The 906007-nt window shown below is 73.2% G+C and carries 872 protein-coding genes, 7 tRNA genes, 1 other RNA gene, 16 pseudogenes and 2 riboswitches (2 of these 898 running past the window's edge); of the genes and pseudogenes, 374 read left to right on the top strand and 522 right to left on the bottom strand.

Annotated features, from left to right (window positions below):
• The 3 genes from O7600_RS24645 to O7600_RS24635 all read right to left on the bottom strand — a co-directional run.
• A protein-coding gene (locus O7600_RS24645; RefSeq protein WP_281590861.1) for a hypothetical protein crosses the window boundary here: on the bottom strand, positions 1-812 show its 5' portion. Its footprint begins 541 nt before the window's first position; the window shows 812 of its 1353 coding nt (coding positions 1-812); the start codon lies at positions 810-812; the stop codon falls past the left edge of the window.
• Between the two features lie 206 nt (positions 813-1018).
• Positions 1019-1471, bottom strand: coding sequence for a pyridoxamine 5'-phosphate oxidase family protein (locus O7600_RS24640; RefSeq protein WP_281590860.1), 453 nt, complete (start codon positions 1469-1471; stop codon positions 1019-1021).
• Positions 1472-1525: 54 nt separating this feature from the next.
• Entirely contained in the window at positions 1526-2119 is a 594-nt protein-coding gene (locus tag O7600_RS24635; RefSeq protein ID WP_281590859.1) for a pentapeptide repeat-containing protein, read from the bottom strand.
• Between the two features lie 65 nt (positions 2120-2184).
• On the opposite strand from O7600_RS24635, the gene O7600_RS24630 reads away from it, so the two are divergent.
• Positions 2185-3417: a serine hydrolase domain-containing protein gene (locus O7600_RS24630; protein WP_281590858.1), complete on the top strand. Its 1233-nt coding sequence runs from the start codon at positions 2185-2187 to the stop codon at positions 3415-3417.
• 53 nt (positions 3418-3470) lie between these two features.
• Positions 3471-4112: an NAD(P)H-binding protein gene (locus O7600_RS24625; RefSeq protein WP_281590857.1), complete on the top strand. Its 642-nt coding sequence runs from the start codon at positions 3471-3473 to the stop codon at positions 4110-4112.
• On the opposite strand, the gene O7600_RS24620 is transcribed toward O7600_RS24625, so the two are convergent.
• Both O7600_RS24620 and O7600_RS24615 read right to left on the bottom strand, forming a co-directional pair.
• Positions 4113-4577 carry a PPOX class F420-dependent oxidoreductase gene (locus O7600_RS24620; protein ID WP_281590856.1) on the bottom strand — a complete coding sequence of 155 codons (465 nt, stop codon included), beginning with the start codon at positions 4575-4577 and terminating at the stop codon, positions 4113-4115.
• A 31-nt stretch (positions 4578-4608) separates the two neighbouring features.
• Positions 4609-5250 (bottom strand): hypothetical protein, encoded by a 642-nt coding sequence (locus O7600_RS24615; protein ID WP_281590855.1) that lies wholly within the window; start codon positions 5248-5250, stop codon positions 4609-4611.
• Between the two features lie 300 nt (positions 5251-5550).
• Here O7600_RS24615 and O7600_RS24610 point away from each other — a divergent pair, with 300 nt between their 5' ends.
• Positions 5551-6327: a D-Ala-D-Ala carboxypeptidase family metallohydrolase gene (locus tag O7600_RS24610; RefSeq protein WP_281590854.1), complete on the top strand. Its 777-nt coding sequence runs from the start codon at positions 5551-5553 to the stop codon at positions 6325-6327.
• Between the two features lie 111 nt (positions 6328-6438).
• Here O7600_RS24610 and O7600_RS24605 read toward each other — a convergent pair whose 3' ends face one another.
• The 3 genes from O7600_RS24605 to O7600_RS24595 form a co-directional block, all read right to left on the bottom strand.
• Positions 6439-6927, bottom strand: a complete 489-nt coding sequence (locus tag O7600_RS24605) for a hypothetical protein (protein WP_281590853.1) — start codon at positions 6925-6927, stop codon at positions 6439-6441.
• Between the two features lie 120 nt (positions 6928-7047).
• The gene (locus O7600_RS24600) at positions 7048-7719 is read right to left on the bottom strand and encodes a response regulator transcription factor (protein ID WP_281590852.1); all 672 of its coding nucleotides are present in this window, start codon (positions 7717-7719) and stop codon (positions 7048-7050) included.
• A gap of 55 nt (positions 7720-7774) precedes the next feature.
• The gene (locus tag O7600_RS24595) at positions 7775-9013 is read right to left on the bottom strand and encodes a histidine kinase (RefSeq protein ID WP_281590851.1); all 1239 of its coding nucleotides are present in this window, start codon (positions 9011-9013) and stop codon (positions 7775-7777) included.
• 133 nt (positions 9014-9146) lie between these two features.
• Here O7600_RS24595 and O7600_RS24590 point away from each other — a divergent pair, with 133 nt between their 5' ends.
• From O7600_RS24590 to O7600_RS24575, 4 genes are all read left to right on the top strand, one after another.
• Positions 9147-10046, top strand: a complete 900-nt coding sequence (locus O7600_RS24590) for an ATP-binding cassette domain-containing protein (protein WP_281590850.1) — start codon at positions 9147-9149, stop codon at positions 10044-10046.
• Positions 10043-10831, top strand: coding sequence for an ABC transporter permease (locus O7600_RS24585; protein ID WP_281590849.1), 789 nt, complete (start codon positions 10043-10045; stop codon positions 10829-10831). Before O7600_RS24590 ends, O7600_RS24585 begins: the two co-directional genes overlap by 4 nt.
• A gap of 2 nt (positions 10832-10833) precedes the next feature.
• Positions 10834-11538 (top strand): hypothetical protein, encoded by a 705-nt coding sequence (locus tag O7600_RS24580; RefSeq protein WP_281590848.1) that lies wholly within the window; start codon positions 10834-10836, stop codon positions 11536-11538.
• Positions 11539-11638: 100 nt separating this feature from the next.
• Positions 11639-12139 carry a hypothetical protein gene (locus O7600_RS24575; RefSeq protein WP_281590847.1) on the top strand — a complete coding sequence of 167 codons (501 nt, stop codon included), beginning with the start codon at positions 11639-11641 and terminating at the stop codon, positions 12137-12139.
• 279 nt (positions 12140-12418) lie between these two features.
• On the opposite strand, the gene O7600_RS24570 is transcribed toward O7600_RS24575, so the two are convergent.
• Positions 12419-13882: a serine hydrolase domain-containing protein gene (locus O7600_RS24570; RefSeq protein ID WP_281590846.1), complete on the bottom strand. Its 1464-nt coding sequence runs from the start codon at positions 13880-13882 to the stop codon at positions 12419-12421.
• A 34-nt stretch (positions 13883-13916) separates the two neighbouring features.
• Entirely contained in the window at positions 13917-14420 is a 504-nt protein-coding gene (locus O7600_RS24565; protein ID WP_281590845.1) for a helix-turn-helix domain-containing protein, read from the bottom strand.
• A gap of 103 nt (positions 14421-14523) precedes the next feature.
• On the opposite strand from O7600_RS24565, the gene O7600_RS24560 reads away from it, so the two are divergent.
• Positions 14524-14760, top strand: coding sequence for a hypothetical protein (locus tag O7600_RS24560; protein WP_281590844.1), 237 nt, complete (start codon positions 14524-14526; stop codon positions 14758-14760).
• Entirely contained in the window at positions 14757-15896 is a 1140-nt protein-coding gene (locus tag O7600_RS24555; protein ID WP_281590843.1) for an oxalate decarboxylase family bicupin, read from the top strand. Before O7600_RS24560 ends, O7600_RS24555 begins: the two co-directional genes overlap by 4 nt.
• Here the strand turns inward: O7600_RS24555 and O7600_RS24550 are convergent.
• Positions 15835-17433: a helix-turn-helix transcriptional regulator gene (locus O7600_RS24550; RefSeq protein WP_281590842.1), complete on the bottom strand. Its 1599-nt coding sequence runs from the start codon at positions 17431-17433 to the stop codon at positions 15835-15837. The two genes, O7600_RS24555 and O7600_RS24550, sit on opposite strands and share 62 nt — an antisense overlap.
• A 143-nt stretch (positions 17434-17576) precedes the next feature.
• Between O7600_RS24550 and O7600_RS24545 the strand changes: the two are divergent.
• The 4 genes and pseudogenes from O7600_RS24545 to O7600_RS24530 form a co-directional block, all read left to right on the top strand.
• Positions 17577-18272: pseudogene (locus tag O7600_RS24545) on the top strand (CDP-alcohol phosphatidyltransferase family protein); the annotation flags it as partial.
• A gap of 191 nt (positions 18273-18463) precedes the next feature.
• Entirely contained in the window at positions 18464-20056 is a 1593-nt protein-coding gene (locus O7600_RS24540; protein ID WP_281590840.1) for a sulfatase, read from the top strand.
• 13 nt (positions 20057-20069) lie between these two features.
• Positions 20070-20825 carry an FkbM family methyltransferase gene (locus O7600_RS24535; protein WP_281594258.1) on the top strand — a complete coding sequence of 252 codons (756 nt, stop codon included), beginning with the start codon at positions 20070-20072 and terminating at the stop codon, positions 20823-20825.
• Between the two features lie 37 nt (positions 20826-20862).
• Positions 20863-21402: a DUF1697 domain-containing protein gene (locus O7600_RS24530; RefSeq protein WP_098743504.1), complete on the top strand. Its 540-nt coding sequence runs from the start codon at positions 20863-20865 to the stop codon at positions 21400-21402.
• A 4-nt stretch (positions 21403-21406) separates the two neighbouring features.
• On the opposite strand, the gene O7600_RS24525 is transcribed toward O7600_RS24530, so the two are convergent.
• Together O7600_RS24525 and O7600_RS24520 are read right to left on the bottom strand one after the other, a co-directional pair.
• The gene (locus O7600_RS24525) at positions 21407-22390 is read right to left on the bottom strand and encodes an MBL fold metallo-hydrolase (RefSeq protein ID WP_281590839.1); all 984 of its coding nucleotides are present in this window, start codon (positions 22388-22390) and stop codon (positions 21407-21409) included.
• 155 nt (positions 22391-22545) lie between these two features.
• Positions 22546-23424, bottom strand: a complete 879-nt coding sequence (locus O7600_RS24520; protein ID WP_281590838.1) for a serine hydrolase — start codon at positions 23422-23424, stop codon at positions 22546-22548.
• Between the two features lie 38 nt (positions 23425-23462).
• On the opposite strand from O7600_RS24520, the gene O7600_RS24515 reads away from it, so the two are divergent.
• The 4 genes from O7600_RS24515 to O7600_RS24500 all read left to right on the top strand — a co-directional run bounded on the left by O7600_RS24515 (position 23463) and on the right by O7600_RS24500 (position 27741).
• The gene (locus O7600_RS24515; RefSeq protein WP_281590837.1) at positions 23463-24440 is read left to right on the top strand and encodes a LysR substrate-binding domain-containing protein; all 978 of its coding nucleotides are present in this window, start codon (positions 23463-23465) and stop codon (positions 24438-24440) included.
• 40 nt (positions 24441-24480) lie between these two features.
• Positions 24481-25650, top strand: a complete 1170-nt coding sequence (locus tag O7600_RS24510) for an endonuclease (RefSeq protein WP_281590836.1) — start codon at positions 24481-24483, stop codon at positions 25648-25650.
• Positions 25651-25784: 134 nt separating this feature from the next.
• Positions 25785-26639, top strand: coding sequence for an aldo/keto reductase (locus O7600_RS24505; RefSeq protein ID WP_281594257.1), 855 nt, complete (start codon positions 25785-25787; stop codon positions 26637-26639).
• A gap of 118 nt (positions 26640-26757) precedes the next feature.
• Entirely contained in the window at positions 26758-27741 is a 984-nt protein-coding gene (locus tag O7600_RS24500; protein WP_281590835.1) for an aldo/keto reductase, read from the top strand.
• 51 nt (positions 27742-27792) lie between these two features.
• Here O7600_RS24500 and O7600_RS24495 read toward each other — a convergent pair whose 3' ends face one another.
• Positions 27793-29343, bottom strand: coding sequence for a carboxypeptidase-like regulatory domain-containing protein (locus tag O7600_RS24495; protein ID WP_281590834.1), 1551 nt, complete (start codon positions 29341-29343; stop codon positions 27793-27795).
• 215 nt (positions 29344-29558) lie between these two features.
• On the opposite strand from O7600_RS24495, the gene O7600_RS24490 reads away from it, so the two are divergent.
• The 3 genes from O7600_RS24490 to O7600_RS24480 are packed head-to-tail and all read left to right on the top strand — an operon-like array spanning position 29559 to position 32008.
• Positions 29559-30113: an NAD(P)H-dependent oxidoreductase gene (locus tag O7600_RS24490; protein WP_281590833.1), complete on the top strand. Its 555-nt coding sequence runs from the start codon at positions 29559-29561 to the stop codon at positions 30111-30113.
• A gap of 27 nt (positions 30114-30140) precedes the next feature.
• The gene (locus O7600_RS24485; RefSeq protein WP_091584111.1) at positions 30141-31154 is read left to right on the top strand and encodes an ATP-binding cassette domain-containing protein; all 1014 of its coding nucleotides are present in this window, start codon (positions 30141-30143) and stop codon (positions 31152-31154) included.
• On the top strand, positions 31151-32008 hold the full coding sequence (locus O7600_RS24480) for an ABC transporter permease (protein ID WP_281590832.1): 858 nt from the start codon (positions 31151-31153) through the stop codon (positions 32006-32008). Before O7600_RS24485 ends, O7600_RS24480 begins: the two co-directional genes overlap by 4 nt.
• Positions 32009-32091: 83 nt before the next feature.
• Here the strand turns inward: O7600_RS24480 and O7600_RS24475 are convergent, their stop codons facing one another.
• From O7600_RS24475 to O7600_RS24455, 5 genes are all read right to left on the bottom strand, one after another.
• Positions 32092-35397, bottom strand: a complete 3306-nt coding sequence (locus O7600_RS24475; RefSeq protein WP_281590831.1) for an AAA family ATPase — start codon at positions 35395-35397, stop codon at positions 32092-32094.
• A gap of 43 nt (positions 35398-35440) precedes the next feature.
• Positions 35441-35857 carry a hypothetical protein gene (locus O7600_RS24470; protein WP_281590830.1) on the bottom strand — a complete coding sequence of 139 codons (417 nt, stop codon included), beginning with the start codon at positions 35855-35857 and terminating at the stop codon, positions 35441-35443.
• Positions 35854-36114 carry a hypothetical protein gene (locus tag O7600_RS24465; RefSeq protein WP_174529986.1) on the bottom strand — a complete coding sequence of 87 codons (261 nt, stop codon included), beginning with the start codon at positions 36112-36114 and terminating at the stop codon, positions 35854-35856. Before O7600_RS24465 ends, O7600_RS24470 begins: the two co-directional genes overlap by 4 nt.
• Before the next feature lie 13 nt (positions 36115-36127).
• On the bottom strand, positions 36128-36841 hold the full coding sequence (locus O7600_RS24460) for a hypothetical protein (protein WP_281590829.1): 714 nt from the start codon (positions 36839-36841) through the stop codon (positions 36128-36130).
• A 133-nt stretch (positions 36842-36974) separates the two neighbouring features.
• Positions 36975-37823: a helix-turn-helix transcriptional regulator gene (locus tag O7600_RS24455; RefSeq protein WP_281590828.1), complete on the bottom strand. Its 849-nt coding sequence runs from the start codon at positions 37821-37823 to the stop codon at positions 36975-36977.
• 101 nt (positions 37824-37924) lie between these two features.
• Between O7600_RS24455 and O7600_RS24450 the strand changes: the two genes are divergently transcribed.
• Positions 37925-38692, top strand: a complete 768-nt coding sequence (locus O7600_RS24450; RefSeq protein ID WP_281590827.1) for an SDR family NAD(P)-dependent oxidoreductase — start codon at positions 37925-37927, stop codon at positions 38690-38692.
• Positions 38693-38698: 6 nt separating this feature from the next.
• Here O7600_RS24450 and O7600_RS24445 read toward each other — a convergent pair whose 3' ends face one another.
• Positions 38699-39061: a globin gene (locus O7600_RS24445; RefSeq protein WP_281590826.1), complete on the bottom strand. Its 363-nt coding sequence runs from the start codon at positions 39059-39061 to the stop codon at positions 38699-38701.
• A gap of 134 nt (positions 39062-39195) precedes the next feature.
• On the opposite strand from O7600_RS24445, the gene O7600_RS24440 reads away from it, so the two are divergent.
• Positions 39196-39762: a snapalysin family zinc-dependent metalloprotease gene (locus O7600_RS24440; protein ID WP_091581260.1), complete on the top strand. Its 567-nt coding sequence runs from the start codon at positions 39196-39198 to the stop codon at positions 39760-39762.
• 27 nt (positions 39763-39789) lie between these two features.
• Here the strand turns inward: O7600_RS24440 and O7600_RS24435 are convergent, their stop codons facing one another.
• The 5 genes from O7600_RS24435 to O7600_RS24415 all read right to left on the bottom strand — a co-directional run bounded on the left by O7600_RS24435 (position 39790) and on the right by O7600_RS24415 (position 43979).
• Positions 39790-40725, bottom strand: a complete 936-nt coding sequence (locus O7600_RS24435; RefSeq protein ID WP_099162398.1) for a hypothetical protein — start codon at positions 40723-40725, stop codon at positions 39790-39792.
• The gene (locus tag O7600_RS24430; protein WP_281590825.1) at positions 40722-42074 is read right to left on the bottom strand and encodes a hypothetical protein; all 1353 of its coding nucleotides are present in this window, start codon (positions 42072-42074) and stop codon (positions 40722-40724) included. The genes O7600_RS24435 and O7600_RS24430 overlap by 4 nt, the downstream gene beginning before the upstream one ends.
• Positions 42071-42376, bottom strand: coding sequence for a DUF6403 family protein (locus O7600_RS24425; RefSeq protein WP_281590824.1), 306 nt, complete (start codon positions 42374-42376; stop codon positions 42071-42073). Before O7600_RS24425 ends, O7600_RS24430 begins: the two co-directional genes overlap by 4 nt.
• A gap of 9 nt (positions 42377-42385) precedes the next feature.
• On the bottom strand, positions 42386-42634 hold the full coding sequence (locus tag O7600_RS24420) for a hypothetical protein (protein WP_281590823.1): 249 nt from the start codon (positions 42632-42634) through the stop codon (positions 42386-42388).
• 64 nt (positions 42635-42698) lie between these two features.
• On the bottom strand, positions 42699-43979 hold the full coding sequence (locus tag O7600_RS24415; protein ID WP_281590822.1) for an AAA family ATPase: 1281 nt from the start codon (positions 43977-43979) through the stop codon (positions 42699-42701).
• A gap of 73 nt (positions 43980-44052) precedes the next feature.
• Between O7600_RS24415 and O7600_RS24410 the strand changes: the two genes are divergently transcribed.
• Positions 44053-44580 (top strand): flavoprotein, encoded by a 528-nt coding sequence (locus O7600_RS24410; protein WP_281590821.1) that lies wholly within the window; start codon positions 44053-44055, stop codon positions 44578-44580.
• Positions 44581-44586: 6 nt separating this feature from the next.
• Here the strand turns inward: O7600_RS24410 and O7600_RS24405 are convergent, their stop codons facing one another.
• The gene (locus O7600_RS24405) at positions 44587-45177 is read right to left on the bottom strand and encodes a hypothetical protein (protein ID WP_281590820.1); all 591 of its coding nucleotides are present in this window, start codon (positions 45175-45177) and stop codon (positions 44587-44589) included.
• Positions 45178-45381: 204 nt separating this feature from the next.
• On the opposite strand from O7600_RS24405, the gene O7600_RS24400 reads away from it, so the two are divergent.
• A complete protein-coding gene (locus O7600_RS24400; protein ID WP_281590819.1) occupies positions 45382-46947 on the top strand; it encodes a DEAD/DEAH box helicase in 1566 nt (521 codons plus the stop codon).
• 15 nt (positions 46948-46962) lie between these two features.
• Here O7600_RS24400 and O7600_RS24395 read toward each other — a convergent pair whose 3' ends face one another.
• From O7600_RS24395 to O7600_RS24380, 4 genes are read right to left on the bottom strand one after another with little or no spacing between them, the layout of a single operon-like run.
• On the bottom strand, positions 46963-47343 hold the full coding sequence (locus O7600_RS24395) for a hypothetical protein (RefSeq protein ID WP_281590818.1): 381 nt from the start codon (positions 47341-47343) through the stop codon (positions 46963-46965).
• 10 nt (positions 47344-47353) lie between these two features.
• A complete protein-coding gene (locus O7600_RS24390) occupies positions 47354-47617 on the bottom strand; it encodes a hypothetical protein (protein ID WP_281590817.1) in 264 nt (87 codons plus the stop codon).
• Positions 47610-47852, bottom strand: coding sequence for a DivIVA domain-containing protein (locus O7600_RS24385; protein WP_281590816.1), 243 nt, complete (start codon positions 47850-47852; stop codon positions 47610-47612). The genes O7600_RS24390 and O7600_RS24385 overlap by 8 nt, the downstream gene beginning before the upstream one ends.
• Positions 47849-48061, bottom strand: coding sequence for a hypothetical protein (locus tag O7600_RS24380; protein ID WP_281590815.1), 213 nt, complete (start codon positions 48059-48061; stop codon positions 47849-47851). Before O7600_RS24380 ends, O7600_RS24385 begins: the two co-directional genes overlap by 4 nt.
• 300 nt (positions 48062-48361) lie before the next feature.
• On the opposite strand from O7600_RS24380, the gene O7600_RS24375 reads away from it, so the two are divergent.
• The 4 genes and pseudogenes from O7600_RS24375 to O7600_RS24360 all read left to right on the top strand — a co-directional run bounded on the left by O7600_RS24375 (position 48362) and on the right by O7600_RS24360 (position 53537).
• Positions 48362-49786, top strand: coding sequence for an XRE family transcriptional regulator (locus O7600_RS24375; RefSeq protein WP_281590814.1), 1425 nt, complete (start codon positions 48362-48364; stop codon positions 49784-49786).
• Positions 49786-50328, top strand: a complete 543-nt coding sequence (locus O7600_RS24370) for a GNAT family N-acetyltransferase (RefSeq protein ID WP_281590813.1) — start codon at positions 49786-49788, stop codon at positions 50326-50328. Before O7600_RS24375 ends, O7600_RS24370 begins: the two co-directional genes overlap by 1 nt.
• 112 nt (positions 50329-50440) lie before the next feature.
• Positions 50441-52980, top strand: a pseudogene (locus tag O7600_RS24365) (DUF3427 domain-containing protein).
• An 80-nt stretch (positions 52981-53060) separates the two neighbouring features.
• Entirely contained in the window at positions 53061-53537 is a 477-nt protein-coding gene (locus O7600_RS24360; protein WP_281590811.1) for a hypothetical protein, read from the top strand.
• A 166-nt stretch (positions 53538-53703) separates the two neighbouring features.
• Here the strand turns inward: O7600_RS24360 and O7600_RS24355 are convergent, their stop codons facing one another.
• Both O7600_RS24355 and O7600_RS24350 read right to left on the bottom strand, forming a co-directional pair.
• The gene (locus tag O7600_RS24355) at positions 53704-54153 is read right to left on the bottom strand and encodes a hypothetical protein (protein ID WP_281590810.1); all 450 of its coding nucleotides are present in this window, start codon (positions 54151-54153) and stop codon (positions 53704-53706) included.
• Positions 54150-54662, bottom strand: a complete 513-nt coding sequence (locus O7600_RS24350; protein WP_281590809.1) for a DUF1772 domain-containing protein — start codon at positions 54660-54662, stop codon at positions 54150-54152. The genes O7600_RS24355 and O7600_RS24350 overlap by 4 nt, the downstream gene beginning before the upstream one ends.
• Positions 54663-54832: 170 nt before the next feature.
• Here O7600_RS24350 and O7600_RS24345 point away from each other — a divergent pair, with 170 nt between their 5' ends.
• Positions 54833-55984: a sensor histidine kinase gene (locus tag O7600_RS24345; protein ID WP_281590808.1), complete on the top strand. Its 1152-nt coding sequence runs from the start codon at positions 54833-54835 to the stop codon at positions 55982-55984.
• Positions 55981-56643, top strand: a complete 663-nt coding sequence (locus O7600_RS24340) for a response regulator transcription factor (RefSeq protein ID WP_281590807.1) — start codon at positions 55981-55983, stop codon at positions 56641-56643. The genes O7600_RS24345 and O7600_RS24340 overlap by 4 nt, the downstream gene beginning before the upstream one ends.
• A gap of 7 nt (positions 56644-56650) precedes the next feature.
• On the opposite strand, the gene O7600_RS24335 is transcribed toward O7600_RS24340, so the two are convergent.
• Complete coding sequence (locus O7600_RS24335) at positions 56651-58810, bottom strand: MMPL family transporter (RefSeq protein WP_281590806.1); 2160 nt, start codon at positions 58808-58810, stop codon at positions 56651-56653.
• 111 nt (positions 58811-58921) lie between these two features.
• Here O7600_RS24335 and O7600_RS24330 point away from each other — a divergent pair, with 111 nt between their 5' ends.
• Positions 58922-59884 carry a hypothetical protein gene (locus O7600_RS24330; protein ID WP_281590805.1) on the top strand — a complete coding sequence of 321 codons (963 nt, stop codon included), beginning with the start codon at positions 58922-58924 and terminating at the stop codon, positions 59882-59884.
• Positions 59885-59893: 9 nt separating this feature from the next.
• Here the strand turns inward: O7600_RS24330 and O7600_RS24325 are convergent, their stop codons facing one another.
• On the bottom strand, positions 59894-60637 hold the full coding sequence (locus O7600_RS24325; protein WP_281590804.1) for an MBL fold metallo-hydrolase: 744 nt from the start codon (positions 60635-60637) through the stop codon (positions 59894-59896).
• A 111-nt stretch (positions 60638-60748) separates the two neighbouring features.
• Between O7600_RS24325 and O7600_RS24320 the strand changes: the two genes are divergently transcribed.
• Both O7600_RS24320 and O7600_RS24315 read left to right on the top strand, forming a co-directional pair.
• Positions 60749-61114, top strand: a complete 366-nt coding sequence (locus O7600_RS24320; protein ID WP_281590803.1) for a VOC family protein — start codon at positions 60749-60751, stop codon at positions 61112-61114.
• Positions 61115-61118: 4 nt separating this feature from the next.
• On the top strand, positions 61119-61853 hold the full coding sequence (locus O7600_RS24315; protein WP_281590802.1) for a DUF2071 domain-containing protein: 735 nt from the start codon (positions 61119-61121) through the stop codon (positions 61851-61853).
• Between the two features lie 5 nt (positions 61854-61858).
• Here O7600_RS24315 and yidD read toward each other — a convergent pair whose 3' ends face one another.
• Positions 61859-62233 (bottom strand): membrane protein insertion efficiency factor YidD, encoded by a 375-nt coding sequence (gene yidD / locus O7600_RS24310; protein ID WP_281594256.1) that lies wholly within the window; start codon positions 62231-62233, stop codon positions 61859-61861.
• 128 nt (positions 62234-62361) lie between these two features.
• On the opposite strand from yidD, the gene O7600_RS24305 reads away from it, so the two are divergent.
• Positions 62362-63222: an AraC family transcriptional regulator gene (locus tag O7600_RS24305; protein ID WP_281590801.1), complete on the top strand. Its 861-nt coding sequence runs from the start codon at positions 62362-62364 to the stop codon at positions 63220-63222.
• On the opposite strand, the gene O7600_RS24300 is transcribed toward O7600_RS24305, so the two are convergent.
• Both O7600_RS24300 and O7600_RS24295 read right to left on the bottom strand, forming a co-directional pair.
• A complete protein-coding gene (locus O7600_RS24300; RefSeq protein WP_281590800.1) occupies positions 63219-64466 on the bottom strand; it encodes an aminoglycoside phosphotransferase family protein in 1248 nt (415 codons plus the stop codon). The genes O7600_RS24305 and O7600_RS24300 overlap by 4 nt on opposite strands.
• Before the next feature lie 61 nt (positions 64467-64527).
• Positions 64528-65685 carry a hypothetical protein gene (locus O7600_RS24295; RefSeq protein ID WP_281590799.1) on the bottom strand — a complete coding sequence of 386 codons (1158 nt, stop codon included), beginning with the start codon at positions 65683-65685 and terminating at the stop codon, positions 64528-64530.
• A gap of 266 nt (positions 65686-65951) precedes the next feature.
• Between O7600_RS24295 and O7600_RS24290 the strand changes: the two genes are divergently transcribed.
• Both O7600_RS24290 and O7600_RS24285 read left to right on the top strand, forming a co-directional pair.
• A complete protein-coding gene (locus O7600_RS24290; protein WP_281590798.1) occupies positions 65952-67493 on the top strand; it encodes a gluconokinase in 1542 nt (513 codons plus the stop codon).
• Positions 67494-67515: 22 nt separating this feature from the next.
• Positions 67516-69033 (top strand): SLC13 family permease, encoded by a 1518-nt coding sequence (locus tag O7600_RS24285; protein WP_091584140.1) that lies wholly within the window; start codon positions 67516-67518, stop codon positions 69031-69033.
• Positions 69034-69697: 664 nt separating this feature from the next.
• On the opposite strand, the gene O7600_RS24280 is transcribed toward O7600_RS24285, so the two are convergent.
• From O7600_RS24280 to O7600_RS24225, 12 genes are all read right to left on the bottom strand, one after another.
• On the bottom strand, positions 69698-69982 hold the full coding sequence (locus O7600_RS24280) for an antibiotic biosynthesis monooxygenase family protein (protein WP_091581409.1): 285 nt from the start codon (positions 69980-69982) through the stop codon (positions 69698-69700).
• A gap of 27 nt (positions 69983-70009) precedes the next feature.
• Positions 70010-70768 carry a MerR family transcriptional regulator gene (locus O7600_RS24275; protein WP_281590797.1) on the bottom strand — a complete coding sequence of 253 codons (759 nt, stop codon included), beginning with the start codon at positions 70766-70768 and terminating at the stop codon, positions 70010-70012.
• Positions 70769-70876: 108 nt separating this feature from the next.
• A complete protein-coding gene (locus O7600_RS24270) occupies positions 70877-71509 on the bottom strand; it encodes a hypothetical protein (RefSeq protein WP_099162420.1) in 633 nt (210 codons plus the stop codon).
• 130 nt (positions 71510-71639) lie between these two features.
• Positions 71640-73916 (bottom strand): bifunctional diguanylate cyclase/phosphodiesterase, encoded by a 2277-nt coding sequence (locus O7600_RS24265; RefSeq protein ID WP_281590796.1) that lies wholly within the window; start codon positions 73914-73916, stop codon positions 71640-71642.
• A 199-nt stretch (positions 73917-74115) separates the two neighbouring features.
• Positions 74116-75672, bottom strand: coding sequence for a glycosyl hydrolase (locus O7600_RS24260; RefSeq protein WP_281590795.1), 1557 nt, complete (start codon positions 75670-75672; stop codon positions 74116-74118).
• A gap of 96 nt (positions 75673-75768) precedes the next feature.
• Positions 75769-77241, bottom strand: coding sequence for a hypothetical protein (locus tag O7600_RS24255; RefSeq protein WP_281590794.1), 1473 nt, complete (start codon positions 77239-77241; stop codon positions 75769-75771).
• Positions 77238-78308 (bottom strand): hypothetical protein, encoded by a 1071-nt coding sequence (locus O7600_RS24250; protein WP_281590793.1) that lies wholly within the window; start codon positions 78306-78308, stop codon positions 77238-77240. Before O7600_RS24250 ends, O7600_RS24255 begins: the two co-directional genes overlap by 4 nt.
• 254 nt (positions 78309-78562) lie before the next feature.
• Complete coding sequence (locus O7600_RS24245; RefSeq protein WP_281590792.1) at positions 78563-78796, bottom strand: zinc-ribbon domain-containing protein; 234 nt, start codon at positions 78794-78796, stop codon at positions 78563-78565.
• 85 nt (positions 78797-78881) lie between these two features.
• Entirely contained in the window at positions 78882-79709 is an 828-nt protein-coding gene (locus O7600_RS24240; RefSeq protein WP_281590791.1) for an SRPBCC family protein, read from the bottom strand.
• A complete protein-coding gene (locus O7600_RS24235; RefSeq protein ID WP_281590790.1) occupies positions 79702-80262 on the bottom strand; it encodes a helix-turn-helix domain-containing protein in 561 nt (186 codons plus the stop codon). Before O7600_RS24235 ends, O7600_RS24240 begins: the two co-directional genes overlap by 8 nt.
• 91 nt (positions 80263-80353) lie before the next feature.
• A complete protein-coding gene (locus O7600_RS24230; RefSeq protein WP_281590789.1) occupies positions 80354-81697 on the bottom strand; it encodes a class I SAM-dependent methyltransferase in 1344 nt (447 codons plus the stop codon).
• Positions 81694-83079: an FAD-binding oxidoreductase gene (locus tag O7600_RS24225; protein WP_281590788.1), complete on the bottom strand. Its 1386-nt coding sequence runs from the start codon at positions 83077-83079 to the stop codon at positions 81694-81696. The genes O7600_RS24230 and O7600_RS24225 overlap by 4 nt, the downstream gene beginning before the upstream one ends.
• 93 nt (positions 83080-83172) lie before the next feature.
• Between O7600_RS24225 and O7600_RS24220 the strand changes: the two genes are divergently transcribed.
• The 3 genes from O7600_RS24220 to O7600_RS24210 are packed head-to-tail and all read left to right on the top strand — an operon-like array spanning position 83173 to position 84744.
• Entirely contained in the window at positions 83173-83643 is a 471-nt protein-coding gene (locus O7600_RS24220; RefSeq protein ID WP_281590787.1) for a YbaK/EbsC family protein, read from the top strand.
• Positions 83644-83683: 40 nt separating this feature from the next.
• Positions 83684-83968: a DUF427 domain-containing protein gene (locus O7600_RS24215; protein ID WP_091581459.1), complete on the top strand. Its 285-nt coding sequence runs from the start codon at positions 83684-83686 to the stop codon at positions 83966-83968.
• Between the two features lie 59 nt (positions 83969-84027).
• Positions 84028-84744, top strand: coding sequence for an RICIN domain-containing protein (locus O7600_RS24210; RefSeq protein ID WP_281590786.1), 717 nt, complete (start codon positions 84028-84030; stop codon positions 84742-84744).
• 4 nt (positions 84745-84748) lie between these two features.
• On the opposite strand, the gene O7600_RS24205 is transcribed toward O7600_RS24210, so the two are convergent.
• A complete protein-coding gene (locus tag O7600_RS24205; protein ID WP_281590785.1) occupies positions 84749-86047 on the bottom strand; it encodes an MFS transporter in 1299 nt (432 codons plus the stop codon).
• Between the two features lie 71 nt (positions 86048-86118).
• Between O7600_RS24205 and O7600_RS24200 the strand changes: the two genes are divergently transcribed.
• The gene (locus O7600_RS24200) at positions 86119-87117 is read left to right on the top strand and encodes a helix-turn-helix domain-containing protein (protein WP_281590784.1); all 999 of its coding nucleotides are present in this window, start codon (positions 86119-86121) and stop codon (positions 87115-87117) included.
• A gap of 7 nt (positions 87118-87124) precedes the next feature.
• Here the strand turns inward: O7600_RS24200 and O7600_RS24195 are convergent, their stop codons facing one another.
• The 9 genes from O7600_RS24195 to O7600_RS24155 all read right to left on the bottom strand — a co-directional run bounded on the left by O7600_RS24195 (position 87125) and on the right by O7600_RS24155 (position 97473).
• A complete protein-coding gene (locus tag O7600_RS24195; RefSeq protein ID WP_281594255.1) occupies positions 87125-87601 on the bottom strand; it encodes a hypothetical protein in 477 nt (158 codons plus the stop codon).
• Between the two features lie 125 nt (positions 87602-87726).
• Complete coding sequence (locus O7600_RS24190) at positions 87727-88278, bottom strand: hypothetical protein (protein ID WP_281590783.1); 552 nt, start codon at positions 88276-88278, stop codon at positions 87727-87729.
• Positions 88279-89477: 1199 nt separating this feature from the next.
• A complete protein-coding gene (locus O7600_RS24185; protein WP_281590782.1) occupies positions 89478-91430 on the bottom strand; it encodes a VWA domain-containing protein in 1953 nt (650 codons plus the stop codon).
• Between the two features lie 2 nt (positions 91431-91432).
• The gene (locus O7600_RS24180; protein WP_281590781.1) at positions 91433-92887 is read right to left on the bottom strand and encodes a magnesium chelatase; all 1455 of its coding nucleotides are present in this window, start codon (positions 92885-92887) and stop codon (positions 91433-91435) included.
• A 71-nt stretch (positions 92888-92958) separates the two neighbouring features.
• Positions 92959-93969 (bottom strand): hypothetical protein, encoded by a 1011-nt coding sequence (locus tag O7600_RS24175; RefSeq protein ID WP_281590780.1) that lies wholly within the window; start codon positions 93967-93969, stop codon positions 92959-92961.
• 78 nt (positions 93970-94047) lie between these two features.
• A complete protein-coding gene (locus O7600_RS24170) occupies positions 94048-94698 on the bottom strand; it encodes a response regulator transcription factor (protein WP_281590779.1) in 651 nt (216 codons plus the stop codon).
• Positions 94695-95945, bottom strand: a complete 1251-nt coding sequence (locus O7600_RS24165) for a histidine kinase (RefSeq protein WP_281590778.1) — start codon at positions 95943-95945, stop codon at positions 94695-94697. Before O7600_RS24165 ends, O7600_RS24170 begins: the two co-directional genes overlap by 4 nt.
• Before the next feature lie 57 nt (positions 95946-96002).
• Positions 96003-96500, bottom strand: a complete 498-nt coding sequence (locus O7600_RS24160) for a hemerythrin domain-containing protein (protein ID WP_281590777.1) — start codon at positions 96498-96500, stop codon at positions 96003-96005.
• A 4-nt stretch (positions 96501-96504) separates the two neighbouring features.
• A complete protein-coding gene (locus O7600_RS24155) occupies positions 96505-97473 on the bottom strand; it encodes an aldo/keto reductase (protein WP_281590776.1) in 969 nt (322 codons plus the stop codon).
• Between the two features lie 65 nt (positions 97474-97538).
• On the opposite strand from O7600_RS24155, the gene mgrA reads away from it, so the two are divergent.
• Complete coding sequence (gene mgrA, locus O7600_RS24150) at positions 97539-98528, top strand: L-glyceraldehyde 3-phosphate reductase (protein ID WP_281590775.1); 990 nt, start codon at positions 97539-97541, stop codon at positions 98526-98528.
• A 3-nt stretch (positions 98529-98531) separates the two neighbouring features.
• Here mgrA and O7600_RS24145 read toward each other — a convergent pair whose 3' ends face one another.
• A complete protein-coding gene (locus O7600_RS24145; RefSeq protein WP_281590774.1) occupies positions 98532-99434 on the bottom strand; it encodes a lytic polysaccharide monooxygenase in 903 nt (300 codons plus the stop codon).
• 163 nt (positions 99435-99597) lie between these two features.
• Between O7600_RS24145 and O7600_RS24140 the strand changes: the two genes are divergently transcribed.
• Positions 99598-101748, top strand: coding sequence for a DUF4153 domain-containing protein (locus O7600_RS24140; protein ID WP_281590773.1), 2151 nt, complete (start codon positions 99598-99600; stop codon positions 101746-101748).
• A 162-nt stretch (positions 101749-101910) separates the two neighbouring features.
• Entirely contained in the window at positions 101911-102978 is a 1068-nt protein-coding gene (locus O7600_RS24135; protein ID WP_281590772.1) for a glycerophosphodiester phosphodiesterase family protein, read from the top strand.
• 36 nt (positions 102979-103014) lie between these two features.
• Here the strand turns inward: O7600_RS24135 and O7600_RS24130 are convergent, their stop codons facing one another.
• The 3 genes from O7600_RS24130 to O7600_RS24120 form a co-directional block, all read right to left on the bottom strand.
• Positions 103015-105537: a SpoIIE family protein phosphatase gene (locus tag O7600_RS24130; RefSeq protein ID WP_281590771.1), complete on the bottom strand. Its 2523-nt coding sequence runs from the start codon at positions 105535-105537 to the stop codon at positions 103015-103017.
• A gap of 138 nt (positions 105538-105675) precedes the next feature.
• A complete protein-coding gene (locus tag O7600_RS24125) occupies positions 105676-106017 on the bottom strand; it encodes a VOC family protein (RefSeq protein WP_348651357.1) in 342 nt (113 codons plus the stop codon).
• Entirely contained in the window at positions 106014-106958 is a 945-nt protein-coding gene (locus O7600_RS24120) for an AraC family transcriptional regulator (RefSeq protein WP_281590770.1), read from the bottom strand. The genes O7600_RS24125 and O7600_RS24120 overlap by 4 nt, the downstream gene beginning before the upstream one ends.
• A 71-nt stretch (positions 106959-107029) precedes the next feature.
• On the opposite strand from O7600_RS24120, the gene O7600_RS24115 reads away from it, so the two are divergent.
• Positions 107030-107530 (top strand): anthrone oxygenase family protein, encoded by a 501-nt coding sequence (locus O7600_RS24115; protein ID WP_281590769.1) that lies wholly within the window; start codon positions 107030-107032, stop codon positions 107528-107530.
• 114 nt (positions 107531-107644) lie between these two features.
• On the opposite strand, the gene O7600_RS24110 is transcribed toward O7600_RS24115, so the two are convergent.
• From O7600_RS24110 to O7600_RS24090, 5 genes are all read right to left on the bottom strand, one after another.
• A complete protein-coding gene (locus O7600_RS24110) occupies positions 107645-108100 on the bottom strand; it encodes a DUF3592 domain-containing protein (RefSeq protein ID WP_281590768.1) in 456 nt (151 codons plus the stop codon).
• Between the two features lie 822 nt (positions 108101-108922).
• On the bottom strand, positions 108923-109453 hold the full coding sequence (locus O7600_RS24105) for a DUF6036 family nucleotidyltransferase (RefSeq protein ID WP_281590767.1): 531 nt from the start codon (positions 109451-109453) through the stop codon (positions 108923-108925).
• Positions 109450-109749, bottom strand: a complete 300-nt coding sequence (locus O7600_RS24100) for a hypothetical protein (protein ID WP_157779131.1) — start codon at positions 109747-109749, stop codon at positions 109450-109452. Before O7600_RS24100 ends, O7600_RS24105 begins: the two co-directional genes overlap by 4 nt.
• A 534-nt stretch (positions 109750-110283) precedes the next feature.
• Positions 110284-110356 (bottom strand) — tRNA-Ala (locus tag O7600_RS24095).
• 91 nt (positions 110357-110447) lie between these two features.
• A complete protein-coding gene (locus tag O7600_RS24090) occupies positions 110448-111038 on the bottom strand; it encodes a YqgE/AlgH family protein (RefSeq protein ID WP_091584149.1) in 591 nt (196 codons plus the stop codon).
• Between the two features lie 149 nt (positions 111039-111187).
• Here O7600_RS24090 and O7600_RS24085 point away from each other — a divergent pair, with 149 nt between their 5' ends.
• The gene (locus O7600_RS24085; protein ID WP_281590766.1) at positions 111188-111988 is read left to right on the top strand and encodes an S-methyl-5'-thioadenosine phosphorylase; all 801 of its coding nucleotides are present in this window, start codon (positions 111188-111190) and stop codon (positions 111986-111988) included.
• Positions 111989-112077: 89 nt separating this feature from the next.
• Entirely contained in the window at positions 112078-113673 is a 1596-nt protein-coding gene (mdlC, locus tag O7600_RS24080; protein ID WP_281590765.1) for a benzoylformate decarboxylase, read from the top strand.
• A 2-nt stretch (positions 113674-113675) separates the two neighbouring features.
• Here mdlC and O7600_RS24075 read toward each other — a convergent pair whose 3' ends face one another.
• The 9 genes from O7600_RS24075 to pruA all read right to left on the bottom strand — a co-directional run bounded on the left by O7600_RS24075 (position 113676) and on the right by pruA (position 121568).
• A complete protein-coding gene (locus O7600_RS24075; protein WP_281590764.1) occupies positions 113676-114671 on the bottom strand; it encodes a hypothetical protein in 996 nt (331 codons plus the stop codon).
• Between the two features lie 37 nt (positions 114672-114708).
• Positions 114709-115110 carry a hypothetical protein gene (locus O7600_RS24070; RefSeq protein ID WP_281590763.1) on the bottom strand — a complete coding sequence of 134 codons (402 nt, stop codon included), beginning with the start codon at positions 115108-115110 and terminating at the stop codon, positions 114709-114711.
• Positions 115111-115291: 181 nt separating this feature from the next.
• Positions 115292-115667, bottom strand: a transfer-messenger RNA (tmRNA) gene (gene ssrA / locus O7600_RS24065).
• 105 nt (positions 115668-115772) lie between these two features.
• A complete protein-coding gene (gene smpB, locus O7600_RS24060; protein WP_099164766.1) occupies positions 115773-116252 on the bottom strand; it encodes an SsrA-binding protein SmpB in 480 nt (159 codons plus the stop codon).
• 131 nt (positions 116253-116383) lie between these two features.
• A complete protein-coding gene (gene ftsX / locus O7600_RS24055) occupies positions 116384-117259 on the bottom strand; it encodes a permease-like cell division protein FtsX (protein WP_281590762.1) in 876 nt (291 codons plus the stop codon).
• A 65-nt stretch (positions 117260-117324) separates the two neighbouring features.
• Positions 117325-118005, bottom strand: coding sequence for a cell division ATP-binding protein FtsE (gene ftsE / locus O7600_RS24050; protein WP_013284225.1), 681 nt, complete (start codon positions 118003-118005; stop codon positions 117325-117327).
• Positions 118006-118123: 118 nt separating this feature from the next.
• Positions 118124-119245, bottom strand: a complete 1122-nt coding sequence (gene prfB / locus O7600_RS24045; protein ID WP_091581541.1) for a peptide chain release factor 2 — start codon at positions 119243-119245, stop codon at positions 118124-118126.
• 45 nt (positions 119246-119290) lie between these two features.
• Positions 119291-119806, bottom strand: a complete 516-nt coding sequence (locus tag O7600_RS24040; protein ID WP_174529700.1) for a PadR family transcriptional regulator — start codon at positions 119804-119806, stop codon at positions 119291-119293.
• Positions 119807-119939: 133 nt separating this feature from the next.
• On the bottom strand, positions 119940-121568 hold the full coding sequence (pruA, locus tag O7600_RS24035; protein ID WP_281590761.1) for an L-glutamate gamma-semialdehyde dehydrogenase: 1629 nt from the start codon (positions 121566-121568) through the stop codon (positions 119940-119942).
• A gap of 446 nt (positions 121569-122014) precedes the next feature.
• Between pruA and O7600_RS24030 the strand changes: the two genes are divergently transcribed.
• Positions 122015-122992, top strand: coding sequence for a hypothetical protein (locus O7600_RS24030; RefSeq protein ID WP_281590760.1), 978 nt, complete (start codon positions 122015-122017; stop codon positions 122990-122992).
• Positions 122993-123003: 11 nt separating this feature from the next.
• Here the strand turns inward: O7600_RS24030 and O7600_RS24025 are convergent, their stop codons facing one another.
• Positions 123004-123513 (bottom strand): hypothetical protein, encoded by a 510-nt coding sequence (locus O7600_RS24025; RefSeq protein WP_281590759.1) that lies wholly within the window; start codon positions 123511-123513, stop codon positions 123004-123006.
• Positions 123514-123710: 197 nt separating this feature from the next.
• On the opposite strand from O7600_RS24025, the gene O7600_RS24020 reads away from it, so the two are divergent.
• Complete coding sequence (locus O7600_RS24020) at positions 123711-123938, top strand: helix-turn-helix domain-containing protein (RefSeq protein WP_281590758.1); 228 nt, start codon at positions 123711-123713, stop codon at positions 123936-123938.
• A gap of 101 nt (positions 123939-124039) precedes the next feature.
• A complete protein-coding gene (locus O7600_RS24015; protein WP_281590757.1) occupies positions 124040-124711 on the top strand; it encodes an Rv3235 family protein in 672 nt (223 codons plus the stop codon).
• 143 nt (positions 124712-124854) lie between these two features.
• Here the strand turns inward: O7600_RS24015 and secA are convergent, their stop codons facing one another.
• Entirely contained in the window at positions 124855-127764 is a 2910-nt protein-coding gene (secA, locus tag O7600_RS24010; protein ID WP_281590756.1) for a preprotein translocase subunit SecA, read from the bottom strand.
• A 169-nt stretch (positions 127765-127933) separates the two neighbouring features.
• Here secA and O7600_RS24005 point away from each other — a divergent pair, with 169 nt between their 5' ends.
• Both O7600_RS24005 and O7600_RS24000 read left to right on the top strand, forming a co-directional pair.
• Entirely contained in the window at positions 127934-129091 is a 1158-nt protein-coding gene (locus O7600_RS24005) for a GNAT family N-acetyltransferase (RefSeq protein WP_348651356.1), read from the top strand.
• Complete coding sequence (locus O7600_RS24000; RefSeq protein WP_281590754.1) at positions 129088-130194, top strand: GNAT family N-acetyltransferase; 1107 nt, start codon at positions 129088-129090, stop codon at positions 130192-130194. The genes O7600_RS24005 and O7600_RS24000 overlap by 4 nt, the downstream gene beginning before the upstream one ends.
• Before the next feature lie 47 nt (positions 130195-130241).
• Here the strand turns inward: O7600_RS24000 and raiA are convergent, their stop codons facing one another.
• From raiA to mtrA, 5 genes are all read right to left on the bottom strand, one after another.
• The gene (gene raiA / locus O7600_RS23995) at positions 130242-130886 is read right to left on the bottom strand and encodes a ribosome-associated translation inhibitor RaiA (RefSeq protein ID WP_174531134.1); all 645 of its coding nucleotides are present in this window, start codon (positions 130884-130886) and stop codon (positions 130242-130244) included.
• Positions 130887-131137: 251 nt separating this feature from the next.
• Positions 131138-131833, bottom strand: coding sequence for a ComF family protein (locus tag O7600_RS23990; protein ID WP_281590753.1), 696 nt, complete (start codon positions 131831-131833; stop codon positions 131138-131140).
• A gap of 9 nt (positions 131834-131842) precedes the next feature.
• Entirely contained in the window at positions 131843-133639 is a 1797-nt protein-coding gene (locus tag O7600_RS23985; protein ID WP_281594254.1) for an LpqB family beta-propeller domain-containing protein, read from the bottom strand.
• Positions 133640-133712: 73 nt separating this feature from the next.
• Positions 133713-135461 (bottom strand): MtrAB system histidine kinase MtrB, encoded by a 1749-nt coding sequence (gene mtrB, locus O7600_RS23980; RefSeq protein WP_281590752.1) that lies wholly within the window; start codon positions 135459-135461, stop codon positions 133713-133715.
• Positions 135462-135474: 13 nt separating this feature from the next.
• The gene (mtrA, locus tag O7600_RS23975; RefSeq protein ID WP_281590751.1) at positions 135475-136164 is read right to left on the bottom strand and encodes an MtrAB system response regulator MtrA; all 690 of its coding nucleotides are present in this window, start codon (positions 136162-136164) and stop codon (positions 135475-135477) included.
• A gap of 215 nt (positions 136165-136379) precedes the next feature.
• Between mtrA and O7600_RS23970 the strand changes: the two genes are divergently transcribed.
• Genes O7600_RS23970 through O7600_RS23950 form a run of 5 tightly spaced genes read left to right on the top strand, consistent with a single transcriptional unit; the run spans position 136380 to position 141415 of the window.
• Positions 136380-137222: a hypothetical protein gene (locus tag O7600_RS23970; protein WP_281590750.1), complete on the top strand. Its 843-nt coding sequence runs from the start codon at positions 136380-136382 to the stop codon at positions 137220-137222.
• Complete coding sequence (locus O7600_RS23965) at positions 137219-137833, top strand: DUF4129 domain-containing protein (protein WP_281590749.1); 615 nt, start codon at positions 137219-137221, stop codon at positions 137831-137833. The genes O7600_RS23970 and O7600_RS23965 overlap by 4 nt, the downstream gene beginning before the upstream one ends.
• Positions 137830-139122: a DUF4350 domain-containing protein gene (locus O7600_RS23960; RefSeq protein WP_281590748.1), complete on the top strand. Its 1293-nt coding sequence runs from the start codon at positions 137830-137832 to the stop codon at positions 139120-139122. Before O7600_RS23965 ends, O7600_RS23960 begins: the two co-directional genes overlap by 4 nt.
• A complete protein-coding gene (locus O7600_RS23955) occupies positions 139119-140108 on the top strand; it encodes a MoxR family ATPase (RefSeq protein ID WP_281590747.1) in 990 nt (329 codons plus the stop codon). Before O7600_RS23960 ends, O7600_RS23955 begins: the two co-directional genes overlap by 4 nt.
• Positions 140105-141415, top strand: coding sequence for a DUF58 domain-containing protein (locus tag O7600_RS23950; protein ID WP_281590746.1), 1311 nt, complete (start codon positions 140105-140107; stop codon positions 141413-141415). Before O7600_RS23955 ends, O7600_RS23950 begins: the two co-directional genes overlap by 4 nt.
• Here O7600_RS23950 and O7600_RS23945 read toward each other — a convergent pair.
• Positions 141393-142346, bottom strand: coding sequence for a stage II sporulation protein M (locus O7600_RS23945; RefSeq protein WP_098743604.1), 954 nt, complete (start codon positions 142344-142346; stop codon positions 141393-141395). The two genes, O7600_RS23950 and O7600_RS23945, sit on opposite strands and share 23 nt — an antisense overlap.
• A gap of 23 nt (positions 142347-142369) precedes the next feature.
• Here O7600_RS23945 and O7600_RS23940 point away from each other — a divergent pair, with 23 nt between their 5' ends.
• Complete coding sequence (locus O7600_RS23940; protein WP_281590745.1) at positions 142370-143305, top strand: RDD family protein; 936 nt, start codon at positions 142370-142372, stop codon at positions 143303-143305.
• A gap of 6 nt (positions 143306-143311) precedes the next feature.
• On the opposite strand, the gene efeB is transcribed toward O7600_RS23940, so the two are convergent.
• The 15 genes from efeB to O7600_RS23865 all read right to left on the bottom strand — a co-directional run bounded on the left by efeB (position 143312) and on the right by O7600_RS23865 (position 160385).
• On the bottom strand, positions 143312-144634 hold the full coding sequence (efeB, locus tag O7600_RS23935; protein ID WP_281590744.1) for an iron uptake transporter deferrochelatase/peroxidase subunit: 1323 nt from the start codon (positions 144632-144634) through the stop codon (positions 143312-143314).
• Positions 144631-145761: an iron uptake system protein EfeO gene (efeO, locus tag O7600_RS23930; protein ID WP_281590743.1), complete on the bottom strand. Its 1131-nt coding sequence runs from the start codon at positions 145759-145761 to the stop codon at positions 144631-144633. Before efeO ends, efeB begins: the two co-directional genes overlap by 4 nt.
• 29 nt (positions 145762-145790) lie before the next feature.
• Positions 145791-146738: an iron uptake transporter permease EfeU gene (gene efeU / locus O7600_RS23925; RefSeq protein ID WP_281590742.1), complete on the bottom strand. Its 948-nt coding sequence runs from the start codon at positions 146736-146738 to the stop codon at positions 145791-145793.
• Positions 146739-146942: 204 nt separating this feature from the next.
• Positions 146943-148442: an adenosylhomocysteinase gene (gene ahcY, locus O7600_RS23920; RefSeq protein ID WP_281590741.1), complete on the bottom strand. Its 1500-nt coding sequence runs from the start codon at positions 148440-148442 to the stop codon at positions 146943-146945.
• 285 nt (positions 148443-148727) lie between these two features.
• Positions 148728-149885, bottom strand: a complete 1158-nt coding sequence (manA, locus tag O7600_RS23915) for a mannose-6-phosphate isomerase, class I (RefSeq protein ID WP_281590740.1) — start codon at positions 149883-149885, stop codon at positions 148728-148730.
• A 3-nt stretch (positions 149886-149888) separates the two neighbouring features.
• Positions 149889-150908 carry a cation diffusion facilitator family transporter gene (locus O7600_RS23910; RefSeq protein ID WP_281590739.1) on the bottom strand — a complete coding sequence of 340 codons (1020 nt, stop codon included), beginning with the start codon at positions 150906-150908 and terminating at the stop codon, positions 149889-149891.
• Positions 150909-150936: 28 nt separating this feature from the next.
• Positions 150937-152133, bottom strand: coding sequence for an SIS domain-containing protein (locus tag O7600_RS23905; protein ID WP_281590738.1), 1197 nt, complete (start codon positions 152131-152133; stop codon positions 150937-150939).
• Positions 152130-152336 (bottom strand): Trm112 family protein, encoded by a 207-nt coding sequence (locus O7600_RS23900; protein WP_281590737.1) that lies wholly within the window; start codon positions 152334-152336, stop codon positions 152130-152132. Before O7600_RS23900 ends, O7600_RS23905 begins: the two co-directional genes overlap by 4 nt.
• 182 nt (positions 152337-152518) lie before the next feature.
• The gene (locus O7600_RS23895; RefSeq protein ID WP_281590736.1) at positions 152519-153496 is read right to left on the bottom strand and encodes a hypothetical protein; all 978 of its coding nucleotides are present in this window, start codon (positions 153494-153496) and stop codon (positions 152519-152521) included.
• A 113-nt stretch (positions 153497-153609) separates the two neighbouring features.
• Positions 153610-154293, bottom strand: coding sequence for a deoxyribonuclease V (gene nfi / locus O7600_RS23890; RefSeq protein ID WP_281590735.1), 684 nt, complete (start codon positions 154291-154293; stop codon positions 153610-153612).
• Positions 154294-154336: 43 nt separating this feature from the next.
• On the bottom strand, positions 154337-154843 hold the full coding sequence (locus O7600_RS23885; RefSeq protein WP_281590734.1) for a DinB family protein: 507 nt from the start codon (positions 154841-154843) through the stop codon (positions 154337-154339).
• Complete coding sequence (locus O7600_RS23880) at positions 154840-155292, bottom strand: hypothetical protein (RefSeq protein WP_281590733.1); 453 nt, start codon at positions 155290-155292, stop codon at positions 154840-154842. The genes O7600_RS23885 and O7600_RS23880 overlap by 4 nt, the downstream gene beginning before the upstream one ends.
• The gene (locus O7600_RS23875) at positions 155289-159587 is read right to left on the bottom strand and encodes a toxin glutamine deamidase domain-containing protein (RefSeq protein WP_281594253.1); all 4299 of its coding nucleotides are present in this window, start codon (positions 159585-159587) and stop codon (positions 155289-155291) included. The genes O7600_RS23880 and O7600_RS23875 overlap by 4 nt, the downstream gene beginning before the upstream one ends.
• Positions 159588-159611: 24 nt before the next feature.
• On the bottom strand, positions 159612-159968 hold the full coding sequence (locus O7600_RS23870; protein ID WP_281590732.1) for a hypothetical protein: 357 nt from the start codon (positions 159966-159968) through the stop codon (positions 159612-159614).
• Between the two features lie 3 nt (positions 159969-159971).
• Positions 159972-160385: a YbaB/EbfC family nucleoid-associated protein gene (locus O7600_RS23865; protein ID WP_098743612.1), complete on the bottom strand. Its 414-nt coding sequence runs from the start codon at positions 160383-160385 to the stop codon at positions 159972-159974.
• Between the two features lie 81 nt (positions 160386-160466).
• Between O7600_RS23865 and O7600_RS23860 the strand changes: the two genes are divergently transcribed.
• Positions 160467-161699 (top strand): SUKH-3 domain-containing protein, encoded by a 1233-nt coding sequence (locus O7600_RS23860; RefSeq protein WP_281590731.1) that lies wholly within the window; start codon positions 160467-160469, stop codon positions 161697-161699.
• 6 nt (positions 161700-161705) lie between these two features.
• On the opposite strand, the gene O7600_RS23855 is transcribed toward O7600_RS23860, so the two are convergent.
• Complete coding sequence (locus O7600_RS23855) at positions 161706-163145, bottom strand: aldehyde dehydrogenase family protein (RefSeq protein WP_281590730.1); 1440 nt, start codon at positions 163143-163145, stop codon at positions 161706-161708.
• 143 nt (positions 163146-163288) lie between these two features.
• On the opposite strand from O7600_RS23855, the gene O7600_RS23850 reads away from it, so the two are divergent.
• The gene (locus tag O7600_RS23850) at positions 163289-164725 is read left to right on the top strand and encodes a gamma-aminobutyraldehyde dehydrogenase (protein WP_281590729.1); all 1437 of its coding nucleotides are present in this window, start codon (positions 163289-163291) and stop codon (positions 164723-164725) included.
• A gap of 6 nt (positions 164726-164731) precedes the next feature.
• Positions 164732-166003, top strand: coding sequence for a 4-aminobutyrate--2-oxoglutarate transaminase (gene gabT, locus O7600_RS23845; protein WP_281590728.1), 1272 nt, complete (start codon positions 164732-164734; stop codon positions 166001-166003).
• A 66-nt stretch (positions 166004-166069) separates the two neighbouring features.
• Here the strand turns inward: gabT and O7600_RS23840 are convergent, their stop codons facing one another.
• The 6 genes from O7600_RS23840 to O7600_RS23815 form a co-directional block, all read right to left on the bottom strand.
• On the bottom strand, positions 166070-166735 hold the full coding sequence (locus O7600_RS23840) for a hypothetical protein (RefSeq protein ID WP_281590727.1): 666 nt from the start codon (positions 166733-166735) through the stop codon (positions 166070-166072).
• 75 nt (positions 166736-166810) lie between these two features.
• Positions 166811-167446 carry a M15 family metallopeptidase gene (locus O7600_RS23835; protein WP_281590726.1) on the bottom strand — a complete coding sequence of 212 codons (636 nt, stop codon included), beginning with the start codon at positions 167444-167446 and terminating at the stop codon, positions 166811-166813.
• The gene (locus O7600_RS23830; RefSeq protein WP_281590725.1) at positions 167443-168576 is read right to left on the bottom strand and encodes a D-alanine--D-alanine ligase family protein; all 1134 of its coding nucleotides are present in this window, start codon (positions 168574-168576) and stop codon (positions 167443-167445) included. Before O7600_RS23830 ends, O7600_RS23835 begins: the two co-directional genes overlap by 4 nt.
• Entirely contained in the window at positions 168573-169601 is a 1029-nt protein-coding gene (locus tag O7600_RS23825; protein ID WP_281590724.1) for a pyridoxal-phosphate dependent enzyme, read from the bottom strand. Before O7600_RS23825 ends, O7600_RS23830 begins: the two co-directional genes overlap by 4 nt.
• Before the next feature lie 105 nt (positions 169602-169706).
• Entirely contained in the window at positions 169707-170759 is a 1053-nt protein-coding gene (locus O7600_RS23820; RefSeq protein WP_281590723.1) for a HAMP domain-containing sensor histidine kinase, read from the bottom strand.
• Positions 170756-171421 (bottom strand): response regulator transcription factor, encoded by a 666-nt coding sequence (locus tag O7600_RS23815; RefSeq protein ID WP_281590722.1) that lies wholly within the window; start codon positions 171419-171421, stop codon positions 170756-170758. Before O7600_RS23815 ends, O7600_RS23820 begins: the two co-directional genes overlap by 4 nt.
• 263 nt (positions 171422-171684) lie before the next feature.
• Between O7600_RS23815 and O7600_RS23810 the strand changes: the two genes are divergently transcribed.
• From O7600_RS23810 to O7600_RS23795, 4 genes are all read left to right on the top strand, one after another.
• Positions 171685-172968 carry a helix-turn-helix domain-containing protein gene (locus O7600_RS23810; RefSeq protein WP_281590721.1) on the top strand — a complete coding sequence of 428 codons (1284 nt, stop codon included), beginning with the start codon at positions 171685-171687 and terminating at the stop codon, positions 172966-172968.
• Positions 172969-173007: 39 nt separating this feature from the next.
• Positions 173008-174513: an aldehyde dehydrogenase gene (gene adh / locus O7600_RS23805; RefSeq protein WP_281590720.1), complete on the top strand. Its 1506-nt coding sequence runs from the start codon at positions 173008-173010 to the stop codon at positions 174511-174513.
• On the top strand, positions 174513-174860 hold the full coding sequence (locus O7600_RS23800; RefSeq protein ID WP_174529982.1) for a DUF779 domain-containing protein: 348 nt from the start codon (positions 174513-174515) through the stop codon (positions 174858-174860). Before adh ends, O7600_RS23800 begins: the two co-directional genes overlap by 1 nt.
• Before the next feature lie 100 nt (positions 174861-174960).
• The gene (locus tag O7600_RS23795; RefSeq protein ID WP_281590719.1) at positions 174961-175410 is read left to right on the top strand and encodes a hypothetical protein; all 450 of its coding nucleotides are present in this window, start codon (positions 174961-174963) and stop codon (positions 175408-175410) included.
• A gap of 142 nt (positions 175411-175552) precedes the next feature.
• Here O7600_RS23795 and O7600_RS23790 read toward each other — a convergent pair whose 3' ends face one another.
• The 8 genes from O7600_RS23790 to O7600_RS23755 form a co-directional block, all read right to left on the bottom strand.
• Entirely contained in the window at positions 175553-176401 is an 849-nt protein-coding gene (locus O7600_RS23790; RefSeq protein ID WP_281590718.1) for a DUF559 domain-containing protein, read from the bottom strand.
• A 215-nt stretch (positions 176402-176616) separates the two neighbouring features.
• The gene (speB, locus tag O7600_RS23785; protein ID WP_281590717.1) at positions 176617-177630 is read right to left on the bottom strand and encodes an agmatinase; all 1014 of its coding nucleotides are present in this window, start codon (positions 177628-177630) and stop codon (positions 176617-176619) included.
• Positions 177627-178829 carry a saccharopine dehydrogenase C-terminal domain-containing protein gene (locus tag O7600_RS23780; protein ID WP_281590716.1) on the bottom strand — a complete coding sequence of 401 codons (1203 nt, stop codon included), beginning with the start codon at positions 178827-178829 and terminating at the stop codon, positions 177627-177629. Before O7600_RS23780 ends, speB begins: the two co-directional genes overlap by 4 nt.
• Positions 178829-180250 (bottom strand): FAD-dependent oxidoreductase, encoded by a 1422-nt coding sequence (locus O7600_RS23775; protein WP_281590715.1) that lies wholly within the window; start codon positions 180248-180250, stop codon positions 178829-178831. Before O7600_RS23775 ends, O7600_RS23780 begins: the two co-directional genes overlap by 1 nt.
• Positions 180247-181077 (bottom strand): ABC transporter permease, encoded by an 831-nt coding sequence (locus tag O7600_RS23770; protein ID WP_281590714.1) that lies wholly within the window; start codon positions 181075-181077, stop codon positions 180247-180249. The genes O7600_RS23775 and O7600_RS23770 overlap by 4 nt, the downstream gene beginning before the upstream one ends.
• Entirely contained in the window at positions 181074-181985 is a 912-nt protein-coding gene (locus O7600_RS23765) for an ABC transporter permease (protein WP_281590713.1), read from the bottom strand. The genes O7600_RS23770 and O7600_RS23765 overlap by 4 nt, the downstream gene beginning before the upstream one ends.
• Positions 181982-183154: an ABC transporter ATP-binding protein gene (locus tag O7600_RS23760; RefSeq protein ID WP_281590712.1), complete on the bottom strand. Its 1173-nt coding sequence runs from the start codon at positions 183152-183154 to the stop codon at positions 181982-181984. Before O7600_RS23760 ends, O7600_RS23765 begins: the two co-directional genes overlap by 4 nt.
• A gap of 5 nt (positions 183155-183159) precedes the next feature.
• The gene (locus O7600_RS23755; protein WP_281590711.1) at positions 183160-184344 is read right to left on the bottom strand and encodes a spermidine/putrescine ABC transporter substrate-binding protein; all 1185 of its coding nucleotides are present in this window, start codon (positions 184342-184344) and stop codon (positions 183160-183162) included.
• 206 nt (positions 184345-184550) lie between these two features.
• Here O7600_RS23755 and O7600_RS23750 point away from each other — a divergent pair, with 206 nt between their 5' ends.
• From O7600_RS23750 to O7600_RS23740, 3 genes are all read left to right on the top strand, one after another.
• On the top strand, positions 184551-185063 hold the full coding sequence (locus O7600_RS23750; RefSeq protein ID WP_091581749.1) for an Lrp/AsnC family transcriptional regulator: 513 nt from the start codon (positions 184551-184553) through the stop codon (positions 185061-185063).
• Positions 185064-185569: 506 nt separating this feature from the next.
• A complete protein-coding gene (locus O7600_RS23745; protein ID WP_091581753.1) occupies positions 185570-186916 on the top strand; it encodes an aspartate aminotransferase family protein in 1347 nt (448 codons plus the stop codon).
• A 3-nt stretch (positions 186917-186919) separates the two neighbouring features.
• On the top strand, positions 186920-188296 hold the full coding sequence (locus O7600_RS23740) for an FAD-binding oxidoreductase (protein WP_281590710.1): 1377 nt from the start codon (positions 186920-186922) through the stop codon (positions 188294-188296).
• Between the two features lie 130 nt (positions 188297-188426).
• Here the strand turns inward: O7600_RS23740 and O7600_RS23735 are convergent, their stop codons facing one another.
• Positions 188427-188798, bottom strand: coding sequence for a DUF3499 domain-containing protein (locus O7600_RS23735; RefSeq protein ID WP_091581759.1), 372 nt, complete (start codon positions 188796-188798; stop codon positions 188427-188429).
• Positions 188799-188951: 153 nt separating this feature from the next.
• Here O7600_RS23735 and O7600_RS23730 point away from each other — a divergent pair, with 153 nt between their 5' ends.
• Positions 188952-189401: a metallopeptidase family protein gene (locus O7600_RS23730; RefSeq protein WP_018787548.1), complete on the top strand. Its 450-nt coding sequence runs from the start codon at positions 188952-188954 to the stop codon at positions 189399-189401.
• Positions 189402-189461: 60 nt separating this feature from the next.
• Here the strand turns inward: O7600_RS23730 and O7600_RS23725 are convergent, their stop codons facing one another.
• From O7600_RS23725 to O7600_RS23700, 6 genes are all read right to left on the bottom strand, one after another.
• The gene (locus tag O7600_RS23725; protein WP_013284161.1) at positions 189462-189722 is read right to left on the bottom strand and encodes a WhiB family transcriptional regulator; all 261 of its coding nucleotides are present in this window, start codon (positions 189720-189722) and stop codon (positions 189462-189464) included.
• 459 nt (positions 189723-190181) lie between these two features.
• Positions 190182-190523, bottom strand: a complete 342-nt coding sequence (locus O7600_RS23720) for a phospholipase (RefSeq protein ID WP_281590709.1) — start codon at positions 190521-190523, stop codon at positions 190182-190184.
• Positions 190524-190535: 12 nt separating this feature from the next.
• Positions 190536-191933 (bottom strand): DUF4331 domain-containing protein, encoded by a 1398-nt coding sequence (locus O7600_RS23715; protein WP_281590708.1) that lies wholly within the window; start codon positions 191931-191933, stop codon positions 190536-190538.
• Positions 191934-192005: 72 nt separating this feature from the next.
• Positions 192006-192299 (bottom strand): hypothetical protein, encoded by a 294-nt coding sequence (locus O7600_RS23710; protein ID WP_091581768.1) that lies wholly within the window; start codon positions 192297-192299, stop codon positions 192006-192008.
• 150 nt (positions 192300-192449) lie between these two features.
• Positions 192450-194969 carry a bifunctional FO biosynthesis protein CofGH gene (locus O7600_RS23705; RefSeq protein ID WP_281590707.1) on the bottom strand — a complete coding sequence of 840 codons (2520 nt, stop codon included), beginning with the start codon at positions 194967-194969 and terminating at the stop codon, positions 192450-192452.
• A 141-nt stretch (positions 194970-195110) separates the two neighbouring features.
• Positions 195111-196073: a hypothetical protein gene (locus O7600_RS23700; protein WP_281590706.1), complete on the bottom strand. Its 963-nt coding sequence runs from the start codon at positions 196071-196073 to the stop codon at positions 195111-195113.
• A gap of 99 nt (positions 196074-196172) precedes the next feature.
• Here O7600_RS23700 and cofD point away from each other — a divergent pair, with 99 nt between their 5' ends.
• Positions 196173-197171 (top strand): 2-phospho-L-lactate transferase, encoded by a 999-nt coding sequence (cofD, locus tag O7600_RS23695; protein ID WP_281590705.1) that lies wholly within the window; start codon positions 196173-196175, stop codon positions 197169-197171.
• The gene (locus O7600_RS23690; RefSeq protein WP_281590704.1) at positions 197168-198253 is read left to right on the top strand and encodes a coenzyme F420-0:L-glutamate ligase; all 1086 of its coding nucleotides are present in this window, start codon (positions 197168-197170) and stop codon (positions 198251-198253) included. Before cofD ends, O7600_RS23690 begins: the two co-directional genes overlap by 4 nt.
• Before the next feature lie 27 nt (positions 198254-198280).
• Here the strand turns inward: O7600_RS23690 and O7600_RS23685 are convergent, their stop codons facing one another.
• On the bottom strand, positions 198281-199279 hold the full coding sequence (locus O7600_RS23685) for a winged helix-turn-helix domain-containing protein (protein WP_281590703.1): 999 nt from the start codon (positions 199277-199279) through the stop codon (positions 198281-198283).
• Between the two features lie 243 nt (positions 199280-199522).
• Positions 199523-200560 (bottom strand): hypothetical protein, encoded by a 1038-nt coding sequence (locus tag O7600_RS23680; protein WP_281590702.1) that lies wholly within the window; start codon positions 200558-200560, stop codon positions 199523-199525.
• A 39-nt stretch (positions 200561-200599) separates the two neighbouring features.
• On the opposite strand from O7600_RS23680, the gene O7600_RS23675 reads away from it, so the two are divergent.
• Positions 200600-201187, top strand: a complete 588-nt coding sequence (locus tag O7600_RS23675) for an NUDIX hydrolase (RefSeq protein WP_281590701.1) — start codon at positions 200600-200602, stop codon at positions 201185-201187.
• Positions 201188-201216: 29 nt separating this feature from the next.
• On the opposite strand, the gene O7600_RS23670 is transcribed toward O7600_RS23675, so the two are convergent.
• Both O7600_RS23670 and O7600_RS23665 read right to left on the bottom strand, forming a co-directional pair.
• Positions 201217-202308: a sugar phosphate nucleotidyltransferase gene (locus O7600_RS23670; protein ID WP_281590700.1), complete on the bottom strand. Its 1092-nt coding sequence runs from the start codon at positions 202306-202308 to the stop codon at positions 201217-201219.
• 63 nt (positions 202309-202371) lie between these two features.
• The gene (locus O7600_RS23665) at positions 202372-203517 is read right to left on the bottom strand and encodes a glycosyltransferase family 1 protein (protein ID WP_099162508.1); all 1146 of its coding nucleotides are present in this window, start codon (positions 203515-203517) and stop codon (positions 202372-202374) included.
• A gap of 150 nt (positions 203518-203667) precedes the next feature.
• Here O7600_RS23665 and O7600_RS23660 point away from each other — a divergent pair, with 150 nt between their 5' ends.
• A complete protein-coding gene (locus O7600_RS23660; protein ID WP_281590699.1) occupies positions 203668-204357 on the top strand; it encodes a TIGR03089 family protein in 690 nt (229 codons plus the stop codon).
• A 106-nt stretch (positions 204358-204463) separates the two neighbouring features.
• On the opposite strand, the gene O7600_RS23655 is transcribed toward O7600_RS23660, so the two are convergent.
• Complete coding sequence (locus O7600_RS23655) at positions 204464-206452, bottom strand: acetoacetate--CoA ligase (RefSeq protein WP_281590698.1); 1989 nt, start codon at positions 206450-206452, stop codon at positions 204464-204466.
• Between the two features lie 316 nt (positions 206453-206768).
• A complete protein-coding gene (locus O7600_RS23650; RefSeq protein ID WP_099162511.1) occupies positions 206769-207284 on the bottom strand; it encodes a hotdog domain-containing protein in 516 nt (171 codons plus the stop codon).
• 23 nt (positions 207285-207307) lie between these two features.
• Here O7600_RS23650 and O7600_RS23645 point away from each other — a divergent pair, with 23 nt between their 5' ends.
• The gene (locus tag O7600_RS23645) at positions 207308-207958 is read left to right on the top strand and encodes a hypothetical protein (protein WP_281590697.1); all 651 of its coding nucleotides are present in this window, start codon (positions 207308-207310) and stop codon (positions 207956-207958) included.
• 57 nt (positions 207959-208015) lie between these two features.
• Here the strand turns inward: O7600_RS23645 and O7600_RS23640 are convergent, their stop codons facing one another.
• The gene (locus O7600_RS23640) at positions 208016-209179 is read right to left on the bottom strand and encodes an acyl-CoA dehydrogenase family protein (RefSeq protein ID WP_281590696.1); all 1164 of its coding nucleotides are present in this window, start codon (positions 209177-209179) and stop codon (positions 208016-208018) included.
• A 247-nt stretch (positions 209180-209426) separates the two neighbouring features.
• Here O7600_RS23640 and O7600_RS23635 point away from each other — a divergent pair, with 247 nt between their 5' ends.
• The gene (locus O7600_RS23635) at positions 209427-210854 is read left to right on the top strand and encodes a UDP-glucose/GDP-mannose dehydrogenase family protein (protein WP_281590695.1); all 1428 of its coding nucleotides are present in this window, start codon (positions 209427-209429) and stop codon (positions 210852-210854) included.
• 162 nt (positions 210855-211016) lie between these two features.
• The gene (locus O7600_RS23630; RefSeq protein WP_281590694.1) at positions 211017-215930 is read left to right on the top strand and encodes a permease; all 4914 of its coding nucleotides are present in this window, start codon (positions 211017-211019) and stop codon (positions 215928-215930) included.
• A 93-nt stretch (positions 215931-216023) separates the two neighbouring features.
• On the opposite strand, the gene purE is transcribed toward O7600_RS23630, so the two are convergent.
• The 3 genes from purE to O7600_RS23615 all read right to left on the bottom strand — a co-directional run bounded on the left by purE (position 216024) and on the right by O7600_RS23615 (position 219829).
• Positions 216024-216515, bottom strand: coding sequence for a 5-(carboxyamino)imidazole ribonucleotide mutase (purE, locus tag O7600_RS23625; RefSeq protein WP_091581823.1), 492 nt, complete (start codon positions 216513-216515; stop codon positions 216024-216026).
• Positions 216512-217672, bottom strand: a complete 1161-nt coding sequence (locus O7600_RS23620) for a 5-(carboxyamino)imidazole ribonucleotide synthase (protein ID WP_281590693.1) — start codon at positions 217670-217672, stop codon at positions 216512-216514. Before O7600_RS23620 ends, purE begins: the two co-directional genes overlap by 4 nt.
• A gap of 120 nt (positions 217673-217792) precedes the next feature.
• On the bottom strand, positions 217793-219829 hold the full coding sequence (locus O7600_RS23615) for a thioredoxin domain-containing protein (RefSeq protein ID WP_281590692.1): 2037 nt from the start codon (positions 219827-219829) through the stop codon (positions 217793-217795).
• A 143-nt stretch (positions 219830-219972) separates the two neighbouring features.
• On the opposite strand from O7600_RS23615, the gene O7600_RS23610 reads away from it, so the two are divergent.
• Positions 219973-220998, top strand: a complete 1026-nt coding sequence (locus O7600_RS23610; RefSeq protein ID WP_281590691.1) for a phosphatidylinositol-specific phospholipase C domain-containing protein — start codon at positions 219973-219975, stop codon at positions 220996-220998.
• Between the two features lie 43 nt (positions 220999-221041).
• Here O7600_RS23610 and O7600_RS23605 read toward each other — a convergent pair whose 3' ends face one another.
• The 3 genes from O7600_RS23605 to mca all read right to left on the bottom strand — a co-directional run bounded on the left by O7600_RS23605 (position 221042) and on the right by mca (position 224968).
• On the bottom strand, positions 221042-223573 hold the full coding sequence (locus O7600_RS23605) for a bifunctional diguanylate cyclase/phosphodiesterase (protein ID WP_281590690.1): 2532 nt from the start codon (positions 223571-223573) through the stop codon (positions 221042-221044).
• Between the two features lie 180 nt (positions 223574-223753).
• Positions 223754-224038 carry a hypothetical protein gene (locus O7600_RS23600; RefSeq protein ID WP_281590689.1) on the bottom strand — a complete coding sequence of 95 codons (285 nt, stop codon included), beginning with the start codon at positions 224036-224038 and terminating at the stop codon, positions 223754-223756.
• Between the two features lie 48 nt (positions 224039-224086).
• The gene (gene mca, locus O7600_RS23595; protein ID WP_099162518.1) at positions 224087-224968 is read right to left on the bottom strand and encodes a mycothiol conjugate amidase Mca; all 882 of its coding nucleotides are present in this window, start codon (positions 224966-224968) and stop codon (positions 224087-224089) included.
• 245 nt (positions 224969-225213) lie between these two features.
• Here mca and O7600_RS23590 point away from each other — a divergent pair, with 245 nt between their 5' ends.
• The gene (locus O7600_RS23590) at positions 225214-225648 is read left to right on the top strand and encodes a DUF4307 domain-containing protein (RefSeq protein ID WP_091581853.1); all 435 of its coding nucleotides are present in this window, start codon (positions 225214-225216) and stop codon (positions 225646-225648) included.
• A 147-nt stretch (positions 225649-225795) separates the two neighbouring features.
• Positions 225796-226296 (top strand): transcription elongation factor GreA, encoded by a 501-nt coding sequence (gene greA, locus O7600_RS23585; protein ID WP_091581857.1) that lies wholly within the window; start codon positions 225796-225798, stop codon positions 226294-226296.
• A gap of 125 nt (positions 226297-226421) precedes the next feature.
• Here greA and ilvA read toward each other — a convergent pair whose 3' ends face one another.
• The 4 genes from ilvA to O7600_RS23565 are packed head-to-tail and all read right to left on the bottom strand — an operon-like array spanning position 226422 to position 231195.
• Positions 226422-227642: a threonine ammonia-lyase gene (gene ilvA, locus O7600_RS23580; protein ID WP_281590688.1), complete on the bottom strand. Its 1221-nt coding sequence runs from the start codon at positions 227640-227642 to the stop codon at positions 226422-226424.
• Positions 227639-228571 (bottom strand): DUF4328 domain-containing protein, encoded by a 933-nt coding sequence (locus tag O7600_RS23575; protein WP_281590687.1) that lies wholly within the window; start codon positions 228569-228571, stop codon positions 227639-227641. The genes ilvA and O7600_RS23575 overlap by 4 nt, the downstream gene beginning before the upstream one ends.
• 52 nt (positions 228572-228623) lie before the next feature.
• Complete coding sequence (locus tag O7600_RS23570; RefSeq protein WP_281590686.1) at positions 228624-230036, bottom strand: amidase; 1413 nt, start codon at positions 230034-230036, stop codon at positions 228624-228626.
• A gap of 16 nt (positions 230037-230052) precedes the next feature.
• A complete protein-coding gene (locus O7600_RS23565) occupies positions 230053-231195 on the bottom strand; it encodes a cystathionine gamma-synthase (RefSeq protein WP_281590685.1) in 1143 nt (380 codons plus the stop codon).
• A gap of 97 nt (positions 231196-231292) precedes the next feature.
• Here O7600_RS23565 and O7600_RS23560 point away from each other — a divergent pair, with 97 nt between their 5' ends.
• The 10 genes from O7600_RS23560 (at position 231293) to O7600_RS23515 (ending at position 241458) form a co-directional block, all read left to right on the top strand.
• Complete coding sequence (locus O7600_RS23560; protein ID WP_281590684.1) at positions 231293-231622, top strand: hypothetical protein; 330 nt, start codon at positions 231293-231295, stop codon at positions 231620-231622.
• Positions 231622-232314 carry a nucleotidyl transferase AbiEii/AbiGii toxin family protein gene (locus O7600_RS23555; RefSeq protein ID WP_281594252.1) on the top strand — a complete coding sequence of 231 codons (693 nt, stop codon included), beginning with the start codon at positions 231622-231624 and terminating at the stop codon, positions 232312-232314. The genes O7600_RS23560 and O7600_RS23555 overlap by 1 nt, the downstream gene beginning before the upstream one ends.
• A 131-nt stretch (positions 232315-232445) precedes the next feature.
• On the top strand, positions 232446-232859 hold the full coding sequence (locus O7600_RS23550) for an HIT family protein (protein ID WP_281590683.1): 414 nt from the start codon (positions 232446-232448) through the stop codon (positions 232857-232859).
• Positions 232860-232935: 76 nt separating this feature from the next.
• On the top strand, positions 232936-233598 hold the full coding sequence (gene msrA, locus O7600_RS23545; protein ID WP_281590682.1) for a peptide-methionine (S)-S-oxide reductase MsrA: 663 nt from the start codon (positions 232936-232938) through the stop codon (positions 233596-233598).
• A gap of 192 nt (positions 233599-233790) precedes the next feature.
• Entirely contained in the window at positions 233791-235581 is a 1791-nt protein-coding gene (locus O7600_RS23540) for an N-acetylglutaminylglutamine amidotransferase (protein WP_281590681.1), read from the top strand.
• 2 nt (positions 235582-235583) lie between these two features.
• Entirely contained in the window at positions 235584-237422 is a 1839-nt protein-coding gene (gene ngg / locus O7600_RS23535; RefSeq protein ID WP_281590680.1) for an N-acetylglutaminylglutamine synthetase, read from the top strand.
• Positions 237419-238603, top strand: coding sequence for an osmoprotectant NAGGN system M42 family peptidase (locus tag O7600_RS23530; RefSeq protein WP_281590679.1), 1185 nt, complete (start codon positions 237419-237421; stop codon positions 238601-238603). Before ngg ends, O7600_RS23530 begins: the two co-directional genes overlap by 4 nt.
• 347 nt (positions 238604-238950) lie before the next feature.
• Positions 238951-239880, top strand: coding sequence for a ribonuclease Z (locus tag O7600_RS23525; RefSeq protein WP_281590678.1), 930 nt, complete (start codon positions 238951-238953; stop codon positions 239878-239880).
• Positions 239877-240386, top strand: a complete 510-nt coding sequence (locus tag O7600_RS23520; RefSeq protein WP_281590677.1) for a GNAT family N-acetyltransferase — start codon at positions 239877-239879, stop codon at positions 240384-240386. Before O7600_RS23525 ends, O7600_RS23520 begins: the two co-directional genes overlap by 4 nt.
• 115 nt (positions 240387-240501) lie before the next feature.
• A complete protein-coding gene (locus tag O7600_RS23515; protein ID WP_281590676.1) occupies positions 240502-241458 on the top strand; it encodes a trypsin-like peptidase domain-containing protein in 957 nt (318 codons plus the stop codon).
• A gap of 62 nt (positions 241459-241520) precedes the next feature.
• On the opposite strand, the gene O7600_RS23510 is transcribed toward O7600_RS23515, so the two are convergent.
• Both O7600_RS23510 and O7600_RS23505 read right to left on the bottom strand, forming a co-directional pair.
• The gene (locus O7600_RS23510; RefSeq protein ID WP_281590675.1) at positions 241521-242891 is read right to left on the bottom strand and encodes a cystathionine beta-synthase; all 1371 of its coding nucleotides are present in this window, start codon (positions 242889-242891) and stop codon (positions 241521-241523) included.
• Between the two features lie 77 nt (positions 242892-242968).
• Positions 242969-243325, bottom strand: a complete 357-nt coding sequence (locus tag O7600_RS23505) for a YkvA family protein (RefSeq protein WP_281590674.1) — start codon at positions 243323-243325, stop codon at positions 242969-242971.
• A 140-nt stretch (positions 243326-243465) separates the two neighbouring features.
• Here O7600_RS23505 and O7600_RS23500 point away from each other — a divergent pair.
• The 4 genes and pseudogenes from O7600_RS23500 to O7600_RS23485 all read left to right on the top strand — a co-directional run bounded on the left by O7600_RS23500 (position 243466) and on the right by O7600_RS23485 (position 248208).
• A pseudogene (locus tag O7600_RS23500) lies at positions 243466-244550 on the top strand (SGNH/GDSL hydrolase family protein).
• The gene (locus tag O7600_RS23495) at positions 244547-245362 is read left to right on the top strand and encodes an SGNH/GDSL hydrolase family protein (RefSeq protein ID WP_281590673.1); all 816 of its coding nucleotides are present in this window, start codon (positions 244547-244549) and stop codon (positions 245360-245362) included. The pseudogene O7600_RS23500 and the gene O7600_RS23495 overlap by 4 nt, the downstream one beginning before the upstream one ends.
• Before the next feature lie 58 nt (positions 245363-245420).
• Positions 245421-246683 carry an acetyl-CoA C-acetyltransferase gene (locus O7600_RS23490; protein ID WP_281590672.1) on the top strand — a complete coding sequence of 421 codons (1263 nt, stop codon included), beginning with the start codon at positions 245421-245423 and terminating at the stop codon, positions 246681-246683.
• 40 nt (positions 246684-246723) lie between these two features.
• A complete protein-coding gene (locus tag O7600_RS23485) occupies positions 246724-248208 on the top strand; it encodes a CYTH and CHAD domain-containing protein (protein ID WP_281590671.1) in 1485 nt (494 codons plus the stop codon).
• 299 nt (positions 248209-248507) lie between these two features.
• On the opposite strand, the gene O7600_RS23480 is transcribed toward O7600_RS23485, so the two are convergent.
• The 4 genes from O7600_RS23480 to O7600_RS23465 all read right to left on the bottom strand — a co-directional run bounded on the left by O7600_RS23480 (position 248508) and on the right by O7600_RS23465 (position 250761).
• Positions 248508-248828 (bottom strand): hypothetical protein, encoded by a 321-nt coding sequence (locus O7600_RS23480; protein WP_281590670.1) that lies wholly within the window; start codon positions 248826-248828, stop codon positions 248508-248510.
• 27 nt (positions 248829-248855) lie between these two features.
• The gene (locus O7600_RS23475) at positions 248856-249614 is read right to left on the bottom strand and encodes a Bax inhibitor-1/YccA family protein (RefSeq protein WP_281590669.1); all 759 of its coding nucleotides are present in this window, start codon (positions 249612-249614) and stop codon (positions 248856-248858) included.
• 125 nt (positions 249615-249739) lie between these two features.
• A complete protein-coding gene (locus O7600_RS23470) occupies positions 249740-250573 on the bottom strand; it encodes a Bax inhibitor-1/YccA family protein (RefSeq protein WP_281590668.1) in 834 nt (277 codons plus the stop codon).
• A 107-nt stretch (positions 250574-250680) separates the two neighbouring features.
• Positions 250681-250761 (bottom strand) — tRNA-Leu (locus O7600_RS23465).
• Between the two features lie 101 nt (positions 250762-250862).
• Between O7600_RS23465 and O7600_RS23460 the strand changes: the two genes are divergently transcribed.
• Positions 250863-252689, top strand: coding sequence for a hypothetical protein (locus O7600_RS23460; RefSeq protein WP_281590667.1), 1827 nt, complete (start codon positions 250863-250865; stop codon positions 252687-252689).
• A gap of 54 nt (positions 252690-252743) precedes the next feature.
• Here the strand turns inward: O7600_RS23460 and O7600_RS23455 are convergent, their stop codons facing one another.
• From O7600_RS23455 to O7600_RS23405, 11 genes are all read right to left on the bottom strand, one after another.
• Positions 252744-254078 (bottom strand): NAD(P)/FAD-dependent oxidoreductase, encoded by a 1335-nt coding sequence (locus O7600_RS23455; RefSeq protein ID WP_091581952.1) that lies wholly within the window; start codon positions 254076-254078, stop codon positions 252744-252746.
• A 102-nt stretch (positions 254079-254180) separates the two neighbouring features.
• Complete coding sequence (locus O7600_RS23450; RefSeq protein WP_281590666.1) at positions 254181-254744, bottom strand: hypothetical protein; 564 nt, start codon at positions 254742-254744, stop codon at positions 254181-254183.
• Positions 254741-256105 (bottom strand): DUF58 domain-containing protein, encoded by a 1365-nt coding sequence (locus O7600_RS23445; RefSeq protein ID WP_281590665.1) that lies wholly within the window; start codon positions 256103-256105, stop codon positions 254741-254743. The genes O7600_RS23450 and O7600_RS23445 overlap by 4 nt, the downstream gene beginning before the upstream one ends.
• A complete protein-coding gene (locus O7600_RS23440) occupies positions 256105-257103 on the bottom strand; it encodes a MoxR family ATPase (RefSeq protein WP_281590664.1) in 999 nt (332 codons plus the stop codon). Before O7600_RS23440 ends, O7600_RS23445 begins: the two co-directional genes overlap by 1 nt.
• The gene (locus O7600_RS23435) at positions 257103-257684 is read right to left on the bottom strand and encodes a hypothetical protein (protein WP_281590663.1); all 582 of its coding nucleotides are present in this window, start codon (positions 257682-257684) and stop codon (positions 257103-257105) included. Before O7600_RS23435 ends, O7600_RS23440 begins: the two co-directional genes overlap by 1 nt.
• Positions 257681-258412, bottom strand: coding sequence for a DUF4129 domain-containing protein (locus O7600_RS23430; RefSeq protein WP_281590662.1), 732 nt, complete (start codon positions 258410-258412; stop codon positions 257681-257683). Before O7600_RS23430 ends, O7600_RS23435 begins: the two co-directional genes overlap by 4 nt.
• A 20-nt stretch (positions 258413-258432) precedes the next feature.
• Positions 258433-259146 (bottom strand): uracil-DNA glycosylase, encoded by a 714-nt coding sequence (locus O7600_RS23425; protein ID WP_281594251.1) that lies wholly within the window; start codon positions 259144-259146, stop codon positions 258433-258435.
• Positions 259147-259165: 19 nt separating this feature from the next.
• Positions 259166-259861, bottom strand: coding sequence for a dienelactone hydrolase family protein (locus tag O7600_RS23420; RefSeq protein WP_281590661.1), 696 nt, complete (start codon positions 259859-259861; stop codon positions 259166-259168).
• A gap of 254 nt (positions 259862-260115) precedes the next feature.
• Positions 260116-261084: a hypothetical protein gene (locus O7600_RS23415; RefSeq protein ID WP_281590660.1), complete on the bottom strand. Its 969-nt coding sequence runs from the start codon at positions 261082-261084 to the stop codon at positions 260116-260118.
• Positions 261081-261413 (bottom strand): PadR family transcriptional regulator, encoded by a 333-nt coding sequence (locus O7600_RS23410; RefSeq protein WP_091581984.1) that lies wholly within the window; start codon positions 261411-261413, stop codon positions 261081-261083. Before O7600_RS23410 ends, O7600_RS23415 begins: the two co-directional genes overlap by 4 nt.
• A 48-nt stretch (positions 261414-261461) precedes the next feature.
• Positions 261462-261614: a hypothetical protein gene (locus O7600_RS23405; protein WP_281590659.1), complete on the bottom strand. Its 153-nt coding sequence runs from the start codon at positions 261612-261614 to the stop codon at positions 261462-261464.
• Positions 261615-261828: 214 nt separating this feature from the next.
• On the opposite strand from O7600_RS23405, the gene O7600_RS23400 reads away from it, so the two are divergent.
• Complete coding sequence (locus O7600_RS23400) at positions 261829-262017, top strand: hypothetical protein (protein WP_205775921.1); 189 nt, start codon at positions 261829-261831, stop codon at positions 262015-262017.
• A 33-nt stretch (positions 262018-262050) separates the two neighbouring features.
• Here O7600_RS23400 and O7600_RS23395 read toward each other — a convergent pair whose 3' ends face one another.
• Genes O7600_RS23395 through eno form a run of 5 tightly spaced genes read right to left on the bottom strand, consistent with a single transcriptional unit; the run spans position 262051 to position 266059 of the window.
• Positions 262051-262980 (bottom strand): Ppx/GppA phosphatase family protein, encoded by a 930-nt coding sequence (locus O7600_RS23395; RefSeq protein ID WP_281594250.1) that lies wholly within the window; start codon positions 262978-262980, stop codon positions 262051-262053.
• Between the two features lie 39 nt (positions 262981-263019).
• A complete protein-coding gene (locus O7600_RS23390; protein ID WP_281590658.1) occupies positions 263020-263532 on the bottom strand; it encodes an amino-acid N-acetyltransferase in 513 nt (170 codons plus the stop codon).
• 1 nt (position 263533) lies between these two features.
• Positions 263534-264091 (bottom strand): DUF501 domain-containing protein, encoded by a 558-nt coding sequence (locus tag O7600_RS23385; RefSeq protein ID WP_281590657.1) that lies wholly within the window; start codon positions 264089-264091, stop codon positions 263534-263536.
• A 22-nt stretch (positions 264092-264113) separates the two neighbouring features.
• Positions 264114-264746, bottom strand: coding sequence for a septum formation initiator family protein (locus O7600_RS23380; RefSeq protein ID WP_281590656.1), 633 nt, complete (start codon positions 264744-264746; stop codon positions 264114-264116).
• Positions 264747-264775: 29 nt separating this feature from the next.
• Complete coding sequence (eno, locus tag O7600_RS23375; RefSeq protein WP_091582000.1) at positions 264776-266059, bottom strand: phosphopyruvate hydratase; 1284 nt, start codon at positions 266057-266059, stop codon at positions 264776-264778.
• Between the two features lie 213 nt (positions 266060-266272).
• Between eno and O7600_RS23370 the strand changes: the two genes are divergently transcribed.
• Together O7600_RS23370 and nudC are read left to right on the top strand one after the other, a co-directional pair.
• Complete coding sequence (locus O7600_RS23370) at positions 266273-266965, top strand: hypothetical protein (RefSeq protein WP_281590653.1); 693 nt, start codon at positions 266273-266275, stop codon at positions 266963-266965.
• Positions 266962-267810 (top strand): NAD(+) diphosphatase, encoded by an 849-nt coding sequence (nudC, locus tag O7600_RS23365; protein WP_281590651.1) that lies wholly within the window; start codon positions 266962-266964, stop codon positions 267808-267810. The genes O7600_RS23370 and nudC overlap by 4 nt, the downstream gene beginning before the upstream one ends.
• A gap of 4 nt (positions 267811-267814) precedes the next feature.
• Here the strand turns inward: nudC and O7600_RS23360 are convergent, their stop codons facing one another.
• From O7600_RS23360 to mfd, 4 genes are all read right to left on the bottom strand, one after another.
• Positions 267815-269434 carry a DUF885 domain-containing protein gene (locus O7600_RS23360; protein WP_281590649.1) on the bottom strand — a complete coding sequence of 540 codons (1620 nt, stop codon included), beginning with the start codon at positions 269432-269434 and terminating at the stop codon, positions 267815-267817.
• 389 nt (positions 269435-269823) lie between these two features.
• Positions 269824-270819: a nucleoside triphosphate pyrophosphohydrolase gene (locus tag O7600_RS23355; RefSeq protein ID WP_281590647.1), complete on the bottom strand. Its 996-nt coding sequence runs from the start codon at positions 270817-270819 to the stop codon at positions 269824-269826.
• Between the two features lie 2 nt (positions 270820-270821).
• Positions 270822-271613 carry a hypothetical protein gene (locus O7600_RS23350; protein WP_281590646.1) on the bottom strand — a complete coding sequence of 264 codons (792 nt, stop codon included), beginning with the start codon at positions 271611-271613 and terminating at the stop codon, positions 270822-270824.
• Between the two features lie 95 nt (positions 271614-271708).
• Entirely contained in the window at positions 271709-275365 is a 3657-nt protein-coding gene (gene mfd / locus O7600_RS23345; protein WP_281590644.1) for a transcription-repair coupling factor, read from the bottom strand.
• 131 nt (positions 275366-275496) lie between these two features.
• On the opposite strand from mfd, the gene O7600_RS23340 reads away from it, so the two are divergent.
• Both O7600_RS23340 and O7600_RS23335 read left to right on the top strand, forming a co-directional pair.
• Entirely contained in the window at positions 275497-276411 is a 915-nt protein-coding gene (locus tag O7600_RS23340) for a helix-turn-helix transcriptional regulator (RefSeq protein ID WP_281590642.1), read from the top strand.
• Positions 276412-276674: 263 nt separating this feature from the next.
• Positions 276675-277586, top strand: a complete 912-nt coding sequence (locus O7600_RS23335) for a cyclase family protein (protein ID WP_281590640.1) — start codon at positions 276675-276677, stop codon at positions 277584-277586.
• Positions 277587-277607: 21 nt separating this feature from the next.
• Here O7600_RS23335 and O7600_RS23330 read toward each other — a convergent pair whose 3' ends face one another.
• A complete protein-coding gene (locus O7600_RS23330) occupies positions 277608-278084 on the bottom strand; it encodes a hypothetical protein (protein ID WP_281590638.1) in 477 nt (158 codons plus the stop codon).
• A 128-nt stretch (positions 278085-278212) separates the two neighbouring features.
• On the opposite strand from O7600_RS23330, the gene O7600_RS23325 reads away from it, so the two are divergent.
• The 5 genes from O7600_RS23325 (at position 278213) to ppc (ending at position 284409) form a co-directional block, all read left to right on the top strand.
• Complete coding sequence (locus O7600_RS23325; protein ID WP_281590636.1) at positions 278213-278416, top strand: hypothetical protein; 204 nt, start codon at positions 278213-278215, stop codon at positions 278414-278416.
• A 96-nt stretch (positions 278417-278512) separates the two neighbouring features.
• Complete coding sequence (locus tag O7600_RS23320) at positions 278513-279397, top strand: hypothetical protein (RefSeq protein WP_281590634.1); 885 nt, start codon at positions 278513-278515, stop codon at positions 279395-279397.
• 60 nt (positions 279398-279457) lie between these two features.
• Positions 279458-280267: a hypothetical protein gene (locus tag O7600_RS23315; protein ID WP_281590632.1), complete on the top strand. Its 810-nt coding sequence runs from the start codon at positions 279458-279460 to the stop codon at positions 280265-280267.
• 193 nt (positions 280268-280460) lie between these two features.
• Positions 280461-281498 (top strand): hypothetical protein, encoded by a 1038-nt coding sequence (locus O7600_RS23310; protein ID WP_281590630.1) that lies wholly within the window; start codon positions 280461-280463, stop codon positions 281496-281498.
• 124 nt (positions 281499-281622) lie between these two features.
• Positions 281623-284409, top strand: a complete 2787-nt coding sequence (ppc, locus tag O7600_RS23305; protein WP_281590628.1) for a phosphoenolpyruvate carboxylase — start codon at positions 281623-281625, stop codon at positions 284407-284409.
• A 104-nt stretch (positions 284410-284513) separates the two neighbouring features.
• On the opposite strand, the gene O7600_RS23300 is transcribed toward ppc, so the two are convergent.
• Positions 284514-285323 (bottom strand): hypothetical protein, encoded by an 810-nt coding sequence (locus O7600_RS23300; RefSeq protein WP_281590626.1) that lies wholly within the window; start codon positions 285321-285323, stop codon positions 284514-284516.
• Positions 285324-285378: 55 nt separating this feature from the next.
• Between O7600_RS23300 and O7600_RS23295 the strand changes: the two genes are divergently transcribed.
• The gene (locus O7600_RS23295; protein WP_091582041.1) at positions 285379-286557 is read left to right on the top strand and encodes a DNA recombination protein RmuC; all 1179 of its coding nucleotides are present in this window, start codon (positions 285379-285381) and stop codon (positions 286555-286557) included.
• 148 nt (positions 286558-286705) lie between these two features.
• Complete coding sequence (locus O7600_RS23290; RefSeq protein WP_281590623.1) at positions 286706-290014, top strand: S8 family serine peptidase; 3309 nt, start codon at positions 286706-286708, stop codon at positions 290012-290014.
• Positions 290015-290086: 72 nt separating this feature from the next.
• On the opposite strand, the gene O7600_RS23285 is transcribed toward O7600_RS23290, so the two are convergent.
• Both O7600_RS23285 and O7600_RS23280 read right to left on the bottom strand, forming a co-directional pair.
• On the bottom strand, positions 290087-290491 hold the full coding sequence (locus tag O7600_RS23285) for a hypothetical protein (protein WP_281590621.1): 405 nt from the start codon (positions 290489-290491) through the stop codon (positions 290087-290089).
• 38 nt (positions 290492-290529) lie between these two features.
• Positions 290530-291516 carry a 4-hydroxy-3-methylbut-2-enyl diphosphate reductase gene (locus tag O7600_RS23280; protein WP_281590619.1) on the bottom strand — a complete coding sequence of 329 codons (987 nt, stop codon included), beginning with the start codon at positions 291514-291516 and terminating at the stop codon, positions 290530-290532.
• A 101-nt stretch (positions 291517-291617) separates the two neighbouring features.
• Here O7600_RS23280 and xseA point away from each other — a divergent pair, with 101 nt between their 5' ends.
• Positions 291618-292856, top strand: a complete 1239-nt coding sequence (xseA, locus tag O7600_RS23275; RefSeq protein WP_281590617.1) for an exodeoxyribonuclease VII large subunit — start codon at positions 291618-291620, stop codon at positions 292854-292856.
• Between the two features lie 13 nt (positions 292857-292869).
• A complete protein-coding gene (locus tag O7600_RS23270; protein WP_281590615.1) occupies positions 292870-293097 on the top strand; it encodes an exodeoxyribonuclease VII small subunit in 228 nt (75 codons plus the stop codon).
• Positions 293098-293191: 94 nt separating this feature from the next.
• Here the strand turns inward: O7600_RS23270 and O7600_RS23265 are convergent, their stop codons facing one another.
• Both O7600_RS23265 and O7600_RS23260 read right to left on the bottom strand, forming a co-directional pair.
• A complete protein-coding gene (locus O7600_RS23265; protein WP_281590613.1) occupies positions 293192-294034 on the bottom strand; it encodes a hypothetical protein in 843 nt (280 codons plus the stop codon).
• Positions 294035-294125: 91 nt separating this feature from the next.
• Positions 294126-294866, bottom strand: coding sequence for a DUF4245 family protein (locus tag O7600_RS23260; protein ID WP_281590611.1), 741 nt, complete (start codon positions 294864-294866; stop codon positions 294126-294128).
• Positions 294867-295026: 160 nt separating this feature from the next.
• On the opposite strand from O7600_RS23260, the gene glpX reads away from it, so the two are divergent.
• Positions 295027-296058: a class II fructose-bisphosphatase gene (gene glpX / locus O7600_RS23255; RefSeq protein WP_091582068.1), complete on the top strand. Its 1032-nt coding sequence runs from the start codon at positions 295027-295029 to the stop codon at positions 296056-296058.
• Positions 296055-297026, top strand: a complete 972-nt coding sequence (locus O7600_RS23250) for a DMT family transporter (RefSeq protein WP_281590607.1) — start codon at positions 296055-296057, stop codon at positions 297024-297026. The genes glpX and O7600_RS23250 overlap by 4 nt, the downstream gene beginning before the upstream one ends.
• Here the strand turns inward: O7600_RS23250 and O7600_RS23245 are convergent.
• On the bottom strand, positions 297023-297952 hold the full coding sequence (locus O7600_RS23245) for an NAD-dependent epimerase/dehydratase family protein (protein WP_281590605.1): 930 nt from the start codon (positions 297950-297952) through the stop codon (positions 297023-297025). The genes O7600_RS23250 and O7600_RS23245 overlap by 4 nt on opposite strands.
• Before the next feature lie 140 nt (positions 297953-298092).
• Between O7600_RS23245 and O7600_RS23240 the strand changes: the two genes are divergently transcribed.
• A complete protein-coding gene (locus O7600_RS23240) occupies positions 298093-298779 on the top strand; it encodes a TetR/AcrR family transcriptional regulator (protein ID WP_281590603.1) in 687 nt (228 codons plus the stop codon).
• A gap of 6 nt (positions 298780-298785) precedes the next feature.
• Here O7600_RS23240 and O7600_RS23235 read toward each other — a convergent pair whose 3' ends face one another.
• From O7600_RS23235 to O7600_RS23205, 7 genes are all read right to left on the bottom strand, one after another.
• Positions 298786-300228 carry a hypothetical protein gene (locus O7600_RS23235; RefSeq protein ID WP_281590601.1) on the bottom strand — a complete coding sequence of 481 codons (1443 nt, stop codon included), beginning with the start codon at positions 300226-300228 and terminating at the stop codon, positions 298786-298788.
• Between the two features lie 221 nt (positions 300229-300449).
• Positions 300450-301418: an NAD(P)/FAD-dependent oxidoreductase gene (locus O7600_RS23230; RefSeq protein ID WP_281590599.1), complete on the bottom strand. Its 969-nt coding sequence runs from the start codon at positions 301416-301418 to the stop codon at positions 300450-300452.
• A 103-nt stretch (positions 301419-301521) separates the two neighbouring features.
• On the bottom strand, positions 301522-302181 hold the full coding sequence (locus O7600_RS23225; RefSeq protein ID WP_091582094.1) for a rhomboid family intramembrane serine protease: 660 nt from the start codon (positions 302179-302181) through the stop codon (positions 301522-301524).
• Between the two features lie 104 nt (positions 302182-302285).
• Complete coding sequence (locus O7600_RS23220) at positions 302286-302975, bottom strand: lytic transglycosylase domain-containing protein (protein WP_281590596.1); 690 nt, start codon at positions 302973-302975, stop codon at positions 302286-302288.
• Positions 302976-303288: 313 nt separating this feature from the next.
• Positions 303289-304704, bottom strand: a complete 1416-nt coding sequence (locus O7600_RS23215; protein ID WP_091582101.1) for a PhoH family protein — start codon at positions 304702-304704, stop codon at positions 303289-303291.
• A 275-nt stretch (positions 304705-304979) separates the two neighbouring features.
• A complete protein-coding gene (locus O7600_RS23210) occupies positions 304980-305408 on the bottom strand; it encodes a hypothetical protein (protein ID WP_281590594.1) in 429 nt (142 codons plus the stop codon).
• Between the two features lie 40 nt (positions 305409-305448).
• A complete protein-coding gene (locus tag O7600_RS23205; RefSeq protein ID WP_091582110.1) occupies positions 305449-305790 on the bottom strand; it encodes a hypothetical protein in 342 nt (113 codons plus the stop codon).
• A gap of 264 nt (positions 305791-306054) precedes the next feature.
• Here O7600_RS23205 and O7600_RS23200 point away from each other — a divergent pair, with 264 nt between their 5' ends.
• From O7600_RS23200 to otsB, 3 genes are all read left to right on the top strand, one after another.
• Positions 306055-306495 carry a helix-turn-helix transcriptional regulator gene (locus O7600_RS23200; protein WP_091584191.1) on the top strand — a complete coding sequence of 147 codons (441 nt, stop codon included), beginning with the start codon at positions 306055-306057 and terminating at the stop codon, positions 306493-306495.
• Positions 306496-306658: 163 nt separating this feature from the next.
• Positions 306659-307012 (top strand): hypothetical protein, encoded by a 354-nt coding sequence (locus O7600_RS23195; protein ID WP_099162569.1) that lies wholly within the window; start codon positions 306659-306661, stop codon positions 307010-307012.
• A 70-nt stretch (positions 307013-307082) separates the two neighbouring features.
• On the top strand, positions 307083-307907 hold the full coding sequence (otsB, locus tag O7600_RS23190; RefSeq protein WP_281590589.1) for a trehalose-phosphatase: 825 nt from the start codon (positions 307083-307085) through the stop codon (positions 307905-307907).
• A 104-nt stretch (positions 307908-308011) separates the two neighbouring features.
• Here otsB and O7600_RS23185 read toward each other — a convergent pair whose 3' ends face one another.
• The 4 genes from O7600_RS23185 to O7600_RS23170 form a co-directional block, all read right to left on the bottom strand.
• The gene (locus tag O7600_RS23185; protein ID WP_281590587.1) at positions 308012-308782 is read right to left on the bottom strand and encodes an isoprenyl transferase; all 771 of its coding nucleotides are present in this window, start codon (positions 308780-308782) and stop codon (positions 308012-308014) included.
• 31 nt (positions 308783-308813) lie between these two features.
• Positions 308814-310034: a geranylgeranyl reductase family protein gene (locus O7600_RS23180; RefSeq protein ID WP_281594249.1), complete on the bottom strand. Its 1221-nt coding sequence runs from the start codon at positions 310032-310034 to the stop codon at positions 308814-308816.
• A gap of 89 nt (positions 310035-310123) precedes the next feature.
• Positions 310124-310969 (bottom strand): hypothetical protein, encoded by an 846-nt coding sequence (locus O7600_RS23175; protein WP_281590585.1) that lies wholly within the window; start codon positions 310967-310969, stop codon positions 310124-310126.
• A 40-nt stretch (positions 310970-311009) separates the two neighbouring features.
• Positions 311010-312851 carry a phosphoenolpyruvate carboxykinase (GTP) gene (locus O7600_RS23170; protein WP_281590583.1) on the bottom strand — a complete coding sequence of 614 codons (1842 nt, stop codon included), beginning with the start codon at positions 312849-312851 and terminating at the stop codon, positions 311010-311012.
• A gap of 135 nt (positions 312852-312986) precedes the next feature.
• Here O7600_RS23170 and O7600_RS30155 point away from each other — a divergent pair.
• The 3 genes and pseudogenes from O7600_RS30155 to O7600_RS23160 all read left to right on the top strand — a co-directional run.
• Positions 312987-313082, top strand: a pseudogene (locus O7600_RS30155) (GtrA family protein); the annotation flags it as partial.
• A gap of 259 nt (positions 313083-313341) precedes the next feature.
• Positions 313342-313878 (top strand): GtrA family protein, encoded by a 537-nt coding sequence (locus O7600_RS23165; protein ID WP_348651387.1) that lies wholly within the window; start codon positions 313342-313344, stop codon positions 313876-313878.
• Positions 313879-313941: 63 nt separating this feature from the next.
• Positions 313942-314643 carry a GtrA family protein gene (locus O7600_RS23160; RefSeq protein WP_281594248.1) on the top strand — a complete coding sequence of 234 codons (702 nt, stop codon included), beginning with the start codon at positions 313942-313944 and terminating at the stop codon, positions 314641-314643.
• A 50-nt stretch (positions 314644-314693) separates the two neighbouring features.
• Here the strand turns inward: O7600_RS23160 and O7600_RS23155 are convergent, their stop codons facing one another.
• Together O7600_RS23155 and O7600_RS23150 are read right to left on the bottom strand one after the other, a co-directional pair.
• Positions 314694-315263, bottom strand: coding sequence for a PH domain-containing protein (locus tag O7600_RS23155; protein WP_281590579.1), 570 nt, complete (start codon positions 315261-315263; stop codon positions 314694-314696).
• A 141-nt stretch (positions 315264-315404) separates the two neighbouring features.
• Complete coding sequence (locus O7600_RS23150; RefSeq protein ID WP_281590577.1) at positions 315405-316277, bottom strand: biotin--[acetyl-CoA-carboxylase] ligase; 873 nt, start codon at positions 316275-316277, stop codon at positions 315405-315407.
• A 73-nt stretch (positions 316278-316350) separates the two neighbouring features.
• Between O7600_RS23150 and O7600_RS23145 the strand changes: the two genes are divergently transcribed.
• The gene (locus tag O7600_RS23145) at positions 316351-317934 is read left to right on the top strand and encodes an acyl-CoA carboxylase subunit beta (RefSeq protein WP_281590575.1); all 1584 of its coding nucleotides are present in this window, start codon (positions 316351-316353) and stop codon (positions 317932-317934) included.
• Between the two features lie 48 nt (positions 317935-317982).
• Here the strand turns inward: O7600_RS23145 and O7600_RS23140 are convergent, their stop codons facing one another.
• The 4 genes from O7600_RS23140 to O7600_RS23125 form a co-directional block, all read right to left on the bottom strand.
• On the bottom strand, positions 317983-318849 hold the full coding sequence (locus O7600_RS23140; protein WP_281590573.1) for a hypothetical protein: 867 nt from the start codon (positions 318847-318849) through the stop codon (positions 317983-317985).
• Complete coding sequence (locus tag O7600_RS23135) at positions 318842-319342, bottom strand: SigE family RNA polymerase sigma factor (RefSeq protein ID WP_091582142.1); 501 nt, start codon at positions 319340-319342, stop codon at positions 318842-318844. Before O7600_RS23135 ends, O7600_RS23140 begins: the two co-directional genes overlap by 8 nt.
• Positions 319343-319404: 62 nt before the next feature.
• On the bottom strand, positions 319405-320388 hold the full coding sequence (locus tag O7600_RS23130; protein WP_281590571.1) for a 2-dehydropantoate 2-reductase N-terminal domain-containing protein: 984 nt from the start codon (positions 320386-320388) through the stop codon (positions 319405-319407).
• A gap of 153 nt (positions 320389-320541) precedes the next feature.
• On the bottom strand, positions 320542-321285 hold the full coding sequence (locus O7600_RS23125; protein ID WP_281590569.1) for a M50 family metallopeptidase: 744 nt from the start codon (positions 321283-321285) through the stop codon (positions 320542-320544).
• A gap of 99 nt (positions 321286-321384) precedes the next feature.
• On the opposite strand from O7600_RS23125, the gene O7600_RS23120 reads away from it, so the two are divergent.
• Both O7600_RS23120 and O7600_RS23115 read left to right on the top strand, forming a co-directional pair.
• On the top strand, positions 321385-321945 hold the full coding sequence (locus O7600_RS23120; protein WP_281590567.1) for a Uma2 family endonuclease: 561 nt from the start codon (positions 321385-321387) through the stop codon (positions 321943-321945).
• Between the two features lie 127 nt (positions 321946-322072).
• Entirely contained in the window at positions 322073-322825 is a 753-nt protein-coding gene (locus O7600_RS23115) for a GH25 family lysozyme (RefSeq protein ID WP_091582155.1), read from the top strand.
• 79 nt (positions 322826-322904) lie between these two features.
• Here O7600_RS23115 and O7600_RS23110 read toward each other — a convergent pair whose 3' ends face one another.
• Together O7600_RS23110 and O7600_RS23105 are read right to left on the bottom strand one after the other, a co-directional pair.
• Positions 322905-323117, bottom strand: a complete 213-nt coding sequence (locus O7600_RS23110) for a hypothetical protein (protein WP_281590564.1) — start codon at positions 323115-323117, stop codon at positions 322905-322907.
• 88 nt (positions 323118-323205) lie between these two features.
• Entirely contained in the window at positions 323206-325194 is a 1989-nt protein-coding gene (locus O7600_RS23105) for a serine/threonine-protein kinase (RefSeq protein WP_281590563.1), read from the bottom strand.
• A gap of 91 nt (positions 325195-325285) precedes the next feature.
• Here O7600_RS23105 and O7600_RS23100 point away from each other — a divergent pair, with 91 nt between their 5' ends.
• From O7600_RS23100 to O7600_RS23075, 5 genes are all read left to right on the top strand, one after another.
• Positions 325286-325498, top strand: a complete 213-nt coding sequence (locus O7600_RS23100) for an acyl-CoA carboxylase subunit epsilon (protein WP_281590561.1) — start codon at positions 325286-325288, stop codon at positions 325496-325498.
• A gap of 101 nt (positions 325499-325599) precedes the next feature.
• A complete protein-coding gene (locus O7600_RS23095; protein WP_281590560.1) occupies positions 325600-326055 on the top strand; it encodes a hypothetical protein in 456 nt (151 codons plus the stop codon).
• 1405 nt (positions 326056-327460) lie between these two features.
• Positions 327461-328537, top strand: a complete 1077-nt coding sequence (locus O7600_RS23085; RefSeq protein WP_281594246.1) for a S8 family serine peptidase — start codon at positions 327461-327463, stop codon at positions 328535-328537.
• 10 nt (positions 328538-328547) lie between these two features.
• Positions 328548-329204: a nucleoside triphosphate pyrophosphatase gene (locus O7600_RS23080; protein WP_281590558.1), complete on the top strand. Its 657-nt coding sequence runs from the start codon at positions 328548-328550 to the stop codon at positions 329202-329204.
• A gap of 9 nt (positions 329205-329213) precedes the next feature.
• Entirely contained in the window at positions 329214-329867 is a 654-nt protein-coding gene (locus O7600_RS23075; protein WP_091582178.1) for an O-methyltransferase, read from the top strand.
• Between the two features lie 66 nt (positions 329868-329933).
• Here O7600_RS23075 and O7600_RS23070 read toward each other — a convergent pair whose 3' ends face one another.
• The 4 genes from O7600_RS23070 to O7600_RS23055 form a co-directional block, all read right to left on the bottom strand.
• The gene (locus tag O7600_RS23070) at positions 329934-331334 is read right to left on the bottom strand and encodes an MFS transporter (RefSeq protein WP_281590555.1); all 1401 of its coding nucleotides are present in this window, start codon (positions 331332-331334) and stop codon (positions 329934-329936) included.
• A gap of 116 nt (positions 331335-331450) precedes the next feature.
• The gene (locus O7600_RS23065) at positions 331451-332206 is read right to left on the bottom strand and encodes an ABC transporter permease (RefSeq protein ID WP_099162586.1); all 756 of its coding nucleotides are present in this window, start codon (positions 332204-332206) and stop codon (positions 331451-331453) included.
• A gap of 17 nt (positions 332207-332223) precedes the next feature.
• A complete protein-coding gene (locus O7600_RS23060) occupies positions 332224-333183 on the bottom strand; it encodes an ATP-binding cassette domain-containing protein (protein ID WP_281590552.1) in 960 nt (319 codons plus the stop codon).
• Positions 333184-333304: 121 nt separating this feature from the next.
• On the bottom strand, positions 333305-333898 hold the full coding sequence (locus O7600_RS23055) for a PadR family transcriptional regulator (protein ID WP_281594245.1): 594 nt from the start codon (positions 333896-333898) through the stop codon (positions 333305-333307).
• Positions 333899-334031: 133 nt separating this feature from the next.
• Between O7600_RS23055 and O7600_RS23050 the strand changes: the two genes are divergently transcribed.
• Positions 334032-335783, top strand: a complete 1752-nt coding sequence (locus O7600_RS23050; RefSeq protein WP_281590550.1) for a biotin carboxylase N-terminal domain-containing protein — start codon at positions 334032-334034, stop codon at positions 335781-335783.
• A gap of 125 nt (positions 335784-335908) precedes the next feature.
• A complete protein-coding gene (locus O7600_RS23045) occupies positions 335909-337348 on the top strand; it encodes a GuaB1 family IMP dehydrogenase-related protein (RefSeq protein ID WP_281590548.1) in 1440 nt (479 codons plus the stop codon).
• Positions 337349-337352: 4 nt separating this feature from the next.
• On the opposite strand, the gene O7600_RS23040 is transcribed toward O7600_RS23045, so the two are convergent.
• Positions 337353-337901, bottom strand: coding sequence for a TetR/AcrR family transcriptional regulator (locus tag O7600_RS23040; protein WP_281590546.1), 549 nt, complete (start codon positions 337899-337901; stop codon positions 337353-337355).
• Positions 337902-337988: 87 nt separating this feature from the next.
• Here O7600_RS23040 and O7600_RS23035 point away from each other — a divergent pair, with 87 nt between their 5' ends.
• Positions 337989-338432, top strand: coding sequence for a DoxX family membrane protein (locus O7600_RS23035; protein WP_281590544.1), 444 nt, complete (start codon positions 337989-337991; stop codon positions 338430-338432).
• A 165-nt stretch (positions 338433-338597) separates the two neighbouring features.
• On the opposite strand, the gene O7600_RS23030 is transcribed toward O7600_RS23035, so the two are convergent.
• Complete coding sequence (locus O7600_RS23030; RefSeq protein WP_281590542.1) at positions 338598-340220, bottom strand: DHA2 family efflux MFS transporter permease subunit; 1623 nt, start codon at positions 340218-340220, stop codon at positions 338598-338600.
• Between the two features lie 138 nt (positions 340221-340358).
• Here O7600_RS23030 and O7600_RS23025 point away from each other — a divergent pair, with 138 nt between their 5' ends.
• From O7600_RS23025 to O7600_RS23010, 4 genes are all read left to right on the top strand, one after another.
• A complete protein-coding gene (locus O7600_RS23025) occupies positions 340359-340796 on the top strand; it encodes a MarR family transcriptional regulator (RefSeq protein ID WP_281594244.1) in 438 nt (145 codons plus the stop codon).
• A gap of 62 nt (positions 340797-340858) precedes the next feature.
• A complete protein-coding gene (locus O7600_RS23020; RefSeq protein WP_098743715.1) occupies positions 340859-341380 on the top strand; it encodes a MarR family transcriptional regulator in 522 nt (173 codons plus the stop codon).
• Entirely contained in the window at positions 341374-343107 is a 1734-nt protein-coding gene (locus O7600_RS23015) for an ABC transporter ATP-binding protein (RefSeq protein WP_281590539.1), read from the top strand. Before O7600_RS23020 ends, O7600_RS23015 begins: the two co-directional genes overlap by 7 nt.
• A gap of 95 nt (positions 343108-343202) precedes the next feature.
• Positions 343203-345158 carry an ABC transporter ATP-binding protein gene (locus tag O7600_RS23010; protein ID WP_281594243.1) on the top strand — a complete coding sequence of 652 codons (1956 nt, stop codon included), beginning with the start codon at positions 343203-343205 and terminating at the stop codon, positions 345156-345158.
• Between the two features lie 70 nt (positions 345159-345228).
• On the opposite strand, the gene thrS is transcribed toward O7600_RS23010, so the two are convergent.
• Positions 345229-346446, bottom strand: coding sequence for a threonine--tRNA ligase (gene thrS, locus O7600_RS23005; RefSeq protein ID WP_281590537.1), 1218 nt, complete (start codon positions 346444-346446; stop codon positions 345229-345231).
• 502 nt (positions 346447-346948) lie between these two features.
• Here thrS and O7600_RS23000 point away from each other — a divergent pair.
• Positions 346949-347557, top strand: coding sequence for a VTT domain-containing protein (locus O7600_RS23000; protein WP_281590535.1), 609 nt, complete (start codon positions 346949-346951; stop codon positions 347555-347557).
• 196 nt (positions 347558-347753) lie between these two features.
• Positions 347754-348365: a DUF998 domain-containing protein gene (locus O7600_RS22995; protein WP_281590533.1), complete on the top strand. Its 612-nt coding sequence runs from the start codon at positions 347754-347756 to the stop codon at positions 348363-348365.
• Here O7600_RS22995 and O7600_RS22990 read toward each other — a convergent pair.
• A complete protein-coding gene (locus tag O7600_RS22990; protein ID WP_281590531.1) occupies positions 348343-349746 on the bottom strand; it encodes an NAD(P)H-quinone dehydrogenase in 1404 nt (467 codons plus the stop codon). The two genes, O7600_RS22995 and O7600_RS22990, sit on opposite strands and share 23 nt — an antisense overlap.
• 106 nt (positions 349747-349852) lie before the next feature.
• Here O7600_RS22990 and O7600_RS22985 point away from each other — a divergent pair, with 106 nt between their 5' ends.
• Complete coding sequence (locus tag O7600_RS22985) at positions 349853-350308, top strand: gamma-glutamylcyclotransferase (RefSeq protein WP_046566454.1); 456 nt, start codon at positions 349853-349855, stop codon at positions 350306-350308.
• A gap of 74 nt (positions 350309-350382) precedes the next feature.
• Here the strand turns inward: O7600_RS22985 and O7600_RS22980 are convergent, their stop codons facing one another.
• The 4 genes from O7600_RS22980 to O7600_RS22965 are packed head-to-tail and all read right to left on the bottom strand — an operon-like array spanning position 350383 to position 353803.
• Positions 350383-351345 (bottom strand): GNAT family N-acetyltransferase, encoded by a 963-nt coding sequence (locus O7600_RS22980; protein ID WP_281590527.1) that lies wholly within the window; start codon positions 351343-351345, stop codon positions 350383-350385.
• A 42-nt stretch (positions 351346-351387) separates the two neighbouring features.
• Positions 351388-352128: a hypothetical protein gene (locus O7600_RS22975; RefSeq protein WP_281590525.1), complete on the bottom strand. Its 741-nt coding sequence runs from the start codon at positions 352126-352128 to the stop codon at positions 351388-351390.
• Positions 352129-352171: 43 nt separating this feature from the next.
• On the bottom strand, positions 352172-353170 hold the full coding sequence (locus tag O7600_RS22970; RefSeq protein ID WP_281590523.1) for a hypothetical protein: 999 nt from the start codon (positions 353168-353170) through the stop codon (positions 352172-352174).
• A gap of 3 nt (positions 353171-353173) precedes the next feature.
• Positions 353174-353803 carry an MBL fold metallo-hydrolase gene (locus tag O7600_RS22965; protein WP_281590522.1) on the bottom strand — a complete coding sequence of 210 codons (630 nt, stop codon included), beginning with the start codon at positions 353801-353803 and terminating at the stop codon, positions 353174-353176.
• 122 nt (positions 353804-353925) lie between these two features.
• Here O7600_RS22965 and O7600_RS22960 point away from each other — a divergent pair, with 122 nt between their 5' ends.
• Positions 353926-354888 carry a DUF4349 domain-containing protein gene (locus tag O7600_RS22960; protein ID WP_281590521.1) on the top strand — a complete coding sequence of 321 codons (963 nt, stop codon included), beginning with the start codon at positions 353926-353928 and terminating at the stop codon, positions 354886-354888.
• Here the strand turns inward: O7600_RS22960 and O7600_RS22955 are convergent.
• Positions 354845-356104, bottom strand: a complete 1260-nt coding sequence (locus O7600_RS22955; RefSeq protein WP_099162604.1) for an amidohydrolase — start codon at positions 356102-356104, stop codon at positions 354845-354847. The two genes, O7600_RS22960 and O7600_RS22955, sit on opposite strands and share 44 nt — an antisense overlap.
• Positions 356105-356664: 560 nt before the next feature.
• Positions 356665-358248: a methylmalonyl-CoA mutase family protein gene (locus tag O7600_RS22950; RefSeq protein ID WP_281590518.1), complete on the bottom strand. Its 1584-nt coding sequence runs from the start codon at positions 358246-358248 to the stop codon at positions 356665-356667.
• 203 nt (positions 358249-358451) lie between these two features.
• On the opposite strand from O7600_RS22950, the gene O7600_RS22945 reads away from it, so the two are divergent.
• The gene (locus tag O7600_RS22945; RefSeq protein WP_281590516.1) at positions 358452-360464 is read left to right on the top strand and encodes a serine/threonine-protein kinase; all 2013 of its coding nucleotides are present in this window, start codon (positions 358452-358454) and stop codon (positions 360462-360464) included.
• A 49-nt stretch (positions 360465-360513) separates the two neighbouring features.
• Entirely contained in the window at positions 360514-362178 is a 1665-nt protein-coding gene (locus O7600_RS22940; protein ID WP_281590513.1) for a phospho-sugar mutase, read from the top strand.
• 83 nt (positions 362179-362261) lie between these two features.
• On the opposite strand, the gene O7600_RS22935 is transcribed toward O7600_RS22940, so the two are convergent.
• A complete protein-coding gene (locus tag O7600_RS22935; RefSeq protein WP_281590511.1) occupies positions 362262-362936 on the bottom strand; it encodes a GPP34 family phosphoprotein in 675 nt (224 codons plus the stop codon).
• 120 nt (positions 362937-363056) lie between these two features.
• Positions 363057-363689 (bottom strand): uracil phosphoribosyltransferase, encoded by a 633-nt coding sequence (gene upp / locus O7600_RS22930; RefSeq protein WP_281590509.1) that lies wholly within the window; start codon positions 363687-363689, stop codon positions 363057-363059.
• Between the two features lie 136 nt (positions 363690-363825).
• On the opposite strand from upp, the gene deoC reads away from it, so the two are divergent.
• The 10 genes from deoC to O7600_RS22880 all read left to right on the top strand — a co-directional run bounded on the left by deoC (position 363826) and on the right by O7600_RS22880 (position 375080).
• On the top strand, positions 363826-364785 hold the full coding sequence (deoC, locus tag O7600_RS22925) for a deoxyribose-phosphate aldolase (RefSeq protein ID WP_281590507.1): 960 nt from the start codon (positions 363826-363828) through the stop codon (positions 364783-364785).
• Between the two features lie 5 nt (positions 364786-364790).
• Positions 364791-366221, top strand: coding sequence for an aldehyde dehydrogenase family protein (locus tag O7600_RS22920; RefSeq protein ID WP_281594242.1), 1431 nt, complete (start codon positions 364791-364793; stop codon positions 366219-366221).
• Positions 366214-367038, top strand: a complete 825-nt coding sequence (locus O7600_RS22915; RefSeq protein WP_091582320.1) for an aldehyde dehydrogenase family protein — start codon at positions 366214-366216, stop codon at positions 367036-367038. The genes O7600_RS22920 and O7600_RS22915 overlap by 8 nt, the downstream gene beginning before the upstream one ends.
• Before the next feature lie 32 nt (positions 367039-367070).
• Positions 367071-367532, top strand: coding sequence for a BlaI/MecI/CopY family transcriptional regulator (locus O7600_RS22910; protein WP_281590505.1), 462 nt, complete (start codon positions 367071-367073; stop codon positions 367530-367532).
• 10 nt (positions 367533-367542) lie between these two features.
• Positions 367543-368448, top strand: coding sequence for a M56 family metallopeptidase (locus O7600_RS22905; protein ID WP_281590503.1), 906 nt, complete (start codon positions 367543-367545; stop codon positions 368446-368448).
• 103 nt (positions 368449-368551) lie between these two features.
• Positions 368552-369799 carry a cytochrome ubiquinol oxidase subunit I gene (locus tag O7600_RS22900; protein ID WP_281590501.1) on the top strand — a complete coding sequence of 416 codons (1248 nt, stop codon included), beginning with the start codon at positions 368552-368554 and terminating at the stop codon, positions 369797-369799.
• A gap of 10 nt (positions 369800-369809) precedes the next feature.
• Entirely contained in the window at positions 369810-370817 is a 1008-nt protein-coding gene (locus tag O7600_RS22895; RefSeq protein ID WP_281590499.1) for a cytochrome d ubiquinol oxidase subunit II, read from the top strand.
• Positions 370814-372496, top strand: a complete 1683-nt coding sequence (cydD, locus tag O7600_RS22890; RefSeq protein WP_281590497.1) for a thiol reductant ABC exporter subunit CydD — start codon at positions 370814-370816, stop codon at positions 372494-372496. Before O7600_RS22895 ends, cydD begins: the two co-directional genes overlap by 4 nt.
• Positions 372493-374334 carry a thiol reductant ABC exporter subunit CydC gene (cydC, locus tag O7600_RS22885; RefSeq protein WP_281590495.1) on the top strand — a complete coding sequence of 614 codons (1842 nt, stop codon included), beginning with the start codon at positions 372493-372495 and terminating at the stop codon, positions 374332-374334. Before cydD ends, cydC begins: the two co-directional genes overlap by 4 nt.
• A 56-nt stretch (positions 374335-374390) precedes the next feature.
• Positions 374391-375080 (top strand): permease prefix domain 1-containing protein, encoded by a 690-nt coding sequence (locus tag O7600_RS22880; RefSeq protein ID WP_281590493.1) that lies wholly within the window; start codon positions 374391-374393, stop codon positions 375078-375080.
• A 4-nt stretch (positions 375081-375084) separates the two neighbouring features.
• Here the strand turns inward: O7600_RS22880 and O7600_RS22875 are convergent, their stop codons facing one another.
• Positions 375085-375426 (bottom strand): helix-turn-helix transcriptional regulator, encoded by a 342-nt coding sequence (locus O7600_RS22875; protein ID WP_091582343.1) that lies wholly within the window; start codon positions 375424-375426, stop codon positions 375085-375087.
• A 116-nt stretch (positions 375427-375542) separates the two neighbouring features.
• On the opposite strand from O7600_RS22875, the gene O7600_RS22870 reads away from it, so the two are divergent.
• The 3 genes from O7600_RS22870 to O7600_RS22860 all read left to right on the top strand — a co-directional run bounded on the left by O7600_RS22870 (position 375543) and on the right by O7600_RS22860 (position 380336).
• On the top strand, positions 375543-376538 hold the full coding sequence (locus O7600_RS22870) for a DNA primase (RefSeq protein WP_281590491.1): 996 nt from the start codon (positions 375543-375545) through the stop codon (positions 376536-376538).
• A gap of 40 nt (positions 376539-376578) precedes the next feature.
• Positions 376579-378993 (top strand): transposase, encoded by a 2415-nt coding sequence (locus O7600_RS22865; protein ID WP_281590489.1) that lies wholly within the window; start codon positions 376579-376581, stop codon positions 378991-378993.
• A 122-nt stretch (positions 378994-379115) separates the two neighbouring features.
• Positions 379116-380336, top strand: a complete 1221-nt coding sequence (locus O7600_RS22860; RefSeq protein WP_281590487.1) for an ABC transporter substrate-binding protein — start codon at positions 379116-379118, stop codon at positions 380334-380336.
• A gap of 117 nt (positions 380337-380453) precedes the next feature.
• Here the strand turns inward: O7600_RS22860 and O7600_RS22855 are convergent, their stop codons facing one another.
• The 4 genes from O7600_RS22855 to O7600_RS22840 all read right to left on the bottom strand — a co-directional run bounded on the left by O7600_RS22855 (position 380454) and on the right by O7600_RS22840 (position 385563).
• Complete coding sequence (locus tag O7600_RS22855) at positions 380454-381047, bottom strand: ATP/GTP-binding protein (RefSeq protein ID WP_091582358.1); 594 nt, start codon at positions 381045-381047, stop codon at positions 380454-380456.
• A gap of 1 nt (position 381048) precedes the next feature.
• The gene (locus O7600_RS22850; RefSeq protein ID WP_013473970.1) at positions 381049-381429 is read right to left on the bottom strand and encodes a DUF742 domain-containing protein; all 381 of its coding nucleotides are present in this window, start codon (positions 381427-381429) and stop codon (positions 381049-381051) included.
• A 100-nt stretch (positions 381430-381529) separates the two neighbouring features.
• Positions 381530-381934, bottom strand: coding sequence for a roadblock/LC7 domain-containing protein (locus O7600_RS22845; protein WP_013283992.1), 405 nt, complete (start codon positions 381932-381934; stop codon positions 381530-381532).
• A complete protein-coding gene (locus tag O7600_RS22840) occupies positions 381931-385563 on the bottom strand; it encodes a nitrate- and nitrite sensing domain-containing protein (protein ID WP_281590483.1) in 3633 nt (1210 codons plus the stop codon). The genes O7600_RS22845 and O7600_RS22840 overlap by 4 nt, the downstream gene beginning before the upstream one ends.
• A gap of 384 nt (positions 385564-385947) precedes the next feature.
• Here O7600_RS22840 and O7600_RS22835 point away from each other — a divergent pair, with 384 nt between their 5' ends.
• Positions 385948-386361: a hypothetical protein gene (locus O7600_RS22835; RefSeq protein ID WP_281590481.1), complete on the top strand. Its 414-nt coding sequence runs from the start codon at positions 385948-385950 to the stop codon at positions 386359-386361.
• On the opposite strand, the gene O7600_RS22830 is transcribed toward O7600_RS22835, so the two are convergent.
• From O7600_RS22830 to O7600_RS22815, 4 genes are read right to left on the bottom strand one after another with little or no spacing between them, the layout of a single operon-like run.
• Entirely contained in the window at positions 386362-387438 is a 1077-nt protein-coding gene (locus O7600_RS22830) for an adenosine deaminase (protein ID WP_281590479.1), read from the bottom strand. It abuts the gene before it with no gap.
• A gap of 47 nt (positions 387439-387485) precedes the next feature.
• Positions 387486-387899, bottom strand: coding sequence for a PPOX class F420-dependent oxidoreductase (locus O7600_RS22825; protein ID WP_091582376.1), 414 nt, complete (start codon positions 387897-387899; stop codon positions 387486-387488).
• Complete coding sequence (locus O7600_RS22820) at positions 387896-388465, bottom strand: NAD(P)H-dependent oxidoreductase (RefSeq protein ID WP_281590476.1); 570 nt, start codon at positions 388463-388465, stop codon at positions 387896-387898. The genes O7600_RS22825 and O7600_RS22820 overlap by 4 nt, the downstream gene beginning before the upstream one ends.
• Positions 388453-389079 carry a hypothetical protein gene (locus O7600_RS22815; RefSeq protein ID WP_281590474.1) on the bottom strand — a complete coding sequence of 209 codons (627 nt, stop codon included), beginning with the start codon at positions 389077-389079 and terminating at the stop codon, positions 388453-388455. Before O7600_RS22815 ends, O7600_RS22820 begins: the two co-directional genes overlap by 13 nt.
• A gap of 56 nt (positions 389080-389135) precedes the next feature.
• On the opposite strand from O7600_RS22815, the gene O7600_RS22810 reads away from it, so the two are divergent.
• Together O7600_RS22810 and O7600_RS22805 are read left to right on the top strand one after the other, a co-directional pair.
• A complete protein-coding gene (locus tag O7600_RS22810; RefSeq protein WP_281590472.1) occupies positions 389136-389633 on the top strand; it encodes a MarR family transcriptional regulator in 498 nt (165 codons plus the stop codon).
• 3 nt (positions 389634-389636) lie between these two features.
• Positions 389637-390488, top strand: a complete 852-nt coding sequence (locus O7600_RS22805; RefSeq protein WP_281590470.1) for a putative RNA methyltransferase — start codon at positions 389637-389639, stop codon at positions 390486-390488.
• Between the two features lie 6 nt (positions 390489-390494).
• Here O7600_RS22805 and O7600_RS22800 read toward each other — a convergent pair whose 3' ends face one another.
• From O7600_RS22800 to O7600_RS22760, 9 genes are all read right to left on the bottom strand, one after another.
• Complete coding sequence (locus tag O7600_RS22800; protein WP_281590469.1) at positions 390495-391175, bottom strand: DUF4272 domain-containing protein; 681 nt, start codon at positions 391173-391175, stop codon at positions 390495-390497.
• Between the two features lie 110 nt (positions 391176-391285).
• Entirely contained in the window at positions 391286-392566 is a 1281-nt protein-coding gene (locus O7600_RS22795) for a thymidine phosphorylase (protein WP_281590467.1), read from the bottom strand.
• 140 nt (positions 392567-392706) lie between these two features.
• The gene (locus O7600_RS22790; protein ID WP_281590465.1) at positions 392707-393420 is read right to left on the bottom strand and encodes a cytidine deaminase; all 714 of its coding nucleotides are present in this window, start codon (positions 393418-393420) and stop codon (positions 392707-392709) included.
• Between the two features lie 92 nt (positions 393421-393512).
• Positions 393513-394793 (bottom strand): ABC transporter permease, encoded by a 1281-nt coding sequence (locus tag O7600_RS22785; protein ID WP_281590463.1) that lies wholly within the window; start codon positions 394791-394793, stop codon positions 393513-393515.
• 2 nt (positions 394794-394795) lie between these two features.
• Positions 394796-396154 (bottom strand): ABC transporter permease, encoded by a 1359-nt coding sequence (locus O7600_RS22780; RefSeq protein WP_281590461.1) that lies wholly within the window; start codon positions 396152-396154, stop codon positions 394796-394798.
• Positions 396151-397644, bottom strand: a complete 1494-nt coding sequence (locus tag O7600_RS22775) for an ABC transporter ATP-binding protein (RefSeq protein ID WP_348651386.1) — start codon at positions 397642-397644, stop codon at positions 396151-396153. The genes O7600_RS22780 and O7600_RS22775 overlap by 4 nt, the downstream gene beginning before the upstream one ends.
• 264 nt (positions 397645-397908) lie before the next feature.
• Entirely contained in the window at positions 397909-398979 is a 1071-nt protein-coding gene (locus tag O7600_RS22770) for a BMP family ABC transporter substrate-binding protein (protein WP_281594241.1), read from the bottom strand.
• A 277-nt stretch (positions 398980-399256) separates the two neighbouring features.
• Positions 399257-399598, bottom strand: coding sequence for a hypothetical protein (locus O7600_RS22765; RefSeq protein ID WP_098746061.1), 342 nt, complete (start codon positions 399596-399598; stop codon positions 399257-399259).
• A 56-nt stretch (positions 399599-399654) separates the two neighbouring features.
• Positions 399655-400647, bottom strand: a complete 993-nt coding sequence (locus O7600_RS22760) for a hypothetical protein (protein WP_281590458.1) — start codon at positions 400645-400647, stop codon at positions 399655-399657.
• Positions 400648-400744: 97 nt separating this feature from the next.
• Between O7600_RS22760 and O7600_RS22755 the strand changes: the two genes are divergently transcribed.
• Entirely contained in the window at positions 400745-401332 is a 588-nt protein-coding gene (locus O7600_RS22755) for a TetR/AcrR family transcriptional regulator (protein WP_281590456.1), read from the top strand.
• A gap of 58 nt (positions 401333-401390) precedes the next feature.
• On the opposite strand, the gene O7600_RS22750 is transcribed toward O7600_RS22755, so the two are convergent.
• The 4 genes from O7600_RS22750 to O7600_RS22735 form a co-directional block, all read right to left on the bottom strand.
• The gene (locus O7600_RS22750; protein WP_281590455.1) at positions 401391-403199 is read right to left on the bottom strand and encodes a glycoside hydrolase family 13 protein; all 1809 of its coding nucleotides are present in this window, start codon (positions 403197-403199) and stop codon (positions 401391-401393) included.
• Between the two features lie 142 nt (positions 403200-403341).
• Positions 403342-404241 (bottom strand): sugar ABC transporter permease, encoded by a 900-nt coding sequence (locus tag O7600_RS22745; protein ID WP_281590454.1) that lies wholly within the window; start codon positions 404239-404241, stop codon positions 403342-403344.
• Positions 404238-405881 (bottom strand): ABC transporter permease subunit, encoded by a 1644-nt coding sequence (locus tag O7600_RS22740; RefSeq protein WP_281590452.1) that lies wholly within the window; start codon positions 405879-405881, stop codon positions 404238-404240. The genes O7600_RS22745 and O7600_RS22740 overlap by 4 nt, the downstream gene beginning before the upstream one ends.
• Entirely contained in the window at positions 405881-407134 is a 1254-nt protein-coding gene (locus O7600_RS22735) for a maltose ABC transporter substrate-binding protein (protein WP_281590451.1), read from the bottom strand. The genes O7600_RS22740 and O7600_RS22735 overlap by 1 nt, the downstream gene beginning before the upstream one ends.
• 197 nt (positions 407135-407331) lie before the next feature.
• Between O7600_RS22735 and O7600_RS22730 the strand changes: the two genes are divergently transcribed.
• A complete protein-coding gene (locus O7600_RS22730) occupies positions 407332-408402 on the top strand; it encodes a LacI family DNA-binding transcriptional regulator (RefSeq protein ID WP_281590449.1) in 1071 nt (356 codons plus the stop codon).
• 290 nt (positions 408403-408692) lie between these two features.
• A complete protein-coding gene (locus O7600_RS22725) occupies positions 408693-410327 on the top strand; it encodes a glycoside hydrolase family 13 protein (RefSeq protein ID WP_281590447.1) in 1635 nt (544 codons plus the stop codon).
• Positions 410328-410477: 150 nt separating this feature from the next.
• Here O7600_RS22725 and O7600_RS22720 read toward each other — a convergent pair whose 3' ends face one another.
• From O7600_RS22720 to O7600_RS22695, 6 genes are all read right to left on the bottom strand, one after another.
• Positions 410478-410921, bottom strand: coding sequence for a hypothetical protein (locus tag O7600_RS22720; protein WP_099162641.1), 444 nt, complete (start codon positions 410919-410921; stop codon positions 410478-410480).
• 73 nt (positions 410922-410994) lie between these two features.
• Positions 410995-411369: a GntR family transcriptional regulator gene (locus tag O7600_RS22715; protein WP_281590444.1), complete on the bottom strand. Its 375-nt coding sequence runs from the start codon at positions 411367-411369 to the stop codon at positions 410995-410997.
• Complete coding sequence (locus O7600_RS22710) at positions 411366-412307, bottom strand: YhjD/YihY/BrkB family envelope integrity protein (protein ID WP_281590442.1); 942 nt, start codon at positions 412305-412307, stop codon at positions 411366-411368. Before O7600_RS22710 ends, O7600_RS22715 begins: the two co-directional genes overlap by 4 nt.
• Before the next feature lie 56 nt (positions 412308-412363).
• The gene (locus O7600_RS22705) at positions 412364-412927 is read right to left on the bottom strand and encodes a 2'-5' RNA ligase family protein (protein WP_281594240.1); all 564 of its coding nucleotides are present in this window, start codon (positions 412925-412927) and stop codon (positions 412364-412366) included.
• Between the two features lie 43 nt (positions 412928-412970).
• Entirely contained in the window at positions 412971-413996 is a 1026-nt protein-coding gene (trpS, locus tag O7600_RS22700) for a tryptophan--tRNA ligase (protein ID WP_281590440.1), read from the bottom strand.
• A gap of 33 nt (positions 413997-414029) precedes the next feature.
• A complete protein-coding gene (locus O7600_RS22695; RefSeq protein WP_281590438.1) occupies positions 414030-415046 on the bottom strand; it encodes a hemolysin family protein in 1017 nt (338 codons plus the stop codon).
• A 177-nt stretch (positions 415047-415223) separates the two neighbouring features.
• Between O7600_RS22695 and galE the strand changes: the two genes are divergently transcribed.
• Entirely contained in the window at positions 415224-416207 is a 984-nt protein-coding gene (gene galE, locus O7600_RS22690) for a UDP-glucose 4-epimerase GalE (protein ID WP_281590436.1), read from the top strand.
• The gene (gene galK, locus O7600_RS22685) at positions 416204-417385 is read left to right on the top strand and encodes a galactokinase (protein WP_281590434.1); all 1182 of its coding nucleotides are present in this window, start codon (positions 416204-416206) and stop codon (positions 417383-417385) included. The genes galE and galK overlap by 4 nt, the downstream gene beginning before the upstream one ends.
• Before the next feature lie 93 nt (positions 417386-417478).
• Here galK and cysN read toward each other — a convergent pair whose 3' ends face one another.
• From cysN to O7600_RS22640, 9 genes are all read right to left on the bottom strand, one after another.
• Positions 417479-418783 (bottom strand): sulfate adenylyltransferase subunit CysN, encoded by a 1305-nt coding sequence (gene cysN / locus O7600_RS22680; RefSeq protein WP_091582478.1) that lies wholly within the window; start codon positions 418781-418783, stop codon positions 417479-417481.
• Entirely contained in the window at positions 418783-419694 is a 912-nt protein-coding gene (gene cysD, locus O7600_RS22675; protein ID WP_091582481.1) for a sulfate adenylyltransferase subunit CysD, read from the bottom strand. Before cysD ends, cysN begins: the two co-directional genes overlap by 1 nt.
• Before the next feature lie 80 nt (positions 419695-419774).
• The gene (locus tag O7600_RS22670; protein ID WP_281590430.1) at positions 419775-420608 is read right to left on the bottom strand and encodes an inositol monophosphatase family protein; all 834 of its coding nucleotides are present in this window, start codon (positions 420606-420608) and stop codon (positions 419775-419777) included.
• Between the two features lie 75 nt (positions 420609-420683).
• A complete protein-coding gene (pth, locus tag O7600_RS22665; RefSeq protein WP_281590428.1) occupies positions 420684-421274 on the bottom strand; it encodes an aminoacyl-tRNA hydrolase in 591 nt (196 codons plus the stop codon).
• 96 nt (positions 421275-421370) lie between these two features.
• Positions 421371-422063 carry a 50S ribosomal protein L25/general stress protein Ctc gene (locus O7600_RS22660; RefSeq protein WP_281590426.1) on the bottom strand — a complete coding sequence of 231 codons (693 nt, stop codon included), beginning with the start codon at positions 422061-422063 and terminating at the stop codon, positions 421371-421373.
• A gap of 283 nt (positions 422064-422346) precedes the next feature.
• Entirely contained in the window at positions 422347-423327 is a 981-nt protein-coding gene (locus O7600_RS22655) for a ribose-phosphate diphosphokinase (RefSeq protein ID WP_281590424.1), read from the bottom strand.
• Positions 423328-423442: 115 nt separating this feature from the next.
• Positions 423443-424945 (bottom strand): bifunctional UDP-N-acetylglucosamine diphosphorylase/glucosamine-1-phosphate N-acetyltransferase GlmU, encoded by a 1503-nt coding sequence (glmU, locus tag O7600_RS22650; RefSeq protein ID WP_348651355.1) that lies wholly within the window; start codon positions 424943-424945, stop codon positions 423443-423445.
• A 33-nt stretch (positions 424946-424978) separates the two neighbouring features.
• A tRNA-Gln gene (locus tag O7600_RS22645) sits at positions 424979-425049 on the bottom strand.
• A gap of 47 nt (positions 425050-425096) precedes the next feature.
• Positions 425097-425837, bottom strand: a complete 741-nt coding sequence (locus O7600_RS22640; RefSeq protein ID WP_281590422.1) for a resolvase — start codon at positions 425835-425837, stop codon at positions 425097-425099.
• 77 nt (positions 425838-425914) lie between these two features.
• Between O7600_RS22640 and O7600_RS22635 the strand changes: the two genes are divergently transcribed.
• Positions 425915-426580: a TetR/AcrR family transcriptional regulator gene (locus tag O7600_RS22635; RefSeq protein WP_091582500.1), complete on the top strand. Its 666-nt coding sequence runs from the start codon at positions 425915-425917 to the stop codon at positions 426578-426580.
• Here the strand turns inward: O7600_RS22635 and O7600_RS22630 are convergent.
• The 6 genes from O7600_RS22630 to O7600_RS22605 form a co-directional block, all read right to left on the bottom strand.
• A complete protein-coding gene (locus O7600_RS22630; protein WP_281590419.1) occupies positions 426577-427047 on the bottom strand; it encodes a DUF4383 domain-containing protein in 471 nt (156 codons plus the stop codon). The genes O7600_RS22635 and O7600_RS22630 overlap by 4 nt on opposite strands.
• 115 nt (positions 427048-427162) lie before the next feature.
• Positions 427163-427618, bottom strand: a complete 456-nt coding sequence (locus tag O7600_RS22625; protein WP_281590417.1) for a DUF4383 domain-containing protein — start codon at positions 427616-427618, stop codon at positions 427163-427165.
• A gap of 87 nt (positions 427619-427705) precedes the next feature.
• Positions 427706-429505 (bottom strand): ABC-F family ATP-binding cassette domain-containing protein, encoded by a 1800-nt coding sequence (locus tag O7600_RS22620; RefSeq protein WP_281590415.1) that lies wholly within the window; start codon positions 429503-429505, stop codon positions 427706-427708.
• A gap of 64 nt (positions 429506-429569) precedes the next feature.
• The gene (locus O7600_RS22615; RefSeq protein WP_281590413.1) at positions 429570-430523 is read right to left on the bottom strand and encodes a 4-(cytidine 5'-diphospho)-2-C-methyl-D-erythritol kinase; all 954 of its coding nucleotides are present in this window, start codon (positions 430521-430523) and stop codon (positions 429570-429572) included.
• Positions 430524-430607: 84 nt separating this feature from the next.
• A complete protein-coding gene (gene rsmA / locus O7600_RS22610; protein ID WP_281590410.1) occupies positions 430608-431477 on the bottom strand; it encodes a 16S rRNA (adenine(1518)-N(6)/adenine(1519)-N(6))-dimethyltransferase RsmA in 870 nt (289 codons plus the stop codon).
• A gap of 81 nt (positions 431478-431558) precedes the next feature.
• Complete coding sequence (locus tag O7600_RS22605) at positions 431559-432458, bottom strand: TatD family hydrolase (RefSeq protein ID WP_281590408.1); 900 nt, start codon at positions 432456-432458, stop codon at positions 431559-431561.
• A gap of 81 nt (positions 432459-432539) precedes the next feature.
• Between O7600_RS22605 and O7600_RS22600 the strand changes: the two genes are divergently transcribed.
• Together O7600_RS22600 and O7600_RS22595 are read left to right on the top strand one after the other, a co-directional pair.
• Complete coding sequence (locus O7600_RS22600; RefSeq protein WP_281590406.1) at positions 432540-433784, top strand: hypothetical protein; 1245 nt, start codon at positions 432540-432542, stop codon at positions 433782-433784.
• 60 nt (positions 433785-433844) lie between these two features.
• Positions 433845-434696 (top strand): alpha/beta hydrolase, encoded by an 852-nt coding sequence (locus O7600_RS22595; protein WP_281590404.1) that lies wholly within the window; start codon positions 433845-433847, stop codon positions 434694-434696.
• Between the two features lie 57 nt (positions 434697-434753).
• Here the strand turns inward: O7600_RS22595 and metG are convergent, their stop codons facing one another.
• Complete coding sequence (gene metG, locus O7600_RS22590; protein ID WP_281590402.1) at positions 434754-436556, bottom strand: methionine--tRNA ligase; 1803 nt, start codon at positions 436554-436556, stop codon at positions 434754-434756.
• Positions 436557-436683: 127 nt separating this feature from the next.
• Between metG and O7600_RS22585 the strand changes: the two genes are divergently transcribed.
• A complete protein-coding gene (locus O7600_RS22585; RefSeq protein WP_281590401.1) occupies positions 436684-437520 on the top strand; it encodes a hypothetical protein in 837 nt (278 codons plus the stop codon).
• Positions 437521-437533: 13 nt separating this feature from the next.
• Here O7600_RS22585 and rsmI read toward each other — a convergent pair whose 3' ends face one another.
• Positions 437534-438382, bottom strand: coding sequence for a 16S rRNA (cytidine(1402)-2'-O)-methyltransferase (gene rsmI, locus O7600_RS22580; RefSeq protein ID WP_281590398.1), 849 nt, complete (start codon positions 438380-438382; stop codon positions 437534-437536).
• An 83-nt stretch (positions 438383-438465) separates the two neighbouring features.
• Here rsmI and O7600_RS22575 point away from each other — a divergent pair, with 83 nt between their 5' ends.
• From O7600_RS22575 to O7600_RS22565, 3 genes are all read left to right on the top strand, one after another.
• Positions 438466-440151, top strand: coding sequence for a phospholipid carrier-dependent glycosyltransferase (locus tag O7600_RS22575; RefSeq protein ID WP_281590396.1), 1686 nt, complete (start codon positions 438466-438468; stop codon positions 440149-440151).
• Positions 440152-440431: 280 nt separating this feature from the next.
• Entirely contained in the window at positions 440432-441721 is a 1290-nt protein-coding gene (locus O7600_RS22570) for a VWA domain-containing protein (protein WP_281590394.1), read from the top strand.
• A gap of 2 nt (positions 441722-441723) precedes the next feature.
• A complete protein-coding gene (locus O7600_RS22565; protein ID WP_281590392.1) occupies positions 441724-442497 on the top strand; it encodes a peptidase in 774 nt (257 codons plus the stop codon).
• A 79-nt stretch (positions 442498-442576) separates the two neighbouring features.
• Here O7600_RS22565 and O7600_RS22560 read toward each other — a convergent pair whose 3' ends face one another.
• On the bottom strand, positions 442577-442795 hold the full coding sequence (locus tag O7600_RS22560) for a hypothetical protein (protein WP_348651354.1): 219 nt from the start codon (positions 442793-442795) through the stop codon (positions 442577-442579).
• A gap of 179 nt (positions 442796-442974) precedes the next feature.
• Here O7600_RS22560 and O7600_RS22555 point away from each other — a divergent pair, with 179 nt between their 5' ends.
• From O7600_RS22555 to O7600_RS22530, 6 genes are all read left to right on the top strand, one after another.
• Entirely contained in the window at positions 442975-443631 is a 657-nt protein-coding gene (locus O7600_RS22555; protein ID WP_281590388.1) for a 4'-phosphopantetheinyl transferase superfamily protein, read from the top strand.
• A gap of 75 nt (positions 443632-443706) precedes the next feature.
• A complete protein-coding gene (locus tag O7600_RS22550) occupies positions 443707-444801 on the top strand; it encodes a hypothetical protein (protein WP_281590386.1) in 1095 nt (364 codons plus the stop codon).
• A 127-nt stretch (positions 444802-444928) separates the two neighbouring features.
• A complete protein-coding gene (locus O7600_RS22545; RefSeq protein WP_281590384.1) occupies positions 444929-445648 on the top strand; it encodes a VOC family protein in 720 nt (239 codons plus the stop codon).
• A 129-nt stretch (positions 445649-445777) separates the two neighbouring features.
• Positions 445778-445969: a general stress protein CsbD gene (locus tag O7600_RS22540; protein WP_281590382.1), complete on the top strand. Its 192-nt coding sequence runs from the start codon at positions 445778-445780 to the stop codon at positions 445967-445969.
• Between the two features lie 434 nt (positions 445970-446403).
• A complete protein-coding gene (locus O7600_RS22535; protein WP_281590380.1) occupies positions 446404-446868 on the top strand; it encodes a hypothetical protein in 465 nt (154 codons plus the stop codon).
• A gap of 227 nt (positions 446869-447095) precedes the next feature.
• Positions 447096-447560, top strand: coding sequence for a hypothetical protein (locus tag O7600_RS22530; protein WP_281590378.1), 465 nt, complete (start codon positions 447096-447098; stop codon positions 447558-447560).
• Between the two features lie 6 nt (positions 447561-447566).
• Here the strand turns inward: O7600_RS22530 and O7600_RS22525 are convergent, their stop codons facing one another.
• Entirely contained in the window at positions 447567-448436 is an 870-nt protein-coding gene (locus O7600_RS22525; RefSeq protein WP_281590376.1) for an alpha/beta hydrolase, read from the bottom strand.
• A gap of 101 nt (positions 448437-448537) precedes the next feature.
• A complete protein-coding gene (locus O7600_RS22520; RefSeq protein ID WP_281590374.1) occupies positions 448538-450652 on the bottom strand; it encodes a cellulase family glycosylhydrolase in 2115 nt (704 codons plus the stop codon).
• Between the two features lie 258 nt (positions 450653-450910).
• Between O7600_RS22520 and O7600_RS22515 the strand changes: the two genes are divergently transcribed.
• Positions 450911-451300, top strand: coding sequence for a VOC family protein (locus O7600_RS22515; RefSeq protein ID WP_281590372.1), 390 nt, complete (start codon positions 450911-450913; stop codon positions 451298-451300).
• 148 nt (positions 451301-451448) lie between these two features.
• Positions 451449-452828: an MFS transporter gene (locus tag O7600_RS22510; protein WP_348651353.1), complete on the top strand. Its 1380-nt coding sequence runs from the start codon at positions 451449-451451 to the stop codon at positions 452826-452828.
• Positions 452829-453070: 242 nt separating this feature from the next.
• Here O7600_RS22510 and O7600_RS22505 read toward each other — a convergent pair.
• The 6 genes from O7600_RS22505 to O7600_RS22480 form a co-directional block, all read right to left on the bottom strand.
• Positions 453071-453147, bottom strand: a tRNA-Ala gene (locus tag O7600_RS22505).
• 239 nt (positions 453148-453386) lie between these two features.
• Positions 453387-454169 (bottom strand): hypothetical protein, encoded by a 783-nt coding sequence (locus O7600_RS22500; RefSeq protein ID WP_281590370.1) that lies wholly within the window; start codon positions 454167-454169, stop codon positions 453387-453389.
• A 179-nt stretch (positions 454170-454348) separates the two neighbouring features.
• Entirely contained in the window at positions 454349-454990 is a 642-nt protein-coding gene (locus O7600_RS22495) for a GNAT family protein (RefSeq protein WP_281590368.1), read from the bottom strand.
• 52 nt (positions 454991-455042) lie between these two features.
• Complete coding sequence (gene glp, locus O7600_RS22490) at positions 455043-456356, bottom strand: gephyrin-like molybdotransferase Glp (protein WP_091582594.1); 1314 nt, start codon at positions 456354-456356, stop codon at positions 455043-455045.
• Positions 456353-457342: a UTP--glucose-1-phosphate uridylyltransferase gene (locus O7600_RS22485; protein ID WP_281590365.1), complete on the bottom strand. Its 990-nt coding sequence runs from the start codon at positions 457340-457342 to the stop codon at positions 456353-456355. The genes glp and O7600_RS22485 overlap by 4 nt, the downstream gene beginning before the upstream one ends.
• A 9-nt stretch (positions 457343-457351) precedes the next feature.
• The gene (locus O7600_RS22480; protein WP_281590363.1) at positions 457352-459541 is read right to left on the bottom strand and encodes a diguanylate cyclase; all 2190 of its coding nucleotides are present in this window, start codon (positions 459539-459541) and stop codon (positions 457352-457354) included.
• A gap of 82 nt (positions 459542-459623) precedes the next feature.
• On the opposite strand from O7600_RS22480, the gene O7600_RS22475 reads away from it, so the two are divergent.
• Positions 459624-460271, top strand: a complete 648-nt coding sequence (locus tag O7600_RS22475; protein WP_281590361.1) for a 5-formyltetrahydrofolate cyclo-ligase — start codon at positions 459624-459626, stop codon at positions 460269-460271.
• Between the two features lie 34 nt (positions 460272-460305).
• Here the strand turns inward: O7600_RS22475 and O7600_RS30150 are convergent, their stop codons facing one another.
• On the bottom strand, positions 460306-460455 hold the full coding sequence (locus tag O7600_RS30150) for a hypothetical protein (RefSeq protein ID WP_342672793.1): 150 nt from the start codon (positions 460453-460455) through the stop codon (positions 460306-460308).
• Between O7600_RS30150 and O7600_RS30145 the strand changes: the two genes are divergently transcribed.
• On the top strand, positions 460385-460687 hold the full coding sequence (locus O7600_RS30145) for an FmdB family zinc ribbon protein (protein ID WP_348651385.1): 303 nt from the start codon (positions 460385-460387) through the stop codon (positions 460685-460687). The two genes, O7600_RS30150 and O7600_RS30145, sit on opposite strands and share 71 nt — an antisense overlap.
• Before the next feature lie 180 nt (positions 460688-460867).
• Positions 460868-461350 (top strand): flagellar biosynthesis protein FlgA, encoded by a 483-nt coding sequence (locus tag O7600_RS22465; RefSeq protein WP_281590357.1) that lies wholly within the window; start codon positions 460868-460870, stop codon positions 461348-461350.
• A gap of 23 nt (positions 461351-461373) precedes the next feature.
• On the opposite strand, the gene O7600_RS22460 is transcribed toward O7600_RS22465, so the two are convergent.
• On the bottom strand, positions 461374-461556 hold the full coding sequence (locus tag O7600_RS22460) for a hypothetical protein (RefSeq protein WP_281590355.1): 183 nt from the start codon (positions 461554-461556) through the stop codon (positions 461374-461376).
• 108 nt (positions 461557-461664) lie between these two features.
• Between O7600_RS22460 and O7600_RS22455 the strand changes: the two genes are divergently transcribed.
• Entirely contained in the window at positions 461665-462258 is a 594-nt protein-coding gene (locus O7600_RS22455; protein ID WP_281590353.1) for a hypothetical protein, read from the top strand.
• 6 nt (positions 462259-462264) lie between these two features.
• Here O7600_RS22455 and O7600_RS22450 read toward each other — a convergent pair whose 3' ends face one another.
• A complete protein-coding gene (locus O7600_RS22450; RefSeq protein ID WP_174530418.1) occupies positions 462265-462747 on the bottom strand; it encodes a DUF2231 domain-containing protein in 483 nt (160 codons plus the stop codon).
• Between the two features lie 162 nt (positions 462748-462909).
• Between O7600_RS22450 and O7600_RS22445 the strand changes: the two genes are divergently transcribed.
• Positions 462910-463338, top strand: coding sequence for a Fur family transcriptional regulator (locus tag O7600_RS22445; RefSeq protein WP_281590349.1), 429 nt, complete (start codon positions 462910-462912; stop codon positions 463336-463338).
• Positions 463339-463373: 35 nt separating this feature from the next.
• Positions 463374-464225 carry an oxygenase MpaB family protein gene (locus tag O7600_RS22440; protein ID WP_281590347.1) on the top strand — a complete coding sequence of 284 codons (852 nt, stop codon included), beginning with the start codon at positions 463374-463376 and terminating at the stop codon, positions 464223-464225.
• A gap of 6 nt (positions 464226-464231) precedes the next feature.
• Here the strand turns inward: O7600_RS22440 and O7600_RS22435 are convergent, their stop codons facing one another.
• The 11 genes from O7600_RS22435 to O7600_RS22385 all read right to left on the bottom strand — a co-directional run bounded on the left by O7600_RS22435 (position 464232) and on the right by O7600_RS22385 (position 472646).
• Positions 464232-465077, bottom strand: coding sequence for a PD-(D/E)XK nuclease family protein (locus tag O7600_RS22435; RefSeq protein ID WP_281594237.1), 846 nt, complete (start codon positions 465075-465077; stop codon positions 464232-464234).
• A gap of 132 nt (positions 465078-465209) precedes the next feature.
• Positions 465210-465824, bottom strand: coding sequence for a MarC family protein (locus O7600_RS22430; protein ID WP_281590345.1), 615 nt, complete (start codon positions 465822-465824; stop codon positions 465210-465212).
• A 31-nt stretch (positions 465825-465855) separates the two neighbouring features.
• Positions 465856-466722 (bottom strand): PHP domain-containing protein, encoded by an 867-nt coding sequence (locus O7600_RS22425; protein ID WP_281590344.1) that lies wholly within the window; start codon positions 466720-466722, stop codon positions 465856-465858.
• 10 nt (positions 466723-466732) lie between these two features.
• Positions 466733-467956, bottom strand: coding sequence for a hypothetical protein (locus tag O7600_RS22420; protein ID WP_281590343.1), 1224 nt, complete (start codon positions 467954-467956; stop codon positions 466733-466735).
• 59 nt (positions 467957-468015) lie between these two features.
• Positions 468016-468849 carry a SigE family RNA polymerase sigma factor gene (locus O7600_RS22415; protein ID WP_281590342.1) on the bottom strand — a complete coding sequence of 278 codons (834 nt, stop codon included), beginning with the start codon at positions 468847-468849 and terminating at the stop codon, positions 468016-468018.
• Positions 468850-468952: 103 nt separating this feature from the next.
• Positions 468953-469825, bottom strand: a complete 873-nt coding sequence (locus O7600_RS22410; RefSeq protein WP_091582625.1) for a PH domain-containing protein — start codon at positions 469823-469825, stop codon at positions 468953-468955.
• Positions 469826-469831: 6 nt separating this feature from the next.
• Positions 469832-469990 carry a hypothetical protein gene (locus O7600_RS22405; RefSeq protein WP_013283898.1) on the bottom strand — a complete coding sequence of 53 codons (159 nt, stop codon included), beginning with the start codon at positions 469988-469990 and terminating at the stop codon, positions 469832-469834.
• Positions 469991-470108: 118 nt separating this feature from the next.
• The gene (locus O7600_RS22400; RefSeq protein WP_348651352.1) at positions 470109-470807 is read right to left on the bottom strand and encodes a TFIIB-type zinc ribbon-containing protein; all 699 of its coding nucleotides are present in this window, start codon (positions 470805-470807) and stop codon (positions 470109-470111) included.
• A 79-nt stretch (positions 470808-470886) separates the two neighbouring features.
• Positions 470887-471510 (bottom strand): RNA methyltransferase, encoded by a 624-nt coding sequence (locus O7600_RS22395; RefSeq protein ID WP_281590340.1) that lies wholly within the window; start codon positions 471508-471510, stop codon positions 470887-470889.
• Between the two features lie 35 nt (positions 471511-471545).
• Positions 471546-472037 (bottom strand): hypothetical protein, encoded by a 492-nt coding sequence (locus O7600_RS22390; protein ID WP_281590338.1) that lies wholly within the window; start codon positions 472035-472037, stop codon positions 471546-471548.
• A 93-nt stretch (positions 472038-472130) separates the two neighbouring features.
• Positions 472131-472646, bottom strand: coding sequence for a MaoC family dehydratase (locus O7600_RS22385; RefSeq protein WP_098743791.1), 516 nt, complete (start codon positions 472644-472646; stop codon positions 472131-472133).
• Positions 472647-473192: 546 nt separating this feature from the next.
• Between O7600_RS22385 and trxA (O7600_RS22380) the strand changes: the two genes are divergently transcribed.
• The 3 genes from trxA (O7600_RS22380) (at position 473193) to O7600_RS22370 (ending at position 475091) form a co-directional block, all read left to right on the top strand.
• Positions 473193-473555, top strand: coding sequence for a thioredoxin (gene trxA / locus O7600_RS22380; protein ID WP_091582637.1), 363 nt, complete (start codon positions 473193-473195; stop codon positions 473553-473555).
• 142 nt (positions 473556-473697) lie between these two features.
• Complete coding sequence (locus tag O7600_RS22375; RefSeq protein ID WP_281590335.1) at positions 473698-474135, top strand: hypothetical protein; 438 nt, start codon at positions 473698-473700, stop codon at positions 474133-474135.
• Positions 474132-475091 carry an MFS transporter permease gene (locus O7600_RS22370; protein ID WP_281590333.1) on the top strand — a complete coding sequence of 320 codons (960 nt, stop codon included), beginning with the start codon at positions 474132-474134 and terminating at the stop codon, positions 475089-475091. Before O7600_RS22375 ends, O7600_RS22370 begins: the two co-directional genes overlap by 4 nt.
• A gap of 15 nt (positions 475092-475106) precedes the next feature.
• On the opposite strand, the gene O7600_RS22365 is transcribed toward O7600_RS22370, so the two are convergent.
• The gene (locus O7600_RS22365) at positions 475107-475526 is read right to left on the bottom strand and encodes a DUF393 domain-containing protein (RefSeq protein WP_281590330.1); all 420 of its coding nucleotides are present in this window, start codon (positions 475524-475526) and stop codon (positions 475107-475109) included.
• Here O7600_RS22365 and O7600_RS22360 point away from each other — a divergent pair.
• From O7600_RS22360 to O7600_RS22350, 3 genes are read left to right on the top strand one after another with little or no spacing between them, the layout of a single operon-like run.
• Positions 475525-477651 (top strand): intein-containing Rv2578c family radical SAM protein, encoded by a 2127-nt coding sequence (locus tag O7600_RS22360; RefSeq protein ID WP_348651351.1) that lies wholly within the window; start codon positions 475525-475527, stop codon positions 477649-477651. The two genes, O7600_RS22365 and O7600_RS22360, sit on opposite strands and share 2 nt — an antisense overlap.
• A 26-nt stretch (positions 477652-477677) precedes the next feature.
• A complete protein-coding gene (locus tag O7600_RS22355; protein WP_281590326.1) occupies positions 477678-478082 on the top strand; it encodes a CoA-binding protein in 405 nt (134 codons plus the stop codon).
• 43 nt (positions 478083-478125) lie between these two features.
• Positions 478126-478857 (top strand): hypothetical protein, encoded by a 732-nt coding sequence (locus O7600_RS22350; RefSeq protein WP_281590324.1) that lies wholly within the window; start codon positions 478126-478128, stop codon positions 478855-478857.
• A gap of 8 nt (positions 478858-478865) precedes the next feature.
• Here O7600_RS22350 and O7600_RS22345 read toward each other — a convergent pair whose 3' ends face one another.
• Entirely contained in the window at positions 478866-479474 is a 609-nt protein-coding gene (locus O7600_RS22345) for a TetR family transcriptional regulator C-terminal domain-containing protein (protein WP_281590322.1), read from the bottom strand.
• Positions 479475-479561: 87 nt separating this feature from the next.
• Here O7600_RS22345 and O7600_RS22340 point away from each other — a divergent pair, with 87 nt between their 5' ends.
• Entirely contained in the window at positions 479562-480215 is a 654-nt protein-coding gene (locus tag O7600_RS22340; protein WP_281590320.1) for a PH domain-containing protein, read from the top strand.
• Positions 480216-480260: 45 nt separating this feature from the next.
• On the opposite strand, the gene O7600_RS22335 is transcribed toward O7600_RS22340, so the two are convergent.
• Entirely contained in the window at positions 480261-481457 is a 1197-nt protein-coding gene (locus O7600_RS22335; protein ID WP_098743800.1) for an acyl-CoA dehydrogenase family protein, read from the bottom strand.
• A 173-nt stretch (positions 481458-481630) separates the two neighbouring features.
• Between O7600_RS22335 and O7600_RS22330 the strand changes: the two genes are divergently transcribed.
• Positions 481631-482038 carry a DUF4190 domain-containing protein gene (locus O7600_RS22330; protein WP_281590318.1) on the top strand — a complete coding sequence of 136 codons (408 nt, stop codon included), beginning with the start codon at positions 481631-481633 and terminating at the stop codon, positions 482036-482038.
• A 4-nt stretch (positions 482039-482042) separates the two neighbouring features.
• Here the strand turns inward: O7600_RS22330 and O7600_RS22325 are convergent, their stop codons facing one another.
• Positions 482043-482933, bottom strand: a complete 891-nt coding sequence (locus O7600_RS22325; protein WP_281590316.1) for an SDR family NAD(P)-dependent oxidoreductase — start codon at positions 482931-482933, stop codon at positions 482043-482045.
• A 116-nt stretch (positions 482934-483049) separates the two neighbouring features.
• On the opposite strand from O7600_RS22325, the gene O7600_RS22320 reads away from it, so the two are divergent.
• Positions 483050-483517, top strand: coding sequence for a DUF4190 domain-containing protein (locus tag O7600_RS22320; protein WP_281590313.1), 468 nt, complete (start codon positions 483050-483052; stop codon positions 483515-483517).
• Positions 483518-483573: 56 nt separating this feature from the next.
• Here O7600_RS22320 and O7600_RS22315 read toward each other — a convergent pair whose 3' ends face one another.
• Positions 483574-484530: a CoA ester lyase gene (locus O7600_RS22315; RefSeq protein ID WP_281590311.1), complete on the bottom strand. Its 957-nt coding sequence runs from the start codon at positions 484528-484530 to the stop codon at positions 483574-483576.
• Positions 484531-484657: 127 nt separating this feature from the next.
• Here O7600_RS22315 and O7600_RS22310 point away from each other — a divergent pair, with 127 nt between their 5' ends.
• The 3 genes from O7600_RS22310 (at position 484658) to O7600_RS22300 (ending at position 486595) form a co-directional block, all read left to right on the top strand.
• Positions 484658-485482: an SDR family NAD(P)-dependent oxidoreductase gene (locus O7600_RS22310; RefSeq protein ID WP_281590309.1), complete on the top strand. Its 825-nt coding sequence runs from the start codon at positions 484658-484660 to the stop codon at positions 485480-485482.
• A gap of 96 nt (positions 485483-485578) precedes the next feature.
• Entirely contained in the window at positions 485579-485866 is a 288-nt protein-coding gene (locus tag O7600_RS22305) for a hypothetical protein (RefSeq protein ID WP_281590307.1), read from the top strand.
• A gap of 84 nt (positions 485867-485950) precedes the next feature.
• The gene (locus O7600_RS22300) at positions 485951-486595 is read left to right on the top strand and encodes a hypothetical protein (RefSeq protein ID WP_281590305.1); all 645 of its coding nucleotides are present in this window, start codon (positions 485951-485953) and stop codon (positions 486593-486595) included.
• Positions 486596-486599: 4 nt separating this feature from the next.
• On the opposite strand, the gene O7600_RS22295 is transcribed toward O7600_RS22300, so the two are convergent.
• Together O7600_RS22295 and O7600_RS22290 are read right to left on the bottom strand one after the other, a co-directional pair.
• Positions 486600-488750, bottom strand: coding sequence for an APC family permease (locus tag O7600_RS22295; RefSeq protein ID WP_281590303.1), 2151 nt, complete (start codon positions 488748-488750; stop codon positions 486600-486602).
• Between the two features lie 65 nt (positions 488751-488815).
• A complete protein-coding gene (locus O7600_RS22290; protein ID WP_281590301.1) occupies positions 488816-489511 on the bottom strand; it encodes an HAD family hydrolase in 696 nt (231 codons plus the stop codon).
• A 66-nt stretch (positions 489512-489577) separates the two neighbouring features.
• Between O7600_RS22290 and O7600_RS22285 the strand changes: the two genes are divergently transcribed.
• Complete coding sequence (locus O7600_RS22285) at positions 489578-490534, top strand: DMT family transporter (protein WP_281590299.1); 957 nt, start codon at positions 489578-489580, stop codon at positions 490532-490534.
• Positions 490535-490542: 8 nt separating this feature from the next.
• Here O7600_RS22285 and O7600_RS22280 read toward each other — a convergent pair whose 3' ends face one another.
• Both O7600_RS22280 and O7600_RS22275 read right to left on the bottom strand, forming a co-directional pair.
• Positions 490543-491076, bottom strand: a complete 534-nt coding sequence (locus O7600_RS22280; protein ID WP_281590297.1) for a hypothetical protein — start codon at positions 491074-491076, stop codon at positions 490543-490545.
• Positions 491077-491395: 319 nt separating this feature from the next.
• Entirely contained in the window at positions 491396-492265 is an 870-nt protein-coding gene (locus O7600_RS22275) for a PhzF family phenazine biosynthesis protein (protein ID WP_281590295.1), read from the bottom strand.
• 33 nt (positions 492266-492298) lie between these two features.
• Between O7600_RS22275 and O7600_RS22270 the strand changes: the two genes are divergently transcribed.
• From O7600_RS22270 to O7600_RS22260, 3 genes are read left to right on the top strand one after another with little or no spacing between them, the layout of a single operon-like run.
• The gene (locus tag O7600_RS22270; RefSeq protein WP_281590293.1) at positions 492299-493579 is read left to right on the top strand and encodes a CBS domain-containing protein; all 1281 of its coding nucleotides are present in this window, start codon (positions 492299-492301) and stop codon (positions 493577-493579) included.
• Positions 493572-494186 carry a DUF1003 domain-containing protein gene (locus tag O7600_RS22265; RefSeq protein ID WP_091582711.1) on the top strand — a complete coding sequence of 205 codons (615 nt, stop codon included), beginning with the start codon at positions 493572-493574 and terminating at the stop codon, positions 494184-494186. The genes O7600_RS22270 and O7600_RS22265 overlap by 8 nt, the downstream gene beginning before the upstream one ends.
• Positions 494187-494196: 10 nt before the next feature.
• On the top strand, positions 494197-495342 hold the full coding sequence (locus O7600_RS22260) for an Mrp/NBP35 family ATP-binding protein (protein ID WP_091582715.1): 1146 nt from the start codon (positions 494197-494199) through the stop codon (positions 495340-495342).
• Between the two features lie 80 nt (positions 495343-495422).
• Here O7600_RS22260 and O7600_RS22255 read toward each other — a convergent pair whose 3' ends face one another.
• Both O7600_RS22255 and O7600_RS22250 read right to left on the bottom strand, forming a co-directional pair.
• Complete coding sequence (locus O7600_RS22255) at positions 495423-495848, bottom strand: preprotein translocase subunit TatB (RefSeq protein WP_281590290.1); 426 nt, start codon at positions 495846-495848, stop codon at positions 495423-495425.
• 73 nt (positions 495849-495921) lie between these two features.
• The gene (locus tag O7600_RS22250) at positions 495922-497229 is read right to left on the bottom strand and encodes a trypsin-like peptidase domain-containing protein (RefSeq protein WP_281590288.1); all 1308 of its coding nucleotides are present in this window, start codon (positions 497227-497229) and stop codon (positions 495922-495924) included.
• Positions 497230-497441: 212 nt separating this feature from the next.
• Between O7600_RS22250 and O7600_RS22245 the strand changes: the two genes are divergently transcribed.
• Positions 497442-498092: an O-methyltransferase gene (locus O7600_RS22245; RefSeq protein ID WP_255292681.1), complete on the top strand. Its 651-nt coding sequence runs from the start codon at positions 497442-497444 to the stop codon at positions 498090-498092.
• Between the two features lie 11 nt (positions 498093-498103).
• On the opposite strand, the gene O7600_RS22240 is transcribed toward O7600_RS22245, so the two are convergent.
• Together O7600_RS22240 and O7600_RS22235 are read right to left on the bottom strand one after the other, a co-directional pair.
• Entirely contained in the window at positions 498104-499564 is a 1461-nt protein-coding gene (locus tag O7600_RS22240; protein ID WP_281590286.1) for a leucyl aminopeptidase family protein, read from the bottom strand.
• Positions 499565-499707: 143 nt separating this feature from the next.
• Positions 499708-499875: a DUF3117 domain-containing protein gene (locus O7600_RS22235; RefSeq protein WP_013283866.1), complete on the bottom strand. Its 168-nt coding sequence runs from the start codon at positions 499873-499875 to the stop codon at positions 499708-499710.
• A gap of 190 nt (positions 499876-500065) precedes the next feature.
• Here O7600_RS22235 and O7600_RS22230 point away from each other — a divergent pair, with 190 nt between their 5' ends.
• Together O7600_RS22230 and O7600_RS22225 are read left to right on the top strand one after the other, a co-directional pair.
• Positions 500066-500884: a PaaX family transcriptional regulator C-terminal domain-containing protein gene (locus O7600_RS22230; protein WP_091582737.1), complete on the top strand. Its 819-nt coding sequence runs from the start codon at positions 500066-500068 to the stop codon at positions 500882-500884.
• A gap of 4 nt (positions 500885-500888) precedes the next feature.
• Positions 500889-501680: an enoyl-CoA hydratase-related protein gene (locus O7600_RS22225; protein ID WP_091582740.1), complete on the top strand. Its 792-nt coding sequence runs from the start codon at positions 500889-500891 to the stop codon at positions 501678-501680.
• Between the two features lie 6 nt (positions 501681-501686).
• Here the strand turns inward: O7600_RS22225 and O7600_RS22220 are convergent, their stop codons facing one another.
• The 4 genes from O7600_RS22220 to O7600_RS22205 all read right to left on the bottom strand — a co-directional run bounded on the left by O7600_RS22220 (position 501687) and on the right by O7600_RS22205 (position 504248).
• Positions 501687-502415: a hypothetical protein gene (locus tag O7600_RS22220; protein WP_281590282.1), complete on the bottom strand. Its 729-nt coding sequence runs from the start codon at positions 502413-502415 to the stop codon at positions 501687-501689.
• 25 nt (positions 502416-502440) lie between these two features.
• On the bottom strand, positions 502441-503025 hold the full coding sequence (locus O7600_RS22215; RefSeq protein ID WP_091582747.1) for a DNA-3-methyladenine glycosylase I: 585 nt from the start codon (positions 503023-503025) through the stop codon (positions 502441-502443).
• Between the two features lie 87 nt (positions 503026-503112).
• Entirely contained in the window at positions 503113-503610 is a 498-nt protein-coding gene (locus tag O7600_RS22210; protein ID WP_099162702.1) for an SRPBCC family protein, read from the bottom strand.
• Positions 503607-504248, bottom strand: a complete 642-nt coding sequence (locus tag O7600_RS22205) for a DivIVA domain-containing protein (protein WP_281590279.1) — start codon at positions 504246-504248, stop codon at positions 503607-503609. Before O7600_RS22205 ends, O7600_RS22210 begins: the two co-directional genes overlap by 4 nt.
• Before the next feature lie 195 nt (positions 504249-504443).
• On the opposite strand from O7600_RS22205, the gene folP reads away from it, so the two are divergent.
• Entirely contained in the window at positions 504444-505313 is an 870-nt protein-coding gene (gene folP, locus O7600_RS22200; protein WP_281590277.1) for a dihydropteroate synthase, read from the top strand.
• A 2-nt stretch (positions 505314-505315) separates the two neighbouring features.
• On the opposite strand, the gene O7600_RS22195 is transcribed toward folP, so the two are convergent.
• Positions 505316-505693: an NADH-quinone oxidoreductase subunit A gene (locus O7600_RS22195; RefSeq protein ID WP_098743819.1), complete on the bottom strand. Its 378-nt coding sequence runs from the start codon at positions 505691-505693 to the stop codon at positions 505316-505318.
• Positions 505694-505818: 125 nt separating this feature from the next.
• Between O7600_RS22195 and O7600_RS22190 the strand changes: the two genes are divergently transcribed.
• From O7600_RS22190 to O7600_RS22180, 3 genes are all read left to right on the top strand, one after another.
• Positions 505819-507279, top strand: a complete 1461-nt coding sequence (locus O7600_RS22190; RefSeq protein WP_281590274.1) for a hypothetical protein — start codon at positions 505819-505821, stop codon at positions 507277-507279.
• A gap of 196 nt (positions 507280-507475) precedes the next feature.
• The gene (locus O7600_RS22185; protein WP_281590272.1) at positions 507476-509323 is read left to right on the top strand and encodes a 2-oxoacid:acceptor oxidoreductase subunit alpha; all 1848 of its coding nucleotides are present in this window, start codon (positions 507476-507478) and stop codon (positions 509321-509323) included.
• A complete protein-coding gene (locus tag O7600_RS22180; protein ID WP_281590270.1) occupies positions 509316-510350 on the top strand; it encodes a 2-oxoacid:ferredoxin oxidoreductase subunit beta in 1035 nt (344 codons plus the stop codon). The genes O7600_RS22185 and O7600_RS22180 overlap by 8 nt, the downstream gene beginning before the upstream one ends.
• 79 nt (positions 510351-510429) lie before the next feature.
• Here O7600_RS22180 and O7600_RS22175 read toward each other — a convergent pair whose 3' ends face one another.
• A complete protein-coding gene (locus O7600_RS22175) occupies positions 510430-511077 on the bottom strand; it encodes an NAD(P)H-dependent oxidoreductase (RefSeq protein WP_099162706.1) in 648 nt (215 codons plus the stop codon).
• A gap of 86 nt (positions 511078-511163) precedes the next feature.
• Here O7600_RS22175 and O7600_RS22170 point away from each other — a divergent pair, with 86 nt between their 5' ends.
• Entirely contained in the window at positions 511164-511646 is a 483-nt protein-coding gene (locus O7600_RS22170) for a MarR family winged helix-turn-helix transcriptional regulator (protein WP_281590267.1), read from the top strand.
• A gap of 55 nt (positions 511647-511701) precedes the next feature.
• On the opposite strand, the gene O7600_RS22165 is transcribed toward O7600_RS22170, so the two are convergent.
• Positions 511702-512715 carry a potassium channel family protein gene (locus O7600_RS22165; RefSeq protein WP_281590265.1) on the bottom strand — a complete coding sequence of 338 codons (1014 nt, stop codon included), beginning with the start codon at positions 512713-512715 and terminating at the stop codon, positions 511702-511704.
• 178 nt (positions 512716-512893) lie between these two features.
• On the opposite strand from O7600_RS22165, the gene O7600_RS22160 reads away from it, so the two are divergent.
• The 3 genes from O7600_RS22160 to O7600_RS22150 all read left to right on the top strand — a co-directional run bounded on the left by O7600_RS22160 (position 512894) and on the right by O7600_RS22150 (position 515589).
• Entirely contained in the window at positions 512894-514120 is a 1227-nt protein-coding gene (locus tag O7600_RS22160; protein ID WP_281590263.1) for a hypothetical protein, read from the top strand.
• Between the two features lie 107 nt (positions 514121-514227).
• A complete protein-coding gene (locus O7600_RS22155; protein WP_281590261.1) occupies positions 514228-514869 on the top strand; it encodes a helix-turn-helix transcriptional regulator in 642 nt (213 codons plus the stop codon).
• A gap of 126 nt (positions 514870-514995) precedes the next feature.
• A complete protein-coding gene (locus O7600_RS22150) occupies positions 514996-515589 on the top strand; it encodes an ATP-dependent Clp protease proteolytic subunit (protein WP_091582790.1) in 594 nt (197 codons plus the stop codon).
• A 45-nt stretch (positions 515590-515634) separates the two neighbouring features.
• On the opposite strand, the gene O7600_RS22145 is transcribed toward O7600_RS22150, so the two are convergent.
• The 3 genes from O7600_RS22145 to O7600_RS22135 form a co-directional block, all read right to left on the bottom strand.
• On the bottom strand, positions 515635-517422 hold the full coding sequence (locus O7600_RS22145) for an adenylyl cyclase (protein ID WP_281590258.1): 1788 nt from the start codon (positions 517420-517422) through the stop codon (positions 515635-515637).
• Between the two features lie 298 nt (positions 517423-517720).
• Positions 517721-518497: an HAD-IIB family hydrolase gene (locus O7600_RS22140; RefSeq protein ID WP_281590256.1), complete on the bottom strand. Its 777-nt coding sequence runs from the start codon at positions 518495-518497 to the stop codon at positions 517721-517723.
• 124 nt (positions 518498-518621) lie between these two features.
• Positions 518622-519416: a 6-phosphogluconolactonase gene (locus O7600_RS22135; RefSeq protein WP_281590254.1), complete on the bottom strand. Its 795-nt coding sequence runs from the start codon at positions 519414-519416 to the stop codon at positions 518622-518624.
• 169 nt (positions 519417-519585) lie between these two features.
• Between O7600_RS22135 and O7600_RS22130 the strand changes: the two genes are divergently transcribed.
• Genes O7600_RS22130 through O7600_RS22110 form a run of 5 tightly spaced genes read left to right on the top strand, consistent with a single transcriptional unit; the run spans position 519586 to position 523221 of the window.
• Positions 519586-520710 (top strand): hypothetical protein, encoded by a 1125-nt coding sequence (locus tag O7600_RS22130; RefSeq protein WP_281590252.1) that lies wholly within the window; start codon positions 519586-519588, stop codon positions 520708-520710.
• Positions 520711-520714: 4 nt separating this feature from the next.
• On the top strand, positions 520715-521548 hold the full coding sequence (locus O7600_RS22125; RefSeq protein WP_281590250.1) for an inositol monophosphatase family protein: 834 nt from the start codon (positions 520715-520717) through the stop codon (positions 521546-521548).
• A gap of 49 nt (positions 521549-521597) precedes the next feature.
• Positions 521598-522335 (top strand): class I SAM-dependent methyltransferase, encoded by a 738-nt coding sequence (locus O7600_RS22120; protein WP_281590248.1) that lies wholly within the window; start codon positions 521598-521600, stop codon positions 522333-522335.
• A gap of 15 nt (positions 522336-522350) precedes the next feature.
• Complete coding sequence (locus O7600_RS22115) at positions 522351-522824, top strand: AAA family ATPase (protein WP_281594236.1); 474 nt, start codon at positions 522351-522353, stop codon at positions 522822-522824.
• Between the two features lie 10 nt (positions 522825-522834).
• Complete coding sequence (locus O7600_RS22110; protein ID WP_281590246.1) at positions 522835-523221, top strand: VOC family protein; 387 nt, start codon at positions 522835-522837, stop codon at positions 523219-523221.
• A gap of 245 nt (positions 523222-523466) precedes the next feature.
• On the opposite strand, the gene O7600_RS22105 is transcribed toward O7600_RS22110, so the two are convergent.
• From O7600_RS22105 to O7600_RS22090, 4 genes are all read right to left on the bottom strand, one after another.
• The gene (locus O7600_RS22105; protein WP_281590244.1) at positions 523467-524180 is read right to left on the bottom strand and encodes a hypothetical protein; all 714 of its coding nucleotides are present in this window, start codon (positions 524178-524180) and stop codon (positions 523467-523469) included.
• Positions 524177-524725 carry a sigma-70 family RNA polymerase sigma factor gene (locus tag O7600_RS22100; protein WP_281590242.1) on the bottom strand — a complete coding sequence of 183 codons (549 nt, stop codon included), beginning with the start codon at positions 524723-524725 and terminating at the stop codon, positions 524177-524179. Before O7600_RS22100 ends, O7600_RS22105 begins: the two co-directional genes overlap by 4 nt.
• A gap of 889 nt (positions 524726-525614) precedes the next feature.
• The gene (locus O7600_RS22095) at positions 525615-526262 is read right to left on the bottom strand and encodes a 2'-5' RNA ligase family protein (RefSeq protein WP_281590240.1); all 648 of its coding nucleotides are present in this window, start codon (positions 526260-526262) and stop codon (positions 525615-525617) included.
• A gap of 9 nt (positions 526263-526271) precedes the next feature.
• Positions 526272-527072 (bottom strand): GntR family transcriptional regulator, encoded by an 801-nt coding sequence (locus O7600_RS22090; RefSeq protein ID WP_281590238.1) that lies wholly within the window; start codon positions 527070-527072, stop codon positions 526272-526274.
• 125 nt (positions 527073-527197) lie between these two features.
• Between O7600_RS22090 and O7600_RS22085 the strand changes: the two genes are divergently transcribed.
• The 13 genes from O7600_RS22085 to O7600_RS22025 all read left to right on the top strand — a co-directional run bounded on the left by O7600_RS22085 (position 527198) and on the right by O7600_RS22025 (position 535920).
• Positions 527198-527515, top strand: coding sequence for a hypothetical protein (locus tag O7600_RS22085; RefSeq protein ID WP_151010791.1), 318 nt, complete (start codon positions 527198-527200; stop codon positions 527513-527515).
• Positions 527516-527813: 298 nt separating this feature from the next.
• Positions 527814-528701, top strand: coding sequence for a hypothetical protein (locus tag O7600_RS22080; RefSeq protein WP_281594235.1), 888 nt, complete (start codon positions 527814-527816; stop codon positions 528699-528701).
• An 84-nt stretch (positions 528702-528785) separates the two neighbouring features.
• On the top strand, positions 528786-529661 hold the full coding sequence (locus O7600_RS22075; protein WP_281590235.1) for an FtsK/SpoIIIE domain-containing protein: 876 nt from the start codon (positions 528786-528788) through the stop codon (positions 529659-529661).
• Complete coding sequence (locus O7600_RS22070) at positions 529658-529867, top strand: hypothetical protein (RefSeq protein ID WP_151010795.1); 210 nt, start codon at positions 529658-529660, stop codon at positions 529865-529867. Before O7600_RS22075 ends, O7600_RS22070 begins: the two co-directional genes overlap by 4 nt.
• A gap of 85 nt (positions 529868-529952) precedes the next feature.
• Complete coding sequence (locus O7600_RS22065) at positions 529953-530348, top strand: hypothetical protein (RefSeq protein WP_281594234.1); 396 nt, start codon at positions 529953-529955, stop codon at positions 530346-530348.
• A complete protein-coding gene (locus O7600_RS22060; protein WP_281590230.1) occupies positions 530348-530647 on the top strand; it encodes a hypothetical protein in 300 nt (99 codons plus the stop codon). The genes O7600_RS22065 and O7600_RS22060 overlap by 1 nt, the downstream gene beginning before the upstream one ends.
• Positions 530644-531048 carry an RRQRL motif-containing zinc-binding protein gene (locus O7600_RS22055; protein ID WP_281590228.1) on the top strand — a complete coding sequence of 135 codons (405 nt, stop codon included), beginning with the start codon at positions 530644-530646 and terminating at the stop codon, positions 531046-531048. The genes O7600_RS22060 and O7600_RS22055 overlap by 4 nt, the downstream gene beginning before the upstream one ends.
• Before the next feature lie 70 nt (positions 531049-531118).
• Positions 531119-531415 (top strand): hypothetical protein, encoded by a 297-nt coding sequence (locus tag O7600_RS22050; protein WP_281590226.1) that lies wholly within the window; start codon positions 531119-531121, stop codon positions 531413-531415.
• Positions 531402-532238 carry a DUF2637 domain-containing protein gene (locus O7600_RS22045; RefSeq protein WP_281590224.1) on the top strand — a complete coding sequence of 279 codons (837 nt, stop codon included), beginning with the start codon at positions 531402-531404 and terminating at the stop codon, positions 532236-532238. The genes O7600_RS22050 and O7600_RS22045 overlap by 14 nt, the downstream gene beginning before the upstream one ends.
• A complete protein-coding gene (locus tag O7600_RS22040) occupies positions 532235-532501 on the top strand; it encodes a hypothetical protein (protein WP_281590222.1) in 267 nt (88 codons plus the stop codon). Before O7600_RS22045 ends, O7600_RS22040 begins: the two co-directional genes overlap by 4 nt.
• Complete coding sequence (locus tag O7600_RS22035) at positions 532501-534297, top strand: replication initiator (protein WP_281590220.1); 1797 nt, start codon at positions 532501-532503, stop codon at positions 534295-534297. Before O7600_RS22040 ends, O7600_RS22035 begins: the two co-directional genes overlap by 1 nt.
• A gap of 25 nt (positions 534298-534322) precedes the next feature.
• On the top strand, positions 534323-534511 hold the full coding sequence (locus O7600_RS22030) for a helix-turn-helix domain-containing protein (RefSeq protein ID WP_030504500.1): 189 nt from the start codon (positions 534323-534325) through the stop codon (positions 534509-534511).
• Positions 534508-535920: a tyrosine-type recombinase/integrase gene (locus tag O7600_RS22025; protein WP_281590216.1), complete on the top strand. Its 1413-nt coding sequence runs from the start codon at positions 534508-534510 to the stop codon at positions 535918-535920. Before O7600_RS22030 ends, O7600_RS22025 begins: the two co-directional genes overlap by 4 nt.
• Positions 535921-536107: 187 nt before the next feature.
• On the opposite strand, the gene O7600_RS22020 is transcribed toward O7600_RS22025, so the two are convergent.
• A tRNA-Arg gene (locus tag O7600_RS22020) sits at positions 536108-536180 on the bottom strand.
• Between the two features lie 246 nt (positions 536181-536426).
• Between O7600_RS22020 and O7600_RS22015 the strand changes: the two are divergent.
• The 6 genes and pseudogenes from O7600_RS22015 to O7600_RS21990 form a co-directional block, all read left to right on the top strand.
• Positions 536427-536864, top strand: a pseudogene (locus O7600_RS22015) (IS5 family transposase); the annotation flags it as partial.
• Between the two features lie 571 nt (positions 536865-537435).
• Entirely contained in the window at positions 537436-538911 is a 1476-nt protein-coding gene (locus O7600_RS22010) for an ATP-binding protein (RefSeq protein ID WP_281590213.1), read from the top strand.
• A 58-nt stretch (positions 538912-538969) separates the two neighbouring features.
• Positions 538970-541753 (top strand): Z1 domain-containing protein, encoded by a 2784-nt coding sequence (locus tag O7600_RS22005; RefSeq protein WP_281590211.1) that lies wholly within the window; start codon positions 538970-538972, stop codon positions 541751-541753.
• Complete coding sequence (locus O7600_RS22000) at positions 541750-542760, top strand: PD-(D/E)XK motif protein (RefSeq protein WP_281590209.1); 1011 nt, start codon at positions 541750-541752, stop codon at positions 542758-542760. Before O7600_RS22005 ends, O7600_RS22000 begins: the two co-directional genes overlap by 4 nt.
• On the top strand, positions 542753-544762 hold the full coding sequence (locus tag O7600_RS21995; RefSeq protein ID WP_281590207.1) for an AIPR family protein: 2010 nt from the start codon (positions 542753-542755) through the stop codon (positions 544760-544762). Before O7600_RS22000 ends, O7600_RS21995 begins: the two co-directional genes overlap by 8 nt.
• 178 nt (positions 544763-544940) lie before the next feature.
• Entirely contained in the window at positions 544941-545393 is a 453-nt protein-coding gene (locus O7600_RS21990; protein WP_281590205.1) for a very short patch repair endonuclease, read from the top strand.
• 10 nt (positions 545394-545403) lie between these two features.
• Here O7600_RS21990 and O7600_RS21985 read toward each other — a convergent pair whose 3' ends face one another.
• The 4 genes and pseudogenes from O7600_RS21985 to O7600_RS21970 form a co-directional block, all read right to left on the bottom strand.
• The gene (locus O7600_RS21985; RefSeq protein ID WP_281590203.1) at positions 545404-547341 is read right to left on the bottom strand and encodes a DNA cytosine methyltransferase; all 1938 of its coding nucleotides are present in this window, start codon (positions 547339-547341) and stop codon (positions 545404-545406) included.
• A gap of 261 nt (positions 547342-547602) precedes the next feature.
• Complete coding sequence (locus tag O7600_RS21980) at positions 547603-548502, bottom strand: IS3 family transposase (RefSeq protein WP_281590201.1); 900 nt, start codon at positions 548500-548502, stop codon at positions 547603-547605.
• 11 nt (positions 548503-548513) lie between these two features.
• On the bottom strand, positions 548514-548807 hold the full coding sequence (locus O7600_RS21975) for a transposase (protein ID WP_013289120.1): 294 nt from the start codon (positions 548805-548807) through the stop codon (positions 548514-548516).
• Between the two features lie 345 nt (positions 548808-549152).
• Positions 549153-549602 (bottom strand): annotated as a pseudogene (locus O7600_RS21970) (transposase); the annotation flags it as partial.
• A gap of 377 nt (positions 549603-549979) precedes the next feature.
• Between O7600_RS21970 and O7600_RS21965 the strand changes: the two are divergent.
• Positions 549980-551530, top strand: coding sequence for a hypothetical protein (locus tag O7600_RS21965; RefSeq protein WP_281590196.1), 1551 nt, complete (start codon positions 549980-549982; stop codon positions 551528-551530).
• Positions 551531-551642: 112 nt separating this feature from the next.
• Here the strand turns inward: O7600_RS21965 and O7600_RS21960 are convergent, their stop codons facing one another.
• From O7600_RS21960 to O7600_RS21945, 4 genes and pseudogenes are all read right to left on the bottom strand, one after another.
• On the bottom strand, positions 551643-552530 hold the full coding sequence (locus tag O7600_RS21960) for a hypothetical protein (protein WP_281590193.1): 888 nt from the start codon (positions 552528-552530) through the stop codon (positions 551643-551645).
• Between the two features lie 494 nt (positions 552531-553024).
• Positions 553025-553108: pseudogene (locus O7600_RS21955) on the bottom strand (hypothetical protein); the annotation flags it as partial.
• 363 nt (positions 553109-553471) lie between these two features.
• Positions 553472-554263 carry a hypothetical protein gene (locus O7600_RS21950; RefSeq protein ID WP_281590191.1) on the bottom strand — a complete coding sequence of 264 codons (792 nt, stop codon included), beginning with the start codon at positions 554261-554263 and terminating at the stop codon, positions 553472-553474.
• Positions 554260-554889 carry an RNA polymerase sigma factor gene (locus O7600_RS21945; RefSeq protein ID WP_281590189.1) on the bottom strand — a complete coding sequence of 210 codons (630 nt, stop codon included), beginning with the start codon at positions 554887-554889 and terminating at the stop codon, positions 554260-554262. The genes O7600_RS21950 and O7600_RS21945 overlap by 4 nt, the downstream gene beginning before the upstream one ends.
• 166 nt (positions 554890-555055) lie before the next feature.
• Between O7600_RS21945 and O7600_RS21940 the strand changes: the two genes are divergently transcribed.
• Together O7600_RS21940 and O7600_RS21935 are read left to right on the top strand one after the other, a co-directional pair.
• On the top strand, positions 555056-555622 hold the full coding sequence (locus tag O7600_RS21940) for a hypothetical protein (RefSeq protein WP_281590187.1): 567 nt from the start codon (positions 555056-555058) through the stop codon (positions 555620-555622).
• A gap of 2 nt (positions 555623-555624) precedes the next feature.
• Positions 555625-556272: a nucleotidyl transferase AbiEii/AbiGii toxin family protein gene (locus tag O7600_RS21935; RefSeq protein WP_281590185.1), complete on the top strand. Its 648-nt coding sequence runs from the start codon at positions 555625-555627 to the stop codon at positions 556270-556272.
• A gap of 582 nt (positions 556273-556854) precedes the next feature.
• On the opposite strand, the gene O7600_RS21930 is transcribed toward O7600_RS21935, so the two are convergent.
• Together O7600_RS21930 and O7600_RS21925 are read right to left on the bottom strand one after the other, a co-directional pair.
• A complete protein-coding gene (locus O7600_RS21930) occupies positions 556855-558114 on the bottom strand; it encodes an MFS transporter (RefSeq protein ID WP_281590183.1) in 1260 nt (419 codons plus the stop codon).
• Positions 558114-559532, bottom strand: a complete 1419-nt coding sequence (locus O7600_RS21925; protein WP_281590181.1) for an FAD-dependent oxidoreductase — start codon at positions 559530-559532, stop codon at positions 558114-558116. The genes O7600_RS21930 and O7600_RS21925 overlap by 1 nt, the downstream gene beginning before the upstream one ends.
• A gap of 216 nt (positions 559533-559748) precedes the next feature.
• Here O7600_RS21925 and O7600_RS21920 point away from each other — a divergent pair, with 216 nt between their 5' ends.
• The 5 genes and pseudogenes from O7600_RS21920 to O7600_RS21900 all read left to right on the top strand — a co-directional run bounded on the left by O7600_RS21920 (position 559749) and on the right by O7600_RS21900 (position 563002).
• Positions 559749-560123 (top strand): metalloregulator ArsR/SmtB family transcription factor, encoded by a 375-nt coding sequence (locus O7600_RS21920; protein WP_281590179.1) that lies wholly within the window; start codon positions 559749-559751, stop codon positions 560121-560123.
• Between the two features lie 144 nt (positions 560124-560267).
• A complete protein-coding gene (locus tag O7600_RS21915; protein ID WP_281590177.1) occupies positions 560268-560960 on the top strand; it encodes a helix-turn-helix domain-containing protein in 693 nt (230 codons plus the stop codon).
• Positions 560953-561618 carry an arsenate reductase ArsC gene (locus O7600_RS21910; RefSeq protein ID WP_348651350.1) on the top strand — a complete coding sequence of 222 codons (666 nt, stop codon included), beginning with the start codon at positions 560953-560955 and terminating at the stop codon, positions 561616-561618. The genes O7600_RS21915 and O7600_RS21910 overlap by 8 nt, the downstream gene beginning before the upstream one ends.
• A 51-nt stretch (positions 561619-561669) precedes the next feature.
• Positions 561670-562383: pseudogene (locus O7600_RS21905) on the top strand (MIP/aquaporin family protein); the annotation flags it as partial.
• Positions 562384-562594: 211 nt separating this feature from the next.
• Positions 562595-563002: an arsenate reductase ArsC gene (locus O7600_RS21900; protein WP_281590172.1), complete on the top strand. Its 408-nt coding sequence runs from the start codon at positions 562595-562597 to the stop codon at positions 563000-563002.
• 88 nt (positions 563003-563090) lie between these two features.
• Here the strand turns inward: O7600_RS21900 and O7600_RS21895 are convergent, their stop codons facing one another.
• A complete protein-coding gene (locus O7600_RS21895; protein ID WP_281590170.1) occupies positions 563091-564140 on the bottom strand; it encodes an ArsO family NAD(P)H-dependent flavin-containing monooxygenase in 1050 nt (349 codons plus the stop codon).
• Between the two features lie 121 nt (positions 564141-564261).
• Here O7600_RS21895 and O7600_RS21890 point away from each other — a divergent pair, with 121 nt between their 5' ends.
• Positions 564262-564633 (top strand): metalloregulator ArsR/SmtB family transcription factor, encoded by a 372-nt coding sequence (locus tag O7600_RS21890; RefSeq protein ID WP_281594232.1) that lies wholly within the window; start codon positions 564262-564264, stop codon positions 564631-564633.
• Between the two features lie 227 nt (positions 564634-564860).
• Here O7600_RS21890 and O7600_RS21885 read toward each other — a convergent pair whose 3' ends face one another.
• Positions 564861-565229, bottom strand: a complete 369-nt coding sequence (locus O7600_RS21885; protein WP_281590168.1) for a helix-turn-helix domain-containing protein — start codon at positions 565227-565229, stop codon at positions 564861-564863.
• A gap of 55 nt (positions 565230-565284) precedes the next feature.
• On the opposite strand from O7600_RS21885, the gene O7600_RS21880 reads away from it, so the two are divergent.
• From O7600_RS21880 to O7600_RS21870, 3 genes are all read left to right on the top strand, one after another.
• Positions 565285-565965, top strand: a complete 681-nt coding sequence (locus tag O7600_RS21880) for an SDR family oxidoreductase (RefSeq protein WP_281590166.1) — start codon at positions 565285-565287, stop codon at positions 565963-565965.
• Positions 565937-567319, top strand: coding sequence for an MFS transporter (locus tag O7600_RS21875; protein WP_281590164.1), 1383 nt, complete (start codon positions 565937-565939; stop codon positions 567317-567319). Before O7600_RS21880 ends, O7600_RS21875 begins: the two co-directional genes overlap by 29 nt.
• Before the next feature lie 203 nt (positions 567320-567522).
• The gene (locus tag O7600_RS21870) at positions 567523-568368 is read left to right on the top strand and encodes an alpha/beta hydrolase (RefSeq protein ID WP_281590163.1); all 846 of its coding nucleotides are present in this window, start codon (positions 567523-567525) and stop codon (positions 568366-568368) included.
• Between the two features lie 191 nt (positions 568369-568559).
• On the opposite strand, the gene O7600_RS21865 is transcribed toward O7600_RS21870, so the two are convergent.
• The gene (locus O7600_RS21865; protein ID WP_281590161.1) at positions 568560-569075 is read right to left on the bottom strand and encodes a hypothetical protein; all 516 of its coding nucleotides are present in this window, start codon (positions 569073-569075) and stop codon (positions 568560-568562) included.
• Between the two features lie 195 nt (positions 569076-569270).
• Positions 569271-569621, bottom strand: a pseudogene (locus tag O7600_RS21860) (CNNM domain-containing protein); the annotation flags it as partial.
• Between the two features lie 298 nt (positions 569622-569919).
• Here O7600_RS21860 and O7600_RS21855 point away from each other — a divergent pair.
• Positions 569920-571086: a VCBS repeat-containing protein gene (locus tag O7600_RS21855; RefSeq protein ID WP_281590159.1), complete on the top strand. Its 1167-nt coding sequence runs from the start codon at positions 569920-569922 to the stop codon at positions 571084-571086.
• Positions 571087-571664: 578 nt separating this feature from the next.
• On the opposite strand, the gene O7600_RS21850 is transcribed toward O7600_RS21855, so the two are convergent.
• Complete coding sequence (locus O7600_RS21850; RefSeq protein WP_281590156.1) at positions 571665-574463, bottom strand: LuxR C-terminal-related transcriptional regulator; 2799 nt, start codon at positions 574461-574463, stop codon at positions 571665-571667.
• A 147-nt stretch (positions 574464-574610) separates the two neighbouring features.
• Here O7600_RS21850 and O7600_RS21845 point away from each other — a divergent pair, with 147 nt between their 5' ends.
• From O7600_RS21845 to O7600_RS21830, 4 genes and pseudogenes are all read left to right on the top strand, one after another.
• A complete protein-coding gene (locus O7600_RS21845) occupies positions 574611-574967 on the top strand; it encodes a VOC family protein (RefSeq protein WP_281590155.1) in 357 nt (118 codons plus the stop codon).
• A gap of 58 nt (positions 574968-575025) precedes the next feature.
• Complete coding sequence (locus O7600_RS21840; protein WP_281590153.1) at positions 575026-575661, top strand: glyoxalase; 636 nt, start codon at positions 575026-575028, stop codon at positions 575659-575661.
• 343 nt (positions 575662-576004) lie between these two features.
• Positions 576005-577504 carry a SulP family inorganic anion transporter gene (locus tag O7600_RS21835; protein WP_281590151.1) on the top strand — a complete coding sequence of 500 codons (1500 nt, stop codon included), beginning with the start codon at positions 576005-576007 and terminating at the stop codon, positions 577502-577504.
• A 68-nt stretch (positions 577505-577572) separates the two neighbouring features.
• A pseudogene (locus O7600_RS21830) lies at positions 577573-577932 on the top strand (MerR family transcriptional regulator); the annotation flags it as partial.
• A 150-nt stretch (positions 577933-578082) separates the two neighbouring features.
• Here the strand turns inward: O7600_RS21830 and O7600_RS21825 are convergent.
• From O7600_RS21825 to O7600_RS21810, 4 genes are read right to left on the bottom strand one after another with little or no spacing between them, the layout of a single operon-like run.
• Positions 578083-578352: a hypothetical protein gene (locus tag O7600_RS21825; protein WP_281590149.1), complete on the bottom strand. Its 270-nt coding sequence runs from the start codon at positions 578350-578352 to the stop codon at positions 578083-578085.
• A 32-nt stretch (positions 578353-578384) separates the two neighbouring features.
• Positions 578385-580238 carry a hypothetical protein gene (locus O7600_RS21820; protein ID WP_281590147.1) on the bottom strand — a complete coding sequence of 618 codons (1854 nt, stop codon included), beginning with the start codon at positions 580236-580238 and terminating at the stop codon, positions 578385-578387.
• On the bottom strand, positions 580235-580558 hold the full coding sequence (locus O7600_RS21815) for a hypothetical protein (protein ID WP_091582886.1): 324 nt from the start codon (positions 580556-580558) through the stop codon (positions 580235-580237). The genes O7600_RS21820 and O7600_RS21815 overlap by 4 nt, the downstream gene beginning before the upstream one ends.
• The gene (locus O7600_RS21810) at positions 580548-580979 is read right to left on the bottom strand and encodes a YbaB/EbfC family nucleoid-associated protein (protein ID WP_281590143.1); all 432 of its coding nucleotides are present in this window, start codon (positions 580977-580979) and stop codon (positions 580548-580550) included. The genes O7600_RS21815 and O7600_RS21810 overlap by 11 nt, the downstream gene beginning before the upstream one ends.
• A 203-nt stretch (positions 580980-581182) precedes the next feature.
• Between O7600_RS21810 and O7600_RS21805 the strand changes: the two genes are divergently transcribed.
• The 3 genes from O7600_RS21805 to O7600_RS21795 all read left to right on the top strand — a co-directional run bounded on the left by O7600_RS21805 (position 581183) and on the right by O7600_RS21795 (position 583804).
• Positions 581183-581590 (top strand): hypothetical protein, encoded by a 408-nt coding sequence (locus O7600_RS21805; RefSeq protein WP_281590141.1) that lies wholly within the window; start codon positions 581183-581185, stop codon positions 581588-581590.
• Positions 581587-582486 (top strand): hypothetical protein, encoded by a 900-nt coding sequence (locus tag O7600_RS21800; RefSeq protein WP_281590139.1) that lies wholly within the window; start codon positions 581587-581589, stop codon positions 582484-582486. The genes O7600_RS21805 and O7600_RS21800 overlap by 4 nt, the downstream gene beginning before the upstream one ends.
• Before the next feature lie 775 nt (positions 582487-583261).
• Positions 583262-583804, top strand: a complete 543-nt coding sequence (locus O7600_RS21795) for an NUDIX domain-containing protein (protein WP_281590137.1) — start codon at positions 583262-583264, stop codon at positions 583802-583804.
• An 18-nt stretch (positions 583805-583822) separates the two neighbouring features.
• Here O7600_RS21795 and O7600_RS21790 read toward each other — a convergent pair whose 3' ends face one another.
• The 3 genes from O7600_RS21790 to O7600_RS21780 form a co-directional block, all read right to left on the bottom strand.
• A complete protein-coding gene (locus O7600_RS21790) occupies positions 583823-585667 on the bottom strand; it encodes a hypothetical protein (RefSeq protein WP_281590135.1) in 1845 nt (614 codons plus the stop codon).
• A gap of 5 nt (positions 585668-585672) precedes the next feature.
• A complete protein-coding gene (locus O7600_RS21785) occupies positions 585673-586488 on the bottom strand; it encodes an ABC transporter ATP-binding protein (RefSeq protein WP_281590133.1) in 816 nt (271 codons plus the stop codon).
• A gap of 165 nt (positions 586489-586653) precedes the next feature.
• Positions 586654-587382, bottom strand: coding sequence for an alpha/beta hydrolase (locus O7600_RS21780; protein ID WP_281590131.1), 729 nt, complete (start codon positions 587380-587382; stop codon positions 586654-586656).
• 172 nt (positions 587383-587554) lie between these two features.
• Between O7600_RS21780 and O7600_RS21775 the strand changes: the two genes are divergently transcribed.
• Complete coding sequence (locus O7600_RS21775; protein WP_281590129.1) at positions 587555-588802, top strand: PP2C family protein-serine/threonine phosphatase; 1248 nt, start codon at positions 587555-587557, stop codon at positions 588800-588802.
• Between the two features lie 5 nt (positions 588803-588807).
• Here the strand turns inward: O7600_RS21775 and O7600_RS21770 are convergent, their stop codons facing one another.
• Positions 588808-589158 carry an STAS domain-containing protein gene (locus O7600_RS21770; RefSeq protein ID WP_281590127.1) on the bottom strand — a complete coding sequence of 117 codons (351 nt, stop codon included), beginning with the start codon at positions 589156-589158 and terminating at the stop codon, positions 588808-588810.
• A 222-nt stretch (positions 589159-589380) separates the two neighbouring features.
• Between O7600_RS21770 and O7600_RS21765 the strand changes: the two genes are divergently transcribed.
• Complete coding sequence (locus tag O7600_RS21765) at positions 589381-590145, top strand: L,D-transpeptidase family protein (RefSeq protein ID WP_281590108.1); 765 nt, start codon at positions 589381-589383, stop codon at positions 590143-590145.
• A gap of 66 nt (positions 590146-590211) precedes the next feature.
• On the opposite strand, the gene O7600_RS21760 is transcribed toward O7600_RS21765, so the two are convergent.
• Positions 590212-591588, bottom strand: a complete 1377-nt coding sequence (locus O7600_RS21760; protein WP_281590106.1) for a glycoside hydrolase family 6 protein — start codon at positions 591586-591588, stop codon at positions 590212-590214.
• Positions 591589-591723: 135 nt separating this feature from the next.
• The gene (locus O7600_RS21755) at positions 591724-592791 is read right to left on the bottom strand and encodes a DUF2855 family protein (RefSeq protein WP_281590104.1); all 1068 of its coding nucleotides are present in this window, start codon (positions 592789-592791) and stop codon (positions 591724-591726) included.
• Positions 592792-592890: 99 nt separating this feature from the next.
• On the opposite strand from O7600_RS21755, the gene O7600_RS21750 reads away from it, so the two are divergent.
• Positions 592891-594477 carry a mucoidy inhibitor MuiA family protein gene (locus tag O7600_RS21750; RefSeq protein ID WP_281590101.1) on the top strand — a complete coding sequence of 529 codons (1587 nt, stop codon included), beginning with the start codon at positions 592891-592893 and terminating at the stop codon, positions 594475-594477.
• A 59-nt stretch (positions 594478-594536) separates the two neighbouring features.
• Here O7600_RS21750 and O7600_RS21745 read toward each other — a convergent pair whose 3' ends face one another.
• Positions 594537-594806: a GlsB/YeaQ/YmgE family stress response membrane protein gene (locus O7600_RS21745; RefSeq protein WP_099162746.1), complete on the bottom strand. Its 270-nt coding sequence runs from the start codon at positions 594804-594806 to the stop codon at positions 594537-594539.
• Positions 594807-594909: 103 nt separating this feature from the next.
• Positions 594910-595842, bottom strand: coding sequence for an ion transporter (locus tag O7600_RS21740; protein WP_281590097.1), 933 nt, complete (start codon positions 595840-595842; stop codon positions 594910-594912).
• A 179-nt stretch (positions 595843-596021) separates the two neighbouring features.
• Here O7600_RS21740 and O7600_RS21735 point away from each other — a divergent pair, with 179 nt between their 5' ends.
• Positions 596022-597206, top strand: coding sequence for an MFS transporter (locus O7600_RS21735; RefSeq protein ID WP_281590095.1), 1185 nt, complete (start codon positions 596022-596024; stop codon positions 597204-597206).
• Here the strand turns inward: O7600_RS21735 and O7600_RS21730 are convergent.
• From O7600_RS21730 to O7600_RS21680, 11 genes are all read right to left on the bottom strand, one after another.
• The gene (locus O7600_RS21730) at positions 597184-598290 is read right to left on the bottom strand and encodes a magnesium and cobalt transport protein CorA (protein WP_281590093.1); all 1107 of its coding nucleotides are present in this window, start codon (positions 598288-598290) and stop codon (positions 597184-597186) included. The two genes, O7600_RS21735 and O7600_RS21730, sit on opposite strands and share 23 nt — an antisense overlap.
• 58 nt (positions 598291-598348) lie before the next feature.
• On the bottom strand, positions 598349-599029 hold the full coding sequence (locus O7600_RS21725; RefSeq protein WP_281590091.1) for a response regulator: 681 nt from the start codon (positions 599027-599029) through the stop codon (positions 598349-598351).
• Complete coding sequence (locus O7600_RS21720) at positions 599026-601572, bottom strand: DUF4118 domain-containing protein (protein ID WP_281590089.1); 2547 nt, start codon at positions 601570-601572, stop codon at positions 599026-599028. Before O7600_RS21720 ends, O7600_RS21725 begins: the two co-directional genes overlap by 4 nt.
• Before the next feature lie 84 nt (positions 601573-601656).
• The gene (locus O7600_RS21715; protein ID WP_281590087.1) at positions 601657-602538 is read right to left on the bottom strand and encodes a potassium-transporting ATPase subunit C; all 882 of its coding nucleotides are present in this window, start codon (positions 602536-602538) and stop codon (positions 601657-601659) included.
• Positions 602538-604718, bottom strand: coding sequence for a potassium-transporting ATPase subunit KdpB (gene kdpB, locus O7600_RS21710; protein ID WP_281590085.1), 2181 nt, complete (start codon positions 604716-604718; stop codon positions 602538-602540). Before kdpB ends, O7600_RS21715 begins: the two co-directional genes overlap by 1 nt.
• A gap of 20 nt (positions 604719-604738) precedes the next feature.
• Complete coding sequence (gene kdpA / locus O7600_RS21705) at positions 604739-606394, bottom strand: potassium-transporting ATPase subunit KdpA (protein ID WP_281590083.1); 1656 nt, start codon at positions 606392-606394, stop codon at positions 604739-604741.
• Positions 606394-606483, bottom strand: coding sequence for a K(+)-transporting ATPase subunit F (gene kdpF / locus O7600_RS21700; protein WP_036343797.1), 90 nt, complete (start codon positions 606481-606483; stop codon positions 606394-606396). Before kdpF ends, kdpA begins: the two co-directional genes overlap by 1 nt.
• Before the next feature lie 247 nt (positions 606484-606730).
• On the bottom strand, positions 606731-607252 hold the full coding sequence (locus O7600_RS21695) for a hypothetical protein (RefSeq protein WP_281590079.1): 522 nt from the start codon (positions 607250-607252) through the stop codon (positions 606731-606733).
• A complete protein-coding gene (locus O7600_RS21690) occupies positions 607242-607643 on the bottom strand; it encodes a hypothetical protein (protein ID WP_281590078.1) in 402 nt (133 codons plus the stop codon). The genes O7600_RS21695 and O7600_RS21690 overlap by 11 nt, the downstream gene beginning before the upstream one ends.
• A gap of 250 nt (positions 607644-607893) precedes the next feature.
• A complete protein-coding gene (locus tag O7600_RS21685; protein ID WP_281594231.1) occupies positions 607894-609015 on the bottom strand; it encodes an FUSC family protein in 1122 nt (373 codons plus the stop codon).
• 130 nt (positions 609016-609145) lie between these two features.
• Complete coding sequence (locus O7600_RS21680; protein WP_281590076.1) at positions 609146-609850, bottom strand: ANTAR domain-containing protein; 705 nt, start codon at positions 609848-609850, stop codon at positions 609146-609148.
• Here O7600_RS21680 and O7600_RS30140 point away from each other — a divergent pair.
• Positions 609849-610514: an STAS domain-containing protein gene (locus tag O7600_RS30140; RefSeq protein ID WP_348651349.1), complete on the top strand. Its 666-nt coding sequence runs from the start codon at positions 609849-609851 to the stop codon at positions 610512-610514. The genes O7600_RS21680 and O7600_RS30140 overlap by 2 nt on opposite strands.
• A gap of 158 nt (positions 610515-610672) precedes the next feature.
• Complete coding sequence (locus O7600_RS21670; protein WP_091583030.1) at positions 610673-611383, top strand: GAF and ANTAR domain-containing protein; 711 nt, start codon at positions 610673-610675, stop codon at positions 611381-611383.
• Positions 611384-611397: 14 nt separating this feature from the next.
• On the opposite strand, the gene O7600_RS21665 is transcribed toward O7600_RS21670, so the two are convergent.
• Both O7600_RS21665 and O7600_RS21660 read right to left on the bottom strand, forming a co-directional pair.
• Positions 611398-611616 (bottom strand): hypothetical protein, encoded by a 219-nt coding sequence (locus tag O7600_RS21665; RefSeq protein WP_174529672.1) that lies wholly within the window; start codon positions 611614-611616, stop codon positions 611398-611400.
• A gap of 67 nt (positions 611617-611683) precedes the next feature.
• Positions 611684-612718 carry a PHB depolymerase family esterase gene (locus O7600_RS21660; RefSeq protein WP_281590071.1) on the bottom strand — a complete coding sequence of 345 codons (1035 nt, stop codon included), beginning with the start codon at positions 612716-612718 and terminating at the stop codon, positions 611684-611686.
• 274 nt (positions 612719-612992) lie between these two features.
• Between O7600_RS21660 and O7600_RS21655 the strand changes: the two genes are divergently transcribed.
• The gene (locus O7600_RS21655) at positions 612993-613739 is read left to right on the top strand and encodes a methyltransferase domain-containing protein (protein WP_281590069.1); all 747 of its coding nucleotides are present in this window, start codon (positions 612993-612995) and stop codon (positions 613737-613739) included.
• A gap of 78 nt (positions 613740-613817) precedes the next feature.
• Positions 613818-614243, top strand: a complete 426-nt coding sequence (locus tag O7600_RS21650; RefSeq protein ID WP_281590067.1) for an ATP-binding protein — start codon at positions 613818-613820, stop codon at positions 614241-614243.
• An 82-nt stretch (positions 614244-614325) separates the two neighbouring features.
• On the opposite strand, the gene O7600_RS21645 is transcribed toward O7600_RS21650, so the two are convergent.
• The 5 genes from O7600_RS21645 to O7600_RS21625 form a co-directional block, all read right to left on the bottom strand.
• A complete protein-coding gene (locus O7600_RS21645) occupies positions 614326-615303 on the bottom strand; it encodes an aldo/keto reductase (RefSeq protein ID WP_281594229.1) in 978 nt (325 codons plus the stop codon).
• 46 nt (positions 615304-615349) lie between these two features.
• The gene (locus O7600_RS21640) at positions 615350-615853 is read right to left on the bottom strand and encodes a DUF2231 domain-containing protein (protein ID WP_281590065.1); all 504 of its coding nucleotides are present in this window, start codon (positions 615851-615853) and stop codon (positions 615350-615352) included.
• A gap of 92 nt (positions 615854-615945) precedes the next feature.
• Positions 615946-617136: a HAMP domain-containing sensor histidine kinase gene (locus tag O7600_RS21635; protein ID WP_281590063.1), complete on the bottom strand. Its 1191-nt coding sequence runs from the start codon at positions 617134-617136 to the stop codon at positions 615946-615948.
• A gap of 1 nt (position 617137) precedes the next feature.
• The gene (locus O7600_RS21630) at positions 617138-617800 is read right to left on the bottom strand and encodes a response regulator transcription factor (RefSeq protein ID WP_281590061.1); all 663 of its coding nucleotides are present in this window, start codon (positions 617798-617800) and stop codon (positions 617138-617140) included.
• Positions 617801-617839: 39 nt separating this feature from the next.
• The gene (locus O7600_RS21625) at positions 617840-618685 is read right to left on the bottom strand and encodes a DUF3152 domain-containing protein (protein ID WP_281590059.1); all 846 of its coding nucleotides are present in this window, start codon (positions 618683-618685) and stop codon (positions 617840-617842) included.
• Positions 618686-618823: 138 nt separating this feature from the next.
• Between O7600_RS21625 and O7600_RS21620 the strand changes: the two genes are divergently transcribed.
• From O7600_RS21620 to O7600_RS21605, 4 genes are all read left to right on the top strand, one after another.
• Positions 618824-620014, top strand: a complete 1191-nt coding sequence (locus O7600_RS21620) for a DUF2786 domain-containing protein (protein ID WP_281590057.1) — start codon at positions 618824-618826, stop codon at positions 620012-620014.
• Between the two features lie 100 nt (positions 620015-620114).
• Entirely contained in the window at positions 620115-620474 is a 360-nt protein-coding gene (locus O7600_RS21615) for a YciI family protein (RefSeq protein ID WP_281594228.1), read from the top strand.
• A complete protein-coding gene (locus tag O7600_RS21610; RefSeq protein WP_281590055.1) occupies positions 620471-621715 on the top strand; it encodes a sigma-70 family RNA polymerase sigma factor in 1245 nt (414 codons plus the stop codon). Before O7600_RS21615 ends, O7600_RS21610 begins: the two co-directional genes overlap by 4 nt.
• Before the next feature lie 29 nt (positions 621716-621744).
• Positions 621745-622380, top strand: coding sequence for a dihydrofolate reductase family protein (locus O7600_RS21605; protein ID WP_281590053.1), 636 nt, complete (start codon positions 621745-621747; stop codon positions 622378-622380).
• Positions 622381-622438: 58 nt separating this feature from the next.
• Here O7600_RS21605 and O7600_RS21600 read toward each other — a convergent pair whose 3' ends face one another.
• From O7600_RS21600 to O7600_RS21585, 4 genes are all read right to left on the bottom strand, one after another.
• Complete coding sequence (locus O7600_RS21600) at positions 622439-622612, bottom strand: CsbD family protein (protein ID WP_013283784.1); 174 nt, start codon at positions 622610-622612, stop codon at positions 622439-622441.
• Between the two features lie 69 nt (positions 622613-622681).
• The gene (locus O7600_RS21595) at positions 622682-624937 is read right to left on the bottom strand and encodes a heavy metal translocating P-type ATPase (RefSeq protein ID WP_281590050.1); all 2256 of its coding nucleotides are present in this window, start codon (positions 624935-624937) and stop codon (positions 622682-622684) included.
• Positions 624938-624953: 16 nt separating this feature from the next.
• A complete protein-coding gene (locus O7600_RS21590) occupies positions 624954-625925 on the bottom strand; it encodes a hypothetical protein (RefSeq protein WP_281590048.1) in 972 nt (323 codons plus the stop codon).
• Positions 625926-625960: 35 nt separating this feature from the next.
• Positions 625961-626167, bottom strand: coding sequence for a heavy-metal-associated domain-containing protein (locus tag O7600_RS21585; RefSeq protein WP_281590046.1), 207 nt, complete (start codon positions 626165-626167; stop codon positions 625961-625963).
• An 81-nt stretch (positions 626168-626248) separates the two neighbouring features.
• On the opposite strand from O7600_RS21585, the gene O7600_RS21580 reads away from it, so the two are divergent.
• The 3 genes from O7600_RS21580 (at position 626249) to O7600_RS21570 (ending at position 629309) form a co-directional block, all read left to right on the top strand.
• Complete coding sequence (locus O7600_RS21580) at positions 626249-626548, top strand: metal-sensitive transcriptional regulator (protein WP_091583077.1); 300 nt, start codon at positions 626249-626251, stop codon at positions 626546-626548.
• Between the two features lie 156 nt (positions 626549-626704).
• A complete protein-coding gene (locus O7600_RS21575) occupies positions 626705-627994 on the top strand; it encodes a YibE/F family protein (RefSeq protein ID WP_281590043.1) in 1290 nt (429 codons plus the stop codon).
• 154 nt (positions 627995-628148) lie between these two features.
• A riboswitch (cyclic di-AMP (ydaO/yuaA leader) is annotated at positions 628149-628279 on the top strand.
• 4 nt (positions 628280-628283) lie between these two features.
• Entirely contained in the window at positions 628284-629309 is a 1026-nt protein-coding gene (locus tag O7600_RS21570; RefSeq protein WP_281590041.1) for a hypothetical protein, read from the top strand.
• A gap of 58 nt (positions 629310-629367) precedes the next feature.
• Here O7600_RS21570 and O7600_RS21565 read toward each other — a convergent pair whose 3' ends face one another.
• Complete coding sequence (locus O7600_RS21565; protein WP_281590040.1) at positions 629368-630021, bottom strand: carbonic anhydrase; 654 nt, start codon at positions 630019-630021, stop codon at positions 629368-629370.
• A 170-nt stretch (positions 630022-630191) separates the two neighbouring features.
• Here O7600_RS21565 and O7600_RS21560 point away from each other — a divergent pair, with 170 nt between their 5' ends.
• Together O7600_RS21560 and mycP (O7600_RS21555) are read left to right on the top strand one after the other, a co-directional pair.
• Positions 630192-630530 carry a helix-turn-helix domain-containing protein gene (locus tag O7600_RS21560; protein ID WP_281590038.1) on the top strand — a complete coding sequence of 113 codons (339 nt, stop codon included), beginning with the start codon at positions 630192-630194 and terminating at the stop codon, positions 630528-630530.
• A gap of 59 nt (positions 630531-630589) precedes the next feature.
• Positions 630590-631828: a type VII secretion-associated serine protease mycosin gene (gene mycP, locus O7600_RS21555; RefSeq protein WP_281590036.1), complete on the top strand. Its 1239-nt coding sequence runs from the start codon at positions 630590-630592 to the stop codon at positions 631826-631828.
• Between the two features lie 105 nt (positions 631829-631933).
• Here mycP (O7600_RS21555) and O7600_RS21550 read toward each other — a convergent pair whose 3' ends face one another.
• The 3 genes from O7600_RS21550 to eccCa form a co-directional block, all read right to left on the bottom strand.
• Positions 631934-632215, bottom strand: coding sequence for a WXG100 family type VII secretion target (locus tag O7600_RS21550; protein WP_281590034.1), 282 nt, complete (start codon positions 632213-632215; stop codon positions 631934-631936).
• A gap of 28 nt (positions 632216-632243) precedes the next feature.
• Complete coding sequence (locus tag O7600_RS21545; protein ID WP_091583107.1) at positions 632244-632552, bottom strand: WXG100 family type VII secretion target; 309 nt, start codon at positions 632550-632552, stop codon at positions 632244-632246.
• 199 nt (positions 632553-632751) lie between these two features.
• On the bottom strand, positions 632752-636717 hold the full coding sequence (eccCa, locus tag O7600_RS21540) for a type VII secretion protein EccCa (RefSeq protein WP_281590031.1): 3966 nt from the start codon (positions 636715-636717) through the stop codon (positions 632752-632754).
• Between the two features lie 170 nt (positions 636718-636887).
• Between eccCa and eccD the strand changes: the two genes are divergently transcribed.
• Complete coding sequence (eccD, locus tag O7600_RS21535) at positions 636888-638285, top strand: type VII secretion integral membrane protein EccD (protein WP_281590029.1); 1398 nt, start codon at positions 636888-636890, stop codon at positions 638283-638285.
• Here eccD and O7600_RS21530 read toward each other — a convergent pair.
• A complete protein-coding gene (locus tag O7600_RS21530) occupies positions 638269-639441 on the bottom strand; it encodes a type VII secretion protein EccE (protein WP_281590027.1) in 1173 nt (390 codons plus the stop codon). The genes eccD and O7600_RS21530 overlap by 17 nt on opposite strands.
• A gap of 161 nt (positions 639442-639602) precedes the next feature.
• On the opposite strand from O7600_RS21530, the gene eccB reads away from it, so the two are divergent.
• The 3 genes from eccB to O7600_RS21515 all read left to right on the top strand — a co-directional run bounded on the left by eccB (position 639603) and on the right by O7600_RS21515 (position 642836).
• Positions 639603-641072, top strand: a complete 1470-nt coding sequence (gene eccB / locus O7600_RS21525; RefSeq protein WP_281590025.1) for a type VII secretion protein EccB — start codon at positions 639603-639605, stop codon at positions 641070-641072.
• Between the two features lie 149 nt (positions 641073-641221).
• Complete coding sequence (locus O7600_RS21520) at positions 641222-641560, top strand: hypothetical protein (protein WP_281590023.1); 339 nt, start codon at positions 641222-641224, stop codon at positions 641558-641560.
• Entirely contained in the window at positions 641553-642836 is a 1284-nt protein-coding gene (locus O7600_RS21515; RefSeq protein ID WP_281590021.1) for a WXG100 family type VII secretion target, read from the top strand. Before O7600_RS21520 ends, O7600_RS21515 begins: the two co-directional genes overlap by 8 nt.
• Positions 642837-642893: 57 nt before the next feature.
• Here the strand turns inward: O7600_RS21515 and O7600_RS21510 are convergent, their stop codons facing one another.
• A complete protein-coding gene (locus tag O7600_RS21510) occupies positions 642894-643502 on the bottom strand; it encodes a lipocalin family protein (protein WP_091583141.1) in 609 nt (202 codons plus the stop codon).
• Between the two features lie 209 nt (positions 643503-643711).
• On the opposite strand from O7600_RS21510, the gene O7600_RS21505 reads away from it, so the two are divergent.
• From O7600_RS21505 to O7600_RS21485, 5 genes are all read left to right on the top strand, one after another.
• Entirely contained in the window at positions 643712-644149 is a 438-nt protein-coding gene (locus tag O7600_RS21505) for a hypothetical protein (protein ID WP_281590018.1), read from the top strand.
• A 142-nt stretch (positions 644150-644291) separates the two neighbouring features.
• Positions 644292-645128, top strand: coding sequence for a hypothetical protein (locus tag O7600_RS21500; RefSeq protein ID WP_281590016.1), 837 nt, complete (start codon positions 644292-644294; stop codon positions 645126-645128).
• Positions 645129-645168: 40 nt separating this feature from the next.
• Positions 645169-645510: a YkvA family protein gene (locus O7600_RS21495; RefSeq protein WP_091583148.1), complete on the top strand. Its 342-nt coding sequence runs from the start codon at positions 645169-645171 to the stop codon at positions 645508-645510.
• A gap of 43 nt (positions 645511-645553) precedes the next feature.
• Complete coding sequence (locus tag O7600_RS21490) at positions 645554-645967, top strand: TIGR03618 family F420-dependent PPOX class oxidoreductase (RefSeq protein ID WP_281590014.1); 414 nt, start codon at positions 645554-645556, stop codon at positions 645965-645967.
• Positions 645968-646122: 155 nt separating this feature from the next.
• Positions 646123-646737: a C39 family peptidase gene (locus tag O7600_RS21485; protein WP_281590011.1), complete on the top strand. Its 615-nt coding sequence runs from the start codon at positions 646123-646125 to the stop codon at positions 646735-646737.
• Between the two features lie 59 nt (positions 646738-646796).
• Here O7600_RS21485 and O7600_RS21480 read toward each other — a convergent pair whose 3' ends face one another.
• Positions 646797-646979, bottom strand: coding sequence for an antitoxin (locus O7600_RS21480; protein ID WP_281590009.1), 183 nt, complete (start codon positions 646977-646979; stop codon positions 646797-646799).
• 129 nt (positions 646980-647108) lie between these two features.
• Here O7600_RS21480 and O7600_RS21475 point away from each other — a divergent pair, with 129 nt between their 5' ends.
• On the top strand, positions 647109-648233 hold the full coding sequence (locus O7600_RS21475; protein ID WP_281590008.1) for an AI-2E family transporter: 1125 nt from the start codon (positions 647109-647111) through the stop codon (positions 648231-648233).
• A 23-nt stretch (positions 648234-648256) separates the two neighbouring features.
• Here O7600_RS21475 and O7600_RS21470 read toward each other — a convergent pair whose 3' ends face one another.
• Positions 648257-648952 carry an alpha/beta fold hydrolase gene (locus O7600_RS21470; RefSeq protein ID WP_281594227.1) on the bottom strand — a complete coding sequence of 232 codons (696 nt, stop codon included), beginning with the start codon at positions 648950-648952 and terminating at the stop codon, positions 648257-648259.
• Between the two features lie 536 nt (positions 648953-649488).
• On the opposite strand from O7600_RS21470, the gene O7600_RS21465 reads away from it, so the two are divergent.
• From O7600_RS21465 to O7600_RS21455, 3 genes are all read left to right on the top strand, one after another.
• Positions 649489-649881, top strand: a complete 393-nt coding sequence (locus O7600_RS21465; RefSeq protein WP_098743917.1) for a MerR family transcriptional regulator — start codon at positions 649489-649491, stop codon at positions 649879-649881.
• Positions 649851-650198: a thioredoxin gene (gene trxA / locus O7600_RS21460; protein ID WP_281590004.1), complete on the top strand. Its 348-nt coding sequence runs from the start codon at positions 649851-649853 to the stop codon at positions 650196-650198. The genes O7600_RS21465 and trxA (O7600_RS21460) overlap by 31 nt, the downstream gene beginning before the upstream one ends.
• Positions 650199-650260: 62 nt before the next feature.
• Positions 650261-650440, top strand: coding sequence for a hypothetical protein (locus O7600_RS21455; protein ID WP_091583174.1), 180 nt, complete (start codon positions 650261-650263; stop codon positions 650438-650440).
• 45 nt (positions 650441-650485) lie between these two features.
• On the opposite strand, the gene O7600_RS21450 is transcribed toward O7600_RS21455, so the two are convergent.
• The 4 genes from O7600_RS21450 to O7600_RS21435 all read right to left on the bottom strand — a co-directional run bounded on the left by O7600_RS21450 (position 650486) and on the right by O7600_RS21435 (position 654918).
• Positions 650486-652858: a glycoside hydrolase family 65 protein gene (locus O7600_RS21450; RefSeq protein WP_281590001.1), complete on the bottom strand. Its 2373-nt coding sequence runs from the start codon at positions 652856-652858 to the stop codon at positions 650486-650488.
• Positions 652855-653607 (bottom strand): beta-phosphoglucomutase family hydrolase, encoded by a 753-nt coding sequence (locus tag O7600_RS21445; RefSeq protein ID WP_281589999.1) that lies wholly within the window; start codon positions 653605-653607, stop codon positions 652855-652857. The genes O7600_RS21450 and O7600_RS21445 overlap by 4 nt, the downstream gene beginning before the upstream one ends.
• A 48-nt stretch (positions 653608-653655) precedes the next feature.
• Complete coding sequence (locus O7600_RS21440) at positions 653656-654123, bottom strand: DUF4442 domain-containing protein (RefSeq protein ID WP_281589997.1); 468 nt, start codon at positions 654121-654123, stop codon at positions 653656-653658.
• 66 nt (positions 654124-654189) lie between these two features.
• Positions 654190-654918, bottom strand: coding sequence for a TetR/AcrR family transcriptional regulator C-terminal domain-containing protein (locus O7600_RS21435; RefSeq protein ID WP_281589995.1), 729 nt, complete (start codon positions 654916-654918; stop codon positions 654190-654192).
• A gap of 29 nt (positions 654919-654947) precedes the next feature.
• Here O7600_RS21435 and O7600_RS21430 point away from each other — a divergent pair, with 29 nt between their 5' ends.
• On the top strand, positions 654948-656060 hold the full coding sequence (locus O7600_RS21430; protein WP_281589993.1) for an NAD(P)/FAD-dependent oxidoreductase: 1113 nt from the start codon (positions 654948-654950) through the stop codon (positions 656058-656060).
• 3 nt (positions 656061-656063) lie between these two features.
• Here the strand turns inward: O7600_RS21430 and O7600_RS21425 are convergent, their stop codons facing one another.
• Genes O7600_RS21425 through O7600_RS21415 form a run of 3 tightly spaced genes read right to left on the bottom strand, consistent with a single transcriptional unit; the run spans position 656064 to position 658434 of the window.
• Positions 656064-657128 (bottom strand): ABC transporter permease, encoded by a 1065-nt coding sequence (locus tag O7600_RS21425; RefSeq protein WP_281589991.1) that lies wholly within the window; start codon positions 657126-657128, stop codon positions 656064-656066.
• A complete protein-coding gene (locus O7600_RS21420) occupies positions 657125-658033 on the bottom strand; it encodes an ABC transporter ATP-binding protein (protein ID WP_281589989.1) in 909 nt (302 codons plus the stop codon). Before O7600_RS21420 ends, O7600_RS21425 begins: the two co-directional genes overlap by 4 nt.
• On the bottom strand, positions 658030-658434 hold the full coding sequence (locus tag O7600_RS21415) for a GntR family transcriptional regulator (RefSeq protein ID WP_281589987.1): 405 nt from the start codon (positions 658432-658434) through the stop codon (positions 658030-658032). The genes O7600_RS21420 and O7600_RS21415 overlap by 4 nt, the downstream gene beginning before the upstream one ends.
• Positions 658435-658544: 110 nt before the next feature.
• Between O7600_RS21415 and O7600_RS21410 the strand changes: the two genes are divergently transcribed.
• Entirely contained in the window at positions 658545-659069 is a 525-nt protein-coding gene (locus O7600_RS21410) for a hypothetical protein (RefSeq protein WP_281589985.1), read from the top strand.
• A 6-nt stretch (positions 659070-659075) separates the two neighbouring features.
• Here the strand turns inward: O7600_RS21410 and O7600_RS21405 are convergent, their stop codons facing one another.
• Positions 659076-660341: a hypothetical protein gene (locus tag O7600_RS21405; RefSeq protein WP_281589982.1), complete on the bottom strand. Its 1266-nt coding sequence runs from the start codon at positions 660339-660341 to the stop codon at positions 659076-659078.
• Positions 660342-660861: 520 nt separating this feature from the next.
• On the opposite strand from O7600_RS21405, the pseudogene O7600_RS21400 reads away from it, so the two are divergent.
• From O7600_RS21400 to O7600_RS21390, 3 genes and pseudogenes are all read left to right on the top strand, one after another.
• Positions 660862-661527, top strand: a pseudogene (locus tag O7600_RS21400) (AAA family ATPase); the annotation flags it as partial.
• A gap of 42 nt (positions 661528-661569) precedes the next feature.
• The gene (locus tag O7600_RS21395) at positions 661570-661953 is read left to right on the top strand and encodes a nuclear transport factor 2 family protein (RefSeq protein WP_281594226.1); all 384 of its coding nucleotides are present in this window, start codon (positions 661570-661572) and stop codon (positions 661951-661953) included.
• Positions 661954-662013: 60 nt separating this feature from the next.
• Complete coding sequence (locus tag O7600_RS21390; RefSeq protein ID WP_281589980.1) at positions 662014-662343, top strand: hypothetical protein; 330 nt, start codon at positions 662014-662016, stop codon at positions 662341-662343.
• Between the two features lie 28 nt (positions 662344-662371).
• On the opposite strand, the gene O7600_RS21385 is transcribed toward O7600_RS21390, so the two are convergent.
• Together O7600_RS21385 and O7600_RS21380 are read right to left on the bottom strand one after the other, a co-directional pair.
• Positions 662372-662560 carry a DUF397 domain-containing protein gene (locus O7600_RS21385; RefSeq protein ID WP_281589978.1) on the bottom strand — a complete coding sequence of 63 codons (189 nt, stop codon included), beginning with the start codon at positions 662558-662560 and terminating at the stop codon, positions 662372-662374.
• The gene (locus O7600_RS21380; RefSeq protein ID WP_281589976.1) at positions 662551-663351 is read right to left on the bottom strand and encodes a helix-turn-helix transcriptional regulator; all 801 of its coding nucleotides are present in this window, start codon (positions 663349-663351) and stop codon (positions 662551-662553) included. The genes O7600_RS21385 and O7600_RS21380 overlap by 10 nt, the downstream gene beginning before the upstream one ends.
• A gap of 155 nt (positions 663352-663506) precedes the next feature.
• Here O7600_RS21380 and O7600_RS21375 point away from each other — a divergent pair, with 155 nt between their 5' ends.
• Positions 663507-663854, top strand: a complete 348-nt coding sequence (locus O7600_RS21375; protein ID WP_281589974.1) for a hypothetical protein — start codon at positions 663507-663509, stop codon at positions 663852-663854.
• A 47-nt stretch (positions 663855-663901) separates the two neighbouring features.
• Here O7600_RS21375 and O7600_RS21370 read toward each other — a convergent pair whose 3' ends face one another.
• The 6 genes from O7600_RS21370 to O7600_RS21345 all read right to left on the bottom strand — a co-directional run bounded on the left by O7600_RS21370 (position 663902) and on the right by O7600_RS21345 (position 672514).
• The gene (locus tag O7600_RS21370) at positions 663902-665221 is read right to left on the bottom strand and encodes an ABC transporter ATP-binding protein (RefSeq protein ID WP_281589972.1); all 1320 of its coding nucleotides are present in this window, start codon (positions 665219-665221) and stop codon (positions 663902-663904) included.
• Between the two features lie 157 nt (positions 665222-665378).
• Positions 665379-667568, bottom strand: coding sequence for a bifunctional glycosyltransferase family 2 protein/CDP-glycerol:glycerophosphate glycerophosphotransferase (locus O7600_RS21365; RefSeq protein ID WP_281589970.1), 2190 nt, complete (start codon positions 667566-667568; stop codon positions 665379-665381).
• A gap of 16 nt (positions 667569-667584) precedes the next feature.
• On the bottom strand, positions 667585-669495 hold the full coding sequence (locus O7600_RS21360) for a DUF5941 domain-containing protein (RefSeq protein ID WP_281594225.1): 1911 nt from the start codon (positions 669493-669495) through the stop codon (positions 667585-667587).
• 11 nt (positions 669496-669506) lie between these two features.
• Positions 669507-670250 (bottom strand): ABC transporter ATP-binding protein, encoded by a 744-nt coding sequence (locus O7600_RS21355; RefSeq protein WP_281589968.1) that lies wholly within the window; start codon positions 670248-670250, stop codon positions 669507-669509.
• Positions 670251-671078 carry an ABC transporter permease gene (locus O7600_RS21350; RefSeq protein ID WP_281589966.1) on the bottom strand — a complete coding sequence of 276 codons (828 nt, stop codon included), beginning with the start codon at positions 671076-671078 and terminating at the stop codon, positions 670251-670253. It lies immediately after the preceding gene.
• A gap of 65 nt (positions 671079-671143) precedes the next feature.
• Positions 671144-672514 (bottom strand): L-serine ammonia-lyase, encoded by a 1371-nt coding sequence (locus O7600_RS21345; protein WP_281589964.1) that lies wholly within the window; start codon positions 672512-672514, stop codon positions 671144-671146.
• Positions 672515-672891: 377 nt separating this feature from the next.
• On the opposite strand from O7600_RS21345, the gene O7600_RS21340 reads away from it, so the two are divergent.
• The gene (locus tag O7600_RS21340) at positions 672892-673095 is read left to right on the top strand and encodes a PspC domain-containing protein (RefSeq protein ID WP_281589962.1); all 204 of its coding nucleotides are present in this window, start codon (positions 672892-672894) and stop codon (positions 673093-673095) included.
• 473 nt (positions 673096-673568) lie between these two features.
• Here the strand turns inward: O7600_RS21340 and O7600_RS21335 are convergent, their stop codons facing one another.
• The 7 genes from O7600_RS21335 to pdxH form a co-directional block, all read right to left on the bottom strand.
• Positions 673569-674333, bottom strand: a complete 765-nt coding sequence (locus O7600_RS21335) for a DUF4230 domain-containing protein (protein ID WP_281589960.1) — start codon at positions 674331-674333, stop codon at positions 673569-673571.
• Between the two features lie 100 nt (positions 674334-674433).
• A complete protein-coding gene (locus O7600_RS21330; RefSeq protein WP_281589959.1) occupies positions 674434-675594 on the bottom strand; it encodes an acyl-CoA dehydrogenase family protein in 1161 nt (386 codons plus the stop codon).
• 31 nt (positions 675595-675625) lie between these two features.
• On the bottom strand, positions 675626-675931 hold the full coding sequence (locus O7600_RS21325; RefSeq protein ID WP_089154454.1) for a type II toxin-antitoxin system VapB family antitoxin: 306 nt from the start codon (positions 675929-675931) through the stop codon (positions 675626-675628).
• Between the two features lie 54 nt (positions 675932-675985).
• A complete protein-coding gene (locus O7600_RS21320; RefSeq protein WP_281594224.1) occupies positions 675986-676588 on the bottom strand; it encodes a nitroreductase family protein in 603 nt (200 codons plus the stop codon).
• A 2-nt stretch (positions 676589-676590) separates the two neighbouring features.
• Entirely contained in the window at positions 676591-677517 is a 927-nt protein-coding gene (locus O7600_RS21315; protein WP_281589955.1) for an aldose 1-epimerase family protein, read from the bottom strand.
• 16 nt (positions 677518-677533) lie between these two features.
• A complete protein-coding gene (locus O7600_RS21310) occupies positions 677534-678826 on the bottom strand; it encodes an MFS transporter (RefSeq protein ID WP_281589954.1) in 1293 nt (430 codons plus the stop codon).
• On the bottom strand, positions 678823-679452 hold the full coding sequence (pdxH, locus tag O7600_RS21305) for a pyridoxamine 5'-phosphate oxidase (RefSeq protein ID WP_281594223.1): 630 nt from the start codon (positions 679450-679452) through the stop codon (positions 678823-678825). The genes O7600_RS21310 and pdxH overlap by 4 nt, the downstream gene beginning before the upstream one ends.
• Positions 679453-679724: 272 nt before the next feature.
• Between pdxH and O7600_RS21300 the strand changes: the two genes are divergently transcribed.
• The 4 genes from O7600_RS21300 to O7600_RS21285 all read left to right on the top strand — a co-directional run bounded on the left by O7600_RS21300 (position 679725) and on the right by O7600_RS21285 (position 684548).
• The gene (locus tag O7600_RS21300) at positions 679725-680831 is read left to right on the top strand and encodes a citrate synthase 2 (protein WP_091583263.1); all 1107 of its coding nucleotides are present in this window, start codon (positions 679725-679727) and stop codon (positions 680829-680831) included.
• 259 nt (positions 680832-681090) lie between these two features.
• A complete protein-coding gene (gene serC, locus O7600_RS21295) occupies positions 681091-682218 on the top strand; it encodes a phosphoserine transaminase (protein WP_281589951.1) in 1128 nt (375 codons plus the stop codon).
• Positions 682219-682409: 191 nt separating this feature from the next.
• Entirely contained in the window at positions 682410-683498 is a 1089-nt protein-coding gene (sepH, locus tag O7600_RS21290) for a septation protein SepH (RefSeq protein WP_281589950.1), read from the top strand.
• A gap of 63 nt (positions 683499-683561) precedes the next feature.
• Complete coding sequence (locus O7600_RS21285) at positions 683562-684548, top strand: aldo/keto reductase (RefSeq protein WP_281589948.1); 987 nt, start codon at positions 683562-683564, stop codon at positions 684546-684548.
• Between the two features lie 102 nt (positions 684549-684650).
• On the opposite strand, the gene thpR is transcribed toward O7600_RS21285, so the two are convergent.
• From thpR to O7600_RS21260, 5 genes are all read right to left on the bottom strand, one after another.
• Positions 684651-685229, bottom strand: a complete 579-nt coding sequence (gene thpR, locus O7600_RS21280) for an RNA 2',3'-cyclic phosphodiesterase (protein WP_281589946.1) — start codon at positions 685227-685229, stop codon at positions 684651-684653.
• A gap of 4 nt (positions 685230-685233) precedes the next feature.
• On the bottom strand, positions 685234-685743 hold the full coding sequence (locus O7600_RS21275) for a hypothetical protein (RefSeq protein WP_281589944.1): 510 nt from the start codon (positions 685741-685743) through the stop codon (positions 685234-685236).
• A gap of 116 nt (positions 685744-685859) precedes the next feature.
• Positions 685860-687146, bottom strand: a complete 1287-nt coding sequence (locus O7600_RS21270; protein ID WP_281589942.1) for an MFS transporter — start codon at positions 687144-687146, stop codon at positions 685860-685862.
• 69 nt (positions 687147-687215) lie between these two features.
• The gene (locus tag O7600_RS21265) at positions 687216-687665 is read right to left on the bottom strand and encodes a MarR family transcriptional regulator (RefSeq protein ID WP_281589940.1); all 450 of its coding nucleotides are present in this window, start codon (positions 687663-687665) and stop codon (positions 687216-687218) included.
• 61 nt (positions 687666-687726) lie between these two features.
• Positions 687727-689250, bottom strand: a complete 1524-nt coding sequence (locus O7600_RS21260) for an NCS2 family permease (RefSeq protein ID WP_281589938.1) — start codon at positions 689248-689250, stop codon at positions 687727-687729.
• A gap of 51 nt (positions 689251-689301) precedes the next feature.
• On the opposite strand from O7600_RS21260, the gene O7600_RS21255 reads away from it, so the two are divergent.
• Complete coding sequence (locus O7600_RS21255) at positions 689302-689562, top strand: DUF2530 domain-containing protein (RefSeq protein ID WP_091583294.1); 261 nt, start codon at positions 689302-689304, stop codon at positions 689560-689562.
• Positions 689563-689566: 4 nt separating this feature from the next.
• On the opposite strand, the gene O7600_RS21250 is transcribed toward O7600_RS21255, so the two are convergent.
• Positions 689567-690409 carry a DUF3027 domain-containing protein gene (locus O7600_RS21250; RefSeq protein ID WP_281589935.1) on the bottom strand — a complete coding sequence of 281 codons (843 nt, stop codon included), beginning with the start codon at positions 690407-690409 and terminating at the stop codon, positions 689567-689569.
• Between the two features lie 87 nt (positions 690410-690496).
• Here O7600_RS21250 and O7600_RS21245 point away from each other — a divergent pair, with 87 nt between their 5' ends.
• Together O7600_RS21245 and O7600_RS21240 are read left to right on the top strand one after the other, a co-directional pair.
• On the top strand, positions 690497-692128 hold the full coding sequence (locus O7600_RS21245) for an MFS transporter (protein ID WP_281589933.1): 1632 nt from the start codon (positions 690497-690499) through the stop codon (positions 692126-692128).
• Complete coding sequence (locus O7600_RS21240) at positions 692125-692775, top strand: futalosine hydrolase (protein WP_281589931.1); 651 nt, start codon at positions 692125-692127, stop codon at positions 692773-692775. The genes O7600_RS21245 and O7600_RS21240 overlap by 4 nt, the downstream gene beginning before the upstream one ends.
• Here O7600_RS21240 and O7600_RS21235 read toward each other — a convergent pair.
• The gene (locus tag O7600_RS21235; protein WP_281589929.1) at positions 692747-693634 is read right to left on the bottom strand and encodes a GNAT family N-acetyltransferase; all 888 of its coding nucleotides are present in this window, start codon (positions 693632-693634) and stop codon (positions 692747-692749) included. The two genes, O7600_RS21240 and O7600_RS21235, sit on opposite strands and share 29 nt — an antisense overlap.
• 330 nt (positions 693635-693964) lie before the next feature.
• Between O7600_RS21235 and O7600_RS21230 the strand changes: the two genes are divergently transcribed.
• Complete coding sequence (locus tag O7600_RS21230; protein ID WP_091584294.1) at positions 693965-694795, top strand: 1,4-dihydroxy-6-naphthoate synthase; 831 nt, start codon at positions 693965-693967, stop codon at positions 694793-694795.
• Here O7600_RS21230 and O7600_RS21225 read toward each other — a convergent pair.
• The gene (locus O7600_RS21225; protein ID WP_091583311.1) at positions 694756-695142 is read right to left on the bottom strand and encodes a cold shock domain-containing protein; all 387 of its coding nucleotides are present in this window, start codon (positions 695140-695142) and stop codon (positions 694756-694758) included. The two genes, O7600_RS21230 and O7600_RS21225, sit on opposite strands and share 40 nt — an antisense overlap.
• Positions 695143-695170: 28 nt before the next feature.
• Positions 695171-695794 carry a haloacid dehalogenase-like hydrolase gene (locus O7600_RS21220; protein WP_281589925.1) on the bottom strand — a complete coding sequence of 208 codons (624 nt, stop codon included), beginning with the start codon at positions 695792-695794 and terminating at the stop codon, positions 695171-695173.
• Positions 695795-695831: 37 nt separating this feature from the next.
• Here O7600_RS21220 and O7600_RS21215 point away from each other — a divergent pair, with 37 nt between their 5' ends.
• Complete coding sequence (locus tag O7600_RS21215; RefSeq protein ID WP_281589923.1) at positions 695832-698297, top strand: helicase-associated domain-containing protein; 2466 nt, start codon at positions 695832-695834, stop codon at positions 698295-698297.
• Between the two features lie 4 nt (positions 698298-698301).
• On the opposite strand, the gene O7600_RS21210 is transcribed toward O7600_RS21215, so the two are convergent.
• Both O7600_RS21210 and O7600_RS21205 read right to left on the bottom strand, forming a co-directional pair.
• Positions 698302-698538 (bottom strand): hypothetical protein, encoded by a 237-nt coding sequence (locus O7600_RS21210; RefSeq protein ID WP_281589921.1) that lies wholly within the window; start codon positions 698536-698538, stop codon positions 698302-698304.
• A gap of 121 nt (positions 698539-698659) precedes the next feature.
• Positions 698660-699535: a L,D-transpeptidase family protein gene (locus tag O7600_RS21205; RefSeq protein ID WP_281589919.1), complete on the bottom strand. Its 876-nt coding sequence runs from the start codon at positions 699533-699535 to the stop codon at positions 698660-698662.
• Positions 699536-699708: 173 nt separating this feature from the next.
• Here O7600_RS21205 and O7600_RS21200 point away from each other — a divergent pair, with 173 nt between their 5' ends.
• The gene (locus tag O7600_RS21200; RefSeq protein ID WP_281589917.1) at positions 699709-701388 is read left to right on the top strand and encodes a DNA repair helicase XPB; all 1680 of its coding nucleotides are present in this window, start codon (positions 699709-699711) and stop codon (positions 701386-701388) included.
• 52 nt (positions 701389-701440) lie between these two features.
• On the opposite strand, the gene O7600_RS21195 is transcribed toward O7600_RS21200, so the two are convergent.
• From O7600_RS21195 to O7600_RS21175, 5 genes are all read right to left on the bottom strand, one after another.
• On the bottom strand, positions 701441-702394 hold the full coding sequence (locus O7600_RS21195) for a zinc metalloprotease (RefSeq protein ID WP_281589915.1): 954 nt from the start codon (positions 702392-702394) through the stop codon (positions 701441-701443).
• A gap of 156 nt (positions 702395-702550) precedes the next feature.
• The gene (locus O7600_RS21190; protein ID WP_281589913.1) at positions 702551-703417 is read right to left on the bottom strand and encodes a GNAT family N-acetyltransferase; all 867 of its coding nucleotides are present in this window, start codon (positions 703415-703417) and stop codon (positions 702551-702553) included.
• A 243-nt stretch (positions 703418-703660) separates the two neighbouring features.
• Entirely contained in the window at positions 703661-704560 is a 900-nt protein-coding gene (locus tag O7600_RS21185) for an alpha/beta hydrolase (protein WP_281589911.1), read from the bottom strand.
• Between the two features lie 90 nt (positions 704561-704650).
• On the bottom strand, positions 704651-705337 hold the full coding sequence (locus O7600_RS21180) for a TIGR03089 family protein (RefSeq protein ID WP_281589908.1): 687 nt from the start codon (positions 705335-705337) through the stop codon (positions 704651-704653).
• 26 nt (positions 705338-705363) lie between these two features.
• Positions 705364-705942, bottom strand: coding sequence for a TetR/AcrR family transcriptional regulator (locus O7600_RS21175; RefSeq protein ID WP_281589906.1), 579 nt, complete (start codon positions 705940-705942; stop codon positions 705364-705366).
• Between the two features lie 87 nt (positions 705943-706029).
• On the opposite strand from O7600_RS21175, the gene O7600_RS21170 reads away from it, so the two are divergent.
• Both O7600_RS21170 and O7600_RS21165 read left to right on the top strand, forming a co-directional pair.
• The gene (locus tag O7600_RS21170) at positions 706030-706401 is read left to right on the top strand and encodes a DUF4267 domain-containing protein (protein ID WP_281589904.1); all 372 of its coding nucleotides are present in this window, start codon (positions 706030-706032) and stop codon (positions 706399-706401) included.
• A 104-nt stretch (positions 706402-706505) separates the two neighbouring features.
• Positions 706506-707609: a hypothetical protein gene (locus O7600_RS21165; RefSeq protein WP_281589902.1), complete on the top strand. Its 1104-nt coding sequence runs from the start codon at positions 706506-706508 to the stop codon at positions 707607-707609.
• Here the strand turns inward: O7600_RS21165 and ligD (O7600_RS21160) are convergent.
• Together ligD (O7600_RS21160) and ligD (O7600_RS21155) are read right to left on the bottom strand one after the other, a co-directional pair.
• Positions 707536-708450 carry a non-homologous end-joining DNA ligase gene (gene ligD, locus O7600_RS21160; RefSeq protein WP_281589900.1) on the bottom strand — a complete coding sequence of 305 codons (915 nt, stop codon included), beginning with the start codon at positions 708448-708450 and terminating at the stop codon, positions 707536-707538. The genes O7600_RS21165 and ligD (O7600_RS21160) overlap by 74 nt on opposite strands.
• Positions 708440-709378, bottom strand: a complete 939-nt coding sequence (gene ligD, locus O7600_RS21155) for a non-homologous end-joining DNA ligase (RefSeq protein ID WP_281589898.1) — start codon at positions 709376-709378, stop codon at positions 708440-708442. The genes ligD (O7600_RS21160) and ligD (O7600_RS21155) overlap by 11 nt, the downstream gene beginning before the upstream one ends.
• Positions 709379-709464: 86 nt before the next feature.
• Between ligD (O7600_RS21155) and O7600_RS21150 the strand changes: the two genes are divergently transcribed.
• A complete protein-coding gene (locus tag O7600_RS21150; RefSeq protein ID WP_281589896.1) occupies positions 709465-710442 on the top strand; it encodes a Ku protein in 978 nt (325 codons plus the stop codon).
• A 55-nt stretch (positions 710443-710497) separates the two neighbouring features.
• Here O7600_RS21150 and O7600_RS21145 read toward each other — a convergent pair.
• Positions 710498-710806 (bottom strand): annotated as a pseudogene (locus O7600_RS21145) (TIGR03618 family F420-dependent PPOX class oxidoreductase); the annotation flags it as partial.
• 84 nt (positions 710807-710890) lie between these two features.
• Here O7600_RS21145 and O7600_RS21140 point away from each other — a divergent pair.
• The 5 genes from O7600_RS21140 (at position 710891) to O7600_RS21120 (ending at position 715069) form a co-directional block, all read left to right on the top strand.
• Entirely contained in the window at positions 710891-711541 is a 651-nt protein-coding gene (locus O7600_RS21140) for a DUF4241 domain-containing protein (RefSeq protein WP_281589894.1), read from the top strand.
• 119 nt (positions 711542-711660) lie between these two features.
• A complete protein-coding gene (locus O7600_RS21135; RefSeq protein WP_281589892.1) occupies positions 711661-712317 on the top strand; it encodes an FKBP-type peptidyl-prolyl cis-trans isomerase in 657 nt (218 codons plus the stop codon).
• A gap of 139 nt (positions 712318-712456) precedes the next feature.
• Positions 712457-713305, top strand: a complete 849-nt coding sequence (locus O7600_RS21130; protein WP_281594222.1) for a hypothetical protein — start codon at positions 712457-712459, stop codon at positions 713303-713305.
• Between the two features lie 31 nt (positions 713306-713336).
• Positions 713337-713990: an HAD family phosphatase gene (locus O7600_RS21125; RefSeq protein WP_281589890.1), complete on the top strand. Its 654-nt coding sequence runs from the start codon at positions 713337-713339 to the stop codon at positions 713988-713990.
• A 65-nt stretch (positions 713991-714055) separates the two neighbouring features.
• On the top strand, positions 714056-715069 hold the full coding sequence (locus tag O7600_RS21120; protein ID WP_281589888.1) for an NADPH:quinone reductase: 1014 nt from the start codon (positions 714056-714058) through the stop codon (positions 715067-715069).
• Positions 715070-715249: 180 nt separating this feature from the next.
• On the opposite strand, the gene O7600_RS21115 is transcribed toward O7600_RS21120, so the two are convergent.
• Complete coding sequence (locus tag O7600_RS21115) at positions 715250-716899, bottom strand: fatty acid--CoA ligase (protein ID WP_091583394.1); 1650 nt, start codon at positions 716897-716899, stop codon at positions 715250-715252.
• 85 nt (positions 716900-716984) lie between these two features.
• Between O7600_RS21115 and O7600_RS21110 the strand changes: the two genes are divergently transcribed.
• Complete coding sequence (locus tag O7600_RS21110) at positions 716985-717476, top strand: NUDIX domain-containing protein (protein WP_091583400.1); 492 nt, start codon at positions 716985-716987, stop codon at positions 717474-717476.
• Between the two features lie 28 nt (positions 717477-717504).
• Here O7600_RS21110 and O7600_RS21105 read toward each other — a convergent pair whose 3' ends face one another.
• Positions 717505-719178 (bottom strand): MDR family MFS transporter, encoded by a 1674-nt coding sequence (locus O7600_RS21105; protein ID WP_281589884.1) that lies wholly within the window; start codon positions 719176-719178, stop codon positions 717505-717507.
• 53 nt (positions 719179-719231) lie between these two features.
• A complete protein-coding gene (locus O7600_RS21100) occupies positions 719232-719789 on the bottom strand; it encodes a type 1 glutamine amidotransferase domain-containing protein (RefSeq protein ID WP_091583405.1) in 558 nt (185 codons plus the stop codon).
• A 142-nt stretch (positions 719790-719931) separates the two neighbouring features.
• Here O7600_RS21100 and rfaE2 point away from each other — a divergent pair, with 142 nt between their 5' ends.
• Together rfaE2 and O7600_RS21090 are read left to right on the top strand one after the other, a co-directional pair.
• A complete protein-coding gene (gene rfaE2, locus O7600_RS21095; RefSeq protein ID WP_281589880.1) occupies positions 719932-721818 on the top strand; it encodes a D-glycero-beta-D-manno-heptose 1-phosphate adenylyltransferase in 1887 nt (628 codons plus the stop codon).
• A complete protein-coding gene (locus O7600_RS21090; RefSeq protein ID WP_281589878.1) occupies positions 721815-722687 on the top strand; it encodes a glycosyltransferase in 873 nt (290 codons plus the stop codon). Before rfaE2 ends, O7600_RS21090 begins: the two co-directional genes overlap by 4 nt.
• Here O7600_RS21090 and O7600_RS21085 read toward each other — a convergent pair.
• The 3 genes from O7600_RS21085 to O7600_RS21075 form a co-directional block, all read right to left on the bottom strand.
• Positions 722662-723768, bottom strand: a complete 1107-nt coding sequence (locus O7600_RS21085) for a glycosyltransferase family 9 protein (RefSeq protein ID WP_281594221.1) — start codon at positions 723766-723768, stop codon at positions 722662-722664. The genes O7600_RS21090 and O7600_RS21085 overlap by 26 nt on opposite strands.
• Positions 723769-723904: 136 nt before the next feature.
• Positions 723905-724432, bottom strand: coding sequence for an Hsp20/alpha crystallin family protein (locus O7600_RS21080; RefSeq protein ID WP_281589876.1), 528 nt, complete (start codon positions 724430-724432; stop codon positions 723905-723907).
• Positions 724429-724935 (bottom strand): DUF2231 domain-containing protein, encoded by a 507-nt coding sequence (locus tag O7600_RS21075; protein ID WP_099164804.1) that lies wholly within the window; start codon positions 724933-724935, stop codon positions 724429-724431. Before O7600_RS21075 ends, O7600_RS21080 begins: the two co-directional genes overlap by 4 nt.
• Before the next feature lie 167 nt (positions 724936-725102).
• On the opposite strand from O7600_RS21075, the gene O7600_RS21070 reads away from it, so the two are divergent.
• From O7600_RS21070 to O7600_RS21060, 3 genes and pseudogenes are all read left to right on the top strand, one after another.
• Entirely contained in the window at positions 725103-725723 is a 621-nt protein-coding gene (locus O7600_RS21070) for a pyridoxamine 5'-phosphate oxidase family protein (protein WP_281589873.1), read from the top strand.
• A 205-nt stretch (positions 725724-725928) separates the two neighbouring features.
• Positions 725929-726375, top strand: a pseudogene (locus O7600_RS21065) (SRPBCC family protein); the annotation flags it as partial.
• 279 nt (positions 726376-726654) lie between these two features.
• Positions 726655-727569: a Nif3-like dinuclear metal center hexameric protein gene (locus O7600_RS21060; protein WP_281589871.1), complete on the top strand. Its 915-nt coding sequence runs from the start codon at positions 726655-726657 to the stop codon at positions 727567-727569.
• 4 nt (positions 727570-727573) lie between these two features.
• Here O7600_RS21060 and O7600_RS21055 read toward each other — a convergent pair whose 3' ends face one another.
• Positions 727574-728530, bottom strand: a complete 957-nt coding sequence (locus O7600_RS21055) for an SDR family NAD(P)-dependent oxidoreductase (RefSeq protein WP_281589869.1) — start codon at positions 728528-728530, stop codon at positions 727574-727576.
• A gap of 86 nt (positions 728531-728616) precedes the next feature.
• Here O7600_RS21055 and O7600_RS21050 point away from each other — a divergent pair, with 86 nt between their 5' ends.
• Positions 728617-729519, top strand: a complete 903-nt coding sequence (locus O7600_RS21050; protein ID WP_281589867.1) for an AraC family transcriptional regulator — start codon at positions 728617-728619, stop codon at positions 729517-729519.
• Positions 729520-729532: 13 nt separating this feature from the next.
• On the opposite strand, the gene O7600_RS21045 is transcribed toward O7600_RS21050, so the two are convergent.
• Positions 729533-730075 carry a hypothetical protein gene (locus O7600_RS21045; protein WP_281589865.1) on the bottom strand — a complete coding sequence of 181 codons (543 nt, stop codon included), beginning with the start codon at positions 730073-730075 and terminating at the stop codon, positions 729533-729535.
• A gap of 61 nt (positions 730076-730136) precedes the next feature.
• Positions 730137-730328, bottom strand: a complete 192-nt coding sequence (locus O7600_RS21040; RefSeq protein ID WP_281589863.1) for a hypothetical protein — start codon at positions 730326-730328, stop codon at positions 730137-730139.
• A gap of 129 nt (positions 730329-730457) precedes the next feature.
• On the opposite strand from O7600_RS21040, the gene O7600_RS21035 reads away from it, so the two are divergent.
• Both O7600_RS21035 and O7600_RS21030 read left to right on the top strand, forming a co-directional pair.
• Positions 730458-730841: a hypothetical protein gene (locus tag O7600_RS21035; RefSeq protein ID WP_281589861.1), complete on the top strand. Its 384-nt coding sequence runs from the start codon at positions 730458-730460 to the stop codon at positions 730839-730841.
• Positions 730842-730924: 83 nt separating this feature from the next.
• Complete coding sequence (locus O7600_RS21030; protein WP_281589859.1) at positions 730925-731554, top strand: VOC family protein; 630 nt, start codon at positions 730925-730927, stop codon at positions 731552-731554.
• A gap of 93 nt (positions 731555-731647) precedes the next feature.
• On the opposite strand, the gene O7600_RS21025 is transcribed toward O7600_RS21030, so the two are convergent.
• Positions 731648-731721: transfer RNA gene (locus O7600_RS21025), tRNA-Thr, on the bottom strand.
• Between the two features lie 131 nt (positions 731722-731852).
• Between O7600_RS21025 and O7600_RS21020 the strand changes: the two genes are divergently transcribed.
• Positions 731853-733586 (top strand): metallophosphoesterase, encoded by a 1734-nt coding sequence (locus O7600_RS21020; protein WP_281589857.1) that lies wholly within the window; start codon positions 731853-731855, stop codon positions 733584-733586.
• Between the two features lie 71 nt (positions 733587-733657).
• On the opposite strand, the gene ricT is transcribed toward O7600_RS21020, so the two are convergent.
• The 6 genes from ricT to tmk all read right to left on the bottom strand — a co-directional run bounded on the left by ricT (position 733658) and on the right by tmk (position 739693).
• Complete coding sequence (ricT, locus tag O7600_RS21015) at positions 733658-734506, bottom strand: regulatory iron-sulfur-containing complex subunit RicT (RefSeq protein ID WP_281589855.1); 849 nt, start codon at positions 734504-734506, stop codon at positions 733658-733660.
• A 261-nt stretch (positions 734507-734767) separates the two neighbouring features.
• Positions 734768-735436: a hypothetical protein gene (locus O7600_RS21010; protein WP_281589853.1), complete on the bottom strand. Its 669-nt coding sequence runs from the start codon at positions 735434-735436 to the stop codon at positions 734768-734770.
• Entirely contained in the window at positions 735436-735741 is a 306-nt protein-coding gene (locus O7600_RS21005; protein ID WP_281589851.1) for a hypothetical protein, read from the bottom strand. Before O7600_RS21005 ends, O7600_RS21010 begins: the two co-directional genes overlap by 1 nt.
• Before the next feature lies 1 nt (position 735742).
• Complete coding sequence (locus O7600_RS21000; RefSeq protein ID WP_099162865.1) at positions 735743-736072, bottom strand: YbaB/EbfC family nucleoid-associated protein; 330 nt, start codon at positions 736070-736072, stop codon at positions 735743-735745.
• A 151-nt stretch (positions 736073-736223) separates the two neighbouring features.
• Positions 736224-737540 (bottom strand): DNA polymerase III subunit delta', encoded by a 1317-nt coding sequence (locus O7600_RS20995; protein ID WP_281589848.1) that lies wholly within the window; start codon positions 737538-737540, stop codon positions 736224-736226.
• Entirely contained in the window at positions 737537-739693 is a 2157-nt protein-coding gene (gene tmk, locus O7600_RS20990) for a dTMP kinase (protein ID WP_281589846.1), read from the bottom strand. The genes O7600_RS20995 and tmk overlap by 4 nt, the downstream gene beginning before the upstream one ends.
• A 217-nt stretch (positions 739694-739910) precedes the next feature.
• Between tmk and O7600_RS20985 the strand changes: the two genes are divergently transcribed.
• On the top strand, positions 739911-741119 hold the full coding sequence (locus tag O7600_RS20985) for an amino acid deaminase/aldolase (protein ID WP_281589844.1): 1209 nt from the start codon (positions 739911-739913) through the stop codon (positions 741117-741119).
• A gap of 65 nt (positions 741120-741184) precedes the next feature.
• Here the strand turns inward: O7600_RS20985 and O7600_RS20980 are convergent, their stop codons facing one another.
• Positions 741185-741760 carry a TetR family transcriptional regulator gene (locus O7600_RS20980; RefSeq protein WP_091583544.1) on the bottom strand — a complete coding sequence of 192 codons (576 nt, stop codon included), beginning with the start codon at positions 741758-741760 and terminating at the stop codon, positions 741185-741187.
• A gap of 228 nt (positions 741761-741988) precedes the next feature.
• Here O7600_RS20980 and O7600_RS20975 point away from each other — a divergent pair, with 228 nt between their 5' ends.
• On the top strand, positions 741989-743296 hold the full coding sequence (locus O7600_RS20975; protein ID WP_281589842.1) for a D-arabinono-1,4-lactone oxidase: 1308 nt from the start codon (positions 741989-741991) through the stop codon (positions 743294-743296).
• Positions 743297-743358: 62 nt separating this feature from the next.
• On the opposite strand, the gene O7600_RS20970 is transcribed toward O7600_RS20975, so the two are convergent.
• The 7 genes from O7600_RS20970 to O7600_RS20940 all read right to left on the bottom strand — a co-directional run bounded on the left by O7600_RS20970 (position 743359) and on the right by O7600_RS20940 (position 752228).
• Entirely contained in the window at positions 743359-744312 is a 954-nt protein-coding gene (locus O7600_RS20970; RefSeq protein WP_281589840.1) for a DUF559 domain-containing protein, read from the bottom strand.
• Positions 744313-744427: 115 nt separating this feature from the next.
• The gene (gene topA, locus O7600_RS20965; protein WP_281589838.1) at positions 744428-747232 is read right to left on the bottom strand and encodes a type I DNA topoisomerase; all 2805 of its coding nucleotides are present in this window, start codon (positions 747230-747232) and stop codon (positions 744428-744430) included.
• Positions 747233-747545: 313 nt separating this feature from the next.
• The gene (locus tag O7600_RS20960) at positions 747546-748154 is read right to left on the bottom strand and encodes a hypothetical protein (protein ID WP_281589836.1); all 609 of its coding nucleotides are present in this window, start codon (positions 748152-748154) and stop codon (positions 747546-747548) included.
• Positions 748145-748684, bottom strand: coding sequence for a hypothetical protein (locus O7600_RS20955; protein ID WP_281589834.1), 540 nt, complete (start codon positions 748682-748684; stop codon positions 748145-748147). Before O7600_RS20955 ends, O7600_RS20960 begins: the two co-directional genes overlap by 10 nt.
• 114 nt (positions 748685-748798) lie before the next feature.
• Complete coding sequence (locus tag O7600_RS20950; RefSeq protein WP_281589832.1) at positions 748799-751147, bottom strand: sodium-translocating pyrophosphatase; 2349 nt, start codon at positions 751145-751147, stop codon at positions 748799-748801.
• 293 nt (positions 751148-751440) lie between these two features.
• Entirely contained in the window at positions 751441-751878 is a 438-nt protein-coding gene (locus tag O7600_RS20945) for an ATP-binding protein (protein ID WP_099162872.1), read from the bottom strand.
• A complete protein-coding gene (locus O7600_RS20940) occupies positions 751878-752228 on the bottom strand; it encodes an STAS domain-containing protein (RefSeq protein WP_091583567.1) in 351 nt (116 codons plus the stop codon). Before O7600_RS20940 ends, O7600_RS20945 begins: the two co-directional genes overlap by 1 nt.
• A gap of 135 nt (positions 752229-752363) precedes the next feature.
• Between O7600_RS20940 and O7600_RS20935 the strand changes: the two genes are divergently transcribed.
• The 3 genes from O7600_RS20935 to O7600_RS20925 all read left to right on the top strand — a co-directional run bounded on the left by O7600_RS20935 (position 752364) and on the right by O7600_RS20925 (position 756148).
• Positions 752364-754889, top strand: coding sequence for a DEAD/DEAH box helicase (locus O7600_RS20935; protein WP_281589830.1), 2526 nt, complete (start codon positions 752364-752366; stop codon positions 754887-754889).
• Positions 754890-755116: 227 nt separating this feature from the next.
• On the top strand, positions 755117-755323 hold the full coding sequence (locus O7600_RS20930) for a hypothetical protein (RefSeq protein WP_099162875.1): 207 nt from the start codon (positions 755117-755119) through the stop codon (positions 755321-755323).
• Between the two features lie 246 nt (positions 755324-755569).
• Complete coding sequence (locus O7600_RS20925) at positions 755570-756148, top strand: hypothetical protein (protein ID WP_099162876.1); 579 nt, start codon at positions 755570-755572, stop codon at positions 756146-756148.
• A 58-nt stretch (positions 756149-756206) separates the two neighbouring features.
• Here O7600_RS20925 and O7600_RS20920 read toward each other — a convergent pair whose 3' ends face one another.
• From O7600_RS20920 to ssd, 7 genes and pseudogenes are all read right to left on the bottom strand, one after another.
• Positions 756207-756599, bottom strand: a complete 393-nt coding sequence (locus O7600_RS20920) for an Rv3654c family TadE-like protein (protein WP_281589828.1) — start codon at positions 756597-756599, stop codon at positions 756207-756209.
• Positions 756596-756991, bottom strand: coding sequence for a TadE family type IV pilus minor pilin (locus O7600_RS20915; protein WP_281594220.1), 396 nt, complete (start codon positions 756989-756991; stop codon positions 756596-756598). The genes O7600_RS20920 and O7600_RS20915 overlap by 4 nt, the downstream gene beginning before the upstream one ends.
• Positions 756992-757050: 59 nt before the next feature.
• Positions 757051-757218, bottom strand: a complete 168-nt coding sequence (locus tag O7600_RS20910; RefSeq protein ID WP_076470820.1) for a DUF4244 domain-containing protein — start codon at positions 757216-757218, stop codon at positions 757051-757053.
• Between the two features lie 23 nt (positions 757219-757241).
• A complete protein-coding gene (locus O7600_RS20905) occupies positions 757242-757970 on the bottom strand; it encodes a type II secretion system F family protein (RefSeq protein ID WP_281589821.1) in 729 nt (242 codons plus the stop codon).
• Positions 757970-758548: pseudogene (locus O7600_RS20900) on the bottom strand (hypothetical protein); the annotation flags it as partial. The gene O7600_RS20905 and the pseudogene O7600_RS20900, both read right to left, overlap by 1 nt.
• 266 nt (positions 758549-758814) lie before the next feature.
• The gene (locus tag O7600_RS20895; protein ID WP_281594219.1) at positions 758815-759999 is read right to left on the bottom strand and encodes a TadA family conjugal transfer-associated ATPase; all 1185 of its coding nucleotides are present in this window, start codon (positions 759997-759999) and stop codon (positions 758815-758817) included.
• 23 nt (positions 760000-760022) lie between these two features.
• Complete coding sequence (gene ssd / locus O7600_RS20890; RefSeq protein ID WP_281589819.1) at positions 760023-761126, bottom strand: septum site-determining protein Ssd; 1104 nt, start codon at positions 761124-761126, stop codon at positions 760023-760025.
• A 319-nt stretch (positions 761127-761445) separates the two neighbouring features.
• Here ssd and O7600_RS20885 point away from each other — a divergent pair, with 319 nt between their 5' ends.
• Entirely contained in the window at positions 761446-762141 is a 696-nt protein-coding gene (locus tag O7600_RS20885; RefSeq protein WP_281589817.1) for a hypothetical protein, read from the top strand.
• Positions 762142-762197: 56 nt separating this feature from the next.
• Here the strand turns inward: O7600_RS20885 and O7600_RS20880 are convergent, their stop codons facing one another.
• On the bottom strand, positions 762198-762554 hold the full coding sequence (locus O7600_RS20880; RefSeq protein WP_281589815.1) for a DoxX family protein: 357 nt from the start codon (positions 762552-762554) through the stop codon (positions 762198-762200).
• A 456-nt stretch (positions 762555-763010) separates the two neighbouring features.
• On the opposite strand from O7600_RS20880, the gene O7600_RS20875 reads away from it, so the two are divergent.
• On the top strand, positions 763011-763817 hold the full coding sequence (locus O7600_RS20875; RefSeq protein WP_091583594.1) for an HAD-IB family hydrolase: 807 nt from the start codon (positions 763011-763013) through the stop codon (positions 763815-763817).
• An 18-nt stretch (positions 763818-763835) separates the two neighbouring features.
• Here the strand turns inward: O7600_RS20875 and O7600_RS20870 are convergent, their stop codons facing one another.
• Positions 763836-764582, bottom strand: coding sequence for an oxidoreductase (locus O7600_RS20870; protein ID WP_281589812.1), 747 nt, complete (start codon positions 764580-764582; stop codon positions 763836-763838).
• 221 nt (positions 764583-764803) lie between these two features.
• Between O7600_RS20870 and acs the strand changes: the two genes are divergently transcribed.
• The 5 genes from acs to O7600_RS20845 all read left to right on the top strand — a co-directional run bounded on the left by acs (position 764804) and on the right by O7600_RS20845 (position 774197).
• Positions 764804-766792 carry an acetate--CoA ligase gene (gene acs, locus O7600_RS20865; protein WP_281589810.1) on the top strand — a complete coding sequence of 663 codons (1989 nt, stop codon included), beginning with the start codon at positions 764804-764806 and terminating at the stop codon, positions 766790-766792.
• Between the two features lie 271 nt (positions 766793-767063).
• A complete protein-coding gene (locus O7600_RS20860) occupies positions 767064-769808 on the top strand; it encodes an immune inhibitor A domain-containing protein (protein WP_281589808.1) in 2745 nt (914 codons plus the stop codon).
• Positions 769809-770153: 345 nt separating this feature from the next.
• Positions 770154-772580 (top strand): immune inhibitor A domain-containing protein, encoded by a 2427-nt coding sequence (locus O7600_RS20855; protein ID WP_281594218.1) that lies wholly within the window; start codon positions 770154-770156, stop codon positions 772578-772580.
• A 182-nt stretch (positions 772581-772762) separates the two neighbouring features.
• Positions 772763-773164 (top strand): hypothetical protein, encoded by a 402-nt coding sequence (locus tag O7600_RS20850; RefSeq protein ID WP_281589806.1) that lies wholly within the window; start codon positions 772763-772765, stop codon positions 773162-773164.
• A gap of 100 nt (positions 773165-773264) precedes the next feature.
• Positions 773265-774197, top strand: coding sequence for an alpha/beta hydrolase (locus tag O7600_RS20845; RefSeq protein WP_099162904.1), 933 nt, complete (start codon positions 773265-773267; stop codon positions 774195-774197).
• Position 774198: 1 nt separating this feature from the next.
• Here O7600_RS20845 and O7600_RS20840 read toward each other — a convergent pair whose 3' ends face one another.
• Together O7600_RS20840 and O7600_RS20835 are read right to left on the bottom strand one after the other, a co-directional pair.
• Entirely contained in the window at positions 774199-774564 is a 366-nt protein-coding gene (locus O7600_RS20840; protein ID WP_098744019.1) for a hypothetical protein, read from the bottom strand.
• A complete protein-coding gene (locus tag O7600_RS20835; protein ID WP_281589802.1) occupies positions 774561-777635 on the bottom strand; it encodes an SseB family protein in 3075 nt (1024 codons plus the stop codon). The genes O7600_RS20840 and O7600_RS20835 overlap by 4 nt, the downstream gene beginning before the upstream one ends.
• A 152-nt stretch (positions 777636-777787) precedes the next feature.
• Between O7600_RS20835 and mycP (O7600_RS20830) the strand changes: the two genes are divergently transcribed.
• Positions 777788-778993, top strand: a complete 1206-nt coding sequence (gene mycP, locus O7600_RS20830) for a type VII secretion-associated serine protease mycosin (protein ID WP_281589800.1) — start codon at positions 777788-777790, stop codon at positions 778991-778993.
• Positions 778994-779037: 44 nt separating this feature from the next.
• Here mycP (O7600_RS20830) and O7600_RS20825 read toward each other — a convergent pair whose 3' ends face one another.
• Both O7600_RS20825 and O7600_RS20820 read right to left on the bottom strand, forming a co-directional pair.
• Positions 779038-779331 (bottom strand): WXG100 family type VII secretion target, encoded by a 294-nt coding sequence (locus tag O7600_RS20825; protein ID WP_099162906.1) that lies wholly within the window; start codon positions 779329-779331, stop codon positions 779038-779040.
• Between the two features lie 20 nt (positions 779332-779351).
• On the bottom strand, positions 779352-779669 hold the full coding sequence (locus O7600_RS20820) for a WXG100 family type VII secretion target (protein ID WP_091584343.1): 318 nt from the start codon (positions 779667-779669) through the stop codon (positions 779352-779354).
• 243 nt (positions 779670-779912) lie between these two features.
• Between O7600_RS20820 and eccE the strand changes: the two genes are divergently transcribed.
• From eccE to rarD, 4 genes are all read left to right on the top strand, one after another.
• Positions 779913-781712 (top strand): type VII secretion protein EccE, encoded by a 1800-nt coding sequence (gene eccE, locus O7600_RS20815; protein WP_281589797.1) that lies wholly within the window; start codon positions 779913-779915, stop codon positions 781710-781712.
• A 50-nt stretch (positions 781713-781762) separates the two neighbouring features.
• Positions 781763-782149 (top strand): phage holin family protein, encoded by a 387-nt coding sequence (locus tag O7600_RS20810; RefSeq protein WP_091583634.1) that lies wholly within the window; start codon positions 781763-781765, stop codon positions 782147-782149.
• Between the two features lie 97 nt (positions 782150-782246).
• Positions 782247-782735 carry a GNAT family N-acetyltransferase gene (locus tag O7600_RS20805; protein ID WP_281589794.1) on the top strand — a complete coding sequence of 163 codons (489 nt, stop codon included), beginning with the start codon at positions 782247-782249 and terminating at the stop codon, positions 782733-782735.
• Entirely contained in the window at positions 782732-783643 is a 912-nt protein-coding gene (rarD, locus tag O7600_RS20800) for an EamA family transporter RarD (RefSeq protein WP_281589792.1), read from the top strand. The genes O7600_RS20805 and rarD overlap by 4 nt, the downstream gene beginning before the upstream one ends.
• Before the next feature lie 80 nt (positions 783644-783723).
• Here the strand turns inward: rarD and O7600_RS20795 are convergent, their stop codons facing one another.
• Both O7600_RS20795 and O7600_RS20790 read right to left on the bottom strand, forming a co-directional pair.
• Positions 783724-784413 carry a zf-HC2 domain-containing protein gene (locus tag O7600_RS20795; RefSeq protein ID WP_099162910.1) on the bottom strand — a complete coding sequence of 230 codons (690 nt, stop codon included), beginning with the start codon at positions 784411-784413 and terminating at the stop codon, positions 783724-783726.
• Positions 784410-784925: a sigma-70 family RNA polymerase sigma factor gene (locus tag O7600_RS20790; RefSeq protein WP_091583649.1), complete on the bottom strand. Its 516-nt coding sequence runs from the start codon at positions 784923-784925 to the stop codon at positions 784410-784412. The genes O7600_RS20795 and O7600_RS20790 overlap by 4 nt, the downstream gene beginning before the upstream one ends.
• Positions 784926-785171: 246 nt before the next feature.
• Here O7600_RS20790 and O7600_RS20785 point away from each other — a divergent pair, with 246 nt between their 5' ends.
• Positions 785172-787292: a PhoX family phosphatase gene (locus tag O7600_RS20785; protein ID WP_281589789.1), complete on the top strand. Its 2121-nt coding sequence runs from the start codon at positions 785172-785174 to the stop codon at positions 787290-787292.
• A gap of 71 nt (positions 787293-787363) precedes the next feature.
• Here the strand turns inward: O7600_RS20785 and O7600_RS20780 are convergent, their stop codons facing one another.
• Positions 787364-788146, bottom strand: coding sequence for a helix-turn-helix domain-containing protein (locus O7600_RS20780; protein WP_091583655.1), 783 nt, complete (start codon positions 788144-788146; stop codon positions 787364-787366).
• A gap of 152 nt (positions 788147-788298) precedes the next feature.
• On the opposite strand from O7600_RS20780, the gene O7600_RS20775 reads away from it, so the two are divergent.
• Positions 788299-789480, top strand: coding sequence for an MFS transporter (locus tag O7600_RS20775; protein ID WP_281589786.1), 1182 nt, complete (start codon positions 788299-788301; stop codon positions 789478-789480).
• A gap of 345 nt (positions 789481-789825) precedes the next feature.
• Here the strand turns inward: O7600_RS20775 and O7600_RS20770 are convergent, their stop codons facing one another.
• From O7600_RS20770 to O7600_RS20680, 19 genes are all read right to left on the bottom strand, one after another.
• Complete coding sequence (locus tag O7600_RS20770; protein ID WP_281589784.1) at positions 789826-790866, bottom strand: polyprenyl synthetase family protein; 1041 nt, start codon at positions 790864-790866, stop codon at positions 789826-789828.
• 88 nt (positions 790867-790954) lie between these two features.
• Entirely contained in the window at positions 790955-792508 is a 1554-nt protein-coding gene (gene nuoN, locus O7600_RS20765) for an NADH-quinone oxidoreductase subunit NuoN (protein ID WP_281589782.1), read from the bottom strand.
• Positions 792505-794037 (bottom strand): NADH-quinone oxidoreductase subunit M, encoded by a 1533-nt coding sequence (locus O7600_RS20760; RefSeq protein WP_099162913.1) that lies wholly within the window; start codon positions 794035-794037, stop codon positions 792505-792507. Before O7600_RS20760 ends, nuoN begins: the two co-directional genes overlap by 4 nt.
• A gap of 64 nt (positions 794038-794101) precedes the next feature.
• Positions 794102-796030 carry an NADH-quinone oxidoreductase subunit L gene (nuoL, locus tag O7600_RS20755; RefSeq protein ID WP_099162914.1) on the bottom strand — a complete coding sequence of 643 codons (1929 nt, stop codon included), beginning with the start codon at positions 796028-796030 and terminating at the stop codon, positions 794102-794104.
• Between the two features lie 10 nt (positions 796031-796040).
• Complete coding sequence (gene nuoK, locus O7600_RS20750) at positions 796041-796340, bottom strand: NADH-quinone oxidoreductase subunit NuoK (protein WP_089154544.1); 300 nt, start codon at positions 796338-796340, stop codon at positions 796041-796043.
• Positions 796337-797107 carry an NADH-quinone oxidoreductase subunit J gene (locus O7600_RS20745; protein WP_281589779.1) on the bottom strand — a complete coding sequence of 257 codons (771 nt, stop codon included), beginning with the start codon at positions 797105-797107 and terminating at the stop codon, positions 796337-796339. The genes nuoK and O7600_RS20745 overlap by 4 nt, the downstream gene beginning before the upstream one ends.
• Positions 797104-797745, bottom strand: a complete 642-nt coding sequence (gene nuoI / locus O7600_RS20740) for an NADH-quinone oxidoreductase subunit NuoI (protein ID WP_091583682.1) — start codon at positions 797743-797745, stop codon at positions 797104-797106. Before nuoI ends, O7600_RS20745 begins: the two co-directional genes overlap by 4 nt.
• Before the next feature lies 1 nt (position 797746).
• Positions 797747-799102, bottom strand: a complete 1356-nt coding sequence (gene nuoH, locus O7600_RS20735; RefSeq protein ID WP_281589776.1) for an NADH-quinone oxidoreductase subunit NuoH — start codon at positions 799100-799102, stop codon at positions 797747-797749.
• Positions 799099-801582 carry an NADH-quinone oxidoreductase subunit G gene (locus tag O7600_RS20730; RefSeq protein ID WP_281589774.1) on the bottom strand — a complete coding sequence of 828 codons (2484 nt, stop codon included), beginning with the start codon at positions 801580-801582 and terminating at the stop codon, positions 799099-799101. The genes nuoH and O7600_RS20730 overlap by 4 nt, the downstream gene beginning before the upstream one ends.
• On the bottom strand, positions 801582-802898 hold the full coding sequence (gene nuoF, locus O7600_RS20725; RefSeq protein ID WP_281589772.1) for an NADH-quinone oxidoreductase subunit NuoF: 1317 nt from the start codon (positions 802896-802898) through the stop codon (positions 801582-801584). Before nuoF ends, O7600_RS20730 begins: the two co-directional genes overlap by 1 nt.
• Complete coding sequence (gene nuoE, locus O7600_RS20720) at positions 802895-804046, bottom strand: NADH-quinone oxidoreductase subunit NuoE (RefSeq protein ID WP_281589771.1); 1152 nt, start codon at positions 804044-804046, stop codon at positions 802895-802897. The genes nuoF and nuoE overlap by 4 nt, the downstream gene beginning before the upstream one ends.
• Positions 804043-805368, bottom strand: coding sequence for an NADH-quinone oxidoreductase subunit D (locus O7600_RS20715; protein WP_281589769.1), 1326 nt, complete (start codon positions 805366-805368; stop codon positions 804043-804045). The genes nuoE and O7600_RS20715 overlap by 4 nt, the downstream gene beginning before the upstream one ends.
• A complete protein-coding gene (locus O7600_RS20710; RefSeq protein WP_281589767.1) occupies positions 805365-806102 on the bottom strand; it encodes an NADH-quinone oxidoreductase subunit C in 738 nt (245 codons plus the stop codon). The genes O7600_RS20715 and O7600_RS20710 overlap by 4 nt, the downstream gene beginning before the upstream one ends.
• Positions 806099-806776, bottom strand: a complete 678-nt coding sequence (locus O7600_RS20705) for an NADH-quinone oxidoreductase subunit B (RefSeq protein WP_281589765.1) — start codon at positions 806774-806776, stop codon at positions 806099-806101. Before O7600_RS20705 ends, O7600_RS20710 begins: the two co-directional genes overlap by 4 nt.
• Positions 806777-806787: 11 nt before the next feature.
• Positions 806788-807153 carry an NADH-quinone oxidoreductase subunit A gene (locus O7600_RS20700; protein WP_073834101.1) on the bottom strand — a complete coding sequence of 122 codons (366 nt, stop codon included), beginning with the start codon at positions 807151-807153 and terminating at the stop codon, positions 806788-806790.
• Between the two features lie 132 nt (positions 807154-807285).
• Positions 807286-808560 (bottom strand): geranylgeranyl reductase family protein, encoded by a 1275-nt coding sequence (locus O7600_RS20695; RefSeq protein WP_281589761.1) that lies wholly within the window; start codon positions 808558-808560, stop codon positions 807286-807288.
• A 134-nt stretch (positions 808561-808694) separates the two neighbouring features.
• A complete protein-coding gene (locus O7600_RS20690) occupies positions 808695-808913 on the bottom strand; it encodes a hypothetical protein (RefSeq protein ID WP_091565146.1) in 219 nt (72 codons plus the stop codon).
• Between the two features lie 74 nt (positions 808914-808987).
• Positions 808988-809698, bottom strand: coding sequence for a demethylmenaquinone methyltransferase (locus O7600_RS20685; protein ID WP_281589758.1), 711 nt, complete (start codon positions 809696-809698; stop codon positions 808988-808990).
• 99 nt (positions 809699-809797) lie between these two features.
• Complete coding sequence (locus tag O7600_RS20680) at positions 809798-811042, bottom strand: cell wall anchor protein (RefSeq protein ID WP_281589756.1); 1245 nt, start codon at positions 811040-811042, stop codon at positions 809798-809800.
• Positions 811043-811130: 88 nt separating this feature from the next.
• Here O7600_RS20680 and O7600_RS20675 point away from each other — a divergent pair, with 88 nt between their 5' ends.
• Positions 811131-811337 carry a hypothetical protein gene (locus O7600_RS20675; protein WP_281589755.1) on the top strand — a complete coding sequence of 69 codons (207 nt, stop codon included), beginning with the start codon at positions 811131-811133 and terminating at the stop codon, positions 811335-811337.
• Between the two features lie 108 nt (positions 811338-811445).
• Here O7600_RS20675 and mqnC read toward each other — a convergent pair whose 3' ends face one another.
• The 8 genes from mqnC to paaA form a co-directional block, all read right to left on the bottom strand.
• On the bottom strand, positions 811446-812636 hold the full coding sequence (gene mqnC / locus O7600_RS20670) for a cyclic dehypoxanthinyl futalosine synthase (protein ID WP_281589753.1): 1191 nt from the start codon (positions 812634-812636) through the stop codon (positions 811446-811448).
• A 75-nt stretch (positions 812637-812711) separates the two neighbouring features.
• Entirely contained in the window at positions 812712-813122 is a 411-nt protein-coding gene (locus O7600_RS20665) for a type II toxin-antitoxin system VapC family toxin (RefSeq protein WP_281589751.1), read from the bottom strand.
• Positions 813119-813397, bottom strand: a complete 279-nt coding sequence (locus O7600_RS20660; RefSeq protein ID WP_281589749.1) for a type II toxin-antitoxin system prevent-host-death family antitoxin — start codon at positions 813395-813397, stop codon at positions 813119-813121. Before O7600_RS20660 ends, O7600_RS20665 begins: the two co-directional genes overlap by 4 nt.
• Positions 813398-813428: 31 nt before the next feature.
• On the bottom strand, positions 813429-814550 hold the full coding sequence (gene paaE, locus O7600_RS20655) for a 1,2-phenylacetyl-CoA epoxidase subunit PaaE (protein WP_281589747.1): 1122 nt from the start codon (positions 814548-814550) through the stop codon (positions 813429-813431).
• Positions 814547-815020, bottom strand: coding sequence for a 1,2-phenylacetyl-CoA epoxidase subunit PaaD (paaD, locus tag O7600_RS20650; protein WP_281589745.1), 474 nt, complete (start codon positions 815018-815020; stop codon positions 814547-814549). The genes paaE and paaD overlap by 4 nt, the downstream gene beginning before the upstream one ends.
• Positions 815017-815742 (bottom strand): 1,2-phenylacetyl-CoA epoxidase subunit PaaC, encoded by a 726-nt coding sequence (gene paaC, locus O7600_RS20645; RefSeq protein WP_281589743.1) that lies wholly within the window; start codon positions 815740-815742, stop codon positions 815017-815019. The genes paaD and paaC overlap by 4 nt, the downstream gene beginning before the upstream one ends.
• Positions 815739-816026, bottom strand: coding sequence for a 1,2-phenylacetyl-CoA epoxidase subunit PaaB (gene paaB / locus O7600_RS20640; protein WP_088959289.1), 288 nt, complete (start codon positions 816024-816026; stop codon positions 815739-815741). The genes paaC and paaB overlap by 4 nt, the downstream gene beginning before the upstream one ends.
• Positions 816023-817090, bottom strand: a complete 1068-nt coding sequence (gene paaA / locus O7600_RS20635) for a 1,2-phenylacetyl-CoA epoxidase subunit PaaA (RefSeq protein WP_281589738.1) — start codon at positions 817088-817090, stop codon at positions 816023-816025. Before paaA ends, paaB begins: the two co-directional genes overlap by 4 nt.
• A gap of 371 nt (positions 817091-817461) precedes the next feature.
• On the opposite strand from paaA, the gene O7600_RS20630 reads away from it, so the two are divergent.
• Complete coding sequence (locus O7600_RS20630; RefSeq protein WP_281589736.1) at positions 817462-818451, top strand: hypothetical protein; 990 nt, start codon at positions 817462-817464, stop codon at positions 818449-818451.
• Positions 818451-819386, top strand: coding sequence for a hypothetical protein (locus O7600_RS20625; protein WP_281589734.1), 936 nt, complete (start codon positions 818451-818453; stop codon positions 819384-819386). The genes O7600_RS20630 and O7600_RS20625 overlap by 1 nt, the downstream gene beginning before the upstream one ends.
• 16 nt (positions 819387-819402) lie before the next feature.
• On the opposite strand, the gene O7600_RS20620 is transcribed toward O7600_RS20625, so the two are convergent.
• The 3 genes from O7600_RS20620 to O7600_RS20610 form a co-directional block, all read right to left on the bottom strand.
• Positions 819403-820254, bottom strand: a complete 852-nt coding sequence (locus O7600_RS20620) for a menaquinone biosynthesis protein (RefSeq protein ID WP_281589732.1) — start codon at positions 820252-820254, stop codon at positions 819403-819405.
• A gap of 122 nt (positions 820255-820376) precedes the next feature.
• Entirely contained in the window at positions 820377-821627 is a 1251-nt protein-coding gene (locus O7600_RS20615) for an MFS transporter (protein WP_281589730.1), read from the bottom strand.
• Between the two features lie 46 nt (positions 821628-821673).
• Positions 821674-822255 carry a helix-turn-helix domain-containing protein gene (locus tag O7600_RS20610; RefSeq protein ID WP_281589728.1) on the bottom strand — a complete coding sequence of 194 codons (582 nt, stop codon included), beginning with the start codon at positions 822253-822255 and terminating at the stop codon, positions 821674-821676.
• Positions 822256-822355: 100 nt separating this feature from the next.
• Here O7600_RS20610 and O7600_RS20605 point away from each other — a divergent pair.
• Positions 822356-822718 (top strand): annotated as a pseudogene (locus O7600_RS20605) (nitrilase-related carbon-nitrogen hydrolase); the annotation flags it as partial.
• Positions 822719-822836: 118 nt separating this feature from the next.
• A complete protein-coding gene (locus O7600_RS20600; RefSeq protein WP_281594303.1) occupies positions 822837-823079 on the top strand; it encodes a hypothetical protein in 243 nt (80 codons plus the stop codon).
• Positions 823080-823097: 18 nt separating this feature from the next.
• Here the strand turns inward: O7600_RS20600 and O7600_RS20595 are convergent, their stop codons facing one another.
• Positions 823098-823418 (bottom strand): helix-turn-helix transcriptional regulator, encoded by a 321-nt coding sequence (locus O7600_RS20595; protein ID WP_281589726.1) that lies wholly within the window; start codon positions 823416-823418, stop codon positions 823098-823100.
• Entirely contained in the window at positions 823415-823660 is a 246-nt protein-coding gene (locus O7600_RS20590; RefSeq protein ID WP_281589724.1) for a type II toxin-antitoxin system RelE/ParE family toxin, read from the bottom strand. The genes O7600_RS20595 and O7600_RS20590 overlap by 4 nt, the downstream gene beginning before the upstream one ends.
• A 303-nt stretch (positions 823661-823963) precedes the next feature.
• On the opposite strand from O7600_RS20590, the gene O7600_RS20585 reads away from it, so the two are divergent.
• Positions 823964-825937: an AAA family ATPase gene (locus O7600_RS20585; protein ID WP_281594217.1), complete on the top strand. Its 1974-nt coding sequence runs from the start codon at positions 823964-823966 to the stop codon at positions 825935-825937.
• Positions 825938-826080: 143 nt separating this feature from the next.
• On the opposite strand, the gene O7600_RS20580 is transcribed toward O7600_RS20585, so the two are convergent.
• From O7600_RS20580 to O7600_RS20565, 4 genes are read right to left on the bottom strand one after another with little or no spacing between them, the layout of a single operon-like run.
• The gene (locus O7600_RS20580; RefSeq protein ID WP_281589722.1) at positions 826081-826680 is read right to left on the bottom strand and encodes a hypothetical protein; all 600 of its coding nucleotides are present in this window, start codon (positions 826678-826680) and stop codon (positions 826081-826083) included.
• Positions 826681-826684: 4 nt separating this feature from the next.
• A complete protein-coding gene (locus O7600_RS20575) occupies positions 826685-827038 on the bottom strand; it encodes a YbaB/EbfC family nucleoid-associated protein (RefSeq protein ID WP_281589720.1) in 354 nt (117 codons plus the stop codon).
• 9 nt (positions 827039-827047) lie between these two features.
• Positions 827048-827974 carry a WXG100 family type VII secretion target gene (locus tag O7600_RS20570; RefSeq protein ID WP_281589718.1) on the bottom strand — a complete coding sequence of 309 codons (927 nt, stop codon included), beginning with the start codon at positions 827972-827974 and terminating at the stop codon, positions 827048-827050.
• A gap of 10 nt (positions 827975-827984) precedes the next feature.
• Positions 827985-828305 (bottom strand): type VII secretion target, encoded by a 321-nt coding sequence (locus tag O7600_RS20565; RefSeq protein ID WP_099162939.1) that lies wholly within the window; start codon positions 828303-828305, stop codon positions 827985-827987.
• Positions 828306-828453: 148 nt separating this feature from the next.
• On the opposite strand from O7600_RS20565, the gene O7600_RS20560 reads away from it, so the two are divergent.
• From O7600_RS20560 to O7600_RS20550, 3 genes are all read left to right on the top strand, one after another.
• On the top strand, positions 828454-829344 hold the full coding sequence (locus O7600_RS20560; protein WP_281589716.1) for an ABC transporter ATP-binding protein: 891 nt from the start codon (positions 828454-828456) through the stop codon (positions 829342-829344).
• Positions 829345-829353: 9 nt separating this feature from the next.
• Positions 829354-830091 (top strand): ABC transporter permease, encoded by a 738-nt coding sequence (locus tag O7600_RS20555; RefSeq protein WP_091565198.1) that lies wholly within the window; start codon positions 829354-829356, stop codon positions 830089-830091.
• Positions 830092-830184: 93 nt separating this feature from the next.
• Positions 830185-830943, top strand: a complete 759-nt coding sequence (locus O7600_RS20550; RefSeq protein WP_281589713.1) for a VOC family protein — start codon at positions 830185-830187, stop codon at positions 830941-830943.
• A 92-nt stretch (positions 830944-831035) separates the two neighbouring features.
• On the opposite strand, the gene O7600_RS20545 is transcribed toward O7600_RS20550, so the two are convergent.
• The 4 genes and pseudogenes from O7600_RS20545 to O7600_RS20530 all read right to left on the bottom strand — a co-directional run.
• Entirely contained in the window at positions 831036-831848 is an 813-nt protein-coding gene (locus O7600_RS20545; protein WP_281589711.1) for an ABC transporter ATP-binding protein, read from the bottom strand.
• Positions 831849-831904: 56 nt separating this feature from the next.
• On the bottom strand, positions 831905-833002 hold the full coding sequence (locus O7600_RS20540; RefSeq protein WP_281594216.1) for an iron ABC transporter permease: 1098 nt from the start codon (positions 833000-833002) through the stop codon (positions 831905-831907).
• A 68-nt stretch (positions 833003-833070) separates the two neighbouring features.
• Complete coding sequence (locus tag O7600_RS20535; RefSeq protein WP_281589709.1) at positions 833071-834003, bottom strand: ABC transporter substrate-binding protein; 933 nt, start codon at positions 834001-834003, stop codon at positions 833071-833073.
• Positions 834004-834110: 107 nt separating this feature from the next.
• A riboswitch (cobalamin riboswitch) is annotated at positions 834111-834204 on the bottom strand.
• A gap of 120 nt (positions 834205-834324) precedes the next feature.
• Positions 834325-835635, bottom strand: a pseudogene (locus O7600_RS20530) (M14 family metallopeptidase); the annotation flags it as partial.
• Between the two features lie 205 nt (positions 835636-835840).
• On the opposite strand from O7600_RS20530, the gene O7600_RS20525 reads away from it, so the two are divergent.
• Positions 835841-837181, top strand: a complete 1341-nt coding sequence (locus tag O7600_RS20525; RefSeq protein WP_281589707.1) for a C39 family peptidase — start codon at positions 835841-835843, stop codon at positions 837179-837181.
• 51 nt (positions 837182-837232) lie between these two features.
• On the opposite strand, the gene O7600_RS20520 is transcribed toward O7600_RS20525, so the two are convergent.
• From O7600_RS20520 to mqnE, 4 genes are all read right to left on the bottom strand, one after another.
• Positions 837233-837712, bottom strand: coding sequence for a hypothetical protein (locus O7600_RS20520; RefSeq protein ID WP_099162946.1), 480 nt, complete (start codon positions 837710-837712; stop codon positions 837233-837235).
• A gap of 61 nt (positions 837713-837773) precedes the next feature.
• Complete coding sequence (locus O7600_RS20515) at positions 837774-838052, bottom strand: DUF4229 domain-containing protein (RefSeq protein WP_098744053.1); 279 nt, start codon at positions 838050-838052, stop codon at positions 837774-837776.
• Positions 838053-838079: 27 nt separating this feature from the next.
• The gene (locus O7600_RS20510; protein ID WP_281589703.1) at positions 838080-838508 is read right to left on the bottom strand and encodes a hypothetical protein; all 429 of its coding nucleotides are present in this window, start codon (positions 838506-838508) and stop codon (positions 838080-838082) included.
• 7 nt (positions 838509-838515) lie between these two features.
• Positions 838516-839685: an aminofutalosine synthase MqnE gene (gene mqnE / locus O7600_RS20505; RefSeq protein WP_281589701.1), complete on the bottom strand. Its 1170-nt coding sequence runs from the start codon at positions 839683-839685 to the stop codon at positions 838516-838518.
• 229 nt (positions 839686-839914) lie between these two features.
• Between mqnE and O7600_RS20500 the strand changes: the two genes are divergently transcribed.
• From O7600_RS20500 to O7600_RS20485, 4 genes are all read left to right on the top strand, one after another.
• A complete protein-coding gene (locus O7600_RS20500) occupies positions 839915-841546 on the top strand; it encodes a C40 family peptidase (RefSeq protein ID WP_281589699.1) in 1632 nt (543 codons plus the stop codon).
• A gap of 109 nt (positions 841547-841655) precedes the next feature.
• Positions 841656-843170 (top strand): hypothetical protein, encoded by a 1515-nt coding sequence (locus tag O7600_RS20495; RefSeq protein WP_281589697.1) that lies wholly within the window; start codon positions 841656-841658, stop codon positions 843168-843170.
• A gap of 188 nt (positions 843171-843358) precedes the next feature.
• Positions 843359-845254, top strand: a complete 1896-nt coding sequence (locus O7600_RS20490) for a DEAD/DEAH box helicase (protein WP_281589694.1) — start codon at positions 843359-843361, stop codon at positions 845252-845254.
• 99 nt (positions 845255-845353) lie between these two features.
• The gene (locus tag O7600_RS20485) at positions 845354-845974 is read left to right on the top strand and encodes a putative glycolipid-binding domain-containing protein (RefSeq protein WP_281589692.1); all 621 of its coding nucleotides are present in this window, start codon (positions 845354-845356) and stop codon (positions 845972-845974) included.
• A 4-nt stretch (positions 845975-845978) separates the two neighbouring features.
• Here the strand turns inward: O7600_RS20485 and O7600_RS20480 are convergent, their stop codons facing one another.
• From O7600_RS20480 to O7600_RS20470, 3 genes are read right to left on the bottom strand one after another with little or no spacing between them, the layout of a single operon-like run.
• Entirely contained in the window at positions 845979-847070 is a 1092-nt protein-coding gene (locus O7600_RS20480; protein WP_281589690.1) for a PLP-dependent cysteine synthase family protein, read from the bottom strand.
• A gap of 10 nt (positions 847071-847080) precedes the next feature.
• Positions 847081-847923: an SDR family oxidoreductase gene (locus O7600_RS20475; RefSeq protein WP_281589688.1), complete on the bottom strand. Its 843-nt coding sequence runs from the start codon at positions 847921-847923 to the stop codon at positions 847081-847083.
• Between the two features lie 46 nt (positions 847924-847969).
• Positions 847970-848428 carry an Lrp/AsnC family transcriptional regulator gene (locus O7600_RS20470; protein WP_281589686.1) on the bottom strand — a complete coding sequence of 153 codons (459 nt, stop codon included), beginning with the start codon at positions 848426-848428 and terminating at the stop codon, positions 847970-847972.
• A gap of 268 nt (positions 848429-848696) precedes the next feature.
• Here O7600_RS20470 and O7600_RS20465 point away from each other — a divergent pair, with 268 nt between their 5' ends.
• The gene (locus O7600_RS20465) at positions 848697-848963 is read left to right on the top strand and encodes a BldC family transcriptional regulator (protein ID WP_091565253.1); all 267 of its coding nucleotides are present in this window, start codon (positions 848697-848699) and stop codon (positions 848961-848963) included.
• A gap of 63 nt (positions 848964-849026) precedes the next feature.
• Here O7600_RS20465 and O7600_RS20460 read toward each other — a convergent pair whose 3' ends face one another.
• Complete coding sequence (locus tag O7600_RS20460; protein ID WP_281589682.1) at positions 849027-849671, bottom strand: UbiX family flavin prenyltransferase; 645 nt, start codon at positions 849669-849671, stop codon at positions 849027-849029.
• 169 nt (positions 849672-849840) lie between these two features.
• Here O7600_RS20460 and O7600_RS20455 point away from each other — a divergent pair, with 169 nt between their 5' ends.
• Positions 849841-850806: a terpene synthase gene (locus tag O7600_RS20455; protein ID WP_281589680.1), complete on the top strand. Its 966-nt coding sequence runs from the start codon at positions 849841-849843 to the stop codon at positions 850804-850806.
• 25 nt (positions 850807-850831) lie between these two features.
• Here O7600_RS20455 and mqnP read toward each other — a convergent pair whose 3' ends face one another.
• Together mqnP and O7600_RS20445 are read right to left on the bottom strand one after the other, a co-directional pair.
• Complete coding sequence (gene mqnP, locus O7600_RS20450; protein ID WP_281589678.1) at positions 850832-851737, bottom strand: menaquinone biosynthesis prenyltransferase MqnP; 906 nt, start codon at positions 851735-851737, stop codon at positions 850832-850834.
• The gene (locus O7600_RS20445) at positions 851734-853197 is read right to left on the bottom strand and encodes a menaquinone biosynthesis decarboxylase (RefSeq protein WP_281589676.1); all 1464 of its coding nucleotides are present in this window, start codon (positions 853195-853197) and stop codon (positions 851734-851736) included. Before O7600_RS20445 ends, mqnP begins: the two co-directional genes overlap by 4 nt.
• A 182-nt stretch (positions 853198-853379) precedes the next feature.
• Here O7600_RS20445 and O7600_RS20440 point away from each other — a divergent pair, with 182 nt between their 5' ends.
• A complete protein-coding gene (locus O7600_RS20440) occupies positions 853380-854195 on the top strand; it encodes an alpha/beta hydrolase (RefSeq protein ID WP_281589674.1) in 816 nt (271 codons plus the stop codon).
• A 47-nt stretch (positions 854196-854242) separates the two neighbouring features.
• Here O7600_RS20440 and O7600_RS20435 read toward each other — a convergent pair whose 3' ends face one another.
• Entirely contained in the window at positions 854243-854797 is a 555-nt protein-coding gene (locus tag O7600_RS20435) for a carboxymuconolactone decarboxylase family protein (RefSeq protein WP_281589672.1), read from the bottom strand.
• A gap of 63 nt (positions 854798-854860) precedes the next feature.
• On the opposite strand from O7600_RS20435, the gene O7600_RS20430 reads away from it, so the two are divergent.
• On the top strand, positions 854861-855331 hold the full coding sequence (locus O7600_RS20430) for a MarR family winged helix-turn-helix transcriptional regulator (protein WP_281589670.1): 471 nt from the start codon (positions 854861-854863) through the stop codon (positions 855329-855331).
• A gap of 6 nt (positions 855332-855337) precedes the next feature.
• Here O7600_RS20430 and O7600_RS20425 read toward each other — a convergent pair whose 3' ends face one another.
• Positions 855338-856819 (bottom strand): ATP-binding protein, encoded by a 1482-nt coding sequence (locus O7600_RS20425; protein WP_281589668.1) that lies wholly within the window; start codon positions 856817-856819, stop codon positions 855338-855340.
• A gap of 94 nt (positions 856820-856913) precedes the next feature.
• On the opposite strand from O7600_RS20425, the gene O7600_RS20420 reads away from it, so the two are divergent.
• Positions 856914-857132, top strand: coding sequence for a hypothetical protein (locus tag O7600_RS20420; protein ID WP_281589666.1), 219 nt, complete (start codon positions 856914-856916; stop codon positions 857130-857132).
• On the opposite strand, the gene ccsB is transcribed toward O7600_RS20420, so the two are convergent.
• Genes ccsB through hemL form a run of 6 tightly spaced genes read right to left on the bottom strand, consistent with a single transcriptional unit; the run spans position 857098 to position 863111 of the window.
• Entirely contained in the window at positions 857098-858075 is a 978-nt protein-coding gene (ccsB, locus tag O7600_RS20415) for a c-type cytochrome biogenesis protein CcsB (RefSeq protein WP_281589664.1), read from the bottom strand. The genes O7600_RS20420 and ccsB overlap by 35 nt on opposite strands.
• A complete protein-coding gene (locus O7600_RS20410; protein WP_281589662.1) occupies positions 858075-859694 on the bottom strand; it encodes a cytochrome c biogenesis protein ResB in 1620 nt (539 codons plus the stop codon). Before O7600_RS20410 ends, ccsB begins: the two co-directional genes overlap by 1 nt.
• A complete protein-coding gene (locus O7600_RS20405; RefSeq protein ID WP_281589660.1) occupies positions 859694-860548 on the bottom strand; it encodes a cytochrome c biogenesis protein CcdA in 855 nt (284 codons plus the stop codon). Before O7600_RS20405 ends, O7600_RS20410 begins: the two co-directional genes overlap by 1 nt.
• A complete protein-coding gene (locus O7600_RS20400) occupies positions 860548-861123 on the bottom strand; it encodes a TlpA disulfide reductase family protein (protein ID WP_281589658.1) in 576 nt (191 codons plus the stop codon). The genes O7600_RS20405 and O7600_RS20400 overlap by 1 nt, the downstream gene beginning before the upstream one ends.
• Complete coding sequence (locus O7600_RS20395) at positions 861123-861770, bottom strand: histidine phosphatase family protein (RefSeq protein ID WP_091565295.1); 648 nt, start codon at positions 861768-861770, stop codon at positions 861123-861125. The genes O7600_RS20400 and O7600_RS20395 overlap by 1 nt, the downstream gene beginning before the upstream one ends.
• Before the next feature lie 3 nt (positions 861771-861773).
• Positions 861774-863111, bottom strand: a complete 1338-nt coding sequence (gene hemL / locus O7600_RS20390) for a glutamate-1-semialdehyde 2,1-aminomutase (RefSeq protein ID WP_281589655.1) — start codon at positions 863109-863111, stop codon at positions 861774-861776.
• A 150-nt stretch (positions 863112-863261) separates the two neighbouring features.
• Here hemL and O7600_RS20385 point away from each other — a divergent pair, with 150 nt between their 5' ends.
• Complete coding sequence (locus tag O7600_RS20385) at positions 863262-863579, top strand: STAS domain-containing protein (RefSeq protein ID WP_281589653.1); 318 nt, start codon at positions 863262-863264, stop codon at positions 863577-863579.
• 95 nt (positions 863580-863674) lie between these two features.
• Here the strand turns inward: O7600_RS20385 and O7600_RS20380 are convergent, their stop codons facing one another.
• Positions 863675-865267, bottom strand: coding sequence for an ABC transporter permease (locus O7600_RS20380; RefSeq protein ID WP_281589651.1), 1593 nt, complete (start codon positions 865265-865267; stop codon positions 863675-863677).
• Entirely contained in the window at positions 865264-866166 is a 903-nt protein-coding gene (locus tag O7600_RS20375; protein ID WP_281589649.1) for an ABC transporter ATP-binding protein, read from the bottom strand. Before O7600_RS20375 ends, O7600_RS20380 begins: the two co-directional genes overlap by 4 nt.
• A 66-nt stretch (positions 866167-866232) precedes the next feature.
• Between O7600_RS20375 and O7600_RS20370 the strand changes: the two genes are divergently transcribed.
• Complete coding sequence (locus tag O7600_RS20370) at positions 866233-866757, top strand: MarR family transcriptional regulator (RefSeq protein WP_281589646.1); 525 nt, start codon at positions 866233-866235, stop codon at positions 866755-866757.
• Between the two features lie 4 nt (positions 866758-866761).
• Here the strand turns inward: O7600_RS20370 and O7600_RS20365 are convergent, their stop codons facing one another.
• Both O7600_RS20365 and O7600_RS20360 read right to left on the bottom strand, forming a co-directional pair.
• Complete coding sequence (locus O7600_RS20365) at positions 866762-867319, bottom strand: response regulator (RefSeq protein ID WP_091565313.1); 558 nt, start codon at positions 867317-867319, stop codon at positions 866762-866764.
• Complete coding sequence (locus O7600_RS20360; protein WP_281589644.1) at positions 867316-871680, bottom strand: HAMP domain-containing protein; 4365 nt, start codon at positions 871678-871680, stop codon at positions 867316-867318. The genes O7600_RS20365 and O7600_RS20360 overlap by 4 nt, the downstream gene beginning before the upstream one ends.
• 180 nt (positions 871681-871860) lie before the next feature.
• Between O7600_RS20360 and O7600_RS20355 the strand changes: the two genes are divergently transcribed.
• Positions 871861-873930 carry a SpoIIE family protein phosphatase gene (locus tag O7600_RS20355; protein ID WP_281589642.1) on the top strand — a complete coding sequence of 690 codons (2070 nt, stop codon included), beginning with the start codon at positions 871861-871863 and terminating at the stop codon, positions 873928-873930.
• Between the two features lie 228 nt (positions 873931-874158).
• Here the strand turns inward: O7600_RS20355 and O7600_RS20350 are convergent, their stop codons facing one another.
• Positions 874159-875748 (bottom strand): FAD-binding oxidoreductase, encoded by a 1590-nt coding sequence (locus tag O7600_RS20350; RefSeq protein ID WP_281589640.1) that lies wholly within the window; start codon positions 875746-875748, stop codon positions 874159-874161.
• Between the two features lie 92 nt (positions 875749-875840).
• Between O7600_RS20350 and O7600_RS20345 the strand changes: the two genes are divergently transcribed.
• Complete coding sequence (locus tag O7600_RS20345; RefSeq protein WP_281589638.1) at positions 875841-877934, top strand: S9 family peptidase; 2094 nt, start codon at positions 875841-875843, stop codon at positions 877932-877934.
• A gap of 90 nt (positions 877935-878024) precedes the next feature.
• Here O7600_RS20345 and O7600_RS20340 read toward each other — a convergent pair whose 3' ends face one another.
• Complete coding sequence (locus O7600_RS20340) at positions 878025-878969, bottom strand: threonine/serine dehydratase (RefSeq protein WP_281589636.1); 945 nt, start codon at positions 878967-878969, stop codon at positions 878025-878027.
• A 32-nt stretch (positions 878970-879001) separates the two neighbouring features.
• Between O7600_RS20340 and O7600_RS20335 the strand changes: the two genes are divergently transcribed.
• Positions 879002-879148, top strand: a complete 147-nt coding sequence (locus tag O7600_RS20335; protein WP_172967869.1) for a hypothetical protein — start codon at positions 879002-879004, stop codon at positions 879146-879148.
• A 7-nt stretch (positions 879149-879155) separates the two neighbouring features.
• Here the strand turns inward: O7600_RS20335 and O7600_RS20330 are convergent, their stop codons facing one another.
• The 4 genes from O7600_RS20330 to O7600_RS20315 are packed head-to-tail and all read right to left on the bottom strand — an operon-like array spanning position 879156 to position 882503.
• The gene (locus tag O7600_RS20330; protein WP_281589633.1) at positions 879156-880667 is read right to left on the bottom strand and encodes an FtsX-like permease family protein; all 1512 of its coding nucleotides are present in this window, start codon (positions 880665-880667) and stop codon (positions 879156-879158) included.
• The gene (locus O7600_RS20325; protein WP_281589631.1) at positions 880664-881365 is read right to left on the bottom strand and encodes an ABC transporter ATP-binding protein; all 702 of its coding nucleotides are present in this window, start codon (positions 881363-881365) and stop codon (positions 880664-880666) included. The genes O7600_RS20330 and O7600_RS20325 overlap by 4 nt, the downstream gene beginning before the upstream one ends.
• Positions 881362-881898 carry a PadR family transcriptional regulator gene (locus O7600_RS20320; RefSeq protein ID WP_281589629.1) on the bottom strand — a complete coding sequence of 179 codons (537 nt, stop codon included), beginning with the start codon at positions 881896-881898 and terminating at the stop codon, positions 881362-881364. The genes O7600_RS20325 and O7600_RS20320 overlap by 4 nt, the downstream gene beginning before the upstream one ends.
• Positions 881899-881930: 32 nt before the next feature.
• Positions 881931-882503, bottom strand: a complete 573-nt coding sequence (locus O7600_RS20315; protein ID WP_281589627.1) for a TIGR03086 family metal-binding protein — start codon at positions 882501-882503, stop codon at positions 881931-881933.
• A 31-nt stretch (positions 882504-882534) separates the two neighbouring features.
• Between O7600_RS20315 and O7600_RS20310 the strand changes: the two genes are divergently transcribed.
• Entirely contained in the window at positions 882535-883344 is an 810-nt protein-coding gene (locus tag O7600_RS20310; protein WP_281589625.1) for an AraC family transcriptional regulator, read from the top strand.
• 19 nt (positions 883345-883363) lie between these two features.
• Here O7600_RS20310 and O7600_RS20305 read toward each other — a convergent pair whose 3' ends face one another.
• The 6 genes from O7600_RS20305 to O7600_RS20280 all read right to left on the bottom strand — a co-directional run bounded on the left by O7600_RS20305 (position 883364) and on the right by O7600_RS20280 (position 889061).
• Entirely contained in the window at positions 883364-884902 is a 1539-nt protein-coding gene (locus tag O7600_RS20305) for a SpoIIE family protein phosphatase (RefSeq protein WP_281594215.1), read from the bottom strand.
• 2 nt (positions 884903-884904) lie between these two features.
• Positions 884905-886254, bottom strand: coding sequence for a sensor histidine kinase (locus O7600_RS20300; RefSeq protein ID WP_281594214.1), 1350 nt, complete (start codon positions 886252-886254; stop codon positions 884905-884907).
• A gap of 110 nt (positions 886255-886364) precedes the next feature.
• The gene (locus O7600_RS20295) at positions 886365-887378 is read right to left on the bottom strand and encodes a SpoIIE family protein phosphatase (RefSeq protein ID WP_281594213.1); all 1014 of its coding nucleotides are present in this window, start codon (positions 887376-887378) and stop codon (positions 886365-886367) included.
• Positions 887375-887794 carry an ATP-binding protein gene (locus tag O7600_RS20290; protein WP_098744079.1) on the bottom strand — a complete coding sequence of 140 codons (420 nt, stop codon included), beginning with the start codon at positions 887792-887794 and terminating at the stop codon, positions 887375-887377. Before O7600_RS20290 ends, O7600_RS20295 begins: the two co-directional genes overlap by 4 nt.
• Complete coding sequence (locus tag O7600_RS20285; RefSeq protein ID WP_091565353.1) at positions 887791-888201, bottom strand: STAS domain-containing protein; 411 nt, start codon at positions 888199-888201, stop codon at positions 887791-887793. The genes O7600_RS20290 and O7600_RS20285 overlap by 4 nt, the downstream gene beginning before the upstream one ends.
• The gene (locus O7600_RS20280; RefSeq protein ID WP_281589621.1) at positions 888201-889061 is read right to left on the bottom strand and encodes an STAS domain-containing protein; all 861 of its coding nucleotides are present in this window, start codon (positions 889059-889061) and stop codon (positions 888201-888203) included. The genes O7600_RS20285 and O7600_RS20280 overlap by 1 nt, the downstream gene beginning before the upstream one ends.
• A 159-nt stretch (positions 889062-889220) precedes the next feature.
• Between O7600_RS20280 and O7600_RS20275 the strand changes: the two genes are divergently transcribed.
• Positions 889221-889577 carry an STAS domain-containing protein gene (locus O7600_RS20275; RefSeq protein WP_088642031.1) on the top strand — a complete coding sequence of 119 codons (357 nt, stop codon included), beginning with the start codon at positions 889221-889223 and terminating at the stop codon, positions 889575-889577.
• Between the two features lie 10 nt (positions 889578-889587).
• On the opposite strand, the gene O7600_RS20270 is transcribed toward O7600_RS20275, so the two are convergent.
• On the bottom strand, positions 889588-890868 hold the full coding sequence (locus O7600_RS20270) for an MFS transporter (protein WP_281589617.1): 1281 nt from the start codon (positions 890866-890868) through the stop codon (positions 889588-889590).
• Between the two features lie 49 nt (positions 890869-890917).
• On the opposite strand from O7600_RS20270, the gene O7600_RS20265 reads away from it, so the two are divergent.
• The 4 genes from O7600_RS20265 to O7600_RS20250 all read left to right on the top strand — a co-directional run bounded on the left by O7600_RS20265 (position 890918) and on the right by O7600_RS20250 (position 893046).
• A complete protein-coding gene (locus tag O7600_RS20265; RefSeq protein ID WP_281589615.1) occupies positions 890918-891601 on the top strand; it encodes an FCD domain-containing protein in 684 nt (227 codons plus the stop codon).
• Positions 891602-891640: 39 nt separating this feature from the next.
• Positions 891641-892111 (top strand): large conductance mechanosensitive channel protein MscL, encoded by a 471-nt coding sequence (gene mscL, locus O7600_RS20260; protein WP_281589613.1) that lies wholly within the window; start codon positions 891641-891643, stop codon positions 892109-892111.
• Positions 892112-892188: 77 nt separating this feature from the next.
• The gene (locus O7600_RS20255; RefSeq protein ID WP_174530828.1) at positions 892189-892437 is read left to right on the top strand and encodes a hypothetical protein; all 249 of its coding nucleotides are present in this window, start codon (positions 892189-892191) and stop codon (positions 892435-892437) included.
• Between the two features lie 243 nt (positions 892438-892680).
• A complete protein-coding gene (locus tag O7600_RS20250) occupies positions 892681-893046 on the top strand; it encodes a hypothetical protein (protein ID WP_174530829.1) in 366 nt (121 codons plus the stop codon).
• A 10-nt stretch (positions 893047-893056) separates the two neighbouring features.
• On the opposite strand, the gene O7600_RS20245 is transcribed toward O7600_RS20250, so the two are convergent.
• Positions 893057-894274, bottom strand: coding sequence for a benzoate/H(+) symporter BenE family transporter (locus O7600_RS20245; RefSeq protein ID WP_281589609.1), 1218 nt, complete (start codon positions 894272-894274; stop codon positions 893057-893059).
• 56 nt (positions 894275-894330) lie between these two features.
• Here O7600_RS20245 and O7600_RS20240 point away from each other — a divergent pair, with 56 nt between their 5' ends.
• The 5 genes from O7600_RS20240 (at position 894331) to O7600_RS20220 (ending at position 898971) form a co-directional block, all read left to right on the top strand.
• A complete protein-coding gene (locus O7600_RS20240) occupies positions 894331-894858 on the top strand; it encodes an XRE family transcriptional regulator (RefSeq protein ID WP_281589607.1) in 528 nt (175 codons plus the stop codon).
• A 92-nt stretch (positions 894859-894950) separates the two neighbouring features.
• Positions 894951-895670 (top strand): protein phosphatase 2C domain-containing protein, encoded by a 720-nt coding sequence (locus O7600_RS20235; RefSeq protein WP_099162983.1) that lies wholly within the window; start codon positions 894951-894953, stop codon positions 895668-895670.
• Positions 895671-895721: 51 nt separating this feature from the next.
• Positions 895722-896921, top strand: a complete 1200-nt coding sequence (locus O7600_RS20230; RefSeq protein ID WP_281589604.1) for a GNAT family N-acetyltransferase — start codon at positions 895722-895724, stop codon at positions 896919-896921.
• 39 nt (positions 896922-896960) lie between these two features.
• Positions 896961-897710 (top strand): ZIP family zinc transporter, encoded by a 750-nt coding sequence (locus tag O7600_RS20225; protein WP_281589603.1) that lies wholly within the window; start codon positions 896961-896963, stop codon positions 897708-897710.
• Positions 897711-897780: 70 nt separating this feature from the next.
• Positions 897781-898971, top strand: coding sequence for a hypothetical protein (locus tag O7600_RS20220; RefSeq protein WP_281589601.1), 1191 nt, complete (start codon positions 897781-897783; stop codon positions 898969-898971).
• Between the two features lie 111 nt (positions 898972-899082).
• Here the strand turns inward: O7600_RS20220 and O7600_RS20215 are convergent, their stop codons facing one another.
• Positions 899083-900165, bottom strand: coding sequence for an NAD-dependent epimerase/dehydratase family protein (locus O7600_RS20215; RefSeq protein ID WP_281589599.1), 1083 nt, complete (start codon positions 900163-900165; stop codon positions 899083-899085).
• A gap of 201 nt (positions 900166-900366) precedes the next feature.
• Between O7600_RS20215 and O7600_RS20210 the strand changes: the two genes are divergently transcribed.
• Positions 900367-900762 carry a DUF6223 family protein gene (locus tag O7600_RS20210; RefSeq protein ID WP_281589597.1) on the top strand — a complete coding sequence of 132 codons (396 nt, stop codon included), beginning with the start codon at positions 900367-900369 and terminating at the stop codon, positions 900760-900762.
• Between the two features lie 9 nt (positions 900763-900771).
• Here the strand turns inward: O7600_RS20210 and O7600_RS20205 are convergent, their stop codons facing one another.
• Positions 900772-901434 (bottom strand): response regulator transcription factor, encoded by a 663-nt coding sequence (locus O7600_RS20205; protein WP_281589595.1) that lies wholly within the window; start codon positions 901432-901434, stop codon positions 900772-900774.
• Entirely contained in the window at positions 901431-902594 is a 1164-nt protein-coding gene (locus tag O7600_RS20200) for a histidine kinase (protein ID WP_281589593.1), read from the bottom strand. Before O7600_RS20200 ends, O7600_RS20205 begins: the two co-directional genes overlap by 4 nt.
• Positions 902595-902724: 130 nt before the next feature.
• On the opposite strand from O7600_RS20200, the gene O7600_RS20195 reads away from it, so the two are divergent.
• Both O7600_RS20195 and O7600_RS20190 read left to right on the top strand, forming a co-directional pair.
• A tRNA-Lys gene (locus tag O7600_RS20195) sits at positions 902725-902799 on the top strand.
• 11 nt (positions 902800-902810) lie between these two features.
• Positions 902811-903254, top strand: coding sequence for a hypothetical protein (locus tag O7600_RS20190; RefSeq protein ID WP_281589591.1), 444 nt, complete (start codon positions 902811-902813; stop codon positions 903252-903254).
• An 836-nt stretch (positions 903255-904090) separates the two neighbouring features.
• Here the strand turns inward: O7600_RS20190 and O7600_RS20185 are convergent.
• Entirely contained in the window at positions 904091-904705 is a 615-nt protein-coding gene (locus tag O7600_RS20185; protein WP_281589589.1) for a helix-turn-helix transcriptional regulator, read from the bottom strand.
• Positions 904706-904794: 89 nt separating this feature from the next.
• Between O7600_RS20185 and O7600_RS20180 the strand changes: the two genes are divergently transcribed.
• On the top strand, positions 904795-905019 hold the full coding sequence (locus tag O7600_RS20180) for a helix-turn-helix domain-containing protein (RefSeq protein ID WP_281589587.1): 225 nt from the start codon (positions 904795-904797) through the stop codon (positions 905017-905019).
• A 312-nt stretch (positions 905020-905331) separates the two neighbouring features.
• A protein-coding gene (locus tag O7600_RS20175; protein WP_281589585.1) for a DUF3987 domain-containing protein crosses the window boundary here: on the top strand, positions 905332-906007 show its beginning. Its footprint extends 2180 nt past the window's final position; only the first 676 of its 2856 coding nucleotides appear in the window; it begins with the start codon at positions 905332-905334; the stop codon falls past the right edge of the window.

The raw sequence follows: 906007 nt of genomic DNA, 5'->3' as shown, positions 1-906007 counted from the left end.
CCGGGCAGGGCCGGACCGCCGGTGTCCGGCACCACGGTGGGGGGCGCCGCGGTCGGGGCCGGGGTCGGCGCGGTGGGCGCCGCCGCGGGCGGGGCCGGACGCCGTCCGGCCGGTGGCTCCGGCGACCGCGCCGTGTACGCCAGCGCCACCACCGTCACGGTCAGCGCGGCGGTGGTGAGGACGACCCGTCGGCGTCGCCGCCGGGCGCGGGCCGCGGCCACCCGGGTGGCCGGCTGGTCGGGCGCCGACGCCGGCCCGGGACGCGCGGCCTCGGGCAGCCCGGCGGACCACGCCCGCACCCGGGCGGTGAGCGGGCCGGCCAGGTCGGCGAGCCGGGCGCGGAGACTCTCCGGCGCCGAGTGCCGACCCGGCGTTCTCCCGTCCCACGCCCCGTCGAGGTGGGGCGACACCGGCTCGCGCCGGGTCGCGAGGCCGCCGCCGCCGTCGCCGTCGCCGGCCGACGACCGGGCGGGCCCCGGACCGACTGGTCCGGGCCCGGTCGGTACCGGTCCGGTCGGTACGGGTGCGGTCGGTACGGGTCCGGTCGGTACCGGTGCGGTCGGTACGGGCCCGACCAGCGGGGAGCCGCCGACGGCGGGATGCGCCGGCACCGCGTCGACCACAGGCGCGTCACCCGCGTGCTCCGCCGTCGGGAGTTCCGGACCGGCCGGTGGGCCCACGGGGAGGTCCGGATCGCCGGGCAGGCGGCGGGGCCCGGCGGGCGCCGGCGGCGTGCCGGCCGGCCCGTCCGGTACGGCGGGCAGCCAGCCGCCGACCCGAATTCCGGACTGCGTGAGTTCGTCCTCGGCCACGGACCCTCCCTCGGCCACCGCGCCGGCGGCCGTCACCGTGGCTCGCCGCAGGGCAGGATGACACACCCCTCGATCGTCGAGAAGCCGTCGACCCAGGCCAATTTCCCGACAGTCGCCGCGCGCGCGCCGCCGTTCCGGCGGGGTGGCCCCTTCCGAACGGACCGGTTGCCGCCAATTCCCCGAGGTGGTGGGTGATCGGGGCCGGGTCAGCGCCGCTCGCGCCGGCGGAGCCCACGGTCGGGGTGCCAGCTCTCGATCACCAGGTGGTCCGGGGGCTCCCCGACCCGGGTCAGCACCACCTCGGTCACCTCGATCCGGAACCGGTGCGAGCCGTCCTCGGCCGGCGGCTCCTCGTGCGCCCGGCCCGTGATCTTCGCGTCCCCGCCCCAGGCGGACGGATCGTCCGGCGACGTGTCCTCGGTCGGGCTGTGCACTGCCACCCGGGGGTCGCGCCGCAGGTCGAGGGCCTTCACCGCGCCGGCCATGCTGCCCAGCCGGAGCTGCCCGTCGTCACCGAAGTCGAACTCGGTGCCGCTGATCCGGGGCGAGCCGTCGCGCCGCAGCGTCGCCATCGTGCCGTGCTTGCGGACGGCGAAGCGGGCGCGCACCCGCGCCGCGAAGTCGGGTTCGGACGCCATGAGGTCGGACCACCACGTCATGGGGCCAGTCTGTCCGGCAGACCTGACAGGTCGCGGCAACTTTTCCGGGCGGACTCAGCCAACCTGGAAGCCGAGCGCCTGGGCCAGCAGCACCGCCTGCTCGACGTCGATCCGCGCGCCGGCCCGCTCCACCGCGGTCGGGTCGAGCGCGGACAGGTCACTGCCCCGCAGGTCGGCGCGGGTCAACTTGACCGCGTGCAACTGGGCGCCGGAGAGGTCGACGCCGGTGAGCACCGCGCCGGTCAGGTCGGCCCCGGTCAGGTCGGCCTCGCGCATCCGTACGTCGGTGACCCGCGCGCCGCGCAGGTCGGCGCCGGGCAGCGCGACGAAGGACCAGTCACCCCGGTCGACCCGCAGCGGGCGCAGGTCGCAGCGGTCGAAGGTGCTGCCGACCAGCTTGCAGCCGGTGAACTCGGCTTCGAACAGGTTGCACCGGGTGAAGGAGCACCGGGTGAACGCCGAGTCGGTGTGCCGGGAGGCGTTGAACGCCACGGAGCCGAAGACGCACTCGGTGAAGACCGCGCCCCGGCTGACCGCCTCGGTCAGGTCGACGTCGAAGAACTCGCAGCGCACGAAGTGGCGGTCGACCAGGTCTTCCGCGTACCAGTCCTGCTGGCGGTAGGTGACGTCCTCGACCGGTTCGGGCATGCCGCCGACACTAGTGTGGGCGGCCGACACTTCCCGCCCGCCGTACCGGCCGGTAGGTTCGCGTCGTGAGTGTCGCAGTGAGCACCGAGCCCGACCGTGTCGGCTTCGACCCCGCCCGGCTGGCGCGGATCGACGAGCACTTCGCCCGCTACGTGGACGACGGCCGGCTCGCCGGCTGGCAGATCGTCGTCACCCGGCGCGGCGAGATCGCCCACTCGGCCACCTACGGTCTGCGCGACCGGGAGGCCGGCACGCCGGTCGAGGCGGACACGCTCTGGCGCATCTACTCGATGACCAAGCCGATCACCTCGGTCGCCGCGATGATGCTCTGGGAAGAGGGCCGGTTCGAGCTCAACGACCCGGTCAGCCGCTGGCTGCCGGAGTTCGCCGACGTCCGGGTCTACGACAAGGGCTCCGTGCTCAAGCCCTACACCGTGCCGGCGACCGAGCCGATCCGGATCTGGCACCTGCTCACCCACACCGCCGGCCTGACGTACGGCTTCGCCCAGGTCTCGGTGGTCGACGGCCTCTACCGGGCGGCGGGTTTCGACCTGGGCGTGCCGGCCGGCGCGGACCTCGCCGCGGCCTCGGCCGGCCTGGCCCGCCTGCCGCTGCTGTTCCAGCCCGGCACGAGCTGGAACTACGGCGTCTCCACCGATGTGCTGGGCCGCCTGGTCGAGGTGGTCTCCGGGCAGTCCCTGGACGCGTTCTTCGCCGAGCGGATCCTGCGCCCGCTCGGGATGACCGACACCCGCTGGTGGGTCGACGCGGCGGACGCCAAGCGGCTGGCCGCCCTCTACGCCCCGCACCCGGCGACCGGCCAGGCGGTACGCGCCGACGGGATCGGCCGGGCCGCGCTGGCCGAGCCGAGCTGGCACTCCGGCGGCGGCGGTCTGGTCTCCACCGCCGCCGACTACCACCGCTTCACCCAGTTCCTGCTGCGCGGCGGCGAGCTGGACGGGGTGCGCCTGCTCGGCCCCCGCACGCTGCGCTTCATGACCCGCAACCACCTGCCCGGCGGCCGGGACCTGGCCTCGTTCTCCCCGGAGGGGTTCAGCGAGACCGTCCTCGACGGGATCGGCTTCGGGCTGGGCTTCGCCGTGGTGCTGGACCCGGTGCCGTCGCGGGTGCCCAGCAGCGTGGGCGAGTACTACTGGGGCGGCATGGCCAGCACCGCGTTCTGGGTGGACCCGGTGGAAGAGGTCACCGCGCTGCTGTTCACCCAGCTCATGCCGTCGAGCACCTACCCGCTGCGCGGCCAGTTGCGCCAGCTCGTCTACTCGGCGCTCGTCGACTGACCGGTTCGGCGGAACGGCACCCGCCCGGCGGCCCGCTGCCTAGCCTGTGAGGCATGAGCGACATCGTCGTGTTCGGCGCCGGCGGGACGGCGGGCTCCCGGATCGCCGCCGAGGCGGTCGAGCGGGGGCACCGGGTCACCGCGGCGGTACGCCGCCCCGAGGCCGTCGGCTACCTGCCGCCCGGCGTCCGCACGGTCACCGGCGACGCCACCTCGGCGCGGAGCGTACGCGAGCTGGCCGAGGAGGCGGACGTGCTGGTGGTGGCCATCGGCGGTGGGGAACGCGCGCTGTGGCGCGACGCCGCGCGGACGCTCGTCGACACGCTGCGCGAGCTGCCGGACCCGCCCCGGGTGATCCACGTCGGCGGCGGCGCGACGCTGCTCACCCCGAAGGGCACCCGCTACCTGGACGAGCCGGACTTCCCGGCCGACTACCGCGACTCGGCCGAGGGCCAGGCCGACGCCCTGGAGTTCTACCGCTCCAGCGCCGACGGGGTGACCTGGACGTACGTCTCCCCGCCGCCGCTGGAGTTCCATCCGGGCGAGCGGACCGGGCACTACCGCACCGGCACCGACCACCCGGTGACCGACGCGCAGGGACGCTCGGTGCTCACCTACGAGGACCTGGCGGTGGCGATCGTCGACGAGATCGAGAACCCGAGGTTCGGCAACGCGCGGTTCACCGCCGCGTACTGATCAGTCGGCCAGCCGGGCCGGGAAGCCGCCGGTGGCGATCGGACCCCAGGAGGAGATCGTGACCCGGATCAGCGACTTGCCCTGCTTCACCATGGCCGCCCGGTACTCGTCCCAGTCCGGGTGCTCGCCGGAGATGCTGCGGAAGTAGTCCACCAGCGGATCCAGCGCCTCGGGCAGGTCGAGCACCTCGGCCGTGCCGTCCACCTGCACCCACGGGCCGTCCCAGTCGTCGGAGAGCACGCACGCCGAGACGCGCGGATCGCGGCGGATGTTGGCCACCTTGGCCCGCTCCGGGTAGGTGGAGATGACCAGCCGACCCTCGGCGTCGACGCCGCAGGAGACCGGGGAGGACTGGGGGCGGCCGTCGGAGCGGGTCGTCATCAGCACGACGCGGTGCCGGGGGCGGAGGAACTCGGTCAGGGCGTCCCGGTCGACCCGGGTGTTGCGCGCGATGCTGCGTGGCATTACTCGGTTCTACCAGGCCGGCGGCCGGATCTCAGCGCGGGCGGCCGGCGGCCCGTCGCGGGGAGACCTGCTCCGGCACGCGGGGCCGCGCGGTCGGCCGCCAGGCGCGGCCGTTGGCGTAGATCACCCGGAAACCGAGGTACGCGGCGAGCGGCGCCCAGTGCGCCGAGCCCATCCGCAGCTCGGCGGCGTTGTGCCGCTGCCCGTTGGCCAGCACGTCGAGCAGCACGGTCTCGAAGGCGGCCGACTCGACCCAGTCGACCTCGCGGGTGAAGCCGCAGACCAGCGCCGCCCCGGTGACGTCGAGGAAGCCGCGCAGCGCGGCGTCCGAGGCGCGCAGCACCGAGCAGCTGCCGAAGTAGAGGCGGCGCCCCTCGCAGCGGCCGGCCATCCGCTCGGCCACGTCGGACAGCTCCACCGAGTCCCAGTCGGTGAGGCAGAGCCGGCTCGGTTCGCCGTGCATGGCGAAGAAGCCGACCCGGTGGTCCGCGTACTGCTTGAGCAGCCACCGGTCGAGGAAGTAGAACAGCTCGTCGCGGGTGGCGGCGTCCTTGTGGATGTAGCGGATCCGGCCCAGCCGTTCGAGCAGGTCGAGGGTGGGCAGGACCGAACCCCGCTCGTTGAGGTCACGGTGCCACTGCCCCTCGACGCAGAACACGCCGCCACGCGCCAACGCCCACCTCCCCGCCCGCGAGGGTCGCCGCCCGGGTCGGTCCGGGCCCGGCAGCAGACGTTACCGCTCCCGTCCGACAGGCGACATCACCCTCGGTGTCACCCCGCGCGCGGATGGTGCCCGACCGTCCGATTCGCAAACGCCACTATTCACAGGCAATGCCCAGCAACAATCGAATGTGAGAACAATTTCCGCTAATCACCACGAAGACTCCCGTCGGCTGTCACGGTGAATAGGACGGGACGTAGCGGTCGATGTGCCCCGTCCCAACCCCAGTTCCGCTCTCATCGGGAGGACTCTGTGCGCGTCAACACCCTGAAGCGGGCGGCCGTCGCGTTCGCGCTGGCCCTGCCCGGGGCCGCCGTCGCGACGGTCGTCGCCGCACCGGCGGCCCACGCCGACGGCTGCTACACCTGGCCCCGCACCCTGTCGCAGGGACGCTCCGGCGCGGACGTCCGGCAGCTCCAGATCCGGGTGGCCGGCTGGGCCGGATACGCCGGCGTCGTCCGGATCGACGGGAAGTACGGCCCGGAGACGGCCGCCGCGGTCAAGCGCTTCCAGTCCGCGTACGGTCTGCGCGCCGACGGCGTGGCCGGACCGCAGACCTTCGCCAAGATCTACGACCTCCAGGACAACGACTGCACGCCGAAACACTTCAGCTACAGCGAGCTGGACAACGGCTGCGGCAAGGGCGGGTGGAGCGGGGGCCCGCTCTCGTCGTCCGCCACCCGGGAGAACGCGGTACGCACCATGTGGAAGCTGGAGGCGCTGCGGCGCAGCCTCGGCGACAAGCCGCTCTACGTCTCCAGCGGGTTCCGCAGCATCGCCTGCAACAAGCAGGTCGGCGGCGCCGCGGACAGCCAGCACCTCTACGGCAACGCGGCCGACCTGACCTCGCGGGACCGGACCCTCTGCGAGATCGCCCGCTCGGCCCGGGACCAGGGCTTCAGCGGCATCTACGGCCCCGGCTACCCGGACCACGACGACCACACCCACGTGGACTCGCGCCGGGAGAACACCAAGGACAAGACGGCGAACACCACCGACTGGTCGGCACCGGACTGCGCGGTCAACTGACCCGGACGGCGGCGGCCCGACGCGGGGGTGGGGGCTCCCCGCGCCGGGCCGCCGCCGCCGTGACCCCGGTACGGCGCGGCCGACGCCACGTCGCGACCCGAGGGACGGGCGTCAGCTCGCCCGGGGCCAACGCGGCCGGGCGACCGGGGCGGGCCGCCCGGCGACGGGTCGCGGACCGGGCCGCACCGGCGGCGCGGCGACCCGTGGGACCGGACCCCGCGCGACCGGGGCGGCGGACCGGGCCGGCTGGCCCGGGGCGCCCGGCCGGGCGGGCTGACCGGCGGCCGGTCGGGCCGACGGCCCGCCCAGCACGAACGGGAACGGTACGTGCACGAACGGATTGCCGTGCCGGATCAGCGCGTCGATCTGACGCTCGTTGAGGCCGTGCGTCTCCAGCACCCGGCGCCCCCAACGGTGCAACCGGCAGGGGAACGCCGCCCCGTCGTTGCGGCACTTCGGCCCCGCGGGCCACTCCTCGGCGGCGTGCACCACCACCGCCCGGACCGCGAGGCGGACGTCCTCCGGGGTCAACGGCGCCGGCATCGGCACCTCGCCCAGGATCTGGTCGATGGGATCCGTCGACTGCTCACCAACTCGCACGGCAGGCCTCCCGCAGCTCGGCAGCGGTGCGGCGGACCGGCCGCACCACATCCTCGACCACTGGTACGGCCCGGAAACGGCGACAGTTCAATCCCGCGCGACGGTATGCGGAGACCGCTGTCAGACCAGGTCGGCGTCCTGGACCAGCAACGCCACCTGCACCCGGTTGTTCAGGTCGAGCTTGGTCAGCAACCGCGACACGTACGCCTTCACCGTCGCCACGCTCATGAACAGCTCGGCGGAGATCTCCGCGTTCGTGCGACCCCGGCCGAGCAGCAGCGCGACCTCCCGTTCCCGCTCCGACAGCCCGTCCAGCAGCCGTACCGCCCGGTCCCGCTCCGGATCCGGCCCGGGCATCGGCGCGGCGGCGGTCACGTGCGCGATCAGCTTGCGGGTCACCGCCGGGGACAGCGTCGCCTCCCCGGCCGCGACCCGGCGCACCGCGGCCACGATCTCCGCCGGCGGGGTGTCCTTGAGCAGGAAGCCGCTCGCCCCGGCGCGCAACGCGCGCAGCACCTGCTCGTCCGCGTCGAACGTGGTCAGCACCAGCACCTCGGGCGGTTGCGCGGTGGCGCGCAGCGCCTCGGTGGCGGCCAGCCCGTCCACCCGGGGCATCCGGATGTCCATCAGCACCACGTCCGGCGCGTGGGCGGCGACGGCCGCCGGCACCTCCGCCCCGTCGGTGGCCTCGCCGACCACCGTCAGGTCGGGCACGCCGCCGAGGATCATCGACAGGGCGCCCCGCACCAGCGGGTCGTCGTCCACGATCAGCACCCGCACCGACCCGGTCACGAGGCTCTCCCTGATCGCGACTGCGGGGCTCGCAGACCCGGCTCACTCCTCGCGCTCACGGGGCCACCGCCCAGGGCAGCCAGGCGGTCAGCCGGAAGTCGCCGTCGGCGTCCCGGCCGTGGTCGAGGCGTCCGCCGGCCAGCGTGACCCGCTCGGCGACGCCGACCAGCCCGGTGCCGGTGCCGGGGATCGCGGTGACCGGCCCGCCCACCGGCCAGGGGTTGCGGATCTCCACCGCCAGTCCGTCGCCGGGGCCACCGGCCAGCCGGACGGTCACCACCGCACCGGGCGCGTGCTTGCGCGCGTTGGTCAGCCCCTCCTGCACGATCCGGTACGCGCTGCGCCCGATCGCCGCCGGCACCTCGGCCGGTGCGGTCACCTCGTCGACCACGCTGACCCGTACCCCGGCGTCCCGGCTCTCCGCCACCAGCGCCGGCACGTCGCCGAGCGTCGGCTGCGGCCGCTCCGGGGTGGCGTCGGTGCTCACCTCGGCCCGCAGCACACCGATCACCTCGCGCAGGTCCTGCAACGCGGCGTGCGCGCTGGCCCGGATCACACCGGCCGCCCGGGCCACCTCCTCCGGCGGCGCGTCCGGGCGGAACTCCAGCGCCCCGGCGTGCAGGCTGAGCAGGGAGATCCGGTGGGCCAGCACGTCGTGCATCTCCCGCGCGATCCGGCCGCGTTCGAGCTGCCGGGCCTGCTCGAGCCGGAGCTGTTGCTCGGCCTCGGCCCGCTCGGCCCGGTCGCGCAGCGACAGCACGAGCTGGCGGCGGGCCCGGACGAACAGCGCCCACGCCACCACGATGCCGAGGAACAACACGGTCCAGGCCATCGCGGCCCAGAGCGGCATGGCCGGGTCGGGGCGGAGCGCGATGTAGGGCAGCGAGGTGACGACGTTCCAGCCGACCAGGGTCAGCCCCAGCGGCAGCGGGCGGTGCACCAGCACGGTGAACAGCACGATCAGCAGCGCGGCCCCGGCGGTGACCGAGAAGAACGTCAGCGGCGCGGTGGCCACCGCCAGCCCGACCGGCCAGCGGCGGCGCAGCCAGAGCGCGACGGTCGCCAGCACACCGGCGAGCAGGTCGATCCCGATCAGCCAGTCCGGCCCGACGTTGAGCGCGAACTCGGGGTCCCGGCTGACCGCGTCCTCGTGCGCGACCAGCACCCAGAGCAACGCGACCAGGAACAGCAGGCTGTCGACGAACCAGTCCCGCGGGGTCCGCCGGGGGGCCCGGGCGGGCACCAGGGAGCCCGGCAGGAGCCAGGGGTGATCGGGTACGACGGCGCTGCTCACCTGCCCCATGCTAGGGAGCCGTCCGGACCGGCTGCCAGCTACCAAAGTCGACGCCCGCGGTGAACCTCGGTCGGTGCCGGCGCCGACCGCCGGCCGCAGCGGATCACCGGGTGGCCCCGGCAGGCTTCTCGGCATGATCCAAGTCGACCACCTGACCAAGCGGTACGGCCCGCACACCGCCGTCGAGAACGTCACCTTCCGCTGCGAACCGGGCACGGTGACCGGATTCCTCGGCCCGAACGGCGCCGGCAAGTCCACCACGATGCGCATGATCTGCGGGATGACGCCGCCCAGCTCGGGCGGCGCCACGGTCGCCGGCCGGCCCTACCGTGAGCTGCCCAACCCCGGGCGGGAGATCGGCGCCCTGCTCGACGCCTCGGCCCAGCACGCCGGGCGCACCGGCCGGGAGACGCTCACCCTGGCCGCCCGCACCATGGGCGTGGACCGGGGGCAGGTCGCCGCGAAGCTGGACCTGGTCGGGCTGAACGAGACCGCCGCGCGACGGCGGGTCGGCGCGTACTCGCTGGGCATGCGGCAGCGGCTCGGCCTGGCGCTGGCGCTGCTGGGCGACCCCCGGGTGCTGATCCTGGACGAGCCGGCCAACGGCCTCGACCCGGAGGGGATCTTCTGGATGCGCGGCCTGCTGCGCGACTTCGCCGACCGGGGCGGCACGGTGCTGCTCTCCTCCCACCTGCTGCGCGAGGTGGAGGCGGTGGCCGACCGGCTGGTGGTCATCGGCGGCGGCACGGTGGTCGCCCAGGGCGGCAAGGACGAGCTGCTGGCCGGGGCCGGCACCCTGGTCCGCGCCCGGGACCAGCACGCCCTGCGCCTCACCCTGGACCGGGCCGCGCTGCCGGCCACCGCCGGCACCGACGGCGGCTTCGTCGTCCGGGCCGAGCCGGGGGAGGTCGGCCAGGCGGCCGCCGACGCCGGGCTGGTCCTCACCGAACTGCGCCCGGCCGGCACCGGCGGCCTGGAACAGCTCTTCCTCACCCTCACCGCCGGCGCGTCGACCAAGGAGTCCGTCCGATGACCACCGCCACCGTCCCCACCACGGCCCCGCCCCGGCACGATCCGGTCGTCTCCGGTCCCTCACTCGCCCGGCTGACCGGGGTGGAGCTGCGCAAGCTCGCCGACACCCGGGCCGGCCGCTGGCTGCTGGTCACGATCGGGCTGATCGCCGCCGGCATCGTGGTGGTGCAGCTCTTCGTCGTCGAGCCGGCGGACCAGAGCTTCACCGCCTTCTTCACCCCGTCGCTGCTGCCGGTGGGGCTGCTGCTGCCGGTGCTGGGCATCCTCTCCATCACCGGCGAGTGGTCGCAGCGCACCGCGCTGACCACGTTCGCGCTGGTGCCCCGCCGCCAGCGGGTGATCGCCGCCAAGCTCGTCGCGGTGGTGCTGGCCGCGCTCGGCTCGGTGCTGGTCAGCCTGGCCGTCGCCGCCGTCGGCACGCTCGCCGCCCGGGCCACCGGCGGGGCCGGGGCCTGGACGTTCGACTGGCAGCTGCTGCCCTACGCGGCGGTGTTCCAGGTGGCCAACGTGCTGATGGGCGCCGGATTCGGCCTGCTGCTGCTGAACACGCCGCTGGCGATCGTCACCTACCTGCTGCTGCCCACCGTGTGGAGCGTGCTGTCGGCGATGATCAAGGCGCTGCGGGAGCCGGCCGGCTGGCTGGACACCTCGCTCACCATGGAGCCGCTGCTCGGCCCGGACGTGACCGCCGGGCAGTGGGGTCGGCTCGGTGTCTCGCTGGCCGTCTGGATGGTCCTCCCGCTGACCGCCGGGCTGGTACGCACGCTGCGGCGAGAGGTGTCCTGACCGTGGCGGCCCGCGAACCCGGCGACGTCGTCGTGGTCGACGGCGGGCCCGGCGAGCTGGTGCTGATGTGGGTCGGGTTCCCGCTGCTCGGGGCGGGACTGGGCGCCGGGCTGACCGCCGTGTCCGGCTGGATCGCCGGACTGGCCTGGTTCCCCTTCCAGGGCGTGTTCGAGCTGCTCGACCGGTGGCCGGACCAGCGCGCGTACCCGGCCGGCGCGGGTGTGGCGGCGCTGGCCGGCCTGGTGCTGGCGTTCCTGGGGGCCCGGGAGCGGCTGACCGTGACGGTCGGCCACCGGTCGGTGCGGCTGCACCGCGACGGGCACGGCCGGGACGTCGCCCGGGCCGAGGTCACCGGCGTGTTCGTCGACGGCAGGGCGTTGGTCCTGCTGGACGACGCCGGGGGCGAACTGGCCCGGGAGCCGTCCGACCTGAGCGCCGAGCGGCTGCGCGCGGCGTTCACCCGGCAGGGCTGGCCGTGGATCGGGCAGGACCCGCACCGGGACGCCTACCGGCGGTGGGTGGCCGGGTTGCCCGGGCTGCCACCCGGCGCGGACGCCCTACTGCGGGCCCGGCAGCGGGCGGTCGACCGCGGCCACGGCGACGAGGCCCGGGAGCTGCACGGGGAGCTGGCCCGGCTCGGCGTCGTGGTGCGCGACGAGGGAAAACGCCAGTACTGGCGCCTGCTCCCCCACCCCCGAAACCGCTGACCCGGACCACCAGGGCGCCCCTGGCCCACCTCGGCCTCGGGCGGCGCGGTGGGGCGGGGCGGCCTACACTCGGGGCCCCGATCGCCCGATGGGAGGCCCCGTGCGTCCTCGGCTCGCACCTTCGGCCCTGGTCTTGGCCCTGCTGCTCACCGGCTGCGGTGGTGGGACCGAACAGGTCGCCCTGCCGCCGCCGTCGAGCGCCCCGCCGAGCACGCCGGCGCCGTTGACCGTCAAGGAGGCGAAGGGGCGTTACCTGTCGCTGGTCGCGCCGTACGACATCGCGCGGGACGAGTTGGCGGAAGCGATGAAGGCCGGTCGGGAGTGGCGGACGGTGCGGGAGCGGGCCGGAGCGGTCGCCGCCGCCAATGCCGCCTGCGCGGAGCAGTTGCGGGGCACGCGGTGGCCGGCCGCCGTGCAGGCGCCGATGACCGCGCTGCTCGCCGAGCACGAGGTCGCGTTGCGGCACTGGAAGCTGGCGGCCGAGGCCGGGAGCAACGCCGCGCTGCGCCGCGAGATCCGGGCCGCCGAGGCGCACGCCGGTGACCGGACGGCCGGCAAGGTCCGCGCCGCCCTGGGCCTGCCGCCCCGCCGCCCCGCCTGACCACCAGCCCAGCCCTTCGACCGCCCGCCGAAGCCCCCGAGCCACCCGGCCCCGAAGCCCCGTACCAATTGGCGGAACAGCGCGTCCACATCACGAGAACCACGAAGATCTTGGTACGAAAAGGCGCCTCCAGGGGCCGTTCCGTACCAAGATCTCGAACCGGCGTGTTCGGTGATCAAGGAGTTCGGGTCCCGGACGAGATTCGCGTCGACGGATCACCCGCTCGACCTACGGGCGGGGCGGGGGTGGGCACCGGGTCGGGCGCCACTCGCTCGGGCCTCAGGCGGCGATCACCGCCACCGCCAGCCCGGCGAAGGCCAGGGACAGCGCCGCGCCGGCCGCGCGCCGCCAGCGGGGCGCGCCGGCGACGACGGGCAGTTCCCGCCACCGCCGGACGGCGGGCACCAGGGCCGCCCCGCTCAGCGCCGCGCCGAGCGGCCAGAGCCAGCCCGGGACCACCGACCAGTCGCCGAGCCGGTGCGCGAGGCCGAGGTAGAGCACCGCCCAGACGGCGGCGGAGAGCACGGTGGTCCGGTCCGGTCCGCGGCGGGCGACGCTCCACAGCGACAGGCCGCCGAGGAACGTGAACGCCAGCGCGAGCCCGCCGCCGATCCAGCTCGGCAGGCCGGTCGACTCGCTCGCCGCGTCGCCGGTGACCCCGAGCAGCCGCAGGCCGAGCGCGTCCAGGTCGCGGGCGGTGTTGCCGAGCACCACGACGCCCCGGCCGGCGGCACGGTCGTAGCCGACGTACGCCCGGAAGCCGCCGGTGCCGCCGTTGTGCCAGACGATCTCCCGGTCGCCGTACCGGCTGGTGAACCAGCCGTAGCCGATCCGACGGTCACCCCCCGCGTCGAACCGGGGCGTGGCGGCGTCGACACCGGGCGCGGTGCCGGCGAGCATCGCGGCGGTGAGCCGTGCCAGGTCCTCGGCGGTGGACCAGACGCCGATGCCGGCCGGGGCGTAGCCGGCGCCCACCCACGGGTCGGCGGGCCGGCCACCGGCGGTGGCGCCCTCCGCCCGAGCGGCGGGTAGCTGGTCGGGCCCGGTGGCGACCACGGTGGCGGTCATGCCCAGCGGCCGCAGCACGTCCCGCCCGACCAGTTCCGGGTAGCCGACACCGGCCCGCGCGGCGAGCCCCTGGCCGAGCAGCGACATGCCGAAGTTGGAGTAGGAGACCGAGCCGCGTCCGTCGCCCGGTTCGACCCCGGCGGCGTCGGCCACGACGCGGTCCACGTCGTCGCCGGCGTAGGCGTTGCCGGCGGTCAGCGACGTCCACCAGGCTCCGACCCAGGTGGACGGGCCGGTCGGCAGCCGGGGCAGCCCGGAGCGGTGGCTGGCGAGTTCGGCGAGCGTGACCTCGCCGGCCGGGCCGGTGACACCCGGCAGGACGGTGCCGAGCCGGTCGTCGGGGCGGACCGCGCCGGACGCCACCTGGCGGGCCAGGAGCATGCCGGTGAGCGGCTTGCCGACCGAGCCGATCTCGAACGGGGTGCCCGGCTCGACGGCCGGACCGCCCGGCGCCCGGTCGCCGAGGCCGGCGACCCGGATCCGGCCGTCCTCGACCGAGGCCACCGCGAGGCCGCGCAGGCCGTCGGGGTCGTCGACGGCGGCGCGGACGGTCGCGGCCAGGTCGGCGTCGCCGGTCTGCTGCCGGCCGAGTTCGGGGGCCCGGGGCGCCAGGCCGGTCGCGGCGGCCGCGGCCACGAGGCCGGCGGCGACCGTGAGGACGGTCGGGGTACGCATGGTGCTGCCTCCCGTCGGGGTGGGGTGCTGTCGGTCAGCGGCGCGCGGCGGTGAGGATGGCCAGCAGCGGCACCACCCGCTCGGGCGGGATGTCGTAGCGCCCGCGGGCGCCGCTGCGCAGCCAGCCGGCGGCGGCGAGTTGCCGCAGGTGGTGGTGGAGCTGCCCGGTGGTGCCGAGGCCGTCGAGGTCGGCCAGTTCGGCGGTGCCGTGCCGGCCGCCGAGGATCTCCCGCAGCAGCCGCAGCCGGACCGGGTGGGCCAGCGCGGTGAGCGTGCCGGCCAGCGCCGGCCAGTCGCCGTCGAGCAGGTCGTCGACGGTGGCGCCGTACTGCCAGTCGTAGTGCCGGTCGGCGGTGCGGACGGTGCCGGTGTAGAGCACCGCCCCGGGGCCGTCGGCGGGCACCCGCCGCTTCAGGCCGGCGAGCGCCCAGAACACGTCCTCCGGCGCGGTGTCGTCGGCCTCGGCCGGCGGTGCCGCGCCGACGAGCCGCGCCACCTGCGCCTCCAGGGCCGCCAGCCGTTCTTCCACTGTCGCCACGCCCACCAAGGTACGTAAGTACGTAGCTACGTGCAAGTGGAGGAATCCGGGATCCCGTGAACGCGTGATGTGGCCCCCCGCTCCTCCGACGGACGATCGGCGCATGACCGAGCCCGTCTCCCCACCGGCCGGGCTGCGCCGCCGGCTCGCCGCGTCGCTGCTGGCCGCCGCCGCGCTCGCCGTCGCGGGTCTCCCCTGGGCCGCCGCCGCCGTCGGACTCACCTGCCTCGGCGTACCGGCCGCGGTGGCGCTGCGCGACGGCCCGGCCGCCGCCCGCGCGCTGCTCCGGGCGCCCCGTCCCGTCCGCACCGCACCGACCTACCGAAGGAGCCGAGCATGACCTCCGCCGACCCGCCCCAGCCGGTACGCGCCGGCGCCGGCAGCCGGGACACCGGACCGCGTGACGTGACCCGGGACGGGGAGAACCCGGACGTGCTGACGCCGCCGCCCACCGACTCCGGCACGCTGCCCAACCTGAAGTTCTCCTTCTCCGACGCGCACACCCGGATCGAGCGCGGCGGCTGGACCCGCGAGGTGACCCAGCGGGAGCTGCCGATCGCCACCGAACTGGCCGGCGTGGACATGGCGCTGGAGCCCGGGGCGTACCGGGAGTTGCACTGGCACAAGCAGGCCGAGTGGGCGTACGTCATCTCCGGCAGCTGCCGGATCGGCGCGGTCGACCAGGAGGGACGCAACTTCCTCGACGACGTGCGGCAGGGCGACCTCTGGTTCTTTCCGCACGGCGTGCCGCACCACATCCAGGCCCTCGACGAGGGGGTGGAGTTCCTGCTGGTCTTCGACGACGGCGCGTTCTCGGAGAACGGCACGTTCCTGCTCAGCGACTTCTTCGCGCACACGCCCCGCAGCGTGCTGGCCAAGAACTTCGGCTGGACCATGGAGCAGATGGCGAACCTGCCGGAGCGGGAGAAGTACATCTTCCCCGGCGAGGTGCCGCCGCCACTGAGCGAGGACCGGGTGGTCAGCCCGACCGGCGACGTGCCCCGCACGTTCAAGCACCGGCTGCTCGCCCAGGCCCCGCAGCGTTTCCCCGGCGGCACGGTCCGGATCGCCGACTCGGCGAACTTCGCCGCCTCCACCGCGATCTGCGCGGCCCTGGTGGAGATCGAGCCGGGCGGCCTGCGCGAGCTGCACTGGCACCCGACCGACGACGAGTGGCAGTACTGGATCTCCGGGCACGGCCGGATGGGCGTGTTCGCCAGCACGGGCGTGGCCCGCACGTTCGACTTCCGGGCCGGCGACGTCGGCTACGTGCCGTTCGCCTACGGCCACTACATCGAGAACCTCGGCGACGAGCCGCTGGTGTTCCTGGAGATGTTCCGCAAGCCCCGGTTCGAGGACATCTCGCTGACCCAGTGGATGGCGAACCTGCCGGCGGAGATCAGCGCCGCGACGCTCAACCTGCCCCGCGAGATGATCGAGGCGCTGCCGAGGGAGAAGCGTCCGGTGGTGCGCTGACCGGCCGGGCGTCCCACAGGCGGGCCAGTTGCAGCCGGCTGCGCACGCCCAGCTTGGCGTAGACGGCCCGGACGTGGGTGTCGACCGTGTGGACCGACAGGTGCAGCCGTCCGGCCACCTGCTGCTTGGTCGCCCCGGCGGCGAGCAGGTCGGCGACACCCGCCTCCCGGGCGGTCAGCGCGGCCAGGCCGTGCCCGGGCGGCCGGGGCGCCGGACGGCGGCGGGTGACGTCGAGATGCCCGTCCCACCGCTCGGCGGTCTCCTGGTCACCGGTCGCGCCGGACCGCCCGTACACCCCCGCCGCCTCCCGCGCCGCCACGCGCGCCTCGGCCAGCCGGACCCGGGGCGACCGGGCCAGGTCGAGCAGGGCGTCGGCGAGCGCCGGCCGGGCGCCGGTCCGGCGCAGCTCGCGCACCGCCGCCCGCAGCGCCTCCGGGTCGCGGCGGACCAGGCCGTCCGCGTGCCCGGCCAGCCCGGACCAGAGGGGTACGGGAGTCCGCCCGGCCACCTCGGCGAGGCGGTCGGCCACCGCCGTCGCCCGGCGGGCGTCACCGAGCAGCAGCAGCGCCTGCACCAGACGCGGGCCGTACTGGGCGACCGCCAGCAGCGGACGCGCCGTGCGGGTCAGGTCGGCCACGACGGCGCGGAGCAGGTCCCGGTGCCGCGCGGGCTCCGGATCGCCGGCGGCGGCGAGGCCGAGCGACGCGTACGGGATCCGGTCCGGCCAGGACCGGGCCGGTCGGGCGTCGGCGAGCAGCGCCCGCGCCCGCTCCGGCCACCCGGTCCGATACGCCACCTCGACGCGTACCGCCGTCAGGGCGGCGCGGGCCTCCACGCCGAGCGGGACGGCCGGCCGGTCCAGGGCGAGCCGGGCCCGCGCGTCCGCCTCGGGCAGCGCACCGGCCGCGAGCAGACGCCGGCAGGACCAGGCGGTCAGCGCGGGCCAGGCCACCGCCGGCAGATCGGGGTAAGCGGCGTCGAGCGCCGCCGCCGCGTCCTCGTACCGGCCGAGCGCGAGCTTGACCTCGATCCGGTCGAGGCGGACCGAGGTGGCTTCCCCGCGTACCGCCGGGTGGTGGGGGTCGACGGCGGCGAGCAGGTCGCCGCCGGTGGGCACCGCGCCGGTGGCCAGCGCGCGGGCGGCCCGGGCGAGCGTGAGCCGCACGGCGGCGGCCGACGTCGGGTGCGCGGCGCGCGCCCGACCCGCGGCCCGCAGCAGGGCGTCGGCGTCGGGTTGGCCGACCCGCGCGGCGATCCACGCCTCGGTGGCGCGCGACCAGGCCCGGTGCTCCGGCGGCAGACCGGAGCGGGCCAGACCCAGGTAGGTCAGCGCGGTGGCCGGGTGGTCGTGGCCGTACCCGGCGCCGAGCCGCCCGCGCAGCAGGGCACGGTCGGCCACGCCGGCCCGGTCGGCGGCGAGTTCGGCGGCGAACAGGTCGCGCGCCTCGGCCGCCCGCCCGGCGAGTTCGAGCCGGTCGGCGGCGGCCAGCAGCGTGGCGTGGCGGTGCGGGTCGGCCGCGCCGTAGGGTCCGGGCACGGCACCGAATCAACCACGGGCGACCCGGCCGGACGGACGTTTCACATGAAAGCCACTCGTGATCGTGAGTTTCCGGCATCACAACGAACCGAACGGGCATGTTCTGCGTACACACGTGTGGTCATGACGTCTACCTCGGAGGCATGGTGTCTGCGGTCCGAACTGATCCATTCGCGGGGGCGATTCTCCAGGTCGGCGTGCTCGCCGGCCTCCACGGCACGGTCGGCCTGGGCCGGTACGGCTGGCTGGCCGGCCTCCTCTGCGGGGTGGTGATGGTCGCGGCGCTGAGCCACGGGCTGCGGCGCTCGGGCGGACGCCGGCTCGGGCCGGCCGACTGGGTCACGCTGAGCCGGGCCACCCTGGCCGGCGGCGTGACCGCGCTGGTGGTGGACTCGTTCAGCCGACCGGTATCGGTCCCGGCACTGGTCGGTCTCACCGCCGTCGCGCTCGCCCTGGACTGGGTCGACGGGCAGGTGGCCCGGCGCACCGGCACGGTCAGCGCGCTCGGCGCCCGCTTCGACATGGAGGCCGACTCCTTCCTCGTCCTGGTCCTCTGTGTCCACGTCGCCGACCAGGTCGGCCCCTGGGTGCTGGTGATCGGCGCGATGCGGTACGCCTTCGTCGCGGCCGGCTGGGTGCTGCCGTGGCTGGACGGCCCGTTGCCGCCGCGCTACTGGCGCAAGACCGTCGCGGCCGTGCAGGGCATCGTGCTGGCGGTGGTGGCGACGGGTCTGCTGCCCGCGCCGCTGGCCGTCGCGGCGGTGGTCGGCGCGCTCGCGCTGCTGGTCGAGTCCTTCGGCCGGGACGTGTGGTGGCTGTGGCGGCACCGGGCGCGGCGGGCGTCGCTTCCGGCCGCTCCGGTCTCCCCCGCGCCGGTGGCCCCCCGCGCCGAGTGGGAGCCGGGCACCCGCGTGCTTGTCGACCGCCGTCCGGCCGAGGTCGGGGCGCGGCGGCCGTGACCGGAGACGAACCGTCCCGCCCGGAGCGGGACGAGACCCCGACGGACGGCGCGGCGCCTCGGCGACGGCGCGTGCCTGCCCTGGTGGCGACCGCGCTGGCCGCCGTGCTCGTGCTGGTCGCCCTGACCCTGCCGAACGAGGTGGACCTGCTCGACCCGGCCGCGTTCCTCCGGATCCCGGTGGAGGGGCTGGTCGCGGTCGCGCTGCTGCTGGTGCTGCCGGCTCGGCCGCGCCGGGTGCTGGCCACGCTGTTCGGCGCGTTCCTCGGCCTGGCCCTGGTGCTGACCATCGTCGACCTCGGTTTCTCGACCGTCCTCGACCGCCCGTTCGACCTGATCGCCGACTGGGCCTTCCTCGCCGCCGGGGCGGAGTTCCTCGCCGAGTCCTACGGCCGGGCCGCCCAGGTGGGCGCGGTCGTCGCGGCCGTGGCCGCCGTCGTCGCCGTACCGGTGCTGGTCACGCTGTCGGTGCGGCGGCTGGCCGGCGTCGCGGCCCGGCACCGGGTCGCGAGCACCCGCGCCGCCACCGCGCTCGCGGCCGCCTGGGTGGTCTGCGCCGTGCTCGGCGCGCAGGTCGTCCCGGGTCTGCCGGTCGCCGCCGACACTGTGGCGACCGGCGTGTACGACCGCGCCGGGCAGGTGCGTTCGGGTCTGCACGACCAGGAGCGGCTGCGCACCCAACTCGCCGGCGACCCGTTCCAGGACGCCCCGGGCGACCAGTTGCTCACCGGGTTACGCGGCAAGGACGTCCTGGTCACGTTCGTGGAAAGCTACGGCCGGGTCGCGGTGGAGGACCCGGAGCTGGCGCCGGAGGTGGACGCCGTCCTCGACGACGGGACGCGGCAACTGCGCGCGGCCGGCTACGGCAGCCGCAGCGCGTTCCTCACCTCGTCCACCACCGGCGGGGGCAGCTGGTTGGCGCACGCCACGCTGATGACCGGCATCCGGGCCGACAACCAGCTGCGCTACACCAACCTGGTGCGCAGCGACCGCCTGACCCTGAACGGGGCGTTCAAACGCGCCGGGTGGCGGACCTCGCTGGTCATGCCGGCGCTCACCCGGGCCTGGCCGGAGGCCGACTTCTTCGCCCCCGACCGGGTCTACGGCGCCGAGGATCTCGGCTACCGGGGGCCGACGTTCAGCTTCTCCTCGCCGCCGGACCAGTTCACGCTGGAGGCGTTCCAGCGCGCGGAGCGGACACCCGGGCACGCACCGGTGATGGCCGAGATCCCGCTGCTGTCCAGCCACATCCCGTGGTCGCCGGTGCCGAAGCTGGTCGACTGGGACGACCTCGGTGACGGGTCGGTCTTCACCGGCACCAACCGCGCCCCCCGCGCGGACGAGGGCACCCGCCGGGCCTACCGGAAGTCGATCGTCTACTCGCTGCGCACGTTGATCTCCTACGTCCAGCGGTACGGCGACGAGAACCTGGTGCTGGTCTTCCTCGGCGACCACCAGCCGGCCCGGTCGATCACCGGCGAGGGGGCCGACAAGGACGTGCCGATCACGATCGTGGCCAAGGACCCGGCCGTGCTCGACCGGATCTCCGGATGGGGCTGGCAGGACGGCCTGAACCCGGCCCCGGACGCCCCCGTCTGGCCGATGGAGTCGTTCCGCGACCGCTTCCTGCGGACGTTCGGACCGCAGTCCCGCACTCACAGTTAGGAATGTCGTGACGATGCTCGCGCGGGCCTGGGGGATCACCCGTTCCCTGGCCATCTACCACGGCCAGCCGGCCAAGCACCGGCGCGCCCGGGAGCTGTACGGGCAGTTCCTCTCCCCCGGCGACCTCGGTTTCGACATCGGCGCCCACGTCGGCGGGCGGGTACGCACCTGGCGGCGGCTCGGCGCGCGGGTGGTGGCGGTCGAGCCGCAGCCGGACTGCCTGCGCGTGCTGCGCCTGGGCTTCGGGCGGGACGAGGGTGTCACGATCGAACCCACGGCGGTCGGCGCCCGGGCCGGGCAGGCGCGGCTGGAGTTGTCCTCCGCCACACCGACCGTGTCCACCATGTCGTCGTCCTGGATCGACTCGGTCACGGCGGACCCGAGCTTCGCCAAGGTCCGGTGGGACCGGTCGGTCGAGGTGCCGGTGGTGACGCTCGACGACCTGGTCGCAAAGCACGGCGAGCCGGCGTTCTGCAAGGTCGACGTCGAGGGCTTCGAGGTCGACGTGCTGTCCGGGCTCAGCCGCCCGGTGCGCGGGCTCTCCTTCGAGTACCTCCCGCCGGCGCACGACGCCGCCCTCGCCGCACTCGACCTCGTGGAACGGCTGGGCGCGCGGGCGGGCGGCTACCGCTACAACTTCTCCCCGGTGGAGACCATGCGCCTCGCCGCCGAGCGCTGGCTGGACGCGGACGGCCTGGTGCGGCTGCTGGAGACGTACCGCCCGACCGGCCGCTCCGGCGACGTCTACGCCCGTCTGGCCTCCGCCTGACCTAGGCTGGTCCGGACCGCCGCCGCGAGGAGGATCGATGGCCCGCTACGCCGCCCTGCTGCGGGGCGTCAACGTCGGCAACGCCCAACTGGCGATGGCCGACCTGCGACGCCTCGTCACCGACCTCGGGCACACCGACGTCAAGACCTACCTGCAGAGCGGCAACGTGGTGTTCACCAGCCCACCCACCGACGGTGAGGTCCTCGCCGAGGGCATCGCGAAGCGGCTCGCCGACGAGTTGGGCCTGCGGGTGCCGGTCCTGGTGCGGGACGCGGGCGAGCTGGCCGCCGTGGTCGACGCCAGCCCGTACGCCGGGCGGCAGGACGACCCGACCCGGGTGCTGGTGGCGTTCCTGTCCGCCGCGCCCGCGCCGGCGCGGGCCCGGGAGCTGGCCGTGCCCGCCGGCGAGGACATGGAGTACGCGCTGACCGGGCGGGAGGTGCACCTGCACTTCCCGACCGGCCGCTACGGGCGGACGAAGTTCACCAACACCTACCTGGAGAAGGTCCTGGGCGTGGCCGCGACGGTCCGCAACTGGAAGTCGGTGCTGGCCCTGCGTGACCTCACCGCCGGTTGACAGGTCAGAACCGGTACGCGGTGTGGTACTCGGGCACCAGCACCCGGCTGCGTGGTGAGACCCGGCGCACCTCGGCGACCAGCGCGTCCAGGCGGGCGCGGTCGTTCTCGGCGACCGTCGGGGGGTTGGTCAACGGGGTCTCGAAGTTGTCCCAGTGCACCGGCACCACGACCTTCGGGTGGTCGAGCGCGGCCATCAGCCGGGGCACGTAGTCGGCGGTGGCCGTGGTGGCGGCGGAGGCGATCATCGCCACGTCCGGGGCCAGCCCGGTCAGCCGGCGCTCGTCGAGGTCACTGGCGCCCATGAAGAACACCGACGGCCCGCCGTCGACCCGGAACTGGTAGGCGAGCGTGTCCCCCTCGGGCAGGTCGGAGATCGTCTCCGGGCGCGGCGGCGGGCTGACCCGGACGCCCGGGAAGGCCATCGACCAGGCCGCGTTGCGGCTGTGCAGCGAGCCGACCACCTCGACCGTGTAGCCGTCGAAGTCGAGCACCTCGCCGCCCTTCACCGGCGCGAGCTGCCCGGCCGGCACCCCGTACGCCAGGCCCAGGTGGTAGGCGGTGAGCGTGCCGAGCACCCGGGCGCCGGTCCGCGTGGCGATGTGCGGCACGTCGTTGAAATGGTCCCAGTGGGTGTGGGTGACCAGGATGTTCTCGGCGCGGTCGGCGAGCCGGTCGACCACGTCGGCGGCCACGGCCAGCGGAGTGTCCGGGTTGAACGCGCCCCGGAACAGGCCGGTGTCGTAGCGGCTCAGGTACGGGTCCACCAGCACGGTCCGGTCGCCGATGTCGATCCGCCAGCCGGCCGTGCCCCACCAGCGGAAGCTGACGGCGCCGGGTCGGGGCCGTCCGGCGGACCGGCCCGCCGGGGTGGCGGCCAGGGCCGGTGCGCCGGCGGCGAGCCCGGCGGTGGAGACGGCGGCGGCGCCGACGGCGGTGTCGCGCAGAAAGCGGCGGCGGGCGTAGCCGGACGGTCGTTTCTCGGGCATGGGTCATCCTCCCCGTACTGGATCGGTGGATCGGTAGGGCCCACCACACCACCCGACCGGCGGCGGCGTCCAAGATCGAGCGGCGGAACGAGCGATATCCGTTCCGATATCACCGCAGCTCAGCGGCGGTGCGACCGGGACCGCCGGTCCGGGAATCAGCGCAGCGACTCGACCGCGGCCCGGGCGGCCTCCCCCATCGCCAGGTCCGCGTCGACCCGACGGGTGCTGAGCCGGTCGGTGCGCACCAGGACCGCTATCGCGTACCGGCCGCCGTCGGGATACTCCGCGACGCCGGCCTCCAGGTGGACGCCCGGCAGGGTGCCCGTCTTGCCGGCGACCCGGACGCCGGGCGGGAAGCCGGCCGCGAGTCGGGTCCAGAAGAGCTGCCGGGCCATCAACTCCCGGACCGTCGCGCAGGCCTCCGGCGGGCCGGCCTCGTCGCGCCACACCAGACGCAGCAGCCGGGTCAGCTCCCGGGCGGTGCTGGAGGTGGTGTGCTCCGGGTCGAAGACCCGCATGGCCCGGACCCGCTCCGGCGGCAGGGTGGGGAAGATCCGCGCGAAGTCCGCCTCGGTCCGCGCGCCGACGTCGGCGAGCATCGTCTCGACCGCCTGCCGGGGACCGCCGACGATTCGGGTACGCGGCAGGTCCAGCTCCGCGGCAAGCATCGGCAGCACGTCCGGGCCGACCCGACGCAGCAGCAGGTCGGCGGCGGTGTTGTCGCTCACCGACATGGCGAAGTACGCGAGGTCGCGCAGGGACACCTCGACGTCGTCGGCGCAGCCGGCCACACCCCAACCGCCGAGCCGGTCGGCGGCGCCGACCAGGACCCGCTCGGCCGGGTCGAGCTGACCGGCGGCGACCTGCCGGGCGAACTCCAGCACCAGCAGGACCTTGAAGACGGACGCGATGACGATCCGCTCGTCGGCCCGCAGCGCCACCTCGCGCCCCGGGTCGTCCACGTCGGCGACGTGCAGGCAGCCGCTCAGCCCGGCCCGCTCGAAGATCTGCCCGACCCGCTGCGCCGCATCCACGCCGACACGGTAGCCAGCGCGGGGGTTAGGGTGCGCGGGTGGACCTGCTGCGACACCTGCGGCACTTCGTGGTGGTCGCCCGGGAGCTGCACTTCGGCCGCGCCGCCGAGACGCTGGGCATGGCGCAGCCGCCGCTGAGCCAGTCGATCCGGCGGCTGGAGCGGGAGTTGGGCGCCATCCTGTTCGACCGGTCGCAACGGCGGGTCCGTCTCACCACCGCCGGCCAGTTGCTGCTCGGCGAGGCCGACGAGCTGCTCGCCGGCGAACGCCGGCTGCGGCACCTCGCCGACCGGGTGCGGCGGGGCGCGCTCGGGGTACTGCGCGCCGGCGTACCCCCGGAGACCCCGGCCGTGACGCTGCGCGCGCTGCTCGACGGGCTGGCCGCCCGCGCGCCCGGGCTCGACCTCGACCTGCACGAGCTGACCAGCGCCGAGCAGCGGCGCATGCTGACCGAGGGACGGCTGGACGTCGGCCTGCTGCACCATCCGGTCCTGGAGGCCGGGCTGCGGTTGGGCGAGCCGGTGGACGTGCCGGTCGGCGCGCTGCTGCCCCGGGCCTCGCCGCTGGCCCGGGTCCGCGAGGTCGCGCTCGCCGACCTGACCGGCCTGGATCTGGTCACCGCGCCGCCGACCACCGCGCCCGGCTGGCACGAACACCTGCTGACCGTGTGCCGGCAGCACGGTTTCGTCCCGGCCCGGGTCCGTCCGGCGCGTAACCCGGAGTTCCTGTTCGGACTGCTCCTGGCCGGTGGGGCGGTGGCCGTGGAGCCGGCGGCGCTGGCGCGTCGGGAGCCGCGCATCGCCTGGCGGCCGCTCGCCGGCGCGCCGCTGGTCCGGCGGATCTCCGCGGCGTGGCCGAGCCGGGCGGCGCATCCGGCGGCGCCGATGTTCGGCCGGCTCGCCGCCGAGGTGCTGGCCGCGCCGGAGGCGCCGGCCGGATCGGCGCTCGTCGCCCCGGCGGCCCGTCCCTGGCCGGTGCTCTTCGACGCCGATCGGGACGGAGAGTTGTCGCGGTGATCTCCCGGAGTTCACCCGACACCGACTAACATCGCCGCTCATGAATATGAAGAGCGTCACCCGCTCGCGACCCGGGCGGTTGATCGCGGCGGTGGTGCTGACCGTCGCCGTCGCCACCCCGCTGACGGTGACCAGCACGGCGTCGGCGGCGGCCACCCTGACCGTGGCGCAGGCGCTGGCCGCCCAGGACGGCCGCACGGCCACCGTCACCGGATACGTCATCGGTCAACCGACCGCGACGAGCACGGTGATCACGTCCGGCTTCACCGCCGACACCGCGATCGCGATCGCCGACCAGGCCGGCGAGACCAGCACCGGCCGGATGCTGTACGTGCAGGTCACCGCCGCCTGGCGGAGCGGTTTCGGGCTGCTCACCAACCCGTCCCTGCGGGGGCGGCAGGTGACCACGACCGGCGCCCTGACCGCGTACTTCAGCCACGGCGGCCTGAAGAACCCGACCGCGATGAGCCTCGGCGGCGGGACCACCCCGACTCCCACCCCGACCCCGAGCGGCACCACCTCGCCGGGCGCCTACTACGCCGCCGCGACCGGCAAGACCGGCGCCGCGCTGCGCACCGCCCTGCACACCATCATCAGGACGCAGACCACGCTCACCTACGACCAGGTGTGGGAGGCGCTCAAGGACACCGACCAGGACCCGGCGAACCCGGCCAACGTCGTCCTGCTCTACAGCGGGCGCTCGCAGAGCAAGACCGCCAACGGCGGTGGCGTCGACGACTGGAACCGCGAACACGTCTGGGCCAAGTCGCACGGCGACTTCGGCACCGCCACCGGTCCCGGCACCGACGTGCACCACTTGCGGCCAGAGGACGTGTCGGTCAACTCGCTGCGCGGCAACAAGGACTTCGACTCCGGCGGCAGCGCGGTCGCCGAGGCGCCCGGCTGCTACACCGACGCCGACTCGTTCGAGCCGCGCAACGCGGTGAAGGGCGATGTCGCCCGGATGATCCTCTACATGGCGATCCGGTACGAGGGCGACGACGGCTGGCCGGACCTGGAGCCGAACGACTCGGTGGCCAACGGCGGCGCGCCCCGGCTCGGGCGGCTCACGAAGCTGCTGGCCTGGAACGACCAGGACCCGCCGGACGCCTTCGAGCAGCGCCGCAACCAGCGCATCTACGAGCGCTGGCAGGGCAACCGCAATCCGTTCGTCGACCACCCGGAGTGGGCGCGGGCGATCTGGGGTTGACGCCTGTCCCAGATCACCCACCGGCGGCGTGAGGACGCCCGCCGAGCGGGTACGAACACCGGGTGGCACGGCCCGGGAGCCGCCGCGTGGAAGCGCTTCCGGGCACCCCCGAACGATCGGAGATGAGAATCGACATGGCCGCCAACCGCGTTCCGGACATCTCGCTCAACGACGGCAACACCATCCCGCAGCTCGGCTTCGGTGTGTTCCAGATCGACCCGAAGGACACCGCGCAGGCGGTCGGCGCCGCGCTGGAGATCGGCTACCGGCACATCGACACCGCCCAGATGTACGGCAACGAGGCCGAGGTCGGGCAGGCGGTGCGCGCCTCCGGGCTGGACCGGGACGAGGTGTTCGTCACCAGCAAACTGAACAACGGCTTCCACCGCCCGGACGACGCCCGCAAGGCGTTCGAGCAGTCGCTGCGCGAGATGAAGTTCGACCACCTCGACCTGTTCCTGATCCACTGGCCGCTGCCCACCCTCTACGACGGCGACTTCGTCTCCACCTGGAAGGTGCTGGAGGACCTGCAACGGGAGGGCAAGGTCAAGTCGATCGGCGTGTCCAACTTCCAGGTCGCGCACCTGGAGCGACTGGCCGCCGAGGCCGACGTGGTGCCGGCGGTCAACCAGATCGAGGCGCACCCATACTTCGGCAACGAGGAGGTGCGCGCGTACGACCGCGCCCACAACATCCTCACCGAGGCGTGGTCGCCGATCGCGCAGGGCAAGGTGCTCGACGACCCGACAGTGGTCGACATCGCCGAGGAGGTCGGGCGGACCCCGGCGCAGGTGGTGCTGCGCTGGCACGTGCAGCGCGGCGACATCGTCTTCCCGAAGTCGACCACCCCGAAGCGGATCGAGGAGAACTTCGCGATCTTCGACTTCACCCTCGACGACGCCGCGATGGACCGGCTCACCGGCCTGGGCCGGGGCGAGGCCGGCCGGCAGGGCCCGAACCCGGACACGTTCGACTACGTGCCGAGCTGAGCCGTCGGACACGTCACGGAGGGGTCCCGGGGGAAACCGGGTCCCCTCCGTCGCGTTTGACTTCGCGCGCACTCGAAGGGGCAGGGTGGCCGGAAACGCTCCGACGGGGAGGAACACCATGCGCTACCGCACCATCGGCACCGACCCGGCCACCCGCCGTGAGGTCAGCGTGCTCAGCCTCGGCGCGATGCTCTTCGGCACCGCCACCGACGAGGCCACCTCGTACGCCGTCCTGGACCGCTACGTGGAGGCCGGCGGCACGTTCGTCGACACCTCGGACAACTACGCCTTCTGGCAGAACGGCGGCCAGGGCGGGGAGAGCGAGGAGCTGCTCGGCCGCTGGCGGCGCAGCCGCGGGGTGGGCGACGAGGTGGTGTTCGCCACCAAGCTCGGCGCCCGTCCGCTCGCGCCCGGCACCAGCTACCTCGACAACGCGGAGGGCCTGTCGGCGAAGGTGATCCGCGAGTCCGCCGAACGCAGCCGCGAGCGGCTCGGGCTCGACCGGATCGACCTGCTCTACGCCCACATCGAGGACCACGACGTCCCGCTGCGGGAGACCGTGGAGGGCTTCGCCGAGCTGGTCGCCGAGGGCACCGTCGGGCTGCTGGGCGCGAGCAACCACCGGGCCTGGCGGGTCGAGCGGGCCCGCGCGACCGCCGCCGCGGCCGGCCTGCCCGGGTACGAGGTGCTGCAGTACCACCGCAGCTACCTGCCGTCCCGGGTGGACCTGCCGAACGCGCTGGACCCGGACGGCGACGTCGGCTGGGTCGGCCCGGACCTGGCCAGTTACCTGCGGGCCGAGCCCGGGCTCACGCTCGTCGCGTACTCGCCGCTGCTCAAGGGGGCGTACGTGAAGCCGGAGCGGCTGGGCGAGGAGTATGCGCTGCCCTCCACCCCGGCCCGGTTGGCGGCGCTGCGCGCGGTGGCCGACGAGACCGGGGCCACGGTCAACCAGGTGGTGCTGGCCTGGCTGATGGGCGGCGACCTGCCGGCGATCCCGCTGGTCGGCTGCTCCTCGGTGGCGCAACTGGACGAGGCCCTGGGCGCGGTGGACCTGGAGCTGGCTACCGAGCAGCGGGCCCGGTTGGACGCGGCCCGCTGAGCGGGTTCCGGGCCGGAGGGATCACGCCATCCGGCCCGGAACCCGGGTCACTCAGTCGATCGGGAACCGGCTCGCCTCGACGTCCAGCCGGAACGGGCTGCTGCCCGGAATCGCCACCGGCGTGGCCTCCGCCTGCGTGGCCACGCCGTCGTACCAGCCGGCGTACCGGACGTAGGGCGGCGTCCAGAGCCAGGCGACGGTGACCTTCTGCGGGCCGAGGACGCGCATCGCGTACTCACCGTCCCCGTCGGACGTCCAGCCGACGACCTCCCCGGTACGGGCGCTGTGCACGGTCACCTGCGCGTTGACCGGCCGCCCCTCGGGATCGACCAGCCGGCCGGTGACCAGGACGCCCCGCCGCAGGGCCGGGCTGTAGGTGGTGGTCGCGCCGGCCCGGACGGTCACCGGGGTGGCCTTGCCCCGCAGGGCGAACCCGCCGGACCACTGCGTGGCGTTGCCCTCGGTGGTGAAGAGCAGCGGCCACGCGTACGGGCCGAGCCAGTCGATCCGGTAGCGACCCTGCGCGTCCAGCGCGACCCCCCAGCGCGGACCGCTGACGCCGGGCTCGTGAGCGAGGGTCACCGTGCCGGAGGTCACCAGCTTGCCGGTGGCCGCGCTGGTCACGGTGCCGGTGACGACGCCGGCCCGGTCGAGACGGATGGCCGGGACGGTGACGGTCTGCCCGGCCTTGAGGGTGATCGCCCGGGCCTGCTTCGGGTCACCGGTGCCGCCGGTCGCGCCGACCCACTGCGCCCCGTAAGCCGAGCCGGTCGCCGGGCGGGCGAAGATGTTCCACGAGCCGGCCTCGACCCGGTCGAGCCGGACCGCGCCGGTCGGGTCCGAGCAGGCCCGCGGGCTGGGGCGGGCCAGGTCGCCGGTGCCGGCCGGGGCCGCGGTGAGGCAGACGCCGGCGACGGGCGCGCCGGTGGCCGCGTCGACCACCTGCGAAACCAGGTGTGCCGACGGGGTCAGGTCGACCACGTTCGCGCCACCACCGTCGGCCGACACCGTCACCGACGCCTCGCGGGTCAGGTAGGACCCGTCCTCGGTGGAGACGGTGATCCGCTGCGGGCCGGGAACCAACGGCGACACGGTCAGCTCGGGTCCACCGCACGCGCTCCGGCGCGGGTCGATGAACACGCAGAAACTGTCGATCGGGGCGCCGGTCAGCGCGTCGCGCGCCCGCAGTGTGGAGGGGACGGGTGCGAGCAGCCGCTCGGTGACGTCCGTCGTGTCCCCCGCGGACACCCGGACCGTTCCGGCCTGCGCCCAGGTCGTGCGACCCGGCACCCACTGCCGCAGCACATCGTCGGGCAGGTCGGGGCTGCCGTAGGCCGGACTGATGGCGATCTTGTAGTCGTTGGCCGGCAGCTCCAGGCTGAGCTGCCCGGACTCGTCGAGCTGCTGGAGCCCGCGGCTGTAGCTGCTGTCGGCGGCCAGCACGTCGACGCTGCCCTGCATCGGGGTGCCGTCCGGCGCGGTCACGGTCAGGTGCAGGACCCCGGCGGGGTCGTCGGCCGCGTGGGCGGCGGTGGTGGGCAGCGCGGCGGCGGCGAGCGCCGCCACGGCGAGCGCGGTGAGCGTTCTTCGGGCGATGGACACAGGCGACTCCTCCGGTCGGTGCGCAGCGAGGGCTCCTGTGCCTGCATGGCCGAGACACGCCCCCGTGCGTCAGTGCCGCCCGCAGCTTACGGTCATCGATGCGTCACGTGCTGTCACCGATCGGTCAGTCAGTCGACCCGGGCGGCGCCCGCCAGATCGGATCTGGCGGGCCGTCTGGCGCCGTCAGGGTGAGGCCGGCAGTGAGGGAGGGCAGCATGACGCCGTTGCGGCTCGCCGTGCTCATCGGCAGCACCCGTGAGGGACGGGTCGGCGACCGGATCGGGCGCTGGTTCGCCGCACAGGCCCGCCGCCGGGACGGGCTGGTGGTCGAGGAGATCGACCTCGCCGGGTTCGACCTCCCGACCGCCCTGCCCGCCGAGCCGACGCCGGCGATGCGGGAGTTCGCCGGGCGGGTGGCGCGGGCGGAGGCGTTCGTCGTGGTCACCCCCGAGTACAACCACAGCTTCCCGGCCTCGTTGAAACAGGCGATCGACGTCGCCTACGACGAGTGGCAGGCCAAGCCGGTCGGCTTCGTCTCGTACGGCTGCCGGTCGGTCGGTCTGCACGCGGTCGACCAGCTCCGGACGGTCTTCACCGCGCTGCACGCGACGACCGTACGGGACACCGTCGGCGTCGACCTGCTCGACGGCGAGCCCACCGGGCACGCCGAGGAACGGCTCCGGCAGGACGTCCGGCTGCTCCTCGACGAGCTCTGCTGGTGGGGCCTGGCGTTGCGCGACGGTCGCGCGGCCCGCCCGTACGCCTGCTGAGAACACCCACGGAGAGAGGTAGTGATCATGAGTAACCGGAACACCGGCCTGGCCGTCGAGGCCGACGGCCTGGTCCGGTCGTTCGGCTCGACCCGGGCGCTCGACGGGCTGGACCTGCGGGTCCCCGCCGGCACCGTGTACGGGATGCTCGGGCCGAACGGCGCGGGCAAGACCACCGCGGTGCGGGTGCTGGCGACGCTGCTGCGCCCCGACGGCGGCACGGCCCGGGTCTTCGGCCACGACGTGGTGACCCAGGCCGACGCGGTCCGCGCCCGGGTGAGCCTGACCGGCCAGTACGCCTCGCTGGACGAGGACCTGACCGGGGCGGAGAACCTGGTCCTGCTGGGCCGGCTGCTCGGGCTGGGCCGGCCGGCCGCGCGGGACCGGGCCGAGGCGTTGCTGGCCGCGTTCGGGCTGACCGAGGCGGCGGCCCGGCAGGTGAAGAAGTACTCCGGCGGGATGCGGCGGCGGATCGACATCGCGGCGAGCATCCTCAACACGCCGGACCTGCTGTTCCTGGACGAGCCGACCACCGGGCTCGACCCGCGCAGCCGCAACCAGGTGTGGGAGATCGTGCGGGCGGTGGTGGCGCACGGCACCACCGTGCTGCTGACCACACAATACCTGGACGAGGCGGACCAGCTCGCCGGCCGGATCGCGGTGGTCGACCACGGCCGGGTGATCGCGGAGGGCACCCCGGGCGAGCTGAAGTCGTCGGTCGGCTCGGGCACCGTCCACGTGCGACTGCGCGACGCCGGGCAGCGGTCCCGGGCCGAGCAGGTGCTGCGGACCACGCTGGGCGTGCCGGTGCAACTCGCGGCGGACCCGGTGGCGCTGACCGCGCGGGTCGGCGAGGACGGCACCGACCTGGAGGCCGGCGAGCAGGCCGCCCGCGCCCTCGGCGAGCTGGCCCGGGCCGGCATCGTCGTCGACGACTTCTCCCTCGGCCAGCCCAGCCTGGACGAGGTGTTCCTGGCCCTGACCGACCACCCGGCCGTCTCGACGGACGAGCGGGACGACGAGCTGGAGGCGGCCCGATGAGCGACACCGCGACGACCACCGCCGGGCGGGCGCCGTCCGTCTACGTGCCCTCCGCCGAGGCGCTGGCGACCGTGCTCGCCCCCGGGGAGCGACCGGCCCGGCCGGGGCCGCTCGCCGCGTCGCTGACCTTCGGCTGGCGGGCCATGCTGAAGATCAAACACGTGCCCGAGCAGCTGTTCGACGTCACCGCGTTCCCGATCATCATGGTGCTGATGTTCACGTACCTGTTCGGCGGCGCGCTCGCCGACAGCCCGCGTGCGTACCTGCAGTTCTTCCTGCCCGGCATCATGGTGACCAGCGTCGTGATGATCACCATGTACACCGGGGTGGGCCTGAACAACGACATCGAGAAGGGTGTCTTCGACCGGATCCGCACCCTGCCGGTGTGGCGGCCGGCGGCGCTGGTCGGGATGATCTTCGGGGACGTGCTGCGCTACGTGCTGGCCGCCCTGGTCATTCTCGCCGTGGGCCTGGTGCTCGGCTTCCGCCCGGACGGCGGGGTGCCCGGCGTGCTGGCCGGGATCGGCCTGCTGGTGGTCTTCTCGTTCGCGTTCTCCTGGGTGTGGACGTTCTTCGGCCTGGTGCTGCGCAGCGAGAAGTCGGTGATGGGCGTCAGCATGATGGTGCTGTTCCCGCTGACGTTCCTGAGCAACGTGTTCGTCGACCCGTCCACCATGCCGGGCTGGTTGCAGGCGTTCGTCAAGGTCAACCCGATCACCCACCTGGTCGCCTCGGTGCGCGCCGCGATGGGCGGCTCGATGGACGCCACCAACACGATGTGGCTGCTGCTGTGGAGCGCCGGTTTCGTCGCGGTCTTCGGCTCCCTGACCATGTACCGCTACAACCGCCGCTGACGTCCGTTCCGCCGCCCCGGCCGGACCACCGGGGCGGCGGACGCGGGCTCGCCGCGCGTGACGGCCGGGGCCGAGGGGAGGCGTCAGAGACGCCAGGAGATCGGGTCGGGCGGTAGGTAGCGGCACGTGGTGCCGGTGGTGATCGAGTCGCGCAGGTGGGATGCCAGTGCCGGGTGCCGCTGGTCGATCCGGCGCAGCGAGTCACGGATCCGGCCGGTCACCGCCTTGCGCGCCCGCTCCGCCTGGTCACCGAGGCGGCGACTGCGCCCGGCCAGGCCGGCGGCGGCCCGCAGTTGGTCGAGCAGGGCGGCGCGCTCGGCGTCCAGGGCAGCCAACCGCCGCTCGTCGTCACGCCGGGCGGCCCGGTCGATCTCGTCGTCGAGCCGCCGCAGGTGCTGCCGGTAGCGGGCCTTCGCCTCGTCGTCGAGCACCGGATCGGCGCCGAGCCGACCGGCCGCGACCAACTCCGGCCCGGCCGCCGGGTCGAGCAGGTCGATCGCGGGCACGTCCACGCCCGGCCGGCCCAGCAGCAGCCGCAGGTCGTGCAGGCCCTTGGCGTCGGGCAGGTGCACCACGACACCCGCCCACCCGAGCCGCCACACCGGCCCGTCCGGGCGGAACTCCGGCCACCCCGGGTCGACTCCGTCCACACCGGAGGGAGCTACGCCGGTGCCACCGACAACCGGCGTCGGCCTGTCGCGGCCCGCCTCCTGAACCCGCCCGCCCCCGGACGGCTCCGTCATGGGGAGGGCAGCGTCACCCGAGTAAAACCCCGTCGTCCGGGCGGAGATGTCGCCGAAGGCATCCGCCGGCCCCAGCCGGTCGACCACCTGGGGCATGCCCAGCGCCCGCGCCTCGGCCACCACCGCGGCGCGCAGCCGGGTCGCCTCGGCCGCGTCGCCCGGCCCGCCGCGCCCGGTCAGCGCGGTGACCAGCCCGGCCCGGGCCAGCACCGACCAGGGACGCGCGCCCAGCCGGTCGGCGGCGTCGCGCGCCGCCGCGTAGCCGGCCACCGCGTCGTCCCACCCGCCCAGCGCCGCGTCCACACCGGCCAGCCACAGGTCGACCGGGCCGGCCACGTCGCAGCCGAACAGCGCGACCATCCACCGGCCCCGGTGCGGGGCCAGGGCCGGCCGCACCTCGGCGCAGCGGCCCGGGTCGCCGTCGACCGCCGCCGCCTGCGCGCGCAGGCGCAGCCACACCGGCGACACCGGACGGGGGTACGTGGTGCCGGCCGCCTCGATCTCGGCGGTGAGCCGGAGCACCGTGGCGGTGTCGCCGCGTTCGGCGGCGGTGATCCCACGCAGCAGCTCGACCTGCGGGTGCCCCGCGCCGGCCTGGTCGAGCAGGGCCTCGGCCTCGGCGAGACGCCCGCGCAGGAGCAGCAGCGCCCAGCGCAGGTGGTGTGCCATGAAGGCGTGGTCCGAGTGTTCCCACTCGCCGTAGCCCTCCATCTCGGCGTAGCACGACTCCGCGCCGGCGAAGTCGCCCCGGAGGGCGGCGATGATGCCGCTGTCGACGGTCGCCGCCATCCGCTGGCGGGCCACGTCGCCCTCGCGGCAGCCGGCCACGAACGCGGTCAGCTCGTGCCGGTATGCCGGGTCGCCCAGTTCCAGCAGCGCGACCCAGCGCAGCGAGGTGGCCCACAGCTCGGTGTCCCGGTCGCCACTGCGGCGGGCCACCTCCCGGATCTCGGCGGTGACCACGGCCCGTTCCTCGGCGGTGCCGAGCCCCCACGTGGTGTCGTGGCGGGCCCACAGGCTGAACGTGAGCGCCTCGTCGTCGCGGCCGTGCCGGGCGAGCGTCTCGGTGGCGGTGATGAGGTCGGTGACCAGCGCGCGGATCGACCGTTCCGGCTCCGGTTCGCCGATCAACCGCCCGTACGCCTCCCGGACCAGCGCGGCGGCGTCGAGCCGGCGGCGGGTGGCCGAGTGCTGCCCGTGGGCGGTCAGCGCCACCCGGGCCAGCACGGCCGGCTCGTCCAGCCCCCGGGCCAGCGTGGCGGCGTCGACCAGCAGCCGCTCGACCTCCTCCGGCGCGCCGGCGTGGTGCAGCAGCCCGGCCAGTTCCAGCAGCACCCGCACCCGGCGCGCGGGCTCGTCGGTGCGGTCGAGCGCACGCCGGAAGTGCCGCACCGACTCCTCCACGGCCAGCCGCCCGCTCGCGTCGCGGGCGGCGGCCAGCAGCAGGTCACCGGCGCGTACCGGCTCCAGCTCGGCCCCGGCGAGCCAGGCGTGCCGGGCCAGGTCGGCCGGGATGAGCCGGTCGGTCACCGCGGCGGACCGGTCGACGGCCCGGACCACGGCGGCGTGCCGGGCCCGCCGCTCGTCCTCGGCGAGGCCGTCGTAGAGCGTCTCGCGGACCAGGTCGTGCACGAACGCGAACCGGCCGCCGCCCCGGGCCAGCACCAGGCGGGCGGCGGCCGCCCGGTCGAGCAGCCGGTCGACCTGGGCGGCCGGGGCGGGTACGCAGGCGGCGAGGACCTGCCGGTGGAACTCGCGACCGAGCACGGCCGCCACGGTGAGCGCCTCGACCACCGGCGCGGGCAGTTGGTCGAGGCGGCGGCGCACCGCCTCCCGCACGCCGGGGGCGATGGTGTCGGCCAGCCCGTCGGTGTGCCAGAGCCGGGCGGTCTGCTCGACGAAGAACGGATTGCCGCCGGTGCGCCGGTGCACCTCGTCGACCAGGCCGGCGTCGGGCTCGCGACCGGCGGTGCGGGTGATCAGGGCGGCCACCTCGTCGCGCCCGAGGCCGGTGAGCGTGATCGTGGTGGCCTTCGCGGTCAGCGGCAGCAGCAGCGGCCGCAGCGGGTGGTCGCCGGCTTCGACCTCGGCGTCGCGGTAGGTGCCGATCAGCAGCAGCCGCTCGAACCAGGTGTGCTGGGTGGCGAACTGGAGCAGCCGCAGCGAGGCCGGGTCGGCCCAGTGGAGGTCGTCGAGGACCACCACGACCGGCCGGTGCTGGGCGACCGCGACCAGGGCGGTGGTCACCGCGTCGTGCTTGTCGAACTCCGCCCGGTCCCCGTCGTCGCCCGGCCCGGCCGGGTCGTCGGCGGCCGGCCCGCCGAGCAGGGCGGCCAGCCCGACGCCGGCGGCCTCCTGCGCGCGGGCCCAGTCGTCGGCCGAGCGGGCCAGCCGGCGCAGCACCTGCATCCAGGGCCAGTAGTCGGGGGCGGTGTCGGACTCCCAGCAGGCGCCGCCGAGCACCAGCGCCCCGCGCCGGCGGGCCTGGTCGGCGGCGGCGCCGACCAGCGTGGTCTTGCCGATGCCCGGCTCGCCGGTGACCAGGACCAGGCCGCCGTGGCTGGTGGTAACCCGGTCGACCTCGGCGCGCAGCAGACCCGCGGGATGTTCCCGCCCGATGATCCCCTCGCCGAACCGCGGCTCCATGACCTCCCGACGGTAGTCGACAGGTCCGACATCGCGGCGTCGCTCAGCCCATCGGCTGGCGGGCGTCGGTGACCACGTGGGAGCAGGCCGGGCAGGCCGCCGGCCCCTGCTCGGCGAACCACCGGCAGGTACGCCGGATCGCGCACTTCGGCAGCGTCTCCTCGGCGGGCGGCGCGGTCTCGGCGTACGAGGCGGCCATTCGGGCGCCCAGCCCGCAGTGCGAGCCGGTCCAGAAGCCGCAGGACGAGGTGACGCAGGGGCCGGCGAGCCGGACCCGGCTCTCGATCGGCTCGTCCGAGTCGTCGGCCCCGGCGAGCGCCACCTCGGCCGGTACGGCCGGAGTCACGTAGGCCACCCGGCCCGCCGGAGTGATCATGCCGAGGAACACCGTGGCGTTGGACGCCGGGGTGCTCGGGCACATCCGCTCCGGCGGACCGGCCGGTCGGGCGGCGTCGGTCACCGCTGGATCCAGAATCCGATGTCGTTGATCTTCTGGCCGAGGTCCTGCGCCAGCACGCCGTCGAGTACCCAGAGCCCGTACCACTCGGGGCGCAGCTTGATGTTGCCGTGGCCGAGGGTCAGCGGGTTGGTCAGTTTGGCGTTGGCGGTGCCCAGCGCGGCCAGGCCGGCCTTCTGGATCTCGCCGGCGATCAGGGTCTGCTGGTCGGGTGTCAGGTCGACGCCGTCGACCACGAAGCGGAACTCGTTGCGGGCCATGTGCTACCTCCGGTCACTCGTACGATTCGGTGCCCAGCCCGCGACGCAGGCTGGTCCGGGTGAAGGCCGCCCAGCCGACGTGCGAGGCGGGGTCGGCGGGTTGCCCGGCGCGGGCGAGCACCCGGCCGGCGTGCTCCGGCCAGCGGGCGGCGGTGGCCGCCGCGTCGCCCCACAGCTGCCGGCAGGCGGCGACCGCGAAGGCGACCTGCTCGGACGCGCCGGTGAACCCGGCCGTCCCGTCGCCGACGCGGACCGTGCCGTCCGGCCGGACCCGCACGCTCGGGAAGTGGTGGTGCAGGCTGGCCAGCGTGGCCAGGTGGGCGACGTCCCGCCGGGCGGCGGCGAAGCCGGCGTGCAGCTCGTCGTCGCGCCGGTGGCGGATCGCGTGCAGGACCAGCGCGTCGCCGGCCGGTTCGACCCGGGCGACCACGTGCACGGGCGCGCTCCAGGCGCGGGGTGAGTTCGCCGACCAGAACGCGAGCCAGGCGGTGAGCCGGGCGTGGAAGTCGGCCTGGACGGCGACCGCGGGCGCGGACCCGTCGGGTGCGCGCAGCGCGGCGGTGGCGATCCGGTCCCGGGTGATCAGCGGCGATCCGGGACGGGCCGGCGCCGCCGCGGCGGCGCCGGTGGTGGAGGCGACGGCCAGGCCGGTCAGGGTGACCGCCGAGGCCGCCGCCGCGCCGGCGAGGAGTCGCCGACGGTCGAGCGGGTGTCCGTTGTCGTTCATCGTCGGCCCTTCGTCGACGGCAGTGCCCCGACGCTATCGACCGGAAGGGATCAGGAAAACACGCTGCGTGACGGGAGGTTGACAGGAAAGCCGGGGATTCCCGGCGGCGTGAACGACCGTTCCTGTGCCGGGTTCACGCGGCGGAGGACGGGAACCTCTCGTGCCCGAGCACGCCGAGCAGCCGCAGCTTCTCGGCGGCCTCGCTGCGCGGCGACGCGGTGAACACCAGCAACGCCTGCGACTGGTCCTCGGTGAAGAGCACCTGGCAGTCCAGTTCGATCGGGCCGAGTTCGGGGTGGACGAGCGTCTTGTGGTCGGCGAAGCGCTGGGCCACCTCGTGCCGCTCCCACAGCTCGGCGAACTCCGGGCTCACCGCCCGCAACGCCCGGACCAGCTCGCCGGCGCGCGACCGGGCGCCCATCGACCCGTACGCGGCGCGCAGGTTCGCGACCTGGGCGCGGCTCTGCCGCTCCCGGTCGTCCTCCGGGTAGCGCTCCCGCTCGGACGGATCGGTGAACCACCGGTAGATCCCGCTGCGGGCCAGGCCGGTGTGGCCGGTCCGGTCGCCGAGCAGCGCCGCGGCCAGCCGGTTCTGCACCAGCGTCTCGCCCAGGTCGGACAGGACCAGGGCGGGGGTGTCGGCCAGCCGGTCCAGCACCCGCAGCAGCGCCGGCGCGACGTGCGTGCCGGTGGCCGTCCGCTCCGGCGGGCTGTGTCCGGCCACCCGGAACAGGTAGTCGCGCTCGTCCCCGGTCAGTCGCAGCGCCCGGGCCAGCGCGGCCAGCATCTGCGGGCTCGGCTGCGGCCCGCGCCGCTGTTCCAGCCGGGTGTAGTAGTCGGTGGACATCGCGGCGAGCGCGGCGACCTCCTCCCGCCGCAGGCCGGGCGCGCGACGCCGGGCGCCCTCAGGCAGCCCGACGTCGCCGGGACGCAGGGCCTCGCGGCGTCGGCGGAGGAAGTCGGCCAGGGCTGGGCGGTCCATGATCCGAGTATCCGGCCGCCGTCGGACGCGAACCAGGGATCCCCGATCCCCCGATCAGGGATCTCTTCCCCGCCCGGGTCCGGCCGCACCATGCTGGCGGCATGGACATCTCCGGAAACACGATCTTCATCCCCGGCGCCACCAGCGGGATCGGCCTGGCGCTGGCGCTCGCCCTGAAGGACCGGGGCAACACGGTGATCGTCGGCGGCCGGCGTACCGAACTGCTCGACGAGATCGCGGCCGAACACCCCGGCCTGGACACCGTCGCGATCGACACCACCGACCCGGCGAGCATCGCGACGGCGGCCGACCAGGTGCTGGCCCGGCACCCCGACCTCAACGTCCTGGTCGCGATGGCCGGCGTCATGCGGATCGAGGACTGGCGCTCGCCCGAGACGTTCCTCGCCTCGGCCGAGGAGGTGGTGACCACCAACGTGCTCGGCCCGATCCGGCTGATCGGCGCGTTCGTCGAGCACCTGACCCGGCGCGGGAACGCGACCATCGTCACCGTCTCCTCCGGCCTGGCGTTCGTGCCGTTGCGGGTGACGCCGAGCTACAACGCCTCCAAGGCGGCGATCCACATGCTCAGCGAGTCGATCCGGTTGCAGTTGTCCGACACCGGCGTACGGGTGCTGGAGCTGGTCCCGCCGGCCGTGCGGACCGGGCTGCTGCCCGGCCAGGAGACCAGCGAGTTCGCCATGCCGCTGGACGAGTTCGTGACCGAGGTGGTGGCGCTGCTGGAGGCGCGGCCGGACGCCACCGAGATCCAGGTCGAGCGGGTGAAGTTCCTCCGCCACGCCGAGGCGCGCGGCGACTACGCGCAGGTGGTGGCCACGCTCAACGCGGCGGATCCGCACGCCGCGACCTGAGCCCGGTCAGGCCCGGAGCAGACCCGCGACCGCTCGCTGCGCGTCGACGATCGCACCGACCGGCAGGTCGAGCACCCAGAGCGCGGCGGCCAGGTAGTCGAGGACCCGCCACCGCTGCTCCTCGGTCAGCGCGCGGTGGTCGAGCGGGGCCCCCGCCTCCACCGGAAGCGTGGGGCGGGGGCCCCGCCGCACCACCCCGAGCGCCGCGCCCAGCCGGTCCGCGAGCACCGCGGCGAGCCGCCGGCGGTCCACCCCGAGCAGGTACGGGGCCAGCTCCGCGTCGGCCGCGACCAGCCGCATCCAGCGGTGTACCGCCTCGCGTACGGCGACCGGGCCGAGCCGGTCGCGGGGCTCGCGGGAACAGGTCACCAGCTCCGTCGTCCGCACGACCAGGGGTACGGACGATCGACCCCGATCAGTTCAGCCCAGACCTTGATATCGATGGATGCCTATCTATAGGCTGGCGGCGTTCCGCTCACCCCCCACCCCAAGGAGTGTGAACCATGCGTACGCCGAAGCTGTCCCGGATCCTCGCCACCCTCGCGGCCGCGACGCTCGCGGCGCTGGGCGCGGTCGCCGTCAACCCGGCACCGGCCTCCGCCGCCGTCCGCAACGTCTGCTACAACACCAGCCAGGCCGGCCCGTTCGCCAGCTACGCGGTGCAGGCGGCGTCCATCTGGAACAACCGCACCAACAACATCAACATGGCCCAGTGCGGGTCCAACCTGATGATCTACTACACCTACGGCGGCGGGTCGTACGCCCAGCGCACCAGCCTCGGCAACGGCCGCGTGGTCATCGACTACTACCAGGCCCAGCAGTACTCGCCGCTGCGCATCATGACGCACGAGATCGGCCACATCCTCGGCCTGCCGGACAACTACAACGGCAACTGCGCCATCCTGATGTCCGGCGGCAGCGCCGGCACCAGCTGCACCAACCCGTACCCCAGCTCCACCGAGGCCGCCCGGGTCGACTCGCTGTTCGGCTTCGCGGCCCGCAGCGCGACGCCCGCCCAGGTCTTCAGCGGCAGCTGGCCGGCCGCCACCGTGGTCGGCGCCGGTCGCTGACGACGCACCGGTGACGGGGTCGGCGGGTCACCGCCGGCCCCGTCCGCGCGTCCGTGCCCGGTTCCTCCCGGCCGTCCCGCCGGCCGCCGCGTCGGCCGCCAGGTCCGACGCCCGCCGGCTCAGCTCCTCGACCCGGTCGCGCAGCCGGCCCACCGAGTCCCCGGAGTCCGGGTCGGACACCTCGTCGAGCAGCCCCACGTAGTCCCCGGCCAACCGCAGGTAGCCCGGCCCGCCGGTCCGGTCCAGATCGATGATCTGCTGGGCCAGCACCGCCGTCGCGGCGCCCAGCGCGGCCCGCTCATCGGCGCGCGCGTCCCGCCCGGCCCGGCGCGCGTCGGCCAGCCGCCCGGCCCGCCGACCGCCCAGCCAGAGCGCCGCCGCGCCGGCCACCACGCCGACGACCGCGCCGCCGGCCAGCAGGTAGCGGGGCAGCGACGGGCTGATCGTCCGGGCGCCGTCGGGCAGCAGGCCGGTGCGGACCAGCCGGTCGTAGTTGAGCACGATCACCTTCAGCGCCTCGATCGGCCGGTCCACGAACGCGTCCGCGCCCTGACTGATCACGGTCTCGGTGACCATCGACCGGCCGATGTCGCGCGGGCTGTCGCCACCGACCCGGGAACAGCCGTAGGTGTCCCAGTCGTCGCCGTCGCGGCTCATCGCCAGCACCAGCGTGCCCCCGGTAACCCGTTCGGTGTCGGCGCACGCCTCGCGCAGGTCCGCTCCCGGCGACATCAGCAGCACCACCAGCCGGCGGTTGCCGACGACCCGCTCGGCCGCGGTCCGGTCCAGGTCGACGCCGGGCGCCGCGTAGACCGACGACGCCCGCACGTGCCGGGCCACCGGGCCGTCGAACACGCCGCCGGACCACAGCGCCCACCCGGCCAGCGCCAGGCAGGCCAGCACCGCCCGGCCGAACGCGGTGCCGACCAGCCGGCCGAGCAGCCGGCGCGCGACGGCGGTCACGAGAGCCTCCCCCGCAGGTAGACGTCCGGGCGGTAGCCGGGCATCCGCACGTCCCGGGCCACCCGGTCCAGCTCGGCCGCCGCGTCCGCCAGCAGCCCGCGTACGTGCCGGTCGGGCAGGCCGTCGTCGAGCGCGTACCGGGCCGCGCGCAGCCGGCCGACGCCCCGCACCAGCGCCGGGTCGCTGCGGGCGTCGGTGAGCACTGACAGCTCCACGGCCAGCGCGGAGAGCCCGGCCAGCCGGGCCGGCGTGCCACCCGGCCCGACGTCGCCCGGCCGGCTCCGGCCCGCGCCGCGCACGGTGCGGATCGACAGCACCACGAACCCGGCCACGCAGCCGGCGAAGAGCCAGGGCAGCGCCGGCAGCGCCACCCGCAGCGGGTCGAACGGCCGGTACGGCAGCGGCCTTTCGAACAGCCCCGCGTAGCGCACGTCGGTCACCCGCGCCAGGTAGGCGCCGAGCACGTTGAGCTGCGGATAGTCGTAGCGGCTGAGCCGGCCGCCGTACTGCGCGTAGAAACTGACGCCGGCCACCTCGGCGAAGTCCGCCGCGCCGGGACCGTGGTACTCGATCCAGCCGCCGTACATCACCACCACCGGCCGATCCGGGGCGAGCCGGTGCAGCGCCGGCCCGTACGCCGGCAGCGGCGTCCCGTACGGCTGGGCCGGCAGCACCACGAACCAGGCCCCGCCCGGGAACGCGTCCCGCGCGTCGTCCTCCGGCAGCCGGGGCAGCGTGGCGCCGGGCCCGACGTACCGGCCGGTGGCGCGCAGCGCGGCGGTGACCGGGGCCAGCTCGGCGGCGGTCGGTTCCCGCCACCGCAGGTCGTCGCGGTCCGCCGGGGCGGGCTGCTCGCGCAGCCCGGCGAGCAGCGCGAGCACCTGCCCGGTCACGTCGCCGGTGGCGAACTGCGCCCGCCAGCCCGGCAGGTCGTCCGGGGTGGCCAGGTAGGGGCCGCCGCTGACCTCGGTGCCGACGATCCGGACGGTGGCGTTCTGCACGTCCTTCACCCGCTTGCGTTCCGCCTCGTCCAGGCCGGGCGGCGCGACCAGGATCCGGGTGCCGTCACCGCCGATGGCGGCCCGGACCCGGGCCTCGTCCCAGCGCGCGACCGCACCGGGCAGCCGGACCACCGGGTCGGCCGCGACCAACGCGGTCATCTCCTCGACCGACGGGACCGTGGCGTCGCTCAACTCACCGGCGGAACCCTCAGCGGGCAGCGTGGCCGACGACGGCGAGCGCCCGTAGCTGACCGTCACGCTCTGCCGCTGCGCCACCAGGAACACCGCCAGCACGGCCACCGCGACCACCAGCAGCGACCAGCGCAGCACCTCCCGCCGTACGGTCACCGGCCGTCCCGCCACAGCTCGTCGGCGCGGCGGGCGTGGTCGGCGGCCTCGTGGGCCGCGTCCGCGCGGCCGCGCGCGGCCGCCAGCAGCTCGGCCCGGGCCAGCAGCCGTTCCGCCTCGGGCACCGGCGTCCGGGCGGCGTCCCGGCTGACGCCCGCGTCGTGGATCGCCGCCCGCGCCGACGACCAGGCCACCCGCCGGTCCTCGGCGCGGGCGCGGCGCCGGGGCAGCAGCGCGGCGACGAAGCCGGCGGCCACCGCCACGACACCCCCGCCCAGCCAGGGCAGCACGCTCAAGGTCATGATCCCTGTCTAACGCACCGCCGCCAGCGACGCCGACGAGTACCCCTCCTGGAAGCCGTCCATGAACGCGCCCGCCATCCCCGACACCACGCACCCGGCGCAGCACAGGATCACCAGGATCGCCGGCACCGCGACCCAGAGGACGGTCGTCCAGTTGATCCCGTCCGGCTCCGGCTCCGGCGCGTACCCCGGCGGCGGGTACTGCGGCGGATAGCGCGGCTGGTACGGATCCGGCTGGTACGGGTCGTGAGGATGCACCCGCACATCCTGCCCACCACCCGCTGCCGCCGGAAGATCCGCTCGGACCGGCCACCTCGACCGGTCAGGCCCGGTGCGCGTCCAGGTGGGTGAGCACGGTCTGGTTGGCCTCCCAGCCGTCCGGGAACTTCACCGGCACGTCCAGGTGCACCCGCTCGGTCGACGGGTACGCGTCCAGCAGCTCACCGATGCCGGCCCGGGCCACCACCACGCAGGCGTGCCGGTGCCGGGACGCCAGCACGCACAGCCGCCCCGACTCCAGGTGGAACGCGGTCGCGTCGCGCCGGCCGGAGAGTGGGTGCAGCACGATCGTCACGTCGTACTCCCGGCCCTGGAGCCGGTTGGCGGTGTCCACCGTGATGCCCGCGCCGGCCGCGCCCAACCGGGACCGGATGGCCGCGACCTGGTCGCGGTGCGCGGCGCCGACGGCGATCCGGTCCGCGCTCACCGGCGCGCCGCCGGGCGCGGCCTCGCTGACCGCGACCGCGCCGCGCCGCAGCACCCGCAGCGCCAGCTCCGCGCACGCCGCCGCGGCCTCGCCGTCGGTACGCACGGTGTGCCGCGCCGGCAGCTCGTGCAACGCCCAGCCGGTGGTGGCGGCCAGCTCGACCGAGGCGTCGTAGGCGTCGCCCGGCCCCGGCTCGGTGAACGTCAACGCCCGGTCGGCCGGCCCGGTGCCGGCGCGGAAGCCGGTGAACGGGTAGAACGCGGCGGACACCACCGGCGCGGCGGAGGCGGGCAGCCGCCACGACACCGGCAGCCGGTGCACCGGCAGCTCCGGGTTGTGCCGCAGCAGCGTGGCCACCGCCGACTGCATCGGATCCCAGGTCAGACCGGTCCACCGGGCGGTCTCGACGGTGGAGAACGGGTCGAGCTGCCCCGGGTCGCCGACGAACAGCGCCCGCTCGAACCGCCCGGCCACGCGCAGCAGCGCGTCCGCGCGCATCTGGTACGCCTCGTCCACGATCGCCCACGGCCAGGTGCCCTCGGTGACCGTGGCCCACTTGGCCGCCGTGGCGATGGTCACCGCCGGCCCACCCAGGTCGGCGACCTTCGCCGCGACCCGGACCGCCGGGTGGGCGGTGACCCGCTCGGTGGGCCGGTAGTCGGCCGCCGAGAGCCGGCCGACGCGCAGCTCGGGCGCCTTCCGGCCGAGCCGGTCGATGAGGTCGTCGACCTGCTCGTTGGTCTGCGCCACGATCATCAGCGGGTCACCGGTGACGGCGAGTTCGATCGCCGCGCGGACGACGAGGGTCGACTTGCCCGCGCCGGGCGGCGAGTCCACCACCACGCCGCGGTGCGCGCCCTCGCGCACGTCGCGCAGCACACTCTCGACCACGTGCAAGGAAGGGCCCCTTCTTAACGCATCCGGTAGAGGCGGGGCCCCTTCTTAACACGCCCGGGGTAAGACTGCGGGCATGAGTGAAGCACCGGTGCTCTACCTCATCGTCTGCGCGGCTCCCCCGGCCCAGCGGATCGGCGAACTCGCCGAACTGCTCGCCGCCGACGGCTGGCGAGTCTGCCTGATCGCCACCCCGATCGCCGCGACCTGGCTCGACCGCGACGAACTCGCCGCGCAGACCGGCCATCCGGTACGCGCCGAGTGGCGCCGCCCCGGCGACCCCGAGCCGCACCCGCCGGCCGACGCCGTCGCGGTCGTGCCGGCCACCTTCAACACGCTGAACAAGTGGGCGGTCGGGGCGAGCGACACGCTGGCCCTGGGCGTCCTCAACGAGATGCTCGGCGCGGGACCGCCGATCCACGTGTTTCCCCGGGTCAACGCCGCGCTGTCGGCGCATCCCGCCTACCGGCCGAACCTGCGGCGGCTGCGCGAGGCGGGGGTGGTGGTGCACGACGGGGACGTGCTGCGGTCACCGGACGAGATGACGCCGAGCCGCTGGGCGGCGGTGGTGGACGCGCTGCGCCTGGCGCGCCTCCCGGGTTGAGAGCTCTCAGCGAAGGTCAGCCAGGTCAACGACTCGGTCGAGTACGCGATCCGCGAGCTGGTAGTTGTGATGCCGGCCGTGGTTGGTCGTGCCGGACAGGAGCGACGACGCCAGATCCCGGGCGGCGATGGCGAACGGCTCCTGGGACAGCGCCTCGATCAGCTCGTCGTACCAACCCCAGACGCGCACCTGATCCTGCCCGGCGTCCCGGTAGGGGTTACTCCGATCGAACTCCAGATGCGGATACCGCTCCTCGACGCCCTGCCCCGAGCCGGCATGACGGTGCAGCACCGACTCTCGGACGACCATGAAGCCACCCACGTCCTCGCTGTCGACATCCTCCGGCGGGAAGAGTACGAAGGTCTCCATCCGCTTCATGTTGAGGGTGGAGAGGCGCCCCGCTCCGGTCTTCGGCAGGCAGGACAGCGCCCAAGCCACATATTCGGTGCCGGTCGGGTCAGGGACTGCCGCCGTCAGATAGGCCCGATTCGCCGCTACGGTCTGGTGGAGGTAGGGACCGGCGGCGAGGGCCGCGAACCTCTCCTGCTTCTCTGGGTCTGCACGCATCAGAACCTCGCGGCCATCAATCTGAATCATCCGTGCACTGTAGGTGGACGATGTGCGGGTAGACGTCGCACAAACGGGCCGGCGGAGGGGCCCGACCGCCCGCTCCGCAACGCGATCCTGGTTGAGGGCTAGGTCCAGCCGGGTGATCAGATTCCCGCAGACGGGACCATACGATCGCGCGACGAGTACGAACCCGGACTGTTCGGTTCCGAGCGGTTGACGAGAGGAATCGGCGTGCAGCAGATCCAGACGCGGACGGCACTGCGGCAACTCTTGGCGGAGTGGCCGGGCCAGAACAAGCGGGATCTCCTGACCGGACTGCGGAGCCTGGGCCTCGACGGGCTGACCACGACCGACGTCAACCGCGTGTTGTATTCCGGACGTGGCACGTTCGCCCATGACGGCGCCACTCCGCCGCGATGGCGACTGGCGTCTGGGGCGGAGCGGGGAGCTAGGGGGAGGCTCACGCAACCCCGCTGCTACATCGGCAGAAAACCACGTGCCTGGCAGAGCGAGGCGTTGGCCGACTGGCACACCAATGGCCGTCGAGGCGTTGTGGAGGCGGTCACCGGCACCGGCAAGACGACGGTCGGGGTGTTGGCGGCCGCAGCTGCGGTGGATGCCGGCGAGAAGGTGCTCCTACTCGTTCCCGGACGTGAGCTGCTCGACCAGTGGCACGCTGTATTACAACGCGATCTTCGGATCCCGCGGGTAGGACGTCTTGGGGACGGCCACCGGGATTCGCTGTCCCATCATTCGATCCTGGTGGCCACCGTTCATTCCGCCGCGAAGGAGCGCATCCTCCTAGGAGGCGCTTCCGGACTGTTGATCGCCGACGAGGTGCACCGCTACGGCGCGATGACCTTCGCGCGTGCCCTCAACCAGAGCTACGGAGCCCGGCTGGGCCTGACTGCGACGTACGAACGAACGGATAATGGCCTGGTTGACCATCTGCAGCCCTACTTCGGCGAGGTGGTGGCGGGGTGCACTTACGAGCGCGGCTTGGCCGACGACATTCTGGCCCCATTCCGCGTTGCCTTCCTGGGAGCTGACTTCGCCGGGAACGAGCGCGAACAGTACGACCAGTACGACGAGCAGGTCAGGGCACTCCGACGCCGGCTGGTCCTCGACCACGACTGTCCTGCGGAGCCCTTCGGGGAATTCATGACGCACGTCAACGAGCTCAGCCGAGGGGGTCACGGCGATCTTCGCGCGATGATGGACGCCAGCCGATACCTCAACGCGTTCAGCAAGCGCCGGCAGCTGCTTGCCGGTTGCCGGCGGAAACACGAGGCGTTGGCTTCACTCGCGCCGATCCTCACCGAGGCGGACGCCGGATTGGTTTTCAGCGAGACCACGGCCAGCGCCGAGCAGGCGGCGGACGTGCTGCGTGGACGGGGCGTGCCGGCTTCGGAATTCACGAGTGAACTCCCCCGGACCGCGCGCAAGCACCGCTTGACCGAGTTCAAGCAGGGAAGGATAAAGGTGCTGACCGCGCCTCGGGTCCTCGACGAGGGGATCGATCTGCCCCAGGCGGAGGTCGGGGTCGTCGTGGCGGGAACCCAGAGCAGGCGTCAGATGATCCAGCGGATGGGACGCGTCATCCGGCCCAAGCACGATCGGCGACCGGCGACGTTCGTCGTCCTCTACATCAGGGGTACGTCGGAGGATCCGAAGAACGGCGCGCACGAGGGATTCATCGATCAGCTGATCGACGTCGTTGCTGACTACAAGACCTTCCGCCCGGGAGCGCCTGAAGCGAAGTTGCTCTCGTGGTACCGCGAGGGCAGGCTGCGCTGACGAGGTGCCACTGCGTCAGCGAGGTCGGGGCACCTGCCGGTTGAACCGGGGGCGTAGCGCCAGGACCAGCGCTTCCTTCGTACCCTCGGGGTTGTCGGTCTCCTGCCAGCGGACCTCGCGCCGGCCCAGCCACCCGGCGATGTCGTCGCGGGTCGCGGCGTGGCCCGGGGTGTCGAGGAGCTGGCCGACCTGGTCGTGCAGCACCGACGAGTCGCGGTTGCCGGTGAGGTGCTGGCGCAGCCGGGCGCGCAGGTTGCCGGTGTAGCCGACGTAGACGACCACACCGCCGTCGAGCACCAGGTGCACGCCGGGCGCGGCCGGCGCGCCGGCGACGACCTCCATCGTGTACGGCAGGGCCGGCGTGAACCCGGCCAGCAGGTCTTCGGTGTCCAGCACCCGGGCGACGCTACCGGTGTCCGCGCAGCTCCGTTGCCCCGCACGACCCGGCGTGACCGTCCGGTAGCGGGCAGCGCCCACCGTCGGGCAGCCGCACATCGCACCAGATCCGGTGGCGCAGATGCTGGGCGTCCTCCTCGCTGAGCGTGGTCTCGCCGAAGTCGACCGCGTCCAGGTGCCCCAGCGACCGGGCGAGCGCGGCGGCCAGCTCGGTGGCGGCGTCCCGGCTGGTCAGCGTGGTGGGCAGGTGGATGATCCAGCGCGGCTCAGTCATCGTGGCCACGCCGATGGCAGCCGTTGTGGCGGGACTGCCACTGGCGCAACGCCTGCCGGATCCGCTCCGACTCGGTGCGCGCGGTGGTCAGCTCCCGGTCCAGCCGGTCCATCTCGTCGGCCACCCAGCACAGGTAGTCGTGCACCTGCGCCCGGTCGAGCCCCCGCCAGCGCGTGTCGAAGACGGCCGCGCGTACCTGCCAGGCCCGCACCCGCTCGCCGGTCACCCAGATCACCGGGCCACCCCCATGGCCTCGTCGGGAACGCCGGCCGCGGCGAGCGTCGCCCTCCCCCACCGGGCCAACCGGCAGGGGTACGGGACGCGCTCGCTGCGGCACAGCGGCCCCTGCGGCCAGCGCTCCGGAACGTGTACGCGCACGGCGAGCGCGGCGACGAGCAGGTCCTCGTCGGTGACCGGGGTGGGAACGGGGAGGTCGGCGGACATCGGTGGGCGCCTCCGGGGTCGGGTGTCGTGGAGTGGCGCCGGGGCGGGCGGGGTCGGCGGACAGCCGCGATCGGGGGACGCGGCACCGCCGGAGCCCAGCACCCGCCCCGGGCCGTACGCCGACTGTCGACCGTGGCCGCCGTTGGCCGTATGTCCTGGTGATCGTCGTCGACATGCACGCTCCGCATGGAGGCGTCACCTTCTTCGATATGCGGGGCATGCATACCGTCACGCTCTGGAACGGCTTGAATGGTTAGGCTCGATGTCGGACACAGCCACCCGCGCGGAGCGAGGTTGCCGGTGACATCCACGAACTGCCCCCGCTGCGGCGGACGCTTGGCCCGCGACAACGACAGCGGCCGGTGCGCGCCCTGCCAGGCCGCCGAGCGCGACCGGCTCAGCGCGCCGCCGGTGGTGCCGGAGTCGTTCTGGGAGCACGAGCCGGTGCGGCAGGCGCTCGCGTCACGGCACCTGGGACGGGTGATCCGCGCGTACCGCTACCACCCGTACCACGGGCGGAACCCGTTGCCGCAGAGCGTGGTGGCGGGGTGGCTGGGCATCACGCAGGCCCAGTTGAGCCGGGTCGAGAATGGGCCCGCGTTGGTGCACCTCGACCGGCTGGCCCACTGGGCCGCGCTGCTCAAGATCCCTCCGGCGCGCCTCTGGTTCGCCCTGCCGGGCGAGCCGACACCTACAGTGTTCTCAGGCGCACGCGTTGAAGAAGGTGGTAGTACGAATCGCCGGCAATTCCACGCTCTGGCCGCCTTGGCTGGCATTCAGGCCGGCGGCGGGTTGGACCTGCTGACGGCAGGTGCGGAACCGCCGCCGAACCTCGGCATGGAACAGGTGCGGTATGCGGCCTCACTCGTGGACCAGCTCCGCTCGGCCGACGCCGCCGTGGGCGCAGACGCGCTCTGCGACATCACCATGCAGATACACCGACGTCTGTCCACCTGGGCTGAGCATGCTGGGTACAGCCGGTCGGTGGGTGAGGCGCTGCAAAGTGCACTAGCCCACCTGGCGATCCAGGCGGCGTGGCTCGCGATCGACGCAGACCGTCGTCCCGAAGCGAGGCCCTACCTGAACGAGGCCATCGCCCGCGCACGCGTCGCCGACGATGCGCGTGTCGAGGTACGCGCGCTCGCCTGCATGTCGCTTCTACTCCGTGAGGACCGGCCCGGTGAAGCTTTGCACTGCGCCGAAGCGGCATCGCGTGCTGCCGCCGGATGGGCCACGCCCCGCCTGACGACGCTGCTGCATCTTCGCTCGGCTCACGCCTACGCCGTCCTCCGGGACACGTTCGGCTTCGAGCGCGAAATGACCAGGGCACGTCGGGCATTCGACGGGGGAAGCCACGAAGACGACTTGCCGTTCATCTCGTTCGTCACGGAGCAGGAGGTAACGGCCATCACCGGTCTCTCGTACCTCGCGCTTGACCGGCCTGACCGAGCCGCAGCATGCTTCCGGGCAATCACGGCCAGCGCACCGGACGCGTACCGCCGCAACCGGGTCTACTCCACGGCCCAGCTCGCCCGGGCATCGATCCGGCAGGGGGATGTGGCCGGCGCCGCCCGCGCCGCGACAGCCGTGCTGCCGGCACTGCGCCAGGTGCGCTCCGGGCGGACCATTCGCGTGCTCGCCGAGGTACGGTCCGGGCTTAATGCTCACCGCGCCGTGCCCGAGGCTCGGCAGTTCTTCGACATGTGCGACGAATCGCGGGCCTGATGACGGACAACGTGCGCTTGCGCCACTACTCGGCAGCCGAGGCCGAGAACGTGCTGGCTCAACTCGTCGACGTGTACCTCGATGCCCACGCCGACGACGGGCCGCTCTACACGGCCGAGCGCTACGAACAGCAACTCGCCGCGCATATGCCCAGGCCGGGCTGGGCTTCGGTGACGGCCTGGACCGGTGACGAGTTGGTCGGCTACATCTACGGGTTTCCACTCCAGGCAGACACCCACTGGTGGGACGGCATTCAGGGGCCGGTGCCGGAGGGCTTCCTGGACGAAGATGGTCGACGGACCTTCGGCGTCAGCGAGTTGGTGGTCCGGCGCTCCTGGCAACGTCGGGGTGTCGCGCGGGCGCTGCACGACGAGTTGCTCCGCAACCGGGAAGAGGAACGGGCCGTGCTGCTCGTCCGGCCGGACAACATCGCTGCCCAGCACGCGTACAACGCCTGGGGATGGCAGCCGGTCGGACGTCTCCGCCCATCGTGGGGAGGCGCGCCCCTGTTCGAGGTCCGCACGAAGCCGATCGGGTCGTAAGGTCCGTTACCGTGTCGATGATCTGACATCCGGACGGAAAAGCGCCCGACAGCTCCCGAATCCAAGGTTGCAACGACTTCCGCCGGGTCGAAATCGCGGTTAGCTTGCCGACGTGGGGGATCTTGAGCAGGGCATCTACGAGCACCTGATCACGCGGGAGCTAGCGACGCGGATCCGGGGCGTTGACCGCTCACTGGTCCAGGACGAGAAGCTTGACCCGGCCGACTCGCACGACATCCTGACGCGGCATATCGCTGCCCTCGCGCGGCGGGCGCCGCGTACGTCGGCTCGTCCAACCTCTCGAAGGCCGCGCTGGTCGACGGCGTGGAGTGGAACGTACGGATCTCCAACCTGGAGCAGCCGCACGTCATCGACACGTTCGAGGCGACGTTCGCCGACTACTGGAACGACTCGGCGTTCGAGACGTACGACCCGGCCAAGGACGCCGAGCGGCTACGCGTCGCGCTGCGCGGGGAGCGCGCCGACGAGGCGCCGACCGAGATCGCGAACCTGGACGTCCGGCCGTTCCCGTACCAGCAGGAGGTCCTGAACGACCTCGACGCCGAGCGGCTGGTGCACGGGCGGTGGCGGAACCTGGTGGTGATGGCGACCGGCACCGGCAAGACGGTGGTGGCGGCGCTGGACTACCGCCGGCTCCGCCGGGCCGGGCAGGTCGACTCCCTGCTCTTCGTCGCCCACCAGGAACAGATTCTCCGGCAGAGCCGATCCGTGTTCCGCCAGGTGATGGGTGATGGAACCTTCGGCGAGACCCTGGTGGGCGGCGATCGACCGGACGGGTGGAAGCACGTCTTCGCGTCGATCCAGTCGCTGCACCGGCAGGAGATCAACCCCGAGGCGTACGACATGGTGATCGTGGACGAGTTCCACCACGCCGAGGCGCCGACGTACACGAGCCTGTTGGGGCGGCTTCGGCCGCGCGTACTCCTGGGGTTGACCGCGACGCCCGACCGGAGCGACGGCGGCGACGTGCGCCGGTGGTTCGACGGCCGCGCGTCGGTGGAGCTGCACCTGTGGGAGGCGTTGGAGCGGCAACTGCTGGCCCCGTTCCAGTATTTCGGGCTGCACGACGAGGTGGACCTGACGCGGGTGCGGTGGAAGCGCGGGCAGGGCTACGACAAAGCCGACCTGGACGGCGTCTACACCGGCAACCACGCGCGGGCGCGGCTCATCCTGCACGCGGTCAGTCGGATCGCCGACGTGGGGCGGATGCGGGCGCTCGGCTTCTGCGTCAGCATCGGGCACGCCGAGTTCATGGCGGACTGGTTCACTCAACACGGCGTGCCGGCGGCGGCGGTGACGTCGACGCTTGATCGGAGCGAGCGGCACACGTTGATCGACCGGTTCCGCAAGCGGGAGCTGCGGGTGCTGTTCACTGTCGACCTGTTCAACGAGGGTGTTGACCTGCCGATGGTCGACACGATCCTCATGCTGCGGCCGACCGAGAGCGCCACGATCTTCCTGCAACAGCTTGGCCGAGGGCTGCGGTTGGACGACGACAAGCCGTGCCTGACCGTGCTCGACTTCATCGGCGGGCAGCACGCCAACTTCCGCTTCGACCTCCGCTGGCGAGCGCTGGCCGGGGTGAGCCGGCGATCCGTCGAGGCGGCCGTCCGAGAGGACTTCCCGTCGCTGCCGAGCGGCTGCCACATCGAGCTGGACCGGGTGGCGAAGGACATCGTGCTCGCCAACCTGAGGTCGGCGCTGCCGACATCGAAGAACGCGCTGGTGGGTGAGCTGCGGCAGCTCGGTGACGTCAGCCTGTCCGACTTCCTGCGGGAGACCGGGCTGGAGATCGAGGACGTGTACCGGTCGGCGACCGTGGGCGGCTGGGCGGGGCTTCGGCGTCTCGCCGGGCTCGACGCGGCCCCGGGTGGCCTGGACGATCGTGACCTCGGACGGGCTGTCGGCCGGATGCTGCACGTCGACGACGTCGATCGGCTGGACCTCATCAGCGAGGTGGCGGCGGGTCGATCGCCCGCCGGCGGGCGGCTGCTCGACATGCTGCACTTCAGTCTGTGGGGGCCGTCGGTGCCGCTAGACGAACGCGACACCCGGCTCAAGCGGCTCTGGGCCGAGCCGGCGCGCTGCGCGGAGCTACGGCAAGTCGCGGAGGTGCTGCGCGATCGGATCCACCGGGTCACCCAGCGACCCGCTTCGGAGCGGGTGCCGTTGCGGGTGCACGCCCGCTACAGCCGCAACGAGGCGTGCGCGGCCTTCGGCATGGCGAACCCGGGCTCGCTGCGAGAGGGCGTGAAGTGGCTGCCGGACGAGAAGGCGGACCTCTTCTTCGTCACGCTGGTCAAGTCCAAGGAGCACTACTCCCCCACCACCATGTACGCCGACCGGGCTATCACCGACCGGCTGTTCCAGTGGGAGTCGCAGAGCACCACCTCGTCGGCCTCGGCGACCGGGCGGCGGTACGTCGACCACGTCGCCCAGGGATCGACAGTGCACCTGTTCGTGCGGGAGACCCGGGTTGCCGACCGCGACCTGGGCGCACCGCCCTACCTGTATGCCGGACCTATGACCTACCAGGAGCACAGCGGCAACCGGCCGATGCGCGTCCTCTGGGAACTGCGGCACGCCCTCCCCACCGACATGTACGCCGCCGCCCGGGCGATCGCCGCCTGATACGGATGAACCTAACGGCGATCCCAGTCGCTGCACCTGCGCTTTAACACAGTATTGCGACTGAATGGCACAATCTGGCCATGATTCGGGATGCGGTGACCGTCATATCCGTGCTGCTCTCCGCTGGGGCGCTCACGCTCTCCGTATATGTCGCCCGCCGGCAGCGGCGGCGGGAGGGGTTTGAGCTAGCTCGCGCATTACACGCAGAGTTGACGACCGGCACGGTGTTCGAGGCTCGGAGCATACTGGGCGGCCTTCAGCGCGGGAAGACCTTAGCAACCCCGGATGCCGCCACCCAGGCGATGGACGCCTACTTCACTCTGCTCTGGTGCTTCGAACGGATCGATGCAGGATGGCAGACGCTGGCAGCATGGGGCTCTGTGGACGCACAGCGGTTTCTGGTCAACTCGATTCGATGGCATGTGAATGAGTGGGAATCAGCCCTACCGGAGATTCGTGATGCCATCCAGGCATCTGCCCGGCGAAAGTTGGATGACGCGCATTCACAGGAGGCTCTTGCCAGGGTGGCGGATGTGGTGAGGATGCGAGCTGCTTAATTCGGGTTACTTGTCGAAGGCTCAGTCGGATTTGCCACATTCGGTCAAACTTTGATCGTCGACGGCATCTTCCTGCTTGCGCACGACGCCTTCGTGGCCACGAAGTCGACCCACCCGATATCACCAACGACTCAGCTCGACAGGCACCCAGCGGGCGGGACCCCACTCAGCCGGCATTCCGACGCCGGTCCGCCGGACGCGTCCAGCGGCACAGCAACGCCGTTACCCCGCCGGCGATAACCCCGACCATCGTCCCGGTGACCAGGCTGGATACGGCCGCCGAAGCCCGCAACAAGGCTTCTCGCGCCCCCGGCGAGATGTTGGCCAGCCCCGGCGCGTCCATCCCGAGCGACGAGCCCCAGAACACCTGGTGACCGATCGCGAGGAACACCCCGTACAGCGCGCCCACGACCACCAGCGTCAGGAACGGGCGCGGTGGTCGCCGCCACAGCACGGCGGCCACCCAGACCAACGGCGGCCCGACCGCCAGCAGCGCGGCTGCCACCGTGCCTTCCGGCACCACGTCCAGGTCGTGCAGCGCCACCCGGGGCGCGGCCAGCGCGGCGAGTCCGACCAGCGCCAGCCAGGAGAACCCGAGGGTACGACGGGCGCTCATCGCCCGACCGCCGACGGCGCGGTCGACCGGACGAACTTCAGAAGCGCGACGAACGCCAGCACGGCGGTCACCGCGCCACCGGCGAAGCGCACCCAGTGCCCGGCGACGAACTCCGAGGCCACCTGCCGCAGGTACTCGGGGGAGTGCGTTCCCACCGGGTCCACGAACATGATCTCGTTGCGCGGCCAGAAGAAGACGGCGGAGAACAGGAACTCGCAGGCGACGAAGACGACGGTCGCGCCGGCCACGTACCAGCGCAGCCGGCGATCGCGCCAGGTGAGCAGCGTCGCGGCGACGCTGCTCAGCACGACCGACGCGCCCAGCGGCGGGAAGTAGTCGTGCGGGCCGCCGTCGACCAGGAACGCGCGGGCCCGCTCCAGCGACGCGGGCGGGTCGTTGAAGATGTTCGGATAGAGCATGACGGTCTCGGCGGCGACCCCGCCGAACGACATCATCGCCGCCCAGACCATCACGATCAGGGCGATCCACGTCAGTTTGGTACGGGACATGAGCGTTTCTCCTCGTAGGTGGGGATGTCATCGACGCTAGGTCGGTGCTCGCCCGCCGTCGTCCGCGCCGCCGCGCGACCGGGGATCGCCTGTCGACGTACACCTCGGGGTTGCCCCTGACGCCTGCGGACGACAGCGCCGAAGGCCCGCGCGGACCTAGGCTCGAAGGCGTGCCCGACACCTCGCCCACCCGCGCCGACGCGCTGCTCGCGGCGGCCACTCCCGCCCTGGTCGTGGTGGCCGTGGCGGCCGAGGGGACCGCGCCGGCCCGCGCCGTGCTCGCCTGCGTCGTGGCGATCGGGCTCGGGGGCCTGGTGCTGGCCGCCCGCCGCTGGCCGCTGCCCGCGCTACTGGCCACGGCGGCGGGCATCCTCCTCTACTACGCGCTGGACCTGCCGCCGGTCGGGGTGGTCGCGCCGGCCGCCGCCGTGCTCTACCGGGTCGCGGAGCGGGGTCGGGTCACGCCGGCCGCTCTGGTCGCCGCAGGGCTGCTGGCCGTGTCGGTGGCGGTCCGGCTGGTCGAGGGCGACGACGTCGCGGTCGTCGTCGGGGCCGAGCTGGGCTCGGAGGCGGCGTTGGCCCTCGCCGTCATCACCCTCGGAGACGCGGTACGCAACCGGCGGTCGCTGCGGGCGGCGTTGGTCCGCCAGGCCATGGCCGCCGACGAGGAACGCCACCGTGAGGCGGCCCGGCAGGTCGAGGCGGAGCGGCTGCGCATCGCGCGGGAGGTGCACGACACGCTGGGGCACACGATGTCGGTGATCACGTTGCAGTCGGCGGTGGCGCGGGAGGCCCTGACCGACCGGGAGCCGGCGCAGGCGGAGAACGCGCTCGCGGCCATCCACTCGGTGAGCGGCAGCGCGATGGCGGAGCTGCGGGCGACGCTCGGCACGCTGCGCCGCGAGCCCGGGCCGCACGAGCCCGCGCCCGGGTTCGCCCAGCTACCGGCGCTCGTCGACGGCGTGCGCCGGGGCGGGTTGGCGGTCGACCTGCGGGTCGACGGCCCGGTCGAGGCGCTGCCCGCCGTGGTCGGCAGCACGGTCTACCGGGTCGTGCAGGAGGCGCTGACGAACGTGCTGCGCCACGCCGGGGCCACCCGGGTGACCGTCACGGTGCGTGCCACACCCGGTCGGCTCGCGCTGGAGGTGGTGGACGACGGTCGCGGCGGCTCGCCCGCCGGGCCGACGGGCCGGAAGGGCCAAGGGCTGCGCGGCATGGCGGAGCGGGTCGCCCTGCTGGGCGGCAGCGTCGACACCGGCACCGCCGCGACGGGCGGCTTCCGGGTGTCGGTCCACCTGCCGCTGGCGCGGGTGACCTCGTGACCGCGATCCGCGTCGTGCTCGTCGACGACCAGCACCTGGTCCGCACCGGCCTGCGGGCGCTGCTCGACCGCGCCGCCGACATCGAGGTGGTGGGCGAGGCCGGTGACGGCGGTGCCGGGCTGTCGGTCGTCCGGGAGCAGCGGCCCGACGTCGTTCTCATGGACGTGCGGATGCCCGGCGGGGACGGGCTGGAGGCAACCCGGCGGATCCTCGCCGATCCGCGGCTCACCGGCGTGCGCGTGGTCATGTTGACCACGTTCGACGACGACGAGTACCTGTTCGAGGCGATCCGCGCCGGGGCGGCCGGCTTCCTGCTCAAGGACACCCCGCCCGACGCGCTGCGGGAGGCCGTCCGGGTGGTGGCGGGCGGCGACGCGCTGCTCTCCCCCGCTGTCACCCGACGCGTCCTGGCGGCGGCGGCCCACAGCCCGGTGACCGACTCGGCGCGACTGGCCGGGCTCACCGCCCGCGAGCGGGACGTGCTCGCCCAGGTCGGCGCCGGGCGGTCGAACACCGAGATCGGGCAGGCGTTGTTCCTCAGCCCGGACACCGCCCGCACCTATGTGAGCCGGCTGCTCCAGAAACTGAATGCCCGCGACCGGTCCCAGCTCGTCGTGATCGCGTACGAGAGTGGGCTGGTCCGCCCCGGCGAGCGCTGAGGCGCGATCAGACCTGCGCCTCGCCCGCCGGCTCCGGCGCCGCGTGCCGTCCCCCGCCGTTACGCCGCTCGTCCCCGTGCCCCGGCCACCACGCCGTGTGCCCGATCAGCCCGGTCAACGCCGGCACGAAGAACATCGACATCACGAACGCGGACAGCACGATCCCGATCGCCACCGCGAACCCCATCTGCTGGAGGAACGAGATCGGCGCGAGCATCAGCACCCCGAACGTGCCGGCCAGGATCAGCCCGGCCGCGGCGACCGTCGGGCCGGCGTGTTCCACGCCGATGGCGGCAGCCTGGTGGGGTTCGTGGCCCTCCCGGGCCTCCTCGCGTAGTCGGGCGATCATCAGGATGTTGTAGTCGGTGCCGATCGCCACCACGAACAGGTAGAGGATGATCGGCAGCTGGAACGTGACGCCCGGGTTGCCCTGGAGGCCCTGGAACACGTAGACGGTCGCGCCCAGCGTGGCGGCGAAGTTGAGCAGCACCGCGACCACCAGGTAGATCGGTGCCACGAGACTGCGCAGCAGCAGCGCGAGGATCAGCGCGATCAGGCCGGCGGCCACCGGCAGGATCACCGACAGGTCGCGGTTGTTCGCCGAGTTGATGTCGGCGAAGATCGCGGTCGGCCCGCCGACCAGCGCCTTCGTACCCTCCGGGGCCTTGGCGTGCAGGTCGTCGCGCAGGTCGTCACGGACCAGGCTGATCGCCTCGTTGGAGACCGGGTTCTCGTCGAGCAGCAGGTTGATCCGGGCCACGCCCGGGTCGGTTGCGCTGCGCTCCGGCGGCTGCACCCGGGCGACGCCGGGCGCGTTCGCCGAGGCGGCGGCGAAGTCGTTGACCTGCTGGTCGGTCAGCGGGGTGCCGTTGCCCGTGGTCAGGTAGACCTCGGTGGGCGCGAGCGCCCCGGCGGCGAAGCCGCGCTGGAGGTCCTTGGCGGCCCGCGCGGACTCGGTGTCCTGCGGGAAGCCGGCGCTGAAGTCGTAGTCGGCCTTGTAGCCGAGCACCCCGGCGGCGAGTGCGACCAGCAGCGCGCCGGAGGCCGCGGCCACCACGGCGGGCCGGCGGCCGACGGCGGCGCCGAGCCGTCGGGACAGGCTTGCCTTCGGCGTACGCTGCCACGCCTTCGACGGCCAGAACACCCACCGGCCGAGCAGCGACACCAGCGCCGGGATCAGGGTCAGCGAGGTGACCAGCATGACGGCGACGGCGATGGCGAGCGCCGGGCCGAGCGAGCCGAAGAAGCCCAGCGAGGCGAGCAGCAGCACCAGGAACGCGACGATGACCGCGCCGGCGGCGGAGGTGATGACCTCGCCGACCCGCTGCACCGTGACGATCATCGCGGTGCGCTTGTCGTCGCCGGCGCGCAGCCGCTCCCGGTAGCGGAACAGCAGGAACAGGATGTAGTCGGTGCCGATGCCGAACAGCACGATCAGCAGGATGGTCTGGAGGTCCTGGCTGACGTTGAGGTCGAAGGCCTTGCCGGCGGCGGCGACCAGGCCGGTGGTCACGGACATGACCACGCTGATCACCACGACCGGCAGCAGCGCGGCGATCGGGCTGCGGAAGATGATCAGGATCAGCCCGATGATGAGGATGATGGTGGCGACGCCGACGACCGCGAACGCGGAGTTGAACGTGTCCTCGTTGTCGACGAAGCTGGCCACGTCGCCGGCCACGCCGGCGGTCAGGCCGCTGCCGGCCAGGTCCGGCCCGAGGTCGGCGCGCAGGTCGCGGACGGCGTCGAGCAGCTTCGGGTCGTCCGGGGTGTCGGCGTCGAGGCCGACGGAGATGATCTGCACCGACTTGTCCGGCGCGACGGCCTGCGGGCCGGTGAGGTAGCCGGAGGTCTGCGGGATGTCGCGGGCCTTGAGCGCCTGGGCGAGCTGCCCGACGCGCGCCTCGTCGGCCGGGGTGAGCGGCTTGCCGTCGCTGCGCTTGACCACGATGGTGGCGGTGGCGGTCGCCGCCTGCGGGAACGACTTCGTGGCCAGCTCGGTGGCCTGCACCGACTCGTAGGAGCGCGGCAGGAAGCTCTCCTGGTCGGCGGAGGTGATGTCGCTCAGCGAGGGGCTGGTGACGACGATCGCGATCGCGGCGAGGATCCAGCCGCCGATCACCCACCAGGCCTTGCCGACGACGAATCTGCCCAGTCGCTCGAACATCGTTTCCCCCGTGTGTCGACTGCCTCGCGCAGGATCCTACCCTCAGTGAGCAATCCTTTTCGGACGTCACGCGGCCTGGCGTCGGTGTTCCCGCTGGTCGAGGATCGGTGGATGACCGAGCGCCCCCGCCTTCCCGGAGTCCTGGCGGCGTGGTTCCTGGCGACCGTGCCGGCCCCGCTGGTGTGGTTCGAGTGGACGCACCGGTGGGAGGAGGACCAGCAGCTGGCGTCCGCGCTGTGGTGGCCGGTGCTGGCGTCACCGGTGCTGGCCGGCCTGCTGGCCGCCGGGCGGCTCCGCCGGCCTGGTGTGCCCGGTCTTCCGCTCGCCGTGGCCGGATCCACGCTGGTCACGGTGGTGCTGCTGGCCGGGCCGCTGGCGTTCTTCCGCTGGGTGGTGCCGCTGACCGGCGAGGCCCGCTGGGGGCGGGCTCTGCTCGGCGGGCTGGCGCTCGCGGTGGTTGGCGCGCTGCTCGGGTACGCCGCCGGCGGGCGTTTCCCCCGCGCCGACCGGCCGGCGCCCCGGCGCGGCTATCTGATCGGCGGGCTCGCCGTGCTGCTCGGGGCCGTGCTGGCGCAGACCACGGTCCGGCTCGGCGCCGAGGGCAGCACGGTCGGTCAACCCCCCACGGAGTACGGCGGGGTCGGGCCGTACGCGACGTCGGCGGGACGGTTCACGGTGCCGGCCGCCGGGGCGTACGCGATCTTCTCGGTGGGGTTCGCGTCGACGGACCCGGAGTGCCGGGTCGACGGCGTCGGTGGGGCCGCCGAGCCGGTGTCCGTTCCACCCGGCGACTACGGGGGCGACGCCGCGTCGTACGCCTGGGTGGCCACGGTCCGGGTGCCGGCCGCCGGGGTGTGGACGCTGGACTGCCGCGGCCCGGACGCGGAGGCGTCCTACGTGGTGGGTGACGTGCCGGACATCCGGGGCGCGGTGGGCTCGCTGATCCACTGGCCGGTCGGACTGATCTGGTTGGTCGGCGCGCTGCCCGGCCTGCTGATCGTCGGGGAGACCGCGCGCCGGCGGGCCGCAGCGGGGGCCCGGGCGACCGCCGGTGGAGACGGCCGGGAGCGGTAGACACCCCCGTCAGGCGACGTCCACCACCAGGTCGGCGGTGGCGACGGCGATCTCACCGGCGTACTCCTCGGCGGCCGCGGCACGGGCGGCGGCATGGTCGGTGCCGGGCCGCAGGTGTGTCAGCAGCAGGCGTCGGGCGCCGGCGGCCTCGGCCTGCCGGCCGGCCTGGCGCGCGCTCGACTGATGGTCCCGCGAGTCCTCCGGCACCTCGCGCAGGTAGGTGGCCTCGGCGGCGAGGAGGTCCGCGTCCCGGGCCAGGTCCACCACGTCGGGGCTCGGGCCGGTGTCCCCGGTGTACGCGAGCACCCGGCCGCCCGCGGTGAGCCGGATGCCGGCGTTGGGCACCCAGTGCGGCAGCAGGCGGGTCTCGGCCCGGAACGGTCCGATGTCGAGCGCGTCCCCGGCGGTGAACTCGTGCGGCACGTACGCGGCGTCGAGCATCCCCGGGCGGTCCAGAGCCAGCACCGCGTCCAGCGCGCCGGGCAGCGCGTACACCGGTACCGGCGGCGGCGGGTCGTCCCGCAGCGCGCGGGCCCGGAGGAAGGGGTTCAGGTCGGCGCAGTGGTCGGGGTGCCCGTGGCTGATGAACACGGCGTCCACCTGATCGGCGGTGACGTGCGCCAGCAGCCGGGGCAGCGTGGCGTAGCCGAGGTCGAGCAGCAGCCGGAATCCGGCCTCCTCCACGAGGAAGCCGCTGCACGCCTGACCCGCCTCGGGCCAGACCCCGCACCCGCCGAGCACTGTGAGCCGCATCGCCTGACGGTACCGCCGCGGGGCGGCGCGCGGCGCCTGACCGTCATCGACGCGGAATGTCACAGGCGGCTCGTAGCCTGGGGCGGTCATCGACGATCGCAGGGAGGCGACGTGCTCGACCACTTCTCCGTAGCGGTGCGCGACCTGGGGGCGGCCGGCGCCTTCTACGACGCGGTGCTCGCCCCGCTGGGCGGGCGGCGGATCATGGAGCCGGGCCCGATCGGCTACGGCGTCGACGCGCCCGACTTCTGGGTCGAGCCCGCGCCGGCCGACGCCGCCCCGGTGCCGGTGCACATCGCGTTCACCGCGCCCGACCGGGCCGCCGTGCGGGCGTTCCACGACGCGGCGCTGGCGGCCGGCGCCGAGGTGCTGCACGCGCCGAAGGTGTGGCCGGAATACCACGCGGCCTACTACGGCGCGTTCGTCCGCGACCCGGACGGCAACAACGTCGAGGCGGTCTGCCACCGGCCGGAGTGAGACGGTGGAGGTCGAGCCGGTCGAGCACTCGCCCGTCCGGGCCATCCGCCGGGCCTGGCTGGCCCAGCGCTGGCACGATCTCACCTTCCTGCACTGGGCCGTCCCGCCGGAGCGGGTCGCGCCGCTGCTGCCGGCCGGCACCCGACCCGACACGCTCGACGGGTTCACCTACGTCGGGCTGATCGGTTTCCGGATGGTCGGGCTGGGGCTCGGTCGGGGGCCGGGCGTGCCCTACTTCGGCACGTTCTGGGAGACCAACGTGCGGCTCTACTCGGTCGACGGCGCGGGCCGGCGGGCGGTGGTGTTCCGCTCGCTGGACGCGTCCCGGCTGGTGCCGGTGCTGGTGGCCCAGATCAGCCTGCGCCTGCCCTACAAGTGGTCGGCGATGCGGCTGGAGCGGTCCGGCGACACGCTCACCTACCGCTGCCGCCGCCGCTGGCCGGGCCCGGCCGGCGCGACCAGCCGGATGACCGTCCGCGTCGGCGGGCCGATCCCCGAACCGACGCCGCTGGAGCACTTCCTCACCGCGCGCTGGGGCCTGCACACCCGGGCGTACGGCGCCACCCGGCACCTGCCGAACTGGCACCCCCGGTGGCCGCTGCACCGCGCCGAGCTGCTGCACCTGGACGACGAGCTGGTCACCGCCGCCGGCCTGCCCGCGCCGGACGGGCCGCCGGTGAGCGTCCTGCACTCCCCCGGCGTGCCGGTCGTGTTCGGCGGCCCCACCCGGGTTTCCTGATCAGGTCAGCGCAGCGGGTCGGGGGTGCCGTGCGGGACGTCGGGGCGGCAGCGGCGCACCCGGTCGGCGGCCATCCGACCGCCCACCGCCAGCCCGTGGCGCTCCACCGCCGCCAGCCCGTACGCGCTGCACGTCGGCGTGTAGCGGCACGTCCCCGGCCAGCGGTGCGAGAGCCACCGCCGGTAGCCGAGGATGGCGGCCCGACCGGCCCGGTCGACGGCGGGCGCGCGCACCACGCCGGCGGTCACCGAGCCGAGCATGAGCAGCGTCGAGAACAGGCCGAGGTCGCAGCAGCCGGGACCGTCACAGTCGAGCAGGTCGCAGTCGCAGTCGCACCAGTCCCGGTCCTTCTTCTTTTTCTTGTGGCGTCGCTTCCGCATGATCACGAGGTCATGATGCGACACCGCCGCCAGCCGGTGACCGGCCGACCGGAACGGGTCCGGCGGGATCGGGTCGGTGGGCGGCCGGCACCCTAGCGTCGAAGGCGTAACCAGGAAGGAGCACCCGCGTGCTGGACCGCCTCAACCAGGCCATGGACCACCTCGAACAGCGGCTCGACCAGCCGCTGGACGTGCCGGAGCTGGCCCGGATCGCCTGCGTGTCGGAGCACCACTTCCGGCGGCTGTTCTCGGCGTTGGCCGGGGTGCCGCTGTCGGAGTACGTGCGCCGACGCCGGCTCACCCTCGCCGGCGCCGACGTACTCGCCGGCCGGGAGTCGCTGCTCGACGTGGCGGTGCGCTGGGGCTACGGCTCGAACGAGGCGTTCGCCCGCGCGTTCCGCTCGGTGCACGGCGTCGGCCCGGCCGAGGCACGGCGCACCGGGGCGGTGCTGCGTTCCCAGCCGCGGATGTCCTTCCGACTCGTCGTCGAAGGGAGCACCACCATGGACTACCGAATCGTGACCAAGGACGCCTTCCGGCTCGTCGGGTTGAAGGCCCGGGTGCCGCTGGTCCACGAGGGGATGAACCCGCACATCGTGGCGTTCGTCAAGGGCATCGACCCGGCGACCGTACGCCGGATCGAGGCCCTCTCCGACCAGGAGCCGCACGGGATCGTCAACGTCAGCGACGACCTGGCCGGGTCCCGGGAGGAGGGCGCCGAGCTGGACTACTGGCACGGCGTGGTGACCGGCGCGGAGGTGCCGGACGACCTGGACAGCCTGCCGGTCGAGGCCGGCGACTGGGCGGTCTTCCGCAGCTCCGGCGCGTTCCCGCAGGCGTTGCAGTATCTGTGGCGGGACGTGTTCACCCAGTGGTTCCCGTCGAACCCGTACGAGATCCGGCCCGGGCCGGAGATCTCCCGGGTGCGGGTCGCCGAGGGCGGCGGCACCGCCGACGCGGAGCTGTGGATCCCGGTGCGCCGAGCCTAGGGTCGCGCTGCGGCGCCGGCCCGCGCCAACGCGGCCGGCACGTCGTGCACGTGGTAGGGGTGTTCGCTCGGCTCGATGCCGGCGAGGAACATCGCGTACACGGCGGCCAGCCGCAGCGGCGCGACCGGCCGGAGCAGGTCGACGGCCCGGCGCGGGTCGCTGCCGGGCGCGTCGGCCCGCCACCGGGCGGCCCACGCGTCGACGAGGCGGTCGGCGGCGGCCGGGTCGAGGTCCTCGGTGAGGCGCAGGATATCGAAGGCGGGGTGGCCGACGAACGCGTCCGCCCAGTCGATGACGACCCGCCGGTTTTCGTCGCCGCGCACGTTGCCCGGGTGCAGGTCGCCGTGCACGAGCGTGTCGGGCAGCCCGCAGTCGCGCACCCGGGCGAGCCGGTCGTCGAGCCCGTCGAGCAGGCGGCTGGCGGCGGTGGCGTCGTGTCCCGCCAGCCGCCCCCGGATCCACCGACCCAGCCCCGCCCCCCGGAGATCGGGTACGCCGCCGGCGACCAGCCGGTCCACCTCGCCCACGGCCCGAGCCTGCACCGCGTGGTGCCCGGCCGCGATCGCCATCCGCTCACCCTCGCCGGCCCCGTACCGGTCCTCCCCGGGCACGTGCCCCACCAACACCCGCCCATGCCCACCGACGGCGAGCACCGGCACCCCGCCCGCCGCCTCGTCGATCAAGGAGTTCGCGTCACGGCGGAGATCGACGCCGACGCGAACTCCTTGATCGACGGTGCGGTCGGGGGTGGAGCGGAGCCAGTGGAGGACCGTGGGTTCGTGGCGGGCGAACGGGGGGAGCTGTTTGAGCCAGGCCGGGCCGGTGGGGGTGTCCAGGCGCCAGATCGCGGAGAGGTTCCAGGTGCGCTGCTGGGCCACGGCGGTCACCGGGCGGCCGAGGCGCCGCAGCTCCTCGGTGGCCCAGGCGACGCTGCGGGCCGGGCCGCCGACCTCCGCCCACGGCATGCGCAGTGGGTGCGGCGCGAGGTCCACGACGACCGGTTCCAGGGGTACGGGAGGAACGTCGGCGACCTGCGCCAGATAGCGGACGTGGCCGCCGGGCGGCGCGGGACGGTCGGCGTCGAGCAGCCGTAGCACCGCCATGTCGAGGTGGTAGCGGTGCCGGACGCCGTCGACGATCGAGGCGACCTGCTGCCACCACGGATCGGGCACGGCGAACGGGGGCAGCGCGCCGAGCGACCGCCCGGCGGCGTCGACCAGGATCACGGTGACGGTGCGGGACACGGCCGGACGCTAACCGGCGACACCCGCCGGGTGCGACCCGATAACCCGCCTGACGGACCCGTCAGCTCCAGACGGTGCGCCGCAGCCCCTGGTGGCCGGTGCACACGTCGCGCTGGCCGCCGGTCCGGCTGATCGCGCCGTCGCGGCACTGCACCAGCCAGCCCCGGTCGGACCAGAACCCGGGTACGCACGCGAACCAGTCGCAGACCCCGGCGGCCGGCTTGCGGATCCGTGCGCCGCCGCAGAAGTCGTACCCGAAGGGGTTCGCCGGGGCGCCGCAGCGCCGCTCGGCGGCGGGCTGCGGGACGGCGGTGCGTGACGGCGTCGGCCGGGTACGCCGCGGCGTCGCGCTGGTGCTGGGCCGTACCTGGACGGCCGGGGCGACCACCGGGGGCGCGGGCGTGCCGGTGGCCGCCGGGGTGGCGGCGGCGGCCCGTTCCGAGCCGGCCCGGGTGGGCGGGTTGGACTCGAAGAGCATCGCCGGCACGATCAGCGCCAGCGCCGCGCCGACCGCGACGGTCCGCCGGCCGCCGGGCACCAGCGCGGACACCCGGGCCTGGGCCGGGGTGAGCACGGCCGGACGCAGCGGGCGCAGCGCGGCGTGTTCCTCCAACAGTTCGTCCAGTTCGGCCACGACGGCGGCGCGCTGCTCGATCGCGTCGGCGAAGGCCAGCGTCAGCTTGAACCGGAAGTCGGCCACCGCGCCGGTGGGCAGCAGCAACCCCGAGGTACGGCGCCGGTCCAGCACCTGGATAAGGGTGACCGGCGCGCCCGGGTCGTGGGACAGCCCGGTCATCCTCCCGTACGCCCAGTCGCGCCGGCCCCGCCCGCCGAGCAGCACCAGCCGCCGGTTGGTGAGCACGGCCAGCCCGGCGTCGGACACCCGCACCCCCTCGGGGCGGCGCGGGCGCAGCGGCGGCGGGTCGGGGTCGACGGTCAGCTCGGGGGCGGGCAGCACGGCGGTGTGCCGCACCTCGACCAGTTGCGCGGCCGGCAGCGTCCAGAAGACCACCTCGCCGGGGTCCAGCTCCATCGGCAGGCCCGCGCCGGCCTGCACCGACCCGTGGAAGGACACCGCGAGGGTACGCAGCCGCCGCAGCTCGTCGTCGCGGCGGCGCCACGCCTCGTCGGCGGCGCGGAAGACGCGCTGCCGCCGCTCGTTCTGCCGGTGCGCCCACCGGTAACGCCATGTGGAACCCGTCGAATCAGTCATCGCCACGCCGACTCCTCCGCCGCGCGAGCCCACCAATCGGGGTGTCATTCATGTCAACGGCGGCGTAGGGGTACGAAGACACGCGAAAGTCGCCAATTCGACCGATCGGCTGATTGACCGGCACTATCGGCGGAAACTCCTGCGTCGATTCACGTTCCGCGCTACCCGGTTCCCGCCGGCCGCGCTTCGCCATGCGCGGCGGCGGCCACGTCGGTAACGTCAGCCGCAGGGTGGGGCAGCGAGCGGCCCCCCGGCGGCGAGGAGGTGCACCGGTGGGCGACCCGGCCGTCGTGGTGGGCGTGGACATCGGCACCACCAGCACCAAGGCGGTCGCGTTCGACACCGACGGGCGCCAGCTGGCCAGCCACTCGATCGGCTATCCGCTGGAGGAGCCGCATCCGGGCTGGGCCGAGCAGGACCCGGACCTCATCTACGAGGCGGTGCTCGGGGCGATCCGGGCGGTCGTCGACGAGCTGCGCCGGCCGGTCGCCGGCCTGTCGTTCAGCACCGCCATGCACAGCCTGATCGGGCTGGACGCCGACGGTAACCCGCTCACCCCGTCGATCACCTGGGCCGACAGCCGGGCCAGCGCGCAGGCCGAGCGACTGCGGGCCGCGCCGTCCGGGCTGGCGCTGCACCGGCGCACCGGCACCCCGGTGCACCCGATGGCGCCGCTGCCGAAGCTGGTGTGGTTCGCCGAGCAGGAGCCGAAGCTGCACGAGCGGGTCGCCCACTGGGTCGGCATCAAGGACCTCGTCCTGCGCCGGCTCGCCGAGGCGCTGGTCACCGACCACTCGGTCGCCTCGGCCACCGGGCTGATGGACATCCACCGGCTGGCCTGGGACAGCGAGGCGTTGCGCGTCGCCGGCATCACCGAGGAGCAACTCCCCCAACTCGTACCCACCACGCACGTGCTGCCCGGCCTGACCGCCGAGGCCGCCCGGGCCACCGGCCTGCCGGCGGACACGCCGCTGGTGGTCGGCGCCGGCGACGGGCCACTGGCGAACCTCGGGCTCGGCGCGGTGCGGCCGGGCGTGGTGGCCTGCTCCATCGGCACCAGCGGAGCGATGCGGGTGATGGTGGAACGCCCCGGCGTGGACCCGCTCGGCGGCGTCTTCTGCTATGCGCTCACCGAGAACCGCTGGGTGGTCGGCGGGGCGATCAACAACGGCGGCATCGTGCTCCAGTGGGCCAACGACGCGCTCGCCCCCGAACTGGGCGAGCACGCCGAGGAGGAGTTGCTCGACCTGGCCGCTCAGGCCCCGGTCGGCTCCGGCGGCCTGATCATGTTGCCGTACCTGCTCAGTGAACGGGCGCCGCACTGGAGCGCGCTGCCCCGCGGGGCGTATGTCGGCCTGACCCACGGCCACGGCCGGCCGCATCTGGTCCGGGCCGCGCTGGAGGGGGTCTGCCAGCAGCTCGCCCTGGTCCTCTCGTCGGTGCGCGCGGCCGGCAACGAGGTACGCGAGATCCGCGCCAGCGGCGGGTTCGCCCGCAGCCCGCTGTGGCGGCAGATCCTCGCCGACGCGCTGGGCATGCCGGTGCGCTTCCCCGCCGGGCACGAGGGCTCCGGCTTCGGCGCCGCGCTGCTCGGCATGCAGGCCCTCGGCCTGATCGAGTCGATCGAGGTGGCCGCCGACCTGGTCCGGATCGAGGAGACGGTCCGCCCGGATCCCGCCTCCGCCGCCACCTACGCGGCGCTGCTCCCGCTCTTCTCCGAGCTGTACGACGCACTCGTGCCCACCTTCGCCTCGCTGCGGCGGCTGGCGCCGAGCCTGCCGCCGGAACCGTCACCCACCGCTGCTCCCCAATGACCAACCGAAGGTCGTGATCGCCGTGGTCTCACTGCTCGCCGCGCCGGCGGAACCACTCACGAACGCCGGTGACACCCAACTCGTCGTCGCCGCCCTGCTGGGCATCGCCGCCGTGGTGCTGCTCATCGCCTGGGGCAAGGTGCACCCGTTCCTGGCGCTGATCCTCGGCGCCGCGGTGCTCGGCGTGGTCGCCGCCGTGCCCGCCGACAAGATCGTCACCTCGTTCAGCGGCGGGGTCGGCTCCACCGTCGGCGGCGTCGGCCTGCTGATCGCGCTCGGCGCGATGATCGGCGGCATGCTGGCCGAGTCGGGCGGGGCGGACAGCATCGTCGAACGGGTGGTCGGTCGGGTCTCCGGCGGCGCGCTGCCCTGGGCGATGGCCGGCGTGGCGGCGCTCATCGGCCTGCCGCTCTTCTTCGAGGTCGGCGTGGTGCTGCTGGTGCCGATCGTGCTGCTGGTCTCCCGCCGGGTGGACGTGCCGCTGATGAAGCTCGGCATCCCGGCGCTGGCCGGCCTGTCGGTCCTGCACGGTCTGGTGCCGCCGCACCCCGGCCCGCTGGTGGCGATCGACGCGCTCGGCGCCAACCTCGGTCAGACGCTCGCCCTGGGCCTGCTGGTGGCGATCCCCACGGTGATCATCGCCGGTCCGGTCTTCGGCAACATCATCGCCCGGTACGTGCCGGCCACCGCCCCGGAAGCGCTGCTGCCCACCCGGCGCGACGGCGCGGTCGCCGTCGACCGCAGCCCTACCCGCCCCGGCGACGGCCGGCTGGACGCCGACGGCGACCTGGTCACCGCGGACGACCTGGTCAACCCGGGCACCGGCCGTCCCGGCGCGTCGATCGACGAGCCGGCCGGGCCGCGTTCGCGCCGGGCGCCCGCGCTCTGGGCCGCCGTGGTCACCGTGCTGCTGCCCGTGGTGCTGATGCTGCTGCGAGCGATCGGCGAACTGGCCCTCGACGAGGGCACCGCCGGCCGCAAGGCGCTGGACATCATCGGCACCCCGATCGTCGCGCTGCTGGCCGGCGTCATCTTCGCCATGATCTTCCTGGGTTACCGGACCGGGTTCAGCCGTACCCAGGTCTCCGGCTTCCTGGGCGGCTCGCTGCCGGCGATCGCCGGCATCCTGCTGATCGTGGCCGCCGGCGGCGGCTTCAAGCAGGTGCTGGTCGACGCCGGCGTGGGCAACCTGGTCGCCGACGCCGCCGAGGGCGCCAACCTGTCGCCGCTGCTGCTCGGCTGGCTGGTCGCGGTCGGCATCCGGGTGGCCACCGGCTCGGCCACCGTCGCCACCATCACCGCAGCCGGCATCGTGGCGCCGCTGGCCGCCACGCTCCAGGGGCCCGAGGTGGCGCTGCTGGCGTTGGCGATCGGCTGCGGCTCGCTGTTCTTCTCGCACGTCAACGACGCCGGCTTCTGGCTGGTCAAGGAGTACTTCGGGTTGACCGTCGGGCAGACCATCAAGAGCTGGTCGGTGATGGAGACGATCATCTCGGTGGTCGGCTTCCTCGGCGTCCTCCTGCTCGACGTCTTCGTCTAGCGGCCCACCGGCGACGGGCGGACACCTCCCCGCGACTCCCTTTGGAGCTGACATCAGAAAGGACTCACGCGCCGGTCGCCCTCACCGGTCACCGCTGCGGGGTGCGGGGCCTGCCGGACACGGCTGCGCGGGTCGCGGGAGGCACGGCTACGGCTCGTGGGTCGCGCGTCGCGGGTCGCGCGTCGCGGGTCGCGCGTCGCGGGTCGCGCGTCGCGGGTCGCGGCTCGCGGCTCGCGGGTCGCGGGGGTCTGCCGGACGCGGCTACGGGTCGCGGAGGGCCGACTCGGGGTGCGTGCGGCTGCGGCTGCGGCTGCGGCTGCGGCTGCGGCTGCGGCTGACGATCCTTCCGGCGACTCCCTTTAGAGCTGATATCAGGAACGACTCACGCGCCGGTCGCCGGTGACCCTCGACCGCCGGCTGCGGCTGTAGCCGGTGATATCACCAACGACTCAGCTCGAAAGGGAGACAGAAGCATTCACCGCCCGGCACTCCGACGGCGCCGACCGGGCGGCGAAACGTCGCGAATCCGGTCGGCGGCAACCCGGCGGCGAGGACCCGGGCGGCCGGGACCCGGGCGGCGGGAACCGGGCGGCGGGAACCGGGCGGCGGGAACCGGGCGGCGGGAACCGGGCGGGTGGTGCCGGGCGGGTGGTGCGACAGCCGGTCAGGGGGCCTCGACGCCGGAGATGCGGAACTTGTGCACCTCGGCGCCGAGGATCGCCGTCACCTGCTCCGCGTCCGGCCCCGAGCCACGGAACGCGAGCAGTTGCTCGTCGGACTCCCACCGCTCGTACACGTTGATCCGGCCCGGCTCGACCAGGTCGGCGCTGACCGCGAAGTCGACGCAGCCGGGCGCGGCCCGGGCCGCGCGGACGGCCTCTGCGCAGGACGCCAGGTAGGCGTCCCGCCGGGCCGGATCGACGTAGAGGGTGCCGGCGACGATGAGCATGCCGGTCATCGTGCCACCGCCGGCGGCTCAGGCCCGGCTGATCGCGTTGGCGTGGATCGCCTCGTTCAGGTAGGCGGCCATGCCGGGCCGGATCGTCTCGAAGTACTCCGTGAACCGGGGGTCGGCCACGTACATGTCGGCCAGCCCGGTGTGGAGCTCCAGCGGGCAGTCGTACCACCACTCGGTGATGAGCTGGCGGTGCTCCTCGGCCAGCGCCATCGCCTCCGGGCCGTCGGCCGGCGCACCCGAGTCCATGAGGGCGGCGAACCGCCGGCCCCAGTCCTCGTTCACCTCCTTGTTGCGCAGCCAGTCCTCCTTCGAGTAGCGGCTGGCCCGCTCCTGCGACTGCCGGTACGCCTCGGTCTCGCCCCAGCGCCGCTCGACCTCGTCGGCGTGCTCGTCCGGGTCGAAGTCCCCGAACACCTCGAACCGCTCCTCCGGCGTCAACTGGATCCCCAACGTCCTCGCCTCCATCGCGTGTTCGATCGCCGCGACCATCTCCTGGAGCTTGCCGATCCGCCCGGACAGCAGCTCGTGCTGCCGGCGCAGGTGCGCCGCCGGGTCGGCGTCCGGGTCGTCCAGGATCTCGGCGATCTCGTCCAGCGGGAACCCCAGCTCGCGGTAGTAGCGGATGAGCTGCAGGCGGTCCAGGTCGCGGTCGTCGTAGCGGCGGTAACCCGCCGCCGTGCGCCCGCTCGGCCGCAGCAACCCGATCTCGTCGTAGTGGTGCAGCGTGCGGACCGTCACCCGGGCCGCCCGCGCCACCTGACCCACCGTGTACGCCATGGTTCCCTCCCTTCCGCGACCAAGGCTGCCGCCTCCCGCAGCGTGAGGGTCAAGCCCAATGGTCCGCCCCCGACCAGAAACGGCCGGGGGCGGTGTGCGGGTACGGGCTCAGTTGGTGATCTTCTCGTGCTCCGGGGCGGCGAACGTCGCGCTGGCCGGGGTGCGCAGGGCGTGCAGCAGGCCGGCGGCCGAGAGCAGCAGGAGCAGGGCCGCGCCGAGGTACATGGCCAGGGCGCCCTGCTCGGCCTTGCGGCCGAACTCGCTGAAACCGTACGAGGTGAGCAGCAGGCCACGCAGCGTCTCGCCCTTGAACACGGTGTCCCGCTGGGCGCTCACCTCGGCGAGCTGCTTCTGCAGGTCGGCCAGGTTGGCGGCCTTGGCCTGCTCGGCCTGCGCCACCTGCTCGCGCAGCGCGCTCTGCGGCGCGCCGAGGTCGGCGTACGTCTTGCCGCCGGCGATCGACGTCAGGTGCAGGCCGATGTACTCGTTGGCGTAGCACTCGGCCTGCTTGCCGGTGGTGAGCTGCTGGCCGGCGTACTCGCGCAGGCAGTCCGACTTCTTCTCCTCGTCGGACAGCTTGTCCTGCGGGGTGAAGCTGATGTGCTGCGCGGCGAGCTGGTCGTGCACGTAGTTGTTGGCGAAGTTGGCGTTCGTCGTGAGGACGACGCCGACGACGAGCAGCAGGACCGCGAGGCCCAGCCCACCGATGCTGAACAACAGGTCGAGCGTCCGTCGCTTCATCTCTGGCTCCCGGAGGGGGGTGTGTGCCGGCTGGTTGACGAGAACCATCGTGGCGGCGACCGGTACGCCGGGAGCAGGGCCGAACCCCCTGTCCCGCCCGGGACCTTCGGCCCGGAGACGGTGGGGCCGGTCAGCGGGCGGCGTCCACCGGGACCAGCGTGGGGAGCAGGTCGGACAGCGCGGTCGGGCGGCCGTACCGCCAGCCCTGGCCCTGCCGGCAGCCGATCGCGGTGACCGCCGCGTGCTGGGCGCCGGTCTCCACCCCCTCGGCCACCACGGCCAGGTCGAACGCGCCGGCCAGTCGGTTGACCATCTCGACCGTGGCGTACGCGCGGGCGTCGCCGGCGTCCAACCGGGACACGAAGGAGCGGTCGATCTTCAACTCGGTGGCCGGGATGCGGTGCAGGTAGCTCAGCGAGGAGTAGCCGGTGCCGAAGTCGTCGATGGCGATGCGGACGCCTAGGTCACGCAACTGGGCCAGCCGGTCGAGCACGGCCTCGCTGCCCTCGATCAGCGCCGACTCGGTGAGTTCGAGCGTGAGCGCGCGGGGCGGCAGGCCGGCCGCGCCCATCGCGCCGGTGACCGTGGCGATCAGGTCGGGTCGGCACAGGTGGGCGGCGGCGATGTTGACGGCCACGGTCACCTCGGGCGCGTGCTCGCGCCAGGTGGCCGCCGCGCGGCACGCCTCGTGGATCACCCACCGGTCGATGCCCAGGATCAGGCCGGTCTCCTCGGCCAGCGGCAGGAACCTCGCCGGGGTGAGCACCCCGAGCCGGGGGTGCCGCCAGCGCACCAACGCCTCCGCGCTGCGGACGGTACCGGTGGCCAGGTCCACGATGGGCTGGAACTCCATCAGCAGCTGACCCTCGTCGACGGCCCGCCGCAGGTCGGCGATCAGCTCGGCCCGGCCGACCGCCGACTCGCGCAGCTCCGCCGTGCACGTCCGGTACGCGGACTTGCCGGAGGCCTTCGCCGCGTACATGGCGATGTCGGCGTCGCGGAGCAGATCGGTGTGCGAGGTGTGCTGCGGCCCGTACTCGGCGATGCCGATGCTGGCCGACGGGTGGACGCCGAGGTCCTCCTCGCCGGGCAGCGGTTCGAGCGCGGCGAGCAGCCGCACGGCGAGCCGCTCCGGCGACACCGGGCGTTCCCCGGCGACCAGGACCGCGAACTCGTCCCCGCCGAGCCGGGCGATCATCCCGTCCGGCCCGACCGCGTCCCGCATGCGCTCGGCGGTGGTGGTCAGCAACCGGTCCCCGGCGGCGTGCCCGAACCGGTCGTTGACCTGCTTGAAGCCGTCCAGGTCCAGCAGCACCACGGCGACCGGCCCGCCGGCGCGCAGCGCCCGGCGCAGCCGCCGGATGAACGTCAGCCGGTTGGGCAGGCTGGTGAGCTGGTCGGAGTAGGCGAGCCGACGCAGTCGGCCGACCAACCGCAGGTTCTCGTTGGCGGCCAGCCCCTGCCGCAGCGCGAGCACGCCGAGCAGCGCCATCATGCCGACGAAGACCAGGTGCGGGGTCTGGCCGGTGGGCCGCCGGGACAGCATCACGGCGACGATGGCCCCACCCACCGGCAGGTACGGCAACGCGACCCGCCACCACGGCGGCAGCGGCGACTCGACGTCCTCCTCCCCGTCCCCGCAGGCCGGGGGCGGGTAGCGGGTGGCCAGGCCGACCAGCAGGTAGCTCAGCGGCCAGCAGACGTCGACCGGGTGCCCGGGCGCGTAGCTGCCGTGCGCGACGAGCGAGACGTAGACGGTGTCCGCCCCGGCCCGGATGGCCAGGCCCGCGCCGATGACGGTGAGTGAGCGCCACATCGGGCGGCCCGGCCCGGCGACCGCCACCAGGATGGTCAGCTGCATCAGGTCGAACATCGGGTAGAGCAGCCCGAACGTGCGCAGCGGGTCGGTCAGGTCGGCGTCGGCCACGTCGCGGAACACCAGCAGCCAGCCGATCGGGATCAGCGCGAGCCCGACGATCACCCCGTCGAGCAGCGTGCGGGCCTGCCCGATCAGGCTGCGCGGGCCGGACCGGGAGCAGAGCAGCGCGGCGGTGCCGGTGACGATGCCGGCGGTGAAGAGCCCCCCGACCAGCGGCGTGTGCGGCAGGTCGATCCCGCCGAGCCGCTCGGCCGTCCACACCGTACGGCCGAGCGCGGCGAGCATCATGGTGGCGGCGAGCAGGCTCCAGAACCGGCGCAGCGCGTGCGGGTGCCGGCGGGCCGCGCCGACGCAGAGCACCGCCGCCCAGCTCGACACCGCCATCGCGCCGAGGTCGCTGACCAGGGCCGCGCCGGGCAGGCCGGCGACCAGCCAGATCATCTCCCCGAGTACGACGACGACGGCCGCGACGAGTCCGACACGGCCGGCGAGCGGGTGACGGGCCGGCGCCGCGACGGCGAGGCTCACGTCGTGCTGGGGGACAACGATGCGCTCCGGCTCTCTTCCAGACGTGCACCCTCGGTGACGAGGACCGGACGGCGGACGACGAACGGCGCAAGCCTAGCCAGCGCCGAGGGCCGCCGCCAGGGTCGTTCGTTGTCGGTCACCGGACCGGTGAGCCGGGCGGGTCCGGCCCGGCGGGGACGCCGGGCCGGATCCGCGGTCTTCACTGGACGGTGACGTTGTCCACGTAGACGGCGGAGGTGCCGCCCGCGCCGCTGCCCGGCACGAACTGCACGCCGATCTCCCGGACGTCACCCAGGTTGGCCACGCCGGACAGCGACAGCGACAGGTTCACCCCGGCCGAGGTCACCGCCGCCGTCCCGCCGTCGAACCACTGCCAGCCGGCGCCGGTCTTGACGTACAGCTTGGCCTGGCTGCCGGCGCCGAAGCTCCCCCACGGCGCGACCCGCGCGGTGGCGCGCAGCGTGGTCCGCCCGCTCAGGCTGGTGGTCGCGGTCTTCTTCAGGTACGCGGCCCCGGCGCCCAGGTTCACGTCGGACTTCAGCGCGCGGGTGCCCTGGGACGCCCACTCGGTGACCTGCCACGGCCCGCCGGTGACGTTGGCGCCGGTCCACCCCTCGGTGCCCGACTCGAACCCGTTGAGCAGGGTCCCGCCGGACGGGGGCGGGGTGGTGGTGCCACCGCCGCCCGGCTCGGTCACGGCGCCCAGGTCGACCTCGCCGCGGTTGGCGATCCAGGAGTTGTTGAACAGCGTGCTCGCGCCGGAGTTGCGGGCCGGGCCCCAGCCGTCGTTCCAGGCCAGGAAGTAGGACGTCTTCGGGTAGCTCTGCTGGAACGCGGTGACCCAGCGCCCGTAGTCGAACGAGCCCTGGCTGTCCGGACCGATCTCGGCGAACGCGAACGGCTTGCCCAGCCCGACCAGCTCGGCGTACGCGGACTGGATGCCGGAGACCTGCGGGTTGTCGTCGTACGCGTCCATGCCGACGACGTCGGTGAAGGAGGCGCCCGGGTAGTAGGCGGTGCGGTTGCCGCGGCTGAAGTCGGCGGAGTAGACCCAGAGCAGGTTGTCCAGCCCCTTGGTGCCGGTGAGGTAGGTGTACATCTGCTGCCAGACCTGCTTGAACGTGTTCGGGTCGCGGTTGCCCCACCAGAACCAGTCGCCGTTGACCTCGTGGAACGGCCGGAACAGCACCGGAACCCCGGCGTTCTCCAGGTCCTGCAGGCCGGCGGCCATCTTGTCCTGGAGCTGCCGCCAGCGGGCGCCGGCCGCGGTGGACGGGTTGAGCAGGTCGGCGAAGTTGCCCATCGGCGTGTTCAGGCCGCCGCCGTTGGCGTTGGCCGGGCTGGGCAGGTGCACGCTGATGGTGACCAGGCCGCCGGCGGCGGACCACGACTTGAGCGACGAGTTGCAGGAGTAGTCGACGAGCGCGGTGATGTCGGAGTTGGTCGCCCAGCCGGAGCCGTAGTCGCAGCTGAGGATCGCCGGGTACTGGCCGGTGGCGGCGCGCAACTCCTCGGTCTGGGCCAGCGAGAAGCCGCTGTTGCTGTAGCCGCCGAAGAAGCCGGAGGCGATCCGGTTGCCGCTCCGGTTGGGCAGGTGGGCGAGCCAGTTGAGCACGTTGCGGGTGGCGGTGGAGGCGTTGGCGTTGACCGGGGAGACGGTGTGCGCGTCGGCCGGGGTGACGACGGTGAGCGCGGTGACGGCGGCCAGGACGGTGGCGGCGGCGGTCGACGCGAGGCGGAACCTGCTGCTTCGCATGGGTCACCTTTTCGATTCGCGGGCGGTGGTGGTGTGGCTGCCACCAGTGCACTACTGAACCGATTAAGTTTCAAGCATGTAAATGAATTGATACAACTACTCCTCGTGATGCTCCGGCGGGCCGCCGTGCGTCCACGGCGTCTCCTCCGGCGCGGGGAACGCGCCGCCCGGCAGGAAACCGTCCGACAGGCTGGTCAGGCAGATCCGCTCCCCCACCTCGGGCACGCTGCCCGCCGGGGCGGACAACCCGCGGCCCATCCCACCGGAGAGTTCCAGCACCACCTCCGTCTTGCCGTCCGCGCCCGGGGTCAGGAAGACGATCCTGGCCTTCTGCCCCGGGCGGGCCGGCGACCACAACGTCGCGCCCACCGGCATCGACACCGGCTCGGTGGTCACCACCTGGATCCGGGGACGCAGCACCGGCCGCCGGCCGGAGTCGTCCACCCGCTTCGGGTCGGCCAGCGTCACCTCGCCGACGAACGCCTCCCCGACCAGCCGGTGCTCGGCCATCACCAGCGGGTCGTCGTACGCCCGCTGCACCGCCCACGCGGTCGCCGCCCGCTCCAGCCGCTGCAACCGCAGCGCCGCCGCCACCGCGCCGTCGCGACGCGGCTGCGGGCCGCCACCGGCGTCGACGTGCTCGGCGTACGCGGTGAACGCGTCCCGGTCACCGGCCCACCGAGCCGCCACCCGGGCACCCGGCGGCAGCGCCCGCAGCAGCCCGACGCCGCGCCACATCAGCTCCCAGGTGGGCGCGAGCTGGTCACGCAGCAACCCCGCCAGCTCGTCGTACGCGGCCGCGCGGGCGGTCGGGTCGTCCGCGGAGCGCGCGTACGCCTCGATCGCCGGGGCGAGCCGATGGTTGTCGAAGTCCGGGTCGGTGGCCGGCCCCGCCGGCGGGCACCGCGCCGGGTCCTCGGCCGCCACCGCCGCCTCGGCACCGGTCAGTCCGGCCGGCGGGTCCAGCCAGCCGAGCACGGCCGGCAGGTGCAGATCCTCCACCACGCTCTGGCCGGTGGCCCAGTGCAGCGTCAACGCGTCGGTCAGCGCCAGCAGCGCGGCCGATCCGGGCTGCTCGGCGCGTTCGGCGAAGAACGTCGCCCAGCGGCCGAGCAGCGGCACCGACGGGTGCACGGGGTGGTCCCCGTCGACCCGGCGGAACCGGGTGGAGCGACCGAACAGGCGCAGGAACGTGACCCCGGCCGGGTTCGGCACCAGCAGTTGCGGCGCGTCGACGTAGCGGTGCCGGACGTCGCGGCCCCGGTCCACCGCCACCGCCTCGGTCACCGTGCGGAACGAGTCCAGGTAGGGCAGGACGACGCCGGCCAGCTCGGCGGCGAAGGCGAAACGCTGGTCGCGGTTGCGCGGCTGCGGCACCACCAGCAGCCGGGCCTGGTCCGGCGCGGCGCCGACGAGCGCGGCCAGCGGGGCGTTCGCCTCACCGGCCAGCGCGAGCGGCACCAGCACCAGCGGCCGGTCGGACAGGTGCAGGTGCCGGACCGTGGCCACCGGTTGGGCCCGCCCGGTGGCCACCGCCTGCGCCCGGGCGAGCGCGCGCAGCGTACTCACGCGGGGTTGCCGGTCAGGACCTCGGCGCGCAGGCGCGCGGCGGCGCGCAGCAGCGCGGCGGCCTCCGCCTGCTCCGGCTCGGGGGTGCGGACGCCCTCGGCGAGCGCCAGCACGTCGGCCACCTCGACGACGCCGCCGAGCGCCTCGCGGACCGGCCGGCCCAGCGCCCCGGTGTGGCCGCGCGCCTCGTGCCGGCAGAAGGAGGCCAGCTCGCAGGCGGCCAGGCAGTCCGGCGCGTAGCGGGCCGGCACCTGGTGCAACGCGGCCGCGAGGGTGGCCGGGTCGGCCGCCGGGTCGGCGGTGAACCCGGCCGGCACGGCGGCGAGCAGGTCGTCGACCCGGGCCATCCGGGCCAGTTGGCGGCGCAGCACCAGCAGTTGCCGGCGCACGTCGAGCAGGCTGGCCACCGGCTGGTTGGTGAAGTCTCGCGGGCAGACCAGCACCACCTCGTGCGACACCAGCTCCGGGTCGCGGCCCTCGGCGGCGAGCAGGTCGCGCAGCGCCAGCACGTAGACGGCGGACTGGATCGCCGCGGCGGCGACCTTGGCCGGGTCGGCCTGCCCGTCGATCACCGGGAACGACTTGATCTCCACGACGTGGAACCGGCCGGCCAGCCGCGCGGCGACCAGGTCCGGTTCCAGGTGCACCCGCCGGCCGGCCACGTCCAGGCCGAGCAGCGGATGGTCGAAGAGCGCGGGACCGTCGCCGCTCGCGGTCAACGCCGCCCGGGACCGCTCCGGCCGGTCGTCGTCGGCGCCGAGGTCCGTCCAGGTCGCGCCGGCCGGCACCGGTACGCCGAGCCGCTCCGCCACCAGGCGCAGCAACTCCGCCCCGCCGTCGGCCTTGACCTGGGCCTCGAACGCGTTGCCCCGGGTGATCGCGAAGCGGGACTGCCCGAAGCGGGCCGGGAAGCCGAGCCGCTCGGCCAGCGCCGGCTTGTCCGCCCCGGCGCTGTCCAGCACGGCGCGGCGGGTGCAGCCGGGGTTACCGGTCAACGCGGCGACGGTGCGGGCGTTGTGCCGCCGGGGCGGCCCCCCACCCCGAATCTCGCTCAGCCGATCTTCCACCCGATGAAGTGTAAGGAAGGGCCCCCTCTTAACGCCTCCGGTAGAGGCGGGGCCCCTTATTAACAAGCCCAGGGGTCAGCGGCCGGCGGAGCGGTTCCACGGGGACCGCGGAGACAGCGCCCCCGCCGTCGGTCGACTGCGACGACGGCGCCGGCGACCGGGCGTGCACGGCGGGCGGGCGGCGGTGTGCACCGGTACGGCGGGCGGAGGCACCGGCTGCCGCCCGATCAGCCAGCAGAGGAAACGGGTCACGGTCAGCCGACCGGGAGGCGCTCGGCGTCGGCGCGGGAGATCTCGTACTCGGCGCCGCAGAACGTGCACTGCTGCGCGTACCGGGTGCGTACCGGGATCAGGGGGATAAAGAAGAGGCTGAACTTGGTGACCCGCCGGGTGATCACCTGGGCGGCCTTGTTCCCGCAGTGGCGGCAGACCTGGGTGACGACGCCGGACCGGTCGACCTTGGTCCGCAGCCCGAAGATGAAGAACATCGCCCGCCATTACCCACCCAGGGCACGTGTTAAGCGGGGCCCCCTCCTCTACCGGAGGCGTTAACAGGGGGCCCCTCCTTACACCTCAGAGCCAGATGGGCTGCCAGTTCGGCACCTCGTGGAAGCGCCGCAGCTCGGCCAGGCCCGCGACGGTGCCGCTCCAGGCCGCGTACGGCGGGTTGCCCTCGTCGAAGCCGGACTGCACGAAGGTCAGCTTCGTCCGGACGCCGGACTCGGCCAGCTCCCACGAGGTGACCCCGGTCGGTCCCCAGTCGACGGACATCGCCTGCCCCGGCGTCACGTCGAGCACCTTGGCCGCGTAGCCGGCGTCGAAGCCGCCCATCGCGTAGCGACCGCCCGTCCACGGCTCGATGCCGATCGGGTAGCCGAACCAGGCGCTCGCCTGCTCGGAGTCGGTCAGCGAGGTCCACACCTTGTCCATCGGCGCGTCGATCAGCATCTCGCCGCGCAGATCGGCGGAGGTGAAGTCGGTCCGCGGCAGCAGCGGCTTCCCCTCCAGGTGGGCGTTGAGGTTGGCGATCGCCAACGCCCAGAACGTCTGGAGCACGCCCCGGATGCTGCTGCCGCTCATCGCCTCCTCGAAGGAGAAGTGGCTCTGCCGCAGCGTCAGGACGGTGGCGTCGCCGTCGGGCTCCAGCTCGAACTCGGTGGTGGTCTCCACCCCGTCGAGCGTCCACGCGAAGCGCAGCGTCTTCTCGTCGGCGTGCAGCAGCCGCTGGTGCGGCACGTCGCCCTCGGGCGTGTGACGGCCCCAGAACTCGTACCGCCCGGGCAGGTCCACCTCGGCGTGTTCCGCCAGCCAGACGCGCAGTTCGGCGGGATCGGTCAGCGCCCGGCGAACGGTCGCCACCGGCGCGGCGAGACGGGCGCGGACGGTCATCGGGTCACTCATACTGGTTGCCCTTCGGGTAGCAGGCCACGGCGAGCTTGAAGGCGTCTCCCTCGGCGCCGCCGTAGCGGGTGAACAGGTCCTGCAGCGTCGACTGCAGGTCGTGCAGGAACTCCTGCCGCCGCTCGGCGGGCACCCGGATCTCGCCGGAGACGCCGATCGACGGAAGTTCGGGGGCGGTGCGGTCGAGCCCGGCGATGTCGGCCTGGACCTCTTCCATGAGGTCGAGCAGGTAGCCGAGGCTCAGCTCGTCCTGCGCCCGGCGGGCGCCGCCGATCCGGCCGACCAGCCGCGGGGAGAGCCAGTAGGACCGGGCGACGGCGCGGTAGATGCCCTCGTTGATGCCGCGCACCCGCCGCTCGGCCACCTGCTCGGCCAGCCCGGCCGCGACCAGTTGCTTGACGTGGTAGTAGACGCGCTGCGGCGTCTGCTCGAGCCGGGCGGCGACCTCGGTGCAGGTGCGAGGCTCGGCCAGTTGCCGCAGCACCTCGATGCGCTGCGGCTTGAGCAGGGCTTCGGCCTGCTCGCGCTGTTCCAGATACAGGACGTCTCTCATGGCAAAAACAAGTTTGTACGTAAAAAACTTGCTTGTCAATAGGGACGACGAGAGGCCGCACGATCCGTGCGGCCTCTCGTCGGTACGGGTGTCAGGGCGTCCAGTCGGGGCGCAGCGGATAGCCGTTGACCCCCTCCGGGCCGTTGTGCGTGGCGAGCACCTGGTGCAGCTGGATCCCGTTGCGCTCGAACGCCATCCGGGAGCCGGCCATGTAGAGGCCCCAGACCCGGGCGGTGCCCGGACCCACCTCGCCGACGCAGAAGTCCCAGTGCTCGACCAGGTTGCGGCACCAGCCGGCCAGCGTCAGCGCGTAGTGCTGGCGCAGGTTCTCCTCGTGGTGCACCTCGAACCCGGCGTCGTGGATCTCGCTGATCAGCCGGCCCGGACCGGCCAACTCTCCGTCGGGGAAGACGTACCGGTCGATGAACGCGCCGGAGCGGTGCGGGGCGCGGTTGTCGGCGCGGGTGATGCAGTGGTTGAGCAGCCGGCCGCCGGGCTTGAGCCGGGACCGCAGCGCGCCGAAGTAGGCCGGGTAGTTGCGCACCCCGATGTGCTCGGTCAACCCGATCGACGAGATCGCGTCGAACTGCTCGCGCGGCGCGTCCCGGTAGTCGAGGTGCCGAACCTCGGCCAGGTCACCCAGCCCCTCCCGCTCGATCGCGGCCTGCGCCCACTGCGCCTGCGCCCGGGACAGCGTCACACCGAGCGCCTTCACGCCGTACTCCCGGGCCGCGTGCCGGACCATGCCGCCCCAGCCGCAGCCGACGTCCAGCAGCCGCATCCCCGGCGTGAGCGCGAGCTTGCCGGCGACCAGGTCGTACTTGGCCCGCTGCGCCTCTTCGAGGGTGTCGCCCGGGCTGCGGAAGACCGCGCAGGTGTACGTCATGGACTCCCCGAGCACCTTCTCGTAGAAGGCGTTCGACACGTCGTAGTGGTGGGAGATCGCGTTGCTGTCCCGCGTCCGCGAGTGGCGCAGGCCGTTCACCACCCGCTTCCAGCGCGGCGCCGCCTCCTGCGGCGGAGGCGGCGGCGGCATCAACCGTTCCCAGCCCAGGCCCTTGACCAGGGCCAGCGCCTCGCCCACCGGCGGCATCCGCAGCGGCATCTCGTCCTTGAGCACGCGCAACGCCTCGTACGGGTCGCCGGGGTGCACCCCCTCCAACCCCAGGTCGCCGCTGACGTAGGCCCGCGCCATGCCCAGGTCGCCGGGCGCGGTGAGCAGGTAGGACAGGCCCCGCTCGGTGCGGATCGCCAAGGTGATCCCGGCGTCGGCCGGGCCCACCGCGCTGCCGTCGTATCCGGTGACGCGCACCGGCAGGTCGCGGGTGGTGACCGCGCGGATCACGTCCGCCACGGTCGGTCCGGTGCGCCGGCCGCCCGCCGGCGGACCGGCGGGGGCGCTCGCCGCCCCCGGTGTTCGGTCGGTCAGACTCATGCTCGGGATACCGCCTTCTCGTACAGTCCGGTGAGTCGGTGGTCCGGGTCGTAGCGGTCCTTCACGGCGCGCCAGGTGTCCCCGCCGTAGAGCCGGTCGAACGCCGCCCGGTCGTAGTACGCGTCGGAGTAGAGCGACTTGTGGCCGCCGACCTCCGACACCATGCGCTCGATCTGGCGGTTGACGTCGCCGTCGGCGGCTCCCGCCGCGATCGGCACGCTCCCCCAGAAGCCGATGTTCACATACGTTTCGCCCGGTTGGAGCGGATACAGCGGCCACGCCTGGGCCGATCCCCGGCCGGCCGGCTCACGCAGCCGCAGCGGGCAGAGCCAGACCGGCGTCATGCCGACGTCGGCCGCGAACCAGCGCAGGAACTCGGCCGTGCGGTCCAGCGGGATCTCCACGTCCTGCACCACCCGCTCGCGCGCCGGCCGACCCCGCCACCTGTCGATCCGGGCCGCCACCTGGTGCCGGTGCTCCAGCCGGACGATGCGGTGGTAGACGTCGCTGCGCCGGTAGCGCTGCGGCCAGAGCCGCCGCACCACCGGGTGCTGCACCCCGAACGCCGCCGAGCACCAGAACCAGTCGGTGTCCCACCGCCAGAGATAGTCGTACGCGCCGAGCACGTCGCGGGTGCGGCGGCGCAGCGAGCGGTAGTAGATCTCCTGGCCGGTGTAGTCGGAGGCCGGCCCCTCGGCCTCGTCGGTGAAGGTGCCGAGCACGAGGTAGGACTCGCCGGGGCTGAACATCACCCCGTCCATGGCGTCGACCGGGTCGCCGGCCCAGGCACCCTTGGCGACCACCTCGGCCACCGCGTCGACCAGCTCCTCCAGCCGGCTGAACCGGATGTTGCGCAGGGCCACGTGCCGGCGGACCGGTTGCAGCTCGATGCGCAGCCGGGTGGCGTAGCCGAGGCTGCCCAACGAGTTGGGGAAGGCGCGGAACAGGTCGGCGTGCTCGCCCTGCGGCCGGGCGGTGACGATCTCCCCGGCGCCGGTGAGCAGGTCCATCTCGGTCACCGACTCGTGCGGCAGGCCGTTGCGGAAGGAGGTGGACTCGATGCCCAGGCCGGTCACCGCGCCGCCCAGCGTGATCGTGCGCAACTGCGGCACGACCAGCGGCATCAGACCGTGCGGCAGCGTCGCGTCGACCAAATCCTCGTAGGTGCACATGCCCTGCACGTCGGCGGTGCGGGCCGCCGGGTCGACGCCGAGCACGCCGGTCAGTCCACTCACGTCCAGGCCCGGCGTGCGCGGCGCGGATCGGGGGCGGAACAGGTTCGAGGTCTGCTTGGCCAGCCGTACGGGTTCCCCGGCGGGCACCGCGGCGTAGGAGCGCCGCAGCGTGTCCACCGCCCGTTCATGATCACGGACAGCGTGCATGAGATCACCTTACGCCCGGGTACGACAATTCGTGGGATGTCCACGGTGGCCTTCCGGCGACCCGCCGACGACCCGCGGGTTACCGTGACCGCCATGGCGAATTCCGCGCTCACCGCCCTCGACGCCGCCGGCCTGCCGTACCGGGTGATCCGGCACGGGCCGGTGACGAGCCTCGCCGAGGCGGCCGCGGCGCGCGGCGTCGGGGTGCCCGACGTGGTCAAGACGATCGTGGTGCGCCGGGGCGAGGGCGACCACCTTTTCGTGCTGACGCCCGGCGGCCGGGTCGTCTCCTGGCCGAAGCTGCGCGCCCTGCTCGGGGTGAGCCGGCTGTCGCTGCCCGACGCCGACGCGGCGAAGGCCGCCACCGGCTACGCGCGCGGCACCATCACCCCGTTCGGGTCGCGCACCGCCTGGCCGGTGGTCGCCGACGAGCGGCTGCGCGGCCGGGAGATCACGCTCGGCGCGGGCGAGCACGGGACGGCCGTGGCGCTGGACGCCGACGCCGCGCTGTCCGCGCTCGACGCGACCGTCGCCGACGTCACCGATCCGGAACCGACCCGCTGAGCGGTGGCCGGCGGGCGGCCGCCGGCATAGCGTGGAGGACATGCCGAAAGCCGTCTGGAACGACCTCGTCGTCGCGGAGAGCGACGACACCGTGCTGGTCGAGGGCAACCACTACTTCCCCCGCGCGGCCCTGCGCGACGACCTGATCCGCGAGTCGGACACCCACACGGTCTGCCCGTGGAAGGGCACCGCCTCCTACTACACGCTGGAACACGGCGGCGCCACCAGCGCCGACGCGGTCTGGTACTACCCGGACCCGAAGCCGGACGCCGAGATGGTGCGCGACCGGGTGGCGTTCTGGAAGGACGTCCGGGTCGTCGACTGAGGCACCGTGCCGCCCGGGGCGACTGGCCCCCGGCGGCCCCGGTGGGTCAGGATGCCCCCATGGCCGACCCGCACACCGACCCGTCCGGCACCGTCTACGGCGCCCGGCGCGCCCGTGCCGTCCGGCTGCCGCAGGACCCGTTGATGCGGATCGCGCTGGGCGTCGCCACGGTCGGCGTACTCCTGGGGGTCTTCTTCGCCACCGGGGTGCTCGGCGGCGGCGACGGCCGACCGGTGGTGCCCGCGGCGGCCGTGCCGACCCCGGCGGCGGCCGAGCCGACGTCGGCCCCGCCGCCGACCACGGCGGCCGCACCCAGCCCGACGCCGTCGAGCGTCGCGCCGACCACCCCGGCCGCGCCGGTGGCCACCCCGAAGGTGATCCGGGGCGTGCCGTCCGGGCGTTGCCTGGGCGTGACCGGCGACGACCCGGAGGGCGCGCAGGCCGCGCTGGCCGACTGCACCGGCGGTCCGGAGCAGCAGTGGGTGGTGACGCCGGTCGCCGCCGACACCTACCTGCTGGTCAACGCGGCCAGCGGCAAGTGCCTCGACGTCAACGAGGCGAGCACCGACGACGGCGCCGACATCCAGCAGTGGTCCTGCAACGGGCAGGCCAACCAGCAGTGGAAGGCCAACCCGACCGGCGCCGGGCCGGTGCTGCTGGTCGCCGTGCACAGCGGCAAGTGCGCCCAGGTCGACGACGCGGGCACCGAGCCCGGCCGGGAGCTGGAGCAGGCGCCGTGCGGCGGCGCCCCCGAGCAGCAGTGGGCGGTCGGCTGACCGGTCAGCCCCGGTAGCTCCAGGCCCGCCGGCCGGCCGCCACGGGCAGGACGAACGTGGGCTCCTCGGCGGCGCGCCGGCGCAGCAGCACTGACAGCCCGGCCGCGCCGATCGACAACGCGCCGGCCACGTACCAGGCGAGCGCGTAGTCGCCGAGGCGGTCCCGGACCAGGCCGGCGCCGGTGGCGGCGAGCGCGGCGCCCACCTGGTGGGCGGCGAACACCCAGCCGAAGACCACCGCCCCGGACGCGCCGAAATACTCCCGGCACAGCGCGACCGTCGGCGGCACGGTGGCCACCCAGTCCAGCCCGTAGAAGACGATGAACACCAGCATGCTCGGCTCGGCCCGGCCGGCGAAGAGGCTCGGCAGCACCAGCAGCGACGCGCCGCGCAGCGCGTAGTAGGCGCCCAGCAGCAGCCGGCTGTCGACCCGGTCGGTGAGCCAGCCCGAGGCGACCGTACCGACGATGTCGAAGAGCCCGACCAGGGCGAGCAGGCCGGCGGCGGTGGTCTCCGCCATGCCGTGGTCGTGCGCGGCGGGCACGAAGTGCGTACCGACCAGCCCGTTCGTGGTCGCGCCGCAGATCGCGAAGCCGCCGGCGAGCAGCCAGAACGGCCGGGTCCGGGCGGCGGCGGCGAGCGCGCCGACCGCCCGGGCCGCCGCGCCTCCCTCCGGCCGGGCCGGCGGCACGACCTCGGTGGCGCCGTAGGCGGGCCGGCCCAGGTCCGCCGGGTGCTCGCGCAGCAACCAGACCACCAGGGGTACGACGGCGAGCGCGGCCCCGGCGACGACGAGTGCCGCCGTCCGCCAGCCGTGGTCGCGCACCAGCACCGCGACCAACGGGAGGAACACCAGCTGCCCGGCGGCGCCGCCGGCGGTGAGCACACCGGTGACCAGGCCCCGGCGGCGGACGAACCAGCGGCCGGTGACGGTCGCCACGAAGGCCAGCGCCATCGAGCCGGTGCCCAGCCCGACGAGCACGCCCCAGCAGAGGATGAGCTGCCAGCTCTCGGTCATCACCACGGTCAGGCCGCTGCCGGCCGCCACCAGCACCAGCGCGCCGGCCACCACCCGCCGGATGCCGAAGCGGTCCATCAACGCGGCGGCGAACGGGGCGGTGACGCCGTAGAGCAGCAGGTTGACCGAGACGGCGGCCGAGATGGTGGCCAGCGGCCAGCCGAACTCGGCGTGCAGCGGGTGCAGCAGCACCCCGGGGGTGGCGCGGAAGCCGGCCGCGCCCACCAGGGCGACGAAGGCGACCGCGGCGACGAGCCAGGCCGGATGCAGGCGGGATCGGATCACGCACCGAGTGTCGGCCGCCACGATGCCCGGCGACGAGTGGCCGGAAAGCCATCGTGCGCAATAATCGGGCCATGTCCGTACCGCACCGCATCGCCGTCCTCGCCCTCGACGGCGTGGTCGCCCTCGACCTCGGCACCCCGGCCCAGGTCTTCGGCACCGCCCGGGACGAGCACCAGACCCCGCTGTACGAGGTCGCCACCTGCACGCCCGGCGGCCGACCGGTCCGCAGCACCGCCGGCTTCCAGGTGCTTCCCGACCACGGCCTGGAACTCCTCGAGACCGCCGACACCGTGATCGTCCCCGGCATCCACTCCGGTCCGCCGCTGCACGACGGCACGGTGGCCGCCGAGGTGGCCGACGCGCTGCGCGCCGCCCACGCCCGGGGCGCCCGGGTGATGTCCATCTGCACCGGCGCGTTCGTGCTCGCCGCCGCCGGCCTGCTCGCCGGCCGACCGGCCACCACCCACTGGGCGTACGCCTCCCGCTTCCGCGCCCTGCACCCGGCCGTACGGCTCGACCCCGACGTGCTCTTCGTCGACGACGGGCCGGTGCTCACCTCCGCCGGGGTGGCCGCCGGCGTCGACCTCTGCCTGCACGTCATCCGCACCGACCACGGCAGCGCGGTCGCCAACCGGGCGGCCCGGCGCTGCGTGGTGCCGCCGTGGCGGGAGGGCGGCCAGGCGCAGTACATCGAGCGGCCGGTGCCGAAGGCCACCACGACCGGCACGGCCGCCACCCGGGAGTGGGCCAGGCAGCGGCTGCACGAGCCGGTCGCGCTGCGCGAGATGGCCGCGCACGCCCGGATGAGCGTCCGCACGTTCACCCGGCACTTCCGCTCGGAAACCGGGCTGAGCCCGGCGCAGTGGCTGCTCCAGCAGCGCACCGAACACGCCCGAGTGCTGCTGGAGAGCACCGACCTGAGCGTCGACCGGATCGCCCGCGACGCGGGTTTCGGCACCACCGCCGCCCTGCGCCAGCACTTCCACGCCCGGCTGGGCGTACCCCCCACCGCCTACCGCCGCACCTTCCGCCATCCCGCCCCTGCCGCCCCGCCCGCCACAACTCCTTGATCGGCGGTCAGGCCGGGTGGGGTTGGCGGCGAAGGGCGCGCAGTTGGGTCAGGTGCAGCGGCAGGTGGACCCGGATGTGCAGGTCGAGGGCGCGGCCCCAGGGAAGCGAATCGTCGACGTCAAGGTCGAAGCCCTCGCGCAGCACGGTCTCCACCGGCGTCTCGGCGGCCGGACCCAGCCGCTCGGCCAGCGCGCAGAGCTTCTGGCTGGTGGCCCGCAGCAGCGTCGCGAGCCCGTCCAGGCCGCCGCACTCGGAGACCAGCGCGTCGAGTTGCGGCCGGTGGATGGTGTCCAGGTCGTAGTACGCGAACGGCGAGCCGGCCAGGACCGCCTCGGTGGCCTCGCTCATCAACTCGTCGTTGGCGGCGAGATGCGCGACGATCTGCTCGGCGCTCAACTGGCCCTCCGGCGGCGGCCCGAACCCGCCCGCGTCCACCTCCGCGAGCACCGCGTCGTACGCCCGCCGCAACTCCGCGGCGTCCACCTCGTCCATGCCCGCATCCAACCCCTGCCGCCACCGCCCACGCCCCGGCTACCCGGCCCGGTTCACCCGGACGGGGGTACGCGCGAAGGCCGGCACCCCGGTTTCGGGGTGCCGGCCTTCACGTCTTACTTGCTCCAGTGCTCGGCCACGATGTCGGTGGCCTGCTTCTCCCACTGCGCGTAGGCGTCGGGGTAGGCGGAGACCTGCACGGTCTGGGCGGCCTCGGTCAGGGGCATCTTGTCCCAGCCGTCGACCTGCTTCAGACCCTTCAAGAAGGCCAGGGTGGAGTACTCGGGGTCGGTGATCTGCTCCGGCGTACCCCAACCGCTCGACGGGCGCTGCTGGAACAGGCCCAGCGAGTCGTGGTCATTGCGGTCGCCGAGGTGCCCGAGGTTCTCCAGCTTCGACTCCTGCAGGCTGGTGGCGATCGAGATCACCGCGGCCCGCTCGTTCATGCCGGCCTTCTTCGTCGCGGCGATGATCGCCTTCGCGTTGGCGGTCTGCTCCTCGTTCAGCGTGATGGTCGATTGCTCACCCTGCACACTGGCGACAGCCGCCATCGGCTTCCCGGCGTGCGCGGGGGTGGCGGCGTGGGCGGCGACGGGGCCGGCGAACACACCACCGGTGAAGGCCAGACCAGCGATACCCAGGATGCTCTTACGCAGGATCGTGTTCATCAGAGGGCTCCATTCGGGGGTCGACACACACCCAGGGGTGGGGTGTGTGGGCACCGTCAGGCGCACAAAGTCTTCGCGGGGGGGGCCGGCTCGTGGGGCCCGGGGGCGGGTCACGTAGGCCCGGAGGCGGGTCACGTGGGGCCCGGGGCGGATCACGAAAGGGCCGGGGTTCGGCTGCTCGCGGGGCCGGCCGGGTGGCTGGCCGCGCGGCGCCGGGTCCAGGTGTAACGACCGGCTACCGGCCGTCATTCCCGCCGGGGGCGGGGGGCACGGGCGGCGCGGTGGTTCACCCTGCTCGGTCGTTCACCGGCCTACAACGCCGCCCACCGCCCGCCGATTCCGCGCCCGGGGTGCCGCCCACCACCGGCGAACCGGACACCCACCCCATGACCAGACACCCACCCCTCCCGAGCCGGCCGGACGGAACGCCACGGGTGGATTCGCGACGCCAGGAGACACCCACCCCGTTGCACCCCAGCGCCAGCGAACCTCGTCGGTGGAACGCAATGGGTGCCTCAGGGCCCGCCAGACACCCATGACGTTCCACCCACCGCCCGCCAGCCCCGTCAGTGGAACGTCCTGGGTGTGTCCAGGCCCGGGAGGACACCCACCGCGTTCCACCCCTGGCCCAGTTTCGTCGATCTTGGAGTTGTGGCACCTGACAAGCCGTGCGAATCACCCCGAAACAGGAACCACAACTCCAAGATCGACGCGGCTCGAGGGCGGGGGCGCGGGCGCACGGCGGGGGCGCGGGCGCACGGCGGGGGCGCGGGCGCACGGCGGGGGCGCGGGCGCACGGCGGGGGCGCGGGCGCAGGGCGGGGCGCGGGGCTGGCCGCACCGCCCGTCAAACCCGTCAGCGGAACATCATGCGTTGCCCCGCGGCCCGGCAGTCACCCATGACGTTCCACCCACCGCCCGCCAACCCTGTCGGTGGAACACCACGGGTGCCTCGAGGCACGGGAGACACCCATGGTGTTCCACCCAACGCCCACGAGCCTTGTCGGTGGAACGCTATGGGTGCCTCACGGCCTGAGAGGCTCCCACCGCGTTGCACCCACCGTCCGGAACGACGGACGCCCCCGCCCACTCCGCGTTGATCAAGGAGATTGCGTCGGGCTTCGCGCCGGAACCCGACGCGAACTCCTTGGTCAACCGGGCGGGCCGAGCGAGCCGCGCGCACGCGGGCCCGGGAGCGGGTCAGCGGCGGCCGTGGCGGGCGCGCAGGTAGTCGGAAACCACGTACTCGCCGAGATCGTCGAGGTCGGGCGTGAACATCCGGCCCCTCGACCGCCGCGCCACCGCGTCCACGAACCGGCGCAGCCCGGGGTCGTCGCCGAGCATGAACAGGTTGAGCGCGACGCCGTAGCGGGTCAGTTTGTCCACCTCGCGGATCGTCGCCGTGATGGTCTCCGGCAGTGGCGGCCAGTGGAAGTACGCCTCGCCGTCCTCCGGGTCCAGGTGGGCGGTGGGTTCGCCGTCGGTGACCACGAGCACCACCGGCTCGGCGCCGGGGTGGCGGCGCAGGTGCCGGCCGGCCAGTCGCAGCGCGTGCTGCAGGTTGGTGCCCTGCTGCATGTCCGGCTCCACCGCGGCCAACTCCTGCTGGGTCAGCGGCATCGCCTCCCGCCCGAAGCCGACGATCTGCAACGCGTCCTGGGGGAACCGGGTCGCCATCAGGTGGGACAGGGCCAGCGCCGTCTGCTTCATCGGCCCCCAGCGCCCCTGGGAGATCATCGAGTACGACAGGTCGACGCAGAGCACCACCGCGGCGGACGCCCGGCGCTCGGTCTCCATCACCTCGAAGTCCTCGACCGCGAGCTGCACCGGCACCCCGGTACCGGATCGGTGTACCGCGCGGGTGAGCGTGCGCACCACGTCCAGCGGCTGCTCGTCGCCGTACTCCCAGGGGCGGGAGCCGCCGCTCACCTCGCCGGCGGCACCGGCCGAGCGCAGGTCGTGCTGGCCGCGCGGGCCGGCCGTCAGGTCGGCGAAGACGCGGCGCAGCGCGGTGCCGGCCAGCCGGCGCAACGCCTTCGGGCTGAGCGTCAGCCCCTCCGCGTCCCGGGTGACCCAGCCCTGGCGGCGCAGTTCCCGCTCCAGCTCGCGCAGCCGGCGTACGTCGTCGGCGGCCTCCCGGCCGAGCGTCCGGGCGACCGCCTCGACGTCGACGTCGTCCAGGGTGGCGCCCGGCTGGTCCTGGTCGAGGGAGTCCAGCAGCTCGTCGAGTTCGGCGATCTCGTCGAGCGCGCCGGCGGCCTCGCCGTACCCGAGGGGCTGGTCGCCCCGGACCCGCTCGCCGCGCTGCCAGTTCAGGTCGGGGCGCAACGACCGCAGGTGCTCGTCGAGCTGGGACAGCTCACCGGCGAGCCGGTCGCCGAGGGACTGGCGCATCAGCCCGGCCAACTCCTCGCGCTGCCGGTCCGACAGCGACCGCATCAACCGCTCCCCGGCCGCCGCCCGACGGGCCAGCACGTCGACCAGCTCGTCGACGTCGCGGGGGCGCTCCGGGAAGAACTCCCCGTGCCGGCGCATGAACTCGGCGAACGCGTCGGTGGTGTCCTCCGAGCGGGCGTGCCGGGCGAGCAGGTCGTTGAGGTCGCGCATCATCTCGGCGAGCTGCCGCTGGGCGGCCGGGTCGGCGGCGGCACGGGCCGCGTCGCGCAGGCCGGCGAAGCGCTGTTCCAGCACCTCGCCGCGCAGCCCGTCGAGGATCCGCTGGTAGGTCTGCCGCGCCTCGGCGCTGGCCCACTCGTACCCCTCCAGCTCAGCCACCGCGCGGGCGGTGGAGCCGGGCAGGTTGTCCAGCACCGCCTCGGCGAACCGCGCGTCGTCGCCGTCACGACCGCGCAGCTCGTCGCGTTCCGCGGCGATCGCCTGGTCGAGCAGGGCCCGGGCCCGGGTGACAGCGCCGTCCAGGTCGCCCCGGCGCAACGCCTCCCGGCGCAGCCGGCGGGCCCGGGCGGCCAGGTCGTCCAGGCCGCCGCGCCCCTGCGGGCCGCGCCGCAGCAGGTCGCGCAGCGACTCCCGCAGGCTGCCGCCGGCCAGGACCTCCGCGCCGACCGCGTCCACCGCGGCGCGCACGTCGTACGGCGGGGCGAGCGGGTCGGGCCCGCCACGCCACTGCCCGTACCGGAACCGGTTGCCGGCCACCGTCAGCCCCGGCCGCCGTAGACGGTGCGCCCGGACTCGGTGACGTCCTTGCCCAGCCGGCGGGTCAGGTGCAGCCCTTCGAGGACGAACTCGATGCCGGCGGCCGCCTCCTCCGGGCTGGGCGCGTCGCCGAGGCCGAGCCGGTCCAGCACCTTGGCCAGCCCGGGCACGGTGCCGACCTGGCGCAGCAGCTCGGCCGAGGAGACCAGCTCCCCGGTCTCGACCACCTCGTCCTCGGCCACCAGCGCGGTGAAGCCGGACAGGTCCAGCCCGGCCAGCCGGGCCCGGAACGTGTCGGCGGTGGCGGTGCGTAGCAGGTGCCCGAGCACCTCGGTCTCGCGCCCCTCCTCGCCGCTCTCGAACTCGACCTTCCCGCGCAGCGTGGACGTCACCGACACCGCGTCGCCGACCCGCGCGACGGGCGTCTCGGCCCGGTCGGCGGGGGCGCCGGCGAGCAGGCCGGAGCGGCGCAGCGCGGCGGCGGCGACGGTCTCCGCGGCGGCGATGGCGAACCGGGCGGAGACGCCGGAGCGCGGGTCCACCGACGGCGACTCCCGCACGGCGCGGGCGAACCGGGCCAGCACCTCCAGCACGTGCTCCGGCACGGCGGCGACCAGGTCGGCCTCCTGCCGGATCAGCGCCAGCTCCAGCTCCAGGTCGAGCGGGTAGTGGGTGCGGATCTCGGCGCCGAAGCGGTCCTTGAGCGGGGTGATGATCCGGCCCCGGTTGGTGTAGTCCTCCGGGTTGGCGCTGGCCACCAGCAGCAGGTCCAACGGCAGCCGCAGCTGGTAGCCGCGGACCTGGATGTCCCGTTCCTCCAGCACGTTGAGCAGCGCCACCTGGATCCGCTCGGCCAGGTCGGGCAGCTCGTTGACCGCGAAGACCCCTCGGTTGGTGCGCGGCACCAGCCCGAAGTGGATGGTCTCCGGGTCGCCGAGGGTGCGCCCCTGGGCGAGCCGGACCGGGTCGACGTCGCCGATCAGGTCGCCGACGCTGGTGTCCGGCGTGGCGAGCTTCTCGCCGTAGCGCATCGAGCGGTGCAGCCAGCCGATCGGCAGGTCGTCGCCGGCGGAGTCGACGAGCGCGCGGGACGCCGGGGTGAGCGGGTGCATCGGGTGCTCGTTGAGCACCGAGCCGGGGATCACCGGGGTCCACTCGTCGAGCAGCGCGCCGAGCGCGCGGATCAGCCGGGTCTTGCCCTGCCCGCGTTCGCCGAGCAGCACCATGTCGTGGCCGGCGAGCAGCGCCCGCTCGACCTCGGGCAGCACCGTGTCCTGGTAACCCACGATGCCGGGGAAGCGGTCCTCGCCGGCACGCATCCGGGCGAGAAGGTTGTCGCGGATCTCCTGCTTGACCGTGCGGTACTGGTGGCCGGTCGCGCGCAACGCGCCGAGCGTGCCGGGCAGCTCGGCGGGCGGGACCGGGGAAACCTGGTTGGGAGCGGTCACCCGACCCACGCTAGCTCAGAATTTCCGCACCGCCCGGTGGTCGGTCCCGCCCCGTGACCGGGACCGACCACCGGGGGCGCTCAGGCCCGCCGACGCAGCTGGTACGCGTACGCGGCGGCGGCCAGGGCGACCGCCCAGACCGGCCAGAGCGCCATCGGCAGGGCGGCGGAGTTGCCCTCGCGGATCAGGTCGGCGAACTCCGGCGCGGCGAGCAGGTCGAGGCTGGCCGCCAGCACGGCGAGGGCGACCAGCCCGGCCGGGACGACGGCGAGGAGCACCGGCACCGGGCGGCCGGCCAGACCGGGCAGCCAGCGCGGGAACCGCTCGCCCCAGCGGGCCACCAGTCCCAGCGTGAGCACCGCGCCGACCACGGCGAACGCGCCCAGCCCGGCGCCCGCCCAGACCGCGCCGTCGGCGCGCATCTCGGCGAGCGTCTCCCGGGTCATGCCGAGCGGGATGTCGAACAGCCAGGCGAACCGGGTGAGCGCGTAGAGCACCGGGATCACGGCGGCGGTCCACGCCGCCCACCGCCCCCAGCGGGCGGCCGAGGCGGGCGTGGTCCACGCCGGCGCCGGCCCGTCGGCGACCCGCCGCCGCCAGCGCACCAGCGCGCCGGCCAGCAGCATCCCGCCGGCCAGGGCGGCGAACCGGGCGAACAGCGGCCAGGTGAAGAGTTCGGCGTAGTCCACCGGCGGCCAGCCGAACGGCGCGCCGATGATCAGCATCGGCGCGTAGCCGAGCAGGGCCAGCACCCGCATCCCGGGCACCACCACCGCCAGCGCGAGCGCGACGGTCGCCGCGTACCCGGTGATCAGGGCGCGCAGCGGCCGGGAGGGCCGGATGCTCGTGCCGGTCATGGCCAGGGCGGCAACCGCGCCGGTCAGCAGCACCGCCGCGAACAGCGGCGGGCCGACGGAGACCGGCACCAGTCGGAGCAGGCCGGCGGCGTCGCCGCCGTGCGGGTCGTTCGCGCCGAAGGGGTAGCCGGCGCCGGTCAGCGTGGACACCAGGGCGAGCACTCCCCAGCCGCCGAGCCAGGCGGCGGCGAGCGGAGCAACCGGGTCGAGTCGATCACGAAGCGGCAGGTTCATGTGTCTCAGCCTCGGCCGGACGGCCGCCGGAACCCTCCCGCGCCGGGGTGGACCCGCTCCCCCGTGGGAGGGACCGGGTCAGCCGGTCGGGACCACGAACCCGGACTCGTAGGCGGCGACGACCGCCTGCGTCCGGTCCCGCACCCCGAGCTTGGCCAGCACGTTCCCGACGTGTGTCTTCACCGTCTCGACGCCGACCACCAGGCGGGCGGCGATCTCCGGATTGGACAGCCCGGCCGCCATCAGCCGCAGCACCTCGGCCTCCCGGTCGGTCAGCCGCGCGGCGTGCAGCCGGTCCCCGCCGCGCCGCCCGTACGCGCCGACGAGCTGCCGGATCGCGGCCGGGAAGAGCAGCGACTCACCGACCGCCACCACCCGGATCGCCTCCACCACCTCGGCCGGCCGGGCCCGTTTGAGCAGGAAGCCGCTCGCCCCGGCGCGCAGCGCCTCGTAGACGTACTCGTCGTTGGCGAACGTGGTGACCACCAGCACCCGGGGCGGGTCGGCGGAGGCGGCGAGCAGCCGGCGGGTGGCCTGGATGCCGTCGATGGCCGGCATCCGCACGTCCATCAACACCACCGCCGGGCGCAGCTTCGCCACCAGCGGCGGTACCTCGGCCCCGTCCGCCGCCTCGCCGACGACGCGCAGGTCCGCCTGCGCGTCCACGATGGCCCGCAGGCCGACCCGGATCAGCTCGTCGTCGTCGACGATCAGCACGTCGATGGTCACCCGGGCTCCTCCCTGGGCGCGGGCAGGGTGGCCCGGATCCGCCAGCGGTCGCCGCGCGGGCCGGCGTCGAGGTGCCCGCCGAGCAGCAGCACCCGTTCCCGCATGCCGTCCAGCCCGCGCCCGCCGCCGGTCGGCCCGGTGGTGCCGCGCACGGCGTTGACCAGCTCGATCTCCAACCCTTGCGGGGGTACGGCGACCCGCAGCGTGACCGGTCCCCGGCCGTGCCGGGCCGCGTTGGTCAGCCCCTCCTGGACGATTCGGTAGCCCTCGCGGGACACCACGGCGGGCAGCGCGTCCAGCGCCCCGTCGACCCGGGACTCGACGACCAGCCCGGCGGCCCGGGCGGCGGCGACCAGCCGGTCCAGCCCGACCAGCGTGGGTTGCGGGGCGTTCGGCGCGGGCATCGGCCCGGCGTCGGTCTCGCGCAGCAGCCCGAGCACGTGGTCGAGGTCGTCCATGGCCCGGCGGCTGGTCTCCTCGATGGCCCGCAGCGCCCGCCGGCTGAACTCGGGGTCGGTGTCGAGCAGTTCCCGGGCGGCGCCGGCCTGGAGCGTCGCCACGGTCAGCGCGTGTCCGACCGAGTCGTGCAGCTCCCGGGCCAGCCGGTTGCGTTCGGCCAGGCGGACCGCGCGGGCCTCCAGCGCGGCGATCCGCTCGGCCTGGGCCGGGCCGAGCAGCACCGGGGCCATCGAGGCGGCGAGCGCGCCCAACCCGGCCACCGCGTAGCCGAGCGCGACCAGCACGGCGGCGCCGGCCAGGCCGGCGGTCACCGGACGGGCCGGGTCGAACGGGCCGAGCCGCTCGTCGGACACCGCGCCGACGTCGAGCCCGGTCAGGCCGGCGACGAAGACCAGCGCCATCGGGAACGCGCTGATCGCGGCGAACAGCACCACCGCGCCGGTGGCCAGGTGCAGCGCGATCCAGAGCGCGGCGCGCAGCCGGGTCTCCCGGTCGATCCGGTGGCCGGGGGCGGGTTCCGGCAGGTCGACCGCGAGCAGCGCGCGGGCGGCGGCGATCTCCAGTGCCCGGCTGCCGGCCAGGAACACCGGCACCACCGCGAGCCCGATGCCGACCAGCAGCAGCCCGACGCCGGGCGGACGCGGCACCCCGGTGCTGGTCAGCAGTTGCGCGAACGCCACCGCCAGCAGCGCGTACGGCAGCGCGAGCACACCGCCGAGCAGCAGGAACACGGCGCGCCGCCAGGTGCTGCCGCGCACCAGCGGCGCGAGGACACCCCGGACCGTCACCCGGTCATTGTCCCGCCGCCGGCCGTCGCGCGACTCCCCCGCGCCGGGGAGATGTCCTCAGCGGTGGTCGCGCACGTAGGCCTCCGGGTCCTTGTCGCGGAAACGCAGGTTCCGGCCGTTCTTGTGCTCGCCGTAGAAGGTGAGCCACCGCGCCCCAAGCTCGGCCCGAAGTTCCACGCTCGCGTGCCGGCGGAAGTCGGGCAGCGCCTCGTCCTCCTCCTCGGCCAGGTGCTCGCTGTTCTCCTTGCGGGCCGTGCCCACCGCCGCCCACCAGGCGTCCGAGCCGACCTCGTGCCGCTTCGACTCGGCGACCGCGTCACGGATCTTGTTGTGGTCGCCGATGGCGTCGGCGGTCTCGTCCTCGCCGTCGTCGCCGTGCTTGACCAGGTGCGGGTAGAGGATCGCCTCCTCCGCCTCGGCGTGGATGTCCAGGTGCAGGGCGAGCGCCTCCCAGATCGCCAGCATCTCGGCCGGGTCGCGGGCGTCGTCGAGCCGGGCGAACCCGCGCCGGAAGGCGGCGTGGTCGTCCAGGATCAGTGCGGTGATGTCGTCCATGCGGTCACTTCCCCAGTCGGGCGCGGATCATCTTGGGCACGGCGGCCAGGCCGGTGACCGGGCGGAACGCGCGCGCGGCGGCGACCAGGGCGGCGTACTCGTCGTCGGTCAGGTCGATCTCGGCGGCGGCCGCGTTGCGTTCCACCTGCTCCACTCCGGACGCGCCGGGGATGGCCACCACGTTAGGGTGCCGCAGCACGTACGCCAGCGCGATCTGGCTCGGCGTGGCGTCGTGCGCGTCGGCCACCTCGCGCAGCGTGGCGATCAGCTCGGCGCCGCGTTCCAGGTTCTCCGGCAGGAAGTACGGGTTGGCCCGGCGCACCGCCCCGGCCGGCGGATTGCTGGCGTCGTAGCGGCCGGAGAGGAAGCCCTGGGCCAGCGGGCTGTACGCGATGACGATCCGGCCGGCCTGCTCCGCGTACGGGATCAGGTCCTCCTCGGGGCCGCGGTCGATCATGCTGTAGCGGACCTGGTTGCTGAGCACCCGGCGGCCCAGCGCGGCCTCGGCGAACCGCCACCGGCGCAGGTCGTAGTTGCTGACCCCCACCTCGCCGACCAGGCCGACGTCCTGGAGCGTGCGCATGCCGCGCATGGTGGTGGTGTCGGCGACCACCGGGTTGGCCTGGTGCACCTGGTAGAGGTCGATGCCGTCGACGCCGAGCCGGGCGGCGGAGGCGACCGCCCGCTGCTGCACCACCGGCGCGACCGGCAGCAGCGGGAAGATCTTGCTGGCCACCACGACCTTGGCCCGGTCGTCACTCAGCGCCGCGCCGAGGATCCGCTCGCTGCGGCCGAAGCCGTAGAGCTCGGCGGTGTCGAAGAGGGTGACGCCGAGGTCGAGCGCCCGGCGCACGATCTCGACCGCCCGGCGCTCGTAGTCGGGGCCGTAGCCCCACTCGCGGGAGCCGAACTGCCACGTGCCGAGGCCGATCTTGGAGATGGGCTTGGGGGTGTCGAGCCGCACGAAACGCATGGATCCGACGCTACCCGCGCCGCCGTGACCGCACGCGTGTTCGCCGGTGGCGGCAGAATGATCAGGTGACCTACCTCGCCAGCGACGACCGTTACCACGAGATGATCTACCGACGCAGCGGCCGCAGCGGGCTCCGGCTGCCCGTCATCTCCCTCGGCCTGTGGCACAACTTCGGGCCGGACCGGCCCTTCGAGCGGCAGCGCGACATCGTCCGCCGCGCGTTCGACCTCGGCATCACCCACTTCGACCTGGCCAACAACTACGGTCCGCCGCCGGGGTCGGCGGAGGAGAACTTCGGTCGGCTGCTCGCCACCGACCTTAAGCCGTACCGCGACGAGCTGGTCGTCTCCACCAAGGCCGGCTATCTGATGTGGCCCGGCCCGTACGGCGAGTGGGGCTCGCGCAAGTATCTGGTCTCGTCGCTGGACCAGTCGCTGCGCCGGATGGGCCTCGACCACGTCGACATCTTCTACTCGCACCGGTTCGACCCGGACACCCCGCTGGAGGAGACGATGGGCGCGCTGGACGCCGTCGTGCGGTCCGGCAAGGCACTCTACGTCGGCATCTCCAACTACGACTCGGCGCAGACCGCCCGGGCCGCCGAGATCCTCCGTGACCTGGGCACCCCGCTGCTGATCAACCAGCCGTCGTACTCGATGCTCAACCGCTGGACCGAGTCCGACGGTCTGCTCGACACGCTGGCCCAGGTGGGCGCCGGCTGCATCGCCTACAGCCCGCTGGCCCAGGGCCTGCTCACCGACCGCTACCTGGGCGGCATCCCGGCCGACTCGCGCGTGCGGACCAGCGTCTTCCTCAACGAGAGCGACCTGGACGAGGCGCGGATGGCGACCGTCCGCGGGCTCGCCGCGGTGGCCGAGCGGCGGGGCCAGACCCTGGCCCAGCTCGCCCTGGCGTGGGCGCTGCGCGACCCGCGCATGACCAGCCTGATCGTCGGCGCCAGCAGCGTCGCCCAGCTGGAGGGCAACGTCGCCGCGCTGGACGACCTCGACCTGGCCGGCGAGGACCTGGCCGAGATCGAGCAGCTGCTCGGCTGAGGCTCACCAGATCCGGCGCCGCCCGACGCGGTGGTTGCGCACCCCGCACGGCCGCCCGGGCGGCGGGCCGCCGGCCCGTCGCAGCCGCAGGCCGACCACTGTCGCCAGCAGCGCGGTGACCACCGCCGCCGCGCCGACGACCAGCGGCCGGGAGAGCGGGCCGGTGTCGGTCACCGCCGCCACCGGCACCCCCGCCGCCGGCTCGTCGCCGGTCGCCGGCACGGCGAGGGTACGCGGGGCCGCCGCGCTCGCCGACGGCCTGCTCCTGCTCCCGGAGCCGCTCGGGGCGGCCCGGAAGATCACGTCGGAGCAGGAGTAGTAGGTGTCCTGGGTGCTGGAGTTCTGCCAGATGACGTAGATCAGGTGCCGGCCCGTGCGCCCGGTCGGCAACCGTCCCGGCATCTCGTACGCGCCGGCCCGGATCGGCGGGTCGGTGACCTCCAGGAACGGCTTCTCCTCCACGTCCGCCCAGGTCAACCGACGCTCGGGCGCGTACGAGCGGGTGGTGACGTAGAACCGGAACGTGCCCTCGTGCGGGATGGTGGTGCGATAGCGGAACGTGTGCCGGGCCCCGGCCGTGAGCGTGGTGGCGGGCCAGTCGGCCCGGGGCAGGTCCAGTCCCCGGTACGCGGAGAGCCCGCCGCTGCACAGCTCCCCGTCCGGGATGCGTTCCCGGTCCCGCCCGTCGATCCGGGCCACCCGGATGTTGTCCCACTCGCGTACCGCCGCGCCGGCGGCGATCGCGGCGCGGCAGGCCGGTGTCTGTGCCCGACCGCCCTCCGGACCGCAGGCCGCCGCCCGGCTCATCGGGCTGGTCGGCGCCCCGTGGGCGCTCGCCGGCACGGCGGTGAACAGCAGCGTCGCGGCGACGGCGGCGAGCGCGGCGAGCGCGCGACGTGTGTCCATGTGATCGACCTCCCGCGCACTGGTACGGGCGGGAGGCGGCAAAGGTTCGATCCGCGTCGACACCCCGACCGGTCAGGCTCGGCTGACCGAACGGACAATCGGGGCGGCGGGGCGGCCCGGGCCGGCCCTACAGTGACGACACCCTGTGATCAAGGAGCGAGCCTTGCCCGAGCCGGCACAGCCCCCCGAACCGCCCCGCGCCGCCCCGGCGGACGGGTCGTCGGCGGGCGTCGTCCCGCCCGCCCCCCAGCCGTACCTGCTGGTCCTGCCCACGATGGAGGGCGCGCCTCCGCCGGTGCCGTGGCCCGGCGCGGAGGGGCAGCCCGCGTGGGCGATCCCGGTCACCGTGCCGGCCGGCACCCAGGGCTACGCGTTGTTCGTGCCGCTGGTGCCGGCGGCCGGCCAGCCGGCCACCGGCGTGCCCGCCCAGGCCGGTCCACCGACCGTCGAGGGCGCGACCGCGCCGGGCGCGGCCGGTAAGGCCGACGGCGGCCCGGGTGACGGTGGTCCGGTCCTGGTGGCGGCGGACGCCGATGCCGCGCGGGCGATGTCCGGGGATGCCACGGGCTCGAACGCCACGGCGTCGCCGCCGGTGGTCACGGCCGTGCAACCCTCCCCATCCGCGGTGACCGCCGCCGGGCCGGCGGGCCAGGCCGGGCCGCAGCCCGCGCCCGTCAACGCCGGCACCGCGGTGGCGCCGGCCGGCCCCGGCCCGCACCCGCCCGCCGCGCCGCCGTACCAGGACATGCGCCCCTGGGCCACCTACCCGCCGCCGCAGAGCTGGGCTCCCCGGCCCCGGGTGCCCCGCACCTCGTTCCTCGGCGTCCGGTGGCCCGGTCCGAAGCCGGCCACCGGCCGGGCCGTGCCGCTCGCGGTGCTCACCGGGGCGCTGGGCAGCGCGGTCTTCGTGCCGCTCGGCCGGGTCGGCATCGGCTGGTTCCTGGGCTGGCTGACGCTCACCGTCGCGGTGCTGCTCGCGGTCCGCACGAAGACCGCCGAACTGCCCCGCGCCGACCGGCTGATCCGCCTCGGGTGGGCGGTGGCGGCCCTGGCCCTGATCGCCGTGCCGGCGGTCCGCAACGCCTGGTGGCTGGTGACGTTCTGCGTGCTCGGCGCGCTGGGCTGCGCCACGCTCGCGATCGCCGGCGGCCGGTTGGTCCGCTCGATCCTGTTCGGCCTCGTCGCCACGCCGTTCGCGGCGCTGCGCGGCCTGCCCTGGGTACGCCGGCACGTCGCCGCCTCGGCGGAGGCGACGACGGTCCGCAAGGTCACCGTGTCGGTGGTCGCCACCCTGGCCGTGCTGGTGGTCTTCGGCAGCCTGCTCGCGTCGGCCGACGCGGCGTTCTCCGAGGCGTTGGGGGCGCTCGTGCCCGAGGTCGACCTCGGTACGGTCGTCGGCTGGCTCTTCCTCGCCGCGGTGGGTGGGCTGATCGCGGTCGCCGCCGTCTACACGCTGGCCGCCCCGCCCGATCTGTCCACGGTGGACCGGCAGGGCGAGCGCCGGCTCGGCCTGCTGGAGTGGGCCCCGGCCATCGGGGCGCTGACGCTGCTCTTCGCCGGCTTCGTGGTGGTGCAGTTCACCGTGCTCTTCGGCGGCCAGCGACACGTGCAGAAGGTCGCCGGGCTCAGCTACGCCGAGTACGCCCGCAGCGGCTTCTGGCAGCTGCTCTTCGTCACGCTGCTGACGGTGGCGGTGCTCGGCGGGGTGGGCCGCTGGGCCGGCCGGGAGCGGCCGGTCGAGCGCGTCCTGCTGCGCGTGCTGCTCGGGCTGCTCAGCTCGCTCAGCGTGGTGATCGTGGTGTCCGCGCTGTCCCGGATGTGGACCTACCAGAAGGTCTACAGCTTCACCGGTGAGCGGATCTTCGTGATGGCGTTCGAGCTGCTGCTCGGCGCGGTCTTCCTGATGATCCTGGCGGCGGGCGTGCGCTGGCGGGGCCGGTGGATCCCGGGCACCACCGTGGCGCTGGCCGTGGCGATGCTGCTCGGCCTGGCGGTGCTCAACCCGGAGGACTACGCCGCCCGGCGCAACACGCTCCGGTACGAGCAAACCGGCAAGATCGACGCCTGGTACCTGCGGGCGCTGTCCGCCGACGCCACGCCCGCGCTCACCCGGCTGCCCGACCCGGTGCGCCGCTGCACGCTGAGCTGGATCGCCGACGAGCTCGACCAGCGCGACCCCTGGTACGCCTGGAACCTCGGCCGCCAGCGGGCCCGCCAGGCGTTGGACCGGGTCGGGCCGACGGCGGTCGGCGGTCCGAAGGACTGCCGCCGGGCGGACCAGTTCGACCTGCCGAAGACCCGCCGACCCCGCTGACGTCCCCGGTGACCGGGCCGCGAACGCCGCGGCCCGGCCACCGGCACGGACCGGCCCGCCCGCGACCGTTCACCCGTCCCTCACCTCGCCGCCACGGCCGCCACCGTCTCCGCGCCTACCTTCGGCTGCGCGAACGTCAACCGAGGTAGCGGAGGTTCCTCCATGTCCGTCCGTCAGGTGCTGACGGCACTGGTCACCGGCGCGGCGCTGGCCGTGCCGGCGGCCGCCCACGCGACGCCGGCCGACCGTCCCGGCGTCCCGCCGCAGCGGACCCACTTCGACCTGCAGGCCCATCGCGGTGGCATCGGCATGACCACCGAGGAGACGCTGGCCGGCTTCGCCAAGGCGATGCGCCTCGGCGTCACCACGCTGGAGCTGGACACCCAGGTCACCCGGGACGAGAAGGTCGTCGTCACGCACGACCGCCAGGTCAGCGCGCAGAAGTGCCGGGACACCGCGCCGGTGCGTCCGGGCGACCCGGCGTACCCGTACGTCGGGAAGTACGTCAAGGACCTGACCCTGGCGCAGATCAGGACCATGGACTGCGGCTACCAGCAGCTGCCCGGCTTCCCGGAGCAGGAGCAGGTCGCCGGCGCCCGGATGGCGGAGCTGCGCGACGTGCTCGACCTGGTGAAGCGCTACCGGGCCCACGGGATCACGCTCAACATCGAGACCAAGGTGGAGGCGGGGGCGCCCGAGCAGACCGCGCCGCGTGAGCTGTTCGTCCGGCGGGTCTTCGAGGAGATCCGGCGCTCGGGCATCGAGCGGCAGGTCACCATCCAGTCGTTCGACTGGGGAGCGCTGCGGGTGATGCACCGGCTCGCGCCGCGCTGGCCGCTGGTGGCGCTGACCAACTACGACTTCCTCCAGGTCGGCAAGCCGGGCGCGTCGCCGTGGCTGGGCGGGCTGGACGTGGACGACTTCGGCGGCGACTTCGTCCGGGCCGCCGACGCGATCCCGGGCGTCACCACGCTCTCGCCGAACTACGGGTTCCCGCAGAACGGCACGATCGCCGACCCGGCCTTCCGGTTCTACCCGGACCGGAAGATGGTCGCGGACGCGCACGCACGCGGGTTGAAGGTCGTGCCGTGGACCTGCGACGACATGCCGACCGTGGCGGCGCTGATGGACCTCGGCGTGGACGGCGTCATCACCGACTATCCGAACCGGGTCCGGCAGCTCATGGCCGAGCGGGGCATGCGGCTGCCGAAGGCGTACCGGGCGCGCTGAGCGGTGGGGGCGGGGAGGGGCCCACGTGGCCCCTCCTCAGCCGCCGACGCGCAGCGCCAGGATCGCGATGTCGTCGGCGACCGGGCCGCTCTGGTAGGCGGCCACCCCGTCGCGCACCAGCTCCACCAGCTGCCGCGGTGTGCTGTCCGGCGCGTCGCGCAGCAGCTCCACCAGGCGTTCCTCGCCGAAGAGCCCGCCCGGCCCGCGCGCCTCGATCACCCCGTCGGTGTAGAACAGCACGGTGTCGCCGGCCTCGAGGGCGACCGACCGCCGCCCGAGCCGCACCTCGGGGAAGGCGCCCAGCAGCACGCCCGGCACGGTGATCACCTCGACCCGCCCGTCGGCCCGGCGGACCAGCGCGGGCGGGTGGCCGCCGGAGGCCACGTCCAGGTCGGCACCGCCGTCGCGCAGCCGCAGCCGCCCGCACACCACGCTGAGGAACCGGTCCACGTCCGGGTCGGTCCGGAGCCGGGCGTGCAGTTGGCGCAGGGCCGTGGCGGGCTCCGCCAGCGCCGCGGTGATCCGCAGCGTGTGCCGGGCCAGGCCGGTGACGGAGGCGGCGTCCACGCCCCGGCCGGCGACGTCGCCGACCACGAGGACCCACTCCCGGCCGGCGGCACCGTCGACCGGGAACACGTCGTAGAAGTCGCCGCCGACCCCCACCGCGTCGCCGGCCAGGTAGACCGCCGCCAGCTCGGCTCCGGGCACCGCCGGCAGCCGCGACGGCAGGAGGCTGCGTTGCAGGCGTACGGCGGTGGCGTGCTCCCGCTCGTAGAGCTGCGCCCGGGCGAGCGCCTGCCCGGCCAGACCGGCCAGGGTGACCAGGAAGTCCCGTCGCGCCGGCTCGAACTCCTGCGGTTCGGCGTACCCGAAGACGAGCACCCCGGCGGCGGTCCCCCGTCCGCGCAGCGGCACCATCGCCCACGACCGGTGGGGACTGTTCCGGATCGCGTCGGCGGCGTCGGGGAACCGGTCGAGGAGAGGTTCGAGCTCCGGGTAGAAGCTGGGTTCGTCGGCCCGGAAGGTGGCCGCGATCGGGTGAACGGCGTCCCGCCCGACCGCCTTCCACCGCGACGGGGGCTCCTGGCCGGTGGGCGGGAAACGGATCTGCCGGCCCGCCTCGTCGAGGAGCGCGACGGCCGCGACGGTCGCCTCGGCCGCCGGACCGGCGCCGTCCCGGACCGCCGCGACCACCTCGGCCACGGAGACCGCCTGGGAGAGCGCGGCGGTGAACTCCTGCACCCGGCGGGCCCGCCGTTCCTCGCGCCGCCGCGAGGTGACGTCGGTGATGAGGACGGCCACCGCGCCGGCCCGCCCGCCGCCGCCCGGCACCGCGAAGAAACTGCTCAGGTACGTCCGGCCGGCGCGTACCACCTCGACGTCGCGGACCGCGCCGGTCTCGGCGACCTCCCGCATCAGCGGCTCGACGACCGGACCCAGCTCGGGGAACAGGTCGGGCACCCGGCGGCCGAGGTGGTCGCCGACCGGGCGACCGTTCCACGCCGCGAGGACAGGGTTGATCTTGAGGTAGCGCAGGTCGGTGTCGAGCAGGGCCACCCCGACCGGCGCGTTCTCCACCAGCGTGTCGAGGGCGGTGAGCATGGTGGCCCGGTCCGCGGTGAGCTGCTCGACGCCGACCGTCGCCTCGTCGGGCACCTCGTCGAAGACGGCCGCGATGCCGACCGGGCCCACCGGTGTGGACCCGTGCACCGGGTAGTAGCTGCCCCGCCACCGCCGCCGGCCGGGTCGTCCCGGGGTGGGACCGACGACGTCCAGGTTGACCAGCGGACGCCCGGTCTCGATCACCTGCCGGAGCTGCTCGGCGAACGACTCGGGCAGCTCCGGCAGCACCTCGCGCAGGTGCCGGCCGGGGTGCTCGGCGGCCGGCCGGCCGTTGATCTCGGCGGCCCGCTGGTTGGCCATGACGAAGCGCAGGTCCCGGTCCAGCACGCTGACCCCGACCGGCAGGTGGAGCAGGATCGTCTCCAGCAACGCCTGGTCGATGGCGGACACCGCCGGGCCGTGCCCGAGGGTGGCCACCGGCGACGGGCCGGGTGGTCCGGGCTCCTCGGCGACCGGCACGTGGGCACCGTGCCGCAGCCCGGCCGCGCGCACCCGCCCGGCGGCGTACGCGGCGAGGCCGGTCGCCGCCTCCACCGTGCCCGGCGGCACGTGGCCCCGGAAGCCGAGACTGAGCGCGCCGACGACCGTCCCGTCGCCGTCCGGGTGCCACAGCGGTGCGGCCACCAGGCCCTCGACGTCGGCAGTGGGCAGGCTCGCGGTCGCCGGGAAGCGGATCAGCCGCTCCCGGAACGACCCCGCCTCCACCACCTCACCGGTGCGGGCGGCGCGGGAGATGCCGACCGGCGCGGCAAGCGGGAAACGGGCCCAGGTCTCGGCCAGCTCGGGCACCATGCCGACGGAGTAGATCAGGTCCAGCTGCGTGCCGGCGGGGTCGAGCAGGACGAGGACCGCCACCTCGGCGCCGGTACGGCGCAGGACGTCGGACGGGAGCAGGCCGCTGCCGTCGTCGACCGTGCGCCCGACCCGATCCCGCACCCCGCCCTCCCTCATCCGTACGAGGGCCGACCGACGGGCCCGGGGAGACGGTACCGCCGCGGGCACGGCGGGGCGACCCACCGACCGCCGGATGAACAGGGGCCCTGTCGGGCAGCTCACACCCGCCCGGCAGGTCGGTCAGGCCGGCCCCCCGCCGAAGCCGATCTCGTTGCCGTCCGGGTCCCGGAAGACGACCTTGCGGACGCCGTTGTCGTAGGTCTCCTCGTCGGCCGGCGTCAGTCCGCGGGCCGCGATCCCGGCCAGACGGGCGTCGAGGTCGCCGACGAAGACGGTGTGCATGGCGTGCCCGGCGTGCTCCGGCCGCACGTCGACGTAGAGGTAGCGGTGCTCGGCGAGTTCCCAGACCGCCTCGGTGTCGTTGGGCAGGAACGCCGGCGGACCGCCGAGCAGCCGGTCGTACCAGGCGGTGGCCACCGCGCGGTCGCGGACCGGGACGCCGGCGAACAGGTCGACCGTCATCCGGCCATGGTAGGCGCGTCCACGTGCCGGCGAGGGCTCACGCCGTACCGGCGCTTGAACGCGGCGCTCAGCGCGAAGGAACTGCCGTAGCCGACCCGGCGGGCCACCGCCCCGACGGTGGCGCCCGGCTCGCGGAGCAGGTCGGCCGCGAGCGCCAGCCGCCACCCGGTGAGGTACGACATGGGCGGTTCGCCGACCAGCGCGGTGAACCGCCGGGCCAGGACCGCCCGGGAGATCCCGGCCTCGGTGGCCAGCACCGCCACGGTCCACGGTCGGGCGGGGTCGTGGTGCAGCGCCCGCAGGGCCCGGCCGACCACCGGATCGGCGTGTGCCCGGTACCAGGCGGGTGCCGCCGCGCCCGGCCGGGCGAACCACTCCCGCAGCGCGGCGATGAGCAGCAGGTCGAGCAGGCGGTCCAGCACCGCCGCCTGGCCCGGCTCGTCCTTCACGATCTCGGCGGCCAGCAGCGGGACCAGCGGTGTGTCCCAGGAGTCACGCGGAACGACCGCCAGCGGGGGCAGCGCGTCCGACAGCCGCCGGCCGACCGCTCCCTGCACCGCGTACGTGCCGGTGAGCAGCATCGTCGGGCCGTCCGGACCGTTGCCCCAGGTGCGGACGCCGAGCCCGGTCGTCCCGAACAGCTCGCGCCCGTCCGGCGTGGTGCAGCGCTGGCCCGGGAGGATCACCACCTGGGGCGGCGTGGCCGGGTCGTCGGCGACGAGATAGGGACCGGGGCCGCGCACGATCGCCACGTCCCCGGCGCCGAGCCGCGCGGTCTCGGCCTGCTCCGGCGCGACCCAGGCGTCACCACGGACCACCGCGACCACGGTGAGCGGCGCCTCGTCCCGGACCAGCATCGACCAGGGCGGTGTGAGGATCGAACGGAGCAGGAAGGCGCCCCGGGCCCGGGGGCCGTCGAGCAGTCCGGCAACGGCGTCCACGAAGACGATTACACACACATTCGCGCGTCCTGGCCATGTGCCGTCTCACCGGGCGGCGGTTGACTGGGCACATGCGACTCGTACAGCACCTGACGCTGGTCGGGGCCACCGTCGGGGCCGGGCTGATGGCCGGGCTCTTCGCCGCGTTCGCCTACGCCGTGATGCCGGCGCTGCGGGGCGCGGACGACCGCACGTTCGTGGACGCGATGCAGCGGATCAACGTGACCATCGTCAACGGTTGGTTCCTGCTGGCGTTCCTCGGCACGCCGCTGCTCGCCGCCCTGTCGGTGGTGCTGGCCTGGCGGGGCGCCGGCCGCCCGGCGCTGCCGTGGATCATCGCCGGGCTCGTCCTCTACCTGGTGGCGGTCGGCATCACGGTCGCCGTCAACGTCCCGTTGAACGACGCGCTGGCGGCGGCCGGACCGGCGGACCGGCTCGGCGACCCCGGTGCCGTACGGGCGCGCTTCGAGGCCACCTGGGTCGCCGGGAACGTGGTCCGCGCGCTGGCGAGCACGGGCGGGTTCGCGGCGTTCTGCTGGGCCCTGGCGCTCACCGGCCGTGCCGGCGACTGAGTCTCATCACGGCCAGGCCCGAACCGTACCGAAACCTGCCATGAGTCGACGACTCCGCGCGGACCTGCCGCCCCGACCCAGGGCCGGGGCGGCAGTCGAGTTCCACCCGCCAACCTAATCGCGCCGGGGGCCTGTTCTGATCAACGCGAGCGAGATCAAGATCACGACGATGCCGAGGCCTTCCAGGAGGGTCGGCACCTGCAGGAGCAGATCCTCCGTCGCATACCCGTCGGGCGTGGCAGCCCGGGTCGGATCCGTCCGGTCGACGCGTACGTCGAGCAACTCCCCGACGCGGAACTCACTCTCGTCGAGTTCGCTGGAGAACCGCTCCCGGTGCCGCACGCCGTCGAACGTGTAGTCCACCGTCAGCCTGTTGGCGGAGAACGAACGCGTGATCCTGAACCGTTCGATGTGGACCACTTCGCCTGTCGTCTCGGCGCCGACGCGAACCCGCTCGTCGATCGCCTCGCGCAGCCGAACAGTGAGCAGGATACCTGCGCCGACGAGAAGGGTGCCCAGGACAACCCAGAGGACCAGCTTCACCTCTCGCCGGCCGAACGGGCTCTCCACTACCGGCCCTCCTCGTGTCTTGGTTCGCATCGGCCAGCTACCGGGGGAACCTCGCACGTATCAGATCAAGTTTTTTTTCAAACGGCCATCTCACGCCGAGGACCCGCTACGACCTCTACCCCAAGGCGGCGTTTGCGACCACATACCAGGCGGCCCCGAAAAATGCTGCCAGCGCCGACGTTGCTGCGGCAATGTTTCCCAGCCTCATGCGCTTCGAAATACCTCCGCAGGATGGCCGGGGAGGAATATCATCAATGCAGCCCTGCAGACCATACAGACCGCGCAGTAGGCGCTTTCTGCTGTGCGCGGTGCTGAGCCCAGGGAGGGCCGCTTGGACCGTTATTGGTTCACTTCCCTGCACCAGCAGGCGCACGGAAACGGTCTCCAACAAGTCGAACCCTTCGAATAGATGCCTAGGCACCTCAAATCGAATGAATGGATTTGCCACCCGGATGGACGTTGGCAGCACGGTGAACGTAGCGGCTGGTCCTGCAAGGTAGGCGATGCACAGTCCACCGACAGAAATCGCCAGCGACAGAGCAAGCCCATACCCGGGCTGCTCACGCGCCACCGTGTGCACAACCATCGCGATCGGAAAGATCGGAGCCAGCAGTGCACCGACAACATACGGGAGCAGATCGGAGCGACGGATAGTTCTGCGCTCCACGCGTCCATCAGTCAAAACTGGGGCACCCCCGACCGAGTCGGCTCAAGGGTGGACCGGAGGCACCGCCGTGCAAACCACACCGCGACGATCGCCGACGAGCCGACGCAGCCGGGTCCACGCAGTTCCCGTACGGCGTTCGAAGCACGATGGCAGAGCTACGAGTCGTCGAAGACGTCGTCGAGCACGAGTCTTGCCCGGCCAGGGACCTCCTCCTCCGGGAAGATCTCCGCATACAGAGCGAGGACCTGCTCCGTGCTGGTCAACCCGAGATGGTTGACCAGGAAGCGGATGTCCTCGGCGTCCCGCCGCCGTGCAGCAAGCACCTTCATGGCCAACAGATGTTCCGGAGAGGCCGCCGCCACGCGCAGGCCCGGGTGGTCGAACACGCGCGGAGCCGTCGCGTCGCCTCCCGGAGCGACATAGGCGCTCGCCTGCTCGTTGAGCCACCAGTGCGGCAGGCCGAGTTCATCGGCTACCGCACGAGCCTCGTCGAGCACGATGCCATGGGGTTGGAACACGGCGTCGATGTCCCGAGTGGCCCGCCGGGAGTCGTAGGCGAGTGCCATGGCCGCCCCGCCGAAGATGTAGAGGTCCGCCACGACGCCCCGCCTCGCCAGCCGGTCCCCGAGTCGGCGGAAGGCATCCTCGATCGCCGAGCGGTCCAGCAGTGGATCATCAAGGCTCACGCGACGTTCAACTCCTGCGCCGACACGTACACGCCCCGACGACGGAACGCTGCCGGCGCGTGCACCACCGCGTCGACCCGAGCGGCACGGGTGTTGAAGGGGAACCAGAACCGCCGGAGCGACCGGGTCTCGACCCATGACGGCGCACCCCGCCCGTCACCGGCCGCCAAGTGCTCCGTCAGTGCCGCGAGGAATACATCCCAACGCTCGTCACCGGTAGGCGTTGGTTCCTGGTCCAGCAGCACGGTGCGTTTCTCGGCTGGTTCCCAGCGGTACTCCTCGAGAAACTCCGCCACCAGCCGCCATCGTCGCGTCTCGTCGGACCCGACGAGCAAAGCACCCAGGCGCGCCACCGTCAGTGGCTCGTACCTCGCAGCGCGGTTCCTCACTCCCTCGACGCTAGTACATTCGTCGGCGCATCTGTGGCCAGGCACAGTCCGCGATGGCGAGATCCGTGGGAGGACGCAGATGCGCGCGCAGCCCACCGCCCTCTCACCATCCATGGGTCGACGACTTTGCGCGGACCTGCCGCCCCCCACCCAGGGCCGGGGCGGCAGCCGGGTCCCGCCCCCGCATCCACGAGCCAAGTGATCGAGGACGCTAAGATCACCATCTCTCGGCGTCAAGACCCGCACACAAGTGGTGAGGACGACGCGCCCAGAACCGGACAGATGCAATCTGTACCAGGTAGGGCGCGGCCCGGAACCGGTGGTCGATCGTGTCGCCCGGGTGGGGTGTGGGGCGCAGCCGTGACGAAATCTGTGACCAAAAGATCAAGAAAAGCGGCACCTCTCGATGAGAAGTGCCGCTTGACCTGCACAAACACAAGGTGGAGCCGAGGGGACTCGAACCCCTGACCCCCACACTGCCAGTGTGGTGCGCTACCAGCTGCGCCACGGCCCCTTGCGGTCGTCCCCGGTCGCCCGGGCACGGGAAGAACTATACACACGCCGTTCGGCATGGTCATCTCGCGGGGGGTCACCCCCGGGCCCGGTCAGTTCAGCGCCACGTCGGGCGGGAAGTGGGCCACCGCGGCCATCATGCCGCCCTGCCGTCGCAGCACCATCGGCCAGAGATCGTCCGGGCGGTCGACGAAGGCGTCGCCGGGGAGCGCGTCGAGCACGAACCACGACCCCTCCTCGATTTCGCGCTCCAACTGCCCGGCGCCCCAGCCGGAGTAGCCGGCGAAGACCCGGATCCCGCCGACGGCGTCCCGCAGCTTCGCCGGGTCGACCGAGAGGTCGATGGTGCCGACCGCGCCGGAGACCCGGTGGAAGCCCTTGACCGGCTTGACCGGGTGGCGCATCCGGGCCAGGCAGATGGCCGAGTCGGGCTGGACCGGGCCGCCCTCGAAGAGCACCGCCGGCTCCCGCGCCAGGTCGCTCCAGTCGCCCAGCACGTCGGCCACCGGCACTTCGGTGGCCCGGTTGAGCACCACGCCGAGGGCGCCGCCGGGCTCGTGGGCGACCAGCAGCACGACGGTGCGGTCGAAGTTCGGATCCTTGAGCACGGGTGTCGCGACCAGCAGCCGTCCGGTCATCGACTCCATGGCTCGGCCACCGATCGCCTGCCCCTCACCCTGCATGTCCGACACCCGTCAGCCGTGCGCCCGCGCGGGCCCGACGCCGTCGACCGTCCACGCTGTCAACGCCATGTCACGCACCATAGCCTGCGCCCCGCCCGCTGGCTAAGGTCTGACCGGCGGGTGATCGCGACGGATCGAGGGAGGGCCGGATGACGGCGGAGGCCGAACTGGCGGTGATCGGCGGGTCGGGTCTCTACGCCCTGCTGGACGGGGTGGAGCACGTGGTGGACACCCCGTACGGCGCGCCCTCGGACCCGATCACGGTCGCCGAGGTGGGCGGTCGCCGGGTGGCGTTCCTCCCCCGGCACGGGCGCGACCACCGGCACCCGCCGCACCGGATCCCCTACCGGGCCAACCTCTGGGCGTTGCGTTCCCTGGGCGTACGCCAGGTGTTGGCGCCGTGCGCGGTCGGCGGCCTCCGGCCGGAGCTGGGGCCGGGCACGTTCGTGGTGCCGGACCAGCTCGTCGACCGCACCAGCGGGCGGGCGCAGACCTACTACGACCGGGGCGCGGTGCACGTGTCGTTCGCCGACCCGTACTGCCCGGCCGGGCGGCGGACGCTGCTGGACGCGGCGGCGGGTCGGGGCGTGCCGGCGGTGGACGGAGGGACGGTGGTGGTGGTCGAGGGCCCGCGCTTCTCGACCCGGGCCGAGTCGCGCTGGTTCGCCTCGATCGGCGGCACGGTGGTGAACATGACCGGCCACCCGGAGGCGGTGCTCGCCCGCGAGCTGGCCCTCTGCTACACGTCGATCGCGTTGGTCACCGACCTGGACGCGGGCGTCGAGGCGGGCGAGTCGGTCACCCAGGAGGAGGTGTTCCGGGTCTTCGCGGAGAACACCGACCGGCTGCGCGGGCTGCTGCTGGACGCGGTCGCCGCGCTGCCGACCGAGCGGGACTGCCCGTGCGGTGGCGCGCTGGACGGGATCACGCTGCCGTTCCCGCTGCCCTGAGCCCCGGCGAAGCGCCCGAAAAGTCGGCTTCCGCCCGTTAGATTCGGTGGGTCGGGAGGCGGCCCGGCCCGGGACGGAGGCAGCCGGCGATGGCGACGGTGCGCGAGGCGACCTACGACCTGCTGCGCGCGCTCGGGCTGACCACCGTCTTCGGCAACCCCGGCTCGACCGAGGAGCCGTTCCTCCAGGACTTCCCCGCCGACTTCCACTACGTGCACGCGCTCCAGGAGGCGTCGGCGGTCGCCATGGCCGACGGCTACGCGCAGGGCACCGGCCGGCCCGCCCACGTCAACCTGCACACCGCGCCGGGCACCGGCAACGGCATGGGCAACCTGGTGACCGCCTGGCACAACCGGACCCCGCTGATCGTCAGCGCGGGCCAGCAGACCCGGGAGATGCTGCTGATCGAGCCCCGGCTGGCCAGCCCCCGGGCGGTCGAGCTGGCCCAGCCGTACGTCAAGTGGGCCCACGAGCCGGCCCGCGCGCAGGACATCCCCGCGGCCTTCATGCGGGCGTACGCCTCGGCGGTGCAGCCGCCCGCCGGGCCGGTCTTCCTCTCCCTGCCGATGGACGACTGGGACCGGAACGCCGACCCGCCGCCGCAGGTGCGGACCGTCGCCACCCGCATCGCGCCGGACCCGGACCGGCTGCGCGGCTTCGTCGACGCGCTGGCCGACGCCCGCGCCCCGGTGCTGGTGCTCGGCGCGGCCGTGGACCGGGCCGACGCCTGGCCGGCCGCCGTCGCGCTGGCCGAGCGGCTGGCCGCCCCGGTGTGGGCCGCCCCGGCGCCGGAGCGGGCCGTCTTCCCGGAGCGCCACCCGCACTTCCGGGGCGTGCTCCCGTACGCGATCGGGCCGCTGTCGGAGGCGCTGCGCGGCCACGACACGGTGCTGGTGGTCGGCGCTCCGGTGTTTCGCTACTACCCGCACGTGCCCGGCGACTACCTGCCCGGCGACGCCCGGCTGCTGCACGTCACCGACGACCCCGACGAGGCGGCCCGGGCCCCGGTCGGGGAGAGCCTGCTCGGCGATCCCGGCCTGACCATGACGGCGCTGATCGAGATGCTGCCGCCGGTCGGCCGGCCCGCGCCGCCGCCCCGGGAACAGCCCGCCCCGCCGGAGCCGGGCGAGCCGCCGGACGCCGACGCGCTGTTCGCGGCCCTGGCCGCGGTCTGGCCGGCGGACGGGGTGCTGGTGCAGGAGTCACCGTCCAACCTGGCCGCGTTGCGCCGGCGGCTGCGGGTCGACCGGCCCCGCTCGTACTTCACCATGGCCAGCGGCGGCCTCGGGTTCGGGCTGCCGGCCGCGGTGGGCCTCGCGCTCGCGGAGCGGGACACCGGGCGCGGCCGCCCGGTGGTGGCGGTGGTCGGCGACGGCTCGGTGCACTACTCGGTGCAGGCGCTGTGGACCGCCGCGCGGCTGCGCCTGCCGCTGGCCGTGGTGGTCCCGGTGAACCAGCAGTACGCGATCCTGAAGGCGTTCGCCGAGCTGAAGCACACCCCGGGCGTGCCGGCGCTGGACCTGCCCGGGCTGGACGTGACGGCGGTGGCGCGCGGCTACGGCTGCGCCGCCGAGGTGGTGACGTCGCTGGACGCGCTCGGCCCGGCGCTGTCCGCCGCGCTCGCCGCCGACCGCCCCACGGTGCTGCCGGTGCCGATCAGCACCGAGGTGCCCCGGATCCTGTGACCTCAGCCGGGCCGCGCGACCAGCGGGGCGCCGGTGCCGACGTCCAGCACGGCCCGGCCGCCCAGCGGCGCGGAGAGCGTGACGCTCACCGGCTTCTGCACGAGCTGCATGGTGCAGACCCCGGTGGCGGGGACCACGGAGCCGCCGACCACCACCGCGTCCGGGCCCTCCCGCACGAGCGGGGTGGGCGCGCCGTCGCAGGCGCCGACGCCGACCACGTAGTCGAGGCGGTTCCCGTCCACCGCCCGCAGCTCCTGGGCCGCGACGAGGCCGGCCGGCAGCGGCCCGGTGTCCGCCGCGCCGCCGCCGACGGTGCCGACCGCGCGCGGCGCGACCGCGAGCCGGGCGACGGGTACGGCCAGCTCCTCCACCGTGAACAGCCAGGCGGGCACGTCGGCCGCGCCCCGGCTGGTCCACACCGGCGCGCTGCCCAGGCGGACCGCGGTCACGGTGAGCGGCACGCACGGGGTCGGCGCGGTGGTCGACACCGGGTCGTCCGGGCCCGGCTCGACGGTCGGGCCACCGGGCTCCGGCCAGCCGGGCTGGCCCAGCCGCGGCTCGCGCGGTCGGCCGTCGCACGGCGGCGGGTCGCCCTGGTCCAGTTGGGCGTACGCGTCGGCCGCGCTGACCAGCGGCACCCGCAGCTCGCCGTCGGGGAAGCGGATCGAGCCGTCCGGCGGAACGGCCGTCGGCATCGGGATCTGGTCCCGGTACCAGCCGGAGGCGAACGCCAGGTCCGTCTCCGGGGTGAAGCCCGGGTCGCCGACGAGGACGGTGGCGTCCTGGAGCGGGACGTAGCCGGTGCGCCACCTCGGGGCGGGGCGCCAGCGCGCGGCCACCTCCTGCGCCCGCCGGTCGAACGCGGGGTGCTGGTTCCGCACGGCGGACGTCGTCGCGCCCGGCTCGGTGGACGTGGTGCCACCCGGACCGGCGTCGGGCGTGGCGCACCCGGCGAGGACCAGCATCGGCAGCCCGAGCAGGGCGAGCGATCGGCGCATGCGGATTGGACGACGCCGCCTCCCGGCCGGTTCCCGGTCAGTCCCCACCGCCGAGGTCGGCCTGGTAGGCCTCCCAGAGCAGGTCCGCGCCGCGCCGCCGGTGCCGGTCGAGCGCGCGCAACAGGTTGCCGGCCTGCTCCCGCACCTCCTCGGCGGAGACGGCGGACGACCCGACGGCGTGCTGGAGCGCGGCCAGCGCCGCGACGATCGCGGCGTGCTCGTCCACCAGCAGACGAACGCCCCGGTGCAGCCGGGGCGCGGTGCGCAGCAGGTCGGCGTAGCGGCCGGCCGGGCCCTCGGTGATCCGGACGTGCTCGGTGAAGCCCTGCCGGACCGGACCGAGATGGACGATCAACCGCTCCCGCCAGCGGGGTTCCCCGGTCGCCGTCAACGCCCGCCCGAGCACGGTGGTCGGCTGGTGGATCGGACTGGTGGCCATGGGGCACCTCCCGGCCTGCGGTGCTATCGCATACCGCGATGGTGAACCCGGCCGGCCGTCCTGTCCAGCCGCCGGCGACGCCTCATTCGCCTCATCCGCCCCAGGGACCTCAGGGGACCCGGCCGGGGGCGGAGACGACTGTGCGCCCCGGTCCGGGAGGACCGGGGCGCACAGGTCAAGGTGGTGGAGGTGCCGGGAATCGAACCCGGGTCCTTCGCCGGTTTGTCAGGGCTTCTCCGAGCGCAGCTCGCTGTGCCTCTACTCGGCCCCACCGCTCACGCGAGCAAGTTGGTGTGACGGGCCCAGTCGCTGATTGATCTCGCCGCACGGACCCCGCGACCGGGTCCGATTGGCCAGCCTTCTAGCTGATGCCGGCTAACTGGGTCGAAGGCGCTCCCAGGCCGACAGACTTGCTACTCGCCTCAGGCGGCGAGAGCGAAGTCAGCGCGATTGTTCTTGGCGCTTATTGGTTTCCGACGACCGATTCTCGAGACGACGTCGGCTTCCTCGGCTCGCTTCCCCTGTCGCTGCGTACGAAGTCGAAACCAGTCACCCCCTCGACAGGCCACCGTGCTGGTGGCACTGACAAGCCTAACGCCTGCCGCAACGGGTTTCATCCCGAGCCCCGGCCCAGGCGCGCCGACCCGGACAAAGCCGACAAATCAGTCGCCCATGCCCTTGCCACGCCGACCCGCGACGCGCCGGATCTCCCGGTCGGCGTCGCGCTTGGCGAGGTCCTGCCGCTTGTCGTACGACTTCTTGCCCTTGGCCAGGGCGATCTCGACCTTGGCCCAGCCGTCCGAGAAGTAGACCTGCAAGGGCACGACGGTCAGCCCGCCCTCCCGGGTCTTGCCGATCAGCCGGTCGATCTCCAGCCGGTTGAGCAGCAGCTTGCGGGTGCGCCGGGGCTCGTGGTTGGTCCAGGTGCCCTGGGTGTACTCCGGGATGTGCATGCCGTGCAGGTAGAGCTCGCCGCCGCTCTCCTGGGCGAACGCGTCGACGAGCGACGCCCGCCCGGCGCGCAGCGACTTGACCTCGGTGCCGGTCAACGCCATGCCCGCCTCGTAGGTGTCGAGGATGGCGTAGTCGTGCCGCGCCTTCTTGTTGGAGGCGACCACCTTGCGACCCTTTTCCCGTGGCATCGGCGCCACCCCCTTCCTGATCGGCTCCCGGCCAGCGGCAGGCAAGCGGAGATCATGCTACCGGAACCACAAGGGCCCTCCCGCGCCGTTTATTCCGGCGCGGGAGGGCCCTTGGAGAGCCGTACCGGTACCTAGACCCGCAGGTAGAAGCGGAGCGTGACCCAGGCGGTGATCGCGCTGACCAGGCCACCGACGGCGGCCATCAGCGGGAAGGTCAGGAAGATCTCGGACCAGGAGATCGGGGTGATCAGCCCCTCCAGCGCGGCCATCGAGCTGCCGGCCGCCAGCGTCTTCACGCCGATCAGCGCGACCAGGCCGAGGATGGAGCCGATCAGGCCGGCCACCACCGCCTCCAGCACGAACGGCGCCTGGATGAACCAGTTGGACGCGCCGACCAGCTTCATGACCGCGACCTCACGCCGCTTGCTGTACGCGGCCACCTGGATGGTGTTCGCGACCAGCAGGAGGGCGGCGGCGGCCATCACGATGGCGAGCGCGAGCGCGCCGTTCTGGATGCCGGTGAGCACGCCGAAGACCTTGTCGAGGAGCTTGGACTGGTCGACGATCGTGTCGATGCCCTCGGCGGTCTTGTACTGGTCGTAGATCTGCTTGTACTGCTGCGGGTCGTTCAGCGTGATCCGGAACGACTCCGGCAGCTGGTCGGCCTTGACCGCGTTGACCAGGTCGGGCGCGTCGGCGTACATCTGCTGGAAGCGCTTGTACGCCTCGTCCTTGTTGACGTACGTGACGTTCTTGACCAGCGGGTCCGCGTCGAGCTTGGTCTTCAGATCGGTCCGCTGCTGCTCCTGGATGTCGGTCTTCAGGAAGATCGAGACCTGGACGTTCTCGTAGTAGAGATCCTTCATGTCGCCGACCTTCTGGTACAGAAGGCCGCTGCCGCCCAGCATGAACAGCGACACCGCCATGGTGATGATCATGGCGACCGTCATGGTGACGTTGCGCCACAGTCCGACCAGTACCTCGGACAGGACGTACTTCATCCGCATCGGGATATTCCTCCGGCTCTCCGGCGTGAGGTGTTCGTCGTCAGGGTCTACGGATCGTCAGCGGCTCAGCCGTAGACGCCGCGGGCCTGGTCGCGCACGATGCGGCCGCTCTCGATCTCGATCACCCGGCGCCGCATCTGGTTCACGATGTTGGAGTCGTGCGTGACCATCACGACGGTCGTGCCGGTGCGGTTGATCCGGTCCAGGAGGCGCATGATCTCGATCGAGGTGTCCGGGTCCAGGTTTCCGGTGGGCTCGTCGGCCAGCAGGATCAGCGGCCGGTTCACGAACGCCCGGGCCACCGCGACACGCTGCTGCTCGCCGCCGGACAGCTCGTGCGGGTAGCGGTGCTCCTTGCCGCCGAGACCGACCAGCTCCAGCACCTCCGGCACGACCCGACGGGCCACCGCCTTCGTCTTGCCGATCACCTCCAGCGCGAACGCCACGTTCTCGTACGCGGTGCGGTTCGGCAGCAGCCGGAAGTCCTGGAAGACACAGCCGATGGAACGCCGGAAGTGGGGTCGCTTCCAGGAACGCATCGACGTGACGTCCTTGCCGTTGACGACGACGCGACCCTTGTTGGGCGTGACCTCGTGCAGCAGCAACTTGATGATGGTGGACTTGCCGGAGCCGGATGGACCGATGAAGAAGACGAACTCGCCCTTCTCGATCGAGACGGACACGTTGTCGAGCGAAGGCCGGGACGCCTTCGGGTACGTCTTCGTCACTTGCTCAAGCTGAATCACGGGTCGGTAGTCTACGCGGTGTAACCGCAGAGCCAAGCCCCCCGCCCCGGGGATGCGGTGCGCGTCATCGATTTACCCGGTCAGACCGAGATCGATGACGCGCTGCGTCCGACCGTGATCACGCACCGTCAGCGGTGAGCTGCTGCTGCTTCCGCCAGCGGATTCCCGCCTCGATGAAGCTGTCCAACTCGCCGTCGAAGACCGAGGACGGATTGCCCGTCTCCTGTTCGGTACGCAGATCCTTCACCATCTGATAAGGGTGCAGGACGTAGGACCGCATCTGGTCGCCCCACGAGCCGGCGGCGTCGGTCTTCAGGCCCGCCATCTTGGCCTGCTCCTCCTGCCGCTTGCGCTCCAGCAGCCGGGCCTGGAGCACCCGCAGCGCGGACGCCTTGTTCTGGAGCTGGGACTTCTCGTTCTGGCAGGTGACCACGATGCCGGTCGGGATGTGGGTGATCCGGACCGCCGAGTCGGTGGTGTTGACCGACTGGCCACCCGGGCCGGAGGACCGGTAGACGTCGATCCGCATCTCGTTCTCGGGGATGTCGATGTGGTCGGTCTGCTCCACCACCGGCAGCACCTCGACCCCGGCGAAGCTGGTCTGCCGGCGGCCCTGGTTGTCGAACGGGCTGATCCGCACCAGTCGGTGGGTGCCGGACTCCACGCTGAGCGTGCCGTAGGCGTAGGGCACCTTCACGGTGAACGTGGCGGACTTCAGGCCCGCCTCCTCGGCGTACGAGGTCTCGTAGACCTCGGTCGGGTAGCCGTGGCGCTCCGCCCAGCGCAGGTACATCCGCAGCAGCATCTCGGCGAAGTCCGCCGCGTCCACGCCGCCCGCACCGGCCCGGATGGCGACCAGCGCCTCCCGGGAGTCGTACTCGCCGGAGAGCAGGGTGCGGACCTCCATCTCCTCGATGGCCTTGGTCAGCCCGGTGATCTCCGACTCGACCTCGGTGAGCGCGCCCGGGTCGGACTCCGCCTGGGCCAGCTCCAGCAGCACCCCGGCGTCGTCGAGCCGGGAGCGCAGGTCGCCCAGCTTGGTGATCTCACCGTTGACGTACGACAGCTGCGACGTCACCTGCTGCGCCTTGGCCTGGTCGTCCCACAGGTCGGGCGCGGAGGCCTCCTGCTCCAGGCGGGCCTTCTGCTCGCGCAGCTTGTCGAGGTCGAGCACGGCCTCGATGTTGCGCAGCGTGGCGTCGAGTTCCTTGAGCTGTTCGGCGTAATCGGCAGCGGTCACGGCACACAACACTACTGCGTGGGTCCGTCAACCTGTTGCAGGTGGTCAGCCGACCGGCGCGGTCTTCAGCCAGGAGAGCGCCGCCTTGTGGTAGGCGACCGCGAACTCCAGCGCGCTGGCGTCGTAGTTGTCGCCCTCCTTCTTGGCGTTCTTGACCTGCTCCCGCACCGCCGCCAGCGCCTCGGTGTGGTACTCGTTCGCCGAGGCGTACAGGTTCTTGAGCTGGCTCGCCGAGTGCAGGTTGCCGAACGCCATCCGTAGCGCTATCGGGTTACGGATGGTGTCCTTGCCGGGATTCTCCGCCAGCCAGCGGGAAAATGTCCGTTTCCCGGCCGCCGTCAGCGCGTACGGCTGGCTCATCCGCGGCCCGGGCTTGCCGAGCCGCACCAGACCCTTCTCGGCCAGGACGGGAAGCTCCCGGTAGACCTGACTGCGGGTCATCGACCAGTACGGCGCCAGCCGGCGCTCGGCGGCGGCCATCAACTGGCCGCCAGTCATCGGGCCGTCGTGCAGCAGGCCCAGCAGGGCCGCCGCCGTCGGGTTGACTCCGGATTCCGCCATGCCCTCTAAGCTGCCACTTTGTCGGCTCTGGCGTCCAGGATTTGCCGTTTTCGCCACCCGATGGCGGGTCCGATGTGCACTGTCGGGTAAGGAAGAGGCCCGCCCCACGTCGGAACGGGCCTCTCCGGACGCCTCAGCCCATGTGCGGGTAGGTGTGGTCGGTCGGCGGGACGAAGGTCTCCTTGATCGTCCGCGGCGACGTCCAGCGGACCAGGTTGTGCCAGGAACCCGCCTTGTCGTTGGTGCCGCTGGCCCGGGCGCCGCCGAACGGCTGCTGCCCGACCACCGCGCCGGTCGGCTTGTCGTTGATGTAGAAGTTGCCCGCCGCGTACCGCATCTTCTCCGCCACCTGGTCGACCACCCGGCGGTCGTTCGCAAAGATCGACCCGGTCAGCGCGTACGGCGCGATCGACTCGGCCTGGGCGACCACGTCGTCGAAGCGGGCGTCGTCGAAGACGTGCACGCCGAGGATCGGGCCGAAGTATTCCGTGGTGAAGGTCTCGTGCGCGGCGTCGGAGCACTCGAACAGCGTCGGGCGGACGAACCAGCCGACCGAGTCGTCGGCGGTGCCGCCGGCCAGGACGCGACAGCTGTCGTCGCCCTTGATCAGCTCCAGCGCGGCGGTGTGCCGACCGAACGCCTTGTCGTCGATGACCGCGCCGCCGAAGTTGCTGAAGTCGGTCACGTCGCCGTAGGTCAGCGACTCCGCGGTGGCGGCGAGCCGGTCCCGCAGCCCGCCCTCCCACAGCGACCGGGGGACGTAGGCCCGCGAGGCGGCCGAGCACTTCTGGCCCTGGTACTCGTAGGCGCCCCGGATCAGCGCGGTGTGCAGCGCGTCCACGTCGGCGCTGGTGTGCGCGACCACGAAGTCCTTGCCGCCGGTCTCGCCGACCAGGCGCGGGTAGCCCCGGTAGCGGGCGATGTTGTCGCCGACGGTCTTCCACAGGTGCTGGAAGACCTTGGTGGAGCCGGTGAAGTGGATGCCGGCCAGATCCGGGTCGGCGAGCACCACGTCGGAGACCTCCTCGCCCCGGCCGGTGACCATGTTGATCACACCGGGCGGCAGGCCGGCCGCCTCGAACAGGCGCATCGTGAAGTGCGCGGCGAACTGCTGGGTCGGGCCCGGCTTCCAGACCACGGTGTTGCCGAGCATGGCCGGGGCGGACGGCAGGTTGCCGGCGATCGCGGTGAAGTTGAACGGGGTGACCGCGTAGACGAAGCCCTCCAGGGGCCGGTGGTCGAAGCGGTTCCACACGCCGGACGAGGACATCGGCTGCTCGGCCAGGAGCCGGCGGGCGAAGTGGACGTTGAAGCGGAGGAAGTCGATCAGCTCGCAGGCGGCGTCGATCTCGGCCTGGACCGCGGTCTTGGACTGGCCGAGCATGGTGGCCGCGTTGAGCGTGTCCCGCCAGGGGCCGGCGAGCAGGTCGGCGGCGCGCAGGAAGATCGCGGCCCGCTCCTCGAACGGCAGCGCCCGCCACATCGGCGCGGCGTCCTTGGCGGCCCGGACCGAGGCCCGCGCGTCGTCGTGGGTGGCGTGACCGGTGACGCCGAGCACGTGCGCGTGCTTGTGCGGCTGCACCACGTCGATCGACTCGCCGCCGGCCATCCGCTGCTCGCCGGCGATGGTCATCGGCAGCTCGATCCGGTCGGCGGCCAACTCGGCCAGCCGCCGCTGGAGCCGCTCCCGGTCGGCGCTGCCGGGCTCGTAGGTGTGGACCGGCTCGTTGCGCGGCTCGGGTACGGAGAACACGGCGTCCATCACAGGCTCCTGTGCGATCTCGACGGCGGTGGCGAAACCGGTCCCGCGAGCGCGGCCGGGCGGCCGGCGCCGGACACCGCGTGGTGGACCGGTCGCGGCGGCGGGACCTGGGCCGATTGTTTCATGCGGCGCCGTCGCCGACCCGGGCTCCCCGGGTGCGGCACCGAACACCGGACGGACTCCCCCTCTTCGGACCGTCGGTCCATTCCCGCCCGGAACCGACGAAACGTCGGCACAGGTCGCGCGCGGTCGACGATTCATCGGCGGCCTCGGCCCGCCCTCGCGCCCCGGTCGACACCGTCGGCACCCGCCACGTCGGCCGGGGTGACGTGCACCGGGGCGCGCGGCCCGCCCGTCCGGGAGGGCGGGCCGCGCCGCGTACGCTGGATGACCGGTGACCCGCCCGGCCCGGCGCGGCCGATCCGGCGTCCGTCGAAAGGGAGACGATGAGCAACCAGCCCGGCAGCTCCACGGCCGCGGAGCCGGACCAGCCCCAGGTCGTCGACGTGGCCCCCGCGGTCGGGCGACCCGAGTACGCGCCGGGCGCGCTGCCGTTGGCCCTGCTCTCGATCGCCTGGCTGGCGGCCATGCTCTGGTCCACCCGGGAGGCGATCACCTCGACCGCCGCCGGGGTCACCGCGATCAGCCTCTCCGCGTACGCGCTCCCCGGCGTGATCACCGCGGCGCTGGTCACCGGCGCCACGGTCGCGCTGGCCGCCACCAACCGGCTGGGCCGCGCCACCCTGCGCTTCCTGGCCACCGTCGGCGCCGGCCTGCTGGTCGGGCTCGTCGCCGCGGTGGCGATCAACCTCACGTACGCGGACAACGCCACCACCAACACGATCGCCGGCACCACGGCCGCCGCCGCGATCATCGGCGGCGCGGCGGCCGGGGCGCGGCAGGCCCGGGTGGTGGCCGCGATCGCCGCCGCCACGCTCGCCGCGCAGGTCTTCGTGGTGCTGTTCAGTCGGGCCCGGGATCCGCTCTCCGACCTGTTCGGCGCCGGCGAGACCCAGCAGTCGGTGCTGGACGCCGCCAAGTGGGTGTCCCGCACCGAGTCGCTGCTCGCCGGGCTGGTCGCCGGGCTGGTCGCCTACCTCTACCTGGCCTGGTCCCGCCGCCGCGCGGAGCGTCGGCACGGCGCGGCCGCGCCGCTGCGCTGGCCGGCGTACCTGGTGGCCGGCGCCGGCGCCGGGCTGCTCCTGCTGCTCACCGAGGTGATCATCCGGATCGGCGGGCGCGGGCTGCTCGACCTGGCCGCCGCGCTCAGCGAGGCCGACCAGGTGGCGCAGACGGCGCTCGGCACGTCGCGGGTCGACAACGGCATCTGGGTGCTCTTCGTGGGCGCGCTGACCACGCTCATCGTCTTCGGACGCACGCTCGGCCCGCGCCCGGTCGAGGAGGAGGACGAGCCGGCCTCCTGAGCCGGTCGGCCTCAGCCGACCTCGCGCAGCAGCAGGTCCAGCTCGGTCACGTCGTACCACTCCAGCTCGTGGTCCTCGACGCCGTCGACGGTGAACTGGGCGTCGGGGTCGCCGGCCTGCGCCTCGGCCACCACCGCCACGGCCGCGGTCACGTCCTCGACCGCCTCCGCGCCGTCCACGTGGATCGCGGCCACCGACCTGACCGGCACCGGGCCGGCCAGCCCCACCACGCTGGAGCCCAGCTCGCCGCCGGCCCGACCGACGGCCCGGGCGGGCAGGTCCACCGAGACCACCACGCGCCGGCGGGGCGCCTCGGCGTCGGCGCGCAGCAGGAGCAACGCGTCCTGGGCGGCCCGGGTGAAGGCGACGTACTCCAGCTCCTCCTCGTCGCCCTCGGCGTACCACTCGCGCAGCTCCGGGGTGACCGAGTGCGCCGCCTCGGCGGACAGGCCCTCGTCCCGCAGCCGGCCGAGCATCGGCACGGTCGCCGGCAGGTACACCCGGACAAGCTCGTCGGTCACCGGTCTCTCCCCCGCACTCAGGCCGCCGGCCGGCCCACGCCGGCTCCGGGCGCCGATCATGCCGTACGCCGTGACCGTCATACACCCGGCACCCGCCCGGGAGAAGTCTTCCGCCGGTGTGTCCGCCGAAGCGGGACTCGGGAACGTCCGCCGGTGATGGCAAACTGAGGCAAACGAAAACAACCTCGGGAGTCACCGTGGAGTCCAGGTTCCTGCTGCTGTCCGACGTCGCCGCCGAGCTGAATGTCTCGGACTCGCAGGTCTACCACATGGTCCGCAGCGGAGAGCTGCCCGCCATCAAGATCGGCGGACGGGGTCAGTGGCGGGTGGAGCGGGCGCGACTGGAGGAGTACATCGAGCGCAAGTACGCCGAGACCGCTGAGTGGGTGCGCGGGAACCCGCTGGGTGAGCGCGACACCGAGTGAGCCTCCGGCGACCCTGAGCATTGACGGGAAGCCATGCCATCAACGAAGATGAGACTCAGTCGGAGGCAAACGAAGGCAAACGCAAGAATTAGAGGGCTGACATGGTCGACACCCGCCGTCCACCGGCACCGCGTCCACCGGTCCGGTTGCGTCCCGCCCCGCCGCTCGATCCGCCCTGCACCGACGAGGATCCGGCCTGGGCGCAGGTCGGCCAGCTCGCGCTCGACCTGGTCGACCGGCGACCCCGGGATCCCGCCCGCCCCGCCGGCCGCCCGCCGGACCGGGCGCACGGGTGGCCGCGCTGGTCCTCCTTCGGTCCGCGCGCGCCGGTCGCGTGGCCCCCGTCAGCGCCGAGCGACACCCTGACCCGACCTCTGTCCGAGACACCCGGCACCGCGGTCCGGCCGCCCGCCGAGACGCCCGGCGCCGCCCGGCCCGAGGCGGCGCGGGCAGCGCACCGCTTCGTCCGCACGTTCCTGGAGATCGTCAACGGGTTCCGGCCACCCGGGCAACTCCGGCCGCTCTGCCTGCCCGAGGCGGTCAGCCGCGTGTCGGCGGAGGTCAGCCGGGCGGCCCGCCGGGTCACGCCGGTACGCCGGCGCACCAGCCGGCCGGCCCTGCACCTGCTCCGGCTACGGGTCTGCGAGCCGCGGGCCGGGGCGGTCGAAGCCACCGCCGTGTTCGTGGGCTCGGGCGGAGTCAGCTGGGCGGTCGCCCTACGCCTGGAACACCGCCGCGGCAACTGGTTCTGCCTCGTCCTCGACGTCCTCTGACCTCGATCCCCACCAGATCGGGGAGGTGGGGGTGTCAACCGGCCGGGATACCGCCACCTCCCCGAAGTGGCGTCGAGACGAACCGTGCCTGGACGGCCGACAGGCCCCGACCGAGGTGGCCGGGGCCCGTCGGGCTACCTGGGTCAGTTGCCGCCGTTGGGCGAACCGTGGCAGCGCTTGTACTTGCGGCCGGAACCGCACGGGCAGGGCGCGTTACGGGACGGGCCCTCACCACCGTCCACCTGGCCCGGCGTCGCCCGCCGGGCGGTGCTGGAGGCCATCGCCTGACCGCTCGCCCCGCCGGCCGCGGCCGGGGTCCGGCGCGGCGCCGAGGCGGCCGGGCGCTCGGAGGTCGGCTCGCCGATGCCCAGCGCCGGGGCCTGCTGCTCGGCGCGCTCGATCACCGGCGCCCCCCGACCGGCCTCGCCGTCCACGGCGGGCGCCGAGTATTGCAGGCCCTGCTGCTGCGGCGCGCGGTTGAGACCCTTGGCCCGGATCTCCACCGGCTTCTCCAGCAGCTGGACCTCCTCGGCCTCCGGCTCCGCCTCCTCGACCTGCACGTCCAGGTTGTAGAGGAAGCCGACCGTCTCCTCCTTGATGCCGTCCATCATGGTGGCGAACATGTCGAAGCCCTCGCGCTGGTACTCGATGACCGGGTCGCGCTGGGCGTACGCCCGCAGGCTGATGCCCTCCTGGAGGTAGTCCATCTCGTAGAGGTGCTCGCGCCACTTGCGGTCGATCACCTGGAGCAGGACCATCCGCTCGAGCTGGCGCACCGCCTCCTCGCCGAGGCTCTCCTCCCGCCGGTCGTACGCGGAGTGCGCGTCCTCCTTCAGGCGGGCGAGCAGGAAGTCCTGGTCGAGGCCGGCCCGGGAGCCGACCTCCTCCTCCAGCTCCTCGACCGTGACGCCGACCGGGTAGAGCTGCTTCAGGCTGGACCAGAGCTGGTCGAGGTCCCAGTCCTCGGCGTAGCCGTCGCTGGTCGCGCCGACCACGTACGCGCCGATCACGTCGTCGATCATGTTGCGAACCTGGTCGGACAGGTCCTCGCCGTTGAGCACCCGCAGGCGCTCGGCGTAGATCACCTGGCGCTGCTTGTTGAGCACCTCGTCGTACTTGAGGACGTTCTTGCGGATCTCGGCGTTCTGGCCCTCGATCTGGGCCTGCGCGCTCTTGATCTGGCGGGTGACCATCTTCGACTCGATGGGCACGTCCTCCGGGATGTTGAAGCGGTCCATGACCGCCTCGACGGCGCCGGCCCGGAACCGCTTCATCAGCTCGTCCTGGAGGGACAGGTAGAACCGGGACTCGCCCGGGTCGCCCTGCCGGCCGGCACGACCGCGCAACTGGTTGTCGATCCGGCGGGACTCGTGCCGCTCGGTGCCGAGCACGTAGAGCCCGCCGGCGGCGGCCACCTCCTCCGCCTCGACGTCGCAGGCCTGCTTCCAGGTCGGCAGGATCTCCTCCATCGCCTTGGCGTACTCCTCCGGCTGCTCGACCGGGTCGAGACCGCGCTGGCGGAGGTCGTTGGCGGCGAGGAACTCGGCGTTGCCGCCGAGCAGGATGTCGGTGCCCCGGCCGGCCATGTTGGTGGCGACCGTGACCGCGCCCTTGCGCCCGGCCTGGGCGACGATCTCCGCCTCCTTGGCGTGGAACTTCGCGTTCAACACCGAGTGCGGGATGCCGCGGCGGCGCAGCATGTGCGACAGGATCTCGGAGTTCTCCACCGAGACGGTGCCGACCAGCACCGGCTGGCCCTGCTCGTGCCGCTCCGCGATGTCCTCGACGACGGCGTTGAACTTGGCCTTCTCGGTCTTGTAGATGACGTCGGGCCGGTCGAGCCGGACCATCGGCCGGTGCGTCGGGATGGTCACCACGCCGACCTTGTAGACCTTGTTGAACTCGCCCGCCTCGGTCTGGGCGGTGCCGGTCATGCCGGAGAGCTTCTCGTAGAGGCGGAAGTAGTTCTGGAGGGTGATCGTGGCCAGGGTCTGGTTCTCCTGCTTGATCTCCACCCCCTCCTTGGCCTCGATCGCCTGGTGCATGCCCTCGTTGTAGCGGCGGCCGTGCAGGATCCGGCCGGTGAACTCGTCGACGATCAGGACCTCGCCGTCGCTGACGATGTAGTCCTTGTCGCGCTTGTAGAGCTCCTTGGCCTTGATCGCGTTGTTCAGGTAGCCGACCAGCGGCGTGTTCACCGACTCGTAGAGGTTGTCGATGCCGAGCCGGTCCTCGACCCTGGCCACGCCGCGCTCGGTGATCGCGATGGTGCGCTTGGCGTAGTCGACCTCGTAGTCGCCCTCGCCGTCGGTGCCGGGCTGGAGGCGGGCCACCACGGACGCGAACTCCTGGTACCACCGGGCGGAGTGCTCGGCCGGGCCGGAGATGATCAGCGGGGTGCGGGCCTCGTCGATGAGGATCGAGTCGACCTCGTCCACCACGGCGAAGAAGTGGCCGCGCTGGACCAGCTCCTCCTTCGACCAGGCCATGTTGTCGCGCAGGTAGTCGAAGCCGAACTCGTTGTTCGTGCCGTAGGTGATGTCGCACTCGTAGGCCGCGCGGTGCTCGGTGGCGGGCCGGTTCGGCAGCACCACGCCGACGGTGAGCCCGAGGAACTCGTGCACCCGGCCCATCCAGGCGGCGTCGCGCTCGGCAAGGTAGTCGTTCACCGTGATCACGTGCACGCCCTTGCCGGCGAGCGCGTTCAGGTAGACCGGCATGACCGAGGTGAGCGTCTTGCCCTCACCGGTCTTCATCTCGGCGATGTTGCCGAAGTGCAGCGCCGCGCCGCCCATCACCTGGACGTCGTAGGGCCGCTGGCCGAGCACCCGCGAGGCGGCCTCCCGGCACACCGCGAACGCCTCCGGCAGCAGGTCGTCGAGGGTCTCGCCATCCTCGAGCCGCTCCTTGAACTGGTCGGTCATGCCGCGCAGCTCGTCGTCGTCGAGGTTGACGTAGTCGTCCTCGATCGAGTTGACGGCGGCCGCGATGGCCTTCAGCCGACGCACCATGCGGCCCTCGCCGGCGCGAAGGACCTTTTCCAGAATCGACACGGATCAACGCTCCCCTAGACGGTCTCGAACCATCGTAGGCGCTCCGGCGCGGCGATGGTCACTGGTGGCGGCGGTCCGGGTCTGCGAAACCGACATAACACCGCGACCACACGTCGGGGGCCGCCAATCGGGTTACGCCGTCGGCGAACGATCCGGCACGATGGCTCGGGTGGAGCCTGTGGAGATCATCGAGGACGGGCTGGTGCTGCGCCCCTGGCGGGCCGAGGACGCCGACGCGGTGCACCGCGCCTGCCAGGATCCGGACATCCGGCGCTGGACCACCGTACCTCGCCCGTACCTGCCCGAACACGCCGTCGCGTTCGTGACCACGGTCAGCGCCACCGCCTGGGCGCAGGGCACCGGAGCGCCGTTCGCGGTCTGCGACGCCGCCACCGGCGAGCTGCTCGCCTCGTGCGGTCTGGTCTCCGTCGACCACGCGCTCGACTCGGGCGAGGTGGGCTACTGGACCGCGCCGTGGGCCCGGGGACGGGGCGTCGCGGTCCGCGCAATCCGGGCGGTGGCCCGCTGGGCCTTCGACGCGCTCAAGCTGCGCCGGATCACCTGGCAGGCCGAGATCGGCAACCACGCGTCCCGGCTGGTCGCGCTGCGGGCCGGCTTCCGGGTCGAGGGCGAGCTACGGCTCGCCCACCCGGCCCGGGGCGGCCGGCCGGAGGGGTGGATCGGCTCCCTGCTCCCGGCCGAGCTGGCCGCGCCGGGTGACCCCGTCCCCTTCGGCCCGGAGACGCTCCAGGCCCGCCGGGCGGCGGTCTTCGGCCGCCCGCAGCCGGTCCTGTTCGCCACCGCCGGCGACACCGAGCTGCGGCTGCGCGCGCTGGAGGAGCGGGACCTGGCCGAGGTCACCCGCACCTGCCAGGACGAGCAGACGGTGCGCTGGACCACGGTGCCGCACCCCTACCGGCCCGAGCACGCCGAGGGCTACCTGCGTGACCTGGTGCGCCCGGCGTGGGCGCGCGGAACCGCCGCGATGTTCGCGGTGGCCGACCCGGAGGACCGCTACGTCGCCTCGCTCGACCAGCGGATCCTCCCCGGCGACCCGCTGGTGGCCGACGTCGGCTTCATGACCGCCCCGCACGCGCGGGGCCGGGGCTACCTGCCGGCCGCGCTCACCGCGGTCTGCGCCTGGGGTTTCACCACGCTCGGCCTGGCCCGGGTCGAGTGGCGGGCCAACGTGGGCAACACCGCGTCCCGGCGGGCGGCCGAGAAGGCCGGCTTCACCGTCGAGGGCACGCTGCGCGGCGGCGTCCAGCACCGCGGCGAGCGGCACGACGTGTGGGTCGGCGGGCTGCTGGCGGGAGACCTGGCGTGACCCCGGAGACGATCGAGGGGTACGGGGTACGGCTGCGGCCGTGCGCTCCGGCCGACGTACCCGGCACGGTGGCCGGCCTGACCGACCCGGAGTCCCGCCGGTTCATGCCCTTCCTGCCCGACCCGTACGACGCCGACGCCGCCCGGTGGTGGATCGCCGAGGGCGCACCGGCGGCCCGGGCGGCCGGCGGAGCCGCCTACACGATCGCCGACCCGGCCACCGACCGGCTGCTCGGCAGCATCGGCCTGACCCGGCTCAGCGCGGAGCGGGCGACGTACGAGATCGGCTACTGGGTGGGCCCGTGGGTACGCGGCCGGGGCGTGGCGACCGCCGCCACCCGGCTGCTGAGTGAGCAGGCGTTCGCGGCCGGGGCGGGCCGGTTGGAGCTGCTCACCCGCGCGGAGAACGTGCCGAGCCAGCGCATCGCGCTGGCCTGCGGCTACCGGCACGAGGGAGTGCGCCGGGCGGCGGGCGCGGGCCTCGCCGGCGCACGTCACGACCTGGTCGCCTGGGTGCGGCTGGCCGACGACCCGCCCGGGCCGACCGCCCGCCCGCTGCCGGACCTGCCCGACGGCCGGCTCACCGACGGCGTCGTGACGGTGCGCCGGGTGGAACCGGCGGACACGGACGCGCTGCACCGGCTGCACACGCTGCCGGAGGTGGTGGCGAACCGGGTTCCGCCCACGCCGCCGGACCGGGAGGCGGTCACTCGCCGCTGCCGGCTCGCGGCGAGCCACTGGCTGGTCGGCGACGCCGCCGACCTGGCGATCATCGACGCGGTGACCGGCGGGTTCGTCGGTGGCTGCGCCCTGGTGTACGACGAGCCGGCGACCGGCCAGGCCATGCTGGGCTACAGCCTGCTGCCCGAGGCGCGGGGGCGCGGGCTGGCCGCCCGGACGGTCCGGCTCGTCTCCGCGTGGGCGTTCGACGTCGGGGTGGCCCGGCTCTGGGCCGGCACGCGGCCGGAGAACGTCGCCTCCCAGCGGGTGCTGGAACGCGCCGGCTTCCGGCGGGAGGGGCTGCTGCGCGGGCGGCTGCCCGGCGGGGACGGCACCCGTACCGATTCGGTGATCTTCGGCCGGCTGGCCTCGGACCGGGACTGATCCGGGGCCCCCGCGACGCGCGGGGGCCCGGATCGCCGGTCAAGGGGTCAGGTGTCGAGCGAGATGATCCCGTAGTCGTACGCGCGCCGTCGGTAGACCACGCTCGGACGGCCGGACTCCTTGTCCTGGAACAGGTAGAAGTCGTGGCCGACCAGCTCCATCTGGAACAGCGCGTCGTCGACGGTCATCGGTTCGGCGGGGTGGACCTTCTCCCGGGCGATGTGCCACGGCTGGTCGTCGGGCTCCTCGAAGCCGCTCTCGTCCGGACGGTCGGCGACGGCGGTGGCCGCACCGTGGCCGTTCAGCACCGCCAGGCCGGGCCCGTCCAGGTCGGCCACCGGAAGACCGGCGGTCGCGGCGGCCACGGAGAGCGGCGCGTGCCGCCCGCGGTGCACCCGGCGGCGGTCGGCCGCCCGGCGGAAACGGGTGTCCAGCTTGGCGATGGCGGCGTCGAGCGCGCTGTAGAAGTCGTTCGTGCAGGCCTCGGCCCGGATCACCGGACCCCGCGTGACGCAGGTGATCTCCACCCGCTGGCAGTGGTCGGCCTGGCGCGGATTGCGCTCGTGGAACAGCTCGACGTCCACGCGAATGAGTTTGTGGTCGTAGCGTTCGATTTTCGCGAGCTTCTCGGCTACGTGCACCCGGTAATGGTCCGGCACTTCGACGTTACGGCCCTTGACCACGATGTCCACGTGACCTCCCTTGTTCGGACGGTCGTTCGGTCCGGATCTTCCGGTCGACGCACCCGGGGAGGGCCCCGCTCGGCGTCCACCGGTGATGTACGGCTACGCCTCCTTCCAGTGCCGGGGGAAGGTTGGCATCCTCACTACCCCCGACACCGAAACGCTAACTCCTGTTCGGCCACCCGTCACCCCCGGTTGCCGAAGGCGGTCGCGAAATTTAACAGCTCATACACCATGGGGTGAAACGGATACACGAAGCGTCACCGAAGCCGCCGCTTTTGCGTTGCGGCGAGCACCGCCGCGGCCTTTGGCGTCATTCCCGCGCGATGCAATATCCGGCTCACCGCCGCGAGCGTGGCCCCGGTGGTGACGATGTCGTCGAGCAGCACCACCGTGCCGACGGCGGGGACCGTACGCCGCAGTCGGAACGCCGCGTCCGCCGCGGCCGCCCGACCGGCGCTGTCCAGCGCCACCGAGTCCGGGCGCGGCAGCGCCCGCAACGGCCGTAGCACGCGGACCGGCCAGCCGGCCGCGCGCAGCCGGGCCGCCGCCGGGCGGGCCAGCCGCTCCAGGTGGTCGCCGTAGCGGGCCCGGGCCGCGCGGGCGGTGTCCGGCACCGCCACCAGCGTCACCGGGCCGGGCGGCCCCACGGCCTCGGCGACCACCTCGGCCAGCAACGCCCCCAGCGGCCGGGCCAACCCGTGCCGACCCCGTTCCTTGTACGCCAGCAACCCCTCGCGCAACGCGCCGCCGTACGGCCCGAGGGCGACACAGGGCGGCAGGTCCGGTGGGGCCGGATCAGGGCGGGTCGGCGCGGGACGCAACGACTCCAGCTCGTCCACGCAGCGCGGGCAGAAGCCCTGCCGCAGCCCCGGCGAGCGCGCCGCGCAGCCGGCGCACCCGGCGGGCAGCACCAGGTCGGTCAGGTCCGCCCAGAGCCCGCCCAGGTCCGGCACCGGCAGCCCTCAGTAGAGGAAGAACGGCGCCGTCGGGTTGGTCGCCCGGCTGCCCGCCGGCACGTCCAGCACCTGTTCCGGCTTGATGATGTCGAACGGGTTGTTCCGGAAGGCCGCCCGGTTCGCCTCGTACATGTACGACTGCGACGGTGGTCCACCCGTTGACGCCCCCGGGTACGCGGCCAACTGGGACACCTCGGCGCCGATGTCCCGCTTGAGTGCGATCTCCCGGCCGCCGTCGACACTGAGCTGGTGGATCGCCGGCCGGAGGTCCGGCTCGTTACCGGCCAGGACCAGGTCGTTCTCCAGCAGCCAGTCCACCGCCGTGACGCCGGTGAGCTCGGTCGCCAACGGACGCGGCTGGCCCACCACCACGCCGCCGTCGACGCTCACCGCGGCCACGTAGAGAGCACCCCCGCTGACGAGGGCGATCCGGTGGCCGTCGAGGGACCCGGCGACCGCCACCACCGGACCGGGGACGGCCAGGGGGACCTCGCTCATCGCGGCCGCACCGTCGAAGCGGTAGAGCTTGCCGTCCGCGGCCACCAGGCCGGCCGGGCGGTTCTGATCCGACGAGCGGAGCCAGGTGGGCCGGCTGATGGCACGGTAGGAACGGGCGCTGGTGGCCAGCCCGGTGACCGGGGCCGCGCCGAAGCCGACCCGCAGCCGCTGCCGCCGGTCCGCGCCGGTGACCACCAGCGCGGCCCGCGTCCCGTCACCGGCGTACGCGAGCGCCGCGGAGGCCACGTTCCGGTTGTCCGCGGGGGCCAGCGGGACGGCGGCCCGCGGCTCGTTGCCGATGGCCAGCGGGCGGATCGCGCCGTCGTACACGCTGAACCGCGCCGGGACGCCGCCGGCCGGGTACGCGGCGTGCGCCGTCCGCTCCTGCTGGAGGTCGACGGTGCGCCGCTTCTGGTTCTGGATCTTCAGGTCGAGCTGCCCACTCAGATCGGGCAGCGACCAGGCGAGCTGGGTGGCGAGCAGGCCGAGTTTCTTGTCGTCGGCTCCCGGCATCGTGAGGTTGACCTCCCAGCGCCCGTCGGCGCCGGTGGCGTTGTTGATCGGACGGGTGCCGTCGGGCAACCCGGTCACGCCGGTCTCCAGCCAGTCGGACGGGTCGCCGGTCAGCCATCTCACCACCTCGGTGACCAGCCGCTCGGTCGGCACCGACGAGGGCAGGTAACGCAGATCGGGCACCAGCCGGGACTGGTCCGCGTTCCAGAAGTAGATGGTGTGCGGCAGGTAGTACTTCCCCAGCGCGCTGTCGCTGACCAGCAGCACGTTCGGTACGGCGGTGAGCAGCAGCCCGGGCCCGCTCGGATCGGCCCGGCGAAGCTGGAACACGTACTCGGTCTCGCTGGTCTCCGGCGGCGCCAGGACGCCGTTGGCCCGCAGCACGCCGACCTGCTGCACCTTGACGGTCACCACGCTGGTGCCCTGGTTGTTCGGCGGGGTGACCTCGAGCTTCTCGCGGAGCCGCACCACGGTCAGGCCGATCTCGCTGCTCTTCTGCTTCTCCGGGAGCAGGCTCTTCGCCTCCTGGGCGATGAACTCCTTGGCCCGGGCGTACGCCTGCTCACGCTCGCCGGCGGCCGCCGCTCGCAGGTAGTTCTCGATGAACGGACCGGGCTCGTTGCTGTCTTCGGGGCTGGGCGGCCGCGCAGGGCTGCCGTTGGAGGCGCCCGCCTCGGCGGCCGGACCCGAGCCGTCGACCTGGACCTCGGTCTCGTTCGGGATCCCACAGCCGATCAGCCCGGCCGGCAGCAGCACGCCGCCCAGCAGCAGAGCCAGCGCCCGCCGCCTCAGGGAAAGTTCGCTCCTCACGGGGTCACCTCTGCTCGCGACTGCGGGGCTCGCAACCCCGGCTCACTCCTCGCGCTCACGGGGCCACCTCCGCTCGGTCGGCGTCGGCGGGACCGATGGCCAGCGCCCCGGCGCCGCTGCCCGGGCCGATGGCGAGCAGGCCACCGTCGCGCGGACCGCCGAACGGCAGGGTGGCGTCGGCCGGCACCAGCCGCAGCGGTGAGGTGGTGAGCCGGTCCCCGGCCCGGGCCGGCAGGGTGAGGCGGAACTGCGCGCCCTGCCCGGGCGCGCCCCACGCCTCCAGCCAGCCGCCGTGCAGCCGGGCGTCCTCCAGGCTGATCGACAGGCCCAGGCCGGTGCCCCCGGTCTGCCGTGCCCGGGACGGGTCGGCGCGCCAGAACCGGTTGAAGACCAGCTTCTCCTCGCCCGGCTTGAGGCCGACACCGTGGTCGCGCACCGTGATCGCCACGGCGCTCTGGTCCATGCCCAGGGTGATCCGCACCGGCTTGGCCTCGCCGTGCTCGACCGCGTTGCCGACCAGGTTGCGCAGCACCCGCTCGACCCGGCGCGGGTCGACCTCGGCGATCACCGGCGTGTCCGGCAGCTCCAGCTCGATGGTCACCCCCACCCGCTCGGCCAGCCCGGCCAGCCGCTCGGTCACCCGGTGCACCACCGGCACCAGGTCGGTCGGCTCGCTGTCCAGCACCGCGAAGCCGGCGTCGAACCGGCTGATCTCCAGCAGGTCGGTGAGCAGCTCCTCGAACCGGTCCAGCTCGGCCTGGAGCAGCTCGGCGCTGCGCGCCACCGCCGGGTCGAACTCGTCCCGCTCCGCGAAGATCAGGTCGGCCGCCATCCGGACCGTGGTCAACGGGGTGCGCAGCTCGTGCGAGACGTCCGAGGTGAACCGGCGTTGCAGGCGGGACATCTCCTCCAGCCGGAGGATCTGCCGTTGCAGGTTGGTCGCCATCTGGTTGAACGAGGCGGCGAGCAGGGCCAGGTCGTCCTCGCCGGAGACCACCATGCGCTGGTCGAGCAGGCCGGCGGAGAGGCGCTGGGCGGTGCGCGCGGCCACCCGGACCGGGGTCACCACCAGCCGAGTGACCAGGGCCGCCAGCAGGCCGAGCAGGAGCACCAACGCGACCCCGGTGGCGACCACCGTGGCCCGGGCGTCGGCCGCCGTGGTGTCCTGCCGGGCCAGCGGTACGAGGTAGTAGAGCTCGACCTGCCCGAACCGGGTCGGCACCGGGGAGCCGTAGACCAGGTATTTGGTCCGCTCGCCGCCGAGCGTGCCGGTGCGGATCTGGTGGGCGACCTTGCCCGACGAGACGGCGGCCCGCAGCTCGTCGCCGATCACCGGGCGCACCGGCACGTCCGGTGAGGTGCGCGGCTCGATGAACTCGGCGAAGTTGTCGGCGGTGATCGCCACCACCACCCCGCTGGTCTGCGCCGGGTCACCGCCGGCCAGGTAATTGACCGTGCCGTCGATGGTGTCCTGGAGCTGTGCCTCCTGCGGCTGGCGGTAGAGGTTGAACTGCTTCGCCGCGTATTCGCTGCCGTTGCTCAGCCGGGCCCGCACGTCGGTCTCGGCGTTCTCCAGCAGGATGTTGGTGATCTTGTCGGCGATCAGGTAGGCGAAACCGCCCACCAGCAGACTCGACGCCACGAGTGTGATGGTGACCACGCGGACCTGGAGCGACCGCCGCCAGGCCTGGTGCACACCGGCAGCGAACCGCGCCGAACGGCCGGCCAGGACGCGCCACAGCGCCCACACGGCGGATGGCCGGCGGGGCGCGGTCGGCGGGTCGGGCAGCGGGGTGGTCACCACAGTGCTGACCAGGCTATCCGGTGCCCGCCTTGTAGCCCACGCCCCGGACGGTCAGGATGATTTCGGGTCGCTCGGGATCCGGCTCGATCTTGGCCCGGAGCCGCTGCACGTGCACGTTGACCAGGCGGGTGTCGGCCGCGTGCCGGTAGCCCCACACCTGCTCCAGCAGCACCTCGCGGGTGAAGACCTGGCGCGGCTTGCGAGCGAGCGCGACCAGCAGGTCGAACTCCAGCGGCGTCAGCTTCACCTCCTCGCCGTCCCGGCTGACCGTGTGCGCCGGCACGTCGATGGTGATCTGGTTGCCCGCCGGCCCGATGGTGAGCAGCTCCGGCGCGACGTCCTCGCCGCGGCGCAGCCGGGCCCGCATCCGGGCCACCAGTTCCTTGGGCTTGAACGGCTTGACCACGTAGTCGTCGGCGCCGGACTCCAGCCCCAGCACCACGTCGACGGTGTCGCTCTTGGCGGTCAGCATCACGATGGGCACGCCGGACTCGGACCGGATCGCGCGGGCCACGTCGATGCCGCTCATGCCGGGCAGCATCAGGTCGAGCAGGACGATGTCGGGCCGGCTGTCGCGGAACGCGGCCAGTGCCCGTTCTCCGTCCGCGACGAAGGACGGCACGAAGCCCTCGCTGCGCAGCACGATGCCGAGCATCTCGGCGAGGGCGGGGTCGTCGTCGACCACGAGTACCCGGGCTCTCATGGGGTTTATCGTTCCATCCCCGTTCGTCTGGAGGGTTCGGCGTCTTCACCGGCACGGTAGCGCCGAGCGGGCCCGCGCACCACAGCCGACGGCGTGGCCGCCCCGCGTGGCGTGCCGCGGCGGACGGGTCAACCGGATGCCGACCCGTCGTGCAACCATGATCCCCCGGGCGCCGCGTCGCCCGCCACCTCTACCCTGCCCGCCCAGGAGTACGCGTGCCCGACGCCGGCCCGATCGCGGTGCTCCCGCGCCGCCCGCTGACCGTCGGCGAGCTGCTCGACGCCGCCGTGCTGCTGCTGCGCGACCAGGCCCGGGTGCTGCTCCCGCTCGCCGTGGCGCTGGCCCTGGCCGAGCAGGCCCTGCTGTACCCGCTGCGGACGCTGGCCGACGTCCACCCGCCCGGCTGGTGGCCCACCGACGAGCAACGCTTCGGCTGGTACTGGCTGCTGCTCGCGGTCGGCGCCGGCACCGAGGCGGCGATCGTCGCGCTGCTGGGCAACCCGGCCGCGCGGGGCGGGGCGGCGGCGCTGCTGGGCCGTCGCCCCGGCCCGGCCGAGCTGCTCCGCGGGGCCCGTCCGGGCGCGACCCTGCTGGCCGCGGCCGCGGTCGGGCTCGCCGTCGGCGCCGCCGGGCTGGCCGGACCGGCCTGGTTCGTGGCCTACGGGCTGCTCGGTCTGGTGGTGCCGGCGCTGGTGCTGGACGGGATGCCGGCGCACCGGGCGGCGGGGCGGGCGGTCCGGCTGGCCGGGCGCCTCGGCGGGCGCGCCGCCGGCATCCGATTGCTCGGCTACCTCGGCTGGTGGCTGGTCCGCGTCGGCATCGGGCTGGGCGTCCCGTACGGGCTCGGTCTGCTGGGCCTGTTCGACGTGTCGGCGTGGGCGCTGCCGCTGGCCGTGGCCGCCCAGGTCGCGGTGAACGCGCTCGCCTACCCGGCGCTGGCCTGCCTGGACGCGGTGCTGCACCTGGAGACCCGGATGCGCACCGAGGGGCTGGACATCCGGCTCTCCCGGGCGCCGGCCGGCGTACCCGAGCCCGTGCTGCTGGCGGCCCCGCGGTGAGCCGGTGGTGGACCGAGGCGGTCGCCGCGCTCGGTGACGTCGTCGCCCTGCCGCTGGTCGTGCTGATCCTGCTGGCCGCCGCGCTGGTGACGGCGCTGGCCTGGTACTACTTCCCGACCTGGGTGCCCCGCCGGCTGCCCCGGCCGGCAGTGCCCCGGTTCCGGCTGCCCCGGCTGCGGTGGCGGCTCCGGCTGCCCCGACTCCGACGGGTCCGCCCGCGCCGCCGCGCGCGCCGCCGGCCGGACCTGCCGGCGGCGCGCGTGCCCACCCCCCGGGCCGCGCCACCCGCGCCGGCCGCCGACGCCGGGCTGGCCGACCGGCTGGCCGCCGAAGGCCGGTATGCCGAGGCGGTCCGGGAACGGCTGCGCGAGATGGTCCGGCTCCTGGTCACCCGACGGCTGGTGGAGCCACGGGCCGGACTGACCGTCACCGAGCTGACCGAGGCCGCGGCCCGGGTCCGGCCGACGGTCCGGCCCACCCTGCACGCCGCCGGCACGATCTTCTCCGACCTCTGGTACGCCCAGCGCCCGGCCACCGCCAGCCACGACCACCGGATGCGCGACCTCGCCGCGGACCTGCGCCGCGAGCTGGCCGGCGAGGAGGAGCGGTGACCGACACCCGGGCCCCGGAACGCCCCACCGTCCCGCCCGCGTCGCCACGCCGGCGGCACCGCCTCCTCGTCCCGCTCGGGTTGGCTGTCCTGCTGATCGTCGCCACCCTGGTGCTGCACGAGGTGGACCAGCCCGACCCGGACGAGCGCGGCTTCCTCTCCCCCGTCGCCACCGGCGACGACGGCGGCAGCCGGCTCGCCGAGGCGCTGCGCGCACAGGGGGTGCCGGTACGCCGGGAGACCGACGTCGAGGCCGCGCTGCGCACCGCCCGCGCGGCGCCCGGCACACTGTTCGTGCCCGCCCCGGGCCTGGTCCACCCGGACACGCTCGCCGGCCTGACCGCGCTGCCCCCCGGCAGCCGGCTGGTGCTGGTCGATCCGTCCCGCCGAGTCCTGGTCGAGCTGCACGCCCCGGCCGAGCCGACCACCCGCCGCTGGGCCACCCGTGCGGTGCCGCCGGACGGCGGCGACGAGACCTGCCGGCTGCCCGAGGCGCTCCGCGCCGGCACCGCCGCCGTCGACCACCAGCGGTACGCCGGGCCGGAGAGCGCCGACCGCTGCTACGGCGGCGCGCTCCTCCGGATCCCCAGCGACACCGAGGTGGTGCTGGTGGGGGCCAGTGACCCGTTCCGCAACGACCGGATCGCCGAGTGGGGCAACGAGGACCTCGCCACCGGTCTGCTCGGCGGCGGCCGCCCGCTGGTCTGGTTGGACCTGCCCGGCCCGGCGCCCGCGCCGCCCCGGCCGACCGTGACCGGGGAGCGTGAGACCGGCGCGCCGCCGACCGGCCGTGGCCCCGAGCGGACCGAGCGCCCCGACCGGGCCGACCCGCCGCGTCGCGACAACCCGCTCTGGTCGGCCTTCCCGCAGTGGTTCTGGGCGATCCTGGTGCAGCTCGCGGTGGCCGGACTGCTGGTGGTGCTCTGGCGGGCCCGCCGGCTCGGGCCGCCGGTGGCCGAGCCGCTGCCGGTCACCGTCCGGTCCGCCGAGACCGTACGCGGTCGGGCCCGGCTCTACCGCCGGGCGGGCGCCCGGGACACCGTCGCCGCAACGCTGCGCCGGGCCGCCCTGGACCGCCTCCTGCCCCGGCTCAACCTGCCGCCCGACGCGCCGGACGACGAGGTGGCGGCCCGGATCGCCACCGCCGTCGGCGGCGACCCCGAGCACGTGACCGACCTGCTGTACGGCCCCGAGCCGGGTGACGACCGGGAGCTGCTGGCGCTGAGCCGCGACCTGGACACGCTCACCCGTACCCTGGCCCCGCATCCGAGCGAAGGAGAACCCCGGTGACCGGACCCGTCATCGCCGCCGCGTCGCCCACCGCCCCGTCCGAGGCGCGGGCCGCCCTGCACCGGCTGCGCGCCGAGGTGGCCAAGGCCGTCGTCGGCCAGGACGCCGTGGTCACCGGCCTGGTGATCGCGCTGCTGTGCCGGGGGCACGTGCTGCTGGAGGGCGTGCCGGGCGTGGCCAAGACGCTGCTGGTGCGCACCCTGGCCGCCGCGCTCGACCTGGACTCCAAGCGGGTGCAGTTCACCCCTGACCTGATGCCCGGCGACGTCACCGGCTCGCTGATCTTCGACCCGCGCACCGCCGCGTTCACGTTCCGGGAGGGGCCGGTCTTCACCAACCTGCTCCTCGCCGACGAGATCAACCGCACCCCGCCCAAGACGCAGTCGGCGCTGCTGGAGGTGATGGAGGAGCGGCAGGTCTCGGTCGAGGGCGGGCGCCGCCCGCTGCCCGAGCCGTTCATCGTGGCGGCGACCCAGAACCCGGTCGAGTACGAGGGCACCTACCCGCTGCCCGAGGCGCAGCTCGACCGGTTCCTGCTCAAGCTGACCGTGCCGCTGCCGGAACGGGACGAGGAACTGGGCGTGCTGCGCGCGCACCACGCCGGCTTCGACCCGCGCGACCTGCGTGCGGCCGGCGTACGCCCGGTGGCCGGCGCGGCCGACCTGGCCGCCGCCCGGGCGGAGGCGCACGCGGTGCACGTGGCCGAGCCGGTGCTCGGCTACATCGTGGACCTCTGCCGCGCCACCCGGGTCGCCCCGGCCCTGGAGCTGGGCGCCTCGCCCCGGGGCGCCACCGCGCTGCTCGCCACCGCGAAGGCGTGGTCCTGGCTGGCCGGGCGGGACCACGTCACGCCGGACGACGTGAAGGCGGTGGCCCGGCCCACGCTGCGGCACCGGCTGCGCCCGCGCCCCGAGGTGGAGCTGGAGGGCGTCACCGTGGACGCCGTGCTGGACTCGGTGCTGGCCACCGTGCCGACCCCGCGATGACCTGGCGGGCGGGTCTGCTGCTCGCCGCGGGCGCGGCGACGTTGCCGGTCTGGCCGGCCCCGTTCCTCGGCGTCGCCGTGCTGACCGCGGCGGTGCTGCTGCTGGTCGCCGTCGACCGGCTCCTCGCGGCCCCGCCGCACGCGCTCACCGTGACCCGCACCGGCGACCGGACCGTCCGGCTCGGCGGCACCGCCACGGTCACCCTGCACCTGGCCAACCCCACCGACGCGACGTTGCACGCCCAGGTACGCGACGCGTGGGTGCCGTCCGCCGGGGCGCGGCCCGAGTTGTCGCCGGGCCGGGTGCTCACCGTCGCGCCGGGCGCCACGGCCGCGCTGCCGGTCCGCCTCACCCCGACGCGGCGCGGCGACCGGCCGGCGGTGGCACTGACCGTACGCTCACTCGGGCCGATGCGCCTGGGCTTCCGGCAGCGCGCCGAACGTCCCGCCACGCCGCCGTGGACGCTGCGGGTGCTGCCCCGGTTCGACTCCCGCAAGCACCTGCCGGAGAAGCTGGCCCGGCTCCGGATCATCGACGGCGTCCAGGTGACCCGGGGGCGCGGGCACGGCACCGAGTTCGACACCCTGCGCGAGTACGCCGTCGGCGACGACGTGCGGTCGATCGACTGGCGGGCCAGCGCCCGCCGCGCCGACGTGCTCGTCCGCACCTGGCGACCGGAGCGCGACCGGCGGCTGGTCTGCGTGCTGGACACCGGCCGCACCTCGGCGGTCCGGCTCGGCGACGAGCCCCGGCTGGACACCGCGATCGACGCGGCGCTGCTGCTGACCGCGCTGGCCGCCCGGGCCGGCGACCGGGTGGACCTGTTCGCCGTGGACACCGCGGTGCGCGCCCGGGTGACCGGCAGCGGCCGACCGGCGCTGCTCCCCCGGCTGGTCGAGGCGATGGCGCCGCTCCAGCCCGCGCTGGTCGAGACCGACTTCGAGCTGATCGCCGCGGAGGTGCTGCGCCGGGAACGGCAGCGCAGCCTGGTGGTGCTCTTCACCGCGCTGGACGCGGGGGCGCTGCGGGAGGGACTGCTCCCGGTGCTGCCCCGGCTGGCCGCCCGGCACCGGGTGGTGCTGGCGGCCACCCACGACCCGGTGCTGACCGGGCTCACCACGGCCACCCCGACCGGCCCGGACGACCCGTACACGGCCGCTGCGGCCTGGCGCGCGCTCGCCGAACGGGACCGGGTGCGCGCCGCCCTGTCCCGGCACGGGGTGACCGTGGTGGACGTGGCCGCCGACCGGCTCGCCCCCACCGTCGCCGACACCTATCTGCGACTCAAGTCCCTCGGCCAGCTCTGACCGCCCGCCGGCCCAGCACCAGCGCGTACGCCAGGAACGCCGCCCACACCGCGGCGCCGACCGCCACCCGGACCGGCATCGGCAGCGGCGCCGGGGTGACGAACGCCTCCAGCAGCGCGGAGACGGCGAAGAGCCCGACCAGCCCGGCGGCGACCACGATGGCGGCCCGTCCCGCCTCGGCGACCGCCCGGCCGCGCCCGAGGTGCGCGGGCGGGGCGATCCAGGCCCAGGCGGTCCGCAGCCCGACCCCGGCGGCGACGTAGATGCCGGTCAGCTCCAGCAGCCCGTGCGGTGTGATCATCCCGAAGAAGACGTCCGCCCGGCCGTAGGCGACCATCACGCCGCCCACCACGCCGATGTTCAGCGCGTTCTGCCACAGCAGCCAGAACACCGGCACCACCAGCACGCCGGCGGCCAGGCACTGGGCGGCCAGCCAGGCGTTGTGCGTCCACAGGTGGAACGCGAACGTCGGCGCGGCGAACTCGGTGTAGTAGCCGGCGAAGCCGGAGTCGACGAGCTGCCGGGCCGACTCGGCGCCGACGAACGCGGCGGCGGTGTCCGGGTGGCCGGCGACGAACCAGATGAGGAAGACGGTCAGCGCGCTGAACCCGGTGGCGACGCCGCACCACCAGGGCCAGGCCCGGTAGAGCGCGGCCGGCAGGTCGGCCAGCAGGAACCGGCGCAGCGCCGCCCAGGAGGGCCGGGGGCGCCCGGTGATCCGGGCGCGGGCCGCGAGGACCAGGTGGGACAGGCGCCCCACCAGTGCCGGCTCGGGGGCCCGGCTGCGGACCGCGGAGAGGTGGGTGGCGGTGCGCTGGTAGAGCCCGACCAGCTCGTCGACCTCGGCGGCGTCCAGGCGACGCCGGCCGGTCAACTGCTCCAGCCGCCGCCACTCGGCGCCGTGCTCCGCCACGTACGCGTCGAGATCCACTCGTCCTCCCCCGTGAGGCGTCCATGGTGTTCACTGTCGGGGTGCGCGCGCAACCTCCCCCACCGCCCCGGTGGGCCGACGCCGGTCTGGTCAGCGGCGAGGCGGTGGAGCTGGACGTCCGGGTGGCCCGGCTGGGCTCGCGGTTGCTCGCCCTGCTGATCGACCTGGTCGTCCAGGTCGGCCTCGCGCTGGTGCTCGGTGCGGCGCTGTCGCTGCTGGTGCTCACCCTCCCCCGGGACGTGGTGGACGCCGCCCTGGCCGGCGGGCTCCAGGTCGTGCTCGTGGTGCTGGTGCTGGTCGGCTACCCGGTGGTGATGGAGCGGTTCGTCGGCGGCCGGACGGTGGGCAAGCTGGCGGTGGGCCTGCGGGTGGTCCGCGCCGACGGCGGCCCGGTCGGGGTGGGGCAGTCGCTGACCCGGGCCCTGGTGGGGGTCGCGGTGGAGTGGCCCGGCCTGGTGCTGCCGTTGCTGAGCTGGGCGGCGAGCGTGACGGTGATGCTCACCGACCCGCGGGGCCGGCGACTGGGTGACCTGGTGGCCGGCACGCTGGTGGTGCACACCCGGGCCACCGGGGTGTGGCGGCCGTTGCCGCCGGCCGCGCCGCCGCTGATCGCCTGGGCGGGCACGCTCGACCTGACCCGGGTGGACGACGCGCTGGCGCTGGCCGTCCGGCAGTACCTGGACCGGCTGCACCAGCTCGCCGCGCCGGACCGGGTCCGGCTGGGCCGGGAGCTGTGGGCGGAGGTGGCCGCGGTGACGTCGCCGCCGCCGCCGTGGGCCGCGCCGGAGTGGGCGTACCTGACCGCGGTGCTGGCCGAGCGGGCGCGCCGGGCTGCGTACCGGCTGGGTCGCGCCCGCGCGGTGACCGCGACGCTCTGGCCGGAGCTGGCCCCGGCCGCGCCGCCTCCGGCCGCACTGCGGCGCGCCGCCCCGGAACCCGCCGGTCGGGTACGCCGCTGAGCCGGCTCAGGAGAACAGCGCGCGCCCCCACCAGTCGGCCGCGTCGCGCACGCCCGGCGGGCAGGCGAACAGGCCGCTGGAGACGTGCCGCAGGTATTCGTTCATCGCGTCGTTGCGGGCCAGCCGGGTCTGGATCGGCACGAACTGTTTGCGCGGGTCCCGCTGGTAGGCGATGAAGAACAGCCCGGCGTCGAGCCGGCCCAGCCCGTCCGAGCCGTCCACGAAGTTGTAGCCGCGCCGCAGCAGCCGGGCGCCGTCGTTCTGGTCCGGGTGGGCGAGCCGCACGTGGGCGTTCTCCGCGATGACCGGTTGACCGTCGTCGCCCGTCGCGGCGAAGTCCGGCTCGTCGAACTCGTCGCGCCTGCCCAGCGGGGCGCCGCTGCCCTTGGTCCGGCCGGTGATCATCTCCTGCTCGGCCAGCGGGCTGCGGTCCCAGGTCTCGATCAGCATCCGGATCTTGCGGGTGACCAGGTAGGACCCGCCGGCCATCCAGTCCGGGCCGTCGCCGGGCTGCACCCAGAGCTGCTCGCGCAGCAGGCCGGCGTCCTCGGCCTTGAGGTTGGCGGTGCCGTCCTTGAACCCGAACAGGTTGCGCGGCGTCGCCTGGTCGCGTGAGGTCGACGAGGTACGCCCGAAGCCGAGCTGCGACCAGCGGACGCTGACCACGCCCATGCCGATCCGGGCCAGGTTGCGGATGGCGTGCACCGCCACCTGCGGATCGTTGGCGCAGGCCTGGACGCAGATGTCGCCGCCGGACAGCTCCGGCTTGAGCGCGTCGCCGGCGAAGTGCGGCAGCTCGGCCAGCGCGGCGGGCCGCCGGTCGGCGATGCCGAACCGGTCCCGGCCCTGGGCGTCGCGGAACAGTGACGCGCCGAAGCCCACGGTGACGGTCAGCTGGGACGGGGGCAGCCCGAGCGCCTCGCCGGTGTCGTCGGGCGGGGCCTCCGGCATGCCGCCGACGGCGCCGATCAGCCCGGCGTCCTTGCCGGCGGTCATCCGGGCCGCGGCGGCGGTCCACTCCTGGAGCATCGCGACCAACCGGTCCCGGTCCTTGGTGACCACGTCGAACGCGACGAAGTGCAGCCGGTCCTGCGCCGGGGTGGTGATCCCGGCCTGGTGCTCGCCCTGGAACGGGACCGCCCCGGCGGCCGTCTCGGTGGCCGATGCCCGGTCGCCACCGGCGAGCAGCGCGCCGGCGCCGGCGGCCGCACCGGCGACGCCGGCCACCCCGACACCGGCCAGCGTCATCGCCCGTCGCCGGGAGACCCCCCGAGCGGCCTGCTGGCTGTTCGGCTCGCGCGTCGCGTCGCCGCCGGTCGGCGTGGTCATCGGGCGACGGCCGCCGCGACCTTGCTGACCGGCTCGGCCAGCGCGTTGATGCTGTCCGACAGCTCCTTCAGCTCCGCCTTGCTGAGCTGGGTGTGCAGCTTCCACCCGTCGCCGGCGCGGTGCTTGCCGAGCGCCGCCTCGACGTTGGCGAACTCGCTGTCGAGCTGCTTGACCAGGTCGGGTGCGCGCTGCTCCAGGGCGGGGCGGAGCGCGGCGACGGCCGCCTTCGAGCCCTCCAGGTTGGCGTTGAAGTCCCACAGGTCGGTGTGCGAGTAGCGCTCCTCCTCGCCGGTGATCTTGCCGCTGGCGACCTCGTCGAGGAGGGCCTTGGCGCCGTTGGCGAGCTGGAGCGGGGTGAGCTTCTCGGCGTTGGCCTTGGCCACGATCGCCTTGACGTCGACCAGGAGCTGGTCGGCGATCGGGCCGTCCTTGCTGACGTCGCCGCTGGTCCAGAGGTCCTTCTCGATCCGGTGGAAGCCGGTGAACTCCATGCCCTCCTCGACGACCTCCTCGCGGCCGTCGATCTTCGGGTCGAGGTCGCCGAAGCTCTCCGCCACCGGTTCGATCCGCTCCCAGTAGGTGCGGGCCACCGGGTAGAGCGCCTTCGCCTTCGCCACGTCGTTGGCCTTGACCGCGGCCACGAACTCCTCGGTCTTCGTCAGCAGCGCGGCGGTCTGGCTCTGCACGTAGCGCTGGTAGCTGGCGGTGGCCTCGGTCAGCGCGGCGTCGGGGGCGACGCTCGCGGCGGTGCCGCTGACCTTCAGCGCGCCCCGGATGCCCCGGCCGCTCATGCCCGGCTTGCAGGCGGTCTCGTACGTGCCGGCGGGCAGTTCGACCCGCAGCTCGCGGCTGAGTCCCGGCGCGATGTTCTCCACCTCGCCCATGACCCGGTCGCCCGCGGCGTAGACGTAGAACTCGTTGACCTTGGAGCCGGTGTTCGTCACCTTGAACGTGACCTGGCCGGCGTCGATCTCCGTGCTGCCGACCTCGCAGGCGGTGTCGGTGGCCTTGACCGCGATCGGCCCACCGGCCGTGGCGTCGGCGTCGTCACCGCCGCCGCAGCCGGCCAGTCCGGCGACGGCGAGCAGCCCGGCAGCGGCGGGCGCGACGAATCGAGTGGTACGCATCGGTGCGGGTCTCCTCGGAAACGGGCGGGTCAGGCGCGCGGGGACGGGACGGCGGCGGCGTCGACCGGCGCGGGCTCGGCCGGGGTCGCGGCGGGCCGGGCAGGCTCGACGGGCTGGGCCGGCTGGGCCGGCTGGGCGGGCTGGGCGGGCTGGGCGGGCTGGGCGGGCTGGGCGGGCTTGCGCAGGAAGAGCACGAGCACCGGCACCGCGTACGCGACCCAGGCGACCAGTTCCAGCACGGTCGGCGCGGCGGTGATGTTGAACATGCCGGCGAGCAGCGCGCCGTACCAGGCGTTCGGGTCCAGCGTGGCGGAGATGTCGAAGGCCTGGTCGTTCAGGCCGGGCAGCACGCCGGCCTCCTGGAAGTCGTGCACGCCGTACTTGAGGATGCCTGCGGCCACCAGGATCAGCAGCGCGCCGGTCCAGGTGAAGAACCGGCTCAGGTTGATCTTCAGGGCGCTGCGGTAGAGCCCGAAGCCGATCACCACGGCGGTGACGATGCCGCCGATCAGGGCGAGCAGCGAGCCGGCGCCGGTGCCGCCGGCCACGCTCTCGGCGGCGGCGTAGAAGATCAGCGCGGTCTCCAGCCCTTCCCGGACCACCGCGAGGAACGCCATGCCGGCCACCGCCAGCGATCCGACGGCCAGCGCCTCGGTCAGCTTGCCGCGCAGCTCACCGGCGATCGAGCGGGCGGCCTTGCGCATCCAGAAGATCATCCAGGTCACGAAGACCACGGCCGCGACCGAGGTGACCGCCTCGAAGAACTCCCGCGACTCGGAGGTGCGCAGCAGCGAGGTGGAGGTGTACTGGATCAGCGAGCCGAAGACGACGGAGAGCGCCACGGCCGCGCCGACACCGGCCCAGACCTGGGGCAGACGGTCACGCCGCTGCGACTTCACCAGGAAGGCGATCAGGATGCTGACCACCAGGGTCGCTTCCAGGCCCTCCCGCAGGCCGATCAGGTACGTGGCGAACATCGGTTACTCCGTAGTCGGTCAGGCATGCCTCAGTTAACTTAGGGCAGCCATACCTTGCTCCTGATCCGGGGGTGACGTCAAGTTGTTCAGGACAACGTCACCCTGGTCGACCGATGCCCGACACCCGCCGGACCACCCGCGTACGCGAAAGGGACCGGGGACGGCCGCGCGGCGGCCGACCCCGGTCCCCTCCGGGAGTGGGACTCAGTAGCGGTAGTGGTCCGACTTGAACGGGCCCTCCGGCGAGACGCCGAGGTAGGAGGCCTGCTCCTTGGTGAGCGTGGTCAGCTTGGCGCCGAGCGCGTCCAGGTGCAGCCGGGCGACCTTCTCGTCCAGGTGCTTGGGGAGCACGTAGACACCGATCGGGTATTCGTCGGTCTTGGTGAACAGCTCGATCTGGGCGATCGTCTGGTTGGCGAACGAGTTCGACATCACGAAGCTCGGGTGGCCGGTGGCGTTGCCCAGGTTCAGCAGGCGGCCCTCGGAGAGCACGATGATCGCGTGGCCGTCGTCGAAGCGCCACACGTCGACCTGCGGCTTGATGTTCTCCCGGGTGACGTCGCTGCGCTTCGCCAGGCCGGCCATGTCGATCTCGTTGTCGAAGTGGCCGATGTTGCCGACGATGGCCTGGTGCTTCATCCGGGCCATGTGCTCGTTGGTGATGACGTCGAAGCAACCGGTCGCGGTGATGAAGATGTCCGCCTGCTCGACCACGTCGTCCAGCGTGGCGACCTGGTAGCCGTCCATCGCCGCCTGGAGCGCGCAGATCGGGTCGACCTCGGTCACCACGACCCGGGCGCCCTGGCCGCGCAGCGACTCGGCGCAGCCCTTGCCCACGTCGCCGTAGCCCATGACCACGGCCATCTTGCCGCCGATCAGCACGTCGGTGGCGCGGTTGATGCCGTCGATGAGGGAGTGGCGGCAGCCGTACTTGTTGTCGAACTTGCTCTTGGTCACCGAGTCGTTGACGTTGATCGCCGGGAAGAGCAGGGTGCCGGCGCGGTGCATCTCGTAGAGCCGGTGCACGCCGGTGGTGGTCTCCTCGGTGACGCCCTTGATGCCGGCGGCGATCCGGGTCCAGCGCTGGTTGTCCTCGCCGAGCGAGCGGTGCAGCAGGTCGAGGATGACCGCGTACTCCTCGGAGTCGGCGGACTCGACCGGCGGCACGACCCCGGCCTTCTCGAACTCGGCGCCCTTGTGGACGAGCAGGGTGGCGTCGCCACCGTCGTCGAGGATCATGTTGGGGCCCTGGCCGTCCGGCCAGGCGAGCACCTGCTCGGTGCACCACCAGTATTCCGGCAGGGTCTCGCCCTTCCAGGCGTAGACCGGGACGCCGGCCGGCGCCTCGGGGGTGCCCTCGGGGCCGACCACGATCGCGGCGGCGGCGTGGTCCTGGGTGGAGAAGATGTTGCAGGACGCCCACCGGACCTGCGCGCCGAGCGCGACCAGGGTCTCGATCAGGACGGCGGTCTGGACGGTCATGTGCAGCGAGCCGGTGATGCGGGCGCCGGCGAGCGGCTGGGCCTCGGCGAACTCGCGCCGGATCGCCATCAGGCCGGGCATCTCGTGCTCCGCGAGCCGGATCTCCTTACGCCCGAACGCGGCGAGCGACAGATCCGCCACCTTGTAGTCGCCCTCGGCGAGGGTGCTCGGCCGGGCGCCGGACGACGAGCCGCTGGTGGCCGCCGGAAGGGTGCTGGTCATGGAAGCTCCTGTCGAAGGAAGTGCTGCGCAGCCTTCCACCTTACGCGCGTGGGCCCGCTCACCCGGTGCCGGTTGGCGCACGGGGACAGCGGGCGGGCGGCGGACAGCGCACGGGGCGGTCGGTCGTGAACGGACTTTCCGCCCACGGCCCGGCCGCCCCGTGCATCCCCCCGGTTTGGTTCCCCGCGCGTTCCCGGACCTTCGTCGCGACAACGCTGCGTACCCATAGAGTCACACTGAGCAACCACTCCGTCAAGCGTTTCGGGAAAGTCGGACTTGCTCCGGTCAGCGCAGGCCACAGGTGGCCACGAACGCCTCCCCGTCCCCGCCGAGCGCCAACGGGCCGCCCGCGGCCGTACCGACCGCCGCCTGGCCCGCGCCGAGCGTCACCACACCGACCCCGTCGTCCACGGTCAGCTTGCCGGACCGGCAGAGCACCACCCGGGGGCCGGGCAGCGTCAGCCGCACCCCCGGCGACCCGGCGGCCACCTCCACCCGGTGCAGCGCGAAATCCTCCACCGGCACCGGCCAGGTCAGCACGCCGGGCGCCACCGGCTCGGGCCGCACCACCGGGTCGGCCAGCACCTCGAACCGCAGCACCCGCACCAGCTCGTCCACGTCGACCCGCTTCGGGGTCAGCCCGCCGCGCAGCACGTTGTCGCTGGCCGCCATGATCTCCACACCGGTGCCGCGCAGGTAGGCGTGCAGGTTGCCGGCCGGCATCCAGATCGCCTCGCCCGGCGCCAGCCGGACGTGGTGCAGCAGCAACGCCACCACCACGCCCGGGTCGGCCGGATAGCCGGCGGCCAGCGCCCGCACCAGCGCCGCGTCCGGCGAGGTCGAGCCGGCGGCCGCCGCCGACACGGCCGCCACCAGCCCGGCGCGCTCCGCGTCCGGCCAGCTCAGCAACGCGCGTACGGCCTCCCGCAGGCCCGCCGGCCCGGTGCGCAGCGCGGCCACCACCGGCTCCAGCGCGGCTACGCCGAACGCGGCGATCGCCGCCGCCGACGCGGCCGGGTCACGGAAGCCGCAGAGCGCGTCGAACTCCGAGAGCGCGACCAGCAGCTCCGGCTTGTGGTAGGGGTCGACGTAGTTGACCCGCCCCACGTCGGCCGCGTGCCCGGCCCGCGCCTGCTCGGCGTCCGGATGGGCCTGCAGGCTCAGCGGCGCGTCCGCGGCCAGCACCTTCAGCAGGAACGGCAGCCGGGTGCCGAACCGGCCGACCAGCCGCTCACCGAGCCAGTGCCCCGGCTCGGCGACCAGCAGCTCGGTCAGGCTGACCGGGCGGCCGTCCCGGTCCACCGTGGCCGGGGCGCCCGGGTGGGCGCCGAGCCACAGCTCGGCCTCCGGCCCGTCGCTCGGCACCGGTCGCCCCTGCAACGCGGCGATCGCGGTCCGCGAGCCCCAGGCGTAGTCCCGGATCCGCCCCTGCAGCAACTCCATCGGTCAGCTCCCGGAACGCCCGGCCACCTCGTCGGCCGCCAGCGCGTCGGTGGTCGCGGCCTCCGGCACGGCCGTGTCGGCCGCCTGCCCGGTGCCCGCCCGCTCCGCCGCGGCGCTGTAGATGTCGGGCTCCAGGTAGATCACCCGGGCGATCGGCACCTCGCGGCGGATCCGCGCCTCGACCGCGTTGATGCCCCGGGCCAGCTCCTCGGCGCTCTCGCAGGCCGGCACGGCGATCTTCGCGGCCACCATCAGCTCCTCCGGGCCGAGGTAGAGCGTCTTCATGTGGATGATCCGCTCGACCTCCGGGCCGCCGGTGACGGCCTGCTCGATCTTGGCCAGCTCGCTGCGCTCGGCACCCTCACCGAGCAGCAGGCTCTTGGTCTCGACCGCCAGCGTGATCGCGATGATCACCAGCAGCACGCCGATCATCGCGGTGCCGGCGGCGTCCCACATGCCGTTGCCGGTGATCAACGTCATGCCGACGCCGAACAGCGCGAAGACCAGACCGACCAGGGCGCCGAAGTCCTCCAGGAGGACCACCGGCAGCTCCGGGGCCTTGGCCCGGCGGATGAACCGGACCCAGGTCTGCTTGCCCCGGACCAGGTTGGACTCCTTGATCGCGGTGCGGAAGGAGAAGCCCTCCATGACGATCGCGGCCAGCAGCACCACCACCGGCACCCACTGCCACTCCGTGATCGCGTGCGGGTCGGAGGCCTTGTGGTAGGCCTCGTAGAGCGCGAACAGGCCACCGAGGCTGAACAGCACGATCGCCACGATGAACGCGTAGATGTAGCGCTCCCGGCCGTAGCCGAACGGGTGCTGCGGCGTGGCCTCCCGCTTGGCCCGCCGACCGCCGATCAGCAACAGGCCCTGGTTGCCGGAGTCGGCCACCGAGTGGATCGACTCGGCCAGCATCGACGACGAGCCGGTCAGCAGGAACGCGATGAACTTGGTGACGGCGATGCCGAGGTTCGCCGTCAGGGCGGCGACGATCGCCTTCGTGCCCCCGTTTGCGCTCATTCCCCGCCTCGCTCGATGCCGCACGTGCTCACTGGTTTGCCAGCTCCTTCATTTCCGTGACGGCCGGAACGGCCATCGGGTCCAGCCCGTGTGCCAGGGCGAGGTAGATCGAGGCGAAGTCGGGGACCGCGACCAGCGAGGCGAGCCGCTCCAGGGCGGACCCGCCCTCGGCGGTGACCACGTCGCAGCGCACCCCGCGCCGCTCGGCGAGCGTCTGCACCGCGTCCGCGCGGCGCTCCTCCACCGCCAGCGGCTCGTCGGTGTCGTCGTCGGCGTTGAGCCCGCCGTCGCGCAGCAGCACCAACCGCAGCCGGGTGCCGTCGGGGTCGTCGTCGCCCGGGTCGGCGAAGATGTCCCGCTCGCCCTCGGCCAGCCCACCGAAGACACCGTCGAGCAGGCCCACCCGACCCCGGCCGGCCTCGCCCAGCGCGCCGGTGACCACCGGATAGCGGGCGTTGGCGGACAGCGTGTCACCGAACCGGCGGGCGGCCACGGTGGCCAGCGGGGACGAGCCCCAGACGATCGGGATCGACCCGGACAGGCCCAGCGCCAGCGACTTCGCCGGGTTGACGAAGGACTCGGCGGTCGGCCGGCACCGGTCGGCGTCGGCGTCCAACCGGGCCGCCGTCTCGGCCAGGTCCGCCTCGTTGACCTTCACGAGCCCGAGCGTACGGGCGGCGAGCAGGACCGGCACGGTGAGCGCCCAGAGGCTGGCCCGGGCCGGGGCGCGCCGGGGCACCGGGATGAACGGCGCCCGGGCCCGCTCGGCCACCGACTGGAGTTGCGAGTCCGGCGCGCCGACGGCGACCAGCCGGGCCCCGCGCCGGTGCGCCGCCTCGGCCGCGCCCAACGCCTCGGGACTGCGGCCGGACGCGCTCACCGCGATGACCACGTCCGCCGCGCCCACCCAGCCGGGCACGCCGGCGCTGCGGTGCGGAATGACCGGCACCGGGCAGCGCGGACCGGCCACGGTCGCCAGCACGTCCCCGGTGCGCCCGGCGGTGCCGATGCCGGCGATGACCACCGCGCGGGGGCGGCCGTCGTCGCCGAGCACGGACAGGTTCGCCTCGGCCGCCAGCGCCGCCGACTCCCGCACCTGGGCGCCCGCCGAGGCGGTGAACCGCAGCATCCCGCCCGGATCGCGCTCGGACAGCAGCGCCGGATCGTCCAGCAGGGCCTCGTCCGCGTGCCGGTGCCCGCTGACCCCGGCCGTACCCTCCATCACCGCGACGACCCGCCACGCGCGTCGTCGCCGGCGGGGCCGCCGCGCGCCTCGTCCAGGAGCAGCACCGGGACGTCGTCGCGCACCTCGAAGACGCGGCCGCACTCGGTGCAGGTGAGCGTCTGCGCCTGCGCGTCGTAGTCGAGCGGGGCGTGGTGCGTGTCCGGGCAGGCGAGGATCTCGAGCAACTGCGGGTCCAGGGCCACGGCGCGGCTCCTTCCACGTATGTGGTCTCACCGGTCGGCGGTGCCGTCCGGCGCACGCGATCTTATCGGCGAACCGGCCCCGGCACCGGGTCCCGTTCGGCACCCGGCGACCGACCTCGCGACCGGGTCACGCCGCCATCACTCTTCGTCACGGTAACCCCGGGCACCCGTCAGGTTCCGGCTCAGTCCGGCATGCGGGGCAACACGCTGGTGGCGTCCGCGCCCTCGGGGGCGCCACCAGGCGCCGGCGAGGTGGGTGCGGGAGCGGGCGGCGCCCCGTACACGTTGCCGGTCGGCCGGGGCAGCGTCGCGCCCCCGTACACCGTCGGGGCGGGCCCCGGCGTCCCGGAGCGGTAGGTGGTGCTGCTGCTGCGCGGCAGCGGAACCGGCGGATGGTCGGCCGCCGGCACGGCGTCCGACCGGTCCGCGCGGCTGCGCCGCACCAGCAGGACGATCAACGCGGCGCCGACGAGCACCAGCCCGATGCCGAACCACATGATCATGGAACCTCCGAAGGACGAGTCGTCGGCCGCGGCCCCGGCGGCCGGGTCGACGGCCGCGACGACCGGCGCGCTGCCGGCCGTCTCGGCCGGCGTGGTCACTGCCGCGCTGGGCGTGGGGGTCGGCGAGGGCTTGCGGGAAGGGCTCGCGCTCGGCGTGGGCTGCGCGCCCACCAACCGGGCCGACCGGCCGGCCCGGCCGAGCACCTGGCCGTTCGCCGCGCTCGCCTCGCCGGCCAGCTCCAGCCGCCCACCGACGACGCCGTCCGCGAAGGCCACCCGGTAACGCACCGTGGCGCCCTTGCCCTTGCACAGCGGCTTGTCGACCGGCGCCACCTGGGCGGTGGCGACCGCGCCCCCGCCGCCGGAAACCGGCACCGGCGTCCACCGGCGACCGGCCGCCACCTCCACCCGGACCTGGTCCGCGCGCAGGCCCTCGACCCGCAACCCGAGCGCGGTACGCAGCAGGACGCAGCCCTCGGTCCGCTTCCGCACCTCGATCGCCACCACGCCCGGCGACCCACCGGCGGTGAAGCTGGCCGCCGAGCGCAACCCCACCCGGTCACCCTCCGCCAGGGCCGGGGCAGCCGGGGCGGCCACCAGGCCACCCAGCAACGCGCCGACCGTGGCCCAGCGCGCCGCGTGCTGCCTCACCGACATCTCCACCTCACCGTTTCCGTCCCGGACGGGATCCGCCGGTGAGGTTACTACCCGGCCACCCGGGCACCCGCCCATCGAGCGCTCCACATGTGTGCCGCGACACGCCGCCACGGTCAGCCCCGGTCGCCACCCGCCGCGAGCGCCCGGCGGCAGAGTTGGTCCGCCGTCCGGGTCGTCTCCGGAAGCCGGTACCGGGGTGTCAGGGCCAGTACCCGCTCCACCGCGTTGTCCAACCCCATCCGGTGCCCGACGCTGACGAAGACCGGCCTGGTCCCGTCCCGCGTCCGCAGCACCCGCCCGACCACCTCGTCGCGGTCGCGCAGCGGCGACCACTCCCCCCGCCGTGGCCCCGGCCCGGTCCAGGTGCCGACCAGCGAGGTCTTCCCGACCCCGATCGCCGGCAACCCGGTCACCAGACCCAGATGGCAGGCCAACCCGAACCGGCGCGGGTGCGCCACCCCGTGCCCGTCGCAGACCAGCAGCTCGGGGCGGACGGTGAGGCGGTCCAGCGCCGCCAGCAACGCCGGCATCTCGCGGAACGCGAACAACCCCGGCACGTACGGGAACGCCGGCCGTCCCACGGCCACCGCCTCGTCCACCACGGCGAGGCTGGTGGCGTCCAGGACCGTGACGGCCGCCGCCAGCCGGTCGCCGCCGGTCGCGTACGCGACGTCCAGGCCGGCGACCGTCGCGGGCGCGGCCGGGCCGGGCCCGACCAGGTCCACCCGGGACCGCAACTCCTCCTGTACGCGGCGCGCCTCCGCCTCGTCGGCCGGTGGCCGGTAGCGCACCGTCACGACCGCTCCGCACCGGGCTCGCCCCGCCGCGACGTCCGAGCCGTCACCGACCCACGCGCCCGTCGATCCGCTCACGGAGCAGGTCGGCGTGCCCGTTGTGCCGGGCATACTCCCCGATCGCGTGCACCAACACCTCCCGCAACGTCACGATCCGGTCCCCCCGGTGACCCCTCACCTCCAGGTTCGGCGCGGCGGCCACGTACCGCTCGGCGAACGCGACCTCGGCCCGCCACGCCGCCCAGGCCTCCTCGACCACGGCCGGTTCGGCGACGGCACCGGTGAAGGGCTCGTCCGGGTCGCCGGTGGGCCAGATCCGCACCACGTCCTTGCCGGCCAGCGTGCGGCGGAACCAGTGCCGCTCCAGCTCGGCGAGGTGCCGGACCAGACCGAGCAGCGACATCGTCGACGGCGGCACCGACCGGCGGGCGAGCTGTTCCGGGGCGAGCCCGGCGCAGGCGAGTTCCAGAGTGAGGCGCTGGTGCTCCAGGTGGGTGATGAGCAGGCTCCGCTCCCCTTCGGGGGCACCGTCGGAGCGGGGGTGTTCCGTCACGTCTCAGGAGCTGTCGAGGCGATGGTCGGGTCGGCGGCGGGGTCACCGGCCTGTTGAAGCTGCTCCTCGAACATCACGAAGGTCCTACGCCGGATTCCCTTGATGAGCGCCGCCTCCTCCGGCGTGTAGGCCCGGTTCTCGGCGATGGCCTGCTGGGCGATGGCAGCCACGGTCTCGTAGAGCGCGAAGACCGGGCCATCGCCCCGGAGACTCAGCCCGCGCTCTTCTTCGACTCGTTGCACGAAGCGGTCGGCCGAACGCACGAAGATCTCGCCACCCATGGCGAAGATGATCTCGTCGATGATGTCGTTGGCGGGGTGCCAGCCGCCGGTGCCACGGTCCAGCCGCCAGGCAGCGAGTCCACCGTCAGCCGTCGGAACGATCTTGACGGGGTTGTCGTAGTAGTCGTAGTAGCCGGCGAGGCCGAGGCTGTTCGCTGCTTCCGTCATCGCTGCCCACCACTCAAGGTCGATTGGAGCGCAGCCCAGAAGTGTTCGCGCTGCCGCCGAACGATGCCCTTCCGGATCGCCGCCTCCTCGACCGAGAGGGTACGTCGCTCACTCCCGGACACCGCCTCCAGGTCACGCCACACCTCGAATAGGGAGTGCTCCCATTCCGCGACGTCGTCCATGGCGGCAAGGTGAAGTCGGAACTCGGCGATGTGCCCGGTTGAGGTTCGCAGCGAGAACTGGATGTCTCGATAGCCGCTGTCCTGGGGTTTGCGGAATCGATCGTCGAAGTCCGCTATCTGAACACGGGGATCGGTGCTCAGACTCGCCAAGCCTGCGTAGAGATCGTTCAGTGTCCGGTACGACACCCTGCCCGCGGCGAGATCCCGGAGGCGGGCGGCATTTCCGCCGTTCCGGGCGATCTTGTCCTCGGCTCGTACACGGTCCTTGGGGCCGGGCCGCGGCTTGTACTCGGCTCCGTTCGCCGACCGCTCCGCCAACTCACGTCCCAACGAGTCCAGCTCGCCCTGCGCTATCGACGCCGCCCGATAGAGCTGATCCAGATACTGCTTCTGGTAATGCGAGTCGACAGAACGCGCTCTGTCGAAACCCGGTTGAAGGGCCACAGGGCGCTCAGCCTCGAATCGCTCGCTGACGCTGATCTGCGCCGGTGTCAGAGGCGTCGGTTCGACCGGAGGTGTGGGAGCCGCGGAGACGGCTTCGGCGCCACGCTCACGAATCTCATGCAGGACGTCGTCCAGAACGTCGATCGCCTTCTGGTGGCTTGCCAAGTGATGCAGCGTGACCGGGCGCGCGGTCAGGGAATTGGCGAGTGTGGGCGTCGCGAGCATCATCCGTACCAGGTCGGGCCGCTCCGCGAGCTGCCCTACCAGCGTCTCGGCCAGCAACTCCTCCCGCCGCGGCGGCGCCTCCCAGCTCTGGTCGAGCATCCGCTGCGCACGCGGGTCCGCGAACAGCCGCTTCAGGTCGGCGGCCGCGCTTTCCTCCAGCCCCGGCACCAGCCGTCGCAGCGTCGGCCCGTCGGCGTGCTGGGCCAACTCCAGCGGCGTCACCCCGACCGCGAACGCGTCGTCCAGGCTGCCGCTCGTCGCCAGCGCGTCCCGAACGTAGATCCCGGCGGCGAAGCGGGCCGCGTGTGCTTCCCGGTGCGCCCGACGGATGTCAGCCGGATCCGGCTCGATCGGGGGCGCGCTGCCGGGCGGCGAGGTGTCGCTCGGTCGGTGGAAGGTGGTGGACTCGCCGAGCAGGTGGACGCGGTTGAAGTCCGGTGGGTTCCCGCCGTCGGACGGCGGTGGGTCCGGCGGGCGTGGCGGCGCCGGCCGGGGCGAGGGCTCTGGCAGGACGTTGAAGGTGCCGGGCGGCCGGCCGGCGAGCGGCATCGGACGGCCGTCCGGGCCGAGCACCAGCGCGTCGACGCCGACCACGTTGCCGGCGAACGACGTACCGCCGTGCCGGTAGAGCGGTTGGTCGGCGACCGCGCCCGTCTGCGGGTCCAGGTAGAGGACCGTGCCGTTCTGGTTCAGCGCCACCCAGGCGTGCGAGCCGCCACCCTCGAAGCTGGTGATGAGGAACGCGTAGCTGCCGTGGCCCCCAGCCGCCAACTGCGCGTGCAGGTCCCGGTAGCCGCCCTCGACCAGCGTCCGCCGGGCCGCCCCGGTGACGCCCGGCCGACCGGGTGCGGTCAGGTTCTGGAAGCGTCCGCCGGTCGTCTCCTCGACCCGTAACGGGCCGTCCACCTCGCCACCCACCGGGCGGCGGACGTCTCCCGCCAGGTAGCCGTCGAACGTACGAGGAGCGGCGACCCGCGGCCGGCCGTGCACCCAGGTGTCGTAGAACGAGAGCGTGCAGTCGAGGCAGTTGATCCCGCGGGTGGCGTCCGCGCTCGGCCCGCCGTCGTTCGCCAACCGGAACCATCCGCCACGTCGGGGGTCGGCCGTGCGTACCACGCTGCCGTCCGGGTTGCGCGGCATCTGCCGTTCGAGGTCCGTCTGGTGCAGGGCGAGCGGAGGCCGGAGGCCACCACGAATGCCGTAGGGACGGGACTGGTCGACCGAAGGAGGGTGCCGGTTGCCGGTGAGCGCGGAGTGGTCGGGCGTCTCCACCGCGCCGAGGGCAAGGTCGGCCACATCGTCGTTGATCCGGTAGAAGTCGAGGTCGTCCTCGACCATCACCCGCTCAGGCACGACTCTTCCGGCGAGGACGTTCCGCGCCTCGTCGCGCAGCTCCGACGCTTCCAGTGCGGCTTCGTGAGCTTCCCGGTGCCACTGTTCGGCTGCCAACGTGCGACCGTCCCGGCGTAGTGCCGTGGCTTGGGCGGCCCAGTCACTGGCTCGTTCCTCGTGATAGTCGGCACGTTCGCGGAGCCAGTCCGCCCTGGTCTGGCGCCGGCGGTCCTCGAACCACTCACGCTGGGACCGCAGGTAACCGCCGTAGCGGCGCCGATCGAGGGCCTCCCGGTCGGCCACCAAGCGCGCAACTCGTTCCCGCAGGGTTTCCACATTGGGCGGAGGCGAGTCGAGCGGGTTGAAGACGGCAGGCGGCGGGTTCGCGGAGTGGGCGGGGGCCAGCGTCTCCAGCAACGGGAAGCGGGGATTGGGCGCCGGCCGTGGATCCGGCCCGGCACCGGGCGTGGCCGGGTGCGGCCCGACCTGCGGGTGAACCGGTGGGGTCGGCAACGAACCGGGTTGCCCGCCGCCGACTCCGAGGGCCGGACGGTCCAGCGTCGACGGCGCGGCCGGGTGCGCGGCGTCCACCGCCGGCGGCGGGGACAGCGTCGGCGCCGCCGCCGCGTGCACCGGCGCAGCGGGGGACGGACGACTTACGTCGACCGTCGCCGGAGGCGAGCCGGTTCGCGGCTCGGTCGGAGCGGTGACCGACGTGCCGGCGGCGGGCACCTCTACCGCGACCGAGGAGAGCGTCGGGCTCGTCGCGACGGCCGGGTGCGCCGAGTCGCTGGTCAGGACACTCGGGGACGGGTGGTCGGCCGGATGAGACGGCGGCCGGGCGGTCACGTCCGGTGCCGCGCCCGCCGGTTCTGCCGACACGACCGGCTCGGTGTCCGCGCCGGTCAGGGCCCGCGACAGCGGGGCGTCGGCCATGGCCGGCGGTGGGGCCGGCGTCACTGCCTCCGGGTTCGTCCGTGGGTGGCTGACCGCCTGATCGCCACCCCAACCCGACGGGGACGGTTCGGGTGTCCGCTGGCTCGGCACCAGCCCCACCGGGTCGGGCGGCGGTGGCACGTCGAAGCCCACGGGTGGCGCCGTGAATCCGCCCAGCTTCGCGTCGAGCCGGTGGTGCAGCGCGGTGTCGGCCTGCCCGGTGGCCGAGCCGGTCGCCCCGGAGGCGGCGGCGCGTGCCAGATCCTCCAAGGACGGCCCGTGGCCGGTGGCGAGGCCGGCGGCGGTCTCCGCGAGGCTCTCGCCGGCCATCTCCCGGCCGAAGCGCTCCCCGATCTCGGCGAACCGACCGCTGGCGTGCCGCCCCAGACTGGCCAGGGGAGCGGCGGCGCCGCCGGCGAAGCCGCCGAGCCCGGACGTGCCCACGTCGGCGAGGTCCAGGCCGTCGCGGCGGCCGGTGGTGTTCTGGTACGCCTGGGTCGCGAGGCTGGTGCTCGCCTCCTGCCCCGCCTCCACGAGACCGCCGAGCACCGCCCGCCGCGCGAGGCCCTTGGCGCCGCTCTTCGCGACCTCCTTGGCGGCCCGTTCACCCGCCTCCTTCAGGCCCTCCCGGACCGCCTTGCGGGCCAGATCGGCCACCAGTCGCCGGAAGATCTGCTGCACGGCCATCCGGGTGGCCGTGATCGCGGCACCGGCCGCCGGTGACGCGGCGCCCGCGGTGAGGACGGTGACGACCGCCAGGGACAGCAGCTCCACGACCAGGATGCCCAGCTCGATCCAGGCTTCCAGCTTCGCGCCCTCGATGTCGCAGCCGCAGGAGTCGACCAGCCGACCCAGCTCGTCGGTGGCCGACACCAGGACGTGCAGCGGGGCGTCCTCGCCCCCGGCCACCCTGTGCCAGGCCGTGTCGAACGCGTGCGCCACCAGGCCGACGCCGCCGTACCCGCTCTTCACCTCGCCGGCGGCGGTGGTGGCGTCGTCACGCGGCCCGGCCAGGACGCCGGCCACGCCGTACCACTGGTCGGCCAGGTCCCAGACGGCGCGCTCGTCGCCCTCCGGCCATTCGACGCCGACCACCCAGTCGAGCGCTTCGTAGATCCAGCCGGGCACGTCCCAGGGGCAGTAGTCGAGCGGGTGCGGGATCGGGCTGGGCAGCATGCTCACGCGCGGATCCTCCGGTGGTCAGCGCCAGGGCCGGTGCGGGTCGTGCCTCTGGTGCGGAATCTTGCCGAGGTCACGGGCGTTGCTCAGATCTGTCTCCACGGTGGCGGCGACCGAGCGCACCACGTCCGACCCGATCCCTTCGAGGGACCGGCCGAGAAGCTCCCACGCGCGCAGCAGCGTCTCGGCGTAGCGCTGGTAGTGCTTGTCGAACGCGGCGCCGATGTCGTCCCGCCCCCACGGCCGTTGCCCACTCGCCGCGGCGATCGGGTCGCCGGTCTCCCGGCGGGCCCCGGCCACGGCCTTGCCGGCGAGGCTCAGGTCGGCGCCACCGCGACGGGCCCGGTCCGGGTCCAGCCAGATCTCTCCCCCGGCCACCGGTCAGTCCCCACGCGACAGCACGGTGTCGGCCCGGCCGAGCAGCGCACCGAAGTCATGGGTGTGGAGGAACTCGACCGACGGCGAACCGGGCGGCAGGTAGCCGGCGACCAGCTCGCGGGTGGCGCTGGTCGCGGATGCGGACGCCCGCAGCACCGTTTCAGTGATCTTGCGGCTCAGGGCCCGGGCGTCCCGGTCGTGGAACACCGCGGGGCTCACCTCGACGCTGATCAGTTCGCCTCGCGCCCCCACCACCGCGGTGACCTGACCATCGTCGGAGCGTTCGGTCACCCGCAACTCGGCCAGTTTGGACTGAAGTTCCTCCAGACCGGACCGGAGTCGCTGGTATTGGCCGTACACCTCGTCGAAGCGCGTGCGCAGCGCACGGTTCGCATCCCGGTCCGCACTCTCAGCCACCGCCGAATCCCTTCCGTCACCGTGGGTAGGGCCGACCATACCGGGTGCCACGAAATCCGTGGGGTCCGGTAATTTCAGGTGGTGATCGAGCGACAGCAGGCCGAGCAGATCGCCTCCGTGTGGGCCCGGCGTGACTCCGACCGCCTGGGCTTCCCCTGCACCCCGGTGGTCGAGGAGTTCGACCTGGGTTACGTCGTGCTCTCCACCGTCTCCACCGACGCCCGGGCCCTGCCCGGCGACCTGCCGACCACGGTCATCGACAAGGAGACCGGCGAGGTGTCCACCTGGCCCCGGATCCCGGCGGTGGCGGTCGAGGAGATGTACCGGCAACGCCGGCCGGCCGAGCCCCGCGCTCCCCGCACCGTCGACCCGGCCGCGCAACTGCTGCGCGAACTGGTCCGGCTGCCCAAACCGGGGGCGGCGGCGCACCTCACGCTGGACGGCCGGCTGCACGTCGCGCAGGGCGCGAAGGGCGACGTCGAGCTGCGACACCATCCGCTCGTGCGGGCCTACCTGGACGAGCTGCCCCCGGGCCACCTGGTGCGCGGCGGGGAGCGGCACGCCGAGATGATCGTCGTCTCCGACGCGCTGCACGACCACGACCACCGCCGCGCCGCCGACGGGCTGCCGCCGCTGACCCCTGAGGACGCACGCCGACTGCTGGGCACGAGCCGGATCGAGTTCTTCCGCATCCGCGAGGCAGGCGATCCGGCCGGCGGGCCGGCGGACCTGCGATGCGAGTCGTGCATCCGATTCCTCGTGCACGTCGGCGTACTGCCCTGGCCCGAGCTGGCCTACGCGGAGGAGTGGCACCCGGAACCCCAGACACCTCCCGACCCCGACCGGTTCCCCGCCGAGGTCGCCGACGCGCTCGTGGTCGCCGGCTGGCGGCCCCACTTCGGGGACGAGGTGTCCGCGGCCACCTCCGTCCGGAAGGTCGGTGAGGTCAACGGGAGCAGGCACAGCCACTCGTCGTTCCCGGCCGCCCTGGCGACCCTGACCGCCTTCCCGGGTCTGGTCAGTGCCCGTCAGGGACCGGGCGAGGCGGCGTGGATCTCCCGGTTCGAGGTGCGTCCACGGAAGGTCGCCCACACCGCCGACACCCTCGCCGACTTCGGCGCGGTCCTCGGCGCCCGCCTCTTCCCCCTCGGCAGCGAACGCCAGGAGAGCATCCTCGCCGTCGACGAGCACGGCCGGGTCTTCGCCCTGGACCAGGCCGGCGAGTGGTTCCTCGGCGCGGACGTCGACGCCGCTCTCACCACCCTGCTGCTCGGCCGCGCCGCCCCCCGGGTCCGCGACGACGGCACCTGGTGACCGGTCCTACAGCGCCACCCCGGTGAGCACCATGACGCGCGGCTCGGTGTAGTCCTCCATGGCGCTGCGCAGCCCCTCCCGTCCGACCCCGGAGCCCTTCACGCCCCCGTACGGCATCTGGTCGGCCCGGTAGGACGGCACGTCGCCGATGATCACGCCGCCGACCTCCAGCGTCCGGGCAGCGGTGAACGCCACGTCCATCCGGTGGGTGAACACGCCGGCCTGGAGCCCGTACGCGGAGTCGTTGACCGCGGCGAACGCGGCCCGGTCGGCCGCGACCGGGGTGACCACCAGCACCGGCCCGAACACCTCCTCGGCGCAGACCTTCGCGTCGGCGGGCACGCCGCTGAGCACGGTCGCCGGATAGGTGGCGCCGTCGCGCCGGCCGCCCACCTCGATGGTGGCCCCGGCGGCGACCGCCTCGTCGACCCACGCCTCGACGCGCTGCGCCGCCTCGACGGACACCAGCGGGCCGACGTCGGTCGCCTCGAAGCGGGGGTCGCCGGTGCGCAACTCCTCGACGGCGGCGACGAGCCGGGGCAGGAAACCGTCGTAGAGCCATTCGTGCACGTAGACGCGCTGCACCGCGATGCAGGACTGCCCGGCCTGGTAGTTGGAGAACGTGGCGATCCGGTGGGCGGCGAACGTCAGGTCCTCGTCCGCCGACCAGTCCTCGCAGATGACCGCGGCGGCGTTGCCACCCAGTTCCAGGGTGACGTGCTTGTCCGGGGCGGCGCGGCGGATCGCGGCGCCGACCGGCCCGGAGCCGGTGAACGAGACCACCGGCAGCCGGGGGTCGGCGACCAGGTCGGCGGCGCGTTCGTTGGGCAGCGGCAGCACCGAGAACATGCCCTCGGGCAGGTCGGTCTCGGCGAGGATCTCGCCGAGCAGCAACGCGGTGAGCGGGGTGGCCGGGGCCGGTTTGACGACGATCGGGGCGCCGACGGCGAGCGCCGGGGCGACCTTGTGGGCGACCAGGTTGAGCGGGAAGTTGAACGGGGTGATGCCGAGCACCGGCCCGCGCGGCACGCGCCGGACCAGCGCGATCCGCCCGGTCGCGGCCGGATCGGTGTCGAGGCGTTGCAGCTCGCCGGAGAAGCGACGGGCCTCCTCGGCGGCCCAGCGGAACGTGGAGATCGCGCGCCCCACCTCCGCCTTCGCCCACTTGACCGGCTTGCCGTTCTCGGCGGTGATCAGCGCGGCGACCTCGCCGGCCCGTTCGGCGAGCCGGCGGGACACGTGGTCCAGGGCGGCGGCGCGGGCGTGCGCGGGCAGGGCCGCGGCCTGCGCGGCCACCCGGGCGGCGCCCGCGACGGCGGCCTCGACCTGGTCGGCCGTGGCGAGCGTGGTACGCCCCACCGGCAGCCCGTCGTACGGGTGGGTGACGGTCAACTCCCGCTCGCCGTGGGCGGGGCGGCCGGCGACATAGAAGGCTCTCGGCTCCACGCTCGGCAGCGTAGACCACGGACGCCCGCGCGGAAACAGTTGCTCAAACCCTTGTCTGCCTCGGATTCAGTAGCCAAGATGGCAGTCAGATTGCGAGAACCTCCGCTGACCCTCCTCCCGGCCACCCCTCTCGGAGACTTCTGATGAGCGACCAGCAGCAGCTGCGCAACTTCGTCAACGGCGAGTACGTCGACCCGGTGGACGGCGGCTACGCCGACCTGATCGACCCGTGCACCGGCGAGGTCTTCGCCCAGGCGCCGGTGTCCGGGGCGGCGGACGTGGACGCGGCGATGAGGGCCGCCTCCGCCGCGTTCGAGGGCTGGCGGGACGCGACCCCCGCCGAGCGGCAGCGGGCGCTGCTGAGGTTCGCCGACGCGGTGGAGTCGCGGGCCGCCGAGCTGGTCGACGCCGAGGTCCGCAACACCGGCAAGCCCCGGCAGCTCACGGCCGACGAGGAGCTGCCGCCGGCCGTGGACGAGCTGCGCTTCTTCGCCGGGGCGGCCCGCCTGCTGGAGGGGCGTTCGGCCGGCGAGTACCTGGCCGGGCACACCTCGTACGTGCGGCGCGAGCCGATCGGCGTCTGCGCCCAGGTCACGCCCTGGAACTACCCGCTGATGATGGCGGTCTGGAAGATCGCCCCGGCGCTGGCGGCGGGCAACGCGGTGGTGCTGAAGCCGTCGGACACCACGCCGGTGTCGACGTTGCTGCTGGCCGAGATCGCCGCCGAGCACCTGCCCCCGGGCGTGTTCAACGTGGTCTGCGGCGACCGCGACACCGGCCGTACGCTGGTCTCGCACCCGACCCCGCAACTGGTGTCGATCACCGGCTCGACCCGGGCGGGCATGGAGGTCGCCGCCGCGGCGGCGCCGGACCTGAAGCGGACCCACCTGGAGCTGGGTGGCAAGGCCCCGGTGGTGATCTTCGACGACGCGGACGTGGCGGCGGCGGCCGAGGCGATCGCGGTGGGCGGCTACTTCAACGCCGGCCAGGACTGCACCGCGGCAACCCGGGTGCTCACCGGGCCGGGCATCCACGAGGACTTCGTGGCGGCGCTGACCGAGCAGGCCCGCAACACCCGCACCGGCGCGCCGGACGACGCCGACGTGTTCTACGGCCCGCTGAACAACGCCAACCAGCTCGCCCGGGTGAGTGGCTTCGTGGACCGCCTGCCGGACCACGCGGACGTCACCACCGGCGGGTCCCGGGTCGGTGAGCGCGGCTTCTTCTACGCCCCGACGGTGGTCTCCGGCGTCCGGCAGGCCGACGAGATCATCCAGGACGAGGTGTTCGGTCCGGTGATCACCGTGCAGCGGTTCTCCGACGAGGACGAGGCGGTGCGCTGGGCCAACGGCGTGGAGTACGGCCTGTCCGCCTCGGTGTGGACGCGCGACCACGGCCGGGCCATGCGGATGACCCGGCGGTTGGACTTCGGCTGCGTCTGGGTGAACACGCACATCCCGTTCGTCTCGGAGATGCCGCACGGCGGCTTCAAGCACTCCGGCCACGGCAAGGACCTGTCGGTCTACAGCCTGGAGGACTACACCCGGGTCAAGCACGTCATGCACCACATCGGGGGCTGATCGGCGATGGCGACCAGCGAGGAGTTGCACAAGCGCCGGGTCGGGGCGGTGGCGCGGGGCGTGGGCAGCACGATCGCCGCCTACGTGGATCGGGCGGGCGGCGGCACGATCACCGACGTGGACGGCCGGGAGTGGATCGACTTCGCCGCCGGCATCGCGGTCACCAACGTGGGCAACTCCGCCCCGAGGGTGGTCGAGGCGGTCCGGGCCCAGGTGGAGCGGTTCACCCACACCTGCTTCATGGTCGCGCCCTACGAGTCGTACGTGGCCGTCTGCGAGCAGCTCAACGCGCTGACCCCGGGCGGCTTCGAGAAGCGCTCGGCGTTGTTCAACTCCGGCGCCGAGGCGGTGGAGAACGCGGTGAAGATCGCCCGGCACGCGACCGGCCGGCCCGCGGTGGTGGTGTTCGACCACGCGTACCACGGCCGGACCAACCTGACCATGGCGCTGACCGCGAAGAACATGCCGTACAAGCACCGGTTCGGGCCGTTCGCCGGTGAGGTCTATCGGGTGCCGATGTCGTATCCGCTGCGCGACGGCGGGCTCGACGGGGCGACCGCCGCGGCCCGGTCGATCGAGATGATCGAGAAGCAGGTGGGCGCGGAGAACGTGGCCGCGCTGCTGATCGAGCCGGTCCAGGGCGAGGGCGGTTTCGTCGTACCCGCCGAGGGTTTCCTGCCGGCGCTGCGTGAGTGGGCGACGGCGGCCGGGGTGGTGTTCGTCGCCGACGAGATCCAGACCGGTTTCTGTCGCACCGGCGACTGGTTCGCCTGCGCGCACGAGGGCGTCGAGCCGGACCTGATCACGCTGGCCAAGGGCATCGCGGGCGGCCTGCCGCTGGCGGCGGTGACCGGGCGGGCCGAGCTGATGGACGCGGTGCACGTCGGCGGCCTGGGCGGCACCTACGGCGGCAATCCGATCGCCTGCGCCGCCGCGCTGGCGGCGATGGAGACGATGCGGGAGCGGGACCTGGCCGCCGCCGCGCGGCGGATCGGCGCGGTGATGGGCGCGCGGCTGGGCACGATCGCCGCCCGGGATCCGCGCGTCGCCGAGGTACGCGGCCGGGGCGCGATGCTCGCCGTGGAGATCGTCGTGCCGGGCACGCTGACCCCGGACCCGGCGGCCACGGCGGCGGTCTCGGCGGCCTGCCACGCGGCCGGGCTGCTCACGCTGACCTGCGGCACCTACGGCAACGTGCTGCGGTTCCTGCCGCCGCTGGTCATCGGAGACGACGAGTTGGCCCGGGGTCTCGACATCCTCGACGCCGCGTTCGGTTGACCGGTCGGCCCTGGTCGTGGCGCACCACGGGACCCCCGGGTCCGAACGTGGTGCGCCACGGCGTCGTCAGCGCAGCAGTTGGACCGTGTTGCGGCGGACCAGGTTCTTGCCCGGCTCGCGGATCGCGTCCATGGCGGCGGCGTTGAGCAGCACGCAACTGCCCGACGGACCGGTCACCGCCACGGTCACCACCTTGCCGTTGTCCAGGTTGGTCACCCGTAGCCGGGTGCCGACCGGGAACTGACCGCTGGTGGCGGCCGGCGCCCCGCCCTCGGCGGAGAACGTGATCGACCCGGTGCAGACGCTGCCGCCGATCGGCTGGGCGTTGCCCGGACGGGTCTCGCCCGGCTGCGCGCCGCCGCCGGGTGCCGGCGCTGCCACGCCGTCGAGCCGTTCCACCACGTTGCGCCGGACGACGTTCTTGCCCGGTTCCCGGACCAGGTCCATGGCGGCGGCGTTGAGCAGCACGCAGCTGCCCGACGGCCCGGTCACGGTCACCGTCGCCACCTTGTTGTTGTCCAGGTTGGTGACCCGCAGCCGGGTGCCCACCGGGAACCGGTCGCTGGTCGCCGCCGGCGCCCCGCCCTCGGCCGAGAAGGTCACCGACCCGGCGCAGACCGACCGTGCGGCCGGCGCGGTCTCCGCGAAACCCATTCCGGTGCCCACCGAGACGACCACGCTCGCGGCCACCGCCACGGTCGCCGCCAACACGTGCTTGCGCTGCACCCTCACGTTCTCTCCCGTCGTCGGTGTCGTTCGACAGCTGGTACGGACGGGAGCGGCCAACCGTTCAGCGACGACCGGGAATCACAGCGGACCGTAACGGGTGTGCGACGCTCCGGTGAGGAGCGCCCAGTACCGGTCGCCGTAGGACCAGTGCCACCACTCGGTCGGATAGTTCACCAGCCCCGCGCCACTCAACGCGGACACCAGGACCTGCCGGTTGCGCCACGCGGTGACCGGGATGTGCCGGGCCGCGGTGAAGCAGGCGTCCGCGCTCTCCTCCGGCGTCGCGTCCAGGGCCGTGCCCATCGCCACCTCGACCCCGTCGGCGTCGCAGAGCGTCAGGTCCACCGCGCCGCCGGTGCTGTGCGGGGCCACCTCGACCGGCGAGACGAACTTGGTGGTCTCCCGGTGCAGCCGCCCGGCCGACCAGTCCGGGTGCCGCCGACGCAACTCGTCCCGGTAGCCGGTGAAGATGTCGAGCTGCGCCCGGTACGGCCGGTAGCCCTCGACCACGAGCAGGCGCAGGCCGGGCGGCAGCGCCCGCTGCGCGGCCAGCAGCCGGTCCGCGACCCCGCGCCGCACCCGCGCGTACGCCCCGGCGGGGTCGGCGGCCCGCCCGTCCACCCGCAGCTCCGGCACCTCCCGAAGGTCGACCAGGGGTTCGCCGTCGTCCCGGCTGGACACCGCGGCGACCCGGGGGTCGGAGAGCAGGATCACGGCGTACCCCCCGGGTGCGCGCCGGACGGCCGGGCCGCGTGGCGGGCGAAGGCGAGCGCGACCAGCCGGTCCACCACCTCCGGGTACGCGACGCCGGACGCGGCCCACACCTTCGGGTACATCGAGTGCGCGGTGAAGCCGGGCAGCGTGTTCAGCTCGTTGACGAACAGGTCGCCGGTGGCCTCGTCGTGGAGGAAGTCGACCCGGGCCAGACCCCAGCCGCCGATCGCGGCGAACGCCCGCACGGACAGCTCCCGGATCCGCTCGGTGACCTCGTCGGGCAGCGACGCCGGGACGATCATCGGGTCGGCGTCGCCGAAGTACTTCTGCCGGTAGTCGAACCAGCCACCCGCGACCCGCACCTCGCCGACCGCCGACGCCTCCGGCCGCCAGCCGCCGAGCACGCCGCACTCCAACTCCCGGCCGGTCACCCCCTGCTCGACCAGCACCACGTGGTCGTGCCGGAACGCCTCCTCGACGGCTGCCGCCAGGTCGTCGCCCTCGGCGACCCGGGAGATCCCGATCGAGGAGCCCATCCGGGCCGGCTTGACGAACAGCGGCCGGCGCAGCCCGACCACCAGCTTCTCCGGGTCCTCCGCGGCCCGCCAGGCGGGCTCGTCGAACCAGACGTGCGGGGTGGTCGGCACGCCCTCGGCCCGCAGCGCCCGTTTCATCGCCACCTTGTCCATGCCGACGGCCGAGGCGAGGATGCCGCACCCGACGTACGGCACGCCGAGCGATTCGAGCAGGCCCTGTACCACGCCGTCCTCGCCGTACGGGCCGTGCAGCACCGGGAACACCACGTCCAGCTCGGCGTGCACCGTCGCGGGCGCGTCGGCCGCGCCGACCGCGACGGTGCCGGCGGCCGTCCCGTGGCGCAACTCCACCGCGGGCCCGGTCACCGGCAGCCGGTCGTCGATGGCCCGGCCGGCGGCGACGGTCCCGAGGTGCCGCGCGAGCACCGGTTCCGGCAGCATCCGCAGCCCGCCGGTGCGGGTGATCCCGAGCGCGACCACGTGGTGGCCCCGCTCGGCCAGGGCCCGGGCCACGCCGAGCGCCGAGGCGCAGGAGACCTCGTGTTCCGCCGACGGGCCTCCGAACAGGACACCGATCCGCACTGTCGCCGTCATGCCGCCGCTCCCACTGTCATCCGGTCGCCCGCCAGCCGGGCCACCAGGTCCGCTTCCACGTTTCCCCCGGTCAGCACCACGCCGACCGTCCTTCGCCGCCCGCCACCCGAGCCGCTGGGAGCGGCGACCTCGCCCAGCCGCAGAGCACCGGCCAGGGCGGCGGCGCCGGACGGCTCGACGAGCACCTTCAGGTCCAGCAGGAGCAGCCGGAACGCCTCGACGATCGCGTCGTCGTCGACCCGGACCACCCCGCGCACCCGTTTGCGGGCCACCGCGAACGGCAGGCCGCCGACGCAGCCGGGGCGGAGTCCGTCGGCCAGGCTCGGCGCCGGGGCGACAGGTGTGGGCCGTCCGGCGGCCAGGCTGCGCGCCAGCGAGTCGCACCCCACCGGCTCCACGCCGTACACCTCGATCGGGGTGCCGGCCGCCGCCAGGCACGCGCCGGCGATGCCACCGCCCCCGCCCACCGGCACCACGAGCGCGTCCAGCGGCGTGCCGCTCCGCGCCGCCTCCTCGATCAGTTCCAGGCTCGCGCTGCCCTGCCCGGCCACCACGTCCGGGTGGTCGTACGCGTCGACGAGCGGATGGCCCTCCTCGTGGGCGATCCGCCGGGCGACGGCCAGGCGCTCCTCGACCGTGGTGCCGGCGCGGACCACCCGGGCGCCGGCCGCCCGCGCCCGGTCCACCTTGACCGGCGCGGCGTCCTCCGGCAGCACGACCGTCGCGGCCAGCCCGTGCCGGCGCGCGGCCAGCGCCACCGCGACCGCGTGGTTGCCGGTGCTCTGCGCGACCACGCCGGTGTGTCCGGCATCGGCGAGCCGGCCCACCGCCAGCATCGCGCCGCGCATCTTGTACGAGCCGCCGTCCTGGAGGTTCTCCGCCTTGAGCAGGATCCGGGCGCCGGCCAGGCGGTCGATCGTCGGGCTGTGCAGCACCGGGGTACGCACCACCCGGCCGGCCAGCCGGCGGGCGGCTTCCTCGACGTCGGCCCGGGTCGGCAGCACCGGCGCGTGTGTTCGGGACATGGTTCCTCCTTCTCGGTTCGGGTACGGCGGCGTCGCCGGGGCCCGTTCGGGCAGGTGGCATCGCGGGACGCCGCGACGGCGGATCCCGTGGTGTGCGGAGGGGTGTCAGCGCACGGTGGGCAGGTGGACGTCGACCCGCAGGCCGCCGTCCTCGCCCGGACGCGCGGCGATGAGGCCGCCGTGCGCCTGGGTGATGGAGCGGGCGATGGCCAGGCCGAGCCCGGCGCCGCCGCCCTGGTTGATGCGGTCCCGGGCGAGGCGCCGGAAGGGTTCGAAGAGGCCGGCGACCGCCTCACCGGGGACGGCCTGACCGCTGTTGGTGACCGTCAGCGCCGGGTCGCCGCCGACGGCGACGACGAGCCGGCCGTCCGGCCGGTTGTACTTGATCGCGTTCTCCACCAGGTTGCTGACCAGGCGTTCCAGCAGCACCCGCTCGCCCGGCACGATCCGGGGGGCGAGCCGGCTCTGCACCGTCACGCCGGCCCCGGCCGCCCGGTCGGCGTAGGCCGCCAGCACGGCGGCGACGATCTCGTCGAGACGCTGCGGGGTGGACGAGCGCAGGCCCTGGTCGCTCTCGCTGAGCGCGAGCAGCCCTTCGATCAGCCGCTCGTTGCGCTCGTTGGTGGCGAGCAGTTGGGCGGTCAGCAGTTCCAACTGCTCACCGCTGAGCGACTGGGCCATGCCGACCTCGATCAGGGTGCGCTGCACCGCCAGCGGCGTCCGCAGCTCGTGCGAGGCGTTGGCGGCGAACCGCCGCTGCCCCTCGTAACCGGCGGTGACCCGGTCCATCATGGCGTCGATGGCGCGGGCGAGCCGGGCCAGCTCGTCCCGCCCGCCCCGACGGATCCGGTAGCCGAGGTTCTGCGGTCCCAGGTTCGCGATCGGGTCGGCCAGGTCGCGCACCGGGCGCAGGCACCAGCGGGCCCCCACCCACACCGCGACACCGGCGGCGACCAGCACCAGCAGTTCGGTGAGCGTCGGGAGCAGCGGGACGAACGGCCGTCCCGGCTCGCACACCGCGCCGATCGTGGCCAGCCCGCAGAACTGCTGGGCCCGCCACCACACCAGTTCGAGCAGCCACTTGACCAGGTTGGGCAGCAGGAACCCGGCGAGCAGGGCGAGCACCCCGACCAGCAGGACGCGGCGGCGGGGGCTCACGCCGCCTCGCCGATCCGGTAGCCGGCCCGGGGCACGGTGTGCAGGACGGACGGCTGGCCGAGCTTCTTGCGCAGCGTCATGACGGTGACCCGGACCGCGTTCGTGAACGGGTCGGCGAACTCGTCCCAGGCCTGTTCGAGCAGATCCTCGGCGCTGACCACCCGGCCGCCGGCACGCATCAGCACGTGCAGGACGGCGAACTCCTTGGGGCTCAGGCCGAGCGGGCGCCCGTCCCGGGTGGCCGTGTGCGCGGCCGCGTCGAGCACCACGCCGTGCCGTTCCAGCACCGGCGGCACCGCCGGGGTGGACCGCCGGCCCAGGGCCTGCACCCGGGCCACCAGCTCGGCGAACGCGAACGGCTTGGTCAGGTAGTCGTCCGCGCCCAGCCCGAGGCCGGCCACCCGGTCCCGGATGCCGGCGGCGGCGGTGAGCAGCAGCACCCGGGTGCCGGCGTCCGACCCGGCCAGGCTCCGGCACACCTCGTCGCCGGTGGCGCCGGGCATGTCCCGGTCCAGCACCGCCACGTCGTAGCGGTTGACGCCGATCCGCTCCAGCGCGCCGTCGCCGTCGTAACAGACGTCGACCGCCATGGAGAACCGCCGCAGCCCCTCGGCGACCGTGTCCGCCAACAGCCGCTCGTCGTCCGCCACCAGCACCCGCACCGTTGTCCGCTCCCCGTGTCTTCCCTGGTCGTCCCGCACACGGTCGCAGGTCGGAGATAAGGGTTCCGTAAGCGCCCGTCGCAGCCATCTTCCTCAGCGGCGGGACGCCGACAACCAGGCGCGGGACGTCCGCGTCCCGTCTGGGGCGTTCGTCCGGCCGGGAACGGCCGTCCCCGTGACCCGGATCACGTCCGGCACTCGGCCCGCTCCGCCCTTGGCGGTCCGGGGTGACGTGGGTCACGATGGGTGGGAGGAGGTCGGTGGTGACTGACCCGTGGCTCGCCCTGGAGTTCGGCGCGGATCCGGCGGAGCGGATCGCGCAGGTCGGTGCCGCCCACGAGGCGTTCCTCACCGCCGGCACCGCCTCCGGCCGGGTCCGCGAGGTCATCCGCCGGTCCTGGGAACGGTCCGCCCGGCTCGACCCGGAGGCCACCGCGCCGGTCGACCTCACCGACGACGCGTTGGAGAGCTACCGGTCGGCGCACCCGCTCGCCCGGGTCCTGCCCCTCTTCCGCGACCTGCTCGGCGGCATCGCGCAGGACGGCGCCCACCTGATGGCGGTCTGCGACGCCGGCGGCCGGCTGCTCTGGGTGGAGGGCCACCCGGGTGTGCTCCGGCACGCCGAGCGGATGAACTTCGTCCCCGGCGCGCGTTGGGACGAGGCCCACGCCGGCACCAACGCGCCCGGCACCGCGCTGGCCGTCGACCACAGCGTGCAGATCTTCGCCACCGAGCACTTCGTCCGGCCGGTGCAGCGCTGGACCTGCGCCGCCGCCCCGATCCACGATCCGGCCACCGGCCTGCTGCTCGGCGCCGTCGACATCACCGGCGGCGACCACCTGGCCAACCCGCAGAGCCTCGCGCTGGTGCGGGCCACCGCCCGCGCCGCCGAGGCGTTCCTGGCCGCCGCCGCCCCCGCCGCGCCGGAGGTGCCGCACGTGGCCGCGCTCGGCCGGGACGAGGCGGAGCTGCGCGTCGGCGGCCGGCGCGTCCGGCTCGGCCGGCGACACAGCGAGCTGCTGGTGCTGCTCGTCCAGCACCCCGAGGGGCGCACCGGGGAGCAGCTCGGCCTCGACCTCTACGGCGACGACCGGCTGCACCCGGTCACCCTGCGCGCCGAGCTGTCCCGCCTGCGCCGCGCGCTCGGCGACGAGCTGCTCGACTCCCGCCCCTACCGGCTGCGGGCACCCGTGCGCGCCGACTTCCGTACCGTCACCGAACTGCTGGAACACGGCGATCCGGCGGCGGCGCTGCGCGCGTACCCCGGGCCCCTGTTGCCCGCCTCCGACGCGCCGGGGGTGGCGCGGCTGCGCCGCCTGGTCGACGGCCAGCTGCGCGCGGCGGTGCTGGCCGGCGGGGACCCGGGGCTGCTCGCGGCCTGGACCGCGACCGCCCCCGGCGCCGACGACCTGGCCGCCTGGCAGGCCCTGGCCCGGGCGTTGCCGCCGGGCGCGCCCCGCCGGCCGCTCGCCGTCGCCCGGGCCCGCCAGCTCGCCGAGGAGTACGCGCTGCCGCGCGCAACGTTCCTGCAACGTCGCGGAAACTAGCCTCCCGCCATCCACCCCTGACGGACGGCGGAGGTACCGATGACGCGCTACGACGCCCCCACCCACTGGCAGTCCCGCTACGACCACTACATCGGCGGCGAGTACGTGAAGCCGCACGGTGGGAAGTACTTCGAGAACCCGACCCCGGTGACCGGGCAGACCTTCTGCGAGGTGGCCCGGGGCACCGCCGAGGACGTGGAGAAGGCACTCGACGCGGCGCACGGCGCGGCCGACGCGTGGGGCCGCACGTCGGTCGCCGAGCGGTCGCTGATCCTCAACAAGATCGCCGACCGGATGCAGGACAACCTGGAGTCCCTCGCGATCGCCGAGACGTGGGAGAACGGCAAGCCGGTACGCGAGACGCTGGCCGCCGACATCCCGCTGGCGATCGACCACTTCCGCTACTTCGCCGGTGCGATCCGGGCCCAGGAGGGCTCGCTCGGCGAGATCGACGACGACACCGTCGCCTACCACTTCCACGAGCCGCTGGGCGTGGTCGGCCAGATCATCCCGTGGAACTTCCCGATCCTGATGGCGGTCTGGAAGCTCGCCCCGGCGCTGGCCGCCGGTAACGCGGTGGTGCTCAAGCCGGCCGAGCAGACGCCCGCCTCGATCCACCACCTGCTGTCGCTGGTCGGCGACCTGCTGCCGCCGGGCGTGGTCAACGTGGTCAACGGCTTCGGCGTCGAGGCCGGCAAGCCGCTGGCGTCCTCACCCCGGGTGGCCAAGGTGGCGTTCACCGGCGAGACCACCACCGGGCGGCTGATCATGCAGTACGCCAGCGAGAACATCAAACCGGTCACGCTGGAGCTGGGCGGCAAGAGCCCGAACATCTTCTTCGACGACGTCAGCGCCGCCTCCGACGACTTCCGGGACAAGGCGCTGGAAGGCTTCACCATGTTCGCCCTCAACCAGGGCGAGGTGTGCACCTGCCCGTCCCGGGCGCTGATCCAGCAGGGCCACTACGCCGACTTCCTGGCCGCCGCCGTGGACCGGACCCGTCAGGTGCGCCAGGGACACCCGCTGGACACCGACACGATGATCGGCGCGCAGGCGTCCAACGACCAGTTGGAGAAGATCCTGTCCTACCTGGACATCGGGCGGCAGGAGGGCGCGAAGGTGCTCACCGGCGGCGAGCGGGCCGACCTGGGTGGCGAGCTGTCCGGCGGCTACTACGTGCAGCCGACCATCTTCGAGGGCGACAACTCGATGCGGATCTTCCAGGAGGAGATCTTCGGCCCGGTGGTGTCGGTGACCTCCTTCGCCGACCTGGACGATGCGGTGAAGATCGCCAACGACACGCTCTACGGGCTCGGCGCCGGCGTCTGGACCCGGGACATGACCACCGCGTACCGGGCCGGACGGGCGATCCAGGCCGGCCGGGTGTGGACCAACTGCTACCACGCCTACCCGGCGCACGCGGCGTTCGGCGGCTACAAGCAGTCCGGCATCGGCCGGGAGAACCACAAGATGATGCTGGAGCACTACCAGCAGACCAAGAACCTGCTGGTCAGCTACTCGCCCCAGAAGCTGGGCTTCTTCTGATGGGTGACCCGGTGACCCTGACCCCCGCGGCGGCCGACCTGATCCGGTCGCTGCGGGGGCAGCACGGTCCGCTGATGTTCCACCAGTCCGGCGGCTGCTGCGACGGCAGCGCCCCGATGTGCTACCCCGCCGGCGAGTTCCGCACCGGCGGCTCGGACGTGCTGCTCGCCTCGCTCGCCGTCGACGGCGTGCCCGAGCCGGTGGAGTTCTGGATGTCGCGGGCCCAGTGGGACCTGTGGCAGCACACCCGGCTCACGGTCGACGTAGTGCCCGGCCGGGGCAGCGGCTTCTCGCTGGAGGCGCCGGAGGGGGTCCGCTTCCTCATCCGCTCCCACCTGGCCGGCTGATCTGTCCGAGATCTTGCAGCTCGCGGGCATCGCGGCGGTGGGATGCTGACGCCGTCCACATCGGAGCAGTATCCCGCCACCGCCCGACAGGAGCCCGCCCATGCACCCGGCCCGACCCGCCCTGCTCGCCGCCGGCCTCACCACGGCCGCCACCGTCGCCACGCTCGGGCTCGCGCCGGGCACCGCGGTCGCCGCCCCGGCGGCCTCGCCCCGCATCTCCGTCAACTGGTTCGGCACCGCCGACGTGCGGGCGCACACCGCCACCGTCGGCGGCCGGTTCGACTGCGGCGCCGAACGCGGCCTCGCGTACATCGAGGTACACCTCGATCAGCGGGTACGGCGCGGGTCGGTCACCGGCTTCGGGTTCGGCGTGATCGGCGCGTGCACCGACGACCGCACCGCCGGTACGTGGACCGCCACGATCCCCGCCGACCAGAGCAGATTCCGCCCAGGCCCGGCCACTGCCATCGCGCGTCTGGTGGTGGAACCCAACTCCCTGACCGAGACCACCGAACCCCTGCGCCTGCGCCCCCACTGCACCCGCCACTGACCCTCTTCCTCCCCTCTCCCCTCTCCGCGATCTTGAAGTTTGCGCCCCGGAAATGTCGCAATGGTGGCTTCTGTCGGGTAGGTAAGTGCAAGATCGCGGGATTCCTGGAGGCCCCGGGGACCCTGGGGCCCGGGGACTCGGGTTACGGGGTGAGGGCGGCGCGGAGGGTTGCGAGGATGTGGGACGGGCGTCGGTAGAGGTCGCGGTCGGTGAAGTAGCGCATTCGCCACCCGTTCGCGTCCAGCCAGTTGATCCGGTCCCGGTCGTACCGCATGCGGTCCCGGTCGAGGTGGGAAAGACCGTCGTACTCGATTCCCACCCGGCGCTCGCGGTAGCCCAGATCTGTTCGGTAACGCGGGATGCCGTACTGGTCGTGAATCCACATCTGGGGCTCCGGAGCGGGCAGCCCACCGTCGATCAGCAACAGTCTCAACTGGCTCTCCTGCCGGCACTCGGATCGACCGTCGGCTCGCGGCACGAGATCGCGCGCCTGCCGAACTCCACGAAGGGCCCGGTGCAGGGGCAATTCCGCCATGAGGGCGTCGACGGTCACCGCACCGCAGCGCAGTGCGGCGTCGAGGACTGGCAGGGCGTCCATCCGACGAACGGTCCTGGCCAGGTCGACCGCGCATTGGTCGGCAGGCACGCACGGCAGGCCCCCGACAGACACCGGCCGAATCGGCAGGACGGAGTGATGGACGACAAGACCCGGCAGCCGGGGCCTGGGGATGCTCGGCGGCAACTGCACATGCACCGCGGACTCCCGGAGTACGCCGAATCCGTGACGACGCGCCGCGGTGTGCATGGCCAGCAGCGCGCCCTCGGGGAGACACCGCAGCAGTGCCCGCAGCTCGCCTTCGTCATCGCACGGGGTCGGTGCGTAGACACCGCGCCGAACCCGGATCAGCTCCTCCCGCTGGACCTGCGTCCGTACCCGCTTCACGGTGAGCACCCGCATCAGCTCCCGCGTACGCCACAACTCCGTCGACATGAGCAGACCATGCCGCCCCCTCCACCCCCATCCACCCCGGCAACCCGCCCCCCTGTGGACAACACCCCCCATGTGCAAACCCCCACCCCAACTCCCTTCTTGTGCTAGCCGTCCCACACGCCCACGCGATCTTGCAGTTCGTGCCCTCGGTACGCCCGAAAGGGCCGGGATGTCGGGGCCGAAAGTGCAAGATCGACGCAGGCGCGGGGCCAGGGTCAGCGGGAGTCGAGGAGGGGTTGGTGCGGGTTCCACGGGGTTCCGGTTTCGGCGTCTCGGCGGCGGCGGGCGATCGCGGACAGCGCCTCCAGGACCACGCGGTTGCCCAGGTAGGCGGTGATGTCGGCGTGGTCGTACGGCGGGGCGACCTCGACCACGTCCAGGCCGACCACGGGCAGTTCGTAACAGACCCGGCGGACCGCGTCGAGCAGCTCGCGGGAGGTTAACCCGCCCGGCTCGGGCGTGCCGGTGCCGGGGGCCATGCCGGGGTCGACCACGTCCACGTCGACGGAGAGGAACACTCCCTCGCACTCGTCGGTCGCGATGCCGAACGCCTCGGTGAGGCAGGTGTCCAGGCGCCGGGCCACGATCTCGGTCATCTCGTACGAGCGCATCCGCTGCTCGGCCATCCACGCCAGCGTCTCGGGGCCCGGCCAGTAGCCGCGCAGGCCGATCTGGAGGAAGCGGTCGCCGCGTACCGCGCCGGACTCGATGAGCCGGCGCATCGGCTGGCCGTGGCCGTGCAGGGACCCGAACTCGACGTCGCCGGTGTCGGCGTGCGCGTCGAAGTGCACGAGCGACACCCGGCCGAGCCCGTGGTGTCGGGCCACCCCGGTGGCGTCCGGCAACGCGATCGAGTGGTCGCCGCCGAGCACCACCGGGATCGCCCCGGCGGCGGCGACCGCGTGCACGGCGGTCTCCAGCGCGGCCAGCGAACGTTCGATGTCGCCGCCGAACATCTCCACATCACCGGCGTCGTAGACGCACAGGTCCTTCAGCGCGTCCACGCGCAGCGCCAGGGACGGCCGGGAGCCGTCGTGCGGCAGGTAGCAGGCCTGCCGGATGGCGGACGGGCCGAAGCGGGTGCCCGGCCGGTGCGAGGTGCCGCCGTCGAACGGCGCCCCGATGATCACCACGTCGGCGTCGGCGTAGGTGACCGGCTCCTCGACGGTGCACGGCGGCACGCCGAGGAACGTCACGTCGGGGCCGTACATCGGGCCGTACCGGGTCATCGCTCCTCCATCCCCCACGGTGAACCGTAGTCGGTGAGCAGGTCGAGGAAGGGCGTCGGCGGGAACGCCTCGGGCCCGAGCACGCCCGCGCCGGACCAGGCGCCGCTGGCCAGCAGTTCCAGCGCGACGACCGGGTTGACCGCGGTCTGCCAGACCACCGCCTGGTGCCCGTACTCGGCCATCGACCACTCGTTGTCGACCACGTGGTAGAGGTAGACGCGACGCGGGCGGCCGTCCGGCCCGGTGCCGGTGACGTACGTCCCGGCGCACGTCCTGCCGCTCATCCGGTCGCCGAGCGTGGCCGGGTCGGGCAGCGCGGCGGCCACCAGATCGCGCGGTGACACGTCGACCCCGCGCACGCGCACCGGTTCCGTCGCGTCCAGCCCGAGCTTGTGCAGTGTGCGCAGCACCTCGATGAACTCCGCGCCGAGGCCGTACTTGAAGGTGACCCGCTTCGCCGGCACCCAGCGCGGGATGAGCAGCACCTCCTCGTGCTCGACGTTGACGCACTCGACCGGGCCGATGCCGGCCGGGAAGTCGAACACCTCCGGCTCGCTGAACGGCTCGGTGGTGAACCAGCCGCGCCCGGCCTCCCAGACCACCGGCGGGTTGAGGCACTCCTCGATGGTGGTCCAGATGGAGAACGAGGGGGCGAACTCGTAACCGGCGACGGTGAGGTTCGCGCCGTCGCGTACCCCGATCTCGTCGATCTCGGTGAACAGCTCGTCGGCGGCGTAGCGGGCGAAGACGTCGGACAGGCCCGGTTCGACGCCGATCCCGCACAGCGCCAGGCGGCCGGCGGCGGCCCACCGGTCCGCGACGGCAAACTGCTCGTCGCCGAGCTTGACCCCGGTTTCCGCGTAGGGGTGCTGGGGGTGCGGCCGGGACAGCGACATCGCCATGTCGAGGTAGTCGGCCCCGGCCGCGAACGCGCCGTCGAAGATCGGCATGACGAAGCGCGGGTCGACCGCGTTGAACACGTGAGTGATCCGGTGCTCCCGGCAGAGCGCGGCGACCGCCTCGGCGGAGGACGCGTCGACGGTGGCGGCGACGAACCGGTCACCGTGGCCGGCGACCGCCCGGGCGCCGCGTGCCGGGTCGTGGTCGGCGACCACCACGGTCTCGAAGAAGGAACGGCGGGCGGCGATGGATACGGCGGCGGAGCCGACGCCACCGGCGCCGACGAGCAGGATACGCATCAGGAGTCGAACCCCAGTCCAAAGCGGTCGAGAGTACGGAGCCAGAGGTTGCGCCGCCCGTCCCGCGCGTCGGCGCGGGCGAGCGACCAGCGGGTGAGGTTGATGCCGGCGGCCCGGAACGGCTCCGGCGGAAACGGCAGCGGCTTGCGGCGCACCAGGTCGAGCCGGGTCAGCGGGGTGTCCGCGCCGGCGAGCAGGTCGAGGGTGACGCGCGCGCCGAAGCGGGTGGCGCCGACGCCGAGCCCGGTGTAACCGGCGGCGTACGCCAGCCGCCCGGAGTAGGCGGTGCCGAAGAACGCGCAGAACCGGGTGCAGGTGTCGATCACGCCGCCCCAGCGGTGGCTGAACCGCAGCCCGTCGAGCTGGGGGAAGGTCGCGAAGAAGTGCGACGCGAGCGTGGTGAAGGTGGCCTCGCGCCGTTCCAGCGCGGGCGCCACCCGGTTGCCGTAGTGGTAGACCGCGTCGTAGCCGCCGAACAGGATCCGGCCGTCGGCGGTGAGCCGGTAGTAGTGGAACTGGTTGCCGGTGTCCGCCAGCCCCTGCCGGTGGCGCCAGCCGATCGCGTCCCGCTGGGCCGGACTCAACGGCTCGGTCGTCAGCGCGTAGTCGTAGACCGGCACGGTCCAGGCGCGCAGCCGGCGCAGCAGCGGCGGGAACGCGTTGGTGGCCAGGGCCACCCGCCTCGCCCGTACCGTGCCGGGCGCGGCATCCGGGCCGCCGGCCGTGGTGGCGCGCAGCGCGGCCCCGTCGGTGACCAGGCCGGTGACCCGGGTGTGCTCGTGGATCCGGACGCCCAGGCCGAGCGCGGCGCGGCGCAGCCCCCAGGCGAGCTTCGCCGGGTCGAGCAGCGCCGTGCGGTCCCGGTCCCACATCCCACCGAGGTACGTCGGCGAGGCCACCTCGGCGCGGACCTCGTCGCGGTCGAGCAGCCGTACGTCGTGGCCGTACCGGCGACCCAGCTCGGCGTCGGCGGCGAGCCCGTCGAGCTGGTACGGCTCGACCGCGACCGCCAGTTCGCCGGTCCGTTCGAGGTCGCAGTCGATGTCGTACGTCGCCACGGTGGCGGCGATCTCGTTCAGGTTCTCCCGGCCGAGCCGTTCCAGCTCACCGATCTCGCCGGGGAACCGCTCGATGCCGTTGGCCAGCCCGTGGGTCAGCGACGCGGCGCAGAAGCCGCCGTTGCGCCCGGACGCCGCCCAGCCGCAGGTGCCGGCGTCGACGAGCAGCACGTCCCGGTCCGGATCGGCCTCCTTGGCCAGCAGCGCGGTCCACAGCCCGGCGTACCCGCCGCCGACCACCAGCAGGTCGGCGGCGTGCGCGCCGGCCAGCGGCGGCAGCGGGTCGGGGCGTTCCGGGCGGTCCAGCCAGTACGGGACGGGCGCGGCGTCGGCCAGCGCCCGGCCGGTATGCGGGAGCGTCATGGCTTCCCCGCCGGGGTGGCGATCACCGCGAGGGCGGCCCGTCGGGACCGCCGGCCGCGCAGCGAGCTGGCCCCGACCAGCAGCAGCGCTATCCCGAACATGGCCGTGCCGATCACGTTGACCTGCGGCGGGATGCCCCGCTGGGCGGCGCCCCAGACATACATCGGGAACGTGACGGTGGTGCCCGCGTTGAAGTTGGTGATGATGAAGTCGTCGAAGCTGAGCGAGAAGGCGAGCAGCGCGGCGGCCACGATGCCGGGCAGCACCAGCGGGAGCGTGATCCGGCGGAACGTCTGCCACTCGCTGGCGTAGAGGTCCATGGCGGCCTCCTCCAACCGCCGGTCCATGCCGGCGAGCCGGGCCTTCACGGTGACCACCACGAACGACACGCAGAACATCACGTGCGCGATGACGATGGTCCAGAAGCCCTGTGGCACCCCGGCGGCGACGAAGAGAGCGAGCAGCGAGGTGCCCATCACCAGTTCCGGGGTGGCCATCGGCAGGAAGATCAGGCCGTTGATGCCGGACCGCCCCCGGAAGCGGTGCCGCACCAGGGCGAACGCCATCAGCGTGCCGAGCACGGTGGAGACGACGGTGGCGATCAGGCCGATCTCCATGCTGCGCACCACCGCGTCGCACATGTCGGCGGTGGCACAGGGGCGGGCCCAGTTGTCCAGCGTGAACTCGTTGAAGTCGTAGGAGAGCCGGCTGGACGGCCGGTTGAAGGAGAGCCCGGCGACCACCACGATCGGCAGCGTGAGGTAGCCGAGGACGAGCAGGGCCACACCCATCACCCACCGGTCGGCGAGCCAGCGCCTGAACCTCACAGCACCTCCTCCGTGCCGGCCTTGCGCAGGTAGACGAAGACGATGGCCAGGATCGCGGCCATCAACAGGAAGGACAGCGCCGCGCCCTGCGGGTAGTCCAGCCGGACCAGGAACGCCGAGTCGATGACGTTGCCGATCATGTACTCGTTCGGGGTGCCGAGCAGCTCAGCGTTGATGTAGTCGCCGGTGGCCGGGATGAAGAAGAGCAGCGTGCCGGCGATCAGGCCCGGCATCGACAGCGGCAGGGTCACCCTGCCGAACGCGCGCAGCGGGCTCGCGTACAGGTCGCTGGCCGCCTCCAGCAGCCGGGGGTCGAGCCGTTCCAGACTCGCGTACAGCGGCAGCACCAGGAACGGCAGGAAGTTGTACGTCAGGCCGAGCACCACCGCGATCGGGGTGGCGAGCAGCCGGCCGTCCGGGCCGAGCAGGTGCACGTCGCGCAGCAGCCCGACGAGCGCGCCGTTGTCCGACAGGATGGTCTTCCAGGCCAGCGTGCGTACCAGGAAGCTGGTGAACATCGGCGCGACCACGGCGACCAGCAGCAGGTTCTTCCACCGGCCGGCCTTCTGCGCGATCGCGTACGCCAGCGGGTAGCCCATCAGCAGCGCCAGCACCAGCGCGATCGCGGAGTAGAGGAACGAGCGCAGGAACTGCGGCCAGTACGCCTGCAACGCGTCCGGATAGTTGCCGACCGCCCAGGTCATCGCGTATCCGGTGGAGAGCGAGCCGGCCGGGTCGTAGAGGCTGGCGGCGGCGAGCTGGAGCAGCGGCAGCGCGAAGAAGACCAGCAGCCAGGCCGCGCCGGGCAACAGCAGCAGGTACGGCAGGAGGCGGTGCCGCCGCCGGGCGCGGTCCGGCGCGACGGACCCGGTCGGCGCCGGCCCGCCGAGGTGGGCCAACGCCGTCATGTGGCGGCCTCCACGCGCTCCGCCGCCGCCGTGACACCGCCGTCCGCCGGCTCGTCACCGGCCCCGACGGAGTCGCCGTCGCGGGACAGGACGAAGGAGTGTCGCGGATGCCAGTGGGCGGTGACCTCGGCGCCGGGCACCAGCCGGGCGTCCGGCTCGCTGTTGGCGGTGAACACCGACATCTCCTGCCCCCAGGCGGTGCGGAGCAGGAACTCGGTGCTCACGCCGGCGTAGCAGATGTCGGTCAGCACACCGCTGACCGCGTTGCGGCCGGCCGGCACGTCGGCGCGCTCGGCGACCAGGTGCAGCTTCTCCGGCCGTACGCCGAGCCAGACCTGCCCCTGCCGGGACCGGGCCCGCCCGAGCGGGGCGGCGAACCGGTTGCCGTGGCCGGTGACCAGCAGGTCGTCCGCGTCCCGGCCGCTGACCTCGGCCTCGATCAGGTTGGACTGGCCGAGGAAGTTGGCCACGAACGGGCTGGCCGGGTACTCGTAGATGTCCGCGGGCGCCCCGAGCTGCTCGATCCGTCCGGCGTTCATCACCGCGACCGTGTCCGCCATCCACATCGCCTCTTCCTGGTCGTGCGTGACGTGCAGGAAGGTGATGCCGACCTCGGCCTGGATCCGCTTCAGCTCGATCTGCATCTGCCGGCGCAGCTTCAGGTCGAGCGCGCCGAGCGGCTCGTCGAGCAGCAGCACCTGCGGGTGGTTGATGAGCGCCCGGGCCAGCGCGACGCGCTGCTGCTGGCCGCCGGAGAGCTGGGCGGGCCGGCGTCGGCCGTACCCGTCGAGCTGGACCAGCGCGAGCATCCGCTCGACCTGCTCGCCAACCTTGCGGATGCCGCGACGGCGCAGCCCGAAGGCCACGTTCTCGTGGATGTCGAGGTGCGGGAAGAGCGCGTAGCTCTGGAAGACGGTGTTGACCGGCCGCTTGTACGGCCGCAACCCGGTGATGTCCCGGTCGCCGAGCAGCACCTGCCCGCTGGTCGGCGCCTCCAGCCCGGCGATCATCCGCAGCGTGGTGGTCTTGCCGCAGCCGGACGCGCCGAGCAGGGCGAAGAACGAGCCCTGCGGAACGGTCAGGCTGAGGTCGTCGACGGCGGTGAAGACACCGAACCGCTTGGTCAGGTCGGCCAGTCGCAGATCGCCGGCCGGGGTTTCCTGCGTCATCTGCCTCACGCCCCGATGACCTGCTGGAACTTGGTCTCGTACTCCTTCTCGCGCTGCTCGTCGAGGGCCATGAAGACCTTCGACTTCGCCAGCATCGCGTCGTCCGGGAAGATGAGCGGATTCTCGGCCAGGTCCGGGTCGATCTTCTCCATCTCGGCCTGTGCGCCCTGCACCGGGCAGATGTAGTTGACGTACGCGGCCAGCTTCGCCGCCACCGCCGGGTCGTAGTAGTGGTTCATCAGCGCCTCGGCGTTGGCCTTGTGGGTGGCCTTGTTCGGCACCAGCATGTTGTCCGACCAGAGCATCACGCCGGACTCGGGCACCACGAACTTGATCTTCTCGTCCTCGAAGCCGAGCTGGATCACGTCGCCGGACCAGCCGATGCACGCGGCGATGTCACCCTTGGCCAGGTCGGGGGCGTAGTCGTTGCCGGTGAAGCGCCGGATCTGCTTGCTGTCCACGGCCTTGCGGAGCTTGGTCAGCGCGTCGTCGAACTGGGCCGGGGTGAAGTTGGCCGGGTCGTGGCCGCCGGCCTGGAGCAGCAGGCCCATGGTGTCGCGCATCTCCGACAGCACGGTCACCTTGCCCTTGAGGTCGGGGCGGGTGAGCAGTTCGTCGACGGTGCGGATCTCCTTGGTCACCTTGGCGTTGTAGGCCAGGCCGGCCAGCCCGGACTGCCAGGGGACGGCGAGCTGGGTGTCCTTGTCGAAGGACCGGCCGCGCAGCGACGGCAGCAGGTTCGCCTCGACGTTGCCGATCTTCGCCTTGTCCAGCTTCTGGATCCAGCCGAGCCGGATCATCCGGGCGGCCATCCAGTCGGTGAGCACCATGATGTCCCGGCCGGTGCTCTGGCAGCCGGCGAGCTGGTTCTGCACCTTGCCGAAGAACTCGTTGTTGTCGTTGACGTCCTCGGTGTAGGTCACCTGGATGCCGGAGGCGGCCACGAACGCGTCGAGCGTGGGCCGCTTCGACTCGTCCTTCTCGTCGGTGTCCATGTACTGCGGCCAGTTCGAGAAGGCGAGCTTCTTCTCGGTGGCGGAAACGTCGTCGCTCTGGCAACCGGCTTCGGTCTGCTGGGCGCCCTTGGTGCCGCAGCCCGCGAGGGTGCCCGCGGTGGCGAGCAGGGCGGCCGAGCCGAGGGTCCCGGTGAGCAGACCACGCCGGGTGAGGGTCCGGAGGGGACTACGCATGTGACGACTCCTTGGGGGCATCGTCGGCGGCGGGACGGGGGTTGGCTCGCCGGCGGAGGGGTCAGTGGCGATGGAGGCCTGATCCTGACATGAGAACCCCTCCCTTACAAGGGATTCCGTTGCCGGAATAGCCATGCACCACGAAATACGCCAGACTGCGCCGGGGCACTACGCTCAGCACGGAGATTCGGACATGGGGAGCGGCGATGGCCAACCGGCACCTGGAGAACGGCAACGGCAACCGTCGCGTGACGGTGCGTGACGGCGCCAGCCACGCGCTGCTCGACGACGTGGCGAAGCAGATCATCGAACAGCTCCAGGAGGACGGACGACGCCCGTACGCGAGCATCGGCAAGGCGGTCGGCCTCTCCGAGGCGGCGGTACGCCAGCGGGTGCAGCGGCTGCTCGACGCCGGCGTCATGCAGATCGTCGCGGTGACCGATCCGCTCCAGCTCGGCTTCCCGCGCCAGGCCATGATCGGGCTGCGCACCGACGGCGACCTGGAGACGGTCGCCGACCGGTTGGCCGAGTTCGAGGAGATCGACTACGTGGTGATCACCGCCGGCTCGTTCGACCTGCTGGCCGAGGTGGTGTGCCGCAACGACGCGCACCTGCTGGAGATCCTGCAGAAGCTGCGCGGGGTGGCCGGGGTGGTCTCCACCGAGGCGTTCGTCTACCTGAAGCTGCGCAAGCAGACCTACAGCTGGGGCACCGCCTGAGCCGGTGAAGTCAGGCCGCGTGGTCGCTGCTGTCGCCCAGCAGCGCCGCGGGGAAGGCCCCGCAGCTGTCCAGCCTCCACCGGCCGGAGTCCCCCGCAGTAAGCCTTTCGAGCTGATATCGCCGACGACTCAGAGCTGTGAGCGCGAGGCGCGGAGAAGGGCGCCGCGCGGAGGCACGTAGCGCCGGAGCGGCGATCGCGTCGTCCGGCAACACGTCGGCGGAGACCTCGGTGAGCCGGCCCAGCGGCCCGGCGGGTCCGGGTGGCGGGCCGGCCGTGCGTGCGTGCGTCGGCGGCGATATCACCAATGACTCAGCTCGAAAGGCGCTCGATCCGCCACCGGGCCCGCCCGGGACAGCCGCGAAATCCGTCGCCTACGCGTACCCAGGTCGCTGAATCCGTTGCATCTATCCGACGAAAGTTGCGTTATCAGCAATGACTGTGGGATAACCGTGGGCAGAGCGGCCGGTGTCACCCCTGACCGGCCCGAGACCCGATGGGGCTGCCATGGCCAACGCCACCGACCACCTCTGGATGCACTTCACCCGGATGGCCAGCTACTCCGCCGGCGAGGTCCCGACCATCGTTCGCGGCGAGGGCGCCTACGTCTGGGACGCGCAGGGCCGCCGCTACCTGGACGGGCTCGCCGGGCTCTTCGTCGTCAACGCCGGCCACGGCCGGACCGAGCTGGCCGAGGCCGCCGCCAAGCAGGCCGGCGAGCTGGCCTACTTCCCGCTCTGGTCGTACGCCCACCCGACCGCGGTCGAGCTGGCCGAGAAGATCGCGACGCTGACCCCGGGCGACCTGAACCGGGTCTTCTTCACCACCGGCGGCTCGGAGGCCGTCGAGGCGGCCTGGAAGCTGGCCCGGGCCTACTTCAAGCGCACCGGCCGGCCGAACAAGCACAAGGTGGTCAGCCGTTACATCGCCTATCACGGCACCTCGATGGGCGCGCTGTCGATCACCGGCCTGCCCGGCATCAAGAGCGACTTCGAGCCGCTGGTGCCCGGCGGCATCAAGGTGCCGAACACCAACTTCTACCGGGCGCCGGAGCACGGCGACGACGCCGAGGCGTTCGGCCGCTGGGCCGCCGAGGAGATCGGCCGGGCGATCGAGCGGGAGGGGCCGGACACGGTCGCCGCGGTCTTCCTGGAGCCGGTGCAGAACTCCGGCGGCTGCTTCCCGCCGCCGCCCGGCTACTTCGAGCGGGTGCGCGAGATCTGCGACGCGTACGACGTGCTGCTGGTCAGCGACGAGGTGATCTGCTCCTGGGGTCGGCTCGGCGAGTACTTCGGCGCCACCCGGTACGGCTACCAGCCGGACATCATCACCACCGCCAAGGGCATCACCTCCGGTTACGCCCCGCTCGGCGCGATGATCGCCAGCGACCGGCTGATGGAGCCGTTCCTCACCGAAACCGGCATGTTCGCCCACGGCGTGACGTTCGGCGGCCACCCGGTCTCCTGCGCGGTGGCCCTGGCCAACCTGGAGGTGTTCGCCCGGGAGGACCTGGTCGGGCACGTCCGGGCCAACGAGGACGCGTTCCGGTCCACCCTGGAGAAGCTGCACGACCTGCCGATCGTGGGTGACGTGCGGGGCGACGGCTACTTCTACGGCATCGAACTGGTCAAGGACAAGACCACCCGGGAGACGTTCGACGAGGCCGAGTCCGAACGGCTGCTGCGCGGTTTCCTCTCCACCGCCCTGTTCGACGCCGGGCTCTACTGCCGGGCCGACGACCGGGGCGACCCGGTGGTGCAGCTCGCCCCGCCGCTGATCGCCGAGCAGCAGCAGTTCGACGAGATCGAGCAGATCCTGCGCGCGGTGCTGACCGAGGCGTGGTCGCGGCTGTAGACCGTGGGCTACCAGGACCTGTCGTACTGGCTGTCCAGCCTGGACGAGCCGCTGACCCCGCGACCCGGGTTGCCCGGCGACACGGACGCCGACGTGGCGATCGTGGGCGCCGGGTACACCGGGCTGTGGACGGCCTACTACCTGGCCGAGGCCGACCCGACGCTGCGGATCGTGGTACTGGAGCGGGAGATCGCCGGGTACGGCGCCTCCGGCCGCAACGGCGGCTGGTGCTCGGCGCTCTTCCCCACCTCACTGCCGGCGCTGGCCCGCCGGCACGGGCGGGACCGGGCGCTCGCCATGCAGCGGGCCATGCACGACACGGTCCGCGAGGTGGGCCGGGTGGTAGCCGCCGAGGGCGTCGACTGCGACTGGCGGGCCGGCGGCACGGTGGTGCTGGCCCGCACCGGGCCGCAACTCGACCGGGCCCGGGCCGCGGTGGCCGAGGCCCACGCGTACGGGCTGACCGACGACGACCTGGTGCTGCTCGACGCCGCCGAGGCCGCCGCCCGCTGCGCCGCCGACGGGGTACGCGGCGGCACGTACACCCCGCACTGCGCGGCCGTGCACCCGGCGAAGCTGGTCCGAGGGCTGGCCCGGGCGGTGGAGCGCCGGGGCGTACGCGTGCACGAGCGCACCCCGGTGACCGCGCTGCGGCCCGGGGCGGCGGTGACCCCGGCGGGCGTGGTGCGGGCGCCGGTGGTGGTCCGCGCGACCGAGGGCTTCACCCCGGCGCTGCCCGGGCACCGGCGGTCGGTCGCGCCGGTCTACTCGCTGATGGTGGCCACCCCGCCGCTGCCGGAGGAGGCGTGGGCCCGGATCGGCCTGGCCGAGCGGGAGACGTTCTCCGACCACCGGCACGTCATCGTCTACGGCCAGCGCACCGCCGACGGGCGGCTCGCCTTCGGCGGTCGGGGCGCCCCCTACCACTACGGCTCCCGGGTGCGCCCCGACTTCGACCGGGAGCCCTGGGTGTTCGCGGCGTTGCGCCGGGCGCTCGGTGAGCTGTTCCCCGTGCTCGGGCCGGACGTGCCGGTGACGCACGCCTGGGGCGGTCCGCTCGGGGTGACCCGGGACTGGGCCCCCTCGGTGGGGCTGGACCGCCGCACCGGGCTGGCCTGGGCCGGGGGCTACGTCGGCGACGGCGTCGGCACCAGCAACCTCGCCGGCCGTACGCTGGCCGACCTGATCACGGGCCGGGAGAGCGACCTGACCGCGCTGCCCTGGGTGGGGCACCGCTCCCCGCGCTGGGAGCCCGAGCCGCTGCGCTGGCTCGCGATGAACGCCGGCCTGAAAATCATGTCCTCAGCGGACCGGAGCGAGCACCGCATAAATCGCCCCTCCCGCCGAGCCCAAACCTTCAACCGCTTTCTGGGCCACTGACCCACTCCCGGCCTCCGGTCCCCACCCACCCGGTTGATCATGAAGTTGGCGGCACCCAGAGAGATCGAAATCGCCGTCAACTTCATGATCGCCGCGACGACGGCCGGGCGGAGGGTGGGGCGCCGAGGGGTCAGTGGTTTGGGGGGATGACCCGGAGGTGGCCCCGGCGGCCCTGCTGGTGCGGGGGCTGGGGGGAGGGCTGGTCGTCGGACGGAGGGCGGGGCGGGGCGGGGCGGGCCGCCTCACGGACCGCCTCGGCCAACGCCACCAGGTCGTCCGTGGTGGGTGGCGGCGGCTCGAACTCACCCTCGTGCCGGACCACGTCCCAGCCGCGCGGGGCGGTCAGGTTGCGGGCGTGCGGCTCACAGAGGTCGTACGTGTGCGGTTCGGCGAACGCCGCGAGCGGGCCCACCACCGCCGTCGACTCGTTGTAGACATAGGTCAATGTGGCGACCGCTTGCCGGGGGCAGCCGTTACGGGAGCAGCGCCGTGGTGACCTCACGGCGGCAGGGTATCCCCATTACCGGGTCCGGCGCACCGCTTCGCGTTACGACACGCCCGTCATGGTGATCACAATTCGTCCGATCGGCGCACCGGCACGCCGGCCGACCGCGCCACGGCGGTCCGGCCCGGTGGCCGGGCTACCCTGTGCCTCATGACCAGCCCGCAGAACCGCCGTCCCGGCTCCGGCCGGCGTACCCACCGCGACCGGCACGGTCGGGGGCTGCGCGGGCGTCTGGTGCCGGCCACCGTGCCGCTGGCCCGGACCAAGGCCGAGGTCTTCGACGACCTGGTGCTCGACACGGTGGAGACGCTCGAACGCCGGTTCGCCAAGGAGCTGGCCGGGGTGGAGTTCGCGGTCGAGGACGTCCCGCCGGATCTGAACGTCTACGACTCGGACGTGCTCGAGGACGGCGAGGTGCCGCTCGCCCGGCTGCTGCCGGGCCGGCCCGGCCGCCAGGAGGTGCCGCCCCGGATCGTGCTCTACCGGCGGCCGCTGGAGTTCCGCGCGATGGACCGGGAGGACCTCGCCGACCTCGTGCACGACGTGATCATCGAGCAGGTGGCTAACCTGCTCGGCGTCGACCCCGACGAACTGGCCTGACCGGCCGGACGCCGACCGCGCGGACCCGGGCGGCCCCCACCGCCCCGGTCCGTACGCTCCTCAGGCGGCGACCCGCCGCTTGAGCTTGCGCCGCTCCCGTTCGGAGAGGCCGCCCCAGATCCCGAACCGCTCGTCGTGGCCGAGCGCGTACTCCAGACATTCCGTCTTCACTTCACACCGCGAGCAGATGCGCTTCGCCTCGCGGGTCGAGCCGCCCTTCTCGGGAAAGAACGCCTCCGGGTCGGTCTGCGAGCAGAGCGCCCGCTCCTGCCACTCCGGCGCGTTCCCGAGCAGGTCGGCCACCTCGAGCTGGCCGTCCATCGATTGCCTCCTTGTCGCGCACCGGCGTCATTCGCCGCTGCAACCCCCCACGCGAAAGGCGTGCCTGTCCGTACGGACCTGTTTTGTTGCGTTCCGTGCGAACAACCCCATTCAAATTACACGCGTGTAATGCGTGCGCCGTCAAGCCAAACTTGATAATGGAGTCGCCCTCCCGACACGACCGGGACGACCGCTGCGGCCGCCCGTAGCCTCGCAACCTGCCCTATCGATTCAGACCCCGGACGAGTAACGCCCTCCCCGGCGAGTTGCCCCAAGTTTTCTGCCGTGGCGCACCGTCGGGTGGGCCGGCCGGACGCCCCCGCCGGCCGTCGTTCCAAGATCAGAATTGGTGGGCCAAAGGGTAACGCGCCCGTCGCGGTACCGCCCGTCGAGCCGGTCAACGCCGACCGCGCCCCGTCCATCATGTGGACGGGGCGCGGGGGCCGGCGCGGCGGTCGGTCAGTCCAACCGGGGCGGTGGACTGCTCGGCCAGGCGAATTCGGCGATCGCTCCACCGGTGACGGAGATCGCGCCGGCGGGCGTGACATCGTCCCACCAGACGGTATAGGGGCCGGCCTCCAGGTCCGGGTAGACGGCACTGTGGAAGACGCCGTCGCGCACGTGCCGTTCCCGGACGGCGGAGTGGGTACGGGGTCCCTCCCGGTCCGCGCGGCTGATCTCGATCTCGTGCCCGTGCAGCTCCCGGCCGGTGTGGATGATCAGCGCGCCGGAGTCGCCGCCGAGGTCGAGCACGACCGTGCCGCTGAACGACGGTCCCAGGTCGTGGTGCTGGTGCGGCATCCCCCGCTCCCGTCAGGACTTCTTCGCCGGCGGGTTGTTGAACCCGTCGTACGGCGTGCCGAGGAACGGGAAGTCGCCGAGGAACGGCGCGGTCACGTCGCCCGCGTCCAGCCCCGGGGTGACCGCCGCCGCGGCGGCGTCCGGCTTGAACGTCTTGTCCACCAGCGGGACGGTGAGCCCGGCGATCGCCCGCAGCGCGATGGTCACCACGTCGTCGCCCACCCGGCGGCCGTTCGGGAAGCCGGCCAGGTCTCCGCCGAGCACGCCGAACCGGTCCGGCTTGGGGCTGGGCCGGATCGCCGTGTTCAGGCGCAGCATGTCGGCCTGCACGTCGCCGGTGGTGTTGGCGAAGCCGTCGATCAGCCCGGCCGGTACGCCGGTGAGCAGGATCGCCACCAGGTCGGCCCGCGGCTTCTTGGCCTTGTTCAGCGCGTCCAGGTTGGGGAAGACGCCCGGGTAGAGCGTGGGCAGCAGGGCGGCCAGCTCGGGGCGCTCGACGAACCCGGCGAACCGCTTGTCCTCCGACGGCGGCAGTGTGTTCCACAGGTCCTTCTTGGACATCGGCACAATGACCTCGTTGAACAACGGGTTGCCGAGTCGTGACACCTGGGTGAAGGGGCCGGCGGCGGTGTCCGCGGCCACCCGGTCGCCCAGCACCCGGACCTGCTGGCGCGACGCGCTGGTCCAGACGCCGATGGTGGAGGCGCGGTCGGCGTAGCCGTACCGGCTGGCCCGGCGGCGCACCTTGCTCAGCGGCACCTGCACCGCGATGCTGTGCACGTTCAGCCGGTCCAGCGCGTTGACCGGCTCGCCCTCGGTCTTGAACAGCTTCTTCCCGGCCACGTGCAGCTGCTGGAACGGCCGCAGCGTGCCCAGGTCGAACACCGCGCCCAGGTCCACGAAGAAGCCGTCGGCGCGCTGGCCGGCGAAGACCTTCTCCCCGGTGGACAGCTTGAACGTCGCCTGCTTCACCAGGTTCTGGTAGTTCGGCGTGGACAGCGGGCCCACGTTGCACGGCGGGCAGGGCAGCTTGTGCGCCAGCACGTGCTCACGCCCGTCCGCGATCCGGGTCAGCCGGTAGAACTGGCGCCGGTTCCAGTTCTTGCTCTCCAGCGACTCGATCGGCCCGGTGTTGTAGAGAAAACTGTTCTGGTTCGTGATCTCGGTGGTGAATTCGAAACGATAGGTGACGTCCGGATAACCGTCACCGTCGTTGTCGACGTGAATCTCGTACCGGACGTCGTCGCCGAACTCGAAGAAGTTCGGGCCGCCGGAGGGGAGCTGCACCGGCACGTAGTTGGCGATCAACGTGACCGTGTCCGGCTGGCTCGGACTGACGAACGCGTAGAGATCGGAGCTGTCGGCGACCGGATCCTTGGCGATCTCCGGGGCCTCACGGTGAGAGGACATGGCGGACCACACCTTCGTCGGGTGAACGGAAGTCGGGACCGGCGCCGGGAGCCCGCGCCGGGAGGGGCGGGATCAGCGGCGGCCGGCGGCGCGCACCAGACGGTCGGCCAGACCCCGGTCGCGCACCTGGACCCGGGTCGTGCCGACGAAGACGTCCATCGCGCCGGTGGCGGCGTCGCGGAGATGCACCACGATCGGCTCGTCGCGCCGGCTCGCCGTCGGGGCGTTCTGCGCGGCGGACAGGCCCGGCACGGTGAGCGCGGCCGCGCCCAGGGTGGCGCTCGCGGCGGCGGTCAACGTCTGCCGCCGGGTCAGCCGCGGCCAGGGCCGCCGCTTCGGGGCGTCGGTGGTCTCGTCAGTGCTCATCGGCAACCTTTCCGGGCCGGCGCCGCGGCGCCGCGGGGGCGGGCACCCGGACGCCGCCGGGTCCCCGGGCTGGGGGTCACCGGCGGCGGTCCTCGCCGCAACCGCCGCCGGCATCGACAGGTACGGCCGGCGGCGGGGAAAGGTTCGACGTCAGGCGCCGGTGTGACCGTACGCGGTCGTCCGCTTGCGGAACGGTCGCCCGGCCGCCGAGGCGATCGCCCGCAACTGCTCCTCGGTGCGCGCCGAACCGTTGCCCGACCCGGCCATCCGGGAGATCGTCTCCTCCATCAGCGTGCCGCCGAGGTCGTTGCAGCCGCCCCGCAGCATCTCCACCGTGCCCGCGTCGCCGAGCTTCACCCAGGAGCACTGGATGTTGTCGATCCGGCCGTGCAGCAGCAGCCGGGCCATCGCGTGCACCACCCGGTTCTCCCGCCAGGTCGGCCCAGGGCGGGCGATGCCGGCCAGGTAGATCGGCGCGTTGGTGTGCACGAACGGCAACGCCACGAACTCGGTGAACCCGCCGGTACGGTCCTGCACCCCGGCCAGCACCCGGAAGTGGGCCAGCCACTGGCCCGGTTGGTCGACGTGGCCGTACATCATCGTGGAGCTGGACCGGATGCCCAGCTCGTGGGCCGTGCTCACCACGTCGACCCAGGCGGCGGCCGGCAGCTTGCCCTTGGTGAGCACCCAGCGCACGTCGTCGTCGAGGATCTCGGCGGCGGTGCCCGGGATGGTGTCCAGCCCGGCCTCGCGCAGCATGCCGAGCCACTCCCGCACCGGCACGCCGGCCTTCGCCGCCGCGGTCACGATCTCCATCGGGGAGAACGCGTGCACGTGCATGCCCGGCACCCGCGCCTTGATCGCCCGGACGATGTCGGCGTAGCCGGTGACCGGCATCTTCGGGTCGATCCCGCCCTGGAGGCACACCTCGGTGGCGCCGGCCGTCCACGCCTCCTCGGCCCGGTCGGCCACCTGCTCCAGCGACAGCCGGAACGCGTCGGCGTCGCTCTCCCGCTGGGCGAAGGCGCAGAACCGGCAGCCCACGTAGCAGACGTTGGTGAAGTTGATGTTGCGGTTGACCACGTAGGTCACGTCGTCGCCGACCGCGTCCCGGCGCACGTCGTCGGCGATCCGGCACAACGCGTCCAGCGCCGCGCCGTCCGCGCCGAACAACGCCAGCGCCGTCGCCTCGTGCGCCGGCGTCAGCAGCGCGGCCGGGTCGTCCGCGGCCAGCCGCAGGCCCGCGCGCAGGTCGGCGTCCGCGCCGCCGGATCCGGGTACGCCGACCGGACGGGTGACCTTGTTCGCCACCTCGGACCAGTCGCCGTAGACGCTGTCGAAGTCACCCCGCCGGTCCTCGGTGCGGCCGGTCACGTCGATCGTGGCGTGCAGGTCGGTCCGGCCGCCGAAGACCTCCTCCGGCTCCTGCCAGGGCCGTCCCACCGGGCGGGCCGCCTCGACCGCGAGCCCGGTGGCCGGGTCGGCGAGCGCGGTGACGTGCGGCAGCAGGCGCGGGTCCAGCCACGGCGCGCCGGCCCGCACGTACTCCGGGTAGACGGTCAGCCGCTCGCGCAGCGTGAAACCCGCTTTCGCGGTGCGCCGGGCCAGCTCGTCCAGCTGCGGCCAGGGACGCTCCGGGTTGACGTGGTCGGGGGTGACCGGCGAGACGCCGCCCCAGTCGTCGATGCCGGCGCGCAGCAGCAGGTCGTACTCGCCGGCGATGAGGTTCGGCGGGGCCTGGATCCGGGCCCGCGGGCCGAGCAGCACCCGGGCCACCGCCACGGTGGCCGCCAGGTCGTGCAGCTCGGCGTCCGGCATGCCGCGCATCGCGGTGTCCGGCTTGGCGCGGAAGTTCTGCACGATCACCTCCTGGAGGTGGCCGTACTCCCGCATCGCGCGGCGGATGGCGAACAACGCGTCCACCCGCTCGGCCCGGTTCTCGCCGATGCCGATCAGGATGCCGGTGGTGAACGGCACCCCCACCCGGCCGGCGTCGTCGAGCACCCGCAACCGCACCGCGGGCTCCTTGTCCGGGGAGCCGAAGTGCGGGCCGCCCGGCTCCGACCAGAGCCGGGTCGCGGTGGTCTCCAGCATCATGCCCATGCTGGGCGCGACCGGCTTGAGCCGCTGCAACTCCGACCAGGAGAGCACGCCCGGGTTGAGGTGCGGCAGCAGGCCGGTCTCCTCCAGCACCGCCACCGCGCAGGCGCGCAGGTAGTCGAGCGTCGAGTCGTAGCCCCGCTCGTCCAGCCACCGCCGGGCCGCCGGCCAGCGCTCCTCCGGGCGGTCGCCGAGCGTGAACAGCGCCTCCTTGCAGCCCTGCGCGGCCCCCTCGCGGGCGATCGCCAGCACCTCGTCGCGTTCCAGGTAGGCGGCGGGCAGCCGGTGCGGCACGGTGGCGAACGTGCAGTAGTGGCAGCGGTCCCGGCAGAGCCGGGTCAGCGGGACGAAGACCTTCTTGGAGAAGGTCACCACGCCCGGTCGGCCGGCCTCGCGCAGGCCGGCGTCGCGGATGTCCCCGGCGACGCGGAGCAGTTCGTCCAGCGCCGGGCCGCGCGCGGTCAGCAGTGCCGCCGCCTCGTCCGCGTCCAACGCCCGGCCGGTGGCGGCGCGGCCGAGCGCCCGCCGGACGCTCGCCTCGGTCGGGACGGGCTCACTGCGATCAACCATCGGCCCAGCCTATGCGGTGCCGCTCGCGGTTCACTCGAGTGCAAGGAGGGGCCCCCGCTTAACGCCTCCGGTAGAGGCGGGGGCCCCTCTTAACACCGGCCCGCCGGGCGGGCGGCGCTTCCGCCGCCGCCCGCCCGGCGTTCAGCGCGGCTGGTTCGGGTCCTCGCGGTCGAAACGCTGGGTGCGCTCGTCCCCGGCCGGGGACGCGGGCTGGCCCGGCTCGGCGGGCTGACGCGGGATCGCCTGCGTCGGGTCCGCCGACGGCGGCTGGCCGAAGGGCGGGGCCGGCTGCGGGGCGCCGTACTGCGGCCCACCGAACGGCGGGCTCGACTGCGGGGCGGCCGGCGGCTGGCCGAACGGCGGGCTCGACTGCGGGGCGTGCGGCGGGGCGGTGTTGAACGGCGGCGCCGACTGCGGCGGGCCGTACGGGCCGGCCTGCGGCCAACCGGGCTGCGGCGGGCCGCCCGCCTGCGGGTAGCCGGCCGAGGGCTGACCCGGCTGCGGCGGCACACCGGCCGGCGGGTAGCCGCCCGGCGCCGGGTAGCCGCCGGGCTGGCCGGGCTGCTGCGGCCAGCCCGGCTGGGCCTGGCCGTAGACGCCGGGCTGCGGCTTGGGCTTCGGCACGTGGTAGAGCCGGCGCCAGACCGTGAACACCACGTACGCGGCGATCGCGAAGACGGCGAACCAGGCCACCCGGGTGAGCAGCCCGAGGAACGCGTCCAGCACCTCGCCGTCGGCGAGCCGGCCGACCAGCCAGATCAGGAACGTCAGCGCGCCGAAGACGGCGGCCACGCCGTACTCGATCAACGACACCTGGGTGATCAGTTTCGCCTTCGGCAGCACCGGGCGGACGTGCGTGGCGAGCAGCACCGCCAGCACCGGCAGCACCGTCGACTCCAGCCCGACGAAGGCGAAGAACGTGCTTCCGGCCCGACCGCTGAACGTGCTGTAGTCGTCGACCGGCACCAGCAGGCGCAGCAGGCCGACGAAGAGCAGCACGGCGTTCGCGCCGAGCAGGACGAGCGCGGCCAGTTCGCGCAGTGGCTTGGTCATCTGGCTGGCCTGCGCGGCGTCACCGGACGCGGGCTCGGCGGGGCTGGTCACGGACTCCCCCAGGGGACGAAAGCGGACAGTTGCCGACGTGAGCGTAGTCTCTCCGGCCACCCGGCGACCCACGGCGGCACGTGCGGAAGGATGGACGGCATGCGCATCGTGGTTCTGACCGGCGGCATCGGGGGCGCCCGTTTCCTGCTCGGCGTGCGGGCGTACGCCCGCCAGGTGGGCGCCGAGGTGACCGCCGTGGTCAACGTCGGCGACGATCTGCTGCTGCACGGGTTGAAGGTCTGCCCGGACCTGGACAGCGTGCTCTACACGCTCGGCGGCGGCGCCGACCGGGAGCGGGGCTGGGGCCGGGCGGGCGAGACCTGGACGATCAAGACGGAGCTGGCCGCGTACGGCGCGGAGCCCAGTTGGTTCGGCCTCGGCGACAAGGACGTCGCCACCCACCTGGTGCGCACCACCATGCTCAACGCCGGCTACCCGCTGTCGCAGGTCACCGAGGCGCTGGCGACCCGCTGGCAGCCCGGCGTACGCCTGCTGCCGGCGACCGACGACCGCCTGGAGACCCACGTGATCGTGAGCGGGAGGAGTGAGCTTGCGAGCCCCGCACTCGCGAACAGTGCCGGCACTGCCGACGAGCAGGGCCGACGGGCGGTCCACTTCCAGGAGTGGTGGGTGCGCTACCGGGCGGACGTACCCACGCACCGGTTCGTGTTCGTCGGCGCGGAGACGGCGAAGCCCGCCCCCGGCGTGGTCGAGGCGCTCGCCGCCGCGGACGTGGTGTTGATCGCGCCGAGCAACCCGGTGGTCAGCATCGCGCCGGTTCTGGCCGTGCCCGGCCTGCGGGAGGCGGTGGCCGGCGGGCCGGCCCCGGTGGTCGGGGTCTCCCCGGTCATCGGCGGCGCGCCGGTGCGCGGCATGGCCGACCGCTGCCTGGCCGTGCTCGGCGTCGAGTGCAGCGCGGCCGGGGTGGGCGGTCTCTACGGCGCCCGCTCCGACGGGGGCCTGCTGGACGGTTGGCTGGTCGCCCCGGAGGACGAGGGCACCGCGGTGCCGGGCGTGACGGTCCGCTCGGCGCCGCTGCGGATGACCGACGAACCGGCGACCGCCGCGATGGTGCGCGCCGCGCTGGAGTTGATGTGAGGCTGGAGATCCTGCCGGTGCCGGGCATCGGCCACGTGGCCGAGGGCGACGACCTGGCCGCCCTGATCGCCGGCGCGGCGCCCTGGCTGCGCGACGGCGACGTGCTGGTGGTCACCAGCAAGATCGTGTCGAAGGCGGAGGGCCGGCTGGTCGACGTGCCGGCCGACGGCCCGGAACGGCTCGCCGCGCGCGACCGGGTGCTGGCCGGGGAGACCGCCCGGGTGGTCGCCACCCGGGGCGCGACCCGGATCGTGCAGACCCACCACGGGTTCGTGATGGCCTCCGCCGGCATCGACGCCTCCAACGTGGACAAGACCCGGCTGGTGCTCCTGCCGGTGGACCCGGACGCCTCCGCCCGGGCGCTGCGGGCCGCGCTGCGCGACCGGCACGGTCTCGACGTCGCCGTCGTCGTCAGCGACACCATGGGCCGCCCGTGGCGCAACGGGCTCACCGACGTGGCGCTCGGGGTGGCCGGCATGCCGGCGATCCGCGACCACCGGGGCGAGGTCGACCCGTACGGCAACGAGCTCCAGCTCACCCAGATGGCCGTGGTCGACGAGCTGGCGGCCGCCGGCGAGCTGATCAAGGGCAAGTGCGACCAGGTCCCGGTCGCCGTCGTCCGTGGCTACCTCACCGCGACCGGCGACGACGACGAGGGCGCCCGGGCCCTGGTGCGGGACGCCTCGATGGACCTGTTCTCGCTCGGCACGGCCGAGGCGCGCGCGGACGGGCTGCGGGCGGCGGCCACGCTCCCCGACACCACCGGCGCCACCCCGGCCGACCCGGACGCGGTGGCGCGGGCGGTCGCCGCGGTGGCCGAGGTGGTCGCCCCCGGCACCGTCTTCACCCACGTCACCGACGACGAGGTACGCGCCGGTCTCGCCGCCACCGTGCCCGGCTGGCCGGCCTCGGCCGCCGGCCTGGTGCTCGGCGCGGCGCCGACCCCGGTCGACCGGGCCGACCTGGTCCGGTTCGGCGCCGACCTGCAACGCCTGCGCACCGCGCTGGCCGCCGAGGGGATCGGGTCCACGCTGCTGCCCCCGCCGGCCGGCAGCACGGCGAGCGCCACGTTGGCGCTCTGACCGGCGCCCTCCGCGGGCCACGGCCGGTCAGGACTCCAGGACGGCTCGGCCCAGCGGGGTCAGCGTGTGCAGGACGGTGTTGCGGTCGCGGTGGCTGACCAGCAGCCCGGCGTTGCGCAGCACGGTGGTGTGCTGGCTGGCCGCGGCGGCGGAGATGTGCAGTCGGCGGGCCATCTCGCCGGTCGTGCAGCCCTCGTCGGCGGCCTGGAGCACCGAGGCGCGGGTGCGGCCGAGCAGGGCGGCCAGCGCCTCGCTCTGGCCGGCGCCACCGTCCCGCGCGGCGCCCCCGCCGGGCGTGAGGCCGCCGAGCCGGTCGACCGGGTAGACCAGCACCGGGGGCAGGGTCGGGTCGACCAGCGCCACGGGCGTGCGGGAGCAGAAGAACGACGGCACGAGCAGCAGGCCCCGGCCGTCCAGGTGCAGCTCCCGGGTGTCCGGATAGTCGAGCACCTCGAGCACCCCGTCGCCCCAGCGCATGCTGGGTCGCAGGCTGGCCAGCAGCCCCTCGGCGCCACCGTCGAGCATGGCCCGGGCGCGCCGCGCCCGGTCCGCCTCGACCGCGGCCTGCACCCGGGTCCAGTAGGGGGTGACCGCCAGCGACTGGTAGCGCGCCATGGCCTCGGTGAGGTGGTGCAGCATGTCCGGCTCGCCCCGGGCGAGCGCCGTCGCCGAGGGGGGTAGCGGGTTCTCGCTGGCGAGCAGGGTCAGGTCGCGGCGGAGCATGTCGGCCGGCGTGCCCCGGACGGCTTCCAGCCCGGCCTCGAAGCCGTCCCGGCTGGCGGACGGCGTGAGGAAGTCGGGAAAGTAGCCACGCGGCGGGTTGAGCGCGAGGAGCAGGCGGTAGCGCTCGGCGCCGGTGTCGGATCGCAGCCCGTGCGCCACGGTACGTCGCCAGGTCGTCATCAGTGGGTCACGACCGCGACCCTGGAGCAGGTGCACACTGAGGACCAACTCCCAGAGCGGGTCCGCGGCCGGGGCGACCCGGGTCCGCAGTATGTCCTCACTTGAGAAAATGATCTTCAACATGGAGCGCTCCTGGGCGGACGGCGGGGGCGCACGCCACCCCTGGCACTTTACCCGTCGGTACTAATCTCCATCTTTAAGCGTGACGTGAAAAACCTCGACGCGTGACGGGCCGGTTCGGCAGACTCGTCCTTGCCCGCCGACGCCGGGGCGCAGTGTCGACCCGGTCGCCGGCCGACGGGCGTGGCCGGACGGCACCACGAGGGTCTGCGGATCCGCTCCGCAGGGGTGCCGTCCGGCCCTCGCTCATCCGATCCAGAGCGCCACCCGGTGGTCCTCGTCGGTGACGAAGTAACAGCGTCCCGCCACCTCGGCCAGGCCCTCCACGTGGTGGAACGGCGCCAGCTCCGCCACCGGCTCGCCGGCCACCCGCGCGTCGTCGACCGCCGCGTGGCGGAACCGCACGTGCCGGGACGTCACGTCGCCGCCGTGCGGGTGGTCGTCCAGCAGCACCGAGCCCTTGCCCAGCGCGTCGATCGACCCGATCACCGCCGCGTAGCCGCCGTCGTCGGTCGGCGTGATCGCGCGGAAACCGGCCAACGCCCCGGCCGGCGTCACCCCGGTGAGCGCGTACGCGCCGAGCGCCCACGGCCAGCGCGCCGCGTCGTCGAACATCTCCGCCACCCCGGTCAGCTCGACGTAGATCGGCTCACCGTCGGTGGTCACCGGGAAGCGCAGCCCGAGCAGCACGGTCCCGTCCGGCGTGAACGCCGCCGCCTCGACGTTGAGCGGGAGGTCGTCCTCGGCCAGCCGGGTCACCCAGCTCTTGGCCCGGGCGGTCCCCCGGGCCACCGTCTCCACGATGAACCGCTGTCGGACCCGCTCGCCCGGTGGCAGCGGGACCAGCGGGGCGGCGGCGAGCGCGTCGTTGACCGCCCGGTGCAGCCGGAAGCGGTTGCGCACCACGTGCACGGGAAGCGTTCCGGTCGCCGCGTCGTCCTCCCGGAAGCGGGCCACGAAGGCGCGGCGGGGGCGCAGCGGCCCGCCCTTCGACCCGAAGTGCGAGCCGAAGACGTAGACCCAGCCGTCGTGGTGGGCGAGCGCCTCGCCGTCCTCGGTGCGGCCGTTCTCCCGGCCCGCGTCGGCGGACACGTGGTGCGCCACCCACTCGCCGTCGTCGCGTTCCAGCAGCAGGGCCAGGCAGTGCTCCACCGGTCCCTCGTCCAGCACGGTCCAGAAGCCGCGCCGCGCGCCGTGCGCCCGCAGCAACGCGGGCGAGCGCACCGGCAGCAGATCGCTGGCCTCGTTGCCGGCCACCAGGAACTCGACGAGTCGCAGGGTCACCGGGCCAGGGTACGGAGGCGGCGCTCGTAGAGTGTCCGGGTGCCCGACACCGACCCCACCGACCTCACCGCGTACGCCGAGCTGCACGCCGACGCCGTCGCGGCGCTGCGCCGCTGGACGGCGACCAGCCCGGCCGCCGCCGCCAACCGGGACCGGACCCTGGCGCTGCTGGCCGCCGGGCCGGTCGCGATGACACGGACGCACCGGCCGGGGCACCTCACCGCCAGCGCGCTGGTCCTCGACCCGACCGGCGAGCGGGTGCTGCTCTGCCTGCACGGCAAGTTCCACAAGTGGGTGCAGCTCGGTGGACACTGCGAGCCCGGCGACCGGACCCTGGTCGGCGCGGCGCTGCGCGAGGCCACCGAGGAGTCCGGGATCGCCGGCCTGACCATCGGCCCGGAGCCGATCGACGTGGACGTCCACGCGGTCTCGTGCCAGGGCGGGTCGCTGCACTACGACGTCCGGTACGCGGTGTTCGCCCCGGGGGGTGCGACCGAACGGGTCAGCGCCGAGTCCGACGCGCTGGGCTGGTTCCCGCCGGACCGGCTGCCCACGCCGCTGGCCGGCGGGACCCGCCAGCTAGTGGCGCCGGCGCTGGCCGCGCTGGCCCGTCGCGCCGCCGGTTGACCCACGCCGGCGACCGACGGACCGCCGGATCAGACCAGGCTCTCCTCGCCACGCTCCTTGAGCTGGTCGACGACCTTCTTCACGTCCTGCGCGCGGTCGCGGGGGCAGACCAGCAGCGCGTCCGGGGTGTCCACCACGATCAGGTCGTGCAGCCCGACGGTGGCGACGAAACGGCCGGAGTGCGGCACCACCACGGTCCCGGTGGTGTCGTGCAGCAGCACACCCGGCTTGGCGTCGCCGCCGAGCACCACGTTGCCGTCGGCGTCACCGGGCAGCACCTCGCCCAGGGTGTGGAAGTCGCCGACGTCGTTCCACCCGAAGTCACCCGGTACGGTCGCCACCCGCCCGGCGGTCGCCGCGCCCTCCATCACCGCGTAGTCGACCGAGATCTTCGGCAGCGTCGGCCAGACCGTGCCGAGCACGTCGTCCTGCTCCGGAGTGCCCCAGGCCGCCGCGATGGCGGTGATCCCGGCGTGCAGCGCCGGCTGCTGGCGGGCCAGCTCGGCCAGGAAGACGTCCACCCGCCAGACGAACATGCTGGCGTTCCAGAGGTGCCGGCCGGACCGGACGTAGCCCTCGGCCACCTCGGCGGCCGGCTTCTCCTTGAACTCGCGCACCGGGCGCAGCGGCCCGTCGCCCAGCGGGTCGCCGGTCTCCAGGTAGCCGTAGCCGGTCTCCGGCCGCGTCGGGGTGATGCCCACCGTCATCAGCAACCCCTGCTCGGCCCCGCCGATGGCCTGCCGCACCACCTCGGCCAGCCGGGCCGGGTCGCCGATCAGGTGGTCGGCGGCGAACGAGCCCATCACCGCGTCCGGCGCCCGCTCGGCGATCACCGCCGCGGCCAGCGCGATCGCCGCGCAGGAGTCCCGCGGGGAGGGCTCGACCAGGATGTTCTCCTCCGGCACACCGGCCAGTTGCCGGGCCACCGCCGCGGCGTGCGCGGCCCCGGTGACCACCAGCGTGCGCTCGGGTGTGGTCAACGGCGACAACCGGTCGACCGTGGCCTGCAACAGTGAGGCGGAGGTGCCGGTCAGCGGGTGGAGGAACTTGGGATGGCCGGCGCGGGACAGCGGCCACAACCTTGTGCCGCTGCCGCCCGCCGGGATGACGGCGTAGAACATCAGCACATCATGCCCGAAGCGGGCGAGCGCCAGGGTCGGTCGCCGACGACCCGCAGCGGACGCTCAGGAACGCGCCCGGCGCCAGGCGGCGATGTGCACCTCCGCGCTGGACTCCCAGGTGAACTCCTTGGCCCGGTCGAACCCGGCCTTGGCCAGGGAGAGCCGTCGCTGCTCGTCGTCGAGCAGGGCGCCCAGGTCGGTGGCGATCTGGTCCGGGTCCTCGCTGGTGTAGGCCACCGCGTCGCCGCCCACCTCGGGCAGGGAGAGCCGCGGGGTGGTGAGCACCGGGGCCGCGCACGCCATCGCCTCCAGGATCGGCAGCCCGAAACCCTCGCCGTAGGACGGGTAGGCGGCGACCAGCGCGCCGCCGAGGAAGCCGGGCAGGTCGGCGTAGCGCAGGTAGCCGGGGCGCAGCAGCCGCAGGTGCGACGGCACCTCGGCCACCGCGCGGTCGATGTCGTCGTCGTGCCCCTGGCCGCCGGCCACCACCAGCACGGGCGGGTTGGGTCGGTCGGCCACCGCCCGGGCCCAGCCCCGGATCAGGTTGGGCACGTTCTTGCGCGGCTCCTTGGCGCCGAGGAACGCGATGTAGCTGCTGTCGCCCAGCCCGAGCCGGGCCCGGACCCGGGCCTTCTCCTCGTCGCCCGGCGCGTGGAAGGCGGCCTGGTCGACGCCGTGGTAGGCCACGTCGATCCGGGTCGGGTCGGCGTCCAGCAGGCGGATCAGCTCGTCCCGGGTGGCCTTGCTCGGCACGATCACCCGGTTGGCCCGGCGCAGCGAGGTCTTGATCGCGCTGCGGAAGAACGTCCGGCGCGACTTGTCGTAGTGCTCCGGCTCGGTGAAGAAGGTCGCGTCGTGCACGGTGACCGTCACCGGACAGCCGGCCCGCAGCGGGCAGGTGTAGAACGGTGAGTGCAGGACCTCCGCGTTGACCTGCTGGGCCAGCAGCGGCAGGCCGGTCTGCTCCCAGGCGAGTCGGGCCGGGCGGTGCGCCACGGCGGCCGGGGCGGGGATCACCTCGGCGCCGGGCAGCATCCGGGTGTAGCGCTCCAGGTCGGTGCGCAGGCTCACCACGGCCAGGTCGACGCCGGAGCCGCAGACCCGGCCGAGCGCGCCGAGCAGGCCATCGACGTACCTACCGACGCCGCCTCGGTCGGCGGGGACACTCGTGGCGTCGATGAGTACGCGGGGCGGACGACCGGCGGTCACGGGGCGGCTCCTCAGATGGCGCGGTTGTGGGGAAGAACACTGTCGGCAAGCCTACGCCGGGCCGGGTGCCCGACGCTGACTGCGACCCGACGGTACGCCGACTTGTCGTTGTCATCGAGTACGCGCCGGGGGCGCGTATCGTTCGCGCCGATGGCCGACAACATTGCCCGGGTCTTCGCCGACGCGATCGCGCCCGACCCCGCCCGACCGTTGCTCACCTGGTACGACGACGCCACCGGCGAGCGCACCGAACTCTCCGGCGCGACGCTGGCGAACTGGGTGGCCAAGACGGCCAACCTGCTCGTCGACGAAGCCGGGGCCGCGCCGGGCGACCCGGTCGGCGTGTTGCTGCCGCCGCACTGGCAGACCGCCGCGGTGCTGCTCGGCTGCTGGTCGGCGAAGACGACGGTGGTCGACCGGCCGACCCCGGTGGACGTGCTGTTCACCGCCGTCGACCGGGTCGACGAGGCGGCCCGCTGGCCGGCCGGCGAGCGGTACGCGCTGGCCCTGGACCCGTTCGCGCTGCCGATGCGGCAGGCGCCGGCCGGCTGCACGGACTTCGTCGGCGCGGTACGCGGACACGGCGACCACTTCACGCCGTACCCCTCGGGCGGCGAGGCGGACGCGGCGCTGCTGGCCCGCGCGGAGGCGCGCGCCGCGGAGCTGGGCCTGCGCGCCGGTGACCGCCTCTTGGTCGACGTGACCCGGCACCCCGACCCGGTCGACTGGCTGCTGGCCCCGCTGACCGCCGGCGCCTCCGTGGTCCCCTGCGCCCACCCCGACCCGACCCGCCACGCCCACCGCGCCACCACCGAAAGAACCACCCACACTCTCCCCTGACCCCACCCCGGCGATCTTGCACTTGCGGCCCCGGGTCCGGGGCATTCGCCCCTTTCGTCGGGGCGGAAAGTGCAAGATCAGCGGGGCGGGGGCGGGAGGCGCGGGGTCAGGCCGGGGTGGGGTGGTCGGAGTTGGCGCGGCGTTGGGCCAGGGTGGCGAAGGCCGTCAGGGACTCGGGGTTGGCCAGGGCGCCCTTGGCCGCGGCCGAGTCGACCGGGGTGCCGGTCAGGATCTTCTTGACCGGGACCTCCAGCTTCTTCGCGCTCAGCGTTCTCGGCACGGCCCGGACCTGGTGGATCTCATCCGGCACGTGCCGGGGTGACAGCGCGGTCCGCAGCTCCCGGCAGATCGTCCTCCGCATCGCGTCGTCGAGTTCCAGGCCGTCGGCGAGCACCACGAACAGCAGCAGCTCACCGGCGCCGCCCTCGTCGTCCTCCAGGTGCACCACCACCGAGTCGACCACCTCGTCGAGCCCCTCCACCACGGAGTAGAACTCCGCCGTGCCGAGGCGCACCCCGCCCCGGTTCAGGGTGGCGTCGGAGCGGCCGGTGATCACGCAGCCGCCGCGCTCGTTCACCGTGATCCAGTCGCCGTGCCGCCAGACGCCGGGGTAGACCTCGAAGTACGCCTCCCGGTAGCGGGCGCCGTCCGGGTCGTTCCAGAACCCGACCGGCATGCTCGGCATCGGCTCGGTGATCACCAGCTCGCCGAGCTGGCCGATCACCGCCGAGCCGTCGGCCGCACGGGCCTCCACCTTCGCGCCGAGCGCCCGGCAGGCGATCTCCCCCGCGTGCACCGGCAGCAGTGGCACCCCGCCCACGAAACCGGTGCAGACGTCGGTGCCGCCGGACAGCGACTGGAGCTGGAGGCGGTCGCCGACGTTCTCGTACACCCAGGTGAAGCCCTCGGCCGGCAGCGGCGCGCCGGTCGAGCCGAGCCCGCGCAACGCGGACAGATCGGCGATCTCCCGTGGCACCAGCCCGGCCTTGCGGCAGGCCAGCAGGAACGGGGCCGAGGTGCCGAAGTAGGTGGTGCCGGTCTCCGCCGCGAGCCGCCACAACGCGCCCAGGTCCGGGTGGCCCGGGTTGCCGTCGAAGAGCACGATCGCCGCGCCCACCGCCGGCCCGGAGACCAGGAAGTTCCACATCATCCAGCCGGTGGTGGTGAACCAGAGGAACCGGTCGGACGGACCCAGGTCGTGGTGCAGCGCCAGCATCTTCAGGTGTTCGAGCAGGATGCCGCCGTGGCCGTGCACGATCGGCTTGGGCAGGCCGGTGGTGCCGGAGGAGTAGAGCACGTAGAGCGGGTGGTCGAAGGCGACCGGCGTGAAGGTCAACGGCTCGTCGGTCTCCGCCGCCAGCTCCGCCCAGGCCAGGGCACCCGCCGGGGTCTCACCGGCCGGATCGAGGTACGGGACGGCGACGGTGTGCCGCAGCGACGGCAGCGCGGCCCGGATCGCGGCCACCTCGGCGCGCCGGTCGACCGGCTTGTCGCCGTAGCGGTAGCCGTCCACCGCGACCAGCACCGTGGGCTCGATCTGCTGCCACCGGTCGGTGACGCTGCGGGTGCCGAACTCGGGCGCGCAGGAGGAGAAGATCGCCCCCAGGCTGGCGGTGGCGAGCAGCAGGACGTACGTCTCCGGGATGTTCGGCGCGTACGCGGCCACCCGGTCGCCCGGGCCGACGCCGAGCCGGCGCAGGCCGGCCGCCACCCGGCGGACCCGCTCGCGCAGCTCGGCCGCGGTGAGCGTCTCCGGGGCGCGGGTCTGCCCGTGCGCGATCACCGCCGGATCGTCGTCGCCGAGGCCCGGCATGCGCAGCACGTTCTCGGCGTAGTTGAGCGTGGCGCCGGGGAACCAGCGGGCGCCGGGCATGGCCCGCTCGGCGAGCGTGGCGGTCGGCGGGGTGTGCGCGACCACCTGGAAGTAGTCCCAGATCGAGCCCCAGAACCCGTCCAGGTCGGTCACCGACCACCGCCACAGCGCGTCGTAGTCGGCGAACTCCAGCCCGCGGTGCTCGGCCAGCCAGCGCAGGTAGTCACCGATCCGGGACCGTTCGCGTACGTCGGCCGGCGGCGTCCACAGCACGTCAGACACGTTCCACCCTCCCTGAGGCCCGTCACGACACTGTGCATGGGCCGTGGCGCCATCTTGCCCTACCTCGTGCCGCCATTCTCCGCACCGGGTGGCGGTTCCGGGGCGTGCCCACCCCACACCCCGAACCCCCCACCCATGTGGGCCGCGTGCAAGGAAGGGACCCTTGTTAACGCCTCGTGCATGGAAAGGGGCCCCGCTTAACACCTGACGCCTCGCGGGCGAACGCAGGCGATGGCGGGCAGCGCCGGAATGCCCGGATGTTAAGAAGGGCCCCCTCCTCTACCGGAGGCGTTAACAAGGGGCCCTTCCTTGCACCTCAGCCGGCGCGGTGGGCCTGGATGGCGCGGCGGCGGGCCAGGCGGTGGGCGCGCCGGATCTCCGCCTCCCGGAAGCGGCGTTCGTCGTCGGGCGTCTCGGGCAGCACCGGACGGACCCGCCGGGGCGCGCCACCGACATCCACCCCCACGAAGACCAGGTACGCGGTCGCGACCCGCACCGGCTCGTCCTCGGCGGAGTCCCAGCGCTCGGCGACCACCCGCACCCCGACCTCCATCGAGGTGTTGCCGGTCCAGTTGACCTGTGCGTGCGCGTGCACCAGGTCGCCCACCCGGACCGGCTCGGAGAAGACGATCTCGTCGATGGAGGCGGTGACCGCGGTGCCACCGCTGTGCCGGGCCGCCGCCGCGCCGGCCACGTCGTCGACGAACTTCATCAGTACCCCACCGTGCACGCTGCCGTACAGATTGACATCGACAGCGGTCATGATGCGACTGAGCGTGACGCGGGAGTACGAGGTCGGCTTACCCGCCGGCACCGCGGGATGATCTGTCATGCCGGAAACGGTACGGTGCGCGGATGCGACATCTCTGGAGCTTCCTCGCCGGGTTGGTGGTGGCGCCCGTCACCTGGGTGCTCGTCACCCTCGGTCAGGACGGATCTGGGCGGACCGTCAACCGCTGGGTGGAGATCGGTACGTACAGCACACCGAACCTGATCGAGCCGGCCGTCTACCTGGGCGTCGCCGGCGTCCTGCTCGGCCTGCTCGGCACGCTGCGTTTCTCGCCGCTCGGCCCGCTCGTGGCGGGCCTGCTGCTCGCCGCCCCGTACGTCGGGTTGTTCGTCGCGCCCTTCTCCGTGCGGGACCGGGTGCCCGACGACCTGAAAGTGCTCGGCGACCCGCTGCCGCTGCGCCAGCCGCTGGAGAACGGCACGCTGTTCCTCATCGGTCTGCTGCTGCTGATGGCCGTGTTCAGCGCCCAGCGGTGGCGGCGACCCGTGGCGGCCGAGGCGGAGCTGACCCCGGCCGTCACACCGGTCGAGCACCGGCCCGCGCTCACCGACTGGCCGCCGGCGGGCGCGCCGAAGGACCCGGACACGGCCCCGCTCACGCTGGCCTACCCGGAAAACCCCACCGATCCCCTGCCCCGCCGCACCGGCGGCGAGTCGCCGTGGTCCGCGCCGCCGCGCGGCGCCGCCCGGCCGGAGGGCACCAGCGAGAGCCGTTGACCAGTGCGGGCGGGCCGGGTCACCCCGGCCCGCCCGCCCGAACGTCGACGCCGGCGCTCAGCCCTTGAGCAGCTGCCGGGCCATGACGATGCGCTGCACCTGGTTGGTGCCCTCGTAGATCTGCGTGATCTTGGCGTCCCGCATCATCCGCTCGACCGGGTAGTCGCGGGTGTAGCCGTAGCCGCCGAGCAGCTGGACCGCGTCGGTGGTGATCTCCATGGCGGCGTCCGAGGCGAAGCACTTGGCGGCCGCACCGAAGTAGGTCAGGTCCGCGTCGCCGCGCTCCGACTTGCCGGCCGCCGCGTACGTGAGCTGCCGGGCCGCCTCCAGCTTCATGCCCATGTCGGCGAGCATGAACTGGATGCCCTGGAACTCGGCGACCGCCTTGCCGAACTGCTTGCGCTCCTGGACGTAGCCCTTGGCGTAGTCCAGCGCACCCTGGGCGATGCCGATCGCCTGGGCGGCGATGGTGACCCGGGTGTGGTCCAGCGTCTTCATGGCGGTGGCGAAGCCGGTGCCCTCCGCGCCGATCATGCGGTCGGCCGGGATCCGGACGTTGTCGAAGTAGACCTCGCGGGTCGGCGAGCCCTTGATACCGAGCTTCTTCTCCGGCGCGCCGAAGCTGACACCCGGGTCGGCCTTCTCCACCACGAAAGCCGAGATGCCACGGGACCGAGCTGTGGGATCGGTCACAGCGAAGACCGTGTAGTACTCGGAGACGCCCGCGTTGGTGATCCACCGCTTCACGCCGTTGAGTACCCAGTGGTCGCCGTCGCGGACCGCCTTGGTGGTCATCGACGCGGCGTCGCTGCCCGCCTCCGGCTCGGAGAGGCAGTAGGAGAACATCGCGTCGCCCGAGGCGACCGCGGTCAGGTACTTCCGCTTCAGCTCCTCGGAGCCGGCCAGCAGCAGCGGCATGGTGCCCAGCTTGTTGACCGCCGGGATCAGCGAGGACGAGGCGCAGGCCCGGGCCACTTCCTCGATCACGATGGCCGTGGCCAGCGCGTCCGCGCCGGCGCCGCCGTACTCGACCGGGACGTGCGGGGCGTGGAAGTCGGCGGCGCGCAGGGCGTCGTAGGACGCCTTGGGAAACTCACCTGTCTCATCCGCCTCGGCGGCGTGCGGAGCCACCTTCGCCGCACAGACCTCACGGACCGCCTCCCGGATCGCCTCGTGCTCCTCCGGCAACCGGTAGACGTCGAACGACTGCTCTGCGGCCATGTCGGCCCTCCCCTTTCACCGCTATCATGCGCAGTCTGTGCCGCCCGGAAGCTGCCGACTGCCGCAAACTGAAGGATAGCCACCGGCTACGGCCGAACCTTACCGGCGGGTAGGCTCGCGCCCGAGCGTCGTCCACCCGACCCACTACCCTCACACCAGACATCAGTCCCCTCGGCGCCCGGCCCAGGCGTCCCCCAGCAGAATGCGACGCGAGGAAGCGCCGCCAGTGCGAGCGGAGAAGACAGGCGTGACGATCCCGTACCCGAACTCCCAGCCGACGCCCGCCATCGCCGCGGTGACGCCGCCGTCCGGCGCCGCCCGGCCCCGGGTCACCTTCCTCGGCACCGGCTACCTCGGCGCGACGTACGCCATCTGTTACGCCGAGCTGGGCTACGAGGTGCTCGGCTTCGACGTCGACGCGGACAAGATCGCGAAGCTGAACGCGGGCGAGGTGCCGATCCACGAACCCGGCCTCGACGAGCTGCTGCGGCGCAACCTGGCCGCCGGCCGGCTGCGGTTCAGCACCGACATCGCCGAGACCGCCGACTTCGGCGACGTGCACTTCATCTGCGTCGGCACCCCGCAGCGGGCCGACGGCATGGGCGCCGACCTGTCGTACGTCGAGGCGTCGGTGACCGGCCTCGCCCAGCACCTGACCCGCAAGGCGCTGATCGTCGGCAAGTCCACCGTGCCGGTGGGCACCGCCGAGTGGGTGGAGCAGCTGGTCGGCAAGCACAGCCCGGCCGACCTCGGGGTCGAGGTGGCGTGGAGCCCCGAGTTCCTCCAGGAGGGCTTCGCCGTCGACGACGTGCTGCGCCCCAACCGGATCGTGGTCGGCGTCAAGAGCGAGTGGGCCAACGGCATGCTCTTCGCCGCCCACAAGGGCGTCTTCGACCTGGCCGCCACCGAGGACCGCGAGGTGCCCCTGGTGGTCACCGACTTCGCCACCGCCGAGCTGGTCAAGGTCGCCGCGAACGCGTTCCTGGCCACCAAGATCTCGTTCATCAACGCGATGGCCGAGGTCTGCGAGGCGGCCGGCGGCGACGTCACGCAGCTCGCCCGCTCCATCGGCTACGACCCGCGGATCGGCAACCGGTTCCTCCAGGCCGGGCTCGGCTTCGGCGGCGCCTGCCTGCCCAAGGACATCCGGGCCTTCCAGGCCCGCGCCCAGGAGCTGGGGGCCGGTGAGGCGCTGCGCTTCCTGCACGAGGTCGACCTGATCAACCTGCGCCGCCGTACCCGGGTGGTGCAGCTCGCCGCCGAGCTGCTCGGCCGCCGCTCCGGCCCGGCCGGTCCGGACCTCTCCGGCACCCGGATCGCGGTGCTCGGCGCCACCTTCAAGCCCAACACCGACGACGTACGCGACGCCCCCGCCCTCGCGGTGGCCGCGCTGCTCGGCAAGGCCGGCGCCGACGTGCACGTCTTCGACCCGCAGGGGATCGAGAACGCGCGCCGCGCCGTGCCGGAGCTGACCTACGAGGAGAACATGACCGACGCCGTCCGCGGCGCCGATCTGGTCTGCGTGCTCACCGAGTGGGCCGAGTTCCGCAACGCCGACCCGGTCGCGCTGGGCGAGCTGGCCAACGGCCGCCGGGTGGTCGACGGGCGCAACTGCCTGGACTCGACACTGTGGACGCAGGCCGGGTGGGAGTACCGCGGCATGGGTCGCCCCTGACCCGTCGACGTCGGGCCGGCCGGCCGGGGATCGCATCCCCGACCGGCCGGTCCTTTTTTGTTGTCCGGAACGCGCCGGCAACTGTCGAAATCCCGGCCCGCTCAGGGCATGCTGCCTCTGGGCGGTCCACAGTGCGGGGGCGCGGGCGAACGGGAGACTGACGTGGAGAGCTTCAGGTGCGCCTCGTGCGGGCGGGAGATCAAGCCCGCCGTCGTCTGCCCCCACTGCGGCACGGAACAGCCCCAGTGGACCGAGCACCTGGCCGACATCGAGCGGTCGATCGCCGAGATGAAGGCGCGCGACGCCGAGATCGCCCGCGAGCAGCGGCAGATCGCGGCCAAGATGCAGGCCGCCCTCTTCCAGCGCGACATCCTGGCGCACGCCGGGGAGGAGCGGATCAAGCAGGCCACCCGTCCCCGCCGGGTGCTCCGCCGGCGGCCCGGACGCCGCCCGCCCACGGCCGCCACCGGCGCGCCGCCCCGGGTGCCCCGGCAGGGCACCCCGCCGCCCGGGCCGGACGACCTCCCCCCGCCACCGCCCCGTGGCCGCCCTCAGTGGCTCGACGCGGACGACCCGGAGCATCCGCCGGAGGCGTCGTCACGCGAGGTGCAGAACATCCCGCTCGGGCTGGGCGCGCTGCTGCTCGGCGTCGCGGCGGTGGTCTTCGCCGCGGTCGCCACCAGCTCGATGGACGCGTTGGCGCGACTCGGCGTGCTGCTGGTCGCGACCGTGCTGATGCTGCTCGCCCCGCCGGTGCTGGCCCGGCGCGGGCTCACCTCGACCGCCGAGACCATCGCGGCGGTCGGGTTGCTGCTGGTGCCGCTGGCCGGGTACGCGCTCTGGGCCGTGGACCGGATCGGCGGCGGCACGTCGGGCGCCGCGTTCGCGGGGTCGATCTTCCTGGTCACCACCGTCGTCGCCTTCGGCTACGCGTACGGCACGGGCCTGCGCGCGCCCCGGTTCGCCACCGTGCTGGCCGCCCAGCCGGTGCTGCCGCTGCTGGCGTACGAGCGGATCACCGGCCCGGCGGGGTGGGCGTTGGTGCTCACCGTGGTGGCCGTGCTGGACCTGGCCCTGGCCCGCTCGGTGGTGGTGCGTGAACGGCCGGTCCGGCACGACCTGCCCCCCACCGTGCCGCCGGCGCCCGCCGCACCCCGGCAGCGCGCCGACGAGGACCGGCCCGAGTCGGCGCCGGAGGAGGCCGGTGAGGTGCTCGGCGGCGAGTCGCCCGCCGGGCCGGCCGCCGCCGCGCCGGCCCGTCCGGTGCCGTGGCTGCGGGAGCTGACCTGGCTGCTGCACGGGGCCGCGGTCGCGGTCGCCCTGGCGTACGCGGTCACCGCCCTGCTCCGCGCCGCCACCGTGCCGACCGCCGCCGGCGCCGGCGCGGTGCTGCTGCTCGCCGCGCTGGTCGCGCTGGCCGGGACGCTGGTGCTGCGCCGGCCGCCGTTGCCCGACGTGGGCGCCGGCATCCTCACCCTCGCGGTCATCGGCGCGCTCGGCCGGGTCGCCTCGGTGGCGCTGCCCGGGCGTTCGCTGCTGCTGATCGCCGCGGTCATCGCGCTCACCGGGTTCGCCGTCCGGGCCGTACCGGAGGCGGCCCGCCGGGGTCCGCAGCTGGCGTCCGCGGTCGCGCTCACGGTCAGCGGCCTGGTGGTCGCCGGCGGCGCGTTGCGCGCCGGGCTGGCCCCGGTCCGGGCGGCGCTGCCCGCCTGGTCGGCCGACCTCGGCGGGTGGCACGCCGAGCTGGCCCGGGCGGTCGGACCGACCGGCTGGCAGCTCGCCGCCGCCGCGCTGCTGCTCACCGTCGCCGCCGTGGTCGCGCTGCCGCCGGAGATCCGCCGGGAGTTCGCGGTGGTCGGCGCGGCGCTCACCGCGCTGGCGGTGCCGGCCTCGCTCGGTCTGGGCTGGGCCGCGGCCTGCTGGCCGATGCTGCTCACCGCCGTCGCGATCGGGGTGCTCGGGCTCACCGCCGGCACCGAGCGCGCCGCCGTGGCGCACGCGGTGACCGCCGCCGGGCTCGGCCTGGTCGGGGCCGGGGCCGCGCTCGCCCGCCCCGCGCTCACCGCCGCCGCGCTGACGCTGCTCTTCCTGGCCGGGGCGCTGGTGTCGCTCGCGCCGCGGGTCCGCCTGGCCGCCGCCGCGACGGACCGGGTCTGCGCCTGGGCGGCCGGCGGCGCGGCGTTCGCGTTGCCCGGCGCGGTGGCCGCGTTCGTCGCCGCCACCGTGCCGACCCCGCCGGCGCCCACCCCGGCGAACCTCCGCGAGATCACCGTCCCGATCCTCGCCGCGAGCTTCCTCGCGGTCTGCGTGACGCTCGGCTACGCCGCCCTGGTCCAGGTGGCGCAGCGGCAGCTGAGCATGCCGCACGCGCTCGGCACCGTGCTCGGCGCGGTCGCCGTCGCCGCCGCCGGGTTCGGCGCGCCCGGCGCCACCTCGGCGGACGCCTGGGTGGGTGGCCTGCTGCTGATCTCGGCCGCGCTGCTGGCGCTGGCCCCGCGGATCGACGCCGGCCGCCGCGCCGACATGTCGCTGGACGGCTCGGACCTGGCCCTCGCCGCGATCACGGTGGCGCTGGTGGCCACGCTGGCCCGGATCGCCGCGGTCCTCGCGCCGGGCGGTCAGCTCGTGGTGGCCGCCGCGCTGGTGCTGCTGGTGGCGGTCGCCGCCCGGGCGCTGCCGGAGGAGTGGCGGCGCGGTCCGATCCTCGGCATCGCCGCCGGGGGCACGCTGATCGGCCTGATCGCCGCCTGGAGCGCGCTGCGCGGCGGGCTCGGTGTGCTGGCCACCCCCGGCCCGATCTGGGCCGGTGACCTGAGCGGCTGGCCGGCGGCGCCGACCGGCGGGTCCGCCTGGCAGGCGCCGGTCGCGCTGGCGCTGCTCGCGGTCACCGCCGCCATCCTCCTGCCACCACCCTGGAAGTACGACGTGTCGGGCGCGGCCGCGGTGCTCGCCACGGTGGGCGCGCCGGCCGCGTTCGATCTGCCCTGGTGGTCGCCGGTGCTGGTGGGCACGATGGTGGCCACCGTCTTCGGGATGGCGGCCGCGGCCGCGGCGGACCCGCGGGCCGCGCTGTCCCGGGCCACCGTGGCCGGCGTGGTGGCGTTGCACGCGGCCGGCGCCGGGCTGGTCCGCCCCTGGACCACCGCGCTGGCGCTGGGCAGCATCGCGTTGATCGGGGTGACGGTGGCCGCGCTGGCTCGCACGCTCGCGCCGACGCTGGTGGAGGACATCCGCGCCGAGGGTATGCCGCCGCATCTGGTGCAGGTGGGCGGTGCGGGCGCCGGGGCGGCGCTGCTGGCCCTTCCCGGCGCGGTGGCCGCCCTGTCCGCCGAGTTCGGCCGCCCGCCGCAGGTGGTCCTCACCTCCGCGTTGGCCGCCGCCAGCATCGGCCTGGCCGTGGTCGCGGCGGTACGCCGGCAGGTGCCGCAGTACCTCCCGTACGCCAGCGTCGCCGTGGTCGGCGCGGCCACCGTGACCGCGGCGGCCGCTCTCCTCGTGCGCCTGCCCGCCGGTGTGTTCGCCGCCGCCGCGGCGCTGCTCGGCGTGCTCGCCGAACTGGTCCGGGCGGCCACCGTCCCGCCGGTCGGCTCGGCCCGCCCGGTGCGCCGCTGGTCCGTGCTGTTCGATGGGGCGCTGCGCCGGGACCCGGGCGACCGCACGGAGCTGCGCTGGCGGGTCAGCCCGGCGGCCGGGGCACTCGCCGCGGCGGCGCTGCCCACCGCGTTGGCCCTGGCCACGCTGGCCCCGTCGCTGGTGGTGGCGCTGTTCTCGCCGTTCGCGGCGCTGGGCCGGGTGTGGCAGGGGCCGCCGCCGGAGCTGCTCACCCCGCCGCCGGACGCCGTGGACCCCACCCATGTGCTCACCGCGCTGCTGCTCACCGCCACGGCGGCGCTGGCCGCGACCGGGTTCAGCGGCGGTCGCCGGTCCCGGGCGGTGCCGGTGGTCCTGCCCGGGGCCGCGCTCACCCTGCTCATCACGCCGGTGGCGCTGGGCCGGGGCTGGCCGGTGACCGCGCTGGCCGCGTTGGCCGTGTTCACCATCTCCATGCTCGGGCTGGCGCTGACCCCACCGCCGCCGTTGGTGGAGCCGGCCCGGTCGATCCGGGTCGCCCGGGTGCTGGTCTTCGCGATCGGGCTCGCCGCCGGGGGCGCGGGGCTCTGCGGCAGCCTCGCCACCCGCGACCTGACCCTCTTCACGCTGGGCGGCGCTGTCGGCGTGGGCGTTGTGGCCGCGCTGTTCGGCGCCACCCAGCGGGCCCGCATCCTCGGGTGGTTGTTCGGCTCATTGATGGCCCAGCTCTTCGCGCTCACGCTCGGGCTGGTGGCGGGGCTCGCCGCGGTCTGGTCCGCCTTCGGGGTGCTCGCGGTCGGCGCGGCGTTGCAGGTCTTCGCCGCCACGCTGCCCCGGTTGCGCCGGCCGGAGGCGTACCGGGAGGCGGCCACCGTCGAGTGGAGCGGCTACGGGGCGGCCCTCATCGCGCTGGCGCTGGCGTACGACTCGCCCCGGCACATCGCCGCGCTGCTGGCCGCGTGGGGCGCGGTGCTCGGGGTGGCGGCCAGCCGTCCGGGCCGCCGTCCGATGGAGCGCAACCTGCTGTTCTGGGCGGTGGTGGCGTGCGAGATCAGCGCCTGGTGGATCCTGATGCGGGTGGCCGACGTGGCGCTCCCGGAGGCGTACACGTTGCCGTTCGCGGCACTCGCGTTGCTGGTCGGGGTGCTGCAACTGCGCCACCGGCCCGACCTGTCGAGCTGGGTGGCGTACGGGCCGGCCCTGGTGACCGCGTTCCTGCCGACGTTGGCAATCGTGATCGCGACCGACTCCAGCATGCTGCGGCAGGTGCTGCTGCTGCTCGGCGCCGTGGCGGTGCTGATCTTCGGCTCGACGAGCCGGCAGCAGGCGCCGGTGATCGTGGGCGCGACGGTCACCGCGATCGCCGCGGTGCACGCGTTGTTCAGTCTCGGCCCGTGGCTGGTGCTGATCCCGGTCGGCATCGTCCTGCTGGTGCTGGGCGCGAGCAACGAGCGTCGCCGTCGGGCCCAGGAGCGCCTGCAGACCGCGCTGCGCGGCATGCGGTAGGTCCGGGCGCGGCGGCGGAGGGCACGCACACGCGCCATCCCGGTCGGCCGCGATCGGTGACCGGCCGGGGTGAGCACGCGGGGTGACGAACGGTCAGGCGAGCGAGGCGCGCAGCGCGGCTTCCTTCTCGGCGACCAGGTCCTCCAGGCTCGCCTGGTAGGCGGCCATCCGGTCCCGCAACGCCGGGTCGGAGGCGCCCAGGATCCGGACGGCGAGCAGGCCGGCGTTGCGCGCGTTACCGATCGACACCGTGGCGACCGGCACACCGGCCGGCATCTGCACGATGGACAGCAGCGAGTCCATCCCGTCCAGGTGCTTGAGCGGCACCGGCACACCGATCACCGGCAGCGGGGTGACCGAGGCGACCATGCCGGGCAGGTGCGCCGCCCCACCCGCGCCCGCGATGATCACGCGGACGCCGCGACCGGCGGCGGACCGGCCGTACTCGATCATCTTGAGCGGGGTCCGGTGCGCCGAGACCACGCCCACCTCGTGCGGCACGCCGAACTCGTCCAGCGCCTCGGCGGCGGCCCGCATGGTCGGCCAGTCCGAGTCGCTGCCCATGATCAGCCCGACGGTGCTCATTGTGTCCCCTCCTGGAGCCAGCGGGCGGCCCGCGCGGCCCGGGCCCGTACGTCGGTCAGGTCGGTGCCGAGCACCGTGACGTGACCGATCTTGCGGCCCGGTCGGACCTGCTTGCCGTAGAGGTGGACCTTGGCGCCGGGCTCGGCGGCGAACAGGTGGTGCAGCCGCTCGTCGATCGACATCCCGCCCGGCTGACCGCCGAGCACGTTCGCCATCACCACGACCGGCGCGGCGAGCGAGGTGTCCCCCATCGGATAGTCGAGCACCGCCCGCAGGTGCTGTTCGAACTGCGAGGTCCGGGCGCCCTCGATGGTCCAGTGCCCCGAGTTGTGCGGGCGCATGGCCAGCTCGTTGACGACCAGACCGGTGGGCGTGTCGAACAGCTCCACCGCGAGCAGCCCGACCACGCCGAGCGCGGTGGCCAGGTCGATGGCGAGCTGCTGCGCCGCGACCGCCCGCTCCTCCGGCAGGTCGGGCGCGGGCGCCAGCACCTCGACGCAGATGCCGTCGCGCTGCACCGTCTCCACCACCGGGTACGCGGCCACCTGGCCGAAGGGCGACCGGGCGACCTGCACGGCCAACTCCCGTCGCAGCGTCACCCGTTCCTCGACCAGCAGCGGGGTGCCGCCTTCGAGCAGCGTCGCGGCCAGCTCGGCGGCCCGGTCGGCGTCGTCCACCATCCAGACGCCGCGCCCGTCGTAGCCGCCCCGGGCGGCCTTGAGCACCACCGGCCACCCGGTCTCCCGGCCGAAGGTCACCAGGTCCGCCGGCGACTCCACCGGACGCCAGGCCGGGTTGGGCGCGCCCAGCTCGCCGAGGCGCTCCCGCATCACCCGCTTGTCCTGCGCGTGCACCAGCGCCTCGGCCGGCGGGAACAGCTTCACGCCCTCGTCGGTCAGCGTGCGGATGTGGTCGTTCGGCACGTGCTCGTGGTCGAACGTGACCACGTCGCAGCCCTTGGCGAACGTGCGCAGGGCGGTCAGGTCGGTGTGGTCGCCGTACTGGACGTCGGCGGCGACCAGCGCCGCGCCGTCGTCGGGGGCGAGCGCCAGCACGCGCAGCGACTGACCGAGGGCGATGGCGGCCTGGTGGGTCATCCGGGCCAACTGGCCGCCACCCACCATGCCCACGACGGGGAGTCCGGTCCGGGAGTCCATAGCGCCGCCAGCCTAACCGGGCCGGCGACGCCCCCGGCCGCTGGGCCCGTCCCCGTCCCACGACCGGGAAACGGGACGGCGACCGGCCCCGGAAGCAGGGTTCCCGGGCCGCGTGACGGCTCAACCCAGTTGGGCGACGAGGTCCTCGACCGAGGTCACCGGCCGCTGGCAGACGAACCCCCGGCAGACGTACGCGGTGGGCCGCCCGTCGACCAGCGGACGGTCCGCCAGCAGCGGCACACCCGGCTGGTCCGGGGCGCCGGCCACCACCACCGCGCCGGGCGGGGCGTGCCGGCGGGCGGCGGCCACCAGCGGGTCGCCCTCCGGGTCGTCGGTCACCACCGCGATCTCGTACGGGCCGGAGAGCAGCGCCTCGCCGACCGTGGCGGCGTAGCCGGTGAACCGGGCGTGCCGGTCGACGATCGGCGCGACCGTGGACAGGGTCACCTCGGCCGCCTCCCGGTAGCGGGTCTCACCGGTCAGCGCCGCGTACGCGACCAGCGCCGCGACGACCGCCGAACGGCCGGACGGGGTGGCGTTGTCGGTCGGGTCGGCGGGCCGGGTGACCAGGCGCTCGGCGTCGTCGGCGGTGTCGTAGAAGCCGCCGTCGGCGGACGCGAACCGGGCCAGTGCCACGTCGAGCAGCTGCCCGGCCAACGTCAGCCAGCGTCCCTCGCCGGTGAGCTGGTGCAGCGCGCAGAACGCCTCCGCGACGCAGCCGTAGTCCTCCAGCACCCCGGCCGGCTCGCCGACGACCTTGTCCCGGGAGACCCGGCGCAGGCGGCCGTCGACCAGGTGCACGGCGGCCAGGTGCTCGGCGGCGTCGCGCATGGCCCCGTCGGCGACGATGACCACACCCTCCATCAGGTTCGCGTCCTCGTCCTCACGGGACGCGTAGAGCGCGGCGACCTGCTGGAACTCGGCGAGCGCGGTGATCGCCAGCCCGTTCCAGGCGGCCACCACCTTGTCGTCGCGGGCCGGCTGGGGCCGGGTGTCGCGGGCGGCCAGCAGCCGGCCCACCACGTCCTGCCAGCGGGCCCGGACCGCCGGGTCGGCGTCGTCGACGTCGCGGGCCAGGCGCAGGACGCTGGCGCCGTGCTCGAACGTGCCGTCGGCGGTGACCTCGAAGAGGTCGGCGGCGAACCGACCGTCGGACTCCCCCAGCACCTCGACCAGCTGCGCCGGCGTCCAGACGTAGGTGAGTCCCTCGACGCCCTCGGTGTCCGCGTCCAGCGCGGAGGCGAAGCCCTCACCGGGTCGGTGCAGCTCGTCGGCGAGGAAGCGGGCGGTGTCCCGGGCGACCCGGCGGGCCAGCCGGTCGCCGGTCAGCCGCCAGAGCTGGGTGTAGACGCGCAGCAGCAGCGCGTTGTCGTAGAGCATCTTCTCGAAGTGCGGCACGGTCCAGTGGCCGTCCACCGAGTAGCGGGCGAAGCCCCCGGCGAGCTGGTCGTTCAGGCCACCCCGGGCCATCGCCTCGCAGGTGTGCCGGACGATCTCCAGGCTGCGCGCCGAGCCGGTGCGCCGGTGGTGGCGGAGCAGGAAGAGCAGGTTCATGTGCGGCGGGAACTTCGGCGCGCCGCCGAACCCGCCGTTCGTCTCGTCGTACTCCTGGGCGAGCCGACCGGCGGCGCCGTCGAGCAGCTCGGCGGTGAGCGGGGCGGTCACGCCGCCGACGGCCTGGGCGCCGCCGATCGCCTCGACCACGGCGGCGCCCTGCCGCAGCACGGCCTCGCGCTGGTCCCGCCAGGCGGCGGCGACCGAGCCGAGCAGCCGGACGAAGTTGGCCCGGGGGAAGTAGGTGCCGCAGAAGAACGGGGTGCCGTCCGGGGTGGCGAACACCGTCATCGGCCAGCCGCCCTGGCCGGTCATGGCCTGGGTGGCGGTCATGTAGACGGCGTCGACGTCGGGGCGCTCCTCCCGGTCGACCTTGACGCAGACGAAGTCGTCGTTCATGAGCCGGGCCACGGCCTCGTTCTCGAACGACTCGTGGGCCATCACGTGGCACCAGTGGCAGGCCGCGTAGCCGACCGAGATCAGCACCGGCACGTCGCGGCGCTTCGCCTCGGCGAACGCCTCGTCGCACCAGGGCCACCAGTCGACCGGGTTGTCGGCGTGCTGGAGCAGGTAGGGCGAGGTGGCCTCGGCGAGTCGGTTCACCACCCGACCCTATCCGCCGCGCCGGACCGCCGCCCCCGGACCGGTCGGAGCCACGAGCCGTCCTTCCGCTATTCACCTTTGTCTATTTGAATCGGCGCATGGCCGGCGTCGTCCACCGCCGGCGCGTCCGAAGGAGACGGTCCATGCGCAGACTCCCCGCCCTGCTCGCCCTCGCCGCCCTCACCGGATCCCTGCTGGCCCCCGGCACCGCGTCCGCCGAGGTCCCGCCGCAGACCCGGTGGTCCGCCACCACCGGCGTCGGAATCCACAACACGTACGAGCGTGGCACCTACACCTACCTGGCCCAGGCGCTCGACGCCCGGCCCGGGCTGATCGAGCTGGACGTCTGGCCGGACGTGCTGACCCGGCAGTGGCGGGTCAGCCACGGCAACCCGCTGGGCAACGACAACAACTGCGTCGCCGCCACCAGCGCCGCCCAGCTCTACACCGGCACCCGCAACAAGAACCTGGAGCACTGCCTGGACGACATCCGGCTCTGGCTGGGCGCCCACCCCGACGCCGGCCCGCTCATCCTCAAGCTGGAACTCAAGACCGGCTTCAGCGGCCGCACCGGCCAGGGGCCGGCCCAGCTCGACGCGGTGCTCGCCGCCCGGCTCGGCGACCGGGTGTTCCGCCCGGCCGACCTGCTCGGCGACCACCCCGGCCTGGACGCCGCCGCCCGCGCCGACGCCTGGCCCACCCGCGCGCAGCTCGCCGGCAGGGTGATCGTGGAGCTGATCCCCGGCACCGTCGAGGAGGGCAACCCGACCGACACGCTCTGGACCGACGTCGAGTACGCCCGCCACCTGAACGGCCTGGCGGCGGCCGGCACGCTGGGCAGCGCCCGGGCGTTCCCGGCGGTGCACCGGGCCCAGGCCGGCGACCCCCGGACCCGGTACGCGGACCCGGCCCTGCGCCAGTGGTTCGTGCTCTTCGACGGCGATGCCTCGGCGTACGTCACCGGCGGCGTCGACACCGCCTGGTACGACGCGAACCACTACCTGCTGGTGATGACCGACGCGCAGAACGTCCCGCCGGCGGTCGGCAGCGGTGACGCCGACGCGGCGGCGGCCCGGGTCGCCCAGCTGGCCCGCGCCCACGCCAGCATCGCCTCGGCCGACTGGGCCACGCTGCCCGCCGTCCTCGACGATGTGCTGCCCCGCGGCTGAGCGCGCCCCCGCGCCGTCGAGCCCGCCCGGCGGCGCGGACCGCTCAGGAGGCGCCGTCGGCGCGCAGCGGGAAGACGTTGCCCCGCGCGGTGTCGCGCAGCGACCCCAGCACCGCCCCGATCTTGTCCGCCGGCATCGGCTTGAAGAAGTGGTAGCCCTGCGCGGCGGTGCATCCCAGTTCGACCAGCGCGGTGCGCTGCTCGGCGGTCTCCACCCCCTCGGCCACCACCCGCAGCCCCAGCTCGTGGGCGAGCCCGACCGTGGTCCGGACGATCGCCGCCGCCTCCGGGGAGTCGGCCATCCGGATGACGAAGGACCGGTCCACCTTCAGCTCGTCCACCGGGATGCGGGTGAGGAACGTCAACGAGGAGAAGCCGGTGCCGAAGTCGTCGACCGCGAGCTGCACGCCCATCGCCCGCAGTGTCGCCAGCACCTCGTCGATGATCTCCAGCTCGCTCATCACGACCGTCTCGGTGATCTCCAGGACCAGCCGGTGCGGCGGCACCTGGTGCCGGCGCAGCGCCTCCTCGATCTCGGCGGGCAGCCGCGGGTCGAGCAGGCTGCGGGCGGACAGGTTCACCGAGATCGGGACGTCCAGCCCCTCCCGCGCCCAGCCGGCGGCCACCTCCAGCGCCTTGTCCAACACGTAGCGGGTGAAGCTGCCGAGCTGCTCGCTGTTCTCCACCGGGCGGATGAAGTCGGCCGGGCCGAGCCAGCCCCGGCGCGGGTGCCGCCACCGGATCAACGCCTCCACCCCGGTCGGCCCGCCGGTGGCCAGGTCCACCGCCGGTTGCAACGCCAGCACCAGCTGGTCGTCGGTGGCCAGCGCCTCCCGCAGCTCCGCGAGCAGCGCCAGGTGGTCGGTGCTCGCCGCGTCGCGGGAGCTGTCGTACGCGGCGACGCTGCCGCCACCCTCCTTCGCCTGGTACATGGCGATGTCGGCGCGCCGCAACAGCTCGGTCAGGTCGGCGACGCCGGCGTCGGCCACCACCACGCCGACCGCCACCTCGATCGACATCCGCACCCCGGCCACCTCGGTCGGCGCGGCGAGCCGCTCGGCGACCTCCCGGGCCTGGCGCACCGCGTACGCCAGCGGGGCCGTCCGGTCCTCGACCACCGGGACCGAGGTGAGCAGCAGGGCGAACTCGTCGCCGCCGAGCCGCCCGAGCAGGTCCCCCGGCCGGGTCAGCGCGGCCAGCCGGTTGGCGGTGAGCCGCAGCAGCTGGTCGCCCGCCGAGTGGCCGAGCGTGTCGTTGACCTCCTTGAACTGGTTCACGTCCAGCAGCAGCAGAGCCACCGGGTGGTCGTGGGCCCGCTGCCGCAGCGCCTGGTCGCCGCGGGTGAGCAGCGCGGCCCGGTTGAGCAGGCCGGTGAGCTGGTCGTGCACCGCGTCGTACGACGAGCGGGCGGTGACCAGCCGCAGCTCACGGTGGGTCGCGGCGTCGTGCAGGGCGGCGGCCAGGGCGTCGGAGAAGGCGGCCACGCCGTCCTGTTCGCGGGCGGTGGGCGGGGCGGACCGGGCGAACCGCACCCGCAGCCGTCCCACCTCGGCGGGTCCGACGGTGAGCCGCCGGACCAGCTCGTGTTCGCCCGAGCCGCGATCCGCCGGGGGCTCCACCTCCCGGTCCCGCACCTGCCCACCGAGGTCGGCCCGGTATCGGCGCCAGCGCCCGTCGCCGCGGGCCACGTCGACCTCGACCAGCTCGGCCCCGAACAGGGTGAGGGCGCCGGTCACGGCGGCGGTCGCCACGCCGCGTTCGTCGAGCTGGTTGAGGGCGGCGGTGGCCTCGGCGAAGGCCCGCCAGGTCCGGCGTTCCTCGTCGGCCCGGAGCCGGTGCCGGTAGGTCTGCTGCAACAACCACAGCGGCGGCGGCAGGAGCAGCAGCCAGCGCGGGTCGAGTTCCAGCATCGCGACCACCACCAGGCCGACCGCGACGTTGCCGATGAACATGAGCAGCTTGCCGCGGAGCGCGGCGAGCAGCGGCGGCCCGATCGGGATGCCGTGCCGCAGCGCGAGCGTGGCGGCGCCCAGCCAGGCGGTGGTGAGCAGGTAGGTCACCGCGCCCGCGCTCAGCGCGAGGGCCAGTTCGGGGGTGGGCGCGGCGAGCAGCGGCCGGCCGAGGGCGCTCGCGACCGCCGCGGCCAGCGCCGTGGCGGCGGTGAGCGAGGTGGTGATGCGCACCAGCTCCAGCACCGGTCGGCGGTCCGCGACCACTGACATCGTGGTCCAGGCGGCACCGGCGCCGAGCAGCGCGGCGGCCGGCAGCCAGCCGGCGGGGACCAGCCAGAGGCAGACGAGGAGCGCGGCCTCGCCCCAGGTGATGCTGACCATGCCCGACGGGGCCCGGAAGCGGAGCCGGGCGAGCTGGGCCACGGCGAACGCGACGGTGGCGAGGCCGAACCGGGCCGGCCCGGGCAGGGGGTCGTCCATCGGCAGGTGTGCCGGTACGGCGAGGCCGAGCACCGCGGCCAGCAGCGCGGTGGCCGCGACCGCGACGGTCAGCAGCACGACGCTCACCGGGGTGCCCCGCAGGCCTAGCCGATCGGGTGGCCGGTCGGCCGGCTCGGAGGTCACGGACCCGCCCCGTCGGCGGGTGCGACCGGGACACGGTCGGGGCCCGTTGCTGCCCTCGACATCGGCGCCCCCCTTCCGCGCAGGGTGCGGGGCCTGACGGTCCCCCCGGCGGAAGGCTAAGCCAAAGCCGGTGGCCGCAACAGGGGGCGACCACCGGCTTGGGCGTGATTCATGCGGTGTTCAGCTGTTTCGGCGCTGCTGAGGGCCGTTGGGAGCACTCGTCGGTGAATCCTGCTCGACGGCCCCGTCTGTCGGATCGACGACTGCCGACTCGACCCGGCCCGGCTCACCCTGCCGCGGGAAGCGGTCGGGCAGGCGGCGCAGGCGGGCGTTCATGTTGCGGATGAGCAGGACGGTGACGGTGGCCAGCGCGACGATGAGGAAGAGGCCCATCGGGCCGGCCAGACCACCCGTGCGGGTGTCACCGAAGTTGTTCTCCGCGAGCACCTGGGCGGTGGTCAGCATGGTGTTCCTCCGATGTGCGGCTGACGACCAGGGTAGCCCGCGCCGATGTCAGTGGGCACGGCACGTCTCGCGCACCCCGGCGAAGAGGTCGGACTCGGGGAGCGGGCTGTCCACCAGCGAGCGGGCGAGCTGGAAGTCCTCCGTCGGCCAGGCGCGCTGCTGGAGCTCCATCGGCACCTGGAACCAGAACCCGTCCGGGTCGATCTGGGTGGCGTGGGCGCGCAGCGCGTCGTCGCGGACCGGGAAGTAGGCGGCGCAGTCGACCCGGGTGGTGATGCGCTCCCCCTTGTCGGGGCGCTCCTCCCAGCGCTTCATCCACTCGCCGTAGGGCGACTCCAGGCCGGCGGCGAGCATGGCCTCGTGCAGGCCCATGATCTTGGCCCGGGAGAAGCCCACGTCGTAGTAGAGCTTCAGCGGCTGCCACGGCTCGCCCAGCTCCGGGTGGCGCTCCGGGTCGCCGGCCGCCTCGAACGCCGCCACGGTGACCTTGTGGGTCATGATGTGGTCCGGGTGCGGGTAGCCGCCCTCCTCGTCGTACGTGGTGACCACGTGCGGGCGGAACTGGCGCATCAGCCGCACCAGCGGCGCGGCGGCGACCTCCACCTCCTGTAGCGCGAAGCAGCCCTCGGGCAGCGGCGGCAGCGGGTCGCCCTCGGGCAGACCGGAGTCGACGAAGCCGAGCCAGGCCTGCTCGACGCCGAGGACGGCGCGGGCGGCGTCCATCTCGGCGCGCCGGATGTCGCCGATGTTGGCCCACACGTCGGGGCGGTCCATCTTGGGGTTCAGCACGCTGCCCCGCTCGCCACCGGTGCAGGTGACGACCAGGACATCCACCCCCTCGGCGACGTATTTCGCCATGGTGGCGGCACCCTTGCTCGACTCGTCGTCGGGATGGGCGTGCACCGCCATGAGACGCAGCTGTTCTGCCACCTTCGGCGCTCCTCGTCTGTGCCGGCCGGGCGACCCGCCCAGGGCCGACCGGCTGACCTGCCGGAATCTCCCCCCGCGCCCGCGAAAGCCCCCGTGCTGGCACGTCGGGACCGCTGCCGGAGTGGCCGGGACCACCCTGGCCGGTCGAGGCCGACCTGCCATCCTTGACTCAGCGCCGGGCTGGGAAGATGGACCTAGCCATTCTTGCCGATGCTGCCGACAACAACGCCAGGAGATACCCGCCGGTGAGCGAGACGCACGCCACAGTCACACCGGGTACGCCGGTCTTCCCGCCCGGCCGGTACGGCCGTCGCCGGGAGCCGGGACGCCGCCGGCCGCTCCTGCTCGCCCTGACGGTGACCGTCCTGCTGGCCGTCCTCGGGCTGGCCGCCGCGAAGCTCTACAGCCAGTACGGCGACCCCGAGTACCAGGGCGAGATGATCAGCTACACCGGGATCACCGACTCCCGCGTGGTGGTCGACTTCCGGGTCACCGTGCCACCCGGCGGCTCGGCCACCTGCCTGCTGCGGGCCCGCTCGCACGACGGCGCCGAGGTGGGCCACGTCGAGGCCACCGTGACCGCCGAGTCCGGCCAGCGGCACGTCCGAGCCCGACAGGAGGTGCCCACCAGCGCCCGGCCGTTCATCGGCGAGGTGCTGCGCTGCCGACCGACCGGCTGAGCCGGAGCACCGGCGAGCTGCCGGAACACGCGTACCCCGGGTCCCGCGACCGGCACCCGGGGTGATCGACCACACCTCGACCGGCACGGCACTGGTAACTTGGTGGTTCACCTGTCAGCCAGTCCGCACCAACCGAGGAGATCGCCTGTGTCCACCAACGGAAACGAGGCGCCCGCCACCTGGCTGTCCCAGGACGCTTACGACCGCCTGCAGGCCGAGCTCGACGAGATGATCGCCAACCGGCCGGTCATCGCCGCCGAGATCAACGCCCGGCGTGAGGAGGGCGACCTGCGGGAGAACGGTGGCTACCACGCCGCCCGCGAGGAGCAGGGCAAGGCCGAGGGACGCATCCTCTATCTCAAGGAGCTGCTGCGCACCGCCAAGGTCGGTGAGGCTCCGGCCGCCGACGTGGTCTCGCCCGGCATGGTCGTCACCATCTACTTCGACGACGACGCCGACGACACCGAGACGTTCCTGCTCGGCTCCCGGGAGATCGCCTCCACCACCGACCTCACCGTCTACAGCCCCGAGTCCGCGCTCGGCAAGGCGATCCTCGGCGGCAAGGCGGGTCAGACCTGCACCTACACGGCCCCCAGCGGCGCCGACATCAAGGTGACAGTCGTGTCGTTCGAGCCCTACTCGGGCTGACCGCCCTCCGGACCCGTGCCGGACGGCTCGGGTCCCGACCCGACCGAGGCTGACAGGCTCCTCGGGCCCCGAGCCACACCCACCCGTTCGCCCCGACCGGACCATCCGGCCGGGGCGTTCGCGGTTCACCCCTCGCCGGCGAAGACGACCTGGTAGCCGCTGGCCCGCAGCGCGCTGATCAGCGTGTCCGAGTGCTCCACCCCACGGGTCTCCACGGACAGCGCCACCTCCACCTCGCCCAGCCGCAGGTGCGGGTTGGCCCGCTGGTGCACCACGTCCACCACGTTGGCCCGGTGCTCGGCGATCTCGCCGAGCAGCGAGGCGAGCTGACCGGGCCGGTCCACGCACCGCACGGTGATCCGCAGGAAGCGGCCGGCCGCGGCCAGGCCGTGCTCGATCACCCGGAGCATCAGCAGCGGATCGATGTTGCCGCCGGACAGGACCGCGACCACCGGCGCGGTCACGTCCACCGCGCCGGCCAGCAACGCCGCCACGCCGACCGCGCCGGCCGGCTCCACCACCTGCTTGCCCCGTTCCAGCAGCATCAGCAGCGCGCGGGAGATGTCCTCCTCGGAGACCGTCACCACGTCGTCGACGAGCTTGCGGACGTGGGTGAACGTCAACTCGCCGGGCCGGCCGACGGCGATCCCGTCGGCGATGGTCGCGAACGAGGGCAGCCGGACCGGTTCGCCGGCCCGCAGCGAGGGCGGGAACGCGGCGGCGCTCGCCGCCTGCACCCCGATCACCCGTACGTCGGGACGCAGCGCCTTGGCCGCCACCGCCATGCCGGACACCAGCCCACCGCCGCCGACCCCGGTCACGATGGTCCGCACGTCCGGGCACTGTTCGAGGATCTCCAACGCCACCGTGCCCTGACCGGCGATGACGTCCGGGTGGTCGAACGGGTGGATGAACACCGCACCGGTCCGCTCGGCGAAGGTCTGCGCCGCGATCAGCGACTCGTCCACGGTGTTGCCGACCAGCTCGATCTGCGCGCCGTACCCCTTGGTCGCGGCGACCTTCGGCAGCGGCGCGTTCACCGGCATGAAGACGGTGGCGTGCGTGCCGACCAGACCGGCGGCGAGCGCCACCCCCTGGGCGTGGTTGCCGGCGCTGGCCGCCACCACGCCCCGGGCCCGCTCGTCGGCGGAGAGCCGGGAGATCCGCACGTACGCGCCCCGCACCTTGTACGAGCCGGCGCGCTGCATGTTCTCGCACTTGAGCCAGACCGGCCCGCCGAGCGCGGCGCTGAGCGGACGGGACGGCTCCAGCGGCGTGGTGCGGGTGACGCCGGCGAGCAGCTCCCGCGCGGCCTGTACGTCGGCGAGACCGACCAGTTCCGTCATGCCCCGATCGTGCCACCCGCCCCGGCCGGAGGCGGCGGCGACGTCACCGACGGCGCGTCCGGTCCGGCGCCGGCCGGCGCGGGCGCAGCGGGGTCGGGCGCGGGAGCGACCGGCGCGGGGGCGGCCGGCGCGGCGGAAGCGGGCCAGCCGGGGTGGCCCGGCCAGACGGGCACGGCCCGGGCGAGGCGGTCCTGCTGGGCGGCCGAGATCCGGCGGACCAGCACCACGAACGAGATGCCGGCGACCAGGCAGGCCACCGACAGCAGCAGCCGGCCGCCGAGCGCGTCCTGGTAGTAGCGGACGTAGCTGCCGTACTCCACGTCGTTCTGCGGCCACTCGGTCAGCCGCGAGTACCGCTGGTCGTCACCGCGGCTGACCAACCGGTCGCCGACCGAGAAGACCAGCCAGGCCGCCCACCAGACGCCGACCAGGGCCGGCGTGGTGCGCCGGAGCAGGCTGTCCCGGGCGATGTTCGCGACCACCCGGGCCGGGACCACGAAGTTGGCGAACGGCACCAGCCAGCCGGCGATCGCCCAGCCCGGGCCGAGGCTCGGCAGGGCGCCCGCGAACGCGTCGGTGTTCTTCCGCGCCCGCCAGGTCCAGATGATGACCAGCACCGCCGCGGTCAGCAGGGCCAGCAGGTAGGGCAGCCCGAGCAGCAGTTCGGCGACCGCCGCGCCCAGCAGCAGGTCCCGGTCGCCCTGCTCGGCCGCCGCGCGGGCCATCCGCGCGCCGACCAGCGGGAACAGCGCGCCCGGCAGGTAGAGCACGGTGGCCGCGCCGACCGCGACCGCCGCCGCGGTGCCCAGGCCACGGACCGGGTACGTGGGCACGCCGGGCAGCACCGGCGGCTGGCCGAACGGCGTACCGCAACGCTGGCAGTCGGGGTCGACCGGGGACGCGACGTCCCCGCAGGTCTGGCAGTGCATCGGGAACCGTCCGGAAGGGTGTGCGCGACAGGGGTGCGCACACGTTAGACGATCATGCGGTGGCCGGCGACCCCGTACCGACCCGGGGATAGCCGGGAGCGTGCCGCGTCCACGGCGCCTGCATCTCGAACTGCCCGGCCACACCGAGCAGCAGCAGCTCCGATCCGGGCGGGCCGACGAACTGCACGCCGACCGGCAACCCGTCCGGGCGGCGGCCGACCGGCACCACGATCGACGGCAGGCCGGCGATGTTCCACGGCGCGGCGTACGGGGCGTACCGGATGTTGGTCGACATGTTCGCCAGCCAGGAGCGGCCGGACCAGCCGGCGGCCTGCGGCGGCGGCCCGGCCAGCGCCGGGGTGAGCAGCAGGTCGACCGAGTGGTCGGCGAAGAACTGCACCGACCGCTCGCGCCAGGCGCTCCGGTCGGCCTCCCGGACGTACCCCCGGCGCTGCGCCCACTCCCCCAGCGCGACGTGTCGGCGGCTGCGCCGCTGGAGCTGACGCGGCGCCACCCCGGCGGCCCGCACGTCCGCCGCGGCGGCCGCGAACCAGGTGGCGATGCCCTGGAGGCCGAGCCGGGTCGGGTAGACCGGGTCGGCGGGGACGGTGTCGTGCCCGGCGGCGGCCAGCAGCCGGCCGGCCGCGGCGACGGCGTCCCGGTTCGGCGCGTCCGGGGAGACGCCGCGCACCGGGGAGCGCAGCGACACGCCCACCCGCAGCCGCGGTGGCGGGACCAGCCGGTCCGGCCGGCGACCGGCCAGCACCGAGAATCCGACCACCGCGTCGGCGACCGTCCCGGTCAGCATGCCGTGCTCGGTGAGGCCGAACCAGTCGTCCGCGCCGAGTTGGCAGGGCACCACACCCCGGCCGGGCTTGAGGCCGACCAGGCCGCAGCAGGCCGCCGGGATGCGGATCGAGCCGAGACCGTCGTTGCCGTGGGCCATCGGCACCAGCCCGGCGGCCACCGCGGCGGCGGCGCCACCGGAGGAGCCGCCGGGGGTGCGCGACAGGTCCCACGGGTTGCGGGTCACGCCGGTGTCGTCGTCGGTGAGGGCCCACAGGCCCAGCTCCGGCATCCGGGTCACACCGAGGATCACCGCGCCCGCGCCGCGCAGCCGCCGGACCACCTCGTGGTCGGCCTCCGCCACGCCGGTACGCATCGCGGCCGACCCGTTCCAGGTGGGCAGCCCGGCGACCGGCGTGTTCTCCTTGACCGCCACCGGCACCCCGGCCAGCGGCAGGTCGGCCAGTTCCTCCTGCTCGTCGACCTTCTCCGCCTCGGTGATCGCCTCGCCGCCGCGTACCGTGCGGAACGCGGCCAGCTCGGCGTCGACCCGGGCGGCGTGGTCGAGGTGGTCGGCCACCACCTGCGTGGCGGAGACGTCACCACGGCGGACCGCACGGGCGATCTGCTTCGCGGTCGCCCCGACCCAGGTCGTCGGCAAGATGTCCGGCACTGCCACCCTCCCCGTCCAGCGGTCAGCCCAGCGCCTGCTCCAGATCGGCGAGCAGGTCGTCGACCGTCTCGATGCCGACAGACAGTCGCACGAGATCGCCGGGAACTTCAAGCGGCGAGCCGGCAGCGCTCGCGTGTGTCATCCGGCCCGGGTGCTCGATCAGGGACTCCACGCCGCCGAGCGACTCGGCGAGCACGAACAGCCGGGTGGAGTTGCAGATCTGCACGGCGTGCTCCTCACCGCCCGCCGCGCGGAACGAGATCATGCCGCCGAACCGGCGCATCTGCTTGGCCGCGACCTCGTGCCCCGGGTGCGACGGCAGGCCCGGGTAGATCACCTGGCCGACCTTCGCGTGCCCGTCCAGGTAGGCCGCGATCCGCTCGGCGTTGTCGCAGTGCCGGTCCATCCGTACCCCGAGGGTCTTGATGCCGCGCAGGGTGAGCCACGCGTCGAACGGTCCGTTGACGGCGCCCATCGCGTTCTGGTGGTAGCGCAGTTCCTCGCCGAGGGTGCGGTCCGCGGCGACCAGCGCGCCACCGACCACGTCGGAGTGTCCGCCGACGTACTTGGTCGTGGAGTGCACCACCACGTCCGCGCCGAACGCGATCGGCTGTTGCAGGTACGGCGAGGCGAACGTGTTGTCGACCACCAGCAGCGCGCCGGCGTCGTGCGCCACGGCGGCCAGGGCGGCGATGTCGGCGATGCCGAGCAGCGGGTTGGTCGGCGTCTCCACCCAGACGATCTTCGTGGTGCCGGGCCGGATCGCGGCGCGGACCGCGTCCGGGTCGGAAACCCTGGCCGGGGTGTACGCCAGACCCCACCGCTCGGCCACCTTGGCGAAGAGCCGGTAGGTGCCGCCGTAGGCGTCGTCCGGGATGACCACGTGGTCGCCCGGCTTGCACACGGTGCGCAGCAGGGTGTCCTCGGCGGCCAGGCCGCTGGCGAAGGCGAGCCCCACCGGGCCGCCCTCCAGCGCGGCCAGGCACTCCTGCAGCGCGTCCCGGGTGGGGTTGCCGGAGCGGCTGTACTCGTAGCCCTCGCGCGGTGCGCCGACGGCGTCCTGGGCGTAGGTGCTGGTCTGGTAGATCGGCGGGATCACCGCACCGGTGCGGGCCTCGGGGTCCTGACCGGCGTGGATGGCGAGCGTCTCGAAGCCGTGACTCATGCCGCAGACGTTAGTCCGCCGGCTCACCCGACTGCCGTCGAACCCGGGCGCGCGTCGCCGCCGCGAGGTTGTCGGCCGGGTCGGCCATACTGGGCCGGTGAGTTCGACCGAAGCGCTGCCGTCCCGTCTGCTCGGCACGATCGACCGGATCCCCACCTCGCTGGAGATCCTGGCTGGTCCGCGATCGGGCCGGGTCAGCCTGCCGGTGCGACTCGCCTGGTCGGGCCCGGCCGACTTCGACATCGGCGACGCGCGTGAACGACTGACCCTCTACTGCCTCCTCCTCGACTGCGGCCAGCGCAGCGACATCGTGCAATACGTCAACGCCACGCTGCTCCGCCAGGACTGGCCTCGCATCCGCCGGTTGACCGCGCGCCGCGTGACCCGGCTCTGGGAGCAACGACTGCCAGACCTCATCGCCGGGTGATGGACGAACTGCACCGTCGACTGCTGGAGATCGGTTTCGCCGCCGGCGACGACCTGGGGTTGATGCTCGCGGGCGGCTATGCCATGTGCGCCCACGACCTGGTCGACCGCCCCTCTCAGGACATCGACTTCGCGACGGCCGCCGCGATTCCGCTTCCCACCGTGACGGACCGCCTCGCCGCCGCCTACATCGCGGCCGGGTTCTCCGCTCGGATCGTTGAGTCGACGCCCCGAATGGCTCGCCTGCTGATCTCGAACGACGTGTCGTCGTGCGAGGTCGACCTGCTCAAGGAGGCCCTCGCGCCGCCGGCCCGAATGGCTCTGGGCCCGGTGCTTGCCTTCGACGACGCCGTCGGGCTCAAGGTTCGCGCGCTGCACGACCGCGCCGCCCACCGGGACTACATCGACGTCCGCGCCGCGAACGAGAGGCTCGCATGGACCGAGCTGGAGCACCTCGGCGCCCGCCACACCGCGGGTTTCTCGCTAGACGAGTTGGCCGACCGGTTGGGTGGCGTGACGGAGCGGGACATCCGGACCTTCCGTTCATACGGACTCACCGAGCCGCAGGTCGACGAGCTTCGGACATGGGCCCTGGGCTGGGAGGCGGATATCCGGGCGCGCCTGGCCAACGGTGAGACCGGCCCGGTGGGCGTCCCCGACGATGACTGGGACGCATACCTGGACGAGTCCTGAGCGCCTCACCCCAACCCGTCGATCATGAAGTTGACGATGGCTACGGGGTCGGCGGCATGTCGCCGCCAACTTCATGATCGGCGGACGTTGCGGAGGCGGGCCCAGGGGGTGACGCGGTCTAGCCTGAGCGCATGAGCGGGTGCGTGTTCTGCGGGATCATCGCCGGCGAGGTGCCGGCCGTCGTGGTGACCGACGAGCCGGACGGGGTGGCGTTCCTGGACACCCGGCCGGTGTTCAAGGGGCACGTGCTGGTGGTGCCACGCGCCCACGTGGAGACGCTGACCGACCTGCCGGACGACGCGTCGCCCGGCTACTTCCGGCTGGTGCGGCGGATCGCCGTGGCGGTCGAGTCCGGTCTGGGGTCCGGTGGGACGTTCGTGGCGATGAACAACCGGGTGTCCCAGTCCGTCCCGCACCTGCACACCCACGTCGTGCCCCGGACGAAGGGCGACGGGCTGCGGGGCTTCTTCTGGCCCCGCACCCGCTACGCCGACGACGCCGAGGCGACCGGCTTCGCCGGCCGGATCTCGGCGGCGCTCGCCTGAGCGTCGGGTGGACGGGTAAGGAACCGGGAACCGACGCTGTTGCACACGTTGGGAAAGCCAAGAGAGGAGTCCCACCGTGTTCCTCCGCCGCATGAAGGCCGAGATGATCTCTCCTGACCAGGCCCTGCCGGGCCGCCCGATCGCCATGCCCATCGCCGACCGGCACGAGGTGCTGCCGTCGACGCTGAAGGGCCCGTTCCCCGACGGCGCGCAGGTAGCCGTCTTCGGCATGGGCTGTTTCTGGGGCGCCGAGCGGCTGTTCTGGACCCTCCCCGGCGTGCTCACCACGTCCGCCGGCTACGCGGGTGGCTACACCACCAACCCGACGTACGAGGAGGTGTGCTCCGGCATGACCGGGCACGCCGAGGTGGTCCAGGTGGTCTACGACCCGTCGAAGATCGCCTACGAGGACCTGCTCAAGGTCTTCTGGGAGAACCACGACCCGACCCAGGGCATGCGCCAGGGCAACGACATGGGCACCCAGTACCGGTCCGCCATCTACACCACGACGGACGAGCAGCGCGCCGCCGCCGAGGCGTCGCGGGACGCGTTCGCGCCGATCGTGGCGCGGGCCGGCAAGGGCGAGATCACCACGGAGATCGCGCCGCTCGGCGACTACTACTTCGCCGAGGACTACCACCAGCAGTACCTGGCCCCGACGAAGAACCCGAACGGCTACTGCAACCACGGCCCGAACGGGCTGAGCTGCCCGGTCGGCGTCGCCCGCACCGCCGGCTGACGCCCGATGCCGGGTCTGCGGTGTTCGTCACATCGCGGGCCCGGCTCATCTCGGGCATCCGACACCGAGCGGGCAGGAACCGACGCGTTCCTTCACCGCCACACTCGGTAACCGCGCATCGTAGCAACCTGTCACACGTTCGTCATCGTCTCAACAGGCGAACTGCAACAACCTCTGGCAGCATTGGCTCGCATGTGCGGACTTGCGGGAGAGTTCCGCCGTGACGGTTCACGCGCCGACGTCTCGGCCGTGGAGCGGATGGCGGCCACGATGAGTGACCGAGGGCCCGACGACAGCGGCGTCTGGTCGCAGGGCCCGACCGCGCTGGGACACCGGCGCCTGAAGATCATCGACCTGTCCGCGGCGAGCGGCCAACCGATCGTCGACGCCGCCGCCGGGCTCACCGGGGTCTTCAACGGCTGCATCTACAACTACCGCGAGCTGCGCGCGGAGCTCCAGGCCAAGGGCCACCGCTTCTTCTCCGCCGGCGACAGCGAGGTCGTGGTCAAGGCGTACGCCGAGTGGGGGCTCGACTTCGTCGACCACCTGGTCGGCATGTTCGCGGTGGCGATCAGCGAGCGGGACACCGGCCGCCTGGTGCTGGCCCGCGACCGGCTCGGCATCAAGCCGCTCTACCTGGCCGAGAGCCCCGGCGTGGTGCGCTTCGCCTCGACCCTGCCGGCGCTGCTGGCCGGCGGCGGCGTGGACACCACCATCGACCGGGTGGCGCTCGCCCACTACCTGAGCTTCCACAGCATCGTGCCGCCGCCGCGGACCATCCTCGCCGGCGTCACCAAGCTGCCGCCGGCCACGGTCCGGGTGTACGAGGCGGACGGCACCACCCGGGAGCGGGTCTACTGGGACCCGACCTTCGGGCGCGCCGCCGAGCGGGCCGGCTGGTCCGAACGGGACTGGCAGGACGCGCTGCTCGACTCGCTCACCACCGCCGTCCGCCGCCGGATGGTGGCCGACGTGCCGGTGGGCGTGCTGCTCTCCGGCGGCCTCGACTCCAGCCTGGTGGTCGCGCTGCTCGCCGGTGAGGGCCAGGCCCGGTCCGGCCTGGCCACGTTCTCCATCGGCTTCGACGCGGTCGGCGGCCGGGAGGGCGACGAGTTCGTCTACTCCGACCTGGTGGCCAAGACGTTCGGTACCGACCACCACCAGATCCGGGTGCCCACCGGTGACCTGCTGCCGCCGCTGGAGGCCGCCGTCGCGGCCATGAGCGAGCCCATGGTCAGCCACGACTGCGTCGCGTTCTGGCTGCTCAGCCAGGAGGTCGCGAAGCACGTCAAGGTGGTCCAGTCGGGCCAGGGCGCGGACGAGATCCTGGGCGGCTACCACTGGTACCCGCCGCTGGCCGGGGTGGACCGGGAGCAGGCTCTCGACACGTACGCGAAGGCGTTCTTCGACCGGGACGCGGCCGGGCTGGCCCGGGTGCTCAACCCGGACTGGCTGGCCGACGGCGACCCGGCGCGCGAGTTCGTCGCCGCCCACCTGGGCCGCGCGGGCGCGGAGACCGCGGTCGACGCCGGCCTGCGGATCGACACCCAGGTCATGCTGACCGACGACCCGGTGAAGCGGGTCGACAACATGACCATGGCGCACGGCCTGGAGGCCCGGGTGCCGTTCCTCGACCACGAGTTCGTGGAGCTGGCCGCGAGCTGCCCGCCCGAGCTGAAGCTGGCCCAGGGCGGCAAGGGCGTGCTCAAGGAGATCGGCCGCCGGGTCCTGCCGCACGAGGTGATCGACCGGCCCAAGGGCTACTTCCCGGTGCCCGGCCTCACCCACCTGGAGGGCAAGCTCCTCGACCGGGTGCGCGACGCGCTCACCGCGCCCGAGGCGCGCCGGCGTGACCTGTTCCGCGGCGACTACGTCGACGCGCTGCTCGCCGACCCGAACGCCGAACTGACCCCGTTGAACGGAAACAAGCTGTGGCAACTGGGACTCCTGGAAATGTGGCTCCAGAGCCACGGAATCGACTGACCGTGACCGACACTCTCGCCACCGGCACGGCGCGTACCGACCGGGAACGGGTGCTGGGGCGCCGCCGGGAACGCGTCGGCCCCGGCGGTGACCCGGTCGCACCGGGCACGCCGGAGCCGCCGCAGCCGAAGACCGGGTCCGCCGACGCCTCGGGCGTGGTGCTCGACTGCGGCTGGGGCCGGCTGGTCTTCGGGCAGACGTTCGCCGACCAGGTGCACGTGGCCGACGTGCTGCGCTCCGAGGCGGTCGGCGCCCGGGACATCTGCATCTACCTGCGCGACCCGCACGTGCTGGTCTCCCGGCTGCCGGACGAGCTGTTCATCGACCCGTCACTGACCTACCGGCTGCCGCTGGGCGAGCGCCGCCCGGCCGCCACCGAGGGCGGCGAGATCCCCGGGCTCACCATCCGGCCGCTGCGCGACGCGGACGACGCGGACGCGGTGAACCGGATCTACGCCCGCAACGGCATGGTCACCGCCCCGGTCGAGGTGCTGGTGGACAACGCCGGCACCGACCGGTTCCTGCACCTGGTGGCCGAGGACGCCACCGGCGAGGTGGTCGGCACCATCACCGGCGTGGACCACGTCGCGGTCTTCGACGACCCGGAGCACGGGGCCAGCCTCTGGTGCCTGACGGTCGACTTCAACACCGCGCCGCCCGGCACCGGCCAGGCGCTGCTCACCGCGCTCGCCGACCAGCTCGACACGCGCGGCCGGGCGTACGTGGACCTGTCCGTGCTGGCCGAGAACTCGGGCGCGATCCGGCTCTACGAGCGGCTCGGCTTCCACCGCACCGGCACGCTCTGCGTCAAGCGGAAGAACCCGATCAACGAGCGCCTGTTCCTGCCCGCCATGCCCGAGGGGTACGACGAGCTCAACCCGTACGCGAAGATCGTCGCGGACGAGGCGATGCGGCGTGGCATCCGGGTGGAGGTCACCGACCCGCACTGGGGTGAGCTGAAGTTGACCACCGGTGGCCGGACCATCCACACCCGCGAGTCGCTGTCGGAGCTGACCTCGGCGGTGGCGATGAGCCGCTGCGACGACAAGCGGGTGACCCGGCGCATCCTGACCGAGGCGGGGCTGTCCGTGCCCCGCGGTCGCACCGCCACCGGCGAACCCGACGACCTCGCGTTCCTGGCCGACGTCGGCCCGGTGGTGGTCAAGCCGGCGCGGGGCGAGCAGGGCAACGGGATCACCGTGGGCGTGCGGACGGCGGAGGCGTTGACCGCCGCGGTCGAGCTGGCCCGCCGGTTCTGCCCGGACGTGCTGATCGAGGAGCTGCGCGCGGGCGAGGACCTGCGGGTGGTGGTGATCGACCACGAGGTGGTCGCCGCCGCGGTCCGGCGCCCGGCGCAGATCACCGGCGACGGGGTGCACGACGTCACCGAGTTGATCGAGCGGCAGAGCCGCCGCCGGGCCGCCGCCACCGGCGGCGAGTCCCGGATCCCGATCGACGACATGACCCGTGAGGTGGTGGCCGAGGCCGGCTACCAGATGCACGACGTGCTGCCGGAGGGGCAGGTGCTGGCGGTCCGGCGGACCGCCAACCTGCACACCGGCGGCACCATCCACGACGTGACCGCCGAGCTGCACCCGGCGATCGCCGAGGCGTGCGTGACCGCCAGCCGGGCGCTGGACATCCCGGTCACCGGGCTGGACCTGCTGGTCCCCGCCCCGGACGCGCCGGAGCACGTGTTCATCGAGGCCAACGAGCGGCCGGGACTGGCCAACCACGAGCCGCAGCCGACCGCCGAACGCTTCGTCGACCTGCTCTTCCCGGGCACGCGGGCACCGCAGCGACTCTGGTCGCCGGCCGGTGCGGCAGGCTCAGGGGCATGACCGCACGGAAACCCCAACCGCTCAAGCTCGACCTCGAATACCTGCGCCAGGTGCTGGTGGAACTGTTGGAGATCCCCAGCCCGTCCGGGCGTACCGACCACATCCAGCAGTACGTGGGCGAGCGGCTCTCCGCGCTCGGGATCAGCTCCACGCTGACCCGGCGCGGAGCGCTGAGCGCCTGCCTGCCCGGCCCCCGGTCGACCGGCGCCGACCGCGCGGTCGTGGTGCACACCGACACCATCGGCGGCATGGTGAAGCGGCTGAAGGAGAACGGCCGGCTGGAGATCAACCCGATCGGCACGCACAGCGCCCGCTTCGCCGAGGGCGCCCACGTGCGGATCTTCACCGACGACCTGGACCGGGTGATCACCGGCCAGGTGCTGCCGCTCAAGGCCAGCGGGCACCGCTACAACGAGGCGGTCGACCTCCAGGGGGTCGGCTGGGAACTGGTCGAGGTCCGGGTCGACGAGCCGGTGCGCGACGAGGCAGGCCTCCGCGCGCTCGGCGTCGACGCCGGCGACTTCGTCGCGCTGCTGCCCAACCCGACGATCACCCCGAGCGGATACGTCAAGTCCCGGCACCTGGACGACAAGGCCGGGGTGGCCGCGGTGCTGACCGCGTTCAAGGCGATGGTCGACGCCGGGGTCACCCCGGCGGTCACCGCGCACCTGCTGGTCACCGTCACCGAGGAGATCGGCCACGGTGCGAGCCACGGGCTGGACCCGGACGTGGCGGAGATCGTCTCGGTGGACGCGGCGGTGGTCGCGCCCGGCCAGCAGTCCCGGGAGAACGCCGCCACGCTGGCGATGGGCGACGGGGTCGGCCCGTTCGACTACCACCTCACCCGCAACCTGGCCTCGATCGCCAAGGAGCACGGCGTCGACCTGGTCCGGGACGTGTTCGACTACTACCGCTCGGACGCCGCCTCGGCGGTCGAGGCCGGGGCGCACGCCCGGGTGGCGCTGCTCGGCTTCGGCGTGGACGCCACCCACGGGCACGAGCGCACCCACCTCGACGGCCTGCACCATCTCGCCCAACTGCTCTGCCTCTATCTGCAGAGTCCGCTGGTGTTTCCCGAGTGGGACGCCGAGCCGGAGGGCGACCTGGCCGACTTCCCGTCGCTGGCGGTGCAGCCGGCGCACGAGGAGGGCCCCCGGGAGGGCCCGATCGGCGTGGAGTGACCGTCACCCGGCCGGCCCTCTGAGCGCGGTCCCGGGCTCTCGTGCGCCCTGTGATCGAAATCCGTTGCCGTGGCCGCCGGGAAGTGGATAGCGTGGCGGTACACGGGAAAGGAGGTGGTCCAGACTTGTATAGCAATCGGACTCGTGAGGTGGCTGTCCGCTAGCCGCTGTCCTCGACAGTGAAAACCGTCCGCCGCGAGGCGGGCACAGCTCGATCGTCGAGACCGTGTGGCAGCGGTGCGGCGAAACCACGACAGCCACCCGACCCCCGGGGTGCCGGCCCAGTCCAGCCGGCCCGCGCGCGAGCGCGGAAGCCCCGGGGGTCGCTTCATGTCTGGGGGAAGACCTTGTCCATGCGGGAGCTGGTGGTGCTCGGGACGGCCAGCCAGGCGCCGACGCGGCAGCGCAACCACAACGGCTACCTGCTGCGCTGGGACGACGAGGTGATCCTCTTCGACCCGGGCGAGGGCAGCCAACGCCAGATGCTGCACACCGGTGTCACCGCCACCGACCTGACCCGGATCTGCGTCACCCACTTCCACGGCGACCACTGCCTCGGGCTGCCCGGCATGATCCAGCGGCTCTCGCTGGACCGCGTACCGCGCCCGGTGGCCGTGCACTTCCCGGCCGGCGGCGCCGAGTACTTCGCCCGGCTGCGCCACGCGTCGAGCTTCTACGAGACCGCCGAGCTGGCCGTCGAACCGATCGACACCGACGGGCAGCGGATCACGCTGGGCATCGGCACGCTGGAGGCCCGCCGGCTGCGGCACCCGATCGAGACGTACGGCTACCGCCTGGTCGAGCCGGACGGCTGCCGGATGCTGCCGGAGCGGCTGGCCGCGTACGACATCGCCGGTCCGGACGTGGGGCGGCTGCTGCGCGACGGCCACCTGGACCGCGACGGGCGTCGCGTCACCCGGGACGAGGTGAGCGTCACCCGCCCGGGGCAGCGGTTCGCGTTCGTGATGGACACCGGGCTCTGCGACGGCGTGTACGCGCTGGCCGAGCACGCCGACCTGCTGGTGATCGAGTCGACGTTCCTGGAGTCGGAGGCCGCCCTCGCCGCCGAGGTCGGCCACCTCACCGCCGGCCAGGCCGCCCGGGTGGCCGCCGAGTCGGGGGTACGCACGCTCGTGCTCACCCACTTCTCCCAGCGGTACGCCGACCCGCGCCGCTTCCACGACGAGGCCCGCGAGCACTTCACCGGTGATCTGGTGATCGCCGAGGATCTCCAGACGGTGCAGGTGCCGCCCCGGCGGGTACCGTCGCCCGGGTGACACTATCCCTACGGTCCGCGACCGAGGCCGACCTGATGGCGGTCGGCGCCCTGCACCAACGCTCGCGGGTGGCGGCGTACTCGTCGATCCTGCCACCCGAGGCGCTCGCCGAACCGACACCGGAGGCGATGGGGCGCTACTGGGTGGAGCGGCTGACCTGGGAGGGCGCGGACCACCGGATGACCGTGGCCGAGCGGGACGGGCGACTGGTGGGCTTCAGCTACCTCGGGCCGGACGACGAGGGCGACCCGGCGACCGGGCTGCTCAACGCGATCCACCTCGAACCGGACGAGCGGGGCCGGGGCACCGGGCGGGCGCTGATGGTGGACGCGCTGGACGCGATGCGGGACCGCTCGTGGACCCGGGCCGTGCTGTGGGTGCTGCGCGACAACGCCTCCGCGCGCCGGTTCTACGAAGGTGGCGGCTGGCGGGCCACCGGCGCGAGCCGCGTCGACCGCATCGGCCCCGCACTGGTGGACCAGGTGCGCTACGCGCGTGAGGTGTAAGGAAGGGCCCCTTCTTAACGCATTCGGTAGAGGAAGGGCCCCCTGTTAACACCGCGCCCGTTCGCTGTCAGCGGAGTCGGGCATGGGCGCCGACGGGTGAGGCGTTGGTGGCGACATGGAGGAGACCGAGGACACCGGGCGGGCGGAGGACGCCGCGCTCGACGCGTACTCCCGGGTGGTGACCGGTGTGGCGGCGCGGGTGCTGCCCGCGGTGGCGGCCCTCTCGGTGCGGACCGCGCGCGGCGCGGGCGCCGGCTCGGCCGTCGTGATCGGGCCGGACGGGCTGCTGCTGACCAGCGCGCACGTCGTGCAGGGCGCGAACGGTGGCGTGGCCGCCTTCGGCGACGGCACCGAGACCCGGTTCCGGGTGGTGGGCGCCGACCCGCTGTCGGACCTGGCCGTGCTGCGCGCCGACGAATCGGGCGTGCCGCCGGTCGAGCTGGGCGACGCCGACCGGCTGCGCATCGGCCAACTGGTGGTCGCGGTCGGCAACCCGATGGGGCTCGCCGGCTCGGTCACCGCCGGGGTGGTCTCCGGGCTGGGCCGGTCGCTGCCCGCGCGGGACGGGCGGCTGGTCCGGTTGATCGAGGACGTCATTCAGACCGACGCCGCGCTCAACCCCGGCAATTCGGGTGGGGCGCTCGCCGACTCCACCGGCCGCGTCGTCGGGGTCAACACCGCGGTCGCCGGGTACGGGCTCGGGCTGGCGGTGCCGGTCAATCCCACCACCCGGCAGATCGTCGCCGACCTGACCGACGCGGGGCGGGTCCGCCGGGCCTGGCTGGGGGTGGCCGGCGCGCCGGTGCCGCTGCCGCCGGAGGTGACCGCGCGTACCGGCCAGCGGCGCGGGCTGCGGGTGGTGGAGGTGGTGCCCGGCAGCCCGGCCGGGGTCGCCGGGATCTACCTCGGTGACGTGATCGTGTCCGCGGGCGGGCGGCCGGTGCAGGACGGGCAGAGCCTGCAACGGCTGATGCTCGGACCGGCCATCGGCGTCCGGCTGCCGGTCACCCTGCTGCGCAAGGGGGCGTACGTGGACGTGGTGGCGGTCCCGACCGAGCTGGGCAGCCGGTGAGGAGTGTTAAGAAGGGCCCCTTCCTCTACGCCAGGCGTTAAGAAGGGGCCCTTCCTTACACCTCAGCGGGCGCCGAGGTGGGCGAGCAGGTCCTGCCGGGTGAGCACGCCCTTCGGCTTGCCGTCGACCAGCACCAGCGCCGCGTCGGCCTTCTCCAGCAGCCCGACCGCCTCGCTGACCGGCTGCCCGCCGCCGATCATCGGCAGCGGCTCGCCCATGTGCCGCTCGATCGTGTCGTGCAGATGGGCCTGGCCGGTGAAGAGCGCGTCGAGCAGGTCCCGCTCGGCGATCGAGCCGGCCACCTCGCCGGTCACCACCGGCGGCTCGGCCTTGAGCACCGGGAGCTGGGAGACGCCGTATTCGCGCATGTAGTCGATGGCGTCGCGGACCGTCTCGGTCGGGTGCACGTGCACCAGCTCGGGCAGGCCGCCCGGCTTGCCGGCGAGCGCGTCGGCCACGGTCGGCTCGGTGCCCGAGTCGTCCAGGAAGCCGTACCGGGCCATCCACCCGTCGTTGAAGATCTTGGACAGGTAGCCCCGGCCGCCGTCCGGCAGCAGCACCACGACCACGTCGTCCGGGCCGGCCTTGCGGGCCACCTCCAGCGCGCCCACCACGGCCATGCCGCAGGAGCCGCCGACCAGCAGACCCTCCTCGCGGGCCAGCCGGCGGGTCATCTCGAAGGACTCCTTGTCCGACACCTCGACGATCTCGTCCGCGATCGAGCGGTCGTACGTCTCCGGCCAGAAGTCCTCGCCGACGCCCTCGACCAGGTAGGGCCGACCGGTGCCGCCGGAGTAGACCGAGCCCTCCGGGTCCGCGCCGACCACCCGGACCCGCCCCTCGGACGCCTCCTTGAGATAGCGGCCGATGCCGGTGATGGTGCCGCCGGTGCCGACACCGGCCACGAAGTGGGTGATCTTCCCCTCGGTCTGCCGCCACAGCTCCGGCCCGGTGGTCTCGTAGTGCGAGCGCGGGTTGGCCGGGTTGCTGTACTGGTTGGGCTTCCACGCGCCGGGGATCTCCCGGGCCAGCCGGTCGGAGACGTTGTAGTAGGAGCGCGGGTCCTCCGGCGCGACGGCGGTCGGGCAGACCACCACCTCGGCGCCGTACGCGCGCAGCACGTCCTGCTTGTCCTGGCTGACCTTGTCCGGGCAGACGAACACGCACCGGTAGCCCCGGAGCTGGGCCACCAGGGCCAGCCCGACACCGGTGTTGCCGCTGGTCGGCTCCACGATCGTGCCGCCCGGCCCGAGGATGCCGGCCTTCTCGGCGTCCTCGACCATGCGCAGCGCGATCCGGTCCTTGACCGATCCGCCCGGGTTGACGTATTCCACCTTCGCCAACACGGTCGCCTGGATGCCCTCGGTGACGTTGCGCAGGCGTACCAGCGGGGTGTTGCCGATCAGCTCGACGACGTTGTCGTAGTACTGCACCTCGTTGTGCCCTTCGTTGCGCCGCCGTCGTTCCGGCGGCCGGTCAGCCGTCAGTTCGCCGCCCAGCGTACGTGCCGTCAGGGCGCCACGTGCCCGGGGACGACGGAGCTGCGACGTGCCTCCCACTCCAGGAACCGTTCGGTCTCGGCGAGCACGCTGCCGGCCAGCCAGGTGACCATCACCGCGTCGTCGGCCAGCCCGAAGATCGCCAGCGGGATCTCCGGCAGCAGGTCGATCGGGGAGACCACGTACGCCGCCGCGCCGGCCATCAGGGCCAGGCGGACGCCGCCGTCGTACTCGCCCCGGGCGGTCGCCCGGATCATCCGCGGCAGCGCCGCCAGCCGGGCGCCCAGTGACGGCCCGCCGCGCGCGCCGGCCGCCAGTGCCCGGGCCAGCGCGGCGAACGCGGCGCTCCGCTTCAACGTCTTCCCCATGTCTCCGCCCCTCTCCGTCCGACCAGGGTGCGACCCCGGGGCAAGCCCGCGTCCGCTTTCCCCGGAGTACCCAGACGGGCACCCGCCCAGCCTCCCGATCACGGGAAGCGGTGGTCGTAGCGGCGCGATACTGTCGGCTCATGGGGGACGCTGGTTCCGTCGCGCCGGTCCGCTGGCAGCGCGCCCGGCAGATCGCCCGCCTCGCGGCGATCGGCACGGGCGCCACGGTGGCGGCCACGGCCGCCACCGGCGGTGTGCTGCTCGGCCAGGCCCGGCAGGCCCGGCGCACCATCCCGATGGCCGAGGCCCCGCCGCCCCGCTGCGACGGCGTCTACGGCGCGAAGCTCCCCGGCCCGCCGGTCACCATGGTCGTCCTCGGCGACTCGTCGGCCGCCGGCTACGGCGTGCACCGCCGCCGGGAGACGCCCGGTTCGCTGCTGGCCACCGGCTTGTCCCGGCGGCTGCACCGCCCGGTCCGGCTGCACCGGTTCGCCGTGGTGGGCGCCCTGTCGGCCGGGCTGAAGCCGCAGGTGGAGTCCGCGCTGGAGGTCGCGCCGGACGTGGCCGTGGTGCTGGTCGGCGGCAACGACGTCACCAACCGCACGCCGCCGGCGTTGGCCGTGCGCTACCTGGTCGACGCGGTCCGCACGTTGCGCGCCGCCGGCTGCGAGGTCGTCGTGGGCACCTGTCCCGACCTCGGCACGATCCGGCCGATCCAGCCGCCGCTGCGGTGGCTGGCCCGGCGCTGGAGCCGCCAGCTCGCCGCCGCCCAGACGGTGGCGGTGGTCGAGGCGGGCGGGCGGACGGTCTCCCTCGGTGACCTGCTGGGGCCGCGGTTCGCCGCCGAGCCCGGCCGGATGTTCGCGTGGGACCGGTTCCACCCCTCCGCCGAGGGCTACGCGGTCGCGGCGGCGGCGCTGCTGCCGACCGTGCTGTCCGCGCTCGGGGCCGTCCCCGAACGCCGCCCTTCGCTCGCCGGCGCGGAAGGCGTACGGTCGCTCCCGGAGGCGGCCCACGAGGCGGCCCGGCACGCCGGCACCGAGGTCAGCGGCGCCCAGCTGCGGGGTCGCGACCGCGGGCCCGGTGGTCGGTGGGCGCAGCTGCGGCGGCGGGCCTTCTTCGGCGTCGGCGCGGTGCCCTCGACCGGCACCGCCGCCGACTCGGCCACGCTGGAGGGAACGGCATGAGCGAGCGCCACGTCGGACACCGGGAGGTGAGGGCATGAGCGGACCGGATCAGACGGCGGCCCGGTGGGGCCGGGCCGCGGCCCTGTCGCTGCTGGCCGGCACGGTCGGCGGCGCGGCGGTCCTCGCCGGCCAGGCGATCGCCGCCCGCACCCGCGAGTACGCCCAGCCCGAGCTGGGGTTGGTGCTGCGCGCCACGGTCGGCCGGGCCGACGCGCCTCCGCTGCGGCTGGTGCTGCTCGGCGACTCGTCGGCGCTCGGCGTGGGGGTCGACCGGTTCGAGGAGACCATCGGCGGTCAGCTCGCCCACCTGCTCGCCGAGGGGCCGACCGGCCGCCGGGTCCACCTGTCCAGCGTCGGGGTCTCCGGGTCCCGCGCCACGGACCTGGCCACCCAGGTGGCCCGGGCCATGCTCGGTGAGCGCCCCGACGTGGCGGTGGTCCTGATCGGCGCGAACGACGCGACCGCGCTGGCCCGCCCGGCCGACGCGGCGGCCTATCTCGGCTCGGCGGTGCGCCGGCTGCGGGAGGCGCACGTCGAGGTCGTGGTGGGCACCTGTCCCGATCTCGGCGCGGTCCGCGCCGTCGCCGCCCCGCTGCGCCAGGTGCTCGCCTGGTCCGGTCGGCGGATGGCCCGCGCCCAGACGTCCGCCGTGCTGGACGCCGGCGGCACCGTGGTCGACCTGGGCACCGAGACCGGCCCGGTGTTCCGGGCCGATGCCGGCACGCTCTGCCGCGACGGCTTCCACCCGTCCGCCGACGGCTACCGGGTCTGGGCGCACGCGCTGCTCCCGGCGGTCGAGGCCGCCGCGGCGGTCGCGTTCCGGCACCACCGTCGCCCGCCGGCGGGGTGACATTTCCCGCCCGCCGCGTGGCTTCCACGGCAAGTTACCCGCGGGTTAACGTTGGTTCATGCCGATTGAGTCGCCCCGCGACGCCGTCATCGTCGCCACCGCCCGGTCCCCCATCGGCCGCGCGTTCAAGGGTTCCCTGCGGGAGGTCCGCCCGGACGACCTCGCCGCCACCATCGTCCAGGCCGCCCTCGACAAGGTCCCGGGGCTCGATCCCACCACCATCGACGACCTCTACCTGGGGTGCGGCCTGCCCGGCGGCGAGCAGGGCTTCAACATGGCCAGGGTGGTGTCCACCCTGCTGGGCCTGGACGGGCTGCCCGGCGCCACGCTGACCCGCTACTGCGCCTCCTCGCTGCAGACCACCCGGATGGCGATGCACGCGATCCGGGCCGGCGAGGGCGACGTGTTCGTCTCCGCCGGTGTGGAGATGGTCTCCCGGTACGCCCGGGGCAACTCCGACACCCTGCCGCCGGAGGCGCAGGCGCTGGTCGGCGGCGGCTGGGAGAACCCGCGCTTCGCCGAGGCGCGCGAGCGGTCGCAGGCCCGCGCCCAGGCCGGCGCCGAGGTGTGGACCGACCCGCGGGACGCCGGCCAGCTGCCGGACATCTACCTCACCATGGGTCAGACCGCGGAGAACCTGGCCCAGGTGTACGACGTGACCCGCGAGGACATGGACGCGTTCGGCGTCCGTAGCCAGAACCTGGCCGAGAAGGCGATCGCGGACGGCTTCTGGGCCCGCGAGATCACCCCGGTCACCACGCCGGACGGCACCGTGGTCGGCACCGACGACGGCCCGCGTCCCGGGGTGACCCTGGAGGCCGTGTCCGGCCTGAAGCCGGTGTTCCGCCCGGACGGTCGGATCACCGCCGGCAACTGCTGCCCGCTGAACGACGGCGCCGCCGCCGTGGTGATCATGAGCGCGGAGCGGGCGTCCGAGTTGGGGCTCACCCCGCTGGCCCGGATCGTCTCCACCGGTGTCACCGCGCTCTCTCCGGAGATCATGGGTCTGGGCCCGGTCGAGGCGTCGAAGCAGGCGCTCCGGCGGGCCGGCATGACCATCGACGACGTCGACCTGGTCGAGATCAACGAGGCGTTCGCCGCCCAGGTGATCCCCTCGTACCGGCAGTTGGGCATCCCGGAGGAGAAGTTGAACGTGATGGGCGGCGCGATCGCCGTCGGCCACCCGTTCGGCATGACCGGCGCCCGGATCACCGGCACCCTGCTCAACGCGCTGGAGTGGCACGACAAGACCATCGGTCTGGAGACCATGTGCGTCGGCGGCGGCCAGGGTATGGCGATGGTGCTCGAACGACTGGGCTGAGTCCGGTTCGCCGGAGGTCGGGCCGGGTACGGGAGGCCGCATGGCGACCGTGGTGGAACGCGAGCGCAAGTACTCCGGCGACCAGGGTTTCCGGCTGCCCGACCTGACCGGGTGCGGTGGCGTCGTGACCATGTCCGACGCCACCGTCTCGGATCTGGACGCGGTCTACTGGGACACCGACGACCTGCGGCTGCTCCGCGGCGGGCACGCGCTGCGGAGGCGTACCGGCGGGCACGACGCCGGCTGGCACCTCAAGGTGGGCGCTGTCGGCGGTGCCCGCGTCGAACACCAGTTCCCGGCCGGGGAGTCCGACGCCGGGCCGCCCGCCGAGCTGGTCGCGCTGATCCGGGGCGCGTCCCGGGGTCGGCCGGTCGCCCCGGCCGCCCGGGTCGTGAACCACCGTCGGGAGCGGCGGCTGCGGGACGTGGACGGTCGGGTGCTGGCCGAGGTGGCCGAGGACGACGTCCGGTCCGAGGACCTGGTGGACGGCACCACGCAGACCTGGCACGAGATCGAGATCGAGCTGGTCGGCGGCGACGACGGGCTGCTCGACGCGGTGGCGGAACGGTTGCGCGCCGCCGGCGCCCGCGAGGTGCCGGTCAGCAAGTCCCACCGCGCCGTCGCCGCGCGGCTCGCACGGTGCGACGACCGCGCGCCCGAGGGCGCGGCGGGGCCGGTCCTCGGGTACGCCCGGGCGCAGCGGGACGCGTTGGTCGGCAACCACGCGGCGGCGTACCAGGGCGACGAGGACGCGGTCCACGACATGCGGGTGGCGGTCCGCCGGCTGCGGGCCACGCTGCGCACGTTCCGCGGCCTCTGGGACCGGCGGGAGAGCGAGGCGGTCCGCGCCGAGCTGCGCTGGCTCGGCGGTGAGCTGGGTCGGGTACGCGACGTCCAGGTGATGGCCGTCCGGCTCGACACGGCGGTGCACGAGCTGCCGGACGATCTGGTGCTCGGCCCGGTCCCCGCGCGCGTCGGCGAGCGCTTCGCCGCCGACCTGGCCCGCTCGACCACCGCGCTGCGGGCGGCCCTGGACTCCGACCGCTACCCCGAGCTGCTTGGCCGGCTGGACCGGCTGGTCGAGACGCCGGCCGGCGAGGTCGACCGCCGCTGGGTGGACCGTCGGATCCGCCGCGCCCTGCGGCGCGCCGACGACCGGCTGGACGCGGCGTCGGCCGTCGCCGGGCCGGCCGGGGACCTCGCGCTGCACGAGGCGCGCAAGGAGTACAAGGCGGCCCGGTACGCGGTCGAGGTCCGCGAACCCGCCGTGGGCAAGCCGGCCGCCCGACTGGTCAAGCGGCTCAAGGCGCTCCAGGACCTGCTCGGCACGCACCAGGACTCGGTGGTGACCCGGGAGGTGCTGCGGCGGCAGGCCCTCCAGGCGTACGCCGAGGGCGAGAACACGTTCACCTACGGTCTGCTGCACGCCCGGCAGGCCGAGGCGGCCGGGCACGACCGGCCGGCGGTGATCCGGGCGCGGGACCGGGCCCGACGGCACAAGGTCCGCCGCTGGCTGCGGGGATGACCGGGGCCGGTGCCGAGCCGGGGCGGGAGGAGGCGCTCCCGCTTCTCGGTGCCTTTCGAGCTGATATCGGAAACGACTCGGTTCGACCGCGGTCCCGACGTCGCGCGGTCCACCGCGCGCGACTCATGCGCCCACCGCGCGCGACTCATGCGCCCACCGCGCGCGACTCATGCGCCCACCTCGGCGCGACGCGTGCTCCCGCCAGGGGCGCAACCCGCGCTGATTCGTTTCTGATATCAGCTCGAAAGGCACTGACCGGCGACCATCCGGCAAGCGCGCCGGGTCACCCGGAACGGCGATCAGAGTGTGGCGCGGGTGCGGGTCACCGCGGCGGCGGCGTCGGCCAGCACGGGCTCCGGTGGGCCGGCCAGGGCCAGGTCGGCGGCGACCACCCGGAGCTGGTCGGGCAGGGCCAGGTCGCTGGGCAGCCGGGGCACGTCGCGGCGCGGCTCGCCGGCGGCGTCGGCGGCCAGGTTGGCGATCTCCTGGACCAGCTTGTGCACCAGGTCGGCGCGGGACACGTTGCCCCCCTCGGCCGGCGCCGACCAGCGCGGCTGCTGCCAGTGCCCGACCTGTCGGACCAGCAGGGCCACCGCCCGGTCCAGCTCCGCTGCGCTCATCGCCGCCGAGTCTACGACGGCTCCAGGTCAGCGACGCACGTAGCTGAGCAGGCGGAGGATCTGCCAGTAGAGGAAGATCAGACCGACCAGCAGCCCGAACGCGCAGTACCAGGCGTAGCGGCGGGGCAGCCGGTTCCGGACGGACCGTTCGACCAGGTCGAAGTCGAGGACGAAGCCGAGCGCGCCCGCGATGATCGCCACCACCGAGAAGACGTACGGCAACCAGCCCACCCGGCCGCTGAGGCTGTAGACCGCCACCCCCTGCCGGCCGGTGAACAGGTACGCGAGCAGATTGACCAGGCCGAGCGCCACGATCCCGACGAGCGTGCCGATGACCAGCCGGGCCAGCCGCGGGGTGGCCCGGATCAGCCGGGCCCGGTAGAGCAGGGCCATGCCGAGGAAGACGCCGAACGTGCCGACCACGGCCTGCGCCACGATGCCCGGGTAGACCAGCTCGAACGCCCGGCTCGCCACCCCGAGCAGCAGTCCCTGGAGCACCGCGTACCCGACGATGAGCGGCGGGTTGGTGATCTGCTTGAGCGAGATGACCAGCACCAGGGCGAGGCTGGCCAGGGCGCTGCCGGCCAGCGCCGCCGAGATCCACGCGGCCTGCGGCACCACGAACCACGCCACCGCCGCGGTGACCCCGGTGAGCAGCAGCAGGCCCACCGTCCGGGCGACCACGTCGGCCACGGTCATCGTGTCGCCGGCGTCGACGCCGAGCACCTGCCGCTCGGTGCGGCCGACGTCGTCCAGCCGGTCGAGCACCGGATTGGCACTGCGCACCGTGGCCCCCTCCCGCCGACGTACCCGGATCCCACTCTGCCCCGGGCTGGCCGGTGGGGACGGGTAAACGGCGACGCCCGCCGCCGCGGGAGCGGCAGGCGGGCGTCGCGGGGAGGACGGGACGGTCAGTCGTCGCCCTGGAAGTAGCTGAGCAGCCGCAGGATCTCGATGTAGAGCCAGACCAGGCCGACCACGATGCCGAACGCGGCGGTCCAGGCGTAACGCTGCGGGAGGCCCATTCGGACCCCCTCCTCGATCTGGGCGAAGTTGAGCACGAAGCTCAACGACGCCACCACGATGCAGACCAGGCTGAACCCGATGGCCAGCGGGCTGCCGTCGCGCAGGTGCGTGTTGACGCCGAACAGCGCCAGCACCAGGTTGACCAGCATCACGCCGAACAGGCCGGCGATGATCGCCACCATGATCCGGGCGAACTTCGGGGTGGCCCGGATGATCCGCGCCTTGTAGATCATCGCCATCAGGAAGAAGACGCCGAAACTGGCCGCCACCGCCTGGAGCACGATGCCGTCGTAGAGCGTCTCGAAGGCCTTGCTGACCATGCCGACGAAGACGCCCTCGACGATCGAGTACGCCACCACGAGCGCCGGGTTGGCCATCCGGGAGAACGAGATGATCAGGCCGAGCACCAGACCGACCACGGCCGCGCCGATCCAGGCCACGCCGACCAGCGCGTCCGGCACGAGCACCCAGGCCGCGGCGGCCGAAGCGCCGAGCATGGCGAGCATGAGGACCGTCTTGACGACCACGTCGTCGAGGGTCATCGGGGTCACGGCGGGCGGTGCCACCGGCTGGCCGTAGCCGCCCGGGTAGGGCTGCTGCGGCGGGTACTGCTGGGGGTATCCGGGCTGACCGTACGGCCCGGGCTGGGCGTACCCGGCCGCCCGCTCACGCTCGGCCGCCTGGCCGAGCCGGGCGAGCACCGGGTTCGAGGTCTTCACTTCTCAGGCCTCCCTCAGAGGTCGATCGCACGTAGACGTGCGTCTCCAGGGTAGACGGGCCGACAACACGGCACGTCGCGCCAAGCTGTGGGAAAGCTGAGAGTTCGTGCCCGGGGCGGGGGTCGAACCCGCACGCCTTGCGGCAGCCGCTTTTAAGGCGGCCGTGTCTGCCGTTCCACCACCCGGGCGGGTGACACCGGCGCGCCGACACGCGCGGTGCAGATCTCACCGTAGCGGCTGCGCCGCCGCCCGGCGTACCCCGGCGGGCCCGGCCGATATGGTCGAGGCCGTGAGCAGCGCCGCCCGCACGGCCCCCGGGCCCGACCGTGACCAGGCGGTCCACCCCGCCCCGGCCGGCGCGGGCCGGGCGACCCGGCTGCGGGCCACCGTCCGGCGGCGCCGGGCGGACCTGGTCGTCGGGTTCCTGTTCGTGGCGCTCGCCGGCTGGCTCACCCACGGCCTGTGGCCGTCGCCCGGCACCCGGATGCTCGCCCTCAACCCGGCCGACCAGACCCTGTACGAGTGGTTCCTGGCGCTCGACGCGCGCGCCCTGCACGGCGAGTTCAGCCTGGTCACCGACCGGTTGAACGCGCCAGACGGGGTGAACCTGATGGCCAACACCTCGGTCGTCGCGCTCGGGGTGCTGCTCGCCCCGGTCACTGTGGCGTTCGGCGCGCCGGTCACGTTCGCCCTGCTGGTCGCCGGGAACATGGCCGGCACCGCGTTCGCCTGGTACCTGCTGCTCACCCGTACGCTGCGGGCCGGCCCGCTCGCCGCCGCGCTCGGCGCGGCCGTCTGCGGCTTCGGCCCGGGCATGGTCTCGCAGAGCAACGGCCACCTGCACATGACCGCGCAGTGGCTGGTCCCGGTGCTGGTCTGGCTGGTGGTCCGGCTGCTGCGCGCCGCCGACCCGTCCGGGCGCCCGGACGGGCCGGACCGGCGGCGGGCGGCCTCCTCCGCGGTCGGGCTGGCCGTCGTGGCCACCGTCCAGGTCTTCGTCGGCGAGGAGGTGCTCTTCCTCACCGCGCTCACCCTGGCGGTCATGGCGGTGGCGTACGGGCTGGCCGACCGGGACCTGCTCCGGCGGGCGCTGCCCACCTTCGCCGGCGGTCTGCTCTGCGCCGGCGGGCTGGCGCTGGTGGTGCTGGCGTACCCGCTCTGGGTGCAGTTCGCCGGGCCGCAGGGCGTCGCGGACGGGATGTTCCCCCCGGCCTACTTCTCCGCCGACCTCACCGGCTGGACCCGGCTCTCCGCGCTGACGGTGTTCGGCAGCCCGGAGGCGGTCCGGCTGACCACCGGGCCGGCCGAGTTCACCACGTTCCTGGGCTGGCCGCTGCTGCTGGTCACCATCGGCTGCGCGGTCTGGCTGGGCCGCCGCGCGCTGGTGGTCGCCGTGGTGGCCGCGGGGCTGGTGGCGGCCGCGCTCGCGCTCGGCCCGGAGGTCGTGGCCGGCGGGGAGCGGACCGGCGTGCCCGGCCCGTACGCGCTGCTGGCCGGCCTGCCGGTGGTGGACGGCGCGCTGCCGATGCGTTTCGCGCTGGTGGTGCTGCCGCTGGTCGGCACCCTGCTGACGCTCGCCGTGCACCGGGCCCGACACGACTCCGGTCCCGCCCGCCGACTGGTCCCGGTCGCGGTCGGCGCCGCCCTGCTCAGCGTCTTCCCCACCCCCCTGCCCACCGTCGACCGGCCGGCGCTGCCCGAGTTCGTCACCGGCGGCCACTGGCGGCAGTGCGTCCGCCCCGGCGGGGTGCTGGTGCCGGTGCCCACGGCCACCCCGAAGGACCCGTGGCCGATGCGCTGGGCCACCGCCACCGACGTCGCCTTCGGCATGCCGGAGGGCTTCTTCATCGGCCCGTACGGCGAGGGCGGCACGGCCACCATGGGCACCTGGAAGCGGCCCACCTCGGCCCTGCTGGCCGACGTGGCCCGGCGCGGCGTGGCGCCGGCGGTCGGTGACCGGCAGCGCCGGCAGGCCGCCCGGGACGTCGAGTCCTGGGGCGCGTCCTGCGTCGCGGTGACCGACGACGCGCCGCACGCGGAACTGCTGCGCCGCACCCTGGAGCAGCTCTTCGGCCCCGGCACCCGGATCACCGACGCGTGGACCTGGCGGTTCTGACCCCGCACACGGCGCAGGGCCCCTCCCGTACGGGAAGGGCCCTGCCGCGAGCGATCAGACGCGCGCCGCGCCGACCGGCGGGGCGGACGCCTCGGCGAACTCCTCGCGCGGGTCGTGCAGCTGGCCCAGCGCGACCACCTCACGCTTGAGGAAGAACGCCAGCGACCAGTCGACCACCACGCGGACCTTGCGGTTGAACGAGGGGATCCGCGACATGTGGTACGTCCGGTGCATGAACCACGCCGGCCACCCGGTCATCTTCACGCCGTAGACCTGCGCCACGCCCTTGTGCAGGCCGAGGCTGGCCACGCTGCCGGCGTGCTTGTGCTTGTAGTCGACCGGCTCGCGCCCGCGGATCACGTTCGCGATGTTGTCGGCCATCCGGGCGGCCTGCCGCACCGCGTGCTGCGCGCTCGGCGAGCAGAAGTTGCCCGGCTCCTTGGTCAGGTCCGGCACCGCGGCGCAGTCACCGGCGCTCCACGCGCCCTCGACCACCCGGTCGCCGTCCACCACCTGCAGCGTCGGCCGGCAGGTGATCCGGCGCCGCTCGTCGCGCGGGAAGTCGGTCGCGTCCAGCATCGGCGACGGCTTCACCCCGGCCGTCCAGACGATGGTGTCGGACGGGAAGCTGTCGCCGTCGGAGAGCTTCACGATGCCGTCGACGCACGACTCCAGCCGGGTGTCCAGCCGGATGTCCATGTTGCGCTTCAGCAGCTGCTGCACCGTGTAGGCGCCCATGTCGCGGTCGACCTCGGGCAGCACCCGGTTGGTGGCCTCGACCAGCACCCAGCGCATCTCCTCGGGCTTCAGCTCCGGGTAGTAGCGCAGCGCGTCGCGGGCCATGTCCTCCATCTCGGCGAGCGCCTCGATGCCGGCGTAGCCACCGCCCACGAAGGTGAACGTCAGCGCGCGGCTGCGGACCGCCGGGTCGGTCGTGGCGGCCGCCACGTCGAGCCGGTCCAGCACGTGGTTGCGCAGGAAGATGGCCTCACCGATGGTCTTGAACCCGATGCCGTTCTCGTGCAGGCCGGGGATCGGCAGGGTGCGGGACACCGAGCCGGGGGCGACCACCACGTGGTCGTACGGGATCTCCCGGGCCGGGCCGCTGATCGGCTGCACCACGGCGGTCATCCGGTCGTGGTCGATCCGGGTGACCGTGCCGGCCACCACGGTGCACTTGCGCAACTCCCGCCGCAACGGCACCACGGCGTGCCGCGGGGAGATGTTGCCCGCCGAAGCCTCCGGGAGGAACGGCTGGTACGTCATGTGCGGCTGGGGGTCGACGACGACGACCTCGGCCTCACGGGAGCTCAGCTTCTTGGACAGGCGCAGAGCGGCGTACAGGCCCACATGCCCGGCACCCACGACAAGGATCCGCTTCGGATTCACGTCATCTATCTTTCCCCGGGGGGCTCCGGTAATCCCGCGCGAGACCCCCATCTGTGACGGAGCACAACCCGTGTGACCTGCGCAACGTTCCGGGGTGTCCCGTCATCTGCGACGCAGCAGCCACCCCAGCAGCGCGCTCAGCCCCACCGCGACCAGCAGCCCCACCACCGTCGCCACCTGCGAGCCACCGGACCCGCCGACCCCGCCGAGCCAGGCCAGCACGATGCCGACCACGGCGCTGGCCAGCACCACGCCGCCGGCCCGGGCCAGCCACCGCAGCACCAGGTCTGGATCGATCAACCCGTCGTAGGGCAGCAGCGCGGCGAGCGCGCAGAGGGTGTGCGCCAGGTAGAGCAGCGTGGCGACCGCCAGCAACCGCCACAGCGCCGGTGGCCGGTCGAAGCCGAGCGTGGCCAGCAGCCAGCCGGCGACCGTCACCAGCGCGGTGAACGTCGGCCAGACCCGCCTCGGCCCGACCGCCGGCAGCACCGCGGCGATGGTCAGCGCCAGCAGCGACCGCGACGTCAGGGCCTGCACCGGGTACGCGAGCAGGAAACCGGCCAGCACGACGAGGAAGATGCCGCCGCGCACCAGCAGCGGCAGCGGGCTGACCCGGGCGGCGGCGTACCGCACCGCCCGCACCCGCTCGATCAGCGCGTCGGTCATGAGAAACCTGCTCTCGGTGCGGTGGCCAGCCGCGCCACGTCCCGCAGTACCTCGTCCAGGCTGCCGGCGCCGGCCCACCGCACCACCGGCACCCCGTGCTCGCGGAGCTGGCCGATCATCGTGTCCCGGTCCAGCCGCCACAGCCGGTACGCCACCTCGGCCCAGCCCCGCTCCTTCGGCACCGGCAGCTGGGTGGGCAGCGTGTCCACCGCCACCACGAACCGCCCGCCCCGGGCCAGCCGGGCCAGCATCTGCGCCGACCGCTCGTCGAGCAGCGGGGTGAGCACCACCACAAGCGCGTCCGAGGAGAGCACCTGCGGCCCGAAGACCTGGTCGTACGGCTCGTGCGGGGAGGAGTCGGCGTGCACGTCGAGCAGCCACTCCAACGCGGTCAGGTACTGCCGCCGCCCGGTGGCCGGGCGCAGCCGCCGGGCGGACGGCCCGTATTCCAGCAACGCCACCCGGTCGCCCCGGTGCAGGTAGTGCTCGGCGATCGCGGCGGCGGCCCGGACCGTGGTGTCGAGCACCGACGCCGCGCCGCCCACCCCACCGGAGCGACCCGCCTCGGCCAGCACGTCCAGCAGCACCACCACCTCGGCGTCCCGGTCCGAGAGGGTGGCCGCGACGTGCAGCTGACGGGCGCGCAGGGACACCCGCCAGTCGACCCGGCGCAGCCGGTCACCGGGCGCGAAGACGCGTACCCCGGCGAGCTCGCCGCCCTCCCCCGGGCGCCGCGACCGGTGCGCGCCGACCAGCCCGGCGGCCCGGGGCATCGCTTCGACCGCGTCGAACGGCTCGGTCCGCGGGTAGACCCGGGCCCGGATCGGGTCGGTGATCACCGCCCGGGACACCAGCAGCCCGTCGGCGGCGGCGACCCGCACCCCGGCCGGGCCGATCGGGTGCCGACCCCAGCGCAGCGCGGTGCCGGTCAGCTCCAGGTCGACCGCGCTGCCCCGGGGCACCGAGGTGACGAACGGACGGCCCGCGCCGCCGGAGTCGCGCACGTCCAGCCCGGCGCCGCCGAAGCCGACCTGCTCCACCCGCAGCCACCGGGACATCCGAGTGCGCACCACCGCGATGTCGTAGCCGACCAGGTCCGAATTGGCCACCGACACGGTGGCGGCCATCGGCCCGCCCTCGACCAGGTGGGTGTCCCCGACGCCCAGCTCCAGCTCCGGCTGCGCGGCCGGGCGGCGGCGCAGCGCGTACGCGGTGCCCAGCGCGAACGGCGTGGCCAGCACCACCAGGTCGATCCGGCCGAGCAGCACACCGGCGACGAGCAGGACGCCGGTGAGCAGCACGGCCCGGCCGAGCGCCCAGGTGGGCGCCCAACCGCTCGCCGGCTCGGCCCGGGCGTCCATCAGCGCCCGGCGGCGTAGCTGGGCAGCGCGCCGCTGGCCGGGGCCGGCGTCGACTCCAGCACCTCACCGACCACGAAGGACGGATCGACCCGGCGCAGCCACATCTCCGGCCGCAGCGTGATCCGGTGAGCCAGCGCGGGCGCGGCCACCGCCTTCACGTCCTCCGGCACCACGTAGTCCCGGTTGGCCAGCACCGCCCGCACCCGGGACAGCAGCAGCAGCGCCAGCGATCCGCGCGGGGACGCGCCGACCAGCACCGACGGGTGGTCCCGGGTGGCCGAGGTGAGCGCCACGATGTACCGGCCGACCGAGTCCTCGACGACCACGTCCTCCAGCGCGGCCTGCATGGCGCGCAGCGTGCCGGCGTCCACCACCGGGGTGATCTCGGCCTCCTCGCGGCGGCGGGCGATCCGTCGGCGCAGCACCTCCCACTCCTCGTCGTGGTTCGGGTAGCCGAACGAGACCCGCAGCAGGAACCGGTCGAGCTGCGCCTCCGGCAGCGGGTAGGTGCCCTCGTACTCGATCGGGTTGGCGGTGGCCAGCACGTGGAACGGCTCGTCCAGCCGGTAGGTCACGCCCTCCACCGACACCTGCTTCTCCTGCATCGCCTCCAGCAGCGCCGACTGGGTCTTCGGCGGCGTCCGGTTGATCTCGTCGGCGAGCAGCAGGTTGGTGAAGACCGGCCCGGCGCGGAAGGAGAAGTCACCGGTGCGCTGGTCGTAGAGGAAGGAGCCGGTGACGTCGGCGGGCAGCAGGTCCGGAGTGAACTGGAGCCGGCGGAAGTCCAGCCCGAGCGCCTGCGCGAAGGAGCGCGCGGTGAGCGTCTTGCCCAGGCCGGGCAGGTCCTCCAGCAGCACGTGACCGCCGGCGAGGATGCCGGCCAGCACCAGCTCCAACGCCTCGCGCTTGCCCACCACGACGGTGCCGACCGCGTCCAGGACGGCCCGGGCGAGCCGGCCCACCTCGGCGGGGGGCATGCTCCGGTCCACGTCGTTCATCAGATCTTCTCCAGTTCGGCGACGATCGCCGCGAGGTCGCGCGGCGTCGGGGGGCGGCGGGCGGGGGTGCCGAGGAACGTCCAGAGCTGCTCGCCCAGCAGCGCGCGGGCCCGCGCCGGGTCGGACTCGCGGGTCACCCCGTGCCGCTGGCGCAGCCGCTCGTCGGCCAGCTCGCCCAGGCGGGGCAGCACCCGCTCGGTGAACCGCTCGCGGTTGCCGCCGCACCAGTCCAACGGACGTTCCCACCCGTTGATGGCGGTACGCAACGCGTCCCGCGAGGACCAGTTCCAGGTGCCCGGTTCCTCCCCGACGGGGGTCCGGACGCCGGCGCGGGGCGGGGGCGGGGGTGAGAGCGCGGCGGTGACCCGGCGTACGGCGAGCACGGCGAGCACCCCCGCGACGATGATCCAGATCGGCACCCGCAGGCCGACGGCGCTCAACGCGACCATGACCACCGCCACGACGGCGGCGGTCACCGCGGCGGTCCGCAGCAGCCAGCGCGCCCGGCCGCCCGAGGGTCGCTCGACCTCCCCGGCGGGCTCGTCGCCGAACGCGAGCAGGTCGTCGATGCTGGTGCTCATGCCGGGACCTCCCCGGCCACCACGCTGGTCAGCTCGCCGCGCAGGCGGCGCAACGCGGCGCGGGCCTGGTCCCGGGTGCGCTCGTCGACCGGGTGGGTGGCATAGCGGGCCTCCCGGTAGACGTGCGCGAATCCGTCCAGCACGTCGGCGCTGGCGATGGCCGGGATGCCCGCCGCCGGGTCACCGCGCAGCAGCCGACCGACCAGGTCGGTGGGGGTGTCCCCGGTGTGCCGCGGCACACCGGCCTCCTCGGCCGCTTCCTCCAGGCGGACCCAGCAGGCGATCACCGCGGTGCGCGGGTCGGTGGACCGGTCGTCCAGTTCGACCAGTCCGGCGTCCAGGGCCGCCATCACCTCGCGGGCGGTGCCCGCGGCGCTCCGTCGGGCCCGTTGCACCGGCACCGCGCGGGTGGTCCGGCGCAGCGCGCCGCCGACTACCGTCCAGAGCACGTACCCGACGACGGCCAGCACGACCGCGGCCAGCAGCACCATCGCGGCGAGGACCAGCCAGTCCGGTATCCCGCCGGAGGTCTGCTCGCCGGCCTGCCGGGGCTCGACCGGGAACGAGGGCGTCTCCGACGGGTACTCCGGCACGTACGGGATGGTGTCCGAGACGGGCGGGATCCGGCTGGCGCCGATGGCCGAGTGCCCGGCGGCGAGCGCGGCGACCGCGAGCAGCGCCGTCACCGCCGCGACCGGCCACCACCGGCGCAGTACGCCGAAGTCCATCCCACCGCCTCAGGTGTTCGTCAGTCCACCCCGGCCAGGTGCTTCGCCCGGGTGAACACGTCGTCGAGCATCGCCGGCGTGAGCCGGCCGGTGAACGTGTTCTGCTGGCTGACGTGATAGCAGCCGAGCAACGTCGGCACCGACTCGCCGGACCAGTGTGCCCCATGGCCGAACGCCGGGCGCGGTGTGGGCGGGCGCTGCCCGTACACGTGCCGCAGCACCGGCCACCACGCGGCCCAGGCGAACGCGCCCAGCGCGACCACCACGCGCACGGTGGGGCGTACCAGGTCGACCTCCCGGTGCAGCCACGGCGCGCACGTGTCCCGCTCGGCCGGGGTGGGCTTGTTGTCCGGTGGGGCGCACCGCACGGCGGCGAAGATGCGGGTGTCGCGGAGCGCGAGGCCGTCGTCGGCGGACACACTGGTCGGTTGGTTGGCCAGCCCGGCCCGGTGCAGCGCGGCGAAGAGCACGTCCCCCGACCGGTCCCCGGTGAAGATCCGCCCGGTGCGGTTGCCGCCGTGCGCGGCCGGCGCCAGGCCGAGGATCGCGATGCGCGCGTCCGGCGGGCCGAAGCCGGGCACCGGCCGTCCCCAGTAGTCCTGGTCGCGGAACGCGGCCCGCTTGACCTGGGCCACCTCCTCCCGCCACGTCACCAGGCGGGGGCAGGCGAAGCAGTCGCTGACCGCGCCGTCGAGGTCGGTCAGGTCGGTCGCCCGCGCGGCGCGGGCGACCACCTCGCCGGGGGTACGCGACTCAGCCAAGCTTCGCCCGGAACAGTTCCAGGGTGCGGGCCCAGGCGGTGGCGGCGGCCCGCTGGTCGAAGTGCTCCGGCCGGTCCTCGTTGAAGAACGCGTGCGCGGTGCCCGGGTAGTCGAACGTCTGGCAGGTCCCCCCGGCGGCCTCGATGGACCGGCGTACGCTCTGCACCCCGTCGGCGGCGGAGAGGCCGTCCGCCTCGGAGCAGTGGATGAGCGCCGCCTTACCGGCGTAGCCGCCCCAGCCGGCGCTGCCGTCGGCCATGCCCTCCCAGGGCAGGCGGGGGTAGAAGCCGGCGGTCGCGACGATGCGCTCGGAGAACGTGCCGGACCACAGGGCCAGGCTGGCGCCCGCGCAGAAGCCGGCGCAGCCCACCTTGCCGGCGACCTCGGGCCGGCCCGCCAGGTATTCGGCGGCGGCCGCGATGTCGCTCGCCGCCTCGTCCATCTGGGTGCTGTTCAGCATCTGCCGCGGCTCGGTCGGCTTGCTGGCCGGGCCGCCGTGCCGGAAGTCGGGCGCGAGGGCGACGAAGCCGGCGTCGGCGAAGCGGTCGACCACGGCCCGCACGTGGGGCACCAGGCCCCACCAGTCCTGGATGACGATGACCGCTGGGCTCGCCGCACCGCCGGAGGGTATCGCGAGATACCCCTCGCTCGTCCCCCCGTTGCCGGTGAAGCTCACCATCTCGCCCATGGGCCCGTCCTCCTAGCGGTCAGTCATCGTTGGCTGGTCGCACAGTTGGGTGTTACGTGCCGGTAGCGTGCCACGCGGTCACCGGCCCGGGGAAGACGGAAGAACAGTGGCATTCACCTCCTGTCGACCCGCCGGACAGGTGAGCCTCGCGGCGGGTGCACGGCGAGACGCCTGTCGAGCTGATGTCGTTGACGACTCAGCTCGACAGGCGCGGATCGGGGATGCCGGGATGGGACCGAACGGCGCGGCCGGCCTCAGCGCGTCGGCGTCGGCGCTCCCGGCGGGCCGGTCGGCGCGGGCGCGGACGGCAGGCCGGTCGCCGCCGGCGCGGGCGTGCCGCCCGCGGTGGGCGCGGGCGGGGCGGGTGACGGCGGTTCCGGCGGCCCGAACGGGGCCAGTTCCGGGCAGTACGGGTAGGCGTTGCGCGGAGCCGGCACGGCGCCGGACGAGTCCAGGCAGTTCGGCCAACCGAGGCGGATCGGCACGCCGTTCTGGTCGAAGAGCTGCGCGTCGCGGATCAGGCGTCCCTGCTGGTCGTAGACGAAGACGTCCTCGATCCGGTCGTACCGGCGATCCACCGCCACCTGCTCGTAGTCGGCGGGGCCGACGCCGCCGGCCCGCTGGTCCACCTCGGCGAGCACGGCGACCGAGAACAACAGCAGCGCGGCGGTGCCCAGGTGGTGCAGCCGTCGCGGCCACCCGGTGAGGCCGGCGGAACGGTGGCCCCACCACACCGACGCGACGACCGCGCCGATGAGCACCAGCAACCCGGCGGAGGTGTTGGTGCCGAGCCGCGGCACCAGGCCGACCTGCCCGTCCGTCATCGCGGCCACGAGCAGGGCGGCCAGCCAGCCGCGTACCAACCACCAGGCCGGGCGTAGCGGGCGCAGGAAGTCGCTCACCGTGTCGTGACCGAGCACCGGGCCGAGCTGGCGGTCGAGCAGGCGCAGCTGGGTGACCGCGTTGTCGCGCGCGGCGGACAGCCGGCGCAGGCGGACCGGTCGCCCGCCCGGCTCCGCGCCCGCCGCGGTCCGCAGCTCCGCCGCGTACGCCTCCGGCGGGCCCAGCCGGTCGACCAGGGCGCCCTCGCCCTCGGCGGCGACCTCGGCCAGGTGCTCCGGAAGGTCCTCGGTCAACTCGTCCCGCCGAGCCGGCGGCAGGTCGGCGAGCGCGGCCCGCACCCGGTCGACGTAGTCCGTGATCTCCTGCCCAGTGACGGTCATGCCGCCATCCCCCGATCGTCGAGCAGTGCGTCCATGGTGGTGGCGAACGAGCGCCAAGTCTTGCCGGAGCGGGTGAGCTGGTCCCGCCCCGAAGCGTTCAACGAGTAGTACTTGCGGTGCGGTCCGGACTCGCTCGGCACCACGTACGTGGTCAGCAGGCCGGCCGCGAAGAGGCGGCGCAGCGTGCCGTAGACCGAGGCGTCGCCGACCTCGGTCAGGCCCGCCTCGCGCAGCCGGCGCAGGATGTCGTAGCCGTACCCGTCCTCGTCCTTGAGGACGGCGAGCACCGCCAGGTCGAGCACGCCCTTGAGGAGCTGCGTGGTATCCACGCTCCGCACACTAGTGCGCATTGCGTACTACCGTCAACGGCACAGCACCTACAGGCGGGCGGTCCACCCGATGAAACGCTCGAACAGGTCGGCCGGATTCGGGTTGGCGCGCAGCAGGTCGGCGGTGGCATCGAACAGGCAGCCCGCCATGTGGATCGACAGGGCGACGCGGTCACGCCGATAGTCGAGGAGCAGCAACAACCGCGCCGGCTGGCACGGCCAGGGTGCCGCGCACGCCCGGCACAACCACAGGGGCCGCATGGGTACGTGCGGCAGCACGGCCCGCCGGCCGCGATCGGGTACGGGAGAACAGTTCCTCGCGGTCATCCCCCGATGGTGTCGCCTACTGTTGTCGCTGTCAACAGCCTGCGTAGTTGTCGCTGTCTGCCGACAGCAACGCTGCCATCGTCAACCTGTGGAGCTGGTGGGCGTGTCGGAGATCCGGGCGATGCTCGGCAACGTGTCGCGTCAGCGCGCGTCAGTGATCGCCAACCAACGGAACTTCCCGGAGCCGATCGCAGTGCTGGCGATGGGCAAGGTCTGGCGGAAGTCGGACGTCGAAAAGTGGATCAAGGAACACCGCCCCGATCTGGCGACGGACTGACGCCGACCCTCGCCGTTGACCAAGGAGTTGGCGCTAGGCGAGGCTCCAGGCGATGCCGTCGAGGATGTCGTGCTCGGAGGCGACCACCGAGGGCATCCCGGCCCGCTCCATGATCACCCGCAGCACCAGCGCGCCCGCGCCGATCACGTCCGCCCGCCCCGGGTGCATCACCGGGTACGCCAGCCGCTGCTCGCTGCTCTTGCCGAGCAGGTCGGCGGTCACCTCGGCCACCTGCTCGTACGAGACCCGGGCGTGGTGGATGCGGCTGGGGTCGTACTCCCGGAGCCCTTGCGCCAGGGCGACCACTGTGGTGACCGAACCGGCGAGCCCGACCAGCGTGGCGGCCTCGCGGCCGGGCACGGCGGCGAGCGCGCGGTCGACGGCGGCGGCGATGTCGGCCTCGGCGGCGGCGATCTGCGCCGCGGCCGGCGGGTCGCCGTGCAGGTGGCGTTCGGTCATCCGGACGCAGCCGATGTCCACCGAGATCGCGCCGCGCACACCGTCGGCGCGGGTGCCGACGACGAACTCGGTCGAGCCGCCGCCGATGTCGACCACCAGGTACGGCGGTTCGGCCTCGGCGGGCAGTCCGCGCACCGCGCCGGTGAACGACAGCCGCGCCTCCCCGTCGCCGGTCACCACCTCGGGCGGTACGCCGAGCGTGCGCTCCACCATGGCGCGGAAGTCGGCGGCGTTGGAGGCGTCGCGGGAGGCCGAGGTGGCGCACATGCGTACCCGCTCGGCGCCGGACTTCTCGATCTCCGCCGCGTAGTCGGCGAGCGCGACGCGGGTCCGCTCGATCGCCTCCGGGGCGAGCATGCCGGTCTGGTCGACGCCCTGCCCCAGCCGGACGATCTCCATCCGCCGGCTGACGTCGGCAAGCGGCGCGGAGTCCCCGGCCGATGCCTCGGGCAGGTCGGCGATCAGCAGTCGGATCGAGTTGGTCCCGCAGTCGATGGCGGCCACACGCGCACTCACGGCGCCCACCCTACGGCAGCCTGCCGGTCAGAGGCGGAGGAGCATGCGGCTGTTGCCGAGGGTGTTGGGCTTGACCCGTTCCAGGTCCAGGAACTCCGCCACGCCCTCGTCGTAGGAGCGGAGCAACTGCTCGTAGACCGGCTGCGGGACGGGCGCGCCGTCGATCTCGCGGAAGCCGAACGAGCCGAAGAAGCCGGTCTCGAAGGTGAGCACGAAGATCCGCGCGACCCCGACCTCCCGCGCCGCGTCGATCAGCTCGCCGACGATTCGGTGCCCGATCCGGTGACCCCGGCACGACGGGTCGACCGCCACCGTCCGGATCTCGGCCAGGTCCTCCCACATCACGTGCAGCGCGCCGCACCCCACCACCGTGCCGTCTCCGGTGACCGCCACCCGGAACTCCTGCACGTCCTCGTAGAGCGTCACGGTGGCCTTGCTGAGCAGCCGCCGGTCGTCGGTGTAGGTGTCGACCAGCCGGCGGATGCCGCGTACGTCACCGGTGCGGGCCCGGCGGACCACGACCTCGTCGACGGTGCTCATCTCACTCCGCCGCGGGCGCGTCCACGCACGGGCCGGCGGCCCACCACTTCTCCACCAGCGTCAGCGTCTCGTCGCCGAACGGGTTCACCCCCGGGCCGGCGCCCAGCGCGTGGCCCAGGTGCACGTGCAGGCACTTCACCCGTCCCGGCATGCCGCCGGCCGAGATGCCGGCGATCTCCGGCACCGCACCGATCGCCTCCCGGCGGGTCAGGTAGTCCTCGTGCGCCGCCCGGTACCGCGCCGCCAGCTCCGGGTCCTCGGCGAGCCGCTCGGCCATCTCCTTCATCAGCCCGGCCGACTCCAGCCGGCTGCACGCCGCCGTGGCGCGCGGGCAGGTCAGGTAGAACAGCGTCGGGAACGGCGTGCCGTCGGCCAGCCGGGGCGTCGTCTCCACCACGTCGGGCAGGCCGCACGGGCACCGGTGGGCCACCGCCCGGGTGCCGCGCGGCCGGCGTCCGAGCTGCGCGGCCACCGCGGCCAGGTCGGCCTCGGTGGCTGGCTGACGTTCCGGCAGGGGTACGGAGTCCGCCGCCGGCTCCAGCGGTGGTTCGACGCTCACAACAGGACCTCTCGTGTGGTGCTCACTTGTCGGGGCGCTCGGCGTTGGCCGCCTGCACGCTCGACCACAGGGTGTCGTACCAGGGGTCGGGCGGCTTGGGCGCCCCCGCCTTCGCGCCCTTGCCGGCGTCCTTGGCGGCGCCGTCCGGGTCGGAGAGCACCACCAGCAGCGTCTCGCCGGGCTTGCCCATGAAGAAGCGCTCCCGGGCCTGCGTCTTGACGTACTCCGGGTCCTTCCACTTGGCCGCCTCGGCGGTGAGCCGCTCGATCTCGGCCCGCTGCGCGGCCTGCGCGGCTTCCATCCGCTCGATGTCGGCCTGCTGGTCCAGATAGACCCGGACCGGGTAGGTGTATGCCAGGGCGAGCGCGATCAGCACCGCGAACAGCACGGTGGCGCGCCCGGTGAAGCGCCGGGGTTGGGGTGCGGTGAGCCGCTTGACCGCGCCACCGGCCGCGGTACGCCGGGCCGCGGCCGGGCGGCTCGCGGAGCGTACGCCGTCGGTGGCGCGGGCCGTGCCGGGTGACCGGCCGGCGGCCCGCTGCTCGGCGCGGACGCCGTCACGGGCCGTGGACCGGACCCGGGCACCGCCCGCCCGGCCGGCCTGACCCGGCCGACGGGCGGGGCGCTGGCCACCCGGTGTGCGGCGCTGCTGCATCGTCACACCCCTCCCCCGGAGCGTCGGCCTCAGGCCGAACGGTAACGCGGGAACGCGCCGGCGCCGGCGTACCGCGCCGCGTCCGCCAACTCCTCCTCGATCCGGAGCAGCTGGTTGTACTTGGCCACCCGGTCGGAGCGGGCCGGCGCGCCGGTCTTGATCTGCCCGCAGCCGGTGGCGACCGCCAGGTCGGCGATGGTGGTGTCCTCGGTCTCGCCGGAACGGTGGCTCATCATGCACCGGAAGCCGGCCCGGTGGGCCAGGTCCACGGCGTCCAGCGTCTCGGTGAGCGAGCCGATCTGGTTGACCTTGACCAGCACCGCGTTGGCGGCCTGCTCGGCGATGCCCCGGGCGATGCGCTGCGGGTTGGTCACGAACAGGTCGTCACCGACGATCTGGATCCGGTCGCCCAGCGCGGCGGTCAGGGTGGCCCAGCCGCTCCAGTCGTCCTCGGCCAGCGGGTCCTCGATGGACACGATCGGGTAGTCGCCGGCCAGCTTGGTGTAGTAGTTGCTCATCTCCTCGGCGCTCTTGGCGCTGCCCTCGAACGTGTAGCTGCCGTTGTCGAAGAACTCGGTGGCGGCCACGTCGAGCGCGAAGACGATGTCGGTGCCGAGCCGGTAGCCGGCCTTCTCGACCGCCTCGGCGATCAGGTCCAGCGCGGCGGCGTTGGTGGGCAGGTTCGGGGCGAAGCCGCCCTCGTCGCCGAGCCCGGTCGACAGGTCCTTCTTCTTCAGCACCGTCTTCAGCGCGTGGTAGACCTCGGCGCCGGAGCGCAGCGCGTCCCGGAACGTCGGCGCGCCGATCGGCGCGATCATGAACTCCTGGATGTCGACGTTCGAGTCGGCGTGCGCGCCACCGTTGAGGATGTTCATCATCGGCACCGGGAGCAGGTGCGCGTTCGGGCCGCCCAGGTAGCGGAAGAGGCTCAGCTCGGCGCTGCCGGCGGCGGCCTTCGCCACGGCCAGGGAGACGCCGAGGATGGCGTTGGCGCCCAGCTCGCCCTTGTTGTCCGAGCCGTCGATGTCGATCATCTTCTGGTCGATCAGCCGCTGCTCACTGGCCTCGTAGCCGATGAGCTGGTCGACGATCCGGTCCTCGATGTTGGCGACGGCCTTCTCGACGCCCTTGCCCAGGTAGCGGTCCTTGTCACCGTCGCGCAGCTCGACCGCCTCGAAGGCGCCGGTGGAGGCGCCGGACGGCACCGCGGCGCGGGCGATCGTGCCGTCGTCGAGCCCGACCTCGACCTCGACCGTCGGGTTGCCCCGCGAGTCCAGGATCTCCCGGGCGACGATTCCCTCGATGGTTGCCACTGAGTCGCTCCTCGTTTGTGTGGTTCCGGTCCGGTATGGGCCGCGACGGTGCGGCTGAGGCAGGTGTTGAACGCAGCGTATCGGTCCCCGCCCTCCCGTACGCCGCTCGGGGCGGACCCCACGGCGCCCGCCGAGACGGACATTCCCGGATTACCGGGCGTCAACCGGCAACGGGTTTGCGAGAGGTTGCGCCGATCGACAAGGCTGGGCATCATGCCAGCCGCCTCGACGACTCTCCGTGTGCTCGCCGCCTCGGTCATCGTGTCGCTCTCGGTCACCGGATGCCAGGCCCTGGACGACGCGGGGGTCGCCCTCGGCCGGGCCGACCTGGTCAACGACCTCGCCGCGCGGATGGACCGGGCGCTGGAGCAGACCTGGGCCGCCGAATACCAGCTCGACGGCGGGCGGACCGCCTCGATCGCCCAGACCGAGGAGCCGCTCCGCTCCACCTACACCTGGCCCGGCGGCAAGATCACGGTGACCCAGGAGGCGGTGACCCGGTGCGCGAGCACCGCCGCCCGCACCTCCTGCACCGTGTCCCCGCCGTTGCTCACCGCCGGCAAGCCGTCGGTGATCGTCTACGGCGAGGCCCGCAAGCAGGGCCTGGTCACCCCGCCGGCGGTGATCCGGCTGCTCACCGACGCCGCGCTGCGGCCCGAGGCGGTCATCACGCAGAGCGACACCACGCTGGCCGGGCACCACGCCACCTGCGTCGACGTCACGAACGCCGGGGAACGCTTCGCCGCCTGCGTGACCAACGAAGGGGTGCTGGGCAGCTTCACCGGCCGGCTCGACGGCAAGCCGGCCGAGGTGACGCTGAGCCGCTACACCGAGACGGTCGAGGCCGCCGCGTTCGCGGTGCCGCCCGGCGCCGGCGTGGTCGACCGCCGCACCACCACGTCGTGAATCCCGGCGGCACCGGAAACCCCACGTCCCGCGCCGCCGACGCACCGGGCTTCCGTCCCGTCGCCGACCACGCGCGGCCGCCGGAACCGGGCGACCTGGCCCTCGCGGTGGCCGGGCGGAAGCTGCTGACGGGCGCCGACGGGAGGCCGCCGCGGATCGGCGAACTGCCCGCCGGGACCGGCTGGGTGGCGGTCGGCACGCTGGACGGGGTGCCGGCCTGGGCGACCGAGGTCACCGACCCGGAATCCCTGCCCGGCCGGTGGCGGAGCTGGCGCGGCCTCGCGGCCGAACTGCCCGCCGCCTCGGCGGACCTGGCGGGGCGCGCACTCGCCGTGGTCACCTGGCGGCGTACGCACCGGTGGTGCGGGGCCTGCCGGGCCGAGCTGGCCGACGTGCCGGGCGAGACCGCGCGGCGCTGCCCGACGTGCGGGCTGACCGTGTACGTGCCGCTGTCCGTCGCGGTGCTGACCGCGATCACCCGCCCGGGCGAGCTTCTGCTGGTCCGGCACGCCCACGGGCCGACGGAGCTGTGGGCGCTCGTCGCCGGCTTCGTCGAGGCGGGCGAGTCGCTGGAGGCGGCGGTGCACCGCGAGGTCGCCGAGGAGGTCGGCCTGACGCTGGACCGCCCCGCGTACGTGGACAGCCAGCCGTGGGCGCTGTCCGGGCCGGGCACACTGCTCGCCGGTTTCACCGCAACCGTGGCCGATCCGGCCGCGGAGCCGGTGGTCGACCGGGCGGAGCTGACCGAGGCCCGCTGGTTCCCGGTGGACGCGTTACCGGCCGAGCTGCCGCCGGCCTACTCCCTGTCCCGCTGGCTGATCGACGCGGTGGTCGCGCGCGGTTGACCCGTCAGAGCCCCAGCAGCGTACGCAGGTGGCGCGGGGGCGGGCAGTCGTGCGCCAGCATCGCGTCGTGCCAGTCCCGGACCGGCACGTCGGCGGGTCGCGCGGCGGCGATGTCGGCCATCTCGCTGTAGCCGACGAAGTAGGTGGAGAGCTGGGTGGAGGTGAGCAACGCCCGCCGCCACTTGCCGGCCGCCTCGCCCTCCTCCTGGAAGCCGCGCCCGGTCATCAGCGCCATCGCCTCCGACTCGGGCAGGTCGTCGCAGTGCACGAGCTGGTCGAGCAGCGCGTTGATGGTCATCCGGAGCTGCATCTTGAGCTGTTGCAGGCGCACCGGCAGCCCGCCGAAGCCGAGCCCGGCCATCAGCTCCTCGGTGTAGACCGCCCACCCCTCGATGAACACACCGGACTCGGTGAGCGCCCGCACCCGGGTCGGGCCGGCGTGGCGCCGCGCGTGGGCGAGCTGGAGGAAGTGACCCGGCATCGCCTCGTGCACGGTCAGGTTGCGGATCATGTGGTCGTTGTACTCCCGGTAGAACGACTCGACCCGCTGCGCCGGCCAGTCCGCCGGGGTGGGCGCGATGCAGTAGAACGTCGGCACGTCGGCCGTCTCCAGGGGGCCGGGCGAGTCGCAGTAGGCCACCGCCACCCCCCTGGCGAACTCCGGCATCTCCTGGATCACGCACGGGTCGTCGACCAGGCTCACCAGGTCGTGCCGGCGGACGAAGTCACTCGCCTCGTCGAGCGTGACGGAGGCGAGGTCGACGATGGTGGCGTCGTCGGGGCGCTCGGCCGCGAGCAGGTCCAGCGCCCGGCGTACCGTCTCGTCGTCGGCCGGACCACCGACCAGCTCGACGGCCGCCGCCCGGATCTCCTCGGTGACCCGGTCGAGGTTGGCCCAGGCGCGGCGCTGCACCTCGGCGGCGCCCAGCTCGGTGTCGAGCGTGTGCCAGAGCCGCGCCTCCCAGCGCCGCCGGCCCAGCCGGGGGTCACGCCCGGGGCCGGCGTCGGCGGCCAGCCCCGCGCGCAGCCAGGCCACGAACTCGTCGAGCGCGGCGATCGCCGCCGTGGCGGCCGGCCCGACCCGGTCACGCAACGCGGGCGCCTGGGCGAGCAGCGCGGGCACCTCGTCGCGGACCAGGGCCGCGGTGCCGGTGAACTGCCCGACCGCCGTCTCGGCGTGGATCCGCGGCATGTCGCGCAGCGTCGCGCGCGCGGTGGCCAGGGCGTCCGGTACGGCGGCGAGACGCCCCGCCAGGTGGGTCAGGCGCTCCTCGACCGGGGCGTAGGGGCGGGCCAGCAACGCGTGCAGCAGCGGGCCGGGATTGTGGCGCAGCGGGTCCCACTCGTGGCCGCGGATCTCGGTCGCCTCGAACAGCCCGCGGTCGACCAGGCTGCTGAGCAGCGCGTGGTCGACGCTCTCCTCGACGTCGAGCGTGTCCGGGTCGATCTCGGAGAGCGCGTCGGCCGCGTCCTTCAGCATCGCCTGGTCGGCGGCGAGCGCGTCGGGGGAGAGGTCGGGCAGCCGGTCGTCGTAGCGGTGGTCCCCGGCGGTGGTGGCCAGCCCGGGCCGGCTCTCCAGCAACGCCTCGACGATCCGCTCCGCCAGCGGCACGAACGCTTCCATACCGAAACCCTACCGACCCCGCCCCTGGGCCTCTCCCCCTCCCACTGCCCCCGTCGCCGCCTTGATCAAGGAGTTCGCGTCTCCGTCGGCGCCCCTCCCGACACAAACTCCTCGGTCACCGAATCGGGCCACCGCGCCGGCCGAGCGCGGCAGATCTCGGTAGGAAACGGCCCCCCCAGGGGCACTTTCGTTCCAAGATCTACCGCCTTTCCCGCGATGTGGAGCGCGAGTCTCGCTTCCCGGCGGGGCTTGGCCGATGGGGCCGGGCTGAGCGGACAGCCTCGGCGATCTTGCACTTTGCGCCCCGGCGAATGGGGTGTTTGCGACATCGGGAGGGCCGCAAGTGCAAGATCGCGGGGGTGGGTGGGGGTGGGGGTGGGGGTGGGGGGTCAGGCGGGAGGGTTGGTGGTGGAGGTGGTGCGTTCGGCGGCTCGGACGGCTTCGGCGTAGGCCAGGGTGGCGCGCCGGAGCGCCGCCTCCGGGTCGATGCCGGCCTGCCGGGCGGCGGCGACCGTGGACAGCAGGCTCGCGCCGAGGCGCGCCTCCGCGTCCACCTGGGACTCGGCCAACGGCGGCGGCACGGCCAGCCCGACCCGACCGGCCCGGTCCAGGATCTTCGCGGCCAGGGCCAGCGCGGGCTGGCTCAACGCGATGCCGTCCAGCACCGAGTCCCGGGTCTTCTCGGCCCGCTTGATCCGCTCCCAGTTCGCCTCGATCTCCTCGATCGAGCCGGCCCGCTCGCCGGAGAACACGTGCGGGTTGCGCCGCACCATCTTGTCGACCAGGCCACCGGCCACGTCGTCGACGGTCCAGCTCTCACCCTCCGGCAGGTTCTCGGCCAGCCGGGCGTGCAACAGCACCTGGAGCAGCACGTCGCCCAGTTCCTCACGCAGCGCGTCGGTGTCGTCGGCGCTGATCGCGTCGTACGCCTCGTAGCACTCCTCGAGCAGGAACCCGGCCAGGCTGCGGTGCGTCTGAGCCCGCTTCCACGGGTCGCCGCCGGGCGAGGCCAGCCGGTCCATCACCTCGACCGCGTCGAGCAGCCGGGCGCCGGGCGGGTCCCACGAGCCGTACATCAGCTCCAACTCGGCCAGGCCCGGCTCGCGGGCCAACCGCAACCCCAGCTCGCGGGCGAGCGACTCGTCACCGGCCGGGCCGGCCAGCCACACCGCGCCACCGTGCGCCGACACCGCGTCCAGCAGCGCCTGTGTCGCGCCCTCGGTCAGCACGCTCACCTCGGCGCCGGCCATCCGGACCACCCGGGTCAGCTCGCTCTCCGCGCCGGCGAAGACCGGCGCGGCGCGTACGGCGTCCCAGGCGGCCGAGGTCAGCAGGCCGGCGGGCAGCCGGGGCGAGGTGACCAGCAGGACGATGCGTGCCGTCATGCTCAGGGCGCCACCGACGCGTTCGGCTCGACCGACTCCGGCCCGGTCGACTCCGGCTCCGGCGTGGAGACGTCGGTCACCTGGTCCGCGCCGTCCACGTACGGCAGGTCGTACTGGCGGAACCCGCCCTGCGTCTGGAGCAGCGCCGGGATCTCCAACGTCGGGAAGCGCGGGTTGACGGTCACGTCGAGCTTGCGCACCTCGTCCCGCAGCGCCACGCTCACCGCGCCGACCTGCCGGGTGAAGGCGGCCTCGGCGAACTGCTTGCGCTGCTCCTCGGCCGACCACCCGGCCGGGGCCACCCCGGCCTTGACCAGCGCGTCGTACAGGTCGGTCCGCGACCCGTCGCTCAGCTCCGCCGGCGGCAGGCCGCGCTCCAGGGCCAGGTAGAGGTCGTACCACTCGGCGGCGAGCGTCGCGTACTCGGTGTTGGGCACGCCCAGCTCCTTGCCGAGCTGCTCGGCGGTGAGCTGGTCCTGCACCGGGATCTTCTTCTCCTCGGCGACCCGCTTGCCCAGGTCGATGCCGACCAGCAGGTTGAGGACGTCCTGGCGGTCCACGTTCAGCTTGAGCTGCTCCGGCGACGGGGTCGCGCCCTGCTGCGCCGCGGCGTCGCGCACCGAGGCCGCGTACGCGGTCTGGGCCTCGTCGTGGATCGTGTCCACCCGGTCGACGGAGTAGGTCCGGTCACCGACGTAGGCGGCGACGTCCGGGGCGGACCGGCCGCAGGCGGCGAGGGAGAGCGCGGCGAGGGCCGCGACGCTGGTGGCGGCGAGGAGACGACGAGCACGCATGACGGTCACTCTCTCACGCCCCGTACCCGCCTGTGACGCCGCCCACCTCACCGCGCCCCCGCACCGGCCGGCTGCGTCGCCGCCGGCTCGCTGTGTCACCGTCCGCTCGCCACTGCGGGGCTGGCAGAACCGGCCAGCTCCTCGGGCTCGCCCAGGACATCCGAGAGGAGCTGACCGCACCACTCCAGCAGCGCCTGGTCGCGCAGCGGCTCGCCGCCGATCCGGCGGGTGCTCGGCCGCGGCACGCTGACCTGGTCGAGCGCCTGCTTGTAGACCGAGTCCGGGTGGTAGCGCTTGAGCCGCATCTGCTTCGAGTCGGGCAGCGGCAGCGGGCCGAACCGGATGTGCTTGCCCTGCATCGACACGTCGGTCAGCCCGTAGCGGCGGGCCAGCAGCCGGAACCGCGCCACCGCGACCAGGTTCTGCACCGGCGCGGGCGGCTCGCCGTACCGGTCGGTCATCTCGGCGACCACCTCGCGCAGCCGTTCGGAGTCGCGGGCCTCGGCGAGCTTGCGGTACATCTCCAGGCGCAGCCGCTCCACGGCCACGTAGTCGTGCGGCAGGTGCGCGTCGATCGGCAGGTCGACCTTGACCTCGGTCTCCTCCTCGGTGCTCTCGCCCTTGAAGGCGGAGACCGCCTCGCCGACCATCCGCACGTACAGGTCGAAGCCGACGCCCTCGATGTGGCCGGACTGCTCGCCGCCGAGCAGGTTGCCGGCGCCCCGGATCTCCAGGTCCTTCATCGCCACGTACATGCCGGCGCCCAGCTCGGTGTGCTGCGCGATGGTGGCCAGCCGCTCGTGCGCGTTCTCCGTCAGCGGCTTGTCCGCCGGGTAGAGGAAGTAGGCGTAAGCCCGCTCCCGGCCCCGGCCGACCCGGCCCCGGATCTGGTGCAGCTGGGCCAGACCGAGCAGGTCGGCGCGCTCGACGATCAGCGTGTTGGCGTTGGGGATGTCGATGCCGGACTCGACGATCGTGGTGCAGACGAGGACGTCGAACTCCTTCTCCCAGAAGCCGACCATCACCTTCTCCAGCGCCTCCTCGCCCATCTGGCCGTGCGCCACCGCGACCCGGGCCTCGGGCACCAGCTCGCGGAGCCGGCGGGCCGTCCGGTCGATCGACTCGACCCGATTGTGCAGGTAGAAGACCTGCCCGTCGCGCAGCAGCTCACGGTGGATGGAGGCGGCCACCTGCCGGTCGTCGTACGCCCCGACGAACGTCAGCACCGGGTGCCGCTCCTCCGGCGGGGTGGCGATGGTGGACATCTCCCGGATGCCGGTGATCGCCATCTCCAGCGTCCGGGGGATCGGGGTGGCCGACATGGCGAGCACGTCGACCGAGGCGCGCAGCGTCTTCAGGTGCTCCTTGTGCTCGACGCCGAAGCGCTGCTCCTCGTCGATGATGACCAGCCCGAGTTGCTTGAACCGGGTGGCCGCCTGGAGCAGCCGGTGGGTGCCGATGACGATGTCGACGCTGCCGTCGGCGACCATCTCCAGCGTCCGCTCGGACTCCTTCGGGGTCTGGAACCGGGAGAGCTGCCGGATGTTGACCGGGAACTGGCTCATCCGCTCGGCGAACGTGTTGTAGTGCTGCTGCACCAGCAGGGTGGTGGGCACCAGCACCGCCACCTGCTTGCCGTCCTGCACCGCCTTGAACGCCGCCCGGACCGCGATCTCGGTCTTGCCGTAGCCGACGTCGCCGCAGATCAGCCGGTCCATCGGGACGGTCTGCTCCATGTCCCGCTTGACCTCCTCGATGGCGGCCATCTGGTCCGGCGTCTCCTGCCAGGGGAACGCGTCCTCCAGCTCCCGCTGCCAGGGAGTGTCCGGACCGAAGTTGTGCCCCTTGGACGCCTTGCGGGCGGCGTAGAGCTGGATCAGCTGGGCGGCGATCTCGCGGACCGCCTTGCGCGCCCGGGCCTTCGACTTCTGCCAGTCCGAGCCGCCCATCTTGTGCAGCGTGGGCTGCTCACCGCCGACGTAGCGGGAGAGCTGGTCGAGCTGGTCGGTGGGGACGAAGAGGCGGTCGCCGGGCTGGCCGCGCTTGCTCGCCGCGTACTCGATGACCAGGTATTCGCGGCTGGCGCCGTTGACCGTGCGCTGCACCAGCTCGACGTAGCGGCCGATGCCGTGCTGCTCGTGCACCACGAAGTCGCCGGCCTTCAGCTCCAGCGGGTCGATGGTGTTGCGCCGCCGGCTGGGCATCTTGCGCATGTCGCGGGTGGAGGTGCCCCGCCCGCCGGTGACGTCGTCGCCGGTCAGCAGCACGAACGTCGACGCCTCGTCGACGAACCCGGCGGTGAGGCAGCCGCAGGAGACGAGCACCTCGCCCGGGGCGGGCGCGGCGGGCACCTCCTCGGTGAGCCGGGCGCCGAGACCGGCGTCGCGGAGCACCTCGACGGCCCGCTGGGCGGGGCCGTGGCCCTCGAAGACCAGCGCGATCGACCAGCCCTCACCGGCCCAGCGCTTCAGGTCGTCGACCACCCGGGCGGTCTCGCCGTGATAGAGCGGGGCCGGCTGGGCGGCCAGGGTCACCGCGATGGCGTCGTCCGGGGTGACGTCGACCTCCGTCGGCGCGTCCTCCCAGGGCTGCCGGGCCGGCGCCGCGTCGGCCTCGACCAGACCGAACGGGGCGAGCGTCCACCAGGGCTGGCCCAGGGCACGGGCCGCCGTACGTACCTCGGCCAGGGTCTTGAAGGCGGCGGCGCCGAGGTCGACCGGGGCCTGGCCGCCGACGGCGGCCGCGGCCCAGCTGGCCTGGAGGAACTCCTCCGAGGTACGCACCAGGTCGTGCGCCCGGGTGCGGATCCGCTCGGGGTCGCAGAGCAGCAGGTGGGTGCCGGCGGGCATGCAGTCGACCAGCAACTCCAGCGCGTCGGCGCCGATCAGGGCCGGGGCCAGCGACTCCATCCCCTCGACCGGGATGCCCTCGGCCAGCTTGTCCAGGATCTCGGCCAGCTCGGGATGCTCGGCGGCGAGCGCGGCGGCCCGCTTCCGGACCGACGGGGTGAGCAGCAGCTCCCGGCACGGCGGCGCCCACAGCTGCGCGACACCCTCGATGGTGCGCTGGTCGGCGACGGCGAAGGTGCGGATCTCCTCCACCTCGTCGCCCCAGAACTCGACCCGGGACGGGTGCTCGTCGGTGGGCGGGAAGACGTCCAGGATGCCGCCGCGCACGGCGAACTCGCCGCGCTTGGTGACCAGGTCGACCCGGGCGTACGCCATGTCGGTGAGCCGGCGGGCGACCTCCTCCAGGTCGGCCTCGTCGCCGGCGGCGAGCTGCACCGGCTCCAGGTCGCCGAGGCCCTTGAGCTGCGGCTGGAGCAGCGAGCGGACCGGCGCCACGACCACCCGCAGCGGCCCGGTGCGCCCGTGCGCGTCGGCCGAGTCGGGGTGGGCGAGCCGGCGCAGCACCGCGAGCCGCCGCCCGACCGTGTCGGAGCGGGGCGAGAGCCGCTCGTGCGGCAGCGTCTCCCAGGACGGGAAGACCGCCACCTGCTCCGGCGGCAGCAGGCTGCCCAGCGCGGAGGCCAGGTCGTCGGCCTCGCGGGTGGTGGCGGTGACCGCGAGCACCGGCCGGCCCGCGCCGCCGGCCGGCTCGTCGGCGGCGACGGCGGCCACCGCGAACGGGCGCAGCGCGGCGGGGGCGGTGAGGTCGAGGCCGTCGACCCGGGCGGCACCGGAGCGCGCCAGGTCACGCGCCCGGGCCAGCCCGGGGTCGGCCAGGGCGGCGGAGAAGAGTCCGGTGAGCATCAGTGATCACTTCCAGCGGCTCGACACGACGAGGACCCCGCGTCCAGCCGGACGGGGGGTGCACCTGTCGAGACTATCCCGCGCCGGGGACAATCTCCGGGGGCACCGCGTAGGCCGGAAGGGGACGGACAATGCCGGAACAGGTCGGTAGTGATCCCCGGACCCGAACCACGCCGGGCCGCTGGCGGGTCCTCGGGGTCGCCCCCGGCATGCTGCTCTACCAGGTGCGGTGCGTGGTCGAGGACCCCGGCTGGCACGGGCCGGCGCGGGACCTGGGGCACCGGGTCTTCCTCGGCCGCTCGGGGGTCTCCCTGCGCCGGCTCAACGGCCAGGTCAGCGTGGTGGACGCCACCTCGGTCCTGCTCACCCGCCCCGGCGACGAGATGCACGCCGCGCACCCGCTGGGTGACGGCGACGTCTACACCTGTCTGGAGCTGTCCCCGGAGCTGCTCGGCGAGCGGCCGGACACCGACCGCTGGCTGGGCCGGCGCGGCTGGGACGGCAGCGTCGACGAGCGGCTCGACCTGGAACACCGGATGCTGGTCGCCCGGGCGGCGGCCGGGCTGGACCGGTTCGAGTTCACCGAGCGGGTGCACCGCTTCCTGGGCCGGCTGCTGGCGGCCAGCCCGGTCGGCGCGGGCGAGCCGGGAGCCGAGATCGAACGGGCAGTCCGGCGCCGGCCGGCGACGCTCGCCGCGCACCGCCGGCTGGCCGACCGGGCCCGCGAGGTGCTGGCCGCCTCCGACTCCCGGCTCGGACTGACCGACGTCGCCGCCCAGGTGGGCTGCTCACCGCACCACTTGAGCCGGGTGTTCCAGCGGGTCACCGGGCAGAGCCTCACCGCATACCGGAACCGGCTGCGGGTGCGCTCCCTGCTGGACGTGCTGGCCGACGGCGACGGCCCGCCGCTGGGCGAGGTCGCCGCCACGTACGGCTTCGCCGACCAGGCGCACCTGACCCGGGTGGTCCGGGAGCAGGTCGGGCACCCGCCGGCCCGGCTGCGCCGGCTCTTCGCCGCCGGCGAGGCCGACCTGGACGCCGCCTGAACGTTCGCTCGGCGATCCGAGCAAGATTCTTCAAGAACCGCCCGGTCGGGTCCGGCGAGGATGGATCCCGTCAGCCCGGTCCGGGTCGCCATGGGGAGATGGCGACCCGGCCAGGGGTACGCGGGCCTGTTCGGGGAGGCCCGACACCCGAAGCCGGTCCTGCGCCGCCGGTTTCCCGGCGTGCCGCGGAGGTGCCGCACTCCCCCCTGCGGCACCTCCCCCATGATCTTGACCGGGGCGCGCCGACATGGTGCGGTGGAGGCATGACGGGGGAACACCGGGTGGTCTTCGACGCCGAGGTCGTCTTCGCCAACGGCGGCGGGCTGCGTACCGAGGGTTTCCGGCTGGACGTGCCGGGCCCGGAGATCACCGACGACGAGGTGGCGGAGCTGTTCGTCCGGCACCTCGGGCTGCTCATGGTCGGCGAGGTGCGGATCAGCAACCGGACCGTGGTGGAGGAGCCGCACAAGGGCGGGCGCGGTGTCGCCGCCGCGGCCCCCGGTGGGCGGCGCCTGGTCGAGCTGAGCCACGAGATCACCGACGGCCTGGTCACACTGCCCGGCTGGCCGGAGCCACGGATCAGCGACTGGCTGACCCGGGAGGCGTCCCGGGAGCGGTACGCCCCGGGGGTCGAGTTCCACGTGGCGCGGATCGACATGATCGCCAACACCGGCACCTACGTCGACACGCCGTCGCACCGCTGGGCCGACGGGCCCGACCTGACCGGGATGCCGCTGGACCGGCTGGCCGACCTGCCCGGCCTGGTGGTGCGCGTGCCCGCCGGCATCCGGGCGGTGGACCGGCTGCTCCTCGCCCCCTACGAGGTCACCGGGCGGGCGGTGCTGCTGCACACCGGCTGGAACGCGCGCTTCGGCACCGACGGGTACGCCGGCCCGGAGGCGCCCTACCTGACCGCGGACGGCGCCGACTGGCTGGTCGAGGCCGGCGCGGCGCTGGTCGGCATCGACTCGATCAACATCGACGACATGACCCCGGCGGCGGCCGGCGAACGACCGGCACACAGCGCCCTGCTGGCCGCCGGCATCCCGATCGTGGAGCACCTGACCGGCCTGGGCGCGCTGCCGCCGACCGGATTCCGGTTCACCGCCGCGCCGCCGAGGGTGGCCGGCATGGGCACCTTCCCGGTCCGCGCCTTCGCCGTCCTGGACGGCTGACCCGGCCGGAGCGGGGCGGCGTCAGTAGCGCACCGCGAGGCGGCGTTCGACCGCGTCCACCCGGACCTCCCCGCCGTACGGAACGATCAGTTGCGGGTCGGTGTGGCCCAGGTCGACGTCGAAGACCACCACCGGGTCGTCGGCGTACGGCCCGACCGCCCGCAGGATCGCCGCCCGCTGCTCCTCGGCCCAGGCCAGCCGCTCCGGGACCGACAGCCGGCGGTCGAAGTTCCACGCCTTGGGGCGGCCGACCACGATCGCCGGACAACCGGCGAGCAGCCCGCGCTCGCCCAGGTTCCGCACCATCCGGAAGACCTCCTGCGCCGGTGGCAGCTCGTTGGAGGTCTCGACCACCAGCACCGAGCCGGCCAGCGCGGCGGCGGAGGGCACCCGGTCGGTCGCCATCAGCCAGTGCACGATCTCCAGGCACCCGCCCCAGGTGCGGCCCTGGACCACCCGGGCCGGCCCGTGCCAGCGCCAGCCCTCGGACGGGTACATCGGCGGCTCCTCGGCCAGCGCCGCCGGGTCCCGCCAGTCGCACGGCTCGTCGCCCCACTCGGCCGCCGGGGCCAGGTCGTACCAGCCGGAGGTGAACAGCGCGGTGCCGGTGCCTACTGTCCGGGTGCATGGAGCGTCAGCGGCTCGCTGGTCTGGCAGCGATCGCCGAACTACTCGGTGGCGTCTCCCGTCAGCGCGCGTCCGAGATCATCTGGCGACCGACGTTTCCCGAACCGATCGACACCCTGGCGACCGGCCGGATCTGGGCACGCGCCGACGTTGAGGCGTGGATCAAGGCGCACCGACCGAACCAGCACTCGGATGAGCGGTAGCCGCTACCGCCTCCGCGAAAAGCGCTACAGGCCACCGCTGCTGGCGGACGTAATAAGCGGTTCGAACTTGTCGTATCTGACCGGTAGCCTCGCTCCGTGAGCGAAGCACGTTCCTTCCAGGCGCTCGATGACCGACTTGCCGGCAAGCCCCTGGACAGCACCCTCTACGACGGGGTACCGAAGTGGCTGGAGCAACCGCTTCGCAACTGGCTGGGGGACTGCCTCGATGTCGGCACCAGCAAGAGGGTCATGCTGAGGCTGCGGATGGTGCACAACCCGCGCCTCTACAAGGCACCGGCGCACCAGCTCATTCGAGATCCATCCGGTAGGGAACTGCTGAGCGTCATCGACGCGACCTTGCAGCTTCATTCCATGTGGGCTGAGGTTGACGAGCCCGGCTGGGGTAGCGACGAGCGGATCGACCGCTTCGCCGACAAGCTGGTTGACCTCCAGCAGACCCTGACGGACGGCGCCTCGCGCTATCGCCTCGACTTCGAAGGCCGCTGCCTCGTCCGGCGGGTGGACGAGACGGCCCAGCAGGCAGCAGACACGGCGATCGCGAGCACGACCAAGACTGCCGCCGATCACCTGCGGGAGGCGTGGGTGGCGGCCTACGGACTGAACCCGGAACCGGACAAGGTCTTCAACGAGGCGATCCGAGCCGTGGAGGAGGTGGCCTGCCCGCTCGTTCAGGAGAAGAAGGCCGAGGCGGGGTCCGCAACCCTCGGTACGGTCATCGGCGAGCTGGGCAAGAACGCGCCGCACAAGTGGGAACTGGTGCTGCCGGGAAAGGACGGCCAGCCGAGCGGTGTCGAACCGATCGTCTCCATGATGCAGACGCTGTGGGAGGCTCAGCTCTCCCGACACGGCGGTGCGCCGAAGTCGCGCCGGCAGAACCAGGACGAGGCTGAGGCCGCCGTGCACCTCGCCGTGCTGCTGGTGCAGTGGCTGTCAACTGGTGTGTTGCGCCGCAAGGCGTAGGGCCGCCCCATTGAACGAGCGGGGATCGCCATAGAGGACACAGCCATCTATCCTAGATAGATGCGTAAAAGGCTCGGACTGGCCGGCATCGCGGGAAGTATTGCAGTCGCTCTTCTCTTGCTGATCACCGGCTCAGTAAGTGATCTCGTCGGCGCGGCAACTTTCCTCTTCTCGGCAGGCTTTCGACGCTGGGTTCAGGAAAACTCCCTCCTTGTCTTCTGGGCCGGAGTAACTCTTGTTGTCGTCCTCACAGTCTACGTTCTTGTCTTGCACCGCATGGTGACCGACGGAAAGAAGCGAGAGTCAAAGCTGATCCAGACGCACCAGGGGGAGTTGGCTGAACGGGACGAACGCCTTGAGAGCGTGGCGGCGGATCTGAAGAAGTCGCAGACGGAACTTGCCGAACTCAGGGCCGAGCCAACACCGCACGACTGCGATCTGTTCCAGCGCTTCCTTGACGATTTCCCGCAAGACAGAGGCACCGTCGAATACCTGACGAAGTGGTTCAGCGGCGAGAGTTGGGACATAGACCGCTTCGGCGAGCTATACGAATTCTGCGCCACATGGTCTTTGAACACTTTTTTCGATGATGAGGAGGTCCAGGCCGCGCTTACAGCACTTCAGGAAAAGTGTACTGATTTTCGTGTAGGGGTCGCCAGTGAATCGTTCAGAGATTTGGGCGACCCCGACGATGGCACTCGCGTCCTCAAGCGAGACCGTTTCGAATCGAATCGCCAGTTCAAGGCGAAAGCACGAGAGCTGGAAGGACTAGCTGACCGCCTGCTTGAGGCACATAATTCCCTCGTCAAGATAGGGCGCAGTAAGCGGCTATACCGAAGTAGACCCGGCAAAAACGGCCCGCCGTCTTAGGCGCGGTCGTCACTCGTGCGGGAAGAGGCCCGGCAGGCCGGCGGAGGGTGAGACGACGGCGACCCGGTCGCCCGGCCTCGGCTTGGTGGGATAGCGCGGCGGCGTCATGATCCGCACGCTATCGGCCGGCACCAGCGATTTCCGCCCGGCGAAACGCCACGAGTCGGGCATATGCCGGCAATAGGCTGGGCCCGTGGACGACGAGGCGGAGCTGCGTACCCGGGACTGGCTGCCCCGCACGGCGGCGCTGGTCCTCGGCACCCTGGCGCTGGCCAGCGCGTTCATCGCCGCCTACGTCGGCGCGTTGCACAAGCCGGACCCGAAGGACGTGCCGGTCGCCGTGGTGACGACCGACCAGCAGGCGCAGGCCGTGATGTCGGCCGTCCGCGCCCGTACCGACATCGTCAAACCCGTCGGGTACGACAGCCGGGAACGTGCCGACGGCGGCCTCAACGACCGCTCGGTGTACGCCGTGCTCGGCTCCGCCCCGGGCGGCGGCCTGACCCTGGCCACGGCCAGCGCCGGCGCGCCCGCCGCCACCGAACTCGTCACCGAGGTGTTCACCGAGGCCGCCCGGCAGGCCGGCGTGCCGCTGGCGGTCACCGACGAGGTGCCGGTCTCCGGCGGCGACCCGCGCGGCCTGGTCCCGTTCTACCTGGCGGTCGGCGTGGTCCTCGGCGGCTACCTGGCCTCCACGGCACTGGGCATCTCGCTCGGCACCAGCCCGGGCAGCCTGCGCCGGGCCGGGTTGCGGATCGCCACGCTCGCCGTCCACTCCGTCCTGCTCGGCGTCATCGGGGCGGTGCTGGTCGGCCCGGTGCTGGACGTCTTCCCGCACGACGTGGGCACCATCGCGGTGGTGGGCGCGCTGGCCGCGTTCGCCGCCGGGATGGTCGCGGCGGCCGTGCAGGCGTGGCTCGGGCTGCTCGGCACCGGCATCGTGATCCTGCTGCTGGTGGTGCTCGGCAACCCCGGCTCCGGGGGCATCTACGCGCCCGAGTTCCTGCCGCCGTTCCTGCGCGGGATGCACCGCTGGAACGTCCCCGGGCTCGCCACCGACCTGCTCAAGTCGGCGATCTACTTCGACTGGCGGGGCGGCGGCTGGGCACTGACCGGGCTGCTGGTCTGGGTGGTCGTCGGCCTGGCCGGTCTGCTCACCGCCACGATGTTCCGGGCCCGCCGACGGGCCGCGCGGACCGGTTCGGGACGGCACGCCGCCGCCGAGCGCTGACCCGCCGGCCCGTCCCAGAGTGCAGATCATCACGCCGTCCCCCTCCTGCCGTCGGGGCGCACGCGGATACCATCCAGGGGAGTCGGACAGCGCTGTCCTTCGTCCTCGCGTAAGGAGCGCAACCGTGACCGACCAGCACGACCACGACGGCCCCGACGCCGCTCTCCGGGCCGACATCCGCCGCCTCGGCACGCTGCTCGGGCAGACCCTGGCCCGTCAGGAGGGCCGGCCGCTGCTCGACCTGGTCGAGGAGATCCGCGCCCAGGTCCGCTCCGACGCGCCGGCCGCGGCCCAGCGTCTCGCCGGGCTCGACGTCACCACCGGCACGAAGCTGGCCCGCGCCTTCTCCACCTACTTCCACCTGGCCAACATCACAGAGCAGGTGCACCGCGCCCGTGACCTGCGTCGCCGGCGCGCCACCCACGGCGGCTGGCTGGACCAGGCCGCCAAGATGATCGCCGAGCGCGGCGTGCCGGCCGAGGAGATCGCCGCGGCGGCCCGCCGGTTGGCCGTACGCCCGGTCTTCACCGCCCACCCCACCGAGGCGGCCCGCCGCTCCATCCTGTCCAAGCTGCGCGCGGTGGCGGACGAGCTGGACGCCGAGACCGCCAACGCGATCCTCTACGGCGCCAGCGACGAGGGCCCGGCCAACCGCCGCCTCGCCGAGCTGCTCGACCTGATGTGGCAGACCGACGAGCTGCGGCTCGACCGGCCGGACCCGACCGACGAGGCCCGCAACGCCATCTACTACCTGCGGGACCTGCACGCCGAGGCCGCGCCGCAGGTCCTCGACGACCTCGCCGACACGCTGCGCACACTCGGCGTGGAGACCTCGCCGACCGCCCGCCCGCTGACCTTCGGCACCTGGATCGGCGGCGACCGCGACGGCAACCCGTTCGTCACCCCGACGGTCACCCGCGAGGTGCTGCGGATCCAGCACGAGCACGGCATCGAGGCCACCGAAAGGGCGATGGACGAGCTGATCAGCGAGGTCAGCGTCTCCCGCCGGCTGCGCGCGGTCTCGCTCGACCTCTCCGCCAGCCTGGCCAAGGACCTGGACGCGCTGCCCGAGGTGGCGCCCCGGTTCCGCCGGGTCAATGCCGAGGAGCCCTACCGGCTCAAGGCGCGCTGCGTGAAGGCCAAGCTGGCCAACACCCGGGAGCGGCTGCGTGCCGGCACCCCGCACGTACCGGGCCGCGACTACCAGGGCTCGACCGAGCTGATCGCCGACCTGGAGCTGCTGCGCGCGTCGCTGGCCCGCAACTCCGGGCAGCTCACCGCCGTGGGCCGGCTCGCCTCGACCATCCGTACCGTCTCCGCGTTCGGGCTGCACTTGGCGACCATGGACATCCGGGAGCACGCGGAGAAGCACCATGAGGTGCTGGCCCAGCTCTACGAGGCGGTCGGCGAGGTCTCCGACTATCCGTCGCTGACCCGGCTGGAGCGCACCAAGCTGCTCGCCGACGAGCTGGCCGGCCGCCGGCCGCTCTCCACCCAGGACAGCCCGCTCACCGAGGCGGCGCGCAAGACGTTCGACGTGTTCTCCGCGATCCGCGAGGCGCAGGACCGGTTCGGCCCCGAGGTCATCGAGTCGTACATCATCTCGATGACGCTGGGCGTGGACGACGTGCTCGCCGCGGTGGTGCTGGCCCGGGAGGCCGGCCTGGTCGACGTGCACAGCGGGCGGGCCCGGATCGGCATCGTGCCGCTGCTGGAGACCCCGGCCGAGCTGAACGCCGGCGGCGAGCTGCTCGACGAGCTGCTGTCGCTGCCGGCCTACCGGGCGCTGGTCGCGGCGCGCGGTGACGTGCAGGAGGTGATGCTGGGCTACTCCGACTCCAACAAGGAGGCGGGCATCACCACCAGCCAGTGGTCCATCCACCGGGCCCAGCGGGCGCTGCGGGACGTGGCCGCGCGGCACGGCGTACACCTGCGGTTGTTCCACGGCCGGGGCGGCACCGTCGGCCGGGGCGGCGGGCCCACGCACGACGCGATCCTGGCCCAGCCCTACGGCACGCTCGACGGCGCGATCAAGGTGACCGAGCAGGGCGAGGTCATCTCCGACAAGTACACGCTGCCGGCGCTGGCCCGGGAGAACCTGGAGCTGACCGTGGCCGCCGTGCTCCAGGCGACGCTGCTGCACACCGCGCCCCGGCAGCCGGCCGAGATGCTGGAGCGCTGGGACGCGGCGATGGACGTCGTCTCCGAGTCGGCGTTCCGGTCGTACCGGTCGCTGGTCGAGGACCCGGACCTGCCGGCGTACTTCTGGGCGTCGACGCCGACCGAGCTGCTCGGCGCGCTGAACATCGGCTCCCGGCCGGCGAAGCGCCCGAACACCGGCGCCGGCCTGTCCGGCCTGCGGGCCATCCCGTGGGTGTTCGGCTGGACCCAGACCCGGCAGATCGTGCCGGGCTGGTTCGGCGTGGGCTCCGGGCTGGCCGCCGCGCGGGAGGCGGGCCTGGCCGACGTGCTCGCCGAGATGAACCGGAACTGGCACTTCTTCCGCACGTTCCTGTCGAACGTCGAGATGATGCTGACCAAGACCGACCTGAGCATCGCCCGCCGCTACGTCGAGACGCTGGTCCCGAAGAAGCTGCACCCGATCTTCTCGACGATCGAGCAGGAGTACGAGCTGACCAAGCGGGAGGTGCTGGCGGTCACCGCCTCGCCGGCCCTGCTGGAGAACTCGCCCGTCCTGCAGCGCACGCTCGCCGTGCGGGACACCTACCTGGAGCCGCTGCACCACCTCCAGGTGGCGCTGCTGCGGCAGTACCGCGAGTCCGGCGCCGCCGGGCGGGCGGTGGCGACCGCGCCGGGCGGCCGACGGGCGCCGAACGACGGCACGGCGCTGGAGCGGGCGCTGCTGACCACCGTCAACGGCATCGCCGCCGGCATGCGCAACACCGGCTGAGACGTAAGGAAGGGCCCCCTCTTAACGCCTCGTGCATAAGAGGGGGCCCTTCTTAACGCCTGCGCCCGGCGCGCTGCGAGCGGCGCCCGACGCGGCGGCGCCGGCTAGAAGTCGCCGCCGCCGAAGTCACCACCGAAGTCCCCGCCGCCGAAGCCACCGAAGTCGCCGCCACCGAAGTCGCCACCGGCGTAGTCACCACCGCCACCCATGTCGCCGCCACCCATGTCGCCGCCGCCCATGTCGCCGCCCTGGTCGCCGAAGTCCTGGCCGTCGCCGAAGCCCTCCTGGTAACCGGCGTCGTACCCGGGATCGGCGAATGCGGGTGAGAACAGCGCGTCCGCGATCAGGAGGCCGCCGACCACACCGACGCCCGCGCCGAGCGCGGTCTTCCACCACGGCGTGGAGTACCAGCCGGCCGGCACCGGCCGCCCCTGGAACCGGCCACCCGGGTAGTAGTAGGGCGTCGCGTTCCCCGGCTGCGGGCCGGCCCGGAACGTCTGTCCCTGCACGTCGACCTGGCGCTCCTTGGTGAGCGAGCCGGCACCCTGGGCGGCGGCGAGCGGCGGCAGCTCCGGGCCCGGGTCGATGCCCATCGCGGTCCGCGCCGCCCGGATGTACGCCAGCCCCTCCAGCGCGGTCTCCCGGGCCAGCGCGAACTGGTGCGGGGTGCGCGCCTGCTCCAGCTGCGAGCCGGCCGCGTTGTACCGCTCGCCGGCGTCGGCGAGCGCCTGCCGGACCGCCGGGGCGTCGCCGTGCAGGTTCATCAGCTGGCCACCGAGCCGCTCGTACCAGCGCTGCGCCTCGGCACGGGCGTCAGCCATCTCGTCGGCCCGCCGGGACCTGCTCCCCCACCGCCAGAACACCAGCGCACCTCCGAGCATCACGATCAGGAACACCCACAGGGCAACTTCCATGACCTCGAACGTACCCAGCGCGCGCACGTCGTACCCGTTTGGCAAGCTTTCTGCCATGAGCTTCTCGACGCTGGCCGTGGTGGTGCTCTGCCTCGCCGCGGGCGGCGCGGTGGGCTGGCTGGCGGCCCGCGGGCGGGCCGCGGCCGACGTCGCGCGCCTGGAGGCGACGCTGGCCGCCGCCCAGGCCGGCGAGGGGCGGCTGGAGCAGTCGATGCGGGCGCTCAGCTACGAGGCGACCGCGCAGTCCCAGGAGGCGGTGGCGCGCGCCGTGGCGCCGCTGCACGACACGCTCCGCCGCTATGAGCAACGCGTCGCCGAGCTGGAGCGCGACCGGGTCGACGCCTACGCCGAGCTGCGCGAGCAGGTGCGCTCGATGAGCGCGGTCTCCGGCGAGCTGCGCACCGAGACCAAGCAGCTGGTCGCCGCGCTGCGCGCGCCGCAGGTGCGCGGCCGGTGGGGTGAACACCAGCTCCGGCGGATCGTCGAAGCGGCCGGCCTGCTGGAGCACTGCGACTTCAGCGAGCAGGTCACCGCCGCCACCGACCAGCAGGGGGTCCGCCCCGACCTGGTGGTGCGCCTGCACGGCGGGCGCACCGTGGTGGTCGACGCGAAGGCGCCGTTCGACGCCTACCTGACCGCGATGGAGGCGCGCGACGAGCGCGGACGCGACACCCACCTCGACGCGCACGCCCGGCACCTGCGGGCGCACGTCGACGGTCTCGCCGCCAAGTCCTACTGGTCGGCCTTCGACCAGACCCCCGAGTTCGTGGTGCTGTTCGTGCCGGCCGACCCGTTCCTCGACGTGGCGTTGCAGCGCGACCCGACGCTGCTGGAGCACGCGTTCGCCCGCAACGTGGTGCTGGCCACGCCGGCCACGCTGGTGGCGCTGCTGCGCACGGTGGCCTACTCCTGGCGGCAGGAGGCGCTGGCGCGCAACGCGGCGACCGTCCACTCGCTGGCCCGCGAGCTCTACGGGCGGCTGTCCACCCTGGGCGACCACGTCGGCAAGCTGGGCAGTTCGCTGAGCGGCGCGGTTACGGCCTACAACCGCGCGGTCGGCTCCCTGGAGGCCCGGGTGCTGGTCAGCGCCCGCAAGCTGGCCGAGCTGGGCGTCTCCGACGACGAGCTGCCCACGCCGGCGCAGGTCGAGCTGGCGCCCCGCCAGCCGCAGGCGCCCGAGTTGCTGGGCCGGCCGTCCACATCGGCCGAACGGTCAGCGGACATCGACGTTTAACACGGCGTACGTGACGACGACGGCCGATCCGTGTCACGGAGTGGTCACAAACCGATCCCGGGTAGTGACACACCTCGTCACGGCACGAAGGATCTGCGTCACACGTGCCCTGTCGTCTGAAGGGCCCTGTTCTCTGGAGGAAGAGAACGTGAGTCAACCCCGCAATCGGAGCCGGCGCCCCTCCGCCGCGCTCTTCGCCTCGGTCCTCGCGGCCGGCGCCATGACCGTCGGGGGTGGCGCCGCGACCGCGAGCGCAGCCCCTGCCAACGCCCCCCAGCCCTCGCAGCCGACCGCGGCGAAGGCCCTGGGCGCCCACGACGCCAAGCTGCTCGACGCGGCCGAGGCGAAGAACGCGCCGACCGTCACGATGATCATCGCGGCCCGGAAGGGCTCGGCCAAGAAGGTCGTCGACGGGCTCAAGGGTCTCGGCGCCACCGTCAGCCAGCGGTACGACCAGGTCGGCTACGTGCTGGCCAAGGTGCCGACCGCGAAGGCGCTCAAGGCCGCCACGCTGCCCGGCGTCGCCGCCGTCGACCTCGACGAGACCATCAAGCTCCCCGACCCGGCACCGGAGGCGGCCCCGAACGGCGCCAAGGCCGCCGAGCAGGGTGAGACGTTGGCCGGCCCTGGCGGGGACACCGGCGCGGTCAACCCGTACATGCCGACCAACGAGACCGGCGCGGAGGCCTTCAAGGCCGCGCACCCGACGTGGGACGGCCGCGGCGTCACCATCGGCATCATGGACTCCGGTGTGGACCTCGACCAGCCGGCGCTGCAGAAGACCACCACCGGCGAGCGCAAGATCGTCGACTGGGTCACCGCGACCGACCCGCTCGAGGACGCCACCTGGCGCGCGATGATCACCGAGGTGAACGGTCCCACCTTCACCACCGGCACCGGCGCCTCGGCCCTGACCTGGACCGCGCCGGCCGGCACCTACCGATTCAACACCTTCCGCGAGTCCATCACCGCGGGCAGCGACCCGGCCGGTGACGTCAACCGCGACGGCGACACCACCGACTCCTGGGGCATCCTCTACAACCCGGCCAACGGCGACATCCGGGTGGACGTCAACCAGAACCGCGACTTCACCGACGACGAGGTGATGCGGCCGTACAAGGAGAAGTTCCAGGTCGGCCACTTCGGCACGGACAACCCGGCCACCGCCGTCCGGGAGCAGATCCCGTTCGTGGTCGAGTTCCGGCGCAACGTCGACACCACCCCGGTCGGCGGCCCCGGCCTGGTCGACTACGTCAACATCGGCATCATCGAGAGCACCCACGGCACCCACGTCGCCGGCATCACCGCCGCCAACGACATGCTGGGCAACAGCGCCTTCGACGGCGCCGCCCCCGGTGCCAAGCTGGTCTCCGCCCGCGCCTGCTCCTGGGGTGGCGGCTGCACCGCGGCGGCGCTCACCACCGGCATGGTCGACCTCGTGGTCAACCGCAAGGTCGACGTGGTGAACATGTCGATCGGCGGCCTGCCGGCGCTGAACGACGGCTCCAACGCCCGGGCGGTGCTCTACAACGACCTGATCAACACCTACGGCGTGCAGCTGTTCATCTCGGCCGGCAACTCCGGCCCGGGCGTGAACACGGTCGGCGACCCGTCGGTCGCCACCGACGTGGTCAGCGTCGCGGCCAGCGTCAGCAAGGACACCTGGCTGGCCAACTACGGCTCGGTGGTCCGCAAGGAGAACGCGCTGTTCAACTTCTCCTCCCGCGGCCCGCGTGAGGACGGCGGCTTCAAGCCGAACATCTCCGCTCCCGGCTCGGCCATCTCCACCGCGCCGACCTGGCAGCCGGGCAACCCGGTGCCGGAGGCGGGCTACCCGCTGCCCCCGGGCTACCAGATGCTGAACGGCACCTCGATGGCCTCCCCGCAGGCCACCGGCGCCGCCGCGCTGCTGCTGTCGGCCGCCAAGGCGACCGGCGCGGGCGTCACCCCGGCCGCGCTGCGCCGGGCCGTCTACACCTCGGCCAAGCCGATCGCGGACGTCCCGACGTACGCCCAGGGCTACGGCATGTTCAACGTGCCGGGCGCGTGGAACCTGCTGGCCAAGGGCGTGCAGACCCGCACGTACACCTCCGAGGCCGCGGTCTGCACCGAGCTGTCGCCGAACCTGACCCGCTACGACCGGGACTCCGGCACCTTCGTGCCGAACCCGAACGTCGGCACCGGCATCTACAACCGGTGCGCCGCCGACCGGGGTGGCCAGACGGTCAAGAAGAGCCGCACCTACGACGTCAAGCTGACCCGGACCAGCGGCCCGAACAAGAGCGTCAAGCACCTGCTCGGCCTCCGCGGCAACGACGGCACCTTCTCCGTCCGCAAGGAGGTGTGGCTGCCGCTGAACAAGACCGTCACCGTCCAGGTGAAGGCCAAGCCGATGACCACCGGCGCGCACGGCGCGATCCTGACCGTCGACGACCCGGCCACCTCGGTGGTCGACTTCGAGGTCGCCGCGGTCGTGGTCGCCTCCAACGCGGTGAGCGCTCCGGCCTACTCCTACTCGACCGAGGGCTCGGTCGAGCGGAACAGCTTCACCTCGTACTTCGTCACGGTTCCGCAGGGTGCGGGCGCGCTCCAGGTCAACCTGTCCGGCATCGCGACCGGCTCGCAGACCCGGTTCATCGCCATCAACCCGTACGGCGTGCCGGTCGAGAGCACCGCGAGCACCGCCTGCTACACCAACTTCTCCGACGCCGCCGCCTGCAAGCCGCAGGAGCGGGACTACCAGAACCCGATCCCGGGTGTCTGGGAGATCGAGGTGGAGTCGCGGCGCACGTCGCCGGCGCTGGACAACCCGTTCCAGCTGCAGGCGCGGGTGCAGGGCGTGAAGGTCGAGCCGGCCGTGGTCCAGCTGCCGGCGGTCACCGCCGGCACGCCGACCCCGGTGAGCTGGAGCCTGACCAACACGTTCGGTCCGGTCCGGGTGACCGGCGTCGGCGGGCCGCTGTCCAGCGTCCGCGCCGAGCGGCCGACCATCACCGAGGGCGCCACGCAGGAGTACACGGTCGACATCCCGGCGGGGACCACCTCGTTCTCCGCCCGGATCGGCAACACCTCCGACCTGGGCGCCGACCTGGACCTGTACATCTTCCGCGGCGCCACCGAGGTGGGCCGGTCGGCCGACGGCGACTCGGAGGAGGCGGTCACGCTGAACAACCCGGTCGCCGCCACGTACCGGGTGGTCATCGAGGGCTACGCGGTCGCCGCGGGCGGCACGGCGTACGACTACCGGGACTCGTTCGCGTCCCCGGCGCTGGGCTCGCTCTCCGCGCCGGCCACGCCGCTGTTCCTGCCGAACGGCGGCACCGCGACCCTGACCGGTTCGGTGACCGCGCTGAACACCCCGGCCGCCGGTCGGGAGCTCTTCGGTGACATGGCCGTCACCACCGTCGAGGGCGCGGTCGTCGGCCGCGGCTCGGTGGAGATCAACGCGGTGAACTGAACCGACCGCGATAGAACGGAAGCCCGCCTCCCGACGGGGGAGGCGGGCTTCCGCCTTTCACGCGAGACGGGGTCAGGCCGGGCGGGCGGACTCGACCACGAACGGGGTGCCCTGCTGGCAGGTGGTCATCATGCCGGGCTCGGGCCGGCCGGTGACCTCCACCGTGGCGCCGGCCTTGAGCAGGTCGCGCGGACCGCCGACCAGGAGGTGGTCGTCGAGCAGGAGGCAGTTCGGCTCCACCCCGGCCCGGATCGTGCCGGTGATGGTGGTGCCGCCGACGCCGGGTGGCGTCGACGGGCCGCCCTTCCAGGTCGGATTCGGGCGGCTGGGCGTCACGCTGGGCACGGGATCGGGCTGGCTGGTCACCGGGGCGGCTCCCGTCGGGCTGGGGCTGGCGGGCTCGTCGCCGGGTCCGGCGCAGGCGGTCAGCGCGACACCGGCGAGGAGGGCGACGAGCACCGTCCGAGGAGTCTTCATGGTGGGTTGGACGCGGCGGGCGGCCGATCCGTTCCCGGTCAGCCGCGCGCCGCGGCGGCCTTCATGTCGCGCTTGAGCTCCTGCGGCAGCGAGAAGGTCAGCCGCTCGTCGGCGGTGGTGACCTCATCGACGTCGGTGAAGCCGCGCTCGGCCAGGCGCGCGAGCACCTGCTGGACCAGCTCGTCGGGCACGCTCGCGCCGGAGGTCACACCCACGGTGCGGGCCCCCTCCAGCCAGGCGTCGTCGATCTCGTCGGCGAAGTCGACCAGGTGACCGGCGCGGGCGCCGGCGTCCAGCGCCACCTCGACCAGCCGGACCGAGTTCGACGAGTTGCGCGAGCCGACCACGATCACCACGTCGCACTCCGGGGCGATCTCCTTCACCACGTGCTGACGGTTGGAGGTCGCGTAGCAGATGTCGTCGCTGGGGGGCGACTGGAGCAGCGGCAGCCGCTGCTTGAGCCGGGCCACGGTCTCCAGCGTCTCGTCGACCGACAGCGTGGTCTGGGAGAGCCAGACCACCTTCTCCGGGTCGCGCACGGTGACCTTGTCGACCCCGTCCGGGCCGTCGACCAGCTGGATGTGGGCGGGGGCCTCACCGGCGGTGCCGATGACCTCCTCGTGCCCCTCGTGGCCGATCAGCAGGATGTCGTAGTCCTGCTGGGCGAACCGCCGGGCCTCGTGGTGCACCTTGGTGACCAGCGGGCAGGTCGCGTCGATCGCCCGGAGCGAGCGCTCCTTGGCCTGCTCGTACACCTCCGGGGCCACGCCGTGGGCGGAGAAGATGACGGTGGCGCCCTCCGGCACCTCCTCGTTCTCCTCCACGAAGATCGCGCCCTTGGCCTCCAACGTCCGCACCACGTGCTTGTTGTGCACGATCTGCTTGCGGACGTAGATCGGCGCGCCGTAGAGCTTCAGCGCCTCCTCGACGGTCTGCACCGCGCGGTCCACACCCGCGCAGTAGCCGCGGGGGTTGGCCAGGAGCACGCGCTTGCCGGTCCGGGGAGTCGTCTCAGCGTCAGTCACCCGCCCATGGTACGTGGCGCCCTCCGGGCCGGCAGCGGCCGCGACCACGGCACCGGTCGGGGCTGGCCGGTGGTGTCGGTCCCGGGCCGTAGGGTGGGCGGGTGAGCGCGGGTGAGGTGGGGCGGGGCACGCCCCCGGAGCGGAGCACGTCCGAGGAGCCGTGGCCGGTCCGGGTGGTCAGCCAGAAGGTCGGCGCCTGGATCGCCCGACTCGGCTGGGTGTGGGTCGACGGTCAGGTGGCGCAGATCAGCCGCCGTCCCGGCGCCACCACCGTCTTCCTCACCCTGCGTGACCCCTCGGCCGATCTCAGCCTGACCGTCACCACCAACCGTGACGTGCTCGACGCGGGCGCCCCGGAGCTGCGCGAGGGCGCCCGGGTCGTGCTGCACGCGAAGCCCGAGTTCTATGCCGCGCGGGGCACGCTCAGCCTGCGCGCCGACGAGATCCGCCAGGTCGGCCTGGGTGAGCTGCTGGCCCGGCTGGAGAAGCTCAAGAAGCTGCTCGCCGCGGAAGGGCTGTTCGACCGGTCGCGCAAGCGGCGACCTCCGTTCCTGCCCGGCCGGGTCGGTCTGATCACCGGGCGGGCCTCGGCGGCCGAGCGCGACGTGCTGACCAACGCCCGGCGCCGCTGGCCGGCGGTCGACTTCCGCACGGTCAACGTGGCGGTGCAGGGGCCGAGCGCCGTGCCCGACATCGTCGGCGCGCTCAAGGTGCTCGACGCCGACCCGACGGTCGACGTGATCGTCATCGCCCGGGGCGGTGGCAGCATCGAGGACCTGCTGCCCTTCTCCGACGAGGCGCTGTGCCGGGCGGTCTTCGCCTGCCGCACCCCGGTGGTCAGCGCGATCGGCCACGAGACCGACGCGCCGCTGCTGGACTACGTGGCCGACGTGCGCGCGTCCACCCCCACCGACGCGGCGAAGCGGATCGTGCCCGACCTGACCGAGGAGGTCCGCCTCATCGGTCAGGCCCGGTCGCGCCTGGAGCGGGCGGTGCGCAATCTGGTCGACCGCGAGCAGCACCGGCTCGACCTGTTCCGCTCCCGTCCGGTGCTGGCCCGACCGCAGGTGATGGTCGACCAGCGGGCCGTCGACGTGACCGCGCTGCGGGGCCGCGCCGGCCGGTGCCTGGACCACCGGTTGAGCGGCGCCGCCGACGACCTGCGTCACACTCTCGCGCGGCTGCGCGCGCTCTCCCCCGCGGCCACGCTCGACCGCGGCTACGCCATCGTGCAGCGCGGCGACGGCCACGTGGTCCGCGCGGCGTCCGAGGTGGCCAAGGGCGATCCACTGCGGGTACGCCTCGCCGAGGGCGAGCTGACCGCCACCGTCGACGGCTGAGGAAATGGTACGGATGACTGAGAAGACCAAGGACGAGCAGCTCAGCTACGAGCAGCTCAGCTACGAGCAGGCCCGCGCCGAGCTGGCCTCGGTGGTGGAGCGGCTGGAGGCGGGTGGCACCTCGCTGGAGGAGTCGCTGGCGCTCTGGGAGCGGGGCGAGCAACTCGCCGGCGTCTGCCAGCGTTGGCTGGACGGCGCTCGCGCCCGCATCGACACCGCCCGGCAGAAGACCGAAGAGTGACCGTGGGCCGGCCGGCGCGCGACGCTCGGCCCTCCGCCGGGAGGGCCGAGCGGTCCCGGGAGGCGGGCCCGCCTCCCGGGACCGCGAGCGCCGGTCAGCTGAACAGGTTGTAGAACTCCGGCGGCGCCTCGACGACCTGGTCGGCCGGCGGCTTCTGGGCCGCGGCGGCGTTGCCGTAGTCGGTGTAGGTGATCTTCAGATCCTGCGCGGCGCTCTGGCCGGCGGCCGGGATCTTGAGCACCATCTCAGTGAGCCGGCCCTGCGGGTCGACCTTGGCGGTGAACGGCACCGACTGGGCCTGCGCGCCGAGCGTGGTGATCACGGCCGGGTCGAGCGAGCCCGCCTCGGCGGCCTTCGACACGTCGACGGTGCCCTCGTACGCGCCCTCGCCGGTCTGCCGGACGTCGGTGACGCCCTGGGTGAGCACGGCGCTGCCGGCCGGGTCCACCTTCTCGAAGTCGAAGCCCAGCGCCCGGTTGCCCTTGATCCGGTTCTGGTCGAGGTGCTGGTACTTGCCGAGGTTGAGGTTCTTCACCCCGGGGATCTTGGCGGCCGCAGTGCCGCCCAGGTCGAGCTTGACCCAGCTGTCCGGCTTGGCGTGGATGAGGTCCAGCTTCATCATCAGGTCCGACGACGGGTCACCGATCGTCATCCGCATCTCGGCGCTCTGGCTGGGCTCGTGCACCTGCCCCTCGGCGGTGGAGCCGGCGCCCGTCATGGTGAACCGGAAGTTCCCCTCGCGGATCGCGTTGGTGGAGTCCAGCAGGGCCTGCTTGGCCGCGCTGGTGGACCCGCCGGCGCTCGGGGCGACGCTGCCGGAGGCGGTCGGGGTCGCGGAGGCGTCGGAGGTCCCAGCGCCGTTGCTGTTGCAGGCGGCCAGGCCGGGTATGAGCAGCGCCGCGGCGAACGCGGTGGCGCTGAAGCGTCGTATCTTCACGTCAACCTCTCCAGGTGGGTCGTCCGGGCTCGATGTCCCGTCTGTTCCCTGAAGAGGGGTTGCGCAATCCCGCGTCACCCGGCGGTGCGCCTCAGCGCAGCGAGGTGGCGAGCTTGCGCAGCTCCGTCTCCCCCGCGTCGCCGACCACGATGACCGTGCGGTTCGGCTCCAGCAGGACCAGGGCCTGCTCGTTGCCGCGGGCGGTGTACCGCTGCCAGCTCAACCCGTCGGGCAGGTCCGCGGGGCCCTGCGGCCGGCCCTCGCTCAGCTCGGCCGGCAGCAGCTTCTCCGCCGGCACGTTGCTCTCCACCAGCTGCGCGCCCCGCCCCTCGGGGGTCACGTATCCGATCCGCAGCGTCGCGCCGTCCGCCTCGGTCCGGAAGCGGGCGTTGACCGTACGCCAGTCGTCGCCCAGCCCGGTCGGCTGGCTCACCGGGAACACGTTGGCCGCGCGGGCCTGCTCCAGCGCGGGCGCCGGGTCGACGGTGACCGGCGAGTCGCCGCCGAGGAAGCCCCGGTAGAACGCGATCAGCAGCGCGATCGGCACCAGCAGCACGAGCAGGGACAGCACCATGTCCTTCGGCGACCGCTCCGAGCGGGCCTTCTCCTTGCGGGCGGGCGGCGCGGGCCGGTCCCCGGCGACGGTCTCGGCCGGGCCGGCGTCGTCCCCCGCCGGGTCGACCAGGGCCGGCTCGCCCCGGTCGGTGGGCGGCTCGACCAGCGCGGGCTGCCCCTGCGGCGGGGTCGGGCCGGCATCCGGTCGGACCGGCGGCTGACCCTCGGGCGGGGTCGCGTCGGTCGGCTGGCGGTCGGCAGGCTGTGCGGGCTCCACCGCACCATTGTCGCAGCCGTCCGGGGAGCGTGATCCTGGCCTCCTCCGCCCCGCCGGGGCGGCGAACCTGAGATCGTGTGAGGATCAGCGACAAAACCGGCGGCGGCGACGGCCGCACTCCCGCCGGTCCACCCCGCAACGTCGCGAGGAGGAAGCCGCCATGACAACCACCAGGACGCGGACACCCCAGGATCTCGACCGCAACCTCGCCCTCGATCTGGTCCGGGTCACCGAGGCCGCGGCCATGGCCGCCGGGCGCTGGGTCGGCCGGGGCGACAAGGAGGGCGGCGACGGCGCGGCCGTCGACGCCATGCGCAAGCTGATCAACTCGATCCCGATGCGCGGTGTCGTGGTGATCGGTGAGGGCGAGAAGGACAACGCCCCGATGCTCTTCAACGGCGAGGAGGTCGGCGACGGGACCGGTCCCGAGGTGGACGTGGCGGTCGACCCGATCGACGGCACCACGCTGATGAGCAAGGGCATGCCGAACGCGCTGGCCGTGCTCGCGGTGGCCGAGCGCGGCGCGATGTTCGACCCGAGCGCGGTCTTCTACATGGAGAAGCTCGCGGTCGGCCCGATGTACGCCGACGTGGTCGACATCGACGCCGGGGTGGTCGAGAACATCCGCCGGATCGCCAAGGTCAAGGGCACCGACACCGCCGAGGTGACGGTCTGCGTGCTGGACCGGTCGCGCCACGACGACCTGGTGAAGCAGATCCGGCGCACCGGCGCCGGCATCCGGTTCATCTCCGACGGGGACATCGCCGGCGCGATCGCCGCCGCCCGCGGCGAGTCGGACATCGACGTCCTGATGGGCATCGGCGGCACCCCCGAGGGCATCACCGCGGCCTGCGCGCTGAAGTGCATGGGCGGCATGATGCAGGCCAAGCTCTGGCCGAAGGACGACCAGGAGCGGGAGAAGGCGCTGGCCGCCGGGCACGACCTGGACCGGGTGCTGTTCACCGACGACCTGGTGACCGGCGACAACTGCTTCTTCGTGGCCACCGGGGTCACCTCCGGCGACCTGCTGCGCGGCGTGCGCTACCGGGCCGGCGGGGCGTACACCCAGTCGATCGTGATGCGCTCCAAGAGCGGCACGATCCGGGTCATCGACTCCTACCACCGCCTGGAGAAGCTCGCCCTCTACTCGTCCGTCGACTTCGACGGGCGCCCGCTGGCCGAGCAGGAGTGAGCGCGACCGGGACGGCGGCGCCGCCCACGCTGTCGACCGGTCGGCGGATCGCGGGGGTCGGTCTGGCGACCGGCTCCGGCGTCCTGGTGGCCGTGCAGTCCCGGATCAACGGCGAGTTGGGCGTACGCCTGGCCGACGGGATCGCCGCCGCGGTGGTCTCGTTCGGCCTGGGCCTGCTGATCCTGCTGGCGCTGGTCCCGGCCACCCCCGCAGGGCGGCGAGGACTCGCCGCCCTGCGGGGCGCGCTGCGTACCGGCGCCCTGCGCCCCTGGCAGTGCCTGGGCGGGGTGTGCGGCGCGTTCCTGGTGGCGACGCAGGGACTGACCATCGGCGCGCTCGGCGTGGCCGTGTTCACCGTCGCCGTGGTGGCCGGGCAGTCCGGCAGCAGCCTGCTGGTCGACCGGGCCGGCATCGGGCCGACCGGCCGCCAGGCGGTCACCCCGAACCGGCTGGTCGGCGCGGTCCTCACCGTGCTGGCCGTGTTGCTGGCGGTGGGCGACCGCCTCGGCGACCCGGGCGCGCTGGCACTGGCCCTGCTGCCGCTCGCCGCCGGGATCGGCATCGCCTGGCAGCAGGCGGTGAACGGCCGGGTCCGCGCGGCGGCGGACAGCGCCATGACCGCCACGCTCGTCAACTTCGCGGTCGGCACGGTGGCGCTGCTCGCCACGTTCGCGGTGGAGGTGGCGGTGCGGGGCCGGCCGGCGGGCGGTTTCCCGAGCGAGCCGTGGCTCTACCTCGGCGGCCCGATCGGCATCGTGTTCATCGCGCTGGCCGCCGCCCTCGTGCGGTTCACCGGGGTGCTGCTGCTCGGCCTGGCCACCATCGCCGGGCAGATCGTGGGCGCGGTGCTGCTGGACGTGGTGCTGCCGACCGCCGCCTCGCACCCCGGGGTGAACACGCTGCTCGGTGCGGCGCTGACGCTGGTGGCCGTCCTGGTCGCCGCCCTCTCCCCGCCCCGCCGCGCCTAACGCGCGGTCGGGGCGTGCAGGGTGTCGACGATCTCGTCGACGACCCGGTCCAGCGGGGTCGCCTCGATGCCGAGCGTGGCGGTGGCGGCGGTGGAGTCCAGCACGAACGGCCGGGCGAACTGGTGCGCGGTCTCCCGCAGCTCCTTGGCGAACGGGTTGGCCACGCCGGCCAGCCAGAGCACCGGGTAGGGCATCCGGGTCAGCTTCGGTGCCGGCGCGCCGGCCCGGGCGGCCGTGCGGTCGGCCAGGTCCCGCATCGACACCGCCGGCGTGCTGGGCACGTGCCAGGCCCGACCCCAGGCCCGCGGGTCGGTCGCGGCGGCGACCAGGGTACGGGCGACGTCGGGAACGTACGTCCAGGTGTGCGGGGCGTTCCAGTCGACGGGGAGGAACACCCGTCGCCCGGTGAGCACCCGGGGCAGCACCATCATGGCCAGCGAGGTGCCGCCGACGCCGATGTAGTCGGAGCCGCGTACCTCGGTGACCCGGGCCCGACCGGCGTGGTGGGCGGCCAGGGCGTCGGCCCACATCCGGTTGCGGACCCGGCCCTTGACGCCGGTGGCGGCCAGTGGCGTCGACTCGGTCATGGGCGCGTCGACCGGGCCGTACCCGTAGAGGTTGCCGACGGTGGCGAGCACCGCGCCGGTGCGCTCGGCGGCGGTGAGCAGCGCGGCGGCCAGCGGCGGCCAGTCGAGGGGCCAGCGGTGGTACGCCGGGTTGGCGCAGTTGTGGAGCGCGGCCGCGCCCTCGGTCAGCGCGGTCAGCCGGTCGGTGTCGGCGGCGTCGGCGGCCACCCGCTCGACCGCCGGGTGCTCCGGGCCGGTGCCGCGCCGGGTGACCACCCGCACCCGCTCGCCCTGGTCGACGAGGAGCCGGGCGGTGGCGGTGCCGACGGGTCCGGCGCCGACGATCACGTGCAGGGCCATGGCAGGTCCACCTGTTCTGAAGCAGTTGTCTGAATCGAGAGCAGCGCTCTCGAAAAAGAGCATGACGCGGATCGGCCGCTCCGTCAAGAGCAGTGCTCTCGCTTTTGATTGGCGCTCTCATCCGTGGCACAGTGGGAGCCATGGTCGCTCCCTCGCTCCGCGCCCGGGTCCGCGCCGGGATGATCGAAGAGATCAAGGCCGTCGCCCGCCGCCACCTGGCCACCGACGGCGCGAACCTCTCCCTGCGCGCCGTCGCGCGGGACCTCGGCATGGTCTCCTCGGCGATCTACCGCTACTTCCCCAGCCGGGACGACCTGCTCACCGCGCTGATCCTGGAGGCGTACGCCGCGCTGGGCGACGCGGTCGAGACGGCCGACGCCGGCGCCGACCCGGCCGACCTGCGCGGGCGCTGGCTGGCCGCCTGCCGGGCCGCCCGCACCTGGGCGCTGGCCCACCCCGCCGAGTACGCGCTGCTCTACGGCAGCCCGGTGCCCGGCTACGCGGCTCCGGACGACACGGTCGCGCCGGCCCAGCGGCCCCCGACGACACTGGTCGGCATCCTGCGCGACGGGGTGGCCTCCGGCCGGCTCGCGCCGCCCGCCGAGGACCTGCCCGAGCCGCTACGCGCCGACGTCGCCGAACTGGTCGCGCTGCTCGGGATGGACCTCCCGCCCGCGCTGCTGGCCCGCGGCATGGCCGGCTGGACCCAGCTCTTCGGGCTGATCAGCTTCGAGCTGTTCGGCCGGATCAACCGGGCCCTGCCGCACCGCGACGAGTACTTCGACCACCAGATCGGCCTGATGGCGGACCTGGTCGGCCTGCCCTGAGCGGGATCAGCCCGTCGGGGCACGTCCCGGCCCGGCGACCGGCGCCGGCGGCGGGTACGGCGGATCGGGCGGAAGCGGCGGCCAGGGTGGCGCGACCGGCGGCCGCCACGGCGCGACCAGCCGGGCCGCCCGCCAGCCGAGCAGCTGCCCCGGCACGAGGGCCAGCCCGGCAAGCGTCAGCGCCGTCGAGGCGTGCACCGGCCGGCCGTAGAGCCACCCGGTCAGTGGCAGGCCCGCCAGCACCACGGTGAGCGTGGCCGCCAGCAGCGCCTCGCCGGTCCACCGACCGGGCACCCCTCGCGCGGCCGGCGGGATCACCGCGAGCAGCCCGCCGCCGAGCAGCAGCAGGGCACAGCCGGCGGCGAGCGGGAACACGATGAGGTCGTCGACGTTCCAGACCACGAGCAGGAACACCGCGGCGTGGAACAGGACCACGACCTGGACCAGCGGCAGCACGATGCCGTAGCCGGACGTGCGGGCGGCCCGCGCACCGGCGACGACGAGCACCAGGGCGCCGAGCGCCAGGGCGAGCAGCGCCGCCCGGAGCGGGTCGTTGTGCCGGTCCCCGGGGGAGATCACGCCCAGCGGCGGGGGCCCTTCCCCCTGGTCGTCGGCGAAGCCGATCCGGCGCCAGTCGCCGTCCGGGTCGCGCAGCGCGAAACCGTCCCGGCCGTTCGCCACGAGCACCACGTGCCGCCCGCCGGAGACGTCGAGCACGGCGAGGTCCTGACCGGCGATCCGTTCGCCGGCCGGCCCGGCCTCCGGGTAGCGCGCCCGCAACAGCTCCCGCTGGTCCTCGGTGACCTGCCAGGACAGCCGCCAGGTCCGGCCCGCGTCGTCACTCTCCTCGACCCGGATTTGGCCGGGGAGCCACCGGTAGCACCGCTGCGGGGCGGCCGGCAGGCAGGCCCGCCGGTCCGTACGCTCCGACCCGGTGCGCAGCGCCTCCTCCTCGACGGGAGCGGGGTCGCGCCACGTCGCACCGGCGTCGTCGCTGATCCGCCACCGCCAGGGCGGGTCGGCCCTGGCGTCCTGACTCTTCCCGACGCCGGCGACCAGCCGGCCGTCGACCACCGCCGCGTCGACCGCGTCGTGGTGCCCGACCATGCTCGTCGCGGCCACCGCGAGCGTCGCCGCCGGCAGCAGCACCAGCACGCGGACCAGCCGGGTCCCCCGCCGCCCCACCGGGTCGCGACCAGCCCGACGCCACGCCCAGGCCGCCAACGCGAGCGCCGGCAGGGCGAGCAGGTCGGTCCGGTCCGCCCGGACCACTGACGGCCCGCTCACCGCGCTCCACAGCTGCGAGGCGGCCGTCGCGGCGTACCCGCTGGTCTTGACCACGGTGAAGCCGACGCCGACCGACCCCAGCGCGAGACCGGCGGCGGTCCGGGCCCCGAGCCGGGGCACGACGAGCGTGACCAGCACGGCGACGAGCGGCGGCGCGAGCACCAGGCCCGCGACGTCGCTCAGCTTGCCGGTGACCGGGCCGGGCCGCCTTGAGCATGTGGTCGTTCAGCGCCAGCACGATCAGGGCGAGCACGGTCACCGGCTGGCCCAGCCAGGCCAGCGCGACACGGGCGCCGTCGGGCGTGCTCCGATCCGCGGGTGTCATCCGTCCATCGTGGTCACCGATGGTCTCGGCGCGGCCACGTGGCGGTGAGGATCCGGCGTCAGGTGCCGTCGGAGGAGTGGCCGGGGAAGAGGTGCGCGGTGGGGTCGATGGCGACGGCCGCGTTGTTCACGGCGGTGGCCGCCTCGCCGAAGCCGGTGGCGATCAGCCGGACCTTGCCCGGGTATTCGGTGATGTCCCCGGCCGCGAAGACCCGGGGCAGGTTGGTGGCCATGGCGCTGTCCACCAGGATGTGCCGCCGGTCGAGCCTCAGCCCCCACTCGGCGAGCGGACCCAGGTCGGCGGTGAAGCCGAGCGCGGCCACCACCGTGTCCACCGGCAGCGTCTCCGCCGCGCCACCGCGCACGGTCAGTTCGGCGCCGGTGACGTGGTCCTCCCCGTAGAGCCGGCTCACCTCGGCGTTGACCACGACCCGCACCGGCAGCGCGCGGACCCGCTCGACGGTGGCGGCGTGCGCGCGGAAGCGGTCCCGCCGGTGCACGAGCGTCACCGAGCGGGCCAGCGGGGCGAGCGTGGCCGCCCAGTCGAAGGCCGAGTCGCCGCCGCCCACGATGAGCACGTGCCGGTCGGTCAGCTCGGTCGGCTGGGGCACGAAGTAGACGATCCCGCCGCCGGTGAAGCTGTCCGCGGCCGGCAACGGCCGGGGTGTGAAGCTGCCCAGACCGCCGGTGACCACCACCGCGCCGCAGCGCAGCTGCTCACCGCCGGCCAGCCCGAGGACCGGCCGGCCGTCCAGGTACGAGAGCTTCTCCGCGCGTACGCCGAGCAGGTAGTCGGGGTGGAACGGCGCGGCCTGGGCGACCAGGTTCGCGACCAGTTCCCGCCCCTTGATCGCGGGAAAGCCGGCGACGTCGAGGATCAGCTTCTCCGGGTACATGGCGGTGACCTGTCCGCCCGGTTCGGGCAGCGCGTCGATCACGGCCACCGAGAGCCCGCGGAACCCGGCATAGTAGGCGGCGAAGAGCCCGGCGGGGCCGGCCCCGATCACGGCGACATCGACCTCGTGCATGGCGTACCGTCACTTTCCGCCAGGGATCAACGCGTGCTGATGCCGACGGTAGGCGGGCGGGCGGGCGCGGGCAAGCACGTCCCGCGGACGGTTCGACGCGTCGTCAGGGCAGGGTGACCGGGGGTGACCCGAGTCGGTCCGGCGTGCCGGTCTCGACGCGGCGGCGGAACAGGATCGCCGCGACCACGCCGCCGAGCAGCCCGAACAGGTGCCCCTGCCAGGAGATCCGCTCGTCGGTGGGGAGGATGCCCAGCAGCTGCCAGCCGTAGAGCAGGCCGACCAGCAGCACCACGGCGAAGTTCCACCAGCTCCGCTCCACCACACCGCGGGTGAGCAGGATGCCGAGGTAGCCGAAGATCACGCCACTCGCGCCGACCACCACCGAGTTGGGCGAACCGGTGAACCACACGCCCAGGCCGCTGACCAGGATGATCACCATGGTGGACCAGAGGAACCGGCGGGTGCCGGCGGCCAGCACGAACGTCCCGAGCAGGATCAGCGGGATGCTGTTGCTGTAGAGGTGGTTCCAGCCGGCGTGCAGGAACGGCGAGAAGAAGACGCCGTCCAGGCCCTGGATCCGGTGCGGGATGATGCCCGCGGTGACGTCGAGGTCGAGGCGCAGGCCCACGTCGAGCGCCTCGACGAGGAAGAGCACCGGCACCACCGCGCACATGGCGACGAAGGCCCGGCCGAGCGCCGCGTAGAACGCATCGGTGCCGAACCGGTGGGGGTCGCCGCCGCGAGGGCCGTCGTGCCAGGTCACCTGTCAAGAGCTATCAGCAAATGCGGCCGTCCGCCACTCGAGCGGCGCAACGAGCGAGGGCGGGACGCGGGGCTCGGCCCCATGTCCCGCCCTCGTCGGATCGATCAGTACCAGCCCGAACTCTGCGACTTCTGCCAGGCGCCGCACGGGTTGTCGTACCGGCCCTCGATGTAACCGAGGCCCCACTTGATCTGGGTGGCCGGGTTGGTCTTCCAGTCGTCCGCCACCGAGCCCATCTTGCTGCCCGGCAGGGCCTGCGGGATCCCGTACGCGCCGGAGCCCGCGTTGTACGCCTTGTGGTTCCAGCCGCTTTCCTTGGTCCAGAGCTTGTCCAGACAGGGGAACTGGTCGATGCCGAAGCCCTCGTCGAGCATGATGGCGCAACCGACCTTGCGGTTGCCGCTGAACTCCTCGCACGAGGCCGGGATGGGGCCGTCGTACGGCTTGGCCTTGGCCTCGGCCTCCGCCTTGGCCGCGTCCCGCTCCTTCTTGCGGCTGGCGGCGGCCGCCTCGGCCTGCTTGGCCCGTTCGGCGGCTTCCTTCGCCGCCGCGGCGGCCCGCAGCTTGGCCTGGTACTCGGCGGCCCGCTGCCGGGACGCCGCCACACGGTGCTCGGCCTGCCGGTCGCGCTGGTAGGCGTACTCCGTCCGGTCGACCTCGAGCCCGACCTGCGCGGTCAGGCCCTGCTGCTGGGTCTGGCGATCCTCGCCCAGGTAGAAACCACCGGCGACGCCCACGGAGAGCAGCGCGACAGCGGCCGTACGGGCGCCGAACCGGCTCCACAGCCGACTCACGAAGTTTCCCTTCGTCGGGGGCAGGGACACGGCACGGCCGCGTGGCCGGGTGTGGCCGGGTGCGGGTGCCGTGAGCGCCCCGACCCGACGGTCGAGGCCGACGCGCCGGCGTCCCGTGGCTCCCGCCGTCGTGGCGGAGAATGCTCGACGATGCTGCCGGTGCGTATGGGGCTCCGGGCCGTGTTCGGCACCGGAGTTGTCGGTGGCGCTCGATGAACACCATCGCGCAGGGTGAGGCCAGTGGGAAACCACGGGCGACAAATGTGATCTGCGCCACACTAAAAATGTGGGCAAAGCAGGGCGGGACGGGCGGTCAGCCCGGGATGTCCTCCAGCAGATCGGTGACCATCGCGGCGATCGGAGAACGCTCCGATCGGCTGAGGGTGACGTGCGCGAAGAGGGGATGCCCCTTCAGCGCCTCGATCACCGCGGTCACCCCGTCGTGTCGACCGACCCGGAGGTTGTCCCGCTGCGCCACGTCGTGGGTGAGCACCACCCGGGACCCCTGGCCGATCCGGGACAGCACGGTGAGCAGCACGCCCCGTTCCAGGGACTGCGCCTCGTCCACGATGACGAAGGCGTCGTGCAGGCTCCGGCCGCGGATGTGGGTCAACGGCAGCACCTCCAACAGCCCGCGCGAGGTGACCTCCTCCAGCACGTGCTCGTGCACCACCGCACCCAGCGTGTCGAAGACAGCCTGGGCCCACGGCGACATCTTCTCCGACTCCGAGCCGGGCAGGTAGCCGAGTTCCTGGCCACCGACCGCGTACAGCGGGCGGAACACGATCACCTTCTTGTGCCGGCGACGCTCCATCACCGCCTCCAGGCCCGCGCAGAGCGCCAGCGCGGACTTGCCGGTGCCGGCCCGCCCGCCCAGCGACACGATCCCGATCGACTCGTCCAGCAACAGGTCGAGCGCCACCCGCTGCTCCGCCGAGCGCCCGTGCACGCCGAACGCCTCGCGATCGCCGCGGACCAGCCGCACGGTCTTGTCCGGCAACACCCGGCCGAGCGCCGAGCCCCGCCCGGACTGCAGCACCAGGCCGGTGTGGCAGGGCAGGCCGGCGGCGGCGTCGACGTCGAGCGCCTCGCCCGCGTACAGCCGACCGATCTCCTCCTCGGAGAGCTCCAGCTCGGCCATTCCGGTCCAGGTGGGGTCGCTGGCCTGGCCGTGCCGGTACTCGTCGGCGTGCAGGCCGACCGAGGCCGCCTTGACCCGCAGCGGCATGTCCTTGCTGACCAGGGTCACCTCGCGCCCCTCGGCGGCGAGGTTGAGCGCCACCGAGAGGATCCGCGCGTCGTTCGACTCGTTACGGAACCCGGGCGGCAGCACCCCGTCGTCGGTGTGGTTGAGCTCCACCCGGAGCGTGCCGCCCTGGTCGTTGGCGGGCACCGGCCGGTCCAGCCGGCCGTGTCGCACGCGCAGCTCGTCCAGCATGCGCAGCGACTGGCGGGCGAACCAGCCCAGCTCCGGATGGTGCCGTTTGCCCTCCAACTCGGAGATCACCACCAGCGGCAGCACCACCTCGTGCTCGGCGAAGCGGTGGAACGCCGCGGGGTCGGAGAGGAGGACCGAGGTGTCCAGGACGAAAGCCGGGCCGGCTGGTCGGGGCTCCTCGGCGGCGGGGACCGCCGCGGCGGCGCTGCGGCGGCCGCGGGTGGTCCGGCGGGTCGGGGCGGTCGCGGCCGGGGTCTGGTCGGCACCGGCGGGGGTACGGCGAGTGGTCACAGGCCTGCTCCGCGGATGGGCACCCGGCCACCCGAGTTCCGCCTCTTCCGGCGCCCGGCGGGCACGGGGTCGGATGCGGGCCCCGTGCGCGAGTCGTCGCAGGTCCGGGCTGTCCGGCTGGCCCGGGAAAACCCCGTGCCATGCCTAGACGCTAATCGCACCGGGGCCGCGCGGCTAGGGGTGGACGTGGATCACGCCCGTCGGGGAGGTGAACGTGCCCGGAACCGGCCGGGATGCATGCCCCCTGCGCGCACCCCGGCCGGAGCTCCGTCGCCTCAGCCCTGCCGACGCACCAGCGTCCCGCCCCTCGGCCCGGCGCCGGCGGCGCCGAACGAGGACCCGGTGTACGTGGTGCCGGGCCGGGCCGCCACGCCGCCGAGCTGGGCGGTCGCGGTGACGCGTACGGCCGGGGCGGAGCCGGTGCGCCCGGTGACCGCGGTGGGGACGGCGGTGCCCGCGAACGGGGTGGCCGCGCGCCCGACCGACGTCACCACGGTCGGCGCCGGGCCGGCGAGCGCCGAGGCGATGGCGGCCTGCGCGTCCCGGCGCCGGCGGTTCCAGGCGCCCCGGTCGCCGTCGAAGTAGCCCTGGCGGTAGCCGAACCGGTAGCCGATCCGGTAGCTGAGCTGACCGTGCAACCGGCCGGCGGCGTAGCAGGTGGAGCCGAGCACCAGGACGAGGACCACGGCGAGAAAGGGGCTCACCGGGTCACCTCCGCCGTCCGGGACGGCGTGGCGCCCCGGCTCATCGCTCGTCCGCCCCGGGCAGCGGGTCGACCACCAGCAGCCGCTCCAGGTCGGCGGTGCTGACCTCCTCGACCAGTTCGACGCTGATCCGGCAGCCGTCGAGAATGACCTCGGCGACGGACGCCCGGCGGATCTCGCCGCCGGAGTCGTAGACGCGCACGCTCAGCTCGGGGCAGCCGAGGTGGGTACGCCAGGCGTCCCACTCCTCCCGGTCACCGACACTGAGCGAGAGGTAGCGACAGCCCCGGGCGAGGTAGACGCGCCACGGCGCGCTCAGCCCGGCGGAGACCCCGTCCGCGATCAGGCCGAACGCCTGGGCGCGGGTCGCGAGCTCGGTCACGAGACCCCCTCGGCACCCGCGGAGTGACGCATGTGAGCACTCGTCGTCTCAAGCACGTGACACACCGTAAGTTGTCTCATGAGCGTGACAGTATCAGCTTTTCGTCCGTTTGCCGCCGTACTCGTGTCCATCTATTCTGCCCGGGTGACACCCCTCAGGAGCAGCTCTGGATCGTTTACCGGAAAACCCGCGACAGCGTCACGTCGGCGTGACAGCAGCGTGCCGAGCCGGCCCGACGCGGCCGACTGGCCGTACCGTCACGGGGTGACCGAGACGGCCAACGCACGGAAGATCGCCTTCGCCACCTTCGTCCGCCGCGCGCTGGACGACGCCCGCGCCATGCGGGCCTGGAGCGGCACCGAGGTCTCCCGGCGCACCGGCGTCTCCCGCCAGACCATCAACCGCTGGGTGCGCGGCGACTGGGCCAGCGACCCCGAGGCGGAGCGCGTGGTCGCTTTCTGCGAGGGCCTCGGGCTCGACCCGGCGGCCGCGTTCGTCGCGCTCGGCTGGGACCGGGCCGCCGGCCCCCGCGCCGATCCGACCCCGCCCCCGATGGACCCGGACGTCGAGGCGCTGCTGCGCCGGCTGGTCGACCCGAACGTCTCCGACGCGGAGAAGTTCCACATTCGAGAAACCATTCGTTACCTCGCATATCGCCCGACTCTCCCGGCCGTTGTCCGAAATAGGGGTAAACAGGCCGGGTAGTTCCTCAAATGGCGAAAGAACGGAAGGTCAGACCCGATTGTTTCGCCGCGGGGACGGATCGGACCGGCTAGCGTCCACGTTTGTACTGCTAGGGGCTCGTCGTCGGCGGGGGGACGGGACACAGCCGAACCCAGCCCTGCGGGACAGAAGGAGGGGTCTGTCCATGACCCTGAAATGGTTGGCAGTCGTGGTCGCGGTGGTGTCGGTGACATCGTGCGTGACCGGCAACGTGGTGGTCGGCGTACTGAACGGCGGGCAGCTTCCCCTGGTCGCCAATCTTCTCGCGCTCACCACGGCCGGCACCGCGGTGGTCCTCGCCGTCGTGGCTGAGCTGCACGATCGGCTCAACGACCGGGTCAGCGCGCTCACCGAGTTCCTGGTGGCGCGGCTCAACGAGATCGAGGCGCACACCGGCGACCGGAACACCGGTTTCGTGGAGGGCTACCTGCTCAGCCACGGACAGGACGCGGCCGTGGTGCCGTTCGGGCGCCGGGGACGGGGAGCCGCCGAACGCTGACCTCCCACGTCGTCCCGACGTCACATCTCGGCCACGAATACGCCGCCCGGCGCGGGGTACGCTGTCGCGCGTGCCGCCGTTGAATCTGGGCAACCAGCAGCCGAAGACCCCGTTGGACGCGGAGCACGCCTGGCGTGCGACCGCCGCCCGCGTGCGGGACGTCGTGCTCTTCTTCGACTTCGACGGCACGTTGGCGCCGGTCGACGACGATCCCACCGCGGTCCGCCCCGCGCCGAAGGTGCTCACCGCGCTGGAGGCGCTGGCCCCCCGCGTACGCCGGATCGCCATCGTCTCCGCGCGACCGGTCGAGTTCCTCCGCGACCACCTGGGCGGCCTCGACGGCGTGGACCTCTACGGGCTCTACGGCCTGGAGCACAGCCACTCCGGCGGCGAGACGGTCACCGAGCCGGCCGCGCTGCCCTGGGTGCCGACCATGGCCGAGCTGGCCGAGCAGGCCCGGACCGAGCTGCCGCCGGGCGCCCTGGTGGAGTTCAAGCGGCTCTCCGTCGCGCTGCACTGGCGCACCGCCCCGCAGCTCGGCGACCTGGTGCAGGCGTGGGGCCGGAGCCAGGCCGAACGACTCGGCCTGCGTTGCCAGGCCGGTCGGATGGTGCTGGAGCTGAAGCCCCCGGTCGACCGGGACAAGGGCATGGTCATCGGCGAGGCCGTGCGGGACGCCGGTGGCGCCTGGTACTTCGGCGACGACGTCTCCGACATCAAGGCGTTCGCCGCGCTGCGCGCCCGCGCCGCCACCGACCCGGACTTCCTCGGCGTGTGCGTTGCCGTCGCCAACCCGGAGACGGGTCACGAGGTGGCCGACGCCGCCGACCTCACCCTGGACTCCCCCGCCGCCCTGGGCGACTTCCTCACGGACGCCCTCCCCCACCTCACCTGACGCGACCACCCCCGATCGTCGATCTTGCACTTGCCGACCCGGCATAACGGACAAAAGCCGCATCGTTGGGGCCGAATGTGCAAGATCGACGGGAGAAGGGCGGGTCAGACGCCGTAGCGGCGCTGGCGGGTGGCGTAGGAGCGCAGGGCACGGAGGAAGTCGACCTTGCGGAAGTCGGGCCAGTTCAGCTCGCAGAAATAGAACTCCGAGTGCGCGCTCTGCCAGAGCATGAAGCCGGACAGCCGCTGCTCCCCGCTGGTCCGGATGATCAGATCCGGATCCGGCAGCCCCTTCGTGTAGAGGTGCTCGGAGATGTGGTCGACGTCGAGCGACGAGGCCAACTCCTCGATCGTGCCGCCGTTCGCCGCGTGCTCCAGCAGCAGCGACCGCACCGCGTCGGCGATCTCGCGCCGCCCGCCGTATCCGACGGCGATGTTGACCTGGGCCCCGCCGTCGCGGTCCCGGGTGCGTTCCTCGGCCGCCTTCAGCGCCGCCGCGTGCGGCGCGGGCAGCACGTCGAGCGCGCCCACCATGCGCAGCCGCCAGGGGTTGCCCTCCTCGGCCAGCTCGGTGGTGAGGTCCTCGATGATCTGGAGCAGCGGGTCCAGCTCGGCGGCCGGCCGGGAGAGGTTGTCGGTGGAGAGCAGCCAGAGCGTGACGTGCCCGACGCCGGCGGCGTCGCACCAGCGGAGCAGCTCCTTGATCCGCTCGGCGCCCATCCGGTGGCCGTCGTTCGGGTCGACGAAGCCCATCTCCCGGGCCCATCTGCGGTTTCCGTCGCACATCACGCCGACGTGTGCGGGCACGGGCCTGCCCGCGAGCTTCGCCGTGAGCCGGCGCTCGTACACGGAGTAGAGAAGTTTCCGCAGAGTCATCACCTTGCAGGGTAGCGACCCCGCGGAAAGATCAGTGCCGCGGTGGCGCATCGCGGGACGGCCGGTCGTTCCCGGCCCCACGCGGGCGCGGCACCCCGGCCGCGACGGCGGCGAGCGTGCGGGCGTCCAGGCGCCCGTCGCCGAGCCCCAGCTCCACCACCGTCCGGTAGACCCGCTCGTCCCGACCGGCGGCCCCGATCACCGCGTCGACCACCCACCGGCGCCGGGCCAGCCAGGCCGCAGCCGAACTGTGCCGCAGGTGGACGCCGAGCCGGGCGCGCAGCGCGGCGGCGTACCGACGGGCCGCGTCGGCGGGCGCGCCGGCCGCCGCCGCCCCGGCCAGGGAGCCGGAGCGCAGCGCGTAGAAGATCCCCTCACCGGTGAACGGGTTGATCAACGACAGCGCGTCGCCGGCCAGCAGCACCCGGCCCCGCCCGGGCGCCGGCCGGTGGGTGGAGAGCGGCAGGTGGTGCGCGCGCAGGTCGGTCACCGTGGCGGGGTCGGTGCCGGGCAGCAGGGCGGCCATCCGGTCCACCAGGTGCGCGCGGGTCAGCGGCTCACCGCGCAACACCTCCCCGTACCCGACGTTCGCGCGCCCGTCCCCGATCGGAAAGGCCCAGGCGTACGCGGGCCAGCGCTCCGCCGACGTGACGATGAGCTGCTCGGGCGGGCCGGGCGGCGCGGGCGCGTAGCCCCGGATGGCGAGCGCGAGATGCCGGTCCGGGTTCACCGGGTGCCCGAGCGCCCGGCGCAGCACCGACCCGGCGCCGTCCGCACCGACCACCGCCCGACCGGCCAGGTCCCCGTCGAGCATCACCCGGTCGGCGCCCACCTCCACCGCGCGGACGGTGTGCCGCCGCAGCTCCACCCCGGCCTCGACCGCCGCCCGGACCAGGCGCGCGTCGAACACCTTCCGGGGCACCGTGTACGCGGGCCGGGGCAGCGCCCGGGCCACCGTGCCGCCACCGGGCCCGACCAGGCGCAGCGCGGGTAGCGGCGGGTATCCGTCGACGGCGCCGGTCACGCCCAGCTCGGCGAGCACGTCCAACGCGTGCGCGGCGATGCCGTCCCCGCACGCCTTGTCGCGGGGGAAGTCGTACCGGTCGAGCAGCAGGACCCGGGCCGCGCCCGCCCGCCGTGCCGCGAGCGCCGCCGCCGCCCCGGCCGGCCCCGCCCCCACCACCACGACGTCCCACACCGTGCCCACCACCCCCACATCCTCCCCCGCGCCACCCCCGTTCTGGTCGATCATGAGGTTGGCGGCGAGTTCGATCTCCCCGACCGCCGCCAACCTCATGATCGACGCGCTCCCCGGTACGAGGCGGGCGGGTGGGACGTGGGTCAGGGGGTGGGGGTGGTGCGGTGGAGGGAGTAGAGGGTGAGGGCGGCGGCGGTGAGGAGGGGGGCGCCGTCGCGGACCAGGCCGTCGACGCCGAGCAGCCACCAGCAGAGCGGCAGGTCGAGTCCGAGCACGCCGAGCGTGACGACGACCAGCGCCCGGCGTGCCCAGCCCCGGCCGCGCAGCAGGAACGCGGTGCAGAACAGCACCGCGTAGCTGACCGCGATGCCGGCGCCGAACCAGAGGAACAGGGCGGGTACGGCGGCGATCCGCCCGTCCAGCACGGACCCGGTCGCCACCAGCGCCGGCACCAGCATCAGCGGGCTGTAGGCGAAGGCGGCGACCCGGGCGGTGAGCAGCCAGCCGTTCGCCTGCGGGCGCTTCGGCACCACCTCCCGCCAGGAGATGGTGCCGCCCTCGACGACCAAGCCCTTGCGGTGCCGGACCAGGTGGGCGCGGACCGCGTCGGAGCGGTAGAGCAGCACCACCACGGCGACACAGAGCGCGGTGAGCGCGGCGAAGCCGAGCAGGCCGGGCAGCGCGGGCACACCGGCCCGGGGTACGACCAGACGGCCCACCGCGAAGATGGTGGTCACCGCGAGGATCAGCCCGAACGGGCGGGCCGCGACCCGTCCCCGGTTCACGTGCCCGATCAGGATCAGAAAGCCCAGCGACCGGAGCATCGCCCAGCCCGTGCGGACCGCGAGGCCGAACTCCTGCTCCGGGGCGTACCAGTAGTTGAGCAGCTCGACCACGACGGTGGCCGCCGCGGTCACGGCGAGCAGCGTGGTCAGCGCCCGGACGGCGGACGGCCGCCGGACCTCGACAGGTTCGACGGCCGTCCTCATGGCATCCGATGTTGCCCGGCGCGGGCAACCGGCACACCTGTTACTTCTGCGGCTCCACGTCCAGCCGGGCGCGCAGCGCGTCCAGCTCGGCCCAGAGCACGCCGGGGAGCTTGTCCCCGAACTTCTCGAACCACTCGGTGACCAGCGGCAGCTCGTTGCGCCACTCCTCCGGGTCCACCTTCAGGGCGATCCGGACGTCCTCGGGCGTCATGTCGAGGCCCTCGACGTCCAGCGCGTCCTGCGCCGGGACCATGCCGATCGGGGTCTCCACCGCGTCGGCCCGGCCCTCCAGGCGCTCGATGACCCACTTGAGCACCCGGGAGTTCTCGCCGAAGCCCGGCCAGAGGAAGCTGCCCTCGGCGTCCTTGCGGAACCAGTTGACGTAGTAGATCTTGGGCAGCTTGGCCTCGTCGCCGTCGGCGCCCTTGCCCATCTCGATCCAGTGCCGGAAGTAGTCACCGGCGTGGTAGCCGATGAACGGCAGCATGGCCATCGGATCGCGCCGCACCACGCCGACCGCGCCGGACGCGGCGGCGGTGGTCTCCGAGGAGAGCGTCGCGCCCATGTAGACGCCGTGCACCCAGTCGCGCGCCTCGGTCACCAGCGGGACGGTGTCCCGCCGCCGGCCGCCGAACAGGATCGCGTCGATCGGCACGCCGTTCGGGTCGTAGTAGTCCTCGGCGAGGATCGGGCACTGGGTGATCGGGGTGCAGAACCGGCTGTTCGCGTGCGAGGAGAGGCTGTCGCTCTCCGGCGTCCAGTCGTTGCCCTTCCAGTCGATCAGGTGGGCCGGCGGCTCACCCATGCCCTCCCACCAGATGTCGCCGTCGTCGGTGAGCGCGACGTTGGTGAAAATGGAGTTGCCGCGGTCCAGCGTCCGCATGGCGTTGGCGTTGGTCTTCCAGTCGGTGCCGGGCGCGACGCCGAACAGGCCGTACTCCGGGTTGACCGCGTAGAGGCGACCGTCCGGGCCGAAGCGCATCCAGGCGATGTCGTCGCCGATGGTCTCGACCTTCCAGCCCGGGATGGTCGGCTCCAGCATCGCCAGGTTGGTCTTGCCGCAGGCCGACGGGAACGCGCCGGCGATGTGGTAGACCTTGCCCTCGGGCGAGGTGATCTTGAGGATGAGCATGTGCTCGGCGAGCCAGCCCTCGTCGCGCCCCATCACGCTGGCGATCCGCAGCGAGTAGCACTTCTTGCCGAGCAGCGAGTTGCCGCCGTAGCCGGAGCCGTAGGACCAGATCTCCCGGGTCTCCGGGAAGTGCGAGATGTACTTGGTCTCGTTGCACGGCCAGGCCACGTCCTGCTGGCCCGGGGCCAGCGGCGCGCCGATCGAGTGCAGCGCGTGCACGAAGTCGGCGTCGTCGCCCATCGCCTCCAGGACCGACGACCCCATCCGGGTCATGATCCGCATCGAGGCGACCACGTACGGGCTGTCGGTGATCTCGACGCCGAACATGGGGTTCTCGGCCTCGACCGGCCCCATGCAGAACGGGATGACGTACATGGTGCGACCGCGCATGCTGCCGCGGTAGAGGTCCGTCATCGTCCGCTTCATCTCGGCCGGCGCCATCCAGTTGTTGGTGGGGCCGGCGTCCGCCTCGTCGACGGAGCAGATGAAGGTGCGTTCCTCGACCCGGGCGACGTCCGTCGGGTCCGTCCGCGCGTAGAACGAGTTCGGCTTCTTCTCGGGATTCAGCCGGACCAGGGTGCCGTTGTCGACGAGTTCGTCGGTGAGGCGACGCCACTCCTCGTCGGACCCGTCCACCCAGACCACGCGGTCGGGGGTGGTCAGTTCCGCGACCTCACGTACCCAGGAGAGCAGTTTGGGGTGGGACGTCGGGGCCTGATCGATACCCCGAACAGTAGCCGGAGCAACCATGTCACATCTCCTTGTGGTCGACGCTGACCGATCTATGGGATGCACGAGTTCTGGCGGGCGAGGCGCCGCCGTCGTGGAAACCTGGGATTGGGCTCAGCGTAAACCGGGCTGCCTCGCCAGTCAGTGGGACTGGTTGTGAAGAACTGCACAAGGTACGGCCACGCTGCGGCATCGCGATCTGATACCCGCTTTCGCGCGCAGTTTCACGCAAATCCTGCGGTGAACCTTCGCCGACCCGGTCCGTCACCCGTCCGGTCGCGCCGTCCGATCCGCGGATACACACGGAGATGTCACGAATGGCGATTCCGTGATGTGCTCCACACATTCGTACTGTCGGTTACGCTCTGCTCACGGACCACCGAACAGGGCGGCCGCTCGCCGCCGCGGACGACCGGGCGGGAACGCCGACGCCCAAGTTGCCCCGGCCGACTCGCCGTAGCGGTCGGCCCCTCCGGAGTGCAACCGGTACTCTCGGCGGGTGGCCGCGACGATGACCGGGGACCAACCGGGTGCCCCGCAGACCCGTCGGGGTCCGATCGGGGCCCTCCTCCACCGTTTCGGCCACCTGATCCACGAGTTGAGCAAGTTCGCCACCGTCGGCGGCTTCGCCTTCCTGGTGGACTTCGCCCTCTTCAACTATCTGGCGAGCGGTCGGGGCATGCCGCCCCTGGCGGCCAAGACGATCTCCACGATCATCGCCGCGACCATCGCCTTCCTCGGCAACCGGTTCTGGACCTGGCGACACCGCCAGCGGTCCAATCCTGCCCGCGAGTACGCGCTGTTCTTCTTCTTCAACGGCGTGGGCCTCGGCATCGCGGTGGCCTGCCTGGCGATCAGCCACTACGGCCTGGGGGCGATCTGGCCCGGGGTGTTCCAGACCCCGCTGGCCGACAACATCGCCAGCTTCATCGTCGGCACCGGCCTGGGCACGCTGTTCCGGTTCTGGTCCTACCGACGGTTCGTCTTCGTCGAGGCGGGAACTCCCCCCGTTCCGGCAACGAGCCACGACCGACAGTCCGGGGCGTGACCCACCGCCCATCCCGACCCGCCGGGCCCAGCCGGCCCTGCCCACTGCCCTAAGGTGTTCCGCATGCCTGGAGTCCGTCTGCTGCCCGAGCGCTGGCAGAAGTTCATCCACGAGGCGCTCAAATTCGGCATCGTCGGCGGCATCAACACCGTCATCAATTACGCGGTGTTCAATGCGTTGGCACTCACGGTTTTTCGCGACGGCCAGCTGAAGGCGACGGTGATCGCGACCGTCGTCGCGACCATCACGTCGTATCTGATGAATCGTCACTGGACGTACCGCGATCGACCGAAATCGGCGCTAAGGCGCGAATACGCCCTGTTCTTCCTGTTCAACGGCGCTGGCCTGCTCATCGAACTCGGTGTGCTGGCCCTGGCCAAGTACGGCCTCGGCGTCCACGGCCTGCTGGCGCTCAACGTGGCGAAGACGATCGGTGTCCTGCTGGCCACGCTCTTCCGTTTCTGGTCCTACCGCACGTTCGTCTTCCAGCCGGTGCCGAAGCACGCCGAGGAGACCTGGCACTCGGTGCCACGTGACGAGTGGGACAACGTCGCCGAGATGGACCCGGTGGCCGAGCTGGCCGAGTCCGTGAGCGAGCTGGAGGAGGAGGAACCGCCGTTGGGCGCCGGAGGGCGGACGGTGGCCGACTACTCCCCGCCCCAGGGGCGTACCGCACCGGCCGACGCCGGCCTGGGCGGCGCCCTCGGCGCGGACCTGGACGCGGAACTCGCCGCCGAGCTCCAGCCGCGGCGCGCCCGCCGCTGACCGACCGACCTCGCCGCCCCCGCCCACCCGGACGGGGGCGGCGGCGTTCGTCAGGACGGGTCGCGCAGCGGCTTGCCCTCGGCCATGTCCGCCAGGATCTCGCGCATCTCGCCGTCACCCAGGCTGTGCTTGTCGTGCTGGGCCTCGACCAGCTCGTAGAGCTTCGTCTGCACCTTGTCCACGTGCGGCACGTCGGCGAGCACCGACTGGCCCCGCTCGCCGGCCGACTCGATGGTGAGCGTGCCGCAGCCGAGCATCCGCTCGACGAACCTCTGGTGCATGGCGTGGTCGTTGATCCGGGTCAGCGGCAGGTCCCGCCGGTTGCGCGAGAACACCCCCTCCTGGAGCAGCACCCGCTCGTTGGTGAAGAGGTAGTGCGTGGTGCGCCAGACCAGGAACGGCCAGAGCCCCCACCACACGGCCAGCACCAGGCCGAGCCCGGCGATGGCGTAGAGCGCGATGGTGCCGCCGTCGCCGTCGGGCAGCAGGACCCAGCCCGCGACCACCGCCGCGACGGTGAGCACCAGCACCAGGATCGGCCGGATCAGGGCCTTCCAGTGCGGGTGCAGGTGCAGCACGACGTGCTCGTCCTCGGTGAGCACGTCTTCGGGGAACGCCACGGGAACCTCCTCGCAGAACCGGACGCGCTGACCGTAACCGGTCGGCGCACCCCGGCGGCATCGGCCGCGCGGGCGGCTGCCGCGTGGTTGTTAAGAGGGGGCCCTTCCTCTACCGGAGGCGTTAACAGGGGGCCCTTCCTTTCATCTCAGGTGGAGCACGTCGCCGGCGGCGAGACGGAGCGTCTCGCCGGCCGCGTCGACCAGGAGCTGCCCGTCCGGGTCCACGCCGGTCGCCGTGCCGTGCACCTCGCGACCGTCCGGCAGCAACACCCGCACCTGGCGGCCCACCGTGGCGCACCCGCCCAGGTACGCCTCGCGCAGCCCGCTGGCCACCGCGTCACCACCGGCGTCGCGCCAGCGGTCGTACCAGTCGGCGAGCGCGCGCAGCAGCGCCCGCACCAGCGGGTCCCGGTCGGTGGCGGTGGCGCCGGCGAGCCGGAGCGAGGTGGCCGGCAGGCCGGTCGGGTTCTCCGGCAGCTCGTCGGCGCGCAGCGTCACGTTCAGGCCGACCCCGACCACGATCGCCGGCGGTTGGGCGGCGTCGCCGGGCACCGCCTCGGCCAGCACGCCGGCGCACTTCGCGCCGTCGACCAGCAGGTCGTTCGGCCACTTCAGCCGGGCGTCCACCTCGGCCAGCCGGCGTACCGCCTCGACCAGCGCGACGCCGGCCAGCAACGGCAGCCAGCCGTACCCGGTGGCCGGCACGGGCGCCCAGCCGCGCTCGGCGACCGCCTCGCCCGGCCGGAGCAGGACGCTGGCCGCGATGCCGGCGCGCGGCGGCGACTGCCAGACCCGGCCGCGCCGGCCCCGCCCGGCGGTCTGCCGCTCGGCGACCACGACCAGGCCCTCCGGCTCGCCGGCCCGTGCCGCCGTCACCACGTCGGCGTTGGTCGAGCCGGTCTCCGCCAGCAGTTCCAGCCGGCGCCACGGCCCGTGCGGCGCGACCAGCGCGCGGCGCAGCCGGGCCGCCGACAGCGGCGGTCGGTCCAGATCGGTGTACGGCGAGCCGGGCATCCCGCCAGCCTACGGCCCGGGGTGAGGCGCACTGCACAACCTCACGCACCTGAACCATCGTTATATTCCACGGGTGACTACCGAGACCGGGATCAACATCCACACGACCGCCGGCAAGCTGGCGGACCTGGAGCGACGGCTCGACGAGGCGGTGCACGCCGGGTCGGCACGCGCGGTCGAGAAGCAGCACGCGCGGGGCAAGAAGACCGCCCGGGAGCGGATCGAGATGCTCCTCGACGAGGGCTCCTTCGTCGAGCTGGACGAGTTCGCCCGCCACCGCTCCATCAACTTCGGGCTGGAGAAGACCCGCCCGTACGGGGACGGGGTGGTGACCGGCTACGGCACCGTGGACGGCCGGCAGATCTGCGTCTTCGCGCAGGACTTCACCGTCTTCGGCGGCTCGCTCGGCGAGGTCTTCGGCGAGAAGATCGTCAAGCTGATGGACCTGGCCATGAAGATCGGCTGCCCGGTGGTCGGGATCAACGACTCCGGCGGCGCGCGGATCCAGGAGGGCGTCGCCTCGCTCGGCCTCTACGGCGAGATCTTCTTCCGCAACGTGCGGGCCAGCGGCGTCATCCCGCAGATCTCGCTCATCATGGGTCCGTGCGCGGGCGGGGCGGTCTACTCCCCGGCGGTCACCGACTTCACCGTGATGGTCGACCAGACCTCGCACATGTTCATCACCGGCCCCGACGTGATCAAGACGGTCACCGGCGAGGACGTCGGCATGGAGGAGCTGGGCGGCGCCCGCACCCACAACGCCCGCAGCGGCAACGCGCACTACCTCGGCACGGACGAGGAGGACGCGATCGAGTACGTCAAGGCGCTGCTGTCGTACCTGCCGTCGAACAACCTGGACGAGCCGGTGGTGTTCGACGCGCCGGCCGAGCTGGCGATCACCGACTCCGACCGGGAGTTGGACACGCTGATCCCGGACTCGGCCAACCAGCCGTACGACATGCACCGGGTCATCGAGCACGTGCTCGACGACGGCGAGTTCCTGGAGGTGCAGCCGCTCTACGCGCAGAACATGGTGGTCGGCTTCGGCCGGGTCGAGGGCCGACCGGTCGGCGTGGTCGCCAACCAGCCGATGCAGTTCGCCGGCACGCTGGACATCGCCGCGTCCGAGAAGGCCGCCCGGTTCGTCCGCACCTGCGACGCGTTCAACGTCCCGGTGCTGACATTCGTGGACGTGCCCGGCTTCCTGCCCGGCACCGGGCAGGAGTGGGACGGCATCATCCGCCGCGGCGCGAAGCTCATCTACGCGTACGCCGAGGCCACCGTCCCCAAGGTCACCGTGATCACCCGCAAGGCGTACGGCGGCGCGTACGACGTGATGGGCTCCAAGCACCTGGGCGCGGACCTGAACTTCGCCTGGCCGACCGCGCAGATCGCGGTGATGGGCGCGCAGGGCGCGGTGAACATCCTCTACCGCTCCGAGCTGGCGAATGCCGAGGACCCGGCCGCGGTCCGGGCGGAGAAGATCGCCGAGTACGAGGACACGCTGGCCAACCCGTACATCGCCGCCGAGCGCGGATACGTGGACGGGGTGATCCCGCCGCACGAGACGCGTACCCAGATCGTCCGGGCGCTGCGGGTGCTGCGCACCAAGCGCGAGACGCTGCCGCCGAAGAAGCACGGCAACATCCCGCTGTGACCACGCCGTCGGCGCCCCCGCCGGGAGAGCGGCGGGGGCGCCGACGTGTCAGCAGCCGGGGTGGGCGGCGACGCACATCCGCCGGACCGCGACCCGGGCGAGTTCGCGCAGCTCCGCCTCGCTGCCGTCCACCCTGGTCGAGAGCACGGTGACGAGGTCACCGACCCGCACCACGGCCTGCTCCCTCGGCCCGCTGCCGGTGCCGATCGGTGCCCCGGTGTCGAGGCGCCGGGCCTGCTCGACGGTGTGCCGCAGGATCACCGACTCGTCACCGGCGAAGCCCCGGTCGACCTCCTGCCAGGAGTGGACGGCCTCCGCCTGCACCGTCCGGTCCCGCAGTTGCACCGGGCCGGTGGACCGCCACGTGCGGCAGGGCGCGAGCAGCGCGGGCAGCCCGTCGAACAGCCGCTCACCGTCCTCCGGCGCGAGCCGGTGCAGGTCCTGCGAGGCCAGCACCTGCCCCTCCGGTTGCCCGCCGGTGCCCCGCCGCTCCCGGACCAGGCTCACCGACCGCGAATAGCGGGACGTCGCCCACTGCGTCCCCAGGCCCTGGTCCCGCCGGCAGACCTCCAGCATCCGGTCCAGCCGGATCTCCTCTCCGAGGTACGCCTCGCTCCACGGCGTGGTGACGGCCGGACGCAGGTCCGACGGTTGCAGCAGCGCGTCCGCGGGCACGTCGGTGGCGCGCCAGGCGGTCGCCGACGGGCTGGCCGCGACCGGCACCGGTGGGCCCCCACGGTCGGCCGCCACGAACGCGGCCCCGGAGGTGAGCGCCAGCACCGCCGCGGCCGCGGCGGCCACCGTACGGCGGCTGCGGCGCCGGGCGCGGGCCCGCAGCTCGCCCGGTTCCGCCCAGCTGACCGTGTTCAGCTCCCGTTCCAGCAGTTCGATGAGGGCGGGGTCGTCGTCACGCATCGGCGGGCTCCTCCAGATCCACGACCGTGAGCAGTTCGGCCAGGGCGGCACGCCCCCGGGACAGCCGGGCCTTGACCGTGCCGACCGGGGCCTCGGTCTCCCGGGCCACCTCGGCGACCGGCATGCCGACCAGGTAGTAGAGCGCGATGGCGACGCGTTGCTCCTCCGGCAGCCGCCGCAGGGCCGCCACCACCTCGAGCGTGTCGGTGTTCGGGCCGGGCACGCTCTCCTCGGCGCCGTGCCGCAGGTAGGCCCGGGCCCGGCTGCGCAGGCTGCGCCACCGGCTCACCGCGATCCGGCTGGCCACCACCCGCAGCCAGGCTTCCGGGTCGTCGTACCCGCGCACGGTCGACCACCGCTGCCAGGCCCGGATGTACGCCTCCTGCACGGCGTCCTGCGCCTCAGCGAGGTTGCCGGTGAGAACGTAGACGAAACCGAGCAGCCGTTGCCGGCTCCCCCGGTAGAACTCGTCGAACCCGTCGACGTCCGGCACCTGCTACCTCCCCCGTGACGGTCGCAGGAGAGACGCCTGGCGCACCGGGTGCGGTTGCCCGCTCAGCCGACCAATTTCTCCAGTTCGGCCACCGGGAAGCCACCGGCCGGGATCCGGTCGCGCACGGCACGGCGGACCGCCACCTGCACCGCCGCGTTGACCGGGGTTGGCACCCCGTGCAGCCGCCCGAGCAGCACGATCTCCCCGTTGATGTGGTCGGTCTCGGCCGAGCCGGCGCCCCGGGCCAGGCTCTGCCAGGTGGAGCCGCCGGCGCGGTCCACCCCGTCGACCGGCCGGTAGGCCACCAGGTCGCCACGTTCGGCGGCCTCCTCGTCCCGACTGGTGTGCGGGATGCCAGCGGCGGCCAACGCCGCCTCGCCCTCGGCGCGGGCCCGCGTCGACAGCGACTCCGGCATGTCCCGGCCGAGCAACGCCTGGAGGCCGTTGCCGAGGTTGACCAGCAGCTTGCCGTACTTCCAGCGCATCACGTCGTCGCGGACCGGGGCGACGAAGCCGGCGGCGGTCAGGTCGGCCGCGACCGCCCGGCTGGTGTCGTCGGCGCCGCCCGGGTAGCGGCCGAGGTGCAGCATGCCCGGGTGCGGGTGCCCGTTGGCGACGACCACGCCCGGCTCCAGGTGGGTGGCGGGCAGCCAGACGCAGACCGGGTGCACCCGGGCGAACAGCCGCAGCGCGGCCGGCTCGTTCGCCACACCGTTCTGGGCGAGCAGCACCGGGAGCCGCTCGGCGGCCGTCCCGCCGCCCTCGACCGGGGCGTCCGCCCACGCGGACAGCGCCGCCACGGTGTCCTGCGACTTGACCGTGAGGACCAGCACGGTGTCGGCCGGCAGTGGCGCGCCGTCCGGGCCGGCCATTGCCGGCAGCCGGCCGGTCACCGTCCGACTCGGGGTCCGCAGCGTCAGGCCCCGCTCCCGCACCGCGTCCAGGTGCGCGCCGCGCGCCACCAGCGTCACGTCCCGACCAGCCTCTCCGAGGAGTACGCCGATGGTGCCGCCGACCGCGCCCGCCCCGATGATCACGTATCGCATCCGTCCGATTCTGCCCCGTCGCGGCGTAGGCCGCTGTCCGGCGCGGTCGGTCCGGGTCCGTGATCGCCGTCCACCGTGCCGGCCCGTCCCGGGCTGGGTCAGGCCGGGACGGGTCAGGCCGGACCGCGCCGTGCCGTGTCAGGCCGGGACCGGTCAGGCGGTGAGGCCGACGTCGGCGAGGAGCGGGCCGGTCAGCAGCAGCGTGCCGGCGGCCAGTGAGCCGAGCGCCACCAGCAGGAAGAACCCCACCCAGAACAGCGGCGGGAACGGCGTCAGCCGGGCGAGCTGGTCGGCGTCCGACTGGGGCATGCGGCCCCGGCTGCGTTGACGGCGCAGCTCGAAGACCGGTCGCACGCCGCCGACGAGCAGGAACCAGATCGAGGTCCAGGCGAAGGCCGCCTGCACCTCGGGCGGGGTGTACCAGGAGACGGCGAGCACGATGCCGCCGGTGACCAGCAACGACAGCGCGCCGAACAGGTTGCGGATGAGCACCAGCATGGCCAGCAGCAGCGCCACCGCCAGCCAGAGCAGCAGTGTGATCCGGTTGCCGGCGAGCAGCCACGCGCCGCCGAGGCCGAGCAGTGACGGGGCGACGTAGCCGGCGAGCAGCGTGAGGATCATGCCCGGCCCGTCGGGACGACCGGCGGAGAGCGTCAGCCCGGACGTGTCCGAGTGCAGCCGGATGCCGTGCAGCTTCCGGCGGGTGAGCAGCGCCATCAGCGCGTGGCCGCCCTCGTGCGCGATCGTCACCGCGTTGCGGGCGATCCGCCAGGGCACCCGGGCGGCCACCACCGCGACCGCCACGACGGCGGTGAGCACCACCAGCAGCGGTGGTGGGTCCGGCTGGGCGCTGGTCAGCGTGTCCCAGAGCGTGGTCAGGCCGTCGATCAGGGGCATGGGCGGGGAGCCTACCGCCCCGAGCCGTGTCGTTCGACCGGCCCGGCCTCGTAGAGTGTGAGACTGATCGGGCGTGGCCACGGAGCGGAGGTGAGGTCGGTGAGCGCAGCTCCCTGGGAGCCGCCGAGGTCGCATGCGAGGCCGTGGACCGAGGCCGACTACCTCGCGCTGGACGACAGCCTCGACCGTATCGAACTGCTCGACGGGAGCCTGATCGTGAGCCCTGCTCCGAGCAAGAGGCACCAACTGGTGTCCTGGAATCTCGTGGACAGCCTGCGCCCGGCTGCCCGACCGCTCGGGCTCCTGGTGTTCGAAGCGGTGAACGTCCGGCTGGGCGTCGACCGCATGGTCATTCCCGACGTCGTCGTGGCTGACACCGACGACGAGGGAGCGGTGATCGAAGCCGGCGAGGTGAAACTTGTCTGCGAGATCGTTTCGCCGGGTAACGCCGCCGCGGACCGCCTGGTCAAGATGCAGCTCTACGCGATCGCCCGGATCCCGTTCTATCTGCTGGTCGAGCAGGACGGCGACAGCCACTCGCTGCGGCTGCACCGGCTCGACGGGGGGCACTACGTCGAGGACGCCGTGGCCAAGGCGGGTGAGACGCTCAGCGTCACCGAGCCGTTCCGCTGGGCGATGGACCCGGGCACCCTCCGCTGATCCGGAACCACCCCGCCACCTGGGGTAACGACAGCCGTCGATGAAAATTTCCTTGCGCCCTCTTGCGATCTAGGGCACTAACCTCCAAAGATGAGCGTCAATCAGTAGACGTCCTCTGGAGGCATCCATGGCCCACACCAGGTTCTCCGTACGCCGGCTGTTCGCCGCCGGCCTGACCGTCGCCGCCACCGCGGCCGCGGCCCTCGTGGCGACCGCCGGACCGGCCGCCGCCGCGACCACGCCCGGGATCGACGTCTCCCGCTACCAGGGCAGCATCAACTGGACCAGCGTGCGCAACGCGGGCATCCAGTTCGCCTTCATCAAGGCCACCGAGGGCACGAGCTACAAGGACCCGAACTTCAACTCGAACTACGTCAACGCCTACAACGCGGGCGTGATCCGGGGGGCGTACCACTTCGCCCGGCCCAACATCTCCGCCGGCTCGACCCAGGCCAACTACCTGGCCAGCAACGGCGGCGCGTGGTCCGCCGACAGCCGCACCCTGCCGGCCGCGCTGGACATCGAGGGCAACCCCTACAGCGGCGGCTACTGCTACGGCCTGAGCACCACCGGCATGCGCAACTGGATCCAGGACTTCCTCAACACCTACCGGTCCCGCACCGGCCGGTACGCGGTCATCTACACCACGACGAGCTGGTGGAACCAGTGCACCGGAAGCTGGACCGGCCCGTGGGCCAACCACCCGCTGTGGCTCGCCCGCTGGGCCAGCTCGCCCGGCACCCTGCCGGCCGGCGCGCCGGTGTGGAGCTTCTGGCAGTACACCAGCACCGGCAGCGTCTCCGGGATCAGCGGCAACGTCGACCGCAACTACTGGAACGGTGACCGGAGCCGACTGATCGCCCTGGCCAACAACACCTGACCCGCACCCGTCGTCACCGGGACCGCCTCGTCACGGGGCGGTCCCGCTGTCGTCGTACCGTCGGGGTGGTCGTCGTCGGTCAGGCCCGGCGGCGTGCGGTGGCCGCCACGGGCACCGCCGTGCGGCGGGTCCAGCGCCACGCCGCCACCCCCGCGAGGGTGAGCGTCAGCACGCCGAGGATCGCGACCGGCGCGGACAGGCCGGCGCTGACCAGGAGCAGCACGACGTCCCCGAGCGCGACGAGCATCCACAGTGCCAGCCGGGTGCCGGTGTCCCTGCGTCGGTAACCCATGTCGCACCTCCTTCCGTCGTCAGAGGTGTCCATACCCCCGAGGACGGAAAGCCATGCGAACACGTTTCGTGACGGCGGGATTCCTGGGTCAGTTCTTGCGGTCCGGCACGAAGCCCTTGGTGATGACGTCGAAGGCGGCGAGGTTGGCCTCCCAGTCCTTCGCCGGCACCTCCCAGCGCAGCGCGTAGCCCCGGTTGCTGGCCGTCGCCACGCCCCGGTTGCGCACGTGGAAGCGGGTGCCGTTGTCCCGCGTCTCCAGCCAGTCCCAGTCGGCGCAGGTGCGGAAGTAGGGGTCGCACGGGGTGATTCCGACCAGCTTGTAGTCGTCGACGTAGTTGCGCCGTGCCGGTTCCTTGCTCTGCCAGTCGGCGAGCGCGTCCTTCTCGGGCCGGTCTGTCCACTGGATGAACAACACGCGACGGGCGCCGCCGACCTCGTAGAGCACGACCTGGTTGCCGCTGGGCTTGGCCCGCCAGCCGTCTGGAACCGGTACCTGGAAACCGTTGGAGCCCTTGTAGTAGCGCCATCCCGTCGGCAGCACGAAACCCGACGGGGACGGGCTGGCCGACGGGGACGGACTTGTCGACGGGCTGCTCGGCGAGGCGCTCGCGCTGGGCGGGGCGGCGCTGGCGCTCGGCGCGGGCGGGGCCGCCGACCCCACCGAGGTGCCGGCGTTCGGTTGACCGCCGTCGCCGGAGTCGTCACCGTCGTTGAGCAGCGGCAGCGCCACCGCCAGGCCGACCAGCAGCACCAGCACCAGCGCGCCGACGAGCAGGTTGCGCCGGTTAGGCGCGGTCTTCGTCCCGGGCAGCACGGTGGCCCGCCCGCTCGACGAGGCGGGGCTGACCGGCGCGGCGCTCGGCGGCGCAGGGCTGACCGGCGGGGCCGGACGCTGCGCCGGGGCGGCGGGAACGGGCTCGCCGTCGAGGCGGGTCTCGTCCAGCGCCGGGTCGGCGTCGTCCACCCGGGTCCCGTCGACCGGCGGGGTGGGGTCGAGCTTCGTCGTCGGCTCGGCGGCCGGCGGGGTCACCTTCGCGGTCGGGCCGGCGTCCGAGGTGGGCGCCGGCACCTTCGCCGTCGGGTCGGCGGCGGCTGCCGCCGCGCTCCCGGTGGCGGCGACCGCGCCGGCGGCCGAACTGTCCGCGCGTTCGGCCTCGTCGGCCGGGCGCGGCGCCGGCACCAGCGGCGGTCGCGGCAGGCGGGGACCGTTCGGCCCCGGCCGACGTACGCCGTCCAGCAGCGAGATCCCCTTGGCCCGCCGACCGGCGGCCTTGCGCAGCATGCGCTCCGCCACCTCGGCGGTGATCCGCTCGTCCGGGTCCTTGCGCAGCAGGCCCTGAAGGACGGGCTTGAGCGGCCCGGCGTTGCGCGTGGGCGGCAGCGGCTCGGTGGCGAGCGCGGCCAGCGTGGCGATCGCCGACGGGCGCGCGTAGGGCGACTTGCCCTCGACGGCGGCGTAGAGCGTGGCGCCGAGCGACCAGAGGTCGGCCTCCGGCCCCGCCGTGCCGTCGCGGGCGCGCTCCGGCGAGATGTACGCGGGCGAGCCCAGCACCATGCCGGTGCGGGTCACGTTCGGGTCGCCGGGGATGGTGGCCAGGCCGAAGTCGGTGAGCACCACCCGGCCGTCCTCGCCCAGCAGCACGTTGCCCGGCTTGACGTCGCGGTGCATGATCCCGGCCTTGTGCGCGGCCTTCAGCGCGCCGAGCACGCCCAGGCCGATCTCGACCGCCTTGGCCACCGAGACCGGGCCGTCCTCGGCGATGGTGTCCTGCAACGACTTCGACGCGACGTATTCCATGACGATCCACGGGTCGCCGTCGGTGCGCAGCACGTCGAAGATGCGGACCACGTTGACGTTGTTGAGCCGGGCGATCGCCCGCGCCTCACGCAGCGAGCGTTCCCGCATCTCGCGGCGCTCCTCCGGGGTGAGGCCGGGCGGCGGGACCAGCTCCTTGATGGCCACGTCCCGGTGCAGCACCTCGTCCCGCGCCTTCCAGACGCGGCCCATGCCACCCTGGCCGAGCGGTGACAGCAGCCTGTACCGGTCGGCGACGAGTTGGGGGAGCGCGTTCGACATCGCTGAAACCGTACCCGGCCGCCCCGACGCACACACCGCCGGCACGCCACTGTCCGGCGAAGGTCGAGTTCCGGACGCGTACCCTGGGCCCATGTCTGCCGAAGAGCCGATGTTCCGGATCGTCCGTGGCGTGCCCACCGCCGAGGAGCTGGCCGCTCTGGTCGGCGCGATCGTGGTGCGCAGCCGCCCGGTCGCGGCCGCCGCGCCGGCCGCCGTCTCGCACTGGTCCCGCAGCGCCCGCCCGGCCGTCGCGGGCCCGATCGCCGGTCCCGGCGCGTGGCGCGCCTCAGGTCTCCCCCGCTGAAACCTTCCCCGCGTACGGGACCCGTACCGGGACTGCCGGGATCCGCGCGGAGCCATTAACCTCACTCAGGGAAACCGTGCGGTGACGGGCAGGGAGGTCCGATGATCCCGGAGGACGACCGGCCAGCCGGCTGGCTACGCGACTACGGCGGCATCGAGGCCGACATCCGACAGATGCGCGAGTTCGCCGACCGTCTGCAGGACGAGGTCACGCGCAACTACTCCCCCCACCTGTCGTACATCGCCGACGACATGAAGGCCCCGGTGCCCAACCCGGCCGACGCCTTCGTCGAGCTGGTGCAGTTCATGCAGGCCCACCACGAGACCCAGAAGGCCGCCGTGAGCGCGGTGTGGGACCTGGCCCCCGCCACCGGCCGGCTGGCCGACGCCGCCGGCCGGATCGCCGCCCACTACGGCGACGCGGACGCGTTCTCCTCGGCCCGGGTCGCCGACGTCGAACGGGCGCTCACCACCCCGTCCACCGCGGTCACGCGGCCGATGCCGCCCCTGGCCGACCCAACCGCACCCGACCAGGGGCAGCAGGTGGTCCTGCCGTGATCGAACGGGGCGGCGGACGCACCTCCGGGCTCACCGACTGGCGGCTGATGGACGTCTCCAGCATGTGGGCGTGCCTGCAGGACCAGGACACCACCGGCCAGTGGAAGCAGGTCGCCGGCTGGCGGAAGGTCTGCGACCTGGCCCTGGCGCACCTGAGCCGGTTGCGCGAATACCGACGGGGGCTCGCCGAGGCCTGGCCACCCGAGACCAACGCGGCCGCGCGGGCGTACGTCGCCGAACTCGACCAGCTCATCGACCGCGTACAGCACACCCACGACGCCGCCGCCGCGAACTACGACGCGCTGGCCGCCGCCGCGCGCGCCATCGGCAGCGCCCGTACCGAACTGCGCCCGCTCTACGACGAGTACGCGACCAAGCTGCGACAGAAGCAGGCGTACGAGACGACCGTCGCCGACCCGAAGGCGGTGGCGGGCAGCCGGCTCCCGGAGCGACCCCCGGTGACGGACGACGACCTGGAGCGGTTGAACGTCAGGGCGCGCGGGTTGATGACGGGATTGAGCGGAGAACTCCAACAAGCCCAGGTCATGCTCCAGCGCCCACCAGCACCTGCCAGGCCAGGTCCGCGAGTTGATCAGCATCCCTCCGACCCATACGTTGACGCTGTCCCGGCACCCATAATTCCGCCCGTTGTAGCAGTGCCTGTTACGCCATCTGTCCAAGCCACTACGGGCCGACCCGCCCCATCAGGCAGCCCTACAGCCCGACCAGCAGGGTCGCCTTCAGTGCCAGCTATCGGTAATGGACCAGTTCTAGGTGGTGCTGCCCCCAGCTCTGCCATTCAGCCGCCGCCTGCGGGACCTACGCCACCCGCCGCGCTGCAGAACAGCCAGGCTGGTGGAGTGAACCTCCCTCTGCCGCCCTCGGCGCCCACTCGCGGATTCGGCGGTAGCCAGGCAGGGCCCGACCGAGCTCTACCTAAGGGAGTCGGCCAACAGCCTCCAACCCGTGCAACCCTTCCCAACGGCTTGATAGGCAATCCTCCAGCCATCAGCCAGCCCGGCGGAGGAAGCTCTCCTCGACGGGTAAATCCTTTAGGCGGAGTGATCGGAGGAGGCGGAGCCGGAACTGCACCCTCGGGCGCTGCAGGCTCGCGACCTGGATCGGGCAGAGGACCCCACCTGGGACCTCACGGCGGAACTCCGCTAGGGGGCGCTCCCAGCTTCCCGGCCGGGTATGGCCGACAGGCGGCTAAGGGCCTCGACGAATCCTCCGAGCAGCACTGGGATCCCGACGACCCGTGGAAGGTAAACCGTGGCGTGGATCCCGTACTTGGCCCTCCGGAGGAAGGACCAATCGACCCTGGCCCAGCCATCGGATTCGATCGGTGAATAGGCCAATAATTGCAATATTGATTTCCCTGGCAGCGACAGTTCCAACGAACCCCCTGGGAACACAAGTGGACCCGGGAATAGGCAACGGCCCAGCGCGCGTTCGGGGAGACCAGTGGCATCTGGATTACCTTAGGGTGCCCGCAGCCCACCGCTTGAGCGAAGGTCAAGGGGTAGTCGTGGCCGTACCAGACACAGGGGTAGAACCACATCCGGACTTGAGAAGAAATCTGCTCGCAGGAGAGGACGTTATTCCGGGCGGGACCGGAAATGGTCAAAGCGACACGAATAGCCATGGCACTGGAATGGCCGGCCTTATCGCAGCGCATGGCCAGCCCAAGAATCTAGGCGCTTTAGGCGTCGCACCGCTCGCGAAGATACTCCCAATTCTCGACACACCACCGGATGGGCTTGGCCAGCCGGACGACTTAGCAGCCAGCATCGAATTTGCCGTTGCGCGTCATGCTGACATCATAAGCGTTTCTGCGGCGAGCATGCCCACTCCTCGACTACAGGCAGCAGTGAGGGCCGCGGTGCAAGCCAACATCATAGTGGTGGCCGCTGCCGGAAATAGCCCTCGTGAAAGTGTGGTCAGCTATCCCGCATCGGAGCCAGGCGTCGTCGCAGTAGGCGGGGTTGACCGAACGGGGAACCATGCCGACTTCTCAGTCTCTGGCCCAGAAGTGGATGTCGTCGCTCCAGCGGTTGACATCTACAGCACAAGCACTAACGGCCGGTATCGCCGGAGTAGCGGCACGTCCGACGCCACCGCGATCGTGGCTGGCGCCGCCGCGCTCATCCGCTCCAAATACCCCAACCTCCCCGCCGTAGAGGTCGCGCACCGACTGACCGCGACCGCCGTCGACAAGGGACCCCCCGGCCGCGACGACCAGTACGGCTACGGGGTGATCGATCTGGTCGCCGCGCTGACCGCCGACGTCCCTCCGCTCGGTTTCGAGTCGACCGGCGTCACCGCCCCCGCCCCGACCGCCGCCGCGCCCGACGCCGGGGGCGACAACAGCACCGCCCGAGGGCTCGCGACCCTGAGCGCCCTGCTGGCGGCAGGCGGCGCCTACCTCGTCTGGCGTCGTCGTCGACGTGCCGACGACCCGCCACCGAGAATCAGCCGGTAGCGTCGGCGGGGTGCTGAACTCCGTGCCGTTGCGTCTCGTGCTCGCCTCGCAGAGTCCCGCCCGCCGCAAGCTGCTCCAGGCCGCGGGGATCGAACCCGACGTGCTGGTCAGTGGTGTCGACGAGTCGGTGGTGGTCACCGAGCGGGCCGAGGACCTGTGTCTCGAGCTGGCCCGGCTGAAGGCCCAGGCCGTCCTCGGTCGCCTCAGGTCCACCGCGGAGGAGCGCACGCTGGTGCTCGGCTGCGACTCGGTGCTCGCGTTCGACGGTGAGATTCTCGGCAAGCCGGCGGACGCGGCGGACGCCACTCGGCGGTGGCGGCGGATGCGTGGGCGCAGCGGCGTGCTGCACACCGGGCACTGCCTGATCGACGTGGTGCACGAGTCGCGCGCGGAGGCGGTCGCCTCGACCACGGTGCACTTCGCGGACATCAGTGACGAGGAGATCGCCGCGTACGTGGCGACGGGCGAGCCGCTGGCGGTGGCCGGCGCGTTCACGATCGACGGGCTGGGCGGCGCGTTCCTGACCGGCATCGAGGGCGACCCGGGCACGGTGGTGGGCCTGTCCCTGCCCCTGTTGCGTCGGCTCCTCGCCGAGTTGGACCTTCGCATCGTCGATCTGTGGACGAAGGTCGCGCCGGGGGGCCAGGAGATCGAGCATCTCGGCTAACGTCCGGGCATGAGCACGAAGCCGCTACCGCTGACCCCGGAACTGCACGCCTATCTGGTGGCCCACGGGTCCGCCCCCGACGAGGTGGTCCGCGACCTGGCCGAGGAGACCCGGGCGGCCCTTCCGGCCGAGGCGGACATGCAGGTCGCTCCGGAGCAGGCGGCGTTCCTGACCTTCCTGACCCGGTTGCTCGGGGTTCGGCAGGCGGTGGAGGTGGGGACGTTCACCGGTCTCTCCTCACTCGCGATCGCCCGGGGGCTGGCCGACGGCGGTCGGCTGACCTGCTTCGACATCTCGGCGGAGTACACCGACGTGGCCCGGCGTTACTGGGCCCGCGCCGGGGTGCAGGACCGGATCGAGCTGCGCATCGGGCCGGCCGCGGACGGGCTGCGCGAGCTGCCCCGGGAGCGTCACCTCGACTTCGCGTTCATCGACGCGGACAAGGTCGGCTACCCGGTCTACTGGGACGAACTGGTGCCCCGGATGCGCCCCGGCGCGGTGATCGCGGTGGACAACACGCTCCGGGCCGGTCGGGTGCTCGCCCCGCGCAACGCGGACGATCGGGCGATCGCCGCGTTCAACGACGAGGTCCTCGCCGACGTCCGGGTGGAGGCCGTCATGCTGCCGATCGCCGACGGGGTCACGCTCGCCCGGGTGCGCTGAACCAGTTCGCCGAGGTGGCGGTATCGAGGCACGCCGGATACCGCCACCTCGGCGAACTGGAGTCGATCACGCAGGCGCCACACCGGGAGCCAGGGCCCGCCCCAGCCGCACGGTCAGCAGCACGGCCACCGCGATGAACGCGGGCAGCAGCAGGAAGGCCAGGTGCGGGCCGACGCCGTCGGCCACCCAGCCGAGCACGACCGGCGCGATCCCGAAACCAACCCCCATCGAGTACGACGACCAGCCCGCCGCCCGATCGGTGGCCGTGCCGGCGGCCGCGAGCGCGATGGAGATCGCCAGCGGGTAGTGCAGGGCGTTGCCCAGCCCGAGCACGACCAGGCCGGTGACCGCCAGCCAGCCGATCGGGCTGGCCCAGAACAGGGTGAACCCGGCGAGCGAGACGGTGAGGGCGCCGAGCAGCAGCGGCACCGGTGGCCAGCGCAGCGCGGCCCGGCCACCGGCGGCCCGGCCGACGAACATGCCGCAGACGATCGCCGCGACACCCGCCGACGCGCCGCCGGCACTCAGCCCGGCATGGTCGCGCAGCACGTCGGCGGTCCAGAGCGACAGGCAGACCTCGATCGAGCCGGTGACCGACATCAGAACCCAGGCGATCCAGTACGCCCGCGGCAACCGCGCCGACGCCACCCCCGTGCCCGCACGGAGACCTCGGCGAGGTCCTGATCCGCTCCAACGAGATCGCGCCGAAACCTCGCCCGATCCGCGGGCGACCACAGCCGAGGCGCCCGCCGCCGGAGCCACAGCGCCGGGAGTAACACCGGCGGGAGTCACAGAGCCGGGAGTCGCAGCGGCGGGAGCGACAACGGCGGCAACGGGCGCGGGAGCGGCCGACGCGGGAGCGACGCCAACGGGGGCGGTGGCAGCCGCGGTAGCGGGGGCGCCGTGCGGCAGGCGTACCCGGAAGGTCAACGCGGCGAGCGCGACCAGCGTGATCAGCCCGACCTCGACGGCCATCACCGGTCGCCAGCCGAGGCCGGCGTCCACCGCGACGCCGATGGTCAGCGGCGCCAGGATGCCCATGCCGGCGCAAGCGGCGTTGGCCTCGGTGAGCGCGGCGGGCGCAGCCGGCCCGTGCCGGGCGGTGAGCACCACGTTGACGCCGCTGATCACCATCATGCCGAAGGTGGCGACGACCGCCACGGCGGCGATGGTGGCGGGCAGTGGGTGGAGCAGGCCGAGCGCGGTGACGCCGGCGGCCACGCCGGCGAGGCCGAGCCAGATGGCCGGGCCCCGGCCGTAGCGGCGGGCGACCGGGGCGAACAGCGCGCCACCGGCGAGCGCGCCGACCGCGATGCCGGTGCTGTGCAGGCCGGCGACGGCGGCGCTGGTGCCCTGTTCGTCGCGGAGCAGCGGTACGACGGGGCCGAACCCGTAGAGGAAGAAGCCCCAGAGGCCCAGCTGAGCGTAGGTCAGCCTGGTGGTCCGGTCACGGGTGAGGCGAGGCACCGGCCCGACGCTACGCGCGCACGACCGGCACCCCGCCTTGACTGAGAGGCAGCTCTCCCCGGGCGTTAAGAGGGGGCCCTTCCTCTACCGAATGCGTTAATAGGGGGCCCCTCCTTTCATCTCACGCTGCGGGCGAACTGGCGGGCGGCCCAGACCACACCGGCCACGGCGAGCACCGTGATGATCGCCAGCCCCTGCCAGACCTTGTCGTTGCCGAGGTCGCCGCCGAAGAGCGCGCGGGTGCCGTCGACGGCCCAGGAGAACGGGTTCCACTTGGCCACGCCCTGGAGCCAGCCGGGGGCGAAGGTGAGCGGGAGCAGGATGCCGGAGAGCAGCAGCACCGGCTGGGCGACCGTGTTCATCAGCGGGGCGAGCGCGTCCTCGCTCTTGACCTTGAGCGCGACGCCGTAGGAGACGGCCGAGGTCATCAGCGCGATGAGGGCGAGCATCAGGTAGGCCAGCAGCAGGTAGCCGATGAAGACGCGCAGGTCGAACAGGAGCGCCAGGAGGGTGATGATGACGGCCTGGGCGATCAGCGAGACCACGTCGCGCAGCGAGCGGCCGAGCAGCAGGGCGAGTCGGCTGACCGGGGTGACCCGGGAGCGTTCGATCACCCCGGCGCGCAGCTCGGCGATCAGGCCGAAGCCCTGGAAGAGGCCGCCGAATATGGCCAGCAGCACGAGCAGGCCGGGTACGAAGATCTTGTACGCGGCGGCCTGGGTGGGCGCGTTCAGGGCCGGCTTGAGCAGCGGGGCGAAGAGCAGCAGGTACATCACCGGCTGGAAGACGCCGACGAAGACCCAGACCGGGTTGCGCAGCAGCAGTTGCGCCTGGCGCTGGAAGATCAGCCAGGTGTCGCGGGCGAGTTTCATGACAGTCTCTCCGGGGGTCAGGACTCGCGCAGCGAGCGGCCGGTCTTGGTGAGGAAGACGTCGTCGAGGCTGGGTCGGTGCAGCTCGATCGAGCGCAGCTCCACCCCGGCGTGGTCGAGGCGGCGCAGCACCTGCGGGATGGCGACGGCGCCCTCGTCGACGTAGAGACGCAGGCCGCCCTCGTCGGCGGTCTCCAGCTTGGTCACGTACGCCTCGGTGTCGAGCAGTTGGGCGGCGTGCGGGGTGGTCGCGGCGTCCAGGCCGACGATCACCACTTCGCCGGAGATCTCGCGCTTCAGCTCGGCCGGGGTGCCCTCCGCGACCACCTCGCCGTGATCCATGATCGCGATCCGGTCGCAGAGCGCGTCGGCCTCGTCGAGGTAGTGCGTGGTGATGAAGACGGTCATCCCCTCGGTGCGCAGCCGCCGGATCTCGTCCCACATGTGGGCGCGGCTCTGCGGGTCGAGGCCGGTGGTCGGCTCGTCCAGGAAGACGATCTTCGGCTCGTGGATGATCCCGAGCGCGATCTCGACCCGCCGGCGCTGGCCGCCGGAGTAGGTCTTGCACTTGCGGTCGGCGTACTCGGTGAGCTGGAACGCGTCCAGCGCGCGGGTGGCGCGCCGCTGGGCGTCGGCCTTGGCGATGCCGTAGAGGCGGGCCTGGAGCACGAGTTCCTCGCGGGCGGTGGACTCGTCCCAGGTGCTGCCGCCCTGGGGCACGTAGCCGATCCGCCGGCGCACCCCGGCCGGGTCCTTGCGCAGGTCGGCCCCCGCGACGGTGGCCTGGCCGCCGTCCGGCTCGATGAGGGTGGCGAGCATCCGGAGCGTGGTGGTCTTGCCGGCGCCGTTGGGCCCGAGGAAGCCGAAGATCTCCCCCTCGGCGACGTCGAGGTTGACGCCACGGACCGCGTCCACGGTCTTCGTCTCGCGACCCGCGCGGGAGCGGAACGACTTCCGCAGCCCCCTGGTCTCGATCATTTCTGCTCCTGGTCGTCCGGGCCGGACGTGACCGGCCACCGATCGTCCGCGGGGAGGACGCACGACTCCCCCGCGGCTCCTGCCGAGGCTAACGCGATATAACTCTTCTAGTCAACGTTGATTATTTCTTGTCCCCGTCCGTCCAGCCCGACCAGCCCTCCGCCTGCTCCATCCCCGCGGGGAGGTAGGACACACCGGAGTCGATCCGCTCCGCGATCCGCTCGCACCAGGCCGTCTCCGCCTCGGCCCGGGCCAGCCACAGCTCGAACATCCATCCGACGTGCACCGGCTTGCGGTTGCGCACCCAGTCGGAGTCCAACGAGGCGCGCATCGACTCGACGCCGGCGCGGAGCAGGTTGGCGCGGTTGCGCAACGCCGCCGCGGCCTCGTCGCGCGGCATCGCCGGCAGGAACGAGAACGCCGCCACGAACGGGTCCGGCGACTCCTGGACCTGCCACCACTGCGCCCGCAGCAACGTCTCGAACTCGTCCTCGCCCTTCGCCGTCACCTCGTACGTCGTGCGGGCCGGACGGGCGCCCACCTGCTCGACCGACACGGTCCGCAGCAGCCCCTCGTCGGTGAGCTTGCGCAACGCGTGGTAGATCGAACCGGGCTGGACGTTCGCCCACTTGTCCGCGCTCCAACTCAGCAGCTCGCGGCGCACGTCGTAGCCGTGCACCGGCTGCATCCACCTGACCAGGCCCAGAATCATCATCCGCGTCGCCGACACCGGACAAGCGTAATAGCCAAGTTTGACTACAGTGCCACATCCCACACTGAGCGATCGTTAGGGCCAGCATGCCGGCCGATACACTCCCGGCATCGACCTCCCGGGAGGAGCCCCCAAGGTGCGCAAGGTTCTCATCGCCAACCGCGGCGAGATCGCCGTCCGCGTCATCCGCGCCTGCCGCGACGCCGGCCTGGCCAGCGTCGCCGTCTACGCGGACTCCGACCGGGACGCCCTGCACGCCACGCTCGCCGACGAGGCGTACGCGCTCGGCGGCGACACCGCGGCCGACAGCTACCTGCGCATCGACAAGCTCATCGACGTAGCCGCCCGCGCCGGCGCGGACGCCGTGCACCCCGGCTACGGCTTCCTCTCCGAGAACGCCGACTTCGCCCAGGCCGTCCTCGACGCCGGGCTGACCTGGATCGGCCCCACCCCGCAGGCGATCCGCGACCTGGGCGACAAGGTGACCGCCCGGCACATCGCGCAGCGCGCCGGCGCGCCGCTGGTGCCCGGCACCCCCGACCCGGTGGGCAACGCCGACGAGGTGATGGCGTTCGCCGTCGACCACGGGCTGCCGGTCGCCATCAAGGCGGCCTTCGGCGGCGGCGGGCGCGGCCTCAAGGTCGCCCGCACCATGGAGGAGATCCCGCACCTGTTCGAGTCGGCCACCCGCGAGGCGGTCGCCGCGTTCGGCCGGGGCGAGTGCTTCGTCGAGCGCTACCTGGACCAGCCGCGCCACGTCGAGGCGCAGGTGCTGGCCGACCAGCACGGCAACGTGATCGTGGTGGGCACCCGCGACTGCTCGCTGCAGCGCCGGCACCAGAAGCTGGTCGAGGAGGCCCCCGCGCCGTTCCTCACCGACGCCCAGCGCGCGCAGATCCACGACAGCGCGAAGGCCATCTGCCGGGAGGCCGGCTACCACGGCGCCGGCACGGTGGAATACCTGGTCGGCGCGGACGGCACCATCTCCTTCCTGGAGGTCAACACCCGGCTCCAGGTGGAGCACCCGGTGACCGAGGAGACCGCCGGCATCGACCTGGTGCGCGAGCAGTTCCGCATCGCCGACGGCGAGAAGCTGCGCATCACCGAGGACCCGACGCCGCGTGGCCACGCCATCGAGTTCCGGATCAACGGCGAGGACCCGGGCCGCAACTTCCTGCCCGCCCCGGGCACCGTCACCGCGCTGCGGTTGCCGTCCGGCCCGGGTGTCCGGGTCGACACCGGCATCTCGGCCGGTGACGTGATCGGTGGCAACTTCGACTCGCTGCTGGCCAAGGTGATCATCGTCGGTGAGACCCGCACCGAGGCCCTGGAGCGGGCCCGCCGGGCGCTCGACGAGATGGTGGTCGAGGGCATGGCGACCGCGCTGCCCTTCCACCGTCTGGTGGTCCGCGACGAGGCGTTCACCGCCGAGCCGTTCACCGTGCACACCCGGTGGATCGAGACGGAGTTCAACAACACCGTCCCGGCCTTCACCGCCGCCGCCGGCGCCGCCGAGGCTCCGGCCGAGCGCGAGACCGTCGTGGTCGAGGTGGGCGGCAAGCGGCTGGAGGTCGTCCTCCCCGCCGGGCTCGGCGCGGGTACGGCGGTCGCCGCGCCCGCCGCGAAGAAGCCCGCCCGCCGAGGTGGCGGGGGCAAGGCGGGCGCCGCGGTCAGCGGTGACACGCTCGCCTCCCCCATGCAGGGCACCATCGTCAAGATCGCCGTGGCCGACGGCGACACGGTCGCCGAGGGCGACCTGGTCGTGGTGCTGGAGGCGATGAAGATGGAGCAGCCGCTGCACGCGCACAAGGCCGGCACGGTGAGCGGGCTGGCCGCCGAGGTGGGCGCGGTGATCACCGCCGGCGCCGCCATCTGCACCATCGCCTGAGGTGTAAGGAAGGGCCCCTTCTTAACGCCTGCGGCAGAGAAAGGGCCCCTTCTTAACGGCGCGGGGCCGGGTGGTCCTTGCCACCACCGGGGGCGGGAGCGCGCCCGGGCGGGAATGATGTGCGGGTGCGGTTCCTTCATGGCGCGGTCCCCGCGCACGACCTGACCTACAACGACGTCTTCATGGCGCCCAACCGCTCGGAGGTGGGCTCCCGACTCGACGTCGACCTGTCCTCCGGCGACGGCACCGGCACCACCATCCCGCTGGTGGTGGCGAACATGACCGCGGTGGCGGGCCGGCGGATGGCCGAGACGGTGGCTAGGCGCGGCGCCGTGGCGGTGATCCCGCAGGACATCCCGATCGAGGTCGTGGCCAACGTCGTCGGTTGGGTCAAGCAGCGGCACCTGGTGCACGACACCGCGATCACGCTCGGTCCGACCGACACCGTCGGCGACGCGATCCACCTGCTGCCCAAGCGCTCCCACGGCGCGGTCGTCGTGGTCGACGCGGACGGGCGGCCGATGGGCGTGGTGACCGAGGCGGACACCGTCGGGGTGGACCGCTTCGCCCAGCTGCGGCACGTGATGTCCACCGAGCTGCACACCGTGCCGGCGGACGCGGACCCGCGTACCGGATTCGACCGGCTGTCGGCGGGCCGGCGGCGGCTCGCGCCGGTGGTGGACGGCGAGGGCCGCCTGGTCGGCGTGCTGACCCGGCAGGGCGCGCTGCGCGCCACGCTCTACCGGCCGGCGGTGGACGACCGGGGCCGGCTGCGCATCGCCGCGGCGGTGGGCATCAACGGCGACGTCACCGGCAAGGCCGCCGCCCTGCTGGAGGCGGGGGTGGACACGCTGGTGGTGGACACCGCGCACGGCCACCAGGAACGGATGCTCCAGGCGCTGCGGGCGGTGCGCAAGCTCGACCCGGGGGTGCCGGTGGCGGCCGGCAACGTGGTCACCGCGGACGGCGTACGCGACCTGGTCGACGCCGGCGCGGACATCGTGAAGGTCGGCGTCGGGCCGGGCGCCATGTGCACCACCCGGATGATGACCGGCGTGGGTCGGCCGCAGTTCTCCGCGGTGCTCGACTGCGCCGCGGCGGCCCGCTCGCTGGGCCGGCACGTCTGGGCCGACGGCGGCGTCCGGCACCCGCGGGACGTGGCGTTGGCGCTGGCCGCGGGCGCCTCGAACGTGATGATCGGCTCCTGGTTCGCCGGCACCTACGAGTCCCCGGGCGACCTCTACACCGACGCCGACGGCCGGCGCTACAAGGAGAGCTTCGGCATGGCCTCGTCGCGGGCGGTGAGCGCCCGGACCGCCGAGGACAGCGCGTTCGACCGGGCCCGCAAGGCCATCTTCGAGGAGGGCATCTCCTCGGCCCGGATGTATCTGGACCCGAACCGCCCGGGCGTCGAGGACCTGATCGACGAGATCATCTCCGGGGTACGCAGCGCGTTCACCTACGCGGGCGCACGCAGCCTGGAGGAGTTCCACGAGCGGGCGCTGGTCGGCGTGCAGAGCACCGCCGGCTACACCGAGGGGATGCCGCTGCCGACCAGTTGGTGACCGCTCAGGCGAAGAGCCGGCCGACCACCGCACGGGCGGCCGGCTCGGGGTCGGCGCCCACCCGGGACGGGAGGGCCCCGGCCAGCCACAGCTCGGCGAAACCGTGCGCGATCGACCAGGCGGCCAGCGCGTCGGTGTCGGGTTCCCGCCCGGTGTGCCGGGCCACCCCGCCGCGCAGCAGCTCCCCGGTCCGCTGCCGGGCCGCCACCAGCTCCGGATCGTCGGCCCGGTAGAGGTCCGGCCGGAACATCACCTCGAAGTGCGCGCGGTGCCGGACCGCGAAGACGACGTACGCGACGCCGCTCTCCCGGAAGTCGTCGCCCGCTGCCCGCAGCGCCTCGCCGAGCTTGTCAAAGCCCTGAGTGGCGAGCGCGGTGAGCAACCCCGCCTTGTCACCGAAGTGGTGCGCGGGCGCCGCGTGCGAGACGCCGGCCCGGCGTGCCAGGTCGCGCAGGCTCAGCGCGGCCGGTCCGGATTCGGCGATCGCGTCCACGGCGGCGGCCAGCAGCGCCCGGCGCAGGTCCCCGTGGTGGTAGGAGCCGGAGGACGTCATGACCCCCACCCTAACTTGTCATTGACAAGATGGTATCCACGCCGGCAATCTTGTCGCCGACAAGATTGCTCGACGGAGGGATGAGCCGTGGCACCCCTGATCGCACTCCTCACCGGCGCCGCCGTGGCCCGGATCGTCGGCCTGCTCGGCGTGGACGCGCTCGACGGCTGGCATCCCGCGCTGCGGGTCGGCCTGGCGCTGATGCTCGTGCTGACCGGCACGGCCCACTTCGCGTCCCGGCGGGCGGACCTGATCGCCATGGTTCCGCCGGCGCTGCCCCGGCCGGACCTGCTGGTCACGCTCACCGGCGTGCTGGAACTCGGCGGCGCGGTCGCCCTCCTGCCGCCGGCGACGGCGCGCTGGGCCGCCGCCGGGCTGGCGCTGCTGATGCTCGCCATGTTCCCGGCCAACGTCTCGGCCGCCCGCCGCCGGCTGACGCTCGCCGGCCGACCGGTCACCCCGCTGGCCACCCGGACGGCGCTCCAGCTGGCCTTCGTGGCCACCGCGCTCGCGGTCGCCCTGGGCGACTGACCGCACCCTCGGCCGCGCCCGGTACACATCCGCCGTCCGCGCGCCGCGGTCCGGGTGCCGGGCTATGGTCCGGTGCCGGGCAGCCGCCCGACGGCTGCGGGCGGGGCGCCGGCCGCCCGGAGAACGGCGTGCCTGCCGACCCGGGTCGGCAGGCACGCCTCGGCCTCAGACCCGCGCCGGCTCCGCCCCGGCCGGCGGGGCGTCCCCCGTCACCCCGGCGCGCACGCTCGGCAGGCGCAGGCAGGCGAGCAGGCCGACCAGCAGGAACCCGGCCGCGGTGAAGGCGGCGTACCGGGTGGCGTCGGAGAAGGCCGCCTTCGCCTCCTCGGCGATCGGCGCGGTACGCGGATCCGCCGCCAGCCCGCCGATCGCCGCGCCGGCGCTCTCCTTCACCGCGCTCACCACCTGGTCCCGCCCGGCCGGGTCGAGGCCGGGCTGGTCGGCCAGCCGGTCGCCGAGGAGGCCGCCGAGGCCGGCGAAGAGCACGGTGCCGAGCACGGCGATGCCGAGCGCCGAACCGACCTGCCGGGCGGTACTCTGCAGTCCGGAGCCCTGTCCGCTGCGCCGGACCGGCACCTCGGCCAGCGAGACGCCGGTGAGCTGGGCGGTGGCGAGCCCGACGCCGATGCCGTAGACGAAGAGGAACGCCACCGGCGCCCACCAGCGGGTGTCCGGGGCCACCACGAAGCCCAGTCCGGCGACGCCGACCAGCTCGGCCGCGACGCCCAACTGGACCACCCGGGCCGCGCCCCACCGCTGGGTCAGCGGCGCACCGATGCCGCTGGCCAGGAAACTGCCCACGGCGAGTGGCAGCAGCGCCAGGCCGGTGCGGAAGGCGCTGTAGCCGAGCACGTTCTGGAACCACAGCGGCAGCGCGAAGAGCAGGCCGAACTCACCCAGGCTGACGATCGCCGCGGCCAGGATGCCGTTGCGGAACGAGCCGATGCCGAACAGCGACAGGTCGAGCAGCGCGGGTCGCCCGGCGCGGTTGCGGCGGACCTGCTGGGCCAGGAAGACCCCGAGCGCGGTCAGCCCGGCCAGCGCGGCCACCGGCACCGGGGAGATCGAGGCGGTCCAGTCGAGGCCGAAGAGGCTGAACGGCCGTTCCCGCTCCCACCAGCCGTAGGTGCGTCCCTCGATGAGCGCGAAGACCACGCCGGTCATGCCGACCACGGAGAGCAGCGCACCGAGCAGGTCGACCCCGCGTTCGGCGCGGTCGTCCCGGGACTCGGCGACCAGCAGCAGGGTCGCCCCGATCACGGCCAGGCTGACCGGAACGTTGACGCCGAACGCCCACCGCCAGGAGTACGTGGTGGTGAGCCAGCCGCCGAGCAACGGGCCGAGCGCCGCCGCGCCGCCGATGGTCGAGCCCCAGACGGCGAACGCGATGCCCCGCTCACGGCCGGTGAAGTTGGCGTTGAGCAGGGAGAGCGAGGTGGGCAGCATCATCGCGCCACCGATGCCCTGCAGCACCCGGGCGCCGATCAGCGCCTCGCCGGAGCCGGCGAGCGCCGCCAGCACGCTGGCCACCACGAAGACGCCCACGCCGGCGACGAACATCCGCCGCCGCCCGGACCGGTCGGCGAAGCGGCCGGCGACCAGCAGCAACGCGGCGAAGACCAGGGTGTACGCCTCCTGCACCCACTGGGCGTCGGTCGAGGTGATGTCCAGGTCCCGGATGATCTGCGGCACCGCGACGTTCACGATGGTGGCGTCCACGATGATCATCGCCACGCCGAGGCTGATGGCGAGCAGCCCGAACCAGCGTCCGCGCCCGTCGCTGCGCATGGCACCCCTCCCGCTTTAGCTAGATTTTCTAGCTACCTGAGATGCTAGCTTTAACCCGTGGAGGGGTCGCCGTCAACCGGAGAGGCCACGCCCGCCGGCCGGCCGCCGAGCAGCGAGGCCGCCCGGGCGCTGCGTGAGATGCTGCGGGTCGCCGGGGACACCCGGGCCGCGTTGGCCCGCCGCCTCGGCATCGGCGCGACCGACGCCGCGGCCATCGACCACCTGATCTCCAGCCCCGAGCCGCTGGGCCCGGTCGAGCTGGGCAACCGGCTGGGCATCCGGTCCGCCTCCGCCACCACGCTCGTCGACCGGCTGGTCCAGGCCGGACACGTCGCCCGCGCCCCGCATCCGCACGATCGCCGGCGACTGACCCTCCAGGTGACCGAGCACGCGGTCGGCGAGGTGCTGGAGGCGCTCCGGCCCATGCTGGTCGGCGTCGACCGCGCGGTCGCCCGACTCACCCCCGAACAGGCCGAGGCCACCGCCACGTTCCTGCGCGAGGTCGCCGAGGTGATGCGGGAGTACGTCGCCACCGCGCCGGACGAGCCGCCCCGCGCCCGGACCGAGCGGAGCTGAGGGCACTCTCAGAAATTAGTTTGGGACCTGATGGTTCGGGGGCTAATCTGGCGCCCGTGAACATGGGACCGCTCGTCCGCTACCCCGACGCGCTGCAACAGGCGCCGCTCGGCCGGCTGATCTCGATCGCCGGCCACGTCGTCGAGCAGCACTGGGGGCGCTACCTGGCCGAGCACCACGGCCTCACCTCCGCCGGCATGCGGGTGCTGATGATCCTGCTGCGGGCCGGCGACATCACCCACCGCGAGATGGCGGAGCTGTGCTTCGTCCGGCCCGCCACCCTCACCGGCATCGTCGACACCCTGGAACGCGACGGCTTCGTCAGCCGGCGGCGCAACCCGGAGGACCGCCGGGCCGTCCAGCTCACGCTCACCGACAAGGGCCAGGAGCACGCCCGCGCGATCATCGACCTGATCCACAGCGACCGGCCGTTGACGTCGGTCGACGCCGACCCGGCCAAGCGGGCCGTCATCCGCGAATTCCTGACCGAAATCATCACCGGCATGTCCGACGGGGACCTCCGTCGGTTGAACCGGGACAGCGAGTCCGACACCGAGTCGCCAACGGGGAGACATCCGTGCTGATCCGCCTGCTCCGCACACATCTGCGCCCGTACCGACGACTGCTGGCCGCCGTGGTGGCGCTCCAGTTCGTCGGCACGATGGCCTCGCTCTACCTGCCCAGCCTCAACGCCGACATCATCGACCGGGGCGTCGCCCGCGGCGACACCGACCAGATCCTGCGGACGGGCGGCTGGATGCTGGTGGTCAGCCTGCTCCAGATCGCCTGCTCGATCGCCGCGGTCTACCTCGGCGCGAAGACCGCGATGGGCTTCGGCCGTGACGTCCGCAGGGCGATCTTCGGGCACGTCAACCGCTTCTCCGCCCGCGAGGTGGCCCGCTTCGGCGCGCCGTCCCTGATCACCCGCAACACCAACGACGTTCAGCAGGTGCAGATGCTGGTGCTGCTCAGCTGCACCATGCTGGTGGCCGCGCCGATCATGAGCGTCGGCGGCGTGGTGATGGCGCTGCGCGAGGACGTCGGCCTCTCCTGGCTGATGCTGGTCTGCGTACCGGTGCTGGCCGTCGCGCTGGGCCTGATCATCCGCCGGATGGTGCCGGGCTTCCGGCTCATGCAGACCCGGATCGACACCGTCAACCGGGTGCTGCGCGAGCAGATCACCGGCATCCGGGTGGTCCGGGCGTTCGTCCGCGAGCCGTACGAGACCGACCGCTTCCAGGGGGCCAACGCCGACCTGACCGCGACCGCGCTGCGCATCGGCCGGCTCCAGGCGCTGATCTTCCCGATCGTGATGCTGGTGCTCAACGTCTCCAGCGTGGCGGTGCTCTGGTTCGGCGCGGCCCGGGTCGACTCCGGGGAGATCCAGGTCGGCGCGCTCACCGCGTTCCTGCAGTACCTGATGCAGATCCTGATGGCGGTCATGATGGCCACCTTCATGCTGATGATGGTGCCCCGGGCGGCGGTCTGCGCCGAACGCATCGAGGAGGTGCTGGACACCGACTCCTCGGTGGTGCCGGCGGCCGACCCGGTGACCGAGGTCGCCGGACGCGGCGAGCTGGAGCTGCGCGGCGCCGGCTTCCAGTACCCGGGCGCCACCGCGCCGGTGCTGCGCGACATCTCGTTCCGGGCCCGACCGGGCCGCACCACGGCGATCATCGGGTCCACCGGCGCCGGCAAGACCACGTTGCTGACGCTGATCCCCCGGCTGGTCGACCCGACCGCCGGCGCGGTCCTGGTCGACGGCGTGGACGTGCGCGACCTGGCCCCGGACGAGCTGTGGCGGCGGATCGGGCTGGTGCCGCAACGGCCGTACCTGTTCAGCGGCACGGTGGCGAGCAACCTGCGCTACGGCAACCCGGACGCCACCGACGCGGACCTGTGGGCGGCCCTGGAGATCGCCCAGGCGCGCGACTTCGTCGCCGACATGCCGGGTGGGCTGGACGCGCCGATCGCGCAGGGCGGCACCAACGTCTCCGGCGGCCAGCGGCAACGCCTGGCCATCGCCCGCGCGCTGGTCCGCAAGCCGGAGATCTATCTCTTCGACGACTCCTTCTCCGCGCTCGACCTCGGCACGGACGCCCGGCTACGGGCCGCCCTCAAGCCGGTCACCGCGGACGCCGCGGTGGTGATCGTGGCCCAGCGGGTCTCCACGATCGTCGACGCCGACCAGATCATCGTGCTCGAGGACGGGGGTGTCGTCGGGATGGGACGGCACGAGGAACTGCTGGAGATCTGCCCCACGTACGCCGAGATCGTGGCGTCCCAGCAGACGGCGGAGGTGACCCTGTGAGTGACACGAGAGCCGTGCCGCAGCAGAAGGGCGAGCCGAAGCGGCTGCCTCCGGCCGGACGGCGACCCGGCGGCCCGCCACACATGAACATGGGCATGCCGGCCGAGAAGGCGATGCGGTTCGGGCCGTCCGCGCGGCGGCTGCTCGGGCGGCTGCGCCCGTACCGGATCCAGCTCGTCGGTGTGCTGGCGCTGGCGCTGGCCAGCGTCGGGCTGAGCGTGATCGGGCCGAAGGTGCTCGGGCACGCCACCGACCTGATCTTCAACGGGGTGATCGGGCGGCAGTTGCCGGCCGGCACCAGCACCGAGGCGGCGGTGGCCGCGGCCCGGGCCGCGGGCAACGGCAACTTCGCCGACATGCTGGCCCGGATGGACGTGGTGCCCGGCGCGGGCATCGACTTCGACCGGCTGGGCCGGGTGCTGGCGTTCGCGGTCGCGCTCTACGTCGCCGCGGGCGTGCTGATGTGGGCGCAGGGCTGGGTGCTCAACGGCGTGGTGCAGCGCACCGTGTTCCGGCTCCGCGCCGACGTGGAGGACAAGCTCAACCGGCTGCCGCTGCCGTACTTCGACAAGCAGCCACGGGGCGAGCTGCTGAGCCGGGTCACCAACGACATCGACAACATCTCGCAGACCCTTCAGCAGACGCTGAGCCAGCTGCTCACGTCGCTGCTGACCGTCGTCGGCGTACTCGGGATGATGTTCTGGATCTCGCCGCTGCTGGCGACGGTGGCCCTGGTCGCGATCCCGCTGTCGGTGATCGTCACCGGTCAGATCGCCAAGCGGTCGCAGCGCAAGTTCATCGCCCAGTGGACCCACACCGGTGAGCTGAACGCCCAGATCGAGGAGGCCTACACCGGGCACGAGTTGGTCAAGGTGTTCGGCCGGCAGAAGGAGGTCGAGGCCGCCTTCCACGCCAAGAACGAGGAGCTGTTCAAGGCCAGCTTCGGCGCCCAGTTCGTCTCCGGGATCATCATGCCGGCGATGTTCTTCATCGGGAACCTCAGCTACGTCGCCATCGCGGTGGTCGGCGGGCTGCGGGTGGCCTCCGGCGCGATGAGCCTCGGCGACGTGCAGGCGTTCATCCAGTACTCGCGGCAGTTCACCCAGCCGCTCACCCAGGTCGCGTCGATGGCCAACCTGCTCCAGTCCGGGGTGGCCTCGGCCGAGCGGGTCTTCGCCGTGCTCGACGCCGACGAGCAGAGCGCCGACCCGGGCGAGCCGGCCCGGATCGCCGACCCGCACGGCCGGGTCGAGTTCGAACACGTCTCGTTCCGCTACGACCCGGACAAGCCGCTGATCGACGACCTCTCCCTGGTCGCCGAGCCCGGGCACACCGTGGCCATCGTCGGTCCCACCGGCGCCGGCAAGACCACCCTGGTCAACCTGGTCATGCGGTTCTACGAGCTGGACGCCGGCCGGATCACGCTGGACGGGGTGGACATCAGCACCCTGCGCCGGGACGACCTGCGCGGACGGATCGGCATGGTCCTCCAGGACACCTGGCTGTTCGGCGGCACCATCCGGGACAACATCGCCTACGGGCGGCCGGACGCCACCGAGGAGGAGATCCTCGCCGCCGCCCGGGCGACCTTCGTGGACCGCTTCGTCCGCAGCCTGCCGGACGGCTACGACACCGTCATCGACGAGGAGGGCAGCAACGTCAGCGCCGGCGAGAAGCAGCTCATCACCATCGCGCGGGCGTTCCTGGCCGAGCCGTCGCTGCTGATCCTGGACGAGGCGACCAGCTCGGTGGACACCCGCACCGAGGTGCTGCTCCAGCGCGCCATGGCGGCGCTGCGCTCGGACCGGACCAGTTTCGTCATCGCGCACCGGCTCTCCACCATCCGCGACGCCGACCTGATCCTGATGATGGAGCAGGGCCGGATCGTCGAACAGGGCACCCACGACCAGCTGGTCGCCGCCGGTGGCGCGTACGCCCGGCTCTACCGGGCCCAGTTCACCGGCGCGGTGATCTCCGACGAGGTGCCCGCGCCGATGCCGGGCGGTCCGCCGGCCGGGGTCCGGCCCACCGGCGCGCCGGTGGGGAACTGACGTGGAACCGGCGACACCGGCCGCCCGGGTGACGGCACGTCACCCGGGCGACCCCGGCGTCGGGTCGGGCTCAGGTCGGCGGGAGCAGGTCGGGCGACCGGCTCGCGACCACCGCGCCGACCAGCCCCACCGCCGCGGCGGCGGGCATCGGGGCGAGACCCCGCCCGTCGCGCAGGCGCAGCGAGACCGACCCGTCGGCCGCCTCCCGGGCGCCGACCACCCCGACGTACGGGACGCGTCGGCGGGCCGCGTCCCGGATCCGCGCGCCCAGCGAGCCCGACTCGTCGACCTCGGCCCGCAGGCCGGCGGCCTCCGCCTCGTGGCGGAGCCGGTGGACCGCGTCGGCCTGCGCGTCGTCCACCGGGAGCAGCACCAGCTGCACCGGGGCGTACCAGGCCGGGAACGCGCCCTCGTGCACCTCGATCAGGTAGGCGAACAGCCGCTCCATGCTGCCGACCAGGCTCCGGTGCACCATCACCGGCCGCTTCCGCCGCCCGTCCGAGTCGGTGTACGACAGATCGAACCGCTCCGGCTTGTCGAAGTCGAGCTGGACGGTGGAGATGGTCGACTCCCGGCCGCCCGCGTCCACGATCTGGATGTCGATCTTCGGGCCGTAGAACGCGGCCTCGCCCGGGGCCTCGGTGACGTCCACCCCGTCGAGCGCGGCGCGGAGCAGCTCCTCGGCCCGCGCCCACCCGGCGTCGTCGCCGACGTACCGCTGGTCCGGCCCGCGCAGCGACAACCGGAACCCGGCCGGACGGACGCCGAGGGCGGCGTGCGCCTCGCGGATCAGCCGCAGGATCTCCCGCACCTCGTCGCCGACCTGCTCCAGGGCGCAGAAGTTGTGCGCGTCGTTGAGCGAGATGGCCCGCACCCGGGACAGCCCGCCGAGCACCCCGGAGCGCTCGGCCCGATACATCCCGCCCAGCTCGGCGACGCGCAGCGGCAGTTCCCGGTAGGACCGGCCCCGGGCGGCGAAGACCAGCGCGTGGTGCGGGCAGAGCGCCGGGCGGAGCACGAACTCGTCGTCGGCGCTCAACCGCATCGGCGGGAACATGTCGTCGGCGAAGTAGCCCAGGTGCCCGGAGCGTTCGAACAGCTCCCGTTTGCCCAGCGGCGGCGAGTAGACGTGCCGGTAGCCGGCCCGACGCTCCAACTCCCGTACGTACTCCTCGACGGCGTGCCGGGCGGCGGCGCCGGCCGGCAGCCAGATCGGCAGCCCGGCGCCCGCGAGCGGGTCGGAGACGAACAGCTCCAGCTCCCGGCCGAGCCTGCGGTGGTCGATCATGTCGCTCTCCTTGATCGGGTACGACCCGGAGGCGAGCGGGACCGGGACGCCGCGAGGCCCCGGAGCGGATCGCCCCGGGGCCTCGTCGACGGAAACGTCAGTGCGGCGCGCCGGGAACACCCGGCGTCGTGGTCACCTCAGCACTGCGCATGCCCCGACGGTAGGCGCGCGGACGTCGACGGCGCACGTGAGTTTCGGAAAGCGGGTGCGGGTCGCCGGCACGGGACCTGCCGGCGACCCGCGGCGGCCCGGGCATCGAGAACGGGGGACCCGACGGCTCCGGTGCCGCGTCCCGCCAACGGTACGCCGGTGAGCGTGAATCCGCCGCCCCGCTCGACGCACGTCGCACCGGCTGTCCGTCACCCCGGGGCGGGTCGCCTCGTTGCAGATCGACGGCCCACCGGTGTCGACGGTCACCACGGGGCAGGGTCGGTCGCGGTGACGCGGGACACGGCGTCAGGCTCGGTGCGGTCGAACGGGGAACTCCGGCGAGGTGGCGGTCGTGGCCGAACTCATCTCTGACGTCGCGTCGCCCATGTGGGCGTACGCGCTGCTGCTGACGCTGCTGGTCGCCGACGCCTTCGTTCCGGTGGTGCCGACCCAGGTCGTCATGATCACCAGTGGTGCGCTGACCGTCTACGGCGGGCTCAACCTGCCGCTCACCATCGCGGTCGGCGCGGTCGGCGTCTTCATCGGTGACCTGGCCTGCTACGTGCTCGGTCGCACCGCCCCGGCCCGCCGGGCAGCCCGGCACGCCACGCCGGGGCGAGCCCGCCGTGCCGTCGCCCGGGCCACTCGCCGACTGCGCGAGCCCGGACCGCTGGTGATCCTGCTCTGCCGCTTCGTGCCCGGTGGCCGGATGGCGGCGTGTTTCTCGGCCGGCCGCAGCCGCTACCCGTACCGGCTGTTCCTGACCTACGAGGCCGCCGCGGCCACGGGCTGGGCCAGCTACGGCACGCTCGTCGGTCATCTCGGCGGCACGGCGCTGACCGAGTCGGCGTGGCGGTTGCTGCTGATCGGCGGGCTGGCGGCGGCCGGGTTCGCGGGGGCGGGCTGGGCCATGACCTGGATCAGCACCCGCCAGACCCGCACCGAGGCCCCCGCCGACTGACCCTCGTCGCTCTGCCGCCCCTCGGCCCTCCGTGCTGGCCGAGTCCGCGAGGTGGTCTTCCTGGTGGCCGGGGACAAGTCGGGGCAGTGGCAGAGTGGCGTGACGCCGGGCGGCTTCCGCTAGGGGACGACCCGGGGATCGAAGTGGGTGGCGGTCCCGGATCCGCCTGGGGTCGTTCCGGCGACAGGCTGGGCCCATGCGTGGAGCCCGGAGAAGCGGCCTGCTGGCCCTTGGCGGGATCGCCCTGGCAGCGGTGCTCGCCGTGATCGGTCACCTCGAGGTGAACGACGACCTGAGTCCCTGGTCGCTGACCGTCAGCGACTTCGCCGTCTCCGACCGGGGCGGCGTCATCGACACCGCGATGGCGGTCCTCGCGGTGGCCAGCGCCGTACTCCTTCCCGCGCTGCGCCGGGCGGGCGCCGGCCGGGCGGCGGTCGCGCTGCTGGTCGCCTGGTCGGCCGGGCTGCTGGCCGCCGCCGTGGTGCCCACGAACGAGCCGGGCCTGCCCATGGACACCGCGGCCTACGTGCACCGGTACGCGTCGGTCCTGTCGTTCCTGGCCCTGCCGGTCGCCGGCTGGCTGCTCGCCCGCCGGCTCGGCGCCGCGCCCGCCGGTTGGCTACGCGCGTGGACGGTGGCGAGCCTGCTGCTGGCCACCGCGATGATCTGGTCCGCCTACCCCGGTGACCGCGCGTTGATCGGACTGGCCGAGCGACTCCTGATCCTCGCCGAGACCGCCCTCCTGACCACCCTGGCCCTCACCGTCGCCCGGACCCGGGCGGCGCTCACTCCAGCTCGTGGAGCATGAGCTGCCGGGCGGCCTCGGTGATGGAGCCGGAGAGGCTCGGGTAGATCGTGATGGTCTGGGCCAGCTCGTTGACGGTGAGGTTGTTCTCCACCGCCATGGTGATCGGGAGGATCAGCTCGCTGGCCTTGGGCGCCACCACCACGCCACCGATGACCTGGCCGCTGGCCGGCCGGCAGAACAGTTTGACGAAACCGTCGGCCAGGTCGTCCATCTTCGCCCGGGCGTTACCGGACAACGGCAGCATCACCTGGCGGGCCGGGGTCTTGCCGGCGTCCACCTCGTCCTGCGAGACACCGACGGTGGCCAGCTCCGGGTCGGTGAACACGTTCGCCGCGACGGTACGCAGCCGCAGCGGCCGGACCGCCTCGCCGAGCGCGTGCCACATGGCGATCCGGCCCTGCATGGCCGCGACGCTCGCCAGCAGCAGCACGCCGGTGCAGTCGCCGGCGGCGTAGATGCCGGGCACGTTGGTGCGCGACACCCGGTCCACGGTGACGTAACCGCCCCGGGACAGTTCGACGCCGTATTCCGCCAGGCCCAGGTCGGCGGTGTTGGGGATCGAGCCGACCGCGATGAGCGCGTGCGAACCGGTGACCTGGCGACCGTCGGAGAGCACGACCTCCACCCCGTCGGCGGTACGGCGGACCGCCTCGGCGCGGGAGTTGTTGAGGATGCTCATGCCCCGGTTGCGGAACACCCGCTCGATCGCCATCGCGGCGTCGGCGTCCTCGTGCGGCATCACCCGGTCACGGCTGGAGACCAGCGTGACCTGAACGCCCATGGCCAGGTAGGCGCTGGCGAACTCCGCGCCGGTGACGCCGGAGCCGACCACGATCAGGTGCTCGGGCAGCTCGGGCAGGTCGTAGACCTGCCGCCAGGTCAGAATGCGCTCGCCGTCCGGCACGGCGGTGGGGAGCTGGCGCGGGGTCGAGCCGGTGGCGACCAGCACCGTCGAGGCCTCGATCGAGTAGGGTTCGCCGCCGTCGGCCGGGGTGACGATCACCCGGTGGGTGTGCCCGAGCGCGTCCTCGCCGAGGCGCGCGGTGCCGGCGACGAACTCGACCCCGGCCTTGATCAGCTTGGTGTGGATGTCGGCGGACTGGGCCAGGGCGAGGCGCTTGACCCGCTCGTGCACCGCCCGGGCGTCGACCGTGACCGCCTCCAGGCCGTCGGAGTGCACCCCGAACTCCTCGGTGTCCCGGTAGCCGGTCACCACCTCCGAGCTGGCGATGAAGGTCTTGGAGGGCACGCAGTCGGAGAGCACGCAGGCGCCGCCGGCACCCGCCGCCTCGACCACTGTGACATCGGCGTCCAGCTGGGCGGCGACCAGGGCCGCCTCGTACCCGGCCGGCCCGCCGCCGATGATCACGATCTGGCTCACGGGGCCATCCTTTCGTCGATGCTCACAGTGACTTTCTTCTCCCCGTCGCGTCCGACACGCACCGTCGTATTCTCCCCCACCCGCCGACCGGGCTATCGTCGTCGCCGTGCGTCTCTACGCCGCTTACGGCTCAAACCTGGACCCCGCTCGCATGCGCGCCTACTGCCCGCATTCGCCGATGGTGGGCACCGGCTGGCTGGAGGGGTGGCGGCTCACCTTCGCGGGCGAGGACGTCATCGGTTGGGAGGGCTCGGTCAGCACCGTGGTGGAGTCCCCCGGTGACCGGGTCTTCGTAGCGCTCTACGACATCCACCCGTACGACGCGGCCCAGCTCGACGAGATCGAGGGCGTGACCGCCGAGACCTACCGCCGGCTCACCGTGCGCGTCTCGACGCTGGACGGGGACGTGACCGCGTGGGTCTACGTCTTCGACGGCTACGAGGGCGGGCTGCCGACGTCGTGGTACCTGTCGGAGATCGCGAACGCCGCGGAGAAGGCGGGCGCGCCGGACGACTACGTCACCGAGCTGCGGTCCCGGCCCACCGGCACCGCGTCCGCGTAGCGCGTCTCCCACCCCTTCAGTGTGCGCCGGACGGACACCCGCCCGCTCGGCGACCCCGACGCGGGGGTCCCGGGTCACACCTGCGGGGCGGGCACGTTCCGCTCGTACATGTCGGTCCAGCGCTCCTCCACCAGCCCGACGGAGCGGTAGAGGGTGACCGGGGCGGTGGGGTTGGCCAGGTCCACGCCCAGCCCGGCGCCCTCGCGGCCCTTCGTCGCGTAGATCGCGAAGGCTCGGCGCAGCAGCGCCGCACCCACCCCGCGCCGTCGGTGGTCGGGCAGCACCGACAGCGTCCGGACCCACCCCATGCCCTGGTCGACCGCCTGGTCGGAGGACTGGAGGGCACCGGCCGGCTCGCCGTCGACCTCGGCCAGCAGCCACTCGTCCCAGACCTTGCCGCTGGACGGGAGCAGCTCCCGCCACCGCGCGAAGTCGAGCGGCTCATGGTCGGGGGTGTCCCGGAACGCGGTGTCGTGGATCCGGTGGAACAGCCGTAGGTCGCTGTCGTCGTCGGCGCGCAGCGGCCGCACCGTCACCCCGGCCGGTGGCGCCGGCTCGGCGGGCAGGTCGGCCAGCGAGCGGGTCATCCGGACGTACCGCTTGACCCGGGTGAACCCGGCCGCCACCAGCTCGGCCGCCCAGCGGGTCTCCGGGGCGAAGACGGCGGTGCGGGCGGTCAGCGCGGGCCGGCCCCGCTCGGCGGCCCGTTCGGCGACCCGGTCGAGCAGCCGGGCCAGCAGCGGGGCGCGCAGGTCCGCGCCGTCGTCGGGGTCGACGTAGACCTCGACGAACTCCCGGCCCACCCCGGTCGGGTTGCTCAGGATCGCCCAGCCGACCGCCACGCCGTCCGGGTCGGTGACCAGCCAGGAGTCCCGGGCCGGGTCGACGAACGGCGCGGTCAGCGCGTCCCGTACGTCGTCGGCGTCGAAGTCGGGGTAGCCCACGGCGAACGTGTCGGCGGCGTGCACCACGGTCAGGATCGCTGGCACGTCGTCGAGGGTGGGGCGGCGGGCGGTCCAGCCGGCGGGGAACGTCACGGGGCAGATCCTGGCAGTCGGGCCGGCCCGGGCGCCTCTCATTTATCCGACCCGGGCGCGCGGCCGGGCGGCGGTGAGCAGGTGGACCAGTTCGGTGCCCTCGACCGGGCCGAGCGCGCGGAACGCCGGGGACACCAGGCGGTCGGTCACCGCCTCGGCCCAGAGCCGCCGCCGCACCAGCGGCCCGACCGGCGGGTAGGGCGGCGCCCAGCCGCAGGCGGCGGCCCCGGCCTCCCCCTCCGGACCGGCCAGCACCGCCTCCAGCGGGGTCAGCCCGGCCGCCCGCACGGCCAGCAGGTAGGCCCCGGCGAAGTGCTCGCGCAGCAGCAGCAGGCCGACGGCGGCCCGGGCGCCGGGGGCCGGGTCGGGCACCGGCATCGCCCGCCAGGCGGCGAAGAGCGGCATGGCGCTGCCGTCGGCGGCCTCGACCGCCCGGCCGAGCAGCTCGGCGAGCCGGGACACATCGGGGATCCCGCCGAGGCGGGCGGCGCCCCAGCGGCAGCACTCGGTGAGGTTGGCGGCGGCGACCTCCAGCGGCGGGACGGTCCGCGCGGCGGCGTCCCAGCCGTCGGCGACCGCCTCGGGGGCGATGAAGCCGAGCGCGGCGGCCACCGTCTCGGCGCGTACGTCGCCGAGCGCGCCGGCCCGGCCGGTGATGTAGAAGGCCCACCCGGAGATGCCGAGCAGCCGGGCCCGGCGCAGCGTCGACGGACACCGGGAGAACGCCTCCCCGAGCTCCAGCGCCAGGGGCTTGCACGCGGCGGCCACCTGCTCCGGGGTCATCGGCGACCCCCCGCCGTCCGTCCACCGTGGCCGCTCATCACGCTCAGTCTGCCTCGTGATCACCGGTATCGGCATCCCCCTCTTCGGCGTCGAGCGCCTCCAACACGGCCTCCACCTCGCCGGCGCGACGCCGGGCCGCGGTGAGCGCCCGTTCCGTGCCCCGGCGGGCCAGCCGGGCCCGGCTCAGCTCCTGCTCGGCCGCCGCCCGACGGCGCTCCAGCTCCGCCAGCTCGGTCTCGATCCGGTCCAGCGTCGCGGCGCCGTCCCGCTCGGCCCGTTCGGCCCCGGACAGCTCCGCCTCGGCCCGGCCCAGCTCCGCGCGCGCCTTCTCCAGCTCGCGGGCGGCCGTCCGCCGCCGCTTCGCCCGTTCGGCCCGCGCCGCCCGTTCCTCGCGCGCCCGGCGCGCCTCGGCCGCCCGGTCCGGTACGCCGGACTTCCCCGCCCGGTCCGGTACGCCGGACTTCCCCGCCCGCTCCGGTTCGCCGGACCTGCCCGCGCGCTCGGGCCGGGTGGGCTCCTCGTCGTCGCCGGTGATCAGCCGCAGCTGGGGGCGGGGCACCTCACCGAACCCGGCGTAGTGGCTGGCCCGCAGCAGCCGGCCGGCGCGTACCTGTTCGGCCACCTCGGTGTCGGAGAGCGCGGCGTTGAGCGTCGCCTCCACCTCGCCCAGCGGCAGTTTCCCGGCCGGGGGCGCGGCGGGTTCGGCGGCGGCCAGCCGGCGTACCTCGGCGACCAGCGCGCCCACGACGGCGCGCCGCTGCGCGGAGAGCTCGCGGAGCGTGCCGCCGCGCAGGTCGCGTTGGGCGGCGCGGAGCGCCTCGGCGAGCTGGGTCAGATCGGCGACCAGCTCGGGCCGGCGGATCGCGAGCAGGTTGACCAGCCAGGCCGCGACAGTGGGCCGACGGAGCCGCCCGATCTCCCGGGCGGTACGCGGGTCGCCGGCCTGGCGCGCCTCCGCCACGGCGGCGTCCCGGGCCGCGACGAACCGGTCCGGGGGCGTGGCGTAGAGCCGCCGGACCACGTCGGCAGGGGGGCCGGGCACGGTTCAGGCGTCGATCCGGGTACCGGGTTCCAGACGGCGGTAGTCGGTGTTCGACATCGCGGTGTACTGCCGGTCGAGCACACCGAAGCCGTTGGCGTTGAGCAGACCGTCGTGCAGCGCGTAGGCCCGGCGGGGCCCCACGGCGCGGATGAAGTCGAGCACCTCGGAGAACTTCGACCAGGGCGCGTGTATCGGGGCGAAGAGCGTGTCCACCTGGACGTCGTCGGGGACGAACAGCGCGTCGCCCGGGTGGTAGACGACCTCGTCGAAGAGGTAGCCGATGTTCTGGATCACGGGGATGTCCGGGTGGATGACCGCGTGCTGCCCGCCGTACGTCCGCACCGGCACGCCGGCGGCGGTGAACGACTCTCCCGGTGCGACCACGACGAGCGCCTCGGCGGCGTCGCCGAGCACGCCGGCGAGTGAGGCGGGGCCGTTCACCTGAATCGGCCGGCGTTCCAGCGCCCGGGTCAGCGCGGCGACGTCCACGTGGTCCGGGTGTTCGTGCGTGATCAGCACCGCGTCCGCCCCGTCCAGCGCCTCGGGTTCGCTGAAGACGCCGGGGTCGACGACCAGCACTCCTCCGTCGTGCTCCAGCCGGAGGCAGGAGTGGGTGAATTTGGTGACCTGCATCGTGACTCCTCGATTATCGAATCGTGATGTCCTCAGCGCAGTCTGCCGGAACCGGCGCGACGACGCGTCGCGTCCGAGGTATCGGCCCCGGCGCGCGGGGCCGTCGACGATCGGAGCGGGGAATGGGCGGACGACGACTCCGGGGCGTGGCCCTGGTGGCGGTGGGCCTGGCCGCGGTGCTGGCCGTGGGGGCGTGCAGCGCGGGCGGCGACAGTGGCAGCGACTCGGCCGCGCCGCAGAACGCGGCGGGCGGCGCGGCGGAGGGCGGCGCGGAGCGGGACCAGGCGGCCCCGGGCGGAACCGGCGGCGCCGACCTGCGGGTGGACCAGCGGTCCATCATCTACACCGGGACGATGCAGGTCCGGGTGGACGACGTGGACACCGCGGCACGGGAGGCGACCACGGCGGTGACCGCGGCCGGCGGCTTCGTCGGCGGCGACCGGCGGTCGAGCGAGTCGGCGGACGCGCGGGCGGTGCTGACCCTGCGGGTGCCGGCGGACCGGTTCGCCGGTGTGATCGACCAGCTGGCCGGGTTCGGCCGGCAGGAGCGCCGGGAGATCCGCACCGAGGACGTGACCGAGCAGGTGGTCGACCTGGACGCCCGGATCGCCACCCAGCGGGCCCGGGTGGAGAGCGCCCGCAAGCTGCTGGCCCAGGCCAGCTCGGTGGACCAGCTCGTCGCCCTGGAGAACGAGGTGGGCACCCGGCAGGCCGATCTGGCCGCGTTGGAGGCCCGCAAGCGTCGGCTGGCCGACCTGACCGCGCTCTCCACCATCACCGTGACGTTCCTGGGCCGGGACGCCAGCACCGCCGAGGAGGAGGCCGACCTCGGCTTCCTGACCGGGCTCGGCGGCGGCTGGACGGTCTTCCTCACCTCGGTACGCGTGCTGCTCACCGTGCTCGGCGCGGTCCTGCCGTTCGCCGTGGTGATCGGCGTACCGCTGTGGCTGCTGCTGCGGTGGCGACGCCGGCGGGTCCGCCGGACGCCGCCGCCCGGCGGACCGCAGCCGCCGGCGCCGGTCGGGCCGACCGGCGGTCCGGTCAGCGCGCCGCCGCCAGTGCCCGCAGCGCGGTCTGGACCATGAGGCGTACGCCCACCTCGATGGCGCGCTCGTCCACGTCGAAGGAGGCCCGGTGCAGGTCCACGTTGGGCCCGCTCCGGCCGACACCGAGGCGGGCGAGCGCGCCGGGCACGTGCTCCAGGTACCAGGAGAAGTCCTCGCCGCCCATGCTCTGCGGCGTCTCGGCGATGCCGTCCGGGCCGAGCGCCGACGCGGTGGCCGCGGTGAGCACGCCGATGGCCCGGGCGTCGTTGGTCACCGGCGGGCGGCCGCGCAGGTATTCCAGGTCGACGGTGGCGCCGGTGGGCGCGAGCACGTCCCGCACCACCTGGGCCACGATCTTGGGCGCCTGGTCCCAGGTGTCGCGGTCCATCACCCGCAGCGTGCCGGCGGCGCACGCCTCGGACGGGATCACGTTGTAGCGGGTGCCGGCCGAGGCGTGGCCGAACACCAGCAGCAGCCCGCTGTTGGCCGGCACCCGGCGGCTGATCAGCGTCGGCACCTCGGTGACGAGCCGGCCGAGCGCGTCGACCAGGTCGACGGTCAGGTGCGGGCGGGCGGTGTGCCCGCCCGGGCCGGTGAGCCGGACGGTGACGTTGTCGGCGGCGGCGGTGATCGGGCCGACCCGCAGGCCGACCTTGCCCACCGGCAGGTTCGGGTCGCAGTGCAACGCGAAGATCTGCACCACGTCGTCGAGGCCGCCGGCCTCGATGACCTCCAGCGAGCCGCAGGGCAGGATCTCCTCCGCCGGTTGGAAGATCAGCCGCACCCGGCCGTCGAGCTGACCGAGGTCGGCCAACTGGGCGAGCAGCATGCCGACACCGAGCATCACCGAGGTGTGCACGTCGTGGCCGCAGGCGTGGCAGACGCCCTCCACGGTGGACCGGTACGACACGTCCTTCGGGTCGCTCAGCGGCAGCGCGTCGATGTCGGCGCGGAGCGCGATCACCGGCCCGTCCGGGCGACCGTCGATGTCACAGATCACGCCGTTGCCCTTGGGGAGCAGGCGCGGCTTCAGCCCGGCGAGCGAGAGTTCCCGGTGCACCAGCGCGGCCGTCTCGAATTCCTCGCCCGACAGTTCCGGGTGCGAGTGAATGTGCCGGCGGGTCTCGATGAGGCCGGGTACCCGCAGCGCGAGCAGATGGTCGAGCTCGAAGGGCAGGGGCTGGGAACCGGTCGGCGTCTCGGGCCGGGACGACGCCAGCGGGCCACCGGAAGGCAGCGTCAACGCACTCGTCACGTCGAATTCTCGATCACTAGAGATGGATGGATCTTCGGGGAGAACAGCAGACAGCCTAGACCTCCGGCGGTGACGCTGCGCAACATCTTTCGCGTAGCGGTCGGACCGCGCAGCGTCACGAATGCCCTGGTGGGAGGGCTCGAATATCTGCGGGACAGCAGGTAGATCGCGGTCGGACGCCGTCATCTGCCCCCCACCTCCTACAACGCGTAACCGATTCATCGGTCACCAAATACCGGTCGTCGTTCCGAATTGTCGCATTAGTCGCGGCAATTAACTGCCGCTCCGACAATTGCGCGACAACAGTCGGCTGCCGGACGACTCCCGACGGTGACATGACTGTCCGCCGAACGACCGCACAGGCTGTCCGTCCCGTTCCCCCGTTCGGGTTACCCGCATTCCCGAATCGCACACGCGCGACGGTCACGGCCACACTGCCCGCGGACGCGTCGGCATCGCCCCGGGCGGCGTCGCCCGGGGCAGGATCCGCGCCGGGCCGCATCGCCCGACGCGTGCGCCGGAGGCTTCCACGGTACGCCTCCAGAAGGTGTCCGCCCAGGTCAGAACCGGTCGGTCGGCCGGTAGACCCCCCACACGTCGCGCAGCGTCCCGCACACCTCGCCGACCGTGGCCCGGGCGCGCAGCGCCGCCTTCATCGGGTGCAGCACGTTCGTGTCCCCCTCGGCCGCGGCGCGCAGCTCGGCCAGCGCCCGCTCGACCGCGTCCGAGTCGCGCTCCGCGCGCAGCTTGGCCAGCCGCTCCGCCTGGGCCGCCTCGATCGTCGGGTCCACCCGCAGCGGCTCGTACGGCTCCTCCTCGTCGATCTGGAACCGGTTGAGCCCGACCACCACCCGCTCGCCCGAGTCGATCTCCTGGGCGATCCGGTACGCGGACTGCTCGATCTCGCGCTTCTGGAAGCCGGCCTCGATGGCGTCCACCGCCGAACCGTGATCGAACACCCGGTCCATCAGCTCGTTCGCCGCCGTCTCCAGCTCGGCGGTCATCGCCTCCACCACGTACGACCCGGCGAAGGGGTCGACGGTGGCGGTGAGATCCGTCTCGTACGCCAGCACCTGCTGGGTCCGCAGCGCCAGCCGGGCGGCCTTCTCGGTGGGCAGCGCGATGGCCTCGTCGAAGCTGTTGGTGTGTAGCGACTGGGTGCCGCCGAGCACCGCGCCCAGCCCCTGCACCGCCACCCGGACCAGGTTGACCTCGGGCTGCTGGGCGGTGAGCTGCACGCCCGCGGTCTGGGTGTGGAACCGCAACATCATCGACTTCGGGTTCTTCGCGCCGAACTCGTCGCGCATCAGCCGGGCCCAGATGCGACGGGCCGCGCGGAACTTGGCGACCTCCTCCAGCAGCGTGGTGCGGGCCACGAAGAAGAACGACAGCCGGGGCGCGAAGTCGTCCACGGCCAGCCCGGCCGCGAGCGCCGCCCGGACGTACTCCACGCCGTTGGCCAGCGTGAACGCGATCTCCTGCGCGGGTGAGGCGCCGGCCTCGGCCATGTGGTAGCCGGAGATGGAGATGGTGTTCCACTTCGGCACCTCGGCCCGGCAGTAGGCGAAGGTGTCCGCGACCAGCCGCAGCGAGGGCTTCGGCGGGAAGATGTACGTCCCGCGGGCGATGTACTCCTTGAGGATGTCGTTCTGGATGGTGCCGTTGAGCGCCGTGCCGGGCACCCCGTTCTCCTCGGCCACGAGCTGGTAGAGCAGCAGCAGCACCGAGCCGGGCGCGTTGATGGTCATCGAGGTGGAGACCTTGTCCAGCGGGATCCCGCCGAAGAGCGTCCGCATGTCCTCGATGGAGTCGATGGCGACGCCGACCTTGCCCACCTCGCCGTGCGCGATCGGGTCGTCCGAGTCGTAGCCCATCTGGGTGGGCAGGTCGAACGCGACCGACAGGCCCATGGTGCCGGCGCGCAGCAGCTGGTGGTAACGCGCGTTGCTCTCGGTGGCGGTGCCGAAGCCGGCGTACTGCCGCATGGTCCACGGCCGGGACGTGTACATCGTCGGGTAGACCCCGCGGGTGTACGGGTAGTCGCCCGGCTCGCCCAGCCGGGAGTCCAGGTCCGCCGGAAGGTCGGCCGCCGTGTAGACGCCCTTGATCGGGAAACCCGACTCGCTTGACCGCGCATCGCTCATTACCGGATGGTAGGACGCGGCCGCCGCTCGATGGGTGAGGGATACCGCACACCGGGCGGTGGCGGCCCACCGGAGGTGAGTAGCTGGCCACATACCGTCGAGTAGGTAAACGCCCGCCGCGTCGGGTTTCGCATCGGGCGTCGGAACCAGCAAGATAGAGGGGTTGTGTCCCAGCCCCCTCGATATCCCCCGGTGGCTTTTCTGTGACTCAGATTCCGACGTGGAGCGGCGGACCGGCCAGTCCCCCCACTGGACGCGCGGCGCCCGGCACCACCATCGGTGGTCGCTACTCGCTGCGCTCCCCGGTGGGCAACGGCGGCATGGGCACGGTCTGGCGGGCCACAGACACCCTGTTGCGCCGTGACGTGGCGGTCAAGGAGGTCGTCCTCCCGCCGGGGCTCGCCCCCAGCGACCGCGACGCGCTGTACGAACGGACGCTGCGCGAGGCCCGCGCCGCCGCCGCGATCCAGCACCCGGCCGTGGTGCAGGTCTACGACGTGGTCACCGAGGGTGGCCGGCCGTGGATCGTGATGGAGCTGCTGGACGCCCGCAGCCTCGCCGACATGGTGATCGAGGACGGCCCGGTCGCGCCGCGCGCGGTCGCCAAGATCGGCATCGCGTTGCTCGGCGCGCTGGAGGTGGCGCACGCGATCGGCGTGCTGCACCGCGACGTCAAGCCCGCCAACGTGCTCATCTGCACCGACGGCCGCTGCGTGCTGACCGACTTCGGCGTCGCCCGGATGCCCACCGACGTGCAGCTCACCACGCCCGGCATGGTGCTCGGCTCGCCCCACTTCATCTCCCCCGAGCGGGCCATGGGCCAGGAGTTCGGCCCGCCCAGCGACCTCTTCTCGCTCGGCGTGACGCTCTACACCGCGGTGGAGGGACGTCCCCCGTTCGACAAGGGCGACCCGATCGAGACCATGCACGCCGTGGTCGAGGACCCGCCCGCCACGCCGCAGCGCAGCGGCCCGCTCACCGGCGTGCTGATGGGTTTGCTGGAGAAGGACCCGGCCCACCGGATGGACGTGCACCGGGCCCGGGCCATGCTGCGCGAGCTGCTCGCCGGCCCGCTGACCAGCACCGCGACCGCGGTCAACTCGGTCACCGACCCGTACGCCGTGGTGCCGGTGCCGCGCCCGACCACCCCGCCGCCCGTCGCCCCGGAGCCGAAGCCGAGCGGCCAGATCGGCGGCCGGGCGATGATCGGCCCGGGTGAGTCGCTGACCGACCGGCTGGCCGCGCTGCGTCGCGGCGAGCGCCCCGGCGCCACGACGGCGGGTGACGCGGCGCTCGACGAGACCAGCGCCGACGCGTTGGCCGGGCCGCTGCACACGCCCACCGGCGCGATGTCCGGTCCGGGCGCGCCCGAGGCCACCCAACGCATCTCCCCGGACGCCACCGTCCGCCTCGGCCGGGGTACCGGCTCGGACGCCACCCAGCACGTCCCCACCGGCACGCCGGCCACCTACGGCGGCGGCGTCGACGCCACCCAGCCGGTGTACGGCGGCGGCGCCCAGTGGTCGGTGCCGGGCACCGGCCAGGCGTGGACCACCCCGGCCACCGCGCCCGGCGACGGCGCGCCCGGCGGGGTGAAGGGCCTGCTCGGCCGCGTGAAGGCGTGGCCGCGCAAGGTGCAGCTCGCCGCCGCCGGCGGTCTGGCCGTGGTGCTGCTGGTCAGCGTGATCGCGCTGACCAGCGGCGACGACGACGCTCCCCCGCCGATCGTGGGCGCGCTGCCGTCGACCTCGGCCGCCGCCGCGCCGGAGATGCAGGAGCGGACCGTCAAGGGCGTCACCATCCAGGTGCCGAAGGGGTGGCAGCAGCAGACCGGCGGGCTCTACGTCGACTACGTCGACCCGGAGGACGAGGGCCGCAAGGTGCGGGTGATCGCCGAGGAGTGGGGCGGCACGTCGATCAGCTGGGCCGAGTTCGCCTCGAAGAACCTGAGGAAAAACACCAGCAAGAGCAAGACCTGCCCCGCTCCCTACACCGAGGTGTCCGTCTCCGAGCAGCCGCTCGCCGGGGGGACCGCGGGCCAGCTCGAATACACCTGCGGCGAGGGCGAGTCCATGCGCCACGGCATCTGGCGGGGCCTGGTCAAGGACGGCAAGGTCTACTCGTTCTACCTCTCCTCCACCGACGCGCGGTTCGCCGAGAGCAAGCCGATCTTCGACGCGATGGTCGACTCGTTCCAGCTCACGGCGGACAACTGAGTCGAGGCCGACGGCCAGTGGTGATCCGTCGCCGTGCTATCAAGAGGCCATGGCGGCGGACACCACTGACCTTGACGACCTTCGCGCGCGAGCCGAGAGCTGGCTCGCCGACGACCCCGACCCGGCCGACCGGGACGAGCTGCGTGCCGTCCTCGACGGGCTGCCCGGCACCGCCGACGAGCTGGCCGACCGGTTCGCCGGCCCGCTGACCTTCGGCACCGCCGGCCTGCGCGGCCCGCTGCGCGCCGGGCCGAACGGGATGAACCTCGCCGTGGTCACCCAGGCCGCCGCCGGGCTGGTCGGCTGGCTCGCCGCCCAGGGCGGCGAGGGCCCGCTGGTGATCGGGTACGACGCCCGGCGCGGGTCGCGCGCCTTCGCCGAGCGCACCGCGCAGGTGGCCACCGGTGCGGGCCGCCCGGCGCTGCTGCTGCCCCGCCCGCTGCCCACGCCGGTGCTGGCGTTCGCGGTGCGGCAGCTCGGCGCGGTCGCCGGCGTGATGGTCACCGCCAGCCACAACCCGCCGCAGGACAACGGCTACAAGGTCTACCTGGGCGCGCAGCTCGGCGGCGAGCTGGGCGCGGGAGCGCAGATCGTGCCGCCGGCCGACGCCGGCATCGAGGCGGCCATCCGCGCGGCCGGCCCGCTCGCGCAGGTGCCGCTCGGCCCGGCCGGCCAGGTGCTCGGCGACGACCTGGTCGCCGCGTACGTGGACCGGGCCGCCGCGGTGGTGGACCCGGCCGGGCCGAGGGACCTGAAGGTCGCGTACACCCCGCTGCACGGGGTGGGCGGCGTGGTGCTGACCGCCGCGTTCGCCCGGGCCGGCTTCGGCGTGCCCGGCGTGGTGCCGGAGCAGGCCGAGCCGGATCCGGCGTTCCCGACCGTGAGCTTCCCGAACCCGGAGGAGCCGGGCGCGGTCGACCTGCTGGTCGCGCTCGCCGACCGCACCGGCGCGGACATCGCCATCGCCAACGACCCGGACGCGGACCGCTGCGCGGTCGCCGTACGCGACGCCGGGTCCTGGCGGATGCTGCGCGGCGACGAGGTGGGCGCGCTGCTCGCCGACCACCTGATGCGGCGCGGGGTGACCGGCCTCTACGCCACCACGATCGTGTCGTCGACGTTGCTGCGGGCCATGGCCGAGGCCCGAGGGCTGCCCTACGACGAGACGCTCACCGGGTTCAAGTGGATCGTCCGGGCCGGCGGGGGCCGGGAGCCGCTGGTGTACGGCTACGAGGAGGCGCTGGGCTACTGCGTCGCGCCGAGGCACGTCCGGGACAAGGACGGCATCACCGCCGCGCTGACCGTCGCCGAGTTGGCCGCCGGGCTCAAGGCCCAGGGGCGTACGCTCACCCACCGGTTGGACGAGCTGGCCGCCGAGTTCGGCGTGCACCACACCGACCAGCTCTCGGTCCGGGTGGAGGACCTGCGGGTGATCGCGGACTCGATGGCGCGGGTGCGGGCGGCCACCCCGACCGCGCTGCTCGGGCACCCGGTCACCGAGGCGACCGACCTGCTCCCCGAGGCGGACGTGGTGATCCTGCGCACCGACGCCGCCCGGGTGGTGATCCGGCCCTCCGGCACCGAGCCGAAGCTCAAGGCGTACCTGGAGGTGGTGGAGCCGGTGACCGACGGCGACGTCACCGCGGCCCGGCGCCGCGCCCGGGCCGCCGTCACCGAGCTGCGCAACGAGATCGCCGCCACCCTCGGCCTCTGAGGTGTAAGGAAGGGCCCCTTCTTAACGCCTGGCGTTAACAAGGGGCCCTTCCTCTACCTGAGGCGTTAAGAGGGGGCCCTTCCTTACCGCTTGCCGAGGGCGGCGTCGACGGCCTGGCCGAGGGCGGCGATGACCAGGCTCACCGAGGGGCGTACCACGCTGTCGTCCAGGCTCACCGTGCCGGAGAAACCGGCGCCGGCCGCGATTTCCTCCAGGCGGGTGCCGGCGTCGGCGGCGGCGGCGCCGGTCAGCCCGAGCGCCGGCTCCATCCGCAGCACCGCGACGAGGGTGGCCAGCGCGGCGGTCCGCTCGTCCGGGAGCTGCCCGCTGGTCAGCGCGTCGGCCAGCCGGCGGCGGATGTCCGCCTCGACGGAGGCGTCGGCCACCGGGTAGCGGTGCACGTGGATGAAGCCCAGCTCGGTCTCGTCCACGTCGCGGACCACGCCCCGGCCGCAGAGGTCGCCGAGGATCCGGTCGCGCAGCCCGTGCCGCAGCCGCTGCACCCAGGACGAGGGCGTGTGCGGGGTGTCCGCGGCGATCTTGGCCAGCACCGCGTCCGCGATCGGCTCGCCGGTCGGCGCGGGGTCGACCACCGCCAGGTTCCCGTCCGCGTACGCGACCCGTCCGGCCAGGGCCAGCTCGACCAGCACCGCGGCGGCCATGCCCAGGTCCAGGCTGATCCGCGGCATGGTGGCCTTGCCGGTTTCGTCGTCATACGCGAGGAGCAGCAGCTCCTCGGCGAGCGCAACACCAGTCATGGCCCGGAACGCTAGCGCCTCCCCGCACCCCCGCGCATCAACTCGCCGGTGCCGCCCGTTTCCTACGGCGGAGGGCCCCTCCGGGACGGAACGGGCCCTCTGCGCGCGGGTGCCGACGGGTCAGAAGCGGGGCATGCCGCCGAACTGCCGGTCGCCGGCGTCGCCGAGGCCCGGGACGATGAACATCCGGTCGTTCAGGCCCTCGTCGATCGACGCGGTGACCAGCCGCAGCGGCAGGCCGGACCGCTCCAGCCGCTGGATGCCGACCGGCGCGGCCAGCACGCAGAGCACGGTGATGTCGGTGCAGCCGCGGTCGGCGAGCAGCCGGCAGCAGTGCTCCAGCGAGCCGCCGGTGGCCAGCATCGGGTCGAGCACCAGCACCGGCAGGCCGCTCAGGTCCCGGGGCAGCGACTCCATGTACGCGCGCGGCTCGTACGTCTCCTCGTCGCGGGCCAGGCCCACGAAGCCCATCGACGACTCGGGCAGCAGGTCGAGCGCGGCGTCGGCCATGCCGAGGCCGGCCCGCAGCACCGGCACCAGCAGCGGCGGGTTCGCCAGCCGGGTGCCCTCGGTGTCGGTGACCGGGGTCTGGATCGAGTACTTCTCGACCGGGAAGGAGCGCGCGGCCTCGTACACCAGCATGGTGGTGAGTTCGCGCAGCGCGGCCCGGAACGACGCCGAGTCGGTCCGGGCGTCCCGCATGGCGGTCAGCCGCGACTGGGCGAGCGGATGGTCAATGACGTGTACGTCCACGATCGCTCAACCTACCGGTCCCCGGCCCGGCGCACGGCGGGTGCGGCCCGACCAGCGACGCCGCTCACGTGTGGCGCTCACGATCGGTCCGCCGTGAGCAAGATCACTCGGCCCGCGGGTGCGTACTATTCGGGGCATGACGGCGACAGCGACGTCGGCCCGGTCGGACCTCTCCGAGCTGGGACGATCCGAGACCGCTCTGCGGACCTTCCTGCACGGCCTGCCGGGCGTGGACCAGGTCGGCGCGGAGCAGCGGGCGGCACAACTCGGCACCCGCTCCATCAAGACCACGGCCAAGGCCGAGGCGATCGACCTGGCGATCCGGATGGTCGACCTGACCACGCTGGAGGGCGCGGACACCCCGGGCAAGGTGCGGGCGCTGGCTGCCAAGGCGGTGCGTCCCGACCCGTCCGACCCGAGCTGCCCGCACGTCGGCGCGGTCTGCGTCTACCCGTCGATGGTCCCGTACGTGGCCGAGGTGCTGGCCGGCTCCGGCGTGCACCTGGCCAGCGTGGCGACCGCGTTCCCGTCCGGTCAGGCGCCGCTGGAGATCAAGCTCGCCGACGTGCGCGCGGCGGTCGAGGCGGGCGCGGACGAGATCGACATGGTGATCAACCGGGGCGCGTTCCTGGCCGGACGCTACTCCGAGGTCTACGACGAGATCGTGGCCACCAAGGAGGCGTGCGGGGACGCGCACCTCAAGGTGATCCTGGAGACCGGCGAGCTGGCCACCTACGACAACGTGCGACGCGCGTCCTGGCTCGCCATGCTGGCCGGCGGCGACTTCATCAAGACCTCCACCGGCAAGGTCCCGGTCGCGGCCACGCTGCCGGTGACGCTGGTGATGCTGGAGGCGGTCCGCGACTTCCGCGCCGCCACCGGGCGGCAGGTCGGCGTCAAGCCGGCCGGCGGCATCAAGACCACCAAGGACGCGATCAAGTACCTGGTCATGGTCAACGAGACCGTCGGCCCGGACTGGCTCGACCCGGACTGGTTCCGCTTCGGCGCGTCCAGCCTGCTCAACGACCTGCTCATGCAGCGCACCAAGCTGACGACCGGCGTCTACGCCGGCCCCGACTACTTCACCCTGGACTGAGCGTGATGTTCGAATACGCCCCCGCCCCCGAGTCCCGCTCGGTGGTGGACCTCAAGCCCTCGTACGGGCTGTTCGTCGACGGGCAGTTCGTCGACCCGACCGACGGCGGCAGCTTCAAGTCGGTCAACCCGGCCTCCGAGGAGGTCCTGGCCGAGATCGCCGAGGCCGGCAGCGAGGACGTGGACCGCGCGGTCCGCGCCGCGCGCACGGCGTACGAGAAGGTGTGGGGCCCGATGCCGGGCCGGGACCGGGCCAAGTACCTGTTCCGGATCGCCCGGATCATCCAGGAGCGCTCCCGCGAGCTGGCCGTGCTGGAGTCGCTGGACAACGGCAAGCCGATCAAGGAGTCCCGCGACGTCGACCTCCCGCTGGTCGCCGCGCACTTCTTCTACTACGCCGGCTGGGCCGACAAGCTGCCCTACGCCGGCTTCGGCCCGGACCCGAAGCCGCTCGGCGTGGCCGCGCAGGTCATCCCGTGGAACTTCCCGCTGCTCATGCTGGCCTGGAAGATCGCCCCGGCGCTGGCCGCCGGCAACACGGTGGTGCTCAAGCCGGCCGAGACCACCCCGCTGACCGCGCTGCTGTTCGCCGAGATCTGCCAGCAGGCCGACCTGCCGGCTGGCGTGGTCAACATCGTCACCGGCGCCGGCGACACCGGCCGCGCGCTGGTCGAGCACCCGGGCGTGGACAAGGTCGCGTTCACCGGCTCGACCGACGTGGGCAAGGCCATCGCCCGCGCGGTCGCCGGCACCCGCAAGAAGCTCACCCTGGAGCTGGGCGGCAAGGCCGCCAACATCGTCTTCGACGACGCCCCGATCGACCAGGCGGTCGAGGGGATCGTCAACGGCATCTTCTTCAACCAGGGGCACGTCTGCTGCGCCGGCTCCCGGCTGCTGGTCCAGGAGTCGGTCGCCGACCGGGTGCTGGAGTCGCTCAAGCGCCGGATGGCCCAGCTGCGGGTCGGTGACCCGCTGGACAAGAACACCGACATCGGCGCGATCAACTCGGCCGCCCAGCTGGCGAAGATCCGCGAGCTGTCCGAGATCGGCGCCGCCGAGGGGGCGGAGCGCTGGTCGCCGCCGTGCGAGCTGCCCGAGCGCGGCTTCTGGTTCGCGCCGACCATCTTCACCGGCGTCACCCAGGCGCACCGGATCGCCCGCGAGGAGATCTTCGGCCCGGTGCTGTCCGTACTCACCTTCCGCACCCCGGCGGAGGCCGTCGAGAAGGCCAACAACACGCCGTACGGGCTGTCGGCCGGCATCTGGACCGACAAGGGTTCCCGGATCCTGTGGACCGCCGACCGGCTGCGCGCCGGCGTGGTCTGGGCCAACACGTTCAACAAGTTCGACCCGACCTCGCCGTTCGGCGGCTACAAGGAGTCGGGTTACGGTCGCGAGGGCGGCCGGCACGGGCTGGAGGGGTACCTCAATGTCTGAGCGGGTCGCGGTACGCAAGACGTACAAGCTCTTCATCGGCGGGAAGTTCCCGCGCAGCGAGTCGGGACGGTCGTATCTCGTGCAGGACTCCAACGTGTCGCTGGCCTCCCGCAAGGACGCCCGGGACGCCGTCGTCGCCGCGCGCGCCGCGGTGAAGGGCTGGGCCGGGGCGACCGCGTACAACCGGGGTCAGATCCTGTACCGGGTGGCCGAGATGCTGGAGGGCCGGCGCGACCAGTTCGTCGCGCTCGGCGCCCCGGCCGACGAGGTCGACGCCGCGATCGACCGCTGGGTCTGGTACGCCGGCTGGTCGGACAAGCTCCCCCAGGTCTACGGCGGCGCGAACCCGGTCGCCGGCCCGTACTTCAACCTGTCCGCGCCGGAGCCGACGGGCGTGGTGGCCGCGGTGGCCCCCGAGGCCCCGGCGCTGCTGGGTCTGGTCAGCGTGATCGCCCCGGCGATCGTCACCGGCAACACGGTGGTGGTGGCCGCCTCCCCGGCGGCGCCGCTGGCGGCGGTGACCCTGGCGGAGGTGCTGGCCACCTCCGACCTGCCCGGCGGCGTGGTCAACATCCTGACCGGCCGGCTCGCCGAGACGGTGCCGACGCTGGCCGCGCACATGGACGTCAACGCCGTCGACCTGACCGGTGTCGCCGACGCCGAGCTGGCGGCGGAGTTGGAGGTCAAGGCCGCGGAGAACCTCAAGCGGGTGCTCCGGCCGGCGCCGGCGGACCACGACTGGCACGCCGATCCGGGTCTCACCCGGATGACCACGCTGCTGGAGACCAAGACCGTCTGGCATCCGAAGGGCGTCTGAGTCTCTTCTACTACGCGAGGTAGGATTGACGGGTGACTCGGCTCGGTGACCTCGAACGTGCGGTGATGGACGTGCTGTGGGACTCGGTCCCCGGCACGTCGGACGGCGTGACCGTGCGCGAGGTCGCCGACGCCCTGGACGGCCGCGAGTTGGCCTACACCACGGTGATGACCGTGCTCGACCGGCTCGCCGGCAAGGGCATGGTGCAGCGCGAGCGGGAGGGGCGGGCCTGGCGCTACCGGCCGGCCGCCACCCGGGAGGCGCACATCGCCCAGCTCATGCTCGACGCGCTCGACCTCGGCGGCAGCCGGGACGCCGCGCTGGTGCGCTTCGCCCGGTCGGTCACCGGCACGGAGGCCGACGTGCTCCGCGCCGCCCTCGCCGCCGAGGCGGGCCTCACCGACCCGAATCGGGCCGCCGGAGCCGGGCTGACCGACCGCGTCGAGGATCCGCGGCCCGCCGGGCCGGCGCTCGACGAGGCGACGGACCGGTAGGGCCGCCGCCGTGGCGTACGCCGTGCACTTCGCCGCGACCATCCTGGCCTGCTGGCTGACCGCGCAGGTCCTCGCCGCCGCGCGCTGGACGTGGCGTGCCCCCCGGGTGGCGATCGTCTGCTGGCAGGCGGTCGGGTTGGCGCTCGGGCTCTCCGCGATGGGGTTGCCGATGGCGGTCGGTCTCGCCGCGTACGACCGGCCGACCGGCAGCGCGCTGCTGGCGCTCGCCGACGACCTGGCCCACGGCACGCTGCCGGCCGGTGTGGGCGCGGTGCACCTCAGCCTGGTCGGGGTCGGTTTCGGCATCGGCGCGGTGCTGCTCACCACGACCGTGCGCAGCGTGCACGGCGCGGTACGGGCGCAGCGCCGGCACCGCGAGCTGCTCACCCTGGTCGCCCGGCGGGACCCGACGATTCCCGGCGCGCTGGTGCTCGACCATCCCAGCGCGGCGGCCTACTGCCTGCCCGGGGTGAAGCCCCGGGTGGTGGTGAGCGCCGGCACGGTCGACCTGCTCGACCCGGCGGAACTGGCGGCGGTGCTGACCCACGAGCGGGCACACGCCCAGGAGCGGCACGACCTGGTGCTGCTGCCGTTCACCGCGCTCTGCCGGGCCCTGCCCTGGTTCCGCTGGGTGCGCGACGCGCACGCGCGGGTGGCGCTGCTGGTCGAGATGCGCGCCGACGACAAGGCCCGGGAGCTGCACGCCGAGGAGCCGCTGGCCGGCGCGCTGCGCCGGTTCGCCGCCGCCGGGCACCGGGTCACACCGGCCGGCACGCTCGGCCTGGGCGACCGCGACCTCGACGTACGGGTGCAGCGGCTGTTGGTCGCGGACCGTCCGCCGCGGGTGCTCGGCGCGACCGCGCTGGCCGTCGCCGGCACGCTGGTCTTCCTGCCGGTCTCCCTCTTCCTGAGCTGAGGCGTCCCCTACGGGACTTCTCCGGGTGCGCGCACGCCAATAGGTAGGCAAGCTACGTGTAGGGTTCCTACGACAAGCGAGCCAACCCGTGGGAGACACGACCATGGACCCCCTGCTCCTCGCCCGCCTGCAGTTCGCCACCACCACCTCGATCCACTTCCTGTTCGTGGTGGTCACGCTCGGCCTGGTCACGCTCCTGGTCGGGCTGCAGACGGCCGGCTACCTGACCGGCAAGCCGGTGTACGAGCGCCTGACCCGGTTCTGGGGCCAGCTCTACGTGATCAACTACGTGCTCGGCATCGCCACCGGGATCGTGATGGAGTTCCAGTTCGGGCTGAACTGGAGCGGCCTCTCCCGCTACGTCGGCAACGTGTTCGGCGCGCCCCTGGCCATCGAGACGCTCGTCGCGTTCTTCCTGGAGTCCACGTTCCTCGGCATGTGGATCTTCGGGTGGCACCGGCTCCGGCGCGGCGTGCACCTCGCGCTGCTGTGGGGCGTCGCGCTCACCGCGTACGCCTCGGCGTTCTGGATCATGGTGGCGAACGCCTGGCTCCAGAACCCGGTCGGCTACGAGGTCCGCGACGGCGTCGCCCACCTCACCGACTTCGGCGCGCTACTCACCAATCCCACCTTCGGCATGGCGTTCGGCCACGTCGTCTCGGCCGGCCTGGTCACCGGCGGCCTGCTGATGGCCGCGGTCAGCGCCTGGCACCTGCTGCGGCGTACCCCCGACTTCGCGCTCTTCCGCACCTCGCTGCGGATCGGCCTGGTCACCGCGGCGCTCGCGGTGACCGCGCTCCAGGGCTTCGGCTTCGCCCAGTTCGGCCCGGTCGGGCAGGTCCAGCCCACCAAGTTCGGCGGCGGGCCGGCCCGGGACGCGACGGTGGCCGACTGGACCGCCCGGTTCGGCCCCGGCGACTGGGACCCGCCGGTGCTGTCCAGCGTCGGGCTCGGCTTCATGATCCTGATCGGCTTCGCCCTGGGCTGCGTCTGGCTCCTGCTGCCGCTGCTCTGGCGCGACTGGATCATCCGGCTGCGGTTCCCCCTCTGGCTGGTCCTGCTCGGCCTGCCGCTGCCCTTCGTGGCCGTGCTGCTCGGCTGGATCGCCCGCGAGGTGGGCCGCCAGCCCTGGGTGGCGTACGGGCTGTTGCCCACCGCCCAGGCCGTCTCGCCGGTGTCGCCCGGGCTCATGCTCACCTCGCTGACCGGCTTCAGCCTGCTGCTCGGCACTCTCGCGGTCACCAACTGGACGTTGATGGCCCGGCACGCCGCCCGGGGCGCGCTCGACCCCGCCCTGGGCCGCCCGCCCGCGCCCGACACCGATCCCGACCACCAGCCCGTGTTCGCCTGAGGAGCCCGCCGTGGAACTCGCCTGGTACGCCCTGCTCGGCCTCTTCTTCGCCACCTACCTGGTGCTCGGCGGCTACGACTACGGCGTCGGCCTGCTGCTCGCCCGGCGCGCGGACCAGGCCGCCCGCCGCGCGACGCTCACCGCCGTGGGGCCGTTCTTCCTCGGCAACGAGGTCTGGCTGGTCGCCGCCGTCGGCATCCTGTTCGGCGCCTTCCCCACGCTGGAGGGCGAGCTGCTCTCCGGCTTCTACCCGGCGGTGCTCGGCGCGCTGGCCGGCGTCGTGCTGGTGACCGCCGGGGTGCAGTTGCGCAGCCGGCCGGTCGCCAGCTCCGCCCGCGCCGGCTGGGACCGGGTGGTGGTGGTCGGCAGCGTGCTGGCCGCGCTCGGCTGGGGCGCCCTGCTCGGCGGGCTGCTCCAGGGGGTGCCGCTCACCGCCGACGGGCACGTGGCCGGCGCCGGCCACCTCGTCACCCCGTTCGTGGCCGCCGCCGCGCTCACCCTGCTGGCGCTGGTCGCGCTGCACGGTGCGACCTTCCTCACGCTCCGGCTGCCGGCCGCCGACGCCGCAGCGCTCGCCCGGGTCGCCCGCGGGCTGGTGCCCGCCGCGCTCACCGCGATCGCCACCACCACCGTCCTGGGGCTGCTCTCCGACCGGGTACGCGCCGCCGTGGGGCGGCCGGCGGTCGCCGCACTCCTGCCGATGGCGCTGGTGGCGGCGTTGCTGGTGGCCCGCGCGGCGCTGCGCCGGGGCCGCGCCGTGGTGGCCTTCGCAGCGACCGCGACGGCGCTGGCGCTCCCGGCCCCCCTGGTCGGGGCCGCGCTCTGGCCCCGGATCCTGGTCTCTACGACGGACCCGGCGGCCTCGCTCGCGGTCGCCGACGCGGCGGCGAGCCGCCCGACGCTGGCGCTGCTGGGCTGGCTGGTGCTGCCGCTCGTGCCGGCCCTACTAGGCTTTCAGGCGATGTGCTGGTGGGTGTTTCGAGGACGGACCGACGGCCGGGCACCGGTGTACTGGTGAACCGCCGCCCGTTCGACCCGCGTCTGCTGCGTCGGGTCCCCGCGGCCCGGCGCGACCTCGCCGTGCTCGCGGTGCTGGGCGGGCTGACCGCGCTGCTGGTGGTGGCCCAGGCCACCGCGCTGGCCACGCTGCTGGCGACCGCGATCGACGGGCGGCTGCACAGGCCCGCGCTGGCGTGGTTCGTGGCGGCGGTGGCCGCCCGGGCGCTGGTCAGCTGGGCCCAGGGCACGGTGGCGGCGCGGGCCGCGGCCACGGTCAAGGCGGCGCTGCGCGCCGACCTGCTGCGCGCGGTCGGCCGGCACGGTCCCACCTGGGTCGCCGGCCGGCGGGCCGGGCAACTGGCCACGCTGGCCGGGCGGGGGCTGGACGCGCTCGACCCCTACTTCACCGGCTACCTGCCCCAGCTGGTGCTGAGCGTGACGGTGCCGGCGGCGGTGCTGGCCCGGATCGTATTCGCGGACTGGAGCTCGGCGCTGATCATCGTGCTCACCATCCCGCTCATCCCGATCTTCGGGGCGCTGCTCGGCTGGCAGGCGCAGGCCGCCACCGAGCGGCAGTGGCGGCGGTTGTCGCTGCTCGGCGGGCACTTCCTCGACATGGTGGCCGGGCTGCCCACACTGCGCGCGTTCGGCCGGGCCCGGGCCCAGGTCGACGTGGTGCGCCGGATGGCCGACGGCCACCGCCAGGCCACCATGCGGACGCTGCGCATCGCGTTCCTGTCCGCCCTGGTCCTGGAGCTGGTCGCCACGCTCTCCGTCGCGCTGGTCGCGGTGCCGGTCGGCATCCGGCTGCTCGGCGGCGGGATCACGCTCTCCACCGCGCTGCTCGTGCTGCTGCTCACCCCGGAGGCGTACCTGCCGTTGCGGGCCGCCGGCAGCCGGTTCCACGCCAGCATGGAGGGGCTCACCGCGCTGGACGAGGCGCTCACCCTCTCCGCGACCGACGCGCCGAACGCACCCACCGCCGCCGGGCGCACGGCCCCGGACGGCCGCGGCGAGATCCGCTTCGAGGGCGTGACCGTCGCGTACGACCGGACGACCGCGCTGCGCGACGTCACGCTGACCATCCGGCCCGGCGACCGGGTGGCCGTCATCGGGCCCAGCGGCGCGGGCAAGAGCACGCTGCTCAACCTGCTGCTCGGCTTCGTCCGCCCGACCAGCGGGCGGATCACCGTCGACGGCACCGACCTGGCCGAGGTCGACCCGGACGCGTGGCGCCGCGAGCTGGCCTGGGTGCCGCAGCGGGCCCACCTGTTCGCCGGTTCGCTGGCCGACAACATCCGGCTCGGCGCGCCGGACACCCCGGACGACGTGCTGGCCGCCGCGGTGACCGACGCGGCGCTGGACGAGGTGGTCGACGCGCTGCCCGACGGGCTCGACACCCGGCTCGGCGAGCGCGGCCACGGCCTGTCCAGCGGGCAGCGGCAACGCGTCGCGCTGGCCCGGGCGTTCCTCCGGGACGCGCCGGTGGTGCTGCTCGACGAGCCCACCGCCCGGCTGGACAGCGCCAGCGAGGCGGTGGTCCTGACCGCCACCCGGCGGCTGGTCGCCGGCCGGACCGCGTTGTTGGTCGCGCACCGGCCCGCGCTGCTGGCCGACGCCGACCGGATCCTGCGCGTCGAGGACGGCCGGGTCACCGAACTCCGCCCGACGACGACCGGCCCGGCGGTGACCCGGTGAGCGCCGGTGACGGTGTGACGCCGGTGGGCCGCGTGCCCGCCGGGCCGACCTCGGTCGCGGCGGAGCCGTCCGCGGCGCCGGAACCGCCGGCGCCCACCCGCCCGGACGCGGAGCGGGTCGTGCTGCGTCTGGCCCGGCCCTACCTGGGCCGGCTGCTCGGGGCCGGGCTGCTCACCGCGGCGACCGAGTTCGCCGGGCTCGCGCTGATGGCGACCGCGACCTGGCTGTTGATGAGCGCCGCCGGCCGGCCGCCGCTGGACCGGTTGACAGTGGCCATCGTCGCGGTGCGGGCGCTCGCGGTCGGCCGGGGCGTGTTCCGCTACACCGAACGGCTCGCCGGGCACGACGCCGTGCTGCGCATGATCACCGACGTCCGGGCCCGGGTCTTCGCCGCGCTCGCCGCCCGACGCGAGGGCGCCGACCGACGCACCGGAGACGCGCTGAGCCGGCTGGTCTCCGACGTGGAGGCGGCCCAGGACCTGCTGCTGCGCGTGCTCGTGCCGGGAGCGGCGGCGGTCCTGGTCAGCCTGCTCGCGGTCGGAGGCGCGGCGCTCATCTCGCCGCCGGCCGCCGGCGTGCTCGCGGTGGGCCTGCTGGTCGCCGGCGTGGCACTGCCCGCGCTGGCCACCCGGCTCACCCGCCGGGCCGCCGACGAGGTGGCCCCGCTGCGCGGCGCGCTCGCGGTCGACGCGGTCGACCTCACCCACGGCGCCGCCGACCTGGCCGCCTTCGGCGCGACCGACGCCGCCCTGGCCGCCGCCGAGGGGCGGGCCGGGCGACTGGCCCGGCTGGAGCGCCGGCTCGCCGCCGTCGGCTTCGCGGTGGACGCCACCGGCGTGCTGGTGGGCGGCCTCACCGCCGCCGCGGTGGTGGTCGTGGCGCTGCGCGCGGGCGTGGGCGGGGTGCTGGTCGGCGTCCTCGCCGTCGGCACGCTGGCCGCCGTCGAGGTGGCGCTCGCCCTGGTCGCGGCGGCCCGGCAACGCACCCAGCTCCGGGCCGGGCTGGCCCGCGTCGCCGACCTGCTCACCGAACCGGCCGTGACGGAACCGGTCGGCGCGACGGAGCCCGTCACCGGCGGCCACGACGTGCGGTTCGAGGACGTGACGGTCCGCTATCGGGCCGGAGCCGCACCGGCCCTGGCCGGGTTCGACCTCGACCTGCCGGCCGGCCGCCGGGTGGCCGTGGTCGGCCCGAGCGGCGCCGGCAAGAGCACGCTGGCCGCCGCGCTCACCGGCGCGGTACGCCCCGCCGCCGGCCGGGTCACCGTCGGCGGCGTGCCGGTGTCCGAGCACCCGGCCGACCGGCTTCCCCGGATCGTCGGCGGCCTGCTCGCCGAGGCGTACGTCTTCCACGCGACGGTGCGGGAGAACCTGCTGCTCGGCCGCCCCGACGCCGGCGAGGCGGACCTGACCGCCGCGGCCCGCGCCGCCGGGCTCCTCGACTGGGTACGCGACCAGCCCGAGGGCTGGGACACCGTGGTCGGCGAGCAGGGCGGGCAGCTCTCCGGCGGCCAGCGGCAGCGGTTGGCGCTGGCCCGGGCGCTGCTCGCCGCGCCGCCGGTGCTGGTGCTCGACGAGCCGACCGAGGGGCTCGACCCGGCGGCGGCCGACGCGGTCCTCGACTCCGCGCTGGCCGCCACCCCCGCCGGGCACTCGGTGCTGCTGATCAGCCACCGGCTCAGCGGCCTGGCCGGGTTGGACGAGATCCTGGTGCTGGAGGGGGGCCGGGCGGTGCAGCGCGGCCGGCACGAGGAACTGGTGGCGCGCCCGGGCTGGTACCGGGAGCAGTGGCTGCGCCAGGAGGCGGCCGAGCGCGGCTACCTCGCGCTCGCCCCCTGACGCGTTCCGGGGATTTCCCCGACGCCACCCGCGCCCGCCGGTGGCAGGCTGGTGCCATGCGGGTGGATCAGGGAGCAGGGGTCGACGGCCGGCTGCGCGAGTTGTCCGGGCGGCTGCACGGGCCGACCCGGCTCAAGGCCGACCTGCTGACCGAGGCGCGGCACGCGCTGGAGGACGCCGTCGAGGCGTACCGGGAGGGGGGCCTGCCGCGGGCGGAGGCCGAGCGGCGGGCGGTGGCCGAGTTCGGCAGCGCCGCCCAGCTCGTGCCGGGCTACCAGGCCGAGCTGGCCGCCGGGGCGCTGCGCGGGTTGGCCCTGCGCACGCTGGCGGTGGCGGTGGTGCTCATGTCCGCCGGCGACCTGACCTGGCGGGGATCGAGCTGGAGCGCCGGACCCCGGCCGCCGTCGGGCTACCTGCTGCTCTCCGCCGCGTTGAACGTCATCTGGGCGGTGGTCGCCGGGCTGGCCCTGCTGGGGCTGCTGCTCGGCGCGCTGGCCGCCCGGCGGGGCTCGCCGCGGCTGGTCCGGTCGGCCCGCGCGGTCGGCTTCGGACTGACCGGTGGGCTGCTGCTCGGCGCGCTCGCCGGGGGCGCCCTGTTCGGCTGGTCGGTCCGCCTCTGGGACGCCGCGCTGACCTGGCCTCCGATGATCGTCGGCGCGGTGGTGGTCTCGGCCGCCTGGTTCGCGCTGGCCCGGGCGGCCCGGTGGTGGCTGCTCAGCAACCGCGTCCCGCGGCCGGCCGGGTGACGGGTCAGGCCGGCGCGGTCGGCGGCTCGTCGGCGCCGAGGAACCGGCCGACGGTGGCGCTGAACTCGCGCCAGCCCGCGCGCTCCCCGGCCAGCGCCCGGCCGCCGGCATCGGTGAGCTGGTAGGTGCGTCGTTCCCGGCCGTTGACGGTGCTCCACGTGCTGTCCACCAGCCCGGCCCGCTCCAGTCGGCGCAGCGCCGGATAGATCGTGCCGGTGGGCAGGTCGAGCGTGCCTCCGCTGCGGGCCCGCAGCGCCTCGATGATCGCGTAACCGTGCAGGGAGCCCCGCTCCAACACGGCCAGCAGCAGCGCGTCCAGGTGTCCGTGCAGCGCCTGCGCCTTCATGTGTAGCGAGCCTACTTGTCGGGCGCGCGGGACGCCACCGGGGTGCGGCTCCCGGCCGGAACCGGTCGCCCACTAGGGTATGTGCGCAGAGTCACTCGGCGGCGCGACGCCGTCGGGTGGGCAACCGAACGCACACGGAGGTCAGCGTGGCCCGCCAGTCGCCCCAACGGCCCGACGCCGACGAGCCCGAGCTCGACGAGACCGACGCGTCGGCCGCAGCAGACGAGGTCGAGGTCGACCGCCCGGCGGCTGACCGCACGCTCTGGGACGAGGTGCGGATCGACCCGGTGGAGATCGCCCTTCCCGCCGGCACCGGTTTCACGCTCCGGGCCTACCGGACGGCGCGCGAGCTGACCCCGACCGACGTCGCCGAGCGCGACGAGGACGACCCGTTCCTGGCCCGCCGTCAGGTCGTCGAGACCGAGGAGGACGAGGAGGTGGTGATCCTCGACGAGGAGTTCGCCGCCCTCTCCGCCGAGAAGGACGACGAGGACGAGGAGAAGGACGGCGGGCGCGCCGGGGGACGTCGCCGGGGCAAGGCCGGGGACGCCGGGGCCGAGACGGACGAGGACGAGGCCGACGAAGCCGAGGACGAGGACGACGAGGACGAGGACGACGCGGGCGACGAGGAGGTGCCGGTCTTCCTCAGCCACAAGGGCCGGCTGCTGCTGTTCAAGACCCCCGAGTCGCTTGTCACTTTCATCCGTTCCGGTGCGCCCAACGACCTGTCCCAACTGGACAGCTGGAATGAACTGTCCGAACGGCTGGAACCGGCCGACATCGCCCCGCTGGACGAGGACACCTACGAACTCGACCTGGTGGTGGAGAACCTTCGCGGCGGCCACGACGCGTGGGATCCCGCGCTGCTGATCGAAGCCGGCGAGATCGCCCGTGACCTGTCGTACGCCCTGCGGCTACCGGCCGTGCTCGACATGCTCTCCGCCGGCTCCAGCCTGGACGATCTGGACGAGGCGCTGCGTGCTTCTGTCAATGGCGGAATCGGTGGTTTCCTGGGTCGGCGCCGGCTGAAGAAAATCGGGGCACAAACCGCAAGTTTGGGTTGGCGCACCATTGTCGGCAAGATCTCTGCGGTTGTGGACTGGCGCGACTGACCCGTAGCGGGGAGCATCAGTCTCTGGCAGAACAAGACCTGTGTCCCGGGAGGAGGACGACGCCGTGGCGCTCGTGCGCGTGTACTGCGGTCTGGCCTCGGCAGATCCGGCCGACCGAACGGCTTCGGCCGGAACGACGCTGACGTCCGCTGTGGTCGACGACGCAGGCCGTCTGCTGCACGTCTGTGAGATCGGTGACGAGCCCGCCGGCTACGCCCGGCTGGTCGCGCTGCTGGTGGAGCGGTCCGGTGGGCCGAGTGGGGTGGCGATCGCCGCCGACTCCGACGACCACACCGTCACCTCGCTGCTCAGTGCCGCCGGCCGGCCGCTGGCGATCGCCGACGACGACTCGGTCGACGACTTCGCCGAGCGCTTCGCCGACGACGACTCCCTCGAGGAGATGCAGTCCTCCCCGGTCGAGCGCCGGGCGGTGGGGCTGGCCCGGGCCCTGCAGGCGGGCGCGTTGTCCGCGGTGACCCTCCCGGCGCCGCGTGACCTCGCCGGCTACAAGCAGGTTCTGGCCGCGCACGCGGCACTGGCCAGCGGGCGGCACTCGGCCGCGGTGACGCTGCGCGAGGTCCTCCGCGAGCTCTACCCGGCGGCGCTGCGCGCGTACCCGGATCCCGCCGAGCCGGTCGCCCTGGCCGTGCTCGACGCGCTGCCCGAGCCGGGCATGCTGACCGGCGCGTCCGGTCGCGGCCGCGACGCCGGCCTGGCCGCCGACGCGGTGACCGCGCAGCTGGCCGCCGACGGCCTGGCCGACGCCGACCGGATCGACGAGGCCGTGACCGCGCTGCGCGTCGCCATCTCCGAGACGCCCCGGCGGGCAACTGTCAACCGAGCGCTCACCGCCGCCGTCGCCGAGACGGTGCGACAGGCCGTCGCGTCGGTCCGGGCCTGCGACGCCGGCTGCGACGCGCTGGTGGGCGCGCTGGCCGAGCGGGCCGCCCCCGCGCCGGTGGCCGGCCGCCGGGCCGCTGCCCGCCGGGGCGAGCAGGTGGACGAACTGACCCCGACCGCGTCGACCGGGCTGCGTCCGGTGCGCCCGGCCGAACCCGAGCCGACCGTCGAGCACGCCCTCCGGCGGGCCCGCCCCGAGCCGGCCCCCGACACCGGCGAGCCGGGTGGTCGCCGCGCCCGCCCCGAGCCCGTGCCCGGTGGCCGGCGCAGCCGCCCGGAGCCCGTCTCCGGTCCAGCCGCACCGCCGTCACCCCGGCCCCTTGGCCCGCCGCCGGTCGCGCCCGCGCCGGTGGCTCCGCCGCCGGTCGCACCCACCCCGGTCGCCCCGGCGGCGACGCTGGGCCGGCCGATGTCGGCTCCCCCGAGCCGACCCGAGCCGACCGGTGCGCCCCTGCCGTCGCGGGTGGACGGTCCGACGAACCGGCCGATCTCCGCCCCGCCCCCGCCACCGCCCGGCATCACGCCGATCGCCCCGTCCCAGCGCGGCGCCGTGCCGCCCGCCGACGCCGGCGAGCCGTTCCGCCCGACGCTGACCACCGCCGCGATCAACAAGGCGCGGGCCGAGCGGCAGCGCACGGTGATCCCGCCGCGCCCCAAGACCAACCAGGAGCCGCCGACCGGCGGGTTCAGCGCCACCGACCTGAGCGTTCCGGTGCCGAGCCCGCGCCCGTCCGCGCCGGAACCCGCCCCGCCGGGCTCCCGCGCCAACTGGCCGCTGGTCAACACCGGGGACGACCAGAACGACCGGGAGCGGGAGGCGCCCGCCTACCCCTACGGGCGGAGCGTGGACGCGCCGAGCGACCCGGGACGGGTCACCCCACCGTGGCTCGCCGACGACCTGCCCCAGGAGCCGCCGATGCTGCGCCTGGTGGAGCCGCCGCCGCTCGCCGACCGGGCGCTGCGCAACGAGCTGGACCAGCCGACCGACCCGGGCCTCGACACGCCCCCGCTGCGTCTGGTCGACCCGGCCGACGCCGCGCGTCGGGCACCCCGCGCCGAGCTGCCCCCACCGTTGGAGCGGCGTCCCGCGCCCAAGGAGCACCGGCCGCCGCCGGTGTCGGACGAGGGCGACGGTGACCTGCTGATCTTCGCGCAGGCCAAGTCGGCATGGTTCGTCGGGCACGGCGACGAGGCGGACCTGGAGTGGTCGAGCACCGCGGACACCGGGTGGCAGGCAGCCGAGCAGGCCGCCCGCCCGTCGGTGGGCTCGGAGACCAAGGCGGGCCTGCCGAAGCGGGTCCCCCAGGCCAACCTGGTGCCGGGCTCGCCACTGCGCGAGGAGCGTCCACTGCGGATCGTCCGCAACGCGGCCAGCCTCGCCGAGAACACCACGGGCTACTTCCGGGGTTGGCGTCGCGGGCAGGAGATCGGTGGCTTCGCGGTCGGCGGTCGGCCGGGCCGCGAGGCGGCCGGCGGCTGGGACTTCAGCCGGGACACCGGCGACCGCGACGACGAGCGGGAATACGAGTACCGCTCGGCCGGATACCGGTCCTGACCACCACGCCTCGGCGTGTTCCTACCCACACCCGGACGATTTGACGTCGGGTCCGGCCGGCCGGGAACATACCCGGCGGACCAGCGGCGGCGCCTGTTCGCCGGGGTGGGAAGGCGACTCCATTGGCGACACCGGCATTCGACTCCACCGTGCTCACCCGTCGGGGCGTTCTCGCCGCCGCGGCCGGCAGCCTGCTGCTGGCCGGCTGCGGGCCGCAGGGGCAGCGCCCGGGTGACGGCGGGACCAGCAGCGCACCGGGCGACCAGGACCTGATCGTCGGCGCGAGCCTGGAGCTGAGCGGACGCGGCGCGACGCTCGGCGTGTTGCAACGCCGCGCGCTGGAGATCACTGCGGAGTCGCTGAACCGGACCGGCATCCAGGTCGGCACCCTGCTCCGGTCGATCCGGTTGGACATCCGGGACAACGGCGGCAGCCCGGAGGTCGCCGCCCGACAGGCCGCCGAGCTGACCCGCGCCGGAGCGCAGGCACTGGTCGGTGGCGTCCTCGGTGAGACCGCCGCGGCCCTCGCGGCGGCGGCCCAGCGGCTCAAGACGCCCTACCTGTCCCTGGGTTACGGGGACCGCATCGTGCTCCCGCTCCAGGAGCGTACGTTCAGCTTCAAGCTCACCCCGGACGGCACCGACATGGCCCGCCGGATGGCGGACCTGCTCGAATCACAGCGGATCCGCCGGGTGGTCCTGCTCGCGGCGGACGGACCCCACGGCGACTCGGGCGTGCGGGCCGTACGGGACGCGCTCGACAACAGCGGGGTGGACCTGGTCCGGACGGTACGGCTGCCGGAGACCGGGCGGAGCTTCCGGTCCGCCGCCGAGCGCGCCGCCGCCGGCAAGCCGGACGGGATCATCGTCTGGGGCACCGCGCCCGACTCCGGTGACGCGGCACGGGAGCTGCGGCGCGCCGGCCACCGCGGCCCGCTTTTCTTCGACGCCGGGGCGGTCGCCGACGACACCGTGAGCGGCGCCAACGCGACAGCGGTGGAGGGGGCGTACGCCGTGCACCCGGCCTGCCTGGGCGGCTCCCCGCTGACCGCCACCAGCACCGCGCAGGTGGCCCGCCAGGACTTCGACCGGCGTTACGCCCAGAAGCACGGCACCTCGGTCGCCTTCGCCCCGTACGCGTCGGACGCGCTCCAGCTCCTGGCCGCGTCGGCGCGGAAGGCGACGAGCCTCGACCGGGGCCGGTTGCGGGCGTTCCTCCAGACCCAGATGGCCGAGGGCATCGCCGGCGGCTACGCCTTCACCGAGGGCCGGCACGGTGGCATGGAGGCCGACTCGCTCGGCGTCTACCTGGTCTCCCAGGGCAGCTGGACCCGGTACGCCTGACGGCCGTCCGGTGACCGTCCCGGCGGGGCGGTCACCGGGCGACCGCGCACCGCATTCGACCACGGACGGCAGGAAGCGCCCGGTGGCCCATGGCCGCCGGGCGCTTCCGCGCGTCGGTCAGGCGGGCGCGACGGCCCGCGAGCGCCGCATGGTGAGCACGTACTCGACCAGCGAGATCAGTACGTGCTTCGTCGACTCCCGGTTACGGGCGTCGCACGGCACCACCGGCACGTCGCGGGAGATCGCGAGCGCGTCCCGCACGTCCTGCGGATCGTGGTACTGCATGCCGTCGAAGCAGTTGATGGCGATCAGGTACGGCAACCGCCGGTGCTCGAAGAAGTCGATCGCGGCGAAGCAGTCGGCGAGTCGACGGGTGTCGACCAGCACCACCGCGCCGATCGCGCCCCGGACCAACTCGTCCCACATGAACCAGAACCGCGTCTGACCCGGCGTACCGAAGAGGTACAGGATCAGGTCACGGTCGATCGAGATACGACCGAAGTCCATCGCCACCGTGGTCGTCGTCTTGCCCGGCACCTGCCGGGTGTCGTCGACGCCCACGCCGGCGGAGGTCATGATCGCCTCGGTGGTCAGCGGCGTGATCTCCGAGACCGAACCGACCAGCGTCGTCTTGCCGACGCCGAATCCACCGGCGATAACGATCTTCGCCGACGTCACGCGCCCGCTCGGGACCGGCGGCCGGTGCGACATGTCAGAGCCTGCGAAGTCCACTCAGCACCCTCTCCAGCAGTTCAGTGCCCACCGCGTCGTCAGAGTCGTCCAAAATGGTCGGCTCGTGGACCGCGACCAGGCCGTCCGTCGCCATGTCGGCGATGAGCACCCGGGCCACGCCGAGCGGAAGCTGCATCCGCGCCGCGATCTCGGCAAGCGACTGCACGCGTCCGTCACACAACGCGGCTATGTACTGGTGTTCACGACCGTGGCCACCACCATTGCCAGTGGCAACCGCTCGGCCGCGCACCGTCGTCTCGACGAGCGCCTCCAGGGCGATGTCGAGCCGGGGACGGGTACGACCACGGGTCACGGCGTACGGCCGGACCAACGCTCCGGTCGGCTCGTCACGATCCGCCATGTCGCCGCTCACCTCCCTCGCACCCGGCACCGGCTCGCCCCGGTGGCATCCGTCGCTGTCGTAGTTGTTCCCGCTCCTGACCCACCGGCCAGCGCGTCATTCAGCCCATCATCCCCACAGCCGTACGCGGCTGCGGCGTCAGGGCGTCGCCCACCCGGTCCACGAGCAGGGCCATCTCGTACCCGACCTGACCCACGTCGCAGCTGCGCGCCGCGAGCACCGCGAACGACGAGCCGTCCGAGATGGACATCAGGAACAGGAAGCCGTTGTCCATCTCGACGACTGTCTGCAGCACCGCTCCGCCCTCGAAGCAGCGCGCCGCGCCCTGGGTCAGGCTGACCAGGCCGGACGCGATCGCCGCGAGCTGGTCGGCGCGGTCCCGCGGGAGGTCACGGGACGAGGCGAGAAGCAGGCCGTCGGCCGAGACCGCGACCGCGTGCGCCACACCGGGCACCCGGTCGGCGAAGTTGGCGAGCAGCCATCCGAGATCCTGCGTAGTAGTCATCCTTGTTGCTCCTTCTGCCCGCTCCCGGCCACCGGGCCTGAGCCAGACTGCGAGGACTGCTGCCCGCCCGGAGTGCCCTCCGGGCCGGTCGTGTTGCTGTCGGTCGTGTTCCGCCCCCGCTGCACGCCCCGATGGTAGGCCGAGAGCAGACCCCGGACACCCTCCGGCGTCCGCCGCTGCGACGACGGCGACGGCTTGTCGATGCTGCCCGGCACGAGCTGTGCCATCGGCGTCCGCTTCGGCAGGCCCTTCTGCGTGGTCTCCTCCACCGGCACCTCGGTGGCGGCCGAGGCGGCCCGCCAACCGTCGTCGGCCGCGGTCTGCCACGGCGAGGGCTGCTGCGGCGACGCCGGCTGCCGGGTGGGCAGCCCACCGGCGTACGCCGGACGCGCGTTGCCGTTCGCCGTGCCGTTGTCACGCGGGGCTCCGCCGGCCGTCGGAGTGTGTGCCATCGGTGTGTTACCTGTCGTTGCGGGTGTGGTCTGCGGCACGGCCCGGCCTGCGGTGTCCACCTTGGCGAACTGCTGGGTCGCGGCGCCGTTGGCCGGCTCGGCCGGGGCCGCCGCCTCCTCGTTGGGCCCGGGCCGACGGGTGCGGAACCAGGCCGACTCGAGCTCCCGGAAGATCGGCAGCTCCATCGTCTCGTCCGCGTACCGCTGGCGGTTGCCGGGCTGCTGCGGTGCGGCCTGGCGCGGCGCGGGCGCCGCCGCCGGCTGAGGGGCGGCCGGCGGGGTGGCCGGCTGCTGCGGCGCCATCGACGGCGTCTCCGTGCGCGGGACCCGCGGCAGCTCCGTGGTCATGTCCATGCCGGCGGGCATCCGCTCCGGCATGGCGGGGGCCGGCGCCGGGGTCGCCGGGGTGACCGGCGGCCAGACCGGCGGGGCGCCCACGTGCGGAGCGGACGTCGACGGCACCGGGCGCGACGGCAGCTGGTCGGTCGGCGGGGCGGAGACCGGGTAGCCCGCGGTCGGCTGGCCGGAGACCGGAGCGGCCGAGACGGGCTGACCCGAGACCGGGTAGCCGGAGACCGGCGCGGCCGACACCGGGCGGCCCTGGTACGGGTCGCCCGAGACCGGGTGACCGGAGACCGGAGCGGCCGAGACGGGACGGCCCGGGTACGGGTTGTTCGCGTACGGGTTGCCCGAGACCGGCGCACCGGAGACCGGCGGCAGCGGCGGGGCCGACACCGGCGGGACCGGCGGGGCCGACACCGGCGGCGGGTTGTAGGGCCGCGCCTCCGGGCTGCTGGGCAGCTGCCGCGGGATGGCCGGCTGCTGACCGGTCGTGGCCGGGTTGCCCTCGGCCGGGTCGCGCCGCTGGGGCAGCGGGTCGACCGGCTGGCCGTTGGCGGCCCGCGGGGCGTAGCCGTCGCCACCGCCGGCGTTGGCGCCGGTGAGGTCGGACCAGGCCGGCATGGCACGACCGCCGCCGGCGTTGGCCGGGGTGCCGGAGCCGTTGCGGTGGCCCGGGTCGAAGGAACGCCCGCCGAGCGTGACCTGGTTGCCGGAGGCGCCGGGGTGCGGCGCGGGGGGTGGGGTGTGCGGGCCGTTGCCGAGCGCGGCCAGGGCGCCGAAGGCCGGCGTGGGGCCGCCCTGCTGCGGGCCGGCGGCGGGCAGCGCCGGGGCCGGCATCCCGCGGCCGGAGAGGGCGCGCGGCACCAGGACCGTGGTGGGCAGCGTGACGTCGGCGACGGTGCCCCGGTCGGCGGCGGGCCGCAGCTCGACCTTGACGCCGTGCCGGGACGCCAGCCGGGCGACCACGACCAGGCCCATCATCCGGGAGACCGCCACGTCCACCTGCGGCGGCGTGGCGAGCCGCTCGTTCAGGTCGCGCAGCTGCTCGGAGCTGATGCCGATGCCGCGGTCCTCCACGTAGAGCGAGGCGCGGTCACCGACCCGACGGGCCTCGACCATGACGCTCGAGTCCGGCGGCGAGAAGGCGGTGGCGTTGTCGAACAGCTCGGCGACCAGGTGCACCAGGTCGTTGACCGCGTGCGCGGCGACCTCGATGTCGCGGTCGATGACCCCGAACTCGATCCGGGTGTAGTGCTCGACCTCGGACTGGGCGGCGCGGAGCACGTCGATCAGGGCGGCCGGCTCGCGCTGCACACGGGTGGAGTCCGCACCGGCGAGGACCAGGAGGTTCTCGTCGTTGCGGCGCATCCGGGTGGCCAGGTGGTCGAGCTGGAACAGCTCGGCCAGCCGGTCCGGGTCCTCCTCGCCGCGCTCCAGCCGGTCGAGGTGGCCGATCAGCCGGTCGACCAGGATCTGCGAGCGGCGGGCCAGGTTGACGAACATGGTCGCGACGGAGGCGCGCAGGGCGGCCTGCTCGGCCGCGGTGCGGACCGCCTCCAGGTGGACCGCGTTGAACGCCTCGGTCACCTGACCGAACTCGTCCTTGCTGCGGACCGGCAGCGGTTCGGCGATCTGGTTGGCCAGCTGCACCGGGGAGAGCTGACCGGTCACCTGCGGGTCACGCAGCCGGGCCACCGCCTGCGGCAGGCCGTACTGGGCCACCGAGAGGGCGCCCTGCCGCAGGTCGCGCAGCGAGCGGGCCATCGACCGGGCGACCAGGTAGGCGAAGAGGATGGCCAGCAGCAGCATGGTGAGCAGCAGGCCGGTCTCGAGGAACACCTGGCGCTGCGTGTCCGACCGCAGCTCGTCGGCCTGCCGGACCACGTTGCCGTCGAGCCGGGACTCGACCGTGCGGATCAGCTTGGCGTTGCCGACCATCGCCTGGTCCCACTGGTCCGGCCCGAACGGCGCGTTCTTCATCGAGCCGCTGTTGTTCGCCGACATGAAGCCGGTGAGGTTGTCGGCCTTGCGCAGGTCGGGTCCCTCGACCGTCTGGTCGAAGAACTCGGCGTCGGCCGGGGTGGCCACCGACCGGAACGTCGCGAGGGCCTGCGCCTGGGCGGTGCCGCTGGCGATGAACTGCTCGCGCAGCGCGGGGCTGTACTGCCCCTGGGTGAGTGCCTGGTGCACGACCACCCGGCGCTGGGCCAGGTATTCCTTCTGCCGGGCGACCGCGGCGGCGGCGCGCATCCGGTCGCTCAGGTCGTTGTCGCCGGCGAGCTGGGTGGCCGAGTCACGGATCGAGAGCAGGTCGTTGATCAGGCGCTCGTACGCCTTCTCCGCCTCGTCGATCTTGAGCTTGCCGTTCAGCACCTGGCTGCGGGTGGCCGGCAGGTCCTTGAGCTGGTCGTCGATCTCGTCCAGCCGGGCCTCGAAGTTGCGCGGCAGGTCGTCGATCTCGCCCCGCTGGCGCAGGTAGGGGCCCTTGGCCTGGTCCACCCGCTGGTTGGCCCGGTTGTAGGCCTCCTGGTACTGCGCCCGGGTCTGGAGTTCCTTCGCTCCGAGGAAGAGCACCGAACCGACCCGCTCGTCCTGCATCGTGTCGGCCAGGTCACCCGAGTAGCCGATCAGGCTGGCGAGGTCGCCGGCCCGGTTGGCATTGTTGAGCGTCTCCAGGTGGTCGACCAGACCGCTGGTGCCCACCACGACCGTGGCGATGGTCGGCACGATCATGATCAGACCGAGCTTGGACCAGATCGGCATGTCGCGCAGCCGACTCGCCGGCCGGCGCAGCCGCGACAGGAAGGAGCCCGCCGTCGTTGGCCGTTTGCTCACGTCACCGCCCTCGCAAAACCGCGTCCGACGTCACCTGAGGGCAACGCCGAGCGACCGACCCGGCGGGTCGGACCTCCGAGATTCCATCACGCCGCCTCGCAAAGAGAAAGCCCAGGTTGTCCCTCGCCGGAGGTGTGATGAGATGTTGATGCAATTTGATAGCAATCCGTCTGGCCGGAGTCACTGAAGGTAATGGAACACCCGCATCGCGTCGTCCTGCTCGCCGGGCCCTCCGGCTCGGGAAAGTCGTACATAGCCCAGCGAACCGGACTTCCGGTGCTGTGCCTGGACGACTTCTACAAGGACGGCGATGACCCTACGTGTCCACGCCGAAACGGACAGGTGGACTGGGAGTCCCCCTTGTCCTGGGATGCGGACACGGCGGTGGAAACCATTGCCCGACTGGCCCGGGAGGGCAAGGCCGAAGTGCCGGTTTATGCGATCGGCGCGGACCGGCGGGTGGCCACCCGGCCATTCGACGTCGACGGATCGCCAATTTTCGTCGCCGAAGGGATCTTCGCCGCGGAGATCGTCGCCGAGTGCCGGCGCCGAGGGCTGCTCGCCGGGGCGTACGCGCTGCGGCGCCCGCGTGGCGCGACCTTCCTGCGCCGGCTCGCCCGCGATCTCGCCGAGCAACGCAAGGCCCCCCGCGTGCTGGTCCGGCGCGGGATCACGCTGCTGCGGACCGAGCCGGCCGTGCTGCGCCGGCAGACCGGCCTGGGCGCCGAGGCCGCCCGCGCCCGGCAGGTGCTGCGCGGGGTGGCCGCCCTGCTCGCCGGCCACCCGCGCCGACCCTGATCAGCCGATCAGCTTGGCGTACGCCGGCTTGATCACCTCGTCGATGATCCGCAGCCGCTCGTCGAACGGGATGAACGCGCTCTTCATCGCGTTGATGGTGAACCACTGGAGTTCCTTCCAGCCGTAGCCGAAGGCGTCCACCAGCAGCGCCATCTCCCGCGACATCGAGGTGCCGCTCATCAGCCGGTTGTCGGTGTTCACCGTCACTCGGAAGCGCAGGTCGCGCAGCAGCCCGATCGGGTGGTCGGCGATCGACGCCGCAGCACCGGTCTGCACGTTCGACGACGGGCACAGCTCCAGCGGGATGCGCTTGTCCCGCACGTACGCCGCCAGCCGGCCCAGCACCGGCGGGTTGCCGGGGGTGATGTCGTCCACGATGCGCACGCCGTGGCCCAGCCGGTCCGCCCCGCACCACTGGATCGCCTGCCAGATCGACGGCAGCCCGAACGCCTCGCCGGCGTGGATGGTGAAGTGGAAGTTCTCCCGCTGGAGGTACTCGAACGCGTCCAGGTGCCGGGTGGGCGGGAAGCCGGCCTCGGCGCCGGCGATGTCGAAGCCGACCACCCCGGTGTCGCGGTGCCGCACCGCCAGCTCGGCGATCTCCTGCGAGCGGGCCGCGTGCCGCATCGCGGTCAGCAGCGTGCCGATCCGGATCGACGTGCCCGCCTCGGCGGCCAGCGCGCTGCCCTCCCGGAACCCGGTGACGACCGCGTCGACCACCTCGTCCAGGGTGAGGTTCTGCTCCAGGTGCTGCTCGGGCGCGAACCGCACCTCGGCGTAGACGACGCCGTCGGCGGCCAGGTCGAGCGCGCACTCCCGGGCGACCCGACGCAGCGCGGGCCCGGTCTGCATGACCGCGACGGTGTGCGCGAAGGTCTCCAGGTAGCGCTCCAGCGAGCCGGAGTTCGCCGCCTCGGAGAACCAGCGTCCCAGCGCCTCCGGGTCGGTGGTGGGCAGTTCGTGGCCGGCCTCGGCGGCCAGCTCGACGATCGTCGCGGGCCGCAGGCCGCCGTCGAGGTGATCGTGCAGCAGCGCCTTGGGGACCTTGACGATGTCCTCGTACGAGATTGCGACCATGCTCAGACCCTAGTCACCGGCGGTGCCGGTCCGACACCGGACCGGCTTCAGGGACGCCAGCCGTAGACCCGCTCGACGGTCAGGCGCAGGACCAGGCGGCCGTCGGCCACCATGGCGGCCCGGTAGTCCGCCCAGTCCGGGTGCTCGCCGCGGATCCGCCGGTAGACCTCGACCAACTCGTCGACCGTCGCGTCGTCGGTCGCGGCGGCCGGCGGGGTGAGCGTCACCGTGCCCTCGGCCACCGCGTACGCCCCGCCGTCGGCGGTGGTCACGTGGAAGCTGGCCCGGGGGTCGCGGCGCAGGTTGCGCACCTTCGCCCGGTCGGCCGTGGTGGAGCAACGGATCAGGCCCGGCTCGGCCAGGTAGTCGAGGTTGGACAGCTGCGGGCGTCCGTCCCGGCGCAGGGTGGCCAGCACCCCGCGCCCGTGCTCGCCGAACAGCTCCCAGAGCCGGGCGCTCATGCGGTCACCCGCAGCGGCGCGAGCGCGGCGGCCAGCCGGACGAGCCGGTCGAGCATCAGCGCGGCGGCCTCGTCCCGGCCCGGGTCGGCGCGCAGCTCACCCGACTCGTCCAGCGCCTGCCGCAGGAAGACGACCACCGCGTCGTTCACCGGCGTCATGTTCACGGTCGTCACCACCTGCTTGATCATTTGCACCGCGCGCAGGCCCCCGGAGGTCATCCCGTAGCTGACGAAGCCCACCGGCTTGTGCTGCCACTCGTGGTAGAGGTAGTCGATCGCGTTCTTGAGCGGCGCGCTGAAGCCGTGGTTGTACTCCGGCATCACCAGGACGAAGGCGTCCGCGGCATCGGTGGTGGCGCTCCACGTGCGGGTGTGCTCGTGCAGGTAGACCCGCTCCGACGGATGGTGCGGCTCGTCGTGGAAGGGCAGTCCGACCTCGGCCAGGTCGACGAGGCGCACCTCGTCGAAGCCGCCGTGGCGGACGGCGGCGGCGGCGAACCAGTCACCGATGCGGCGGCCGACCCGACCGGGGCGGGTACTGGCGACGATCACGTTCAGGCGGGGCATGGTGGGGTCACTCCTGTCGGGGTGGCGGCCGGGGTCGGCACGGTGAGTCGGGGAACGAACCAGGCGACGATCGGACCGATGCCGACCGCGTAGAGCAGGGTGCCGGGACCGACGGCCCCGCCGAGCAGCCAACCGACCGCCAGCACGGTCACCTCGATCAGGGTGCGTACCGGGCCGAGCGGGAGGCCGCGGGCGGCCAGGCCGGTCATCAGCCCGTCGCGCGGACCGGGACCGAGGCGGGCGCCCAGGTAGAGCGCGGTGGCGAGACCGTTGAGCAGGATGCCCGCGACCAGCAGCCCGATCCGACCGGCGAGCGGGTCGAGCGGGGGGACCAGGGCCAGCGTCGCGTCGAGGGCCAGCCCGACCAGGGCGACGTTCGCCGCCGTGCCGATGCCGGGGCGCTGCCGCAACGGGACCCACAGCAGCAGCACCAGCAGCGCCACGGCGTTGACCAGCACGCCCATCGGCAGACCGGTGCGGGCGGCGAGGCCCTGGTGCAGCACGTCCCAGGACGCGAGGCCGAGGTCGGCGCGGACCATCAGCGCGACGCTGACGCCGAACAGGGTCAGGCCGGCGAGCAGCCGGACCACCCGGGCCGACATTTTCGATGACATGTCATCAACCTAGGCGGCATGTTGGTGACATGTCAACCAACCGTTAGGATCGGGGCATGGAAGAACCGCGCTGGCTCGACGAGCGGGAGGACCGCGCGTGGCGGGGCTACCGCCGGATGCGCCGGCTGCTCGATCTGGAGCTGGCCCGTGAGCTGATGCAGGACGCCGGCCTCTCCGAGCCGGACTACGACGTGCTGAGCGACCTCTCCGAGACCCCCGACCAGCGGATGCGGCTCAGCGAGCTGGCCGACCGGATGCTCTGGTCCCGCAGCCGGCTGTCCCACCACATCTCCCGGATGCAGCAACGCGGCCTGGTCCTCCGGGAGGAGTGCGCCACCGACGGGCGCGGCTCGGTGGTGACCCTCACCCCGGCCGGTCGGCGGGCCGTCGAGGCCGCCGCGCCGGGGCACGTGGCCGCCGTCCGCCGCCACCTGATCGACCTGCTCACCCCGGCCGAGCTGGCGGCGCTCGGCACGCTCAGCCAGCGGGTGGTCGACCGTCTCGCCGGCCGACCCGGCGACGGCGCCGGTCGACGCGCGGAAGCGGCGGGCTGAGCCGTGGACTCCCGGATCCTGAGCCGGCTGCGCTGCCCGGTCTGCGCCGAGCCGCTGGCCGAGGCCACCGCCGGCACCACGCGAGCGCTGCGTTGCCCGCGCGGGCACAGCTTCGACACCGCCCGGCAGGGATACGTCAACCTGCTCGCCGGCCGCACCCCGCACAGCGGGGACAGCGCCGACATGGTCTCCGCCCGGTCCGACTTCCTCGCCGCCGGGCACTACGACACCGTCGCCACCGCGCTGGCCTCCGCCGCGACGCGCGTCGCGCCCGACGACCCGTACCCCCTGGTGGTGGACGCCGGCGCGGGGACCGGCCACTACCTCGCGGCGGTGCTGGCGGCGCTGCCGAACGCCCACGGCCTGGCGCTGGACGTCTCCAAGCCGGCACTGCGCCGCGCGGCTCGGGCCCATCCGCGCGCGGCCGCCGCGTTGGCCGACACCTGGCAGCGGTTACCGCTGGCCGACCGGTCCGTGACCGTGCTGCTGAACGTCTTCGCGCCGCGCAACGGAGCGGAGTTCCACCGGGTGCTCGACCCGGCCGGAGCGCTGCTGGTGGTCACCCCCGCCGTCGACCACCTGGCCGAGCTGGTCGACGCGCTCGACCTGCTCCGGGTCGACCCCGACAAGGCCGACCGGGTGGCCGGCAGCCTGGGCGGCCACTTCGCCGAGGAATCCGTCACCGAGCACCGGGCCCGGCTGGCGCTGACCCGCGCCGAGGTCAGCACGCTGGTGGGGATGGGGCCCAGCGCCTGGCACGCCGACCCGGGACGGCTGGCCGCGCGGATCGCCGCGCTACCCGAACCGATGCCGGTCACGCTCGCCGTCCGGCTGGGCGTGCACCGTCCGCGCTGACCGGCCTCAGGTGGAGAGGTCGACCTCTTCCCAGCCCGGCGGCTCCTCGTGGTACGGCCCGCGCAGCACCACGGCCCACTCCAACGCCCAGCGGCGCTGGCCGATCGCGTTGGCGTCCACCAGCCCGGGCAGCGCCCGACCGGCCCGCTCGGTCTCCAGGTAGGCCCAGTCCAGGCAGTAGTGCAGGTCGAGCAGCGCCGCCGCGTCGGCGGGATGTTGCGGTGCGGCCAGGATCCGGGCCCGCCACTGCGGGAACGTCTCCCCGGTGACCAGGTTCGGCATCCGTTCGACCAACCGCTCGTCGACCGGCACGGTCGGGTCCAGCTGCTTGGTCAGGCCGAGCACCCAGGCCAGCGAGAAGAGCGCGTCGTGGTGCAGCACGAACGACCGGTGGTCGCCCCGGCCGCCCATCACGAACTGCCACTCCGGCGGCGTCAGCATCTCGACCAGGTGCGAGTCGAGCAGCCAGCTCATCGCGGCCTGCGCGGGCATGCCGAAGCAGCGGGCCAGAATCAGGTGCAGCACCGAGATCCGGGCCTCGATCTCCGGGGTCGGGCGCAGCTCGATCTCGTCGCCCGGCTCCCACACCAGCGGGAACTGCGGCGGCGGCAGCGGAAGACCCAGCCGGGACAGCTCGTCGAGGCTCGCCTCGCGGACGGCCCGAGGATCGGGAGCGGATACGCGCAACGGTCAGTCCCTGTCTGGTCGCCCCGGCTCGCCGCCGGTCGGTCCCCCTGGCCTGGGAGGATAGCGGCTCCGGCCGGGCCGGCACCATGGCCGGCCCGCGCCGGAACCCGTCAACCGATCCGGTCGATGACCAGCGGCGTGACGGCCGGCGCCTCGGCCGCCACCCGGATCGCCCCACGTGCCTCGGCCAGCGCGGGCGGGATCCGCTCGGCGTGCTCGGCGCGCAGCTCGAACAGCGGGTCACCGACCCGCACGCGATCCCCGGGGCGCTTGTGCAGGACCACGCCCGCCGGCACGCTCACCGGGTCCTCCTTGCGGGCCCGGCCGGCGCCGAGCCGCCAGGCGGCCACCCCGATCGCGTACGCGTCGACCTCGGCCACCCAGCCGTCCTCGGCCGCGGTGACGACCTCGACCTCCGGCGCGGTCGGCATCGGGGCGTCCGGGTCGCCGCCCTGCGCCCGGATCATCGTCCGCCAGGCGTCCATCGCCCGGCCGTCCCGCAGCGCGGCGGCCGGGTCGGCGTCCGGCAGGCCCGCGGCGTCGAGCATCTCCCGGGCCAGCGCCAGCGTCAGCTCCACCACGTCGGCCGGACCGCCGCCGGCGAGCACCTCCACCGACTCGGTCACCTCGACCGCGTTGCCGACCGTCAGGCCGAGCGGGGTGGACATGTCGGTGAGCAGGGCGACAGTGCGCACCCCGTGCGCGCCACCCAGCTCGACCATGGTGCGGGCCAGCTCGCGGGCGTCGTCGACGTTCTTCATGAAGGCGCCGGAGCCGACCTTCACGTCGAGCACCAGCGCGCCGGTCCCCTCCGCGATCTTCTTGCTCATGATCGAGCTGGCGATGAGCGGGATCGCCTCGACGGTGCCGGTGACGTCGCGCAGCGCGTACAGCTTGCGGTCGGCCGGCGCGAGCCCGTCACCGGCCGCGCAGATCACCGCGCCGACGTCGCGGAGCTGGGCGATGAACTCCTCGTTGCGCAGCGCCGCCCGCCAGCCCGGGATCGACTCCAGCTTGTCCAGCGTGCCGCCGGTGTGGCCGAGCCCCCGGCCGGACAGCTGCGGGACGGCCGCGCCGCACGCGGCGACCAGTGGGGTCAGCGGCAGGGTGATCTTGTCACCGACGCCGCCGGTGGAGTGCTTGTCCACGGTCGGCCGGGCCACCGACGACAGGTCCAGCCGCTCGCCACTGGCGATCATGGCGGCGGTCCACCGGGCGATCTCCGGGCCGGTCATGCCGCGCAGCAGGATCGCCATGGCCAACGCCGACATCTGCTCGTCGGCCACCAACCCCCTGGTGTACGCGTCAACCACCCAGTCGATCTGTCCGTCGCTCAGCACCCCCCCGTCCCGCTTCGCCCGAATGACGTCAACCGCCGTGAAAGCACTCACCTATCAAGATCCAATCAGTAATCGCGCATGGTCGCACTCACCCGCGAACGATGACCACGTCGGGCCTGGGCCGACCGTGCCCGGCGGAGGGATCAAGCCTGACCGCCCGGAGCCGGGCGCGGTCGGCCCAGGCCCCAACCTCAACCCCAGCGGACCGGAATCTCCGTAGGAGGCTCACCCTCACCGGCCCAGAAGATCGTGCCCGACGCGTCCACCACGACCACGCGCGGCGTCCGCGCCAGCCCCCACTCGATGGCCCCGGTCGGGTCCTCCCAGGTCGGGCCCTCCTCCAGCACGCCGGTCTCGGCGCCCTCGGCGTCCCCGGCCGACCGCTCCCAGTAGGTCGTCCAGACCTGCTGCCCGCCGGACAGGTCGGGGTGCACGAACACCGTCCCCCGGCCGCGCCAGGCGGCCAGCCGGTCCGGCACCACCGGCACCGGGTGTTCGCCGGTCACCGCCTCGATGTCGGCCACGTCGAAGGCGTGCGGGAGCAGCTCCGCCATCCGCAGCGGCCCGCTCTTCGCCTCGATCAGGCACTCCGGCCCGCCTTGTTCCCAGAGCAGCTGCCGGCACCGGCCGCACGGCATCAGCGGCTCACCCGTGGCGTCGACGCAGGACAGCGCCACGATCCGGCCGCCGCCGGTGGCGTGCAGCGAGGAGACGACGCCGCACTCGGCGCAGAGCGTCACGCCGTAGCCGGCGTTCTCCACGTTGCAGCCGACCACGACCCGGCCGTCGTCGACCAGGGCGGCGGCCCCGACGGGGAACTTCGAGTAGGGCACGTAGGCGTGCCGCATCACCTCGGTGGCGGCGGCCCGCAGCCGATCCCAGTCGATCTCCATCACGACTCCCATTCTGCCCAATCCACGCCGATCGGTCACCGGCGCGGCCGGAGACGACGGTGCCCGGCGGGTCGCCCCGCCGGGCACGTCGCGTCGCGGAGGGCTCAGCCCTTGATGTACGGCTTGCCGTCGGCGGCCGGCGCCCGCACCTTGCCGACCAGCCCGGCCACCGCCAGGATCGTCGCCAGGTAGGGCAGCATCGCCAGGAACTGGCTCGGGATGCTGCTGCCGATCGCGCCCAGATAGGTGGCGAGCTGGTCGGCGAAACCGAAGAACAGCGCCGCGAGCAGTGCGCCCGTCGGGCTCCACCGGCCGAAGATGAGCGCGGCCAGGGCGATGAAGCCCTTGCCGCCGATCATGTTCTTGGTGAACGAGTAGAGGGCCAGGGTGTACGACGCCCCACCGATGCCGGCCACCATCCCAGCCATGATCACGTTGCGGTAGCGCAACCGCAGCACCCGCACGCCCACCGTGTCGGCGGCGGTCGGGTGCTCGCCCACCGACCGGGTCCGCAGGCCCCACCGGGTCCGGAACAGGGCCAGGTGGATGACCAGCACCAGCAGCAGGCCGAGGTAGAGGAAGATGTTGCCCCGGAACAGCGCCGGACCGAGCAGCGGGATGTCGGACAGCAGCGGGATCTCCCAGTTGCTGAACCGCGGCGCGCTGTTGTACTTCGCCGCGTCGGTCTGCATCAGCCGCTCGTAGAGGAAGCCGGTGACGCCGACCGCCAGCAGGTTGAGCACGATGCCCATGACCACCTGGTCGACCAGGTAGCGGATGGCGAACACGGCGAGCAGCAGCGAGATGAACGCGCCACCGATCGCGGCGGCCACCAGGCCGACCCAGACGCTGCCGGAGATACTGCCGAACAGCGCACCGGAGAAGGCGCCCATCAGCAACTGGCCCTCGATCGCCACGTTGACCACGCCGGAGCGCTCGCAGAGCACGCCGGCCAGCGCGCCGAAGATCAGCGGCAACGCCAGGATGAACGTGCCCCGGACGATGTTCACCAGCGGCATGAAGTTGCGGCCCTCGGGGGCGGCGGAGACCTGCCAGCAGAGGAAGCTCAGCACGAAGGCGACCAGCCCGGCGCCGAGCAGCAGCGTGAACCAGCGCTTGGGTACGCCGGCCAGCAACGCGGCCCCGGCCGCGGTGGCGATGAGGCCGAACAGGATCGCGCCGATCGTGCCGTTGATCTCCAGGGCGGCGCCGCCCTGGGTCTCGCTGAGCGTGAAGCGGGCGTGCTCGTCGGTGGCGAGCGCGCCGAACAGCACGGCCGCGAGCACACCCAGCGCCAGCAGGACGGCCCCGGCCTTGCGGGTACGCGTCCAGAAGCCCTCGTCGACCGCGGTGACGGCGACCTCGGGGACAGCGGTGGTGGACATGCTCACCAGCCCTTCGCGAGGCTCGTCTGCAGCCGGGCGGCGCGGGCCGCCCGGAGCTGGAAGATCGCCTTCACCAGCGCGGGCGCGGCGATGAAGATGACGATGAGTGCCTGGAGCACGGTGACCAGCTCCAGCGAGATCCCGGAGTAGGACTGCATCCGGTTGCCGCCGGCCTGGAGCGCGCCGAACAGCAGCGCGGCCAGCAGCACACCCCACGGCTTCACCCGGCCGAGCAGGGCGACCAGGATGCCGTCGAAGCCGATCTGCGCGATCACCAGCGGGGTCAGCGCGTCGGCGGTGGAGCCGAGCACCATGTTCGAGCCGCCGAGGCCGGCCAGCAGACCCGCGGTCGCCATCACCAGCACGTACGTCTTGGTCACGCTGATGCCGGCGGTCCGGGCCGCGTCCGGGTTCTCGCCCACCGCGCGCAGCTCGAAGCCGAGCGTGGAGCGGTTGAGCAGCCAGGCGACGAACCAGGTGACCAGCACCGCGAGCAGGATGCCGGCGTGCACCCGCAGGTCGTCACCGAGCAGCCGGGGCAGTTGCGCGGAGGAGTCGACCGGCTTGCTGATCGCGTCGGCGCGGCCGGGGTTCTGCACCCCGCCCTGGATGATGATCCAGGACAGGAAGTAGATCGCCACGTAGTTGAGCATGATCGTGTTGATCACCTCGTGGGCGCCGGTGCGGGCCTTGAGGATGCCCGGGATGAAGCCCCAGAGCGCACCGCCGAGCGCACCGGCGATCAGCGCCACCAGCAGGTGCACGCCGGGCGGCAGCGGCAGCGCGAAGCCGGCGACGGCGGCCAGGATCACGCCGATGGTGGCCTGGCCCTGGGCGCCGATGTTGAACAGGCCGCCACGGAACGCCAGCGCCACCGACAGGCCGGTGAAGACCAGCGGCGCGGTGTAGGTCAGCGTCTCCGAGATCGGGCCCATGACGGCGGTGAAACCGACCGCGTCCGGGTCGAAGATCGCGCCCTTGAACAGGTTCGCGTACGCCTCGCTGACCACGGTCCAACTGGCGTTCAACGCGTCCGCCGGGCGGGCGGTGATGTAGCTGTAGGTGGCCAGCACCTCCGGGTCGGAGACGATGATCAGCACCGCGCCGACCAGCATGGCCAGCACCACCGCGAGCACGGTCACGGTGACCGTGTTCGCCGCCCAGAGGTTGTCCAGGAAGAGCTTGCCCAGGGTGGGCCGGGGCTCGCCGGCCGGCGGCTGCTTCGGCGCGGTGGCGGGCACCTGGCGTTCGGTGTCGCCGGCCGGCGCGGTGGGCGTCGCCCGGGCCTCGCTGCGCGCCTCCTGCGCCTCGGTCGCCGGCTCCTTGTCCGGGGAGCCCGAGACCGGATTCGGGTTCGTCATGCCTCGTCCTCGTTGGCAGGGCTGTCAGCGGTCGGGGTGGCGGTGTCGGGCGTGATGCCGGCCATCAGCAGGCCGATCTCCTCGCGCGGGGTGTCCGGGCCGACGACGCCGATGATCCGCCCGCGGTACATGACCGCGATCCGGTCGGCCAGGCCGATCACCTCGTCCAGCTCGCTGGAGACCACCATGACCGCGGTGCCGGCGTCCCGCTCGTGGATGACCCGGCTGTGGATGAACTCGATCGAGCCGACGTCCACGCCCCGGGTGGGCTGCGCGGCGATGAAGAGCTTCAGCGGCCGGGACAGCTCCCGGGCCACGATCACCTTCTGCTGGTTGCCGCCGGAGAGCGTGCCGACGGCCGCGTCGGCCGAGGAGGTGCGGATGTCGAACTGCTCGATCCGCTCCTTCGCCGACTCCGCGATCGCGTTCGGCTTCAGCGACAGGCCCCTGCCGAACGGCGGCCGGTCGTAGATGTCCAGCACCAGGTTCTCCGCGACGGAGAACTCCTTGACCAGGCCGTCGACGCTGCGGTCCTCCGGCACGTAGCCGACGCCGGCGCGGAGCACCTTCTTGGTCGACCAGCCGTTCACGCTCTCGCCGTCGAGGCTGATCGTGCCGGCGAGCGCGGGACGAAGCCCCATGATCGCCTCGATCAGCTCGGTCTGGCCGTTGCCCTGCACACCGGCGACGCCGAGCACCTCGCCGGCGCGCACGGTCAGGTCGATGCCGTCGACGGCGCGTACCTGGCGGTCGTCGTCGACGACCAGGCCGGCGATCTCCAGGATCGGCTTGCCGGGCTCGGCGGGCTTCTTGTCCACGGTCAGCCGGACGCTGCGGCCCACCATCAGCGCGGCCAGCTCGTCCCGGCTGGCGCTCGGCTCGGCGGTGCCCACGGTCTTCCCGCGCCGGATCACGGTGATCCGGTCGGCGATGGCCTTCACCTCGCCCAGCTTGTGCGTGATGAACACGATCGACTTGCCGGCGGCCTTGAGCGACCGCATGACCGTGAGCAGCTCCTCGGTCTCCTGCGGGGTGAGCACGGCCGTGGGCTCGTCGAGGATCAGCAGGTCGACGTCACGGGTGAGCGCCTTGACGATCTCCACCCGCTGCTGGATACCGACCGGCAGGTCCTCGATCACCGCGTCCGGGTCGACCCGGAGGTTGTAGCGCTCGGAGACCTCGGCGACCTCGCGCCGGGCGCGCCGGCGGTCGAGGATGCCGGCGAACGGCCCCCGGACCTGCTCGGCGCCGAGCATGACGTTCTCGGCCACGGTGAAGACCGGCACCAGCATGAAGTGCTGGTGCACCATGCCGATACCGGCGGCGATCGCGTCCGACGGGCCCTTCAGCTTCAGCGGCTTGCCGTCGACCAGGATCTCGCCCTCGTCGGGCTGGTAGAGCCCGTAGAGCACGTTCATCAGGGTCGACTTGCCGGCGCCGTTCTCGCCGAGCAGGGCGTGGATCTCTCCAGGCTCCACCGTGAGGTCGATGTGGTCGTTGGCGACCAGCTCACCGAACCGTTTGGTGATGCCGCGCAGTTCGAGTCTCAGCGCAACCTCCTGGAGTGCGAGCGATGGTGCAGCGTAGCCACTGCCGCGCCGCCACCGCGCCGGGTGGGGGTGTGGGGGATCAAGGTGACCGGCCGCCCCGAGGCGCGGGGTACGGACCCCGTGCGCCGGGACGGCCGGATCGTCAGTGCTGGTGCCCGCCGGCCCCCGCCGTCGATGATCTCACCGCGGCGACCGGCGGAGCGGTCACTTGGTCGGCTGGGCCTTCGAGGTGACCGTGATGGTGCCGGCGGAGATGTCCGCCTTGATCTTGTCGACCTCGGCCTTCAGGTCCGCCGGGACCTTGCTGTCGAACTCGTGGTACGGCGCGATCGAGACGCCGGTGTTGGCCAGCGTGCCCACGAAGCCCGGCTTGGCCTGCAGCTTCTCGCCGCCGGCGGCCTTCAGCACGGCCTCCTTGACGGCCTCCGGGATGTTCTTGACGACCGTGGTGAGGATCGCCGAGCAGTCCGGGGTGCTCTCGCAGCCGTCGACGTCCACCCAGACGACCGAGTACTTGCCGCCCGAGGCCTTGGCCGCGGCGGTGGTGCCGAGGCCGGCGCCGCCGGCGACCGGCATGACGATGTCGGCGCCCTGGGCGACCAGCGCATCGGACACCTTCTTGCCCTCGTCCTGCTTGACGAAGTCGTTGGTGAAGGAGCCCTTCTGGGTGGCCTTGTCCCAGCCCAGCACCTGGACGTTCTTGCTCTTGGCCTTGTTGTAGTACGCCACGCCGTCGGCGAAGCCGTCCATGAAGATGGTGACCGGCGGGATCGGCAGACCGCCGTAGGTGCCCACCTTGCCGGTCTTGCTCATCCCGGCGGCGAGGTAGCCGGCCTGGAAGGCGGCCTGCGCGGTGTCGAACTGCATCGGGTAGATGTTGTCCACGCCCGGGTCAGCGTCCACGATCGCGAACTGCTGGTTCGGGTTCGCCTGCGCCGCCGCCTTGGTGGCGTCCGACATCAGGCCACCGACGGCCAGGATGAAGTCGCACTTCTGGTTGACGAAGCCCTTGAGGTTGACCTCGTAGTCCGCCTCGGCCTTCGACTGGACGTTCTTGATGTCGATGTCGCCGTTTTCCTTCTGCGCCTCCTGGAGGCCCTTCCAGGCCGAGGTGTTGAAGGACTTGTCGTCGATGCCACCGACGTCGGTCACCATGCAGGCGCTGTACTTCTTGCCACCGGTGCCGCCGGCGTTGTTGTCGTCGTCGGGAGCCTCACCACACGCGGCGGCGCCCAGCACGAGGCCACCCGCCACGACGGCGGAGGCGATCCGCATCCCACGCACAGAGCGCAAGACGTCTCCTTCCCATTGCCCACCGCGTCGTGCGCGGTGCGCAGCCCTTGCGCCGGCCTGCGGTGTGCCGCCGGCGTCCCACGTTACGGACGGGAGCGTACGCCCGCGCCCACCCACCGGCCGACAATCGTGCACGACTGTTGAGCGTCCGTTACCCCGGTGTAACCCTTGGGTGGGGCAGATCACTTCTCGTGCCGACAGACCTGATGGGCGGTGTCGCGAACGTCCGTTTCCGGCGTCTCCCCGACCTCCCGGCGAACTACCGCCAGAAGACCGCGACCGCCGCGTTGAGCAGCGTCAACCCGATGATCGCAAGGAAGTGCCCACGGTTCACGGACTCCCGCTTACGGGAGAAGAAGACCATGACGAAGATGAGCAGCGCGAGCACCAACTTGGTAACAAGCTTCGCCGGGGCGGGCTCGTCCCCGTCGCGCAGCGGGGCGGACAGTCCGAGACCGGTCAGGATCTGGATCACCGCCCCCCACAGCATCGCGGCGTTGATCCGCAGTCGACCGGTGACGTACTGGGCGATCCCGCCGCCGAGCAGCAGCGCGAAGCCGATCAGATGGACGTAGAGAAGGATCAGACGAAGAGCTTCCACGCCGGCCATCCTCCCCCATCAACGACGCTTTGTAGTAGGGGCCCGCCGAGGTGCCGTCATACCGTGACCTCGGCTCGGGCCGGGCGCGACACCGGCGTCTCGCCGAGCGCGCCGGACCGTCGGCCGACCAGCACGAGCGCCAGCCCGACCAGCGCGTATCCGGCCAGCACGGCCAGCGACCGAGCGGCCCCCGCGCCGTCGAAGAAGGCCGCCGACCGCAGCAGCGTGCCGCCGGCGCCGACCGGCAGGAACTGGCCGACGGTCCCCCACGGCTGCGGCAGCAGCTCGGGCGCGGCGGCGACCGCCGAGAGCGGGTTGCCGACCAGGAAGACCAGCAGCGCGCCGAGCCCGATCCCGGCGCGGCCGAGCAGCGCGCCCAGCCCGGCCACCGTGCCGGCGGCGGCGAGCGAGAACAGCCCGATCGCGCCGGCCTCCCGCCACGGGTCGCCGTCGACGAGACCGAGCCAGCCGTGCAGCACCGCGACGCCGGCGCCGCCGGCGACCACCGCGTACCCGATCAGGCCGGCGAACCGCGCGACGCGACCGGCGACGAGCAGCGTGAGTAGCGCGCCGGCCAGCATGCCGGTGAGCGCCAGCGGCAGGAAGCCGGCGGCGAACCCGGCGCCGCGCGGGTCGTCCGGGTCGGCCGGCACGACGGGCGTCACCGGCACCGGGCGGCCGCCGGAGAGCTGGCCGGCGGCCTCGGTGAGCAGGGCAGCCACGGTGGGGCTGGCGGCCGGCGCGGTGTGCAGGGCGACTCCGTCCGGGCCGGCGACGAACGCGGCGTACACCTCGCGGTCCCGCAGCGCCCGGTCGGCGGCCGCCGCGTCCGGCAGCGTGGTGACCGCGAAGCCGCCGGGCCGGGCGGCGGCGAGCCGGGCGGCCAGCTCCGCGGTGGCCGGCGGCGGCCCGGCCACCGCGACCGGCAGGTCGCGCGGCGCGAGGTGCGCGGCCGGTGCCGCGAACAGGGGTACGAGCAGCGCCTGCGCGACCACCGTCAGGCCGACCAGCAGCGCGGCGAGGGTCCAGGGCGAGCGGGACCGGAGCATCGGCGTCTCCCTAAAACGAATGTTCGTTCTCTTGAACCGAGCGTGCACCTCCGCGCGGCCTTCGTCAAGAACGAACATTCGTTTTAGGATGTGGGGCGTGCCACGAGTCTCCGAGCAGCACCTCGCCGCCCGCCGCCAGCAGATCCTCGACGCGGCCCGGCGCTGCTTCGTGCGCGACGGCTTCCACCACACCTCGATGCAGGACGTGATCAAGGAGGCGGGGCTCTCGGTCGGGGCCGTCTACCGCTACTTCCCGAGCAAGAACGACCTGATCACCGCCATCGCCCAGGCGGTGATCGGCACCGCGGACGCGACCTTCGCCGACCTGTCCACCGTCGATCCGCCGCTGCCGCTGACCGGGGTGCTGGAGCGGGCCCTGGCCTTCGTCGACACCCAGCTCGGCCCGGACGGGGTACTGCCGCTGGCGTTGCAGGTGTGGAGCGAGGCGCAGCGGGACCCGGTGCTGGCGGAGTTCGTCGCGGCCACCTACACCCGACTGCGGGCCCACTTCGTCACCGCCGCCACGCGGGCGCGCGATGCCGGCGAGCTGCCCCCCGACGCGGATCCGGAGGCGGTCGGCGCGGCCCTCTTCGGCCTGGTCCCCGGCTACTTCACCCAGCGCATCCTCACCGGTTCCCCCGACCGCGAGACCTACCTGAACGGCGCCCGCACCCTCCTGCGCTGAGGTGTGAGGAGGGGCCCCTTGTTATGCAGAACGCGTTAACAGGGGGCCCCTCCTTTCGTCACAGGCGCCAGAGCTGGAAGGTGGGGCCGTCCGCCGGCAGCGTCACCGTGCCGTCGGCGGACGGGCGCAGCGCCGGCGCGCCGCCGTAGAGGTTCTCGCCGGCCGGCAGGCCGGTCAGGTGGACCGGGGCGCCGGGGGCGCGGCGGGCCAGGGCCAGCACCGTGCCGGTCGGCGCCTCGCGCAGGAACACCAGCGTGTCCGCGTCCGCGTGCACCCAGCGCAGGCCGCCGTGCCGCAGCGCCGGCTCGTCGCGGCGCAGCGCCAGCAACGACCGGTACGCGTCGAACGTGCGCCGGTCCCAGCTCTCCGGCCGGTGCCACGGCATCGGGGTCCGTGAGCCCTCGCCGTTGGTGCCGGTCAGCCCCAGCTCGTCCCCGGCGAACACCACGGGCGTGCCGGGCATGGTGGCGAGCAGGCCGGCGGCCACCTCCTGCCGGGCCGCGTCACCGACCACGGTGCGGATCCGGGCCGAGTCGTGCGAGCCGAGCAGCTGCCACGAGTGGGTGTACGACCGCCACGACACCAGCGACCGGTAGGTGTCCATGGTCGCCAGGACCGCGTCCGCGTCCCGCCGCCGTACCCCGCCCGGGGTGCCGAGGAAGTTCGGCACCGGGTCGTCGCCCGCGCGCAGCCAGGACCAGACCGGGTCGGTGAAGCCGACGTAGTTCATCGTCCCGTGCCAGCCGTCCCGGTCCAGGTCACCGGTGTGGTCGTGGCCGTGCTCAGCGAGCAGCAACGCGTCCGGCCGGGTCTCGGCGACCACCTCACGCAGCAGCCGCGCCACCTCGTGGGTGTAGGCGTCGGCGCCCCGCCGGCCGGTCATGTTCGCCACGTCCACCCGCCAGCCGTCCAGCCCGTACGGCGGGCGCAGCCAGCGGCGCAGCAGCGAGTCCTCGGCGGTGGCGAACCGACGGCGCAGCTCCGCGCTGCCCCAGTTGAGCTTCGGCAGCGACTTGACCCCGTTCCAGGACTCGTAGTCCTGTCCGGGCAGGTCGAAGTAGTACAGCTCGCGTTCCGGCGCGCGCACGTCGGAGACGGCGGCGGTGAACCAGTCGTGGGCGTCGCCGGTGTGGTTGCTGGTGATGTCGCCGAGCAGCCGCCAGCCCCGGGCGTGCACCGCGTCCGCGAGCCGGGCCAGCGCGGCGTCGCCGCCGAGCAGCGGGTCCACGGTGTCGAAGCTGGACGCGTCGTACCGGTGGTTGGATCGGGCCGGGAAGACCGGGGTGAGGTAGACCGTGTTGACCCCGAGCCGGTCCAGGTGGTCCAGACGCTCGGTGATCCCGTCGAGGTCGCCGCCGTAGAACTGGCGGGGCGTCTCCGGGCCACGGCCGATCACCGGAGTGTCCCAGCCGCATGCGATGGCCCAGTCCGGCGCGGTCCGGGTGTCGGCGGCGGCCGAGCGGGCGAACCGGTCCGGGAAGATCTGGTAGATCACCGCGTCCCGGGCCCAGGCCGGCGGCGGCGCGTAGCTGACCAGCTTGAAGTCGCCGTGGTCCGGCACGTCGTGGGCGGCCGTGCCGGCCGCGTTCAGCCAATGGGCACCGTGGTCGCCGTCGAGCAGGAAGCGGTAGTTGCTGACCGGGTTGCGGACCTCGACGTCGGCCCGCCACCACACGTCACCGTCGGCGGTGCGGTCGACCACCGCCTCGGCGAAGTGCGGCTCGCCGTCGCCGGTGGTGCGCAGGTGCACCTGGCGGACGCCGGCGCCGGCCGGCACCCGGACGAAGACGGGAACGGTCTGCCCGAGCGCGGGCTCCTGCTCCGGGACGTAGGTGGCGGATCCGTCGTGGTGCGGTCGCAGGGACATGGTGGCGCCTTTCGCGTCGTACCGACAGGGAGTGGGGCGGGCACCCGCCGCGGTCGGTTTCACCCGACCGCGGCGGTCCGCCCGAGAACCGCTCCGGTGTACGCCGACACGACGCCCTTGCCGCAGCGTGAGCCGAGGAGGCTCAGCCCTTGACGGCTCCGGAGGTGAGGCCGGAGACGATGTAGCGCTGGAGCAGTTGGAACACCAGCACCGTCGGGATCGCGGTGAGCAGCGTGCCCGCCGCGAAGATCCCGAAGTTGTTGTTGCGTTCGCCCGCCACCAGGCCGTACATGCCGACCGCGAGGGTCTTCGACTCGGTGTTGGTGAGGAACACGTTGGCGATGATGAACTCGTTGATCGACCCGATGAACGCGAGCAGGCCGGTCACCGCCAGGATCGGCGCCACCAGCGGCAGCATGATCCGGAAGAAGACCTGCACGTGCGAGGCGCCGTCCATGGTCGCCGACTCGTCCAGCTCCTTCGGCAGCGTGTCGAAGAAGCCCTTCATCAGCCAGGTGTTCGCCCCCAGCGCCCCACCCATGTAGAGCAGGAACAGGCCCCACGGGGTGTTGAAGCCGATCGCCGGGTACAGGTCGGTGACCGTCGTGAAGATCAGGAAGATCGCCACGATGGCGAGGAACTGCGGGAACATCTGGATCAGCAGCAGCGTGAGCAGGCCGACCCGGCGCCCGGCGAACCGCATCCGGGAGAACGCGTACGCGGCCAGCGCCGACAGGAAGATCGACGCGAAGCTGGCCACGCCCGCCAGCAGCAGCGAGTTGAGGAACCAGTGGGCGAACGCGGTGCGGTCGAACAGGTTGGTGAAGTTCTCCAGCGACGCCCCGGTCGGCAGCAGCTCGGTGGAGGAGAGCGTGCCGAGCGGGTTGAGCGCCGCCGAGATCACGAACAGGATCGGGAAGAGGCTGAACACGACCGCCAGCACCCCGACCAGGTGCCGCCAGCCCACCTGGGCGAACCACCGGCTGCGCGCCCGGCCGGCCGCGTTGCGGTTGGCCACCGGGGCTTCCGCGATGCTGGTCACGAGTACACCTCCTCCTGCTTGCGGGTGCGCCGGAAGCTGATCGCCGACACCGTCGCCACGATCGCGAAGATGAAGATCGACACGGTGGCGGCCAGGCCGAACTCGGCGCCCTGCGCGCCGAACGCCAATCGGTAGGTGTAGGTGATCAGCAGGTCGGTGGCGCCGTTACGCGGGTTGTCCGGCGCGAACGGCCCGCCCTCGGTGGTGAACAGGATCGCGTTGACGTTGTTGAAGTTGTACGCGAACGACGCGATCAGCAGCGGCGAGAGCGCCACCAGCAGCAGCGGCAGGGTGACCGCCCGGAACGACTGCCAGGGCGTCGCCCCGTCGACCGAGGTGGCCTCGGTCAGCTCCCGCGGGATGGCCTGCAACGCGCCGGTGGCCACCAGGAACATGTACGGGTAGCCGAGCCAGAGCTGCACCAGCAGCACCGCGATCCGGGCCGACCAGGATCCGCCGAACCAGTCGACGTCCAGCCCGAACAGGTTGTTCACCAGGCCGAAGTCGGTGTTGAACATGTCCCGCCAGACCAGCAGCATCGCGAACGACGGCATCGCGTACGGGAGGATCAGCAGCACCCGGTAGAAGTTCGTGCCCTTCATCCGGGGTGAGTGCAGCGCGAGCGCGATGGCCATGCCGAGCAGGAAGGTGAAGCCGGTGGAGCCGATCGCGAACGCGAAGTTCCAGGCCAGGGTGCCGAAGAACGGCTTGGAGATGTTCGGGTCGGTGAGCACCGCGCTGAAGTTCTTCAGCCCGACGTTCACCTTCCAGCCCTGGGTGAGCCGTTCGCCGTCGGCGGCGACGAAGGAGCCGACCTTCTCGTCGGCGCTCCACGTCTTGCCGGTCTCGCTGTCCTTGACGCAGTCGCAGCCGGCGTCGTACGCCCGGGCCGCCTTGCCCTCGTAGGCCCGGGTGAGGCCGTTGGAGCGGATGGCGCCGTCGTCGGTGGGGACGATCAGCGCGGTGACGGCGTCGCTGCGGCCGCTGGCCTGGCCGATGTTCAGCACGGTGTAGCCGTCGGCGGCGGTGACCTTGCCGCTGAGGCTGCTGACCGTGACGTCGGCGGCGTCGAGCTTGCGCAGCCCGCCCGCGTCCCCGGCGAAGACCTCCTTGGTCTTCGGGTCGCTGAGCAGGAAGACCAGGGAACCGGTGGCCGGGTCGCCCTTGGTGGCGATGCTGAGGTTGTACTCGGTCGACCCGGGGACCTGCTTCACCGAGGAGGTCTGGATGGCGACGATCGCGTCGTCCTTGCTGCCGCGGTGGCCGTCGCCGAAGTTCGTGAACGCGGTGCTGGCGGTGTAGAGCACCGGGAAGACCTGGAAGGCGATGAGGAAGAGCGTGCCGGGGACCAGGTACTTGGCCGGGATGTGCCGGCGGCTCAGGTAGAGGTAGAACAGGCCGGCGGTGGTGACCGCCAGGACACCCAGCCCGATCCAGTGTCCGGCCTCGATGAGCGGGAACGCCGCCCAGATCGCGATCCCGGCCACCAGGCCGAGCAGGACCACCTTGACGACGAGGCCGGTCGCGGTGATCGGCGCGTGGTTCCGCGCGGTACGGGACGTGCGCGGGAGCCCGGGGCGGGCGGGCTCCCGGCCCGGGGTCCGCGTGGCGGACCCCGGGCCGGACAGCGGCGCGCTCATTACTTGATCTGACCCTGGATGGTCTTGCCAGCGGCCGTGATCGTCTTGGCCGGGTCGGCGCCACCGATGATGGCGGCCTCCGCCTTGCCGAACGGGTCCCAGATCGCGGCCATGGCCGGGATCGCCGGGAGCACCTGGCCGTTCTTGCCGGCCTCGGAGAACTTGGCCAGGTCCGGGTCCTCACCCTTGACCTGGTCGAAGGCGGCGGTCAGCGCCGGCGGGCGCGGCTCGGCCTTGTACAGCGCGACGGCCAGCTCGGGCTTGGTCACGTAGTTGGTGACGAACTCCTGGGCCAGGGCCTTGTTCTTGCCCTTGGCGGCCACGTAGAACGCCTGGACGCCCACGAACGGCTGGGCCTCCTTGCCACCGGCGAAGCCGGGGACCGGGGAGATGTCGTACTTGATGCCGGCCTTCTTGGCGTCCGCGATGGCCCACGGGCCGGAGACCAGGTAGGCGCACTTCTTGCCGGTGAAGGTGGCGATGGAGTTCTCGCCGGTGATGGAACGCTTGAGCGCGCCGTCGCCCTTCTCACCGAGCTTCGCGATCTTCTGGAAGGCCGCGATCGACTCCGGCTTGCCCACGCCCAGGTCCGTCGGGTCGTAGTCGCCGTTCGCGGCGGTGCCGAAGAGGTAACCGCCACCCGAGGTGTACAGCGGGTAGATGTGGTACGCGTCACCGTTCTGGCCGGACTGGAGGCAGAGGATCTCGCTGGCCTTCTTGTCGGCCTTGAGCTTCTTGCCGGTGGCGACCAGGTCCTCGATCGTCTTCGGCGCCTCGGGGGCCAGCTCGGTGTTGCGGATCAGCGCCACGTTCTCGGTGGCGTAGGGCACGCCGTAGAGCTGGCCGTTGAACGTGACGGCCTTGATGGCGGTCTCGTTGAAGCCGCTCTTCTGCTCGGCCGGCAGCTGCACCGGGTCGATGGCGCCGTTCTGGACCAGGTTGCCGATCCAGTCGTGCGCGCCGACCACGACGTCCGGGCCGCTGCCCTGCTGCGAGGCGGTGACGAAGTTGGTCTGCAGGTCCTTGGAGACGGCCTGGACCTCGACGGTCACGCCGTTCTCCTTGCCGAACTCCTCGGCGAAGGGCTTGAGGGCGGCGGTGCGCTTGTCGTCGGCCCAGATGACCAGCTTGCCGCCGGTCGCCTTGTCGGCGGACTTCTCGGCGGCCGGCTTGTCGCTGCCGCTGTCACCACAGCCGGACGCGGCGAGCGCCAGGCCGAGGACGGCGACCACACCCGCGGTACGGATGCGCATCGGTACTCCTGTCGTCATGGTGGCCCGCCGGGGGAAGGGCGACCACCAGTGGAAACCTCTGAAAGTTCTTGCTGACCGGCGCGGGGGTGCTGCGCCGCTGCTCTCGCATGTTGCGGGGACGTTAGCAAGAGGTTGCAGAGAATGGAAGGGCTTGCAGAAGTGTACGCAAGACTTTGCCGTTGAGCTAAAGTGCCGCCATGCGCGCTCGACTGTCCGACATCGCCCAACAGGCCGAAGTCAGCGAGGCCACGGTGTCGCGGGTGCTCAACGACCGCCCCGGAGTAGCCCCCGAGACCCGGCAGGCCGTCCTCACCGCCCTCGACGTGCTCGGCTACGAGCGCCCCGCCCGGCTGCGCAAGCGCAGCGCCGGGCTGGTCGGCCTGGTCGTGCCCGAGCTGGACAACCCGATCTTCCCGGCGTTCGCCCAGATCATCGAGTCCGCCCTCGCCCCGACCGGCTACACGCCGGTGCTCTGCACCCAGACCCCCGGCGGCGTCCGCGAGGACGAGTACGTCGAGATGCTGCTGGACCGGCAGGTCTCCGGCATCGTCTTCGTCTCCGGCCTGCACGCCGACACCGCGGCCGACCACGACCGCTACCGCACGCTGCTCGCCCGGCCGCTGCCGATCGTCATGATCAACGGCTACGCCCCGGGCATCCCCGCGCCCTTCGTCTCCTGCGACGACCGGGAGTCCGCCGAACTCGCCGTCGCCCACCTGGTGGCGCTCGGGCACCGGCGGATCGGCCTGATCACCGGCCCGGACCGGTTCGTCCCGGTGCAGCGCAAGGTCGCCGGCTACAAGGCGGCGATGGGGCGCCTCACCGACATCTCCGACGAGGACCTGACCGAGCTGACCGAGCTGTCCCTGTTCGGCGTGGAGGGCGGCGAGGCCGCCGCCGGCCGGCTCATCGAGCGCGGCGCCACCGGACTGGTCTGCGGCTCCGACCTGATGGCGCTCGGCGCGATCAGGGCGGCCCGCCAGCGCGGGCTGTCCGTGCCCGAGGACATCTCCGTGGTCGGGTACGACGACTCCCCGCTGATGGCGTTCACCGACCCGCCGCTGACCACCGTGCGCCAGCCGGTCGCCGCCATGGCGGTCGCGGCGGTCCGGGCGCTGGTCGACGAGATCAACGGCCACCCCTCCCCCAACTCCGAGTACCTGTTCCGCCCCGAGCTGGTGGTACGCGGCTCCACCGCGGTCACCCGCCCCGCGACCTCCCCCAAGCGCCAGCGCCCCGCCCCCACCTCCCTGGCCGTCCCCGCCTGACCCCTCCCCGCCCCTCCCTCCCCCTCCACCCGTCGATCTTGCAGTTCCGGCCCCGACAAAAGGGGTGAAGGCCGCGCGTCGGAGGCAGCAACTGCAAGATCGCGCGGGCGGACGGGAGCGCGGGGGGCGGGTGGGTGTCTCGGGATGCGGGACGGGGGCGGAAGCGTGATCCTCCTGGCGGGGAGGTGATCGGTGTCATTTCTTGCGCAAGGAATGCTTGACTCTTGCAGAGCCGGCGCGGCATCCTGCTCAGACACCCTGCGCCACCACAGAACGGGAATCGACATCCGATGACCTCCGCCCCCACCCCCACGCCGCTGGCCGCCGACGACGACTGGTGGCGGTCCGCGGTCGTCTACCAGGTCTACGTCCGCAGCTTCGCCGACGCGAACTCCGACGGTGTCGGTGACCTCCAGGGCATCCGGCAGCGCCTGCCCTACCTGCGGGACCTCGGCGTGGACGCGCTCTGGCTGACCCCCTTCTACACCTCGCCGCAGGTCGACGCCGGTTACGACGTGTCCGACTACCGGGACGTGGATCCGCTCTTCGGCAACCTGACCGACTTCGACGAGATGATCACCGACGCGCACGCCCTGGGCCTGCGGATCATCGTCGACCTGGTGCCCAACCACACCTCCAGCGCGCACCCGTGGTTCACCTCGGCGCTCGCCGCCGGTCCGGGCTCGCCGGAGCGCGAGCGCTACCTGTTCGCCGACGGCAAGGGCGAGCAGGGTGAGCTGCCCCCGAACGACTGGGAGAGCATCTTCGGCGGCCCGGCGTGGACCCGGGTGGTCGACGGCCAGTGGTACCTGCACCTGTTCGACCCGGCCCAGCCCGACCTGAACTGGCGCCACCCCGAGGTGCGGGCCGAGTTCGAGGACGTCCTGCGCTTCTGGCTGGACCGCGGCGTGGACGGCTTCCGGATCGACGTGGCGCACGGGATGATCAAGGCCGAGGGCCTGCCGGACGTCGGCTTCAACTCGATGACCACCGGCCAGCGCCAGTCGGAGCTGCTCGGCAAGGGCCGGCTGCCCTACTTCGACCAGGACGAGGTGCACGACATCTACCGCGCCTGGCGGCCCATCCTGGACAGCTACCCGGGCGGTCGGATGGCGGTCGCCGAGGCCTGGGCCGAGACCCCGCAGCGGCTGGCCCGCTACATCGGCCCGGACGAGCTGCACCAGGCGTTCAGCTTCGACTTCCTCGACGCCACCTGGTCGGCCGACTCGTTCCGCAAGGTGATCGACACCGCGCTCGCCGAGTCGACGATCGTCGGCGCGCCCACCACGTGGGTGCTCTCCAACCACGACCGGCAGCGCCACGTCACCCGCTACGGCGACGGCGAGGTCGGCCTGCGCCGCGCCCGGGCCGCCGCGCTGCTGATGTTCGCGCTGCCCGGCTGCGCCTACGTCTACCAGGGCGAGGAGCTGGGCCTGCCGGAGGTGCTGGACCTCCCCGACGAGCTGCGCCAGGACCCGGCGTTCCGGCGCACCGGGGAGAGCCGCGACGGCTGCCGGGTGCCGATCCCGTGGAGCGGCGAGCTGGCCCCGTACGGCTTCGGGCCGGACGGCAGCGAGCTGAGCTGGCTGCCGGCGCCGGCGACCTGGCGGTCCCTCTCGGTGGCCGCCCAGACCGGCACGCCCTCCTCGACGCTGGAGCTCTACCGGGCCGCGCTGCGGATCCGCGGTGAGCACCCGGCGCTGGCCGGCCTCGGTGGCATCACCTGGCTGGAGACCGAGCCCGGCGTGCTGGCGTTCCGCCGCGCCGCCGGGGACACCGAGCTGACCTGCGTGGTCAACATCAGCGGCGCCGACGTGACGGTGACCGGCTTCGGCCGGCCGCTCGTCGCCAGCGCCGATCTCACCGAGCAGGGCGACGGGCACGTCCTGCCGGTGGACGCAGCTGCGTGGTTCGAACGGCGCTGAGCCGGGTAACCCGCCAACGACCTGGTCGTCCGTTGTGCTCCGCGCCGACGGGCGGCTGGGCTGCCGACCCCTTGTGGTGGGGGGTGAGGTGGTACCGGCCCCTCGGGAGTCCGCTCCCGGGGGGCCGGTGTCCATCGGGGACCCGCGCCGTCAGCCGCCCTTGGCGGTGAGCAGCGCGGCGATCCGGGCGAACCCGGCGCGCACCTCGTCGCGGTCCGGCGGGTTCGCCGGCTCTGGCTCCGGCCGGCGCTCGGCGGCCAGTTCCAGCTCCTCGTCGATGACGTCCTCGAAGTCACCGTAGAGATCCGCCTGGTCGGCCTGGGCCGCCTCGTCCGCGGCGGCGATCTGCGCGGCGGCGATCTCGCCCCGGATCTCCTCCGGCGTCAGCGCCGGCAGCAGCGGCTCCACCACCGCCATCAGCTGCTCCTCGGCCACCACGGCCTCGGCCAGCGCGAGCGCGTGCGGCCGCTCGTACGGTCCGCAGACCACCGGCTCCCACTCGTCCTCTGGGCCGAGCGGGGCGAACGTGATGATCCACGGCAGGCCCAGCATCGGGGAGTCGTCCGGCAGGTCCAGTGTCACGAGTGCGCCCACCGGCCCATCATGGTCGTTGCCCGCACGGCCCGGGAGCGCAATCCCCCGACTCTCCCCGCTCAGGCGACCGCTCTCAGCCACGCGTACCGGCGTCCAGCGCCGCACGGACCAGCGCGAGCGCCCGCTCCGGCGGGACACCCAGGCGACGCGCCTCGGCGGCATAGTCCGCGGCGGCGCGGTGCAGCCGGTCGGTGGCGTCGTCCCGCCCCGGGGCCGCCACGGTGCCGTGCCGGCCCCGGGTCTCGACCAGCCCGGCGGCCTCCAGCTCCCGGTAGGCCCGGGCCACGGTGTTCACCGCCAGCCCCAGGTCCGCGGCGAGCTGCCGGACCGCGGGCAGCCGGGTGCCCACCGCCAGCCGCCCGTCCCCCACCATCGCCGCGAGCTGCGCGCGCACCTGCTCGTACGGAGGGGTGGCCGACCCGGCGTCGATCCGGATCCGGGCGCTCATCCGCCGCCTCCGGGGGTGCCCGGGTCGGTCTCCTCGTCGAGCACGTCGGCCTCCACGTCCACCTCCCGCGCCCCGCCCTCGGCCATGTCGACCACCCGGCCGTAGCGGCTGGTGGCGGCGAGCGCGGCGCCGAAGAGCACCAGTTGGTTGAGCAGGTAGAGGTAGAGCAGCAGCCCCACGGCGGTCGCCACCACCGTGTACGCCGGGTTCCGTTCGGTGCGGACGACGTAGTAGCGCCCCACGGTGTTGAGCAGCGTGATCCCGACCGCGACGGTCAGCACCGCCGGGCGCAGCCGGCGCCGGCTCATCCGCAGGCGGGGCACGGCGAGCAGCAGCGCGGCGGCGAGCACGGCGTTGACCAGCACGCTGAGCACCGCGCTGACCGTGGTCAGGCCCACCGAGCCGGTGCTGCGCAGCAGGAACCGCAGCAGCGACTCCAGCGCGTCGACGGCGGCGACCGAGACGAAGAGCAGCACGAAGACCGCGACCAGCACGCCCAGGTCGACCAGCCGGCGCACCACCAGGTTGCCGGGCTGCTGGTTGAAGCCGTACATCAGGCGCTGCGAGGAACGGATCGCCTCCACCCAGCCGATGCCGGTGAAGACCAGGATGACCAGGCCGACCACGCCGACGGTGTTGCTGCTCTCGGAGATCTGGGCCGGGTCAAGGAAGGGCAGGTTCTCCCGCAGGAAGTCGGCCGCCGCGCGGCTGACTTCCTCGTTGTCCCGCAGCACCGCGCCGAAGATCCAGTACGCGACCAGCGCGAGCGCGAACACGGCGAAGAACCCGTAGTAGGCGATGGCGGCGGCGAGCCGGCCGGCCATCAAATCGGCGTAGAGCGTCCCGGCCAGCCAGAGGTGGTCGAAGACCGACGAGCGACCACGAGCCGCGTCGATACGGCGCCCGATGGCCGTCTCGATCCGGCCGAAGACGTTCACCCCGTCATCCTCGCCGATCCCCGCTCCCGGTGGAGGCGGCCCGGCCGGCCGGGTGTTCAGCGCGGGCCGCCGAGCCGGAAGTCGCGGCGGGGCTGCCACCGGGTCGCGCCGCTGTGGGAGAAGAGCGTGAACGCGTCCACCTCGAACAGCGCGGAGAAGTCGGCCAGGTCCTCGTACGCCTTGTCGAGCACCTCGGGCGGCACGTCCTGGGCCACCGTCACGTGCGGGTGGTAGGGGAAGCGCGTCTCCCGGCGTAGTTCGGGTGCGGAGTTGATGGCGGCGGCGAGCAGCTCGCACTCGCTGATCCCGGCCGCCACCGCCACGAACACCACCTGGGTGACCGGGCGGAACGTGCCGGTGCCGCGCAGGTGCAGGGTGAACGGCAGGTGCGTGGCGGCCACCCGGGCCAGGTGCTCCTCGACGGCCGGCAGCGCGCGTACCGGGATCTCGGTGGGCCCGAGAAGGGTGACGTGCGCGGGCACCGCCTGCGGGTCGCCGGCGGAGATCCGGCGGCGGGTGAGCTGCCCGCCCCACGGTTCGGGGACGTCGACCGCGATCCCGATCTGGATCGTGTCGCCGCCGTCCGGCGCCGCGTCACCGCCCGCCACGTTGCGCGCCATCCCTCCGGCCACCGACTGCGTCACTCCCGCCCCGCCCGGGCCGCTACTCGAACCGCACCGGCGGGAAGAAGCCGACCCGCTCGTACGCGGTGCGCAGCGTCTCGGCCGCGACCGCCCGGGCCTTCTCCGCGCCCCGGGCGAGCAGCTTGTCGAGCTGGGCCGGGTCGTCCAGGTAGCCGTTGGTGCGCGCCTGGATCGGCGTGACGAACTCCCGCACCACCTCGGCGAGGTCCTTCTTCAGGTCGCCGTAGCCCTTGCCGTCGTACGCGGCGACCAGGTCGTCGATGCCGCGGCCGGAGAGCGCGGAGTAGATGGTGAGCAGGTTGGAGATGCCCGGCTTGCCCTCGACGTCGAAGACGATCTCGCGGCCGGTGTCGGTGACCGCCGAGCGGATCTTCTTGGCCGAGCGGGCCGGGTCCTCCAGGAGGTCGATGATCCCGGCCGGCGAGGAGGACGACTTCGACATCTTGGCCGTCGGGTCCTGCAGGTCGGTGATCTTCGCGGTGTCCTTGACGATGTGCGGGGCGGGCATCGTGAAGGTCGGCCCGAACAGCGAGTTGAACCGCTGGGCCAGGTCGCGGGAGAGCTCCAGGTGCTGCCGCTGGTCCTCGCCGACCGGCACCGCGTTCGCCTGGTAGAGCAGGATGTCGGCGGCCTGCAGGATGGGGTAGGTGAACAGGCCGACGCTGGCCCGCTCGCTGCCCTGCTTCTGCGACTTGTCCTTGAACTGGGTCATCCGGCCGGCCTCGCCGAAGCCGGTGATGCAGCCGAGCACCCAGGCCAGCTGCGGGTGCTCGGGCACCTGCGACTGGACGAACAGGGTGCTGCGGTCCGGGTCGAGGCCCAGCGCGAAGAGCTGCGCGGCGGCCAGCCGGCTGCGGTGCTTGAGCACCTTCGGGTCGTGCCCGGCGGTGATCGCGTGCAGGTCCACCACGCAGTAGAACGCGTCGTGGCTCTCCTGCAGGGCCACCCAGTGCCGCAGCGCGCCCAGATAGTTGCCGAGGTGGAACGAGTCGGCGGTCGGCTGGATGCCGGAGAAGACGCGCGGCCGGGCGGGTACGTCGGACATGGCGGCAATTCTGTCAGCAAGCCCCGGCGTCCGTCATGACGGGCCGGCGGGTCGGGCGGGTACGGACGACAACGGGCCGCTGACCTCGCGCCGGGGCTCGGGCAGCAGCGCCGTGGAGACCACCAGGCGGGACACCCGTCGGCCGTCGAGCGCCAGCACCCGCAGCAGCCAGCCCTCCGGATCGGTCGGTCCCGATCCGTCGACCGGGTCGACGGCGACCGGCACCTCGTCGCCGGCCACCGGCAACCGGCCCAGCGCGGCCATCACGTAGCCGCCGACCGTCTCGTACGGGCCGGCGGGCAGCGGCACCCCGGTGCGCTCGGCGAAGTCGGTCAGGTTGAGCCGACCGTCGACCACGGCGGGCAGGCCGGCGGGCTCGGCGTCGGGCGGCCCGTGGCCCTCGTCGTGGATCTCCCCGACCAGCTCCTCCACCAGGTCCTCGCAGGTCACGATGCCGGCGGTGCCGCCGTACTCGTCGACCACCACGGCCAGGTGGTGACCCTCGCGGCGCATCTCGGTCAGCGCCGCGAGCACCCGTTTGCTGTCCGGCAGCCGCTTGACCTCACGGGTCAGCTCGCCGACGGTGACCCGGGCGTCCGGGCCCGGGCGCAGCAGCACGTCGCGCAGGTGCACCAGGCCGACCACGTCGTCGTGCGTGCCGTCGACCACGGGGTAGCGGGTGTGCGGGTCGTCGCGGACCAGCCGCCGCGCCTCGGCCACGGGGAGGCCGGCGGCGAGGAAGACCACCTCGGTGCGGGGCACCATCACCTCGCGGACCAGCCGCGCGCCGGCCACCAGCACCTCGTCGATGATCCGCCGCTCGTCCGGGTCGAGCAGCGTGTTCGCCGCGACCAGGTCGCGCAGCTCGGCCTCGCTGATCCGCTCGCGACCGGCGGTGGGGCTCGCCCCGAGCAGGTCGGTGACCAGGCGGGTGGCGCCGTCGGCGGCGCGGACCACGAGGCGGGCCACGGTCCGGGCGAGCGGGCCGGGTTCGCGCCGGGGCCGCCCCGGCGGTCGCCGCCGAGGCCCGGGACCACCTGCCTCCCGCATGACAAGGATGGTAGACAGCGGACGCCGTCCACCCGCCCGGATGTTCGGATCTGTTCAATCCTGGTGGATTGTGATGGAATGGAGGGAGGCTCACTCGGCAGCGGCGGCACAGCCGCCGGCCGTAGGGTGATCACGAACGGCCGCCGCGCAACGCGGCCAGGCAGAGGAGGACCTCACGTGAAACTGCTCGTCACCGGCGGCGCCGGCTACATCGGCAGCGTGGTGACCCGGATGCTGCTCGACCACGGCCACCAGGTGACCGTGCTGGACGACCTGCGCACCGGCCACCGCGAGGCGCTCGCCCCCGAGGCGACCCACGTCGAGCTGTCGGTGCACGAGGCCGCCCGGGTGCTCACCCCCGACGCCGGGTTCGACGGCGTGCTGCACTTCGCCGCGCTGATCGCCGCCGGCGAGTCGATGATCAAGCCGGAGCTCTACTGGCACACCAACACCGTCGGCTCACTCGCCCTGATCGACGCGGTCCGCGCCGCCCGGGTGCCCCGGATGGTGTTCTCCTCCACCGCCGCCGTCTACGGCAACCCCACCGAGCTGCCCATCCCGGAGACCGCCGTCAAGGCCCCCACCAGCACCTACGGCGCGACGAAACTGGCCGTCGACATGGCGCTGACCTCCGAGGCGGTCGCGCACGACCTGGGCGCCGTCTCGCTGCGCTACTTCAACGTCGCCGGGGCCTACCTGCACGACGGGCTCGCCATCGGTGAGCGGCACGAACCGGAGACGCACCTCATCCCGATCGCCCTCGACGTGGCCGCCGGCCGCCGGGAGAAGCTCCAACTCTTCGGCGACGACTACCCGACCGTCGACGGCACCTGCGTGCGCGACTACATCCACGTCGAGGACCTGGCCCGCGCCCACCTGCTCGCCCTCGACGCGGCCACCCCGGGCCGGCACCGGATCTACAACCTGGGCAACGGCAACGGCTTCACCAACCGGCAGGTCGTCGACGTGGTCCGCGAGGTCACCGGCCACCCGGTGCCGGTCGAGGTGGCGCCGCGCCGCGAGGGCGACCCCGCCGAGCTGGTGGCGTCGTCCGCCCTGGCCCGCGACGAACTCGGGTGGACGCCGGCGAAGCCCACGCTGCACGACATGGTCGGCGACGCCTGGGCGTTCTACCGCGAGCACGTCGGTCGGCCGGCGTGAGCACCCCGGTCGTGGGCGAGGGCCGCGACGACGTCGCCGACCGCGCCGGCGCCGGCTTCCGGCAGCGGTACGGCACCGAGCCGGCGGGCCGCTGGGCGGCTCCCGGGCGGGTCAACCTGATCGGCGAGCACACCGACTACAACGACGGCTTCGTGCTGCCCTTCGCGCTGCCGCTGCGTACCGTGGTGGCCGCGGCGCCCGGCCCGGACGGGCGCTGGACGGTCTGGTCGGAACTGGACGACGAGCCGGTGGAGTTCGGGGCCGCGGAGGCCGACGAACCCGGCCGGGTCGACGGCTGGGCCGCCTACGTGGCCGGGGTGGTGTGGGCGCTCCGCGCCGCCGGCCTCGACGTCCCCGGCGCGCGCCTCGCCATCGCCTCCGACGTCCCGGTCGGCTCCGGGCTCTCCTCGTCGGCCGCGATCGAGTCGGCCGTGCTGGCCGCGCTGGTCGACCTCGGCGGGCTGGACCTGCCCGCCGAGCGCCGGCCCCGGCTCGCCCAGCGGGCCGAGAACGACTACGTCGGCGCGCCCACCGGGATCATGGACCAGTCCGCGGTGATCCGGGGCCTCCAGGGGCACGCGCTCTTCCTCGACTGCCGCACCGAGGAGGTCGAGCAGATCCCGTTCGACCCGGCCGCGGCCGGGCTGGCCGTGCTGGTCGTGGACAGTCGCGCCCCGCACCGGCACGCCGACGGCGAGTACGCCGCCCGGCGCAAGAGCTGCGAGCGGGCCGCCGCAACCCTCGGCGTGGCCGCCCTGCGCGACGTACCCACCGCCGACCTCGACGCGGCGCTGGCCCGCCTCGACGACGACGAGACCCGCCGCCGGGTCCGGCACGTGGTCACCGAGGACCAGCGGGTGCTCGACACGGTCGCGTTGCTGCGCGCCGGCCGGGTCCGCGAGATCGGCCCGCTGCTGACCGCGTCGCACGCCTCGATGCGCGACGACTTCGAGATCACCGTGCCGGAGGTCGACACCGCGGTCGAGGCGGCGCTCGCCGCCGGCGCCCACGGCGCGCGGATGACCGGCGGCGGGTTCGGCGGCTGCGTGCTCGCCCTGCTCGACGCGGACGCCGCCGACACGGTGGCCGACGCGGTGGCCGCCGCGTACGCCGAGCGCGGCTTCGCCGCCCCGGGCACGCTCACCGTCCAGCCCGCCGGCGGCGCGACCCGCTTGTAAGGAAGGGCCCCCTATTAACGCCTGCGGTAGAGGAAGGGCCCCTTATTAACAACTCACTGTTAATAAGGGGCCCTTCCTTGCACGCAAAGAGGGTCAGCCGGCTTCGACGATCATGCCCGCGCCGACCGTCCGGTTGGTGGCCTCGTCGATGATGACGAACCCGCCGGTGGTGCGGTTGCGCCGGTACTCGTCGGCGAGCAACGGGACGGTGGTGCGCAGCCGCACCCGGCCGATCTCGTTGAGCTTCAACTCGCCGGCCGACTCGTCCCGGTGCAGCGAGTTGACGTCCAGCCGGTAGTGCAGCTCCCGCACGATCGTCCGCGCCGTACGGGTGGTGTGCTTGATCGCGTACCTGCCGCCGACCTGCAACGGCCGGCTCTCGTCCATCCAGCAGACCATCGCCTCGATGTCCTGCGCGACCATCGGGGCGTTGTTCGGCCGGCAGATCATGTCGCCGCGGGAGATGTCGATCTCGTCGGTCAGCCGGACCGTCACCGACATCGGCGGGAACGCCTCGTCCACCGGGCCGTCGGCGGTCTCCACCGCGGCGATGCGGCTGGTGAAGCCCGACGGCAGCACCATCACCTCGTCACCCGGCTTGAGCACGCCCGAGGCCACCTGGCCGGCGTAGCCCCGGTAGTCGGTGACGGTGGTGGACTGCGGCCGGATCACGTACTGCACCGGGAACCGCACGTCGACCAGGTTGCGGTCCGACGCGATGTGCACCCGCTCCAGGTGGTGCAGCAGCGACGGGCCCTCGTACCACTGCATGTTCTCCGAGCGGGAGACGATGTTGTCGCCGCGCAGCGCGGAGATCGGCACCACGGTCAGGTCCGGCACGTCGAGCTTCGCGGCGAACGCGGTGAACTCGTCGGCGATCCGCTCGAACACCTCCTGCGACCAGTCGACCAGGTCCATCTTGTTCACGCACAGGACCAGGTGCGGCACCCGCAGCAGCGAACAGAGGAAGGCGTGCCGGCGGGACTGCTCCACCAGGCCCTTGCGCGCGTCGACCAGGATCAGCGCCAGGTCGGCGGTGGAGGCGCCGGTGACCATGTTCCGGGTGTACTGGATGTGCCCGGGGGTGTCGGCGATGATGAACTTCCGCCGCGGCGTGGCGAAGTAGCGGTACGCCACGTCGATGGTGATGCCCTGCTCCCGCTCGGCGCGCAGGCCGTCGGTGAGCAGCGCCAGGTTGGTGTACTCGTCGCCCCGCGCGGCGCTGACCGCCTCGACCGCGGCGAGCTGGTCGCTGAAGAGCGACTTGGTGTCGTACAGCAGCCGGCCGATCAGGGTCGACTTGCCGTCGTCGACGCTGCCGGCGGTGGCGAACCGCAGCAGGTCCATCGGCCGGGCCGACGCGTCGGCCTCGGCCGGCGCCACAGTCTCGACGCTCATCAGAAGTAGCCCTCTCGCTTGCGGTCCTCCATGGCGGCCTCGCTGACCCGGTCGTCGCCGCGGGTCGCGCCGCGCTCGGTGATCCGGGTGGCGGCCACCTCCTCGATCACCTTCTCCACCGTGTCGGCGTCCGAGCGGACCGCCGCGGTGCAGGAGGCGTCGCCCACGGTCCGGTACCGCACCTGGGCCTTGAACGGCTGCTCACCGGCGCGGGCCCGGAAGAACTCGTTGACCGCGTAGAACATGCCGTCGCGCTCGATCACCTCGCGCTCGTGCGCGTAGTAGATCGACGGCAGCGGGATCCGCTCCCGCGCGATGTAGTGCCAGACGTCCAGCTCGGTCCAGTTGGACAGCGGGAACACGCGGATCGACTCGCCGGGGTGGTGCCGGCCGTTGTAGAGCGACCACAGCTCCGGGCGCTGGTTCTTCGGATCCCACTGGCCGAACTCGTCGCGGAAGCTGAACACCCGCTCCTTGGCCCGGGCCTTCTCCTCGTCCCGCCGGGCGCCGCCGAAGAGCGCGTCGAACCGGTGCTTCTCCACCGCGTCGAGCAGCACCGGGGTCTGGATGCGGTTGCGCATGCCGTCGGCCGACTCGCGCACCATGCCCTTGTTCAGGGCCTCCGGCACGCTGGCCACGATGAGCTGCAGGCCCAGCTCGGCCACCCGCTGGTCGCGGTAGTCGAGCACCTCGGGGAAGTTGTGCCCGGTGTCCACGTGCATCACCGGGAACGGGATGTTGGCCGGCGCGAACGCCTTCTGGGCCAACCGGAGCATCACGATCGAGTCCTTGCCGCCGGAGAAGAGCAGCACCGGCCGCTCCATCTCGGCGACGACCTCGCGCATCACGAAGATGCTCTCCGCCTCGAGCGCGTCGAGGTGCGACACCTGGTACGCGGCGGGGGACGTCATGACACGAACTCGATTCGCTCGGATCCGCACATCGGGATTCCAGACCTTTCCGGTCGGAGTCGTGAAGAAGATTGCTCAGGTTACCCGGAATGCCGCTGCAGCGCTGCAAGCAACCGACCCGCGAGATCCTTGCGGCAGACCAGCAGATCGGGTAGCCGGGGGTCGGCCCCGTTGTATTTCAGCGCAGAACCGTCGATCCGGGAAGCGTGCAATCCGGTGGCCGTCGCCACAGCCACCGGAGCGGCCGAGTCCCACTCGTACTGACCGCCCGCGTGGATGTACGCGTCGACCTCGCCGGTCACCACGGCGGCGATCTTCGCGCCCGCCGAGCCCATCGGGACCAGATGAGCGCCGACGTCCTCTGCCAGATCGGTCAGGAAAACCGGCGGACGGCTACGACTGGCCGCCAACCGGATGGTCCGCGCGCCGGCCGCCGTCGCCGCCTCCAACCGCATCGGCGGGTACGCCGGTGGATAGTCCGTGCCCAGCACCCGGTGCTGCGCCGGCAGCCCCACCGCGCCCGCCACCAGACCGTGCGGCGAGGGCGCGTGCCGCGACCAGAGCGCCACATGCACCGCCCAGTCCGCCCGCCCGTCCTCGGCGTACTCCCGGGTGCCGTCCAGCGGGTCGACGATCCACACCCGGTCCGCGGTCAGCCGGGGCATCGCCTCGTCGCTCACCTCGGCGGTCCAGGCCAGCCGCGACCCCTCGTCCTCCTCCGACAGCACCGCGTCCGCCGGACGCCACCGCGCCAGCTCGGTGCGGATCAGGTCGTGCGAGATCTTGTCCCCGGCGGACCGCAACGCCCCGGCGTCGGCGAAGCCCATCTCCGCGCGCAGGGCCATCAGCGCCTGCCCGGCCCGCGACGCGAGCCAGCGCGCGAACGCGCCGTCGATCATCGGAGGACTGCCCATGGTGTCTTCGCTCCCGTCGCTGCCTTCGCTCCCGTCGCAAAGGCGCAGACTACCGGCCGGCGGGCGACCTGCCGGTCAACCCCCGTGGTACAGGTTCTGCGTCGGCTCCACACCCTTGGTGACCACCGACTCCACCACGTCCGCCGCGCGGTCCACCAGGAACTCCAGTTCCTTGCGCTCCGCGGCGGAGAAGTCCGACAGCACGTAGTCCGCCGGATCCTGCCGGCCGGGCGGCCGGCCGATCCCGAACCGCACCCGGACGTAGTCCTTCGTGCCGAGCGACTTCGACATCGACCGCAGCCCGTTGTGGCCGCCCTCGCCGCCGCCGCACTTGACCCGCACCTGCCCGTACGGAATGTCCAGATCGTCGTGCACCGCGATCACCCGGGCCGGCGGGATCTTGTGGAACTGGGCCAGCCCGGCCACCGGGCCGCCGGAGAGGTTCATGTAGGTCAACGGCTTCACCAGCACCAGCTTCGGCCCGCCGAACCCCAGCCGCCCCTCGGCCACCTCGGCCACCGCCCGCTTGTGCCGGCCGAACTTCGCGCCCACCCGGGCGGCCAGCAGGTCGGCCACCATGAAACCGACGTTGTGCCGGTTGGCCGCGTACTCCCGACCGGGGTTGCCCAGGCCGACCACCAGCCACGGCCCCGCCTCGTCCGTCACGCCACGTCCCTCCCGCTCTTCCCCACGACCCGCCTTCGATACGCCGACAGGCGCCCCCGGAAACCGGGGACGCCTGTCGCACAGCCTGCGGGCCGATCAGGCCTCGGTCTTCGGCTCCTCGGCGGCCGGCTCGCCCTCGGCCGGGGTGCCCTCTTCGCCCTCGGCGGTCTCCTCGCCGACCTCGGCCTCGGCCTCGGACTCGGCAACCTCGACCTCGGGGAGGGTGGCCTCGAGCTGCTCGGCGGTCGGGGCGGCCGTCACCGAGGCGACAGCGGTCTCCTCGTCGATGGCCAGCTCCACGCCCGAGGGCAGCTCGACGTCGGCGGCGGTGATCGTGGTGCCCGGCTCGGCGCCCTCGATCGACGCCTCCAGGTGGTCCGGCACCTTGGTGGCGTCGGCGGTCACCGACAGGGTGTCGTGGTCGTGCACGATCAGGGTGTCCTTCGCGGCCTCACCGGTCAGCTGGACCGGGACCTCGACGGTGACCTTCTCGCCACGACGGACCAGCAGCAGGTCCACGTGCTCGAAGGTGTCCTTGATCGGGTCACGCTGGATCGCCTTCGGCAGCGCCAGCACCTGGGTGCCGTCGCTCACCTCGATGGCGAAGAGCTGGTTCGCGCCGCCCTTGCGGATCGCGGCGGCGAAGTCACGCGCCGGAAGCGCGATGTGCTTGGGCTTCTCGCCGTGGCCGTACAGCACGGCGGGCACCTTGCCGGCCCGGCGGGTACGACGGGCACCACCCTTGCCGAACTCGGTACGGGGCTCGGCGCTGATCTTTACCTCGGACACGGGGAAACTCCTGATGCTTCGCTGCGGCGGCTTGTCGTCTGGCGGTGCTGGGCGAGGGGCTCGCTGGGGCTCAAGGTCATGAACGACCGCCCGGAGCACCGCGTCGATGACGGCGCCTCCGTGCGGTGCTTGTCAGCAGCCCGCCGGGCACCCTCGCCGTGGCAACCGCACTAGTCTACCCGAGCGGATTCCGGGCTTTCCGGCAGTCCCCCATATCACCGCGCCGGCCGGCGCGCAGGGCAACGGCCCGGCCGCCGGACCACGCCGGCGACCGGGCCCACCATCAGCTCAGGCCACCGAACAGGGTGGTCACCGAACCGTCGTCGAAGACCTCCCGGATCGCCCGCGCCAGCAGCGGGGCGATCGACAGCACGGTCAGCTTGTCCAGCTGCTTCTCCGGCGGCAGCGGCAGCGTGTTCGTCACCACGACCTCGCTGATCGGGCTGTTCTTCAGCCGCTCGGTCGCCGGGTCGGACAGCAGCGCGTGGGTCGAGGCCACCACGATCTCCGCCGCCCCCGACTCCTTGAGGATGTCGGCCGCCTTGGTGATCGTGCCACCGGTGTCGATCATGTCGTCGACGATCAGGCAGACCCGGCCCTCGACCTCACCGACCACGCGGTTCGCCACCACCTGGTTCGGCTTCATCGGATCCCGCGTCTTGTGGATGAACGCCAACGGGCAACCGCCCAGGCGGTCCGTCCAGCGCTCGGCCACCCGCACCCGGCCCGAGTCCGGCGCCACCACCGTCATCGGACGGCCGGCGTACTTGTGCTCCACGTACTCGGCCAGGATGTCCATCGCGAACAGGTGGTCCACCGGGCCGTCGAAGAAGCCCTGGATCTGCGCGGTGTGCAGGTCCACCGTCAGGATCCGGTTCGCGCCCGCGGTCTTCAGCAGGTCGGCCACCAGCCGCGCCGAGATCGGCTCCCGGCCGCGGTGCTTCTTGTCCTGCCGCGAGTAGGGGTAGAACGGCAGCACCACGGTGATCCGCTTGGCCGAACCACGCTTCAGCGCGTCGACCATGATCAGGGTCTCCATGACCCAGGTGTTCACGCCGTGCGTCACGGACTGCACCACGAAGGCGTCCGAACCACGGACCGAGTCCTTGAACCGTACGAAGATCTCACCGTTGGCGAACTCGTACGCGTCGGCCGGCGTCGGCGCGACGCCGAGCACCTCACCGATCTCCTTGGCCAGCTCCGGAAAACCCCGTCCGGAAAAGAGCATCAGGCTCTTGCGGTTCTCGGCGACGATGCTGCCCATGGGCCCGTCTGCTCCCGTATGTCGGTGGTACCCGGCGGCGGTGGGCCGGGGACTGTTCGGTTGCAGTATCCCCCGGGTTCACCGGTCCACCCACGGCCCGGCGGTCCCCGTGGATTCAGTCACCTTCGCTTGCGGCCGCACCCGGCTCCGACGCACCCTCGCGGGCCCGCTGCGCGGCCTCCGCGGCGGCCGTGCCGGACCGCTTGCGCACCACCCAGCCCTCCACGTTGCGCTGCTGACCCCGGGCCACCGCCATCGCGCCCGGGGGCACGTCCGCGATGATCACCGAACCGGCCGCGGTGTACGCGCCGTCGCCCACCCGCACCGGCGCCACGAACATGTTGTCCGCCCCGGTACGCGCGTGGCTGCCGATGGTGGTGTGGTGCTTGCTGACGCCGTCGTAGTTGACGAACACCGTCGCCGCGCCGATGTTGCTGTGCTCGCCGATCGTCGCGTCCCCCACGTACGACAGGTGCGGCACCTTCGAGCCCTCACCGATCGACGCCTTCTTGGTCTCCACGAACGTGCCGACCTTCGCCTTGCGGGCCAGCCGCGACTCCGGCCGCAGGTACGCGTACGGCCCGACGCTGGCCTGCGGGCCCACCTCGGCGCCCACCGCGTGGCTGCGCACCACGCTGGCCTCCTCACCCACCACGGTGTCGACGAGCGTGGTGTCCGGGCCGACCAGCGCGCCCGCGCCCACCACGGTGGCGCCCTGGAGCTGGGTGTTCTGGTCGATCACCGCGTCCTTCTCCACGGTCACCGTCACGTCGATCCAGGTGGTGTGCGGGTCGAGGATGCTCACGCCGGCGCGCATCCAACCCTCGTTGACCCGGTCACGCAGCAGCCGGCGCAGCCCGGCCAGCTCCACCCGGTCGTTGCAACCCAGCGTCTCCACGTGGTCGGCGGCACAGTGCACCGCCACCGGCTCGCCGGCGTCCCGCAGCAGGGCGAAGACGTCGGTCAGGTATTCCTCGCCCTGGTCGTTGTCGGTGGACAGCTTGCCCAACGCCTCCCGCAGCCGGGCCACGTCGAACGCGTAGATGCCCGCGTTGATCTCCCGCAGCGCGCGCTGCTGCGGCGTGGCGTCCCGCTCCTCGACGATCTGCTCCAGCTGGCCCTGCGTGTCCCGCACGATCCGGCCCAGCCCGGTCGGGTCCGGCACCTCGGCGGCCAGCACGGTCGCCGCCGCGCCCGCGCCCTCGTGCGCCTCGACCAGGGCCTCGACGGTCGCCGGTCGCAGCAGCGGCACGTCGCCGTTGATCACCACGACCGTGCCGGTCGCGTCCGGCACCGCGTCCAGCGCGATCCGGACCGCGTGCCCGGTGCCGAGCTGCCGCTCCTGGAGCACCGGGGTGGCCGCCGGCGCGACCTGGGTCAGGTGTTCCCGTACCTGGTCGGCCCCGTGGCCGACCACGACCACCGTGCGGTCGGCGCCCAGTGGCCCGGCCGCGGCGAGGACGTGGCCGAGCAGGGTACGGCCGAGCAGTGGGTGCAGCACCTTGGGCAGGGACGACTTCATCCGCTTGCCCTCACCGGCGGCGAGCACGACAACGGTGCGGAGGTGGGGCTGGGACACGACGTGCTCCCGTCGGGACGGCGACAGTCTCGCGGTCATGCTAACCACGCGGCGGAGGGCAAAGAGCAGAAGCTCCCGGGAGAGGATTCGAACCCCTATAATCAGGACCAAAACCTGACGTCCTGCCATTAGACGACCCGGGAAGGTCGAAATCGGGCAAATAGGAACCCGCCCGATGGCTGCCTACACCTTACCGGTCACCGGGTGGATCTTCATTGCTCATTCCCCTCATGATCCCCTCGATCCGCCAGTAGAGCCGGCTGGCTCCTACGACATGGACCACCAGGCAGCCGCGATAGTCGGCCCCGACGTTCTGCCGTCTGGTCAGCGGTCGATGTTTCTTGATCGTGGTCCGCTGGAACCGCTCCGCCGACACGCCCACGTGCGCCGCCCACCACCGCACCGCCGCCCCCTCGTCCGCCGTCTCGTGGATGCTCACCCGGAACCGGCGGTCATCGGCCGGCACCTCGACGGCATCCAGGAAGCGCAGGAAAAGGCCGACCAGCACCAGATCGCTGTTGACGAACTTGACCGTGAAGTCGCGCGGCCGCCAGGGTTTCGCCTTGCCACCCTCACACCAGTAGACGGCCGCCCCGACGAGCATCAGCTCACGTCGCTCAAGCCGCCCGACCCAACCGGCCGCCGCGGCGACCACCTCGGCCCGGGCCGCGTCTCGGGCAGCCCGGTGCGCGCCCCACTGCGCGTCGAAGCGGGCCCGCTGGGCGGCCCCACGCCGCTGCCGCACCAACTCGGGGTCGAGCGGCAGATGCCGGGTCCAGAGGTAGGCCGTGGACCTGGACACGTGGAGCCGCTCTGCGATCTCCCCGACCGGACAACCGGCACGCCGCAGCACGAGCGCCTGGGCGTAGAGCTTCGGCTTGCGGCCACGGTAGGCGCGCGGCTCCGTCGTCGAGTCATCAGGAAGCGCCACCCGGACAGATTAGAACGCACGTACGACAGCGACCGACCGGTCGGCCCAGGTGAGCAGCGCCTGGCAGGATGGGCCGGGTGACCGATGTTCCCGGTAGCGACCGCTCTCGCCGACGGGCCGTCCCGGCGGCGAAGCCGTCCCGGGTGCGGATGTCCGCGGCGCAGCGGCGCGAGCAGTTGATCTCGATCGCTCGGCAGATCTTCGCCGAGCGCGGGTTCGACGCCACCTCGATCGAGGAGGTGGCGGCGCGGGCGAAGGTCTCCAAGCCGGTGGTCTACGAGCACTTCGGCGGCAAGGAGGGGCTCTACGCGGTGGTGGTGGACCGGGAGGTCCGTTCGCTGCTGGACCGGATCACCACGGCGCTGACCGCGGGCCACCCGCGCGAGTTGCTGGAGCAGGCGGCGCTGACGTTGCTCACCTACATCGAGGAGGAGACCAGCGGGTTCCGGGTGCTGGTCCGTGAGTCGCCGTTGATGTCGGCGACGGGCAACTTCAGCAGCGTGATGAACGACGTCGCGCACCAGGTGGAGCACATCCTCGGGGCCGAGTTCTCCAGCCGGGGCTACGAGCCGAAGCTGGCGGAGCTCTACTCCCAGGCGCTGGTGGGCATGGTGGCCCTGACCGGGCGCTGGTGGCTGGAGGTGCGCAAGCCGCGCAAGGAGACGGTGGCCGCGCACCTGGTGAACCTGGCCTGGAACGGCCTGTCGCACCTGGAGTCGAAGCCGGGCCCGATCAGGGGTTAGGGCCTCTCGGCGACCGGGTGGTAGCGGCGGCGGCGTTCCTCGTCCGCGTGCTCGGGCGGTCCGACCTTGTCGTACAGGCCGGTGGCGAGCAGGATCAGCCCGAACAGCAGCGACACGATGACGGTGGACATCGAGAAGTTCAGAAAGTTCGCCGAGGTCTGCAGCACGGACATCATCAGGATGCCGGTGACCAGGAAGACCGCGCCGGCGGTGAGGTTCATGTAGTGCCCGAGGTTGTTCCGGCGGGACGCGCCGACGATCAGGATCGCACCGAAGATCACCGAGACCAGCGAGAAGGCCAGGTTGGTGCGGAGCCCGAGGGCCCAGTTGCTGTTGCGGGCGAACAGTCCTTCGCCCCAGGTCTGGAAGACGCCGTAGACGCCGAAGACCAGGATGTAGAGACCGATGAGCCCGGACAGCACCCGGTAGAGCGGTCGCGCGGGATGGTTCACCGGGAAATGCGCCATGGTGCCCTCCAGCCATCTGACTGATTCGGGGCAATTGTCACCCGGGGCGCCGGCTCCCGTACCGGAAAACGCCGAAGGCCCGGCGCGCACGCCGGGCCTTCGGGGTGGATCGGGGTCAGAGCACCAGGCGGGCCTTCTGCCAGGCCTCGTGCTCGTCGTCGGTGCCGACCTTGCCGTACATGCCGACCATCAGGAGCACCAGCGCGAGGGTCATGACCACGACCACCGTCATGATCGAGAAGTTGACGATGTTGGCGTCGGTCTGGATGAACGCCAGCGCGGCCAGGCCGATGGCCATCAGGGTGTAGGCCAGCCACTGGTTGATCGCCACGTCGAGGTTGCGGCCGATCGCGGTGCCGACCAGGATCACCACGCCGATGAGCACCGACAGCAGCGAGAAGCCCATGTTCGTGCCCTGGCCGAGGACCTTGGTGTCGTCCTGCGCGAAGAAGTCGTTGCCGGCGCTGGCGATGATGCCGAGGCCGCCGAAGACGACGAAGTACAGACCAACGAGCCCGCCGATCGCCCGGTAGATCGGCCGCGCGGGGTGGTTGACGGGGGTGTGGGCCATCTCTGCGTCTCCAAAAGACCGTTCGGACGAGGGTTCCGCCGCTGATTGTCGCGTACGCCGGTCAGTGACGCCGCACACCCCCCATGCTCAGCCGGCCGGCAGCTCCTCGGCCAGGGCCAGCCAGGTCTCCTCGGTGCGGTCCCGCTCGGCCCGCACCTCCTTGAGCTGGGCGTCCAGCTCGGCCACCTTCGCGTAGTCGGTGGCGTTGGCGGCGAGCTGCTCGTGCAGGCCCGCCTCCTTCTGCTCCAGCTTGGCGATCTGCCGTTCCAGCCGGTTGAGTTCCTTCTTCGCGACGCGTACCTCGGCGGCGGACATGCCGTCGCGGGCCGGGGCGGCCGTGCCGGGGGTGAGGTCGGCGGGCGCCGGGCCGCCGGCCGCGGCGGCGCGGGCGAGGTACTCGTCGACGCCGCCGGGCAGGTGCACGAGCCGACCGTCGCCGAACATGCCGTACGCGACGTCGGTGACCCGCTCGATCAGGTAGCGGTCGTGGCTGGCCACCACGATGGTGCCGGGCCAGGAGTCGAGCAGGTCCTCCAGCGCGGCGAGCGTGTCGGTGTCCAGGTCGTTGGTGGGCTCGTCGAGCAGGAGCACGTTGGGTTCGCCGGCGAGCAGCCGCAGCATCTGCAGGCGGCGGCGCTCACCGCCGGACAGGTCGCTCACCGGCGTCCAGAGCCGCCGGTCGTCGAAGCCGAAGATCTCGGCGAGTTGGGCGGCGCTGATCTCCCGGTCGCCGAACTGGACCCGGCGGGCCACCTCCTCGACCGCCTCCAGGACGCGCAGGTGGCCGGGAAGCTCGGCGAGTTCCTGGGAGAGAAACGCCGGCCGCACGGTCTGCCCGGCGGCGAACCGGCCGCCGTCGGGGCCGGTCACCCCGGCCAGCATTCGCAGCAGGGTGGTCTTGCCGGCGCCGTTGCGGCCGAGGACGGCGACCCGGTCGCCGGGCCCGACCTGCCAGGTGGTGTCGTGCAGGATCTCCTTGGGGCCGGCGTGCAGGCGGACGTGCTCCAGGTCGTACACCTGCTTGCCGAGGCGGGCGGTGGCGAGCCGTTGCAGCGACATGGTGTCGCGGGGTTCCGGCACGTCGGCGATGAGCGCGTTGGCGGCGTCGATGCGGAACTTGGGCTTGGAGGTGCGCGCCGGCGCGCCCCGGCGCAGCCAGGCGATCTCCTTGCGGAGCAGGTTCTGCCGGCGGGCCTCGGTGGCCGCGGCGACCCGCTGCCGCTCGACGCGGGCCAGCGTCCACGCGGCGAAGCCGCCCTCGTACGCCCGGACGGTCTGGTCGGCGACCTCCCAGGTGGTGGTGCAGACGGCGTCCAGGAACCAGCGGTCGTGGGTGACCACGACGAGCGCGCCCTTGCGGCTGACCAGGTGCCGGGCCAGCCAGTCGACTCCGCCGACGTCGAGGTGGTTGGTGGGCTCGTCGAGGACGAGCAGGTCGGCGTCGCGGACCAGCAGCGCGGCGAGCGCGACCCGGCGGCGCTCGCCGCCGGACATCGGGCCGACCGGCGTGTCGAGGCCGAGGTGGGGCATGCCGAGGCCGTCGAGGATGGCCCGGACGCCGGCGTCGCCGGCCCACTCGTGCTCGGCGCCCATGCTCTCGTCCAGCCAGGCGGTGCCGAGGACGACGTCCCGCACGGTCAGGTCGGGCGCCAGGTCCAGGCGCTGCGGCAGCCAGGCCACGCGCAGGTCCCGGCGGTGGGTGACGCGCCCGTCGTCGGGCTCCTCGGTGCGGGTGAGCAGCCGCAGCAGGGTCGACTTGCCGGCGCCGTTGAGGCCGACGACGCCGACCCGGTCGGCGTCGTCGAGGCCGAGCGAGACGTCGGTGAGCAGCGGCCCGGCGGCGCCGTACCCCTTGGACACCCGGTCCAGGTTGACGATGTTGGCCACAGACCCACCCTTCATGACTCAGGCGCCCCGGGGGCCGGGACGCCTGGGTCAAGGGTACGGGGCGTCAGACGACGCGGGCGCCGGCGACCGGGCCGTGGGCGACCCGTGCCTCCCGGCACACCCCGGCGGCGGTCAGCTCGGCGGCGATCCGTCCGGCGTCGGCGGCGTCGGCGGCGAGGAACACGCAGGTCGGTCCGGAGCCGGAGACGATCCCGGCGAGCGCGCCGGCGGCCTCGCCCGCCTTGAGCGTCTCGGCCAGGGTGGGGCGCATGGTCAGCGCGGCGGCCTGCAGGTCGTTGCCGAGCGTGGCGGCGAGCACCCGGGGGTCCCGCTGCCGCAGCGCGCCGAGCAGCGCGTCGGTGCTGCCCAGCGGCTCGCCGGCGGTCCCGGCGTCGCGCAGCCGGTCGAGTTCGCGGTAGGCGGCCGGGGTGGACAGGCCGCCGTCGGCGACGGCCACCACCCAGTGCCAGGAGGTGGGGCGGGCCAACACCGGGCTGACCGCCTCGCCCCGGCCGGTGCCCAGCGCGGTGCCGCCGTGGATCAGGAACGGCACGTCGGAGCCGAGGTCGGCGGCGATGCCGGCCAGTTCGTCGCGGGACAGGCCGGTGCCCCAGAGCGCGTCGCAGGCGACCAGCGCGGCGGCCGCGTCGGCGCTGCCGCCGGCCAGCCCGCCGGCGAGCGGGATCTGCTTGCGCAGGTGCAGCCGGGCGTGCGGGGCGACACCGGCGTAGCCGGCGAGGGCGTGCGCGGCGCGCATCGCCAGGTTCGAGTCGTCCAGGGCCAGCTCGCCGGCGCCTTCGCCCTCCATGGTCAGGGTGAGCGTGTCGCCGCGGCGGGCGGTCAGCTCGTCGTAGATGGAGATCGCGTGGTAGACGGTGTTCAGCTCGTGGTAGCCGTCGCGCCGCAGCGGTCCCACCCCGAGATGCAGGTTGACCTTGGCGGGCACCCGCACCTTGACCGGACCGCTGGCCCCGCGCCGCTGCCCGTCCTCGTCCTCCGGTCGCCAGGCCTCGGTCACCGGGTGAGCTCCCGTGGGCGCAGGCGGATGTCGAACGGCTTCTGCACGGTCAGCTCCTCGGCGGGGTCGGGCAACGGCGCCAGCCTACTGGGCGCCGGCGGAGCCGTCCGGGGCCGACGCGGCGATGGCGGCGAACTGCTCGACGGTGAGTGACTCGCCGCGTGCGCCCGGGTCGACACCGGCCGCGGTGAGCGCCGCGGCGGCCCGGTCCGCGCCGCCGGCCCAACCGGCCAGGGCGGCCCGCAACGTCTTGCGCCGCTGGGCGAACGCGGCGTCGACCACAGCGAAGACGGCCGGCCGTGGTACGTCCGGGCGGGGCGACTCGCGCCGGGTGAACGCGACCAGGCCGGAGTCGACGTTGGGCACCGGCCAGAACACGTTCGGTGGGACCTTGCCGGCGGAGCGGGAGCGGGCGTACCAGGCGAGCTTGACCGAGGGGATGCCGTAGACCTTCGAGCCGGGGCCGGCGACGAGCCGGTCGGCGACCTCCTTCTGCACCATGACCAGGCCGTGGCGCAGGGTGGGCAGCTCGGCGAGGAGGTGCAGCACCACCGGGACGGCCACGTTGTAGGGCAGGTTCGCCACCAGCGCGGTGGGCGCCGGGTCGGCCAGGTCGGCGGCGGTGACCCGCAGCGCGTCGGCGGGGTGCACGGTGAGCCGGGCGGCGTCCGGGCCGGCGAACCGGGCGGCGGTCTCCGGCAGCGCGGCGGCGAGCGTCGGGTCGAGTTCCACGGCGTGCACGTGCGCGGCCACCGGCAGCAGGGCCAGGGTGAGCGAGCCGAGCCCGGGGCCGACCTCCAGCGCCACGTCGTCCGGGGTCAGCCCGGCGGCGGTGACGATCCGGCGGACGGTGTTCGGGTCGTGCACGAAGTTCTGGCCGAGCTTCTTGGTCGGCGTGACGCCGAGCCGCGCGGCGAGTTCCCGGATCTCCGCCGGGCCGAGGAGTCCGGTCACGCCCCGTAGCGTAAGCGCCTGGGCGTTGCCGTTAGGAGGGGCCCCTTCTTATCGCCTGGCGATAAGAAGGGCCCCCTCCTTTCACCAAGGGCCGAATGCGCGGTCACCGTTGGTGGAGATGGCCGCGCACAGGGTGTCCAGGTCGGCGCCGGTGGTCTCGGCGAGGAACCGGACGGTCAGCGGGATCAGGTACGACGCGTTCGGCCGTCCCCGGTGCGGCATCGGGGTGAGGTAGGGAGCGTCGGTCTCCACCAGCATCTGCTGCGGCGGGGTGACGGCGGCGGCCTCCCGCAGCGCGGCGGCGCTGCCGAACGTGACGGTGCCGGCGAAGCTGAGCAGGAAGCCGCGGCGGACGCACTCGCGGGCGAAGTCGGCGTCGCCGGAGAAGCAGTGCATGACGACGGTGTCCGGCGCGCCCTCGTCGTCGACGATGCGCAGCACGTCGGCGTGGGCGTCGCGGTCGTGGATGACCAGCGCCTTGCCGTGCCGCTTGGCGATGGCGATGTGCGCGCGGAAGCTCTCCTCCTGCGCGGCCCGCCCCGCGTCGCCGGTGCGGAAGAAGTCCATGCCGGTCTCGCCGACGCCCCGGACCCGGTCCCGGCCGGCCAGCGCCTCGATCTCGCGCAGCGCCTCGTCGAGGTCGGCCAGGCGGGGCGCCTCGTTGGGGTGCAGCGCCACGGTGGCCAGCACCGGGGCGTACCGGTCGGCGACGTCGGCGCCCCACCGGGACGACTCGACGTCCACGCCGACCTGGACGAGCCGGTCGACCCCGACCTGGGCGGCGACGGCGATCGCGACGGCGACCGGATCGTCGCCGGTGGCGCCGCCGGGCGTCCCGTACTCGCCGACGGTGATGTCGAGGTGGGTGTGGCTGTCCAGCACGGGCCGGGGCAGCGGCTCGGGGGCGGGCGGGAACTCGCCGGCCCGGCGGGCGGCGCGCTGCTTGCGGGTCTCGGTCTGCTCGGTCATCGCGGCCAGCATCACACACCCGCCGGGGCCGACGTTCCCGGACCGCCACCGGCTGTTCACACGGTCAACATCTGGCCGGCTTAGCGTCCCGGGGTGACCGTCACCGACCAGACCGGCGGGGCCGCCTCCGAGCGGACCGGGTTGCGCGTGACGTACGACGGTCGCGTGCACCCGGCCGAGGAGATCGCCCGGGGCGCCGCGTACGAGTTGTTCAGCGCCGACGAGGCCCCCGGCTTCGAGTGGTGCCCCCGGCCCGGGCTGGCCTACCCGTGGCGCAGGTTCGTGCACGCGACCGAGGTCGGCGCGGTGCACGGGGCGGCCGAGCCGAGCGAGGACGCGGACGCGCCGCTGCTGATGCCGCTGCACCGGGACCGGGGTTGGGCGTACGTGCACCAGCTCAGCCAGCAGCCGGGGGCGGCCGGTGACCCGACGCTGGCGGCGGTCCGGGCGTCGGCGGTGATCCGGCCCGGCACCCGGATGGTGAAGGTGCTGTCCGCGCGGCAGCTCGCCGGTTACGTGCGGGGCTGGCTGCCGCACGGTTTCTGCTATCGGGAGCACGACGTGGCGCACCTGCGGACGCCGGCGGGGATGGCGGTGCTGCGCGGCGACCCGGAAGGCGGCGACGTGGCGTACGCGTTGCGCTGGCGGGCCGCCGACCCGGCCGACTACGACGTCCCGGTCGGCGCGGCCCACCGGGGGTTGACCGCGCTGCCGCCCCGGGACCGGCTCGGCCCGCCGGTGCTGGGCACCGGGTTCGTGCCGAGCAACGTCCAGCTCGTGCCGGAGTTCGTCACCCGGGACTTCGCCGACCTGCCGATGCCGGCGAACGCCACCCTGCTCGCCTATCCGGCCGAGGGGGTGGAGGTGGTGCTCTACACCTACCAGGCGGAGCAGCGCGGCTGGTTGCGCCTGGCCGGCCCGCAGTGGCGGCACCTGCTGGCCGCGGTGCCCGGCCTCTCCGCCGACCAGGAGTACGTGCCGACCGGTGACGCGCCGCGCTCCACCCAGCTCGTCGGCGCGTACGGCGGAACGGAGTACGAGGCGGTGGCCGACCAGCCGGGCGGGTTCCGGGTGCTGGCGATGACCCGGGCGGCCCGCTATCCGGTGGAGGCGGCGGCGCGGCGGCTGCGGATGGCGTCCTGGCGTGGGGTGCCCTGCCTGGTGCTGCGGGAGGAGGCGGGGTGGTCGCGGTTGCGGCTGTCCCGTCCGGATCCGGACGCGGTGGCCGCGACCGGGGCGCAGTGTCACGAACGGGGCGTCTACGAGGTGTGGGCGCCCGGCGCCGAGTTGGCCGACGACCGGGTGGTGGATCTGCCGTATCCGCAGCGGAGCGCATAGACGGCGGCTGGTCGGGAAGGCGGGGGCGTCCGAGGCCCCACGCAGGAGGATGTTTCCGACATGCCTTTCGTCACCGTCGGTACGGAGAATTCCGCACCCATCGACCTGTACTACGAGGATCACGGCTCCGGTCAGCCGATCGTGCTGATCCACGGGTTCCCGTTCAACGGGGCGACCTGGGAGAAGATCAGCGGGCCGCTGCTCGCCGCCGGATACCGGGTGATCACGTACGACCGGCGCGGTTACGGCAGTTCCGCCCAGCCGGCGTCCGGCTACGACTACGACACGTTCGCCGCCGACCTCGACGTGCTGATGACCGAACTGGACCTGCGCAACGCGATCCTGGTCGGGCACTCGATGGGCACCGGTGAGGTCACCCGCTACCTGGGCGCGTACGGATCGGACCGGGTGGAGCGGGCGGTCATGATGGCGCCGTTGGCGCCGTACCTGCTGAAGGCGCCCGACGACCCGGAGGGCGTCGACAAGAGCCTGTTCGAGGGGTTCCAGAAGGCGATCATCCAGGACCGCTTCGCCTACCTGACCCAGTTCTGCGACGCGTTCTTCAACGCCAGCGAGAACCGGGGCAAGCTGGTCAGCGACGAGGCGTACCACGCGCACTGGCAGATCGGCGCGCAGGCGTCGGCCAAGGGCACCCACGACTCGGTGGACGCCTGGCAGACCGACTTCCGCGGTGACCTGCCGAACATCGACGTGCCGGTGCTGATCATCCAGGGCGACAAGGACAACGTGCTGCCGTACCCGGTGACGGGTCAGCGGCTGGTGAACATGCTGTCCGACGCCAAGCTGGTCACGCTCAAGGGCGCGCCGCACGGCACGCCGTGGACGCATCCCACCGAGGTCAACAAGGCCATCATGGAGTTCATCGGCAAGCCGAGCATGGCGACCGCCTGACCGGGCGGACGACCGCGGCCCCGGGGATCCCCCGGGGCCGCGGTCACGCGTGCCTGGTCAGCCGGCGAGGCGGGCCAGTTCCTCGTCGACGACGGACGGGTCGAGCTTGCGGAACACCGGCTTCGGCGCCGCGAGCGGTCGGCCCACCTCCAGGGGTACGGACTCCCAGCGCGCCCCGACCGTGTAATCCCCGGTCAGCACCGGGTACGCCGGCCCGCCGTCGAGGTCGTCGACCTCCTCGATGACCGGCATCGGCGCGTGCGTGCCGGTGCCGCCGAGCAGCTCGTGGATCTTCTGGGCGGAGTGCGGCAGGAACGGGGTGAGCAGCGTGTTGGCGTCGCTGACCACCTGGAGCGCGACGTGCAGGATGGTGCCCATCCGGGGCTTGTCGTCGTCGCCCTTGAGCTTCCAGGGCGCCTGCTCGGACAGGTACTTGTTGGCCTCGGCGACGACCTTCATGGCCTCGCCGATGGCCTGCTTCTGCCGGTGCCGGGCGATCAGGTCGCCGACGACCGCGAAGCCGGCGCGGGCGGTGTCCAGCAGCGCCCGGTCGGCGTCGGTGAGCCCGGCCGGGTCGACCGGCGGGATCGCGCCGAAGTTCTTCGCCGCCATCGACACGGACCGGTTGACCAGGTTGCCCCAGCCGGCGACCAGTTCGTCGTTGTTGCGGCGGAGGAACTCGGCCCAGGTGAAGTCGGTGTCGTTGCTCTCCGGGCCGGCCACCGCGATGAAGTAGCGCAGCGCGTCGGCGTCGTAGCGCTCCAGGAAGTCGCGGACGTAGATGACCACCTTGCGGGAGGAGGAGAACTTCCGCCCCTCCATGGTCAGGTATTCGCTGGAGACGACCTCGGTGGGCAGGTTGAGCCGGCCCAGGTCGCCGGGCTCGCCGTCGCGGGAACCCTCGCCGGAGTAGCCGCCGAGCAGGGCCGGCCAGATCACCGAGTGGAAGACGATGTTGTCCTTGCCCATGAAGTAGTAGGAGCGGGCGTCCTTCCCCTCGGCGTCGGTCGACCACCACCTGCGCCACGCCTCGGGGTCGCCGGAGCGGCGGGCCCACTCGATGGAGGCGGACAGGTAGCCGATGACCGCGTCGAACCAGACGTAGATCCGCTTGTCAGACCGGTCCTGCCAGCCGTCGAGGGGGATCGGCACGCCCCACTCCAGGTCGCGGGTGATGGCCCGGGGCTGGAGGTCGTCGAGCAGGTTGCGGGAGAAGCGCAGCACGTTGGGGCGCCAGCCGTCCCGGCTGTCGAGCCACTGCCGCAGCGCGTCGGCCAAGGCGGGGAGGTCGAGGAAGAAGTGCTCGGTCTCCACGAACTCCGGCGTCTCACCGTTGATCTTGGACTTGGGATCGATCAGGTCGATCGGGTCGAGCTGGTTGCCGCAGTTGTCGCACTGGTCGCCGCGCGCGCTGTCGTAGCCGCAGATCGGGCAGGTGCCCTCGATGTAGCGGTCGGGCAGGGTGCGGCCGGTGGACGGAGAGATCGCCCCGGTGGTGACCTTCGGGACGATGTAGCCGTTGCGGTGCAGCCCGGTGAACAGCTCCTGCACCACGGCGTAGTGGTTGCGGGTGGTGGTCCGGGTGAACAGGTCGTAGGACAGGCCCAGCGCCCGCAGGTCCTCGGCGATCACCCGGTTGTAGCGGTCCGCCAGCTCGCGCGGCGTGACGCCCTCGGCGTCGGCCTGCACCTGGATCGGGGTGCCGTGCTCGTCGGTGCCGGAGACCATGAGCACGTCGTGGCCGGCCATCCGCATGTACCGGGCGAAGACGTCGGAGGGAACGCCGAATCCGGATACGTGGCCGATGTGGCGCGGGCCGTTGGCGTAGGGCCAGGCGACCGCGGCGAGAACGTGACTCATGAGCGTCAAGCCTAGTGAGTGCCCCGGGGCACCCGCGAACCAATAGGCCGGCCGTTCCCGCCGTACGCCCGATTTGTCGCCGACACGCGGCCTGAGCTGCCTGGCGAGCCCGGTGCGGCGGTGTGGAATGAACGTCGTGACCAGTAGACCAGCGGCACCGGAGCCGTCGGCGGCCGCCGCGCGGGCCGCGCGGCCCGCGACCGGCGCGCCGGTCGCCCCGCAGCCCCGGCTCGACCCGACGGACCCGCCGGTCGAGGTGGAGCCGACCACCGGGGCGCCGGTGGACGCCGTGCCCCGCCGGGTGCCGGTGCGGCAGCCCCGGTGGCAGCGCCGGGGCGCGCCGGCGGGCGACGACGCCGCCGTCTGGGCGCCGATCGAGAAGGTGCACTGGGACGGCACGCCCCTGCGCGACGAACCGCGCCGCCGGGCCGGTCGCACCCGCGCCCGCCGCGAACCGGTCCGCCCGACCCATCCGCCGGATCCGCCCGCCGGTCTGGCGGCGCTGCTGACGCTGAGCCTGCTCGCCGCGTTCTTCGCCTGGGTGAGCGCCGGGCCGTTCTGGCTGGCGGTGGGGCACTCCACCGGCGGCACGGTGATGATCACCGAGTGTGTCGGGGGCGGGCTCACCCAGCGCTGCCGGGGGATCTTCCTGGCCGACGGCGACCGGTTCCAGGCCCACGGCGTGCGGGTCAGCGGCGTGCCGGCCGGTCGCACCGCCACCGGCAGCACGCTGCCCGCCCGGATGACCGGGCCGCAGGGCTCCACCGCCTACGCGGACACCGGGCCCGGCCGGCACCTGCGGTGGCTGCTCGGCCTGGCCCTGGTGGCGGGTTGCGCCGTCGCGATCCCCCGGTGGACCGGCGCCACCCGGCTCGCGGACGAGCGGCAGCGGCGCTGGGCGGTGGGGCTGGCGCTGGCCGGCCCGCTGCTGATCACCGTCGGCTTCCTCGCCGCCGCCTGGTGAGGCGTGCCGCCGCTCAGCGGTGCACGACCGCGTAGACCTCGCGGCGACGCAGCCCGTAGGCGGTGGCGACCTCGGTGATCGCGTCCCGCCGGGACATCCCGGCCGCCTCGCGCTCGTCGACCGCGGCGCGCAGCGTCTCGTCGTCCGGCCGGGCCGCCGGTTGCGCCGAGGCGCCGGCCACCACCAGCGTGATCTCGCCGCGCACGTCGCCCGCCGCGGCCCACTCGGCCAGCTCGCCGAGCGGCCGGCGGACCACCTCCTCGTAGGTCTTGGTCAGCTCCCGGCAGAGCGCGGCGGGCCGGTCCGGGCCGAACGCCTCGGCCAGGTCGGCCAGCGCCCCGGTGATCCGGTGCGGCGCCTCGAAGAGCACCAGCGTGCGCTCCTCGGCGGCGAGCGCACGCAGCCGGGACCGCCGGGCGCCGGGGGTGCGGGGCAGGAAACCCTCGAAGCAGAACCGGTCGCAGGGCAGCCCGGACAGCGCCAGCGCGGTGGTGACCGCGCTCGGCCCGGGGGCCGCGGTCACCGGGACACCGGCGTCCAGCGCGGCGCGGACCAGCCGGTAGCCGGGGTCGGAGACGCTCGGCATGCCGCCGTCGGTGACCAGGGCGATCGTGTAGCCGGCGGTCAGCACGTCGACCAGTTCGGGGGTACGCCGCTCCTCGTTGCCCTCGAAGTAGGAGACGATCCGGCCGGGCACCGTGACGTCCAGGTCGCGGGCCAGCCGGGTGAGCCGCCGGGTGTCCTCGGCGGCGACCACGTCGGCGGTGGCGAGCGCCTCGCGGAACCGGGCGGACGCGTCGGCCGGGTTGCCCAGTGGCGCACCGAGCAGCACCAGTCGCCCGACCTCGGACATTTCACCCACGGCGTGCGCTCCCTCATCGACGGTCGTACCAATTTCGGAGACGACGTACGCCACCGGGCACCCTCGCAGCCTACGATCGCCGGGTGACGAGTGCGTCGACAGCACAGAGCGCGAACGCCGAGCTTTCTCCCGACGACCGGGCCACCGGCTCCCCGGGCGACACCGGCGGGGGTGGGATCCCGGCCGCCGTCCGGCGCCGGCTCGCCACCGTCGACGACCGCATCGGTCGGGGGCAGGCCTGGCTGGCCACCGCGGTGGTGGTGGCGATCGCCGCGATCCTGCGCTTCGTCGGGCTCAGCCACCCCCCGGGCAAGATCTTCGACGAGACCTACTACGCCAAGGACGCGTACGGGCTCATCGACCGCGGGGTCGAGTGGAACTACAAGGACAACGGCCCGTCGTACGTGGTCCACCCGCCCCTGGGCAAGTGGCTGATCGGGCTCGGCGAGTGGGCCTTCGGCTACCAGGACGCGGAGACCAACATCTCCGTGCCGGGGCACCTCGTGACGACCGCCCCGGAGTTCGGCTGGCGCTTCGGCGCGGCGCTGGCCGGCACGGTGTCGGTGCTGCTGCTGGTACGCATCGGCCGGCGGATGTTCCGGTCCACGGTGCTCGGCTGCGCGGCCGGCCTGCTGCTCGCGCTGGACGGCTTCCACCTGGTGCTGTCCCGCTCGGCCATCCTCGACATCTTCCTGCTGCTGTTCGTGCTGGCCGCGTTCGGCGCGCTGGTGCTCGACCGGGACGCCCGACGGCGGCGGTGGGCGCGGGCGCTGGAGGCGGGTCTCGACCCGACGCTGCGGGGGCGGGCCGGGCGGCCGGCGTCGGGCTGGCGGGACTGGCCGTGGTGGCGGTTCGCCGCCGGGGTGCTGCTCGGCTGCGCCTGCGCGGTGAAGTGGAGCGGGCTCTACTTCGTGCCGGCGTTCGCGTTGCTGGTGCTGCTCTGGGAGGTCGGGGTCCGCCGGTCGGCCGGGGTCCGTCACCCGTGGCGGGACGCGGTCCTCGACGAGCTGCCCTGGCTTCTGGTGGCCGGCGTGCTGATGGTGGCCACCTACGTGGCGACCTGGTCGGGGTGGCTGCTCAGCGACGACGGCTACTACCGTCTGGCCGCCCGCTACCCGAACACCCCCGGACTGAGCGACACCCCGGTCATCGGTCCCCTGATCAATTTGTGGGAATACCACAAGGCCGCGTACGGCTTCCACACCCAGCTCGACGACCCGCACAAATACCAGTCCTGGCCGTGGCAGTGGCTGCTGCTCGGCCGGCCGGTGGCGTTCTACTGGTCCGGCGACGGCAACTGCGGCGCGTCGAGCTGCGCCTCGGAGGTGCTGCTGCTGGGCACCCCGCTGCTCTGGTGGTCGTTCCTGCCTGCGCTGGCCACGACCGTCTGGCTGGGCCTGGCCCGGCGCGACTGGCGGGCCGGGGCCATCCTGCTCAGCGTGGCCGCCGGCCTGCTGCCCTGGTTCTGGTTCGCGCTGGACGGGCGGACGATGTTCTCGTTCTACGCCGCGCCGGCGGTGCCGTTCCTCGTGCTCGCGGTGGTCTACGTGCTCGGCGCGATCGCGACCCCCGCACCGGTCTCCGCAACGGCGCCGCCACCGAGCACCGAGCAGGTCGGCGACCGACGGCTGGTGGGCGGGATCATCGCGGGCGCCTACGTGCTGCTGGTGGCGCTCTGCTTCGGTTACTTCTATCCGGTGTTCGTCGGGCGGCTGCTGCCCTATGCCGACTGGTCCGCCCGGATGTGGCTGGACGGTCGCTGGATCTGACCCCGGCCGAACGGGGGCACGAAAAAGCACGCCCCGATCGCCTGCCACGGGGGAAGCGGGCGATTGGGGCGTGCAAGACAGAGCTTAGCTACAGTCCGGCAGCCGCACAACGGGTGCAGGTGCGTCAGATTTCCGACCAATGCGCCACCCCCCGAAAGGTTTACATCGGGCAGCTAACGGTGGGTCATGTTCCGGAAGCGAAGCGGGGCCGACGGAGGGGCGTCCCGGGAGCCACCGACCCGGATGATCTTCCAAAGTGGATCTCACTACACTTCGCCCGGTGATCAACAAGAGACGATCGACGGCCGTCCTCATCGGACTGCTGACGGCGACCGCGATGATCGGTCCGAGCCCCGCCGGGGCCGACGACGAGACCCCCGAACCCGCCGCCGAGCCGCCGAAGGTCGAACTGGTCCTCGACGTCAGCGGCTCGATGCGGGCCCGCGACATCGACGGGCGCAGCCGGATCTCCGTCGCCCAGCAGGCGTTCGACGAGGTGGTCGACGGCCTGCCCGACGAGACACAGCTCGGCATCCGGGTGCTCGGCGCGACCTACCGGGGCAAGGACAAGAAACAGGGCTGCCTGGACACCCAGCAGATCGTGCCGGTCGGCCCGGTGGACCGCACGGCGGCCAAGGCCGCGGTCGCCGGGCTGCGACCCACCGGCTTCACCCCGGTCGGTCTCGCGCTGCGCTCCGCCGCGCAGGACCTGGGCACCGGCAGCACCGCCCGGCGGATCGTGCTGATCACCGACGGCGAGGACACCTGCGCGCCGCCCGACCCGTGCGAGGTCGCCCGCGAGCTGGCCGCCCAGGGCACCCGGCTCGTCGTCGACACGCTGGGCCTGGCCCCGGACGAGAAGGTACGCCGGCAGCTGCTCTGCATCGCCGGCGCGACCGGCGGCACGTACACGGCGGCGCAGAGCGCCGACGAGTTGACCGGCCGGATCAAGCAACTGGTCGACCGGGCCCGGGACACGTACACGGCCACCCCGGCGGTGGTCGGCGGCGCGGCGGCCTGCGACGGCGCGCCGCTGCTCGCACCCGGCGTCTACAGCGACCGGGAGGCGTTCTCCGAGCACCGCTGGTACCGCGTGCCGGTGCGCCCCGGGCAGGAGCTACGCGCCTCGGTCAGCGTCGCGCTGGACCGCCCGGTCAACCCGGACTACGGCGTGCTGCTGCGGGCCACCGCGCCGGACGGGCGGGAACTGGTCCGCGGCGTCGACGCCGGCAGCGGGCGTACCGACGTGGTCTCGGCCGGCCTGCGCTGGTCGGCCGCCGAGGAGCAGGACGCGGCGAGCCCGGAGCCGACCCCCGGCGGGACGCAGGCCGCGCGGACCGTCTGCCTGGTGGTCAGCAACTCGTTCGCGGCGCGGGCCGGCACCCGGGCCGAACCGGGCATGCCGGTCGAGTTGACCGTGGACGTGGTCGCCGCCTCCCCCGCCCCGGACGGGCCGGACCTCGGCCGAGGCTGGGTCCTGCTGCTCCTGCTCACCGTGGCCGGCCTGGTCACCGGGCTGCTCGCCGGCCTGCTCACCCGCTGGTGGGTGGCCACGTGGAGGGAGAACTGAGGATGCGTACCCCGATTCGCCTCGCGGCGGCGACGGCCGCCGCGGGCCTGGCCCTCACCCCGGCCGCGGCCCTCGCCGCCCCCAGCCCGTCACCGGGCGCGACCACCGTGACCAAGGCCGGCACCTCGTTCCTCACCGCTGCCACCGTCACGGCCGGCCAGCCGGTACGGGTGGGCGCCTCCACCGGCGACCACCTGTACTGGTCGTTCCGGGCCGACGCCGGCCAGGTCCACGAGGTCGGCGTCACGGTCACCTTCCCCAAGCGACGCAGCGGCGCGTCCACCTGGACGGTCGACGTCTTCGACGGACTGCGCCGCCGGCAGGCCTGCACGGCCGGCGCGCAGACCCCCACCGCGGACCCGGCGGCGACCAGCGTGACGCTCGGCTGCACGCTGCGGCGGGTGCGGCCGTGGGCCGAGCCGTGGTCGGGTGACCCCCTGCCCGGCACCTACTACGTCCGGCTCTCCGTCACCGACCTGCCCGAGCCGGACCTCGGTCTGCCGATCGAGGTGGACATGCTGGTCGGCGCCACCGACTCCGGCGGCGCCTCCGGCGACGACGGTGAGCTGGCCGCGCCCCTGGTGCCGAACACGCGGGCCGGCACGCTGCTGACCGCCGAGCCGACGCCCGAGCCGGTGGCCGAGGAGGAGACCGACCTGACCGGCTGGCTCCCCGAGGCCGGCTCGCGCTGGGTCTGGACCGGCGTGGGCGGCGTGCTCGCCGCCGTGGCCGGCGTGGCCGGTTTCGCCCTCACCCGGCGGCCCCGCCGTCCCTAGGCACCGAAACGGTCCCTCAGACCGCGACCGGTGGCCGCCGTGAACCCGACGCGGCGGCCACCGGGAGCACCGGGGCTGCTCAGAACGGTCGCGGGCCGCGGGGCACCCATCCGATGAACCGGTCCTGGAGCGCGGTGACCGGCGCGGCGCGCAGGTCGTGCGTGGCGGCGGCGAGACACGAGCCGAGGTAGACGCTCAACGACGCCCGGTCGACCTCGTACTCGTGCAGCAGATGGTGGCGTTTCGTGGCGCACGGCCAGTCGTCGCCGCACGAGCCGCAGGTCCAGTCGGGGGTCACGGGGACATGTTCGCCGGCCCGTGGTTCCGACGCCTCCGCACCGGGCGTCATCGGCGACTCCTTCCAGTTCGTACCAGTGGTGTGTGGACGCTGCCTCCCCCGCGACGTTGGTTCAGCGCCGCAGCGCGCTCCCGCGTTACGGTACGTTCACCGAGTGTCCCCGTCACCCACCGACGCTCGTGCGTGACCTGCTGCCGTCCACCGTCGCCGTGGCGGTGGCCGGCCCGGCCGACTGGTCCGGCGAGCTGCTGCCGGCCGAGTTGGCCGGGCTGGGCGGCCGGGCGGTGCCCAGCCGCCGGCGCGACTTCACCGCCGGCCGGATGTGCGCCCGCCGGGCGCTCACCACGCTCGGGCTGCCGCCCACGCCGGTGCCCGCCGGCCCCGACCGTGCGCCGGTCTGGCCGCCCGGCGTGGTCGGCGCGATCACCCACACCGAGGGCTACTGCGCCGCCGCCGTCGCCCGCGCCGCCGACCTGCGCGCGGTCGGCATCGACGCCGAGCGGCACCGGGCGCTCTCCCCCGGCGTACGGCGGAAGGTGTGCCGCCCCGACGAGGAGGCGGAACTGGCCCGACTGCCCGCCGGACTGCCCTGGCCGACGGTGGTGTTCAGCGCCAAGGAGACCGTCTACAAGATCTGGCACCCGGTCGTCGGCACCTGGCTGGGCTTCCCCGACGCGCGGGTCACCCTCGACCTCGACGCGGGGACGTTCCGGGCGGAGATCGCGCCGGCCCGGCTCGCCGCCGCCCCGGTGGCCGATCCGCCGCCCTCGATGACCGGTCGGTTCGCGGTGGACGACGATCTGGTCCGCACCGCCGCCGTTCTGCCACGTCGGTGAGGGCCTGACGGTCTGGTTGCCGCCGGCTTGTACCGTCGTTCCGACTGAAAATCCCGAAGGTGCCCAAGGAGTACGGTGAGCCACCCTCAGCCTCCGTCCGGGTCGCAGGACCCGAACCAGCAGCCGCCGGAACCGCCCACACAGGCGTTTCCCACCGCGCCGATGCCGCCGGTGTCGGGCAGCCCGTACGCGCCGCCGCCCGCCCCGGGCACGCCGCCGACCTCGGGCGCGCCGTACGCTCCGCAGCCGCCGACCTCCGGCGCGCCGTACCCGCCGCCGGCCGCGCCGACGGAGGCGTACCCGTCGTACCAGCCGCCGGCCGCGCCGACCGAGGCGTACCCGTCGTACCAGCCGCCCGCGCCGACCGAGGCGTACCCGCCCGCGCCCCCGGCCTCGGGCGCGCCGTATCCGCCGCCGGGTGGCGCGTACCCGCCGCCGGGTGGCTACCCGCCGCCCGGTGGGCAGCCGCCCTACCCGCCGCCGCCCGGGCAGTACCCGGCGTCCGGGCCGTACCCGCCCCCGCCGGGGCAGCCGTTCGGGCCGCCGGCCAAGAAGTCCAGCAAGAACGTCTGGATCACGGTCGGCATCGTGGCGGCGGTCATGCTGCTGCTCTGCTGCGGCGGTGGCATCTTCGCGATCTACAGTGGCGCGAAGAAGACCAAGGAAGCGATCGACACGCTGCCCACCCCGGGCGTCACCTACAGCAACCCGATCGGTGACACCCCGACCGGCGACACCTCCAGCACGCCGCAGCCGGGCACGACCGACGACAAGACCTTCAACATGCCGGCCGGCGACAAGCTGATCGTCAACGACGACGAGGGCACCCTCGAGATCACGGTCGGCAACTTCCGGACCAAGAGCGCCGCGTGCCGGGAGTTCATGCCGGGCCCGAAGAACGGCACCTTCCTGATCGCCGACGTGACCGCCGAGGTCACCAAGGGCACCGGGTCGATCAACCCGTTCTTCTTCACCTGGAAGGCGGCGGACGGCACCGAGGAGAACGGCATCGGCGGGGCCTTCTCCGGCTGCGGCAAGCTGATGACCTCGGGCAACAACCTGCCCGCCGGCTCCAAGCGCAGCGGCCAGCTGATCTTCGACGTGAAGGACCAGAACGGCGTCGTCGAGTACGAGCACCACCTGCGTACCGCCGGGTCCTGGAAGCCCTGACCCCGCGTGACCCCGAACCGGGGCCGGTCCCGTCCGAGACCGGCCCCGTGTCCGTTCGGGCGGTCCCGCCGGGCCGTCCGGACATTTCCATGTGCGCGTGCCCACCGCCGGTTGCCACGCTCGGCGCATGGCCCACGAGACCACGATCCCGCTGCTGCCGTGCCGTTCCCTGGACGACGTGGCGCCCTTCTACCAGGCCCTCGGCTTCCAGGTCACGCACCGGCAGGCGCGCCCCAACCCCTACCTGGCCCTGCGCCGGGACGACCTGAACCTGCACTTCTTCGGCATGCCCGAGTTCGACCCGGCCACCTCGTACGGCAGTTGTCTGGTCGTGGTGGACGACCTGGTCGCCATCCACCGCGCCTTCGCCGCGGGCCTGCGGGCCGCCTACGGGAAGGTGCTCGTCTCCGGCGTGCCCCGGATGACCCGGCCCCGGCCCCGCGCCAACCAGGACGGGCACTCCGGGTTCAGCATCGTCGACCCCGGCGGCAACTGGATCCGGTTCGTGGGCCGCGCCACCGCGCCCGACACCGACGACGACCGGGGCGGGTTGGCCCGCGCGCTGCGCAACGCCGTGGTGCAGGCCGACTCGCGCGGCCGACCGGATCAGGCGGTCCGGATCCTCGACGGCGCGTTGGCCCGACCGGACGCCGCCGACGACCCGGGCACGCAGGTCGAGGCGCTGGTCTACCGCGCCGAGCTGGCCCTGCTGCTCGACCGGCCGGAGGATGCCCGGGAGTGGCTGCGCCGGGCCGGGGCGGTGCCGCTGGACGAGGAACTACGCGACCGGCTGGCCGACACGCTGCGGCACGCCGCCGACCTGGCCGTCGCGCTGCCACCCGGGTAGCCGTTCCCGGCCCGCACCGCCGGGACCAGGCGTGGTGGACGCGTGGTGCGCGGGTTTGCCGCCCGGGCCAGCGGGGACGCGCCGGGAAAGGCGGCGATGGTGGCCGCGCGACGATCCGGGGAGGCGGCGATGAGCGTCGAGCGTGCGAAGGACGACCTGGAGGACCTGGCCGGCCCGGCACGGGCACAGCTGGGCAACCTCAACCGGGACGAACGCGCCGAGGCCGACCGCGTGCGGAAGCTGGACGAGGCCCGGGGCAATCGTCCCGGCGAACACGCCCAGGAAGACGCCCGCGACGCGAGGGACGACTACTCCAGCTGACCTCTTCTCGGTCCGCTTGAGATCTTGGTACGAAACGGCCCCTATGAGGGCCCTTTCGTACCAAGATCTGCGGCAGCCCTTGCCGCGAAAGCGACTATCGGGATGGATTGGGTGGCTGGCTGGGCCGATCGGTGGGGCTTGTGTCGCACGGGCGGGGGTAGACGTCCTACTGGCTGGAGCGGCTGGTGGGCCGGGCGCATCCTGGGGTCCGCCGGTTGGTCCGGATCCCGCGACTCATCGTTCTGACCTGCTGCCGGAGCGTCGCCTGGGAGCGCTCCGATTGACCGCTGGCAATCGTTGCGCACGCAAGCAGACTGTGGTGCGTGACGAACCCATCACCGCACCACCCCGGACCCGTTCCGTTCGGCCCGACGTACCCGGCGCCGAGGCAGTCATGGTGGCGCCGACTCTCCGGCGGAGCGAAGGTCGCGATCGTGTCCGCGGGCGTGGCCGTGCTGTGCTGCTGCGGCGGCGGGATCGCCGCCGTCGGTGGCGGGTCGGACGAGAAGCCGGCCTCGTTCGCCGTCGCGGTGTCCGCGACTCCCCGCGCCGACAGCTCGGCACCCGTCGCTCCCCCGTCCGACCCGCCCTCGGCCGCCGCCCCGGCCGAGTCCCCGTCGGCGCTCCCGACGACCCGTTCCCCCGAGCCGGCGCCGCGGACCACCACCGCGAAGCCGAGCCCTCGGCCGAAGCCGACCCGGGCCAGCCCGAAGCCGACGCCCAAGCGGACCACCAGCGCGCCCCGGACCACCAAGCCGTCCAACGGGACCGTCCAGGGCTCTGTTCACCCGGGTGCCTTCTGCAAGCCGGAGGGCGCGTACGGCCGCACGGCCAAGGGCACCCTGATGCGCTGTACGCGCAAGGCCGGCGAGGACCAACCGAGGTGGCGAGCCGCATAGGCGCGGTAGGACCATCGGAGCCGTGAGCGGGAACGACGGCTGGCTGTGGTGGATCATCACGAACGGCGCTGGCCCGCCTCCCCAGGGGATGTGGTTGTCCATCGACACCGACAGCACCCCCGAACGCGAAGGTGACCGTCCACATCTACAACTCCTGACCGGTTCGCTCGCGCCGGGTCGCGCACGTGCGGACGGTCGGGCGGCTCCCTCGCCCCTATGCTGGCCCGATGGTTCTCGCTGACGCCACCGGGCCCTGGACCGGCACCAACGGCTTCCGGCTGATGCCCGCCGACCCGCTCGCCGAGTCGCCCGCGACGCTGACCGTGGCGACGGCTGCCGGCGGCCACCTGACCACGGTGTCGTACTCGTGGGCGCATCCGACGGACGGGCCGCAGGACGGGCTGCTCGTGATCGCCGCCGGGGACGAGCCGGGTTCGCTGGCCGCCTGGTGGGGCGACTCGTGGCACCAGCAGCCCACCGCGATGACGCTCGCCGGCACGGCGGGCGGGGTGCCGGAGGTCGAGCTGTCCGCCGAGTACGGCGGCGGCTGGGGGTGGCGGATCACCCTCGACGCCGCCGACCCGACGACGGTGCGACTGCGGATGGAGAACGTGGTGCCCGCCGACCAGACGGACCCGGACACGCCGGCGGGCCCCTACCCGGTCATGGTCGCCGACCTGCGCCGCGCCTGAGCCCGGTCAGGCCGAGGCGTCGAGGATCTCCCGGAGCCGGGCCGCGAACTCGTCCGGCTTGCCGGCGTAGCCGCCCTGGTCGCCGAGGAAGCCGCCGTGGTGGCTCGGGAAGACCGCCGGGCGCCCGCCGAGCAGCGCGGCCGCCGCCGCCGTCGTGCGCGCGGTGAGGGTCTCCGCGGACTCCTCGCCGACCGCGAGGACGACCCGGGTACGCGTCGCGCGCAGCGCGTCGACGTCCGGCCGGTAGCAGGTGATCGCGGTGGACCGGTCGGAGAGCAGCGGGTCGTCCCGGGTGCCGTCGTCAGCGGTCGGCAGCCCGAACGCGGCCGGGTCCGGTGCGGGCCGGGCGAAGTAGTCGTCGGTGAACTCGCCCCGCCAGGACGTCATGACCATGAACGCGGCCATGCCGGCGCCCCAGCCGCTCTTGTCGTACGCCTCCTGGCAGGCGGCCGTGGCCCGCGCGGCGGCCTCGGCGTCGGGGAGCAGCGCGACCAGCGGCGGCTCGTGCGCCACCAGCGTGCCCACCGTGCCCGGGTACGCCGCCACCAGGGCGAGCGCGGTCACCGCGCCGCCGCTGCTGGCGAACATGTCGACCGGACCCGCGCCGAGGGCGTCGACGACGGCGCGTACGTCGGCGGCCTGGACCTCGGGCACGGCGTCGACGCGGCCGTCCTTGCGCACGCTGCGACCAAGCCCGCGCGGGTCGTACGTGACGACGGTGCGGTCCGGGAAGTGCGAGGCCAGCACGGTGAAGCCGTCGGCGCACATCGGCTGGCCGATCATGAACAGGGGCCGGTGCGCGCCGGCGGCCGCGCGGGGTTCGTGCACGTCGTAGACGAGGTCGACCTCGGGTGTCTGGAGCGTCTGTGTGGTCATGCCCCTGTCGACCGGCGTCGGGCCGGAAAGTCATCGGCCGGCGCGAAAGGCGCGGCTCGCGGCGGTGTCGAAGCCGACCGCCGCGAGCCGCGCCGTCGCGGTCAGCTCACCGTGCCGGTGACGGTGCCGCCGGACTCGGTGACGTGGTAGGTCAGCGTGGTGCCGCTCCAGAAGTGGAACGTCAGGGTGACCCGCTGGCCGTCGTTGACCTCGGCGAAGAACTCGGGCTTCAGCGTGATCGTGTTGCTGCTGTAGTTCGGCGCGAAGGTCACGTCGAACTCCTTGAACGACGTCCAGTTCTGCGGGCCGGCGTTGCTGCCGTCGGCGTACTTCGCCTCCATGGTGGCCAGCTGGTCGCCCCGGAACTGCGCCGGCAGGGTGAACCCGCTGGCCGGGCCGGTGGCGTTGCCGAGCACCGGCGGGTCGTACGTGATGATGCTGATCCGCCACGGCACGCCGGTGGAGAAGCGGGCCTGGAGGTTGGCGTTCACCCCGTACGCCCGGGAGCCGACCAGCCGGGTCAGCGCGGACGCGGTGAGCGTGAGGGTGGCGCCGGAGATCGTGTAGTCGGTGCCGTTGACCAGGTCGGTGGTGCCCTGGCGCAGCCCCTGGAACGTGGTGCCGTTCAGGTTGAGCGTCAGGCTCCTGGCGGTGATCGAGCCGGTGCGCGGCACGTACACCTGGTCGCTGGACGCGGTGCCGGAGCGGGTGGTCCAGCTCGACCTGATCTGCGCGAACAGCTCCGGGTCCTTCCACACGAAGGACGTCCGGTCGAAGTGCTGGCCGTTGTCCCAGAGCTGGGTGGTCAGCTTGCGGCTGCGCGCGTAGTGGCCGAGGAACTCGAAGAACTTGAGCTTCTCGCCCTGTTCGATGGTGCCGGTGTGGCGGTCGAACCCGAGCAGGCCGTACTCGCCGATGATGACCGGGATGTTGCGGGTGACGAAGGCGTTGTGGACCCGGTCGAACTGGTCGGTCAGGTCCTGCTGCACGGTGGCGTCGAACCGGGTGCCGCCGGCGATGTTCACGCTGAACGGCCAGTAGCCGTAGAAGTGCACGGTGGCGATCAGGTTAGGGTCGTTCAGCGCGTTGAACGTGCTGGTCAGCTCGTCGACCCGGGCCTGCTCGGCGGAGGTGTGCAGGGTCGGCAGCACGAGCAGCCGGGTGGCGTTGCCACCGCCGGACTGGCGGACGATGCGGTGGAACGAGGTGTTCAGCTCGTTGAGCAGGCTGGCGTTCTGCGCGTCGCCGGAGCTGCCGGTGAACTGCGGCTCGTTGACGCTCTCGAAGACGAGCTTCGACGAGCTGTCCCGGAACGCGGCGGCGATCTGGGTCCAGAGCGCGTTGTAGCGGTTCAGCACGGTGGTGCGGTCGGTGGGCATCGTGTTGATCCACTGCCACGAGTCGTGGTGGATGTTGATCACCACGTAGAAGCCGTCCGCGAGGGCCCAGCCGACCACCTCGCGTACCCGGCTGAGCCAGGCCGCGTCGATGGTGTAGTTCGGCGCCCCGCCGTGGTGGTTGCTCCAGGTCACCGGGATCCGGATGCTGTTGAAGCCCTGCGCGCGCACGTTGTCCAGCAGCGCCTGGGTCACCCGCGGGTTGCCCCACGCCGTCTCGTCCGCCCCGACGGCGTCGAACGAGTTGCCGAGGTTCCAGCCGGGCTGCATGGCGGCCACCGCCGCCATCGCGTTGCCGGCCGGCGGCGGCGTGGTGGGGGGCGGGGTGGTCGGGGGCGGCGTGGTGGGCGGCGGCGTGGTGGTGGGCGGCGGCGTGGTTCCGCCGACGCCGCCGGTGCAGGCCACCCCGTTGAGCGTGAACGAGGTCGGCGCGGTGTTGGCGCCGGACCAGGAGCCGTTGAAGCCGAACGAGACGCTGCCGTTGGTGGGGATCGCGGCGTTGTAGCTGACGTTGGTGGCGGTGACTAGGGCGCCGGAGGAGGTGACCGCGGCGTTCCACGCCTGGGTGACCTGCTGGCCGGACGGGAACGTCCAGCGCAGGTTCCAGCCGTTGATCGCGTCGCCGAGGTTGGTGACGGAGACGTTGGCGGTGAAGCCGCCGCCCCACTGGCTGGCGGTCGTGTAGGTCACGCGGCAGCCGGCCGCCGCCTGGGCGTTGGTCGCCAGGAGGGCGGTGCCGGCCACGAGCGTCGCGGCGGTGGCCGCGACCAGGGCGACCCGCAATCGGGCCCGGTTCGCGGTACGGGAAAAGCCGAGCATCGGGATTCCTTCGTGGTGGGGTGTGCGCGTGGACGGGACAGGCGGGGCGCGCACCCGCCCAGCGCGAGAGTAAGTTTGGATTCCAAACATTGTCAATCGGCGCCGATGGATGAGATTCGGGTGAACCGCGCGACCGGGCCAGCGTGCGGCCGGGCTGGGCGTTGCTGTTCGGGGCGCGCCGCCGGCGCGGTCCTGACCGACTGCGCCCGACCCGCCCCCTTAGGGTGCGAGGACGGGGCGCGATCGAGGGGAGAGACCGTGGAACGTGTTACGGGCATCGGTGGGATCTTCTTCCACGCCCACGACCCCGACCGGGTCAATCGCTGGTACGCCACCCACCTCGGGGTCGACCTGGCGCCGGAGTCCTACGAGGTCTCCTCCTGGTGGCAACAGGCCGGCCCCACCGTCCTGGCGGCCATGCCTGCGGACTCCGAGCACTTCGGCGGCCCCAGTCACTCCTGGTCGCTCAACTTCCGCGTCGCCGATCTGGACGCCATGGTCGCCCAACTACGCGGCGCGGGCATCGCCGTCGAGGTCGACCCGGAGGATTACCCGAACGGCCGGTTCGCCAGTCTGCGCGATCCGGAGGACAACGTCGTCCAACTCTGGCAGCCGGACGGAGCCGACAGCCGCGGGCCGCGAAATTGAGGAGGCCGACTCCGGCGAGTGGAGAACGGCCACTGACCTGCTCCTCTCGGACCTCCTGGCGGTAGTCCGAGCCCAGAATCCGGTAGTGCTGATGGGTTGTGTCCAGCGAGGGCAGACGGGAAGTCGTTCACCTTGCTAGCGTCCCGGCATGCGAGCGGCTGTCCGCCGATGGCGTCCGATCAGGTCTCGCAGCGGCAATGGCGGCGCCCCGGCCCCGAGTGGGGCGGTTGATCCGCCCGAGCAGCCTCGGTCGCTGTGGCGCAATCGGGACTACATGTGCTGGTGGAGCGGCAACGCGGTGTCGTTGCTCGGGAGCAACGTCTCCACCATGGCGTTCCCACTGCTAGCGATCTTCAGCACCGGATCGGTGCTGGACGCCGGCATCATCGGGGCAGCCGGACGCATAGGTGGGCTGCTGACACTGTTGTGGGGCGGAGCGCTCGCGGACCGTCGGTCACGCAAGCTGATCCTGGTCGTGGCACCGGCCCTTCAAGCCCTGCTGATGGGCGTGGTGACCGTGTCGTTGCTGAGCGGGCCGGTCCGCGTGGACCTGCTGGCTGGCGCGGCGCTGTTCTCCGGTCTGATCAATGGCGTGCGCTCGGGCGCGGTGCTGCCGGCGTTGCGCCGGATCGTACCCCGCGAGCAGTTCGCCGCCCGCGCCGCTCAGGAGCAAGGGCTGGCAATGGCCGCTCAGCTCGCCGGTTCACCGCTGGCCGGGCTGCTGTTCGCCGTCGCGCGATGGCTGCCGTTCGGAGTGGACGCGGTGTCCTACTTCTTCGCCTCCGTGGGCGCGATGCTCATCCGCCGCCCCCTGGGGCCGGACCGGAAACGCTCGGCCACCGAGGAACCGGCCGACGACGAGTCGAAGCTCCCAAGCGTCGTACACGACATCCGGGAGGGCTTCAGGGTCGTCCTCCGGCACGACTTCCTGCGTTACACCACCGGATGGGTCGCGGTGACGAACCTGGTCGGCAACAGCTTCATGCTGCTGCTGGTAGCCCTGCTCCATGCGCGTGGGGCCTCACCCGGGATCATCGGCGTGACCAACGCCGGAGTACTCGCCGGTGGCATCCTGGGCGCTCTGCTCGCCGGCGCGGTCCTGCGACGGATGAGAGCCCTACACGTCTTTCAACTCGGCGGCTGGATCTACGTCGTCAGCCTCGCGCTCGCCGCGCTCCTCCCCGCCCTGTGGCAGATCGGTCTGGCCGCCGCCGCGTTCACCTTCGCCTCGGTGCCGACCGTCACGGTATGGGAGTCCTACACGGCGCGTCTGGTCCCCGACGAACTGATCGGTCGGGCCGGCGCCGTGTCGGCGTTCTGCGCCCAGTCGCTGACCTGGCTGGGCATGATCCTGGCGGGCTGGCTCGCCAACACCTGGGGCGCGAGCGTCGCGGTCCTGTGCTTCGCCGCGGTCCTTGTGCCGTTCGCCATCGGCGGGCACGTCGCCAGGTCACTCCGGTTGCTGCGGACGCCACTGGACGCCGTCGAGGAGATGCCTGCCGGCCACGGAGTCGGTTCAGTCAGGTGACCGTGCTCAGCAGACCGGGCGTCGAGCCCCACCAACTGGGACGACGGCGTGGGCCTGGCCCTGGGGCCACCCGCACGACATCTTCATGGGTCGTCCGCCGCACGTAACGCCTTGTTGCTACAAGCGCTCGCTGAGCAGCAGATACCCGCCGGCGATCAGCACCCCCACCTGCCAATGCCATCAGCACGCCGAAAGCCTGCCGAAAAAGGCCGTCTCCGACGAGCGGAAACGGCCTTTTCAACTGGTGGAGCTGAGGGGATTTGAACCCCTGACCCCCTCGATGCGAACGAGGTGCGCTACCGGTCTGCGCCACAGCCCCTCCGCCGGCGAACCGGCATCGGTCCCACCTGGCTTTCACCAGGCGGGCCGGCGACAAGGCTAACAGGTCGCACCCCCGGCACGCGAACCACCCCACCGCACCCGCGCTCGCTTCGTCGATCTTGGAGTTATGGCACCTCCGATACCGGCCCGAAAAGGGCAAACCAAGGCACCACAACTCCAAGATCGACGAGCAGGCAGACGGGATCGACGAGCAGGCAGCGCGGGGCGGGGCGGGGGTCAGGCGCCGCGGCCGGACTGGTAGGGGCGGCCGCGTAGACCGCCCGCGCGGCGGTAGGACACCGAGCCGCCGCTCGCCGCCGGGGGCAGGTCCGCCGGGCGGTCCAGGCCCATCGCCGTACGCCGGACCGCCTCGCGCTGGGCGGCCAGCCGGCGCTGCGCCTCCCGGCGGGCCGCCGCACGGCGGGCCTGCTCGCGGCGCACCTCGGCCTGACGGGCGGCCAGCCAGGCCGCCTCCCGGGCCTCCGCGCGCCGCCGCCGGCGCTCGGCCAGGGCGCGCTGGCGCAGGTGCACGACGTACGCGACGAGCAGCATGCCGGTGACCGAGACGCTGATCCAGAACCCGGGGCCGACCAGCACCACGCCGACCAGCTCGACCAGGTTGAGCAGCAGCAGCGCGGCGAGCACCCGGCGGCGCCGGTAGACCGCGGGGGTGTGCCGACGCCGGGGCGGGTGCCGTCGGCGGGACTGCGCCGGGACGGCCGAGACGGGCCGGAGCCGGCCGGAGCGGCGCCGCACGGGCGGCGCGGAGACCGGCCGGGCGAGACTGCCCGTGTCGAAGTCTTCACTGAGGGTGACCACGAGGGCACGCGGCGGGTGCAGCGGTCGCCGCCCGGGCACGGTGCGGCGTCGACGCTGGCGCTGGAGCACCCGCGCCGTCGACTGCGCCCGCTCCGCCACCAGCCGCTCGGTGGCGTCGTACCGGCGGACCAGCGCCGGAGCGAGGGCGAGCAGACCGGCGGCGGCGAGGACGGCGAGGAGCACCGACGTGGGCACCCTCACCCCTCCCGTCACCAAGTTCGGGGCGAGCGCCACACGGCCGCAACTTCTTCCGTCGACCGTCGTTAACGGCGCACATCGTGCGGGCGGGCAGCGCTTGCCACAGCTTGCAGTTACTAGAGGTTACGGGCCGCCGACCAGGTTCACCGTGCGCCGCGCCGGGCGGTCACGGTCCGAACGCGTCACCGCCGGGTGTCACGTACGCGGTGCCACCGCGCCAGCAGGCCGCCCTCGGCGGCCACTTCCTCGCCGGTCATCGCGTATCCGATGTGGTCCCGCCACGCGCCGTCGATGTGCATGTAGCGCACGTGGTAGGCCTCCTCCCGGAAGCCCAGCTTCTCCACCACCCGCCGGGAGGGGACGTTCTCCGGTCGGATGTTCACCTCGATCCGGTGCAGGCCGCCCGGGCCGAACGCGTGGTCCACGGCGAGCGCCACGGCGGTCGGGATCACGCCACGACCGGCCACCCGGGAGTCCACCCAGTAGCCCACGTACCCGGAGCAGAACGCCCGCCGCACGATGCTGCCCACGTTGAGGTGCCCGACCAACCGTTCCCGCCCGTCCTCGCGCAGGCAGACCGCGAACGGCATCCCGTCACCGGTACGCGCCGACCTGCGCTGGTCGGCGTGGACCAGCCGGAACGCGGCCGGAGAGTTCGTCTCGTCCCAACCGCCCGGCACGTGCGACTCCCACGGGGCCAGCCAACTCCGGTTCGCCCGGCGGATCTCGGACCAGGCGAGGGCGTCGGACCGCCGGTACGGCCGCAGCACCACCGGACCGTCCACCAGCACCGCCGGCCACCCCGGCGCCCGCCGGAACCTCACCGCGTCAGCCGTCCGCTCGCGACTGCGGGGCTCGCAAGCTCACTCCTCGCGCTCACCGGCGTCTGTCCAGGAGCAGAACGTCCACGGTGGACCCCGCCGCGGCGGTCTGGACCCGCTCGCCGAGCACCAGCAGGCCGTTCGCCTCAGCCAGGCCAGACAGCGTGAACGGGCCGCCGGCCAGCGGCTGCACGGTGTAGCCGCCACCCCGTCGCTCGGCCACGTGCGCGGGCCGGAACTCGCGCAGCCCCACCGGCGACGAGACCGTCTCCAGCAGGTGCGCGCGGACGCTGGGCCGGAACACCGGCTCGGCGCCGGCCAGCAGTTGGATGGCCGGGCGGGCCAGCACCTCGAAGCCGATCAGCGCCGCGCCTGGCTCACCGGGAAGACACACCACCGGCACCTCCTCGGCGCCGACCGTACCGAACCCGAGGGCGGTTCCGGGATAGAGGGCCACCTCTGTGAAGGTGACCGGCCCGGCCCGGCCGCCGTCGCGGCGGGACAGGATCCGGCGGACCATGTCGCCGGGGCCGGTGCCGGTGCCGCCGGTGGTGATGATCAGGTCGGCGCGCAGCGTCTGGTCCTCCAGCAGACCGCGCAGCGCCTCCGGGTCGTCGTCGCAGATCCCCACCCGGTACGCGAGCGCGCCCGCCTCGGCCGCCGCCGCGGTCAACGCGTGCGAGTTGGTGTCGACCACCTGGCCGGGCTGGCTGCCCCGGCCCACGTCCACGAGTTCGTCGCCGGTGGCCACGATGACCACCCGGGGGCTGGGGCGCACCACCACGTGGCCGATGCCGGTGGCCGCGAACACGGCGACCAGGGCCGGCGAGACGTACGCGCCGGCGCGGGCCAGCAGCGTGCCGGCGACCAGTTCCTCGCCGGCGCGACGCAGGCCGTAGCCCCGCTTGGGGGCGCGGAAGATCTCCACCGCGGCCATGCCCTGGTCTGTCCACTCCACCGGCACCACCACGTCGGCGCCGATCGGCAGCGGCGCGCCGGCCGCCACCGAGAAGCACGACCCGGGGGTGAGCCGGACCGGTCGCCAGCTCGGCGCGCCCAGGTCGCCGACCACGTTGAGCCGGATGCTGCGCCCGCCGGGCATACCGGAGGGGGCCGGGACGTAGCCCGGCCCCCGGCTCCCTCCGGAGATGTCCTCCCAGCGCGCGGCGTACCCGTCCACCGCCGCCTGGTCGAAGGCGGGGTAGGAGTGCGGGGCGACCACGTCCTCGGCGAGCACGTTGCCGTACGCCTGGGTCAGGTCGAGGTCGAGCGGAGGCAGCGCGCGTAACCTGCGCAGCACACTGCCCAGGTAGTCGGCGAGCGGCGTCAACTCGTTCGCGGCCGCCTCGGCGTCGGCCGTCGCGGTCATGTATCGGCACCGCCGGACGTGTCGCGCAGGCCGTTGAGGATGGCGTCGGTGACCGTCTCGTCGCCCCTGTTGACGAACTCGGCCAGCCACTTGCGGAACTCGGCGCCCAGGTCCTCCCGCTCGGCGGCGATCTGCACCACGGTCTGCAGGTAGCCGAGCGGCATGCCGGTGTCGTAGCGGGTGCCCCGGTAGACGATCGCGTGCACCGGCATGCCCTCGGTCCGCAGCAGCTCCATCGCGTCGGTCAGCTGGATCTCGCCGCCGCTGCCCGGCTCGGTGCGCCGGATCGCGTCGAAGATCTTCCCGGGGAGCACGTACCGGCCGAGGACGGCGAGGTTGCTGGGGGCGTCCTCGGGGCTGGGCTTCTCGACCATGCCGGTGACCTTGACGACCTCGGCGATGTCGGCGTATTCCGACTCCGCCGGCTCGACGGAGGCGATCCCGTACCGGCTGGTCTCGGCGGGGTCGACCTCGAAGAACGCGAGCACCACACCGCCGGTGCGGGCCTGCAGCTCCAGCATGGCCGGCAGCAGCGGCTCGGAGGGCTTGACGAACTCGTCGCCGAGCAGCACCGCGAAGGGCGCGTCTCCGACGTGCGACTCGGCATACCCGACGGCGTGGCCCAGGCCGAGCTGCTCCGGCTGGCGGACCGTGTAGACGGCGGCCAGTTCCTCGGTGCGCTTGACCGCGGCGAGCAGCTCGGGCTTCTTGGCGAGCCGATCCTCCAGGTCCGGCCGCCGGTCGAAGTGGTCCACCATCGAGGTCTTGCCCCGCCCGGTGATCAGCAGCACGTCGCCGATGCCGGCCTGGGTGGCCTCCTCGACGATGTACTGCAGCACCGGCCGGTCGACGACCGGCAGCAGTTCCTTCGGGACCGCCTTGGTGGCCGGCAGGAACCGGGTGGCCAGGCCGGCGGCCGGGATGACGGCCTTGACCGCGCGGGAGCGACCAGGGGTCGCTGAGGGGTTCGCTGAGTGCTCCGACATGCCGCGAGACTATCGGCCACGGCTCTGCCGCGGCGGGTGAGGACCGGAAGACGCGCCGCCCTGCGCGGTGCCCGTCGGGTCCGCCGTGCCGGCCCGGGGCAGTCCGTCCGGCGGGCTGACCGTGGCCGCCACCACCGGAATCTCCTGCGTGGGAGCCGGATCCGGGACCGGGGCCAGGCGATAGCCGTCCCGGCCGGCGGCCTTCGCCGCGTAGAGCGCGTCGTCGGCGGCGTCCAACACCTGCTGGCCGCCGGCGGCGTGGTCCGGGTAGACGGCGATGCCGATGGAGACGGTCACCGGCACCCGGACCGGCTCGTCGTCGTGCCCCTCGACCGGCACCGGCTGGTCCCGCACCACCGCGCCCAACCGCTCGGCGACGATCGTCGCGCCGCGCGCGTCGGTCTCCGGGAGCAGCACCACGAACTCCTCGCCGCCCTGCCGGAACGCCAGGTCGACCTCGCGGATCACGCCGCGCACCCGGCGGGCGAACTCGACCAGCACCGCGTCCCCGGCGGCGTGCCCCCAGGTGTCGTTGACGTCCTTGAACCGGTCCAGGTCGAGAGCGAGCACGCTGAGCATCCGGCCGAACCGGTTCGCCCGCTCCACCTCCCGCCGGATCGACTCGCGCAGGTAGCGGTAGTTCCACAGCCCGGTCAGCGGGTCGGTCAGGGAGAGCCGCTGCGCCTCCTCGTGCACCCGGACGTTCTCCACCGCCACCGCCGCGTGGCCGGCGAAGGTCCGCAGCGTGACCAGGTCGTCGTCGTCGAACTCGTGGCCGCCGAGCCGGTCGTAGAGGGCCAGCACGCCGAGCGCACCGCCGGGCGGGGCGGGCGGGTCGCCGTCGGCCGGCGGGTGGCCCGGCCGGTCCGGGCCGCGCGACTCGGCGGCGCCCGGGGCGGCGAACGGCACCGCCACGTACGTCTCGCAGGACGGCTCCCCGGTCGGCGCGTCGGGCGGCGCCCACCGGCCGCGCAGCGGCTCCCCGGTGGCCGCGACCGCGCCGACCACCCCGGCGCCCACCGGCACCCGCAGCGTCGCCGGGTCGGCTGGTTCACCCGTCGGCCAGCGTCCGGTCAGCCCCTCGACGCACTGGCCGACCAGCACGCCGTCGCCGTCGAGCAGCAGCACCGCGCCGGCCCGGGCGCCGGTCGCGGCGATCGCGCTGTCCAGGATCACCCGCAGGATGCGTTGCAGGTCGTGCGTGCTGGCGAGCGTGTCGCCGAGCACCGCCAGGTGGTTGCGGAGCTGATCCCGGCTGCTGGTGAGCGCCGCCACGTAGCTGCCGGTCTCCCGGGTCATCCGGTTGAACGCGTCGGCCAGCCGGCCGATCTCGTCCCGGCTGCGCACCGGCACCCGGGTGGTCAGGTCGCCGTGCGCCACCCGGTCCACCGCGCCGGCCAGCTCGACCAGCGGCCGGGTGGTCACCCGGGCCAGCCGCCAGGCGGCCAGCACGGCCAGCAGGGCGGCCAGCGCGACGGCGGCGAGCAGTCCGCCGTACAGGCCGGGCGGCCGCTCGCCGGGCACCGAGAGCACCAGCGGCAACGGCTGCCCCGGTGACGGCCCCACCCGGCGCACGTAGCGGCCGTCGCCGGTCCCGGCCACCCGGTCCCCGTCCGCGTTGCGGGCGGCGGCCAGCACCGCTGCGCGTACCCCCTGGTCCTCGGTCGTGTGGGTGATCCGCCCGGGGTCGTCGAGGAGGGTGACCCCGACGCCGGTCACGGCGGCGAGCCGCGCCACGAAGGCCGGGTCGACGGGCTGCGCGGCGGCGACCGCGCCCAGGTCGGCGCCGGCCGGGTCGCGGAGCTGGACCTCGGCGGCGAGCGCGCCGACCGGCCCGGCGGGCGGACCGGCGCAGTCCTGCCACGGGCGGGTCGGGCCACCGGCGGTGGCGTAGCGGGTGTCCCCCGCCGGGTCGGCGATGCGGACGGCGGCGGCCAGGCCCCGGCCGACCACCTGGTCGGCGACGCGGGACCGGCCGAGCGGGTCGGCGGCCAGCGCGACCGCGTCGGCCGCCGCGCGCAGTTGCTGGCAGAGCGCGTCGACCGAGGTCCGCACGCCGGCCGCGGCCAGGCCCAGCCGCTCGGTGGCGCGGCTGCGGTCGACCGCGCTCAGCGTGGCCCCGACGAAGAACGCGCCGAGCAGGACGGGGCCGAGGACCACCACGAGGAACGCCGCCGTCAACCGCCCACGTAGCGTCATCTTCCCCCCGGAAGTTCCGCGCCCCTTGGTGCGATGCTGACACAGAGCGACCGGTAGGCAAGCGTTGCGTCAGGAGTGTTGCATGCCGAAATTTTCGGATGACGTGCACGAGGCGAAGCGGGAGCTGCGCGTCGCGCTGCTCGCCGCGCGCCGGTCGCTGTCCGCGCCGCGCCGCGCCGAGGCCGCGGCGTCCGTGCAGGCCGAGCTGGTGGCCCTGGTACGCCGGCTGCGCCCGGCCCGGATGACCGCGTACGTGCCGGTGGCCTCCGAGCCCGGCGGCGACGACCTGCCCGACGTGCTGCGGGGGGCGCTGCCGGCCGACGCCGGGCTGCTCCTGCCGGTGCTCCGCGACGACCTGGACCTGGACTGGGCCGCCTACACCGGCCGGGAGTCGCTGCGCGCCGCCGGGCGGGGCCTGCGCGAGCCGACCGGTCCGCCCCTGGGCCGCGCCGCGGTGGCCGGGGCCGACCTGGTGGTGGTGCCGGCCCTGGCGGTGGATCACCGGGGCGTCCGGCTCGGTCGGGGTGGCGGCTCGTACGACCGGGCGCTGGCCCGGGTGCCGGCCGGCGTGCCGACCGTGGCGCTGCTGCACGACGGCGAGCTGGTGACCTCGGTTCCCGCCGGTCCGCACGACCGCCCGGTGCACTGGGTGATCACCCCGTCCGACGGGCTGGTCGCGGTGCCGGGTGTGGGCCCGGGCGCTTCCGCTGGACGAACCCGGGTGCGATGACGCACCATTGGCACTCGAAGACCACGAGTGCCAGTCAGGCCGTCTGAGATCCGGAGGAGAACGTGCCCACGTACCAGTACGCCTGCACCGCGTGCGGCCACCAGCTCGAGGCGGTGCAGTCCTTCTCGGACGAGCCGCTGACCGAGTGCCCGGCGTGTGAGGGGCGGCTGCGCAAGCTCTTCAACTCCGTCGGCATCGTGTTCAAGGGCTCCGGCTTCTACCGCACGGACTCGCGTTCGTCCGGTTCCGACACCGCCGCCGCGAGCAAGCCGGCGAAGTCCGAGTCGTCCCCGTCCGCCGACTCCTCGTCCTCGTCGTCCGGTTCGTCCTCGTCCGGCTCGTCGTCCTCGGGGTCGTCCGGTTCGACGTCGGGCTCCTCGGCGAGCAAGACGCCGGCGGCGTCCAGCTCCTCCTGACCCACGCTCCCTGACCGTGGCCGCTCCCGTACCGGGGGCGGCCACGTTCGCGCGCCCACTCGGCCGAGCGGCGCGACGGGCGGTTGTCCACAGGGAGCCGGGTTGTCCACAGGGACGGCGCGTGACGGGTGGCCGCGCCTAGCCTCCTGGGCGACGGTCCGGTTGGCGGGAGGGACGACGGTGGCGGGTGACGAGGGGACGTTGCGTCCGGTTCGCTGGCGTGGTCTGCCCCGGCGCCGAACCCTGCTGCGGGTGACCGCGGTCGCGGTGCTGCTCGGGCTGGCCGCAGCCGTGTTCCAGACCCCGGCCGGCTGCCCGCCCGGTCCGGAGCCGGCCGCCGGCCCCACGGCCGGGGCGGGCACGCCGCCCTCGGGAGCGCCGACACTGCCCGCCGGTGCGGTCGGGGTGCCGGTCCGGCTGGCCGAGCCGGCCGCCCTCGCGGTCCTGCGACCGGGCGCCCGGGTGGATCTGCTCGTCGTGCCGGCCGGTGGGTCGACCGAGCCGACGGTGGTCGCCCCGCGCGCGCTGGTGCTCGACGTGGTGGGCGCGGACGGGGCGGTCGACGGCACCTCGGCGCTCTACCTGGCGCTTGCGCCGGAGCAGGCGCGTCGCGCCGTCGGCCTGCCCGAGGGCAGCCGCTTCGCCGTGGTCGTACGCGGCTGACGCCGGCCGGGCCCGCTCTCGGGTCAGCCCCAGTGCGGCGGGCGCTCGGCGAGCAGCCAGTCGTCGTCACGGCCGGGGCGCTCGCCCCAGCCGTGGTCGGTGTCGTCGGTGGTCTGCTCGGGCAGCACCACGAGATCGTCGCTGAGGTCGACCACGCGGTCGTCGTCGCCGCGCGGGACCCGGATGCCGGGGTCGGTCACGAGCAACAACGATACCGCCGCCCGGCCGGACGGGTCCGCCGTGACGCGGGCGGGCGAGCCGACGTCGCCGCGTCGGGCGGCCGGGCGGCCGGGGCGTTGGTAGCGTCGGACGGCGTGACGACGCCGAGCGGTGGCAGCCCCGACGACGAGACCTGGCGAGGCCCGGAGCATCCGGCCGACGCCGACGAGACCGCGATGACGGAGCAGCCGGCCGGCACCGACGAGACGGCGGTCCCGGCACGGCCGGCCGGCCCACCGGAAGCCGGCCCGCCTCGGAAGGGGCAGGGTGCCGCTCCGGCCGAGCCGGAGCCGGCCACCGGCGCGGCGGGGACCGCCACAGCGGAGGCCGAACCGGCCCGGTCCACCAGCCCGTGGTCCCGCGAGGGCGCGATGGAGAGCCCCTGGGCCCGGCCGGACCCGGCCGCGCCCGGTGGTTGGGCCGCGACGGCCGGCGAACTGCCGGACCCCTCCGGGAACCCGGCGCCGACCGGGTACGCCGGGCCACCGCCGAGCACCCCTCCGCCGCCCGGTTGGCGGCCGCCGGTGCACGTGCGGACGCCACCGCCACGACGACTACCACCGCAGGACATGGCCGCCATGGACCAGGCGGAGCAGCGCGCCCAGCGGGTCACCTACGGCGTCGGCGCGGTCGTCGGCGCGGTGCTGGTACTGCTCACCTGCCTGCTGTGCTCGCGCGTGCTGTTCTGACCGGCGTCAGACGATCCCGTCCCACACCATCTTGGCGCCGCTGTCGCCGGTCAGGTAGACGTACACCAGCGCGAAGACCGCGAGCACGGCCGCCACGGCGGTGAGCGCCAGGGGCAGCCAGCGGGGCAGGTTCCGGTCCCGGGTGAAGCGGCTGGTCACCAGCAGCAGCAGGAGCGCCACGACGGCCAGGCCCAGCGTGAACCAGAGCAGCGTCTCCCCGTACTCGGAATGCTCGTGGATCTTCTGGAGCCCTTCGGCGGGGTAGCCCCGCGCCTCCAGCGCCTCCTCCAGTTCCTCGCCGGACTCCGTCGCCACCCAGGTGACGATCGGGGTGACCACGGCGAGCGCGCCCACCGCCCAGTCCAAACGGGGCCGCCAGCGGGGCAGCACCCCGTACGCGACGGTGAGCAGCGCCAGCAGCGGCACGAGCACCACCGCGGCGTGAATGACCAGGACGTGGCCCGGGAGACCGTTGACTTCCCTGAACACCGACACCTCCGGCAAGTGGGTGGAACCGCGCGGTCAGCGTACGACGAAGCGTGGCCTACTTCGACACACGCGTTCCGCACCGTTCCGGTTCACGCTGTGGCCCCGACCACCCGCGAAGAACGCTCGCTTGTCGGCCCGCCGACCCCGTGCTGTCATGGATCCATGTCCACGGGTGAGGAGTTGCTCCGGTCGCGGGGCCTGCGGGTCACCCGGCCCCGCCTCGCCGTGCTCGACGTGCTCTCCGGCGGCGGTCACCTGGAGGTCGACGAGATCACCCGGCGGGTCCGCCAGCGGCTGGACTCGGTCTCCACCCAGGCGGTCTACGACGTGCTCGGCGCGTTGTCCCGGGCCGGCCTGTCCCGCCGGATCGAGCCGGCCGGGAGCCCGGCCCGCTACGAGGCGCGAGTGGGCGACAACCACCACCACGTGGTGTGCCGCGGGTGCGGCGAGATCGCCGACGTGGACTGCGCGGTCGGCAGCGCGCCCTGCCTGGACCCGAACGTGGCGCACGGCTTCGAGCTGGACGAGGCGGAAGTGACCTTCTGGGGGCTCTGCCCGGCCTGCCGGTCCCGCCGTTCCGCCGACGTCTGACGAGGCGCCCGCGCCCGGCGTGGCACTCTTGACCGGTGGACACCGAGGATCTCGGCCTGTTCGGTCCGGGGTCGGTCACGTGGAAGGTGCACGAGGAGCCGATCCTGATCGTCGCCGGCCTGCGCTCGCTCTACCTGCAGGCGTTGCACCCGCGCGCGATGGCCGGTGTCGCGCAGAACAGCAACTACCGCTCCGACGCCTGGGGCCGCCTGGTCCGGACGGCGACCTACGTGGCGACGACGATCTACGGCACCACCGCCGAGGCGGAGGCGGCCGGCCGGCGGCTGCGCACGCTGCACGCCCGGATGCGCGCCACCGACCCGTTCACCGGCGCGGAGTTCCGCGTCGACGACCCCGACCTGCTGCGCTGGGTGCACGTCACCGAGGTGGAGTCGTTCGTGAGCACCGCCCGACGGGCCGGGCTGGCGTTGAGCGACGACGAGGTGGACGGCTACTACACCGAGCAGCGCCGGTCGGCGGCCCTGGTGGGGCTGGACCCGATCGACGTGCCGGGCACCGCCGCCGAGGTCGAGGCCTACTACCGGGACGTCCGTCCGCAGTTGCGGATGACCCGGGAGGCGGCCGAGACGGCGCTGTTCCTCACCGCGCCACCGATCCCGTGGAAGCTCAGCCTGCCGGTGAAGCTCGGCCTGACGCTCGGTCCGCCGCGCTGGGCGTACCTGGGGGTCGCGGGGACCGCGCTGGGGTTGCTGCCGGCCTGGGCGCTGCGGCTCTACGGCGGGCTCGGCCTGCCCACCACCGCGATGTCGGCGGACCTGGGCGTGCGGGCGCTGCGACTCGCGCTGGCGGCGGTGCCCCGCCGCTATCGGGAGGGGCCGTTGCAGCAGGCCGCCAAGGAGCGTGCCGCCCGTCTCGCGGCGGCCTGAGACGCCTCAGTCGGCGTCGCCGGCCGGCTCGGCGAGGCGGTCGACGGCGGACCAGGGTTCCTTGCCCGGGGTCTGCGCGCCGGTCGGGCAGGTGCGCCGGTAGTCGCACCAGCCGCACCGGGGCCCCGGCTCGGTGGGGAACGCCGCGTCGGGATCGGCACCGTCGGCGACCGCCCGTTCGGCGGCCATGATGTCGCGGGCGGTGTCCTCCGCGCGGGTGAGCTGCCGGTGCAGCGACTCGGGCGTGTGCTCGTGCGCGGCGACCGTGCCGGTGGGCAGGTGGTGCAGCTCGACGCGGCGGCACGGCTTGCGGAACACCCGCTCCGCCGCGTACGCGTAGAGCGCGAGCGCCTGCGAGCCGCGCGCGTCGTCGGCGTCCAGCCCGGTGCGGCCGGTCTTGTAGTCGACGATGACCAGCTCGGGCCGGCCGTCCGGGCCGGGGCGGGAGTCGATCCGGTCGGTGCGGCCGTTGAACGCGAGCACGGCGGTCTTCACCGCGACCACCCGCTCGACGCCGACCGGCTCGTCGGCCGGGTCGAGGCCCGCCACGTAGGACTCCAGCCAGGCCAGCGCCCGCCGGAAGGCGTCGCGCTCCTGCTCGTCGTCGCGGTAGCCCTCGCGGACCCAGGTGCCCTTGAGCAGCGTGCCGAGCACCTCGGGGCGACGGCGGTCGGGGGCCAACGCATACCAGTTCTTGAGCGCGGTGTGCACGCTCGCGCCGAGCGAGTTGTGCGCCCACGGCGGCCCCTTGGACGGGGCCGGGCGGTCCACGTAGGCGTAGCGGTAGCGACGGGGGCAGTCGGCGTAGGCGCCGAGCTTGCTGGGGGTGCAGACGAAGAGCCGCTCCGGCATGCCCTCGAAGCCGAGCTGCTCGGCCTGCTCGGCGCGGGGCCGGGGCGGGCGGCCGCCGGCGGGTCGTCCGGTCGGTGAGGGTCGTCGCACGCCTGAGATCCTGCCATCCGGGTGCGACAGCGGCCGGCCGGCTCAGGCGTTGTTGAGGTATTCGGTCACGAAGGCGGCGATCGCGTCGGCGATGAGCTGCACGGCGATGGCGGCCAGCAGCAGGCCGGCGATCCGGGTCAGCACCTCGATGCCGCCCGGGCGGAGCACCTTGACGATCCCGCCGGAGAAGCGCAGCACCACCCAGACGGCGACCATGACGGCCACGATGGCCAGGGCGATCGCGACGTAGTCGGCGACGCCGCCGGCCTGCTGCACGAAGAGCATGGTGGCCACGATGGCGCCGGGGCCGGCCAGCAGCGGGGTGCCCAGCGGCACCAGCGCGATGTTCGAGGTGACCTGCTGGCTCGGGTCGTCCGCCTTGCCGGTCAGCAGCTCCAGCGCGACCAACACCAGCAGCAGGCCGCCGGCGGCCTGCAACGCGGGCAGGTCGACGTGCAGGTAGGCCAGGAGGGTCTGCCCCGCCACCGCGAAGATCACGATGACCCCGAGCGCCAGCGCGACGGCCTGCCAGGCGGCCCGGTTCCGGTCGCGGGCGGGCAGCGGCCCGGTGAGCGCGAGGAAGATGGGCATCATTCCGGGCGGGTCGACGATCACCAGCAGGGTCACGAAGACCTCGCCGAAGAGCTTGAGATCCACGCGGACACGGTAGCGGTGCCGCCGGAACGCTTCAGCCTGAAGCGACCGGGGTCACCCCCCGGGCCAGCCCGACGATCCGCTCGTACGCCTCGGGCCCGGTGGTGAACGCGCCGAGCCGCACGGTCTTGTGCGTGCCGTGAAAGTCCGACGAGCCGGTGACCAGCAGTCCCAGCTCGGCGGCGAGCCGCCGGACGTGTTCCCGCTCGGCCGGGCTGTGGTCCTCGTGGTCGGCCTCCAAGCCGGCCAGGCCGGCCGCCGCCAGCCGCACGATCAGGTCGTCGGGCACGATCCGGCCGCGCCGGCTGGCCCTCGGGTGGGCGAAGACGGGCACGCCGCCGGCCGACCGCACCAGCGCCACGGCGCGAAACACGTCGATGTCGTCCTTCGGCAGCCGGTACCGCTCCCCCAGCCAGTCCGGGCCGAACGCCTCGGTGGTGGTGGCGACCAGGCCGGCGCGGATCAGCGCCTGGGCGATGTGCGGGCGGCCGACCGTGCCGCCCGCCGCGCCGGCCAGGATCTCCGACCAGCTCACCGGGATGCCGTCGGCCTGGAGCAGCCGGACGATCCGCTCGCCCCGCTCCTCCCGGGCCCGCCGAACCCGGGCCAGTTCCGCGGCCAGCTCGGGCTCGGCGGGGTCGAAGAGGTACGCGAGCAGGTGCAGCGGGATCGCCGGCTCGACACCGAACCAGCGACAGGACAGCTCCGCCCCGCGGATCAGGGTGAGACCGCGCGGCAGGGCGGCGACCGCGTCCGCCCAGCCCGCCGTCGTGTCGTGGTCGGTGAGCGCCACCACGTCGAGGCCCGCGTCGGCGGCGGCCCGGACCAGATCGGCCGGGCGGAGCGTGCCGTCGCTCGCGGTGGAGTGGGTGTGCAGGTCGATGCGGGCGAAGGCGCTCACCCGCCCGACGCTACGCCCCGTCGGGCGGGGTGGGGACGTCGGCCACCACGACGGGTCGCGTGCCCGTGGTCACCCCCGAGACCGCCGACGGGGTCGGTTGCTCGCCGGCCAGCACCCGCTTGGGTTCGACCCGGACCAGCTCGCCAGCGGCGTCCACGTGCAACGCGACGCCGGCCCGGGACCAGGCGACCGCGCCGGAGAGCGCGGGGCCCGCCGGGTGGGCCGCCGGGGTGGCCCCCAGGTCGGTCAGGTCGACCAGTTGGGCGGCGTGTCCGGCGCCGTTCACCAGGAGCCACCGCCCGTCGGGCGAGACCCCGCCGAGGCCGTCGACGGCCGGCTTCGCGCCGCAGCCCGTCCGCACCGGGGCGAGCCCGCGTGCCGGGTCGAGCAGCGCCAGGCAGGGTTGCCGCGCCGCGCCGACGGTGACCAGACCGACCAGCCGACCGTCCGGCCGGGCCCCGTAGACGGCGTGGACGTCCGGGTTCGCCGAGCCCGGCAGGCCGCCCGCGGCCCGCCGCCAGACGCTCATCCCGCCCTGGTCGGGCTGCCGGAGGAGCACGTCGTCGCCGGTGAAGCCGACCGGCACCACGCCGGCCGGCGCGGTCACCCGGACGGGCGCGATGAGCTGCCCGGCGACCACCCCGGCGGCGATCAGCTCCGGGCCGTCCCGCCAGGCCACCTGCCGACCGTCGGCGGAGATCGCGACCGCGTCCGCGGCGGCGAGCATGACCTGCGGCGTGTTGCGGTCGGTCGGCGGCACCCACCAGAGGGTACGGCCGGCCGCGGTGGCCGCCGAGGTCACCAGCCAGCCGCCCTGGTCGTGGACACGCTGTGCCCGCTCGACCCCGTCCACCCCGGTCAGCGCCCGCCGTTCGCCGCCGCTGGCCTCCAGCCAGCCGTCGACGAGCAGGTCGAGTTCGGCACGGACGGAGCCGGACCGGGTGGCCGGCGTGGATTCCGAGGGGAACGGGGACGGGGAGAACCCGGGCGGGTCGCCGAGCACCACGGTGGGCGTGCCGCCGGTCCCGGCCGGCCCGGTGATCTGTGCCATCCCGGCGCTGACCAGGACCGTCGCCATGCCGGCGAGGGCCAGCCCGGTGAGCGCGCGACGGCGGCCGGCGCGGCGGGCCCGGCGCATCGCCACGCCGGCCGGGTCGACGCCGAGAGGTCGGGGCGTGGCGACCTGACGGGACAGCGTGTCCCGCAGCGCCCGCTCCAGCTCGTCCTCGCTCACGGGGAATGGACGCTCCGGGCCGCCCGTCCGGTTGTCGCCGTGCTGCCGGATGCCGCTCATCAGGTCTCCGCCGCGACCGGGACGGCGGGACGGACCGGCGCGGCGGCCGGCGGCGACGCCGGACGGTCGGCTCCGGCGGGTCGCCGGGCGGGCTCGGCCGGGGCGCCGACCGGCTCGGCCGGGGTACGGGACGCCGGGGCCCCGACTGCTCGGGCCGGGGTGCGGGGGGCCGGGGACACGTCGGGGCGGCCGGCGGAACCGGCCGGGACGCGGGACGCCGACGGCGCGGCCGGTTGGCGGGTCGCTCCGGGTCGGGTGCGCGGCCCGCCCGGGGCGGGCGCGCCGCGGACGACCGGTTCGGCGGACTGCTCGACCGGATCGGTCGGCAGGCCCAGGGCCGCCTCCGAGCCGAGCCGGCGGCGCAGGGTGTTCAGCGCCCGGGAGGTCTGGCTCTTGACGGTGCCCGGCGAGATCTCGAGCAGGGCCGCCGTCTGCGCCTCCGACATGTCCTCGTAGAAGCGCAGCACCAGCACGGCACGTTGCCGCGCCGGCAACGCCTGCAGGTGCCGCCAGAGCGCGTCCCGGTCGAGCTGCTGCTCGATCTCGTCGACACCGGCCCGCTCCGGCAGCACCTCGGTCGGCCGTTCACCGTGCCACCGGCGGCGCCACCAGCTGGTGGACGTGTTGACCAGGACCCGGCGGGCGTAGGGCTCGATGGCGTCGATCCCGCCGAGCCGTTTCCAGGCCAGGTAGGTCTTGGTCAACGCGGTCTGGAGCAGGTCCTCGGCGGTGGCCCAGTCGCCGGCCAGCAGGTAGGCCGTGCGCAGCAGGGCGCCGGAGCGGGCCGCGACGAACTCGCGGAACTCCTCCTCCAGCGGATCCCTGCTCGCCACGCTCACCTCCGCGCCCCCGTCCTGCCTGGCAGGCTCCCATGGCTGGACGGGTGGTCACGTCGGCAAAAGGTGTGCACTTCATCCGATGTTCGGACGAAAAGTTTCAGGCGCCGTCGTCGGCCTTCGCCTCGTCCTGCTCCTTGCCGATCCGCGCCTCCACGGCCTGCGGCTCGTACATCTCCTCGACCACGCGCAGGTAGAGCTCGTTCGGGTTGGGCAGGTTCTTGATCTCGCGGAGCGCCTGCTCCTGACCCGCCGACTCCAGCACGAACGTGCCGTAGTTGAGGGCGCGGCCGGTCGGCGTCTGCTCGTACTTCATGTCGGTGACCCGGACCAGCGGCATCATCGCGACCCGCCGGGTGATGATCCCGTTGACGACCATCACCCGCTTGTTGGTCAGGATGAAGCGGTCGTACCACCAGTCGGCGACCCGCCAGGCGACCCAGCCCATCACCCCGAACCAGAGCAGCACCGCGACCGTGGTGAGCGCGCCGACGTCCCGCCCGGCGAGGAAGCCGGAGAGGTAGCCGAGCACGAAGGTGGCCGCCACGCCGACGATGATCGGCGTGGTCAGGTGCACCCAGTGGCGCTTCCACTCGCCGCGGAAGCGCTCGGTCGGGAAGAGGTAGCGGGCCGCCAGCGCGCTCGGCTCGTCCTCCATCGGCAGCACCCGGCGCGGCGCCATGCCGGAGGCGTCGGCCCGGAGACCGGCCAGCTCCTCCTCGGAGATCGGCTGCTCCGGGTAGCCCTCCGGGTCGCGCGCCCAGCCACGACCGGAGCGACCCTCGCCCGCGTAGCCGGGGCCGTCGCCGAAGGCGGCGTCGTCCGACAGGGAGGGTCCGCCGCCGTAGGCGGGGCCGGCGCCGTAACCGGGACCGTCGTCCGGGTCGATCCGGGGGATCGGCTCGGTGTCGCGCTCCCGGCGTGCCCGGTCGGGATCGTCCGGGTCGTAGGGTGGACCGGAGGGGCTTCCCATGTGCGGTTAGGCGACCAGGTTGGTGAAGAAGTCGCCGAAGCCCTGGGCGATGTCCATGATGCCGCCGCCCAGGGACTTGAAGACGTCGGCGGCGGAGTTGGGCCGGTACGCAACGAAGAAGATCAAGAATGCGATGCCGGCCCAGGTGAGGACCTTCTTGACCATAGCGGGCCATCCTCTCGCGCGGAGCCGGGTCCGTTTACCGCAGCGGCACCCAGAGTATCAGCATGGTGTCTGTCCGTGAATATCTGCGTCCGCTCCCCGACTCGCCGGTGCCGGCCGGTCAGGCCTGCCCGTGCAGGTACGGGGACGGTGCGCCGTACACGAGTTCGGGCGGTGTCCACTCGGTGAGGTCGTGCAGCACGACTTCTTCCGCGAGGAGGTGACCCGCACTCGCCGGCCAGGCTATCGCATGGAGCCACATTCCCCGAGCCTCGCCGGCGTACGCACTTCGATCCGTTTCGGAACGGACGAGCCACAGTGGAGTGGGATGGCCGCCCACCCGGATCTTCGCGTGCGGCAGACGCTCGGGGTGACCAGGGCCGGGATCGGTAAGCGCCTCCTCCACCTGCGGGCCGGGGTCGGGGCCGGGCAGTCCCGCGAAGCGGGAACCGAGACCGACGCCGGGTTCCTCGGCGACGAAGATCAGGTCGGCCGGTCCGCCGTCGAGCGGGGCCGGGCCGGCGCAGGCGACCACGGTGGCGCGGACCCCGGCCCGGTCGTCGCCGGCCCAGGCCACCCCGGTCAGCGTCCAGCCCGGCGGCAGTGGCCACGGGCACCACAGCGGCATGCCGGGCCGGTCGGCCGGGTCCCCGTCGGCGGCCACCCGCTCCACCACGCTGGCCATGATCTCGGCGCCGATGTGCTCCGGCACATGCAGGGGCGCGACCGGCCCGCAGCGCAGGCACCGGTACTCGCCGTGCATCAGGTCGGGCTCGCGTACCGGGCCCGCGCACTTCGGACAACTCACCGCGACAGTCACGCCTTCACCGTCACCCCGGGCCGGCGAGGCGTCAAGCGGGGCACGTGGGATTTCCGTCAGACGACGGAACCACCGAGCGTCAGGCCGGCGGCGGACCCGCGTGCGAGCGGATCCAGGCGTGCATGGCGATGCCGCTGGCCACGCCCGCGTTGACGGAACGGGTGGAGCCGTACTGGGCGATCGAGAACAGCGCGTCGCAGGCCGCCCGGGCCACCGGGGACAGTCCCGGGCCCTCCTGGCCGAAGAGCAGCACGCACCGGCGCGGCAGGACGCTGCTCTCCAGCGACCGGGAGCCGGGCAGGTTGTCGATCCCGACCACCGGCAGCCCCTCCCCGGCCGCCCAGGCGACGAACTCCTCGATCGTCGGGTGGTGCCGTACGTGCTGGTAGCGGTCGGTCACCATGGCGCCCCGACGGTTCCACCGCCGCCGCCCGACGATGTGCACCTCGGCGGCGAGGAAGGCGTTCGCGTTGCGGACCACGGTGCCGATGTTGAAGTCGTGCTGCCAGTTCTCGATCGCCACGTGGAAGTCGTGCCGCCGCCGGTCCAGGTCGGCCACCACGGCCTCCCGCCGCCAGTAGCGGTAGCGGTCGACCACGTTGCGCCGGTCGCCGGCCGCGAGCAGCTCCGGGTCGTAGCGCGGGTCGTCCGGCGGGTCACCGGGCCAGGGCCCCACACCCACGTCGAGCTGGTCGTCGGTCACGGTCTGCAGAGGGTACGGCCCGCCGGCGCCGGCCGTCAGCGCAGGTCGAGCGCCCCGCCCAACCGGTCCAGGAACCGGCGGTCGGCGGGGCTCGGCGGGAGGTCGCCGGACCGGCACACCCGGGCCGCCACCGACTCCACCCACTGCCGGTAGGCGGCCGAGTCCGCCGGATCAGCGCGGCGGCGCAGCACCCGTACCGCGGCCCGGGCGGCGGCGAGCAGGTCGACCAGGTCGGTGAGGCGCTCGTCCCGGTCGGCGGCCCCGTCGTGGCGGGCGTAGATGGCGGTGACCACGGCCCGGATCAGATCGCTGTCGAAGGCCCGACCGGCGGCGACCGCGTCCAGGCCGGCCAGTCCGCCGGCGACGCCGCGGGGCGGACGCCCGGGACCGGGCGAGGCGGCGGCGACGAGGACTCGACCCGGCAGGTCGGTGAGCAGGTCCCACTCCGCGGCCGAGTAGGCGGCGGTGGTGAGCGGTGCGGCACGGCGACCGGCAGAGGGCGGCTCTCCGGCGACGGAGTGGCTCATGGGGACCTCCAGCCAGAGCATATGCCCCCAAAGAGGGTCAGGGCCCCGTCCCCGCGGAACGGGTACGGGGCCCTGCCGGCCGGGGTGCCCGGGTCAGCGCGGCTCGGGGAAGCTCGGACGCTCCGGGTCGACGCCGTCCGGGACGGCGGCGGCCGCGTACTCCTTCTTCGGGACCATGACCTTGCGGCGGAACACGCAGACCATCGTGCCGTCCTGGTTGTAGCCGCGGGTCTCCACCGCGACCACGCCGCGGTCGGGCTTCGAGGCCGACTCCCGCTTGTCCAGCACGGTGGTCTCGCCGTAGATCGTGTCGCCGTGGAAGGTCGGTGCGACGTGCCGCAACGACTCGATCTCCAGGTTGGCGATCGCCTTGCCGCTGACGTCGGGCACCGACATGCCGAGCAGCAGCGAGTAGATGTAGTTGCCGACCACCACGTTGCGCTTGAACTGGGAGGCGGACTCCGCGTAGTGGGCGTCCATGTGGAGCGGGTGGTGGTTCATGGTGAGCAGGCAGAAGAGGTGGTCGTCGTACTCGGTGACCGTCTTGCCCGGCCAGTGCCGGTAGACCGCGCCGACCTCGAACTCCTCGTAGTAGCGGCCGAACTGCATCCTTGTCCCCTTCGACGGGCGGCGATGGAGTTCGGCACAGCATGCCTTACCGCTTGTTAAGGCGAGGACGGGGGCGCTCCCCCGGCGGAAAAGTCACACCGGGCGCCACCTGGGTGGAGACGCAATGAGCGGCGGGGCCCTCCCCGGCACCCGCCGCCCACGCTCTGATGTGAGAGATTCTGCCGTACGGGGGTACGGTGACGACAGAGACGGACGTCACATTTATCTTTTCGTAACACTACTCACCGTCACCGTCGACCCCCCGGGAAGCGATCTCCGCAGGCCCGATCCCCGCTCGTCAGAGCGCAAGTTACCGATTCGTAGCCGAAACAGAGCGCGATCTCCTTGGAAACGCTCCCATCACGTCCCGTCACGCAAATGCGGCCTGCACTTGCGTTCCGCACGGCCGCCGACACAGATGGACCTCGATGTGCCCTGGGTCACCGTCGGGCTGCGCAGCGTTTCGTCGCGCAGGTCACGGGAATTCCCATGGATCGACCCTGGTTCCACCGGACGTACAGCAATCCGCGGTGATCGGAGAGAGCAATGGCAACGGTTGAGCTGACCACGGCCAACTTCGACGAGGTGACCGGGCGTGACGGCATCGTCCTGCTCGACTTCTGGGCGGACTGGTGCGGTCCGTGCAAGCGCTTCGCCCCCGTCTACGAGCGCTCCTCGGAGAAGCACCCGGAGATCGTCTTCGGCAAGGTCGACACCGAGGCGCAGCAGGAGTTGGGCGCCAAGTTCAACATCAGCTCCATCCCGACCGTGATGGCGATCCGGGACGGCGTGATCGTCTTCGCCCAGCCGGGCGCCCTGCCCGAGTCGGCGCTGGAGAACCTGATCGAGCAGGTGCAGCAGTTGGACATGGACGACGTCCGCAAGAAGCTGGCCGAGCACAAGCACTGAGCACTTTCCGCCGCCGGCCGGGCCCGACCACGGGCCCGGCCGGCGGCGTGTCACGTCCGCGTGGCACGGGCGGGACGGGCAGCGAGAATTGGCCGATTGAGGGACAGATTCGGGCGCTTTCCTCCCGTAGCGTCACGACGCGATGGAGACCTTGACCACCCGCGGGCGCGCCGTCCGGTTGGGCGCCACCCTGCTCGGGGCGGCACTGCTCCTCCTCGGCACGGTGTACGGCACCGACGACGACTTCCCGTTCGGGCCGTTCCGGATGTACTCCACCTCGGACCCGCCGAACGCGCCCGCGCCGGACACCCGGGTGGAGGGTGTCGACCGCACCGGTGCGGTGGTGTCCCTCGGCCAGGAGGCAACCGGCATCCGCCGGGCCGAGATCGAGGGCCAGCAGGACCGGTACGCGACCGACCCGAGTCTGCTGCGCACCGTCGCCGAGGCGTACGAAGAACGCCACCCCGACGCCCCGGCGCTGGTCGAGGTGCGGATCGTGGTCCGCTGGTACGACATCCAGGGCGGACGCCCGACCGGCGAGTGGACCGACCGCACCGCCGTGCGGTGGGAGACCGGATGACCGGCTGGCTCACCGAGGCGGTGCCGCGCGGCCGGGTGGCCGCCTTCCGCACCCTCGTCTACCTCTTCGTCGCCGCCGACCTGGTCGTCTTCACCCCCTGGGTACGCACCCGCGTCGACGTCCCCGGCGACCTCTACCAGCCGCTGCTCGTGGGCCGGCTGCTCCCGCTGCCCACGCCCACCCCCGCCCTGGTCGGCGTGGTCTTCTGGGTGCTGCTGGCCGCCGCGCTGCTGGCCGCCACCGGCCGCGCGCCACGGCTGCTCGGCTGGACGGTCTTCGCGCTCTACTTCGAGTGGATGATCGTGGCGATGAGCTACGGCAAGGTCGACCACGACCGGTTCGGGCTCCTCGTGGCGCTGGCCGTGCTGCCCACCGCCGGCCGGGCCCGCCACGGCGACCCGACCCGCACCGAGGCGGGCGGATGGGCGCTGCGCGTCACCCAGATCGCGGTCATCTGCACGTACTTCCTCGCCGCCTGGGCCAAGTTCCGCTTCGGCGGCCTGGACTGGGCCACCGGTTCGGTGCTGGCCCGGGCGATCATCCGCCGCGGCACCGATCTCGCCGACCTGATCGCGCAGGTCCCGCACCTGCTGATCGTGGCCCAGTTCGGCATCCTGGCGTTCGAGCTGCTCAGCCCGCTGGTGTTCGTGGTGCCCGCCCGGTGGCGGACGGCCGTCGTCGGCTTCTTCTACTCGTTCCACCTGGTGACGATCGCGACGATCACCATCTCGTTCGCGCCGCACCTGGTGGCGATGACCGGCTTCCTGCCACTGGAGAAGGTCCGCCCGGTGCTCCTGGCCCGGCGCCTGCTCGGCCGCCGCGACCGCCCGGCCGGTCCCGCCGTCGCCGACGGCCCCCGCTCCGCGCCGTCGGCCGATCCGGCTCCGGCGGCGTCCGCCTCGACGGCCGGGGCCGCCGTACCGGACCCGACCGCCGGTTCCACCGCCCACGGCTGACCGGCGACCGGCCGGTCAGGAGGTCGGGTCGGGTCGGCCGGACCGGCCGTACAACCGTTCCCGGGCCTCCTGGGGCAGCGCGCACGCGGCCGTCCCGCCCGGCATCCGGTGCCGGTTGCGGGCCACCCAGCGGTACGCCGGCCAGGCGGCGGCGCGTACCGGCGCGAGGCGCAGCCCGGCCCCGGCGAACCGCCAGAGCGGCCCGCTGTCGCCGAGCAGCCGGGCGATGGCGTCCGGCCCGGCGGCGCGGGAGCCGTCGGCGCCCACCCACTGGACCGCCTCCTCGCACTCGGCCTCCGTCAGGCCCAGCGCCGACAGGTCGGCGAACTGCCACGGCACCACGCGGGCCCCGGTGGGGATACGACGCTCGATGAACTGCGCGCAACTGGTGCAGAACGCGCAGTCGCCGTCGTAGACGAAGGTCGACGTCTCCATGCCTCCATCCTGCACCCGCCCCGGGCGTGGCGGCGGCCGGTGTCCGGCGCGTCACTTGCGCATCGTTCGAACACGTGTTCGAATGAGGCCCATGCGCTGGGACAACCTCTCCGCTCCCCCGGACGAGGGGGCTCCTGACCGGGCAGCGCCAGCGGCTCCACCCCTGCCGCTGGCGCTGCCCCACGCGGTCGCCCGCACGTTCGACACCCCCGACTTCGCCGGCATGACCTTCTACGAGGTGCAGGCAAAGTCGATCATCAACCGGGTGCCCGGCCAGCCCCGCGTGCCGTTCGAGTGGACGATCAATCCCTACCGGGGCTGCTCGCACGCGTGCACATACTGCCTGTCCGGTGACACGCCGATCCTGATGGCGGACGGTCGCACCCGGGCGATCAGCGAGCTGGAGCCCGGCGACCGGATCTACGGCACCGAGCGGCGGGGCGCCTACCGCCACTACGTCGTCACCACGGTGCTCGCCAAGTGGTCGACGGTGAAGCGGGCCCACCGGGTCACGCTGGCCGACGGCACCACGCTGGTGGCCAGCGGCGACCACCGGTTCCTGACCGAACGCGGCTGGAAGCACGTCACCGGCAGCATGCGGGGCGGCGCGCGACGCCCCTACCTGACCACCCGCAACCGCCTGCTCGGCACCGGGCGGTTCGCCGTCGCGCCGAAGCGCTCGACCGACTACCGCCGGAGCTACCTGCACGCGCTGGTGCGCGGCGCCGACCGGCCCGGCACCCGGTTCCGGCTGGCCACCTCCGCGACCGAGGCGCTGGAGCGGGCGGAGCGGTTCCTCGCCGAAGCCGGGATCGTCGTGGAGCGGTCGGCCGCCCGGGTGGGTCGACGATCAGCGACCGCGCTGCGGACCACCGGGCCGGCCGGCGTCGAGGCCGTCGCCGGGCTGGTCCGGCCGCCGGACGAGCCGACCGACGACTGGCGGCTGGGTTTCCTCGCCGGCCTCTTCGACGCCGCCGGGAGTTGCCGCCGGGGCGTGTTCCGGATCGGCGTCGCCGACGACCGGAGTTGCCGCCACGCGGCCGAGGCCCTCGACCGGTTCGACTTCCGATGGGTGCGCGACGAGCCGGGCAACCGCACCGGGTCGTGCCAGCTCCGGCTGACCGGCGGCCTGCCGGAGCGGCTGCGCTTCTTCCACCTGACCGACCCGGCCGTCACCGGGCCCCGCTCGATCGAGGGCACGGCGCTCAAGTGCGCGGCCCGGCTCCAGGTGACAGCGGTCGAGGATCTCGGCCTGGAGCTGCCGCTGTGGGACATCACCACCGGCACCGGTGACTTCATCGCCAACGGGGTGGTCAGCCACAACTGCTTTGCCCGCAACACGCACACCTACCTCGACCTCGACGCCGGGGCGGACTTCGACCGCAAGGTGGTCGTCAAGGTCAACGCGGGCGAGCTGGTCCGCCGGGAGCTGTCCGCCCCACGCTGGCACGGCGCGCACGTCGCCATGGGCACCAACGTGGACTGCTACCAGCGGGCCGAGGGACGCTACCGCCTGATGCCGCCGATCCTGGAGGCGCTGCGCGACTTCGCCAACCCGTTCTCCATCCTCACCAAGGGCACACTGCTGCTGCGCGATCTGCCGCTGCTGCGCCAGGCCGCCGAGGTGACCCGGGTCGGGTTGTCCTACTCGGTGGGCTTCGTCGACGAGGCGCTCTGGCGGGTCGCCGAGCCGGGCACGCCCAGCCCGCGCCGCCGGCTGGACGCGGTCCGCCGGCTGACCGACGCCGGCTTCTCGGTCGGGGTGCTGATGGCCCCGATCCTGCCCGGCCTCAGCGACGACGAGGAGTCGATCGACGCGACCGTGGCCGCGATCGCCGCCTCCGGCGCGTCCGGCGCGACTCCGCTGGCGCTGCACCTGCGACCGGGTGCGCGGGAGTGGTACGCGCGCTGGCTGGCCCGGGAGTTCCCGCACCTGGTGCCCCGCTACCGCCAGCTCTACCGGGCCGGGGCCTACGCGCCGCAGGCCTACCAGCGGGAGGTGACGGCTCGGGTGCGGATGGCGGCCCGCCGGCACGGGCTGCACCGGGGCGAGACCGGCGACAACCGCCGGCTGCCGGAGACGCCGCCGCCGGCCCCGGCCGCCGAGCAGCTCTCGCTGCTGTGACCGGGTCGGCGGGTTAGTCTCGGCGAATGCGTTCCGCCCAGCAGCTCCTCGCCGACTCCGCCGTGATCGCCGTCGTCGGGGCCTCCCGCGACCCAGGCAAGGCCGCGCACCGCGTACCGCTGGAGATGCAGCGGCACGGCTGGCGGATCATCCCGGTGAACCCGACGGTGGACGAGCTGTTCGGCGAGAAGGCCTACCCGACGCTGGCCGACATCCCGCACCCGGTTGACCTGGTCGACGTGTTCCGGCCGGCGCGGGACGCGGTCGAGGTGGTGCGGCAGGCGGTGGCGATCGGCGCACCGGCGGTCTGGTTGCAGCTCGGGATCGTCTCCGCCGAGGCGCGGCGGATCGCCGAGGAGGCCGGCATCGACTACGTCGAGGACAAGTGCCTCATCGTCGAGCGGGCCGCCGCGGGCCTCTCCCGCCGCTGATCGGCAGGGTCGCGCGCTGGCGGCTGCCGCGTACCCTCCGGGCGTGTCCCTTTCCCACCCGGCCACGGGGCCGGCGACGCCCGGCCGCGACGGACTCTGGACACGCCGGGTGCTCGCGCTCCTGGCGGGAACGGCGGTGGCCGCGGCGACCGCCCGTGGCCTGGTGGCGCTTGGCCCCGCCGGCCTGGACCGGATCCGCGACGTGGCGTGGGCGGCGGGCGGTGTGCACCTGGCGCAGCGGCACTGGCGACCCCGGCGGACCGGGCGGTTGGTCTGGCGTACCCGGGTGGTGGGGCGACGTGCGACGGAGGCCGGGCTGGTGGCACGCCGGTCCGTGGCGGGCCTGCTGGGGCTGGCGGCGGGTCTCGTCTTCTGGACGGTGTTCGGGGTCGGGACGGTCTCGCTCCTGCCCGACCGGTGGTACCGGTTCGGGGTGGTGGCGGTGGCTCTCGGCCTCGGCCTGGCCGTCCACCGCGAAGCCCGGTTCACCGGCCCGCTCGCGCTGACGGCGAGCGGGATCCGGGACGGCGGGGCGTGGTATCCCTGGGCGACGGTCCGGGCGGCCGAGCTCGCTGGGGACGAGCCGGACGGCGGCGTGGCGCTGCGTCTGCTCCCCGAGCGGCTTCCCCGGCCGGTCGTCGGCGGACGCGACGTCACCGTGTCGGACGAACGACTCCTGACCGCGATCGAGCAGTTCCGGGCGGCCCCGGGGACGCTGTCGGTAGGGCTGCCGGTCATACCGCCCGAGCCGGCCGCCCGACCCGGGGTCGGGTGAGGGTCGGGTCACCGGGCCGGGTCGGCGCCGAAGATCAGGTCGAGCTGGGCGTCGAGCGCGGCCAGCGCGGTCTCCGGGGGATAGTGGCCGCCGAGCACGTAGATGCCGAGCCCCTCCATCACGGCGAGCAGCCCGACCGCGGCCCGTTCCGGGTCCAGCCGGCCGTCCGCCACGAGCGGTGAGCCGGCGGCGATCTGTCCGGCCACGAACGCCAGCAGCGCGGCCGTCTCGTCGTGCAGCGCGGCGGCCACGGCCGGCCGGACGGCGGTGTACGCCAGGAAGGCCAGGGCCACCCGGCCGTCCGCCCGCCGTTCGTCGTCGAGCGGCAGCAGCTCGGCCAACATGGCCCGCAGCAGCGCCCGGGGTGCCGGCGTCGCGCCGAGCGGCTCGACCGCCCGGCGGACCCGGGCCTCGTTGCGCTCGCGGACCACGGCGAGCGCGAAGACCATCATCTCGTCCCGGGTACGGAAGTAGTGCTGCACCATCCCGGGGCTGACCTCGGCCGCGGCGGCGACGTGGCGCAGGCTGACCGCCTCCAGCCCCTGCTCGGCCGCGACCCGCATCAACGCGTCGGCGATCAGCGCGCGACGCTCCCGGTGGTCGACCCGCTTCGGCATGCCCCCATGGTTTCACAATACGAGTGCATTGACACGCCACCGAGGATGTTTTACATTGCGACTGCATTGAAAAGAGGGGGTGCGGTGATGGGGCGAGTGCTCCGGCTGGCGCGGCGCGTGGTGGCGTACGAGTGGGGCATGTGGCGCAGCCTCACCCGGTGGGTCCTGCGCCGGCCGTACCCGGTGGCGCCGGGCGCGGAGACGTACGCCTACGTCGGCGGGGTGCAGGCGATCCTGCTGGCCTTCATCGTCCTGTCCACGATCGAGATCCCGGTCCTCGACGTGATCCTGCGGCACACCGTCGACCAGCCGACGGTGCGGCACGCGGCGATCGGGCTCGGCGTCTGGGGCGTGCTGTGGATGGTCGGGCTGCTGGCCAGCCTCCGGATCCACCCGCACGTCGTCGACGACGCCGGCCTGCGGGTGCGCAACGGCGTCTCGATCGACGTCACGATCCCGTGGACCGCCGTCGCCGAGGTGTCGTTCCGTCGCCGCTCGCTGCCGTCCAGCCGGGCCGTCCAGTACGACGCGGACGACCCGGCGGTGCTCAACCTCGGCGTCGGCAGCCAGACCGCGATCGACGTGGTGCTGCGCGAGCCGCTGTCGGTGCCGCTGCCGAAGGGACCGAGCGCGCCGGTGCGGGAGATCCGGCTGTACGCCGACGACCCGGGCGCGCTGGTCGAGCGCGCCCGCCGGCACCTGCCCGCCACCGACCCCGTCACACGCCGGCCGACGCGTTAAGAGGGGGCCCCTGCTCTACCGGAGACGTTAAGAAGGGGCCCTTCCTTACAGCTTGTACTCCTTGAGCAGGCCGCGGGAGATGATCGTCTTCTGGATCTCCGAGGTGCCCTCGCCGATCAGCAGGAACGGCGCCTCGCGCATCAGGCGCTCGATCTCGTACTCCTTGGAGTAGCCGTAGCCGCCGTGGATGCGGAACGCCTCCTGGACCACCTCGGCGCAGTATTCCGAGGCGAGCAACTTGGCCATGCCGGCCTCGACGTCGTTGCGCTGACCGGCGTCCTTGAGCCGGGCCGCGTTGACCATCAGGGAGTGCGCGGCCTCGATCTTGGTGCCCATCTCGGCGAGCTTGAACGCGATCGCCTGGTGCCGGGCGAGCGGCTGGCCGAACGTCTTGCGCTGCTGGGCGTACGCCACGGCCAGCTCGAACGCGCGGATCGAGATGCCGCAGGCGCGGGCGGCCACGTTGACCCGGCCCACCTCGATGCCGTCCATCATCTGGTAGAAGCCGCGACCGACCTTCTCCTCGCCGCCGAGCACGGCGGAGGCCGGGACGGTGACGCCGTCGAGCACCATCTCGGTGGTCTCGACGCCCTTGTAGCCCATCTTGTCGATCTTGCCGGGGATGGTCAGGCCGGGCGCGGTCTCGCCGAAGCCGGGCTCCTTCTCCAGCAGGAAGGTGCTCATGTTGCCGTAGACCGAGTCGGCCCCGGTGTCGGTCTTGACCAGGGTGGCCACCACCGAGGAGTACGCCCCGTTGGTCAGCCACATCTTCTGGCCGTTCAGGACGTAGGAGTCGCCGTCGCGGACCGCCTTCGACTTGATCGCCGACACGTCCGAGCCGCACTCGGGCTCCGACATGGAGAACGCGCCGCGCACCTCGCCGGTCGCCATCCGGGGCAGCAGCCGGGCCTTCTGGTCGGCCGAGCCGTGCTGCGAGATCAGGTACGCCACGATGAAGTGGGTGTTGACGATGCCGGAGATCGACATCCAGCCCCGCGACAGCTCCTCGACCACCAGCGCGTAGGTCAGCAGGGACTCGCCCAGGCCGCCGTACTCCTCGTCGATGGTGAGGCCGAACAGCCCCATCTCGCGCATCCCGTCGAGGATGTCGGCGGGATACTCGTCGGCGTGCTCCAGCCGCTGGGCGTGCGGAATGATCTCCTTGTCGGCGAACTCCCGGACGGTTTCCAGGATCGACCGCTGCACGTCGGTCAGGCCGGGCGTCTGGGCGAGTCGGGCCATCTCAGCCTCCGGGGTCGGCGCATTACTCATGGGTAACTGAACGCTCGGTCAGTATCGGCCCCGGGACCGGCCGCGCCAAGGTGACCAGTCCACACAACCGCTGTGAAAAGGTTCACCGCTACGGGTAGCGTCCGCAAGAGAGAGGGTCGTTGACCTGCGATCGGGGGGCGTACGTGACCGACGAGCAACCACCGTCGCCGTACGAGCCGCCGGGCCACGGCCAGCCCTACGGGCAGCCGCAGTACGGGCAGCAGCACCCGCAGTGGGGACAACAACCGCCGTACGCCCCGCAGCCGCCCTACGGCCAGTACGGCCCGTCCGGCCCGGGGCCACGCCCCCGCGGCGGCCCGAACGTGCTCGCCATCCTGTCCCTGGTCTTCGCGTTCGTCTTCGCGCCGGCCGGCATCGTCTGCGGCCACCTGGCCAAGCGGCAGATCCGCCAGACCGGCGAGGAGGGCGACCAGCTCGCCACCTGGGGCCTGATCCTCAGCTACGTCTTCACCGTGCTCGGCGTGATCGCGTGCTGCGGCTGGATCGGGCTGGCCATCTGGGCCAACTCGGACAACAGCACCGGCTACTGACCGCTCAGCGGAACTGCGCCTCGCGCACACTGTTGCCGCCGTCGACCACCAGCATCTGCCCGGTGATGTACGACGCGGCCGGCGAGCAGAGGAAGGCGATGGCGGCGGCCACCTCGTCCGGCGTGCCGGGGCGCCCCACCGGCGTGCCGTGCCCCTGCTTGATCTCGGCCAGGGTGGACGCCGCGGTATGGATGATGCCGGGCGCCACCGCGTTGACGGTCACCCCGTCGGCGATCATCTCCATCGCCAGCGCCCGGGTCAGCCCGACCACGCCGGCCTTCGCCGCCGCGTAGCCCGCCTCGGTGGGCAGCGCGTTGACCGGACCGGCCGTGGCGGCCAGGTTGACGATCCGCCCCCAGCCCCGCTCTGCCATGCCCACGATGAACGCGCGACTGCACAGGAACGCGGTGGTCAGGTTGCGGTCGATCTCGCCGCGCCACTCGTCGTAGGTCAGCTGGGCCACCGGCCGCAGCACCTCCGGGCTGGCCCGGCTCGCCAGGCCGGCGTTGTTGACCAGCACCTCGACGTCGCCGAGCTGCTCGGCCACCGCGTCGGCGAGCGCGCCCACCTCGGACTCGTCGGTGAGGTCGGCGACGAAGCCGGTGACGCCCAGCTCGCCGGCGCGGTCGTGGATCCGGCGGGTGGTCGACACGATCGCCACCCGGGCGCCCAGGTCGGCCAGCCGGCGCGCGGTCGCGTATCCGATCCCGTCGGCGCTGCCCGCGCCGGTGACCAGGGCGACCCGGCCGTCCAGGCGCATGGTGGCCGGCTCCGGGAGCGGCTCGGACCGTTCCTGCTCGGCGGCGCCCGTGGGCTCGCCGCCGCGCGGGCGGCGCACCGACCCCGGCCGGCTCATGTCCCGTCGCGACCGACCACCACGCGCGTCAAGTGCCATGCCGAGGATCCTGCCCGCTGTGGACCTTCCGGGCAATGCGGCACCCGGAAAGGGGGTCCTCCGTGTTGCGCCCGGGTGGCTACCCTGACCCGGACCACGTACCTGGAGATGATCAGATGAGCTATCCCCCACCCCCCGGTGGTTGGCAGGACCCGCAGTCGAGCCCGCCGGTCGACCCGTACGCGCCGGTCGACCCGTACGCGGTCGCGAAATCGCCCTACCCGCAGCCCGCCGCAGACCCGTACGCGGTGCCCGGCGGCTACCCGCCGCCCGGGGCCTACCCGCCGCCGGGCGCCTACCCGGGTTACGCGCCGCCGACCAGCAAGACGAACTCGCTGGCCATCGTGGCGCTGGTGCTCTCGCTGGTCGGCTTCACCTCCTGCATCACCGCGCCGATCGGCGCGATCATGGGCCACGTCGCCCGCAAGCAGATCCGGGAGACCGGTGAGCAGGGCGAGGGCATGGCGAAGGCGGCCATCATCGTGGGCTGGATCCTGACCGCCCTGCTTGTCGCGCTCATCGTCTTCTACATCGTGATGATCGTGATCGCGGTCAACTCGGACAGCTCCTCCAGCAGCTACTGACGCGAGCGGGCCGCCCCCGGCGAAGGGGGCGGCCCGGCCACGTCAGCGGCGTGCGGTCACTCGGTGGGCGGGGTGAACGACGAGGTACGGGTCATGCCCGCGGCCCGGCCCTTGGCCGCGATCACCAGCGCCATCTTGCGGGACGCCTCGTCGATCATCTCGTCGCCGAGCATCACCGCGCCGAGCTTCCCGCCCGCCTCCGAGGTGTAGAAGTCGTACGCGTCGAGGATCAGCTCGGCGTGGTCGTAGTCGGCCTGCGCCGGCGAGTAGACCTCGTTGGCCGCGTCGATCTGGCCGGGGTGCAGCACCCACTTGCCGTCGAAGCCCAGCGCGGCGGAACGCTTCGCCACCTCGCGGAACGCGTCGGTGTCCCGGATCTGCAGGAACGGGCCGTCGATGGCCTGCTTGTCGTGCATCCGGGCGGCCATCAGGATGCGCATCAGGATGTAGTGGTAGGGGTCGCCCGGGTAGTCCGGGATCAGCGCGCCGACCACCAGCGACTTCATGTTGATCGAGGCCATGAAGTCGGCCGGACCGAAGATGATGGTCTCCACCCGGGGCGAGGCGGCCGCGATGGCGTCCACGTTGACCAGACCGGCGGCGTTCTCGATCTGCGCCTCGATGCCGATCCGGCCCACCTCCAGACCGAGCGTCTTCTCGATCTGGGTGAGCAGCAGGTCCAGCCAGTGCACCTGCTCCGCGTTCTGCACCTTTGGCAGCATGATGCAGTCCAGGTTCGCCCCGGCGCCCTCGACCACCTCGATGACGTCCCGGTAGGTCCACGGCGTGGTCAGGTCGTTCACCCGGACCACCCGGGTCTTGCCGGTCCAGTCGCCGTCGTTCAGCGCGGCCACGATGTTCTTGCGCGCGTCCGGCTTGGCCAGCGGGGCGACCGCGTCCTCCAGGTCGAGGAAGACCTGGTCGGCGGGGAGACCCTGGGCCTTGCCCAGCATCTTGACGCTGGAGCCGGGTACCGCGAGGCAGGACCGGCGGGGGCGACCGACAACGGCCATGGATGCGCTCCTTCCGGCGTCCGGCCGCACGGGGCCGACGCGGGCGGTGGATGTCGAGAACTTAACGATCCCAAAGGGCGTGGTGACGCCACGGTAACCTCGTGCCGTGACCGGGGTGAATGGACCTGTGGAAGATCTCACTGAGCGTCGGATCGTGGTGCTGACCGGGGCCAGTTCGGGCATCGGGCTGGCCGCCGCCGTCGAGCTGGCCCGCCGTGGCGACCAGGTGGTGCTGGTCGGCCGCGACCCGGCCCGGTTGCGTGCCGCCGGGGAACGGGTCCGCGAGTCCTGCGGCGAGCAGCCGGAGCTGTTCCGCGCCGACTTCGCCGTGCTCGACGACGTACGCGGGCTCGCCGAGCGGCTGCGCGAGCACTACGACCGGATCGACGTGCTGGCCAACAACGCCGGCGCGATCGTGCTGGAACCGATCACCACGGTCGACGGCTTCGAGCTGAGCATGCAGGCCAACCACCTGGCCCCGTTCCTGCTCAGCCACCTGCTCGCCGACCGGGTCCGCCGGATGGTGGTGACCGCCTCCGACGCGCACCGCAGTGGCGTCCTCGACCCCGACGACCTGAACGCGTCGCTGCGCCACTACCGGCCGTTCCGCGCGTACGGCACCAGCAAGCAGGCGAACATCCTGTTCACCGCCGAGGCCGCGCGGCGCTGGCCGGAGCTGCCGGCGTACGCGTTCCACCCCGGCGTGGTGCGCACCCGCTTCGGCAACGAGAGCCGCCTGGTGGCGCTCGGCATGCGCCTGCTGCCGTTCCGTAGCCCGGAGAAGGGCGCGGAGACGCTGGTCTGGCTCGCCCGCCAGGACCCGTCCCGGCTGGTGGACGGCGGTTACTACGCCGACCGCAAGCCACACCGGCCCCGGCCGAAGGCGGCCGACCCGGCGCTGGCGGCGCGGCTCTGGACGGCCAGCGCGAAGGCGGTCGGCATCGACGCCTGAGCGGATCCGCCCACCGGATCGCCGCCCGGGGCGTCGCCGCCCGGCACGTCGCCGACGGGGTCGCCGCGGGGTCTCCCGCGCTGCCAGACTCGGCCCATGACGACGGGGAACGAGGTCCTGCTGGTCGCGCTGGTCGACCTGAGCGCCGACGCGCCGGCCGGCCGACGCTACGAGGATGCCGTGCTGGCGCTGCTCGGCCGGCACGGCGGCCGGCTGGAACGGCGGTTGCGCACCGGGGACGGGCAGACCGAGGTGCACGTCATCCGCTTCGCCGCCCGCGCCGGGCTGGACGCGTTCCTCGCCGACCCGGGGCGCGCCGCGCTGCGGGCCGAGCTGGGCGACGCCGCCCCCACCACCCGGGTGCTGGAGGTCCACGACGTCTGACCTCCCCCTCCTCCCTCACTTCATCACGCTCCGACGCCGAGAACAAGACTTGATCTTGGCGCTGGCGGGGAGCAGGGTCGGGGCATGGACTTCGATCCCCTGGCCACCGCCCGCCGCGCCCTCTGGATCGGCGGCGCGCAGTGGGCCGGCAAGACCACGCTCGCCGTCACGTTGGCGCTGCGGCACGGGCTGACCGCCTACCTCTACGACCGCCACGACGCGCGGGGACACGACGACCGGCGGATCGCCGACCGGGTCCGCCGAGGAGAACCGCCGGACGGGCCCGACCCGGAGGCGACGTGGGTGACGACCGACCCACGGCGGATGGCGGCCGAGACCCTCGCCGGGTTCTCGCGCCGCTTCGAGTGGGTGCTGGACGACCTGAGCGCCCTGGTCAGCGGAGGCCGGGTGATCGCCGAGGGCTGGGGGCTGCGTCCGGAACTGGTCGCGCCGGTGGTCGGGTCGACCCGGCAGATGGTGGTGCTGGTGCCGACGCCGGAGTTCCGCGCGTACCAGGCGGAACGGCTGCCCCGGGCGACCGCCCGGCACCCCGGAGTGAGCGACCCGGAACGGGCCCGGCGCAACCGGATCGCCCGCGACGAGCTGGTCGCCGCCGACGCGGTCGCCGCCGCGCACTCGCTCGGGATCCGCGTGGTCGAGGTGGACGGCAGCCGGGACGCCGCGGCGATCGCCGCGCTGGTCACCGACCACTTCGCCGGGTACCTGTGAAACGTCAGTGCGACACGTGCACCGGGACGCTGGTGACCACGACGCCGGGCAGGGCCCGCAACGCCGCCCGCAACCGCTGCTCGGCCCGACTGTGCAGCAGCCGGTGCCGGCGCCGGCGCAGCACCACCTCCGGCACGATGACGGTCAGCGTCAACTCCGGCCGGCTGCTGTGCAACGCCTCCAGGTAGTGCGCGAGCGGCCCGATCACCGACCGGTACGGCGACACGATGGTCTCCAGCCGCAGGTGGTCGCCCCAGGCCCGCCACTGCTCGCGAAACCGGTCCGCCTCGGCCTCCTCCGGCGCGATGTGCACGGCCAGCGTCGGCCGACCGAGTGAGGTCGCGTACGCCAGGGCCCGCAGCGAGGCCCGGTTCAGCCGGGCCACCGGCACGATCACCAGGTGGCGTACCTGCTGGGGCAGCTCCTCGCCCTCGGCGGACCCGGCGGGGCCGGACGGACCCGGCGGGGGCGGGTGCAGCGCGAGGGCCCGGTGCAGCGTGGCGTAGTGCCGGTGGATCCGCCGGAAGAGCAGCACCAGCAGCGGCACCGCGACCACCACCACCCAGGCGCCCTCGGTGAACTTGGCGACCGCGGCGGTCACCAGCACCAGCCCGGACAGCGTCGCGCCGACCGCGTTGACCGCGAGCCGGCGACGCCGCCCCGGGCCCGGCCGGCGCCGCCAGTGCACCACCATCCCGGTCTGCGACAGCGTGAAGGCGAGGAAGACGCCGACCGCGTAGAGCGGGATCAGCCGCTCGGTGTGCCCGCCGAAGGCGACGAAGACCACCGCGGCAGTGAGGGCGAGCGCGACCAGACCGTTGCTGAACGCCAGCCGGTCACCCATGTGCAGGAACCGGCGCGGCGCGTGGCCGTCGCGGGCCATGAAGAACAGCAGCCGGGGGAAGTCGTTGAACGCGGTGTTCGCCGCCAGCAGCAGGATCAGCGCGGTGGTGGCCTGGAGGACCGCGTACCCGGGCCCGCTGGGGAAGGTGACCCGGCCGAGCTGGGACAACAGCGTCTCGTCCGCGCGCGGCACCAGGCCGTCGAGGTGGATCAGCCCGACCAGGCCGGCGAAGAGCGTGACCAGCATGGCGACCATCCAGCCCAGCGTCGTGCGGGCGTTGCGCCACTCGGTCGGGCGGAACGCGGGCACCGCGTTGGAGACCGCCTCGATGCCGGTCATCGACACCGCCCCGGAGGAGAACGCGCGCAACACCAGCAGCAGGCCCAGCCCCTCCGTGGCGGGCACCGACGGCGGCGGCACCGGCGCGAAGCCGCGCGCCGCGGCCTTCGCGTAGCCGACCGCCAGCACCGCGACGACCACCACCACGAAGGCGTACGTGGGCAGCACGAAGATGTTGCCGGCGGTGCGCACGCCGCGCAGGTTGCCGGCGAGCAGCACGCCGATCACCAGGACCCCGAGCGGCACGGTCCACGGGGTGAGGCCGGGCAGCGCCGAGGTGACCGCGTGCACCCCGGCGGCCACCGACACGGACACGGTCAGCACGTAGTCGAGCATCAGCCCGGCCGCGGCGGCCAGCCCCGGCGTACGCCCGAGGTTGTCCCCGGCCACGATGTACGACCCGGCGCCGTGCGGGTAGGCCGGGATGGTCTGCCGGTAGGAGAGCCCGACCGCGACCATCAGCACGACGAGCAGCGCGGCCAGCGGCAGGGCGAGGCCGAGCGCGGCGCTGCCGGCCAGGACCAGCACGACGAGCATGGCCTCCGGCCCGTACGCGACGGAGCTGAGCAGGTCCGAGGAGAGCACCGGCAGCGCGACCAGCTTGCGCATCCGCTCGTAGAGCACCGAGGAGCTGGCCAGCGGCGGGCCGACCAGGGTCCGGCGGATCCGGGTGACCGCCCGGCCGAACCGGTTGCCGGGCAGCTGCGCCGCGCCGGTGGCGACCAGTTCGTCCGGCTGCGCCACGGTGAACATGCCGATCGGGGCGAGCCGGCCGAACCGGGTGGGCGCCGGCCGGCCCGCGCGCCGGCCCGGCGTCGGGTCCACGGGCAGGTCGTCGGCCCGGCGCGGGCCGTGCCAGCGGGCGCCGATCCGGCCCAGCGCGGCCCGTTCCGCGTCGTCCAGCGGCGGGAACTCGGCCGAGGGCGTGACGACGGTGCCCTGCTCCGCCGCGTCGTGCCGGTCCGCCCCCACCCCCGCACTGTCGTGCACGCCGGCCCGGCCGGTGGCCGGAACGGCCACAGTTCGGCCGACCGGAATCAGCCGACGGCGACCGGTTCGAGCAGGTCGAGCACGTCGGTGAGGCAGGCCAGCTCCGGCCCGTCCCAGCGGTCGTCGGCGTTGAAGACCATGTGCCCGGCGAGGTCCGGCGCGGCCAGTCGGAACGCGCGCAGCCCCACCCGCTCCGCGCCGGTGAGTTCCTGGCTGCCGCCGTCGCCCACGTAGAGGCAGTCGGCCGGGGCGCGGCCGAGCCGGTGACAGGCGGCGAGGTAGAGCGCCGCGTCCGGCTTGCAGCGGCCCACCTGCACCGAGAACACCTGGGCGTCGAGCAGCGGGGCGACCGCCAGCTGGGGCAGGAACGCCGGCAGCTCGTGGGTGCAGTCGCTGACCAGCCCGGTGCGTACGCCCCGGCGGCGCAGCGTGGCCAGCACCGGCACCGCCTCCGGGCGCAGCCGGGTGTCGGCCCGTACCGCCCGGTGGCGGGAGGCGACGGCGGCACGGACGGCCGCGTCGGAGGGGCGTACGCCGACCTGCGCGCAGACCCACCGCATGGTCGACTCGGCGTCGCCGAAGAACCCGCTGGCCCGCTCGTAGAAGCTGTCGTCGAGCACCTCGACCAGCGCCTCGGTGGAGCAGCCGAGCAGCTCCGCGATGATGCCGTGGGCGGCTCCGCGCTGGACGCTCTGGGTCAGGGTGCCGAAGAAGTCGAACAGCACCGCGCGGAACCTGAGCATGATGCGTGATCGTAACGGAGCGCTGACGTTCCGTGGTGTCGGGTGTCCGTGTGAGGATTGCTCTCCGTGCCCACCGCTCCGCACCGCCCGCCGCTGGGCGCGCCGACCCTCGGCGCGCTCGCCCTGGCCGTCGCCGCCGTCTCCTCCTCCGCGCCGCTGGTGGCGTTCGCCGCCGCCCCGGCCCTGGCCATCGCGTTCTGGCGCAACACGTTGTCGGTCGCGGTGCTCGGCCCGGTGGCGCTGGCCCGACGGCGGGTCGAACTCCGCTCGCTCACCGTCGGGCCGGGCCGGCGGGAGGGGTTCTACTGCGTCCTCTCCGGGGTGGCGCTGGCCGCGCACTTCGCCACCTGGATGCCGAGCGCGCAGCTCACCACGGTGGCGGCCGCGACCGCGCTCGGCGCGACGCAGCCGGTGTGGCAGGGGTTGATCGCCCGTTGGCAGGGGCGGCGGCTCCCGGTCGCGGTCTGGGCCGGCATCGGGGTGGCGGTGCTCGGCGCGGCGCTCGCCACCGGCGCCGACTTCGCCGTCTCCGGCCGGGCCTTCGGCGGTGACCTGCTGGCCGTGGTCGGGGGCATGTTCGCGGCCGTCTACACCGCCTTCGGCGAGCGTGCCCGGGCCAGTATCAGCACCACCACCTACACCACGATCTGCTACGGCGTCTGCGCGGTGATCCTGCTGGTGGTCTGCCTGCTCGGCGGGGTCCGCCTGCACGGCTGGGACGGCGGGACGTGGCTGGCGATCATCGGCCTGGTGGTCGGCGCCCAACTGCTCGGGCACTCGATGTTCAACTACGCCCTGCACCGGGTCTCCGCGACCACGGTCAGCGTGCTCATCCTGCTGGAGGCGCCCGGCGCGGCGCTGATCGGCTGGGTCTGGCTGGGCCAGCTGCCCCGACCGCTCGCGTTGCCCGGACTGGCGCTGCTGCTGGCCGGCGTGGCCGTGGTCGTGCTCGGCGGGGCGCGCGCCGGTCGCCGGGTCGAGCCGGTCCCGGTGCCGGCCGACGCCGCGCCCCTGAAGGACTGAGCGGACGATCAGCGGCGGCGGACCCGGTGCAGGCGGAACGGCTTGCGGACGGCCCGGACCGCCGAGGCCGGGCGGGGCTGCTCGGCCAACGAGTCGGCCGGCAGGTCGGCTCCGGTCACCGCCGTGCCGGCCGGCGTCAGCCGGTTGAGCGCACAGCCCTCGGCCGCCCACCGGGCCACCAGGTCGGCGGCCGACCCGGAGGCGTTGAGCCGCTTCGCCGCGACCAGCGGGGCGGCGGTGTCCCACTCCTCGGCGCCCGGCCGCAGCCGGGTCACCCGGGCCGGCCAGCTGACGATCCGCCCGCCGTGGTCGCCGCGCAGCGTGACGTCGGCCGTGTCGGCGTCGGCCAGCCCCGGCGCGGCCTGCTCGCCGGGACCGGTCACCACCAGCAGCGCGCCGTCCAGCGGCAGGCACCAGAGCGCGTACGCCGGGCCGCCGGCAACGCTCACCCAGCAGACGGCGGCCTTCTTCACCGCCTCGTCCACCAGTGGCGGGGTCACCCGCTCGTCCACCTCGTCGCTCACCCCGCCATCCTCCCGCATCCCGCGCCCCGGCGCGCACAGCCCGGAGCCGGCGGCCCCGCCCGGCTCCGGCGCCCTCCTGCCGGGTCCGATGGGGCGACGCTCGTCGCCTTTCGAGCTGATATCAGGAACGACTCAGCCGGAAGCAGACCGGGAGCACGGGCCCGGCGCGCCGGCCGCCCGTCCGCGACCACCGGACGACAGGCCCTGATATCACCATCGACTCAGCTCGAAAGGCATCCGAGAGGCGGTCCGCCCCGGCCGCGTCCGGCTGTCACCTGACCGGAACGGCTCGGCCGACGACGGGCGGAACGGCTCAGCCGACGAAGGGCGGAACGGCTCAGCCGACGAAGGGCGGGACGGTGATCTCGCCGCGGGCCACCGGCACCACCTGGCCGGACACCGTCGCGCCCACCGCCGTCCCGCCGGCCGCGGTCACCGTGCAGGCCAGCGACGAGGGGCGGTTGATCTCGACGCCCTGGCGTACCGCGTAGGCCGAGCGTCCCTCCCCGGGCAGCAGGCCGCTGGCGACCAGCCAGACGCCCAGGCCCAGGGCGGCCGAACCGGTCGCCGGGTCCTCCGGGACGCCGAGGCCGGGCACGAAGACCCGGGCGTGCGCGGTTTGCGCGTCGGCGTCCCAGGAGAAGAGGCTGACGTGCTCCACGCCGTACCGCTCCGCCGCCGCCGGGTCCAGCCTGGCCCGGGCCACCGCGTCCGACCGCACCGGGAGGTACGGGAACTCCAGGCCGCACCCGGCGACCCGGGGTGGCGGCCCGGCGTGGTCGGCCGCGGTCAGCCCGACGATCTCCAGCAACGGCTCCGGGTCCAGCTCCGGGCCGAGGGTGGGGGTGCCGCCGGTCAGCGTCGCGCCGGTGGCGGTCACCTCGATCGGCAGCACCCCGGCGCCGCACTCCTGGGTGACCCTGCCCACACCGAACACGCCGCGCCGGCTCGCCGTCACCGCCGCGCCGACGCTCGGGTGCCCGGCGAACGGCAGCTCGTCGACCGGGGTGAAGATCCGGGCCCGGTAGGTCGCGCCGACCTGGGTGGGCGCCAGCACGAAGACCGTCTCCGACAGGTTGAACTCCTGCGCGAGCGCCTGCATCTGCTCGGTGGCGAGCGATTCCGCGCCGAACACCACGGCCAGCGGGTTGCCGGCGAACGGGCGATCGGTGAAGACGTCCACGATCTCGTAGGACAGGGTCGACATGTTGGTAGACACTAGGCCCTTAGGCTGGTGCCCGTGAGCACGCCGAACCGGGTCTACATCGCTCGACTCGCCGGAGTCGCCGTCTTCGACCCGAACGGCGACCAGGTCGGCCGGATCCGTGACGCCGTGGCCCGGATGCGTCCGACCCAGCGACCGCCGGAGGTGGTGGGGCTGGTCGCCGAGATGCCGATGCGACGACGCATCTTCCTCTCCATCAACCGGATCACCTCCATCGACCCGGACGCCGTCGTGCTCGGCAGCGGCACCCTCAACCTGCGCCGCTTCGAGAAGCGTCCGAACGAGCTGCTGGTCCTCCAGGAGCTGCTCGACCGGCGGGTCCAGCTCGACTCCGGTCCGGCCGGTTCGGTGGTGGACGTGGCCATGGAGTGCAGCCGGGGCGGCGAGTGGGCGCTGACCCGGGTCGCTGTCCGCGAGCACACCAACCGGCTCACCCGCCGCGGCCACCTCCACCAGGTCGAGTGGGACCGGGTCCGCGGTCTGGGCGCGGTCGGCGACAACCGGGGTACGGCCAACCTGCTCGCCGTGCTGGAGGACATGCGCCCGGCCGACCTGGCCAACGCCCTCCAGGACCTGCCCGACGCCCGGCGCAACGAGGTGGCCGCCGCGCTCGACGACGAGCGCCTGGCCGACGTGCTGAGCGAGCTGCCCGAGCACGACCAGGTGGAGATTCTGGCCGCGCTGGATCGGGAACGGGCCGCCGACGTGCTGGAGGAGATGGACCCGGACGACGCCGCCGACCTGCTCAACGAGCTGCCCCCGCCGGAGCAGGACGTGCTGCTCGACCTGATGGAGCCGGACGAGGCCGACCCGGTACGCCAACTGCTGCGTTACGCCTCCGGCACCGCCGGCAGCGTGATGACCTCGGAGCCGGTGATCCTGCCGCCGGACGCCACCGTGGCCGAGGCGCTGGCCCGGATCCGCGAGGTGCAGCTCTCGCCCGCGGTGGCCGCGCAGGTCTTCGTGACCCGGGCGCCGTTGACCACGCCGACCGGCCGCTACCTGGGTATGGTGCACTTCCAGCGGTTGCTCCGCGAACCCCCGGCCGACCTGCTCGGCGGGATCGTGGTCAACGACATCGACCCGCTCCGCACGTCGACCCCGCTGACCGAGATCACCCGCCGGATGGCCACCTACGACATGGTGGGGATGCCGGTGGTGGACCGGAACAACCGGCTGGTCGGCGCGGTGACCGTGGACGACGTGCTGGACCACTCCCTGCCGCGCGACTGGCGGGACCGGGACGCGGCGCCGACCCCGTCCGCCACCGACGACGGGACCGTGGACGATGACTGAGCAGCGACGCGGCGAACGGCTCGACCAGCCGCGCGCACCCCGGGGCCTGCATCTGCCCCGGATCGACGCGGACTCCTTCGGCCGCTGGGCCGAGGGGATCGCCCGGGGCATGGGCACGGCGAACTTCCTGGTCTACATGACCCTGGTGCTCGCCGCCTGGTTCCTGTGGAACACGCTCGCCCCGGCCGACCTGCGCTTCGACCCGTACACCTTCACGTTCCTCACCCTGATCCTCTCGCTCCAGGCCTCGTACGCGGCCCCGCTGATCCTGCTCGCGCAGAACCGGCAGGCGGACCGGGACCGGATCGCGCTGGACGAGGACCGGCGCCGGGCGACCATGCAGAAGGCGGACACGGAATACCTGGCCCGCGAGATCGCGGCCCTGCGGATCGCGATGGGCGACGTGGCGACCCGCGACTTCCTCCGCTCCGAGCTGGCCCGGCTGGCCGAGGAGTTGGACGAGGCGGCCGAGCGGCGGCGCAAGCTGGAGCGGCGGCAGCAGGGGCAGGAGACTCGGCGCCGGGCCGGCGGCGACCCGCTCGACGAGCCCCGCGACGAGTTCGACGGTGATTACGCCCACGACGGCCGGCAGGAGAGCCCGACGTAACATTGCGGGCATGTCAGCACCCGTCAGCACCGTCTCCGACGCGATCCAGGCCGCCCTGGCCACCGTCAACGACCCGGAGATCCGTCGGCCGATCACCGAACTCGGCATGGTCCGCTCCGCCGAGCGCGACGACGACGGCGTGGTCCGGGTGGAACTGCTGCTCACCGTGGCCGGCTGCCCGCTGAAGGACAAGCTGCGCACCGACATCACCGCCGCCGTCGGCGCGGTGCCCGGCGTCAGCGGCGTCGAGATCATCTTCGGTGTGATGAGCCCGGAGCAGCGCCAGGAGCTGCAGTCCAAGCTGCGCGGCGGCGGCACCGCCGAGCCGGTGATCCCGTTCGCCCAGCCCGGGTCCCGGACCCGGGTCTACGCGGTCGCCAGCGGCAAGGGCGGCGTCGGCAAGTCCAGCGTCACGGTCAACCTGGCCGCCGCGCTGGCCGCCCGCGGCCTGTCGGTCGGTGTGGTGGACGCCGACATCTACGGCCACTCGGTGCCCCGGATGCTCGGCGCCGACGGCGCGCCGACCCGCGTCGAAGACATGATCATGCCGCCGCAGTCGCACGGCGTGAAGGTGATCTCGATCGGCATGTTCACCCCCGGCAACGCCGCGGTGGTCTGGCGCGGCCCGATGCTGCACCGGGCGCTGCAGCAGTTCCTCGCCGACGTCTACTGGGGCGACCTGGACGTGCTCCTGCTCGACCTGCCCCCGGGCACCGGCGACATCGCGATCTCGGTGGCCCAGCTGCTCCCGAACGCGGAGATCCTGGTCGTCACCACCCCGCAGGCGGCCGCCGCCGAAGTGGCCGAGCGGGCCGGCGCCATCGCGCTGCAGACCCACCAGCGGGTGGTCGGCGTGATCGAGAACATGTCCTGGCTGGAGCTGCCGGACGGCTCCCGGATGGAGGTCTTCGGGGCCGGTGGCGGCGAGGCCGTGGCCGAGTCGCTGACCCGGACCATCGGCGCCCAGGTGCCGGTGCTGGGGCAGATCCCGATGGACACCCGGGTCCGCGAGGGCGGCGACGCCGGCCAGCCGATCGTGCTGGCCCAGCCGGACGCGCCCGCCGCGAAGGCCCTGTTCCAGGTGGCCGACCGGCTCGCGGTGCGCCGCGAGTCACTGCTCGGCAAGCCGCTCGGCCTGAAGCCGGCCGGCCGCTAGACCTCGATCCACCGCTCCCCCACCGCCCCCTTCCGGCCCGCCGGGAGGGGGCGGTTCACGTCGGCACCGGCCGGGGTGGGTCAGGTGGCGTCGTCGTAGGAGGGGCGCGGGGCCGGCGGGGTGGGGGCGGCCGGGGTCGCGACGGCGGGGCGGGGGCCCGGGTTGCGCAGGTCGGCGGCGCTCGCGACGTCCTTCAGATCGTCGTGCACGCCGGTGACGTCGGAGCGCAGGTTGTCGTACATGCTCTGCAGCGGCTTCCGGAGCGCCTGCTCGTCCTCCTCGCTGAGCAGGTGCTTGCGGATGAACGCCTTGGGGTGCAGATCCTCGAGCTGGATGTCGGTGCCCAGCTCGCGACTCAGGTCGCCGGTGGCGTTCCGCGCCATGTTGCGGAGGTTGCGGACCATCCGGAGGCCATCGTTGATCACGTTGGGCAGCTTGTCCCCGAAGATCAACAGCGCCAGGAGCAGCAGGACGCCGATCTCCCACCAGTTCAGGTTCTCGAACACCGCGGCCTCCTCGTCCGTGTCCAGGGCAAGACTACGCACGTGAGGTGGCCGACGGGGAGGGGGTGACCCCTCCTCACTTCGCGTCGGCGGCGAGCGTCACCGACGCGTTCTGCCGCGACGACCCGCGCCGGTACTCCACCGTCACCACCGAACCCGGCGCATACTTGCGCACCAGGGCCACCAGGTCCGTCGGATCGGTCATCGGATGCCCGTTCAGCCGGAGCACCACGTCCCCGGTACGCATCCCGGCCGCCGCCGCCGGGCCGGCCGGCTCGACCGCGTTGAGGCGTACGCCGCCGCCGGTGGCGCCGGTGCCGCCGACCTGGGCGCCGATCACCGTACGCCGGGCCTTGCCGGTGCCGATGATGTCCTCGGTGACCCGTTTCGCCTGGTTGATCGGGATGGCGAAGGCGAGGCCGATGTTCCCGGCCTCCTGCCCGTCCGCCACCAACGACTTGATCGTCGAGTTCACGCCGACCACCCGGCCGCCGCCGTCCACCAGCGGGCCGCCCGAGTTGCCGTGGTTGACCGCCGCGTCGGTCTGGATGGCCGCGTAGTAGCGGGTCGGCCCGCCCGGCTCACCGGCCTGCATGGTGCGGTCCAGCGCGCTGACGATGCCGGCGGTGACCGTGTTGGCCAGCGACAGCGGCGAGCCCATGGCGAGCACCGGGTCGCCCACGGCGAGCGCGTCGGAGTCGCCGAACTGCACCGGGGTCAACCCGCTGCGGGTCACCTTCACCACCGCGATGTCCGACTCCGGGTCCTGCCCGACTACCGTCCCCGGGGTGGTGCTGCCGTCGTTGAAGATCACCGTGGCCTTGCCGGGCCCGTCGGCGACCACGTGGTCGTTGGTGACGATGTGCCCGTCGGTGCTCACCACGAAGCCGGAGCCCTCGCTGATGCCGCCGAGACTGGCCACCCGGATGGTGACCACGCTGGGCAGCACCCGCTCGGCGACCCCGGCGAGCGACTCGGGCTTGCGCTGGGCCAGCGCCGGGGCCTGCCCGGCCTGCGCGCCCAGGGTGGGCACGTCGCCGCCGCGCATCAGGGCGTAGGTCAGCGCGCTGCCCAGCGAGCCGGCCAGCAGCGCGGTGATCAGCGAGATCAGCACCACCTGGCGCAGCCCCGGCCGGGTCGGCAGGTCCGGGTCGGTGACCGGCTCCGGCTCACCCGCCCCGTCGGGCGCCCCGGCCGGGACCACCACGGCCGCCGGCGCGTACGGATCCCGCCACGGGTCGGCCAGCGCGTCGGACCACCAGGGCGACGTCGTCCCACCCGCGGCACCCTGCGGTGGCTGCCCGGACCCCGGCCCTCCCGCCGGTGCCGGCGCTCCGCCGGGCTGGCGCCAGTCCCAGCCGTCGGTCACGTCCGTGCCTCCCACTCCGTCCCGCACGCCCCGTGCCGGGCGCCGGCGGAGCCGGACGACCGTGACGCGCGGGTCACCTCCAGGATTGCACGGATGCCCCGCGTGGAGTCAGGGGTTGCCGCCCGTGATCGTCCCACCGCCGACTCGCGGCTGCGCCCGTACCGGGTCGCCTCTACGCTCACAGTGCCAACCGACCCCTCGCACCAGCCCGCCCCCGGAGGTGTCCCATCGCCACGGTCGCCGGTCACGGCAGTTCGACGGCCCAGGCGCAGCAGTTCGCCGAGTCGTACGTCACCGAGGACCTCGTGCTGCGCACCGCCCGGGCGCTCGCCCGCGAGGTGGGCGTCGAGGCGGTGACGCCCGGCGCCGGCGCCGCGCTGCGTCTGCTCGCCGCCGCCGGCAACGCCCGGGCGGTGGTCGAGATCGGCACCGGCACCGGGGTCAGCGGTGTCTGGCTGCTGCGCGGCATGCGCCCCGACGGCGTGCTCACCACGATCGACGTGGAGGTCGAGTACCAGCGCCTCGCCCGCCGGCTGTTCCAGGAGGCGGGCTTCCCGTCGGGACGTACCCGGATCATCACCGGCCGGGCGCTCGACGTGCTGCCCCGCCTCGCCGACGGCGCCTACGACCTGGTCTTCGCCGACGCCGCGGCGACCGGCTTCGCGGCGTACGTGGACGCGGCGCTGCGGCTGCTGCGGCCCGGCGGCGTGCTCGCGCTCAACGGCGCCCTGGCCGGCGGCCGGATCGGCGATCCGGCCGCCCGGGACGTGGAGACGGTCACCGTGCGGGAGACCGTCAAGGCGATCCGCGAGTCCGAGCACTGGGTGCCGGCGCTGCTGCCGGTCGGTCACGGCCTGCTCGCCGCCGTGCGGAGCTGACCCGCCGCCGGTCAGCCCAGCGTCCCCAGCCAGCGCAGCAGTCCGCGTACGCCCCAGCCGGTCGCGCCCTTGACCAGCTCGCCGTGCACGTCGTCGGACCACGAGGGGGCGGACATGTCCAGGTGCGCCCAGCGGTCCCGCAGGTCGCCGGTGAACTCGCGGAGGAACAGCGCGGCCACCACCGAGCCCGCGCCCCGCGCCGGGGAGCTGTGCAGGTCGGCGATGTCGCTGGCCAGGTATTCCACGTAGTCGTCGGCGAGCGGCATCCGCCAGGCCCGCTCCCCGGCCGCCGAGATCGCGGCCAGCAGGCCTGCGGCCAGGTCGTCGTTCTCGCTGTAGAGCGCGGCGTGCCGCTTACCCAGCGCCACCGCGTTCGCCCCGGTCAGGGTCGCGAGGTCGACCAGCAGGTCGGGCTTCAGCTCCCGCACGGCGTACGCCATGGCGTCGGCCAGCACCAGCCGGCCCTCGGCGTCGGAGTTGGTGCTCTCGCTGGTCAGGCCGCCGTAGTGCCGGATGATGTCGCCGGGGCGGAACGCCGAGCCGCTGACCATGTTCTCGGCGAGCGGGGCCAGCGTGGTGACCCGTACCGGCAGGCCCAGCGCGGCGGCGCCGAGCGTCGCGGCGACCACGGCGGCGGCGCCGGCCATGTCCTTGCGCATCAGCTTCATGGCGGGCACCGGCTTGATCGAGATGCCGCCGGTGTCGAACGTGATGCCCTTGCCGACCAGCACCACATGGGTACGCGCGCCGGCCGGGCGCCAGTCCAGCTCGACCAGGCGCGGGCCGCGGGCGGAGCCGCCGCCGACGGCGAGGAGCCCGCCGAAGCCCTCGGCCGCCAGCTCCCGCGGTTCACGCACGCGCAGGTGCAGGCCGGGCCGGCCGGCCGCGGCGGCGGCCACCTGGTCGGCGAACCACTCCGGGTGCTTCGTCGACGAGGGGGTGTTGGTCAGGTCCCGGGCCAGCACGGTCATCTCGGCGGTGGTCCGGGCCGCGGCGAGCGTGTCTTCGAGCGCCTCCGGGTCGGTCACCAGCAGGTCCACCCCGGCCAGGGACGGCCGCGCGCCGGCGTCGGTGAGGCGGAAGCGGTAGGAGCCGAGCAAGAGGCCCTCGGCGAGGCCGCGCAGCGCCGTCCCGGCGTCGTCGGGAAGCGCGATGGTGATCTGCGTCTCATCCTTGGCGGCGCGGGCCAGCGCGGCCCCGGCGACCCGCCAGTCCTGCTCGTCGCCGGCACCGACACCGAGCAGCCAGAGGCGGTTCGGGGCGGCGCCGGGGCGCAGGTGCTCGCGTACCTCGCCGGCGGCGCCGGTGAGTCGGGCGGCGGGCAGCAGCGCGCCCGCCTCGGCCCGGACGTCGTCGGCGGACGGGGCGGCGGTCGGCACCAGCGCGGCCGGGGAGTCCGGCCCTCCGGGACGAACGGGCAGGACGAGGGTGTCGGGTCGCACGGACCCGCTCACCAGACGAATGGCCAGCACGCTGGACCGTACCTCCGAAAATGCTCTTAGCGGGACAGTTTGCGCTCACTGGCCGATGAAGGCCCTGAGCCACCGGCCAAGCCGGTGGCTCAGGGTAGGACGAACCGGCCGCGCGGCGAATGCCGCGCGACCCGCTCCTCGCATCAGCCGGCAGCCGCCTTCAGCGCGTCACCCAGCGCGGTGGCCTCGTCGGGAGTCATCTCGACGACGAGCCGGCCACCACCCTCCAGCGGGACCCGCATGACGATGCCCCGGCCCTCCTTGGTGACTTCCAGCGGACCGTCGCCCGTCCGCGGCTTCATCGCCGCCATGTTGTCTCCCCTCAGACCTACACCAGGGTCGGTGGGTTGCCCCACAGCCACTTCGCCATCGCCACCCGCAAGCGTCGCGGAGGCGTCGACCAACGATTTTCCCTGATGAACACCGCCGGACCCAAACCGAAGCAGCATTGATGTAACAGCATCTAGCTTATCTTGGATAGGCCTGTCACAATGTGCGGTCATGCAGGCACGGTCGGCACTCTTCGACCTGTACGGCGACCACCTCCGCGCCAGGGGTGGCCGCGCGCCGGTCGCCGCCCTGGTCAAGCTGCTCGCACCCCTCGGCATCGCCCCACCGGCGGTGCGCACCGCGGTCTCCCGGATGGTCCGTCAGGGCTGGCTGGAACCGCTCCGGCTGGCCTCCGGACCGGGATATTCGATCACCCCGAAGGCGGGCCGTCGACTCGACGAGGCGGCCTCCCGGATCTACCGGACCGGTCGGCACAGTTGGGACGGACGGTTCGACCTCCTGGTGCTGACGGCGCCCCCGTCCCGCCGGGACCGGCAACGGCTCGCCGCCAACCTCAGCTTCCTCGGCTACGGCACCCTCGACGACTGCACCTGGGTGGCCACCCGCCCCGGCGAGGACGTCGACCTGCTGCTCGCCGAGGCCGGCGTGCGCTACGAGCGGTTCACCGCCGCGCACGCCGCCGGCACGCCCGGCGCCATGGGTGTCGTCCGCCGGGCCTGGGACCTGTCCGAGATCGGCCGGGCGTACGAACGCTTCGTCGCCGAGCAGAAGCCGCTGCTCTCCGGCGTCACCGTGCGCAGCAGCGACGAGGACGCGTACGCGGCCCGGTTCCGGCTCGTGCACGCGTGGCGTACCTTCCTGTTCCAGGACCCGCAGCTGCCCCCGGCGCTGCTCCCCGAGCGCTGGCCGGGCACCAGCGCGGCCGGGTTCTTCGACCGGCACGCGGCCCGGCTCCGGCCGGCCGCCGACCGGTACGTCGAGCAGTGCCTCGACGCCAGCAACCGCCTCGCCCGACAGAAGGGTCGTTAGACACGTGACCGAGCCGCTGCTCGTCGACCGCACCGACGCCGTCGTCACCCTGACGCTGAACCGCCCGACGGCGATGAACTCGCTCGACGTGGCGCTCAAGGAGGCGCTCCGGGACGCCCTCGCCGAACTGGAGACCGACCGTTCCTGCCGGGCGGTCGTGCTCGCCGGCGCGGGCGGCTCGTTCAGCGCCGGGCAGGACCTGCGGGAGCACGTGCAGACGCTGGAGTCGGCCGACGCCGACCCGCTCGGCACGGTCCGGGCGCACTACAACCCGATCGCCGCCCGCCTGGCCAACCTGCCCAAGCCGGTGGTCGCCGCGGTGCGCGGGATGGCCGCCGGGGCCGGCGCCTCGCTGGCGTTCCTCGCCGACTTCCGGATCGGCGGCCCGAAGACCCGGTTCCTGATGGCGTTCGCCGGGGTCGGGCTGGCCGCCGACACCGGGGCCTCCTGGACCCTGCCCCGACTCGTCGGCCACGCCAAGGCGGTCGAGCTGCTGATGCTCGCCGAACCGGTCGGTGCCGAGGACGCGTGCCGGCTCGGCCTGCTCACCCGCCTGGTGGACGACGACGAGCAGGTGCTGCCGACCGCGCAGGAACTGGCCGCGCGGCTCGCGGCCGGGCCGACCGTCGCGTACGGGGCGATCAAGCGCCAGCTCTCCATCGCCGACGCCGGCACGCTGGCCGACGCGCTGGCCGCGGAGGCGCAGGCGCAGGCGATCTGCGGCGGCACCGCCGACCACCGCGCCGCCACCATGGCGTTCGTCAACAAGCAGAAGCCGGTGTTCGAGGGGCGCTGAGGCCGGTCAGTCGTCCTCCTCCGGATCCTGGTTGGCCTCCGCGCCGAGCACGAACGCCTGCATGGCCAGCTCGTCGCCGGAGGGCGAGACGAACGCGGGCAGCTCACGCGGGCCCAGCTCCTGCACGTACGACCAGAAGATCCGGACCGCCTCGGCCCGGGTGGCCGCCTCGATCGGCAGGTCGAGGCTGACCAGCCAGGTGCGCCGCGCCGGCGGCGGGCCGAGCCGGTCGGCCAGCGCCCGCCACCGCGCGGGGTCGAGCGCGGCCACCGGGCCGTCGGGGGCCGGGCCGTCCACCGGCACCGGCTCGTCCAGCACCCGCCGGGTGTACGTCACCACGAGCCCCGCCGTCGCGTCGGACTGCGGGTCGTCCGGGTCCTCCCAGCTCCCCCCGGCGGTCGGGGCCTCCGGGGTCCCGGCGTCCCGGCTCCCGGGGGCGGCCGTCGCGGGGGCGATCCGGGGCCCGGAAGCCGGCCTCGCCGGGGCGTCGCGGGTCGTGGCGGTGGCCGGGGCCACCCGGCCGAGCGCCACCAGGCGCAGCGGCTCCTCGACCAGCACCGCCACCCGGTCGCCGGACCGGGGCGCGGCTCCCGCCGGGACGCCGGTCAGCTCCAGCACGTCGTGGTGCACCAGCCGCTCGGCCTCGTAGCGCTCGGCGGGCAGCAGCACCGCCCAGGCGCCCGGCCCGGTGTCACCGTCGGTCGTCGCGCTCGTGCGCGGCTCGGTGTCGGTCATGCCCCAATCCCATCACGCCGTCGCGTCACACCCCGGCCCGGTCGCCACTCACGTGACAGTCGGCGAGATGGTCGTCCACCATCCCGGTCGCCTGCATCAGCGCGTAGGCGGTGGTGGGGCCGACGAAGCGGAAGCCACGCTTCTTGAGCGCCTTGGCCATCGCCGTCGACTCCGGGGTGATCGCGGGCACCTCGCCGAACGAGCCGGGTCGCGCGGCCCGGGGCGGCGGCGCGTAGGACCAGAGCAACGCGGAGAGCCCTTCGGGCAGCTCCAGGGCGGCCCGGGCGTTGGCGATCGCCGCCTCGACCTTGGCCCGGTTGCGGACGATCCCGGCGTCCGCCATCAGCCGGGCGACGTCGGCCTCGCCGTAGCCGGCCACCGTCTCGATCCGGAACCCGTCGAAGGCGAGCCGGAACGCGGGGCGCTTGCGCAGGATGGTCAGCCAGGACAGGCCGGACTGGAACGCCTCCAGGGTGAGCCGCTCGTAGAGCGCGTCGTCGCCGCGCAGCGGCCGCCCCCACTCGTCGTCGTGGTAGACGGCGTAGTCGGGGGTGCTCGCTCCCCACGCGCAGCGGGCCAGTCCGTCGGCCCCGATCACCAGGTCAGTCACGCCCTACACGGTAGGTCAGCCCACCGACAGGCTGCCGGCGCGCGGGCGCCGGTCCCGACAGGTTGATTCAGCCGGTCGGGGTGGGCCTCAGGGCAGGCGGCCCTGTTCGACCAGGCGGGCGAACTTCTTCAACGCCTGGGTCAGGCTGAACTTCGAGCCGGGCCAGAGCACCGGCCAGGCGACCCGGCCCGCCGCGCCGCCCGGCAGGTGGAACCACTCGTGCCAGACCACCTGCGTCCGGTCCCGGTCCATCGGGGTGCAGCGCAGGACCCCCGGGCCACGCAGCAGCTTGCCGCAGTGGACCACCCCGACCTCGTACGGGGCGTCGACCCGCACCACCCGCATCTCGTCCCGCAGCACGGCCGGCCCCAGCGCGGTGACCGCCTCGACCAGGCTGCCCTCGCCGCCGTCGCCCTCGACCACGCGGACCGTGGTGAGCGGGATCCAGTCCGACTGCCGCTCCCACGCGGTCAGCGCCGCGAAGACCCGCTCGGCCGGCGCGTCGACGATCACCGTCGCGGTGACCTCGGCCGCGCCGCGCCGGGCCGCCTCGGCGAAGTCGGCCGAGCCCTCCGCGCCGGTCACGCCGACTCCGACCGGACCACCGGACCGCGTTCCCGGTCGTCGGCACCGGCGGCCGGCACGCTCCCGGCGGACGGTCCGGTGATGATCCCGTCGCCGGGCGAGGTGGTGTCCTCGACGGCCGCGGCGGCCGGAGCCTCCGCCACGCCCGCCTCGGCCGGGGCGACCCCGGCACCGGTCTCCGGCTCGACGCCGGATCCGGGCGCGGGCGCCGAGAGGTCGATGGTCACCGGCCCGGCGGTCGTCGGATCGGCCGTGGACGGGGCGGGCTCGGAGCTGGTCGCCGCGGCCTCCTCGCGGGCCCGGCGCAGCGCGTCGGCCTCCTCGGTGCGCCCCTCCCGCAGCGCCGCGTTCTCGGCCTCCAGCACGCCGATCAGCTCGGACTTGTAGCCGATGTCGTACGCGGCCCGTCGCATCGCCGCGTCGACCTGGGCCATCCGGTAACCGCGCAGCGCGGTGTCGAAACGGACCTCGCTCACGTCGGACTCGTCGAGCGGTCGGGTGCCGGGCAGGGGCACGGCCCGCCCGTCGGGCTCGGTCGGGACCAGGCCCGGATCACGCCCGGAGACCAGCACCGTCACCCCGAGCACCACCGCCGCGACGGTCAGCGCGACCACCAGAAGGAGCAGAACCTGACCCATGCAGAGATCGTGGCATGCGGGCCGGGATCGGGCGAGCCCTCCGCCACCTCCGACTCGGAAACGCCGCACTCCCCCCGAGCGGGGCGACCACGGAACGGGCCGGTGGGACCAGCGGAGGGCGGGGGCTCCGGACCGGATAGCGTCGGGTCGGCCCGCGACGACGGCCACCCGGGGCGGGGAGACGAGGAGGCGGGCATGACGGGAGCGCTACGGCTCGGTAGGCGGACCTTCGCTCCCGGCGAGCTGGTGGTGATGGCGATCGTCAACCGGACACCGGACTCGTTCTTCGACCGGGGCGCCACCTTCGCCGAGGACAGCGCGCTGCGCGCGGTGGAGCGGGCGGTGACCGAGGGCGCGGAGATCATCGACATCGGCGGGGTGAAGGCCGGCCCTGGCGACGAGGTGGACGTGGCCGAGGAGATCCGCCGGACGGTGGACACCATCGCCGCGGTCCGAACCGCCTTCCCGGACGTCGTCGTCTCGATCGACACCTGGCGGGCCGAGGTGGCGGTGGAGGCGGTCGCGGCCGGCGCGGACCTGCTCAACGACACCTGGTCGGGGGCGGACCCGGCGCTGGCCCGGGTCGCCGCGGCGACCGGCGCGGGGCTGGTCTGCTCGCACGCCGGCGGGTTGGCCCCGCGTACGCGGCCGCACCGGGCGGCCTTCGACGACGTGGTGGCGGACGTGGTCGGCACGGTCACCGGGCTGGCCGAGCGGGCGGTGGGACTGGGGGTGCGGCGGGACGGCATCCTGATCGACCCGGCGCACGACTTCGGCAAGAACACCCGGCACTCGTTGGAGATCACCCGCCGGCTGGGCGAGCTGACCGACACCGGGTGGCCGCTGCTGGTGGCGCTGTCGAACAAGGACTTCATCGGCGAGACGCTGGACCTGCCGGTGCCCGAGCGGCTGGAGGGGACGTTGGCCGCCACCGCGGTCTCGGCGTGGCTGGGGGCCCGGGTGTTCCGGGCCCACCAGGTGCGTCAGACCCGCCGGGTGTTGGACATGGTGGCCTCGATCCGGGGCGACCGGCCCCCGGCGGCGACGCGGCGCGGGCTGGCCTAGGGTCAGGTCCAGCGCAGGACGCCGCGCCGCCAGGCGTAGAGGATCCCGAGCGCCACGATCGCGACGAAGACGCCCATCTCCACCACGGTGGTCGCCCCGAACCCGGGCCGATCGAAGACCAGCGCCCAGGGGAAGAGGAAGACCGCCTCGACCGCGAAGAGCACGTAGAGGTAGGCGTAGACGTAGTAGCGGATCTGCATCTGGGCCCAGTCGCCGCCGACCGGGTCGAGACCGCACTCGTACGTGGCCCGCTTGCCCCACGGCTCGGCCGGCCGGCGGGGACGTAACACCCGGTTGGCCGAGAACGCCGTGACGAAGAAGAGCACGGCGGCGAGCAGCAGCAGACCGAGTGTGGCGTACGAGCCGAGATATCCGGTCACGAGCGGAGCGTACCGGTCCCGTCCAGACGTCCCGGACACGTTACGAATTCGTTTCCTGACGGGACTAGTGCCGGATGGCAACTGTCGCCGAATAATGAGACCTCGCTGAAACGTCCGGAGGACAGATGACCCGCCCCCGCGTTCGACCCGCTCGGCGGGTCGCGCACCGCCGTACCCTCGCGCTGTTCGCTCCCGCGCTGCTCGCCGCGGCCGCGACGGTCGTGGCGGTGGCGCCGGGGTGGGCCGTGGCCTCCCCCTCCCCGTTGGCCGGCGTGGTCCACGTGGCGGAACCCGGCGATCCGGGTGATCCGGACGGTCCGGGCGGCGAGCCCGGTGGCGACCCGACCGAGCCGACCACGCCGACCGACGATCCGACCACCACCGCGCCGGAGCCGACCACCGCGCCCCCGACCGAGGAGGCCCCGGCGCCCACCACGCCGCCGGCGCCGACCACCACCGCCCCGACGGCGCCGACCACGGCCCCGGTCGTGCCGGCGCCGACCACCACGGCGCCCACCACCACCGCGCCCGCGCCTCCGCCCGTGGTGCCGCCGGTCCAGCCCCCGCCTCCGCCGCCGACCCAGCCGGCCGGCGGTCCGCTGGGCGTGCAGGTCTCCACCGACGACGTGGTGCTGACCCCGGACTACTGGAACGCCGACAGCACGGTGACCACGCTGCGGGTGACGGTGACCAACACCGGCGGACGGGCGGAGCAGATCAGCCTCGGTTACAGCCTGCCGCCCGGCCTGACCGACGCCGGCACGCCGGGCTGCGCCCCCGCCGGCGGCGGCAACCACCGGTGCGGGCAGTGGGCCGCCGCGCCGGGCGCGCGGTTCAGCGCGACCATCCGGGTACGCGTCGGCGCGGACGCCTGGCGGGCCATGCCGCTGAGCGGCGTGGTCCAGGTGACCGCCGTCGCGCCCGGGGCCGAAGGGGCGGCGTACGACGACGAGGGCTTCGCGGTGCTGTTCCCGCCCGGGCCCCCGGTGCCGGGCATCTCGCTGCGGGCCGACGAGGTGCTCTTCGACATCAGTGGCGCGCCGAGCACGCTGACCGTCCGGCTCGGCAACACCGGCGAGGTGGACGCCACCGGCCGGGTGGAGGTGCTGCTGCCGGCCGGGGTGACCGTCGGGGCTGGCGACACCGGCTGCGCCGCGGTGGCGCCGGACCGGACGCGGTGCGAGCTGGGCAGCCTGCCCTCGGGCCGGACCGCCACCCTGCGGCTGCCGGTGACCGCCTCGCCGGAGGCGCAGCGGATGGCGCCGCTCGCCGGCGCGGTGATCGCCCGGCTGGACCCGCGCAGCGGGCGGGACCGGCAGGTGCAGATGAGCTTCCGGATCAGCGCGGCGGCGGCGCAGGCCACGCCGGCGGCCGGCGCGCCCACCCCCACCGGGTCGCAGGGCGTGCTGGCCGCGGAGAGCCGGGCCGACGACGACGAGTCGTCGGTGCAGCGCACCGCGATCGCCCTGATCGCCGTGTCCGGGTTGCTGGTCGTGCTGGCGCTGGCCCTGGCCACGCGCTCGCTGCGACGTCGCAGCGAGATCGGCGCGCCCGACCCGGCCGGGCCGTCGACCGCGGAGCGGTGAGACGAATCCGGTGGTGATCTGAATTACGGCCGGCGGTACTAAACGCTGCAAAGCGGGGCATACACCGGCCCGTTCGGGTCCCACACGTCGGACCTCCACCAAGGTGGCCCTAACCGGGCGACGTAGGCTCTGACGTGAGAAACGGAGCGGGCCGCGCCGGTGAGGGCGACGGCGCTCAGCGAAGCGAGGTGCGGGCGTGACCAAGCAGATCCGTCAACTGGACCGGGTGGTCATTCGGTTCGCCGGCGATTCCGGCGACGGCATGCAGCTCACCGGCGACCGGTTCACCTCGGAGACGGCGCAGCTGGGCAACGACATCTCCACGTTGCCCAACTTCCCGGCCGAGATCCGCGCCCCCGCCGGCACGCTGCCGGGTGTGTCGAGCTTCCAGGTGCACTTCGCCGACTACGACATCCTGACGCCGGGCGACGCGCCGAACGTGCTGGTGGCGATGAACCCGGCCGCGTTGAAGGCGAACCTGGCCGACCTGCCGCGCGGGGCGGACATCATCGTCAACACCGACGAGTTCACCCGGCGCAACCTGGCCAAGGTCGGCTACGCGACCAGCCCGTTGGACGACGACTCGCTCGCCGGCTACGCGGTGCACCCGGTCGCGCTCACCTCGATGACGATCGGCGCGCTGGCCGCGCACGACGTGTCCAAGAAGGACGCCGAGCGGGCCAAGAACATGTTCGCGCTCGGGTTGCTGAGCTGGATGTACTCCCGCCCGTACGAGTCGACGCTGCGGTTCCTGGAGCGCAAGTTCGCGGCCCGCCCCGAGCTGGTGACGGCGAACGTGGCCGCGTTCCGGGCCGGCTGGAACTTCGGCGAGACCACCGAGGACTTCTCGGTCCGGTACGAGGTCAAGCCGGCGAAGATGCTGCCGGGCACCTACCGCAACATCACCGGCAACGCGGCCCTGTCGCTGGGCCTGGTGGCCGCCGGGGTGCGCTCCGGGCTGCCGGTGTTCCTCGGCGCCTACCCGATCACCCCGGCCTCGGACATCCTGCACGAGCTGAGCAAGCACAAGAAGTTCGGCGTGGTCACCATGCAGGCCGAGGACGAGATCGCCGCGGTCGGCGCGGCGCTGGGCGCGTCGTACGGCGGCGCGCTCGGCATCACCACCACCAGCGGCCCGGGCGTGGCGCTCAAGAGCGAGACGATCTCCCTGGCGGTGGCGTTGGAGCTGCCGCTGGTCATCGTCGACGTGCAGCGGGCCGGGCCGTCCACCGGCATGCCCACCAAGACCGAGCAGGCCGACCTGAACATGGCCCTGTACGGCCGGCACGGTGAGGCGCCGGTCGCGGTGGTGGCGCCGAAGTCGCCGTCGGACTGCTTCCACGCGGCGCTGGAGGCGGCCCGGATCGCACTCACCTACCGCACGCCGGTGATCCTGCTCTCCGACAACTACGTGGCCAACGGCTCCGAGCCGTGGCTGCTGCCGGATGTGGAGTCCCTGCCCGACCTGCGGGTCGAGTTCGCCACCGAGCCCAACGGCGAGGACGGCACCAGCTTCCTGCCGTACCTGCGGGACCCGCAGACGCTGGCCCGCCCGTGGGCGGTGCCCGGCACCCCGGGCCTGGAGCACCGGATCGGCGGCCTGGAGAAGGCCGACAAGACCGGCGACATCTCGTACGACCCGGCGAACCACGACTTCATGGTGCGGACCCGGGCGGCCCGGATCGAGACCATCCCGGTGCCCGACGTCGAGGTGGAGGACCCGGACGGCGACGCCCGGGTGCTGGTGCTGGGTTGGGGCTCGACGTACGGGCCGATCGGCGCCGCCTGCCGGGGTCTGCGCCAGCGCGGGCTGTCGGTGGCCCAGGCGCACCTGCGTCACCTGGCCCCGATGCCGGCCAATCTCGGCGAGGTGCTGCGCTCCTACGACCGGGTGGTCGTCCCCGAGATGAACCTCGGCCAGCTCGCCCACGTGATCCGGGCGAAGTACCTGGTCGACGCGATCGGCTACAACCAGGTCCGTGGCCTGCCGTTCACCGCCGCGGAGCTGGAGACGATGCTGGAAGAGGTCCTGAAGAATGTCTGAGCCCGTCGCCCTGAAGCTCACCGCCAAGGACTTCAAGTCCGACCAGGAGGTGCGCTGGTGCCCCGGTTGCGGCGACTACGCCATCCTGGCCGCCGTGCAGGGCTTCATGCCGGAGCTGAACATCGCCCGGGAGAACATCGTCTTCGTCTCGGGCATCGGCTGCTCGTCGCGCTTCCCGTACTACATGAACACGTACGGGATGCACTCGATCCACGGCCGCGCCCCGGCGATCGCCACCGGCCTGTCGGTGTCCCGGCCGGACCTGTCGGTCTGGGTGGTCACCGGTGACGGCGACGCGCTCTCCATCGGCGGCAACCACCTGATCCACGCGCTGCGCCGCAACGTCAACCTGAAGATCCTGCTGTTCAACAACCGGATCTACGGCCTCACCAAGGGTCAGTACTCGCCCACCTCCGAGGTCGGCAAGATCACCAAGTCGACCCCGGCCGGGTCGGCGGACGCCCCGTTCAACCCGCTGTCGCTGGCGTTGGGCGCCGAGGCCACGTTCGTGGCCCGGACCATCGACTCGGACCGCAAGCACCTCCAGTCGGTGCTGCGGGCCGCGGCCGAGCACCAGGGCTCGGCGTTCGTGGAGATCTACCAGAACTGCAACATCTTCAACGACGGCGCGTTCGACCCGCTCAAGGAGCCGGCCACCCGGGACGACTTCCTGATCCGGCTGGAGCACGGGCAGCCGATCACGTTCGGCAAGGACGGGCAGTTCTGCGTCGTCCACCCGCCGGGCGGCTTCGGGCTGGAGGTCCGGGAGACCTCGGCCACCCCGGCCGAGGAGATCGTCGTGCACGACGCCACGGTCGCCGACCCGGCGTACGCGTTCGCGCTGTCCCGCCTGCCCGGGCTCGACCTGCGCAACACCCCGATCGGCGTGTTCCGGTCGGTGGGCCGCCCGTCCTACGACAGCGTGGTGCAGGAGCAGGTCGCCGCGGCGCGCGCCACTGTCGACCAGACCCCGGAGCAGCAGCTCTCCGCGCTGCTCGGCAGCGGCGACACCTGGACCATCCTCTGACCGGTCATTGACCCGCCGACGCCGAAGGGCGGGCCGTTCCCCCGCGGAACGGCCCGCCCTTTGGCGTGGAGGCACCCGGTCAGGCCGCCGCCGCGGCGGGCACCCACAGCTCGTCGACCGCCCGCTCGGCGGCCGCCAGGCTCTGCTCGTGCAGCGGGATCAGCTCGGCCATGGCCGGGTTGACCGGGGCCAGGGTCAGCTCGGCGGAGATGAACCGCGGCTCCAGGCCGGTCATCGAGATGCCGTGCGGAAGCCACGGCTCGGCGTGGTCCCAGCCCTCCTTCGGGCTTCCCGCGCCGTAGCCGCCGCCCCGGCTGACCAGGACCACGAACTCGCGACCGCCGAGCAGCCCGGCCCGGGTCGCCGGGTCGTACGCGATGCCGGGGGCGATCAGGTGGTCGACCCAGGACTTCACCACGCTCGGTGCGCCGTAGTTGTAGAGCGGCAGTCCCAGCAGGATCGTGTCGGCCCGGGTCACCTCCCCCACCAGCTCCTCGGTCAGCTGCCAGGAGGCGCGCTGCTCGGGCGTGTGCTGGTCCGGCGGCACCATCCGGGCGAGACCGCCAGCGGCGTCGAGGTGCGGCACCGGGCTCTGCCCGAGGTCCCGGTAGGTGACCGTGCCGCCGGGGTGGGCGGCGCGCCAGGCGGCCGCCGCGCGGGCGGTGAGGCGCCGGCTGACCGACCGCTCGCCGGTGATGCTCGAGTCGATGTGCAACAGGTGTGCCATTGGTTGTTCCCCCTCCATGGATCGTTCGTGTAGGACCAACCATTTATAGCAGGGCGATGTTCCGTGGGCCGCGTAAACTGGGTCACATGTCCGCCGTGCCCACCGACGAGTCGGAGCGCCGATCCGGGCCGCTGCTGCAGCACCTGGCCCGCCGGATGCGGCTGCGCTCCGAGTCGGTGCTGGCGCCGCTGGGCCTGCGCCCCCGGCACCTGGTCGCGCTCACCGTGCTACGCGACTCGGGCGGCATCAGCCAGCAGGGGCTGGCCGCCACGCTCCAGATCGACGGCACGAACGTGGTCGGGCTGCTCAACGACCTGGAGGCGGACGAACTGGTCGAGCGCCGTCGCTCCCCGGAGGACCGCCGCCGGCACGTGGTCAGCCTCACCGAGGTGGGCGTGAAGCGGCTGCGCGAGGCCGAGTGCGCGCTCGCCGGCGCGGAGGAGGAGGTGCTCGGCGCGCTGGCGCCGGGCGAGCGGGACCTGCTCTACGAGCTGCTGCGACGGGCCAGCCAGGGTCGATCGTCGTCCTGCGCCGAGGTGGTCGCGGAAGGTGGGCCGGACGCCTGCTGACCGCAGGCGGTGCCGCGGCCCGGCGGGGCCGGACACGACCGGCCCGGCGGCCGGCTCAGACGGTGGTGGTCGGCTGCGGCCGGTCGTCCCGGACGTGGACCAGCATGTCGCCGGTCTCGATCGTCGCTGCGGCACGATCGTTCAGCGTGACCACCTTGCCGCGGCGCACCAGCGCGATCACCAGCGACTCCAGCTCACGCGGCGAACGGCCCACCTCGCTGCGCTCGGCCGAGCGCATCGCGAGCGCCATGCCCTGACCCGGGGTGAGCAGGTCCTCCACCACGTCGATCAGCGGCGGGGCCGAGGTGGAGAGGCCGAGCAGCCGACCGGCGGTGGCCGACGACACGATCACGTGGTGCGCCCCGCTCTGCTTGAGCAGCGGCGCGTTCTCCGCCTCCCGGACCGCCGCGATGATCCGCACCTGACCGGCGGTGAGCTGCCGGACGGTCAACGCCACGAGCACCGAAGCGTCGTCGCTGTCGGTCGCGATGATGACCGCCTTGGCGGTGCGGATGTGCGCCTCCTCCAGCACCGACGAGCGGGTCGCCGAGCCCTCGATGGTGACCAGCCCGTTCGAGGTGGCCTGACGCAGGGCCGGCCCGCTCCGCTCGACCACCACGATCTTGGACTTGTCCGCCCCGTTCTCCAACAGCGCGGAGACCGCGCTGCGGCCCTTGGTGCCGTACCCGCAGATGATGACGTGGTCCTTCACGGTTCTCCTCCACCGCGACAGGCGACGGCCGGTCCGGTACTGCTCGGTCAGGACTTCCAGGGTGGTGCCGACCAGGATGATCAGGAAGAGCACCCGGGCGGGGGTGACGAACAGGACGTTGATCAGGCGGGCCGACGGGCTGGACGGGGCGATGTCGCCGTAACCGGTGGTGGAGAGCGACACCACCACGTAGTAGAAGCAGTCGAGGAGGGTCAGGCCGTCCCCGTTGACGTCGCGGTAGCCGTCGCGGTCGAGCCAGACCACGAAGACGGTGGCGAGGACCAACCCCAGGGCGGCGAGCAGGCGCAGACTCAGCGCGCTCAGCGGCCCCCGCCGTTGCGCGGGAAAATGGATCACCGTCGGTCCCGCTCCGCCACCGTCGCCTGCACGCCCTCAAGATAGCGGGTACGGCCCGAACCGGCCGGCCGGGCCAGGGGACCGGCCCCCGCCGCACGAGCGGTAAGGATCTCGTCACATTCATCGACGTGCCGCTGGGCAAGACTCGTACGCACCGATAGTGACGAGGGGGAGTCGGATGCGTACACGTGCGGCACTGACCACGCTGGCCGTGGTCCTCGGGACGGCCCTGGCCGGCGCGTCACCCGCCACGGCGGGTCGACCCGGGGACCGCCCGCCGGAGACGTCCCGGCCCACGCGGCCGAAACCCACGCCCGTCCCGTCACCGACCGTCTCCCCCCGGCCGACCGCCTCGCCGACGCCCACCGTGCGGCCCACGCCGACGGTGTCCCCCTCGCCCACCGCGCGCCCGACGCCGACCGCCTCGCCGTCGCCGTCCGGCACGCCGGCCCCCACCGCACCGGCGCCGATGCCGACGGCGAAGCGGACCGCCGACGTGCTGCCGGGGCTGGACGACAACTGGAGCACCACGGCCTACGACGTCAACTCGGCCGGGGTGGTGGTCGGGTCGGCGGAGCTGGCCAGCGGCTACTGGCACGCGGTGCGCTGGGTGGACGGGCGGATCGAGGACCTGGGCACGCTCGGCGGGCTGAACAGTCAGGCCGAGGCGATCGACGAGCGGGGGCGCATCGTGGGCTTCGCCCAGGCCGCCGACGGCACCGCCCACGCCGTGGCCTGGGTGGACGGGAAGATCCAGGATCTCGGGTTGACCGGCGGCATCTTCTCCGCCGCGAGCGACACGGCCGGGGACCGGATCGTCGGCGTCTACCACGTGACCGACGGCTTCGCCGGGCGACGGGCCTTCGTCCGGACCGGGAACACCGAGGTCACGATCGACGCGCCGCCGGGTGCGAGCGCCGCCGCGGTCAACGAGGCCGGCACGGTCACCGGCACCTACGGCTTCAAGGACTGGACCGACCCTCCGTTCGTCAACCAGGCGTTCGTCTGGCGCGACGGCGTCCTCCGGTCGCTCGGCACGCTCGGCGGGCCCACCAGCGTCGCGAACGGCATCAACGATCTCGGTCAGGTGGTCGGCACGAGCTGGACCGCGGACGGCCAGTTCGCCGCGTTCTTCTGGGACGGTGCGACGATGCGCCGGCTGGCCACCAGCTCGGCCTCCCCGACGGCACAGTCGGTGAACGACTCCGGGCTGGTGATCGGCACCGACGGCACCGACAGCCGGGCGATGATCTGGCCGTCGCCGACCGCGAGCTCGCAGTTGCTGCCGTTGCCGGACGGTGCGGTGAGCAGCGTCGCGATCAACGTCAACGACGCCGGTCTCGTCGTCGGGCAGGCGAACTACGTCTCGCCGAGCTGGCACGGTCGAGCGGTCGTCTGGCGGTGACCGGAACCGGTCCGGTCGGCACCACGGGGGCCGACCGGGCCGGTCCGACCGACCGGGACAGGGCATGATGGGTGGCGTCGGCGAACGGCGACCGCGAGGAGGCCGGCATGTCGTTGCTGCGACGGGTGATCGGCGGGGTGCTCCGGCGGATCCGCCTGCGTCAGGGCCGCACGCTGCGCGAGGTGGCCCAGGCCGCCGGGGTCTCCCTGCCCTACCTCTCCGAGGTCGAGCGCGGCCGCAAGGAGGCGTCCTCCGAGGTGCTGGCCGCGATCTGCCGGGCGCTCGGGATCCACCTCGCCGATCTGCTGGAGGAGGCGCGCGACGAGCTGCGCCGGGAGCGGCCCACGCCGGTCGGCACCGCCATTCCGCTGGCCCGCCTCGACCGCGCGCCGGCCACCCGCACCGGCCCGCACCTGCGGGTCGGCCCGCCCCGGCTGTCCGTCACCCGCCGGCCCACCACGTCGCCCCGGAGCTCGGTGGCCCACCGGCCGACGGTCTCGCTCCGCCCGCCGGTCGTCCGTCGGCCGGTCACCGCCACGCCCCTGCTCGGTGGCGCGCGGCGCCCCATGGAGCTCGGGCCGAGGCCGGTCGGCCCCGCCCTCGACGCCACCACGCCGATCGGGTTCGGCGGCGGCATCCGGATCTGGCCGGCCCCCTCCGCCCCGACCGTCCGCCCGCGCCCGCGTACCTCGCCGGCGGTGGCCCGGCAGCGGGCCCGAGCCGGCCGGCGGCGCGCGGTCGCCGCGTAGCTTCTGCCCAGGGCGAATCTGCCCCGGGCAGAAAGCCTGGGCCGCGGGGGTGCGCCCGACGGACGCTGGAGACCGCCGGCTCGCCGGGCGGTTCCCCGCCCACCGGCGGCACGGAGGTGGGCGGTCATGGGTGGTGGCATCTGGATGCTGGACGAGGGGCAGCCGGCCTTCGGTGACCGGGTCTTCGAACGGCTGCTGAAGGAACGGATCATCTTCCTCGGCACCGAGGTCACCGACGCCTCGGCCAACCAGATCTGCGCGCAGATCCTGCTCCTCGCGGCGGAGGACCCTGAGCGGGACATCTTCCTCTACATCAACTCGCCGGGCGGCTCGGTCAGCGCCGGCATGGCCGTCTACGACACCATGCGGTACGTCAACAACGACGTGGCCACGCTGGCGCTGGGGATGGCCGGGTCGATGGGGCAGTTCCTGCTCTGCGCCGGGGCCGCGGGCAAGCGGTTCGCGCTGCCGCACGCGCGGATCATGATGCACCAGCCCTCCGGCGGGATGGGCGGCACGGCGGCCGACATCACCATCCAGGCCGAGAACATGCTGCACGTGAAGCGCACGATGCAGGAGCTGATCGCGGAACACAGCGGGCACACGCTGGAGGAGATCCAGCGGGACTGGGACCGGGACCGCTGGTTCACCGCCGAGGAGGCCCGCGACTACGGCCTCGTCGACCAGGTGCTCTCCCGCGTCGACCAGCTCGCCGCGTGAGCCGGACGGCCCGGCCGGTCGCGCCGGCCGGGCCGTCCGCCACGGTCAGGGGTAGCTGACCACCGGGCTGGTGCCGTAGGTGCCGACCACCGGGGTGCCGACCTCGTTGATCGTCCGCTCGATCCCGCCGCTGCCGTTCAGGAACACGGTGATCGCGTCGTGGAACCGCACGCCGGCCCGGCGAGGCGCCTCGATCGCCCGGTCGCAGCGGATGTCCACGCCCTGGTTGAAGTACGCGTAGACGCCGAGCCCCCACGCCTCGTGCGCGCGGACGTGGTCGGCCACCTTGTAGGAGGCCCAGCCGTTGCCGGTGGGGCTGCGCCAGGCCGCCTGGCTCGGCGGGTCGTAGGGCAGCTCGCTCTGGTAGAACACGGTCCGCCCGCGCTCGCCGTTCCAGATCGTCTGCCAGCGCTGGTAGTGCTCGACGAAGAGCCCGTACGCGGTCACGTCGTCGCCGTTGACGACCACACCGGTGGCCGCGGTGTTCACGGTCCAGCCGATGGTGCCCGGCCGGCCGTGGTCGCCCCGCCAGGCCCAGATGTTGTCGATCAGCGTGTGCCGGCTGTTGACGACCAGGCTGGTCACCGCGCGCCCGGCGTACGGGCCGCCGATGCGGAAGAAGACGTCCTGGAGCGAGATCGGATTCGTGGCGTGCGACCGGTGGCAGTGCCGTCCACCGACCTCGACCAGCACCTCCGACTCGACCGGCCCGGCGTCCACCAGCACCCCGGCGATGCGAACCCCGTCGACGTCCTCGATCCGCAGGGCCGCGTCGCCGCCGGTCGGCACGAGGCTCGGCATGCCGAGGCCGAGCACGACGGTGTTCGGCCGGCGGACCCGCAGCGCCCGGTCCAGGTGGTAGACGCCGGGGGTGAGCAGCAGGTGCCGGCCCCGGGCGAGTTCGGTGTTGATCCGTCGGGCGGAATCGGTGGGCCGGGCGAGGTAGAAGTCGGACAGCGGCAGCGAGGGCACCGGCGCGCCACCGGCACCCCAGGTGGTGCCCGCGGTGTCCCGGCGCAGGCGGGGCACGGCGACGCGCCAGCGGCCCGCGCCGTCGACGAAGAGGTACGGCTTCTCCCGGGTCACCGGGCTGGTCGGCAGCGTGGTGTACGGCGGGTCGGGAAAGCCCTGCGCCGGTGCGCCGACCACACCGGAGAAGACCTGGTTCCAGACTCCGTTGGTCCAGTCGCCGCCGAGTTCGCTGTCCCGGGTGAGCCACTGCTGCTGGGATCCGTTGATGGTGATCCCGTCCACCCTGGAGTCGGCGATGTAGCCGCCGCTGGAGTAGCCGCCGTTGCCGGGCTCCAGCCACAGCACGCCCTTGATGTGCACCCGGCGCATCGGGGACGCCTGCGAGACGGCCCACTGGTTCGACCAGTCGGTGGGGCTCACGGCGAGGTTCTCCGCCGAGCGCCAGAAGTTGGTCAGCGCGGAGATGCCGGCGGGTGAGTTCGGGTCGGGCTGCCCGATCACCCGGACCGCGCCGTGGATCTCCACGTCGTCCGGGTGCGCGCCGAGCCCGGCGACGGTCGTGTAGTAGCCGAGCCGGGCGTCCACCTCGTAGCGGCCGGGCTTGAACAGCACGGCGTAGCGGTCGAAGCCCATCTCGTTGTGCTCCTGGGCGGTGAAGATCTGGTCCAGGGTGGACTGGATCTCCGCGACCGGCGTGCTCGGGTCGAAGACGCGCACATGGGGCCCGAAGTCGGGCTCCCGGGGCGGGCGTGCCGGCGGGGACGCGACGGCGGCGCCGGCCGGGAGGCCGAGGGCGGTGAGCGAGGCCGCCGAGGCGGCGAGCGTGAGGAAACGGCGGCGGGAGGGGTCGGGTGATCGCATCTGCCTGCCTGTTCGGTGAGGGTGGGGAGAGCGCTCTCTGGCCGTTCCTACCTCATCGCCGTCGATCCCGCCAGAGCCCGCCGGTTCCGGAACCGGGAAGGACCTCGGCGCCGAGAAGCGGCAGTGCTCGCCGACGCAGACCGGGGAATCGCCCGCGGCGAACTGGAGGTCGGCGACGACCTCGCTAAACTGCTCGGCCGCGAGCCGACCACCCTGGCCGAGGCGATCCGCGCCGCGCTCTGACCACCGGCCGAGCGAGCCTGGCCGCCCGCGGCGGAGGTCGGGCGCGCCGCGTCGCTCAGGCGCGCTCGGCGCGCTGCTTCACGAGGTCGTCGACCAGGCTCTCCACGTAGTCGGCCGTCTCCTCCCAGCGGGTGACGGCGACGCTGCGGATGCCCATGGCCTTGACCGGGTAGTCGTTGCCACCCACGTCGAGCCGGTCACCGACGAAGAGCACGTTGTCGATCTTCAGGTCCAGGCACTCCAGCAGCTTTCGCATGCCGTACGCCTTGTCCACGCCCTTGCGGGTGACGTCGATCGAGGTCGAGCCGCCACCACGGACCTCCAGGTCCGGCAGCTTCGCCGCGACCGCGTCCCGCAGCCGCTTCTTCTTGTCGCCGTCCGGGTCCCAGCCGTACTTCTCGGCCGGCGGCGCGGACTGCCCCAACGCCGAGAACGTGATCTGGCTGCCCCGGTCCTCGATGATGTCGCCCCAGGTCTTCGCCTCCCACAGGCCGAGCGCCTGCGCCGACTCGGTCAGCGCCGCGACGACCCGGGCCTTGTCGGCAGCGGTCAGGTCCTCGGCGTAGACCTGCCGCCAGTCCCCGTCCGACCAGCGGTAGTAGCGGGTGCCGCAGGTCGGCATCAGGTGCAGGCGGGCGCGCTGCTCCTCGGTGAGGTCGAGGTGGGTCAGCACCTGCGACTGGAACTGCTCGAACCGCCCACCCGAGATGATCAGGACGTCCACCTCGGTGAGCAGGTGGCCGAGCAGATCCGCCATCCGACGATCGATCTGGGACTTGGAAATCGCCAGGGTGTCGTCGAGGTCGAACGCCACCACTCGAAGATCGTTCACGAACACCTCATGTCGTCGCGGGCAGGCCAGGACTAGCAGGGTACCGACGGTGACCCTCCGGCGTCCGCGAGCCCTGATCGTCACGCCACGCAGCCTTCTGGTCGCAGGCTATCGCCTCCGCCGCTCAGTCGCGGCCGTGGGCAGCGGAAACGTCCGCGTAGACCACCCCGTCGGCGCACGCGGCGACCACCGACGAGGGCCACTCCGGGTCGTAGTCCCGGCACCGCCGCACGCGTCGGAAGGCGGCGGCCTTCTCCGCTCCGGGCAGGAGCAGCACAGCCCGGTGGGCCAGGTCGGCCATGGTGGCGATCCCCATCGTGACGCCGTGCGTGGGCACCTCGCCCACGGACCCGAAGGCGGGATACGTGCGGAGGTTGTCCCGGCGGGTGGAATCCTCCAGACGGACCACACGCGTCACGCCGAGCCGAGCCGAGCCCGGCCCGTTGAAGCCGACATGACCGTCGCCCGAACCGGACGCCAGGATCAGCAGGTCCATGCCTCCGTGCTCGCGGATCCGCGCGTCGAGATCGGCGGGACGATCGGGCCCGGGGACCCAGATCTGCGCGGCGGGAATCCGATCCGCCGGGCGTAGTCCCCGATTGAGCGGTCCGACGATCTCCGTCGTGACGTACCGCTCGCAACTGTGGTGCCGGTCCGCCGGCACCGGCACGAAGCGGCCGGCCGCGGTCTGCACGTACGCGTCCAGCGCGACCACGACGAGACCGGAGACGGGGATGCGCCGCTCCGCCACCACCTCGGCGAGCAGCCGGAAAGTACGGGTGGCGCTGCGTCCGGAGGGACAGCCCAGAAGGTAGCGCCGGCCTGCCGAAGCGGCGGCGCGTAAGCCCCGGGCGATCTCCAGTGCCGTCTGGGTCGCGAGGTCCTCGGCGGTGGCGAACACGACGGAACGGACCGACACGGCCACTCTCCTACCACTTTGGAATGGTTCGACGAGAAGACGTTATTGCGTCCCGCGCTACCGTCGTCAATACCCGCCCGGCTGTTTCCGTGGTCGAGGGAGGCCGATGGTGTCATCCCCTGTCTCATCAGGCCTCAGCGCCAATCTGCAGCGGTTCGACGGAATTCGGGTGCACGACCTCCTGCACGAATACGCCGAGCGCGGAGCGGCCGTGGTCCGCCTTCGCGTGGCGGACGCGCCGGCCACCTACGTCGGCACCGTTCACGTCGACATCGACATGCCCGTGCCGGCCCGCAGCCGCAGCCCGTGGACGCCACTCGTCGAACTGGCGGTACCCCTTCCCCTGGACGCCCTCCGGGCGACCGGCACGGCGCCGCCCCGCGTCACCGACCTGAGCGTCACCGGTGGCGGACGTGCCCTCAGCACACGTCCGGTCACCACGGACTCCTGCCTGGTCGTCCAGGTGCCGTCACGCGAATTGCGGGGCGTACCGGGGAATCTGCACATCACCTTCACGAGCGCGAGCCTGTTCTTCCTGGTCGGCGGCGACGGCGTGCTGCAGACCTGGCGGCTCGGCTTCGCCGTCCGCGCCGCCTCGGTCCCCCGCACCGTCATCAACCTCGAGCACTCTCCGGAACTGTCGCTGCGGTGCCGGGTGGACTCCTCCGAATACCACTCGCTGGCACAGGGAGTGGGGCCCGGCACGGTAAGGAAGATCGGGTTCTATCCGTCCGGGCGGGCCGAAATCACGTACCTCTTCGGGCTGCACAGCGAATCGCGCTTCCGCAACCTGGCGATGCTGCCGTTCGCCGGATGCGTCGGGCTGTTCTCCTCCGCCCTGACCATCGCGCTCGTCTACGGCGGCTACACCGACATGGCCGCGGTCACCCTCGCGCTCGCCCTGGCGCCGCCCGTCCTCCAGGCCGTACGGCCGTCCACCGGCTTCTACCGGTCGGCCGACATCCACAGCCGCAGCCCCGGTGCCTGGATCTTCGCCACGTCCATCTCGCTGTACGCGCCGGCCACGCTGTTCGCCGTCCTCACCATCACCGACCTCAGCGAGCTGCGCCGGGTGAGCCAGCTCGTCTGCTACGCGTTCGGTGTGCTGCTCGGCCTGCTGGGCACGGCGATCCTCGTCGCCGTGCGAGAACAGATCCTGCCCCCGCACTACTGCGACGTCTGCACGACGCGGTTGATCTGGCGGCGCCGGAGCCGGCTGCACCGCGCGAGCAGGCGTACGGTGTGCCAGAGATGTTTCGCGGACATCGAAGCCGACGAGCAGGCGAGAGGCTGAGGAAGTGGCGCACCTACCGCTGACGTTCGACTTGGCCGCCGAGATCGCCGAAACCGTGCGGCCGGCCCTCTCCGACGCCGTCGCGACCACCGACCTCGGCGAGGTCACCCAGGACAAGGGCGGTGGGCACACCGCCCACAAGGTCGACGACGTCGCCGAGCAGGTCCTCTTCGACGCCCTGCGCCGGCGCGGCTTCCAGGGCCAGGTCTTCTCGGAGGAAGCCGGCCTGGTGCGACTGGGCGCGGAACCCCGGATGATCGTCTGCGACCCGTACTGCAACACCACCCTGACCTTCCACGGCGTCCGGGAGTCGGCGGTGGCGGTGTACGAGTACACCGTCGAGGGAGAGTTCCTCAGCGGCGCGATCGCGGACATCCAGATCCCGCGCGTCGTCTGGGCCGACCCGCACGCCGGGGCGCACGTCTCCAGCCTGGGCGGAGACACCCGGGCGGCGGCCTGCTCGAGTGTCCAGCGGGTCGAGGACGCGTTCCTGGTGGTGTCGCTCCTGAAGCGGAACCGCCGGCGGAATCCGCCGCTGACGCTGCTCGCCGGCCCGAAGCTGCTCGCCACCGTCGACGGCGCCATCGTCGCCGCCCGGATCGCCGTCGGTGAGGTGGACGGCTTCGTCGACCACGAGTTCGGCCAGCCGTCCTACGAGACGCTGGCGTACGAGTTGGTGGCCCGGGCCGGCGGGACGGTGACCGACCCGGCGGGCGAACCGATCGACTTCGGCGCGATCGTCCGTGGCCTCGGGCGCGGTGAGGTGCGGCGGCACCGGATCCTCGCCATCGCCAATCCGCACCTGCACCGGGACGTCCGGGCGCACCTCGCCGGCTGACGTCGTGAACCCTGTCGACAGGCGGGCGGGGCGGGACCATGGTGGGTGGATGCGCCAGGAGGAGATCTGGGACGCCGAGGCAGCCCGGCGCTACGACACCCCGGGCACCGGGATGTTCGCGCCGGACGTGCTCGGGCCGACAGTGGACCGCCTCGCCGCGCTCGCCGGTGACGGACGCGCCCTGGAGTTCGCCGTCGGCACCGGCCGGGTGGCCGTACCGCTGGCCGAACGCGGCGTGCCCGTCAGCGGGATCGAACTCTCCGTACCCATGGTGGAGCGACTGCGGACGAAGGTCGACGCGGCCACGATCCCGGTGGTGGTCGGCGACATGGCCAGCGCGACCGTGCCCGGCGAGTTCAGCCTGGTCTACCTGGTCTACAACACCGTCGCCAACCTGCTCACCCAGGCCGAGCAGGTGGCCTGTTTCCGCAACGCCGCTCGCCACCTCCGGCCGGGCGGGCGGTTCGTGATCGAGCTGTGGGTGCCCGAGTTGCGTCAGCTCCCCCCGGGCCGGCAGGCGACCGTGTGGCACACCGAGGACGGATACCTCGGCCTGGACACCTACGACGTGCTGCGGCAGCGGGTGGTGTCGCACCACGTCCGGTTCGGCGCCGGCCGGGAGGCGCAGATCTTCCGCACCCCGCACCGCTACGTCTGGCCGTCCGAACTGGACCTCATGGGCGAGCTGACCGGCTTCGCCCTGGAGAGCCGGCACGCCGACTGGACCGGCGCCGAGTTCACCGGCGAGTCGCGCTCGCACGTGTCGGTCTACCGACTGCCCGGCTGACCTACGCTCCCGGCCATTGCGAAGGTTCTCGTCACCGGCATGTCCGGCACCGGCAAGTCGACCGCGCTGCGGATGCTGGCCGCGCGTGGCCACCGCACCGTCGACACCGACTCCGACCGCTGGAGCCGGTGGGTGACCCTGGCCGACGGTTCGCCCGACTGGGTCTGGCGGGAGGGCGCGATCGCCGACCTGCTCACCGGGCACCGCGCCGGGCACCTGTTCGTCGCCGGGTGCAAGAGCAAGCAGGGCCGGTTCTATCCGAGCTTCGACCACGTCGTGTTGCTCAGCGCCCCGGCCGAGGTGCTGCTGGCGCGCATCGCCGACCGCACCGACAACCCGTACGGCAAGCGGGCCGAGGAACGGGCCGAGATCCTGCGCAACCTCGCCGAGGTCGAGCCCCTGCTGCGGGCCACCGCCACCGCCGAGGTCGACGCGTCGGCGCCGGTCGAGAGCGTGGTGGGGCACCTGGAGCGCCTCGCCGGTGGGTAGAGTCGGACGCATGTTCGAAAGCGCCCTCGTCAATCTCTACACCTCCGACATCGAGGCCGGCATCCGCTTCTACCGCGACCTGCTCGGCTTCGTCGAGACGTTCCGGACGCCAACCGAGGGCGCCCCGGAGCACGTCGAGTTCCGCCTCGGCGGGTTCACGCTCGGGCTCGGCACCGTCGAGGCGGCCCGGCGCGCCCACGGCGTCACCGCCGAGCCCGGACGGCCCGCCATGGCGCTGGTCGTGTGGACGCGCGACGTCGACGATGCCTTCGCCCGGCTGGCCGCCGCCGGCGTACCGACGGTTCAGGACCCGCACGACTCGGGCAACGGCAACCGCAACGCCCTGCTGCGGGACCCGGACGGAAACCTCGTGGAGATCGTCTCCAGGGTCGGCTGAGCGCGGGCCCGGAACCCCGGCTGTGATCGTTGATCAGTGCGGTGACCTGGTGCCCCCGGCAGGATTCGAACCTGCGACACACGGTTTAGGAAGGGAGTAGCGGCTGCACGGCCATCCCTCGTCTACCAGGGCATACACTCGACGTCCCCTCAGCGATGCGCTTGTTCATTCCGGGCATGTTCCGGATCTTGTCCCCATCCAAGGGGGTGACCTCGTCAGCATGAGCGTCGTAGCAAGGTCCATGCTCACTCTGCCGGTTCGGGCCACGTGATGCGGAGGCGAGTGGGATGGGGCCCAGGTCCCGTGTAGCGCACGCTACCCAGCGTGCCGCTTAACGTGCAGGAGGTCGAACCGGTCGGAGCAAGGTAGAACATCGTGTAGGTCAGCTGTGTCGCTGTGTCGGAGAAGGTCGAGATGACCAGGGTGCTGCCTTCGGGAAACAGCTTTGGCCGCATGACGTACCCGTCGAGGGAGGCTGGTTGCCCATTAGGGTTCTGCTTGTTCAAAGCCTCGCTCGCCCGGTCCCGGTCGGCGGGAGCGGCACAGACACGGTCTGGCCTGCTGGACGTGACCACCGTGGGTACGCCAGCCTGGCGGAGCTTGGTTGCGAGCCCGCCCACGTTTCGTAGTTGTTCCCACCGCACGGTGAGTTCCACGGAACCATCGGGCTTTGCGGTGACCGCGTATGCCGCAGTGGCCCCGTTCGGTTCGCCGTTCCAGAGCGTCGACATGGCAACGGTGACCGCAAGGGCCGCGCCACCGCCAAACGCGATCCGCCGACGCCATACCCGCCGGGTGGTGCCGCGCTGCCTCTCCGGCAATCGGCGCGACAGGTCGGCGTTGACGTCGTGCGGTGTCGCGAGGATGCCGGTCAGCATCTGTTGGGCCCGGGTCGACTGCGGATCAACGCGCCAATCGGCGGCGGGATCTGCGGCGCGCAACGACCGATCGCTCATCATCTTGATCCTCCTTCGTTCGCCACTGAGGTAAACGTGGCATCCACCGTCTTTCGGTCCTTGACGGGAGCCAAAACGGCCGCCAGCCGCCTCCGGGCGCGATACAAGCGCACCTTGTACGCAGCGCGGCTGCACCCCATCACCATGGCAGCAGCGCCGGCGTCGAGGCCCTCCCAAGCGGCTAACCGCAGTGCCTCTTGGTCACGCTCGGGGAGTTCGGCGAGCGCCCGGCGCACTCTTACCTGGTCGACCACCACGTCGGCGTGGTCGGCCATCACCAACTCGGCACTTTCGCCAATCCGGGCAGCCAACCTCGCCTGCCGGCTTCGACCCCGGATCTCGTTGCCGATCACGTGACGCGTCGTCGCGTACAGCCAGGGCAGCGAGTCGGTGACCGGCACGTCGGCCAACCGCCGCCAAGCTACGAGAAACGCTTCGTTGACAACGTCGGACGCCCGGTCCTGTCCCACGCGGCGTGCCGCGTATCGCATGACGGCACCGTAATGCCGCTGGAACAACTCCACGAATCTTGCCCGGTCGTCTTCCATACCTACCCTGTTTCCAGGTCATGCACCGGGGTTACAGCCCTCCAGGAGCTTCCAACCTCGATTGCGCGCTCACGTGGATCGTGCAGCGCTCGGCCGTGAGCGATGCGATTGTCCAGGTCTCGAAATCCCGATTGCGCCAGTACAGCCGACCAACCCGGCCGATGCCGGCCGGAGGTCGCCAGCAGGCCGGGGCGTGTCGGCACACCGGAGCCGAACAGCACCACCGAAGTTCGCTGGTGGGCACGCTTGCCGCTGTCGCCGCGCTGGTAGGCATCCGGCATCCTCGGCGGCATTGTCGTGCAGTGGTAGCCCCCGACTAACGTGTCGCCATCCCGTCTGCCGTCGACCCGCCTCCCTGGGAGCGGGCTGCCGCCCGGCCCGCCATGTCAAGCGGACCTTGACGCACGGTCGGACGCTGGCGGGCCGGGCGGTGGTCTGCTCGGCTTGCCCGGGTTGAGGGCAGGCGGGATGGCTTGCGCAACCACCCACGGACCGCAACCCGCCGACGGGGTTGCAACCATCTCGGAGCCCGAGCGCCCCCGCCGGAGGCGCAGTAACCGCAACCCCGCGACCGCCGCCAGCTCGCCGACGCGGCCGACGTGCGCTCCCCCACGCCGCGCGGGCTCGTGGCCGCGCGGCCCGGCCGGCTGCCGGCCCACCACTACCCGGTCAACCGTCCTGTCGTTCTGCGGCGGCCCCCTTGGGCTTCCCGCTTCCGCGCCAGCCGCCGGGCGTGTTGCGTGGCCGGAGTCGGAGCGCCAGCGGAGCGACGGACGCGCGCCCAGGCGGCGGCGCGTGCGGCCCGTTCAGGGCCGCCTTGAAGACGTACAGAAACTTTGCGCATCATCGCCGGCAGCCGGCCGGCCTCGTCCTTACGGGCTGGCTGCCGTCAGTGCCCGATCGGGATCTGCACGGCAGAGGTCCACTCGTACATGCGGTTGTCACGGTGGAACTCAAGTAGGCCCACGTGGTTGAGCGAGACCGTGACCGGGGCTGCTTCAACTCCGCTGATCGCCTCCGCGATCGGCTCCGCCGCTTGCGCTGAGTTGGAGTAGGCAACGCTCACGTGCGGCCGGTACGCCGGGACGTGCTCGGGCGCCAACTCGACGTGGTCTTGCCCGAGGACGTCTCCGATCGCGACTCGGACCGCGTCCCGCACGGCCCCGATGGGCTCCGGCGGCGACGCCGGCAAGTAGACGGCCTCCGGTCGAACGACTGGCCGATGGAACGTCACGACAGGTGTCGGAAGCTTGGCCAGTCTCTTACGGATCGCCTTCTCTAGCTTCACGGCCTGGTCGCCGCTCAGTTCGTCTAGGAACCCGATGCCTTGCATGGTCAGGTGCAGCCACGTCGCTGGGATGGCGTCAAGGCCAGGAAACGGTTCCAATGCCTGCTGGTAGAGCTGCACCAGCTCCACCAGCTCGGCGTGCTGACTCATGGTGAAGTGGCAGGCGTAGAAGTGGCGACCCTTCTGCCATCCCGGCCGCCACCACCAGTGGTCCTGCATGTTGTCGACGTGCTCGACCAGATCGGACATGTCATTCCCCTAGATGTCTGAGCGGCCGGCGGCGTCTTCGGGCTGCTGGGTGACGTCGTACTCATCGATGATTTCGATCCGGTCTGCTGGCCACACCGATTCGGACACTTCGAGCACCGTGTCGTCCTGGGCGCGAGCGACATGGACGACGTGCACAACCCCGGTCCCCGCCGAGATTTGGAGTGTCTCGGCCTCGGCCGACGTCGGCATCCGCCATTGCCAGTGGTCCCTAGCCCGGGTGTACTTCTTGCCGCTCAAGTCCTCTACGCATAGGAAGAGCGCCTTAGGCACCACGGTGGGCTCTTCAAGGAAGGTGCTGCCGGCGATCCCCACCGGGATGTAGCTAGCGCCGACCTCCTGAGGCTTGCCGGTCTTCGACTCCGACAGGATGCGTCGGCGGATGACTACTTCCTCGCCGGGCTCCATGTCCGCCGCCTTGGCAATGTGCTCGGGAACCGGGCCACGCCCCGCAAACGGAATCTCGTGGCGTAGGTGGGCCGTGAGTAGCTTGCCGTCGGTTCGGGCACGCCCGTAGCGGTCACGGGACCGGCGTTGCAGTCGGCGGTTGGCGCTGACGAAGGTGCCCACCCCCTGGCGCGCCTCGACGATTCCCTCGGCCCTCAGGACACGGATCGCACTTCTCAAGGTCTCAAGCGAGAGGCTGGGGAAGGTAGCGCGGAAGCGCTCAAGTAGTGCGGCCTCGGCAGGCAGCCGCTCCCCTGGCTCGTACGTGCCGTTCTTGATGTCGCGCCGCAGCTCATCGGCTATGCGCTGGTACTTGGGAGCCTTTGCTCCCAGGTCACTGGTCATGTTGACCTCCTGCCACCAATTCTAGTCCTCTAGAGGACTTGACGCGCTCACCTGGTCGGCTTACCTTCGATGCAAGCAAGTCCTCTAGAGGACTAGAGCACCAGACCTAGGAAGGGGTCACGCTCATGAAGCTGTACGTGGACACCACGAGCAAGCAGGTGACGGCGTCGAAGGATCCGGAGCCGAAGAACGACCAGAACGGCAACCAGAAGTCCGAGAAGAACACGGGCCGGCTGATGTGGTCCACCCAGGTCTTCGTTCTCGACGAGACGGGCGGGGAGGTCATCACCATCACCACGGCGGGTGAGAAGCCGAACGTGAAGGTGGGCGACTTCCTGGCGGTCGAGCAGTTGGAGGCCATCCCCTGGGCGACCAACGGGCGTAACGGCGTCGCGTTCCGGGCGGTGTCCCTGAAGCCGAAGAACGGTTCTGCGGCCAAGTAGGTCACTTCGCACGTCGTGCTGTGTGTGCCACTGGTGTCCGTGGCCACCGCGCCAAGCGGCCTGACGGTCCGCTGAACTCCAACCCATGCGGTTCCGGGAGTTGTTCCTGACTCCTACTTCTCCCGGTCCGGTCGCCACCTGGCAGTGGTGACGACCCCAAGGAAATGGCCCGGGGTCGGTACTGACTCCTACGTCTGCCGACCCCGGTGCCGCCACTCATCCGACCCAACTGGCATTGGGAGGACTCGTCGTGTCCAAGTCTAGCCCTCGCCGCTTCGGCGGCAAGTCAACCGGAACGGTGACGGTCATCGAGGCCAAGGTTCACCGTTCCTCCGCGCGTAACGCCCGCATGGCGTTCATCCTCACCGCCGTCATCGTCGGCGTCCTGTCGGCCGTGGTAGCCGCCGCCTACTGGCACCCGATCGTGGCCCTGTTCGTTGGTGCCCTGATCGGCGTTCCCATCGGCGGCCTCGTGTGGCTGCTCGTGCGGATCTGGCCGGTCATCCGGCTGCTGTGGTGGTGGACCCCGGAAACCCTGCTGAGTGCCGGTCTGCTGACCGGCTGGGTGCAGTTGGCCAACCACACCCCGACCGTGGTGACCCTGATCGTGGTCGCCCTGGTCGTCGGCGTTCCGGCCGGCATCGGCCCGGTCCGCCGCCAGGTCAAGGCGTGGGGATGGTGCCTGGTGGTGCGCCACCGGCTGCGCGTGTGCTTCGCGCAGTTCATCATCGCCAACCAGTCCGGCTCGCTGCCGCTGATCCTGTGGGCTCGTCCCACGCCGGTCGGTGAGCGGGTCTGGGTGTACCTGCGCCCGGGCCTGTCGGCCAAGGACCTGGAATCGCGGCTCGACAAGATCGCCGTGACCTGCCACGCCTCCACCGTGCTCATCGAGCGGGCCGGGGAGAGCAACGCCGCCTATCTGCGGTTCGACATCAAGCGCCGCGAGGTGCTCAACGCCCGGGTGGGCTCCCCGCTGGTCGACGCCATCGACCGCAACGCGCCCGTGTCGGCGTCGCCGCTGACGGTGCCCACCGCCCTGGACCTGCCGGACGTGGACGCTCCGACGATCACCCTTCCGACCCAGGGCAAGCCGGCGAAGAAGCCGGCCACGACTGCCAACGGCAGCAAGCCCGCGGCTTCCTCGGCGTCGTCCCTGCCGGATGACGACACCTCCGACTGGATCTGACCCCTAACCCACCTCGGACGCGGGGAGCCATCACCGGCTCGCTCGTGTGGCTTCCCGCGCCCACAACGCCCCGGGAGGGCAATCATGACCACCACGTCTCCCACTACCGCTGGTGCGGTGCCGGTGGGTGCTGGCCTGTCGATGTTCGACCCGGTGTTCATCGGGATCGACGAGTTCGGCCAGCCCGTCTATCTCGACGTCGTCTACCACAACCTGCTCGCCGCCGGTGAGCCTGGCGGCGGAAAGTCCGGCCTGGTCAACAACATCTGCGGCCACGGCGTCCTGTGCGACAACACCCGCCTCGTGCTGTTCGACGCCAAGCTCGTCGAACTCGGCCCCTGGCGCGACCTGGCCGATGCGTTCATCGGCCCCGACATCGACCAAGGCATCGAGGTCCTGCGCCGCCTCCTGGTCGTGGCCACCAACCGCTACACCTGGCTGCTGGCCAACCGGCGCCGCAAGCTCGCCGAAGGCGACGGCATGTCGGTCATCCTCACCGTCATCGACGAACTCGCCATGTTCTCCACCGTGCTGGGGACCAAGGCGCAGCAGGAGGAGTTCTCCACCCTCCTGCGCGGCCTCGTCTCCCTCGGCCGCGCCTGCGGCATGCCGGTGGTCGCCGCAACGCAGCGGCCGTCGTGGGACATCATCCCCGCCAGCCTGCGGGACCTGTTCGGTTACCGGGCCGCGTTCCGGTGCACCTCGCTGAACAGCTCGAACATCATCCTCGGCCAGGGCTGGGCCGAGCAGGGCTACACCGCCTCCGACATCGCCCCCACCAACCAGGGCGCGGCCTACCTCCTGGCCGAAGGCGGCGTTCCCCGCCGCATCAAGGCCGCCTACCTCACCGACACCGACATTTACAACATCGCTGACTACGCCGCCTGGACCCGCCGCCGACAACCCCTTCCCACCGCGATCCCCGACCTCAGCCGGGTCGACCTCAGGGAGGCGGCGTGACCACCCGCGAGCACGCCTACGCGCGTGCCAACAACCAGCGGGCCGCTCAGTTCACCGAACTGTGGATCGTCGGGCGTCCCGAGGACATCGCCGCCATGGTCCAGGTCGCCTCGGCCAGCGGCCGACTCGTCTACCTGTCCGCCCCGCGCTCGATGGGCGGCGACGACACCCGCCAACGCCGCTACCTGCGGCTGCGCACCACCTGAAACGGCCGACAGGACCAGGACTTCGCCTGGCAGCAGAGCTGGTCCTGCCGACCTCCACCAACAGCCCCGAAAGGACGTGGCTGCCATGAAGGCTACCCAAAAACCACCCATCGACGTTGAGGTCACCCCGGCTGACCTGCTGCGGATGGCTGCCCTCTACCTGCGTCGGCACGGCTGGACCCAGGGCGACTACTACACCGTCGTTTTCGACGCCCTCACCCCCCGCGCTTGCGTCTCCGGCGCTATCGGCATGGCCGCCTACGGCAAGGCCATCGACCTGCCGTTCCTCGCAGACCTCCCGGAACGCGGCGACTACCGCGCCGCCGTGTGGACGCTCGTCGACTTCCTGTTCCTGGACTCCTCCACTGATCTGTTCGGCTGGAACGATCGCCCCGGCCGCACGGCCGCCGACGTCATCAACGCCCTTAACGCCGCCGCCGACCGCTGGGACCGCCTCTACAACCAGGGAGGCGAGCGCTGATGTTCACCGTCAAGGCGTCCTTGACGCGCATCCCCCGTCAAAAGCGCCGCGAGGTCGTCGAGAACGACGCGTTCGCCGCGTTCGCCCGGCGCATCATCCGCGCCCACGGCCGCCGCGTCGCCGCCGGCGACGTCGAAGCACTCCGCGACCTGGTCGCCCTGTCGACCAACATCGACGAAGCCATCGGAGAAGCCGTCATCGGCCTTCGCGCCTTCGGCTACTCCTGGTCCGAGATCGGAACCCGGCTCGGCATCTCCAAGCAAGCCGCCCAACAGCGCTGGGGCGGTGAGAAGCCGTGACCGACCTCCGCTCTCCTGAGCTGGACACGCTCACCGAGCGCACCGGCATCCGGGTCGAGTTCTACGACCCGCACGGCACCCGCTACGGGTTCCCCACCTTCCCCTACCACGCCGCCCCGGACGGGCTGGCCACCGTGCGGCAGCTCCGCGCCGCCGGCCTTCGCCCCAACGGGCAGAACCCGATCGCGCAGATCTACTGGCGGCACCGCAAACAGCGCCGGGTCGCCTACCTCTACCGCCTGGACCTGGCCGCGCCCAAGCGCACCGCCACCCCGGCCCAGCGCGAGGCCATCGCCAAGGCGCTTCGCGCCCGTCGCACCTGCCGCCACTGCGGCGTCGTGCAGCCCTACTACATCCCCCGCCGTACCGGCTCCTGCCTCGACTGCACCGGAGGCCACTGATGGCTGTCCTGATCACGTTTGCCGTCGTCCTGCTCATCGGCATCGCCATGGCCTACATGGGAGGCGTGCGATGAGTTTCCAGCTTTCTGACCCGTGCCTGTGGTGCATCGAGGGCAGCTCGCCCGCCGGCATCCACGACATCCTCGGCCCGGTCTACAAGCCCTGCCCCGTCTGCCTCGGGACCTGCGCCCTGTGCGAGGGCGACGGACTGTTCCCGGCCGACTTCACCTGCCTGCCCTGCTTCCGGCAGCAGCTCGCCGCCCAGGGCCTGGCCCCGATCATGTGCGCCCATTGCTCCGGCGTGGTCGACCTCATCCCCCTCGACAGCATCCCGGCACCGGAGGTGACTCCCCATGTCGAGCACTGACCCGAGCACCTTCACCCACCAGTTCGCCGCCGAGTACGCCCGCAACGCCGTACCCGCCATGCTCAAGGCGATCGGCTCCATCAAGCGCTACAACCGCTTCGTTCTGCTCGGTGCGCTGCTGACCAGCTACCTGCACCAAGCCCACTACCTGTGGACCGAAGAGGCCGGCTACTTCGCCTACCTCGTGCCCCTCATCTTCGACGCCGCGATGGTGTCGATGCTGACCGTCGTCCGCACCTCCGGCATCGCCCGCGACGCCAAGCGCGGAGCACTGATCGTGTTCGCCTGCGCCGCCATGCTGTCGGCCACCATCAACTTCGCCTCCCCCGGCAGCCTCGGCCTACGCCTGGTCTTCGCCCTGGTCGTCGTCCTCGTCATCGGCGTGGAACTCGTCGCCGGACGCATCCGCCCCGACTTCGCCGCCATCGAAGCCGAAGCCGCCGCCCTGCTCACCGCCGCCCGCAACCTGACGGCCACCCCCGAGCAGCCGACCGAACCGCCGGCTGTCACGCCGGACACCACCGCGCCGCCCGTCGACACCACCGCCGTCGTCGACACCCCGCCGGCCACCGCGCCGGCTGTCATCGAGGCACCCGCGCTCACCCCGATGCCGGCCGCCCGGCCCGAGGTCCCCGCGCACCTGGTGCCCACCGCCCGCTTCGCCATCCGCCAGCACGAGCAGACCAACGGCCGACCCATCACCGCCGACGAACTCGCCGCCCTGCTCACCGTCACCCCGGCGATCGCCCGGGAACTGCTGCACTCCATCAACGGCCACAGCACGGCCGTCAACGGCACCCCCGTCGCCGGTGGTGCCCGATGACCATCTACGTCGTCGACATCGAGTACGTCACCCACACCTGCCCGGCCTACACCGTGCCGCACATCTTCGACACCCGCCGGACCGTCATCGACGTCATCCCCGGCGGTCCCTGCCGGACCCCGGTCACCATCCGCTGCGGCGACACCACCGCCCTCGTTCCCTGCTACCGGCACGAACCGGCCGACCGCCAGTGCGGAGCCTGCCGGATCATCGTCACCCAACACACCATCACCACCCGGCACCTCGACACCGAGGCTGCCTGATGGCGTCGACGCTGGACCTCACCCCCCGCGCTTCGGCCCGGGGGGTGGGCTCGAACGCCGACACCACCGCCACCATCTACGGCTACACCGCCGCCGGCTCCGCCTTCCAACGCGCGACCCAGCCCGACTACTTCGGCTGGATCGAACACGTCCGCGCCGCCGCCGGCTGCACCCGCCCCATCCGCCTCGCCGGCAGCCTCCACACCGTCGAACCCGCCACCGGCCGAATCCTCGACTCCCGGCACACCGACGCCATGCCCGACGCCGCCATCTACAAGGCGTGCGGCAACCGCCGGTCAAGGGTCTGCCCCGCCTGCGCGCAGACCTACCAGCGCGACGCCTTCCAACTCCTGCGCGCCGGCCTCGTCGGCGGCAAAGGCGTCCCGGACAGCGTCGCGTCGCATCCGGCGGTGTTCGCGACCTTCACCGCACCATCGTTCGGCATCGTGCACGCCCGGGTGGTCAAGCGGCACACCTGCCGCAACCGCCGCCGCTGCGACTGCCGCGCCGAGCCCTGCCACGCCCGCCGCGCCGATGACCCGGCCGCCGGCCTGTGCGCCCATAGCCGGCCCGCCGTCTGCTGGGCCCGCCACGAACAGGGCGACACCGCCATCGGCCGCCCCCTGTGCCTGGACTGCTACGACCACGCCCACCAAGTCGTCTGGAACATCTTCTCCGGCAAGCTGTGGCACCGCACCAAACAAGCCGCGGAACGCTGGCTCGCGCAGCTCGCCCACCGCCGCGGCGTCCCCCGCGTCGAGATCCGCACCCCCTCCGGCAAGCTCCGCAACCTGCCCCCGGTCCGCCTCTCCCCCGGCAAAGTCGCCGAACTCCAAGCACGCGGAGCAGTGCACTTCCACGCCATCGCCCGCCTCGACGGCGTCGAACCCGACGACCTCGACGCCATCGTCCCCCCGCCGGCCGACTTCACCGTCGACGACCTCGTCGACGCGCTCCGGCACGCCGCCCGGCAAGTCACCTTCCACACCCCAGCCCACCCAGACCGACCCGATGGCTGGCCCATCGCCTGGGGCGAACAACTCGACCTGGAACCCATCACCACCGACGGCACGGGGGAGGTCACGGACAGCCTCGTCGCCGGCTACCTTGCCAAGTACGCCACCAAGAGCACCGAGGCCACCGGGCACACGTCCACCCGCCTGACCGCCGACACCATCGGGGACTACGCCGACCCCGACGGCGACCACACCGCCCGCCTCATCGACGCCTGCTGGCGCATCGGCCGACCCACCGGCACCCCCGTCCCTCTGTCCGAGCGGCCCCGCGAAACCCGGCCACGCCCCGGCTTCGTCCCGCGTTGGGAATGCCCCGACTGCGGCACCCACACCCGCTACGCAGCCTGCCCCGTCTGCGTCGCCGACCGTCAAGCCGCCCTTGACGCCGAAACGCCGAAACCGGCCAGCGACAGCCCATACACCCGGCTGCGGCGGTGGGCGCACATGCTCGGCTACGGCGGCCACTTCCTCACCAAAGCCCGCCGCTACTCCGTCACCTTCCAACTCCTGCGCGACACCCGCGTGCAGTTCCGTCGCCACGAGCACCAGGACCACGAGCACCCCACCGCCGGCGGACCACCCGCCGACCCGCTCGCCGAGGAAACCACGCTCACCGTCGGCACCCTCACCTTCGCCGGAGTCGGCTGGCACACCACCGGCGACGCGCTCCTCGCCAACACCGCCGCCGCCATGGCCCGCGAGCGACGAACCACCGGCCGAGAAGAACTCGCCCACGAACTCGGCACCACCCCGGCTGGTACCACGCCGGTCGCCGCTTGATTCGACAGGAGGAAGGACCCTGACCGTGGATGACGACCTGATGACCGTGCCGGAGGTGCTCGCCGCGCTCAACAACGTCTCGCGCCGGACGTTCTACCGGTGGCGTGAACTCGGCATCGCCCCCGCTTGCATCCGGCTTCCCAACGGGGAGCTTCGGATTTCGAGGAAAGACCTCCGGATCTGGCTGGAGCAGCGGCGCGAGGTGGCGGCGTGAAGTCTCGCCGCGTCCGTATCTGGGCGATCAAAGCCAACGCCGCCGGTGCTGCCGGGTCCAAGAAGGCTAAGCGGTCCTACACCGTCCGATGGGTGGTGGCGGGCCGCGAGAAATCGCGCACGTTCGTCACGCGGGCCTTGGCCGATCGCTTCCGCTCCGACCTGATGCAGGCAGCCAACCAGGGAGAGGCTTTCGACATCGACACCGGGCTACCGGACTCGATGACGGAAACGCCAGCGGCCACAAGCTGGTTGGAGTTCGTCAGCAAGTACGTCGACATGAAGTGGGCGGGCGCTGCGGCCAAAACCCGCGACAGCATGACGGAGGCGCTTGCCGCCGTCACAGCGGCGCTCGTCAAGGACGCTCCCGGACGGCCGCCGGTCGAGCTACTTCGCCAAGCGCTGCGTAACTACGTGTTGCCGCCACCAGCTCGTGGCCTGGACATGCCGCCGGACATCGCCGACGCGGTGCGCTGGTTGCGCCACGCTTCCCTGCCGCTGCCTGATCTCCGGGAGGCGGGGACCGTTCGGAATGCGCTTGACGTCCTGGTGGTGAAGCTCGACGGCAAGCCGGCCGCAGCGACCACCGCGCGTCGAAAGCGGTCGGTGTTCTACAACGCGCTTCAGTACGCGGTCGAGCTGGAAGAGTTGGAGTTCAACCCGATCGACAAGCTTCGGGTGCGGTCGCAGCGGAAGAAGATTGCCGAGGTCGTCGATCGCCGGGTGGTCGTCAACCAGCGCCAGGCGATGGAACTGCTGATCGCTGTCACGTACGTCGGTCAGCGGGGGCGGAAGGCCAAGCGTGGCGAGCGCCTGGTGGCGTTCTTCGCCTGCCTGTACTTCGCCGCGCTCCGTCCGGCAGAGGCGTTGGCACTGCGTGAGCAGGACTGCGACCTACCCGAGAAGGGATGGGGTCGGCTGACGCTGGCCAAGAGTCGCCCCCAGGCGGGCAAGCGATGGACCGACAGCGGCGAGGTTCACGACGATCGAGGGCTGAAGCATCGAGCCGAGGATGAGCCGCGCAGCGTGCCGATCCCGCCCGCGCTCGTGGCGATCCTGCGCGCACACATCGAGCGGTTCGGGGCCGCCAAGGACGGCCGGCTGTTCCACAGCGAGCGCGGCAACGTCGTTGCGGCCTCGACGTACTCGCGCGTCTGGGATGAGGCGCGTCGGCTGGCGTTGACGCCGCGCCAAGTTGACTCTCCGCTCGCTGGTCGCCCGTACGACCTGCGGCACGCCGCCGTGTCGCTGTGGCTTAACGCTGGTGTGCCGGCGACCGAGGTAGCCGACCGGGCCGGACACTCCGTTGACGTGCTGCTGAAGGTCTACGCCACGTGCATTGACGGCGCGGAGGCCACCGTCAACGACCGGATCTCTGAGGCTCTGACCGGCGTTGCGTGGCCCGTATGATGGTCGTCGTTCCGGATCTTGCCCCGGCTATGTCGGCTGACCTGGGAAGACGACTTCAAGGTCATTCCGCGTCTGTTCCGCGACCCGCGACAAACGGCGGCTTCCGGTGACCTACGGTTGCACACCTGTTCTAATTGAACAGCGTGTGTATTGCCAGCTCAGATGGCGTTTCTCCTGTGTATCGAGGTGCCCCCGGCAGGATTCGAACCTGCGACACACGGTTTAGGAAACCGATGCTCTATCCCCTGAGCTACGGGGGCGCGAGCGCCTAGTCTAGCGACCTGGGGGTTCACCTGGGGTGGCAGGGAGTGGCACGGGTTCACCCACGTTCCCCGGACCGCCGTTGTCGCAGCCCAGGAGCACACGCCGAGCACACGAACCCGGGTTTGCGACCGCCGGTCGCCCGGGGTGACCCGCGTTGGCACCGGTTCACCCCGGTTGGCACCGGCTGGAGAGCACACGTCGCGCACATCATCGAAGATCAGCAAAGTTCAGACCATGTATTCCATCTCGCCTGCGACGGCCTGGGCCGAACCCTGGCCTTCGTGCTCTCTGGCGGCAACGTCAACGACTGCACCCGCTTCGCCCACGTCATGGCCGCCATCCGGGTCGAGCGGGTAGGAACCGGCCGGCCCCGGGTCCGTCCGGACCACGTCATCGCCGACAAGGGCTACAGCTCCAAGGCCATCCGGGCCGACCTGCGTCGACGTGGCATCGGGCACACGATCCCTGAACGCGCTGACCAGCAGGCCAACCGCCGTCGACGAGGCAGCCGCGGAGGCCGGCCACCGGCCTTTGACAAGCAGCTCTACAAACGGCGCAACGTCGTCGAGCGCTGCTTCAACCGGCTCAAGCAGTCCCGCAGCGTCGCCACCCGCTACGACAAGACAGCAACCTCGTACCAAGCCACCGTCACCATCGCCGCACTACTCCAATGGTTGTGAACCTTTGAAGACACGGCCTAGGCGCTGGGCAAGTCCCTCGCCGCGGGCGTGCTGATGGCCGGCTCGTACCTGCTGCTCGCGGTGATCGGCGGCGGGCTGGGAATGGGGGATGTCCGCCTTGCCGGGCTACTCGGCCTCGCCCTCGGGACTGTCGGCCGGACGGCCGTGCTACTCGGCGCGGTGCTGCCCTACCTCCTCGCCATCCCGAACGCTGCGGTGCAGCTGCGGCGTGCCCGCAATCCAGACGAGCGGCGACTACCGTTCGGGCATACGTCATAGCCGGAGCAGTCTTGGCTGTCTGCGTGCGTGGCGCATAGGCGTGCAGAAGGCGCCGTCCGGATCGGACTTAAGCCCTCAAAGGACCTCTCGATATGAAGGTCGCTCCGGTTTGGAGAGCGCCAGGCGCCCTTGTCTCTATTACCATCGGCTCGGTGAGGAGAGTGCGCGTGCGTAGGCCGACGATGCTGAGGCATCACCCGCCCTTTGCGGTGCCCCCTTGCATGGTCCGCTGTATCCGGGAAAGCCGCACACCGAGCAGGGACCCTGTCAGGGAAGCAGGCTGTTTCGGTCTATGACGTACGACATCGCGGCCCCCGAACCCGCGGGCATGGTTGCTTCGCTCAGCTCCCTGGGGTACTCGCTGCCGGCGGCTGTCGCGGATCTCATCGACAACAGCGTCTCGGCGGATGCTCGTAACATCGACGTCGAGTTCACCTGGGCGGGGCGAGACTCGTGGATCGCGGTCGTCGACGACGGCAGGGGTATGAGCATCCAGGAGCTCGTAACGGCGATGACCGTAGCGGCTCGTGGGCCTGCGACGTCACGCGCCTCCACTGACTTGGGCCGTTTCGGAGTGGGCCTGAAGTCGGCCTCGTTCTCGCAGTCGCGGCAGCTCTCCGTGGCCACCGCCACGGCAGGTGACTGGCACATACGGACCTGGGATCTCGACGTCGTCGAGGAGACTGGCGAATGGCGGCTGCTCCACGGGGCGGATGTCGACACCACCACCGTGCTGGACAGACTCCGGAGTGCCACTGACCACGGCACGATCGTGCTCTGGCGTCGGCTCAACGGTTACCACGTCGATGACGTGAGGGAGGACGACGAGCGCACCCAGAGGCAGTTCTATGCCGAGGCAGCCCGGACGGAGTCGCATCTCGCAATGGTCTTTGCCCGTTTCCTCACTGGGAGTCATCGCCGGAACCTGCGAGTGTCCGGGAGCGCGGTGGAACCCTGGGATCCGTTCATGAGCAACCACCCCTCGGTACAGCGGCTCCCCACTGAGAACCTGCCTCTCGCGGGCGGTTCCACACGGGTCGAGGCTTTCATCCTCCCCAGCGCCCACCGGCTCACGCCGGAGGAGTATGAGGCAGCTGCCGGACCGCAGGGGTGGCTCGACCAGCAGGGTTTCTACGTCTACCGCCGCAATCGGCTCATTCTGGCGGGCGACTGGTTGGGGCACAGGGGCATGCGCCGCGAGGAGAAGTACAACCTCGCGCGTATTGCCGTCGACATCCCAGCAGGAACAGACGCCGAGTGGAGCGTCGACGTGAGGAAGTCCAGCGTCGTCCCGCCCGTCGCTCTACGGCAGCACCTCAACCGCATCGCGAGGCAGGCCCGGGCGTCGGCAGCGGACGTGTTGCGACACCGTGGACAGGTCGCTGCGCGTACTCATGGTGATCCTCTTTCTTACGCTTGGAACGTGCGCCGATCGGACGGCAGGGTCACCTGTCGGATCAACCGCAGCCATCCACTGGTCCAGGCCGCGCTGAGACCTGGTGGCAGCAACACCGAGGATGTACGCGCGTTGGTTCGACTGCTGGAGGAGACGGTGCCCGTCGCTGCCCTGCGCGTGATGCACGAGACGGACACCAGCGACGATCCGGAGCCGTTCGGCGGACCAGGGCCTGCTGGCGAGGCGGCGACCGAGGTAGCACAGCGCATCTACGAGTCGCTCGTTACGGGCGGACGCTCGCCCGCCGCCGCGCGCGAGAGGTTGCGCACTATGCCCCCTTTCGACCAGCTGCAGGGCTTCTGGAATAGATGAGCCCTGACCCGTTGTGGGCGGCCGTTCCTGCTCCTTACGTTCCGCTGGAGGTTGCCACGTGAGTGCCCCTGTCGACGAGCCTATGGCCAAGGCCACGCGCCTGGTTCTCGGATTTCTGCCTCAGAACCGTCAGCCGAAGCCGGAGGAGGTGCAGACTGCGGTCAACGCGATTTTTGGAATGCTCGCCGCGCAGGGTGAGAACCTTGACCGGGACCAGTTGGCCAAGGAGATAGAGGCAATGACCGCCGTTTTCCAGGAGCGGTCCATGGCGCTTGTCGATCCCAAGGGGCACGAACCCTGGCTGCCCGAGGCGAAAAACGACCGAGCCTGGGACTTCTGGGAGCGTTACCGGCGGTACCTCGAGGACGTCTCGAACCTTCCGCCATGGGTCGTTAGGCGGCTTGACCAGAGTTCCGACGAGGTGCTTAGTCAGATCGAGGATCCGCGTCGGCCTGGCCGTTGGCGTCGGCAGGGTCTGGTGATCGGCCAGGTGCAGTCGGGCAAGACCGGCCAGTACATCGGGCTTGCCGCGAAGGCTGTGGACGCGGGATACCGGTTTATCGTGGTCCTTGCCGGCATCCACAACGATCTCCGGAGCCAGACACAGCTACGGATCGACGAGGGACTTCTGGGCTTCGACACCCAGCACCAGAGCAGGTCCAACGAGGAGGGCCGCTCTCGCGCGATCGGCGCGGGCGCCATGCCCCTCGCGAAGAAGCTTGATATCGCGTCACCGACAAGCAGCGCTGAGAAGGGCGACTTCGGCCTTGCTACGGCCAAGGCCATCAACTTCCCCCTTGGCAGCTTCCCCGTCGTCCTCGTCGTCAAGAAGCACTACAAGATTCTCGAGTACCTGCGCAAGTGGGTGACGGACGTCCACGGGACCGAAGGCGAATACGGCGACAAGGTGGTGAAGGACCTCCCCCTGTTCGTCATCGACGACGAGGCCGACAACGCCTCGATCAACACGGCCCGTGACCCCGAGGCAGACCCGACAAAGACTAACGACGCGATCCGTAGGCTCATGAAGAGCTTCGACAAGGTTGCGTACGTCGGATACACGGCTACTCCGTTCGCCAACATTTACATCGACCCAGACGTCGACCACCACACCGTCGGGGAGGATCTCTTCCCGTACAGCTTTATCCGCACTCTTCCGTCCCCATCGAACTACCTGGGTCCTGAGCGCGTCTTCGGTCTGCAGGTCGACGACGAGGACGAGGACGATGTGGAGCCGCTCCCGCTCGTGCGGCACGTGAGCGACACCGACACGTGGCTCCCGACCAAGCACAGGTCCGGTGACAGCCCCGGCGACAGACTCCCGCAGTCCCTTTGCGACGCGATTTCCTCGTTTGTGCTCGCCTGCGCGGCTCGCCGGGCGCGGGGCCAGACGAAGGTCCACAACTCGATGCTGGTGCACGTCACCCGGTTCACCGCCGTGCAGACCCTGGTACGCGACCAGGTCGACGATCACCTACGGCTCATCGTGGAAACACTCCGTGATCGGTACGGGAAAGGGCCTGCGATTCGAGCCGAACTCAGGGCTCTCTGGGAGCAGGACTTTGTTGCCACCACAGCCTGTTTCCCGGCCGATGAGGCCCAACGCCTCACCTGGGAGCAGGTATCGGAACAGCTCCTACCCGCCCTCAGGAAGATCCAGGTCAAGACCGTGAACGGGGCGTCCAAGGATGCACTCGACTACTACGAGAACCGGCGGAATGGCCTGTCCGTGATCGCCATCGGGGGACAGAAGCTTTCCCGTGGCCTCACCCTGGACGGCCTGACCGTCAGCTACTACCTGCGTGTTTCGAAGACATACGACACGCTCTTGCAGATGGGTCGGTGGTTCGGGTACCGGCCCGGCTATGAGGACATGTGCCGTCTTTACACCACGCCCGCGCTTCAGGCGGCCTACGCGGAGGTCACGGCTGCGACCGACGAACTTCGCAGGGAGGTCGAGGAGATGGCGGCGCTCAGACTCACCCCGAGGGAGTTTGGGCTGAAGGTTCGGTCCTCCTCGCTAGGACTAACCGTGACTGCGGCCAACAAGATGCGGCAGGGGACGAAGATCCTCCTAAGCTACTCGGGGGAGGGACCCGAGACGGTGATCTTCAAATTTGCGGACAAAGCCGTTGAGAAGAACTTCAAGGCCCTCGAAGCCCTTGTTCGCCGGCTGGACGCTGTCGCGGAGTCTGTACCCGGTCCCCAGGCGGGTAATGTGCGGTGGCAACGAGTGCCCCCTGGCGTCGTTACCGAGTTCCTCACCTCCTACGAGCCTGACCGCATGGCTCAGCGGGTACGTCCGGGACTCATTGCCAGGTACGTGGAGCAGTGCGCCAAGGTGGGCGAGCTGAGCAACTGGACGGTGTGCCTGGTCAGTAACACGACGCCGAAAGCCACTCCACTGCCCATCGCCGGGCACACCGTCGGCCTCGTGACCCGCAAGCCTCTCAATCCCGGCTTCAGGGCAGAGGGCAGGTACACGATTCGCCGAGTGCTCAGCCCGCCAGACGAGCTTATCGATCTCGACGACGCGCAGCGGGCTGCAGCATCCGACGCCGCAAGAAGAGCCGCAGAGGAGAAGGAGAAGCCGTCGGTCCCGAAAACGCCGGCGGGCCCGCACATCCGACGGCAGCGGCGGACCGACCAGGGACTCCTACTGATCTACCCCATCAAGGTCTCGCAGGCTGACGACGGGGAGCCGACGACACCACCTCTTGTTCTTGTCGGCTTCCAGGTGAGCTTCCCGCACTCCGAGTACCAGTCGAAGACCGAGTACATCGCCAATACCGTCTGGCTCCAAGAGGACATCTACACCATCGCCGAGGAGGACGAGGCGTGACCGTCACCGAGAACGAGTGGCGGGAACTGGAAAGCCCACAAAGTGTCCCGGGACGGTCCCGCCTCCGTCTGCATCCGGATGCCCCCCTCGACATCTTCCTCTCCGTATCTCACCCTGGCCGACAGCGCATGCTGGTGTTCAGAGCGGACGCGCGTTCCGTCGACGCGATCGTGCGGTCGGTCGGTCGTCTCCCCACAGCGGCCGGGATCGAGATGAGCCTGAGCGCGGTGTCGCGGACCGAGTACGAACTGCAGGTGATCCTGACGGCGGACGGGCTCCGTGAGGTGTTCAGCCCGCTCGTCACCGACGTTGCCGAGACCGCCAGGGTCGCGAGCGTGGCGGCGGAGGCTTTGGCAGCCGCCGTGAACAGGTTCGAGAGGTGGCAGGAACTGCTACGTGCGGTAAGCAAGGACGGGCTGAGCGCCGAGGCACGGCGTGGGCTTTACGGCGAGCTTCTGGTTCTCGGGGATGTTTTGCTGACCTCCCTGAACCAGTCCGATGCGGTCGGAGCGTGGACCGGTCCCACGGGAACTAACCAAGACTTCCAACTGCCTGAGCTCGCAATCGAGACCAAGGCCAGCGTCGCGAGACGGCCGACGAGCGTACGGATCGCCAGTGAGAGGCAGCTGGACGGAACCGGTACGCCTGCGCTGTTCTTGGCGCTCGCCAGCCTCGACGAGCGACGCGGCGGATCGGGAGAGAGCCTGAACAAAAGGGTCGGCAGTATTCGAGAGCGGCTTACGAGCCCCGCAGCCCGGGCGAGATTCGACGCCCTGCTCATTCAGGTCGGCTACCTACCCGGGCGTTCTGACCTCTACGAAGAGCCCCGGTACACCCTTCGAGAGCTGCGGTTCTGGCATGTACGCGAGGGCTTCCCCAGACTGGTCGAGTCGAATCTGCCAGAGGGCGTCGGCAACTGCACGTACCACGTGAGCACCTCGGGTCTTGACGCCTACCGCACCACACCCGATGCGGTGAAGGAGCTGATCGGAGGACCCCGTGGCTGAACTCGACCTGACCGAGTTCGCGCGGGGTGTCGTCGCTGACACTCAAGCGACCGCTGACGCTGAGGGGACCACCACTCCTGAGGCGTTCACGCGCCGTGTTCTCGAGGACTTGGAGCAGGCCGGCGTCGTGTCCAACACCTTTACCGCCTACCACAAGATGCACGGCCACGAGGTTCACGGATACGGTATCAGCGACTCAGGTGAGTCCCTGGACCTGTTCATCACGGACTTCCAGCTGGAACCCCTGGAGACCAAGCTCACGAAGGCCCAGACTCTGACGTCCTTCCGACGGCTTCTCGTGTTCGTGCAGCGCTGCCGGGACGGGCTGCAGCAGCATATCGACGAGTCGTTCGACGTGTACGACATGTGCGAGGCGGTCGAGAAGGCCCTCTCCGAGGTGCGTCGGATCAGACTCTTCCTGCTCAGCAACAGGGCCTGCACCGCAAACGAGGTTCCAGTCTCGGAGCTCGACGGCCTGCCGGTGACCCACGAGGTGTGGGACCTGGCGCGACTGCACCGCCACGCAACGTCGGGCGCTCTCGGCGAGCCCATAGTTGTGCCCTTCAAGCCTCCACTGCCGTGCGTCTCCGCGCCAAGTTCGGAGGAGGACCACTCAGTGGTCCTAGCAGTCCTACCCGGTCAGATGCTCGCCGAACTGTACGCCGAATACGGTACCCGGCTCCTCGAACTCAACGTTCGCTCCTTCCTCCAGACCCGCGGTGCCGTCAACCGGGGCATCCGGGAAACCTTGCTGAACGCACCGGGACGGTTCCTCGCCTACAACAACGGCATCACCGCGACCGCTTCACAGGTCGAGTTCGTAACGGGCCCGGACGGCGAGCCCAGCCACATCGCCGCGGTGCGCGGCCTCCAGATCGTGAACGGAGGCCAGACGACAGCCTCGCTTCATCACGCCCTGAGCCGCGATAAGGCAGACCTGTCTCATGTCCGAGTACAGATGAAGCTGACGGAGGTGGCGCCCCAGCGACTCGCGGAGATTGTTCCGAAAATCTCGGAGTACTCCAACACGCAGAACCGGGTGACCCAGGTCGACTTCAGCTCCAACCACGACTACCACGTGGACATGCAGCGGGTTACCCGATCCCTGTGGGCCCCAGCGGTCGACGGCAGCGGCCAGGAGACCCACTGGTTCTATGAGCGTGCGCGAGGCCAGTACACGGACGAACTGGCCAAGGCCCGCACCCCAGCAAGGCAACGGCAGTTCAAGAAGCTGAACCCCACAAAGCAGAAGTTCACCAAGGCGGATCTCGCCAAGTTCGTTCACTCATGGAACCAACTGCCCTACCACGTGAGCCGAGGAGCACAAAAAAACTTCGTCGAGTTCATGCTCAACGTGGACAGGCTGCCGCCACGCGTCGACATCCAGTACTGCCAGAGAGTGATCGCCATAGCCATCTTGTTCAAGGCGGTGGATCGGATTGCCAGCATCCACCGGGCAGGCAGCCACAAGAGCCTGGTGACCACGTATACCGTCGCTCGCCTCTCGCTGGCGACCGACCGCCGCGTCGACCTTGATCGAATCTGGCGAGAACAGGGCATCTCGGTCGCACTGGAGGCTGCGCTCCACGACCTGTGCCCCCGCGTCATGGGGACGGTCCTCAATCCGGACGAGGGAAACCACGTCGGCGAGTGGGCCAAGAAGGCAGCGTGCTGGGACGCCGTGTCCAGGGTGCCCTGGAGGACTCCCCGAGATCTGGCGGTGGAGTTGTTGGATCACGCACTTGACGATGCGGCGCTCGCTGGCGGTGCCGGTGACGAAGAGGGAGGGCGTGAAGAGGTGGCTCTCATCTCGGTCGACGAGTGGTACGCGATCGAACGTTGGGCCAAGGAGACTCGCAGCCTCGAACCCTGGCAGCGACAGTTGACCCAGTTCGTGGGGAGGCGACTCGAGTTGGAAGAAGAGGTTCCCGAGACGCATGCCGTTCAGGCACTGCATGCTCGCAATGAGGCGCTACGGTTGGGATTCAACCCTGGCAAGTAAGGCCCCGCGTTGGGCATGCTCGTCACGCGCCCACCAACGCCCGCCAACTTGCTGTCGTCGGCACTTGCCAGGCCTCCTCGCTTCCGCATCAGGGCGACGGGTTCGGGTGGGTTTCGAACCGCGGGAAGAGTGTGGCACTCTCGCACTCGGATGACGTTCACGGGCCGGGGGTGTGATCATGGCCGGAGGTGGCGGGACAATAGGGCGACAACAGTGGGTAACCACTGCGGAAGGGGAACACCTTCGTGGTCGGCGGGTAAGGGATACCAAGCCCGAGGTCGCTCTCAGGACCGCGGTGCACCGGCTCGGTCTCAGGTTCCGCCTGCAAAGGAAAGTGACGCCGCGATGCAAGGCGGACTTTGTACTTCCCAAGTACCACGTCGCGGTGTTCGTCGACGGATGCTTCTGGCACGGCTGCCCCGACCACACCCCCGGGGAGTTCCGAGGCCCTAACGCGGCACTCTGGCGAGAAAAGATCAAAACCAACAGAGAACGGGACACGCGCAACACCGAGCAAGCAACGGCTGCTGGATGGACCGTGCTTCGGATCTGGGAGTGCGAGATCCGACGTGATGTTGCGGGAGCCGCACAGCGAATCGCCAAGACCGCGGGCTCGAACGGCGCGGAGTGACGCCGACCGGCTACTCCTGACCGAAGGATAGAGTCAGCAGGTCTCCGGGCCGTTTCTTCCGGCTGGCACAGTGAGCGATGAGTGGACACTCCGAACACACGGGTTGGTCTTCCCTGCAGAGGTGCATACCGATCAACCGTATCGCGGCCATGCGTAGAGGTGCGTCCTCGCCCGCGCCCACGAGCTTCACCAGGTTGACGCGGCCCTCGCTGAGGCGGTTGGCGTGATCCGGCTCGATACCGTTCACCCGAGCCGCGACCCTCAACGTGCTCTGGCCTACCAGCATAAGGTCCTCTCCGATCAGCAGCCGGTAGAGAGCAGCCTCGGCTGGCTTCATGGTCAGCTTGGCGGGTACGTCGAACCGCTTCTTCCACTGCCAGTCATAGGACCTGTCCACCAGCGGAGCCAAACGGTTCACGCGGGCCTGGACCGATACCGAGGGCGCCGCGTCAACGAGCCTCCTGAACAGGGCTGCGGTGAGCGTCTTCGACGACCTGACGATCGTCATGAACTCCGCCATCACGGCTGGCTTGGCCTTCGCGCCCGAGACCATGGCCACCACGGCGGCATGAAGCGGTACGGGCTTCTCGCCGGGGAACTGATACCAGTCCCCGCCGACCAACCTCTGCCTCGCCCAGTCCGTGAGACCCCTCCTGACCTGACGCCAATGGGGCCGAAGTCCGGCAGGCATGGCAGTGGCGTCGTCACGAGGCCTCAGCACCTCCGCTGCGGCCTCGCCCAGCAGAGGAGGCACGGCGTTCCCGATTTGGCGGAAGGCGTCACTCCGGGTACCGGCAAACCGGAAATGGTCCGGGAACGTCTGAACACGTGCCGCCTCCCGCACGGTGAGCGTCCGAAGTTGCTGCGGGTGGATGTACCAGTAGCCGTCCTTGGCGATATGGGCGGTGATGGTACGACTGAGCTCGTCCCAGGCCAGCTTCTTGTACTTGTCCGTGTACTTCTCCGCGCTGTAGCGCTGGTACTCCCTCTCCTCCTCTGCCAGCTTCTCCTGGAGATCCGAGTACTTGGTGTCGGGCTCCATGACCTCGAAGATCCGGTGGTCGTCGACCCGGACTCTCCGGGTCATATGGTCCCAGACGACCCCCTCAGGTGCCTTTTGGCGCATTTTCTCGGCGAAAGCAGACGGGGCTCGAGGCTTCCGGTACTTCAGCTCCCGGTCTCCGACCTGTTCCGTCGGAACGACCTCCAGCTCGGGCAGGTCGCCGATGGCCTCGTGCAGGCTGGTACGCACAGCGTCGGGCTTCCGCCACGTGAAGTCGTCGACATCCCTCCTCGCCAGAAGGATGAGACGCTTCCGATGCTGAGGAACGCCGTAATGCCACGCGTCAACGAGCCGTACCTGCGTTGCGTAGCCGAGCTCCTCCAACTCCTCCTCGATCGTCCGAATGACGAAGAAGTCGTCGTGGAGCCCCATGTCGGGGACGTTCTCCATGAGGACCACGCGCGGGCTGATCCGCTTGACCATGTCAAGGTACGCGCTCCACAGCTCCTTCCTGCGGTCCTCCGGGTCGCGGCCATGGTTCTTGACGAGGTCGCGGATCTTGTTGCGCCCCGCCCTGCTGAACGGCTGGCAGGGAGGCCCTCCCGCAACGAGATCGATCTTGGCGGGCCTGAGGATACCTTCAAGCCTGTCGCGCTCGGCGGGGTCACCGAGATCCATCTTCAGGCTGAGCCCCGGGAAGTTCGCCCGGTGGGTTTCCAGCGCACGCTCGTCGAAGTCCACCGCTGCTGCTGTGGTCCATCCCGCCCGCTCGATGCCGGAGCTGAGGCCGCCGGCGCCAGAGAAGAGATCCACAGCCAGCCTCTTGCCCTTGCCGAAGCCTTCCAGCCAGTCCTGGAACCCCTCCAGCGTGCAGCTGTTCTCGTTCGGATCCAGCTTGAGGTAGTCACTGCGTTGAAGAGGTACGCCGTAGTGCCCCTTTTTCACAGCACAACCCTTCGTACGCGTGACATCAACCACGACCAGGAGAACACAGACACGCTCGTTAAAGCAAGAATTCCGTCGCAGTGGACATCAGGACGACCTGCTGCTCACCCGCTGTGCTCCCCCAGATATCGCTGTCCTCGGTCCTGCGCCCCAGGTCCGAACCGCTGGTCGACTCTGGGACGGCCAATCGTAAACGACTCAGAGATCATCATGTTCACCGGTTCGACGAGAGCGTCCGTCAAGGACCACGTGAAGTGACCCCTATCGGCCGGACACCTCGATGTCTGTCAGGGGCTCTTGGTGGATCTTCTCGTAGGTGTCGGGGCTGACGTTACCTAGACGGCTGTGTCGGCGGCGAGGGTTGTAGAAGCCTTCGATGTAGGAGAAGACCTCCATCTCCAACTCGTGACGGCTGGGCCAGGCGCGGGTGTAGACCAGTTCGGTTTTAAGGGTGGCGAAGAACGTCTCGGCCATGGCGTTGTCGTAGCAGTCGGCGACCGAGCCCATGGAGGCCAGGACGCCGCAGGAGCGTAGGGTGCGGCCGAACTCGAACGAGGTGTACTGGCTTCCGCGATCCGAGTGGTGGATGAGCTGGTCGCGGGCGGGTCGGCGGTGCTGGATGGCCATGCCGACCGCGTCGAGGATCAGTTCGGTGCGCAGGTGGTCGGCCATCGCCCACCCGACGACGCGGCGGGAGTAGGTGTCGACCACGACGGCGAGGTAGAGGAAGCCTTCCCAGGTGCGCAGGTAGGAGATGTCCGCGACCCACAACCTGTTCGGGGCGGTCGCCGTGAACTGGCGCTGGACCAGGTCCGGCGCGGTCGCGGTGGCTGCGGCCTTGCGGCGGGGCTTGCCGCGTCGCCGGCGGTGGGCGCCCTCAATGCCGGCCAGGCGCATGAGTCTCGCTACCGCTTTGCGGTTCCACCGGTGGCCGCGGTCATGGAGCTCGGCGGTGAGCCGGCGGGCGCCGTAGACGCCTCGATGCTCCGACCACGCCTGCCGGGTCACCTCGACCCGATGCTGGTCCTGGCGATGCCGGTCGGCGGCATGGTGCCGGCCGGCTCGGAGCCACTGGTAGAAGGCGCTGTGACCGACGCCGAGCAGCCGGCAGAGCAGACGGACCGGGTAGGAGGTCTTCTCCGCGTCGATGAACCGGTACACGTCGGCACGGTTCACCGCTCCGTCTCGCGTGCGAAGAAGACGGCGGCTTTTTTCAGGATCTCCTTCTCCAGCTCCAGCTGCGCGACCTGACGCCGCAACCGCACCAGCTCAGCCCGCTCATCCGCGGCCAAGTCGCTGGGCCGGCCGCCGTCACGTTCCTGCCGCATCCGGTCGACCCAGTTGCGCAACGTCTCGTGGTTGACGCCCAACTCCCGACCCACGTCACGGATCGTGCGACCGGAGTCGAGCACCAACGCCGCGGCCTGGCGGCGGAACTCCTCGGGGTACTTGCTCTGTCGAGCCACAGCGGTTTCCTCCTCCTCGGCAGGATGCCAAGTCAGGAGGTGTCCGGTCTCAGGGGGTCACTTCACACGCTCATACGTCCCTTGCTGGCTGAGGGGATCTGGCTGGAGCCAAGGCTCGGCGATGCCATCACGCAACCATCGGCGAGTGGCTGTTCGGGCGTCGCGGGACGAGGTGTCGGGTTGGCGGCGCGATGTTGGTTCGGACTTCTCCCCGCAGCCGTGACCGCGACCAACCGCGTTGGCCCTCTTGCCCAGCTCGGCACGCTCACTCGAGGCGTTGCTACGGGACGTCCGATGCCGCTGATTCCGGCAGACCTGGGCTGGTGCAGGCCGAATCGGGCCCGTTCGGGTGGCATCGAGGTGCTCGGCGGCGGGGGACCTCGCCTCGATCGTGGCCACGACCAGCCGGAACTGGGCCCGGACGGCGTCGGCGTCGGGCTGGTCGAAGATCGTGCGGACCTGGGTCGCGATCCACGGCTGTGCCGCCTTGGGGACCTTCGTCAACAGGTTGAGCAGGTAGTGGATCCTGCACCGCTGCCACGGCGTCCCGGGCAGGGCCGCACGGATGGCAGCCACGAGGCCGGCGTGGGCGTCGGAGATGACCAGACGGGCTCCGGACAGACCGCGGGCGGTCAGCGACCGCTGGATCGCCAACCAGCCGGCCCCAGCCTCTTCGGAGGCGACGTCCAGGCCCAACACCTCGCGTTGACCGTCGGCGTTGACCCCGACGGCGATCAGCGCGTCGACGTCGACGGTCCGCCCGTGCTCGCGGACCTTCACCGTCAGCGCGCCCATCCGCACCACTTCCGTGGACGCAACCCTCCGCCGCACCCGAAAGTTCAGCCGGCGTTAACACCGGAACGCACCGGAACGCACCGGAACGAGAACCGAGCGCATGAACAGGTCCGGGACCCAGTGCGACTCGTTCCTCCTGACGGATCCGGTCGCCCGGCAAGTTGACCAGTCGGCATCGACAACCTGGCTCGGCAATGGTGGCATCCTGTACCGACTCTGACCTCAAGCCCGGCCGGCGCCCTTGATGGCGCATCGGACTGTGGCTCGGCGAAGCCGCAGCACTGGCGTTGGGGGGTCGCCACGGCTCGGCCAATGCTGAACAATCGACAAGGCCAATTCGACAGGAGCGAGAGGACGGGGAGACTCGGGATGACGACGTGAGACCAGACGACGAGCTCCAGAGCCTCATCGACAGCCGTCGACAGGCGGCGCGCGATCTTCCCGGCTGGCGGTCCGCGCCGGAGCGGCTGCTCACGCTGCTCCAGCATGCGACTCGCCTCCGTGCAATGGAGATTGCTCGAGCGCGTGATAGCGATGTGCCATGGGAGTCCGTCCTCGCCCAGATCATCACGTGGCACCACGAGATTCCCGTGGGACAAGGGCCCTGCGAAGACGTAGAGGCCGCGGATATCTGCCTCGCCGCCCTGGAAGCGACCCGCCTCGACAACCTCCGCGGCACCCTCAGGGCCGGTGGTTACGAGGTTCGCCGTCGTGGCGAGGCCTTCCGGATCCGACACCGCTGGAATCCCGCAGTCGAGGCGGCCGACGCCTTCCTCGAACACGCCATCGCCCCTGCTAACCTTCCCGAAATCACGTCGGTCGAACGGGCGTGGATCCGGAGCCGGCCAAGAGCATCCCGAGAACTCCCCCCGGCGGATGTCCTCTGCGCGGCGGCGCAACGCGCAAAAACGGCTGTCGACGCCTACCGCCACGCGCTGCCGGAGGGAAACCTCCCCGACTCCTTCCAACTCGATGGCGGCCTGACCGTGGGCCAAGTCGCTGATGTGCTGTCGGTCGTCATGGGATTCGCCTCACTGTGCGAGGCGGCGGCGCGCATGCTCAAGCGCACCGAGACGACTCTGGCGAGCCTCCGTCGGACCACGCTGCTGGAGATGACGGCCGAGCTGCTTCCAACGGTTTCGACAGCATGCATCGACGCCATCATCGAACGTCTCACCTACGCTAGCGGCCGCTCCTGCCGCGTATCACCGCTGGCAAAGCTCGAGGACACCATCATCGTGTGCCCGCCGCTCATCACGCCTCGGGTCATTGACGCGATCATCCTGCGTAGTTCCGCGTACGACCCCGGCCGGTACGGGCCCGTCGGTCAACGGCAGGGAAACCGGGCAGTGAAGTGGAAGGACTGGCTCGGTCAGATACCTGGAGTCCTTGTGGCCGACCGGATACGAGCCCGGCGTCAAGACCGCCGAACGGCTGGCGACCTTGATGTGGTGGCGGTGGACCCGGGCCAGCGGCGAGGCCTCTGTCTCGAGATCAAGTGGCCTATCGACGCCATCTCGCTTCCCGAAGTCACCAAGATCGAGGACTGGGTTAGTTCAGCCGCCACCCAAGTCAACCGCCTCCGCACGGAGCTGACATCCGGCAGTGCCGTCGTGGAGATGCCCAAGGGCTGGCCCTCGTTCCCCGAAATCAGCTGGACGTGGGCGGTGGCCACGCCGCAGCAGCTCTGTCTGCGGCCACTGCCCTTCGACGAAATCTACGCGACGTCCTTCCGGTACATGGCCAGCCACGGCAAGCCCCCCTCGCTCAACGATGTCATCGACACGCTCACCTCTCCCGACCTGCCCGTCGATGGTGTCGACTTCAAGATCGACGCCATCGATTTTCTGCTCGGGCGGCAGAAGGTGGTCCTAGACGCCATCGGACTCAACCAGAAGGGGTGGGAGCCGCGAAGGTGGAACTCCTGAGTGCGTGGGCGGCACGACAGGGCTGCCTGGCGTCGGAGGCGTCCGTGGTCTAGGCCTGGCCTCAATGCCGTGGTCCGACCAAAGCCAGCTGGGGCAACGCCTTCAAGAGGGTTCACCACCAGCGGCTCCTGACCTTGATCTCGCGTACGGGTATCTCGGAGGGGTGTAGGGGACGTTCGACGACGGGACGCATCGTGTGGGGTGTGATGCGGTCGCGTTCGTGTTCCTCGGCGAAGCGGGCGGCCTGTTCGTGTTCGCCAAGATTGTCCAGGGCCTTGAGGAGGTCGGTCACCAGGATGTCGAGGCGGTGAGTTTCGGCTTCGGCGGCGAGGAACCGTTCGTGGTGGGTCACTGCCCGGTGGCCGCACCACTGGCGTAGTAGTTCGTGACGGGGCCGATCGTGGCGGCGGTACCAGTCGTACTCCCATTCCGGTGTCGTCGACCGGTTGTCGCGGCCGACGCGGTGCTCATCGCCGAACTTGCATTTGTGGCGGGACTGGGCTTCCTGTTCGATGACGAGGTCGAGGACCTGGGTCGGATGGGCACGGCACGCGGCCTCGGCCAGTTGGAGGGTGCCGGCCGGTGACAGGGTGGTCCGGCCGTCGTGGTCGAACCATTCAGCCGAGGCGAGGATGTCGTCGATCGGGCCGCCGATGATCTCGCTCAGCCGGACCCTGTCGTGGATGTCGGTGGCGCATGACACCGGGGACCAGAGCACTTCGGCTACGTCATCGCTGATCAAGAGGCCGAAGATCTCCTCGACGCAGGCCTCCTCGGTGCTATCGAGGCTCAGATCGTCGATGCGTTGCCAGTTCGCCATCAGCGCGTCGAAGGTCCCGACCTCGCTCCACGGCACCCGCAGCCGCGACCCTGGGGCCTTCTCCACCCGATCGTCGGGGTCGTCGAGGAATCTGATCTCGAGGCGGGCGCTGGTCTTCTTCGGCTCGACGGCCAGGATGCGGACGCGTTCGGACGGTGCGTGGTCCGACTGCCGGTACACCCACGTGCAAACAGAAAAGGAACGCGCAGGTAGCAAGCCAATGGGTACAAATAGAGCGTCGTCTTAGGAAACCGATGCTCTATCCCCTGAGCTACGAGGGCGCGAGCGCCCAGTCTAGCGACCTGGGGGTTCACCTGGGGTGGCAGGGAGTGGCCCACGTTCACCCACGTTCCCCGGAGCGCCGTTCTCCCAGCCCAGGACCACACCCCGAGTCTCCATGTGACTCCAGTTGATCTTGGCGGGCAGGGTGGAGTGGCCGGCGCAGTGGGCTCGCGTCGGTGGAGAACGTGCTGATTCAGGCGGCGGCGCGGATCGCTGGTGCCGGTCGACTGAAGGTCTTGCGGGTCGCGGATGAGTGCCCAGAGGACGTCGACGCGTCGTCGCGCGAGGGCGAGGATGGCTTGACGGTGGTTCTTGCCTTCGGCGCGTTCCTTCTCGTAGTAGGCGCGGGAGATGGGGCATTCTCTGGCTGCGGTGAACGCGGCCATCCACGGAATGTGGCGCAGTCTCCGGTGGTATCGGCGGGCAGGCCGATGGTTCCCGGAAACAGTGCCGGAGTCGCGGGAAACGGGCGCCAGGCCGGCGTGAGCCGCTTCCCTCCCGCCCCGAGGGTGTTCCTCTACTGGAACTGGCCGTAGTTCTGTTCGAGGCCGGCCCCGAGCAGGCCCTCACCTGGCGCACCGGTGGTCATATCCGCCACCCGCACGGCGCGCTGCCGGACCTGTTCTTCCCCGCCAACCGGTCATGGCTGGTCTCCGCGCTCTGGGACGACACCTGGACCTGCGTCGGCGGTCCGACACCCGTGATCCACACCCTCCAACGCGATCCCGTGGCCAATGCCTGCCAGGTCCGACCCGACGAGGACGCACTGCCACCGGGGCTGACCCGCGAGTGACGACTGAACCAGGACCGAGCCGGTCCAAAAGTTCGCACATCTCCGGTTATTGGATCGGTAGCCGGACGGTAGACGGGTCGACGAGCGTGAAGCCGGTGGCAGTGCGTACGTGCAGCTTGCTGCCGGCGAACTTGCCACGATCGCTGGGCCACCACACACCCCAGATGCCGTTCCTCAGCGTGGCGCTCACTCGAAGTCCATTCGCCAGTACCACGTCGACGCCAGTCACCGCGGCACCGCTCAGGCCGAACATCTGAAAGGCTTGAATGCCGCCCTCTGACGGCTGCTGCAAAACGCCGCCGAGCACCAGCACGGCACTGTCTTGCGGCATGGTGAACGGTTTGTCGGTAACGGTGGCCGCCATGAGGTTGAGCCCATTGCGCCCGTCGGCCTTCAGGCCGGACAGGGCGATCAAAGGGTCCCTGGAGGTGCCGCTACCCATGGAGACATCGACGCAGAAGGTGAAACCGCCGCGTCGATCGACCAGCACCTCCCGTCGGTCCGCCGCCTCTCGGCGCGCCGGGACACCTCCGACGCCCACCCCGCCGACGCCGAGGTCGCTGCATTTCGAAGCCCAGCCCTCGATGTCTTCATCCGAAGCGGTCAGTGGTGGAGCGGCCTGCGGGACGGGCGTCCAAGCGGCATAGTTCTGCTGCGGTGGCTCGGGGTCGACCGCGAGTGCGATGAAGCCGACTGCCGCGGTCAGGACAGTGAGGCCACCGGCTATGGCGATACGCCGGTTCCGAATCGGCGCAGCCCCACGCGAGGCCTGAGCAACCAGCATTCGCCGGACGTCGGTGTGGCGCTGTGGGTCCAGGCGGGATCGCAGCTCAGTCATGACATCTCCTGTCGCTGTGTGGGGGTGGCGACTGGGCAGGTCGCGGGATCGACAATGCCGATTGAGCCTGTCTCGGCGTCAAGCCGGGACCGGGCCCGCGACAATCGTGATCGGACGGTGCCCACCGGTACGCCGAGCGCTACTGCCGCCTCGGCATAGGTGAGGCCCTGCCAGACACAGAGCAGCAACACGTCGCGGTCGGGCGGCCTCAGTCGCTCGAGGGCCGCCCGCAACCGGGCGAGGTGTCGCTCGTCATCGAGCCGTCCGGCGACCTCCTCGGCGTGGTCGGGCGTGGCCGAAGCGGGAGCCAGCCGTTCCAGCGCCCGTCGATGCCGCACCGCGGTCCGCCAGCGATGCTGAATCGTCCGGCGAGCGATCCCGTACAACCACGGCAGCGCATTGCCGTCGACCAGCTCGACCTCACCCCGCCGACGCCACGCCTCCAGGAACACGGTGGAGACCAGATCATCGGCAGCGTCGATCGAGCCGGTCCGGCGGGCGCAGAACGCCCGGACGGCCCCGCCGTGCCGGTCAAAGAGCACACCGAAGCACTCGGCCTCCCCGTGGCGCGCTCTCTGCCACAGCTCGCCGTCGTCGGCCCGGATCATGTCCGCCGTCTCGCTCACACTCTCCTATGACCGTTGCGCCTGTCAGGTTCCACTTCCGGTAGCCCTACATCTGAACCAGCCCAGTGCAGCATGCTCGCCACAGCCGGCTCAGGTTCATGACACCGACAACGAGGGTGCCGCAAGGAGCCAAGCATGCTTGGCCTAGCGTAGTAGGCTGACGGGCATGGTTCGGTTCTCCGAGGATGAGCTGCACGCGGTTGTCTCCCGGTACGAGGCGACGCGGGCGCAGGCGTTGACCGAGCGGGACGAGCAGCTGCGGGCGTTTCATGCGGCCGGGTGGCGGCCGGTGGATCTGCAGCGGGTCACGGGGTACAGCCGGGAGACGATCCGTCAGGCGCTACGACCGGAAGTCCGGCGGGCGACCAACCTCAGCCGGCGCAGGACGCCACCCCAGCCGCCGGCGGACTATCAGCCCTATGGCGACCGGAAGCACTACGTGGTGGCCGAAACCCTCGCCGCACTGCATGGCCCGACCGGCGGCACGGTGACGCTTCCGCGTCACCTCGACTGGTCCGGGCACGCCGAGTACGACCTGAACCGGCCCGCACGCCTGGCCAGCATGTACAAGGTGGTGCTCACCGAGGCCAGCACGGCCGAGGATCTGAACACCTGGCTCGATGCCGACTTCCTCCGGCGGCTCTGGCCCACCCTCTGGCTGCCACCCCAGCTCCGCCAGCGCTGGGAGGCAGCCTTCCCCGAACTCGCCGCGACCCGCAGCGACGCGGCATAGCGGTGGACCCCTTCCACGAACGCCTCGCCCGGACCGGGCTCGGCGCGGCCCATCGATACGGCTTCGCGCTGGCCGGCGGTTACGCGGTCCAGGCCGCCGGACTCCTGGAGCGACCCAGCGAGGACGTCGACCTGTTCACCGCCTGGGACCGCCGCAACGAGTTCACCGCCGCGGTCACCGCCGTCGTGCACACCTACCGAGACGACGGCCTGACCGTCGAGACCGAGCGCCAGTACGACACCTTCGCCCGACTGGCCGTAACCGACGGAGTGCGGGTTTCCAAGGTCGAACTCGGCGTGGACTGGCGCGCCAACGAACCGATCCTCATGGCGATCGGACCGGTACTGCACCCCGACGACGCGGTCGCGAACAAGATGAGCGCCCTCTACGGGCGGGCGTTCGCCCGTGACTTCATCGACATCGACGCCGCGCTCCGATCCGGTCGCTACACCTGCGAAGCCCTCCTAGCCCTCGCGCAGCGCGCCGACCGCGGTTTCGACCCGCGCATCTTCGCCGACGCGCTTGGACAAGCCGCCCAGCTCGACCCCGACGACTTCGCCCAGTACGGCGTCACCGGCCCAGCGCTGGACAATCTCCGTAGCCGATTCGCGCAGTGGCGCCGCGATCTGCTCGACGCCGAGGAAGGGTGATTCGGCTCCTGACTCGCGGCAGCGTTGAGCCTGCACCCGGAGGACGAAGAAGTTCCAGCTGATCTTCAACAAGCGATCGCAGCAAGCCCGCGGAGTGACAGGCACGCGACGGCAGAAGATATAAAGCCGCAGGTCGTCGGCCTGCGGAGACCGGCGGAGCGTCGGGTAAGGAGTCTCCATGCGACTCCGGGTGATCTTGGTGGGCAGGGTGAAGTGGCCGGCGCGACGGGGTTCGCGTCGGTGGGTAGCGGGCTGGTTCAGGCTGCGGCGCGGACGGCTACCGCTGGTCGGCCGAAGGTCCTGCGGTCGTGTACGAGCGCCCAGAGGACGTCGACGCGTCGTCGTGCGAGGGCGAGAGTTGCTTGGCGGTGGCTCTTTCCACCCCATGCCGGGCAGGGTGACGGTGACGGTCTGCTGCCGTGCGGCGGTGACCATCGCTTCGGCGAGCTGAACGGCGTTCTTGACATGACCCCGTTGGAGCAGGGCGGTGATCCGGTCGACGCCGGCGTGCCGCCGTCGCCAGTGCCTCGGACCCGATGCGCGAGACAGTCCGAGCGCCTTGCGGAGCTGTTGGTGGTGGGGTCAGGAGTGTCTGGTGGAGGGCTTCGGTGCGGGGACCTTCGTTCGGGTGGTGACGCCGATGGCGGCGAGCGCACAGCAGGTGGCCACGCCGACGAGCAGGGGTGCGTAGCCGTCGCTGGTGTACAGAAGCGCCGCGGCGGCGAGAGGGCCGGTGGCTTTGGCGGTGGTGACGGGAGCGGCGAGGCGCCCGGCGATGGTGGCGTACGCGATGGTCCCGTACCGGTCGGTGAGCAGGGCGGGGATGGCGAGGCTGGTGATGCCGAAGCCGATTCCGAAGCCGATCACGCTGATGATCGCGCCGGTGCGGGTGGCGGCGAGCAGGGGCATGGCGAGCACGGCGGCGGCCTGGGTGGCGTATACGACGGCCACGACGGTGCTCACGCGCAGGCGTCGGCGGGCGGCGGTGAGGACGAGCCTGCCGGTGACGGACAGGACGCCGAGCAGGCCGGCGGCGGTGGCGGCGAAGGTGGCGGGGTGCCCGCGGCTGATCAGGTAGCCGTTGAGGTGCACGGTCATGGTGCTGGTGGCGAGGCCGTGGGCGGTGAAGGTCGCGGTGAGGAGCCAGAAGCGGGTGTCGCGCATCGCGGCGTGGGCGACAGCCCGTCGTCCGGGCTGCTCGCGTCGGGCCGGGTCGGCCGGTGCGGTGCCTGCCGGTCGGGGCTGGCGGACGGCCATCGCGTGCAGCGGGATGGTCACCGCGCCGTGGATGGCGGCGAGGGCGAGCAGAGCGCCGCGCCAGCCGAGGTGCGCGGTCAGCAGGCCGGTCAGTGGCATGAAGATGGTGCTGGCGAACCCGGCCACGATCGTGACCGCGAGCAGGGCGGTGGCGCGCCGGTCGGGGGTGAACCAGGAGACGATGACGGCGAAGGCGGGTTCGTAGAGCACCATCGCACCGGCAATCCCGATGCCGATCATGACGGCGTAGAGCTGACCGATGGTCTGCACCTGGGACCAGGCGATCAGCAGCGCGGTAGCGGTGATCGAGCCGGCGGTCATGAGCGCGCGACCGCCGTGGTGGTCGAGCCACCGGCCGACGGGAATGGCCATGAGGGCGCCGGTGAGCACGGAAGCGGTGAGCGCGCCGGTGACGGCGGTGGTGGACGCGCCAATGCTGGCGGCCATCGGCGTGAGCAGCACCGGGTAGGCGTAGTAGAGGGTGCCGTAGCCGATGGTGGAGGTGACGGCGAGGGCGGCGGCGATCCGCCAACCGTGGTGCCCGCCGACGGTGAGGTCGGCGGGCACCGTCATGGTGGTGGGCATCAGCTGCCGCAGCAGCCACCGGCCTGCGTGTCGGCGGGTGCGGCGTCGAGGCTGACGAGGTTCAGCGGGGCGGCGAGCAGCCCGCCGGTGATGCCGGTGGCCAGCCCGCGTCCCACCGGTTCGGCGGCCGGCGCGGGTCCGCAGCAGCTGTCGCCGGTGGCGGAGTCGTCGGGGTTGCTGTTGCACACGCCGGTCTCGGGCAGGTCGAGCTGGACGTCGCGGGCGGCGGTCCAGTCGCCCGCGAGGGCGGCGACGACGGAGCGGACCTGCTCGTAGCCGGTGGCCATGAGGAACGTCGGCGCGCGGCCGTAGCTCTTCATGCCGACGGCGTAGTAGCCGAACTCGGGGTGGGCAAGTTCGTCCACACCGTGCGGGGGCACAGTGCCGCAGGAGTGCTCGTTGGGGTCGATGAGCGGGGCGAGGGCGCGGGTGGCGCCCATGACCGGGTCGAGGTCCAGGCGCAGTTCGGCGGCGATGGCGTGGTCGGGGCGGAAGCCGGTGGCGGCGACGATGCGGTCCGCGGTGACCGATTCCTCGGTGCCGTCGCCGTGGCGCACCACGACGGTCACCCGGTCGCCGGTGGGGATGAGGGCGTGGACGGAGAAGCCGGTGAGCAGTCGGATCCGGCCGGCGTCGACGTGGGCGCGCAGCCGGGAGCCGAGCGCGCCGCGGGCGGGGAGGGCGTCGGCGTCGCCGCCGCCATAGGTGCGCGCCGGCGAGGCGGTGCGAATCGCCCAGGTCACCTCGGTGCCCGGGTGCTCGGCGGCGAGGTCGGCCAGGGAGAGCAGGGTGTTGGCGGCGGAGTGGCCGGCGCCGACGACGAGGGTGTGGCGGCCGGCGAAGCGGTCGCGATCGGCGCCGAGCACGTCCGGGAGGGCGTGTTCCAGGTACGCGGCGGCGTCGGCCTCGCCGCGGGCGGGCAGGCCGGAGGCGCCGAGGACGTTCGGGGTGCCCCAGGTGCCGGAGGCGTCGATCACCGCGCGGGCGAGCACCTCCTCGCCGTCGGTGAGACGGACGAGGAACGGTGTGGTGTCACGGCCGGCGGTACGCAGCCGGTCCAGGCCGAGCCGGCTGATCGCCTCGACCCGGGCGCCGTGACGCAGGTACGGCTTGAGCTGCGGCAGCTCGGCGAGCGGCTGGAGGTAGTCGGCGGCCAGTTCGGCGCCGGTGGGCAGAGCGTCGAGGTCGGGGGCGACCCAGCCGGCGTCGTCGAGCAGTCGCCGGGCGGCGGGGTCGATGTCGTACCGCCACGGGGAGAACACCCGCACGTGGCCCCACTGGCGTACCGCCGCGCCCGCGGTGTCGCCGGCTTCGAGGACGAGGAAGGGCAGGCCGCGCTCGTGCAGGTGGGCGGCGGCGGCCAGGCCGACGGGGCCGGCACCGATCACCACGACCGGAAGGGTGTCCAGGGTGCTCATCAGGCAACTCCTCTGTGTTGATAACTGTCGAATCAGACAGGCGGACAGGGCCCTGGGCATCCGAGGCCAGACGTGGGTCAGGTGATGGTGGGGCTGCGGCGCTCGATCAGGACCACGCCCCCAGCCATCATGATCCTGCACCCCGCCCTCACCCTGTCTAGACGTCTGTCAAATCAGACAGTTGCACGTTGGTTAGAAGGATGTCAACCTAGAAGAATGTCTAAGCAGCCGGTGCCGCTCGTCGCCATCGACCTGAACGCGGCCACCTCCTGCTGTGCGCCGCTTGCGCAGCGGCGGTTGCCCGCGGAGGCCGCCGGGGCCCTCGCGGCGGCGTTCAAGGCGCTCGGCGACCCCGTACGCCTGCAGTTGATGTCGATGATCGCCTCCGCCGAGGGCGGGGAGGCATGCGTCTGCGACCTCACGCCGGCGTTCGACCTCACCGGCCCGACGATCTCCCACCACTTGCGCACGCTGCGTGAGGCCGGCCTGGTCGACGCCGAGCGGCGCGGCACCTGGGTCTACTACCGCCCTCGACCGGGCGTCCTGCGCCAGTTGGCGTCCCTGCTCTCCGTCGAGCCCACCGGCTCGTAGCAACGCACCCGCCTTGGCGGGCGTGTTCGGGCGGGGAAGTTCGAAACTCTCCGGTCGGCCGATGCCGCGCACGCGGCACCCAGACGGCCTCGTCTCGAGAGCCGCCCTTTGCCAGCCCCAATTAGCTCAGCTACGATTGAGTCAATGAAGACTGAGCTTTTTTCTCTGGCAGGGCGGGCGCGGATCCACGCCGCGCTCGGCGATCCGGCGCGGCTGGCGATCGTGGATGCGCTCACCCTGGGCGACGCGTCCCCTGGCGAGATCGCCCACACCCTGGACCTGCCCACCAACCTCGTCGCCCACCACGTCAAGGTCCTCACCGAAGCCGGCCTGGTGATCAAGGGCCGCTCCGAGGGCGACAAGCGGCGCACCTATCTGCGGCTGCGGCCGGAAGCCCTCCCCGCGCTCGCCCCGCCGCCGCTGACCGGCGTCGGCCGGGTGGTGTTCGTCTGCACCCGCAACTCCGCCCGCTCCCAACTGGCCGCCGCGCTGTGGCAGGACCGCACCCACAGCCCGGCCGCGTCCGCCGGAACGCAACCGGCCTCCCGGGTGCATCCTCGCGCCGTGGCCGTCGCCGGCCGGCACGGGCTGCGCCTGGACCCCACCGCCACCGCCCACGTCACCGACGTCGCCCGCGACGACGACCTGCTCATCGCCGTGTGCGACAACGCCCACGAAGACCTCACCGGGCCCGTGCGCCCCCGCCTGCACTGGTCGGTGCCCGACCCGGTTCGCGTCGACACCGACGAGGCGTTCGAGGCCGCGTTCGCCGACCTCGCCGCCCGCGTCGACCGGGTCGCCCCCGCCGTCACCACCCCGGGAGACCGTCATGACTGACATCAGCCCTCACCCCTACGACGAGGTCTCCATCGACCAGCAGGTCGCCCTGCGCACCGCGGCGATCCGCCTCGCCGAGGAGTTCACCGGCGTCTACGGCTCGGAGACCATCGAGCGGTTCCTGCACTCCAGTTACGACCAGTTCGCCACCCCCAGCACCATCCCGCACTATCTGCCGCTGCTCGCCGAACGCTTCGCCCGCCAACGCCTGCAGGCCCTGGCCCGGGTCGAGGGTCACCACCGCGACGGCCGCCCCGTGGTGCTGTTCCTGTGCACCCACAACGCCGGCCGCTCCCAGATGGCGCTCGGGTTCTTCATCCACCTCGCCGACGACCGGGCCGTCGCCTGGTCCGGCGGCAGCGAACCGGGCATCGAGGTCAACCCCGCCGCCATCGCCGCGATGGCCGAACGCGGCATCGACATCAGCGAGGAGTTCCCGAAGCCCTGGACCGACGAGGTCGTCCGCGCCGCCGACGTCGTGATCACCATGGGCTGCGGCGACGCCTGCCCGGTCTTCCCCGGCACCCGCTACGAGAACTGGGACCTCGACGACCCCGCTGGCCTCGACACCGCCGGCGTGCGGCCCATCCGCGACGAGATCGAACGCCGGGTTCGCCGGCTCCTCGACGACCTGCATGTCGTCCCCATCACCCGATAACCGAGCTGCCCGACCATCGTGGACAGCGACACCATGGGAGAGAACAGACCGATGACCCCCACCCTGTGGCGGCGCCTGCTGGCCGAGTTCACCGGCACCGCCCTGCTGGTCACCGCCGTGGTCGGCTCCGGCATCATGGCCGCCACCCTCTCCCCGGGCGATGTGGGCCTGCAGCTGCTGGAGAACTCGATCGCCACCGCGTTCGCCCTTGGCGCGTTGATCCTGATCTTCGGGCCGATCTCCGGCGCGCACTTCAACCCGGTCGTGTCCGCCGCCGACTGGTTCCTCGGCCGCCGCGCCGGTACCGGCCTGACCGCCCGCGACCTGGGCGGCTACGTGGTGGCGCAGGTGCTGGGCGCGATCGCCGGGTCGGTGCTGGCGAACCTGATGTTCGACCTCGCCGCGGTCGACTTCTCCGGAAAGGACCGCGCCGCCGGGCACCTGTGGCTCGGTGAGGTCGTCGCCACCGCCGGCCTGATCCTGCTGATCTTCGCCCTCGCCCGCTCCGGCCGCGCCCCCGTCGCACCCGCCGCCGTCGGCGCGTACATCGGCGCCGCCTACTGGTTCACCTCGTCCACGTCGTTCGCCAACCCCGCCGTGACGATCGGCCGGGCGTTCACCGACACCTTCGCCGGCATCGCCCCAACCTCGGTTCCCGGGTTCGTCATCGCCCAGCTCGTCGGACTCGCCGTCGGCGTCGGTCTCCTGGCCGCGCTGTACCCCGACGCCGGGCAGGCCGCCGACCAGGTGGTCGTTCCCGCCGACAGTGGCTCGGCGCTGGACCACCGCCCGTGACTGTCGAGCCGGAGCACGCTAGAGCGCGCAGGCCGCACCAGGGCCTGGCTGACCCACCGCGCGCCGGCGGCCGCTACTGCGCGCTCGACCGCAACAGCAACCCCGAATCACACCCGCCCGTGACCTCCGACGAGGCGCTGGTCAACCGGTCCCGCAATCCGCACTGCACGAAAGGCACCTGATGTCCGACAAGCCCAGCGTCCTGTTCGTCTGCGTCCACAACGCCGGCCGCTCCCAGATGGCCGCCGGCTGGCTGCGCCACCTCGCCGGCGACACCGTCGAGGTCCGCTCCGCCGGCAGCGCACCCGCAGAGACTGTCAATCCCGCCGCCGTCGAGGCGATGCGCGAGGTCGGCATCGACATCACCGACCAGACCCCCAAGCTCCTCGAGTACGAGACCGCGGAGTCCTCGGACGTCATCGTCACCATGGGCTGCGGCGACGCGTGTCCGGTCTTCCCGGGCAAGCGCTACGAGGACTGGAAGCTCGACGACCCGGCCGGCAAGGGCGTCGACGCCGTCCGCCCGATCCGCGACGACATCCGCACCCGGGTGGAGAAGCTCCTCGCCGAGCTGCGTCCCACCGCCTGACCGCCGCCCTCGACGCCGAGCGCTACCTGGCCTCCCTCGCCTGATCGGCACCGCCCCGAGGTCCGGCCAGTGCGGCCGGGCCTCGGGCCTACGGTGACTCGCGCACGCGGGAGGCGATGTCGGCGACCGTCGCCTTCGCGGTCCGGCCGGCACCCACCAGCGTGGCCGACGCCGGCCCGGTCCAATCCCCGTAGCCCAGCAGGTAGAGGCGACCCTCGTCCACCGACCGGGTGCCCTCGACCGCCACCGTCCCCTGCCGCCAACCGGGCAGCAGCGACGCGAGGTGAGAGAGGTCGGGCCGGAAACCCGTACACCAGATCACGGCGTCGCAGGGCTGCTCGATGCCGTCGGCCCAGCGCACACCGTGCTCGGTGAGCCGCGCGAACATCGGCCGGGAGTGCAGGACGCCGCGGTCGCGCGCGTCGCGGACGCTGGGCACCATCACGATGTCGCCAAGGTCGCCGACGCTCTCACCGGAACCACCGGCAGCCTTGCGGGTGGCCACACCGAACAGCACCCGACCGTCGACGTCGTCGGGCATGAACCGCGCCGGGCGCAGGGTGACCCAGGTGGTCTCGGCGACCCGGGACACCTCCGCCAGGATCTGCGCCGCGGAATTACCCCCGCCGACGACCACGACACGCTGCCCCCGGAACTCCTCCGGCGAGGTGTAGTCCACCGTGTGCAACTGCCGCCCGCCAAAATGTTCACGGCCGGGGATGTCGGGCACGTACGGGCACTCCCATGTGCCGGTGGCGGAGATGACGTACCGGGCCGACCAGGTCCCAGCCTCGGTGTCCACCGCCAGGCGTTCCCCGGCCCGCCGCACCTCCCGGACCCGGACCGGCCGGCGCACCGGAAGGTCGTAGCGCTGCTCGTAAGCTCGCAGGTAGTCCACGACGTGCCCGGCGGTCGGGAAATCCTCGCCCTCCTGCCGCGGCATCCCCCACCCCGGCAACGGGCTGTACTCCGCCGGAGAGAACAACCGCAACGACTCCCAGCCGTGCCGCCACGCGCCACCCGGCTGCTGCCGGGTGTCGAGGATGACGTAGTCCAGCCCGGCGCGGCGCAGGTAGTAACCCGCCGCCAGACCTGCCTGCCCACCCCCGACGACCACCACGTCACACGACCCCGGCACGCACGACACCTCCCTCGATCCGCAGATCATCATGCCGGGACAGCAGGAGCAGTGGGCCAGACGTGAACTCACGGTGATCCTGCCCTCGTTCAGCAGCCGATCGAAGGTGTCACCTGCAACGATGCCTGACGTGGGAACTGTAGAGAGTGCGACACCTGCGATCTCGCCCCTCGCCGGCGAGCCGATCGACCGCGCCGACGCCGAACGGCTCGCGGGAGTGCTCAAAGCGTTCGCCGACCCGGCCCGGCTGCGACTGCTCAGCCTGATCCAGTCCGCCCCGCAAGGGGAGGCGTCCGTCAGTGACCTCACCGCGCCCCTCGGCCTCTCCCAGCCGACCGTCAGTCACCACCTGCGGATCCTCACCGAGGCCGGCCTGCTCGAGCGCGACAAGCGCGGCGTCTGGGCCTACTACCGCCTCGTGCCGTCCGCCATCGCCACGATCGCCGACCTGCTGACCCCACCCCGCACGCGAGCAACGAAGAAGACGCGCTGACCGAAGGCATCGGCGACCACCGCCGGCGCCTCACGATCCCGCCATGCGGAGCCGAAGACGAACCCCACCGCGGGTGACCGGGCCCCGAGCGGCGGTCCCGACGGAACACACGTCAGCCAGCCCCACGGGCACGGGGCCTGCCGCCGTCGCCGGACATAGACGCGTCGCCGGGTGAGGGCGAGGACGGCCCGCCGGTGGCGCTGCCGCCGGCGCTCGGGTGGGCATCGTCAACCTGGGGGTCGAATGCCGGCTCGTTCGCGCGCGGCGAGGATGTCGGGGACGTGCGTCTCGGCCCACTGCCGTACGGCACGCAGCGGAACCAACAGGGAACGGCCGAGCTCGGTCAGGGCGTATTCGACGTGGGGTGGGTTGCCGCCCAGGTCGGTACGGGCGAGCAGACCGTCCGCCTCCATGGCGCGCAGCGTCTCGGTGAGGGCTTTCGGGGTGATTCCGCGGATATGCGCTTTGAGCTCGGTGAAGCGCATCGGTCCGTCCTCCAGTGCGTTGACGGCGAACACCGTCCATCGCGCCCCGATCCGGTGCAGCACAGTGCGACTCGGGCACGTCGCCGCCATGACGTTGTAGGCCTTGCTCATCGGGCCCCTTCGGTAGCGTTGAAGATACCGGTAGCAAATCTATACCGTCGCGCTCATGAGCGAGAACCTGAAAGGCAAGCGGATCCTGGTCGTCGGCGGGGCCCGCGGTATCGGCGCTGAGATCGTCCGACGCACCGGGCAGGCCGGCGCGGATGTCGTCGTCGCCGCACGGTCTGGACTCGAGGTCAAGATCGACGTCACCGACGAGACCAGCATCGCGCGGGCCGCGGAGTCGCTCTACGCCGTCGACCACGTGATCTCCACCGCGTCGGCCCACCACGACGTACCGGTGCCCGACCTGGAATACGGCAAGATCCAGGCCGCCTTTTCCGCCAAGGTCATCGGCCCGCTGCTGCTGGCCAAGCACTTCGCCCCGCGTATGCCTGCCGACGGATCGTTCCTGTTCTTCTCCGGCATTGTGGGCTGGCAGCCCAAGCCCGGCACCGTCGTCAAAGGCACCGCGAATGCTGCCCTGGCCGCGCTGGTCACCCACCTGGCCGTCGAACTCGCGCCGCTGCGCGTCAACGCCATCGCCCCCGGCCTCACCGACTCCGGCACCTGGGATCGGCTTCCGGACGAACGTCGCCGCGCCTTGTACGACAGTGCCGCCGCAGCCTCCCTCGCCGGCCGGATCGGGACGCTCGAGGACGTCACCGACACCGCCCTGTGGCTCCTGGGTGCGGGCTGGGTGACGGGCGAGACGGTCCATGTCGACGGCGGCGCCCGGCACCGCTGACATGGCGACCAGAACCAAGATCGATCCCCGCTCCCTCGTCCGCGCCTCAGGTGGCCCCCGCTATGCCGTCGCCCTGGCCGTGGACGCGCTCGGCACCGGGCTGCTGCGGCCCTTCCTGCTGCTCTACGGGGTGACGGTGCTGAGGCTGTCCGCGTCGGCCACCGGCATCACCATGACCGTCGGCGCCATCATGGCCCTGGTGTGCATGCCGGCAGTCGGCCGATGGCTCGATCGGGGCGCACGCAGCACGGTCGTGGCAGCGTCCATGCTGGTGCGGGTGCTGGGCGTGGCGCTGCTGCTGGCCACCCCGACGGGGAACGTGTGGCTGTTCGCGACGGCGGCGCTCTTCCTCGGCATCGGCAACCAGGCATGGCCGGCCGCCCACGCGGCCCTCGTGGCCACGGTCGCTCAGGGCCGCGAACGCGACGCCGCTCTCGCGGGAGGCCGCGCCCTGCGTAACGCCGGCCTGGGGGCGGGCGGCCTTCTCGCTACCGCATGCCTGGCGGGCGGCAACACCGCATTGCAGGCCCTGGCAGCCGTTACCGGGCTCGCCTATCTCGCTGCGGCAGCCTTGGCCTGGTCGGTTCACGTGCACGCTCATCCAGCCGCCACTCCAGGCAGGGACGGGGCCGACGGGCCCGCACCCCGGATGCGCGCGCTGCTGATCTCCAACGTCGTCTACGTCTTCTGTCTCAACGTCCCCGAAATCGCGCTTCCCCTGGTACTGGTGACTCAGTTGCACGCATCCCCGGCGTGGTCGGCGGCCATCTTCGTGGCGAACACCGTGCTGGTGGTCACCCTGCAGGTTCCGGTCACCGTCCTGATGTCCCGCTTCTCCCGGCGGAGCGTGCTCATTCTCGCCGGCGTGGTGCTCACCGCGTCCTACCTCGGCTTCCTGGCGGCCACCTCACTGGGACACGGCTGGGGCGCCCCGGCCGTCGCCATGGTGTCCGTGGTCTGCACGATCGGTGAGATCATCTATGCCGGCAGCGCCATCACGCTCGTTACCGCCCTCACCCCCGCTCATGTCCTGGGGCGCGCCCTCGCCCGCTTCCAACTCTCCACGGGCATCGGCCTCGCCGTCTCCCCGGCCGTCATCACCGCTCTCGCCTCCCGCGGTTCGGCTGTCCTCTGGGGCAGCCTCGCCGCTGCGACGCTTCTCTCCGCCTCCGCCGTTGCCACCGAGAAGGTTCAAGAACGCAGCTCAACGGTTGCTGCCGTCGGGCGCGAGCATCACCGTCAGCGAACTCGCTGGCGCGCTCGGCATCAGCCGGCAGCCCCTGCACCGCCCGTTGTCTGGCCCGCTAAGCCGCGGCTACGTCACCCGGTCGGCGTCTGCGAGAAACGGCCGTGAGCGGGCATCGTCCACCACCGAGGCGGGTGCAGCCGTCGAACGCGCGGCAACCGGTCCCCAGCTGGCACAACTCGAGCAAGTCGTGGCTGTCGCCGGCCCTGCCGCTCTCGCCGGCTGGCGTTCGGTGATGCGCCACCTCGCCGAGTCCACTCTCGCAGCCGCGCCACCCAGCACCCGCCACCTCATCGAAAGCTGACCAAGCGTTGCCCAGACTGACTGACCAGTTCCTCGACCTGCCCAGCGGGCGCACCCACTACCGCGTCGACGGCTCCCCCAGCGGACCCGTCGTCGTCCTGATCCCCGGTGCCACCCTGCCAATGTTCGTCTGGGACGGACTCGCCGAACCGCTCATCGACGCCGGATACCGCGTGGTGCGTTACGACCTGCTCGGTCGTGGCGCCTCCGCAAGCCCGCGAGTGGCCTACGGTGCGGACCTTTACCACCACCAACTTGCCGAACTCCTTCAGCGGCTGGCCGTCGCGGGACCGGTCCACCTGGTGGCACTGGCCTTCGGGACGATCATCGCGGCGGACTTCGCCGACCGGCATCCCGAACGACTCGCGAGCCTGACCTACGTGGCCCCGGACGGCTTCGGCGTCCACACCACCCGGTTCGGCCGCCTCATGAACCTTCCCGGCGTCGGCGAACTCCTGCTCCAAGCCGCAGGCACCAGGATCCTGCTGTCCCGGCTGCCCCGCTACTCGCACCGCACCGACGTGATCGACGCGCTGCGGGACAAGTTCCGGCCGTACGCGTCAGCACCGGGATTCCAACGGGCCGTGCTGTCGTCGATCCGCCGGATGCCCATCCAGGACGCGACATCGCTCTATGCCCGCGTCAGCGGCCGGGGCATCCCGACATTGGTGTTGTGGGGGCGCGGGGACCGCATCGCACCCCTACCTGAAGACTCCACCCTCAGAAGGAGTCTGCCGGGCGCCGAGATACAGATCCTCGACCAGACCGGTCACCTACCGCATGTCGAGCGCGAGACTGAGACGGCAGCCCTGTTGACCAACTTCTTGACCCGAACCGCCGGACACAGGTCTTGAACGTGTCGGCGAATTACCATCCCGGCATGAACCGTTGGCCTACTTCGACCTCCCGCAGCGTCTGAACCGGCACTCGAGCGGATCGCGCGGGTAGCCGAAGCTCAGGCAGTGCTCGCCCTGCCAGATCGCGGCCGTGGTCAATCGGATGGTCGACCACCCAGTCATCGACGCGTCGGTTGGGGATCGGCGATTCAGAGCTGGTCGCCTGGTCCGAGATGTCTCGGCGGAACGTAGCCATCGTGGTCCTTGGGATCACCCGCGTGGAGTCCGGCGTACATCTGGTACGGCAGGATCAGGACATCTGCTGTGCGAGCGAGGTCCGGATCTGCACTGGGCCCGAGCCAGCAGTCCTTGAGTGAGTCGTTGAAGATCGACGTACACAAGATGACGACTCTACGACCGTCGACCGCGCAAGCCTGAAGTTCGACACGCGTCGGGGTGGCCCAGGGATCGGAGCTGGTAGACCGAAACCGGTAGGTGAAGTGCACCGCCATGCCCCGCTCGGGCACCTGCGGGTGAGGTCCCGTCTCCCAGTCGATCACCTCGGCGGTCATGGGGTAGGTCTGGTCCCCTCGGATGACCGCGACCTTTCTTGCCGCCACCCCGGGCTCCGGAGTCGAGGGAAAATCGTCGGCACCGCAACCTGCGACGGCAAGAATGGTGGCAACGAGGATGCCGACGCGACCCGGCCGGATCCATTGCCCCATGCAAGCCATGGTAAACACGCCGCGCACCGGGTCCGCCGGCGATCCACGAAGCATCAGGTCGGTCGATGTGGTCCAGCCCCAGCGTCTGCAGCGAGCCCTCGACAGCCGTCGCTACGGGCCAGGGCGTACAGGGCGGCGCCAGCCAGGACCTGACCACGGCGATGGGTACGCCTCGTACGTCGATGGCTTGGGCGACACCGCGGGTCGGGAGTACGCCGACGACGCATCGAGGGCGCGGGCGACCAGCAGCGTCCAGCCTTCGGCGCGCTGCATCGCGATCCGCTTCGGCCCCAGCTCGCCCAGCACCAGGGTGACGAAGGTCAGCACGATGGTGACCAGCACGATCGACACCGGCTCCGCCGCCGACCCCCGGAATCCCAGCGGTCCCACCATCGGTGCCGCGAGCGACACCGCCGCGGCGGCGGAGGCGAGGAACCCGGCGAGGGTGATGCCGATTTGAATGGTGGCCAGGAATCGGTTCGGGTCCCGCGCCAGCTTCGCCAGCACCCGCCCCGCCCGGGAGGTTCGCTCCAGGCGCTGCAGTTGATGAGACGCTGCCACAGCGGCTCGTCACACGGGCCGATTCGGCGATCCATGTTGAAAGGCATGCTGAGCAGCGCTTACGCACTTCGCTGAGCCTCAGCGGGCGATCACAACGACACTCCTGCGCGGCCGGCCCAGGACCACACCCGGAGCACACGAGCCCCGCCTTCCGACCGGCGGTCGGTCGCGGTGATCCGCGCTGGCACCGGTTCACCTGTCGTGGCAGGGGTTTGCTGCGCCGGTGATCAGGGCACGTGGCGCGTGAACGGCCATCGATCGAGGGCCACGACGCAACGGGGGCATGATGGACAAAGGTGCAAGAGTCGGTATCGCCGCGACGCTGGCCATGGCGGCCGGGGCCGCGGTGCCGATGCCCGCCGAGGCGGCGAGTGCGGGGACATTCGCGGCCGCTACGTACCTCGCCACGGGGTCGACCGCGACCAACGCCGTCGCTGTCGCCGACGTCACCGGTGACGGGCGACGCGACATCGTGGTCGGCATTGATGCCGTCGACGGCTCGCAGACGAATTCTGTGCTGGTCTTCGACCAGCGAGCCGACCACAGTTTCGGCGCTCCCACCAGGATCAAGGCGCACGGCGGTTACAACAGCAACGTGCAACTCGCCGTCGCCGACATCGACGGCGACGGCCGTACGGACGTGGCGATGTCGTCCTCCGCCGGCGTCGATGTGCTGTTTCAGCGTGGCGGGCGCCTCGCCGCGCCGCTGCTGGTCTCCGGGGGTGCCGGGGACGTGGCGATCGGGGATGTGACCGGGGACGGACGACCGGATCTCGTCGTCGGCGCACGGCAGGGCGAGGTCAGGATCCACCGGCAGACCGCGGCGCATGGTTTCCAGGCATATCGGACGGTCACCGGGCCGTTCATCACCGGCGCCCCCCTGAACCAGGTGTTCGCCGCCGACCTCGACGGAGATGCCCGCATCGACCTCGCCCAGTTCTACGGTCACGGCACGTGGGTGCGGCTGCGCCGCGCGGATGGATCCTTCGGGCCGGCGACGACCTACCGGACGCCGGCCGATGACAGCGGCTTTCGCCGCGTCGGCTCCGGTGCGGCGGTCGGTGACGTGACTGGCGACGGCCGGGCCGACCTGGTGACCAGCGTTGACGGCAACAGGCCGGACGCCGCCGTCCAAGTCTTCGCGCAGGGAGCCGGTGGGCTCGCGACGACGCCGACCAGATATCCCGCATACGACAGTCCCTCTGGCCTCACTGTTGGCGATCTGACCGGCGACGGCCGCGAGGACCTGGTCGTCGCACACAACAGTTGGCTCGCGGTGAGCGTCTATCTGCAGCGGTCGACCGGGAAGCTCGCCGGGTACACGACGAACGGGGTCGACGGGGTCGGGCCCCAGGCAGACTCCCTGGCCATCGGGGACGTCACCGGGGACGGGAAGCCGGACGTCGTCGCCGTCGCGTACGACAAGGTGGCTGTCCTTCGGCAGCTCTGACACTCGCCGGCTGTGGACCACGTGCTCGATTCGGCCTCGCCGCCCGCCGCGTGGCCCACAGCCGGCGTCACTGCAGTCCTGATGATCCTCGGGCGACGCCGGCCGTGATGTCGCCGTCGCCTGGCCGGTCTGGCCGCCCGCCGAGACGCTCGGCCACCTTCCACGAGGCCGCCCGCCGGGCCGTCGGCATGCAGTCAGCCGGCTGAGCGGTTGGGTCCCCGACGACGTACGGCGAATTGCGGTGACGAGTCAGCCCGATTCGCCGCAGTCGGTGACGTCGGCCCGCTTCCGGATGAAGGACGAGTAGATGAGCGGGGATCCGCTGAGCGTGTTCCGGGATTTGACGCCCGCCCAGATGAAGTTCTCCGCATGGCGAAGACCGCCGCCAGGACGCTGACGGGAATGGCGGTAAGCGCGGCGATTGCCTGAGGACCGGCGCCGTTGCGGTTGAACCACGAAATCCGGCCGCCAGCCGCCGTCGGCACTTTCTCGGATTCCATCGGCTCGTCGTGATTCTTCACAAAACCGCAGCCTATCGACGCCGACCAACGGTGAACCGCGACGGATACGCCACTGACTCAGGGTGAGGCGATCCGGAGTCGGCAGGAACCCATCGGGGCGAGGCCGAGGTCGCCGATTGTCGCTGCGCCGCGCGTGGCATCGGCGCCACCGGCGAACACCAGGGTTCGTGCGGACTGGTATCGGCAGCCGGCGGCGTCGAACGCGTCGACCGCGTTGAGCAGCGCCCGTTGATCGCCGTCGAGCAGGGCTCCGGCTCGTTGCACCATGGCTTCGGCGACCGGGTTGCCGGCCACGACGGTCCGGGCCCCGGCCAGGTGGCCACGAGCGCTCGGGCTCCCGGCGAGCACCGCCGCCTCGGCGCGTAGCGCGACATACCAGTGGAGCCACACCCACGTGACCGACTTCCAGACCGAGCCGGGATCGGGCGCCATCCGTTCCAGCGCTTCCGCCGCCTGCCCCCGGTGCAGCAGGAGCATCGCGTCGAAGACCGCGCCGTAGCCGTGGACGTGTTCCGGCGAGGTGCCGAGCCGACTCTGGACATCGACCCAGACGCTTCGGGCCTCCCGGTCGTCGCGGAGCCCGTGGATCATCGCGACACCGGCTGCCGCGGGACCGAGCACCGACCTGGCGGGGCGGCCGGCGCGCTGCCACGCGTCGAGGAACCGCACACTGCCGCTGAGCACCTCGTCGGTGTCGCCCGCGAGCGCGTCGGCGACCAGCAGCCAACTCGTGGCGCGGTGACCGACCTCCGCGAGCAGCGGGTGGTCGGCGATCTGCCGAGCCCACCGGCGGGCGGCCGGCAGGTCTCCCGCCCCGAGGCTGGCCTCGGCGGCATTGCCGAGAGCGTCGAGCAGTTCGTGGGTGGTGGCCGGAGTAGCCGGCAGGGACGCGAGCAGCGCGACCCGGCGCCGCGCCGTGGCCGCGCTGGCGAATGTCTCGCCGGCCCAGCACCGCGCGCCGGTGAGCGCGTCGAGCGCGGCGGACTCGGCGAGCGGGTCGCGAGTGCGGTGCGCCAGTGCGACCGCCCGCTCGGCACGCGCGATCGTTTCGGGTACGTCGTTGTCGGGTGGGCCCTGCGCGGCGCCGAACGCGTCGGTGAGCACCCCGGCCTCGGCGAGCGCCACCGCGGCCTGGGCCGCCGGGTCGTCGCCGGCCAACTCCCGCGCCTCGCTGGTGAGCGCGATCGCCTCCTGCGCCGGCGGGAGTTGCGCGAACTTGCTCCAGAACCGGTAGGAGCTGGTGGCGGCGGTCGCCAGGTCGGCGGCGGCGCCGGCGTCGTCTCCCGCTCGGCGGGCGGCCCCGGCGGCCGCCCGGTGGAGGCGGTACATGTCGTCGCCGCGCATGCGGCATCCGGCCACGGCTGCGGCGTGCCGGAGCATCGCCGCCTCGGCGGCGGGCTCGCCGGCGAGCGCGGCCGCCTGCTCGTAGCGCAGCTGAGACTCGCCGATCAGGGTACGGACGAAGGTCATCTCCGCCAGGTGACGGGCGAGGCGGCAGGCCTCCGGGCGCTGCTCCGGACGGTCGATCGCCCACGACAGGGCGGCGCGGAGGTCGTCCGCCACCGGGTCGAACCGGGCTCGCCAGTCCGCCCGCACCACGGTCAGGTCGGCGGCCCTGGTCAGGCACCAGCGAAGGTGCCGGGACCGGATGTCCGTCAACTCGCCGGCCTCGGCGAGCCGTTCCGTGCCGTACTGGCGGATGGTTTCCGGCACCCGGTACTCGGTTCCGCCGGGGAAGGCCCGCACCGTCAGCAGGCTCTGTTCGGCGAGCCGGGCCAGGCCGTCGGCGACGATGCCTTCCTCCGCGCCGGCGACCTCCGTCGCCGCCGATGCGGAGAAGGGCGCCACGAAGACCGACACCCGGCGCAGCAGCGTCCGGTCGGCCGGCTCCAACAGGGCGTGACTCCAGTCCAGCGTCGCGCGCACCGATCGGTGCCGGTCGTCGGCCCGGGCGCCCCCGGTGAGCATCCGCAGAGGGTGGGACAGGGCGGCGGTGATGCCGTCCAGCCCCAGCGTCGGATACCGCGCGGCGGCCAACTCGATCGACAACGCCATCCCGTCCAGCCGCTCGCAGATAGCGGCGACCTGGTCGCGCAGCGGAGGATCCAGTGGCCAGCCCACCGCTGCCGCCCGCTGCACGAACAGCGCGACCGCGTCCGACTCGCCGTCGACGGCCAGCGACAGCGGCGGGACCGGATAGACCCGCTCGAAGGGCACCATCAGCCGTGCCCGGCTGGTCACCAGCACCGTCACGCCAGGGCACGCCGCCAACAGCCGCTCGAGGAACAGCGCCACCCCGTCCAGCACGTGTTCGCAGTTGTCGAGCACCAGCAACGCGTGATGGTCGGCCAGGGCGGTGACGACGGACTCGGTCATGTCCCGGCCGGGCTGCTCACCCAGGCCCAGCGCCACGCCCACCGCGGCGGCGATCATGCCGGAGTCGGCGACCGGGACCAGGTCGACGAACCACACGCCGTCGGGATATTCGCCACCGGCCCGCGAGGCGACCGCCAGCGCGAGCCGGGTCTTGCCCACTCCGCCCGGACCGACCGCGCTCACCTGACGGTGCGCCCGGATCAGTTCGGTCAGCTCGGCGCACTCGCGCGCCCGCCCCACGAACGGAGTCAGCGGGGCCGGTAGGACCGGCGCCTGAAGAGCGGCGCCGCTGCCGGTCAGCTCCGGCACCCGCTGCGCGAGCGCACGGCGGTCCGGGACCTCCAGCTTGCGCAGCAGAGAGGAGACGTGCGTCTCGACGGTACGCACCGAGATGAAGAGTCGCGCTCCGATCTCCGCATTGCTGAGGTGGTCTCCGACCAGCGCAAGCACCTCGGCTTCGCGAGGGGAGACGTCAACCATCACCCCATTCTGTCGCACGTCCCTCCGTGTGCGGGTTCCGTGGTCGACTCCGTAGCCGGCACGGATCCGGGCGGGACCTGCCCGAGGAAATGCTGTGCACACGCACCCGTCCGGGCCGGCCGAGGCCCGCGGACCGAAGGAGTGATCATGGCGAGTACTTCCGCGCAGGGGATCAGGACCGTACTGCATCCGGTGTCCGATCTGGGCCGGGCCAAGGCGACGTACGCGGCTCTGCTCGGCGTGCCGCCCACGGTCGACTCGTCCTACTACGTCGGCTTCGACGCCGCGGGTCAGCACATCGGCCTGGTGCCGGGCGGTGGACCGCAGGGCCTGACCTCGCCGGTGGCCTACTGGCACGTTCCGGACGTCGAAACGAAGCTGGCCGAGCTGAGCGCCGCCGGCGCCACCGTGACCGAGCCCGCTCACGATGTCGGCGGCGGTCGCCTCGTGGCCACCGTCGCCGACCCCGACGGCAACCTGCTGGGCCTGATCCAGGACAGCTGAGCGACCGACTCGCCCGAGCCGCCCGACCTCGATCCGAACCACACGAAAGGGAACACTCATGCTCGCCATCGACTCCGTCACGCTCGAAGTGTCGGATCCGGCAACCGCCCAGGACTTCTACACCGAAGCCTTCGACCTGGGCCCCCGCCTGCGCGTCGACGCGTCACGCGAACCTACGACCGGCTTCCGCGGGTTCGCCGTGTCGCTCGTGGTGTCCCAGCCGGGAACCGTCGACCGCCTCTTCGGCGCCGCCCTCGACGGCGGAGCGGCCACCCTGAAGCCGGCCGCGAAGAGCTTCTGGGGCTACGGCGGGGTGCTGCGCGACCCGTACGGCACGATCTGGAAGATCGCGACATCGTCGAAGAAGGACACCGGACCGGCCAGCCGGCACGTCGACGAGATCGTGCTCCTGCTGGGGGTGCGGGACGTCGCCGTGACCAAGCGGTTCTACGTCGATCACGGCCTGACCGTCGCCAAGAGCTTCGGTCGCAAGTACGTCGAGTTCGCCACCTCGAACATCAAGCTGGCGCTGTACGGCCGCCGCGCCGCGGCCAAGGACGCGGGCGTCTCGCCCGACGGCGACGGATCACACCGACTCGTCATCGGCAGCGGCGCCGGCACTTTCGTCGACCCCGACGGCTTCGAGTGGGCGGCTGGTCATGGCGGCTCGTCACCGGCTGGGCTGAGCGGCTGAGCTCGTTGTCGTCGACGCCGACCGGCCTACCGACACTCGCCGGCGACGAATCGGCGACCGGCATCTCCTAATCAGCCGAGCGATCTCGGCGATGCCGGCGCGGAGCTGGTTCAGGTGACATGGTGATGATCAGCACGATCGGTCAACTCTCCCCTTACGGAAGGGTAGGGTCGGCGACGGCCGCCGGGCCTGTCCGGGCGGCCGTCGCGGCGGCCCTGACCGGGTCGAGGTGATGAGACCCTCGGCCGGCAGGACCCACTGTTGCCGGTGGTGGTAACTGCGACCCGGTGGTGCGGGTTGGAACCGCACGCGTCCGCGTGCGGCCCCGAGTGGAAATGGCTGTATGTCTTCTGTGCTGTCCGCGGTCTCCCGGCCGCGCCTGTCCCGTCCGTCCTGGCTGTCGCCGAAGGTGTTCCGCACCGAGGTCCTGGCCGGCCTGGTCGTCGCTCTGGCGTTGATTCCCGAGGCGATCTCGTTCTCGATCCTGGCCGGGGTCGACCCTCGGGTGGGCCTGTTCGCCTCGTTCACGATGGCGGTCACGATCGCGGTCTGCGGCGGCCGGCCGGCGATGATCTCCGCCGCGACCGGCGCGATCGCCCTGGTGGTGGCGCCGCTGGCGAAGGAGCACGGGCTGGACTACCTGGTCGCGGCGGTGATCCTCGGCGGCGCCATCCAGGTGCTGCTGGCGGTGCTCGGGGTGGCGAAGCTGATGCGGTTCATCCCGCGCAGTGTCATGGTCGGCTTCGTCAACGCCCTCGCGATTCTGATCTTCGCCGCCCAGGTCCCGCACCTGCTCGGCGTACCGTGGCTGGTCTATCCCCTCGTCGCCGTCGCTCTGGCGATCATGGTCGGGCTGCCCCGACTCACCCGCGCCGTTCCGGCGCCGCTGGTCGCGATCGTGGTGTTGACGGTGGTCACCGTCTTCGCGAGCGTGGCGGTGCCGACCGTGGGCGACGAGGGCGCGCTGCCGGACAGCCTGCCCACCCTCGGCCTGCCGCGGATCCCCTGGACCATCGACACCCTCGCTGTGATCGCCCCCTACGCCCTCGGGATCGCGCTGGTCGGGCTGATGGAGTCGCTGATGACCGCCAAACTCGTCGACGACATCACCGACACCCCCTCCAGCAAGACCCGCGAGTCCTGGGGCCAGGGCGTCGCCAACATCGTCACCGGGTTCTTCGGCGGCATGGGCGGCTGCGCCATGATCGGCCAGACAATGATCAACGTGAAGGCGTCCGGCGCCCGCACCCGGCTGTCGACGTTCCTCGCCGGCGTGTTCCTGCTGATCCTGGTCGTCGCGCTCGGCGACGTGGTCGCCGTCATCCCGATGGCCGCCCTGGTCGCCGTGATGATCATCGTGGCGGTGTCGACGTTCGACTGGCACTCCGTCGCCCCGGCCACCCTCAAGCGGATGCCGTACGGCGAGACCATCGTCATGCTCGCCACCGTGGTCACCACCCTGGCCACCCACAACCTGGCCATCGGTGTCGTCGCCGGCGTGCTCACCGCCATGGTGATCTTCGCCCGGCGGGTCGCCCACCTGGTCGAGGTCACCAGCGTCCTCGACCCCGACGGCGGCACCCGCATCTACTCCGTACACGGGGAGTTGTTCTTCGCCTCCAGCAACGACCTCGTCGGCCAGTTCGACTACGCGAACGACCCGGAGAACGTGGTCATCGACATGACCCACGCCCACGTCTGGGACGCCTCCTCCGTCGCCGCCCTCGACGCCGTCACCACCAAGTACGCCGCCCGCGGCAAGACCGTCGAGATCGTCGAGCTGAACAAGCCCAGCGCCCGCATCCACGACACCCTCGCCGGCCAACTCGGCGTCGGCCACTGATGGCTGCCGCCACCAGCCGTGGCACCGGGGCGGAGCAGCACGCCTCCGGGCCGCCCGCCGACCGCCTCATGCAGATCGGCGAAGCCGCCGAACGCATCGGTCTCAGCATCCGCACCATCCGCCACTACGAGGAAGCCGGCCTGATCGTCCCCTCCGCCCGCAGCGAGGGCGGCTTCCGCCTCTACACCGGACCCGACCTCGACCGCCTCGCCGTGGTCAAGCGCATGAAACCCCTCGGGTTCACCCTCGACGAGATGCGGGACCTGCTGATCGTTCTCGACGCCCTCGACACCGCCACCGGCGCCGCCCGCGCCGAGCTGCTCGACCGGCTGGCCATGTTCCACACCGCCGCCACCACCCGCGTCACCGCTCTCCGCGACCAACTCGCCACGGCCGAAGGCTTCGCCGACACCCTCCGCGACAAACTCGCCCACCACGGCAGCCCGGCGGCTGATCACGTCACGGCCGGCCAGCCCTGCCGGACAGCCCGGGACGACGATCTCGGACACCCGGACGCCGGGGCGGGATGGAAGTGTTGGTGAGTCGACCCGCCGAGAGAGGAAACGGGAGCAGCCGGCTCAGTCGCTCTCGTCGACGAACGTGTAGTAGCTCATCCGGAAGCGCTGCAACAACGCACGCATGAACTCCGCGCCGGTCTCCGGTCGCACCCGTTCCGGCCCGGCCGGTACGCCGTTGTCGAAGAAGTCCTGCGCCAGCGCCCCCCACTCAGGATCCAACACGGACAGCGTCACCGTCCGGCCGGGCTCCCAGCGGAACTCGGCCACCCGCCGGCTGGTGTGCTGCGCGAACGTGTACAGCGCCACGCGGGTCGGTGCCTGCTCGGTCATGTCTGCCTCCTCGATCACCACGACTCGTCCGCTCACCACGGGCTCGGCGGGCGGAAGGCCCCCCACGCCTCGCCGGTGATCATGCCTCGGCTGCGTATCTCGTTGAAGCGGTCCATCGCCCCGGAGACCGCGCTCTCGTTCAGGCCGGTGGCGCGCAGCCGGTCGGCCAGCACGGCCGGGTCGGTGCTCTGGAGCCGGGCCATCGTGTCGGGGCTGAGCGGCTGGTTCATCTGCTGCTGGACGAAGTCCGAGCGCAGCGGTTCGGCGTTCGACTCGGGGAACGAGTAGCCGTGGTCGATGGCGACCAGGCGGCCGTCGGGGCCGGTGAGGTAGTTACCCATGTGCCGGTCGGTGTTGCCGCTGATGTAGTCGAGCACCGCCATCCGCTCCCGTTCCGGCACGGTGTAGTCGGTGACGGGGCGGCCGGGGCGCGCGTTCTCCACGAACTCCTGCATCGAGCCGGCGCCGTGCGGACCGTCCCACCGGGCGGTCGTCGGCACCAGGTCGAAGCCCAGGTCCTCGTCGAGGCGGGAGGCGGCGACCTCACGGGCGGCCAGCTGGTTCTCCGGGATGGTGGAGCGCACCTGCACGAACTCGTTCTCCGGCACGTTCGGCTTGTAGACGCCGTGCGTGCCGTCGGTGAACGTCGCGTCGTAGGCGTCGTTGACGTGCTCACCGGGTTTGAGTTCGACCATGCTGTGCACCTCCCTGCCGAGCAGCCGCAACTCGGCCTCGCTCGCATGATGCGGCACGGCCGGATCGGTGCCGGACCCGGACTCGGGTGGCTCGACGCCGTCGAGGTCGGGCTCGTCGACGTCGTGTCTCCCACCGCCGTCGTGCGCCGGACCGCCGCCGTTCCCCGGGCCCCCGTCGGGTGCCGGGCCGCCCCCGTGCGCCGGGCCGCCGACGGGCCCGGGTGATGCGGGCGGCCCGGCGGGCGCCGGCCCTCCCCCGCCGCCGTGCGCGGGCCCACCGCCCGGGCCGCCGTACGTGGGCGGGTCCGCCCAGGCCCACGGCGGCGGCTGGCCGCCGCCCCCGGCGGGGCCGTCGTAAGTCCGGGGCCGAGGGCCGGGAGCCGGCACGTCGGGGGTGGTGGTCCCGTCGGGGGTACGCCGAAGGCCCCGCAACGCCGCACGGAGGGTGTCGAGCAGCTCGCCGAGCTTGGACAGGATCGGCCGGAGCCGGCTGACGCTGCGGGCCAACGCCGTGAGCAGCCCGGCGACCTTCGCCGCCCATTTGGCGACCAGCGCGGAGACCTGCGCCGCGACCAGCGGGGTGGCCACGCCCAGGGTGAGGGCCTCCTCGGCGAGCCACTGCCAGAGCCGGACGGCGAGGACGGAGACGAAGTCGGCGATCAGGTCCCGGACCAGCTCCCGGACCAGGGCGACCAGCAGCCCCGCGCCCTCGACGACGGTGCCGATCAGACCCGAGGCGTCCGCCAGGCCGGCGAGGTGACGCACGTGCTGGTCGCTGTAGCGGCGGTAGGCCTCGGAGGCGGGGCCCGTCCAGGTGGCGATCTCGGTGCGTACCGCCTCGGACAGGGCGGTGACCTGGTCGGCGACGTGCCGCGAGACGTTGTGCCACGTCTGGGCGTACGCGGTGATCTGGTCCGGGTCGCCGGCCAGCCAGTCCAGCGCGTCGGAGAGGGGCTTGACGTGCTCGATCAGCCAGGCGACGCCCCAGGAGACGACCGACCCGATCGGGTCGACGCAGGTCGCCAGCACCTCCAGGGACGTCCCCACGCCGCCGATGGTCGAATCGATCCAGGAGCCGTTCTCGATGCCGTTGCGCAGGTCGACGAGGCTCTCGACGATGCCGATGCCGCTGTAGCCGGTGGTGGTGTCCTGCCGGGCCGCGACCAGCGGGTTCGCCGCCGCGGTGCTCACCGGTGCAGCCGCTGGAAGAGGGCGGAGACCGTCCCGTCGGTGTCGTGGTAGGCGGTGACCGTCGTGTCGAGTGCCCCGGCCGCGCTCTGCAACGCCTCCCGCGCCGCCGCGAGGGCGTCCACCGCCGGCCCCTGGAGGAAGTCGAGCAGGAAGGGGATCGCCTGGCAGACGGGGATCTGCCCGTAGGCCTCGGCGCCCATCCGGACGTGCGCGCCCGCGTCGTGTGCCGTGCCGATCTCCCCGGCGATCCGGTCGACCGAGCGGGCGTGCCCGGTCAGCGCCGCCGCGGTGACCTCGAAGCCGCGTGCCTCAGCGCCCACTGCCGCTCCAGCCCGCGGACCCCGGGTCGTCCTCCTCGGGCACCTCCGGGAAGCGCGCCGCGTAGCTGCCGACGACGGCGCGCGCGGTCTCGGAGTCCGCGCCGACGGTGCCAGCGGCGGCGTCGGCGACCTGCGCGGCCAGCCGGCCCTGCGCCCGCCGCATCACGGCCAGCACCGTGGCGGCGATCTCGTCCGGCCGCCAGCGCAGCACCCGGTCGTCGAGCCGCAGGTCGGTCATGGCTCCGGACGCGGCGACGGTCACCCGGACCGCGCCCTGCGCGCCCTCGGCGCTCGCCGACATCGCCGCCACCTCGTCGGACAACGCCTGCGCCTGGGCGGCGCGCTCGGAGATGCCCGCGACCCAGGACGACACGAACCGGTCGGTCGAGGCGGCGAAGTCGCCCATGGGAAACTGCGCCATCAGACCTCCCCGTGTGACGGCCCGTCGGCCGCCTCCGGGAAGCACCGGGTGCGGCGCGGTCGACATACGGTACGCCATCCCCCTCCACCGTGGAGTCCTGTGCGGGCGCTGCCGGTGCGCGGCGGCGCTGCTCCGGGACGAGGTCCGCCGCCGGCCGTTGCCCACGGGCGGGCCGGGGGCGGTGCCGCCCGTTAGGGTGGTACGTGGCACACCGGTTGCTCGTCGATTCCGCGGTGGCCGACCTCGGCATCAGCCCGGACATCCAACGCACCCACCGCTCGATCCAGCTGGGCCCGTCCGGCCCGCTGGTGCAGGTCTCCGTCCGCGCCGACCGGCGCGACACGTCCAGCGACCTGACCGTCGCCTTCGGTCACGACGGGCAGGCCGAGCGGGTCCCCTACGATCAGTTGCTACGCGACGGCCCGGACGCCCTGCACGAGCGGGTCACGCGGGTGAGCAGGTCCGTGGCGGAGCTGCACGAGCGACGGCCGGCCGCCGTCGCATACCTGCCGAGGCCCGCCGCGCGCCGGCACCAGCAGCAGCCGTACCAGCCGACGACGGCGGCGGTCCGTCCGCCGACGTCACCACAGCCATCGAGGGGCAGACGATGACATCGGAGAGTCCGACGCACGAGGGCAAGGCCATCGACGAGGCGCGACAGGACTACGACGCTCTGCGCGCGGTCGGCGAGCTGTTCCCCGGCACCGCACTGGCGGAGAGCAGCCGGCAACTCGGACGGGGTGGCGACTGGCCGGAGAACCTGCGCGACTCCCCGCTCGTCGTCGACGCCGGCTCGGACTGGGGCCCGGGCACCGTCCTCGCGGTGGCGGCCGCCGCGCGCGGCGTACCGCGGCTCGCCCTGGTGGTCGTGGGCGACGAGTCGGCCGGATCGGCCGCACGCCGCCTCCTGGACCGCGTGGGCCGCCCCGAGGTCGGTGTCGCGTTCCGGCCCGCCGAGGTGCCGTCCGCCGTCCGTTCCGCCTGCGGCGCCGGTGGGCAGCCGATCCGCTGGGCGAGCCTCGGCGAGCCTCGCCACCTCGCGCAGGTGATCCAGCACGCTCCGGAGCTCGCCGGCCGGTTGCGCGTCACGCACTCGGCCTCCGACAGCGAGGGGTCGGCGAGCGCCGACGCCGCGCGAACGGTGCTGGACGCGGCGCGGGAGGCGCGGATCGCCCGGCTCGACCTGGTGGTCACCGGGCCGGAGGGCGACGAGTCGTCGGTCGATGACAGCCGCCGGCGGGCCATGGTGCTGGTCGAGGCGCTGGACGACACCGTGGACACGTCGGCCACGGCTGCCGTGCTGGGCGGCTCCGTCGTCCTGAGCGCCGCCGTGATGCTGCCCTTCGTCGACGTGGAGCAGGCCGGCACGGCGGTCGACGGCGAGGGCGTCTTCCGGCGCGGCCACGACGGGGTGCCCCTGTGGTGGGGGACGATCGAGGACCATGACCCGCTGGTCCGCTGGCTCAGCCGGGTCATCGAGCCGTCGCGGCCGGACCGGGGGGCGTGACCCGGGTGTCGGCCACCGAGGAGTTCTCCGGGCTGGAGGCGATCTACGAGGCGTACGGGCTGGAGTCCGCGAGCGACCGCGCCGCGGTCGCGGAGGCGTACGGCGTCTTCCGTGAGCACCACGGGCCCTATGTCACCTCGATCGCCGCGGAGATGCTGGACGACCCGCGGGCCTCCGTCGACGCCGACCCGAACGAGCGGATCGTCTTCGTCGGACGGGACGGGTTCAGCCTCGGCGTCGCCGTCCGCGCGATGGACCCCGACTTCTTCGACGCGCACTGTCACAACGTGGTGCTCTCCCGGGCCCTGCACCGCGAGGGCGGCCTCGACGGAGGCCTGAAGACGCTGCCGGACGACCCCGCGCTGACCTTCGGCAGCATTCCGGCGATCCGGGTCATCGAGAACGCGTTGCAGGGCCCGCTGAGCAGTCCGAAGAGGATCAGGGACGATGCGCCGGACCAGACCCGGTTGGTCGACACCCCGGACCGGACGTGGGGATGCGATCCTGTGCTGATCGCCGAGCCCTACCGCGACCCCGCCGTGCGCGAGGCCAGCAAGGTGGCCGCGTTGCTCGCCGTGCACGACAGCGCGGTCGACGTACGCGACGGCGCCCCGCTCGACACCGCGACGGTGGCGCGGTGGCCCGGCCGCCCGCCCAGCGGGCGCCCGGCGGCGGCGCTCCCCCGCGGGCCCCCGCCGGCGCGTCGCACCCCGGGCGTCCCCGGCGACCTGACGCGCCGAGTCGCTGACCCACCCGCCAGAAGGAGATCCCGCCCGTGTCCACCGAATCCGGCCTCGCCGCCGCGTACCCCCGGCTGTTCGCCCCGCAGCGGTGGGAGTGGGGCGGGCTCGACGCCCAGTTCAGCACCGGAGCGCCACCGGACGAGCTGGTCACCAACGTGCACCTGGTGGGGTTCAGCGGCGACCAGGTCATCCTGTGCCGCGACGACCGCGACGTGTGGTTCCTGCCCGGAGGCACGCGCGAGCCCGGTGAGAGCGTCGAGGACTGCGCCCGGCGGGAGCTGCTGGAGGAGGCGGGCGCGGTGCTCACCGGCCCGCTGAGCGTGATCGGCGCGCACCACTGCGTCACCGACCGTCCGCTGCCGTACCGGCCGCACCAGCCGCATCCGGAGAAGGCCTGGCTGTGGTGTGCCGCAGACGCCGCGATCGTCCAGGCGCCGACGATGCCGGCGGACGCGGAACAGATCGTCGAGGTCCGGGCAGTGCCGGTCGCCGAGGCCGCCTCGCTTCTGCTCACCGATCAGCCCTGGCTCCCCGACCTGCTCATGCTGGCCGTGCGGACACGCGGGCAGGGATGACCACGCCTGCCCCGCCGGTCAGACCGACTCCAACTCGCGATCCTCGGTCGGCGAGGGAGCCGCGGCCCGTCCGGCCCGGTTGTCGACCCTGGTCATGACGGCCCGGGCATACAGCGCGACGCCGGCCAGCATGCTGGCCACGGCGATCGGCACTCCGAGCAGGGGCCGCACGTACATCGCCAGGAACCAGGACCTGACGTCGATGTCGGACAGGATGAAGACCAGCGGGACGATCCCCTGGGGGATGAGCAGGATCGAGCCGAGGGCCCAGCTCAGTCCCTCGACCGTCCCGCCCGTCGTGGCCCCGGCGCCGCCGGCGGCCCGGACCGGGGTGGGCCGACCGGTGCGCATGGTGTGCAGCAGGTCGGGCCCGTCCGCGGTGAGCTTCCGGATCGCCAGGCCGCCCAGCACCCAAGCGACGGCGACGCCGGTCAGCACGCCGACCGGCAGCGCGGCCCAGCTCACCCAGGGCTGGCCCAGGCGCGTGCCGAGGTAGACCACGGCGAGCGCGGGCCCCGGCGGCACCAGCCCGATCCAGAACAGCACGTTGGACCGGCCGGTGGTGTCGGCGCGCTCCAGCGGGTTGCTCGGCCGCTTGTGCGCGTCGGGGCCGGGGACCAGGCCGTACACCGACGAGTGGACGATCAGGCCGGCGCCGCCGCCGAGCAGGGCGGGCACCGCCGCGGCGACCCACGGCCACGTCCACGTGGAGCCGCTCCACCAGGTGAGGGCGATGCTCAGGACGATCGCCGGCGGCGCGAAGACGATCAGGTACGCCCACTGCCGGCCGCGCACGTCGGCGCGCTGGGAGCCGATCGTCAGGGTCTGCCAGAGCGCGGTGCCGTCCTGGCTGTAGAGGTTGCAGGCCGAGGTGATCGCGAAGAGCGCGAGCGCCGGGCCGGCCCAGGGCAGCAGGAGTCGGGCGTCGAAGGTCAGCGGCAGCAGCGCGGTGCCCAGCGCCCAGACGATCGGCACCACCGCCGTGGTGGTCCGCAACGGATCGCGCCACCAGGTGCGCAGCTCCTTGCGGACGACCGCGCCGGTCGGGCCGCCGAGCGGGCCGCCGCTCACCGGGACGCGGTCGGCGCTGCCCCGGATGGTGGCCCGGGCCCGGCGCGGGGTGCCCAACTCGACCGACCAGACGAGCAGCAGCAGGACGCAGAGCGCGGCCAGCCCGGCCGGCGCGGCGATCGCGAGCGGCCAGTCCCCCCGGCCGGCGGCGTCCACCGCCACCACACCCCAGCTCGACGGGATCGACCGCAGCGCGACGGTGGTCGGGTGGGAGAACCCGGTCTCGAGGATGTCCGAGTACATGACGGCCACGACGATCATCCAGCCGGACTGGGTGAGCACGAGCATCGCCGCGAACAGCACGCCGGTGACCGCGGCGCCCGCCCGGGACGCCGCGACGGCGCCGAACAGCGCGTAGGCCACCCGGGACAGCAGCACTACGAAGATCAGTTGCAGCGCCGCGACCGGCACCGCCAGCAGCGCCGGGGCGAGCCCCTGCCGGGCCCCGTACGTGATCAGGCCGACGAAGCCCAGCGCGGTGACCGCCGTGGTGATCCCGACGAAGGCCGCGCCGAGCAGCCCCAGCGCGAGCCGGCGGCGCGGCACCGGCAGCAACGTGAAGTGGTCGGCGCGCAGCACCGCCGAGCCGCCGAACAGCGGGCCGGCCAGCCAGCCGAGCGTCCACAGGCCGAACACGCCCGCGAGCAGGTCGCCGAGCACCACGGGGTTGGGCAGCTCGACCAGGGAGAGCCAGATGGTGGCGGCGGCGAACAGCAGGCCGAGAACCGCGCCGACCAGCATCCACGCGGCCCGGCCGCCGGTCATCGAGTTCTTGACGACCGTCAGCTTCATCCGGATCAGGATGCCAGCCACGACAGCCCTCTCCGGCCCTGCTCGCCGCCGCCGACCAGCCGGACGAACGTCTGCTCCAGCGTGCCGTCGCCGCGTACCTCGGCGAGCGGACCGGCCGCCACGACCCGCCCCCCGGCCATCACGGCCACGGTGTCGCACAGCTGCTCGACCAGCGGCATCACGTGGCTGGAGAGCACCACCGAGCCGCCACCGGCCACGAACCCGGTCAGGATCGCCTTGAGGGCCGCCGCGGACACCGGGTCGACCGCCTCGAACGGCTCGTCCAGCACCAGCAGCCGGGGCCCGTGCAGCAGCGCGGTCGCCAGCCCGATCTTCTTGCGCATGCCGGTCGAGTAGTCGACCACCAGGGTGCGCTCGGCCGCGCCGAGCTCCATCACGTCGAGCAACTCCTGGACCCGGCCGGCCAGCACGCCGGCCTCGATGCCGCGCAACTGCCCGATGTACGTCAGCAGCTCGCGTCCGGTCAGCCGCTCCGGCATGGACAGCCCGTCGGGCAGCACGCCGATCAGCGCCTTGGCCCCGACCGGGTCGGACCACACGTCCACCCCGAACACCTGCGAGGCGCCCTCGTCCGGGCGTAGCAGCCCGACCGCCATGGACAACGAGGTCGTCTTGCCCGCGCCGTTGGGGCCGACCAGTCCGAAGAAGGAGCCCCGCGGCACCACGAGATCGACATGGTCGACGGCGGTGTTCGCGCCGAACGTCTTGTGCAGGCCGGACAGTCGCAGTGCCGCGGGCGGGCCGCCCGCGTCGGGGCCTTCCGCTGCGGCGTGCCGGGTGGTGGTGGTCGCTGGTTCCATGGATCCCCTCGACGTCGCTGGGTGGCGCCGGGCCTGGTCTGCCCCGACCTGCGCTGCCTGCGGATGCGCCGACGAAGAGGGTTGGTCCACCGCGCTCACCCGGCGGAGAGGGCGTGCGGGCTGAGTCTAGCGACCCGGGGACGCCGGGAGTGGCCCGTCGACGCCTCAGGACGACCCGGATCCGACGCCCCGCACCGCGTCGACGACGGACCGGACGACCTCGTCGGGCCGGGACACCGCCATCGCGTGGGAGGCGCCGGCGACCTCCCGGACCCCACGGGCGCCGGCCCGCTCGGCCATGAAGCGGTGCGCGGCGACCGGGATGTTCCGGTCGGCGTCACCGAAGACGAACCACGTGGGCAGCGACCGCCACGGTGGGGTGGTCGCCGCGAGACCGTCGCCGAGCGCCTGCTCGGTCACGGGCCGCTGCGTCCGCGCCATCAGGGTCGCGAGGTCGTCGGACACGTCCGCGGCGAACTGCGCGTGGAAGGCGTCCTGCCGGATCGCCGTCTCCTTGCCGCCGGTCGCGACCGGGTAGGAGACCAGCGTGTCGGCCAGCGTGCTGCCGGGGAACTGCCCGGACAGCGCCAGCGCCGACTCGCCGGTGTCCGGGCAGAACGCGTTGACGTAGACCAGGGCGCGCACCGCCGACTCCCCCGCCGCCGCCTCCGTGATCACCATGCCGCCGTACGAGTGACCGACGAGCACCACCGGGCCGCCGATCCCGCGCACCACGTCCCGCACGTACGCGGCGTCGCCGGCCACTCCGCGCAGCGGGTTGGCGGCGGCCACGACGGACCGGTCGGCACCGAGCCGTTCGATCACCCCGTTCCAGCTGGCCGACTCGGCGAACGCGCCGTGCACGAGGACGAGGGTGAGTTCCTGATCTGGCACGACATCCGCTCCTTGGCTTCGGCGGAGCCGTGCGCGTCCGCCCGACCTGTACCGGGCCGGCTGCTTACCCACCGTGCGACGGTGAAACGTCCGTCTTCCGTCGGCGGCGCAGACCGACCACCCGGCACCGGCCTGCGAGGCGTCCGGCGGGCGTGATGCCTATGCTCGTCGGGTGGAGCACAGCGAGCAGGCCGTGCTGGCCGAGATGCTGCAGTCGGCCGAGGACTTCGCCCCGGTCGAGGCCGTCGAGGCCGTCACCGGCGTGCTCGCCACCGCGTTGAACGCGCTCGCCGTCTCGCTGCTGGTAGCCGACCTCAGCGGACGGGCGCTGGTCCGGCTGACCCACCATCCGGCCGCCGACGGGCCGGACCGCCGTCACGGTGAGGAGGCAGCCGAGATCCTGCCGTTCGACGGCGGGCCCTACGAGCAGGCGCTGCGCCATCAGGCCAGCCAGGTGCTCCCGGCTGACGGACGATGGACGGTGCTCGCTCCGGTCACCGAACGCGGTGAGGCCATGGGGCTCCTGGAGATCGACCTGCCCGCCGAACCGGATACCACCGTGGTCGCCCAGATCGCCCGGGCCGCGCACGCGCTGGCATTCGTGGTGATCGCCAACCGCCGACACACGGACCTGTTCGAGTGGGGGCAGCGCAGCACCCCGTTCACGCTCTCCGCCGAGATCCAACGCCGCCTGCTGCCCGCCGCCTTCACCTGTGAATCCGGTGCGTTCACCCTCTCCGGCTGGTTGGAGCCCGCCGCGAGCGTCGGCGGGGACACCTTCGACTACAGCCTGGCCCGGGACCTGCTGCACTTCAGCGTCACCGACGCCATGGGCCACGGTGTGGCCAGCGCGCTGACCGCCACCCTCGGCGTCGGCAGCCTGCGCAACACCCGACGCCGGGGCCACACCCTGGTCACTCAGGCCGAGGAGGCGAATCGCGCCGTCGCCGAGCACGCCAACGTACGCGGGGCCTACGTGACCGCCGTGCTCGGCCGGGTCGACCTGGGCACCGGACGCTGCGAGCTGCTCAACGCCGGGCACATCCCGCCGCTACTGGTCCGCGACGGCCGGGTGACCGAGGTGGATCTCCCGGCCAACTTCCCGCTGGGCATGTTCCCCGAGGAGCCCTGCCGCGCCGGCGAGATCACCCTCCGATCCGGCGACCGGCTGGTCGTCGTCACCGACGGCATGCGCGAACGTAACGCGGCCGACCTCGACCTGTCCGCCGCCCTGCTCGGCATCACCGGCCTGCATCCCCGCGAGGCGGTGCGTGCCCTGTCCGACGCGTTGCTGGCCGCGACCGGTCCGACGCTGGCCGACGACGCCACCCTGCTCGTCATCGACTGGTACGGCACGCACGAGCGGCGACGCAGCACCGGCGGCGCGGACACCGCACGCGCGAGCACCGGACAGCGGTGAGGGCGTCACGAGACCGCCGACGACGCCTCCTCGGCGTCCCGCACGGTGTCGAAAACGCCGATGACCCGGTCGACCGAGGTGACCGACAGCACCCGCCGGACCGACCCGCCGACGCCGGCCAGCGCGAGCCAGCCGTCCCGCGCTCGCAGGTCCTTGTGCGCGACCACGAGCGCGCCCAGGCCGCTGGAGTCCATGAAACCCACGCCGGTCAGATCGACCACCACCACCCGGGCGCCGCCCCGCACGACCTCGTCCAACCGGTCGCGCAATCGGGGCGAGGTGCTCATGTCCAGGTCACCGGCGACCTCGATCACGGTGCCGACACTTCCCTGCCGGGTCGACAGCACCAGGTCCATCCGACCTCCCTCCCGCGACGTGCGGCGTGTTCCTCCAGTACGCGTACCGGTCCACGGTGCCAGAGTCCGAGCCCTTCCGCCCGGTGACGGGCCGGCCCCGGGTCCGACCCGCTCGCGCCGCGGCCGAGCGCGACATCGTGGGCGCGTCGGTGGTGGGCCGGTCCGGCTGAGCGTGCGTCGCAGCGGGCAGCGCTGTGGCGCGCCGGGTGGGAGGATCTGCCCATGCGACGGAGATCTCTGCTCATCGGCGCGGCAGCCGGCGTCGCCGCGCCCGTCGTGGCCTCCGGCGCCGCGACGGCGGCACCCGGCGTCGGCACCGACCCGCCGCGCCCCCGGCCGCGCACCTGGACGCCGGCCAACAAGGCCAGCGGCCTCACCACCCTGCCGACGGCCACCCGTCAGGTCGTGATCGTGACGGCGGCGAGCTGGAGCACGAGCTACGCCACGCTGGAGACGTTCACGAAGACCGACGGCCGCTGGGTCCCGGTCTCCACGGCGCTGTCCGCGCGGATCGGTTCCCAGTTCTTCAGCGACCACCACGTCGAGGGGGTGCCGACCACGCCGACGGGCGTCTACTCGTTCGGTCCGACGATCTACGGCATCGCCGCGAACCCGGGTGTCAAGCACCCCTACCACCAGATCGTCACCGACGACTGGTGGAACGAGAACCCGAACTCGGCCGGCTACAACACCTTCCAGCACACGGCCACCAGCCCCGGCGGCCTGAGCGAGGCGCTGTGGAAGGAGAAACCGGCCTACACGCACTTCGCGGTGATCACCTACAACATGCCGCCGAACGTGCCGAAGCCGGTGCCGAACGCGGGCAGCGGCATCTTCCTGCACGAGTTCAGCCGGACGCCGTCCGGTCCCACCGCGGGCTGCGTCAGCCTGTCCCACGCCGACCTGGTCGGCGTGCTCCGCTGGCTCGACCCGGCGGCCCAGCCGCGTATCGTGCTGTCACCGTTGGACAGCCTCGGCCGCTACTGACGCGCCGGGCGGGCGCGCCCGGGCCCGGCGCGAAGTGTCGATCTCCACGCCGGGCCGGGGGCCGGGTCAGCTGGCCGTGCAGCTGGCCGTCGCACCGGGGCCGGTGCCGGTGCCCTGGAAGCCGAAGTTGGTCGACTGGCCGGCGCCGACGTGCCCGTTGTAGCTCACGTTGGTGAACCGGACGGTCCCGCTGGTGCCGCTGGCCTGCGCGTTCCAGGCGCCGGTGATCGCGGCGCCACCGGGCAGCGTGATGGTCACGGTCCAGCCGTTGATGGCCGCGGAGCCGGCGGTGACGTTCACGCTCGTGGTGAAGCCACCGGCCCACTGGTTGAGCGACACCGACGCCGAGCAGCCGTTACCCGTCGGCGGAGTCGTGGTGGGCGGGGTGGTCGTCGGCGGGGTGGTCGTCGGCGGAGTCGTGGTCGGCGGGGTGGTCGTCGGCGGCGCGGTGGTGGGCGGGTTGGGCGCGCCGTTGGCCAGGCTGTAGGCCAGGTCCGGCTGGAACGAACCGGCCGCGTAGCGGCAGCCGTCCGCCTCACCCGGCGGCTTCACCCAGAGGTACGCGTCGATGTTGCTGTCCCCGGTGTTCGTCGTCGGGTACTGCCCGATCCGCCGGTCGGTGTTGTCGTCGGCGCACCAGTCCCCGCTGGCGCCGCCGTTGCGGCTGGTGTCGATGACCTGGCGCTTGCCGGAGATGCCCATGCCGTTGAGGGCGGAGATGACCGCCCGGCCGAAGTTCGCCTCGCTGGAGGTGGGGTTGAAGTTCGACACGTTGGTGAAGAAGCCGTCGGCGTACTGCACGCCGGCGGCGCGGAGCCGGTTGGCCGTGTCACTCGCGCTGTTCCAGGTGGAGTGGCCGCCGTCGAGGTAGACCTTGGCGTTGGGGTTGGCCGACTTGATGGTCTGGGTGGCCGTGGTGAGCGCCTGGTTGCGCGCGTTCAGCTCGGCGCCGCTCAGGCAGGTCTGGAGGGCGAGCGAGTCGGTCTCCAGGATGATCAGAACGGTCTGGTTGCCGAGTCCTCGGGCAAAGTTGGACACCCAGGTCTGGTACTGGTTGAGGTCCGGGGCCCCGCCGGCGCTGGCCCCGCCGCAGTCCCGGTTGGTGATCTCGTAGACCGAGAGCACCGGGATCTGCTGCGCCGCGTTGGCGGCGCCGACGAACCCGGAGACCTCGGACTGCACCGTCGACGGGTTGAAGTTGGCGAACCAGCGGGCCTGCGGCTGGCTCGCGATCTTGTCGCGGATGACGGCGGCCCGCGAGTCGCCGGGGTTGGCCGCGACCCAGCGGACGACGGCCGAACTCGGGTCACGGTAGAGCGTGCCGGACACCGTGCCGGCGGACGCGCCGCCGACGGCGAAGGCGACGCCGGCCGCGGCGGTGACCGCGACGGCCGCCACGCTGACCGCTGCCGACCGGCGGCGCCGGGGGGAGAGGATAGCCACGACGTGTTTCCTCCTGATCACATAGATGTGTCTGTCTTCATGGGAGCGTTCCCAAGACGGTAGCGGAGACGTGGACCGCTGCCAATATGCAAAGTTGTCGCTGCGTCAGCGACCGGCCCGGCGACGGCGGGCGCGTCAGAGCTGGATGACGTGACCCACCCGCGGCGGCGTACGGCCGGCGAGGACGTCGAGCCACGCGTGCCGCAGCGCCTCGGGGCCGTGGCCGACCCGCACGTCGAGCCACCCGCTCACCACCCGCGAGAACCGCTGCCAGGCGTCGGCGAACCGGTGGTCGAGGCCGTCACGACCCCAGTCCCGGCCGCGCTTGCGCATCTGCACCGGCGCGAAGAAGACCTCCTCGGCGGCGTCGGCGTTCGGCGTCTGCCGGGTCAGACCGACCGCGATGTCCCGGACGAGCCGGTCGCCGAGGTGGGCGCGCAGGGCGGCCCGGTGCGCGGGTGCGCCGGACAGGTCGAGGTAGACGGTCGGGACGGCGTCGAGCGCCGCGACCTCACCGTACGGGAGGACCTCGTCGTAGCAGCCCAGCGACCGGGTGAACCCGAGGTTGTCCGGCGAGGTGAGCCCGACCAGGCGTGGGCCGCGGCCGTGCAGCTCGAACGCGGCGGCGTACGCGGTCTTGCTCGACGCCGACGACAGCACCAGCGACCGCGCTCCGTACCAGTCGTTGTCGACGACCTGGTCGGCGAGCATGAACGAGGTGAAGAACAACGGCCGGAACAGGATCAGCAGGTCCTCCTGCTCGGCCCGGTAGGCGGGGTCGCCGATGGTCGACCGGTAGGCGTTGTACGGCGAGGGCAGGTCGGCCCGGTGCGGGCTGGCGTCGCGGAAGCCCGAAGCGTCCACCCGCTCCGGGCGTACCACCAGGTGGCCGGCGGGTGGGAGGTAGCCGTAGACGCGCGTGCCCGGCTCGACGCCGGCCACGGCGGACGCGGCCACCTCGGCGAAGCCCCACAGTGGCGGGAGCCCCCACCGCCGGTCGAGCCCGCGCGGCTCGGGCGGGAAGAACTCCCAGTACCGCATCGATTCGCCGAGCACCGCGTAGGTCACGTTGTTGGCGGTGAGCCCGACGCGGTTCACGCGCAGCAACGCCTCCCCGTCGACGAGGGCCGGCACCCGACCGTCGGCGAGCGTGGTACGGGCGCGGTCGTCACGGGCCACGGCGAACGTCCACGACTCAGCCATGGTCCGACGGTAGGCAGCCGCGAGACCGGAGACAAGTGCACTGCGAGTGCAAAATTCGGCGGGTCCGGACCCGAGCACGCCTGCACTACCCTCGCCGGCGTGGACACCACGGAGATCGATGCCCCCGTCGTCGGCGTCACCGTCTATCCGGACCGCGCCCGGGTCACCCGTCGCGGCAGCGTCCGGCTGACCGCCGGCGAACACCGGGTACGCGTCGCGCCCCTCCCCCTCGGCCTGCGCCGCGACTCGATCCGGGTCGGCGGGCGGGGCGCGGCCACCGTGCTCGGCGTCGACGTCAACGCCTGGCGGCGGCCCCGCAGCACCGACGCCCAGGTGGTCGGCCTGGAGCGGCGGCGGCGCGAGCTGGCCGACGAACTGGTCGAGATCGGGGACGCGGACGGCATCGAGGACCAGCGCGGGGAGTTCCTCACCCGGCTGGCCGAGCGCGCCGGCGGCACGTACGCCCGGGCGCTGGCCGCCGGCGACCTGACGCCGGCCGACGTCGCGGCCTTCACCGACTCGGTGGCCGGTCAGCTCGCCGAGTCACGCGGCCGGCGGCGCGGCCTGGCCCGGCGGCGCGACGAGCTGGCGGAGGAGATGGCGGCGGTCGAGCGCGACCTCGACGCGGCGCACGGCAAGCGCGCCCCGGACCGGTTGGCCGCCGACGTGACCGTCTCGGTGGAGGCCGACGACGCGGAGGTGGAGCTGGAGCTGACCTACCTGGTGGACGGCGCCCGCTGGCAGTCCTCCTACGACCTGCGGCTCGTCGACGACACAGTGACCGTCACCTGGCTCGCGCTGGTCAGCCAGAGCACCGGGGAGGACTGGCCGGAGTGCGAGCTGGCGCTCTCGACCGCGCGGCCGGCGGCGACCGCCGGCGTACCCGAGCTGTCGCCCTGGTATCTCGACCGGTTCCGGCCCCCGACACCCCGGGCCGCGGCGGCGCCCATGCCGGTCGGGATGCCGCCGCCGGCGCCGGGAGCGGCGCCGGCCGGTGGCGGCGGGCCGGCCCGGTCCGCGGCACCCCGCCCGCGGATGCGGGAGAGCGTCGCCGAGGTCGAGCAGGGCGTCAGCGCGGCCACCTATCGCCCGGCCCGGGCGGTGGCGGTGCCGGCGGACGGCAGCGAACACCGGGCCACCATCGCCGTGCTGGAGCTGCCGGCCCGGCTGGACCACGTGACCGTTCCGGTGCGCGCCGCCGAGGCGCACCTCCGGGCGACGGTACGCAACACGTCGGACCACACGCTGCTCCCCGGCGCGGCGGCGGTGTTCCACGGGGCGGACTTCGTGGCCGCCACCCGACTTCCGACCTGGGCGCCGGGCGAGGAGACGGAGCTGGCGCTGGGGGTGGACGACCGGCTGCGGGTGGAGCGGAAGCTGCACCGGCGGTCGGAGACCAGGGCCGCGCTGGGGTCGACGCGGCGGCGGGAGGTGGACTACCGGATCACCGTCGCCAACCACACGCCCCGGCCGGCGACGGTGGAGGTACGGGACCAGGTGCCGGTGTCCCGCGACGAGGCGGTGGTGGTCCGGGAGACGACGGTGACGCCGTCGCCGGCCGAGCGGACCGAGTTGGGGGAACTGACCTGGCGGTTGTCGCTCGCGCCGGGTGACAGCGGCGAGATCGCCCTGGGCTTCCGGGTGGAGCTGGCCAAGGGGGTCGAGCTGACCGGCTGGCGGGAGTAGGCGTTAGGAAGGGGCCCTTCTTATGCAGAATGCGTTAAGAAGGGCCCCTTCCTTGAACCTCAGACGCGGCGGCGGCCGTAGGCCCCCGCGGCGATGGCGACGCCGATCGCGGCGAAGACGACCTGGAGCACCAGCTCGATCCAGTCGATGCCGGCCGTGTCGTCGACGCCGAAGGCGCCGGCGACCAGGGTGCCCAGGATCGCGGCGACCACACCGATGAGCAGCGTGAGCCAGATCGGGATGTTCTGCTTGCCCGGCACCACCAGGCGGCCGAGCGCGCCGATGACGAGGCCGATGACGATCGCGGTGAAGAAACCCGTGACTTCCACGAGAGCCGTCCTTTTCCCTCGGATGTGTTGGCGTCTCGGTGGTTGCCCCGATCAACCTTCCGCCCAAACGCGAGAATCGTTTCTTCACGAAACTGTCATGCGCCTACCGCCGCCGGGTCGCGCCGGGGGCGTCCTCGCGGTCGATCCGCAGTTCCCGCTCCAACTCGGCGATGACGGTACGCAGGTCGTCCAGGCGCTGGCTGATCGCGATGCGGTCCACCTCGTCCGGCACCCCGTCGCCGTCGGAGTCGTAGTCCGGCGACAGCCCCTCGGTCATCTCCAGCCGACGCGCCTCCTCCATCGAGTTGACGATCACGGCGATGAGGATGTTCAGCAGCAGGTTGACCGCGATCATGACGAAGCTGACGTAGTAGAGCAGCGTCCACGACGACACCTCGAGACCCTGTTCCAGCAGGTCGGGCAGCGTCTCCAGGGACAGCAGCACGAAGAGCGTGACCAGCGAGCGGCCGATGTCGCCGTACTGCTCGGGATAGCGGTCGCCGAAGATCAGCCAGCCGGCCATGCCGTAGACGTAGAGGGTGACGCCGGCGAGCGCGAGGAACGCCGCCACGCCGGGCAGGCTGCGCCACAGCGCGGTGACGATGGTGCGCAGGCCGGGTGAGAAGCGGACCAGGCGCAGCACCCGGGCCACCCGGACGAACCGCAGCACGGCCGGGTCGCCGTGCAGCCACGGTATGAAGATCGCGACGGTGACCAGCAGGTCGAACACGTTCCAGCCGTGCCGGAGGAAGTCCTGCGGCCGGCGGCCGTACGCGAGCACCCGGATGGTGATCTCCACGACGAAGACCAGCCGGAACATCCACTCGGTCCAGCGCAGCACCGACGCGGTGGTGCCCGCGTGCGGGTACGTCTCGATGCCCAGCACCACCCCGTTGGCCATGATCAGCACGACGATCGCGACCTCGAACGGCCGGGACGCGACGATCCGGGCGCACCGGGCCGCCGGCCCCCGTTCCGCGCCGCCCGGGCGGCGTACGCCCCGCTGGGTCGGCACGTCGGTTCGCCGGTCGACCATCCCGACACCCTATTGGGTTACCGTCGGCGGGTGATCCGGGCCGAGACGTACGCGCAGTGGATCACCCCTGCCCTCCCGCTCTACGGCGACGACCACGAGCGGGCCGACTTCGCTCCCTGAGACGCGTGCCCCGATGCCACGCCTCTCTCACCCGACCCCTTCTCCGGGAGCGATGCCCCATGTCCGTCGACACCTCGATCCGGGCGGTGCTGCGCGCGCCGCAGGTCGCCCGGGTGCTCCTCGGCAGCCAGCTCGGCCGGCTGCCCACCGCCAGCGGCCCGCTCGCGCTGCTGCTCTTCGCCCGCCAGTCGCTCAGCCTGGCCGCCGCCGGCCTGCTCGTCGCCGCGTACACGGCCGGGATGGCGGCCGGCACGCCGCTGCTCGCCCGGGCGGTGGACCGCTGGCGGCAGCCGCCCGTGCTGTGGGCCGCCGCGGCCGTCTCCGGCCTCGGCTTCGGCGCGGTGGCGCTCACCGGCGGGCACCTGGCCGGCGCGATCACCGGCGCGGCGGTCGCCGGGTTCGGCACGCCGCCGCTGGAGGCGTGCCTGCGGACGCTCTGGCCGGCCCTGCTGCCGCCGGCGACGGTGCCCACCGCGTACACCCTGGACATCGCCCTCCAGGAGGTGATCTTCGTGGTGGGGCCGCTGGTCACCCTGCTCGCGGTGACGGTCGGCGGACCGACCGCCGGTCTGCTCGCCGCCGCCGTGGCGCAACTCGCCGGCACCGCCCTGTACGCGCTCAGCCCGGCCGCCCGGGCCTGGCGCGGGGTGGCCGCGGTCCGGCACTGGGCCGGGCCGCTGCGCGTACCGGGGTTCGGGGTGATGCTGCTCGGCGTGGTCGGCGTCGGCGCGGCGGTCGGCAGCATCGCGGTGGCCGTGACCGGTTACGCCGAGGCGGCCGGCGACCGGCGGCTCAGCGGCTGGCTGCTCGCGGCGCAGGCGGGCGGCGCGCTCGTCGGCGGCCTGCTCTGGACCCGGGTCCGTCCGGGCGGACCGGGCCGCCTGCCGTTGCTGGCCGCCGCGCTCACCGCCGGGTTCCTGCCACTGCTGCTGGCGCCCGGGCCGGCCCCGATGGCCGCGCTGCTCGCGGTGAGCGGGCTGGCGCTGCCCCCGGTGCTGACCGCCGTCTTCCTCACCGCCGAGCGGCTGGCGCGCCCGGGCACGGTGGCCGAGGCGTTCGCGTGGGTGAGCACGGCGTTCGTGGTGGGCAGCGCCGCCGGCTCGGCGCTCACCGGCGTGTCGGCCGGCGTCCGGTACGGGCTGCTGGTCGCGCCCATCGCCGCGCTGCTCGGCACGGCCGCGCTGGGTGTGATCGCGCTGCGGGACCGGACGACGGCGCCGCTCACAGCCAGCCGCGACGCTTGAACAGCAGGTAGAGCGCGCCGCAGACGGCGAGCATCAGCACGACCGCGAAGAGATAGCCGTACCGCCAGCCCAGCTCCGGCATGTGGGTGAAGTTCATCCCGTAGACGGTGCCGATCAGGGTGGGCGCGAACAGGATCGCCGCCCAGGCGGAGACCCGCTTGATCTCCTCGTTCTGCTCGAAGCTGGCCGCGGTCAGGCTGCGCATCTCCTCGTTCTGCGCCTGCGAGACCAGGGTGGCGTTGACGGTGAGGATGTTCTGCAGCAGGTGCCGGAATCCGTCGATCCGCTCCACCACCTGGGTGAGGTGGTCGGCCACGTCGCGCAGTCGCCGGCGCAGTTCCTCGTCGGTGCCGTAGCGCTCGAAGCCGTGGGTGAGCGCGTCGACGACCTTCAGCAGCGGCCGGGTCGCCCGCTGGAACTGGATCACCTCGCGGCTCAGCTCGTAGATGCGGCGGCTGGCGTTCGGGTCGCCGCCGAACACCTCGGTCTCGATCTCGTCGATGTCGTTCTCCAGCCCGGCCACCACCGGCGCGTAGCCGTCGACCACCCGGTCGAGTACGGCGTAGAGGACCGCCTCGGGGCCGAGCGCCAGCACGCCCGGCTCCGCCTCCAACCGCCGGCGGACGGCCACGAGGTCGGGCGTGCCGCCGTGCCGGACGGTGATCACGAAGCCGGGCCCGAGGAAGAGGTGCAGCTCGGCGAACTCAACCGCCTCCCGGGCGTCCAGGTAGCGGGCGGCGCGCAACACCACGAACAGCGTGTCGCCGTAGCGTTCCAGCTTCGGCCGCTGGTGGGCGTTGATGGCGTCCTCGACGGCCAGCTCGGGGAGCTGGAACTCGGCGGCCAGCGAGGCGACCTGCTCCCGGCTCGGCCGGCGCAGCCCGATCCAGGCCATCGCCGCGTCGAGCTGCTGGAGGCAGCGGAACGTGTCGGCGAGGCTGACCGGCGACGCCCGCCGGACCCCGTCGACGTAGACCCCGCTGTCGACCAGCCCGGCAGGCCGCTCCGGCTCGGCCGCGCCGGCGTCGATGGCGTGCTCGTCCAGCTGCCGGCCGAACCCCTCCGAGGACCGGTTGTCCGCCATGCCCCTCCCCCGCTGCTCGGCCGGCTCGCCGAGTCCCCCGCCGGGGCCGGCGCAAACGTCAGGGCCGGTAGCGGTAGCCCATCCCCGGCTCGGTGATCAGGTGCCGGGGCCGGGCCGGGTCGTCCTCCAGCTTGCGGCGCAACTGGGCCATGTACTGCCGGAGGTAGTTGGTCTCCTGCTGGTATTCCGGCCCCCACACGTCGTTCAGCAGTTGCCGCTGGCTGACCAGCTTGCCGGGGTTGCGCAGCAGCTTCTCCAGCATCGCCCACTGGGTGGGGGTGAGCTTGACCTCGACTCCGTCGTCCCGGGTGACGGTCCGGTCGGCCAGGTCGACGGTGTTGCGGCCGATCCGCAGCGCCGGCACGGCCGGGGTGGCCGGGGCGAGCCGCCGGGTCACCGCGCGGATCCGGGCGAGCAGCTCGTCCACCCCGAACGGCTTGGTGACGTAGTCGTCGGCGCCCGCGTCGAGCGCGGCCACCTTGTCCTCGCTGCCGGCCCGGCCGGAGAGCACGATGATCGGCACCCCGGTCCAGCCGCGCAGGCCCCGGATCACCTCGGTGCCGTCCAGGTCGGGCAGGCCGAGGTCGAGCACCACCAGGTCCGGCGGGTGGGCGGCGGCGGCCTTCAACGCGGCGGCCCCGGTGTCGGCCACCTCGACGTCGTAGCCCCGGGCGCGCAGGTTGATCCGCAGCGCGCGCAGGATCTGCGGCTCGTCGTCGACGACCAGGATGCGGGTCATTCCTGCGGCCCCTCCGGCTCGGTCGCGGCCGGCAGCCGCAGCACCATGGTGAGACCGCCGCCGGGCGTGGTCTCCGGGGTGATGCTGCCACCCATCGCCTCGGCGAGACCACGGGACAGTGCCAGGCCCAGCCCCACCCCGGTCTGGTTGTCCCGGTCGCCGAGGCGCTGGAACGGCAGGAACACGTGCTCCCACTGGTCCTCGGGGATGCCCGGACCGGTGTCGATCACCCGCAGCTCGACCTGGCCGGCGTGCGCGCTGCCGGTGATCGTCGGCGGTTGCCCCGGCGGGCTGTGCCGCAGCGCGTTGGCCACGATGTTGACCAGCACCCGCTCCAGCAGGCCGGGGTCGGCCAGCGCCGCCGGCAGGTCCGGCGCGATGTCCGTGGTCACCTCGGCCGCCGCCGCGCCCAGCTCGTCCAGGGCCCGGGGTACGACGTCCTCCAGCCCGACCGCGGTGGCGGTGACGCCCAGCGCGCCGGCCTGCAACCGGCTCATGTCGAGCAGGTTCGCCACCAGCCGGCCCAACCGGTCCAGCGACTCGTCGGCGGTGGCCAGCAGCTCCTCCCGGTCGTCCGCGTCGAACTCCACGTCGTGGCTGCGCAGGCTGCTCACCGCGGCCTTGGCCGAGGCCAGCGGCGTCCGCAGGTCGTGGCTGACCGCGGCGAGCAACGCGGTCCGCATCCGGTCGGCGGCGGCCAGCGGGCGGGCGGTGGCCGCCTCCTCGGCCAGGCGTTCCTGGCGCAGCGCGAGCGCGGCCTGGGCGGCGAACGCCTCGACCACCCGGCGGTCGGCGGCCTCCAGCCGCCGGCCAGCGAGCACCACGCTGAGCCGGTCGTCGACCGGCACCACCGTCTCCCCGGCGCTCGGGCTGCCCGGTGGGGCGTCGCCGACGCCGGCCACCACCCGCCAGGCGCCCTCCGCCCGGGACCGGGCCGGCCGCCCCTCCGCCTCGGCGGTCAGCTCCAGGACGCTCACCGCGCGCAGCCCGAACGTCTCCCGGAGCCGGTCCAGCAGGGCGGGCAGCGGCCGCTCGCCGCGTAGCACGCTGCCGGCGACGGTGGCCAGCGTCTGCGCGTCGGCGGAGGCGCGGGCCGCCTCCCGGGTACGCCGGGCCGCCACGTCCACCACCCAGCTCACCGCGACGGCGACGCCGACGAACACTCCGAGCGCGAGCAGGTTGTCCGCCTCGGCGATGGTCAGCGTGCGGTACGGCGGGGTGAAGAACCAGTTGAGCAGCAGCGATCCGCCGAGCGCGGCGACCAGCGCCGGCCACAGCCCGCCGACCAGCGCCACCCCGACCACGCCGGCCAGAAAGAGCAGGATGTCGTTGGTCAGGGTGAGGTCGGGCAGGGCTTCCAGCAGCAGCGTGAGCAGCGGCATGCCGATCACGGCCAGCGCGTACCCGAGCAGCCGGCGACGGCGGGACAGCGCGGCGGGCACCCCGGCCCCGCGTCGCCCGCGCCCCGCCTCGGGGTGGGTGACCAGGTGCACGTCGATGGCCCCGGAGAGCGCGGTGGTGGTCACGCCGACGCCGCGGGAGAGGACCTGCGCGAACCGGCCCCGCCGGCTCGCGCCGAGCACGAGCTGGGTGGCGTTGACCCCGCGGGCGAAGTCGAGCAGCGCGGCGGGGATGTCGGTGCCGAGCACCTGGTGGTAGGTGCCGCCGAGGCTCTCCACCAGCACCCGCTGCCGGGCCAGTTGGACCGGGTCCGCGTCGGCCAGCCCGTCGCTGCGGGCCACGTGCACGGCGAGCAGGTCGGCGCCCTTGCTGCGGGCGGCGATCCGGGCGGCCCGGCGGATCAGCGTCTCGCCCTCGGGGCCGCCGGTGAGCGCGACGACCACCCGCTCCCGCGCCTCCCAGGTGTCGGAGATGCCCTGCTGGGCCCGGTACGCGTCGAGCTGTTCGTCGACCTTGTCGGCCAACCAGAGCAGCGCCAGCTCACGCAGCGCGGTGAGGTTGCCGACCCGGAAGTAGTTGCCCAACGCGGCGTCGATCTTGTCGGGCCGGTAGATGTTGCCGTGCGCCATCCGGCGGCGCAGCGCCTCCGGCGTCATGTCCACCAGCTCGACCTGCTCCGCGGCGCGGACCACCTGGTCCGGCACGGTCTCCCGCTGGGTGGTGCCGGTGATCTGCGTGACGACGTCGGTGAGCGACTCCAGGTGTTGGACGTTGACCGTGGAGAGCACGCTGATCCCGGCGTCCAGCAGCTCCTGGACGTCCTGCCAGCGCTTGTCGTGGCGGGAGCCGGGCACGTTGGTGTGCGCCAACTCGTCGACCACCACGACCTCGGGACGACGGGCCAGCACCGCGTCGAGGTCCATCTCGGTGAAGTCCACGCCGCGGTAGGTCATCGCCCGGCGCGGCACCACCTCCAGGTCGCCGACCATCGCCGCGGTGTGCGGCCGGCCGTGCGTCTCGACCAGGCCGACCACCACGTCGGTGCCGCGCTCGGCCCGACGCTGGGCCTCCTCGAGCATGGCGTAGGTCTTGCCGACGCCGGGGGCCGCGCCCAGGTAGATCCGCAGCTCGCCTCTGCCCACGCCCCCATCCTCCCTGAGTGAAAGGAAGGGGCCCCGCTTAACGCCTTCGGTAGAGGCGGGGCCCCTTCTTAACAGCTGCCGGCGTCAGCGCGCCGGGTACTTCTCGTCCAGCGCGAGGTTGAGTTCCAGCACGTTCACGCCGGGCTCGCCCATGAAGCCGAGCGACCGGCCGGTGGTGTGCTCCTCGACCAGCCGGCGGATCGCCGCCGGGTCCGCGCCACGCTCGCGCGCCACCCGAGCCACCTGGATCTCCGCGTACGCCGGGGAGATGTGCGGATCGAGGCCGCTGCCGCTGGCGGTGACGGCGTCAGCCGGCACGGCCGGCTCCGCCAGCGCGTCCCCCCGGACCGGGGTGACCACGCCACCCTCGGCCACGTAGTCCCGGTCGGGCCGGGCCAGCTCGACCGGGACGCCCTGCCACGTCGACACGAACGGCGTCGCCGGCGCGACCTGGTTGACGCTGACCACGCGGGTGATTGTGCCGGTCAGACCGTCGGCGCGGAACACGGCCAGCACCGCGCCCACCCCGTCCGGCGTGCAGTACGGGCGACGACCGTCCACGCCGTCCAACTCGCCGACCGCCTTGCTGCGCGCGCAGACCTGGGTGAGCAGGCTCGGCGTGGAGTCGGCGGGGTCGGACGCCAGCGTGTCCACCACGCTCTCCGGGCCGAGGTTGCTGGCCGAGGTGGAGGTCGGGTCGTAGCCGTCGCCGGCGGCGGACGGGCGGGACTGGAAGTAGCGCGGGACGGGGTTGCCGTCCGCGTCGGTGAACGACTGCCCGATCAGCGAGCTGCCGACGGTCCTGCCGCCGACCTCGATCAGGGACCCGTCCGCCTTGCCGTCGAGGCCGGGGATCCGACCCACGGCGACCAGGGCGAGCGGGTAGGCCAGGCCGAGCAGCACGGTGAAGACGAGCACCGCGCGCAGGGCGGCCAGGTGCTGGGAGAGCCAACTGGGAAGGCGCATCACGAGATCCCCGGAATGAACTGGACGAGCAGGTCGATGAGCTTGATGCCGACGAACGGCACCAGGATGCCGCCGAGGCCGTAGAGCAGCAGGTTGCGGCTGAGCAGCGCCGACGCGCTGGCCGGGCGGTAGCGGACGCCCCGCAGGGCCAGCGGGATCAGCGCGACGATGACGATCGCGTTGAAGATGACCGCGGAGAGGATCGCCGACGCCGGGCTGGCCAGCCGCATCACGTTGAGCGTGTCCAGCGCGGGGTAGATGCCGGCGAACATGGCCGGGATGATCGCGAAGTACTTCGCGATGTCGTTGGCGATGCTGAACGTCGTCAACGCGCCCCGGGTGATCAGCAACTGCTTGCCGATCTCCACGATCTCGATCAGCTTGGTCGGGTCGGAGTCGAGGTCGACCATGTTGCCGGCCTCCTTCGCGGCCGACGTGCCGGTGTTCATCGCGACGCCGACGTCGGCCTGGGCCAGCGCCGGCGCGTCGTTGGTGCCGTCACCGGTCATGGCGACCAGCCGGCCGCCCTCCTGCTCCTTCTTGATCAGGGCGAGCTTGTCCTCCGGCGTGGCCTCGGCGAGGAAGTCGTCCACGCCGGCCTCGTCGGCGATGGCCTTCGCGGTCCGTGGGTTGTCACCGGTGATCATCACGGTCCGGATGCCCATCCGGCGCATCTCGTCGAAGCGCTCCCGCATGCCGGCCTTGACGACGTCCTTGAGGTGGATGACGCCCAACGCCCGGGCCGGTTCGCCGGCGGTGTGCTCGGCGACCACGAGCGGGGTGCCGCCGGTGCCGCTGATCGCGTCGACCAGTTCACCGACCTGTTCGGTCGGGTGGCCGCCGTTCTCGCGTACCCACTTCATCACCGCGGCCGCGGCGCCCTTGCGGATCTGCCGGTCGCCGACGCCGCCGTCACCGGCCAGGTCGACGCCGCTCATCCGGGTCTGCGCGGTGAACGGCACGAAGGTGGCGTGGGGGATCAGGCCGGGCTCGCGCTCGCGCAGCCCGAACTCGTTCTTGGCCAGCACCACCACCGAGCGCCCCTCAGGCGTCTCGTCGGCCAGGCTGGACAGCTGCGCCGCGTCGGCGACCGTGGCCGCGTCCACGCCGGCCACCGGCAGGAACTCGGCGGCCTGCCGGTTGCCCAGGGTGATCGTGCCGGTCTTGTCCAGCAGCAGCGTGTTGACGTCACCGGCCGCCTCGACCGCCCGCCCGCTCATGGCGAGCACGTTGCGCTGGACGAGGCGGTCCATGCCGGCGATGCCGATGGCGGACAGCAGCGCGCCGATGGTGGTCGGGATGAGGCAGACCAGCAGGGAGACCAGCACGATGCCGGTGACACCGGAGTCGGTGATCGCCTGGGTGTCCGGCGCGGCGGCCTGGTAACCCTTGGCGAAGATCGCCAACGGCTGGAGCGTGACGACCGCGAGCAGAAAGATGACCGTCAGCGCGGCCAGCAGGATGTTGAGCGCGATCTCGTTCGGGGTCTTCTGCCGGTTGGCACCCTCGACGAGGGCGATCATCCGGTCGATGAAGCTCTCCCCCGGCTTCTGGGTGATCTTCACGACGATCCGGTCGGAGAGCACCCGGGTGCCGCCGGTGACCGCGCTGCGGTCGCCGCCCGACTCCCGGATCACCGGAGCGGACTCGCCGGTGATCGCCGACTCGTCGACGCTGGCGATGCCCTCGACGACGTCGCCGTCGCCCGGGATGATCTGTCCGGCCTCGACCAGGACGATGTCCCCCTGCTTGAGCTGCGGTGCGGGCACCGCCTCGTCGCGGTAGACGTTGGCCGCCGCGCCCGGGGCCCACCCGAGCAGGCGGGTGGCGATGGTGTCCTGCTTGGCCCGCCGCAGCGTGTCGGCCTGCGCCTTGCCCCGCCCCTCGGCGACCGCCTCGGCCAGGTTGGCGAAGACCACGGTCAGCCAGAGCCAGATCGTGATGGCCCAGGCGAACACCGAGGGATCGACGACCGCGAGGACGGTGGTGAACAGCGCGCCGATCTCGACGATCAGCATCACCGGGTTGCGCCACAGGGTCCGCGGGTCGAGCTTGCGCAGCGCGTCCGGCAGCGAGCGGAACAGCTGCCTCGGGTCGAGCAGGCCACCACCGACCCGGTCGCCCTGGGTGGCCGGCGTGCCGGGGGTCGGCGCGTCGGCGGTGTCGGAAGGTGCCGTCATGTCCTTGTCTCTCATGGTGGTCACAGCCCTTCGGCCAGCGGGCCGAGCGCGAGCGCGGGCAGGAAGGTGAGCGCGACGAGGATCACCGTGACGCCGACGACCATGCCGACGAAGAGCGGCTTGTGGGTCGGCAGGGTGCCCTCGGACGCGGGCGTGGGCTGCTGGCGGGCCAGCGAGCCGGCCAGCGCCAGCGCGAAGATGATCGGCAGGAACCGGCCGAGCAGCATGCACAGGCCCAGGGCGGTGTTCCACCACGGCGTGCTCACGGTGATGCCGGCGAACGCCGAGCCGTTGTTGTTGCTGGCCGACGTGAACGCGTAGAGCACCTCGGAGAGCCCGTGCGGGCCGACGTTGAGCGCGGTCGAGTTGTTGCCGGTGGCGAACGCGGCGGCGGTCCCGGTGAGCACCAGCGCCGGGGTGATCAGGAAGTACATCGAGGCGAACTTGATCTCACGCGAGCCGATCTTCTTGCCCAGGTACTCCGGCGTGCGGCCGACCATCAGGCCGGCGACGAAGACCGTGATCACCGCGAGGATCAGCAGGCCGTACAGGCCGGCGCCGACACCGCCCGGGGCCACCTCGCCGAGCATCATGTTGCCGAGCAGCATCCCGCCGCCGAGCGCGGTGTACGAGTCGTGGAACGAGTTGACCGCCCCGGTCGAGGTGAGCGTGGTGGCGGCGGCGAAGGTGGCCGAGTTCGACACGTCGAACCGCACCTCCTTGCCTTCGAGGGCCGCGCCGACCGCCTGCGGCACCGTGCCGTGGCCGGTCAGCTCGAACACGTTGGTCAGGGTGATGCTGGCCAGCGCGAGGATCGCCATCACCGCGGCGATCGCGTAACCCTGCCGGTTCTGCCCGACCATCCGGCCGAAGACCCGGGGCAGGCTGAACGGGATGAGCAGGATCAGGAAGATCTCGATCCAGTTCGTCCAGGTGGTCGGGTTCTCGAACGGGTGGGCGCTGTTGACGTTGTAGAAGCCACCGCCGTTGGTGCCCAGCTCCTTGATGACCTCCTGGCTGGCCACCGGCCCGCCGGTGATCGTCTGGGTGCCGCCGGTCAGCGTGGTCACGTCGGTGCCACCGGAGAGGTTCTGCACCGCGCCGCCGATCATCAGGGCGAGCGCGCCGAGCACCGCGATCGGCAGCAGGATCCGCAGCGTGATCCGGGTCAGGTCGACCCAGAAGTTGCCCAGCTCGCCGGTGCGACTGCGGGCGAAGCCCCGGACCAGCGCCACCGCGACGGCGATGCCCACCGCGGCGGAGACGAAGTTCTGCACCGCCAGGCCGGCCATCTGCACCAGGTGACCCATGGTCGACTCACCCGAGTACCACTGCCAGTTGGTGTTGGTCACGAACGACACCGCGGTGTTCCAGGCGCCGTGGGTGATCACCGGGTCGAGGCCCAGCGAGAGCCAGAGGTGGTTCTGCAGCCGCTGGAACGCGTACAGGAACAGGATCGAGACGGCCGAGAAGGCGAGCACGCTGCGGGCGTACACGCCCCAGGTCTGCTCGGCGGCCGGGTTGACCCCGACCAGGCGGTAGATGCCCCGCTCGACCCGGGCGGACCGGGTGCCGGAGACCACCCGGTACATGTAGTCGCCGAAGGGCCGGTAGACGGCGACCAGCGCCACCACCAGCGAGAGCACGAAGAGCACCCCGGCTGTTGTCATGCTCATCAGAAGCGCTCCGGGAACAGCAGGGCGACGACCAGGAACACGCCCAGTCCGATCGCCAGCACCAGGCCGACGGCGTTGACGGCGCTCACAGCTTCTCCACACCCCTCACCACGAGGGCGAGAGCCGCGAACAGCCCCACCGTCAGCAACACGAACAGCACGTCAGACACGGCTGACCTCTCCTAGCGGAAAATGTCCTCGCGACCGCCTCCCGGTCGCGCCGGGCAATCAAAACGCCCGACCCCTCGAATGGACAGGGGCTATAACGCGACCATCACGTCCGCCCGCGCTTTCTTGACACCCTTTTCACACCGAGCCACCGGACGGGTGAACGGGGTCACAGAAATCCAGGTCGGGCGGGCTGCCGCCAGGAAGGAAGCAGCGGTGGCAGGCCGGACGGGCGGGAGCCGGGATCGTCGTACACCGCCTCCGGGGAGTACTGCGTGGGCGCGCTGCCCCAGCCGCCCCGCAGGGTCGGCAGCGCAGGCGGACAACGGGCGGGATCCCGGCGGACCGTGCAGAGGTGGGTCCAGTCGGCCCCGAGGTCGAAGACGTAGGCGAAGGCGCTCCCCGGCGCCAGCAGGCCGAGGCGGGTGCGCCGGCCGTCCCGGGTGCCGGGAAACGCCGGGCCGTCACGCCAGGCCGACCAGCTGACCTCGACACCGCCGGGCAGCACGACCATGCGCAGGTGGTCGAGGTCCCGACGCCCGAAGGCGCGGTCGACGGCCTCGGCCAACTGCGCGAACGTGTGCTCAGGACCGGCGCTGACGACGCAACCGGGGCGCGGCCACCATCGGCGGCCCCGCCCCGTCACCAGCTCCACCTCGATCGACAACACGCCCTGCGGTTCAGGCCGCACGGCGATCCTCGGGACGGTCCGGCGGTGCGACCACGGCGAGCGGGCTCGCTACCCGACGCAGCGGCGGTCGGGGAACGTCGTCGTGGTCGAGGTTGATCGCGCGGACGTACCGGTAGCCGGTGCCCAGCACCGCGGCGAACCCGATGAGCACCGCGTGGGACCAGGCGTCATCGGCACCGGTCAGCTCGCCGTAGCGGTTCGCCAGGAAGCCGACGAACGTGGCCGCGCCCAGTGCGGTCACCGCGGCGACCGCACGCAGGTCGGCCACCACCGCGGCGTACCCGCCGACGACGCCGGCGATCAGCAGGACCCGGACGGGCAGCTCACCCGGCGCGAAGACCGCCGCCGCGACCAGCGCCGCGCCGACCACGAGCGCCGCGCCGCCCGCCACTCTGATCCCGGTAGGAGTGGGGTCCCCCGCCGGCCGAACTTCCTGATCTCGTACGACAGCCACAGCACGCCTCCGGCGACACGACCGCGGGCCCGCAGCCCGCCCTCCCCGCCATACCAGCCGGGGCGGCCGCCCGGCGTCGATGGCCTTGACGCATCCGCTACGCGCGTGCGGCCGATTTTGACGCTGCCTTGACGACATCCGGAACGCCGTCGGCTGACCGCCACCCGTGCGGCCGGGTCTCCCCGGATCAGGTCGGCGTGCCCGTCCCGGTCGGGTCGAGCGGGCCGAACGCCGAACGCACCAGGCGGTTCGCCTCCTCCTGGTCGACGTCGGTGGCGACCAGGAGATCACTGGCCGCCGTCCGTACCTGGGCGACCACCACCGCCCCGGAGAAGTCGACGCCGTCGCGGTAGGCGCGACCGGCCTCGGCGACCGCCCGCAACGCGGACTCCCGGCACCGGGTCGGCTCCGGCGTGCCCTGGGCGAATTCCTTGCGCAGCGTGCGCGCCGCGTCGGCCAGCGCGGACACCGCGTCCGGCATGGGCGCCGGCACCCGCTCGCCGTCCGCGATCAACGTGACCGCCCGTCGGATCAGCGTGCCGCTGTTACGCATCGCCCGGTCCACCGGCTCGACCGCCTTGGCATACCGGCCGAGCGGCCCCTCCCGGGCGGTCCAGTAGACCGGTGAGAGCGTGGCGGCCTCCCGTGCGCCCTGCGCCGCCTCGCCGAAGGAGCCCATCTCCTTCTTGTTGTCCCGCAACCGGTCGCGGGCGACGCGCGCCGCCTCCGCGTCCCGCTCGCGCAGCGCGTCGGCCGTGCGGTCCAACTGTTCGGCGAGCAGGTCCAGGGCGGGGCCGGCCGCCCGGTTGATGATCCGCAACGGGTTCAGCGGCAGCAGCACCGCGGTCACCAGGAGGGTTGCCCCGCCACCGATGAGCGCGTCGAGCACCCGGGGCGCCTCCAGGTCCGGCACCGTCGGCGTCAGCGTGCCGATCAGCACCGCCGTCGCCCCGGCCTGGACCACCAGCGCCGGGCTACGTCCGACGAACGCCGCCACCACCACGGCCAGCGCGACGATCAGACCGAGCTGCCACGCGCCGACCCCGACCGCGCCGATCAGCAGGTTCCCGATCAGGATGCCGACCGCCACCCCGATGATCAGTTCGACGGTACGGCGCACCCGCTGGCCGACCGAGGCGGCGAGCGCCACGACCGCGGAGATCGGGGCGAAGACGGGTTGCGGGATGTCCAGCAGCGAGTCCGCGACCCACCAGGACAGGCCGGCGGCGAGCCCGGCCTGGGCGGCCAGCCCCGCGCCCGCCCGAACCCGCCGGAACCGGTCGACCAGCAGCGCCGGCGCGGACCGCAGCCGGCGGACGAGCGGCCGGTCACCGGCGGCCCACCCACCGCTTCCCCGTGTTCCCGCACCGGCCACGGCCGCGCGTACCCGCTCCCCGGCGGCGCAATCCTGCGGCACGCCGGGCGGGCGGAGCGGGCACTCAGCGGCCGGTGGCGTTGGCGACCAGCGCCTCGGCGACCTCGCGCACCCTGCGGTTGGAGTCCTGGGACAGCTTCGACAGCAGCGCGAACGCCTCGTCCGCCGAGCACCGCCGCTCGCCCATGATGATGCCCTTGGCCTGCTCGATCACCGCCCGGCTGCGCATCGCCTCCTGCATCTGCCGGGCCAGCGTGGCGGCGCTGTCGTAGAGGTGGGCGTTGGCCAGCGCGACGGCGGCGTACGCGGCGAAGTTCTCGGCGCTGCGGACGGCCGCGCTGTCGAAGGCGTGCGGGGCCAGGCCGTACATGTTGAGCGCGCCGGTGACCGCCTCCTGGATCGGCAGCCCGACCGACAGCGAGCTGCCGATGCCCGCCGCCCGGGCGTGTGCGGCCCACTCCGGCCAGCGCCCCTCCACGGCCAGGTCGGGCAGCGAGATGCTGGCCGCGCTGGCGGCGGCGTCCAGGCAGGGACCCCGCTCGTTCCGGTACTGCCACTCGTCGAGTTGCCGGGCCAGGTCGCTGGTGCAGGCGGCGCTGGAGTTCCGGCCGCCCTGGGCCAGCGTCACGGTGACGTGGGCGCTGCCCGGGACGGTCTGGTTGGCCAGCTCGGCGACCCGCCGCAGGACGTCCTCCAGGCTCACCTCGTCCAGCCTGATCCGGCTCAGCTCGGCGAGAGCCTCGCCGGGGTCCGTGCTCGGGGCTGCCATGGGGATCCTTGTCGATGCGAGGACGGCTGTCACCACCAAGCTACCCGCCGCGCCCGACGCCGGCACGGGAACCCGGACGTGCGAAGCCGCGCGGATCGACGTAACGTCGGAGACCGGGTCAAGACGTGTGCCCTCCACCCGCTCACGGCCGCATCACGGCCGGGGGCGTCGCGCGAGTCGTCGTGTGGGAGGTGCCATGTTGGAGGATTTGCCGGTTTTCGGCCGTCAGCACGTTCCCACCGCGTCCGGATCGTGGCGACCGGACGAGCCGATCATGTGGTTGAGCTGCGAGGTCCATGGGGACGTGACCACGGTGTCGGTCGCCGGCGAGGTCGACCTCAGCAACGCCCACCTGCTGGCCGACCTGGTGGAGAACGTCGCCGGAGTGCGGGCGCCGCTGGTGGTGGTCCACCTCGCGGAGGTCACGTTCTTCGGCGCGCACGGCACCGAGGCCCTGGTGCGGGCCCGACGTCTGCTGCGCGAGCGGGGCGGACGGCTGGTGCTGTGCCGTCCCTCGCGGGTGGTGCGCCGCGTGCTCGACGTCACCGGCACGCTTCCCGGGTTCGAGGTCGTCACCCGCTTCCCGCCGGACGCGGTCGACCTCCGGCCGGCACGTCCGGTCGCCCCCGGCGGAGCGGGGGTCGTAGAGTTGTCCGGTAGCTGACGTCCCGAGCGGGGCGTCACGAACGAGCGTCAAGAAGCGGCGCCGGCCCCGATCCTCCCCGGATCGGGACAACGGTCCGTTGTCGCGGGCCGTCCCGCCACCAGCCGTCCCCCGGTTCAGGGGCGACGGCGTCGCTTCCCACAAGGACGTCACAGCTCATGCCGCAGGCCCACCCCGACCTCGCCGCAGCCTTGATCAGACTCGGGCGGATCAAGTACGACGAGGTCGACGTCGACGTGGTGTTGTCGATCATCGCCCAGGTCGCCAAGGACGCGATCCCGGGCACGGCCGAGGTCTCGGTCACGCTGGTCCAGGGCGCGACGGCGTACACCGCCGCGCACACCGGCGAGCTGGCCCTGACCCTGGACGAGTGGCAGTACGAGCAGGGCCGGGGCCCCTGCCTGGACGCCGCGACCACCGGCGCCGCGATGCTGGTGCCGGACATGGCGGCGGAGAGCCGGTGGCCGGAGTGGGCGGTCCGGGCCCACCGGGCGGGCGCCGCGAGTTCCCTCTCGATCGGCCTGCCCATCCAGGAGGCCATGGTCGGGGCGCTCAACATCTACGGCGCGGCCCCGCGGGTCTTCGACGAGCAGGTCGACCTCGCGCAGACGCTCGCCGGGTACGCCGCCATCGCGCTGGCCAACGTCCACCTCTACGAGAGCACCGCCACGCTGGCACAGCAGATGCAGGAGGCGATGCAGAGCCGAGCCGTGATCGAGCAGGCCAAGGGCATCATCATGGGCCAGCGCCGGTGCTCGGCCGAGGAGGCGTTCGCCATCCTGGCCCGGGTGTCGCAGGACTCCAACCGGAAGCTGCGGGAGGTCGCGGAGTCACTCGTCGACCGGGCGGTGCACGGCGGTCGCGACTGAGCGACCGTCGCCGATCAGCGCGGCATCGCGCGCCAGCCGGAGCCGCTCGACCGCCACGCCCCGGCGAGGATGCTCGCCGAGCCCCGGCTCGGGCACTGCTGGATCTTGGACCGGCCGGCGGCGCCGCCGATCTGCGCCTGCACCTGCCACTGGCTCCCGTCGGTGCGGATGTAGACGTCGCGCCGACCACGCGGGTTGCTGACGCCGTTCCACCAGTGTTCCTCCACCACCATGACGTGACCGTACCGCAGCCGGTATGGTCCGGCCCACACCAGATCCGCGGGCCGGACCTCGCCGGGGTCAGCCGTCCAGCCGTCGGACCATGTTCATGATGGTCTCGACCTGGGCACCGCCCTTGATCGGGTAGTTCGTGGCGCCGAGGTAACCCCACCAGTCCCAGCAGCCGTTCGGGTTGACCGGGGTGGCGGTCGCCTGCGGGTAGAGCACGATCAGCCGGTTGGTGTCGGCGTACTGGTTGAGGTTGGCCCGGTCGACGAACGCGGTGCCGACCTTGGCGTACCCCTGGGCGCAGCCGTGCAGGGCGACCAGCAGTCGGCAGGTGGTGCCGGCGGCGCAGGAGCTGGGCACGTACGCGAAGCCGTTGCCGTCCATGCTCAGGCCGTTGGCCCAGCCGTTGACCGCGAAGCTGTCCTGACCGAAGCGGATCAGGGTGCCGCCGAGCGGGCCGGTGTTCGGCGCGGCGACCGAGCCGAGCAGCTTGCCGAGGAAGGCGCCCTGCGGGTCGGTGCCGCAGTCGGCGAGGTACGGCGAGGCGGTGGCGGTGCAGCCGACCGTGCCGTAGGGCGTGACCCAGGAGTGCCCGGCGGCGCTGCCGGAGTCGTAGCGGACGCTGGCGCCGAAGTCCTGGTAGTACCGGACCAGGTCGTCGGTGACCGATTTCTTCACGGTGGCGTCGTTGTTGCCGTGGTAGACGTACACCGGCTGACCGGAGAGGTTGCCGGTGCCGTCGATCCAGCCGTACCCGGCCCAGGCGCGGGTGTACGCCTCCAGGTTGCCCACGTACGTCGGGTAGATGTTGTCGCCGCAGCCGTAGAGCGCCTGCGGGATGGTGTTCTGCGCGCAGTAGTAGGGCCCGGCCGCGAAGATCGCCGCGCCCCGGACGCGGGCCGAGTAGGCGACCTGGAGCTGGGTGGCCATGTAGCCACCGGAGGAGACCCCGACGACGTAGACGGCGGAGACCGGGTACGAGCGCAGCGAACCGGCGACCGGCGTCTTGGTCCAGGGGGTGCTCGCGGCCCGGGCGGCGACGCCACCGGGCAGGACGAGCAGGAGTGCGGCGGCGAGGGCGGTGACGGCCTTCCACGGTGTCTTCATGGTGTTCTCCCGTCGGAGTGCCGGTGGGACGACCGGCGTGCCGGCACCGTAGCGTGACATTGACCACAGCAGATATCCGCACCGTCGACACGTCCCCCGGAGTCGCGGTGTGGCCCGCCCACGCCGGAAATTCCTGGACCACCGCCGGGGGCACGGGCTAGCGTCCGGACGACGTCACTCCGAGACCGTGAAGAGGGTGTTTTGGTGCCCGTGCCGACCGCGCCGAACCGGACCGACCCGCCCGCAACCCTCTTCCGCACTCGGAGCGACCACCATGGACCTGCCACGTAGCTTCACCATCCGCGAGGGTGACCTCCGCGTCCTCAACCCGATCGACGAGGCCAAACTGGCCACGCTCGGCCGGGCGATCAGACTCACGCCCGGGGCCGAGCTGCTCGACCTGTGCAGCGGCAAGGGCGAGCTGCTCTGCACCTGGGCCCGGGACCACGCGATCACCGGCACCGGGGTCGACATCAGCACCGCCTTCACCGCCGCCGCCCGGGACCGCGCCGCCGAGCTGGGCGTCGCCGACCGGGTCCGGTTCGTGCACGGCGACGCCGCCGCGTACGTCCCGGCGCGTCCGGTCGACGTGGCCTGCTGCGTCGGCGCGACCTGGATCGGCGGCGGCGTCCCGGGCACCCTGGAGCTGCTCGACCGCGCGCTGCGACCGGGCGGCATGGCGCTGGTCGGCGAGCCGTACTGGCGGATCGACCCGCCCGACGAGGAGACGGTGGCCGGGTCGCACGCCCGGTCCCGGGACGAGTTCCGTGACCTGCCCGGCCTGGTCGCACTCTTCGGCGACTGCGGCTGGGACCTGGTCGAGATGGTCCTCGCCGACCAGGACAGCTGGGACCGGTACGCCGCCGCGCACTGGCTGAACCTGCGCCGCTGGCTGGACGCCGACCCGGATGACGAACTGGCCCCGGAGCTGCGGCGGGAACTCGCCGAGGACCCGCTGCGGTACGTCCGGTTCCAGCGCGAACATCTGGGTTGGGGAGTTTTCGCGCTGCTTCGTCGCTGACGCCGCCCGACGCCCGGCCGACACGTCGGCGCGCGCCGGCCGGGCTTAGCGGATCGCTACGGAGGGTAAAGCCAGATCATGGGACAGTTGCGCACCTCGCCGCCGCCGCCGCAGGCCACCGAGCTGGAGCGGTGGGTGCTCGACACCCCCGAGCAACTGCGCGTCGTCCGCGCCTCGCTGCGCGACGCACTGAACCGGCACGGGCTGGTGCAGGGCGAGGACCTGGACGAGGTGCCGCACATGGTGCTGCTCGTCGTCACCGAGCTGGCCAGCAACGCGCTCCGGCACGGCCGGCCGCCCACCATCGTCACGCTGCTCGCCACCGACGACTGCTTCCTGCTCGAGGTGGCCGACCACGACGTCAGCTCGGTGCCGGAGCTGTCCGACATCCATCCGCTGGACTCGGGCGGGCGAGGGCTGTTCCTGGCCCAGTCGATCTCGCTCGACGTCGGCTGGTACTCCACCGCCACCACCAAGAACATCTGGGCGTCGTTCTCCCGCTGAGGTCGCCACGGCCGGTCGACGGGACGGCGCGGCGGGTGGGCCCGCCGGCGCCCGACGCCGAGCCGCCGGCGGACCCGCCGGACTAGAAGCCCGCCACCGGGTGCGGGACGTACGGCGCCTCCAGCGCCGCCACCTCCTCGTCGGTCAGTTCCAGTTCCAGCGCGGCCACCGCGTCTGTCAGGTGGTGCGGCTTGGTGGCGCCGACGATCGGCGCGGTCACCGCCCGGTTGCGGGCCACCCAGGCCAGCGCCACCTGGGCCCGCGGCACACCGCGCTGCTGGGCCACCCGGCCCACCGCGTCGATCACCGCCCGGTCGTGCTCCTCGGTACGCGCGTAGAGCGTGCGGCCGAACTCGTCGGTCTCCGCCCGCGCGGTCCGCTCCTGCGGGTCCCGCGTCAACAGCCCCCGGGCCAGCGGGCTCCACGGGATCACCGCGACGCCCTGGTCGAGGCAGAGCGGCAGCATCTCCCGCTCCTCCTCCCGGTAGAGCAGGTTGTAGTGGTTCTGCATCGAGACGAACCGGGTCCAGCCGTGCCGCTCGGCGAGCCAGAGCGCCTTGGCGAACTGCCACGCGTACATCGACGAGGCGCCGAGGTAGCGGACCTTGCCGGCCCGGACCAGGTCGTGCAGGGCCTCCAGCGTCTCCTCGATCGGCGTGCCCGGGTCGAGACGGTGGATCTGGTAGAGGTCGACGTAGTCGGTGCCGAGCCGGCGCAGGCTCGCGTCGATCTCGCTCATGATGTGCTTGCGGGACAACCCACCCCGGTTCGGACCCGGCCCCATCCGACCGTGCACCTTGGTCGCGATCACCACGTCGTCGCGACGGGCGAAGTCCTTCAGCGCCCGGCCGACGATCTCCTCGCTGGTGCCGTCGGAGTAGACGTTCGCGGTGTCGAAGAAGGTGACGCCCAGCTCCAGCGCCTGCTGGATGAAGGGGCGGGCGGCGTCCTCCGGCAGCGACCACGGGTGGCCGCCCCGGCTCGGCTCGCCGTAGCTCATGCAGCCCAGGCAGAGCCGGGACACCTCCAGGCCGGTGGACCCGAACTTGACGTAATCCATGGGGTCCATCCCACCACCGGTGGGCAGGGAGCGCAGGGCGTGGCGGTCAGTCGCCGTCCTCGCCGCCGGACCCGGCGGTGGCTGCCGGGGTGTCGCCCCAGACCGCCTTCGCGCCGGAGTCACCCACCCGGTAGACCTGGACCAGGTTCGCCGCCGCCACGACCACCGCGAGCACGGCCACGACCACCCCGAGCACGCCCGGCCCGGCCGTCCGGGCGTCCCCGGCCGGACGGTGCGCCCGCCGGTGCAGCCAGACCAGCGCGCCCGCGGCCACCAGCAGCGGCAGCGCGAACCAGATCAACTGGTCGCCCAACGCGGCGTGCCGACCCGGGTCGCCGACCCGCCGTTCCAGGCTCTCCCCGCTCTCGGTGGCGAGCGGAACGGCGGCGGTGGCCAGCGCGGCGACCAGCACGACGAGCCAGCCGAAGCGTCCCCGCCAGGCCGGTCGTACGGCCAGCGCGGCCACGCCCAGCGCGGCCAGGGGCAGCAGGACCACCACGGCGTGCACCACCAGCGGGTGCAGCGGCAGTCCGTTCACGGAGTCGGGCACGGTGTCTCCTCGGCGGTCGGGGCGGAAGCCGGTCCGGGCCTCACAGTGCCCGCCGTTTCTTGCGAAGTTCTTGCGGCCGGCCCGCCCGGAACTCAGCCGGGCGGCAGCAGCAGCGTGAAGGTGGCACCCCGACCCGGCGCGCCGGTCACCTCGACGGTGCCCCGGTGCGCCCGCGCCACGTGCTGGACCAGGGCGAGGCCGAGACCGAACCGCCTGCCGGCGCCGGTCGTGCCGTGCGCGAACCGGGCGAAGAGCCGGTCCGCCTCGGCCGGGTCCAGCCCGACCCCGTCGTCGGCGACCTCGGCGGCGACCCGACCGTCGCGCCGGGCCACGGTCACCGTGACGTGCCCGCCCGACGGCACGTGCCCGAGGGCGTTGTCCACCAGCGCGGTCACCGCCCGCCGCAGGGCCGGGCGGGCACCCCGCACCGGTGCCGGCCCGGCCGCGTCCAGCCGCAGCTCCACCTCCCGCTCCCGGGCGTACGCGGACATGCTCGCCACCACCTCGCGGGCGACCTCGGCCAGGTCGACCTGGGTGTCCGGCAGCGGCTGGTGTTCCGCGGCGGCCGACACCAGCAGGTCCTCGACCACCTCGCCGAGCGCCCGGGTGTCCGCCACCAACTGGTCCAGTTCCCCGGTCAGCCGCCCCGCCGGCCGGTCGCGGGCACGCCGGGCGAGCAGTTGCGCCCGGGTGTGCAGCACGGTCAGCGGGGCGCGCAACTCGTGCGAGGCGTCCGCCACGAACCGGCGCTGCATCCCCAGCGCGGTGGCCAGCGGGGCGACCGCCCGCCGCGCCAGCAGGGTGGCCGTGACCAGCGCGCCGGCGAGCCCGGCCAGCTCGGCGACCAGCAGGGCGAGACCGAGCTGGCCCTGCCGGCGACGCAGCGGGGCCAGGTCGGCGGCGACCGCCCAGTCGCTGCCGTCGGGCCGCCGCTCCACCACCACCCGGACCGGCCGGTCGTCGCCGGCGGACGCGTCGTGGCGGCCGGGCGGACGCCGTACCGCCGAGTCGAGCACCCGGGTCAGGGCCGGCGACGCCCCGGGCGTCACCTCGACGGCCGTGCCGCCGGGACGCCGGAGCGCCAGGAACTGTCCGGGCGGGGGATCGTCCACGTCCTCGGCCGCGGCCAGCACCCGGGTCAGCTCGTCGTCCAGCGCCCGCGACTCCTGCCGGCTGGTCAGCACGAACATCAGCGCGCCCACCAGCAGCAGGACCAGCCCGATCGCCCCGGCGGTCTGGACCACGCTGCGCCGGCGGGCACGGGTGAGCCGGGCCTCGTCCACCTCAGCCGCCCCCGAGCCGGTAGCCCAGCCCGTGCACCGTGCGGACGGCGTCGCGGCCCAGCTTGCGGCGCAGGTGGTGGACGCAGGCGTCCACGCTGCCCGGCGCGTCGGCCCGGTCGAAGGCGACGCTGAGCAGCTCGGCCCGGGTGAAGACCTTGCGGGGCCGCCCGGCCAGCGCGTGCAGGACGGCGAACTCGCGGGAGGAGAGCGGGATCTCCGCGGCGCCGTCGACCACCTGACGGTTGCCCACGTCGAGGCGGCCCCGGCCCAACGGCAGCCAGTCCGCTCCCACCGGGTGCCGACGGCGCAGCGCACGCAGCCGGGCCAGCAGCTCCGCCACCTCGAACGGCTTGACCAGGTAGTCCTCGGCGCCGGCGTCCAGCCCGGCCACCCGGTCGTCCACCGCGCCGCGGGCGGTGAGCAGCAACACCGGGCAGGTCACCCCGTGCGCCCGGAGCCGGGTGACCAGCTCCAGGCCGTCCAGCGCCGGCAGCCCCCGGTCGACCACCATCACCTGGTAGTCCCGGGTCAGCGCCCGGTGCAGGCCGAGATGCCCGTCGCCGGCCACGTCCACCGCGTACCCCTCGTCGGCGAGCAGGTCGGCCAGCAGCCCGGACAGGGCCCGGTCGTCCTCGACCAGCAGCAGGCGGGTGGGGCTCTCCACCCGGCCAGTATTCACCCGTGCGGCCGACCGGCCGGCGGGTCAGTGGTCCTCGGCCGGGATCGGGTCGTCGTACTGGCCGGACGGGCCGACCAGGGCCTCCCCGCCCACCAGCGGCCAGGCGTTGGGCGCGCAGCCGTGCAGCCCGAGCGTCTGCTGCACCATCACCGGCGCCGGGCCGCCGGCCCCGGGGCAGCGCTCGTGACCCCGGCCCAGCCGGTGGCCCACCTCGTGGTTGAGCAGGTACTGCCGGTAGAGGTCGAGGTCGGCCACGTGCGGCACCCCGTACACCCAGCGGGCCACGTTGATCACGACCCGATCGCCGTTACGGCAGGAGGTGTAGCGGTCGGTGGGGTCGCCGCAGAGCCCACCCCGGGTCAGCGGTGTGGTGAGCAGCACGGTGAAGTCGGCCGGCCCGTCCCGGCCCACCCGCTGCAACCGCCACCGGCCGTCCCCGGTCCAGCCGCGCGGGTCGGCCAGCGTCGCGGCGACCTCCCGGGCGAAGCGTTCCACGTCCACGTTGCGGATGCCGTCCTCGACCGCGACCCGGTAGCGCAGCAGCTCACCGGAGCGACCGGCCACCGCGCCGGTGGTGTCGGCGGTCCGGAAGCCGCCGCCGCCCCGTAGCGGGTAGGTGATGCCGGGCGGCACCCGACCGGCCGCCGGGACCGGCGACGCCGGGGCGGTCGTCGCCGTCGGGCGCGGGGCGGGCACCTGAGCCGGCACGGTCCGCTCCACGCCGGCCGAGGTCAGCAGGTCCGGGTGCCGGCGGAGGGCGTATCCGCCGCCGGCCGCGAGACCGGCCGCGACGAGGGCCGCCACCAGGAGCGGGACCCCGGCCCGGGACCGTCGTCGCCGCCGGTGCAGACCCCGGTCGTACCCGCCCACGTCGATCTCCGTCCGTCGCGCCGCCCCGCTCCGGGCAGGAGTACGGATGCCGGGCCCGGACGGTTGAACCCGCGGGCCGGGTACCGTCGGTGGCGGGGTGAGCGACCTGCCGCCTGTCGGATTCAGGGGGAGCCACCCGTGTCATCAGCCGAGCAGTTGCTCGACGCCGCCCTCGCGGCGGCGCGCGGCACCGACGTACGCGCCGCCGAGCGGGCCCTCGACCGGCTGGTGGTGGGCGCCGGCGCGGACGTCGACGCGGCCCTGCTGGCCCGGCTCACCCGGGCCGTCGGCCGGCTCTGGCCGCGCGGCTGGCAACCGGTCGACCTGGACCGCCTCGCCGTACGCCGGTTGACCCCGCGCGGCGCCCGGCTGCTGCGCGACGGCGTGGCCGCCCAGCGGCGGACACTCCCGGACCCCGTCCCGGCCTGGTTCGACGAGCAGGTCACCGACCTGGGCGCCCGCTGGGACACGGACGCCGGCTGGCTGGACCGCCGCGCCGACGGCGACCGGATCACCGCCCTGCGCGATGCCGTCAACGCGCTCGTCCTGGTCGAGGGGCTGCCGCCGATCGCGTCGCTGCGTCCGCCGCCGGGCTCGGCCGCCGTCTCCCGCGCCGCCGTCCCGGCCACCGGTTCCCGGATGCTCGACCGGGTACGCGCGCTGCTGGCCAAGGCCGAGTCGACCGGTTACCCGGCGGAGGCGGAGGCGTTCACCGCCAAGGCGCAGGAGCTGATGGCCCGGCACAGCATCGACGCGGCGTTGCTCGACGCCGCGGCCGACCGGCCGGACCGTCCCGGCGGGGTACGCCTCGGCACCGACGCCCCGTACGCGGCGGCGAAGGCGCTGCTGATCCAGGAGGTGGCGGCGGCGAACCGGTGCGAGTCGGTCTGGTCCGACGACCTGGGCTTCGCCACCGTGCTCGGTTTCCCGGCCGACCTGGCGGCGGTGGAGCTGCTGCACACCTCGCTGCTGGTGCAGGCCACCGCCGCGATGCTGCGCGGGCGGGCGGAACGCGGCCGGGCCGGTGGGCGGCGCACCAAGGTCTACGACGAGTCGTTCCTCAACGCGTTCGCGTTGCGGATCGGCGAGCGGTTGCGGGTGGCCAGCACGGCGGCGGCCGAGGAGCGGGACGACGACCGTCTGCTGCCGGTGCTCGCGGCCCGCTCGGACGCCGTCCGGGAGCGCCTGGACCAGCTCTTCCCCGGCACCACCCGGCACCGGCTCCAGGTCCGCGACGCGGACGGCTGGACCTCCGGCACCAGCGCGGCGGACCGCGCCTCCCTCGACCCGACCGCCCCGGCGCGCCGGCCGCTTCGCGGGGCCCGCTGACTTTTCTCGGCGATGATGTCGGATCGGGCGGCCCGGCTCCGACCCGTCTGCGAGGCGCCGCCGACGGTGGCCCCGATCGGAGGAGTGAGACGTGAAGTACATGCTGCTGATCTGGAACCGGCCCGGCTTCGTGGAGGAGCTGTCCGAGGCGGAGCGCACCGTGATCTTCGGCGAGGTCGACGAGATCATGAAGGAGCTGACCGAGTCCGGCGAGCTGGTCGGCGGGGAGGCGCTGGCCCACCCGTCGCAGGCCCGGACGGTACGGCCGGCGGCCGGCGGCACCGAGATCACCGACGGCCCGTTCGTGGAGAGCAAGGAGCAGTTCGCCGGCTACCTGACCGTTGACTGCGACACCCCGGAGCGGGCCGCCGAGATCGCCGCCCGCTGGCCGGACGTGCGGCACGGCTTCGGCGTGCTGGAGGTGCGCGCGGTGATGGAGCAGGCCGGGACGGAGATGTGACCGACCGGGCGGTCGAGGATCTGCTGCGCACGCTGGCGCCGCAGGTCCTCGGCGTGCTCGTGCGCCGGCACGGCCAGTTCTACGCCTGCGAGGACGCCGTCCAGGAGGCGCTGCTCGCCGCCGCCACCCAGTGGCCGGCGCAGGGCGTCCCGGACCACCCCCGGTCCTGGCTGGTCACGGTGGCCACCCGCCGGCTCACCGACGAGTGGCGCAGCGAACACGCCCGCCGGGAACGCGAGGTCGCGGTGGCGGTCCGGCAGCCCGCGTACGCCGCCGTCGCGCCGCCCGCCGACGAGGAACCGCCGAGCGGCGACGACACGCTGCGACTGCTGTTCCTCTGCTGCCACCCGGCACTGCCGGTGAATGCCCAGGTGGCGCTCACGCTGCGCGCGGTGGGCGGCCTGAGCACCGCGGAGATCGCGCGGGCGTACCTGGTGCCGGAGGCCACCATGAGCCAGCGGATCCGCCGCGCCAAGCAGCGGATCGAGGCGAGCGGGGCGCGCTTCACGCTGCCCTCGCCGGCCGACCGGGACGAGCGGCTGGGCGCGGTGCTGCGCGTGCTCTACCTGATCTTCAACGAGGGCTACACCGCGTCCAGCGGCGACGCGCTGCACCGGGTCGAGCTGACCGGGGAGGCGATCCGGCTGGCCCGGGAGCTGCACCGGCTGCTCCCGACCGACGGCGAGGTGGCCGGGCTGCTGGCCCTGATGTTGCTCACCGACGCGCACCGGGCGGCGCGTACCGGCCCGGACGGGGAGCTGGTGCCGCTGTCCGAGCAGGATCGCACCCGCTGGGACCGGGCCGGGATCGACGAGGGCATCGCGCTGGTGACCGAGGCGTTGACCTGGTCGGCGCCGGGCCCGTACCAGGTGCAGGCGGCCATCGCGGCGGTGCACGCGGAGGCGCCCACCGCCGCCACCACGGACTGGCCGCAGATCGTGGCGCTCTACCGGGTGCTGGCCCGGATCGCCCCGAACCCGATGGTCACGCTGAACCAGGCGGTCGCGGTGGCGATGGTGGACGGGCCCCGCGCCGGCCTCGCGCTGCTCGCGCCGCTGGACGTTGACGACCGCACGGCCGGCCACCACCGGCTCGCCGCCGTCCGGGCACACCTGCTCGAACTGGCCGGCGACCGCGTCGCCGCCCGGGCCGCCTACCTGGCCGCCGCACGGGCCACCACCAGCCTGCCCGAGCGCCGCTACCTGGAGGTACGCGCCGCCCGCCTGGCCGCCGACCGATGAGTTCCGGCGTCCCGGGAGGTCCACCCGTCATGGGAGAGGTCTTCAGTCAACTGTCGATGTCGTTGGACGGCTACGTGGCGGCCCCGGGGCAGAGCCTGCAGGACCCGCTCGGGCGTGGCGGCCTACGGCTGCACGAGTGGCTCTTCGCCACCGAGAGCTGGCGGGCGGAGCACGGCCTGAACGGCGGCGAGCGCGACGTCGACGCCGAGCTGGTCGAGGAGATGATCGAGGGCGTCGGCGCGTATGTGATGGGCCGGCGCATGTTCGGCGGCGGCGAGGGCCGGTGGGACCTCGGGTGGACCGGATGGTGGGGCGACGACCCGCCGTTCCGGGTCCCGGTCTTCGTGCTGACCCACCACCGGAGGGAACCGCTGCCGATGGCGGGCGGTACGGAGTTCCACTTCGTCACCGACGGGATCGAGGCGGCGCTGGAGCGGGCCCGGGCGGCGGCCGGTGACCGGTCCGTCTGCGTGGCGGGCGGCGGCGGCACGGTGCGCGGCTACCTGGCGGCGGGCCTGCTCGACTCGCTCTGGCTGCACGTGGTGCCGATCGTGCTGGGCGGCGGCACGCCGTTGTTCGACGGGCCGCTGGACGTCACCCTGGAGCCGGAGCGGGTGGTCACCGCACCCACCGTCACCCACATTCGCTACCGGGTACGCCGCTGACCCGGACGCACGCCGGGCCGGCCCGAAGGCCGGCCCGGTGGGGTGTGCGAGTCGTACGTCAGCTCTTGAAGGCGTCCTTGATCTTCTCGCCGGCCTGCTTGAGCTTGGCGCCGGCCTGGTCGTTGCGGCCCTCGGCCTCGAGGCGCTCGTTGTCGGTCGCCCGGCCCACGCCCTCCTTCACCTTGCCCGCGGTGTCCTGGGACGCGTTGTCGATCTTGTCGTCGAGACCCATGGTGAACCTCCACTCAGCAGTTGCGTGACGACAACTGGTTACCCCGCCGGCCGCCGGCCCAATCACCGGTCACCCGATCGGGCGAAACCGCCGCAGCCGGAGGCTGTTCGCCACCACGAACACCGACGAGAAGGCCATCGCCGCGCCGGCGAGCATCGGGTTGAGCAGCCCGGCGGCGGCCAGCGGCAGCGCCGCCACGTTGTAGGCGAACGCCCAGAACAGGTTCCCCTTGATGATCGCCAGGGTGCGGCGGGAGAGCCGGATGGCGTCCGCCGCGGCCCGCAGGTCGCCCCGGACCAGGGTCAGGTCGGCGGCCTCGATGGCCACGTCGGTGCCGGTGCCCATAGCCAACCCGAGGTCGGCCCGGGCCAGCGCGGCGGCGTCGTTGACCCCGTCGCCGACCATGGCGACCACCCGACCCTCGCCCTGGAGCCGCTCGACCACTGCCACCTTGTCGGCGGGCAGCACCTCCGCGATCACCTCGTCGATGCCCACCTCGGCGGCCACCGCGTTCGCCACGGTGGCGTTGTCGCCGGTGAGCAGCACCGGGGTGAGCCCCAGGTCGCGCAGCCGGTCGACCGCCGCCCGGCTGGTCGGCTTCACCGCGTCGGCCACCGCGAGCACCCCCCGGGCCCGACCGTTCCAGCCGGCCAGGACCGCCGTGCGGCCGGCGGCCTCCGCGCCGGTCGCCGCCCGCGCGACCTCCTCGGGTACGTCGAGACCGCGCTCCCCCAGCAGCCGCGCCCGACCGACCACCACGCTGCGGCCGTCGACCGTGCCGGTCACGCCGAGCCCTTCGGCGTTGGCGAAGTCGGTGACGGCCGGCAGCGGCCCGGCGTCGACCGCCGCCTCGGCCACCGCCCGGGCGATCGGGTGCTCGGAGGCCGCCTCCAGCGCGCCGGCCAGCCGGAGCAGTTCCCCGGCGTCCTCGCCGTCGGCGGGCAGCACCTCGGCCAGCGCCATCCGCCCGGTGGTGACGGTGCCGGTCTTGTCCAGCACCACGGTGTCGACCTGTCGGGTGGACTCCAGCACCTCCGGCCCCTTGATCAGCACGCCGAGCTGCGCGCCGCGCCCGGTGCCGACCAGCAGCGCGGTCGGGGTGGCCAGGCCGAGCGCGCAGGGGCAGGCGATGATCAGCACGGCCACGGCGGCGGTGAACGCGGCGGTCGGACCGGCGCCGGTGCCGAGCCACCAGCCCAGCGTGCCGGCGGCCAGGGCGATCACGATCGGCACGAAGACCCCGGAGATCCGGTCGGCCAGCCGCTGCACGGCCGCCTTGCCGGTCTGCGCCTGCTCCACCAGCCGGGCCATCTGGGCGAGCTGGGTGTCCCCGCCGATCCGGGTGGCGCGGACCACCAGCCGGCCGCCGGCGTTGACGGTCGCGCCCACCACGGTGTCGCCCGGCCCGACCTCGACCGGCACCGACTCGCCGGTGAGCATGCTGGCGTCTACCGCGGAGGTGCCCTCCTCGACCACCCCGTCGGTGGCGACCTTCTCCCCGGGCCGGACCACGAACCGGTCGGAGACCGCGAGCTGGTCGACCGGGATCCGGGTCTCCTGCCCGCCGCGCAGCACCGCCACGTCCTTCGCGCCCAGTTCGAGCAGGGCGCGCAGGGCGGAGCCGGCGGTGCGCTTGGCACGGGCCTCGAAGTAGCGCCCGGCCAGGATGAAGACCGTCACCCCGGCGGCGGCCTCCAGGTAGATGTTGCCGGCGCCGTCGCCCCGGGTGATGTCGAACCGGAACGGGTGCGTCATGCCGGGCATGCCGGCGTCGCCGAGGAAGAGCGCCCAGAGGGACCAGCCGAACGCGGCCAGTGTGCCGAGCGAGACCAGGGTGTCCATGGTCGCCGCGCCGTGGCGCAGGTTGACCAGCGCGGCCCGGTGGAACGGCAGCCCGCCCCACACCACCACCGGAGCGGCCAGCGTGAGCGAGGCCCACTGCCAGTGGTCGAACTGCCAGGCCGGCACCATGGCCAGCAGGATCACCGGCAGCGTCAGCACCGCCGAGACCCACAACCGGGTACGCGCGCCGTGCAGCTCGTCCACCGGCCCGGCGGCCGTGGTCGCCTCGGCGCGGGTGGGCGGCGGTGGCACCGCGGCCGTGTAGCCGGTCTTCTGCACGGTGGCGATCAGGTCGTCCGGCGTGACCTCGTCGGCGTACCGGACGGTGGCCTTCTCGGTGGCGTAGTTCACCGTGGCCTCGACGCCGTCCATCCGGTTGAGCTTCTTCTCGATCCGGGCGGCGCACGATGCGCAGGTCATGCCGCCGATCGCGAGTTCGATCAGGTTCGGCGCGGTCGGGAGCGTCTTTCCCGTGGTGGTCATCGCGGCACCTCCCCGGTCAACTGTGCCCGTGCCCCGGGGTGCCGTGTCCGGCGTCCGGGGTCGGTGCGGTGGTGGTCGCCGGCCCGGTGGGCGTCGGCGGGGCCTGGTCGCCGGCCACGACGGTGAACTCGGCGGTGTGCACCGCGTCGCCGTGCCGGAAGTCCAGGTAGAGACGGTACGCCCCGGCCGACGGCACCTCGGCCGCGAACGTGACCGCCGGCCCGGCCGGCGTCCGCCCGTCGCCGGGCGTGCCCTCCGGGTGCACGTGCAGGTAGGCCAGGTCACCCTGGCGCAGCGCCACCAGGTGGCCGTACGCCCCGAGGTAGGGCTGGAGGTCGGTGACCGGCCGGCCGTCCCGGCTGACCGAGAGCGTGAGCCGGCTGGTGCGGCCGGGCTCCGGCGCGCCGGTGAGCGTGACGGTGTAGCCGTCGACAGTGGTGCTGGTGGCCGGTGGCGGCAACGGTCGCGCGGCCAGCGTGCCGGGGACGGTGACGTCGACGCCGAGCGTCAACGGCTCCCCGCCGGTCGGGGTGAAGTCGGCGAACGCCCGCCACACGCCCGGCCCGGTGAGCGGTGAGGCGACCCGCCAGGTGCCGTCGTCGGCCAGCTCCGGGTGCACGTGCCGGAAGCCGGAGAGGTCGCGGCGGGCGACGATCAGGTGCATGCGCTTGTCGTGGGCCACCTCGTAGCGGGTGACCGGGCGGCCGTCCGGGCCGGTGATCCGGAACGCGAACTGCCCGTCGGGGGCGGCCGTCGGCTGGAGCGTGTAGCCACGCTCGGAGACGAGCAGCCCGCCGGGCAGGTGGGCGTCGGTGCCCCCGGCGTCGGTGTCCTCGGTGTGGCCCTGGTCGCCGTGGCCGGTGTCGGCGTCGTGGCGGGTCTCGGCGGCGGGGGCGACGGGATCGACCACGTGGCCGATCCCGTACGCCGCGCCGAACACCGCCGCGAGGCCGAGGGCGAAGCCGCTCAGCTTCGTCGCCGTGTTCATGGTGCCTCCTCGTGTGCTCCGGGTCGGTGGACCCGTCACGCCTCGACGAGGTCGTAGCCGGCCTCGTCGACGGCGGCGCGGACGGCGTCCGCGTCCAGCGGGCTCGGGCTGGTGACGGTGACCCGGCCGGTGGCCAGGTCGACCTGGACGTCGGTGACGCCCGGCAGTGCGCGCAGTTCGGTGCTCACCGCGGTGACGCAGTGCCCGCAGGTCATGCCCCGCACCTGGTAGGTGGTCTCCATGGGTTCCCTCCGATCCCATACCCCCCTGGGGTACCCACCGCACGTTAGCATACCCCCGAGGGGTACGCTATCCTCGGCGGCATGACCACGCCGCCCACCCCGACCCGGGGCTACACCGCCAGCAAGGACCAGCTCCTCGCCCGGCTCCGCCGCATCGAGGGTCAGGTCCGGGGCATCGAGAAGATGGTCGAGGACGACCGCTACTGCATCGACGTGCTGACCCAGATCTCGGCCATCCAGGCCGCGCTGGACAAGGTCGGCCTGGGCCTGCTGGACGGGCACGCCCGGCACTGCATGCACGAGGGGGCCGCCGAGGGCCGGGCCGACGAGATGGCGTCCGAGATGATGGCCGCCGTCGGCCGCCTGATGAAGCGCGGCTGACCGGCCTGGCCTGATCCGGCGTCCACCGGCGGCGCGGGCCGCCCTGGCTACCATGGCCGGGCGACGACCCGGGCGTGATCCCACGCGTCCGCGCCGGTCCCGGTGACCCGACCGGTCCGGTGACCCGGTTCCGCCGCGACCGTTGGGAGAGACGCCGTGGGCGCCGATCACACCCGTCCCGCAGCCGCCGCGCCGCCGGGCGTACGCCGGCTCCTGATCGCCACCGTGGTGCCGCTCTTCGTGCTCACCGTGATCGCGGCGCTGCTGCTCTGGCCCCGGGCGGACCGCGACCCGGTGGACGGCGGCGCGGACGTGCCGCGCTACCACGGCACGGTGACCCGGGTGGTGACCGAGCCCTGCCCGCCGACGCCCGAGTCGCCCGAGGGCGACACCGGCGGCCCCTGCGGCACCGTGACCGTCGCCGCCGAGCAGGGGCCGGACGCGGGCCGGCAGGTCGAGACGCCGGTCCCCACCGGACCCGGCGCTCCCCGGGTCTCGGTCGGTGACGAGGTGGTCCTGGTCGAGCTGGTCGACCCGGCCGACCCGTCGGTGAAGACCTACAACATCGCCGAGCACCAGCGCGGTACGCCGCTGATCTGGCTGGTGGCGCTCTTCGCCGCCGCGATCGTGGCGTTCGGCCGCTGGCGCGGGCTGGCCGCGCTCGGCGGGCTGGTGGCCAGCTTCGCCATCCTGCTCGGTTTCGTGCTCCCCGGCATCGGCGCCGGGCAGTCGCCGCTGCTGGTGGCGATCGTCGGCGCCGCACTGATCATGTTCGTGGTGCTCTACCTGACCCACGGGATCACCGCGCAGACGTCGGTGGCGGTGCTCGGCACGCTCGGCAGCCTGGTGATCACCGGAGTGCTGGGCACGGCAGCCACCGCCGCCACCCACCTGACCGGCTTCGGCAGTGAGGACGCCACCACGCTGTCGATGTTCCAGGGTGACGTGGACCTGCACGGACTGCTGCTGGCCGGCATCATCATCGGCTCGCTCGGCGTGCTGGACGACGTCACCGTCACCCAGGCGGCCACCGTCACCGAGCTGGCGCACGCCAACCCGGGGCTGTCCCGACGACAGCTCTACCGGGCGGCCACCCGGGTGGGCCGGGCGCACATCGCGTCCACCGTCAACACCATCGTGCTGGCGTACGCGGGCGCCTCGCTGCCGCTGCTGCTCCTGCTGGTCGCCGACTCCCGCCCGGTGGGTCAGCTGCTCACCAGCGAGTTCCTCGCCCAGGAGATCGTCCGCAGCGCGGTGGCCACGCTCGGCCTGATCGCCGCCGTACCGCTGACCACCGCGCTGGCCGCGGTCGTGACCACCGCCGGCCGCGCCGCGCGGGCCGCCGGACCCGCGACGCCCCGGCCGCCGTCGCCCCGGGAGGACGCGTGGGAGGCGCTCGGCGAGGGGCGGTCCGGCGGGGGCAGGAGCACGGAGGCCGCATGGTGACACTCCGCAGCGTGACGGCCGATTCCAAACGCGATGCTGGTCACGCTGGGCGGTGGCGAATTCTCGCGATTGGTCGGCTTCCGGACGTAGATCCCCGGGAGTGGTCTCGGGTAACCTCGCTGCCGGTCACCGCCGAAGGCGCGCACCGGCGCCTGCGGTGCCGCCGCCCAATCGCCTCCGGGCGAGCCGGGGAACCAGGTACATGGGGTGAATCCGCGCCAGCGGTAGGGACCACTTCCGTCCCGAACCCGTCAGCTAACCCGGTCGGCGGTCGACGGAAGGGAACACTGTGACGGCACCCCTGCGCCGCTGGCTGACACCCGTGGTGGCCGTGCTCGCCGCTCTCGCCGTGCTGGCCGGGCCGACGCCGGCCTCGGCGGCCCCCGGCACCGCCGCCCCGAACCCCTCGGGCCACTCGGAGGACGACGACCCACCGCTGATCAGCGAGGCCGTCACCGCCGCCAACCGCGCCTACCTCCAGGCCAAGTCGAAGTTGGACACGTCCCGCAAGCGGCAGCTCCAGCTCGCGCTGGAGGTGAAGGCGGCGCAGAACCAGCTCGACGCGCTCAGCCCGCAGGTGAGCGAGATCGCGGCACAGTCCTACCGGACCGGTCGCGTCGGCGCCATGGCGATGCTGCTGGAGAGCGACTCCCCCGACTCGTTCGTGCGCCGGGCCAGCGCCCTCGACGAGCTGAACCTGTTCAACGCGCAGCGACTCGCCGCCATCAACGAGGTGAAGGGCCGCGCCGAGCGGGCCAAGATCGCGCTCGACGCCGAGGTGCGGGAGCAGGAGAAGCAGGCGAACGCGATGGCCCGCGAGAAGGCCGAGGCGCAGAAGGCGCTGAAGCTGGTCGGCGGGCTGGACTTCACCGGTGGCCTGGTCTCGGCCACCTCGAAGGTTGCCGAGATCGGCCCCGGCCGCACCGCCGACGGCGGGTGGAAGTCGGAGTCGTGCAGCGAGAACGACCCGACCACCTCGGGCTGCGTCACGCCGCGCACCCTGCACGCGTACAAGGAGGTCAAGCGCGCCGGGTTCAACCGCTTCGTGGGCTGCTACCGCCCCGGCGGGCCGTGGGAGCACCCCAAGGGCAAGGCGTGCGACTGGTCGTTGCAGAACAGCGGCTTCGCACCGTGGCACAACAACGACACCCGCCGGTACGGCAACGAGGTGGCCGCCTTCCTCATCCGCAACGCCGACCGGCTGGGCATCTACTACGTGATCTGGAACCGGCAGATCTGGTTCCCGGCGACCGGCTGGAGTTCCTACAGCGGGCCCTCCAACCACACCGATCACGTGCACATGTCGCTGCTCTGACGCGCGCGTACGACGATAGGGGCCGCCCACGGGCGGCCCCTATCGTATCCGTTCCCGGTCAGCCGGCGAGCGCCGCGTCCGCCGACGCGGCCGGCGCCGGCAGCGGGGCCGGGGACTGCGCCACCGTCCGGACCTCGCCGCCACTGAGCCGGTACGACATGCCGACCACCGCGCAGGCCCCGCCGGCCACCTTCGCGGCGAGCACCGAGGAGCGGGCCAGCAGGGTCTCCACCGTCTGGGCGATGTGCACGTCGATGATGCCGTCGAGGTCCTCGACTCCCTGCCGGCCGGCCCGGAGCAGGCTGGGTGAGACGGCGTCCACCACCGCGCCCAGGTGCCCGGCCGGGGCGGAGCCGGTGCGGACCGCCTCACGGGCCGCCTGGACCGCGCCGCACGAGTCGTGGCCGAGCACCACCACGAGCGGCGTGCCGAGCACGGTGACGGCGTACTCCACGCTGCCCAGCACCTCCGGGCCGGCGGTGTGGCCGGCCGTGCGCACCACGAAGAGGTCACCGAGGCCGCGGTCGAAGATGATCTCGGCGGCGAGTCGCGAGTCGGAGCACCCGACGATCACCGCGAACGGATGCTGGCCGTCGGCGACCGCCGCCCGGTGCCCGGCGTCCTGGTTCGGGTGCTGGGGCACACCGGTGACGAACCGGTGGTTACCGGCACGCAGTTCGGCGAGTGCCTCATCGGGGGTGGTCGGGATCATGCTGCTCACCTCGTCCTCGCGCGGAGCCGTCAGGCCGGCCGGCGGCGGTGTCGGCCCCGCGACCCACCGTCACACGCGACCCATGGCACGTCAAGATTTCGTGATACGCATTTCATACGTCACCGTCGCGGATCGCGCCGGGTCGGGGCGCCGACGGAAGGAGTCATACGATGACCACCATGGCGACCACACCGGCCGAGGACGGGAGCCGCAAGAACTGGACCTTCCTCACCAATCACGGGCACGTCCTGCTGGCCATCGCGCGCAACCCCACCGCACGCCTGCGGGACGTGGCCGACGAGGTGGGTGTCACCGAGCGGGCGGCCCAGGCCATCGTCGCCGACCTGGAGGCCGGTGGCTACCTGCGCCGCACCCGGGTGGGCCGGCGCAACGAATACACGGTCAACCCGCACGGGCGCTTCCGGCACCCGGCGGAGGCCGACCAGCAGGTGGGTGCGCTGCTCGACCTGTTCGGCGCCGAGCCGACCGGCGACACCGCCGAACGCTGACCGTCCTCGCGCGACCGCCCGTTCCCCCGCGCCCACGGCCGCGACGGTAATCTCACCGCGTGCGCGACAGCTTGCTGGCGAACGGGACGACGGGGCGCGTCCGTGCCGGACACCGGATCAGGTCCGTCCTGTCCGGAGCGGCGGTCGCCGCCCTGGTCGGCGGCGCGCTGGCGGTGCCGACGCCGGCTGTCGCGGCGCCCGCGTGCGGGCCCACCGGCGGCCCGGCCCCCACCGAGGTGCCCTGGGCGTTGAGCCGGCTCGACCCGGCGGCCGCCTGGCGGGTCGGCAAGGGGCAGGGCGTCACGGTCGCGGTCGTCGACTCCGGCGTCTCACCGAGCCACCCGTTGCTGCGCGGCCGGGTGCTGCCGGGCGAGGACTTCAACCAGTTGGTGCACCTGCGCGGGCAGTGCGACCTGGTCGGTCACGGCACCATGGTGGCGGGCATCATCGCTGGCCGGGAGGGCACCGGCTCGCCGTACACCGGCATCGCGCCCGAGGCCCGCATCCTGCCGCTGCGCGTGCTGGCCGAGAACAAGGAGAACTTCGACCCGGACGTGCCGGGCGAGATCGGCCGGGCGATCCGCTGGGCGGTCGACCACGACGCCGACGTGATCAATCTGTCCCTGGTCACGCTCGACGACCCGGCCCTCCGGTCGGCCGTCGACCACGCCCTGGGCAAGGGCGTGATCGTGGTGGCCTCCGCCGGCAACCGGCAGGAGAACCGGGAGGACCGGCCGGCCTACCCCGCGGCCTACCCGGGGGTCATCGCCGTCGCCGGCATCGACGAGCAGGGCGGCCACGTGGGCAGCTCGGTCAGTGCGGACTACGTGGACATCGCCGGCCCGGGCCTGAACATCGTCGGCCCCGCCCCGCAGGGTGCGGGCTACCGCGCGGAGCCGCAGGGCGGGACGAGCTTCGCCACCGCGTACGTCTCGGGGGTGGCCGCGCTGGTGCGGGCCGCGCACCCCGAGATCAGCCCCGAGGAGGTGGCCTACCGGTTGACCCGCACGGCGGACAACCCGCCCGACGGGCACAACACGGAGGTGGGCTACGGGATGGTCAATCCCTACCGGGCGGTGACGAACCTGCTGGGCACCCGCGACGACCCCCCACTGGGCGCGATGCCGCCGCCGGCGCCGGCCGCCGACCCCCTGGCCCGGCAGCGCACGGTCGCGATCTGGGTCGCCGTCGTCGGCGGGCTGCTGGCCGGCGTCCTGCTCACGCTGCGCCCGATCCTGGTACGTGGGCGGCGGCGCGGCTGGCGCCCCGGCCGTCGCGACCTCCCCCACGACGCCTGACCCGGCCCCGTCACCTCCCGGCGGGCGCCGCCTCCCCGCCGCACGGGGAAACGCAGCGGCTCCGCCCGGCGCGAGCCGGAGCGGAGCCGTCGTGGACCGGTCGGGTCAGTTGCCCCAGACCCTGGAGTTGCTCATCTCCGTGGTCATGTAGTTCTCGCGCGCGATGCCCACCGCGCCGCCGATCTCGTTGAGGACCTTGTTGATGTCCCGCACGGCGGCGTCCCACTGGGCCTGGTGCTGCTCGTAGGCGGCCCGGTCCTGGCCCTCCCACTCGAGCTTGCTCAGCATCGCCCGCAGCGTGTCCAGCTTCTCGTCGATGGTCCGCGAGATGGCCTGCATCTGCTGGTTGCTGCTCTCGAGGACAGCGTAGTCAACCTTGATGCTCATCGATTCCTCCTCTGCCTGTCTTCGCGGATCACGGGTTGAGCGCAGCGTGGAACTTGTCCAGCATCTGCTGCTGCTCTTCGTCGTTGACCTGGTGCGTGGTGCCGGACTTGTCGAGCAGGTCCGCGATGTTGTCCATCGCCGTGAGCAGCTTCGCCGTGTCCTCGGTCCAGCGGTTCATCAGGCCCTGGAAGCCCGTGGAGGCCTGGCCCTTCCAGGCCATGGCCAGGTCGTCGACCACGTTCCACAGCTTCTTGAGCTCGCCGTCGACGTCGCTGCGCGTGGACCGCACGTCACTCGCGGCGGTGTGCAGAGTCGCTGCACTGACCTCGAACGCCATGCTTCACACCCTTCCGTCATCTAGTGGCGGCGGTTCCGCCGCGCCCTCCCCCGCGGCAAGGCGAACACACCCCACCGACGGACACTTCATCCGAACCGTAGCGGACGACGTCCAACCCGCGCAGCCCTCCCTTCCCATCGTCGAATTCCGACAGGACACCGCGATCCGGCGTGGACCGTACGAGTTGGACGGTGCCCGGTCAGGCCGGCTCCGTCCAGGCGGTCTGGATCAGCTGCTGGCCGTCGCGGCGGCGGACCAGGGTGCCCCGGCCGGGCGGCTGCGGGGTCGGCCGCAGGTTGCCGAACACCGCACCCTCCTCGCGGCTGCCCGACATCAGCAGGCCCGGCGAGTCCAGCTCGCGCAGGCGTTGCAGCACCGGCTCGTAGAGAGCCCGGGCCACGCCGCCCACCCGCCGCGTGACGATCAGGTGCAGGCCGATGTCCCGCGCCTGCGGCAGCAGTTCGTGCAGCGCGCTGAGCGGGTTGTTGCCGCCGGAGGCGACCAGGTCGTAGTCGTCCACCAGGATGTAGAGCTCCGGCCCCTTCCACCAACTGCGGTCGCGCAGCTGGGCGGTGGTCACGTCCGGCCCGGGCAGCCGGTTCTGCAACGCGCTGCGGATGGAGCCGAGGCCCTGGCTGAACACCTGGTTGGACGGCGCGTAGTCGAGCAGGTGGTCGCCCTCGACCGCCCCCAGCAGGCCCCGCCGGTAGTCGGCGATGACGAGCCGCGCCTGGGCCGGGGTGTAGCGCTCGGCGATCCCCCGGGCGATCAGCCGCAGCAGGTTGGTCTTGCCGCACTCGGCGTCACCGAAGACGGTCAGGTGCGGCTCGCTCGCCAGGTCCAGGTAGACCGGGGCGAGCGCCGACTCGTTGACCCCGATCGGGATGCCCGGGGCGGACCGGTCGACCACCTGGGCCAGGTCGGTCAGCGCCAGCTTGCGCGGCAACAGCCGGACCTTCGGAGCGGGCCGGCCCGGCCAGTTCGCCGCCACGTGGCCGGCCAGCGCCACCGACGCCTCGGTCAGGTCCTCGATGTCGCGCTTGCCGTCGATCCGCGAGACCGCGGTGAGGAAGTGCAGCTTGTCCCGGGTCAGGCCCCGACCCGGCGAACCGACCGGCACGTTCTGCGCGGCCCGCCGGTCGATCTCCGACTCGGACGGGTCACCGAGCCGCAGCTCCAGCTTGGTGCCGAGCAGGTCCCGCATGTTGATCCGGATCTCCGCCCAGCGCACCGCCGTGATCACCACGTGCACGCCGAAGCCCAGCCCCCGGTTGGCCAGGTTGGTGATGGTCTGCTCCAGCTCCTCGTACTCCTGGCGCAGCGTGTTCCAACCGTCCACCACGAGGAAGACGTCCCCGAACGGGTCGTCGGCGAACTCCCCGGCGGCCCGCCGCCGGCGGTAGCTCGCCACCGAGTCGATGCCGTGCTGGGTGAACCGGTTCTCCCGCTCGTCGATCACGGCGACCACCTCGGCGACGGTCCGCCGGACCGCCTCGGTGTCGCGCCGACCGGCCACGCCGGAGGTGTGCGGCAGCCCGTCCAGGCTGCGCAGCGCGCCGCCGCCGAAGTCGAGGCAGAAGAACTGCACCTCACGCGGCGTGTGGGTGAGCGCGAGGGAGGCCAGCATCGAACGCAGCATGGTGCTCTTGCCGCTCAGCGAGGCGCCGACGATCACCACGTTGCCACCGGCGCCGGAGAGGTCGACCATCATCGGGTCCCGACGCTGCTCGTACGGCCGGTCGACGATGCCGACCGGCACCGCGAGCCGGCCCCGGCCCGGCCAGTCCGCGGTGGTCAGGCCGAACGTCGGGTGCACGCTCAGCTTGGGCAGCAGCTCGGCCAGCCCGGACGGCTCCGCCAGCGGCGGCAGCCAGACCTGGTGCGCCGGCCGGCCCCGGCCCTTGAGCTGGTCGATCAAGACGTCCAGCATGGCCACCGCCTTGCCGTCACCGGTCTGCTCCGGCTCGGGCGCGGTCTCCGCCGGGGTCGGCAGCTTCGGCACCGGCACGTAGTCGATGCCGTACGGGACGATCCGGCGCTGCACCTGCGCCCGGCTGGAACGCTGCGTCTGCCCCGGCGCCCGGTAGGGGCCGGAGACGTAGGCGGCGCGGAACCGCAGCATGGTGGCCGTGTCGGTCTTCAGGTAGCCGTGACCCGGCGCGCTCGGCAGCTCGTAGGCGTCCGGCACCCCGAGCACGATCCGGCTCTCCACCGCCGAGAAGGTCCGCAGACCGATCCGGTACGACAGGTGCGTGTCCAGACCGCGCAGCTTGCCCTCCTCCAGTCGCTGCGAGGCGAGCAGCAGGTGCACGCCGAGCGACCGACCCAGCCGGCCGATCATCACGAACAGGTCGATGAAGTCCGGCTTGGCGGCCAGCAGCTCGGAGAACTCGTCACAGATGATGAGCAGGCTGGGCATCGGCTCCAGCGGCTCACCGGCCGCCCGCGCCTTCTCGTAGTCGTAGCGGGAGACGTAGTTGCCGGACGCCCGCAGCACCTCCTGGCGGCGGTTCATCTCGCCGGCCAGCGCGTCCCGCATCCGGTCGACCAGCGGCAGCTCGTCGGAGAGGTTGGTGATCACGGCGCTGGTGTGCGGCAACGCGTCCAGCGACGCGAACGTGGCGCCGCCCTTGAAGTCGACCAGGACGAAGTTGAGCTCCTCCGACGAGTGCGTCACGGCCAGCGCACCGACCACCGTACGCAGCAACTCGCTCTTGCCGGAACCGGTCGCGCCGATGACCAGGCCGTGCGGGCCCATGCCCTCGTGCGCGGACTCCTTGAAGTCCAGCTCGACCACGTTGCCGTCCGGCCCCAGGCCGAGCGGGATGCGCAGCCGGTCCCGGTGGCCGCGCGGGCGCCAGGTCTGCCGGGTGTCCACGGTGGCGGCGTCGCCGACGCCGAGCAGGTCCGGCAACTCCATGCTGCGGGCCAGCGGCTCTTCGGTGCTGGCGCCCTGCTGCTGGGAGAGCCGGAACGGGGCGATCTGCCGGGCCAGCCCCTCCGCCGCCGCCAGCGACAGCCGGTCCGGCCGGCCGAGCCGGGAGGAGGTGGGGCCGCGCACCAGGTCGAGCCCGCTGCCGTCACCGGCGTCCAGGCAGAGCAGCCACCGGCCGGCGTCCCGGGGGACCGCGCCGGACAGGTCGAACACGGTCGCGCCGAGCAGCCCCGCGCCGGTCAGCGCGCAGGTCGCCGAGACCTCGCCGCCGTCGAGCACCACCACCACGTGCGGCGCGGTGGTGAGCGGCTTCGCCTCCGGGGCGAACCGGGGCCGGCCGCCCAACTCGTTGGCGAGCGCCGACTCCGCCTCGGCCAGGCTGGCGAAGACCATCCGGCGCGCGCCCGCCGCGTCCGTACGCCCCGGGTGCTGGGCGTGCGGCAGCCACTTCGCCCAGTCCCAGACCGGCTGCCGGTCCGGTGCGGCCACCACGACGACCAGCAGGTCCTCCGGGGCGTGGAAGGTGACCAGCTGACCCAGCGCGGCCCGGGCCAGATCGAGCACCGGCTCGCGGTCGCCGCGCAACGCGATCCGGCTGAACGCGCGCAGCGACAGGGCGGTGGGCAGGTCGGGCACGCTGGAGTGGGCCCTGACGAACCGGCGCAGCGCGATCGCGCTCATCGGCTCCAGGTCCTCCACCGGCTTGGTCTCCGGCGGCACGATCTCCACCGCCAGCCGTTGCGGACCGAGCGCGATCCGCACCTCGCCGAAGTCGTCCTCGGTGATCCGCCGCTCCCACAGCCGACGCGAGGCGGCGATCGACCAGAGCGCGTCGGGCTCCGGGTGCCGCCAGGTCATCGCGGCGCGCTGCTGCTCGGCCGCCCGCCGGGTGCGCTTGCGCATCTGCGCCAGGTAGCGCATGTAGTCGCGCCGCTGGGCGTTCAGCTCCGCCTTGTCGTTGCCGCCGTTGCCGAGCGTGCCGATCGCCATGCCCAACATGGACACCCCGAACAGGCCACCGGCGACGTACGTCATCATGCCGCCGCCACGGCCGGCGTAGAGGAAGGCCATCGCGCCGACGCCGCAGAGCATCGGCAGGATCATCAACACCTGCCCCATGCCCTTGGCCTGCGGCTCCGGCAGCTCGGGCGGAGACTCCAGCAGGACCTCGCCGCGCGGCAGCGCGGGTCCCGGTTGACGCGGAAGTCGGCGGAACACCACCGTACTCACGGCTCTCCCCTCCCCAGAAGTGGCAGTGATCGTGGTCTGCCACCGCCGGTGAGCGTCGGGTGGGCAACCTGTGCGACCGCCATCGTAGGTAATCTCCCGGAGGCGTCGTGGACCCGTGGGGGCGACGTCGACGGCCGGGTGGATCGTAGGGCGAGCACGAGGAGGCCACAGTGGCGACGAAGGCGGCGACCGGCGGGCTGAGCCGGATCACCATCGTGGCGCCGCGCACCAGGATGGATCTGGCGCTGCCGTCCGACGTGCCGCTGGCCGACCTGCTGCCCACGCTGCTGCGCTACGCCGGCGAGGACCTCGCCGACGAGGGTGTGCGGCACGGCGGTTGGAGCCTGTCCCGGCTGGGCGGGCAGCCGCTCGACGGTGGCCGCACCGCCGCGCAGCTCGGCGTCCGCGACGGTGAGGTGCTCTACTTCAACCCCCGGGCCGCCACCGCACCCGAGATCGTCTTCGACGACGTGGTGGACGCGGTCGCCACCTCCACCACCCAGCGGGCCGGCGCCTGGCAGGTGGGCACCACGCGCTCGTTCGCCGTTCTCCTCGCCGGGTCGACGCTGGCCGCGGGCGCGGTCGTGGCGCTGTTCACCGGGCCGCCGCAGCTCCCCGGCGCGCTGGCCGCCCTGGTGGTCGCGGTCGCCCTGCTGGTGGGCGCCGCCGTGCTGTCCCGGGCTGCCGGCGACAGCCGTACCGGCGCGGTGCTGGCCCTGGTCGGTGTCGGTTACGCGGCGGTCGGCGGCCTGCTCGTGCTCGCCGGGGACCGATCGCTCGACGACCTGGCCGGCCCGCACGTGCTGCTCGCCGCCACCGCGGTGGTGGTCTTCGGCGCGGTGGCCGCGCTCGCCGTCGGCGACCGGCTGCCGCTGTTCCTCGGCGCGGTGGGCGTGGGGGCGGCCGTCGGTCTCGGCGCGGTGCTCAGCCTGGCCTTCGGCATCGGCGCGGCGGCCTCGGCGGCGGTGGTGGCGACGGTGGCCTTCGGCGCGCTGCCCGCGCTGCCGATGCTCGCCTACCGACTGGCCCGACTGCCGGTGCCGTCGATCCCGACCGGCCCGGAGGACCTGAAGACCGACACCGAGTCGGTGGACGGGCCGTCGGTGCTGCGCGACAGCGAGCGCGCCGACGGATTCCTCACCGGCCTGCTCTGGACCGTATCGCTGCTGGTGCTCGGCGGCGAGGTGGTGCTCGCGCTCGACGGCCGGCTCCCGGCCGTCCTGCTCTGCCTGGTGCTGGCCCTGCTGTCGCTGCTGCGGGCGCGCCCGTTCCTCGGCCGGGGCCAGCGCACCCCGGTGCTGCTCGCCGGCACCGTCGGCCTCGGCCTCACCGCCCTGGCGGTCTTCGCGGCCGGCTCCACGCCGGTCCGGCTCGGACTGGTCCTGGGCGGGCTGACCGTGGTGGCCGTGATCAGCCTGGTCTACGGCCTCACCGTGGCCGGCAAGCGGATCTCCCCGGTCTGGGGCCGCACCCTGGACATCGTCGAGATCCTGCTGATCGTCGCGCTGGTGCCGCTCGCCGTCTGGGTCTGCGGCATGTACGGCTGGATCGTCAACCTTCGACCGTGACGGTGCCCATAGCGGTGCCGACCGGCGCGGTGGCGTAGACGCCGGGGCCGTGCTGGCCGTCCAGCGGGCGGGCCGGCACACCGGCCCGCCGGGCCATGTCCCGCACGACCTTCACCAGCGCCTCGGCGTGCCCGTCCATGGCCGCCACGCGCAGCAGCGGCGGGACCCGCCGGCCGCCGGGGAGCACCACGGCCGCCACGGTGTGCGAGGGCGCGGAGGTCGAGGTGACCGCGTCCACCAGCGCGCCCAGCGAGCCGGTGGGGCGGACCCGCAGGGCCAGGCAGCGCTGCGTCCAGCCGCCCCCGCGCAGGCTGGTCCACGTCTCGACCGGGGACTCCGGCGCCAGGTCGAGCCCGGCCCCGGAGACCACGGCCGCGTGCAGCTCGTCCCGGCCCAGGACCCGGTGGCCGAGGCCGGCGGCGGTGAGCGCCTTGCCGAGCCGGCCCACCCCGGCCGCGACGGTGCGGTGCACGCCGCGCAGGCCGCCGCCACGGCTCACCGTCTCGGCGCGCGCGTCTCCCACCGACAGGCGCAGCGCCACCCACACCGTGCGGTGCGCCGCGGGCGGCGCGCCGGGCGCCGGGTACCAGACCAGGGTGTGCGAGACCACCTGGGTCTGGGTGACCGGGCCGGTGAAGTCGGCCAGCACGGCGAGCGCCCGGTCCACCGTCGACGCCTCGATCGACCCGGCGGGCGCGCCGGGTCGACCGGTCAACGCCAGGGCGGCGAACCAGCCCCGGTCGTCCTGCCCGACGCCGAGACGGGTGCCGCGTTCGGTCAGCTCCACCACGGTCAGCTCGGGGGCGAGCGCGGCCAGCCGCGGGTCACCGCCGGGCACCGCGCCCCGGGACCGGTCCCGACGTCGGCGCAGCCGGCGACGGAGCATCAGGTCCTCGTACCACCAGCGGCCGCCCCGGCGGGCGAACGCGGCCACCACGGCCAGCAGCGCCAGCCCGGCGACCACGGCGAGCAGCCAGGCCGGGCCCGCGGTGGCGAACCAGACCGCGAGCACCGCGCACTCCACCACCACGAGCTGACCGACGACGAACGGACCGAGTCGGCCCCGCCGGCGCCGGTCCGCCGGGGTGACCGGCCGGTCCGCCGGCACGGCGGGGGCGGTGGCCGTACGACCGGGTGGCGCCTGGAGCTGCGTCATCGGTGAGCGTCCCTTCTGGACATCCTGGGCATCCGCCGGCGGGGTGGGTCGTCGGGTGGCGGACGGGTCCCGGCGCACCCCCGACGGCCCCTTATCGTAGGGAAGCCCGCGGCGCTGTTCGGACCTGATCGCCGCGGACCCACCCCCGCCGGAGGTTAGTCATGCGGACCCGCCGCGATCAGGTGCAGGCGTACCGCTTCGTCACCCGCCGCATCGTCTCCGCGCTGCTCTCCGGCGACCCGGAGACCAACGACCTGCCGATGCGCCGCCTCGGCATGGCGGTGTTCGGCAGCGTCGTCGCCGCGGCCGTGGTGCTCGGCGGCGTGGGCGCGTACGGGCAGCTCACCAGCAACTCGGCGCCGCTCGAGGCGAACACCGTGGTGATCGAGCGGGAGACCGGCGCCACCTACTACTTCGGCGAAGACCAGGTGCTGCACCCGACGCTCAACTACGCCTCGGCCCGGCTGATCGTGAACGACGCCGCCGCGACGGTCCGCACCATGTCGCAGGCCTCCATCAAGGACCGGCCGCGGGGCCGGATGGTGGGCATCGTGGGCGCGCCGGACGACCTGCCGGACCGCAAGTCCCTGGTCGGGCTGCCGTGGTCGGTCTGCGACGTGCCCGACCCGAACGACCCGCGGCGCTCCACCACCCGCCTGGTGGTCGACCGCCCGCTGCCCGGCGGCACCCCGCTCACCGACCGGGCCGTCCTGGTCCGCACCAGCGACGCGCGCTATCTGCTCACCGGCGGCGCCCGCCTGCGCGTGGTCGGCGACGAGCAGGCGCTGGTGGCGTTGCAGATGGCGGGCGCCACCAACCTCACCGTCGGGCAGCAACTGCTCAACGCGGTGCCGGTGGGCCCGGCGCTGCGCAAGCCCGCGATCGACGGGGACGGCGGGCCGAGCGGGCTCACCGTCGCCGACCGGCCGGCCCGGATCGGTCAGGTCTACCAGGCCGCCGGCCAGTACTACGTGCTGACCCGGCAGGGTCTGGCCACGATCCGGGAGGTCACCGCCCGCCTGCTCCTCGGCGGCGGCGGCACGGTGACCGAGATCACGGCGGACGAGGCCGGCCGGCTTCTCACCGACCAGCGGCTGGACGCCGACGGGCTGCCGGCCCGGACGCCGACGCTGCACGACGTCCGCCCCGGGCGCACGGTGCTCTGCGCCACCTACCGCTCCGGGCCGGCCGGCCAGCCGCCGACCACCACGCTGGAGGTCTTCGACTCGCCGCCGGCCGAGCTGGCCGGGACGACCGCGATGCCGGCGCGCCAGGGCGCCCGGGACGCCGTCCGCACCGCCGAGAGCGTGCTGCTGCCCGGCGGAAAGGGCGTGCTCGTGCAGGCGACGGCCGGCGAGAGCGGCAAGCCGGCGGCCGGCTCGACGGTCTACCTGATCACCGCGCAGGGGATCCGCTACCCGCTCGGCGCCGCCGGGGGCGACGCGAGGAGCGCGCTCGGCTACGGCGACGTGACCCCGCTGGCGGTGCCCGCCTCGCTGCTGGCGCTGGTGCCGACCGGCCCGACGCTGGCCCGCCAGGACGCGTTGGCGTACTTCGATGCGGCGGACGCCCCGACGGCCGGCGCGACGCCCCCGGCGGACGGCGGGGCGGCCCAGGTCCAGGGCGGTTGAGCGGGCGGCGAGAGGTCCGAAGTGGAGGAGGGCGACGACGGGTCGCCCGGGTTGGTCCGGTTCGACTAACCTGAGCATGGCCAACGGTTCTGGACGATGACTACGGGGATGCAGCCATGACGGGGCGCACGACAGTCGACGTACTGTCCTTGGAGGACTTTCACCAGCGGCTCGAGCGACGTCTGCACGAGGCGGAGTCGGTGTTGCGCAAGCTCAACACCGAGATGCAGTGCCGCCCGCCGGCGCTCGGCACGTTCACCGACGCGACCGACAACTCCCGTCGCTACTCCGAGACGCACCAGAGCTACGTCAACCACGTCGACCGACTGCGCCGGGCGATCCTGGCCGCCCGCGAGGCGACCCACACGATCATGACGAACTACAAGACCGCCGAGGCCCGCAACGCCGCCGTCGCGGCCGACGTCGCCGCCGCCCTCTCCGGGCTCAACGAGGCGATGAAGCAGCCGAAGGAGGATCCGCGTGTCTGAATACACCCAGCGCTACGAGCACGTCAGCCACGAGGAGCTCTACCAGGGCGTCAACGCCGGCGACCCGAAGCAGATCGAGGGCCTCAGCGCCCAGTGGACGTCGCTCAAGGGCACCCTCGACGATCTCGGCCGCGACCTCGCCGCCGACCTGGACGCGCTGGCGAAGACCTGGACCGGTGATGCCGCCCGCGAGTTCCACCGCCGGCTCGACATGGTGGTCGGCTACTCCGGCAACCTGGCCGAGGGCATGACGGGTGTCCGACAGGGCCTCGACATGATGGCCGTCGAGCTGCGCACCGCCCAGGCCAAGGCGGAGAGCCCGGAGAAGACCGACGACAACGACAAGTTGCTCTCCGGCGCCGGCAAGGGCTTCCTGATCGGCGGTGCCCCCGGCGCGCTGATCGGCGGCATCGTCGGCCACCAGCAGGACGAGGCCGAGCAGGAGAAGGCCCACCAGCGGATGGTGCAGGTCGTGGCGAAGCTGGCCGAGGGCTACGACTTCTCGGCGTACGGTCGGATCGTGGTGCCGGAGCCGCCACCCGACGACTTGTTCCGCCATCCGGGCGGCAGCGATCCGACGCTGCAGAACGGCCCGTCGGTGCGGACGCCGTCGGCCGGCCCGAGCCTGGGCAGCTTCGGCCCCGGCGCGAACGGCACCGCGACCACCTCGGGTGTGCACCACACCGCCCCGACCAGTGGCACCCCCGGCGACGGCGGCCCGGGCGGCGGCGTCCCCGGCGGCCACACCAGCGCGGGCGCGCCGGGTTCCGTGACGACCGGTGGCGCGATCGACCCGACCGGCACCTCGCTGGCCGGCGCCGGCCCGCTCACCAACACCGGCGGGCCGCTGATCGGTGGCGGCCCGGGCTTCGGTCCCGGCAGCGCCAACCCGACGATGACGGCCGGCGGGGGCGGTGGCACGCTCTACGGCGGTCCCGGCGTGCTGAGCACCGGCTCGTTGGCCGGGACGGGCCCGGCGAACGCGGCGTCCTCCGGGCGACTCGGCGGCGTGCCCGGGGCGGACAACCGCTCGGCCGCCGGCACCGGGCGGCTCACGTCTGGCCGCGGCCTCACCGTCGACGCCGAGGGCAGGTCCACCGGCCGCACCACCAGTGCCACCGGTCGGCCCGCCATGGCCGGCCGCAACGGCGTGCTGGGTGGGCGCGGCGTCGCGGACGACGACGAGTCGGAGGGCCGGCTGACCTGGCTCACCGAGGACGAGATGGTGTGGGGCGACGGCGGGTCGGCCCCGCCGCCGGTGCTCGGCGGCAACTGACCTCGACACGGACGAACGGCGCGGTTCCCCGGCGGGAGCCGCGCCGTCGTCGGCGGGTCAGCAGAAGGCGCCGGCCCTGGCGCCGCCGTCCTGTCGGGTGGTGCGGAAGTCGCAGAGGTCGTAGCCGTTGTCGGTGAGCGTCGCCTTGACGTCGGCGAGCTGCGCCGCGTCCAGCGACGGCTCCCGGGACAGCACGAATCCGCTGCTGCGGTCGGGGTCGCCGACGACCGCCCAGCGGTAGTCGGGGTCGAGCCCGATCACCACGTAGTTCGGGCCGCCCAGGTAGATCCACCGGCCGCCGAGGTTGATGAAGGAGACGGTCAGCGCCGAGTCGGCGGGCGGATTCTCGCTCCGGGCGCGTCCGGTGACCGTGCTGGTGGTGCCGACGATCGTCCGGCAGGTGTTGCGGACGCCGACGGTGCCGTCGGCCTGGACGTCGTACCGGGCCTTGACGTTCTTGAAGCACTGGATCTCGAACCACTGCGGGATCGCGGCCACCTGGTACCAGTCGCCCGCGTACCGGGTCACGTCGACGTCGGCCACCGGGCGCAGCGGACCGGTGTCGACCGACGTGGTCGCGGCCTGTGCGGGGGTGGCGCCCAGGGCGGTGACGGTGGCGGCGGCCAGCGCGGCGACCAGCGCGGTCGTGGTGCGGCGTGCTCCCATGGCTTCTCCTCGCGATCGGGGGCTCGACGGCGGAAGTGTGCCCGACCGGGACGGCGGAAAACTATCGCCAATGTCATCGTCGTCGATGCATCCGGCGGGGCGTCCCGGAGCGAAGAAGAAGGTCCGTCCACAGCGACCCGTGGGCCGGCTCACGTAACCCGCAAGATCGTCGAGCTGCGGGAGCCGACATCACCCGATAGGTTGAGACGGTGCTGTCCGTAGCGTTCGCCCCGTCCACCTGGACGGCGACGCTGCGCCGGATCGCCCGCACGGCCGTGGCCAGCCTGGTGCTCATCGCCGGCCTTCAGGGCCTGGCCGTCACGCCCGCCCCGGCCGCGCCCGCACGTTCCGCCGGCACGGCGGCCGAGGCGTCCGTGACCACCGCCGCCGCGCCGGCACTCGCCGCGCCGGCGGGTTTCGCCGCCGACGCCGCCACGGCCCTCGCCGCGCCGGGGACTTTCGCCGCCGGGGCCGCCACGCCGGCCACCGCCGAGACCGCCCCGCGCTCCGCCACCGGTCCGGCCCCGGATCCGGTCGTCGCCAGCCCGTCCGCCGACGCGGCCGTGCCGGTCCCGGCCGTCGGGGCCGCGGCCACCATCGAGCCGGGTCGCGCCGCCATCGGCCGACGCGGGCCGCCGCGCGCCTGACCGGGCCACCCCTCCGGTACGCCCCGACGCGCCCCGCCCCACGCTCCCTTCCGCGCGTCCCGTCGCGTCCGCCGCGACGCTCCCCGCCCGACTTCCGGGCGCCCAACCGTTGATCGTCGATGTTCCATCCGAGGTGCTGGTGATGCAGACCGTCTTCTCCACCGTCCTGCCGGACGTCCCCGCCGCCGCCGTGATCTGGCTGGCCCTGCTTGCGGTGGCGGCTGTCGTGATCGCCGCGCTGGTCGTCCGACCGACCCGGTTCCGTTCGGTGTTCGGCGAGCGGATCAGCGAGGCCGCCCGACCGAGCAGCATCGACCTGGCCGAGCAGGCCCGCGAGCGGGCCCGGGAACGACGCCGGTACGCGGACGAGGTGGCCGTGGCCGCGTCTCGCGCGGCCACCACCGCCGAGCGGAGCCGCACCGAGTGGCTGGCCGCCCAGGACGAGGCCGAGGAGGCGTGGCGGTCCTGGCAGGCGGCGGAGAAGGACATGGACCGGTTGGCCGCCGCCGCGGCGCTGCCGCTGCCCCGGACCGCCCGCACCCCGGCCGAGTACGCGGACCGGGAGCGCTGGCTGCACCGGGCGGCGCTCGACGCCCAGTGGCGCAAGGAGATCACCGTTCGGCAGCTCAGCGACATCCTCGGCGGGAACGGCTGGGATCCGAGCCGGCACCCGGTGGAGCAGGAGCTGCTGCTGCGTCGCCTGGTCCGGGACAACCTGGCCGCCCGCCACCGCGCCGCCGCCGAGCGGGAACAGGCCGCCTGGCGGGCCGCCGAGACGGCCGCGGCCGCCGCGCGGAGCCTGCGCGAGGAGGCGTTCGCGGCGTTGCACCCGGTCGCCGAGCCGCAGGCCGCACTCTCCATCGTGGGCTTCGCCGGGCCGGAGACGACCCGGGAGCTGCCGACCGGGGCGGTGGGTGCCGAGATCACCCGGGAGCTGAGCCCGGTGGCCCGGGGCCGGGCGGCCGTGGCGGCGTACTGACCGTCGGGCGGCGCCGGCCCGGCTCGGCTAGCGTGGTGGTGTGTCCCGTGAAGCCTGGGTGCTGGTCGCACTCGCCGCCGTCGTCGCGGCGGCAACGCTGGTCGGGGCGGTGCTGCTCGCCGTCCGGGTGGTCCGCACCCGCCGCATGCTCGGTGCGCTCGGCGCCGGTGGCAAGGTCGCGTTCTACGGCGCGTTGATCTACACGATCCTGCCGGTGGACCTGCTCCCCGACCCGATCTACCTGGACGACATGGGCGTGCTGGCCGGCGCGCTGTTCTACCTCGGCCGGCTGGCCGCGAAGCACCGGGCGGCACAGCGCGCGGCGGGTCCCGCCCCGGCCGCCACACTGCCCGCCCCGCCGGGTGCCACGCCGCGTCGATGACCGATCATCAGCTCGACAGGAGCACGGCGAGCGAGGAGACGGCATGCCCGGCGACCACCGGTTGGATCCGCACGACCAGCGGGTCGCCCGCTTCTTCGCCGACCGGCACCTCGCCACGCTGACCACACTGCGGGCCGACGGCACCCCGCACGTCGTACCGGTCGGGGTGACCTTCGACCCCGGTGCGGGCCTGGCCCGTGTGATCACCTCGGGTGGTTCGGCGAAGGCCCGGCACGTGGCGGCGGCCGGCGCGGCCGGCACGCCGGTGGCGGTGTGCCAGGTCGACGGCCGCTGGTGGCTCACCGTGGAGGGCCGGGCGGTGGTGCGTCGCGACCCGGGGTCGGTGGCCGAGGCCGAGCGCCGGTACGCCGAGCGTTACCGCACGCCGCGCCCGAACCCCGAGCGGGTGGTCATCGAGATCGCGGTGACCCGACTGCTGGGCAGCCTGCCCGACTGAGGCCCGGGCGCGTCGTCTGTCCGGTTCCGCCGTGGTCCGGACCACGGCCGGAAATGGGCGGCCGAGCAGGGCGGTTGCACTCTCCGTACGCCGAGCGCCACTCCCGGTGCCGCGTCTCCCCGACCGGAGCGTCGACCCCCGAATGGAGCCTCGCCATGAATCCGATCATCCGTAGGTGCCTGCTCTCCGTCGCCGGCCTGGCCGCCGCCGGCAGCGCCGTGGCGGGTCCGGCCGCCGCCCACGCCGCCCCGGCCCCGGTGAAGGGCAAGGGCGACCGCAGCGCCGACTTCGAGTACCAGGCGCAGCCGAACTTCTTCTACTGCGGTCCGGCCTCGACCCGGATCGCGCTGTCGGCCGAGGGCAAGGACGTCAGCCAGGACGAGTTGGCGGCCAAGCTGGGCACCACCGAGAACGGCACCGACTCGGCCATCGACATCACCCGGGTGCTGAACGAGTACACCGGCGGCAAGTACAAGACCACCGAGATCCGCGACGACGTGGCCACCCGGGAGCAGGTCGAGCGCCTGCGCGCGGACATCCGGGCCGCCGTGGACGCGGACCGGCCGGTGGTGGCGAACATCCTGGGCGGCGCGCGGGACGTCGACGGGGTGGAGCACAGCTACCCGGGCCACTACCTGACCGTCGTGCGCTACGAGGACGACGGGAACAGGGTCCTGATCGCCGACCCGGCCCGGCCGGACGAGCCGACGTACTGGATGGACGTGACCGAGCTGGCCAACTGGATCGCCGGCCGCGGTTACAGCTCCTGACCACCGGATCCCAACGGGCCGGCCTCCGCGTGGAGGCCGGCCCGTGATCCGTCGGGTGGTCAGCGGCCGGTGTCGCCCTCGCCGGTGCGCTGCTGCGCCATGTCGACGCCCTTGTCGATCTGCTGGTCGTACTTGCCGCCGGTGCGCTGGTCGGCCATGTCGCCGGCCTTGTCCAGGCCCTTGTCGATTTGCTCGTCGTGCTTGTCGGCGAAGTCCTTGGCCTTGTCCATGAAGTCGCTCATGTCGGTTCTCCCTTCGGTACGTTGAAAGCCTTCCCTGAGGCCGAGGGCACAAACACCGGGCGGGCGTTCACCGCCCGGGTGTCGGATTCGCGCGCGTCGGGTACCAACGGCCACGATCGAGGAGGCGACGTGGACGACGACGCTGGTACGCCCGAGCCGGCGAGGCCGGCTCCGACGACCGGACCCCGGCACACCTGGGCCGGGCTGCCCTGGCCGGTACGCACAGCGGTCACCTGGAGCGCCTGCCTCCTGGTGATCGCGGCCGGGCTGTGGCTGCTCGGGCAGGTCGCGGTGCTGCTGGCGCCGCTGGCCGTGGCGCTGGCCGGCACACTCTTCCTCGCCGCGCTGCTCGACCCGGTCCTGGTCCGGCTGCGCCGGCTGCGGGTGCCGGCCGCGCTCGCCGCCCTGCTCTCCATCCTGCTGCTGCTCGGCATCCTGGTCGGCGTCGGCACCCTGGTCTGGAATCTCACCGCCAGCCAGTTCGGCGAGTTGAGCCAGCAGCTCGACGAGGGCCTGCAACGCAGCCGCGACTTCGTCACCTCCACCCTGCCGGTCAGCGACCAGCAGCTCGACCGGCTGATCGAGCAGGTCCGCCAGGGGCTGAGCAGCGGCGCACCCGACCCGGTCGCGGGTGCGCGCAAGGCGGCCGAGGCGGTCGGCTCGCTGCTGCTCGGGTTGGTGCTGCTCTTCTTCCTGCTCAAGGACGGCCGCTCGATGTGGCACTGGGTGCTGCGCCGGCTGGCCGGTCCGCGCCGCGAGCTGACCGCCGAGGCGGGCCGGGCCGGCTGGCGGACGCTCGGCGCCTACAGCCGGGGCACGATGATCATCGCGGCGATCGACGCCCTCGGCATCGGGCTGGCGCTGGTCGTGCTGCGCGTCCCGCTGGCGCTGCCACTGGCCCTGATCACGTTCCTCGGCGGGTTCGTGCCGATCATCGGCGCCACCGTCGCCGGCGCGGTGGCGGTGCTGGTCGCGCTGGCCGCCAACGGTCCCACCACGGCGCTGCTCACGCTGGCCGCGGTGATCGCGGTGCAGCAGATCGAGGGCAACCTGCTGGAGCCGCTGGTGATGCGGCGGCAGGTGCAGCTGCACCCGGCGGTCATCCTGGTCGTGGTCACCGCCGGCACGCTGGTCGCCGGGGTGGCCGGCGCGTTCGTCTCGGTGCCGATCGCCGCCGTGCTCTGGCGGGTGTTGGACACCGTGCAACGGCACCGTTCCGGCGAGACCACCCGTCGGGCCGAGGCCACCGGCTGACGTCAGGCCGGGTGGGGCTGACGTCAGGCCGGGTGCGGCTGGCGCAGGTGGGTGACGAACCAGGCGCCGGCCTGGTCGGCCACCTGCTCCAGCGTGCCGGGCTCCTCGAACAGGTGCGTGGCGCCGGGCACGATCCGCAGCTCGGCCACCTCGCCGAGCGCGTCCCGGGCCTGCTCGTTGAGCAGGATCACCTGCTCGTCCAGCCCGCCGACGAGCAGCAGCGTCGGCGCGCGTACCGCCGACAGGGAGCTGCCCGCCAGATCCGGTCGGCCGCCCCGGGAGACCACCGCGCCCACCCGCTCGGGTCGGGTCGCGGCCGCGACCAGGGCGGCGGCCGCCCCGGTGCTGGCGCCGAAGAGCCCGATCGGGAGCCGCCCGAGTTCCGGGTCGGCACTCATCCAGTCGACGATCCCGGCCAGCCGCTCGGCGAGCATCCCGATGTCGAAACGCAGCTCCGCGGTGACCTCGTCGCGCGCCTCCTCGTCGACGGTCAGCAGGTCCACCAGCACGGTGGCGAGCCCGCGCGCGTTCAGCGCCCGCCCGACCGCGACGTTGCGCGGACTGTGCCGGGAGCTGCCGCTCCCGTGCGCGAACAGCACCACCCCGCCGGCCCCCGAGGGCACCGACACGTCCCCCACCAGCCCACCCTCGACAACCGGCACCGAAACCTCACGCACACCCCTCACCCCCGGTCCCCCCATACCCCCCTCTCCCGCGATCATGAGGTCAACCCCAGCTCCGCCGTGCGGCGGCGGCTCGACTCCGCGCCGAACCTGACGTGGCCCGAAACCGGGCCGGGCTGCCCGGCTCGGACGAGGACAAGGGTTCGCGCCGCCTTTCGAGCTGATATCACGAACGATTCGCGGCCGGACCCGACTCGCGGCCGGCCATCGGCACACCGGCCACATGCCGACGGCCCCGGCTCGCGCGGCGACACGTCACCTCCGACCGATATACCGCTCAGTCATAAAAATGACTCAGCGGTATATCGGTCATTCGGCGATCGTCCCACGAGCTGGCTACTGACGGTGACCGCGGCCTCCCCACATTGCTGTTCGCGGGCAGGTGACGCGCACTGTCGGACGGTCGGCGAGTCCCCCGGGTGGGCGAGGGGGATCGCAGGGGTGGAGGTGGCGGCCCCGACGCGCGGGACGAATCGCTGCCGCGCCGTCGACGACGGGGCACGACCGCGGGGTTGCCTTGACGTCGGCGGCAAGGTCTAGCGTCGGCACCAGAGACGGACGGGGGAACGCCCATGCGGATCGGTGAGCTGGCGGAGCGGGCCGGTACGAGCGCCCGGACCCTGCGCTACTACGAGACGCAGGGGCTGGTCCGGCCGCGCCGGTCGGCCAACGGATACCGGGTCTACGACGAGGCGGAGCTGCGCGTCGTGCACGAGATCCGCTCCCTGCTGGCGATCGGGTTCGGTCTGGACGACATCCGGCCGTTCGTCGCCTGCCTGCGCGCCGGCCACGACTCCGGCGACGTCTGTCCCGACTCGGTGGCGGTGCTGCGCCGCAAGCTGGCCGAGGTGGACGACTACCTCGACCGGCTCGGCGTGGTCCGCCGCCGCCTGCACGACCAGCTCGCCCGCGCGATCGCCCATCGGGAGGAAACATGCCTCAGGACACGCAGACCGGCCGGTTGACGGCGGTCACCGACGCCACGTTCGCGACCGCCGTGCTGGCCGCCGACCGGCCGGTGGTGGTCGACTTCTGGGCCGAGTGGTGCCCGCCCTGCCGGGTGGTGTCGAAGCACCTGGCCGAGCTGGCCGAGGAGTTCGGTGACGCGTTGCGCTTCGTGACCGTCAACACCGACGAGAATCCGGCCACCACGCGGGCCTACCAGGTGATGTCCGCCCCGACGATGCTGGTCTTCCGCGGCGGCGAGGTGGTCGGCTCCATCGTCGGTTCGCGGCCGAAGAACCACCTCCGGCAGAGCTTCGCCGGTCACCCGGACGGTTGAGCCGCCGCCGGGCGGGAACGCGCGGGGTGACCACGGACCCCGATCGATCGTGAGGATCTCCGATGGCGAAGAAGGACAGGTCCCGGGAGCGGGAACTCAGCGACCAGGAACGCCGTAAGCAGGAGTTGGAGCGCTCGCCGGAGTGGGCCGACCGCGCCGCCGTGGCGCGTACCTCCGACGACCCGCGCGCGACCGCGCCGCGGGACGCCGGCGGGCGCCCGTCCAACGGCCCTCAGTTCTGAGGTACGGGCACCGGGCGGCCCCGCCGACAGGTGCGGTGGGGCCGCTCAGCTCAGGTGCTCCGGCAGGTGCATCAGCGGGGCCCGACCCTGCGGCTGTTCCGGCTGCGGGCCGGACGGGTGGGCCGGCGGCACCGGCACAGTGACCGGCCGGGCGCAGGTGACCCGCAGCGGCTGGCCGTGGTGCAGCAGGTCCAGCACCGTGTCGGGGCCGCCGTTGCGCAGCGAGTATGTGGTCTGGTGCGGCCGGACGTCGACCCGCAACCGCATGGACCGCCACTGGAGCGAGAACTCCAGGCGGCTGAGCCGGCTGGAGAGCCGGGGCGTGAAGGAGAGCGTCCCGTCGTGGTCGCGCAGCCCGCCGAAGCCGGCGACGAGCGCGATCCAGGCTCCGGCCAGGGACGCCATGTGCACCCCGTCGCGGGTGTTCTCGTTGAGGTCGTGCAGGTCCATCAGCGCGGCCTCGCGCAGGTAGCGGTGGGCCAGCTCGGGGAAGCCGACCTCGGCCGCCAGCACCGCCTGGGTGCAGGCGCTCAGCGACGAGTCGCGGACCGTGCGCCGCTCGTAGTAGGTGAAGTTGCGCAGCTTCTCGGCGGGGCTGAACGCGTCGCCCCGCCAGTGCATGGCCAGCACCAGGTCGGCCTGCTTGACCACCTGCTTGCGGTACAGGTCGAAGTACGGGTAGTGCAGCAGCAGCGGATACTTCTCCGGCGGCGTGTGCTCGAAGTCCCACTCCTGCAACCGGGTGAAGCCCTCCACCTGCTCGTGCACGTCGATGTCCGCGTCGTACGGGACGTGCATGTCGTTCGCGGCGTCCCGCCAGGCGGCGGCCTCCTCCTCGGTGACGCCGAGGTCGAGCGCCTGGTCCCGGTAGCGCATCGCGCAGTCGGCGGCGGTGAGCAGGTTCCGCTGGGCCATCAGGTTGGTGTAGACGTTGTCGTTCTTCACCGCGGTGTACTCGTCCGGGCCGGTCACCCCGTCGATGTGGAACCGGCCGGCGCGGTCGTGGTGGCCGAGTGACCGCCACAGCCGGGCGGTCTCCACCAGCAGTTCCAGCCCGATCTCCCGTTCCAGCGCCTCGTCGCCGGTGACCAGCACGTAGCGACGCAACGCGTCGGCGATGTCGGCGGCGATGTGGAACGCGGCGGTCCCGGCCGGCCAGTACGCGGACGACTCGGGCCCCTCGATGGTGCGCCACGGGAAGGCGGCGCCGTCGAGGTTGAGCGTTCGGGCCCGCTCCTGCGCCTGGGCGAGGGTGGCGTAGCGCCACTGCAACGCGTCCCGCACCGCGCCCGGCTGGGTGTACGTGAGCACCGGCAGCACGAACATCTCGGTGTCCCAGAACGCGTGCCCGTCGTACCCGGGGCCGGTGAGGCCCTTGGCGGAGATCGGCCGCCGTTCCGCGCGGGCGCCGGCCTGGAGCACGTGGAACAGCCCGAACCGGACGGCCTGCTGGACCTCCGGGTCGCCCTCGACGCGCACGTCGGCGGCATCCCAGAACGTGTCCAGGTATTCGCGCTGCGCGCGGCGCATTCCGTCCCAGCCGTCGAGGCGGGCGGAGGAGAGCGCGGCGCCGACCTGGTCGCGCAGCGCCGGCAGCGACCGGCGGCTCGACCAGCCGTACGTGAGGTACTTGACCACCCGCAGCTTCTCGCCGGGCTTGAGCACGCAGCCGATGGTGGTGCGGACCCAGTCCTGGTATCCCTCGGACTCGATGGTGGTGCGTTCCGGGCCGGTCACGTCGTGACCCATGGCTGCGGCGACCCGCAGGCCGCTGACCTTGGTGCGGTGGATGAGCAGGCCGCCGTCGTCGGTGGTCAGCTCCTCCTCGGCCTGCAACGGTGACTCCAGCACGGCGGCGACCCGGGGGTCGCGGCTCTGCGGCGGTAGCGACTCGTTCGCCACCAGCTCGGACTGGAGGATCAGCCGCAGCGGCCCGTCGACCGCCTCCACCTCATAATTGATCATCGCGACCGAGCGGTGGGTGAACGACACCAGCCGGGTGCTGCGCACCTTGACCTCGCGGCCGGCCGGGGAACGCCAGTGCACCTCCCGCTGCAGCGTCCCGGCGCGCAGGTCGAGAACCCGTTCGTGGTCGAGCAGCTCGCCGTAGCGGACGTCGAGCGGTTCGTCGTCGACGAGCAGCCGGATCAGCTTGCCGTTGGTGACGTTGACGATGGTCTGCCCGGACTCGGGGAAGCCGAAGCCGGCCTCCGCGTACGGCAGGGGCCGCAGCTCGTAGAACGAGTTCAGGTAGGTGCCGGGCAGCCCGTGCGGCTCCCCTTCGTCGAGGTTGCCGCGCAGGCCGATGTGGCCGTTGGAGAGCGCGAAGACCGACTCTGACTGGGCCAGCACGTCCATGTCGAGCCGCACCTCGCGGATGTGCCAGGGCTCGACCGGGTAGGACCGTTCCCGGATCACGCGGCCGGCTCCGTGGTGAGCAGGTCGGCGAGGTCGGTGACCACCACGTCGGCGCCGTGTGCGCGCAGCTCGTCGGCCTGGCCGACCCGGTCGACGCCGATCACGTACCCGAAGCCGCCGGCCTTCCCGGCGGCCACCCCGGCGAGCGCGTCCTCGAAGACGGCGGCGTTCGCCGGTTCGACGCCGAGCAGCCGCGCGCCCTGGAGGAACGTGTCCGGGTGCGGCTTGCCCCGCAGCCCGCGTTCGCGGGCGACCACCCCGTCCACCCGGGCCTCCAGCCAGCGGTCCAGACCGGCGGCGTGCACCACGGCCTCGCAGTTGGCGCTGGCCGAGACGACCGCCCGGCGCAGCCCGGCCCGGGTCGCGGCCTCCAGGTAGCGCACCGAGCCGTCGTAGACCTCGACCCCGTCGTGCGCGATCCGTTGGAGCAGCACCACGTTCTTGCGGTTGCCGATGCCGTTGACGGTGTCCGCCTCCGGCGGGTCGTCGGGGGTGCCCTCGGGCAGCGTGATGCCGCGTGAGGCCAGGAACGATCGCACGCCGTCGGCGCGGGGCTTTCCGTCCACGTACCGGTTGTAGTCCGGTCCGCTGTCGAACGGGCGGAACGGCTCGCCGGTCTCGGCCGACCGGCGTCGCAGGAACGCGTCGAACGTCTCGGCCCAGGCGGCGTTGTGCACCTTGGCGGTCTGCGTCAGCACACCGTCGAGATCGAAGAGACACGCGGTCACGTGCGCGGGTAGGCCCAGCATTGCCTGAATCTATCCACGCCGTCGGCCGGGCAAACCCGATTCGACGCGTCAGCGGTTGGGGCGCAGCGTCCAGGTGACGGTGAGCGCGGAGGTGACGGTGCCGTCCTCGGTGCCGATCTCCACCTCGACCGGGAACTCGGGCCGCGTGCCGGCGTCCAGCTCGGCCAGCACGTCGGCGGGCGGACGCCCGAGCCGCGCGGTGGCCCGCACCGGCCCCATCGCCACCTTGAGGTAGCGGATGGTCGCGGTCACGGCCAGGGGTACGGCCCGGTCGAGCACCTGCCCGAACGCGGCCAGGACCACCGCACCGGAGGCGGTCTCGCCCAGGGTGAACATGGCCCCGGCGTGCGGGCCGCCGACGTGGTTGTGGTGCGCCGGGTCGTCGGGGAGGCGGACCACGGCCCGGACCCCGCCCTCGGCCTCGGGCGCCACCTCGACGATTTCGATTCCGAGCGTGCGGGCGAACGGCACGGCGTCGAGGAGACCGGCCGCCACCTGGCGAGAGTCGATGGACATGCCCGAACGCTACTCGCCAGTAACAACCCGGGCAAGCCCGGCCCTCCGCTCCTTCGGTTCGGCGGATCAGGCCGGGTGCTCCAGGCCGGCGACGCCGTCCAGGACGGTGGTCAGGTTGCGCTGGAAGGTGTCCTCGGCGTCGAGGTGGGCGCCGTCGACGACGAGTCGGGCCACGGTGGGGTAGCGGCCCGTGTCGAGCATGCGGGTCAGGTAGGGGCCGTGGGCGGCCTGCCAGGCGGAGAGGTCGGCGCCGGTCGCGCGGGCGGTGCGCCGCTCGGCGATCTCGCGGCGGAGCGCACCGACGAGGAACGCGTTGAGCGCGCCGAGGGCCCGCTGGAGGTCGTCCACGTCGCGTACCCCCGGGGCCTGACTGAGCGCCGCGGCGGTCGTCTCGGCCACGGCGAGCGCGTGCGGCCCCAGGTGGGGCCGCGCGCCGAGCAGGTCGGGGAACCACTCGTGGTCGAGCGCGGCGGCGCGGGTCCGACGCATGACCGCCAGCACCGTGTCGCGCCACCCGGTGTGCCGGTCGACGTCGGCGATCTGGGCGTAGACGGCGTCGACCATCAGGTCGAGCAGTTCGGACCGGTTCGCCACGTAGTCGTAGAGCCGCATCGGGCCGACGCCCAGCTCCTTGGCCAGCTTGCGGACCGACAGCCCTTCCAGGCCGGCCGCGTCGGCGAGCCGGACGGCGGTGTCGGCGATCTGCGCGCGGGTCAGTGGCACCGGCGTCGCCCGCGGCCGAGGCTCGGGCCGTTCCCAGACCGGCAACGGCACGCTACCGTACGGTGTATCCACAAAATACAGTGTACGGCAAGGAGGCGCGGATGAGCATCGCGATCGTCGGCGGCGGCCTGGGCGGCCTGACGCTGGCCCGGATCCTGCACCGGCACGGCATCAGCGCGGTGGTCTACGAACGTGAGGCGACCCGGTCCGCGCGTGCCCCGGGCGGTTCACTCGACCTGCACCCGGAGTCGGGGCAGCGGGCCCTGGCCGACGCGGGGCTGACCGAGCGCTTCCGGTCCGAGGCGCGACCGCAGGGCGAGGAACACCGCATCCTCGACCCGACCGGACGCACCCTCGTGCACCACACGCCGGAGTCGGGCTCCTTCGCCGGCCGCCCCGAGATCGACCGCGGGGCGCTCCGGGACCTCCTGCTCGATTCGCTCCCCGCCGACGCGGTGACCTGGCACCGGCGGCTCGTCGCCGTGTCGCCGCACCCCGCCGGCGGCTTCGGGTTGACGTTCGACGGCGGTCACCGCGCCGACTGCGACCTCCTGATCGGCGCGGACGGTGCACGCTCGGTCGTCCGGTCACTGCTGACCGATGCGACACCGTCCGCCATCTCGACCCTGGTGGAGCTGACGATCCGGGACGCGGACCGGGACCACCCGGACGTCGCCGAGATGGTCGGCCCCGGCAACCTCTGGGCCATGGGTGTGCGGCAGGTTCTGTCCGCGCAACGCCTCGGCGACGGCCGCATCCGCGTCGGCGTCTCCCTCCCGGCAGTGGACCATCCGGTCGACACCTACCGCAGCAAGCGCGCCCTGCTCGACCTGTTCGACGGCTGGCACCCCCGCCTCACCGCGCTCATCGACGCCGCGGACGGTTCGCCGGCGCCACGCACCATCGAGGCCGTGTCCACCGACGTCCGCTGGGCCCACCGCCCGGGCGTGACCCTGATCGGTGACGCCGCGCATCTCCTGCCACCGGTCGGCGAAGGCGCCAACCAGGCGATGCGCGACGCCGCCGACCTCGCCGCGCGCCTGGCCGCCGCGCCCGCCGACCCCGACGCGGCGATCCGGGCGTACGAGGAGGCGATGTTCACCCGGATCCGCCCGATCGTCGAGATGTCGGCACGGGCGCACGCGATGATGCTGTCTCCCACCGCCGCCGACGACATCGTCCGCTTCTTCGCCCCGCGGCCCGCCGCGACCTGAGGGTCAACCCGCGCTGAGGTCGGTGCGGCGGACGATCCACCAGAGCATGACCAACGCCAGCGCGGCCAGGGCCAGGTAGCCGCCCGCGACGATCAGGTGGAACTCGGGGATCCGGCTGCCCGGCTGGTATTGCAGGTGCTGCTGGAGATGGTGCTCGGCGAAGCAGACGAACGTCCGGCCGGTGCCGTTGTCGGGCGGACAGAGCTGCTGCAGCTCGACGCCGCTCAGCTCACGCCCCGAGGGGTCGAACGCGCCGGACGGCCCGTCCACCCCGTAGTCGATCAGCCCACCCTTGACGACCAGGGCGTTGTCGCGCAGCACGTCGAGGTTCGGCCCGCCGATGGGCCGGTGCGCGGACAACGACTCTCTGAGGGTGGGATAGCGCCACTTGACCAGGTGGGTCAGGCCGACGAAACCCGCCGCCACGGCGAACACGGCGGGGAGCGTACGCCTGATCGCGGCGCCGAGTGCGACGCCCACCGCGAACCAGCACAGGCTGATCACGGCCGGCAGCATCGCGGTGTTGACGAACGGCCCGTAGTCGAACAGGGTCACCTCAGCGACCCGGGCCTGGAGTCGCTCCAGATGGTCGCTGACGCCGGCGACGGCACTGGTCACGGCCGCCACGAACAGGCCGAGCACTGTCAGCCTGATCCACAGCCAGCGCTGCGGGGAGACGTCCTGACTCCAGGCCAGCAGCAGGGTGCGCTGCTCATGTTCCCTGGTCAGCACCGGGACGCCGACGAACACACCGATCAGCAGCGGCATCCACTGCACCACCAACGACAGGACGGCCAGGGTCAGGACCAGGCGGGACGATCCCCCGAGCCGTCGGCCCTGCGGCGAGCCCTCCGGGCAGAACGTCTCGTGGCACTGGTGCCACAGGCTGGTCAGCTCCACCGACAGGTAGGTCATCCAGCCCACCAGCACCGCGGCCAGGACCAGCGTGCCGATCAGGGTCCAGCGGTGCTGTCGCCAGGTCAGCCACAGCAGACCGCGTACGCCACCGGCGTACCCCAGGTCGTCCTGGCGGTTCGTGGCGGCGGACGCCCGGGTCATCTGGCTCATGCGGCTGCCTCCCGCTCGTGGGGCGCCCGGGACGACGCCCGGAGGTAGGTCAGGATCAGCTCGTCCAGCGCGACGGGCTGCACGGTCCAGCCGGGCGCCACCACGGCGTGCGCCGTCGGTGCCGCCGGCCGGCGCAGGACGAAGGTGGACTGGCGCTCGGTGTGCTGGGCCTGAACGACCACACCCGGGCCGGGCGGCTGGTCGGCGCGGGGTCCGGCCATCCGCACGTGGCCGTCGAGCAGGTCCTCGACGTCGCCGGTGAGCACGGGCCGACCCGCGTCGAGCAGCAGCAGGTGGTCACCGACGACGCTGAGCTCGGCGATGATGTGGGTCGACAGCACGACGGTCATGTCGTCGTCGGCGGCCTCCGCCATCAACTCACCGGTCACCTCGGTGCGGGCCACCGGGTCCAGGTTGGCGAGGGGTTCGTCCAGCAGCAGCACCTCCGGGCGGGAGCCGAGCGCGACCGCCAACGCGACCTGTGCCCGCTGTCCGCCGGACAGCTTGCCGCAGCGCCGGTCCAGGGGGACGTCGAAGCGCCTCAGCCACGACAGCGCCCGCCGCTGGTCCCACACGCGGTTCGTCGACCGGCCGAAGCGGAGCATGTCCGCCACGGTGAAGTCGCGGTAGAGCGGCTTGTCCTGGGCCAGGATCGCGACCCTGCTCCCGCCGTCGGTGGACCGGCCGCGCGCCACGGGCCGGCCGTGCACGAGCAGCGTGCCGCTGGTTGCCGCCAACGTGCCGGCGATGATGCTCAGCAGCGTCGACTTGCCCGCGCCGTTCGCGCCGACCAGCGCCACGATCCGGTTCGCGGGCAACGCGAAGCCGCACTCCCGCAGCGCCCACACCGCGCCGTAGCGCCGGCTCAGGTCGCGGGCCTCGACGGCGACCGGCTGGCCGCTCACGCCGCGCCCTCCTTGTTCCGGAGCGCCGCGTTCTCCCCGATCACCGAGGCGAGCAGCGCCTGGACGTCCTCGTCCTCCAGGCCGGCCTCCCGGGCCTGGCCGAGCCACCGGGCCAGGCTGCCCCGCAGGCGGGCCATGACGTGGGGATCGGCGTGGCCGAGCGTCCCGCTGACGAACGTGCCCGCGCCCTGCCGCGCCTCCACCAGGCCGGACAGCTCCAGCTCCCGGTAGGCCTTGAGCACCGTGGTCGGGTTGACCGTGCACGAGGTCACCACGCTGCGCACGGTGGGGAGTTGGTCCCCGGGTCGTAACGTCCCCACCCGCAGCGCCTCGCGGACCTGCCGGACCAGCTGGGCGTACGCGGGGACGCTGCTGGACCGGTCGACATGAAAGTTGATCACCCTGGTGACCCTCCGTCAGATTGTTATGGTTTAGTAGAACACCAGTCAATCAACATGGCAATGCCCGCACGGCGTTTCGGCGACCGCCGCCTCCGGGTAGCCAGATGCCCATGAACCGCGATCTCGCACGCGGGCTGACGGTGGCGTGGGCACTGCCGGAGTTCCGCGACGGACTGCGCCACCTCGTCGACCTCGACGAGGTGACCGTGCTGCTGGCCGCGCTGTCGCTCCCCGACCGCGACCGCGAGGTCGAGCGGAGCCTGCTGGGCCTGCTGCGCTCCGGCCTGGAGACCACCGAGGTCCGGGAGGCGGTGTTGCTGCTGCTGGAGCGGGACACCGTACGCCGGCCGCTCGTCGCCGCGGCGGTGGAGCCGATCGCCGACCGGCCGGCCCAGGTCACCGCCGTCACGTCGGCGGCGGAAGACCCCGCGGTACGGCGGGAGGTGCGGGCCGTGCTGGACAGCGCCGACGTGCGCGAGCTGATCTGGCGGGCGGTCGACGACCAGGTGAGCGACAACCGGTTCGGCCTGATCCGCCGGGCGGCGGTGCTGTTCGTCCGGCACCCGAGCGCACGGCGGCTGGCGTGGGCGCTGCGCCGGCACGGCGTGCTCCGCGAACTACGCCGCCGGGCGTGACCCGACCTAGCGGCGCCCGAGCATCCGCTCCACGGAATCCCACTGCGACCAGGCGAACGACTCGTCACCGTCCTCGTCGCCCATCCGGCGCAACTCCGCGAGGGCCCGCGCGTCACCCCGTAGGGCCAGGCCGGTCGCCGCGTACACCTGGGTCTCGCGGTCGTCGCCGCCCGTCAGGCCGGCGAACAGTCCCCGCAGTGCCGGCGCGTCGACAGCGGAGTGGACGAGATGGGCCGTCGCCACCCGGCGAACCGTCGGGTCCGGGTCCCGGGCGAGCCCCAGCATCGCGTCCAGGACGTGCGGCGGCGGGTCGTCGGCGCGCCCGCCGGCGCCGTTGAGCAGGTCGGCGGCCGCGCGGGTGCGCACCTCGGGGCGCGGGTCCCGGACGAAGGGGAGGAACTCGTCGAGGACCGCGCCGATCTCGCGGAAACCGGCGTAGGCGCCCAGCACGTGGCACAGCGTCGCGGTGTCCGTCTCGGCCGCCGTCCGACGCCGCAGCACCTCCAGGGCCTCCGCGGCGTACGGCGCGTCGGGCGACTCGCCGTCGATCGTGCAGTGGTGCAGCAGTTCGGCGGTGAAGAGGCGCGCCGGCACCTCCGGATCGTCCAGTCGGCCGACCGCCCACCGGAACGTCTCCTCCGGGGGGAACCGGGTCATGACGGCGTGGCGGGACGTCTGCCAGTCGCACGACTCCGGGTCGGCCGACCACAGAGCCCGCGCCAGCAGTTCGTCACGGGACACGGGCAGGCCCAGCCGTTCCTCGACGACGGTGACGACGGCCCGGTGCCCGGCGAGTACCTCCGCCCACCGGCCGTCGGCACGGGTCAGCCGGATCCGCAGTGCCCGGGGCGAGTGCTCACCGGCCGTGACCTGGTCCCGGGTCACCGTGACGGCCTCGCCGTCCGTCGCTCCCGATCGACGGCGCAGCTCGGCCTCCGGGTCCACACCGAGCCAGGCCCGGGCCGCGTCGAGCGCACCTCGCAGAGTGGCCTCCGGGACCGGGTAGCGGTCGAGCAGGTGACGCAGCAGCTCACTCGCCCCGTGCTCGGCCGCCCACACCACCGGGTCGACCCCACCCCAGGGACCGGAGGGTACGACCTCGCCGTGCTCGTACAGCAGTTGGGCGAAGCCGGGACCGCCCCGGCGGACCACCTCGGCGGCGACCGCACGGCCGTCGTCCTCCCACTGCGCCGCCCGGGGCAGCGTCGACAGGTGCCGGCGGACGGCGACCAGGTCGCCGTTGCGCACCGCGTCGATCACCGATTGCTCCACCCGGCCATTCTCTCCCTCCGGCGCACCGGGCAGCCGGGCGGCTCGGCGGCCCGGCCCCGGCTGGCACAGCGACAGGTCAGTTCCGAGCGATATACCGCTGGGGCATGAATATGACTCAGCGGTATATCGGTCCTTCGGTGGTCGGCCAGCCAGCTGACTACTGACAGTCGCCGGGCCTTCCCCACCTCGCCGTTCGCGGCAGGCGACACCTTTTCGGGTGTCGCAACGCCTTTCGGGTCGCAGCCACGCCGTCCGGACAGGGGTCGCGCGGAGTCAGGGGCCGGGGCGACGGGTGACAGGTGAATGCCCGCGTCAGCGATGAACCGCGCGGCGTGCGGCAGCACGGGGTGGGAACCGATCTTGCGCACGGCCATCCGGCGAATGTCCCGGTTGAGCCGGCCGGAGGCACTGGTGACCGCTGCCCAGTTCCACTCGGGGAGTTGTCGCCCCGGTGCCCTACGGCTGGGCGCATAGAGTCGACTGGGCAAGGACAACTCGCGCGACCGGGACGGGGCGGGACATGGACCGGGGCACCCGTGGCGACCTGCTCGGCCACCTGGCCGACGCGGTCGGCGCCGTCGCCGTCGCGCACCCGGTCCGGGTCGCCGTCGACGGACCGCCCGCCACCGGCAAGACCACGCTCGCCGACGAACTGGCCGCGGTCCTGCGCGCACGGGGCCGGATCGTCATCCGGGCCACGGTCGACGACTTCCTCTTCCCCAGGGCGCTGCGCTACCGGCGCGGCGAGTACTCGGCCGAGGGCTGCTACGTCGACACCCACGACCACGACGCGCTGCGCCGGGTGCTGCTCGATCCGCTCGGCCCGGGTGGGGACCGACGCTTCCAGCACGCGGTCTACGACCACCGCACCGACACGGTGCTGGCCCCGCCGGTCGTGACCGCCCCCGCCGACGCCGTGCTGGTCGTCGACGGCGTCTTCCTCCTGCGGCCGGAACTGATCGACCGGTGGGAACTGCGCGTCTTCGTGTCGACCGCGCCCGACCGGACCGTCGATCGTGCGGTGGTCCGGGAACGCCACGTGTCGTCCCGGGCCGACGTCGAGCGGCGGTGGCGCGAGCGCTACCTCCCCGCCCAGCGGCTCTACGTCTCCCGGGCCCACCCGACGGAGCACGCCGACGTCGTCGTGCACAACGACGACCCACGGCGGCCGGCCTGGCAGACCCGGACCTCCCGCGCGCCGCGCTCCTCGGGTGGCAAGCTGGCGACCATGGACAGGGAGCAGGTGGCCGGCTGGATCGCGGCGTACGAACAGGCGTGGCGGACACCGGGATCGGCGGCGCTCGCCTCGATCTTCACGGCCGATGCGAGCTACCGGCAGGGGCCGTACCGGGAACCGGTCGTCGGCCTTCCCGCCATCGCCCGGATGTGGGAGAGCGAACGCGAGGGACCCGACGAGGTCTTCGAGATGACCGTAGAGGTCATCGCCGTCGACGGCGACACCGGTGTGGCCCGGGTGCACGTGCGCTACGGCGACCCCGCCGCCCAGGAGTGGCAGGATCTGTGGATCATGCGGTTCACCGAGGACGGTCGGTGCAGGTCCTTCGAGGAGTGGCCGTTCGCGCCGGAACAGCGGACCACCGACGCCGGGTGAGGCCGACACCGTTGCCCGGTCGTGTCACCCGCGAGACCTTCGGTGCCTACCGTCCGAGCAATGCGATCCCGCGCGGCGACGACGGCAGCGACGGTGGTCACCCTGCTGTCGGGACTGCTCACCCTGCTCGGCTGTCTCAGTTGCCTGCCGTTCCTCGCGCCCACCGAACCGTGTCCGAACGACACGGCCGACTCCTTCCAACAGGCGCGGATCGTCCTCTTTCTGCTCAGCGTGGTGATGCTGCTGGCGGCGGCCCTGTCCGTCGCGCTCGCCTGGGGCGGCAGGTGGAGCCACTTCCCGAACCCCTGGCCGTGGCTCGCGGTCTCCGTGCTCACCATGGTCCTGAGCGCGAGCATGACGATTCCGATCGACCGGTTGAGTTCCTGCTGACGATCGCCGCGACGACCGGCGACACGGTTCAGGCGCGCTTGGCGTACGCGACGAATGCCGCCCAGCTCGCCGGCGTGAACGTCAGCGCCGGCCCCTGCCGGTCCTTGCTGTCGCGAACCCCGACCACGCCGGGCAGGTTGTCGGCCACCTCGACGCAGTCACCGGAGTTGCCGCTGCTGCGGGTGCTCTTACGCCAGGTCGCGCCGGTCAGCTCCATCGTTTCGCCGCCTCCGAGATCGCCGCCAGGGTCGCCCCGTGCGGCATCGCCTCCGCGCGGACGGACTCCCAGGTCTGCCGCAGCGAGTTTACGTCCACGGTCCGCTCCACAATGGTGCCGTGCAGCTGATTGTCGAGGTAGCCGACGTCGTCGCCGTCGGCGGGGGTGGCGAGCACGAACGCACCGTTGAGCCCGGGATAGGCACCGACCGTCTCCGGGACCAGGTGCAGGTGCACCCGCGGACGGCGGCCCATCTCGACCAGATGCGTGAACTGCTCCCGCATCACCTTCGGCCCTCCGACCGGGCGGACCAGGACCGAGTGGTCGAGCACCGCCACGAACTGCGGCGGCGCGGGCCGGTCCAGCACCGCCTGCCGAGCCAGACGAGCGGCCACCTGCTGTTCCAGCGCCTCGCCGACAAGCGGGCTCGCACCCTCATGCAGCGCCCGGGCATACTCCTCGGTCTGTAGCAGGCCCGGGACCACCAGCGGTTGGAAGCTGCGCAGCGCGGACGCCTCCTGCTCGATGCTCACCCACTCGCGGAACCACGGCATCAGCGCCTCCTGCACCAGTGCATCCCGGATGCGCACCAGCAGGCCGCCGCCGTGCAGCACCTCGTCGCAGCGCTCGGCGAACTCGGCGCGCGGCGCGCGGCGGCACTGCTCGACGGCCGCGACCAGCGAGGCGGAATAGCTCACCCGCTCGCCCAGCGCCTCCTGGGTCAGCCCCGGGTCGGTGCGTAACCGGCGCAGCTCACCGGCGAACAGTTCCCACAACGGCACACGGATCATCTGCACACCTCTGCACACGGCTGCACACGGACGTCGGCCGCTCGGACGGCCGGGACGGTGGGGGCGGAACGCCTTCCGACCCTAGCCACGCGGTGACGACACTGTCACGCAGTGGAGCCGAAGTCGTCCGGTTCCCGCTACCGAGAGGAGCACCCGTGATCAGCCACCAGCTCGGCCAGCCACCGGACGGGCCGGCGGCGGACCGCCCCCGCCCGTACCCCCTGCACGCCACCCCGCACACGCCGCTGCGTCCGATGTGGTGCTGCCGGGCCTGCGGCCGGCCGTGGCCGTGCCCGCTGGCCCGCCTGCTGCTCAAGAACGAGTACGAGGACAACCAGATCGGCCTGGCCGTCTACCTGTGCGGGCTGCTCTACGAGGCGACGCGCGACCTCTACCGGCTCAACCCCGACGACGCGCCGCCGCCGACCGAGATGTTCACCCGGTTCGTCGCCTGGGGCCCGCACCGCCGCCCGATCATTGCGCCACCGCCCGGCGGGTGTTAAGCGGGGCCCCCTCCTCTGCAGAATGCGTTAATAGGGGGCCCCTCCTTTCATCGCCAGCCGACGTCGATGCGGTCGCCGCGCTCGTCGAAGAAGTGCAGCGCGTCCATCCGCACCTGCACCGCGAGCGGGTGCCCGGAGGCCACCTGCGGGTAGGGCGCCAGCCGTACCGCCAGCTCGGCCGGGCGGCGGTGGTGCCGGCCCGGGTCGGGCAGCACGCTGGTGCGGTTGCCACCGCCACCGCCGTTGGGTGCCGGGAGCGCGTCGGCCGCCGACTCCGCCGCGCGACCGGTCAGCCGCTGCATCACCTGACCGAACCGGCGCAGGCTGCGCTGCCCGGGTGCGGCCCGCTCGACCGGGGTGCCCATCTCGTCGACCACGATCGCGGTGGCGCCGATGTCGAGGAAGGCCAGCGACTCGTGGCCGTGGTGCTCCAGGTAGCGGATCCGGCCATGCAGCACGTCGCCCGGGGTGTCCGGGGCCACCGGGGTGAGCGCCTCGGCCCGCATGCCGACCACGATCCGCTCGCCGTGGTAGTGCGCCACGGCCCGGCTGCGGATGTCGTCCCAGGGCAGGTAGAGCGCCTGCTCACCGAGGCTCAGCGCGACGTAGCGGTCGAGGTGGACGTAGACGGACGCCTCCAGCAGGTTCATCCGAGGGCTGCCCAGGAAGGCGGCGACGTAGAGCGTGGCCGGCCGGCCGTACACCTGGGTGGGGGTGCCCACGTCCTGGAGCACGCCCTTGCGCATGATGGCGACCCGGTCGGCCATGGTGAGCGCCTCGGCCTGGTCGTGGGTGACGTAGATGGTGGTGACGCCCAGCTCGCGGGTGAGGCCGGAGATCTCCGCCCGCAGTTCGGCGCGGAGCCCGCTGTCCAGGTTGGACAGCGGCTCGTCCATCAGGAAGAGGCCGGGGCGGCGCACGATCGCCCGGCCCATGGCGACCCGCTGCCGCTGGCCGCCGGAGAGCTGGCTGGGCTTGCGCGCGAGCACGTCGCCGATGCCCAGCGCGCCGGCCACGTCCTGGATCCGCTCGCCGCGCGGCCCGGGCTCGACGCCGGAGAGCCGCAGCGGGAAGCCGATGTTGTCACCGACGGTCATGTGCGGATAGAGCGCGAAGTCCTGGAAGACCATGGCGATCTTCCGGTCCCGCGGCGGCAGGTCGTTGGCGAGTTCACCACCGAGCATGACCGCGCCGGAGGTCGGATCCTCCAGCCCGGCCACCATCCGCAGCACGGTGGACTTGCCGCAGCCCGACGGGCCGAGCAGCACCATGAACTCGCCGTCGTTGACGTCCAGATTGATGGTGTCGACCGCGATCGTTCCGTCCTGGAACACCTTGGTGACATCCTTGAGCGCGACGGTGGTCACCGTCACCTCCCCAGTCGCTCGCCCGAACCCGGCAATGACTGTGACCAGGATCATCGGATCCGCACATCGGGTAAACGTGCCATGTTCGTCTCGTGACAGTCCTATTAAGCGGTATTCGCCGGGCCCCACAGTTAAGTGACCGGCCAGTAACCGTTTTTCACGCCGGTTCGTGAAGAAAGACCCGCCGCACCACCCGCTCGGCGGCGCGCCCGTCGTCGAGCGCGCAGAACCGGTTCCGGAACGCCGCCCGCGCCCGGCGGGCCGTCTCGTCGTCGACCGCGCCGGAGCGGAACACGTCGAGCAGCCCGGGAAAGTCCACCGCCACCGCGCCCGGCGGCTCGGCCAGCAGGTCGAAGTAGACGCCCCGGGCCACCCGGTAGGCGTCCCAGTCCGGGGCGTAGACCACGATCGGCCGGTCCAGCACGCCATAGTCGAACATCGCCGAGGAGTAGTCGGTGACCAGCACGTCGGCGGCCAGATAGAGGTCCTCCACCCGGTCGTGGGCGCTCACGTCCAGCACGCCGTCCGCCGCCGGTCCCCCCGGGTGACGCTCCCGGTCGTGGAAGTAGTGGCTGCGCATGAGCAGCCGCCCGGTCGGGCCGAGCACGTCGCGCATCCGGTCCGGGTCGAACGGTGGCCGCCAGCCGGGCAGGTGCTCGCGGTGCGTCGGCGCGTAGAGCACCACGTACTCGTCGGGTCCCAGGCCGAGCGCGGCGCGGGCCCGGCGGCACTCCTCGGGCGTCGCCCGGACCAGCCGGTCGTTGCGCGGGTAGCCGACCTCCAGCGTGGTGTAGTCCGCCGGGTACGCCCGCTCCCACATCTGCGTGGAGAAGCTGTTCGAGGTGACGCTGTAGTCCCAGCGGTCCACCCGGCGCAGCAGCCCGGCGAAGTTCATCCCCATCGCGCCGACCGGGTAGCGCTGCTGGTCCAGCCCCATCACCTTGACCGGCGTGCCGTGGTGGGTCTGCACGTGCACCGAACCCTGGCGCTTGCGGACGAAGTCCGGGAAGTTGACGTTGTTGACCAGCCAGTGCGCCCGGGCCAGCACCCGGTGGTACTCCCGCGTCCCGGCGATCACGTACTCCACCCCCGGCGGCAACGCGGCCACCCGGTCCCGCCGCACGATCCACACCCCGCGCACCTGCGGCGCGAGCCGCCGCGCGGCCTCGTAGATCGCGGCCGGGTTGCACGAGTAACCGCGGTACCAGTAGGCCGCGTAGACCGCCAGCGTCGGGTCGATCGGCCGGCGCAACTCGGCCCGGTAGTACTCGCGCAACGCGGTGTCCCGGGCCCGTCGGGCCGTACGCCGGACCACCGGCGCCACCCGCCGGCGGGTTCCCGCGGCGGTCCGCCGGGCGACCTCCCCCGCCTGGTGTGCCTCGCGCAACGCGCTGAACGTCCGCCACCGCCCGGCCGCCACCAGGCGGTGCTTGAGCCCTTCCACGCCCGGCGGGACCGGGTAACCCTCGGGCGGCAGGAAGCGGACGTAGTCGGCGTGCATCTGGGCGAAGAAGGGGGCCCGCAGTTCGGGCGCGATCCGGTCGCCGTTGCCCAGCACGGTCAGGTGGTGCCAGACCATCCGCTCGAAGATCGCCGGCCGCAACCCGGCCACCGCCGGACCCCACCGGTCCATCAGCCGGAACACCCGGTGCCACTGGGCGAACACCTCGAAGTGCCGGTCACCCCGGGTCCGGGTGATCGCCCCGGTGCGGCGCTGCCGGTAGTTCAGGCAGACCCGGTCCAGCACCCCGATCCGGTCGGCGGCCATCAGCGCCGGATAGCTGAACGAGACGTCCTCGTACCAGCCCGGTTCGAAGCGGAGCCCGCGTTCGACCAGGAACTCCCGGCGGACCAGGCGGTTCCAGGCGGTGTGCAGCAGTCGCAGCGTCTCCGGCCGGTCCCGCAGCGCGAACGTGGTCGGGCCGGGCGGCTCCGGGAAGACATCGCGCATGGCGCTGCGGGTGCCGACGTCGTTCCAGTGCGCCCGGACGTGGTCCACCAGCAGAACGTCCGGGCGGGTGTCGCGGAGCCGGTCCGCGACGTGCGGCAGGCAGCCGGCCACCAGCCAGTCGTCCCCGTCGACGAACCACACGTACTCGCCGACCGCCCGGTCCAGCCCGATGTTGCGGGCCGGACCGAGCCCCACGTTCTCGGTCAACCGGACCGGGCGGACCCGGGGGTCGCGGGCGGCGTACTCGGCCAGGATCTCGCCGCTGCCGTCCGGCGACGCGTCGTCCACGCCGATCACCTGGAGGTCGCCGAACGGCTGGTCGAGGATCGAGTCGAGACACTCCCGCAGGTAGCCCTGCACCTTGTAGGCCGGCACGACGAAGCTGATCAGCGTCATCCCGGCCCGCCCTCCGTCAGCCCGGCGAGCGCACACCCCCGTGGGCGCGGGCCGGCAGGACCACCCAGGCGAGGACCACACTCGCGACGAAAACCACAAGAAGGTACGTACCGAGTGTAGCCAGAGCGATACTCACAATTCCGGCGATCAGCGCTATTCCCAACAGGAACGAGCGCCCCTCCCAGCCCAGCGTGGCGGCGTGCAGCGGCGGCGCCGACTGCCGCTTCTCCAGCCGGGCGGTCAGGTCGTAGTGGTGCAGCGTGAGCACCAGGACGTACCCGAAGATCAGCCAGGCCGGCGCGCGCCCGGCCACCCCGACCGCGATGGCGAAGAGATACTCGGCGGCCCGCAGCGCGGCCGGCACCAGCCAGTCCAGCGCCCCCGCGTGCGGCGCCCGCGCGCCCTGTGCGGCGCCCAGCAGCAGCACGAGGACGAGGACCGCCGCCCAGCCGGGCAGGTCCCGCCCGCCGTGCACCGCCCACAGCGCCCAGACCAGCAGCGCCGCCGCGCCGAGCGCGGCGACCACCGCCGTCAGCAGCGGCCGGCGCGCGGTCGGCAGCGTCCGGGTCAACAGGCCGTCGTCGCGGTGCAGGCCGGCGTCGACGGTGGTCAGCACCGGCACCTTCATCCAGCGCGCCCGCAACGTCCGCAACGCCCCGGTGTACGCGAACGCCAGCGTGCCCCAGACCAGCACCGCGCAGAGCGCCACCAGCGGGCCGAACAGCGCGGCGGCCAACGCGATCAGCGCCCACCGCTCGCCGATAGGGAACACCACGGTCCGCTTCAGCCAGTACGAGACCGAGCCGGTGTCCGCCTGCACCCGGGTCGACGCCGCGTTCAGCTTCCCGCCGATGCCGCCCGCGTCCCCGGTCACCACCTTCGGCCGGCGCGCCGCCTCGTCGTGCAGCGCGCCGTACCAGGTGTCGGTCATGTGCCGCACGGTCTGCACCGTCATCGCGGCCAGCGCCAGCGCCCAGCCGTACCGGAACCCGGCGTGCGTGGCCCCGTAGCCGAGGCCGGCGTAGACCACGTACTCCTTGAACCGGTCGGCCATGGTGTCCAGCCAGCCGCCCCAGGCGCTGAAGTGCCGGGTGTAGCGGGCCAGCTGCCCGTCCACGCAGTCGAGCACGAAGCCCAGGTAGAGCAGGACCGCGCCGGCCACCAGCGCGGGCCGGCCGCCGACGCCGAACAGCACCGCCGACGCCACCGCGAACGCCACCGACACCATGGTGACGCCGGTCGGGCCGATCCCGATCCGGGCGGCGGCCTTCGTCACGTACGGGGACCAGGTGCTGACGAAGAACGTGGTGAAGAAGTCGTCCCGCTCCTTCACCGACAGCTTCAGCTCGGCCCGGTCCTCGTCGACCGCCGCCACCTGCGCCTCGGCGGCCCGCCGCTGCGCCGCGTCGCCGGCCCGGTGCGCCACGAGCAGGCGTACCCGGTGGGCGAAGATCAGGGTGCCCCGGGCGGCGAGGTCGGCCACCAGCCGGTCCAGGTCGGCGAGCGGCCCACCCCCGGCCACCCGGCGGGCGGCCTCGGCGAAGGCCGGCAGGTCGGCCGGGCCGACCCGCAGCGCGCCGCCGAACACGCCGGTCGCGTCCGCGACCGCGCCGGCCTCGACCACCTGCCCGCGCTCCTCACGCACCGTCGCCTGCCCGGCCGCCGGCGGATCGGTGAGCACCAACGCCACTGTCGGCCCGACCGGGCTGGTCGCGAGATGCTTCAGTACGGCCGTGTGCGCCACCAGGTCGATGCCGCTGACCAGCACCGGGCCGGTCGCGCCGGCCACCAGGTCGGCCAGCTCGGCCTGGTCGGCGGCGATCCGCACGTCGTCCGCCCCGGCCCGGCGCCACTGCGCGGCCAGCCGGTCGGCCGGCGCTTCCCCGCCCTCGGTGGGGCGGCCCGCCGCCGGTCCGGCGGCGAGCACGATCGCGAGCGTCACCGCTGCGCCGCGTCGGCGTAGGCGGCCAGCGCCTCGTCGATCGTCCCGTCGACGATCAGTCGTCCGGCGTCGAGGTAGAGCCCCCGACGGCAGAACCGGGTGAGGTCCTTGTCGTTGTGTGACACCAGCACCAGCGTGCGCCCTTCCGCGAGAAGTCGCTCGATGGTCGCATAGCACTTCGCGCGGAACTCCGCGTCCCCGACCGCGGTCACCTCGTCCACCAACAGCACCGGGTGCGGCAGGTGCGCGATCACCGCGAAACCGAGCCGCACCTTCATCCCGGACGAGTAGTGCCGCACCGACGTGTCGATGGCGCGTTCCACCTGCTCACCGGCGAACGAGACGATCTCGTCGAAGTGCCGCCGCAGGTAGGTCGGGGAGAGCCCGTGCAGCCCGCCCACCAGGTAGAGGTTCTCCCGGCCGGTCAGGTCGCCGGAGAAGCCGGCGGAGAGTTCCAGCAGCGGCGCCACCCGGCCGCGCACCGCGATCGTGCCCTCGTCCGGGATGAGCACACCGGCGATCAGCCGCAGCAGCGTGCTCTTGCCGGTGCCGTTGCGCCCCACCACGCCGACCGTCTCACCCGGCTCGACCCGGAACGACAGGTCGCGCAGCGGCCAGAACCGGCCCGCGTCCGGGTCGCGCGCGCCCCGGTGCACGATCAGCTCCCGCAGCCGCAGTTGGCGGCGCCGGTTGCGGACGAACCGGATGCCGAGCCCGTCCGCCTCGATGATCGCCGTCATTCAGAGTTCCTTCAGCACGGCCGGTTCGAGGCGGTGGAACGCCCACCAGCCGAGCGCCAGGACCAGCCCGCTGCCCACCACCGTGACGGTGAGCAGCCGGGCGTCCGGGAACTCGTCCGGATACCAGATCGCATGGTGCAACTGGAAGATCCCGACCAGCGGGTTCAGCTCGTAGGCGACCTTGAGCCAGCCCGGCATGCCGGAGTCCCGGACCAGGTTCAGCGGATAGATGATCGGGGTGGCGTAGAACAGCACCCGGATCACCAGCCGCATGATCCGCTCGATGTCCCGCATCAGCACGTTGCCCGCCGACAGCAGCAGGGCCAGGCCCACCAGCAGCGTGAACTGCACCGCGACGGCCAGCGGCAGGGCGAGCAGGTTCCACCCCGGGCGGATCTTCCCGTGGGCCGCGTAGAGCGCCGCGATGGCGACCAGGATCGGCAGGCCGGCCAGATACTCGGCGAACCGGCCGGCGACCCGCCCGATCGGGAAGATCGGCCGGGGCAGGTTCATCGTGGTGATCAGCCGGGACTGCCCGGTGAGCGCGTTGGCCGCCTCGGTCAGCGCCGAACTGGCCCACATCCAGGCGAAGATCCCGGTGATCAGGAACAGCGGGTACGAACCGGCCGCCTCGCCCAGGTGCCGTCGGGTCGCGCCGGAATAGAGCACGCCGAAGACGAACCAGTAGATCAGGCCCATGCCCAGCGGCTCGATCAGCGACCAGAAGTAGCCCAGCAGCGACTGCTGGTACTTCACCGCGAGATCCCGCCGGACCAGGATGCGCAGCGAGGTGCGGGCGGACCAGAGCGCCGCGACGGCGGACGTCACCGGGCCATCGTCGCGCCGCTCATCGTCGGCGTGGCGGCCGTCGACCGGGGGTCACCCCAACGGGGTCAGCACTCGATCACGTTGACCGCGAGGCCGCCGCGCGCCGTCTCCTTGTACTTGACCTTCATGTCGGCGCCGGTCTCCCGCATGGTCTTGATGACCTTGTCCAGCGACACGTGGTGCACCCCGTCGCCGCGCAGCGCCAGCCGGGCCGCCGTGATCGCCTTGATGCTGGCCACCGCGTTACGTTCGATGCACGGGATCTGCACCAGGCCGCCGACCGGGTCGCAGGTGAGCCCGAGGTTGTGCTCCATGCCGATCTCGGCCGCGTTCTCCACCTGCTCCGGCGTGCCGCCCAGCGCCTCGGCCAGCCCGGCCGCCGCCATCGAGCATGCCGAGCCGACCTCACCCTGGCAGCCGACCTCCGCGCCGGAGATCGAGGCGTTCTCCTTGAACAGCACGCCGATCGCGCCGGCGGCCAGCAGGAACCGCACCACCCCCTCCTCGGAGGCGCCCGGCACGAACCGGGTGTAGTAGTGCAGCACGGCCGGGATGATCCCGGCGGCCCCGTTCGTCGGCGCGGTGACCACCCGCCCGCCGGCCGCGTTCTCCTCGTTGACCGCCAGGGCGAACAGCGTCACCCAGTCCATGGCGCGCAGCGGGTCGCTGCCCTCACCCTCCGCCTCCAGGCCGCGCCGCAGCTCGGCCGCGCGGCGGCGGACCTTCAACCCGCCCGGGAGTACGCCGTCGCGGGTGCACCCGTTCTCCACGCACTCGCGCATCACCCGCCAGATCTCCAACAGCCCCGCGCGCACGTCCGCCTCACTGCGCCAGGACAGCTCGTTGGCGAGCATCACCTCGCTGATCGCCAGGCCGGTGCGGGTGGTGACGTCGAGCAGCTCCGCGCCGGTGAGGAACGGGTGCCGGACCCGCGTGCTGTCCGGCTTGATCCGGTCCGCCCCGGCGGCCGCCTCGTCCACGACGAACCCGCCGCCCACCGAGTAGTAGGTACGCGTACGCACCTCGTTCCCGGCCGCGTCGAACGCCGCGAACGTCATCCCGTTCGGGTGGTACGGCAACGAACGCCGCCGGTGCAGCATGAGGTCCCGGTCCGGGTCGAAGTCGATCTCCTGGCTGCCGACCAGGCGGAGCCGCCGCTCGGCACGGATCCGCTCCACCCGCGGCCCGACCGTGTCGGTGTCGACCGTCTCCGGGGCCTCGCCCTCCAGCCCGAGCAGCACCGCGCGGTCGCTGCCGTGGCCGTGGCCGGTGGCGCCGAGCGAGCCGAACAGCTCCGCCTGCACCCGGGTCACGTCGGCCATCTGCCCGTCGGCCTTGAGGCCCGCCACGAACGTCCGGGCGGCCCGCATCGGCCCGACGGTGTGCGAGCTGGACGGCCCGATACCGACGCTGAAGAGATCGAAAACACTGATCATGGCTGCACTTTCCTCGCCGTCGTCCCCGTTGTGCGGATCCGAACCGGTGCGTGCCGCGTGCCCGCTCGGCGGGTTCGACGGCCCGGCGCCCGGGGTGTGGGCGCCCGACCGGCGAGCCTACCTCCCCAGCTCACTACCCGCCCCACCCCGCCGCATGCCCCGCGGCCGCACTCCCGCCCCGGGATCTTGCGAACAACGAGCACGCACCACCTGCACGATCGCGGAGCTGAGTCGGTGGACGCGTCGGCGGGGGTGCGCCGGGGTAAGCACCTACGGGTGCCCGGGTCGCCGATCCTCCTCGGGGCCGAGGGCGCGGCGCGCACCCCGTTCTACCGTGGAATCAGCGCGGCGGATCGCCGCAGAAGTGGGAGACGACGATGAGTCGCAAACTGGTCCGGCCCCGCGAGGGGCGCATGATCGCCGGTGTCTGCGCCGGCCTGGGGCAGCGGTTCGGCATGTCGGCCGGCATGGTCCGGCTGCTGTTCCTGCTGTCGTTGCTGCTGCCCGGCACCCAGGTGATCGTCTACCTGGTCCTGTGGATCCTGATGCCGAACGAGGACCGCTACCTCGCCACCCGCTGACCCGATGCCACCCGGCCCGAACTACGCGGCCCACTGAGAACGGGTGACGGGAAGCCGGGTCACTGTCAGTAGTCAGTCGGCTGGTCGATTCCCCAAAGACCGATATACCGCTAGGTCACATTTATGACTCAGCGGTATATCGCTCTGAACCCATGTGCCGCCGCGCGCGGCAGGACCCAGGTGCCGCCGCGCGCGCGGCAGGGCCGAGCCGCCGGACACCGAGCGGCCGGGGCGCGGGATGCCAGAGACCGCGCCGTCGGGTCCGGGGCGCTGGGGCGGGGGCGCTGGAGACGGGGCTGCGGGCCCGAGACACCGAGCCCGGGGCGGCGCGGCCCACACGCTGAGCCTGGGGTGGCTGGGCCCAGGGCCGGGGCGGCGAGGACGGGACAGGCCTCCGCGCGGCGTCCGGAGCGGGCGGCGGACACGACGGCGCCCCGCTCCGGAACAACCGGGGCGGGGCGCGTCGTGACAGGTCAGGGTGCCGTGTAGGTGACGGTCACCTTCTCGTAGCCGAGGGAGCGCAGCAGCCCCTCCAGCATCTTGCGGGTGTTCGCCTCGGCCCGTGCGCCGAGCCCGCTGTCCCGGGCGGCGGCGGTGATCCGGTCCTCGGCCAACTTGTAGATCTGCTGCTGCCGGTTGGGGTCGCCGGCCACCAGGTCGTTGAGCCGGTTGATCAGGCCCCGCTCCTCGGCGAAGACATAGCTCTTGTCCATGTCCAGGTCGGTCTCGCCGAGCTGCGGCGCGGGCAGCTTGATCTCGACGGACTTGCCGTCGTCGGAGGCCACCACGGCGCCGTCGGCGATCTTCGTGAAGTCGACGTACGCCTCGACCCGGCCCGCCCCGACGAACAGCGTGCGCTCGTTGAGCAGGAAGTCGGGCACGTTGCGCCGGTCGTTCTGCACGTCGACCACCACCTGGAAGTTGCCCTCCGCGGCGACGTAGCGGCTCAGGTCACGGATCGACTTGAGCAGCGGCGGCTGGCTGCGGTCGGTCTGCTCCTTGGCGAACGGATTGCGGAAGTCGGGCAGCAGGCCGGTCGCCTGCACGCCGAGCAGCACCACCACCGCCAGCGCGGCCGCGCCGAGCACCCAGAGCAGGCCGCGAGCCGGGCCGCCGCCCGGCGCCCGACCACCCGGCTCGGGGTCGGGCGGAGAATCCGCCCGGTCGCGCAGGGACTCGCTGGTCGGGTATTCCGGAAACTCCCTGGTGGGCTGGTTGATGTCACCGTCGCGGGCCATCGCCCCTCACCGTCCTCGTCCGACACATCGACTGACAATGACGGTACGGGCACCGTGCGACAGTCGCTCGTCGAGCGACCCGATCGGGTGAACCCGTAGGTCAGGCGAAGGCGGAGAGCCCGGTCAGCCGCTGCCCGATGACCAGCTGGTGGATTTCCGAGGTGCCCTCGTAGGTGAGCACGCTCTCCAGGTTGTTGGCGTGCCGCATCACCGGATATTCCCCCGAGACGCCGTTCGCGCCGAGGATCGTGCGGCACTGCCGGGCGATGGCCAGCGCCTCCCGCACGTTGTTCAGCTTACCCACGCTGACCTGCTCGGGGCGCAGCTTCCCGGCCTCGGCGAGCCGGCCCAGGTGCAGCGCGAGCAGCATGCCCTTGTTCCACTCCACCGCCATGTCGGCGAGCTTGGCCTGGGTGAGCTGGAAGCCGGCCAGCGGCCGGCCGAACTGGGTGCGCGTGGTCGCGTACTCCAGGGCGGTCTCCAGGCAGTCGCGGGCCGCGCCGAGCGCGCCCCAGACGATCCCGTGGCGGGCCTCGGTCAGGCAGCTCAGCGGCGCCTTCAGGCCGGTCGCGCCGGGCATCTGGGCCTCCGCCGGCAACCGCACGTCGTCGAGGGTGATCTCGCCGGTCAGCGACGCGCGCAGCGACATCTTGTGCCGGATCTCGCGCGCCGTCACCCCCGGCGTGTCCATCGGTACGGCGAAGCCGCGCACGCCCTCGTCGGTGCGGGCCCAGATCACGGCGACGTCGGCGATCGGCGCGTTGGTGATCCACATCTTGCCGCCGGTGAGGATCCAGTCGTCGCCGTCGCGGCGGGCCCGGGTGGCCATCGAGGCCGGGTCGGAGCCGTGGTCCGGCTCGGTCAGCCCGAAGCAACCGATCGCCTCGCCGGTCGCCATGGCCGGCAGCCACCGCTGCTTCTGCTCCTCGCTGCCGAAGCGCCAGATCGCGTACATGGCCAGCGAACCCTGCACCGACACCAGCGAACGGACGCCGGAGTCGCCGGCCTCCAGCTCCAGGCAGGCCAGCCCGTACGCGACGGCGGACGCGCCGGCGCAGCCGTACCCGGTCAGGTGCATGCCGAGCAGGCCCAGCTTGCCGAACTCGCGGGCCAGCTCGCGGGCCGGCACCTCGCCGTCCTCGTACCACCCGGCGACGTGCGGGCGTACCCGGTCGGTCACGAGCTGGCGCACGACGGCGCGGATCTGCCGCTCCTCCTCGCTCAGCGACGCGTCGATGTCGAGCAGGTCGAGAGGAGTCATGGCGTCACCTTAACCAAGCCTCAGGCGGGCGTCACTCGCCCTGGTCGCCGAGGACCAGCACCCGCGCGTGGATCTGGTTGCGTTGCTGGAGCGCGGCGCGCAGCGCCCGGTGCAGGCCGTCCTCCAGGTAGAGCCCGCCGTTCCACTGCACCACGTGCGGGAAGAGGTCGCCGTAGAAGGTGGAGTCCTCCGCGAGCAGCTTGTCCAGCGCCAGCTCCCGCTTGGTGGTGATGAGCTGGTCCAGCCGCAGCGGGCGCGGTGGGATCTCGGCCCACTGCTTCAGCGTGAAGTTGTGCTCCGGGTAGGGACGCCCGTCCCGGACCGCCCTGAAGATCACGGCGCGCTCTCCTCCCCCAGGCCCGGCTGACGATGTGGCTGCCAGCCTAACCGCTCAACTCCACCGTCCCCGCCGGACCACATCCTGCACCGGACGCCGCCCCCGGCGCAGCGACGGTGACCGGTGGTCGACGGCTCGGTAACCAATGGTGATCGCGCCGATCGGGTGCAGCTCCGGCGGCACCCCGAACGCCTCCCGGTACGCCCCGGTCCGCTGCGGCGGGATGCCGAAGAAACAGGCGCCCAACCCCTCGTCCACGGCGGTGAGCAGCATCATCAGCGCGGCGAAGCCGGTGTCGACGTACCAGTAGGGCACCGGCCAGCGCTCCTCGGCGCGGTCCGCCCAACCCTTGTCCGGCTCGGCGTACCGGTCGAGGTAGGCGTCCCGGTTGGCGTGCGGCACCACGATCAGCGGGGCCCGGCGCATGCCGCTCAGCCAGCGCTCCCGGCCGCCGCCGTCGGGGGTGGCCGCCGACCAGAACCGCGCCCGGTCGGTCGGCTCCTCCAGCACCAGGAAACCCCAGCCCTGCGCGAACCCGGCCGACGGCGCGCGCAGCGCGTGCGCCAGCAGCCGGTCCACCACCTCGGGCGGCACCGGCCGGTCCGGGTCGTAGTTGCGCACCATCCGGCGTCGCCGGACGACCTCGGCGAACTCCACGGTCAGGCCGCCGGCCGGACGCCCCAGACGCCCCGCCACGTCTGGCCGGCGTCGAGTGTGATCAGGTCCCGCCCGGACCGGAACGCGTCCGGCGGGCAGGTCATCGGCTCCACCGCGACCGACCGACGGTGCCGCTCGCCGCCGAGCGTGTCGCCGGTGAAGACCTGCCACCAGCCGAACTCGCGGTCCGCCCAGATCCGCAGCGACGACGAGCCGTCCGGCGCGCCGAGCGTCACCGCCGAGCCGCCGTCGGCCTCCCGCTCCACGTCACCGAAGGCCATGTCGAGCACCAGGTCGCCGATCGGGCGGGGGGCGGTGAAGTCGAACTCGGTGCCGCTCACCGCGCTCGCCGCCACCGGCAGCAGCCGGCCGTCCACCTGCACCCGGCTCTGCCCCGGTACGCGCATCAGCAGCTCGTCCACGCCGACCTTGGGCAGCTGGAAGTAGGGGTGCACGGAGAAGCCGAACGGCGCCGGCTCGGCGGACAGGTTCGTCACCTCGTGCTCGGCGCGCAGACCCTCCGGGCCGACGCTCCACCGGCTGCGCAGCCGCAGCGCCCACGGGTAACCGGGGGTGGGCGGCAGGTCGTAGCCGAGCGTGACGCTCTCCGCCGACCGTTCGACCAGTTCCCACCGGACCCAGTTGACCAGGCCGTGCAGGGCGTTGTGCCGCTCCGGCTCGGTCAGGTCGAGCTGGAACGAGCGGTCCCCGAACGTGTAGACGCCGTCGCGGATCCGGTTCGGCCAGGGGGCGAGCACGTGCCCGGCCGAGCCGGGGCAGAGCTCGTCCTCGGCGTACCCGTCGAGGTAGTCCCGACCGTCGTGCCGGTAGGCCCGCAGCCCACCGCCCACCTCCACCACGACGGCCTCGTGGCCGGCGGCGGCGATGGTCCACTGTGTCCCGGACGGTGACTGCACGTCGATCCCCATGTCCGGGACCCTACCGTCAGCGACCGTCGTCGGAGTGGGTGGTCGCGCGATAGCGCAGCAGCGCGGGGAACGCCACCACCAGCAGCGTCGCGAGCACGGCCGCCGCGAGACCGCCGCCGACCATGGCGAACCCGGTGCCGAAACCGGCGGCCATGGTGCCGGCCCGCAGGTCGCCCAGCCGTGGCCCGCCGGCCACCACCACCGTGTTCACGCCCTGGAGCCGGCCGCGCATCCGGTCCGGCGCGTAGACCAGCAGCATCGACTGCCGCAGCGTCGCGCTGACCAGGTCGGCGGCGCCGGCCACACCGAGCAGCAGCACCGCCAGCCAGAGCTGGCCGGCCAGCCCGGCGCACGCGATCGCCACGCCCCAGCCGACCACGGCCACGGTGAGCGCCAGCCCCTGCCGGCGGACCCGGCCGATCCAGCCGGAGGTGAGGCCGCCCAGCATCGCGCCGATCGCGATCGAGCTGTAGAGCCAGCCGACCGCCGCGCCGCCGCCGAACCGCTCCTGCGCCAGCTCCGGGAAGAGCGCCCGCGGCATCGCCAGGATCATCGCGATCAGGTCGATGGCGAACGAGAGCAGCAGCACCGGCGTGGTGGCCAGGTAGCGGAAACCGTCGACGATGCTGGCCAGCCCGGCCTTGCGGACGCCGCCGTCCGGGTCCGGTTCCGGTGGCATCGCCGGCAGCCGCAGGGTGGCCCAGAGCGAGACGGTGAACAGCAGCGCGTCCACCCCGTACGCGATGGGCAGCGCCACGTCGACCCGCCAGGCCGCGAAGATCAGGCCGGCGGCGAGCGGGCCGAAGACGGCCGCGGCGGTGAACGTGGTGTAGTTCAGCGTGGTGGCGGCCGGGACCAGTTCGGCCGGCACCAGCCGGGGCAGGATCGCGCTGCGGGCCGGCGAGGTGATCGCGAACGCCACCGTCTGCACGGCCACCAGCAGCAGGAGCAGCATCGGGCTGCCCACCCCGGCCAGCGACTGCACCAGCAGCCCCAGCGTGGCGGCCCAGAGCAGGGCGCCGGCGGCGAGCAGCACCCGACGCCGGTCCCGCGCGTCGGCGACCGCCCCGCCCCACAACCCGAAGACCAGCAGCGGCACGAACCCGGCGATGCCCAGCAGGCCGACCCAGAACGAGCCGCCGGTCAGGTCGAACATCTCCACCGGCACCGCGACGGCGGTGAACTGGAAGCCGAACATCGCCACCGCGTTGCCGAGCCACACCCGGCGGTACGCGGGCACGCCCAGCGGGCGCAGGTCGATCGCCCAGCGGCGCGCCCCGCGCGGCCGGGTCTTCGTGACCTCCGTCACGGTGCGAGCCGCTCGACGACCCAGACCCCGTCGCCGGTACGCCGGAACCGCAGCCGGTCGTGCAGCCGGCCGGCCCGGCCCTGCCAGAACTCCACCGTCTCCGGGCGGACCCGGAAGCCGCCCCAGTGCGGCGGCGCGGGGATCGGTTCCACGCCGGCGAACCGCTCCGCCGCCGCCCGGTACGCCGCGTCCAGCGCGGCCCGGTCCGGCACCACCTCGGACTGTGCGCTGGCCCACGCACCGAGCTGGGAGCCGCGCGGCCGGCCGGCGAAGTACGCCTCGGTCTCGGCCCGGTCGACCCGCTCGACCCGACCGGTGACGGTCACCTGCCGCTGCATCGGAAACCAGGGAAAGACCAGGCTGGCCCACGGGTTGGCGGTGGCCTCGACGCCCTTGCGCGAGCGGTAGTTGGTGAAGAAGACGAACCCCTCCGGGTCGTACCCCTTGAGCAGCACCGTGCGTCCGCTGGGCCGGCCCTCGGCGTCGGCGGTGCCCACCACCATCGCGTTCGGCTCGGGCAGCGGGTGGGCCACCGCGTCGGCGAACCAGCGGCCGAACTGGGTGTGCCAGTCCGGTGCCAGGTCCGGTTCGGAAAGGCCCAGGTCGGCGGCGTACTCGTTACGCATGCCGGCCGGGGCGGGTGTGTCGCCTGTCACTCTCGCCGTCCCTCTCCCGGGCGTGCCGGCGTCCCCCGACGCTGGCCAGGCCCCGCCACCCAGTCTTCTCCTCCCCGCCTCGGTGTCCACCGGCGGGGATGTCACGTGGCGCACACCGCCAGCGGGTCGCGCACCTGGTTACCCACCGGGCAAGATGTCACGAACCACTTCCCTGAGGGTCGCCTGAGCTGCGGGGCCGGATCAGCCCGCCCGGGCGCACCGAGCCCAAGCCAGGAGACGACATGTCCGATTTCAAGCCGGGCCTCGAAGGCGTCGTAGCCTTCGAGACCGAGATCGCCGAACCCGACCGCGCGGGCGGATCCCTGCGCTACCGGGGCGTGGACATCGAGGATCTGATCGGCCAGGTCTCCTTCGGCAACGTCTGGGCGCTGCTGGTGGACGGCCGGTTCGGCCCCGGCCTGCCGCCGGCCGAGCCGTTCCCGGTGCCGGTGCACTCCGGCGACATCCGCGTCGACGTGCAGTCCGCGGTCGCCATGCTGGCCCCCTACTGGGGTCTCAACCAGCTCCTCGACATCTCCGACGAGCAGGCCCGCGAGGACCTCGCCCGGGTGTCGGTCACCGCGCTCTCCTTCGTCGCCCAGTCGGCGCGTGGGCTGGGCCTGCCGGCCGTGCCGCAGAAGGAGATCGACAAGGCCGAGACGATCGTCGAGCGGTTCATGAAGCGCTGGCGGGGCGAGCCCGACCCGCGGCACGTCAAGGCCGTCGACGCCTACTTCATCTCGGCCGCCGAGCACGGCCTGAACGCCTCCACCTTCACCGCCCGGATCGTCGCCTCCACCGGCGCGGACGCCGCGGCCTGCATCTCCTCCGGCATCGGCGCGCTCTCCGGCCCGCTGCACGGCGGCGCCCCGTCCCGGGTGCTGACCATGCTGGAGGCGGTCGAGCGCAGCGGCGACGCCGAGGGCTACGTCAAGGGCGTGCTCGACCGGGGCGAGCGGCTGATGGGCTTCGGGCACCGGGTCTACCGGGCCGAGGACCCGCGCGCCCGCGTGCTCCGGCGCACCGCCAAGGAGCTGGGCGCACCCCGCTTCGAGGTGGCCGAGGCGCTGGAGAAGGCCGCCCTGGCCGAGCTTCAGGCCCGCCGCCCGGACCGCGTCCTCGCCACCAACGTCGAGTTCTGGTCGGCCGTGGTGCTGGACTTCGCCGAGGTGCCGGCGCACATGTTCACCTCGATGTTCACCTGCGCCCGGATGGGCGGCTGGTCCGCGCACATCCTGGAGCAGAAGAAGCTCCAGCGGCTGGTCCGCCCGTCCGCCACCTACGTCGGCCCGGGCACCCGCAAGCCGCAGCAGGTCGAGGGCTGGGACGCCATCCCGCACGGCGTCTGAGGTGTAAGGAGGGGCCCCTGCTTAACGCATCCTGCATAGGCGGGGCCCCTTCTTAACGCCCGCGCTGTGGCGTACGCCTCAGGGCCGGGCGTGGGACCAGCGGCCGGTCGCGGCCGGTCGGGTGCGAGGATGAAGGCCGGCAGCGCTGCCGGCCGGGTTCGGATCCCGGCCGTCCCGTGCGCCCGACGCACGAGCCGGTCGCCGGTCCGCGCCCGCAGGAAGGGCCCGCCCTCGCCCATGCGGAAGGATCGAGACAACCGTGGCTGACGCACCGACCATCCGGATTCCCGACGACCTCAGGCCCGCCGACGGACGCTTCGGCTGCGGGCCCTCCAAGGTCCGTCCGGCCGCGGTCTCCGCGCTCGCCGACGTCGCCACCAGCTACCTGGGCACGTCGCACCGGCAGAAGACGGTCCGGGACCAGGTCGCCCGGCTGCGCCGTGGCCTGGCCGAGTTCTTCTCCCTCCCCGAGGGCTACGAGGTGGTGATCGGCAACGGCGGCACCACCGCGTTCTGGGAGGTCGCCACGTTCGGCCTGATCCGGGACCGGGCCCAGTTCGCCAGTTTCGGCGAGTTCGGCGCCAAGTTCGCCAAGTCGGTCTCCGACGCCCCGTTCCTGGGCGAGCCGACCGTGCGCAAGTCCGCGGCGGGCAGCGCGCCGTCCCTGGTCGCCGAGGCGGGCGTGGACGTCTACGCCACCCCGCACAACGAGACCTCGACCGGCGTGGCGGTGCCGATCAGCCGGGTGCCGGGCGCCGACGAGGGCTCGCTGCTGCTGGTCGACGCCACCTCCGGCGCCGGTGGCCTGGACGTGAATGTCGCCGAGACCGACGTCTACTACTTCGCCCCGCAGAAGTGCTTCGGCTCCGACGGCGGCCTCTGGCTGGCGCTGATGTCGCCGGCCGCGCTCGCCCGGGCCACCGAGATCAAGTCCTCGGGTCGCTACATCCCGGCCTTCCTCGACCTGGTCACCGCGATCGACAACTCGCGGCTGGAGCAGACGTACAACACCCCCGCGCTGGCCACCATCTTCCTGGCCGCCGAGCAGACCGACTGGATGAACTCCCAGGGCGGCCTGGCCTGGGCGGCCAAGCGCACCGCCGAGAGCGCGGGCATCGTGTACGGCTGGGCCGAGCGCTCGTCGTTCGCCACCCCGTTCGTGTCGGACCCGGCGCTGCGCTCCAACGTGGTCGCCACCGTCGACTTCGCCGACGGGGTGGACGCCACCGCGATCGCCAAGGCGCTGCGCGCCAACGGCATCGTCGACACCGAGCCCTACCGCAAGCTCGGCCGCAACCAGCTGCGGGTGGCGCTCTTCCCGGCCGTCGAGCCGGCCGACGTCGAGGCGCTCACCGCGTCCATCGACTACGTGGTCGAGCGACTCTGATCGTTCCGTCACGGTGGGTGGTCGTCGGGGCTCCGGCGGCCACCCACCGTGATCATTGCCGCAGCTCAGTCGCGACATGCCGGGGTGTCGCAGTCCCCATGTCCGGGTAGATGAGCGTACGGTGGTGCGAGACGCCCGGGTGGCCGGCTCCCGTGGCGTGACGGCCAGCGAAGCGGGACGGAGGCAAGCCCATGCGCCCAGTACGCTTCGTCGCCCTCTCCGAGGACGGCCAGGCCCTGGTGCTCGCCGACGAGGTGGGGCGCCTGCTCGCGTTGCCCATAGACGAGCGCATCGCCTCGGCGCTGCACGCCGAGCCGGGCGCGCCCCCGCTCGCCGTGGTGCCGTCCGCCACCGACCCGACGCCGTCCCTGTCCCCGCGCGACATCCAGGCCCGGATCCGCTCCGGCGAGTCCGCTGAGGACGTCGCCCGCATCGCCGGCGTGCCGGTCGACCGGGTGCTGCGCTACGCCGGCCCGGTGCTCCAGGAGCGGGCCATGCTCGCCCAGCACGCCCGCCGCACCCGGCTCAAGGGCGCGGAGAAGCCCACGCCACTGGCCGAGGTGGTCAACGGTCGGCTGGCCCAGCACGGGATCGACACCGAGAAGATCTCCTGGGACGCCTACCGCCGCGACGACGGCACCTGGCGGATCATCGCCACCTGGCCGTCCGGCAAGGCCACCGCCCAGGCGGTGTGGGATCTCGACAAGACCCGGCAGAACGTCGCCCCGCACGACGACATGGCGCAATACCTGTGCGCCGAGCGTCCGACGCCGATCCTCGGCCAGGAGCCGGCACCGGAGCGGGGCGGCCACGCGCTGCCCGGTCCGTCGCGTGGTGAGCCGAGCCGGGGCGGGCACGGCCTGCCGGCCGCCTCCGACCACCCCCGTCCGGGGCGGGACCCGATCCGCGCCGGCCGCGACGCGCTGCTCGCCTCGCTGGACCGGCCGCTCGGCGGCACGTCCGGCCGTGGCCTCGACACCCGGTCCCCGGCCGCGCTGGCCGGGTCGGACGCCCCCCGCCAGCGGGCGGTCGCCGGTGGCGCCGCCGCGCTCCTCGGCGGCGGGCAGGGTTCGGCGTTCGACGACGACTCGGACGCGCCGAAGGAAATCCCGGCCGTGCCGTCGCTGGCCGTGCTGCGGCCCCGGCGCACCGGTCCGGCGTCGGCGTCCGGGGGCTCGGGCAACGAGTCCACCGACGCCGCCGGCAAGCCGCGCAAGCGGCTCCCGAGCTGGGACGACGTGCTGTTCGGCAGCGGCCCGGCGGCCCGCGAGTCCTCCTGATCCTCCGGTCCGCCCTGGCTCGTCGACAAGGCACTCGAAGTGCCCGCGTGCCAGGGTGGACCCATGGAGTACACGAACCTGGGACGCACCGGTCTGTCGGTGAGCCGGCTCTGTCTCGGCACGATGAACTTCGGGCCGCAGACCGACGAGCCGGACAGCTTCGCCATCATGGACCGGGCGCTCGAACACGGGATCAACTTCTTCGACACCGCGAACGTCTACGGCTGGAAGCTCGGCGAGGGCGTGACCGAGCAGATCGTCGGCCGCTGGTTCGCCCAGGGCGGCGGGCGGCGCGACAAGGTCGTCCTGGCCACGAAGGTCTACGGCAAGATGGGCGAGTGGCCCAACGACCAGGGCCTGAGCGCCCGGCACATCATCCGGGCCTGTGAGGACTCGCTGCGGCGGCTCCAGACCGACACCATCGACCTCTACCAGATGCACCACCTCTCCCGGACCACGCCGTGGGAGGAGATCTGGCAGGCGATGGAGACGCTGGTCGCCCAGGGCAAGGTGCTCTACGTCGGGTCGTCCAACTTCGCCGGCTGGCACATCGCGCAGGCACAGGCCGCCGCCGGCAAGCGCAACTTCCTCGGCCTCGTCTCCGAGCAGAGCATCTACAACCTGCTCACCCGGCACGTCGAGCTGGAGGTGATCCCGGCCGCGCAGCACTACGGCCTGGGCATCATCCCCTGGTCGCCGCTGCACGGCGGGCTGCTCTCCGGGATCATCCGCAAGATGGCCGACGGCAGCGCGGCCCGGGGCGCCAGCGGCCGCTCGGCCGACGCGCTGGCCGAGCACCGGACCACCATCGAGGCGTACGAGAAGCTCTGCGCGGACCTCGGCCAGGACCCGGCCGACGTGGCGCTGGCGTGGCTGCTGTCCCGGCCGGGCGTGACCGCCCCGATCGTCGGCCCGCGCACCATGGACCAACTCGACCGCAACCTCGGCGCCCTCGACGTCCACCTGGACGACCCCACCCTGACCCGCCTCGACGAGCTGTTCCCCCCGATCGGCAACGGCGGCCCCGGCCCCGAGGCCTGGGCCTGGTAACCCCCGTCGATCTTGCGGTTTGCGCCCTCGGTCTGCCCGTTTCGCGCGTTACGCCGGGGCCACAACTGCAAGATCGCCGGGGGCGCCGGGGACGGAAGCGGGTCAGAGGGGCCAGGTGGTGAGGGGGGTGTGGTGGGGGGTGGGGTGGAGATGGCTGCGGACCAGGGTGAGCTTGTCGGCGGGCCACTCCGGGCCGGCGTACCGGTGCAGGGTCTCGCGGTCGGCGTGGACGTCGGCGGGCGGGATGCGGTCGCCGGGGCGGGCGATGGTCAGATGGGCCCGGAACGGCTTCTCGTCGTACGGGAGCCCGGCCCCGCGCAGCTCGTCCCGGATCAGCCGGGCGAGGACGTCAAGCGCCTCCACGTCGCCGCGGACGTCTGCCCAGAGCACAGTGGACCGCCCCCGGCCGAAGCTGCCGCCACCGCCGAGACGCAGTAACGGCGAACCACTCCGGCCGTCCCGGAACGCCTGCGCGGCCAGCCCGAGCGCGCTCTCGACGTCGACCAGCCGGTCGTCCGGCACCTCGCCCAGGAACGCCAGCGTCAGGTGCAGGTGGTCCGGGTCGGCGAGCCAGACGTCGACGCCGGCGGCGGAGGCGGCGCCGACCCGCAGCCGGGTGACCCGCTCGACCAGGTCGGCGACCGCCGCCGGGGGCGGGTAGACCGCCGCGAAGAGACGCACCCGGTCAGCGGTGCCGCTGGTGGTGCGCCGCCCGCGCGGCGGGCAGCGTCAGCCCGGCGGCGTGCAGCAGCCCTTCGACGCGTACCCGTTCGATCTCCCGGTCGACGCCGTCCAGCTCGGCCAGGTGCTCGGCGATGCCCAGGGCCCGGCAGGCGGCCCGCAGCCGCTCGTCGTACGCCTCGATGACCGCGCCGTGCCACACCACCGGGCGGTCGGCGGCGGTGAGCCGGTGGCCGCCGAGCCGGCGCAGGTCGGTGGCGAGCTGCTCCAGCGGGCGGCGGCCCTCCCGGTCGAACTCGGTGAGGTCGATGTCGCGGGTCAGCGCCTCGGCCTCGATGGCCCGGTCGAGTCGGGCGATGGTGCGGCGTTCGCGGCGTCGGTCGCGCCAGTCGGCCCAGCCGCAGGCGACCCGGTCGAGGATCTCGTCGGCGCAGAAGACCAGCGCGATCAGGGCGGGCAGGCAGCAGACGGCGAGGATCGTCAGCGCGAGTAGCAGCTCCTGCCCCAATCCCACACATCGACGCTAAGCCCTGCCGCACCCGGTTGCCACCCGTTCCGGGAATCCGACTGGTACGGGTGTTAAGAGGGGGCCCCTCCTCTACCGAATGCGTTAAGAGGGGGCCCCTCCTTTCACTCGGCCCCGGGGGACACCACGTAGAAGCGGGGCATCGGCAGCACCCGCATCCGCAGCCGGGCGCCGGAGCGGCGCAGCTGCCAGGTGAGCGCCAGCAGCGCGGCGGCCAGCGAGATCAGGCCACCCATCCAGATGCTCGCGCCGGCGCCGAACCGCTCGGCCACCCACCCGATGATCGGCGCGCCGACCGGGTTCGTCCCCAGGAACACCAGCACCCACAGCGCCATCACCCGTCCCCGGAAGGAGGCGTCGACGCCGAGCTGCACGCGCTGGTTGGCGGCCTGGGCGAAGAAGACCATGAAGAACCCGGTGGGCAGCAGGAGCGAGACCACCATCCAGTACGCCGGGGCGAGCCCGACCAGGGTGCCGAAGCTGGCGCAGCCGATCGCCGCGCCGAGCACCAGCCAGACCGAGGGCCGGCTGCGCCGGCCGGTCCCGGCCAGCGCGCCCACCAGCGCGCCGACCGCCAGCGCGGTGCTGAACAGGCCGAACGAGGCGGCACCGGTGTGGAACACGGTCTTGGCCAGCGCGGCGAGGGTGAGCTGGAAGTTGAACAGGCTCATCCCGATCACCGACATGACGACCATCGGCAGCAGGAGGTCGGGGCGGCGCGCCACGTAGCGCAGGCCGTCCACCACCCGCGCCTGGTCCCGCTCGCCGGCCGGCGGCAGGTCCTTGCGGTGCAGTTCGGCCGGGCGCATCCGGACCACGTTGACCAGCGGGGCGATCGAGCTGAGCGCGGTGACCAGGAAGACCGGGCCGACGTCGAACGCGGCGATGGCCAGACCGGCGACGGCCGGGCCGACGATCCGGGCGGAGTTGAACACGGCCGCGTTGAGCGAGAGCGCGTTCGGCAACAGCGGCATGCCGACCAGCTCGGAGACGAACGCCTGCCGGACCGGGGTCTCCACCGCGTTGGCGACGCCGAGCAGGGCGGCGAACGCGAAGACGTGCCACAGCTGCACCACGCCGGTGACGACCAGCAGGCTCATCCCGAGCGCCAGCACGGTCCAGAACGCGTTGGCGACGAAGAGCAGCATCCGCTTGTCGTAGCGATCGGCGAGCCGGCCGGAGAGCAGCGTGAGCAGGAGCACGGGGGTGAACTGCAACGCGGTGACCACGCCGAGCGCGGTCGCGGAGTTGTCGCTGAGCTCGAGGACGAGCCAGTCCTGGGCGATGAACATCATCCAGACGCCGATCAGTTTGATCAGCTGCCCGGTGGCGAAGAGTCGGTAGTTACGGACTCGTAGGGACTGGAACATCGTGCTCAGCTTGGCCTGCACTCTAGGTGCGCCTCCTCGCGTCGGGTACGCCTCATCCACAACGGACGAAGCGAACCGCGCGACGCGGTGTCAGGCGCGGGCGATTGCCTGAAGGATGTCCGCGGCCCGCCGGAGCGTGTCGCGTTCCTCCTCGCTGAGCGCGGCCAGCCGGTTGGCCAGCCACTCGTTGCGGGCCCGCTCGAACTGGTCGAGCACGGCCCGTCCCCCCTCGGTCGCCGCCAGGATGACCTGCCGTCCGTCGGTCGGGTGGGGGGTGCGCTGCACGAGGCCGCGCTCCTCCAACTTCGCGACGATCTTCGTCATCGTCGGGGGCTGCACCCGTTCGACGTCGGCCAGTTCCCGTGGCGTGAGGGCGCCCGCCAGCTTGAGGCTGGTGAGCGCCGACAGCTGGGTGACCGTGAGGTCCCCGACCGGCCGGGCCTGTCGGACCCGCCGGTTGAGTCGGGTGATCGCATCTCGCAGCTGGGGGGCCAGCTGCGCCGGTGGCACGCGTTTCGCCGTCACCGTCCGCTCCGTCACACTCGTTAGCTTAACTAATGAGCCTGGCTAACGACGTGCGTTATGACCAGGCTCACCAGCGTCAGAGCAGCACGGACTCGATCGGCCCGCGCAGGAAGTAGAGGATGAAGAGCGCGGCCACGCCGTACAGCAGGGGGTGGACCTCCCGCGCCTTGCCCTTCGCCAGCTTCACCAGCACGTAGCTGATCACGCCGGCCCCGATGCCGTTCGAGATCGAGTAGGTGAACGGCATCAGCACGATGGTGAGGAACGCCGGGATGGCGATCTCGTAGTCGGTCCAGTCGATCGTGCGGACCGCCGTCATCATCAGGAAGCCGACCACCACCAGCGCGGTCGACGCCGCCTCGAACGGCACGATCGCCGACAGCGGCGCCAGGAACATGGCCAGCAGGAACAGGACGCCGGTGACCAGGTTGGCGACGCCGGTCCGGGCGCCCTCCCCGACGCCGGCCGCGCTCTCGATGTACGAGGTGTTGCTCGACACCGAGGCCGCGCCACCCGCGGCGGCGGCGATCGAGTCGACCAGCAGGATCTCCTTGGCCCGCGGCGGGGTGCCCTGCTCGTCGAGCATGTCCCCCTCCTGGCCGATCGCGACCATCGTGCCCATGGTGTCGAAGAAGTCCGTGATCAGCAGCGTGAAGACGAACATCAGCGGGACCAGCCAGCCGACCCGGGTCCACGAGTCCAGCACGTTGAAGTTGCCCAGCAGCGACAGGTCCGGCAGGTCCACCACCTGCTTCGGCAGCTCGGGCACGTTCAGCGCCCAGCCCTTCGGGTTCGGCTTGCCGTCGACGAAGGACGGGCCGATGTTGCCGATCGCCTCGACCACGACGGCCAGCACGGTGGAGGCCAGGATGCCGATCAGGATCGCGCCGCGGACCCGGCGGACCACCAGCACCACCGTGATCAGCAGGCCCACCACGAAGACCAGCATCGGCCAGCTGACGATCTTGCCGTTGATGCCCAGCCCGACCGGCACGGTGCTGTTCGCCGCGTCCGGCACCCGCCGCACGAAGCCGGCGTCGACCAGCCCGATGATGGTCAGGAACAGGCCGATCCCGACGCCGATCGCGGTCTTGAGCTGCGTCGGCACCGAGCGGAAGACCGCGGTACGCAACCCGGTGAGCACAAGGATGCCGATCAGCACACCCTCGATGACCACCAGGCCCATCGCGTCCGCCCAGGTCATCTGCGGCGCGATCTCGAAGGCGACCAGCGCGTTCACGCCGAGCCCGGCGGCCAGCGCGATCGGGAACCGGGCCACCACCCCCATCAGGATGGTCATCAGACCGGCCACCAGCGCGGTGGCCGCGGCCAGCGCCGGGATGGCCAGCGTGCGCCCGTCGGCGTCCTCCGCGCCGCCGAGGATCAGCGGGTTCAACACCACGATGTACGCCATCGTGAAGAACGTCGCGAACCCGCCCCGGATCTCCCGGCCGGTGGTGGACCGGCGGGCGGAGATCTCGAAGTAGCGGTCGAACGCGTTGCGCGGGTGCGCGGGGTCGGGCGGCGTGCCGTGATCCGGCGGCGGAGCAATGGACATCGGGTCCTCATCGGGTTCATCGACCGGTTTTGTCGCGCGCATCGTCCCAGATCACCCGGCGGGCAGGGAAGGACGATCACGTACGCTGGACCGGTGCCCCGAGAGCAGCAGCCGCGGCCCGAGCCGCTCGACCCGCCGATGGTGCCGTTCGCCGTCGCCGGGCTGATCGCCTGGGCGGTGGCCGGCCTGGTGCTGCTGCTCTTCTTCCGCGACTGGCTCACCGCGCACGGCCATCAGAACTGGCTCTGGACCTGCCTCGCCGGGTTCCTGTGGGGTTTTCCCGGGCTGGCCACGATGATGCGGCACGACGCCAACCGGCGCCGCCGCCGGGCGGCCGCCCAGCCTCAGCGCTGACCGGTCAGGAGTGGCCGTACGGCTCCGCCGGCTCGGCCGCCTCCACCGAACCCGGGGCGCGGCTGACCGACATGGCCTCGACCGCGCTGTCGTCGTAGATCGTGGGCAGCTCGTCGACCGGCGTCTCGGCCGCCGCCTCGACCAGCGTCTCCGAGTGCGCGCCACAGCCGTGGTCGGCGCTGACCACCCGACCGTCGTCCGGGGCGAAGAAGTTGCCGCAGGCGCCGAAGGCCAGCCGGAGCGCACCGGCCAGCGGCAGGTAGAAGCCGCAGGTGCCGCAGCGGGCGGCGGCCGGCGCGGAGGCGGAGATCGGGGCGTCCGGCCCGTGGTCGCCGTCGTACCAGCGCTGGGCGGTGTCGGCACGTCCCTCGCGGGACATCACCCGGGCCCGGCCGAGGCCCAGCTCCCAGGAGGTCTCCTCCACGGCCGGGTCGTCGGAGAGCAGGTAGCCGGGGGCGAGCCGCTCGTCGTCGGCCGGGGTGGGCAGCAGGTCGCCCGGGCCGAGGTCGCCCGGCTTGAGCCGCTCCTGCCAGGGCAGCCAGCCCGGGGCGAGCAGCGCGTCGGGGCCGGGCAGCAGCACCGTCTCGCAGATGGTGACGTGCTTGCTGCGCGGCACCCGGGTCACCGTGACGGCCCAGCGCCAGCCGCGGTAGCCGGCCATCCGGCAGTCGAAGTAGTGGGTGACGACCCGGTCGCCCTCGGCGACGGCCTGGAGATGGTCGCCGACGTCGGTCGGCTCCACCTCGGTGATGGCGTCGCGGGCCACCTCGACGGCGGCGGCGCAGACCTGGTCGAGCCGGGGAGCGCGGGCGGAGGCGGGCCTGGTCACCGGTCCATTGTTCCCCATGCCCCTGGAACGGTGACAGGCACTCCCCGGAGTCGTTCTCTCCGGGTGATGCGGCGCGCGCGGAGCAGATGGGCGAGGATGGGACACATGGCGCTGTCCTCCCGCTCCGGCCGCTCCTTTCTCGGGCGGACCGTCGGCACCGGCATCCGCGCCACCCGGCTGCTGCTGCGGGGCTCGGTGCACGGTGGGCGCTGGATGACCCGCCGGGCCGGCACCGCCCGGGCCCGCAGTGCCGGCAACGAGGTGGGCATGGTCCGCCTCTTCGACCTGCACGCGCTGTCCTGCGCCGGCGACACGCTGATCGCCATCGGCCTGGCCGGGACGATCTTCTTCGACGTGCCGCTGGGTGAGGCGCGCAACAAGGTCGCGCTCTACCTGTTGGTGACCATGGTCCCGTTCGCCATGCTCGCCCCGGTGGTCGGCCCGCTGCTCGACCACTTCCGCCACGGCCGCCGCTACGCCCTGGCCGCGACCATGCTCGGCCGGGCCTTCCTGGCCTGGTTGATCTCCGACTACATCGGCGGTTTCGGGCTCTACCCGGCGGCGTTCGGGGTGCTCGCGCTCTCCCGCGCCTACGGGGTGGCCCGGTCAGCCGCGGTGCCCCGACTGCTTCCCGACGGGCTGGGGTTGTCCCAGGTCGGGGCGCGGGCCAGCGTCTACGGCACGGTGGCCGGCGCGCTGGTGGCCCCGATCGGTCTGGCCGCGTTCTGGTTCGGGCCGCAGTGGCCGCTGCGGGTCGCCTCGGTGATCTTCCTGATCGGCATGGTGATCTCGCTCCGGCTGCCACCGAAGGCCGACTCGGAGCCGCCGGAGCGGCTGCCGCACCCGCTGCGGGCGATGCGCCGCCGCGACGGCGAGCGCCCGCTGGGCCGGGGGCGCCCGGCCGGCCGGCTGGTGATCGCCACGCTGATCGGCGCGGCGGCGTTGCGCGGGCTCTACGGCTTCCTGCTGCTCTTCCTCGCGTTCGCCATCAAGGGCGGCGACCTGACCACCGACTTCTTCGGTCGGGAGCTGGGTGCGCAGGCCGCGCTGGGCCTGGTCGGCGGCGCGCTCGCGGTGGGCACCTTCCTGGCCACCGCACTCGGCACCCGGCTGCGCATCCACCGCCCGACCGCGATCCAGTCCAGCGGCACGGTCGTCGTCGCCGGCGTGGCGGTGCTCGCCACGCTCAAGTTCTCGCTGCCGATGGTGGCGCTGCTCTGTCTGGTGGCCGCGCTGATGAGCGGGATCGCCAAGCTGGCGGTGGACGCCTCGATCCAGGAACGCATCCCGGAGCGGCTGCGGGCCAGTTCCTTCGCGCATTCGGAGACCGCGCTGATGCTGGCCTTCGTGGCCGGCGGCGGGCTCGGGCTGGTGCCGTTCACCGGCCTGATCGGCGTGGCGGTGGCCGCCGCCGTGGCCTCGCTGGTGGCCCTGCGCGGGGTGCTGGTCGCCGGCCGGCTGCGCGGTGAGCACCTGGCCGGCCGACCGCTGGGCGACGACGAACTGGGCGCCGACGGGCCGGGCGCCGAGCCGGTCAGCCGCCCCGACGACGCGGCCCCGACCTCGTTCGACGATCCGGCCCCGACCTCGCCGGCGCCGCAGCGCGTCGAACCGCGACCGGACGACGACGAGCTCGCGCCGCCCGGATTCCACATCTACCGCCCCTCCTCGTCGGTCGGCGGGCCGGGCACGGCGGAGGACGAGAACCGGCGCGACCCTCGGGGGCCGGTGGCGTGACCGGGTTGCTGGTGGTCACGGCGGTGCCCGCCGAGGCCGAGGCGGTCCGCGCCGGCCTCACGGGTGCGGGCGTGACGGTGCTGCCGGTCGGGGTCGGCCCGGCGGTCGCCGGCGCCGCCACCGCACGGGTGCTGGCGCTGGCCGAGGCGGCCGGGCAGCCGTACCGGGCGGTGGTCAGCGCCGGCATCGCCGGCGGCTTCGTCGGCCGGGTCGCCGTCGGCGGCACCGTGCTGGCCGACCACAGCGTCGCCGCCGACCTGGGTGCTGAGTCGCCGGCCGGGTTCATCCCGGTCGAGGACCTGGGCATGCCCCCGGAGCTGCTGGGCGGCGGACGCGTCGTGCCCGCCGACCCGGGCCTGCTGGGCGCGCTGCGCGCCGCCCTGCCGGCGGCCACCGTCGGCACGGTGCTCACGGTCAGCACGGTGACCGGCACCGCCGAGAGCACCGCGGCCCTCGCCGACCGGCACCCCGACGCCGTGGCCGAGGCCATGGAGGGGTACGGCGTCGCCGTCGCCGCCGCCCAGGCCGGCGTCCCCTTCGCCGAGCTGCGGACGATCTCGAACCCGGTCGGCCCCCGGGACCGCAGCTCATGGCGCATGCGCGAGGCGTTCACCGCGCTCACCACCGCCGCGGCCGCGCTCCGCTGACCGGCCGCTCGAATCTCATCACCGCCGCCGACCACGACTCGACCTCGAACCCGCAGAGCCACAGAAAACGCGCGCCCTCCCCCTCCGCGACGACACGGGCCGGCCGCACGTCGTGCCGGGCCATCTCGGCGGTCAGCGCGGCGACCAACGCCCGACCGATCCCGAGCAGCCGGTACGCCGGCGCGACCCGCAGCCCGTCCACCACGATCTGACACGCCTCCGGCGACGGACCCGTCTCGAACGACCCGTCGCCGGGCTCATGCGCGTGCAACTCGCCGACAAGCGTGCCGTCGGGCAACTCGGCGACGAACCGCCAGGAGGTCGTCGGGAGCACCGGGTGCAGGTGCCGACGGACCCGGTGCTCCCGACGCACCCACTCCCGGTGCCGGTCGCGGTCCCGCCGATCGCGGTCGAGCCGGTAGGTGACGGCGGGCAGCGGCGTCCGGTAGCCGCTCGCCAGGCTCGACCAGTGCGCCCACCAGGCACCGGGCCAGTCCTTGGGCTCGCGCACCTCCCGGGCGTCCAGGTGCGCGGGGCAGTGCCGACCGGCAGCGTCGCGCAGCCCCTGCTGCGGCACCGCGGTCAGCACCCCGGCCGCCGTCGCGGCGCCCGTCGCGGCACCCGTCGCGTCGCCCGGACCGGCCGGTCGCCCCGCGATGGTGATCCGACCGGCGGCCGCGGCCACCAGCCGCTCGACCGTGCGAAAGTTCGGCCCGGTCGACCGCCCGGACTCGATGCGCGCAAGGGTCGCCTGCGGTACCCCGGACCTCGCCGCCAGCTCGCGCTGGCTGAGGTCGGCCGCCCGGCGCAACGCCCGCAGCGTCGCCCCCAGATCGATGGCCTGCCCAGGGTCACTCACGACGACATGGTCGACGGTGGGCACCGCAGCCATCCACCCCACACGTCCACCTGTGGATAACCATGTGGAAAAGCGGTGCTCCTGGGGATGAGGGTGTCCTTCGGGCTGACTAGGAACTTGATGACGGGGATGACTCGGGCCAAGCGGGGCGGGGCGCAGGGCAGCGGCTGACTCGCCCACGTCATCAAGTTTCTAGGCGCACGACCAGGATCCCGCCGGGCCGCCGGACGGGCGACCGCCGGCCCCGGAACCAACGGTCCGCAGCTCCGCCGGTCACACCCGGACAGCCGGGGTGGCAGCCGACGACGCGGCCGGGGTTACGGTGGGGGCGTGGCGCTCTCCCTGGCGATCTCCCCCTGCCCCAACGACACGTTCGTCTTCGACGCGCTGGTCCACGGCCGGGTGCCGGGCGCACCGCCGGTCGAGGTGACCTACGCGGACGTGGACGTCACCAACACGGCCGCCGAGCGGGGAGCGTTCGACCTGGTGAAGGTCAGCTACGCGGCGCTGCCGTGGCTGCTCGACGACTACCACCTGCTGCCCTGCGGAGGCGCGCTGGGCCGGGGCTGCGGGCCGCTGGTGCTGACCCGGGGCGACCGGGCCGACCTGTCCGGCGCGACCGTCGCGGTGCCCGGTGAGCGGACCACGGCGTATCTGCTGTTCCGGCTCTGGGCGGCGGACCAGGCGCCGGCGCGGATCGAGGTCGTGCCGTTCCACGAGATCATGCCGGGCGTGGCCGCCGGCCGGTACGACGCCGGACTGGTGATCCACGAGGCGCGCTTCACCTACCCGCGCCACGGGCTGACCGCCCTGGTCGACCTGGGTGAGTGGTGGGAGGGCGACACCGGCCTGCCGATCCCGCTCGGCGCGATCCTGGCCCGCCGCGGCGCGGTGGACCCGGTCGAGGCCGCCGCCTGGATCCGCGAGTCGGTGCGGCAGGCCTGGGCCGACCCCGAGGCCAGCCGCGAGTACGTCCTCGCGCACGCGCAGGAGATGGAGCCCGACGTGGTGGACCGGCACATCGGCCTCTACGTCAACGAGTTCACCGCCGACCTGGGTGAGGCCGGCTTCGCCGCCGTGGAGGCGCTGCTGGGCCGGGCTGCCGACGCCGGGCTCGTCCCTCAGACCTCCAGCTCGCGCGCCACCGCGTGGACCAGCTGAGCGATCTTCTGCGCGGTCCGGCGATCCGGGAAGCGGCCCCGGCGCAGGTCCGGCTGGACCTTCGCCTCCAGCACCTTGATCATGTCTTCGACCAGGCCGTGCAGCTCCTCGGCCGGTCGCCGGCGCAGCTCCGCCACGGACGGCGGCGCCTCCAGCAGCTTGACCCCCATCGCCTGGGCGCCCCGCCGGCTGTCCACCACACTGAAATCGACCCGCTGACCACCCTTCAGGTCGGCGACACCCGCCGGTAGCGCGCCCTTCGGCAGGAACACGTCGCCACCCTCGTCGCTGGTGACGAACCCGTATCCCTTGGCCGCGTCGTACCACTTCACTCGACCCGTCGGCACCTGTCGAACCCCGCTCCACTCGAACCGTCTACCCCTCCAAGGCTAGCCCGATGATCCGGTCGACCGCCGCCGGGAATTCGGCGAGATCATCCAGCACCACCTCCGCGCCGGCGGCGCTCAGCTCGTCCGGCGTGCAGTGGCCGGTCGCCACCGCCACGCCGGGAATCCCGGCCGCCCGCGCCGCGGCCATGTCGGCCACGTGGTCACCCACGTAGAGCGTCGCCCCGTGCTCGCGCAACGCGGTCGCCTTCTGCTCGGCGAACAGGTCACCGGCCAGCTCGTCGACCGGCAGGCCGAGGTGGTCCAGGTGCAGCTGCGCCAACCGGCCCATCTTGGCCGTCACCACCATCGTCCGACCACCGCGCGCGTGCACCGCCCGCAGGGCCGCCGCCGCGCCCGGCATCGGCACCGTCGGGGTGATCGCGTACGCGGGGTAGAGCTCCCGGTAGAGCGTCACCGCCTCCTCGACCCGCTCCGGTGGGAACCAGTACGCCAGCTCGGTGCGCAGCGGCGGACCCAGCCGGGAGACGGCCAGCTCCTCGTCGACCGGCACGCCGGTGCGCGCGGTCAGCGCCCGGAAGGCCGCGGCGATGCCGGGGCGGGAGTCGACCAGGGTCATGTCGAGGTCGAAGCCGACCATCAGCGGAGACATGCCGAGAACCTACCCAGCGGGCTAGCGTGGTACGACGATGACCACCTCACTCGCCGACCACCTGCGGGCCCTTCCCGACGAGTCCCTGGCCGCGCTGCTCCAGCTGCGGCCGGACCTCGTCGTGCCGGTGCCGGCCGACGTGTCCGCCCTCGCCCTGCGCGCCCAGTCCCGGGTCTCCGTGGCCCGGGCGCTCGACGGGCTGGACCAGTTCACCCTGCAGATCCTCGACGCCGCCCGGCTGACCCGGGGCCCCGAGGGCGCCACCTCCACCGACCAGATCCTGGCCATGGCCACCGCCGGGCCGCACCCGCCCGCCCCGACCGCGGTCCGCGCCGCGGTGGACCGGCTCCGGGCCCGGTTCCTGCTCTACGGCCCCGAGCACGACCTGTGCGTGGTGGGCGGCGTCGACGAGGTGTCCCCGTACCCGGCGGGGCTGGGCCGGCCGGCGGCGGAGCTGGACGCGCGCGCGGCGGCCCTCTGCGCGGACCCGGCGAAGCTCCGGCGGACGCTGCTCGCCGCGCCGCCCTCGGCCCGCGCGGTGCTGGACCGGCTCGCCGCCGGTCCACCGGTCGGCACGGTGGCGCCGGGTGCGCTGGACGCGCCCGCCACCGGCGTCGAGGACGTGCTCCCGCCGGACCTGGTCAACGGCGGCGCGCCCACCGGCTCGCCGATCCGCTGGCTGGTCGAGCACCGGCTGCTGGTGCGGATGTCCGGCGGCAAGGGCGGCACCGTCGAGCTGCCCCGCGAGGTGGGGCTGGTGCTGCGTCGAGACGCCGGCCCGCTCGGCCCGCTGCGCACCAGCCCGCCGCTGGTCTCCGGCCCGCCCCGGGAGGTCAAGGCCGTCGACTCGGCCGGCGCGGGGCAGACCATGGAGGTGGTCCGGCACACCGAGGCACTGCTGGAAGCGCTGGTCGTCGAGCCGGCGCCGGTGCTGCGCTCCGGCGGGGTGGGCGTGCGCGACCTGCGCCGACTCGCCCGCGGCCTCGGCCAGGACGAGCCGACCACCGCCATGCTGTTCGAGGTGGCGTACGCGGCGGGGCTCGTCGGCGAGCTGGAACTGACCGGCGGGGCCAGCACCCGGTACGGCGGTGACCAGCAGATCCTGCCCACCGGCGGGTACGAGGTGTGGCGTGCCGCGTCGCTCGCCCAACGCTGGGAGCAGCTCGCCCGCGCCTGGCTGGCGATGACCCGCCAGGTGGGCCTGGTCGGGCAGCGGGACGACCGGGACCGCCCGATCTCGGTGCTCTCGGCCGAGGCGGAACGGGCCGGGGCGCCGGCCGCCCGGCGCGCGGTGCTCGCCGTGCTCGCCGACCTGCCGCAGGGCACCGCGCCGACCCCCGACGAGGTGCTGGAGCTGCTCGACTGGCGGGCGCCCCGGCGGGCCCGGGGCCGCGAGGCGGCGCACCGCGAGGTGCTGGCCGAGGCCGCCCGGCTCGGCGTGACCGGGCTCGGCGCGCTCACCTCGTACGGGCGGCTGCTGCTGGCCGAGCTGAACGACGCCGACGAGCGGGGCGACGACCCGCTCGGGCTGCGCTGCGACGCGGAGTCGGGTGACCCGTCGACGGCGGTGCGCGCGCTGGACGGGCTGCTGCCCGCCCCGGTCGACCACGTCCTGGTGCAGGCCGACCTGACCGTCGTGGTGCCCGGCCCGCCCGACCCGGCGCTCGCCGCCGAGCTGGACGTGGTGGCCGAGCACGAGTCGGCGGGCGGGGCGAGCGTGCACCGGGTCACCACGGCCAGCGTCCGGCGGGCACTGGACGCCGGCTACACCGCCGACGACCTGCACGCACTGTTCCGCCGCCGGTCCCGTACCCCGGTGCCGCAGGGCCTCACCTACCTGGTGGACGACGTGGCGCGCAAGCACGGCGGGCTGCGCGTCGGCTCGGCCGGTGGCTACGTGCGCAGCGACGACGAGGCGCTGCTCACCGAGGTCCAGTCGGACCGTCGGCTGGAGTCGCTGGCGTTCCGCCGGCTGGCGCCCACGGTGCTGGTCACCCCGTACCAGGTCAACCGGATGCTGCTCGCGCTGCGCGACGCCGGCTACGCGCCGGTGCCCGAGGACGCCAGCGGCGCGACGGTGCTGGCCCGGCCGAAGACCCGGCGGGCGCCGGCCCGGACGCCGGTCTCCGGACGCCCGGTGGACCCGCTGGCCACCCCGAAGCTGCCCATGCCCCGCCTGCTCGGCGTGGTCGAGCAGATCCGCCGGGGTGACGCGGCGGCCCGGGCGGCGCGGCGGGCGCCGGCCGTGGTGCGCGGTGGCACGCCGCCCGGCGGTCCGACGCCGGTGCCCGGGCACGGCGACGCGTTGGCGGTGCTCCAGCAGGCGGTACGGGACCGGGCGCTGGTCTGGGTGGGCTACGTCGACGCGCACGGGGCGACCGCGTCCCGGCTGGTCCGGCCGGTCTCGATCGGCGCCGGCTACCTGCGCGCCGAGGACGACCGCACCGAGATGCTGCACACCTTCGCGCTGCACCGGATCACGGCCGCCGTGCTGGAGGAGTGAGGCGTCACTCCCCGTTGCGGCGCAACGTGCCGATCACCGAGACGGCCAGCAGCAGCGCGAAGGCCGCGCCGGCGGACTCCCCGACCGAGTCGACGAAGCCCTGCCGCTGCACCAGCAGCCCGAACAGGAACCAGCCGAGCACGCCGGCGGCGGCGGCCGCGTAGCCGACCAGCACCGCCGTGGAGACATCGTGCTGCCGCGTCCTCTCGTCCTCGGGAAGCACGTCCTGGTCGACGGTCATGTCAGCCCCTCCCCGCCCCGTGGTGGACCCGGCTTCCAGCGTGACACCGAGCGGATCGCACGGACAGGGGTTAAAACCCTGATCCGGGCGGTCCGGTCACGGGTGCGGGCGGGGCAGGGCTTCAGGTGCCGGGGCGGCGGCCGACCACCACCACGCGGGTGCCGACCGAGCCCAGCTCCCAGAGGCGTACCGCGTCGCGGTGCAGCAGGTTGACGCAGCCGTGCGAGCCGATCGCCCCGTTGTGCAGGTAGGTGGTGGTCTCGTGGAAGCCGATCCCGCCGTTGAACTGCTGCCAGTAGGGCAGCCACACCTCGTACGGGTTGGACCACTCGCGCGGGTTCTTCCGCCCCACCGAGTAGGTGCCGGCCGGCGTGGCGTATCCGGACATGCCGGTGCGGGTGACGGTCGGGCCCATCACCACCGTGCCGCCGCGCATCGCCCACACGGTCTGCCGGGTCAGGTCGACGCAGAAGGTGAGCCGGGAACCGGCGCGGCAGCGCGACACGTCGGTGGTCGCCAGCCGCTTCGCCACGTCGTACGTGGTGGGGCCCGCGCGGCCGGAGGCCGGGCTGATGCCGTACCGGGTCTGGAACTTCTTGATCGCCGCGCAGTCGGCGGCGGACTGCGCGCCGTCCACGGTCAGCGTCCCGAAACCGCCCAGCCGGCTCAGGTAGCTCTCCACGGCCCGCTGGTGCTCCCCCTGCGGGCATCCGGTGGACCGGCTCGGCTTCGGCGTGGGCTTCGGGGAGGTGGTCGCCGACGGCGACCGGGAGGGTTTCGGCGTGGCCGTCCGGCTCGGCTGCGCCGACGGGGACGTCGCCGGCCGTTCGGACGTGGGCGGCGCGCTCGCCCCCGATGCTCCCTCCGTCAGCCCGACCGGCGCGGGGGTGATGACCCCGGCGCCTTCCGGCTGCGGATCGAGCGCGCACGCGCCGACGCCGACCAGCACGACCACCGCCAGGCCGGCGACCCGGGCGAGAAACCGGACACGCTGCATGGGCCCTCCCTGGACAGTTGTCCCGCTTGCTAGACGTGTGGGACGAGTATGACGTTGCCTGTCCAGCAAGACTTTTTTCGGACCGTCCCCGGCGTGTAACACTGGATGGTCCGCCTTCGGCAGGTCAGCTGTGGTGCGGGCAGAGATTCCGGGCGATGCGAGAGGACGCTGGCGTGAGCGGTGGACCACTGATCGTGCAGTCGGACAAGACGCTGCTGCTGGAGATCGACCACCCGGACGCGCAGGCCTGCCGGATGGCCATCGCGCCCTTCGCCGAGCTGGAGCGCTCCCCGGAGCACGTGCACACCTACCGGCTCACCCCGTTGGGCCTGTGGAACGCGCGGGCCGCCGGCCACGACGCCGAGGGCGTGGTCGACTCCCTGATCAAGTACTCCCGCTACCCGGTGCCGCACGGGCTGTTGGTGGACGTGGCCGAGACGATGGACCGGTACGGCCGGCTCCAGCTCGCCAACGATCCGGTGCACGGGCTGGTGCTGCGCGCGCTGGACCGGGTGGTGCTGATCGAGGTGGCGAAGAGCAAGAAGCTCGCCGGCATGCTCGGCGCGAAGCTCGACGACGACACGATCGCGGTGCACCCGTCCGAGCGGGGCCGGCTGAAGCAGGCGCTGCTCAAGCTCGGCTGGCCGGCGGAGGACCTGGCCGGCTACGTGGACGGTGAGGCGCACCCGATCGACCTGGCCGAGTCCGGCAAGGACGGCGGCAGGCCGTGGACGCTGCGGTCGTACCAGCGGGAGGCGGTGGAGGCGTTCTGGGCTGGCGGGTCCGGCGTGGTGGTGCTGCCCTGCGGCGCCGGCAAGACGCTCGTCGGCGCGGCGGCGATGGCCGAGGCGAAGGCGACCACCCTGATCCTGGTGACGAACACGGTGGCGGGACGGCAGTGGAAGCGGGAGCTGATCGCCCGCACGTCGTTGACCGAGGAGGAGATCGGCGAGTACTCGGGCGAGCGCAAGGAGATCCGCCCGGTCACCATCGCCACGTACCAGGTGCTCACCTCGCGGCGCGGCGGCGCGTTCACCCACCTGGACCTGTTCGGGGCCCGCGACTGGGGCCTGGTCGTCTACGACGAGGTGCACCTGCTGCCCGCGCCGATCTTCCGCTTCACGGCGGACCTCCAGGCCCGCCGCCGGCTCGGCCTCACCGCGACGCTGGTACGCGAGGACGGCCGGGAGGGTGACGTGTTCAGCCTGATCGGCCCGAAGCGGTACGACGCGCCGTGGAAGGACATCGAGCAGCAGGGCTGGATCGCCCCGGCGGAGTGCACCGAGGTACGGGTGACGCTGACCGACGCGGAGCGGATGGCGTACGCGACGGCGGAGGCGGAGGAGCGCTACCGGATGGCGGCGACCGCCCGCACGAAGCTCCCGGTGGTCCGGGCGCTGGTGGAGCGGCACCCGGACGAGCAGGTCCTCGTCATCGGTGGGTTCCTCGACCAGTTGCACCAGCTCGGGGAGTACCTGGACGCGCCGATCGTGCAGGGCTCGACCACGAACAAGGAGCGCGAGCGGCTGTTCGACGCGTTCCGCTCCGGTGAGATCCGCACGCTGGTGATCTCGAAGGTGGGCAACTTCTCGATCGACCTGCCGGAGGCGGCGGTGGCGATCCAGGTCTCCGGCACGTTCGGCTCGCGGCAGGAGGAGGCCCAGCGGTTGGGCCGGGTGCTGCGGCCGAAGGCCGACGGCCGGCAGGCGCACTTCTACACCGTGGTTTCCCGGGACACCATCGACACCGAGTACGCCGCGCACCGGCAGCGCTTCCTGGCCGAGCAGGGGTACGCGTACACCATCGTGGACGCCGACGACGTGCTCGGGCCGAAGCTGCCGACGGTCGACTGACCGACGCGGCGGTCGGGCGGGCCGCTGTCGTGCGGCCCGCCCGGCGCCGTGGTCAGCCCTGGCCGCTGGCGCGGAACGCGACCCAGGCGTCGCTCATCCGGTCGGCCTGGCCCGGGGTGAACATGTCCATGCAGGAGTCCTGCGTGTAGTCCATGAAGTTGTGGATCGGGTCGAGCCCCGGCGCGGTGCAGGTGTCCGCGCCGACCGGGCAGTTGAACTGCGGCGCCGCCTCACGCGGCGTGTCGGCGACGAAGTCGCCGGAGGCGGAGCAGCCGTGCGCGAACGTGTGCTCCAGCATCAGCCAGTGCCCCACCTCGTGGGTGAGCGTGTCGCCGAGCGCGTACTTGCCGGCCGTGCCGCCCGGCATCGACTCGTCGAGCATCACCACGCCGTCGATGTAGTCGCGGCCGTTGTTGTAGCCCTTCGGGAAGTAGGCCCAGCCGAGCAGCCCGCCGCCGATGTTCGCGGCGTAGACGTTGAGCGTGCGGGAGTCGCCGGTGTAGAGCGCCTTCTTCATGTCGCGCTCGTTCTTCCCGGGCACCACCGTGTACCAGGCGCTGTTGACGGTCCAGGTGGTGTCGACGAGCGAGAACCGGAACGGCGTGTCGGAGGCATCGGCCGCGGTGCGACCCGCGTACGAGTCGTTGAGCACGGTCATCTGCGCGGCGATGAGCGTGTTCCACCGGGCCTTCTCGGCCGCGCTCAGCTCGTGGTCGGAGATCATGTGGAACACGGTCGGCACGGTGACGCTGCCGTTGGCCAGGCGCGGGGCGTCCTTGATCACGCCGTACGCGTTCGCCTCGTTCTTCGAGTAGAGCTCCGGCTCCTGAGCGGTGGCGCCCTCGCGTACCCGGGCGGCGCTGTGCGCGTCGGCGCCCGGCTCGCAGGCGGCGACCTCGGCGGAGGGGCTCACAGGTGCGGCCGTGGCGGACGCTCCCCCGGAGGTCAGGAACGTGGCGGCGGCAGCGGCGAGCACCGCCAGGTGGATCGTCGGTTTCCTGTGCATCGTTGCACCTTTCGGAAGGCATGAAAGGAGAAGCGACGCGGGGTTGTCAACGCTGCGGGTCGATGACGTCGTCGTCCCGACATAAGACCACGTCACCGGTGTTCACAACAGTCCTCGGCAGGCGGGACGAGGCCGCTGCCGCTCGATCGCGGGATCTCACCGGGACCGACAGCGCAGGTGGCGGGCGCGGCGGCCGGCGTCGGTGAAGCCGAGTCGCCGGTACAGCCCGGCCGCCGGGTTGTCGTCGTTGACGCAGAGCCACGCGGCGTCCGCGCCCGCCCCGGCGAGCCCGCGCAGCACGCGCGCCACCAGATATGCCCCGATCCGCCGGCCGCGCCACCCGGGCACCACGCCCACCTGGTCGATCCAGGTGTCGAGCACGGTGACGAAACCGGCCGCGAGGCCGTCCGGCCCGCGTGCGATCAGCGTCAGCTCCGGCCGGTGGTCCTCGTCGTCCCGCAGGTCGCCCAACCACTCCTCGGCGTCCGGCTCGACGAAGCCGGGCCGGTCGGCGAACGAGGCACGGTAGGTGGCGAACAGCTCCGGCCCGAGCGTGGCCGGCTCCACCGTCACGCCGTCCGGCGCCGGGACGTCGGGCAACGCGTCGAGGTCGTGGCGCAGCACCCACTCCAGGAACGTCCGCGTGTAGCCGCGCGCGTCGAACAGTTCCTCCGCGCCGGCGGTCAGCGTCTCGGTGGTGTGCAGCAGGCCCGCGTCGCCGGCCCGGCGCTCGGCCCAGTCCAGCAGCGCGCTCCCGAGGCCACGTCCGCGCCACCGCGGGTGCACGAGGCCGGTGGCGGTGGCCGGTGCCCGCCCGGTGCCGACCCCGACGGCCGCGACCGGGCCGCCACCGGACCAGGCGCCGAGGGTACGCGTCTGAAGCAGCCGCGCTCGCAGCAACGGGGTACGCGCGAACAGCGGCAACCCGCCGTCGGTGGCGAGGCACGCCTGCACCAGGCCGGTCAGCGCGGGCAGGTCCCCGTCGCCGAACTTCCGCCAGACCAGCCCGTCCGTCCCGTCCACAGTCCGCCCCTGTCACCCACCGCCGTCACGCCCGACCCTCCGGCAGTAGGCCCCACCCCCTCCCCCAGGTCAACCCCATTCCCCCGCCCCATCCCACCCCACCGCCGTCGATCTTGGAGTTGTGGCGCCTGGAATGTCGGCTTCGCAACCTTGGCAGGTACCACAAGTCCAAGATCGGCGAATGCCGAGCGAGCCCGAGGGCGGGCGAGAGCGGGACGGGGCAGGGCGAGGCGGGGGCGGGTGTCAGGGGAGGTCGAGAATGGCCTGGGCGAAGTCCCGGGGGGCCTCCTGGGGGAGGTTGTGGCCGATGCCCCCGGTGACGGTGCGGTGCTCGTACGGGCCGGTGAAGCGGGCCGCGTAGACGGACGGGTCGAGGTGCGGGGCGCCGTTGGCGTCGCCTTCGAGCGTGATGGTGGGGACCGTGATGTCCGGGTTGGCCGCCAGCCGCCGTTCCCACTCGTCGTACCGCGCCTCGCCCTCGGCGAGCCCGAGCCGCCACCGGTAGTTGTGGATCACCACGTCGACGTGGTCGGGGTTGTCCAGCGCGGCCGCGCTCCGCTCGAACGTGGCGTCGTCGACGTGCCACTGCGGCGACGCGGTCCGCCAGATGAGCCGGGCGAAGTCCCGCCGGTTCCGGTCGTACCCGTCGCGTCCCCGGTCGGTGGCGAAGTAGAACTGGTACCACCAGGACAGTTCCGCCGGCGGGGGCAGGGGCACACGGCCCGCCTCCTGGCCGGCGATCAGGTAGCCGCTCACCGAGACCAGCCCGGCGCAGCGTTCCGGTCGGAGCGCGGCGATCACGTCGGCGGTACGGGCGCCCCAGTCGAACCCGGCGAGCGTCGCCCGTCGCACCCCGAGCGCGTCCATCAGGTCCAGGGTGTCCTGCGCCAGGGCCGCCGGTTGGCCGTTGCGCGGCGCGCCGGCGTCCCGGATCCGGGTCGGCCCGAACCCGCGGAGGTAGGGCACGATCACGCGCCGCCCGGCATCGGTCAGCCGGGGCACGACGTCGACGAAGCTGTGGATGTCGTAGGGCCATCCGTGCAGCAGCACGACCACGTCCCCGTCCGTCGGTCCCGCGTCGACGCATCCGACGCTCAGCTCCCCGGCCTCGACCCGCCGAACCTCTCCCCACGCCTCCGTCATCCGGCCCGCTTCCCCACCGCGCCGTCGATCATGCGGTCGGGCACCTGGCAGGGGCCGTCGATCCCCAGCCGAGGGGCGGCACGTGCGGGATCAGCGCGACGGGGAGTGGATGACGATCGTGGCGCGAGCGGCGAGGGGGGCCAGGAGCCACTTGAGGGGGTGCTCGTGCTCGGTGGGGTCGACCAGGAAACGGTCCCCCGGGCGCAGGTGCATCTGCTCGGCGATCTCGGCGGCGAGTCGCCGCCACGCGCCGAAACTGGTGCCGTCCGCCGTCGCCGGGTCGGCCGGGTCGACGGCGGTGTGGTCCGGCGCATCGGCGGGGTGCCGGAGCACCTCGCCCGACCAGTCCAGCCAGCCCGGCGGCACCTCGCCGAGCGGGCCCGGCCCGGTGCCCACCAGGTAGCGGTGCGTGCCCTCGGGCACGTCCTCCAGCCAGTCGTCGAGCCGCTCCGGGGTCACGAACACCGCGTCGTACGGTCGGTCCGCCCCCGGTTCCAGCACCGGCAACCCGGCCAGCGCGCGGGGCCGGAAGGAGACCGTCAGCCCGATCGACCAGGCGCCGATCAGCACCGCCGCGGTGCGCCAGTGCGGCGGCAGCAGCACCGCCACCCGGTCGCCCGGGCGCAGCCGGCAACCGTCCCGCAGCAGCGCCGCGCTGCGGGCCGCCCACTCCCCCAACTGGGGCCCGGTCAGCGCGGTGCGTTCGCCGGTGGCGTCGTCGACATAGCTGAGCAGCGGCTCGTCGGTCGCGACGGCGGCGGGTGCGTGGGTGGCCATCGGGGTGCTCCTCCCTGGCGGTCAGCTCACCCTAGCCGGGTGAACCGCTCGACCAGGAGGGCCAACCGCCGCTCGTGTTCCGCCCGCCGCAGCCGGCCGCCGCGCATCAGCGTGACCTGGCCGTGCAGCCCGCTCCAGAACGTCTCGGTGAAGGTCTCCAGGTCGTCGTCACCGGCGAACGGCCGCAGCGTCTCGGCCAGTTCGGCGAAGGCGCGGGCCAGCTCGACCGGCGTGTCCTGGCTGGCGAAGGAGAGGGCGACGGGGAGGGTGAAGATCGCGTCGTAGAGCGCGGGCCGGCGTTCGGCGAAGGTCGCGTACGCGGTGGCGATGCCGGCCACCGCCTCCCGCGCGTCGGTCGCGGCGGCCCGGGCGGCGGCCAGCTCGGCGGCCAGGTCGCCGCAGCCCTCCACGGCGACCGCCGCCATGATCGCGTCCTTGCCCGTGAAGTGGCTGTAGAGCACGGGCTGGCTGTACTCGATCTCGGCGGCGAGGCGGCGGGTGGTGACCGCGTCCCAGCCCTCCGACTCGGCCAGGTCCCGGGCGGCAGCGATGATCGCCCGTTCGCGTTCCGCCCGCTCCCGCTCCCGGCGGGCCTGAATCGACATGACCCCGACTCTAGCACTGCTAGCCAACCTGTCGATGCTCTGCTAGCGTCGCCATCATTCCTAGCGTCGCTAGATTCGGAGTCGACCATGCTCACCCCCGTCGCCTACGGGCTCGCCATCGTCCTCAGCCTCTTCTGCGTCTTCATCGGCGCCCGGTTCCTCCTGGCACCGCGCGCCTCCGCCGCCGGCTACGGCGTCGCGGTCGCCCCGGACGGCAGCACCGCCTACCTCACCGTCAAGGGCCTGCGCGACCTCAGCTACGGCCTGCTCGGCCTCGCGCTGATCGCGTTCACCAGCGCCGAGGCCGTCGCCTGGTACATGCTGGTCGTCGCGCTCAACCCGTTGGGCGACACCGTCGTGGTGCTGCGGAACGGCGGCACCCGGGCCGTCGCCTTCGGCATCCACTTCGCCACCGCGGTGGTCGTCCTCGTCAACGCCGCCCTGCTGTTCGCGCTCTAGACCGGGCCTGCCGCCAACCGGGTCCGCGACCGTCGACTTTGGTCGCGGGCCCGGTCGGCCGATGGCCGTATCGGCGGGCCGGGTGGCCGCGGCACGGTACGGGCATGACGACCGAGACCCTGCGCCGGCGACTCGTGCCGGCGGTCGCGCTCCTGCTGCTCGCGCCCTGGACCGCCGAGTGCTCCTGGGGCGGATTCACACTGACCGGCATGCCGTTCGTCGTGCTCGTGCTCGCCCCGATGTACGGCGGCGCCGCGCTGCTGATCCGCGAGACGGCCCGGCGGCTCGGGCTCGGCTGGCCGGGGATCGCGCTGCTCGCCGCCGCCTTCGGCGTGGTCCAGGCCGGCCTGGTCGACCAGTCGCTGTTCAACCCCGGATTCCTGGACGACACCGAGTTCGCCGACACCCGGGCCGTCGCGGAGGCCACCTTGGTGCCCGGCCTCGGGTTCAGCGCGAGGCAGGCGGTCGACTACGTGGGCAACCACGTGGCGCTGACCATCTGCGCGCCGATCGCGCTCGTCGAGTCGTACCTCGGTGCGGGCCGCCGGTCGCGGCCCTGGCTGGGCCGACCGGGGCTGGTCGTGGCCGCGCTGCTCTGGCTCGGCGGCAGCCTGCTGGTCTTCGCCGACGACGGCGGCCGCAAGGGCTTCCTGGCCTCGCCGGTCCAGCTGGCGTTCGCCACCGGCGTGGCGCTGGCCCTGGTCGCCGCCGCCCTGCTCCGCCACCGGCACGCCGGGCCCGCACCCGTCGCGCCGACGTCCGCCGGACCGACGCTCGCCGGGCCATCGCCCGTCGGCCGACGGCACACCGAAGCCGGCCCGCCCCGGCCGGTCTGGCCCGCGCTGGTCGTGGTGGTGGCGTACCTGGGATCCACGGTCGCCCCGGGCTGGCCGGGAGTCGCGCTCGCCCTCGCGCTCGCCGCCGTCGCCGCCGTCGTGCTGACGCGCTGGTCCCGGCGGCCCGACTGGGGGCAGCGGCACGTGCTCGCCACCGGCTCGGCCGGCCTGGTCGTCGCGGCCGCGCTCGCGTACACGGCGCCGACCTACGCCCCGGCGAGCCCGGCGGCGGCCCTGATCGGTGACGTCGCGATCAGCGTGATCGTGCTGCTGCTGGTCGGCGGCGCCTGGTGGCGGGTCAGCGCGCGGGCAACTCGGGACCGCCGTCGAGCAGCGGCGCCAGCAGGTCACCCTGCTTCTCCACCCGCCTGAGCACGTCGGTGGCCGTGTACGGCCGGCTCGCCGGCCGTTTCCCGGCCGCGCCGGCCTCCACCTCGTCCCAGGTCAGCGGCGTGGAGGCGGCCGGCACCGGTTGGGCGCGCAGCGAGTACGGCGCGACGGTGGTCTTCGCCGCGTTGTTCTGGCTCCAGTCGATGAAGACCTTGCCGGGCCGCAGATTCTTCGCCATCTTCGACACCACCAGCTTCGGGTGCGCCTTCTCCAGCTCCTGCGCGATCCGCTTGGCGTAGTCGGAGACGATGTCGGCGTCCTGGCTGCCGGCGATCGGGCAGCAGAGCTGCATGCCCTTCTTGCCCGACGTCTTCGGATACGCCTCGACACCGTCGGCCGCCAGCCGGTCGCGCATCAGCAGCGCCACCTGGCAGCACTGCTTCAGTGCCGCCGGGGCGCCCGGGTCCAAGTCGACCACCATCATGTCCGGGTGGGCGCCGATCTTCCACTGCGGCGTGTGCAGCTCCAACGCGGCCAGGTTGGCCAGCCAGACCAGCGTGGGCAGGTCGTCGCAGACCACGTAGTCGATGGTCTCCCGCCCCTTGCTCGACCCGGGGGCGGGCAGGTTCTCGGTGCGTACCCAACCGGGGGTCGCGGCGGGTGCGTTCTTCTCGAAGAACGAGCCGCCGTCCACCCCGTTGGGGAAGCGGATCCGGGTGAGCGCGCGCTCGCGCAGGTGCGGCAGCAGCACCGGGGCGATCCGGGTGTAGTAGTCGATCACCTCGCCCTTGGTGAAGCCGGCCTGCGGGAAGAGCACCTTGTCCAGGTTGGACAGCTCCAGCGAGCGCCCCTCGACCTCGACCTTGAAGCGGTCAGCCGGCATCGTCGACCTCCTCGGGCGGCTTGTCCGGGCGCAGGCGCAGGATCCGCGGGAAGCGCAGCCGGCCGTCCGGGGTGCGCTGGCCGTACTTCACCTCCACCACGACCCGGGGTGATACCCAGATCGCGCCCCGGGCATCCTCGCGCGGCACGCCGGCGGCGAACGGCGACGCGCCGGTGCGCAGCGGCTCCAGCTCACGCAGCAGCTCCCGTTCGATCGCCGCGCCGATCCCGCCGCCGACCCGGCCCCGGTAGATCAGCCGCCCGTCCGGGCCGGGCACCCCGACCAGCAGGCCACCGACCCGGCGCGCGCCCGGTCGCCAGCCGCCGACCACGAAGTCGCCGGTGACCTCCAGCTTGACCTTCACCCAGTCTGGCGAGCGCACCCCGGGTCGGTAGACCGACTCGACCCGCTTGGCCATCACCCCCTCCAGCCCGTGCTCGCCGGCCGCCGCGTAGGTGGCCGGGCCGTCGCCGAAGACCGGCGGCACCGCCCACCGGGCCGCGCCGAGCCCGAGCGACTCCAGCGCCGCCCGCCGCTCCCGCCAGGGCCGGGCGGTCAGGTCCTCGCCGTCGAGCCGCAACAGGTCGAAGATCATGTACGTGACCGGCACGGTCGCCGCGAGCCGCGCCGCCTTGGCCGGGTTGCGCACGTGCATCCGCTCGGCCAGCGCGGTGAACGAGGGCTGCCCCTCGGTGAAGAGCACCACCTCGCCGTCGAGCAGCGCGTCGTCGACCTGCTCGGCCAGGTTGAGCAGTTCCGGGTACGCGGTGGTGATCTCGACGCCGGACCGGGCGTAGAAGTGCCGGTCGCCGTGGGAGATGTCGGCGAGCGCGCGGACCCCGTCCCACTTGAACTCGTACGCCCACGCGGCACCGGCCGGGAGCTGCCCGGTCATCGCGAGCATCGGCTTCAACGGCGCGCCGGGCACCTCCTGACTGTAGTTGCGCGCGGAAGCGCGTGCGTCCCGTTCGATCGTTTGCGATTCTGGTGGTCAACCGGGGAGAGGAGCGCGGTATGCGGGCGATCTGGAAAGGAGCGGTGTCGTTCGGCCTGGTGTCGATCGGGGTGAAGGTCTACTCGGCCACCGAGGAGAAGGACATCCGGTTCCACCAGGTGCACCGGGAGGACGGCGGCCGGATCCGCTACAAGCGCACCTGCTCGGTCTGCGGCGAGGAGGTCACCTACGACGACATCGCCAAGGGATACGACATCGGCGGCGGCGAGATGGTCATCCTCACCGACGAGGATTTCGCCGACCTGCCGTTGAGCACCTCGCACGCGATCGACGTGCTGGAGTTCGTGCCGGCCGAGCAGGTCGACCCGATCCTCTACAACAAGGCCTACTTCCTGGAGCCGGAGGGCACGGCGACAAAGCCGTACGTGCTGCTGCGCGACGCGTTGTCCGACTCGGAGCGGGTGGCGATCGTCAAGGTGGCGCTGCGCCAGCGGGAGCAACTGGCCACCCTGCGGGTACGCGAGGGCGTGCTGCTGCTCAACACCATGCTCTGGCCGGACGAGATCCGCCGGCCGGACTTCGGCTTCCTGGACGAGGACCTGAAGGTCCGCCCGCCGGAGCTGGCGATGGCCAGCTCACTGATCGACTCGATGGCCGGCGAGTTCAAGCCGGACGCGTTCACCGACGACTACCGGGCCGCGTTGCAGGAGGTCATCGACGCCAAGGTCGAGGGCCGTGAGGTGGTACAGCCGGAGGAGGAAGAGGCCGCGCCGGCCGCCGCGGTGGACCTGATGGCCGCGCTGAAGGCGTCGGTCGAGCGGGCCCGGGCGGCCCGGGGCGAGGCGCCGTCCGGCGGCGGGGCCGAGCCGACCCCGATCTCGTCGGCCCGCTCCGCGAAGAAGACCGCGGCGAAGAAGGCCCCCGCCAAGAAGACCACGGCGAAGAAGGCCGAACCGGCCAAGAAGACCGCCGCGAAGAAGACCGCGGCGAAGAAGACCCCCGCCAAGAAGACCGCAGCGAAGAAGAAGACCGCCTGAGGTGTAAGGAGGGGCCCCCGCTTAACGTCTCCGGTATAGGCGGGGCCCCCTCTTATCACCCCCGGCCGAGCTTCTCCGTCGGCGTGACGCGCACGATGACGCGTTCCTCGCCGGGGCGGCGCCACGGGTACGCGTCCTGGTCCAGATACTTCTTCGCCATCCGGTCGATGTGCTCGTCGGCGCCCTCGGTCACCAACTCGGCGGTGCCCTTCACCCAGAGCGTGCGGAAGTCGTCCGCCTTGTCCACCACCGACACCGCGACCACCGGGTTGCGCGCCATGTTGAGGTACTTCTGCCGGCCCTTTGCCGTGTTGAACAGGATGTGCTCGCCGTCGGTGTCCACCCGGACCGGGGCGACGTGCGGGGTTGGTCGAGAACGTACCTCGGTGGATTGTCCGCCGCCGCCGGTACGCTCCGCCGGCCGTCAGCCGATGAAAGGACACCTCCCATGCCGTACACCCCAGACTTCGAGCGGCTGCTCACCCCCGGCGCCCGGTTCGAGGACGGTACGGCCGTACACGTGATCGAGGCGCACCCTGCCGGTGAGGTCGTGCTGCCGACCGGCCGGCTGGTGGGGTGCGATCCGCTGGTCTGCCCGGAGAGCGACCCGTACACGGTCGCCGTCGCGCCCGGCCGTTATCCGGCACGTGCCTGGGTGTCGTCGGTCCGCCACGACGGCGACGAAGCCGACCGGCGGGTCGCGGCGCTGGAGGTCGTCGTCCGGGACGAGCCGGTCTCGCGGTGGGAGATGGCCGTCGTCGACGGCCAGGACATCGGCGAGCTGGGACCGGACGGCTTCTTCGGGTACGGCGTGGACGCCGGCACCGGCACGCTGGCCGACCGCGACGCTCTCGCCGTGATCGAGGACTGGGACTACGACCGGATCGAGGAGGTTTTCATCGCCGAGGACGAGGGCTCCGCCCCTGGTCCGGTGCCCGGCCTGGTCGACGCGGTCGTGGACGAGGCGACCGGCGCGAACGTGGTGGCGGTCTGGTCGGGCTGGGGGGACGGCTGCTACGGCACCTGGATCGGCCGGGACGCGGACGACCGGGTCGCGAGGTTCGTCACCGATTTCATGGTGGTGCCCGTCGAGGGCTGAGGTGTGAAGAAGGGGCCCCGCCCATACCGAATGCGTTAAGAAGGGCCCCCGCCTTTTCTCACAGTGGGCGTGTGGGCGGGTACCGTTTGCGCGCATCCACCCACCTGCAGGGAGTCGACGTGAGCGAGCGTGTGGAGAACCGGACGGCGGGCCAGGCCCCGGCCACCAAGGCACAGCGGCGGTTGGCCGCCCAGTTGGCCGAGAAGAAGGCCGCCGAGGCGCGCCGCCGCCGGCAGTCGATGCTCGGCGCGGCCGCCGGTGTGCTCGCCGTGGTGGCCCTGGTCGGTGGTCTGGTCTGGCTGAACAGCGGGGACGACGACAAGCCCGCCACCGCCACCTCGGCCAGCCCCAGCGCCCCGGTCGAGCCCGCCGCGCCGCCCGCCCCGGAGCTGCCCGCGGGCACCGACCCGGCGCTGAAGACCAAGCCGACCGTCCAGGCCGGCTCGGGTGACCTGAAGAAGCTGACCGTCACGACGCTGGTCAAGGGCACCGGCCCGGCGGTGAAGGCCGGCCAGACCATCACCACCAACTACGTGGGCGTCTTCTACAAGGACGGCAAGCAGTTCGACGCGTCCTGGGACAACGGTCAGCCGGCCAGCTTCCAGATCGGCGTGGGCCAGGTCATCAAGGGCTGGGACCAGGGCCTGGTCGGCGTGCCGGTGGGCAGCCGGGTGCAGCTGGACCTGCCGGCCGACCTGGCCTACGGCAACGACGCCTCGGGCGGCCGTCCGGCCGGGCCGCTGCGCTTCGTCGTCGACGTGCTGGCTGCGCAGTAGATCACTCCAGGCTTCCGCCCGGTCACCCACCGGCAGTAGGTTCGTGGTCACCGTGGGCGGCACGTCCGCCCACGGCGACTGCCCACCGACGCGGAGGTGCAACGTGGCGGCGCTGAACGATCCCGAGGCGGCCCGGCGGATGTGGACGCTCTTCGAGCCGGTCCACGCGGTGACCTACTTCCACCCGCGCGCCCGGGCCGCGTTCGAGGCGGTCGGGCTGCGCGGCTACTGGCGCGGCTACTTCGCCGGCCGGGCCGCGCCGCTCGGGCCGGTGGACGCGCCGACGGTCACGGCCGCCTTCTTCAGCTTCGCGCCGCCGATGGTGGCCCGCGCGCTGCCGTCGGTGTGGCGGCTGGCCACGCCGGAGGAGGCGCTGCGCGCCCGGCTCACCGGCGCGGTGCAGGCGCTCGCCGAGTTCACCTACGAGCTGCCCGAGTCCCACCTCGTCGAGGCCGCCGAGCTGCTGGAGGAGGCGGCCGGGCGGGTGGACACGGCGGGTCGGGTGCTCGGCGCGGTCAACGCCGCCCTGCCCCGCGGGGAGTACCCGCTGGCCCGCCTCTGGCAGGCGGCCGCCACGCTGCGCGAGCACCGGGGCGACGGGCACGTGGCGGCGCTGGTGACCACCGGTCTGGAGCCGGTCGAGGTGGTGGCCTGGCGGTGCCGGGTCGACCAGTCGCGCGAGTTCCACCAGCCGGCCCGGGGCTGGACCGACGAGCAGTGGTCCGCCGCGGAGGAGCGGCTGGTCGAGAAGGGGTGGCTGACCACCGAGCGGGAGCCCACCGCGTACGCCACCGAGACGTTCCGGAGCGTCGAGGACGCCACCGACCGGGCCGCGTCGGGCCCGTGGCGGGCACTGGGCGCGGAGCGCACCGCGCGGCTGCGGGAGCTGCTCGACCCGATCGCCACCCGGTGCCGCACGATCATCCCGCCGCAGGCCCCGATCGGTCTGCCCGCGCAGCGCTCCGCCGGGGTGACCCTGCCGGGCTGAACCGGGCCGCCGGCTGGGGCAGGATGACGGCATGGTGGACGCGGTGCTCTTCGACCTCGACGGCGTGATCGTGGATTCCGAGCCGGTCTGGGAGGAGGTCCGCCGGGCGTACGTGGCGACGCACGGCGGCGTCTGGCAGCCCGACACCCAGCGCCGGTTGATGGGCATGAGCACCGGCGAGTGGGCGGCGTACCTCAGCGGCGAGCTGGGCGTCGACCGGTCGGCCGAGCAGGTCGCCGCCGAGGTGGTGGCCGAGATGACCGACCGGTACGCGCGACGCGTACCGCTGATCGACGGCGCGGACGCGGTGGTGCGCCGAACGGCCGCGCGGTGGCCGCTCGGGCTGGCCAGCTCGTCGCCGACCCGGCTGATCGCCGCGGCGCTGGACGCGACGGGCCTGGCGGGCGCGTTCGGCGCGACGCTGTCGACCGAGGAGACCGCCCGGGGCAAGCCGGCGCCGGACGTCTGGCTGGCGGTGGCCGAACGCCTGGACGTCGACCCGGCCCGGTGCGTGGCGGTGGAGGACTCGTCGAACGGCGTCCGCTCGGCCGCCGCGGCGGGCTGTCGGGTGGTGGCGGTGCCGCACGGGTCGTACCCGCTCGATCCGGACGCCGAGGCGCTCGCGGCCGTGCTGCTCCCCTCGATCGACGCGCTCACCCCGGAGTTGCTGGCGGACCTGGGCTGAGGCGGGGCCGGCATGTTCGCGCGACCTTCGGGTAGCGCACCCACGACGACGGCGGAGGGACGACGATGAAGGCGATCGTGTACGAGCGCAGCGGGGACGCCTCGGTGCTCCAACTGGTGGACCGGCCGGTGCCGGAGCCCGGCCCCGGCGAGGTGCTGGTGCGGATGGCGGTGTCGGGGGTGAACCCGACCGACTGGAAGGCCCGCCAGGCGTGGCCCCTGCCGGCCGGCTGGCAGATTCCGCACCAGGACGGCGCCGGCGTGGTCGAGGCGGTCGGCGAGGGTGTGGACCGGATCCTGATCGGCGAGCGGGTCTGGATCTGGGAGGCGGCCTGGCAGCGGCCCTGGGGCACGGCCAGCGAATACACAGTGGTGCCGGTCCGGCACGCGGTGCCGCTCGGCTCGGCCTCGTTCGACCTGGGCGCGGCGCTGGGCATCCCGTTCATGACCGCGCACCGGTGCCTGACCGCCGGCGAGTTCATGCCGGACAAGCTGCACGCCGGCGCGTTGAGCGACCACGTGGTGCTGGTGCAGGGCGGGGCGGGCGCGGTGGGCAACGCGGCGATCCAGCTCGCCCGCTGGGCCGACGCCTGCGTGATCACCACGGTGAGCAGTCCGGAGAAGGCGCAGCTCGCGGCGGCGGCCGGGGCCAACTTCGTGATCAACTATCGCGAGCAGGACGTGGTCGAGGAGGTCCGCAAGGTCGCGCCCGACGGGGTGCACACGATCGTCGAGGTATCGGCCGCCCGCAACGCCGCCGCCGACGTGCAGATCCTGCGCACCGGCGCGGCGGTCTGCGTGTACGCCGACGACGGCGGCGACGAGGTGACGTTGCCGATCCGGCCGCTGATGGGCCCGAACGCGCGCTGGCAGTTCGTGCTGGTCTACACCGCCCCGAAGGTGGCCAAGGCGCAGGCGGTCACCGACATCGCGGCGGCGGTGGCGCAGGGCGCGGTCCGGGTCGGCGAACAGGCGGGCGTGCCGTTGCACCGGTATCCGCTGGCGGAGGCCGCCGCCGCGCAGCAGGCGGTGCAGGACAGCGTGGTGGGCAAGGTGCTCGTGAGCACCGCCGACGAGTAGGCAACCGGATTTCCCCGACATCGGGACAGAGGCGAACAAGTTTCGCAACAATGACGGTGCGGGTCACCCCGTAACGGACGGGCGGCCCCGGCGCGGTGCGAACGCCGGGGCCGCCCTCTGGGAGGAATGTCCGTTGGGATCGTGTTCCTACCCGTGTTGGCGACGGTACGCCGGAAAGTGTTACGGCGCGGTCAGTTCGCGCACCTCCAGCCCGCCGTCCGCGTACCGCGAGCGCACGACCTTCTTGTCGAACTTGCCCACGCTGGTCTTCGGCACCGCGTCGATGAACGCCCAGCGCTCCGGCAACTGCCAGCGGGCCACCGACGTGGCCAGGAAGTCGCGCAGTTCCTCCGCGGTGACCGAGGCACCCTCGCGGACCACCACGGTGGCCAGCGGACGCTCGTCCCACCGCTCGTCCGGCACGCCCACCACGCACGCCTCCAGCACCGCCGGGTGCGCCATCAGGGCGTTCTCCAGCTCGACCGACGAGATCCACTCCCCGCCCGACTTGATCACGTCCTTCGCGCGGTCCGTCAGCGTGATGTAGCCGTCCGGCGAGAGCGTGCCGACGTCCCCGGTACGCAGCCAACCGTCCCGGAACTTCTCCTCGTCCGGCACGTCGTCCCCGACGTACCGGGCGGTCACCCACGGCCCGCGGACCTCCAGCTCGCCCACGGACGTCCCGTCCGCGGGCAGCGGCTCGCCCAGCGGGCCGACGATCCGCGCGGCCACGCCGGCCGGCACCCGGCCCTGGGTGTAGCGGTAGCCCCACGCGTCGTCGCCGGTCGCGCCGGCCGGCGGGCGGGAGACCGAGCCGAGGGGGGACATCTCGGTCATGCCCCAGGCGTGGATGACCTCGATGCCGTGCCGGTCGTGGAACGCGTGCATCAGCGCCGGCGGGCACGCCGAACCGCCGACGATCACCTCCGTCAGCGAGGACGTGTCCACGTCGTGGCTGTCCAGATAGGCCAGCAGGTCGGTCCAGATGGTCGGCACCGCGCCGGCCAGGGTGGGCCGCTCGGCGGCGATCATGGCGGCGATCGGCTCGGCCTGGAGGAAGCGGTCCGGCATGATCAGCGAGGCGCCGGAGAGGAACGCCGCGTACGGCAGGCCCCAGGACATGGCGTGGAACATCGGCACGATGGCCAGCTCCCGGTCCTTCGGGCCGAGGCCGAAGCCCTCCGGCATGCACACCTGGAGCGAGTGCAGGTAGATCGAGCGGTGCGAGTAGGCCACGCCCTTGGGGTTGCCGGTGGTCCCGGAGGTGTAGCAGAGCGCCGCCGCGTCGCGCTCGTCCACCTCGGGCCAGTCGTAGCGGTCCGGACGGTCGGCCAGCAGCGCGTCCCAGTGGTGCACGGTGATCCGGTCGCCGGCCGCGGCCAGCAGCGGGGCCGGGTCGCCGCCGCCGACCACCACCACGTGCCGCACCGTGGTCATGTCGCCGATCACCCGGGCGAGCAGCGGGATGAGTGTGGTGTCGACCAGCACCACCCGGTCCTCGGCGTGGTTCGCGATGTAGACGACCTGGTCCGGGAAGAGCCGGATGTTGAGCGTGTGCAGCACCGCGCCCATGCTCGGCACCGCGAAGTAGGCCACCAGGTGCTCGTTGTTGTTCCACATGAACGTGGCCACCCGCTCGTCGCCGGTCACGCCGCACTCGTCGCGCAACGCGTGGGCCAGCCGGGCGGCCGCGCGCCCCACCTCGGCGTACGTCATCCGGCGGGGCTCGGCACCGGTCCAGGTGACCACCTCCGCCGCGCCGTGCACGGTGGAGCCGTGTTCGAGGATCCGGGCGACCTGGAGGGGGGCTTCCATCATCGTGCTACGCATGGGTAACAACGTAGTGTCGCCGGTCACACGAACGGAACCCCCGGATCGGCCGAGCCCGGCCGGGATCGGTGCGTAGATTGTCCGGGTGAGCATCTCGTGGGCCGACTCGTACGTCGGGCAGCTCCGCGCCCTGGCTGGTGACCGCACCCTGATGTTCGTCGGCGCCCGCGCCGTGGTGCGCGACAACGCCGCCCGGGTGCTGTTGATCCAGCGCTCCGACAACGGCCAGTGGGCGCTGCCGGCCGGCGCGATGGAGCTGGGCGAGTCGATCGCCGACTGCGCGGTCCGGGAGGTCCGCGAGGAAACCGGCCTGCGCGCGCTGCGGGTCAGCGCGTTCGCGCTCTACACCGGCCCGGACCGCACCCACACCAACATGTACGGGCACACCTACCAGGTCTTCACCACCGCGTTCCGGGTCGACGAGTGGGACGGGGAGCTGTCGCGCTTCACCGACGAGACCACCGACGCCGGCTTCTTCCACCCGGACGAGTTCCCGACCCCGCTCTCGTCCAGCGTGCACGAGACGCTCGCCGACCTGGACGTCTTCGAGCAGACCAACCGCCTGATCCTCAAGTGACCCGGCGCCGCGCCGGCGGCCCCACCGGTCACAGCATCGTCTGCGACTTCGCCTCCATGTCGGCGGCGGCCTCGTCCTTCGACTCCTTCGGCAGCGGCTTGCCGCCCGGCGCGGCGGCCTTCCCACCCAGCGGGTCCGCGCCGCCGGTCGAGCCCTGCGGGCCGGCACCGCGCAGCTGGTGGTTCGGCATGGCGAGGGTGACCAGCACCGCCAGCACGGCGATCAGGCCGGTGGTCAGGAAGACCAGGTGCAGCGACTCGACGAACGACGCCTGGATCGCGGCGCGCACCGGACCGGGCAGGGCGAGGATGGTCGCCGGGTCGTTGATCGAGATGTTCTCCGTACCGCCGGCCGCCACCGCCGCCCGCTGCTGCGGCGGGAGCTGGGCGATCGCGCCCGGCAGCCGGTCGGACAGCTCAGCGGTGAGCCGCGACGACAGCACCGCGCCCAGGATCGCCACCCCGAACGACCCGCCCAGCGACCGGAAGAACGTCGCCGACGAGGTGCCCGCGCCCAGGTCGCGGACGTCCACCGCGTTCTGCACCGCCAGGATCAACGACTGCATGCACAGGCCCAGCCCGACGCCGATCACCACCATGTAGCCGAACGCGGCCCAGAGCGAGGTGCCCACCTGGAGCTGCCGGAACAGCAGCATGCCCACCACCAGCACGGCCGCGCCGGCCACCGGGAACCACTTGTACCGGCCGATCCGGCTCATCGCCCGGCCGGTGACGATCGACGTGACGATGATGCCGGCCATCATCGGCAGCATCAGCAGACCGCTGCGGGTCGGCGAGGCGCCCTTGACGATCTGGAGGTAGAGCGGGATGAAGATGATCGACCCGAACATCACCAGACCGAGCACGAAGCCGGCCGAGTTGGCCAGCGCGAACGTCCGCTTGCGGAACAGCCGCAGCGGCAGGATCGGTTCCCGGGTCCGGGCCTCCTGGAGCAGGAACAGCACGCCCAGCACCGCGCCCGCCACGAACAGCCCGACGATCACGCCGGAGCCCCAGCCGTACTCGTTGCCACCCCAGCTCAGCGCCAGCAGCAGGCAGCTCACGCCGGCGACCAGCAGCGCCGCGCCGACCCAGTCGACGGTGTGCTCGCGCCGCTGGAACGGCACCAGCCGCATGACGTGCCAGCAGACCACGATGGCGAGGATCGCCAGCGGCACGTTGATGTAGAAGATCCAGCGCCAGTTGGTCTCCGCGAAGTAGCCGCCCACCAACGGGCCGGCCACCGACGACAGGCCGAACACGGCGCCGAACAGACCCTGGTAGCGGCCCCGCTCCCGGGGGGAGACCACGTCCGAGATGATGGTGAACGCCAGCGTCATCAGGCCACCCGCGCCCAGGCCCTGCACCCCCCGGGTGGCGATCAGCTGGGTCATGTCCTGCGACAGGCCGGCCAGCAACGAGCCGAGCAGGAACGTGCCGATCGAGAAGAGGAAGACCGGCCGGCGTCCGTACAGGTCGGCCATCTTGCCGTAGAGCGGCGTCGAGGCGGTCGACGCCAGCAGGTACGCCGTCACCACCCAGGAGTAGTGGTTGATCCCGCCCAGCTCGCCGACGATGGTGGGCAGCGCGGTACCGACGATGGTCTGGTCGAGCGCCGCCAGCAGCATGCCGGTCATCAGACCGAACATCAGCAGGCGGATCTGGCGGGCGGGCAGGGCGGGACGAGCGGCCTGGGCGGTCATCCCGCTTCCTATCCCACCGGGGGCGGATCATGCCCCCGGTGGGTGGTCGGGTTTCAGCGAGCGGTGTGCCGGCCCTCGGCGAACTCCTCGACGATCTTGGCGCAGAACGCCGGCAGGTCGTCCGGCTTACGGCTGCTGACCAGGCCGTTGTCGGTGACGACCTCCTGGTCGACCCAGGTGGCGCCGGCGTTGGTGAGGTCGGTGCGCAGGCTCGGCCAGGAGGTGATGGTGCGGCCCCGCACCACGTCCGCCTCGACCAGCGTCCACGGGCCGTGGCAGATCACCCCGACCGGCTTGCCGGCGTCGAAGAACGCCTTCACGAACCGGACCGCCTCCGGGTCCGTCCGCAGGAAGTCCGGGTTCGCCACGCCGCCGGGCAGCACCAACCCGTCGTACGCCCCGGCGTCCGCCTCCTTGGTGGTGACGTCGACCTGGTACTGCTTGCCGTGGTCGAGGTGGTTGAAGGCCTGGATCGAGCCGGACTCGATGGAGACCAGCTCCACCTGGGCGCCGGCGTTCTCCACCGCCTCCCGGGGCTTGGTGTACTCGACCTCCTCGACGCCGTCGGCGGCCAGGAAGGCGATCCGCTTGCCCTGAAGTGTCGCTGCCATGCTGCTCTCTCCTCTCCGGGGTGTGTCTGCACGGTTCCCCCGGCCGATACCCCGAAACCGGACGCCGCCGGTGGCCCGCGTCGCACTCCCGCCCGACCTCCGCGCAGGTTTGGCCGGTCGGAGCGGGGGGACCCGGAGGGGCATGGCAGGAGCAGCAGCGGAAGAGCGCCGGCTGGCCACCGTGGTGGCGAGCTGGCAGGGGCGTCCCGTGCTGGTCGTCGGCGACGCCATGCTGGACGAGTGGCGGTTCGCCGAGTCGGAGCGGCTCTGCCGGGAGGCGCCCGCGCCGGTCCTCACCCTGCGCCGCCGGATCTCCGCGGCCGGCGGCGCCGCGAACACCGCGGTCAACGTCGCCGCCCTCGGTGGGCGGGCCGCGCTGGTCGCCCCGGTCGGCGCCGACGTGGCCGGTGACGAGCTGCACGACTGCCTGGACCGCGCGGCGGTCTGGGACCGGACGGTGAGCCAGCCCGGCCGTCCCACCCCGGTCAAGCGGCGGATGCTCGCCGGCAACCAGATCCTGCTCCGGGAGGACTCCGGCGGCCCGGAGGACGCGCTCGACGAAGACGGGGTGGCCCGCCTGCTGACCGCGCTGCACTGCGCCACCGAGGAGCTGCGCGCGGTGGCCGCCGGGCATCCGCTCACGCTGGTGGTCTGCGACTACGGCCTGGGCGCGCTGCCCTCGGCGGTACGCGCCTGGCTGGTCGCCAACCGGGACCGGTACGGCACGGTGGCGCTGGACGCGCACGACCTGGCCGACTGGCGCGGGCTCAACCCGACAGTGGTGACCCCGAGCTTCGCCGAGGCGACCCGGCTGCTGGCCCGCGCCGCCGCCGGCTTCGCGCACGCCGAACGGGGTGCCGTCCGCGGCGGCGGCGACCTGCACCTCGACCACCCGGCGGAGGCCGACGGCCCGTCCGAGCTGGTGGTGGGCGCCGCGCCCGGCGGGGCCGGCGAGCGCACCACGGGCGGCCCGCACCCGTCCTCCGGAGCGCCCGCCACGACGGCCGCCACCGGCGGTCCGGCCGGGCCGACGGGTGAGCCGACGCCCGGCGAGGAACGGGTGGCGTTCACCGGGGACGGTCTCAGCGTCACCGGCACGGGGGTGACGGTGAACGCGGCGGCCGGCGAGGGCGTGGACCGGGCGGTGCTGGCCGAGTCGCGCCTGCCCGAGCTGCGCGCCCACACCGGCGCGGACGTGGTGGCGGTGACCCTGGACACCGAGGGCGCGGTGGTCGGCGGCGCCGACGGCTCGCCCCGGCGCAGCCACAGCACCCCGGTCCCGGCGAGCCACGCGGTGGGCGCCGGGGACGCGTACCTGGCGGCCATGACGCTGGCGCTCGCCGCCGACGCGGGCCTGCCGACCGCCGCCCAGCTCGCCCAGCTCGCCGCGACCATCACGGTCGCCGACACCGGCACCTGCGTGTGCCGCCGGGAGGACCTGCTCGGCGCGCTGGGCACCGGCGGCGAGGAGGCCGGGCACCCGGCCCTGGTCGGCGCCGAGGAACTGACCGCACTCGTCGCCGACCACCGCCGGGCCGGCCGCTCGGTGGTGTTCACCAACGGCTGCTTCGACGTGCTGCACCCCGGGCACGTCCGCTACCTGACCCAGGCCCGCGCGCTCGGCGACCTGCTGATCGTGGCGGTCAACTCGGACGGCAGCGTGCGGCGGCTCAAGGGCCCGGACCGGCCGGTCAACCCGGTCGAGGACCGCATCGCCCTGCTGGCCGCGCTGGCCTGCGTCGACCACGTGGTGGTGTTCGAGGAGGACTCGCCGGCCCGGCTGATCGAGGCGGTCCGGCCGGACGTCTACGTCAAGGGCGGCGACTACCCGCCGGAGATGGTCCCGGAGGCGCCGCTGGTCCGCCGGCTGGGCGGCCAGGTGCGGACCCTCGGGTACGTGCCGGACCGCTCCACCTCGGCGATCATCGACCGGATCCGCGCCCAGTCGTTGAGCACCGAGCGGAGCGAGGGCCGTGAGGCCGTGCCCGACCGGCACCACCCCGCGGTGGGCGAGAGCAGGCCGGCGTGACCCGACCGCTGGACCCGGGCGCGCCCGAACAGTTCCGCCGGCCCCGCCGGCTGGACGTGCTGATCCCCACCCGCAACCGGCCGGCCGAGCTGGCGGTCACCCTCTCCGGGCTGGCCGCCCAGGAGGGTGTGCCCGGGTTCGGGGTGGTGGTCAGCGACCAGTCCGACGGGGAACCCGCGTACGCGCACCCGGCGGCGGCCACCATGGTGCGGGCGTTGCGCCACCGGGGGCACCCGGTGCTGCTGACCCGGCGGCTGCCCCGGCGCGGGCTGGCCGAGCACCGCTCCTACCTGCTGTCCCGGTCGGCGGCCGCGGCGGTGCTCTGCCTCGACGACGACGTGTGGCTGGAGCCGGGCGCCCTGTCCCGCCTGGTCACCGCGCTGGACGAGCTGGGCTGCGGGTTCGTCGGCAATGCCGTGCACGGGCTCTCCTACACCGACGACGTCCGTCCCGACACCCACCGGCACTACGAGGAGTGGCCGGGCCGGCCGGAGCCGGAGCGGATCCGCCCCGGCACCCCGGAGTGGCACCGGGCGTCGATCCACCCGGCGGCGAACCTGCTGCACGTCACCGAGAAGCTGGACCTGCCGGCGGGCGCGTGGCGGGCGTACAAGGTCTCCTGGATCGGCGGCTGCGTGCTCTACGACCGGGCCAAGCTGGTCGAGTCCGGCGGCTTCGACTTCTGGGAGCGGCTGCCCGAGCGGCACCAGGGCGAGGACGTCGCCGCCCAACTCGCCGTGCTGGAGCGCCACGGCGGCGCCGGGGTGCTGCCCAGCGGGGCCTACCACCTGGAGTCGCCGACCACCGTCACCGAGCGGGACGTGGAGGCGTGGGAGGTCGTGCTCAGCGAGTCGACGGCGGAGGTGTGAGCAGCTCCCGGGCCGCCTCCACCACCTCGGCGACCGGCACGTCGGCCACGAACGACACCCGGTGCGGGCACTCGCCGTCGCCCGGGCGGTGCGGGTAGATCCCCGGCGTGCAGTCGACGCCGCAGACCGGGCAGAGCGTGGTCCAGGCGGCGATCGGGCGGTGCCGGCCGCGCAGCGGAGAGGCCCCGTTGATCAGGTTGCCGACCCAGAAGATCCCGACCGTCGGCGCACCCACCGCGGCGGCCAGGTGCAGCGGGCCGGTGTCGTTGGAGACCACCAGCGCGCAGTCCGCGTAGGCCGCGGCCAGCGCGCCGAGGCTGAGCGTGCCGACCTGCGGGCGCACCGGCACCCCGGCCGCCGCGACCACCGCGTCGACCGTCTCCCGCTCGGCCGGGGTGCCGGTGACCAGCACCTCGTACCCGTCCCCGGTCAGCGCCCGGGCGACCTCGGCGAAGCTCTCCGCCGGCCAGCGCCGCCGGGTGTCGGTGGCGCCCGGGTGCAACGCGACCCGGGGGCGTGCGGGCGCGCCGAGCACCTCGGCGGCCTCGGCCCGGTCGGCGTCGGTCACCGCCAGCGCCGGGGTGATCGTGGTGGCCGGCGCCCCGACCAGGGCGGCCACCTCCAGATAGCGGATCACCTCGTGCTGGTAGTAGACGTAGCGCAGCCAGCGGTCGAGCGGCGGCGCGCCGTCCGCCCGCAGCCCGGCGGTGACCCGGGCGCCGAGCCCGGCGACGAACGGGTTGGAGTTGGCCCCGCCGCCGTGCACCTGCAATGCTAGGTCGAACCGTTCGGTCCGGGCGGCGGCCAGGAACTCCGCCGGGTCCGCCGGGCTCTCGTCGGGGCCGAGGTCGCGGAGGCCGGGCGCGGGCGGCACCACCAGCACCCGGTCCACCGGGCCGGGCCGGTCGCGCCAGAGCGCCGCGTGCCACGGCGCGCCGAGCAGCACGATCTCCGCCGACGGGTACGCGGCCCGCAGCGCGTCCAGCGCCGGCAGCACGAAGATGAAGTCGCCGAGCGCGTTGGCGCGCAGCACGGCGATCCGCTCGACGTCCGGCACGCGCGCGCCGACCGAACCGAGCACGGACGACGACGACGGCTCCAGGTCGCGGCGCGGCGACAGACGCGCCGAGCTGGGATCGTCGGGCGACGGCTCCAGGTCGCGGCGCGGCGACAGACGCGCCGAGCTGGAGTCGTCGGGCGGGGTGGTCACGCAGCCCCTACGGCCGGTCGATTTCGTCGAGCGTGGTGTCCGGGTGGTGCAGCTCCCGGTCAGCGGCCGGGTCGGCCGGACTCGGCGTACGGCCGGAGGTGGCGCGCGGGCCGGTGCGGCCGACGGTGATGGTGCGCGGCGCGGGCCGGGCCGCCCGGGGCAGGTGCACCCGCAGCAGGCCGTGGTCCATCACCGCGTCGATCCGCTCCGGGTCCACCCGGGACGGCAGGTCGACGCGGTATTCGAAGCCCCGGGTGGTGAACCCGCCGGGGATGCCCTGGTCGGCGTTGACCTCGGCCTCCGACCGGGCGCGTACGCACAGCTCGCGGTCGTCCAGCTCGACGGCCACCTCCTCGGGCGCCACGCCGGGCAGCCGGACGACCACCTCCCAGCCGTCGGCGACCTCGGCCATCTCCACGTCCGGGGTGCCGGACCGGCCGCCGACCAGGCGGCTCAGCTCGGAGCGCAGCGACTGCAACTCGCCCATCGGGTCCCAGCCCTGCTGGCGTCCCCGCCAGCCCCGCTGCTCCGTCATCGCACGTCTCCGATCCGCTGGGTGGCCGAGGGGGGTCGCAGCGAGCTCGGCGCGTTGAGGTCGTGCTCCGGGTCGACGCCGACGCCGAGCCGGTCGACCAGTTCCCCGCCGAGCCACGCGCTGATGCCGAGGATCGCCACCGCGACCACCTCGATCGCGAACAGCGCGCCGCCGGCCGCCCGCGAGTCCGCGTTGAGCCGGACCGCCCAGACCGCGGCGAAGAGCAGGATCACCGCCACGTTGGCGGCGGCGTGGGTGAGCCCGACCCGCTTGGCGCGGGTGCCGGTGGGCAGGGCCAGCAGGTCGAAGGCGCCGGCCGCCGCGGCCAGCAGGCCGCCGATCAGCCCGACCGTGACGTTCCAGTACGCCACCTCGCCGAGGAAGTCCGGCCCGCCCACGATGTCGATCAGGTCGAAGATCACCGCGGTCACGAAGAGGCCGACCGGGAACATCACCAGCATCGGGTGCACGGGATGGCCGAGCACCTTGAGTCGGCTCTCCATCACGGCCTCCATCCGTCGCGTCCGGACACGCGCTGCGATCCGGTCCCTACCCGTCGACACCGGGGGCAAACCCGACACTCGACGCGCTCTCCTAGGCTGACCCTGACGGATCCCGGCCCGTCGCGGGCCGGAACCGTCGTCAAGGTCAACGGACGGGGGAGGAAGACGTGACGACACGGGAGATCACCAGTCCCGAGGAACTGCGCGACCTGCTGGGCGCGCCGACGGGCCGGGCGGTGGCGAAGGAACGCCGTACGCTGCACCCACGCGACCGGGAGTGGCTGGCCGCCTCGCCGTTCTGCCTGATCGCCACCGCCGGCGCGGACGGCAGCTGCGACGTCTCGCCGAAGGGCGACCCGCCCGGTTTCGCGCTCGTGCTCGACGACACCACCATCGCCATCCCGGAGCGGCCCGGCAACCGGCGGGCCGACGGCTACCGCAACGTCCTGGCCAACCCGCACGTCGGGCTGATCTTCCTGATCCCCGGTCGCACCGACACGCTGCGGATCAACGGCCGGGCCCGGCTGGTCGGCGACGCGCCCTGGTTCGCCGACATGGAGGTCAAGGGCCACCGGCCGGTACTCGCCGTGGAGGTGGCGGTCGAGCAGATCTTCTACCACTGCGCGAAGGCGTTCCTCCGCTCCGCGCTGTGGCAGCCGGAGACCTGGCAGCCGGACGTGCTCCCGTCCCGGCCCCGGCTGGTCAAGGAGGTGGAGGCGGTGGCCGAGAGTCTGGCCGACCTGGAACGGCACTACGGCCCGGACTACGCCCGCAAGCTCTACGTCTGAGTCACTTCTTCGGCGCGAAGACCACCGGCACGCCGACGTCGGGCAGAGCCCGGGGCGAGCGCTACCAGCAGGCCCGGGTCAGCGACATGCTCGGCGTGGCGATCGTGGCAGACCCCTCCGCGCGGGTGATTCCCGGTCGTCCGGTTAGGCCGGATCTGCGGGGGTACCGATCCCGGTGCAGACGACGGGACGACAAGGAGTGGTCATGACCAGGAAGGTCGAGAAGTCCATCGACGTCGACGTGCCGGTCACCACCGCGTACAACCAGTGGACCCAGTTCGAGGAGTTTCCCCGGTTCATGGGTGGCGTGCGCGAGGTGCGCCAGTTGGACGACCGGCGGACGCACTGGATCGCCGAGATCGCGGGCGTGCAACGCGAGTGGGACGCCACCATCGTCGAGCAGGTGCCGGACCGGACGGTCGCCTGGGCGGCCACCGACGGCACCACCAACGCGGGCACCGTCCGCTTCGCGCCGCTCGACACCGAACGCACCCAGGTCCACCTGCTCCTGGAGTACGAGCCGGAAGGGCTGGTCGAGCAGGCCGGCGAGCGGTTGCACCTGGTGGACCGGCAGGCCGAGTCCGACCTGGCGCGGTTCAAGGAGTACATCGAGGGCCGGCAGGTGGAGTCCGGCGGGTGGCGCGGCACGATCGCTCCGGACAGACTCCCGTCCGAGGAGGCCGACCTGCCCGATCCGGCGGCGCGGCACCGTGCGGACACTGACGAGGAACCGCCACCGCCGGAGACCGAGCCCGAGGAGGCGACGGCGCGGATCCCGGCCCCGCGGGGCGCCGTCGGTCCGCGATAGACCTCTCTTCCTCCCTGCCGGAGTGGGCCCGGCGGACCGGTCGCGTGGCCGTTTCCGCCGGGCCCGCTTCGTTCCGCGTATTCACGCTTGCCGCTCCCGCCGCGGGCGGCGAGACTCCGGGGCGTGGATCTCGACCGGATCGTCACCGCCCTGGACAGCCTGTTCGAACTCGACACGGCGCCGCCGGACACCGCGATGTCCCGCCACCTGCCCCGCGTCCACGAGGAGGTCGGCACCGACTGGCGGAGCTTCGTCGAGCCCAGGTTCGCCGAGCGTTTCAACGGGTTGATGCGGCGCGGACGGCCCGACGTCGGAACCGTGTACGGCGCCTGCTTCCCGTCGGCCGAGGTGCTCGACGCCTGGCTGGCCGTGGCCGAGCCGGGCGACCTGCTGGTCACCCACCACCCGATCGACGTCCGCAACGGCTCCCCGGAGGACGACACCTGGGCGGAGGGCTTCGTGCCGATCGACCCGGCGCGGCTGCGGGCCGTGGCCGACCGAGGGCTCTCCCTGTATTCCTGCCACGCGCCGATGGACGTCTCGCTGCGGGTCGGGACGGCCGCCGCCGTGGTGGAGGCGCTGGACGGCACCGTCGTCGACCGGTTCTGGCCGTACGGCGACGGCCACGCCGGGCTGGTGGCCGACGTCCCACCGGTCAGCTCCGCCGCGCTCGTGCGGCGGGCGCGGGAACTGTTCGGCGTGACCACCGTCGAGGTGGAGGGCGCCACCCGGGACGTCGTGACCCGGGTGGCGGTGGTCGGCGGCATCGGCGACCACGTCGAGCAGATGGCGCTCGCCGAACGACTCGGCGCGCAGGCGTACCTCACCGGCGAACTGCACGTCCGGATCGAGGGCGAGTACGGGCGCGGCAAGTTCGCCGCCGTCCGGGCCTTCGCCGCCACCACCACCATGACCCTGATCGGGGTCTCCCACGCGGCCAGCGAGCACCTGGTCGTCGAGACCCAGTTGCGTCGGTGGTTCGCCGAGGAACTCGGGCTCGCCCTGCACCCGATCCGGGAACCGCGCTGGTGGCGGTGACCGGTCACCGGCGGCCGGCGAGCACCGCCTCCGCATACTCCCAGAGCCGGTCGGCGGCGGCCGGGTCGACGGCGTGGGCGGCCACCCCGCCGGTCGCCTCCGGACCGCCCGCGACCACGTCGGCCTCCTGGTTGTCGTCGAAGTAGCGACCGGTGACGCCCTCGACCAGCGGCGACGCGGCGAGCAGCACGGACGTCGCCGCCCCCTGGGCGGTCGTCTTGTAGTAGGGCTGCTCGATGCGGTTGCCCGCCTCGTCCATCGCCCCGAATGCGCGCAGCGTCTCGTCGTCCATGTGGCGCTGGAGGTTCGTGGTGATGAAGCCCGGGTTCAACGCGTTTGCGGTGATCCCGTCGCCGCCCCACCGGCGGGCGATACCCACCGCGAGCAGGACCTCGGCGGTCTTCGACCGGCCGTACGCGGCCCAGGTGTCGTACGGCTGCCGCTCGAACTGCGGGTCGTCGAAGTCGAACGCCTCCCGCAGGTGCGCGCCGGAGCTGACCAGTACCACCCGGGCCGACCCGGCGGCCCGCAGATGCGGGTGCAGGCCCCGGACGAGCGCGAAGTGGCCCAGGTAGTTGGTGGCCAACTGGAGTTCCCACCCCTCGGCGGTGAGCTGCCGAGCGGGAATCGCCATCACGCCCGCGTTGGCGACCACCGCGTGCAGCGGGCCGTCCCAGCCGGCGAGGAACGCGTCCACCGAGGTCAGGTCCGCCAGGTCGAGCGCGGCGGCGTGGACGCGGCCGGCGAACTCCGCCACCAGTGGCTCCGCCCGGGCCGGAGCACGGGTGGCGACCGTGACCTCCGCGCCCGCGCCGGCGAGCGCCCGGACCGTCTCGGTCCCGATACCGGAGGCTCCGCCCGTGACGATCATCCGGCGGCCGGTCAGGTCGACGCCGTCGAGGATCTCGGCCGCCGTGGTGCGGGCCGTGAACGGGGTGCTCAGTCGGATGGTCTCTGTCATGACCTCCACGCTAGGGGCGGGCCCGCTGGACTGTCCGTACTCTGAAATCCGCCACTCTTTAGCGGGCGTCCAGGGAAGGAGGCCGCGTGGATCCGCTGGACGACGTGCTGGCGCTGCTCGGCACGACGAGCCACGTCTCGGCCGCCCTGTCCGCCGGCGGGCGCTGGGCGGTGCGTTTCGACCCGCCGACCGGGGTCAAGTTCAACGCCGTACGGCGCGGACGCTGCCTGCTGCGGGTGGACGCCGCGCCGGAGCCGGTGCCGCTCGACGCGGGCGACTGCTTCCTGCTGACCCGGCCCGTCGGCTACACCCTGTCCAGCGACCCCGACCTGCCGGCCGAACCGGCCGGACCAATCTTCCGGGCGGCGGTCGACGGGCCGGCCCGGGCCGGCTCCGGCGACGAGGTCCTGCTGGTCGGCGGCGGATTCTCCTTCACCGACCGCTCCCGCGGCCTGCTGCTGGACAGCCTTCCACCGGTCATCCGCGTGCCCGCGACGACGCCGGAGGCGGAAACCGTCAGGTGGGCGGTCGGGGAGATCGACGCCGAACTCCGCCAGGGCCGCCCCGGCGGGCGGCTGGTCGCCGAACACCTCGCGCTGGTCATGCTGATCCGGATCCTGCGCCTGCACCTCGACCACGGAACCCCGTCCGGCTGGCTAGCCGGCCTGACCGACCCCGTGGTCGCCCCGGCCCTGCGGGCGATGCACGCCCACCCGGAACGGCCGTGGACCGTGGCGGCGGTGGCCCGCTCCGCCACCGTGTCCCGCTCGACCCTGGCCGCCCGGTTCAAGCAGGTGGTCGGGTGCGGCCCGCTGGAATACCTCACCGGATGGCGGATCGAGCTGGCCGCCGACCGGCTCCGCCGCTCCGAGGACACCGTGGCCACCATCGCCCGCGCCGTCGGTTACGGCTCGGAGAGCGCGCTGAGCGTGGCGTTCAAGCGGGTAACCGGGCTCTCGCCCCGGGCGTACCGGAACCGGACAGCCTGACGCCCGCCGAGCTTCATCTGGTCTGCTCCAGGGCGGCCCGGGCGGCGTCGACGAAGGAGTCCCGGCGCCTCGCCCGTTCCTCGATCGCGGTACGTCGCTGCGGCCCGTGGACGTCAGCCGGCGGAACGCCGTCCGACTCCGCGGCGGCCTCGCCGATCAGTCGCCACAGCTCACGGGACTCGCCGTTGATGCTCGCGGTGACCAGCTCCGCCTCCCGGGCGACCTCCTCCGGCCCTTCGAGCAGCACGATGTTGTACGCCTCGTCGAGACCGCGCAGCGCCTGATACGTCTCCCCGTGGCCCGCCCCACTCTCCTGCCGCCAGTTCCGGTCGAGACTGCGGTACGCCTGGTCGCACGCGCCGAGGAACCCGACGTACGCGTCCCGGCGCCGCTGCGCCCTCTCCGTCGCCCGCTGCTCCGCCCGCTCCTCCCTAGCCCCCGTGAGATGGCTCGTGACCTGGCGGCGGGCGGCCCACGCACCGATCACCCCGGTCATGCCGGCGGCGGCCAGAGTGGACATGGAGGTGATCAGCGCTACGGCGACCGTGTCCTGCACGCCATCCATGATCGCCCATCGGGCGGGCGCGGGCAGGCTCCGGCCCTCGCCGGCGCAATGGTCAGCCTGATCGGCTGACCCAGTAGGTCTGCTTGTGGCCCCGGGCCTCCATCCGCGCCGCCGTCGAGTCCGCCTCCGCCCGGCTGGCGTGCCGGGAGACCTCATACCGGTTGCCGTTGTCGTCCTGCCGCCACACCGTCCAACCCTCGCGCCGGTCCGCCGACGGCGGCCCGTCCGGATCCACGCTCTCCATGCGGCCACGATCCCAGATCACGCCGACCAGCGTCGATCCGGTCGACCGGCTGCCCTCGCGGCTGGCCGGGCCGGCAACAGGGCAGGATCCGCCTACACTGGCCGTGGTCCGATCCGCCGGGAGTACGGAATGAGCCTCGACATCGCCGTGTGGGTGCCGGACGACGACGCCCACGCCGGCCGGGTCGTCGTGGCGGATCCGCCGGGAACCAGTACGGCGGTGGGCGCCGAGAGCTTTCGCCATCAGCTGTGGGGTTCGGCAGCCGCCCGGCGGCTCGGCGCGACGATCCTGCCGCAACTGGCGGACATCACCGTCGAGAACCGCGGGAATCTCCAGGTCCCACCCGATCGGCTCGACGCCTTCGAGCAGGAGTGCGCGCTCCTGGCGGAGAACGTCGGGCACCTGTCCGCCGCGACGGGACACGACGCGGATGGGATCCTCCGGTATCTGGCCACCATGCGGCACGCCGTGACGCGCGCCAGGGCGGTCGGTGGTGGCGTCGTCATCTGGTAGTGGCGGCACGACCGGGGAAGCCGATTCAGGGCTCGGTCACGATCGCTGGCCCGGTAACCAGCGGCCCTGTTAGCTTCGCTGGCATGGCTGAGCAGATCACCGCCGGGCAGTTCCACGAGGCCGACGGTGTCGAGGACTGGCGGTGCCTCTACCACCTGGTCTCGGCCCACTTCCGGACCGGTTCGCTGGCCGACGGCGTTGCGCTCGTCGATGAGATCGGTCAGCTCGCCAGCGAGACCGAGCAGCAGTACCTCAGTCTCGACCTGCGCCACGCCGGCGTCACCGTGTCCCTGTCTCGGCGCGACATCGGGCTGGCCCGCCGGATCTCGGCCGCCGCCAGGGCACTCGACATTCCCGCCGACCCGACCGCCGTGCAGCTCATCAACGTCACCCTCGACGCACTCGTCAGCGCGAAGGTGCTGCCGTTCTGGCGGGCGCTGCTCGGTTACCGCCAGATCGGCGACGACTACCTGGCCGACCCGGCACGCCGCGGCCCAGGCATCGGGGTGCAGAAGATGGACGAGGCGCGTCCACAACGCAACCGCATGCACCTCGATGTCGCCGTCCCGCACGAACAGGCCGAGGCCCGCGTCGCCGCCGCCCTGGCCGCGGGCGGCCACCTCGTCTCCGACGCGCACGCGCCGAAGTGGTGGGTCCTTGCTGACGCCGAGGGCAACGAGGCATGCGTCGCCACCTGGGTCGGCCGCGAGTAGCGCCGTTCTGCGCACCTGCCCTGGACTCGCCGGCGAGGTCGTCGACCGTGGGAAACGACGAAGCCCAGGTCGATGACCTGGGCTTCGGTACCGAGCCGCCTGACGGAATCGAACCGTCGACCTACGCATTACGAGTGCGTCGCTCTAGCCGACTGAGCTAAGGCGGCAACGATCGTCAAGTGTACGGCACGTCCCGCCGGGAGCCGAACGGGATACCCCCACACCGGAACCGGACATCGGGCACATCTGCCCGAGCACGGGAGAGACTTCCCGTCCGGACCGGACTACCCTGCGGCGGGTGACCGAGGATCACGAACCACCCCGACCGTCCCCCGCGGCGCACCCGGGCGAGCGGGCCTCCCGCCGCCCGCTGAGCATGGACCCCCGGGAGCTGGGCTTCACCCCGCGCCCACCGGTCCCCTGGCTCGCGCCGCTGCTGTTGATCAGCACCGGCCTGCGGACGCTGCTCGCCATGCTGTTCGGCGCGTACCTGGACAAGCGTGAGCTGCAGAACGCCTTCGGCGACGACACGTTCCGGCAGGTCGGGCCGGACGGCGGGCTCTGGCTCGACTACGTGGCCGACCTGGGGGACGGCTTCGACGCTACCTACTCGATCGCGTACCTGCTGGCTCAGCCGGAGCTGACGGTGGACGGGCACCGGCTGCCCCGCGCGCAGACGCTGGTGATGGGCGGCGACCAGGTCTACCCGTCGGCGGGCTACGAGGCGTACGAGGACCGGTGCAAGGGCCCCTACCAGGCCGCGTTGCCGGTCGCCCCGCCGGAGCGGCCGACGCTCTTCGCGGTGCCGGGCAACCACGACTGGTACGACGGTCTCACCGCGTTCCTGCGGCTGTTCGTGCGCTCCCGGGACCGGCACTTCGCCGGCTGGGGCACCGGCCAGTCCCGCTCGTACTTCGCCGTCGAACTGCCGGCGGACTGGTGGCTGCTCGGCCTGGACGACCAGTCCGGGTCGTACCTGGACGATCCGCAGCTCACCTACTTCGACCAGGTCGCCCGCAAGCTCACCCCGCGGTCCAAGGTGATCCTGGCGGTGCCGGCGCCGACGTGGGTCAAGGCCGTCGACCACCCCAACGCGTACGACTCGATCGACTACTTCATCCGTACCATCGTCGCGCCCACCGGGGCGCAGGTACGGGTGCTGGTCTCCGGCGACCTGCACCACTACGCCCGCTACGCCGGCCCGGAGCGGCAGCTCATCACCTGCGGTGGCGGCGGCGCCTACCTCTACCCCACCCACCACCTGCCGGAGCGGTTGGAGGTGCCGCCGCGCGACACGCTCACCCGGCGCGCCAGCCGCACCCGCGAGTACGACCTGGCCGCCCGCTACCCGGACCGAGCCCGTTCCCGGCGGTACGGCTGGGGCATCTTCGGCCGGTTGCCGTTCCGGAACCCGGGCTTCACCACCCTGCTCGGCACGGTGCACACGCTGCTCATGCTGGCGATGGCCGGGGTGGCCGCGCAGCGGGCCGACTCCACCGCGCAGCGGCTGTTCAGCGTGCCGTTGGTGGCGATGCTGGTGGTGACGTTGCTGGGTGCGGCGTTCTTCGCCAAGCCGCCCAGCGCGGGCGGGAAACGGCACGCCCGGCACTGGATCCTCGGCGTGACACACGGGGTGGCGCAGGTGGCGCTGGCCGCCGGTGGCACCTGGGTCTGGCTGCACCTGCCGTTCTACGACTGGCCGTGGCCGTGGCCGGCGGTCGCCGCGGTCGTCCTCTACGGTCCGGCAAGTGGGCTGGTCGCCAGCCAGGTCGTGGCGCTCTACCTGCTGGTGGCGGGCGCGTTCGGGGTCAACCTGAACGAGCTGTTCGCCGCCCAGGGCATCGAGGACTCGAAGGCGTTCCTCCGGTTCCGGATCGACCCGGACGGCACCTTGACCATCTATCCGATCGCCCTGGACCGGGTGGCCCACGCCTGGCAGCTCAACCCCGACGACTCCCCCACCGCCCCCTGGCTGACCCCGAAGACCCCGCTGACCCCCCGCCTGGCCGAACCCCCCGTCACCCTCCACTGACCAAGCGCGTTGATCATGAGGTTGGCGGCACGGAACGCGATCAACTTCGCCGCCAACTTCATGGTCAACACCTAGGAGGAGGGGGTGTTGTAGTGCTGGTCGTGGGCCTGGCGGGGGGCGCAGACGGAGGCGCGGCTGCACTGGCAGCGGGAGCCGTCGGCGTCCAGCCGGACCGTCACCGCGTCCCGCGGGACGCTGTGGCCGACCACCTTGCCCTCACCCTCGGGGGTGGAGACGCGGCTGCCGACCGCCGGGGCGGACTCCTGGAACCGCTGGTAGAGCGGGTGCTCGTACTTCAGGCAGCACATCAGCCGCCCGCACGCTCCGGAGATCCGCAGCGGGTTGAGCGGCAGGTCCTGGTCCTTCGCCATCCGGATCGTCACCGGCTCGAAGTCGGTGAGGAAGGTGGCGCAGCACAGGTCGCGCCCGCAGGAGCCGATGCCGCCCTGCACCCGCGCGGAGTCGCGGGCGGAGAGTTGCCGCAGCTCGACCCGGCAGTGCAGCGTCGCGCCCAGGTCGCGCACCAGCGAGCGGAAGTCCACCCGGTGCGGCGCGGTGAAGTAGATCGTGGTGCGGTCGCTGCCGTTCTCGGGCGTGGCGAGGACGTGGTCGACGGCGACCACCTTCATCGGCAGGCCGTGCTCACGAATCAGCCGCTTGGCGGCCACCTTCGCCTCGGCCTTGCGGCGGCGCAGCAGGTCGTCGCGGCGCAGGTCGTCGTCGCCGGCGAGCCCGGCCAGCCTGGGGAAACCGTCGGTGTCCTCGGTGACCCACTGCGCGGCCCAGACGCACTCGGCCACCTCGGGCCCCTCGTCGGTGGGCACCAGCACCCGGTCACCCACCTGCGGGCGCAGTTCGCCCGGGTCCAGGTAGTAGAGGCGCCCGTACCGGTTGAAGCTGACCGCGCAGAGCATGCCCATGTGCCCCACCCTACGCGGAGGCTCGCCGGCGGACGGCCGACCGGCCACCGTCCGGTCACCCGACGCAGCGATCCATCCCGATCAACCCGACCGAAGCGTCTCCCACGCCTCGCCCGGACGGCTGAATCCTGGGCCGGGCGCGGGACAAACGCCGACCGACCGCGTTGAGTGAAGGCATACCTGCGGGGGGTGCAGGGGAAGGCCACGGCGTCGCCGCCGGTGCCCGGCCACGGCCGGATCGGCGTGCGACGCCGTGGACCGTCAGTAGCCGATCCGGGTGGTGCCGCCGTAGCGCGGCGCGGTGGCGGCCCGGTCCCGCCACGTCGTCTCGGCCAGGCTCGGCCCCCACTGGCGCAGCAGCGTCTCGGCGCCGTCGTAGGCCACCCCGAGCACCGAGAGCACCCGGGTGGCGATCTCCGCCGCCGCCGATGCCCCGACCCGGCCCGCGTCGCCGGCCGGCCGACCGGCCGCGTGCACGGTGACCGCCTCGGCCGAACCCAGCGCCTCGGCGAGCACCCGGGCCAGGGCGGCCCGGCTGCTCTCCACCCAGCCAGCCAGCGCGTCGGCGTAGCCCGCGGTGGACTCCAGCCGCCCGACCAGGCTCTCCGGCCCCTCGTCGAGGTGCCGCAGCAGGGCGCCACGGGCCTCGTCGTAGGCCGCGGCGGCCGACCCGGACCAGGCGACGTGGTCGGTGAGCAGGGCGCAGGTGTCGTCGTAGCCCCGGACGAGCCGGCGCACGGCGTGGCCGGCGCCGGTCAGCGGCGCGGGGTGCAGGTCGAGGAACTCGCGCACGGCCGCACCGGGGAGCACCTGCATCCGGCGCAGCAACGGCCAGAGCCGGTGCCCCTCGGGCGCGCCGGCGGCGAGCAGCGTGTCGACCCGGGTGAGCAGGTCGAGGCCCGGCTCGGCCAGGCGGTCGAGCGCGTCCATCAGGCCTCCCGGGCCAGCCGGCGGGCCACCGCGTCGTCGGCCGCCGCGTAACGGTCGGCGGCACTGCGCAGGGCGGCCGCGGCGGCGGCCAGCCGGGTGGCGGCGGCCTGGGCCTCGCGCGCCCGGTCGGCGGTGGCAGCGGTCCACTGCCGGTGCAGCGCGCGCCCCACCTCACCGGGCCGGCCGGCGGCGTGGGCGCCGAACGCGGGGTGTGGCGGGTCGGTGGCGGTCACCGTGCGGGCCAGCGTGGCGAGGGTCGCGCCGGCCTCATCGAGGCGGGCGGCGAGCGCGCGCAGCGTCTCCATGTCAGGCTCCCGCCAGCGGCCGGTAGGCCGCGAAGGTCTCGTTGTGCAGCTTCTCCCGGGCCCACTGCGCCGCGTCGGCGGCGGCGGTCACCGCGGCCTGCACCGAGCCGGCCACGTCGCGCGGGCTGCGCTGGTGCAGCGGCCCGAGGAAACGCACGTCGGTAATCCGCCCCCCGGCGGTCACCACCACCTCGACGAGCCCGTCGGGTGAGCGGACGGTGACCTCGACCGTGGCCACCGCCTGGTCGAACTCGGCCTGCAGGGTCTCGATGCGGCGGTAGCGCCGCACCGCCTCCTCGATCCAGGCCTCGTCGATCTCCCCCCGCGGCATCGGCGGACTCCTCCCGGCCGGTCGGCGGCGCCGGCCCTCCGGCGTCGCCCTTACTGAGCGTGCCGCCTTCGTCACCGCGGCATCACCGGACCGTACCGCACGTCAATCGCGCCTGTCGATGCCCTGTGGACAGGCCCGGGGTGGGGTGGGGTCAGCCCCGCCAGAGGGACAGCATCATCGCCTCCACCGCGATCCGCGGCTTGACGTTCGCCTCGATCGCCGCCCGGCACTCCAGCACCGCCTCCAGGCGGCGCAGCGTGCCCTCGGCCTCCCACTTCTGCGCACCGGCCCCGGCCAGCGCCGCCGTGTCGGTGTGCACCGGGGCGACCGGCGCCCGCAGCGCCATGGTGAGCGCATCCCGGTAGAACCCGGCGAGGTCGACGAGCGCCCGGTCCAACGCGTCCCGCTGGGCCCGGGTGGCCCTCGACTTCTGCCGCTTCTCCAGATCCTTGAGCTGGCCGGCGGCCCCCCGCATGGCGCCGGCGGCGCCCCGGCCGGTGCCGCCCGCGCCGAGCGCGGTCTGCAGCGCCGCCCGCTCCGCCTCGTCGGCCTCCGCGACCGAGGCGGCGGCCTCCGCCTCGGCGGCCTCGATCAGCGCCGAGGCCGCGTCGAACGCGGCGCCCACGCCGGTGAGCCGGCGCGGCACCGCGAGCACGGCGTCCCGCCGCTGCCGCGCCTCCGGGTCGCGGGCCAACCGCCGAGCCCGGCCCACGTGCCCCTGCGCGGCCGCCGCGGCCCACTCGGCGACGTCCGGCGCGATGCCGTCCCGGCGGACCAGCACCTCGGCCACCGCGCCGGCCGGCGGCTGGCGCAGCGGCACGACCCGGCACCGGGAGCGGATGGTCACGGAGACGTCGTCCGGGTGGGTCGAGGGGGCGCAGAGCAGGAAGACGGTACGCGGCGGCGGCTCCTCGACCGCCTTGAGCAGCGCGTTGCCGGCGGCCTCGGTCAGCCGGTCGGCGTCCTCGATGATCACGACCTGCCACCGGCCGCCGGACGGCGTGCTCGCCGCCCGCAGCACCAGCGCGCGCATCTCGCCGACGCCGATGGAGAGCCCTTCGGGCACCACCAGCCGGACGTCGGCGTGGGTGCCGGCCAGCGTGGTGTGGCAGCCCGGGCAGCGGCCGCACCCGGTGCCGTGGACGCACTGGAGGGCGGCGGCGAAGGCGCGGGCGGCCACCGACCGGCCGGACCCGGGCGGCCCGGTGAAGATCCAGGCGTGGGTCATCCCGGCGCCCGGGTCGGCGGCGGGGGAAGCCACCGGGCCGTCCGCGCCGGGCTCGTCGAACTCCTCGGCGAGCGCGTCGAGGTCGTCGTGCCCCTCGGAGTCCCCGGCGCCGGCCGGTGCGCCCGCGTGGGCCGCGACCGGCGCGGCGGCACGTAGCTGCGCGGCGGCCGAGGCGGCGGCCCGCCGCAGCGTGGCCACCGCCTCGTCCTGCCCGACCAGGTCGCCGAAGACATCCGTCATCGGCGGGTCTGCTCCATCGTCACCAGCTCCGCGTCGGATAACTCGGGCTGGACCGAGGTGTCCGGGCCCTGCGCCGGGCGCGGGTGCACGATCGCGGCCGGATCGACCAGGAACTCGTCCACCCGCCGGGCGACCACGTCGGCGATTTCCTCGACCGGACGGGACGCGTCCAGCACCAGGTAGCGCTTCGGGTCACCGGCGGCCAGGTCGAGGAAGGCGTAGCGGACGCGCTCGTGGAACGCCAGCGACTCGGCCTCCAGCCGGTCGGCGCCCTCGTTGCGGGCCTCCACCCGGCCCAGCCCGGTGCGCGGGTCGACGTCGAGCAGGACCACCAGGTCGGGCTTGAGGCCGCCAGTGGCCCAGGAGGAGAGCCAGGAGACCTCGTCGACCGGCAGCGTCCGGCCGGCGCCCTGGTAGGCCAGGGACGAGTCGACGTAGCGGTCGCTGACCACCACCGCGCCGCGAACCAGCGCCGGACGGACCACGGTGGCGACGTGGTGGGCGCGGTCGGCGGCGTAGAGCAGCGCCTCGGCCCGCGGCGACGGCGTGTCGTCGTGGGTGGTGCCCAGCACCAGTGAGCGGATCCGTTCGCCGACGCCGGTGGCGCCCGGTTCGCGGGTGACCACCACGTCGCGGCCCTGGCCGCGCAGCCGCTCGGCGAGCGCGGCGAGCTGGGTCGACTTGCCGGCGCCCTCGCCGCCCTCGAAGACCACGAACAGGCCGCTGGAGACGAACGGCTCGGCCGGCATCAGCGGCCGGCCCCGGATCGAGCCCCAGAGGTCGGCGAGGACCGGTACGCCCTTCTTGTCGTCCATCTGCCCGAACGCGCTGATCCCCGCGAAGATGCCGGCCGCGCCGGCGGCGAGCAGCAGCAGGCGGGTCGAGGAGATGGAGATGCCCAGGTCGGCGATGGTGAGCTGGCGGGAGCCGCCGACGCCGACCAGGAGGCTGCTCAGCGCGATGGCCAGGATCAGCACCAGCCGGGTGCCGATCTGCACCACCGCGAAGACCCGGCCGCGCACCTCGTCGGCGACCTCGCCGCCGAGCAGCGTGGTGCCGGCCAGGAACGCCATGCCGGCGCCGGCGCCGACCAGGATCGCGCCGACGATGGCCATGGACAGGTGGATGGCGAACGCGAGCACCAGCACGGACGCGCTGGCCAGCACGATGCTCATGCCGAACCAGCGGCGGCGGGACATGTCCCGCACGATCATCGGGCCGAGCCCGATGCCGAGCGCCAGACCGACGAAGATGGCACCGAAGAGCAGGGAGAACGCGGCGTCGCCGGCGCCGAGCGAGTTGGCGAAGAACTTGGCCGTGCCGACCACGATGCCGCCGCCGGCGAAGGCGCCGAAGATGCCGAGCACCAGGCCCCGCACCAGCGGCGTCTGGCCGATGAACTTCCAGCCCTCGGCGAACTGGCGGAACATGCTCTGCTCGGCGCGCTCCCCCTCGCCGCGCTGAGCCTCGCTGATCTCCTTGATCCCGAACGCCACCACGAGCGCGGTGGCCAGCCGGGAGAAGGCGTTGAACCAGAGGGCGAGCTGGGCCGGCTCGGCCCAGTCGGGCAGGTCACCACCGACCGCCCCGCGTACGCCCCGGTCGAGCACGGCCAGCGCGACGGCGGCGGCCACCGGGGTCAGCCCGTACGTGGTGATCAGCGTGAGCTGGTTGGCCGCCTCCAGCCGGGTACGCGGGATCAGGTTGGGGACCGCCGCCTCCTTGGCCGGGATCCACATCAGGGTGATCGACTCGATCAGGAAGGTGGCGATCAGCGCCCAGCCGACCACCAGGCCACCGGCCGCGCCGGTGAGCGCGTAGAGCGGGATCGAGGCGAAGAGCACGAAGCGCAGCAGGTCGCAGATGACCATCGTCCACCGCCGGTCGAACCGGTCGGCGAAGACGCCCGCCACCGGGCCGAGCACCAGCGCCGGCAGCAGCCGGATGGCGGTCACGCCGCCGAAGGCCGCGCCCTGGGCGGTGCTGCCGGACACCTGCGAGGCGGCGAAGAGCGCGGTGGCGAGCAGGCCGAGCCAGTCGCCGAAGGAGGCCGCGCTGAGCACGATCCACAGCCGGCGGAACGGCCGGATGCGCAGCACCGAGCGGATGGCCGCGATCCCGGAGCGGTCGGCCTGTGTGCCGGGCGACGACACGCCGGGCGACTCGCCGTTCTTCTGGCTTTCGATGGCCGTACCTCCACGTGCCGGCCCAGATGTGGGCATCCCCGGTGGAACACTCTAGTCGCGCAGAGGGCGCCGCCCCCCGCGACATTCACCTGCTCGCCGAGCCTAGGCCGCCGGGACCACCGCCCGCAGCCCGGACAGACGCGAGGGTATTTCGCATTGCCGTCCAGACAGTTAGCGTGCAGACGTGGCCATCGACCGTGCCGAACTTCGCGATCGTCTCGACCGGGCGACCGCCCACCTCGACCCGCCGTACGCGGTGGTCGATCTCTCCGCGTTCGACGCCAACGCGGACGCGCTGGTCGGCCGGGCCGGCGACAAGCCGCTGCGGGTGGCGAGCAAGTCCGTGCGGGTTCGCGAGCTGCTGACCCGCGCGCTCGCGCGCCCCGGTTGGCACGGTGTGATGGCCTTCACCCTGCCCGAGGCGGTCTGGCTCGCCCGGACCGGCGTCAGCGACGACGTGCTGGTGGCGTACCCGACCGCCCACCGGGCGGCGCTCGCGGAGCTGGCCGCCGACCCGGCCCTCGCCGACGCGGTGACGCTGATGGTCGACGACACCGGACAGCTCGACCTGATCGACCGGGTCTGCCCGCCCGGCCGCCGCCCCGCCCTGCGGATCTGCCTCGACCTCGACGCCTCCTGGCGACCGCTGCGGGGTCGGGTCCACGTCGGCGTGCGCCGCTCCCCGGTGCACAGCGCCCGGGCGGCCGGCACGCTCGCCGCCGCCGTCGCCGGCCGGGCGGGCTTCCGGCTGGTCGGCCTGATGTCGTACGAGGCACAGATCGCCGGCCTCGGCGACGCCCCGCCCGGGAAGGCGGTGCTCGGCTCGGCGATCCGGGTCGCCCAGCGCGGGTCGTACCGGGAACTGCTGGCCCGCCGGTCGGCGGCGGTCGCCGCGGTCCGCGAGCACGCCGACCTGGAGTTCGTCAACGGCGGCGGCACCGGCAGCGTGGCCGCCACCAGCGCCGACCCGGCCGTCACCGAGGTCACCGCCGGCTCGGGCCTGTACGGGCCGACGCTGTTCGACGCGTACCGTGCCTGGCGGCCGACCCCGGCGGCGTTCTTCGCCTGCGCGGTGGTCCGCCGGCCGACACCGGGGCTGGCCACCGTGCTCGGCGGCGGTTGGATCGCCTCCGGCCCGGCGGCGGACAGCCGACTGCCCCGGCCCTGGTTGCCGGCCGGGTTGACGCTGCTCGGCGCTGAGGGCGCGGGCGAGGTCCAGACGCCGCTGGCCGGGGACGCCGCGAGCGACCTGCGGGTCGGCGACCGGGTGTGGTTCCGGCACGCCAAGGCCGGTGAGGTGTGCGAGCACGTCAACGAGGTGCACCTGGTCGAGGGCGACGCGGTGGTCGCGACCGTGCCCACCTACCGGGGTGAGGGGCGGGCCTTCCTCTGACCGGACCGGGACGTGACGACGGCGGGTCCCGGCGCACTCGCAGAACCCGCCGCTCGGCGTGCCGCTCAGCCCTGGTGGACGACCCCCGTCGGAGCGTCGACCTGCCGGTGCAGGTATTCCCGGATGAGCGCCTTCGCCTCGACCAGCACCCGCTCGTCGCCGTCGGTGCGCCGGCGGAACGCCAGCTTGATCAGGGCGTCCGCGGCCTCTACCGCGACCTCCAGGTGGAACCGCAGGTCGGGCACGCCGGCCAGACCGAACCGTTCGGTGAGCACGCGGGCGAGCTGCTCCGCGATGACGCCGTTGTTATCCCGCTGGTCGTCCAGCAGGTGCAGGTCGACCACGTCGCCGAAGTGCAGGGTACGGAAACCGGGGACGGTGCGGTGCATCGAGATGTACTCGTCGATCGCCGCGTCGACGCCGTCCCACCAGTGGGTCAGGTCGTCCGAGGCGAACCGCTCGTCGAGCCGCTGGAGGTAGGACTCCATGGTGCGCAGCGTCAACGCCTGCACGATCGCCCGCTTGTCCGGGAAGAACTGGTAGACCGACCCGATCGCCACCTCGGCACGCTCGGCGAGCAGGGTCGTGGTCAGCCCCTCGTACCCCACCTCGTCGACGAGCTCGGCGCAGGCGTCCAGCATCCGCTGGACCCGCGCGACACTTCGACCCTGCACCGGTACCCGACGCAGCGGCCCGGTCGTGGCGGCTGGTGTGGACACTCGGCGCCACCCCCCTTCGACGGATGAACATATCTGCACGTCACGAGTCTGTGACTACCGGTACAACGAGCCGGGCTCGATTGCGGTATTTACCAGGCACAACGTTCCTGATATGAATTCAGTTCATATTCATGTCGAGGAGTGGCCGTCATGACCGGTACCCCCGTCGCCTGGTCCAACTGGGCCGGCAACCAGCACAGCACGGCGCTCCTCACCGTGCGTCCGCGGACGGTCGACGACGTCGCCGAGGCGGTCCGCCAGGCCGGCGCCGCCGGTCGGACGGTCCGGGCGATCGGCAGCGGTCACTCCTTCACCGCCGCCGCCGTGGCCGACGGGCACCGGCTGGACCTCGCCGACCTGGAGACCGACGTCACCGTCGACGTGCCGCGCCGCCTGGTCACCGTACCGGCCGGGATGACGCTGCACACGCTCAACGAACTGCTCGCCGGGCACGGGCTGGCGATGCCCAACCTCGGCGACATCGACGCCCAGACCATCGCCGGCGCGCTCTCCACCGGCACCCACGGCACCGGCGGCAAGCTCGGTTGCCTCTCCACCTTCGTGACCGCGCTGACGCTGGTCACCGGCACCGGTGAGGTGCTGCGCTGTTCGGCCGAGGAGCACCGCGACGTGTTCGACGCCGCCCGGGTCGGGCTCGGCGCGGTCGGCGTGCTGGTCGAGGTCACGCTGCGCTGCGTGGACGCCTTCGTGCTGCGCGCGCACGAACGGCCGGCCCCGCTCGCCGAGGTGCTCGACGACCTCCCGGGCCTCTACGAGCGGCACGACCACGCCGAGTTCTACTGGTTCCCCTACACGGACCGGGTGCAGGTCAAGGCCAACGACCGAGTACCCGCCGACGACCGGCCGCTGCCCCGCTGGCGTGGCTGGCTGGATGACGAGTTCCTCTCCAACACCGTCTTCGCCGGCGCCTGCCGGCTCGGCCGGGCCGTGCCCGCCCTCGCGCCCCGGATCAGCGCCGTCTCCGCCCGCGCGCTCACCGAACGCACCTACACCGGCCGCTCCGACCGCGTCTTCTGCACCCCGCGCCGGGTCCGTTTCGTGGAGATGGAGTACGGGCTGCCCCGCGACGCGCTGCCCACCGCGCTCGCGGAGCTGCGCCGGATCGTCGACCGGATGCCGTTCAAGGTGCTGTTCCCGGTCGAGGTGCGGTTCACCGCCGCCGACGACATCTGGCTGTCCCACTCCTACGGGCGGGACTCCGCGTACATCGCCGTGCACCAGTACGTGGGGATGCCGTACGAGCCGTACTTCCGCGCGTTCGAGCAGGTGGCGACCGAGTTGGGCGGGCGTCCGCACTGGGGCAAGCTGCACTGGCGGGACGCGGAGTCCCTGGCCACCGCCTACCCGAGGTTCGCCGACTTCCAGTCCCTCCGCACCCGCCTCGACCCCCACAACCTCTTCACGAACCCATACCTGCGCCAGATCCTCGGCTCCTGACCAGATCTTGGAAGCGGAGGGCTCTCCCGGGGGCCTTCATCTTCCAAGATCTGCTCCGGTCGTCATCCCGGCCACCCGGCGGCCCGTAGGGCGGCGCGGAGTTGGGCGACAACTGTTGTTGGATCGGCGCGCAGGGCCCACGAGGGGAAGCGGAGCACGCGGTCGCCCTCGACCCACAGATCGTTCTGCCGCCGCATGTCCGCCCAGGCGTGCGCCGGATCCAGATGCTGCCCGCCGTCCACCTCGACGTGCACCCGCCACTGCTCGAAGTATGCGTCGAGGTAGCGCCGGCGGCCGGAGGAGTCGCGACGGATCACCTGGCGCGTCGGTTCGGGCAGGCCGGCGTCGCGTACGAGACCGAGCAGGTCCAGTTCGCCGAGGGAGTGTGCACCGCCGGCCGCATCGGTGGCGGTGGACAGGATCAGACGCCGGCGACGGATCCTGGGCATCCGCTCCACCACCTCGTGCAGGTCGTCGCCACCCACCAGCCGCTGCTGAAAGGCGGCCGCGACGATCGTGCGGGCCTGCGTGTCGGTCGACGCCCACTGCGCCGCGTCGATCACCGATCGGGCCGCCGCCGTCTGGGGCGGCGCCACGACCGGCACCACATCGGTGTCGGGCAGATGGGTCGTCCGGTGCGCCAGCACACCGGTCGGCAGCGGGGATCGACGGGTCGTGGCGGGCAGGAGCAGATGGACCACCCGGTCCGGGAATCCACGCAGCCCGCCCGCCTGAGCCGCGGTCATGCCCGCCAGGAGCGCGGTGGGACCGGCCGCCAGCACCGCGATCCACCGGAGCTGGGCGGGACCGACCGGACCGTTGTGCGCGACGAGAACCGCGCGATGCGCCTGCCGCCACCGCCCGGTCGTCACCCGGTGACGGATCGCCCTGCGGGTGAGATGCGCCCGTGCCTGCTGGAGGCTGAGCACGTCCTCCTGCCGGAAGAGAATCCAGGTCAATTCGTCCGCGTCATCCGACGGCAGCGCCCGCCGCATCCCCGCCCAGGAACCCGCCACCCACCCGACACTGCCCGCCCGGTGCCCTTCTCCGCCGCCCCCGTGGACAACCGCAAGATCTTGGAAGAAAAGGGCCCTCATAGGGGCCGTTTCCTTCCAAGATCTTGGGGACGGGTCACTCCTTCGGGGTTGAGGTCGCCTTCTTGGGGGCGGCCTTTTTCGCGGGGGCCTTCTTGGCGGCTGTGGTCTTCTTGGCCGCGGTTGTGGTCTTCTTCGCGGCGGTGGTCTTCTTGGCGGGGGCGGCCTTCTTCGCCGCCTTCTTCTTCGGGGCCGGACCCTTCGCCCGCTTCTCGGCGAGCATCTCCGACGCCTGCTCCAGCGTCAGCTCCTCCGGCGTCTGCCCGCGCCGCAACGACGCGTTGAACTCGCCGTCGGTCACGTACGGCCCGAAGCGCCCGTCCTTGATCACCAGCGGCTTCTCGGTCAGCGGGTCGGCGCCCATCTCCCGCAGCGGCGGCGCGGCGGCGCGACGACCACGCGTCTTCGGGGCGGCGAGCAGGGCCAGCGCCTCGTCGAGGGTGACCGTGAACATCTTGTCCTCGGACTCCAGCGAGCGGAACTCCTCGCCCCGCTTCACGTATGGCCCGTAGCGACCGTTGTTGGCGAAGACCTCCACGCCGTCCGGGGCCACACCGACCAGCCGGGGCAGGCTGAGCAGCTGCAACGCCTGGTCCAGGGTGAGGCTGTCCGGCGACTGCGAGCGCAGCAGCGACGACTTGCGATCGCCGCTGGCCACGTACGGGCCGAACCGGCCGGACTTGAGCACGATCGGCTCGCCGGTCGACGGGTCGTCGCCGAGCTTGCGCTCACCGCCGCCGCCGAGGAACAGCTCGTGCACCTTCTCCGGGGTCAGCTCGTCGGGCGCCAGGCCCTCCGGGATCGGCGCCCGGTCACCCTGCGGGCCGCCCTCCTCGCCCTCACCGGCGGGCGTGACCTGCTCGCCGCCCGGCAGTTCGCGCTGGAGGTACGGCCCGTACCGGCCGACCCGGACGACGACCTCGCGGCCCTCGTCGTCGGTGAACAGCGGGATCGAGTTGACGCTGCGCGCGTCGATCTCGCTGAGGTTCTCGGTGACCAGCTTCTTCAGCCCGCCGGCGTGCGCGATGGCCTGGTCGCCGGTGCCGTTGGCGCTGCCGAAGTAGAAGGAGGTGAGGAAGTCGACGGCGGCGTGGTCGCCGCCGGCGATCTCGTCCAGCTCGTTCTCCATGCTGGCGGTGAAGTCGTAGTCGATCAGGCGCGGGTAGTGCCGCTCCATCAGCCCGATCACCGCGAATGCCAGGAACGACGGGATCATGGCCTGGCCGCGCTTGACCACGTATCCACGGTCCTGGATGGTCTGCATGATCGACGCGTACGTGGAGGGGCGGCCGATGCCCAACTCCTCCAGCGCCTTGACCAGCGACGCCTCGGTGTAGCGCGACGGCGGCTGGGTGTGGTGGCCCTGCGCGGCCAGCTCGTCGGCGGTGAGCGGCTGGTCCTTGACCAGCGTGGGCAGCCGCCGCTCGGCGTCCTCCGCCTCGGCGTTCTCGTCGTCGCTGGACTCGACGTACGCGCGCAGGAAGCCCGGGTCGGTGATGGTCTTGCCGGTGGCGCCGAAGTCGGCCTCCTCCTGGGCGGAGGAGACGGCCCGGATACGCACCGAGACGCTGGAGCCGACCGCGTCGGTCATCTGCGAGGCGATGGTGCGCCGCCAGATCAGCTCGTAGAGCTTGAACTCCTCGGCGGACAGCTCCTTGGCCACGTCGCCCGGGGTGCGGAAGTTGTCCCCCGCCGGGCGGATCGCCTCGTGCGCCTCCTGGGCGTTCTTCACCTTGCCGGTGTAGCGGCGCGGCTCCGGCGGCACGCTGCGCTCGCCGTACAGCTCGACGATCTGCCGGCGGGCCGCCGTGATGGCGGTCTCCGACAGGTTCACCGAGTCGGTACGCATGTAGGTGATGTAGCCGTTCTCGTAGAGCCGCTGCGCGGTGCGCATCGTCTGCTGCGACGAGAACCGCAGCTTGCGGGCCGCCTCCTGCTGGAGCGTGGAGGTGATGAACGGCGCGTACGGGCGGCGACGGTAGGGCTTCTCCTCGACCCGGGTGACCGTGAACGGCCGGTCCGCGAGGCGGGCGGCCAGCCCTCGGGCCCCGCTCTCGTCGAGGTGCACGACGCCCGCGCCGGCGCGAACGCGGCCCGTGGTCGGCTCGAAGTCCTTGCCGGTGGCGATCCGGTCGCCGTTCAGCGCGACCAGGGTGGCGTTGAAGGTACGCGGCCCCTCGCCCGGCTTCGCCACCGCCAGGGTGGCCAGGATGTCCCAGTATTCGGCGGTGCGGAACGCCATCCGCTGGCGCTCCCGCTCGACCACGATCCGGGTCGCCACGGACTGCACCCGGCCCGCCGAGAGCTTCGGCATGACCTTCTTCCACAGCACGGGGGAGACCTCGTAGCCGTAGAGCCGGTCCAGGATCCGCCGCGCCTCCTGGGCGTCCACCAGGTCGCGGTCGATCTCCCGAGGGTTCGCCACCGCGGCCTGGATGGCCGGCTTGGTGATCTCGTGGAAGACCATCCGCTTGACCGGCACCTTGGGCTTGAGCGTCTCCACCAGGTGCCAGGCGATCGCCTCGCCCTCGCGGTCCTCATCCGTGGCCAGGAAGATCTCGTCGACCTCCTTGGCCAGCTTCACCAGCTTGCTGATCTGCTGCTTCCGGTCGGCGGAGACCACGTAGAGCGCGTGGAAGCCGTTGTCGACGTCGACGCCGAGCCGGGCCCAGGGCTCACCCTTGTACTTGGCCGGCACGTCGGCGGCGTTGCGGGGCAGGTCCCGGACGTGGCCGAAGCTGGCCTCCACGACGTACCCCGGGCCGAGGTAGCCCGAGATCGTCTTGGCCTTCGCCGGTGACTCGACGATGACCAGACGGGTGGTTCCAGCGTTGCTCGGCACGTCTCTCCCCGACCTCACTCCTACGCCACGCCCGCTTCGGGCCGTGTTTCGCCCATCCGGACCGCCGGCGGTCCGGATGTCCAACGTAACGCGCCGTCCGCGTCCCGGGTTTCGTGGGCGGCAAACGGGCCGCCTCCCCCGGCGCCCCGGCCGCACCCTGCCGGACGGCGCCACCGTACACCGTGGGTAGGGCACCGGGCGGGTCACTGTGACGATCGCGCACCCCCGGCGGAGCGGTCACCCGTCGTTTTCCGGCCCAAACCACCGCCGGGCGTGTCCGGGATCGGACAGCCGGTGGGGTTGCGTCGGCGGATCAGCCGTGCGAGCCCGGCCACTCGGCCGCCGGGGCGGCCGACGGACGCTCCCCGACCAGCTCCGCGAGCCGGTTCATCCGCCGTCCCCCGATCCGGTACGCAGGCCCGCCCTCGCCCGGTTCGACGAACGCGGCCGGCAGCCCGACCGCCGCCAGCGCCGCCCGCACCGACGGCCAGCACGGCTCGTCGTCGGGACCGAGCCGGAGCCGGAACCCGGCCGGTTCGGCCGTCCCGGCCGCCGCCGCCCAGAGCCGCAGCCGCCGCCCGTCCAGGTGGAACCGGGCCGGTGGTCGCTTCGCGGCACCGCGCAGCCAGGCCCGCGCGAGCGGTGCCAGCGTGGTCGAGTACGCGGTGCGCACCCGGTGCCGGCCGTCCTCGGTCGGCTCCCAGCTCGCCGGCACGCCCCGCGCGCCCAGCTCGGCCACCAGCACGTGCACCCGCCAGGCGGCGTCCACCACCACGGAGATCCGGGCGGTACCGCCCATCCGCACCACCTCGCCCGGCCCGGCGAGCAGGCCGGCGAGATCCGCCAGCGCGGGGTCGGCCGCCTCGGTGGAGAAGAGCGAGGGCTGGCGGGCCGGTTTCGGGGTGGGAGGGGTCAGCGACACTCCGGGACCTCGTCGAAGGCCTCTTTCAGTTCGGGCGAGTTGAGCCTGCTGGTGTCCAGCGCGCTCGCGTCGTACTCCTTGTTGAGCGTGTCCACGGCGGCGCGCACGCCGTCGTAGAACGGACCGGCCTGGGCGGTGTCGAGCCCGTCGATGGTGTCCCGGGCCCGCCCGTACGCGTCCCGCATCTTGCTCAGCGAGCCACGGAACCCGGCCGACACCTCGTCGCCGTGCTCGACCTCCGGCACGCCCGCCTCCTCGACCTTGCGCCGGGCCGTCTCGCTGGCCTGTTCGGCGCCGGCGAAGAGCCGGACCAGGTTCTCCCTGGCCTGCGCCGGGGTGGTCCGCGCGGTCATCTGCTGCTGGGTGCTGCTGGTGAGCTTGGAGATCTCCGCCCGCCAGGGGGTGAGCGCCTGGCAGACCGACGCCGCCCAGGCGCGCGGGCTGGGACCGCCGCACCCGGCGACGACGAGGACCAGCGTGGCCAGGACCACCGTGAGCTTTCCGGCGGTTGCCGCCCGGCGCGTACGCATGCGTTGCAGCGTACGACCTCAGGGAGGAACTGCCACCGGTCAGGTTTCGTGCACGGGACCGCCGGACGGCACGGTTCCCGGCCGGCCGGGGCCGACCGGGAACCGTCGCGTCACTCAGGCGTTGACCGTCTCCGGGCGCTGGTCCGGGGTGCCCGCACCGCTGTCGGAGTTGTCCATGGCGACGCCCTTGCGCTTGCTGAACACCACCGCCGCGGCGATGATCAGCGCGGCCACCACGGCGATCGTGATACGCAGCGCGGGGTTCTTGTCGTCGCCCACGCTCCAGGCCACCACGGCCGGGGCGATCAGCAGCGAGACCAGGTTCATCACCTTGATCAGCGGGTTGATCGCCGGGCCGGCGGTGTCCTTGAACGGGTCGCCGACGGTGTCGCCGATGACCGTGGCGGAGTGCGCCTCGGAACCCTTGCCGCCGTAGGCGCCGTCCTCGACCAGCTTCTTGGCGTTGTCCCAGGCGCCACCGGAGTTGGCCAGGAACACCGCCATCAGCGTGCCCGCGCCGATCGCGCCGGCCAGGTAGGAGGCCAGCGCGCCCGGGCCGAGGCCGAAGCCGACCGCGATCGGGGCCAGGATGGCCAGCAGGCCGGGGGTCATCAGCTCGCGCTGCGCGTCCCGGGTGCAGATGTCCACGACCTTGCCGTACTCGGGCCGCTGGGTGCGGTCCATGATGCCGGGCAGCTCGCGGAACTGCCGCCGCACCTCCATCACCACGGCGCCGGCCGAGCGGGAGACCGCGTTGATGGCCAGGCCGGAGAAGAGGAAGACCACCGCCGCGCCGATGATGAGGCCGACCAGGTTGCGCGGGTTGGCCACGTTCAGCGAATTGAGGATCTCGGCGCCGACGTCGCCCACGCCCGCGTCCGCGTACGAGGTCCGCAGCGTGTCGGTGTACGAGCCGAACAGCGCGGTCGCGGCCAGCACCGCGGTGGCGATCGCGATGCCCTTGGTGATCGCCTTGGTGGTGTTGCCGACCGCGTCCAGCTCGGTCAGCGTCCGCGCGCCGTGCTCGTCGATGTCACCGGACATCTCGGCCACGCCCTGCGCGTTGTCGGAGATCGGGCCGAACGTGTCCATGGCGACGATGACGCCGACGGTGGTGAGCAGGCCGGTGCCGGCCAGCGCGACCGCGAACAGCGAGAGCGTGATGGAGCTGCCGCCGAGCAGGAACGCGCCGAACACGCCGGCGCCGATGAGCAGCGCGGAGTAGACCGCCGATTCCAGGCCGACGCTGATGCCGGCGAGGATGACGGTGGCCGCGCCGGTCTGCGAGCTCTTGCCGATGTCCTGCACCGGGCGCCGGTTGGTCTCGGTGAAGTAACCGGTCAGCGCCTGGATCGCGGCGGCCAGCACGATGCCGATCACGACCGCGCCGATGGCCACCAGCCGCGGGTTGCGGTCGACGTCGGTCAGCCCGCCCTCCAGCTCGCCGAACGTCGCCGGCAGGTACGCGAACGCGGCGATCGCCACCAGCACCGCGGAGATCACCGCGGAGAGGTAGAAGGCCCGGTTGATCGCGGTCAGGCCGTTGCGGTCGCTGGTACGCAGCCGGGTGATGAAGACGCCGACGATCGCGACCAGCACACCGATGGTGGAGATGATCAGCGGGAAGACCAGGCCGTCCTCGCCGAACGCGGCGCGACCCAGGATCAGCGCGGCGACGAGCGTGACCGCGTACGACTCGAACAGGTCGGCGGCCATGCCGGCGCAGTCGCCGACGTTGTCGCCCACGTTGTCGGCGATGGTGGCGGCGTTGCGCGGGTCGTCCTCCGGGATGCCCTGCTCGACCTTGCCGACCAGGTCGGCGCCGACGTCGGCGGCCTTGGTGAAGATGCCGCCGCCGACCCGCATGAACATGGCCAGCAGCGCGGCGCCGAAGCCGAAGCCCTCCAGCACGGTGGGGGCGTCACCCCGGAACAGGATGACGACCAGCGCCGCGCCGAACAGGCCGAGGCCGACGGTGAGGAAGCCGACCACGCCGCCGGTGCGGAACGCGATCTTCATGGCGCCCTCGCGCCCGCCTTCGCGCTCCCGGGCGGCCGCGGCGACCCGCAGGTTGGCCCGGGTGGCCAGCCACATGCCGGCGCCGCCGATGAACGCGCTGAACAGCGCACCCACCACGAAGAACGCCGACCGGCCGATCTTCACCAGGGTCTCGTTGCCGTCGGTGTCGTGCACCGGCAGCAGGAAGAGCAGCACGACGGCGATCACCACGAAGATCGCCAGGGTGCGGAACTGCCGCAGCAGGTACGCGGACGCGCCCTCCTGCACCGCCCCGGAGATCTCCTGCATGTTGGTGGTTCCCGTACCGGCTGCCAGGACCGCCCTGGTGAGGGCGGCCGCGAAGACGAGCGCCACCAGCGCGATGACCGCGGCGATGACGACGTACGTCACGTTGGCTCCGGTAAGGGACAGGGCGCCGCCGTCGGCGGCCAAGGTCCCGGACATCTATGTCCTCCTGTACCGAACACTCGCGCCGACTCGTGGAGACGCACGGGCCGACGCCTGGATGCGAACTCGCCAGCGCGCGCCATCCACCCGTTTCCGCTGGCCGCGGGCAGCGATCACTTGCTGACAACCCGGGTACTGTAGCCCTCCGGCGTGGTGAGGGTCACACCGAGGGGGCACCGTGTCTCGATGATCTTCGTAACTGTGTTATGCGAGGAAATCTGATATATAGGGCGGTCGACACGACGAGGCCGCGCTCCCCGACGGGGAACGCGGCCTGCGGGCGGACAGGTTCAGGCGCGGCCGGCCGGCCAGGCCATCCGGACCTCGGTGCCGACACCGTCGTCGACCGGGCGGACCTGGAGGTCCTCCACGAAACCGGCGAGCAGGGCGAAGCCCACCCCGGTGGTGAGCGCGTCCTCGCTGAGCGACTCCTTCGCCAGCTCGTCCGGGCCGAGCGCGGCCAGCCCGAGGCCCGCCTCGATCGGGGCCCGGTCCACCACCCGCACCGAGTAGCCGCCGCCGTCGGACATCTCCACGTAGACCGGCTCGGCCAGCCCGTACTGCCGGTGCAGCGCCACCGCCCGGGTGCACGCCTCACCGATGGCCAGACGCACCTCGTCGAGCAGGTCCTCGCGTACCCCGGCCCGCCGGGCCACCGCGACGCCGACCAGACGGGCGGTGCGCACGTGCACCGGGGCCGGGGAGAAGGACAGCTTGACGGTCGCCATCACGCGCCGGTGGTGTCGGCGGCGATGGCCGCGTCGACCGTCGGGTGCAACGGGAAGACCTGGTCCAGGGCGGTGATCCGGAAAATCTTGAGCAGCGGCTCCTTGTCGCAGACCAGGGCGAACGAGCCGCCGGCCGCGCGCAGCCGCTTCAACGCGCCGACCAGCACGCCGAGCCCGGTCGAGTCGAGGAAATCGACCCGACCCAGGTCCACGACGACGCGGTGGGCCCCGCCGTCGATCAGCTCCAGGAGTCGTTCGCGCAGGCGGGGGGCGGTGTAGACATCCACCTCACCGCCGACCTCGAGCACCGTGTGCTCCCCCACGGTGCGGGTCGCCAGCGACAGCTCCATCGGCCCCTCCTCGGTAAACTCTCCTGGGCATCTAACCATCCCCGCCGTGCGACCCCTCGGGTCACCGGTCGAGGCCCTCCCCATACCCCCACCCTGCGGTTCCCAATTCCGAACACCAGTGCGAGAGTGCAGGACGTGACCAACGACAGGCCCGGCCCCCGGCGCGCGCCGGCCGAGCTGCTGCACCGGTTGCGCCTGCGGCACGCCGCCGACCCGGTCACCCACGTCGAGCGGGTGCCGGCCCGCGCGGGCGAGCCGGTCGGGTGGCCCGGCTGGGCGCCCGAGGAGCTGCGGGCGGCGTTCGCGCGCCGCGGCGTCGCCGCCCCGTGGCGGCACCAGGCCGAGGCCGCCGAGCTGGCGTACGCGGGCCAGCACGTCGTGGTGGCCACCGGCACGGCGTCCGGCAAGTCCCTGGCCTACCAGCTGCCGGCGCTCGGCACGCTGTTGGCCGACCCGCGCGCCACCGTGCTCTACCTGGCCCCCACCAAGGCGCTCGCCGCCGACCAGCTGCGCGCCGTCGCCGGCCTGGAACTCGACGGGGTACGCCCCGCCACCTACGACGGGGACACGCCACGCGCCGAACGGGAGTGGATCCGCCGGCACGCCCGCTTCGTGCTGACCAACCCGGACATGCTGCACCACGGCATCCTGCCCGGGCACGCGCACTGGTCCGGCTTCCTGCGCCGGCTCGCGTACGTGGTGGTCGACGAGTGCCACACCTACCGGGGCGTCTTCGGCTCGCACGTCGCACACGTGCTGCGGCGGCTGCGCCGGCAGTGCGCCCGCTTCGGGCGTTCACCCGTCTTCTTGCTGGCCTCGGCCACGTCGGGCGACCCGGCGACGGCGGCCGGGCGGCTCACCGGCCTGCCCGTCACCGCCGTCACCGAGGACACCTCGCCGCGCGGCGGGGTGACGTTCGCGCTCTGGGAACCGCCGCTGCTGCCGCCCACCGACTCGTCCGTCGACGCCGACCTCGTCCAGGTCCGGCGCTCCGCGTTGCGGGAGACCGCCGACCTGCTCGCCGACAGCGTGGTCGAGGGGGTACGCACGCTCGCGTTCGTCCGGTCCCGCCGGGGCGCCGAGGTGGTCGCCGCGAACGCCCGCCGGGCGCTCGACGAGGCGGTGCCCGGGCTGGGTGGCCGGGTGGCCGCCTACCGGGCCGGCTACCTGCGCGAGGAACGCCGGGAGCTGGAACGGGCGCTGCTGCACGGCGACCTGCTCGGCCTCGCCTCCACCAACGCGCTCGAACTCGGCGTCGACCTGGTCGGGCTGGACGCGGTGCTGATCTGCGGCTGGCCCGGCACCCGGGCGTCGCTGTGGCAGCAGGCCGGCCGGGCCGGGCGCTCCGGGGACGAGGCCCTGGCGGTGCTGGTGGCCCGGGATGACCCGCTCGACACCTACCTGGTGCACCACCCGGAGGCGCTGTTCGGGCGACCCGTCGAGGCCACCGTGCTCGACCCGGCCAACCCGTACGTGCTCGCGCCGCAACTCGCCTGCGCCGCCCACGAGGCCCCACTTACCCCGGCCGACCTGGACCTGTTCGGCGAGGGCGCGAAGGAGGCGGTGGACTCGCTGGTCGAGGCGGGGGCGCTGCGGCAGCGGCCCACCGGCTGGTACTGGCGGCACCGGGAACGGCCCGAGGTCGACCTGCGCGGCGAGGGCGGCGCACCGGTCTGCGTGGTGGAGGAGTCCACCGGCCGGCTGCTCGGCACCGTCGACGGCGGGTCGGCGCACTTCCTGCTGCACACCGGCGCGGTCTACCTGCATCAGGGCGTCTCCTACGTGGTCGACTCGCTCGACCTGGCCGACGGGTGCGCGCTCGTGCACGCCGAGGAGCCGGACTGGTCCACCCACGCCCGCGACGTGACCTCGCTGTCCGTGGTCTCGGTCCGCTCGTACGTGGACGCCGGCCCGGTCGGGCTGTTCCTCGGCGAGGTGGACGTGACCAGCCAGGTGGTGTCGTACCAGCGGCGGCGCATCGCCACCGGCGAGGTCATCGACACCCGCCCGCTGGACCTGCCCGCGCGGGAGCTGCGCACCGTCGCGGTCTGGTTCACACTCTCCCCCGGGTCGCTGGCCTCCGCCGGCGTGCAGGCGGCGGACGTGCCGGGCGCGCTGCACGCCGCCGAGCACGCCGCGATCGGCCTGCTGCCGCTGATGGCGACCTGCGACCGGTGGGACATCGGCGGCCTCTCCACTGCGCTGCACCCGGACACCGAGGCGCCGACCGTCTTCGTCTACGACGGCCACCCGGGCGGGGCGGGCTTCGCCGAGCGGGCCTACGGGACGGCCGCCGGGTGGCTGCGTGCCACCCGGGACGCGATCGTCGAGTGCGGCTGCGAGACCGGGTGCCCGTCCTGCGTCCAGTCCCCGAAGTGCGGCAACGGCAACAACCCGCTGGCCAAGCCGGAGGCGGTCAAGGTCCTCGACGTGGTGCTCGCCAACCTCGCCACGGCCGGCGCGGGCCGGCCCGGGGGCGACGGTCCGGGCGCGGGCCGGCCCGGGGGCGACGGTCCGGGCGAGGCCCGGCCGGGGGGCGACGGTCCGGGCGAGGCCCGGCCGGGGGGTGACGGTCCGGGCGCCGGCCGGAGCGGAACGCTGCCGCGGCAGGGCGAACGGACGGTTCTCCCCTCACCCACCGGGTCCGGCGCTTCGGACTGACCGGCCTCACCGGCCGCCACCTCGGGGAAATGGCGACATCGACTGGCCGCCAACCCCGCCACATCGCCGAGCCGGTGTGGATCATGCGAGTGCCGTACCGAGGTCTGGTGGGTGGGACGCGTGCATGAGCGTGGCACCGGCGGGGCATTGATGCATGGGAGCGCTTCCATGCATCATTTCAGTAGCGCCGAGGAAACCAGACCCGTCCCGCCGCCGGAGGTGCCGCCGTGGCCGACACGATCGCCGAGACCGTCGAGCTGCTCTACACCATCGACCAGGAGAACCTCACCCCGGACCAGCAGATCGCGCTGGGCACGGCGCTGGCGAACCTGGCCCAGGCCGAGCGGCTGGAACAGATCAACGAACGCCTGCGCGGCATCCACCAGGTGCTGAACAGCTGGGCCATGAAGGCCACGGTCGACGGCGGACGCTGACCGCGAGTTGCGAGTCACCCACCCCGTCACCTGCCGGTTCGCGCGGTGGCGGCGTCCACACCGCCCGACCGCGTGGCCGGACCGGTCGCGGGAGGAGGGCGGACGCCCCGCCTCGCCGAGCCGGACCGGCCCGGGCGCGGCGGGCGCAGACCCGGCGCGGACGGGCGCGGACGGGCGGGTCGACGTGCGGGCGGGCGGCGGTCGCCGCGCTGTGCGAGACTCCGGCGACCCCTCGAAGGAGATCAGATGTCGCTCGACAACCTGCAGGCCCAGCACCGGTTCATCGTCCGTCAGCGGATCCGGATGATGGTCAACCAGTACGAGGTGCACGCCGTGGCACCGGACGGCTCCGAGGGCGGGCTGCTCGCGTTCGCGCAGCAGAAGCGGCTCGCCTTCAAGGAGCAGGTGACCATCTACACCGACGACACCAAGCAGTACCCCCTCCTCGGCTTCAAGGCCCGCCAGCGGCTCGACCTCGGCGCCACCTACGACGTGACCGATCACGCCGGCACCCCCATCGGCCTGTTCCGCAAGGACTTCGCCCAGTCGCTGCTGCGCTCCACCTGGCACGTCGAGCAGCCCGGCCTGCCGGCGGCGACCGGGCAGGAGCGCAGCCTGCCGGTGGCGCTGCTGCGCCGCTTCGTCGACTCGCTCTCCTGGCTGCCCTACCACTTCGACTTCCTGGCCGGCGGTCAGCCGGTGTTCTCGGTCGACAAGAAGTGGGGCCTGCGCGACCGCTACGTCGTCGACATCCAGCACCCGCAGATCGACCGTCGGCTGGTCATCGCCATGGCGGTCGGCCTGGACGCCCTCCAGTCCCGCTGATCCTCCGCCCCGGTCGGCGGCGCGGCACCACCACACGCGCCGCCGGCCGGACCGGTTCTCACCCGTCGACGGCCCGGACCGGGCCGGCCCGCGACGTGGCCGCGGCGACGCGGGCGAGCCCGGGCAGGGGCACCACCCGCACCTGAGCCGTGACGATCAGGTCGAGCCCGTCGACCCGGCACGCGGCCAGTCGGCCGCCGTTGGCCGAGACCAGCACGGCAGCCCGCGCACAGGCGGCGTCGACGCCGTCGAGCACCCGGACGGCCCCCGCGAGCGCGCCGAAGTCGGCTGCGACGCGAGCCTGGTGACGCGCGCACCGGGCGGCGCCGAGCCCGGCCCCGAACAGCCCGACGAGGACGAACACCAGACCGATCGCGAGCAGGCACACCGTCGCGCCGCCCCGCTCGGCCGACGCGTGTCGGGTCGGCGTCGACGACCTTTCCGGTCTCACGACACGGGCCCGGGCGTGCCGGGTTCCACGGCGGCCACCGCGACACCCGACACGGTCAGCCCGGGCAGTCGCGCGCCGAACGTCCGGACCGACGCCCGGACGGACACGGTCACCTGGTCGCCGGCAACGCTCACCGTCACCGCCGCGCCGGCGGGGGCGTGACGGGCGCCGACGGTCGACCCCGACCCACCGCGCGCGGCGGCGAGCGCCGCCTCCCGGGCCGCGTCGAGGCACGCCGCCCGGGTGGTGACCGCGTCGACCGCGGTGAGCCCGGCGACGAGAAGGAGCATCAACGCCGGCAGGCCGGCCGCCAGCTCGGCGGTGAACGATCCGCGCTCCCGCGAGCGCCGCCGACCGGCCGGGCCGGGGCCCGGCGCCGTGACACCGACCAGCGGGGGCGTCGGAGCACCCGTACGCCGACCGGACCGCCGGCCGGCCCACCGGCGTCCGGTCACTTCAGGGCCCGGTCGATCACCGCGGTCAACGCGGACTGCACGTTCCCGGAGGTGAGCACCTTCAACAGGATCCCGGCGAAGGCGACCGCGGCGAGCGTGCCCACGGCGTACTCCGCGGTGTTCATGCCGGCGTCACCCCGCAGCCGGGCGAGGAGTTTGCGCATCTCGTACGTCCTTTCTCGATGGTTCAGAGCACGTCGCCGAGGACGGCGACGATCACCGGCACCAGACCGGCGAGAATGAAGGCGGGCAGAAAACACAGCCCGAGCGGCAGCACGATGAGCACACCCGCACGCCGGGCCGCCGCCTCGGCGGCAATGGACCGCTCGGCCCGCAGGTCGTCGGCGAGGCGAGTGAGCGCACCGGCCAGCGCGGCGCCGCTGTTCGAGGAGCGGATCGCCGCCCGGACCAGGCTCTCCGCCCCGACGACGGTGCGCAGGTGCGCCCAGGCTTCGGCGGCCGTACCGCCCAGGCCCATCGTGCGGCCCACCCGGCCCAGCCGGTCGGCGAGTGGCCCGCCGAGTGCCTCCGCCACCGCGAGCGCCGAGCGGTCGACCGGAGCGCCGGCGCGGAGCGCGGCGGCCAGCAGGTCGGCGGCGAGCGGCAGGTCGGCGACCTCGCGCAGGCGCCGCTCCCGCGCGGCGCGGGGCTCGATCCGGCGCAGCAGACGGTCGGCGGCGACACCGGCCAGGAGCCCGGCGACCAGGCCCGCCCAGCCGGCGACGACGACGGACACGGCCGCCCCGGCCAGGATCGCGGCGAGCCGGATCCGATCCGGCCACCAGGGCGGACGGGCCGCCACCTGGGCGGGTGCGAGCCGGCGCAGCCGCCGGACCGGCCGGACGACCGGCCCGGCCACGCCGAGGAGTGACGCGGCGCCGACGAGGCAGACCACGGCGACCGCCTGCCGGGGCATCACGCCGCCCGCCCGGGCCCCGCGCCGAGCCGCTCCGCCCAGAGGAGCCCGCCGACCTGGAGAACGACGGCTGCCAGGGCGCTGCCTCCGCCCACCGGGGTGTGCAGGAGCACCGCCACCGGGTCGACGCCGATGGCGTAGCCGAGACCGATCCCGCCGAGCGGCAGCGCGGCGAGCAGCCACGCCGTCGCCCGGGCGCCGGCCGCCTGGGCCGCCGCCGAAGCCAGACCCCGGTCGGCCGCGCGGGCATCGGCCTCGACGCGTTCGAGCAGTTCGGCAAGGGGCGCACCGGTCCGGTCGGCCAGCCGCACCGCGGCCCGGGCGAGTCGGGCGGTGCGCCCCTCGCCGTCGTCGAGCACCCCGTCGACGGGCAGGCCGGCCCGCAGGTCGGCGGCGACCGCGCCGAGCCGGTCGAGGTCGCGGCGGTGCGCGAGGTCGGCCGCCCGGCGGGTGCGCCGTCGCAACACCGCCCGGGCCGCGAGCGTGCCGTAGGCGGCCAGCACCAGTGCGGCCACCGGGCCGCCGAGCAGCATTCCGCTCCCGCCGCCGAGCAGCGCCGCCACCGGCAACGCGTGCCGGGCGGGGAGCGCCGGACCGAACGGCCACCGGACGGGGGTCGGACCTGGGCCGGATCCCGACGCGTGCGGGTCGGTGGCCGGGCGGCGGCCACGCGGGCCAGCAGCCCGGCCGACCATCGGTGGAATGCGACCGCCGGCCGGCGGACGTCCGAGGCCGGGCGGCAGGCCGAAAATCGCGCGTCGCCGGACCTGGCCGGTGCGCGATGGCCACGCGACGGTCGCCGCGGCGCCGGCCAGGAGCACGACCACCAGCCAGAGCCCGCCGGTCACGACGGGCCCGCCGAGCCGGGCCAGGCGACGCGGAGGATCGGCGGCACGGACACGCCCCGCTCGCGCAACAGGTTGCCGAGGGCCCGCGCGGCCAGACCGAGACCCCGTCCCCGGATCCAGGCCGGCACGACGGTCACCACCCGGTCCGCCCCCTCGGGCAGGAGCAGGCCGATCGAGTCGAGCACCCGGCCCTCGCCGGTCCGGCGTACCTGGAGGACGACCTGCAGGGCGGCCGCGACCTGGGCGTGCAGCGCCACCCGTGGCAGCCCGCCGAGCATCCCGAGCGCCTCCAGCCGGGCCGGCACGTCCGCCGGGGCGTTGGCGTGCAGCGTGCCCGCCCCGCCGTCGTGGCCAGTGTTCAACGCGGCCAGCAGGTCGACCACCTCGGCGCCCCGACACTCGCCGACCACCAGCCGGTCCGGTCGCATCCGGAGCGCCTGCCGGACCAGGTCGCCAAGCCCGACCGCCCCGACGCCCTCCACGTTGGTGGTGCGCGCCTGGAGCCCGATCACGTGCGGATGCACCGGCCGGAGCTCGGCGGCGTCCTCCACCAGCACGATCCGTTCGGTGCCGGGCACCAGCCCGAGCAGCGTGTTGAGCAGCGTGGTCTTGCCCGAGCCGGTGCCACCGCTGACCAGGTACGCGAGTCGGGCGGCCACCACGGCGTCGAGCAGCGGGGCGACCGGGCGCGGCACGGTGCCCCGGGCGACCAGTTCGTCAAGGGTGAACGGCCGCTGGCGGAAGGTGCGCAGCGAGAGGTAGGGGCCGTCGGTCGCCACCGGCGGCAGCACCGCGTGCAGCCGGGTGCCGTCGGGCAGCCGCGCGTCGGCGAAGGGCGAGGCGTCGTCCAGCCGGCGACCGGCGGCCGAGGTCAGCCGCTGCGCCAGCCGGCGTACGTCGTCGACGGTGCCGAGCGGCACGGCCACCTGGTGCAGACCTCGCCCCCGGTCCACCCAGACCCGGACGCCGTTCACCAGCACGTCGGTGACCTCCGGGTCGGCCAGCAGCGGCGCCAGCGGGCCGGCGCCGACGAGGTCGTCGTGCACCCGGTCGGCGATCCGCAGCAGGCTGGTGTCGCCGAGCACACCGGCGGACGGCTCGGCGCGGACGGCGGAGACGACCGCGGCGGCGGTGACCGGAGCGTCCTCGGCGACGAACCGATGCCGGACACGGACCGCCAGCTCCGCCGGGCGGGCGGGCCCGGTCACGCCGCACCCGCCTCGGACCGGCCGGTCAGCTCGTCGACGAGCCGCTGGCACAGCGCGGCGAGCGGGCCCTTGCCGGTGGCGCCCGGGGCCTCGCCCCGTTCCAGCCCCCGGCAGAGACCGGGCTCGGGCCGCAGCGTGCCGGCCAGGGGCAGACCGAGTGCGCGGGACACCTCGGCCGCGCGTAGCCGGCCCGGCGCCGGACCGCGCACGATCACCGCCAGGTCGACGCAGTGCGGGGCCGCCGCGGCGGCCACCCGGGCCGCGGCGGCGGTGGCCCGCAGCTCCGCCGGGACCACGAGGAACGCGCGATCGGCGGCCTGGAGGGCGATCACCGCCGCGTCGTCCAGGTGCCGGGGCAGGTCGAGCACCACCATGTCGCGCCCGCGCCGGCCGGCGTCGACCGTGGCGGCCATCGCCTCGGCCGGCAGGTGCCGCAGGTCGCCCCGATCCCACGAGAGCACCACCAGGTCGCCTCGGCTCGGTAGGGCGCGGACCAGTGACGGTGGGTCGACCCGACCGTCGGCGCCGGCCAGCTCGGGCCACCGCAGCCCGTCGAGCTGCTCCCACCCGAGCACCAGGTCGAGCCCACCGCCCAACGGGTCAGCGTCGACCAGGAGCGTGCGCAGCCGAGCCCGGGCGGCGCTGACGGCCAGCCCGCCGGCGAGCACGCTCGCCCCGGCCCCGCCACGCCCGCCCAGCACCGCCACCACCCGTCCCGGAGCCGCTCCGGCCGGCCCGACCGCGCACTCGGCGAGCCGGTCGACCAGCCACGGCTCCGCCGCGGGCAGGGTCGCCACGTGTTCGGCGCCGAGCAGCTCGGCCAGCTCCGTACCCGGGTCGAGCTGCCCCGCGCGACCGACCAGGACCGTGCGGGGGCGGCGCGGGAGGCGGGCCCGCAGGCAGGCCGCCGCCTGGTCGGCGCCGACCAGCACCAGCGGGGCCGGCGCCCAACGGGCCCGCGCGGCGGCCGGGTCGGCCGCCAGCTCGACCTCGGTGCCGCCGGCGGCCGCGAGCCGCAGCAGTTCGTCGAGCAGGTCACCGTCGGCCGTCACGAGCAGTGGCAGGCGACGGTACGGCGGGAGCGGGGTGCGGGGCGGCATGGCGGCCTCCATCGGTCGGACTCGGACGTGCCGTGCAGGAGCCTGCCCACCCGGACGGGCCGGCGCCTCCCGTCAGCGCTCCCTGTGGATGACGGAAGTGGTTGTGGACAGACCGCGCCGAACGAGTGGATCTGCTAGGGACGGGCGCGCTACCCGACGGCGGCGATCGTCCGAAAGCGCTGGCCGGGCGGTCGGTCCACCCGGACCCACCGGACAGTGCGGGTGGCACCGCCAGCCATTGACGTCCGCCCTCGCCCGTCGCGCATAATCGGATCCCCCTGCCGCGACACGGACGGCACCGGCTCGTGGAATCGAGGCCATGACCGATCCACCGCACGGCACCGGGACCCCGCCCGCCCGGCGTCACGCCCGGGCAGCACGGGCGGCCGACAGGGATGCCTGGCTGCGGGACCTGTCGCCGGCCACGCGCGCCTCCGTGGCGGTCGGGATCGTGGTCGTGGTGTTGGCCGGGGCGCTCACCTTCTTCGCCATGCCCCGCCGCCCCGACCTGCCCCCGCCGATCGGCGGCGAGGCGATCCTGGCGTCCCCGGAGCACCCCACGTCGGCGGCCGAGCTGCCGACCGACTCGTACTCGCCGGCGCCGGTGTCGCTCTCCACCCGCGCCGCGCTGCCGACCCGGCCGCCGGCACCACCCCGCCGCGCCACCCCGACCGGCCGCCCGCCGGCGCCGAGGCCGTCGGTCACCAGCGCCCGGCCGCCCGCGCCCCGGCCCGGTGAACTCACCCCACTCCCGGCGTCCCGCGAGTCCACGCTCCGCTCCAGCGGCGGCGGGCCGGAGACCTTCGTCGACTTCGTCAACGCCCGCACGGCGCCCGTCGTCGTGTACTGGCTCGACTACGACGGCCAACGCCGCCGGTACGCGGTGCTCCAGGCGGGGCAGACCCACCGGCAGCAGACGTACGTGGGGCATCCGTGGGTGGTGACCGACGAGCGCGGGCGGGCCCTGGTCTGCTTCGAGCCCGCGCGGGAGACGCTGCGCGCCGTGGTCCGCTGACGACCGGTCGGGTCATCCGGTCGTGCTCAACCACCGTTGCCACCTGACGCGGCGGGTCACCACGGGCCGCGGTGACCGAGGCCCAGGGCCAGGGCAGCCACCGAGACGGCGAGGAACACGGCCGGTCCGACGAGTTGGCGGGAGCCACCCCGCAGGTGGGCGACGAACGCGCCGACGAAGTAGAGCACGAGGCCGGCGGCGGCGATCGTGCCCAGCAGCGGCACGGCGAACCCGGCCAGCAACCCCGACGAACCCGCCGCGAGCAGCGTGCCCAGCACCGGCGCCCACGAGCGGGGCAGGCGCTTCATGTCCAACTGGGCCTTGGGGTACGGGTGACCGACCAGGTAGGTCACGGCCGCGGCCCCGGTGAGGACGGCGGCGACGACGGTGACGGCGACGTACGCGGCGAACATGGGTCTCCCTGGTGTCGGCGGAACCGTGCACCCACAGGTCGAGACAGCGCGCCACGATGTGACAGACCCGGACCGGGATCACAGCCGTCCGCCACCGCGGCCCGGCTTCGGAGGAGCAGTGGCGGGAGGCGACAAGCGGTGCGGCCCGGAAAGGGACGACCCCCGTCGGGGGGAGACGGGGGTCGTCTGTGGTTCGGCTCCGGGGGGGTCGAGCCGAACCGACTCAGCGGTCACGGGGGGTGCAACCGCCGAGGGCCTGCGGCGACGGGACGTGAACTCCTGTCGTGAGGACAAGCATGCCGCAGCGGACCCTTATACGTCGAGTGGTGTTCACTCCACGCAAAGCTAATTCCCACCGCAACGGATGTGACCGCCGTCACTCCGAAGGGTGCACCTCGGTCTTCCTGACCCCGGCCGGGCGGCTCCACCGGGCCTGTCCGGCTAGACTTTCGCGCCGTGGGCCGCAGTGCCGCTTTCTTCGATCTCGACAAGACCGTCATCGCCAAGTCGAGCGCCCTGGCGTTCGGTCGGCCGTTCTACCGGGACGGGCTGATCACTCGGCGTGACGTGGTCAAGTCGGCGTACGCGCAGCTGATGTTCCGGCTGGGCGGCACCGACGAGCAGACCATGGCCCGGACCCGGGACTACCTGGCCACGCTCTGCAAGGGCTGGCCGGTGGAACAGGTCCGCCAGATCGTCGCGGAGACGCTGCACGAGCTGATCAACCCCTACGTGTACGCCGAGGCCGCCGCCCTGATCGAGGAGCACCAGGCGGCCGGGCGGGACGTGGTGCTGGTCTCCGCCTCGGGCGAGGAGATGGTCCGGCCGATCGGCGAGCTGCTCGGAATCACCGACGTGATCGCCACCCGGATGGCCGTGGTCGACGGCCGCTACAGCGGCGAGGTCGAGTTCTACGCGGCCGGGCCGAGCAAGGTCGAGGGCGTCAGCGAGCTGGCCCTGGAGCGTGACTACGACCTGAGCGACTCGTACGCGTACTCCGACTCGTACAGCGATCGGCCGTTGCTGGAGTGCGTGGGGCATCCGACGGTGGTCAACCCGGACCGGGCGCTGCGCAAGCTGGCGGTGGAGAACGCCTGGCCGGTGCTGGAGTTCCGGCACCCGATCCCGCTGGGTCGCCGGCTGCGCGAGCGGCCGGCGGTGCCGGTCGCGGCGGCGGCGCTCGGCGTGGGCGTCGGGGTGGCCATCGGCATCGCCTGGTACGGCCGGCACCGCCGCACCCGGGCCGCCGCGCCCACCGCCTGAGGGCCGCCGGGCCGGAGGTCAGGACGCGGCGAGGATCTCGTCGCCGATGAGCGTGATCTGGTCCGCCCCGACCTCGACCGCCGCCATGTAGTGACGCAGCCAGGAGCGCAGGCCGTCGGGGGTGCCGGTGGCGAACGCGCCGGCCGCGCCGACGTATTCCGGTTCCCGCTCGCGGTGCCCGACGTCCACCGCGACCAGCCCACGCGGGTCGAACCCGGTGGAGATCAGCACCAGCCGGGCGGCGGCCCGGGCCACCACGCCGGACGGGCCGGGGAACGGGCGCAGGTTGAGCAGTTCGCCGTGCACCACGGCGGCGAGCACCAGCGGCGGCACCTTCGTGCCCCCGGCCACCAGGCCGGCGAGGCCGTCGAGCCGGGCCGCCACCACGGGGTCGGCGACCGGGCGGCCGAGTTCCTCCTCGGTCAGCACGTCCCGGGCGGCGAGCACGTGCAGCCGGGCCAGCACCTGCCGAGGGGCCCTGGTCCAGAGGTCGCTCAGCCCGGGCAGCGCGCCGGCCACCCGCAGCGCGCCCTGGAGCACCGGGTCGGTGACCGTGCCGGCGCGTACCTCCTCGCGGTCGTGGTCGCGGCCCTCCAGCGCGGCGCTGGCCACGGCCGAACGGAGGCTGACCTCGGCGGCGACCTGCCCGCCCTGGCGGCGCAGCGCCCGGTGCCGGTGGGCCTGGTCGACCAGGTCGCGGGCCCGCTCGACGGCGGGCGCGACGTCGGCGAGCGCGAGCAGCGGGGCGAGCGGATCGGTGGTCACCTCGTCACGCTAGCGACCGCCGGGCCCCTCGCACGCCCGGGGTGTTAAGAGGGGACCCTTCCTCTACCGGAAGCGTTAATAGGGGGCCCTTCCTTACACCTCAGCGCGGAGGGGGCGCCGCTGAGCGCGCGGAGCGGGGCGGGCGGTCGCGGCCCGGGCGGGACCGGGACTAACCTTCCCCGGAGTAGGAGACGCAGGTCACGCGACGAAGGAGTCACCGCATGAGCGAGGCATTGGCCAACTTGCTGAACGAGACGCGCCAGTTCCCGCCGCCGGCCGAGCTCGCCGCCAACGCCAACGTGACCGCGGAGGCGTACGACGAGGCGGCCGCCGACCGGCTCGCCTTCTGGGAGCGCCAGGCCGGCCGGCTGGCCTGGGCCCAGCCGTGGGAGCAGGTGCTCGACTGGTCGAACGCGCCCTTCGCGAAGTGGTTCACCGGTGGCCGGCTCAACGTGGCGTACAACTGCCTGGACCGGCACGTCGAGGCGGGCCTCGGCGACAAGGTGGCGATCCACTGGGAGGGCGAGCCGGGTGACACCCGCACCGTCACCTACGCGGACCTGCACCGGCTCACCTGTCAGGCGGCCAACGCGCTGACCGCGCTGGGCGTGACCGCCGGCGACCGGGTGGCGATCTACCTGCCGATGATCCCGGAGGCCGCCGTGGCGATGCTCGCCTGCGCCCGGATCGGCGCCACCCACAGCGTGGTGTTCGGCGGCTTCTCGGCCGACGCGCTGACCAACCGGATCCAGGACGCCAGCGCCAAGGTGGTGATCACCGCGGACGGCGGTTTCCGCCGGGGCAAGCCGTCGGCGCTCAAGCCGACGGTGGACGAGGCGGTGGCGAACTGCCCGTCGGTGGAGCACGTGCTGGTGGTCCGCCGCACCGGCGAGGAGGTCGCCTGGTCGGCGAAGGACCACTGGTGGCACGAGACGGTGGAGACGGCGTCGCCGGAGCACGAGGCGCAGCCGTTCGACGCCGAGCACCCGCTGTTCATCCTCTACACCAGCGGCACCACGGCCCGGCCGAAGGGCATCCTGCACACCACTGGCGGCTACCTGACCCAGGCGTCGTACACCACGCACGCGGTGTTCGACCTGAAGCCGGAGACGGACGTCTACTGGTGCACGGCCGACATCGGCTGGGTGACCGGGCACTCCTACATCGTCTACGGCCCGCTCTCCAACGGCGCCACCCAGGTCATGTACGAGGGCACCCCGGACACCCCGCACAAGGGCCGGTTCTGGGAGATCGTCGACAAGTACCGGGTGAGCATCCTCTACACCGCGCCGACGCTGATCCGGACCATGATGAAGTGGGGCGAGGACGTGCCGGCCGGGTACGACCTGTCGTCGCTGCGCCTGCTCGGCAGCGTCGGCGAGCCGATCAACCCGGAGGCGTGGATCTGGTACCGGCAGCACGTCGGCCGGGGTGAGCTGCCGGTGGTCGACACCTGGTGGCAGACCGAGACCGGGGCCATCATGATCTCGCCGCTGCCGGGCGTGACCGAGGCGAAGCCCGGGTCGGCGATGTCCGCGCTGCCCGGCATCGTCGCCGACGTGGTCGACGACCAGGGCCAGTCGGTGCCCAACGGTGGCGGCGGCTACCTGGTGCTCAAGGAGCCGTGGCCGTCGATGCTGCGGACCATCTGGGGCGACGACAACCGGTTCCTGGAGACGTACTGGTCCCGGTTCGGCGCGGGCGCCAACACCGGCGACGAGTGGGTCTACTTCGCCGGTGACGGCGCGAAGAAGGACGACGACGGGCACATCTGGCTGCTCGGTCGGGTGGACGACGTGATGCTGGTGTCCGGCCACAACATCTCCACCACGGAGGTGGAGTCGGCGCTGGTGAGCCACCCGTCGGTGGCGGAGGCGGCGGTGGTCGGCGCGACCGACCCGACCACCGGCCAGGCGATCGTCGCGTTCGCCATTCCGCGCGGCAGCGCGGAGACCTCCGGCGACGCGGGTGAGCGGCTGATCGCCGAGCTGCGCAACCATGTGGCGAAGACGCTGGGCCCGATCGCCAAGCCGCGGCAGATCATGTTGGTGCCGGAGCTGCCGAAGACGCGCTCCGGCAAGATCATGCGCCGGCTGCTGCGGGACGTGGCGGAGAACCGGTCGCTCGGTGACGTGACCACGCTGCAGGACTCCTCGGTGATGGAGATGATCTCCTCGGGGATGGGTGGGGGCAAGTCCGACGAGGACTGACCGACGCGGAACACCAGGGGCGGGTCGCCACGGCGGCCCGCCCCTCGTCGTACCCACGACGGGGTTGGTCGATCGGCGGAGGAGGCACTGACCTGAACGGGCAGAGGGCCTGTTCACCCCTGTCTATGCCGCGCCCGGTCGACTACGTTCAGCCGCACCGGCGGAATTCGACATCTGTCACTGAGACGGCCGGTCCCTCACCATTCCCTACGAACGGAGTGGCATGCTCCCCATTTCGCAGTCCAGGGCACGCAGACGCCTACTCGTCGCGTTGCCCGCCATCGCCCTCGCGGCCACGTCGCTGACCGTGACGGGCAGCGCGGCGGCCCAGCCGTCCCGGTCCGCGCCGGCCACCATCGGTGCGGACGAGTACTACATCAACTACGCCGAGCCCGAGGTGCAGCCGGACACCGGCGGCAAGGAGACCAAGGGTCGGGACGGGGTCTTCTCCTCCCCGGCCGACGAGGCCCGCGCCTACGACCGGAAGTACGCCGGCGGCAACCCGATGACCGCGCGGGAGCTGGCGAAGCTGGAGGCCAAGTCGATCCGGACCGGGCAGAGCCCGCGGAAGATCAAGCAGGCCAAGAGCACCCAGACCGCCAAGCTGCTGACGCTGCTGGTCGAGTTCAACGACAAGGCCAACGACGACTTCACCGACGTGATGGTCCCGAAGACGGTCTTCGAGGACCGCACCTGCGTTCCCGGCACGGTGCAGAACGGGCCGCGGCACAACACCATCCCGAACCCGGCCACGCTGCCGCACAAGGACAACAACTCGATGTGGGTGCCGGACTTCTCGCCGGCCCACTACGACAAGATGCTCTACACCAAGAAGGGCATCACCGAGCGGGTCCGCAAGGACCTCAAGGGGCCGGACGGCAAGCCGGGCATCAGCCTCGCCGGGCGGACCATGCACAACATGTACCTGGAGATGTCCAAGGGCGCGTACACCGTGGACGGGCAGGCCAGCCCGTGGATCACGGTGCCGCACTCGGAGGGCTGGTACGCCGCCTCACGCTGCTTCCAGGACGAGAACGGCAACTGGGTCGCCGGGCGTGAGCAGTCGATGAACGGCCACCCGGACAACCCGCAGGGCCCCGGCCGCCTCGCCACCGACGCGATCGACGCGCTGGCCGCCGCCGACCCGGACTTCCCGTGGGCCGACTACGACATCGAGGACCAGAGCGACCGCGACGGCGACGGCAACTACCACGAGCCGGACGGCGTGATCGACCACCTGGTGCTGGTGCACGCCAACCAGGGCAAGTCCCGGGGCGGCGGCGATATCGGCGTCTACTCGGTATGGGCGCACTCCTCCACCGTGGCCGGTGGCTACACGATCCCCGGCACGAACCTGAAGGTGTCGAACTACATCGTGCAGCCGGAGGACGCCGGCGTCGGCGTCTTCGCCCACGAGTTCGGGCACGACCTCGGTCTGCCGGACCTCTACGACACCTCGGGCAACGCCGACTCGGATGTCGACTTCTGGGACCTGATGGCGTCCGGCTCGCACTCCGGCGAGATCTTCCAGGCGCTCCCCACCCACATGGGCCTCTGGGACAAGTGGGTGCTCGGCTGGGCCGAGCCCAAGACGTTCGGGCCGGGTGACCGGGCCAAGCTGGTCAAGCTCGGGCAGACCTCGCGTACGCCGGTCGGCACCGAGGACGGCATCAAGATCGACCTGCCGGACAAGGTGATCACGCTGGCCGAGCCGCACAGCGGCGGAAACATGTGGTACTCCGGCGCCGACCAGAACTGGGCGGACGTCAAGCTGAGCCGGACGGTGACCGTCCCGAACGCCGCCGACGCGAAGTTCTGGATGTGGAACAACTACGTCATCGAGGAGGACTGGGACTACGGCTTCGTCGAGGTCTCGACCGACGGCGGCGCCACCTGGACCGAGCGCAAGGTGTACGACTCCTCCGGCGCGCTGGTGACCACCGACGACGGCTACGCCGACCCGAACGGGCGGATGGTCGACTTCGGCAACAAGAAGTACGGCCTGACCGGCGCCACCGACGGCTGGCGGCACGACTACGTCGACCTGTCGTCGTACGCCGGGCAGACCGTGCAGGTGCGCCTGCGGTACGCGACCGACGAGGCGTTCGTGGAGCGCGGCTGGTTCGCCGACGACTTCTCGGTGACCGGCGGCGGCGCCACCACCTGGAGCGACGACGTCGAGGGCGGCACGGCCGGCTGGACCCAGACCGGTGGCACCTTCACCGACACCAGCGGTGCGGGTTGGCACGTCGACTCGGGCACCCAGGTCAAGTCGCACTACTACCTGGCCGAGTGGCGCAACTTCGACGGCTTCGACAAGGGCCTGAAGTACGCCTACGACACCGTCTACTCGCACGAGGCGTGGAAGGTCGACCGGATCGCCTACAACGCCCCGGGCATGCTGGTCTGGTACCGGGACACCCAGCTCGGCGACGTCAACCACGTCACCGGGCAGATGACCGCGCTGCCCAGCTACGGCGCCAAGGGCGGGCTGCTGATCGTCGACTCGCACAACGACCCGCTGCGCCGCAAGTGGACCGCGGCCGAGAAGGATCCGTCGGTGCTGGACAACCTGCCCAGCCGTCCGCAGTCGTCCAACGCGGCCTTCTCGCTCCAGCCGACGTACCCGTTCAAGGAGTGCCTGGAGGCGGCGGACGAGCCGTACAGCGCGTACTGCACGAAGTTCCCGGCGCAGTCCCCGGTGCGGGCCTTCACCGACGCCAAGGGCTGGTACCCGGGCATCGAGATCCGGGACGGCTCGCCGTACGCCCGGGACAACGACGCCTCGGTGGTCGTCCCGTCGAAGGGCAACCAGCAGTACACGACCCGGGTGGTGAACCCGGACGGCTCCCCGGCGACCGACTGGTACGGCGAGGAGCTGGGTGGCGGCGCGATCGTGCTCGGCACCGGCAACCCGCGTGACGCGGGTGTCGCGTACGGCACCTCGATCGTGCTCGTGCGGGCTGCCAAGGACAACGCGTACGCCACCGTGTTGGTGGTCCCGCCGAAGGGCTGAATCGGGAACGTCAAACCGGAACCGGAATGACCGAAAAATGAGCTGAACGGGCCGGATGACGGAAGGGCCGGGAGCGGAAGCGCTCCCGGCCCTTCTGTATCCATGACCTTCGTTACCCACGCCTCAACGGGCATCGGCGCTGGTCAGCGCGCCGGCAACAGATCGACGTGTGACGGGCAACGGCGTCACCAACAAAAAGTTGCTACAAATCGACGCACACATCTTCCCACCGGTCCCAGCAGTGTCTATGTTCACCAAGGGTCCCACTTGTGGGACGTTCCACCGGCCCGTACCCCCATGGGGCCGGTTCCCTCACACCGGAGGTACCACGTGCGCAAAGTCGCAGTGGGTCTGCTCGGGCTTTCGCTGACGGCGACGGGGCTGGTGGCGGGCACGTCCGCCAGCGCCGCGCCGACGCCGAAGCTCCCGGCCGCCGCCCCGTCGGTGGCCGAGCCTGCGCAGGCTGAGCACGACCTGCCCAACCCGCTCGAAGAGAAGCGGCGCGCGCTGCGCCAGGAGGGCCTGAGCGAGGTCCTTTCCGGCAGGGCGAAGGCCCAGAAGATCAACGGCAGCACGGTCGTCAAGGTTGGCGAGCAGGCTGCCGAGGGTGCCGCGGCGGGCAGGTCCGCCAAGAGCACCAAGGCCGGCAAGGGTCCCGTGAAGGACCAGTACGTCGAGCTCTCCCGCAAGCAGACTGACAAGATCTTCGTCATCCTTGCGGAGTTCGGCGACGAGCGGCACCCGAACTACCCGGACCAGGACACCGACCCGGACACTCCGGGCCCGTCCCGGTTCGACGGTCCGCGCGTCAACCAGATCCCCCAGCCCAACCGGGCGGTGGACAACTCCACGGTCTGGCAGCCGGACTTCAGCGCCGATCACTACCGGCAGCTGTACTTCGGCACCAAGCCGGGCGACGAGTCGTTGAAGCAGTACTACGAGGCCCAGTCCTCGGGTCGGTACAGCGTCGACGGCGAGGTCACCAACTGGGTGAAGGTGAAGTACAACGAGGCTCGCTACGGCCGTTCCGACGGCTACCCGTGCGCCTCGAACGTCTGCACCAACACCTGGGCTCTGGTCCGCGACGCCGCCAACCAGTGGGTCGAGGACCAGAAGGCGCAGGGTCGCTCCGACGAGGAGATCGCGGCCGACGTCAAGTCGATGGACCAGTGGGACCGTTACGACTTCGACGGCGACGGCAACTTCAACGAGTCGGACGGCTACATCGACCACTTCCAGATCGTCCACGCCGGCGGCGACCAGGCCGACGGTGACCCCTACCAGGGTGAGGACGCCATCTGGAGCCACCGGTGGTACGCGTTCGCCAGCGACCAGGGCAGCACCGGCCCGGAGAACTTCCCGGCCGGCGGCACCCAGATCGGCAACACCGGCGTCTGGATCGGCGACTACACGATCCAGCCGGAGAACGGCGGCCGCAGCGTCTTCTACCACGAGTACGGCCACGACCTCGGTCTGCCGGACGACTACAACGTGGGCACCAGCGCCGACAACAACAACGAGCACTGGACCCTGATGGCCCAGAGCCGGCTCGGCGCGAAGAACGACGGTGGCATCGGCGAGCGCGGTGGCGACCTGGGCGCCTGGAACAAGCTCCAGCTCGGCTGGCTCGACTACGAGACGGTCGTCGCCGGTCAGAAGCGGACCCTGAACCTGGGGCCGCAGGAGTACAACTCGGCCAAGGCGCAGGCTGCCGTGGTCGTGCTTCCGCAGCGCGAGTACACCTTCGACAACGGCAAGCCGTTCGAGGGCACCAAGCAGTTCTTCTCGGGCAACGCGGACGACCTGAACACCACGATGACGCGCACCCTCGACCTCACCGGGAAGAGCAGTGCCGCGCTGTCGATGAAGGGTCGCTACAGCATCGAAGAGGACTACGACTACCTCTTCTTCGAGGCGTCCACCGACGGTGGCCAGACCTGGGCCACGCTCCCCGGTACGGCCAACGGCAAGGCGCTCAAGGAGATCTCGCCCGGGCGCTTCGCCCTGGACGGCTCCAGTGGCAACCAGTGGGTCGACATCAACATCCCGATGGACGCGGTCGCCGGCAAGGTCGTGCAGTTCCGGCTCCGCTACCAGACGGACGGCGGTGTCTCCGAGGGCGGCTTCTTCGGTGACGCCATCACCGTGACCGCCGACGGGCAGACGCTGCTCAGCGACGGCGCCGAGGCGGGTGCGGGCGACTGGGCCCTCGCCGGCTGGAGCATCGTCGAGGAGACCTACACCCGTAAGTTCGACAACTACTACATCGCCGGCAACCGGTCGTACGTCTCGTACGACAAGTACCTGAAGACCGGCCCGTACTACTTCGGCTACGCGAACACCCGCCCGGACTACGTGGACCACTACGCGTACCAGGAGGGTCTGCTGATCTCGTACTGGAACCTGCGTTGGGCGGACAACAACACCGCTCCGGCGTCGGCGGCCAACCCGGGTGGTCACCCGGGTGAGGGTCGGAACCTGTACATCGACTCGCGTCCGCGGCCGCTCTACAACCTGACCGGGCAGCCCTGGCGGGCCCGCGTCCAGGTCTACGACGCGCCGTTCAGCCTGAAGAAGGCCGACTCGTTCACCCTGCACATCAACAGCCAGCCGCAGTACATCCGCGGTCAGGCCGCTGCTCCGGTGTTCGACGACAGCAAGCAGTACTGGTTCCCGGAGCTGCCGAACCACGGCGTCAAGGTCCCGAACAACGGGGTCAAGATCCGCGTGGTCGAGCAGAACGGCACCTCGATGAAGATCCGCATCTCCTGATCGACGGATCGACGCACCACAGCGATGCCCGGGCGGTTCACCGCCCGGGCATCGCCCTTTCCGGCAGGGAACCGGCCGGCCCCCGCCCGCGTCCCATCCGGGTGACGCCTCGCACCGCTCTACCGGCCGCCCTCGCGGTGGCACTGCTCGCCACCGCCGGCTGCGCCGGGAACGGAGGATCCGTGCCCGACGAGACCCGGCCGTCCACCCCGGCCGCACCGCCCACCTCTGCCGCACCGGCCGCGCCGCCCACCCCGGCGGTGGACGCGCCTGCCGCCAGCGGAGCCCCCGCCGACCGCCCCACCCCGCTCTCCGCCACCGAGCTGCCGACCCTGCGGCGCCCCGCCGGGCCGCCGAAGAAGCCCACCGACAACCGCCCCACCGGGGTCGTCGCCGGATGGATCACCCGTGGCGGTCCCGGCCCGTGCTACGGCCTGGTCGACGAGAACGGCCGGGAGTACGCCGTGCACGGCCCGGAGGCCGGTGAGCTGCGCGAGGGCGACTTCGTCACGCTGCGGCTCGCCTCGCGCGACCGCTCGGTCGACTGCGGTCCCGGCGTACCGATGCGGATCGTCACCCCGTAGCCGCTACCGGTGCGGGTCGACGCGGTGCCGTCCCGGAGAATCCCCTGATCCTGGGCACCTGCGGGGCCGGCGGGCGACCGCCGGCCCTAGGCTGTGCCCCATGACCGACCAGCGCGGCGGGTTCGCCGACGAGTCCTGCGTCCTGCCCGAGGGGCCGTGGACGCACCGGTTCGTCGGCGCCAACGGCAGCCGGTTCCACGTCGTCGAGGCCGGCACCGGCCCGATGGTGCTCTTCCTGCACGGCTTCCCGGAATACTGGTACGCCTGGCGCGAGATGCTCCCGGCGGTCGCCGACGCCGGCTTCCGCGCGGTCGCCGTCGACCTGCGCGGCTACGGCGCGAGCGACAAGCCACCCCGGGGGTACGACGGCTACACGCTGGCCGCCGACGTCGCCGGCCTGATCCGCGCGCTCGGCGAACGGTCGGCCACCGTGGTCGGCACCGGCGCGGGAGGGCTCATCGGCTGGACCGCCGCCTCGTTCCACCCCACCCTGGTCCGGCGGCTCGTGGTGCTCGGCGCACCGCACCCGCTCCGGCTGCGGGCCGCCATCTTCGCCGACCCGCGCGGCCAGTTCACCTCGGCCACCGCCACGCTGAAGTTCCAGCTCCCGCGCTACGAGCACGTGCTGACCCGGGACGGCGCCGCCGAGGTGGAGGAGATGCTGCGCCGGTGGGGCGGGCCGCGCTGGGTCGACGGACCCGACTTCGCCGACTACGCCCGCTGCTGCCGGGTGGCCATGCAGATCCCGCAGGCCGCGTTCTGCGCCATGGAGGGCTACCGCTGGGCGTTCCGCTCGGTGCTGCGGCTGCACGGTTACCGGTTCGTGAAGCTGATGCAGAAGCCGCTGGTCACACCGACGCTGCAACTGCACGGCGCGCTGGACCGGGCCTCGCTGCCGCGCACCGCGCAGGGCTCGGGCCGCTACGTCACCGCCCCGTACGAGTGGCGGCTGCTCGACGACGTGGGCCACTTCCCGCACGTGGAGGCCCGCGATGTGGTGCTCGGCGAGATCCTGCGCTGGGCGAAGTCCTGACTCAGACCCGCTGCTCGCCCAGGTCGGCCACCTCGGTCGCGGGCGCCCACCCCTGGTAGACGCCGAAGTCGAACGCCTCCAGCCCCATCGCCTCAGCCACCGGCCAGCGTCCGCCGGTGTACTCCACACGCAGCCAGCCCTCGTGCTCGGCCAGCACGATGAACGGCTGCCCCTGCCAGGTGCAGGTGGTCCGGACGTACGCCAGGTCCTCCACCTCGGCGGCCGGCACCACCCGGACGTACCGGCCGGGGCGCACCTCGGCGAAGCCGTCGTCCGGTTCGGGCTGGTAGAGGCGGACGTCGGTCCCGTCCGGGCTGGCCTGGTATTCCCGGCCCCGCCAGCGGGCCACGTACCCGTCGCGGGTCACGCCTCGTCCGCCTTCCGCCACACCAGCGCGTCCGTGTCGAGGACCGCGACCAGCCGGGCGGTGGCGTCGGCGCCGACGCGCCACAGCTCGGCCCCGTGCGGCAGCCGGGCACTGTCCACCTTGAACTCCGCCACCACGTCGGTGCTCTCCCCCGGCGCGAAGCCGTTGCCGCGGAACGGGGGCCGTTCGATCACCCAGCCCTCCATCGCCCGCATGGCGGCCTCGTTCTGCCCGCCGTACGGGATCCGGTAGAGGCTGGGCCGGTGGGCCGGCCAGCGCAGCAGGTAGACCTCCTCGTCGTCGCGGGAGAACGGCGAGCCGGGATGGCCGAGGCCGAGCGCGTCGTACAGCTCCGCCGGGGTCCGCAGGTGGGCAAGTTCACCGGCCCGGTGCACGAACCCGGACACCCGGTCGTAGCCCCGCTCCAGGTAGTAGGCGAGCTGGCTCGCCGCGATCGCCTTCTGCATGGTCACCGGCAGGCTCGGGTCCGTCGGCGGCGCCGCCGGTCGGGGCTCGGCCGCCGGGGCCGGCGCGGCGGCGGGAGGCTCCGGTTCGTCGCCGAGGCCCACCTCGGCGGCCCAGTTGGCGAGCGCGAGAACCTGCTCCCCCGGGTACGCCGCACCGACCGGACTGCCCGGGTTGACCAGGAACGACCAGGCGGCGTCCGGCCACCGGCGGATGAGCTGGACGAACTTGACCCGTACAGTGTCGACCGGCCCGTCGGCGTGCTCGGCGAGCCGCTCCGGCGAGGTGTAGGCCACGACGTACGTGCCACCGTCGATCGACCGGGTGTGCCAGACGAAGCCGGGGTCGCCCGGCCGACCGCCGGGCGCCGAGTCGGGCGCGACCGGCAGCAGCACCCGGGCCAGCAGCAGGGTGGTGAGGAAGCCGTCCGTGTTTCCGCTGCCGGTGGCGGCGAGCAGTTCCTCCTCCACCTCGTTCGCCGGCACGAACTCCGGCCGCCCGGTCGGCGGCGTCGTCGCGCCGGCCCAGGTCGGCTCGTCGTCCGACCGCTCGGAGGCGGTGGAGCGTGGCGAACCGTCCTCCACATCGGAGCGAGCGGACCACGATGCCGGTGGCTCGGTCGGCACTGGCGTCGACTCGGGTGTCGGCGTCCCGAGCAGCGACCCGGCGTCCGGTTCGGCGGCGGACGGGTCGGGTGGGAACAGCGGCTCGGTCGGCGGCTCGAACAGCGGGGCCGGGGCACCGTTCGACGACTCGGAGAGCGGTGCCGTGGACTCGAACAACGACACCGTCGGCTCGGCCGACGACGACGGCGGCGGCTCGGAAAGCGACACCGTCGGTTCACCCGAACCCGGCGACTCGAACGCCGTCGTCGACTCCGGCCCGAACGCCGACGTGGCCCCGTACGCCGTCGTCGGCTCGAACGCCGTCGTGGGCTCGAACGCCGTCGTGGGCTGCGCCGTCGTGGGCTCGAAGGCCGACGCGGTCTCGACCGCCGTCGTCGACTCGGAAGCGGTGGACCCGAACGGGGCCGTCGACGCGAACGAGGGTGCGGCCCCCGACGACGGCTCGAAGAGCGACACCGGAGGCGCGGCCGCCGGTGAGAGCGGCGTCGTCGGCTCGTCCCCGACGCCGGACCGGTCGAACGGCGACGTGCCGTCGACCGGCTCGCCCGCCCCGGTGGCGTCGAGGTGGGCGGCGAGATCGGCGGTGTCGTCGACCACCGGGTCGACGGGAAGCGGCACGGTCGGGTCCGTGCCACCCGTCCAGGCCGCCGCCGCGTCACCGCCGGGAACCGGGACCACGGGGTCGGCGCGCGGTGGGGACCAGGCCGGCGTGGGCTCGGTCAGGTCGCGGGCCTCGATGACGGTGCCCTCGATGACGATCGGTGTGAAGTCACGCCGTGGCGTCGGCGGCGCGGACACCGGCTCGGCGACCGACGGCGGCAACTCCTCCGCCTCCGCGAGGTCGTCCACCGGGTTCCCCCCGGCCCACTGGTCCGGCCCGGGCGCGGCCGGGGCGGCGTGGCGCCGGGGCAGCGTGCCGGTGGCGTCCTCGGCCGGGCGGGCCGGCCGGAACGGCCGGGTCGGGTCGTCCGGACGGGATGCCGGGGGCGGCTGGTCCGCCCCGATCGGGAAGGCGCGGGTCGGGTCCTCCCGCACCGGCTCGTTCAGCGGCCGGCGGCGGGGAAACGGCTGGCCACCGGCGAACCGGGACGGCGGCGTCGCCCGTTCGGCGGACCGGCGGGGCGCGTCCAGCGGCGAGGGCCGCCGGCTGGAGCGCCCAGAGGAGGGTTCGAAGAAGGAGCGGGCCGGGGGCGGCGCGGGAGCCGCCGGCGGATCGTCCACCGACGCGTCCCGTCCGGCGGCGAAGGGGTCCGGCTCGTCCGGTCGCCGACGCAGGTCGGTGAGCCAACCGTCGAGGGCGTCGGAGCCGGGCTCGTCGCCCGAGGCGGGCCGGACCACCTCGGGCGCCTCCGGCGTTCTCCGGCGGGGCGGCACGGTGGGTACGCGCCGACCGAGGACCGGCACGGTCCGCATCGGCACGGTGGAGGGCTCCTCGGCCTCCGCCACCCGGCCACCGCGGGTCGGCGGAACCGGGGGCGGCGGCGCGGGAGCGGCCGGCACCCGGGGGAACGGCGCCTCCCGTGTGGTCTCCGGAACCCCGTTGCGGGCGGCCCGGGCCGCGCTCTCCACCCGATCCAGGCGGGCTCGGGCGCCCATGGTCCGCCCGGGCAGCCGGACGTCTCCCCGGGCGAGCTGCGCGACGTACCAGGCGGGCAGGTAGCCCTCGATCGGCAGCCCCGGATCGACCGCCAACCACCACTCCTGGTTGGGCCAGCCGGCGGCCAGGTCCGGGTATGCCACCACGCGCGTCGCCCCGGCGTTCTCACCCAGAGCGGCCCGTAGCGCGGCGACGGAGGTGAAGGCCAACACGTGGGTGCGACCCCCGGAGGTCCAGGTGCCCCACCCGGCGGTCGAGCCGCCGGCGACCGGCAGCACCAGATCGACGCGGGTCAGCACGCGGAAGTACTGCTGCTGGTCCTGCGCGCGCAGCGCGTCCCGCATCGCCACCTCGGCCTCGGTGGCCGGCTTCCATCCGGTCACGGCCACCTCTCCTTCCGCGAACAGGCCACAGGCATCGCCTACAACCTACAAGGTGGTAACAAGATCACAATGCCTGGCCATCGACGGTCGGCCGTGACCTCGGCGAGGCGCTAACATCCCGTTCCGGAGTCGACACGTTACGGAGGTCGTCGATGTCCCGGCCCCTCGTCCGCCCGGTCCTGGCCACCCTGGCGACCCTCCTCGTCGCCGGCCTGCCGGCCGCTCCGGCGGCGGCCCGCGCCCCGTCCGGATGCGCGGCGCCGCCGGCGCCCGCCCGCCCGGTGGCCGAGCAGCCGTGGCCCCAGCAACGGTACGCGCCGGACCGGCTCGCCCCGCTCGCGACCGGCGCCGGCGTGGTGGTCGCCGTGGTCGACTCCGGGGTCGACCGGTCGCATCCGCAGCTCGCCGGCCGGGTGCTCGACGGCGCCGACTTCCTCGACCCGGGGGGCGACGGCACCCGGGACTGCGCCGGGCACGGCACCGGCGTGGCGAGCATCATCGCCGCCGCGCCACGCCCCGGCGTCGCCTTCCGCGGGCTCGCGCCGGACGCGCGCGTCCTCCCGGTACGGGTGAGCGAGCAGCAGGTGGTCGAGGGGCGGGAGTCGGGGCGTACGGTCGACGCGGCCGACTTCGCCCGGGCGATCCGGTGGGCGGTGGACCACGACGCCGACGTGCTCAACCTGTCGGTCGTGCTGTACGCGGACGACCCGGCCGTCCGGGCCGCGATCGCCTACGCGGTGCGGCGGGACGTGGTGGTGGTGGCCGCCGCCGGCAACCTGCACGACAGCGGCGACCCCCGACCGTACCCGGCGGCGTACGACGGGGTGCTCGGCGTGGGCGCGATCGGCCGGGACGGCACACGCGCCGCCTTCTCCCAGGCCGGTCCCTACGTCGACCTGGTCGCCCCCGGCAGCGAGGTGCTGATGGCGGCGCCCCGGCGGGGCCACCACCGGGCGGAGGGGACCAGCTATGCCACGCCCTTCGTGTCCGGCACCGCGGCGTTGCTGCGGCAGTATCGCCCCGGGTTGAACGCGGCCGGGGTCGCCGGGCAGATCGTGGCCGGCACCGATCCGGCGCCGGGGCGGGGCGACGGCTACGGCGCCGGGGTGCTCAACCCGTACCGCGCGGTGACCGAGTCGCCCGGCGACGCGCCCGCCCGCCCTCGCGCCGGGGCGGCGTTGCCGGCCGACCGGCCGGATCCGGCCGCGCTCGACCGCCGGTCCCGTCGCGCCACGGCCCGCGACCGGGCGCTGCTGGTGGCCGGCGTAACCGGTGGGGCGGCGGCGCTGGTGGCGCTGCTGGCCGTGGTGTTGCCCCGGGGGGCCCGGCGGCGCTGGCACCCGGCCGGCCCGGCCTGATCACCGGACGCGGCCCGGGACCGCACCCGGGCCGCGCCCGGGGCTCACTGGAACAGGTTGGCGTTGCGCTTCTCGGTGTCGAGGTAGTCGGCCGCGGAGTCCTCCACGGCGAGCTTGATGTCCCGCAGCATCGCCTGCAGGTCCTGCGAGGCGGCCCGCCAGCGGGCCTGCCGCTGCTCATACGCCTCCCGCGCCGCGCCGGTCCAGCTCGACACCAGCGGCGCCGCGTCCCGTTCGAGCTGCCCGAGCTGGCTCTCCAGAGTGGTCAGCGCCCGTTGGATGTCCGCGCCGGCCTGTTGCAGGGCGGCGAAGTTGACGACCAGCACACCGTGCTCCATGGGTTCGATCCTTCCGATGGTCAGAGCGGCAGCTGGATGCCGCGGTTGGTGCCCGCCACCCGGCCGGCGGCCTCGGTGTCGGAGACGTCGTAGTGCCGGCCCGCGGTGCGGATCGCCGTGGCGGTCTCGCGCAGGGCCCGCTGCAGGGTCGCCTGGTCCTGCGCCCACTGCTGCTTGACCTGCTCGAACGAGCGCCCGCCGGCGCCCCGCCAGGCCTGCTGCAGCACCTCCAGCTCGGCCATCAGGCCGCTCAACATGGTCTGCAGCGACTGGTCGACCTGCTCGAACCTCCCGGCGGTCTGCTGCATCACCGCGGCTTCTGCCTGGGTCTGGGACATCCCGGACGTCACCTCGTCTCCTCGGTCGTGGTCGGTCACCGTGTGACCACCGTGGACTCGCCGGTGCGCGCCCGCCGTCCCCGGAGGGGGAAGAGGGACGGCGGGGAGCGCGAACGACGATTTCGTCGCTGACGGTAGCCGTCTCACTTCAGTTCTGCTACCCCCCGGGCCTCCCCTGTGGACAACGCTCCCACTACGATGAGCCACGGCGGCGTCACAGGTCGGACCGGGCGGGGAGGTGCGGTGACCGCGAGCACGACCGAGCGGCCCTCGGCGAGCGCGCCTCCTCAGTGGACGCGGGTGGGCGCACCCGTGGTGCGCGCCGGTCAGGTCGTGACGACCCAGATCGCGGCGGCCGTGCTGGTGGCCGCGGTCGGGCGCGGCGTGGTGGTGACCGCCGTCGCGCTGCTCCTGGCCACGCTGCTGCTGCCCGCCGCCTGGGTCCGGGTCCGGGGCCGCTGGCTGCACGAGTGGCTCGGCGTCGGCGCCGCCCACCTGAGCCGTCGGCGTGCGCTGCCGCCGGCCGCCGATCCGGCGGCGCTGCTCGACCTAGTCGCTCCCGGCACGGTGGTGCAGGCCGCGGAACTGGCCGGCGGGCCCGCCGCCGTGCTGCACGACGCGGCCGGGCTGACCGCGCTGCTGGAGCTCGGCGATCCGGACGATCTGCTCGGCGACCGCCCGGAGGCACTGCCGTCCCCGTTCGACCTGCTTCCCCCGACGGGTCCGGAGAGTCCGCCGGTCCGGCTGCAACTGATCCTCTCGGCGTCGCCCGCACCGACGCCCGCCGTCGCGGCCGGTCCCGCCGGCACGTCCTACCGGCAGCTCACCGACGGCCGGATCGCCGGGCGGACCCGGGTCGTGCTGGCGATCCGGGTGCTCCGTGCCGACGGTTGGTCGGACGACGAGTTGCTGCGGGCGCTCGCCGGCACCGTCCGACGCACGGCCCACCGGCTCGGCCCGCTCGGCGGACATCCCCTGGGGGCGCCGGCGGCGCTGCGGGTGATCGCCGAGATGGCCCACCACGAGGCCGGCGCACCGGTCCGGGAGACGTGGCCGCTGCTCACCGTGGGCGGGCTGCCGCAGGCCACCTGGCGGTTGCGCCGGTGGCCCGATCCACGCGGCGAGGCGGCCCGGGGCCTGCTGTCCCGGTTGCTGGCCACTCCGGGCACCGCCACCACCGTCGCGCTCTGCGTCGGCCCGCACACCGGCTCCGCACCGGCGCCGGCCGGGTTGACCGTGCGGGTCGCCGCCGACGACGCGCCGGCGCTGACGGTGGCCGAGCGGGCGCTGCGCCGGGTGGCCGGCGACGCGGGCGCGGAGTTGCGGCGACTGGACGGCGAGCACCTGGCCGGGCTGGCCGCGACCCTGCCACTGGCGGTCGGCGGTGCCGGCGCACCCGCGACCGGGTCGCCGCCGACGGGTCTGGACCTGCCGGTCGGGGGGTGCGGGCTGGTGGTGGGCGCGAACCGCCGCGGCGGCCCGCTCACCGTACGTCTGTTCCGGCCCGCGACGACCCGGATGGTGCTGGTCGGCGGGGTGCCCGCCGCGCAGCTGCTGGTGCTGCGGGCGCTGGCCCTCGGCGCCCGGGTGGCGGTGCAGACCGCGCGGCCGCGCGCCTGGGAGGGGTTCGTGCGCGGACTCGGGGCGCCGGCCGGCGGGGTGCCGCTGCTCCCGCCGGGGCGGCCGGCCGGCGGCGCGCCCGGGTCGCCGCTGCACCCGCTGCTGCTGGTGGTCGACGCCGGCCCGGTACCGCCGGAGGTCGGTCCGGCGGCGGCCTGGCAGTCCGTGCTCGTGGTCCGCGACGAGCTGATCCCGGCGGACGCCCCGACGCTGGCCCGCGCCGACCTCGCCGTCCTGCAACCCCTCGACCCCACCGAGGCCGCCCTGGCGGGCACCGCGCTCGGCCTCGGCGGCTCCGCCGACTGGCTCACCCGGATCCGAGACGACATGGTGGCGGTGGTCAACCGGCGGGCACTGCGCTGGGCGCTGCTCTCGCCGACGCCGGTCGAGTCGCAACTGGTCGGTCGTCCGACCCGCCGCTGAGCCGGTCGCACGGGTTCCGCGCGGGGAACGGGCGTGGCACGATCCCCGCCATGGATTTCCTGAAGGGTCTACTGATCCGGGTGGCTACGACGGCGGTGGCCTTCTGGCTCGCCACGTTGCTGATCCCGGGCATCACGCTCGACTCCGATTCGGCCACCGAGACGGTGACCACGCTGGTCCTCGTCGCGGTGATCTTCGGCGTGGTCAACGCGGTGCTCCAGCCGATCATCAAGACCGTGGGCTGCGGTTTCTACCTCCTCACCCTCGGCCTGATCGCGCTGGTGGTGAACGGGCTGCTCTTCCTGCTCACGAGCTGGATCGCCGGTGAGGCCGGGCTGCCCTTCCACGTGGACGGGTTCTGGCCGGCGGCGGTGCTGGGCGCGCTCTTCGTCGGCATCGTCACCTGGATTCTCGGCGCCGTCCTCGACCGCGACTGAGGTCCGGCGAGCCCGGCCGGCGCCCACGACGCCGGCCGGGCCAGCGAGCGGGAATTGGCTGGCGAGCGACCCGGGCGGCGGCACTAACGTCGGCCGGGTGTTCACCCTGACCCGCGCAGACGGCTACCAGCTCAGTACCGACCCGGACCGGCTCGACCTGGACCGGGTGCACGCCTGGCTCGCCACGGACGCCTACTGGGCGCTCGGACGGGAGCGGGAGACGGTCGCCCGCGCGTTCGCCGGTTCGATCGGCTTCGGCGTCTACCGGCCCGGTGACGGCCGGCAGGTCGCCGTCGCCCGGGTGGTGACCGACCGGGCCACCTTCGCCTGGCTCTGCGACGTCTACGTGGACCGGGCCGAACGCGGTCGCGGGCTGGGCACGTGGCTGGCTGGCGGCGTCCGCGACCACCTGGCCGAGCTGGGCCTGCGCCGGATCCTGCTGGCCACCCTGGACGCGCACGGGGTGTACGGGAAGCTCGGCTTCCAGCCCGTGGCGGCGGATCGGTACATGGAGCTGGACCAGCGGGTGACGCCGGTCACCGGAAAGGATCAGGGACCCGATTCGCCACTTACGGTGGGCGGGTGAACCAGCTCCGCCTCGGTTATCTGTACGGCGTCGGCGCGTACCTGCTCTGGGGTTTCTTCCCGATCTACCTGAAGCTGCTCCGACCGGCCGGGCCGGTGGAGATCCTGGCGCACCGGATCGTCTGGTCCGTGGCGTTCGTGGCGCTGGTGCTGGCCGCGATGCGCCACGTCGGCTTCCTGCGCACGCTGGCCCGGCGACCCCGCGCGTTGGCCGGCATCGCGCTCGCGGCCGCGCTGATCGCGGTCAACTGGGGCACCTACATCTATGGCGTGAACTCCGACCGGGTGGTGGAGACCGCGCTCGGCTACTTCATCAACCCGCTGGTGTCGGTGCTGTTCGGCGTGGTCGCGCTGCGGGAGCGGCTGCGCCCCGGGCAGTGGGCGGCGTTGGGCGTCGGCGCGCTCGCCGTGGCGGTCCTCACCGTCGACTACGGCCGGCTGCCCTGGCTGGCGCTCACGCTCGCGTTCAGCTTCGCCGGCTACGGCCTGGTCAAGAAGCGGCTCGGGTTGCCCGCCGTGGAGGGGCTCTTCGTCGAGTCGGCGGTGCTGGCGCTGCCGGCACTGGCGTACCTGGCGTGGCTGTCGGCCCGGGGCGACTCGACGTTCGGGCACGTCTCGACCGGGCACACCGCGCTGCTGGTGCTGGCCGGCGCCGCCACCGCGATCCCGCTGCTGCTCTTCGCCGGCGCGGCGAACCGGCTGCCGCTGTCCACCGTGGGCATGTTGCAGTACCTGGCCCCGATCCTCCAGCTCGGCTGCGGCGTGCTGATCTTCCACGAGCCGATGCCCCCCGCCCGGCTCGCCGGCTTTGCCCTGGTCTGGCTGGCCCTCCTGGTCTTCACCGCCGACGCCCTGCGACACACCCACCGCACCCGCACCCCCGTCCCCACCCCTGACCCCGCGCGCTGATCTTGCGGTTTGTGCCCGGACGAAAGGGGCGATGCACCCGAACCGAGGGCCGAAAGTGCAAGATCGCCGCAGTGGGAGGGTCAGCGAAGGTCGTAGGCGAGGACGGGGGTTTCGGTGCCTCGTTGCAGCTCCAGGCGGACCAGTTCGCCCCTGGTGAAGCGGGTGACGCCGGAGAAGCGCAGGTCGTCGCCGGGAGCGGCCAGCCAGGAGCCGATCTGCTCCGTCGCGCCGTCCGGGCCGTGCGCCACCAGCCGGAACGTGTACGCCTCGCGGTGCCCGGCGCGCCGGTCGTAGCCGCAGTGCATGGTGACCTCGGTGCCCCAGGGCGTCTCGGTCAGCCCCACCTCGGCGTGCACCGGCGCGGTCCCGGCCACCGGTCGCATGGCGGTCAGCGCCACCTGCCGGGTGGCCGGCTCGGCCGGCGGCCGGACCAGCGTCACGCCGACACCCGCGAGCACCGCCAGCACCGCGGCGGCGAGCGCGGTCGCCGCGTACCGCCGGCGGGAGCGGGACCGCTCGCGGCGCCGCCGCTCCCGCGCGGCGTCGAGCAGCGCGGGCACCCGGTTGGTCTCCGGCCCGACCTCCAGGAACTGCTCCAGCCCGGCCGGATCGAGCCGGCCCAGCAGGCCGGGCAGCACGGCGATCTCGGCGACCGCCTCCCGGCACGCGGCGCAGCCGGCCAGGTGCCGCTCGTAGGCGGCGCGCTCGGCCGGGGCGAGGGCGCCCAGCACGTAGGCCCCGTCGTCGTGCGCGAACTCGCAGCGGGTCATCCGGTCACCCCCATCTCGGCCAGCACCAACCGTAATGAGCGCAGCGCATAGTGGGTGCGCGACTTCACCGTGCCCGGCGGGACGCCCAGTCGGGCGGCCGCCTCCGCCACCGACCTCCCCTGGTAGAAGCACTCGACCAGCACCTCGCGGTGGGTCGGGCTCAGCCGGTTGAGCGCCTCGGCCACCGTCCACGCCTCCACCGCGCGCTCCGTCTCGTCGACCGTCTCGGCGGTTTCGGGCAGTTCGTCGGTGTAGACCTCGCCGACCCGGGCCGAGCGGCGACGCCACGCGTCGATGGCCAGGTTCCGCGCCGTGGTGAAGAGCCAGGCGCGGACCGAGCCCCGCCGCGGATCCAGCGACTCCGGGTGCCGCCAGGCCCGCAGCAGCGTCTCCTGCACCAGGTCCTCGGCACGTGGCCGATCGCCGTTGACCAGCCGCAGGGCGTGCGCGAACAGCGCGTCGGCATGCTCGTCGTGCAGCGCGCGCAGCAGCTGGGCGTCGTGGTCACTGATGGCGGTACCTCGCTTCCGGCGGCGGGGAGACCGACGATGCGTCCGCCCGTGGCGGGCGGTGCGTCCGCCCTTCCATACGTGCCGTGACGCCGAACGGTTCAGCCGCAGGTCACGCCGGAGCTGTTCACGTCCGGTTCACATTCGGGCCGACACCCGCTCACCGCGCCCTGGCACCGTCCGGCAGGTACGCGCGCGGGCCGATCGCCCGTGTGCGCCTTCCGACGTCCGATCAGGAGGCTCCACCTCATGAGCGACCGTCCTCGCCTGCTCCCGCTGCTGGGTGGCACCCGCCACGGCAGCCGCGACGCGATGACCTGTCTGTACCGGTGCGGCAACGCGTGCGACCACCCGGTGCCCAACCCCACCGACAACCCGTACCTCGGCGACCTCGTCGACGCCGAGGTCACCCGGCGCGGCGTGGTCCGGGCCGGCGCGGTCGGCGCGCTGGTGCTCGGCTTCGGCGGCGCCGCCGCCGGCGCGCTCGCCGGCGCCGCCCCGGCCGCCGCCGCGCCCGCCACCCCGACCGCCCCGGGCACGGACGAGGCCGTCGCCGCGACCGCACGCCCGGGCAGCGGCGCGCTGACCTTCAAGCCGATCCCGCCGAACAAGCTGGACACGCTGGTCGTGCCGAACGGGTACGACCACGCCGTGGTCATCAAGTGGGGCGACGAGGTGGTCCCCGGCGCGCCCGCGTTCGACGAGCGCCACCAGAGCGCCGCCGCGCAGGCCAAGCAGTTCGGCTACAACAACGACTTCGTCGGCGTGCTGCCGATCGACCGCAAGCGCGCGCTGCTCGTGGTCAACCACGAGTACACCAACGAGGACCTGATGTTCCCCGGCTTCACCGGCCAGGACGCGCTGACCGTGGAGCAGCTGCGGGTGGCGATGGCCGCCCACGGCATGTCCGTGGTCGAGCTGGAGCGGGTGGAGAACACCGGACAGTGGCGGCCGGCACGGCGCGGCCGGCGGGAGTACAACCGCCGGGTCACCGCGCTGGCCACGAAGTTCGAGCTGACCGGCCCGGCCGCCGGCTCGGCCTGGCTGCGGACCGCCGCCGACCCGAAGGGCCGCACGGTCGTCGGCACGCTGAACAACTGCGCCGGCGGCGTCACCCCGTGGGGCACCGTGCTCTCCGGCGAGGAGAACTTCAACCAGTACTTCGTCGGCGGCGACGGCGCGCCGGAGGAGCTGAAGCCGAAGCTGGCCCGCTACGGCATCCCCACCGACGTGCGCTACCCGAGCGGCAGCCGCAAGTGGGACCGGGCCGACGAGCGGTTCGACCTGGCGAAGCACCCGAACGAGGCGCACCGGTTCGGCTGGGTGGTCGAGATCGACCCGTTCGACCCGCAGGCCCGGCCGCGCAAGCACACCGCGCTGGGCCGGGTGAAGCACGAGGGCGCGAACGTCATCGTGGCCCGCAGCGGACACGTGGTCGCGTACATGGGCGACGACGAGCGTTTCGACTACCTCTACAAGTTCGTCTCGGACAAGAAGTTCATGCCGGGCAACTCCTGGGTGGCCCGCAAGCACAACCTGACGCTGCTGGAGTCGGGCACGCTCTACGTCGCGGCGCTGACCGGCGACAGCCCCGGTGAGATCGACGGCAGCGGCACGCTTCCCGCGGACGGCGGCTTCGGCGGCCGGGGTCGCTGGATCAAGCTGGTCAGCGGCAACCGCTCGTACGTCGACGGCATGACCGCCGCCGACGTGCTCACCTTCACCCGGCTGGCCGGCGACAAGGTCGGCGCGACCAAGATGGACCGGCCCGAGGACGTCGAGCCGAGCCTGCTCACCGGCAAGGTCTACGTCGCGCTGACCAACAACACCGACCGGGGCAAGGCCGGCAAGGCGCCGGCCGACGAGGCGAACCCGCGCAACGCCAACAAGCACGGGCAGATCCTGGAGCTGGTCGAGGACCGGGGCGACAACACCGCCGACACCTTCGCCTGGTCGCTGCCGATCGTCTGCGGCGACCCGGCGGACGCCTCGACCTACTTCGCCGGGTACGACAAGACCAAGGTCTCCCCGATCTCCTGCCCGGACAACGTCGCCTTCGACGCCACCGGCAACCTCTGGATCTCAACCGACGGCAACGCCCTGGGCAGCAACGACGGGCTCTTCGCCACCGCCGTCGAGGGCCCGGAGCGGGGGCACCTGAAGCAGTTCCTCACGGTGCCGCTCGGCGCGGAGACCTGCGGTCCGTTCATCACCAAGGACAACCGGTCGGTCTTCGTGGCCGTGCAGCACCCGGGCGAGATCTCCGGCGCCTCGGTGGAGAACCCGGCCTCCACCTGGCCGGACGGCGACTTCGCCAAGCCCGGCGTGGTGGTCACCTGGCGCCTCGATGGGGGCCCGGTCGGCAGCTGAGCCAACCTCGGGGCGGTCCGGCGCTGGACCGTCCGCTGGAGGGCCGCCACCCCACCAGGGTGGTGGCCCTCCTAGTTCTCGGTGGCGATCCCGTCGGCGATGGACCGCGCCGCGGTGAGCAGCTTCGCCCGGACCACCCGGGCGGAGGTCATCATCTCGCCGGCCGGCAGCGCGCAGGCCAGCACCACCCGCCGCTCGATGTCCTTGTCCGGGGTGACCAGCACCGCGGCGCACGCCACGCCCTGGCGGAACTGCCCCAGCTCCAACTGCATGCCGCGCCGGTCGCCGGCGGCCAGGTCGGCCTCGAACGCCTCGACCGTGGTCAGGGTGGCGGTGGTGAACGGGCGCATACCGTATTCGCGCAGGTAGCGGAAGCGCTGCTCGGCGGTGAGCGTGGCGAGCAGGCTCTTGCCGAGCGCGGTGGCGTGCGCGCCCTCGTCGAAGCCCGGGACCAGGTCCTCCATGAACGGTGAGCGCGGCCCCTCGGCGGACGCGGTCACCGCCACCTGACCACCCACGAAGCGGCCCAGGTAGTGGCTCCAGCCGGTGTCCACGGCCGCGCGCCGCAGCGCCTCGCCCACCGCGGGCGGCCCCCGGAACGCGGTGACCAGCTCGCGGTAGCGGTCGGCCACCTCCAGCCCGACGATGTACGTCCCGTCCTCGCGCCGGATCACGTAGCCCTCGTAGGCCAGCGTGCGCACCAGGTGGTAGGTGGTGGCGACGGTCAACTCGCAGCGGCGGGCGATCTGCTTCACGGTGAGCCCTCTCGGCGCACGGCCGACCGACTCAAGCACTCGAAGCGCGCGGGAGACGCTGCGGATCAGGTCCGAAGGTTCCGCCAGGGGGTCGCGCACAACCACCTCCGCCGCCGGGGACTTACACCATATGAAAAACAGGCCGAGTGCGAAATGCCTGTTCGGATCGAGGATGCCAGATCACCGGACACCCACCGTGCACCGACAGACACGATCAGCAGCCAAAACTCGGCAGGCGTAGGTTGGCGACGATGACCGAAACAATGTCGCGAACCGCTCCGACGTCGGCCGGAGGAGCGGTCCGGGTCGGTGCCGGCGCCACCATCACCACCGTCGCCTGCGTCCTGCCGGTCTTCCTGGTCGGCGGCCTGGCCGTGCAGCTCGGCGACGAGCTGGGATTCGGCCCCGCCGGCCTGGGCCTGGCGGTCTCGGTCTACTTCGGCGTCAGCGCCCTGGCCTCGGTGCCCTCGGGCGCCATGGTCGAGCGGTACGGGCCGGCCCCGGTCGCCCGGGCCGGCATCCTGCTCTCCGCCGGCTCGCTGCTGGCCGTCGCGACGCTGGCCCGGTCGTACCCGGTGCTGGTGGCGCTGCTCGCGATCGGCGCCACCGCCAACGCCCTCGGCCAGCTCGCCAGCAATGCCGCGCTGGCCGCACACGTGCCGGCGCGGCGGCAGGGCCTCTCCTTCGGCGTGAAGCAGGCCGCCATCCCGGTCTCCGCGCTGCTGGCGGGCGTGGCGGTGCCGACGGTCGCGCTGACCGCGGGATGGCGCTGGGCCTTCGTCGCGGCTGCCGGGGCGGCGTTGGCCGCCCTCCCGGCCGTACCCCGGTCCGAGCGGAAACGGGACGGCCGCGCCGCCCCCGGGAGCGGCGGAGGCGGGCGAGGGCCGCTCGTGGTGGTGGGGCTGGCCGCGACGCTGGCGGCGGCCGCGGCGAACGCGCTGGGCACGTTCCTGGTCGACTCGTCGGCCGCGCGCGGGCTCTCCCCCGCCCTGGCCGGCCTGACCCTGACGCTCGGCAGCGCGGTGTGCGTGGTCGCGCGGATCGGGGTGGGTTGGTTCGCCGACCGGCGGGCGAGCGGGCATGTCGGGTTGATCGCCGGGCTGCTGGTGGCCGGTGCCGTGGGGCTGGCCCTGTTGTCGGTGGTCGGCCCGGTGCCGTTGGTCGCCGGCGTGGTGCTCGGGTTCGGTCTCGGTTGGGCCTGGCCCGGGCTGATGACCTTCGCGGTGGTCCGCCTCCACCCGCAGGCCCCGGCCGCCGCCACCTCGATCACCCAGACCGGGGTGTACGCGGGCGGCAGCCTCGGCCCGCTCGGCCTCGGCACGCTGGCCGGCGCCGCCGGCTACCCCGCGATGTGGCTGACCGCCGCCGTGGCCATGCTCCTGGCCGCCCTGCTCATGCTCCTCGGCGCCCGCCGCCTGTCCCGCACCGCCTGACCGGCCCCTCCGGCAGTACGGCGCATTCGGCGAGACCTGCCACCGGCCGCCCGGGTGTCGCGCCGCGGCCCGCAGCGCCCGGGGCCGCCGTGGCGCCCTCGGCCCGGCGTGATCCCTGGGATGCCCTGGCGCCGCGGGGGCAGGCTGCCGGTGGCGAGCCCCCCGCAAGGAAGACGCCACGTTCGAGCGATATACCGCCTGGTCATATTTATGACTCAGCGGTATATCGTGCAAAACGCGATCTCTTCCCAGCGGGGACTACGTTCCGTGACAGTGAAGGAGCCGACGCGCGCGACGCGGGCGCTGGTCCCGGTGACCCCGGCGGCCCGGGAGCGGCCTGACCGGTCAGCTGGTGCGGTCGGCGATGTAGTCGCAGAGAGATTCCAGGGCGCGGCGGGCCGGGCTCTCGGGGAGCGGGGCGAGGCGGGCGCGGGCGTCCTCGGCGTAGCTGCGCACCGTCTCCCGGGCGCGCTTGAGCGCCGGAGACTCGCGGAGCAGGGTCAGCGCCTCGGCGTGCAGCGCGTCGTCGACCAGCGGCCCGGTGGCCAGGATCTCCCGCAGCCGCACGCTGGCCGCGTCCGAGTCGTCGGCGGCGAGCGCGTAGAGCACCGGCAGGGTGGGCACGCCCTCGCGCAGGTCGGTGCCGGGTGTCTTGCCGGACTCCACCGACTCGCTGGCGATGTCCAGCAGGTCGTCGGAGAGCTGGAACGCCACCCCGATGATCTCGCCGTATCCGGCCAGGGCCTCGATGTGCTCGGGGGACGCGCCGCCGAACATGCCGCCGAAGCGGGCCGAGGTGGCGATCAGTGAACCGGTCTTCTCGGCGATCACGTGCAGGTAGTGGGCGACCGGGTCGGTGTCCCGCGGCCCGACCGTCTCGGCGATCTGGCCGTGCACCAGCCGGGCGAACGTGCGCGCCTGCAACCGGACCGCCTCCGGGCCCAGGTCGGCCGCGATGTCCGCGGCCCGGGCGAAGAGGTAGTCGCCGACCAGGATGGCCACCGAGTTGGTCCAGCGGGAGTTGGCGCTCGGGGCGCCCCGCCGCACGGCCGCCTCGTCCATCACGTCGTCGTGGTAGAGCGTCGCCAGGTGAGTGAGTTCCATCACCACGGCGGCCGGGACGACCTGCGCGGCCTCCGGGTCGCCGAACCGGGCGCCCAGCGCCACCAGCAACGGGCGGAACCGCTTGCCGCCGGCCTGGAGCAGGTGCCGGGCCGCCTCGGTGACGAGTGGGTCCGCGCTGGCCACGCTGGCCCGCAGGTGCGCCTCGACCCGGTCGAGCACGCCCAGCACGGAGGCTTCGACGCGCGGGTCGGCGAGGTGCAGGCCGAGCGCGCCGAACTGACCTGAATGCTCGCCAGCCGGGTTCACCACGTCTTCAACCATGCCACACCCGTTCGACCTGCTCGGCGAGGGGGATGGAGGCCGAGGGCCGGCACGCCACGGCATACCGGCCCTCGGAGGATCCGCTCGGTCATCGGACGAATTCGGCGGCACCGGTGGTCAGGTCGAGCAGCGGCCCGGGGACCACGCCGAGGACCAGCGTGGCCAGCACGCCGATGACCAGGGCCGCGGAGGTGAGCGCGCCCGGCACGGCCACCGTCGGGGTCGTCTCGCCCGGCTCGGAGAGCCACATCATCACCACGACCCGCAGGTACGGGAACGCCAGCACCATGCTGGTCAGCACGCCGGCGATCACCAGCCACGCCTGGTTCGCCTCCAGGGCCGGCCCGAACACCGCGAACTTGCTGGTGAAGCCGCTGGTGAGCGGGATGCCGGCGAAGGCCAGCAGGATGAACGTGAAGACCGCCGCGAAGAACGGCGAGCGTCGACCCAGCCCGGCCCAGCGGGACAGGTGGGTGGCCTCGCCGTCGGCGTCCCGCACCAGCGTCACCACGGCGAACGCGGCGAGCACCGAGAATCCGTACGCGGCCAGGTAGAACATCGTGCCGGAGAGCCCCGACTTGGTCGGCGCCAGGACACCCACCAGCAGGTAGCCGGCGTTCGCGATCGACGAGTACGCCAGCAGGCGCTTGATGTCCGTCTGGGTGACCGCGAGCACGGCGCCGACCAGCATGGTCAGCACCGCCACCACGCCGAGCACCGGGGTGAAGTCCCAGGCGGCGCCGGCGAAGGCGACGTGGAAGACCCGCAGCAGCGCGCCGAACGCGGCGACCTTGGTGCAGGCGGCCATGAAGCCGGTCACCGGCGTCGGCGCGCCCTGGTAGACGTCGGGCGTCCAGACGTGGAACGGCGCGGCGGCGGCCTTGAACAGCAGACCGATGGCGAGCAGCGCCATGCCGGCGAAGAGCAGCACCTGGCTGGACGAGGACTGGCCGACCGCCGCGTGCACGGTGGCGAAGTCGACGCCGGCGCCCCGGCCCGGGATCCCGGACGTGAAGCCGTAGATCAGGGCGACGCCGAACAGGAAGAACGCCGACGCGTACGCGCCGAGCAGGAAGTACTTCATCGCCGCCTCCTGGCTCAGCAGCCGCCGGCGACGGGCCAGCGCGCAGAGCAGGTAGAGCGGCAGCGAGAAGACCTCGAGCGAGATGAACATGGTCAGCAGGTCGTTCGCCGCCACGAAGATCAGCATGCCGCCGATCGCGAACGTCATCAGCGGGTAGACCTCGGTGGCGCCGCCGACGCCCTCGGCCTGCTTGCGGTCCTCGGGCGACTCGGCGGTGACCGCCGCGTGCGCCACGAACGCGCCGCCCCGCTCCACCGCGCGCTCGCCGACGAGCAGCAGCGCCATGGCGGCCAGGACCAGGATGGCGCCCTGGAGGAACAGCGTCGGCCCGTCCACCGCGATCGCGCCACCGGCGGTGATCAGCCGGTCGTCGGAGTTCAGGATCACCATGGCGATCGCGGCCAGCACCGCCAGCAGGGCGAGGCCGAGCTGCACCCCGTTGCGCAGGCGGCGCGGCACGAACGCCTCGACCAGGACGCCGACCAGAGCCGCGCCCAACATGATCAGGATGGGAGCGAGCGCCGCGTAGTCGATCGACGGCAGCTTCAGTTCACTCACTTCGAAGCCTCCTGGACGCTGCCGACCTCAGGGGCGGGATCGGACTTGCCGACGTCCTGCATGGTCGCCTGGACGGCGGGGTTGATGACATCGGTGACCGGCTTCGGATAGAAGCCGAGCAGCACGATCAGCGCGATCAGCGGCGCGACGACGACCTTCTCGCGCAGCGTGAGGTCCCGGCGCATGCCCTCGACCTCGGTCAGCGCCGGGTTCAGCGTGCCCTGGGTGGTGCGCTGCACCATCCACAGCACGTACGCGGCGGCCAGGATGATGCCGAGCGTGGCGATCACCGCGACCGGCTTGTTGACCGTGAACGTGCCGATCAGCACCAGGAACTCGGAGACGAACGGCGCGGTGCCGGGCAGCGCCAGCGAGGCCAGACCGGCGAAGAAGAGCACGCCGGCCAGCACCGGCACCAGCTTGCCCGCGCCGCCGAAGTCGCTGATCAGCGCCGAACCGCGCCGGGCGATCAGCATGCCGACCACCAGGAAGAGCAGGCCGGTGGCGAGCCCGTGGTTGAGCATGTAGAGCACCGCGCCGGTGCCGGCCTGGGTGGTGAAGGCGAAGATGCCCACGCCGATGAACCCGAAGTGCGCGATCGAGGTGTACGACACCAGTCGCTTCAGGTCGTTCTGCCCGACCGCCAGCAGCGCGGCGTAGATGATGCCGATGACCCCCAGCGCCAGCGCCCACGGCGCGAACCAGCGCGACGCCTCCGGGAACAGCGGGAGGCAGTAGCGCAGGATGCCGAACGTGCCGACCTTGTCCAGCACGCCGACCAGCAGCGCGGCCGCCCCGGCCGGGGCGGCGCCACCGGCGTCCGGCAGCCAGGTGTGGAACGGGAAGAACGGCGCCTTGATCGCGAAGGCGATGAAGAAGCCGAGGAACAGCCAGCGGGCGGTATTCGTGGCGAACTCCGCCTGGCTCAGCGCCTGCCAGTCGAAGGTCTTCCCGCCGACCACCCAGAGGCCGATCACCGCGGCCAGCATGAACAGGCCGCCGACCAGTGAGTAGAGGAAGAACTTCACCGCCGCGTACTGCCGCTGGTGGCCGCCGTAGCTGCCGATCAGGAAGTACATCGGCACCAGCATGACCTCGAAGAACACGTAGAACAGGAAGACGTCGGCGGCGGCGAAGACGCCGATCATCGTGCACTCGAGGACAAGCAGCAGCGCGAAGTAGACCGGCACCGAGCGCTTCGACGACTCGGCGTCGTGCCAGGACGCCAGGATCACCAGCGGCACCAGGATCGCGATCAGCATCAGCATGACCAGCGCGATGCCGTCCACCTCGAAGGTGAACCGCACGCCCCAGTTCGGGATCCACGGGTACGACTCGCGGAACTGGAACCGGTCACCGCCGGCGGAGAAGGCGAACCACATCACCACCGAGAGCACCAGCACCAGCAGCGACCAGCCGAACGCCACCAGCTTGGCCAGGTCCGGCCGGCTGCGCGGCAGCAACGCCACCACCAGGGCGCCGACCAGCGGCGCCACGGTCAGCACCGAGAGGAACGGGAAGTTGGACATTATTCGGCCTTACCTCCGTCGTGACTGCGTGGCCCGCCGGCGGGGGCGGCCGCGTTGCTGTCGATCACGCCAGCCACCCCGCCTGCACCGCCAGGAACGCCGCCACCACGAGCAGCGCGCCGGTCAGGATCGAGGTCGCGTACGACCGCACGAAGCCGGTCTGCAGCCGCCGGAGCCGGCCCGAGCCCCCACCCACCGCGGCGGCGAGGCCGTTGACCAGCCCGTCGACGCCCCGGTTGTCGAGGAACACCAGCGCCCGGGTGAGGAAGATGCCCGGCTTCTCGAAGACCGCCTCGTTGAAGGCGTCCGTGTAGAGGTTGCGGCGGGCGGCGGTGACCACCACACCGGCCGGCTGCGGCTCGGTGGCCGTGCCGGTGCGGAACAGGAACCAGGCCAGCCCGGCCCCGAGCACGGTGATCAGGATCGAGAGGATGGTGATCACGGTGTGCGAGAGCACGCCGTGCGCCTCGCCACCCGCCTCCTCGCCGAGCACCGGGGTCAGCCACGACACCACGCCGTCGTTCAGCGTCATCAGACCACCGGCCACCACCGAGCCGGCGGCGAGCAGGATCAGCGGGATCGTCATGAGCTTCGGCGACTCGTGCGGGTGCTCGATGTCCTCGGTCCACCGCTTCGGGCCGTGGAACGTGAGCACGAACAGCCGGGTCATGTAGAACGCGGTGAGCCCGGCGCCGAGGAGCGCCGCGCCGCCGAACAGCCAGGCGGTCCAGCCCTCCCGCTCGAACGCGGACGCGATGATCGGCTCCTTGGAGAAGTAGCCGGAGAGCGGCGGGATGCCGATGATGGCCAGCCAGCCCATCATGAACGTCAGCCAGGTGATCTTCATGTACTTCGACAGCCCGCCGAAGCGGCGGATGTCCACCTGGTCGTTCATGCCGTGCATGACCGAGCCGGCGCCGAGGAACATGTTGGCCTTGAAGAAGCCGTGCGCCAGCAGGTGGATGATGGCCAACGCGTACGCGCCGCCGCCCAGACCGACGCCGAGGAACATGTAGCCGATCTGGCTCACCGTGGACCAGGCCAGCACCCGCTTGATGTCGTCCTTCGCCGCGCCGATGACGCAGCCCATCAGCAGGGTGAGCGCGCCGACGCTGACCACCACGAGCTGGAGCGTCTCGTTGGCGGAGAAGATCGGGTTGGAGCGGGCGATCAGGTAGACGCCCGCGGTGACCATGGTGGCCGCGTGGATGAGCGCCGACACCGGGGTCGGGCCCTCCATCGCGTCCGGCAGCCACGCCTGGAGCGGGAACTGACCGGACTTGCCGGCCGCGCCCAGGAGCAGCAGCAGGCCGAGCACCAGCACCGTGGTGGAGGTCAGCGAGCCGACCCCGTTGAACACCTCGTCGTACTGGGTGGTGCCGAGCATGGCGAACATGACGAAGATGCCGATGGCCAGGCCGGCGTCGCCGACCCGGTTCATCAGGAACGCCTTCTTGCCGGCGGTGGCCGCGCTGGGCCGGCCGTACCAGAAGGAGATCAGCAGGTACGACGCCAGGCCGACGCCCTCCCAGCCGAAGTAGAGCATCACGTAGTTGTTGCCGAGCACCAGCAGCAGCATGGCGGCGACGAACAGGTTGAAGTATCCGAAGAACCGGCGCCGGCCCTCGTCATGCGCCATGTACTCCACGGCGTAGAGGTGGATGAGGAAACCCACCCCGGTGATCAGCAGGACGAACACCGCGGCCAGCGGGTCGAAGAGCAGACCGAAGTCCACCTTCAGGTCGCCGACCGTGATGAACTGCCAGAGACTCTGCTCGACCTGCTTGTTCTCCAGGCCGCGCAGCTGGAAGAAGTAGGTCAGGCCGAGCACGAACGCGGCGCCGATGGCCGCCACGCCCAGCCAGTGGCCCCAGCGGTCCGCCCGCCTGCCGAGCAGCAGCAGGACCGCCGCGCTGACCAGCGGGATCGCCACCAGCAGCCAGACGCTGCCCAGCAGGCCATCCGCAGTAGCGAATTCCACAGTCTGTTCCACCGCAGACCCCTCAGTACTTCAGCAGGTTGGCGTCGTCGACGCTGGCCGAGCGCCGGGTCCGGAAGATCGCCATGATGATCGCGAGACCGACCACGACCTCGGCCGCCGCCACCACCATCACGAAGAACGCCATGATCTGGCCGTTCAGGTCGCCGTTGATCCGGCTGAACGTGACCAGGGTCAGGTTGGCCGCGTTGAGCATCAGCTCGACGCACATGAACAGCACGATGGCGTTGCGTCGGACCAGCACGCCGACGGCGCCGATGGTGAACAGCACCGCCGCGAGGATCAGGTAGTAGTCCGGCGTCATTTCTCCGTACCCTTCAGTGCGGTCTCCTCCGACGTCATGTCGCGCACCGGCATGATCTCCGGGATGCCACGGTCGGTGAGCCGGCCGTCCGGCAGGCGGGCCGGCGTGGCCACCGAGGAGGAGGTGGCGAAGACGCCCGGGCCGGGCTTCGGGCCGGGGTAGTTGCCGGGCCGGAACCGCGCCTTCATGGTGGCGACCTGGTCCATCCGGTCCTCCTTGCGCCGCTCCACGTGCGCCAGCACCATCGCGCCCACCGCGGCCGTGATCAGCAGCGCCGAGGTCAGCTCGAAGGCGAAGACGTACTTGGTGAAGAGCAGCCGGGCGATGCCCTGCACGTTGCCCTCGGCGTTGGCCTGGTCGAGCCCGGCCGCCCGCACGCCGTCGAGCGCGCGGTAGAGGCCAGTGCCGACCAGGCCGGCGAAGCCGAGCCCGAGCACCACCGCGGCGACCCGCTGGCCGCGCAGCGTCTCGATCAGCGAGTCGGACGCGTCCCGGCCGACCAGCATCAGCACGAACAGGAAGAGCATCATGATCGCGCCGGTGTAGACGATGATCTGCACCATGCCGATGAACGGCCCGGCCTGGAGCACGTAGAACACGCCCAGGCAGAGCATGGTCAGCACCAGCCAGAGCGCGGAGTGCACCGCGTTGCGGGCCCACACCATGCCGAGCGCCCCGATCAGGGCCAGCGGGGCGAGGATCCAGAAGGTGACCTCCTCACCCCCGGTCACGTCGCCCGCCGCGGCGAGCACCGTCTGTGTGGTCATGCCCCTGCTCCCTTGCCCGCCTCGGACCGCTGCGCGGCCTGCTCGGCGCCGGGGAAGGTCACGCCGGGGTGCTCCTCCACCTGGTACCGGCCCGGGCCCATCGGCGAGTGCTCGGCGCCGGCCGAGGTGCCCGGGTTGGTCAACGCGCCGACGTAGTAGTCCTTCTCGCTGTCGCCCAGCCGCATCGGGTGCGGCGGCTGCTCCATGCCTTCGAGCAGCGGCGCGAGCAGCTGCTCCTTGGTGAAGATCAGGTCCTGCCGGTTGTCCCGGGCCAGCTCGTACTCGTTGCTCATGGTGAGCGAACGGGTCGGGCAGGCCTCGATGCAGAGCCCGCAGAAGATGCACCGGGCGTAGTTGATCTGGTAGGTGCTGGCGTACCGCTCACCCGGGGAGAAGCGCTGCTCCTCGGTGTTGTCGCCACCCTCCACGTAGATCGCGTCGGCCGGGCAGGCCCAGGCGCACAGCTCGCAGCCGATGCACTTCTCCAGCCCGTCCGGGTGCCGGTTGAGGATGTGCCGCCCGTGGTAGCGCGGCGCCGAGACCGGCGGCTTGAACGGGTAGTCGGTGGTGACGACCTTCTTGAACATGTGCGAGAAGGTGACCCCGAAGCCCTTGAACGTTCCGGTGATCGCGCCCACGTCACACCTCCCTGGAGTCCGAGCCGGCGACGACGTTGGCCGGCTCCCGCTCGGCGACCACGCGCCGGGTACGAGGGCTCGGCGGAACCTGAAGATCCATCGGAGGCAGCGGGAAGCTGCCGTACGGCCGGCTGTCCACCTGCTCCTGCGGGGACGGCTTCGGCTGCTTCTTCTTGCCGGGCCAGAAGAGCGTGGCCAGCAGCAGCACGCCCGCGCCGATGGCGGTCGCGAGCAGCCGGTCGTTGGTCTGCCAGTCCTCGATCGAGCGCAGCCCGGCGAGCACCAGGATCCAGACCAGGTTGATCGGCAGCAGCACCTTCCAGCCGAACCGCATGAACTGGTCGTAGCGGAGCCGGGGCAGCGTGCCGCGCAGCCAGACGAACACGAAGACCAGCAGGATCACCTTGCCGAAGAACCACAGCATCGGCCACCAACCCTCGTTGGCGCCCGACCAGAGCGTGATCGGCCAGGGGGCCCGCCAGCCGCCGAGGAACAGCGTGGTGGTGACCGCCGACATGGTCACCATCGCCACGTACTCGGAGAGCATGAAGAGCGCGAACTTCAGCGAGCTGTACTCCGTCATGAAGCCCGCGACCAGCTCCGACTCCGCCTCCGGCAGGTCGAACGGGGCCCGGTTGGTCTCACCGACCATGGCGATGAAGAAGATGATGAAGCTGGGCAGCAGCAGGATCGCGTACCAGCCGGGGGCCGGCAGGTCGAACCCGCCGATGCTCAGTTGGGTGGCGTCGCCCTGCGCGGCGACGATCCCGCTGGTCGACATCGTGCCGGCGGTCATGAACACCGCCACGATGCTCAGCCCCATCGCGACCTCGTAGGAGATCATCTGGGCGCTGGACCGGAGACCGCCGAGCAGCGGGTACGTCGAGCCGGAGGCCCACCCGCCGAGCACGATGCCGTAGACGCCCATCGAGGAGCAGGCCAGGATCACCAGCACCGCCACCGACACGTCGGTGACCTGCAGCGGCGTCCAGTGGCCGAAGATGCTCACCTTCGGGCCGAACGGGATCACCGACAGCGCGGTGACCGCAGAGATCACCGAGATGGTCGGGGCGAAGAAGAAGACCACCTTGTCGGCGGCGCGCGGGAGGATGTCCTCCTTGAACGCCATCTTCAGGCCGTCCGCGAGCGTCTGGAGCAGGCCGAACGGGCCGACCTGGTTGGGGCCGGGCCGCACCGCCATCCGGCCGACGACCCGCCGCTCGAACCAGACGCCGAGCAGCGTGGCCAGCAGGCCGAAGGCGAACGCGAAGACGATCTTCCCGAGGACCAGCCACCACGGGTCCCTGCCGAAGTCGGCGAGCGTCGGGTCCTGCGCCGCGAGGATGACGGCGTTCACTGGGATACACCCCCGGTGTTGAGGAGCGGACCCGGGCGCGCCGCGGCGTCCGCGGCGATGGGCGCCGCGGTCACCTGCACGACGTGACCGGACGTCGCGCCGAGGCTGCGTCGTACGGTCGAGCCGGGTGAGTTGGTCGGCAGCCAGACGACGCCGTCCGGCATCTCGGTGATCGCCGCCGGCAGGGTGACCGCGCCGCGGTCGGTGCCGACCGTGACCGGGTCCCCGTCGGCCACGCCGAGCGCCTCGGCGCTGCCCTTGCCCAGCCGGACCACCGGCGGGCGGGCGGTGCCGGCGAGGTGCTCGTCGCCGTCGGTGAGGCTGCCCAGGTCGACGAGCTGGTGCCAGGTGGCCAGCACGGCCTGGCCCGGCCCGGGCTGCGGCACGGTGGCCGGCTCGACCGAGGGCGCGGACGGCCGCTCGACCCGGGTTCGGGGCAGCGCGCCCAGCTCGCGGCGCACGCTCGGCACGTCGCCGGCGCCGAGCCGCACGTCGAGCTGCGCCGCGATGGCGTCGAGCACCCGACCGTCGGTCATCGCGCCGGTGTCCAGCACCTTCTCGAAGGTGCGCAGCCGGCCCTCCCAGTCGAGGAAGCTGCCGGCCTTCTCGACCACCGGGGCGACCGGGAAGACCACGTCCGCCCGCCGGGACACCGCGCTCATCCGCAGTTCCAGGCTGACCAGGAACGGCACCGCGTCCAGGGCCGTCTCGGCCAGGCGCGGGTCGGCCAGGTCGGCCGGGTCGACCCCGGCCACCACCAGGGCGCCGAGGCGGCCGTCGGCCGCCGCGCCCAGGATGCCGTCGGTGTCGCGACCGGCCTGGCTCGGGATGACCCCGGCCGGGATGTCCCACGCCTCGCCCAGCTCCGCGCGGGCGGCCGGCTCGGTGACCACGCGACCGCCGGGGAGCAGGTTGGGCAGGCAGCCCGCGTCGACCGCGCCGCGGTCACCCGCGCGCCGCGGCACCCAGGCCAGACGGGCCCCGGTACGCCGGGCCACGTCCGCCGCCGCGGAGAGTCCGCCGGGCACCGCGCCCAGCCGCTCGCCGACGATCAGGGTCGCGCCCGGCTGCCCCAGCGCCTCGGCCACCGTGGCGTGCTCGGCCAGCACGCTGGCCTCCTCGCCCGGCACCACCCGGGCGAGCTTCGCCCCGAGCTTCTCCAGGCCGCGGGTCGCGAACGGCGCGATCGCGTACACGGTGAGCTTCTTCTTCAGGTACGCCTTGCGCAGCCGCAGGAAGAGGATCGGGCACTCCTCCTCCGGCTCCAGGCCGACCAGCACCACCGCGGGCGCGTTCTCCACGTCGGCGTAGGTCACGTCGGTGACCCCGGCGACGTCGCTGGCCAGGAAGTCGGCCTCCTCGCGGGAGACCGGGCGGGCCCGGAAGTCGATGTCGTTGGTGTGCAGCGCCACCCGGGCGAACTTCGCGTACGCGTAGGCGTCCTCGACGGTGAGCCGGCCGCCGGTCAGCACCGCCGTGCCGGTCCCGCCGTCGCGGGCCGCGCGCAGCCCTTCGGCGGCCCGGGCGAACGCCTCGCTCCACGACGCCTCGCGCAGCTCACCGGTCTTCTCGTCCCGCACCAGCGGGGTGGTGAGCCGGTCGAACGCGCGGGTGTACTGGAAGCCCCAGCGGCCCTTGTCGCAGTTCCACTCCTCGTTCACCGCCGGGTCGTCGCCGGCCAGGCGGCGCAGCACCTTGCCCCGGCGCCAGTCGGTGCGCTGGGCGCAGCCGGCCGAGCAGTGCTCGCAGACGCTGGGCGAGGAGACCAGGTCGAACGGGCGGGACCGGAAGCGGTACTGGCTGCCGGTGAGCGCGCCCACCGGGCAGATCTGCACGGTGTTGCCGGAGAAGTAGGAGTTGAACGGGACGTCACCGGCGTCGCCGTCCTCGCCGTACTCCTCGTCCCGGTAGATGTTGATCTCCTCGTGCGAGGAGCGTCCCATCAGGTCGATGAACTTGTCGCCGGCGATCTCCTCGGAGAACCGGGTGCATCGCTGGCAGAGCACGCAGCGCTCGCGGTCGAGCAGCACCTGGGTGCTGATCGGCAGCGGCTTCGGGTACTCCCGCTTGTGCTCGTGGAAGCGGGAGTCGGTGCGGCCGGTGGACATGGCCTGGTTCTGCAGCGGGCACTCGCCGCCCTTGTCGCACATCGGGCAGTCCAGCGGGTGGTTGAGGAGCAGCAGCTCCATCACCCCCTCCTGGGCCTTCTTGGCGACCGGCGAGGTGAGCTGGGTCCGCACGACCATGCCGTCGGCGACGGTCTGGGTGCAGGAGGCGACCGGCTTGCGCTGGCCCTCCACCTCCACCAGGCACTGCCGGCAGGCGCCGGCCGGGGCCAGCAGCGGGTGGTCGCAGAAGCGCGGGATCTCGGTGCCCAGCTGCTCGGCGACGCGGATCAGCAGCGCGCCCTTGGGCGCGGTGACCTCGACGCCGTCGATGGTCAGCGTGACGGTCTCGGTCTGCTTGGCTACGTCGGTCATTAGTGGGCTCCCACCAGAGACTTGTCCGACAGCTTCGGCGCGGTACGTCCCTCGATGTAGTCGAGGTAGTCCTGCTTGAAGTACTTCAGCGACGAGGTCACCGAGCTGGTCGCACCGTCACCCAGGCCGCAGAACGAGCGGCCGAGGATGTTGTCGCAGGTGTCGAGCAGGGTGTCCAGGTCCTCGTGGGTGCCCTGGCCGGACAGGATCCGCCGGTAGACCCGGACCATCCAGTAGTTGCCCTCCCGGCACGGGGTGCACTTGCCGCACGACTCGTGGTGGTAGAACTCCAGCCACCGGTAGGTCGCGTAGACCGGGCAGTCCTGGTCGGAGAAGATCTGCGTGGCCGTGGTGCCCAGGATCGAGCCGGCCGCCGCCACCCCCTCGAAGTCCAGCGGCACGTCCAGGTGCTCGGCGGTGAGCAGCGGCGTCGAGGAGCCGCCCGGGGTCCAGAACTTCAGCTCGTGTCCGGGCTTCATCCCGCCGGCCAGCTCGATCAGCTCGCGCAACGTGATGCCCATCGAGCACTCGTACTGGCCGGGGTTGGCGATCCGGCCGGACAGCGAGTAGATCATCGGGCCGGACGACTTCTCCGTGCCCATGGTCTTCCACCAGTCCGCGCCGCCCAGCACGATGTACGGCACGCTGGCGATGGTGCCGACGTTGTTGACCACGGTCGGGCTGGCGTACAGGCCATGGGTCGCCGGGAACGGCGGGCGCAGGCGGGGCTGGCCCCGGAAGCCCTCCAGCGAGTCCAGCAGCGCGGTCTCCTCGCCGCAGATGTACGCCCCGGCGCCGGAGTGCACCACCAACTCCAGGTCGAACTTCGAGCCGAGGATGTTCCGGCCGAGGTAGCCCTTGGCGTACGCCTCGGCCACCGCGCTGCGCAGCCGCCGGGCGGCGTGCACGGCCTCGCCGCGGATGTAGATGTACGCCCGGTTGGCCCGGATCGCGTACGACGCGATGATCACGCCCTCGACCAGCGCGTGCGGGTCGTGCGTCATCAGCGGCAGGTCCTTGCAGGTGCCCGGCTCGCCCTCGTCGGCGTTCACCACCAGGTAGTGCGGCTTGCCGTCACCCTGCGGGATGAACCCCCACTTGAGACCGGTCGGGAAGCCCGCGCCGCCCCGGCCGCGCAGCCCGGAGTCCTTGATCAGCTGGATCAGGTCGTCCGGGTGCGCCTTGAGCGCCTTGCGCAGGGCGGCGTAGCCGTCCAGCTTCTCGTAGGTGCCGAGCCGCCAGGCGTCCGGCGACAGCCAGCGCTTGGTGAGCACCGGCGTGAGCTTGGCCAACGTCTCCGGTCGAGGAGTGGTCACTTCCGGACCCCCGTTCCGCTCGCGTCCGCCGGGTCGGCGCCGTCGGCGTCCGTACCGGCCTCCGCCTCCTTGAGGTTGCGCTCCTGCGCGCCGGCCGCGTCGCCGGCGGGCTTGCCGTCGCCGGCCGGCGGGTTCGCCGCCGCGCCGGCGGCCTCCGCCGCCCGCGCGTCGCGCGGCGCCGGCGCCGGGCCGTCCACCGGGACCTTGGTGCCGGGCGCGTCGGGCACCGGGGTGCTCGCGTCGGGCTGCCGGGTCTCGGCGGTACGCACCTGCGGCGACTTGTCGTCCGGCGCCTTCACGTCCGGCGCGGTGCTGCCGCTGGCCGCCGCGGGCGTCGCCGGCTCGGCCGCGCCCGCGTTGCCGGCGGTCTCGGCCTTGGCGGGCTCGGCCTTGGCCGGCTCCGGCGCGGGGGCCGGCTTCTCGGCCTCGGCCTTCGCCTTGGCCTCGGCGGCGGCCCGGTCGGCCTCGGCCTTGCTGCGGATCGGCGTCTTCGGGTCGAAGCCCGGCACCGCGATGCCGTGCTCCTCGGCCAGGCGCAGGCCGCGCAGCGTCGGCGCGCCCGGCCCACCGTCGGCCACCGCGCCGTCCCGCTCGTCGGCGAAGCCGGCGAGCTGGACCGCCATCTCCTTCAGCGTGCAGAGCCGCGCGCCCCGGGTCGGCATCGGCCGGCCACCGGCCTGCAACTCCTGCACCACGCCGAGCGCGCCCTGCGGCTCCACGTTGTCGAAGAAGTCGTAGTTGACGGTCATCACCGGGCCGTAGTCGCACGCCGCCAGGCACTCGGCGTGCTCCAGGGTGATCTTCCCGTCGGCGGTGGTCTCCTCGTGCCCGACGCCCAGGTGCTCGGCGAGCGCGTCGTAGACCGCCTGGCCGCCCAGCACGTCGCACATGGTGTTGGTGCAGACGCTGACCAGGTAGTCACCGCTCGGCTTGCGCTTGTACATGGTGTAGAAGGTGGCGACCGCGCCGACCTGGGCCTTGTTCAGCCCGAGCACCTCGGCGCAGAACTCGACCCCGGCCGGGGAGACGTAGCCCTCCTCGGACTGGACCAGGTGCAGCAGCGGCAGCAGCGCCGAACGCGACCGGTCCGCGGGGTAGCGGGCGATGATCTCCCGCGCCCGCACGCGAGTCGTTTCGGTAAAGGTCATCGGTCACAACCACCCATCACGGGGTCCAGCGAGGCGCCGCCGGCGATCACGTCGGCGATCAGGCCACCCTCGGCCATGGCCGGGAGGGCCTGGAGGTTGATGAAGCTCGGTTCCCGGTAGTGCACCCGGTAGGGCCGGGTGCCGCCGTCGGACACCGCGTGCACGCCCAGCTCGCCGCGGGGCGACTCGATGCCGACGTACACCTGGCCCGGCGGAACCCGGAAACCCTCGGTGACGAGCTTGAAGTGGTGGATCAGCGACTCCATCGACTGACCCATGATCTTCGCGACGTGCTCCAGCGAGTTGCCCATGCCGTCGACGCCGATGGCGAGCTGCGCCGGCCAGGCGATCTTCTTGTCGGACACCATCACCGGGCCCGGCTTCAACCGGTCGAGCGCCTGCTCGACCAGCTTCAGCGACTCGCGGATCTCCGCCAGTCGGACCAGGTAGCGGCCCCACACGTCACCGTCGGTGTGCGTCGGCACGTCGAACTCGTACGTCTCGTAGCCGCAGTACGGCATGGTCTTGCGCAGGTCCCAGGCCAGGCCCGCGGAGCGGAGCACCGGGCCGGTCACACCGAGCGCCAGGCAGGCGGTCACGTCGAGCACCGCGACGTTCGTGGTGCGCTCGATCCAGATCGGCTGGCCGGAGAGCAGGTTCTCGTACTCCTTGAGCTTCTTCGGCATCAGCGTCAGGAAGTCGCGGATCTTGCGGATCGCGTCGTCCGGCACGTCCTGCGCCACGCCGCCCGGCCGCACGTACGCGTGGTTCATCCGCAGGCCGGTGATGGTCTCGAAGATGTCGAGGATGTACTCCCGCTCGCGGAAGCCGTACAACATCATGTTGATCGCGCCCAGCTCCATGCCGGTGGTGGCCAGCCAGACCAGGTGCGAGGAGATCCGGTTCAGCTCCATCATCAGCACCCGGATCGTGGTGGCCCGCTCGGTCACCTCGTCGGTGACGCCGAGCAGCTTCTCCACCGCGAGCGCGTACGCCGTCTCGTTGAAGATCGGGGAGAGGTAGTCCATCCGGGTCACGAACGTCGAGCCCTGGACCCAGTTGCGGTACTCCAGGTTCTTCTCGATGCCGGTGTGCAGGTAGCCGACGACCGAGCGGGCCTCACGGACCGTCTCGCCCTCCAGCTCCAGGATCAGCCGGAGCACGCCGTGCGTGGACGGGTGCTGCGGACCCATGTTGACGACGATCCGCTCGTCGTTGATCGGGTCGGTGCCGGAGACGACCTGGTCCCAGTCGCCACCGGTGACGGTGAAGACCTTGCCCTCGGTGGTCTCGCGCTCGGTCGCGTAGTTCGACGTGGTCACTGGTAAGACCTCCTCCGGTCCGGCGGCGGGATCTCGGCGCCCTTGTACTCCACCGGGACGCCGCCGAGCGGGTAGTCCTTGCGCTGGGGGTGCCCCTCCCAGTCGTCCGGCATGAGGATCCGGGTCAGGTTGGGGTGGCCGTCGAAGACGATGCCGAACATGTCGTACGCCTCCCGCTCCTGCCAGTCGGCGGTCGGGTAGACGGCCGTGACGCTCGGCAGGTGCGGGTCCTCGGCGGAGACCGCGGCCTCCAGCCGGACCGTCCGGCGGTAGGTCATCGAGGTCAGCTGGTAGACCACGTGCAGCCGGCGCTCGTCGGCGCCCAGGTAGTCCACACCGGACACCGAGGAGCAGAGCTCGAAGCGCAGCGACATGTCGTCGCGCATCACCTGGCAGACCTCGGCGATCCGCTCCGGCCGCACGTGCAGGGTCAGTTCGCCCCGGTCGACCACGACCTTCTCGATCGCATCGCCGAACTGCGGGTACGCCTCCTCCAGCGCGTCCCGCACCTCGTCGAAGTAGCTCCCGTACGGCCGGGCGGCCTCCTCGATCGGCTTGCGCTGGCGGACCAGGCCGCCGTAGCCGGAGACGTCGCCGGTGCCCTGGTTGCCGAACATGCCCCGACCGGCCGGGGAGGCCGGCGGGTACTCGGCCGGCGCGGTGGAACTGGCCCCGGCGGGGGTGGTCGGTACCGGCACCCCGCCGTCGTTGTTCCGGTCGTTCGGCGAGGTCATTTCGGGCCCCCCTGCGTCTGGAGGTGGTTCTGCGCCTTCATCCAGTTCTCGATCCGCAACTGCTCCTCGCGCCCCTCGCGGACCGCCTTCGTCCACTCGGCGCGCCGGGCCTTGTCGTTGCGGTACGACGACGGCATCGAGCCGTACGGCACGACGGGCACGTCACCGCGCTCCTTGCGGGCCTGGTGCATCTTGCGGCCGTTCGGGCCCAGCGGCTCGTACATGATCTTCTCGCGGAGCTTGAGCACCGCGTCGATGAGCATCTCCGGCCGGGGCGGGCAGCCGGGCAGGTACATGTCGACCGGGACGACGTGGTCGACGCCCTGCACGATCGCGTAGTTGTTGAACATGCCGCCGCTGCTGGCGCAGACGCCCATCGAGATGACCCAGCGGGGCTCGGCCATCTGGTCGTAGATCTGCCGCAGCACCGGGGCCATCTTCTGGCTGACCCGGCCGGCGACGATCATCAGGTCGGCCTGCCGGGGCGAGGCGCGGAAGACCTCCATGCCCCAGCGGCCCATGTCGTAGTGCGGGCCGCCGGCCGCCATCATCTCGATGGCACAGCAGGCCAGGCCGAACGTGGCGCCCCAGACGGACGACTTCCGCGACCAGTTGACCAGCTTCTCGACGCTGGTGAGCAGGACGCCGGAGGGAAGCTTCTCCTCGATGCCCATCTGCTACCTCCTCAGTCCCAGTCCAGGCCGCCGCGCCGCCAGACGTAGGCGTAGGCGACGAAGACCGCGACGATGAACAGGACCATCTCCACGAAGCCGAAGATCGGCAGGGCGTCGAAGGAGACCGCCCAGGGGTAGAGGAAGATGATCTCGATGTCGAAGACGATGAAGAGCATCGCCGTCAGGTAGAACTTGATCGGGAACCGGCCGCCGCCGACCGGCTGCGGGCTCGGCTCGATGCCACACTCGTACGCCTCGAGCTTGGCCTTGTTCAGACGCCGGGGGCCGGCGAATCGGGCGGCGGCCACGGAGAACAGCGCGAACCCCGCGGCGAGGGCGAACAGCCCGATGATGGGTGCGTAAGGAGAGAGCGTCATCGTTGTCCCCTGCTCGTCCTTCCCTGACCTCGGTGGTTGGCCAAAATCACACTATTCACGTCCCTCACGACCTCGGTCGGCGGGGGTCGATCTCCGTCCGTCCCGTGGGCACGCCCCCGGGGCGGTGGTCTCCTACACGGCCGGGGCCGCCTTCGTCATCGCGTTGATGACCCGGTCCATCGCGTCCCCGCCGCGCGGGTCGGTCAGGTTCGCCAGCAGCTTGAGCACGAAGCGCATCAGCATCGGGTGCGGCATGCCGTGCCTGGTGGCCAGCCGCATCACCTCGGGCCGGCCGATGAGCTTCACGAAGATGCCGCCGAGCCGGTAGTAGCCGCCGAAGCGGGCCTTCAACTCCTGCGGGTAGGCCATCAGCGCCCGCTCCCGCTCCGCGCCGGCCGGGCGGGCGAGCGCCTGCACCGCGACCTCCGCGGCCAGCTCGCCGGACTCCATCGCGTACGCGATGCCCTCGCCGTTGAACGGGTTGACCATGCCGCCGGAGTCGCCGACGAGCAGCACCCCGCGGGTGTAGTGCGGGACCCGGTTGAAGCCCATCGGCAGCGCGGCGCCGAGGATCGGACCCTCCGCGTTGGCCTCGTCGGTCATCCCCCAGTCCTCCGGGGTGTTGGCCAGCCAGTCGGTGAGCAGCCGCCGGTAGTTCGTCTTGCCGAACGCGGAGGAGGAGTTGAGCACGCCCAGGCCGACGTTCACCCGGCCGTCGCCGAGGCCGAAGATCCAGCCGTAGCCGGGCAGCAGCGCGTCGTTGCCCTTGGCCCGCAGCTCCAGCCAGGACTCCAGGTAGTCGTCGTCGTGCTTGGCGGGCGAGCGGTAGTAGCGGCGGACCGCGACGCCGATCGGCCGGTCCTCCCGCTTGGTCAGCCCGAGCGCGAGCGGGAAGCGGCCGGAGACCCCGTCGGCGGCGACCACCAGCGGCGCGTGGAAGGTGGCCGGCTCCTTGTCCGGGCCGACCTCGGCCTGCACGCCGATCACCCGGTCGTCCGCGTCCAGCACCGGGGTCAGGACGTTCACCCCGGTGCGGAGCTTCGCGCCGGCGGCGACGGCCCGCTGGGCGAGCAGGTCGTCGAAGTCGAGCCGGGTCCGGACCAGGCCGTAGTTGGGGAAGCTGGCCAGGTCGGGCCAGTCCAGCTCCAGGCGTACCCCGCCGCCGATCACCCGCAGGCCCTTGTTGTGCAGCCAGCCGGCCTCGGGCGAGGTGTCCACGCCCATCCGGATCAGCTGCCGCACGGCGCGGGGCGTGAGCCCGTCGCCGCAGACCTTCTCCCGGGGAAACTCCGTCTTCTCCAGCAGCAGCACGCGTACGCCGTGCCGCGCCAGGTGGTACGCCGTGGCCGATCCTCCGGGACCGGCGCCCACGACGATGACGTCGGCGTCGTTCTCCACCGCGGTCATCCGCGCCTCCTCCCGCATGCTCGTGAAATGCTTCACAAGCCGATCGGGTTGGAGTCTATGACCGGCGTTACACCTGTATGCGACCAGGGGTGCCTAACTTCACGGAAACCCGCCGGTAAGAGTGTGGATATCGGTCACGGGCGGGCCGGCGTGGCCGGCCCCAGACCGGCGTCGAGCCGGATCGCCTCGGGCAGGTGGTCGCGCAGCGCGCCCCCGGCCGCGCGGTCCAACGCCGCCAGCACCTCGGCGACGACCTGACGGACGTCCGCGGGATCCGCCCCGGCCAACTCCCTGAGCTGGGCGATCAGCTCGGCGGCGTCGTCGTCGGTGGCGACCTGGTCCGATCCCGTCATGGGGGCGAGCCTACGGGACAAAGTAGACGAGAACCGGATATTCACGAAATGGTCGATTTGAGTCGACCGGAGGATCAGTCCCGGACGGCGCGGTGCAGCGCGACGACGCCGCCGGTCAGGTTGCGCCACGCCACCCGGCCCCATCCGGCCGCACCGATCCGCGCCGCCAGCGCGGCCTGGTCCGGCCAGGCCCGGATCGACTCCGCCAGGTAGACGTAGGCGTCGGGGTTGCTGGACACCGCGCGGGCCACCGCCGGCAGCGACCGCATCAGGTACGACAGGTAGACCGTGCGGAACGCCGGGTTGACCGGCGTGGAGAACTCGCAGACCACCAGCCGCCCGCCCGGCCGGGTCACCCGGGCCAGCTCGCGCAGCGCGGCGTCGGTGTCATTCACGTTGCGCAGCGCGAACGAGATGGTCACCGCGTCGAAGCTGGCGTCGGCGAACGGCAGCCGCAGCGCGTCCCCGGCCAGCAGCGGCACCGCCGGGCGGGTGCGCTTGCCGGCGTGCAGCATGCCCAGCGACAGGTCGGCGCCGACCGCGTACGCCCCGGAGTGGGCCAGTTCCTCGGTCGACACCCCGGTGCCGGCGCCCACGTCCAGCACCCGCTCGCCGGGGCGCAGGCCGAGCGCCGCCCGGGTGGCCCGCCGCCAGGGCCGGTCCTGCCCGAAGGAGAGCACGGTGTTGGTCAGGTCGTAGCGGGCCGCCACACCGTCGAACATGGCGGCGACCTCGTGCGGCTGCTTGTCCAGGCTGGCGCGCTGGCCCTGCGGGGTACGGCTCACCCCTCCACTCTGCCAGCCACGCCGGCCCCGGCTCGCCCCGGGTACGCGACGAGGGCGGGGTGGTCGCCCACCCCGCCCTCGTCAGGTAACCGTCCCCGGTCAGTCCTCGGTGCGCTCCTCGGTCGGGGCGACCAGGACCACCTTGCGGCGCCGGGACAGCATCATCAGCGCCGCACCGGCGGCGAGGACGACCGCGCCGATGCCGCCGATCAGGCCCACCTGCACACCGGTCACCGGCAGGCCGCCGTCACCGGAGCCACCGCCGTTGCCGCCGCCGGCGGTCGGGGTCGGGACCGCGGTCGCGCCGCCGCTCGGGGTCGGCTCCGCGGTCGGCGTCGCGGTGGGTGTCGGGTTCGGCGTCGGCTGCGCGCTCGGGTCGACGAACACGTCGAACTGGGCGATGTTGTCGCCGTCGTCGGTCTCGGCGAACGTGCGCCGCTGGGCCGAGCTGGCGACGCGCGGCGCCTCCTCGGGCTCCCCGGCGGCGGCGGCCATACCCTCGGCCCAGACGAAGCCCGGCCGGAGCAGCTTCTCGGTCACGTCCGCGCCGACCTTCACCCGGACGTCGGCGGTGTAGTACTCGCCCGGTTTGAGCACGGCGCCGCTGTCCTCGCAGTACGCCTGCACGCCGCCGAGGTCCTGCTCCACGCAACCCTCGGGCAGCTTCGCGAAGGTGACGCCGGCCGGCAGTGCGATGCCGTAGGCCACGCCGGTGGCCCGCTTGCTGCCGCCGTTGTAGACCGCCCAGTCCAGCGGCGCGGTCTCGCCGGGCCGGACCGGACGCAGGTTCGCCTCGCCGGTCTCGTCGCCGTCGACCTGCACGTCCGCGTACACGTCCTGCACCCAGGTGCTGAGGTCGTAGCCGGCGGCGGTGACGGTGATCTTGTGGTTGACGGAGTCGAGGACGCCGTCGCCATTGGCCGCGCTGACCGAGACCGCGAGCTTGCCGGCGTCGCCCTTGCCACCGGTGGAGAAGACAGGGATGCCGAAGTCCACGGTGGTGCCGGCGGCCAGGTCGCCGAGCAGGCAGGAGAAGGCGGTGCCCGTTCCCTCGCAGCCGGCCGGCTTCAGCACGCCGACCTTGTGGTCCTTGAGACCCTTGGTCTCGACCGTGACCCGCACGTCCTTCGCGTCGACGGTGCCGGCGGCGTTGTCCACCTGGAACTTGAACGGCTTGGCCTTGGCCTCCTCGACGCCCCTGGCCAGCTGGTAGCTGAGCGGGATGAGCTGAAGGTCGACCTGGTCGGCGGCGTGCGCCGGACCGCCGACGGCGGCGAGGCCGGCGGTGGAGAGCAGGGCCACCACGCCGGCGCGGGCCAGCGTGGAGCGGTATCGGAAGGTCATGGTTCCCCCGGGGGTAGGGACGTGCCGATCAGGCACGGAACGAACGGACGGTACCGGAGCGACGCATCGACGCGCCAGCGTCGTACGGATGGAATTCCCACCGCTCGGCACCGACAGCAAGGGCGGGATGGTCACCCATCCCGCCCTTGCCGCGGTGCGTTATGTGAACGGCCCTCATGGGCCGATGGAGGACGACGGTCCGCCGGACGCCGCCAGCGTAATCGCCGCGACGGCCCGCGGTACCGCCCTCGACCGGGTCGCCGCCGACCTGTTACCTGGCAGCTCGCGGCCCTGATGGACGGTGCCGAGCGGGCACGTTAGCGGCCCGCCGACGGGCCCGTCGAGATCCACGCCGAAGCTTCACCGGAAACGACGGACCGTCCAGCCGAACGGTGGAGCCGCGTCAGTTCACCTCGACCAGGGGCAGCGACTTCCCGACGCCGCCGCCGGGCAGCGCGATCGACGAGAAGTGCGACACCACCCGGTCGTCGCTCGGGTCGTCGGCGGGCGTGTGGTGCACCGCGAGCCGGCGGTAGAGGGTGTCGCGCTGGGCGGGGATCCGGTCCGCCGAGCGGATCATGCCGATCAGCTCGTGCAGGTTGGACCGGTGCCGGGCGCCGGCCGAGGAGATCACGTTCTCCTCCAGCATGATCGAACCGAGGTCGTCCACGCCCATGTGCAGCGCGAGCTGGCCCACGTCCTTGCCGGTGGTCAGCCAGGACGCCTGCAGGTGCGGCACCGTCTCGAAGAAGAGCCGGGCCACCGCGACCAGCCGCAGGTATTCCAGCGTGGTCGCCTGGGTGCGGCCCTTCAGGTGGTTGTTCTCCGGCTGGTAGGTCCACGGGATGAAGGCCCGGAAGCCGCCGGTGCGGTCCTGCACGTCGCGGATCATCCGCAGGTGCTCGATCCGCTCGGCGTTGGTCTCGCCGGTGCCCATCATCATGGTCGCGGTCGACTCCAGGCCCTGCCGGTGCGCCAGCTCCATGACCTCCAGCCAGCGGGCGCCGGACTCCTTCAGCGGCGCGATCGCCCGGCGCGGCCGGTCCGGCAACATCTCGGCGCCGGCGCCGGCGATCGAGTCCAGGCCGGCGGCCTTGATCCGGGCGATCGCCTCGTCCAGGCTCACGCCGGAGACCTTCGCCATGTGCAGGATCTCGCTCGGCCCGATCGAGTGGATGGCGAGCTGCGGGTAGGCCTTCTTGACCGAGGAGAACAGCTCCTCGTAGTACTCCACGCCGTAGTCCGGGTGGTGCCCGCCCTGGAGCATGACCTGGGTGGCGCCCAGCTCGACCGCCTCGCCGCAACGGCGCAGGATCTCCTCGGTCGGGTGGGTCCAGCCCTCGGCGTGCTTGGGCGCCCGGTAGAACGCGCAGAACTTGCACGCCGTCACGCAGACGTTCGTGTAGTTGATGTTGCGGTCGATCAGGTACGTGACGATGTTGTCCGGGTAGCGGCGGCGCCGGACCGCGTCGGCCGCCTCGCCCAACGCGTGGAAGGGCGCGTCGGTGTAGAGCAGCAGGGCCTCCTCGGGCGTGATCCGCCCGCCGTCCGCGCCGCGTTGCAGGATGTCGTCGATCTCCCGGTTCGCCGTCACATCCCCGAGCCTACGTCGCCGGTCCGACGGCGGAAACGCCACTCCCGCACCGGTGACGAGGACCCCACCGCCGGGTCACGTCGCCCCCGGGCTCGCCACCGGCAGTCCCATCGCCTTGGCCGCCTCCAGTAGTCGCCGGTCGTACGTCACGAACGCGACGAACTCCGTGCCAGCCTGCCGGGCCAGAATCTCCGCCGTGGCGAGGTGGACCGCGTCGAGGCTGCGCAGCGTCGGCTCCGCGTACGCGCCCGCCGTCGCCCGGACCGCGGCGTCGATCTCGACGCGGTAGAGGCGGCCCAGCACCGACGGCATCCCGACCAGCGCCTGCGGCGCGGCACGGCGCAGCGCGCGCGGCACCTCCACCTCGACCAGGACCGACGACACCAGGGACGTCCCGACGCGGTCGTTCAGCCAGCCGAGCAGATCGGGCGTCTCCTCCTCGCGCCGGAGCATCTTGATGACCGCCGCCGAGTCCAGGTAGATCACCAGCGCTCCTCGTCGCGCGACTCGGCCAAGACCGCCGCGACGTCCATCGAGGGATCCCCGAGCACCGGCGGCATGGGCAGCGGCCCGGTCGTGGTCGGTGCCGTCGCCCGCCCCTCCGCGACCATCCGGCCGAGCAGGGCGTCACCGGCCAGCACCGGCACCAGGCGGGCGATCGGCTCACCCCGGTCGGTCACCTCGACCGTCTCGCCGGCGCGCACCCGCGCCAGCACCCGGCTGGTGTGCTGGTTCAGCTCCCGGACTGCGATCTGCTCCATCCACCAAGTGTAGAACGCAGCGTTCTACGTGTCACGCGTCGTAGTCGACGGTCAGCTTGTCGGTGACCGGGCTGGACTGGCAGGTCAGCACGTAACCGGCGGCGACCTCGTCCGGCTCCAGGGCGTAGTTGCGCGCCATGGTCACCTCACCCTCGGTCACCTTGGCCCGGCAGGTCGAGCAGACCCCACCCTTGCAGGCGTAGGGCAGCTCACTACGCACCCGCAGGGCCGCGTCCAGCACCCGCTCGTCCCGACCCATGGTGAAGCTCGACGAGCGGCCGTCCAGCAGGATCGTCACCTCGGCGCCGGCGCCGGGCCGGTCGGTCTCCCGGCGGACCGGCTCCGGCGGGGCGTCCACGTGGAACAGCTCGGTGTGCACCGCCGAGTCGGGCACCCCGCGACCGGCCAGCACCGCCTTGGCGTCCACCACCATCCCGTACGGGCCGCAGAGGAACCACTCCTCGATCTCGTCGCCGGGGACGACGGTGTCCAGCAGCCGGGTCAGCCGGTCGGCGTCGATCCGCCCCGACAGCAGCGCCGACTCGCCCATCTCCCGGGACAGCACGTGCACCAGGTGCAGTCGGGTCGGGTAGCGGTCCTTCAGGTCGGCCAGCTCCTCGGCGAACATCACCGTGTTCGCCGTGCGGTTGCCGTACACCAGGGTGAAGGTGCTCCCCGGCTCGACGGCCAGCGCGGTCGCGGCCAGGCCGAGCACCGGGGTGATGCCGGAGCCGGCCACCACCGCGCCGTACCGGCGGACCCGGTCCGGGGCGAACGCGGAGGTGAAGTGCCCCAGCGGGGGCAGCACGTCGACGGTGTCGCCGCCGCGCAGCGCGCCGCAGGCGTACGCGGAGAAGGCCCCGCCCGGGACCTCGCGCACCCCGATCCGCAACCGGCCGTGCCGGGCCAGCTCCTCCGGGGTGGAGCAGATCGAGTACGACCGTCGCGCCTCCCCGGCCTCCGGGTCGGCGGCGCTCGCCGGACGCCGGACCGTGAGGTGCTGCCCGGCGGAGAACGCGAACGTCTCCCGCAGCTCCTCGGGCACCGCGAACGTGATCGACACCGAGTCGTCGGTGAGCCGGTCGACGGCGGCGACGGGCAACGGGTGGAAGACCGGCCGGCGACGGACCGGCCGGGTGATGGTGACAGTCACAGCGCCTTCAGGTGGTCGAAGGGTTCGGAGCAGGAACGGCAGCGCCACAACGCCTTGCACGCGGTGGAGCCGAACCGGCTGACCTGCGTGGTGTCCGGCGACCCGCACCGTGGGCAGCGGACCGCCAGGGTCAGCGGCACCACGGTGTCGTCGCGCGGGGCGGGCGGCGCGATGCCGGCGGCGGCCAGCTTGGCCCGGCCGGTGTCGGAGATCCAGTCGGTGCTCCAGGCCGGGCTGTAGACCGTGCGGACCTCGGCGTCCGGATGCCCGGCCGCGGCGAGCGCCCGCCGGATGTCCGCGCGGATCACGTCCATGGCCGGGCAGCCGGTGTAGGTGGGGGTGATGGTGACCAGGACCCGACCGGTGCCGGGCTCCTCCTCGACCGCGCGCAGGATGCCCAGCTCGTCGATGGTGATGACCCGGATCTCCGGATCCACCACCGCCGCCACGGCCGCCCTGACATCGCTCACCAGCGTGCTCCGGGGTGGGCGCGGTGCAGCACCTGCATCTCGGCCAGCAGGTACGAGAGGTGTTCGGTGTGCACGCCGTTCCGGCCACCACCCGGCGTCCAGCTCGTCTCCGGGCGGGTCAGCGTGGCCTCGTCCAGCACGGCGGCCACGGTGGCGTCGAAGTCGGCCCGCAGGGTGGCCGGGTCGACCGGCGCGGCCGGGTCCGGGACGAACAGCTCGTGCACGTACGGCCAGACCTCGTCCACCGCGTCCTGCATGCGACGGTGCGACTCGTCGGTGCCGTCGCCGAGGCGCTTCACCCAGAGCGAGGCGTGGTCCAGGTGGTACGCCGACTCCTTGCGCGCCTTGGCGCCGACGGCGGCCAGCCGGTCGTCCCCGCAAGCGGACAGCGCGGTGTAGAGCGGGAGCTGCCAGGCGGCGAGAAAGAACAGCTTCGCCATGGTCACGCCGAAGTCGCCGTTGGGCAGCTCGACCAGCAGGCAGTTGCGGAACTCCCGGTCGTCGCGCAGGTAGGCCAGGTCGTCCTCGTCCCGGCCGGCGCCCTCCAGCTCGCCCGCGTACGTGAGCAGCAGCCGGGCCGCGCCGAGCTGGTCGAGGGCGATGTTGGCCAGCGCGATGTCCTCCTCCATCTCCGGCGCGCGGGAGGTCCACTCGCCGAGCCGCTGCGCCGCGACCAGCGCGTCGTCACCGAGGCCGAGCGTGAAGCCGAAGACGCTGCTCACAGGTGTGCCACCCCGTCCGGCACCTCGTAGAACGTCGGGTGGCGGTAGACCTTGTCGGCCGCCGGGTCGAAGAACGCGTCCTTCTCGTCCGGGCTGGACGCGGTGATCGCGCTCGCCGGCACCACCCAGATGGAGACGCCCTCCTGGCGGCGGGTGTAGAGGTCGCGGGCGTTGCGCAGGGCGAGCTCCGCGTCGGGCGCGTGCAGGCTGCCGACGTGGGTGTGCGACAGGCCGCGCCGGGCCCGCACGAAGACCTCCCACAGGGGCGAGGATTCCTTGCTCATGCGGCGACCTTCTCCTTCGTCCGGGCCTGCTTGGCGGCGTACGCCGCGGCGGCGTCCCGCACCCAGGCGCCGTCGGTGTGGGCCCGCCGCCGGTGCGTCATCCGCTCCCGGTTGCACGGCCCGTCGCCCTTGATGACCCGCATCAGCTCGGCGTAGTCGGGCTGGGTGTAGTCGTACGCCTGCCGCTCGTCGTTCCAGCGCAGGTCCGGGTCCGGAATGGTCAGGCCGAGCACCTCCGCCTGGCCGACGCACATGTCGACGAAGCGTTGGCGCAGATCGTCGTTGGAGAAACGCTTGATCTTCCAGGCCATGGACTGCGCGCTGTGCGTCGAGTCTCCGTCCGGCGGACCGAACATGGCCAGTGAGGGGTACCACCAGCGGTCCAGCGCGTCCTGGGCCATCGCCTTCTGGGCCGGGGTGCCGTGCGCCAGCGTGTGCAGGATCTCGTAGCCCTGCCGCTGGTGGAACGACTCCTCCTTGCAGACCCGGATCATGGCCCGGGCGTACGGGCCGTAGGAGCAGCGGCACAGCGGCACCTGGTTGACGATCGCCGCGCCGTCCACCAGCCAGCCGATCGCCCCGACGTCGGCCCAGGTCAGGGTCGGGTAGTTGAAGATCGAGCTGTACTTCTGCCGGCCGTCGAGCAGCAGGTCCACCAGCTCGTCGCGGCTGATGCCGAGCGTCTCGGCGGCGGCGTAGAGGTAGAGGCCGTGGCCGGCCTCGTCCTGCACCTTGGCCAGCAGGATGGCCTTGCGCTTGAGGGACGGCGCCCGGCTGATCCAGTTGCCCTCCGGCTGCATCCCGATGATCTCGGAGTGCGCGTGCTGGGCGATCTGCCGGATCAGGGTCTTCCGGTACGCCTCCGGCATCCAGTCCCGGGGCTCGATCTTCTGGTCCGCGCCGATGACGTCGGTGAAGTACGCCTCGACGTCCTCGTCCGGTGCCGGGCCGCCGCGCCGGGCGCGCGCCGCCGCCTCGCGCAGTGCCGCCTCCGCGGCCTCCACCTCGCCGAGCAGGCCGCCGCCCGGACCGTCCTCGGGCGGGGCGAAGTCGTTGCCATACATGAGGCCAGTGTTACAGCTCGCGACGCGTGACACCAGAGGGTGTAACAGGATTCCGCGGCCACCTTCGGTGACCAGGCGGACGCCGGCCGTGGTCGCGGCTGACCTGGGAAAATGCCTGTGACGTCGACCACTTGCCGAAGATGAAACCCCCCAAGGGCGGCATAGCGGTTCAATGTCCCGCCCACCCGGCGAGTCGGCGGGCGTCGGAGTCTGGCGTACGGCCGGTCCGGAAGTAGACTTCCCCCGGCACACCGATCGGCTGCCGTTGATCGCCACAGCTCAGGCCACCGTCCCCCGGCCTTGTGGCGACGGGGCCGAAGACATGCGGAAGCGCCGGTCCCCCCGGCCAGACATCTGGAGCTCACCCACTCATGCGACCTCGCGTGACCATGGTGCTCGCCATCGTGGCGGTCCTCATCGGCGGCGTCATGCTGGTCCCCGCCGCGTACGCGAAGCTCTCCGGCGGCGACGGTGGAAGCGGCCTCGGCGGCATCGGCGGCGGCCAGCAGGTCCCGGCGCCGAGCCCGACCGCGCCGCCGCCCCCGACGCTGGCCGACGCCCCGGTCTCGGTGAACTTCAAGGGCGAGTTCTTCTCCTGGGCCCTGATGGACCGCACCACCGGCACGGTCACCGGCGCGCAGAACATGAACCGGACCAGCTCCACCGAGTCGATGCTGAAGACGTGGATCGTCTCGGACTACCTGCGCCAGCTCGGCGACAAGGAGCCGACCGCCGCGTTGAAGAAGGCGGCGAGCCTGGCCATCCGGGACAGCAACGACGACGGCGCGAACATGGTCTACCGGGCGGCCGGCGGGTCCTACAAGCCGCAGCCCGGCAACAAGCTGAACCCGGTGCTCCAGCGCGCCGTCAAGATCTGCGGGCTGACCGACACCCGGGCCGGCACCGTCCCCGACTACCTGGGCTGGTGGAGCTTCACCCAGATGTCCCCTCGGGACGCGGTGCGGCTCGGTGACTGCATCGCCGACGGCAAGGCCGCGGGCCCCAAGTGGACCAAATGGGTGCTCGACGAGATGGCCAACGTCCGGGGCAGCATCAAGAGCCAGCAGGCGAAGTCCGGCGGCGGTAAGTGGGGCATCGTCGACGGACTGCCCGCCTCGATCAAGGCCCAGGGCCCGGTGCACATCAAGAACGGCTGGACCCAGCTCGTCTACGACAACAACTGGCACGTCAACTGCCTGGCGGTCACCGACAAGTGGAGCCTCGCGGTGATGATGCGCTACCCGGGCAGCGCCGGGCTCTCGTACGGCTCGAAGGTGTGCGCGAGCGTGGCGACGCAGCTCGTCACCCCGCAGCCCGGCGCGGCGCTCAAGGTGCCGCAGCAACCCGTCGGGAAGCTCTGATGGCCGGCGCCCGCCGCCGGCCCGGCAGCCACCGCCGGCCGCTGGCGTTCAGCGCCGTGGCCCTGGCCCTGGTCGGCCTGCTGGTCCTCTCGCTGCGGCTGGTGCCCGGCTCGCCGTTGCGGACGACCTCCACCGCACACCCCGACGTGGCCGGCGACCGGTCCACCACCCAGGCCACCGACCGCAACGCCCGACCCCGACCCGCCCCGTCGCCGTCCCTGGAACCGTTGCCGTTCGCGGCCCAGGACCTCGACGACCTCGACCTCAAGGGCTGGTACGCCTGGTCCGTCCTGGACAAGCGGACCGGGAAGATCATCGGCTCGACGAACATGGGCGAGACGAGCACCACCGCGTCGCTGATCAAGGCGTGGGTGGTCGCCGACTACCTGCGCCGCAGCGCCGAGGCGGGCAAGACCCCGAGCGACGCCAAGCTGGCGGACGCCACGAAGATCATCCGGGACAGCGACAACACCCGGGCCCAGGAGTTCTACGAGAGCGTGGGCAGCGCGGCGTCGATCAAACGGCTCATCTCGATGTGCAAGCTGACCGACAGCAAGGTGGCCGCCGACGGCGGCTGGAGCCGGACGCTGCTCTCCCCGCGCGACACCGCGCGGCTCGGACTCTGCATCGACGACGGCCGGGCGGCCGGGCCGAAGTGGACGAAGTGGCTGCTCAACGAGATGCGGCTGGTCCGCGGCGCCGGCGACTTCGGCATCCGCAAGGCGTTCCCCGCCGGCGAGCAGAAGAAGATCGCCATCAAGAACGGCTGGATCGACCGGCAGAAGGAAAAGGAATACCACGTCAACTGCCTGGCGATCGGTGACACCTGGACCATGGGCGTGATGGTCAAGAGCCCGTTCAGCGTCGGCGGGTGGGACTACGGCATGAAGGCCTGCGAGCAGATCACCGAAGCGCTGCTGCGCCCGGCGACCTGACCCGCGCCCCGGGCACTCAGCCCTGGAAGAACTCCGGGCCGTCCGCCGGCAGCGCCGGCACCTCCCCGTACGCGGCCGCCCGGCGGGCGAACTCGCGCAGCCCGGCCACCTGCCGCTCGCCCAGCGAGAAGTCGAGCGTGCGGAAGTAGGTGGCCAGGGTGGCCGCGTCGAACGGCTCCCAGCGGGCCGCCGCCTCGGCGACCTGGTCCAGCTCGGCCAGGCACAGGTCACGCGAACGCAGGAACGCCTCGTGCACCTCCTTGACCAGGCCGGGATGCGCGGCGGCGAACTCCCGCCGCACCGCCCAGACCGCGAACACCATCGGCAGCCCGGTCCAGTCGTGCCAGGCCTGACCCAGGTCGGTCACCGCGAGGCCCTTGCCCGGCGCCTCGTACAGCGCGCGCAGCGCCACGTCGCCGATCAGCACCCCGGCGTCGGCCTCCAGCAGCATCTGGGTCAGGTCCGGCGGGCAGCGGAAGTATTCCGGGCGCACCCCGTGCCGCTCGGCGAGCAGCACCTGGGCCAGCAACACGCCGGTACGCGAGGTGGAGCCCAGCGCCACCCGGGCGCCGTCCAGCTCACCCAGCGGCTTCGTGGACACCACGTTGACCGAGAGCACCGGGCCGTCGCTGCCCACCGCCAGGTCGGGCAGGAGCAGCAGATCGTCGGCGTGCTTCAGGAACTCCACCAGCGTGATCGGGCCGATGTCGAGGTCGCCCGCGACCAGGTCGGCGCTGAGCCGGTCCGGCGAGTCCTTGTGCAGGTCGACGTCGAGCAGCGCGCCGGACCGCATCAGACCCCAGTAGATGGGCAGGCAGTTCAGGAACTGGATGTGCCCCACCCGGGGGCGGGCGATGCGGTCGGCCATGACCCGACCGTATCCCCGCCGCCCCCGGCCCGCCCCACGGGCCGGCCGGTAAGTGGCCCATCCCGCACCAGGGGGAAGGAGGGGCCCCCTCTTAACGCATTCGGTAGAGGAGGGGACCCCGGTTAACCGCCCACCCCCGCCGGGGACGGCGCGGCGGCGGGGGTGGCGGCGCGGTCGGCGCGTACCGCCCGGCGGACCGGTGCGGCGAGCCCGACGACCACCAGCAGACCGACCACCCCGCAGCCGGCGACCAGCGGCCGGGGCCCGGCCACCTCCAGGAGCAGGCCGCCGGCCAGGAAGCCGCCCATCCCGGCGCCCTGCACCGCCCCGCCGAAGACCGCGAACGCCCGACCCCGGGCCTCCTCGGGCACCCGGCGCGCCAGCAGCAACTGGTCGAAGACGTTGTTGCCCCCGTTGGCCACGCCGCCCAGCAGCCAGACCGGCACGAGCAGCCACGCCACCGGCACCGCCGCCGAGACGAGCACCGCCAGGCAGCAGCCGCCGAGCAGCACCAGCCCGGCCCCGAGCAGCGCGCCGTCGTCGGCGAGCCGCCGGGCGACCCGGGCGAACACCCAGGCGCCGACCACGATGCCCAGCGTCCAGGCGCCGGTGACCAGCCCGTACACGGTGGTGGAGCTGTCCAGTGTCTCCCGGATGAAGAAGACCTCGATCACGTTGATCGCCCCGACCGCGCCGACCACCGCGGCGACGCTGCCGACCATCACCATCAGCAGCGGGTCGCGACGCAGCCGCCACGCGGGCGTGACCGCCGTCGCGGCCCCGGCCGCCGTCGACCCACGCCCACCCCGACGGGTACGGATGAGCAACCCGGCCACCACCAGGGCGAGGTAGGTGCCCGCGTCGACGAGCAGCGGCACCCGGGTGCCGAACTGGCCGACGAGGAGCCCGGCCAGCGCGGGCCCGGCGAGCGCGCCCAGGGTGCCGGCGGTCTGGTTGAGCGCGCCGGCCCGGGGCAGGTCCGCGGGTCGGACCATCACCGGCACCAGCGCGGCGAGCACCGGCTGGGTGACCGCGAGCCCGGTGGCGAGCAGCGCCACCAGCGCGATGACCAGGACCGGGTCCCGCGCGTACGCGAGCGCCACGCAGATCCCCGCCTGGACGAGGCCGGCGGTGACCAGCAGGACCCGGCTGTCCACCCGGTCGGCGAGGCGACCGGTCAGCGGGGCGAGCGCGACCAGCGGCAGGGTCGCGGCGAGCAGCAGCCCCGAGACGGCCAGGCCACCGGCGCCGGCGGACTGGAGCGCGAGCGTGAGCGCGGTGGCCGCGAGGAAGTCACCGCAGCTGGAGACGCCTCGGGCGACGGTGGCGAGCCAGACGTCGGACCAGCGCGAGCCGCCAGATGTGAAGGACATACTTCGAAAATATTCCTTCACAACTGCCGCGCGCAAGACCCCTGGCTCAGTCGATCGGCATCGCCCGATACTGCATCGCGACCTTGCGGACCCCCGGCGGCGGATCGGTCCGGGCCCGCTGCCGATAGGGCGCGATCAGCGCCTGAACCGCCTGGTTGACCTCGACCAGTTCCTCGGCGGTCAGCAGCAGCACGCTGTCGCTGAGCCAGGTCGCCTCGTACCACTCGCGCGGCTCGTCCGGCGCGCGGCGCAGCCAGTCCCGGACCCGCTGGGCGTCCCGCACCAGGTGCGCCTCGACCAGCGCCGCCTCCGCCGCCCGGGTGTCCGGGTCGGCGTCCGGCCCCGCGTCGACCGAGTACGACGCGTTGACGGCCTCCCACACCCGCTCCCGCGCGTCGCCTCGACCCGGCGCCTCCCGGACCAGGCCGAACTTCGCCAGCTCGCGCAGGTGGTAGCTGGTCGCGCTCGGCGACAGGCCGGCGATCTCGGCGCACTCCGTCGCGGTCGCACCGCCCTCCACCGCGCTGAGGTGTTCCACGATCGCCATACGGGCCGGGTGAGCGAGCGCCCGCATCACCTGCGGGTCGCTGATCGTCACCCGGCGCCGCTCCGGCCGCGCTTCCGTCATGCCTCCATGATTGCCGCCCGCACGTCCCCGCCGACATTCGGGGACGGCGCGTCGGCACAGCGCACCTAGGCTCACCGATCACCGTCGAAAGGCACCGATCATGCGGACGTCCATCGTCATCGGCCAGGTCACCACCGGTTGGGACCTCGCCCGCAGCCTCACCGGCATCGCCCGGGTCGTGGCCGCCGCCCGACCCGGCGACATCGTGCTCCTGCCCGAGGGTGCACTCTCCGGGTACGCCCCGGACCTCTCCCCCCTGGCGGATCTCGACCTCGACGCTCTCGAACGGGGCATCTCCCGGCTGGCGGCACTCGCCCGGCAGCACGCCGTCCACCTCTTCTGCGGCTCGCTGCTGCACGAGGACGGCGCGTGGTGGAACACCGCCCTCTACTTCGCGCCGGACGGTGGGCGGTGGACCTACCGGAAGATCAACCTGGCGATGAACGAGCGGGACGTCCTGCGGGCCGGCGACGAACTGCCCACGCTCACGCTCACCCTGCCCGGGGGAAGGCTGGGAGTCGGCGTGACTCTGCCGGGAGATCCGCTACCCCGAGCAGTGGCAGTACCTGGCGCGCGCCGGGGTGGGCGCGTTCGTCTTCGCCGTGAACGTCGCCGACCCGGCACAGCACTGCCCCAGCATGGTGGTGTCGCCGCGAGGCGAGGCGCTCGGCGAACTCGCCCCGGGACGAGTCGGCATCCTGCGCGTCACCGCCGACCTGACCCAGGTCAACGACTGGAGCATCGGCCAGCAGCGCCGGGACGTCGTCGACCTGGTCTATCGACCGCCGTACGGGCCGGACGGGCGGGCATCCGCGCATCGCTGACCGCCGCAGGGCAGGGCATCAGGCCACCTTGAGCTGCTCGTCACCGAAGTCAGCGATCAGCTTGAGGGTGCCACCAAGCGCGGCGACGTAACGTGCCAGCACCTCCTGGGTCGCCACGTTGCCCGACTCGATCTGGGAAACCCGGGCGACTGACACGCCCATCCGCGACGCGACCTGCTCCTGCGTCATCTCCCGCCGCTTCCGCAGCTCGGCGAGACGCCAGCCGCGAGCATGATCCAGCATCTCCCCCACCGCGGCCTCGAACGCACGTTCGCCGCCGGCCGTGTCCACCGCCCGGTCCAGGTGGGCGGTATCGCGCCACCGCTTGACCTCGCTCATCTGGCCTCCTCCTTCCGCTCCTTGAGGTATCTGTCGTAGAGCTGCTCAGCCTCCGGCACGGCGTTCCGGTACCACCGCGCCCACTGACCCGATTTGTCGCCGGCCACCAGCAGGACCGCCGAACGCCACGGGTCGAAGACGAACAGGATCCTGATCTCGGTGCGACCGGCGGAGGGTGGTCTCAGCTCTTTCAGGTTGCTGAGCCGGGAGGCCGTGACTGCCCGGTCATGAGGACCTCCCACTCCATCTCTTCACCACCTCCAACTTAAGCATATTGTTAATAGGGCGGAAGGTCACAGACGACGCGGTCCGCCAGCCGTAAATCGGTGGCGCCGGCGGCTGGGGCACCGTAACGTGGACGGCCGCCCGACGGCCGCGGTGAGCACGCACCGCAGCGGACGTCCCCGCGCCGGGAGCAGGCCAACCGCCCCGGACACGCGAGCGAGCATCATGTTGAGCCCTGGGAGTTCACAGTGCCCGCAACAGAACTGGACGACAGCACGACTCTCGACGCCGATCTTGCCGCCGAGCGCGCCCACCTGGACATGTCCCGCGCGGCGCTGGGCCGGATGCGGGAACGCGCCGAGGCGCTCTTCGCCACCGGCGACAAGGTGGCCGGCGACGCGTACACCGCCGAGCAGCTCGGCCGGCACATGGCCCGCCGGGTCAAGGAACTGGCCGACGACCCCACCACCCCGCTCTTCTTCGGGCGGCTCGACTTCGGCGAGGCGGACCCGGACCACGCCGGGCGGGACTACCACGTCGGGCGGCGGCACGTCACCGACGAGCGGGGCGAGCCGCTGGTGCTGGACTGGCGGGCCCCGGTCTCCCGGTCGTTCTACCGGGCCAGCGCCCGCGACCCGCAGGGTGTCGCGGTGCGTCGCCGGTTCGGGTTCAGCGCCGGCCTGCTCACCAGCTTCGAGGACGAGCACCTGGACCGGGGCGAGGAACTCGGCACCGCCAGCCGGATCCTCACCGCCGAGATCGAGCGCCCCCGCGTCGGCCCGATGCGGGACATCGTCGCCACCATCCAGCCCGAACAGGACGAGCTCGTCCGGGCCGACCTGGCCGACTCGATCTGCGTCCAGGGCGCGCCGGGCACCGGCAAGACGGCGGTCGGACTGCACCGCGCCGCGTACCTGCTCTATCTGCACCGGGATCGGCTGCGCCGGTCCGGCGTGCTGATCGTCGGGCCGAACCGGGCGTTCCTGTCGTACATCGCGTCGGTGCTGCCCGCGCTCGGCGAGGTCGAGGTCGAGCAGGCCACGGTCGAGGACCTGGTCGCCCGCGTGCCGGTCCGCGCGGTCGACGACCCGGCCGCCGCTACGCTCAAGCACGACGTGCGGATGGCCGAGGTGCTGCGCCGCGCCGTCGACGCCCACATCGGTACGCCGACCGAGCCGATCATGGTCTCGGACGGCTCGTTCCGGTGGCGGATCGGGCTCGACCCGCTGCACCGGCTGGTCGCCGAGACGCGGCAGGAGGGGCTGCCCTACGCCGTCGGCCGGGAGCGCGTCCGGGCCCGGGTGGTGGGACTGCTGCAACGCCAAGCCGAGGCCCGCCGGGCGGAGTCGCCGAGCGACGCCTGGCTGCGCCGGATGAGCCGGATCAAGCCGGTCACCGACCTGCTCGACGCGGTCTGGCCGGCGCTCACCCCGGAGGGGCTGCTGCACCGGCTGCGCACCGACGCCGACGCGCTCGCCGCCGCCGCCGACGGCCTGCTCACCGCCGAGGAGCAGGAGCTGTTCCGCTCCGGGAAGGTGGCGCGGACCGCGAAAGCGACCCGGTGGACCGCCGCCGACGCGGTGCTCGTCGACGAGGTGGCCGGGCTGCTGGAGCGGCCCGCCGGCTTCGGGCACGTGGTGGTCGACGAGGCGCAGGACCTCTCCCCGATGCAGTGCCGGGCCATCGCCCGGCGCAGCGAGCACGGCTCGATCACACTCCTCGGCGACCTGGCCCAGGGCACCGCGCCGTGGGCGGCGACCGACTGGCGGGAGTCCCTGGCCCACCTGGGCAAGCCGGACGCCGCGGTGGTGCCGCTGAGCGTCGGCTTCCGGGTGCCGGCCGCCGTGGTGGCGTTCGCGAACCGGCTGCTGCCCGCGCTCGCCGTCGACGTACCGCCGGCCCGGTCGCTGCGCCACGACGGCGCGCTCGACGTGCGTACCGCCGAGGACCTGACGGCCGCGACGGTGGCCGAGGTGCGGGCGGCGCTCGCGCACGACGGCTCGGTCGGTGTGATCGCCGCCGACGACACGGTCGACCGGCTTCGCACGGCCCTCGCCGAGGCGGGCGTCGAGACCGCGACCGCCGACGACGTTGAGGCCGCGGCGCGCGTCACCGTGGTCCCGGCGACGCTGGTCAAGGGCCTGGAGTACGACCACGTCGTGGTCGTCGAGCCGGCCGCCATCGTGGCCGCCGAGCCGCGCGGCCTGCACCGCCTCTACGTGGTGCTGACCCGGGCCGTCTCCGGGCTGGCGGTGCTGCACCGCGAGCCGCTGCCCGCGCCGCTGGTCGGCTGAGTCGCCTGACGTCGGTCACCCGCGCCCGTGGCTGCCGACCGGCGTCGCTCAGCCCGACCGGCGTCGCTCAGCCCGACCGGCATCGGTCAGCCGACCGGCGTCCGCCGGCCCGACGGGCGTCGGGCGACCGCGTCCCGGAGCGGTCAGGCCGACAGCGCGGCGGCGATCCCGCGCAGCGGGCGACCCGACTCCGCGATCGGCACGGTGAACGACAGCCAGGATCCGTCGGCGAAATCGATCCGCAGCCGCTTCGGGTTGAGCCGGTGCCAGCCCACCCGGGCGGAGGCGACCTGCGACCGCGCGGCCGACCACGCCACCTCGGTCTCGGCCAGTGCCCGCTCCTCGGCATCGCGCCCGCCGAGCACCGCCACCGGGCCGGTGCGGCAGACCAGCAGCCGCCGGTCGGTGACCGCGAGCAGGGTCTCCCGGACCGCGCCGTCCGGGCGGGGCGGATTGATCGCCCGGTGCAGGCGGGATGCGGCCGAGCCGGCGGCGCCGCGACCGGCGATCCCCCAGCCGACGAGGTCGACCAGGCGGTCACCACGGTCCCAGGTGGCCAGTGGCAGGAGGACGTTGAGCAGCACGGACCCGATGGTCCGCCGACCAGCCCCGGTGGTGGGCGACGGCTCCGGCGGCGGTGGCGGGGTCAGCCCTCCGCCGACGTCGGCCTTGGCGTGGGCCAGCACGTGCTCGCCCGGCTCGACGAGCCGGTCGATCCGCTCGCGGTATCTGGTCTCGTCCATCGGCTCAGTATCGGTCGTGGCCGTAGCCGTCGTCGGTGCGGCGCTCCGCGGCCGGTGCGTTGCCCATCACCTCGCCGACGATCTCGCGCACCCGCGCGGCGGCGGCCTCCTGCGCGTGGTTCGCCGCGGCGGTGAACTCCTCGGCCAGCGTGTAGGAGTCGAAGCGCATGGCCCGCGCGTTGATCTCGGTGGAGAGGATCCTGCCGTCGGCGGCGGCCACGACGGTGACCAGGCCGGAGTCGCTCACGCCCTCGGCACTGCTCTGCTCCAGCTCGGCCATCCGCGCGCCGAGCTCACGCTGCCACCCGTCCAGGTTGCGGGCCAGCGCCTCGATCCGGTCCAGGGCCGGGAACGTCATGGCTGCCTCTCAGTTCACGATCGAGTCGAACACGTTCTGCACGCCCTTGGTGTACGGGCCGAGGTCCTCGCGGTAGGTGCCGTCCACCAGGTAGTTGCGGTCCTTGTGGCCGTCGGAGACGTCGTGCAGGCCCACCCCGGTGTCGAGCAGCGCGCCGCCGATTCCCGGGATGTTCACCGGGGACGCCTGGTTGATCGCGAACTTGCCCGGGAACAGGATGGCGGTGCGCTTCATCTTGAACGCGAACGCCTCCTTCGTGTAGCCGGACTTGTTCCACGCCTTGTACGCCTTCTTGGCCTTGCGCAGCTCCATCACCAGCTTGCGGTAGCGGGTGAGCAGCTCGGCGACCTTCTCCAGCTTGGTGACCAGCTTGGTGAGGATCTCCGCGAATCGGGCCACGATCTTGACCATGCGACCGACGGTGGTGGCCAGCCGGGCCAGCACCCGGACGACGGTGGCGGCCAGCGTCACGCCGGCGCTCAGCGCCGCCGCCACCGCGGCGATGATGACCTCGGTGAGGAACCAGAGCAGGAACTCGAGGATCAGCTCGACCAGCAGGTTGAACGCGTCGACCGCCGCGTTCGCGGCGTCGACCAGCACCTCCTTGGTGCCGTCCACCCCCTTGGCCAGCTCCTCGATCGCCTGCTCGACGGACTCCATCGAGGCGTGGAACTTCTCCGCCGCGTCGCCGTCCCAGGCGCCGCGCAGGCGGGCCCGGTCGGCGACCTGGTCACCCGCGATCTGCCGGACCGCCTCGCCGGTGGTCAGCGCCAGCTGTGCCGCCCGCATCAGGTCGTCCGGCTCTCCGGCGACCAGCTCCAGCAGCTGCTCGAACGGCCAGAGCACCGCGTTGGAGAGCGGCTTGAACGGGTCGGGTGTGCCCGACACGATCTGCTCGAAGTAGGTCTTGTTGCGCTGGAGCGCCTCGGTGCTCATCGAGGCCCCCTCAGGCGCCCGGCGTGAACATGTCGGTGGTCGCCACGTCCGTGCCGGTGTAGGCGGCGGCGGTGTCGGTGAGGCCCTCGGCGATGTCGGCCATCACCTCGGCGCCGTCCGCCAACCCCTCCAGGCAGGCCTCGAACTGCTCGGCGTACGCGGCGGCGAGGCTGAACGACGCGGGCATCACGCCGAAGGAGTGCCGGGCCACGTGCCCGTCGCCGAACAACCGGTGCAGCTCGCGGAAGCGGGTGGCCCGGTCCCGGGAGGCGGCGGCGAACGCCGTCAGGGCCTCCGGCTGGACGTCGAGATTCCTGCTCGGACTGGTCACGGACCCTCCCCAGTGTCCGGTCGGAACTACCGTCGCCCTCGACGGCGCCACCAGACTAGGTGATGCTCACACCCCGGCAGGGGGCGGTGCGACTGGCGTGCACACGGTAGACAGAGGAGGCACGTTCCTTCGCCCGAGGAGTCCGCCGATGATCCTGGCCCGCGCCGAACAGGTGAGCCGCCGCTACGGCGAGGTGCTGGCGCTGGACCGGGTCGACCTGACCGTCCGGGCCGGGGAGCTGGTCGGCCTGCTCGGCCCGAACGGCGCCGGCAAGAGCACCCTGATCAACCTGCTGGTGGGGCTGCGCCGCCCCACCGCCGGCCGGGTCGAACTGTTCGGCGGCGACCCCCGCGACCCGGCGAGCCGACGGCAGCTCGGGGTGACCCCGCAGGAGACCGGCCTGCCCGGCACGTTGCGGGTCGGCGAGGTGGTCGACTTCGTCTCCGCGCACTTCCCCGACCCGGTGCCCCGGGGCGACCTGCTCGACCGGTTCGGCCTCACCGACCAGGTGCGCCGGCAGACCGGCGGCCTCTCCGGCGGCCAGCGGCGCCGGTTGGCGGTGGCGCTGGCGTTCGTCGGCCGGCCCCGGCTGGTGGTGCTGGACGAGCCGACCACCGGGTTGGACGTGGAGGCGCGGCACGCCCTCTGGGAGGCGATCCGCGGTTTCCACACCGAGGGTGGCACGGTGCTGCTGAGCAGCCACTACCTGGAGGAGGTGGAGGCGCTCGCTCAGCGGGTGGTGGTGATCGGCCACGGCCGGGTGCTCGCCGACGACTCGGTGACGGCCGTCCGCGGCATCGTCGGCGTACGCCGGGTCAGCCTGGTCGCCGACGACCTGCCGGCGCTGCCCGGGGTGGTGGCCACCGAACGCGTCGACGGGCGCGTCCACCTGCTCACCGCCGACGCCGACCAGCTCGTCCGGGACCTGGTCACCACCGGCGTGACGTTCCGCGACCTGGAGGTCCGCCCCACCTCGCTGGAGGAGGCGTTCCTCGCCATCACGGCCGACGACCGGCCCGCGCCCACCCCCGCCGTCTAGGAGACCGCCGTGCCGCTCGCCCTCGTCCACGCCCGCTACCAGCTGATGGAGATCCTCCGGGTCCCGGTGGCCGTGGTGGGCAGTGCGTTCTTCCCCGCCGCCTCGATGCTCTTCTTCGTGGTGCCGTTCGCCGGCGACGATCCCACCGGGGCCAGCTACGCCACCGCCGCCATGGTCACGTTCGCGGTGATGACCGCCAACATCTTCCAGTACGGCGTGGGTGTCTCCGAGGATCGCGACCAGCCCTGGAACCCGTACACCCGGACCCTGCCGGCCGGGCCGGCGCCGCGGCTGGCCGGGCGGATCCTGGCCGGCCTGGTGCTGACGTACCTGTCGATGGTCCCGGTGGTGGTGATCGCCGCGGTGGCGACCGCGGCCCGGGTGACCGCGCCGCAGTTCCTGCTCGGGCTCGGCGCCGTCGCGGTGATCTCGGTGCCGTTCACGCTGCTCGGCCTCTCGATCGGCTACTCCCTGCCGAGCAAGGCGGCGATCGTGGTGGCACAGGTGGTCTTCTTCCCGCTCGCCTTCGGCGGCGGTCTGCTCTCCGGGCCGGACGACGCACCCGGTTTCATCAAGGCGATCGCCCCCTACCTGCCGACCCGGGGCGCCGTCGAGCTGATGTGGGCGGCCGTCACCGACTGGCAGCCCGATCCCCGGGCGCTGGTGATGCTGGTGGTCTGGGTAGTGGCGCTCGCGGCGGTGGCCGGTTGGGCCTACCGGCGGGACGAGGGTCGCCGCTTCAGCTGACCTTTTGTCCGGTTCCGCCCCGAGGGTCGATCCGACGGTGCCACGATGCCGGCAGGCGGGCCAGTGGGGGCCGCCCCGGCGAGAGGGGCAACCGTGAACGGCGTCGAGCCCGGCACGCCCTGCTGGACCGACCTTGCCACCCCCGGCCTGGAGGACGCGAGACGGTTCTACCCGGAGCTGTTCGGCTGGACCGGACGGGTCTCGACCGAACCGGACGCCGGCGGCTACACGGTCTTCCTGAAGGACGGCAAGGCCGTCGCCGGCGCCGGCCCGCCCGCGACGCCGGACCAGGTGCCGATCTGGTCGACGTACGTGGCGACCGACGACGCCGACCTGGTGGCCACCCGGGTCGAGGCGGCCGGCGGGCAGGTGGTGGTCTCCCCGTTCGACGTCGCCGGGCAGGGCCGGATGGCGGTGCTCGCCGACCCGGCGGGTGCGGTGTTCAGCGTCTGGCAGCCGATGGCGATGCGCGGGGCGGAGCTGTTCAACGTGCCCGGCGCCATGTGCTGGAACGAACTGGTCACGCCCGACCCGGAGGGCGCGCGGGAGTTCTACGCGCTGGTCTTCGGCTGGCATCCCGAGGAGCGACCGACCGGGCCGGTCGCCTACGTCGGGTGGCGCTGCGGTGCCCGCATCGTCGCCGGCATGCTGCCGCAGGCCGAGCCGCTGCCGGCCGACCTGCCGGCGTACTGGACGGTCTACTTCGCGGTGGAGGACGCCGACGCCACGGCGGCCCGGGCCACCGAGCTGGGCGGCACCATTCTCGTCCCGCCCCGCGACAACCCGGCCGGCCGCAGCGCCGCCCTCCGCGACCCCCAGGGCGCCCTCTTCTCCGTCTCCACCCTCCGATGACCGCCCGCGAGTAAGGAGGGGCCCCTTCTTAACAGGTGGCGTTAAGAGGGGCCCCTTCCTCTACCGGAGGCGTTAAGAAGGGGCCCTTCCTTCTACCGTCGGCGGAGCGGAACCACGTGCGGCCCGTGCGGGCCGGGGATGACGCGAACGTGGGCGCGGTAGTGGCGGGCCAGGAGGCGCTCGGTGAGCACCTCCTCGGGCGGGCCGGCGGCGGCCACCCGACCGTCGGCGAGCAGCACCAGCCGGTCGGCGTACTCGCCGGCGACGGAGAGGTCGTGCATGGTGGCGAGCACGGTCAGGTCGTGCTCGCGGCGGAGCTGGTCGACCAGTTCCAACACCTCCTGCTGGTGCCCGATGTCCAACGCACTGGTCGGCTCGTCGAGCAGCAGCAGCGTGGCGCCCTGGGCCAGGGCCCGGGCCAGGAAGACCCGCTGCCGCTCGCCGCCGGAGAGGGTGGCCAGCTCGCGCCGGCCGAATCCACCCAGGTCCAGCCCGTCCAGCACGTCGTGGACGGCAGCGAGGTCGGTGGCTGACTCGCGGCCCAGCGGCGGGATGTACGGGGTGCGCCCCAGCAGCACGTAGTCGAAGACCGACATGCCGGCCGGCACCACCGGGGACTGCGCCACGGTGGCCACCACCCGGGCCCGGTCACGGCGACGCAGCGCGCGGATCGGCGTACCGAAGAGAGCGACCTCGCCCGCGCCGGTGAGCAGACCGCCGACGGCGCGCAGCAGGGTCGACTTGCCGGCGCCGTTGGGTCCGATGACGGTGACCCACTCGCCCACCGCGACGGTCAGGTCGACGCCGGCCAGGATCGGGCTGCCGCCCAGCTCGACCCGCAGGTCCCGGACCCGTACCGCGGCGGCCGGCTCGGCTCGCGAGCCCGGCTCACTCCTCGCGCTCACTGGCCCACCTTCCGTTCGCGACTGCGGGGCTCGCAAACCCGGCTCACTCCTCGCGCTCACTGGCCCACCCGACGGGCGGTACGCAGGATGAGGACGAAGAACGGTCCGCCGAGCACCGCGGTGACCACGCCGATCGGGATCTCGGCCGGGGCGGCGGCGGTGCGGGCGACCACGTCGGTCAGGGCCAGGAACGCGCCGCCGAAGAGCATCGACAGCGGGAGGATCACCCGGTGGCTGGCGCCGGCGAGCAGCCGGACGGTGTGCGGCACGATGATGCCGACGAAGCCGATCAGGCCGGACGCGGACACGGCGGCGGCGGTGCCGAGCGAGGCGGCGGCGATCAGCAGGTAGCGGGAGCGCTGCGGGTGCAGCCCGAGGCTGCTGGCCTCGTCGTCGCCGACGGAGAGCACGTCCAGCTCGCGCCGGTGCAGCAGCACCACCACGGCGGTGAGCGCGAAGTAGGGCAGGACCAGCAGTACGTCGTGCCAGCCGGCGGTGGCGAGCCGGCCGAGCAGCCAGGAGTAGACCTGCTGGATGGTGTCGGAGTGCTGTTGCAGCAGGTATGTCTGCCCGGCGGAGAAGAACGCCGAGACCGCCACCCCGGCCAGGATCAGGGCGGCCGGTGAGCGGTCCCGCCCGCCGGCCGCGCCGAGCAGGTACGTCAGCACGACCGCGCCGAGCGAGCCGACGAACGCGGCGAGCGGGATGGTGACCGGCAGCCCGGTCAGCGCGCCGCCGGCCCCGGCGCCGAGCACGATCGCGACGGTGACCGCGAACCCGGCCCCGGCGGCCACCCCGAGCAGGTACGGGTCGGCCAGCGGGTTGCGGAAGACTCCCTGGTAGCAGCCGCCGGCCAGGGCGAGCAGCGCGCCGACGAGCAGGCCGAGCACGACCCGGGGCAGCCGCAGCTCGGTGACGATGGCGACCTCCCGCTCGGTGAGCCCGCTGTCCAGGTGCACGCCGGGCAGCAGGTTGAGCAGTTCGGCCGCGACGCTGCCGGGCGGCAGGCTGACCGGGCCGAGCGAGACGCCGGCCACGAGCGCGACCAGGACCGCGGCGAAGCCGGCGAGCAGCCACCGCTTGCGCAGCCCGGCCGGCCGGCCCGGCACCTCCGCCGCGACGGCGCGTGGTCCGACCCGGCGGGGTCCGGGCAGCCGGCCGCCCGGCCGGGACGCGTCGGGCGTCCCGGCCGGCACGGCGTCCACCGGTCGCAGGGCCACGGTCAGGCCGGGACCTTGGCGGTGGCGTCGACGATCGCCTTGAGCAGGTCGACCACGCGGGGACCCCAGCGCGAGGCGATGTCGTCGTCCAGCGCCACGATCTGGTTGTTCTTCACGGCGGTGATGCCGCCCCAGCCGCTGCGCGCCTTGACCGTGTCCGCGTTCTGCTGGCAGCACTTGGTGTCGGCGAGGAAGACGAAGTCGGGGTTCGCCTTGACGATGACCTCCTGGGACAGCTGCGGGTAGCCGCCGTTCTTCCCGTCGGCGTCGGCAGGGTCGGCGATGTTCTCCAGGCCGGCGAGCGCGTAGATGGTGCCGATGAAGGTCTTGCTGGTCGCGCTGTACAGCTCGGGACCCAGCTCGTGGTAGTAGGTCAGCTTCTCGGTGCGCTTGGGCAGGTCCCTGGTGAGCGCGGTGATGTCGTCCTTCATCTTGCGCACCACGGCGTCCGCCTCGGCCGGGTGGCCGGTGAGCTTGCCCAGGTCGGTGAGCTGCCGGTAGGTGTCGTCGAGCGTGGTCGCGGCCGGGGTGAGCAGGACCGGGATCTTCAGCGCCACGAGCTGGCTGGCGATCTTGTTGGTGTCGTTGGCGATCACCACCAGATCGGGGTTCCTGCCGGCGATCGCCTCGGCGTTGGGCTGGTAGCCGGAGAGGTCGCTCTTGGGTGCGTCCGCCGGGTAGTTGGACTGGTCGTCGACGGCGGTGACCTGCTTGCCCGCGCCGATGGCGAAGAGCATCTCGGTCGAGGTCGGCGAGAGCGAGACGATCTTCTCGGGTCGCTTCTCCAGTGTCAGGTTGCCCACACTGACCGGGAAGGCGCCACCGGAGCCGCCGGCGGCGGGGGTGTCGGTGGCGGTCTTCTCGGCGCAGCCGCCGAGCAGCAGCGCGCCGGCCGCGAGCGCGGCGGCGAAGAGCCGGGGGGTACGTCGGGACATCGATCCTCCTGTCGGTCGAGGAGCGTGGTGCTTCGCCGACAGGAGGGAAGGCCCGTCCGCGAGGCGCCCTTCCTCGAGAGCGCGTGTCGCGACCGGGCCGCAGGCGACCTGGCTCGTCCCACGTCCGTCGGCGCCGGCGGGAGGCCGACGCCGCGCGTACGGGGCATCACAGTTGCGGGACAGCGCCGGTTTCGCACCGGCTTCGCTGTGGCACGGTCGGTGCCACGGTAGCGCACGAGCAGCGGAGATCGTCCGGACGGGCGGGGTGGGTGGGGACCCCGGCGGGGGTGGAACCGGGGTCCCCACCTCGTGGTGAGGTCAGCAGTACTGGCTCTGCTTGTTGATCGCCCGGTACGGGCAGTCGGCGTACTCGGACAGCAGCAGCACGGCCTCGCGGTTGCGCGAGGTCTGCGCCGGGATCACCTCGTCGGGCGGGTAGAAGCCGCCGCCGGAGGCCGAGCCGGGGTACATCTCGAATGTGTACGCCCAGATCTTGTGGGCGCCCCACATCCAGTCGATGCTGGTGCCGTCGGCGATGTAGAGGTCGCTGGACTGCTCCGGGGTGTAGCCGTTGGTCGCCGCCATCTGCCGGCCGATGGTGGCGAAGGTGTTGTACTGGTCGGCGTTCATCCCGGTGGCGGTGTTGCTGTACGTGTAGCCGTACGGCCAGAGCACCAGCTGCGAGTAGGTGTGGAAGTCGATGTTCGCCTTGATCTGCTGCACGCCGCCGACGACCCGGCCGTTGACGAAGTTGCGCAGCGCCGTGGTCTCCGGGGCGGAGAAGGCGGACGGGCCGCGGTAGGTGTCCGACGACTTCGAGCTGGACGAGCCGCCGCAGCAGCCCCACTGGTAGCTCCAGTTGCGGTTCAGGTCGGTGCCGACGTACGAGGAGCCGCTGTTGGGCTGCCGGTTCTTCCGCCAGGAGCGGTAGGAGCCGGTGGCGATGTCGTACTCGCTGCCGTCCGGGTTGACCGTGGGGACGATCCAGATCTCCCGGGAGTTGACGATGTTGGTGATCCGGGAGTCGGTGCCGTAGTTGTCGGTGAACAGGTTGAGCAGGTAGATCGCCATCTCGACGGTCAGGTGCTCGCGGGCGTGCTGCTGGGCGTTGAAGAGGATCTCCGGCTCGCTCTCGTCGGTGCCGACGTTGTCGGAGATCTTCACCGCCATCAGGTCCCGGCCCTGGTAGGAGGTGCCGATGCTGAGCTTGCGGGCGATGCCCGGGTGGTCGGCGACGACCTTGTTCACCACCGTGGTCAGTTCGGCGTAGTCGTGGTAGTTGGAGTCGGCGGGCGGGAAGGCGTACGCGGTCGCGCCTCCGGCCGGCGCCGGGGCGACGTCCTTCTCCAGCCGGAAGCCGAGCCGGGTGATCGCGGTGGCCTCGGCGTCGGTGGCCGTGACGTGCAGCACACCGTGCTCGGAGTAGTCGATCGCGGCGCCGGTGCGGGCGACCGCGCTGCGGTCCGCGACGGTACGCGGGCCGAGCACCCGGTAGGCGACGGCGGCCGGTTCACCGGACCGCTCCGGGGCCGGGCGGGCGGCGGCCGGTCCGGCGGCCGCGGTGACGAGGGTCAGGCCGACGGCGGCGGCGAGCGCCAGCCGGCGGCGGAGCGGGGATGTGCGGAAGGCCATCGACAACCTCCTGGGGGTACGGGAGATCCCGTTGTCCGCACACTTCACCAGGAGTCACATGGTCATATCAACATCTGTCTCTCTGTCGGAGCATCCCGACCGGATCGTCACGCCGGCAATGATTTTCCATGCCTGAACATCTGGCGAAACTTCCCGCCAAGCGCGACAGTGAACGGCAACGATGCCGTTTCCCTGTGGAGCTGCCATGTTCGGAAGACCCCTGCGCGCGGTCGCCCTCGCCGGCCTCACCGCGCTCACTCTCCTCGCCACCACCGCGCCCGCCCAGGCGCACGGCCACCGGCCGGGTGTCACCCACGACGAACAGATCACGTTCCAGGAGTTCTCCCGCTACCCCGACTGGCGCGGCGGTTCCCACCAGGGCACCCGGGCCGTCCCGGGCCGCCACCCCGCGCTGACCATCGCCCGACCCGCCGGCACGACCGAGTTCACCGACGAACACACCGGCACGACCCGGACCTGGGAGTACGCCACCTGGACCTCGCCCGAGCGGCGGATCGGGTTCGACGCCACCGAACTGGTCGCGTCGTGGAACGCCAGCACCCCGGCCGGCACCTGGATCCAGGTCGAGCTGCACGGCACCTACAACACCGGCGCGCAGACCCCGTGGTACGTCATGGGCCGCTGGGCCTCCGGCGACCAGGACATCAAACGCGCCACGCTGGACGGCCAGGGTGACCCCTGGTCGAGCATCTGGACCGACACGTTCTCGATCGACGACGCGGCGGCCGGGGTGCTGCTGCGCTCGTACCAGCTCCGGCTGACCCTCTACCGCGCGCCGGGGCAGGCCGCGGCGCCGCAGGTCCGGATGGTCGGCGCGATGGCCTCGAACGTGCCGGACCGGTTCACCGTCACCCCGAGCCGGGGCGGCATCGCCTGGGGCACCGAGCTGGCCGTGCCGCGCTACTCGCAGAACGTCCACATCGGGGAGTACCCGGAGTACGACGGCGGCGGCGAGGCGTGGTGCTCCCCCACCTCCACCGAAATGGTGGTCGAGTACTGGGGTCGCAAGCCCTCGGCCGAGGACACCGCCTGGGTCGACCCCTCCTACCCCGACCCGACCGTCGACCACGCCGCCCGGATGACCTACGACCACGAGTACGAGGGCGCGGGCAACTGGCCGTTCAACACCGCGTACGCGGCCGGCTTCCCGGGCCTGGAGGCACGGGTCACCCGGCTGCACTCGCTGGACGAGGCCGAGCGCTTCATCAAGGCCGGCATCCCCGTCGTCACCTCGCAGTCGTTCCTGGCCAGCGAGCTGGACGGGGCCAACTACGGCACCTCCGGGCACCTGTTCGTGATCGTCGGCTTCACCGCCGACGGTGACGTGATCGTCAACGACCCCGCGTCCTCCTCCAACGAGGCGGTCCGCAACGTCTACCAGCGCGAGCAGTTCGAGCAGATCTGGCTGCGCACCAAGCGCTACCGGGACAACGGCACGGTCGCCTCCGGCTCCGGCGGCATCGCGTACCTGATCAAGCCGACCGACCGCCGGTGGCCGGTGGTCCCGGGCTCGACCAACTGGTGACCCGGACCGGGGCCCGGCGCGTTCCCCACGCCGGGCCCCGGTGCGTCGCGATCAGAGGGACGGGGCGAACGAGACAGGCTCGCCCTCGGGCTTGGCGCGGCGGTTGCGCACCGTCCGCACGATGATCACCACCCACGCCACCAGCGCGGCGACGCCGGCCAGGGTCAGCCCGGTGACCAGCAGGTAGGTCGACCCGCCGGTGGTGGAGAAGACGCCGGCCCGGGCGCCGGTGTCCCGCGCCGGGGCGGTCCCGCCCACGGCGAGGCCGTCCGGGGCGTCGTAGAGGATGACGTCGGCGCGCCGGTCGTCACCCTGGTCGGCGGCGAAGGTGCCGCGCCACTCGCAGTTGCGCCGGCCGCAGTCCTCGTACACGGCGGTGAACGTGCCCGCCGTGCCGCCACCGTTGTGCGCCTGCCAGGTGGGCAGGAGGTCGGTGGCACCCATCATCAGCCCGATGCCGGCGATCACCGGCAGGCCGATCCAGACGAACACCTTGGTCCGCCATCCGTCGATCTTGTTCAGGAAACTCACGGCGGCTGACCCTAGCGGCCGGGTCGGGTCGCCGCTGCCCCGTTTCCGGGCGGGCGGCGCGTCAGCCGTCCCGGCGCTCGCCCTCCGGCGCGGCCTGGTCGTCGCCGGCGAGCGCGGACCGCAACCGGTCCTTCTCCGCGCGGCGACGCTCCGACGCGTCGGCCATCTCCCCGGCCATCTGGTCCCGCCAGCCCTTGAGCAGGAAGAACGACAGCGCGGCGGAGAACACCAACGCCAGCATCAGCCGCAGGAACATGTTCATGTCGACGAACCAGAGGGCTGCCAGCACGGCGACGAACAGCCCGATCCGGCCCAGCGTGTACTTGACCGCCGCGCTCATGCCCGCAATTCCCACTCTCTCCGCGCCTCAGCCCGTCCGCCGGGCCAACCAGTGCACGCCATGAAACCAGATGACCGCGTAGACCACGGTGAACACCGCCGCGGCCAGCGCGCCGGTGAACAGCGCCGGCAGGCCGGCGGCCAGCCCGGCCACCAGCAGCCCGGCGAGGACGCCGACCGCGATGCCGACCAGCGCGGCCAGCACCCGGGCCGCGCCGAACTCCCACGCCCGAAAGTCGTCCCAGAACAGCCAGAGCGGCAGGATCACCGCCAGCCAGCCGTTCGTGCGCCCGAAACCGCCGGCGCCCAGGGTGGCGAACGCCCACTCGAAGAGCAGCAGCGCCAGCAGCCCGATCACCAGGCCGGCGAGGGTCACCCCGAGCAGGTCGCCGAGGGTGAGGATGCGCCCTTCGGCGTCCCGCCGGGGAAACGCGCGCTGCTGCTCCCGCGTGCTCATCGCCGGGTCAGGCCCAGACCTGCTGCGGCTCGGAGCGGCGCTCGGCCATCGACGGCGCGGCGTCGTACTCGCGGACGGTCTCGTAGCGGGTGTTCCGCTCCACCGGCCGGAAGCCGGCGTCCCAGATCAGGTGAAGCAGGTCGTCCCGGTGCATGGTGTTCGGCGTGCCGTACGAGTCGGCGTCGTGGGTGATCTTGTATTCGACGACCGAGCCGTCCAGGTCGTCCACGCCGAAGTTGAGCGAGAGCTGGGCCACCGAGAGCCCGTGCATGACCCAGAAGCACTTCACGTGCGGGACGTTGTCGAACAGCAGCCGGGAGACCGCGAAGGTCTTGAGCGACTCGGCCGGCGAGGCCATCGTGGTGCTGGCCTGGATCCGGTTGCGGATCTTGCCGTCCGCCGAGTCGACGAAGTCGTGCTGGTAGCGCAGCGGGATGAAGACCTGGAAGCCGCCGGTCTCGTCCTGCAGCTCCCGCAGCCGCAGCACGTGGTCGACCCGGTGCCGGGGCTCCTCGATGTGGCCGTAGAGCATCGTCGACGGGGTCTTCATGCCCTTGGAGTGGGCGAGCCGGTGGATCCGCGACCAGTCCTCCCAGTGGCAGGCGTGGTCGACGATGTGCTGCCGGACCTCCCAGTCGAAGATCTCCGCGCCGCCGCCGGTGAGCGACTCCAGGCCGGCGTCCATCAGCTCGTCGAGGATCGCGTCGGCGGTGAGCCCGCTGATCTTCTCGAACCACTGCACCTCGGTCGCGGTGAACGCCTTGAGGTTGACCTTCGGCAGCGCGGCCTTCAGCTCGCTCAGCACCTTGGGGTAGTAACGCCAGGGCAGCGTCGGGTGCAGGCCGTTGACGATGTGCAGCTCGGTGAGCTGCTCGTCCTCCATCTCCTTGGCCTTGCGCACCGCCTCGTCGATCCGCATCGTGTAGGCGTCCTTCTCGCCCGGCTTACGCTGGAACGAGCAGTATGCGCACGACGCGGAGCAGACGTTGGTCAGGTTGAGGTGGCGGTTGACGTTGAACATCACCCGGTCACCGTTGAGCTCGGTACGCCTGTGGTGGGCGAGCCGGCCCAGCCAGGTCAGGTCGTCGCTGGAGTAGAGGGCGATGCCGTCCTCGCGGGTCAGGCGCTCCCCCGCGTAGACCTTCGCTTCGAGCTCGCGCTTGAGTCCGGCGTCCATCCGAAAGCCACGTCCTTCCACCTGGGGTACCGATCGAGCGTACGTCGCGGGTCGGACGGACCGCCCACGCGGTCGGCGGCAGCGACCCGGTTCACCTCCCGTCACCCTCCGCACATCGACATCGCTGCGTCGGTGAGGTAAGACAGGGTGGGGCGGAACACACACCGGGGCCGTCCTGTCCCAACACGCCCACGACGCGTGGCGCGCACCAGACCGGACGGGGAGCGGAATGGTCGACAGCACCAAGGCCCGACGGCGACGAGGTCGGCAGCCGGTGATCTCACCGGTCCTGCGCCCGGCGCTCTGGTCCGCCCTCCTGGGGGCGGTCGCGGCCGCGGCGCTCGCCACACCCGCCTGGGCCGACCCGCTCCCCGACACCGTGCCCAGCACCGGCTCCCGTCCCCAGGTCACCGGCACGCTCCAGTTGCCCACCGTCCCCGGCGCGGTTCCGGGCCAGCCCGGCGCCGTTCCCGGCCTGCCCGGCGCCACCGGCCCGGGCCGCACGCCGGGCCTCCCGGGCGCCACGACCGGCGTCACCAATCCCGCCGACGGCCCGCTCGTCGCGCAGATCAACCAGGTCGACGCGCTCGTCGCCCAGCTCGGCGACAACCTCCTGCGGGTCAAGGGGGAGCGCGACGCCGCGCAGACCGAACTGACCGCCGCCGCCGGCCGGCTCAAGGAGGCGCAGGACGCGCTCGTGCGCGCCCGGGACAACGCCAAGAGCGCCGCCGCCGACGCGGTCAAGGCCGACGCGGCGCTGCCGCCCGGCGAGTTCGGCAGCAGCCTGCGTGAGTTCGCCAACCTCCAGCGGATCACCCGCGGCGACCGGGCCGAGGGCGCGGCCACCACGTCGGTGACCGGCGAGCTGCTCCGGGCCACCACCGCCGAGCAGGTCGCCCGCGAGGCGCACGACGCGGTCCAGCGGCGGGTCACCGGGAAGACCGCGGAATACACCAAGGTCGAGACGGACCTGCACAAGCAGGAGGCGGCGCTGCTCAAGCTCCGCCGGGACAACGCCGCCAAGCTGCTCGAGATCGAGCGCCGCGAGGACGTGGCCGAGCAGCGCAACGGCAACTCCTACGTGGTCAACCAGAGCATCGCCGGCATGGTCGCCGACCCCCGGGCGCTCGCCGCCGTGCGCTTCGCGCTGGCCCAGCTCGGCGACCCCTACCTCTGGGCGGCCGAGGGGCCGGACCGCTTCGACTGCTCCGGCCTGATGCTCGCCTCCTACCAGTCGGCCGGCTACCGCGGCCTGCCCCGGGTCTCCCGGGACCAATACTTCGCGACCCGCACCCGCACCGTCGACCCGAACGCCCTCCTCCCCGGCGACCTGCTCTTCTTCGCCTCCAGCGGCAGTTGGACGAGCATCCACCACGTCGCCATGTACATCGGCAACGGCAAGATGGTCGAGGCGCCGCGCACCGGCGATGTCGTCAAGATCTCGGTGGTCCGCTGGTCCCGGCTCTACGCCGCCACCCGCGTGGTCGGCGCGGTGCCCGCTCCGGCCACGCCCGTGCCGCCGCCGACCGTGCCGACGGCGCCGACCACCCCGGCCAAGCCCACCCCGACGCCGAAGCCGACGAAGACGGCGACGCCGAAGCCCACCGGCTCGCCCAAGCCCACCGGCTCGCCCAAGCCCACCGACACGCCGACGCCGACGCCGACCACCTCCAGCCCGTCGCCCACGCCGTCGACCAGCACCACGCCGCCGGCCAGCCCGTCCGACTCGCCGAGCCCGACGCCGAGCCGCACCGCCGGGGCCGAGCCGACCGGCAGCGCGGCGGAGCCGAGCACGAGCAGCGCCGCGCCGTCGCGCACCGCGGCTGGCAGCGGATCCGCCAGCCCGAGCAGCGCCGACTGACCCAACCGTCCACTCCGGCTGTGCTCCCGGGCCGGAATGTGGCACGGTGAGATCCGGGCAGTTCCGGCCGACGCCACGGTCGGGGCCGAGCGCGGGTGCGGAGGGCGAGATGGGCGATAACGAGGTTCCGGCGGAGACGGTCCACCCGGGATCCACGCCCGACCCCGCCGTTGACCAGGCCGAACGGGCACAGCCGGGCCAGGTGGCCGTCGCCCGGGCCCGGGTGAGCGTCGCCGGCTCGGCCGTGCCGCCGCCAGACGAGGAACTGCCCGCGCCGCCGGCCACCGCCACCACCTACCGGGCCGGCGCCCCGGCGGAAGCGCCACCGCCCCTGGACCGACGCCGCCCCGGTGCGACGGTCCCGCCGTCCAGCTGGTCCGCCTTCGCGGCGGCCGACCGCCCGGTCACGCCCACCGAACCGGCCGACCAGCCGCCCGCCGACCCGGCCGGCGCACCCGACGACGAGCCGCCCGCCGCCGTCCCGCCGCCGCGGGCCTCCGCCTCGGCCCGGGTGCCCGCGCCGCGGGCGGAGACGCCGACCGGTGGCCCGGCCGCGGGGGACGGACCGGGAAGTGCCGGGGGCGCCCCGGCGGGCTCCGGGGCCACCGCCGACCGGTCGACCCAACCGGCCTCCCCCGCCGACGCCGAGGTGCCGGCCGGACGCGACCCGTCGCCCGAGCCGGCCGGCCCCACCGCCACGGCCCCGCCGCCGACCGGCGTCGCGCACGCCCGGGCCAGCGTCTCGGTGCCCGGCCTGAGTCCCGTCTCGGCCGACGAGGCCGCGGCCTCGGTGGCGGCCGCTCCCGCCGCCGCGCGGATCTACCGGGCGGGACCGGTCAACCCGGAACCGCCGGAGCCCGCACAGCCGCCGGAGCCGGCGGAGCCCCCGACGCCGCACGGCCCGGAGCCCGAGCCGGCGCCGACCCCGGTACCGGGTCCGACGCCTCCCTCGCCCGCGCCGCCCGGGCCGGAGCCGGAGCCGCCGCTGCGTCCGGAGCCGCCGCTGCCCGCACCCCCGGCGCCCACGCCCGCGCCGCCCGTGCCCGCGCCGCCGGTGCCCGCGCCCGTTCCGGGGCCGAACCCGCCCGGACCGGTCCCGCCGCTCCCCGGGCCGCCCACGCCGCCGCCGGGGCCGGCCGTACCCCCGCCCCCGCTGCCGCCCGGCCCGATGCCCGCGCCGCCGTTCCCGCCGCCGCCCGCCATGGCCGGCGCACAGCCGGCCTGGGCCGTCGCGCCCGTGTCGGCGCCGCCACCACCCGCCGCGCCGCCGGTGGTGCCGGCGCCGGCGCTGCCGACCTGGCCGCCGCCGGCCGCCCACCAGGCCGAACCGACCCGTCCGGTACGCCAGCAGTCGGGTGTTCAGGACCTGGCCTCGACCGTGTACGGCGGCACCGAGGGCCCCGGCTTCGCCACCGTCTCGCTGCCGCAGGGCGGTCCCACGGAGACCTCCGGTTCGCTGACCGGGCACATCCTGGCCCAGGGCTGGGCCGAGGACGCCCCGACCACCCGGGCCAGCAACGCCAAGGTCATCGTCGTGCTGGCCGTCGCGCTGACCATGCTGATCGCGATCAGCCTGCTCGTGGTCTTCCTGGCCAACGACGCATTGAGCGGCCTGACCGGCTGACCCCGGGGGTGAGTCCGCCCACTACCACCTCGCGTCGAGGTGGCCGGTTCGGCGGAGCGCCGTACACTTGTCGGGATCACTGACCCGGCGCGACCGACTACGCGCCCATGGGCGATCTTGCGGGCGATTCGACGGCATGACTGCCGCGGCGGCCATCGCGAAGATGCGCCCCGCTCGAAAGGCATTTCTTGACCACCTTCGCTGCCCCCGGCACGTCCCCGTCCACCGACCCGATCCTCGAGGTCACCGACTTCGCCTCCCTCGGCCTGCCCCGGCCGGTGGTCGAGGCGCTCGCCCGCCAGGGCATCACCACCCCGTTCGAGATCCAGCGGGCCACGCTGCCGGACGCGCTCGCCGGCCGCGACGTGCTCGGTCGGGGCCAGACCGGCTCGGGCAAGACGCTCGCCTTCGGCCTGCCGGTGATCGCCCGGCTCGCCGACCGCAACCGGGCCCGGCCGCTGCACCCCCGCGCCCTGGTCCTGGTGCCCACCCGTGAGCTGGCCATGCAGGTCAACGACGCGCTGATGCCGCTCGGCAAGGCGGTCGGCATCTTCCTCAAGACCGCCGTCGGCGGCGTGCCCTACGACCGGCAGATCGACGCGCTGCGCCGCGGCGTGGAGATCGTGGTGGCCACCCCGGGCCGGCTCGGCGACCTGATCCAGCGCGGCGTCTGCCGGCTCGACGACGTCGAGATCACGGTGCTGGACGAGGCCGACCAGATGGCCGACATGGGCTTCCTGCCCGAGGTCACCGAGCTGCTGGCGAAGACGCCGGCGGACGCCCAGCGGCTGCTCTTCTCGGCCACTCTGGACAACGACGTCGACACGCTGGTCAAGCGGTTCATGACCGACCCGGTCACCCACTCGACCGCCCCGGCGACCGCCGCCGTGTCCACCATGGACCACCACCTCCTGCTGATCCCGCCGCACGACAAGTTCGCGGTCACCGCGGCCATCGCCGCCCGTGAGGGACGCACCATGTTCTTCGCCCGCACCCAGCTGGGCGTCGACCGGCTGGTCGAGCAGCTCGCCGCGGTGGGCGTACGGGCCGGTGGACTGCACGGCGGCAAGACCCAGCGGATGCGCACCAAGACGCTCGCCGAGTTCCGCGAGGGCCGGACGAACGTGCTGGTCGCCACCGACGTGGCGGCCCGCGGCATCCACGTCGACGGCGTCACGCTGGTGCTGCACGTGGACCCGCCGAAGGACCCGAAGGACTACCTGCACCGGGCCGGCCGCACCGCCCGGGCGGGCGAGTCGGGCGCGGTGGCGACGCTGGTGCTGCCGAAGCAGCGCCGGACCACGCTGGCCATGTTGGAGAAGGCGGGCGTCGAGCCGGCCCAGACCCGGGTCCGCGCGGGCGACGCGGCGCTGGCCGAGCTGACCGGCGCCCGCGAGCCCAGCGGCGTGCCGGTCCGGGAAGAGCCGGAGCCGCGGCGGGGCGGCCCGCGCCGCTTCGGCGACCGCGACGGACGCGGCTTCGACCGGGGCGACCGCGACGGACGCGGCTTCGCCCGCGGCGGCCGGGGTGCCGGCGACCGGGACGGGCGGGGCGAGCGGCGCTACGGCGACCGACCCACGGGCGAGCGGCGCTACGACGACCGTCCCACCGGCGAGCGTGGCTTCGGCGGCGACCGCCGCTTCGACCGGACCGAGGGCCGGGATGACCGCCGCTTCGGCGACCGGCGGCCCGACGACCGGTTCGGCGCCCGGCAGTCCGACGACCGGCGCTTCGGCGACCGGGCGGAGCGCGGCCGGGCCGGCGGCGACCGTCCGTTCGGCAGCGACCGGCACCGTCCGGCGGGCGGACCCGGTTACGACCGGGACGCCCGCACCGACCGGCGGCGTGACGACCGGCCGAGCGGTGGACACGGCTTCGGCGACCGCCGCCACGAGGACCGCCCGCAGGGCGAGCGGCGCTTCGGCGACCGGGACGGCCAGGGCGAGCGGCGCTACGGCGACCGGGGCGACTTCCGGCCGGCGGAGCGTCGGGGCGGATTCCGGCCGGAGGGGCGGGGTCGGGACGACCGGCCGCGCGACGACCGGCGTGGATTCGGCGGGCGCCCGCCGGCCCGCACCCACTGACGACAGACAGCACCGCGAACGCCGCCGTCGAGCACCCGCTCGGCGGCGGCGTTCGCGCATCCGCTGCCGGTGTCGGACCGCTCGCGTAACGTCCGGTGCATGCCGAAGTCGCTCTTCTGGGTCCGGACCGACACCGCCGGCTCCGAGCACGTCGTGCTCGACGAGCGTCAGGGGTTGACCGCGCACGGTGTGGCGCTGGCCGTGGACCCGATCCCCTACACCTGCCGCTACCGCCTGACGCTCGCGCCGGACTGGTCGACCAGCCGGTTGGAGGTCGACGCCGACGGCGCCGGCTGGTCGCGGAGCGTGCGCCTGGAGCGGGCCGGCGACGGGTGGCGCGTGCGTACCGGTGAGGAGGGTGACCTGGACGCGGCGCTGCGCGCGGCCGGGCATCCCACGGCGGGTCTGCCCGGCACGGACGACCCGGACCGGTTGGCCGAGGCACTCGACGTCGACCTGGGCGGCTCCCCGCTGACCAACACGCTGCCCATCCGCCGGATCGGGCTGGGCCGGCTCCCCGCCGACCTGGCCACCGGCGTGAAGGTGGCGTGGGTGCTGCTGCCCTCCCTGGCCGTGATCCCCGCCGAGCAGGTCTACACCTCGCTCGGTCCAGGCCGGGTCCGGTATGCCGGCGACGGCTTCACCGCCGAGCTGGAGGTCGACCCGGAGGGCTTCGTGGTGCGCTATCCCGGGCTCGCCGAGCGGGCCGACCCGCGCTGAGCGGTCAGGCCGGCCATGCGCCGTCGGCCAGGAACCGGTCGATGGTGGCCAGGTGCGGGGCGAGATCGAGCCCCTGCGCGGCCACCCACCGGTCGGAATAGTAGGTGTCGACGTAGCGGTCGCCCGGGTCGCAGATCAGCGTGACCACCGAGCCGGTGCGGCCGGCGGCGCGCATCTCCGCGATCAGCCCGAAGGCGCCCCAGAGGTTGGTGCCGGTGGAGCCGCCCACCCGACGGCCGAGCACCGTCGAGCCGGCCCGCATCGCGGCCAGCGACGCGGCGTCCGGCACCTGGACCATCCGGTCGACCACGCTGGGCAGGAAGGACGGCTCGACGCCGGGCCGCCCGACGCCCTCGATCCGGGAGCCGCGGTCGGTGCGTACCGACCAGTCGCGGGCCTGCCAGGCGGGATAGAACGCGGAGTTCTCCGGGTCCACCACACAGAGCTTGGTGGGCAGCCGGCGGTAGCGGACGTACCTGCCGATGGTCGCGCTGGTGCCGCCGGTTCCGGCGCCCACCACGACCCAGGCCGGCACCGGGTGCCGTTCCAGCGCGAGCTGGGCGTAGATCGACTCGGCGATGTTGTTGTTCCCCCGCCAGTCGGTGGCCCGCTCGGCGTAGGTGAACTGGTCCATGTAGTGGCCGCCGGCGTCCTCGGCCAGCCAGCGCGCCTCGATCACCACCTTGCCCGGGTCCTCGACCAGGTGGCAGCGCCCGCCCTGGAACTCGATCTGGGCGATCTTCTCGGGCGAGGTGGAGGCGGGCATGACCGCGATGAACGGCAGGCCGAGCATCCGCGCGAAGTATGCCTCGGAGACCGCTGTCGAACCGGACGACGCCTCGACGACAGTGGTGTCCGGACCGATCCAGCCGTTGCAGAGCCCGTAGAGGAACAGCGAGCGGGCCAGCCGGTGCTTGAGCGATCCGGTGGGGTGCACCGACTCGTCCTTGAGGTAGAGGTCGATCCCCCACTCCCGCGGCAGCGGGAAGGGCAACAGGTGGGTGTCGGCGGAGCGGTTGGCGTCCGCCTCGACCGCGGCGATCGCCTCGGTCACCCAGCGCCGGCTGGCCTCGTCGCACCGGTCGAGATGAGTCACGCCGGCAACGTTACAAGCGAGGTGGGCTCGGATCGGCCGGGACCCGGCGGGCCTGCCGCCGCTGGCCGGCCCGACCCGTCGCCCGCACCACCGGGGTGAGGGCCAGGGCCAACCGGGGGAAGGTGTCGAGGAGACGGACCTGCGCGCCGCGCCAGCGCGGCAGGCTGACCACCGGGCGGGGCCGGCGGGCCAGCCGTACGGCCCGCGCGGCCACCCGTTCCGGCGTGAGCAGCGCGCCGGTGAAGGACGCCAGCGCGCCCGGGTCGTCCAGCTTGTCGTGCAGCATCGGCGTCCAGATCCCGTCCGGGCAGAGGCAGGACACGTGTACGCCCCGGACGCCCGCCATCCGCAGATCGGCCAGGGTGCCGAGGCTGAACGCCAGCAGCGCGTGCTTGCTGGCCGCGTAGACCGTCTCCCCGGGCGCGGCGATCAGCCCGGCCAGCGAGACGATGTTGAGCACGTGCCCCCGGCCCTGCCGCCGCATGATCGCCAGCGCCGCCTGGGTGCCGTTCATCGCGCCGAGCGTGTTCACCTCGACCACCCGTCGGCGGGTCGGCGCGTCGTGCGCCCAGGACGGGCCGGTGACCAGGATGCCGGCGTTGTTCACCCAGAGACCGAGGCCACCGGGTGCGTCCGCCGCCTCGGCGGCGACCTCCGCGCAGGCGGCCTCGTCGCGTACGTCGAGGGGGTGGGACCAGCCGCCCAGCGGCTCGGCGGCGGCGGCCACGGCCGTGGCGTCCACGTCGGTGAGCAGCACCCGCCAGCCGTCGGCGTGCAGCGCGGCGGCGGTCGCCCGACCCAGCCCGCCGGCCGCCCCGGTCACCACGGCGGCGCCCCGTCCCGAGGTCGTCATCGGCGCACCGTAGCCGTCCGCACCGCCTCCGGGCCAGGGGTGGCGGTCAGGCGGTCGGCGGTTCGAGTGGTTGCGGGCGGTTCTCCCACTTGGTCGACAGCGCGATGCCGGTGCGGGTGGAGGCGACGCCCGGGGTCCGGTTGAGCCGGACGATCAGCTGCTCCAGCTCGGCGATGGTGCCCACCCGGGCCTTGAGCAGGAAGGACTCGACACCGGCCATGAAGTAGCAGGACTCGATCTCGGGGATCTGCCGGAACGCCTCGAGCACGTCGTCGGTGTCCGCGTCGGAGTCCTCGATGATGCCGATCAGCGCGGTCACGCCGAGCCCGATCGCCTCCGGCTCGACCTCGGCCCGGTAGGCCCGGATCACCCCGCTGGACTCCAGCTTGCCGACCCGCTCGTGCACGGCCGGGGCGGAGAGGCCGACCTGCCGGGCCAGCTCGGCGTACGACAGGCGGGCGTTGCCCCGCAGCAGCTCCACGAGGCTCAGGTCGATCGTGTCCACGGAGAGTGACCCTATCCGTTTGGGCGTCACCGGACGCGCTCGGCACCCGTTGAACATGACGTCACGTCGCCATTCACAAACGTGCGGTCACGGGGGTTCTACGCCGGTACCATTTACTAACTTCTCAGTGTGTGCGTTTTTCGCGTTTGGCGGACACGCCCGGTCGCTGGTGCTGTAATTGCCATACGTCCCTCATGACGGCTCTGGGCTCGCACCGGCCGGGGGCAGTGTGTTCAGCCGGGGGCTTCGTCGACGCGAGGAGGGGGCTGTGGACACTGGAGATCGCCTGCTGACACCGGGTGAGGTCGCTGCGCTGTTTCGGGTTGACCCGAAGACCGTGACCAGATGGGCAGCGGCCGGCCGGATAGGCAGCATCCGGACTCCAGGCGGGCATCGCCGGTTTCGGGAATCCGAGGTGCGAGCCCTGCTGGAAGGGGAGGGCATGCTGGACGAGGCGGACGACATGGGCAAGGCCCGCAACATGGGTCCGACCGCCTCCACCGGCCCCGGCCCGGCGAACGCCGGCATGTACTGAACGAGCGGGGCGCGGTGCGGCCGGTGGGCCGGGCCGCGCCCCGTCCGGTGTCCGCGGGCTCCGTCAGGGTGGGTCGGCGTCCCGCCGGGCCGCGGCCAGTTCACCGGACCACCGCCGGAACAGCGTGTGCGGGACGCCGAGCGCGTCGAGCACCTTGCCGGCCACGAAGTCGACCAGCTGCGCGGCGGAAGCCGCCGCCCCGGCGCCGTAGAAGCCCGGGCTGGCCGGCAGCACCACGGCGCCGGCGTCGTGCAGCGCGATCAGGTGCTCCAGGTGGCTGCGGGTCACCGGGGTCTCCCGGGGCACGACCACGACCGGTCGGCGTTCCTTCAGGTTCACCTCGGCGGCGCGCTGGAGCAGGTCCTTGGAGAGCCCGATCGCGATGCCGGCGCAGGCCGCGGTGCTGGCCGGCACGACCGCCATCCCGCGTACCGGGTAGGAGCCGCTGCTCGGGCCGGCCGCCAGGTCGCCGGCGGGCCAGTGCCGCAGGTCCGCGCCGGTGAGGTCGCGGTCGAGCCAGGCGGCCAGGTCCTCGGCCCAGTGCGCGTCCCGGAACGGTCGGCCGGTCTCGTCCAGGACGGTCAGCCGGGCGGCCCGCGACACGATCAGGTCCACCGCGTGGCCGGCGTCGAGCAGGCCCCGGACGACCGCCGCCGCGTACGGTGTGCCGGAGGCGCCGGAGACGCCCACCACCCATGGTTCGCGCATGCCGTCAAGCCTGCCTGGTCGCCGGGGACAGCCGGAAGGCGGCCCCGGAACCGCGGCCCGGACCGTCCCGCTTTCGGCGTGCCCGGCCCGGATGTCCACCGGGTCGGCGGGCCTTTCCGCGGCATGGGATTCTCTGATCGGCGATCCACATCCATGGAAGGGCCCGGTGATGACGGCGGCGGTGCTGCGGGCGCTGCGCTCCGACTGCCCCATCGCGCCCGGGATCTCGCCGCACGCCGACGTCGTGCAGGGCTGGCTGGTCGGTCAACTCGACCGGCTCGGCCTACCGCTGGACCCGGTCACCCGGCAGCGGCTGGTCCGGGCCGGGTTCGCCCGCTACGCCGGACGGCTCTACCCGGACGCCACTGAGCCCGACCTGCGGGTGCTGACCGCGCTGTTCACCTGGTTCTTCCTCGTCGACGACGCCTGCGACGGGCCGGACCGGCTGACCGCGCAGCAGATCCGGGCGCTGCGTGACGGCACGCTGGCGCTGCTGCGCGAGGGTCCCCGGGCCCGTCATCCCGGCTTCTCCGGCCCGCTGCGCCGGCTGCTGGTCCAGGCCTGGCGCGAGCCGCGTCGCCGGATGCCGGCGCGCTGGCGGCTGCGGTTCGCCGACGCCGTCGCCGACCACCTCGACGGCGTCGCCCGGGAGTCGGCGGCCACCACGGCGGGCCGGCCGCCGGGCGTCGCGGAGTACGTGCGGCTGCGCCGGGCCACCTCGGCGGCGTTCGTGTCGTACCCGCTGATCGAGTTCGCCGCCCGGCGGCCGCTGCCCGACGCGGTCTACCACCATCCGGCGCTGCGCCGCCTCGCCGAACTGGCCAACGATCTGTTGTCGTGGTTCAACGACATCGCCTCGCTGGAACGCGACCGCGCCACCGGTGGCGGGCACAACCTGGTGCTCGCGGTGGCCGCCGAGCGGGGCGTGCCGCTGCCGGTGGCGCTCGACCTGGTCGCGGGGCACTGGCGTGCCGAGATGAGCCGGTTCAGCGCGCTGCGCGCGGCGGTCCCGTCGTTCGGCCCGGCATTGGACGAGGCGGTCACCGCCCATCTCGACGGGGTGGCCGCCGCCGTGCGCGGCACCATCGACTGGACGCTGGAGAGCGCCCGCTACCCGGCTGCTGTGGCGACCTGAGCCACCCCTCGATCGGCCGGCCGGGTCACGGACGCAGGCCGAGCCGCACCACGAGGTCGAGCAGCGCGAGGACGAACAGCGCGATGCCGACGAAGCCGTTGGCGGTGAAGAACGCCCGGTTGACCTTGCTCAGGTCGGTGGGGCTGACCACCAGGTGTTGGTAGGCGAACGCGACCGCGGTGAGCGCCAGCCCGATCCACCAGAGCCAGCCGAAGCCGACCAGCGCGCCGAACCAGATGAACAACGCGAACGTCACGACGTGCGCGGCAGTGGAGGCGTGCAGCGCGAACCGCCGGCCGTACCGGGCGGGGACGCTGTGCACGCCGATCTGCCGGTCGATCTCGGAGTCCTGGCAGGCGTAGATCAGGTCGAAGCCGCCGATCCACAGGCCGACCGCGGCGCCGAGCAGCCACGCCGGCCCGGAGCCGGCGAGCGTGCCGGTGACCGCCAGCCAGGCGCCGACCGGGCCGACCGCCTGGGCCACCGCGAGGATGGCGTGCGGCCAGTTGGTGAAGCGCTTGCCGTACGGGTAGACCACCAGCGGCACCACGGCCAGCGGGGCGAGCGCCAGACAGAGCGGGTTGAGCAGGGCGGCCGCGGCCAGGAAGACCACCAGCGCGACGGCCGCGCCGGTCCAGGCCGTCCGCACGCTCACCGCACCGGTGACCAGTTCCCGGTTCGCCGTACGCGGGTTGCGCGCGTCGATCCGCCGGTCGAGGATCCGGTTCGCGGCCATGGCGAACGTCCGCGCCCCCACCATCGCCACGGTGATCAGCAGCAGGTCTCCCCAGCGCACCCGCCCGCCGTCGAGCCGCATGGCGGTCAGCGCCGACAGGTAGGCGAACGGCAGCGCGAAGACCGAGTGCTCGATGGCGACGAGCTTGAGGAAGGACGAGACCCGGCCGGGCCGCTCCTGTACTGCCGCCGTCATCGGATCCCGTACTCCTTCCAGCGCTTGTCGACCAGCGAGACCACCTCGGGCGACATCCGCATCTCCTCCGGCCAGCCCCGGGAGTAGCCCTCCTCGGGCAGCTTGCGGGTCGCGTCGACGCCCGCCTTGCCGCCCCAGAACTGCTGGTACGACGCGTGGTCCAGGTGGTCCACCGGCCCTTCGGTGACCATCAGGTCGCGGGCGTAGTCGACGTTGCCGAAGGCGCGGAAGGCGACCTCCTGGTAGTCGTGCACGTCGCAGTCCTCGTCGACGACCACGATCAGCTTGGTCAGCGACATCATGTGCGCGCCCCAGATGGCGTTCATCACCTTCTGCGCGTGCTTCGGGTAGCGCTTACGGATCGACACGATCGCGCAGTTGTGGAAGACCCCGGCGGCCGGCAGGTCGTAGTCGACGATGTCCGGGATCAGGAAGCGCAGCAGCGGCGCGAAGATCCGCTCGGTGGCCTTGCCGAGCCCGTGGTCCTCCTGCGGCGGCTGGGAGGTGACGATCGAGTGGTAGACCGGGTCCCGCTGGGTGGTCATGCACTCGATGTGCAGCACCGGGAACGGCTCCACCGGCGTGTAGAAGCCGGTGTGGTCGCCGAACGGCCCCTCGGGCAGCCGCTCGCCCGGTTCCAGGTAGCCCTCCAGCACGATCTGCGCGTGCGCCGGCACCTGGAGTGGCACGGTGAGGCAGTCGACCATCTCGACCCGCTCGCCGCGCAGGAAGCCGGCGAACAGGTATTCGTCGATGTCGGCCGGGAGCGGCGCGCTGGCCGAGTACGCGACGGCCGGGTCGGCGCCGATGGCGATGGCCACCGGCAGCCGCTGCCCGAGCCGTTCGGCGACCGCGTGGTGCGCGGTGGAGTTCTTGTGGATCTGCCAGTGCACGCCGAGCGTGTTGCGCGAGTGCTGCTGGAGCCGGTAGAGCCCGAGGTTGCGCTTGCCGGTCTCCGGGTGCTTGGTGTGGGTCAACCCGAAGTTGTGGAAGATGCCGCCGTCGCCGGGCCACACCTGGAGCCCGGGCAGGCGGTTCAGGTCGACGTCGTCGCCGCGGTAGACCACCTGCTGGCAGGGGGCGGTCTTCACCTTCTTCGGCGGCATGGACTTGAGCTGCATGACCTTGCCGAGCCCGCCCATCATGCCGGCGAAGCCCTGCGGCAGCTCCGGCTTGAGCATCTCGCCGATCCGCTCGCCGATTTCGTCCAGCCGCTCGACGCCGAGCGCCATGGCCATCCGCTTCTCGGTGCCGAACAGGTTGATCACCACAGGCATCTCGCCCCGGGTGGGCCGCTCGAACAGCAGCGCCGGCCCACCGTCGCGGACGGTCCGGGTGACCACCTCGCTGATCTCCAGCGTGGGGTCGACCGGGACGCTCACCCGCCGCAGTTCCCCGGCGCGCTCCAGCGCCGCGACGAAGTCCTTGAGATCGTTGTACGGGAAGCCACGAGCCGCCATGCCTCCATCCTCCCCCACCCCCCTGAGGTGCAAGGAAGGGCCCCTTCTTAACGCCTGCGGTAGAGGCGGGGCCCCCTCTTGACACCCCGACCGCATGGACGGAGGTCAGCCGGGTAGTCCGCGCCATGGGGGGCGAACGGGTGCCAGCGGGCTTCACCGAGCAACGGGTACAGGTCGGTGGGGTGACCTGGAACTACGTCCGGGGCGGCCGAGGGCCCACGCTGGTGCTGCTGCACGGCTATCCGCAGTGCTGGCGCATGTGGCGGCACCTGCTGCCGGAGCTGGCGCGGTCGTACGAGGTGGTCGCCCCCGACCTGCGCGGCTTCGGCGACAGCGACGCCCCGCCCGGCGGGTACGACAAGAAGACCGTCGCCGCCGACCTGCACGGGCTGCTCACCGGGCTCGACCTGGCCCGGGACATCCGGCTGGTCGGCCACGACCTGGGCACCATGGTCGCGTACGCCTACGCCGCCGCCCACCCCGACTCCGTCGCCCGGCTGGTGCTCAGCGAGGCGCCGATCCCCGACGAGAGCATCTACACGATCCCCGCGCTGACCGCCGCCGGCCCGGCGGTGTGGAACTTCGGTTTCTTCAACGTCCCCAACGGCCTGCCCGAGCAGCTCGTCGCCGGCCGGGAGGCGCTATGGGTCGACCGGTTCACCGACTCCATCATGGTCAACAAGGGCAGCCTGGGCCCGGACGACGTCGAGGAGTACGCGGGCCACCTGCGCGACGAGGCGCACCTGCGGGCCAGCTTCGCCTACTTCCGCGCGTTCGCGCAGGACATCGCGGACAACACGGCGTACCGGGGCACGAAGCTGCCGATGCCGGTGCTCGCCGTCGGCGCGCAGGCCAGCCTCGGCGGGCAGGTGGCCGAGCAGGTGCGCCGCTATGCCGACACGGTCACCGGCGAGGTGGTCGAGGAGTGCGGCCACTGGCTCTTCGAGGAACAACCGGCGAAGCTCGCCGCCCTGCTGCTGCCCTTCCTGCGGGGCTGACGAGCGCCCGGGCAGGTCAGTGCCGGCGGGGCCGCGCTCGCACCACGTTACGCGGCCGGTGTCCAGGCGTACTCCTGGAGGGGTTCGTCGAGCGGCGCGGCGGTGAGCCGGTTCGCGAACGTGGAGATGGTGTACGTGCCGACGCCGAGCACCACGTCGAGCGCGTGCCGGGGCTGCCAGCCGGCGGCGAGGAGCGCGTCCAGCTCGGCGTCTTCGACCGCGCCCCGGTGGTCGAGCACGGCGATGGTGAAGCGGCGCAGCGCCTCCAGCCGGGGCTCGGGCAGTGTCGTGCCGTCGCGCAGCGCGTCGATCAGCGCCGGGTCGGCGTCGTGCCGGGTGAGCGTCGCGGTGTGCATGGCCACGCAGAGGTGGCATCCGTTGCGGGTGGCCACGGTCAGCACGACCACCTCCCGGGCGACCGGGTCGAGGTCGGTGGCCTCGAAGGCGGCGTTGGCGGCGAGGAAGCCCTTGAGCAGCTCGGGCGATCCGGCCATCAGGCCGACGGCGGCGGGCAGGTGGCCCAGGGCGCGGCGGACGCCGGCCATCACCGGGCGGGCGGCGTCGGGCGCGGTGTCGAGTTCGTACGCGGTGAAGTGGGACATCGGAGGGCCCCTCTCGTAAGATAGTCAACGTGGTTGACGAAATAGTAAACGAGGTTGTCGAACATGACAACGCCTGACCGCCCCGGCTTCGCGCTGCCACTGCTCCTGCTCGCCGGCTTCCGCACGCTCGTCGACGACCTGCACGCCGAGCTCGCCCGCCAGGGGCACCCCGACCTGCGCCCGGCGCACGGCTTCGTGCTCCAGGCCGTCGGCCCGGCCGGCACCACCGCCTCCGACCTCGGGCAACGCCTCGGCGTCTCGAAGCAGGCCGCCGGGAAGACGGTGGACCGGCTGGTCGCGCTCGGCTACCTGGAACGGGTCGACGACCCGGCGGACGCGCGTCGCAAGCTGGTCCGGGTGACGGCGAAGGGCCACGACGGGCTGCTCCGCTCGGCGGCCGTCTTCGACCAGTTGCGCGGGCGGTGGGCCGCCACGCTCGGCGCCGACCGGGTCACCGGCATCGAGGACGACCTGCGCCGGATGGTCCCGGCCGACGTGTTCCGCCTCGACGTGCCCGGCTGGTTCGGCGGGTGACCACCGTCAGTGTCCGTAGAGGCGCGGCGGATCGAGCAGGACCACGTCGGGCCGGTCCGACACCGACTCCGCCAGGCCGTCGACGAAGCCCTGACCGCTCGCCAGCACCAGCCGGGTGTCGGTCGCGTCGAATCCCGGCTTCCGCAGGAGCAGCGCCCTGATCCGCTCCAACCGCTCCAGATCCGCCCGCCCCAACGGACGGCCCCATTTGACCTCTCCGACGGCGAGCAGCGGGCGGGGTCCATCCCCGAGCGGAGGCTCGCCGAGGGCGACCAGATCGAGTTCGTGACTCGTCCTGCTGGCCGGGTCGGTGAGCGTGGCGGCGCTCGCCTCCGCGACCAGGCCACCCAGGACGTCGGGTGCGGCGAAGCGCACCGTCCACTGCCGGACGATCTCCTCGAAGCGCGGCCCGAGGACCGCGCTCGAATACCGCCGCTGGGAGCCACGCCAGACGTCCACACCGCGCCGCTGCTCCAGCGCGGTCCACGCCGGCCGCATGATCGCCTGATAGAAGGTGATCAGCGGTTCCGTGATCCGGTAGCTGCTCCGACCGCTGCGAAGCGGATCGGGTTCGCGTCGCAGCAGGCCCGCGTCCTCCAGGACGGTCAGCGGGTGTTGCAGGTCGGTCGCCTTCCGACCGATGTAACCGGCGATGCCGCCGCGACTGGCGTTGCCCTCCGCGACGGCTGCCAGGACCGAGTGGTAGAGCGCGGTGTCGCGGAGGTCCGGATCCTCGGCCAGCAGGTAACGGGCCTCGCGGAACAGCGGACGGGCCGGATTCAGCACCGCCCGCACCACCCAGTCGTCGAAATCGCCGGGCCCGGCCGGGGTGTCGTCCTGGACGTATTCCCGCCGGTAGGCGGGGGTCCCACCGACGACGGAGAAGACGCGCACCGCGAGCAGCGGATCGTCGATCTGCCAGAAGGCGGCGGCGGCACGGTAGTCCAATGGCTGCACGGGTAGTTCCAGGCCGGCCCGTCCGCGAAGCGGCGCCGAGCCGGCGAGCAGGCCGCCCATGAAGGAGAGCGCCGACCCGCACAACAGCATCCGGGTACGGGACCCGGTCCGTTCCGGACGCCCGGGTGTCAGCGCGTGCTGAAGGATCGACGGCAGGTCGCGGGCGGCACGCACCAGGTAGGGGAACTCGTCGAGGACGACGGTCACCGGGCGGTCCCGCCCGAGCGCCAGCAGGGCGTCGACCGCGGCACCCCAGTCGGCCAGATGGACCGGGCCAGGCGCACCCGTGTGCCCGCCCAACGCCTCGCCCAGCCGACGGAGCGATTCGGTCTCCGTGGCCTCGGTGGCGCCGAAGTAGAAGCCTCCGGTGGCCCGCGCCAGCTCGTAGAGCAGCAGCGTCTTCCCTTGACGCCGACGGCCGCTGACCACGCCGAGGGTGGCTCCGGGGCGCTCGTCACCGACGAACCGGACCAGCTCGTTCCACTCGACGTCCCGATCGAAGATCTCCGCCGGTTTGGTCGGAAGCGCCATACGTCCACCACAATTCGTAGGACTACATTACTTAGAAGTGTAGTCCTAACTTTTGCGGTGGCGAGGTCGGTACGCCGCCCGTCATCCTGGTCGGATGGACGACGCGTACGTGGTGGGAGATCCGGACGGCCTGACCCCGCTCCAGGCCGAGATCCGCGACGCGGTGGCCCGCGAGCTGCACGCCCAGTTCGCGCTGCGGGCCGACCGCCTCGACCTGGCCGACCTGCCCGAGGTGGCCTACCAGGTCACCCGCCGGGTGGACGAGGTACTGAGCGGGATCAGTTCACGCCGGCGTACGAGTGCAGGCCGGTGAAGAAGAAGTTGACCCCGAACAGGTTCATCAGCATGGTCAGGAAGCCCACGATCGCGATCCAGGTGGCCACGTTGCGCCGCACGCTCGGCGTCGCCCGGGCGTGCAGGTAGCCCGCGTAGACCACCCAGGAGATGAACGCCCAGGTCTCCTTCGGGTCCCAGCCCCAGGCCCGACCCCAGGCCGCCTCGGCCCAGATCGCCCCGGCGATCACCGCGAAGGTGAAGATCGGGAAGGCGAAGGCGTGCAGGGTGAAGGTCAGCCGCTCCAGGCCGGCCGCCGCCGGCAGCCGGCGGGCCAGGGTGTACGGGAAGCTGCGCCGCCCCTGCTCCCAGCCGGACCGCATCAGGTACGCGGCGGCGGGCACCACACCGAGCAGGAAGATGCCCGAGGCGAAGATGATCGTCGAGACGTGGATGATGAACCAGTACGACTGCAGCGCCGGCATCAGCGGCTGCACCTGCACATAGAGCTTCAGCTCGGCGAACGCCAGCAGCAGCACCATCACCAGCGTCAGGAACAGCCCGAGCCGGCGCAGCGACGGCTGCTTCCAGAGCACCACGAGCCAGGCGGCCGCCCCGATCCAGGTGACCGTCAGCACGAACTCGTACATGTTGCCCCAGGGCATCCGCTCGGCGGCGAGGCCCCGGGTGACCACCGCGCCCAGGTGCAGCGCGGCGGCGAGCGTGGTGAGCCAGGCGGCGATCCGCCCGGCCAGGGCGGCCCGCGCGGCGGAGCGGTCGGGGCGCTGCGGCGCGGCCGGAGCGACCGGCTCGTCCACCGTCCCGCCGGCGCCGCCGACGCCCGCGCCGACCAGCTCCCGGGCCGGGGACGCCGCGACCACCCTGCGGGCGTTGCCCACCGCGAACTCGACGGCGTGGCTGATCATCGCGACCAGGTACGCCAGGATCGCGAACGTGACCAGCTGGTCGGAGAGTGCGGACATCACTCGTCTCCTTCTCGCGCCCGCCGGTCGTCCGACCCGCCGCCGCTGACCGCGGCGACGAGCTGCGCGAACTCGTCGGCGAACCCTGGGTGCTCGGTGCGCGGCAGCCCACCGGCCTCCACCAAACTACTACCGCTCGTCGGAGATCCACCCTCGGGGGGCGAAACCCGGAACCAGACCCGCCGGCGGCGGGCGAACAGCGAGCCCATCAGGCCGAGCAGCAGCGTGCCGCTGGCCACCAGCAGCAGCGTCTGCCCGGGCGCGTGCCGGACGGCGAGCGTGACGTACGGCTCGGTGCCGACGAACTCCAGCGTGCTGCCGTCGTCCAGGGTCCACGTCTCGCCCGGCCGGAGCAGCTTGGTGCCGATCTGCTTGAGCTTGCCGTTGGCGACCTGCCGCTGGTCGAGCTGGTAGACCGAGCCCGGGATGCCGGCGTCCAGGCCGAGGTTGCCCCGGTAGGCGGTCAGGTTGACCACCGGGTCCCGCTCGGCCGGGAACCGCGACGCGACGAACGGCGCGCTCTCCGGCGCGGTGGGCAGGTAGAGGCCGTCGAAGGCGACCTGCTGGTCCGGGGCTCGGGTGCCGGTCTTCGGATCGATGTTCGCGTCCGGGAAGATCGCCACCCCCTCCTCGGTCGCGTTCGGGTCGCCGGTGCGCAGGAAGGGCTCGTCGCTGGTCTGGCTCTTGCCGTACCGGTCGGTGTACTTCAGCACCGGCGCGTAGCCGTTGCCGAGCAGGTAGACGTTGGCCGAGCCCAGCCGCAGCGGCGAGTTGACCGAGAAACCGGCGCTCCGGGCGTCCCGGCCCGGCTCGTCCACCGACACCGTGGCCCAGAAGCGGGACGCCTGCCCGGAGTCGAGGTAGTCGGCCTCGAACTTCTCCAGCGTGAGGCAGAACGGCGGCAGGTCGGCGCTGTCCACCCGGGGGCCGAGCGACGCCTCGGCGTACTGCTGGCGGGTGTTGCAGAACGCGTTGTCCGCGCCGGCGACCAGGATCCGGTTGCCGTGCCAGCCGTACCAGGAACCGAGCGCCACCCCGAGCAGGACGGCGACCAGCGACACGTGGAAGAGCAGGTTACCGGTCTCCTTGAGGTAGCCCTTCTCGGCGGAGACCTCGTTGCCCCGGACGGTGACCCGCCACCGGCGGCGGCGCAGCACCGCCGCGATCGCCTCGGGATCGGCGGCGGCCGGGGCCTCCAGCACCGCGTGCTCGGGCAGCCGGTCGAACCGCTTCGGGGCGGCCGGCGGGCGCATCCGCAGCGCGCGCACGTGGTCGCGGGCCCGGGGCAGGATGCAGCCGATCAGCGAGGTGAACAGCAGCAGGTAGATCGCGGAGAACCAGACCGAGCCGAAGACCTCGAACATGCCGATCTGGTCCAGCCGGGGCGCCAGGTCGGGGTGGTCGGCGAACCACTCGTTGACCTTCTCCGGGTTGACCCCGCGCTGCGGCAGCACCGAGCCGGGAATCGCGGCGACCGCGAGCAGGAACAGCAGGATCAGGGCGGTACGCATGCTGGTGAGCTGCCGCCACGAGTTGCGCAGCAGGGCCAGCACCGGGTTGACCCGTCGCCGGGGCGCCTCGGCCGGCGGGGCGGTCGGCCGGTCGTCCACGGACGTCATCAGATGCTCACCTCGCCCACGCCCACGTGCGTCTGCAACCAGATCACCACGTTCAGCCAGCCGCCGGTGACCAGCGCGAGGCCGATCGCGATCAGCAGGGCCCCGCCGATGCGGGTGACCCAGCGGCTGTTGCGCCGGACGGCGCGGAACACCCCGAGCAGACGCTGGAAGCCCAACCCGAAGATGACGAACGGTAGCCCCAGCCCGAGGCAGTACGCCACGGCGAGCACCACGGCGCGGCCGGCGCTGCCCTCGGTGGCCGCCAGGCCGAGCACCGCGCCGAGCGTCGGCCCGGTGCAGGGCAGCCAGCTCAGCGCGAAGACCGCGCCGAGCACCGGGGCGCCGAGCAGGCCGGCGGCGGGCAGGGCGCGGATGCGGAACTCACGCTGCATGCCGGGGATCACCCCGAGGTAGCCCAGCCCGAGCACCACCACGAGCGCGCCGATGACGATCTCGAGCGTGCGGTCGTAGCGGAGGAAGAGCCGGCCGACGCCGGAGAAGAGGATCGCGGTGGAAACGAAGACGGCGGTGAAGCCGGCGATGAAGAGCAGCGTGCCGGCGAGCACCCGCCCCTTCACCGCTGCGGTGGTCCGCGCCGGCGCCCGCTCCGCCACGGCGGTGCCGCCACCGCCGCCGTTAACAGGGGGCCCCTCCTCTACCGGAGGCGTTAACAGGGGGCCCCTCCTTGCACCCTCCAGGTCGGCGCCGGCCAGGCCGGTCACGTAGGACAGGTAGCCCGGCATCAGCGGGAGCACGCACGGGGACAGGAAGCTGACCAGGCCGGCCAGCGCCGCCGCCCCCACCGCGAACAGCAACGGCCCGGACGAGGCGAGTCGGGCGAACGTCTCCCCCATCAGCGGGAGCCGTTCGGGGCCGGCTTCTCGGCCGCGACCTTCTCGACGATCGGCCGCAACTCGTCCCGGGTCACCGCGCGACGGATCACCACCGCGATCCGCCCGTCCCGGTCGAGCACCACTGTCGCCGGGGTGGTGTTCGGCGGGGGGTCGAAGTTGAGCGCCTGCCGGCTGGACGGGTCGAAGATGCTCGGGTAGGTGACCCGGCCCTGTTCGAACGCGATCGCCTTGTCCTTGCTGTCCTGCACGTTGATGCCGAGGAAGGTCACCCCGGCTCCCTTGGTGGCCTGGTAGGTGGCCTCCAGGTCGTCCGCCTCGGCCCGGCAGGGCGCGCACCAGGAGCCCCAGAAGTTGACCACCACGACCTGGCCCCGGTCCTGGGAGATGTCGTAGCCGCCGCCGGTGAGCAGTTCACCGCTGACCTTCGGGGTCTTCGACCGCTGGTCGGGGGCGCAGGTGACGACGGAGCCGTCGGCGGTGCACCGGCTCTCCTGCGTGCCGGAGGAGCAGCCGACCAGCGCCGTACCGGCGGTGACGGCGGCGAGCAGGGCGGCGGCGAGCCTCCGGGTGAGCATCAGGCCCCCTTGGCCGTCCGGGCGGTCGGCGAGATCGCGATCAGGTGCGCGGCCGGCTCGGAGTAGCCGATGCCGACGATCTTCGCCCCGTCGAAGTGGAACGAGGTGAGGCTGGCCAGACCGCACTGCCGGCGGCGGGGGTCGTGCCAGAGCCGCTTGCGCTCGACGTGCCGACGCAGCGTCCAGATCGGCAGCTGGTGCGAGACGAGCACCGCCTCGCGCCCCTCGGCGGCCACCCGGGCGGCGTGCAGCGCGGCGAACATCCGCTCGGCGATCACCTGATAGGCCTCACCCCAGGACGGGGTGACCGGGTCCCGCAGCACCCACCAGTTGCGCGGGTCGCGGAAGGAACCGTCGCCGGGCGAGACCTTCTTGCCCTCGAACCAGTTCGCGCTCTCGATCAGCCGCTCGTCGACGCCGACGGAGAGGCCGAACTGGGCGGCGATCGGCTCGGCGGTCTGCTGGGCGCGTTCCAGCGGGCTGGCCACCACGTGCACCACGGTGCGCTCGGCCAGCGCCTGCGCGGCGGCCTTGGCCATCTGCACGCCCAGCTCGGAGAGGCGGAACCCGGGCAGCCGGCCGTAGAGGATGCCGTCCGGGTTGTGCACCTCGCCGTGCCGCAGCACGTGTACCACCGTCTCCGCCATTGGTTACCCCCCGTGTCCGGCCGCTGCCGCCGCCCGCGCCGCCCCCGGCAGGGCGGCCGCGATCTGCTCCCACGCGGCGTCGTCGATGGCCGCCGAGACGAACCACGACTCGAACGCGCTCGGCGGCAGGTAGACGCCGGCGGCGAGCATCGCGTGGAAGAACGCCTTGAACGCCGGCACCTGCTGGGTGCGGGCGCTGTCGTAGTCGCGCACGTCGGCGTCGGTGAAGAAGATCGAGAACATGTTGCCGGCGGTGGAGAGGCGGTGTGGCACACCGGCCTCCGACAGCGCCTCGGTGGCGAGCTTGCCCAGCGCCGCGGACGTCTCGTCGAGCCGGCGGTAGAGCGCGTCGTCGGCCAGCCGCAGCGTGGCCAGCCCGGCCGCGCAGGCGAGCGGGTTCCCGGAGAGCGTGCCGGCCTGGTAGACCGGGCCGGCCGGGGCCAGCCTCGCCATGATCTCCGCGCGCCCGCCGAATGCCGCGGCGGGCAGGCCACCACCCATGACCTTCCCGTACGTCCACAGGTCGGCGTCGGAGGCGTCGAGGCCGTGCCACCCGGCGCGGGAGACCCGGAACCCGGTCATCACCTCGTCGACGATGAGCAGCGCGCCGTGCGCGTGGGCGATCCGGGCCAGCTCGGCGTTGAAGCCGTCGCGCGGGGCGATCACACCCATGTTGCCGGCGGCGGCCTCGGTGATGATCGCGGCGATGTGCGGGCCCTCGGCGGCGAACGCCTCCTCGACCGCGCGCAGGTCGTTGTACGGCAGCACGATCGTGTCGCCGGCGGCGGCGCCGGTGACGCCGGGCGAGTCGGGCAGCCCGAACGTGGCCACGCCGGAGCCGGCGGCGGCGAGCAGCGCGTCGGAGTGGCCGTGGTAGCAGCCGGCGAACTTGATGATCTTGGCGCGGCCGGTGAAGCCCCGGGCCAGCCGGATCGCCGACATGGTCGCCTCGGTGCCGGAGTTGACCAGGCGCACCTGCTCGACCGGCGTGCGCGCGATGATCTCCTCGGCCAGGTCGACCTCGCCCGGGGTGGGCGTGCCGAAGCTGGTGCCCAGCGCGGCGGCCTCGCGCAGCGCCTCCACCACGGCCGGGTGGGCGTGGCCGAGGATCAGCGGGCCCCAGGAGCAGACCAGGTCGACGTAACGGCGACCGTCGGCGTCGAAGAGCCAGGGACCCTCCCCCCGAACCATGAAGCGCGGCGTGCCGCCGACGGCACGGAACGCGCGCACGGGGGAGTTCACCCCGCCGGGCACGACGGCCTTGGCGCGGTCGAACAGGGCCTCGGAGGCCGGGGCGTCGGCCGGGTAACGGCCGGATCCGGCGGAAAAGGTCTCGGTCACGATGTGGCCATTGTGTCAGCGCCCGGCCGGTGGCCGGCAGCCACCCCGCAACGGGGGTTACCCGGCTCACGCCTGGTCGGGCCGGCGTGGCGGACCGACCGGCGGACCGCTCGACAGGCCCGGTCGTCGAGATCGCGATAGGCTGACCGGGTGGATCGTGCCGAACTGTCCATCACCGTACACCGGACGGGTGACGAAGCCGTGCTTCGCCTGGCCGGTGAGATCGACATGCTCACGGCCGCCCAGCTCTCGACGGTGGTCAACGAGGTGCTGGCGGATGCGCCCCCGCGCATCGTGCTCGACCTCGGCGGCGTCACCTTCTGCGACTCCCAGGGCCTCGGCACGCTCGTGGTGCTCAGCCGCAAGGCCAGCCACACGCAGTGCCTGCTGATCCTCACCAACGTCGGTGACTTCCTGCTCCGCGTCCTGGACATCACCGGCCTCCGCAGCGCCCTGATGATCCGCTGATCCTCCAGCCCTCGCCGATCTTGCACCTTGAGCCCCCGGTGCGGGGCGTTCACCCCTTTGTCGGGGCGGCAAGTGCAAGATCGGCGGGGTTGGTGTCACGTGACGGGGAGGTCGCGGCGGCGGAAGGTGAGCAGGCCGGTGGTGGTCAGGGCCACGGCCAGGACGGTGAGCGCGGCCAGCGGGGTCGCGGTCCAGGTGGGACGCAGCACCTGCGGGGTGTGCGTGAACGGGGACAGGTCCAGCAGCCATTGGTCCAGCTCCAGCACCGCGCCGAGCTGGCCGAGCAGCACGCAGACCGCCAGCGCCGCCCAGGCGGCCGGGGCGAGCCGGGGCAGCAGGCCGTAGAGCAGCACGGCGAGCCCGGCCAGCACCCACGCGGCCGGCACCTGGGCCAGACCCGCGCCGAGCATCCGGCCCATCTGCCGGGGCACGTCGCCCACGCTGAACCCGTAGGTCAGGCCGGTGGCCAGGCCGGTCGTCGCCAACACCACCACGGGGCCGAGCAGCGCGAACACCACGTGCGAGAGCAGCCAGGTCGACCGGTGCGTCCCGGTGGCGAGCACCGGCTCCGCCCGCCCGGCCGACTCCTCGGCGCGCATCCGCAGCGCGGCCTGGATCCCGTACCCGGCCGCGGCCAGCCCGACCAGGCTCAGCGTGGCGCCCAGGTAGGCGTCGGCCAGCCCGGAGGCCCCACCGAGCCGCGCCATGATCTGCTCCAGCTGCGGATTGCCCTCCACCGACCGGCCGGCCGCCTCGGCGGCGCCACCGAGGATCAACCCCAGCAGGCCGAACCCGACCGACCACCAGAGGATCTGCCCCCGGTGCAGCCGCCAGGCCAGGCCGAGCGGGCCGGACAACGCGCCGCCCGCGGCGGCCGGCCCGAGCCGGGGCGGGAGCACCCCCGCGCCCAGGTCGCGGCGGACCGAGACCGGGTACGCGAGCGCGGCGAGCAGCACCGTGGCGGCCAGCGGCAGCAGCAGCACCCACCACCGGTCCCCCTCGTAAGCGCGAACCCGCGCCGCCCAGCCCAGCGGCGACAGCCAGCTCGGCCAGTCGTTGCCGGCGGTGTCCCCGACCAGGCGCAGCCCGAAGGCGGCGCCGAGACCCGCGATGCCGATCCCCCGTGCTCCGCCCGCGGTCTCGGTGAGCTGCGCGGCCAGCCCGCCGAGCGTGGCGAACGCCATCCCGGTCAGCGCCACGGCGAGGCCGTAGGCGTACGAGCCGGCGGACGGCAGCCCGGTCGAGGCCAGGCCGGCGGCGGTGAGCAGGCCGAGCAGCAGGTCGGCCGCGTACGTGACCAGCAGCGCGGCGGTCAGCCCGGCGTACCGGCCGAGCACGCTGCCGCCGAGCAGCTCCCGCCGGCCGGCCTCCTCCTCGGTCCGGGTGTGCCGGATCACCGTCAGCAGGCTGGCCAGGCCGACGATCACCAGCAGGAAGCCGCTGCGCTGGGCGGTCAGCGCGCCCACGCTGTCGCCGTAGACCGGGCCGAGCAGCGCGACGATGGACGGGTTGCGGGCGGTGCCCTCGGTGTACGCGGCCCGCTCGGCCGCGGTCGGGAACAGCTCGAAGAAGCTGGCCGCGTACGACATCGGCAGCGCGGCGAGGACCAGCACCCAGAGCGGCAGCAGGACGCGGTCCCGGCGCAGGACCAGCCGGGCCAGGTGGCGGGTACCGGTGAGCGTGCTCACCGGGCCACCCCCTCGGGCGTCGTCTCGTAGTGCCGCAGGAACAGCTCCTCCAGCGTCGGTGGCGTGCTGACCAGGCTGCGGACGCCGAGTTCGGTGAGGCGGCGCAGCGCGGCGTCGAGCGCGGCGGCGTCCACGTCGAAGCGCACCCGCTGCCCGTCCACCCGCAGGTCGTGCACGCCCGGCAGGTCGGCCAGGCCGTCGAGCGGGGCGGCGACCTCGGCGTCGATCGCGGTGCGGTGCAGGTGACGCAGGTCGCCGAGCGTGCCCGACTCAACCGCACGGCCGGCCCGGATGATCGTCACCCGGTCGCAGAGCGCCTCCACCTCGGCCAGGATGTGGCTGGAGAGCAGCACGGTGCGGCCGTCCTGGCGGGCCCGGCGGACCCAGTGCTGGAAGACCTCCTCCATCAGCGGGTCGAGCCCGGAGGTCGGCTCGTCCAGGATGAGCAGTTCGACGTCGGAGGCGAGCGCGGCCACCAGGCCGACCTTCTGCCGGTTGCCCTTGGAGTAGGTGCGGCCCTTCTTGCGCGGGTCCAGCTCGAACGACTCCAGCAGCTCGGCGCGGCGCTTCGGGTCGAGCCCGCCGCGCAGGCGACCGAGCAGGTCGATCACCTCGCCGCCGCTGAGGTTGGGCCAGAGCGTGACGTCGCCCGGCACGTACGCGAGGCGACGGTGCAGGGTCACCGCGTCCCGCCACGGGTCGCCGCCGAGCAGTCGGACGGCCCCCGCGTCCGCCCGCAGCAGACCGAGCAGCACCCGGATGGTGGTCGACTTGCCGGACCCGTTGGGGCCGAGGAAGCCGTGCACCTCCCCGGTGCGGACGGTCAGGTCGAGTCCGTCGAGCGCCCGGGTCCGCCCGAACGTCTTCACGAGGCCGGACACCTCGATTGTGGTTTCCATGCTTCGGAAGCTACGCTCATTTCATAAACTTGTGAAGACAGTGAGATGTGAGAGACGATCGCGGGGATGAGCGCCGAGGAGACGACCGTGAGCCAGCCGTCGCACCACGACGAGGAGGAGGTCCACCTCTTCGTCGAGCGGATGGCGATGGCCTTCGCCGACGTCGGCTTCCCCCGGATGGCCGCCCGGGTGCTGTTCACCGTGATGAGCGCCGACAACCCGCTCACCGCCGGCGAGATCGGCGAACGACTGGGCGTGAGCGCGGCGGCCGTGAGCGGCGCGGTGCGCTACCTCACCCAGTTCGCCATGCTGGTCCGCGAGCCGGTCAAGGGCTCCCGGCGCGACCGCTACCGGATGCCCGACAACCCCTGGTACGAGGCGACCATCACCAAGACCACGCTCTACAAGACCTTCATCGACATCGCCGGCGGCGGCGTGGACGCGCTGCGCGGCCGGAGCACTCCGGCCGGCGAGCGGGTCGCCGAGATGCGCGACTTCTTCCTCTTCGTCCAGGAGGAGGTGGAGGCCCTCGGCGACCGGTGGCGGGCCCGACGCGCCGCCACCGGACACGGCGGCCCGGCCGAGGGCTGAGCCCTCAGCGGGTGTTGCCCCAGCGGGCCTGCTCCAGCAGGTCCGCCGCGCGCTCCCGGGTCGCCGGGTCGTCGTCGGTCCGCAGCAGCGTCGTCGCCTCGTCGACCGCGTCGGTGAGGTGCCGCCACTGCAGGTCCCGCTCCCGCACCAGGTCCGACTGGGCGGCGAGCTGCCGGGTCTTCACCCACAGCTCGACGAAGACCGACACCTTGGCCCGCAGCACCCACGGGTCGAACGGCTTGGTCAGGTAGTCGACCGCGCCCACCGCGTAGCCGCGCAGCGCGAGCTGGGCGTCCTTGTCCGCCGCGGTGAGGAAGATGATCGGCACGTGCCGGGTCCGCTCCCGCCGCTTGATGTGGGTGGCGGTCTCGAAGCCGTCCATGTCCGGCATCTGGGCGTCGAGCAGGATCACCGCGAAGTCGTCCACCAGGAGCTGCTTGAGCGCGGCCTCCCCGCTCTCCACCGCGACCGACTGCACCGGGAGACCCTGGAGGATCGCCTCCAGCGCCATCAGGTTCTCCCGCCGGTCGTCCACCAGCAGGGCCTTGGCCGTCTGCGTCACGCGTTCTCCTCGCCTCGACTCCGGCCGATCCAGGACGCCATCAGCTCGATCAGCTCGTCCAGATCCACCGGCTTGGTGATGTAGTCGCTACCGCCGGCCGCGAGCGCCGACTCCCGGTCGCCGGGCATCGCCTTGGCGGTCAGGAAGACGATCGGCAAGTCCGCGAACCGGTGGTTGCGGCGGATCTGCGCGGTCGTCTCGTACCCGTCCTGGTCCGGCATCATGGCGTCCATCAGGACGATGTCCACCTCCGGATGCTCGGCGAGCTGGCGGACACCGTCCACCCCGTTGTCCGAGTACAACACGGTCATCCCGTGCAGTTCCAACGCGGACGTCAGCGCGAACACGTTCCGCACGTCGTCGTCGATGATCAGCACGGTCACGCCGTCCAACCGCCGGGTCGTCGGCGTCTCCTGCGGCTGCGGCAGCTCCATCGGCATGAGCAGCGACGACGGCAGGCCCGCGCGGCTCGGCGACGGCGGCGACGGCGCCACCACCGCGTCCGGCGCCAGCACGTCCGGTACGAAGAGCGTGAACGTCGAGCCCTGACCGGGCGCGGACGACACGGTGATCGTGCCGCCGAGCAGACGGGCCAGGTCCCGGCTGATCGACAGGCCCAGGCCGGTGCCGCCGTAGCGGCGGCTGGTCGTGCCGTCGGCCTGCTGGAACGCCTCGAAGATCAGCGACAGCTTGTCGTCCGATATGCCGATCCCGGTGTCGATCACGGTGAACGCGATGACCCGCTGGGCGTTGGTCAACGCCGGCACGTCGAAGACCGCGTTGTCGGCCGCCGGACCGATGCGCAACGTCACCGCGCCGTTGTCGGTGAACTTCACCGCGTTGGAGAGCAGGTTGCGCAGGATCTGCTGCAACCGCTGCGCGTCGGTGACCAGCGCCGACGGCAGGTCCTGACTGACCCGGACCTGGAAGTCCAGGCCCTTCTCCTCGGCCTGCGGCGCGAACGCCTGCTCGACGTAGCCACGGATCTCGGCGAACTGGATCTCGGTGGGCTCCACGTCCATCCGACCCGCCTCGATCTTGGACAGGTCGAGGATGTCGTCGATCAGCGACAGCAGGTCCGACCCGGCGCCGTGGATGGTCCGGGCGAACTCGATCTGCTTCGCGCTGAGGTTGCGCTCCGGGTTCTCCGCCAGCAGCCGGGCCAGCAGGAGCAACGAGTTCAGCGGCGTCCGCAGCTCGTGGCTCATGTTGGCCAGGAACTCCGACTTGTACGCCGACGCCCGGGTCAGCTGCTGCGCCTTCTCCTCCAGGCCGAGCCGGGCCAGTTCGATCTCCCGGTTCTGCGTCTCGATGTTGGCCTTCTGCTCCGACAGCAGCTTCGCCTTGTCCTCCAGCTCGGCGTTGGTGCGCTGCAACTCCGCCGACTGGTCCTGCATCTCGTGTGCCAGCCGCTGCGACTGCGCCAGCAACTCCTCCGTACGCCGGTTGGCCTGGATGGTGTTGACCGCGACGCCGATGGTGAGCACCAACCGCTCCAGGAACGCCAGGTGCAGCTCGGAGAAGGTGGTCACGCCGGCGAACTCGATCACGCCGAGCAGCTCGCCCTCGAACAGCACCGGGAGCACCACCAGGTCGGCCGGCGGCGTGTCGGCCAGCCCGGAGCGCACCACCAGCCGCCCGTCCGGCTGGGCCTTGACCCGGATGGTCCGGCGGGACAGCGCGGCCTGGCCGACCAGCCCCTCGCCGGGGCCGAACGTGACATCGTGGCCCCGGGCCACGTACCCGTAGGAGGCGGTGAGCCGCAGCCGCATGCTGCCCTCGGAGCTGTCCGCCAGGAAGAACGCGCCGAGCTGCGCGTCCACCAGCGGCGTCACCTCCTGCATGATCATGCGGCAGACCTCGCCCAGGTCCCGCTGGCCCTGCAACAGGCCGCCGATGCGGGCCAGGTTGGAGTCGAGCCAGCCCTGCTCGGCGTTCTTCTTGGTCGTCTCCCGGAGGGTGACGATCATCTGGTTGATGTTGTCCTTCAGCTCGGCGACCTCGCCCTGCGCCTTCACGTTGATCCGCTGGGTCAGGTCCCCACGGGTCACCGACGTGGAGACCTGCGCGATGGCGCGCAACTGCGTGGTCAGGGTCGAGGCGAGCTGGTTGACGTTCTCGGTGAGGTCGCGCCAGGTGCCGGAGACGCCCTTCACCTGGGCCTGGCCGCCGAGCTTGCCCTCGGTGCCCACCTCACGCGCCACCCGGGTCACCTCGTCGGCGAACGACGACAGCTGGTCGACCATCGTGTTGACGGTGTTCTTCAGCTCCAGGATCTCGCCCTGCGCGTCCACCGTGATCTTCTGGCCCAGGTCACCCCGCGCCACCGCCGTGGTGACCGACGCGATGTTGCGGACCTGACTGGTCAGGTTCGACCCCATCGAGTTCACGTTGTCGGTCAGGTCCCGCCACGTGCCGGACACGCCCTTCACCTGGGCCTGACCACCCAGCTTGCCCTCGGTGCCCACCTCACGCGCCACCCGGGTCACCTCGTCGGCGAACGACGACAGCTGGTCGACCATCGTGTTGACGGTGGACTTCAGCTCCAGGATCTCGCCCTGCGCGTCCACCGTGATCTTCTGCGACAGGTCGCCCTTCGCCACCGCTGTCGACACCTGGGCGATGTTCCGGACCTGGGCGGTCAGGTTCGACGCCATCGAGTTCACGTTGTCGGTCAGGTCGCGCCAGGTGCCCGCCACGCCGCGCACCTGGGCCTGACCGCCGAGCTTGCCCTCGGTGCCCACCTCGCGCGCCACCCGGGTCACCTCGTCGGCGAACGACGACAGCTGGTCCACCATCGTGTTCACCGTGGACTTCAGCTCCAGGATCTCGCCCCGGGCGTCCACCGTGATCTTCTGCGACAGGTCGCCCTTCGCCACCGCCGTGGTGACCGACGCGATGTTCCGCACCTGGCTGGTCAGGTTCGACGCCATCGAGTTCACGTTGTCGGTCAGGTCCCGCCACGTGCCCGAGACACCCTTCACCTGCGCCTGACCGCCCAACTTGCCCTCGGTGCCCACCTCGCGCGCCACGCGCGTCACCTCGTCGGCGAACGACGACAACTGGTCGACCATCGTGTTCACGGTGTTCTTCAGCTCCAGGATCTCGCCCTGCGCGTCCACCGTGATCTTCTGACCCAGGTCCCCCTTCGCCACCGCGGTGGAGACCTGGGAGATGTTGCGGACCTGGCTGGTCAGGTTGCCGGCCAACTGGTTGACGTTCTCGGTGAGGTCACGCCAGGTGCCGGAGACGCCGCGCACCTGCGCCTGGCCGCCCAGCTTCCCCTCGATGCCGACCTCACGGGCCACCCGGGTCACCTCGTCGGCGAACGAGGACAACTGGTCCACCATCGTGTTGACGGTGTCCTTCAGCTCCAGGATCTCGCCCTGCGCCGCCACCGTGATCTTCTGGCTCAGGTCGCCCTTGGCCACCGCCGTCGACACCTGGGCGATGTTGCGCACCTGGGAGGTCAGGTTCGACGCCATCGAGTTGACGTTGTCGGTCAGGTCCTTCCAGGTGCCGGCCACGCCCGGCACCTCGGCCTGGCCGCCGAGCTTGCCCTCGGTGCCCACCTCACGGGCCACCCGGGTCACCTGCTCGGCGAAGAGCCGCAGCGTGTCGGTGAGCGAGTTCATCGTGTCGGCCAGCTCGGCCACCTCGCCGCGCGCCCCGACCGTGATCTTCTGCGACAGGTCGCCCTTCGCCACCGCGGTCGCCACCTGGGAGATCGACCGCACCTGACCGGTGAGGTTCGACGCCATGGTGTTCACCGAGTCGGTGAGGTCCTTCCAGGTGCCGGCGACACCGCGCACGTCGGCCTGACCGCCCAGCTTGCCCTCGGTGCCCACCTCACGGGCCACCCGGGTCACCTCGTCGGCGAACGACGAGAGCTGGTCCACCATCGTGTTCACGGTCCGGCCGATGCGCAGGTACTCGCCGCGCAGCGGGCGCCCGTCGATCTCCAGCGCCATGTGCTGGGACAGGTCGCCGTCGGCCACCGCCACGATCACCCGGGCGATCTCGGTGGTCGGCCGACCCAGGTCGTCGATCAGCGAGTTGATCGCCCGCTGCCCCTCCGCCCAGGAGCCGTCCAGCCCCTCGTCGTCGAGTCGTTCGGTGAGCCGCCCGTCCCGGCCGACGATCCGGCTGATCCGGCGCAGGTCCAGGTGCTGCCGCTCCTGCATCGACACCACGTCGTTGAACGCGTCGGCGACCTCGCCGGACAGACCCGCCCGCCGGGGCAGGCGGACCCGGAGGTCACCGCGGGCCACCCGCTGCAGCGCCTCGACCAGCTCGCCGAGGAGCACCTCGTGGTCGGACGCGGACGGATCCGCGGTCACCGACTGTTTCGCCGTGGTCATCATTCCTCGCTCAGCTCGGGGCCCACCGGCTCGTGCCGACACGCGGCCATCCCATCATTGTGCCGCGCGTTCCGTCGAGGTCACCGCCCGCCGACAGCGCGTCACGCGCCGTATTCGCCCGACTGGTCGGTTCGGCCGGGGCGCTTGGCACCCGGGGTGGCTGCGGTAGAGGATACGAAGGTGTCAGCGGAGGTGGAGCCGACCCTGAGTGGCGGCACGGACGAGCACGTCCGACGCGTCCGCCTCCCCGCCGACCGGCGCACCCCCGCGGCCGCCCGGGCGTTGGTCCGCGCCATGCTCCTCGAGGCCGGTCTGCCCGAACTGCTCAACGAGGCGCTGCTGCTCACCACCGAGCTGACCACCAACGCGGTCGAGCACGCGCGTACCGAACTGGACATCGAGGTCGAGGCCGACCGCGCCGGCCTCACCGTGACCGTCACCGACTTCGCCTCCGGGCCGGTCGACGAGCTGACCGTCGGTGTGCGCAACACCACCTCCGACATCACCGAGGTGGCCGCTCGCGGCCGTGGCCTGCTGCTGGTCGACCACTTCGCCAGCCGCTGGGGCACCACCTACCTCCCCACCGGCAAGGGCGTCTGGTTCCGGCTCGACCGCCCCGGCCCGCGCGGACCCGGCCGGCCGGCCGCCGCCCGAGCCTGGGTGGCGACCGCCGGGACGGAACGGTCCGACGACGGTACGCCGAGCGCCGCCGCCATGAGCGAGCTGATGCAGACCACCCCCGACGCGTACGCCGACGACCCGCTGCCGGAGTTCGCCACCGGACTGCTCACCCGGGTCGCCGAGATGGTGGGCGCCGCCGGCGGCACCGTCCGGCTGGACCGGGGCGACGGGCAGGGCACCCAGGTCTTCGCCCGCTACGGCCGGCAACCCCGGGAGGGCAACGAGCTGCTCCGTGTCCCGCTCGCCGTGCACCGCCCGTACGCCGGCGAGCTGGAGCTGGACGCGGCGCCGTCGACGTACGCCCGGCCGCTGGCCGTGCTCGCCGCCGAGCGACTCTCGCTGCACCTGGAGAACGACCGGCTGCGCCGGGCCGACGTACGCCGCTCCGCCTGGCTCACGTTCCTCGCCGAGGCCAGCGAGTTGCTCGCCCAGTCCCTGGACGTCGAGTTGACCATGGCGCTCGTCCCGCAGCTCGTGGTGCCCCGGCTCGGCCAGTGGTGCGCGGTGCACACCACCGACGAGTGGGGGCGGCTGCGCCTCGCCGCGTCCAGCCACGCCGACGAGGCGATGCTGCCCCACCTGCACCGGGTGCTGCAGGAGACCGGCCCGGACTCGGTCCAGTCCCGGCTGCGCGAGGCGTCCCGCAGCGCCGCGCAGGTGCCGCTGGGCGGCCCGGTGGACGGCATCGCCGTACCGTTGATCGCCCGTGGCCAGCGGCTCGGCACCCTGGCGGTGGGCCGGCACCAACGGCACCGGCACGACCCGGACGAGGTCTCGGTGCTGGAGGACGTGGCCCGGCGGGCCGCGCTGGCCATCGAGAACGCGCGCATCCACGCCGAACGCCGCCGCGTCGCGCAGACGCTCCAGCAGTCGCTGCTGCCGCCGGTGCTCCCGGTGGTCGAGGGCATCGGTTTCGCCGCCGAGTACGTCCCGACCGGCGACGACGCCGAGGTCGGCGGCGACTTCTACGACGTGGTGCCGTTGCCGGACGGCCGCTGGCTGGTGGTCGTCGGTGACGTGTCCGGCAAGGGCGTGCAGGCGGCGGCCGTGACCGGCCTGGTCCGGGACGTGATCCGGGTCCTGGTGGGCGACGGCAAGCCCCTGCCGGAGGTGCTCGGCCGGCTCAACGAGACACTCGTCGAACGCGGCGGCGGGCGCTACTGCACGCTGGCCCTGGCGGCGGTCGCGCCCGGCGACGGCGACCAGCTCGACGTGGCCCTGCACCTGGCCGGCCACGACCGGCCGGTGCTGCTGCACGGCGGTGGCGGCGCGACGTTCGTCGGCACCGGCGGCACCGCGCTCGGCCTGCTCGACACGATCACCACCCCCACCGCCGAACTGGCGCTCAAGCCCGGCGACTCGTTGATCTTCTACACCGACGGGGTCACCGAGCGGCGGCGCGGCCGGGAGCTGTTCGGCACCGAGCGGCTGCGCGAGTCGGCGGCGCCGCTGGCGGGCTACTCGGCCGACGTGGTCGCGGCACGGCTGCGCGCCGCCACCATCGCGTTCTCGGTGGAACCACCCCGCGACGACATAGCCGTCCTGGTCCTCCGCAACGACACCCCCTAACCCCCCGCTCCGCCCCCCCCGCTCCGCTCCGTCGATCATGAAGTTGACCGCACAATTCACCCCTTTTGTCCCAGCCAACCTCATGATCGACCCCCTCTCCCCACGTCGATCAAGGAGTTTGGGTGTCGGGCGGCGTCCGAGGCCGACGCGAACTCCTTGATCGACGGGCCGGGAGGCGGAGGTCCCGCGCGGTGGTGGAGGAGCCCGAGGTAGGTGGCTGCGGAGTGGTCAGAGGCCGCCGGGGAGCCGGCCGGGGGCGAGACGGTGGTGCGGATCCAGGTGGGCCTTGGCGCTGCGGAGCCGGGGCAGCGCCGGCAACTCGCCCCAGAGGTCGACGGCGTGGCGCACCGGGGCGGGCGCCGCCACCACCACACAGCGGCCCTGCCGGGCGATCAGCACGCTGCGGACCGCGGTGAGGATCGAAGCGACCCGCGCGGGCGGCAGCGCGCCGGGCAACGCGGCGTGGACGGCGCCGATCCCGGCGGAGCCGCGTACCGGCACGGGCGTGCCGGCCGCGTCGCGCAGCGCGTATACGGCGGCGTGCAGGTCGTTGATCGGCACCTCGATGCGCAGCGCGGTGTCGCCCGGGGCGAACGGGTAGCGCCCCCACCACTCGGGCGCGTGGTGATTGACCACGGCCTCGACCCCGAGCACGGCGGTCAGTCGCTCGGCCCGTTCGGTCACGTCGGCCGGACCGCCCTCCAGCAGCACCACCAGGCTGCCCGCCGCGGGCCGGCCGGTCACCGCCGGGTGGTCGGGTCGACCGGCGACCGAGGGGTGGCTCGCCGGGATCCGACGACGGGGCAGGGGCACCGGCACCGGCAGGTCCAGCTCCACGGCGGCCGGCTCGACGCCGGCGGCGAGCACCGCGCGGACCAGGTCGTGCACCTCCAGCGGAGTCCACACCGGACGGGACACCCAGAGCCGGCCGGCCGGCAGCGCCTGCACCCGCATGGTGGCCGACACCAGCACGCCGAGCCCGCCCTGTGAGCCGCAGAGCAACCGGGCCACGTCCAGCCCGGGCAGGTCCCCCCGACCGAGCACGGCATCACCGCCGGCAACGACACCACCGAACAGGAGTGGGCCGCCCCCGACCGCACCCCCGCCGACCGGGCCACCTCGAGCAGACGAACCCACGCCGCCCAACGAGCCCCCACCCGACGAGCCCTCGCCCGGCGGACCCCCACCCAGCGAACCGCCGCCGAAGAGCGCGCCGCCGCCGATGTCGAAGGCACCCGCCGGCGCCGCCCGCCCGAGCCGCACCGTGCCGGACTCGCCGACACTGACCAGCTCGCCGTCGGCGTCCAGGTAGCGCACGCCGACGAGTTGCGCGCACGGGCTGCCGTGCCGGTGGCGCAACGGGCCGGCCTCGTCGGCGGCGAGCACGCCGCCCAGCGTCGCGCCGGGTGAGGGCGCGTCGATCGGGAGCCGCCGGCCGGTGCGGCCGAGTGCGGCCTGGACCGCCCGCAACGGGGTGCCCGCGCCGATCTCGGCCACGGCGGCGACCTGCGGCTCGTGCCACACCCCGGCGAGCCGGCCGGTGTCGAGCAGGATGTCGACCTGGCCCGGGGCGGCACCCCAGTCGATCTTCGTGCCGGCGCCGCGCGGGACCACCGTCAGTTCGTGCGCCGCGGCCAGCCGTAGCACCTCGGCGGCGGCGTGCGGGCCGCCCGGCACGGCCACCCACCGGGCGGTGCGGCCGGCCACCTCGTCGGCCGGCCCGGCGAAACGGGCGAACGGCGGACCGCAGATCTCGGCCAGCTTCCGGGTGATGTCGAGGGCTCCGGGTCGGTCGGTGGAACGTGCAGCAGCCGCCATGGCGGTTATCGTACACATGTTCGAAAGACCTGGTGGCGGATCGGTGCGGCGCGCTCGCCCGGCGGCGGCCCGCCGACCGGTAACGTGGCGCCGTGACCACGACCCCACCACCTGTCGCCAAGCGCGTTCCGGCCGAGCGGACCCACCACGGCGACACGGTCGTCGACGAGTACGCGTGGCTCGCCACCAAGGACGACCCGGACACGATCGCCTACCTGGACGCCGAGAACGCCCACACCGAGTCGCGCACCGCGCACCTGGCCGGGCTGCGCGCGGAGCTGTTCGAGGAGACGCGCCGGCGCACCCAGGAGACCGACCTGTCGGTGCCGACCCGCAAGGACGGCCACTGGTACTACACCCGCACCGTCGAGGGGCAGCAGTACGGCGTGCACTGCCGGCGGGCGGTCCGCCCGGACGAGACCGCGCCCCCGGTCAGCGCGGACGGCGCCCCGCTCGACGGTGAGGAGGTGCTGCTCGACGGCAACCAGCTCGCCGAGGGGCACGACTTCTTCTCCCTGGGCGCGTTCGACGTCAGCCCGGACGGGCGCTGGTTGGCCTACTCCACCGACTTCTCCGGCGACGAGCGGTTCACGCTGCGGATCAAGGACCTGGTCACCGGCGAGGTGCGGCCGGACGAGATCCCGGACACGTTCTACGGCACGGCGTGGTCCGCCGACGCCTCCACGCTGTTCTACGTGACGGTCGACGACGCGTGGCGGCCGAACCGGGTGTGGCGGCACACGGTGGGCACCCCGTCGAGCGAGGACGTGGTGGTGCACCAGGAAGACGACGAGCGGTTCTGGGTCGGCGTCGAGCTGACCCGGTCCGAACGCTTCGTGGTCATCGACATCCACAGCAAGATCACCAGCGAGGTCCGGGTGATCCCGGCCGCGAACCCGACCGGCGAACCCGCCGTCGTGGCCCCGCGGCGTCAGGGCGTCGAGTACGCGGTGGAGCACCACGGCCACCGCTTCCTGATCCTGCACAACGACGGGGCGGAGGACTTCGCGCTGGCGTACACCTCGGCGGACGCGCCGGGCGAGTGGACGCCGCTGATCCCGCACACCCCGGGCACCCGGCTGGAGGCGGTCGACGCGTTCGAGAACCACCTCGTGGTGTCGTTGCGCGCCAACGGGCTGACCGGGCTGCGGGTGCTGCCGGTCGGCAGCGACGACAGCTGGGACATCGACTTCCCCGAGCCGATCTACAGCGTCGGGCTGGACGCGAACCCGGAATACCGCACGGGCACGGTTCGGCTGCGCTACACCTCGCTGGTCACCCCCGACTCGGTCTACGACTACGACCTGGTCACCCGGGAGCTGACGCTGCGCCGGCAGAAGCCGGTACGGCCCGGGCCGGACGGGCGGGCGTACGACCCGGCCGACTACGAGCAGCACCGGGACTGGGCGCTGGCCGACGACGGCACCCGCGTACCGATCTCGCTGGTCTGCCGCCGCGACACCCCGCGCGACGGCTCCGCGCCCGCGGTCATCTACGGCTACGGCTCGTACGAGGCGAGCATGGACCCGTGGTTCTCGATCGCCCGGCTGAGTCTGCTCGACCGTGGCGTCATCTTCGCGGTCGCGCACATCCGGGGCGGCGGCGAGCTGGGCCGGCGCTGGTACGACGAGGGCAAGCTGCTGGCCAAGAAGAACACCTTCACCGACTTCGTGGCCTGCGCCCGGCACCTGGTCAAGGCCGGCTGGACGGCGAGCGACCGGCTGGTCGCCCGGGGCGCCTCGGCCGGTGGCCTGCTGATGGGCGCGGTGGCGAACCTCGCCCCGGACGCGTTCGCCGGGATCGTCGCGCAGGTGCCGTTCGTGGACGCGCTGACCTCGATCCTCGACCCGTCGCTGCCGCTGACGGTCACCGAGTGGGAGGAGTGGGGCAACCCGCTGGACGACCCCGAGGTCTACTCGTACATGAAGTCGTACACCCCGTACGAGAACGTGACCTCCGCCGACTACCCGGCGATCCTGGCCGTGACCAGCCTGAACGACACCCGGGTGCTCTACCACGAGCCGGCCAAGTGGGTCGCCCGGCTGCGCGCGCTCGCGCCGCAGGGCGACTACCTGCTGAAGACCGAGATGGGCGCCGGGCACGGCGGGCCGAGCGGCCGGTACGACGCCTGGCGCGAGGAGGCGTTCGTCAACGCCTGGACCCTCGACCGCCTCGGCCGCGCCTGAACCTGGAGTGTAAGGAAGGGCCCCTTGTTAACAGCGAGCTGTTAACAAGGGGCCCTTCCTCTACCGGAGACGTTAAGAAGGGGCCCTTCCTTACACCGCGAGCGCGGCGGCGAGCACTGCCGGATCGGCGTTGCCGCCGGTGACCACCGCGACGGTACGCCCGCCCGGCAGCTCGTCGCGGTGGAACAGCCGGGCGGCCAGCGCGACCGCGCCGCTCGGCTCGGCCACCAGGCGCGCGTCCCGCAGCACCCGTCCGGTGGCCGCCATGATCTCGTCCTCGGTCACCGTGACGATGCCGTCGAGCCGCTCCCGCAGGTGGGCCAGCGTCCGCGCGGACAGGTTGGTCCGCAGCCCGTCGGCGCAGGTCCGGTAGGTGCGGTCGACGTCCCAGACCACCACCTCGCCGGCGGCGAGCGACTCCACGGCGTCGGCGGCCAGCTCCGGTTCCACCCCGATCACGGCGGCCGACGGGCGCAGCGCCTTGACCGCGGTGGCGACGCCCGAGCCGAGCCCGCCGCCGCCCACCGGCACCAGCACCACGTCGACGTCGGGCAGGTCGGCGACGATCTCCAGCCCGACGGTGCCCTGCCCGGCGATGACCGCCGGGTGGTCGAACGGGGGCACGAGCGCCGCCCTGGTCTCCGCCGCGATCCGCTCCGCCTCGGCGAGCCGGCGGGCCGGCGGCACCGTCCGCACGTCCGCGCCGAGCGCCCGCATCCGGGCCACCTTGACCTCGGGCGCGCCCGCGGGCACCACCACGACGCAGGGCACCCCGAACGCGCGGGCCGCGTACGCCAGCGCCTGCCCGTGGTTGCCGGAGGAGTGGGTGACCACGCCGCGGGACCGGACGTCCGGGGCGAGCCGGGCCACCGCGTGGGTGGCGCCGCGCAGCTTGAACGACCCCACCGGTTGCAGGTTCTCCGGCTTGAGCCACAGCTCCTCGTCCCAGGGCGCCGGCAGCAGCGGGGTGCGCACCACGGTGCCCGCCAGGTCGTCGGCGGCGGTCCGGACGTCAGCGATCGCGATCAGCTCCATCGCACCATCCTGCCCGCACCTAGACTGCCGGGATGACCGACGAGGAGCAGCCGGCGGCGCGGCGCGGGCCGACCTGGTTGATCCTCCTGGTGGTCGCCGCCGCGCTGGCGGTCTGCTGCTGCTCCACGGTGATCGGGCTGGCCGTGGCCGGGTCCGCCGGTCTGCTCGGCGGGCGCTGACCGCCCGTCAGGTGGTGCGCAGTTCCTCCACGGAGGTGCTGGCGCGCAGGAACAGCAGGCCGGCGGCGACGGTGACCAGCACCGCCGCCAGCCCACCCGCCGCGAGCCAGGCCAGCTGCTCCCACGGCACGTCCGGCCGGACGACCACCTCCGGCACCCATTCGATACGGGCGTAACGGGCGCTGGTGGCCGGATCGCCGCACAGGTCGGGACCGGCGTCGCAGACCGTGGTCCGGTAGCCACCGCCGCTCGGGTCGGGGAGCAGTCCCCGGACCAGCAGGTATCCGACGGTCAGCGCGAGCCCGACCGCCGGCACGGCCGGGGCGAGCGACGCCCAGAGCAGCGACCGGCCGATGGTGGCGCGGGGCACGCCGGTGGCGACCTGGGCCGCGTACGCCCGGCGCCGGCTGGTGATGCCCTCGACCACGGCGACGAGCAGTCCACCGCCGGCGATCGCCATCGCCACCACGATCGCCAGGTCGACCAGGCCCATCGCGTTGAGGTAGAAGTCCGGGTCGGACAGTCCCGCGCCGGTGCGGCGGGTCAGTTCGGCCTCGGCCAGGAAGTCGGCGCGCATCCCGGCGGCGCCGGCGCCGATGATGAGCGCGGCGAGCAGGGCGGCGAATGTGCGGCTGCCGGCCCACGGGTCGGCGGTGAGCCGACGTGCCGCGAGCAGCGCGGCGGCGCCGCGCCCGTGCCGGTGCAGCACCCGGCCGGTCTGGTACGAGATCCAGCCGGTGCCGGACACCACGCCGATCATCGCGGTCAGCCCGCCGGCCATCACCATCAGTGGCACCAGCCAGTCGGGCTCCACCACGCCGCGCCGCTCGTACCAGACCAGGACCGGGCGGATCGCGGCGAACGTGGCCAACGCGGCCAGGATGAGCACGCCGGGCCACGGCCAGGGGGCGCGGGTGCGGACCCGGCGCACGACGCCGAACGGGGTGGTGGTGACCCGCCGCAGCAGCAGCGCGCTCGCCAGCGCGGCGACCAGCGGCAGGCCGAGCACGACGGCGGTGACGGCCGCCGGGGCCGGGAGCACGTCGGTGGGCAGGGGCAGCCGGCCGGTGGCGTCGGGCCGGTGCAGCAGCCGGCGCCCGACCAGGAAGACGGCGAGGCCGGTGACGGTGCCGAGCAGGCTCGCCACGCCGGTCTCGGCGACCGCGATCCGGGTGACCTGGCCGGGCGTGGCGCCGACCAGCCGGAGCGCGGCCAACCGCCGGTCCCGGCCCGGCGCGCCGAGCCGGGCGCACTGCCCGGCCAGCCCGAGCACCGGTATGCAGAGCAGCAGCAGGGCGAAGGCGACGCCGGGGCGCAGGCCCGGTTCCCGCAGCAGGGCGTTGGTGTACTGCTCGGACTGGGTCCAGGCGTTGCCGGGTGGCTTGGCCACGGCCAGCACGGTGAGCGCGGCCAGCCCGGCGAGCGTCGCCAGCGCGGCGCTCAGCGCGGTCAACGCCACCCGCGCGCCGTCGGTGCGGGTGCCGGCGAGCGCGAGTCGCAGCAGCGTCGCGGGCCTCACCGCGTGCCGCCCGGCACCGCCGGGTCGAGGCCCAGCCCGGTGTGGTCGACCATCCCGTCCCGCAGGCTCACCTCCCGATCGGCGTACGCGGCGATCCGCGGCTCGTGGGTGACCAGCACGACCGTGGTGCGTTGGTCGCGGGCCAGCCGGACCAGTTGGGTGAGCACCTGCTCGCCGGCGAGCGTGTCGAGCGCGCCGGTGGGCTCGTCGGCGAAGAGCACCCGCGGCTCGGTGACCAGCGCCCGGGCCAGCGCGCAGCGCTGTTGCTGGCCGCCGGACATCTCGCCCGGCCGGGCGTCGGCGACCTCGGCCACGCCGAGCCGTTCCAGCCAGGTGAGCGCCGCCGTCCGTGCCGCTCGCCGCCCCGTGCCGGCGAGAAGCAACGGAAGGGCGACGTTCTCCGCCGCGGTCAGCTCGGCGACGAGCTGGCCGAACTGGAACAGCACCCCGAAGTCGGTGCGGCGCAGCCGGGACCGGGCCGCCTCCGACCACTGGTCGATCCGTTCGCCGCGCCAGGTGACCTGACCGGCGTCGGGGCGCAGGATGCCGGCGAGGCAGTGCAGCAGTGTCGACTTGCCGCAGCCGCTCGGGCCGGTGACGGCCACGATCTCGCCCTCGGCCACGTCGAGCGTCACGCCGCGCAGTGCCGGTGTCGGGCCGTAAGCCCGGACCACGCCGCGCGCTTGCAGGAACGTCACGAGTGCACCTCCCGGTGCCAGTCGGCGACCCGGTCCAGGGTGGTGTGCAGCCACCGCAGATCGGCGTCGAGATGGGCGATGGCGAAGTCGGCGGCGACCACCTCGTCGAGGCGGGCACCGGGGGCGCTCTTGACCGCGGTCAGCTCGCGCAGCCGCTCGGTGTGGGCGCGGCGCTGGGCGACCAGGTAGGCGCGCGCCTGGTCGGCGTCGGCCACCAGGAGCGCGACCACCACCTTGGCGAAGAGCGTGCTGGCCACGTAGGGCATCGGCGGTTCGACGGTGGCCAGCCACTGGTCGAGCGCGGCCCGGCCCGTGCCGGTGAGCGCGTAGGCGGTGCGGTCCGGGCCGCCCTCGCGGGCCTGGCCGGCGGGGGCGACCAGGCCGTCGCGTTGGAGCCGGGCCAGCGTCGCGTAGACCTGCCCGAAGGCGAGCGGCCGGGCCCGGGGCAGCCGCTCGTCGTGGGCGCGTTTCAGCTCGTAGCCGTGGCGTGGGCCGGCGGCGAGCAGCCCGAGCAGGACGTGCTGGGTGGACACGCCCCCTACTATTCACTCAGTGAATAGAACCGTCAAGCAGGAGGCGCCCAGGCCGGGTCGCGCCCGGTGCGGGCGAGCAGCGCCGCCAGCGTGGTCGGGGCCGCGTCGGTCGGCACCGGAGCGCCGAACGCGCCCATCCGCTGCCCCATGTCGCCCATCCGGTCCATGAAGTCGTGCCCCGCCGCCACCACGGACGGGTCCACCACCAGCTCCTGCCCGGTGGCCCGGGCCAGGTCCCAGCCGTGCACGGTGAGGTCGATCAGGGCCATCAGCCCGACCGTCTCCTGCGGCAGGCCCATGCCGGGCGAGACACCCTCCAGGGCCGCCGGGTCCGACCAGGCCTCGACCAGCCGCGCCGCCTCGGTGGCGAACCGGTCCCGCCAGCCCTCGGTCAGGTGGTCGGTCTTGCCCGACCAGTCGACCTCCGCCCGCCGGGCCATCGCCCGGAAGTTGACCACCACGTCGGTCACGTGGTTCAGCAGGTCGCGCACGGTGTAGTCGGGGCAGGGGGTGGGCAGGCCGAGCTGGTCGTCGGCGACGCCGCGCACCACCGCCGTCGTGCCCGGCGACGCGACGGACAGCAGCTCACTAGTCTTCGTGCTCATAGGGCCAGCGTATGAGGACGGTCTTGAAGAAATGCGACACGAACCGCGGCGGGACAGCCGGGGGATCCTCGATCCCGACCGGCTGCTGCGGCAGGTCCGGTTCCGGCGCCGGCTGCCCGCCCCGGCGCTGCGTCAGTGGGTGGAGCACTACTGGCTGATCGACTGGGACCTGACCGAGCCGTTCGACCAGCGGGTGGTGCCGCACCCGACCGTCAACCTGGTGTTCCAGGCGCAGGAGGGCGGGGTCGAGCACGGCGTGGTGGCCGGTGTGGACACCGGCCTGTTCACCGTCACGCTGCACGGCGCCGGGCGGGTCACCGGCGTCCAGTTCCGTCCCGGCGGCTTCCGCCCGTTCTGGGGGCGTCCGGTGGCCGAGCTGACCGGCCGCCGCGTCCCGCTCGCCGCGACGCGCCTGCCCGCGCCCGGCGAGCCGGTCTGCCCCGGCACCGACGACAAGCGGTGCCGCCGGCTGGACGAGCTGCTGGCCGCCGCGTCACCGGTCCCGGATCCGCTGACCGCCGAGGTCACCGCTCTGGTCGAGGAGATCCGCGCCGACCGGGGCGTGCTGCGGGTGGCCAACCTCGCCCGGCGGCACGCCGCCTCCACCCGCCGGCTCCAGCGGCTGTTCCTGGACCACGTCGGCGTCGGTCCGAAGTGGGTGATCCGTCGCTACCGGCTCCAGGAGGCGATCGAGCAGGCCACCGCCGGGCCGCTGGACTGGTCGCGGGTCGCCGCCGACCTGGGGTACGCCGACCAGGCGCACCTGGTCCGCGAGTTCACCGCCGTCGCCGGCGTCTCGCCCGCGGCGTACGCCCGCTCGCTGGCCACCGCGCGGCGGTGACGCCCGGCGGACGACCGCCTCAGCGGCGGCGGACCGCGACGACCGCGACGTCGTCGTGGATCTCCGGCGGCGCCAGCTCGACCAGCAGCCGCTGGCAGAAGTCGTCGAGGTTGTCGTCGACCCGGGTGGCCACCACACCGAGCGCCGCCATGCCGTCGTCGATGGTCGCGTCCCGCCGCTCGATCAGCCCGTCCGTGTAGAGCACCAGCGTGGCCCCGGGGGGCAGCACGAACTCCAGGTCGGGCGGGCGGGGCGCGCGGACGCCGAGCAGCGGCGCGGACTGCGACACGAACTCCACCCGCCCGTCCCGGCTCAGCAGCGGCGGCAGGTGGCCGGCGCTGGCCATCCGGATCAGCCCGGTGCCGGGGTGGAGCAGCAGCACGCAGATGGTCGCCAGCTCGTTCGGCAGCAGCGTCCGCATCAGCTCGTTGACCCGGTCGAGGATCACGCCGGGCTGGTGCCCCTCCACCGCGTACGCGCGCACCGCGTGCCGCAGCTCGGCCATCACGGTGGCCGCGTGTAGCGAGTGACCGGCCACGTCCCCGATCGCCACCAGCAGGTGCCCGTCGAGCATCACCAGCTCGTAGAAGTCGCCGCCCACCTCGGTCTGCGCGCTCGCCGGCTCGTAGCGGACGGCCAGGTCCAGCCCGGCGACCTCGGGCAGCCGCCGGGGCAGAAGGCTGCGCTGGAGCGTCACCGCGATCCGGTGCTCCTCGTCGAACGAGCGCTGCGCCTCCACCGCCGAGGCGACCGCCTGGGCGAGCTGCACCAGCACCGGCGTACGGACGGTCTGGGTGGCGGTCGGCACGACCACGTAGAGCGGGGCCCGGTCATCGCGCAGCCGGGACGCGGCCACGGTCACCGTGTCGCCGTCCGGCCAGTCGGCGAGCGCCCAGGCGCCCGGCTCGTCGACCCGCACGCGGGTGCCGATCGGCACGCCGGTGTCGTCCACCACCCACGGCACGATCCGGGCCGGCGTGTGCGGGTCGGCGGCGACGCCCGCCAGGCAGTCCCCGTCGAACGTCTCGGCGACCACCGCCGCCGGCGCCCGGAAGATCCGGGCAGCGCCACTGGCGGCTGCCTCCAGCAGCCGGACGAAGTTCGGCGCGGCGTGCATCTCCACGGTGGCGTCGGCCAGCGCGGCGAGCCGCTCGGCGAGCTGCTCGGCCCGCCGCCGGGCCTGGTAGTAGCGCAGCACCGCGTGCGCGGTGGCGATCAGTTCCTCCGGCTCGATCGGCTCGGCCAGGTAGGCGTCCGCGCCCCGGGTCAGCCCCTGCGCCCGGTCGACCACGTCCACCGCGTGCGCCGAGACGTGGATGACCGGGGTGGAGGGGTGCGCCTCCTTGATCCGCTCGCACACCTCGAAACCGCTCATGTCCGGCAGCCGGACGTCGAGCACCACCAGGTCGACCGACTTCCGGGCCACCAGGTCCAGCGCCGACGTGCCGTTCTCGGCCTCGACGGTGACGAAGCCGGCCCGGTTCAGCCAGTTCACCAGCAGATACCGCTTGGGGCCGCTGTCGTCGACCACCAGCACCGTCGCCGGCCCGCCGTCCACCGTCACGCTCCGCCCACGGGCAGGACGACGGTGAACGTGCTGCCCCGGCCCGGTTCGCTGGTCAGCTCCAGAGTCCCGCCGAGCAGGGCGACCAGCCGCCGGGCGTACGGCAGGCCGAGGCCGGTGCCGCCGACCCGGGTGGTGCCCGGGACCTGGTAGAACTCCTCGAAGATCCGTTCGTGCAGCTCCGCCGGGATACCCACGCCGGTGTCGGTGACCGACAGCGACCACGTGCCGTCGCGGCGCTCGGCGCGCAGTCGCACCTCGCCGCGCTCGGTGAACTTCAGGCCGTTGTGCAGCAGGTTGCGCAGCACCTGGGCGAGGAGCACCTCGTCCGAGCGGACCGTCGCCGGCGTCGGCGGCTCCTCCACCACCAGCTCCACCTCGGGCCGGGTGGCCAACGCTCGCAACGTGCCGCGCAACTGCCCGAACACCGCGCGCAGGTCGACCTCGGACCAGTCCGGCTCGATCCGACCCGACTCGGCCTTGGCCAGGTCGAGCAGCTCGTTCACCAGGGCCAGCAGGTCGCCCGCGGAGGATCGGATGAGGCCCACCTGGCGGGCCTGTTCACCGGTGAGCGGGTCGGAGGCGGAGTCGGCCAGCAGCCGTCCCAGGCCGATGATCGCGGTGACCGGGGCGCGCAGCTCGTGGCTGACGTTGGCCAGGAACCGGCTCTTCGACTCGCTGGCGGCCCGCAACTGGGCGGACTTCTCGTCCAGTTCGGCGTAGAGCGCCACCACGCCGCGGTTGGTCTCCTCCAGCTCCTCGGTGAGCTGGTTGTAGAGCGCCATCACGCCCCGGTTGGTCTCCTGGAGTTCGGAGTTGAGCACCGCCAGCTCGTCCCGCTGGCTGCGCACCTCGTCCAGCGCGGCGATGAGCTGGGCGTTCTGCGTGGCCAACTCGTCCAACGCGGAGCCCGGAGCGCGCTCGGCCAGCTCGGCGCGGAGCTGGGCGACGCGGTCCGGCGTCAGCTCCTCGGCGTGGTCCGGTACTCGTCTGGACATCCTCACGACGGTATCGCTCTCGACGGCCACCACCTGCAACGTGTCCACCAGACGCGCCACCGCGCCGGACTGCGGCTCGTACCGGCCGTCCGGGAGCGGGCGCACCGGGGTCAGGTCCACCCGGAGCACCCGTCGGCCGGTGGCGACGTCCCGGTCGACCGCGAACGTGACGTCCGCGCCGTCGACCCCGCGCAGCAGCTCCCGGGCCACCTCGCTGAGCGCGGTGGCGAGGCGTACCTGGTCCTGGTGCTCCAGGCCGACGGCCGCGGCGACCTCCCGGCCGCGCTGCCGGATCAGGAAGATGTCCTGCTCGACCCGGAGCGCCAGGTACAGAAGCGGTTCGCTCATGCCGTGCTGGCCGGGCATGCGCTCACGGCCCTCGCTGCGCTCGGTGCGTTCGCTCATGCCGTGCCGACCGGGCATGCGCTCACGGCCCTCGCTGCGCTCGGTGCGTTCGCTCATGCCGTGCCCCGGGCGACCAGGACGCACGCGTCGTCACGGCGGACCCCGGCGTCGCGGAGCAGGGTGGCGGCGACCAGCAGCGGCGCCCGCCCGGCCAACCCGGGGTAGTCGTCCAGGTCCCAGCGGTCCACCACGCCGTCACTGTGCATGACCAGGGTCGACCCGGACGCGAACGGGTACTCGTACCCGCGTACCGCCGGACGCTGGTGGCCGGCGATGCCCGGCAGCGAGACCAGGCCCCGCCGCCGCTCGCCCGACGCGACGATCATGGCGGCGATGTTGCCCAGGCCGGCGTAGCGCAGCAGCCCGGCCGCCGGGTCCGGTTCGGCCACCGCGAGCGCCGCGCCCCGGGTGTGCGAGATGCTCGCGTGCAGGTGCCGCACGACGACGTCCGGCGGCCCGGCCGGCGCCGAGCGGAACGCGGCGACCGCGGCGCCGGTGGCGGCGGCGGCCAGCGGCCCGTGTCCCAGGCCGTCGCAGACCAGCACCTGCCGGCGTCCGTCGACCTCACGCACCGCGTACCCGTCGCCGCTGTCCTGCTCGCCGGTGATCGGCCGGGCCAGCCCGCCGGCCCAGTCCGGCTCCGGCGGCGGCCCGTCCCACACCTGAACGGTCAGGACGGTGCCCCGGCCGCTGAGCGAGTAGCCGTCGAACCGGCTCGCCTGCCGGACGATCGCGCCGAGGCCGATGCCGAGCGTGCCGACCGTGGAGTGCCCGTCGGTCGAGGAGAGCGTGAGGTCGGCCATGCCGGGGCCGGCGTCGATGGCCACCAGTTCCACCCCGGCCCGCCCGGTGCGGCGCGCCGGACGCAGCAGCAATGTGCCCTCGCGGGCGTGCTTGACCAGGTTGCTGGTGATCTCGGCGGTGACGATGGCCAGGTCCGCGACCCGGTCCGCACTCAGTTCGAGCTGCCGACCGAGGCGCTCGGCCGCCCGGCGTACGCCACCGGCGGTCGCGCCGTTGTCGACCCGGAACCAGACGCCGTGGTCGGGGACCACGTCGGCGGTCATCGCGACCACTTGGTGACGGTGATCGTCGTGCCCTCGCCGACGGCGGTCCGGATGTCGAAGTCGTCGACGAGCCGGCGGGCGCCGCTGAGGCCGAGGCCCAGCCCACCGCCGGTGGTGTAGCCGTCGGTGAGCGCCAGGTCGAGGTCCGGGATGCCCGGACCCTGGTCGGCGAAGACGATGCGCACCCCGCGCCGGCGGCCGTCGGAGACGGTGCTCACCTCGGCGCTGCCCCCGCCGCCGTAGATCAGCGTGTTGCGGGCCAGTTCGCTGGCGGCGGTGACCAGCTTGGTCTGGTCGACCAGGGAGAGCCGGACCGCGACGGCGGTGGTACGCACCAACTGCCGTACCCGTACCACGTCCTCGTCGCTACGGATCGCCTGCGTCGCCGGCACCCCCAGGTCGACGCCCGTGGTCATGGCGTCGCCGTCGTCTCGGCGTCCTCGTCGCCGGGCGCCTCGTCCCAGTCGTCGGCGCGGCTGGCCGCGATCAGCTCCATGCCCCGCTCGACGTTGAGCGCGGTACGGATGCCGTTGAGCGACAGGCCCAGCTCGACCAGGGTGATGGCGACGGCGGGACGCATGCCGACGACCACCGTCTCGGCGTCCAGCACCTTGGAGATGGACGCGATGGTGGAGAGCATCCGGCCGACGAACGAGTCGACGATGTCCAGCGCCGTGATGTCGATGATCACGCCGTGGCAGCCGGTGGCGACGATCCGCTCGGCCAGGTCCTCCTGGAGCTGGACCGCCGTCTGGTCGGACATGTCGACCTGGATCGAGACCAGCAGGATGTCGCCGATCTTGAGGATCGGCACCCGCTCCATCACGCCTCCCGGCGCGCGCGGCGGGAGGCGGTCTCGACCCCGGTCAGGCGCAGCACGTGTCGCAGCGCGTCGGCCAGGCTCGCCTTGGTGGCGATGTCACCGAACTCGATGCCGAGGGCGACGATCGTCTGGGCGATCTGCGGCCGGATGCCGGAGATGATGCAGTCGGCGCCCATCAGCCGGGCGGCCACCACGGTCTTGAGGATGTGCTGCGCGACCTGGGTGTCCACCGCCGGGACGCCGGTGATGTCGATGATCGCGTACGGCGAGCCGGTGTCGACGAGCGTCTGCAGCAGTCGCTCCATCACCACCTGGGCGCGGGCCGAGTCGAGCGTGCCGACCAGCGGGACGGCGACCACGCCCTCCCAGAGCTTGACCACCGGCGTGGAGAGCTCCAGCAACTGCTCCGCCTGGTCGGCGATGAGGCTCTCGCGGGCGCGGACGAACGTCTCGAAGGTGAACAGCCCCATCTGGTCGATCAGCGCGGAGAAGGCGACGAAGTCGCGCAGGGTGTTGTCGTCCCGCCCCTGCTCCATCAGCTCCAGCAGGACGTCCTTGAGCGCGAACACGCTGATCGCGGTCTCGGTGGCGCTGAACCCCTGCCGGGCCCGGTTGGTGGACAGCTCGGAGAGCACCGCCCGCAGCTCGCCGCCGTGCTCGCCGGCGAGGTCGGTCACGCCGTGCTGGCCGGCGTCGACCAGCGCGCGGTGGAGTTCCTGCACCTGGCGGTTGAGCTCGGCCCGGCTCAGCCGGCCGCGCAGCGAGCTGGCGACGATCTCCGTCCAGCGCTCGGCCAGCCGGTCGGCGTGCTGGTTCAGCAGGTGGGCGAGCCGACCACCCTGTTCGGCGCTCAACGCCATGGTGACCTCCCTGATCTGGACGGGCGGACTCTATCACCGGGGGTCACCGCACTAGTTGTCGCGGAGCAAAGAGATGATCGACGGCACCTGTGCCGGCTCCCGTTCTGCGCGAGACGCCCGTCGTGGGATACCGTTCCTCCGAACACAGGAGGTCGACGAATGTCCCTGACGGTGCACACGGAACAGCGCGGCGACGTGGTCGTCGTGTCGGTCGCGGGCGAGCTGGACATGGCCACGGCACCGCAGCTCCAGGACCAGATCACGGATCTGCTGGACAAGGGGCGCAGCCGGCTCGTGTTCGACCTGGCCGAGGTGTCGTTCTGCGACTCCACCGGGCTGTCGGTGTTCGTCCGCGCCAAGAACAGCTGCGACGAGGCCGGCGGCGTGGTCCGGCTGGCCGCCCCGCAGCGCGGCGTGCTGCGCATCCTCGAGGTCAGCGGCCTGGTCGAGGTGCTGCACACCTATCCGACGGTGGAGCAGGCCGTCGCCGGCGACCCCACCCCGGCCTCCTCCTGACTGAAATCTTTCAGCGCTCGTCCTCGATGTAGCGGGGACGGGCGATCACCATGCCCGCGGTCGTCTGCACGGCCAGCGCCACCAGCAGGAAGCCGATCGGGGCGGTCCAGCCGCCGGTCGCCTCGTAGAGGATGCCGACCAGCAGCGGGCCGAGCGCGGCGATCACGTATCCGGTGCTCTGCGCGAAGGCGGACAGCGCGACGGTGCCCTCGGCGGTCCGGGCGCGCAGCCCGATCGTGGTCAGGATCAGCGGGAACGCGCCCTGACCGAGCGCGAGCAGCAGCACCCACAGCGGCGCCAGGCCGCGCGGCGCGAGCGCCAACCCGAGGTACGCGGCGGTGGAGAACACCGTCAGCGACAGCACCAGCGGTCGCAGCGTGGCCAACCGGCCGGCCAGCGCGGGCATCATCAGCGCCACCGGCACACCCAGCGCGGTCACGCCGGCGAGCAGCAGCCCGGCGGCCTCCGGCCGGTAGCCGGCGTCCCGGAACAACTGGGCCAGCCAGCCCATGATCGCGTACCCGCTGAGCGACTGCGCCCCGAAGTAGACCGCCATGGCCCAGCCGAGCCGGGTCCGTCCGGGCCGTACCCGGGTCGGGGTGGCGACCGCCGCCGCCGGGGGCGCGGCCCGTCGCGCCGCGCGGGCCCGCAGCGCCAGCGGCACCCACGGGATCACGGCCAGCGCGGCCAGCCCGGCCCAGACGCCCAGCCCGGCCCGCCAGGAGCCGAAGGCGTGGGCCACCGGCACGGCGGACGCGGCGGCCACCGTCGTGCCGACGGTCAGGGCCATCGTGTACGCCCCGGTGACCAGTCCGGTGCGGTGCGGGAAGTGCTGCTTGACCAGCATCGGCAGCAGGATGTTCGCCACCGCGATGCCGGCCAGCGCGAGCGCGCTGGTGAGCACGAAGACCGCCGCCGACCCGGTGACCGCCCGCAGCACCTGCCCGACGGTGAGCGCGACCATGGCCAGGACGAGCACCCGGGGCGCCGCCCAGCGGCGGACCAGCCACGGGGTGAGCGCGCCCAGCCCGGCGAACGCGACGGTGGGCAGGGTGGTGACCACGCCGGCCATGGCGCCGGAGAGGCCGAGCCCGACGCGGATCTCGTCGAGCAGCGCGCCCAGGCTGGTCACCGCGGCCCGCAGGTTCAGTGCGACGAGCAGCATCCCGGCCAGCACGAGCAGCCCACCGCGCGCCGGACCGACGCCGGGAGCCGGGGCTGCGGCCGGCGCCGGACCGGGCGTGACGTCGGTGGTGGGCGCGGTCGCGGTGGGCACGGGTGGCGGGGTCATGACCTCGAACCTACAATCATGGGATGAATTTCGGCAGGAGGTGTAACCGGTGACACCCGCCGTGGATTCCGTCGCCGTGCCACCGCGCGGTCACCGGGTCCGGCAGACCATCGAGCAGCTCCGGGAGCGGATCCTGGGCGGCGAGTGGCCGGTGGGTGGCCGCATCCCCACCGAGCCGCAACTGGTCGCCGCGCTCGGCGTCGGGCGCAACACGGTCCGCGAGGCGGTCCGCGCGCTGGTGCACGCCGGGGTGCTGGAGTGCCGGCAGGGCTCCGGCACCTACGTGGTGTCGACCGACGAGCTGGCCCCGGTGGTGGCCCGCCGGCTCACCGACGACCGGATGGCCGAGGTGATCGAGGTCCGGCGCGCGTTCGAGGTGGAGGCCGCCCGGCTCGCCGCGCTGCGGCGTACCCCGGCCGACCTGGCGGCGCTCGACGGCGCGCTCGCCGCCCGGGAGACCGCGTGGCGCTCCGGCCGGGTGGACGAGTTCGTCGAGGCCGACGCCGCGCTGCACACCGTGGTGGTGGCCGCCGCGCACAACGCCATGCTCGCCGAGCTCTACGCCTCGGTCGGCGCCGCGCTGCGCAGCACCGTCGCCCAGGCCATGGGCGGCACGCTGACCCCCGAGCGATACGTCGACCACGGTCGACTGATCGAGGCGATCCGGGCCGGCGATCCGCAGCGGGCGGCGATCGAGGCCGGTGCTTTTCTCGAAGGACCCTCCCGGGCATAGGTTGTCCCGGACGCAGATTCGGACAGCACGGGAGAGCTGATGCTCAAGGGCTTCAAAGACTTCATCATGCGTGGCAACGTCGTCGACCTGGCGGTCGGCGTCGTCATCGGCGCCGCGTTCACCGGGGTGGTCACCCAGCTCACCAAGTCGTTCCTGGAACCACTGGTACGGGTGTTCATCGCACTGATCACCGGCAGCAAGGACGGCCTCAGCGGCTCGACGCCCAAGTTCCGGGGCATCCCGTTCGACTGGGTGGCGTTCGTCAACGCGGCGATCACGTTCGCGCTCACCGCGGCGGCGCTCTACTTCCTGGTCGTCTACCCGATGAACCGGCTCGCCGAGCGGCGCAAGCGCGGCGAGGAGCCCCCGCCCTCCGCGCCCAGCGAAGAGGTGAAGCTGCTGACCGAGATCCGGGACGCGCTGCTCGCCGGCAGCCACGGCACGCCCGCGCAGCGCGGCGCGCTGGACGACGTGCTCGGCCGCCGGCAGGAGCCGCCGACCCCGCGGTGACGCCATAGCCGATCGGCCCCCGTGGGAATCCCGCGGGGGCCGACGCGTATCGAACACATGTTCGATAGAGTCCCGACATGGAGCAGCGCAGGCACTGGTGGAACGGGAAGTGGGGACGGCTGGCCCGGCGGGACGTCTTCCTCCGGGTGGACGGCGACCGCTGGCACGTGGAGCAGCGCGCCGGCGGCGCCGAGGGGGTCTCCCGGTTCTACGAGCACGCCAGCGTGGAGGAGGCCGAGGAGACGGTCCGGGCGCTCCTGGAGGGGCCGGACACCTGGCGCGAGCTGTCCCCCCGCCCGCCGGGCGGCTGGGCCCCGTCCACCTAGGTCCGGCCTCGGCCGAGCCCACGGCGAGACGTGCCGGAAACGAGCATCAGCCGCTGCCGGTGACCGTGCGTGACCACGCCAGAGGAACGGTCACCCGAGGGCGATATACCTGAGAGTCATAATTATGACTCTCAGGTATATCGCTTCACCCGACCCTCTTCCATCAGCCCCGACCGCCCCACGGGACGGCGGCCGGCGCCCACGATCCGTTTAGCGCCCGCGCGCCCCGGGAACCGCTCCTGCATGAGCCAGCAGCAGGACACCGTCTCCCGGGTCACCACCGGCATGCGGGTGGTCGACTCCACCGGCGTCGAGGTGGGCGCCGTGGATCTCGTCCAACGCGGTGACCCGGCGGCGGTGACCGTGCAGGCGCCCACCCCGGTCGACCCGGGCGGCAGCCTCGACGAGCTGATCGAGTCGGCCGCCGTCGACGAGCCGGAGGTGCCGGCCGACCTGGCCGCCCGGCTGCTGCGCGAGGGCTACCTCAAGGTCTCCACCGAGCTGACCCCGACCGGCGCGGTCTACGTGCTGGCCGACCGGATCGCCGGGGTCAGCGACGGCGCGGTACGCCTCACCGTCCCGGCCGCGGAGCTACCCGCCGAGGAGTGACGGCCGCACGTCAGGCGGAGCGGACGGGGACGGCCTCGCGGTCGACCCCGTCAGCCGGTGTCTCGCCAGGTCGCGCCCGGTCGGCCCGGCGGCGGAAGAGCAGCAGCATCAAGCAGCCGGCGACCAGGCCCCAGAACGCCCCACCGACCCCGAGCAGGCTCACCCCGGAGGCGGTGACCACGAACGTCACCACTGCCGCCTCCCGCGCGTCCGGCTGGGCGACCGCCGCCGTAACGGCTCCGGCGAGCGCGCCGAGCAGCGCGAGCCCGGCGACGGCCTCGACCAGCACCGGCGGGGAGAGCAGCACCAGCGCGGTCGCCACGCCCGCGCCCAGGCCGAGCAGCGCCAGGCCGATCCCGGCGGTGACCGAGGCGATCCAACGCCGGTCCGGGTCGGGGTGGGCGTCCGGGCCGGCGGCGAGCGCGGCGGTGATCGCGGCCAGGTTCACCGCGTGGCCGCCGGCGGGTGCGCCGAGGGCGGTGGCGAACCCGGTCACCCGCAGCGCGGAGCCCAGCGGGGCCCGGTAGCCGTAGCCGGCGAGCACGGCGACGCCGGGTACGTTCTGCGCGGCCATGGTGACCAGGAACAGCGGGAGCGCGAGGCCGACGACCGCGGGCAGCGTCCAGGCCGGCGCGGTCAGCGCGACGACCGGGGCCGCGTCCAGCCGGGCCGGCCCGGAGGTGGTCAGCGCGATCGCCACCACGGCCACGGCGAGCGCGCCGGGGACCGCCCAGCGGCGGGCGAACCGGTGCAGCAGCAGCCAGACGAGCACCACCGGCCCGGCCAGGCGGGGCACCTCCACCAGCGCGCGTACCGGCGCGGTGCAGAGCGGCAGCAGCACCCCGGCGAGCATGGCGGAGGCGATGGGCCCGGGGATGGCGGCGACCGCGCGGCCGAGCGCGGGGATCAGCCCGGCCGCGACGATCAGCAGGCCGGCCAGGAGGAAGGCGCCGACCGCGGCGGGCCAGCCGCCGGGGACCGGCCCGGTGGCCACCAGCAGCGCCGCGCCCGGCGTGGACCAGGCGATGGCGAGCGGCAGCCGGTGGCGCAGGCCGAGCCACACCGCGCAGCAGCCGCTGGCCACGCAGAGCGCGAGCAGGCCGGAGGCGGCCTGGCGCGGGTCGGCGCCGACCGCGCGCAGCCCGGCCAGGACGACGGTGAACGAGCTGGCGAAGCCGACCAGGGCGGTCACCACGCCGGCCAGGACGGGTTGGAGTCGACCGGCCATGCATCCCCCTCCGGGTGTTCCGTTTACGGAACGACGCGATGTAGCACGATAACCCGATGGACGTCGGCCGGCGCATCCGCGCCCTCCGGATGGAACGCGGGATCTCCCTGTCCGAGCTGGCCCGGCTGGCCGGCGTCGGCAAGGCCACGCTCTCCGGCCTGGAGAACGGCGTCCGCAACCCCACCCTGGAGACCCTGTACGCGATCACCGCGCAGCTCGGCGTGCCGCTGACCGCCGTGCTGTCCGCGCCCGAGCGGACGCCGACCGTACGCGGGGCCGCGGTCGGCGCCACGCTGCTGGAGGTCTTCCATGACCGCGACGCCACCTACGAGCTGTACCGGATGCGGGTCAGCCCGGGGCCGGCCCAGCTCTCCCCCGCGCACCAGGCCGGGGTCACCGAACACGTGACGGTCTTCTCCGGCGTGCTCCGCGCCGGGCCGGTGGACGCCCCGTCCACCGCCGGCCCGGGCGAATACCTGCGCTGGACCTCCGACGTGCCGCACAGCTACGCGGCGGTGGGCGACGACGAGGTCCGGGCGAGCCTCCTGCTCCGCTATCCGCGTCCGTCCACACCGGACAGTTGACGCATACCCAGGATGCAAACGGATGACATTTCTTTCAGCCGACCAGCCAACGCGTGCAGACGCGGGGCCGGTGTTCTTGGCAAGCTTGTCTCATGACGCTCATCCTCCGCTCGGCCATCCTCAACGACGTCGGCCTCGTCCGGACCAACAACGAGGACTCCGCCCTCGCCGGTGACCGCCTGGTGGCGGTGGCCGACGGCATGGGCGGTCTGCCCGCCGGCGAGGTGGCCAGCGAGATCGTCATCCGCATCCTGGACGAGCTGACCCCGCCCACCGGCGCCGACGAGGCAGCCGACGCGCTGCGCGCCGTGGTCAGCACCGCCAACCAGCGCATCCGCGCCGCCATCACGGTCGACCCGGCCCGCGACGGCATGGGCACGACGCTGACCGCCGCCCTGCTCGCCGGGGACACGCTGGTCCTCGCCCAGGTCGGCGACTCCCGGTGCTATCTGCTGCGCGACCACGAGCTGACCCAGCTCACCCGCGACGACACGTTCGTGCAGGCGCTGGTCGACCAGGGCGCGCTCTCCCGCGACCAGGCCCGGCACCACCCGCAGCGCTCGCTGGTCACCCGGGCCGTGCAGGGCTCGGACGCGCCACCGGCGGTCGGGGCGCTCACCGTGTTCGCCGGCGACCGGCTGCTGCTGTGCAGCGACGGCCTCTCCGACTACGTGGAGGACGCCGCCATCGCCGCGGCGCTCGCCACCTACGGTGACCGGCAGCAGTGCGGCGAGCAGTTGGTGAAGCTGGCCCACCAGGCCGGCGCGCCGGACAACGTCACCGTGGTCATCTCCGACGTCACCGAGGCCTGATCCGCGCCGATTCGGGTTGCGGCGCCCGCCGCCCCGGGTTGGGATGAGCGGATGCGCATCCGCCGGTTGGCCGCCGAGGAACGACTGACCACCAGCTTCCCGCTCCAGGCGTACGCCTTCGAGGCGTCCCCCATGGCGGCGGGCCGGACCGACGAGTTCCGCGCCTACCTGCCCTACAACGCGGGGAACACCACGCTCGTGGTGGAGGAGGACGACGTCACCACGGCGGCGGTCTCGGCGATCCCGATGCGGCAGAACCTGCGCGGCGCGGTGCTGCCGATGGCCGGTGTCGCCGGCGTGGCCACCCACCCGCTGGCCCGCCGGCGCGGGCACGTCCGGACGCTGATGCACCAGCTCCTCGACGGGATGCGGGACGAGGGGCACCAGCTCACCGCGCTGCACCCGTTCCGCGCCTCGTTCTACGAGCGCTTCGGCTACGTCGGGCTGCCCCGGCGGCGTACCGCGGTGTTCCCGCCGGCGGACCTGGCGCCGCTGCTGCGGGCCGAGCTGCCCGACGAGCTGGTCTGGGAGCGGATCGGCGCGGGCTACCCGCGGTGGCGCGCCTACACCGACCGGTGCCTGCGGGAGCGGCACGGGTTCGCGGTCTTCCCCGACTTCCGCGCGGTCGGGCTGCGCGACCGGGACGACCGCTGGCTGGCCAGCGTGGTGCGCGACGGCGAGACGGTCGGCGCGGTCACCTACCGGATCGACGACCACGCCGGCACGCTGATCGCCGACGACCTGCTCTTCGACGACCCGTACGCCCGGGCGTCGCTGCTCCAGTTCTTCGCCCGGCACGTCGACCAGGTGGCCCGGATCAGTGTCCAGCTGCCGCCCGACGAACTGCCCGAGCTGTGGCTCACCGACCTCGACGTGCACGTCGAGGCGCGGGTGTCGCGACCCGACCCGACCGCGCCGATGGCCCGCCTGCTCAGCCTGGACGCGCTCGCCGACCAGCCGGTCGGCGTCGGCCGGGCGCTCGTCGAGCTGGTCGGTGACCGCTGGCTCGCCGGCCGGCACCTGCTCGACGGCGCCACCGGCAAGCTGGCGGTGCTGCCGGCGGAGACCGCCGCCGAGGGCAGCGTGCCGGTCGCCCGGCTGACCGCCGCCGGGCTGTCCGCCCTGGCGTACGGGGTGCTCGATCCGGCCGAGGTGGCCGTACGCGGGCTGGGCGAGGTGCCGATGGACGCCGCCGTCGAGCTGCGCCGGCTCTTCCCCCGTGAGCTGCCCTACCTGTTCGCCGACTTCTGACCCGGTTGGCCGCACCCGGCCGGGGGTAGGGTCCTGCGCGTGCCGGAGTGGTTGCAAGCGGGATTCTGGGGCCTGCTCGCCGGATCCGCCCTGCTGATCGGGGCGGCCGTCGGGTTCTTCGCGCGGGTACCGCGCCGGATGACCGCGTCGGTGATGGCGTTCGGCGCCGGCGTGCTGCTCTCCGCCGTGTCGTTCGAGCTGATCGACGAGGCGCACGAGCAGGGCGGGCTGCTGCCGGTGGCGATCGGGGCGGCGGCCGGCGCGCTCGCGTACACCGGGGCGAACGTGCTGCTGGCCCGGCACGGTGCCCGACACCGCAAGCGCTCCGGCGACGAGCAGCCGTCCGAGCAGGAGCAGCCCGGCTCCGGGTCGGCCATCGCGGTCGGCGCGCTGCTCGACGGCGTACCGGAATCGGTGGTGATCGGCGCGAGCCTGCTGGCCGGCGGGCCGGTCAGCCTGGTCACGGTGATCGCGGTGTTCCTCAGCAACGTGCCGGAAGGGCTGTCCAGCGCGGCCGGCATGCGGCAGGCCGGGCGGACCCGGCGCTACGTCTTCGGGCTGTGGACCGCCATCGGGCTGCTCTCCGGTGCGGCGTCGCTGGCCGGGTACACGCTGCTCGGCGGCGCCCCGCCCGAGGTGCTGGCCACGATCACCGCGCTCGCGGCCGGCGCGATCCTGGCGATGATCACCGACACCATGGTGCCGGAGGCGTTCGAGGACGCGCACCTGCTGGTCGGCCTGATCACCGTGCTCGGCTTCCTGGTGGCGTTCACCCTCTCGCACGCCTGACGGTTTAGCGGCGGGTTAAGGATCGCCGGTGGAGTCGTGCCGGGGTGGTCGCGCCTCCTAACATCGGGCGGTGCGCGTGAAGTCCGCTGTCTCCCTGCTCGCTCTCGCCCTGGCCACCGCGACGCTGCCCGCGTGCGGCGGCGACGACCCGGGCGGCACGCCCGCGCCGGCCGCCGCCACCGGCTCCGGCGCACCGACCGGTCCGGCCGCCGCCCCGGCCGTCTCGCCGAGCGCCCGGGTCGGCCTCGGCAGCGCCACGCCGAGCCCCAGCACCGCCCCTGTCGCGTTCCGCGCCGGCAACCCGGACGGGCGCGCCGCCGTACCGGCCGAGGCGCGGGCGGTGGACACGTCGCGCCCGACCCGCACGGTCGGCAGCGGTACGCCGGCGAGCTGCACCTCCGCGGCGGTGGTGAAGGCGGTCGCGGCCGGCGGTGTGATCACCTTCGACTGCGGCCCGGCGCCGGTGACCATCACGATGAAGGCCACCGCCAAGGTGGTGAACTCGCACGGCCCCCGCGTCGTGCTGGACGGCGGCGGCAAGGTCACGCTGAGCGGCGGCGGCAGCCGACGGATCCTCTACATGAACACCTGCGACCAGGCCCAGGGCTGGACCACCTCGCACTGCCAGAACCAGGACCACCCGCAGCTCACCGTGCAGAACCTGACGTTCGCCGACGGCAACTCCACGGGCGTGACCGCCGAGGGCGGCGGGGGCGGCGCGATCTTCGTCCGGGGCGGTCGGTTCAAGGTGGTCAACTCGCGGTTCGTCGACAACCGCTGTGACCGCACCGGCCCCGACCTGGGCGGCGCCGCGGTGCGGGTGCTGAGCCAGTTCGAGAACAAGCCGGTGTACGTGGTGAGCAGCACCTTCACCGGCGGGGTGTGCGCCAACGGCGCGGCGCTGAGCAGCATCGGCGTCTCCTGGACGGTGCTGAACAGCGTCTTCCGCGACAACCGGGCGGTGGGCACCGGCGCGAACCCGGCCCGGGGCGGCACCCCGGGCGGCGGCAGCGGTGGCGCGATCTACTGCGACGGCAACGAGTTCACGGTCAAGATCGCCGGCACGGTCATCGAGGACAACAGCGCCAACGAGGGCGGCGGCGCGGTCTTCTTCGTCAGCAACAACCGCACCGGCACGATGACCGTCGAGGGCAGCACCCTGCGGAAGAACCCCAGCCGGGGCTTCGAGACGAAGGGTTTTCCCGGCATCTTCTTCCTCGGCGCCCGCCCCCCGACGGTCACCGCCTCCCGCCTCTCCTGACCCCGAGCCTCCCGCGCGCCCCCGGGCCTCGCCCGCGTTGATCAAGGAGTTTGCGTCCCTGTCGATCTCCGCCGGGACGCGAACTCCTTGATCAACAGAGAGGCGGGGCGGTCAGTAGGGGTTGGGGTGGCCGGGGAGGTGGCCCTTGGCGAGGGCGGCGGGACGGCCGGGAAGGGTCGGGTCCGTGGACAGGGGCGGGGAGTCGGCGCCGGCCCTCGTGGACATGCCGGCGATCAGGTCCCGCAGGGCGGTCACGGTGTCGACGCGGGGCTTCCAGCCCAGCTCGGTCTCGGCGCGCTCGCTGGACATCAGCGGCACGTTCAGCGCCAGGTCGACCCAGCCGGTGTCGACCGGTTGCAGCCGGGCCCGCCAGGTCACCGCCGCCGCCGCGCGCAGCACCGGCACCGCCACCGGCACGGTCCAGCCGTGGAAGTGCCGGGCCACCAGCTCCGGTGTCAGCACCGGGTCGGCCGCCACGTTGAACGCGCCGCGCGCGTCCCCCACGACCGCCCGGGCGTACGCGTCCGCGACGTCGTCGGCGTGCACCGCCTGCATCCGCAGTCGCCGGTTCGCCGGGACCAGCGGGATCCGGCCGTAGCGGAGCAGCCGCACCGGCACCAGCGGGCCGAGGAAGTAGCGGCTGATCTCCGTACCGGCTTCCCGTTGGAAGATCAGCCCTGGCCGCAGCCGGACCACGCGCAGCTCCGGGTGCTCCCGCTCCACGCCGTCCAGCAGCGCCTCCACCTCGGCCTTGTCCCGGCTGTACGACGATGTCTCCACCCCGGTCGCCGGCCAGTTCTCGCTGACCGGGTGGTCCTTCGGGCCGGGCGCGTAGGTGCCGACCGACGAGGCGTACACCAGGGCGGGAACGCCGGCCCGGACGGCGGCCTCGATCACCGCGCGGCTGCCGCCGACGTTGGTCCGGTAGAGCGTGCGCCGGTCGTGGCTGGGCTGGATCTGCCAGGCCAGGTGCACCACCGCCCGCGCCCCGGCGAAGATCCGCACCAGGTCGTCGGCCGCGCCGGGCGCCCCGACGTCGCAGGAGTGCCACTCCACGTCGTCGTACGGCTCACCGGCGTCCGGCCCGGGCAGCCGGCGGGCCACCCCGACCAGTTCCGCTCCCGCCTCCCGCCGCAGCCGACGCAGCACGGCGGTCCCCACGTTGCCGGTGGCCCCCACGATCACGATGCGCATACTCGGTGCGGTACCCGCTGAAGCGGACAGCAACCGCGCACCGACGGGGATTCGCGCGGACCACCACCACCGGGGTACGGACGACCGGGCGCGTACGCCCAGGGTGGTAACCCGATCGGCAACTCCGGCATGACGACCCGGGGCCGGTCCCGTCCATACGCTGCCGCCTGTACCTGTCGCCCCCGATCCGAGGGAGTTCCGATGCCCGTCCATCACCTGCTTGCCACCACCGCCGGCGCCCTGGCCGGCGGGCTCGGGTTCGCCGCCCCGGCCGCGGCGCACGTCTCGGTCGCCGCGGGTGGGCTCGGCGGCTCCGGACGGTTCGGCGCCACCACGTTCGCCGCGGTGAGCCTGGCCGGCGCGATCATCGGCGGGCTGGCGGTGACCCGCCCGACCTCGGGCGGGCGTGGCCGGGCCCTGCTGGCGCTGGCGGCCGGGCTGGTCGGCCTGGTGCTCAGCGCCGTGCACCTGGCCCTGACCTCGGACGGGTTCGGGAACGGGCAGGGACGGGCCGGGGCGATCGTCGGCGTGGTGCTGGGGGTCGTCGGCACGGGCCTGGGCGGGTGGGCGTCGGCCCGCGCCCGCCGCACCACCTGACCGTGGCGGTCAGGAGGACGTGAGCCAGCCGGGCACGGTGAGCCCGGACTCGTACGCGAGCACCACCAGCTGCGCCCGGTCCCGGACCCGGGTCTTGGTCATGATCCGGCTGACGTGCGTCTTCGCGGTGGCCGGGCTCAGCACCAGCCGGGCCGCGATCTCGTCGTTGGACAGGCCGGCGGCGACCAGGACGAGCACCTCACGCTCCCGTTCGGTGAGCGCGTTGAGCCGTGGCCCCGGCTCCGGGTGCCGGGCGCGGGCGGCGAACTCCGCGATCAGCCGGCGGGTGATCGCCGGCGCGAGGAGCGCGTCGCCCCGCGCCACCACCCGGACCCCGTGGATCAGCTCCGCCGGCTCGGTGTCCTTGACCAGGAAGCCGCTCGCCCCGGCCCGCAGCGCGTCGTAGACGTACTCGTCGAGGTCGAAGGTGGTCAGGATGATCACCCGGCCGTCGCCGCGCGTGGTGACCTCCCGCGTGGCGGCCAGACCGTCGAGCTGCGGCATCCGGATGTCCATGAGGACGACGTCCGGCCGCAGCTGCCGGGCCAGCCGCACCGCGGCGGCGCCGTCGGCGGCCTCGCCGATCACCTCGATGCCGTCCTCGCCGTCGAGAATGGAGCGGAAGCCCGCGCGTACCAGGTTCTGGTCGTCGGCGAGCAGCACCCGGATCACGCCGCGCCCTCCGGCTCCGATCGGGCCGCCGGCACCCGGACCGGCTGCGGGCCCGGCGGCAGCGGGAGGCGGGCACGCACCAGGAAACCGCCGGCCGGCCCGGCACCGGTGGTCAGCGAACCGCCCAGCGCCCGGACCCGCTCACCCATGCCGAGGATCCCGTTCCCGGGCGGGGCCGAGGTGCCGGCGCCGTCGTCCTCCACCTCCACCAGCAGGTCGTCGCGGTCCGGCCGGACCCGGACGGTCGCGGTGGTCGCGGCGGCGTGCCGGGTCACGTTCGTCAGCGCCTCCTGGACGATCCGGTACGCCGTCAGGTCCACCTCCGCCGGCAGCGGCCGGGTCTCGGCCACCTCGGTACGGATCACCAACCCGCACCGCCCGGCCGAGGTGACCAGCTCGTAGAGCCGTTCCAGCCCGGGGGCGGGCGGCACGGCCTCCGCGCGCAGGATCCCCAGCGTCGTCCTCAACTCCCGCAGCGTCTCCTTGCTCGTCTGCTTGATCGCGGTGAGCGCCGCCTCGGCCCGTTCCGGATCCGGGCGGTGCAGCGCCGCGCTCGCCTGCACGTTGATCGACGACAGATGGTGACCGAGCAGGTCGTGCAGCTCGCGGGCGATGCGCAGCCGCTCCTCGGTGGCCCGGCGGCGGGCCTCCTCCTCCTTGCCCTGCTCGGCGGCGCGCACCCGGGCCCGCACCTCTGCCAGGTAGGCCCGGCGGTTACGGGTCACCCCGACGATCACCGCGACCAGCCACCCGGCGTGCAGCAGCGTCGCGCCGTTCCCACCGGCGCCGGCCCGCGTCCAGCTGTCGGCGACCGCGAAGGAGACGACCGAGGCCACGCCGAGCCCCACCGCGACGGCGAGGTGCCCCTCGTCGACGACCGTGTACAACGCGACGACGAAGACCAGCATGACCGGCCCGGGCCGGTGCAGCAGCACCCCGTAGGCGCTTACCGCGACCAGCGCCACCGCCCCCACCGCCACCGGGTAGCGCCGGCGGGCGTACAACGCGCCGGAGGCGACCAGCACGACCAGCAACGCCGCCAGCTCGGCCGGGGTGTCGAGGCCGTCCGCCTGCACCAGCAGGCCGAGCAGGGCCACCAGGGCGACGGCCGGCACCACTGCCACCGTCGCCGCGCGGTCGCGCCACCGCCAGCTCGACATGGCCGAAGCGTAGCCGTCCGCGTACGGCCCGGAGGGCCCCGCGCGCCTTGGATGGCAGCGTCGGCAAGATCGAGAGGCCCGGCGTACGATGTCCGCCCGGCTCATCCGCTTCGGGTAGCCTGTGCTCTGCGGGCCGCTAGCTCAATGGCAGAGCTGTGGACTTTTAATCCATAGGTTCCGAGTTCGAGTCTCGGGCGGCCCACCAGCTTTACCAGCGTGAACAGCGTCTTCGGCCACCTCGGCGGCCTGTGGATTCGCCGAGGTGGTCACAGACTGGTCACGCGACCGGCGCGGGATCAGGGCCGCGGCAGCCTCACTCGCCGCCTTCCCGACACCGACGAGGAGATGCGAGTACGTGTCGGCCGTGATCGCGATGGACGAATGGCCGAGCGACTTGGAGATGACGCTCATCTCTACCCCGGCGGCGAGACGCAGCGACGCAGCGCCGTGCCGGAGGTCGTGAAGCCGTACCCGGCGCACGCCGGCCGCCTTCACCAGCTCGGCGAATCGCTTCGTGACGGCGGTGGTCGGCACCAGCGGGTTGCCGTCTTCGTGAGCGAAGACCAGGCCGTGGTCGACGTACGCCTCGCCCCACTCGTCCCGCTCGGTGTCCTGAGTGGCCTTGTGCGCGGTCAGCACCGCCACCGTGCCCTTGTCTAGATCCACCACGCGCGCCTCACCCGAAGACGTCTTCGGCGGCCCGAAGTGCAGACCGCGATGCCCAGCCTCACAGTACGGGCACTGGTGCGGCCCGGAAACCTCCACGATCTGCTGACGCACCACCAGCTGCCCGTCGGCCAGGTCGACGTCGTCCCACCGCAGCCCGCACGCCTCACCGCGGCGCAACCCGGTCGCGGCCACCAGCTCGAACAGCGCCGCCAGCCGGTCGTCGGCCACGGCGTCGAGGAACGCGCCCAGCTCCTTCGGTTCCCATGGGCGCACCTTCGGCCGCGGCGCCGCCGGCAGCTCGACCGACCGGGCTGCGTTGTAGGTGACGAGCTGCTCCCGGACCGCACTGGCCAGGGCCGAGCGCAGCGTGGCGTGGATCCGCCGCACCGTCGCCGGTGACGGAGCTTCGTCAGCCTTGCCGATCTTTCGCAGCATCGTCGAGACGTGACCTGGGCGGAGGTCGCGCAGCCGCAACTTGCCGAGGTACGGCACGAGATAGTCGCGGATGTGGTGCCGGTACGCGCGTTCCGTCGTCGGCCGCAGTCCGGCGGCCACCTTGTCGTCGATCCACTCGGCCAGGTAGTCGGCGAGCGTCTTCCGCTCGTCGTGGTGGTACTGCCCGACGCTGACGCGGGTCACCAGCGCCGCCAGCGCGGTGGACGCCTCGTCCTGGGTGGGGAAGCCGCCTTTCTTCTGCTGCCGCCGGCGGCCGTCGCGGTCCTCGCCGAGGTCGGCGACGTAGTACCAGGTGCCGTGCTTCTTCGGGCACGCCCGCTTGCCTTTGACGCCGGTCACCCCGCACGGGCAACGCTTGAAGACGCTGCCCTTCACAGGTCGGCTCCGTCCAAGGCGGCGATCTCCGCCGGCACATCCTGCGGGGGCCGAATGCCCTGCTCCATCATCGTCACGCGCATGAGGTGGATCGACCGCGCGACATCTGCAGCGGCCTGCCTGAGCTGTTCGGCATCCGCTTCGGTTCCCTCGATCGCCCCCAGCCGGATCTGCTGCTCCCGCTCGCGCCAGCGAGTCCACTCTGTGAAGAACCGGCGGTGGCTCCTGTAGAGAGCCACCGCGAGGCTAGGGCCTCCGGTGGGCCACTCCGCACCCGGTAGCGGCTTGTCGCCGGTAAGCCAGGCCAGCGCGTCGCTGGTGGACACCGACACGCCGGGAAGCGCCTCCACCTGGTCGGCATGACCCACGGGGACGAGCAGGGCGATAGGTGGCACCCCGAGCGCCTCGGCGAGCACGAGAAGTTCCGGCACGCTGAGTGCCTCCCGGCGCCCGCTTTCCAGATTGGCGAGCACGGACCGCGGGATGGGCTGCCCCAGCTCAGCGCAGCGATCGGCCAGCCGCTGCGCGCTCATGTCCTGCGCTTCCCGGTGCCGCTTCACCTCAGAGGCGATCGACCGGACCAGGCGAGCGGACCAGTTCGGTTGTGTCATGGACGCACAATGGCATGCCGACTTGACATCTGGCAACACGCCACATCACTCTTGTGTCGTCACCACGCAGATCCGTGAGGGAGTGTGACGTGAAGACACAATCCGGCATGAGTCGTGCCGAGCTGCTGTCGCTGCCGGTCAGCGTCGATGTGGTCGTAGCGGGCCGGGCGATCGGCGTGGGCCGCACGTTGGCGTACGACCTGGCCAAGCGCGGTGAGTTCCCCGTCCGAGTCCTCCGGCTCGGCAACCGCTACCGAGTCGCGCGGGCCGACCTGCTGCGCCACCTCGGCGAGGACCCGGCGGAGGCGGCCTGAGATGCCCCGGACACGAAAAGGCCCGGGGGTGGGATCCCGGGCCTCATCAGAGCTCATGTCGGCGAGCACAGTCAGCGTAGCTGACCTGCGGGACCTTCCGCACGCCCGCGCTTACGCCGGCCCGCCGTGCCGCGGCCGGTCGCTGTGGCTCGTCGTGGTGCTCACCTGTCCCCGCTGCGGCACGGCCCACGCCCACCGCGTCGGCGAGACGGCCCGGCTGTTCTCCCACCGCGTCGACAAGTGCTGCCCGGTCACCGGCCTGATGTACCGGCTCGGCCCCGTCCAGCGTCGCAAGCAAGCAAGGAGCCGAGCGTGACGAACCTCGACGCGATCAGGGCCGCTGCGCTGGCCTGGCACGACGCCGGGGTGTGCGTCCTGCCCGCGGCGGGCGACGGCAGCAAGCGGCCCGGCGTCGGCTCCTGGACGCAGTACCAGGGCGAGCAGTACCCCCGGGCCAACCTGGTGGCCACCAACGCCGCCGGCGTCGGGCTGGTCTGCGGCGCCGTCTCCGGCGGGCTGGAAATGCTGGAGTTGGAAGGCCGTGCCGTCGCCGAGGGTGCTCTCGCGCAACTCGACGAGCTGGTGGCCGCCGCCGGCCTCACCGGGCTGTGGCTGCGCCTCACCGCCGAGCAGGGCGCGTACGTCGAGCGCACCCCCTCCGGCGGGTTGCACATCCTCTACCGGATCAGCGACGCCCCGGTGCCGGGGAACACCGCGCTTGCCCGACGTCCGTCCAACGCCGACGAGCTGGCCGCTGCGCCCCGCGAGCGCATCAAGGTGCTCGCCGAGACGCGCGGCGAGGGTGGCTACGTGGTGGTGGCCCCGTCCCACGGGCCGACCCACCCGACCGGGCAGCCGTGGGAGGTCACCACCGGGCGGGCCGGCCAGGTACCGACCATCACCGCCGCCGAGCGCGAGCAGCTTCACCGGCTGTTCCGCAGCCTCGATCGGATGCCCGAGCCCGAGCGCCAGGCCGACGCGCCCCGCG

The sequence above is a fragment of the Micromonospora sp. WMMA1998 genome (assembly GCF_027497375.1).
GTDB lineage: Bacteria > Actinomycetota > Actinomycetes > Mycobacteriales > Micromonosporaceae > Micromonospora > Micromonospora sediminicola.
The sequence above is the reverse complement of the archived record's forward strand: the minus strand, read 5'-3'. Positions and strand labels throughout refer to the sequence as shown.

Bases quoted from the DNA above. Each gene is read 5' to 3' on its own strand.
- O7600_RS21755 (WP_281590104.1), bottom strand. From the start codon at position 592,791: ATGGCTGAGTCGTGGACGTTCGCCGTGGCCCGTGACGACCGCGCCCGT.
- O7600_RS20630 (WP_281589736.1), top strand. From the start codon at position 817,462: ATGCGACCTCGCGTGACCATGGTGCTCGCCATCGTGGCGGTCCTCATC.
- O7600_RS23380 (WP_281590656.1), bottom strand. From the start codon at position 264,746: ATGCAGCAGCGCCGCACACCGGGTGGCCAGCGCCCCGCCCGTCGGCCG.
- O7600_RS22230 (WP_091582737.1), top strand. From the start codon at position 500,066: ATGCAGGCACGGTCGGCACTCTTCGACCTGTACGGCGACCACCTCCGC.
- O7600_RS24175 (WP_281590780.1), bottom strand. From the start codon at position 93,969: ATGAACCTGCCGCTTCGTGATCGACTCGACCCGGTTGCTCCGCTCGCC.
- O7600_RS23370 (WP_281590653.1), top strand. From the start codon at position 266,273: ATGCCAGCCGCCTCGACGACTCTCCGTGTGCTCGCCGCCTCGGTCATC.
- O7600_RS21835 (WP_281590151.1), top strand. From the start codon at position 576,005: ATGTCTTCTGTGCTGTCCGCGGTCTCCCGGCCGCGCCTGTCCCGTCCG.
- O7600_RS23640 (WP_281590696.1), bottom strand. From the start codon at position 209,179: ATGGCCGCAGAGCAGTCGTTCGACGTCTACCGGTTGCCGGAGGAGCAC.
- O7600_RS22820 (WP_281590476.1), bottom strand. From the start codon at position 388,465: ATGCCCCGCCTGAACGTGATCGTCGCCAGTACCCGCCCCGGTCGGGTC.
- O7600_RS21205 (WP_281589919.1), bottom strand. From the start codon at position 699,535: ATGCAGCGTGTCCGGTTTCTCGCCCGGGTCGCCGGCCTGGCGGTGGTC.
- O7600_RS21565 (WP_281590040.1), bottom strand. From the start codon at position 630,021: ATGATCCCGACCACCCCCGATGAGGCACTCGCCGAACTGCGTGCCGGT.
- O7600_RS24135 (WP_281590772.1), top strand. From the start codon at position 101,911: ATGTCCGTCCGTCAGGTGCTGACGGCACTGGTCACCGGCGCGGCGCTG.
- O7600_RS23555 (WP_281594252.1), top strand. From the start codon at position 231,622: ATGGACGAACTGCACCGTCGACTGCTGGAGATCGGTTTCGCCGCCGGC.
- O7600_RS23650 (WP_099162511.1), bottom strand. From the start codon at position 207,284: ATGACAGATCATCCCGCGGTGCCGGCGGGTAAGCCGACCTCGTACTCC.
- O7600_RS22410 (WP_091582625.1), bottom strand. From the start codon at position 469,825: ATGGGAAGCCCCTCCGGTCCACCCTACGACCCGGACGATCCCGACCGG.
- O7600_RS22935 (WP_281590511.1), bottom strand. From the start codon at position 362,936: ATGACTGGTGTTGCGCTCGCCGAGGAGCTGCTGCTCCTCGCGTATGAC.
- ssd (WP_281589819.1), bottom strand. From the start codon at position 761,126: ATGCCGCCCCGCACCCCGCTCCCGCCGTACCGTCGCCTGCCACTGCTC.
- O7600_RS23245 (WP_281590605.1), bottom strand. From the start codon at position 297,952: ATGGCCCTGCACGTGATCGTCGGCGCCGGACCCGTCGGCACCGCCACC.
- O7600_RS20710 (WP_281589767.1), bottom strand. From the start codon at position 806,102: ATGACCTCGCCGAACGACCGGAACAACGACGGCGGGGTGCCGGTACCG.
- O7600_RS22175 (WP_099162706.1), bottom strand. From the start codon at position 511,077: ATGGCACACCTGTTGCACATCGACTCGAGCATCACCGGCGAGCGGTCG.
- O7600_RS20500 (WP_281589699.1), top strand. From the start codon at position 839,915: ATGGTCGACAGCACCAAGGCCCGACGGCGACGAGGTCGGCAGCCGGTG.
- glmU (WP_348651355.1), bottom strand. From the start codon at position 424,945: ATGACCGCGAGACTGTCGCCGTCCCGACGGGAGCACGTCGTGTCCCAG.
- mscL (WP_281589613.1), top strand. From the start codon at position 891,641: ATGCTCAAGGGCTTCAAAGACTTCATCATGCGTGGCAACGTCGTCGAC.
- O7600_RS20700 (WP_073834101.1), bottom strand. From the start codon at position 807,153: ATGACGCTCTCTCCTTACGCACCCATCATCGGGCTGTTCGCCCTCGCC.
- O7600_RS22065 (WP_281594234.1), top strand. From the start codon at position 529,953: ATGAAGGCTACCCAAAAACCACCCATCGACGTTGAGGTCACCCCGGCT.
- O7600_RS23240 (WP_281590603.1), top strand. From the start codon at position 298,093: ATGGTCGCTCCCTCGCTCCGCGCCCGGGTCCGCGCCGGGATGATCGAA.
- O7600_RS22220 (WP_281590282.1), bottom strand. From the start codon at position 502,415: ATGACCGACACCGAGCCGCGCACGAGCGCGACGACCGACGGTGACACC.
- O7600_RS23170 (WP_281590583.1), bottom strand. From the start codon at position 312,851: ATGGTTGCTCCGGCTACTGTTCGGGGTATCGATCAGGCCCCGACGTCC.
- O7600_RS23420 (WP_281590661.1), bottom strand. From the start codon at position 259,861: ATGGGCGAGATGGTGAGCTTCACCGGCAACGGGGGGACGAGCGAGGGG.
- O7600_RS21395 (WP_281594226.1), top strand. From the start codon at position 661,570: ATGGACAGGGAGCAGGTGGCCGGCTGGATCGCGGCGTACGAACAGGCG.
- O7600_RS23105 (WP_281590563.1), bottom strand. From the start codon at position 325,194: ATGTCGAACGCGCTCCCCCAACTCGTCGCCGACCGGTACAGGCTGCTG.
- O7600_RS23055 (WP_281594245.1), bottom strand. From the start codon at position 333,898: ATGATGATTCTGGGCCTGGTCAGGTGGATGCAGCCGGTGCACGGCTAC.
- O7600_RS23685 (WP_281590703.1), bottom strand. From the start codon at position 199,279: ATGTTGAAGATCATTTTCTCAAGTGAGGACATACTGCGGACCCGGGTC.
- O7600_RS24440 (WP_091581260.1), top strand. From the start codon at position 39,196: ATGCGTACGCCGAAGCTGTCCCGGATCCTCGCCACCCTCGCGGCCGCG.
- O7600_RS21715 (WP_281590087.1), bottom strand. From the start codon at position 602,538: ATGCGCCTTCCCAGTTGGCTCTCCCAGCACCTGGCCGCCCTGCGCGCG.
- O7600_RS23530 (WP_281590679.1), top strand. From the start codon at position 237,419: ATGACCGCACGGAAACCCCAACCGCTCAAGCTCGACCTCGAATACCTG.
- O7600_RS22275 (WP_281590295.1), bottom strand. From the start codon at position 492,265: ATGTCGACCCTGTCCTACGAGATCGTGGACGTCTTCACCGATCGCCCG.
- O7600_RS20760 (WP_099162913.1), bottom strand. From the start codon at position 794,037: ATGTCCAACTTCCCGTTCCTCTCGGTGCTGACCGTGGCGCCGCTGGTC.
- kdpB (WP_281590085.1), bottom strand. From the start codon at position 604,718: ATGACGGCACCTTCCGACACCGCCGACGCGCCGACCCCCGGCACGCCG.
- O7600_RS21300 (WP_091583263.1), top strand. From the start codon at position 679,725: ATGTCCGATTTCAAGCCGGGCCTCGAAGGCGTCGTAGCCTTCGAGACC.
- O7600_RS21885 (WP_281590168.1), bottom strand. From the start codon at position 565,229: ATGAGCAAGGCCTACAACGTCATGGCGGCGACGTGCCCGAGTCGCACT.
- O7600_RS20810 (WP_091583634.1), top strand. From the start codon at position 781,763: ATGGATTTCCTGAAGGGTCTACTGATCCGGGTGGCTACGACGGCGGTG.
- gabT (WP_281590728.1), top strand. From the start codon at position 164,732: ATGGCGACCAGCGAGGAGTTGCACAAGCGCCGGGTCGGGGCGGTGGCG.
- O7600_RS24220 (WP_281590787.1), top strand. From the start codon at position 83,173: ATGGCGAATTCCGCGCTCACCGCCCTCGACGCCGCCGGCCTGCCGTAC.
- O7600_RS23565 (WP_281590685.1), bottom strand. From the start codon at position 231,195: ATGAGTCACGGCTTCGAGACGCTCGCCATCCACGCCGGTCAGGACCCC.
- O7600_RS23800 (WP_174529982.1), top strand. From the start codon at position 174,513: ATGGGTGACCCGGTGACCCTGACCCCCGCGGCGGCCGACCTGATCCGG.
- O7600_RS21120 (WP_281589888.1), top strand. From the start codon at position 714,056: ATGAAGGCGATCGTGTACGAGCGCAGCGGGGACGCCTCGGTGCTCCAA.
- O7600_RS21670 (WP_091583030.1), top strand. From the start codon at position 610,673: ATGCCGCAGGCCCACCCCGACCTCGCCGCAGCCTTGATCAGACTCGGG.
- O7600_RS20290 (WP_098744079.1), bottom strand. From the start codon at position 887,794: ATGACCACGGGCGTCGACCTGGGGGTGCCGGCGACGCAGGCGATCCGT.
- O7600_RS22735 (WP_281590451.1), bottom strand. From the start codon at position 407,134: ATGCGCATCCGTACCGCGGGTGTGGTCGCCGTCCTCGGCCTGGCGCTC.
- O7600_RS24225 (WP_281590788.1), bottom strand. From the start codon at position 83,079: ATGCACGCTGTCCGTGATCATGAACGGGCGGTGGACACGCTGCGGCGC.
- O7600_RS20745 (WP_281589779.1), bottom strand. From the start codon at position 797,107: ATGACCACACAGACGGTGCTCGCCGCGGCGGGCGACGTGACCGGGGGT.
- O7600_RS20795 (WP_099162910.1), bottom strand. From the start codon at position 784,413: ATGACCCGCTGCGAGTTCGCGCACGACGACGGGGCCTACGTGCTGGGC.
- O7600_RS21735 (WP_281590095.1), top strand. From the start codon at position 596,022: ATGTCCGTCGACACCTCGATCCGGGCGGTGCTGCGCGCGCCGCAGGTC.
- O7600_RS24210 (WP_281590786.1), top strand. From the start codon at position 84,028: ATGGCCGACCCGCACACCGACCCGTCCGGCACCGTCTACGGCGCCCGG.
- O7600_RS23025 (WP_281594244.1), top strand. From the start codon at position 340,359: ATGCTGCGGGTCGCCGGGGACACCCGGGCCGCGTTGGCCCGCCGCCTC.
- efeB (WP_281590744.1), bottom strand. From the start codon at position 144,634: ATGACCACGCCGACCGGCGGCGACGCGACGCGCGAGCCGAACAGCCAG.
- O7600_RS23340 (WP_281590642.1), top strand. From the start codon at position 275,497: ATGCCGGAACAGGTCGGTAGTGATCCCCGGACCCGAACCACGCCGGGC.
- O7600_RS22825 (WP_091582376.1), bottom strand. From the start codon at position 387,899: ATGAGCGCCCGGCTCTGGGAGCTGTTCGGCGAGCACGGGCGCGGGGTG.
- O7600_RS21500 (WP_281590016.1), top strand. From the start codon at position 644,292: ATGCAGACCGTCTTCTCCACCGTCCTGCCGGACGTCCCCGCCGCCGCC.
- O7600_RS24270 (WP_099162420.1), bottom strand. From the start codon at position 71,509: ATGAAGCGACGGACGCTCGACCTGTTGTTCAGCATCGGTGGGCTGGGC.
- O7600_RS23440 (WP_281590664.1), bottom strand. From the start codon at position 257,103: ATGAACGACGTGGACCGGAGCATGCCCCCCGCCGAGGTGGGCCGGCTC.
- O7600_RS20275 (WP_088642031.1), top strand. From the start codon at position 889,221: ATGTCCCTGACGGTGCACACGGAACAGCGCGGCGACGTGGTCGTCGTG.
- O7600_RS24240 (WP_281590791.1), bottom strand. From the start codon at position 79,709: ATGAGTGACCCGATGACCGTCCGCGCCCGTCTCGCCGCGCCGGTGGCG.
- O7600_RS22145 (WP_281590258.1), bottom strand. From the start codon at position 517,422: ATGCGATCACCCGACCCCTCCCGCCGCCGTTTCCTCACGCTCGCCGCC.
- O7600_RS23125 (WP_281590569.1), bottom strand. From the start codon at position 321,285: ATGCCCCTGATCGACGGCCTGACCACGCTCTGGGACACGCTGACCAGC.
- O7600_RS20770 (WP_281589784.1), bottom strand. From the start codon at position 790,866: ATGGTTGAAGACGTGGTGAACCCGGCTGGCGAGCATTCAGGTCAGTTC.
- rfaE2 (WP_281589880.1), top strand. From the start codon at position 719,932: ATGGCAGGAGCAGCAGCGGAAGAGCGCCGGCTGGCCACCGTGGTGGCG.
- O7600_RS23075 (WP_091582178.1), top strand. From the start codon at position 329,214: ATGAGCACGAAGCCGCTACCGCTGACCCCGGAACTGCACGCCTATCTG.
- paaA (WP_281589738.1), bottom strand. From the start codon at position 817,090: ATGTATGGCAACGACTTCGCCCCGCCCGAGGACGGTCCGGGCGGCGGC.
- O7600_RS20400 (WP_281589658.1), bottom strand. From the start codon at position 861,123: ATGCTCACCCGGAGGCTCGCCGCCGCCCTGCTCGCCGCCGTCACCGCC.
- O7600_RS22520 (WP_281590374.1), bottom strand. From the start codon at position 450,652: ATGCTCGGCTTTTCCCGTACCGCGAACCGGGCCCGATTGCGGGTCGCC.
- O7600_RS21445 (WP_281589999.1), bottom strand. From the start codon at position 653,607: ATGCTGGGCCTACCCGCGCACGTGACCGCGTGTCTCTTCGATCTCGAC.
- O7600_RS22740 (WP_281590452.1), bottom strand. From the start codon at position 405,881: ATGAGCGCGCCGCTGTCCGGCCCGGGGTCCGCCACGCGGACCCCGGGC.
- O7600_RS24555 (WP_281590843.1), top strand. From the start codon at position 14,757: ATGACCTCCGCCGACCCGCCCCAGCCGGTACGCGCCGGCGCCGGCAGC.
- O7600_RS20885 (WP_281589817.1), top strand. From the start codon at position 761,446: ATGACCGATCCACCGCACGGCACCGGGACCCCGCCCGCCCGGCGTCAC.
- O7600_RS20525 (WP_281589707.1), top strand. From the start codon at position 835,841: ATGTTCGGAAGACCCCTGCGCGCGGTCGCCCTCGCCGGCCTCACCGCG.
- O7600_RS24030 (WP_281590760.1), top strand. From the start codon at position 122,015: ATGAGCAACCAGCCCGGCAGCTCCACGGCCGCGGAGCCGGACCAGCCC.
- O7600_RS23180 (WP_281594249.1), bottom strand. From the start codon at position 310,034: ATGATCGACCAGAACGGGGGTGGCGCGGGGGAGGATGTGGGGGTGGTG.
- O7600_RS20335 (WP_172967869.1), top strand. From the start codon at position 879,002: ATGACCGACGAGGAGCAGCCGGCGGCGCGGCGCGGGCCGACCTGGTTG.
- O7600_RS23335 (WP_281590640.1), top strand. From the start codon at position 276,675: ATGACGGGGGAACACCGGGTGGTCTTCGACGCCGAGGTCGTCTTCGCC.
- O7600_RS21315 (WP_281589955.1), bottom strand. From the start codon at position 677,517: ATGGGGATCGACGTGCAGTCACCGTCCGGGACACAGTGGACCATCGCC.
- O7600_RS21105 (WP_281589884.1), bottom strand. From the start codon at position 719,178: ATGACCGCCCAGGCCGCTCGTCCCGCCCTGCCCGCCCGCCAGATCCGC.
- O7600_RS23505 (WP_281590674.1), bottom strand. From the start codon at position 243,325: ATGGGGAAGACGTTGAAGCGGAGCGCCGCGTTCGCCGCGCTGGCCCGG.
- O7600_RS21000 (WP_099162865.1), bottom strand. From the start codon at position 736,072: ATGCCGCGGGGGGAGATCGACGAGGCCTGGATCGAGGAGGCGGTGCGG.
- O7600_RS21665 (WP_174529672.1), bottom strand. From the start codon at position 611,616: ATGGTGGTGGAGGAACACTGGTGGAACGGCGTCAGCAACCCGCGTGGT.
- O7600_RS21875 (WP_281590164.1), top strand. From the start codon at position 565,937: ATGTCGACGGCGGCGCCCGGCACCGCTGACATGGCGACCAGAACCAAG.
- O7600_RS21925 (WP_281590181.1), bottom strand. From the start codon at position 559,532: ATGAGCACCCTGGACACCCTTCCGGTCGTGGTGATCGGTGCCGGCCCC.
- O7600_RS22050 (WP_281590226.1), top strand. From the start codon at position 531,119: ATGAGTTTCCAGCTTTCTGACCCGTGCCTGTGGTGCATCGAGGGCAGC.
- O7600_RS24325 (WP_281590804.1), bottom strand. From the start codon at position 60,637: ATGCGGCTCACAGTGCTCGGCGGGTGCGGGGTCTGGCCCGAGGCGGGT.
- O7600_RS23330 (WP_281590638.1), bottom strand. From the start codon at position 278,084: ATGTACCCGTCCGAGGGCTGGCGCTGGCACGGGCCGGCCCGGGTGGTC.
- O7600_RS20660 (WP_281589749.1), bottom strand. From the start codon at position 813,397: ATGGAGCAGATCGCAGTCCGGGAGCTGAACCAGCACACCAGCCGGGTG.
- O7600_RS23150 (WP_281590577.1), bottom strand. From the start codon at position 316,277: ATGCCCGGCTCGCCGTACACCGATCTGGACCGACCGCCGCTGTCGGCG.
- O7600_RS23715 (WP_281590708.1), bottom strand. From the start codon at position 191,933: ATGTCCTCTCACCGTGAGGCCCCGGAGATCGCCAAGGATCCGGTCGCC.
- ccsB (WP_281589664.1), bottom strand. From the start codon at position 858,075: ATGTCCGCACTCTCCGACCAGCTGGTCACGTTCGCGATCCTGGCGTAC.
- O7600_RS21115 (WP_091583394.1), bottom strand. From the start codon at position 716,899: ATGCGTAGCACGATGATGGAAGCCCCCCTCCAGGTCGCCCGGATCCTC.
- O7600_RS20475 (WP_281589688.1), bottom strand. From the start codon at position 847,923: ATGACGACCTCGGGACGGGGCGCCGCCGTGGTGACCGGGGCGGCCGGC.
- O7600_RS22920 (WP_281594242.1), top strand. From the start codon at position 364,791: ATGTTCGAATACGCCCCCGCCCCCGAGTCCCGCTCGGTGGTGGACCTC.
- O7600_RS21785 (WP_281590133.1), bottom strand. From the start codon at position 586,488: ATGGAACCAGCGACCACCACCACCCGGCACGCCGCAGCGGAAGGCCCC.
- O7600_RS23185 (WP_281590587.1), bottom strand. From the start codon at position 308,782: ATGACTCTGCGGAAACTTCTCTACTCCGTGTACGAGCGCCGGCTCACG.
- eccB (WP_281590025.1), top strand. From the start codon at position 639,603: ATGCGGACCCGCCGCGATCAGGTGCAGGCGTACCGCTTCGTCACCCGC.
- O7600_RS20315 (WP_281589627.1), bottom strand. From the start codon at position 882,503: ATGAGCACGAAGACTAGTGAGCTGCTGTCCGTCGCGTCGCCGGGCACG.
- O7600_RS22510 (WP_348651353.1), top strand. From the start codon at position 451,449: ATGCGAGCGGCTGTCCGCCGATGGCGTCCGATCAGGTCTCGCAGCGGC.
- O7600_RS21850 (WP_281590156.1), bottom strand. From the start codon at position 574,463: ATGGTTGACGTCTCCCCTCGCGAAGCCGAGGTGCTTGCGCTGGTCGGA.
- O7600_RS22100 (WP_281590242.1), bottom strand. From the start codon at position 524,725: ATGGAAGACGACCGGGCAAGATTCGTGGAGTTGTTCCAGCGGCATTAC.
- O7600_RS23705 (WP_281590707.1), bottom strand. From the start codon at position 194,969: ATGGTTGATCGCAGTGAGCCCGTCCCGACCGAGGCGAGCGTCCGGCGG.
- smpB (WP_099164766.1), bottom strand. From the start codon at position 116,252: ATGCCACGGGAAAAGGGTCGCAAGGTGGTCGCCTCCAACAAGAAGGCG.
- O7600_RS21380 (WP_281589976.1), bottom strand. From the start codon at position 663,351: ATGATCCGTGTGCCGTTGTGGGAACTGTTCGCCGGTGAGCTGCGCCGG.
- O7600_RS23600 (WP_281590689.1), bottom strand. From the start codon at position 224,038: ATGCTGACCACCGCCCAGGTGCTCGCGGAGAACAACTTCGGTGACACC.
- O7600_RS22770 (WP_281594241.1), bottom strand. From the start codon at position 398,979: ATGCGGATCGCCTCCGCCGTCGTGGCGGGTGGCCTCGTGCTGGGCGCC.
- O7600_RS23620 (WP_281590693.1), bottom strand. From the start codon at position 217,672: ATGGACTCCCGGACCGGACTCCCCGTCGTGGGCATGGTGGGTGGCGGC.
- cofD (WP_281590705.1), top strand. From the start codon at position 196,173: ATGCGCATCGTGGTTCTGACCGGCGGCATCGGGGGCGCCCGTTTCCTG.
- O7600_RS20515 (WP_098744053.1), bottom strand. From the start codon at position 838,052: ATGAGCGCGGCGGTCAAGTACACGCTGGGCCGGATCGGGCTGTTCGTC.
- O7600_RS23850 (WP_281590729.1), top strand. From the start codon at position 163,289: ATGAGCGACCAGCAGCAGCTGCGCAACTTCGTCAACGGCGAGTACGTC.
- O7600_RS22530 (WP_281590378.1), top strand. From the start codon at position 447,096: ATGGTTCTCGCTGACGCCACCGGGCCCTGGACCGGCACCAACGGCTTC.
- O7600_RS21030 (WP_281589859.1), top strand. From the start codon at position 730,925: ATGGCTGAGCAGATCACCGCCGGGCAGTTCCACGAGGCCGACGGTGTC.
- O7600_RS24355 (WP_281590810.1), bottom strand. From the start codon at position 54,153: ATGAGCGCCCGTCGTACCCTCGGGTTCTCCTGGCTGGCGCTGGTCGGA.
- O7600_RS24260 (WP_281590795.1), bottom strand. From the start codon at position 75,672: ATGCGAAGCAGCAGGTTCCGCCTCGCGTCGACCGCCGCCGCCACCGTC.
- O7600_RS24590 (WP_281590850.1), top strand. From the start codon at position 9,147: ATGATCCAAGTCGACCACCTGACCAAGCGGTACGGCCCGCACACCGCC.
- O7600_RS20270 (WP_281589617.1), bottom strand. From the start codon at position 890,868: ATGACCCCGCCACCCGTGCCCACCGCGACCGCGCCCACCACCGACGTC.
- O7600_RS22915 (WP_091582320.1), top strand. From the start codon at position 366,214: ATGTCTGAGCGGGTCGCGGTACGCAAGACGTACAAGCTCTTCATCGGC.
- O7600_RS20820 (WP_091584343.1), bottom strand. From the start codon at position 779,669: ATGTCCCAGACCCAGGCAGAAGCCGCGGTGATGCAGCAGACCGCCGGG.
- O7600_RS24500 (WP_281590835.1), top strand. From the start codon at position 26,758: ATGCGCTACCGCACCATCGGCACCGACCCGGCCACCCGCCGTGAGGTC.
- O7600_RS22845 (WP_013283992.1), bottom strand. From the start codon at position 381,934: ATGACTACTACGCAGGATCTCGGATGGCTGCTCGCCAACTTCGCCGAC.
- O7600_RS24160 (WP_281590777.1), bottom strand. From the start codon at position 96,500: ATGGACGACATCACCGCACTGATCCTGGACGACCACGCCGCCTTCCGG.
- O7600_RS21055 (WP_281589869.1), bottom strand. From the start codon at position 728,530: ATGACAGAGACCATCCGACTGAGCACCCCGTTCACGGCCCGCACCACG.
- O7600_RS24620 (WP_281590856.1), bottom strand. From the start codon at position 4,577: ATGCCACGCAGCATCGCGCGCAACACCCGGGTCGACCGGGACGCCCTG.
- O7600_RS23550 (WP_281590683.1), top strand. From the start codon at position 232,446: ATGAGCGGGTGCGTGTTCTGCGGGATCATCGCCGGCGAGGTGCCGGCC.
- O7600_RS22010 (WP_281590213.1), top strand. From the start codon at position 537,436: ATGACGTACGACATCGCGGCCCCCGAACCCGCGGGCATGGTTGCTTCG.
- O7600_RS21075 (WP_099164804.1), bottom strand. From the start codon at position 724,935: ATGGAGAGCCGACTCAAGGTGCTCGGCCATCCCGTGCACCCGATGCTG.
- O7600_RS22545 (WP_281590384.1), top strand. From the start codon at position 444,929: ATGGCCCACGAGACCACGATCCCGCTGCTGCCGTGCCGTTCCCTGGAC.
- O7600_RS20235 (WP_099162983.1), top strand. From the start codon at position 894,951: ATGACGCTCATCCTCCGCTCGGCCATCCTCAACGACGTCGGCCTCGTC.
- O7600_RS21900 (WP_281590172.1), top strand. From the start codon at position 562,595: ATGTCCGACAAGCCCAGCGTCCTGTTCGTCTGCGTCCACAACGCCGGC.
- O7600_RS21615 (WP_281594228.1), top strand. From the start codon at position 620,115: ATGCTGCTGATCTGGAACCGGCCCGGCTTCGTGGAGGAGCTGTCCGAG.
- O7600_RS23480 (WP_281590670.1), bottom strand. From the start codon at position 248,828: ATGAGCGCAGCGGAGCTGGACCGGGCGGTGGCCCTGCTGGTCCGACAG.
- O7600_RS24360 (WP_281590811.1), top strand. From the start codon at position 53,061: ATGATTCGGGATGCGGTGACCGTCATATCCGTGCTGCTCTCCGCTGGG.
- O7600_RS24485 (WP_091584111.1), top strand. From the start codon at position 30,141: ATGAGTAACCGGAACACCGGCCTGGCCGTCGAGGCCGACGGCCTGGTC.
- O7600_RS24480 (WP_281590832.1), top strand. From the start codon at position 31,151: ATGAGCGACACCGCGACGACCACCGCCGGGCGGGCGCCGTCCGTCTAC.
- efeU (WP_281590742.1), bottom strand. From the start codon at position 146,738: ATGTTCGCCACGTACCTGATCGGCCTGCGGGAGGGCCTGGAAGCGACC.
- O7600_RS24125 (WP_348651357.1), bottom strand. From the start codon at position 106,017: ATGACGGTCGACCTGTTCGCCGGCGTCCCGGTCCGCGACCGCGCGGTG.
- O7600_RS22695 (WP_281590438.1), bottom strand. From the start codon at position 415,046: ATGCGGGAGGCAGGTGGTCCCGGGCCTCGGCGGCGACCGCCGGGGCGG.
- O7600_RS21100 (WP_091583405.1), bottom strand. From the start codon at position 719,789: ATGGCAGCGACACTTCAGGGCAAGCGGATCGCCTTCCTGGCCGCCGAC.
- O7600_RS23645 (WP_281590697.1), top strand. From the start codon at position 207,308: ATGCGACATCTCTGGAGCTTCCTCGCCGGGTTGGTGGTGGCGCCCGTC.
- O7600_RS23415 (WP_281590660.1), bottom strand. From the start codon at position 261,084: ATGACCGTCACTGGGCAGGAGATCACGGACTACGTCGACCGGGTGCGG.
- O7600_RS22090 (WP_281590238.1), bottom strand. From the start codon at position 527,072: ATGACCAGTGACCTGGGAGCAAAGGCTCCCAAGTACCAGCGCATAGCC.
- O7600_RS20185 (WP_281589589.1), bottom strand. From the start codon at position 904,705: ATGACACAACCGAACTGGTCCGCTCGCCTGGTCCGGTCGATCGCCTCT.
- O7600_RS22370 (WP_281590333.1), top strand. From the start codon at position 474,132: ATGACCGGCTGGCTCACCGAGGCGGTGCCGCGCGGCCGGGTGGCCGCC.
- O7600_RS21195 (WP_281589915.1), bottom strand. From the start codon at position 702,394: ATGCACAGGAAACCGACGATCCACCTGGCGGTGCTCGCCGCTGCCGCC.
- O7600_RS20905 (WP_281589821.1), bottom strand. From the start codon at position 757,970: ATGCCCCGGCAGGCGGTCGCCGTGGTCTGCCTCGTCGGCGCCGCGTCA.
- O7600_RS24425 (WP_281590824.1), bottom strand. From the start codon at position 42,376: ATGACCTTGAGCGTGCTGCCCTGGCTGGGCGGGGGTGTCGTGGCGGTG.
- O7600_RS21245 (WP_281589933.1), top strand. From the start codon at position 690,497: ATGGCGCTGTCCTCCCGCTCCGGCCGCTCCTTTCTCGGGCGGACCGTC.
- O7600_RS23100 (WP_281590561.1), top strand. From the start codon at position 325,286: ATGTCTGCCGAAGAGCCGATGTTCCGGATCGTCCGTGGCGTGCCCACC.
- O7600_RS22360 (WP_348651351.1), top strand. From the start codon at position 475,525: ATGCCTCCATCCTGCACCCGCCCCGGGCGTGGCGGCGGCCGGTGTCCG.
- glp (WP_091582594.1), bottom strand. From the start codon at position 456,356: ATGACCGCGACGGCCGACGCCGAGGCGGCCGCGAACGAGTTGACGCCG.
- O7600_RS24190 (WP_281590783.1), bottom strand. From the start codon at position 88,278: ATGAACACGATCCTGCGTAAGAGCATCCTGGGTATCGCTGGTCTGGCC.
- O7600_RS23670 (WP_281590700.1), bottom strand. From the start codon at position 202,308: ATGTTCTACGCCGTCATCCCGGCGGGCGGCAGCGGCACAAGGTTGTGG.
- O7600_RS21125 (WP_281589890.1), top strand. From the start codon at position 713,337: ATGGTGGACGCGGTGCTCTTCGACCTCGACGGCGTGATCGTGGATTCC.
- O7600_RS23130 (WP_281590571.1), bottom strand. From the start codon at position 320,388: ATGCGATACGTGATCATCGGGGCGGGCGCGGTCGGCGGCACCATCGGC.
- O7600_RS22085 (WP_151010791.1), top strand. From the start codon at position 527,198: ATGAAGCTGTACGTGGACACCACGAGCAAGCAGGTGACGGCGTCGAAG.
- ilvA (WP_281590688.1), bottom strand. From the start codon at position 227,642: ATGACGGAACTGGTCGGTCTCGCCGACGTACAGGCCGCGCGGGAGCTG.
- O7600_RS22060 (WP_281590230.1), top strand. From the start codon at position 530,348: ATGTTCACCGTCAAGGCGTCCTTGACGCGCATCCCCCGTCAAAAGCGC.
- O7600_RS22265 (WP_091582711.1), top strand. From the start codon at position 493,572: ATGACTGAGCAGCGACGCGGCGAACGGCTCGACCAGCCGCGCGCACCC.
- O7600_RS22305 (WP_281590307.1), top strand. From the start codon at position 485,579: ATGACGACGGGGAACGAGGTCCTGCTGGTCGCGCTGGTCGACCTGAGC.
- O7600_RS22170 (WP_281590267.1), top strand. From the start codon at position 511,164: ATGTCCGCCGTGCCCACCGACGAGTCGGAGCGCCGATCCGGGCCGCTG.
- O7600_RS22180 (WP_281590270.1), top strand. From the start codon at position 509,316: ATGTCTGAGCCCGTCGCCCTGAAGCTCACCGCCAAGGACTTCAAGTCC.
- O7600_RS22160 (WP_281590263.1), top strand. From the start codon at position 512,894: ATGCGTACACGTGCGGCACTGACCACGCTGGCCGTGGTCCTCGGGACG.
- O7600_RS21840 (WP_281590153.1), top strand. From the start codon at position 575,026: ATGCTCGCCATCGACTCCGTCACGCTCGAAGTGTCGGATCCGGCAACC.
- O7600_RS22405 (WP_013283898.1), bottom strand. From the start codon at position 469,990: ATGGTCAAGAAGGTCCTCACCTGGGCCGGCATCGCATTCTTGATCTTC.
- O7600_RS22900 (WP_281590501.1), top strand. From the start codon at position 368,552: ATGGACCCCCTGCTCCTCGCCCGCCTGCAGTTCGCCACCACCACCTCG.
- sepH (WP_281589950.1), top strand. From the start codon at position 682,410: ATGCGCCCAGTACGCTTCGTCGCCCTCTCCGAGGACGGCCAGGCCCTG.
- O7600_RS21800 (WP_281590139.1), top strand. From the start codon at position 581,587: ATGACATCGGAGAGTCCGACGCACGAGGGCAAGGCCATCGACGAGGCG.
- O7600_RS20940 (WP_091583567.1), bottom strand. From the start codon at position 752,228: ATGGAGCTGTCGCTGGCGACCCGCACCGTGGGGGAGCACACGGTGCTC.
- O7600_RS21165 (WP_281589902.1), top strand. From the start codon at position 706,506: ATGACGACCGAGACCCTGCGCCGGCGACTCGTGCCGGCGGTCGCGCTC.
- O7600_RS24450 (WP_281590827.1), top strand. From the start codon at position 37,925: ATGGACATCTCCGGAAACACGATCTTCATCCCCGGCGCCACCAGCGGG.
- pruA (WP_281590761.1), bottom strand. From the start codon at position 121,568: ATGGACGCCGTGTTCTCCGTACCCGAGCCGCGCAACGAGCCGGTCCAC.
- O7600_RS22480 (WP_281590363.1), bottom strand. From the start codon at position 459,541: ATGACGCTACGTGGGCGGTTGACGGCGGCGTTCCTCGTGGTGGTCCTC.
- O7600_RS20340 (WP_281589636.1), bottom strand. From the start codon at position 878,969: ATGGAGCTGATCGCGATCGCTGACGTCCGGACCGCCGCCGACGACCTG.
- O7600_RS20285 (WP_091565353.1), bottom strand. From the start codon at position 888,201: ATGGAGCGGGTGCCGATCCTCAAGATCGGCGACATCCTGCTGGTCTCG.
- O7600_RS20255 (WP_174530828.1), top strand. From the start codon at position 892,189: ATGGAGCAGCGCAGGCACTGGTGGAACGGGAAGTGGGGACGGCTGGCC.
- O7600_RS23450 (WP_281590666.1), bottom strand. From the start codon at position 254,744: ATGACCGACGCGCTGATCGAGCGGGTGCGGGCGGTGCGGTACGCCGCC.
- O7600_RS22565 (WP_281590392.1), top strand. From the start codon at position 441,724: ATGCGTACCCCGATTCGCCTCGCGGCGGCGACGGCCGCCGCGGGCCTG.
- O7600_RS20610 (WP_281589728.1), bottom strand. From the start codon at position 822,255: ATGACGGAAGCGCGGCCGGAGCGGCGCCGGGTGACGATCAGCGACCCG.
- O7600_RS24330 (WP_281590805.1), top strand. From the start codon at position 58,922: ATGACCGAGCGCCCCCGCCTTCCCGGAGTCCTGGCGGCGTGGTTCCTG.
- O7600_RS24245 (WP_281590792.1), bottom strand. From the start codon at position 78,796: ATGTTCTTCATCTTCGGGCTGCGGACCAAGGTCGACCGGTCCGGCGTC.
- O7600_RS22950 (WP_281590518.1), bottom strand. From the start codon at position 358,248: ATGAGCGATGCGCGGTCAAGCGAGTCGGGTTTCCCGATCAAGGGCGTC.
- O7600_RS24410 (WP_281590821.1), top strand. From the start codon at position 44,053: ATGAGTGAAGCACCGGTGCTCTACCTCATCGTCTGCGCGGCTCCCCCG.
- O7600_RS24200 (WP_281590784.1), top strand. From the start codon at position 86,119: ATGTCCGTACCGCACCGCATCGCCGTCCTCGCCCTCGACGGCGTGGTC.
- O7600_RS24070 (WP_281590763.1), bottom strand. From the start codon at position 115,110: ATGGCCACCAGTCCGATCCACCAGCCGACCACCGTGCTCGGGCGGGCG.
- O7600_RS20535 (WP_281589709.1), bottom strand. From the start codon at position 834,003: ATGTCCCGACGTACCCCCCGGCTCTTCGCCGCCGCGCTCGCGGCCGGC.
- O7600_RS21605 (WP_281590053.1), top strand. From the start codon at position 621,745: ATGGGAGAGGTCTTCAGTCAACTGTCGATGTCGTTGGACGGCTACGTG.
- O7600_RS21250 (WP_281589935.1), bottom strand. From the start codon at position 690,409: ATGGGGAACAATGGACCGGTGACCAGGCCCGCCTCCGCCCGCGCTCCC.
- O7600_RS22785 (WP_281590463.1), bottom strand. From the start codon at position 394,793: ATGTCCACCACCGCTGTCCCCGAGGTCGCCGTCACCGCGGTCGACGAG.
- O7600_RS24560 (WP_281590844.1), top strand. From the start codon at position 14,524: ATGACCGAGCCCGTCTCCCCACCGGCCGGGCTGCGCCGCCGGCTCGCC.
- O7600_RS22940 (WP_281590513.1), top strand. From the start codon at position 360,514: ATGGCGGCGGACACCACTGACCTTGACGACCTTCGCGCGCGAGCCGAG.
- O7600_RS22595 (WP_281590404.1), top strand. From the start codon at position 433,845: ATGCCTTTCGTCACCGTCGGTACGGAGAATTCCGCACCCATCGACCTG.
- O7600_RS22355 (WP_281590326.1), top strand. From the start codon at position 477,678: ATGCGTTCCGCCCAGCAGCTCCTCGCCGACTCCGCCGTGATCGCCGTC.
- O7600_RS23485 (WP_281590671.1), top strand. From the start codon at position 246,724: ATGGCGACCGTGGTGGAACGCGAGCGCAAGTACTCCGGCGACCAGGGT.
- O7600_RS23730 (WP_018787548.1), top strand. From the start codon at position 188,952: ATGACCAGCCCGCAGAACCGCCGTCCCGGCTCCGGCCGGCGTACCCAC.
- O7600_RS20300 (WP_281594214.1), bottom strand. From the start codon at position 886,254: ATGAGCGAACCGCTTCTGTACCTGGCGCTCCGGGTCGAGCAGGACATC.
- O7600_RS21865 (WP_281590161.1), bottom strand. From the start codon at position 569,075: ATGGGGCAATGGATCCGGCCGGGTCGCGTCGGCATCCTCGTTGCCACC.
- O7600_RS24585 (WP_281590849.1), top strand. From the start codon at position 10,043: ATGACCACCGCCACCGTCCCCACCACGGCCCCGCCCCGGCACGATCCG.
- O7600_RS21915 (WP_281590177.1), top strand. From the start codon at position 560,268: ATGAAGACTGAGCTTTTTTCTCTGGCAGGGCGGGCGCGGATCCACGCC.
- O7600_RS23060 (WP_281590552.1), bottom strand. From the start codon at position 333,183: ATGATCGAGACCAGGGGGCTGCGGAAGTCGTTCCGCTCCCGCGCGGGT.
- O7600_RS22540 (WP_281590382.1), top strand. From the start codon at position 445,778: ATGAGCGTCGAGCGTGCGAAGGACGACCTGGAGGACCTGGCCGGCCCG.
- O7600_RS24635 (WP_281590859.1), bottom strand. From the start codon at position 2,119: ATGCCCGAACCGGTCGAGGACGTCACCTACCGCCAGCAGGACTGGTAC.
- O7600_RS24155 (WP_281590776.1), bottom strand. From the start codon at position 97,473: ATGCGTTTCGTGCGGCTCGACACCCCCAAGCCCATCTCCAAGATCGGC.
- O7600_RS22045 (WP_281590224.1), top strand. From the start codon at position 531,402: ATGTCGAGCACTGACCCGAGCACCTTCACCCACCAGTTCGCCGCCGAG.
- O7600_RS23775 (WP_281590715.1), bottom strand. From the start codon at position 180,250: ATGACGCTCCCGCATACCGGCCGGGCGCTGGCCGACGCCGCGCCCGTC.
- ricT (WP_281589855.1), bottom strand. From the start codon at position 734,506: ATGGGCATGCTCTGCGCGGTCAGCTTCAACCGGTACGGGCGCCTCTAC.
- O7600_RS20360 (WP_281589644.1), bottom strand. From the start codon at position 871,680: ATGACCACGGCGAAACAGTCGGTGACCGCGGATCCGTCCGCGTCCGAC.
- O7600_RS21650 (WP_281590067.1), top strand. From the start codon at position 613,818: ATGGGACAGTTGCGCACCTCGCCGCCGCCGCCGCAGGCCACCGAGCTG.
- O7600_RS22655 (WP_281590424.1), bottom strand. From the start codon at position 423,327: ATGGGCAGCATCGTCGCCGAGAACCGCAAGAGCCTGATGCTCTTTTCC.
- O7600_RS22965 (WP_281590522.1), bottom strand. From the start codon at position 353,803: ATGCAGGTCACCAAATTCACCCACTCCTGCCTCCGGCTGGAGCACGAC.
- O7600_RS24230 (WP_281590789.1), bottom strand. From the start codon at position 81,697: ATGAGTCTGACCGACCGAACACCGGGGGCGGCGAGCGCCCCCGCCGGT.
- O7600_RS22585 (WP_281590401.1), top strand. From the start codon at position 436,684: ATGAACGTCGTGACCAGTAGACCAGCGGCACCGGAGCCGTCGGCGGCC.
- O7600_RS21655 (WP_281590069.1), top strand. From the start codon at position 612,993: ATGGACCTGCCACGTAGCTTCACCATCCGCGAGGGTGACCTCCGCGTC.
- O7600_RS21130 (WP_281594222.1), top strand. From the start codon at position 712,457: ATGTGGACGCTCTTCGAGCCGGTCCACGCGGTGACCTACTTCCACCCG.
- O7600_RS23435 (WP_281590663.1), bottom strand. From the start codon at position 257,684: ATGAGCACCAGCATCGACGACCTGCTCGCGTTCGGCGACGAGCCCGCC.
- trpS (WP_281590440.1), bottom strand. From the start codon at position 413,996: ATGTCCGACGTACCCGCCCGGCCGCGCGTCTTCTCCGGCATCCAGCCG.
- O7600_RS21595 (WP_281590050.1), bottom strand. From the start codon at position 624,937: ATGACCACCACGGGAAAGACGCTCCCGACCGCGCCGAACCTGATCGAA.
- speB (WP_281590717.1), bottom strand. From the start codon at position 177,630: ATGACCCGGTACGGCCCGATGTACGGCCCCGACGTGACGTTCCTCGGC.
- O7600_RS22335 (WP_098743800.1), bottom strand. From the start codon at position 481,457: ATGGCCCGACTCGCCCAGACGCCCGGCCTGACCGACGTGCAGCGGTCG.
- O7600_RS23910 (WP_281590739.1), bottom strand. From the start codon at position 150,908: ATGAGCGCAAACGGGGGCACGAAGGCGATCGTCGCCGCCCTGACGGCG.
- O7600_RS23780 (WP_281590716.1), bottom strand. From the start codon at position 178,829: ATGCGTATCCTGCTCGTCGGCGCCGGTGGCGTCGGCTCCGCCGCCGTA.
- O7600_RS20945 (WP_099162872.1), bottom strand. From the start codon at position 751,878: ATGGCGACCGTCAAGCTGTCCTTCTCCCCGGCCCCGGTGCACGTGCGC.
- O7600_RS23040 (WP_281590546.1), bottom strand. From the start codon at position 337,901: ATGACGTCCTCCGGCTCCTACCACCACGGGGACCTGCGCCGGGCGCTG.
- O7600_RS20560 (WP_281589716.1), top strand. From the start codon at position 828,454: ATGATCCTGGCCCGCGCCGAACAGGTGAGCCGCCGCTACGGCGAGGTG.
- O7600_RS22705 (WP_281594240.1), bottom strand. From the start codon at position 412,927: ATGGCGCGCAACGTGGCGGGCGGTGACGCGGCGCCGGACGGCGGCGAC.
- O7600_RS22815 (WP_281590474.1), bottom strand. From the start codon at position 389,079: ATGTCATCGAAAATGTCGGCCCGGGTGGTCCGGCTGCTCGCCGGCCTG.
- O7600_RS23095 (WP_281590560.1), top strand. From the start codon at position 325,600: ATGATCCCGGAGGACGACCGGCCAGCCGGCTGGCTACGCGACTACGGC.
- O7600_RS22320 (WP_281590313.1), top strand. From the start codon at position 483,050: ATGAGCTATCCCCCACCCCCCGGTGGTTGGCAGGACCCGCAGTCGAGC.
- O7600_RS20730 (WP_281589774.1), bottom strand. From the start codon at position 801,582: ATGACCGACGTAGCCAAGCAGACCGAGACCGTCACGCTGACCATCGAC.
- O7600_RS24640 (WP_281590860.1), bottom strand. From the start codon at position 1,471: ATGACGTGGTGGTCCGACCTCATGGCGTCCGAACCCGACTTCGCGGCG.
- O7600_RS23355 (WP_281590647.1), bottom strand. From the start codon at position 270,819: ATGACGGCACGCATCGTCCTGCTGGTCACCTCGCCCCGGCTGCCCGCC.
- O7600_RS20245 (WP_281589609.1), bottom strand. From the start codon at position 894,274: ATGGCCGGTCGACTCCAACCCGTCCTGGCCGGCGTGGTGACCGCCCTG.
- O7600_RS23175 (WP_281590585.1), bottom strand. From the start codon at position 310,969: ATGAGGACGGCCGTCGAACCTGTCGAGGTCCGGCGGCCGTCCGCCGTC.
- O7600_RS21335 (WP_281589960.1), bottom strand. From the start codon at position 674,333: ATGGCCCGCGACGGTGACATCAACCAGCCCACCAGGGAGTTTCCGGAA.
- O7600_RS20785 (WP_281589789.1), top strand. From the start codon at position 785,172: ATGAGCGACCGTCCTCGCCTGCTCCCGCTGCTGGGTGGCACCCGCCAC.
- O7600_RS23880 (WP_281590733.1), bottom strand. From the start codon at position 155,292: ATGACGGAAGCAGCGAACAGCCTCGGCCTCGCCGGCTACTACGACTAC.
- O7600_RS21940 (WP_281590187.1), top strand. From the start codon at position 555,056: ATGGTTCGGTTCTCCGAGGATGAGCTGCACGCGGTTGTCTCCCGGTAC.
- O7600_RS20585 (WP_281594217.1), top strand. From the start codon at position 823,964: ATGTCCCGCGCGGCGCTGGGCCGGATGCGGGAACGCGCCGAGGCGCTC.
- O7600_RS23270 (WP_281590615.1), top strand. From the start codon at position 292,870: ATGACTGAGAAGACCAAGGACGAGCAGCTCAGCTACGAGCAGCTCAGC.
- O7600_RS23350 (WP_281590646.1), bottom strand. From the start codon at position 271,613: ATGCGTGCTCGTCGTCTCCTCGCCGCCACCAGCGTCGCGGCCCTCGCC.
- O7600_RS24370 (WP_281590813.1), top strand. From the start codon at position 49,786: ATGACGGACAACGTGCGCTTGCGCCACTACTCGGCAGCCGAGGCCGAG.
- O7600_RS20435 (WP_281589672.1), bottom strand. From the start codon at position 854,797: ATGTCCCACTTCACCGCGTACGAACTCGACACCGCGCCCGACGCCGCC.
- O7600_RS22190 (WP_281590274.1), top strand. From the start codon at position 505,819: ATGACCCGCCCCCGCGTTCGACCCGCTCGGCGGGTCGCGCACCGCCGT.
- O7600_RS21185 (WP_281589911.1), bottom strand. From the start codon at position 704,560: ATGACGGAGGCGTGGGGAGAGGTTCGGCGGGTCGAGGCCGGGGAGCTG.
- O7600_RS21340 (WP_281589962.1), top strand. From the start codon at position 672,892: ATGAGTCGCAAACTGGTCCGGCCCCGCGAGGGGCGCATGATCGCCGGT.
- O7600_RS21425 (WP_281589991.1), bottom strand. From the start codon at position 657,128: ATGAGCCAGATGACCCGGGCGTCCGCCGCCACGAACCGCCAGGACGAC.
- O7600_RS20230 (WP_281589604.1), top strand. From the start codon at position 895,722: ATGCGCATCCGCCGGTTGGCCGCCGAGGAACGACTGACCACCAGCTTC.
- O7600_RS20430 (WP_281589670.1), top strand. From the start codon at position 854,861: ATGACAACGCCTGACCGCCCCGGCTTCGCGCTGCCACTGCTCCTGCTC.
- O7600_RS24460 (WP_281590829.1), bottom strand. From the start codon at position 36,841: ATGAACGACAACGGACACCCGCTCGACCGTCGGCGACTCCTCGCCGGC.
- O7600_RS23390 (WP_281590658.1), bottom strand. From the start codon at position 263,532: ATGAGCACCGTCGACGAGGTCGTGGTCCGCCGGGCCCGCACCGGTGAC.
- O7600_RS21810 (WP_281590143.1), bottom strand. From the start codon at position 580,979: ATGGCGCAGTTTCCCATGGGCGACTTCGCCGCCTCGACCGACCGGTTC.
- O7600_RS24040 (WP_174529700.1), bottom strand. From the start codon at position 119,806: ATGGCGGAATCCGGAGTCAACCCGACGGCGGCGGCCCTGCTGGGCCTG.
- O7600_RS22375 (WP_281590335.1), top strand. From the start codon at position 473,698: ATGGAGACCTTGACCACCCGCGGGCGCGCCGTCCGGTTGGGCGCCACC.
- O7600_RS20980 (WP_091583544.1), bottom strand. From the start codon at position 741,760: ATGCTGGACGCCTGCGCCGAGCTCGTCGACGAGGTGGGGTACGAGGGG.
- O7600_RS22730 (WP_281590449.1), top strand. From the start codon at position 407,332: ATGCGCGCTCGACTGTCCGACATCGCCCAACAGGCCGAAGTCAGCGAG.
- O7600_RS22155 (WP_281590261.1), top strand. From the start codon at position 514,228: ATGTCGTTGCTGCGACGGGTGATCGGCGGGGTGCTCCGGCGGATCCGC.
- metG (WP_281590402.1), bottom strand. From the start codon at position 436,556: ATGAGTCACGTTCTCGCCGCGGTCGCCTGGCCCTACGCCAACGGCCCG.
- O7600_RS22390 (WP_281590338.1), bottom strand. From the start codon at position 472,037: ATGAGCCACTCCGTCGCCGGAGAGCCGCCCTCTGCCGGTCGCCGTGCC.
- O7600_RS24215 (WP_091581459.1), top strand. From the start codon at position 83,684: ATGCCGAAAGCCGTCTGGAACGACCTCGTCGTCGCGGAGAGCGACGAC.
- deoC (WP_281590507.1), top strand. From the start codon at position 363,826: ATGACGGCGACAGCGACGTCGGCCCGGTCGGACCTCTCCGAGCTGGGA.
- O7600_RS24275 (WP_281590797.1), bottom strand. From the start codon at position 70,768: ATGGCGTACACGGTGGGTCAGGTGGCGCGGGCGGCCCGGGTGACGGTC.
- O7600_RS22260 (WP_091582715.1), top strand. From the start codon at position 494,197: ATGTCAGCACCCGTCAGCACCGTCTCCGACGCGATCCAGGCCGCCCTG.
- O7600_RS22120 (WP_281590248.1), top strand. From the start codon at position 521,598: ATGCGCCAGGAGGAGATCTGGGACGCCGAGGCAGCCCGGCGCTACGAC.
- O7600_RS21210 (WP_281589921.1), bottom strand. From the start codon at position 698,538: ATGACCGTCGACCAGGACGTGCTTCCCGAGGACGAGAGGACGCGGCAG.
- O7600_RS24015 (WP_281590757.1), top strand. From the start codon at position 124,040: ATGGTCGACACCCGCCGTCCACCGGCACCGCGTCCACCGGTCCGGTTG.
- O7600_RS21550 (WP_281590034.1), bottom strand. From the start codon at position 632,215: ATGAGCATCAAGGTTGACTACGCTGTCCTCGAGAGCAGCAACCAGCAG.
- O7600_RS23515 (WP_281590676.1), top strand. From the start codon at position 240,502: ATGGAGGAGACCGAGGACACCGGGCGGGCGGAGGACGCCGCGCTCGAC.
- O7600_RS23285 (WP_281590621.1), bottom strand. From the start codon at position 290,491: ATGAAGACTCCTCGGACGGTGCTCGTCGCCCTCCTCGCCGGTGTCGCG.
- O7600_RS21180 (WP_281589908.1), bottom strand. From the start codon at position 705,337: ATGGCCACCCACGCACCCGCCGCCGTCGCGACCGACGAGCCGCTGCTC.
- O7600_RS23575 (WP_281590687.1), bottom strand. From the start codon at position 228,571: ATGCACTGCCAGACCTGCGGGGACGTCGCGTCCCCGGTCGACCCCGAC.
- O7600_RS22365 (WP_281590330.1), bottom strand. From the start codon at position 475,526: ATGGAGACGTCGACCTTCGTCTACGACGGCGACTGCGCGTTCTGCACC.
- O7600_RS21645 (WP_281594229.1), bottom strand. From the start codon at position 615,303: ATGGATTACGTCAAGTTCGGGTCCACCGGCCTGGAGGTGTCCCGGCTC.
- O7600_RS23030 (WP_281590542.1), bottom strand. From the start codon at position 340,220: ATGCGCAGCGACGGGCGCGGACGCTGGTTCGGGCTGCTCGCCATCAGC.
- O7600_RS24235 (WP_281590790.1), bottom strand. From the start codon at position 80,262: ATGAGAGACGTCCTGTATCTGGAACAGCGCGAGCAGGCCGAAGCCCTG.
- O7600_RS20250 (WP_174530829.1), top strand. From the start codon at position 892,681: ATGAGCCAGCAGCAGGACACCGTCTCCCGGGTCACCACCGGCATGCGG.
- O7600_RS22725 (WP_281590447.1), top strand. From the start codon at position 408,693: ATGACCTCCGCCCCCACCCCCACGCCGCTGGCCGCCGACGACGACTGG.
- O7600_RS20825 (WP_099162906.1), bottom strand. From the start codon at position 779,331: ATGGAGCACGGTGTGCTGGTCGTCAACTTCGCCGCCCTGCAACAGGCC.
- O7600_RS24280 (WP_091581409.1), bottom strand. From the start codon at position 69,982: ATGCTCATCGTCGCCGGCACCCTCTACGTCGATCCGGCCCGGCGGGAC.
- O7600_RS21585 (WP_281590046.1), bottom strand. From the start codon at position 626,167: ATGGAGACCACCTACCAGGTGCGGGGCATGACCTGCGGGCACTGCGTC.
- O7600_RS20620 (WP_281589732.1), bottom strand. From the start codon at position 820,254: ATGGCCGACCGCATCGCCCGCCCCCGGGTGGGGCACATCCAGTTCCTG.
- O7600_RS21150 (WP_281589896.1), top strand. From the start codon at position 709,465: ATGCGGGCGATCTGGAAAGGAGCGGTGTCGTTCGGCCTGGTGTCGATC.
- O7600_RS21845 (WP_281590155.1), top strand. From the start codon at position 574,611: ATGGCGAGTACTTCCGCGCAGGGGATCAGGACCGTACTGCATCCGGTG.
- O7600_RS21220 (WP_281589925.1), bottom strand. From the start codon at position 695,794: ATGTCTCCGCTGATGGTCGGCTTCGACCTCGACATGACCCTGGTCGAC.
- O7600_RS20775 (WP_281589786.1), top strand. From the start codon at position 788,299: ATGACCGAAACAATGTCGCGAACCGCTCCGACGTCGGCCGGAGGAGCG.
- O7600_RS20215 (WP_281589599.1), bottom strand. From the start codon at position 900,165: ATGCGCATCGTGATCGTGGGGGCCACCGGCAACGTGGGGACCGCCGTG.
- O7600_RS22300 (WP_281590305.1), top strand. From the start codon at position 485,951: ATGGACTTCGATCCCCTGGCCACCGCCCGCCGCGCCCTCTGGATCGGC.
- acs (WP_281589810.1), top strand. From the start codon at position 764,804: ATGAGCGAGGCATTGGCCAACTTGCTGAACGAGACGCGCCAGTTCCCG.
- O7600_RS21005 (WP_281589851.1), bottom strand. From the start codon at position 735,741: ATGGAGACGCTGCGCGCGCTCGCCGCCCGCCTCGATGAGGCCGGCGCG.
- O7600_RS24530 (WP_098743504.1), top strand. From the start codon at position 20,863: ATGGCCCGCTACGCCGCCCTGCTGCGGGGCGTCAACGTCGGCAACGCC.
- O7600_RS20845 (WP_099162904.1), top strand. From the start codon at position 773,265: ATGACCGACCAGCGCGGCGGGTTCGCCGACGAGTCCTGCGTCCTGCCC.
- O7600_RS21480 (WP_281590009.1), bottom strand. From the start codon at position 646,979: ATGAGCGACTTCATGGACAAGGCCAAGGACTTCGCCGACAAGCACGAC.
- O7600_RS21285 (WP_281589948.1), top strand. From the start codon at position 683,562: ATGGAGTACACGAACCTGGGACGCACCGGTCTGTCGGTGAGCCGGCTC.
- O7600_RS22035 (WP_281590220.1), top strand. From the start codon at position 532,501: ATGGCGTCGACGCTGGACCTCACCCCCCGCGCTTCGGCCCGGGGGGTG.
- O7600_RS22235 (WP_013283866.1), bottom strand. From the start codon at position 499,875: ATGGCGGCGATGAAGCCGCGGACGGGCGACGGTCCGCTGGAAGTCACC.
- O7600_RS22475 (WP_281590361.1), top strand. From the start codon at position 459,624: ATGCCGAAATTTTCGGATGACGTGCACGAGGCGAAGCGGGAGCTGCGC.
- O7600_RS24350 (WP_281590809.1), bottom strand. From the start codon at position 54,662: ATGTCCCGTACCAAACTGACGTGGATCGCCCTGATCGTGATGGTCTGG.
- O7600_RS24090 (WP_091584149.1), bottom strand. From the start codon at position 111,038: ATGCAGGGTGAGGGGCAGGCGATCGGTGGCCGAGCCATGGAGTCGATG.
- O7600_RS23315 (WP_281590632.1), top strand. From the start codon at position 279,458: ATGCGTAAAAGGCTCGGACTGGCCGGCATCGCGGGAAGTATTGCAGTC.
- O7600_RS23745 (WP_091581753.1), top strand. From the start codon at position 185,570: ATGGCCAACGCCACCGACCACCTCTGGATGCACTTCACCCGGATGGCC.
- O7600_RS20485 (WP_281589692.1), top strand. From the start codon at position 845,354: ATGCCGAAGTCGCTCTTCTGGGTCCGGACCGACACCGCCGGCTCCGAG.
- O7600_RS23230 (WP_281590599.1), bottom strand. From the start codon at position 301,418: ATGCACGAGGTCGATGTCGCCGTGATCGGGGCCGGCCCCGCCGGGCTC.
- O7600_RS22105 (WP_281590244.1), bottom strand. From the start codon at position 524,180: ATGATGAGCGATCGGTCGTTGCGCGCCGCAGATCCCGCCGCCGATTGG.
- O7600_RS22750 (WP_281590455.1), bottom strand. From the start codon at position 403,199: ATGTCCCTGCGACCGCACCACGACGGATCCGCCACCTACGTCCCGGAG.
- O7600_RS23490 (WP_281590672.1), top strand. From the start codon at position 245,421: ATGCCGATTGAGTCGCCCCGCGACGCCGTCATCGTCGCCACCGCCCGG.
- folP (WP_281590277.1), top strand. From the start codon at position 504,444: ATGACGGGAGCGCTACGGCTCGGTAGGCGGACCTTCGCTCCCGGCGAG.
- O7600_RS22150 (WP_091582790.1), top strand. From the start codon at position 514,996: ATGGGTGGTGGCATCTGGATGCTGGACGAGGGGCAGCCGGCCTTCGGT.
- O7600_RS23065 (WP_099162586.1), bottom strand. From the start codon at position 332,206: ATGAAACTCGCCCGCGACACCTGGCTGATCTTCCAGCGCCAGGCGCAA.
- O7600_RS20995 (WP_281589848.1), bottom strand. From the start codon at position 737,540: ATGACGGATGTCTTCGGCGACCTGGTCGGGCAGGACGAGGCGGTGGCC.
- O7600_RS21010 (WP_281589853.1), bottom strand. From the start codon at position 735,436: ATGGACGCGCTCGACCGCCTGGCCGAGCCGGGCCTCGACCTGCTCACC.
- O7600_RS23830 (WP_281590725.1), bottom strand. From the start codon at position 168,576: ATGACGGCGACAGTGCGGATCGGTGTCCTGTTCGGAGGCCCGTCGGCG.
- O7600_RS24570 (WP_281590846.1), bottom strand. From the start codon at position 13,882: ATGCGTACCCCGACCGTCCTCACGGTCGCCGCCGGCCTCGTGGCCGCG.
- mdlC (WP_281590765.1), top strand. From the start codon at position 112,078: ATGGCGACGGTGCGCGAGGCGACCTACGACCTGCTGCGCGCGCTCGGG.
- O7600_RS22325 (WP_281590316.1), bottom strand. From the start codon at position 482,933: ATGGCACTTGACGCGCGTGGTGGTCGGTCGCGACGGGACATGAGCCGG.
- O7600_RS22315 (WP_281590311.1), bottom strand. From the start codon at position 484,530: ATGGCCGTTGTCGGTCGCCCCCGCCGGTCCTGCCTCGCGGTACCCGGC.
- glpX (WP_091582068.1), top strand. From the start codon at position 295,027: ATGACAACCACCAGGACGCGGACACCCCAGGATCTCGACCGCAACCTC.
- O7600_RS24535 (WP_281594258.1), top strand. From the start codon at position 20,070: ATGCTCGCGCGGGCCTGGGGGATCACCCGTTCCCTGGCCATCTACCAC.
- O7600_RS20460 (WP_281589682.1), bottom strand. From the start codon at position 849,671: ATGCGCGAACCATGGGTGGTGGGCGTCTCCGGCGCCTCCGGCACACCG.
- O7600_RS23495 (WP_281590673.1), top strand. From the start codon at position 244,547: ATGAGCGGACCGGATCAGACGGCGGCCCGGTGGGGCCGGGCCGCGGCC.
- mtrA (WP_281590751.1), bottom strand. From the start codon at position 136,164: ATGAGAGCCCGGGTACTCGTGGTCGACGACGACCCCGCCCTCGCCGAG.
- O7600_RS23110 (WP_281590564.1), bottom strand. From the start codon at position 323,117: ATGGGTTACCGACGCAGGGACACCGGCACCCGGCTGGCACTGTGGATG.
- O7600_RS22960 (WP_281590521.1), top strand. From the start codon at position 353,926: ATGGGCGGACGACGACTCCGGGGCGTGGCCCTGGTGGCGGTGGGCCTG.
- O7600_RS20575 (WP_281589720.1), bottom strand. From the start codon at position 827,038: ATGACGTTCCCGGCCCTGGACCGGATCGAGGCGCTGGCCCGCAACCTG.
- O7600_RS21410 (WP_281589985.1), top strand. From the start codon at position 658,545: ATGAACCGCGATCTCGCACGCGGGCTGACGGTGGCGTGGGCACTGCCG.
- kdpA (WP_281590083.1), bottom strand. From the start codon at position 606,394: ATGAGCATGACAACAGCCGGGGTGCTCTTCGTGCTCTCGCTGGTGGTG.
- O7600_RS23010 (WP_281594243.1), top strand. From the start codon at position 343,203: ATGCCGGCCGAGAAGGCGATGCGGTTCGGGCCGTCCGCGCGGCGGCTG.
- O7600_RS23140 (WP_281590573.1), bottom strand. From the start codon at position 318,849: ATGCGTGACGACGACCCCGCCCTCATCGAACTGCTGGAACGGGAGCTG.
- O7600_RS21385 (WP_281589978.1), bottom strand. From the start codon at position 662,560: ATGGAGCTGACCGGCGCGACCTGGCGTAAGAGCACCCGCAGCAGCGGC.
- mycP (WP_281589800.1), top strand. From the start codon at position 777,788: ATGTCCCGGCCCCTCGTCCGCCCGGTCCTGGCCACCCTGGCGACCCTC.
- O7600_RS21485 (WP_281590011.1), top strand. From the start codon at position 646,123: ATGAATCCGATCATCCGTAGGTGCCTGCTCTCCGTCGCCGGCCTGGCC.
- O7600_RS23445 (WP_281590665.1), bottom strand. From the start codon at position 256,105: ATGGACGCCCGGGCCGAGCCGGCGAGCGGTTGGGCGCCCACCTGGGCG.
- O7600_RS22715 (WP_281590444.1), bottom strand. From the start codon at position 411,369: ATGAGCGCCCGGATCCGGATCGACGCCGGGTCGGCCACCCCTCCGTAC.
- O7600_RS21730 (WP_281590093.1), bottom strand. From the start codon at position 598,290: ATGGCGGACAACCGGTCCTCGGAGGGGTTCGGCCGGCAGCTGGACGAG.
- O7600_RS24380 (WP_281590815.1), bottom strand. From the start codon at position 48,061: ATGTCCGCCGACCTCCCCGTTCCCACCCCGGTCACCGACGAGGACCTG.
- O7600_RS21365 (WP_281589970.1), bottom strand. From the start codon at position 667,568: ATGACGCTGATCAGCTTCGTCGTGCCGGCCTACAAGGTGCAGGGCTAC.
- O7600_RS22995 (WP_281590533.1), top strand. From the start codon at position 347,754: ATGCGTGGAGCCCGGAGAAGCGGCCTGCTGGCCCTTGGCGGGATCGCC.
- ftsX (WP_281590762.1), bottom strand. From the start codon at position 117,259: ATGCGGATGAAGTACGTCCTGTCCGAGGTACTGGTCGGACTGTGGCGC.
- adh (WP_281590720.1), top strand. From the start codon at position 173,008: ATGACGCGCTACGACGCCCCCACCCACTGGCAGTCCCGCTACGACCAC.
- O7600_RS22850 (WP_013473970.1), bottom strand. From the start codon at position 381,429: ATGGCGGATCGTGACGAGCCGACCGGAGCGTTGGTCCGGCCGTACGCC.
- O7600_RS20420 (WP_281589666.1), top strand. From the start codon at position 856,914: ATGGACGACGCGTACGTGGTGGGAGATCCGGACGGCCTGACCCCGCTC.
- O7600_RS20510 (WP_281589703.1), bottom strand. From the start codon at position 838,508: ATGAGCACGCGGGAGCAGCAGCGCGCGTTTCCCCGGCGGGACGCCGAA.
- O7600_RS22525 (WP_281590376.1), bottom strand. From the start codon at position 448,436: ATGACCACACAGACGCTCCAGACACCCGAGGTCGACCTCGTCTACGAC.
- O7600_RS24455 (WP_281590828.1), bottom strand. From the start codon at position 37,823: ATGGACCGCCCAGCCCTGGCCGACTTCCTCCGCCGACGCCGCGAGGCC.
- O7600_RS22040 (WP_281590222.1), top strand. From the start codon at position 532,235: ATGACCATCTACGTCGTCGACATCGAGTACGTCACCCACACCTGCCCG.
- O7600_RS22435 (WP_281594237.1), bottom strand. From the start codon at position 465,077: ATGCCGGAGCGGCTCTTCGTCTGCACCCCCAGCAAGCTCGGCGCCTAC.
- O7600_RS21465 (WP_098743917.1), top strand. From the start codon at position 649,489: ATGCGGATCGGTGAGCTGGCGGAGCGGGCCGGTACGAGCGCCCGGACC.
- O7600_RS21950 (WP_281590191.1), bottom strand. From the start codon at position 554,263: ATGACTGAGCTGCGATCCCGCCTGGACCCACAGCGCCACACCGACGTC.
- O7600_RS23895 (WP_281590736.1), bottom strand. From the start codon at position 153,496: ATGTCGGTGAGGCAGCACGCGGCGCGCTGGGCCACGGTCGGCGCGTTG.
- O7600_RS21590 (WP_281590048.1), bottom strand. From the start codon at position 625,925: ATGAACACGGCGACGAAGCTGAGCGGCTTCGCCCTCGGCCTCGCGGCG.
- trxA (WP_091582637.1), top strand. From the start codon at position 473,193: ATGGCAACGGTTGAGCTGACCACGGCCAACTTCGACGAGGTGACCGGG.
- O7600_RS22445 (WP_281590349.1), top strand. From the start codon at position 462,910: ATGTCCACGGGTGAGGAGTTGCTCCGGTCGCGGGGCCTGCGGGTCACC.
- O7600_RS21880 (WP_281590166.1), top strand. From the start codon at position 565,285: ATGAGCGAGAACCTGAAAGGCAAGCGGATCCTGGTCGTCGGCGGGGCC.
- O7600_RS20240 (WP_281589607.1), top strand. From the start codon at position 894,331: ATGGACGTCGGCCGGCGCATCCGCGCCCTCCGGATGGAACGCGGGATC.
- O7600_RS23790 (WP_281590718.1), bottom strand. From the start codon at position 176,401: ATGTCGACGGAGTTGTGGCGTACGCGGGAGCTGATGCGGGTGCTCACC.
- O7600_RS21825 (WP_281590149.1), bottom strand. From the start codon at position 578,352: ATGACCGAGCAGGCACCGACCCGCGTGGCGCTGTACACGTTCGCGCAG.
- paaB (WP_088959289.1), bottom strand. From the start codon at position 816,026: ATGAGCAAGGAATCCTCGCCCCTGTGGGAGGTCTTCGTGCGGGCCCGG.
- O7600_RS22110 (WP_281590246.1), top strand. From the start codon at position 522,835: ATGTTCGAAAGCGCCCTCGTCAATCTCTACACCTCCGACATCGAGGCC.
- O7600_RS24405 (WP_281590820.1), bottom strand. From the start codon at position 45,177: ATGATTCAGATTGATGGCCGCGAGGTTCTGATGCGTGCAGACCCAGAG.
- O7600_RS20410 (WP_281589662.1), bottom strand. From the start codon at position 859,694: ATGACGTCCGTGGACGACCGGCCGACCGCCCCGCCGGCCGAGGCGCCC.
- O7600_RS22630 (WP_281590419.1), bottom strand. From the start codon at position 427,047: ATGGCGCATTTCCCGGTGAACCATCCCGCGCGACCGCTCTACCGGGTG.
- O7600_RS21930 (WP_281590183.1), bottom strand. From the start codon at position 558,114: ATGCCCACCACCATGACGGTGCCCGCCGACCTCACCGTCGGCGGGCAC.
- O7600_RS24075 (WP_281590764.1), bottom strand. From the start codon at position 114,671: ATGCGCCGATCGCTCGCCCTGCTCGGGCTGCCGATGCTGGTCCTCGCC.
- O7600_RS30140 (WP_348651349.1), top strand. From the start codon at position 609,849: ATGGGGATCCTTGTCGATGCGAGGACGGCTGTCACCACCAAGCTACCC.
- O7600_RS20200 (WP_281589593.1), bottom strand. From the start codon at position 902,594: ATGTCGAGCTGGCGGTGGCGCGACCGCGCGGCGACGGTGGCAGTGGTG.
- O7600_RS23720 (WP_281590709.1), bottom strand. From the start codon at position 190,523: ATGCCGCACCAGCACCACGACCTGGGACCGTCGTTCAGCGGCACGGTC.
- O7600_RS21175 (WP_281589906.1), bottom strand. From the start codon at position 705,942: ATGTCGATTCAGGCCCGCCGGGAGCGGGAGCGGGCGGAACGCGAACGG.
- O7600_RS21430 (WP_281589993.1), top strand. From the start codon at position 654,948: ATGAGCATCGCGATCGTCGGCGGCGGCCTGGGCGGCCTGACGCTGGCC.
- O7600_RS20950 (WP_281589832.1), bottom strand. From the start codon at position 751,147: ATGTCCGGGACCTTGGCCGCCGACGGCGGCGCCCTGTCCCTTACCGGA.
- O7600_RS24475 (WP_281590831.1), bottom strand. From the start codon at position 35,397: ATGGAGCCGCGGTTCGGCGAGGGGATCATCGGGCGGGAACATCCCGCG.
- O7600_RS21910 (WP_348651350.1), top strand. From the start codon at position 560,953: ATGACTGACATCAGCCCTCACCCCTACGACGAGGTCTCCATCGACCAG.
- O7600_RS21770 (WP_281590127.1), bottom strand. From the start codon at position 589,158: ATGGACCTGGTGCTGTCGACCCGGCAGGGAAGTGTCGGCACCGTGATC.
- O7600_RS22830 (WP_281590479.1), bottom strand. From the start codon at position 387,438: ATGGTCGCAATCTCGTACGAGGACATCGTCAAGGTCCCCAAGGCGCTG.
- O7600_RS24505 (WP_281594257.1), top strand. From the start codon at position 25,785: ATGGCCGCCAACCGCGTTCCGGACATCTCGCTCAACGACGGCAACACC.
- ahcY (WP_281590741.1), bottom strand. From the start codon at position 148,442: ATGACCAGCACCCTTCCGGCGGCCACCAGCGGCTCGTCGTCCGGCGCC.
- O7600_RS20615 (WP_281589730.1), bottom strand. From the start codon at position 821,627: ATGTCCTTCACATCTGGCGGCTCGCGCTGGTCCGACGTCTGGCTCGCC.
- O7600_RS23300 (WP_281590626.1), bottom strand. From the start codon at position 285,323: ATGGAAGTTGCCCTGTGGGTGTTCCTGATCGTGATGCTCGGAGGTGCG.
- O7600_RS21855 (WP_281590159.1), top strand. From the start codon at position 569,920: ATGATGGACAAAGGTGCAAGAGTCGGTATCGCCGCGACGCTGGCCATG.
- trxA (WP_281590004.1), top strand. From the start codon at position 649,851: ATGCCTCAGGACACGCAGACCGGCCGGTTGACGGCGGTCACCGACGCC.
- O7600_RS22975 (WP_281590525.1), bottom strand. From the start codon at position 352,128: ATGACCCCGGAGCAGGTGGCCGCCGCGTGCAAGCCCCTGGCGCTGGAG.
- O7600_RS21035 (WP_281589861.1), top strand. From the start codon at position 730,458: ATGAGCCTCGACATCGCCGTGTGGGTGCCGGACGACGACGCCCACGCC.
- O7600_RS24085 (WP_281590766.1), top strand. From the start codon at position 111,188: ATGACGGCGGAGGCCGAACTGGCGGTGATCGGCGGGTCGGGTCTCTAC.
- O7600_RS23165 (WP_348651387.1), top strand. From the start codon at position 313,342: ATGACCGGGGACCAACCGGGTGCCCCGCAGACCCGTCGGGGTCCGATC.
- O7600_RS21440 (WP_281589997.1), bottom strand. From the start codon at position 654,123: ATGTCCATCGACTCTCGCCAGGTGGCGGCCGGTCTCCTCGACGCCGTG.
- purE (WP_091581823.1), bottom strand. From the start codon at position 216,515: ATGAGCACCGTCGGGCTGATCATGGGCAGCGACTCGGACTGGCCGACC.
- O7600_RS23295 (WP_091582041.1), top strand. From the start codon at position 285,379: ATGAGCTTCTCGACGCTGGCCGTGGTGGTGCTCTGCCTCGCCGCGGGC.
- O7600_RS20975 (WP_281589842.1), top strand. From the start codon at position 741,989: ATGACCGGTACCCCCGTCGCCTGGTCCAACTGGGCCGGCAACCAGCAC.
- O7600_RS21170 (WP_281589904.1), top strand. From the start codon at position 706,030: ATGCTCACCCCCGTCGCCTACGGGCTCGCCATCGTCCTCAGCCTCTTC.
- O7600_RS23610 (WP_281590691.1), top strand. From the start codon at position 219,973: ATGCGCAGACTCCCCGCCCTGCTCGCCCTCGCCGCCCTCACCGGATCC.
- O7600_RS22290 (WP_281590301.1), bottom strand. From the start codon at position 489,511: ATGCTCAGGTTCCGCGCGGTGCTGTTCGACTTCTTCGGCACCCTGACC.
- O7600_RS23750 (WP_091581749.1), top strand. From the start codon at position 184,551: ATGGCCAACCGGCACCTGGAGAACGGCAACGGCAACCGTCGCGTGACG.
- O7600_RS21660 (WP_281590071.1), bottom strand. From the start codon at position 612,718: ATGAAGACACCGTGGAAGGCCGTCACCGCCCTCGCCGCCGCACTCCTG.
- O7600_RS23660 (WP_281590699.1), top strand. From the start codon at position 203,668: ATGGCCGACAACATTGCCCGGGTCTTCGCCGACGCGATCGCGCCCGAC.
- O7600_RS23710 (WP_091581768.1), bottom strand. From the start codon at position 192,299: ATGAGCACTGACGAGACCACCGACGCCCCGAAGCGGCGGCCCTGGCCG.
- cysN (WP_091582478.1), bottom strand. From the start codon at position 418,783: ATGAGCGTCGAGACTGTGGCGCCGGCCGAGGCCGACGCGTCGGCCCGG.
- O7600_RS20350 (WP_281589640.1), bottom strand. From the start codon at position 875,748: ATGGCGGCTGCTGCACGTTCCACCGACCGACCCGGAGCCCTCGACATC.
- O7600_RS20210 (WP_281589597.1), top strand. From the start codon at position 900,367: ATGCCCGTCCATCACCTGCTTGCCACCACCGCCGGCGCCCTGGCCGGC.
- O7600_RS21215 (WP_281589923.1), top strand. From the start codon at position 695,832: ATGACCACCTCACTCGCCGACCACCTGCGGGCCCTTCCCGACGAGTCC.
- O7600_RS21600 (WP_013283784.1), bottom strand. From the start codon at position 622,612: ATGGGTCTCGACGACAAGATCGACAACGCGTCCCAGGACACCGCGGGC.
- O7600_RS22340 (WP_281590320.1), top strand. From the start codon at position 479,562: ATGGGGCGAGTGCTCCGGCTGGCGCGGCGCGTGGTGGCGTACGAGTGG.
- O7600_RS21390 (WP_281589980.1), top strand. From the start codon at position 662,014: ATGCGATCCCGCGCGGCGACGACGGCAGCGACGGTGGTCACCCTGCTG.
- O7600_RS24390 (WP_281590817.1), bottom strand. From the start codon at position 47,617: ATGACTGAGCCGCGCTGGATCATCCACCTGCCCACCACGCTGACCAGC.
- O7600_RS20580 (WP_281589722.1), bottom strand. From the start codon at position 826,680: ATGGACGAGACCAGATACCGCGAGCGGATCGACCGGCTCGTCGAGCCG.
- O7600_RS22760 (WP_281590458.1), bottom strand. From the start codon at position 400,647: ATGCTCCGGTCCCGCTCGCCCTGGACCCTCGCCGCGCTGCTGGTCGGC.
- yidD (WP_281594256.1), bottom strand. From the start codon at position 62,233: ATGCGGAAGCGACGCCACAAGAAAAAGAAGAAGGACCGGGACTGGTGC.
- O7600_RS23540 (WP_281590681.1), top strand. From the start codon at position 233,791: ATGTGCGGACTTGCGGGAGAGTTCCGCCGTGACGGTTCACGCGCCGAC.
- O7600_RS21790 (WP_281590135.1), bottom strand. From the start codon at position 585,667: ATGAAGCTGACGGTCGTCAAGAACTCGATGACCGGCGGCCGGGCCGCG.
- O7600_RS20690 (WP_091565146.1), bottom strand. From the start codon at position 808,913: ATGACGGGATCGGACCAGGTCGCCACCGACGACGACGCCGCCGAGCTG.
- O7600_RS21990 (WP_281590205.1), top strand. From the start codon at position 544,941: ATGGCCGGAGGTGGCGGGACAATAGGGCGACAACAGTGGGTAACCACT.
- O7600_RS20295 (WP_281594213.1), bottom strand. From the start codon at position 887,378: ATGACCGCCGACGTGGTCCCCGACCACGGCGTCTGGTTCCGGGTCGAC.
- O7600_RS21740 (WP_281590097.1), bottom strand. From the start codon at position 595,842: ATGGTCGACCGGCGAACCGACGTGCCGACCCAGCGGGGCGTACGCCGC.
- O7600_RS21080 (WP_281589876.1), bottom strand. From the start codon at position 724,432: ATGACGGAGCAGCGGGGCTGGCGGGGACGCCAGCAGGGCTGGGACCCG.
- O7600_RS24115 (WP_281590769.1), top strand. From the start codon at position 107,030: ATGCGACTCGTACAGCACCTGACGCTGGTCGGGGCCACCGTCGGGGCC.
- O7600_RS24510 (WP_281590836.1), top strand. From the start codon at position 24,481: ATGAATATGAAGAGCGTCACCCGCTCGCGACCCGGGCGGTTGATCGCG.
- O7600_RS21040 (WP_281589863.1), bottom strand. From the start codon at position 730,328: ATGGAGAGCGTGGATCCGGACGGGCCGCCGTCGGCGGACCGGCGCGAG.
- efeO (WP_281590743.1), bottom strand. From the start codon at position 145,761: ATGCGTACCACTCGATTCGTCGCGCCCGCCGCTGCCGGGCTGCTCGCC.
- O7600_RS24145 (WP_281590774.1), bottom strand. From the start codon at position 99,434: ATGGACACACGTCGCGCGCTCGCCGCGCTCGCCGCCGTCGCCGCGACG.
- O7600_RS20595 (WP_281589726.1), bottom strand. From the start codon at position 823,418: ATGAGCGAGGTCAAGCGGTGGCGCGATACCGCCCACCTGGACCGGGCG.
- O7600_RS20910 (WP_076470820.1), bottom strand. From the start codon at position 757,218: ATGCGCAAACTCCTCGCCCGGCTGCGGGGTGACGCCGGCATGAACACC.
- O7600_RS20695 (WP_281589761.1), bottom strand. From the start codon at position 808,560: ATGACCGCGGTGGAGAACGACGCCGACGTCATCGTCGTGGGCGCCGGT.
- cysD (WP_091582481.1), bottom strand. From the start codon at position 419,694: ATGACGTCCCCCGCCGCGTACCAGGTGTCGCACCTCGACGCGCTCGAG.
- O7600_RS20455 (WP_281589680.1), top strand. From the start codon at position 849,841: ATGACGGCGGCGGTGCTGCGGGCGCTGCGCTCCGACTGCCCCATCGCG.
- O7600_RS22280 (WP_281590297.1), bottom strand. From the start codon at position 491,076: ATGCGGGAGGATGGCGGGGTGAGCGACGAGGTGGACGAGCGGGTGACC.
- O7600_RS23325 (WP_281590636.1), top strand. From the start codon at position 278,213: ATGGAGCGTCAGCGGCTCGCTGGTCTGGCAGCGATCGCCGAACTACTC.
- O7600_RS23755 (WP_281590711.1), bottom strand. From the start codon at position 184,344: ATGCGTAGTCCCCTCCGGACCCTCACCCGGCGTGGTCTGCTCACCGGG.
- O7600_RS21545 (WP_091583107.1), bottom strand. From the start codon at position 632,552: ATGGCGTTCGAGGTCAGTGCAGCGACTCTGCACACCGCCGCGAGTGAC.
- O7600_RS22855 (WP_091582358.1), bottom strand. From the start codon at position 381,047: ATGTCGCACCGGCCGCCGGTCCCGAGCGGGCGCGTGACGTCGGCGAAG.
- O7600_RS24465 (WP_174529986.1), bottom strand. From the start codon at position 36,114: ATGGCCCGCAACGAGTTCCGCTTCGTGGTCGACGGCGTCGACCTGACA.
- O7600_RS23940 (WP_281590745.1), top strand. From the start codon at position 142,370: ATGGTGTTCACTGTCGGGGTGCGCGCGCAACCTCCCCCACCGCCCCGG.
- O7600_RS22625 (WP_281590417.1), bottom strand. From the start codon at position 427,618: ATGGCCCACACCCCCGTCAACCACCCCGCGCGGCCGATCTACCGGGCG.
- O7600_RS22810 (WP_281590472.1), top strand. From the start codon at position 389,136: ATGGAAGAACCGCGCTGGCTCGACGAGCGGGAGGACCGCGCGTGGCGG.
- O7600_RS21725 (WP_281590091.1), bottom strand. From the start codon at position 599,029: ATGACCCGCATCCTGGTCGTCGACGACGAGCCGCAGATCCTGCGCGCG.
- O7600_RS21345 (WP_281589964.1), bottom strand. From the start codon at position 672,514: ATGATCAGTGTTTTCGATCTCTTCAGCGTCGGTATCGGGCCGTCCAGC.
- O7600_RS21920 (WP_281590179.1), top strand. From the start codon at position 559,749: ATGTCTAAGCAGCCGGTGCCGCTCGTCGCCATCGACCTGAACGCGGCC.
- O7600_RS21530 (WP_281590027.1), bottom strand. From the start codon at position 639,441: ATGACGCAGCTCCAGGCGCCACCCGGTCGTACGGCCACCGCCCCCGCC.
- O7600_RS23950 (WP_281590746.1), top strand. From the start codon at position 140,105: ATGACCTGGCGGGCGGGTCTGCTGCTCGCCGCGGGCGCGGCGACGTTG.
- O7600_RS20880 (WP_281589815.1), bottom strand. From the start codon at position 762,554: ATGTTCGCCGCGTACGTCGCCGTCACCGTCGTCGCCGCCGTCCTCACC.
- O7600_RS20925 (WP_099162876.1), top strand. From the start codon at position 755,570: ATGTCGCTCGACAACCTGCAGGCCCAGCACCGGTTCATCGTCCGTCAG.
- O7600_RS24525 (WP_281590839.1), bottom strand. From the start codon at position 22,390: ATGCCCGAGAAACGACCGTCCGGCTACGCCCGCCGCCGCTTTCTGCGC.
- O7600_RS23795 (WP_281590719.1), top strand. From the start codon at position 174,961: ATGCACCCGGCCCGACCCGCCCTGCTCGCCGCCGGCCTCACCACGGCC.
- ligD (WP_281589900.1), bottom strand. From the start codon at position 708,450: ATGCCGGCTGACCGCTTCAAGGTCGAGGTCGAGGGGCGCTCGCTGGAG.
- O7600_RS21355 (WP_281589968.1), bottom strand. From the start codon at position 670,250: ATGACGGCGATCATCGAGGCGGACGGGCTCGGCATCCGGTTCGTCCGC.
- O7600_RS20680 (WP_281589756.1), bottom strand. From the start codon at position 811,042: ATGACCTTCCGATACCGCTCCACGCTGGCCCGCGCCGGCGTGGTGGCC.
- mfd (WP_281590644.1), bottom strand. From the start codon at position 275,365: ATGCTCACCGGACTCTTCTCCGCCGCCCTGGCCGACCCCGGGCTGGCC.
- O7600_RS21890 (WP_281594232.1), top strand. From the start codon at position 564,262: ATGCCTGACGTGGGAACTGTAGAGAGTGCGACACCTGCGATCTCGCCC.
- O7600_RS20395 (WP_091565295.1), bottom strand. From the start codon at position 861,770: ATGGCGGAGACGGTGGTACACGTGCTGCGGCACGGCGAGGTGCACAAC.
- O7600_RS23115 (WP_091582155.1), top strand. From the start codon at position 322,073: ATGGCCCACACCAGGTTCTCCGTACGCCGGCTGTTCGCCGCCGGCCTG.
- O7600_RS24490 (WP_281590833.1), top strand. From the start codon at position 29,559: ATGACGCCGTTGCGGCTCGCCGTGCTCATCGGCAGCACCCGTGAGGGA.
- O7600_RS20445 (WP_281589676.1), bottom strand. From the start codon at position 853,197: ATGGCGGCTCGTGGCTTCCCGTACAACGATCTCAAGGACTTCGTCGCG.
- O7600_RS22095 (WP_281590240.1), bottom strand. From the start codon at position 526,262: ATGTCCGATCTGGTCGAGCACGTCGACAACATGCAGGACCACTGGTGG.
- O7600_RS22790 (WP_281590465.1), bottom strand. From the start codon at position 393,420: ATGGGAGTCGTGATGGAGATCGACTGGGATCGGCTGCGGGCCGCCGCC.
- O7600_RS22485 (WP_281590365.1), bottom strand. From the start codon at position 457,342: ATGTCGGAGCACTCAGCGAACCCCTCAGCGACCCCTGGTCGCTCCCGC.
- O7600_RS20375 (WP_281589649.1), bottom strand. From the start codon at position 866,166: ATGGAAACCACAATCGAGGTGTCCGGCCTCGTGAAGACGTTCGGGCGG.
- O7600_RS22780 (WP_281590461.1), bottom strand. From the start codon at position 396,154: ATGACGAACCCGAATCCGGTCTCGGGCTCCCCGGACAAGGAGCCGGCG.
- O7600_RS22385 (WP_098743791.1), bottom strand. From the start codon at position 472,646: ATGCAGTTCGGCCGCTACTACGAGGAGTTCGAGGTCGGCGCGGTCTAC.
- O7600_RS22605 (WP_281590408.1), bottom strand. From the start codon at position 432,458: ATGCTGGCCGCGATGACCGAGCAGACCGAGACCCGCAAGCAGCGCGCC.
- O7600_RS23160 (WP_281594248.1), top strand. From the start codon at position 313,942: ATGCCTGGAGTCCGTCTGCTGCCCGAGCGCTGGCAGAAGTTCATCCAC.
- O7600_RS22880 (WP_281590493.1), top strand. From the start codon at position 374,391: ATGCGGGTGGATCAGGGAGCAGGGGTCGACGGCCGGCTGCGCGAGTTG.
- manA (WP_281590740.1), bottom strand. From the start codon at position 149,885: ATGGAGTTGCTGCAGGGGCGGATCCGGGACTACGCCTGGGGCTCGCGG.
- O7600_RS22345 (WP_281590322.1), bottom strand. From the start codon at position 479,474: ATGCCGAAGCGGGTCGACCACCGGGAGCGTCGCGCGCTGATCGCCGAC.
- O7600_RS23765 (WP_281590713.1), bottom strand. From the start codon at position 181,985: ATGACGGCGTTGGCCCACCTCGGCGGGCCGGCGCCGACCGGGTCCGTC.
- O7600_RS20705 (WP_281589765.1), bottom strand. From the start codon at position 806,776: ATGGGCATCGAGGAGAAGCTTCCCTCCGGCGTCCTGCTCACCAGCGTC.
- O7600_RS23875 (WP_281594253.1), bottom strand. From the start codon at position 159,587: ATGCTGCCCAGCCCGATCCCGCACCCGCTCGACTACTGCCCCTGGGAC.
- O7600_RS23195 (WP_099162569.1), top strand. From the start codon at position 306,659: ATGACCCTGAAATGGTTGGCAGTCGTGGTCGCGGTGGTGTCGGTGACA.
- O7600_RS23430 (WP_281590662.1), bottom strand. From the start codon at position 258,412: ATGGACTTCGGCGTACTGCGCCGGTGGTGGCCGGTCGCGGCGGTGACG.
- O7600_RS20495 (WP_281589697.1), top strand. From the start codon at position 841,656: ATGGGCGATAACGAGGTTCCGGCGGAGACGGTCCACCCGGGATCCACG.
- O7600_RS20310 (WP_281589625.1), top strand. From the start codon at position 882,535: ATGCGACACGAACCGCGGCGGGACAGCCGGGGGATCCTCGATCCCGAC.
- O7600_RS21140 (WP_281589894.1), top strand. From the start codon at position 710,891: ATGCCGTACACCCCAGACTTCGAGCGGCTGCTCACCCCCGGCGCCCGG.
- thrS (WP_281590537.1), bottom strand. From the start codon at position 346,446: ATGATCGACCACCGCAGGCTCGGCCGGGAGCTGGAGCTGTTCGTCTCC.
- O7600_RS23020 (WP_098743715.1), top strand. From the start codon at position 340,859: ATGGGACCGCTCGTCCGCTACCCCGACGCGCTGCAACAGGCGCCGCTC.
- O7600_RS23725 (WP_013284161.1), bottom strand. From the start codon at position 189,722: ATGGACGGCCAGCTCGAGGTGGCCGACCTGCTCGGGAACGCGCCGGAG.
- O7600_RS23360 (WP_281590649.1), bottom strand. From the start codon at position 269,434: ATGGAAGCGTTCGTGCCGCTGGCGGAGCGGATCGTCGAGGCGTTGCTG.
- O7600_RS21765 (WP_281590108.1), top strand. From the start codon at position 589,381: ATGCGACGGAGATCTCTGCTCATCGGCGCGGCAGCCGGCGTCGCCGCG.
- O7600_RS21560 (WP_281590038.1), top strand. From the start codon at position 630,192: ATGACCACCATGGCGACCACACCGGCCGAGGACGGGAGCCGCAAGAAC.
- O7600_RS22875 (WP_091582343.1), bottom strand. From the start codon at position 375,426: ATGAAGGCGCAGGCGCTGCACGGACACCTGGACGCGCTGCTGCTGGCC.
- nuoK (WP_089154544.1), bottom strand. From the start codon at position 796,340: ATGACGCCGGACTACTACCTGATCCTCGCGGCGGTGCTGTTCACCATC.
- O7600_RS21580 (WP_091583077.1), top strand. From the start codon at position 626,249: ATGACCACGCCGCCCACCCCGACCCGGGGCTACACCGCCAGCAAGGAC.
- O7600_RS20280 (WP_281589621.1), bottom strand. From the start codon at position 889,061: ATGGCGTTGAGCGCCGAACAGGGTGGTCGGCTCGCCCACCTGCTGAAC.
- O7600_RS22205 (WP_281590279.1), bottom strand. From the start codon at position 504,248: ATGGGTCAGGTTCTGCTCCTTCTGGTGGTCGCGCTGACCGTCGCGGCG.
- O7600_RS24625 (WP_281590857.1), top strand. From the start codon at position 3,471: ATGAGCGACATCGTCGTGTTCGGCGCCGGCGGGACGGCGGGCTCCCGG.
- O7600_RS21330 (WP_281589959.1), bottom strand. From the start codon at position 675,594: ATGACTCCTCTCGACCTGCTCGACATCGACGCGTCGCTGAGCGAGGAG.
- O7600_RS21490 (WP_281590014.1), top strand. From the start codon at position 645,554: ATGCCCGGCGACCACCGGTTGGATCCGCACGACCAGCGGGTCGCCCGC.
- O7600_RS20405 (WP_281589660.1), bottom strand. From the start codon at position 860,548: ATGGGGGAGACGTTCGCCCGACTCGCCTCGTCCGGGCCGTTGCTGTTC.
- O7600_RS22075 (WP_281590235.1), top strand. From the start codon at position 528,786: ATGACCACCACGTCTCCCACTACCGCTGGTGCGGTGCCGGTGGGTGCT.
- O7600_RS23760 (WP_281590712.1), bottom strand. From the start codon at position 183,154: ATGACGCAGGAAACCCCGGCCGGCGATCTGCGACTGGCCGACCTGACC.
- O7600_RS20625 (WP_281589734.1), top strand. From the start codon at position 818,451: ATGGCCGGCGCCCGCCGCCGGCCCGGCAGCCACCGCCGGCCGCTGGCG.
- O7600_RS20675 (WP_281589755.1), top strand. From the start codon at position 811,131: ATGGAATTCCCACCGCTCGGCACCGACAGCAAGGGCGGGATGGTCACC.
- O7600_RS23825 (WP_281590724.1), bottom strand. From the start codon at position 169,601: ATGTCCCGAACACACGCGCCGGTGCTGCCGACCCGGGCCGACGTCGAG.
- O7600_RS20425 (WP_281589668.1), bottom strand. From the start codon at position 856,819: ATGGCGCTTCCGACCAAACCGGCGGAGATCTTCGATCGGGACGTCGAG.
- O7600_RS20370 (WP_281589646.1), top strand. From the start codon at position 866,233: ATGAGCGCCGAGGAGACGACCGTGAGCCAGCCGTCGCACCACGACGAG.
- O7600_RS21510 (WP_091583141.1), bottom strand. From the start codon at position 643,502: ATGGGAGCACGCCGCACCACGACCGCGCTGGTCGCCGCGCTGGCCGCC.
- pdxH (WP_281594223.1), bottom strand. From the start codon at position 679,452: ATGCGTAACGAGTACGCCGCCGACCTGGGCCTTTCCGAACCGGACCTG.
- O7600_RS20570 (WP_281589718.1), bottom strand. From the start codon at position 827,974: ATGAGCACCGAGGCGCTCCAGCGCAACAAGACCTACTTCGAGCAGATC.
- O7600_RS21260 (WP_281589938.1), bottom strand. From the start codon at position 689,250: ATGCGCGCGACAAAACCGGTCGATGAACCCGATGAGGACCCGATGTCC.
- O7600_RS21455 (WP_091583174.1), top strand. From the start codon at position 650,261: ATGGCGAAGAAGGACAGGTCCCGGGAGCGGGAACTCAGCGACCAGGAA.
- nuoE (WP_281589771.1), bottom strand. From the start codon at position 804,046: ATGACCTTTACCGAAACGACTCGCGTGCGGGCGCGGGAGATCATCGCC.
- O7600_RS21680 (WP_281590076.1), bottom strand. From the start codon at position 609,850: ATGGCAGCCCCGAGCACGGACCCCGGCGAGGCTCTCGCCGAGCTGAGC.
- mqnE (WP_281589701.1), bottom strand. From the start codon at position 839,685: ATGGACGCCGGACTCAAGCGCGAGCTCGAAGCGAAGGTCTACGCGGGG.
- O7600_RS20955 (WP_281589834.1), bottom strand. From the start codon at position 748,684: ATGCGTACGCGCCGGGCGGCAACCGCCGGAAAGCTCACGGTGGTCCTG.
- O7600_RS22670 (WP_281590430.1), bottom strand. From the start codon at position 420,608: ATGGGCAGTCCTCCGATGATCGACGGCGCGTTCGCGCGCTGGCTCGCG.
- mqnP (WP_281589678.1), bottom strand. From the start codon at position 851,737: ATGACGGCGGCAGTACAGGAGCGGCCCGGCCGGGTCTCGTCCTTCCTC.
- O7600_RS24335 (WP_281590806.1), bottom strand. From the start codon at position 58,810: ATGTTCGAGCGACTGGGCAGATTCGTCGTCGGCAAGGCCTGGTGGGTG.